The sequence below is a fragment of the Crateriforma conspicua genome (assembly GCF_007752935.1).
GTDB lineage: Bacteria > Planctomycetota > Planctomycetia > Pirellulales > Pirellulaceae > Crateriforma > Crateriforma conspicua.
In genome coordinates this window covers 3,920,396-4,690,000 of record NZ_CP036319.1, presented here as the reverse complement: position 1 = coordinate 4,690,000, position 769,605 = coordinate 3,920,396, and the positions used below count along the sequence as shown (strand labels likewise).

Sequence of the window (769,605 nt, the reverse complement as noted above, 5' to 3'; positions counted from 1 at the left end):
TCGGCCCGGTATCGACGGGCTTTTTCCCGTGTTTTCCGCCTTCTGCCCGGCACGCAGCAGCGTGCCGATGGAGACTGTTCTTCGTCGCGGTGACCCGCATCGCTCCAGCTATTCGCCCGATTTCTTTCCTCAGGCTCCACCGCGCCGGTGTGGCCAACGAGATCCAGGACGCCGCCCAGCGGTTGTCCCGCGAGTTTCCGTCGCTCTGGCTGTCCTGCGGAGTCAGCGTTTGTCGCCGAGACGAAGGGGACACGTGGTGACGGGCCGGTAATGTGTCTCTGGCCATAACGGCGATGAGACCGCCGTCGGGGAGTGTCGCCAACGCTTGCATCGTCATGCATATAAGCCCGACGTGTGCACAGCGTTCCCCCGGCTCGGCTTTCGCCCGGTCAAACCCAGCGTTCGTCGGTTCCATGCGCACCAGCGAATCGAACCTGTTTCCGAATCGACGTTGTCTCCGAATGACGACGGAACCATCCCGCGATGAGGAGCGTTTTGGATTCAGCGGCGAGTTTTCAGTCATTTTGCCGGTGTTTCCGAAGTGTCGAGATCGCGATGCGCACGAAAAAAGCCGTCCACCGATGACTGTTGCATCGGCGGACGGCTTGGCAGATCAGGCCATCGGGAGGCGTCGGGGCGGCGACCGAGGTGTCAGCTGGGCGGCGTGAACCGAGGTGCTTGCGGTTCGTCTTCTTCCTCGTCATCCAATTCGGCCCGGCGATGATCGTCGGACGTGTCGACCTTCAACGCGTCGCTGGTTTCCCGCTGAATTTCGCGGAACTGTTGCTGGACGTCATTGATGGAACGACGGAATTCGCGATACCGAGACCCAAATTTGCGTGCCACTTCGGGCAAATCGCTGCCGAACAACATGATCGCAATGATCGCGATCAGGATCAGCGAAAACGGGCTCAAACCGAACATTTCAGGCTTTCTCGGCCGAATTGTCGGTTCCCGCTTCGCCGTCGTCCTCGGCCGTTTCGCTCATGCCCTTTTTGAATTCGTTGGCGCTGCGGCCAAGGTTTCGCATCAGGCTGGGCAGCTTCGCACCGCCGAAAAGGACCAGGATGATCAGCAAAATGATGAACAGTTCGCTGCCGCCCGGCATGCCCATGAAAGCCAGGGAGATTCCCTGGTGCACAAAATCAAACATCTGTTTTTCGCCTCTGTGAAAATTAAGGTGGCGCAGGAAGCTTCAATCAAGAGAGCCATCCCCTCGCTCACGACCGGCGAAAGCGGGTAGGTCGATCGGCAGCCACCCGAACACAGAAGAACTGCGCCGGGCCCGTCGCGAACACCTCCAGAACCGTTGTGTCGGGGGCTATGCGTGACGTCGTTTTCGTCACACGCCCCCATTCTATTGCGGCCGGCGGGCCAGTCAAAGCCGCACTTCAGGTCGGCGCAGAAGATCCCGTCATCGGTGGTGCCGGTTTTTCCGGCGGCGATTGGCCGAAACCGAGGGGGGCGAGGCCAGCGCCACCGCGAGTCCGCACGGTCGACCGGTCCCGGCGGTCATCCGCGTCGGACAAGCCGATTTGAATGCCGTCCACCGGGCATCCAAGGGCCGAAAACGGGCGTAAAGCGTCGACCGCTTGTCAGTCGAGCGGTCTTGGGTGACGGTGTGTCGCCGCGGCCGATCTGGTGATTGAATCGTCGATCGGCCTCCGTGTTTTCAGGTTGTTTGGTTGTCCCACGGCCGCCCCTGCCCCCGCATTGATGAACCTCGTTTGATGATTGCCGACACGTACCAGATTTTCATGAGCGTGTTGGGCGTCTTTCTGGTCGTCGCCTTGGGAGCCTCGTGTCGCCGTGCCGGCTGGTTGACGCCCAACGCGGACCGCTCGTTGGCCAATTTGACGGCCAAGGTGTTGCTGCCGGCTTTGTTTTTCGACCGCATTTTGAGTGGCGACCGGATCGCATCTTTGTTGGATGCGTGGACACCGCCGCTGTTCGGATTCACGATCACCGTCATCGGATTCTTGTTGGGCTTGGGGCTGGCACGTCTGTTGGGCGGATGGATGGGGCTGAAAGACGCGTCCAGCCGCAGCGCGTTCGCACTGGGCGTAGGCATCTGTAATTACGGCTACATCCCGCTGCCGCTGGCCGAACGCTTTTATCCCGACGCCATGGTCGATCTGATCCTGCACAACGTCGGCGTGGATTTGGCCCTGTGGAGCGTCGGGGTGGCGATCATCAGCGGTGGCCGCGGGCAGCAACGCCAATGGTGGCGATCGCTGATCAGCCCGCCGCTTGTCGCGGTGGTGATCGCGATGACATTGAAGCGGACCGGTTGGGTCGACTTTGTGCCTCAGCCGATCTTGTTGGCGACTGAAAAGCTGGGCAGTTGTTCGGTGCCGCTGGGGCTGATGCTTTCGGGGGCCCTGATCATCGACTTTTTGAAAGACGCCGACTGGGGCGGAGCGATCCGCACGATCGTTTGTGCGGTCGGTTTTCGACAGCTGGTCATGCCGGTGGCGATTCTTGCCGTGGCCACGTTTCTGGCCCGGACGGTTCAAATGCAGCAGGTCTTGATGCTGCAAGCGGCGATGCCGGCGGCCATTTTCCCGATCGTCCTCGTCCGGCTTTATGATCGTGACACGGTGACGTCGATGCGGGTCATCCTGTCGACGTCGATCTTCGGCATCGTCATGGTGCCGTTTTGGCTGGCCGTCGGGAAATGGTGGTTAGGGGTCTGAACGAAGGTAAGGGAAAAGGTGTCAGGCGGATGGGGGACGAGCGTTGATGCGAATCAGTTTGCGTGAGTTGATCGGCCTGGTGACGATCGTGGCCTTATTGATCGGCGTCACCGGCTACGCGACGCGGCTATCGCAGTTGCGGGCAGAGCTCGAGGAACTGCGACAGGAGGTCGGCTACCTGCCGCGTCGATTCGATAACGAGCTGGCCGCCATCACCATTCCCACGTACCGACCGTTGACCTATCGGTTGCGCGTGCGGATCCCAAATTCCACGCCAGACGATCGTGCCTATCGGCTGGCCTATAGCACGGTGTGGCCCGAAGGGACGGCGGGACCGCGGTGGTATGCCGCGATGCCGGTTTCGCCGGGCGAGTCGGTGATCAATGTGGAAATCGCTCCCGATCCGAAAGACCAGCAGTGGAAAATCGCGGTGATCGTCCGTTCCGGTGACCGGACGAACCGTTTAGCGACGTCCTTGCCACAGGAGCACGTTGATGTGTTCCAGGGCGCGCACAAAGTGCTCAGCCAAGGCGTCGGTCGCCAGGCCAGTTCTCATGACGTGGACCGGCCGCTGCGTTTAATCGACCGACGCTGGCTCGCTGGGGAAGGTGGTCTGATGCTGTACGAGGACCGGCCGCCGCCGGGCGACCAGATCGGTGTGTTTGTGGAGCTGCAGCCAGACACCGGGCCTCTGTAGACGCCAACGTGGTGCAAATTAGGCCAGCGAAATCTAGGTGCAACGGACGGTGTTTTCGATCGTGCCGCCCGATGTCGCGTGTGCCCGGTAGAGGTCGCGCGTGGCCGGAGGAAGTCGCATTCCCCATTTGAATCGTGATGGCGGCTGATTGGCGGCGGGCCTCTCAGAATCGCTTTGCTTCCCCCACGATTAAGATTGTTGCACCCCCAATCGGGCTGTGTTAGGTTTGCTGTAACCACCCCGGTGGGGTGTGCGAATGAAGTCGCATTCCCCCCACGTTGTCGGCCTTGACCCGCCCGTCGCCGCAGGCCGCGGCCGATCCACCATCATCTGTCCGAGCAAGGAGTGACGATGTCCCGCTTCCAACGCAGTAACCGCCGTTCATCTTGGTTTTCAGCATCGCAGCAAAAGCCATCACGGCAGCGACGACGCACCGCAGCCACCAGAAGGCGTCGAATGCTGGTGGAGTCACTGGAAAGTCGCCGGTTGCTCGCGGTTTTCAGTGTCACGAACACGGCGGACGTTGGAGCCGGAAGCCTTCGTCAAGCGGTTCTCGACTCGAACTCGTCAGCCGGGCCGGACATCATCGAATTCGACTCGTCCCTCAGCGGTCAGTCGATCGGACTGAGCGGACCCGAGATTCAAATCGCGGACGATCTTGAAGTTCGCGGGCTCGGCGCCGACCGACTCACGGTATCCGGCCTTGGAAACTCGGCCGTATTCAACATCTCGAGCATCGGCATCAGCGTTGACATCGACGGTCTTCACATCACTGGTAGCGCGTCAGGGTCCCTGGGAGCAATCAATGCGGACGCTGACGGGATCGATCTGAAAATCAGCGACAGCCTTTTTACGAATAACCAGGGCGTCAATGGCGGTGCGGTGCGTGTTGTGGGTCAATCGTCGACCATTGAGATTATTGGGAGCACCTTTACAGAAAATGCGACCAGTTCACAGGGCGCAGCCATTCACGTTTGCTGCAACACAAATGATGTTCAGATTCTCAATTCAACGATTCATTCAAACACGGCTGCCGGCTCGGGCGGAGGAATTTTCAGCAACGCACCCACAACCGTCATCAACTCGACCATCACTGAAAACGTCGCGAATTTTGGTGGCGGCGGTGCGAGTAACTCGACAGGAAATTTTCTACTTCACAACACGATTGTCGCGAATAACACGGACCCATCCGGTGCGCCGAGCGATCTAGGAACGTCTTTCGGGAACACTTCTTTCGATCCGTCGAGCAGCCACAACATTATCGGCGATCCGGCTTCGTCGGGCGGGCTTTCAAACGGTGTCAACGGAAATCAGGTGGGCATCGATCCGTTGCTCGGACCACTGCAGGATAACGGCGGTCCAACGCCGACGCGGCTTCCACAGGTTGGAAGTTCCGCTATCGATGCTGGGGCTAACTTGGAAGCCATCAATGTCGGATTGTCGACCGACCAACGTGGCATCAGATCGAGGATTGTCAATGGAATCGTCGATGTCGGTGCCGTTGAAATAGGGGCCGATGTCGTTGAGGCCGACGCCAATGGTCCTTACACGATTGATGAAGGCGATTCGCTGACGCTGGACGTAAGTGGTTCCATAGCTGGGCCCAATGCTACGTATGAATGGGACGTCGACGGTGACGGCGATTTCGACGAGAACGTAAGCGGCGAAAACGTAACGCTGAGCTGGTCTCAACTTGTCGCTCTCGGCATCAATGACGGTCCTTTCTCCGGCAACGTCACCGTCCGTGTCACCGATCCGGGTGGCGGCAACGCCGACCCGTTGGATGTCGCCTTACTCTACGCCGACGTCCCAAGTTGGGCGGCGGAGGTCGAGTCGAAACTCAACAACCTGGGTGTCTTCGATTCAATCATGACGTTTGATGTTCGGTCGACCACACCGAGTCTGTCGACGCTACAAAACTTTGACAGTGTTCTCGTTTGGAGCAACTACGCATTTAGCGACTCGGTCGCGTTAGGGAACACATTGGCCGACTATGTGGACAGCGGCGGCGGTGTCGTGGTGCAAACATTCGCGACGTCTAGTGGTAGCGGCTTAGTCCCCCAGGGCCGATGGCAGTCCGGCGGATATCACCCAATAACGCAGAGCGGAAATGTTTCGGGAGGATCGTTGACGCTCGGCAACATAGCCGATCCCGGCCATCCGATTATGGCGGGAGTGTCGACATTCTCCGGTGGTTCTAGCAGCTATCGCGGCACGGGTTCGTTGACCTCTGGAACCAGCCTGATCGCAAGTTGGAGTAACGGTCAGCCTTTGGTTGCAGAGAAAACAACGCAGGCCGGGCAGATCGCATTGCTCAACTTTTTCCCACCGTCGTCGGACTCGCTCTCCGGCGCTTGGAATCCCTCAACCGATGGCGATCTGCTGATGGCTAATGCGCTTCGCTACGTCGCCGGTGGTGCGGGTGGCGGGGCTGGCTCGGGTGGTGTTCAGTCCGTTAATTGGACAAATCCGGTCAACGTTTCGATATCGAGCAACACGATTACCAAGACGGGCGGAGACAACAGCTGGAATGCGGATGCAGCTTCAACTTTGTCGATCCCAGCCGGAACTGATGGGTATGTGCAGGCAACAGCCCTTGAAACAAATACCTATCGTATGTTTGGGCTCTCGGATGCGAATACTGATCGCGATTTCACGTCACTCGACTATGCCGTTTACCTCAGGAACAACGGTTCGTTCGCAGTCTACGACAATGGGGTCGACCGCGGAACTTTCGGCGGCTACGCGGTCGGTGACGTATTCCGGGTCGAGCGCACGGGAACGATCATCAGGTACTTCAGGAATGGATCGCCTTTTTACACGTCGGGTGTTCCGTCGAGCAGCAGTCTGGCAATGGACGTCTCCATCTACACGCCCGGCGGCACGGTTGGGAATGCACTCATTTTCTCAACGCAGAACTCAACCGCTGGCGCCGATGCCGCTACCACCACGTTGACGATTGACAACGTTGCTCCTAGCGGTTTGACCCTGTCGCTTAGCGATGACAACATCCTAGAAAACGGCAGCACCGAGTTGTCGGGCAGTTTTACCGATCCCGGCACGGCGGACATCTACGATGTGGTGATCGATTGGGGTGACGGTTCACCGTTGCAAGTGGTCAATCTCGCCGCCGGAGTGACCAGCTTCAGTGGCATCAGTCACACGTACACCGATGACGGTCCGAATCCGGGCGGAGGCGTCCCGACGCACGATTATGACATTGTCGTGACCGTCGCCGATGATGATCAGCCGAGTTTGATCGACTCGTCGGTCGCTACGGTAACGGTCAATAACTTGCCGCCGAGCGTCGCCGCTGTTGCTGTCACTCCCGGTTCCATCGATGAGAACGGAACGGTCGTGCTCAGCGGCACAATCTCCGACGACGGTCCCAACGACATCTTCACCATCGGTGTCAACTGGGGCGACGGCAACACCGATTCGATCGAGCTCACCACGCCGCTGCCTTCCGGCGTCACGTACAATGCCGTAACCGGCCAGTTCACTATCGAGCATCAATACCTGGATGATGGAGATTCGCCCGGCAACGGAACAGCTTCGGATAGTTACATCTTGAACGTCATCGTTCAGGATGATGATGGCGGTTTAGTCAACGGGAGTTCTACCAGCTTGCTACCGCAGATTTTCACGACCCATCAAGGCTCCCGACTTGGTGCTATCAATCCTGACAATGGCACTGGAAACGACATTGGAGCATTTGGCATCGGTGGCACATTTGGAAATGCCTTCGATCTCGATGGAACGCTGTACGCGACTCTGAATTCGAATATGCTCGGGGCCGTCGACATCAACAGTGGGACGGCTACAGCTATCGGCTCGCTTCCGGAAAACATGTACGCGATCGAGATCGACAGCAATGGAGCCATGTACGGATTGGCGTTGTCCGGTAGGCTCTATGGCATCAACAAGTCGACCGGGGCAGGAACGCTAATTGGTGATACCGGAATCACAAGTACGATGGATATCGCGTTCGATTCATCTGACAATCTGTACGCGACCGTTAACAACCAAATTTGGTTGGTTGACACTTCTAACGCAGTTGCCACGAGTCTAGGTGCTTATTCTGGAGTCCAATCTGGATCTGTGATGGGACTGATGTTCGACGCAACTGATAGGCTTTTCGCTACGAACTATATTCCAGGGGCTGAACTGTACGAAGTCGATTTAGGTACTCTGAATACAACAATCGTCGGTGAAACGGGGCTCAATCAGCCGCATGGTGGAGATATTCCATTTTCTAGCTTGGTTGCGTTAGTGAATAATGTCAGTCCAACGTTTGACGCCCCCATTTCCGACGCAACGCTGTTGCCATCGGAAGCAGGTGGGTACGGGGTGACGGTAGACTTCACCGACCCAGGTACGCTTGATGTGCATACGGTGACCGTGAATTGGGGCGATGGTTCCTTCGGTCCGACGTTTGAACAGGTATTCGAGGTCTCGCCGAACGGCCAGCGTTCGTTCGAACTCAATCATACTTACACGAGCGAAGGCATTTTCATCGTCACCGTCGTCCTTGAGGACGACGATTTAGGAACAGCCACGGAGACGTTCGAAGTTAGCGTCAACCTGAACGATCCACCCACCGCCGGGGACGGACATGTCACGACTCTCGAAGACACGACGTACACGTTCGCGGCAGGTGACTTTAACTTTGACGACCCCGATGCGGGCGATACGTTGCAGGCGGTCAAATTCACTTCGCTGCCCGCGTTGGGCTCCTTGTACTTGGATTTAAACGACAACAATGTCAACGATGGTGAATCGTTGGCTTCCGGCGACACCGTCAGCATTTCCGACATCGATGCTGGAAGACTGGGATTCGAGCCTTTTAGCCATGAAAGCGGCAGTCCCTACGCCACGTTCGACTTTCAAGTCAATGATGGTGAAGAGTTTTCGGTGCTCGATTACACCATGACCGTCAATGTCACCCCCGTTGTCGATGCACCGACACTGAATGTCGACGACTCTGTCGGCAATGAAGACACGGCGATTCCCCTGACGATTGATCCGCAACTGATTGATACCGATGGTTCCGAGATGCTCACAGTCACCGTCAGCGGAATTCCTGACGGCGCAGTGCTAAGCGATGGTGTGAATTTATTCACCGCAACCGCATCGAGTGATTCCGTAGAGATCTCTGCCTGGTCACGCTCCAACTTGACCATCACCCCACCACTGCACAGCGACGGTGAAATTCAACTTCAGGTGGCGGCCACGGCAACCGAATCAGCTTCAACTTCTTCGAATAATGTGACCATCTTCCCGACTGATCCGCTGGGCGGAAACTGCATTCCACTCGGCGAAAGCGTTGCGTTCGGACCGTTTAGCGGTTGGGTTTACCAAAACATTCCCGCGTTCAATGCTAGTCCAGGCGACATCTTGGCCTTCGACATGCACGTCCCGAATGACGTTCCGGTTCAGTATGACATTGAACTCGTTCCGACGACCGTCAATGGCGGGGATGCGCCGGATGGCCCCTACACAAAGGTCATCAGCAACACGCAAACGGCCACCAGTCCCCTGGGGGACTCGATTGAAGGCAACTTCGAACTGGAGTTCACGTTCGAGTCTGCATTCAGCTTCGCCGGTGGCGGATTGATCATTCGCTTCTCGAACCCGGGTGGCGCGTTTGCTTCGGATTCAAGCTGCAATGGAACAGCCGTATACGGAAACTCAAGCGACCCGAGCGGCTACTTTGTGAAGCAGTTTTTTAGTGACGACGACGGGCTTCCGACCTATACGAGGGAAAGAAACAGGGTTATCGGAGCCTTTGAAGTGAGGTCGAGCGGTGATTCGGCAACCACGATCGCCATGATTGACGTTCAAGTCGACGCCGTGGCCGACGCTCCCACGCTGTCGGTCAACAACAGCGTGGTCACCAACGAAGACACCGCGGTGAACCTCGGCATCAGCAGTGCTCTGGTCGATACCGACGGCAGTGAATCGCTGACGGTCTCGGTCAGTGGTGCACCCGCCGGTGTGACGCTCAGCGATGGCTCCAACACAGTCGTTTCGACTGGTTCCGCGATCGACGTGACCGGCTGGTCACTCGGCGACATTACTATTTTGCCGCCGCTTCACGACGACGGTGAATTCCAATTGAGTGTGACAGCCACGTCGACCGAAACCGCTCCAACCAGCACCGACACGACGGTTGCCTCGCTCAGCGCCAACACGATCGCGACGATCGCCGTTCAAGTCGATGCCGTGGCCGACGCTCCCACGCTGTCGGTCAACAACAGCGTGGTCACCAACGAAGACACCGCGGTGAACCTCGGCATCAGCAGTGCTCTGGTCGATACCGACGGCAGTGAATCGCTGACGGTCTCGGTCAGTGGTGCACCCGCCGGTGTGACGCTCAGCGATGGCTCCAACACAGTCGTTTCGACTGGTTCCGCGATCGACGTGACCGGCTGGTCACTCGGCGACATTACTATTTTGCCGCCGCTTCACGACGACGGTGAATTCCAATTGAGTGTGACAGCCACGTCGACCGAAACCGCTCCAACCAGCACCGACACGACGGTTGCCTCGCTCAGCGCCAACACGATCGCGACGATCGCCGTTCAAGTCGATGCCGTGGCCGACGCTCCCACGCTGTCGGTCAACAACAGCGTGGTCACCAACGAAGACACCGCGGTGAACCTCGGCATCAGCAGTGCGCTGGTCGATACCGACGGCAGTGAATCGCTGACGGTCTCGGTCAGTGGTGCACCCGCCGGTGCGACGCTCAGCGATGGCTCCAACACAGTCGTTTCGACTGGTTCCGCGATCGACGTGACCGGCTGGTCACTCGGCGACATTACTATTTTGCCGCCGCTTCACGACGACGGTGAATTCCAATTGAGTGTGACAGCCACGTCGACCGAAACCGCTCCAACCAGCACCGACACGACGGTTGCCTCGCTCAGCGCCAACACGATCGCGACGATCGCCGTTCAAGTCGATGCCGTGGCCGACGCTCCCACGCTGTCGGTCAACAACAGCGTGGTCACCAACGAAGACACCGCGGTGAACCTCGGCATCAGCAGTGCTCTGGTCGATACCGACGGCAGTGAATCGCTGACGGTCTCGGTCAGTGGTGCACCCGCCGGTGTGACGCTCAGCGATGGCTCCAACACAGTCGTTTCGACTGGTTCCGCGATCGACGTGACCGGCTGGTCACTCGGCGACATTACTATTTTGCCGCCGCTTCACGACGACGGTGAATTCCAATTGAGTGTGACAGCCACGTCGACCGAAACCGCTCCAACCAGCACCGACACGACGGTTGCCTCGCTCAGCGCCAACACGATCGCGACGATCGCCGTTCAAGTCGATGCCGTGGCCGACGCTCCCACGCTGTCGGTCAACAACAGCGTGGTCACCAACGAAGACACCGCGGTGAACCTCGGCATCAGCAGTGCTCTGGTCGATACCGACGGCAGTGAATCGCTGACGGTCTCGGTCAGTGGTGCACCCGCCGGTGCGACGCTCAGCGATGGCTCCAACACAGTCGTTTCGACTGGTTCCGCGATCGACGTGACCGGCTGGTCACTCGGCGACATTACTATTTTGCCGCCGCTTCACGACGACGGTGAATTCCAATTGAGTGTGACAGCCACGTCGACCGAAACCGCTCCAACCAGCACCGACACGACGGTTGCCTCGCTCAGCGCCAACACGATCGCGACGATTGACGTTCAAGTCGACGCCGTGGCCGACGGGCCGAGTCTTTCGGTGGTTCCCACGGCAAGCGGAACAGAAAATGTTCCCATCCCGCTGACCATCGCGTCGAGCCTTGTCGACACCGACGGATCGGAGAGCCTGCTCATTTATGTCTCGGGAGTTTTGGTCGGTAGCTTGTTGAACAACGGCACGGATAACGGTGGTGGGAATTGGACGTTGACGCCCGCGGAGCTCAGTGGACTTTCCATTCTGGTTCCGGATGACGCATCCTTCACGTTGACCGTGACGGCAATGTCCACCGAGAGTGCCCCCACGAGCTCTGACCCCACGGTGGCGGTCTTGACTGCCGACACGGTCTCGACGATTGACGTTTCCGTAGCCAATTCTGATCCCATTTTGACGGTGGATCCGATCACGTTCGGGACTCAGTCGAATAAGGCGACGCCGGATGATGCGCTTACGATCAGTGGATCATTTACGGATCCCAGTCCGGTCGATTCTCATACGGTCATCATCGACTGGGGTGAGATTGCGGATGACGCGTCTAATTCTGCAGATGATCGATCGGTCATCGAGATCGCCGCTGGAGATCCTCGCGAATTCGCTGCGGATCACGTGTACGCGACCGGTGGAATCTTTACGGTTACCGTGACCGTCGTTGATGACGATGGAGGTTCGGACTCTGACTCGTCTACCGAAATGTGGGTCAGCGGTGTCCGTGTTGATCCGAATACGGACCAGCTTCAGATCATCGGCTCATCGGGCAAAGACATCGTCAGTGCCCGGCTGATCGGAGGCGGCAGCGATGGCGGGTCCGATGGGGGCAGCGATGGCGGTGATGACGGACCGGGTAATGAACCCCGCGTCAAAGTCATTGCCAACCTGAATCTTCAAGGTAGCGACGGTGGCTCCGATGGCGGAAGCGACGGTGGTTCCGACGGCGGGGCCGATATCTTCTACTTTGACCCGGCCGACATCCAAACCGTTCACATCGTCCTTTGCGAAGGAAACGACCACGCATCGTTGAATGGCGGGTCCGATGGTGGATCAGACGGCGGTTCGGATGGTGGTGGAGATGCCTGGTATGAGTCGTCCCTCATCGAAGGGAACGGCGGCAATGATAAGCTCACCGGAGGAGCCGGACGGGATATCATTCTCGGTGGTTCAGGGAAAGACAAACTGGATGGCGGTGACGGCAACGACGTGCTTTCCGGGGGCACCGGACGCGATAGCCTCTACGGCCGCGACGGGCTCGACATCCTGATCGGAGGAGATGACAAAGACAAGCTCAAGGGCGGTCGCGACAATGACTTGCTGATCGGCGGTTTGGCGAGCAACTCCGAGGACATCGCCGCACTGGATGCAGCGCTGACGGATTGGGCGGCTGACCAAAGCACCGCACCCTCCTCGCTGGGCCTTCTATCGGACGACGGCGATAAGGATGACATGAAAGGGGAGAAGGGAGTCGACCTCTTGATCGGATTTGGAAATGACAAGTTGAAGCAATGAGAGAGATGGATTGAGCCATTCCCCAACGCCAGCGAGTGACTCTTCGGACGATCCAGGTGATCGCTCGCGCATCGTTTACCTGATGCGCGGGTTACCGGGTTGCGGAAAGAGTCACCGGGCGTGGCGTTTGGCGGGAGATGGTGGCGTCGTCCTGGAAACGGATCAGTACTTTTACACCCAAGTTGGTGACGATCCTGGACACTACGACTATGACGCGGAGTTTATGCAAACGGCTCGAGACTGGAATTTTGATCGCTTTCGTTCAGCAATCCGCCAGCGGGCTTCACCCATCGTGGTGGATCGCGGCAACGGATTGAATGCGGAAACTCAGCGGTACGCTATCCTGGCCGCTGAAAGTGGTTACCAGATCAAGTTGGCCGAGCCTGATTCACCGTGGTGGCAAGAATTGCGTGTCCTCTTGAAGTACAAGCAATACGTCGATGAAACGCTGTTCGACCAATGGGCGGAAAAGCTCTCCGAGGCGACGCGAAGGACGCATCGGGTACCGGCATCAACGATCCGGCGATGGATGCGGGCGTGGCGAGCCGAGTTGACGATCGAAGAGATCTTGCAACTTGAGTGAGTTCTTCTCCAGCGTGACTGCGTCATACGCAGCTTGATCACGGCTGCATTCGACCATTGGTCTACGGGCGGCTATGGGGCGTGACGCGTTGCCACCAAGTTTCGATCGGTCTTGTTGAATGCGCCCGGCGTGCTGCCGGGCGGGTGGGCCGGTCGATCACGTGGGTGTGTGCCGACCAATTTCCAATGACCGCCGCTGGTCATTTCGCTGTACACCCCCGGGACAATTGGGGTGGTCGTTGATTTATGCTACCTTGCCAGACCGATCGAGAGACGAGCACTTCCAACCACTAGCCACTTCCAGCAGCCTTGCCAAAAGACTTCCTAAAAAACGCCGCGGAGCAGTATGACGTCATCGTGATCGGCAGTGGATTGGCCGGAATGACCAGCGCCAATATCTTGGGGCGGGCCGGTCATCGTGTCTTGCTGCTGGAACAGCACTACAAATTGGGCGGGCTGGCGACGTGGTTTCTGCGCCCCGGTGGCCACGTGTTTGACATCTCGCTGCACGGGTTCCCGCACGGGATGATCAAGTCGTGTCGCCGGTACTGGAACCGCGACATCGCCGATCGCATCGTCCAGCTGAAGAACATTCGTTTCGACAATCCTCAGTTTTCACTGACGACGACCTTTAATCGCGAAGACTTCACGCGGTTATTGACGACCCGGTTCGGCATCGAACACCAAACCGTGGTCGACTTTTTCGATACCGCCCGTGGGATGAACTTCTACGACGACCAAACGACCACGACCAAGCAACTGTTCGATCGTTTCTTTCCCGGCCGCAGTGATGTGGTCCGTCTGCTGATGGAACCGATCACCTATGCCAACGGTTCGACGCTGGAGGATCCCGCGATCACCTACGGCATCGTGTTCAGCAATTTCATGTCCAAGGGCGTCTTCATTTACGAAGGCGGCACCGACGATTTGGTCGGCCGCATGAAGAAGGAGCTGATCAAAAACGGTGTGGACATTGCGATCAACTGTGGCGTCGATCGGGTGGTGGTCGATGGCGGACGCGTCACCGGCGTGGAAGTCAACGGACGCCGGATCGGTTGCCGCGCCGTGGTCAGCAACGCCAACCTGAAGACCACCGTGCTGAAGATGGTGGGCGAAGACCATTTGGATCCGCAGTTCGTCCAGGACGCTCGCGATGTGCGGCTGAACAACAGCAGCACCCAGGTCTACATGGCGCTGAAGGAGGGCGAAACGATCGACGAATCCTCCGGTGATCTGTTCTTCACCAGCACGGCCGAGGAATTTCGAACCGACCTGTTGCTGTCGCGTGACATCACCAGCCGCACGTTCAGTTTTTACTATCCAAAGACTCGGCCGCAAAAAGAAAAGAAACGTTTCGCGGTCGTCAGCAGCACTAACGCCAATTGGTCAGACTGGGCGAACCTGGATGAAGCTGAATACGAGGCCAGCAAGAAAGACTTGGTGGAAACCACCATCGACGCGCTGGACCGTTACTTGCCCGGCATCCGTGAAAAGATCGACCACGCCGAAGCCGCCACGCCGCGGACGTTCCAACATTACACCCGCCACGAGACGGGCGCCAGTTTCGGGACCAAGTTCGAAGGCCTGGGGGTCAGCCGCGCACTGCCGCAACAGGTCCGCGGTATGTTCCACGCCGGCAGCGTTGGAATCATCATGAGCGGTTGGTTGGGCGCGATCAACTACGGCGTCATTGTCAGCAACGAAGTCGATCAGTTGCTGGTCCAGCCGTCGCCGGCGACCGTCTGACACGTTGCCGCCGAGTTAACGTCATTAAGCCTTGTGCGATCACCAGCGATCCAGTGGACTTGTTTGACGACGCTGGCCCTGCCCGGTCTGGTCGTTGCCGGTCGAACCGGGGGCCAGGTGCACCGTCCAAGCCAGCGTACCGTCATCCCCGGCGGCCGATTCAAACGCGACCATCGACGTGCCACGGTTGGGCGAATCAAATTCGCTTCGTGGTGTCGCGGTGTCGATGACCTGCCACGGCGCATCGTCGGGCCCGTCGACCGTTAAACGTAGCGATTGGCCGTCTTGTCGAAGCAGCATTTCACGGCCGGTTGAATCGGCATCGGCCTTTTCGGCTTTTGTGATCATGCCCCACCGGACGGTGTCGCCGGGTTTCAGGCCCGACAGTTCATCGCGAATGATCACGCTGCCGTCGTCCAGCATGCGAAAGCCTCGGCGGACGGATTCAGCTTGCCCGGCATAAACGTCGCTCATGTCGACGATGGTCGTCGCCGACTTGGCATCGAATTTGGCAATCGTTCCGAATCCTTTCGCACGTTGCAGTTGCCCGTTGATCACCAGCGTGTTGTGCCCCGCGTTGGACTGGCGAAAGATCGTCCATCGGTCGCTGTTTTGGCTGCGGTCCCACAGATTCATGCCGCGAGATTCGATGCCGTGATAGCCTTCGGCACCCAAATCAACGGCCCAGCGGATGGTATCGGCATCCAGCACGAACGAACCGACGTCCATGTTGCCGTGGTTGGCCGATGGTGAACCGGCTTTGATGCCCAGGAAGGTTTGTCGCTGTGGATCCCAAGAACTGCGGTGAACAGTGATGGGCACATCACCACCCGGATTCCAATTCAACGGCAGCGAATCCGCCGGGTTACCGGGACTGGTATCGTCCTGCCAAATCAGTGCCAGCGGCAGCAATCGGTTGGAACTGCTTGCGGCCGACCGTGGGGTGACGGATTCGGCGTAACTTTGGATGCGCTGCGTTTCGCCCATCAGCCAAGCGGGCTGGTCGAACCGGCTGGCGAACCAAAACAGACACGACTGTGGCGACCGACCCGAACCGCCGTCGGCATAGTTGAAGGTTTCGCCGCTGGGGCCGGTGACCATGGTCAGGTAGCCGCCCGTTTTGTCGAAGCCCGGGCAATGGCTGAGACCAAAGTCGGTGCCCAGGGCGGTTTCCAGTGCATCGATCAAGACGACGTTGAATCCGGTGCCGTAGGCCCAGTATCCGGGACCTTCGGGATAGCAACCCTCCGGTGCAAAGACATGCATCGACCGGGTGACATTGTCGATCGCATTCTTGACCGTCTTGGCCGCCAGTTCCGGATGATCTTCGGCGACCGCCAGTGCACCCGCGGTCAGTCCGGCGTGACAGACTTGTCCCCAGTTGTTGCTGGCGCGGACCCAGCCTTTGTGATTGGTCTCAAACGGCAAACTGACGCCTTTTTCGACGATGGCGTTACGGATTTGTTGACGTTGATCGTCCGTCATCGCATCGAAACACCAGTCATAGCCGATCGCCAGTGCCAGTGTCATTTCACCGACGTCCAGAAAGTGCGACGGATTCCAATCGGTAAATCGGGCGGCGGCCAACATCTCGACGACGCATCGGTCGGCATACGCGGCGTTGTCGGTGATCTGATAGGCCGTGGCCAAGACCAACACTCGTTTGAGCGCCGTACGCGAGACGTCCAGCAAACGCCGGCCTTCCAGTTGACGCCGGACCGGCGGTGTATCGGCCAGCCAGTCGGCTTGACGGATGACCGCGTCGGCTAGTGTTTTGCGAAGCGGATCATCGGCGATCGAACGCTTCAGCGTCGAAAACGCTTCCGCGTCCGCAAACAAACGCGGATGAACCGGATCGATGGAATCGACCAGCTGGCGAACTTGATCGATCGATGCATCCGGCGGGTACGCTGTGTCGACATCGCCGGGACCGGCCGCCCATGTCAGATGTGAACCGGGAAGCAGCAACAGCCAGGCGAACATGGCGACCGCAAGCGGGCGGCATCGCCGAAAAATCCTGGCGTCGATGGAGGTATCAAAGATCCCAGTGGGACGATTCGAGGTGGGAAGCAGTGACATCGCGATGGTGTGGGATGGCGGGTAGGATGGTGGGGCATTGCCGATGCAGTGTCTTGCCAAGTTGTTTGGGTCGATATGGCTTGGTCCGTTCGGGAAAACGAGCGGGCCCGTTCAAGGCAAACTTTGGGCAAGGCCGCTCACGTGCAGGCCAAACCATCGTAGCCGTATTTCAGGGATGGAGTGCCCCCAAGTCGATGACCACGTTCCGACCGAATCGTCGCACCAAAGACGCCGACGGCCTGGCTCGTCCCAGTGCCGGCGTTGCCAAGGCGTCAGCAAGCGTCATTCCCCCACGTGACCCGGATCGGTTGGCCAAGCTGGCCGAATTGGTCAGCCGGCAACGGTTTGAAACCAAGGATATTCTGTTCAACCAAGCCGAAATTCATCGCTTGACGTTGTCGCTAAGCCGGACCATCGATCGTCCGAATTTTCGCCGGGTCGACGTCGATGACCTGAGGCGAATGATCCGGATGTATGACGAGCGGTTTTTCGGCGGGCGATTGCTGCCGCACGCCGAAGCGGAAGGTTTGACCTTTGGACTGTCCAAGCGGATGACGCGGATCGCCGGAAAGATGGTGACGCACTACTCCACCGATCGCATTCGCGGGCCTCGCAAGTTTGAAATGGTGCTTTCATCGACCCTGTTGTTCCAAACCTTTCGGGACGTCGACCGGCCCGTCGAAGTCACCGGCCGCCGGTGTCGCGACCGCTTGGAAGCGATGCAGCGAATCGCCGAACATGAGCTGGTGCATTTGACCGAGATGCTGATTTGGAACGACGGCAATTGTGACCAGGCCCGGTTTCAATCGATCGCACGACGCTATTTCGCTCACACCGATTACCAGCACGATTTGATCACCCAACAGGAACGTGCGGCACGGAAGTTCAATTTGCGGGTGGGGGATGCGGTCCGATTCCGTTTTCAGGACCGCTGGTTGGTCGGGCGGATCAATCGAATCACACGGCGGGCGACGGTTTTGGTGGAAGACCCCAAGGGCGAAGCTTTCTCCGACGGCGGGCGATACCTGCGGTACTACGTGCCGCTGGAACATTTAAAGCGAGCTTGATCGACGTGCGATTCGGCTTGACGGTTTGTGCCGTCGTGCGGTAATCCACTTGGCTGATTTATCCCCACCCCCGACTTGTTTGCATGCGGAGTGTTTTCGCCATGTTTCGATTGGTTCTTTTGGCCGCTGTTCTTGCTCTCAGTCCGCTGACGGCGACCGCCGCGGAAATCGTTCGTTATCGCTGCGTCGAGTGGAAGGCGAAGCACATCCACGAAAAAAAGAAGGCCGACACGATCGCCGAAACGCTGAAAAAGCTGAAGTGCGAAGTCAAACGGCACGCCCACGGCGACCATGAAGACGTCAAATACCGATGCCCCAAATGGCAGGCGTTGAACTTGAAAACGCACGACGAAGCCCACAAGTGGGAAAAGTGGCTGAAGGAATACGGTTTCCAAACCGAACACAAGCATTGATCGACGTGATGAATCCTCTTTCCGCCGTCGGTGCGGCTCGGTCCGCGGTCCAGGCCGCCGGCGATGTGATTTCGCAGGTCTCCCGGTCCGGTCTGGAAACGTTCGACTCGATCCTGCACGGCGAATCTACGGAAACGCCCGCGGGCGCTTCGGATTCCGGGGATGTCGGTGCGGCGGAACAACTGAAATCCTTGCTGACCGAGCGATTGGTCGGTGCCGGCATTTCCGTCGATCCACCCGTTTCCCTTCGCGTCGCGACTGACGGCCGCCTGGAAACCGATCCCGATGACCCCAGATCACCGGCGATCGAGGCGTTGATCCGAGACGATGTTCGGGTCCGATCCGCTGCGGCACAGGCCTCCGTCCCTTCGACGGCGTTGACCTTGACGATCGGTCCGGCTGAGTGAGCGAAAACCGTGCCGTGATCGGGATCCAAGGCCGATTGCGGCTTGACGATTCTGTCGGGTCCGTGGACATTGGTGGCACCCCCGGAGGATATGCGAATTGGCTAGCAGACTGATTCGAAATCAGTTGCCCCTTATGGGGTTGCGGGTTCGAGTCCCGTGTCCTCCGCTTGGCCTGCCCAACGCCCTGTCGTGTCTTCGTGCACGCGGGGCGTTTTTTTATTGCGTCGGTGCATCACTGGTCGGCGGGGCGATCGTTTCGGCCACTGACTTTGTGTGTGCGTTTTGCCCGTGGATTGCAACGCGTCACCGCAGGTCGGCAGGCTGCCACGGTGCGATTCCTGCCGACAATTCCCATGGCTGAATCGCCGCTTTTTTCGCTCCGCTGCCAATCCTTCAAAGCGTTCGGCCACCCTTCACCTATCGGGGGGTGGCAGTTACTATTGAACGCAACAGAGGAGACACGTTCGGATGAATTTGACTGAATTGGCACAGCGGCTCAAACGCGTCCGACTGCAACGCGGGCTGACCCTGGAACAGGTGGCCACGCAAGCCGGTTTGTCCCGGGGGTGGTTGTCCAAAGTCGAAAACTTTCGTCTGACACCTTCGCTGCCGGCGCTGTCTGAAATCGCATCCGTTTTGGACGTGTCGCTGTCGGAACTGTTTGAAGGCTTGGAAGCGGAACCCGGTTTGGTGGTCGTGCGAAGCGACCAGCGGGTGGAGTATCGACGCGACGAACCGGTCAGCAAGATTCGATACGCCAGTCTGGCTCACGCTCGACCCAAACGCAGCATGGATCCGTTCCTGTTGAAAGTGCCGGTCGAAGATGATCGTGAAAAGCTGCCGCACAAGGGCGAAGAATTTCTGTACGTCTTGTCAGGGCAAGCTCGTTTGGATTACGGCGATGATTCGCACGAACTGAATCCGGGCGACAGCGTTTACTTCGATGGCGAAGTCCCCCATCGCGTCGTTTGCCGCGACGGCGAAGAGTGCGAAGTCTTGGTCGTCTTTCATGACGTTGGTGGCGAAGCGTCCGATCACATCGTTGCCGACGAAGAGGCCGAAGAAGCCTGAGTTGGCACCAAAAAGATTCCCGCGGGCGACTCAAGCCGTGTATGCACGAAGCAGTAGCTCGTGAAGCTCCGCGGTGTCCAAACGCCGTGGGTTGTTCCCAAGTCGAACTGGGTCCACCGAGGCGGCGATCTCGGCCAAGCGGTTTTCACCGATTCCGGCCTCCGACAGGGAATTTGGCAGACCGATTTGACGCAACAGGTCCGACATCACACTGGGCATCTGCGCCGGCGTGGCGTTCAGCACCGATGCAGCCTGCTGGACATGTCCGCAAACGACTTCCGCACCCCGCGGGTCGTTGCAGTTCGTTGCATCGGTGGTCGCATTGGCCGCAGCCAATGGTCCCAGGGTTAACGCGACGGCGTGTCCGTGCGCGATCCCAAACCGTTGGGTCAATTGGTACGACAGAGCATGGGAAGCGGTTGTTTTGCTGATGTTGATCGCTTGGCCGGCCAGGTGCGCGCCCCACATCATCTTGAATCGGCTGCCTTCATCTGCATCACAAACACTGGAGACGAGGCTTTCGGCGATCAGGCGTCCGCCGGCCTGAGCATACCGCGCCGATGCTTCGGTACGGCCCACCGCCCATAGCGATTCGATCGCCTGGGACAACGCGTCCATCCCGGTGCATGCGGCGATCGATGCCGGCATCGCCGCATGCAGTCGTGGGTCCATGATCACCACCGCGGGACGCATGCGTTTGTCGGAGATCGATTGCTTTCGCCCGTCGACGTAGATCGCGGCAAACTGCGTCGCTTCGCTGCCGGTTCCCGACGTGCTGGGGGCGGCCATCAAGGGCAAAGGTGAAAGTGATTCCGTTGATCCGCCGCGGCAGACGTCGCTTTGTCGATCGGCGTTTTCCGATCCGGCCAGCGCCGCCATCTTGGCAACGTCCAAGCAGGTCCCACCGCCGATCGCGATGACCGAGTCGGCCCGGTGTTCGGCCGCAGCATTGGCCGCCCGCAACGCTTCTTCGCTGGTCGGGTTGGGGGTGAATTCGTCAAACCACAGGCAATCAACGTCGGCCAACGCTGCTTCCACGGTCGCCGACAGGTTCGACGCGGTGACCGCACGACGATCGATCACGACCAAAGGGCGGTTGCAATGCATCTGCTTCAAGACGCTGCCCATGCGATCAATGGAATCCAAATATGTTTGTCCGGTGTCGTCCAGACAACGAAGGACTTCGGCGGGCAATCGATCAGCCAGGGTGTCGGATGTTGGTATTGGCATGGACGCGACAGTCTCCGGTGCATCGGTGTGTTTGTTTGGTGTCTTGGAAGTCACGCGTTTGCACAAGGTGATGATGGATCAAAGTGCGGCAGGATCTCTTGCAATGATTCAATGGTGTGAACGGTTCGATAGTCCGGATCCACTGGTTCTTCGAACAGCGGTCGGGTCCGCTCGCTCAGCACCGCTGCCACCCATCCACAGTCCGCCGCCAAGCCTTGTCGGACATCACTGACACTGTCGCCAACTTTGGCAACACGTCGCGGATCGCTTTCACCCAATTGTCTCATCAAGTGATGGATCATGCCGGGATCGGGGCGGCCGGCGGCCTGGTCACTGCTGACCGTCGCATCGACTTGATCGTGCCAAGACAATCGGTCCAAGATGGTGTCCAGGGTCGGCCTGTCAAAACCGGTATCCAGTGCGACCTTGATGCCGCGATCCCGCAGCGTTTGAAAGACCTCCACCGCGCCGTCGGTCGGAACGACCCCGGGCGAATGTCGGTAGTAGTCGATCATGCGGTTTTGAAAGTCCTGGTGAGTTTCGTTCACCAAGGCGTCGGTGATTTTCAGCGATGGATCTCTTGCGAGCAGTGTTCGGATCGCATCGGGTTTGGGGGTGCCCATCAATGGATTGACCGCCTGGGCATCGGTCGGGACCCCAGCGGCGGTCACCGCTTCGCTGACACATCGGGCGACGGCGTTTTCCTTGTCGGAAACCGTGGTTCCAGCGACGTCGAAGACGATCATGCTGATCTTTGGTCCGCTCATCGGCGGTCACCCTGTCATGAAAGAGTGAAAATTGTTGTGTGATGCAAAACTGATCGCCCGCGAATGGTGGCACCCGCGATCGACACGGCCGACCATGAAAACTATCGATGCGTTGACCAGCGATCAACTTGCCGATGGTGTGAATTGTTCATGAACCGTGACCGTCGTGGACGCGTTGCACCGCACGACAGATCCGCAAAGCGGCTTCGTCCAGTTCGGCATCGGTGATCGTCAGCGGCGGCGCCAAGACGACGGTGTTGCCGCCACCCGTTTTGAAGCTGACGCCTTCGTCAAGCGCGGCGTACAGCACGGCTTCGGCACGCTGTGGACAAGCCCGCTGCGGCGACTGTGGTTCGACAACGTCAAAGCCGACCAGCAAGCCTTCGCCTCGAACGTCCCCGATGATCGGGCACGATTTTCGAAAGTCGATCAACTGTCGTCGAAGACGTTTGCCCAGTTGCACCGCCCGATCGATCAAGTTCCCAGGTGCTTCCGCGGAATGTTCGCCGGATCGATCGTCATGTGGGTTTGGGGCGTCTAGTGGCCCTAACAAACAATCCAAGGTGGCCAGCGCTGCGGCGGCGCCCAGTGGTGATTTTTCGTGCGTGTAGTGTCCGATCGCCTTGTTGCCCGCGACGTCCAGGTCACGGCGGGCGATCAAAGCCGCCATCGGCATGACGCCGCCACCCAATCCCTTGCCCAGCACAATCATGTCCGGGGTGACTCCGGTGCAAGCGCTTGCGAACAGGTGTCCGGTCCGGCCCAGGCCCGTGGGGATTTCGTCGAAGATCAACAGCGTGCCATTTCGCCGGCAGGCATCGGCGACACGTTTCCAAAACTCCGGCGATCCCGCCGTGACATTTGACGCGCGGATCGGTTCGGCGATCAAAGCCGCAACGTCGCCCTCCTGCTGCAACACGTATTCGATGTAATCGGCACACCGGGCGTCGCAATCGCCTCCGCACCCGAAGACGCATTGTCGGTGCCCCGGCGGCGGGACTTGGATGGTGCCGGGCAGCAGCGGTCCGATGTCGCTGCGAAACAAAGCTTCTCCACCAACCGATGACGCTTCCAAAGTCGCGCCATGGAACGATTCCCACATCGAAATCGTTTTGTGACGCCCGGTCGCCAATCGCGCGAGCTTCAACGCCATGCCCACGGCGACCGCACCGCTGGGGGCGAAAAGGCATTTGCTCAAGTCGCCCGGTGCCAGTTCACCCAATCGGCCGGCCAAACGAATCGCCGGTTCGTTGGTGTATCGTCGCGTACAAAACGGCAACACATCCAATTGGTCTTTCACCGCCGCGACCACGCGGGGATTCCGAAAGCCGACTTGATGCACATAGTTGCCGTGAAAGTCCATGAATCGGCGGCCATCGACGTCTTCCAGATAGATCCCATCGCAGGCCGAAAGGGCATTCAGGCAAGGACTGGACAGGCACTGGTGCAGAAAAGCATCGCTGTCTTGGTCAAGCATTCGTCGAATGTCTGCGCCAATCGTTCTTGCTTGCCATTGATCTCTTCTTGGCGAAAGATTCACATCGCCTTCGGATCGGTCCACCGGTGGAGGGGGTGTGGTATCCGTCACTGCATGGTTTTGTGAGGGCGTGGACATGGCGAAGTGACAGTCGGGTTGGATCAGGGGACGCACCGAACGATGTCGACCCAAAGTAAACAGCTGGACCGACCTGGCGGCAACGCACCTGGACGGCGAGGGATTGTTTTATCGGAATTTCACGGAAAATGCTTCGTAAAATGCATTGATGCCAGCGGCGGCACCGAATTTGTTTGATCCAGCGGAGAAACTTTGTTGACTGATAGTTGAATTCAGGTCGCCAGTTCGCCTATCCTGGATCCCACGCAGCCCGACGAGCCCCGATTGTTGGTTGGGGGATTCACGGTCGGACATTTTCAACCCTCTGCTGGAAAGTGCACCGATGGAAGATTGCATCGAACGATCGCTGAAGGTGTTTCCAGGCGGTTCCAACGGCGAATTCAATCTGCCGGAAGAACTGGCCACGGTCATCGTGCGTGGGAAAGGCTGTGAGTTGGAAGACTGTGCCGGTCGTCGCTTCATCGACTTTTCCATGGGCTGGGGGTCGGTGCTGGTCGGGCATTCCCACCCCGATGTCGTTGCCGCAGTGTCACGGCGAATTAGCCAAGGGTCCAATTTCGCGTACGTGACCGAGGAATCGATCGAAGTCGCCGAGGAGATTGTTCGCATCAGTCCGGCGTGTGACACGGTTCGATTTGCCGCATCCGGAAGCGAGGCGACGCACTACTGTGTGCGGATGGCGCGTGGCTTCACCGGAAGACCCAAGGTGATGAAATTCGAAGGTGCCTATCACGGTGCCCACGACTTTGGCGTGGCCAGTGTTTTTCCCCAGCAACCGCCACCGCATCCCAAGGTGGATTGGAGCGGAACGGGAACCATTCCGGGATCGGATCCGTTGTTGCTTTCGGCTCCGTTCAACGACGCGGCAACCACAGCGACATTGATCGCCGAACATGCCGAAGACTTGGCCGCGGTCATTGTCGAACCGTTGCAGCGATGCACACCACCGGAAGAAGGCTTCTTGGAAAAGCTGCGTCAGGTCACCCGCCAGCACGGAATCTTGCTGATCTTTGACGAAGTGGTGACGGGTTTTCGTTTGGCTTATGGCGGCGCACAAGAATATTACGGCGTGACGCCGGACTTGGTCGCGTACGGCAAGGCGTTGGGCGGCGGGTATCCCATCGGTGTCTATGGGGGACGTGCGGATGTGATGAACTGCACCCGCGAGGACCGATCGGATAAACCCAGTTATGTTTGGTCGGCATCGACATTGGGCGGTAACCCCATTTCCGCCGCCGCCAGTCGCGCAGCACTGGCCGTGTACCGTCAAGAATCCACTTATGATCGTTTGCACGCCCTGGGACGTTATTTGCGTGACGGCATGCGGCGGGCTCTGATGAATACCGGGGCGCCGGGACAAGTGATCGGCGACGGTCCGCTGGCACAAGTGGTCTTTACGACCGAACCGATTCGCAATTATCGATCGATGCTGACCGCCAATCGCGATCGTGGTCGTGCGGTCATGTTGGGGCTATTTGAAAAGGGCGTGTTTTTAAATCCGATGGGAACCAAACTGTATCTTTCCTTGGCGCACGACGAAGCCGTCTGTGATGAGTTCCTTGAACGGTTCACTGCGACGCTTCGTGAAACCGGCTACGGCCGCGCGCCGAAGACACGCTACGCATTCACCGAATCGGCATGCGTTTCCGTGGGACGATCGGCGATATAGCATTCATTGAATTTTGGCAGGAAACCGATTCTGGTCAGAATCAAAACATTAGGTCGGCATGTTTCAGCTTCCCAAAAGCACCGCTTTGGAAGCCTTCTTGCGAAGGTCATCCACCCAACGGGTCGTTCCCTATGCGATGGCAATGGCGTTTGCGACCTACTTTTGCATGTATGCGTTTCGCAAGCCTTTTGCGGCCGGGACCTATGACGGATTGCGGTTATGGGGATTGGAACTGAAAACCGCGTTGGTGATCAGCCAGATATTGGGCTACACCCTATCCAAGTACTTGGGCATTAAATATTGCTCCGAAGCGGTTCGGCGATACCGGGCGGCGATGATTCTTGGGCTGATCGGATTGGCCGAACTGGCGTTGTTATTATTTGCGGTGTTGCCTTTGGGGCTGAAGCCCGTGGCGATGTTTTTCAACGGTTTGCCGTTGGGAATGATCTGGGGGCTGATTGTCTGGTACCTGGAAGGCCGGCGGACATCGGAAATCCTGCTGGCCGGGCTCAGTTGTTCGTTCATTGTTTCCAGTGGCGTGGTGAAAGACGTCGGATTGTCGTTGATGGATTCCGGCGTATCGGAGTGGTTCATGCCGTTTGCCACCGGTATGTGCTTTTTCCCCTTATTGATTGTGTGTGTGTGGCTGTTGGATCATTTGCCCGAACCATCGCCCGAAGACATCGCCCAGCGGGTCCGCCGCGAACCCATGTCGGGAACGCAGCGGATGAATTTCGTTCGATCGTTCGCTGCGGGGTTGGGGCTGTTATTGGCGGTCTACTTCTTTCAAACGGCCTATCGAGATTACCGCGATAACTATCAAGTCGATATTCTTCAGCGACTTGGGTATGGCGACGATGACACCGCGCTGTTGTCGCGGATGGAGATTCCCGTGGCCTTTGGCGTCATGATTTGCATGGGGGCGTTGACGCTCGTCCGAGACAACCGCAGGGGGCTGGCCGGCGCATTGGGAATCATGATCGCTGGTGCCGCTTTGACGGGTGTCAGCACGCTGTTGATGCAGCAGGGGGTTATCAACGGATTTTGGTGGATGACTCTGGTCGGTTTGGGCTCTTATCTGACCTACGTCCCGTTCAATTCGGTTTTGTTTGATCGTTTGATTGCCGCAACCGGATTCGTGGGCACGGCGGTCTTTTGCATCTACGTCGCGGATTCGCTGGGCTACAGCGGTTCGGTGGCCATTCAGATTTTCGGCGACGTCTTTGCGACCGATTCGAATCGTCTGGAATATTTCGTCAATCTTAGTTACTGCACTTCGGCAATCGGCGTCATCCTGTCGTCGGTCGCGGGGTTCTATTTTTGGATTAAATCTGCACCATCCACGACTCCATTTGTGGACGGGGCGGAACAGCAAAGTGAAACGTTTTGATGTCGAATCACCTTATCAAGTTGGTTGTTTTTGACTGGGCGGGAACCACCGTCGATTTTGGTTGCTTTTCACCGGTGCAGCCGTTTCGTCTCGCCTTGGCGGCCGAGGGTATTGATGTGTCCATCGACGAAGCTCGGCTGCCGATGGGCTTGTCCAAGTTGGATCACTTGCACGCCATTTTTGAAATGTCCAATGTGCGACGGCAATGGCGTGAGAAGTTCCAGCGGGAATGGACCGAGGACGACGTCCGGCGTGTGTATGAAGATGGCTTCGTGCCACAGCAACTGCAGTGTGCCAAAGATCACAGCGATCTTGTTCCCGGCTTGTTGCAATGCATTCAACGGCTGCGAAAACGAAACATCAAAATCGCCAGCACGACGGGATACTTTCGCGATGCCGCCGAAATCGTTTTCGCCCGCGCGGCCGAGCAGGGCTATGAACCGGACTTCTGCATCTGTGGGACCGATGTACCGGCAGGTCGTCCCGCACCTTGGATGATCTTTCGCGCGATGGAGGCGTTGAATGTTTGTCCGCCCGCTGCGGTGTTGAAAATCGGTGATACCGTTCCCGATGTTCTGGCGGGGATCAACGCCGGCGCTTGGTCGGTCGGCGTCACCGACACCAGCAGTTCCATGGGGTTGAGCCAAGCCGAATTTGAGGCCCTCTCGGATGCCGAGAAAGAAAATCGGCGTGACGCGTGTGCGGCAACCCTTACCGACGCGGGCGCGCACGCGGTGATTCCGTCGATTGCGAGTTTGCCGGAACTGATCGAGCGGATCGAAGCAGGCGAGTTTGAATTGCAACGGCCGAGTTCCGCATCGGAGTTACAAGTCGAATCCTTCTAGGGAAGCCAGGCATAACGTGGACGATGACATTCCATACCTGTTGTTAACTCCCGGGCCGCTGACGACATCGCGCGGCGTGCGTCAATCAATGCTGCGTGATTACTGCACCTGGGACGCGGACTACAACCAACTGGTTGCCGACTTACGTAATCGTTTGGTGACGTTGGCCGGCGGCGGCGACCGCTATACCGCGGTCTTGATGCAGGGCAGCGGGACTTTTTCGGTCGAAGCAACGATCGGATCGGTGATTCCCCCAGGCGGGAAACTGCTGGTGATCAGCAACGGTGCGTACGGTCGGCGTATGGAGCAGATTGCCCGGCGTCTGTCGATCGACCACAGCGAATGCTGGTTGGGGGAGACCCAAGTCGCCGATCCGGCGGACGTCCGGCAGGCTCTGCAAGACGATCCCGCGATCACTCATGTCGCCATTGTTCATTGTGAAACCAGCACCGGCATGTTGAACCCGATCGAATCGATCGGCGCGGTATGCCGTCAGATGGGCAAGGTCTACATCGTCGATGCCATGTCATCGTTCGGCGGTATTCCGATGTCGATGGAATCTGTCGGTGCCGACTTCATGATTTCATCGGCCAACAAGTGCATTCAGGGCGTGCCCGGATTCGGGTTTGTGATTGCCGATCGTGATCGATTATCTGAAACAAAGGGTTGGGCACGGTCGCTTAGTTTGGACCTGTACGACCAGTGGTCGGAAATGGAATCCAAAGGCGGCAAATGGCGCTACACGTCACCCACGCACGTGGTCCGCGCATTCGTTCAGGCGATGGATGAATTGGACGCCGAAGGTGGTGTCGCCGCGCGTCACCAACGGTACAGCGAAAATCATCGTCGACTGGTTGATGGCGTTGCCGCACTTGGCATTACGGCGCTGTTGCCGGCGGCGATTCAATCACCCATCATCACCTCGTTCTTGTACCCGGATGTGGATGGCTTTGCATTTGATGACTTCTATCAGGCATTGAAGCAACGTCGCTTTGTCATCTATCCGGGCAAAGTCAGCGACGCACAGACGTTTCGAATCGGCAACATCGGTCATGTCTTTCCCGAAGACATCGATCAGTTGGTTGCCGCAATCGCCGAAGTCATCGGTGAACTGACGGTTGCATCATCGCGATAGTCCATTGTTCTTGGATGGTTCGCGATGGATGGTTGCTGCCGTCATTGATCGTTTGAGTGCATGTGAGCGACTGCGGTCCGACGATGAGATTCGATTTTGTCTCCAAGGCTGAAGCTTGGCCGAAGGTGCCGGCGCATGAAAAAGGTCGACCGTCACGAGAGACGATCGACCGATGAAATCAATTCAGCAGTCTACAGAACGGAGCCCGATCAGGCTTTGTTTTGCTTTTGCTTGCGGCGGCGAATGCGGTATCCGCTGTAAGCACTGCCGACGACACCCAGGACGGCGAACGTACCGGGTTCTGGGACGGCGCTGACATTGACCGTGGCACTGTTGAATGCCCATCCGGCCTCGCTGCCTGGCGGTGTGATGCCGATTCCGGCACCACCGATCTCGACACCCAGATTTCCGCTGCCACCGGCAAGGGCTTGGATATCGATTCGTGCCAATTGAAAGAACTCGTTGCCCGGGGACGATTCAAATCCACCCAAGAAATTGAATGCGCCGCCGTTGTTGACCAGCAAGTTTCCGGTATTCAACGATTCTTGGCCAAAGCTGGCCCAAGGTGCCGGTGCAGTAACGGCGTAGTCGACTGCGGTGATCAGGTCCGGAGTGTCGGTCGTCACGTTGAACGAAATCGAACTGAACGACTGACCCGAATCGGTGTCCGCCCAAACGTAGATGGACTGGATGTCACCCAACGTCAGGTTAATGACATTGTCAGTGGCCAACGTTTCGCTGCCGCTGATGAACATGTCGGCTTGTGCGCCGGTTGCCATTGCGATGGTCGCAATGAGGGAAAGCAGAATCTTTTTCATGATGATCTCTTTGAGAACAGTGGTGCAAATAACTCTTGGGAAGAACTACGGAAGCGGCGGAGCAAAAGCTTCCGCGACGAAGCCGTTAAAATCCGCCAGACTGGTCATGCCATCGGCGTTGAAATCGAAGATGCCTTGCGGGTCCGGGGCGCCGAATGCGGCGGAAACGAATCCGTTGAAATCGGCCAGACTGCACACACCGTCGCCAGTGATGTCGCCCATGACGTATGACTGGGTTGCCGCCAGGACTTCGATGTTGTCCACGGCGAACCACCAGTCGTTTCCGGTATTGATGCAGCCGATACGCAGCGTCATTCGGTTGCTCTTGGAGGCCGGCAACTCGCTGCCGAATCCGCCAAAGACGTAGCTGTCTTCGATGCCCGTCACGGTGTCTTCGCCGTTTTCGTCGACAAATCCGTTAGCGTTGTTGTCGTTGAACAGATAGGGATTCAGCGAAGCTTCGTACGCTGGATCGGCGGGCGTTTCGGAGCCCTCTTCGCCGACCAAACCCAGGCGTGCCGAGTCAACGTCGACCAGCGTGGTCCAGTTCGCACCATCGTCGAACGAAACTTGGATCAGGCCACGTTGGGCCGCGTACAAGCGGGTGTCCCAGTCCAACGTGATTTCGACCGTCGTGTTGTCGTATCCCGACATGTTGTAGGTGCGTTGGACGAACGAGTTGAACTGTTTCTCGGTCGGATTGCCTTCACCATCAACCGGGATCGCCGGAAGGGTTTCTTCTTCCGCGATCACCATGTTGTCTTGGTGGGCATCACCATCGGCACACAGAATCATGCTGCGGAATGCACCGAAGAAATCTTCCCGTTGCTGACCATCTTGTTGATCGGTCCAGGAGATGGAGTCCATGACCGTAAAGCCTTGGAAAGCTCCGTCCAAGCTGGTGCGGTACATGCGCTTGGTCGGCATGTCCGCCGGGCCATCGTTGATGATTTCCCAGTTCGGAATGTTGTTGGTGTAATCGGTTCCGTCAGACGGGTCGAACGGTTCATCGGGGCCATCGTTGGCGTCGCTGAAAGGCTGGTCGGCCAACGGCATTTCGGGGGTCGGGCCTTCGAAGTCGTCGAACGCAATTTGGCCGCCCGCGTTCATCAATTCGATGTTGTCGACGGCGAACCACCAGTCATTGCTGGAGCGAATGCAGCCGAAACGAACTTCCATCGACGTGGCGGATGCGGGTGCGGTGAAGTCGATCCCGGCCACAAAAGTGCCCTGGTCGTTCTCTTCCGGCACTTCCGACTTGTTCGTGCTGAAGACGCCACTGTCGATCGTCGAATCGATCTCCAGAATGGTTTCCCAGGCACCACCATCGAATGAGACTTCGACAACACCGGTTTGGGTGTCTTCGGTGACAAAGTCGTAATCGAACGAAAGCATCAGTGTCGAAAGGTCAACGCCGGTCACGTCGTACGCACGAGTGATATACGAGTTGTACGCCGGGTTTTCCGGGCTACCCATGTCGGCGTTGCCACCGTCGTCGGCTTCATCGGGGTCGGCTACCAAGCAGGTGTTACGGTTATCGCCACCGAAGAAGCACCGTTGTCGACCGGCTTGTTCGCCCGCGTGACCGATCCAGGATCCGACGTCCATCATCGACCAGCCGTCAAACTCCGGCGGCATGGTCGAGTTGTCATAGGTGTTCCCGCTGTTGTCCAACGTGAAGCCGGCGGGGAACGCCTTGGACCAATCGGTTCCGTCCAAGAAGTAGGGGCTGCTGTAATCCAGGTCGAACGGAACCATGTCCGTCGCGTTGTCCAGGTTTTCGAAGTCGTCGAAAGCGACTTCGACTTTCTGGGCTGACAGGGGGCCGACGCAGAAACCTGCGAAGGCGACGAAGCCGGCAAGTGCCACCGTGGCACGACCGAACGATCGTCGATCTCTCGAAAATCTCATGGCTGAAACTCCTCAGGGTTTGAGACTAGGTGGATCGCGGTGACTTTAACCCAGGCGAAACTTTTGTCTCTTTAGATCCAGTTAACTCGGGATTTATTCATGCAGTGTTTCGTGTGAAGAAACGTGCGTGAATTGCGTTTTGCGCCCCAGAGGTTTCGGGATACGCATCTGGATATGAAGTTCTTATTGCTCGATCTCGTTTGCCTCGACCTCACGGCCGTCACGAGTACCCAGCGCGCTGTAGACCACTTGGTCCACCGATTCAGTGATGAAGCGGACCGAGCCATCGCCCAGGCAGAACTGTGCACCGCCGGGGTGATTGCTGCCGAAGCTGACCTCGTAGGCGGCCCAGGTTTCCGAGCGATCGGAGAATCGATCGTCGACGGGCTTTTGGTAATTGATGGCGACAGCGGTTGATCCGCCCATCTCCGACCAATCGGTGCCTTCCCAGTTGTCAAAGTCGTCACCGCCGATGGCCCAGTGGTCTTTACGTCCGGCATTCTGGTTTTCTTGGCGGGTGTAATCGGTGGGCGGGAATAGATCCGGTTCGGCTTCACCGATCATCAACGTGTTGGACAGTCCATCGATGACGTCGCGGAAACGATTGCCGACCATTCCGCCTTGGCTGATGCGTGCCTTGTCGGGTTCACGCGTGATGATCATGCCGTCCAGTTCGCTGTGGTGGAGCGTGGTTTGGCCATCGCCCCAGGTGCCACGGTTGGTTCGCCCCCATCCGAATGATGGCTTCCAGTCATTGGGTTGCCGGCCCGTTACAACGGCCAAGTAGTTGGCTGGCTGCCGGGCAGCCACAAACCATGGCGGCGAATAGCAAGACGCGTCGAAGATCGGTTCCAACGCGGTCGATGAAGGGCACTGAAATCCAGTCACGCTCAGCTCGCACGCGGCAATCTGGCGAAACACTTCGTTCGGTGAATCCAGCGAAGCGTCGTTGATCGCCGCGCTGGATGCCCAGTTCACACTGCCGAACGACAGTTTTTCGTACAAACCTTGCTGTTCCATGAACGGCAGAATGAATGCTGACCAGTGGCCGCCTTCCTGGGCCTCGCCCAGCATGGGCAGTCCCTTGTAGGCGCTTTCAAAGTTGTGGATCGCCAACCCGAGTTGTTTCAGACGGTTGGTGCATTGCATGCGTCGTGCGGCGCCACGGGCACTTTGCACTGCCGGCAAAAGCAACCCCACCAGAATGCCAATGATGGCGATAACGACGAGCAATTCGACCAAGGTGAATCCCTTCGGCTTTGCCGGGTGATCCACGGGGACGCGGTTCTTTTCCATGGTTATGAACCCTTAATGTGGGATGAAATGAGATGGTCCGGACTATTTGCCGGGAATATCGAAGATGAATTCGTTGGTGCTGACGGGTTTGACCTCGAACGTCGCGGTGGATTCGGTGTCGCTGCAAAACGGTTCGGGGACGATGTCCTCGGTCACCAACGTTCGGTCGTCGTCGTGCTTTTCATTGCCGTCAAGGACCTCGCCTCCTTTGGCCACCATGCAACTGAAGCTGACGCGGTAGGTGCCTGCCTTCAGTCCGTTACCCGCGGTGCTGCGAAGTGACAGCTTTCCGCTGACGTCGGTTTCGCCGACGCCCAGTGAGTACTTGTCAGGCGTTTCATCAATCGGACGCATGTAAACCAGCAACCGGTTGTAGGCCTTGCCGTCCAGCGTGACTTTCCCGGTGACGGGATACAGTTCTGGTTCAAAGCTGCATCCGGTCAGCAGCAAGCAAAGGCTTGCAGCGATGAACAGGCAGGTGGAGACGCCGAAGCTGTTTCGGTCACGTGTTTGATTCGGTTTCATTGCATCAACAGGCGTCTTCAGCTACCTGTTCTGTTGGGGGTACATGGCGTTGCATCGGAGTACGGTTTCTCGTGAGCTCCGGTGCAGTGCTGTGTGTTGTTTCAGTGGGTTTTGAAACAAAACCCGCCCAGGCCCGTCTGCCCCGAGGCGGATTCGAAACTCTGGCGCGGCGATCATTCGGTCAAGCGTTGACGTCCGCAGGCGGAGGTTGCCCGCCAAGTGATCGGGCATTCAGTGACGACATGGCCATCAAACGATGGCGTCGAATTGCCGCACACGCTTTGTCAAACGTGGTCGCGATCTTAGCGTCCGAGAATGCCGGGAAAACCGAAATCGAGTTGATTCACGGTAAATTCAAAGTTGCGGCGTGCTCGCTGGAGATCAAGGGCGTTTGATTTCACCAAGCGGGCGTGCGTTCATCAAAAACAAATAAAAGACTCGGTTAATCCCGCGTTTTCGCTGAGGCCTGATCGCGGCTTCATGAAAAAGGGCGAGCAAGCACACGGGTTGTTCATGAAGGTGGTTGTTTCCGCATGGTGGAGGGCCAAGGTGGTTGTGTTTCGCCCCACTGGAAGGGTTGGTGAGCGTTGTGATGTGAGGATCCGGTGATGGTCAGGGTGCGTTGCGTGTGTTGCCACCGCGGGGGGCCACCGAGAGGTGTCGCTTAGCGACGAAGCGGTGGAAGCGATCGGAACGCGACCGGCGTGAGAATCCGCTGGTCGAAGAAGGGCTGCCGGCGCGTCGGTTTCGTGGACGAGTCGAGATGAGTCAACGAACCGAGGCGACGCCCCGAGGTTAAATGACGGTGAAGACGAGACGGCGCGACAAGACTTTCAAAATGTCCAGGGTATAACCTCTCGCTTGAAAGTCTTTACCATTGATCGAGCATCTCAATCGATCTGACGACTTCGATCGGATGGCGTGTGCGTGAACTCCGGAACGACGAGCTGCAAGCAGTTGAGGCCCGGGAAGTTTTGTCCGCACGAACGGTCGATGTCTTGCATCAAGTCATGTGTCGGCTTCGTCGCCCGAGACATGAATGGAGGCAACGACTTCGGCCAAACGATCGGTCTTTGAAGGATCGACACGCAACTAAAAGAGGCAATTGGAATGATATCCGTTATCGCTCGCCCGTCACGTCACTGGATCTGGTGGGTGATCATCGGCGTCATCGGAACGCAGTCTGCCCAGGGGGCTTGGCCGACCTTTCGACGTTCGCCGACCCGCAATGCCGTTAGTGATGAAAGTGGTTTCGATTCTCCGCCCCGTTTGGCTTGGCGGCATCGGCCGGCTTTTGGACCACAGACCGCTTGGCATGGTCCCGCCAAGTGGGATGCGTATGCAAACTTGAGTGGTCTGCATTCGATGCGCGGATACGACCAAGCGTTTTATGTCATCGCGGCTGTCGTTTCGGAATCCGATGATGGCGGTGAGCCCAGTTTGTTTTACGCTTCATCGGCGGAACATTGCGTTCGGCGTTTGGACGCGGCAACCGGTGAAGTGCTGTGGACGTACTTTGTGGATGCACCGGTTCGTATCACGCCGACGTTGGATGGCAATCGTCTGTTCTTTGCCGCGGACGACGGTTGTGTTTATTGCCTGGCTGCGCGTTCGGGCGAACTTGTGTGGAAGTTCACGGCGCAGTCGGGCGGTCGGCAAATCGTCAACAATGGAAACTTGATCCCCGAATGGCCGATCCGCACGGGCGTCACGGTGCTGGACGGCATCGCCTACTTTGCCGCGTCGCTTTTGCCTTGGAATCAGTCGTATTTCTATGCGGTCGATGCAGCCACGGGGCAACAGATCTATTGCGTGGAACAAGCCGATGCGACCTTCGAAGGCCCCTTGGTGGCATCGCCCAAGCATCTGATCGCTCCGCAAGGACGTGTCGCGCCGCTATTGTTGGATCGCGATAACGGTCAGCTTTTGGGCCAGCTTTCTGGTGGCGGTGGTTCGTTCTGTGTCTTGGTGGACGAATCGACCATGATCCATGGACCGGGGAACAAGGCCGGATGGATGACGGTCAGCAGCACGGAATCACGTGAAAAGATCGCGACGCATGAATCGGCGCGCCGTGTGGTGCACGTGGATGACGTGACGTATTTCTGCACCGCCAAAGACATCGTCGCTTATGACACGTCGCAGGAGCAGTTGTGGGCAACGACGTTGGGCGAAACGTTGGATCTGATCGCTGCCGATGATGTGTTGTTGGCGGCGGGGGTGGGCCAGATTGCGGCGCTAGAACCTGAAAACGGCGACTTGCTTTGGTCGTTACCGGTCAACGGGCGTGTCAAAGGATTGGCCATCGACCAAGGGCGTTTGTTCGCCAGCTTGGATGATGGCACCATCATTGCGTACCAACGTGCGGAGAATGGCCAGCCGATCACGGCGAACGTCGAACCGATCGAAGTCGACGAGGAGTTCTCAGATTCGCCAAACACAAAGTTTGCAAAGTCGGCGGCGGATGTTTCAGGGCATCGCGTCGCCGTCGGACCATGGTTGCGTTTCGCAGCCGATGGAACGGCCGAGGTGAACTGGATCAGCAGCCAGCCGTGTGCGTCCAAATTGGTCTTCCGCAGCGGTGGACATACCCGTGAGATGGAAGATGCCCAGGCAACGACGGAGCATCGCGTTGTCATTGACGATCTGCAACCCAGACACATCTATCACTACAAGATCGTCGATCAAGTCGATGGTCGCTCGGTGCCCACAGCGTGGTACGAATGCGACACGTTCTTCAACTACCATCGGGATCGTTCAAGTATCGCGGGGGTGGCCGGAGCGGGCGGCGAAACGGACACCCACTACGATTCGGTTGCCGGTGAATTGGCCGGGCTGTTTGAGAATCCCAAAGGACTGTGCTTGGTATTGGGGACCAGCGATGGGGCACGTTTTGCCGAAGCGTTGGCGCGTGCGACGGAAATGCGAGTCCACGTGTTGGATCCGGACGCCCAGCGGGTCGAAGCGGCAAGGCGTCGCCTGGTCGACGCGGGTGTCTACGGCGTGATGGTCAGCGTGCGGGCAATGAGTGACGACCAGATGCAAACGGTGACCGATCGGATTGCCACGGTGGTCACGTCGGGGGCGATGATTGACGGACGCGACTGTCCCTATGAAAGAAGCGAAATGGATCGCTTGGTCAGCCCCAACGGTCTGGTGGCGATTCCCAACCGATCCATGGAAAAGCAGGACGGTCAGGATTTGACTTGGCAAATTCGTCAAGGAAAACGACTGCAAGGCAGCGGTGATTGGAGCCACGTGTATGGCCGGCCCGACAACGCGGCCTATGCGGGCGAAGAATTGGATCACTGTACCAGTGCGGACGATTTGGCGGTTCAGTGGATCGGTCGCCCGGGGCCTCGCTATCAGTCAGATCGCAGCGGTCGAAAGACGCCGCCGTTGTCGGTTGCCGGCAGGCTTTTCCTGCAAGGGTTGGATCGAATCGTATGTGTTGATGCCTACAACGGATCGGTCTTGTGGTCGCTGGAAACACCGTACTTCAGTCGATTCAACCTGCCTCGTGATTGCGGCAATTGGTGTGCGGACGAACGTTTTGTCTATGCGTTGATTCGCGATCACTGCTGGAAGATCGATGCGGTCACAGGCGATGTCCGCGCGACTTGGCGGATCCCTGATGAATCTTTGCCAAAGGTCGATGGCGGTTATGCGTGGGGATACATCGGCCGTTCCGACGACGTGTTGGTGGGAAGTGTGAATCGAGCCGACGCGAACTGGACCGACTACTTCGGCGGTCCCGGCTGGTATGACGCAACGACGGGCGAAGAGACGCGAAAGATCGTCAGCGATCGTTTGTTCGTCATGGACGCGGGCACCGGCAAGCAGCGATGGGCGACCGATCGGTTGATTTTGAACACCACGATCACGATCGATGACGGCTTGTTGTACTTTGCCGAAGTCGCCGGAGATTCGATGGGTGATCGTGACACGCGGCGTCTGGAGGGCGAACCCTTTTGGGACGCCGTCCGTTTGGTGGCGTTGGACTTGAAAGACGGACGTCAAGTTTGGACACGCCCGGTTCAGGGCCGACGCGGTGACGTCGCATTTTGGATGGCCGTGTCGCAGGGACGGCTGATCACGGTCGCATCGGCGGATGTGAAGTTCGATGTTCGCGCGTATGACAGCCGGACGGGCGAACCCATTTGGGACAACGAAGCGGCGTGGGGAAAAGGAAAAGCGGATCACGGGACGCACTTGTCACGACCGGCCATTGTCAACGACCAAGTCATCGTTCGGCCGGCGGTGTTCAGTCTTTCCAGCGGCCAGCGGTCCCCCGATGACATGCCGGTCAGCGGGTGCGGGACGTATGCCTGCAGCAGTGACGCCATGTTCTTTCGCGCGTGGTCCGGCCAGCAGTTTGCAATGTGGAGTCCCAAGACGAACGAGTACACGCGTTGGAGCCGACTGCGACCGGATTGTTGGCTCAGCACGATCCCCGCTTCGGGGTTGTTGCTGTCGCCCGAGGGTGGTGGCGGGTGCAGTTGCGGGAACTGGCTGGAGACATCGTTGGCCTTCATTCCCAAGTCGCAGTTGTCCCAATTTCCCGACGCGGACTCAGCGGATGCGCAGGATGCAGCAGCAGTCACAGATCCGGCGGTGTCGACCGCCGCCGGGGTGCTGCCATGACCGAACCTGTTGACGCCGGGGGCGGTCCAGGCAGCCAGCACATCCGGTCACAGAATCCGGGATCGGCGGCCGGACGCGGGGTGACATGGTGTCCGGTCCGGCGTGGCGGTCGATGATCGGGTGAGTTGACCGTTAGCGTACAGTCAGGCGGCGAGACCGGTTGTCTGTCGCTTCAGTTTGCGGGTCGAAACGATGAACCGGCGGAACGCCCACTGGCTGGGCGAATTCGTGAAGATTCATCGAACGATTGCCGAAATTGGCGTATCGACAGGTCGCGACCGTGTTCCTACACTAGCCGCCTTATCGCTGCGACCGGGTCGTCACGGCCCGGACGTCATGCGACGAGAGTGTAGCTCAGTCGGTAGAGCAACGGACTTTTAATCCGTTGGTCCAGGGTTCGAGTCCCTGCACTCTCACTTCATGCGAAACGGCGTTTTCAGATTGATCTGAAGACGCCGTTTTCTATTGCGCCCGGCTGTGGTACGCGAACGTTGTTGTCGCGACGGCGCGTTTTGTCGTCGCACCGACGGGGGTTCCACGCGATCTTGGCCCGACCGGGCGGTTCCCACCGGCAACGAATTTTAGGACATTGTGCGGCGTGAGAGGATTTCGTGAGCTGCTGAAAAGATTCGAACTGCACGCCCTGGGAAAGTGGATTCTGTTGTCTCTGTTGGTCGGCATTGTGGCCGGCTTGGGGGCAATCATCTTTGATTTCTTGGGCCAAGCGGTCGTGCGCTTTTCGCTGGCCCAGTTTGCGGGCTATTCGCCGCCGGAAGCGGCCGGCGAACACGCTCGTTTCCATCACGAAACCGAAGTGGTTGTGCCGTGGATGATCGTCGTCGTGATGGGCGTCGGCGGTTTGGTTTCCGGTTGGCTGGTGTACACGTTCGCGCCGGAGGCGGAAGGCCACGGGACGGACGCGGCGATTGATTCTTTCCACAACAAACGTGGTCGGATTCGAACGCGGATTCCTTTCGTCAAAACGATTGCTTCGGCGATCACGTTGGGGACCGGTGGATCCGGCGGGCGTGAAGGCCCGATCGCTCAAATCGGCGCGGGCTTCGGGTCCTGGCTGGCGACACGGCTACATCTGTCCGATCGCGAGCGTCGAATCATGCTGGCCGCCGGCATGGGGGCGGGTGTCGGCGCTATCTTTCGCGCTCCGTTGGCCGGTGCGGTGTTCGCTGGCGAAATTCTGTACAGCGACGCCGATATGGAAGCCGACGCCGTGGTCCCCGCCGCGTCGGCGTCGATCATCGCCTACAGCGTTTACGTCCAATCGTTGCCTCGCGAAACCCGCTTTGTGCCCTTGTTCGGTGGCGGGCTGGATCACGTCAGCAGTTCGCCGATGGAATTGATCGCATATGCCGCACTGGCGTTGGTGCTGGTCTTGGTGGGCGCATTGTACGTGACGTTCTTTTACCGAACCCACGATCTGTTCAAACGGGTTCCGATCATTCCACACCTTCGGCCGGCGATCGGCGCGGTTTTGGCCGGCGTTCTGGGAATCGCTTTATTGCCGTTGTTCGGAAACGACACGCGGATCCTGGGGGTCTTGGGCACCGGTTATGGGACGCTGCAAATTGCGTTGACCGCGGCGCAGGATCTTGGCGTCGCATTCTTGGTGACCGTGGCTCTGGTCAAGATCGTTACAACGGCGTTGACGATCGGTTCGGGAGGCAGCGGTGGTGTGTTCGGGCCGTCGATGGTGATCGGCGGTTGCACCGGCGGCGCCGTCGGCTTGGTGATGCATCGATGGTTTCCCGACGTGGTGACCGAACCCGAAGCCTTTGCGGTGGTCGGCATGGCGGGATTCTTTTCCGGAATCGCGCGAGCACCGATTTCCACGATCATCATGGTGCGTGCGTTGACGGGAGACTATGGATTGTTGTTGCCGACGATGTTGGTGACGACGTTGACCTTTGTCATCAGCCATCGTTTCCGGCTGTATCAAAAACAGGCCGCCACACGGATGGATTCGATGGCCCACCGTGGTGACTTCATCGTCGACGTGTTGGAAGGTCTGAAGGTCGGGGATGTTTACCAGCCCAATCGCGAAATCACGCTGATCCCCGAGGGCATGACGGTCGACGACATCGTTCACCGTTTGGCGTACTGTCACCAGCATTATTTTCCCGTCGTCGATGACCAGGGAAAAATGGTCGGCATCTTCAGCGACGATGACGTTCGGGCCTACCTGTACGACCAGACGTTGTGGAAACTGGCGGTGGCACGTGACGTCATGGTGGATCAATTCATCAGTGTTTCGCCGGATGATGATTTGAACACGGCCGTCCGCCGATTCACGTCGCACAACATTGATGAATTGCCCGTGCTGGATCCCCAGCGACCAGGCACGTTCTTGGGAATGCTGCGTCGTAAAGAATCCATCGCCGCCTACAACCGGCGTTTGATGGAATTGAAAAACGCATCGGCCGACGACGCGTCTTAGGATGGCGTCATTCCCGCGTGTCGCATCGTCGCATCGTCTGGCGGTCCGACCGTTCCATGCAACAGGCTGTTTATCATCCGTGGTGTTGTCATTGGATGATTCACCCACCCTGCCCCACCCCACCGACCGGAAACTGTGATGACCGATCAAGTGAAATACGTTCTGGATGAAAAGGATATTCCCGAGACTTGGTACAACGTCATTGCCGATCTGCCCGAACCGCCGCACGGTGTGTTGCATCCGGCCACGGGACAACCGATCACTCCCGATGATTTGGCGACGATCTTTCCGCCGGCTTTGATCGAACAAGAGGTTTCCGATCAGCGTGAGATCGAAATTCCCGGGCCGGTCCGCGAACTGTATCGTCAGTGGCGGCCATCGCCTTTGTTCCGTGCCAGACGATGGGAAAAGGCGCTGAATACCCCAGCGCGGATCTATTACAAGTACGAAGGCGTCAGTCCCGCGGGTTCTCATAAACCCAACACGGCCATCCCCCAGGCTTATTACAACAAGACAGCGGGAATCAAAAAGCTGGCGACCGAAACCGGGGCCGGTCAATGGGGATCTTCGTTGGCGATCGCTTGTTCGGCGTTTGATCTGGAATGCCTGGTCTTCATGGTCAAGGTCAGCAGCGAACAGAAACCGTATCGCAAGGCGTTGATGCAATCGTTTGGTGCGGAAGTGGTGCCCAGTCCCAGTCAGCGGACTCAATCGGGGCGGGACATCTTGGCCAAAGACCCTGATTGCACCGGTTCGCTGGGCATCGCCATTTCCGAAGCGGTCGAGGTGGCCGCTGCGTCACCGGATACGAACTATGCATTGGGCAGCGTGCTGAATCATGTCTGTCTGCATCAAACCGTGATCGGCCTGGAATGCATGAAGCAATTCGAGATGGCGGGTGATTCACCCGATGTCATCTGTGCGTGCACCGGCGGCGGATCGAATTTTGCCGGTATGGCATTTCCCTATCTGGGACAGAACTTGCGTGGCGAATCAAACACTCGGGTGGTCGCCGTGGAACCGGCTGCCTGTCCGACGCTGACCAAAGGTGCGTTCGCGTACGACTATGGCGACACGGCGCATCTGACACCGATGGTGAAGATGCACACGTTGGGCAGTTCATTCATTCCGCCCGGGTTTCATTCCGGCGGTCTGCGGTATCACGGCATGGGACCGTTGGTCAGCCAGCTGTTGGATCTTCAAGCGTTCGAAGCCACGTCGGTGCACCAGTTAGAGATCTTTGAATCCGGGGTCGAATTCGCCAAGGCCGAACTGATCTTGCCCGCACCCGAAGCCAACCACGCCGTCGCCGCGGCACGACGTGAAGCGATCCGCTGCCGCGAAGAAGGGGTGGGCCAAACGATTTTGTTCAACCTGTGCGGGCACGGTCATTTCGACATGCAGGCTTACACGGACTACTTTGCCGGCAAGTTGAAAGACTATGAGTACCCGGCCGAGGAGATCGCGATGGCGTTGTCCGGGTTGCCTTCGGTCGGCTGAGCGATGCCAGTCAGTTGCGACGCCGCCATGTTTCGCCGCCGATCAAAAGCTGAATTGAACTTGTGATCGGAACAGCCAACCGGCGTTGCCGGGGGCCAGATCCAAAGACGCCGAATCGATCGGCGCGCCGTCGACATACGTAGCGTCGGTGACCCATTTGCAGTGTTGCTGACGTAGGTACCAAACCATCGCGGCGGCGATTTCTTCGGCGCTTTGGTTCTGTCGGCCGAGGGTTCCCGAGTCGCCCGTGATGTGCGACCACCGTGTCACCAGTTCCATCCGATGGGGGATGACGAACTTTCCGATTTGCAGCCACAACCCATGGTCAAACAGATCCTCCGATTGGCTGCCGCTGAAATTTCCGATGGTTCGGAAATAGTATTCCAGGGTCGTCGACCAGCCACGGAACTTGGTGGACACATCGGTGGCGAACAAGGCGACGCTGTAATCATCGACGTCGGCCGGTAGCAGATCGGACAAACGCAATCCGGAATCGATCACCCGCAGCCGAGTGAATTCGGTGCTGCCCGATCGGTTGATCCGCGTCGTGGCAACGCCGAAACCGATTCGGGTGGCCAGATCGTCGTGATGTTCAAGGTCGGCAAGGGTTGTCGATCCCCAATCGCCGGTTGGGAACGCATGCAGTCGCAGGCTGAACGCAAAATTGTCGTCCAGGTTGCCGCTGCTTCCGGTTTCCGCACCACCGGTCACCAGACCGTTGAAGATTGCAACGTCCCAATGGAAAGGACGTCCCAGTGGATGCAGTTTTCCGTGCACGCCCCAGGCGAAGCTTCGGTTGACGTCAAAAAAGGTGCTAGCCACGCTGCGGTCGGCGAATTGAAATTCGCGTCCCGACATCCAACGGGCCATCGAGAACGGAACTTTGTATTTCCCGGCACGCAGGACCAGTGCACCCCGTGGGCGATTCCACTGGGCATGTCCGACATCGTAGTCCAGGTAGTAATCCAACAGGCGGACGTCGTCACCGCTGCTGCTGCGTCCGTCAAGCTGGACGAAATAGTTCAGGTCGGGTTCGAACGCGTTGCCGGCGAAAATCAGCCGCCCACGTTTCAGCTGAAATTGGTTCAGGTCATTGGTACCGCTGTGAAAATTGGTTGCCGTATGCCGAAGTTGCCCCCAGCCGTTGATTCGCAAAACGTAGTCGGAATCTTCGGTGGCCAATTCGATCGGATGATCACTGGCGATCACAAACCCGTTGTCGTAGCCGACCTGGACGTCGTCTAGCCAATCCAAGCGGGCGTCGGATTGGATTTCATTGGTCGACATCGGTTGGATCACCGATGTTTGCGTTTGTACCGCTTCGCCAGGACTTTCGGCGGGAGCACCGACCAGCGGGGGCAGGACAAAGTCGATCGGATCGTTTGATTCGGCCAGTTGCGGCAGAGCCAGTCGTACGGTGGCCTCGTCATCACCGGTACCTTGACCACGAAGGTCGACGGCCCAGTGACAAAGGATCGCGAGGAGAATGACCAGACGACGCATCACAGAATCAGCTTTGGATCCAACGGAAACGCCAACCAGATCATTTTAAAGCACTCACCTGTGCATCTCAGGCGGAACAACGGCAAGCGCCCTTCAGTGCGTTGCGGGGAAGTCCTTGAGGTCGACCTCTTTGAACAGAGTCAGCATGCCGGCGACTTCGTCGATTCGCTTCAGGTCGCTGCTGTTCAAGGCATGGCGTGTGTGGGTGGCGGTCAGCGTTTGGCTGTCGGACCCGCGCCGGACCGTCATGGTGGTTCGCAGCGGCAAGCGGTTGTTGCCTTGCAGTTGCTGATGCACCGACATCCGTGCGAAGGGAAGCGATCCCGTTTTCCGTGCGATGTCCAGTCGTCCGAACCAATCGATGAATTGGCCGTATGCGATCGGCATCAAACGATCCTTGGCCGCCTCGGTTTCCACCTGATAGGTGACTTGACCGACGACGTCGTCGCCATAGTTGGTGGTGAAAATAGCTTGGTCGTCACTGACGTTGACCGGGACGTTGACGCCCAAGCGTGCGGCCTTGCCCTGTTCGGCGGCCAATGATTGGGCCTGTGCGGCGACCTGCAACAGGGTTTCCGTTGCGATCGACGCTTTGACTTTGGTTTGGGTATCCAACAGAACGACTCGGCTGCCGGCGATGTCGATCAGCGTGATGAAGCGTGGTTGCTGATTCGAAAAATCATAGATTTTGCCCGACTGAAACAGCACGTCGTGATCGGCCAAGGTTCGGCCCTGGTGATCGCTGACCACGTTGTTGACCCGAAAACTGGCCATGCGTCCGGCGGGGGTGTAGCTGGCCGGACGGACATTGGATTGGGCCGATGCGGTTTGGATCATGGCAAACATCATCACCGCCCCGATTGCGACAACGGTGGTCCAGGTTGACCGGGTTGAAAACACGATGGCGGTTTGGGTCAGGGATCGCCGCTGCGAAACGTGGGGACGGGGGGGGTCGTGTTGGGCGGGGCGTTGCGGTGGGCTGTGAAACGTCATCGCGGGCACGGGGTCAGTCGGCGTGAACAAAAGAAACCACTGGACGTTGGGCGCGTTGTCGGCGTAGAAACAGAATCGTTTCCCCGCCGGACGTTAGGTCATCGGACGACACGCCGTCCAGATCAATCCGTCAGCGGTCCGTCGCCCCCACCGGTGAAGACGCATCATCGGTCACGTCCCCAAGAATCGCATGCGAAGAACGCTGTTTCTGATCCCTCACGAACTGGGCGGATTGCCCATCGCCGGTTGGGGATGGGCGCTGATCGTGCTTGCGATCGCGTTCGCGCTGCGGATGATCCTGGCGTCACGGAAAGGCAGCATTTCGGCCACCCTGCAACAGGAAGGCTGGTTGTGGGCCGCCGCCGGCGTGTTGGTCACCTTCATTTTGCCCCAAGTCGAAGTCCGCAACGTCGACGGCGATCCGATCGGCATCGCGGTCCGTGGATACGGATTTTTTCTGTTGCTGGGGGTCGGAACCGCTGTGATGGCCGCGGCTTATCGTGCGTCCAAGTTTGGCTTGAATCCGGACCTGATTTTCGGGTTGGCACCGTGGACGTTCATCGGCGGAATCGTCGGGGCCCGATTGTTTTACGTCATCCAGTATCGCCATGAGTACATGGCCGATTCGATGACCGAAACTTTGCGGAACATGCTGGCATTCACCGGCGGTGGGTTGGTGGTTTACGGCGGCTTCATCGGCGGATTTGCCGCTTCGGCCTATTACCTGATGCGACACCGGATGCCGCTGTTGAAATTGGGCGACGCGATCGTCCCGTGCATCTTTATCGGATTGATGTTCGGACGTCTGGGGTGCCTGATGAACGGTTGCTGTTACGGCGGACGGTGCGAACCGGGATCGTGGGCGGTGCAGTTTCCACAAGCCAGTCCCGTCTTTCACGAACAATTGATCAATGGCGAATTGATCGGTATCCAGATCGACGATGACACGCGTCAGATCGTCGCGGTTCAACCGGGCAGCATCGCCGATGACGCGGGGCTGGAAGCGGGACAGACCGTCGACCAGATCTCTTTGGACCCGTCGTTTTTGGATGACGCACCGCGAGACGTTCCTGCGGACCAGGCGGCCGTGGGCGTCGCCTTGTCCGTTGACGACCAGATTTATCGCTTTTCCCCGCAGCAATTGCCGCCTCGATCGTTATCGGTGCACGCCACTCAAATCATCAGCAGCATTTCAGCGGCTGTGATGGTTGTCGTCTTGTGGTTGCTCGGATGGTGGTGGACTCGACGTCCGGGCTATCGCGACGGTGCGTTGATGCTGATCGGCTTTGTCGGTTATGCGATAATTCGATTTGGGTTGGAATGGGTTCGCGTCGATGAAGCGGGACAGTTCGGAACCGGGTTGTCCATTTCACAGTGGGTCAGCATCGCGGTTCTGTTGGTTTCGCTGGCCAGCATGGTTTGGTTGTATCGTCGTGGGCCTGCGGTCGAAACTTCGCCCGCGACCGCCGGGATGCCACAAACCACACCGCGTCAATCATGAAAGTTGCTTGCTTTAGTACCAAGTCGTACGACCGTCAGTTTATTGACGAAGCTTTGGAGTCGCGTGATGCGGATTTGCCCCAGCACGAGTTTCGATTTCTTAAGCCAGATTTGAACCGCGATACCGTGGTGTTGGCCGATGAATCGGATGCGATTTGCGCGTTCGTCAACGATCGGCTGGATCGCGAAGTCTTGGAAGCGTTGAAAGTCGCCGGCATTCGTTTTTTGGTGATGCGATGTGCGGGGTTCAACAACATCGATTTGAAAGCGGCGGCAGATTTCGGAATCCGCGCCGCTCGCGTGCCCAAGTACAGTCCCTACGCGGTGGCCGAACACGCGATTGGGTTGCTGTTGACGTTGAATCGCAAAATTCATCGCGCGTACCATCGCGTTCGCGACAACAATTTTTCGCTCGAAGGGCTAATCGGTTTCGACCTGCACGGACGCACCGTGGGAATCGTCGGTACCGGTGAAATCGGCAAGGTGTTCACACGGATTGCCAGCGGGTTTGGATGTCGGTGTCTGATGTACGACGTGCACACCGATCCGGCGATGGAATCGCTGGGGGAATACGTTTCGATGGAACGTCTGCTGGCTGAATCGGACATTGTGTCACTGCATTGCCCGTTGAATCCCCACACGTACCATTTGATCGACGCGGATGCTTTACAGACAATGAAACCGGGCGCGATTGTGGTCAACACATCGCGGGGAGGTTTGGTGGATGCGGCCGCCGCGATCAAGTGTTTGAAATCGGGGCACTTGGGCGGACTTGCCCTTGATGTGTACGAAGAAGAATCCGGATTGTTCTTCAATGATCTGTCCAGCCAAATCATCCAAGACGACGTGCTGACACGTTTGATGACGTTTCCCAACGTGTTGATCACGGCACACCAGGCGTTTTTCACAAGCGATGCGATGCGGTCGATCGCGATGACGACGTTGACCAATCTGGATTGTTTTGAATCTGGCCAAGCGGTCGAAAACGAAATCGTCGACCGCAGCGAATGATGATGCCCGCATGAGCCTACCGCGACGACCTTTTCCCGCCGTGGACGATCGAGCGGGCGCTGACGATGCGGATCGGGACGCCGTCATGCGAGGCCATTGCCGCATCGCCGCAGTGGCCGGGATCTCCGGTGCATTGTTTGGTCATCTTGTGCGGTTTGCGCGTCGGCGACCAGGCCGCCCGCTGCGCGTGTTGTATTTGTCCGCGGGTAATGATGACTTAGCCGTGCGATTGGTCGACACTGCCGATCGTCGCGGTCTGCCCCTGCAGATGACGGTGTTGGTTCCTGATGCTTGGTCGCTGAATCAACAACAGCAATGGATGGAACGTCGGAAGCTGAACGCGGAAGTTGTATGTCGCGACGTGTTCCGCCAAGGATTGCCCGACGGGTTTGACGTCATCCTGTGTGCGTTGTGGATGCATCGGATGGATGAAGCCCGAGCGATCCGGTTGATTCAGTCCATGCAGACCGCGGCAACCGGTCTGTTGCTGTGTGATTGGGAACGATCGCGGACCAATCTGGCGGCCGCCTGGGCCGCGTCGCATCTGATGTCACGGTCACCGGCATTGCGGAAAGACGCAATCGATTCGGTTTGCGCGGCCTTTACGCGAGAGGAGTTTCGCGGGATCGTACACCGGGCGCTTGCTAGACCCGTTGATGTGGAACGGCTGGTACCCGGCTGTTGGGTGGTTAGGATTGACGAAATTGCGGTTCCCGCGATCGTTCCTGCATTCGCCTGACCGTCGCAATGGCGTCGGATGGGGCGGATTCGAAGCGAAAATTAAGCGAAGGGACCTGAGTGAATGTGACGCTTGATGGGATCGGTTTTACCGTCCCCCCGGTCAGTATTTGTCGACAGAAATCCAGCGAAGTCGCCAAACAGTTGTCCTGTTCCAGCGATCAGCAACGCCGGCGTTTGGAGGCTCTGTATCGCCGCAGCGGCGTGCAGTCGCGAGGCAGCGTGTTGTTGAGCGAGGCCGCGTGTGGCGCGGTCGAACAAGATTTCTTTCCACCCGCGGTCGATCACGACGACCGTGGACCGACGACCGCCGTCCGCAGCCAGCAATTCGCCGATCACGCACCGCAATTGGCCGCCGATGCGTCACGGTCCGCGCTGGATGAATCGGGACTTGATCCCGGTCAGGTCACCCACTTGGTGGTCGTGACTTGCACCGGGTTCGCCGCACCCGGCGTGGATATTGAATTGATCCAGCGTTTGGGATTGCCCGCGCAAACGCAACGCGTCCAAGTGGGATTCATGGGATGTCACGGTGCGATCAATGGATTGCGAGCCGCTCAAGGACTGTTGGCCGCCAACGAAAACGCCAACGTGTTGCTGTGCTGTGTCGAACTTTGCAGTTTGCATTACCAGTACGGATATGATGCCAACCGAATCGTTTCCGGTGCGTTGTTCGCCGATGGTGCGGCGGCGATGGTGTTGCGACGTGATTCCCAAAAGCCTTCGCTGGCAACGTTGGTGGAAACCGGGTCGTGTTTGGTGCCCGACAGCCGCGATGCGATGACATGGAAAGTCGGCGACCATGGATTTGAGATGACATTGTCGGCCACCGTTCCGTCGTTGATCGAAGCCGGGCTGGTGGATTTCTTGACCCCATGGCTTGCCAAGCGGGGCCATACGATCGAATCGATCCAAGGCTGGGCGGTGCATCCCGGCGGGACCCGGATTTTGTCCGCCGTCGAATCTTCCCTTGGATTGCAACCCGAACAGTTGGCCACATCCCGAAGCGTTTTGTCGGAGCACGGCAACATGTCGTCGGCAACCATGCCCGCGGTGCTGCGTCAGTTCGCCGATCGTGATTTGCCGCGACCCTGGTTGATGTTAGGATTCGGGCCCGGTTTGGAAATCGAAGTCGCCTTGTTGGAATAACAGCGATCCGCGAATCGATGAGGCCGATGATGCGCGGCGTCTGAAAAGAGGCGTTGGTTGCCAAGACGTTTGGCGAAGATCACTCGGCGGAGCGGACTTGTAAGCCGGGTTCTGTATCCGACGGGTTTGCCCCGCCGGCGACGGCCATTTATCTGTGCACGGCGATTGCTCGCCGCCTCCATCGCGACCTACCCGGGTGTGGTCAAGGCGGGCCGCCTTGCATCGGTCGAGCCGACGTCACCCTGTTTGGTCTAGCACCGGATGGGGTTTACCCAGCCGGCCGAGTCGCCTCAGCCGCTGGTGCGCTCTTACCGCACCGTTTCACCCTTACCACGCATGCCCCCAGTGGGACACCGTTCGGCGGTTTGCTTTCTGTTGCACTTGCCCTGGTCTCGCGACCGGTCGACGTTATCGACCATCCTGCCCTGTGGTGCCCGGACTTTCCTCCAGCAGCCGTACCAAAGGCACAACCGCCAGCGACCGTCCCATCCGCTCCACCAAGCGATCGGGTCCCAAGATGACTGGCGCGTTCGTCGTCGGCAAGTGCGGCGATCGCCGGTGTGGCGCGGCTGGGGTTTCATCGGCCGCAGTAATGCAGCCAGGCGATGCCAGCATCTGCGTTAAACGACCGGGGCTGTGTAATCGTTTCTTCCGCCCACGCCGGCGGGTGTGGTTTGCAAATCCGGGGTGCCTGATCGCCCGATGCAGCTTGGCATATCACCGGACCAGGGTGATAATTCGGGCATGGATGACATCGATCACAGCGACGACGAACCGATCGATCCGATGGATCAGGACCAAAATGCTGCGCCCGCGTTGACTCAAACACCGGGGATGATTGACGGCATTCGGATCGCTTTGGCCGGGCGATTGGGCAGCATGAACCGCCGCGAAGCGACCAATTTACTCCGGTCGTTTGGTGCGACCATCGTCGACGCCCATCAGGACGCGATTCATTGGGTCGTGATCGGCGCCGATGAATCACCGTTGACGCAGCATGAATTGTTACCCGCGTCGCTGCGTGACGCGGTCGGCAAGGGCGACACCGAACTGATCGCCGAAGCCGATTTGTGGCAACGTTTGGGGTTGGTGGAAACCGACACGGTCGGTCGACAATACTACACGCCGATGATGTTGGCGGATCTGTTGGATATCCCGCTGCACGTCATCCGGCGGTGGCAGCGCCGCGGGCTGATTCGCCCGGTTCGCACCATGCATCGGTTGCCCTATTTTGATTTCCAAGAAGTGGCGACTGCCAAGCGATTGGCCCAGTGGATCGATGCGGGGGCCAGTCCGAAAGCGATCGAACAGCGTTTGGTCGATTTGATCGAAGTCCTGCCCGACATTCAACGGCCATTGGATCAGTTGTCGATCCTGGTCGAAGGCAAGCAAGTCTTGTTGCGCGGCGGCGAAGGCTTGATCGAAACCGGCGGTCAAATGCGTTTCGATTTCGATGCGTGTGAGCCCAGTGAATCCGAAACGGTTGATGACGACGTCGTCTTTCCGATCGAATCGTGGGAAGGACCGCTGGCACACGCTGATGCACTGGCCAGTGATGATGAATTGTTGGTCGCGGCGTTCGAAGCCGATGATCGCGATGATTTGGAAACCGCCATCGATTGTTGCCACGCCATTTTGGCTCGCGACGGCCCCCGCGCCGACATTTGTTTCCAGCTGGGCGAATGGCTGTACCGGATGAATGAACCGGTGGCCGCCCGAGAACGCTTCTACATGGCGATCGAACTGGACCCGGAATTGGTCGAAGCCCGCGCCTGTTTGGGAATGGTGCTGGCGGAATTGGGGCAGGACGAATTGGCGATTGCGGCATTTCGCGGCGTCTTGTCATTGCACCCGGACTATCCCGATGCGCACTATCACGTTGCAAACTTGTTGGCCGATTCGGGACGCGACATCGAAGCGGAACAGCACTGGAAACGTTTTCTGCACTTGTCGCCCGAAAGCCCTTGGGCGGGCGAGGCGCGTCGTCGCTTGAAAGAATCCCAGCCGGAGTTCGACGTCGACATTGAATCAGGGGCCGAACAGGACGAACCCGCGATCAGCGTTGTTCGTCATGACGATCCGTAGGCCGAATTGAAAAACAGTGCTTCGGCCTATGCCATGACAAGGCGGTGAAGGCGGGCACGTCAATTGGAAAACGTTTCCAACAGCCGCGCGTCGATCGAATCGTCCGCGACGTAGCCGGCGAAGTCATCCAAGATGTCTTGCAAGCCGGGGCGATCGTCCGCCGGGCCTTGACGCATCAACAGTTGGGCTTTGGCCGACGGCATGGTCCGATCGGTATTCAATCGCACGTCGGTCACCACCGGTGATGCCGGGTACAGTCCCATCATCACGAACCGGTCAAAACGCACGCCGGCACGAATCGACGTGGTCGGGTCGGTCAGCAGGTTGCTGGACCGCACCAATTGATGAATCTGTTGTCGGCCTTCGGTCGTGGCAAACACGTCGAAGCTGGGATTGTCGGGTGTTGCATCGGGCCGCAGGTGCAAAATCAAACACTCCGTGGTCTTCTTTGCGGCATCCAACCCGGTCAACGTCGGGTCGCTTTGGGCGTATCGAAACGACATGATCAACGTGCGTCCGTCACATTCACCCTGGTCCTGGAACAAACCCAGGGCCAGAAAGTTGCCGACCGATTGGTCGATCATGGCTTCCGACTTGACGGTCACCAACGGCCGGTCTTTTTCGAAAAATGCGGCACGGCAATCGGTGCCGAAATAAACCGTTCCGCGTCGGTCGTGATACAGAATCGGCTCGATGACCAACCGGTGTTTCGCCAGGTAGTTTTCCGTTTGGACCTGAGTGATTCGTGGCATTTTGTCTTTCGCCGATTCATCCAATTCCAACGAAATGGAAATGGCGGGGATGCGACCGATCGTGGTCAGCCTGCCTTCGCGATGCTGCAGCCCCGAACGCACGGGCAATCCCGGGATCAACATGCCGCACCGACGTGAACGCGCATTGGAATACAACCGGTTTGCCAACGCATCACGCCACGGAAACGCGTCCACTTTGGGGATCGTTTCCAGTGTCGGGACATCACCGATGATGCCGGCGGCCAGCGCGGGAATGTTTGCCGCCGCACCGTCGCCCAGCTTGGACAGTTCGTCCGCCGTGGTATTTTCGTCGATGTTTTGGCTGTCAGTTAAGGCGGCTTCACGCTGTTGCAAATCGGTGCGGATCTGCTTTTCGCGATAGACGCCAAACGCGATCATCGCGGCGACCGCAATCAACAAGATTCCACTGGCGACTTTCAATAACGTATTGGACATCGGTCTGCTTTCGACGTTCGCTGGGTCTGTGCCTGATGGATGGATTCGGGGATTAGCGGCCGGATGGCAACATGAGTTCGCTGAAATGATTCACCCAACGCTGCAATCCATCTTGCGTTTCGGTCAATGACAATGCGGTCGGATCTGATCGTGCCGTCAAACAAAGCCGGCCCAGCGAGTCGTTCAGTGACAGTGCTAACGATGATCCGGCCGGTCGAGGGGGGACAATGCGTATGGATCGCAGCGTGTTGTCACCGAACTGCCAGCCCTGGTCGCTGGGCTGGGCTCCGTGTCGTCGGCCGATTCGAACGCTGGACAGACACGTCATCGACGCCGTCGCATCGAACCAGCGACGCCGCTGGATATACCGCAGTGCCGATGGATGGGGATCCACCGCTTCCAGGCCTCGCAAGAATTCCGCAGCCACGCACCGCTGGCGGACGTAGTTCATTTCACGATGCAGGCCCGACAGCAGATCGTGCCGTCGCACTTGCTGGCCATGCCGCCGCAGGAATGCCAACCCCGTGTAGTTGCACGCCGAAAAGCGACGCTGCCGGACCGTTCGCAAATTGACCGGGTTGTTGATCATCAAACGTCCGTGCTGATGCCGCAGCGCTGGATCGTCCGCCAACATCCGAAAAGTGGCTGCGACGGCGACATCGTTCAGAGGGATCTTGGATTCCGCGACAAACTCGCGGCTGCGTTGTGACAAATGAGGTGGCAAGTTCAGCGACACCACATGATCATCTTCGCGGTGGGCATCCGCCGGTTCAGCCGTTTGTTCCGCAGGATCGCTCTGCCGCGCCGTCAAAGGTGCAAACCGAATCGACTTGCCGCGGATCGTGGACCAAAGATTGCGAAGACCTTCCACCAATCCGATTGGTGGTCCATTGTCGGGAACCGGCATTTTGTGGCGTTGTCGTAGCTGACCGTGGACGATGTCTTCCTTGGCACGGTGTTCCCTGCCGCCATCGATAGGATTTTCGTCGTGATAGCAACGCAGGACGCCGGCGGTCCATTTGGCCGCCGCGATGCCATCGACCGATGCATGATGAAAGTCGAACGCGAGGCGTTGGACGTCACCGTCACCCCGTCCTTGGCTGAATCGAAAGCCGGCCGATGTCATGGGGTCAATCGCCGGCAAGACGTCTAGACTGTCAGAGTCACCGAACCATTCGTTGGGGTTCATCGGACACGGTTCCCAGATCCAATGATGCTGGTTCTGGGTCAGCCGGCAAAACAGGATGGGGTGATGCGCCGCGGTTTGTGCAATGGCATTTTGCATCCGTTCCGGGCACACCGGGTGATCGAAGCCGACTTCGATGCGGAACGTCATCGAAGGCCCGCCGGGATCACAGCGGTATAAGAATCTTTCGAATGCGGTGGTCGCGCGCCAGTCAAACACGGACGGTGATCCCGCCGTCGACAATGATGGTTTGTCCTTGAATCATGTCGGCTTGCCGGCTGGCCAAGAACGCGACCACGCCGGAAACGTCGTCGGGCGACAAGTCGCGTTTGCTGACCAGCAACCGTTCCTTGGCTGCGGCCAACACGTCTTCAACACCCGGCATCGTTGACACGGCTTCGGTACGGACGATCCCCGGCATGACACAATTGAAATTGATGCCTTGGGGGCCATATTCCAATGCCATGTGACGGACCAAGCTTTCCAAAGCCGCCTTGGATGCACCGATGGCGGCGTAGTGATCGACCGCACGGATCGAACCGTGGCTGCTGATCGCGATCACTTTGCCAAAATCGTTTTCGTCGGCCAAGTGCTCCGCCGCCGCTTGGCAAAGCCATGCGACCGGCGCGGCATTGGTGCGAATCGCTGCTTCCAAATTGGGTGCGGTTAGCTGAGCGACGCCGCGGAAACCGCCCGCCGCAGCATTGCTGATCACGATGTCCAGTCCGCCAAAATGTTCTGCGACGGCGGACACCAACGCATGGCAATCGTCTTGTCGACTGACGTCGGCGCGGACGGCGATCGACCCGACGCCACGCTGATTGATCTGTTTGGCGACGTCGGTGGCCGCGTCGCGTGACGACAAGAAGTTCACCGCAACGTTCGCGCCGCAATCGGCCAGACGCAGCGCGCATGCACGTCCAATTCCACGGCTTCCGCCGGTCACCAAGGCCGTCTTTCCCGATAGATCGATCAACTGTCGTTCGTCTTTTCTTAGCGATGCAAAAATTAGGAGCCTGAATCATGGATGGCGTGTGGACGCTAATTCACTGGTTGATGATGCCCGGCCGATACTGGCAAACCGCGATTGCCAATCACGGTGAAATGCGTCCAAACGTTCTTCGCAGCGACCAAAAACACCCGGGCGTTTCGCCGACGGCGAAGGTGATTGCGCGGTTGCGGGTTGATCGTCGGGCAACGTGTCGTCGCACAATGCGGTCATGCCACGCTGTACCAAGGGAAAGATGGCTGCGTCTTCGTTCAGTACCTTCAGCGCCATCTTTGCGCTGGCACGGCGCATCGCCCTCGATCCCATCTTAGCGAACCAACCGCCTCGTGAGGCGGCACGTCCGAACCCCCACAAGTTCATTCGGCTGGTCGTCGGGCCTGTCGGAACGATTTGGTAAACCAACGACAACGAATCGTTCAGGGATGCCATCAAGTTTGGAAAGGTGTGCAGATGTCGATAACTGCCATCGAACCCGCCGGTCATCCAGCGAATGCACCGTTCTTCGATTCGTTCGACCAGGGAATCGGTGCGATAGCGGGTTTGAAAAGTCGTTCCCAGTGGACTCATCACGTGTTCGGAATGCTCTTCTCCGGGGTCATGCCCAAAGGTGGCCGCGTGGACTTCATCCAAGTGGTAACTTTCCAAGGAACCTTCGATCGGGATCTTCCAGTTCACATGAAAATCGAGGTGTGTTCCCAGGTTTTGGGTCCAATGTTCCGGTCGGGTAGCCTGTTGCAACTGATCAAACGTGTCGCCCATCCAGGCTTGCAAGCTGCCATGTCCCACATCATCGGGGGCACACAAACGTGTGAATACCAATTCACCACAGAACTGGACGGCATACGTCTGCAAGCGGTGGGCTTCGCGGTCAAAGTTTGGAAAGTTCTTTGCACCCGGGATCTTTCGCGTCCGGCCGTCGGCCCCGTAGTGCCATCCGTGATAGGGACATTTCAGGGAGGCACTGTGACTGGCCCCGTCGGCGGCGATCGTGCATTGCCGGTGGGCGCATACGTTTCGAAACGCGGACACGCCGTCACCGAAATTTCTTAGAACGACCGGCAAGCCCAGCACCGTGGCGGCAAGCGTGTCGCCGGGCTTAGCCAAATCACGCCGCGTGCCCACCAATTGCCATGTAGAACGACGAAGCTCGGCCACGTCGCGTTGATGCGCCGCACCGCTGACATAGTCATTCGCCGGAATCAGCGGCTGCATCGTCCGTTTGCTGTGATAGGGCATCCGTTCAGCTCATGGACCTAGCGAAGCCAACCAATGTCGTAACCGTCGAATCGTGCGATCGTGTCGCCGTTTTGACCTGAAAGACTGCCTTGCAAACGCAGGCCATGTTGCAAGCTTTGTTCGACAGACCAGTGAATCATCAGCGGTTCGCCGGCCAGCGGCAGCCGTCCCAAAGCGATTTGTTCAAAACCGACCGGAAGCGACGGGCGATCGTGCAGCCGATATGCCAGCACCGCGGCGGCGTATAAGCAAGCGTCCATCGCGGCACAGGGAATTTGCCAACCCGCCAGCGGTCGATCTTCCCCGCCCAGGTGCGCGGGGGATGGTGATGCGATGCGGCCCCACAGTCGGGTTTGTTCCGTATCAACCATGACCTTACGTAAGCACTGGAGCGATTCACCGTGGTACACCGGCGCGTCATTGCCCAGGTATTGGATGTCGTCCCAAACGCCGTGTTGCACCGGAGCCGGTGGCGGACCTGAAGGGGCCAGACCGTTGTCGATCAGAAATTCACCGGAAAAATGGGTTCGGCACTCTTCGACCATTCGGCCGTCGCCTCTCCGCAGATCGGCGCACAGACGCCACCGCTGGGAATGGCCGTTAATACCATCCGCATCGGCTTCCGATGGCGACGTGTCGCGGATGACCTCGCACGCCATCGCATCGTCATGGTGGAATTTCAACGCGGCGATCGCGCGGACGTTCCGGCATGCCGTGATGCGTCGCTGGCCGGCCTGCAGTGCGGCCGCTTCGGCCATCATTTCGATGGCCATGACCATCGGTAACGTCGGTTTTCCGCCGACGGTGTGCTGATTCAGAAAACGGTCGACCGTCGGGTCCAATGTGATTTTGTAAGCCTGGGCCGGGGCGATCCCACGCGACGATGGATCCAGCATCGGATACTGAAGCCTGCCGGTTTCCCGCATCGCGGGGCCTGGAAAGAACTTTCGGATGTAACGTCGATCGGTGATCAAAACCTCGGGAAGATCCCCACCGTATTCGAGTTCATTCATGAAGTGGGCCAGCCCTTCATCGGCCGGCATGAATTGCATCCCGATCATTTCCAACGCCAGCTTCGCTTCCGGTTTGGCCGCCATGCCGATGTCGCCCCAGGCATGCCAGTGGAACGTGACACAGCGGACGTCCGGACGCTGTTGCCGCAAACGGTCGATGCACTTGGCCAGCATGTCGTTGGCCAGGGAATAATCGGTGTGACCGTTGGCACCAAATCGACCGCTGATCGACCCAAAACCGATGAACCATTCCAACGGATCGTCGTTGGTGGCGGTTGCCAGTTGCAGACATCCGTCGACTTTGGCCCCAATGCATTTGGCAACCTTGTCGGGACGCTTGCGATCGAACCGTGCGTCTTGACCGGCACCCGCACCGTGCAGCACCCCGCGAATCGGACCGTCGCTGGTGCGAATTCGTTGCAAGACTTGATGTATCGCTGGGCCGTCGGACACGTCGACGCTGTGATACACCGCTCGGATTCCGCGCTGGCGGCACAGTGAAAGCGTTTGGTCGATCTCGATCGCCTTTTCCAGGTCCCGCCAAGTTTCGATCGGATTTTGTCCTTCGCGTTGGGCTCGCTGCATCACGTCGCGGCGCAACTGAGTTCGATCGGCGGATGCGGCGTTACGCGTTACATCGTCGATCGACGGATTCGGCGCGGTGCCCAGCAAGTGCAGGGACAGATCGTAACGCTGGGCAAGCGACATTGCGGTCATCGCAGTGATCCCGCGGCCACCTCCGCTGACGACCCAGACGCCGCCGCGGCTGGGTGGGCCCGCCGGACCGCGTGCTTCGTTCAGCGGTTGATAGCGTGCATCAATGGTCCAGCGTTCAGCTTCGTCCACCACCACTTCTTCGTCGTGTGACGGTTGAGCGAGTTCACGCCATGCGCCGTCGACGACATCCGATGCGGTTGCACCGGGCGCACCGTCGACGATCAGCATCGGCGTTTCCCGATGGCCACGCATCCAGGATTCGATTCGCATGGCTTTGGTCAGACCCGCAATACCGCCCGATTCGGCCGAGGGCATGCATTGACCGTCGAAGCCAAAATTGCCGCCCGCGTCGACGACCGACAACAGGCTGGCGTGATCCATTTGGTCATCGTCAATCATCCGCTGCATCCATCGCTGACAGACACGAAACGGTGTCATCAGCGCGGCGTCACGGCGTTTCCCCCACGCTTTGGCGTCCAGTGTGTCCAGCGCAGCGTCGTCGCGGGGTGTCGTGATGAATAGGTGCGGCGTGGCGTGCTGGTCCCACAGATGGTTCAGCCAGTGGTCCACATCGCGGCTGGATAAATGATCGGGAAAACGATGGCACCGAAATGTGGTTTGCCCAAAGCGTCGTTCGATTTCATCGGCAATCGGGTTGTGACCGACGACAATGGCATCACCCGAGAAAGCGGGTTGCGCCGGCATGCCGGTCAAACGTGCCGCGGGGACGGTCCGCAACGCGAATCGGCACGTCCCGCGGGCCGGCGCTTCGATCTCTGGCGTCGTCGAAATACTATTGTCCGATGGGAACGCCGTGCCGACCGGACGCGTGATATCGGAAACGCCCACCGCGACGCCATTGCCTTGTCCGTGGGCCGGTTCGACAGACGTGCTACCCATCGGACTCGGTGGCGTTTCGGTCACGGCACCCGTATCGGAATCATTTGGGTGCGGTCGATGGTTTGAAAACGCTCGCGGATTGATCGACTGGGGCGTCAGCGCCGCGCTACCTTGGTCGGTTGGCTTTTTTTTTTCAGTGGCGGTCGCGACGTCTTCGCCCAACTGTTGCAAGACGAAATCACGAATGCTGCCCAGCGTTGGAAAATCCGCGAGCTTTAACTGACCCAGATCCAGACCCGACAGATCGTATTGTTCCTGCAATTCGCCCAACAATTGTGCCTTCTTGATGCTGTCCAGGCCCAGTTCGGCTTCCAAATCGGCTTGCATGTCGACAATGTCCGGCGAGTAGCCGGTTTGATCGACAACGAAATCCACCATCAGCGATGAAACCGATTGTGATAACGATCCACAGCCGGATGCGTTTTCCGCGGACGCTGACGCGATTGCCACCGCATCCGATACCGACACAGGATGTTCGGCCGGGGCCACCGATGCTGTTTCGGCAGGTTGGCCGAAGTGCTGGGAATAAAGATCCAGGATGTCGCCCAGCGTTGTGTAGTCACTTAACTTCATCTGGGCCAGATCCAGCGTCATGCCAGACCAGTCGGCCAATTCGCCGATGATCTGAGCCTTTTTGATGCTGTCGACTCCCAGTTCCGCTTCCAAGTCGGCATCGAATTCGACAATGTCGGGCGAGTATCCCGTTAGTTCAACGACCAGGTTGACCAACAAATCGGACGCCTGTTTCGCGGTCGTGTTGGTGGGAGCATGGCCGGTGGTTGGATGGCCAGTCGAAACCGCGTCGGTCGGTGGAACCATGCGATTGGATCTGACGTCACGGATCGAATGATTCACTTGTGTGTGTGAATCCGCGGTGCCATTGCCGATGTGACCGTTGGCGATTCGTCCATTGGTAACGCCGTTGACGTGATGACCGTTTGAATCACTGGCGGCAGGTGAAGCTGTGGCTCCGCCAGACGACTCCGGTCTTAAGTTCTGGCTTGCTTTGCGTCGCTTGTCCGTCACGTCGACAATCGTGATCGCCGCCTCGGTTGCCGCGGTATCAATCCGTTCGTCCACATCGGGCTGGCGGGCATCATTGGTGGCGGCAGGTGATAGTGGCCGCGACGTACGACTCACGTCCGATGGCCCGCCAGTGACAACAGCGGTCGCCAAGCGAATCAGTGATAGCTGCCGCTCGGTATCGTCGCCGGCATCCAAGGACAACGCGATCGAGCGGTCATCGTTCCGTGATCGGGACAAGCGTGTGAGGACGTCCGATGGGCCGACCTCCACCATCAATCCGACGCCGTCATCGCACAACCGATCCATGGTCGCCGCGAACTGGACCGGTCGGGTCAGTTGGCCGATCAGGTTTTCCAGGATCTCGTCGGGATCGGCCAGGTAACGCAGCGACACGGACGACAGCAGCGGACAGGCCGGCGGACGCAACCGATGCGATGCAAAGGTCTGACGCAGCATCTTTTCGGCCGATTCCATCATCGGCGTGTGGAAGGCCGCCGGTACCGGGATCACCACCGCGGCCAATCCAGCATCGGAAAGCACGGCTTTGGCCTGGGCAACCGCGTCGGGCGTTCCCGCGACAACCACCTGCTGTGGGGCATTGTGGTGCGTGATGACGACATCGCATTCGCCTTGTCGCAGGGCGGATGCGATTCGGCTGGCGTCGCCACGGACCGAAAGCAAACAGCCTGATTGCCGGACGTTGGTCAGAACGGCTTCGCTGCGTTGTTTGGCAAAGCGAATCGATTGGGCCAGATTCATTGCCCCGCTGTGTAACGCCGCGCCGCATTCACCAAAACTGTGTCCGGTCGCGACGTGCATCGGGATTCCCGCACGAGCCAGGCAATCGGCCATCACATGGCTGACGCCCAAGACCCACAGTTGCGTCCACCAGACATCTTTCCCAAGGGTTTTGGTTGGATCATGCAATCGGTCCGCAATCGACGCGATGCCTAGCGTCTGAAGTTCTCTGTCGAATTCGTCCAACGAATGTTGGGATTCCGCTTGATGGTCCAAGATCTCGGGACGGCGCGGGTATTGGGAACCCTGGCCGGGAAACAGCCAAGCGACTCGGTCCTGCTGGGGTTGATTCTTCCACAGAAGTCCACTGGCACGTTCATCCACCGCGACACGCGTGCCCTGGTCCCAAAATTTCAACAAGCGTGTGGCTTGTTCGCTAAGTCGCTGGTGATCGGTGACGACCAGGCCTGCTGTGAAACGACTCGTTGAACCGGAGAATGCCGTGGCGGACGATGCAAACGCGTCATCGGGGTTTTGCGCCCAGTCTGTCAGATGCCGACGGATCGCTTCTTGGTCGTTTCCGGTGGCAATCATCCATCGTGGCGAACCGGCACAGGCCGAATCGGTGCGGCAGACCACCGAGCGAATCGATTCGTCTAGCGTGGCTTGTGGCGACATGGCGGATGTACCCAGTTCATCGGAAACTCGGACGGCGGAATTCGTGGATGTCGGTGATGCTGATTCGGAGTGACGGGGCGTTGCACCGGAGAAGGCGGCATTGTTCGTCGGTCGACCTGAGGTAAGTGATGCACGGACACCGAATCCGTCTTCGGCAACGGCGAACAGTTCACACGGTTCATCGGTGGTGGTCGGCCGAGCCCACCGGATGGACTGGGCGACCGTTCGGACGATCGGATGCGCGCCCGACAGATAGCCGAACTGACGAACCAGACCCGCATTCAGTTTGTCGCCGGCCATGGCATCACAGCGAATGTCTTCGCGGTGCTGGGCGGCAATGTGTTCACACCCGATGTGGTCGATCAGTCCGTGGATCGTGTGTCCCGATTTCAAAGCGTCTTCGCGCCGCTGCAGCAACAGCACCGCGACGCCTTCGCCGGGCAAGATTTGGCGGCAATCGTCCGGAACATCGATGGGACGTCCGCTGCGGACCAATTGATCCCTCAGGCTCAACTGTTCAAAAGCCACCAAGTCCAATGAACGCTGTGCGACGCCGCAAATCACCGTGTCCGCTTGGCCGAACCGCAGTTGATCGACCGCCGTCATCAGTGCCAACATGCCAGATGTGTCGTCGGCATCGACGGCACACGCACCGCCCATCAAGTCGAAGGTCTTGGCAATACGCGAAGCCAATGTGCTGGCGGTGAAGCTGCCGGTTTCGTCCAAAATTGCGGGATTGCGATGGATCAGGTGCTGGGCGAACTGATCCATCCAACGGTCGATCGATGTGCCCACGTCGACTTGACCAGAAAGGCACTGGCGGACGTGTCGACAAATTTCCGGCACACGCATGCCGACCTGTAGCTGATTGGAAAACTCGCCCCCGAAAATCGTTCCCACCACCACGGATGTCCGCCGGCGATCGATCACAGCGCGGTCGGCGGGCACATGGAAATCCGCGGGCTCGCCCAATTCGTCCAGTGTCTGCCGTACCGCATCGATCAACATCATTTGGATCGGATTGGCATAAGTGACTTGCTTGGGCGGGATTCGATACGGTTGGCCGTTGAATTGATAGTCGCGGATATAACCGCCCAGGCAATGCGGTGTTCGGAAAGGCTGGCGATCGACGGCGAACACGTTTTCGCCCGTCCATCGGTCTTGGGGAGGCGACGCGATCATCGACCGGCCGTTTGCCAACAACGCGGACATCGCCGCCACGTTGTTTGCACCCGGCAGAACGACGCCGCGCCCGACGATTGCGATCGATTGGCCCGACGCCGGTCGCGATGAACGATCGTCCGGACGAACGCGGACGGCGGATTGGTTGGAAAGGGGATTCGGAACTTTGGGATTGGTCGGCGCTGCTTGGCGGATCACCGCGTGCGCGTTCAATCCGCCGATGCCGAATGCGTTGACCGCGGCGGATTTGTCTTGGCGGTTTGTGTTGGTCGGCCAGGCTCGGTTTTGATCCACCACGCTTAAGCGGCCTTGCGTCCAATCAAAGTGCGGCGTTGGCGATTGGAAGTTCAGGGATGCCGGCAGGGTTTCGTGCTGCATCGCAACGAGCACCTTCGTCAGGCCGACCAGCCCGGCGGCTTCCAAGGTGTGACCGAAATTGCTTTTGGCACTGCCGATCGCCAACGGTCGACCGGGGCCGCGGTTGCTATCGGTTTCCAGCAAGGTCGAAAGCGAGGTCAATTCGGTGGCGTCGCCGACTTGGGTGCTGGTCGCATGACATTCCATGTAGTCGATGGACAACGCGGGCGAACGATCATAGGCACGGCGAATCGCCAATTGCTGGCCTTCAGTCCGCGGGGCCCACAGACTTTTTCCGCGACCGTCCGATGCCAAGCCGACGCCGACCAGTTCGGCAAGTTCGTTCAAGCCATATCGCCGCGCCGTGCTGCGACGCGTTAAGACGACCGCCACGTATCCTTCGCTGCTGATCAGGCCACTGGCGTTTTCGTCGAAGGGGCAACTGTGTTCGTCGCTGCAGGCTTGTGACTGCGAAAACAGAATCAAATTGTCGACGCTGTTGTACGTGGCGCCGCCGACGATCGCCGTGTCAATTCGACCTGCCCGGATCGCGGTGGCCGCATGTTGCAGTGCGACCAAGGACGATGCGCACGCGGCATCGACGACTTCACGAGGGCCACCCAGGTCCAACAGTTGTGCCGCGAGTGAGGCCGCGCTATAGGCGTTGAAATGCGTTTCAGCGTCCAGCTTTCGATGCGGGCGTGTCTCGCGAAGACGCCGGACCAAGGCTGCAGTGACTTCGGCTCGCAATGAATCATTGCTGCGTGGGAAATCTGCGACCTCGCGAATCTGTTCAGACACCACTTCGGCCAACGTCGACATGGCAAGCGGGCCACCCAGTTTGGTCCCGCCACTGTGTCCGACGTAAATGCCACAGCGGGCCGCCAAGTCATCGTTGGCTTCGGCGCCGGCATGTTGCCAGGCGGACAAAGCCACGGTCGCAAATTGCAAGTGACAGGGGTCGAATTGCCCGATCCTTGCCGCACGGTCGGCCACGTCCGGCCCGATCGCTGATTCACCGACGCAACCGCCCAGCGTGGTGTAGGACTTGCCGATTTGGCCGCGTCGGGGATCAAAATAAAGCGAGCGGTCAAAGCGATCATGCGGCACTTCGTCGATCGCTGATCGGTTCCCCAGCAACAAGTCGGCGAAAGCCTGGCGGCCGACCGCGCCGCCGGGCAGGCAAACGTCGAAGCCCGCGATTACCAGCGGATCGCTGTCATCGCTTTCATCGTTCGTCTTGGCATTTTGCGAGGCTGCGACGGGCGGTACGGCCTGCCGTTTGGCGGGCGAAACTGTCTTGTCCGTCGAAAGCAACCCGATCAAATCGGCGGTGGTGACGTCACCGGCGACCGGACGTCCCAAACCGATCAAGGCACCGGACGTCGCGGATCGATCAAACTCCGGATCGTTGTTGAAATAGGGCAGGAAGGTTTGAACGTACGGGGCGGCCATCGTTTGAAAGACCGCAGACGCTTCGGCCGATTCGTTACCGTTTTGTTCGGCCACACCCTCACGACGACATGCTTCGCGGAAAGCCGTTTCCAGCTGTTGAATCGGAGTCCCCGTCGGTGCCGTCAAGTGGTACGTGGATTGGTGATGCGGCGGGCTGTGCATCAAAGCGATGATTGAATCGGCGACCCAGTCGGCTTCGACCAAGTTCTTGCGTTCGTCACCGGTGAAGCCCAGGGTTGAAAACCATCCGCCTTCACGGGGCAGGCCAAAACGGCTGGCCAAAGCACGATACGTTTGAAAGGCGCCGTACACCGTTCGGTCCGCGGTGACGGGGGATCGCCCGGTCGAATCGATCACGATTGACGGACGATAAAAGCTGACTCGGATGCCGGGCGTGTTCCGCAGCATCTGTTCGGCCAACAACTTGCTGCGTTCGTAATCGTTGGCGAATGATTGGCCGTGATCCAGATCGGCTTCCAGCACGCGTCCGCGGCGGGCACCACAGACGTAGGCCGTCGACACATAATGAAAGTCCTTCACACCGATTTGGCGTGCCAACTGGACCAAGTGACGGGTCCCGTCGACGTTGGTGCGGTACGGTTCGCCCTGCACCGATTCGCTGGCGGGGCGAAAACTGAGCGACGCGGCGCAGTGCAGCACGGTGTCCACGCGGGTCGCCAGGTGGTCACGGTGGGTCGGGGACAATCCGACCGCTTCGGCGGAAAGGTCACCGGCCAAGACGTCGATCTGGTCGGCGTGATCATCCAATCGACGCCCGAATCGCTTCAAAACTTCATCGACGCGATGTCGGGCCTGGTCATCGTCTTGCCCACGCACCAGACAAACGACATTTCGTCCGCGGTCGATCAACCGGTCCAGCAGGTGGCATCCGACCATCCCGGTGGCACCGGTCAGCAGGACGGAATTCGGCTTCGACGACGGGGCTGACATGACAAATCGGCGACAGAAAAGTGCTGGCTCGCGAGGGGTGCGACAAGCACGCAGTCTAGTATGAGCGGGGGAAACTCCCAGGCTTTCCTTTAATGGTCAGGCGTTAACCTGCCTTATAGGCGGTAAATGGCGTGATAAGCCGCATTATCCTTGCGAGCTTGATTGGCCGCGTCGTTCGGAGGATCGTGTTAGACGCAGGAGTCTAAAAACCGTTCTTCGGAGCGGTGACCGACGACAGCGGCAAGGGGGGGCACAGGCGGGGGGCATTCATGGGTCCGGCCACCGGGTCGAAGCGAAACCGAAATCCGGTGAATTTACCGGTGACCAGCAACCGAAACGACGGAGACCGCCGATGTCCGATTCCGAAGCACAGCACGATGTGGCCCTGGCCGGCCTGGGCCGATTGCCGGAAAACCCCGACGGGCCGATCCGTTGTCTGTTGGTTCAGCCGTGTTTCGAATCGACCAATTACTGGAATTTCGTCGAAAGTGCCCGGGCGATCGGGGCCAAGGCCACCGCGCCACCCTTGGGGCTGATGACCGTCGCCGCCCTGTTGCCCGATTCGTGGCAGTTTGAACTGTGCGATTTGAATGTCGGGCCGCTGGACGAAGAAGCTTGGCGGAACGCCGATATCATCTGTACCGGCGGTATGCTGCCCCAACAGCCCGGCGTCTTGAAGCTGATCGAAAAGGCCAAGGCCGACGGAAAGTTCATTGCCGTGGGCGGTCCCGATCCGACCAGCCAACCCCACATCTATGAACATGCCGACGCGGTGGTCACCGGCGAAGGCGAAGCAACCATTCCAATTTGGCTGGACAGTTGGCGTGACGGCAATCCGAGAGGATTGTTCCAATCCGAACGCAAACCGGATGTGACGAAGACCCCGACGCCACGATTCGATCTGATTTCATTTGACGACTATTTGCACGTCGGCGTCCAGTCATCGCGTGGCTGCCCTTACAACTGTGAATTCTGTGACATCATCGAATTGTTCGGTCGCGTACCGCGAGTAAAAACGCCACAGCAATTCGTCGCGGAACTGCAAACGCTGTACGACCTGGGCTATCGCGGTTGGGTGGATTTTACCGACGACAACTTCATCGGCAATCGGAAACTGATCCGTCCGTTGCTTGAAGCCATCAAAACCTGGAACGAAGAACACAATTACCCTTTTGTGTTTTCCACCGAGGCCAGCATCAATCTGGCTGACGATACGGATCTGATGAAGCTGATGCGTGAGGTTCAGTTTCGTTATGTCTTCTTGGGGATCGAATCGCCTGATGAAGAGACGTTGATTCATACCCAAAAACGGATCAACACCGTCCAGCCTATCATTCAGCGGGTGCGCACAATTTACGATCACGGCATTTCCATCGCCGCTGGGCTTATCATCGGGTTCGACACGGATAAACCGGGAACCGATGGGCCGATGATTCGCTTCATCCAAGAAAGTGGAATCGCGTTGTCGATGGTCGGGCTGTTGAGTGCCCTGCCAAACACACAGTTGACGCGTCGTTTGGCGCGGGAACGACGGCTGATTGATTCCAATCACCAGTGGCTTTCCGATGGTTCGTCCAATTATGAACTTCGCAGCAATGAATCCAAGGACCAAACGATCAGCGGTTTGAATTTCGTAACGCAGCGTGACCGGCTGGAAATCTATCAAGAATTGCGGACGATCATCGCGACCGTTTACAGCCCCAAAGCATTCATGGATCGTGTTTTGGACACGACCCGCCGAATCAAGATCGTCAATAAACACGTTCCCAATGGCTGGGAATTTCGACGGATGTTTCGTGGGTTTCGCACCATCGCTTGGCGGCTGTTGTCCGATCGTTCGACACGCTGGTTGTACCTGCGGAATTTCTTCCGCGCTGCGCTAATGGGGCCGACCAAGTTCGAATACGCTCATACGTTGATGGGATCGTATCTGCATTTTCATGGCCAGACCGAAAAGATGCTGGACGCGTTGGACGTTTCGATCGACTTTGCCGAAAACCACGCGGCGTATCCACGCAGTGTCCAGGAAATGCACCGGAGACTGGGCACGTTGCCGGTGGTCGAATCGTCGTCCGATGCATTGCCGGTTTCGGTGACCAGCCATGCTGGTTCCCCTTGAAACTATCGGGCGTGGCACGGCGGGACTATCAGACGTTCTCGGTCGCGGGATTGCCAGATTCAGGCGACAAAGGAAGGTCGGGATGCTGGTGCTTTTGAAGTGACGTTATTAGGTCGATCAAATTCTGTGCGGCGCCGTCGATGGTGTGCCTTTCGCTGACGATGCTTTGGCCTTTGCGTCCCAGTGCGATTCGCAATTCGTCATCGCTGCGCAGCCGATCGATCGTGTCTGTCAGTCCGTCAGGATGGTCGCAGGGATACGTCAAACCGCCACCGGTGGACTGGACCAATTCACCGAACGCACCGTGGTCGGGTTGGACGACCGGCACGCCATTGGCCAACGCTTCCAGAACGAACAGGCCCTTGGGGTCTTCGTAATCGGTCGGCACGCTGAGCAGGTCCAAAGACCGCAGGAACCGGATCTTGCCGTTAAGGTCGGGGCTGCCGTGATGGAAAAACTGATCGCCCAGACCCGTTTGTTCGATTCGACGGACCAGCTGGTCAAAGTACGGTCGGTTTTGGTCACCCATCCAGCCGGCGACGTGCAATTCGATGCCGGGTGTTTCGTCGCGTTGGCACAGTTCGATGAAGGCATCGACCAGATGGTGAAGGCCCTTTTCCGGTGCGATTCGTGCCAGGTAGCCCAAACGAAAAATGCTGGCGCTGTCGGATTCGGCGGAGGCGTCGTTGTTCGGGGCGGCCTGCATTTCGGCGACGTCGATCGACAACGGGTGGACCAACCAGCGATCATCGGGAATGCCCAACAAAGCGGACATCTTTTCGCCGTAGAAGCGACTGTTAACGACGAAATGATCCACCGATTCGGCCAGGTCGCTGCACAGCCGGATTGCTTCCGCCCGTTGTTGCTCGGGCAAGTGGTCCAGGAAAATGTCGTCGCCCTGCAGCAAGACGATGATCTTGGTTTCCGGCAGCCGCCGCCGAAGTGTGGGCAGCATGCCACCGATCAGCAAATTGGTCAGCACGACCGCGTCGGGTCGCATGTCGGATTCCAGCCAATCGACCAGACGCCGGACTTCATCCGCTTGGCGGCCATGTTCGCCCCGCAGCATCGAAAGGGCCAGATCGCCAAGGACGGCCGGATCGGTCGATCCGGCGCGGCGAGTCGCCCATCGCAGGATCGCCGGATGGTTCAGCCAAGAACGCAGGGCGGCGGGAATGAATCGCAGCCACGGCATCTGCTGAAGCAGATAAATCTCGATGCCGCCGAAGAAAACCTGAGATCGCGCCACGCTAATTTCGTCGGTGCGGATCGGTGTGTACAGCGGTTGCAGCACACAATCGACGCCTCTGCCCGCCAACGCTCTGGCCAGCGCGTTGTCATGCATGCAACTGCCGCAGTACATCCCGGCGGCTCCGGCGGTCAGGTAGACAAGCTTCATGCGCTGGGGAAACGTTTGAGGGCAGGCGGGGACGAACAGGCTGGACCGGACGCCGATGCCGGGGGTCGGACCCAAATGGCGACTTGACCCGGATCGGGCCTCGGAACTGTGCGGATCAGGTCCGACAGCGGTGGATCGACCAAAGGGGCCGCGTTGTGACGATGTCGGGGCGTTCCTATACTTCCACGTCTTTGACATTTCAGCTTTGCACGCGAACCACCCCACCGTCGTGCCGCGGCCCATCGACGATCCTGTCCAACGTATATGACCAGCACCCCTGCATTGATCGACATCGGCGACGCCAAGCCGCCATTCTACTGGGGCGTGGATATCGGCGGCACGGGCATCAAAATCGGCCTGGTCGACAGCGACGGAGGCACGGTCGCGTATCGGCGGATCCCGACGCGTGAAAGCGAAGGTCCCGAAGCGGCGGTCGGTCGCGTCGCCGAGGTGGCCGCAGAAATCGACCGCCAGTTGGGCATTCAAACACGGGTGGCCGCGGTCGGCGTCGGGGCTCCCGGGCCAATGGATCTGCAGGCCGGGACGCTCGTTCAGCCGCCACAGTTGCCAAGCTGGTGGGGCTATCACCTGGTCGACGCGATCGCCCAGCGATTCGGACGGCCGGTCACGTTTTTGAACGATGCCAATGCGGCCGCCTACGGCGAATTTTGGCTGGGCAGTGGGCGTGCGGACCGTTCGATGGTGTTGCTGACGTTGGGCACCGGCGTCGGCGGCGGGCTGATCGTCGACGGCGAATTGGTCAACGGGGTGAACAGTTTCGGCAGCGAATGCGGGCATCTGATCGTTGATCCATCGCCCACCGCACGGCTGTGTGTCTGGGGGGGCGGACGTGGGCAACTGGAGGCCTATGCGTCGGCCAGTGCCGTGGTCCAGCGAACTTTGGAGCAATTGACCCGTGGTCAAGACAGCTGTTTGAGCGGTTCGATGGGTGGCAGCGATACCGAGCTGACCGCCAAGCGGGTTTGGGAAGCCGCGATCGAAGGTGACCAGTTGGCATTGGAAATCGTCGACGAAACGGCAAAATGGTTGGGCATCGGCGTCACCACGATCGTCCACATCACCGATCCCGGCAGCGTCGTTCTGGGCGGCGCGATGAATTTCGGCGGTGCTGATTGTGACGTCGGCCGCCGATTCCTAAAGGGCGTGGCCGATGAGTTTCGGGCTCGCACGTTCGACAATGTTTTCGAAGGCACGTCGATCCAGTTCGCTTCCCTTGGCGGCGACGCCGGCTACCTGGGCGCCGCCGGATACGCCCGACACGAACATCCGCGTCACGATTGAATCGATTGATCGGTTGAAACACTCACACCGTCCATGACCCAAGGGCGGCTTCGCATAGCGATCTTTATGTCCACACAAATACGCAACTTCTGCATCATCGCGCACATCGACCACGGCAAAAGCACGCTGGCCGATCGTCTGTTGGAAGTCACCGGCACCGTCAGCACACGCGAGATGAAATCGCAGCTGTTGGACGACTTGGAACTGGAACGCCAACGCGGGATCACGATCAAAGCGCGCAGCGTGACGATGCGTTTCAAACGAAACGGCCAAGATTATGAACTGAACTTGATCGACACGCCCGGCCACGTCGACTTTCAATACGAAGTGTCACGATCGCTGGCGTGTTGCGAAGGCGCGCTGTTGCTGGTCGATGCGTTTCAAGGTGTCGAGGCTCAAACCGTGGCCAACGCTTTTGCCGCCATGGAACACGATCTGACCATCATTCCGGTGATTAACAAGATCGACCTGACCCACGCGCGGCCGGATGAAGTCGCCGAAGAAATGATGAACAGCTTGGGTACCGATCCGGACGATTGCGTTCGCGTCAGTGCCAAGACCGGGCAAGGCGTCGACGGGCTGATCGACACGATCATCGAACACGTTCCCGATCCCGGCGGCGATCCGAAAGCCAAGCTACAGGCGATGGTGTTCGATTCGAACTACGATGATTTTCGCGGCGCGATCACCTACGTGCGGATCCGGCAGGGCGCGGTTCGCAAAGGCCAGAAGATTCGGTTTCTGCGTGCCGGCACCGAGCACGAAGTGGTCGAACTGGGACAGTTCACGCCTCAGCGACAGTCGCGTGATTCGCTGTCGGCCGGCCAAGTCGGCTATTTGATTTGCAACATCAAAAGCCTTTCCGATGTTCACATCGGCGACACCGTCAGCGTTCCCGGCGACAACCCGGCCGAGCCGTTGCCCGGCTACGACCGGCCCAAGCGAATGGTCTATTGCGGCTTGTTCCCCAGCGACGGCCAGGACTTCAGCGAATTACGTGACGCGCTGGAACGATTGTCGATCAACGACCCCAGCTTTGAATTCGAACCGGAAACCAGTGACGCATTGGGCTTCGGGTTTCGATGCGGCTTCCTGGGGCTGTTGCACATGGAAATCATCCAGCAACGGTTGGAAAACGAAGCCGACATCGACTTGGTGCAAACGGCCCCCAACGTCACCTACGAGATCACCGACAAACGTGGCGAGGTCCACGAGATCCACAAGCCACAAGACGTTCCGGATCCCGGCGACATCGAAGAATTTCGCCAGCCGATCGTGCGGTGCAACGTCATCGTTCCGGATGATTTCATCGGTCCCGTGATGAAGCTGTGCCAGGAAAGACGTGGCATTCAGAAAAGCCAGGAATACTTGGCCGCCGGACGCGCGATGTTGACTTATGACATCCCACTGGCCGAGGTCGTTTATGACTTGCACGACAAGATCAAGAGTTGCACCCGCGGTTACGGCACCCTGGATTATGAAATGGTCGGCTATGAACCGGCGGATCTGGTGCGGATGGACATTTTGGTCAACGGCAAACGTGTCGACGCTCTCAGCATCGTTTGTAACCGCGCCGATGCCGACCGTCGTGGCCGTGCGGTGGCGAAGCGTTTGAAGAAAGAAATCGAGCGTCACATGTTCGAGGTCGCGGTCCAAGCGGCGATCGGCAGCCGTGTGATCGCGCGAGAAACCGTGCCGGCGATGCGAAAGAACGTGACGGCCAAGTGTTACGGTGGCGATATCACGCGGAAGCGAAAACTGCTGCAAAAGCAGAAGGAAGGCAAGAAGCGAATGAAGGCGATCGGCAATGTCGAAATCAGCCAGAAAGCTTTCATGGCCGTGCTTAGCGATTCCGAACAGGCTTAGTCGATCTAGAAAAAGCCACGCGGCAACACTTCGCGTCCATAATCAGCCGACCGCATCGACAGCAACGCCGGGTGCCGGGCCAACAGGAACGGCAGCGACGGCGACTGGGCTTTGGACCACAGGTGGAACTGTTCGTAACTGGAAAGTTCCGTGGTGCCAAAGCGTTGCCAGAACAAAATCTGGTTGCTGACTTTGCCGAACGGTCCGTACGGGATGGCCGACAGCCGTTGTTCGCGTCGCTTCTGATACGTCGATCGATTCCATCCGCCGCCGGTGGGTGATCCGAATTCCGGGTCGACGGCCGCTGCGGCGGTGAAGTCTTCGATTTGTTCGTGCAGATCGATCAACAGGCCGCGGGCATAGACGTCAGTGGGCCGTTCTTCCAATTCGAACTGCGCGTCCTGGGTGGCTCGGCTGCGTTGACCACGCAACCACTGGGCACGGGCCACATCGGCTTTGGCGGATTGCAACCGCGGCGCCAAACGAACGGCCATTCGCAATTGTTGCAACGCGATCGCGTTTTGTGACATCGTCAGCGACAACAGCCCCCATTGATGATACACCTGCCAGGCGTTGGGATATTGGGGCGCCAGTTCTTCCAGGACTTTGTAGGCCGGTTCATAGTTGAAATCGATTTGCCAATCGATCATCGCCCGGGCCAGCTTTGCTTTCATGTTGTCGGGGTCAAACGTCAAAGCCAGGCGGATATGATCGCGAGCTTTGTTGACCAACGAAACGCATTCGTCTCCGTCGACACGGCCGGCCAACGAAACCGACATCAACGCCACCCCGGCGTGGCTTTCGGCGTATTCCGGATCGCCTTCCAATGCGTGTTGGAAGCAAGCCAGCGATTTACGCATCGCGCCGACGTTGTCCGGATCGTTGCTGACTTCGCCCTTGTTCAGGCAACAAAGCACCTCGGGATCTTTCGGACGCCGGAGACCGTCGATGGATTGACGCGTGGATGACAAGCCGCGGCCGATCGCTTTGACCAAGGCCGACGCCATCGTCTTACGCTCCAACAAATTATCGCCGCCGGCGACCAGGACGGTATCGCCCCACAGTTGTTTGCCGTCGTCGCCGGAAATGATCTGCAGATTGATCTCCAGTGCTTTGGACTGGCCGGTATCATCGCTGATGCGTCGAAACTGGCCGTCGACCAACGCGTCAACATCCAGTTCTCTTGCGGCGGCTTGGTATTGTTTTGGATTTTGGGCGTAAAGCGGAAAGAACTTGGCGACGGTCAAGTCTTTGACTTTGCTCAGTTCGTTGACCAACGCTTGTGACAACTGTTCGCCTTCGCTGGCGATTCGTTCGCCCAGATCTTCACGGCGCAGTGATTGCGTTTCTTGCAACTTTCCACGTTCGACAAACGTCAGCACCCCGAGTGATCGGATGTCGTACATCGCTGCGGTCAGCTGTTGGTGCCAAAGACCGCCGATGATCAGGCCGGCGGCGCCGCCCATCAGCGATTCGACAAATCGTCGACGGCCAAAGGTGGCGTCGGAGACCGGTGGTGGACCCAATCCGCTGATCGACGAACCCGATGGATCGGCGATCGGTTCGATTCGCAACGCTTCGGCGACCTCGGCGGCCGAACTGGGACGGTCGTCAACAGACTTGGCCAAACAGCGTTCGATGATCTCGGCCAGTTCCGGATCATCACGGCGTCGCATCGGATCGTATAGCGGTTCCTTGTGCAGCGACGCGGCGAACCGATCCGCCGACGTTTGGCCTTCGAACGCACGACGCCCATAGAACGCTTCGTACAAGACGCAACCCAAGCCGAACAGGTCGGCCGCCGGTGTGACCGCTTCGCCGCGGGCCTGTTCGGGCGACATGTAACCCGGCGTTCCCAAGATCAGACCGGCTCGAGTTTGGTCATCCAGTCCGCCCTGGGTGCTGGCATCATGGGCGGCCGGCGAATCCGCGTCGGCGGGCAACGCATCGTTGACCTCCAGTCCGCCACGGGGCACTCGCGACAGGCCAAAGTCGAACAGTTTGACGGTCAGATTGCTGCGAGAGGAAACCGATACGCCCGAACCGGACGTCGGTGCGTCATCGGGTTGGATGATTTGCGTGGCTTCATCGGCGACGCTCGAGGCACTGATCGATTTCATCCGCGAATCGACGCCACCACTGCGGTGCATCAGCATGACGTTGTGGGGCTTCAAGTCCCGGTGGATCACACCGGAAGCGTGGCATGTGGCCAGCGCGCTAGCGATTTGAACACCGATTTGGCGGACTTGGTCGGTCGACAACCGTGCCTGTTTGAATCGATCGACCAGCGTTTCACCGTGCAGGAACTCCATCACGGCATAGGGCAGGCCGTTGTGTTGGCCCACGTCGAACAATTCGACGATGTTGGGGTGCACGATCTTGGCGACCGCCTTGGCTTCGCGTTGGAAACGTTCGACCAATTCCGCGTGATGTTTTCCGCCGACCGACAGCATCTTGATCGCCACGACGCGATCCAATCGTGTGTCGGTTGCGCGGAACACGATTCCCATCCCGCCGCGTCCCAGTTCGCCGTCGATGATGTACGGGCCGATCGTGTCACCGATGTGGGGCAAGCCGTCGTCAACAACCGCTTGGTGTTTGTGACCGGTGGGGGAAATGCCGGCCGATCCGCTCTGCGGGGCGCCGTTAGCGGGTGGAGAGGTCGCGGTACCGGCGGACCCTGTCGAAGCGCCGGGGGTATCGTCGACCGGAGGCAGACCGAATGCACCTCGCGTCGCGTCCATCACCGGCCGAGGTGAATCGTCGCCGGCGTATTCACGGGCGACCAACTCCAATTCCTGTTTCAGCAGGATCGGGTCGGGGGACAGTTCGCTGGAGGATCCATCGAAACGGTCCAGGAAGGATGCGATCAGGTCATCAACGTTGTTGACGCCCTTGCGTAGTCTGTCTTCGAATTCCAGGCAGATCGCGTCCAGGCGGGCTAATTCGCTTGCCGTCAGGTCGCTTAGTTGTTTGGTCATCCCGTGGATCCGTTGTCCGTGAAGGTCGCATTCCTACCTAGTTTGGTACCGTGACGTCGCCGCACCCACTGGACAATCGTTAATCCTGGGTGTCGTCCGTCGCCGCTGATTCAGCTTGTTCGCTCCAGATACGACGAATCAACTGCAATCTTCGTTCAACGGCCCGCTTGCTTAGTTGCAAACGTTGGGCAATCTCGTCAACCAGAAACCCGTCCATTCGCATCACCGCGATCTGGCGCAGCTGGTCATCATCCAGCTGATCCAGTAGCGTGTCGCAGGCTTCGGCCAATTCGACCTGCAAATCGGGGGGGCCCAAGTCATCGGACACTCCGCCGATTCCATTGTTACGTTTTTCGCCCGCCGGATCGATGAAAACCGATTCGCCGCGGACGCTGCCGCCGCCCCGTTTTTGCCGTGTGTGGTGCCGCAAATGGGCGTGGACCTTGCGGCTGGTCAGGGTGATCAGCAGGCCCCACAAGTTGTCCGGGCCGCTGAGATCTGGAAATTGATCGCGGCGGATTCCGGCGATGAAACTGTTGAAGGCTGACAATGCGATGTCTTCTTCGTCGCCGGTTCGGCGCAAGCTGGTCGGCAGACGGCCGGCGGCCAAACGCACCAGCGGGGCAAAGTAGCGATGCCACAGTTGTGCCGTCGCTTCATCATCGCCTTGGCGGACCCGTTCCAGTTGAGCCAAAAATTCTTCGGACGATTCCGTTTGCGGATCATTCATGGGGCACGGCCAATACTTCACCCTGGATCGGTAGACCGGCGGCATCGGATCCTTCGGCACGGGCGCCGGGGTCGAAGTGGCTTCGCCGGGCGAAACCCATCGCCACGGCGGCGACGGGAAACGAGATGGATTGCGTCATTGATCGGAATTTTTCGACCGCCGATTCGGCGACGCCCTCCGGTGGCCGCAGCGTTGCCAAGCTGGTCAGCCGGGCGACCTTCTTTTCACCCGCCTGCAGCGTGGTGCCGGACGTCACGGTGACCGCCAATGGTTCCGAACCATCGGAAGTCGGCGTCGGTGAATCGTCCGCAGGTCCGATCGCCCAGTGCACCAGTTTGCGTTGGACTTGTCCCAACGCGTCCAGGCGGGCCACGGTTTCCTGGCCCAGATAACAGCCCTTGGTGAAGCTGATCGTCTGGGAATCGCGGTCAGCCTCCTGAGGCAGATTCGAATCGTCCAAGTCGATGCCGTACCAGGGAAAGCCGGCGATGACACGGTGCCAATGAAACGCGGCTTGGTCACCGACAGGTCCAACCAGTGAAACGGACGCGTCGTCAGTGGACCAGCACATCCGACTGCCCGGTCCCAGCCACGAACAATCGTGCCAGGAATCGTTCAAACCGGCGGCGGATTCCGGGTCGGCGACCCACAGTCGCCAATCGCCTTCGACGATCGTCGGGGTGGCGTCTTCGCGGATGATGTAACGGTCGCAGTGGTCCACCAAACGTTGGGAAAACGATGCTTGGGGATCCTTGGCCGATTCGCCACCGGGGCCGACCAAACGAAATCCCTGGTCCGTTCGATACACCATGACATGATGCAGCGTCTTTCCGCGGACGTCGGTGATGAACGATTCACAGCCCTGGCCGACGGCAAGCGCACGCACGTCCGCCGTGGTCAGATTGTGCAAAATCTGGTCCGCGTCGGCGCCACAAAGGTCAACGATGGTGGGTTGGTTCAGAACGTAAATCATGGCTGTGATCGCTGCAGCAGGGCAGGATACCAGTGCAGTGGAACGGTCAACAGTGTCGCTGTGTCGGCGTCGCGTCGGCCGGATCGGGCGGTGATTCGGTGGGGCCGGACGCTGATTCCGATGGCGACCAACAGCGGCACGCCAGGATGCCCACCCCCACCATGTCGTGACAGACACGATGGGCCACGCTCAAGTGCGGGGCGATCGCGGTGGCATCACCGCCGGTGATCAGCACCCGATCGGTGCCGTATCGGGTCGCCAGCCGGTCGATCGCTCCGGCAACGCCCGACAAGATGCCCAGCCGGATCGCCGCGACGGTGTCCTTGCCGGGCGACTGCAATGACGTTTCGCTGATCCAGTCGATTTGGGGCAATAGGTCTGTTCCGGTCGCCAAAGAACGGGCCTGCAGATTCAACCCCGGCAAAATGGCTCCGCCCCGAAAGATTCCCTGGTCGTCCAGAAAATCGACCGTGACCGCTGAACCTGCATCGACCAAGGTCGTGGCACGTCGCGAGGCGCCGGGGTCGGCCAGACCGGCCGCAAACGCGCACAACAGACGATCGATTCCGATTCGCTGGGGGGCCGCCAGATCGCTGGTGACCGGCACACGGTCGTGAACCACCCGCACCACGTCGGCACTCGGGAATCGCTTCAAAATATCCGACTGCAGTCGTGACTCGGCACCGCGATTGACGCTGGCAAGACGCCACTGATGCACGGCCGAAGCGTGCTGCCGCACCCAATCAATTGCCTGGTCGGTCCAAGGCCCGGCGTCGATGGCAAACGACCGGGACAGCGGTGAAGCGTGATCGGAACCAAAAGGGCGAATGCCTGCCAACGCGTCGGAGATCAATACCTTGGCGGCCGTGTTGCCCAAGTCCACCGCCACAATTCCTCCGGGCGGCTGCCAGGATGCGGCCGACGGATGAGATGCCTGGACGCTCAAGACGACTCCTTTGGATCCGAGCCGTCCGAATCCGATTCGTTTACGTCCTGGTAATCCTTGGCCTGCAAATCGTTGCTCAACTCCGCAGTGGGTCCGGCCAAATGAGGCGGTACCCGACGTCGACGCTTGGCGACCTTTTCGCCTTTGGTGGGCTTGGCGTCTTCGGGCCGCAGCATCACGACATCTTCGCCCGCGTCAATCAGTGCTTGGCGGCGTTGCTGGACCCGTTGCATGATCGCATCGGTCAGCGTGTCCAGCCCTTCGCCGGTCATCGCGCTGATCAGATGAACCTGTCGGCCCGTTTGTTCGGACAGTTCCCGGGCCACGTCGTCGGCGCCGTCCAATTCGGCTTTGGTGACGACCAGCAATTCGTCGCGTTCGCCCAGCGAAGCATCGTATTCACAGATTTCTTCGCGAATGGCCTGGTAGTTCTGCAACGGTTCGGTGCCGTCGATCGGTGCCGGTTCGACCAAGTGAACCAGCAAGCCGGCGCGTTCAACGTGCTTCAGAAATTCGTGTCCCAATCCGACGCCTTCGCTGGCCCCTTCGATCAGACCGGGGATGTCCGCCAGCACAAACGACCGTTCCATGTCCACGTCGACGATTCCCAAGTTGGGATGCTTCGTCGTGAACGGATAATCGGCGATTTCGGGTCTTGCACTGCTGATGCGTGACAACAACGTGCTTTTGCCCGCATTCGGCTTGCCGACCAAGCCGACGTCGGCGATCGATCGAAGTTCCAGAATCACCGCCCGGCTTTCCGGTTCCTCGCCCAACGTGCGATGCCGCGGTGCCTGATTGGTGCTGGATTTGAAACGCGCGTTGCCGTGACCGCCTTTGCCGCCGTGGGCGATCACGAAGCGTTCGCCTGGCTGGGTCAAGTCTTTGATCACAAAGCCGTGCTGGGCATCGATCACGGTGGTGCCCGGCGGGACGTACAGCGTTTCGTCCTTGCCGTTGCGCCCGTGCCGCATCGAACCTTGCCCGGGTTGGCCTTTGGGGGCGCGATAGAAGTGCCGATTAGCAAACGCGGCCAAGCTGTTGACGCCCAGCTTGGCTTCTAAGATCAGGCTGCCGCCGTTGCCACCGTCGCCGCCGTCCGGACCGCCGCGGGGAACGTACTTTTCACGGCGAAAGCTCATGCAACCATCGCCACCGCGACCGGCCTGCAATTCGATTTGGACACGGTCGACGAACATGGCAGCGGCTGGTCTATCAATGGCCCGGAGGGGGAGACGCACATCGGCATCGTGCGGCGGAAATTCACCAAGGCAAAGCCGACCGTCGCGTGCCCATGGGGCTGACGGTTGGCCTAGCGATGGATGTCAACAGCCGAGACGGATGGCGGGCGATTCCCGGGCGTCGGTCAAATCGTTGCGATCAGGCTTCGGCCAAGTCGACATTGACCCGGCGGCCTTCTTGGTCGAAACGGACGGTGCCGTCGACCAGCGAAAACAGCGTGTAATCGTTGCCGATGCCGACGTTGCGACCGGGCTTGAATTTGGTGCCGACCTGACGAACCAGGATGCTGCCGGCGGTCACCGCTTGGCCACCGAAACGCTTGACGCCACGACGTTGCGCGTTGCTGTCACGGCCGTTTCGGCTACTACCTTGTCCCTTTTTGTGTGCCATCGATGGGTCTTCTTTATTCGGATTGCCAAAGTGCGTATTGCAAAACTGTGTCGAACCGGGGGGCGACCCATCCCGCGATGGCCTGTGCCACCGGACCGTTCAAACCCTTCACGAATCGGACCGGTAAAGGGCCGCCGGATCGGAAGTGGCTGAAGGGTATAGGAGTCGACTGGTTCAAGTCCGTTCGTCGGCACCGCGACGCGGAAATCTGGCACCGCAGTGCAAAAACGCGGCGAGACAAATTTCAGGCCGGACGGACGGCGAATTTCGAATCGAGAAAGCTAGCGAAAGATCCACCGATAATCAAGGCGTTCTTCCAAGCCATACTTGTCCAAGATCACCTGCTGGTCGATCGGGTTGCTGTACGGGGGAACGCCGAAGCGGATCTTGTCCTCGGTCGGATTGACCGCGTCGCCGGGGCGGAAGAAGTTCAGCGACAGTGCCTTGCGGCGATACTGGCTGTCGCTGCCCAAGTCATCGATTTCAAAGGCGTTGGTCAGCCCGAAGACGTCGACCGACAAGAAATCGATGTCCGGATCGACGTCGGTCCAAGTCGCCAGTCCCCAAACGCCGGGGGCTTCGGGGTCACGAGACAACGGAATCTTTTGCCGGCTGATTTCCACGGTGTTGTACAGCGGAACCACGATTTGTTCCCGCCGAGTGATTTGTTCTTTGACCGACGGCAGCAAACGATCGATCACCCTCCGGCCGGTTTCGCGGTTTACCAATTCCAAAATCGGAAAACCACGCTTCGACGGATAACTGACCGCTTCGATCCGTTCGTACAGATCCGCGTCGCCGACGCGTTCGGTGGCCGGACGCAGATCGTTGCCCCGGTAACGCAGACGGAAAACCATGTACGTGACCAGCTTTCGCTGGGTCTGGCCGCCGGGTGCGGGGACGTCGGCAAAGATCTGTCGCAGCGGCTTGAAGGAAAACTCCAAACAATAGATCTCGCGTCGCAGCGTGACGCGTTGAGCCCGTTGGGCCAGCGTCCGGCTGGCCGCCTGGAAATGCGGCTTGCCTTCGGGATAGGCTTCGCCCTGCCAGGCGATTTCCGGGTGAATCTGCTCCAGTTCGCTCATCGGGAACGGGCCCGAATTGGTTTCTTCGGGCTTCGGCGCCGGTGGGATTTCGATCAAAACGCCCGCAGCAAACGGCGTTTGAACCTGCTGCGACGGGTCTTTGACGTTGGCACCATTTTGGGCGATCGCCGATGCGGCCGGGCCGCAAAGGACCAACAGACCGGACAACCACCAACCGGCGGACCGATTCGTGACATGCCCGCGGTGTCCAGGCCGGGCGGCAGCGGTCGACGGCAATGCAATCATGCGGGACGTCCCAGTGAAATGGGCCATAGAAGGGGCAGCGAGAAGTGGACGCGACGCAGCGGGCACGACGAACGGGGCGATCGATTCGACCCCACAGCGGGCGACAGACGACCCGTCGGCCCCGATCGACGGGACTTTCGGATCCAGATTTCACTCCGCAGTCTAATCGACCCCGTTTCGGTTTCCACACCTCGGCCCCAGCGGCCCCCTGGGATCAGCGCAAATCGCTTGCCGACGATAACGAATCTGCGGCCCCCGCATCGGCCACTTTCGTCGCTGGTTCCGGTGCCGCCAGGGTGACATCGCCGGATGGGTCGGCCTTGGCGTCGTCTTCGGCATCCCCGGTGGGGACCGGAGCGACGAATTCCAGGGTGCTGGCCAGCTGGACTTCGCTGCCCGCCATGGCGTCAAAACTGTCCGCATCGGTCGTGAATGTGGCCAGCAGGCGACGTCCGCTGGGGGCGGCATGGTGTTGGACGATCCAGCGGACTTCGACCCCTTCGACGGTTCCCGCGGCGATCAGTTGCATCGTTTCGATGCCGCTGGCGCTGGTCATCCGGTCGTCTCGCAAGAAACGCGTCATCCGATCGCCCAGAGATCGTCGCACGTCTTGTTGCAACTGGGCCAAGGTCCACGTCTTGCCTTCGGGTAATCGGACCAGCGGCTTCAAGTTGCACTGACCCATGCTGGATTCCTGGTCGATCATCCGCATCATTGCCGCACCGGGGCGGTCGCTGATCATCCGCCATCGGCGGTCCATCAACGCCGTCACCGACAAGGCGTCGCTGTGCAGCAACACCAGGGTTTGGTTCCCCGGCACGGGGCGTGTCAGGTCCATCGCCACGGGTTTGGCGGGCAGCCCGGCCGGCCGGGGCATCGGTTGGCGGATCATCCGGATCTTGGCCTGCACGTCGAATCCGGGCTCGGCCTTGCCGATGTCCCGCGTCTCGTGAAGCGCCAACGCCAACCAATTGCAGACGTTCTGTTTGCGGTCAAACGTCATCTTGCCGACCAGCCGCACCAGCGTCGGGACGCCGTCGATGGATCCATCGATCTTCCCGCTCATCGTGATCTTGGCGATCGCGTCGTCGATGTCTTCGATCTTGTTTTCGACCTTCCCGTCATCCACCGACGAAAGGTTCAACAGGTTACCGATCGTGCCGCGATTGACTTCGTATTGATCGCCCTTGGCCACCGCGGTCAGCGGCAACAGGTCGCCCAGCTGAACCGCGGAAACAGGCGTCCGGATCAGCCCCAGTTCCTCGTGGGTCAAGTAATCGTCGCCACAGTAAATGGTTTCCGGCAGCATATCGCGACGGACCAGGGTTTGGCGGACCGCCGGTCGCAAGCCAAAGGAGATGTCGTTCTTGCTCAGCGTGCCGGAACTGACCGCTTCGTGGTAATACCGTTCCAGCCCCATTACCGGCGAACCTGGTTTCGCATCGGTCGGCCACCGGTAGCGTTCTTCGTAATCAAAGACCGCGTCGCTTTGGATCGGCAGCTTCGTCATGCTGCGTTTGGACACCAGCGGGTCGGACGGCAAATTCACGTTCCCCTGAACGTTGATCGCCAAGCGGACGCGGAACAAATCCACGTCGGGGTTTTCGACCAGCGAAATCTGCCCCGCTTGCGGCGACGGTGCCGCATCGGACGTCCGACCGATGCAAGCCGCCGCCATCGCAGCGGTCGCGATGGCGAATCGTCGTCGGTCAATCGACGCGGCGGCTGGACGATCCGCGGCCCGACCAGTGACGGCCCGACCAGTGACGGCCCGGCCAGTGACGGCCCGGCCATCGGTGGAAGCTTGATGCGTGGACGTTTGGGGCAGTGACGGACGTGACGACATGTTCGGCAATCCACGTTTTCAGGGCGACAGGTCTGGACACGCCGCCCACGTGATGAGACGCGGCGGTCCTGCGGTTACTCCAGTTCAATCGTCCAGACCGGTTGATCGGGTTGAATCGATTTTGCCTGCTTGGTCCTGCTTCCCCTGATCGTGGGGAGACCGCTGTGGTGGCTCCACCGCCTTCGTCACACTGTGCGAAATTTGAACAGGATGTCTCGGAATGAGACTGGAAAAAGTTGCAACGACTTGGAAAAGTTTCAAGACATCTGGGCGGTAAACCGGGCCCCACCGATGAACCCGCCGGACGAGTTTTCTGTCCAAAGCGGCATGAAAACGCGATCGACGCGTCGGATGGTGAGGGCAAAGGAAAAATATTTTTTGGTTTTGGCCCCAAATTTTCTACTCATCTCGCCGGACAGTTTTTCAGTCCGATTGGCAGCCATGTCGGGCTTACACCCCCGTTAGTGGTGCAAAGAGTGTGACCAGACGTGTCACAGCCGTGTCAGATACTGGAAAACAGGCCACACCCGACGCTTGACGCGTAGGTTTTAATGAGGCGAGCGACAAGGAGTCGCTCACCCCCGTACCGTCCACAGGATTCGGATGGTCCCCGGGAAACATTTGTGGTTGGAACGAGCGGCCCGCCGGGGTCGCATGGAAATTCGCTTTCGTTACCGATCGCAGCACTGGGAGGATACCGCGATGCATACGACTTATCGCGACGCAAAAGTCAAGGAACTTCGTGACCAACTGATCCGCTTTTCGCCCAAGGCGAACAAGTCGGAATTGGCAGATGCCGCGGAGTCGCTGCATAACGACGTCACCGAAGACCGTCAGTACGCGTACGACTTTGTCTACTTTCGTTTGACCAAGTTTCGGCCGGAAAACCCCAGCCGTCACAATATCGCCGGCGTCGACCTGCGACATGACTTGCGGCAAATGATCGAAGACCTGACCGAAGCGGCCGAAATCCCGGTCGAACAAGTCGCCCAGCCGGTCCACACACTGAAGGACTTGGCACGGATGTTTCGTGTATCCACCAAGACGATCAGTCGCTGGCGAAACGCCGGACTGGTCAGCCGGAAATATGTCGTCGACGGACGCAAACGCGTCGGTTTCCTGCACACCAGCATTGAACACTTCAGCCAACAGAACCGGGAAAAGGTTCGCCGTGGGGAACGTTTCAGTCAGCTGAGTGACGAAGAGAAAAGCGAGATCGTCGAACGAGCACGTCAATTGGTCGAAGGCGGTGCGACGCCGGCCGAAGTGACCCGGCAAATCGCCGAACAGATGGGACGCAGCCCGGAAACGATCCGTTACACGCTGAAGAACTTCGACGCCGATCACAAGTCGCTGGCGATTTTCCCCAGCCATCGCGACACGCTGACCGACGACGACAAGCGGACGCTGTTCCGGATGCACAGCCAAGGCATGACCGTCAGCCAACTTTGCAAGCGGTTCAATCGGTCCCGCGCCAGCATCAACCGTCTACTGTTGGACGTTCGGGTGCAGTGCGTGTTCGAACTGCCGCTGGACTACATCTACAACGAAGACTTTGACCAGCCGGGCCGCGACGCGGAATTCTTGGGCGAAACGCCGGAACCGGCCAAGGCCGCGCGAAAGGTGCGTCCGCCCGCCGATCTTCCCAGCTACTTGGCCGCCCTTTACGACGTGCCACTGCTGACCCGCGAACAGGAATACCACCTGTTCCGCAAGATGAACTATCTGAAGCACCAAGCCAGCCGGTTGCGGGAACAATTGTCCGACAACCGCTGGAACAGCGACGATTCGATGTCCAAGACCGAGCGAATCGATCGCATTAATCAACTGTATGAAGAAGCCGTGAAGGTGAAGAACCTGATCGTGCAAAGCAACCTTCGTTTGGTGGTTTCGATCGCCAAGCGACACGTGGCCAAGGTCGATGACCTGTTCACGTTGATCAGCGACGGCAACATGTCACTGATCCGCGCGGTGGAAAAGTTTGACTACTCGCGTGGAAACAAGTTCAGCACCTATGCGTCGTGGGCGATCATGAAAAACTTCGCCCGCACGATTCCCAGCGAGTTCAAGCATCGGGACCGTTTCCGAACGACCACCGAAGAATTGTTCTTGCTGCGTCAGGACGACCGGATGGATCCGTACGTCGAGGAATCGGCGCACCTGCGACGCAAACGCGAACTGTCGAAAATCCTGAATCGTCTGGACGAAAGGGAACAACAGATCATTTCCGCCCGCTTCGGACTGGGACGCGGCAGCGAACCGCTGACCCTGAAAGAAGTCGGCGAAAAGATGGGTGTGACGAAGGAAAGAATTCGCCAACTGGAAGCCCGAGCGTTGGTGAAACTGCGTGAAGCCGCCGATGAAGAACGGATCGACGTTGAACTGGGAAGCGCCTAACGGCCGATGACGCAAAAGAAACATCGGCGGGCCGACATCGGGGCCGGCCGCCGATTTTCTGTTGTGTTCCACTTGATCTCGCCGATAGCGGTCTGCGAGACTCCCGTTTCACTGCGCGAGTTACACCATGTCGTCCCACCGCAACCTTGGCTCCCTTTCCCAAGAGAAAGACACCATGATGCCAGGAAGGCCAAGCCCTGCCCCGGAAATTTCCTCGTCCGCCCTGTCGTCACCGATGTGGGCCAAGCGGTTTCACGTCGCCGTGGTCGCGACGGCCAGTTTATTGGCGTTCAGCGGTCTGGTCCTAAGCTTGTATTTGGCCTGGTCAGGATTGACCGGTTCGACCGTCGCCGGCTGTGACGGCAGCACGTTTGATTGCAATCACGTGCTAACCAGCCGTTGGTCGAAAGTCTTCGGCTTGCCCGTCGGCTTGTTCGCCGCGGGGGTCTACATCGCCGTTTTGGGTTTGCTAGCCGCCGGCACGTTGTCGCCGCGGGCGTCGCTGCTGCAGCGCAGTGCCCTGGCCTTCTTGCTGATGACGGCAACGGTATCAGCCATCTGGTTCGTGGCCTTGCAGTTCTACATGCAAAAATTTTGCTTCTACTGCTGCACCACTCATGCGTGCAGCGTGCTGACCACCTTGGTGGTGGTACCGGGATTGCGGCTGCCCTGGAAACGGCTGTTGATGGTGACTGCCATGGGGGTCGCCGCGGTTGGAACGTTGACACTGATCCAGTGGCAATCGGAGCCGCCGCAGACGTTCCGCATCGAAACTCATGACGAATTGCCGCCCTTACTGACCGAACCGGGGCAGTCATCCGACGATGTCTTCGGTGCACCGGCGACCTTTGACGCGCCCGGATCCGCAACCGGGGACGACGTCTTTTCGGCACCCGGCGTCTTTGATGCCCCGACCGAATCGACGCCCGGTTTATTTGATGCCCCGGCGGTCGATGACGCGGAACCCACCCAACCGCCGGCCGATGAACTGCCCGTCTTCGAAGCGCCCGCGAACGGCCCGCCGGTCTTCAACGCTCCGGTTCAAGATTCCGCATCAACGCCTGCCGATCATCCGGCCGACAGCGGGCGATTCGCCTGGGCTGCCGCATCACCCTGGCTTTCGTTGATGGGTGTGGTCGCCGCGGATGGTGACGAAGAAGAAAAGGAAGAACCCCGGCTGGTCCCGGTTTCGTCGGGCCGCCGCCAATTGAACATTGCCCAGTGGCCGTTGTACGGTGATCTGGATGCAAAGTACGTCGTCGTCGCCATGTTCGACTACACATGCACCCATTGTCGTTCGACCTGCAAAGCAATCCGCGAAGCGGTAGAGAAAGATGGCTTGGATCTAGCGGTCGTGGCTCTGCCCACACCGTTGCACCGATCTTGCAACGACGCGGCGACCAGCAACGATCCCGCCGGAGCCCACCGCTGTGACGTCGCCAAGATGGCTGTCGCGGTCTGGTTGGCCGACCGAGAAAAGTTTCAACAGTTCCACGACTTTTTGATGTCGCAACAGCGGTCCGCCGGTGAAGCCCGTGCGAAGGCGATTGAATTGATCGGCGCCGAACAATTCAATCAGCGTATGGCCAGCAAGACCCCGTCGGACTACATCGCCAAGACGGTGTTTCTGTACAAAGAATCGGGCGCCGGAACCTTGCCCAAGCTGGTCTTTCCGCGGACGACCGTGGTCGGCGAAATCAGCAGCGGTTCGACGATCACCAACTTGGTCAAGCAAAACCTGCGTTAAACGTCCGCCGGATCGGTCACGCCGGTTCCAGCGTCGTCGCCGGCGGTGTCGCATTCGCTAAGGAACTGCGCCAAGAAGTCTCGCATGAACGTTTCGCGTTCTTCGGCGATCTGTTTCGCGGCTTCGGTGTTCAACAGGCCACGCAGCTTGAACAGCTTTTCGTGAAAGTGGCCGATGCCCGATTTGGAAGGATCATCGCATCCCGGGCGATGAAACGGTTGGCCTTTGACCGCGCCGTATTCGATCGTCCGCACGATTCCGATCGCACCCAGTGCGTCCAATCGATCGGCGTCTTGGACGATTTTTGCTTCGATCGACAGGGTGTTCGGATCGGCGGCTTTGCGAAACGAAATATTGTCGACGATGTGAACCACCTGATCGACGACGTCAGCGGGAACTGAAAACGTCGCCAGGATGTGCTTTGACAGCACGCCGCTGCGTTCGATTCCCTGGTGAAATTTTGCGTCGCCGATGTCGTGCAACAGCGCGGCCAATTCCACCACAAAGGCATCTCCGCCGGTTTGACGTTGGATCCAACGCGCCGTTCGCCAGACTCGCAGTACGTGGTCGGCGTCGTGTCCGGCACCCTGGCCTGACATGCGATCAATGACGATACCGCGTACTTGCCGGATCACCGATGGCCGATCCACGGGCAATGATGCGTCAGTGGGTGTTTGGTTCATCGGGATCCAGAAATCGCAAATGGTGAGCCGCATGAGCGGTGTGGACTTGTAACAGACGCTCGCGTTCCAGTTTGCCGAAAGCGGGGTGGGGTGCGAAAGGTCCGTTGTGGTTTTTCAACCGAACAACGCTGGCGGCAAAACGTTCGACCTCCAACGCATCGTCCAGGTCAGCGCCCGGTTGAAATGGCGGCGACGTCGGAATCCCACGTGGTGAATCGGTGGTCAAGATCTTCGGCAACAGGGTACGTCGCATCACTGGCCGCAGGAAAGCGAACGCCGACATCCACCATGGATACCCGTCAATACTGGGATCTTGGACCAATCGCAGGTGGCGACAAATCTGGCCCAGTGTCCATCGCCCTTTCGCCTGATAACCGGTTTGCAGCAAACGCGTTGCTTCGTCGGTGGCGTCCTCCAGGTCATCGAACTGTAATTTTCTTAGCTCATTCATCTCGGCTGCCTTGTTCATTGCGCGTGCATGACCACCCCGAACGTTAAAAAGAGGGACTGTTGCCATCATCGGCCGGGGCGGTCGACCAAGATCGAGCGTGTTGCGTCGAATCCGGTCGAAAACGATTGGTGTTGGATCAACGCGGTACTATTCGCTGGCAGGTTGGGTTCTTTGCAATGCCGATGCAGTTGTCACGACCAAAGTCGTCACGGAAACAAGGTGCTTCATGAAAGTCGAACGTCGAAAAATAGACTTCAGCGATGGGAATGCGGTCATCGACGACATCCAGCATTTGCACCATCACGGTTACCGGCGTGCGGGGAACTGGAATCTGACCCAGATTTGCCAGCACTTGGAAAAAACGATGACCGGGGGGATGGACGGATTCGGATTCCGGTTGCCATGGATTCTGCGCAAGACGGTGATCCAGTGGGCGTTTGATCGCGCGCTGAAGAAACGCAGTCTCCCGGCCGGCGCCCCCACGCTGAAGATGTTGCGTCCGGTCGAATTGGATGCCGCTGCGGGAGACGCGGATGAAGACGAAGCGGTCATCAACGCCTGCATCGCAGCGGTGCGGCGGGCCCAGGACTTTCCAGGCCCCATGAAAGACTATCCGCTGCTAGAAGACCCGCCGGTCGATCGGTGGAGAGATTTCATGTGGATCCACGCGGCCCACCACCTAAGCTTTTTGGTGCCGCGTGATGCGGACGACTCCGGTGCAAACTCTTGATTGGAAAACGCTATGAAACTGGGTTACGTGATTCTGTACGTCCGGGACGTGGAATCGACCATCGGCTTTTATGAGACGGCTTTCGGTATGGAATGTCGATTTCGTCACAGCGCCGAAGGCAACGACTATGCGGAAATGGAAACCGGTCAAACCGTACTGGCCTTTGCATCGGAGACGTTGGCCGATTCTCACGAGTTCGATTATGCCAAAGTCCGACCGGATCGTTCGCCACCGGCGATCGAAATCGCGCTGGTAACGGACGACGTTGAAGCGGCGTATGAAAAGGCCATCCAAGGCGGCGCGGCGGCGGTTCGACCTCCGGCGGACAAACCCTGGGGCCAAACGATCAGCTACGTCAGAGACGCCAACGGTTTTTTGATCGAGATCTGTTCACCGGTTGGTGGTTGAACGGGGCGAACGCCCCATCGAGATTCTCGGGAATTTGCTTGGCGTTGGATGGCATGGCCTTTGCGACCGTTGGACTGACAAGTCAATCGATCGTTTTAGCCAACCATCGCGTTTCTGAAGGGAGAAACCATATGAGCCAAGCAACCGCAACGATGCAGCAGTGCATTGAAAACTGCCAACATTGTCAAACAACGTGCAGCCAAATGTTGACCGAAACATGTCTGGTCGAAGGCGGGCCGCATGTCCAGCAGGACCACGTCAAAGCCATGCTGGACTGTGTTGCCGCGTGTCAGGCGTGTGTCGATTTCATGAGCCGCCACAGTGCGTTTCATGATCGCTACTGCGGCGCCTGTGCCGAAATCTGTCGCGTTTGTGCCGACAGTTGCCAACAGATCGGCGGCATGGACCAGTGCGTCGATGCCTGCCGTGCATGCCAAGAAAGTTGTTCGGCAATGGCCGCGTGATCGAACAAAGTTTTTGTTTGGATCTTCGGACGGACACCAGGTCTAAAAAAACAAAAGGCCGACACAGATTGCGCTGTGTCGGCCTTTTTTCGTAAGCCATTGCGAAATACCAGGCCGCGATCCGAGTGATCGAACTTCGGGACCGGCGTCAGAATCGACTAGCCTTCGATCTCAAAGCCTTGGCGGTATTGTCGTTTCAGGAACGGGTTTCCGGCGTCCGCATTGTCACCGACAAACCTTTCGGTCTTGGGATCGTGTTCCAATCGGGCACTGAGGACCAAATTGCTGGGCGACACGTCGAACGCCATCAGTTGATCACGCATCTCATTCAAGATCCGTTCCCAAGCGGCTTGATCGGTGGCCTGGTGCAAACGTGCTTCGTCAAAGGATCCCGCGGCGCGGATTGCGACATTGGCCAAGTTGCACCACCCGGTGCTGTAGTGACCGTTTTCGATCGGTGCGTTCAGCTTGGATTCGTCACGCGATTGCACCGCGTCGATGAAAGCTTGGACGTGACGCAGAACATTGTCGCCCTTGACGCCAAATTCTTTGATCACTTTGCCGGTTCCGTCCATCGCCCGACCGCGGCCGCGTTGGCCGAAATAGGTGCCGCCGTCGCAAACGACCGCGTATCCGCTGCCCGGCAGATTGGCGGGCAGACCGGCACGCAGTTTCCAGCCGCCTTTGCCGCCCGGAGTCGCCGCAAGATTGCTGAGCGCGATGTAGGTCGGGAACATTTCCGTTTCCAAAATCGCCACGTGCAAGTTGGGCGTGTTCCCCGCGTCGTCCCAGGCGACGCGACCGCCCGCGGCGGTGACGGCCGTCGGGGTGCTGACCTGGTCTTGATAGGCAACGTTACGGACGTCGTCCAAAATGTGGACGCCCCAGTTGCCCATTTCACCGCTGCCGGTGTTCCAGTCCCAGTGCCAATCGTAGTGCAGCTTGTCGCGATAGATCTTTTCTTTCGAAGCCGGACCGCACCACAGGTCGTAATCCACTTCCTTGTCGATCGTCAGCGGTGTGTCGCGGATTCCGATCGGTGCACGTTGGCCCATGCGTGCGGCGATCACGTACTGGACGTCGCCAAGGGCTTTCTCTTGATGCAGGAATGCTTTGGCTTCCGCCTGCATGGGGTCACTGCGTTGCTGCGTTCCGATCTGCACGATCTGGCCGGACCGTTTGGCGGCTTCGACAACCTTTGCACCTTCCCACTGGCTGTGCGACAGCGGTTTTTCGACATAGACGTCCTTGCCGGCGTTGATCGCCCAGATCGATGCCAGGCAATGCCAATGATTGCACGTCGCCACGACGACCGCGTCGACGTTTTCGTCGTCCATCACATGGCGTAGGTCCTGGTGCGCCGTGGCACCGTGCTTCTCTGCTAGTTCCTCGGCCAACCGGATATCGGGATCGGCCACGGCAACGATTCGGCATCCATTGGCTTTGGAAAAGGAACCGGCCAACTGTCCGCCACGCCATCCGGCTCCGAGAATCGCCAGTCGGACTTCGCTGCCCGCCGCCATCGCCGCGTTGGAGGTGGCAAGAGTCACGGTGGCCGAAGATGCGGCGGCTAGAAACGAACGACGCGAAATGGAGTGATTCAAATTTTTCATGGCGGGGAAATTCAGTTTCGAAGGTAGGAAATCCGGCCGGCTGTGTTTTATTCTGGGAGGACCCGAATGGATCTGGCGGCCCGTCGATGCCGCCGTTCCACGATCACTATCACGCCGGCGCAAACTCATTTGATGAAAAAACTGTTGATGCGAACATTTCTGACGGCGGCCATCGGTCGCCCCCGGACGAATGGTCCGATGCGTCCGGCAAGCCGCCTGGCCGGTGGCACTCGCGTCCTATGATAACTGATCTGCTGGCCACCAAACGGGATGCCGCCGAACTGTCGGGGGAAGAAATTCGATCGCTGATCGAAGGATTCGTTCGCGGTGACGTTGCCGATTATCAGATGTCGGCCTTTGCCATGGCCGTTCGCATCAACGGAATGACCGATGCGGAAACATCCGCACTGACCGCGGCGATGGTCGACAGCGGCGATTGTTTCGATCGCCTGACCGATCGCCCCCGGCTGGACAAGCACAGCACCGGCGGCGTCGGCGACAAGATTTCGCTGATTTTGGCACCGTTGCTGGCCGCCGCCGGGGCGGAAGTCCCGATGATCAGCGGCCGCGGACTGGGGCACACCGGTGGCACGCTGGACAAGCTGGAATCGATTCCCGGATTCCAAATCGACCTGTCGGCGGCACGTCGTAACGAAGTTCTGAAGCAAGTCGGTGCCTGTATCGTCGGCGCCGACGCATCGATCGCGCCGGGCGACCGCCGGCTGTATGCCTTGCGGGACGTCACCGCGACGATCGATTCGATTCCATTGATCACGGCCAGCATCCTGTCGAAAAAGTTGGCTGCGACACTGGATGCTTTGCTGATTGACGTGAAGGTCGGGCGTGGCGCATTCATGACATCGGTGGAACAGGCCGAATCGCTGGCTCGATCATTGATCCGCGTCGGGACAGATTCGGGCTTGCCGACCGCGGCCATTCTTTCCGACATGAACCAGCCGCTGGGGCGTTCGATTGGCAACGCGAACGAAGTCAATGAATCGTTGGACGTACTGGACGGCGGCGGTCCCGATGAGGTCCGTGAACTCACGCTTGCCTCCGCCGAAATCTTGTTGGTTCAAGGTGGACTTGCCACCGATGTCGATCAAGCGCGAAGCGTTTTGACGCGTTTGTTGGATGACGGTTCGGCGATGGAAAAATTCCAACAAATGGTGCATGCCCAGGGCGGGCGTTTGCCCGAACGTCTGGCACTTGCCGACGCCCACGTGATCACGGCCCCGGAATCAGGAACGATCGCCCAGATCGATGCGATCGAGCTGGCTCGAATTGTCGCAGTGATGGGTGGGGGGCGACAAAAGGTCGACGACGTGATCGATGCAACGGTTGGGTTGGATGTGCATGGGCGGGTTGGAAGTCGTGTCGAAACGGGCCAGCCGATCGCAACGCTGTATCAAGACGGCGAACCAGACGTGCGGTATATTCAAAGGGTCCACGAAGCCATCGTGATTCGTCAGCAGCAAGTGGAGAAACGCCCTCTGTTGATTCGCCGATATCCTTTCGAATAAGCATCGCTTGACCCCGGCAGTGTGCCCCCGATGAATGAATTGAAGCAGGCCGAAATCGATCGCCTGGTCTTGGCTGCGATTGAAGCACGCGATCAAGCGTACGCGCCGCACAGTCATTTTTATGTCGGCGCAGCGTTGCTGATGGGCGATGGAAAAATAGTCGGCGGATGCAATGTGGAAAACGCCAGCTATTCGTTGACCATCTGTGCCGAACGCGTCGCCGCATCGGCGGCGGTATCCCAGGGGTATCGGACTTGGCGTGCCGTCGCGATCGCCAGTATTGGCGGCGCGATGCCCTGTGGTGCGTGTCGCCAGTTTCTGGCCGAATTCGGCATGGATATCACCGTCATCACCATCGATGTGATCGACAACCAGCGACAGATACGCAAGCTGTCGCAATTGTTGCCCGACGCGTTTGACTCATCGGACATCCATTCGCACGGTTGACCCGGCCGGTCTTGGCGTTGCCGATTTCGGCTAGTTAACGCCGCGACGTCCATGAAGTTGCAACGTTGGTTGAACTTTGTTGCAAACAAAAACGCATGCCGACGATGTGCCGGCATGCGTTGCTTGCTTTCGGTGTGGACAAGCCAGACCGGGTGATCGATGCGAAAGCGATCAGTTCGCCGCTTCGGCTTTCTTGTTGCCTTTTCGTTTCTTTTGGCCGTTGCCCTTGTTCTTGCCTTTGCCCTGATTCTTCGGCTTCAGCGCGGTGCTGATTTGCTTCTGAGTCTCTTCGGGAAGCTTGGCCAATTGTTCTTCGGTCAACAAACCATAGGCAGCCTTACGGAAATCCGCGTTGGCTTTGGTGGCTTTGTTGATCAGTGCCACAACGTCATCGCTGAAAGTCTCCGAAACCGCAGCCAGGATTTCCTTGCGGCTTGCGTTTTCTTTCCGCAGTTTGGCGGTCAGCTGGGTGCGTTGTTTGTTGATCTCATTGGTCAATCCGGCTGCGCGGATCGTGGCCAGTTCCTTTTTCAAACCTTCGGCCAATTGGTCGTACTTGGCTTGTTGTTCGGCGGTCAGTTCCGCGGCCTTGATCTTGTTCATGACCATTTGGACGGTGCCGCGTTGGCCCGCCTTTGTCTTTTTGCCTTTGGCGGCAGTCGCGTCGTCGGCCGATGCGGATGTCAGGGACAGACAGCAACCAAGGGCGCAGGCCAAGGCTGCGATGAAAGCTTTGTTCATCTTTCGAGTTACCTTTTGTCAGAAATGACAGGGAGGGGTGGGGAAGGCAAAGATGCAGAAGAACGTCACGGCGGATGTGCCGATCACGTCCAGAATAATAACCCCTGCGACGCCGGTCCGGTTTCGCGGAGAATGGCGGAATTGAAAATCGCCGCGTCCCGCCCCGTTTCCGCCGTTGTCGGCAAGATCAGGCAGCGGCCAAATCGGACGGTCGGCTAGCGAGTCGGTCGGACATCGGAGAGCTTTTTTTCCAGCTGGCGAAGGCTGCGTGACAGCAAGACACGGACCGAAGCATCCGTCTTTCCCAACTGCTCGGCAATCTCCTTGGAAGGCAACCCGCGACTGTATCGCATCATCACCGCTTGGCGGGCTTCGTCACCCAATTCGTCGATCGCCTCCTGTAGACGGATCATGCGGATATCCCGGGAAAACGCCGCGCTGGCCGTCGTAAAACTGGCCGCCAACAATGCCTCCAGGCCGCCTTTCTGGTCGTCGGCACCGGCCTGTAGCGAACTTTGGCGACCGGCGTCGCGTCGCTGGGCTTCGAAATGGAATCGGTGGGCATCAACCACGCGACGCCGCGCCAGTTGCTGTAACCACTGCACCGGCGTGTACTGGTCCAGCGGCGCGGTCGCCAAACTGCTGATGGCCGCGGCACTGATTTCCTGGTACAGATCGTCGACTTCGACAACGGACAGCAACCGGTCGCTGCACAGGGATCGGACGAAACCTTTCAACGAATTTTCTCTACGCCGCATCAGTTCGGCCAACGCGTCGCTGTCATGCTGGCAAATTCGTTCGGTCAGATCCGTATCATCACCGTCGATCGGTTCGAACGCTTCCGATTCGCTCATTCGGACGTTCCTTGCTTGATTCCCAGGCCCATCGGACAAAAAATCATTTCCGCATACAGTCTAACCTGTATTGGCGGTCGGTCGTCCACCATGGGTGTGCGGCGAAACCGCCCGTGATTGCAAGTCTGCCCTATTTTTCCGTCTTCCGACCATTTCAGGAACGTTCGCCGTCATGTCGTTGGGATCGGGCCAAGGATCGGAAACCACCACACCCTCGGCGCCGCCTGCGGAACACTCCCTGCAGGTTCTGGATCGGTACTTGGAAGGCTGCCTCGATTCGGTCGCCCAGCGGGCTCCGGTGCAACGGCCTGCGGAATTGCTGGAGCTTATTCCGTCGCAGTTGCCCGTCCAGCACCATCCGCTGTTGCTGACGGAAATGATCAAGATGGACATGGCCATTGATGCCGAATCAGGTTCGATTCGCAGCATCGAAGACTACATCGATGGTTTGTCACCTCCGCTGTCACGCGAATCGGTGTCGCTGGATCTGGTGATGGAGGAACGCCAGTTATTGCAGTCGCTCGGTAAACGCCCGCCGCAGCCTTTGGAACAGAGGTTTCCGCATCTTGCCAATTTGGATTTGCCGCTGGGCAGTGAGGTGGAGGCGACATCAGCGGCCGTGAAAACACGAGCGCCACAGTCGTTGCCGGCCGGTACGACGGTGGACGATTTTTCGATCATTCGCGAATTGGGCAAGGGCGCGTTTGCCCAGGTCTATTTGGCCCGGCAAAATTCGATGCAGCGATTGGTGGCGTTGAAAGTGTCGCGCGGGACCGGCGCCGAATCCCAGACGCTGGCGCAGTTGGACCACCCCAACATCGTGCGTGTCTATGACCAACGCATGACGGTCTGTCCGGAATGCAACGACGACGGCGAAGTCCATTTGTTGTACATGCAGTACGTCCCCGGGGGGACGCTTGCCGATGTGGTCAAAGTCGTCCGGGACGGATCCGCGGCAGCACCCGGGGAAACACCGACGGGCAAGTGGTTGCTCCGGTGCATCGACCAGCAATTGTTGCAGGCGACCCAACAGGTGCCCGAACGTTCCAGCCTGCGTCAGTGGTTGGCCGAAACACGATGGGCGGCCGTCGTTGCTTGGATCGGTATCCAATTGTCGGCGGCATTGCGGGCCGCCCACGAAAGAGGCGTGCTTCACCGCGACGTTAAACCTGCCAACGTGTTGTTAACCGCAGAAGGGGTCCCGAAGCTGGCGGATTTCAACGTCAGCTTTGCCGGTGCCGCGGGACGTGCGGGAGCAGCCGCCAACTTTGGTGGATCCATCGCCTACATGGCACCGGAACACCTGAACGCGGTGCGAACCTGTGACCCCGATGATCAAAAACGTGTGGGAACCGAAGCGGATTTTTATTCCCTGGCGGTGATGCTTTGGGAATTGTGGCAGGGGCATCGACCGTTTCAGGTGCCACGGCAAGCGTCGTCCTGGACCGAGATGCTGCAACAGCAATGCGAATCGCGGGACCAACCGCTTGCCGAACCGGTTCGATGCGATGATCCCAGCGAACGGGTGCTGGAATCGGCACTACGCGACGCATTGCATCATGATTCGAAAATTCGCATCGCGGCCGGCGCACGCTTGGAAGCCCACTTGAAATTGGCACTGCATCCGGAGGTCGCGGGGATCTTTGATCCGCCACCATCCAGCTACCGCCGTCGTTTGATGCGGTGGTCGCCACGGTGGTTGGCCGCAGCGGTGATTTTGACGCCCAACATCGCCGCCGGTGTCTTCAACTATTTTTACAACCAGCAACAGATCATCCAGCGTTATTCGTCCCTTGAACCTTCGTTTCAGGGGGCCTTTGAAATGCTGGCGTTCAGCGTCAACACGATCGCGTTTCCGACCGGTGCGGCTTTGCTGGTTTACTTCACCAGACCCGTGGTGATGGCGGTTCGGCGGGTTGCCAGGCGACAACCGGTTACCGAAACAGAGGTCGATGCGTCGCTTCGTTTGGGACGTCAGGCGGCCATCATTGGTGGTTCTCTTTGGATCATTGCCGGGGCCATCTATCCGACGATGCTACGATGGTGGTTCCCGTCGTTCGACCGCACCGAAGCGATGCACTTTTTCATGTCGCTGCTGATCTGCGGCGGCGTTGCTGCGGTGTATCCGTATTTCGGAATGCTGTGGCTGGTCACCAAGGTCTATTACCCAAGGTTCCAGCGTGATCGCTTGACCGACCCGAAATTCGAAGCCCGCGGCAAACGCGTGGCCACCCAAGGCGTTGTGTTTTTGTTGGCCGCAGCGGTGATTCCGTTGATCGGATTGATGTTGTTGCTGTCGCGAGACGTCATCGCCCGCGGGGTGATGCTGGTCGCGGTTTTGGCCAGCATTGCGGGACTGTGCGCCGCGTTGTTTGCCTACGACCGAATCATCAGTGACTGGCGCAAAATGGCACGGGTGCTTGGCAACAGACGTGGCGTGGTCGGTGAAACCGGTGACGCTTTGATTTGACGGTGCATCGAAAGTGTTCGATGCCAGTGTCAGCGTCCTAAAGGTACATCCCAACGAATCCGCCGCTTTCTTCGGCCTGTTTTTCGATCTCCGCGATCCGTTGACGTGTCTTTTCCAAATCACCGGCTTCGATATAGCGATCAAATTCCACCAGCACGCTGTGTTTGACGCTTTCGGCCAAGAATTCGACGATCGGTTCGTTCAGCCACGTACAGGTTTCACCACGCAATTGGGTGATCAAGTCAACCGACCGAGTCTTACGATCGGTCTTGTCGGTCATCGCCACGCCTTCGAATTCGAAACTGACCTCGCCGTGGGCCGGATCATTGGTCAGGTGATAGACGCACAGACCCTGATGCAGGTAATACGTGTTGTGCGAACCGTGTTTGTCGATCGCATTTTTAACCCGTTGGACAAAGGCCTCGTATTTCGGCGATGCGTCCACCGGAACGTCGAAGCGTGACACGCTGCGCAGGGGCAGACATTCGAACTCGATTTGCACCCAACGGCCAAACATAACGGTCAATTCCTTCGCTTTGTGAGAACTTTCACAACTGGGCATTTCACCCCCGCGGGCAGCATAGCCGATCCACCGCTCGGTTGTCCGCCCCGCTGCCGATGGCGTTGCGGCGGCGGTGACGTAAGTCTTTGTCCGATGGTGGTTTGCGGAAGCCGTTCCGTGTGAGTCTGGGCGTCGTGCCGGCGTTCGATGACGGCCCGATTCATTGCCACCGCGACGGGATTCGTATCGATGCCGCGGCGGACGGGGTGGAAGAATGAACGCCTAAATTTTCTTGACCGCGATTCGGCATTCGCCGCAACATTGCGTTTAGTGCGATGCGGCGACCCATCAATCGCTGCGATGCACTGACGTTGATCTTTTGAAATGTTCGTTGACTCAAGATTGCGTCCTGCGACGCGAGATTCGGTCTTCCGTTACAAGCCTTTTCACCGGAGCCCCAAGCCCATGATGCATACGATCACCGCCCGTGACTTGATGGTTTCCAATCTGGTCACCCTTTCGCCAGACATGGAAGTTATCGACGCGTTGAACGTGTTGTTGAAACGCAGGATTTCCGGCGCGCCGGTTGTGGACGAGGATCGTCAATTCCTAGGGATCTTTTCCGAAAAATCGTGTATGCGATTTGTCGTCGACGCGACCTACGACGGACTGCCATCGTCAAATTTGATGTCGTTCGTGGATGCCAGCCCTCCGGTCATCAGTGCGGAGACGGATCTGCTGACGATCGCCCAAACGTTTTTGGATGCCGCATGCCGGCGTTTGCCCGTTTTGGATGACTACGGACGTCTGTTGGGACAGATTTCCCGTCGTGACATCATGGGAGCGTTCTACGAACACATGAAACAGGTCCAGCGTGAACCCGCCGTCACGGGCTTGTACCTGAGTGCATTGATGGAATCGACCGAGCGTCCGGTCTGATCCAGCGCGAATCGCGGGAAGATGCGCCCCGCGAAACAGTGACCATTACGAAACAAAAAACGCGGGACGCGTCCATCGGGTGCGTCCCGCGTTTTCGTTTGGTTGCGGATCGAATCGAGAGTGTTCGACGAATCTTGGTCGATCGATTCGCGTCAATTCAGCGAGGCGTAGACCCGTTGGATCTCGTTTTCGATCTCCTGGTTGCTGCGATACAACCGGACCAGGGTTTCGCGTGTTTCTTTGACGCGACTCTCCAGGGTCTGGATGTAGTCGGTGATCGCCTCGGTTTCGATTCGGGTTTGGGCCAAGTCTTGTTCCAACTTCAACGCCTCGTCCTGGTATTCGACCAACAGGTTTTGGCTGGACCGTGTGGCTTCTTGCAGCACGTTGTTTTCGAATTCCAATTCCGCCTTTCGCATCGCCAATTCTTTTAATCGCAACCGAATATTTCGGATCCCGAATCGGTAATCGTTCAGCGGCCGGACGTAGTACTTGTCGATCAATTTGGCGACGTCTTCGTCGAACAGTTTCTCCGCGGCCTCCTGCTTGACGACCAACTGGTCACCCTGTTTGAACTGAACGCCTTTTTCGCCGCCGTGCTGAAGCCGGCTGTCCAGGGCTCGTCCGCTGCCGTCAAAGAACCCGCCTTGCAGGACACCGGATTGTGTGGGGCTGTCCACATCCAACGTGTACGGCTTCAAGAACTCAATCTTGTTCCAAACCGTTTCGATCGGATCCTCGGGCGTCGCACGCGAACCGTCTCGCAGATAGGACTGCAAGATTTCTTCGCTGACGCTGTCGCCCAGCAAGCTGCGGATCAATTCTTCGTCCGGTCGGCCGAACAGGTTTTCGTCGTCCGGTTCGCTGCCGGCGGCGATGAAGATCTGGTGACCGTCCAGCGGCAGCATTTCGTACAGGGACCAGCCGACCGCTTGGCGATTGCCGATGACCTGTTCTTGTTGCGGTTGAAGCGGGGTGGTGGGTTCGATCGTCACGGTGTTCGCATCGCTGGCGGTGACGCGAAATTCACCCAAGTAAAAATTGGGAACTGGAAATTCGAAACCTGGACGCGGTTGGTCGGCGAAGGCATGGACGACCAGTTCGCCGGGGACCAGGGTCTGCTGGGCACCATCGGCGGCGGCTTGTGCGTTGTCATCGCCAGCGGCGGCCGGATCGTCTTCGGGACGCGGCGGCTGGACCAGCGTGATCGCGCGGTCTTGGATATTGCCGACGCGAAGCCCCCGCCAGTGACGACCGGCTTCGGTGCCCAGTTGGGCCAATTGCTGGTTCAGGTCGACCGCGCCGGGGCCGGCGGTCGGGTCGGTGGGATCACCGAAATTCAGCACCTTTTGCTGGGCCACCGCCCCGTCATAACGCGTTTCCAGATCTTCCTTGATTTTGTGCCAGGCGGATCGGCTTTTCAGCACGATGGCCGTCGGGAAGATGAACACGACCGCCAGGATCATCGTCAACGACGCGGTCGTCAGGGCGTACCACCGCCAGTATGGGGAAGCCTTCCAGACCATCACAAAGAATGCGATGACCAGAATGACCAGGACGGCGAGGATGACGTACTGCATGAAACGACCGTGGCGTGGGGGGCCCGCCGAGCGGGTTGGACAAGCGATGCACCGCGTCGGGCACCAGAGGATCAGAAAGGCCGCCAAAACGCGGAGAAAAGGCCAGTCCGGATAGTAAATTGGGGTATTTGTAGCGTCAAGCTTTTCTCCGCCTCTGCGGGCGTTTCGCCGCCATCTTTCGCGCCCGCCATTCGTTGGACCGGTTGTGCCAACTGTACGGGGTTCTGCGCCAATCCGACAGCGGGCCGCATCCGTTTGCCCGCCGGGACGGGCCAATCGGTCGCCCAAAATGTCCCCGATGACGCGAAATCGCCAGGGTGCGAATGTGCAGCAATTTTCCGGCGAGTTGTCGCACAACCGGTACAGCCCGAACCACCGGAACCACTTGGGTGGGGTTCGGCCGGTCAGACCACATTCACCGATCAAGCGGCCCACACGATCGGACCGAACAGAAGAAGCGAACGAGGCGGTCGTGCCGTCTGTGTCGGTCGACGACGTTCTATCACTCCTTCTGCCCCCGCCGATTGCCGTGAAAAAACCAAAACTGCGTTCCGGTCTGATATTGGGGCTGGCCCTGATCCAAACGATCGTTCCAACGGCCGGCTGCCACCGGCAGTTCTACCGCAAGCAAGCAGACCAAGAAGTCAGCGAGCTGATTCGCGAAAAGGCTTGCACGGTCGCCCGACCCCCGGAAACCCGTTTGGGCATTTTGCCGGATCGTCGCAGCCGGATGTTCAATCCGTTTGATCCGGATTTTCAGCCGGCACCTTTGGATGACCCGGCGTCCAACAAGTACATGCAGTGCGTGGACGGCCGACGCGGATATCCGATGTGGGATGCGGCGGGCCAAACGAACATCACCGAAAGTCCCGACTGGTGGCAATTCCTGCCCCTGGACGAAAACGGCGTGCTGGTGCTGAATGCCGACACGGCGGTCCAGTTGGCTCTGCTGCATTCGCCCGACTATCAACAGCAGCTGGAACAACTGTACCTGTCCGCGCTGGACGTCAGCAGCGAACGATTCCGCTTTGATACCCAGTTTTTCGGCGGGGCACGGACATTCCTGACCGCCGACGGCCGGCGTCGTAACGGTGGCAGCGACAGCAGCACTCGTCTGGAAGTTGGTCCCTACAGCACCGGACGACGAAACCTGGCGTTACAACGGTCCTTCGCGACCGGCGGCGAATTGGTCGCCGGCGTGGCCAACAGCATCGTCTGGGAACTGAGCGGCCCGAACGCACAAAGCGCATCGACGGTTCTGGATTTTTCGCTGATTCAACCGTTGCTGCGAAACGCCGGCCGCGACCGTGTGCTGGAACGACTGACGTTGTCGGAACGTCGTCTGCTATCCAACGTGCGGGCGTTCGAGCGGTATCGTCGCAGCTTTTATCTGAACATCACCGTCGGGCGATCGACCGAAAGCAATGTTCAACGTAGTGGTGGGGTCTTCGGCGTCGGACTCAGCGGCTTCACCGGTCTGGGTGGCGGATTTGCCGGTCTGACCGGGGGCGGTGGTGGTGCTGCCGGTTTCGGTGGCGTGCCCCAAGCCGGTGGTCTGCTGGGCTTGTTGCAGGACCAATTGCAGATCCAAAACTTGGAAGAAAACATCGCCCGGCTCAGCGAAAACCTGCTGGTGCTGGAAAACACCTTGGTCGAACTGTTGACCACGATTCCCGACGACGCTGAAGCGATCGTGCGTCAACGGTTGCAAGTCGCACAGGCCCGTTCGGCCCTGCTGAGCTCGCAAAGCCAGCTTGTTCAACAGAAGGTCGGATACCAAACGTCGCTGGATCGGTTCCTGGTCCAACTTGGTTTGCCGCCATACATCTGTGTGCGAATCGACGATCCGATCTTGAAGCGATTCGAACTGATCGATCGCGAGCTGCGTGGACGACGCGAACAATTGGTCGACGTGCGGACCAATGTCGGGGCGTTGAACGTGTCTTTGTTGGAAACCGCCAAGCCGGTGATCAACGAGGAAACCGGGCTGCCCGAATCGACGATCGAATGGACGCCCAAGGTTGCCGACTTCCTGCGTGATTTGAAACAACAGATCGACCCGCTGGCCGATTTCCGAGAAACCTTGCTGGAAGACGACTTGCCACGGGTCAAAGAGGACTTGGCACAGTTCATCGAGACGTTGCCCGATCGACGCAGCCAGAACGAATCGCTGTACGACCTGTATGAACAGGAAAAGGCACAGATTTGCACGCTGCTGAACATCAAAGAAATCGACGAGTCGATCTTTGAAATCGAAGAACTGGATGAACTGTCCGACGAACTGGCTGATCGTTTCACGGCGTTGCAAGAACGCTTGGAATCGTACGGCGAACGGATCCAAGCTCTGGATGAAAGCATCGAAGACTTGCTGGCCAATCAAGGTGCCGGCGACGAATCCGATTTGGCCGTCCGATTGCGTGACGAAATCATTTTGGAATCCCAAGACTTGTTGGCCGAACTGGGCGACGACGTCTTGGCGGTCCAGCTGATCCAGGCTCGTGCCCGCGTCGAAAGTGTGCTGTTGCCCGAGATCGAAATTGATCCGGCCGAAGCGTTCCAGATCGCTCGCGTCAATCGCCGCGACTGGGCCAATGCTCGTGCATCGCTGGTCGATTCGTGGCGTCTGATCGAATTCAACGCGGATGACTTGGAAAGCAGCCTGGACGTGGTCTTCAGCGGTGATGTCCAAAACGTCGGCAACAATCCGTTCGCACTGCGTGGCGACACCGGACGATTGCGAGTCGGGTTGCAGTGGGATGCACCCATCACTCGACTGCAAGAACGCAACACGTATCGTCAGTCGTTGATTGAGTTTGATCGAGCCAAACGAAGCTACTATCAATACGAAGACGGCATTTGGAGTCTGATGCGTAGCACCGTTCGCCAGTTGCAACAGAACCGATTGAATTTCGAACTCGGTCGACAAGCCGTGCGAATTGCTGCGGCACAGATCGAATTGAACGAAGACATCCGACTGTTGCGTGACGCCCGAGGATTGAACAGCGGACCCACCGCCGCCCAGGATACGATTCGAGCGTTGGATGCTCTGCTGGCATCGCAAAACCAGTTGCTAAACATCTACGTCAACTACGAAGTCGTCCGTCGCGGCTTGTACTTTGACCTTGGTGTGATGGACCTGACGCCGGACGGATTGTGGATGGATCCGGGCGAACTGGATGCGGAATACTTGTTGACCCTGCCGGGAACCAAGAACCCCAACCTGTGCGGCTGCTGTGAAGACGAATGCTGTATTCCGATCCGACGTCAACCGTTGGGACCGAACTACGGCTATGCCTATGGTGCGATGCTGGAATCCGGTGTGGTTCCCAACGAAGTGATCATCAGCGACGTCCCGGTCGGCGAACCGGTGCCGGTGCAAAACGATTACACCGGGGGTGTCCCCATGGATCAACCGATCCAACGGATGCCGCAACCGATTTCGGTCAGCGGTGAGGCTCCCCTGTAACGGCGGTCGACGCCGCCGGTGAATGGTCCGAAGCGTCGTCACCCAGCGATTGAACGAACTGGGTGACGACCGGCCGGCGATACAGATGGGGATTGACGTGCGGCCGTGCTTTTAGCAGAGCTTGCTGGGCCTGTTCGGCAGTCATGCCGCGGTACTGAATCAGCCAGCACATCACCACGGTCGCACTGCGTGCACGCCCCGCTTTGCAGTGCACATAGACCGTCTTGTTTTCGCTGACATAGGACTGAATGAAATCCACCGCGATGCGTACGTCTTCCAGGCGTGGGTGGGTAAAGTCGGTCGTCGGGATGTGCAGTTGATCAATGCCGAACTGGTCGTATTCAACGATCGGGCCGGCGTATTCTTCGCACGTGTTGACCACCGCACGGACTCCGGCCTCGTTCAAATTGCTGACATCGCGAGGAAATGGACGAGCACCGACGATGACGTTGGTGTCGACAAAGTCCCACCATCGACGCGTCTTCAGCACGCGGCCCAGCAAGTAGTTCCAGGCAAGCGTGGGATAAAAGACGGCGGTCGCATAGAAGCGACGCCACCACGGGACGGAGGACATGGCGATCGTTTTGCGTCGTCAGAGAAAGGCGGTTTGAAACAAAGCGGGCGGCAAAAAAAGCCAGTGGATGCTTGGGGTCCGCTCGCGAAAACGTCAATGCTGGTGCGGTCTGCAGATCGGTTTAATCGCGATTCTTGCGAGCACGCCGTTTGGCTTCCAGCAGACGTTCGGTATAGCTGACCGGGGCGTCCGAGGTCGACCCGTCGCTTTGGCGGCTACCGTCTTTGGCCGATTCTTTGGGCGGCTTTCCGGAGCTCGCGGGCGAATCAAACGAAGACTCCGGTGCACCGGTTTGACCCGTCAAATCGGTCGGCACGGATTGCGGATCAAACCGAACGCTGCGTCGTCGAGCATCAATGGATTGCGAAACCGCGTCTTTGCTTTGACGCAGTTCGTCCAAGCGGCGTGTCGTGGGCGTGTCGGACGCTTTGGCTTTGCCGAAACGTTTGCGGACCCATCGTCCCAACCATGCGAAGCTGATCGCGATCCGGCGGACGGCCACGTCGAACAGGAACAGCACACATGCGGCCAACAGAAACCACGGCCAAGCGTCCTTGATACTGCGCGCCGGTGGCAATCCCCCGCGGAACGTGTCGATTTGGACCAATTCATCGGCGGCCCGTTGATCGATCGCCGGCAATACCATTCCCGGTTCGCCGCCGTTGACCTTGGTTTCCGCCAATGCGTTGATCAAAGCTAGGTTCGTTCGGCGGACTCGATATTCTTCGCTGAACGGAACGCTGACGCCCGTCGTTAACGGCGCAGTGCCTTCGTCAGGGATCACGTTGACGAAATAGCTGCCGGCTTGATCCACCGGAAAGCGACCGACGTATCGCCCCGGTGCGACTTGTCGCATGCTTAATGCGATGGGTTTCAATTCGGGATCCAACGCCGTCGCGTTCATCTCCAGGAAGTTCAAAAACTCATCGTCCTTGTCCAACGCATTGACGATGACTTCGACTTCGCCGTCGCGGACTTGCGTTGCCAAAGTGAACTTTCCGGTATCGCCGGTCGGTCGCATCAGCCAGCGGACCAACTGGCTGTGGAATTTTTCGTAGTCGTTCCACGGCGTCCACGATGACGCCCAGCGTGCACCCGCGTCGGTGGTCAGAACCGCTGTCCGGCCCAGCCCATACGTCCATGCCGCCAGGATGGTCGCGTTTTCCGGCGAATCGGGTTTGGGGGACTGGATCAGCACTTGGGCCAGCGGGCTGTTCTTGGTTTGGGTCAGTACGAATCCGCCGATCCGTGGCATGACACGATCCACACCGTCCAGCATCGGGTGCGGAAAGATGACTTCCGGGACGGTGCCGCCGGACGGTTCGAAGACCAAGGGCCGCGCAACACGACGAGCTTCCCGCTGGAAGATTTCTGGCAACGCCCGGCCGTCTTTGACTTGGTGATATTTTCCGCCGGTGGCCTGGGCGATCCGCCGCAGTCGTTGACTTTCGGTCAGCCCGTGTGAGGCGACCGCAACGGTGCTGATCGTAATGTTGTTGTTCTTGAATGCGGCGATTGTTCCAGGCGTCGGATCACTCGGGTCGCCATCACTGATAATGACACAGTGTTTCATCGACGCCGGAGTCCGAGTCAACGCGGCAGCCGCCATCCGCATCGCGGGATCGAATTGTGGCATGTCCCCGGGGGTCATGCGTCCAACCGCGGCCATCATCGCTTGACGGTTCGGACCGACTGGCAGCAATCCCTGGCGACCGCCCCACAGCCAAGCGTCGCCGCCCATGGTCCAGTGCAACAACCCCGCATAGTCGGCCGGTCCCAACTGCTTGACCGCCGCACGCGCGATGACCTTTTGCCAGTGGTTGCCTTCGGCCATTTCGCTGGCGTGCATGATCAGCGCCAACGCACCGACCGCTTGGATCTTGGTATTGCGAATTTTAAAGTCGACCGGCATTGCCTTTTCAAGCTCGGTTCCCGTCCAGCCACCGGCACCCAACGATTCGGGACCGCCGATCATCAGCAGGCCGGCCCCCAGTTGTTGTGTGTTCCGAACCAACATCTGGATTTGTTCGTCGGTGAACGACACCAGCCCACTGCCTTCGCCGCCACCAACACGGGGAACGCCTGCCAGAATTACGGCGTCAAACGTTTGCAATTCCGCCAGTGATCCGAACAGCTGATCGGTGGATTGCTTGGTGACTTCGATGTCCGCGTCGCGTAGCGTTTGAACATAAAGGTCAAAATCGCCTTGTCGCGACCGGTCTTCAATTAGCAGCACGCGTCCTTTGCCACGCACATAGGTAAACCCGGTCGCTCGATTGTTTTTGCGAAGCCCGTCTTGGTCATCGTTTTGCGGGATGAACTCTGCTTCGTAGGTGTACGGCGCCGGCTGATCAATCGTGTGTTGCAGTGGAAAGACATTTTTGCCCGGATCCAGTTCGATCTCTTGTTCCAGCAACAGTGATTCTTCACCGGACACCGATTGTTTGACTCGCAACAAACCCTTGACTGGACCAGCCACATCGTCGTCGGAAGCATCGTCGCCGGCGTTTTGCGTTGCCGAACCGCCGTCATCGCTATAGTTGGTCACGACGATGCGTGCTTCGAACGGTTGCCCGGTGCGAATCTCGGTCGGCAAGTCGACCTTTTCCACCAAGACTTCGTTCGCGAAATCCAGTTCGACTGGCACCACATCGATACCGATGCCGGCGTCGCCCAGTCTTGATGCCATCTGCGTCGCGCGGCCCAGGTTTTCGTTCCCATCGGTGACGATCACGATGCGGCGAGCGGTGTCTTCGGGCATCGATGCTTGCGCAAGGTTCAATGCCGATTCAATGTCCGTCGCATCGGTTCGGTCCAGATTGGATTCCAGACGCCGGACCGCAATGTCTTCATCGAACGGAGGCATTTCGATGATCGCGTCGCGGCCAAAAACGATGATGCCGACCCGGTCTTCACGCGTGTGATTCCGGTGGGTCGCGACGCTGCGGGTCACGTAGTCCAGCATGACCTGCCGTTTGGCCAGCGGGATGCTCTCGGATTGATCCAGCACATACATCACGGTGACGCGGTCGCTGACCCAAACCAACTGGACACCCGCGATGGCCAGAACCACGCCGACCCAAACGATCGTGCGAAACAGCAACGCGAAACGGCGTCGCCAAGGCCCCAAGACTTGCAGGGGGCCCGAGCCGATCCACCACAGCACGGGCAACGCCGCCAACAACCAAAGGTAACCGGGGTGGTCAAATCCCAAACGCAGACTTGGTAACAAAGCCAGCAACGGAACGGCAAACGGCGTTTCTATCGTTCTTCTCCGGTGGTCGCGATTTTGCCCCAGACGACGTCGGCCGCATCAATGCGACCTCGCATCGTGCTTCGGGGGGTGATTCAGCTACTTCGGGCAGACCTATTTCTTCAGGCAAACCCTATGGTACGCCTGATCGCAGCCACATGCATTACACCAGGGCCCCTTACGTGGATGTCGGTTTGGGGGCCGGAAGAGTGGTTTTGTGCGAGAGTAGAAAGCAAATTTTCCAAAGGCACCAGATTTTCCGGCAGTCAAAAAGATCTTGCTAGCCATGTGAATGGCAGAGGCAACACATTGGCGATCGGCAGTTCCGTTTTGGTGGTGCCATTCTTCCAAACAGGGGGGGCTGCCTTATGTCGATGGCCAAGTCGGAGGCGTTGATTCTTGCCTTGTGGTTGAACAGTGCGTTCGAGGCTTCCCCTGAGTGCTTCAGCATTTCAAATTGACCGCCTCCCAGTCAACTGTGTCCTTACTCAATAGATTTGGTTTCAGGCCAAGAGGTGTCGTTTGCAATCAAGGGTTTTTCCATCCAACGATCTTGCTTTGGTGATGATGATGGCGACGGTTCTAGCGATAATTTGGGGAAACTGGGGTGTGTCCTTTGGTAAGCCAGGGGCTTTTTCGTTATTTTGAGGCCACGGGGCGACTAACTGACGCAAATGCAAACCTCGAAAAAACAACATGAGATCTTTCAACTTCTTCAGCCTTGGCATTGCTCTGCTTTCGGCCGCAACCAGCCTTCCTGTTTACGCCGACATCATTGTTTCATACGCGGCATTTCCCTATAGCGATACTGACAGCGGTGTCCGCGATAGTGTCGCTGGCGATACCACTCTTACCGGAGTCACAGGGATCGACATGACTCGTGGCGGGGGGCTTCAGTACACACCAACGAACAACGCTTTCAATTCTGACAATTGGGCCATTAATTTGGATGGTGCCCCGACGGTGCTAAATCCCAACGGTTACGTGGAGATCGGCTTTTCGCTCGATCCGGGATATTCTGCGACCCTAGATGAATTGATTATTGGAACCAGGTCGTCTACAAGCGGTCCAAGTCAGATTGGGGTTTTCGCGTCGACTGACGGATTTACAACGGCCATCGCCACCATCGATGAGGACAGCAACTTTAGCAACAGCATCATCAGCCTGGCATCCATCGGTACCGTCACCGGAGACTTTCGTCTGCGATTCCTTAACGTTGGAGGAGTCACACCGGCTAGTCCATCGATACCAGGAGAAGAAGACATGGACGAGGATAGTACATGGAGAATCATCAGCCACTTCGACTCTGGAACCTTCACCGATCCACAGATTACCGGAGTCGTCGCGGTTCCTGAACCCGCCAGCTTAGCCGCTTTGACCTTTTGTGGCTTGGCTGGAATGGTTCGTCGCAGGCGACGGGTTTCCTAGGTCGAAGCACTGCACCATTTCATACGGCCATCGCCCGCACCCCGTATCTAAATGGAATGGTATCTCCCGATCGACGACGGATGGCAGCGATCGGACCGTTCGTGGTGTCGCTGTTGCGAAGGCAGGCCGTTTGCGTCTGAACGAAGGTCAGGCTAACCCCAGCAGTGGCGTCCGATGAAGAAACAGTGCGGACGGGCAGAGAATCCGGCGGATTGGGGCTCGTGTGAGCCGTGTCTCACCGTGTGCTGAGATTCGGGCCGCTAGCTTAACGCGGCAAGAATAAAGGCTTCCGGTCGACCAATGGAATCACATCCCCACAACGTGATTCGGCTGCTTGCCCCAGCAGACGACTGATCGACCGGAAGCCGATGAGAGATCGCCAAGTCGTCGACTGGTTTGCCCCACGTCCACGCTGGTCCACTCACCAGAACGTTAACTCACAGACGCAAGGTTGCTCGTTGCCGCCGGGCGGGTGCGACGTTTGAATCGCAATTTGCCGCTGCATGGGCTGCGTTCTTTGTTACCAGCTGCAGACGCCACACAATCGCGCCAATCGGAAACGCTGCCGACGCAACCGCCCGTTTCATCGATATGGTTTTGCCCGAACGATCGTGCCCGTTCCGGCGATCCTTTGTCGACGGCTTGATTGGCAGTTCCCGAATTGCGAACTAAATCAGCTCGTGATCCGGACGCTGGCTGAACAGTAGCGACGCCAAGACGGACCCGGCCAATCCCAACATGCCTGCCGAAAAGATCGCAAAGGCGAACATCACCGATGGCAGCGCCAGCGTGTCGGGCATTTCTTCCGGTGCCAGCACCGTGATTACAACGCTCAGCGTGTTGTTGGCGAAATGCCCCAGCATCGCCGGATAGATCGACCCGCTTTGGTAGGCCACCCAACCCAAAAACAAGCCGATGGGAAACACGGTGACGACGTGCACCGGATCCATGTGAAAGGCGGCAAACACCAGCGATGCAATGATCAGGCCCAGCAGAGCGCCGATCGCCCGGCCGACGGGAAAAGTGATGCGTCCGCCAAACCAGCGTCCCAGTGAATCTGTCAAACGCGTTTGCACATAGCCACGAAACAGCAGTTCTTCGCAAATCGCCGGCGTTGCACCGATCATCAACGCCAGCGGAATCAGGAAACCGTCGGTACCGTGCTGGCGAAAGATTCGCGTCAGTTCTTTCAGATGATCGCTTTCTTCGAAAAATAGCCCGCCGACCAATCCAGATGTCATGCCCACCAACGGGGTCGCCAGCATCGCCGATACCCAAGCCCAATAGGGCCAATTGCCACGCCGCAGTCCCAGTCGGTTTGCAAAGCCGACCGGGGATAACCACGCCGCGATGATGCAGGGAGCGATCAGCGCGAATTGTGGAAGGACGACCACGATGGGAAATCCCAGCCGAGATTCCGTGATGCTGATGGCGGTGTCGGGATCTCGTAATTGATCCAGCGACAACTGGCCGGTAACCACAAAGATCGCCAACAGAAATGCCGCCGCGCTGGCGACCATGTAGGTGCCAAGTGACGCGGCGATCACCAAAAACACGGGCCAGATTCGTCTGGGACGCGCGACGATCGCCGATGATTCACTTTCCGTGGGATCGACCATGTCGGTGCCGGAAACCTTGTCCGACGGCGACGGCGGGGCGAAGGGTGTTGGTGAAGATGGCGACTGGTGACTGTCCATGCAGAAATGCCGTCATGTAGACAAGAAATCCGAACGACCACGAGATTGCGGACCGATCATGGTGATCCGGCGGTTGCAGCTAAACGCCCTTGGTTGCAGCTAAGTGTAGGCATCCGGCGAACCGGCGTCACAATTCCTCGTGACGCCCAGCGACCGAAAAAAAGCCGGCATGATGCCTGTTGGAATCAGGTGGCTACAGCAAGATGGCTATAGCAAACCGTCCGTTTCGTTCAGCCCGAACATCACGTTCATGTTTTGGATCGCCGCACCGCTGGCACCTTTGGTCAAGTTGTCGATGGCGCAAACGGCAATCCAGCGGTCGCCGGCTTGCCGCAACGTCATTTGGACATGGTTTGTTCCGCTGACATGCTTGGTGGCCGGCAAATGGTCGACCACGTGAACGAACGGTGACGAATCGTATTGTTGTTTCCAGGCCTGCATGCCGTCGTCGATGGATCCGCCGGTGGGACGCAAGTAGATCGTCGACAAAATGCCACGGTCCATCGGTGTCAGGTGCGGCGTGAACGTGACGTCGATGTCTTTTCCGCTGATTCGATGGACCAGATCTTTGATTTCAGGTTGATGTCGGTGGGAACCCACCGCGTACGCGGCAATCGATTCGTTGGTTTCGCAATACAGCGTCGCAAGTTTGGGCGACCGACCGGCGCCACTGACCCCTGATTTGCTATCGACGATCACATCCGAAGGATCCACCAGGCCTGCCTTGATCAGCGGTACCAAAGGCAAAATAGCCGACGTCGGATAGCAACCAGGGTTTGCGACCACATCGGCGGACCGAATGTCATCGGCAAAGAACTCAGGCATGCCATACGCCGTCACGCCGATCCGCTCGGGCCACGGGTGCTGCACGTCGTACCATTTTTGATAAACCTCGACGCTGGAAAGCCGAAAGTCGGCGCTGAAGTCGACGACTCGCAATCCCACATCGATCAATTGGCGAACCGTTTCGGCACTTGCACCGTGCGGCAGACAGCACATCACGACATCACAGGAGGCCTTCATCCTTTCCGGGTCGAACCTTTCGATCATCACGTCGTTGCGACCGGCGGACGATGAGTGCACCACGTGAATCGGCTTGCCCGCATCGCCACGGCTGGTTGCGGCGGTCAAATTCGCGCTGGGGTGACGGTCCAGCAAGCGGATCAATTCCGCCGCGGTGTATCCGGTCACGCCGACGATTCCGACACGTACGTTCATGAATTTGCTTTCGGTCAAATTGTTGCTGCGGCAAAGCCAAGGAGATCAAAACCCGATCTGTTCGGACTCTCGTTCATTTTCGGTGCGTTCATACATATCAATGATCAACTGTTTGTCACAGTCGCGTTGCTGGACTTTTCTTCGTGCGAACATCCGTTGTTGGGTGCTGATCATCACGTCCGCCGGCAGGAGCGACGTTTGCCCGAACAGTCGAGCGTAGTTCACATAGCTGGGCACGTTCGCGGTGATGAAGCCGTACATCATGCTGCACACGCCGATGACTTTGCCGGTGAAGATGCCGGTGTTGATCGCCGTTTTGGAATAGTCACCCATGACACATCCCAGGAACTGCATTCCGGTGGCGACTTTGGTATCGCCATATTCGATGTTGATTTTTCCGTATGTGTTTTTCAGGTCGCTGTTGCAGGTGCCGGCGCCCAGGTTGATCCAGCTGCCCAAGTAACTGTGTCCCAGGAAACCATGATGCTGTTTGTTGGTATAAGGTTCGATGATCGATGCTTCGACCTCGCCGCCAATTTTGACCGTGTGTCCCAGAGACACGCCGTCCTTGATGGCGGAATGTTCCAGCATCCGAGTGTTGGCACCCACATACACTGGGCCTTCCAAAAAACAGAACGGGCCGATCTGGACTCCTTCTTCTAGCACGATGGGACCGTCGTTGACATGGATCGATTCATAGTCGCCGATCTTCACGCCCGGACGTACGAAGACACCGTCTTGACGTTGTTCATAGTCGCCCTTGTCAATGCGGAATTGCATCGCCGATTGCATTTCCGCCATGTGGGTTTCGATCACATCGTGCGGCCAGTAGAACGCGGCGATGGCGTCGGTCACCGTGGTCTCGGTGATTGCGGGTAACTGTCCAGCCGTCTGCAGAAGCGCGTCGACCAATGGCGTCGTCGGAGCCCGCTTTTCGATCGCCTGTAATTCCTTCGGTCCGATTACCGCCGCCAACACCGCTTGATCACGTTCGTCCACGATCACGCCGTCGGATTGCCGTTTGGCCAATTTCCGCAGTGCGTCCAGCGCCGCAACGGTGGGAGCCAATCGTGCGTTGACCAGCATCACACTTTGACCGCCCTGGCCCACTTGGGATGGTGCTTCGATTTGGTGATCCAATTGCTGCAACGTCAACAAGTAATCACGCACCATCGCCTGAACACTTTGGGCATGCCCCTCGTCGACCAATCGTTTCAGCCAATCGATCAACCGGTGGCTGGCACACGTGATCGCGTAGGCGGGCCGAGCGTGAGTGATCGGGGCCAAGCGGTCCACGTGTCGGTCTTCGAAACAGATGATTTGCATGAATCAGTCGTGCGGAAGAAAAGGTCGCTGATAGTGGGATTATCGGGGCTGCGCAGTTTAAACCATGGACCATTTTCGTCGATCGGTCGCGTTGGTCGGTTTGCCGGTACGGGGGGCCACGGCCGTAATTAGTCTGCGACCGATGGTTTTGGCCGTTTTGTCGCCGTGCGGGCGAGACGAAAGGGTCGGTTTTTTGGCTGACACACCGTGTGGGGCGACCGCGTGCGTTTGGATTGGCGAGTTCTTTCGTTCTTTGCAATTCTGGCGTCGGCCAATTCGATGCCGTTGTTCGCCGATGCCGGTTCGCATCAGCGGATGGAGTTGAATCGCGCCGAATCGATTCCCAGTGATCCAAGATTGATCGCGCTGGCATCGGATTCGTACCTGAGTCGAAATCGGGCGTCGACGGATCTGTTGGACGTTTTGCGGCAATTGCCGGATGGATCGTCGCAACAGATGCAACTACTGCGTCAGGTCCGCCGTGCCACCACCAGTCGCGATCTGCAATTGCGATTTTCTGCCGCTCGAGTTTTGATGCGGTACCAAGATCGACAATGGCAAGAACGCGTCGACGCATTGGATCAGCCGCCGCACGCTTCGGCCGTGCCGATTCGTATTCCCGGATGGTCGGTCTATGTGCGACTGGTGGGTGACACGTGGCAGACTCGCGATCGATTCGCCGAAATGGTCCGCCGTTGTCATTCGCTGTTTCAAGCATTCGACGATCGCGGTGTCTGTGCTCCGGCACAGATGGATGATCCTTGGTCAAGCTTGTACCGTGAGTTCTCGTTCACGACGAATGACGGGCGTGTGGATCCCATTCATCAACGATGCCGAACGCTCAGTGTGCTGGTTTTGGATTTGTATCTGCAAAACCAAAATCTCGTGAGCCAAAGCCAGACGCCGGGATCAATAACGGCGGTTCAACCCACCGCGGCACGACGCATCGCGACGTCGGCGATGATTGATTGCCTTTCGCGCTGTGCGACATCGACTTGGCATCATGGTGTCGATGTCGCCAAGGATTCGGACACGATCTTTGACACCGTTGCCGACCATTGGTTGCGAAGCCTGCCGACCTCGGAAGTCGACGATCGGCATTTGCGTGCCATGGCAGCTTACTGTGATCCATCGTGGACGCGACAGATCGCACATCGCCGGCTGAAAGATCCGATCGCATCGCCGATCACTCGCGCGGCGGCGGTCGCGATCCTTGCGGAGGCTTCGGATCAGGAACAGTCGTCTTGGGCTTCGGTCAGGCGTATCGCGGCTTCCGATCATCGTCCCGTTCACCAGGGCTATCAATGTGCGGGCGTATCGAAGCCTTGCCAGACGCTGGTCAGCGATGTGGCCTTGGCGTTTGAGATCAGACGCCAAGGCGAAGATCCGCGTGACCACGGCTTTCAGTTTTGTCGTGCGGATCCGACCTGGGGATTGGACGTCCAGTCGTTGGGGTTTTCATCACCGGCCGATCGCCATCAGGCCAGACAGCGATCGGAATGGAGGTTGAAGCCGGGGCGTTGACCAGCGGTCCGCGGGAAAGCCATTACGGAACGAGGCATTCGGCGGCGGGGCGGGCATGCCGACGCTGGTCGCCGGGCGGATTGCCGTTGCTGATGAAGGCCGGGTTTTGCTAGTCCCCGATGCTTGGCATCTCAGAATGTCATCGGTACGTCCGCATCCCTGGACATCGACGCGATCGCGTGAAACACGCCGCACCCCAGCAGCCATTTGTCTATCGTGCCGCCGCCGCAACAGCGACGGCACCGCCGGATGCTGCGCGTCGATCGGGCCGGACGGTTGAATCCGGGGAAGGCTTGGTCCGCGATGCCCAACGCGAAATCTCCGATATCGTTCGCGAGGTGGCCGCGGCGGCGACCGCCCAGATGCCGGAATCAAGGTATTGGGCATTTCTTGCCGATCGCATTCTGCGGGCGATGGCGGCCGAGGGAGTCACCGTTTGGCGAAAAGCATCGGCGACGGAGTTTGATATCTGTCACCGGTTGGGCAATGTTGATTTCCAAGACTGGACCAATGCGGCCCGGCAATCGCATCAATGCATGTTGCACGAAATTGCGACCGGTGCCGGTCCCGCGGTGGTGCCGTCCACGCCCGGTGCGGCTGACCCCGAACAGCCCGCCAATCCGTCGCCGCACCCCGTCGCCGTGGTCGCGATCGACACCGATATGGGTGAATCTTCAGGCTCCGACGCCACCTACTTGATTGAAGTCCATCTGGAATCCGGTGGGGGCACCGTCACGCAACGAGGCTATCTGCGGTTTGTCGCCCAGATGGCCGACTTGGCGGGTGAATTCATGCGTCGCCAATTGATCCGGCGACTTCGCGACGATGCCTCGCTATCGCATTGGATCGACCAACAATTCGATCGATGGAGCCGATTGTCGGACCCACGCAGCGTCATCGAATCATTGGCCGATTTGGTCGCCGAAGGTTTTCATCTCGATCGTGTTGCCGTGGTACGACGCGAACGGCCACGCGAAGTGATTGCCGTCAGCCACGTTGACCAAGTTGATCGACACAGCGAAGCGGTCCGCTGGATTTTGCAACAATCGCTTCAAACACCGGTCGACGATAACGGATGCTATTTCAATCCCGATCGTGACGTCGGTGATGGTGACGACCAAGATGCAAGCTTGGTGTTGGATTGTCTGGTTCGCGTGGGAACGTCCAGTGATCTGGCCTTGATCGGGCTGAGAAATGTCAACCATGCCGGGTGTGCCGAAGACCATCGTGACCATCTGATCCGGCTTTGCCGAATGGCGGGCATCGCCGTCGACATCAAGTCATCGGCAACGAATCGTTCGGTACTGGGGCGTTGGCTTGCGCCCTCCGGTGCAATGCATGGTTCGTGGTATCAGCGTTACCGACGCCAGTGGATGACCGGGCTGGGAGCATTGGCCGCAATCATCGTGGGGGCGATGCCTGTCCCGAATATCGTGACGTCACCGGCGGTGTTGCGACCCCAACAGTGGCAAAGCGTTTGTTCGCCCCGCAACGCGGTGGTGGACGCCATCTATGTGCGTCACAACGATCGTGTCGAAGTCGGCGATCCATTGCTGACGCTGAAAGATGAAACGTTGGAACAGCAGATCAAACAACTGCGTTCGGAACGTTTGCGGCTGGAGGCCGAATTGGCCGTGGAAACGGAGAATCTGATTCATCCCGCCGGCGATCGGTCTGCGGCACGGTCGCAAGCCAATTCGCGTCGTCGTGTCACCGAGTTGCGAATCGATGGGATCGACGCCCAACTAGAGCATCTGCGCAGCGTCGAAGCTTCACTTCACGTGACCGCAAAACAATCCGGAATCGTCGATGCTTGGCGGTTGCGGCAACGTTTGATCGATCGACCGGTGCGATTCGGCGAACCGTTGTTGAAAGTGGTGCAGTTGGGCACCGCTTGGAATGCCGAAGCGGAAGTCGATCAGCGTCGCATGGGCGATCTGATGCTCTCGGGCGACTCGGGTGATTTGTCAGTGGCCGTTTCCCCCGTCGCCCAGCCCGATGTCCGCTGGGATGCCGCCGTGAAATCGATCGGACCCGCCATCGAATCAGAATCCGGTTCGGCGACCCTGGTGCAGTTGGCTTTGCCCGACCACCTATCGATATCGGAGGATTCCAGCGAGGTGGCTTCGCGGGGTTCCTTTGATTCGCGGAAGCCCGTCGCGTCGCCCGCACGCATAAATACGGCCGGGAATGCGATGGCAAGCGAGGATTTCGTTGCCACGATTCCTCACGAGGGGATGCCGGTGCGAGTTCGTTTCCACTGTGGGACGTCACCGCTGGCATACGTCTTGTTCCGTGACGCCATTGATTCGGTGCGATCGTTCTGGGGGCTTCACTTTGGCACACTCAAGAAGACGGAGGCATCGACATGATTCGCCTCGCTATGAACGTTCGTCCCGCCTCGTTGCCGATCACTTCGGTTTGCTTTTGGATGCTGTTTGCTTCGGTCGTTGTCGGCGGCCAAGGGGAAGGTGACCGCGTCAATCGCATTGATGTCCAGGCCAGCCAGTGCGTTGTCCGCTACGGCACCGAAATCGATCTACCGGCCTTGTCCGACGGCGCGGTGACTCAATGGGCAGTCGGACGCAATCAGGTCGTGGTCGAGAACCAAGTCATCGTCACGCTGACCAATGATCGATTGACCCGTCAGCGGCAGACTGCGATCGAGCGATTACGTTTGGCTCGGACGCAAGCCGAAGACACGACGACGTTGGATCATGCGGAAGCCGCGATGGCGGCTGCGAAAGAGGAATTGCGACGCTATCGAAATCGTTTCGGCGAACCGGATTCCCTTGCCAATCCGGCGTTTCGAGCGTTGACCCAAGTCGTGTCTCAGGCCCAGCGACAGTACGACCAGGCCTTGGCCGAACACAACGCGGCAGAGCAACTGTGGAGAATCCGAGAGAGTGAACTGGCGGAGATCGACACGGACTGTCTGGCCTTGCAGTTAAGATCGCCAATCGACGGGATCTTGGTCGATGTCTATCGAGACGGCGGCGAATGGGCCGAACGCGGCCAACCGATTGCCAAGATTGTCAGTCTGGAACACCTGACCGTCGACGCGCTGATCTCCCAGCAGGTCGTCGGACGTTCGCATTGCCAGGGATGTCCCGTGTCGATTCGGTGGGACGTCGCGGATGAGGGCGGGAATCGACAGACGCGGCGATTGGACGGTGTCGTTGAATCGGTGGATCCGCAGTGGCTGCCTGGTGGGTACCGCCGCATCCATGTCGACGTCGCCAATCAATTGATCGGTATCGGTCACGATGGCATTGCCGATTGGATGCTGTATCCGGGACAAGACATTCGCATGACGGTGGCGGTCATGTCACCAACGCTCCATCCTTCCACGCCGGATCCCCTTGGGACGGTCTCAAGTGCGTCGATCCCCTTGACGGGTCAACCTGCGGTTCGTCGCGGCACGATGCCATCGCGAGCCAGTTTGCAGGCAGAGATTCGCCTGAGCCGACATCGGCGAAGCTCGGAGATTTTGCGATGAGTTCGTCTCCGTGCTCGGTCGGCGATTCGGTGACGTCACCGCGGTTGCGGACCGACTTGCAGGTGTTGCATGAGGGCACCGAGTCTCGGTTCCGAACCGTCTATTGCGACATCAGCAAGACGTTTGCACAAACCACACGGCGATTATGGGAACGGCTTCAATCGGGGAACGCTGATCCGGAACACTGGGAACAAGCAGCGCGAGTTGGCTGGACGCGACAACGTTTGGGGGCGGCCCGGCGATTGCCTTCGCCCTTGGCGGTCGAAGTCCCCTTGTTTGCCGCCGCGTCGATTGCCGCCAAGCTTTCGGGCTGGACGAGTTGGCTGTTTGCAAGAATCGCAGTGAAGTTTTGGATCGGGTTGTCCGTCGTCGCTTGTGTTTTGTTGTTATTGCAGTTCCAGGTATTTGCATCGGAACTGGCCGCTTTGCCCAAGCGTTTGGGGCAGTTGCCGGTTGCGGTACCGTTCCTGTTGTTGTGCTTCACCAAAATCTGTCATGAACTGGGGCACGCGATTGCCTGTCATCGCGTGGGGGCGACACCGGGAAAGATTGGGATCTTTTTCTTTTGCGGAATGCCGTGTCCCTATTGTGATGTGACGGATGTTTGGCGTCAGGCGTCTCGATGGCGTCGCGCAGCCGTGATGCTGGCGGGAATCTACGTCGAATGGATCATCGCGACATTGTCGGTCATCGTCTGGTCGGTATCCGACGATCCTTCCATGCGATTGGTTTGTGTGAATCTGATCGTCTTGTGTGGCATCAGCACGTTGATGTTCAACGGCAATCCGTTGATGCGTTTCGACGGATACCACGTGTTGGCCGATTGGGTGCACAGTGTGAACCTTCGCCATGAAGCGGCTCAATGCAGTCGCCAGTGGATCGTGACGCGGTTGGTCGGACGACGCTCGGCGGCGATGCCGGGGACCGCCCGCCGCAGGTTTGGGATGCTGGTCTACCATGTCGCTTCCACGGCGTATCGATTGACGGTTCTCGTCAGCATCGCAGGCTTTGTCGCTTGGTTGTTCGATGCGGCGGGTGCCGGTGGGTTGGGGACGCTCGTCATCACGCTGGCATTGATCGTTTGGATGACGCGGATGGCAACACGGTGGTGGGCCGTGGCGTCTGGTCAATCGGTTTGGGGGCAAGTCGAAACGCCACGACGATTGATCTTCGCGGTCTCGATTCTGGGATTGCTGTTGATTGTTTTGCTGGTGCCGCTGCCTCGGTATCGATACGCCACCGGATATCTGGATTCCGGATCCGCAACCGCGGTCTATCTTCCAGATTCCAGCGTGCTGAAAAGCGTTTCGGTTGGCTTTGGTGATGTGGTCGATGGAAACACGGTGCTGGCCGAAGTCGATTCGAGTGAGCAGCGTTTGGAATGGATTCGTGCGTCATCCGAAGTCGCGGTTGCCCAACAGCAGTTGTCCGGTGCCAGGAATTTGGCAGGCAATCACCAGCGTCAGCAAGAGCATTGGATTCGTGCTCAATCGTTGGTCAAATCCGCCATTGCGAAAAGGCAATCCGCAGAAGGATCATTGTCGAGTACTCAAGTGGTCGCGCCGCACGCAGGGCTGGTTTTGCCACCGCTGGCGCGTTGGGACCGCACCCAGTCCTGGTCGGCCGATCGGACGCGTGTGTCAGCGATCGGGTTATCCCAAGGTGTGGGACAGCGAGTTGCACCGGAGTCGGGCTGGTGCCGTGTCGCTCGCGACGGATCGATGGTTGCGGTCTTGCAGATTGACGCCGAGGATCGAGACGAGATCTTTCGCGGTGTCGATGTCAGTTTGGCCGTTGCGACGCGTCCTGGCCAAGTCTGGCATTCCTTTGTCGAATCCGTGTCGGTCAGTGATGAAGTCGCCGAGTCGTCGCCCTGGCAGCAGGCCAGCTATCAGGTCAGCTGTCCGCTCTTGAATGCTGAATCGTCCGAAGCAGAACCGCTGCATGTGTTGGCCGACATGGGCGGTGAATGTCACGCGGTTTTTCACCTGAAATCACGTAGCTTGCTCGGGCATCTCAAAGAGGCTTGGTTACGATGGATTCATTCGTCTTAGTCCTTTCCCCGTCCGTGCACCAAGATCAAACGCATGTCGCGTGACGATACTGACGATTCCAACACCCCGGATGCCCGGCATGGCAAACGTGACGGTGATGACCACAGCGCGAAACGACCCGAAGCCGACGAACGATTTCCGGCCACCATCGTGCCGCATCCGCATCCCGCCACGATCGATGAAGATGATTTGTTGCGGCAGTGTGAAAGAAGGGCACAGCGTCGCAGCGGTCCGGGCGGTCAGCATCGAAATAAGACCAGCACGGGCATTTTCTGGACTCATGTTCCGACCGGGCATATTGGTGAAGCCACGGAACGGCGAAGCCAAGTCGACAATCAACGAGAGGCGTTTCAACGTTTACGGATGAAATTGGCGATTGCGGTCCGTACTGATCCACGGTCGGTCGACGATCCGCGGATTCAGGACCCGGTCGCGCGACGCTGGCGCGATCAGTACGCGGGGACGCCGCTTCGAATCGCTTCATCCAACGCGAATCTGGCGTCGGTGCTGGCGGTCTTGTTGGATGATCTTTGGGACGCGGGCGGGCAACCCAGCCTTGTGGCGGATGATTGGAACGTGTCGACCAGTGCGATCGTCCGTCTGTTGCGTGGCCAACCTGCAGCATTACAGTGGGTCAATCAGGTTCGCCAGCACCACGGTCGAAAACCGCTGCGTTGATCGAACGCGGGCAGCGCCGCCAACATTGGCTCAGCCCATCAGCAACGCGTTCAGCGTTTCGCGAAACTGTTGCGGGCGTTGATCGGGACGCAGGCGGGCCAGCCATTGGGCTTGTCGCGGATTGATCGCCAGGGGCTGATCGATCGAAGGAAACTGGTGAACCAATTTGCCGACGATCTGTTGGCAAAGTGCGTCCAAACCCTGACCGGTGGTTGCGGAAACCCACAGCACTGAGTCTTTACGGTCCAACGTCATCGGAGTATTTCGGGCGTCGTTGTTCAGGTCGATCTTGTTGACTAGCCGAATGATCGACGGTCCGTCCGCCGACGCTGACTTGGGCGGCAGGAATGCGTCGACATTCCACGCGTCCCCGGAGTCAGAATCAGCGGTGGCCGCTTTCCAATTCGGAAGGTCGGTGACTTCGATTAGCAAATCGGCTTTGGCCAGCACCTTTTGTGCGTGCTCGATGCCCGACATTTCGATCCGATCATCCGAGCTGATGACGTTCGATTCACTTTCGACCAATTGACGAAGCCCGGCCGTGTCGGCCAGCCGAATCGGCAATCCGTCCAGCGTGGTCGATGTCCAAAGGACGTCGCGAGTGGTGCCAGGTTGATCGTAGGTGATGCTTCGTTGGTAGCCGACAATCGCATTGACCAAACTGCTTTTGCCCACATTGGCTGGTCCGCAGAGAACCACTCGAAAAGGATCGCACAATCGAGTCGACCATTTGGCATGATGCAGAATCTGGTTGGCTTGTTGCGCCAGGGACGCGACCGCCGCCTGAGAATCCGATTCCAGTTGATCCAACGCATCGGTGGTCCATCGGGCCAGTCCCGCACGAACTTGGGTAGCCGCGTATCCTGCGGTCCGTTTCGTTGTGCAGTGGATCAGGCAATCGGTGGCTTCACTGATCAGCAGGTTCGCACCCGTTTCGGGTGACACCTGGGACGTATCGCAATGGACTCCCGATCCGGACAGGTCGTCCATGATTCGACCCACTGCCGCGATCCCACCGTGACAATGGACTTCGAACTGGTCGTCAGAAACCGGGGTGACCACGACGTCTTCGCCGCTGTCACTGCGGCCACCGTGCCATTGGCCGAATCGAATTTGACCGGTTCGCCAATCCGTATTGGAAGCAGCCTTGAAATAGGTTCCGATGGCCGACAGAGCGTTGGGACCAAGGACTTGGACCACCGCGACCGCCGAACGTCCCTGACCGGTCAGGCGTCGGGCGACGGTGAACTCGGCCGGTGATGGCTTGGGGTCGGACAATTCCGGTATCACGTCAAGGGGCTTCGGAGATCAGCCACCACAAATGTGGCCGTCGGATGCGTCGATCGAATGCTTGATCGATCCGAAACTACTGTTGCGATTGAATGCCGTTTTGGCAACCGACAGCGACCCGTCACCGTGCGGAAGATTGACGCGATGATGTCGGTGGGTTGCGACGTCGGTCTTCGCCAGGCGACACCGGTTGATCGCTTTCCCACATACCCCAACGCGAAACCATACGGCACCATTCGCGACACAGACGTTCAGCGACGAACAGGCTGTCGGCGGCCAAGCCGGGGATTCGACGCACGCATTCATAGACGATGCGAACGGATCGTTGTGCGCCGACCTTCACGTTGTTCTGCCAACGATCTGAAACCAGCCAAGGCCCACCGGATAGAACGTAAGCCAGCGGATCGATGGGCAGACATACCGGAACGTTCAAGGCATCTTGGTGTGCGGCAATCCAGTGCAACGCGTCCGGACGCGGCAGCGCCACCAACAGAACGTCGGGGCTGTGCTGCTGAAGTTGCTGTTCAACGGATCGTCCGTTCGATTCACGGTTTGGCCGGGTGCCAGACCTACGCAGAAGTGACCCCAGACGATTCGACGACGCGGAGGTTTCCAAGCGGATGCGATCCACTTTCGCACCGGTTTCGCGAAGTTTCCGAATCATGTTCTCAGTGGATTCAACGTCGCGTCCCAGCACCGAGATCCGCCAACCGCAGTCGGTCGAATGACGGGCGATCGCGTCCGCAAGCTTGGTGTCGCAGACTCTTTCGGGCATCGGTGTGCCGGCCAAGCGACTGCGCCAATTGCCGATGCGGCTGCTGATGACGCAGAACGCAGCACGATCCAGTGCTTTCGCCGTTTGGGGGTCCTCGTGCCGGCGTCGCAAGTCGGCCAGTTTGACCGGGATCACGGTCTGTCCCGCTCGTTGATGGACCATCACCGCGATTCGATGCAGCGTTTCACCGATCGTCAACTTGGCGATCGAGGTGCCGGACATCCGGATCGTTTCCAAGTCGGGTTGCTGAAGTGCCGGACCGCACGCACCGATGTTCTGCGAAATTGCGGCGCGACCGGGTGCCGATTCCGTCACGTCGGTGGCGGGCGGAAGGATGGTGACATCGGGCACGGACTGTGAACCGGGCAGAATCGTCGGTGCAGACATCGGGCGAAGCTTCAGGTCGGGATGAAACGTCAGAGTGGTCAACCAAACCTTAGGACGCTTCCGCCGTGCGGCTTCTGTGATGAACACTTGTGTTGTCAGGGGATGCCGCCTTGGTGTGACGATTGCCCCGTTGATAGCGATCATGACGGCAGCGTATCCTCCCGGTCGCGCCGGCGTGTGACCCTTTTGTCATTGCGATGCCAAAGCCATCATGGCGGGACGCCGCTAGCATGACTTCGCTTCATTTTGGCTTCGTTGGCACCGGATCGCCGGGCGGCCTTCTCATGAAACCTTCGTTCGCAGGATTAACGTGACACGCCAGATCGTCATCACTTTGGCAGGACTCTCCGTCGATGCGATCGGTTGCTACGGTTCCGCATTCAATCAAACGCCGACGATCGATGCGATGGCGTCCGACGGGTTTGTGTGGGACCGACTGGTCTGTCACGACGATCGGCCGGACGTCGTTCTGGCGTCCCTGGTTTCCAGTCGCACCGGTGGATTGCTGATCGATGATGGCACGATGCCGGCGGTGGGCCAAACATTCGATTCGGTTCAAACGATTCCGATCGATTCCGCCGACAGATCCGTGGCCAATCGCGTGGAAGACACTCACTTTTCGCGGTTGGTCCAGAGATTGGACGAAGCCGTGAATGCAGACAAGCCGCCAGAACGTCTCTGGTTGCACAGTGGTTTTTTGGCACGGCACTGGGACGCGCCGCGGGACCTGTTTCCAGTCGACGAAAGTTGGGACGACGACGATCAAGAATTCCTGGACACCGAACCATCAGCAGCCTTGTCAGGCGAAACGGCACCATCGGGAACAAGCGGCGAAGGTGCTTGTCCGCCAATTTTCGAAGGCGCAGAACCTCCGGTGCATCCAATGGTTGCCGACGATCCGGTGGATCTGATCATGGCTTGGATGCGTACCTATGGGTGCCAAGTGAGGTTGATTGATCAGTTGCTGGATCGATGTGTCGATTTGGCTGATCAAATCGACGCGACCTTGATTTTGATGGGGACCAGTGGATTCAATCTCGGGCAAAACGGTTGGATCGGGCACGGTTGCGGACCTTTGCGAAGTGCCCAAATTCAGGTGCCGCTGATCGTCCGAACGCCACAGGGGATTCATCGCGATGTTGGGATGCGATGGCCCAAATTGACCGGGTCCCAGGACGTTGCCGCGACGGTTTTTGCGGAAGATTTGGTGAATCGTCTGCCATTTACGGCCGAACAATGGGCCGCCGATTCAGTGGACGCTATTGATCAAATTCTGGTCACGCAAACGGAAACCGCCGATCGTTGCGTCAATACCAGCGGATGGTTCTATGTTCGCGATAGTGATCAAAGCGAACATTTGTATTTGAAGCCAGATGACCGCCACGATCATAACGACGTCGGCCGCTTAGCGCCCGACGCCTTGGATCGTTTATCGACGGATGGTTAACCGCAGGCAGTCGGCGTTGGCATCCGTCGTTTCGGCGACTCGGATCAGCCGGCCAATCGGCTCATCTTGCCGCTTTCTTCGGCCAGTAGGTAATAGAACGTGACGCGACATTTGGCTCGATCGCCTTTCATTCGCTCGCAAACCGCTTGAATCGCCTTGTCGGCTTCGGCTTCATCCAGATCAAGCGTCTTACGGCAATAGCCGTCCTTGATGGATTCCAGTTCGCCATCGTCGGTCGCTGCGACGATGGCCGAATCGCGGTTGTCCAGTGCGATGCCGAGATGATTGACCAACGCGGCCACGGCATCTTCATTGGGCGATTCGACGTACTCTTTGACGTTTTTTAAATAGTCGCTCATGGATTCAATCCCAGTGCGTCAGGCGGTAAGAATTGCCGGTGAATAGTGAACAGTGGACAGGACTATAACGTGTTCACCGTTGACCGACCAACACCCGCATCGTTGACGATGCAATGGCGTGGCTTCAATGGGCCAGGCGAAAGCTGAAGAAGTCAATGGCGGGGCGGCTAGCCGATACGGCACACCAGCGGGCCGAGTCGGCGAAATCGTCATAACCCGCGCCAACGAAAAGATTGCCGCGATCCTGCGCCGTCAACAGGATCTCGATTGCCAGGTCTGCGTCGCGCGGGGCGAGAGTGCGACCTAGCTTTCGGCATGAGCTGGCTGGTCATTCTATTCGTTCTCGCGTCTTTGCCGTGGCTGTTAGTGGTCGCGCCGCGTACCGAACCGGTGCGTTTTGCCGCCATCATTCTGGCCATTGGGACCGTTCTTGGACCCAATTTTTTCAGCATCAATGGTCCCGTTCAGCTGAGTTTGGATCGAATCCTTTTGGCCGGACTGGTCATGTTGATGGCGATCCGCGTGTTGCGATTCGGGGATCGTATCGAATCGTTGTCACGGCTGGACGTCGTCGTGGTCTTGTTTGCCGTTTGGTCGTTGGCCAACTGTGCCGTCTATGGTTTGACCAAAGGTGATCCTCCGGCGATTGCCCGGTGGCTGTTCACTGTTGCGGTGCCAGTCGTCATCTATTTCAGCGTTCGCATCCGCCCGACGACCGGCGACAGTCCTGAAAAGCGAACCGATTCGGAAAGCCGTGACGACAACTTCCAGCGCAGCGTCCAGTGGGCCATCACGATCTTGATCACGCTGTGCGTCTATCTGGCGTTGACCAGTGTTTTCGAACAGCGAGGTTGGCGTGGACTGGTGTTTCCGCGATTCATCAATGATCCGGAGCATTGGGAGTTCTTTGGTCGTGGTCGAGGACCGTTGTTGAACCCGATCGGCAACGGGATGGTGATCACGCTGGGGCTGTGCGCGTGCATCGTTCGCTTCTTTTCCAGCGGACGTGTCGGAAAGATCGGATACGGATCATTGGCGGTGATCATGCTGGCCGGCGCGATGTGCACGATGACCCGCAGCGTTTGGATGGGCGCGTTTTTGGCCGCCGGTCTGCTGTGCTTTTCCCGTGTGCCGATGCGGTTGCGGATCGTAACGATCGTCGCCGGAGCCGTTTTGATTGGTGCCATGTTTGCCGGCTTGAAAGACCATCTGCTGGCCTTCAAACGCGATGAATCATTGTCGGCGGCTCAGACCAAGGAAAGCGTGGAATTGCGGCCGCTGCTGGCGTTGGTCGCCTATGAAATGTTCAAGGACCGTCCCATCACCGGGCACGGATTTGGTCAGTACCGTCAAAAAGCCAAGCCCTATCACACCATTCGCAGCTACGACATGCCGCTGGAAAAAGTCCGGCCGTATGTCCAACACAATCTGTTTCTGTCCTACCTGACCGATCTGGGGTTGGTCGGTTTGTGCCTGCACCTGTTTGTTCTGGTTGGCATCTTCTGTTTGGCGTGGGGGCTGAAGTCGACCGGCAAGGATGACACTGCCTCGCATGCGGTGGGAATGCTGATGGTCGGTTGGTTGGCCGCCTATTTCGTCAATGGAATGTTCCACGATCTTTCCATCATCACGACGATGACATCGTACTTGATGTTTCTGGTGGGATTGACCGTCACCAGTCATCAGGTGCAAGCGGTGGGAACCGCGGAAGCATCGGCCGGTGTCAATCGCCGTGCCGCCCAAACTGTGGCTGATGGCAAGGTTGCCGGCCCGTCTGTGGGGCTGGCATGAACGCCCTGGATTTCGCGACGCAAACGTCGAACCGCCGATTAATGGATTCCTGTCCAAGCCTTCATGGACGTTGTCGTTTTGCCACTGGATTCGCACCATGAAAGTCTTGGTAACCGTCGGAACCGAACAGTTCCAGTTTGATCGATTGATGAAAGCCGTCGAACGTTTGGCCGCGGGGCAGGCCGAAAATCAGTTTGTCGTGCAGTATGGTTCCAGCCAGTATGTTCCCGCTGGATCCAATGTCGAAGCGTTCACGCTGTTGCCGGAAACTCGATATCGTGATGTTGTTCGCAACAGCGATGTGATCATGACCCATGCGGGCGACGGCAGTTTGGCGATGGCCAACCAGTTGGAAAAGCCCTATCTATTGGTTCCACGGCGTGCCAAGCTTTCAGAACACGTCGACGACCATCAACTGGAACTGGCGGATCTGGCCGGCAAACATCATGTGCCGACGGCTGTATCACCCGATGTGGATTGGTTGTGCGACGAACTAGAAGGTTTCACTCGGCAACCAAGATTTCAACCGTTCTATATCGACAAGTCTCGCCCATGCGACCGTTTGCGTGAATTGACCCTGGGACGCCGCGGAAAAGTCATGTTAGTGACATCGGGCGGCGGACACTTGGACACGATGAAAGCGATTCGTCCGTTCTGGGATGAGTTCGAATCACGCTGTTGGGTCACGTTGAATGATACGGATCTCGGGGACAATTCGACGGCAACCGTTTATCGCGGTGTCGGGCCGACCAACCGCAGTCTTGTCAAATTGTGCAAAAACTACGCGCGTGCCAGACGCTGGATCGATCGTGAACGTCCGGATGTTGTGCTTTCGACCGGGGCGGCGATTGCCGTCGCCGTGATGCGGGCCGCCAAGGATGTGCATCCGGCCACGCAAACCATCTTCGTTGAAGCGCCGACGCGCGTTGTCGATTTGTCGTTGAGTGCAAAATTGGCGATTTGGATGCGGTGCTTGGATGCGGGAACCTGCTTTCATGAACCGATCGCCCAGCAATACGGCCAGTTCCACTTGGTCTAGCGGTTGGTTTGCTGGGACCGGTCGTACTGTGGATTTTCGTACCACACCACGCCCAAGGCGAATCGTTCTTCGCACGTAAGAATGTCTTGGTCGCCGTCACCGTCGATGTCCACGCATTCGATGCGATCAAACTTTGCGCCTTGCGTGGTTCCCAGGCGGGACCAAGACGTGTGCTTGGGATCCGAGATCCAGATTCCGATGGCGGGCGTTGGATCGGCATCGTCCAGCGTGTTGGCCGTCATGACCAAGCGTCCGTCATCCAGCCTCGCGATCGCTTTTCCGTGCGCCACACCGACCGGATTAGAAAACGGTCGGATATGCCACGTCCCATCATCGTTTCGGTCGAAACGCAACCAGACACCATCTCGGGTCGCAACGAACCATTGATTTGGATCGGCTTGCAAGAACATCACTTCGTGATTGCTCCGGTGCAAGGTGTGGTCATTCCAGGGCGTGTCACCCGAAAGATCGTCGGGTTGTTCCAGCCAGCCGACCCCGCGCAGCGGTCCTTTGCGGTCGCTGTAGACGATGTCGTCATCGCCATCCTGATCCATATCGATGCATCGCAATGACATGATCCATCCCGCGTCTCTTAATCGCTGCGGCGCCCATTGTTCGATCGGTTCAGGCGTTCCGGCGGTGGGACGCAATAGCGTGATCGACGCATCACGTCCTTTGGATCCCAGGACAATCGCCTGTCGACCGTCATGCAAACGGATACCATGACCGAACATCCATTGTTCTGCCGCCAGTTGGTGCAGCGTCTGGCTTTGCCACCGCGTTGTCGCGTTTTGATTGGGATTTTGAAAGTCGATGCCTTTCATCGTGTTTCCGTCTAGTCGATGAAGCATGACTTGCCGTGTCTTGCCCTCGTGACAACTGATCACTTCCAACTGTCGGTCGCCATCGATGTCGATCGGAAAAGCATCTTCGACCGAATCACCGTGACCGATCGTCAATGCTGGCCAAGGCTGTGTTGCGGCGTCTGACCCCGGATGCAAGTACAGGCGAACCACCCCGGATTCTTCCCATCCCGTCACGATGTCGATCCGACCGTCGTTGTTGAAGTCGCCCAATCGGACTCCGTCGGCCCCGACCAGTGATTCGTCGATCGTGTGCCGTCGCCAGAATGCGGCAGGATCGGATGACCTGACTTCAGTCGATGGTGGATCAGCCGATGAATCACGATTCCATCCGGGCATCATCGACGTCACCAGGCAAACGGTTGGCAAGATGCGGCGTGAAAATCCAATCGGCGATACCGAAGGCATGGGCATGATCGCTGAAGGGGTGCAAGGTGACGTCACGGCGGTGCCGCACGACGGATCGGATGATTGGGGCTCATTTTATCCGGTGTCCCAAGGCATCGTTTGGGGTGTCCCATCGATCTTTCGTGCGCAAAGAAGTTCCAGATACGCGTCGGCTTGGTCACGGCTCGATCACGATCGAGGTGGACGGAATGCCCGGTGATTTCGAAGCGTCTAATGCGTGGGCCTACGGCGGGCATGGGTCTGCGGGGGAGTTTGGCAGCCATCGACCGGGGGCATGGTGGGACAGGTTTGCAATATGTCACTATTTGGCGACTCCGTCGGTGACGTCGCGTGATCCGTCTCCCAAAATTTCCACCGATTCGGCTAATCTATGGCCGAAATCCCACCGCCGAGGTGTGGACGCGATTAATGGACAACGGGAATCGGCACCGTGCACATTGCCACAACGATTGGAATGTTACTGGCTGCCAGTCTGCTGGCCGGTTTGGTGGGCGAATGGTTGCGGCTGCCCAAGGTCACGGCCTATTTGATTGCCGGATTGTTGTTGGGGCCCAGTGTTTTCGATCTGGTTCCGCACGATCATCACGAATTCTTGGAACCGCTCACGAAGTTGGCGATGGCGCTGGTTCTGTTTCATTTGGGGACTCAATTCCCAATGGAGCAAATGCGGCGGTTGGCGGCCAAGGCGATTCCGCTGTCACTGGGTGAAATCTTTTTAACGGTGGTGTTGGTCACCGCTGGATTGATCCTGTTGGGTGTCAGTGGTTCGAAAGCTTTGTTGTTGGGAACGTTGGCGGTGGCCACCGCCCCGGCGACGACCATGCTGGTGCTTCGCGAAACGGGGGCGGCCGGTCCGGTGACGACGATGACCGGTACGTTGGTCACGTTGAACAATATCGCGGCGGTGGTGTTGTTCGAATTGGTTTGGCTGGGAATCCAGTTGGCCGGCGGTGATTCCGATGTTCAGCCGGCCGAGGTCCTGGCCACGCTGGGAATCGATCTGTTCGGGTCAGCGTTTCTGGGTTTCCTGGGCGGATTGGTGGTCAGCTACTCATGTGAACTGCTCAGCCCTGGTCGCTGGCTGGTGTTGTTGATCGGCGTGTGCGGATTGTTGCTGGGCATCAGCGAATCGCTGGACTTGCCATACATGTTGACCTTCCTCGTGCTGGGCGTGGTGGTGGTCAATTCATCGGGCGCGGCGGAGAAGATCATCGGCCAGTTTGATTCGATTGGTGGTTTGTTGACCGTCGTCTTTTTTTCTGTCCACGGATCAGAAATGAACCTGCAATTGTTGTGGCAGGTCGGGACCGTCGGTGCGGCTTATGTGGTTCTGCGGTGTGTCGGCAAAGTCCTGGGCGTGTATTTCACCGCTCCCTATGCATCGGTTTCACGTGAGGTACAAGTGTGGCTGGGGCCAGCATTGCTGGCTCAGGCAGGTGCCGCCATTTCGCTTGCGACCACCGCCAAAACACGCGACCCAGAAATGGGCGGCGACGTTCAAGCAATCATTCTGGGAACGGTGATCTTTTTCGAAATCATCGGACCGTTGTTGACGCGACGATCCGTGTTGCAAAGTGGCGAAATGCCGATCGCCAATTCGATTCATCACACGTTCGGAACTCCGATGTCGGCGCTACGCAATGTTTGGACACGTTTGTCGGGATCGGCGGGGCTGACGAGGCGTGAACCCCAGACGGACCGGATGAATGTGGAACAAGTGATGCGCCGCAGTGTCGACGGGATCGCGGAAAGTGCCGATTTCAATGAAGTCCTGCACTTCGTCGAAAATTCGCACGACAATACGTTTCCCGTGTTGGATGACCGGAGAGCGGTGGTGGGTTTGATCCGATTTGATTTATTGAACCAAGCTTGCTTTGATCCGCACGAAGATCATTTGTTGCTGGCCAGCGATTTGGCCACACCGCCCGAAGTGCTGTTGCGTCCCAGCCAGCCGGTTCGCGACGCCGTCGAACTTTTTCGACAAACGACCGATGACTGTGTGCCGGTGGTCAGCGATGATTCACCTCATGTTTTGATCGGGACGCTGCGTCGCGGCGACCTGACGAATCTGCTGATCCGCGACCGCAACCAAAAGAATCGCCAACAATCCAAGAGCGACCAGAATGGCGACCATTAGCGAAGCGACGAGATCGACCGAGCGTATTGAAACGCTTGATTTGATCCGCGGATTCGCATTGTTGGGCATCTTGGTGATGAACGTCCAGTCGTTCGCCATGCCGTCGGCGGCCTATTTGAACCCGACGGCGTACGGTGATTTGACCGGGTGGAACTATGCCGTCTGGTATTTGGCGGCGTTATTGGCCGACACCAAGTTCATGACTCTGTTTTCAACGCTGTTCGGTGCCGGAATTGCGTTGATGGCCCAGCGGGCGAAACGGGACGGCCGCCCGGCAACCGCCCTGCACTATCGACGCATGGCGGGCCTGTTTGTCATTGGCATGGTGCACGCCTATGTGTTCTGGATCGGCGATATCTTGGTGCCCTATGCGATTTGCGGGTGCCTGATCTATCCGTTGATCGGGCTTCGATGTCGATATTTGTTGGGCCTCGCCGTTGGCTTGCTTTTGATTCGGATTGCCATCGACGTGTTGTTTGGCTGGTCGATGCCCCAGTGGGATGAAGCGGCCGCGGCACAGGTGGCTGCCGAATGGCGTCCCGATGCCCAGATGCTGTCACAAGAATTAGCGGCGTACCGCGGCGGTTGGTTGGAGCAATCCGAGTACCGTGTTCCGGGGGCTCTTTCGATGCAGTTGTTTGTGTTTCCCGTCATTCTTTCTTGGCGGATTGGGGCGATGATGCTGATCGGTGCCGCCCTGATGAAAATGGGCGTATTGTCTGGTCGGCGCAGCATCTTCTTCTATCAAATGATGACCGTCATCGGACTGGCGATCGGTTTGCCCGTGGTCGCGTGGGGCATCTGGCAACATGAACAGCACCAGTGGGACGTCGGATACAGCTTCTTTTTTGGCCAGATTCCCAATTTCGTCGGCAGCCTGTTCGTCGCAGCCGGCTACATCGGCGGGCTGGAATGGATCCGCCGGACCCGAGTCGGCCCGACGTTGGCGAACTGGTTGGTACCGGTCGGCAAGACAGCACTGACGAACTACCTGATGCAAACGCTGATCTGCACCACACTGTTTTATGGACACGTGATGGGATGGCTGGCAGCGGCGGGCTGGTTCGGTTCCGTGTCTCGGGTGCAACAAGCTGTCGTGGTCGTGGCCATTTGGGCGTTGCAATTGATCGCGTCGCGATGGTGGGTATCGCGTTTCCGATTCGGTCCCATGGAATATGTTTGGCGATGGATGACCTATGCCGGCCGTCCCGCGCGATCTTCAGCGATGAATTCGGTGAATTGAATCGTCCCGTCGCTGTTAGGCCGCGACGGCTTGCGGCGGCGCGTCGGGAAGTGCGTCTTGGCGAATCAGGTCACGCAGATAATGAATCGCTTGGTCCAAGGGGGGATCCTCAGTAATGGGCGGCCCAAGCGGTGGGTCTGCGACTTCACCGTCATCGACCAGCGGATCATCCTGGGGTGTGTCGCCGGAAGAATCCTTGGCGGAATCGGCTGACGAGTCATCGTTCCCGGTTGATTCTTCATCCGTCGTCGCGTTCGCATCGTCGTCGGTCTCAGATTGTGCTTCTTGGGCCAGCAACGGATAGGAAGCCTGCAACCAACGATCGGCAATCTTTTCAGCCTGTGATTCGGTGATCGGAACCATCAAGCCGGGGTTCGGCGTCACGCCCCATTCGTCTTCTTCGGTGGCATTGAGCCCGCGATGAATGCTTCGGTCGCTGGGCCGATAGAACGTGGCGACCGTCAAACGTAACGCACTGCGGCCGAATTGCAGCGGCAAGATGTTCTGGACGGTGCCTTTGCCATAGCTGCGGACACCGGCGACGGCGGCGCGGCCACGGTCCTGAAAGCAAGCGGCCACGATTTCGCTGGCGCTGGCACTGCCGCTGTTGACCATCACGACCAACGGAATCTCGGGATTCACCAAAACGCCGGGCGATGCCTCCCAGCGGTCTTCCGGAACACCACCACGAATTTTGGTGCTGACGATCAAGCCGTCGTCCAGGAACATGTCACAGACGCTGACCGCCGTGGTCAACAAACCGCCGCCGTTGCCACGGACGTCCAAAATCATCGCTTCGAAATCGTTGTCCAAATCCCTCAAAACCGCCTCCAGTTCCTCCGGCGTTTTTTCGCCAAAGGTCGTCAAGCGAATGTAGGCGATCCGTGGATCTTCCTTCAGCCGATAGACCCACCGGTCGTCCGCGTCGCGATGGTCGCCGACGACCGATTCCAGGGGGATCGATTCTCGCTTCACCGAAAGGTCGAACGTTTCGTCGCCGCGCCGGACACCCACGTCGACCTGAGTCCCGATGGGACCTCGCAGCAGCGAACTGACATCGCTGATCGTCATTGCCGACGTGTCCGTTTGCTCGACGCGGACAATCAGATCACCGGGGCGAAATCCCGCCGCCAATGCCGGTGACCCGACCATGGGCGTGATGACTCGGACGGGCTGATCTTCGGCCGGTTGTTCGATCAGAATTCCGATGCCCGCGAATTCCTGGTTGATGGTGTCTTGGAAGGCTTGATAGTCCGACTGAGCAATGAAGCTGCTGTTTTCATCCAATTGGCCGGTCACACCGTCCATCGCGCCGTCGACCAATTTGTCGGTGTCGATGGGTTCGACGTAATAACGATCGATCAACTGGATCGCATCGCCGACGACAATCGCCGGGCGGATGAATTGATAGGTCGTGTAGCAGGCCAGCGACACCATGGCCGAAAAAAGAATGAAGTTCAGGTGCCGTGGAGGCATCGTCTATACGCCCAAGAATGGATAGGGGACCAAAATCGCGTGTTGCTGGATCCACGTCTGAAGACCGTCCCAGCTGGTGTACTGTGAAAGATAAACGAACAACAGGTACAAGCCAACGATCGGTACCATCGACAGGCGAGCCAGCACGCGACTGGTCGTGGGCCAGAAACCACGGCGGACTTCGGTGAAGCGACGGGCACGCCGCATCGCCAATCCCGCGCAAACCCGAGCCGGCAACATGAACGTGACAAACACCACGCACGGCAGCCACACGACCTCACGTGGCGTTGCTTCGATTTTCAGCAAGTACAACGGGATCGGTGCCAGGACCAAACTGACCAGCATCGCCGCCGTGTAAGCCCAGGGGCTGCGACGAAACGCCAGACGAACCGCTTTGACATCGAACAAGGCGCGAAAACGACGCTCGCGGGCGAATTGAACCTGCAGCATCGGCAAGTAAAACATCGCCAGTCCGAGTGCCAACAGCGACAGTACACCGATCAAACCAGCCAGCCCCGTTTTTCCGTTGCGGTTCGCGGCAATGATCAGCATCGCCGGGATCAACCAGATCAATGTCCCCACGAACGTCTGAATCCCCAGCCACAAATGCCCCATCGCGTCAAAGCTTCCCGTCAGCCGCCACAAACGGTCCGCCGCGGTTGACCAGGTCGACGGATGCCAAGCCGATTTGACGAAACGCACCGGCGCGGGCCAAAGGTAATCGACCAAGCGTCCGCCACGAATCCAAGCCCAGCACAGATAGACCAAAGTCACACCGGCGGCCAACCAAGATGCCAGGTGCAACAAAAAAACGGTCGTCGGGGGGCTGCCCAACAGGCCCGCGACCGAAGCCCAATGGACCAACATTTTGGTCGGCAACGCAAACACGAAGACGACGATTGCGGCCAAGCCGACACGCCCCGCTTGGCGTAATCCCGGCATGGACGACAAAACAGATTGCCCGCTGGCGATGCGCCCCGCCACGCCGACCGTGTAGCCCAACGTCACCAACTGGATCACGGGAACCGCGGCCGCAACAGCCAGCAACGCGATCAATGATGCCAAGTTGAAACTGGTGGCGACTGTTCGGCTCAGCCAACGCCAAAGCCGTCCCAGGCGGTTGCCCAGCGTGATGATGCGCCGTGCCGTTGCCTCCCCCGTTGCTGTTTGGTCGGACATCGGTATCGACGCCGGCGAACGCGTCGCGGGAATCGCGGCGGATGGAGCAAACACGGCAGTGGGCGAATTCATTGTCGCATCGGTGGGCGTTCGGAAAATGGTGTCGTCTGCGCCGAAAGCTCAAGCTGGAACGACGACTGATTTGGCCGGCACATGCTTCGACCAAACCGCACGTCTGTGAAACCACGGCGGGTGTGAAACCCTGTCGTCATGTCGTCGACACGCGGCGCGTTGGGGCGGATCGACTGCCTGTTCGGCCGCGGACGCCGATGCTTGGCAGCGACCAGGTCGCCTGCAAGGGCATTTTTGAAAAAAACGATCTGATCCAACCGACTTCGCTCATTCGCACGACCGGATCGACCGATACAGCTTAACAGGTCCTGGGGGGGACACTGTGCCAGATCAGCCGGCCGGCATTCGCTGCCGGCCGGCTGATTCACAGGCACTCCTTCACAGCGATTCGTTTCTTTCCATGACGACCAACCTGGACAATCACGCCGATGCGAATGCCGCCCTCTGGGCTGGTTTATTTCGTCGTATGCTGATCGCGTTGGTCGGCTTCGGATGTCTTAGCTGCGGTGGTTGCGTCGCATTGAACATCCCCAGCTATCGCCACTTGGATCCGCATGATGACGGCGGCGTTTTTGGCGGCTGGAACCAACCTAAACGCTTGGGCGTCCCGATCGATACGCCGGTCCCCGGCGATTCGTCGGTCATCGCAAGCGATCGTTCGGACGCCCCAATGGGATGTGGCCCGACCGGACATTGCGGCGGCGTGCATGGCCCGGTCGGTGGCCCCGGCAGTTTCGAAGACGAATGTTTTGGCGCACCGATCGGCATGGATGGCGGCGGTGATGTCCCGGTTGAAAAGCCTGAGGTCCCTTGGCCAAAGTTTCATCCGGTGCCGACGCGCCCCGTGTTCGGCGCCGCGTCGTATTGATGATTCGATCGGGCTGGATAAAGGCTACTTTTCCTTGTGCCACGGCTCCCGAGCATTCCGCGTGATTTCTTCGTCCGCCGCCATCATGCGATTCCGCAGACGCTGCACCACATCGGGCTTCGCATCGGCCAGATTGTTCTGTTCGCCGATGTCCTTGCTCAAATCAAACAGCATCACCTGAGCCGGCTTGGGGTTTTTTGCGTTCTTGTTCTGACGCGGCTTTTTAACCAGCAATTTCCACTGGCCCAGTCGAATGCCTTCCACGGCACCATGCGACGTGAAGTACACAAACTCATCACGCGGCGATTGATCGGCTGTACCCATCCAAAGTTCCGACACGTCCAGTCCGTCGATCTTCTTGTCCGCCGGCAAAGGTGTGCCGGTGATCGACGCGATGGTCGGCAGGACGTCGATTGTTCCAGTCAACGCGTCACAGACCGTACCAGCGGGAATCCCGGGACCACGCATCACGCATGGCACCCGCTGGCCGCCTTCGAACGTTGTGCCTTTGCCATCACGCAATGGTCCCGCCGATCCGCCGTGATGCTTGAACGTCAACCACGGACCGTTGTCGGTCGTGTAAATGACGTAAGTGTTTTCAGTCAGGTCCAACGTATCCAGCGTGTCCAGCAATCGGCCGACTTCGGAATCGATGTGTTCGATCACGTTGATGTAGGCGTTCAACGGGTCCGGGTCGCGAACGTCATCGGGGACATACAGCGGAATGTGCGGCATCGAGTGCGGCAGGTAAACGAAGAACGGCCCGTCGCGATGCTCGGTGATAAAGTCAATCGCCTTTTGCGTGTACCGCCGGGTGACCGTTCGCTGATCGACCGGCAATTCGACAATCTTGTCGTCTTCGTACAGAGGCGTGTTCCACTTGGTCAGCGTCGATTCGGGATCTTGCCACAAAATGTCCATCCCGTCGGGACCGCCCTTGGGTTTGCCTTTGTTGTCGGGATGGTTCATGTCGTTGGAGTACGGGATCCCAAAATAGGTGTCAAAGCCGTTGGAAATCGGCAACACCTCCGGATGATGTCCCAAATGCCATTTGCCAAAGCAGGCGGTGTCGTAACCCTGCCCCTTCAAGTGATCGGCGATCGTGTGTTCGTTCGGGTTCAAGCCCTTGGTCGATGCCGGAAACAAAACGTGTTGATGCATGCCGACACGCTTGGGATAGCACCCCGTCAGCAAAGCGGCGCGGGACGGGGTGCACACCGGTGAAGCGACCATGAAATTGGTGAACTTGCGACCGTCGGTGGCCAAGCGATCAATGTTCGGCGTGGCAATGGTCTGCGATCCGAAACAGCTGAGGTCACCGTAGCCTTGGTCGTCGGCAAAGATGATCACAAAGTTGGGCTTGGCGGCTGGTTCGTTACTGCCTTGATTGCTTTGGTTCGCGGCTTGGGCAATGACGCCAAGTGACGACACGACGGCAATCCAGCAGGCCAGGACCAGGGTTCGCGGCCGCATGACAGGGACTTGGGACTGATTCGAATACATGTTGATTGAAAGGCGGCGTTGGGGGGCGGTGCGAAGGTGGGAAGTGGGCCCGGTATCGCGCGAGTCCGATTAACAGGCCCATTTACGACACTCCACCGATCAGTTTACTTGCGTTCCGGACCCCTGTGGGCGACCCAGGCCCCGATGTGGCGACTGTCAACCGTCGCGGCTGGGCGAACGAAATTTCCGGTCGACACGCATTGGCTTCACCGCCGGCGATGCGAACTCGTTAAAACACGCTTTCATCGCTATCGATCCGAACGGTCCATACGTCGGCTGCTTCGTCAAACCATTGCCAGGAGGATTCCCGTCATCATGTCTTCGAATACATCCGAACCGCATCAGTGGCTGGAGCAATTGGTCGGGCAATGGACGTTCCATCACGAATGCATCAATCCCGATGGATCCAAGATGCAAGTCGACGGCCGCGTCGATTGTCGGATGCTGGGAAATTTGTGGCTGGTGTGTGAGTACAGCGGCGGTTCGGGTGAGGAGCAATGGTCATCGATCATGGCATTGGGCTATGACAACACAAAGTCGGCTTACGTTGGTTCTTTCGTCGCGTCCATGATGGACAATCTTTGGCTGTATCAGGGCGACCGCAACGAGGCGGGCAACGCGGTGGTTCTGCAGACAGAGGGCCCCAAGTTTGATGGTTCCGGCACGTGCCCGTACCGCGATACGATCAAAATCATTGACGCGGATTGCTGGCAGATGACCAGCGAAATGCAAGACGACGATGGCAACTGGATTTGTTTCATGAACGGCACCCAACAGCGGGACGGATGAGGCGGCCACAGATCTGCTCGAGGGGGTCAACGACGATGTGATCGTGTGCATGGGATCGTCCACGGTCCATTGTGAGGTCGTGGCCTTCGTCAAGAATGACGTGTCCTTGAGTCTGGTTCGACCGCGAAACCAAACAAGACGGAGCGTTGCACCGGAGCGGAGGCCGACTTGGCAGCGACGACGACGCTCCGAACAAAGCCTTCATCCAAATGCCGCTTGCACAACGCTGCGACCGCCACCGGCAGGCGGAAAGCGGCGGGCGCCGCGTCAATGCTCGCCGGGGGAATGCTATTCGCAGATGAAGTAGATCGCGTCGATTTAGCGGATATTCGCCGATTGGCCCCCGAACGATGGATCAAGGTCGTAATCGACGATCTACAGCCAAGTCGGATCAATCCAGCGGAACCGCGCGAAAGCGGATGTAACCGCTTGACGAAGCGAAGCGGACGACCGGAACAGACGATCGAAGCGGTGGCCTACCGATCGACGTGGACCCTCGAAAGACGTTGGCGAACCGACTCGCGGACAGCCTGCACCGGGCTCAAAAGCCCGCGATGCTCTTGAGCGATCTGCGTGACTGTTGCCGTCGCATTACTTTGCGAATCAACCTCGTTAAAATCTCGTCATGAAGCGTGCCTACTACTCTGATTCCGTCGCAAACTTTCTTACCGAGAATCGCAATACGATTCTGGGGCATCTGGTTAGCAACAGCGAATTCGCGGTCGAGAACACTCAACGTGATGCTTGGACGTATCAAATCAAGCTTCTGAAAGAGTGGCTGGTTGGATTGGGTGGCACGATCTACTTCGAGTATTCGATTCCGCGAATGGGAAAGCGAGTTGATGTGTTGCTGTTGATCGGCAATGCCATCTTCGTCGTCGAATTCAAGGTTGGCGATACTCAGCACTGGTCGGGGGCTATGAACCAAGTCACCGACTACGCACTCGACTTGAAGAACTTCCACGATGCCAGCCACGATCGTTTTGTCGTACCAATTCTGATCGCAACCGAAGCCAAAGCGTCGCCAGTGCGAATTGAACCAACGCCACATCGCGATGGTTTGTTGGCCACGGTACGGTCCAATGGAAACAATCTTGGAACAATCATTCGTGAAGTTCAAGAGTTCGTCGAATCAGCAGCAGCGGGTGATCGCACTCAGATCGAGTCGTCGAGTTGGGAAAACGGAAAATACCTTCCAACGCCAACGATCATCGAAGCCGCAATGGCTTTGTACAACGGGCATTCGGTCGCCGAGATTTCACGGAGCGATGCGAGCGGCGCCGAATTGCATCGCACCACGGACACAATTTCGACTGTCATTGAGAACGCCAGAGCGGGCCATTACAAGGCGATTTGCTTTGTGACAGGAGTACCAGGTGCTGGGAAAACACTCATCGGGTTGAACATCGCGACGCGTCATTTGGATGACCAAAACAACACCTACAGTGTTTTTCTGTCGGGCAACGGTCCCCTCGTCCAGATTCTTCAGGAAGCACTTGCTCGCGATAAGGTGGCACGTAAAAAGGCTGCAGGGCGTCGAGTCACCAAATCAGCGGCACGCAGTGAAGTGAAGACATTCATTCAAAATGTCCATCACTATCGCGATGAGTATTTGAAAGACAGCCGGGCACCGGCGGACCACGTTGCTTTGTTCGATGAAGCCCAGCGAGCTTGGGATTTGCAGCAGACCTCCAAGTTCATGCGGCAGAAGAAGAACCAGCCAAATTTTAACCAGTCAGAACCTGAGTTTCTGATCTCGTGTATCGACCGTCACAAAGACTGGGGAGTCATCGTCTGTCTCGTCGGTGGTGGCCAGGAAATCAACACCGGAGAGGCCGGGATCGCAGAATGGATCGAAGCACTGAATCGCTCATTCCCTGACTGGCACATACACATTTCCGATCGTTTAACCGACAGCGAGTACGGTGCGGGCGAGGTGCTGTCCAGTATCGAGTCTCGAGAGAACGTGCACTACGACTCAGGCCTGCACCTGTCCGTGTCCATGCGGTCATTTCGTGCAGAGAACGTATCGAGGCTGGTCAAAGAGATTCTGGATTTGGACGCCGATAGTGCCTCGCAAACCCTGCGGTCCATTCGTGAAAACTACTCAATCGTTTTGACTCGGGACTTGGCCAAAGCGAAGGCGTGGCTGCGTCAACAATCTCGCGGAAGCGAACGCTACGGCATCGTGGTGTCATCACAAGCGAACCGTCTCAAACCTTTGGCGATCGACGTTCGATTGCAACCCAACCCGATCCATTGGTTTCTTGCGGGACGCGAAGATGTCCGGTCTTCCTACTACCTGGAGGACGTTGCCACGGAATTTGACATCCAAGGCCTGGAACTCGACTGGGCCTGCGTGACGTGGGATGCGGATTTTCGCCATGCCGACGATGGCTGGGTCTACCGCTCGTTCCGAGGCAATAAGTGGCAGAAGATCAACAAAGCTGAGCGGCAATCGTATTTGAAAAATGCCTATCGAGTGCTTCTAACGCGAGCGAGGCAGGGAATGGTCGTCGTCGTCCCGGAAGGTGACACACAAGACCCAACCAGGGATCCTGCGTTTTATGACTCGACCTACGATTACCTGAGGTCGATCGGATTTTGCGAGATTTGACTTCGGTTAGTCAAATCCCCAGGTCACCGTCTTCGTGATCGCATGCGATGGCTAAGGCGGCTGCGTTTCTCAGAAAGAACCAGCCGTATTGCTTTGCCATCTTTGCAAGCGAGTGAGCCGCGTCCGGTGTCCATTCGTGATGGTCGATCAGCTTTGCCTCGATCAGCTCCCAATTCGGCTCTCGCGAGTCTGGAACCAAAGCTGCGTATTCTTCAACAAGGGGCGTTAGACAAGAAGGTGCAGGACCAAGCACATCGTTCGGATTGGGCTCTCTTCGGTTCGGTTCCATGATGGTCCTCGTTATTCTTCAGAGTTGTTCTTGCGCTAGATCAGCAACTCGCAATTGGTCAACGGGAACGAGCCACTCAGCATCTGCCCACCATATCGTTGAATAGTGGCGAGCCGCTGCGACTAGCTTCAGGTTTCGAGGCATCTTGAATTGCCCGTTGATCACGATCAATGTGTGTTTGAAACGGCAACAAAGAGTCCTGCCACGGTCGGCTCGGTGTGGAGCGTCGACCGCGTCTCCGACGCGGGGATCCCGGGATACCGACGTTGGAAACGTCGGCGACGGTTTAGAATGCTCGATCGGATCGGCGGTAGAGGAACTCGCCTTGGGTGAGCTTTGCTTTGGTCGGGTTGTCTTCGATGTAGTCGCGAAGGTACTCGAGCTGCTTCTCATTGCGGACGAGATGATCGAAGGGTTCGCTCTGCCAAAGATGACCTTGCCGACCGAGGTGGTCGTTGATTCGCCGCGCCGTGTATCGCATCCAAGACGTGCATTGCTTCCGCATGGCATTGGCATCACGGAACACCACCAGCAAGTGCACATGATTGGGCATGATGATGGTGTCGCCCAGCAAATAGCGATCTCCATCGAAAAATTTCAGGGCGTCGAGCACGATTTGAGCGGCGATGGGATCCCGCAAGGGACACTGGCCAAGACAGGAGTCGAGTGTGTCTTCGCGAAGACGTTTGAACTGTTTGTCGAAAGCTTTGCGACTGGCGTCGGGCAGACGATCGCGGTCGGCACGCCAATCATCGGTGGGGGCGGGCAAGATTCGGGCAATGAACTCGCACCGCAACTGATCCCATCGGGTGATGACCTTTTTGGGAATGGAGTCGATCAGTCGAAGTGTGATGAAGGTGATCGTGCCTGCTTGTGCCCAGTGCGGCCGAGCGTGCGTCGAGATTTCAATGTCCGCGTCGCGGTCAAGGACGTGGCCGATTTCTTCGAAATTCTCGGGATCGGTCATCAGTCACTTGTGTCCTCTTGGTCCGCGTCATCAGTCGCCCGTGTCTCCGACGCGGGAATCTGTATAGCGAATCTCTGTTGGGGAGGGGACCGACTTTGGAAAAGTCGGCGACTGTCTGCCTCGCGAGCCGACATGCGTTGGCGTTGGGGCGGTGGTCAGTCGCCCGTGTCTCCGACGCGGGAATCTGCATAGCGAATCTCCGTTTAGGGAGAGGACCGACTTTGGAAAAGTTGGCGACTGTCTGCCTCGCGAACCAACATGCGTTGGTTTTGGGGCGGTGGTCAGTCGCCCGCTTCAGTGCAGGGTTGTTTCCATCGTGGTGCCTGGCACAGGGAAACGGGAGAAGACAGCGTCGTTTGTTCAGTGAGAGAACCGACGGCGCATGAAAAAAGCCCGCTTGTTGCGGGCTTCCCTTAAATGGGCGATGAGGGACTCGAACCCCCGACATTCTCGGTGTAAACGAGACGCTCTAGCCAACTGAGCTAATCGCCCGATTCTTGTGGGATGCAACCGAATTTGCGAACGATCGGTCTGGAGGCACGGCCGGGAAAGGTCGGCTAAGTGAAGGGCCGAGGCTTTTCAATCGTTCGTCGATGGTGGGTAAATCGCGGTGTGCGGCCGCAATTGGAAACCGCAACTCAGTGGGCCAACTCAGCGGGCCAGCATGCGGGTACGGCGACTGCGACGCTCGGCACGAAGGCGGGCGCGGCGCTTGGTTTCACTCGGCTTTTCGTAGTATTCGCGACGGCGCATTTCTTTCTTAATGCCGCTTCGTTCGACCAATTTTCGGAAACGACGAACGGCTTCTTGAATCGTTTCGCGATCACGAACTACTAACTTGACCATTTTTTCTCCGTTAAAGCTGAGTGATATGCCATTTGGGTTGCCGCACCTCCTGTGATTGGAGATTCGTTTGGACGGACCTGTTACCGAGGATCGGCACTGGACCGGGAAGCCCCAAAGTGTAACGCGGTCCAACCCCCAGTGACAATCCGTATCGAGCCGGCCTTTTGGACATTTTGCCGACACGCACGACCCAACGAACAGGATTTCGCCAACCCGCATAGTTCGCCAAGACTCCCGGACAGGAATGACCGGACCGACAGTCAGTATCGGTTCAACCGGACGCCGATGGCAGTCACGGGGCGGCAACGCCGGCAACGCGCCGGCGTCGCTCCCCAGCACTTGCCCGCTTCGACGCTGCCGCCGAGTCCAATCAGTATGTCGGTTTCTGACTGTTCAAACGTTGATGTCACCGGTTCCGCATCCGCTGCCGTGGTCGCTGTGCCGGCGTCGCCGCAGACCGGACGCCCCGCATCCGAGGACGCCGACCCGAACGGTCCGGGCCATTTGCTGGCCGAACTGGAAGCCCGTCAGGATCAAGCCTTGGCCGAACTGGAAGCCTTGGAAAACCGGCTGATTGACGTCATGCGACGATTCGGAGCGACCCCGATCGAGGATGAAGAGGCGGCCCGAAAGTCAAAGTCGGCCGCCCCGCCCGCGGCAATCGACCATGAAACGGCTGGATCCAGCGAATCGGCCGAGTCTGGAGCCGAGCCAACCGTTGCTGAGGCGACTGCTGCCGAACCGCCGGCCAAGGCCGCCTAGGGATTTCAACCACGCCGCCCGGTTGCTGGGCGGCTGGCCGAGTCTGCGTCCTTCCCAAGCACACCCGTTGACGTGGGGCAGTCGATTTCTGAACTGGCCGGGTGTCCACGGACGTGTCGTTGCACCTCGGTGTCGGAAAAATCCTGTCGCCCGGATGGTCTTTTGTCGCACACCGGGCAATCCCCGCGACGCTTGGGCGGTTCCGGACGGGTGCCCCCTTGGGTAAACGTCCAATTTCCTTTTTATTTCCAGTCGAAACCGCGCCCCGCAGCATCGCTCGCGGCGCCGCCGGATCGTCACCGTCCCCCTTTCGACCAACCGGAAAAAGAACAGAAAGCCATGAGTGATTTTCGAACCGAACGTGATTCGATGGGCGAAGTCCGCGTTCCCGCCGACGCCTATTACGGTGCCCAGACCCAGCGTGCCGTCGAGAACTTTCCCATCAGCGGTTGGCGTTTGCCGCCGGCGATGATCCAGGCGATGGGATGGGTGAAATATGCCTGCGGCGTCGCCAATCGCGATCTGGGCAAGTTGACCGGAACCGGAAAGAACCCGCTGGCCGACGACCAGGTCGACGCGATGTTGAAGGCGGCCGAAGAAGTCGCCGGCGGTGGACTGCCCGATCAGTTCCCGGTCGACGTTTTCCAGACCGGCAGCGGCACCAGCAGCAACATGAACGTGAACGAGGTGATCAGCAATCGAGCGATCGAGATCGCCGGCGGCGATCGGTTGCAGGCGGAGAAGCCGATTCACCCCAATGATCACGTCAACATGGGGCAAAGTACCAATGACACGTTCCCGACGGCGATCCACGTCGCGACCGGGTACCAGATTCACAATGTGCTGATCCCAGCACTAACGAAGATGGCGGATGACTTGAAGGCCAAGGCCCAGCAATGGGATAAGATCATCAAGATCGGTCGGACGCACTTGATGGACGCCACGCCGCTTCGCTTGGGTCAAGAATTCGGTGGTTTCGCACGCCAGTTGGAACTGTCGGTCCGCCGCGCCGAACAGGCCCGCGACGCCGTGTTGGAATTGCCGGTCGGCGGCACCGCGGTCGGCAGCGGGATCAACACCCATCCGGAATTCGGCGGACGCGTTGCCAAGGTCTTGGCGGAAAAGACCGGCGTTCCGTTTGTGGAAGCGGAAAACCACTTCGAAGCGAACGCCCAGCGCGACGCTTTGGTCCAAGCCCACGGCAATTTGAAGTGCATCGCCCAGACTCTTTTCAACGTCGCCAACAACATTCGTTGGTTGGGCAGCGGCCCGCGTTGTGGGTTCTATGAAGTCGCCTTGCCGTCACGACAACCGGGCAGCAGCATCATGCCCGGCAAGGTCAATCCGGTGATGTGCGAATCGATGATGCAGCTGTGTGCCCGCGTCATGGGAAATGACACCTGCATGACGGTCTCCGGTGCATCCGGTGGCAATTTCCAGTTGAACATCATGATGCCCGTGCTGGCGCACACCGTCCTGGAATCGATCCAGTTGCTGACCGGCGGTACGGACGCGTTCGTCGAATTCTGCTTGAACGGAATGGAAGCGAACGAGGAACAGTGTGAAAAAGCCGTTGAACAGAGTCTGTCGATGTGCACGTCGCTGAACCCGTTGATCGGATACGACAAGGCCGCCAAGTTGGCCAAGCAAGCGTTCGCCGAAGGTCGCACGATTCGCGAACTGTGTCAGGCCGATGGCATCTTGCCGGAAGCCGAACTGACCGAAGCGCTTGATCCTTGGAAGATGACCGAACCGCAGGTCTGATCGAACGGGCCCGAGTTTGACCCCGCCCGGCGCGTCGCTTGTCGAAGTGCCGCCGGGCATCCGCACCACTGCATCCATTGATCGACTGCATCCTTTGAGCGACGGGCCGATTCGATGAACGTTCTCATTTTGACCGGTGCCGGGATTTCCGCGGAATCGGGTATCCCCACGTTTCGTGGTGCCGATGGTTTGTGGGAAGGCCATCGGGTCGAACAAGTGGCGTCGCCGGAGGGCTTTGATGCCGATCCCGTGTTGGTGCATCGGTTCTACAACTTGCGGCGACGCAAACTACAGGACCCGTTGATCCAGCCCAACGCGGCGCATGTTGCGCTTGCGGACTTCGAACGTGGCCATGATTCGGGTGATTTCTTGTTGGTGACCCAGAACATCGACAACCTGCACCAACGGGCCGGCAGCAAGCGGGTGTTGCCGATGCACGGCGAACTGATGAAGGTCCGATGCATCGACACCGGTGAACTGTTCGACTGGACGGAAGACCTTTCGCTTGAAACCCCGCACCCGGCTGACCCGGAAAATGCGAAACTGCGTGGGCGATTGCGCCCACACGTCGTTTGGTTTGGCGAGGTTCCGTTGGGATTGGAATCGATCGAACGGGCGGCCCGGAAAGCCGACGTGTTTCTGGCCATCGGCACGTCGGGGCTGGTCTATCCCGCGGCGGGCATCGTCAGTCAGACGCCCGTTCATTGTCGCCGAATCGAAATCAATTTGGACGACACGCCGGCCAGTGGTGCGTTTGATGAAACGATTCGCGGCCGGGCTTCGGAAGAAGTGCCGCGAGTGCTGGCATCTTTGTAGACGCGGTCGGTCATCGGTCCTGACCCGGCCGAACCGCGTCGGCCGTGCGTGCGGATGCCGCAGATCAGAATGATGCGGCTGATCAGACTCGGGTGCGGACCACGCCGACGGCGATACCCAGGATCTTGGCTTCGCGGACGAAGATCGGGTCCATGTTGTCGTTGGCCGGTTGCAATCGGATCCGATCGCCTTCGGGATACCAATACTTCAACGTCGCTTCGCCGTCGGGGGTCTGCGCGACGACCATTTGGCCGGGCTGAGCGTTTTCTTGACGCTGGATGACCACGTAGTCGCCGTCGGCGATGTGGGCGTTGACCATGCTGTCGCCGCTGACCTGCAACATGAATCGATCGTTGCTGAACAACAACTGTCCCACATCGACCCGTTCGTTCTGCTCAAATGCAAGAGTCGTCGGGCCGGCCGCGACGACGCCGACCATCGGCAACGCGTGGCCGCTGCGGTCCGCCGGCGATGTCAATTCGATAGCACGAGACTTGTTGGGACTGCGAGTGATCAGACCTTTGCGTTCAAGAGCACGCAGGTGGCACATCACCCCGTTGGGGCTTTTGATGCCGAAGTGTTCACCGATTTCTCGGACCGTCGGGCCGTAGCCCCGCTCGATGATCAGTCCGCGAATCATGTCGTAAACGTTCTGCTGACGCTCGGTCAACTGTGCCGTGGTCGTCACTCGGATACCTCCTAAACCTTTGCGAGAATGGCGTCGCCAACGAATCGCCGACCGTGGATGGGGGCGCAAATGACCGTTGAGATCATTTTGATAATGCACATATTAGCATTACTTGCACAGGCGTCCATACCAATTGCCCGTGACGGCTGATTGGCGAAGTCTGGTCAACCGTCTACCTGGTTGTTTGTATGATATCGATCTTACGACGGTCGATGGGGGTGATCACCCCAAAATGATGGCAAATGTTCGGTGAAGAAAAGGAAAACCATGGCTTCCCCTGCGTTGACCGGGCCGTCGGATTCGACTCCGCCGTGGCTGCGAAAAATCGACGATTGGTGTTTGCGGATCGGCGACTGGATCAATCCGATTCTGGTCAAGGAGACTCGCCAGGCCCTGAAGAGTCGGCAATTTCTGGTGACGTTTTCCTTGTTGCTGATCGCCGCACTCGGCTGGACGATCGTCGGCAGCATGATGCGGATGCCCCAGATCTACACCACGCCGACCGCGTCCTTCATGCTGGTTGGTTACTACGTGGTGCTGGCCGTCCCGATGCTGTTGGTCGTTCCGCTGGCAGCGTATCGAAGTTTGGAGGCGGAGTTGGACGACGGCACGTTGGAACTGTTGTCGATATCGACGCTTAGCCCCTGGCAAATCGTGCTGGGCAAATTGGCCAGCGGCACGCTGCAGATGACCCTGTATTTCGTCGCGTTGTTGCCCTGCTTTGCATTCGCCTACACGTTGCGAGGTATTGATTTGCCCACGCTATTGCTGGTGATGGCGTTCTTGTTTCTGTGTGGTCTGTTGCTGACCACCGCGGCGTTGACGTTTGCCCCCCAGTCGCGATCGCGTAATGCCCGCGTGGTCACGCTGTTGTTGGTCTTGTCGATGTTATTGCTGGGTGAATACGTCATCGGTGCCGCCTGCATCACGATGATCTGGTTTGGCATTCCGTTCCCTACCACCTTGATTGTGTTCGCGGTCGTGTCGGCTTTGTTGCTTTCGTTTGCGATTGGCAACCTGTTGGTGACCACGACGGCAATGATGCTGACGCCGGAAAGCGAAAACCGGTCGACGCGTTTGCGATTGTCGTTGTTGTTGTTGACCGTGATCGCGATCGGGCTGAACGTTTTTGGTGTCCAAGTGTTTGCCGAAGAGGGGCTGGTGCTTGCGTTTCCGACCGCGATTTTCTTGACCATTTTGTGGTTGGTCAGCGGATCGATGATGGCTGCGGAATCACCGGCGATGACGCCGCGGATTCGGCGTGAATTGCCGGAAACGTTCGCCGGTCGCGCGGTGGGCACATTCTTGACGCCGGGGCCCGCCGCTGGATTGATCTTCGGCGTGGTCGGTTTGGTCAGTGTGTTGGTGGTTTCTTTGGAAGTATTGCGTCTGTACCGCAATCAGCCGAACAGTACGATGCCGTCCGGCTTCTTTGACCAGGCAACCAATTTTGTGACCATGCTTGGTGCTTATGCGGTGATCTTTTTGGTCGCCACGCGTTGGTTGGTCGCTTTCGTGCGTCGGTTTCATCACGTCCGTGTCGAATTCGGCATCGCCGCTTTCATCGTGGTGGCGGTGTTTGCCGCGGTCATTCCCTATTCGATCGGTCTCTATTTGGCCGATGGGCGTGATTTTCGTTACAGCACTTGGCAAATATCCAATTGGGCTTGGACGTTGTCGTTGGACGTGAACCAAGTGCCGGTGTGGGTGCCATTCCTGTTAACCGGGACGGCCGTGATAGGGCTGTTGTCCAGCCTGCTGATCTCGTCAACGATCACGCTGCCACGAAAAACGCTGGTGCCAAAACGCGTGATCGACGAACAGCAGCGGACGTCCAAACAGCCGGTTTCCGCAAGCTGAGACTTCGCCGAATCTTTGGATCAGTCGGTGTCCGGTTCGTTGTTCCGGTCGTCGGAGTCCCAGCGTGGTTGGCGGCCCTGAAGTTTGCGGACAAAGAAATCGGCTTGCCGACGTGCCGCATACGGATGTCCGGCCGCACCGTGACCGACACCGGGCATGACCAACAGTTCAAAGTCTTTGTCGGCACGGACCAACGCATCGACCACTTGCATCGTGCTGATCGGATCCACGTTGCGATCCAGTTCACCGACGATCAGCATCAGATCGCCCCGCAATTGATGTGCACAAGTGACGTTGGATTGTTCCTTGTAATGGGGACCGATCGGCCAGCCCATCCATTGTTCGTTCCACCAGATCTTGTCCACGCGATTGTCGTGACAACCACAGTCGGCGACGGCTGCTTGATAGAAGTCACCGTGTGCCAACAGCGCGCGAAGTGCGCTTTGTCCGCCGGCCGAACCGCCCCAGATGCCGACGCGGCGGAGGTCCATCTCGGGGCGTGTTTCCGCGGCCGCTTTCATCCAAGCGATGCGATCGGGGAACCCGCTGTCGCCCAGGTTCTTCCAACACACGTCGTGAAAGGCTTTGCTGCGGTGGTTGGTGCCCATGCCATCGATTTGGACGACGATGAACCCCAGTTCCGCCATTTTGTACAACCGCGAATGCGTGCCGAATGACTTGGGGACAAATGAACCGTGGGGGCCGGCATAGATGTATTCCAAGACCGGGTATTTCCGCCGCGGATCAAAGCCGGTCGGACGGACAATGATTCCATGGATGTCGGTTTGGCCGTCGCGGCCTTTGGCGACAAAACGTTCCGGGACACGCCATCCGGTTTCCAACAGCGCGCGTATGTCGGCCGTTTCCAGTTCACAGATACTTTTGCCCGTTTCCGCATCGCGCAGCACCGATCGGTTCGGCAGGTCCACGCGGCTGTATTGATCAATCAGATAGCGTCCATTCGGGCTGAAGTCCCAGCGGTGATTGCCGTCGCCCCCGGTAAGAATGGTCGCGTTGTTGCCGTCGAAGTCGACCGCCAACAAATGTACGTGATAGGGATCTTCGCCCGGATGGATGCCGCTGACTTTCACCCAAAGTCGGCGTTTCTCCGCATCCACCTTTTCCACGCCGCGAACCACAAATTGGCCGTCCAGCCCAAGGCATCCGTGCGTGATGTCGGACATCTTGCCGGACTTCTGATCGACCAGATACAGATGATTCCAGCCGCTGCGTTCGCTCATCCAGATCGCTTCATCGCTTCCGTGCAAGCGACGCAGATAATTCTTGCTGGAATAGCAGATGAACGTATCACTGGTTTCATCGATCAGCGTTGACGTCGACCCGTCATCCGCATTCACCCTGACCAGACGCAACACCTGATGCCCGCGTTGGTTGTACAGGAAGCTGAAGCCCGACGAATCGGGATCCCACTGGAAATCGGACAACTGATAAGGATTCGGAAACCGCGTGTTGTCGATCTCGAAACGTCGTGAACCATCGGCGGAAAACAGAATCAATGTGCGAACGTCTAAATCGTCACCCGGTTTGGCGTAATCAAGAGTGAGCAGTTTGCCGTGATGGCTGTCGTCCGGTGAAGAATCGATCAGATGGATTTTGCGTCGTGTTCCCGGTCGTGTTTTCATCACGACGAAGTGTTTCGAATCGGGCGACCAATGAACTTTGCCGCCATAACTGTGCGGTTGCGATCCGTCCGCGGTGGTCCAATTTTTGGCTGCGTCGTCACGGTGGGTCAGGTGAAGGTTGTGGTCGTCGATACGAATTTCCCACGCTTCGTCGGGCGATTTCTGCAATCGTGATTCATCGCGTCGGCGTCTGGGCTGGGCAGACGCGGGGCGTGGGGTGTCCGCATCGATTACGGCGATGCCCGGTGTCGTGTCGGCAACAAAGCATGCAATCGCCTTGCCGTCGGCGTTCCGCAAGACCCACGCGTGTCCGTCGTAGGTGGACCACTGTCGTGACGCGCCGGCTTTGACGTCACCGTAATACCGCTCGGTGCCGTCGCCGCTGCGGTAATGGACTTTCAAATCCTGGTCGGTGCGGTTGTCAAATTCGATACTGGTGGGCGAACCACGATAATGGCTTGACGCGATGGTTCGACGGGGTTTCAGCCCAAAAATCGAATCGATGTCCACGTCTTCGGCATCGCCGGCGATGGCATCGCGGAGTTGGTCGCGGTCATAGTCGGACGACTTTTTCCCGGTCGCGGCGTTGACCACCACAAACCGTTCGCCCTGGTCGCGGGTCCGCACGCGGTACCAAAACAGGTCGTCGTTGATCCAATGAGCCGAAACGTCATTGCGAAAGACCTTGCCGGCGACGGTGCGATCCAGCGTTTCCCATCGCTGGTAGTCGCTGCGGCTGCCCTGGCCGAAACTTGGCCCCGCGGTGCCGATCCACGCGACAAGAACGCAAAGCCAAATCACGCGCGACCGATGCGTTGACAACAACCGCGATGCGGACGGTACGGAGCTTTGATTGGTACGGTCACGCATGAGGTTGGGGCTCGCGAAAACGTCATTCGTGGTCGATGGCGGCACCTGTTTCGGGATCGAACAACGTTTCGGTCACGCCGCGGGCACCGCTGGGCAGACGGCCGGTCACCGTGACATCGGTGATCGGATAGCGTCCCGGAACGAAACGCTGGTTGCTTTTGGTGGCAAAGATGTTTTGCGGCACGACCAGCGTGTCGCCCTGCGACAGTGGTGCGTCTTGGTACAGGAAATACTGTCCGTTTAAATCGACCGTCAGGTTGGGGATATCCTGATCCGACTGGTTTTCGATCACAACCACTTCGGTCAAAAACGCACCGCCGCCGCCCACGGCGGGAACCGCGCGACGGTCCAGTTGGACGTCGACATCCAGCGTGTGCTGTGCCGCCCGGCCGAACAAAACGGCGTACAGGCTGAGCCCACAAAGCGGCAACAGGCAGGTCATCAACAACGCAATCGACAGACCGCGACTGGACAGCCGTGGCGTCGGCGCTAGGCGGTCGGTGCGGACACCGGCGGGGGTGTCGGCATCGGATGATGAAACGCGGGGTTCGCTGGTGCTCATGCGATGGGCTCGTGGTACACGCCGGCCGGGGGGCAACGGCAAAAGGGATCGAGTGGGCGATCGGTGGTTCGTTTCAGCGGGATGGTTCACCGCGGGATCGCGGCCGGTCAGGTCGACCATTGTTGACCCGAAACAATGCCGCCACAATTGCGGACCTTTGCCGGTCGGCGAACAATCGCCACCGATGGCCGCAAGAAATGTCTTTTTGACGCGAACGATCGACGACACGGGAAATTCGTTTGGCTGGATCTGTCATCGGGGTGCGGGGATGCCGCGTTCACAACCTGAAGAATATCGATGTGGACATTCCGCACGGTGCGCTGGTGGCCGTGTGTGGGCTGTCGGGCAGCGGGAAGACGTCGCTGGCCCTGGACACTTTGTATGCCGAAGGCCAGCGGTGTTACATCGAAAGTTTTTCCGCATACGCGCGGCAGTATCTGGAACGTTTGGACAAGCCCGACTGTGATCAAATCACCGGTATCCCACCGGCTTTGGCGGTCACACGCAAAGGCACCACCAAGACGAACCGCAGCACCGTCGCCACCGCCACCGACATTGCCGATCACTTGCGGTTGTTGTTCGCCAAGGCCGCCGATCTGATTTGCCCGTCCTGTGGCAAGCCGGTGGTGGCCGACGATCCGGAAACGGTAGCCGCGCAAATGCGGTCGCTGGGCGATTCGACTCGTTCGGTGATCGGGTTCCCGGTGCATCTACCCAATCGCAAGGACGCATCGGAGATCCTGTTGGGATTGCAGCAGGAAGGTTATGTCCGGCTGATCATCGGAGGCCAGACGTTCCGGCTGTCTGACGAAGACCGACGTCCGATGGCGGCCAAAGTGGGGCGTGGTGGAACCGAAGCGATCGTGGTGGTCGACCGTGTTTCCGGCCGTGATGATCTCAGCCGGCTGACCGAATCGCTGGAAACCGCGATGACCGAAGGCTATGGCAAAGCCGTCGTGTTGGCGCAAACGCCGGATGATTTCAACGCCGAACCCTGGTCCGCATCGGTGATGGAAGTGGACGGGCGGTCGTTTCAACGGCGAGTGATCAGCCGGTCGCGACGCTGCGAATCCTGTGACATTGATTTTCCTGATCCCGTACCACGGTTGTTCAATTTCAATCATCCGCTGGGGGCCTGCCCGACCTGCGAAGGCTTCGGCGATGTCGTCGACGTGGATATGGACTTGGTGGTCCCGGATCGTGACAAGTCGATCGCCGAAGGCGCGATCGCACCGTGGAATACGCCGTCTTATCGTCACGAGTTGGATGAGCTGTTGGCTTTGGCCGACGACTATGACATCCCGGTGGATGTTCCGTTCAAAAAGCTGAAGAAGAAGCATCTGAAGTGGATCATCGGCGGTGTACCCGAACGCGACTTTGGCGGGCTGGACGGATTCTTTGCTTGGTTGGATCGCAAAAAGTACAAAATGCACATCCGCATTTTTGCTTCACGCTATCGCAGCTATCGGACCTGTCCGGATTGTCACGGGAAACGGCTGCGCGACGAAGTGTTGGCTTACCGAATCGGTGACCAATCAATTGCCGATGTGATGGCCATGTCGGCATCGCATGTCGGTGATTTCTTGAACGCAATGCAATGGCAAGGAACCAAACAAGACATTGCATCGGAGCCGGTGCATCAGATCACCCGCCGCTTGCAGTTCTTGGACTCGGTGGGTCTGGGCTACTTGCAGTTGGACCGGACGCTGCGGACTTTATCCGGAGGCGAAACTCAGCGGGTGGCGTTGACCGGCGCGTTGGGCAGCGACCTGATCAACATGCTGTATGTTCTGGACGAACCGACCGCGGGGTTGCATCCGGCCGACGTGGACCAATTGGTCGAATCCATCGTCCGGTTGCAGAATCGCGGCAACACCGTGGTCGTCGTTGAACACGATGAAACGCTGATACGTTTGGCCGATCGCGTGATCGAAATCGGTCCGGAAGCGGGCGTCGGCGGTGGCGAAGTCGTCTTTGACGGGACCCCCAAACAACTGCTGCGCAGCCGTCAATCGATCACCGCGGGATATCTGCGTCGCGAATCCGGCAGGACGTTGACGCACCGCACACCGCGAAAACCGACCGGATGGATCCAAATCCGCGGTGCCGATGGACACAACTTGCAATCCATCGATGTCGACATTCCGCGGGGCGTGATGTGTCTGGTCACCGGTGTTTCGGGCAGCGGCAAAAGTTCGCTGGTGCACGACACGTTGTATCCGGCAGTGTGCGCGGCCTTGGGGACACGAGCGGTCGATCGATCCGGTGATGTCTTGCCGTTGGAATCGATCGGGGGCTTGGTCGGGCTGAATGATTGTCTGTTGGTCGATCAGTCACCGATCAGCCGCAGCGCCCGCAGTTGTCCGGTGACCTTTGTCAAAGCGTTTGATCCGATTCGCAAGGTCTTTGCGGAAACCGTCCAAGCCAAAACGATGAACCTGACCCCGGGGCACTTCAGCTTCAACAGCAGCAAAGGCCAATGCCCACGCTGTGAAGGTGCGGGCGTCTTAGAAGTCGACATGCAGTTCTTGGCGGACGTCAGCATGCAGTGTCCCGAATGCCGCGGGACACGATTCCGTCCCGAGATTCTGCAGGCCCATTATCGCGATCGCAGCATCGCCGATGTGTTGGCGATGACGGTCAACCAGGCGTACCACTTTTTTCGCGGACACGCCAAAGTCCAATCGCGTTTGAAACGCATGATCGACGTCGGGTTGGACTATGTCACGCTTGGCCAAGGGGCGACGACGCTTTCCAGTGGCGAAGGTCAGCGGTTGAAGCTGGCCGCGTTTTTGGCCAGCCAGACGAAACGCAAGACGTTGTTCATCATGGACGAACCGACCACCGGATTGCATTTTGCGGACATCGTCCGGTTGGTGGACTGTTTTGACGCCTTGATCGCCGACGGACATTCGATGATCGTCGTCGAACACCATCCGCTGATGATGCGGGCGGCCGACTATCTGATCGATTTGGGGCCGGGCGCGGCGGAAAACGGTGGCCAAGTGGTTGCCACCGGGACACCGGAACAAATCATGGCCGACGGCCGGGGCGCGACGGCGGATTGTTTGCGTCGCTGGGCTGATGCCCAACCGGACTAGCCCGATTCAGGCGGGACCGTCGTTTTCTGGCGTCCCGCCAACCAGGATCGAATCGGTCAGTGCAGACGCGGGAACTCCAGCGGCTTCATCGTGACGTCGATGTCTTCCAGTTTCAGTTCTTCCAAGTCGGGCTTGGGTGCAGCGTCGACATCCGGGCTGTCCCCGTTGCTTGGCGGGGCGTCACCTTGCGATCCGTTGTCGATATCGCCGGATGATCCATCGCCGCCGGATTCGGGTTCGGCAAAAGATTGCTGTCGACGTCGTTCCAGTTCGGCGGCCGACGGCGGGTCCGATTTGCTGGCCAGGCTGGCACCACGAACGCCCGCAGGATCGAACAGGCTGCCCACCCGCCCGCTGTCGCGTTGTGTTCGTTCCCAGATGCCGCCGTATGCCGAGTAGTCTTCCATTTCACAGGTCGAACACAGTCTGCATCCCGTCAGGGTGGTCGCGGCCAAGGCAATCGCCAGCCACTTTGCACGGCGGACCGCACGCGGCGGCGTTGCTGTGGTGATGCCGCGTGATGGGCCCTGTGCCGGTCGGGGACGACGGATGATCGTTGGAATCGGTCGATCTGGTCGGGTGAACATGGCGGTCGACGGAGGCGTTTGGGGGAGGTGCCGAATTCGGGTGCGTGATGCTCGGAACGGGCCGGCAACGCGGTGCATCGGCGGCTTGTCGGGTTTGATCGACCGCCGTGGTGCCGTCGCCTGAGTCAAACTGTGACGATTGCGTCGAATTTGACGGATGAAGCGATCTTGAGGAAATTCCGGAAAATTTTGCAAAATCACTCAAGTCGATGTTTCGCCGATCCGGGGGGACTTGCGACAACGCCTTTGGCTTATCTTCTGTTCATGTCGCGAAAAAGGATTTTCGCCCATGCTGTTCGAAACGGTCTGCGGATCACTGTCGTTGGCAACCAATTTATTGCTGGATTCCACGTTGATGGCGTCAGTGCTTAGCACGATGGCGATGCCTGTGATCGGGGTTTCCACGCTGTTGAGTGCGAAATTGGCCAGCGGAGAGTCGTTGGCAAAGGCACAACGGCGGTTTTTCGCCTGCCTGTTGGTGATTACGATCGTCACCCTCCGAACGGTCATCGTTTGCGACGACGCATGGATTTTTCACATGAGCACGCTGGCGTTGATGATCGTGGGGGCCCTGATCATTCCGGACCATGACGCGTCGGTGGCCGTTTGATTTTGGTCTTTAATTGTCCTCACTGATCCGACGCGTTTTTCGGCGTCCGCTTCGGCGGCACGACACACAGCCGTCGACTGATGACAAGATCTGAATCTGCCCCCTCCGGTTCGCAACACTCCGACGACTCCGCCGCGGAAAAGTCGTCGATCGATCACGCGTCGACGAATTGCACCGTGGAGGTGCGGCCATCGCCACCGGTGGTCGGGGCGATCCGGCCGCCGGGCAGCAAAAGCTTGACCAACCGGGCGTTGATCTGTGCGGCGTTTTCAGTTGGCGAATCACCGGCGGTGTTGCATGGCGCTTTGCGAAGCGAAGACACCGAGGTCATGGTCGCGGCGCTTCGCCAAGTCGGTTGGGACATCGACGTTTCCGGCGACGGTACGGAGATCACCGTTGGCGGACGTCTTGGCGATTCCAATGCATCCGCCAAAGGCGACGGGCCGGCCGAACTGTTCATCGCCAACAGCGGGACGACGATCCGCTTTCTGACCGCCGCGCTGTCGGCCGCCGGCGGTGACTATCGTCTGTCGGGCGTGCCGCGGATGCACCAGAGACCGATCGGCGATTTGACGGACGCCATCGCATCGGTCATCGACGGCCGCATCGTGACCGAATCCGATGGCGGGTGCCCGCCGGTTTGCATGGAAGGCCGCGGATGGAATGGCCACCAATTGAAAGTCCGTGGCAGCGTCAGTAGCCAGTACCTGAGTGGATTGATGATGGCCGGACCCATCGCCGCGTCCGGCCAGCCCACCGTTATCGAAGTGTCTGGCGAATTGGTATCGCGGCCCTACGTCGACATGACGGCCAAAGTGATGGCGGACTTTGGTGCGGTGGTGCATCTGCAGGATTCGCAAGCCGAATCGGGCGATGCGGCGCTGAAAGTCGTCATCGAACCGGTTGCCTACCGACCGGTCGACTATGACATCGAACCCGATGCGTCGGCCGCCAGTTATTTTTGGGCCACGGCGGCAATCACGGGCGGCAAAGTCACGGTGCAAGGATTGTCACCGGATGCGTTGCAGGGCGACGTCGGCTTGGTTGATGTCTTGGCCAAGATGGGCTGTGCTGTTGAAAAGTCCGACGGCCACCTGACGGTCCAAGGTGTCCCGCCCGGCCAACGACTGACCGGCATCGATGTCGACATGAATGCAATCAGCGACACCGTTCAAACGCTTGCCGTTGTCGCCCTGTTTGCCGACGGGCCGACCCGCGTGCGAGGCGTGGCGCACAACCGGTTCAAAGAAACCGACCGGATTGGCGATTTGGCGTGCGAACTTCGAAAGCTGGGCGCGACCGTCGAAGAACATGATGACGGCATGACGATTCACCCCCTAACTGAAACGCAGGTTTGCCGCAGCGAGGACGCGCCGCCGATCCGCTTGGCCACGTATCACGATCACCGGATGGCGATGAGTCTGGCTTTGGTCGGACTGCGGATTCCTGGCATCCAGATTGAAAACCCCGCCTGCACCGCAAAGACCTATCCGAATTACTTTGCCGACCTGGAAGGTTTGATCGGCCAGTCGCACCTCTGGCGGAACGATTCGGACGACTAGACGTTGATTTTTGTTGCGGCAGCGAACCGCGTTGTCTGAACCCGTCTTAACGCGTGCCAGTGATTGTGTAGTTCAGCACGCGATCGGAATCTTGTTCGATCGCGCGAAGCCACATTGTTTGACCCACCAGTTCTTCGCCGTCTTCAAGTCCAAAGAAACGCTTCACGGTCTTGCCTGGTTGGACGCTCAAGATCAGACGTTTGTCTTGGCGTCCGTTTCGCGGAAACAGGATGAACTGATACGTGCGGGTTCGCGGTCCCGAATTGGTCAATTCCAACTGGACTAGCATTTCCGACCCGACCATCCGCGTGGTCGCCTGCAATTCCAAGCCTTCGGGACCGATGTGGATGTCACGGTATACGGTGATGGAACGTGGCGGCGTGGTTTGGAATTGGAACCGAATGGGGATCTCGTAATCGCCGACGGTGGTGTCGTTTTCCAAGATGACATTGAACACCTCGCGGGCGCCTTTATGCGGCAAAATTTCCCACGGACGCAGCGGCGATTGAACCTGCCATGAATCCGGGCCGATCATCCGTAACGTGCCCAGCAAGCTGACATCGGTCGGGTTGGAATAGCTGACCACGATCGGCTGGCTGATGCCCAGCAGGCTGTCGAGTTGTGCGGGCTGCAATGCCACCGACATGCGGAAGGCGATCAGTGTGGGATCGATGTCGACCAAGAACGTCGGTGTCTTGCCAATGACAAAGCGATGCACCGGATGTTCGCGACCGGGGGATTCTTGCAATCGATTGGAACGTCCCCAGACGTCGATTTGTCGTGGTTGATCACCCAAGTACATTTCTTCTTGGGTCGGCTGGTCCGACCAGACCATCATCACGGCGCGGCCGTTGCCGGCGAAGACCGCGTTTTGGGCGCCGCTGCGCATTTCGATCGAACCGATGTATCGCAGATCGCCCAGCAAACGTGACGTCGTACGCCAGGGCAGCAACAGTTCGCCGGGGCGCCCGTTGGGACGCAACAGTCCGCTTTCGGTATCGGTTGGTCGGCTGACAAAGGAAGCTTCCACACGGTGATTTCGAATCGTCGCCATCCGCAACACCAGATCCAGAATGCGTGCGTCACGTGAATACTGGTCCTTGCGAATCGGGTCCATCAGCATCCACGTCCGCGGTCCCAGCTTGCGAGTCGATTCGTTTCGCGTGAGGACTTCGTGCAATTCATCGTTGGTCATTGGCAGATCCAACGTTCGGCAATTGGCTTGCCAAGACGTTTCTTCCGGCGGCGGCAACGGTTCCAACCAAGGCCATGACAACGCCAGATCCAGTGGCTGGCCGAATCCTTGCAACCCACGCGAAATCTCCTGGACCGAATCACGCAGTCCGGGGCGACCCAGGAAGCTGTGGTCCCCGTCGGCCCCCAATTGCCAGACCCGGCACTTCAAAGTCAACCGCGTCATCACCGGTTCCAATTCCGATTGCCAGACCTTTTCATCTCGGAACAACTGTGCGGCAACTTCGTCATCGGCACCGCGCAGGTCGTACATCGACAGGCGGCTGCGGGGTGGGACGTCCAGCATGCCCACCGTTTGGATGCCGGCATCCTGCAGTCGGCGGAACAGTTGCGTCAAACGTTCGGCACCCTCGTGATCATCAGGGCCAAGCCAAGCCGGGATTTTGACTCGCGAAACACCCAACGCCTGGAGCCACTGAGTGATCGATTCGGGCGAAAAATCAGGGCGGTCTTCCGTTCGGGCGGAAAAGTTATCCAGCGTCCATCCATACGGGCCGCGGACCGGACGATCGACCAAACGATCGATGACCGCGACCGTGGTTTCACTGGCCAAGCTGGTCCGGTGGCCGTCTTCCAACGCGGCGGTGAACCGATAAAAGCCCGGCGGCGGCAATGGTGGTGACCAGTCCACGCGGACGTCGTCGCGGCTGGTCAGCCGAACCATCAGACGATTCGCATCGGAAGGTGCGTTACTGGGGTTTGCACCGGAGTCGCGGGCGACAAAGGCGGCACCGGGGCGAATGGGCACCAGCTTGGTTGCGATTTCGCGGTCGTACTGATCCAGCATCCGGAAACGAATCGAAAAGTTGTGGTGTCCCAGACCCATCACGCGAGCGGTGACGTCGATCGGCTGGTCCACCCAGTAAACGCCGCGTTCGCGATCCGTTTCCACTCGCAATTGCGGAAACTGTTCGATGTGAATCTCGTCGAATCCGATTTCGCCTCGAATGTCCTGCAGTCCGTCCCCGGAGCCTTCGATGCGCAGACGGACCAGCATCTTGGATGCGGTTTGGGGCGGACGGATATGATCGATCTGGTATTGGGTCCAGGGCGTGGTGCCGGTGATCGGTGACATCGCATGGACGTCCACTTCTCGATCGGCTTCATCCAAGAAAACCAATTCGGCGATCGCCTGATCGTGTTTCAATCCGGTGGTTTTTGCCCGACAACGGAACTGGTACTGATAGGCCCGGTTGGTCGGCACCACCGTGGACCAGACTTCTGCCAAGCCGCCGTTCATCTGGAACCGCAAATAGTTGTCTTCGGCCAAGTCGGGCAGCGTTGGCGGCAGGATCGGCAACACCGGATGGGTGGCAAACCGGTTGATCATGACGATCGGCTGCGGCGACGGCGGTTGGATCAAGGCGACCAAGGGCACGTTTTTTCGCACCCATTGCCAAACGTCGATGTAGGCCTCCTGTCCCAGCAACCAAGCGTCGATGTTGCGAAGCAGAGTGGTTGTCGGATTGCCGGCCGATTCGATTCCGATTTCGATGTAGTTGGGATATCCCCGGCCTTCACGCCGTCCCCAGCCGTCGGGCCAAAGGTCGTGGTCGTTGTCGTTGGTGCGTCCGAAATCCCAAACGTAGCCCTTCAGACCTGCCGGACCTTCGTGAACGTCGGGGCCACGCAGCGGCGCCGAACTGCTGATTCGAACGGGCATCCGACTTTGTTTGCCGAACAGCAATTCGGTCAATCGGTTTTGATACGCATCGTTGTCACCACGCTTTTCAAACGACACCGCGGGGTCTTGGGCAACGCCGAAACTGCCGGTGGTCATGAACACGAGCCCTGCGATCAGGATCATGACCCGGCGCAGAGGTGATCCCTGATGGTCGGACCGCCGGTGCGATCTTAGGATTGACGGTCGGCACCGATCCAATTTCGCCGCCCATACGCTCAGCAAGAAATTCCAGACCTTCGGCGTCGTCGTCGACATCAACCGTCGCGACGTATCGCATCGGCGGTCATGGGACGTCCGAGCGGTCAAAGTTGGCTTTCAGCGTCTGGCGTGAAACGAATGTGGATGAAACAACGGTGGGCGGTCGACTGGTTGCCTCGCCGCGATCCTTGAGGGAAACGACAGGGCGACGTCACCGCAGCATGAAACTGAACAATCCGGAATCTTCTTTTTTCCGACCAAAACGATGGCAGAACTGAAACTGGCCGTCCGTCTGGACGCCATTCCGATCGATACCCGACGCCCCGGCGGGCTCAAGAAAGCATTGATCGCCGCGGCGGCATTGCGGGTCGATGCCGTGGAACTTTGTGCCCGACAGACGGTCCGGCCTTCGGAATTATCGGACACGGGCGTTCGGCAATTGCGGAAAATGCTGGATGATTTGAATTTGAGGGTCGCAGCGATCCGGTTTCAAACGCGGCGCGGATATGACAACCCGAGTGATTTAGAACGGCGCGTCGACGCGACAAAGCAGGCGTTGTCGTTCGCCTATCGCTTGGGGGCACCGGTGGTGGTCAACCAAATCGGGCGTGTTCAACCGATGCCACAAACCGATGGCGATGAAGAGACGCCGCAGCCGTTGTCGCCGGAGATGCAGCAGTTGCAATTGGTCCTGGATGACCTGGGACGCTATGGCGCACGCGTCGGCGCGGTCTTGGCCGCTGAAACGGGATCCGAAAGCGGGCCCGATTTGGAAAGCATGCTGCGGCTGTCCGACCAAGCGTTCATTGCCGCCGCGTTGAACCCCGGCCAATTGATCATCAACCGATTTGATGTCGATGAAGCGATCGCGGCGCTGGGCAATCGGATCCACTTAGTCTGCGCCGTCGACGGCGTGCTGGATTTTGCCGCCGGCCGCGGATTGATGGTCCCCTTAGGTCAGGGGACCGCGGACTTTCCAAACTTGCTGGGGCGACTGGAAGATTTGCCCTATCGCGGCCCTTTTGTTGTCGGCCGCGCCGACATGCCGGACGAATCGGCGATGGCGGAAATGGCCGACGGGATCAGTTATCTCCGGTCGTTGTAGACGACCGGAGCCACCTGGATCGCGGGCGGTCGGATCAAACGTCCGCCGGTGCGGGGACCTCAAAACCGTCGCGGTACTGCCGCGTCAGCAATTCGTTGGCCTGGTCGTTGTTCAGGAACTTTTCAGTTTCCGGATCGAACTTCAACAGCGGTCCCAATGAAACCGGATACTTGTCCAGGTCAACGCCGTTGTCGGTCAAATGCTTCAAGGTGCGATTGGCCGTTTCGATGTTGTCATCCAGGCTCTTCACACTGGCCAGTTGTTGCTTCAGTTCGTCCGGTGAAACCTTGTTGTCTTCACCCAAGTAGTACGAAATGTTGCCCAGGTGGCTGACCGATGCCGACAGGTGGCCGGTATTCGCGTCGGCGTGCAGCACCGAAGCGTCACGGGTTTGCACGGCGTCCAGGAAATTCATGAAGTGATCGTCGTTCAGGTTGAACCCATCGCCGTACTTCGACTGGTGACCGAACTTCTTGATCGAATTCATGTTCTTGTCGAACGCCTCGCAGCTGCCATAGCTGGTTTGGGCCAAGTATCCTTCGCTGCCGTAGAAGATCACGCCGATCTTGTTGCCCTTGGAGAATCCGAATAGCTTGTTGATTTCGTCGTCGGCGGAATTGTCCACTGACAGACCACGTGTTTCGAAAACGATGCACTTATCGCCGTAATCGTAGATGGAAACTTCGGTGTTTCCGGTGTCGCCGGCATCGACATAGCTGGGGTCGTTACGTTCGGCTTGATAGCCCAGCCGACCGCCATAGGTCAGGATCGAATTGGGTTGGACGTCGACGCCCAAGCCCCAACGCGCGATGTCGGTTTGGTGGGGACCTTGGTTACCCAAGTCGCCGTTGCCGTAGTGACGTTGCCAGTGCCAATCGTAATGGAAGCGTTGCCGAGTCAGTTTGGGATCCGTCAACGTGGCCGGACCGCTCCACAGATCAAAGTCGACTTGTTCGGGGATCTCGTAATCGCCCAACGCGCCAATTGACTTGCGGCGTTTGTAACACAGGCCGCGTGCAAATTTGACTTCGCCGATTCCGCCCGACCTGATGAACTCGACTGCGTCCTGGCACGCGGTGCTGCTGCGGCATTGGGTGCCGGTTTGCAACATGCGGCCGTACTTCTTGGCGGCGGCCACCAGGGCGCTGCCTTCTTGAACGTTGTGGCTGATGGGTTTTTCCAGATAGACGTCTTTGCCGTTTTGCATCGCCAGAACGCCGATCAATGCGTGCCAGTGGTTCGGCGTCGCACAACTGACGACTTTGACGTCATCCCGCTGGACCGCTTCACGGACGTCGGAGATCACGACGGGACGTTTGCCCTGTTGTCGTTCGACCTCGCTGGCACGTTTTTGTCCCACCGCTTCGTCGATGTCGACGATCACGTTGACGACCGTGCGCGGTTCTTTCATGAACGCGGCCAGGTGGCTGCCGCCACGTCCGTTGACACCGCAGACCGCGACGCCGATATCGCCGCTGGGGCTGTCGGCCGATACCGACGAATGGACCATCAATGCGGCCGCCGATCCGGCGATGCCATGGAACTGGCGACGAGACAGGCGTTGGGGCAAGGTTTTGGCGAGAGCTTTCCGGGTCACGGCGGTGAAATCCTGGCAGGAGAGATGTTGGGGAATTGAAAACCGAAGTTTCAGGTAGGGCGGCACGCGTCGCGGCCGAGAACGCCCATTATGCACCACAGGCGGTCCGCTTTCATCCGCCGGCGCTTTCATCGCTGGCCGCATACGTATGCCGGGTGGCCAGGGAATCGGGCCGTGAGAGTTGTGGAGCGCGGGCGGAGCGGTCTGTCCTATTTTCAGGGCGGGTCATATCCGCCGCGGGAAAAAGGATGGCACCGCGCGATGCGGCAGACGCCTTTCCAAATTCCCCGGCACAAACCGTATTTCTGAATCGCTTGGACGGTGTATTCGCTGCACGTGGGCGTGTAGCGGCAACTGGCACCGATCAGTGGGCTGATGGTGGTCTGATACATTCGCACCGCGGCGATGGCCAAACGCTGAAGCATGGGGCGAACCTTTCCGGCGGCCGTTTCAAAAATTGGTGCCGTTCCGCTGCGACGATTGGTCGCCTATCCTGCGGACGCAGCGGCGGATCGTTCCGTTTCGCATCGATGACGTTTTTGGAACCGATGGAGCAATCGCGAACCATGACCGACACGATCGTGATCTTTGGCGCTTCGGGCGACCTGACCAGTCGAAAACTGATTCCCGCCTTGTATAGCATGTTTGCCAAGAAACGCTTGGCCAAGACGACGCGAATTGTCGGCGTGTCACGCAGCAAGTTCGAACACCAGCAGTGGCGGGATTCGCTGCGGGAAACGACGGCCAAGTTTTCACCCAAGTTGTTCGATGCCGAAACGTGGGACCAATTCAGTCAGCACGTCTTCTATCAACCCGGTGACATCAAGAGCGCCGAAGACTTCACGGCATTGGCGGGGTTTCTAAGCGAGATCGAAGACACGCCGGCCGACGGACGGCTGTATTATCTGTCGACGATGCCCCAGTTGTACGAAGAAGCCATTCGTCAGCTTGGCGCCGCCGGGTTGGCCGATGACAGCGATGGCTATCGTCGGGTGATCATCGAAAAACCGTTCGGTACGGATTTGAAATCGGCCCGCAAACTGAACGAGTCCATTCACCAAGTCTTTCGCGAAGACCAGATCTATCGTATCGATCATTACTTGGGCAAAGAAACGGTTCAAAACATCTTCGCGATGCGTTTCGGGAACACGATTTTCGAACCGCTGTGGAATCGAAACTACGTCGATCACGTCCAAATCACGGTGGCCGAGGAGGTCGTTATCGGTCGTCGTGCCGGGTATTACGACACGTCGGGCATCTTGCGCGACATGTTCCAGAATCACCTGTTGCAACTGATGATGATCACGGCGATGGAACCGCCGGCGAAATACGATTCGACGATGAATCGCGACGAAAAGGTCAAGGTGCTGCACAGCATCCGCCCGATGACCGGCGGCGATTTTGCCAACCACACCGTTCGCGGTCAGTACGACGGTTACTTGGACGAAGAAGGCGTTCCGGCCAACAGCCAAACGGAAACCTTTGCCGCTCTGAAGCTGTACTGTGACACCTGGCGATGGAAAAACGTGCCATTTTATCTGCGCAGCGGCAAAGGTTTGTCCTGTCGCACGACGCAAATCGTCATCCAGTTTCGGCAGGTTCCCCACATGTTGTTCGGGGAAGTTGGAAAGTCGCCCGATCGCAACCGTTTGGTCATCCAGGTCCAGCCTGCCGAAGGCATCCAAATCCACTTCCAAACCAAAGTGCCCGATGCCGGGATGAAGACGCGGACCAGCACGCTGGACTTCAATTTCTGTCGCAACGGCGGGTCGATGCCCGACGCGTATCAACGGCTGTTGATGGATGCGATCAGCGGTGACGCCAGCTTGTTTGCACGCAGCGACGAAGTCGAATTGGCCTGGGGCATCATCGATCCGATCATCGAAGCGTGGCGAAGTCCCGCGGCACCGCCACTGTTCCGGTATCCGGCCGGATTCTGGGGACCGACCGAAAGCACCGACTGGATGGCCAGGCAGAAACGCGAATGGTTTGACGTCTGCCCGGTGATCGGCTGATTCGATTCAGCAGACGGCCACTAACGGCCCAGCCGATGACGTGACCGGCTGGCAGAAACCTGTGCGATGAACAAACGATCGACGTCAATCGGCGTTGATCATCTCTTGGACGACTTTCGTTTTCGCGTCATCGCTGCCGTACAGTAGCGTCAGCCCGTCATTGCCCGCGATGATTTGATACGCTTTCGCAACGTCGTCTTCGTTCAGCAATCCGCGCGATTGGTAGGCCCGAATTTCGGCCAACCGTTCCAAGACTTGACCGGGGTCACCGCTGAGCAACTTGCTGACGCGATACTCCGCGGCTTGTTCGCTTAGCTCGGGCATGTCCGCGGTTACCAATTTCAATTTGATCGTTGCGAACAGCTGGTCCAACGAATCATTGATGTGTGCGGTGCCCGGATCGTAATCTTCGGTCTGTTGTCGACCGCGTCCGCGACGCTGCTTGCTGGCCATGACCTCGTAATTGTCAAACGCACCGCTGGCGGCAAAGGCTTTGCCCGAACCGACATGGTACAGACGGCAGCGACAGATGTTCCGCGGCGGTTTTTTGCCTTCCAGCCGAATCGCGACGTCGAAGTGAAACAGGAAATCACACCCGGCCTGCTTGGCCTTGTCCAGCATGGATTCGTGTTCGCCTTCGCCGATGAACAACAGCCCTGGTTGCCAAAGCGGATAGTCCGTGTTGGGCGAAAATTCGTCGGTGATCGCGTACTGGGCCTCCGGTTCAGGCTCTTCGCCACGGCGGCCGCCGTATCCGCCACGGTTGTTTTCCTTCTTCGGCGGCGGCGTGACGTCGGCCAAAGCGGCGCCGAAATGTCCGGCCTGGTAGTGTTCGCCGAAACGTTGTGCGAACAACTCGCTGACCGAACCAATGACTTCTTTGAATCGGGCGTCGACGGTACCGCTTAGCATTTCCACGATACGCGGCGGCGGCTGATTCCGGCCCGGGCCGCCCGATCCATAGGCGTCCATTCCCGATCCGCCGCCGTATTCGTCGCCATAGCCGTAGTCGGGTTCCTCGTCGCCGTAACCGTAATCTTCTTCGCCGCCAAAGCCATCGCCGCCGCCTTCGTCGCCGTAGCCGTAATCATCCCCGCCGTAGCCGCCGCTTGATGCAGTCCGCATGTTCGCGGAAATCGGGTTGTACCCTTCTTCGATATCGCCACGGACCATCATGGACACGCCGAATCGGATGTTCCAAACCGGTCGGCTGAGCAGTTTGCTGAGGCGAAGCTTGGCGATTTCGTTTTGGGCTTGGTCGTATTCTGCGGCCAAGTGAGCGTGGTACAGCTTCATGGCGACCGGCAAATTACCGGACATGTAGGCCGACCGGGCCTGATTCAGCAATTCCGGCCCCGCGTTGACCGATCCACCGGCGGACGGACCAAACAGGTCGGCCAAGTCGGTCATGTCGATTTCGGATTTGAATTGGGTTTGCATCGCCGTCAGAATTTCCGACGTCGAACCACCTCGGCTGGACGAAGACCCGTATCCGTCCATGTACTCGTCGCCATAGCCGTATTCTTCCTCTTCACCGTATCCGTAGTCCTCCTCGCCGTCGTCTTCACCGTACCCTTGGGCCGAAACAGGGCCGGCGGATACCAACAACATGGCGAAAAGGGCCAAACAGGCGGCCCGCAGGAGATGGGAAAGTCGCATCGGGGAAAGCGTCCTTTTTCTTAACGAAAACCGCGGAGTCGATGGGTTCGGCCGGCCGCCGACGGGTTTTATAGACACCAGAGGGCGCGCGCGTTCGATCCGCTTGGGCTCGTGTCATGATAGACCATTGCGACCGGATCTTGGGCGGCGAAAATCCCGAAAACACGCGTGCTAGGGCATTCAACGGCGAAGGCTTTGGCCTAGAATCGTGTGAAAACCACCGGCGAACGGACCGCAGTCCCCTCTTTCGGGGCGTGGCGTATGATCGTCAACGAAAGTGCCCCGATTGTCGGCGATTTGACCAGACCAAAGAGGGAACTTTTGCATCGGTGAACGCTTCCAAGTTCGTGACGCAGTGTTGCGGTCTAGGATGATGGATGGATTTCGTGGTGGTGCCGACCAGCGAATTCAAAGCCGCGGCCGGGTGATTCCACGTCGCGGTGGGGCAAATCAAATGAGCATCGGGATCAAAACAACGGCACGATTGAGCTGACGGTTACATATGTCCAGGCGGCAAACCACACGACGACGACTGCGGCTGGAACGGTTAAGCAACCGGCGGGTCTTGGCTGCGATCACGGGCGTCGTTTTCGACGACGTTGATCACAGTTTTCGTCGCGGCGACGGCGAAAATCCCCTGCCCCAGCGGCTGGTGTTTTTGGACGCCAACGAAAACGGCGACTACGACGCGGGTGAATCCTTTGCGTTGACCGATGCTCAGGGACGATTCGAATTCTTGGATCTGGATCCCGGCAGTTACGCGGTTCGGCTTTTCGATGGCGCGGCTTCTCAGTCGCAACATTTCCCGGCGCAGTTGGCCGCCACCGCGAACCAGTTTTCCTTGACCGGATTGGATTCCCTTCACAGTGACGGCCAGCGGATCATCGGCGTTGATGGTACGGAATTGGTCATCGCCGACCTGAATGGTGCGGGCGTCAGCCGATTGGGCGTCGGTGCGGCTTTGGGCGACGCGGCCACGCTTTCCAGCGAACGAACCTTGGTCATCGGCGCCGGCGCCGATGCCGGCGAACTGTTCATCGCCAATCACCAGGACCAGTCGATCGACACGTTGGATGTTGGTAACGCGGCCGAAGGCCAGTCGCGGACTTGGCACAAGGTTGCCGTCGACGGAGACGGGCGAGGTCTGGCGATCGCCACGGTCGAAGAATCCGGCGAATCATCGACCGTCGTTCATTCCATCGATGCGACCGATCCGGGCAACATTTCGCTTTTGTCGACACAGCAAGTTGTCGCGGCCGATAGCCAGTTTGTGTCCAGCCGCAGCGGCCCGCGCAGCGTCTTGGTCACCCCCGGTGAAGACGGCGTCGCGGTGGAATTGTGGAGCAATTTGACGGCGTCTCCGATTCCGACGACGGCGACCGAGATTTCCGGCGCCGGCGACGTCTTGGATTTCGACGACGCGGCCGGTTTGTTGTTGCTGCGGGACACCAGCGGTGGTGTCACCGTGGTCGACGTCAATAACCAATTTGCACCGCTGTTCCAGTTTGACGATCTGGCCGGTCCGGTTCGCCTGGATCCGGCGCGAGAACTGTTGTGGGCCTTTTCGCCGATCGACAGCACGCTGAAAGTATTGGAACTCGGGGGCGGCAACCAGATCGCACAGTTACCCGTCGAAGCGACCAGTGTTGGCGCAATCAGCGCGTTCCTGCCGGGCCGAATCGACCCTTCATCGGGCATCGAATCGTTGGCTCTGGTTGGTGCCGCAGGAATCGCGGAAGTCAAACTGCAATCGCCCACCGCTCATCGTGTCACGCTGACGTCCGAGGAAGCCGAAACGCGAATCGGTTTTGGCGTCCGTTTGGTTGGTTCGAATCAATCGCCGGCATTGGCCAATGTGCCCGGGCTGCAAACGCCCGAAGACCAGAACTTGACGGTGCCCGCCGCAACCATCGGATCGGCGATCGAAGACGGTGACGGTGATAGGGTCGTCGTGCTGCCTGGACCGCCCAGCGATCATTCCGACGTGACTGTTAACCCCGACGGCAGCCTGATCTATCGCCCGGTGATGGACTTCAACGGCAACGATGTGTTGCAGCTGATCTTGGCCGACGGGCGTTCGGTGACCCCCATTCAAATTCCGGTTGTGGTCACGTCGGTTCCCGACGATCCCACCGGCGTCACGATCCATTTGCCGTCGGTCGCCGAATCCGTGCTGATCGGTGCGGTCTTGGGTTCCATCGATGTCCATGATCCCGATGGGCAAGATCACACGATCCAAATCAGTGATCCGCGGTTCGGCGAAATCGACGGCGACATCATTTTCGCCGGCGGGCAGTTGGATTTCGAAGAAGAACCCATCATTCAGATGGAATTGTCCATCCAAGACCCCGACACCCAGACGGTCTTGACCGAACAAGTCACCGTGTCGCTGATTGACGCGAACGATCCGATCACCGGCATCACGCCGGACCGAGCGTTTGTTTCGGAAAACGCGTTCGGTGACATCGTGGCCGAATTGATTGTCGAAGACCAGGACGTCGAACAGTTTTACGAATTGTCGGTCGATGACGAACGGTTCACGATCGAAGAAACGCATTTGCGTCTGGCACCGGGCGTTGCGTTGGACTACGAGGCCGAAAAAGAGGTCACGGTCAATGTGACCGCGTTTGATGCGTTCAACGATGACCGATTCACCCAAGCGGTGACGGTGGTGGTCCGTGACGAAGTCGAAGCACCGTCCGACATGACTTTGGACGGCGACACGGTGACCGAGTACGTGCCGGGCGATGTGGTCGGCGTTCTGGCGATCGATGGCGTGGCCCGCCCCAACGGCTATTCCTTTGGCGTCGACGACCCCAGTTTTGAAGTCGTCGCGGGCACGTTGAAGCTGTTGCCGGGAAGCTGGGTCGTTCGGAACGACACCCCAGAAATCCAAGTCGAAATCACGGCGCAAAACGACAACGCCGCCATTGCACCGCTGGTGCGATCGTACGTCGTCACGGTGTTGGCCAATGACCGTCCGTTCCATAACGAAGACCAGCCGTTGGACGTCAACGGCAGCAACGACATCACGGCCCAAGACGCTTTGCTGGTGATCAATTACTTGAACACCTATGGTCCCGGACCCGTGGGCGAAGGGAACCCGGCGATGTCCTATGACGTCAACGGCGACGGCATGGTGACGGCGTTGGACGTGTTGTTGATCGTGAATCGGTTGAATCGCGGTGAACTGGTCAGCACCGGTGGAAACAATGGTGGCGGCCAAGCCGAGGGCGAGGGGGCGGAAACCGATCCACCGGCCGAACCCAAGGCGTTCCAAATGGCACAGCCGAAACCCGCGGCATCATCCATGGCAATCGATCATCCACAGGCCGTGGACATTGTCATCCGCAATCACAACGATGATGACGACGACGAACTGGATCCTTGGCTGGATCTGTTGTCCAACGAAACCGTCTAGGCATAGCACATCGATTTCTTGCTGCCGAAAACCGGTGTGGATCTAATCGCCGATGCGGGCTCTGGTGGCTAGGCCGCTGCCTTGGCCGTTTCCGCCTGCTTTTGTGCCAGTAAACGCCTTTGATAACGGCTCTGCACCACGTCCACGATGATCAGGACGGCCAAGACGAAGTAGAACGTGCTCTTGGCCATCGCATGGACTTCGTGACCGAACAGATGCAACGCGGCAAGTTCACCCCCTTCGCTGACCAGCATCACACCGACAATGAACAGGATGAACAGTCCCAAGACTTCGTACATCCGGTTCTTCTTCAAAAACTCGGCCACTCGATCGGCCAGCAAAATCATCAGGCATCCGCTGGTGATGATTGCCAGTGCCATGATCAGCATGTCGTCGGTCAGTGCGAGTGCACTGAGAATGGAATCGAACGAAAACACCAAGTTCATCAACACGATCATCGTGATGGCTTTGGCGACGCTTGTTTGTGCACTTCGCTTCGTGTCGTGATCGATTTCTTCGACCGCCAACAAGTGATAGATCTCTTTGATCGCGGTCCAAAGAATGAAGCCGCCGCCGAACAGAACGATCAACGCATGGCCGGACAATGCCATGGTCAAAATGTTGTTGTCTGTGATCGACAGAAAGGGATCCTTTAGCATTTCGATCAAATTCACGACCACGAACAGCAAGACGATGCGAAACACGATCGCCAGTCCGATTCCCAATTTGCGAACCTTGGATTGCTCCGACGGTTCGACTCGTTTGCTTTCGATTGAGATGTACAGCAGGTTGTCGAATCCCAACACGACTTGCAGCAGCACCAGCATTCCTAGTGTGAAAATCCCGTGCAGTGAAAGCAGTTCCTGAAGGAATTCGGGCATCGGATGTCTCGGTGAATCGCAGATTTAGGAATGAAAAGACAGTCGCGGATGATGTGCCACCTTCGCCACGACGTCGATGCACTGTGATTGTCGATGTGGTTCCGCGGCATCAAAATCAGCAAACGACTGAAATGAAGATGGCGGAACATTATCGGAACCGCGATCACGATTCCACCCGACGATGGGGATGATAGAGCCAGACGATGAAAATTTGTGGCGTAGCTTTGGACATGGACGGCCTGTTGTTCGATACCGAAAAGCTCTACTGGGCCGTCGGTGATGAAATCTTGATTCGACGGGGGCATCGGTTCAGCCAGCCATTGCAAGATCGCATGATGGGACGTGTCGGCGTGGCCGCGATGCAGCAAATGATCGATTTTCATTCGCTGGACGATGATCCCGTGGATCTGTTGGCCGAAAGCGAGCAGCTGTATGCGGTTCAACTTGACAAGGGGCCGGATCCAATGCCGGGGCTGCAGCAATGGATCGACACCCTGAAGCGAAGCGGGCTGCCGTTTGGCCTGGCCACCAGCAGCCGCCGCAAATTCGTCGATCGGATTTTGCCGACGGTTTCATGGGCGGGGGATTTGCACTTCATCTTGTCCGGTGACGATGTCACCCGCGGCAAACCCGACCCGCAGATTTATCAAATGGCGGCCGATCAAATGGGGATCGATCCCACGACCATGTTGGTGCTGGAAGACAGCGGAAATGGCACCGCCGCGGCGGTGGCCAGTGGCGCCGTCACGGTTTCTGTCCCCAGTTGTCACACAAAAAACCAAGACTTCGCGGGGGCTCATTTGGTCGCCGATTCCTTGGTGGATCCCCGGCTGTTGGCCTTGGTGGATCCAGATTTTCGCGGCTAAGGAGTGGTCGGCGGCCGTTTGGCGACCGTGTCGTACCGGTCGTCGCGGATGTGCCGACAGCGGTTTGACTGTTTTGCCCCGCGTCGTTGTGTCTGGTTGATGTCGTCAGAAAGATCACCAATATTGAATTTGGAACATCTTTCCAGTTCGTCGACGACTAAACGAGAGGTACAACGATGAAATCACTGCGAAACGTGACGCTGGCGCTGACCGCCGCTGCACTCGTGGCCATTACGGCCGCCCCCGCCGATGCGGGTTGTCTGAGCTCCTGCTGCGAACCGGCTCCGGTTTGCTGCTGCCCACCGCCGCCGGTTCCGGTCACCTGGTGCGTGACCGACCCGACCACCTGCTGCAAGCACCAAGTCACCGCATGCGTGCCGGCTTGCTGTGCGGGTGAAGTTCCCTGCTTGGTTTCTTGCAAGCGTGGATTCTTGGGACGCAAGATTTTGACCTACAAGTTCCAATGCTGTGGTCACTGCGTCGATGTGGTCATCACTCACTTTGGCAAAGTGATCGTCCGCGACTGATCACGTGATACGTGATTGGTAATCGACAAATGAAACAATCGCAGAAATGCGCATCGCGCCTGACCCGAATACGGTCAGGCGTTTTTTCATGCGCTGACGCAATGCCTGGCGGCGGAAAGCCACTTGCCCGCCGTGGCGGCATCGTCACGATGCGCGATAGTTTTCACCGAAGACGGACAGTGCACCGGCTTTGGCGGCCAGGCCGCCCAGGATCGCGATGAACACGACCAACAGCGATCCGCCGATGACGTATTTGAACAGATAGCGTCCGGTAAACATCTGGTTCCATCGCAAACGCTGGTCTTCGTCGATGCCTTGCAGGGACGCCATCGTACGTACGTCCCCGTCAAAGGGTGCCGGACCAACCGCCTGGACCGTGGATGTAAAGACTTTGCCCTGATCGCTGTGGCATTCCAAACAACCTTTGGCACCCAATGCTTGGCCGGCGCCGCGAACGTTGTGGGCCAGCGGCCAAGTCAACAGGTCGATCGACTGCTGTGTCGATTCCGCGAACTTGCCCGGATCCAACAGTGCGAGGTCGGTCAATGATTCCGCAGTGCTCGGCGCGTCCCAGACGTCGTCGTTCAGGTCCGCCGATGTTCGCGTGACATACACTTTGCCGGCCGATACATAGGCGGCACGTTCGACTTCCATTTCCTTTTGGATTGCTTCCAAGGCCTCCGCCAGCTTCTCATCAAACTCGGCTCTGCCAAGTTCGGCTTGTTTCAGTTCCAGTTTAGCCAGCTCATCGGCTGTCAATTCTTCGTCTTTCAGCCCACCGCGTTCTTCTCCCAAGGCTTCTTGGCGGTCGCTGCGGCTAAGTTTTGGAAGCGTCAATTCGGCGACAAAGTCCTTGCGAACTCGCAGCGAACGACGCGTGACTTCAAAGACGGTCTCCGGTGGCAGCGGCGTCAACGAATCGCCATCAACCGATGCAAAGAACGACGGCCACATGCCACGCTGGGGATAGATCATCGATTCGGGCGGGTGATGTTGGTGGCCCGATTCGGAATGGTGCCCGGTGTCAGCGTCGTCATCTGATGAATCTGACGATTCCTCATCTGTTTCTCCGTCAGACGCCGGCCGATCCGATCGTTGTGTCAATTGATCGTAAATCGGGCCGATGATGGCCGGCCATTCATCGCCGGTGCGGTGATCCTTGGATCCCAGCGAATGGGCCAGCGACGTCATCATCCGTGCGGCCGAATCACTCGGGACCGGCCCGCTGTGACAAGTCGTGCAGGCCAATTTTTCGAAGTGTAACGCGGGCAATCCGGCGTGCTCGGGCATCGGGGACGCAAGCCGACCGGCAAGTGCGATCGTTTCTCCGGTGCTTTCGTCGGTAACACCGTAATGGCAGCCGCGACAACTGAGTGTTTGGATCGATTGGCCGGTCACGTGATTTTGGCCTTCGAACCCCCGCACGATGTCGTGATCGATGCCGTTGCGATGGCAATCGACACACGCCATGCCGGCACGCAAGTGAATGTCTTCGTCGTGAATCCAGCGAGGTTCGATTCCGTGATCATCAACGCTGCGATTGCTGTGGCACTGGTAACACGCGTTGTCCTCGGGCATGCGGACCAGGTCAAAAAACACGGTTCCATCTTGGCCGAATCGGTTGGCGTCATATTCGACGGTCGGCAGTTTCGACTGGACCGATTCGTCGCTGATGTCCGAACCGGTTTTGATGCGCGACGCTTCGCCGTTGACGATGCCCAGGCGAATCGCGGCGGTGGGGACCCACGCGAAGTTTTCTTTTTCGACTTGTTCGCGGCGAACTTCCATGTCGTATCGACCCGACACCGCGTGACAAACCATGCAATCGATTTCCAACGTTCCGGTCAATTCCCAGCGTGTTTCCACATTGGGTTCTGACGAATCATCCTCGGAGTCCTCGGCGGGTGGTTCCTTCGAATCGGATTCGACGGGAACCGCGATGGTGCCGGGAAGCCGCGCACCAAAGTGACGAATCAATTCGAAATCGCTGATTCCAATTTCGTGTGGATCGAAGCGGTCTCCGTGATCGCGTGTCGACAGCGGCAACTGGGTTCCGGTCCGCGGGTCGGTCCAAATCCATGGTTCCGATGCACGACCGTCATCGGGGCGCAAACCCGATTCCAGCAACGCGTTGAAGTGCCAGCCGTGTGCAATCGTTTGGTAATCGTGGCAGCGGCCACAGGTGTTCAGCGGTGAATACGGCTGATCGGATTCCGGCGTGATCTTGCGATTGTTGACATCGTACAAATCGATGTGGTGCAGAAATCTGGCGTTGCCGTCGTGGTGTGCATACCGCGAGCCGTCCGCGGCGATGGCTTGCCGGCAAATACCGCCAGATAGCAGCCCGAAAAGCGTCAGGGTTCCTATGACAAAACGAATCACTTCAATCAACCTTCCGGCAACACATCCAAGATCGCGGCACTGTCCAAGTTTGCCCCATTCACTGGACCAGAGGAAGCCGACATACTTTCCGCCCCCATCGGTGTGACGCCGATGGTTCTTCCTCGCAACGCGACGACCGATTACGCGAAATCCAGATTTTAAGGAGTTTTCCGATGAGCCGCAGTGGAGTGATCACTTTCAAGGGCAATCCGATGACCTTGGAAGGTGACGAGTTGACCGTCGGCGGCCCGGCGCCGGATTTCACGTTGCATTTCGCAGGCAACGGGTTGGAAACGCTGACCTTGGCCGATTTGAAGGGCAAGCCGACGATCATCAGCGTCGTTCCCAGCCTGGATACGCCCACGTGTGCGATCCAGACCAAACGGTTTAATCAAGAACTGGCGGCGATGGGCGATTCCATCAACGCTGTGACAGTAAGCCGCGATTTGCCGTTCGCACAGAAGCGATTTTGCGGTGCCGAAGATATCGAAATGAAAACGGCCAGCGATTACCAGACCCACGATTTCGGTCGCGATTACGGTTTGACCATCGCCGAACTGAAACTGTTGGCGCGTGCGGTCGTCTTGCTGGATGCCGATGGCAAGGTCGTTTACACCCAAATCGTTCCGGAAGTCGCCGAAGAACCGGACTACGATGCGGCACTTGCCGAGCTGAAAAAGCTGGTCTGAAGCCGGTCATCAGACCTTGCCAAACGAAAATCAGGCTCGAACAGAGATGGAATCAGTTCGAGCCTGTCGTTGTTTTGGGCCGATCGTGAATCAGTTCGCCGGTCCGTTGGCGGTTGTGCCAGCGCAACTTAACGGCGGGCTCACGGGGCGACCTGCAAATTGTTCTGGACGTCGTAGATGCCGGGTTCCAGTCGCATCAACAGCTCGCTCATTCGTCGATCTTTTTCGCTGGCGACCGTCCCCTGAAGCGTTGCGGTTTGCCCGGTGACCTGAACATTCACACCGCCGTAGCCGCGACGGTTCAAGCGGCTGAAAGTCTTCACGGCAGAACTTCGAACCTGCGTGGCCGGACGCGGGGGCACTTGCACGGCGCTGCGGACGCGGGTGCGAATGCTGGGTTGATTGCTTCCCCCCGCGTTGCCGCCGAATCCAAAAGCGCTGCCGAACAGCGATCCCAAGCCTCCGCCGCCCAGGCCGCCGAATCCGCCGGTCGCCCCACCGCCGCCGGTCCGGCCCGTGGTGGTGGTCGTGGATGAATTGCGTGTCGATCCGATGCCTTCGCTGGTCGATTCGCCGATGCCGCCGGAGCGTTCGATCGTCGCGTCGATCGCTTGGTTCAGCGACGAATTGGTCAAACCACCCGACACTTGCGATGCCGCACTGTCGGTCGCCGCGCCGCTGGTCGGGGCGGTTTGTGCCGACGCGATTCCGCAGGACATCGCGGCACTGGCGGCAAGAAAAGTGGCAATGAAGCGAATTCGGTGAAGCATAGAAGCGTTCCCGGGGACTGTGCGTTTGCGTGACGGGGTGTCGTCTGGCGTGTATTGCCAGGAATCAATGGCCACTATTCGGCGTGACCCGATGGACATCTTCAAGCCCACCGCTGGGAACCGATGCCTGCGCCTGTGACGATGCAAATCATCACATCGCTTCCATCGGATCGCCCGACCGGCCTGCTTGATGGTTCACATGATTTTAACCATCGGCCGCGTCGAAGGTTCTGAATCAGGTCGACCGGTGGCTGATTTGCCTGTTCAGGTTGAACAGATGCCAAGATCGTAACGGTCAAATCGAATAAGCTGGCTGACGCACGGAAAATGCCGACCCATTGCCCGCGTCCAGCGGTGTCACCGGCGACCGAGCGAAGGTTTTCGTCTGCGCAACAGCCATTCCCCACTACCCCTCCGGATTCCCCACGATGTTTCCGCGATCTCGCCGCTGCCGTCTTGATCGGTTCTGTCGATTGTTGATGCCGCTTTTGGTCGTCTCCGCGGTGCTGCCTTGGCATCGATCTGCCGTGGCGGCCGATGCCGAGTCATCGCTGCCGGGCGCGCCAATGCTGCTGCCGCAGGACACGTTGGCGTACATCCGCATCGCCGACGTGCAAGACATCCGCGAAGGATTCGGACGCACCTCCATGGGTCGCATGATGCAGGACCCACAGATGAAACCCTTTGTGTCGGACGTGTATGGCGTGCTGGACGAATCGTTCCAGGAAATTTCCGCGGTGATCGGCGTCGAATTGGGAGAGTTGTTGAACATCCCGCAGGGCCAAGTCGCATTGGCCCTGGTGCCGCAACTGATGCCCGAACCGGATCCCGATCAAGAGGTTCGCGATGAAGATGACGATGAATCGGAAGAAGCCATCAAGCGTCGTCTTGCCCAAAAACGCCGCCAGCAAAACGGCTTCGCTTTCGTTTTAATTGTCGATGCCAAGGACAACATTGATACCATCAATCGGTTGTTGGAAAAGTTCGAAACTCAGTTGGCCAAGGATCGGCTGATCCGACGCGATGCCACCATCGACGGGACGAAGTTAGTGCGTTGGTTGCCGCCACGCGTCGGCCGTCCTCCGGTGGAATACTTTGTGCGCGACGGTGCGATGGCAATCGGTGTCGGCCAGGATACCGCCGGAAGCGTGCTGAAGCGTTGGGTCAAAGAAGATACCAGTCCTTCGTTTGCCAACAACAACGACTTCACTTCCGTGCTCAGCCGTAGCGTCGGTGCCGAAGACACGATGCCCCAGCTGACGTTCTTCGTGGATCCCTACCACATTGTCGAACGCATCATCAAAGCCAACGGCGGTGCAGCCGCGCTGGCTTGGCCGCTGATCGAACAATTGGGCATCTCAAAGATTCGCGGCATCGGCGGCAGCACTTTTCAAGGCGGCGAGTTCTTTGACGATATTTCGCACTTGCACATCGTCATCGATACACCCCGTGATGGGTTTTTTGGTGTTTTGCGTCCGTCCACTGGTGACACCGTTCCCCCGGCTTGGGTGCCGGCCGATGCGACCAGCTACATGACGGTTCACTGGGACTTTCCTCAGACCCTGGAAAACTTGGGCAAGATCCTGGACAAGTTCAACGGTGAAGGCAGCGTCGACCGTTTCATGGAAGAACCGTTGCAGAAACGTACCGGCATCAGTTTGCAGAACGAAATCTTGCCGCTGTCGACCGGGCGGATGGTCAGCGTTCGTTGGTTGGAACCGCCGATGCGAATCAACAGCCAAATCAACTGTTTCGCATTCGAAGTCAACGATCGTGATCAGGCGACCGAAGTCTTTGATCGTTTGGTGAAGCGTTTTCCCAACGCCATGAAGCCGGTCGTGATCGCCGGCACGATGACCTATGACTTGAATCGAAATCGCAACCAGAAATTGCCGGAGGGACTTCGGCGTCCCGAACCAACGCTGTTCCAATTGGGCAACTGGATCGTTTTTTGCGACAGCCAAGCATTCATCCAGCGGATGGTGCAAACCAACGCCGGTGTGCTGCCCGGTTTGGACGGTGAACCGGAATATGGGTTGGTGTCCGGTGAATTGGGCGGCAAGCTGGACGGCGAACAACCGTTTATGATCAGCTATGTTCGTGGCTCGGACTATTTTCGCCAGATGTTTGAACTGACCAAGAATCCCAGCACGCGACAGTTTCTTCGCCGCGTCGGCGAAGACAACGTCTTGGCACGGAAGTTTGTCGACCTGTTGGAACGTGATGAGCTGCCCGAATTCTCTCAGTTCGAAAAATACTTCGGCGCCGGCGGTATGTTCGCCTACGACGAATCTGGCGGGATCCATATCGGCACCTTCACGCTGAAACCGCTGGAATAGTGGTGCTCCAGTCCACCTGATTGGCGTTTGTCCGGCTCGGCGGATCATCGGCGAGGGTTTCGAATTCGGAATCCTCGCCTTTTTCGTGAACGTCCCGCTCGTCGAAACGGTCATTGACTCCTACACTGATGTTAAAAACATCTGCTGTAGCGAAAAAGTCGATCAAGTTCATGTGCCAGCCCGCTGCCGACCCGCCCGATAGCCCTGTTCAGCAAGGCGACTCCCTTTCGCACGATGACCCCGTTGCCCAAGTCGGTGGTGATGACCGAGTGCGTGATCACTACGAGGATCCGTTCGGGCTTGGCGGCGTCGATCAGCCCACGCACGCCGCGGAAATCGCTAACCCGTTTTGTGGCGATTATGTTCGAATCGAACTACGTCTGGAAGACGGCGAGATCGACGAAGTCGGATTTCATGCCGATGGAGGAGTCGTATGTCAGGCCGCCGCATCGATGCTGTGCCAACATGTCGACGGTCAAACGATCGATGTGGTCCGCAGAATGACCGCATCGGACATGGTCGATCTGTATGGCGAAAGTTTGACGCCGGGACAGCAGAAGTGCGCTTTGCTGCCCTGGCGGTGTCTGGATCGTGCCATTGATCGCCCACTGGATGATGAATCCGACGACTCCGTGGTTCAGTTCGGTGGCCCAAGTTTGGGTGAAGAAAGCTGATTTCGACGTAACTTGATGCGATGAGCCGTTCACAACATTCCAAGTGCCAACGAAGCAACCCAGTTTGATGAACACAGACGTCATGACATCCCCGCTGAACGTCGACGCGATTCGCGCGGACTTTCCGATCTTGGCGCGCAAAGCCGCTAGCGGCGCGGACCTGATCTACTTGGATAACGCCGCCAGCACCCAGCGTCCCGATCAGGTGATCGAAGCGGTCAATTTGTTTTATCGCGAAGGCTATGCGAATGTGCATCGTGGCATTCATACGCTCAGCGAAGAAGCGACCGCCGAATACGAAGCGGCGCGTCAAACGGTGGCCGAATTCCTCGGGGCCGGCACCAGCCGCGAAATCATCTTCACCGCCGGATGTACCGCGGCGATCAATACGGTCGCCCATAGCTGGGGTGTGACCAACCTTGGCGCGGGCGACGTGGTCTTGCTGCCGATCAGCGAGCATCATGCGAACATCGTCCCTTGGCAACAAGTGGCGGCGCGTACCGGATGTCGTTTGCAATGGCTGCCCGTCGGTGATGACTACCTGATTGACTCGCAAGTGGTCGCCGATGCGTTAGAAACCTATCAGCCCAAGTTGTTCGCGTTCGCCGCGGCCAGCAACACACTGGGAACCGAATATCCGGTCAAACGCTGGACCGAACTTGGGCACCAGTATGGTGCCACGGTTTTGGTCGATGCCGCACAGGCCGCTCCCCATCACACTGTCAACGTTCGTGATTGGGATGCCGACTTTGTCGTCTTCAGTGGGCACAAGGCGTGCGGCCCCACAGGCATTGGCGTGCTGTACGGCAAAGAAAAGTTGTTGGATGCGATGCCACCGTTTCTGGGCGGCGGCGGAATGATTCACTTGGTGACCCGCGACGGTTTCCAACCCGCCCGGCTTCCGGAGAAATTTGAAGCCGGAACGCCGCCGATAGCGCAAGCTGTCGGCCTGGCCGCCGCGATTCGTTATCTTCAATCGATCGGACTCGATCGCATCCATCATCACGAACAACAGTTGTGCCAGATTGCCGATAAAGGGTTACGTCAGATCGATGGTCTGACTGTGATCGGACCTGCACCGCAACACAAAAGTGGGATTGTCAGCTTTGTTGTTGACGGCATCCACGCCCATGACTTGTCGCAGTCCCTGGACTTGGACGGCATTGCGGTTCGTGCCGGTCACCACTGCACGATGCCGCTGCATGAATCGCTGGGGTTGGCTCAAACCTGTCGCGCCAGTTTTTATCTTTACAATTCTGCCGACGAAGCTTCGCGTCTGATCGACGCGGTCAAAACCACCCGCGACCGCTTCCTGAACCGCACCTCTCGCCGCCGCCGCGTTTAAGGGGACGGGGGGAATTAAAGCGGGGCAATGCGAGTCAGTTCAGTTGCAGCGTTCAGCGGTCTTGGCTTTCAGATTTGACCGTGGCTGTTGTATCGGCGGCGATCGTCTCGGCCGGCACTTCAGCAGGTGTCTGTTGGTCGTGCGTCCGAGAATCAAATTCATGGCCAAGCGTGATTGATTCGCTTTGATCGCAAGCATACTGCGAACCTTGGTGAGCGTGTCGTTGGCCCGCCGTTTCTTCGGCTCTGTGCAGCGATTGGGCTTCCGTTATTCAGTTCCGATGCAGTTGCCTGAAACACAGGCGATAGAGAGCAGCCTTTGGTTTGGATGGTCTCCAAGTTGTCGTCGCTGCGGCGCGAGATCTTCTCGTTGCGTGCGAAACAAACGCAGACCAATTCCAACGGCACTGAATCGGAAGGGGCTCTTTGATCAACCTGGTGCAAAGCAACTTTTGACCGACGCTTGACCACGATGGTGATGATGGCCGGTCTCGGCGGCATGCTGTTTGATTGATTCCGGATGGCCCACACAGACGCTATTGCCAAAGTACTTCTGCCAGTTCCAAACCAGATCCCGCCACATCGACAGGTCGATGCCTAGCGCTTGCAGTGTCTTCCGCAAGGACGCAGGAACTTTGAGATTCGTTTCTTCGACTGATCGTCTGGCCGTCCAGCGAAGCAGTTCCCAGTAATCCTTCCATGTCATGTTCAGAAAACCTTTGTCGCTGCTACGCACGCCACCAGTGTGGACCTCCGGTTCATCGGATAGTTTGTCCGGTAACAGAGTCAGCGGGCTGAGCCAGCCATCGCGCAAGATCTTTCGACAAGTCGGGTATTGTCGTTTCTTTTTCCGTTCCTGACGAAGTTCGTCCACCGGGGTGTCGCGGATTTTTGTGCCCGTTTCGTCAGTCGGAATCGGTCTCAAATCGAATGCAGCCGAATCCAGTTTGGCACCCTGGCATGCTTTGACCCGGTCGTAAACGCTGGTGTGTGGCGTTTGTTCGGGCGACTCCGCCATCGCGGCACGAACCGGATTCAGATCCACGTAAATGCTGCACGCCAACAGTCCCGCCTCGTCGACGATCCGCTGGCATTTGAAGCGTCCTTCCCAGAAACGCCCTGTGCAATCGTCCTGTTTGTTCGCCATTCGAGCGATCGGTTCGGACAGCGCCCGCATGAACCACGAGATGTCCGCCAGACGCCTGCGGATTTCGGCCAGTCTTTCCTTGTCCCGCACCAACGTTTGGACGTCGTTTTCCGTAGGTTCGGCAAGATGTTCCTCGAGTCTGCGACCGGGGAATACTCGCAACCAGCGGATCGCAACGTCTTCGTCGGACCACCGGCAGCAGACATCCGGGCGATTGCGGAGGATCTGGTGCATGTGGTTGCTCATCACCGCGTACGAAAGCACATCGACCGCAAAGACCGAGGCGAGTGCTTCCATTCGCCGGCGAATCCACTCCTTGCGGAACGAATAGTCTTTTCCGGATTCTCGATCGACGCCGGCCAAAAACGCTCGACGAACGCACCGTTGCACCACGTGCACAATGCAGACTTCGCCAGGGTCGAATTGTTCAGAACGCTTCGGTCGCGGCATCGGGCATCTCCTCCTGATCCAGAATCTGTCACATCCGTTCACCGGAGTCAAGTGAATGGTGGGTGGCACCATCTAGGAAGGCTGGAACTGGTGGTTGCTTCGACGGTCTGTACGCTTAGTGAGGTTGAGTGGCCATGCTGAGATTGGCGCCGGGGGCGACGCCGGCGATCAGGCGTTGTAGCTTGATCGAGGCGGCGACTTCACCGGGCATCTCCGAGCCCGGTGCGCTGCCCCAGAACACACGCTGTAACGCATTGCTGTCGCCGCGGTAATGGGCGGCCAACTGCTGACGGGTGCCCTGTAGCACCTCCAGCTGCGGTTCAGGATTTTGCCTGGGATCACCGACCACTTGGATCGCCCGGACTTGAACATCGCCGGCATCCGAGACGGACTTGGCAATGTTCAAGTAATCGGCCAGTTTCGCCGCAGCTCGGATCCGAGGATCCCCAAACGCTTGACCGGGAATCAATTGATTCCGCGACGGTTTGAACTGTGGGACGAAAATATGGCAGTACCGCTCGGTATCGCTGGGGCTGAAATGTTTGTCGGGCAACAACACCGCGTCACCGTCGACGGCAAAAAACCCGTTTTCGCCGGCCGAGTAAATCATTGCGGCGGGGCGACGATACGCCAGGCGGACGTCGACCGCGCCACCGGGCAATTTTCGCACGCTGATGACTTGGCGAACCCACGGATGGATTGCAAACGCCGAGGCAATTTTTGATGACGCACCGGCGTCCAACAAAGACAATTGGTCCATCGCGGTGTCTTCGTAGACATCCGTGACCAAATCAGCAACTTTGCTGCGGATTGATTCCGGCGGTTCGGATACGGTGATCTGTTCTTCGCGGACACCGAAATACCGGCGTGCCAAGTGTTCGGCGCCCCATTGATGCCAGGCCCAGTAGCCCACACACAGCAAGAGTGCAGGCCAAAGGATAGCCAGGACCGCGGGAGCTTTGATCAGCCGGGTCAGCAGACGGCGAATAGGCCGTGGCGAATCCTGTGGGGGCGAATCCTTCGCCAAGGTTCTGATCCTTCCAAAGTCAACGGCCTGGTTTTCCCTGGCCCAACGCGTTTCACTTTGATCTGTGCTACCAAATCTGTAGATTCAGCTGCAAGTCGACCCCGGTTTGCAGATGGACTTGTTCGCGGATGCGATCGATCAACCGCACGCACTGTTCGCTGGTCGCCCCTTCGTGGGCGATCAAATAATTCGGTTGGCGACTGTCCAGCGACACGTCGCCCTCGCGGATGCCCGCCAGTCCAACATTCTGAATCAATTCATCCGCCGATATCCCGTCGGGATCGACAAAGGGCATGGCGATTCGGCTATGCTGACTGGGCCGCTGTGAATTACGGCTGATCCACAGCTTTTGCATCCGCTTGTTCAGCGCGGTGATGTCGCTGGGTTCCAACTGAAAGGTGACTTCGCAGACAATTTGGCCGACCAACGACGTTTTTCGGTGACCAAATCCGGCATCTTCTTGGCTGATTGATCGCCGTGTACCGGTGCTGTCGAGCACGGAAATCTCCGCCACTGCCGATCCAAGATCGCGTCCGCCGGCCGAAGCGTTGCCGATCACGCCGCCGCCCACCGTTCCCGGGATCCCGATAAGATGCTCCAGCCCTGCCAAGCCGGCGCCGACGGATTTGATCACGGCGTTGGACAATTTTGCGCCCGCCCCGGCGACCAAACGGTTGCCATCAATCCTCAATTCACTGGTCGGGGCTGCGGCCATCGACAAGACCAGCCCGTCAAATCCGGCTTCACGCACCAAGACATTGCTGCCGCTACCCAAAACTCGCACGGCCATCCCCTCGGCGACGGCAAACGAGTAGAGCTGGGCAAATTGGTCCCAGTCCAAGGGCTCGGCAAAGAAACGAGCGGGGCCGCCGATTCCCAGCCAAACCAGAGGGCCGAGCGGTTCATCAGTGCGGACCAAATGGGACAATTCGTCTGGAAAGTTCATGCCCTTCGCTTCGGCTTCCATGGCGTCAGTGGGTGGGGAGTGAGAGGTGGCAGTTGCGCCGACGCGATCATTCAGATATTCGTCGTTCCACACCATTGAAACCAATGAGTGGGAGCCGGCGGTCATCGGTGCAGCGACAATCCTAGCGAGAAATGACGTCCGCGTTCAGCCCGAAGTGGCGGCCTGTTTCGCGACGATCGCAGAAGAATCACACCTGATGGACGCCGCGACTGCACATCCCGACGGATCGGTGAGCCGCACACGGATTCACCGATCGCAATGGTTTTTTACCAAACACGCGACCCAGAAGCCCCGACCGGTGCAAACAGGCCGGGGCGATTCGTCGCAGATTTTCGCTAGGCCCTGATTCCCAGACCCGCAAACGCGGGGATTTTCTGATCCCGGAGCCATGTCGATCGATCCCGGATTGCCGAAAATGTGGTCAGCAATCCAAAGAATCAGTTGTGATGCACGCGCGAAACGGCACGGCGGATCAATGATCGGACCGGCTGCGTGGGCTGGTAACCCTTCAGCTCTTCTCGCTTCCACGCGCCATCGATCTTGGTGAAGACGATCAATCGCGGGATCATCTTTTCACCCTTCAGCAACTGTTCGGCCAATTCAGGCTGAGCGTCGCGATCGACAACGGCAAAGCTGACTTGAGACAGTTCGCCGGACTGTTCGATACTCTTCAGCGTGGTGTCCTTCATGACGTTGCATGCCGGGCACCAGGGGGCGCCGACCATGACCATCAGGGGTTTGTGTTCAGCGACAGATTGCTTGTACGCCAGGTTGTAATCGCTGGGCAGCGTTTCAACGTGGCTGGCTGTCGTGACGGCTGCGGCAAATAGCAGCAAAAACATGCAAAGCTTCCTCGTTCCAGGGACTGGCTTTGGGACCAAGGTGCCGGCACCTTGCCGGCAAATCAGACGGGCACCACCGCACGACGTCAGGCGTTGGATGCGGTTTCCCGAGGTGAAAAGGGAGAAAAACAGAATCCTTGAACCCCAGCCAAACTTCTCGAAGATCAGCCGACGATTCGAATTCTTTTCGAATTGACCCAGTGTTTGACGCTGTTCCGAACGAACCCTTGTTTCCAAGGCGAACGGTCGGACACGCGAAAAACCCGTGTCGTGTCGGAAAACGAAAAGAGAGCCGTCCGTGACGAAATTGGCCCGAGTTCTTTCGGGGACCGTCCGTCGCATCGAGCATCCCAAATACCCGGCCTCCTGGGCCAATCACCCCCCAGATAGTGAGTCTGGCGAAGCTTTGGCGACTATCGCTGCCGGGCAAGCTGGGCGGAGTATAGGAGTCGACAAGGGGGCCGCAAGGGGCTGTGGCTTCATGGCAGATTGCCGACCGGTAGTGCCTTGTTAAGGTTCCGTTTCGGCGGGCTGTCTCGCCGACCAGCAAACGCTAAACTGTTCGAAGCCAAGCGGTTACGAGGAATCCGTTTTTTAATCCGAGGTTCCGTCATGCGGAGGGGACCCTGTTTTCCTCCCCAGAGCCGCCTTGGTGACAACTTGTTACGCCGATGGATCGCGTCGACCCTATCCGATGCGTTTGAACGTCGGCGGCGCGTCGCGCTACGGGGGCGTGAATGAAATTGAACCTTGGATTGATCGGGCTGGGGACCGCTTGGCAAACACGCCATCGTCCCGCATTACGCGTGCTGCAGGACCGTTTCGACGTCCGTGCGGTCTACGGTACGGTGCCCAAGCTTGCCGAAAGCTGTGCGGCGGAATTTCAGGCCGATCCGGTCGATGGCTATCGTGCGATTTGCGCTCGGTCCGATATCGATGCGATTTTGGTTTTGGAACGATCCTGGCTGGGCTGGTTGCCCGCTCTGGCCGCATGCGAAGCCGGCAAAGCGGTTTATTGGGCCAGTGATCTAAGATTCGATCCGGCGGCCGACCGTGAAATCCGCGAGCGGATCGAGCATTCCGGCGTCGCCTTCATGACGGAATTTCCGCGTCGATTTGCACCCGCGACCTTGCGGTTAAAGGAGCTGATCGCGACGCGATTGGGCCAGCCGAAAATGCTGTTTTGCCACCGTCGTTTGGACCAACCGTCGCCCCGTGGCGACAACGGTCACTGCGATAACGAGCGTGAGTTGGTCGAGACGATCGATTGGTGCCGCTATGTGGTCGGACGCGAACCGTCGACGGTTTTGTCGGCCGATCCACCGACCCAAGAAGGTGGTGGTGGAAGACCGGGATCTGGCTATCGCAGTTTGACGCTTAACTTCGGACCCGACGGTGATCTCCCGCCTGTGATCGCACAAATGAGCAGCGGAAACTACATCCCATCGCAGTGGCAAGAAGCGTTGACCTTCCGCCGGCCCGCCGACATGCACGTTTGTTGCGAAAGAGGTATCGCGTTTTTGGATCTGCCCAGCTCTTTAGTCTGGTTCGATGATGCCGGCCGGCACGTCGAATCCCTGGACGCCGAATGCCCCGTGGGCGAGCAGTTGCTGGTCCAGTTTCACCGCGGGGTCACCAGTCTGGTCCGCAGCATCAGTGATTTGCAGGACGCATTCCGAGCCAACGAGATCTTGGTCGCCGCCGGACAGAGCAGCCGCACCGGTCAACGAATCGACATCGCCACCGACTGATCCAGCAGAAATAACTGTCGTCCGATCGATTCGGCAAAAAGAGTCGGCCGGCGGAATCGTGTTCCGTCAGCGGATCACGTCGTCCGTCGGCCAAAAGCCAGCGAAGACTACTGTTCTTGTTGCTGGGCGGCGGATTCGCCGGTGCCCAGTTGAGCCAAAACTTGCAGGATGCCATTCAGATGAGCCATCCGCGGGCCAAAGCGATCGACGAACTCGTTCATCATGAATTCGCCTTCGACCAAGTGCTCGCCGGAATCACGAATTTCTTCGGTCAGATTCGCCAGAAAACGGGTCTGCACCTCGCTTAACAGCTCGGCAGCTTCGCGACAGTCTTTGGACAATCCCGGGTTCGCTTGACGCCACTGTTGCAGTTCATTGGAACGCTGTTGCTGGGCGGCCGCGTTTTGCTGCACCAATGACTCCAGCAACTTGTTCTGTTGCTGCTGGGTGGAAACAAGTTGTTGCAGCAACTGGATCGTCACTTGTTCAAAAGTCGCCTCGGGGCGTGTTTCCGCTTCGGGCGAAACATCGATGCGAAACATGGGCGAAAGCGGCTCTTGTTCGTATGACATCGCGTCACTTTGGGGCAGCGGGAATCGGACAAGGTGTGACAACTTGGCCGATTATAACCCGGCGTTTCCAGGGGTGACCAGGAAATGCGGATGACCCGGCAAATTTGCGCGGTGTCGTGAGCGAAACCTCGTAAAAGGCTGGAATTGTCCGCCCGAATCCCTGATCGATTGATTCGGATCGACCGTTAAAGTCCGAATCGCTTGGTGACCGAAACCAACTTTCGGAAGTATCACCTGAAGTCGGCGTCGCGGATTTTTTTCTGACCGATCCGCGTCCGCCATTGCACCCCCCAATTCCAGCCGCATGACGCACACTAGTTCGCCTCCAGCTCTCGGTTTTTACGGTGTCGTCCACAGCGAAGCGACCGGCTGGACGGGCGGGCTGTTGGTGTTGAATGAGACAGGGCGGCCGCTGGAGTTTCGTTGCACGCTGCCAGTTCGCCCGACCAAAACACACGAAATTTTGTTCGGGCCCACGATCCGTGACCACTTGATCGGGGAGGTCATTGCCTCGGTGCTGCTGAAGAGTTGTCGCTGTCCGCTGTCGATGATTTTGTGTCGCCAAGCCGAAGCGATGGCGCTGGACACTTTGGCGGATTGTCCGGTCGCACTGGTGCGTCAAGCTGCCCAGGACGACGAGGGGCCGATCGCGTCGGACATGATCGCCGGGGCCGCCGAAGCCCATTTCGCCGGCAGCGATTTGCTGGTCGCGATGGAGCATTTGCCACGCGTTGAATCGTTGAACGAAGCATTGCCCAGCTTTCCGGATGTCGAAGAACCCTTCGACCGAATTCACGAAGCGATTCGCGAGGCGCATTCTCAGTTGGCGCGGGCAGCATGACCGCGGACGATCACTCATTCGAATCGCGCCCACCGTTGCTGCGTCCCTTTCGGCCGGCCGACCTTCCCGCCAGCCAAGTCGTCCGGCCTGATCCGGTCGCGATGCGCTTGGGACATTCACGTTCTGGCGGAGACCTCGTCGCAACGTTGGATGACGCCAACAGTTGGTCGGTCAAGGATCTAGTTCCCTCCGGTACACACACTCTGGACATCGAACCGATTCGTCCTCGGTCCGTGACGATTCGTGCGACAACGCTGAAGTGCCGCGCGACCGGGTTCGTGTTCCCCGAAGGCAGTCATTGGCAATTGCCAAACGACACCGCGTCGAACTCTGGCAATGCAGACGCGTCGACGCAGAGACGGAAACGTCCCAAAAAGGATCGACCGGCTCGCACGTCCACTCGCATTCGACCGCCCAGCGACGTGGTCAAACTTCAAGACCGGCTGTACTACCTGTTGCAACCGCCACTGGATTCGCTGGTCGGCAGCGGCCAATTGAACTTTCCTTTCCAACCGTTCCCATACCAGCTGGACGGCATTGCGTTCATGTTCCCGCGGTACAGTTGCGTGCTGGCCGACGAAATGGGGCTGGGAAAGACGATGCAGGCAATCAGCACGATTCGTCTGTTGTTGTGCAGCGGCGAAGTCCGCAGTGTCCTGTTGATCTGTCCAAAACCACTGGTGTCGAACTGGCTGAGGGAATTCAAGACTTGGGCGCCGGAAGTCCCCGTTGCGGCGATCGAAGGCAATCAGGCCAAGCGGCGCTTCCAGTGGGCCAGCCGCGAAGTGCCCGTCAAGATTGCCAACTACGAACTGTTGATGCGGGACCGAGATGACGTCTTGGATGAAGGCAATCATTTCGACCTGTGCGTGTTGGACGAAGCCCAACGCATCAAGAACCGAACCAGCACCACCAGCGAAGTCGTCAAAAGCATCTCGCGTACGCGATCTTGGGCGCTGACCGGTACGCCGGTGGAAAACAGTCCCGACGATTTGGTCGGCATCTTCGATTTTCTGTCGCCTGGGTATCTGTCGCCAGGCATGCCGATGACCGCAATGGCCAAGGCATCACGCGAACACATTTTGCGGCGTACCAAAGACATGGTCTTGGACGACATGCCGCCAAAGCTGTATCGCGATTCCGAACTAGACCTGACACCGGAGCAATGGGAACGGTACGAAGCAGCCGAATCGGAAGGCGTGATTCACCTGGAGGAACTGGAACAGGCACTGACCGTCCAGCATGTGTTCGAATTGGTGTTGCGATTGAAGCAAATCTGCAACTTTGACCCGGTCACCGGCAGCAGTGCCAAGAAAAATCAGTTGGTCGCCGACATGGAAGAGGTCGCCGCCAGTGGCCAAAAGGCAATCGTGTTTAGCCAATGGACCAAGACGATCGAAAAGCTGAAAGGTCCGCTGCAAGCTTTCGGGCCGCTGGAGTACCACGGCAAAGTGCCCCACAAGCAACGCGAACAGGTCATCGATCGCTTCAAAAACGATCCGGATTCTCACGTGATCCTGATGAGCTACGGCGCCGGCAGTGTCGGTCTGAACCTACAGTTCTGTCGCTATGTGTTTCTGTTCGACCGCTGGTGGAATCCTGCCGTGGAAGACCAAGCGATCAACCGCGCCCATCGCATCGGTGCCGCCGGTTCGGTCACCGTGACACGGATGTTAGCGGCGAACACGATCGAACAACGAATTGCCGACGTGCTGGACCAGAAGCGGCAAATGTTCGATGAACTGTTTGCCCAAGGCGAAACCGATGCGCCGACACGCAGCAGCGGGCTGACCAAAGAAGAGATCTTTGGGCTGTTTGATCTGCGTGCACCGGGCGGAAAAAAAGTCGCCTAGATATCCAGATCGATATCAATCTGTTGCTGGCCCGGTTTGACTTCGAATCGAAACGGCGTGTCGCCCGCGTGCATCATCTCCGGTCGAACGCGGGATTTTGGAGGACGACCTTGTCCACGAAAGTTTTCGGGGACCAGGTCGTTGACCACCACGCGATGGGCGCCAACAGCAGCACCGGGCTCTTTGTTTTCGCCCTGGTACTGCAATTCATAGCGGCCGTCTTGGTCGGTGATCGCGCTGGAGATCGCACCCTCGGTTCCCTCATCCGGATCGGGCATGAAGTTGATCCAGATTTCCGGCGCAGGCTCGCCGTCCTTGGTCACTGTCCCGGTGACCTGTCCCAGTTCGATTCCGGAATCACATCCCACCATCAACAGCACGGCGGGGATCAACAAAGCAAAGATAACGTGGCGTTGCATGATTCATTCATACGCCGGGCCGGTGCGACGCAAAATCGTCTGGCACCGCACGGTCGTTTTCGCAGGTGGTGTTTTGGTCGACGGGCCCGCCAGATATCGACGGGACGATTCAAAAAAAATCGCGTCTGCACGCGGCGGAGCCCGTGACAGACGCGGGGGATTCGATCAGCGTCGGATTGCCGTTACCGAACACTCGTTCGGTAACGACCGACGGATCAATATTCTTCGTCCAGAATCTCGCGACCCGATTTGGTGCTCAGGGCTTGGTAAGTCACCATGTTGATCGAATCGCTGATAAAAGCGACGCTGCCGTCGGTGAAAGCAAAGTTGGTTCCGCCGACGTGACCGCTGCCAAAAGCCGACATCCGCAAGTTGACCGAAGCGTAAGACGACGGTGCATCTTCGGGCGTTTGATAGTTCGGCGGAACGCGAGTCGATCCGAAGACGTGCGTCGTGCCGTTGCCGCCACCGGTCCAGGCCCAGGCACCCCAGCGGTTGATCGGGTAACGGCTGTACTTACGCGAAACGTTGTGCAGCTTGGCGTCGAAGAACTGGTCGTAATGGAATCGTTCGCCGAACAAGAACGTTTGGCTGGTGCCGTCGATGCAATCGGCGAAACGGGCCGGTGCTTTTCCGTCTTCCAGGAATCGCTGGTAGCTTTCCGGTTGGCTGTCGTCACCGGTCATGAAGAACATGCCGTCGTCTTGCATGTCGGTGTCGCGGAAGTAGGTGCTGTGTGTTCCGCCGTTGGCCAAGTAGCTACACAGGCTGAAATAACCGGTCGCGTATCCGGTGACGTCATAATCTAATTCGAACACCGTTTCCGGCGCCACGTCGCTCGGGCACAGGTAAGTCGGAACCACTTGGGCCGATGCCGCGTCGACCGACTTGATCGTCGGGTCCAACGGGTCGCTGGTGTTGTTTTGGGCCGCTTCGTACGTGTCCGACCAGTCCCACTTGTCGTAGATCGACTGTTGTTCCAGGTAGGGCAGGATGTAGGTGAAGACGGTGTTGCCGTACCAGTCCCGGGGGCTATTGTTGACGAACGTCGTCAGCCCCGGCGGGAACTTCTTGTAGGTGCTTTCAAAGTTGTGGGCGGCAAGTCCCAACTGCTTCATGTTGTTCTGGCAGCTCATTCGCCGTGCCGCGCCACGGGCCGATTGAACGGCAGGCAACAGCAGGGCGACCAAGATACCGATGATCGCGATGACCACCAGCAATTCGACCAGAGTGAAACCGTTTCGCTTCATCACTCGTTTTGTCCGTCGGATGGAGATGAAAAAAATACTGTGTGAAAAAAGGACGATCCGTCGGGATAGCCGCCCGTTCCGTCGATCCATTGGGGCGGTTTCTGGGGCGCACCAAGACGCGTGTTCGTTGCATTGAAACCGCCCGCACGCAGCGACGAAAGTCCCGCCGCTGCTAACGGACGATTGTCCACCAATGAAACGTGTTCAGTGAGCAAAACGTTAGGCTTGATGCAAGCTTTCTGTGATCGAAAGCTTAACCGCCCAGTTTCCGGGATTCGAAGATTTATGAAATCTTCATTTGTCGCACATGGATGCCACATGACGGGCTGACGCGACGAACCCGCAGCGAATGGTGGCGCCCCCGCGAAAATACGCCTCTTCAACCATGATTGTCACTGGTGAAGGCTGGACCGAATTCCGCCGATGATTCGCAGCAAACGCCACAGAGGCATCGTCAACGCAGTGCCCGACAAAACGGCGGCGAATCCCAACGGGGTATAAGGTTTCAATAACCACAAAATGATTGCGATGGTGGCGATAAAGGCTGCCCAGCTTGCCCAGATGAAACACAATTGGCGCGGCTTGATCCAGTCATTCCGAGTCAAACGGTGGCTTTCGGCAATCGCCAGAATCCCTTTGGCCGTCAACAGAGTGCCAATGATCCAGGGTAGGTACTGCGTCGCCGCCACCACGTCTTCGCGGATCTGATCCCAAGGACGATTGCTGATTTGCCACAAGATCCAAGCGATGGTTCCGACGATGACTGACAAAATCACCGTCAGGCAACCGTAGACCAGCCAGCGTGCGTGCTCGGAGGAAACAATCCACTGAAACGCGATGACCCGCCCCAGTCCCAGCGTCAACAATGACGCCCAAAGAACCACCCACAAGCTGATCAGTTTTGGCGTCGCCCCCACCCCCATCCATGTCGGCTTGATCCACCCCGTGTCGCCCAACCGCCACAGCCGAAACATCGTTTCGTGATGTCCGCCCAGCCACGTCGCGATCGCGATCCCCGTTACCAAGGCGGCAGACCAAGTCACTGCCGTTCGCACGGTCACCGACAAACGGGAACGGAAAAGGTCGAATTGCGACAACGGCAGTGAAATTAGATATTCAGGCAACGGCGATCGGTCGCTGAAGCCACGTGGTTCATAGATCGCGGCGCAGGCGTTGAACAACGTCCAAAGAACCATGCAAGGCACCAGAAACGCCAGCATGCCAATCATTGGCCATTGCCAACAAATCAAGAAAAGCACCGGAGCGGCGATCCAGCACAACGATCGGGTGACGTCACGGCGGGCCCGCGCCGCGTCGTGCCATCGCAACGCGCAGCTGCAATCGCCCGTCGCCCAGGGCCGCGGTTGTCGGTCCAACGTCCACCACCACGATTGAAGATCCGGGCGGGGCGATGCCGCGATGCGGCCCAAGCTGTGGCTACGCGATTGTTCCAATTGCGCGACGGCAACACGGACAAGCAACATCCACAACAAAACACAGCCGACCAACGTGCCCGTTCGCACAATCCAGTGGAACCGCTGTTGTTCAAAACAGGCCGTCAGCACTGCAAACAACAGGCCGTAGCAGACCACCGCGTACAGCATCAGCAGCGCCATGCGTCGCAGGCTGCTGGCGTAGGGACGCCACAAAATCGCGCTCAGACCAACGCTGATTGCTGACAACGTGATCGGGGGTGCCAGGATCGAAACCAAATCCAACCGAACGTTGACGGCGCTGTGTACGAACAAGGCCAATAGCAGTAACCAAAGCGTCAGGATCCAAACGGTTTTGGCGATGATCGGAACCAACGCCAAACGCCAAGTGGATAATGGTGTGCGAAGCAGCCAAGGTTCGAACATTCCCGACAAGCCGCCCACGTCGCCTTGGGGGCAAAAATCCAGCAAGATCGCACCGCCGCAAAACGCGACGATCATGGTGAGGCAGAACAGCTGAACGCAGACATCCGACAAGGTTGTCTGGGGTGCCAACGACAGTGATGTGTGTCCGAGCAAGGCCGTGACGATCAACATCGGGACCATGGTCAGCAAGAACCATCGATGTCGTGCAAACAGCAAACGTCCCAAAAATGCGGTCGAATTCATGATGCCGACTCCTGCGGGATCCGATTCTCTTGCTGGCTGACGCGGGCGTCGAACCAGCGAGACAGCGTGGCGGGGCGTGACACCCAAGACGGATCCGTTTCGGACCGGTTGATCGAATCGTCTGTCCGCCGCAGCACCGACCATTCTTGACCGTCCGACTTGTAACCAAAGGATGCATAGGAGTCGCCCAGGGGGGCTTCCGGGCCGTCGGACCGCCCCACGACTTCTTCGTACTGTTGCCCCAGCGACAGCAATTCGACTTCTTCGATGATGCGACCGCCGTGGATCAGCGCGACGCGATCGCAAACGCGGTCGACTTCGTCCAGCAAATGGCTGGAAAACAAGACCGTTCGGCCATCGTCGTTCACGGTCCGAATGACGGTTTCCAGGATCTCGCCCCGTGCGATCGGATCCAATCCGCTGCTCGGTTCGTCCAGGATCAACAGTTCCGGCCGATGAGCGATCGCCGCAAGTAATCCCACCCGTGCACGTCCGCCTTTAGAAAGACTGGACAGTTTCTGAGTCCGGTCCAGCCGGAACATGTCGCACAGCTCGCCAGCAAATCGTTGGTCCCAATTGGGCTGAACGCCACGATAGAAATCCAACAGTTCACCGACACGCATCCAACGCGGCAGCGTGTCTTCTTCGGTCAGGTATCCGGTGCGTCGCAGGACGTCGACGCGGTCGGCGATCGGATCCAGCCCCAGGACCCGGACCGAGCCGCATTGTGGCATCAATCCGCCGATCAAGTGGCGGATCAGTGTGGTTTTTCCGCTGCCGTTGACGCCCACCAATCCGAACACTTGGCCCGCAGGGATTTGTAGATCGACGTCGTCCACGGCCACCTTGCCACGAAAACGGCGCGTCAGTCCGCTGACCTTCACAGCCAATTCATTGCCGGATGGTTTGATCGCGTGATTCATGACGAGGGCTCCTGATCGGAAAGGATTTTCTGGCGACGTTTGTCAAGCAGATCGACCAGTTCATCGAAATCGATGCCCAGGCCTTCGGCACGTACCAGCAAGTGGTCGACGTGGGGGATCAACAGGCGTCGCCGCTCACGGACGCCTTGGCGGGTGGGCGATTCGGCGACGAACGTTCCACGGGTTCGACGCTTTTCAACCAGACCCTCATTTTCCAATTCGCGATAAGCCCGCTGAATGGTGTTCGGGTTGACCCGCAGCGATTCGGCCAGCCCGCGGATCGTCGGCATCTCCTCGCCAGGTTTCAGTAAACCGGCGACGATTCGGTGCCGAACCTGATCGACGATCTGCTGATAGATCGGTGTCGAATCGGATCGGACGTGGATTTGCATTGCTTGGCCTCTTGTATTAATTCAATGATACAAGTGGGGCCGGCCGAGTCAAACCGAATTTTGGGTCGGTTTCGTCCTGGGAACGGACTTGGTAGATTTGCGTCCTACGTCCGGATGGGTGGCCGAGTGGTCGAAGGCAACGGTCTTGAAAACCGTCGTAGGGGAGACTCTACCGTGGGTTCGAATCCCACCCCATCCGCTCGGCCGCGCCGGACTTTGATGACGCCGACGCGTCGGATCCGGCGTTGCGGCCCATTGGTCGGGGCTCCATCGCGTGGGCCTGTCCGTTTCGTGCCAAGTGCACGGCGGCGGTCATTGATCGACCAAACGTTTCATCGGGGCCGATGCGGGAGAACCGACCGTTTGACCAGCGAACCAAGTAATGTCGTTCGGGTTTCGCACCCTTTGGTCGACCACCATCTGTCGGTCGTCCGTTGTGAAACGACTTGTCCCGCCGAATTCCGCGCCGCGGTCCATCGATTGACGATGTTGATCAGCGTGCCGGCGACCGATCATTTGCCGACCGATCGGGTCCAGATTCAGACGCCTGTTGCGATGGCGGATTGCCGCCGAATCAATGCCGATGTGGGATTGGTTCCCGTGTTGCGAGCGGGCTTGGGGATGGTCGATCCGGTGCTGCAGATCTTGCCCGATGCCAGCGTTTGGCACTTGGGCATGTACCGCAATGAAGAAACCGCACAGCCGGTGGGCTATTACGACAAGCTGCCCAACGGCAGCCCGCCGGACGTCGCCATGATTTTGGATCCGATGCTGGCGACCGGCGGATCGATCGATTTGGTCGTGCGTCGATTGCAACGTTGGGGCGTCGGCGACATTCGCGTGTTAAGCATCATCGCGGCCAAGCCGGGAATCGAGCGAATCGCCAAAGACTTTCCTGACGTGAAGATCTTTGTCGCCGCCATTGACCCCGAACTGAACGAACACGCGTTCATCGTGCCCGGTTTGGGCGATGCCGGCGACCGCATTTTTGACACGCCCAACCAGGATTAATAAGCGGTGCAAGCAAGGCTGATTTGTGTTCTGGGGCTGGCTTGTTTCATCGCAGCGGCTTGGGCGATCAGCAGTGACCGCAGAAAGTTTCCTTGGCGGGTGGTCGTCGGCGGGCTGTTGTTGCAGTTGACCCTCGCGTTCTTGGTGTTGGCGACGAATCCCGGCAAAGCATTCTTCGTCTTCATCGGCGACGTCTTTCAAGAAGTCATGGCGTGTGTCGATGCCGGCAGCGGTTTTCTGTTTCGCGCCGGCGGTGACAACCCGCTGGGCGATTCGCTGTTGGGCACGTTCGCATTCGGCGTGTTGCCGACGGTGATTTTCTTCAGTTCGCTGATGAGCGTTCTTTATCACTTGGGCATCATGCAGCGGCTGGTCGCTGCGATGGCGTGGGTGATGCGTTTTTCGTTGGGCACCACCGGCGCCGAAACTTTGGCCGCCGCGGCCAACGTCTTCGTCGGTCACACCGAAGCCCCGCTGGTGGTCAAGCCTTACTTGGCAACGATGACCCGCAGCGAATTGTGCGCGATGATGACCGGCGGTTTTGCGACCGTGACCGGTGGGTTGCTGGGCGTGTATGCCGGGATGGGCATCGACATTTCTCACCTGCTGACCGCATCGGTTATCAGCGCACCGGCCGCGTTGCTGATCGCTAAAGTCATGGTGCCGGAAACCGAATCCGACCGGGTGGCCGACGCGGTGTCGGTATTTGCCGCCAGCGGGCATGACAACATGATCGGGGCGGCCGTCCAAGGCGCCAGTGACGGATTGAAGTTGGCGCTGAACGTCGGCGCGATGTTGATCGCATTCTTGGCGTTGATTGCGTTGATCGATGTCTTGTTGGGGCATCTGGCCGATGCGCTGATATGGGCCGGCCTACGGCTGGGCGTTTTCCAGCCGGCGACGGACTTTACGTTCAGCCTGGGGCAAATACTGGGATACCTGTGCTGGCCTTTCGCGTGGCTGATGGGGATTCCGGCGGACGAATGCATGGAAGCCGGACGGCTGATCGGGCTGAAAACCGTTGCCAACGAATTCATCGCCTTTGACGCGCTCGGCCGAGCAGACGTTGGGCCGGAAGGTGTGTTGAGCGAACGAACCGCCGTGGTGCTGACCTATGCGTTGGCGGGGTTCAGTAATTTCGGTGCGATCGGCATCCAGGTCGGCGGCATCGGTGGTTTGGAACCCAGTCGACGGCAAGACTTGGCTGCCCTGGGATTGCGGGCGATGTTCGGCGGTTTGCTGGCGTGTTGCATGACCGGGGCGATCGCCGGAATTTTGATCGCTTGAGCGTTCAGGGCATGGCTTTGAAGGGCCGTTTCAAAAGGGGCCTTCCAACCAAAGCTTGGTCGCAGGTGGTGTGGGTCCTGCGGGGACGAACGCAATGCGAACCCGCGCGAGCCGGGTTAGAATGCGCCTCGGCGGCCCGTGATCAACCGCGGCGTTTATCGCACCGGGGTAGCGGACCGTACCCGCCTCCATCCCCTACTTCGACCATCGATTTGACTGACAACATGATCGCAGAACTTCATCGACATCTTCGGTTTGCTGCCCTGTTCGGATTGACCACGCTGGTTTTAGCCCCAACATCGACCAATGCGTTCGCCGACGACCCACCGACGGATAAAGAAAAGCCGGTAGCGGCACAAGCGAAGGAAGGATCGGAAAAGGCGACGGAGAAGAAGGACGATCCCGCGCCCGCCAAAAAAGCGGACGTGAAGAAGGACGACGCGAAAAAAGAAAACAACAAGAAAGAAGACGCTAAGAAAGAAGACGCTAAGAAAGAAGACGCTAAGAATCAGGACGCAAGGAAGAATGAAGCCGACAAGAAGCCGGTCGCCGCACCGGTGAAGTCGATCTTTGCCGACGAAGCTTTGGAAGACGCGGTTCGCCGCGAAGTGTTTGCCAAACGCTACAACGACGAACCGATCACCGCGTCCGACGTCGCCAAGATTTCACGAGTCGTCGGGATCGATCAAAAGATCACCAGTCTGGAAGGACTTCAGCACTGCAAAGAATTGATGCTGATCGATCTGCGTGACAATGCGATCAGCGATCTTTCGCCGATCGCGAATTTGAAGCGGTTGCAATCCGTATCGCTTAGCGACAACAAGATCCGCGACATTGGTCCGTTGAAAGACCTGACGTCCATGCAATACCTGGACCTTTCGGGCAACAAGATTGCCGATCTATCGCCGGTCGCGAACATGTCCAACCTGCGGACGCTTTACGCCGCCGACAATCGGCTGCCCGACATTGCGGTGGTGGCCAAGTTGCCCAAGCTGTGGTCGTTGGACGTCGCCAAAAATCAGATCCGCGATTTGCGTCCGGTTTCGGGGCTGTCGTGGCTGACCACGTTGGAGTTTTCCGGCAACCAAGTCGATTCGCTCAAGCCCGTCGCGGGACTGACGGATCTAAAGATGTTGCTGATGTCTCGCAACCAAGTGAAAGACTTGTCGCCGCTGGTTGACGCGTGTCGAAAGGATGCGGAATCGGATCGACGGTTTGCGCCTTACTTGCAGGTCTATCTGGGCGGCAATCCGCTGGACGAAAAGACGTTGCAAAACGCCAAAGCCGAATTGGAATCATTCGGCGTCGACGTCTTCGTCAAATAGCGGTGCCCTGGTTGCAGGACCAGGCGACTCATTTCGCGGGCAATCGAAACTTGTCCGCGACAAAGACGTTGGTTCGGGTGATCCCGATGCCACAGCCGATCGTCACCTGGTGTGGCTTTCCGTCCAGAAGGTCATCCGGGATCGCGGCCACAACGTTTGCCGACTGATAGGGTTTCAGCGGCGGGCATTCGAGAATGATGGGATCGGTCTGGTCGATTTGGAGGGACATCTTTGATCCCGCCGCATCGACTTGACCGTGGTTGGCCACCGGAATCCGCAACACCCACAGGCCCGCATCGTTGGCCATCGCTTCGGGACGCTTTGCCGTGACGATCGGTTCGACATACGTGACCCAAGGCAGTCGGCAATAGCCGAACGTCATTTGACCGTCGCGGGTGCGGCCGATCAGTTTACCGGCGAAGTTATGGTCTTCGAAATTGCAGTCTGTACCGGCGAAGATCAAGACCAACCCACGATCATCGTGTTCAGTGCCAATCAGAGTCGCGCCACGTCCAAAGTCGACTTCTTCCGGCGCACCGAATCGCAGGCTTTCCAGGTCCAGATCACGGATCGGGTCGAAGCCTTCTTCCGCATCGATTCGCAAGCGGACCTCCGCGGTGTCGTCGGTGATCGCCGTCGGGTTGGATAGCGTCAATAGGCGTCCGGGCTTCAGCGGAATGGAGATATTTTTCGAACTGTGCTGGTCGTTGGGCAGGTCATCGTGCTTGCTGAAATCGATGACGGCAAAATTGGCTTGGATGCCGCGACCGTGTTCGTCTTGAAAGATTTTGATCCGCTCGTACTTGTACCAGTCGTCGCTTTGGCCGTCTTGTGAAACGGCGATCCCCGGCATGTAGGCTTCGCCGGGATCCACTTTCCAGTGCACACCGTTCTTGCTGCGCAAATGGTACGCGATACGGCCGTACCAGTCGTTGACGATCATGTGGTATTGGACGTTGCTGCGCCACAGCACGGGGTCTTCGAACCGGCCTTCGACTTTCGGGTAATTGCTGCCTTGGGTGATTTGTTCCCAAGGTGCCAGCCCGTCGCGGCTGACCCACATGCCACCACCACGATTGACCATCAAAAACGAACCGTCTTCTCGTCGGCTGAAGCTGTTGTTGGTCAGGTTGGCGATGACCTTTCGGTCACGTGTGTCATAGACCGGGGTAACCTTTTCCCAAGGGCCTGTGATGGATCGGCCGACATAACTTTGGCACTCAAACTTGCGATCGATCACATAGCAAACGACTCGCCCATCGGCCGTTCGATAAGCTTCGGGGTTGTGCCCCTGGCCGATGATCTCGGCGACGCGGTAAGGGCCCAGCCGATGGTCGGATGTCGCGCGGACGACGATCGATTCACGCCAAGCCATGTGGCCCTTGGGATGGTCTTCGTCCCAGCGGCAAACAAACAGGTGGAACCGGCCGTCGTCGTCCTGCAGGATGTTGCCACCCCAGTAGGAAAACGATTCGTCTTCGATTCCGTTTTGAACGTCGCGCTGCCATACGCCATCCACACCCCAGCCCGCACTTACCCGAGGTTGCAATAACGGGATCGGTTCGAATCGATCCATGAATCGTCCGCCGGGAACCAGGTCGTTCCAGGCTTCCGGTCGCGGAATGTCGGCATGTTGGGCGGTGGCGATGCAGGTGCACAATAACGAACCAATCGCGACAGCGACCAACCGGCGGAACGGTAAGACGTCAGACTTGGGTTTGCAGATCATGAACGGCGGTAAGAAAGCGTTGGGAAATCAGATCCGTCGGCTGATGAGGTTGCACCGGCCGACGTCAATTTTTCCCAATTCTAGCCACTGATCACTTCGTGCGATCGATACCTGAGAGGCACAAGGCTGCGACAAACCGTTTGCGTCATCGTTGTCCGTATCGAATCAGGACGCCGGATCTGTCTTGGACCTCTGCGATCGGTCTTTGCGTCGGCGACGACGCTGTGCCACCAAGCCGCCGATCGCGAATGCGCCCGCCGCCACACAGGTTGCCGGTTCCGGCACGGCCGACACGGTGACCCGCAGCGGTGACAGCGTCGGATTGAAATCCACCGGACGGCCGTCGAACGGGTCGCTTCCTTCGAAGTCAGCCAGCCGATCGTTGATGCCGATTTCACCCAGGAAAGTCACCACGCCGTTTTCGTCGGTGCCAATGTCGGGTCCCGTTTGACCGCCGGACAGCCCGAACAGTCCGTTGGCCGCTGACGTGGCAAAGTCGTTGACTTCCGTTCCCGCGTCGTACAAACGATTCAGTTCAAAACTGATCGGTGATGACGCGGTCAAACCGGACAGGTCGACACCGTTGCCTTGGGTCGCGATGAACCAGTCGTTGGTCGGCAACAACATGGTCGCCAGCAACAATCGATTGGCCCCACCATTCAGATCGATATCAAACGTCGCGGTCGCCGATTCGCCGGCGTCGAACGTCGGCGGGCCGTCACCCTGGACCAGCGTGGTGCGATTTTCCGATGGAAAGGGAAAAGCGGATTCCAGTGGACCGGTGTTGCCGTCTTCGGCCAAGCGTTCAATCGCGGTGGTCGCCGATTGTCCGGGGGTGAACGGTGTGAAGGTTCCGTCGCCGAATCCGATGAACACTGGGGTGACGTGCGTGCTGCCGTCCAGTCCCAAGTTTTCAATCGTCACTTGGATGGTGGCCGCATGGGCGTGGTGAAGGCTTCCGCAAGCCAAAGTCAGGGTCAAAGCCAGCGCCGATCGGCACAGAGAAGAAATTCGCATGGTGTTAGCTGCAGCGTGAAAAGGAAGGACCAAATCAACGGCGATGGGTCTTCCGACGGCATCCCGTTTTGGGCGTAGTCGCTGCAGCAGCCGAGCGATGACGCAGAATCTGCGTCAAAATCAGAAAAAACTTTCCGTTCGTTGCCTTTCGCCTTCGGCTGCGGCGTTTCAGTCGTCGTCCCTGCCACGGTCCTGGCCGGATTCACGGGGTGGATCGACGCCGCGGGTTGGGCGGGGGGATGCCGAATGAATGGCCCGGGCGATGCGGTCATATGAATCGGACGGCAACGTTGATTGGCCTTCACGGTTGCGTTGCAAGTCGTCGCCCAGACGCCGGGCCGCATGATCGATTCGGGACAATTGACGGATCAAGCGGCGGCACGGGCCGCAGGCCAACCAATGGCCCCACATCGCGAACCGCTCGGTGGCGGTCAACCGACGCAGCAGACGCTGGTTGTGCAGATGCCGGTTTTCGTCGCAGCGAAGCGACAGCACCATCCGCAGATTTTGTCCGAGGGAACGATTCATTCGGATTTCTTTGTCACCGCGATGGTCCCGGGGGGCTTGGTCGGCCGCGCATGGTTTTCGTCGTCGGTCTCGGTCGACCAGGTTCGCGTCAAGCATTGTCGCAGCGCCAGGCGTCCCCGATACAGTCGGGCCGCCAACGCATCGCGTGAAATGCCCAGTAGTTCGCTGCTTTCGGCGGCGTCCAGTCCGCCCACCAAAGTCAAACGGATTGCTTGGCCGATTGCAATCGGCAACCGTTCGATGCAGGCCGCCAACGCATCGCGAAACTCCGCCTGGTCCAGCGAAGCCGACGGATCGGGCTGGTCGGTCGCCGGCGCAATGTTGTCTGTGTCGATGGATTTCCAAGTCGGCCCGGCGTCCGGATCACCAGTCGCATTCTGGCGGCGGGCTTGGCGAAAATGGTCGCAAATCTTGTGTTTCAAGATTCCGATCAGCCAAGCTTGCACGCAGCGGATTTCGTCAACGTCTGATCCCGAATCGCTGCCCCGATCATCGCCATCGGCCGGGGACCTTTGACACCGAATCGCCGCCAAAAACGTCTCTTGGACCAAGTCCTCGGCGGTGGCCGGATCACTGACCCGATGCAATGCGAATCGGTAAAGCGTGTCGCCGTGATCGGCCAACCAGTGAAGTCCCTGGTCGGCGGCATTGGTCGCATTGTCCATCAAGATCGGTCGTTGGGGCGACGATGCCGGCGAATAGCTGTTCGATGGGTGCCCCGGTTGGCGACAAGCCGTCCGCGTCGTCAATGCCCAAGCGTTGATAAGATCCGCCTTCCGCAGCGATCGCGGGCGTCGCCGACCAACACAACAAAAAAACGACTCGTCCGAGCGGGTCGGACGAGTCGCGATTTTGATGTTGGGGCTCGGTAACTCGATCGATCGAAAGATGATTCGATCGACTGGGTCGAAGGGATCAATACATGTCGTGATCGCCGCCGGTACCGGCCTTACCGGCTGCCTTCGGCTTTTCGGCAATCAAGGCGTCACTGGTCAGCAACAAGGTGGCGACGCTGGCGGCGTTGCCCAGTGCGGTACGGGTCACCTTGGTCGGGTCGATCACGCCGGCCTTGACCAGGTCTTCGTAGGTATCGGTCAGGGCGTTGTAGCCTTCGTTTGCCTTAGCCGACAACACGCGTTCGCAGACGATGCCGCCGTCTTGCCCGGCGTTTTCTGCGATCATGGTCAGTGGTGCGCGGCAGGCACGCAGAACGATGTTGTAACCGATGACTTGGTCTTCGGTTAGATCGCTGGGCTTGACCTTGCTGCTGGCACGCAACAGAGCGACACCACCACCGGGCAGGATGCCTTCTTCGACGGCCGCACGAGTCGCGTGCAAAGCGTCTTCGACACGAGCCTTCTTTTCCTTCATTTCGCTTTCGGTCGCCGCACCGACGTTGACCTTGGCGACACCACCGGCCAGCTTGGCCAAGCGTTCTTCCAGCTTTTCACGATCGTAATCGCTGGTGGTGTTTTCGATTTCGCGACGAATTTGATCGATCCGTGCCTTGATGTCGGCGCTCTTGCCGGCACCTTCGATGACCGTCGTGTTGTCCTTGTCGATGATGACCTTCTTGGCACGTCCCAAGTGGGTCAGGTCGACGCTTTCCAGCTTGACGCCCAAAGCTTCGAAGATTGCTTGTCCGCCGGTCAGGATGGCAATGTCTTCCATCATGGCCTTGCGACGGTCGCCGTAGCCCGGGGCTTTGACGGCGGCAACGGTGAAGGTGCCACGCAAGCGGTTGATGACCAAAGTGGCCAAGGCTTCGCCGTCGACGTCTTCGGCGATGATCAACAGCGGCTTGCCCTTTTCGACCACCTTCTCCAGCAACGGAACCATGTCCTTGATGTTGCTGATTTTCTTTTCAAAGATCAGCACGTAAGCGTCTTCCAAGACGGCTTCCATGCTGCTGCTGTCGGTGACGAAGTACGGCGACAGATAGCCGCGATCGAACTGCATGCCTTCGACCCATTCTTGTTCGGTCTGCAGGCTCTTGCCTTCGTCGACGGTGATCACGCCGTCTTTACCGACCTTGCTCATGGCGTCAGCCAACAGGTTGCCGATTTCGCGGTCGTTGTTGCTGGCGATGGTTGCGACGTTGGCCATCGCATCTTGGTCTTTGACCTTGGTGGCCATCTTGTGCAGTTGCTCGGTGATATCGGCAACCGCGGCTTCGATCCCGGTCTTCATTTGGATCGGGTTGACGCCGGCGACCACGGCCTTCAGGCCTTCGTTAAAGATCGCTTCGGCCATCACGGTGGCGGTGGTGGTTCCGTCACCGGCGACGTCGCTGGTCTTGCTGGCGACTTCGCGAACCATTCGAGCGCCCATGTTTTCATAGACGTCTTCCAGTTCGACTTCCTTAGCAACCGTCACGCCGTCCTTGGTGACCGTCGGGCTGCCAAAGCTTTTTTGCAGGATGACGTTGCGGCCTTTCGGGCCCAGGGTGACTTTGACGGTACGAGCCAGTTTGGACACGCCGCGGCGGATCGCTTCGCGGGCTTCCTGATCAAAGGCGATGATTTTGGACATGAGTGATTACAAACCTTGTTTCAAAAGATGAATTGGTATTCGGACGGCGGGGACCGGATGCCGCGATCGAATTCAGTGGCCTCCGGCGGTCCGGATCATTCGATGACGGCCAAGACGTCGTCTTCACGCATCAACAGGTATTCCACGTCGCCGACTTCGACGCTTTCACCCGCATAGCTGCTGAACAGCACGCGGTCGCCGTCCTTCAACTGGCTTTCGCTGCGGCTGCCGTCGTCCAAAAGCTTTCCGGTTCCGACGGCGATGACCACGCCTCGGGCCGGCTTTTCTTTGGCCGAATCGGGCAGCACGATGCCGCCGGCGGTGACGTCTTCGCTTTCTTCACGTTGCACCACGATGCGTTCCCCGAGGGGCTGAAGCTTGACGTTGGACTTTGATTTCGTGGCAGTTGCCATTTCCGTGACACCTTTGCAATGACGGTTCGAAGAATCGTGAGGTTGTGAATCGTAAGATTCGTTGGGCCGATATGGTTTGACGCGACGCACCGCCGTACTGGCAGCCCGGTCGCTGGCGCACGCCAATGTTGCAAGTGCCGTGCCGAAACCTTTTTTTGTGTCACAAGTCGAATGATGTGAATGACTTGCGGCGATCCAGTCGGCTTCGGCACCTGGGCCGTCGGTCGGACTGGCAGTCTGCGTCAAAATCGCCGCTCGGTCACCGCGTCATGCGCAAGCGGTGAACGGCCCACCACTAAAGCAACCAGCCCACCGGCCACAAACCCGCCCACGTGTGCCCACCAGGCCACGCCGCCCGCCTGGCCGCCCATCGTCGACCCGATCCCGCTGAAAGTCTGCAGCAAAAACCAGATCCCCAAAAACACGGGTGCGGGAACAACAAACGTCTGGATGAAGATGAAAATCGGCAGCACCGCCAGCACTCGAGCGTGCGGGTACAGAAACGCGTAGGCCCCCATCACCCCGGCGATCGCACCGCTGGCACCGATCGTCGGCACCGGGCTGGACGGATCCGCGAAATAGTGGGCCAGCCCTGCCGCCACTCCGGTCCCCAAATACGCGATCGCATATCCCAGCGGACCAAGCCGGTCTTCGACGTTGTCGCCGAAGATGTACAAAAACCACATATTCCCCAGGAAATGCATCCAGCCGCCGTGCAGAAACATGCACGTCAAAATCGTCGCCCAAGCCGGAACCGCCGGCGGCGGCAACACTTTTTCGGTGATCACTTGGCGAGGGCCGAAGGGCGTGGAGACGACTTCGGCTTGAGGGACGACGATTTCCTTGTTCGGTTCGCTCAACCGCAGCGGCACCATTCCGAACCGCTGGACGATCGTGTTGCCGGAATCCACCGATGCGACCTGAGCCAAAAAAGCGATCGTGCAAATCGCAATGATCAGGTAATTGACCAACGGCGTGGTTCGGCTGGGGATGTCGTCGCGAAGCGGGATCATTGGCTTTGGGTTAACGTTGACGCTGCGTGATGCGATGCGGATTCGACCTCGGAACCGTTCCGCGGCCGATCGCCCTGTCACGATTTCACACCGACAACCGCTTTCTTGGAACGCCCCATGAAAACGCCCCGCCACACTTCCCTTCCCGCCGCCAGTCACGCCGCTGGCACCGCCACGACGATGACACGCCAGGTTTTGACCCGCTGCAGCGGCCTGTTCCTGTTGGCCGCGGTTTCGGCCGCCCCGCTGAATGCCCAAGTCGCCGAATCGTATCCCGTGCATCCCGATGCGGTTGCCCAAGACAGCGTCCCGCGTGGTGAAGTCACCGCGCACACCTGGAACGACAGCAAGATTTACCCCGGCACTCACCGCGATTACTTCGTTTACGTCCCATCACAGTACGACGGTACCGAACCGGCGGCGGTGATGGTGTTCCAGGATGGCCAGAAATACGTCCGCAAAAACAGCACCTGGGCCCTGCCCAACGTGTTCGACAATTTGATCCATCGTGGCGAAATGCCCGTCACGATCGCCATCTGTATCAATCCCGGCGTCGTGCCGGGCGGTGATGCGGAATCACAGGATCGATTCAATCGCAGTTTCGAATACGATTCCGTCAGCGATCGATACGCCCGGTTTGTCATCGACGAAATCTTGCCCACCGTCGGCAAAAAGTATCGTTTGACGGACGATCCGAATCTGCGTGCGATCGGCGGCAGCAGCAGCGGCGCCATCGCCGCGCTGGGCGTCGCCTGGCATCGGCCGGATCAGTTTCGCCGTGTCTTCAGCACCGTTGGCACGTATGTCGGTCTTCGGGGCGGTCACAATTATCCGACGATGATTCGAAAGACCGAACCGAAACCGCTGAAGATCTTCTTGCAGGACGGCAGCAACGATTTGAACATCTACGCCGGCGACTGGTGGAACGCCAACCGAACCATGTTGTCCGCGCTGCAGTGGGCCGGATACGACGTGGAAAACGTTTGGGGCGAAGGCGGCCATAACGGCAAACACGGAAGTGCGATTTTTCCTGACGCGATGAAGTGGTTGTGGGCCGACTGGCAAACGCCCATCACCACCGACACCACATCCCATCCGGAATTAAAAGACATCACCATCGCGGGTGAAAGCTGGCGATCGGTCAGCATCGATGAAGCCCCCGAGTCCATTCGCCAAAACATGGATCGTCGTGGCGACCAGATTCGTGTCGGTGATCTCCGATACCAAGCCGATCCACAGAAGGGAACGCTGACTCAGTTCGTCGACGGCGGCTCCGGTGCAAGCGTTCGTCCGTGTCCGTCGCGGCCCGCCGGGTTGGCCGTGACGCCGGATCGTCGGTTCTTGTTGGTCACCGATGCGGGCGGACGTTACGTGTGGTCGTACCGAATCGATCCAGACGGAAATCTTGTCGACGGTCAACCGTATTCATTCTTGCATCAAGCAGTCGATGCGACGGATCCCGTTGCGGCCGGCGCGGCGATGACGCGTGAAGGACGTTTGGTGGTCGCCACGGATTTGGGTGTTCAAATCTTTGATCAACCGGGGCGCGTTCACGCCATTCTGAACCGTCCGGTCGCCGGTGGTCGGATGCGTGATTGCGCGTTCGGGGGCGAAGACATGCAAACCTTGTTTGTTGTTTGTGGCGACGACATCTTCGCACGTGACCTGCAATTGGTGGGACACGATGAATCGTCACCGCCGGCGAAGCCACCCAAGCCGCGACTGTAGATCAGGACCTTCGCCAAGGCCGAAATCATGCGGTGATGGTGCAACCAAGATTATCTGTGACAACTGCGCATCACCGCACATTCGCGTTTGCGAATCGGCGGGCAAAAGAGCGAAAAGACGCGTCCATGACGGCGCCAAATGAAACGAGCCGACTTTGCATCATGCAAAGCCGGCTCGCATCCGCCGTTCCGGGTCCGAAGACCTTGGGCATCCATTCCAGGCGGGAATTTCAGTAGTGATGCCGATTCATCAAGCGTTGGTGACCATCTGTTGCACCGGAGCGAACCAAACGTTTTAAAACCAATCGTTTTAAAGTCCGACGTGAGTTCGCGGATCCGAAAAAAAAGGGAGCGACGTCCATGTACCGCGGAAGCATTATCCGCAGGCGCGTTCCATCATGCCCTCTCCCTTGATCGGAACGTCGGCTCGAAACTCTTCTGCCTTCAACCGCTGCGTCGCGTCATGGTTTCGCAGGGATCGGCCGGAAGCAAAGTTTCCGAACCAAGAGTGCGTTGTTGCCGTGCCAAAAGTTTCGGCGGCGTCATGCCATCAGCAATCAACAGCACGTTGAAAATCAACGGGTGTCTGGCGCGACCTTGGGAAGCTGGGTCGACCGGTTGAAGCAAACCAAAGTCGAGTCGCAGACAAGAAGCATGTGGATGACTCCGCGCTGAAAAGAAGCGACCGTTCCTTGCGTGAACGATCCATGTCGATGACGGGAAGAATGTGCGCTTGCCCCTTTGGAATGTCAACAACGATCGCTGCGACCGATCGTACAATTCGATCGGACTCGGCTCGTTGGCTCGGTAAAACACGAGCGATCATGGGCCAAGAATTTTTCGAAGAAATTGCCAATGCACCGGAGATCCGTACGAACACGGCGTTTGCCAATTTGTGGGCTTCAAGACAACGGTTTGAAACGCCACCGCCCATGCGTGCGTGCAGGTTTTGTACATTGTTGGCATGGTGATCGGGTGGACGGTTTCTGCTTCGCGTCGACACGTTTCCACTGTGCGTTTTTAATGAGGTGGCATTCTGAATCCGGAAGCTGAATCGAACACTGGTGATGACAGTGTTGCTAGCAATTTGGTCTCGGGTGTGTCCGCCGCTGAGGCGTGGACCGAGTCGTTCGTCCAGCAGTGTCGACGTCAATTCGGTGATCATTTTTGCGACACGCTGAACTACTTTTCTCTGCCCGACGGATTCACCCTTTCGGTCGTCGTGCCTGTCTACAACGAAGCGTCGACGGTGCGAATGGTGATCGATCGTCTGATTGCAACGGGGCTGCCGCTGCAGATCGTTTTGGTCGACGATGGCAGCAGCGACGATTCGGCCCAGCAGCTTCACCAGATCGCCGCGTCGCTGTCGGCCGGTGGCGACTTGCCAGCGGCCTGTGACGCCCGCGTGGTGGTTCTTGAACATCCGGTCAACCGCGGCAAAGGCGCGGCGATCCGAACCGGCGTTGCGGCCACCGACGGTGACGTCGTCGTGATCCAGGACGCGGACCTGGAGTATGATCCCCAGGACTTTCGCCGGCTCTTGCGCCCGATCGTGCAGAATGAGGCCGACGTGGTGTATGGAACCCGCTACGGATCGGCCGACCGCCTGGTGTCTCCCTGGTGGCACCAAATGGTCAATCGCTTCCTGAGTAATTTGTCCGGGATGCTGATCGGACCACGGCTGACCGACGTCGAAACGTGCTACAAGATGGCCCGCGGAGACGTGTTCCGGCGCACCGCGGCGGCATGCGGCGAAAATCGTTTCGGTATTGAAATCGAGCTGACGGCTCGGTTTTCACGTGCCCGGCTGCGGTTTGCCGAAAAACCCATTCGCTATCGCCATCGTTGGTACGGCGAAGGGAAAAAAATCGGCTGGCGGGATGGTGTCAGCGCGATTCGCTGCATCATTTGGTACGGATTATTCACCCGGTCGGTGTGACGCCGATCGATCGGTTTCGATCCTAGTGGTCAGGTATCCGTTGGGCGATATCGCTCGCGATGCTGGCCGAAACTTGTGGTGCGGGCGGAACGCCGGGCGGCAGAAAAAACTTGACGCCGGCCGCCCACTGACGTCTGATGAAAGTCTTCTCTACGGCAGCGCAGGGAATGCAAAAACGTGCCGAGGCCGCGATGTGTCTCGTTCCGTCCGTTGCGGTATTCTGATCACTGACCGCAGCCATTTCCGAACGCTGTGTTCCCATCCATCAGGAAGAAGCGAACGACCATGGCGACGATGACCGAAAAACGGACGCTGGTGGTGAATCCCGCGTTCCTTCAGGAAATCAAGGACAGCAATCCTGATCTGTGGCAAACCATCCACCAGCTGCGGCAGACGTGCGAAACGGAGGACGGATCTGCGGCCACGGTCCGCTCGTTGACCCGGCTGCTGGACACGCTGCGTGACCAATTGTCGATGCAGTTTGCGCTAGAAGAGGCTTACGGGTTTGTCGAAATCCCGGTCGGCAGCTCGGTGCGGATGCTGACCGATCCGGAACACTTTCAAAAGACGTCGCTGGCCCATGACCAGCATTGCCAACTGTACCTGCGGCTAAGCGAGCTGGCCGAACAGGCAGAGGAACTGCAGTACCGCGGTGTTGGCATCGAGGGATTTCGGGGGCTGATCGCCGCCGTGGAAGCCTTCGACGCTCGGCTGCGGCAACACGAACAGCTGGAAGCCGATCTGATTGCGTCGGCGGGTAATTAAAATGAAGGCGGGTCGTCGTGACGACCGAAAATGGACCGTTGAAAATGGCCGGTCCGGGCAGCCCGGCACCTTTCGCCGGCGTTTGACGCCGATGGGTGCGGGCGAAGCCGGAAATTCCGCTGTTTTCGCCGCATTGCGATTCGCCTTAACATGCAATCTGTCAGAGGAATCCGAAATTGAAGAGGCCGAACATGTTGGGTGATTCACGAACCAAGCCGATGGAGATCCTGTTGGTCGAAGACGGCTTGATGGATGCCCGCGTCACGATTCACGCCCTTCGCAGCAGCGGTGTTCACCATCGTGTGACCTTATGCCGCAATGTGGCAGAAACGATGAAATTTCTGCGGCGTGAAGGTGTTTTCGCACGGGCCCCCACCCCCGATCTGTTGCTGCTGGACATGATGTTGCCCGACGGCACCGGGATCGACATTCTTGAAATGTTGCCGGAGATCCCCAAGAACCGGCTGGGGCTGACCACCGTCGTGTTGACCGCCGCCGATGATCCGGCGCTGAAAGCACGCTGCGAAGAATTGCAGGTCAACGATTACATCGCCAAACCGGTCAGCGAAGCCGAGTTCCTGCGAGTCGTCCGCAATCAAAAGACGCTGATGGTTCACAGCACGCCGACACTGGCGTCGGTCTAGTTCGACACAGGACAGCGTCTTACACCGGACGCCGTCTTTCGGACGGCGTTTTCATGCCGCCGGTGCGCAAAATAAGACCGGCCATTTTCCGTGACCGGCTTCACCAATTACTTGAGTGAAGCCGCCTGGGAATCAGCCGGTCTGTTCAGGTTGGTCGCCGGTGGCCAGCGACTAACGCTCGAACCACTTCTTGATCGCGTGGACCGTGGTCGCACGTCCTGCACGCGCGATCGATGTGGTCAGCGGAATTTCTTTCGGACAAACCGCCACGCAGTTTTGGGCGTTGCCACATGTCGCGATGCCGCCCGGCCCGGTCAATGCGTCCAAACGCTCTTTGGCCAGTGCTTTTCCGGTCGGGTGGTTGTTGAACAACATCACCTGTGAAATCGCATTCGCACCCACAAATCCCTTGTCGTACTCGGCATACTTGCGTGCTTCGTACTGCTCGTCGGTTTCGCCTTCCTTACGTGGCACTTCGATCTTCAGGAACTGCGGGCATGCTTCCAAGCAACATCCGCAGCTCATGCACTGGCTGAGCGGATAGTTTTGCTCTTGGGTGTCACGCAGTTGGCGTTCGCCCGGACCCATGTCGTAATAGCTGTCGACCGGCACCCAACCCTTGACGCGTTGCAGTCCGCGGAACAGTCGTTCGCGGTCCACCATCAAGTCTCGGATGACGGGGAACTTGGACATCGGTTCCAAAACGATTTCGTCTGGATTATCGGCCAGCAACCGATCCACCAAGGCACTGCAGCTTTGACGGACGCGGCCATTGACGACCATCGTGCACGCGCCACACACCTCTTCCAAGCATCCACAGTCCCACGTCACCGGGGTGACGCGTTTACCGTCAACGGTCGTCGCTTGGGCGGCGATCCGTTGCAGAACGCTGATCACGTTCATTTCCGGTTCGTACTTGATCTTGTGCAGTTCCCAATACGGTTCCTGCCCGGGTCCGTTTTGACGTTTGATACGGACGTTGATGAATTCCGGTCGATTTTTCAGCGTCGGTTCCTGGGCGATCATCCGGCGATCCTGAAACGATATGAACGAGTGACTGACTGAGATGAATTAATTGAACTGAAGTCGGTTGTCGAATCAGGTCGTGGCGTACTGACCCGCTTCGGCTTTCGCCTTGGCACGTTCCTTCCAGACTTCTTCGATGATGTCTGCACCGACCAAGCCGTACAGCCGAGGCCGCGGCGGGATCGATGACGTGTCGACGTCTTCGTAGGTCAAGTCGGGTTGCATCGTGTCGGCGTTCCAAGTCGCGATCGTACTCTTCAAGTAACGTTCGTTGTTGGCTTCGAATTCGTCACACCACGCTTCGGCTTGCCGGCGACGTTCGGCCGGGTCTTCGGCGGTCAGCGGTGGTTTTTGGAAATCAGGTTTGTAATGGGCACCGCGGCATTCGTCGCGTTGCAGTGCACCCTTCAGGATGCACTTGGCCAGCGGGAACATGTCCTGTAGGGCCTTGGCGAACAGCACGTTTTGGTTCGTCCATCCGCCGGTGTCTGACAGGTTGACCTTCATCGCACGTTGGTGCAGTTCGTCGACCTTCACCAAGGCTTCGGAAAGCTGGTCGTTCTTGCGAACCACGGTCGCCACACGCGTCATCAAGTCGCCCAGTTCCTGGTGAATCAGGTACGGGTTTTCCTGGCTGCCTTCATTGCCGGTCAACAAGTGTTGGTGGCGATCAACTTCAGCCTGACGGGCGGAATCCAATAGTTCTTGGGAGACCGCGTCGTGCGGCTGCGAATCGATGTAGTTGACGATCGATGGTCCGGTAAACAAACCGGTAAAGATGCACGACAGTAACGAATTAGCACCCAGACGGTTTCCACCGTGATAGTGGTAATCACATTCGCCGATCGCATACAAACCGGGAATGTTGGTCATGTGGTTTTCCGGGGCCCCCGGTTCCAGGCCATTATCGCTGCTCTTGACGTAATCGGCCCACAATCCGCCCATGCTGTAGTGAACGGCGGGGAAGATTTTCATCGGTTCGACCCGAGGATCGACGCCCTGGAATTTTTCGTAGATTTCCAGGATGCCGCCCAGCTTGCGATCCAATTCCGCCGCCGGAATATGGGTCAGGTCCAAGTAGACGCACATCCGATCGTCTTCGACACTGAGGCCTTCGTTGACACAGATGTCAAAGATTTCGCGGGTCGCGATGTCACGCGGAACCAAGTTGCCGTATTCCGGATACCGTTCTTCCAGGAAGTAGTAGCGATCCGAATCGGGGATTTCTTGCGGAGCACGCGGGTCTTGGGCCTTTCGCGGCACCCAGACTCGGCCGCCTTCGCCGCGAGCCGATTCGCTCATCAAACGCAGCTTGTCGGCACCGGGGATCGCCGTCGGGTGAACTTGGATGAATTCACCGTTGGCGTATTTCGCACCCGCTTGGAAACAGCGGCTGGCGGCACTGCCGTTGCAGAAAACGCTCATCGTGCTGCGGCCGTAAACCAGTCCGCAACCACCGGTTGCCATCACCGCGGCGTCGGCGGGGAAGCTGCGGATTTCCATCGACACCATGTCTTGTGCGACGATCCCACGGCAGTTGCCTTGTTCGTCCAAAATCGGACGCAGGAAATCCCAGAACTCGTACTTTCGCACCATGCCCTCGGCTTCCTGACGCCGGACCTGTTCGTCCAGAGCATAAAGCAGTTGTTGGCCAGTAGTTGCGCCGGCGAATGCGGTGCGTTTGTAAAGCGTTCCGCCGAATCGACGCCGATCAATGAAGCCTTCGCCGGTGCGGTTGAACGGAACCCCCAAGCGGTCCATCAGGTCGATCACCTTGGGCGCCCACATCGCCATTTCTTTGACGGGCGGCTGGTGGTTCAAAAAGTCACCGCCGTACACAGTATCGTCGAAGTGTTTCCACTCACTGTCGCCCAGCTGGCGCGTCTGGTCGTTACAGCTGTTAATGCCGCCCTGGGCACACACGCTGTGGGAACGCTTGACCGGCGTCAGGCTGAACAAATCGACTTTGACACCCAGTTCGGTCAGTTTCATCACGCTGGCCAACCCGGCCAGTCCGCCACCGACGACGGCAACTCGTTTCTCTGCCATGAATACGGCTCGCTTGCTTGGTCAATAAATCAAAATCGGGTGGTGAATGCTTTTTCCTCGGCGGGACGCGCGCCGGGGGCTTTGTTCAAAATCAGGGCAGCAACATGGCTTGGGCGTCGGCGGAATCTTGGGATTCGTCGTCCGCACTCGCGTCATGGGGTTCGCCCAGGACCTTGTCCGCGGGAATGCGCTTCTCGTCGTTTTCGTAAACCAGACCGCCCTTCAAGTTCGCCTCGTACATCTCGTCTTCGATCATGCGGGCTTCCTTGGCTTCTTCAACCGACGGTGAAACGGCGGCCCACCAGGCACCCGTACCAAGAACCGTCAAAACGAGTCCGAAGGCCACACATAGTTTCGTGGCACGTTCTTGAGCTTGAGGCGAAATCCACAGGCCCCAAGTGATTCCGGCCGTCCAGATTCCGTTGGCCAGGTGGTAGATTGTGGCCAAGACCCCCAGCAGGTAGAAAGTCGGCCAGATGAAACCGTCCATCTGCATGATCAACGTGCTGGCGGCGTTGTACGGTTTGAATCCGGCCAACCCCAGCGGTTCCATCAAAGCCAGCCACGGTTCGGCGTGGAACCAGCCGTGCAGGTGCAGCACGTGAACCATCAAGAACAAAAACGCGATCATCCCCGTCCAGCGTTGCCATGTGTATCGCTTGTTTGCGGTGAAGCGGTACTGGCTGCTGTTGGTCTTGCCGGTGTAAATGATCCAGACGCCAAGGATCGCGTGGAACAACAGGGGCAGGAAGATGAATCCCCATTCCACCAGCGGCAATACGGACCCCAGGCTGTGAATCAAAAACACGGCACGCTGGAACGTCGCCACGCCGTTGAGCAGGCTGGCGTTGGTCGCCAAGTGCACACACATGTATGCGCCCAAGGGAACCAAACCCAACAGAGAGTGGATCCGGCGGATCGCAAACTCGTGTTTCTCGAAAAAGCTTACTTCGCTGACCGCTGCGTCTGACACGTTCTTGCTGTTTGGTTGGAAGACTGTATTCATCCGATGCGACCGCTAAAACAACGGTCGCGGCAACGGCATCGCCGGATGATCTTTGTGGGAACCCTGTTCCGAAGTGATTTTTCACTCCGAAAGATGTTTTATTTTCCCGCGTTTTTCGCGGAAAACACGCTCCGTTCGGCGACGCAGGGCCAATGTACGAGCCCGCAATGTTCGCCGCTAGTGCGCCACCGTGTCCCACAACCATCTGACAGACCGCGTGGTGGATTTGCCGACACGTCATGGCGTGAAGCGGCCCCACGAAGTCGACGCTACGGTGCCCCGAGCTGCCCTTGGCTGTGATACCGTAGCCGATCGCGGCAGTTCGTCACGTCGGGCGGATTCGCACGCGGCCCGCAGCAACAACGGCCGACTGTGGCGATTGGCGTGGGCCCATCGTTTCCGGTTCGTCCTTCAACGTTTGATCGATTGGTTTATGCACGTTTGGTGGTTGGTGGCGATTGCGGTCGTCGCGGTATTGTCCGCGATTCTAGTTTTTCGACTGCACGCATTTTTAACGCTGTTGTTGGCCGGCTGGTTGGTCGGGCTGTTGACGTTGCCCGCCGCGTTGCAGGATTACGCGGCAACGGAAGTCGCCAAAGGGAAAATGACGGCCCAGCAGGCCGACAGCTTTGTGAAGTCATCGGCGGCCGACCGTCTTGTCCACGCGTTCGGCGAAACCGCCGGGAAAGTCGGCGTGTTGATCGCGCTGGCCGGCGTGATCGGCAGTCTATTGATGGCCTCGGGCGCCGCTTCGGTGATCGTCGATGCGATGTTGCGTTTGACCGGACCAAAGCGTGCACCGGAGGCGTTGGCCGCGAGTTCGTTCGTGTTGGGCGTGCCCGTCTTTTTTGACACGGTGTTCTACTTGATGGTGCCGCTGGCCCAGTCGCTGCGACGAAAGGTCGGCAAAGACTACGTGCTGTTCTTGCTGGCGATCCTTGCCGGCGGTTCGATCGCCCACTCGCTGGTCCCACCGACCCCGGGGCCGCTTCAGGTGGCGGAAATCATTGGTGTGGATGTCGGCACGATGCTGCTTGCCGGTTTGGGCATCGGCAGTGTGACCAGCGTGATTTCATTGGCGGCGGCAAGAACCATCAATCGCTTTGTCGAAATCCCTTTACCGGAAGCGGCGACTCCCGACGAAACGCAAGATCATGATGCGAAACAAGCATTGGGCGAAACTGCGTCCGGCGACCGGCCGTCCTTGATGCTGTCGTTGTTGCCCATCGTGGTGCCGGTCGTGTTGATCGCAACCGGATCGACCGTTGCGTACCTGGCCCAGTCGTCGTCATCGCCGACGGGCGGTTGGGTCAAAGCCGTCGACAACCTGTGCGACAAAAACGTCGCCTTGGCGATCGGCTGTGCGTTGTCGTTTTTGTTGATGCGGTACTGTGATCCGAAAGAAAAAAACAAGCTGGTCGCGACATCTCTGGCGGCGGCCGGTTCAATCATCCTGATCACTGCGGCCGGTGGCGCGTTCGGCGCGATGTTGCGGCAGGCAGGCATCGCGGGTGCCGTCGCAGGATTGGCCGAAGGCGTTCCGGGACTGATGATCCTGCCGTTGGCTTTCATCGTCACGGTGGCGATTCGAACCCTGCAGGGCAGTGCCACGGTCGCCATGATCACCGCCGCCGGCGTGATGCAAGGTTTTGCCGCCGACGGCACGTTGCCCTTTCATCCCGTCTACTTGGCGATGGCGATCGGCGCGGGCAGCAAACCGGTTTCTTGGATGACCGACAGTGCGTTCTGGGTGATCACTCGGATGAGCGGCATGACGGAGGCTCAGGGGCTGAAGGTGATTTCGCCGATGAGCACCGCGATGGGCTTGGCGGCCTTACTGGTGACGGTCAGCTTCGCGTATTTTCTACCCATGGCGGGTTGATTCGGCACCTCGAATGTGACCGCTGTCTGTGCCGGCATGTTGCCCGCTGACCGCTTTCGTTTCCCCATCATCGTTTGGATCGACGTCCATGGATTTCATCATCGCCGGGTTTGCCGACAAGAACGCGACGCTTTACCGACGCTTGGGAGTCCCCTTGGGCGACCCGGCCGCGTTTTTGCAGCTAGGCGACCAGGCGTTCGGAATTGTGCGTGATCTGGAGATGGATCGCGTGCGACAGAACCGACCCGGTTTGCAAGTATCTTGCCCAGCCGATCATGCCGGCCCCGATGGCTTGCCCGCCGATCGCGAATCGGCGACCGCCGCAGCGGTGGCCAACATGGTGCGCGATCGCGGCGTCGGTCATTTGTCCGCTGATCGAACGTTGCCGCTGATCTTTGCGCATCACCTAACTGCCGCCGGCGTCACGGTCGACTACGACCCCGACCTTGGCGTCAACGACCGACGATCGAAAACGGATCAAGAGATCGAGTACTTGTCGCAGGCCCAGGCGACCACCGAATCGGTGATGCGAATGGTGTGCGAAACGATTGCCGACGCCACCGTCGACGCCGAAGGCCAACTGTTGCTCGATGGCACCGTCCTGACCAGTGAACGAGTCCGCAGTCTGGCCGCGGTGGAATTTTTGAAATTGCAATACACGATGCCCCATGGCGCAATCGTGGCGACCGCGCCTCAAGTGGCCGACTGTCACCACAGTGGCACCGGACCACTGCGGACCGGAACGCCGATCGTCGTGGATTTGTTTCCGCGTTGTGAGGCGACCCGTTACTGGGGCGACTGCACGCGGACGGTCGTCCACGGCGACATCGATCCGGTGGTCAAGGAAATGCACGCGGCGGTTTTGGAAGCCAAATCGGCGTGCATCGCCAAGCTATTGCCGGGCGTCACCGCCGACCAGGCGCATCATGCCAGCGAAGCGGTGTTGTTGCAAAAGGGCTATCCGTCCAGCCGCGGGACGATCACCGATGAACCGTCGATCCAGCACGGCACCGGACACGGCATCGGTTTGGACGTTCACGAACCGATTTTGCTGGATGCCGGCGGTGGTGAGATGTTGGCTGGTGAAGTCTTCACCGTCGAACCTGGTCTATACGGTCGCCGTTGCGGTGGCATCCGCGTCGAAGACATGGTCGTCGTCACGCCAGAAGGCCCTCGCAATTTGAATGAATTGAACGAGGGCCTGGATTGGCGATCGGTTTAGCGGTCGGCCGTTCGACTGGAAATCGGCTTGATCGGACCAGAGAGCCTATTCAGGCGAAGAAAAAAAGCGTATTCGGTCACTTCCAGTGTCAACGCCGTTGATCACAAAGACGCTTCGCGAATCAGCCCTCTGGTCGTTTCCAATCAATCAGTTGTTCAATGCTTTTAGGTGTGATCTGTTCACGCTGAGCAATCTGTTCAATGTCGCCGATCGAACCGAGTGGTCGCCAAAGCATGTCGACCACCAACGTTTTCTCCATCGGAAAGCGTTTCTTCGTACCGTCTTTGCGCGGTAGCCTGATCGATCCGAGCGTTTCTTCCACGACACTGGAAGGAAGATGGCCAGCCCCATCATGTTTGCTCCAGTCGATTGTTTGGCGGGTAACAACATCCCAATTTTGATTGGCGCCACATCTTTGACGCACCACGTGTCGGATGGGGAGCAATTCTTGAGATGAGAAAAACCATTGATAGGTTTCGTCACATTTGCTTTCGATCTTTGCGGTAAAGCTGATTTCAAGATCCGTCACTTTTGTACTGAGCGTTTTGGCCATCGACGTAACCCGCACCAAGCTTTCGCGGTTGTTTTCCTGGCCAAAGACAGATGCGAAGAACCCCAATGACCCCAGTGAACGAAGTCTGGGAATGGTTCGTAATTCGGATCTTTGTTCGAATGAAAGTGGGAGAACTTCAGGCGGACGTCCCACCAAACGCCGAATAGTGCGATCACCGTCAATTAAAACCATTAAGGTTTCCGCACGACGATCAGCAGGGACACCTCTAAGTAGTTGCTCGATATCGTAGCTGTAGTTGACCGAAAGAAGGAGCAGTTGGCGATTCGGCTTATCATAGTGTAGTCGCAAGAAACTCTCTCGCGGTATGATCGGCATGCCCATCACCTCAACCGATTCTTCGGTTCGCCAAGCCAGGTCGTACGAGTCAATCGCGTCGAGCAACGCTGTCGACGCATCCATGTATCCAATCAACTCGTTGGCCCTATTATCTGCCGACCGGACCATCGGGCATGCGAAGAGCAACAATCCAAAAGCGGATCCATATAAAAAGACGCGAGATGCCCTAACTATAATAAACATTGATCGTTCCTCAGGAAAAGTACCTATGCGTATCGAATTGCATAGAAGACCGGTGCGGCGAGGTACGGTTTTCAGGGACGTCACTGGTCGTCGGGGCAGCGTCCGATCACAGTATGATCTTGAACTTGACTAAGGAAGTGGGCACCCGATCCAAAATCGACTTGACATTTGTAGTTTGTTGCCGCAGTGCATCGCGAACTGTAATCGCAATCCCACCAACGATCGCACCAAGTTGTCGTACCTGGAACCGGGGCGTAGTCATCGCCCCAATTGATTTCGGGACCACCGTCGTAGTCTCGTTCTTCGGTGGTGGTAAAGTCGCGATCATTGACTTCGTGTTCGACAGTGTCTTCCGGGCAGTAATAAAAGGGACTGTAGTAGCCTGGTTCGCAGTCAGTGTCCGCGCATGCGGAGGCATCTTCAACGATGTCTATGCAATTGTTGGTGATTTCCACTGTGCAGATTGCTTGGGCGGAATTGGTGCTCAAGAGGTTTGCCACGCAGGCAGCGATAAAGAGTCCAATAGCAATAAGGAGCTTGGCGATTCGCTTCATTTGTCATTCCTGGTTGGGAGATCTTGAAGAAAAAACGACTGGGATCTTGACCGTTCGTAGTAACTTGCCAGCCATCAACCGGCATTCGATCACAAGGTTTTCCGGCGGTTCTGACGCCGGATCAGGAGCATCGAAGAAGATTCGATAGATGCCAACCTGGCCAACTTGACGCACTCGTTCAGAAGCCAATGGTTTGGAAGTAGCATAGAAATCACATTTCAGCTTGGATCCGTCACCATCTGGCCGACGGTCGGACGCTACGATCTTGCCCGTATATCGGCCTTGTTCCGCGTCGAGGTGCATGACAAGCGTCCGCGGTGCAACGGTCAACGGATGCGATGTCGAGATGTCAATCATGACGTCGCTTGACGATCCGGTTTCAATATTGGTCAGCTTGAGCGATCCGGCGATGGGGCCATTCTTGATGGCTTTCCGCTTAACTCGCATGCGAACTACTGAGTTTTCAAAGTCTAACGCGGTCTCGATATTCGCGAGAGATTGGCTTGCCGTTAAGTCAATAAGTTCTTGCTTTGTATCGGCCCCCAGCAAAAATGGAATTTGGATCTCATGATTATCCTGGTCCACTGGGATTTCGGTATCCACATAGCTTGGGACAAAGGCAACAACGCCACTGGCCGAGAAGAATGGTCGTATCGAAAAAAGTGGTGAACCGTTGGCACGCCGGGCCAAGATTCCGACTTCCGAACGAACTTTGGAAGGATTGGTCGGCGTTGAAATTCTGATTCGAAAAACCTGATTAGATTTATCAGGCAGCACACCCGAGCGTGGAGATAGCGAAAGGCATTGGCATCCGGGCTGGATAGAGCTGAACACCAAGTCAGAATTGGTGTGATTCTTCACTGTCAGCAAGCAATCGATAACCGTTCCGGGAAGGTGTGAACCGAAATCCACTTCGACTCGCGGCAACCTGCGCTCAACTCTCGTCAAGACGCAGGCTCGCTCAATCTGCACCACACGTTTGCTGGGCCCTTTAACGACGTCTCCTTCCGAACTGTCGGTGTTGACCTGATTAGCAAGGGAGGATGCCGAAAATGGGATGCACAGCAAAACCACACAACATCGCGTCCAGAAAGCTGAAACGCAGAATCTGCTCAGGTGACCCATTTGCGAGACCAATTTGATCCGCTCGTTCAACGACATCGTATTGAGCCGTGTGGCGGTGGCTGACAGAGCACCGCGCCAATTCAAACATCGCTTCGACAACACGTGCCGTTGGCCCCAACTGTTTACTTGCTTGTTGCCCAATTGACCCTGACCAAAAACTGTTTTAACGGAAAAAAATGGGGGGGCAACAAAATGTTTCAGCAAAATGCCAAAAAGAATGAAAAGTGTTCGCCGCGAAAGAAGGGAGACAGTGGGGAAGGATTCAGGCACGAGCGGCACGGTTAGTCATGTTTGCCGAGACCATAGCGCGGCATCGATAGCTGCATGGAAACTGGTGGGGATAGGATTTTGAGTCCGTTTGTTTCGTCACCCCCGACGGCCCTCGCAATTTGAATGAATTGAACGAGGGTCTGGATTGGCGTTCGGTTTAGCGACCGGCCGTGTTCGCGACTCCAGCGCATACCGCACGATGCCCGCCAATCGAACAGTGAATGCTCACTGGACCTGGATCGGCAGGCTTTCGCTGTGGCTGTTGAACTCCGGTGCGTACATGCATTGGATGTTCGCAAGACCCGTCTGATATTCACCACGCAGTTGGACGCGGGTCGAGTATTCGAACACGTACTTGCCTTTGGGCAGGTAGTCGATGAAGAAGTGGCTGGCGGTATCACGAGTGGATTCGTAGTACGCCAATCCGTCTTGATAGCGATACGACGACAGCACGTTGACAGGTTCTGTACCGCTGCCGCGGTGGTCCTTCAGGTGCAAGTATTCCATGTCGCGATCGGTCGCCAAAACGAGACGCACCACCAATTCATCGCCGACTTCCACCGGGCCATCGACACGCTGCAACTTGGGGCCCGACGCCGTATTCTTTTTGACGTACAACTGTTTCGACAGTTTCAGCGGCGTGCCTTCATGAGCGGTCACGTTGGCGATGTCTTCCATGTATTGCCAGTGCACGCTGCCCCAAGCGACGCCGTCGTCGACCTTCGTGACACGAACGTCCGCTTGCTTGGCGGAAATTTCTGACCCGGTGAATCGTTGTTCGTAGAAACCGGTGCCCGCTTCGATCCGCTCGGGCTGAATCTCTTCACCTCCCAGCGCGACGGTGACGATTTCGTCGGATGCCAATTCGTTTCCACCACGCAACAGCAACGCGTACACGGCGTCGGCAGTGGCCTTGGTTGTTTTCCAATCTTGGGTTTGTTTTTGCTTCAACAACCAGACCTTGCAGTCTTCGACCGCAACTTGGTCGTCCATGACTTCGTCGAAGGCTTCGATCATCATCGCCTGGGTTTCGATCGGGGCACGGTACCACCACCATGACAGTTCGGTGTCACGCCAGAACATGCCCATTTCTTCGTCGGTGACGCTGCGTTCTTTGATCGACACCATGATAGCGCGTGCGGAAGACGTTTTGCCGAACCGTTTCAGGGCGATCGCCAGGTGTGCCTGCGATTGTCGGTTGGCCAGTTTCAACCAGTGCGTGGATGCTTGATCGACCCAGTAGTCGATGGCTTGGCGATGCTCCGCAGCGATCGGATGATCTTTCAAGAAAAAGCTGCGGCCGTACAAATACAACGCCACCGTGGATGACAGGTGATTCTTGTCTCGGTCCTTGGCTTTGATGTCTTCGTAGATCTCCGTCATCCAGGTATCCAGTTCCGGGATCGCAAGGTCGACCACGTCGGTTTCGATGTTCACACCCAGATGATCCAGGCGGCCGAAGCCGGTGACGATGTACAGGGTGATGTAGCGGTTTTGGCGTCCACCGGGGAACCACGACCAGGTGCCGTCGTCCAGTTGACGATCGGCAAGCTTTTCCACCGCACGATCAAGTTCATCGTTCAAACGGTTGGTATCAAAAAGCACCGCGACGTTTCGCCGAGCTTGGCTTTCGGCCTGGGCTTGGCGGTACCAGGGCGTTTCTTCGATCATGACCGCTTTCAAGTCTTCGTTTTTCAACAGTGGGCTGTCCAGCGTTTCGGTGCCCCGCCACTGTTCAAAGATGCGTTCGATCTTCGGATCGCTGTTGACGATCTTTCGCGCCAGCGCGTTGGCATAAATTCGGTTGAACAATTGTTCGCTGCACTCGTGCGGGAACTCCATCAGGTATGGAAGTGCCATCACGGCGTACCACGACGGGTTGGAAACCATTTGCACGGTCAGCGACTGGTGCCGCAGCGATTCCGACCCCGCCGAATCGGCCAATTTGTCGAAACGAAAGTCCTTGGTTTGTGCACCACGGATCGGCAACGCCAACGATTCGGTGACCAGAATGCGACGCGACAGGACGGGCAGATAGCCTTCTTCGCCATCGGAAAGACGCCCGGTCGAGCCGACCGCCTTGTAGGTCAGGAATCCGATTTCGTCGGGAACATTCAATCGCCAAGAATAAGACTTGGATTCACCGGCGGCGACTTCAAAGGTTTGATCGACCGAATCGTTTCCAAGCAACGCATCGACGGTATCTCCGGTGCGAGCGTTTGCAAACGTCAGTCGAACAGTGCCGGTTTGCCGTGACGGCGACAGGTTGCTGACCTTGACGGTGAATTCGATCTGGTCGCCTTCGCGTAAGAAACGCGGCGGATTCGGCTGGATCATCAAATCCTTGCTGGTCACCACGCTGTCGATCAGACCGCCGCTGGCCAATTCCGTATCGTGGGCGAAGCCCATGAATTTCCATTCGGTCAGGGCTTCGGGCATCGTGAATTCCATCCGCACCGTGCCGTCGTCACTGGCGGTCAAGTGTGGGAAGAAAAACGCGGTTTCGTTCAAATTCTTGCGGGCTTGAACACCCGACAGATCGATGTCGGGCTGTGGGGCTTGTTCCGCCTCACCGCCTCCGCCAATTCCCCCCATTCCCGCGGACGCTTTGGACATGATCGCTCCCTCGGCGACCTCTGCATCGTCCATTCCAAATGCGTCGGCCATTTCCGGGCTGGCTGCCATCGGTGCGGCCTGGGGCGCGGCACCAAAAAACATGTTCGAACGTCCCATGGCCCCACCCATGCCGCCTCGCATCATGCGGCCACGCATGAATTGATAGCCCATGAAGTTGTGGACCAATTCACCGGCCAGGCTGGGGTACACCAAGCTGCCGTCGCGATTGCGGGTGGTCCAGTCGTTCCAGAAAACTTGCAAGTTCTGGTTGTGGTTTTGGAAATAGGATCGCACCGATGATCCGTCACGGCGAAAGACGCTGAAGCGTTGCAACCACTGATGCGGTTGGTACGCGTCTAGCGATACGTCATATAGCGTCGCCACCATTTCGGCGGCCGCTCGTTCGGCGTCAGGGCCTTCGATGATGGCGGTCCACGTTTGTTTTTCCGCCGGTGAAAGCTTGCTGACGAAGTGTTCCCATCGGATCGACAAATTCTTGTTCGACCAGGGAACCGAAACCGTGTTGCTGTGCAGGAAAGCACGGTTTTCGCGAACCATCGTGGTGCGGATCGTGAACCCGCCACGCATTCCGGGTTCGACTTTCTGTTCGATCAATGCTTGGGTTCGATCGGCGGGCGTCCAGAAAGATTTCAGCACCTTACCGCGATGTTCGATTTCGACGAATGCTCGCGCCTGTTCATATCCGCTGCCCCAGAAGACTTGAAAGTCCTCGCCGACTTCGACCGACCACGATTTGGCTTGATAGATCTCGGGCAGCCGAATGTCCAGTTGCTTGGCGTCCAAGTCCAGCACTTGCATCGGATGCAACGCCGAGATCTCATTTCCGCGATCGTCCCGACTGGTCAGCACCGCACGATAGATGCCCGCATCCAGCGATGCTTTGAACGTGGTCTGGCCGCTGGCGTTGGTTTCGAATTCGGTTTCCGCGACGACATCGCCCAGCGGCCAGGAGTTTGGATTGGTGGGATCGATTTCGTCGGGCGATTTCGTTTCACCTTCGTCGAACAACGCCGGCGGGCTGAAGGGATCAGGAGCACGCGTCAATGATTGACGAGTCACCTGGTCGGGCTGAACCAAGCGGTGAATCTTGACGGTTCCGGTTGCCGCTTGGGGTTGTCCGTCCAGCGAAGTTGTGCGGATTCGGATCGATACCGGTTCGTCCGCGGTCAACCAATCGTCGGCCGTCATTGATGCGGCCAGGCTGGTGTAACCTAGGCTGATCGTCCGCTTGTCGGATCGTGTTTCGCCGGTCGTGTCGGTGACGTCCGCGTGAATCTCATAGCGGAACGTCGGCTCGGAATCCTTGGCAACGCTGGCATCCGGTTTCGCCGTAAATTCGATTTCAAATCGACCGGACCCGTCGGTCATGCTGGTGCCATGGGCGATTTCTTGGCTGCTGCTTTGCGGCGGCATCCACCAGCAACGCCAGTACCACCAGACCGGATAGTTGACCGATCGCACGACACGCCAAGTGACTTTGGCATCGTTGATCGCCGCTCCGGTGTAAGCCGTTGCTTTGCCCGTCGCCGTGACGACTTGATTCAAAGACGCTTGGTCGGCCAGCGGTTCCAGTTCGACCTGAAATTTCGGACGTTTGTATTCTTCGACGTTGATGTTGGCTTGACCGCGAGGACCATCGACGACTTTCAACGTCATACGTCCGGTCAGCCGGTCCCGAGGGGCGGTGAAGCTGCCGGAAAAGCTGCCGTAATCGTTGGTGCGAACCTTCAGCGTTTCGACTTCTTTCCCGTTCGGATCCGACAACGTCACGCTAAGCGACCGATTCTTCAGGACCTTGTATTGGTCTTGGTGTTGATACACCGACAAACAGATGCCTTTGAAGCGGATCGTTTGACCGGGGCGATACAGGCTGCGGTCTGTAAAAAACTGAGTGGATTCGTTGGTTCGGTGATTCGGTTCAACGCGTCGGGTGTTGAAGTAGTTGTGTGAACTCAGACGATTTCCGTCGTGGCTGGCCAGCAGCATCACGCTGTTGCGATCGGCGGCGTTGATTTGGAACAACCCGTTTGCATCGCTGCGAACGGTACGAAGCGGGCGAAAACGATTGGTCCGCGGTTCACGCATCCAAGATCGCACGCTGGCACCACGGATCGGTTCACCGGATTTTGCGTTCAGCACGAAACCTGACAAGCGACCGGTGCGATTGTCGTTTCGAATGACCAACGCCAGATCGCTGACCCAGACCTCGGCGATGCTCAGCTGGTTGTCCGACTTGGCAAAGTCCGCCGACTGGCTGGCAAGCAGGTAATACGAACCGGGGGTGATCCCATCGGGAACCTTGACTGAATGGCTATGTTGGCGAAAGTCACCGTGGTCGGTCAGGTCGGCTTCCCAAGTGCTGACCGCCGGCATCGACAACAAAGCATCGCGAAAATCGTCATCCATCTGCATCGGGCGATAGCGATCCGAATTGACGAAAGCGTCGAAATCAAATTCGACCAGTTTGAAATGAACTTTGGTGATGTTTTGATAGCGAACGTGGATCGGTGGAACGGGATCGGCCCAAACACGTTCGGCTTCGATGTGAAGTGATTTGCTGCGGATCTGTTCCAACAAGTTGAAGCAACGATTCGCGCCGATCGAATCCGGATAGTCTTCCAACGCGTCGATGCACAGTCGGTGTGCTGTGACACGATCGTTTTCGTTGAAGTGAATTTGGGCCAGTTCGTGGATCGCTCGCGAGGTGACGGTTTCGCCACGATGATCTTCGATGAAGCGTTCCAGGGCGGATTGGTAACGCTGGGTCTTGTCGTCACCTTGGGCGTGGTTGTTGCCGAAACTCAGGCGGCCTAAGTCCGCGTCCAGTCGTGCGTCGGGGGATTCGTCGTCGGCGTGGAACCGCAGCAGATCTTGATAAAGCTGAATCGATCGCAGCAACAACGAATCCTCATCGGACGTGTCTGGTGTCCAAGCAAGGAACCGCTCGGTGGTGTCAAAGATGGGGTCGTCGGCCGACAAGACGAAGGCATCTTCGATTTGGTTGCCCGCCTGAGTTCCACTGCTGTAAAAACTCAATGCGTTGTGGGCCAGCACGTCATACAACGTCGGCCGAAAGTTGGCGCCACGATCATGGTTGTCCAGCAACTGTTCGTACTGTTCGACCTTGGCGGCTTTCAATGTTTCAGTGTCTTCGAAGGCCAAGTCGAATTGGCGATCAATTTCACGCAAGATTCGTGGCAGACTCCACTCGGTGAAATCTTCGCTCGGTGCGGTTTCCGTTTCGGTCCGCTGCATGAAACGCCAGCGGTTTTGTTGGAAGTAATGCCAGTACCAGTTCGCAACGATAGCTTGCAGGATCGGACGCACCTCGTCGGGAGCCTGATCGATCTGCGTTTGCATTCGGGTGATCTTTTCTTCCGGCTTGTTGCCCTGGATCATTCCCTGCAAAACGATCCGCTGCGTGACCGCTTTGATCCATTCGTCGTACTGTTTGTTTTCGGCGGCGCGCCGGACGATCGGATCCAATTTTTCGATGGCGGTTTTGGGACGTCCTTGGTTGATCGCTTGCTGGACCGCCTGCCATTGGGATTGCGGATCCGAAGGTTCGTCTTGCGTCATGCCGAGTGAAGCCATCAATAGGAACGCGGACAAAAGCGAAGCACTCGCGAAAGCAATTCGTCGAATCGACACGGCAGTCATCCTTGTGGGCAAAGTGAGATAAGTCGTTGGTCGTGAAAAGGATTTCGGCAAGGCCAACGGTCGGTATTTTTGCATACCCGGCGCCCTGCACATCGGACCAACGATGAAGACAGCGATTTATTAGCCGAAAAATCAGACGATTGGCCGAAAAAATTTTGACCACTGCGTCTCGGCCGCGGCTTCGCACGTGGGCGGTCAGTCGGGCGAATTCATTCCATTCATGTCAAAGCATCCGATCGCGTCGACGTTGGTGACATCGCCGCGGCCGCAAGGGCACCGATGATCGTACCGCCGCCGACGCACCAGAAAAGTATCGAACCGTATACCGGGTGCCAGAACTGAACCGATCCGTCGGAATTTCCTGATGCCGTGGACGAGTGCGGGTGATCGCGTCCATCCGCAACGTCGGCTTGCCCGATGACCAGGGACGAATTCCGGGTCGCCGGGGTCAGCGGGCACAGCAGGACCGCCGTACAAAGAACACAAACATAAACGGCCAGCATCAAGCCGCCGCCCGCACCGATCAACCCACCGAACGCCAGGTGCCGCAGCCGATCCCAGACGGTGGTGCTTCGTTGCCCGCGATCCATGTCTTCGACGTTTGTGTCGTCAACGTTCGATGGTTCCGTGGAGTCTTCCGAAGAATCGTCGATCTGCTGGCCGAATGGTCGACGAAGATTCGCGGGCAAGCGAAACAGTCCGGCGGCCAAACCGATCCACCATCCCGCGGCCGCCATGTCGTTGGGCGACATCCGATCGTCCAGGAACGTTTGTTCCAGACCGGCGACTGCGCCGATGATCACGACGACCGTGTGGATGGCAGCGGCAAGAGCGAATCCGGCGATGCACAAGAATGCCGTTTCCAAAGTCCAGCGGCCGATTCGTCCGATCGCTTCCAACACGCCGATGGCGATCCGCGAGACTCGGTCGGATTCTTGTGGCGGTTTTCGGTGGCGTCGAATCATCTGGGGCACGGCGAATTGCAGGGGTAGCGATGGGCTGCTAATCTGGTGCCAAACCGTCGCGATAACGCGACATCTGACGAGCTTCGAAGCCCTGGAATTATTGACGCATGTCCGCCATCACTTCGCAGATGCACGACGAAATCTTGGTCGTGGGATTCACTGACAGCAAGATTTTGGACGGACAACGCATCGAGCAAGTCGGCCGCGAATTGCAAGAAGCGATCGCCCAAGCCGGTCATAAAAAGCTGTTGGTTAATTTCCGCGGCGTGTCTTTCATGTCCTCGGCCATGATCACCAAGTTGGTCATGCTGAACAAAGGTTGCAAGGCACAGGGCGTGACACTGAAGTTTTGTGAAGTGTCCCCCAACGTGATGGAAGTCTTCAAAATCACGAAGCTGAACAAGCTGTTCTCGATCGTCGATTCCGAAGAAAAGGCTTTGGCCAGCTTCGACAAAAAAGGCTGGTTCAGCTGAACGGTCCCGGATCTGTCGTGGGCGGTATGACGGGCCGCGCGAAGGGCTGGAAATGAATGACCGGACGGTTCCGAGCGTCGACTTGGCCACCGCGACGCAGATCATCGAAGCGGATCGTTCGGAGTTAGCCGATCAAATTCACGATGATTTGATCCCGCTGTTGTTTGTCGCTCGGGCGACCATCGATCGGCATGACAGCGATGAAATGCGGCAGGTGTCCGCTTGGCTGGCCGATGCGATGCAAACGGCGCGGGCAATCTTGAATTGGTCACACACACCCGACGTGAATGCCGCCAATTGGCGCGATGAACTGCAACGCGTGATCGAATTGCTTTATCCCGACGACAAACGTCTGCAGTGGCGATGGGGAACCGACGAATCAGCGACGGTCATCTCCGCCGAACGCCAAATCCAACTGTATCGGATCATCGCTGAGGCGATTCGAAACGCGGTGAAGCATTCTTCGGCCGACAGCATCATCGTCGCTGATCAGCTGGATGCGGATGAATACCGTGTGACGGTCACCGATGACGGGACCGGGTTCGATACGGGCGACTTACCGCCCAATCATTACGGCGTGCGGACGATGCAACGCCGCGCCGACGCGGCGGGCATGACGTTGCGGATTGATTCGCGACCCCAGCGTGGAACCGTGCTGGAAGTCCACGTTTCGTGGCCGACCAATCGCGATGCTTCGTGAATCAGCCTTCGACCTGTGCCGGGGCGATCACGTCGGCGTCATCGTCGTTGCCCGTCCATTCCGGCAAACTGACCTGCCCCGCCATCCAGCCATGGTGAACCAAACGTGGCGTCGCGCTTTGGCCGTCGCCGACACGTTGATACCGCGTCGGTGACGGCTGGTCGCCGATGTTCACGGTCTGGCCTTCACCGGCGGTTTCGATCGGACGGATGTCCAGGACGCGTTGCAGCGTTTTTTGACACTGTTGCAAACACGGTCGTGCCGCCGCGCCGACTTGGGCATCGCCAAAGTTTGTTAGGTCTTCATAGACCAGGTCGACCAATCGAGATTCACGTTGCAGCGTCGCCAACAGTGTGATTGCTTCGCTGCGTGCGGGCGGCGCTGGCGCTGGGGCGGACGCCGCCGACGGTTCGAGCCGTGGCTGGGGGCTTGGCAATGCCGCCGGCTGGACGTCGTCGCCGGACAACACGGCGTCAATCTTTTCGGAAACGGTCTTATCAAACAAAGCGGCCGCAAAGGCGCGGAAGGCGGTGCGCATGCCCACGGAAGACGGGTCCTTGGCTAGATCGGTCGAGACTGGGACGACGAACCGATCCGAACGTCATGGCGTTCGCAATACGGTCGCTGAAGCAGCACAGTGTTCGTTGCCGGCACCGATGCATCAACCCGGCTTGCCCGTGTCGTGGGCATCACACCTGGGGAAGTGAGCCGAAATGGCGGCCGATATCCGCCCCAGTAACAGGGCGAATCCGCTGGACCGGGCGAATCCGCTGGACCGAGCGGGCCCCGAACAGGCTTTGGGAGTCCCGAAAATGGTTTTCCGGTCACCGTGACCAGACTTGTCACGGGCCTGCACGATCCTACCCATGTCGACGCGAACGAAGGGGCCACGGGAGTGCCGTGATCCGCCGGCGTCAACACTGTCACCGATGTGGTTTAGGGAGGAAACGATCATGGCAAAGTATTACGTCCAGTGTGGTTCGGTTCGCGTCGTCTTGGACGCCGAAAACGTCAGCCAAGCTGCGTGTGGGGCACTCGATCGCGTGCTGGGGCCGCAAGCCTGGGTCTATGACGACGACGGCATGACCGAAGAAGACTGTCGCGTCCATCTGATGTTGGAAGCGTTGCTGCAACTGGAAACGACGGTGCAAATCAGCGAACAGGGATTCGACCGCGACGATGCGTTGCGGGTGGGCACGCCGGAGACCGTCGAATGCTGGCACCGTTGGATGGTTTGCTTGCGTCGACTGTACGATGCCGCCGGGCTTGATGGACGGCCGTTTTCAGTGGCCACCCTGCCCCACCACCGTTGATCCGTCGTCCGATGTCGGTGGCGTCACCGATGACGCGTCACTCAAGCGAACGCCGCGGTCCTGGCCGTCTTCTTCGGCCGGCGGCGCCGACGGGAACTTGACAAACACGCGGTTCAAGACGATTGCCGCGCCGAACAGCAACGCCGAACCCAAAAAGAAGGGGGCTCCCGGCAAGATGATCGGCGCATGTTCGGACGTGAAGTAACTGAACAGACCCGCGGTGAAAATCAGCGGCGCGGCGATGTTTGTCAGACTGACCAATGACGTCAAAGCGCCCTGGACCTTGCCTTGATCGCCCGACGGGACCGCCGAAGCCACGATGCTTTGCACCGCCGGGCTGGCCAAGCCGCCCAGCGATCCGAACACGATGATGATCGGGACCATCCATCCCTCCGATGCCAGGCCGTAACCCAGGAACGCCACCGCGGAAATGATCGTCGCCGCGATAGCCACACGGCGTTCACCGAATCGTCGCACGGTCGGCCGTACCATACCGCCCATCACGATCATGGCCATCACGCCGACCAAGCCCAGCACCAATCCATTGGTTCGCGTGCCCCAGCCATAGCGAAAACCTGTCTGCAGAACCCAGACGTTTTCCAAGCCACGCTGGGCCAGCGAAGCACACACATAGGCGATCGCCATGCCGGCGACGATCGGGTACCGCTTCAACAATCCCAGCGAACCGACCGGATTGGCTTTGGCCAAGTTCAACGCGCTGCGTCTTTCCGGCGGCAAAGATTCGGGCAAGATGAAATAGCCGTACAGCCAGTTCACCAACGCCAACCCGGCCGAAACGAAAAAAGGCAATCGCAACCAATACGATCCCAACAAACCACCGAGCGCGGGACCGACGGTGAAACCAAGACCGAACATGGCACCGACCAGCCCATAATTCCTGGCTCGGTTTTCGTCGTCGGATACGTCGGCGATGTAAGCGTTGGCCGTCGTAATGCTGGCACCCATGATGCCGGCCAATACTCGACCGGCGAACAGCCAAGCGATCGTGGGGGCGAAACCTTGGATCAAAAAATCGATGCCCAATCCGAACATCGATCCCAGTAACACCGGCCGACGCCCGAAACGATCCGACAAAGCGCCGATGATCGGGGCAAAGATGAATTGCATCAGCGAGTAAGACGCTGCGATCACGCCGACGTAAATTCCCGCTCGCGATGTGTCCCCGCCCACGAATGCTTCGACCACCTCGGGCAACACCGGGATGATGATCCCGATGCCCAAGATGTCGATAAACAGCGTCAGCAGGATGAATGCGATCGCCGCTTGCCGTACCGGTTTCGGGCCGCCCGAATCTTCCGGCCCTGGATCACCCGGCGCCTGATAAGGCTGGGGGGAATTCGCGGGATCGGGTTCGTCCGGACGTGTCATTGGCGGGAATCGCGTCTATCGCCTTAGCGGCAACGTGGAATGAATTGCGGGGGGATCGGCAACGGGCAACGCAGCGGCGCGCGAACGGTTCAAGGCGGGAATCGGGGCGGTCGGCTCGGAACTGGTGACGATGGATTTCGTCCATTGCGAACCACCGCCGCCAAGATCGAACAAGGTAACCCTTGGCCCAACATTCGGCGAGGACCGTCCGGCTGATACACTGGTTCGATGGGGCCACCGAAATCTGGGAGCCCCCGAAATCAGGGAGCCCCCGAAACACGGGCATTGGTCCGGAGCGGGATCGTCAATTTCGTCCGCAACGGTTGCCTTGAGGCAAAAAATACCCTCACCGATCACCAGGATGCGTAACTTGAAAACCGAATTCGCGTTGAAATTGGATGCAGTCCGCCGAATCATTGCCACCGCCGCGGCCGTCGGCCTTCTTTCGATTCTGGTTGCCGGTTGCGATCCGTCCGATGTGGACACCGATGGCATGGCGGCCGACCCGGCGGCGGAGGCTGAATCGGGTTCGCCGGATTCCCCGTCAAGCACCGATCAGGACACAACGATGACCGAAAAGGCCCCGTCGCAATACAACAAATTGACCGCCGAAGAAGCTCGCGTGATTGTGCACAAAGGCACTGAACCGCCCGGACCCGGCGGTTACACGATGACCAAGGATCCCGGGACCTACATCTGTCGCCGGTGCAACCAACCGCTGTATCGCAGCGACGACAAGTTCGAAAGCCATTGTGGATGGCCCAGCTTTGATGACGAAATCGAAGGCGCGGTGGATCGACAAATCGATGCCGACGGCTATCGCGTGGAAATCATCTGCAGCAATTGCGGCGGACACTTAGGACACGTCTTCGAAGGCGAACGTTTCACGGAAAAGAATGTTCGCCACTGCGTGAATTCAATTTCCATGAAATTCATCCCCAAAGGTGATCCGGTGCCTGCAACGATCCACCACCAGGACTAGAAAAGTCGCGGACACCAGGGCCGGATGTCGCGTTGAATTGACGACACCGTGTTATTGGTGACTTGTCACTCCAACTTTTCTAACTGAACGCTCGTGTACCTCGGGGAGAGAGCCTAAACCATGGACGAACTGATTCAACGCTTGGCATCGCAATTGGGAATTGATCCGTCGTTGGCCAAAACGGCTAGCGAAAAAGCGATGTCGATGATCAAAGATAATGCCGGCGACGACTTGTTCGGCCAAATTGCCGACAAGATTCCGGGCGCCTCCGATGCCGCGACAAGCGGTGCGGCCGCTCAGCCCGCCGGTGGTGGCGGCATGTTGGGCAAACTGGCCGGCATGGCTTCGTCCGCACTCGGTGGATCGGCCGGTGGTGGCTTCGAATTGGGGGCCGCACTGTCGGAATCCGGACTGGAAGCCGACAAGGTCGGTGGCTTCGTTCAAATGGTCGTCGAGTTCATTAAAGAAAAAGTCGGCGACGAAGTCTTGGAACAATTGCTGGCCAAGTTCCCCATGCTGAAAACCTTGATCGGCTAAGGCTGCGCTAGGGATCGTCCCAGAAATCATCAGGCGTCACGAAAACCTGTCATCGGTGTTCGTGGCGTCTTTTTCGTGTTGGCCGTCATTGCCAAACAAAAAATACCGATGCGGCGGCAATGAACTGCGCTAGCCATGGTCGTCCGGCAACCGCATGACCTGCAATGCGTCCCGGCCACGATCACTGATCCAGCGTTCAATGGCACGCGGAAAAGCTGCATCGACGATTCCTGATTCGGTCATCTGGTCCACGTCGACTTTCGAATCAACGTCGCAAGACTTCAGCAACACAAGCTCGTCGGCATGCGTCTTTTCCGCCAACAACGCGGCTATTGAATCTGTCGTGGTGGCCCATGTTTCCGGCAGTTTGCCCGAGTCATCTTCGCGTCGATAAAACGCGCGGGGGCTGATCCAAGTCGTGCGGGGATCCGGACAAGTGTTCCGCGCATCGTCGGTTCGTTCCAACCACTGCGAAAGATCGTTGCGGCGGTCGATCGCATCCAGCTCGGCAAGCCAGCATCGGCACATCTGGAACGTTGCATGAAGCAGATCCACGCACATCCAGTGGACATCGGCCGATGGCAGCGGACGTAAACCGTCCAGTTCGCGGACGGCATCGACCATCTGGCCGCCACCGACAACCAACAGGCTGTGAGCCGGTGGTTGGTCGTTCAGGTATCGCCGCAGATCGGCAACCAACGTGGGGCGGCACAGCAGGCTGCCGCCGATCTTGATGATGCGACGCATCGCCAAAGCGGGGTCTTTGGATCAGGGCCTAAAGTCGGCCATCTTGTTCCAGCATTTCTTTGTACTGGTCGCGTTCGCGGCGCGTCGCTTCCAAGTCAAAGATCAAGTACTTCATGTCCAATCGCAGTTGCGAAAGGGCTTCCTGGACCAGATTCAAAATTCGGCGGCGTCGGGTGCTGCATTCGACGACACGTTGCAGGGCGGGGGCGACGGAGTCGCGATAACGTGCGGGCAAGGCGTCGATCGCTTTGGCCATTTCCACCAATTCACTGGGGGTTTCTTCGGTCGGGCTCACGGGGTTTCCGATTGCTTTGGGCATCGAGGGTCGCTCCGATAGGTCGCGTCATTGGGTTCGATGAAATCATTCCTTGCATGCCGGATGCCGCGTCCTTGCGAAATGGCCTCTTTGGCGCCGTTAAGTCGTTTCTTGGAAACGACTTGCGTCCATTTGATGCCTGTGGGTCCCTGAAACCGGTGTTGCGTTTTATCGACGTTGATTCGTCTTGGCTTCGGTCCGTAAATCTTGGTAGTCAAAGGCTTTGTGGACGTCACGGCGCGGTCCCGCGGCGATGTTGCCGGGAATCAACGCGACGTGGCGATAGAACCACATCCACTTTGCCACCGGGGTCGATTGTTCCGCTGTCACACCTCTTGGTCAACGATCAATGTTCTTTGTCTGCCCCAAACCGATCGACGCGGGAACGGATCTGCGGTCTCGGCAAAGGCTGACGTGTGCGGGATTCACTCGGCAAACCGGCGTGGTCGCGGCGGTGACTCTTTTCGCACTGGTCGGATTCGTTTTGCCCGGCACATTCCGGCCGATGGCGGCACAGGAGCCGATGATTTTTCAGGCCCCGTCACGCGACGATCCGGACCAGGGTTTGCCACAGATTCCCAAAGCGTCCGGGACATTGCACACCGGCGTCTGGTTGGCACCGACCGCCCAGCAGAATTTGTGGGCCGATTCCGACTCGGCCGCCGAGGCAACCGTTCTGTACGACCGCTTGAACGCGCCACCGGCGAAGTGGTTCTTGGATCAAAGCGACTGTGATGCCACCGTCGTCAAACAATCGCATTTGCCCGCCGGCGGCATCGACGGCAATCCTTGCGAACTGATCGAACTGAATGCGGGAAATGGCAGCGAAGCTTTGTTGGTTTATCCGCTGGAACCGATCATGCCGCTGGACACACTGTCGGCCAGCGTCGCATTGCGTTGTGCCAAACCCGGCGCTCGTGTCGGTTTCCGAATCCGATTTCCGCACGTGCAAGACAAGTCGACGCACCGGAGCGAGGCGATCATCGTTTACGGTGCCACCTATGATTCGGACGGCCAGTATCAACGCATCGGTGTGGGAGCGATCGAACGGATGATGCGGGTACAGTCGACCGCGATCCGGCAACGCCATGGTATTCGTGCCGACTTGTCTGACCCGTTTGTCGATGCCGTCGTGATCAACGCCTACTGCGGTGCCGGCAACATTCGGTTGCGGATCGACGAGCTGAAAGTCGTCGGCATGATTCCCATGTCGTATGTCCGACGTCCCGGCGAATTTCCGGTGGCCGGGCCGACGGATGATCGATCGGAGGTGGTCAATGCAACAACCACCAAGCTGCGCCGCATCTATCCGGGACAATCGGATCGACCGTCGGACGCCATGGACCCGTCGGCGAATTCGTCGACAGCTCCCCAGCGTTTGACCGAACGCGATGATGCGGACGATCGTCCGGCTTTTCAGCACGGTCAGCTGGTCAAAATCATTCAACACAACGGGGAACCGCTGCGTTACCTGCGCACCCTGGGGTTTGATGCGGTGTTGTTGGCGTCTCCACCGACACAAGCACTCTTGCGGGAGGCAATGACCGAGCGAGTCAGTCTTTACGCGCCACCGCCGGAGGCACCTGATCCCGATATGGAACTGTATTTGGATCCGGTCGCTGGATGGTATCTGGGATCTGCGATTGCCGTTGATGCTGCGGCCACGGATGCCATTGATCGCCAGTCACGCAAACTTCGACGATGGCCCACCGCTTGGCAGCGTCCGCTGATTGTCAGCCCGTTGGAACAGGCGGACCGATTTTCACCGATGGCCGACGCGATGGTGCGCGACTTTCCGCATGCCAGTCGTGGGCTGCGTCCATCGGAGGAGGTCGCGGAATTGGTGGCTTCATTGCCGGCTTGGGGAGAAGACACCCAGCGGATCGTGGGTGTGCCCAGCATGCCGGTTGAAGAGCTGTTGGTCCAAGTCGAACGCATCGCCGATGGGATTGGCGCCCCACGTCCTCGCGCTTTTCGGTGGCCGTCGATGTTGCGTCAGGTCGTGCACGGTTTGCAGTTACAGCCGTCGGCGATTCTGTTTCGCTCCACTCGATCGCTCAGCTCAGGTACCGACTTGTCGGCGCAACGCGCATCCGCTCTCAGTTACACCAATCGACTGGTCGCGGCACTGACACCATGGGTGGTCGGCGTGCGTCCTGCATCGCCGCCGACGGTGGAGGGTGATTATTCGGCTGCGCGGTTGGTCGGTGACAACTTTGAAACCTGGCTGCTGACGTCCACCGCCACCCGAGGCAGCGAGACCCTGGCGGGCGACGGTGCGGCCGTCACGATCCGGTTGGCGCCGGACGATATTGCCAAAACCTATTGGCGGGTCAGTCACTTTTCCGCCGATCGTTTGACTCCGCAAGCCGACGGGAACGGTGCTTCGTTGCAGATCGTGTCGCCCGATTTCGTAGAGATCATCGTTTGCAGTCATGATCCCGGATTGGGGGCTCGGCTGGTGGCATCGGCGCGACGATTCGTGAATCAAGCAGCGCAGGACCGTTGGCAGTTGGCCAACCAGTCGGTCCGGCAAGCAATCGACGATCAACAACTGGTGCGCTCATTGCAATCGGCGACTCGCCCGGCGGGCGATGAACTGGCAAGCTTGGCACAACGAACGCTACAGAATTCCGAAAGCCTGTTGCGCGGTGGTGACTTTCACAATTGGTTCCGCCAGGTGCGACGTGTCGATGCCTGGGTCGCACGCAGCCAATGGCAGTTGGCCGAATCGTTGATGCCCGATTGGCCTTCGCCGACCAGTTCTCCGCCGATCGATTTGGGCGACAATACGATCCAAGCGATTTGGCGACCGTTGATGAACGAGTCCGGTTGGGGACCGAACCGTCTGACCTCCGGCGGTTTGGATTCTGCCCAGCTGATCGGAACGGGACGTTGGCAAATGGGCCAACGTTTGTCCGATTGGGTCCATAACGAAGTCCGTATTGTTGGTCGCGGGGCGTTCAGCGGGGCGGGGGCACTACGCGCAACGGTGACCCCGAAAATTTCCGGTGTCCTTCCAGGCGGCTATGGCGGGACGGCGGTGCAGATTCGTAGCCCCGGCGTTCACTTGAAAGCCGGATCGGCCATTCGAATCGATGCTTTGGTGCGCACGTTGGGATTTGGTGCGCCGCATCACGGTCTGTTGGTTTCCGATTCCATCGGTGGCCAGGCGATGGGCGTTCTGGTTCGCGGCAAGTCCCAGTGGACTCCTGTGCGTTTGTATCGCCAAGTCGTACGTGATGCAGACGTGCACGTCATTTTTGAACTGATCGGTGCCGGCGAAGCCATCATTGATGATGTCCAGGTTTGTGTCTGGCAACCCGATCAAGGCCGACAACCTGCATTGCGTCCAATCGAGTCCCCGCAACGTCTGAGCCAAATCGACGCGGACGGTGAAAACGTGGCGACATCGCCCAGCGATTGGGGATTGCCCAACACTGACATTGATGAACCGGCGACAAGAATTGCGATGCCCGACGCGGGCAACGTCATCCGCTAGTGCATCTTGTTGTCTGTCCGCCGCTGACGGTCATAAACTGCGGGAACGCAATCAAGCGATACTTCGAGCATCGTTTGGTTTTCTTGCTTCCCGTCACGCCCAACAATGCGGATCGCCAGCCATGCAACAGGTTAAGATTTTCAAATCGGTCGACAGCGAACTGGACGAACTTGAGAACACGATCAATCGCTGGCTGCGCAAAAGTGGCGTCCGTGTTTTGTCGATATCGGGCAACTTGGCCAACCAATCATCCGGTGGCCAAACGATGAGCTCCTTCGCCGCCGGCGACGTCCTGATCATCGTCCACTACGAAACGACCACCTGAAAAGGGGACGGGGGTCTTTTTCGGTTTTCGGGATCGTGCGTCCACCCTGACGCTGTGATGATCGGCTATAAACAATTGGCTGGGGCAATTAGGCGACAAGGGGGATGTGATGCCGAGACAACGAAGAGTGGATGAGGCGGGCGGGATTTACCACGCGCTGAACCGTGGAAATGCCCGCCAAGCGATCTTTCGAAAGGAAGAAGACTATCAAGCGTTTGAGCGAACGTTGGCCGATGGCCTGGAGCGTTACGACGTGGAGTTGTTTTCGTATTGCCTGATGCCGAATCATTGGCATCTGGTGCTTCGTCCACTGGCCGACGGCATGATGGGGCGGTTCATGCGTTGGGTGACCGCGACACACACGCTGCGGCATCATGCGCACTACCAACGGGCCGGCGAAGGCCATCTTTACCAGTCACGTTTCAAAAGTTTTCCGGTTCAGGATGACGCACATTTCTTGACAGTTTGTCGCTATGTCGAACGCAACGCGTTGCGGGCTGGACTGGTTCGCAAGGCGGAGGCTTGGCGGCATGGATCGCTTTGGAGATGGTTGCAGAAACCGGAGCCGAAACCGGCAATTTTGGCTTCTTGGCCTGTCCGCAGGGCATCGGATTGGGTGTCGAGAGTCAACCAGGCCCTGAGCTCTAAAGAACTGGAGGCGGTGCGTCGAAGTGTCGATCGTGATCGACCGTTTGGCGACCAGGATTGGACCGAACAGATGGCGGATCGATTAGGATTGTGGTCCACCATTCGGCCAAGGGGACGACCACGCAAAGTCGCCGGTGGTTGATACATCATCCGCGGTGATAGTGTGTGCGACATCCGTGTTGATTTTTGAATGAACTCTTCATTCGCAAAACGGTCCATCCGGTCGTAGGACGACACAGCATAATAAAGATGAATCGAACATTTGCCTTTTCGCTCTGCATCCTTGGGCTGTGGTCACACGGTTTGGCGCGGGGCCAAGAATGGAACCAGTTTCGCGGATCCGATTTTAATCGTACTTCGCTGACTAGCGTGGCGAAGACCTGGGACGTTGATGCAATTGCCTGGAAAACGCCGCTGCTGGGCCGTGGTGCTTCGAGTCCGGTGGTTTTCGGTGACCACATCTATCTGACAGCTTTCACCGGTTACGCGGTCGATAAGGAACAGCCCGGTGATCCGACAAAGCTGGTTCGTCATCTTTTTTGTTTTGACGCCGGCACGGGACAAAAACTTTGGCAGCGATCGATTGCCGATCCGTCTGAGAAGGACATCTTTTCGAGCTGGGGAACTGCGAAAGCGGGCTATGCGTCCAGTTCAGCAACCACCGACGAATCTGGTGTCTATGTTCTGTTCGGGGCGTCCGGTGTGATTGCTTTTGACCACGACGGGATCGAACGGTGGCGAACATTTGTGGGGGATGACACGCACGAGTATCCGGCCGGTACATCACCGATAATGTACGAAGACCTCGTTATCGTGAACGCCAGCTATGAATGCGGGGACTTGATCGCGCTTCATAAAGAGGATGGCACCGAAGCTTGGCGTCAGGAAGGAATCGAACAAGCTTGGAATACGCCCGTCATCTATCAAACGGTCAATGGACACGACGAGTTGGCGATATCCGCGGTTGGCGAAATTCGAGCCGTGGATCCTCGAACCGGTGAACGACGTTGGCACTGTGAAGGCTTCGAAGAATACGTCTGTCCCAGCATCACGGTGCAAGATGGTGTCTTGTATGCGATCGGCGGGCGACAGGGCGAAGCATTGGCGGTCCGCAGTGGTGGGACCGGCGACGTGACCGACACACATCGGATGTGGAAAATTGCCGAAGGTGCCAATGTTTCATCTCCCGTGTATCAGGACGGGTATCTGTATTGGGCCAAAGACAAGGGGGGAATCGCCTACTGCGTGAACGCTGGAACCGGCGAAGTGGTTTACGAACAGCGTTTTCGCCCGTCGTCCAAAGAGATCTATGCCACGCCGCTGTTGGCAAATGGCCGTTTGTATTACGTCAGTCGTGAGAACGGAATATTCGTGCTGGCTGCCCGACCCGAATATGAACTCTTGTCGCACACCGACTTGGGCGACGATTCCCTGTTCGCCGCGTCCCCGGTGCTGTTGGCCGATGGCAGCGTCTTGCTTCGCAGCGACCGTTTTCTGTATCGGATCAAGCCGGCCGAGTGAGAAAAGACCCCCGTCCCCTTTGTTGGAGTGTGTGATGCGTGCTTGGTTTTTGTTGGTGTTGATGGCGTCTGGGGCGGGGGCGCAGACGCCGGTAAACGACGCGGTGATGGCGGGCTATTTGCTTGCGCCCAATGATAGGGTCCCCGGTGAATACGATTCGGGGTTTTCGGTGTACGTGTCGGCTTGGCCGCTGTTGGAACACTACCCGGGGCGACGGTTTCAAACCGGATTGTTCGGTACATGGATGTTTCCCGTCTTTGACCCGCCGGTTCCGCGTCCGCTGCAAGCCGGCGTCTATACGGATATCGAGGGTGGCTTGGGATGGTGGCGTGACACCCGTTTTGCCACCGCCACACCGAAGTTCATCATGGGCGGCGTTGATCTAAACTTTCGACGCTGGGCCAACGGTCCGGGCGCCGGAAAGGGCCGTGATTGGGACGAGCCCAAAGGCAAGTACGGCGTGGTTCAACTGAGCAATCGTCTGTTGTGGCCGCCCGATGGATTGAATCTGGCCCAGGGGACTCGCGGTGAATGGTTCGGCTATGGCTATTTGCCTTTGCCGTTGACGCCGCAGAAGGAAACGACCGCCGGCAAACCGGTCGCGACGGGTAATCGTTGCTGGACGCTATTTCTGTCGGCCGAGAATTTCAAAGGACCGGTCGCATTTTTTGCACCTTATTTTTGGACCCAAGTGCTGACCGAAAAACCGGAGCTGGAGGGCAAGTTGTTGGATTCCGCTGCCGTGAATCCCAACCGTGCGTTGCAGATGGAAACCCAATACGTACCGGCGAAGATCGGCACATCCGAGGACGGTCAGACGTATGCTCGCGTCGCACCGGTTCGCTATCCGGTGTCCGGCGACGGTTCAACGCGCGTCGTTCAGCAAATTCGATCCTATCGGTCATCGGCTTTGTGGGACGAGGTTCGGCGATGGTTTGACGGCGGCGAAGTGACAGACGGATCGATCGATCCCGACGCATCCGTGGTCCATAACTTCACCGGCAAGGGCGCGGCCACTTGGCGCATCTATGACGGCGATACGGCCAAAGAAGACCGAGCGTTGGTCGATTGGAATTCGATCGCACAGCCGTCCGCGTTTGAACGTGATACGTTTGGCTATCGCTGGAAGGCGGCATCGAAACCGGATCAAGGGCTGACGACCTTGCCCGATTTCTTTCGTCTGGATGAAGCAGAAGCCGGAAAGAAACGTTGGGTGGCGATAGCGGCATCGGAGGTTCCGTCGGACACGGGGCTAAGAACCGTTCGTTTCGAGCCATTTGAGCGACCTGAAACGGAGGCCTATCAAACGCCCGAACAACCGGAGTCCGAATGGAAGCGTCCCGGACCAGTCGCCGGACCGTTCCTTGCGTATCCGGGTGACGGCAGCGAGGTGACCTATTACTGGTATCGCTTTGCCGATCAGCCGGCGATGTTGAATGCCGACCTGACCGAAGCACAGCGGCAACTGGTGCAGCGCCGGATCGAAATGCTGCACCAAAACTGGACCCCCGATCGCGATTATTTGCCGCCGCAGAAATCGGGGGATCTGGCAGCGATCGACGGGGCGTTGGTTGTGACGCCACCGAAGGGCTTGGAAATTGGTTACGTGCCGATCGTCACGCGGCAGGGTCAACGAAGTTCGACACAGAATTGATCCTGCGGTTGTTTCACCATCCTGGTCACACACATCAAACCCATTTCGCACAAAAAAAGCACTGCCGCCGGCGGCGACAGTGCAAGATGTGATTCGGCCCGAGGGGAATCAGGTCATCGAGCGGCCAGGCGGCGCGATTAGGCGTCGGGCAGCTTCGAATCGTCGACACCCTTGGGCGTGTTGTCTTCGTACTGGGCTTCGGGAATCGCTTCTTCGTCGGCCGATGCGATCACGCTGTGATACACGGCGAAGGAGTCGTCGGATTCACCCTTGGGCGAGTCGACTTTTTCTTCGGTGACTTTGGCCTTTTCGACGATCAGTTCGATCACTTTGCGTTCGACGATTTGGTTGCGAAGCGCATCCATCTGGCCTGATTTTTCCAGACGAGCACGCACGCGACGTTCGGGCTGGTCGCTTTGTTGGGCGATCAGGGCGACTTCTTGGTCGAAGTCGCCGGCGTCGGCATCGATCTCTTGTTCTTCGGCGATTTGTTCCAGGATGAAGTGTTCACGCAGGGCGGCTTCGGTGGACGCCTGGGCGTTTTGGCGGGTCGCGTTGACGAAGCGTCGAATGTCGTCTTCGGCGAAACCGCTACGTCGCAATTCCAGGATCTTTCGTTCCAGTTCGCGAGCGGTTTGACGCTTCACCAGATTCGGCGGCAATTCGAATTCCGCCGAACCGGTCAGTTTTTCGACCACTTCGCCACGCACCGCCTGTTGGGTGCGATAGTCGGCTTGGCGGGTCAAGGAGTCTTTGACGAAGGAACGCAGTTCGTCTTCGCTTTCGAAATCGCCCAGTTCTTCCAAGAAAGTTGGGGTCAGTTCGGGCATTTGAACTTTGTAGACTTCCACGGCCACGAAGGTCGCGGTCACGGTCTTGCCCTTCAGGTCTTCGTCTTCCAGGCCATCGCTAAGGACGACTTCCACGTCTCGTGATTCGCCTTCCTTGATGCCCAGCATCGTTTCACCGAATTTGGGGGCCATCGCATCAGACAAACTGAGGGTGCCCTGCAGTTTGATTCGTTCTTCGTCCATGGTCGACAGCACGTTGTCGCCGTCTTTGAACGTCGCGGTCAACAACAGCGTGTCACCCATTTCGGCAGGCTCATCGGTGGCTTCCGACTTGCCGTAACGCGACAGAACACGTTCCAAAGCTTCGTCGATATCGGCTTCTCCGATGTCTTCGACGGGCTTGGTCAGTTCCAGGCCTTCCCACTTGGGAGTGTCGAAATCGGGGCGGACTTCGATGCTGAACTGATAGACAAAATCGCCCGAATCGGGCAATTCGATCGATTCGTAATCAAAGTCTGGTTCACTGATGGCCGAAAATTCCTGTTGTTCGGTCACCTGGGCCAAGCTGTCCATCAGCAAGGCGCCTTTGACCTGATCGCCGATGCGATCCTTGAACTGTTTTTCGACCAGCTTGCGTGGGGCGCGGCCGGCGCGGAAGCCGGGCACTTGAGCTTCGGGGACCAGTTCGCTGAACGCATCTTCACGGTAGCGTTCGACTTCGGACTGGGGGATTTTTACAACCACTTGGCGAAGACAAGCTTGCGGGCTTTCAACGCTGACGTCCAACTGAATCGGTTTCTTTTCGTTGTCGGCGGCGGTTTCAACGTCGGTGGACATCCTGCGAGTGGCCTCGGGGCGAGCGGAATGTGAATGGGAATCAGATTCGATTGATGGGGGACAGCGGTCGCGACCGACGTTAACAAAACGTTCAGCGTGACGGTTTGGCCCCGGCAATTCGATGGGGTAAGTCCCGAAGTCTACCGAGAACCATGTTTTTTTAACAAGCGGGTAAATTCATCCCAGACTGGACTTGCGAGTCTTCGCCGGACGTTTATATTTCTTCCCTGCATCGCGGCTGTAGCTCAGTTGGCAGAGCATCACGTTGCCAACGTGATTGTCGTCGGTTCGAATCCGATCAGCCGCTCTCGACGACAAGGCATCCTTCGGGATGCCTTTTTTTTGTTGTCCGGAATGCGTCCGCAGTCGATCTGTCCGCATCATCCGGTGGCCTTCTTGGCGGTCGTCGATCGGGTCGTTTCCCGGACGCGGGCGGATGCCCGGTCACCGGGGGCTCGATCGTTTCGGTTTCCACGGGGGGCTTCCACGATGCGGGCGACCCGGGGCACTTTGCCGCCGCGGGGTTCCTTTGACGGTCAACCGATCCAGTGCCCTACGCCAAGCTTGGTCCCATCGCTGTGCATCTTCCCGAACGGGTGGAGACCAACGATGAATTGCAGCAGATGTTCCCGCGTTGGGATTTGCCGCTGATCGCTGAAAAGACGGGCATCCACCAGCGGCACATCGCGGCCGACGGGGAAACCGCTTCGGATTTGGCCGTGGCGGCGGCCGAGCGATTGTTTGCCGAGCAGTCGATTGATCCGGCCGACGTCGATTTTCTGTTGTTCTGTACCCAGACGCCGGACTATCCCCTGCCGACGACCAGTTGTCTGTTGCAGGATCGCTTGGGGTTGCCGACGAAGTGTGGTGCGTTGGATTTCAATCTGGGCTGCAGCGGGTACGTCTACGGGCTGGCGATGGCCGATGGGTTGATCCAAAGCGGCGCGGCACGCAATGTTTTGTTGATCACTGCGGAAACGTACAGCAAGTACATCGACGCGGACGACCGAAGCCTGCGGACCATTTTTGGTGACGCGGCGGCCGCCACAATGGTCACCGGGGCCGAAGAAAAAACGCTGTGGGGTTTTAAGTTTGGCAGTGACGGCAGCGGCGGTGACATGCTGTTGGTCGGTGACGGCGGGGCGCGTCCTGCCGAAGATGCGATCCGGCCGCGTCACCGAAAACGCTGGAAGAGTCGGCTTTATATGGACGGCCCCAGCCTGATCAATTTCACCGTCGAAGCGATTCCCAGGTTGTGCCGGGAAATTTTGGAAGAAAGCGGCCTGACCGACGCCGACGTCGATCGCTACTTGATGCACCAGGCGACCTGGAAAATGCTGGATCAGTTGCGTCAGCGGATGCAAATCAGCACCGAGCGGTTGCCGATCGACATGGCCGACATCGGCAATACGGTGTCGTGCACGTTGCCGATCTTGATCGATCGTCAACGAAAGAAGGTCGCACCCACTTCGGCGTCGGTTAACATGCTGGTAGGTTTCGGTGTCGGATTGTCTTGGGCGGGCTGTCTTTGGAAAGACGACATGCAAGGCTGATTCCACCGCACCGTGGTTTCCGTCGCTAACGCCCGAGGGAAAGCTATTTCGCCATGTCGATCGATTTGACCGGAAAGTTTTTGGTCGCGTCGCCGCACCTGTCCGACGGGAATTTTCTGCGCAGCGTCGTGTTCATCCTGCGGCACGATCCGCAGGGGGCGTTCGGATTGGCCTTGGATCGTCCGACGGATCGCAAATTCGGCGATCTGATCCAAATGAGTTCTCAAAAGGGACCGAGCCGAGACGACGATTTCATTTACGTCGGCGGTCCGGTCCAAGGACCGCTGCTGGCCCTGCACGATTTGGCGGGCGTCGGCGATCCGGTCGGCCAGGTCGGCGATGACCCGTCGGGACAATGCGTCGTCCACGACAACCCGGCCGAACCATGGGGATCGATGTCCATTGAACTGGGCAACCCACCGGCATGGATTACGGGGGACGAAGACCACTTGAGAATTCTGTACCGGCGTTTGGATGTCCGCGTGCGATTTGTTGCGGACTACAGCGGTTGGGGGCCGCAACAATTGGACTTGGAATTTCAGGCCGGCGGTTGGTTGTACTGTGACGCGACGTCGGATCTGGTGTTCGGTCCGCCGGACCAGTTGTGGCGGCAATGCGTTTGCCGCTGTGGCAACGAGGTCTTCGGCGATACCGTGCCCGGGATGCAGTCCGTTTCGCCCACGGTGAATTAGCCCATGCGACGTTTGGTGATCGGCGATATTCATGGATGCGGTAAGGCGCTGCGCACCTTGATCGAATCCATTGATCCAACGTCGGATGACGAAATCGTTTTTCTGGGGGACTACGTTGACCGTGGTCCCAACAGCCGTGACGTTGTCGATCAGATCCTGGAACTGCAGAACCGCTGTCGCGTCGTCACGCTTCGGGGCAATCACGAGATCATGATGCTGGGGGTGCTGTGTGGCGGTTGCGATCCGGCGGTGTGGTTGGCCAGTGGCGGTAAGTCGACGCTTGCCAGTTACGGTGGTTCGCTCAGCCGAGTCCCGTCGGCTCACGTCCAGTTTTTCCAACAACTGCGTCCTTTCTACGAGACCGCGGATCGGATTTTTGTGCACGCCGGATATGAGCATGATGTCTCGCCGGCGATGACCGACGACGCGGTCATGTATTGGAACCACTTGACCAACGTTCCGCCGCCGCATCACAGCGGCAAACGGGTGTATGTCGGACACACGCCCCAGCCCCACGGCAATGTGCTGGACTTGGGGCATATCATTTGTTTGGACACGTATTGTTTTGGCGGCGGATACTTGACCGCGATGGACGTCGATACGTCGGAGATCATCCAGGCGGATCGTCACGGTCACCTTCGGCGTGACCGTCAGATTGTGTTGTTTGAATGGATCAAACAGCGTTGGAAGAGCTATCGTGAGCGCCGCTCGCAAAGAAACGATGAAGATGTCTTGACCCAACCGGCCGCGCAAGATGTCTAGGGAGCGTTCGAATCGAACGAAACGCTTTTGAGGGCGTCACCGCCAATCAATAGGATGGCTGTGACGCTGGCAAGGTGACGCTGGGCGGGGCAATGACCACCGAGTGGTCGGCGGAAAACCGCGTTCACCGAACACCGCATCCGCCGAGCTCAGCCGTAGCCGATCACATCGCGGTCAAACGACCAGCGACGATGGATCACAGCGGTCGAGTTATCCTGGGTTCGATTCGTCGACTTTTGCTTTTTCCGTGACGCGCCCTAGGGGGCAACGTCCATCGACAGTTGGGTCATGCGCCGAGCCATCGCCAAATCGATCACCCGTTCGCGACGCCACATGCCATCGGCATTTTTGGCGGGGCTGGTCGTGTGGTTGGTCGCGTCGGTGGTGTTGCTGAAGTCGTATTGGCTGCTGTTACCCGCGATCGGCGTCGGTTGTCTGGTCTACGCGGCGTTGTTGGCCAAGTTTTTGCGAATCCGCAGCGACGAAGTCGAATCACAGGTCGACAAACTGGCCAGAGAAAACGACAGCTGGAAAGAGCGATTCGAAAGTCTGCACGCCCAGTCGCGCCAAAACGCCATGGTGTTGGCCCAGATGTCCGACGGCGTGGTGGTGATCGACAAGGACTGGACCATCTTGTTAATGAACCCGATGGCCAAGCAATTGCTGGGGTTGCGGGCCGAGGACCATCACTTGGGGCGTGACCTGCGGGCGATCGCCAGATTGCCCGAGATGGTTTCGGCAGTCGAACAGGTGTTTGCCGGCGAATTGTCCAAACGCGTCAATATTGACGTCAGCCAGGTGGGACGGGTGCGGCCGGTGTCGATCAGCGTTGGTGCCATTGAATCCGGCGGTGAAGGCAATCTGTTGTTAGCGATTCACGACGAATCCGAAGCCAGGCGATTGGAATCGGTGCGACGCGAATTCATCGCCAACGTGTCGCACGAATTGAAAACGCCGCTGGCCGCAATCAAGGGATACGCCGAGACGGTGGAACTGGCGTTGGAGGACGACCCGGATGCCGCGGTTCACTTCATGAGCCAGATTCGTGAACAGTGTTTGCGGCTGGAACGGCTGGTCGCCGGCATGATGCAGCTGGCTCGGGCACAGTCGGGTCAGCAGAATCTACGGTGCGCGTCGATCAGTTTGGCCGAGGTCGTCACCGAAGCGGTCAAAACCTATCGACCGGTCGCTGCGGCCAAGAATATCGACCTTCAGGTGGCCAAACTGGACCCCGCGATCCGAGCGTATGTTGACCGCGAGGCAACGCTGACGATCGCCAACAACTTGATCGGTAACGCGGTTCGTTACACTCACGACGGTGGCCGTGTCGTCGTCGACGTCCGTGGCGAAGGCCCGGTCAGCTGGTTCGTGGTCGATGACACCGGCGTCGGGATCGAACCGGAGGAGCTGAATCGCATTTTTGAACGGTTTTATCGGGTCGAAAAGACTCGCGAAGTCGCTGGCGGTGGAACGGGGTTGGGGCTGTCCATCGTCAAGAACTTGATCGCGGCACTCGGTGGCGACATTCGTGTGGAAAGTCGGCCGGGCGTTGGGTCACGCTTTGCCGTCGCGTTGCCGGCCGAGCAAGGTTACCGGTGCGAAACACAACGGGGCGCAACACCGACCATCAAGGCCCGAGGGGTGGTCGCGTAGCCACTGGTGCCGCGGGCCTGGAATTCACTGAATATTCACCGTTTCCAAATCGTTCCAGCAGGTGCGAAAGAACAACTTTTCAACCAATATGACGCTGCCGTTCGTTTACCGAGGCGAATTCACGCCGCCGCAATCCTGCGGAAGCCAAACTGAGGTTGGAAATCATGATGGTGACCACGTCCCCGCTGCCGACAAAGCGACTCCAAAGCCCCATGTCTGAAATCAAGGTCCTGGTGGTCGAAGACTACCAACCTCTTGCCGAAACTCTGGAATACCAACTGCAGCGGGCCGGTTACGAAGTGCACCGCGCCGCCGACGGCCGCGAAGCCTTGGAACAGGCCAGTTTGTTGTTGCCCGACGTCGTTTTCTTGGATGTCGATCTGCCGGTGTTAAGCGGCGTCGAAGTTTGCAAGCAGCTGCGTGCCAACACGAAAACCCGCGGCACGTTGATCCTGATGCTCAGTGCATTGGGTGAAGAATCCGATCAGGTGGTCGGATTTGCCGTGGGCGCCGACGACTACGTCGTGAAACCGGTCGAGAGCTACAAAGTCCTGCTGCAGCGTTTGAAGGCGCTGCTGCGTCGTCGCGAACCGATCGTCGACGACCACGATTCGGTCACCCACAAAGGCGTCACGGTGGATCGACGTCGTTTCGTCGTGACGTTCCAAAACGAACCGCTGAAGCTGACCCGCAGCGAGTTTCGATTGCTGGACACACTGATCCGACAGCCGGGACGCGCGTTCGGCCGCGGAGAATTGGTCGACGCCGCATTGGGTGAAGACACGATGGTTCTGGAACGCACCATCGACGTCCACGTGCGTGCATTGCGGAAGAAGATGGGGGCGGCCGCCGACCTGATCGAGACGGTCCGCGGCGTCGGATACCGATTCCAAGAATAGCCAGGTTTCGGGAAACCGCTTGGGCAGCGTTGGCTGTGTCCCGCCGTCCCGGTGGAACCCGGATATTCGTTTCAAGTTCACACTCGTTTTGGATCGATGGATGTCACAGTCGGCCGATCCCAAATCGGCCGACGAGTCCTCCGTCGCCACGAGTCAACGAGAATCGAAATGTCCGAGTCGGCTTCCACGCCTGAAGAACTTGTCCTGGCCATGTCCGTGGATGAATTGCAAGAATTGTTGACGGATATGGGATTCGAGCCGACTGAACGTTTGGCGACGTCCATTCGCGAACTGGTCCAACACACCGGCAGCCTGGACGCATCGATCGTTGCCCTGCACGACGCTGAAGTCACGCGGCGGGCCGCCTAAGTCGCCGGCATTCTGGTTTGGCAGCCGGATGCTTTTGACGCGTCGAACCCGACGGCCCGCCGGCCGGTTCGACGCTTCCGCCGGGACAAGCCGTCCTGGCAATTCGCCATCAACTGCGATGATCTCTTTTGTCGCATTCTACGCGGCGCGGCCGTCCATCGATTGCATGGCCGCAGGCGAAGGCGCACAGTGGGAAACCGCCGATACACCGACCTTGTATCGGCCTATCACAGGCAGCCGACATTCACAATCAATGCCATCGATGGTGGTGTGATGCGATGATCGGCTGGTTGCCGCCTGAAAAGGCGTCCCGCCCCACCCCGCCCACCGCTAGATCCATGCTTGCACAACTCGACGCACGATTCGTTTTTGGACGAATCGCTTCGATGGTGATCCTAAGTTGTTTGTTGATTGGTGTTCATTGCGCCGCCGCGGAGTTCCACGTTCGTGCCGACGCGGCATCGGGTGGCGATGGTTCAGCCGAAGCACCTTTTCGAACAATCCAGCAGGCCTGTGATTCGATCGCGGCGATGCCCACGCTGCAGCGTCAACGTCAGGGGGTGACCGTTTGGATTGGCGGAGGAATCCATCGCATTGATTCGCCGATCCGACTGGGGGCTGAACACAGTGGCGCCCTGGATCACCCCGTTCGATTCGCGGCGATGCCTGGCGAACAACCGGTGATCAGCGGCGGGGTTCCAATCGGATCCCAGGCGGGACAATCCTGGCGACGCCACGATGACAAACGCTGGGTGGTCGATTTGCCCAAACGCGCCGATGGTTCGCCATGGCGATTTCGCCAACTGTACGTCAACGGCCAGCGAAGGTACCGCGCGCGGACGCCTGACGAGGGCTTTTATCGTGTGGCCGCCTGTCCCGAAGGCACGCCAAAATCAGTTCACTATCACACCGACTGCAAGACCTTTCAGTTCCACCCCGGCGACTTGCGATCCGACTGGAAGAATCTTCAAGACGTCGAAGTCATCGTGTATCACTTTTGGACCGATTCGCACTTGCCGATCGCGACCATTGATGACCAGACGAACACGGTGACCTTCGCCCATCGTGCCGGTAAAGTCTTCACGAATGATTTCAGCGAAGAAGGGGCCCGCTACGTCGTTGAGAACGTGTTCGAAGCGTTGGACCAACCGGGCGAATGGTATTTGGATTCAACTCAACAGCGTCTGTACTACTATCCACACGCTGATGAGGACATGACCAAAGCGAATGTGGTCGCACCGCTAGCGTCACAGATGGTGGTGATCGACGGCGATGTTCAATCGCAAAGATTTGCCGAACACATTCGGCTCGAAGGTTTGACGTTTCGGTATTGCTGTTTCGATTTTCCGCCCGGCAATTCCAATGATCAGCAGGGATCCGCCAGTATTCCCGCCGCGGTGGAATTCAACGCCGCACATGATTGCGTCCTGGACCATTGTCGTTTCCATGACTTGGGCACCTTTGCGATCGATATCAAAGACGGTTGCGTTGGGAACCAAGTGACCCATTGCGATTTTTCGGACTTGTCCGCCGGAGGGATTCGGATCGGTGGCGGTGATGAAAAGGCACCGCCGTGGTATCGGACCGAGAATAACGTCGTGTCGGACAATCGTTTGGTGGGTTACGGAATCGATTTTCCGTCCGCCGTGGGCATCTTGCTGACCGACACCTCGGGGAACCGTGTCGCGCACAACGAAATCAGCGGTGGTGAATACACCGGCGTTTCCGTCGGGTGGACGTGGGGATATGGCCGCAGCATCAGTCGCGACAACCAGATCGAAGACAACCACATCCACGATATCGGCGGAATGCTAAGTGATCTGGGTGGGATTTACACCTTGGGCGTTTCACCGGGCACGGTTTTACGTGGCAACCACATTCACGACATCGATGCCAACGGTTACGGCGGATGGGGCATCTATCATGATGAAGGATCGACGCACATTTTGGTGGAGAACAACTTGGTGCACGACACCAAGTTTTCTGCGTTCAACATCCACTTTGCAAAGGAAGTCACCGTTCGCAACAACATCTTTGCGCTCGGGGAATTGGAACAGTTGAGCCGCAGTCGCGTGGAACCGCACGTCAGCGTCTATTTTGAAAACAACATCGTTTACTGGACCGAAGGCAAACTGTTTAGCAAGAACTGGAGCGATCAGGAGTATTCGTTCTATCTGCATCCGAAGAACAGTTCGGGAACCGCACAACGCACCGAAACGTCCGTGTTTGACTGGAACTTGTACTTCAATCCGAATGCCACCGCGAACGACGCTTTGTGGGACGGCGGTTCACTGGCCCAGTGGCAACAACGGGGCAAGGACCGCAACGGTGCGTTTGCCGATCCCGGATTCGCTGACCCAAAGAACGGTGACTTTACGATGTCGCCAACGTCGCCGGCGCTGAAACTTGGCTTCAGGCCGTGGGACGTTTCCACGGCGGGACCGAGGGGTGATGTTGGTCCGCCGGTGATCGATGCAACCGACGATCAGCGTTGATAGATCGGCAAGTAGTGATAGCGAACGCTAAGACTAAGCACTGCCAACGCGGTGGTGTAAATGGGGCCGATGTTTCGTTCTTCGCTGCGATAGCCGTGCCACGATCCATCGCCGCGTTGGTCTTTCAAAAGAATGGCGGATGTCAGACGACGGGCTGTGTCGGCGTAGGTATCACCCACCTGGTACATCGCTTGGGCATAGTAGTAGATGCCGTAAAAAAAGAAGCGTTCGTTGGTTCGCGGCGGATGTTCCAACAACCATTTGGCGGCCGCGGTGACGACCGGTGATTCGTAGCGACCGCAGACTTGCATCGCCAGCAAGCCGGCGGCGGTCATTGCAAAGGTGCCACTGCGGGACCCCGGCATGTAGCTGAACCCTGCCGCGGCATCGCTGATCCTGCCGTTGGGCAGACGCTGGGCCGTGGACGATTGAACCAGGTAACTGACCGCTTGGTCAATGGCTTCGCCGGGGACATGCATGCCATCGTTGTTGGCCGAACGCAGGGCCATCAACTGCCAAATGGAAACCGATAGATCGGAATCGGTCGAATCCGGTGCATACCGCCAACCGCCTTGCATGCTGCTGCGTTTCTTGACCTTTTGAGCCTGCAGGATCAGCCCGATCGCTTGTTCCAGGGCTTTGTGCATTCGAACGTTTTGGTCGACATCGATTCCCATCCCCAGCATCTCGGTCAGCATCAGCGTGATGATGCCATGACCGTACATTTGTGATCGGTCGCGACGCCCGAAGTATCCGTTGGGGTCCTGGTTGTCTGGTTTCAAAACGAATTCCAGAGCCCGCGTCATCGCCTTGCCCCGGTCGGTTTGGCGATCGGGTTGAACGCCCACCGATGCCATGGCCATGATGGCCAACGATGTCATGGCAACTTCGTTTTGACGATCGGCAATCGAACCGTCTTGGCCTTGCCGGTTGACCAGGTAGTCGACGGCTTCGGATACCGCATTGTCGACCTCATCGGGCACGTACAGTCCGGACCAATCGGCATCGTTGTCCGTTTGGGCCAACACTCGGGACCCGCCAGCGATCGCGATCACGCCGGCCAGCATGGATCCGATGAAGTCGCGGCGCATCGGCAATGTCACGTGGCGCTGCCGCACGGTCATCGGCCGTGTTTCATTGCGGAAAAAGGATGAAGACATTGGGCGATTCACCGAGGGATTCGTTCAAGGCGATTTTGAATCGGTCGCCTGGGCTGCGACGGCTCGGAAATACGCTTCGACATCGCTGCGGTATTGTGGCGGAACGCTGGCGTCGGCCGGGCCGGCCGCTTCATCGCTTTCCTGAGATCGCAGATCGCCCCAACGACTGCCCAGCCGCGCGGCGTCGGTGCCATCGACTTCGCTGGGGCCCACCACGGCACGTCCATCAGCAAACCCCGATTGTGGATCCGAGGGTGGAGCATCATTCAGGTTTTCGCTGCTGGATGAACCCGATGATGATTGTCCGGTGTTGGTACCGGAACGAGCGTTTTGGCCATCGGCGGCGTCTTGGCGTTGACGAGCCATGCGTTGCTGTTGCCGCCGGATCGCTTCGGCCAGCGTGGGGGATGTTTCCAGTGCGGTGGACGCTTCGCCTGACGGCGGTGCGTCCGCTGGGGATTGCTGCGATGACGAAGCGTCGGCTTGCGAGGATGTGCCATCTTCGGTTGGTGACGACGGTGCGGCGGCGGTCGATTCGCCCAGCAACGCGCGGTCCAGTTCGTCCAACGTTTGCGCCAGCTTCTTGCCCTGGGCTTGGCGGTCGATTCCTTCGGGTGTGGAAGCCGGCGGCCGTGGTGGGGTCACGGGCATGGAAGCCAACAGATCGGTGATTTCATCGGACCGTTGGTCGATGATCGTCGCATGATTGGATAGCCGTTCAACGATCCGGCGACCAAAATTCGAATCATCTTCAGATTCCGACGAACGGTCGGGTGTGACGTCGTGGCCAGTCTGACGCGCCGCCTGTCCCGCGGTCGACAGTTTGACGGCCAAGGCTTCTTCGTCCAGACGACTGCGGTGACGCCCGGCGCGAAGCAAACGCTCCGCCGATTCATTGACCGTGGTCGCGACCTGTTGTCGTCGCTGAAGGGTGCTTTGTGCGGTTTCGTCCGATAGCCACAACTTGGTGTTTTGCAGGGCGTCAGGACGGAACGAATTAAGGTCCACGGCAATCTGTTCCAAGCGATCCACCGAAGACAGCACCAGGTCGGCGGTGACCGATGCCGCGGGGTTCATCGCGTCGGACGGCTTGGGCGACTGCTTGCCGATGGCCGCTTGTGTTTCATTCCATTCCCGTTGTTTCGTTTCGGCCAGTTCCAGGGTCAATCGTATTTGTGATTCGGCGTCTCGATTACGTTGACGTTCCTGGCGAAGCGAGGCCATGTCGACCTGTGATGCAACGTTTCGGGACGCATTTTCCATCTTGCGGTCCATTTGGCGACCGAGTCGTTGGACCTGTTGCAAACGTGTGCCGGCTTCACGCGTTTGACGTTCCCAGAACTTGGCTCGTTCTTTGCTTCGGCGAAGCGTCTCGTCGCGGGCGGTTCGAGCGATTTCCAGACCGCGTTGTTGATCACGGCGACGACGATCGATGTTGCGATGAATGTCTTTACGCGAAGCCACCTGGGCGACGACGGCGACTTGTTCCAGTTGTTCGTTGACCTTCAACAGATCGTTGGCCAAGTCGTTGGCCGTGTCGGTCAGTTGTGCCAGCGATGCGTCTGCGGAAACCGACAATGCAGATCGGGCACGGTCCTGAAGTCGCTCGGCCGTCTCTCGCGTCATCCGGATAGCGGCGGCATCTTTGGCCATCGTCGCCGCTTTGACCGCTGATTCCAGATTGGCTTTGGCGACGTCGATTGCGGCATCACTAAGCGATTCTATCTGCGCGGCCAATCGCCGTTTGGCTTCCAGGAAAGCCGGATCCGCTTTCTCGACCTCTTGAATCAACGCGGATTCCGACGACACCGAGGCGTCCATCAATTGTCCCGCTTCTTCGACCGCTCGGACGGCGATGTCGACCAGCGACAAACGCATATCGGGGTTGGTTTTCAACTCTTGTTCCAGCCGCCGCAGCAATTCGTGCGGGTCTGCCTTGGCCACGTCGGCCAACTGTTCGGCCTGTTGGAATCGTTGTTCGATTTCCTGGCCGTTTTGCAATGATTCGCCTTCGTTTCGCAATTGCTGTGACAGTTCGGATTCCGACGCGACTGCTGATTCGGCGTCCACGGCTTGTTGATGAAGCTGTGCCATTTGCGACGTTTGTTGCAGCCGACGCTGAAGCTCCGCTGCAGCCGCTTGAAACGATTCGTTGTCGGATTCGAATTCGGAACTTGCTTTTTCCAACGACGATTGCACCAGCCTCGCGGCCGTTTCCATGTCTCTTGCACGGTCACGCTGCAGTCGATCCAGGATGTCCGCTTGATTGGCGGCATCAATCAGGGCTTCGATCGTTTCGCGTGTCAAACGTTGGGCTTCCTGCCACGCGGCTTCCGTCGCGGCGTCGGTCACGCCGGCCGATTCGGATTCGGTGGCCGATTCGGCCTGCGGCGAATCTTGCTGTGATGCCAGTGCGGCCGCCTTTTCCGTTTGGCGACGTGCCGCATCGGCCAATTCATCGATCGGCAGGACCCACCGAGCCAAGCGTTGCCGCGCAGCCGCAAAGTCAGGTTCCAGTTGTTCCAGGCCGCTGTTTAGAGGCTGCAGCAGGCCAGCGATTTGCGGCGCCATCGATACCAAGACGTCGTCGCGATAAAGCCGAGAATCGATGGGACGCGAAACACTTTGGAAGGCGTCACCGTAACGCGTGCCGTCGATGGACTTGATCGCGGCTTGGTTTTCCTTCGATTCGGAAACCGCTGGTGACCGTTTCAATGCGCGAGCTTGTGCTTGAACGCCATAGGCATAGCGACGCATTGTCAGCGGGTGGGTGATGCGCCGGATGGGATCGGGGGCACCGGAGATTTCATCGGCCGCTGCCTGACGCAGCAAACCGGCGTCTTGAGCCAGCATTGCTCGGGTCTGCAGCAGTCCCACATCATCAGCGATCTGGCGAAGTGCCTGGGCCGGTGAAATGTCCGAATCGGGGCTGGGCGAATCGGGGCCGTCCGATGCCTGGATCAAAACGTGGTGCACTGCGCGGGAGGCCAAATTCATATCCGCGGCCCAGCGGGTATCGAATACTTGGCGACGACGATGCCACTGTTCGGCAGCCTCCAGCGACCTGTTCAGGTTCTGTCCCAGCGGGGCATTCCAGGGGACTGTGCTGTGATGGGAAAGTTGCCAGTCGGCGGACGCTTGGATTGTTGGCGTCAAGTCTTGCCGGGCGGCCAAACCGGATTCGGCTTTCGCCAGGTCCGACAAGATTCGATTGTCGATCGTACGGCTGCGGATCTGTTGGCCGATTTGCTGTCGCAGTTGATCGACCAGATCCGGCCCGACCAGCAACAGTTCTTCGTCATCGATTCCATCGCGCAGACGTTGTTGCCACTGGACACAAAACTGTCGCCACTGATTTCGCCAGCCCGCCGATTTTTCCGACAGCCAAGGTGCGCGGGACGTCCACATCGCCGCCATCGTGTCCAACCGTGCGGCGGTGATGCCCAGCGTCCGTTGCCAACGTGTCGGTGATAGATCCGATTCCGCCCCGATCGCGTCCAATGAATTGGCCAACGTCGTCAAGTCGGTCAGACGTGCGATCGACAACTGCTGTTCCAGCCATAAGGAGGCCAGTTGGCTTCCCGATTGAATCGCGGCCTGCGTTGATTCGACTCGCTTGCCTTGGTTCTGATGCCAACGACGTAGGACCGCCAAAAATTCATCGGCCATGATCTCCGGTGCATCACCTTGATCGCCTTGCCGGGTGATGGCACCCGACATCGCGGTGGGATGATGAATCAGATCATCGCTGACTTGTTGAATCAGGCGGCTCACACGTTCCGCTAAAACCAGCTGGTCGACACGGTCGGTCGTCTGCATCCAATCGTCCAGCATCTGACTGACCGCGGCGGCATCGTCGGCCAGTGTCTGCGATTCGCTCAGGTATTCCTGCAGGAACTGTTGGTACGCCACCGGGTCGGACAATGCGCGTTGGTCTTTCCAGGGTACTGACCATGTGATCCAGCGCTCGGCCACCGGATCGGCGTCTTTCAGCAGCGTGATGGTGGCGACGACGATGTCCGACAAAGCGTCCAATTCGTCGTTGCGATTGGCCCGCATGCCTGCATCGGAAAGCAGGATCTGGATCAGCTCGGTTTCCGCACGTTGGCCCAATCGATCGACCACGACCCATTTGACGTCGATCGTATCTCCGTCACGCACGTTGTCGCCCAAGCCGGCTTGTTGGGCGGCTTGGACCAAATCCCATTCCGATCGTGCCGTCAGCGTGCGCTGGGCGATATCCGACGGGGGGAAAAGATCACGACGCAACCATGCCCCGCCGTTGAAGCGAAACTCTTGAAAGGCGTCGGCGATCGGCAAGTCATCATCAAACCGGCCGGCCAGCACACTGATCTCATCGAATGCGGCGACTTGTACGTCTGGCACGGATCCGTCAAATCGCACCGTTGGACGACGATCCGAAACGGGAGTCACGGAATATTGTGGACCGAACTCATTTCCGACTCCTGATTGTCGGCTGGTGGCGGTGACTTGGTACCGGCCCGGTACCGTCAGAGGCACGTTGACGCGATACAGAAATCCGTCGTCATCGATTTGGTTCATCGCCAGCGTGCGATTGCCCGTGAACCGCAGCGTCGCATCGTCGACCGCTTGATTGAATGTGATGGTCAACTGGACCGATGCTCCCGACAAGCCTTCCAAGTCGCCCGTGTCTGACCGTTCGGTTCGGTCTGGCAAGTCTGCATAGTCGGGGAACCGGTAAAGCATTTGAAAGTCGACCGGTTGGGGACGTGGCAATGGATCCAGTCGATGCCACAGCGTTACCGCGTCACCTGCGATGATCCGATATTCCACCGGATTGGAACCCACTGGCACATTGGCGCTGCGGCGGTCCGATTGGACGTCCGACTTCTGGATCACCGGTTCTGCTTGATTGTCCGTGGATGCCGATGATCGGTCTGACATCGTCACGGAAGTGATCCGTCCGTGTCGCGATTGCCAGGGCCAGAAGAAGCGGCTGGGTGCGTTGTCGGCTTCACCGCCGGTCGTCGCATCGACGATTGATCGGTACTGCAACGTCGCGTCGTCGGCGGATCGGCCGGACAGTTCCACCCACACGGCGACCGGATTGCCGGCGGCGACGTATCGCGACGGCGGTGACGGTTCGATGATGTCGATTTGGGTCAGCGAAGCACGCTGGACGGCCAAGCCCGGAACGCTGACACGAATGATCCGGCGCATTGCCTGTAAGTCCGGGATCAACGAGGCGATCGCGAACAGGAACGCAGTCGTTACGCCGATCGCCAGCGGGCGGCCCAGCAGGCCCATCGGTAACAATTCTTTCACCGGCATCGTCGACAATCGCTGGCTGATGCGACGTTGCAGGCTGTCTTGAAGTCGAGCCGAGCCGTTGGTCGTTTGGGGATCGGCCAGTTCGACGGCCGACAGTAGGTCGTCGCGCAATCGCGACGATCCGGCTTGCATGCGGCGGGCCAATGACTGCGGCGACGAATCAAACATCTGACGCAGCCCGAATCGCCAAGCGGCAACGACGGCGATCGCGTCGACCAGCATTGCGACCGCCCATCGCACCGTGTCCGACGGGCGTGCGAAATGGTCAAGACAAGCCGCTGCAGCGGAGGCGGCCAGGAATGCGACCACGCCCGCGATCAGGCTGCGGCACGCGAGCATCCAAGTGCGGCGGCGGGCGAACGACGTGATCGCTTGGTACGTCGTCGGATGTAGACTTAATTCGTCCATCGAGCCCGTGGGGATCGAAGCCATCGGCGGCTACCGGTCGGCAACGATTGAATCGAAGTTCAATTCCATTTGAACATCGCTGTCATCAAAACCCAATTCGCGGTACAGGTGGCTGGGTTGGATGTCGTGGCTGTTTTGGTGTTTGTCGCTGGAATAGTCTTCACAGTGGCCGGCAAGTTCGGCGTACAGGATCTGACACACTTGCATGCCCGGATAAATCTTGACCGGTTGAACGCAATGCAGTTCCAACGTCCAGGTGCCACAGTACCCACAATGTCCCAGGCTGCCGCCAGGACAAACGAACAAACCCAAACGGCTTAGCGACGCCCGGCCACGCACCATCGGCACCAAGCGATGGGTCTCGGTGTATTCGACGGTGCGTCCCAGGTACAAGAAATTCGGCTGCAAAATCAGGCCTTCGGCGGGGATTTCGATCCGCCGGTATCGATTCGGCGCCGCGGCGTCCAAGACGATTTCTTCGTAGATCAACAGCTCGTTGTGCAGGCTGAGATCGTAGCTGTTGGGATTCAGCCGGCTGGGATTGAACGGCGAGATGGTCAAATCGTGATTTTGCCGCCGAAGGATTTCTTCGCTGGAAAGGAGCATGCGATGGCCGCGTCGTAAAAGGCGAAGGGAAGAACGATTTCGGCGGTCCGGCCGATTCGGGAAAATCCGTCCGGTGGGATGGACCCGTGGCACAGCGGACCAGAATCATCGGTGGACGCAACGCGGGATACGAATCGACCTAGATTTCGTCGCCTTCGCCGCAATTTCCAACGTCCTGGACCCCGATTGTCTGTCGCACGTGACCGCTCTGTCAATCATTTCTGCGGTTCTTCGGGATAGAATGCGGGGCATCCGGACGATCCGGACACCCTAACCGCTCAAAACCACCTCACGCAGGAATTCCAACTGTGATCTCTGATCGTTTCGCACTATTTGACACCGGTCGTCCGAATCGTCCCAGTCTGCGTGTCCGTCCCGCCCTTTGGATTACCGGCGTGATGGCCGCGCTGACGATGCTGGCCGGTGGACCTGCCACGGCATGGGAAACGACCGAAACTGTGTTTGAAGAGGATTTCGAAAACGGCACCGACCGTTGGGAAATCTTGGATCCCGGCACCTGGAAATTATCGGAAACCGATGGCAACCGCGCTTTGGAAATCACGGCTCGCAAAAGCGAATACGAACCACCGCATCGCAGCCCGCTGCACGTCGCATTGGTGAAAGATTTGGAGCTGGCCGATTTCGAAATCACGTTCCGCGTCCGCAGCACCCTGGACACCGGAAACCATCGTGATTGCTGTGTCTTTTTCAACTACCAAGACGACAAGCACTTTTATTACGTCCACTTGGGGGCCAAGCCGGATCCGCATAGCGGACAAATCATGATCGTGAACGATGCGGATCGCTTGGCACTGACCGAAAACGAAAAAACGGTTCCCTGGGACGACGGTTGGCACACGGTCAAGCTGGTCCGCGACACGACCAAGGGTTCGATCGACGTCTACTTTGACGATATGCAATCGCCGCATTTGTCGGTCGTCGACAAGACGTTCGGCAAAGGTCGCATCGGCATCGGATCGTTCGATGATTTGAATGAGTTCGACCAGATCGTGATCCGCAAATAGCGTCATGCTCGTTTCCCGCCCCGCCAGAAAGGCCACGATGGGACCGCGGAGGCCGTGCCGCCCGCAGTAGTAGAACCGTAACGACCGGGACGACCGGATCGGTCGGCAAACCCGGTCGTTGGTCCACGATGACTGGGGCTTTTACGTTCGCGATTTCGGGGGCGGCGACGATCGGTGATCTAAACTGCGATCTTTCACCGCAACGTCATTTGGTTGTTCCGGCAGGGCACCGGACAGCCAATCGGGGCCGGCGTTGGGACGACACCGTTTGCCAACTATCGAACCGACGGAAGTCTTGTTTTGTCGCTACTGCTATTTTTGGTCGTCATCATTTCGCTGGGATGTGGAACGCTGCCGCCGATTCATGTTTCGGTCTGGCAACCGTTTGCCGCAACCGCGGCTTTGGTCGGCGGTTGGGCACTGCTTTGTCATGTCGGCGTGCGACTGATCGCCCGTCAAGCCATCGCCGGCGACCTGGATCGCTGGCAGGCGGTGACGTGGATGGAACGTCAATTGGCGATGTTTCGTTGGTTGACGCTTCCGGCAATTGTTCTGTGTCTGGGCGGATTCGGCCTGGGACGGATCTTGGACGACGTGCCTGTGACCGACCAGTCGATGGCGGTGCGAGCGATCGTGTTGTTGTTGCCGGGATTGCTGATGATTGCGGCCACTTATTCGGCGGAAAATTATTACGGGGCGCTTCTGGGGTATGACCAAACCGGATGGCGTGGCCACGTGCGGTATGTCGGCCAACTGACGCGGACGGGGCTGGCGTGGCTGGTCTTGCCGGTCGTGGCATTGATGGGTCTTTGTGATCTGGTGTCCTGGGTTTCGGCAGATCCCGCGGTCAATCAGTGGCTGATGCCGCTGGCGGTGGTGTTGGTCGTGGTGACCGCCTTGCCACTGTTCATTCGCCGTGGACTGAAAACCGAACCGATGGATCCGGCCCGCCAAAAATGGGTCGCCCAAATTTTGCGTGCGGTGCATTTGCAACGGCTGGCCGTCCGTCGATGGGACACCGGCGGCACCGCGTTCAATGCGATGGTCGCGGGGATGTTTGATCCCTTGCGGACGATGCTGGTCAGCGACCGTTTGCTGGATCGATTGCCTGATGACCAGATCGCCATGGTCGTGCTGCATGAGGCGGCGCATGTTCGGCGACGCCACGTCCCGTTGCGGATGCTGTCGGTCTTGCCGGCATGGGGCGCCGGAATGCTGGTCACTCGTATCGCGGGGCAATCGGATTACGCCGTCACTTTGGGCACCGCGGCGGGCATTCTGTTCACGGTTTTGATTCTGCGAATCGTTTCGTACCGGACCGAACGCGATGCCGACCTGTATGCGTGTCGCTTGGCCGCTCAGATTGGTGACCAAGTTCCTGGTATGCCCAGTACGGTCGAACAAGCGGGGGCGTCTTTATCGGCCGCTCTGACTCGAATCACGGCCGATCACCCGTCGATGCGTCGCGCCACGTGGCTTCATCCCGGGTTGGAGGAACGATTGGATTCTTTGCGAATCCACACCAGCCCGAAGCATAAAACGGCCGCGGCCGGGACCATGGCGAATCCCGCGATGCCGTGAATCCACATCAATTCGTGCATCGCCTCGGTTCCGAACATCGGTAGCATGCACGCAAAGACCGTGGCGATCGTCACCCAGCCGGTGATCAGCACCAGCCAAAAACCGAATCGTTGACGCCGGTTGCTGGTGGTCGGGTGGACCATCTTGCTGAAGCCCACGACGGCCAGCAGCGGCAAACCGAAGACCAACGCCCCGCTGGCGGCCATGTGGGCCATCAACATGGAACCGCCCAGGTGGTCCGATGACAGGGACGGCAATGACGTGATGGTCAGCAAAATGACCACCGCCGCAACGGCAAACGCGATGATGGTGACCAGTCGTGACTGCATGACTTGGCGGGCTTGAAACTGGGGCGGCGTGTTCAAGGTAGTCTTCTACGTCCTTGCGTCGGCAAGCGGTTGGGGGCAGGTGGGACGTCGGTGCCGCCGACACATTGGGATTCGTCGGCAGGCGGCCGGAAATGAGGACCGCGTCTAGGCGAAATGACGTCGGTACAGTCTAATGCTTCGTCACACCGACCGGCACCCGTCCGTCGCCCCCCGCGACATTGCCCCCGTTGATTGACGCCCTTGAGGCGGTCGATTGGGCGTCCGGCATGCAACGGTTTCGACGCCCGGTCGGCGTAGAAAGACGGATTTTTGACCAAGCAATTTCGCGATTTCTCCCCAACACCATTTCGCAGATGACCGACGAAGCTGAAAACGATTTCACGCCCCCGGGTGCCGAAGATTTTGTCGTTTCCGAAGACAGTCTGGACGAACACGGTTTCGCCTCCGTCTGGAACATCGTCTCTTCGACCGTCGGCGACGATCTGTATCGGACTCGCGAAGTCGCCGGACGTCTGATGGGATTTCTTTGCAAGCACGAATGTGACTTCGTCGTCACCAGTTCGGCCAACGCGGAATACCTGGATCAGAAATTCGAGCAGGACAAGAAACTGCTGCACGACTGGAAGGCGGAAAGCGAGATGGTCGACATCATCGCTCAGCATGCCGAAGTGCACTTCAAAACGATGAAGCTGTTCTTGGCCAACCGCCGGTACAAGCCCGACGCGAACTACAGCCCCACGCGGGCGAATCGCAAGAAGTGGTTCGAAGAAACCTGGAACATCGGCTGATTCCGCTTCGGCTGAATTGGATCTGGCCGACTGGACTTCGGCTGAATTAAATTCGACCAGGCGTTGATCGCAGCCCCTTCGGTCACGGTGAAGGCGTCGCCGCCGGAATCCGTCGGCAACGACCGACCACTCGGCGGGCGCAAACGCGTCGCGTGATCGACCGTTGTGTCGATCGGTGGCTGTTCTATTTGATTCGTCGATCATCCTGGCCGATGATCGACGATCTTTGTCCGAGCGTATCGTGTCCCAGTGCAACGGATTGGCGCTGCGATGACGCGGGTCAGACCAGTGCGAATCGCAACGGAGTAACGATGGCGCGAAACGAACAATTGATCCGTCAGCACAAACTGTTACAGCTGATGGAAATCTCGCGATTCGGCCGCACGCTGGACGAATTACGCGACGACTTGGTGGCCGATCTCGGGCTGACCAAGCTGCATTCGCGGACCGTGCGACGCGATCTGGAAGCACTGCAGGCGGCGGGATTTGCCATTCAAAGCGAAGTGGTGGATCGGGGCCGCGTCTATAAGATCGGCCAGTTCAACCAGAACGCTGTTCACGAAGTCGGCGTGTCGGCGACCGAGATGATTGCGTTGGCCATCGGCCGCGAACTGCTGCACCCGCTGATCGGCACTCAGTACTGGCGTGGCATCGAAACGTTTTGGAACAAGTTGCAAGAAACCGTTCCCGACGGCGTTTATGACCACTACCAGCGGTATCGCAAGACGCTGCACGTATTTGGTTCGCCAGCAAAAAGTTACGAGGAACACGCCGGAACCCTGAAGACGATCAACCGCGCGATTGTCGAACACCGTGTCGTGGAAATCGAATACGCATCGGTCGGCAATCCCGTCCGACAGCGTCGTCTGGAACCGTATGGTTTGGCGGTCTATCAGGGCAGCATTTACGTCGTCGCGGTCGAATCGGGGATTCCCAATCCGGATAACCAAACGACCGGTCAACGGTTGAGAAATTGGAAACTCGATCGCTTTCAAAGCGCCGTCGCGCTCAGCGAATATTTCGCGCCCGACGAATCGGTCGACATTTCCAAGCATCTCAGCAAAAGCATCGGCATCTTCTCTGGCGAAAACCCGACCAGTGTGAAGATTCGCTTGGGCAAACGGGCCGCCGCGTGGGTGCGTGAAGACCCCTGGCACCCCGAACAGCGGCTGGAACCTCGTGCCGACGGTGCGGCATTGCTGACCGTCCCCGCGTCGCACCCGCGGGAAGTCTTGCCGAAGGTGTTGTCGCTGGGGCTGGATGCCGAAGTCTTGGGGCCGGCCGAGTTTCGCGAAGCGGTCGCTGTGGCGGTCAAAGAGATGCACCGGCTGTATCAGGACGACGGTGAATCAAGCGACGATTCCGCGGGGACTTAGGCAAGCTGGGGGCCTGGACGTCTGTGGACGCGGTAGATCGTCGCGATCGGCGTCGCAGCAGCCGACCGGACCGGTTTCGGCGGTCGTTCAAGCCGCCGTGGGACCGAATCTCAGGCTCGGCCGCCGGAACGGACCTGGGGTTTCGCCTAGCGAACCCACTCAATTTTTCCTGACGCGTCGGGCGTCATCGGTTGGAATCCGTCTTCGGTCGGATCGTTGGCATACATGTACGTGTAGGCGTATCCGAGCGAACCGCCCTGATCGTCATAGGCTTCGACGATCACGCGGTGGTACAGGTCGGGCGACCCTGGTTGTTCGGCACCTTCGACCTTGTCCAAGGCGTGAATGACCTTATCGATATCATTGTCTTGGAACGTCCAAAGCTGGCCCACAACGGTATTTTCGCCTTGTCCGAGTGCCGGATAGTCTTCGCGGTCAAACAAGTTGGCGCGGATCGACGCATTCTGGATCGATTCAGGCTGAAGCGGCCAGCAGCTTTCGCGGCATTGCCCCTTCTTCAAGGTTCCATAAACAAAAACGGCATTCGGAGATTCTGGGATAGACATTGCAATCGGACAGCTGTGCAAGAAAGAATCGTTCGCGCATCATGACGGGTCATGATTCGGTGGCCGGGTCAAAAATTCCTGACCGGCGGCCTCCGTTGAATCCTATGTCGCCCATCGTATCAATTTCGAACCAAAACGTATGTCGCTGGAACCTGATTTCGTCGCCGCCCTGGATTCGCACGGGATCGAGCTGGATCCTGCGCAGGCGAAACAGCTGCAGGACTACGCCCAACTGGTGTGGCAATGGAATGAAAAACTGAATCTGACGCGACACACCACATGGGACCTGTTCGTCGGACGCGATTTGAGGGACTGCCTGCAGCTGGCACCATTGTTGGAGGCCGATGAAGAGGTCTTGGACGTCGGCAGCGGCAACGGTGTGCCAGGGATCCCGATCGCAATTTTGCGGCCTGATCTGCAGATGTCATTGGCCGAATCGGTGGGCAAGCGGGCGAAGGTGTTGGACGACATCGTGTCCGATTTGAACCTGCCGGTGACGGTTTACGGTGCCCGCGGCGAACATCTTTTGGAAGATTTTCGATTCACCACGATCATTGCCCGCGCGGTCGGCAGCTTGACGAAGTTTTGCCGCTGGATCGAGCCGCACTGGACCAACGTTGATCGGCTTTTGCTGATCAAAGGCCCCAAATGGGTAGACGAACGGGGCGAAGCCCGACATCACGGGCTGATGAAAGGTCTGGAACTGCGACGCGTCGTTTCGTATCCATTGGCCGCCGACGGTCCAGACGAAGGCGTCATCTTGCAACTCAACCGCGCCGGCCGGTTCGATTGACGGTGGCTAGCGACCTATGATGTCGCGCCATTCGATCTATACTCGCGGCATCCCACGATCGACGTGGCCCTCGGGGCACCGTAATGACCAGACGTTGGTGCCCGCCGGACGACGGTTCGGGTGGTTCTGGTTTCCCTCTTTGTCACTTATCGCCAGTTTTCCTCATCGGACCAGACGGGTTGATGACCGATTATCGACTGACGCACCTGAAGCAATTAGAAGCGGAAAGTATTCATATTTTCCGCGAAGTCGTCGCCGAGTTTTCCAAACCGGTGATGCTGTATTCGATCGGCAAAGACAGCGCGGTGCTGCTGCATCTGGCCATGAAGGCATTCCATCCCGGAAAGTTGCCGTTTCCTTTGCTGCACGTCGACACGACGTACAAGTTCAAGGACATGATCGACTTTCGCGAAAACTATGTTCGCAAAGAGTTGGGCCTGGACGTCCTGGTGCACACCAACCAGGAAGGGTTGAAGCTGAACATTCCGCCGTGGGAAGACAGCGAACGTCACACCGAAATCATGAAGACGGACGCGCTGAAGGCGGCGCTGGACAAGTACCAGTTCGATGCCGCATTCGGTGGTGCACGGCGTGACGAAGAAAAAAGTCGTGCGAAAGAACGCGTCTTCAGCTTCCGTGACAAATCGCACCGTTGGGATCCGAAGAACCAGCGTCCCGAATTGTGGAACCTGTACAACGGACGCGTCAACAAAGGCGAATCGATCCGCGTGTTCCCAATGAGCAATTGGACGGAGTTGGATGTTTGGCAATACATCCACTTGGAAAACATCCCCATCGTGCCGCTGTATTTGTCGGCACCTCGTCCGGTGGTCAACCGAAACGGGCTGTTGTTGATGCGTGACGACGATCGCATGCCGCTGCTGCCCGGTGAAAAGGAAGAAGTCAAAATGGTGCGGTTCCGCACCCTGGGCTGTTACCCGTTGTCCGGTGCGGTCGAAAGCGAAGCGACCACGTTGCCCGAAGTCATTCAAGAAATGTTGCTGGCAACGACCAGCGAACGCCAAGGCCGAATCATCGACCAAGACGAAGGCGGGGCGGGCATGGAAGAAAAGAAACGTCGGGGATATTTCTAGCCCATCGACGTTGGCCCACGCCGCACCCAATCGTCGCGGCGATGCGGGCCGTTTTCAATCGCACGGATCGGACGATCCCGTGTTTCCACACGCTTTTTCGCTGACCGCTTCTCGCACACTGTCCCCAAAATCCTTTCACATCCATGTCCCATAAATCTGATCTGATCGCGACCGACATTGATGCTTACCTCAAGCAGCACGAACAGAAACAGTTGCTGCGGTTCATCACGTGTGGCAGTGTGGATGACGGCAAAAGCACGCTGATCGGGCGGCTGTTGTACGACAGCAAAATGATTTACGAGGATCAGCTGGCGCAAATCGAAGCGGACAGCAAGATTGTCGGGACGACTGGCGGCAATTTTGACCCGGCACTGTTGACCGATGGTTTGAAGGCCGAACGCGAACAGGGCATCACGATCGATGTTGCTTATCGCTATTTCAGCACGGCGAAGCGAAAATTCATCATCGCTGATACGCCCGGGCACGAACAATACACGCGAAACATGGCCACCGGTGGTAGCACCGCGGACTTGGCCGTGATTCTGATCGATGCGCGACATGGCGTGCTGACGCAGACCAAACGACACAGCTTTATCGTGTCGTTGTTGGGGATCCGCCACGTGGTCATCGCGGTCAACAAGATGGACTTGATCGACCACAGCGAAGAAAAATTCAACGAGATCTGCGACGACTATCGCGGGTTCGCAACCAAGTTGGATCTTCCCGATCTGCATTTCATTCCCATCAGCGCGCTCAACGGCGACAACCTGGTCGACCCCAGCCAAAACATGCCGTGGTATCGCGGCAGCACGTTGATGAACTTTTTGGAAACGGTCTACATCGGCAGCGATCGGAATCTGCAGGATTTCCGCTTCCCCGTCCAATACGTCAATCGACCCAATCTGGATTTTCGTGGGTTCTGTGGAACGATCGCCTCGGGAACAATCCGGGTGGGCGAAGAAGTGGTGTCCCTGCCCAGCAAACAGACCAGCACCGTCAAAAGCATCGTGACGTACGACGGTGATCTGGACGAAGCGTTTGCACCGTTGTCGGTCACATTGACGCTGAACGACGAAATCGATGCCAGCCGTGGCGACATGATCGTCCGCACCGGAAACATGCCGAAGACCAGTGATCGGTTTGACGCGATGCTGGTTTGGATGAACGAAGAAGCGATGAAGCCCGGTCAGACGTACCTGTTCAAACACACGACGCAGACCATTCCGGGGACGGTGGATTCGCTGAAGTACCAAGTCGACGTCAACACGTTGCACCGGAACCCTTCGCCGACATTGAACTTGAACGAAATCGGCCGCGTCGCCATTTCGCTCAGTGCACCGATTCATTTCGACGCCTACGCACGTAATCGCGGCACCGGCGCGTTCATCATCGTCGACCGAATCAGCAATGCGACCGTTGCCGCTGGGATGATTCTGGATCGTGATTCGGCCGGTGATCAGCGCAGCGTTTGGGAGGATGAAGAAACCGCACGCGGCGATGGCCAGGACGAACTGTCCGTGGTATCGCCCGACGAGCGGCAGGCACGCTACGGCCAAAAACCGGCCACCGTGTTGCTGACCGGCCTGACCGGCAGCGGCAAGACCGCGATCGCCAAAGCCGTGGAACGAAAACTGTTCGATGCCGGACGTGCGGTCACGGTGATTGATGGCGAACACGTTCGCCGTGGCTTGAGTTTGGATCTCGGGTTCACCGCCGACGACCGCAGCGAAAATCTTCGCCGCAGTGCTCACCTGGCCCACGCCATCAACGATGCCGGTCTGATTTGCATCGCGTCGTTCGTGGCCCCCAGTGAAGACGTTCGTCAGAAAGTCGCCGGCGTGATTGGCGCCGATCGTTACTTGGTCGTTCACGTCGACACACCGGTGGAAGTTTGCCGAGAACGTGACACCAAGGGCCAGTACGCTCAAGCCGATGCCGGTGAATTGAAGAACTTCCCCGGTGTCACTGCGACCTACGAAGAACCGCAGTCGCCCGCACTTAAACTGGACACCAGCAAGCAATCGGTCGAACAGTGTGCCGACCAAGTCATCGCTTTGTTGGTCGACCACGGCGTCATCAAGGGCTAGTCGGCTACCGGGTCCGGTCCTGGCATCACGGCGAAAGTGATGTCAGTGTCGACATCGCAACCAACCGCCGAACTACAAGCGGGTGGGACGAATGGCGGGCCGGGCGAAGCAAAAATTTGCTTCCGCGCGATTCTGCGGGATAAACTGGGGCTTCGGACTGACTGCCCGCCGAATGCCCCACCTCCAACGCCTCACGTTTCATGCCCTTGCCCGCCCTTGTCGGCGCCGCGACGCGATTACGAATCGTCGGGCTGGTCGCCGTACCGCTGTTGATCAGCGGGTTTGACGGTGATCCGCTTTCCGCGTCCGATTCCAGCGTCGACTTTGCGACCGATATCCGGCCTTTGCTGTCGGAACACTGTTTTCAATGCCACGGACCCGATCCGGAATCCCGCCAAGCCGATTTGCGTTTGGACATCGGGGATGACGCCGCTTGGGTTTTGGACACCGATGCGCCGGATGACAGCGAACTGATCGCTCGCGTGACCAGTGATGATCCAGATCTTGTGATGCCGCCGCCGGAATCCGGCGGACCTCTGGATCCGGAGGAGGTGGATCGGTTGCGGCGCTGGATGGCCGACGGTGCATCTTTTGAGAACCACTGGGCATTCACCGCTCCGGTGCAACACCCTGTTCCCGAGGTCGATGATCCTGGCTGGGTTAAAAATCCGATCGACCATTTTGTGTTGTCCAAGATCGAATCCGCAGGACGGAAACCGTCACCCGTCGCGGATCCCGCAACGTTGCTGCGTCGGTTGTCCTTGGACTTGATCGGGTTGCCACCGACCCCGGAACAGATTGCCGAATTCACGTCACAATACGAACGCTCGGGCAACGCTGATGCAGCCTATCATCGCTGGGTCGATCGTTTGCTGGATTCACCCGCTTATGGCGAACGTTGGAGTCGGGTTTGGTTGGACGCCGCACGGTATGCCGATTCGGACGGGTACGAGAAAGACAAGCCACGACAAGTCTGGTTCTATCGTGATTGGGTGGTCGATTCGCTGAACCAGGACCGCCCCTACGACGACTTCATCATTCGTCAAATCGCCGGCGATCTACTGCCCGGTGCGACACAGGCGGATCATGTGGCAACCGGGTTCTTGCGAAACTCGATGGTCAATGAAGAAGGCGGCGCGGACCCCGAACAGTTTCGCATGGAAGCGATGTTCGACCGGTTGGACGCAATCGGAAAATCCGTCTTGGGTTTAACGATCCAGTGTGCCCAGTGCCACAGCCATAAATACGACCCGATCAGCCATGAAGAGTATTACGGCTTGATGGCGTTCATCAACAACACCGACGATGCCTTTCACGTCGTGTACACGCCGGATGAAATCCAACAGCGACGAAGGGTGGTCCGGCAAGTCGAAGACCTGTATGCGGAAATCCGTATGGCGACACCGACATGGCAACGCGACCACCGGTCTTGGCAGAAACAGCTGAAAAAAGAGGGCCAGCCCAATTGGGTAACGCCGACGTTGGAGTTCCTTGATTCGACGATCGGCGGACAAAAGTTCTTGCCGCAGGACGATGGATCGTATCTTTGCCAAGGGTACGCACCGACGAACTTCAAGCCCAAGATGACCGCTCGATACGACGGCACGCGGTTGTCGGGGATTCGGATCCAGATGCTGACCGATCCCAATTTGCCGCGGGAAGGACCCGGACGCAGCGTCGAAGGAACTTGGGGGCTGAGTGAATTGACTGCGGAGGTCGCTTTTTCGGGTTCGCCCGACAAAGTCATTCCCGTCAAGTTCGCCGGGGCATGGGCGGATCGCCCGACTCCGAAGGCGGATCTAGGGCCGCGCTATGACAACCGCAAAGACACCAAACGCATCATCGGCTCGGTTGATTTTGCAATCGACGGGGACCTGACCACCGCATGGTCCAACGACCTCGGGTTTCCGCTGGCCAATCGCTCACAAACCGCTTGGTTTCGTTTGGCCGAACCGATCGAAGTGCCCGACGGCCAGCACGCGATCATTCACGTGTACCTTGCCCAGCGGCACGGCGGCTGGAACAGCGACGACAACCAAACGTTCAACGTCGGCCGATTCAAGCTTTCGTTCACCGGGGACAGCGTTCAGTCGCGATCGCCGCTGTCGCCCGATGTCCAGTCGGTTTTGGATCTTCCACCGAAGCGGCGAAGCGACCAGCAAAACGAGCGATTGTTTCGTTCCTGGGTGCGACGAGAAACAAAATTTGGATCTTGGCAACAAGAGATCGATGCGGCGTGGGCCCGGCATCCCGCCGGCACGACGCAGTTGACTTTGTCCGAAAGACAGGGCCAGCGATTAACATCACTGTTGGATCGTGGTGACTTCCTTAGCCCGGTGGCTCCGGTGCAGCCACATGTTCCTGCATTCCTGCATGCGATGCAGCCGTCCGATGAACCGCCACGGTTGCAGTTCGCCCGGTGGTTGGTGGACCGTGATAGCCCGACGGTTCCGCGTTCGATCGTCAATCGGATTTGGCAGGCCTACTTTGGTGTCGGACTGGTGGAAACCAGCGATGACTTGGGGTCACAAAGTTCACCGCCTTCGCATCCGCAGTTGTTGGATTGGTTGGCGGTGGATTTGATGGACAACGGATGGAGCTTGAAACATCTGCATCGCCGGATCGTGACGTCCGCAACGTATCGCCAATCGTCGGTGGTCAGCGACGACTTGTTGGCCGAAGACCCGTACAACCGTTTGCTGGCTCGAGGGGCACGGTTTCGCGCGCCCGCCGAAACGGTTCGCGACATCACGTTGGCGGCTGCGGGGTTGCTTGATCGTCGCGTCGGCGGCCCCAGTGTGACGCCGCCGGCACCGGAGTTCCTGTTCTTGCCCCCGGTCAGTTACGGGCCCAAAGTTTGGGACGATGCGGTCGGCGGTGATCGGTACCGGCGTGGTTTGTACACGTTCCGTTTCCGCAGCGTCCCCTACCCGATGCTGGAAGCCTTTGATGCCGTGCCCGGAAACACGTCTTGCGTCCGCCGCAGTCGATCCAACACGCCGCTGCAAGCATTGACGTCGTTGAACGAACCGATGGCGTTTGAGTGTGCGGCCGCGATGGCCGCGGACGTGTTGCTGCGTTGCGATGACGAGCCATCAGCGGTCGATTTGGCGTTCCTACGATGCACCGGACGGCGACCAGAGCCGACCGAGCGACATGTACTGTTGTCCTTCTTGAATCGTCAACGCGAACGCATCAATGACGGGCAAGTCGACACGGCCCCCTTGCTTGCTGCGATTCCAAAAGCATTCACGGGCGTTCCGGTCGATGACGCTGACTTGGCCGCCTGGGTTTTGACATGTCGCGTGATGTTGAATTTGGACGAGACGATTTCACGGCAATAAGCCGACGGAACAGTTCACCCGGCAATCGTTGTCATGGTGACCCAACCAAACACGATGGTGCATTCAATGCGAAACGACCAACTGATATCGGCCAGCGCGACCAGTCGTCGCTGGTTCTTGAAGGAATGCGGTGTGGGGCTCGGGGCGATCGCGGCCCACAGCCTGATGCAAAGCGATGCCAATGCGGCATCCGGTCCGTTGGCTGTGAAAACGCCGCATTTTCCGGGCAAGATCAAGAACGTGATCTTCTTGTTCATGGCCGGCGCGCCCAGCCATTTGGAATTGTTCGATTACAAGCCACAGTTGGCAAAGTTTGATGGAACCTTGCCGCCGGCCGGATTGCTGGACGGTTATCGCGCCGCGTTCATCAATCCAAATTCGAAACTGTTGGGACCGAAATTCAAATTCGCCAAGCACGGACAGTGCGGTGCGGAAATTTCGGAATTGTTGCCGCACACGGCCAAGGTGGCCGATGACCTGACGATCATCAAATCGATGGTCACCGACGCCTTCAATCATGCGCCGGCACAGATCTTGATGAACACCGGGTCCCAGTTGTTCGGCAAACCCAGCCTGGGTTCTTGGACTTTGTATGGTTTGGGAAGCGAAGCAGAAGACTTGCCCGGTTTTGTTGTCTTCAGCAGCGGTCGAAAAGGCCCCAGCGGCGGGAACAGCAATTGGGGCAGTGGCTTTTTACCGACGGTCTACAACGGCGTGCAGTTGCGAAATGTCGGCGATCCGGTGCTGTACTTGTCCAATCCCGCCGGCATCGATCGACAGACACAACGCCAAACATTGGATGCGATTAGGGCGTTGAATCAGCAACATCTGGATCGCATGAACGATCCGGAAATTGCCACCCGCATCAATTCGTACGAGATGGCGTTTCGGATGCAGGCCAGTGCACCGGAGCTGATGGATTTATCCAGCGAGACTCAGGAGACGTTGGATTTGTACGGAGTGGAACCAGAAAAATCGTCTTTTGCCAAAAACTGTTTGCTGGCCCGGCGATTGGTGGAGCGGGGCACGCGGTTCGTTCAGCTATTTCACGAAGCTTGGGACCAGCACGGCGACCTGGTCAACGGCTTGAAACGGAATTGTGGCGACACCGATCAAGCGTGCGCTGCGTTGATCACCGATTTGAAGCGTCGTGGGATGCTGGATGAAACACTGGTGATTTGGGGCGGCGAATTCGGACGCACGCCGATGGTTCAGGGCGGCGGGGACAACGGGCGTGACCATCACCCCAATGCGTTCACGATGTGGATGGCTGGCGGTGGACTGAAACCTGGTTTGACGATCGGACAAAGCGACGAATTCGGGTTCAACGTGGTCGAAGACCGGGTTCATGTCCGCGATTTTCACGCCACGATTTTGCATCTGTTGGGATTTGACCACGCACGGCTAAGTGTCAAATTCCAAGGATTGGACCAGCGTTTGACGGGGGTCGAACCGGCGCACGTGGTCCAAAAGATCCTCGCTTGATCCAACGATGTTCTTTCGTGCTGACATAGCGACCGCCTAAGCCAAACACAGTCCGGCGCCACAAGTCGTCAGCCCCGGCGTCGGAGCGTATGCGGCGGGTGCCGGATCGTATTCGGCAATCGGCAAAGGCATCAAAACCTGTTCGGCCGGAGCCAAACGCACGTCTTCACAGCGGTCCAAGTAGAACTGTCGTGGTTCTTCGCGACACAGGCACATTGCCAGAACGCGGTCGCGACCGACGAATCGGATCGGGCTGATGGTTCGGCGTGTGCGTCGGCCCTTACTGTCGACGTAGTCCATTTCGATGACGTAGTGATCGCTGTCTTGCATGGCGCGGCGAAATTCGTTTTTCATCAGTATTCCCCCCGGAACGTTGATTTTGTTTCTGGTTGATGGGGCGGGCGATCGCTTTGGCGTTGGCGAATTGCCCACCGGACATCGGTATCATCGCAGGGGCCGTGACAAGTCTGGTCACGAGGTCGAAAAATTCGTTTTTTGCCGCCTATTTACGTGGGAAATCGCTGAATACGGTGGTTGTTGCTGTCCAAGACGTGGACGCGACGCTTGGAATCGACCACCAGCCCCCACGGGTGGTGGAACTGGCCATCCTCGAATCCTGGACCGCCCAAAATCCCCAGCGAAGTCCCATCGGTGGCGAACCGCTGGATTCGTTGGTTGCCGTATTCACAGATCATCAGATCGACGCGGCCCGGTGATGGTTCGCCTTCCATCAGTGCGATGTCGTAGGGGTAATACAGTTGGCCTGCTTGTGGCCCCTGGACGCCCCAACAGTGCACCAAACCGGGCGGATCGGCGGTCACGTCAAAGGCCTGCATTCGATGGTTGCCCGCATCGGTCACCCACAGCAACCCGTCGGTGACGATCATGCTTTGGGGACGAATGAATTGTCCCGGCTGATCGCCGGTACCACCCCACTGGGCGATGAAGCGACCGTCGGGATCGAATTTTTGGATCCGATCGCTGTCGCCATACTCACCGATGTAAAAGCAGCCATCGTCGTCACAAACCGCTTCGGTGACGAAGGCGAATTCACCGGGACCGTAGCCCGCGGTCCCGCCGATGCAACGCGAATCGATCAGCGTTCCGTCCAGCTCGTAGGCCAACATGCGATAGTAATGGGTGTCGGCGACCAGCAAGACTTCACGATCGATGTGTTCATCAGCGGCACGGACTTCAAGCCCCGTCGGGCGGCCGTTGGCGGTTTCGGGGGTCGACCAGACGGTTTGAAAGTTACCGTCAGCATCAAAGACTTGGATCCGTCCGGTCGTGTCGCAGATGTACAGTCGGTCAGCCGAGTCGATTGCAATGGTACGTGGCTTGACGAATCGACCCTCCGACCAGCCCCGTCGCCCCCAGACCAAATCGGGTTCACCTCGGGCGGCGGTCGACACGCACCCAGGAAGCGACAACAGACCGCCGGCGGCGATGGCCGTGGACAGCAGTCGGCGGCGGTCAAAAATTTGGGCGTTCCGTTGGCAGGAATGTTTCATATCGACACGCAAAGCCGTCGTCGGTTGGTCGGCAAGTTTCACGCAGCCTAGCATCCCGGCCCGGGTGTTGCCCGATCGTTGCCCGCGATGCGGACAACGTCTATCGTGGATTTCGGATGCGAGAGATTGACCGCGGAAACTTGAAACGCGGTCGACTCATTCTGCGCCAGGAAGCGCACGCGAGAGTCCCCGGCTCGACCGGGCCTAATCAGCGATCCCTAGGGTTATCGCAAAGCACCATCGCGTGGCTTTGCCCCATCGGATCGACCCCATCAACCGTTACCAAGCGACCACCGCGGGGACGTTGATGCCGGTCACAACGAATTCGCTGAATTTTTATCGCGACGGTTTTTTGACCGGGCATGTTTTGTGACCTACGTTTCCTTGGCCTCGTTCTGTGAGCGTCCGGACGTGGCCCGACGACAGCATTCCGCCAACGGTTCGTTTGCGGCGTCGTCTCCATTTCCCTCCCGAACGACGCTCGCGATCGGATGTTGACTGGTATGGAATCAAATTCGGGTATCGAACGCTTTTTGACTCGCTGGCAACACGGCCGGCTGTTGGTGTTGGCCGCCACGGGATTCGTGGCTTTGGCGACACTCGGCGGACCGATTGCCACCGTGGTTGCGGACGATCCCGCGGCGGTTGCCTCCGCAGATTCAGCGGACGATGAACAGCAAGTCCTGACCAAGGGCTATGAACTGGAACGGCAACGCATGTGGGCCGATGCGGTTCAGCATTATGAATCCGCCCTGCGTCGGTTCCCCGACAGTCGCGTGGTGTATCAGCGATTGCTGATCAGCCGTCTGCGTTACGACGTTCACCGTCGATACACCGACCACAGTTTCCTGGCCAGTGTTCGCGACCTTAGCACGACCCAAGCGTTGGATCTGTATTCCGAAACGCTGGCGAATCTGCAAACTCACTACGTCGAAACGGTGGACTGGTCACGCGTGTTGCTGCACGGCACCGCGGCGCTGGAGGTGGCGTTGGATGAAGAACGATTCATCAACAGCAATCTTCCGGGCGTCGATCGTGATGCCATCGAACAGTTCCGTTTGAATGTGCATCGTGAACTTCGCGGCCGTAGCACCCAAACACGTTTCGATTTGCGTGCCGCCGTATCGTTTGTTGCCAACTTGGCGCATGAACGGATCGGATTGTCGGGAACGGCAACGTCGCTGGAGTTTCTGTCGGGTGCCATTTCGACGTTGGATCCCTACACACGATTGTTGTCGGGATCACAGTTGGACGAAATGTTTTCCAACATCGAAGGCAACTTTGTCGGCCTGGGCGTTGAATTGAAACCGGCCGATGATCACTTGCAAATCGTCTCGGTCATTCCGGGGGGACCGGCCGATGAAGCCGGCGTGTTGGCCGGGGAACGGATCGTTCGCGTCGCCGATGCGGAAACGAATGTGGTCGATCCCGATTTCGCCGCTGACCTGCTGCGTGGGCCTGAAAACTCCGTCGTATCGATCAGCGTGGCCGACACCGCGGGCCGACGGCGTGATCTGCAAATCACCCGCCGCCGTGTGGATGTGCCTTGCGTGGAAAACGTGCACTTGGTCGACGTGACCAACCGAGTCGGCTATTTCCGGCTGACCAATTTTCAAAAGACGACCCGACGCGAAGTCGAACAAGCGGTGATCACGCTGCAGGGCCAAGGCATGCGTTCGTTGATTATGGATTTGCGAGGCAACCCGGGCGGATTGTTGACCGCGGCCGTGGAAGTCGCCGACCGGTTCTTGAGCGACGGTGCAATCGTGACCACACGTGGTCGCAATGCGAAAGAGAATTTCGATTACCGGGCGCACCGCAGCGGCACTTGGAATTTTCCGTTGGTCGTCCTGATCGACGGCAACAGTGCCAGTGCCAGTGAGATTTTCGCCGGTGCCATGTCCGACCGGGGTCGTGCCGTGGTGGTCGGATCGACCAGTTATGGCAAAGGCAGCGTCCAGGGTGTGTTCCGGATGCGTTCGGCGAAGTTTGGACTTTGTTTGACGACCGCCAAGTTTTATTCACCCAGCGGCCGTGCGATCAGCCAAAACGGCGTCCGACCGCACGCCGAAGTCAGCGACCGGCACATCACCGGACGTCCGGACGACCAGGGACACATCATCGGCGACGATGAAGACGCGGTGCTGCAACACGGCATTGCACAACTGGCCGGCCACGGCGGCAACTTGGTCAGCAGCCGTCCGTCACGCTAATGCAACGGGCCAAGACGCGATGACCGCCGCTGACGGAATCATCGTGTTGATTTGACCGGTATCAAATGATGCCGCCGTGGGTACGGATCGGCGTCAGGTGGCTGGGCGAATCCAGGAACCAGAAACGTTCCCATTCTTCCATCATCGAACGCAGGTCTTCCGACGTGTACAGCAATTGCTGGACGCGGCGTTCGGGACGGGCGGAGTAAATCGGCACAAAGCATCCGACGGTCGTCGACAGACAGGCGGTCAACAGGGCCAGCTGAAAAAGGCGTCGCATCGACGTTCCTCCATGAACGTTAGGGCTTACTGTGGATCGGAAAGGTCATCCCAGCGACCGGTCGGTCGCCTCGCCGATGCGTTCGGTGCCGCATCGGGGTGGACGTTTGTTTCGGGGCGGTTGTCGTCACCGGCGGTGGCTTCGGCGGCTTTCTGGGCGGCACACTGGTCCAATTCTCGGACGCGTGCTTCCATGAATTTGCCGGGCTTGAAGGTCACCACGTGTTTGCTGGGAACGTCAACCTGTTGGCCGGTCCTGGGATTGCGAGCCTTGCGGGCCGCCCGCGGTTTGACTTCGAACACGCCGAAGTTCCGCAATTCAATCCGTTGGTCCCGAACCAGACAGTCGACGATCGCATCGAACGTTTTCTGGACGATTTCCTTGGTCTGTTGTTGAGTCAGCCCAACCTCTTCGGAGATCGTTCGCACGATGTCTTTTTTGGTCACGCTGGACTCCTCCCGCCGTGCCCTTCCGATGGGCCGCGATCGTTGTAAACCCTTGACTGCGAATAACTTAACAAGGTTCGCAGTCTAGGCGGCTCGTTTCCGAGCGTCAAGATCGCCCCCGGTCGGACTTGCGCCGGCAGGATGCTTACGAACCAGTCTATCGACCGGAATAATCGGAAATCTTGAAACAATCGTGCGAAACAGTTCCATCGGCGATGGGGAACCGTTCGGCTCAGACGCGTTTGGCGTTTTTGGCCGCTTCGATCTGCTCCAGCGTGTACAGCTGACCGGTCCCCGCCCCGGGGCATTCGGCACAGGTTTCCCGCCAGTCGTCGGGCGAAACCAAATTGCTGGACCAGAACGGCCAGGTCCGGCACTGAATCGGACGGCTGTGGTAAACCATGCAGCGACGCGTTTTGGGATCCAACAGAATGCAATCGCCGTCGGCGTATTCTTTCAGGCTGCGACGCCGGCCGACACGGCGAACGAATCGTTCCTCAAAGGCGTCGACATCCAAATCCATCTCGCCGGCCATGTCACGGATTTCGTCATGATTGACGAAGACGAACCCGGGATCACCGCTGCAACAGTACCCGCACTGCGTGCAAGTGAATCGCAGGCCATCGGCATACCAGGGGGCGGACGAATCGGAATTGCTGCGATCGGATTCGGACATATCGGATCAGGATTCACGGCTGTGCGGGTGTCCGGGCAATCCCGGCCGACAATCGTTCACCCTAACGCTTTTGTGGGAAAATCGCTGCGCCCCGGTGCTGTGGCAAATTGCTGCAGCGCCGCATAAGTCTGGCGGTGCGGTATCGATCGAAGGCTGTGATCGAGTCAAGCGGTCGTGCCGCGACCGGCTTTGAAAGACGGCGGCGCGGATCAGTATCCGGCGGCGGGGCTTCGCCACTGCAGACCACCGGCACTGGGGGCGGTCGATGGCGGCATCGCCGATGGTCCAGACGCCGGCGCGCCGTTCCAGTTACCAGACGCCGGCTGATTCATCGGCGCGGCGTTGTTCATGGGGGCGGCGGCTGCCGTGCCGATCGGATTCAGTTGTGGCTGCGCGGCCATGGGTTGCAATGTCATCGCGGGCATCGCGTCGGATCCGATCGGTGCGTAACCGGTGGGACTTTGGTGCGACACGGGGACGACGCCCGACGCCGTGTTCACCGTGCTGGGGCGATAGCCGGGTGGCGGTGGAGCGTGGGTCAGATCGATCGCCGGCATCGCGCCAGCGCCAAGCACCGGTGGTGTCAAATCAACGGCGGCACTGGCGACGCTGTTGGCACCGCCCGCGGCCGGTGGCGTCGCAACGCCTGACCCGATCGGTTGTCCGCCGGTGGCGGCAAAGCCCGACGGAGTGGTGCCATAGGTGGATCCCATCGTGGGGGCCCCGCCCATGTAATTGTTGGGAACACCGCCCGCCGAACCGGTCGCCGGAGGGCTGACGCGTGTTCCCTGTCCGGTGAACGGCACCAGGCTGGGTGCTGGAATGCTGCCGTTGGGTGTGGTCAGCGGTTGCAAGGCACCAGTCGTCGTGGTCGTGGTTTGCCGACAACCCGCGATGAAGCTTGGCAAAGCAAATGCGGCGACCAGGCACACCAGGCATTGCACCGGAGTCACGGTGCGGCAGTGGGTGAATGATCGAGTGATAGATCGAACTGACATGACGGCAACCATCACGGGCATTTCGGAAGACTTTTGGTCGGTTCAGGCTTGAAAACGACCGGGTGTCGGCCGTTGCCATGACCGGCTTTAACAAAAACCCGAAAAACGTCGAAACCCCAGTCGCGATTTGGATTCACCTGCGCCGCCAGCGTCATGCGGGACGCTTTTTCATTCGACAGATCATCGATGCGGCCCGTCGGTTGGGGGCGTGTCGGATCGGCGACGATTCGTCTTGAGCCGAAACCGCAATTTTTCTAGGGTTCCGATGTGCCCGCCTTCGCTGGACGGCATGACAAGTTGGTTGTTTCCGGCGATTGCCGAGAAAATCTGGGTCGTTCGTTCCGAAGTGGATTCGATCCAACCGACCACTGTGCCGGCGATGTGTGTGGCGAATCAACGCGGAATATCGAAGGGCGATTGGATGCCCTTGGACATGTCCATGCCGAGTAGACGGTTCAAAGGAGTGACCGGAATGCCATTGGAATTTGCCGTACTTCGTCCCTGGATGGTGACACTGGTCCGACGATTGGGGCTGTCCGTTTTTGTCGCGATGGTTTTCATCGCCGCTTGGGACAGGCCGGTCGTGGCGCAACAGGCGTCGACCGCAGCAGCGACTGCACCCGCGACTGCCGGTGGAAAGAGCCGAGTGGTGGCGACCGTCAACGCCGACCCGATCACCGAGAAGGTCTTGGCCGACGAAACGATGCGACGCTACGGCAGCGACATCGTCGACGCCATGGTCAATCGCTATCTGATTTTGCAAGCATGTCAGCAGCGTGGCATCGAAATCACCAAGCAAGAAGTCAGCGACGAAATCGCTCGTCAGGCTGCCAAGTTCCGCTTGGACATGGGCGGGCTGCTGCAGCTGCTGCAAGAAGAACGCAACGTCAGTGCCGCTGAATATAGCAACGACGTCGTCTGGCCCATGTTGGCACTGCGACGTTTGGTGGCCGACAAGATCGAAGTCACCGAAGAAGAATTCAATAAACAGTATCTGGCTCGCTACGGCGAAGCGGTCAAGTGCCGGATGATCGTGACCAAGGATCGACAGAAAGCCGAACAAGTGCTGGCCCAAGCCAAATCCGATCCGGCGAAGTTTACCGAACTGGCCAAGAGTTTCAGCGAAGACGAAATCAGCGCCAGCGTCGGTGGTTTGATCCCACCGATTCGCCGCTACACCGGACAGCCGGATTTCGAAACCGCCGTGTTTGATCTTCAGGATGGCGGAGTCACTGATATTCTGCAGGTCGGCGACGAATGGATGATCCTGCAAGCGGTCCGGCGTATTCCCGCCGCCACCCCGGCACCCCAAGCCATCCCCGCGATTCGTGAGCAAATCGCGGACGAGATCCGCGACGAAAAAATTCGCGTCGCCGCGGCCGGTTTGTTCGAGCAACTGCAAAGCGAAGCCAATGTCAAAAAGGTCTTCGGCGATCCGGCGGCGGAAAAACAGCACCCCGGTGTTGCCGCCCTGGTCAACAACCAACCGCTGACGATTGCACAGGTTGCCGAGGAAGCGGTTCGTCGCCACGGCGAAGAAGTTCTGCAAGGCGAAATCAATCGTCGTCTTTTGACGCAAGCCCTTCGCAGCAATGGTGTCACCGTTGCCGCCGCCGACCTGACCGCCGAAACCGAACGTGCCGCGATCGCGTTCGGGTTCACCAAGCCCGACGGTTCGGCCGACATCCAAAGCTGGCTGCAATCGGTGGTAAGCGATGGAGACACGACCGAGGACATCTATGTTCGCGATGCCGTTTGGCCCAGCGTCGCGCTGCGTAAGTTGGTCGAATCGGAAGTCCAATTGAACGACGAAGAACTGAAACGCGGATTCGATTCCGCATACGGACCCAAGGTGGAAGTCCTGGCGATCGTTCTGGGCGATCAGCGGACGGCGCAAAAGGTATGGCAGATGGCCCGCGATAACCCGACGCCGCAGTTCTTTGGCGAATTGGCCCAACAATACAGCATCGAACCGTCGTCGGCGTCCAACGCCGGGCTGGTGCCGCCGATCCGCAAACACGGCGGCCAGCCGGCGATCGAAAAGGAAGCCTTTTCGTTGAAGCCGGGGCAATTGAGCGGCATTGTGGCCACCGGTGACAAATACATCATCATGCGTTGCCAGGGTTTTACCAAACCGGTCGTCAGCGATTTCGATGCGGTCCGCGAAGAACTGGTTCGCGACCTGTCGGAAAAGAAGTTGGCCCAAGCGATGGCGTCGAAGTTTGACGAGTTGAAGGAAAACGCCAGCATTGAAAATTTCTTTGCGGTCGCCAAAAAGGCCGCGGCGACCACGCGTCGCTGATCGTCCGCACGCCAAATTTTTCCACGCTGTTGACGGCCGCCCCGAGCCAAACCGTCAGCAGCGGAACCGAACGATCCCCAGCCGACCCGATTGTGGGGTCGGCTTTTTTTTGGCCCGAAAATTGGCCACCGGGCGCGGCCGGACGCTTCCCTGAAACCGGATCAGGTGTCTAAGTTGACATCGATTGCCCGTCGTGAATTTCTTGTTCCAGCGGCCCAGCCATGTCCAATACGTTCAATCCAGACACACCCAATATCGACGCACCGGCGATCGAACCGCCGACTACCGATCCGCCGCCACACCCGTTCGAGGTCAGCTTTGCTTCGCGAGTGCACCGGTTGCCGCCCTACATGTTTGGGCGAATCAACAATTCGCTGTACCAAAAACGACGTGCCGGCGATGACGTCATCGACCTGGGCATGGGCAACCCGTCCGATCCGCCCGATCCGGTCGTGATTCAAAAGCTGGCCGATGCCGCCGCCGATCCGGGTAACCACGGATACAGCAAGTCCAACGGGATTGCCAATCTGCGCCGCGAGGTGGCCGGAAAATACCATCGCAAGTACGGCGTTCGGCTGGATCCGGAACATGAGGTGATCGCTTGTTTGGGGTCCAAGGAGGGCTTTTCACACATGTGTCTGGCGCTGATGGGCCCCGGGGACACCGCGATCATTCCGTCGCCCTATTTTCCGGTGCACATGTACGGCGTCATCTTGGCTTCGGGCAATGTCGTGGCGTTGGACGTCGCCGATAGCGAGAAATTTCTAAGCAACGTTGCTTACACCTGCGAAAACATGACGCCGGTGCCCAAGGTGCTGATCGTCAACTATCCGCACAATCCGTCCAGCGCGGTCATCGAGCCGGAATTCTTCGTCGAAGTCGTCCGCTTGGCCAAAAAGTACGGCTTGATGGTCATCCACGATTTTGCCTATGCCGACGTCGCCTTTGACGGATACCAGCCACCCAGCTTCCTGAGCGCACCGGGCGCGAAGGATGTCGGTGTCGAATTCACGACGATGAGCAAGGGCTATAACATGGCCGGCTGGCGAGTCGGCTTTTGCGCGGGCAATGCGGAAATGATTCGTGGCCTGGGCACGATCAAAGGCTACTACGATTACGGCATGTTCCAGGCGATCCAAATCGCGGCCATCGTCGCGCTGCGGGCCACCGAGGCGACGGTGGAAAACCAATCGCTGATCTATCAAGGCCGACGCGATGCTTTGGTCAGCGGGCTGCGTCGTTTGGGATGGAACGTCACGCCACCCAAGGCCGGCATGTTCGTCTGGGCGGAAGTCCCCGAACCGTGGAAGTCGTCGATGTCGACGATGGACTTTGCAATGAAGCTGTTGGAAGAAGGCAATGTCGCGGTCAGTCCCGGCAGCGGATTCGGCACCGCCGGTGAAGGCTATCTGCGGATGTCCTTAGTGGAAAACGAACAGCGTTTGCGTCAGGCCGTCCGCCAGATCGGCAAATGCTTGTCTCAAAGCAAAACGCCCGCTTGCACCTGAGTTTCATTTGTTCGGGAAGCCGGCGTTAGGCCGGCCGATCGTTCAAGATTCTGTTTCTTCGCCGCTTTGCGTTGGGTCGGCTTCATCGCCGCTTTGCGTCGGCTCGGAGGCGGTTTGGCCGCTGGTCGGCGTCACGGCGGGGCTGGATTTGGGCAAATTCGTGTTGTCCAATCCTTCGGCGGAATAGTTGTCCACCTCGTGTACCGCCAAGTCGTCGCTGTAGTGGTCGGTGCGGACCACATAGACTTCGCCAAAGTCGTCCTGTTCGACCGCCGCGCCGTGGTGACGGGTCAGTTCCAGTGTGGCCAGAAACCATCCGATCAACGCCGATTTGTGTTCTCCGCCGGTGACCAAGTCGATCAGCGGGATTCTTGCGTGGTCACGTAATTGGGTGTGGATCTGTTGCATGTACACGTGGATCGGTGTGTCGTCATAGATGACCTCCGTCGGCGGCGGGCCGGCCGATTCCCGCATGATGCGACCAAACGCGCTGACCAAATCCCAGATTTCCAGATCGACGATCGGCTGGTCGCCCGGGTCCACGCGACGGCTGGGCAGGTCGTCGGACATCCGCTCGAACCTTTCCTGCCACCGTTGGCTCATTTCATCCAGGACGGCGGCCGCGTCGCGGATTTCCTTGTACTGCAGCAGCCGTTCGATCAGTTCGTCCTGCGGGTCCTCCAGGGTTTCGTCTTCGGTTTCCTCGACGATTTTTGGCAGCACCGCATGGCTTTTCATCTCCACCAAGGTCGACGCGAGGTCCAGAAAATCCCCGACGTCCCCCAGGTCCAGGGCTTTCAGGATGTCCAAATATTCCAGGTACTGTTGGACGATTTTCGCCAGCGAGATCTGTGTCAGGGCCACCTCCTGGCGGCGGACCAAGTACAGCAGCAGGTCGATCGGACCACGATAAGCGGGCAAGTCGATGCGAAAATTCATGTCGATGGCGTGTCCGTTCGGTTGCGGCCGGGCGGTTTCCCGCTCCGTTGTCGGCCCACCCTGTGATCGGCCCGGCGGATTCCCGCCCTTGTGACTCCTGCGACCCAAAATTATCATGCCCGGCTTGGTTTTGGCACGTCCATTCCAGGCGAATCCGACTCTGGGCCGGGCAGCGACGTTTCGGCGATCTTTGCGCCGCCGGTCGACTCGACGCCTTCACACAATATCGCCTTCATTTCCAATCATCGCCCAACCATGTCTAACCCTCCGCACCGTCACGTTTTATCGGCTCTGGTCCAGAACGTCCCCGGCGTGCTGGCCCATATCAGCGGCATGCTGGCCTCGCGTGGCTACAACATCGATTCGCTGGCCGTCGGCGAAACCGAAGACCGACGATTGTCACGCATGACATTTGTCGTGGTCGGCGACGATCGCGTGGTCGAACAGGTACGGAAACAGCTAGAAAAGATCGTCACGGTCGTCCGCGTCCAAGACATCAGCAGCCGCGATTTCGTCGAACGCGATCTGTTGCTGGTCAAAGTCAAAGCGCCCGCCGGCCCGAAACGCAGCGAAGTCCGCGAATTGGTGGACATCTTCCGCGGTGCGATCGTCGATGTCGGTCCGGAAGAAGTGATGATCGAAATCAGCGGTCGGGAAAACAAGGTCCAAGCGTTTATCGAACGCATGCGTCCCTACGGAATCGTCGAACTGGTCCGCACCGGTCGCGTCGCCATGGTCCGCGGTGCCAGCGGACCGGCCATCACCGAAGAACCGCCGACGTCCGACGTCGGTACGATTCGTCGCTTCACGACCGCCTGAAATCCTCCGCAAATACAACGTTTGATTCGGCGTCCACGGTCGCCGATCTGCCTTCCGTGCGATCGCTATCTTTCTCGTTGCGGCACGTTCGATTGTGCCACACCGAATCGATCGTCCGGCCCATCGTCCAACTGAATGCCCGTTTTCCACTTCTCCCACGAACGATAGATCAACATGGCCGCAACGGTTTATTACGACAACGATGCCGACCTGTCCCATTTGAAGGGCAAGAAGATTGCCATCTTGGGATACGGTTCCCAAGGTCACGCCCAAGCACAAAACCTGCGAGACAGCGGCTGTGACGTTGTCATCGGTCAGCGTCCCGGATCGGCCAATTATGACTTGGCCGTTTCGCATGGATTCAAGCCGATGTCGATCGCCGATGCGACCAAGGCGGCCGATGTGATCAACATCCTGTTGCCCGATGAAGTCCAAGGCGACATCTATCGTGATTCGATTCGCGATAACTTGTCCGAAGGCAACATCTTGATGTGCAGCCACGGCTTCAACATCCACTTCGGCCAAATCGTGCCGCCCGCCGGGATCGACACCATGCTGGTCGCCCCCAAAGGCCCCGGACACTTGGTCCGCAGCGAGTACGAAAAGGGTGGCGGTGTCCCCGCCCTGTTGGCCCTGGGTGATGGTGCCAGCGATGAAACCAAGCAAATTGGTTTGGCCTACGCCAAAGGCATCGGCGGCACCCGCGGTGGTGTGATCCAAACCACGTTCGCCGAAGAAACCGAGACCGACTTGTTCGGTGAACAGGTGGTGTTGTGTGGTGGCGTCAGCGAACTGGTCAAAGCCGGTTTTGATACGCTGGTCGAAGCCGGTTACCAGCCGGAAATGGCCTACTTCGAATGCATGCACGAACTGAAGCTGATCGTCGATCTGTTGTACGAAGGCGGGCTCAGCTACATGCGTTACAGTATCAGCAACACTGCTGAATACGGTGACTACAGCACCGGACCTCGCATCATCACCGACGAAACCAAGGCGGAGATGAAGAAGGTCTTGCTGGAAATCCAAAACGGCACCTTCGCACGCAACTGGATCTTGGAGAATCGTGGCGGTGCTCCGTTCTTCAAGGCCACTCGTCGCCGTGAACGCCAGCACGGCGTTGAACAAGTCGGCAAGGGTTTGCGTCGAATGATGAACTGGATCGACGAAAAGGAAGTCGACTGACTTTCCGTCGTTCCGTCGCCTTTTCCCCAACGGGTGGACCGTGAACGAACCGATTCGAGATGAAAACACCGAAGACGACGCCATCATCGGCGTCGCCCTACGTCGGTCGGTCTTGATCATCGGTCTGCTGGCGATCGCCGGCGGTTTGATGTGGTTGGTGTTTGCGGAATCCCCGGAACCGCCCAAGCCACAAGTCTTCGAAACGGTCAACCCGGAACTGCGTCAACAGGCGTCCGACCTGCCCACGCTGACGATGACCGACGTCAGCGATTCCGCCGGCGTCGATTTTTTGCATCACACCGGCCGCGCCGGTGAAAAATTGTTGCCCGAAACGATGGGCAGCGGTGTGGCCGTGCTCGATTTCAATGGCGACGGCCACCAGGATCTTTTCTGGGTCAACGGTGACGATTGGCCCTGGTCCGAATCGCCCTCCGATCCGCCGCCGACCTGCCGTCTGTTCCAAGGCGACGGTCAAGGCAACTTCACCGATGTTTCGGAAGACCAGGGCGCGGCGTTGAAGCTGTACGGCATGGGCGTGGCCACGGCCGATTTTGACAACGACGGTGACGCGGATCTGTTCGTCAGTGCGGTCGGAAAAAATCGTCTGCTACGCAACGACGACGGTCGCTTTGTGGAAATCACCGATGCCGCCGGTGTCGCCGGCGCCGACGATGCGTGGAGCACCAGTTGCGGATTCTTTGATTTCGACCGCGACGGCTACTTGGACTTGTTTGTTTGCAACTACGTCGCGTGGGATCGCGATTCGGATCTGTCCCAGAACTTTACGCTCGATGGGATCAATCGGGCGTACGGTCCCCCGCGGGCATTCAACGGCACGTTCAGCTATCTGTATCGCAACAACGGCGATGGGACCTTTGCCGACGTCTCACAGGCCGCGGGAATACAGATTCGCAATCCCGATACGGATGTGCCGCTGGGTAAAGCGATGGGGCTGGCACCGGTCGATGTCAACGATGATGGTTGGATCGACATCATCGTCGCCAACGACACCGTGCGGAACTTTCTGTTCGAAAACCAGGGCGATGGCACGTTTGTCGAAGTCGGCCAATTATGTGGCATCGCCTATGACCGCAGCGGCAATGCACGCGGTGCGATGGGTATTGATTGCAGCCGTTTCCGAAGCGACGGAACCTTGGCGGTGGGCATCGGTAACTTTGCCAATGAGGCCAGTGCGCTTTACATGACACGGCCTGGTCGAGATCAGTTTGTCGATGCGGCGATGTTCACCGGATTTGGCCCGCCGACCCGGCAAGGCTTGACGTTCGGCCTGTTCTTCTTTGATGCGGATCTTGACGGTCGGCCCGATGTTCTGGGTGCCAACGGGCACCTGGAGGATGACATTGCCAAGACACAGTCGACCCAACGATACCATCAGCCGCCGCAGTTGTTTTGGAACGCGGGCCCCGATGCGGGAACCGAACTGGTTCTGACATCAGCCGAACAAACGGGCGACGGATTTCAACAGCCGATCGTCGGACGCGGCGCCGCCTATGGTGATTTCGATGACGACGGCGATCCCGACGTGGTGATTTCCACCAGCGGTGGACCGGCGCGTGTTTTTCGAAACGACCAACAGACCGGTCATCACTTCTTGAAGGTGCGGCTGATCGGAACGGAAAGCAACCGTGATGCGATCGGTGCGAACGTGACTCTGACGTCGGGCGATGCGGTCGTGTCCCAGACGGTGATGCCGACCCGCAGTTACCTCAGCCAGTGTCAAAAGGAATTGATCTTTGGGCTTGGCGACGTTGATCAAGTCGATTCCATCCGTGTTGCATGGCCCAGTGGTAACGTGGAATCGTTTGACGCCGATGCAGTGGATTCGACCGTTGTCTTTCGCGAAGGCGACGGGCTGGCGGTCAGCGATCCCGACGACCGATGCAGTCTATAACGGGCCGCCGGAGCCCGCTTTGGTGATCAATTCCAACAGATCGCCGATATCACGATGCGCCTCAATCGGGTGGCGCAGCGGCTGGTCGGTGATGACGTGGTAATGGTTTTGGCGGCCGACCTTTTCTCGCCGCAGAAACCCCTCTTCTTCCAATTCTTGGACGATCCGCTGGACCGCGCGTTCGGTGATCCCGACCCGAACGGCGACTTCGCGTAGCACCAAATCGGGCTGTCCGTGCAGCACAATCAGCACGTGCGCGTGATTCGTCAGGAACGTCCACCGGTGCGCCGTCGGTATCGGATCCACCGCGGGCACCGTTGGTGGAGGGGTCGCTGGGGAAGTGGTTCGCGAGCGATTGGGGGTACTTTTGGCCACGTCGATTCCTGTTTCTGTCACCCAAGAAAAGCACCGATCGCGACGTCGCGGCCGTGTCGCGCAGTCGGCAAACCGCGATTGTACCAAAGAAGCGAAAAATAATTCGCGAACAATCTGACGCCTTTTTCCCGCGAAATGCCGGGAATTTGAGCCAAATCGAGACCCGCGGGCAAGAAAAATGAAACTCAAAACGCGACTGCGAATTGACGAAAATGTTGTCGTGCTTTAGGCTTCGCGAAAACTGAAGCGTGAAACAGGTTGCGTTTTTACTGATTTCTGTGTTTCCGGAGAATGTCCCGTGGTCGAACCCAATTGGTTGCCTGTCGTGGCGACGTCGGTGTTGCCCCTGTTGTTGGTGGCTCTTGCTTTGTTGCCCGACCGCCGGGCCAACCACTGGGCGACCGGAATTTCGCGTCTGGTCACCAACACCTTGGCCGTGCAGTGGCTGGTCAGTGTGTTGGCGTTCGCGTGGGTCGGTTGGAATCGCTGGTTGGATCCCCAAGCCGGCGTCTCACAGTGGTCCATCGGCGATACGTTTCGCTTTTTGCCCTTCACGTCGCTTCTGCGTTTGGACGGCTTGGCGGCGATCATGCTGGTGTTGATCTCCACTCTGGCGGTGGTGATTGCACGGTACAGCCTTCGGTATCTGGACGGCGAGGCCGCCCAGGGGCGTTTCTTTCGCTGGATTGCGGTGGCAACCGGATCGGTCAGCTTGTTGGTGCTGTCCAGCAACCTGGCCTTGTTCATCTTGTTTTGGGTGGCCACCAGCCTGTCGCTTCACCAGTTGTTGGTCCACTATCGTCACCGACCTGCGGCCGGGATTGCCGCCTGGAAAAAGTTCTTCATCAGTCGGTTGGGCGATCTCTGTTTGATCATCGCGGCGGTCCTGCTGTGGCAGAATTTTGGCACCTTGGACTTTCAAGCGATGTTCGCGTCGACCGCGGAGGCCATCGGTTCGGCGGGCGTTCAGACTCCGGTGCAAGTCGCTGTTTGGCTTTTGATCGCCGGTGCCGCGACCAAGTCGGCCCAGGTGCCGTTCCACACTTGGTTGCCACAAACCATGGAAACGCCGACGCCGGTTTCGGCCCTGATGCACGGCGGGATCGTCAACGCGGGCGGTTATCTGATCATTCGAACCAGCCCCATCGTTTCGCAGGTGCCAGCGGCCTTGGCGACCCTGGCAATGGTGGGTTTGGTGACCGCGGTCTTCGCCGCACTGGTGATGATGACGCAAACCAACATCAAGCGAAAGTTGGCGTATTCGACGATCGCACAGATGGGATTCATGATGTTGCAATGCGGCTTGGGCGCCTTCGGTGTCGCTCTGCTGCACCTGATCGCCCATTCGGTTTTCAAGGCCAACGCATTCTTGGCCAGCGGTGAATTGCCTCGATTCGATTTGGCTGACGACAAGACCGGGAAATCCACCGGCGCATCCCATGCAGCGGATCAGGCCGGTGATTCATCGGTCTCGCCCGTGTTTGCCAGGCCTTTGGTTTCCTTTGCCATCATTGCGTCACAGGTGGCTTTGATTTTGACGTTGCTAAGCGTTTTCGGTTTCGATCCGTTGCACAAACCCGGTGGGATCGTTCTCGCCTGCGTCATGTCTATATCACTGTTTGCATTGTCGATGCCCCGGTTGTCGGTGTCTCAAAGCACGTCGTCAGGATTCGGACCGACGGAAACACAGGCGGGCGTGATGCGTTGGGGCCAACGTCTTGTCGGTCGCTCACACGCGGGACTACCCCGTCACCGAGCGATCGCCGCTCGGGTGGTGCTGATGGTGGCGGCCTACGTCGCCGCTTTAACGTTTGTCGTGTTCATCGCGTCGACCGATTTATCGCACGCCGCGATGGCTCCGGTGCAATGGGCTGTCGGTGTGGTGGCCATCCTTGCCTTTGTCGGCTTGGCTTGGATCCAGCGACAGGTCATGTGGGGAGACGGTCAGCGCTGGTTGGCTCTTTACGTTCACGTTCGAAATGGCTTCTACGTCGATGCATGGTTGCGTCGTCGGATCCGCCTGCTTCCACACGAATGATCGATTCGCCCGTCGTAAACCCTTGAAATCACTCACAACACACACTGGTGTTCGTCCCAGGAGACTTATTGATGTCGCAAGCTGATTCTGCCCAGCAATCCGGACTAAGCGTCGCAACGGAAGCCACGACACGGCTGCATCCCGCCGAACAGTTTCGGGATTTGGTCCAACGCATCTTTGACGTGATCGCGCCCGTGTGGCCGTTGGATGACTATGTCGCGGTCAATCCGTACGTCGGGATATCGGAGCGACGTTTTCTGAACGCTCGCGGATTTCTGCGAGTGTTTTCAGAGTCCGAAACACTCATGCCGCTGCAGTATTACGCGGACCTGTTTCGCGACGGCCAAGTCGGGCGACAGGCTATCGCTGACGCTTTGGACGAACTGCGAACCGACGGCGTCGAGGACGATGCACCGTGGGCGGTGGACGAATTGATTGAAAAGCTTCGGTCGGTTCCACCGCGACCCGCCGATGCGGACGCGGCGGACCGGATTGACATTCCGCTGTCCATTCCCAACCCCGACCGACGCGTGCGCAGCATGTCCGAGTTGTTGGATCGGCAAATGGGCACGGATTACGAGCGGACCGTCATTGACGAAATCGGCAAGCATGTCCCGGCCTATTACGATCGCGGGACATCATTGTGGTCGATGCCATGTCGAAACCTGACGTTGTATCAATCGTGGCACAGCTTGGCGCGGATCGATCGCACGGTCGAAGTGCTTGGGGTGAAGGATTTTCGCGAATTCGTTTCGTTGCTTCCACCGTCGCCCAAAGCGGCGATCGTCCATTGTTTGAAACTCCTGCGGGTTCCCCAACGATGGTGGGAAACCTATTTGTTGTGTTTGGTCTTTCAAATGCCGGGGTGGTACGGTTGGGTGAAATTCCAGTCGCAACAGTATGGACACGCGGGTGAACCCGACGAGTTGATCGATTTGTTGGCGATTCATCTGGCCTACGAAGCCGCAATCGCAGATTCCGAATCCTATCGCGTCAGCTGGGATAACATTGCGGACGATCGAGTCGGGCGTTTTGCAGCATCGGTCCATGAATCGCTGGAAGAGGTCAAGCTGCGGTATTTGATGCTGCGGGCGACAGAATTGACGTTCCAGCGGGAATTGCTTGGCCAGCTTTCATCGACCGGGCACCCGCCAGCACTGGTGAACCAAAACGGTCAGACGGATCAGACATCGCAGCATGCCGACAGCGACCAAACCAATCCGAAACCAGATGAAACGCCCATCGCACAGATTGCGTTTTGTATTGACGTGCGAAGCGAACGACTTCGCCGACACCTCGAATCCAGCAATGCTCAGGTGCAAACGCTTGGGTTTGCCGGTTTCTTTGGAATGCCGATCGACTACGTGCCGCTGGATTCCGAAGCCGCAAAGCCACAGGTTCCGTTCTTGCTGCGGCCATCGCTGCGGGTCTTCGAAGGCCATCGCGGTGCGAATGCCGACGAATTGGCTTGGCAAAGGCATGTGGCGATTCAACAGCGAAAGAACCAATCGTGGCTGAGCAGTTTGAAAGACACGGCACTGGGCGGATTCGCGTTCGTCGAATCACTGGGGCTTTCGTTTTTACCGAAGCTGTTTGGACAAACCGTATTGCCAACGCTGCAACCGAAGCAGGGCTCGCAATCGCACGCAGCCTGCGGGACCGAACCGGTGGCCCCGATGTCCGACTTGGACACCGCATGCCAGCAAGCATGGATCGATGCGGCCGAAGGGTTGATTCGGGGATTGGGGTTGGTCGGCAAACCGATCAGCGATTTGTTGATCCTGTGCGGACACGAAAGCCACACGACGAACAATCCCGTTGCCGCGACGTTGCAGTGCGGTGCTTGCGGCGGGCATTCCGGCGAAGTGAATGCCAGGGTGGCGGCCGCGCTATTGAATCGACCTGATGTTCGTGAAGCTCTCAGCGAACGTGGCGTCTGTATTCCGTCGTCCACCGTTGTGCTGGCGGCTGTCCACGAAACGACCACCGATCACATTCGTCTGGTGGATGCCGATTCGATCCCATCGCAATTGCAATCGCAACTCAGTCAAGTGAAGGATGCCATCAAAGTCGCGTGCAAGGCGACTCGTCGGGAACGACAGATAACCTGGCGGGAACCGGGGGCGGACGGTGATTCACTCCGGCGTTCGCTGGACTGGGGCGAAGTGCGACCCGAATGGGGCTTGGCCGGGAATGCCGCGATCGTTTTTGGTCCACGCGAACGAACTCGGTCGGCGGACCTGAACGGTCGTGTCTTCCTGCACGAATACGACGCCGAAAGCGACCCGGATGGCGAACTGTTAAACAATTTGGTGGCCGGTCCGCTGGTGGTCGCGCACAGCATCAACATGCAGTACTACGCCTCGGTCGTGGACAATCGACATTTCGGAAGCGGCAACAAAACTGTCCACAACGTCGTCGGGGGCTTCGGCGTTCAGTCGGGCAACGGTGGTGATTTGATGAACGGTTTGGCTTGGCAGTCGTTACATAATGGCAGCCGATACGCCCATGAACCCTTGCGGCTGTTGGCCGTGTTCTATGCTTCGCGGTCGGTGGTCGATCGGGTGTTGGCATCCCACGATGATGTTCGCACTTGGATCGAAAATCGATGGCTGAATTTGGTCGCGATCGAAGGGCAGCAGTCGTTCCGATTGTCGGACAACGGACAATGGGTCGAAGTCGCCTCGGACGTTGCCGCTTGAGACCCCAAAATCCGATTCGGACAATCCTTCGCAGGGAACAAGGTGGATGTTAGTCTGCTCGATGCAGTGTCTGCTCCACCTTGATTTCAATGCAATCGAATGACCGAAGCACTGATACATGACCTGATGATCATTTTGGCGGCCGGCTTGGCCGCCGGACTGCTTTGTCGGTTGCTTAACGTGTCCGTGCTGGTGGGCTATCTGTTGGTCGGCGTCTTGCTTGGACCCGGTGTCACAGGCTGGGTCGTCGACGAACGAGCAGAGTTGGCGCACATCGCCGAAGGCGGCGTGTTTCTGTTGTTGTTCACCATCGGGTTAGAATTTTCGCTGGGTGACCTTCGTCGATTGGGACGAAATCTGTTGGTCGGCGGGTCGGTCCAAATGCTGTTGGTGGGCGGACCGATTTCGGCATGGTTGATCGCCAATGGCCAAGATTGGCGCTCGGCGGTCTTGGTGGCTTCGGCGTTGGCATTCAGTTCGACGGTGCTGGTTTTCAAAGCCCTTTCGGAATGGGGGCAAGCACATCGTCCACCCGGTCGCCGCGCGATCGGTATTCTGCTTTTTCAAGACGCGGCACTGGTGCCATTGCTTCTGTTGGTGCCGTTGTTGACCGGTGACGGCGAAGCTGTTCGATTCGGACAGTACATTCTGTTGGCAACAATGTCCGTCGGGTTTCTGGCGATGGTGGTCGCGATGCGATACGTCATCGGCCAGTGGTTGATCCCGACGTTGGCAAGATACCGAAGCCCCGAGTTGGTGATTTTGTTCACGATCGTGGTTTTGGGGGCGGTGACCTGGGCCGCACACTTGGTCGGTCTGCCTCCGGCGGTTGGTGCGTTCGCGGCCGGATTGATTTTCAACGGAAACCGGTGGTCTCGTCAGATCGACGCCCTGGTCTTGCCATTTCGCGAAACATTCTCGGCCGTGTTTTTTATCGGCTTGGGGATGATTTTGGACCCAGCGCTATTGGCCCGTGAACCCTGGGGAATGTTGACCGCCTTTGTGGCTTTGGTGCTAGTCAAAGCGGTTGCCGCGACCATCGCGCTGCGGCTGACGGGGTTAGCGATTCGACCCGCGATCGGAATGGGAATTGGTCTTGCGCATGTGGGGGAATTTGCGTTCGTGCTCGCGCTTTTGGGATACGAATCGGGGGTCGTCAGCCACTCGGCCTATGAGAAAATCGTAGCTCTGGCCGTTGGCACATTGTTGTTGACACCACCGCTGATGAAGCTCGGGTTTCGTTGGACACGTGATGAAACGGAGATGGACAGCGGTCAGGTCACGGACGTGGCGCCGCGCCGTGAAAGCCATCGCGTGGCCGTGATTGGTGCCGGCCCCATTGGTCGGCAGGTCGCATCGCAGTGGGAAATCGAAGGCAAAGATGTTTGTGTGGTTGATTTAAGTCAAATCAATTTGCACGCATTTGCCCAGGAAGGGTTTCGCACCGTTTGTGGCGATGCGACGGAAGCACAAACATTGCAATTTGCCGAAGTCGATCGTTGCTTTGCGGTCGCCGTTTGCGTGCCAGTCGATGCCGTTGCGATTCGCACCGTACGAAAGATTCGTCAATTGAATCGACAAGCGTTGATTGTTGTCCGGTGCCGGTATCAAGCAACGTTGCCGAAACTGAAATCTGTCGGCGCCGATCACGTTGTCAGCGAGGAAGCGGAGGCGTCGATCGCATTGACTAGGTTCTTGGCGACTGCCGGCGCAAAGGCCTCCGATGAAGGTTCGCAAAACGTTTGACGTCGGGGATAGAAGAAAGCCGCTGCGTGAGTCCTTGGCGGACCCAAGCAGCGGCATTGCGTTTGCCATTCGTTTTGATAGCGGCAATGGGATGATTCATCGCCGCAGTCAAAGATGCGATTTAGGGGGCGGTGACTTCCGCTCCTGCAAAGTCGCCGGCCAAGGCGATGATCATCTTTTCAGGATCAATGTGGTTTCGAATCGCTTGATTGACCTGTTCCAAGCTGGCATCGGCAATCTGTTGTTCGTAGCGAGCTTGGTGCTCCATCGTGCGGTCATAGAACAGGTTGTTGCCTAGCAGAACGGCCAGATTTCGATCTTGCGTTCGACCCACACGTTGTTTTTGCAGGTAGGCGGTCTTCGCTCTTTGCAATTCATCCTCTGTCACACCATTTTCTCTTAGGTCATTGATGACCTCGGTGATCACTTCCACGATCTTCTCGCGGTTCGTGGGATTCGTGATTGCGTACAGCGTCAGGCTGACAAGCTCGTCTTTTGCGTAGGCGGTCAATCCGGTTCCCACACCATATGACAGGCCTTCTTGTTGTCGGACGCGATCGCCCAGGCGACTGCTCAGCCCGCTGCTGCCCAGGATAAAGTTGCCCAAGACCAAAGCAGCGTATTCGTCCGAAGTGTCGGACAGCGCATACTGCTGGCCGCCGTACAAGACTGCGTTTTCCTTGTCGGGAGTTTCGATGATCGGGCGAAGTGCACTGTCAAGCACAATCGTCGACCGCCCGATTCGTTCGTACGGCTCATCACTTTTCCAGTCGGTCAGAAACGAAGAAAACCCGTCGACGATGGCTTCGGGTTCAAAGTCTCCGACGGCAATCAATTGGCCGGCCTGATTGCCCAGGAACTCGTTGTACAACTCGCGGATCTCATCGATCGTCACCGATTCGTACATGGCAATCTCTTCTTCGAGTGTTTGCACGTATCGAATGTTTGACGGATCGTCCGGTGACAAAGCACGTTGCACGGCTCTCGCGGCTTGTGATCCGGGATCGTTCATGTTTTGTTCCAGGCTCGTCAAAATCTGACGCCGAATGACTTCCAATTCGTCGGAGTCAAAACGCGGATGGCGGACCAAGTCGCCGATCAATGCAATGACTTCTGGGACGAACTCGCGTTTGGTTTGGACTTGAACATTCAATTGACCAATCTGGCTGAACATGGAAAGTTCGGCACGCAGGCGAGTCAGTTCGTCCTGAAGTTCCTGGTAGTCAAGTTTTTCGGTGCCTCGAGCCATTGCCAGACCCAGTAATTCCACCGCACCACGTCGTTCGTTTAAGGTTTGTCCCGTCCCGAAACGCAATCGAAGTTGCAGGACGACCGATTCGCCTCGCGTCTTTTTGGGTAGCAGTGCGTATTCGATTCCTCCGGTCAATTCACCCTGTTGCACCCGAGCCTGGATGGCCAAGGGATCCGGATCGAATTGTTCGCCCTGGGATACGGCTTCGCGGCCTTTGTAACCATCCAGCACGGTCGCCAAGTCCGGAGATTCCGGGACGGTGACTCGCTGTACTTCATCGGTCGGGATGAACAAGCCCACGGTTCGGTTGTCGCGAATGAAATACGTTTGTGCGACCTGTTGCACTTGTTTAATGGTCAGCTTTTCCAAGTTGTCGCGGAACAGGAAGTACAGTCGCCAGTCACCTTGAGCGGCCCAGTCGCTGAGGGCCACCGCGATACGGTCACTGTCGGCAGCTTGTAATTCACGCTGTTTCAGAAGATTTTGAACGGCACGGTCCAGTTCAGCTTCGGTGACGGGCGATTCTGTGAACGAACGTTCCATCACTTCGATCAACTTCAAACGAGCTTCCTCGATCGACTGATCTTTGGGGACTTCGGCAAGGACTTTGAATAGTCCTGGTTCGTACAGCCCGTTTACCATGGCGTAGACGTTGCTGGCCAATTCCGTTTCGACCAGCGATTTGTACAAACGCCCCGATGGTTCATCGCCCAGGATGTACTGCAGCACGGCGACCGCGGCATAATCTTGATGGCTGCCGGCAGGGACATGGTAGGCGGAACCTGCCCATTGGACGTCACCCACACGGCGTAGGACGACGGTTCTTTCGCCGTCTTGAGCGGGTTCAACGGTGTAGGTGTCGTCAATCGGCGAATCAGGAACCTGTAATTTGCCGAATGTCTTTTGCAGCATCTCGATCGCGGTATCCGGATCAAATTTGCCGGCGACGACCACCATGATGTTGTCGGGTCGATAGAACTTTCGATAGAAGCGGCGAAGGCGAACGACCGGGACTCGTTCGATGTCACTGCGGTTTCCGATTGTCGTTCTGCCGTAGTTGTGCCACTCATAGGCAGCCGCTTGCATGCGTTGCATCAGCACACGGACGGGCGAATTTTCGCCTTGCTCAAATTCGCTTCGCACCACGGTCATTTCGCTTTCCAGGTCTTCGCCACGAATGAGGCTGTTGACCAAGCGATCCGATTCCAGTTTGAGAGCGAACTCCAGGTTCTCGTCACTGGCGGGTAGCGTTTCGTAGTAGTTGGTTCGGTCTAGCCAGGTCGTGCCGTTGAATCGAGCACCACGATCTTGAAGCGACTTTGGAACGTTGGGGTGCGAGGGAGTGCCTTTGAACAACATGTGTTCCAGAAGGTGCGCCATGCCGGCTTCGCCATAGCCTTCGTGCCGCGATCCGACGAAGACCGTCATGTTGACGGTCACCACTTCTTTGGAGGGATCGGGGAACAGCAAGACTTTGACGCCGTTGTCCATCCGGTATTCGGTGATGCCCTCGATTTCAGTGACTTTCATGATCGATGTTTCGTCTTGGTTCGGCGAATTACCGTCGGATGATTGGGCGGTCTGATTGGTAGCCGCATCGGAGTCCTGGGCAGCCGCGGGCAACGACAGGCAAGTCATGCAGGCAAGGAAAGCCGCCAAGGAGGCCCTGGTGATGGGCAGGAGAACACGTTTGCGGCTTCGCAAAAGAGCGAACGGAGAATGATTCCGTGGGCGACCAAGATTAGCAATGGCCGTGAAATTCATCGATTGATTCCTTTTTTCGATCGGGTGAAATCGCGTCTGCGGCAGTGTAGCGTTTTTCACACCTCTCAACCCCTCCCTAAAAAGTGCCACCCACCTATCCAAGAATGTGCCACCCACCTATTGTTTCGGTTCGCTGTACTAGATACGCTTCGGTTTTCGTTTTGATGGGAGGAATGATCGTGCCACGTGCAAAGCGTACGGAACAGTTCGTTGCCCAAGAGGTCTGTGTGGTTCACGTGGTGCAACGCTGCGTTCGCCGAGCGTTCTTGGCAGGCGCTGATCCGGTGAGTGGATGCGATTATTCGTATCGAAAGGAATGGATCCGCAGACGTATGGAGGCGTTGGCTTCCGCTTTCGGGATCGACGTGTTGTCTTACGCAATCATGAGCAATCATTTGCATCTGATTTTGCGTAATCGCCCCGATGTTGTAGCTTCTTGGGCAGATGAAGAAGCGGCGATTCGCTGGCTGAAGGTCTTTCCGGGCCGGCGACTGGAGGAGCATCTTGGCGAACCCACGGAGGCGGAGGTGCAGCGGTTGTGTCGGGATAAGCCAAGACTGCAAGAAATTCGCAACCGGCTTTCTGATATTTCCTGGTTCATGCGTGCGCTGGCCGAACCTATTGCGCGGATGGCAAATCGTCAGGACGACTGTACCGGAAGGTTTTGGGAGGGGCGTTTCAAGGCACAGCGAATTGTCGATGAAGCCGGGCTTTTGGCGTGCAGTATGTATGTGGATCTAAATCCAGTTCGGGCCGCGGTCGGTGATTCGCCGGACTGCGTTCCGCATACTTCGGCCTATGATCGAATCGAAGCAGCGAAGGGCAAGCAAATCAATTCCGCAGCCTTTGATTTACAACCGGTTCCTGTGAGTGATGCGAGTGGACAGTCGCTCGAAGTTCCGGCTGAGAAGCTGCGTCGAGCGAAGAAAGCTAAACAGCGTTCGTCATCCGGTCGAAGGATCCGGCGCGACGCTTGGCTGGCAAATCTGTCGCTTGATGCTGGCAAGCTGGCCAATGACCCGGAGGTCCATCGCGAAGGATTGCGGTGCAGCAACAGCGGCTATCTCAATCTTTCCTTGCGAGAATACATGCGACTGCTGCGGTGGACGGCAAGTGCCGGACGAGAGTCCATGCGTGGGCGGCAATCGGTTCCCAAGGATGTTGCTCGAGCATTGCGGCATCGAGGTATTGAAGCGGAAATGTGGTCGGAATTGGTTTGGAATTGGCAGCGATACTTCGGGCGATCTGGGTGTGCAGGAAGCCCGAAAGCGATGAAGGCTGATGCAGAGAATTCTGGAAGGCGATGGTATCGCGGTCAGGGTGCCGTTGCAGCCTTCTTTTGCTGACCCGTCCCGCTCGAATAGCCTTCACGATCTTCTCGTTTGGTGACTCTGGGGTGGCGATGCGCGCCCGGCGAGATAATTGACCGTCGTTGTCGCTTCTCGAGTGAAGATTGTTGGTCAAGAAATGGCCGATGCAAGTGTTGGGCCGGGGGGCGGCGATGCGTGGGCGGGAAACGCTGCTAATGTGAGTATTCAAAAGGTGGGTGGCACCAAATGAAAAGGGGCTGGATTGGGTGGGAGGTGGCGGTTTAGATTCGGACGCGAATCAATATCGACGACGGCAAAGGCCATTAAGCAATGAAACCCAGCGAGACTCAGCAATCCGACGACTCGTGGACCGACGTGCTGGCTTCATCGGACCTTCCCGATGCGTCTGCGAAGGAGGTCGTCTTTGGTGATTGCGTCGTGGCAATCTTTCGGGTCGATGGTCGCTTATACGCTTTGGATGGCCTATGCGCGCACCAGGGTGGACCGATTGCCGAGGGGCATGTAGGACATGATGTCGACGGCAATCCGTGCGTGACATGCCCATGGCATGGATGGCAGTATGAGATGGCAACCGGGATTCAGGTCGTTAATCGTCAGCCGTTGCAGCGATGCATCGGCGTTCGTGAAGTGGCGGGCCGCATTCAACTGCGAGCAAATTTGACCTGACCACCGACAATCGTGCGGGTCACCAATGCTTCAAGTTGCTTTCCATCAAGCGGGCTGCTCTTGCATCGCGATCGAAACTTTGATCCGTCAACGGTCCACTGAGCGCTGGGATCAAAGATCACGATATCGCCGGCTTGCCCCACCGAGAGGCCACCGGCATTGATCCCGGCGATGCGTGCCGGTGCGGTCGACAGACGGTCGATCGCGTCTGCCCATGTCAGGTGTCCGGGGCGGACCATGAATGTTGCGACACTTGATAGCGAGGTTTCTAAAGCTGCAGCGCCAAACGGCGCTCGATCCAGATCGTTGGATTTCTTTTCCGTTGCGCGTGGCATGTGGCCGCTGACGATCGCATCGATCGTTCCGTCGGCAATCGCCAAACGCAATGCTTCGACATGTCGCGGGCTGCGTAGTGGCGGGTGAACCTTGAAGCGGGAATCGTACGACCGCAATTCAGAATCGGTCAGGAACAGATTGTGCGGACAGGACGAGGCGGTGACCTGGACGCCGCGTGATTTAACGCGTCGCAGCAAGTCGATCGAACCCATCGTGCTGACCGGTCCGACGTGCAACCATCCGCCGGTCGCCTCGGCCAAGCGGACGTCTCGTGCGACCGCCAAGTCTTCCGCTTCAGTCGGTAGACCGCGAAGCCCAAGGACAAGGGATACCTGGCCATCATGCATCACGCCGCTACTGGCCAGCACGGGAACTTCCGGACGATCAAAAATCGGCTTGTTCAGCATCCGACAGTACTCCAACGCACGCTTCAGCAAGGCATCGTTGGGCATCGGGTAAGGCGCATCGCTGAACGCGACCGCGCCGGCATCCGACAGCAAACCGAGTTCCGCCATCTGATCCGCTTCGCGGCCCTTGCTGAGGCACGCGATCACGTGGACTCGGACGCCGCTAGCTTGTGCGGATTTCTGTCGGACCAGTTCCACTGCCGCTGGCGTGTCGATGACCGGCGATGTGCTGGCGCTGCACAGTACGGACGTGTATCCGCCGGCCAACGCCGCATCGCTTCCGGTTTGGATGGACTCGTCTTCTTCACGTCCCGGATCTCGAAGTTCCGCTGCCAAGTCGACCAGCCCCGGTGCAACGATTTGTCCGGACGCGTCGATGCGATCGGCGCCTTGGGGGATGTCGCCGTCGGACGGATCGATGGCTGCGACGATTCCGTCGACGACCAGCAAGCGGGCGGGTCCGTCCCATCCGACCGACGGATCAACCAATCGGCCGTTTTCAATGAGCAAAGCTGTCATCGTTGATCAGACCTCTTGTTTCCCGGCTAAAAGCCAAAGTGCCGCCATCCGTACCGCGATCCCGTTGTTGACTTGTTCCAAGATGACACTGTGCGGTCCGTCGGCGACTTCCGGAGTGATTTCCACGCCGCGATTGATTGGCCCGGGTGCCATGATCAGAATCCCGTCTTTGGATCGACGCACACGATCACCCGTCATCGCATACAACGCCGCGTATTCTTGAACGCTGGGAAATGGCCGTGCCGATTGGCGTTCGAATTGGATCCGCAGCAGGTTCAAGACATCGCATCGGGGAAGGATTTCGTCCAAGCTGTAGGAAACCTCGAATCCCAATTCCGACCAACGTTGGCTGACCAACGTCGGTGGGCCACAGATGATGACATGTGCCCCCAGTTTTTTCAGGCCCCAGATGTTACTGCGAGCGGTTCGGCTATGAGCGATGTCGCCGACCAAGGCAACGGTCAAGCCGGCGATTTGTCCGCGATGCTGGCGGATCGTCAGCATATCCAAAAGGCCCTGGGTCGGATGTTCATGGGGGCCATCGCCGGCGTTTAAGACGCTGCAGTCCAGTTCACGAGACAACAGATGGGGCGTGCCCGGCGTGCTGTGCCGTGTGACCACCCAGTCGACACCCATCGATTCGATGGTCTTTGCGGTATCGACAAACGATTCGCCTTTGGCAACGCTGCTGCCGGCGCTGCTGAATTCCACCGTGTCGGCGCCCAGACGCTTTGCCGCCAGAGAGAAACTGTTTCGCGTCCGTGTGCTGTTCTCGAAAAACAAGTTGGCACAAGTCAAGCCGGTCAGCAATGAGAGTTTACGCCGACAACCATCGGTCATGCGTTTCAGCTTATCCGCCGTGTCCAACAGAATGACAATCTCTTCGGACGACAGGCTTTCCAAATCCAGCAAATGCCGACGAGTCCAATTCGCCGGATACTCAATGGTTTCCGCTGTCGACATATCGGTCTCCGTCAACGTGGGGCTCCCGACCGGCTTTCCGCCGAATCCGGCTCCGGTGCAATTGTCTGTGTTTTGCGGTGATGTTGGTCACCATTTCGGACGGGGAAAAATCCGGCGATTGCCAACAGCGTCCATGCGGCGATCCATGCCAAACCGCCAAGCGGAGTGATCGCGCCCAACCATGGGGTGTTGGTCAACACCAGTAGGTATAGGCTGCCGGAAAATAGGAGGACACCGGCCCACATCAGCCGGTAAGCCCAACGCACGGTCCAGGCGTGACGTCGGCTTGTGGGCAAAGCCGACAATGCCAGCAGGGCGACCGCGTGAGCCAAGTGATAGCGGGCCCCCACATCGAATTGATCCAAGCGGCGTTGGATCAAAGCCTGGTCCAAACCCATTGCGGATAAGTGATCGGGCAATCCGTGGGCACCGAATGCCCCGATCAACACCGCCAATCCGCCACACACGCCGGCCCAACCCAGCCAGTGGTGACTTTGAGCATCGGTCGGCAAGCACGGCACGTCGATCAATCCTGGTTCAGCAGGTTGTTGACCGCGTCGATCAAGCGGTCCATCGGAAATGGTTTGCGAATGTATTCGCTGACGCCCAGCAATTCGGCGTACGCTTGGTGACGATGCCCTTCATTGCCCGTGATCATCACGACCGGGAGCGGATCGTCACGCATTCGCCGCAGTTTTTCCAGTACGAGGAATCCACTGCGTTTGGGCATCATCATGTCCAGGATCATCAGATCTGGATTTTCTTGTTCGGCGACCGCCAGGCCTTGGTTCCCGTCGCGCGCGATGACGACTTCGTAACCTTCGCCTTCAAGCGCATAGCGAACCGATTCGATGATTTCGGCATCGTCATCGACGATCAGAATTCGTTTGCCGCTGGATTCAGCCGTCACTGGGAACCGCCTGGAAAAAGAAGCCACTCGGGGAGCATCATTGCCCTCGTGGAAACTTAACCACCGGCAAGCCCGGTCGACAAGCGGGGCGATGTAGGGAGTCGGCAAAGACGCAGGCCGAACCCAAGCGTTTTCGGCGACTTCGGCCTCGGCGGGGCCGTCAAGCGAACCGGCGGCGAAGCGTCAGTTTTGAGAAAAATTCAGCGACGGAGAGGTTTCCGGTTCACCGTCCACACAGACGTTTCCGGCAACGATGCGATTCATGATCCATTCGTTGACGTCCGACAATGTGACGGTATTCATCTCGTCATCGTCGACGTATTGCCGCACTTCGATGCGGCACTTGGTCATCAGCATTTGACGCAGATTGTCGGCCATCGTGGTGTTGTGGAAATGGTCGCCCTGCACTGCCCAGCTCCACAGCATGGACAATCGCTGACGTCGCAGGTCATTCAAGTCGCTGAACAGCCGGCGTCCTGTGGGCAAGGCACCACCCAAAGAAATCACGCCCGCGAATACCTCGGGATGACGCAGCGCTAATCGCAGTGCCATCGTGCCGCCACTGCGGTATCCGGCCAAAACAATCCGGTCCGGATGGATGGCAAACCGTCGTTTGGATTCGTCGATCGCCGAATTGATTTGTCGCCAAGCCGATTGCACGGCCGCTTCGGTGTCGGACCAGTCAAATCGATGACCGATCGCATCGCCGGCTTTCGCCCCGCGGACGCCGACGCCCACATAATTGCGAAGGCTGATGTGCGGCATCACCTGTTCGATTTGGGTTTCGTTAAAGCCGTCGTTATGCAGCCAGATGACCAGCGGGTACTGGTAGCCCGGTTCATAGTGCAGCGGCAGCAGGAACGTTCGTGCCGCGGGCAATTCATCCGTCGAATCTTCACCAACAATCGCCGACGAATCGGTCGTGGCGGCGACATCATCGGACCAGCCGCACGGTTCGTCTTTCCATGGCGATTTCCATGTCTCCGATGGCTCGGACGCTTCAGTGCTGAGACCGTCGGGGTCATGAAATCGTCGCATGGTTTCTTTGGAAGGAGGAACGTGCGGCGGACAAGGCGAGAGGCGGAGGTCGCGCAAAAGCGGGTGACAGTGGTGCGACCGCTTTGCCGAACACTGAACACCGGTTTCACGCCAGATAAGCGGAAGGTTAGGCGTCGCGCAAGACCGGTGTCAATGTCGATGACGCTGGTAAAAAACGGAGCAGCCGAATGGCATTCCGTTTCAATGTGATAAAGCGGAAATTGTAACCCTGGCGTGCCGCAGGCATCGTCTTTGGACTAGCAATGACGCTAGCAAAGACACATCCAAATGGACTGTGTTTTTACGATCAGCGGACCTGATCGATAAACTTGCCCGGAATGCATCGCGGTGGCAAAAACGCCAGCGACATACCGGCGACTTTGAGGAGCGGATCGCGTTTGATCGTGATGATGCAAACGCAATCCAGGCCATGCGATTGAATCCGATGACGCCCGGTTCGTTTGCCGTGTGTGCGAGCCCCGCGTGATCAACGCTGGCAACGCACGCGGTAAGCGTGCCAACACGGCGTCGGAATCCAAGGATCGGGTTTAAGCCGACAGCAATTCGTTCATCGAAGCGACCAGCGTCTTCACTGCGTTGACGCTGTTTTCAAAAGCGGACGTCTCGGTATCGGTCAACTTCAGTTCGATGATTTTTTCTACGCCGTCTTTACCCATGATCACGGGCACGCCGACGTAGTAGCCGCCGACGCCGTATTCACTCTCGCAAAGCGCGGCGACCGGGAGCAGACGTTTCTTGTCCTTCACGATCGCTTCGACCATCTGTGCACAGGCGGCCGAGGGAGCGTAATAGGCGCTGCCGGTCTTCAGCAACGAGACGATTTCGGCGCCGCCCTTTCGTGTGCGGTCGACGATTTCTTCCAAGCGACCCGCATCGATCAGTTGGGTAACGGGGATACCACCGACGCTGGTGCAACTGGGGATCGGCACCATCGTGTCGCCGTGACCGCCCATCAACAATGCACTGATGTCTTCGATGCTGACACCCAATTCCATCGCCAGGAACGTGCGATAACGTGCGGTGTCCAAAACGCCGGCTTGTCCGCACACCTTGGACTTGTCAAATCCGGTGACCTTCCACATCTGTTGGACCATCGCGTCCAGCGGGTTGCTGACGACGATCACCACGGCGTTCGGGCTGGTCTTTTTGATTTCGCTACCAACGCTGGTGATGATTTTGGCGTTGGTCGCCAGCAGGTCGTCGCGGGACATGCCAGGTTTCCGCGGAATGCCCGCGGTCACTACGATCACATCGCTGTCGGCCGTGTCGGCGTAGTCGGTGGTGCCCGTGACATTGGCGTCATAGCCCATGATGGGCGACGCTTGCATCAAGTCCAACGCCTTGCCGGCCGGCATGGTTTCGGTTTGCGGAATATCCAACAAGACAATGTCGCCAAGTTCGGCTGCGGCACACCAGTGCGCACAGGTTGCTCCGACGTTGCCGGCTCCGATGATCGAGATCTTGGCGCGTCGCATTGCTATCTGCCTCGTGGGTCGTCTGGGGAAGAGTGGTGGAAAGTGAAGGATCGGAAAAAGGATGCCGGACATGTTTGGCCCGGCGGCGACTAATCGTCAACAAGCCGATCGGCGGGTCAACCAGGGGTCAGTGTGACAAGCGGTCTCATGGGCCACGATTGCCCGTTCAAAAACGCTCACTGACGCTGCGGACCAACGATCGGATTGGGGGTTTAATGCGGGGATACTGGCACCGGGATCTGGCCGATCGGATCGTCGTCAGCCGAAGACCTGCTTGTCGAAATACACAGTCTTGTCGAAATACACAGTCTTGTCGAAATACACAGTTCACCGAAACGGGTCGGGCGAAAGTCTAACCGAATTGCGATGGCGGATCGGGTTGCTGCCAAACACTCATGCCGCCATCGACCAACATTGTTTGTCCGTGAACGTGACGTGCCGCGTGGGACAGCAGGAATACGACCGCGTCGCCACAGACGTCTGCATCGGGAACCCGGCCGTTGGGAGTGTGTAATTCCATCCATTCTTGCAAGCGGTTTTGGTCGAGCGCCGGTCCGGTCAGCGGAGTGCGGACCAGCCCCGGCGCCATGCTGTTGACGCGAATGCCGTGCGGTGCCAGAGCGACACACAGCGATCGCACCATCGCCGCAACGGCGCCTTTGCTGGTGTCATAGGCGGTGTGGTCGGCTTCGGCCAGCATGCCGTTGATGGAACCGGTGAAGACCACTCGGCCTTCGATGCCTTTTGTGATCCAGTGTCGCGCGAACGCTTGCGTCAAGAAGTAACCGCACGCGACGTTCAAGTTCATCGTCGTCTGGTACGTCGACCAATCCATCTCCAAGAATGGACGATCGATGTAGGTCCCCACGTTGTTGACCAACAAACCCAAGTCGGGAAAACGATCCAACGCGGCGGCCAAGATGTCATCGACGTATCGCTGGGGTGGTTGCGAAAGGTCGGCGACCAGCAATTCGCCTTGGCGACCGTGCCGTCGGATGTCGTCCAAGACTTCCTGGGCCGAAGCGTCGTCGCGAACGCCGACCACGATCACATCAGCGCCCGCCCGCGCCACCGCTCGTGCGATCGCGGCGCCCACGCCTTGAGTCCCGCCGGTGACCAAGGCTTGACGACCGGCCAGCGAAAACGCGTTGTCGGATTCGGTCATCGTGATGCTGTCATTGTCCGGTGACCGGCGATACGGCGGCCGTCGCATACGCTTGTTCGTCGGCCAGGGTTTGCTGGCGGTCAAACGGTCCGTCATGGACGACGACGCGGTGGAACATGTTAATCGATTCACCGGCCGGCAAGCGATAGCCGTCGGTCTTGGGGCCGCCGTCGAAATGATGCACGCCGAACGGGTTGGCCGCGAACAATCCATAGGTCCGCACATGCCAGCGGCAGGGCGCGGCGTGGCTGGACGGGTGGTAGTGAATGGTGATCCCGGCATTGGGCAACGCTTTAAGTGTTTCATCATCAGCGTCGCTTTCGGTGGCACTGTCCGGTGCCGGACCGGTGTAGTCGACCCAGGGCGAAGCTTTGCCCCACGCCCCGCTGCCCTGATCGCCCGACTTGTTGATGATGCTGCCGCCCAGTTTCGCGTCGACCTTCATCGGCCCGGCAACTCGAATGCCGAAGGTGCCTTCCTTGGTATCGCCGAAATGGACTTCGTCATCGTCGGCGGTCAGACGAAAATCGCAATCGATGATCAAGCGTGCTTTTCCCCGGGCATCTTCAGCCAAACGGAACGTGAATCGACGGTGATCGGACAGGACACGCTTGCCTTCGGTCGAAAGCCAGTCGTTGGTGGTTTCGATCACCACCGAACCGTCGTCGTTGGCGCTGGCTTGGCCGGCGGTTTGTCGGATCGTACCGCCCTGACGTTCTTCACTGGTCGACCAGAAGTCTTGATCGTTCACTTCGCCGTGGGTCAGCCAAAGCGATCGATGGTGTGGGTGATCGTCACGTGTTTTCGGTCCCTGCGGACCCATCGGATAGTCGCGCACCACGCGGCGACCGGCCGGGCTGTGGATGGGGTAAACAATCGGTTTGCCGGCCGAATCCACCACGTAGCCCGCGATCACTTCATTGCCCGACAGAATCGTCCAGCCTTGTCCTTCGTCCGCCGGAACGACCGTCAACGCGCCGGTTGTCGTCGTCGTGGTCGTTTCCGCCTCAGCCGCTTGACCGCAAGCCAGGACGACAACGGCAAACGCCAAGCGTGCCGCCGGCTGAAACACGGATCGATGGAAACTTTCGAAACGGGAAAGACTCGCGCCAAGATTTCGATTCATAGTCAGCGTGCGAAGCAAATGGGGGGACGGGGTCAGCAGCGGGTGGGGCCGGTCAGCCTTGCGGCCAGCGGGATCCCCCCCCCCGCCTCAGCCGGGCTCTTTGGGGGAAGAGGTGGGAATCCGCCGTGTGATTCCGCGACGGATGCCCCATTTTTATCAAATCTGGTCATCGACAACGGGTTCAAAGGCTTGTTGTCGGCGTTAGCAACCTCGGGTGGTCGGATCCGACGGCGCAAATTGACGCAGCGTCGAAACGTTCGTCCACCAAAATCCGATTCCAGATCTTGTTTTAGCGGCTATGATATTAACATTGCCGGCTATCAATGGGTGCTGGTGATCCCTTTTCTGTATTCTTCGCGACATGACGTCGCGGACGACTTTGCTCAGTCTCGTTTTTTTTGCAGAGGTCGGTTTTGACGATGTCGTTCCTTCGGGCCGGCGGTCGCGCCGGATCCACTGACCCGCAGATCGCTGGTTTTCAGATCGCTGATTTGCAGACCACCAAGGTTCCCCGAGTGCGCCGACCGCGTGCTGGACGCCGTGTGAATGGTTTGGTTTGCATGTTGGTCTGTTTGCTGATCGCGGCCGGTTCAGCGGTTCCTGCGACGGCACAGCAAAATCGTGGCAAAGGCAAACCGGCGGCAAAAAAGCCTGCACCTCCGAAAATCCGCTTGCCCGAAAGCGTGCGACGGGCTCCCAAATCGACGATGAAGGTCACCGGCGTCGGCCGATCGTCTCGCAGCGAAGCCCAGCTGATGGCGGCCGAGATCGACCGCTTGATTGAACGTGCGTTGGTCCAAGGCGGACAATTGCCCAATGACATGACGGATGATTCGACGTTCGTCCGACGCGTCTATTTGGATGTCGCCGGCCGCATCCCGACGCTGCAGGAAACCCAAGCGTTTTTGGATTCCGATGATCCGATGAAACGCGAAGACTTGATCGACCAGTTGTTGGGCAGCCCCGATTCGGTCAGCCACTTCTACAACGTCTGGGCGGACACCTTGCGGATCGTCGATCGACCGCAGCCCAACATCATTGGCAACCCGTTTTCGCATTACGTCAAGGAAGCCATTCGCACAAACAAGCCCTATGACGACTGGGTTTATGAAATGCTGACAGCCGACGGAAAATCGTGGACGAATCCCGCGGTGGGCTATCAGTTGCGTGATGACGGCATGGCGTTGCCGTACATCGACAACACGGTACGTGTCTTCTTGGGAACGCAAATCGGATGCGCCCAGTGTCACGATCACCCCTTCGCCGATTGGACGCAGTACCAGTTCTATGAATTGGCCGCCTTCACCGCAGGCGTGCGGACGCGAATTCAGCGTGGCGACCCGGGTTTCGAAAAACAGAACCCCGCTCAGAAATTGATCAACCAGGCCAAGAACGACTTTGACAAAGGCCGCGTGCCGGGATACTTCCAGCGTCTGGCTCGTGCGAACACCTATGTTGTCAGCGAAAAGCCACGCAAACTGCGTTTGCCCAAAGACTACGCCTACACCGACGCCAAGCCGGGTGAGGTCGTTGAACCCGCGGTGCCGTGGGGCGAAGTGCCCGATTCGAATCAATTCAAAACGCCGCGGCAAAAATTTGCCGCATGGTTGACGTCGCCGGAGAACCCTCAGTTCAGCAAGATGATCGCCAACCGTCTGTGGCGACAATTCACCGGCGTGGGCTTGGTTGAACCCGTGGACGATTTCAACGACGACAATCCGCCCAGCAACGAAGCGATGATGGAATACTTGGCCACCGCGATGGTCGACACCGGTTTCGACATGAAGCAGTGGATGCGCGGCGTGCTGTACAGCAAAACCTACCAACGTGAATCGGCGGTTTACGATCCAACGTCCGACGAACCGTTCCTGTACGCCGGTCCTGCAATCCGGCGAATGTCGGCGGAACAGGTTTGGGATTCAATGCTGACCCTGGCCGTGGTCAACCCGATGCCGTTTCAACGTCCATCGGCGAAAGACTATGCCGAGGTGGTGGACATTGATTTTTCGAAGATCACGTATCAACAGTTAAAGCAACAGTCGGAAACGTTCCGCGATACGTACTTTGCCGCCGGATACAACCGATCCTTGAACCAGCACGCATACAAAGGCAACGTACTTTGCCGAGCCAGTGAGTTGCCCAGTCCGGCCCCCAGCCAACACTTTTTGCGACAGTTCGGCCAAGGCGATCGGGAAACCATCAACGGCGCCGAATTGTCCGCGACGGTGCCCCAGATTTTGGCGATGTTCAATGGCCCTATCACTCACGTGATGTTGGAAGCGGGGTCGTCGATCGTCGACAACGTCTCGTCGGAGCGGACCGTTCGTGATCGCATCGACGCGGTCTTTTTGTCGGTTCTGTCGCGTCGCCCCAGCAGCATCGATCGCGGTGTGGCGTCCAGCGAACTGAAACGTGAACAGACTCGTCCTCACGTCGCCTTTGGCAACATCATTTGGGCGCTTTTGAACACTCGCGAATTCATGTTCATCCACTGATCCACTGGCTGTTGCGGTTTCGGTTTGACGGTTACAGCGTTCGACCGAATCCAGCCGGGTCTCGGCGGGCAACCCCTTTTCGCACTCGTCATCGGTTCCTTTCACCCAGGTCAACATCGCGATGCCACGCACTGAATTTACTCATGAAGACCGCCGGCAATTCATGCAGCGGATCACGCGGACATGTTTGGGCGTGACGTTCGCCGGCAGCGCGGCCGGATCAAAGTTCTTGGACCAGCCGGCGATTGCCGCTTCAAGTGGACGCGCCGGCAAGGCCAAGCACGTCATCTATTTGTTCATGGACGGCGCGATGACTCACTTGGACACGTTTGATCCCAAGGTCGGCGTGGAAGAGGCGGGAGAGACCAAAGCGATTCAAACGGCGGTCCCCGGCATGCAGTTCGGCGATCGGTTTCCGAAGCTTGCTAAGCTGGCCGGCGCGCTGGCGGTGATCCGATCGCTGAGCACCGAAACCGGGGCGCACGAACAGGCCCGCTATCTAATGCGGACGGCGTACAAGCAGATCAACAGTATCCGGCACCCTGCCCTGGGGGCGTGGATGCAGGACCAACTGGGACGCGTCAACAAGGAACTGCCCGGCAACTTCTTGATCGGCAATGGCGACCGCCATCCGGGCGCAGGCTTTTTGGAACCTTCGTTGGCACCGGTGCCGATTGCCAATCCGCAATCGGGCCTGCAGAACATCAAGCTGCCCGGGTACGTCGACGACACGATGTTCCAACGCCGACTGACGTTGGCGTCCCGATTTGACCGCCAGTTCCAAAACGTTCACAAGAGCCGCGAACTGGAATCTTACAACCAGCTGTATCACGAAGCCCGGCAGTTGATGGGCAGCGAACATCTGAAAGTCTTCAACCTGAAAGACGAACCGGCGGCGGTCCGCGAAGCCTATGGGAACAACAAACTGGGCCAAGGCTGCTTGTTGGCCCGTCGTTTGGTTCAAAGCGGTGCACGATTTGTCGAAGTTAGCGACGGCGGCTGGGACATGCACCAGGACTTGTACGGTCGGTTGACCGACAAGGCGGCGGCGTTGGACACGGCACTCAGTTCACTGCTACGTGACTTGCACGCCAAGGGAATGCTGGACGAAACCCTGGTGGTCCTGACGACGGAATTCGGACGCAAGCCGAACGTGAACCAGAATGCCGGCCGCGATCACCATCCGGGGGCGTTTTGCAGTCTGCTGTCGGGTGCCGGGATCAAGATGGGGCAGGTCTATGGTGCATCGGACGAAAAAGGGCACAGCGTTGTGGACAACCACGTGACGATCAGCGATTTCAACAAGACGATCGCGGCCGCCGCGGGGCTGCCGACGGACGAGGATTTCTATGCCCCCAACGGCCGCCCGTTCAAGATCGGTGGTGCGGAAGGACAGCCGATCCAGGCCCTTTTGAGCTGACTGGGCGGCGGAGACCGGTTTTTGCCGGAAACTTCCGTTTGCCAGAAACCGCGGCGGTCGGTTTAATTCCCGCTATGAAACTTCCCATCGTTACCGATACCGCGTCTTCCAATGCCCCCTCGCCGGCCGAATCCACCGGTGACGGAAAGGCACGCGGTCAATATGCCGTCGTCAGTCTGGGGTGCCCCAAAAACCTGGTCGATACCGAACAGATGCTGGGGCGTTTGGACCATGACGGCTATCGGATGGTCCCGGATGTCGACGATGCCGACTTTGTGATCGTCAACACGTGCGGCTTCATTGAATCGGCTCGCGACGAATCGCTGGGCGCGATCGACGAAATGCTGCAGCTGAAACGCGACGGCAAGATCCGTAACGTCGTCGTCACCGGTTGTCTGGCCGAACGTGGGCAAGGCGAACTGCTGAAGGAACGTCCCGAAATCGATGCGATGGTCGGCGTTTTTGGGCGGAACGACATCGTCGCGGTGATCGATGATCTGTACAGCGGGCTGGAAGAACAGCGGACGGTTTTCAAGCCCGCCGCGATCCAGCCGCTTTCCGATTCGATGCGATCGGCCATCACCCCACGGCACTTCGCTTATTTGAAAATCAGCGAAGGTTGTGACCGGTTGTGTACGTTCTGTGCGATCCCAAAGATGCGCGGAAAGCACTACAGCAAGCCGATCGAACAAGTCGTCGACGAGGCCAAACGGCTGGGTGACAGCGGCGTCCGTGAAGTCGTCGTGGTCGCACAAGACACGACCTATTACGGCATGGACTTGTACGGTCGCCCTCGCTTGACCGAATTGCTGACGGAATTGGACAAGATCGAATCCATCGATTGGATCCGGCTGATGTACTTTTATCCGATGTACATCGACGACGATTTGATCGACGTCATTGTCGGTGCCCGGCGTGTGTTGCCCTACATCGACATGCCGCTGCAACACGCCAGCGACACGATGTTGAAACGCATGTCGCGAAAGACCACTCGCGCCAGCCAAGAAGTGATCTTGGAAAAGCTACGGCAACGTATCGACAATCTGGTCATGCGGACCACCATGATCACGGGATTCCCCGGTGAAACCGATGACGATTTCCGTCAACTGTGTGACTTTGTCGCTGAACAAAAATTCGAACACTTGGGTGTGTTCACTTACAGCGTCGAACCGGACACGCCGGCGGCGAAACTTCCGGGCCGGGTGCCCGAAGACGTCTCGCTGCGACGTCAAGAAGAACTGATGGCGATTCAGCAGCAGATCGCCTTTGAGTGGAACGAGAGTCGTGTCGGAACCGCTGTCGATGTGTTGATCGATGCGGAAGTTCCCGATCAGCCCGGCCTGTTCATGGGCCGCAGCGTGGCCGAAGCACCCGACATCGACGGCGTGGTGTTTGTTTCATCCGATGACCAAACATCGACGATCGAAGTCGGGCAAATGGTCCGCTGTGAAATCGTTGTGGCCAACGGCTACGACGTTGTGGCCGCGCCATTGGATGATTGATGCCCTGGCGTTCCGGCGGCGATGTGAATGCAGCCGCCAGCCGGGCAGTATCGGCCGAGAATGATCGGCGTCGGAAAAATCCACGATGTCGGGGTGAGCACGACATCGTTACTGCCCCCCGTGCTGGCTGAGGCAACCGTGCGTCCCGACCGGTGGTGGGGACACCGATCGAGACGCATCGAATGTGTGATGAAGCATCATGCGACTTCACGGCGACGGCGGTCGACGTCAGGAGTGACAGTGCGTCGGACGGCGTCACTAAACCCTGTCACGCGGACTTGGTGAATGCGTGTCGATTTGGACGAATTCGATCCTTGATCGAACGTTTCATCGATCGCTGTCCGTGCGCGATCGATACGACCCGACGTATCAAACCCTGATTCACGGACGTCATACCCCTTGGCGGTGCGGGGGCCAGAGACGCGTTTGAGCTGAATGATCGCTAGTGCCGGCAGCCTCGGTCCATTCTGCGCAGACCGACTAGCGGATCAAAGCGTCCGAAACCGAGCAGGTTCTTGGCGATACAGACATGGAAACGGTTCAAATCGACCGCGCCCCAATCATTTGGGTGGCAAATTTGTTTTGACAGAATCAAAACAATCGTTTGCCGTCGCACCACAAATGCCCCACGCCTCGCGGATGGTCCCATGCAGCAGCATCTTTCCAGCATTCAAGCGTCGCGTTTGCTCGGCGTCAGCCGGTCGACGGTCAAACGAATGTGCGATGAAGGGACGTTGTCGGTAGTGCGAACGCCAGGCGGCCACCGTCGCATCGCGGGTGATTCGATTCGCAGGTGGATGAACGACCGCTCCGACACGAATGCATTCAGCCAGCCTGGTCCCAAGCGGCGAACCAGCGTCCTGGCCACCGACCGGGTGGTGGACATGTTGGTCGGGGGCCGCAGCATCGATCTGGCCGACGCCATCGTTCGGCGCTGGCGTTCGATGCAGCGTAGTGGTGCAAACGACGTTTTCGCGTCGGCTCGAGAGCTGGCGGAAGTCATGGACCAAACGGTCGCGCCCGCGTTGTGGGAGGTCGGCCGTCGATGGGAATCGGGTCGCTTTTGCGTGTACCAGGAACACGAATGCACCGCGACGCTGTGCGATGCGTTGTCGATGGTGAAACAACAGATGCGAACGGGACCGATGCTGTCGATGACGGAATCGTCCGGCCATCGGTCATCAACGGCGATCAACGATAAGCCCGACGATCAGATCCACGCGGTCGGTTGTGCGGTCGGTGACGAACAACACGACGTCGCATCCAAGATGATCGAGTTGGTTTTGACCGCCGCTGGAATGACGACCCGATCCCTGGGGGCGGCGTTGCCCGTTGACAGTCTGCAAGCGGCAATCAACGATTACTGTCCGCAGATTGTCTGGCTGACTTACACTTGTGTGCAGCAGCCAGACAGCGTGGTTCAGATCAATGATCGTTTGTTTTCGTCGTTGCGTCCCGGACAGCGTTTGGTCGTGGGTGGACAGGCGCTGACGCAGTCGCTTCGTCGCCAAATGCGATTCCATTTCGCCGGCGATTCGCTGTGCCATCTGTTGGATTACCTTGTCGACTTGCGATAAGGTCGATCCGGGAAACATGCCGATTCGGCGACACCCCGCAAGCACGCCTTATCGCGGCGTCGTCGCGTGGCGTGACCATCATGGAAGTGGGGACGACCCCACCGCTCCGGTTCATTCAGGGACGGCCCTGCGGATGCTGTGAATCGAAGATGGCTTGGCTCTTTTTGGTCATCGCCGGCCTGTTGGAAATCGTTTGGGCGATCGGCATGAAGTATTCCGATGGCTTCACCAAGTTTTGGCCGACGGTCGGAACCTTGGCGGCGATGGTGGTCAGTTTCGGATTGTTGGGCGCCGCCATGCGCACCTTGCCCGTCGGAACGGCTTATGGCGTTTGGGTGGGCATCGGAACGGTGGGCACTGTGTTGCTGGGGATCGGATTGTTCAACGAATCCGCCGATCCGATTCGCATGCTGTTCGTCGGCCTGATCATCGCCGGCATCATCGGGCTGAAGATGACCGCGGCATAGAAGCAAGTTACGCCGGGGGCGGGAACGCCACGGATCAAAGATGGTGGCATCAATGGCGTGCTGGACGACCTGGTGCGACGTCGAAGAGCGTGGGCGTTGATTCACCGTCCACCGGTCAGCATCAGAAGAGTTTGGAAGAAACCAAACGCCGAGGGAGGCAAGAAGGCCTCCGATTCAAAAGAGGCGACGGTGGGATTCGAACCCACGAATAAAGGATTTGCAATCCTTCGCCTTAGCCGCTTGGCCACGTCGCCTGTTGATTCGCGTTTCAATCGCAATGTTGCGGATCGCCCGCACCGACGTGACGGCGACCGCTTTGGTCACTGCCCCGCACGTTGAAAACGCGAAAATAGGATGATCTTCCGGTTTAGTCAAGGTTGGCAGGTTTGTGCAACTTTCGACGACCAATCCGATCATGACGGTACTATCGGACCATCGGGCATGGTTCCTTTAGGAAGAAATGCAGCGGTTTTGTCCTGTCGGCATGGAATTACGGTCGCCTGGGCCTCCCTGAGCCGGGTGCGGATTTGCTGCATGGAAATGGGGCTAGCTGGACGGTTAAACTGACCACGGTTCAGCGATTGCGTCCGAAAGACAACACTTCATTGCGGGAGACACCGTGTCCGGAAGCCCCTTGGCCACGCCGTCGGAAACACAATCGGACGACGGCACGACGGCGATGCCGGATCCGTCGGACGCGCGGCAATTGCGGGCGCATCTGGCCGACGTGCAACAGAGTTTGGAATCGGTCATCCGCGACAAATCTGCGGTGATCGAAAGAGTACTGACCGCGGTGCTGGCCGGTGGATCGGTCTTGTTGGAAGACGTCCCAGGGGTCGGAAAGACGACGTTGGCGAAATCGGTCGCCGCGTTGATCGACCTGAAATACCAACGGATCCAGTGCACCCCCGATTTGCTGCCCGCGGACATCTTGGGCGGAGCGATTTATCAACCGTCCAGCGGGACTTTTGAATTCCGCCCCGGACCGGTGTTTTGCAATCTTTTGATCGCTGACGAAATCAATCGCGCGTCGCCGCGGACCCAAAGTGCCCTATTGGAGGCGATGGCCGAATCGCAGGTCACGATTGACGGAAAACGCTACGACTTGGAACAGCCGTTCATTGTCATCGCGACACAGAACCCGTCGGGCTTTGAAGGCACGTTCCCGTTGCCCGAAAGTCAGCTGGACCGGTTCCTGATGCGGTTGTCGATGAGTTACCCGAATCCCGAGAGCGAGGTCGACCTGCTGCTTCAGCAACGCGTGTACGAGCCGTCGGCCAATCTGAAGCCGATTCTGCATCGCGAATCGCTGTTGAAACTGCAGGCAGAAGTTCAAAACACGACGTTGGATCGAAAGGTTGCCGGATACCTGGTGGACATCGTCGGACTGACGCGTCGAGATCCTCGGCTGCGTGTCGGTTGCAGTCCACGTGGTTCAAAAATGCTGATGCGTGCGGCACAAGCCCATGCATTGTTGAAAGGCCGCGATTTTGTAATGCCCGACGACGTGGCGGAACTTGCCCCCGATGTGCTGTCCCATCGCGTGGTTTCGCGATCGGTGTCGGCCACCATGGAAGAAGTCGGCGAGATTCTTCGCGATATCGTTTCGCAGGTGGAGGTGCCTGTTTGAACTCGACAGCATCCAAGGACCGAATCTCGCGTCACACCGAATCGCGTCCGACGCGACGTGGGGTGTTCTGGACGCTGCTTCGTTTTCCCGTGCGAGTCTTTCGCTGGGTGCGGGCAACGATGACTCCGGTGTCGATCACCTTGCTGTTGATCACCATCGTGACGTTGAATGTCATCTGGGGTTATCCGTGGACGGGAATGTTTGCGGCCTGTTGTTCGATGCTGTTTTTCGGCTGGATCGCCAATCGTGCATTTGGGCCACGATTGGATGTCGACGTGATGTCGGCGGTCGCTTGCGAAGCGGGCCAATCCATGATGGTCCGCGTTCATGTGCGCAACGCCGGACGGCTGCCGATCTTGCAAAGCTGGTTTCAGCTGGGGCGACTCAACCGGGACGATGCCACCTCACGTTTGACGTCCGCGGGTGACATTGCCGCGACGACGCAATGGTCGTCCCGACGAACAACCGACTGGATCGTTCAGTCGTCGCGGCGACGTCTGCCTTTCTTGCGACCGGGTGAATCGATCGACCTGAATTATTCACTGGTTCCACAACGGCGTGGACGGCGCCGCTTGCCGGCGGTGAACTATGCGTCCACATTTCCGTTTCACCTGTTTCGGTTCAGCCGCGGGCACCGCATCGACGAAATGGTGACCGTCACGCCCCGACCTCTGACCGGCGATGACGGGGACGAAGCGATGCAGTTGATTCAATCGGTGGGACAATGGGCTCGGCGAATTTTGGCTGGTGAATCAATGGAATACACCGGCAGTCGCGAGTACCAGGTCGGGATGTCGGTTCGACGGTGGGATTTTGCATCTTGGGCCAGGCTGGGGAAGCCGATTGTTCGCGAATTCAGTGCCAACAGCGTGATCCGCGCGACGGTGTTGGTGGACACTTCGCTGACGATCCCGCCGTTGTCGTCCAAAGCGAGTCGGCGAGACCGTCGACGGCGGATGCAGCATGACCGTCAACGGCTGGAAAAGCTGTTGAGCGCCGCCGCAACAGTCGTGCATCGATTGACCGAGGATGGCATTCAAGTCGACTTGGCGATTACGGGACAGGACAGCGAACAGGGAAACTTAGGAACCGTGACGCAGGGTGCCGTGAACCAGGCGATGCCGTTGCTGATGCGATTGGCGGTGGCCGATCGTTGTGGTCCTGAGGACGCCGTTGAAACGATTGCTCAAGCGAGTATTCGGGTGGGGGCGGGCTCTTTATTGGTACTGCGAAACGAATCTTATGACCCGGCGCAGGCTCAAGCGTCGTTGGTCCGATCCGGCTTACCCGTGGAACTGACTGACACCGTCGGATCCGTCGATCCAGCACTGGACGGCCAGGCTTTGCTGCCGCACCAAGCAAAGGTGTTGGTGATCGACGAAAAGACGACCAACTTTGCCGCCTCCGGTGCAACCAGTGGTAACGAACCGACCGGTGTCACCGCGACAGTGGGACAACCGTCAAGCCGGATGGAGCCGATCGATGCTGCATGATCGCTTGATTCTGAACGGATTGCTGTTGGGATTAGGGTTGTTCGTCGGTTCGACGTTCGACACCACATCGATGTTGTTGCCACTGCTGTTGCTGGCCAGCATCGTCGGCCAACATTCGGCGTATCGCCGTCAACAGCGCGAAGGAAGTGGCGCGCACAGTCCTGGTTCGCGACAACGCCTTGCTTTCTTAGCACCGATGATCGCCATCGTGTTGGCAGTTGCATGGCGATCGCGTCAGTATGGTGGCGATAACGCCAACCCGATCCAGGCCGCTGCGGACATGATCGCGCACGGCTGCGTTTTTGCGTCGATGGTCGGTTGGGTGATGCGGCCCAACCGCGGGCACGTTTTGATGTTGGGCGGCGGGTTGGCGGCCGTTCTGGCTTGTGTTTTGGTCGGTGGCGCCAGTCAGACGATTTTGGGACAAACCACCGTCGGCGTTGTGACCTGTCTTTCGTTTCTTGTCGCGGCACAAATCATCGGCTGGGCTCCGCTGGAACACGCCGGACAACAATCCGGTTCCTCCGAACGTCGCCGCGATGTCGCGTTGACGTCGTCGATCGATGGCGAAAGCTGGTTGGTGCGATTGGCTTCGGGCCCCTGGATGTTTTCGGCTGTTGCGGCGACCGGGATTTTGACCGGGACGACGCTGATGGCCCAGGCGGCCGGTACTCTGTTGCCCGATATCCAAAAGCGATTGCAGGACCAGCTGAACAATTCGCTTGATGCACTGAGCGATCGGATCGTGATCGCGGGTATGTCGTACGTTCACGGTTCCCGGTTGGGAGTGATCCGAAATCACATCTTGGCTTCGCCAGAGGAGATTGCCTTTCGCGCTTTTGCCGATTCCGCACCCGGCTACCTACGTGGCACGGTTTTCGACACCTATCGGTCCAGACGATGGTTATTGAGCAGTGAGTCCAGCCTTGGGCGACGACGCAACAGCGATTTGACCGTGATCTTTGCTTCGAAGACCGGCACAAGTCCCACGTTTGGTGCGATCAGCGACGAATTGCTTCGCTTTCCCGTTCGTGATGAAGACTATTCGCCCGGCGGACGCGTGCTGGCGGATCCGGCCGGGGCACCAACCCGTCAGACGAAGACCATTGAGGTTCACAATCGACCGGAAAAGGGACTGGTGATTTTTACATCGCTCAACACGCGATGGATCGAAGCGGTGGCTGACAGCATTCAGTTGACCAGTCACGAAGTCATCGAATCGGGGGTCAACATCACCGAGCCCTACGTGTTGGGCGTTGTCAAAGATCCGATTCGGCAGGCGATTGCACCGGAGCAGCGAGACGCTCTGTTGCGTGTGCCTGGTCCGTTGGAATCGACCCTTGCAACGTTTGCGGAAATGTTGTGCACCCGCGAAAAAACTGCCCAGCAAAACGCACAATCGGTCGCGCAGTTCTTTCAATCAAAGTTCGAGTATTCGCTGAATCAGGATTCTCGACCGCCACGCGGTGTCGATCCGCTGAAGTATTTTTTGGACACGCGGCATCCGGCACACTGTGAATACTTTGCCTCCGCCACCGCATTGATTCTTCGACAGGCGGGAATCCCAACACGGTATGTCACGGGGTACGTGACTTGGGAAAAGAGCACCGAAGAAGAATATTACTTGGCACGAAACCGAGATGCCCATGCATGGGTCGAAGCGTACGACGACGAGAATCAAGTGTGGTTTGCGGTCGAATCGACGCCCGGTCGACGGTACAGCCAACTGGATTTTGAAAATCAGGCCGACCTGGCCAGCGACGATGACTGGTACAACGCAAACCAAGTCGGCGAAGGAGATTCCGGGCTGTTTTCCTGGCTGTACGGGCGCTTGATCGGCAGTGGTGTGATTGCGTTTTTCTCGTCCAGCATCCGGTCGGTCCAGTTGCCGTTGTTTGTCTTGTTGGTCGGCTTGGTCTGGTTTCGTGGACGCATTCGTCGACAGCAACATGATACGGACGATGACGTTCGCGCCCGACGAATGTTGCGTCATGTTGATCGCAAGGTGAAACGGTATTCACTGATCCGCCATAGCAACGAAACATTGCATCGATTCGCCGATCGAGTGGAACAGGCTTCCGTGGACGCTTTGTCGCGTTTCCAGCAAACCAATCGTGGCGTGGATCAGCAGCAATCCGATCGATTGGCGTCCATGGCCGATTGGTATCGACGGTACGCGGCGGATCGCTATCGCGGTCGGACGCCGACGCCGTTCGCGTGATCATCGATCACGCCGGCATTTGGAAACGACGATGCTGGATCAGGAATTTTCGGTGTCGTGGTCGGTGACGACCGCGTCATCGGGCATGGTCGTGCTGTGAATGGCCCCGGTGGAGTCCGTTTTTTCGCAGGGCAGCCAAATCCGAAAACAACTGCCGCGTCCGACCGGCGAATCCAAAACTTGAATGTCGCCGTCATGTTCACGCAGGATTTTGGCACTGACGGGCAATCCCAAGCCCGTCCCCGTGGAACCCTTGCTAGATTCAAATAGCGAAAAGATTTTTTCGCGTTGTTCCGGCGGCACGCCCAGGCCGTTGTCGATCACATCGACTCGCCATCCGTGGCCGGCAACAAATTTTGTTTGCACAAACACTTTGGCTTGGTCTTCGCCATCGTTCGGAACGTCTTCGGCCAGTGGACCGGTGGGGGTGTGTGACGTCAGGCTTTCCAGTGTGTCCGAGGTCGATGAAATGTCGTCGGTGGTTTGTTCGGTGGACCGAATTTCCGTCACCGAATCGGTCACATCGTCTCGGGCATCCACACCGGCCTTGGCTGCGTCGATCGCGTTGGTGACCAGGTTCAGCAATGCGCGGTGGATCGCGTCGGGATCGAATTTTGCGATCGGTAAATCTTCGGCCAAGTCGCAGCCCAACTGGACGTCCAGTTCGCGTGCCCGGCTGTGCATAAGTTCGATCACGTCGGACACGGTGGCATTCAAGTCCGCATCGATTCGTTCGGGTTCGCGTTCTTTGGAAAATGACAGCATGTCCAAGACCAAGTTGGAAATGCGATCCTGATTGCGTTCAACGATCGACCAGCCGCGTCGTACCGCGTCGTTGTCGTCACGTTTCAGCCCCGCATCGATCAAATAGCTGCCGCCGCGGATGCCTTGCAAGATATTCTTTACGTGATGGCTGATCATCGCGATCGTTTGGCCCATCGCCGCCAAGCGTTCGCTTTGCACCAGTGCCGAATAGTAAAACGTGTCTTCGATCGCAAGCGCCGCTTGATATCCGATGGCCGTGATCAAACGCAGGTGTTCGTCGGTGAACCTTGGCTGGCCGCCGCTTTGCATCAGCCGTCCCGGCGAACTGTAGGTGTCAACGTACAAGGCACCGACGATGTCATAACGGCCTTGCAGCGGCACACACAACGCTTCGCGGACACCCGCCTGGACAATCGACGCGGCCGATTCGAAACGGTCGTCGCCTTTCGCATCGGTTGTACGGACACCTTCGCGACGGTCGATCACATAGTCCAGGATGGTCCGGCTGATCGCGATCCGTTCGTCCGAGTTGACCTTTGTCGCCGATGAAGAATCGGACTTCGGCGACGCCGCCAGGTGAAGCGAATCCGATTTACCCAGCGATTTGTTGGGTTTGGATAGTTGGCGGTCGCATCGTGCGGCGGGCTGTAATTGGCCGGTGTCCGGATCTTTCAGCATGATGCAGCCGCGATCCGCATCGACCCAGTCAAAAACCAATTGCAGGATCCGGTCCAGCACGGTGTCCAGGTCTTCGCCACGTCCGACGGCGATCGCGGTTCGATAGATGACTTCCAACGATCGTTCGGCGTCCGATGCCGACGGCGGACCGGTCGCAGCGGAACGTGAAAGCGACGAGACGATCTGGCTAGCTTCGCTGTCACGTGACTTGCCGACGATGTCGACACCGTGGGCGGCATCCAGGGATGCTGGCAGCCCGGTGCCGGTAAAAATCATCAACGACTGGCCGATTTCGATTCGATCACCGCTTTGCAGCCAGTGGTTTTGAACTTTTTCGCCGTTGATGCGGGTCCCGTTGCTGCTGCCCAGATCCAGCAGTTGGTACTTGCCCGCGGTCGCTTGGCAGCGGATTTCCGCGTGCGTCCGCGATACCTCACTGTCCAGCAGCTGGATGTCACAGTGGCCTTCGCGTCCGATCCGATGAACGGCCGAACGCAGCTGGAAATAGGATCCCTGGTTGCGGCCGCGAACTACAAACAGGGAAGCCATGGGAAGAATCGTCGAAAATAAATAGCTGGGGCAACTGTCCAGGCGGCCAGTCCGAACGGTGCGGCGGCCCACGGTCGTACCAGCCGGTCCGACCTGCCACCGTTGATTGGTGGTCGCATGGATTGGCATTGCACCGATTGTGATCGGCGCAGCGTCTGTGAAGAATGTACCACACGTTTGGGCCATCTTTCACGTTGGCCGGCAACCAATCACGTTGGTCCACAAACGCGGTCGACCCGTCCGCTGTTGGCGGTTCGCATTGCTCCGATCACAGCGGACATGGTCGACACGCCGCCCACACCCCCCGTTTTCGACGACGCCCACCGATGCAAGAACCCAACGCATTTCGCGACCAGGATTTCCAGGACAATGCATCAGCCGGCGAAGTGGATCGCGATCCGTCATCCGGCCAACGGAAGTCGGCGACCGTCGACCCCACCGACGATTTGGTCGCGGCCAGGCAATTGGTCGAAGCCTGTCAAGCGATTCGTCACCAAGTCGCCCAGGTCGTGGTGGGACAAGACGATGTGATCGAGCAATTGTTGATCGCGATCCTGGCTCGAGGGCATTGTTTGTTGGAAGGGGTGCCGGGACTGGCCAAGACTTTGATGGTCCGTACGTTGGCACAATCGATGCATTTGGATTTTCGTCGAATCCAGTTCACCCCCGACTTGATGCCCGCGGACATCACCGGCACCGACATCATCCAAGAGGATCCGGAGACGAATCGTCGGCAATTGGTGTTTCAACCGGGGCCGGTCTTCACGCAAATGCTGTTGGCTGACGAGATCAACCGAACGCCGCCGAAGACCCAGGCGGCTTTGTTGGAAGCGATGCAGGAACACGAAGTCACCGCGTCGGGGCACACGTATCGGCTGAAAGAGCCCTTCTTTGTTTTGGCCACGCAGAATCCGATCGAGCAAGAAGGCACGTATCCGTTGCCCGAAGCCCAGCGGGACCGATTCTTGTTTCATGTCTTGGTCAATTATCCGAATCGTCAAGAAGAAGCCGAGATCATTGACCGCACCACCTCCACATCGGATCTGAAAGTCCGCGCGGTGGTTTCGGGCGACGACATGGTTCGATTTCAATCGCTGGTTCGCCGTGTGCCCTTGCCCCAGCACGTTCGTGATTGGGTGCTGGAAATGGTCTGTTCGGCGCGACCGAGTGATCCATCAAGTCCGGCGTGGGTGCGCGAGTTCGTTCAGTGGGGTCCCGGGCCGCGTGCATCACAGCAATTGGTTTTGGCCGCCAAAGCCAGGTGTTTGTTGCATTCACGCAGCGTGGTCAGCGTGGAAGATGTCCAGGCCTTGGCCCATCCCATCTTGCGACACCGAATGGTCCCGACCTTTGCGGCCGAAGCGGATGGCATCCGTGTGGATGATCTAATTGATCGGCTGATGGATGAGACGAAACAAGCGGATCAGTCGGCGCTGTAACTGGTTGCATCGACGCGTCGGAGACGTGATATGATTTGGCGGCCCCCCCCAGTGCCCCCCTGCGCCGTTTCAATCCATGGTTACCGCTGAGTTAACGCAATGAGCCAAAGTAATCCGTACGCACCGACTGCTGAAACGATGTCCGCCGATCCGTTCACCACGGTGCCGCAGTCCACCGCGCTTGCGACATTGGGCGAACGATTTCTTGGGGCACTGATCGATGGCGTGATTCAGTTGGTGCTGATCATCCCGTTTTCGTTCGGAATCGGTTTCGCCTTTGCCGCCGCCGTGGGTGTTGAAGGGGTGGAGACCTATCAATATGCGATCGAAGCGGCGGGGGCTCTGGTCGGCGTTGCGATCTTCTTGGCGTTGAACGGATACTTGCTGGCAAGCAAGGGCAAGACGATCGGCAAAGTCGTGATGAAGACGACGATCGTGCACCGCGACACCGAACAACTGCTGCCGTTCTGGCCGCTGATCGGCAAACGTTACGCCTGGCTGTGGGCGTGCAGTCTGATTCCGATCGTCGGTGGGGTCATCCCGTTGATCGACGCCTTGCTGATTTTCCGCAGCAATCGCGCTTGCTTGCACGACGACATCGCGAAGACGAAAGTCATCAAGGACCAGATTCTCGCCTGATCAGTAAGGCCCCACGTTTGCATGCCGCGTGACGTTTTTGCGGCGGCAACGTTTTTGTCCGTCGGACGATTCGGCTGGCTATTTCGACCAGTTCAGAAAGCGACGTAGCAGTTCAACACCGGGCTGGGTCAGGAAGCTTTCCGGGTGAAATTGCCAGCCTTCCAACGGATACTCGCGGTGGCGGACGCCCATGATTTGGCGATTGCCGCCGGTGTCGGTCCAGGCCGAAACGATCAAATCATCGGGACAAGTTTCCGGGTCGATTACCAAGGAGTGATAGCGGGTGGCGATGAACGGCATCGGCACGCCGGCGAACAGTCCGCCATCGTCGTGATGAATCTGGTCCGTTTTCCCGTGCATCAATTCGGGGGCACGAATGATGTCGCCGCCGAACGCTTGGCCGATCGACTGGTGCCCCAAACAGACGCCCAGCAGCGGAACCTGACCGGCGAACCGACGCACGCACTGGACGCTGACACCCGCTTCGTTGGGCGTGCAAGGGCCGGGCGAAATGATCATCCGAGACGGATGCAATTCGGCGATCGCATCGACCGACATTTCGTCATTGCGAATGACGCGAACGTCGACTGCACCGTCAATTTCACCCAACCGCTGGACCAGGTTGTAGGTGAAGGAATCGTAATTATCGATGACAACGACCATGAGCCTGCACCGGCAGCGAATGTCAATGGGAAAATGCGGAAAGGAATCGAAAAACGGATTCTTCGAAATCGCCGGCGTAAACGATCTTGCGCCGTCTTTGACGCAAAGCTTATAATGCACGGGCCGACAGGGACAGCGACCCCGTTTCACGGGTAACGATCCCATGAAACGTGCGTTCAACAACAACGTGTGTTCAACTGCGATTCACCAACGGTGTCGGCCTGGACGGCTTGATCTTTGCGGCACGCGTGCCGGCGTCTTGTCGTTCCAGGCGGCGTTACCGCGGGCGGCTCGATCTAGCGATTCTTTTCCTCTTTGAATTTTGGACGTCTCGTTTTGCTTTCGGTTCGCCCCAAAGTTGCCGAATTGGCTTTTCATGTGTTCAGCCGCTCGCTGCACCCGGAACTGTACGTGGTGCATCAGAGTCGGCGGATTGAACGCAGCAACTATGAATCGCGGATCGAATTGACCAATTGTGGCCACGTCGTGACGTGGAACGCGGCCGGCGGCACCCTGTGCGAAGTCGCCACCAGTGCCCGCCAACCACTGCCCAAGCGGCGTTGTTTGTTGACCCAGCCATTGAAGGGCAGTCGCACCGAAACGGCCGAATGCCGTGGCGGTGTCAGCTATCGAACCCACTTTCAATTGGAATCGGTTGAACCGGACATGTTCTGGATGGTTCAAAAACAACTGGGCAACGGTCCCACCGAAGGCCTGCTGCACCGTTTCGATTCCAGCGGACGAATGGCCTTTGGTGCTCTCAGCTACATCAACATCGAATTGCGGTTGCGTTCGATGCTGGTCCAAGCCATCCACACCTTTCCCGACGATTACGCGATCGTGAAAGTCGAATCGCTGTTCTCGTTGGAAGCTTGATCTATCCAGGATCGGGGTGAATCGAATCGATGAGCGGGGGCGATGCAAAAACGACCGAGGACCAGCGTACGCAAGCCGAAGCAGTGCCCCCGGTGCCGGGGACAGCGTCCTGGGATCTGACCCGCTGTGTCGCCGTGCTGGACTTGGCCGATCATCATGCGGTGCATGCAGTCGCCGGGCACCGTGAATCGTATCGTCCGATTCGTTTGTCGGCCGATGCGTCCAATGCCGGTTCGGTGATTGCATTGACCGATCACTACCTGCGGCTCGGCTTGCGGCAGTTCTATCTGGCGGATCTGGATTCGCTTTGCGGCCGCGAACCACAGTGGCCAACCTTGCGGCGTATCCTGCGTCACTTGGCACACCAAGGCGGAATCCGTTGTTGGATCGACCTGGGGTGGACCGGCCAAGAGTCGCCGGAAATTCACGGTGAAGTCAGCCGAATCAGCCGCCAGTACAGCTGGGTGCGTTGGGTGATGGCTAGCGAATCGCTGGCAAACGTGGATGCTCTACAAAAGCGATGTCCACCGATCGGTACTGATCGGATGGTCTTTAGTTTCGACTTTCGTGGCGGCGAATTCTGGTCGCGCGGCCCTAGCCTGCAACAGTGGCTGGAAACTGTACAGCAGCAGTCCATCGACACGGCGATCATCCTGGATGTCGCTCAAGTAGGAACCGCGTCCGGTGGCAGCGATCCGATGCAGTTGTGCCGCGACGTGATCGGACAATATCAAACGATGGGCGGTCCAGCGGTGCGGTGGATCAGCGGTGGTGGAGTGCGAAACGCCGATGATGTTCGCAATTTCGTGGACGCCGGCTGCGATGCCGTGCTGGTGGCCACCGCGATGTTGCCGCCACAAGACTGACGTTCGTGGTCGATCTGAAAGATCGATTCGCATGCCCGAGTCAGAACTTCCACCGATATTCGGCTCGAGTCCCGTAAACGTCTTCCAATTGGCGACGCCATCCGTAAACCACATCGAATCGCAGCAGTGATCGATGGCTGATGGGAAACTGATACCGAGTTCCCACCCCGTACTGGTCATCCGGGACATCCAGGTTTCGATTGCCATGGGGCGTCAGGTAAGAAAACTCCAACAGCCATTGTCGGTCCAGCCGTTGTCCGATGAGGTCGACGCCGATGCTGAATCCCGTCGTATCGCTGGCGGTGGGATCCAAGGTGGCCAAACCGTTCAAACCGTCGGTGTCGAAATTGATCCCGGTGTTCCGCAGAATCCCGCCGGCGGCGCCCGCACGGGCGACCGATTGCGGCCGGTCCCAGCCGAAAAAGAAGTTAGCGTACGGGACGACCCGCAACGGATTGTCGGTCACCCAACTGTTTTCCACCAGCAACAGTCCGCCGTCAGCCGTGCGCAGGTCTGCCCGCAGGTCTTGGCCGGTGTTGATGATCAAGCGAACGCTGTTGCTGATTCGATCAAAGTAGCGACGCGTAAAACTGACGGTCATGTTGTGGTAACTGCGCTCGCTTTGGGTGCGATCACGCAGGTACGCATAGCCGGCTTCGATGTACCCATCGTAGGCATCGATAAACATGGCCGTTCCGAAAGCTTGGGCGGCGTGTTTGTCCGCCCCGAACGCTGGACTGTTCAACTGATCGACAACGGCAAAGAAGGTCCAGTCGTAATTGGCCCAGTTCAGCAGCCGACTGTGTTTGGCCGGTAGTGCGATGGCGGCACCGGTCACGGCGTCTTCCATCCAGACGCCATTTTGAAACAGCAGCGGGATCAGGCCGACCGTGATCGGCAATTCGAAGGGCGAACGCATGTCGTGCAGCCCCGCGGCCATCGCCCCGAGATCGCCTTCGAAAAAGAACGTCACCAAGTTCGGGTCGAACACCGGTTCGTATTGCAGGTCACCGTCGATCAGTTCGATGCGATTGAACTGATTGTTCTTGTCCAGCGGACCCATGAATGCGTGCAACCGCTCTGTGTCGGTCAATTGCCAATCCATGTCCAGGTTCAGCCGTGCGGCCAAATTGTCGGCACGCCCACCCGCGTTGCGTCCGCTGCCCAAACCGATCCGATAGTCGCCGTAAACATAGAACTCCGATCGCACCATGTTCATTTGACCGAACCAGTCCTGGCCACGGGGCGTGATGCCATTGCCGTAGAAGATTCGCCCCCACTCGATCCAGGGATGCTGTGTCGGAACGCTGCGTTTGGCATCGTAAACATACGCCTCGCGCATCGGGTCATGGACCATCGACACGGCTGGTACGGGCGTCGGCGAAAAATCGTTGTAGTGGACCGGTGGCCGATCGCAATCGACCGGAGGGTCAGACGTCGCCTGCTGTGACGACGCGTTGTTCGCCGGCTCGCTTGCCGTTTTGTCGACGATGCGGTTCGTTGGTTCGCGATTGGCTGATCCGCTCGCATCGGTGCTGTTTTCCAGCGGATCGGATGGCTGTAAAGTCTGCGCGGGCGGCTGACGCGGTGCTACGGCCGCCGGCATCATCATCGGCAACGGTTTCGGCTGGGGCGTTGACGCCGCAAACGGATTGTCGCGGATGGGGGAAACACGGCGTTGCACCGGAGGCTTGTCTGCGGGCCACAATTTGATCGGCATCGTGTCCGCCGGCGTTTCATCCGACGCCGGCGATCCGGTGGGCGATGGCAGCCGCAGCCAACGCGACTGGGGGCTCGGTGCAGCCGTTTGTTTTTTCGGTCCCGCGACCGTGCCGGGTAAACGAAATGGTTGCTGGGCGGGGACCGTATTCACTGACAACACGGAAGCCAGCAGAATGGCGATCAGCAGCGGCGATGGTCGATCTTGTCCATTCGACATGTCAGCGCACCCAGAATGTGTGACTGCGTTGATTGATGTCGATCATGTTCGCGTTCATGCGGCGAATCATGTCCGGCGAGGCGCCGATCAATTTCATGAAATAGATCGGTTCGGTCCGGCTTCGCATACGCACACTTAGCCGATAGGGGCCCGGCAACTTCATTGCGGTGGGTGGGATCGTGTAATTGGCGATGCGGTGATCCAGCGGCGGGATGGAATGAGCTTCCATGCGAATCAGCGGAGGGTGATTCAGCACGCTGACCGGCACCGCACCAGGGCGCAGAAACACCAACTGGTCCAAACTGAAGTTCAACGGCAACGACACTTCGCGATCGGTTCCGCGAATGTTGTTAATCAAGAACTTCGTTTGCAGATTGAACAGTTCTGCGTCGCGGGGAACGTGCCCGCGGGCCACATCAACGCTGTGCAGATCCGCAAGGTCACCCTGTCGATCCAGGTAACCGGTTTCCCAAACGCGGCGGCCTTTCGGATCAATCAAGACCGCGTTTAGCCACAGTTGCGGCTGAGCGCCCAGGGATCCCGTCGGTGCGTTGTGGCCTTCGCTGACGTTATCGATGCGGAAGCCCACGTGAAGCGGTCGGCCGGACCGCGGTGGATGATAAAAAATCGGGTCGCTGACCTTGATCGCGGATTCCAGTGTGATCGCCGATGACGATCGTTTTTCGTGCACGCGTGCAATGTTTTCATCGATGATTTTTCGTCCATCGATGCGATCGTCGACCGTCGACCAGGGTTCGGGAAAGACCACGGAATCGTCGACGCGATCTTCGAAAGCTTTGGTGCCCCAGCCGGCGTTCACATCGAAAGCCAGCCAGTCGCGCGGCGCGATCTTTCTGGCCTTGGGGTGATGGGGGAAAATGCCCGGATGGGCGATCGAGTATCCCGGACCCCAAAAGGTGTGATTGGAATGTTTACGAGGTGTGCCAAAGGGTTTGTCGTTCAGGACCGCGGCATGGCCTTGTTCGTATCCCAGGGGCTTCCCGGGAACGGCACCCATGTGACAGTCTTGGCAACTGATGCCCTTGGCTTCGGCGGGACCCGACCGATATTGGGCGTGAACGATCTCTAGCCACAGCCCTGGATGCACGGCGACTTGGTGACAGGAAACACAGACGTCACTGTTGGTGATCGGCGAAAAGAAGTTGGCCGATGCGTGAATGGGTTGTCCCGGGCCTTTTTGGTCAGGACTTGTTTTCAGTTTCAACTTGTTCGCTTGTGCCAACGCATCACGCAATCCGTGGCCGCCGTGACCGCCGTTGACCGGGGCGTGGATATTGCCGGGTTCGATGCGGCGGTCACCGTGGCTGCGCCCATAATGCTCGTTGACTCGGTGACAGGCGATGCATGTGATCCCCTCGCGGACCACCGCGGGGGCTTCCAACAGGCTAAGGTCACGGGGCAATTCCAGTTGCGTTTGCACAGGGGAATGGCACCGGACACAGAACGAACCCACGGTGCCCTGAGTCAATTCGGTCATCGCTTGTTCGAACCGCTGGAACATCGGCGACACCGCGGCATAGGCGTGGCTGCTGATGGACCATTCGTCGTATTGCTTAGGATGGCACTTGCGGCAGGTTTCCGCCGACGGGTAACAGTTTTCGGTCCACAGTTGCAGGTGTGGGTCTTCCGCTTGGGAATCAGATTGGTTGTCCGCTTTTTTCTTAGCGGGATCTTTTCCGGTCTCTTTCGGCCGCGCCATGTTCAACAGCGGATCGTCGTTCGCTGACGTCGCAGTATCGGCCGGATCAGCCAGCAATAGGCTTTCATCGTCGGCGCGTCCCCACGACGCACCGATCGCCGCTACACAGGCGATCGCCATCACGCACGCCAGCGGCCAAGGGCCCGCCATGCGCGCGGCCAGACGGTTTCGCGACTTACGTTTGTTCGGCGCGGCGTCCTGTCGAATGTCGATTCGACGCTGTGGCGGCATCTGCACTTCCGTGTTCGCGGTGGGCGATGATCGATCCGCGCAGCGGTGCCGGCGACGGATCAACGATTCCTCGTTTCAATCGATCGACGCCGAATGACCGATCGGATTGGTGCATCTGGGACTGCCCTTGTGATCCGATCGATTCATGCGACCCGTCCGATCGTCAAGATCCGCGTCATCCGAAACGGTTGGCTGGTTTCGGCCGACTGCGTGACCGGTACAGCCCCTGTAACCGGAATTCTTTTCCTGCCCCGCCCCACGGGTGGGTGAAAAATGTCACGGTTTGATGATCTGCCTGAGCCAAGCGGGGCATCGTGACCTAGCTTTCCAACGCAGGACTCTCTCCACGAGTCGCCCGATCGGGTGAACCGATGTGTCGGAGGTCCCGCGACGGTTTTCGCATCGGGGGCGGACCGGACATCCCGTACGACCATGCGACGGATCAACGACCTGGCGATCAGGCCGGTGGTGATCCATCGCATGACGGAGTGATTTGTCGCCAACGCAAACGAGCGTACCCAGCATGAGCCAATCAGACGTCCAACACTGCGATTCGCCAGAAGAGGCCACGTCGGATTTCTTTCGTTGCCCGGTTCAGGCCGATCAAGGATCCGCCTTGATCCGAATCGGACGGCGTAAGCTAGCCGTCACCGTACAGGAAACCAGCATTGATGGTTTCACTGTTCTGGTCACACCGGAAGGAGCCAAACACGTCAAAGTGGGGCGTCCCTGGGTGTTGGAGTTTGATGGCACCCGGTTCGAGGTCCACGCACAGTGGTTCTTTCATTCCCCCGACGGGCATGTCCAAGTCGGCATGCGGCGTTTAAGAGACTTGACCGAACCGCCCAGTGAACATGTCAGTTGGTCGCTGTTTCGCAATGGTGATGTTCGCGGAACCGACAGCGCGGGAACATCCACGCTGGCCTTTGCCGGATTCATTCTGTTCTTGGTCACCGCGATGGCCTTGCCCGGGCTGGGAGATCAACTGGGGACGGCGAAACCGATGGGCGAAGCGGCACGGTCGTTCACCGATGCGGTGGGAGACTGGTTCGGACGATGGTTATGAATTTCGCGTGATGATCGGCTGGGCGATGATGCAACAGCCCGTCATCAAACCCGCCGGACATGGAAGCGAAACCTACAGCCCGTCGCCTTCCAACAGTTCGCCATCGGCACGATGGCCGAGTTGGCGAAGGAGGTCCGGTTCGATCGCTTCGGACAGGAAACGCACCGACCCGTCGGCGAACACAAAGTTGCAACCGCCCGGGTGATTGCTGGAAAAACCTCCGACGTCCAGCGGTCCGAGTGGTGATGGTTCAGGGTCGGGTTCCGATCGATAAGACGAAATGGAATTGATGTCGACGGCGTTACGCAAGGTCGATCGCGTTCCCGATGGCCAACCGAGCAAGGTTTCCTCGTGGCGGACTTCACCGATCAGCAGGGTCTGGGAAGATCCATCAGTCAGATCTTCGAACCGCACGTCGCTGTTGAAGAACAGAATCCCATTGCGGTCCGCATCAATGCTGGCTTCGACATCATTTTGGCATCCGGCATAACTGCTGATCGGAAACTCTTGCGGAATCTGTGATTGATCCTCCGATGCCGTGTCGGATGGCATCATCTCGACCGACGCCCGCGGTTCGGACGGACAAATATAGGTGGGAATGTATTGTTTTCGTGGCGGTATGTTCACACTGGCATACGCGCCGGCTTCCTGGTCAAAGTGCCGCGACACATTGACTTGTTCAATGAATGGCAGGATCTGAACGGTCCATGACACGTGTCGCCCCATGGGTTCGTTGCGGATCGGGCCCTCGTCATCGATCACACCGGAAGGAAAGCTTTCGTTGGCGAATTCGTATTGATGCATGCCCAAACCCATCTGGACCAGATTGTTCGCGCAACTGCATCGACGTGCCGCTTCACGCGCGGATTGTACCGCCGGCAGCAACAGTCCGATCAGCACACCGATGATCGCGATCACCACCAACAATTCAACCAAGGTAAAGCCGGCTAGGGAGTGAATTCGCCGCCGGGAATGAGACGTGTACATTATTGGGAATCCTGGGCGTGATTATCGGAAACGGGAAGGTGGAATGAATGGCTGCGCCGTATCTGGCCGCGGCCGACCGGCGAGTTTCTGGTTTCAACAACGGCGGTCACCTGGATCCGAGACGAACCTTTCGCCGACTCGGACGCTTGCACCGCGATCGTCACCCGACCGGTACGCCGGCCGGGCAGGGGCTGGTCCAATTGCCATGATTCGCCGTCGTATTCGGCGTCATTCTGGATGGCCACAACGGCGCGATTGATTCCGGCGTCCAGCAGCCACTGACACTGCCGCAACGCTGTGAAGCGTTCGGTTTGTCGTTGCACCAACAACGCACGGTGCGCCGATGACACCAAGACGGACATGCCGACGATCAGGCACACCAGGGCGATCAAGACAAGCGAACCGCGACGACGGGTGATCGGGTGATGAATGGAATGTTTCATCATTTCGAAACCTCCGGCCAACGATGAACGACGGCTTGGCAGACCACCGCGTTTGTTGCCTTGTCAGATCGCCCGGCGGTTTCCAAATTCAGTCGCACGATGTTTGGGTCGAAGGATTGTTCAAATCTGGCCTGAGTCTTCGACGACAAAACGTACAACTCCGATGCGACGATCTGGTCGGAACGTCGGGTCGATCGGACGATTCGACTGTTGGTTTGGTCCCACTGATATCGAATCACGAAATCGCCAGCGTATCGCAGCGTGACCGATGCATTTGTTTCCGCGTCGGCCGACAACGCGGTATGGACGTCGTTGCGAAAGGTGTCGGCCAACCGGCTGAACGTTTGGATCTGGTCCAATTGGCTGTTGGTGCCGTCAGACAGTTGTTGGCAACGCAATAGCAAGCCCACCGCAATCGTTCCCAGCATGCTGGCCAACGACAGGGACACCAACATTTCGATCAACGAAAATCCGGTGAACCGATAGGGGGAGTGGCGTCGATGGACACCGCCGGCGTTGCCACGTCGGCCGTTTCGGCTGATGGAGTTTTGGGTCATGGCGATGGCTCCGCTTTGATCATCGCTTGGGCGTCCGCATCGTTGATCCAGCCGACCAGTGATGTGGATCGTCGACGCTGGGGTGCACCCCAAGTCAAAGTCATTTGGATTCTTGCGCCGTCGGTGTCGTCCAAGTAAGTGCCGCGAAGCGTCGCCTGCAGTAGCGCGGGATGGACGCCATCGCTTTTTGGATACGTCGTAAGTTGTTTCTGCGCTTCTTCCGCCGGCATCATCGTCAACCGATCCAGTTCCGCCGACAGAATCTCCGTCGCGATTTGCGATTGGTGGGCGATGTCGGCGGTCTTTCGCGACAGCAATGCGATCGGTGCCACTGCACCCACCATGACGGTTATCAAAAAACATCCGGTGACGACTTCGGTGATCGAAAAACCACCGCGGTTGACGATACGGGGCACCGTTCGCCTGGGAACGCTAGGCAAGTCCATGAATCAGCTCCGCTAAGGTTCCGAACAACACCCAACCCAAGGCCATCACCACCAAAGCGAACAGCAGGACGACGGCCAACTGAAGTATCAAGGCGACCCATTCAAAACGTCGTGCCGAATTTTCGCGCAATTGACTGGCAAGCGACCGCAAAATCCACGGCCGGTCTACATCGCGGGCGATCGTCAGCGCGTTGGATTCGGCGGTGGTGGTCACTCCGCACTCCGCTAGGGCTTCCCAGGGTGCGATGCCATGGTCCATCTCGTTCCGTGCGAACAGAAAACGTTGACGTGTTTTCGGGTCGAAGTGATATCGCCCCAGCGTGGAAACCGATGCGACCAGGGGCCGCCCGCACTGCGATGCATCGGCCAGCAAATCCAACAAGGTCGGGATTTGTGTGCGGTTTCGTCGTGCCCAACCGCTGCGTTCGATACGCCGGGACAACCAGCGACGAGGGGCACGGGCCAGCAACAACCATCCGGCAATAAAGATCACCAACAGGCACAGCACCCAGTTCTGGCCGATCCAGTCGATCCACAAAATCGCACGGTCCAGTGGCGGAGGGTCTTGATCCGGGACCGACCATCCCAGCATCGAATCGCGGAACGCCAACAAAAATCGTTGGATACCACCGTCGATGAAAATCATCTGCATCCAAAGCAGAACGAGCCAACCGACCACCAAAAGCAAAACGGCGTAACGAAGGGTGGATCGAATGCGGCTTTGCGTTTGCGGACGCAACAGATCCGGCTGTGCCGCCAGACGTTCCAATGTCGTGGGTAACGTGCCATTCTGAACGGCAAAGCGGATTGCAATCGCGTCTTCATCCGAAAGCACCCCCGGGGTCTGTTCGATGGCGTCGACCAACGACGTGCCTTCACGCAACCGCGTGGTCATCAATCGCAGACGTCGTCGATACCATCCGCGATTTTCGCTTGCATAACGGTTCAGGGTCTTGATCAGATCGGTCCCCTGACGATGGCTATGATCGATCCACTGCAGTGTGCCGAACTGCAACGCCGCGATCGCGTCTCGTTTGAAAGCCGGCGTGGACCGAAACGCACTGCCAAGTGAATCCAAGTCCGCAATCGCGGCAGGCATCAATGTTTCGATCCGTCGCCATAGCGATCGCAGCGATGAAAGGATCACGCTTTTTTCAATGATCGTTTGCCAAGACATCAGCTGAGCCCCGAAATCAGCGACACAAGAGGCATCATCAACGCGATGATCAACAAACCAATCATGCCGCCCAGAAAGACCAGCACAACTTCCGCCGGGATCCCGCCGCGTGTCACTCCGCGGATTCGCAATCGCTGGACGTACACTCGGGAAACCGTTTCCAATGACTTGGCGGCCGATTCGGATGATTGATGCGGCGCGAATGCCGCGATAAAGCTGGGCGGCAGCAAACTGTCCAGATCCTCCAGTCGCGTGGGGGTCTGTTCGCCAGAGATTACCGCCGACAATTGCTGTAGGGCGTGCCGGTACGGTGCCGGGTAGGCAACCTGCGTCAAATGGTCGGCCACGCGTCTTGCATCGGCACCCCCGCGAAATGCTTCGGCACCCAAACTGCTCAGTTCCGCCACGGTTTCGGTGGGTGACATCGATCCGGCGGTAAAAAATCGTAGCGGCCGATAGGCGAATGCGAATCGAATCATGGCGATGGAGATCCCAACGATCACCAGAGAAATGATCACGATCCAAAACAGAAATCCCAGCGGCGAATCGCCCGCGGCACGGCTAAGGTTGACCAACAACAGGGTGGGTGCCGGAAGCTGTAGACCGAATTCGGAAAACATCTGTCGGAAGTCTTGAATGACCGTGAAATTCAAAACCAGAAAGACGATCACGGTCAATACAAACACACACAGCGGATACAGGACCTGAGCGATGCGACGTCGCCGGTTGGCCAGGCGAATCGAAGCCAGTTCCACGGCGGCTGCGGCCGATGTCGCCGATATCTCGGTTTCGCCAGACCGTTCCAGTGTCCGGCGGCCTCGTAGCAGACGGGTGACTTGTCGATAGCCGATCTCCGCTGCAAACGCTTGTTCGCAGGTCAGCGGTTCCGGTGGGCTGTTGGTTTGATTCATGACTTGTCAGCTGACCGCAATGAGAAGTCGAACATAGGGGCCGATCAGAAAATACGCGGCCGTTGCCACCAACACGCCACCGATCAATGCATGGGTCAGCGCGGGCCAAAGCGATTGGCGTGGTCGGCCAAATTCCGACAGTTGCTGATACGCGTTGGACACGGACTGAAAAAATGCCGGGCTGGAGCCTTCGGTTGGGCCAGTGGGCGGGTCCGCACCGTCCGCGGAATGCGGGCTAGACTCCGTACGACTGGCCCATTGCAGCAGTGAACCCCAGGCGCCCGGCGGATCGTTTCGGTTCACCGACAATCGGATGGATTCACGCACCGCAACGTCAGACGACCAACCCGTGGACACCAGTGCCGCGGTCCGAGCGGCGATGTCGGATGCAAAGGATTGGCGGCGGGCGGACGATCCGAAGTTCGAAAGATTGGAGTTGGCAATCGAATCGTGGAGTCCGCCCAATACGCGGCGGCCGAAATAAAATCCGGCAGCCAACAATACAAATACAGCGATGCAAACGGTGCCGGCCATCCACCACAACAGGCCCGTTTGGTCGCCACCGTCCAAGCCCAGATCGTCGAACAATCGATCCATGCGCGGGGCACTGAAAACGGCCGCCATGACGAACACCACGCAAGCGACCGCCAACAGAACCGCCAAGCTTGCACCGGTCCGATACCAGGCGTGCAGTTGCAGCGATTCACGAGGGTCGGACTGGGTGAATGCTGACAGGGCCACCGACGCATCCGCTTTGCCAACCCAAGTGCGAAACGCGGCGGCGTATCGTGGCGGAGTAACCTTCACATCATCCAATACCGCTGGCAGTTCGCCGCCCAAGCCGATCGAACGCGCGATGTCGGATTCCAGGGCCCGCAAATCGTCAACAAAGGCGTCGCCGTATCGACCGGGATAAAGCCGCAGCGAAAGATCTGCCCGGCTGAGCGCGACCAACAACTGGTTAAATTCCACACACTGCGAAAATTCAACCCTTGTGGCATCACGATCCGGCGTCGGCGAATCGGGTGCGGGTGGATCTGGCATCATCATTCCTATCGATCAAAGCATCGGTGCGAAGGCGTCACGGCTTGGCCGAATGCTTCGCGGCTTTACAGGGATGATGCAATCAGGCAAACGATTTGTTTAAAAAAGTTTGCCAGAAAATCGACCTAACGACCGCCGTTCCACTGTTGCGCTTGGGACCGTCGCCAATGATCCACCGCATCGACCAGTTTCCAAGGTGAAACGGTGGCTTCGTGGTTGTGGGTTGGAATCACCACACCCGTTGAATCGGACGGATGTTTCAGAAAATCTTGTCGCATCAATTCAAAACTGAACGTGACCGCGGACAAGACCACAAACACGAACAACACCGTCGCGGCCAAGGATTGTCGCAGCGATCTTTCCTGATCACGACGTCGGGCTTCGTCGATCGTTCGCAACCGCAGTGTTTCGTTCACGCGAACGCCGCGTCCCGCTTGATCGATCAAACGTTCCACCGACGGTGGTTCCAATGCATCGTGGTCGCACTTGGTCAGCATGATAGATGCTCCGGTGCAACGTGTTGAAGCTTCTGCTGCAGTTTGGTGATCGCGTATCGGTAACGACTGGCTGCCGTCGCGGCGGGGATTTCCAGCATTTCGCCGATCTGAGCAAACGTCAGGTCTTCCCAGATCTTCAGTACAACCGGCTCGCTTTGTTCTGGCGGCAGCTCGCTCAAGGCTCGCCAGACCTGGTCTTCCGTTTCATGCCGGTCCAGTGAATCGTCACCGCGGCCGATCAGACGATCCGAGATGCTGGTCAGCAATGCCCATCGTCGACGCTTGCGAACGATCATCAACGATTCGTTGCGGACCATCCGCAGCAAATACGGCCAAGGTTGATCCGAATCGACGATCATCCAAGGACGATCGGCGACCTGGACCAACGCCGATTGCACCGCGTCTTCCGCATCCTGGGCGTGACGAGTGATCGACGACGCGTAACGAAACAATCGAACCGCGGTCAGGTCGTACAGACCCGACAGGGCGGCCGATCGGCTTTCGATGATACGTCTGGCCTGCAGACGAACGCGGTCGGAAAGTTCAGTGGGCGGCATGACAACACGGGGATGCGGGCGTCGTGTTGATTTATTCAAAAATCCCGACGATTCATCGGAAAAAGATATTCTTATTGCTAGGGCCGCAAAGATTCCAATGCCGGAGGCAGGGAATCCGTGGTGGTGCCGGCGTCACGGTCGCCGGTCCCCGGGACCAATCGTGCGTCGCGATCGCTGTCACGCAAACGCTGGATTTCGTCGCGCATTCGCAACACTTCCTGTTCCAGCCGCACCACTCGTCTTGCCATGATCACCAGCAGGTCATAAGGATCCGCCGATTCGGGATTCAGCATCGGATCGCCCGATGGTGATGCGGGCGAATTGTTCGGATCGACGGTCGATGGCGCAAGCGGCGGAATCCCCGGGGGCGCAGCGGGAAATGCCGGCGATCCGGCGGGGGCGAACGCTGGCGGCGCGGTCGGGACCTCCGCCGTCAAACGTCCCAACAAAGCGGCCAGTTGCTGGACCATCGGGTGCGACGTGCCGAGTGATTGCTCCAATTCGCGGTAGCGATCCTGTAGCAATTGGACCTGTCGCGGGTTCAGGCTCAGCTCCGCTTCTTCACCGTCACTGGCGGATGCGTCGGTCGCCGCGGCCCGATCGGCTGGAACTGTATTGGGTGGAAGGGTGCTTTGGGGAATTGTCACCGCGGGAACGTCGCTGGACATCGCATCGTCGTCGACCGGTCGTCCCAATGCCGCCAAGCCCATTCGGATCTGGCTGATTTGCTGGGCCACACCTTGGGCGTCAGGATGATCGGCGCCGACCGTTCGCAGCAGCTGGGCATATTCTTGTTGCAGCTGGGCCAACGCCGCTTCGGGAGTCACCCGAGTCACGCGAATGTTTTCGTCTTCGGTAATTTCCGGGGGCAATTGGGCATTCAAATCGGTGGCTGCGATGACGCCCCATCCGATGGTCAGGACGACCGCGGCGATGACGCGACGTCGGCGATTGCGATGAACTGGCGTCGTCGTCATAGCAAGGAAACCTGCGGGAAACGAGAAGCGAACGAAGGAGTTGCGTTTACCCTTCAGGATAGACGAATTCGATCGGGGCGTTGATGTCCGGGTGCAAACTGGCGTGGACAGGACACGTCCGGGCCGCTTTCTCAAAACGCTGACGCATGGATGCTTCCATGGACACGCCGGGCGGAATGGTGACGGTCGTTACCAGCGATCCGATACGACGCAGCGGGTCGGTCACCATTTCCTTTGTCACGTGGACGCGTGTCCCCACCAAATCAACGTCGTGCCGTTTGGCCATCAGTCCCAAGATCGTCATCACGCAACATCCCAAAGCGGTGGCCACCAAATCGGTCGGCGAAAATGATGATCCGTTGCCGCCGTTGTCCACCGGCGCATCGGTGGTCAGCTGGATTCCGCTTGGATCATGAGTGGCCTGGCAAGCCAGTTCGCCCTGGTAAACGACGTTGATTTCAACAGCCATGGGTGACGTTGCCTTTTGGTTGGAATAGGAAGCGATGCGATCAGTCGTGATGGTTAGCGGGCATTGAATCGAATTCAACACCCCGTTGATAGATGCGGCCGATCGATTTGGCGTGCCGTCTTACACCAAACCCACGCGTTTTCGGATCAGCCATTCGGCGGTCAACAGCGACATGACCAGAACAAACCATGGCCAAGATTGCCACAGGGCGTGGTCTTTCTGGATGACTTGGCCGGACGACAAAGGTCGCAGGGCTTCGAGCAAGCGGTCCGCTTCGCTTTCGTGAAAATAGCCGCCGCGATTTTCCGCCGCAGATTGCCCCTGGGATGGTGGCCGGCTTTGTGTTGGCTGCGAATCGGCCAAACGACTTAGGTCGGCTTCGTTCAACGACACATCGGCCCATTCATCGGACAGCCGGTCGGACACCCAGATCGGCGAAGTGGCGGTCAACACGTCATCCTGGAATCCACTGGCACGCAAACGGATGTCGTATCGTCCCGCGTCCAATCCGCTGGCGGTTGCCAAAAAGGTTCCCCGGTCGGGATTGTCGATCGACATCGGTATAACGGTGACCAGTTGATCGTCTTGGTACAGCAGTGCGTCGACGGTGCTGTCGGCGACCGGTTGACCGTCGGCGTTTCGCAATCGAGCCGCGATGGTGATGTCGTCCTCGGGACCATAGTCAATGCGGTCGGTACCGATCGACGCATACCCGTCGTCGGATAAGTAGGACGCTGGCATCACCGTCGCCAACAAGCGATTCCAAAACTGTGAATGAATCTGGTCGGCGACCTTGTAACGCCATCGCCATGTTTCGTCCGAAGCCAGATAGATGACACGTCCGCTGCCGAACAACCGCGTCACCATCCACGGCCAGCGTTTGCCTTTGGAATCCGCGATGGTCGCCCAGACTTCGGCGTCCATCGCCGTCGAAACGGCTCGGGCCGACTGTGGCGGCGGCAACTGTGGCCACAGTCGTTGCGACAAGTCTGCGTCATCGGCCAGTTGAAACACGGGAAAATCGACGGCGACTTGTTCCGGGTGAATCGAATCAGGGCGATCGATTCTGGGCGACTGTTGATCGAGATCCGTCGTGGCGCCGAACCGCGGTGGCGGACGATACGCGGGTTTGACGGGCAAGATGTCGCCCAAGTTTTTTTCGACCAACGCCATCACGCGATCCAGCCGACCGTCCAAAACGATCAGCCCGCCACCCCGAGACACGTATTGTCGCAAACGTTCCGCGTCGGAATCGGTCCATTGGTCCGGCGGGATTTCGCCAAGGACAATGGCATCGTATTCCGCGTATGCTTCGGCCGTGGCCGGGATCGCACCTTCGGAATCATCCCGGGCAACATCGGGGGTGTCGGTTCCCGGACCGAACAATCGCGTGTCGACGTCCCAGTTCGGGTCTCGCTGGAAAAGGTTTCGCAGGTAACGGATTTCCCACCGGCTGGACCCATCCATCACTAACAAACGACGGTTGTTGCGGTTGGCGATCACACGGAAAGGATAGCCATCGTTTTCCACCAGACGGTTTTCCGCATCGGACTGCACACGAGCGGACAACTGCATGACGGCGGATTGATTCTTGTCGCCGGTCGTGGACCACTGGTCCGCCAGCTCCGGTACATCGATTTGGAACGGGACGGACGTGACGCCATCGCGGCGGGGAACAATCTGCTGGCTCCAAACAACGTTATCGGCCGATGTGATCGAAACGGTGATGGGATTGTTTTTCCCGCCACGCGACACGACGTCGATGCTGCCATTAAGAACGCCATCGGCGGCGACGGATTCCGGTACAGACACTTGGGTCACGCCGAAATCCGGACGCTGGTCAGCAGCGCCCATGCCCAACACGAACACTTCGATACCGGCCGATGACAATCGCTGGGCTGTTTCAATCGCTGCGGAGGTGTCCTTGGATCTTCCGTCGGTCATCAGCACGATTGCTTGGCGAGCACGATCCGAATCATCGTCGGACGTTAATGCTTCGGCCGACAAGTCATCGTCGGCCCGAGTGCGAATTTGATGGTCCGATAAAAAACGCGAAAGTGGCGTGTTCAGGGAGGTGCCACCGCCATCGAACTGGCTTAAACGTATCGCCATGGTCTGGCCGGCATCGGCACTAGCGGGATCGGACCCCAGGTCGGTGGATCCGATGGGGACGACTTCACCGTCATGAAATGCCGAAACACCGACTTGGTGGGTCGAGCGCAGACGGTCGATCCAGCCTTGCTGTCCCGCGTCACCGCCGATCAAGCCGGCGGCACGCCGCAGACGTGACGTGCCATCATTTCTGTCATCGGTCACCAACATGCTGGACGAAACGTCGACGGCAAAATGAACGCGGCCTGGCGTGCCGATGGTTTTGCGTTGTCGCAAGGTGGGTTGTCCCAACATGATGACCGTCGCGATGACCGCCAACGCACGCAACGACGGCAGAATCCAACGTGCCCAGCGTGTGACGTCCGGCAATTGCCTGGCATACAGCCAATACACGGTGATCGCCGACAGCACGGCAAGCCCGACGACTTGCCAGGGTGGCCACTGGGTGCCCCAACGCAGTTGACCCAAAAATGATGTTTGAAAAAGACACTCGACATCGGGAACGTTGGTGAACCACGCCATCATGACACCATGCCCTCGACGTTGGTCTTGGGGGCAACAGGGCGTGCCGTCGAAGTACCCGGATTCAATCGCGCCAGCAGTGCGATTTCCAAAACAAGACACAGCAGTAATGCGATGCAGATCGGCCGCCATACTTCGCGACCTTCCGTCTGCAAGCGTTCGTCGTCCTGCAGTGCTTGGATGGATGAAAAGACACGACCATCAAACGGCTGGACCGCGGATTCCAAACGTTCGGGCGAAACCGAACGCAGGTTGGATTCTTCAAGTGGAAGCTGTGCCAAATGCCATTGAATCACGCGATCCGGCGAGGTGTTTGTGGCACCATTGGCATCGTCGGTTCCAGCTTCGCCCGTCACGTTGGAAACGGTCAGCTCGTAGCGACCGGCCGTGCGTGTCGAAGCACGCAACACGATTTCAGAGCCCGACGTCGATCGACCAGCGTCGATCGTCTTTTCCGCGACCGTGTCACCATGGGGGGCGACGATGCGAAAGGTTCTAGGCCTGGCATTGTTACTCTCGGAACTGGCATCGGCACCGTCGAGCCAATTCGGCAACGGAACGACCAGTGGCTGGCCGGTCAACAAATTGGCCGTGTTGTTTTGCCCGGCCAGTTCCAAGACAAGCTGTTGCATCAGAGGAACAAACCAGGGCCGTAGTGGCAGGTTCCAGTCGCTCGGGTGTGGAGCCAGACCGAACTGGACGATCCGGCCGTTGAAGCCGGAGGGCGACGATGCGTCTTTATCACCGTCGGATCGATCCAAGATCGGTTTGCCGATGGTCGCAATGACGGTGTCGTCGTCCAAACGAATCAGCGTCCGCGCGGCGGGGCCGGCGGGCCGTAGCGTCAATGATCGATAGTTTGCGACTTCGATGTCTTTCCAAACCCGGTCCTGGTCGCCGGTGATTCCGGACCATGCCGAAAACGTTTGGTCGGTTTCGGCGATCTGTCGTGGTGCATCGGTGGTGGATTCGATGCGTGGTCCCAAGGCTGCCGGCAAATGTACGATGTTGTCTTGGTTTTCCGTCAGCGGACGGTTGTATTGATCAGGCGCGGTTCGTGGGCCGTCAAAAATGACCAGCGATCCGCCGACGGCCAAGTGCTGGGCAATGACCTGTCGTGCCGGTTCGTCGATCGCCACGTTGACCAAGATGATTACATCCGGACGCGAAGCGGGGGACGATCGAACCAATTGGCCGGGCGTCCAGCGGGATACTTCAAAACGATTGCTTGGGGCCGACGATGCGTCGTCCGATACGATGTTTGGCTGAAGCGCCAGGAACAGAAAATCGGACATCCGGGTGAGGGCTTCGCCGCTCGGGCTGCCGTCCACCAGGGCGACGCGAATCGACCGTGTCACGTCGAGCGCGAACTCGCGTCGGTTGTCGTTGGCCAACGCGTCTTTCAAATCGATGGTCGCGGTCACCAGACGTCGACCCACTTGGTCTGGGCTGAAATTCAAACGTACCGTCGTCTCGGCTCTTGCGGGGACATTGATCGAACCCGAAGCGGCCACTTTTCCGTCGATACGCCATCGCAGGGCAGCGCCGCTGACGGGCAAATCGGAAGCGTTACGAATGGTGGCGGCGGCCGTGGTTCGATGACCTGCAATGGCGATGGGCGATTCCAATCGAATGGAGTCGATCGAAACGTTGCCGGGGTCTTCACCGTCATCGGCGACTGAAAGCAAGCTGATGTTTGCCGCCATCGCCGAATCGTCGATACGGCGGGCGATCGATTCCAGTTGCGGTGCGATGTCCGTGGGAACGACGCCATCCTGAAAGTCGGAAATGACAACGATTCGATGATGCGGGTTGGATGCGAAACGCAGCGCAGACACGGCTGCGTCAAGAGCGTCGCCCAGGGTGTACGGTCCGGTTCCTGGGGCCAGTTGTCGAAGCTGGTCTGCAGCGGCGATCGGGGCGATGATCGACGGCGGAGCGGTCAGGTCGCCACTTTGCAACAGAATGACTTCGTCGTTGCGTGTCAGATCGGAAACGAGTTCGAAGGCTTGGTTCCGAGCTTTTTGGAATCTCGAAACGCCGTCGTCATCCACGGCATTCATGCTTTGGCTGTCGTCGAGGACCAGCACCAACGTTTGTGCCAATTGGCCGGGCGCGACACGCAAAGCATGCAACAGCGGCCGGGCCATTGCGGCGGCCAACAAGATGGGAATCAAGCAGCGAAGCAACAGCAACAGCCAATTCGTCCAGCGCAAGCGTCGACGGTTTTGCTGGATCACGCTGTCCAACAGCCACATGGATCCCCAATCGATCGTGCGAAATCGGTGGCGAAAAAATAAATGAATCGCCAAGGGGATGGTGAAGGCCAATGCGCCCCAGGCCAGTAATGCGTTGATGAACGTCATCGCGCGGCCCTTCGCAGGGTGACATAGCGATGCAAACCTTCGACCGGGTCAACGGCCGACGACAAGGTCACCAAGTCGACGCGGTGGGTCCGGCAAATGGATTTCAAGTCATTTTGGTGTTGGGCAAAGCGATCCAGATAGGCTTGACGAATCGTGCTTGAATCCACGGTCCGTTCGGTTGTGTCATGTTCCAGATCGCGAAATCGGATTCGACCTTGAAACGGAAACTCCGATTCATCGGGATGCAGAATTTGAAAGAAGATCACGTCGTGACCGTGATTGCGAAACATCGCCAATGCGGTCTTCATCGACTGGACATCGCCCATGCCATCGGACAGGATCACGACCAAGGCACGACGACGAATTTGGCTGGCCGCCAGTCGCAGTGCGGTTCCAAGATCGGTTTCGTTTTGTGGCGTCTGGGCAACCAGCGCCGACAAGATTTGTGCCAAGTGCGATGGGCGACCGGATGCCTGCACGACGCTGCGTGGCCGATCATCGAATGTGATCAATCCCACGGCATCTTGCTGGCCCAGCATCATGTACGTCAAGCAGGCGGCCAGACGTGTGGCATAGTCCGCTTTGCTGTGTTCACCGCCATAGGCCATCGAACCGCTGGTATCGACGACCAAATGGCACCGCAGGTTGGTTTCTTCTTCGTACTGTCGAACGAACAGCTTGTCGCTTTTGCCGTAGACCTTCCAATCGATGTCCCGCAATTCATCGCCGCGGACGTATTGCCGGTGTTCCTTGAAGTCGACGCTGTATCCCTTCTGCGGACTGCGGTGACGCCCGCTACAATAACCTTCCACGACTTCGCGGGCAAAGACTTGCAGTCTGGCGACGCGATCAAAGTCTTTCGCAGCGATCCACTGGCGTAGCGACAAGCGATTGGTTCCAACGTCGGTCATCGACCGGGTCCGTCCGATCGCGGCGATCTACGGCAGCGCGACCGTGGACGTGGCGGACGATGGAGGACCCGGCGACCTGTTAGGCTTCTGCGGGGGAGGAGATTCTTAGTAATCCAAGACCGTTAGGTCCGGATACTTTTCTTCCATTTCATCCAGTGCATCATAGCTGACGTCCGTGTTGGCGACGGACAGCACCTGCAGATTCGGCAGAGCAGCGAGCTTCAGAAGTTCTTCGTCGCCCAAGCGTGTCCCGCTGACGTTCAACTTCTTCAGCTTGGTCATCTTCAACAGCGTGTCGACCGCTTCACCGCTGATGTCGGTGGACATCAAATTCAATTCGTCTTCCAAATTGGTCAGATCGCCAAAGCTGGCAATGACTTCGTCGTCGGTGTCGGTTTCCCACAGTCCCAGGTACGTCAGCGATTTTAGTTTTCCGATTTGCTTCAGTCCTTCGGTGCTGACCAAACGACACTCGGAAATGTCCAAGTGCTTGACGTTGGGCAAGGCGCAGATGATCGCCAAGCCGTCATCGTCCAGCGATGATTCACGAAGCTCGAACCGCTCCAGCGTCGTTTTGCCTTCGATCGCTTTCAGTCCTTCGCCGGTGATGTCGGTGCCACGGATCCGTAGCCGTTTCAATCGAGGCAGGTCCTTGATCGCCTGCATGCCTTCGTCGCTGATTTCGGTCTGGTCCAGTTGGATCGATTCCAGTGTTTCGATGTTGCCCAAGACCTTCAGCGTTTTGTCCGACAGTGTGGTTTGGTAGTTTCCGTTGAAGGATTTCAGGGGAAGACCCGCCAGTTTTTCCACGCCCGCATCGGTCACCTTGCTGTATTCCAGCTGTACGTCGGCCAGCGTGGTGATTTTCGCCAGACTGTCCATGCCGGCATCCGTGATGTTGCTGTTTCGCAAGTCGATCGCACGCAGCTTGCCCAGTGATTCCAAGGCGGCCAAGCCTTCGTCGGTCACGCCGGTGCGGCGCAGCGACAATGCGATCAGGCCGTCGACCTTTCCGACGTGTTCCAGGGTCGCGTTGGTGATGGCCGATCCTGCGAAATCCAATCGTTGCAGCTGAGCCAGTTCCGGCAGGTGCTGCATGCCATCATCGGTCATTTCTGGACCGCTGAAATTTGCCTTGGTGACGAACGGCAGCCCCGCGAAATTGGCCATCGCGTCGGCGACGCCCTCACCACCATTAACGGAAATTTCAACGACGTTGCCGGATTCGTCTTTCTTTAACTCGATATTCTCGTTGGCTTCCAAAGCTGCGACGGCTTCGTCGTCCTGTTGAAGCGGTGGGGCGGCCGGCGCGGCGTCCGCGGCACTTTCCGACTCCGTCGATTTCGCTTCGGGGGCCACCGAAGCGGGTTTGCATCCGGTCATCGTGGCCACGAGGGACAAACCGAAACAGCCAAGTAATGCGGCGGACGAAAGAGGCGATAGGAAACGTTTCATCGGATCGTGAATGGATTTCGGGAAATGTGTGGGGGGCGGGACGTCGTCAGAACGCCTAAAGCGACGTCAATGGCAAGGCAGGCGGGAAAGCGATGCTGGTGTTTGACGGCGTGCAGCGTCGCTTCACACGCCAGCCTAAACATCGCCGCGAATGCTGACAATGAACGGAACACGCTGTCCGGCGGGACACGCTGCGATCGGTCGCACGGGGGTGACGATTGTTTGCGTGTTGAGGGCTTGGTATTCTGCAAGGGCAGACTGCAGCCCCAGAGCCGGCCGATGGTGCCGGATTCCGCTTCACTGCGACGCGATTTTGGATCCCCGAAACTCGCGTTCCCGCCTTTTTCTGGGGCCCGCGATTTCGTTCGTTCGGATCCATTTTTCCAATCTGTCCCGCCGTCGGAGAACCTTCATGACGCGACCAAGCAATCGACGTAAATTTTTGGCCCAATCGGCGGCATTGACCGCTGGTGTCGGATACTGGACCAGCGCGGCATCGGTCAGCCGCGGGCAAGACAGCGCCCTGACCGGATTGTCCGCCGCCTGCATCGGAGTCGGCGGTAAAGGCAGCAGCGATACCAGCCACATCGCCGAACAAGGCGTCAACATCGTCGGCTTGTGCGACGTCGATCGTAAGACGTTGGACAAGAAGGCACGCGAATTCCCCGATGCCGCGAAGTTCGATGATTTCCGCGAGATGTTGGATCAGCTGGGCGACAAGGTCGACATCGTCACCTGCAGCACGCCGGACCACACCCACGCGGCCGCCTGTGTCCGCGCGATGCGGATGGGCAAGCACGTTTATTGCCAAAAACCAATGACGTGGTCGATCCGTGAAGCCCGTTTGATGCGAGAAACGGCCGCCGAAACCGGCGTCGTGACGCAAATGGGCAACCAGGGCACCAGCGAAGACGGTCTGCGTGAAGCGGTCGAAGTCATCCAAAGCGGTGGCATCGGCGACGTGACCGAAGTCCACATTTGGTCCAACCGACCGATCTGGCCACAAGGTGCCGGACGGCCCGCCGGCGAAGACCCGGTGCCGGATTCGCTGAACTGGGACGCATGGATCGGACCGGCTCCGATGCGTCCGTTTGTCGAAGGTGCCTATCACTCGTTCAAGTGGCGTGGTTTCGTCGATTTCGGAACCGGCGCGCTTGGCGATATGGCCTGTCACACCACCAACATGCCCGTAATGGCGTTGAAGTTATGGGATCCGGTCGCCGTGACCGCGGTTCAGAACCCGGGAATCGTCAACGGCGAACAGTACCCCGCCAATTCGCAAATCGCGTTCGAATTCCCCGAACGTGAAGGTCTGCCGGCCTGCAAGTTCGTGTGGTACGACGGTGGAAACCTGCCGCCCGATGAAATCTTGCAGCAACTGCCGTCGCGATTCCTGCAGAAGGTCGAACGGCAAAAGCAAAATCCTGGCCAGCGCGGCACCAGCGGCGCAGTTGTGGTCGGCAGCAAGGGCATCGTGTTCAGCGAAAACGATTACGGTGCGAAGTACTCGTTGCTGCCGTCGGATGACTATGCCGATTACAAGTTGCCCGAGCAGAAGTTGCCGCGGATTCCGTACAAGTCGGGTACCGACGAGCGTCACAAGTGGGAATTCGTCCAAACGTGCAAGGGCGAATACGCCCCGGGCACGATGTCGAACTTTGGCTATGCCGGACGTTTGACCGAAACCATTTTGGTCGGCAACCTTGCGCTGCGTGCCGGCGAAGGCAAACGGATCGAATGGGATGCTGAGAATCTGGTCAGCACCAACGTTCCGGAAGTCAACGAATTCGTCGGCCGCGAGTACCGCGAAGGCTGGGAAATCGAAGAACCCGCCGCGACGGCCGGCTGATTCGGTTGGCGACACCGACGGGGAAACCCTCGGAATCAGAAAAACTTGGGCGATCACGGCAGTCCGTGGTCGCCTTTTTTCGTACACTTCCAACGACGGGCCGGCCGCGATCGCCGTCGGCCGGGTGGAACGTTTGGGCACCGGATTGGAATGGTTCAAAACCGTCGATGCCCTGACGCGGATCGGTCCACCAGCCGCGTCTGACGACATGCCCCGACGACATGCCCCGACGACATGCCATGGATGACCCCTTGTCGAGAATTCCTAATCGAATCCGCCGCACACCGACAACGCTTGATCAGTCCGCCGTGCTATTGAATCGCCTTTTGCCGAAGTTCCCGACGACAACGTGCGCGACCGACTTTTCGATCCGACGATTTGCCGCCATGGTCGTCGCCGGTGGGTTGTGCTGTTTGATGTTTGCAGTTGCCGCAACGCTTGGCCATTCGCAACCGCCGGCGGACGCACCGCAAGCGTTCCAGCGGCAGAACGACGATCTGGACGGCCGAACGATCGAGTATTGGATCGAACAATTGGCCAGCGATTCTTATTCGCGACGCCAGCGATCCAGCGTGATTTTGGAAAAGGCGGGTAACGAAGCGATCAGCGCATTGGCCGAAGCGACGAAGTCCGGGGATTTTGAAGTCATCACCCGCGCGATTCGTATTTTGCAACGTTTGGCCGTTCGTCAAAGCATCGAAGACGAAGGCGGCGCGGTGGAAGAATTAACGCGGATCGCCGCGGATTCGGTCGGCTCGCGTGGTGTCGTCGCCCGTGATGCGCTTTCGAACATCGTTTCGATGCGATCGGATCAAGCGTACGAAGCGCTTAACGAAGCAGGCGTGTTCATCGGTCAATCGACTTTCGTACCAACGTCACCTCGCATGATGGCGTTGATCCGGATCGACGACGCCTGGAACGGCGATGTCGATGTGCTGCGTTGGCTGCGATGGATCCGCGACATCGATACGGTCGTCTTGAATGACAAAGCTTGTCGCGATGACGTCTTGATTCATGTGTCACGCATGCCCGCGCTGACGAATGTTCAATTGAACAATGGTGACCTGTCGCGACGTGGTCTGGAAAGCCTGACCAATCTGCAACAGATCCGTGTGTTGATTTTCAACTACGTCCAGTTCGACCAACAGCCGACCGATACGATCGTTCGTCTGCCGCTGGTCGAATCGTTGCGTATGTTCGGCACGAATTTGGACAGCGAAGGTGCCGAAACCATCCGCGACACCTTTCCCGGCGTGTTGATGGAGATCACCAAAGGCGCTTTCCTTGGGGTTCAGTCCGACATGACAGCGACGGAATGCAGGATCCAAAGCGTGATCAGTGGCGGGGCCGCTGAAAAAGCTGGATTGATTGCCGGCGACGTGATCGTCGAATTGAACGGCAAGCCGATCAAAGATTTCTTTGACCTGAAAGATGAAATTGCGAAAGCCGACATTCGCGAAGAAATTGAAATCAAAGTTCGGCGTGGACCCGGCGATGATGCCAACGAAGTTGTTTTGAAGGCCGTCTTGGGACGACAGGACGTTCAGTGACGGATCATTCGTCAGGCAGCAAATCGCAGAAACCCGAAAATCGTGCCGCCACCAAAGGGTCCGATGAAGGGACGCGTCGAACATCCAAGGGAAAAAAACGTTCGGCCGACGCGGCAACCCCGTTGGATCCCCAGTGGACTGATGCCGCGTGGCGCAGCCGATGCCGAAAACGTTTGTTGGATTGGTTCGCAGACAACGCGCGATCATTGCCTTGGCGGCGTGACCCCAAGCCCTATCACGTTTGGGTCAGCGAGATCATGTGCCAGCAGACTCAGGTCGCGACGGTCTTGCCCTATTTCGAGCGATTCTTGCGTTCGTATCCCACCATCGCGGACTTGGCCCAGGCCGACGAAGGCGAATTGATGCGACAGTGGGAAGGCCTGGGGTACTATCGCCGGGCTCGCGGTCTGCATGCGGCGGCAAAAAAAATCGTCGCCGAACATGATGGTGTGTTCCCCGAGACGTTTGATGAAGTTTTGGCGTTGCCAGGCATCGGGCGCTACACGGCGGGGGCGATTTTGTCGATCGCTTGCGGCCAACGACATCCGATTTTGGAGGGCAACACGCAACGGGTTTTCAGCCGCTGGGTTGCACTGGAAGGATCGCCCAGCGAAACACCCAATCAAAAGGCGCTGTGGCAGATTGCCGAGGCGATGCTCCCGCCATCGGACCGGCCGCCGGGCCGTGACAGCGGCGCTTTCAACCAAGCCGCCATGGAATTGGGGGCGTTGGTTTGTAAGCCGCGTGATCCCGATTGCAACGTCTGCCCCGTGAGTTCGATGTGCGCGGCGAAACGGCTGGGCATGCAGTCGCAGATTCCCGGCAAAGTGAAAAAGATCCAATACGAAGATAAGACGGAATTTGCGCTCATTTTGTCCGACGGGGCGGGACGCTATCTGATGCGACCGATTCCCAAAGGCGGACGTTGGGCGGGCTTGTGGGATTTTCCCCGACCCGTGGAATCATCCATTGATACCGGCGAATCGGCGACCCGTTGGTTGGCCGACCAACTGGGTTGTTCCATGGCTTTAGGCTCCGAATTGGCGACGATTCGTCATGCGGTGACGAAGTATCGGATTCGATTATCGGTTCATCGTGTTCGTTCGAATGAGGCAACCCTGCCCCGACCCCCATCACCTTGGACGTGGTTGTCGGTCGGCGAGATGAGCCAAAAACCGCTGAGCGTGACCGGTCGCAAGATCGCAAAGATGCTGGATGCCGAAGAATGATCCGGCGTCGGGCATGTTGGTTTTTGCAGTGTCTTTGCGGATCAGTAGAATAGAGACCGGTTTTAGAGGCTCCCCAATCTCGATTTCATTTTCCCGCCTACTCTCCTGGTTCGACAAAAAGACGACCCACATGATTCGTTTCCATTCTTGGTCCGATATCTTTCGGCACTCCCGTTCTTTGCAGTTGGCTTGCGCTTTGGTCGCGTGTTGTTCGGTTACAACGATCGCCGTCGCGGAAAGCGTGACGCTGGGCGATCCCGAATTGACCGCCGGTATCCCCGGTGAAGGTGCTGTCAGCGTTGACGAAATCAAGCAGTGGCTTAGCAATCCGTCGGTGCACGAGGAGTTGCAGGTCACGTTGCCCAAAGGGTTGGACAAAGCCAAGGCGAACATCCACATCCCCGAAGACAACCCGATGACGCGGGCGAAGATTGAACTGGGACGCCAGCTTTATTTCGACCCGCGTTTGTCATCGGATTCAACCATCTCTTGTGCGTCGTGCCATGCGCCCGATCAGGGTTACGGGGCCAACACACAATTCGGCATCGGCGTCGAAGACCAGGAGGGGAATCGCAATTCACCGGTGTCGTACAACCGAATCGTCAGCACGTTGCAGTTTTGGGACGGACGCGCCGGGTCGCTGGAAGACCAAGCCGTCGGGCCGATTGCCAATCCGATCGAAATGGGCAACACCCACGACTTTTGTGTCCAGACGCTTTCGGGGATCGAAGGCTATCGTGTCCAGTTTGAAAAGATCTTTGACGATGGTTTGACGATCGACAACGTTGGGAAAGCGATTGCCACGTTCGAGCGAGCGATCGTGACCGCGCCGGCACCGTACGATTACGCCCAAGCGGTCAAGTCTTTTGAAAAGGCGTACGCGGACGACCTGGAATACCTGGACGAAGAACCCGAGTTGGAAGCGGAATACAACGCTTTGAAAAAAGCCGCCGCGGAACATCCGATGAGCGAATCGGCGTGGCGAGGCATGGAGCTGACGTTTGGTAAAGCCAACTGTACCGCGTGTCACGCCGGTGCAAACTTTAGTGACGAACAATTCCACAACCTTGGCGTTGGGATGGATGCGGACGAACCCGATTTGGGACGATACGAGGTCACCAAAGAGGAGAAGGATCGTGGCGCATTCAAAACCCCGACCATGCGAAACGTTGCACTTTCGCCACCCTACATGCACGACGGCAGTCAAGCGACCTTGGAAGAAGTCGTTGAGTGGTACAACAAGGGCGGGCACCCCAATCCTTGGCTGAGCGACAAGATGAAACCGTTGAACCTGACCGAGCAGGAAAAGGCCGACTTGGTCGCTTTCATGAAAGAGGGACTGACGTCGGAATTTTCCGAAGTGCATCATGCACGGTTGCCGGAGTAAACGCGACGCGATGATGCGGCGATTGGGCCGCGGGAATGTCTAGGCTGTTGGTATCTCCAGATCGTCCAACAGCTTTTTCGGCACACCGATACCGATGACTTCGACGACGCCGGTCCAACGATCGGCGTCGTTTTCGTTCATGCCTGCTTTGACGGCGACGAATGTCAGTGTTCTGTCCGCGACGAAGGCCATTGCATCAATGGACGTTTCTGCTTGAACGGCGGGCCAACCGGTGGGAACATCGATCGCGATGCGAACGGCTGCGGCGGCATTGGCCAAGGCAACGATATCTTGAAACGGTGATCGCAGCGATCCGCTGACCCCGGTTCCCAACAAGCAATCGACGATCACGTCGGCGGCATCCATGGCGGCTTGGATGTCTGGATCGTCCGCGGATTTAACGAACGTGATCGGCATCTCCGATCTCGCGGCAATCCGCGCGTTGACCGCGGCGTCCCCCGACAATTCATCCGGTGTCGCGGTGGCCAGTAAATGGACATCGCACCGGAGCAACTGCAGATGCCTGGCGATCACATAGCCGTCACCCCCATTGTTTCCCTTGCCACACAGAACCAGCACGCTGGCACCCGGGTGCAACTGCGCGATGCGACGGGCAGCCGATGATCCTGCGTTTTCCATCAGCACAAGTCCATCCATCCCATATTGTTCCAAGGCGACTTGGTCCACGCGACGCGATTGTTCGAACGTGATCGTTTGTGGCATGACAGGCTTTTCCCAAGCAAAAAGGTCCGGCGGAGCGTCCAAGGTCGATTTTAACGCCCCGCGAAATAGGCCAGCCACTCACGCAATGCAGTCGTCGAATCCTTTAGGTTTTGGACCGTTGGGACCCAGTCATAGACTTCATAGTTGTCCCGTTCGCCTTGGCGATAGGCGACCGGCAACGGAGTGAACTTGAATCCTTGGGCCCGAGCCAAACGCATCGCTCGGTTCAAATGAAACGCGCTGGTGATCAGTCCGATTCGTCCGTCGCCGGCTTGCGGAAAGGTCTCGGGCGGTTGGTCAAAGAACGTCTTCAAGTTTTGCATTTCTTCCACCGTGTTCATCCCGGGCGATTCAAAGATCGCCTTGGCGGGCACGCCGGCGGATTCCAGCAAGATTCTTCCCGTGGTCGACGGCGCTTCGGTGGTTACCGAACTGCCGGTACAGATGATGGATTCGGTGCGACCTTGGTGCCAAAACTGTGCCGCGGTGAAGATTCGTTCGCCGTCGGGGCCAAGTTCAAATCGGCCGTCGGGGCCGGTGGAGATGCTGCCGCCCAATACAACGATGGTGCGAAAGGGAGGTGCGATGGTCGATTCCAACTGTTCATCGGCGGCGTCTTCGAACGGCCATTCGACACTTCGCATCAGGCGGTCACTGATTCGACTGTTGCCCAACAATCCGACCGCGACGAAAAACAGACCAAAAACCAAAATGCCACCCAGGCGTCCACGACGGATTGACCATAGCGTCAGGAATCCGCCGATCGTCCAAGCCAATCCGACGGGCATGATCATTGAAGTGAATGTTCGCAGCGCGGCGGAGTATCCGTCGGCCCAGAACGCCAGCGCGATCAGGCATCCGGCAACGATGGCCAGCGTGAACGCGGACGAAACGATGGGACCGATCAAGCCGGGTGAAGTTGGTTCAGATTTCTTAAACATTGGTTGGGTTCAATTTGCATCCGGCGATTGCCAGAGTTGGGCGGTCCGATTCAGGGATCGACGCGTAGCCCCTATGGAAAACGTGGCACCGCCGACACACAATTGGGCACCGAAGTTGCACTGGATCGCGTGCCGGAATGTTGGCAGCACCGTCGGACAAGTCGGCGTCTTGGGGGCGTCGGCGAGCAGTTTATAGCCGAGTGCACAGCACAGTTGGGAGACAAGTCAATGCGGTGGCGTGGTCGTCGTCAAAGTACAAACGTGGAAGACCGACGCTCGATGTCCGGACCGGCTGTAATGGGCGGCGGCATCGGCGTGGTTTTGATTGCCGTGGTGATCGCCCTGTTGGGCGGCAACCCACAACAGTTTCTTCAACAGGCCAACCAAGGCGCCCCGCAAGGCGGCGGTGGTGAAGTTCAGTTGTCCGAGGCCGAGGTCGAAGCCGGCGAATTCGTCAAAACGATTTTTGCGGACACCGAAGAAGTTTGGGGCGATCTGTTCCGGCGTGCCGGATATGAGTATCGCCAGCCCACGCTGGTGTTGTTCAAGGACCGCGTCCAATCGGGTTGCGGGATGGCCAGCAGCGGGACCGGCCCGTTCTATTGTCCGGCCGACGAAAAGGTTTATCTGGACACGTCCTTCTTTGACCAACTTTCGCGTCAACTGGGGGCTCCCGGTGACTTTGCCCAAGCCTACGTGGTGGCGCACGAGGTCGGCCACCATGTGCAAAAACTACTGGGCTACACCGACCTGGTCGACAAGAAACGGCAAACGTTGCCGGAGGTCCAGTACAACCGCTATTCGGTCGCTTTGGAATTACAGGCGGACTTCTTTGCCGGCGTCATGCTGCATCATGCGGACAAGAAGTGGAACACGATCGAACGTGGGGACGTGGAAGAAGGTTTGAACGCCGCTCGCCGCATCGGCGACGATGCCCTGCAAATGGCCAGCCGCGGTTACGTTCAGCCGGAGTCATTCAACCACGGCACCAGCGAACAACGCATGAAGTGGCTGTACCTGGGTTTGGAAACCGGCGACATATCCCAAGGCGATACGTTCACGGCGTTGGGGCTTGGGCGATAGCACGGTCACCCGGCGGCACGTCGTTCTTCGGCGGCGTTCAGCTTGTTGTAAAGCGTTTTCAAGCTGACGCCTAATTCTTCGGCGGCGATTTTCTTGTCACCGCCGTGCCGCTGCAATGACCGCTGGATTGCGAGCATTTCCATTTCTTTTAGCGTCATCGGATCGGCTTCGCGGATTTCTTTCCGCAGTTGGCGTTCGCCAAACCGACTGGGCAAGTGCTCCGGTGCAATCGGCAGTTCGTCGCAAAGAATCGCCGCGTGCTCGATCACGTTCGCCAGTTCACGGACGTTGCCCGGCCAAGTGTGGGCCACCAAAGCGGCCAACGTATCCGGGTGAAACAGTTGGCCGGAAACGCCATCGCTGCGGTGGCGACGCAACAGGTGTTCGGCCAAGACCGCGATGTCCTCGGTCCTTTGACGCAGCGGCGGAACGGTCAGTTCGAAGGTGTTGATGCGAAACATCAAGTCTTCACGAAACGTGCCCTCTTCGACCATCTGTTCCAGATTTCGGTGCGTCGCACAGATGATCCTGGCGTCGACTTGAACGGTTTGATTGTCGCCCAGACGCCGGATGTCGCCAGTTTCCAGGACCCGCAGCAACTTGGCTTGGACGGCCAACGGAAGTTCGCCAATTTCATCCAGGAAAACGGTGCCGCCGTGGGCGACTTCCAGCAGTCCGGTTCGTGCGGCGTCGGCACCGGTGAAGGCACCGCGACAGTGACCGAACAGTTCACTTTCGATCAAGTTTTCGGGTAGGGCGCCACAGTTGATTGCGACCAACGGTTTGTCCGCACGCAGGCTGTTGGCGTGGACCGCACGGGCGACCAGTTCTTTGCCGCAACCGGTTTCACCACGGATCAGTACGGTACTTTCGGTGGGGCCGACCTTTTCGATCAGCTTATGAACCGACTGCATCGCGTTGCCCGAACCGACCAGTTGCGAATCGCCTTCGGCGCGGTGCAAACGATGTTGCAGCGCGGCCAATTGTCGTTTGATGTCACGGTGGGCGGCGACCCGTTCCAGCATTCGCGCGATATCGGCCAGCGGGCACGGTTTGGTCAGGTAGTCGAACGCATGGCTGCGCAGGGCGGCGATTGCGGTTTCCTGGCTGGGTTTGCCCGTCATCACAACCGCGTCGATTTCGGGACGCAATTCGCGAGCTCGTTCGATGACTTCGATTCCCGTCATGCCCGGCATGTCGATGTCGACGATCAGACAATCGAAGGATTCTTTTTCCAGTGCCGCGACGGCGGTCAATCCATCGGGACAAACGGTGACGTTGTATCCGCGGCGGGTCAACGCATCCCGCATCAAGGTTTGCAAATGGGTTTCATCGTCGGCGAACAAGATTCGCATCGATGACGTCGCTTTGGAGGTCTTGTTAGCGGAACGGGGTTTGGTTTTTTCGCTGGGCATCAGTGTTGCTTCGTATATTCCGGCGTGGCCGAGTGGTCGGTGACGGCGGATGTCGTGGTGTTGAATCCGGCGGTGTGATCAGGCCGCCATGTTGACCGCCGGTGACAGCACCGTCGGTTCGGTTTCGTTTTCATTTTCGGTGGTCAGCGGCAGCGTGACTTCCAAGCGTGACCCTTGGCCTTCACCGTCACTGTGTGGCGTCAGCGATCCGCCGTGCTGGGACACGATTCGATAGGTGATGCTTAACCCCAACCCGGTGCCTTTCCCGTTTTGTCGCCGGGTAAAGAAGGGCTCGAACAGGTGCGTCATCACTTCATCGTTCATCCCACACCCGTTGTCTTCGACGACGATTTTGGCGTTTTGGTTTTCGGTAAACACCGACACATCCACCGCACCATCGCTGCCGACTGATTCCAGCGCGTTGGTGATCAAGTTCAAAACGACTTGGCGAATCTGGTGCGAATTGACTTCGGCGAACGTCGGACCGGAATGGTGGGTGCGAATCGTTTTGTAGTGGTACTGGCCGACTTTGCTGACCAATTCCACGACGTCGTCGACCAGTTTGGAAAGATCGGTTGATTCGCGTCGGACTTCGCTCATCCGGCTGAAATCCAACAGACGATCGGTGATGCCTTTACAGCGAAACGCTTCGCTTTGGATCTGCTTCAGCGTGTTTCGCAAAGATTCGGCCGTTTCGCCGTGGATGGTCGGTTCGTCGCTATGGTCAAGATCGGCAACTTGGGCTTCCAAGGACTCGGCGCCCCAAGCGATCGTCGTCAGCGGGTTGTTGATTTCATGGGCGACGCCGGCAGCCAGGAATCCGACGCTGGCCAGTTGTTCGTTACGAATGACTTCGCGGGTACGGTCTCGGACTTCGGTTTCCAGGTTTTGGCGAAGCTGTTCGCTGTGGTTGTACACCATGGAAAACTTGCTGCTCATCGCGTTCATCGCCGATGCCAGTTCATCCAATTCGTCATTGGTCCCCAAGCTGATTCGGTGACCAAAGGCGGCATGGTTTGCCACCATCCGCGAACCTTCCAACAGTGTGCGAAAAGGCTGAACGATGTAGGTCCAAAACAGCCAAATCATTACCAGCACCGTGGCGATGGCACCCAGCAACAGAACCCACGCGATCGCGATCCACGTGCGATAGCTGGATCGAACCTGGGACGTGAATCCGACCATCGATTCGCTCATCTCCACCGCGTTGGTTTCGGTGGCGACGATCAGATTGTCGTAATGCTTGTCCAGCGTTTTGCGATACTGGCGGGGGTCGGTGGCATGCTGATTGGTCAGCCGGATCGAATCGACACACGTCACGATGTCGTCGACGTTTTGGCCGGAATCGTAGATCAACGACGTATGCAGCTTGGGGTCACGCGAATCCAACAGGACGTTGTAAGATTCCAGCGACCGTTCCAACTGTTCCCAGGCGGCGTCGTATTCCTTGATGTAGACGTCCCGCCAGTTTCCGGCAAACAGATTGCCTTCGTCGAAACTGATCGGCTCGATCATGCCGAACTCGGCTTCCGGCTGCATCAGCCGGTCGTTCTTTTCGTCCAGCGTCACCGCCAGACGATGCAGATCGTTGGCCAGCCGCAGTTCCTTGCTGGTTTCCGCGACCACACGTGCCAAGCGGTCGTAGCGGTTCAGCCCGGAGATCCCGCTGTAAGCCAGGCAGCAAATGACACCCGTCAGCGTGACCAGTCCGGCCAATAGTTTTGTGCGAATCGATCGTCGTCGTAGCACGCGCCGGCCCTCCCTGCCCAGAAGCGTGAAACATCCTGAGTCACCAGGGTCGAGATTATCGCCGGGCCCGAAACGTCACAAGATCGATCTGGATCGAAGGGCCCAGGACGCGCCGGATTGCCCCAGATCCTGGCAGACGCCCGAATCCAGGAATCGCCGGGGGCGTTGCCCGCGCCAGGAGGAATCGCCTGTTTCGCGTTGCAGCAAGATTACAGCGGGAATTCTTCTTCCGCCGCCGCGTCGGCGTACAACGGCATGTGCCGGTAATAGACTTCCAAAATCATCGTGGCGAACGCGGTGCTGAGCAAACGGCCGCCTTCCACAGGGCCTTTGTGCGATTGAGAATCGGGGAAGTGCCAGCTGCCTTTGGCGCCGCGATCCTGCGATTGCGTCGAAACCAACCAATCCCGCAGGATCTCGTTGAATGCCTGCCATTCCGACCCGCCGTGATGACGCAGGACTTGGGCGGCGTAATAGTCGTAATAGATATTGTCGCGCCGGACGCCGATTCTGGCCAATTCCTGAACGCCGGCCTCCAGCCGCGGATCCCCTTTTTGCCAACCCGTGTACATCCGGCACAGCAAGCCGATCGCGGTACAAGCGGGACTGATCTTCAGCTTCGTCGGGTCATCCATGCGGGGTGCCGGCGGTGCGACGTAGCCGTACACCGCACCGTTCTTGCCTTGAACGCGGTTCAGATAACGTACCGATTCGCTGATCGATTGCGGCGGCACGACCAGGTGCCCCATGTAACCACTTTTCAAAGCCATCAATTGCCAGCCGACCACCGACGTGTCGCCCATCGGTGAATTGGGTTGGTACCGCCATCCGCCGTCGGGGCCTTGCGCCCAAACGATAAAGTTCAGTGCCGCTTGGGTCGGTTCGGCCAACGCCGGGTCTTGCGTCATCGCATAGGCTTCGGACAGGGCGATCGCCGCCAATCCGTGCGAATACATGCGTCCACCGGGCTCGGTAAAGTCCAGCATGTTGACGCCTTTGATTTTGCCTTTGCGTCCGTTCTTGATCAGGAACAGCAACCCCTTGCGGACGACTTGTTGGTATTCGCCTTCGTAATGCGTTTGACCGGCACCCAGGAACGGCAGCAACGCGAGTGCCGTCGCCGCATTGTACGCACGCAAGTACTTCGGTTCGCCGATATTGCCACACCGTCCACGGCAAACACTGGCGTGATTGAACGTCCATCCACCGTTCGGGGCCTGGTGCAGTGCCAACCATTTCAGTGCCGCGCTGACGGCGGCTTCACTGCTGGGCGTCCCGCCGTATTTACGCAGCATGTCTTCCCGCATGTCTTTGCCGCGGCTGCTTAGCGATTGGCTGGCCATCGATTGCAGCGACTGCAGCACGTCACCGGCCGGCGCCATGTTCGCAGCCAAATCAAAACTTTCGATGGGAACCGAGATCGCTTCGGTGGGGACGTCCAATGCGATCGACTCGACCACTTGTTCGAATTCATTGAGCGCCGGCGGTGGGTCGGCGGATTCCTCCATCTCGGTCGACACATCGACGTCGACCTCCTCGATGACGAATTCCTTGATTTCCGGTCCTCGGTCGTCGGTGACCGCTGCGGTCAAGACGTTGATGATCTTTTGTGGCTCGGTCATCGTCACCAAGCCCAACGCGACCAACAGTGCCACGTGAACGGCGGTGCTGACCAACCAAGCCGGTGTCGCGCGGATGAAACCCAGCCAGCCGGCTTTAGACGCATCGTCTTCGTTCGTTTGGTCCACCAGCGATTCGGGTTGGACCAATTCCGCAACGATCACTTCGTCTTCGCCCCCGGTCACCGCGGCCGATGGCAACGATGTTGATGGCGGTACGTAGCTGGATGGATAAGACGCCATGCGTTACGTGTGCGAAGAACACGACAGGGGCCGGCCGAATGGCCAAGCCCATGACCGAACGTTTTGAAAAGTGAAAAGCGGGACATTGAACCCATGCGGAATCGGCGGAACACGGGCAGCCCGCCGAAATCGCAATGCCCGATCCAGTCAGTCTAACCGAGATGCAATGCCCATCGGGTCGGAATCACCGCAGGAATACATTCGCCGCATGCCGACCGACCGGTTGCACCGATCCGATCGGTTGAATCCGGAACCATGTTCACAACGGGCGGCGGCGGCACGAAGTACCCGCGCCGTTGACCTCGGATACGGGAAACACCCCCGATTCGGCGATCGCCACGGGGGCCAGGCCAAACCCCGTGAAACGCCCCTATAAAACTGACCAGGGGTTCGGCATAATTCGATGTCTTTCCAGATTCCGCACCGCCGCAGAAAGCCCAACCCCCCATGCTGGAAGACAAAATCGGCGTCCAGGGCGTCACCTTTGATGACGTCTTGCTGGTCCCCCGCTACAGCGAAGTCGTTCCCGCCGAAGTCGATGTCAGCACGCGGCTGACGGACCGCATCGCGCTGCAAATCCCGATGGTGTCATCCCCCATGGACACCGTGACCGAATCGGGCATGGCGATCGCCCTGGCCAAAGAAGGCGGCATCGGGGTGATCCACAAAAATCTCAGCGTCGCCGGCCAGACCGGCGAAGTGCTGAAGGTCAAGCGTTCGGCCAACGGGATCATCGTCGATCCGGTCACGATGGGACCGGGCGAACAGGTCGGCAAAGCCGCCGAAACGATGGACAAGGCGAATGTCTCGGGCATCCCGATCGTCCACGACGACGGCACCTTGGCCGGGATTCTGACCCGCCGTGATTTGCGTTTCCTAGAAGACCCATCTCTCCCAGTCAGCGAAGTCATGACCCATGAGAATTTGGTGACGGCTGTAGGGAATGTAACGCTTGAGGAAGCTGAGCGAATTTTAACGGCAAAAAGGGTCGAGAAACTTCTGCTGATTGACGAAGAAAGGAAACTAACGGGACTGATTACGATCCGCGACATCGACATGATGAAGCGATTCCCGCGGGCTTGCAAAGATCCGCAGGGTCGACTTCGCGTCGGAGCCGCCATCGGAGTGGGGGACCTGGATCGGGCCGCAAGCCTGATCGGAGTGGGCGTCGACTTTTTGGTCGTCGATTCCGCTCACGGGCATAGCCGAAACGTGATCGAGACCGTTCGCGAAATCAAACAACAAACCAATTGGGATATCGACGTGGTCGCCGGAAACGTGGCCACCGCCGATGGGACTCGCGATCTGATCGAAGCGGGTGCGGATGCCGTCAAAGTGGGCATCGGGCCGGGTTCGATCTGTACGACGCGGGTGATCAGCGGCGTCGGTGTCCCCCAGGTGACGGCGATCATGGATGCGGTCGGCGTTGCGGAACAACACAACATTCCTGTCATCGCCGACGGAGGAATCCGTTTCAGCGGTGATGTGACCAAAGCGATCGCCGCGGGCGCAAGCACGGTCATGATCGGCAGCCTGTTTGCCGGTCTGGCCGAAAGTCCCGGCAAAACCATCCTTTACCAAGGCCGTACCTTCAAGGAGTACCGCGGCATGGGATCGATGGGGGCGATGGTCAAGGGAAGTAGCGATCGGTATCGCCAAAAAGGCACCGAGGCGGGCAAGTTGGTCCCCGAAGGTGTCGAAGGACGCGTGCCGTTCAAAGGACCGCTCAGCGATTACGTCTACCAATTGGTGGGCGGACTTCGTGCCGGCATGGGATATGTCGGAACCAGGACGATCGAGGAACTGCGACGGGACGCACGCTTCACGCGGGTGTCCGCAGCGACGGTGAGGGAGAACCACCCGCATGACATTGCCATCACGCAAGAAGCGCCCAACTACAGCCCCGACGTTCACTCGGACCAAAAGTAGGGCCCAAATCTTATCCGACAGCCGCCGCCGATTCGCTCGGCGGTTGGCCGCGTTGACGTTGACTCTGGCAACGTCCTGGACGCTGGGGACGGTCGACGCCGACGCCCAAGTACCAGTCAACGCTTCGCAAGCCAATCAACTGCGTCCGGTGCCCAAGTTCACCGCCCAGACGCAGCCCACCGCCACCCATCAGCCAAAGCGTGCCGGATGGAATCTGCAGTGGCAGAACCCCGACGTACCAAAAGCCGGCCCGGAAAAGGCCGGTAGGGAACAGCCCGCCGCAGCCGCCGCGGCGACAACAGCCAACGTCCCGGCCGCACAGCCAAAGTACCCGGTCCGCCAAGTCAGTGCGATCCAACCTTCGCCGGCACCGGCTTATGCTGGCGATCGACCGGCCACACCCACCTTGCCCACGATACGCAACGTCCAGCGGGCGGGATTGCCGGCACCGGTTCCGGTGGCGGACCCGAATGCCAACCAGGCGGCCGCCAACGATTTCTTTGAACATCCCTTCGGAAGACCCGATGTGCCATCGGTGCGATCCAGCCGACGTGCACGTCACCAAGTGGTGGCCGCCGGCGGTTCGGCAACCGTCGCGCCCGTCATGCCCGCTGCACACCGTGGCGCATCGATGGTCCGTCAAACCGCCGCACAGGCTCCCAAGGATTTGGATGACCTGTTCGCACCGCCCGGTGGCACAGCGAACCCCGCGAATTCCGGCAACGGATTTGGTCTGCCCGAGCCGACCGCGGATCCTGTCCAGCCGTCGGAAATGCGTCCGATGAACAGCTTGCGAGGGAACCTGCCTTCACCTCAATCGGCGCCTTCGCAATTTGAAATGCCGTCGACCCAGGAGGCACCCGCCGGTTTCGGTGATGGCACCGAACTGTTGCCGCCGCCCGCCGGCGAATCATTCGATCCGGGCACACCGGCGACCGGTCAAGCGATGCCGCGACAAGATTTGTTGCCGCCTCCGGACGCCGCCGGCCTGGACACCAATGGCCTGGATGCCAACGCTCCGAGTCGCCAGCCCAACGTCCAGTCGCCTTCGGACAGCATTCGCGATCTGATGCAACAGTCGCCTTCGCCGGACTCGACGACGTCGGATGCCCCGCAAACGCGTTCCGACAATGAACGGCCGACCGATGAAGGCTTGCAAACGCTGCCGCCACCGGAAACCACACCGGCACCGGAGCCCCAAGACGATTTCGGTTTGGATTCCTTTGACTTGGAAAGCAATCCGTTTGATCGCGAGAACCAAGACGACATGGACGATCTGCGTCGGTTGCGTGAAGAAGCTCGCAAGGAACGCGAAGAACGCGTCCCCGGTGCAATGCTTGGTTTGTCCTGTGAAGATTTCCGCGAACGAGTTCGCTTGCAATCCATCCGCGACATCTCGCTGGACCCCAGTCCGCCGTTCCGACCCGACGTGGTGGAACAGGATCGGTACGAAGAGTTCAAAACTCGCTGGGACGGCCAGCAAAAGGTACGCACCTGGCGTTCGGTTGATGGCGTGACGTTGGCGGTTGGAAAACTGCGTGACCTGACCTACGGCAAAGCGGTCATCGAAACCGAGTTCGGTTCGCTGGAAGAGATTCAAACGGATCGTCTGAGCGAAGAAGACTTGGCCGTCCTGACCGATAGCTGGGGATTGCCCACTGAATGCCAGTTGGAACAAGTCGCCTATCAACCGCGTGCTTGGCAGCAAATGACGATGACCTACAAGGCATCGAATCTGTGTCACAAGCCGTTGTACTTCCAAGAAGTCAACTTGGAACGTTACGGCCACACCGCCGGACCGGTGTTGCAACCCGTGGTGTCGTCTGCACACTTCTTTGCCAACATCGCCGTGCTGCCCTACAAGATGGGCGTGCATTGTCCCAGCGAATGCCAGTACGCACTCGGGTACTACCGCCCCGGCGATTGTGCACCGTGGATCATCCCCGCTGTGCCGATCAGTGCTCGAGGTGCCATCGCCCAGGCCGCTGTCATGACGGGAACGTTCTGGTTGGTTCCCTGATCATCGCGATCACCCAGGGTCCATCGACTCTCACGTGGCAAAGCACTGTGTTGTGCACGGTGCTGTGTCATCGTGCCGCATGCGGTGCAAAGGGACGTTTGTCGGTTGCGTGCTAGACTGAAGCCGGTCGTTTGCCGGTCGGCTGTCCGGCGACGGATTTCGTCCTCGGCACCCCGGCAATCAGGTCGATGATTCCCCGCCCGTATCGAATTTCTGCGAGCCCCATCGTTGTCCTCGCGGTTCTGTTGGTCGTTCATGCAATGACGGCCGAAACGTGTCCGTCGGCGACACCAAACTTTGATCGTCAGTGCGACAACCTACGTTCGGCGGTCGAACATCTGCAGACGACCTACGGTCACGACTATCCACGTGGCGACGCGTTTCTGAAACGCTTGGATGAACTTCGACGCAAAGCGGAATCCGACCCGGACGCGGCGCGATCCGACTTGGTCCGTTTACGACGCGAAGCGTTGCTGGATCATCCGCGGCTGACCGGTGATTTGCTGATGGTGCGTCGCCGGGCCGAAAACCCGATTCACGGGATCGCCGTGCCCGCGCCGCACGAAACCATGGCGGGGTACGATCGGACCGGTTACGACAACGACGTCGTGCGGATCAGCCTGGACGACATCGCCGCTGATCGGGCACAGCCGCCGATGGACAGGTTCTTTCGCCCGGACGATGGCGGCTTCATCGGCGATTTACGACTGCACTATGACGCCGATCGTTTGTTGGTCACTCGATCCGATGCGGTCAACTGGAAGTTGTGGGAAATCAGCATCGACGATCAATCGATGCGACCGATCACCACCGCACCGGATGATGTCGATTGCTTTGACGGTTGCTATCTGCCTGACGGTCGGATCATCTTTTCCAGCACCGCGTCCTACCAATCGGTGCCCTGTCACCATGGCCAGATGCCGACGGGAAATCTTTACCGCTGCAACGCCGACGGCAGCGACATGCGACAACTGTGTTTCGATCAAGACATCGACGCCAATCCGGTCGTCTTGCCCAGCGGTCAAGTCATGTACAGTCGCTGGGATTACGTCGGCATCAACCACATCTTTCTGCGTGAATTGATGGTGATGAACCCGGACGGGACCGGCCAACGCGCGATCTACGGCAGCAATTCCTACTTTCCCAACTCGCTGTTCTTCAGCCAACCGTTGCCCGGCAGCGACCACGGATTGGTCAGCATCGTGTCGGGATATCACGGTGCGCCACGCATGGGATGGCTGGTTACGCTGGATCCATCCAAAGGTTGGCGAAACGCCGACGGAATCATTCATCGGATCAGTGGCCAGGGCACACCGGTCTTGCCCGTGATTCGCGACACTGCGATCGATCCCGACTGGCCCAAGTTTCTGCATCCACAGCCGATTAGCGACAAGTTTTTCTTGGTCAGCATGCTGCGTGACCGCCGCGGCAAGTGGGAAATCTATCTGGCCGATGTCTTCGACAACGTCGTACGCATCGCCAAAGATGACCAGTATCATCTGTTGGAACCGACTCCGGTGCAAAAACGTGCAACACCGCCGGTGATCGCCGATCGTACCGATCCCCAGGCCACCCGTGCGACGGTCTATTTGCACGATGTGCACGCCGGGCCGGGCCTGGACGGTGTGCCGCGAGGAACCGTCCAGCGTCTCCGAGTGCTTTCGTACCATTTTGGGTATCGCCAGTTGGCCGGACCAGACAAAATTGGTTACGGCGGACCTTGGGACAGCATGCAGATCGAAGGCACGGTGGACGTCGAATCGGATGGTTCGGCCATGTTCGAAGTTCCAGCCAACACACCGCTGGCGGTCCAGCCGCTGGACGAAAAAGGCCGTGCGGTCCAGTTGATGCGCAGCTGGTTCACCGCGATGCCCGGCGAAGTCGTGTCTTGTGTCGGATGTCATGAAAAGCCGTTGGAGTCGGCCGCCTCGCAGTTCACCTTGGCGGCAACCAAACCACCGCAATCAATTCGTGACTGGTACGGGCCGCCCCGCGGATTTGATTTTCAACGTGAAGTTCAACCCGTGTTGGACCACCACTGCGCCGGATGCCATGACGGACAGTCCGCGACACCCGATCTTCGGACCGAAGACGCACATGACGACCTCGCGACTTGGCCGATCGGGTATGTCAGTCGTCTGCATCCAGACATGCATCGCGACACCGGGGGCCGAATGACGTACACGCCGGCCTACGATGCACTGGTGCACTACATCCGGCGGGTCGGTATCGAAGATTCCGTGGAAATGTTGACCCCCGGCGAATACCACGCCGAAACCAGCCCACTGATCCAAATGCTTCGTCGTGGCCATCATGGTGTCAAGCTGGATACCGAGGCCTGGGATCGTTTGGTCACATGGATTGATTTGAACGGCCCCTGCCATGGAACTTGGTCCGACGTCTATCCGGTTCCCGATGACGCGAAATCACGCCGTCGCGACCTGCAATTGCGATATGGCGGCCCGGCACGTGATCCGGAACACGTGCCGCCAACCCCGCCCTACGTTCCATTGGCGAAGGGGGATACAGGTCAACGCACCGGAGATGACGGGACCACGAGCAAGCCATCCAGAACATCGCCCGCCGGCGGGGCGGCATCGTCGGTCGGTCAGCGATCGATTTCGATGCCGGACGGATCCTCGCTAACGCTGGTGAAGATCCAGCCGGCGGGTTCGACCACGGCCTATTGGATGGCGTCGACGGAAATCACCAACGCACAGTATCAAGCGTTTGATCCCGATCATCGGTCCAGGTTCTACGCGCATCGATTGGATCGCCCGGATGGTCCTGGGGTTTGGATGGGCGAAGATTCACAACCGGTTGTCCGAGTTAGCCGCGATGAAGCGATGGCGTTTTGTCGTTGGCTTTCGACACAGACGTCGCTAGAGGTTCGTCTGCCAACCGATCGCCAATGGACGCTGGCAACGGGGGACGCCGCAGAGGCAAAGTTCTGGTTCGGCGACCAGTCCGATGACTTTGCCCCGTACGAAAACTTGGCGGATGCCTCATTCGGTCGCGGAGTCATGTCGGCGTTGAAAGTTCACCCACCCGACGTGACGCAGTGGTCCGGGGGCGTTCCGCACTTGGTCTTGGAAGGCGGCAAGCGATCGGCAGTTCGCTTCAACGACGGCGCTGTCGTGACGGCCGCGGTGGGCAGTTTTCAAGCCAATCCGCTGGGGATGCACGACATGCACGGCAACGTGGCGGAGTGGTTGTTGCCGGATTCGGCTTCACAGGATGACAACGCGGTGGCGGCTGGAGGTTCCTTTTTCGATCCTCCATCGGATGCCACCGCCGCGATGAGACGAACCTATGCCAGGTGGCAAAAGATTTTCAACGTGGGTTTCCGTATCGTGGTGACGTTTCCGTAGGCCGCACCAGGTGCGCTTTTAGCGAACGATGCTGCAGCAGCGTGGTTGCTTGGGGCTACTGTGCCGGAACTACGCTGGGGCTTGGTTCTTTGCTTCGTTCGCAGAGCGATAGGCGACGATTCGTTGGTGGCGTCTGGTGATGACGGCCCGCGGGGACTACGCCTGGTACGGGTGTTGGTATGGGGCGCGATATTCACGACGTAATAGCGCCGCCGCATCGTCGTTGCCTTTGACGTTCAGCGTCTTCGGATCGAAATGGACCGTCGTCCCACTCTCGTACGCCACCATGCCAAGCTGAACCGTTGCGGTGGAACGGAACCCTTGCTCGATCGGACATGCCAGCGATTCCTGGCCTCGTACGGCGGCCAAGAAATTCGCCATGTGTTTGCCGCCCAAATCGACCGGTGCGTCGTGGACTTCGATGTCGCCCTTGTTGTTCTTGGGGATCAACATCCACTGGCGATCGCTGGTGAAAATGGTGGCATCTTCGCCGAACAAGAACACACCATTCTTGTATTGAGGATCGGCTTCTGTGGCGCCCCACAGTCGGTGCCGCCAAACGACCGGCATCGAATCAAATTCGAAGTGGACCGACAGCGTGTCGGGTGTCGTGATGATGCCGTCGTATTGATAGATACCACCATCGGCCGTGATGCGAGTCGGCAGATCCAGGTTCATCATCATCCGGGTCGCATCGATGTTGTGGATGCCCCAGTCGACCAAGTGCCCATGGCCGGTGGTCTTTTCCAAACGCCAACTCTTATGACCGACTTGAGGGCTGTAAGCAATCTTCGGTGCCGGTCCACACCAACGATCCCAATCCAGCGACGACGGCGGATTCTGTGGCGCGGCGTCTTTGGTACCAGCCTTATAGTGGATCTGAACATCGGCTTGAACGATCCGGCCGGCCTTGCCCGATTCGACGAACTGTTTTACTTCGGCGAACGCTTGGCTTTGACGACGTTGAAAACCGACTTGAACGACGCGACCGCTGTCATTGACGGCTTTGACCAACGCCTGTCCTTCGCGGACATCGTACGTCAGTGGTTTTTCGCAATAGACGTCGATGCCACGATTCAGACAATCGATCAGTTGCAGCGAATGCCAATGCGGCGGCGTTCCGATGATCGCAATGTCGGGATCCACCTTGTCCAGCATTTCGTTGTGATCAGCAAACGTTTGCGGCCGATGACCCTGCAGCTTGTTCAGTTCCGCGGCCGATTGTTCCAGGTGTTCGCTATCGACATCACAGATTCCCGCGATGTCCACGCCACCCACCTTCAGCGCCGCTTTGGCATCCACCATGCCGTACCAGCCCACCCCAAGAACGACGGCTTTCAATTTCGAACCGTCCGCCGCTCGAGCGATCGGGGACGTGTGAACCATCGCGGCGGTTGCAGCAGCGGCGGATGCGGTGGAGGCGAGGAATTGTCGTCGGTTGTCGGCCATCAGAAGTGGTTCCCGGGCGATCGCGGATGAATGGAAAAGTCTGTCCGCTGAATTATAGCCGTCTGAATCGGGCCCGTTTTGTGCGACCCGATGACGCCGCGCCTCTATGAATAGGCATGCGTCGCGTCGGCTAAAACAGTCCGATCAATCGCAACGCGGCGATCCCGGTGAACGCCAGCAGGATGCCGTTGAAAAGTTTCTGGGAGACTCGCGACACAAGCCACCGTCCGCTCAAGATGCCCAGCGGAATCGCGATGGCAAATGCGGCACCAACCGCCAACGTGGATGGGGTGATCAAGCCCAACTGAAAACTCAGTGGCAACTTCAATAGGTTCAACACCAAGAACAGCCAGGCCGTGGTGCCGATCAATTCCCATTTGGGCAAACTGACCGCTAACAGATACAACGCCACCACGGGGCCGGCGGCGTTGGCCATCATCGTCGTCAACCCGGCCAGCAGGCCCAGCAACACCGCAAACCAGCGTTGGTGAGGGACTTGGTCGAACCAAGTCGGACGCCACATGCGAACCACTTGAACGATCGTCAACGCCAGGATGATGAACCCGACCAGAACGCGAAACAGATCCTCATTCAAGCGATCCATCAATTGCCATCCGATCAGGATTCCGACCAGCGTCGGCGGCAACAGGCGGCGGACTTGATGCCAGACCGCTTTGCGTCCGAAAAAGTAGATCGCACAACAGTCGCCGACCACCAGCATCGGCAACAGCACGCCGGTGGAATCTTTCGCGCCAAAGACGAACGCATACAACACGACGTGCAGCATGCTGATGCCGGGAAATCCCGACTTGCTGACCCCGATACCCGCCGCACCAATGGCGAGCATCAAAATCTCTTGGATCGAAAGTTCGGTCAGCATCAGGATCTTTACGGACAGCGAAAACGAAGTGCGGTCGGCCGATGACGGCACGTTGTCGCGCCGGTACAGTCGTTCGTGAAGATCGGAGAAACCAACCATGACGACCGGATCCGAAAACGACACCGACCCGTCGGGCCCGACCTGCGGTCCCGAATCGCCGGCGTTGCTTCCCGATCAATGCCAATTGTGTCGACGGATCACTCGCAAGGGAACCACGCGTCATCATTTGATTCCACGTCGCTGTCACAGCAACAAGTGGTTCAAAAAACGGTTCACTCGCCAACAAATGCAGCAAACGATTCCGCTGTGCCGCGACTGTCATTCAGCCGTTCACCGGTTCGTGCCCAGCGAAAAAGAATTGGGGCGCAACTACGGGACGGTGCAAGCGCTGCTGTCACACGATCGCATTCGTGATTTCGTCGCTTGGGTACGGCACCGACGTTAGACCAGCATTGAATCTGGCGCCGAAAACAACCCACGTTTTCCCACGTGAGTTTCTTCGCATCGATCGCCGAAGGCCGCACGCATTTCCGCCGCGGCGCTAAATCCCGTGCAATGCGACGGCGCGACACGCTGAACGCCCAAGTCCGTCAAGCCGCGAATCGTTTGGCGGATGCGATCTTGTGTTGCCGATCCCAAATGCATGCCGCCGATGACCGTGTCGATCGGACGATTTGGACGCAATTGGCGGATGTGCATCAGCGTGTTGATCACACCAGCGTGGGCACAACCCAACAGTACGACGATGCCCGCGGCGGTGTCAAAGAATAAGGCTTGGTCATCGACGATCGGGTCGACGGTCTGACAGGCATCATCCAGATAGAAATCGCCGCCGGTGTCTTCGAAGTCGGTGATGCGTGGGACCGGACCGGTCGTCCACAGCGGCCCGATAATGCAACGCGAGACGTCACAGGGATCCCAGCGATTTTGGATTGAAATCAGACCATCGCGGATCGACGTCTTCATGCCCACGTCGCGGACCGAGCCATCAGCCAATCGTCGAAACTTTGGTCCGGTGCAAGCGGAATGTCCGATGACCCGAACGTCTCGGTTGGCATCCCAAACTTCCGCCAGTCCGCTGGTGTGGTCGTAGTGGCCGTGGCTTAAAACAACCGTTTGCACCTGAGACAGTGGCAGGCCAAGTTCGCGGGCGTTGTGGGCGATGGCCATGCCTTGGCCGGTGTCCCATAGCAAGCCGTCGTTGCCGCACCGCAGATAACAGGCCCAACCGTGTTCGGCCAACAATTGACGCCCACGAACCGTGTTTTCCGCCAAGACCGTGACTTCGATGTTCATCGCTGTTTCGGTCGATCAGCGGTCGGATCCACTTTCGTCGCACGTTTGACAAACCGTGCCGTCGCGCGAGCCTTCGTCTTTCCGTCCTGGATCAATTCGGCTTCCAGGTAGTACAGCATGGAAGACGAATCGCTGATGTTCGCTTTCAAGATAATCGATCCGGACGAGGCGACCGGATGCAAGAACCGCACGTTCATGTCGGCGGTGACGGCCGTGACCCCAGTGGCAAAGATGCAATTGGTCATCACACCATCAAGCATCATGCAGATCACTCCGCCGTGCAGCATGTCCGGATACCCTTGCCAACGTTCGTCACACTGCACGATGGCTTCGACCGCGGTTTCGCTGACGGGACGAAATTGGATGCCCAAGCCGCCGGAGGAATCGGCGCCACAAACGACGCAGTGGGGATGGGCGAATTGCCGGGTGGATTGATACATAGCAGCAGCACTTCAAGGCGTTCCCCGCAAGCTTAGTGACAAGTCGCGAAGATGCCCACGCCGAACGCCCACGGCAATCGATGATGGGACGATTGACCACAGCCAACGAAAAAACGCCATCGCAGATTCTGCCATGGCGTTTTTGTTGATTCGTTTTGAGGGACGGTCCGCAAGCGCGGATCAGCCGGCCAGTCGTGAGATGCGATTGTGCGGTTGGGCCAATTCTTCCGCGGTCGGTTGGTACCGATACTGCATCAGGTAAGCGTCTTCGGCAGCGTCATCATAGAAGTCACGCAGGACGCTGATCGCACGGAACCCGACACTCTTGAAGAACAGCTGGGCTTCCAAGTTGGTTTCGCGGACTTCCAACATGATCCGGTTTCGCCGTTCATGTGAAAGCTTGCCCAACAACTTGCCGATCATCGCGTGACCCAAGCCACGACGGCGAAATTCCGGATGCACCGCAAAATTCAAAATGTGCAACCGATTCTTGTGCAGTTCATAGATCATGAAGCCCGCCACGCGGTCTTCAATCTCCGCGACCATCCCGATGCAATTGCGTTGACGCAGGCAACGGATAAAGTCCTCTTCGGTCCACGCAAATTCGAAGGATCGTGTCTCCGTCTCCAGCACCGCCGGCATGTCGCGACGAATCATCCAACGAATGTGAACGGCCAGAGATTCCTGTTTCGTATCCACCCTCGAACTCCTTTCGAGCACGTTTGACCGAGCCGACGGGAACCAATTCCATTTGACCCGTCTGTTGATGTCGTTTCCAACGACGTGACGGGGAAATTACCAGAAGCCCGCCGACGGACCAAGACAGAAAACGGGCGCGGATCGACGCAGGTCCGATTCGTCGGTTTTCCCGCTAGGATCCGATCGCCCCGCGGTCTCCGGTGCGGCCCTGGGCAAGGTCGCCGGCCAAGCATTCGATCAGCGTGGACTGATTCGCACTGCGATCGACTTCGCGAATCGCCCGCACACACCGGTCGACGCGGGACAGCAATAACTTCGATCCGGCCGGCACCGTCGCGGCGGTCGCCTGGGATGCGGTTTGCCGAAGCTGGCGACGGAAATGCTGAATGGCCATCGACAATACATCACGCAGGGCGTCGCGACGCTTGGATGCTTCTTTGCCGGCATCGTCCACGCGACTGGTGATGGCTTTGGCGATCGCGACGGGATCCAAGTTGGGCTGGGACAACAAGTTCAAAAAAGCCGTTTGCCATTGATCTTGGCCGTCGGTCAACAGTCGTGCCGCAACGGTCATGTCGCCGGCCGACATCGCCACGGCATCGGCAATTTTGTCGTTGCTGGTTTCGGTGACACCGTGGCCGCGACGCAGCAAATCGGCGGCATCGGGGCCCGAGGGGGGTGAAAACCGGATGACGCGGCATCGCGACCGGATGGTGGGCAGTTGTCGTTGTTCGCTGGTCCCGATCAGAATCACCAGCGACCCGGGCGGCGGTTCTTCCAGGGTTTTCAACAGACAATTGGCGCCTTCTTCGTTCAGAAAATCGGCGTCACGCAGGATGGCGACTTTGCGTTTTCCACGCGACGGCCGCAAACGAATGTCACGACAAAACCCTTCGCTCATCCGTGCATCGGGCGGACCGATCAACAGATCCAGCGGAATGAACGCCCGGTCGTTGGGCTTGCCGATCGTGATCAAGTCCGGGTGCGTTTGTGCGACCACTTGTTGGCACGCCGGGCACGATCCGCACGGTTGCATGTCGGCCGGCGCGCGAGTTTCACAAAGCAACGTGCGAGCCAACAGCATCGCGACCGATCGCTTGCCGACGCCGTGCGGGCCCACGAACAACAGACTGCCGGTCAGCTTGCCGGCACCGATGGCGTGGGCGAACCAGTCGGCCAAGTGGGCTTTGCCGATCAAGTCGGACCACTGGGACAGCGGCGAACGCAACGACGACGGATCGGCGGCGTTGTCGGATGATTTCGTCGCAGCGGGGCTCACGCGTCGGCCAAGTTCGGCGAGTTTTCGATGTCGACGATCTTCTTCAACCGGTTTTCGTGACGGCCACCGTCAAACTCCGTGGCCAACCACTTCAGCACCAAGTCATCGATTTGGCGGTCACCGATCAGATCACCGGGCAAGCACAGCACGTTGACGTTGTTGTGACGTCGGCTGATTTCCACCAAGACTTCGTCGTAACAGGATGCCGCGCGGACGCCGGGAAACTTGTTGGCAACGATGCACGTGCCGATGCCGGTGCCACAGATCAAGATGCCACGTTCCGCTTCGTGTCGACTGACTTTGCCCGCAACGATCTTGGCGTAATCGGGGTAATCGACCGGTTCATCGCTGTCGGTGCCTTCGTCGGACACGTCAAAGCCGTTTTGGGCCAACGCCTGGGCCAAGCGTGCCTTGATGTGATAGCCCCGGTGATCGCTGGCGATACAGACCTTCATCATCGGATGATTCCTTATGTCTTCGCTTCGACCGGAAAAAAGTCATCGCCCAGTGCATCCAGCCAAGCCGACAGTTCCTGTTGGATCTGGTCGGCACATTGCACATAGCATTCCACGGGCATGCCGACCGGATCGGCAATGTCACCGCCGTCCCGGCGCAGGGTGTGGACACGGTCGTGCAGATCCGGCCATGCGGCCAAAATCGCCGAACGATGGCCTCGCGTCATGGTCAAAATCAGGTCGGCCGACGCCACCAAGGCATCATCCAGCATGCGGCTGCCGTGTTCGGTCAGGTCCAGCCCGCGATCGGACATGACTTCCACCGCTTGTGGGCTGGCGGCACTGCCCATTCCCGCGGCCACGCCGGCGGACACGATTTGAACCAAGTCGTCGCTGCCGTAACGTTGCTGGACCAGATGTCGCAGCAGGACTTCGGCCATCGGGCTGCGGCACGTATTGCCGGTACAGACCAGGGCGATCACGGGTTTGACAAATTGACTCATGGCGTCGCGCTCGATGACTCCTTGGCGGATCAGTTGCCAGTGGTGATCCTTCACTTGGACCACGCTACAGCAACCACCATAACGAGTCGGACCGTCATCTAGCAGCAGTGGCACCGAATCACCACAGCGACGTGCAATCGACTTGGCATTCGTGGGAAACGCGGTTCCCGATGCGTCCACCGGATCGCTGCACGGGTCGCCGGTCTCGGTTTCCGGCAGCGTTTCGGCCGTGGCCAAAACCAGCGGCGCGGCCAAGTAACGATGGACTTGTCCCAAGACACGTTGGTCCACCACGCGAAAGGCGATCTGGTCGTCTCCGCCGCACACCGCACGCATGGTTTCGGCGGGCAAGCGTGACGCCGCCGATTGTTTCCAGTCACACTGGGTCCGCAAGATCAGCGGTCCCGGCCAACATCGCCGCGACAACCGCCGGACGATGGGCGACGATCCGTGCAGAAAGTCTTCCGCCGCCTCGCCGCTGCGGACCGACAAAATCGGCGTCGATCCCCAGTCGGATTGAATCTGCATCAACTTGGCGACCGCATCGGGCCTTAGCGAATGAGCGGCCAAGGCGTAAACGGTCTCCGTCGGGAACCCGACCACCTGACCTTCGACCAAAGCCTGGACGGTCCGATGGACCATGTCCCGGATGTCGTCGGTCGACTGTAGATCAAGCAGCATGGGCAAATGAGTGGTCGCAAACTGGCCGGCCACGATCGTCCGCACCAAAGGGGCGGCGACCGCAAACCGCGATTGTACCGCCCGATGGTCCGGATGCGTCAATCCATCGAACGGATCCGTGATCCAAAAGCCGCCCCGCGGTGGGCCGGAAGTTTCGATTTTTCCGGCGGCCGTTAGAATGGCCGCCATGACTGATCGATCGAAATCGCCCCCGTCGTCCACCGCCCGCCGATCCGGCGGGATCGATTGGATGCGTCATGCGGTGCTGTTGATCGCGGTCATTCTGTTCGTCGTCGCCGTGGTGGTCCGCCAAAGTGAAACCGCCGCCGGTGGCCAGTTTTTCGGAGCCGCGTGTTTCCGCATCGGACTGGTCTTTGCGGCCGTTTGGCTGGCCTGGGACTCGCTCCGCCGACCCGCCCGTTGGTTTCCGCCGGTGGCGTTGATGGCCGGTTTGGGGATTCTGGCCGCGATCGCCGCACAGCCACGCTTGGCTTTGGTGATGATTCCCGCCGCCGGCGCGATCGTGGCCATCGGTGCGGTCGTTCGCGGCATGCGTCAGGGGTGATGGGCCGACCGCTGTGGTGACAGGTTTCCCAGCAGGATCAGCTTCCCACGCCGTCAAACTTTGACACCCGAGCAATCCAAATCACAGGAATCACGGTCAAAATCGGAAAAAACCTACCACCAGTGCTTCGTCAGAACCGAAACAGACCATAACACCGGTCTGAACTGACCGCTGGAATGGTGCAGTCGCCAAAAATGATTGCGTGAACCCACGACCGCACGGAGCGGCTCGGCTTTCCAGCATTGACATACCGGAGCGATTCAGGACTGTAGGGAGGCATTCCATGCGACGGAAATATTTTGGATTGGCGCTGGCGACAATCGCTGCGTTCGGATCCACGGGCGTTTGGCAGTCAACCGGCCTGGCCGGTGACCGCGAAATCGCTGAACAAGTCATCCAGCGGCTGCGTGAAGGCCGCGATTCTGGCCAGCTGAAGGATTTCACGCTGGACATGAAGGTCGATAACGGCGTCGTGCTGTTCCGCGGCAACGTGTCCGGCCAAGAACAAAAACAGCTGGTTCTGCAAAGCGTCAAAGGCATCGAAGGCATTGAAAATGTCGTCGACGAAGTGACCGTGGAAGCCACCACCGTCGTTCGCCCCAAGGCCGCCGTGGCCAAGGTCGACGAAGGTTTCAGCTTCCGCGAAGCTTTGGCTCAAACGGCCGCCAAGCTGCAAAAGGACACGACCCCCGACCCGGTCGCTGTGCCTGAACCGGTTGCCGTGCCCGAGCAAGCCGCCGAAGTCATGCCCGGCACCGTGATGCCGACCGCCGCCGCCGAGCCGCTCGAACAACCGATTGCTCAGCCCGTGGTCGACCTGACCCAAGAAGTCATCGCTGCACTGGGCCAAGCCCAAAGCCGCGGTCAACTGAAGGGCTTCGGCGTCGACGTTTCGACCCAAGACGGTGTTGTCACCGTCAAAGGCAAGGCTCGCAACGCCCAGCAACGCGACACCATCTTGGATGTCGTCCGCAGCGTCGCCGGCGTCCAAGACGTCAAATCGTCGATCGAATTGCTGGAATCGCCGGTCCAACCGGTTTCGAACCTGCAAAAGATGAACCTGCGTCCGGCCAGCTCACCGATGCAAGTCCCCGTCAAGGCGGCTCCGTACCGCAGCGGCGGCGCGATGCAACAAACCCAGGCGGCTCCGGCCAGCACCGTGATGGGCGCTCCCGTCATGGGCCAACCGGTGCCGATGAACGGCTACCAAGGTGCCGCGGCTCCTCGCTATGACCAGCCCTACCTGCCCAACTACGCTTGGCCAGGTTACGCCGCTTACCCGAACTACGCCGCGGTGACCTATCCGCAGCAGTACAGCCCTTCGGCGTTCCCGTACATCGGCCCCTTCTACCCCTATCCGCAAGTTCCGCTGGGATGGCGTAAGGTCAGCCTGGAATGGGATGACGGCTGGTGGTACCTGGACTTCACCGATCGCTAAGCCCTGAGACCAAAACGCAGGACCGATCGGCTGAACCGGCTCTGACCGCACCGGCGGTTCCGCCATGTTCTGAATCGACACGCCCGTTCGTTTGTGAATCACAGACGGACGGGCGTTTTTTCGTGCCGGCGTCGCGGGCGGCGTGTAAACGGGTCACAGGTGACAGGGCAAAGGCAATAGATCACAGGGGACTGGGCAGGAAATGGGGCACGGGGAATCAGGCGACGGTTACCCAAGAAGACTCGAGTGGGGCTCCCCTTTGCCGCGCCGATCATCTCGTCCGTCGTTGCTCGGGGACCCAGTCGCCCGGTCCCGATGCCTTGGATCCAGTCAGCGGCACCTGTCCTTGCGATCCTTTTGCTTCGGATTTTCCGAATTACCCGCAAGATCGTTCTAAGTTCACACGATAAGTACACTACGCAAACCGCCGATCAGATCGTGCGTTTAGGTCTTTTCGATCCCAACGCAGCGGCGGCGATACGGTCAAGAAATTACGGAAGGTTGCTCGGATGACCAGCATGAATCAGACCACGAGAAGCGTCGAAGGAGCGGCGATGTCGAATGACACACTTCGCCTGCGTGTACGCCACTGGACGCTCACCGCCATGGCGGTCGTGATCGTTTCGTCCACCGGCTGTTACGGTGTTTCGCACAATTACAATCTCGGCTTTGTCGGCTGGCCACTGCCCGTCAGCCCGTACTTCCAACACAAACAGGAAGACAAGTTCGAGCAACACGAACGATACGGCCGGGTGCCGATCCTGGGACCGACCACCTCCGGTGGACCCCCGGTCGCGTTGGATCCGCCCAGCGATGATGAAATCATCCACGCCCTGGAAAAGGCTCGCCCGATCGAAGGCGGCATCCCGTTCGTTTGGGAAAAGCAACGCAACGACGTTCGCATCATCAAGGAAAAGATCGCCGACTACGTCGATCCGCCGCGTTTCTATCCTTTGATCGGACCGGCCCAACTGCACCACGCCCACTACAAGTGCACGGTCTACTTCGACGAAAAGACCACCGTCGGCTACCCGGTCCCGCACACGCTGCATGACCGCGAAGCAATCGAAGTGGTCTACATCGACCATAACCACTTCCACATGGTCGGCGACGTCGAACCTTACACGACACCCAACCTGTAAGGCCTCGCACACAGCGATCTGACCACTTTCTGACCGAAAGTTTGCGAACAGCCCGAACCGGCAACGGTTCGGGCTTTTTTTGATTGGCCACCATCCCATCGACAAGCCGGCCCGTTTTTGGTCGTCAACGCAGATCGATTCAACGCAAATTTTGCGGTCGGCGTCCTGTTCACCCCGCTCAAGCGGTGGGACAGGATCTGGGGCAAACGTTAAACTTGTTCAGGTACCGGCGGGCCGCCGTGATCTGGATTCCTGTCACGGGATCCGGGCGGACCGGCACGCCGATTCTGATTCGATGACTTCAACGTTTGGCAACGCCTCGGCCATGGATGCGATTCTCCGAGACCTGACCCCGCCCCAACGCGAAGCGGTCCAGCACATCGACGGTCCCTTGCTGATTCTGGCCGGACCGGGCAGTGGTAAGACCCGTGTGGTCACCCACCGCATCGCCAACCTGCTGCACCACGGAATCGACGCCCACCAAATCTTGGCGCTGACGTTCACCAATAAGGCGGCCGACGAAATGCGGACTCGGGTGCAAGGTCTTGCGCCCGGACGGCCGGTTTGGATGGGGACGTTTCACCGATTTTGTGCTCAACAGCTGCGTCGCTATGCATCGATGGTGGGGCTGTCGGAAAACTATTCGATCTATGACACGTCGGATTCAAAACAGGCGATGAAGCGGGCCATCGAAGCCGCCGGCGTCAGCACGACCCACACGTCGCCCGAACAGATCGCCGCGTCGATCAGCCATGCCAAGAACCGGTTGATCCCGCCGGAAATGATGACCGACGCGTCATCGATGACCGCCCGCGATGCAATCGCCGCACGCGTCTATCCGGTCTATCAGCAACAACTGTTGACGTCAAACGCGGTCGACTTTGATGACCTGCTGTTCCATTTTGCAAGATTGCTGCGTGAAAACCCCGACGTCCGCAGCAGCCTGGACCAGCACTATCGCTACATCATGGTCGACGAATACCAAGACACCAACTTGGCCCAATACGCCATCGTCCGCGCTTTGTCGATCCAACAGCCGAACTTGGCCGTCACCGGCGATCCCGACCAGTCGATCTACGGTTGGCGCGGCGCGGATTTGAATAACATCCTGGACTTCGAAAAAGACTATCCCAACGTCACCACCGTTCGGCTGGAACAGAACTATCGCAGCACCCCGAACATCTTGCGTGTCGCCGACCAACTGATCCGCTTCAACCGTCGACGCAAGCACAAGGAATTGTTCACCGATCACCCCGAAGGCGATCCGGTCGTTCTGCGGATTTACGAAGACGGTTACGAAGAAGCCGACGACATCGCGGACCAAATACTGGATGCGATTCACAACGAAGGCTTGCGGCCGCGCGATTTCGCTGTGTTCTGCCGAATGAACGCGCTGACCCGATCGCTGGAACATGCGATGCGAAAGCGGGGCTTGCCCTACCAGATCGTCAACGGGTTGGAGTTTTATCAGCGCAAAGAAATCAAGGATCTGTTGGCGTATCTGCATCTGATCAACAACCCCAATCACGACGTCGCCTTGCTGCGGGTGATCAACACACCAACGCGTGGAATCGGCGCGAAAACGATCGCACGAATCCAACAGCATGCCGATCGGCTGGGCATTCCAATGTTGGAAGCCGCCCGACGTGCCGACGAGATCGAATCGCTGCCAAAGCGTTCCGCTTCAATGGTGCTGAACTTCGTGCGTCTGTACGACCGTCTGCGAGTCAAAGCGACCGCGACGCTGGAAGACCTGCTGCGATATTTGGTCGAAGAGACTCAGTTCAACGATTACCTGGAACGGACCAGCGTCGAAAGCACAACCAACAATCCGGTTGCCAACGTCGACGAATTGATCAACGCGGCGGTGGAGTTTGATCTTCAGCATCCCGACGAAGGTTCATTGGAATTATTCCTGGAACAGGTGGCCCTCGTTTCGGACGTCGACGCGTTCAAAGAATCCGATGATCGGGTGACGTTGATGACGCTGCACGCGGCCAAGGGATTGGAGTTTCCTCGCGTCTTCATCATCGCGGTCGAAGACGAACTGTTGCCCCACCGCCGGTCTCGCGAAACCGAAGCCCAGTACGAGGAAGAACGACGGTTGTTGTTCGTCGGAATCACGCGCGCCAAACAGTGGCTGCAACTCAGCCACTGTAAACGGCGTAGCATCCGGGGAGACATGCGACCGGTGGTGGCTAGTGCCTTCTTGACCGAACTGCCACGCGAAGACATGCGTCTGGTCGAATCGTCCGTCGATCGTGACTTCTTCGAAAACGAATACAGCGACGGCGGCTATCCCGACAGCTGGGATCTGCCCGCGATCCAAGTCGGCGATGATGCAACGGCATCCGATGACCAGACGTCTCAGGTGCAACCACCCGTCATCACCGATGAAGATGTTTGCCAGTTGCCCGATCACGAGGGTGATGACGATGTCGTGCGCGAAGCCGTCGCCACTGAATCGTCGTATCGGCGAACCGCCAAGCGCGGAAAAGCCAAAGTCTCCATTGCAGGTGGGCTGAAAACAGCAGCCGACCTGATGGCCGCCGGCGCGACTCCGCCCGGAGCCTACCGCGAAGGCGCCGTGGTCTCGCATCCAAGTTACGGCCAAGGAACGATTGTCGCGGTCAGTGGCCGAGGACCAAAACGTAGTGTGAAGGTAAAATTCGCGGACGAAGAAGCCAGTTTTCTGATCGCCTATGCGGCGGCCGATCTCAGTCTGGTTCAATAGGCAACCCATTCAGCACAAGGCATCCATCCGATGGACACATCCAACCCGAACGGCCGATCGGACGACGGCAAACTGCCCACCGTGGATCCTGTTTCCAGTGACCAGCCCGAGATCCATGGTCACGAAGTCATGCGAATGATGGTCGAAAGCGGACAAGCCTACGACGCCGATTCGCTGCAGACCGCGGTCATTGAACGATTCGGCGTCACGGCTCGCTTTTGTACCTGCAGCGCCAGCGGCATGACGGCCGCCGAACTGGTCGTCTTCCTGGACCAACGCGGCAAGCTGACCCCGACCGACGGCGGCTTCACCACCACGCCTGACAAAATCTGCGACCACTAAACCCTCGCCGCCTCCACCCGTAGCTGGATGCGCCGGCATTCAGGCCTCCACCTCACCAACCCATCGAACCCGGCCCACCCTTAAACGGACCCGCCAAATTCGGTGTCACCCATCCGCCATAGAAACCGCCCGGCTGAGGCGTCGCCTGCCAATCGCCGACGTAACACGCATCGACCTTGTTCGCATAGAAGGCCAGGAACCTAGCGATGGGTGCGAAACGCTTCGTCGGATCCGCATAGAACCAAGCGACCATTGGCACGCTTATTCCGCCCGGCATTTCAAGATCCAGATAGCTTGCCGGGCCTTTCCATTCGCAAAACGAACCACCGCCGGCGGGATGCATCCAGTCCAGTCGGCAATCGCCCGGCGGGAAATAGTAGGTCGGCGGATGGCTGGTTTCCAGAACGCGGAAACCTTGCGTTGTTTCGGCGATGGTTTGGCCGGCATGAACAATCCTCAACCGATGCCCGGCGGGCTGCAGTGCCGGTGGTCGCGGATAGTCCCAAACGGATTCTTGTCCCGGGCCGACCGGGTCGGGTGTAGGTCGCATGTGATGATGTTAGCCGGATGTCCAGCCACCCCGCTCTCAACCGTAGCTGGATGCGCCAGCATTCAGACGCCCTACCCTCACCGCCGCCGCCCGTAGCTGGATGCCCCAGCATTCAGGCCCCTGCCCTCACCACCACCACCGGTAGCTGGATGCGCCAGCATTCAGGACCTGACCACCGCCACTGCTTGGCCTGCCTTTTACAGATGGCCTGACTATTAAACGCTCCTCCGCAATAAGCGTTTCCAACGGTGCTGGCGATAGCGATAGAACACCATCGCAAACAGTCCTATCGCTGGAGTGATGATGCCGGCGTGCAAAAAGATGCGATCGATGTATCGGCATCGCTGATCCGATAGCGATTCGATCCGCATGGTGTGTTGCCAGGTCGTAACAAGGCCTCCCGACTCGTCGGTTTGGATCACCTGCTGGGATGCGTCCACCTGCACGACGCGTACTTCATGCCGCGAAGCGGGACCGATACCGAAGGGACGCACGCGAGTCGTCAAGGTTGTGTCCGGTGAAAACAGGGTCTCCGGCCAACTGCCTGTATTCTCGTACGCCATCATGCCTCGCGTGATCTCAAGGAACGTATCCTTCCGCAACAGTAGATCCCAGACGCGATTCGCTGGTGCCGGAAGCTTGACGGCCGCCTGAATATGAACTCCGTCGGCCACGCTGCCCATCGCCGCGCCGGCGATCAGATATTGCATCGCGTTTTGCACAGTCCAAAGGACCGCGATCTCGGTCGTCATAGCCATGGCGGCGTAGACCAGCAGAAAAACCGGCAGGCTGCCCACCACGAAAACGCCGATCCCGTACAACGCACCTCCGCGAACCCCCGCCGGAAACGCCGTTCTGTCGCGCAGCCCCAAAAAGAACGCGGAAAAAACCACTGCAAAGATCAGCGGGTGAATCGCCATGTAGGCCGATGTCCAGCCTGACCATGGTCGAAAAAGGTGAGTGTTCTCAAACGCTTCCGGCACATGCGGCGCAAAGACGGGGATCAAAAAGTGAAACGCGGCTCCGACGAAAAACAGACTGACACTGGCGACCAGCCAGCAATAGAACCACCGTCGGCAAAACCGCCCCATCGACGTTTCGGACATCACCGCGTCGCTCCTCTCAAATGGAAAAACTGCCCCCGTCCCCTTTGCGGTTTCAAATTGGGGGGGCTGCGAGGAGGCGTGCCATCTACAAGCTTCATTCCCCCACGCTACCGAATTGCAACCAAACGGTCGCATCGATCTTCGACGTGACGAATTGGACCGAGCCATCGGCCAACAGTTGATTGACACCGCCACTGTGGGCGCTCGTGGCCGGGAGGATCGCATAGTTGGCGTAAATCGGGTTGACGCCCTCGTTGAAGGTCGCGGCGTAGGGGGTCATCGGCGGCAAGATATGGTTGAATCCCACCGCCTGAAGGAGTCGCGACGGCCAATCGACTCCTCCATAATCGAAGGCAAGATGCCCGGACTCCCACAAACGCTCCATCAAAACAGCTTCAGAGGTGTAGCCACTGGCGCCAGGCTTCCGAATGCGATTCAGGAATGGGGCTCCCAGAATGGACCTCCGCACCTGTCGGCTCCCCGCTCCGGAAAGGCGTTCAGCGACAAGCGTTGTGTTCGAGAGACCGTCGCGAACATCGCGAGGCCTCCGGGCCTTGTCCCATGACAGCGCGATTCCGTCGCCTGCATCCTTGATGAACTCCTTGAGGGTAGGCTGGGCAGTGATCGATGTTCCGAAACTGAAGCGATACGATGCGCCCAACCCGCCATCTGAAGGACACGTGAGCACCGCAGGAATGTTCTTCTGGAACATGAACGGTGGCTCATGCGAAGGTTCGAACGTGCCAAGACCAGCGAGCATGATCTCCAGATCCTGCGACAGCTGCACCCAGGGACCCCGTAGGTCTTTGTCGATGATTCCGAAGTGTGGAAAGACCCCGGTCTTGGCGACACTCGACTGTGTCGCAACACCGATTTGACGAAGATTGCTGACGCACTCGACCCGCCGGGACGATTCACGGCTTGATTGCACAGCGGACAGTAGCAGCGACATCACGATCGCAGATACCACAATCACGCACAGGAGTTCGATCAACGTGAACCCATGCCGTGACGCATTCGCTGTCCGGTTTCCTGAGGCATGATGCCAGGAGCGTGCCATCACTCAGGCCTCTTGGCAGTCACAGCCAATCGTTGTCCCGACTCGGTCTCGATTCCGAGGCGACGGTCGTGAGAAGCATCAGCATCGCCTGCCGTCATCTCCACACTCAATTCAAACAGATCGTCGGTCAGGTGCTTGCATTCCCAGTCCAGAACGTCAACTCCTTGTCCGGTGACGCTCTCAACCCCAACTCGCTCTTCCTCCGCCTCTTCACCCGGGAGCGATGCCACAAACTCCTTCCGGGTCGTTCCTGACCCCAGAGTGACCGATGGAGGATCGATCCAGCCTTTGCCACCGAACGACCAATTTAAGACTAGGTCTTTGCAGATCCGTTCCTCGTCTTCCGAAAGAAATCGGACCGTACAGAGTTGCTCGCCCCGGCTGTTGCCGGGGATCACTTCAATCACGTGCGTGTCCTCCAAGTCATTTGAAGACACTTCATTCACGTTCACTTGAACGTCGGCGGCCGTTTGAATGTCTTTCAGGATCACCACGATCCGGTAGGGCACTCGATCATCCGGAGTGTCAAACGACAGTGTGCAAATCGTGCTTGCCGTCGCGTCCGGAGGGATCAAACCGAGACTGGTTTCCTCCAACTCAGCGTTGCAGGTCGACGTTACCGAATACACCAGTTCCTGAGTGCACATTGTTGCGCCGAACTCATCCATTGCAGAGATCAGCACGATCGAATCGGTGGGCTCGTTTCGCGACAGGCTGAGCCTGACCGGAAGCCTCCCATCGGCGAACTCTGCGACGTCATAAGATATCTCCGTGCAGCCATACGACGTGTCGATACGGGAAAGAGTCTCGAGGTCGTCGGAGTCGCACTGCAATTCAGAGACGTGGCTGATGGGCGTGTTGGCTCGCTCGAACGTTTCCAGCGCAACGATCGGACGTTCGAAGGACGGCATTGCGGATTCGCATAATGAATCCCTCGTGTCTACCGCTGGCTCCGTTGGCGCGACCTCACGAACCGAGTCACATCCGACAATTAAGTTGATGCTTGTGACGATAAACGCATTCTGTAAATGCCCCATACCAATTATGCCTCGATCTATTGGCGTCTGAACCAGAAAACAAAATAAATCGTTAGCAGCAGCGCGGCCAAAGCCACCCACCAAATCGACTTCACCCCCGATGGCTCAAGTGTCTGGCCGATCAGAACTGCGGTGCCCGTCAACTCCAGCCGATCATGCTCTCCTAGCAATCGCGTGGGTTTCGGAGGATCGGTGATAGCGAGACCTCCTTCCTCATTGGAGGAGATCAGAACGAAATGCTCGTGTCCGTAGGACGCAATCAAATGGCCTGCAAAGCGGGGAATCGCGTTTGCATCGAACTGGACAAGGCTTGCCGGCTCGTCACGGCTTTGAAGGTACGTGCAAATATCATCAAGAGAGCACTTGTCTTGCTGCATCCACGGCCGTTGACGAACGAACTGGGGAAAGGGATCCTGCGATTCATCCTGCGAGAGCAAATAGACGTAGACACAACGAGAACCACAATTACCAGTGAACCCGTCATCGGCGCGCACTGAGCGGAGCACACAGATCGATAGAATGATAAGGCATGCAGTGATGCTACGTGTTCGAATCATTGGATGCCCCGGCGTGAATCGCACTCTCTCGATCGAAGTATCTGTGATATAGGGCATACGTACCGCCTACTCGCCTACCAGTCGGGATTGACGCCCAACAGATCGTGCATTGTTGGTCAGCAGGTACTGTTCTCGACCTTCATCACCGCCGATGTACGAGACAGTCACCTTTCCCACCGCCCGAGGGAAGGCCCGAATTTGCGTCCCAAACGGAAGCCCTCTCGGTGGCACCGACAAATACTCTGACAGCACCTGGATCTCTTCTGAAAAATCTTTCACTTCAATGATCAGGTCGTTTGACTCGGCGCCATTCGCAAGATGATGTTTTCTCGAAAAACGAACGGGAACCCGATCATCGCCGTTGCCTTTGCGCCACTTCACGGAAAGGTCGAGCCGATTTCTCTCCTGGTGATTCTCTGATTCGATGTGCCCCACCTGACGCGGTGTACCATCTGAATTGAACCAAGCCTGAAGAGGCAGCTTTTCGTTATCGGACGGATCCCCCAGCATCAACTCCCAGCCTTCCGCCGACTTGGAAGCGGACGCGATGACACCCGAACGGCTTTGTTTATCCAGCCACTGCGAAAAGGGAATGCCGTCAAGAATTTCGATCCAGTTCTCGCGTGGCAAAACTCGCATTCGCATTGGAAGTGGCGACTTTGAAGGCAAGAACTTGATGACAGCGTTAAGTCTCTCGGGACGAAAAAAACAATAACGCACACCATCCGATGACACAATGAGTCTCTCGTCCTTCATCGGCTTACCCGACGGACCAAGCGGAACGATTTCACGAGCAGACACCCTACCGGCCCAAACGGCTTGGACGCTGTATCGTGTGTTGTCCGCCTGCACTTCGCAATTGATCGACCCCTTCGGCCAATGGCCCACGATCCGAGTCATTTGCTCCTGTAGACTTCTAATATCACTATCGTCTGCGCTGGCAATTCCAACGAGAGCGAGGGTGCCCCAGAACGCAATCATCAAACGAGTCGCTGAGACCATTGGTCCATCCCATCAATCGACCGTGCGAGAAACTCTGCTCATCATCGCACCCGTCAGAAGCCGCCTGCAAGACCCAGTTCGCAATGCATTGAACGGAGTCGGCTGCGACTTGCCTGACGCTAAATAAAACTGGCAGGAAACAAGCTTACAAATTGGACACGCTGGCTAAGCGAAGAATGTGCCCTACCCATCAGCCGTCTAAACGTCATCGATACAGTTACTTCGAGCGCACACGGTGCTGGTTATCGTGCCCGGCACGCATCCAACGTAGTCCTCTTCATAACATGTGCGACGACGTACGCACGGCTCATTGTCGATCCCCAGTATACAAAACGTGCCATGTCCGACGATATGCCCGCACTTGTAGCCTTCGACGTTTGGCTCTGAGTATTCGCCAGTGCCGCTGCATGTCGTTTTGTCTTCACAGCGCTGAAAGGGCCCCATGCAGACTCCGCTTGACTCGCAGTCACCGGCGACAACGTCCGGCGAACCTGCTTGAGGACAAGGCTGTTGTCCACCCAAAACAGCGGACGCCTCCGCCTCAGACAAATCGGTGAATGAGTATTCACCCACAAGCCCCTTTGCAGAAATGTGTTAGGCTCGCACAGGCGAGACCACAAGAGATCAACTTGGCTACCGGCTGCATCGTCATCTTCAACCCCGAAACGATTGGAAGGCTAAACCAATACGCGGGGGCCGTAACCATCGCTTGCCCCCCAGTTGTCCGGATTGTTGCCCCCGTCAATCCGGAAGTCAAGTTTTTTCGTCAAGAAAACCTTAAAGGGGACGGGGGGCTTTTTCGGTCCGAAGGCGGGACGGTTCTGCTCCAGAGATCCGATTGGGTATGCGGGCGGAAATCATCTATTCGCCTACTGTTTTTGCAGTCCACTCGTCCGAACCGATCCCACCGGAAACTTTTCACCCATCATTCATCACGCAAACTGTGAAATGGACTTTCCCCTTCCACCCATACATCCGATTGTCAAGAATCCAATAAATATGAAGCTCAGAGAGTTGCGAGAAAAGCTCTTTGCGAAGTGCTACTGTCATTGCATTTGCGCAGTAAATCGAGAAGAATGTAGCGAAACATGCAAGGGATGCTATCAGATGCTCTTAAACGCGTTGCTGACCAAAAAACCGGTCCATCCGGAATGGCACGAACTTAGTCGGGATTCACAACATGTAGTGAGCTGGCGGTTTTGCTGGTACTACCGGCAGTGCAAGCAAATCGGTGGAGCAGTTTCCGTTCCAGGGAGATATTGAAGAGCACGGCAGAATCCGTCTGAATGGTTGGTGATATCGATACCGATTCAAGGAGACCCTGCCGTGCGCACTGAGCTTAACGAGTCCACCACCGAACTTCAAAACAGGCTGAACTCCACTTCATCCCTGGTTTACCGGTTCCTTCGTCCCGACCCAAGCGTTCATCGCCTGTGCGAAGAAATTGAGTATCAATGGCGCGACCGAATCTACAATCCGATGGTCACCGTGTGGCTGTTTGTCATGCAAGTCATCTCCGCCGACAAGAGTTGTCAAAACGCGGTTGGACGATTCAACGCGTGGCGAATCGCAAGGGGGCTCGCAAAGGTCAGCGGTAAAACAACGGCATTTTGCAGGGCGCGAAGTCGTCTGCCCGAAGCGTTGTTTGAACGATTGCTCGATGACGTTGCCAATCGTTGCGAAGAAGCTGTCGATGAAGCCTGGCTGTGGTGTGGCCGCGTCGTTGAAATGGTTGACGGCTGGACCGTCACGATGGCCGACACCCCGGAGAATCAAAAAGAGTATCCACAGATGGCCAGTCAGAAACCTGGTTGTGGATTTCCGATCGCTCGCATGATCGGAGTGTTCTCCTTGGCGACCGGTGCGGTTAAACATGTCGCCATGGCTGCTTATCAGGGAAAGCAAACCGGTGAAACGGCGCTGCTGCGAACCATTTTGCACCACATCTTACCGGAGCGAATCTTGCTGGCCGATCGCTATTACGCGAGTTTCTGGTTGTTGGCTGCCAGTGAGATAAAGAAGATAGACCTTGTGGCTCGGGTGCATCACTTGCGAAAGGTCGACTTTCGTCGCGGTCTGAAGCAAGGCTATCTTGATCAGCTGGTCGCCTATCACAAGCCGCAGCGTCCGTCTTGGATGAGCGCACAAGAGTATGAGGAGTATCCGCAGTCCATTCTTGTTCGCCACCTTCGATACAAGATTCATCAGAAAGGTTTCCGCACGCGCGAAGTGACCTTAGCGACAACGCTTCTTGATGCCGAGGTGTATACCGCCGACGACCTCGCATCGCTCTATGGTCGCCGCTGGTCGGTGGAACTGCATATCCGCAGCTTGAAGACCCAGATGACGATGGAGCACTTGCGTTGCCAAAGTCCTAGGATGGTTCGCAAAGAAGTTCACTGCCACTTGATTGGCTACAACTTAATTCGGGCGGCGATGATAGCGTCCGCATTGAAGTTTCGCCTTTCGCCGACGCGGTTAAGCTTCACCGGTGCGATGCAAGCACTGGAAGAGTTCGCCGCGTCGCTAAGGTTATGTGGCGGACGTTCCCAACAGCAATGGAAAAACTTACTTGAAACGATTTCAGAACTTCGTGTGGGAAACCGACCAGGGCGTCAGGAGCCCAGAGAATTGAAACGTCGCGCCAAACAATACAAGCTCATGCAAAAGCCCCGTGATCCGAACCGAAACCGTTACGCCACGGCAGCTTAGGTCCTAAGTTCGTGCCATTCGTGCCACCCACCTTGTGTTGACACGCCGTTTAGTTCGACTAATTTCTGCTTGCGTCATAGCAATCCCCTCCGCCGCCCGGGAACGTAAGGTGCCACCCACCTCGTGTTGATGAGTTTGGCTTTTGCTTCTGCGACTTTCGAGAAGGTCACCCGCGAGACTATTGGACCTGCATAGCTGACCCTAACCCTTATGAAGACGGCCATCCTGTTCCAACCTTGGGAAACGCCCCATGTGAAGAAGTGTATAGCCCCTAGAAAGTCCATCGGTTCACGTTTTCTCGACGCTGCCTTGCTCTCACGTCGGAATGAATGAACTCAATTAATGAGACAGATGCTCGCCTAACGAGACAATTGATCGCCGGTAGTAACCCGTTGTGTCTCCATCACCTAGTCCTCGTGATCCCGCAGTCTGGGTTGTTGACTCCCTCGCCTTAAACGGATTCTGGCAAGAGTGCAACAACTGCGAAAGGTATGTAGAATACGTTTCGGGTAGGGCTGCTATCAGGACAGATTTCCCATCAAGTTGTAGTGCGCAGGGATCGGGAGAAGTGTTAAATGACAAAGCATGTTAATCTGAGCCACGCGAGATGTGTTCCGCAGGTGTTGGCAATAGTGATCCTGTCGCTCCACGGAAGCGTTCTGGTTGGCCAAACTCGAGCAACGAGAGAAGTCGAATCCGTCGACGAACGTTTGGTGGGAAATGTCTATGACGGTCTAGCTGCTTTCGCGGTGCATCGGGATGCGATGCTAAAAAGACGTCGATGCCTTTTTATCGAGGGTGAACGGTACCTTGTCGGCAAGAAGCATGACCCGCAAGTCAATCCACTGTACTACATTCAGATCGCAGATCGCGCAAAACGTTTTGAATACGTCGCCAACGGATTTCTGAACCTGCCAGGCACTTTGGGCAGAGATTACCAAACACAGACTTGGAACGAAAAGGTGCTGTGTCGGGGTCAGGTCCGATTTGGCGGCGGGCCAACCAACTCGAATCGACTCTATTCTTATGGCGAGAAAGAGCGTAAGCGCGATGCCGCGGCAGGCGTCGTCAGGGTCGGGAAGGTCTTCTATGTCGATCCCTTTGAAGATCTAATCAGCCTTGCAAGCGAACTCAGATCCACGAGCCCGACACGAGGCATGATGGAGAATAAGTTCTTGAGATCTTCTAAGCTTCTATCCGTCGAAGAGCAACCGGGTGGTAAATTGCTGTCACGGTGGCGCAAGGGCGACGAAAATCGAGGTACTTCAATCACGCTGGTTATGGATGCTACCAAAGAATATCTGCCCGTATCAACTTCTCATGTATCTAACGAGCAGAAGCAGTTGGGAGTGATTTCGCGAACGCTGTGCGAGTGGAAACGCGTGGGGACGAATTTTGTCCCGAGCCGAATGGAGTTCCAGGGGAAAAAGTTTGGCCGTGGCGATGCTTTCGACGAGATTCACTTCTTGAAACTCTCGTGGCGTTTTGGCAAAGAGGTTCCTCAACACTGGACCGATTCTGAGCGAGAAGATTACTTGGAATTGGTCATGGATCACTACGGCAAAACATATGATCGCAGCAATGGAAAACTACTTCCATTCAAGGGCATCATCCGGGCCGATCCGTGGGAGACTCCGGCAGATCTTTTCATTTCATCGCCCAAGAATGATGCCCGGGAGAACAAAGCAGGCAGGCGTCGTTGATGAGTGTTCAATCGATGCGTTCGACCAATCCTAGACCAGTAGTGGTCGATCCAGCTATAGGTGTCATGCTGCGGGATAGAGCGACTTGAGTTTGAGTCGCGCATCTTCGGTCTGGTCTGCCGAAAGGTGCCACCCACCTTGTGTTGATTTCCCGGTGCAGGCGGTTGCGCGGTGTGGTCGGGGCCGCGTCGGCATTGCTCAGTAGAGACCGCCGAGCTTTTTCTTGCCGGCGGGGCTTCTGTCTGCCGTCGACTTCGGTCCGATGTCTGCGCATCCGCTGTCCCCCGGAGGAACGAAGCGGAACGCCCTGCGGAGGTCAGGTTCGGCGTTCGGTTTTCAGGTTTAGGGTGCTATGCGATATCATTCATTGCTTGGCGGTATGCTTTGCATTACCCGAAGCGATGCCAAGCACGTCAAAACAAGTTGGACGCGCTGTAATGGAGATCCGGTGCCAGCGATCCATCAGGTTTGATAGCGATGAGTCAGGGAAACGCTGACACGATCGCACGTCGGGTTCGATTCTCGGGGGGGGGGCACTGATCAGGAATCTAAAAATCAAAGACAAGGTCTGGCGCGAGCGAAGCCATCAAGGAAGACACCAGCGAGGCAATGAAATTCCTATGCCAAAAAATGGTATTGGAATTGTCCTAGGATTTCTTTTTGGTCGGCTTGGGGATGGCGTTGACGCTCTTGGCCCAGGTTCGCCACTGCGTCCGCATTTGTTCGACCTTGCTGGGGTACTCGGCCGATAGGTCATGTTGTTCGGTGCGGTCGGCCGCCAGGTCGAACAGTTCCCACTTTCCACGCATGCCTTGCCGAACCAATTTCCAGGAACCAACACGTATCGCAGCATTACCTTCATGTTCCCAGTACAAGGGCCGGTCATCAAAATCCCCCTGCCCTGTTAGCAACGGACGCAGGCTCTGGCCCGCCATCGGATGAATCGTTTGTCCGTTGTGTTGGTCCGGGTAGTCCGCCTGCCCGAGGTCGACACAGGTGGCCATCAAGTCGATCAAATGTGTGGGCGTGTCGACCCAGCCGTTGCGAGTGTGGTCACGATTAATGGCGGCCGGCCATTGGGCAATCAATGGCGTCGCGATGCCGCCCTCATGATTGTAGTGCTTGTATTTGCGAAACGGCGTGTTGCTGAGATGAGCCCAACATCGACCGACAAAGACATTGGAATGGGCATCGCCGGGATGGTCGCCTTCGTAACGTCCGCTGACACCGGATTCTGAGTTTCCACCATTGTCCGAAAGGAACAGGATCAGCGTGTTATCCAATTGCCCACGCTCTTTTAACGCCGCGTTCAGTTTGCCGACGTTTCGATCGACTTCGTCCAGCATGGCGGCGTAGATCGCCATCATGTCGTCATAACGTTTCTGTTCTTCGTGGCTCAACGAATCCCATGCGGGAATCTGTTCGGGACGCGGTGTCAGGTCCCAATCGGCGCTGACAAAGCCGCTTTCGATTTGGCGGCGATGCCGTTCCAGTCGCAATTGGTCCCAGCCGTCCATGTAGCGACCGCGATACTTGGCGATCGTTTCTTCCGGGGCCATGCAGGGAAAGTGCGGTGCGACGTGGGCCAGGTACAGGAAGAACGGCTTGTCCGCAGCGATCGCTTCGTCGATGAATCGAATGCCCTGGTCGGTCCACAGGTCGGTGCCGTACCAGGGCGGATCGAAACGCGGATCGTCCCGCGGTACTTCTTCGCCGTTGAAGTACATCTTGGTGCCGCCCTTGGATCCGGTTTGATCCCAGAAATGCAATCCACCGGCGGGTAAATTCAAGCTTCGATCGAATCCGCGATTCCAAGGCGTCACGCCGTGGTTGAATCCGACGTGCCACTTGCCCGTCATCGCCGTGAAGTAGCCGGCGTTTCCCAAGACATCGGCGATCGTCACGCACTGGTCGTTCAAGTGACCACGATAGCCAGGGGCTTTCTGATCGGTGGTCATCCAGCCGATTCCGGTTTGGTGGGAATACAACCCAGTCAGCAGCGTCGCGCGTGTCGGACAGCAGCGTCCGGTGTTGTAGAACTGTGAAAACTTCAGACCCTGGGCCGCCATCTGGTCCAAGTTGGGTGTGGGGATTTCCGAGCCATAGCATCCGATGTCGGACACGCCCATATCGTCGACCATGATGATCACGATGTTGGGGCGATCAGCGGCGTCGGCCGTTTGAGTGATCGCCAAACCGATCATCAAGGCAACACCCCAAGTGACCGATGACTTGATTTGTGATGCCCGTAGGCAGCGAAGACTTGACTTGGCGATTGGGTGCGTCATGACGGTGGGCGATCCAGGAAGGAGGCGAGGTGGGGACGCTGCCATTTCGGGATGGAGTGTCGGGGGCGTTTTATCATACCTACGTTGATGGCGCCCCAGATCACGACAGGGATGATTGCCCTTTCCGACAGAGGCCATACAAGTGCGAGGCCAATGACGCGGTGTGATCCGCCGCGCGATCGAATCCGACGTGTGTGTGGGAATGGACTGAAATGCCAGTCCGCGATCCTGGGGGACTTGTGAAAACAGGTCCTAGGCGGTGAATTGGGGGCCAAACGAATCCCGACGCTTTCCCCGCGACCCATGGAACGCAGCCATGCGAATCACCACCGTTCCCGATGAACAAGGCAAACTGGTTTGGGCCCACTATGACAAAGGACGGGTCAGCCGCACGGATCTTTCGGCCGACATGTTGCCGAACATCAGCAACATGCCCGCACCCGCTGATGATTGGACGGACACGCCACAGGTCATGCCGCCGGTGGTGTCGCGTCCGGAAAAAGTGATCTGCATCGGGCTGAACTATCGTGACCATGCGATCGAAACGGGATCGGAGATTCCCGACACGCCGGTGGTTTTCAGCAAGTTCAACACGGCATTGATCGGCCACGGCGACACGATCCGTTTGCCGGCGATTTCGGACCAAGTGGATTACGAAGCGGAATTGGTGGTCGTGATCGGACGCGAAGGCCGTCACATTTCAGCGGACCAGGCCATGGATCATGTGTTCGGTTACACGTGTGGTCATGACGTGTCGTCACGCGATTGGCAAAAGGGGCGACCGGGCGGACAGTGGTTGGTGGCCAAGTCCTTTGACACGTTTGGGCCGATCGGACCGTGCATTGTGACCGCCGATGAGATCGATGACCCGCATCGCATCGCGGTGAAGATGATCTTGAACGGCGAAACCGTTCAGGAAAGCACGACGGAACAACTGATATTTGACATCCCCGCATTGATCAGCCATTTGTCGAAGTTCATGACGTTGCGTCCGGGCGATCTGATTTTCACCGGGACGCCGCCCGGCGTGGGCGCAGCAAAAACGCCGCCTGTCTTTTTGAAAGACGGCGACGTTTGTGAGGTTCAGATTGCTGGGATCGGATCGCTGGTCAATCCTTGTCGGCAAGACGGCTAGCTTTTGCCGCCGGGGCTCCAAAGACGCAGAAGGGCCGTCGCCGCACTCCTTAGCGACGGTTCATTGCGACAAAAGGGCGTTCTGGGGATCCCGTATAGATCTGACGCGGGCGATTGATTCGCGTCGCCGGGTTGTCGTGCATTTCTTTCCAGTGGGCCAGCCAACCGGGCAGGCGTCCCAGGGCGAACAGGACCGTGAACATCTGCACGGGAATGCCAAGGGCGCGATAGATCACGCCGGAATAGAAATCGACGTTCGGGTAAAGCTTCTTTTCGATGAAGTACTCGTCCTTCAGTGCGACTTCTTCCAACTGTTGGGCGACTTCGAACAACGGGTCGTCCAGATTCAGCTTGCCCAGCAACTTGTCGCAACTGGCTTTGATGATCGTTGCCCGCGGGTCGCGGTTCTTGTAAACGCGGTGGCCGAATCCCATCAGCCGGAAGTCGCTGTTCTTGTCCTTGGCCATGTCGACGTACTTGCGAACGTTGCCGCCGTCGTTGGCGATTCGTTCCAGCATGCGAACGCAGGCTTCGTTGGCACCGCCGTGCAGCGGTCCCCACAGTGCATTGATGCCCGATGAGATCGATGCGAACACGTTGGCATTGCTGCTGCCGACCATTCGGACGGTTGACGTGCTGCAGTTTTGTTCGTGATCGGCATGCACGATCAGCAACAGGTTCAACGCTTCGGCAAAGTCTGGGTCGACCAAGTATTCGCGGGTCGGCGTCGCGAACATCAGGTGCAAAAAGTTCTCGCAATAGTTCAGCGAGTTGTTCGGGTACATGAACGGTTGGCCGAGCGATTTCTTGTAGCTGTACGCGGCGATCGTCGGCAGCTTGGCCATCATCCGATAGATCGAAATTTCGACCTGATACGGATCGTTGGGATCAATCGAATCTTGATAGAACGCGGACATCGACCCGACCACACAGCTGAGAATCGCCATGGGGTGCGAATGCGTGGGGAAGCCGTCATAGAACCGCTTCATGTCTTCGTGAATCATCGTGTGTTCACGAATCCCGCTGCGGAATTTTTCTGCTTGATCACGCGTGGGCAGTTCGCCGTAGATCAACAGAAACGCGGTTTCGATGAAATCGCATTGCTCGGCCAGTTTTTCGATCGGGTACCCGCGGTACCGCAAGATGCCTTCTTCGCCGTTCAGGTACGTGATCGCACTGCGGGTGCTGGCGGTGTTGACGAAGCCTTCGTCCAGGGTGACCAATCCGGTGTCACGACGCAGCTTGGAAATTTCCAGCGCCTTTTCCTGTTCACTGCCTTCGACAATCGGGATCTCGTACTGCCGATCGTCGATTTGAAACGTTGCTTTGTTTGTCGTTTGCAATTCCAAATTGTCAGGCTGTGACATCGGCGATTCCAGGTGGCTTGTACAACAGTTCTAGGCAGGCAAAGCGTGGATGGTCCGGGCCATCGGATCGGTGCAGCTTGACCCAGCAAGCCGGGCGTGTGGACACCTGATCGCGAAGCGCCGATTCATCCCATGTTTTCTGACAGAGTCTAGCGGGGCGGCATCGCAGCGACAATCAGCGGCACCGCCGCGGAGGGTCCTTCGGGGGCTGCCTGGCGGCCGAAAATTCGCCGAATCGACCAACTTTTCCGGACCTAACGGATGATCATGCGCCAACGATGCCGCAGCACGGCAGGTCAGCCGACATTGGAGTCTCGGAAGCGGGAGCGGCAAATCCGAATCGATTCAATTTTTCGATTGGACGCTCGGAGCACTTCGATCACGTGATCGCCCAAAACCAATTGGTCGCCTTCGACCGGGATCGACCCGGTTGCGTAAAGCACCCAACCGGCCACCGTTTCGTAGTCTTCGCTTTCGGGCAACTTCCAGCCGGTCGAATCGTTCAAGTCGTCGATCATCACGCGACCGTCAACTTCCAGGGTGTCATCGTCGACGACCAGAACCTCGTATTCTTCTTCCTCGTCGGATTCATCAACAATTTCGCCGACGATTTCTTCCAAGGTGTCTTCGATCGTGACGACGCCGGCGGTCTGCTGGAATTCATCCAGCACGATCGCCATGTGGCTGCGGCTGTGCAGAAATTCACGTAGCAATGATTCGACGCTGCGGTCCTTGGGCACGGTCCATGGCTTGCGACAAATCGTTTCAATCGATTCCTCGGGCAACCGGTCTTCGATCAGCAATGGTAACAGGTCTTTGACATACAAGATGCCGATCACGCTGTCCAAGTTATCGCGATAGACCGGAAACCGGGTGCGACCGGCGGTGCGAATGATGTGCAAGGCTTGCGGCCACGGCAGCGACGCATCGATCGCGTCGACGTCGCCGCGCGGCGTCATGATGTGACCCACGGTGTCTTCGTGCAGCGTCATCACGCCGTGGATCATTTCTCGGACGCCGGGACCAAAGTAGCCTTCGCGGGTGCCCGCGGCGACGATCGTCCTAATTTCGTCCTCCAATTGTTCTTCGTCTTCGTCTTCGCTTTCTTCTTGTCCGGTCAATCGACGCGTCATCCATTCGACCAATTCGCCGGGGGCCGACAACGGGCTCATCAAGACCGACAGCGTGCGCCAAAACGGCCACGTGTGGTACAGCACCGGTGTGGACGCGAAACGTGTCAGTGATGCGGGCAACCAGGTATGCGTCAGCATCATCATGCCGCCGGCGGCCAACCCCCAAACCAACAGCGTCCGATGACGTCCGGCGGTGACTGCCAGTTCATCAAAGCGATAAAACAGAGCGGTCGTTCCACAGATCAAGAAGACCGACGTTCCGATCATCCGCAGATATCCACTGCCACGAATCGCAGTGTCTTGGTGATCCAGGATGTTGCCAAAGCGATCGCGATTTTTTCGCAAACGGCTGTACGCTTCCAAAGACCGGCCCGCGAAACGGTCCAGCAATTCCACGCCCAGCCCGCCGATGCTGCTGAGCGTGAAGCCGCCGATCGAAGCCAACCACCACCAGTTCGATTCGTTCACGTGGATCTCGTGGGTGCGGAGTCCGTCGGATCAAGGCCGTCCAGCGCGTCGAAACGGTCGGCATCAAAACGTTCGGCGTCGGGTAGTCCCAGTTGCCGTAAAACCGCCTGTTCGCACGTCCGCATCGCCCGCCGATCGTCGACGTCGTGATCGTCCATGCCGGTCACGTGCAGCACGCCATGGATCACGTACAAAATGGCTTCGTCGATCGGCGGCCGGCCGATCCGTCGACTTTGCGCCAGTGCCATTTCCAGACTGACGGTCAATTCCCCTTGGACCAAGGGTGATTCGCACTGGTAGGAGAAACTGATCACGTCGGTCGCGTAATCATGGCTCAGGTGCAAACGGTTGATTTCTCGGATGGCCGGGTCGGTCGTTGCAAAAATCCCGATTTCGCCGGAAGTGAATCCGCGATGCTGTGCCGCGGCACTAGCCGCGATTTCAAACCGGTTGATGATGTGCGATGTGTCGCCGCCAAATGCTTCTAGCACCGCCGATGAAATGTCGTCGTCGATGCGAACATCGACCTCTAATGGCTGATCGTCGGACGCGGGTATGGGAACGTCGTCGTCGCCGTCCAATTCGTCTTGCATGAAAATGATAAAGAAACCGATGGGTGAACTGGCCGTGATTACATTCGGCCAAACGATGAACTAGGCCGATTGTTGGCCGGGGTACTTGATGCGGGCGTGATAGATCGCGGTCAATGATTTGACCAAGCTTTGCCGGACACGGTGCAGCTGGCGGAAAGTCATCCCGCATTCGTCAAACTGGCCGTCGGCGACCTTCTTTTGTGCGATCGAATCGACCAGCCCTTGAATCCGCGCCGGTGTCGGATCGACCAACGTGCGGCTGGCGCTTTCCACGGTATCGGCCAGCATCAAAACGGCTGCTTCCAACGTCTTGGGTTTCGGGCCGGGATAGCGAAAGTCTTTGTCACTGACCGCTTCACGGTTGGGGTCTTCCTCGCTGCGCCGCGTCGCTTCGCGATAGAAGTATTCCACCAGCGTGGTGCCGTGGTGTTGCAGGATGAAATCGATGATCGGTTCAGGCAAATGGTGGCTGCGGGCCAAATCCGCGCCGTCTTTGACGTGCGCGATGATCACCAGCGTGCTCATCGCCGGTTGCAAGGAATCGTGCTGGTTGACCCCGCCGGACTGGTTTTCGATGAAGTATTCCGGTTTGAACATCTTGCCGATGTCGTGGAAGTACGCGCCCACACGGACCAGCAATCCGTTGGCACCGATTTCATCCGCGGCGGCTTCGGCGATCGATGCGACGTTGATGCTGTGGTTGTAGGTTCCTGGAGCGCGCTGGGCCAATCGCCGCAGCAACGGGTCACTGGCATCGCCCAGTTCCAGCAAACTGAGATCGGTCAGAACCCCGAATCCCTTTTCCACCAGCGGCAAAAACGGTGTCAGCGCGGCGGCGGGAACGACGATGCAGCAACCGGCGATCAACGCTTGTTTCAACAGATTCCAGACGACTTCGCCGAACAGCGGCCCCAGGTAAATCGGTTCCAGTCCTTGTCCCAGCGTGCCATCGGACAGCATTTGTCCGGTGACGATGCCCACGCCGACGACCGTTGCCATCGTGATCAGTGCGCTGATGCTGCCGACGTACAACAAGTGGGTCCGCGTGCGAATCCGGCCCACCAACAACGTGCACGTGGTGCAGGTGGCGGCCATCACCACCAAGTCAGAAATCGGCAAACCCAAAAACAAAGTCAGACTGACCGAGGCGGATGCCATCAACAGCAAAGCCAATTCACGACCATAGACCACCGCCGCGATCATGGACCCGACCACCAATGGAATCAACTCGGTGCGTGGGATGCTGATTCGTTGTGAAAACCAATACGCGCAACTGATCACGGCAACCATCAATGTGATCAGCTTGGCCAGTTTCCGTGGATCTTGCAGCAACCGGCGGTCATCCACGCTGTAGATGTACGCCCCGCACAGCAGATACAGCGCGATGATCAGTCCGCCGTATGCGGCCACCCTGGCGATGCGATCGCTGATGCTTAATTGGTCCAAAAGCGCCTGCCATTCGTACCGCAGCAATGACAGTTCATCCGCGGTCAGCGGTTGGCCGGCCGACGCCAATTTGGATTTGCCGGTGAACATGACGCGCATTTTGACCGGAACTTCGGCGGCCGCCTTTTGCCGCGCCATCTCGGTTTCTTCGTCGTCGTATTCCAGTGTTTCGTTTTCGGGCAAACGGGAAACGAACCAATGGACGATCATCTTTGCGACCGTTTGCACCGATTCGCTTGCGCCTTGGTCATAGCGTTGGCGAAACTCATCGCGAAGCCGCGTTTCAAATTCCTTGCCCGCTTCGGCGATACGAACGGTGCTGATATCACACGGCGTGGCATCGGCCTGTTGCCCCGGCGTAAAGACACGAATGAAACGCTGGTCGCCCTGTTCGATCGTGTGTTGGTTGGCCCGCAGCACGCCGTGCTGACGCATCGGCAGAATCGCGGACGAAATGGCACCGTCGAACTTTTTCAGTTCGGGGTCTTGAGCCAAAACACTTTTGAACAGGCTGAATCGTTCCGCCGGAGTCTCGCCGGTTTCGCTAGCTTCATCGCCTTCATAGAACGACGCGAACGCTTTACGAATGTCCGGCGGCATCGTGTCGAAAGATTCGGCACTGATGATCTTGAACAGTTCGTTGCGAAGGGCGCTTTTTAGTTGGTCGATCGGTTCCGGACGATTGACGTACATCGCCAACACGCCACGGCGGGCCATTTCACGTGCCGCTTCGGTTTTCGATTCGTCGGGGACTTCCAAACGAACCCGCGTCAACAATTCGCGATCGGGGATCATGCCGATGCGATAGGGGAACGGCGGTCGCCAGGTTTGGCAAAGCACCAACAGTGCGACGGCCCCCAGCAGTGCGATGCCGACGCGAACCGCCAGTTCGGACTTGTCGTCGTCTTGCCACCACTGGACCCATCGCGGTTTGGGCAAGCCAAGCGATTCGATGCGTTCCTTGCCGGCACGTTGCGTGTTTTGCCGTGCCTTGCCGCTGCGGGGAGGGTTCGTCGCGCTCATGCGATTGATATGGACTGGATCCGAATTCGGGTGAACCGTTGGGGGCTGTGGCCGCGGTCGGCCCGGGCGTTCAAATCGTGGGGCCGTCGGTCACCGACCCGGCGATCGGGTTGGTGTCGCTGTCGGTAACCACGTCGCTTGGTGCAGGGACCGATGATGCCGAAGGACCGCCGTGTTGCGAATCACGATCGGCGTCATAGGCTTCGACGATTTTTTGCACCAGCCGGTGACGCACAATGTCATCGCCCGTCAAGCGAACGATACCGATGTCGCCGATCCTCGACAGCCGTCGCAGGGCGTCGCGTAGTCCGCTGGTTACGCCACGTGGCAAATCCAACTGGGTCGCATCGCCACTGACGACCATCTTGCTGCGTTCGCCCATCCGAGTCAGAAACATCTTCATCTGGGCGATGGTCGTGTTCTGGGCTTCGTCCAAGATGATGAAGGCATCGTTCAGTGTGCGTCCCCGCATGTATGCCAGCGGGATGATTTCGATCACGTCTTGTTCCATCAGGTTGCGCGATTGGTCAAAGTCGACCATTTCACCCAGCGCGTCCATCAGCGGGCGTAGGTAAGGATTCAGTTTGGCGCGAAGGTCGCCGGGCAGGAACCCCAGCGATTCGCCGGCTTCGACCGCCGGGCGGACCAAGACGATTTTCCGCACCTGACCCGCCTTCAGTGCCTCCACAGCCATGGCCACCGCCAAGTAAGTCTTGCCACAGCCGGCCGGCCCGGTGGCGAACGTCAAATCGAACCGACGGATTGCGTCGACGTAACGCTGTTGGCCGGGAGTCCGCGGCTGGATCCGACGACCGGCTTGCGGAATATCAATCGGCCCATCCGGACGCGGTGTTCCGGGTGTCGTGATCGACGTTGTTTCGGCACCGGCGGTTGGCCGTTCGATTTGCGCACCGTGTTCGGTGGCCGCCGATTCCACGTCGGTCGTGCTCAGCGTTCCCTTGCGGCGAGACAAACGACGCAGGTGTTCCAGCGTTCGCGCGGCCGCATCGACGGCGTCGTCCGGGCCGGAAATTTTGATACGTCCGCTGCGGTGCGTGATCGACACGTCAAACAGACGCTTCAGTTTCCGAAGGTGTTGATCGCGGGGTCCGAACAGCGCCAACAGCTCCTCGGGATGTGCAATCGATAAAGTGGCTTCGGTCATTCAGTGGCCTGAGGGGGAAACACGGTCATCCGTGGCTAATGATTCTATACGTCGGCTGGCCGATCGGGCCAACGCTTTTCACCCGATCGGAACGGTCTGACCCTGTCACTGTGGGGGGCGTGATTGATTCGACCGTTACGATCTATCCGGCCAGACCCGCGGCGAACAACACATAGGCGGGCATCGTCGCTGCCAGAATCGAATCGGACACGTCCCAGACCCCCCCCAAACCGGGCAGCCAGTCGCCGCTGTCTTTGGCACCCGCGTCACGTTTGATCAGTGATTCGGCCAGATCGCCCAACAAGCCCGCAATCATCAGGACCGGGCCCAGCACCAGGGCTGACCACCAAGGACCTGCTGATCCGCCGCCAGGTTCGCCGATAGCCGGAATCAAATGTCGCAGACAGATGGCGGCAACAATTGTGGCGGTGATCATCCCACCGATGGCACCTTCCCAAGTCTTTCCGGGACTGAGCCGGGGGATCAGTTTGTGTCGTCCGAGGGTCTTTCCGGCGAAGTAGGCGCCGGCGTCGGCCGATTTGGTGATCGCCACCATCGACAGCACCGCCGACAGACCCCACGTCGGTGAATCGTCCGCATGCATCTGTCGGATCAGAACCAGCATCGCCATCGGCATGCCGATGTACAGCGCGACAAACGCACCGGCCATGGTTCGTTCGATCGCCCCGCGTCGTTGCCCATCGTATCGTGCCATTTCGTTGGCCATGACAACGAACACTGCGGTTACCGCGGCGACGGCGATCCAGCCGCTGTGGCCGATCTTGCAATCGACCGGATACACCATCCCACAGGCGGGCCACAGCAAGGGGACACACGTCGACAGGGTCACCATTCCGGTGGCGATCAGGCAAATCTGCGTCGATAGCGGCCGACCGCTGACGATCAACAGTCGGGTGACGTCCCAGGCCGTGCCCAGCGAAAAAAACAACAAAGCGGGCAACAACCAAACGCCCGGCAAATCGGGATGCGGGAAAGCCAAATCCAGATAGCCCAGCGTCACCAAAGCGGCGATCAAAACGGCGGACGATTTCAGCCGCGCAGCCAAGTTGTTGGTCGACATGCTTACTCGTTGACGTTCAATCCGCCGAATCGCCGTTGCCGCGAAGCAAAATCAGACACGGCCGCTTGGAAATCATCGCGTGAAAATTCGGGCCAACAGGTTTCGGTGACCCACAGTTCCGCATAGCTGATTTGCCACAACAAAAAATTGCTGATTCGCATGTCGCCGCCGGTGCGGATCAACAAATCGACTTCCGGCATCCCGGCGGTGTCCAAATGATCGGCGACCATCGATTCGGACAAGGCATCGGCCTTCAATTCGCCGGCGGCAATTTTGCTGCTGATCTGTTGAACCGCGCGTGTGATTTCGTCGCGACCGCCGTAATCGATCGCCAAGACCAATTCGGTGCCGGGGTTGTCGGCCGACATGTCCAAGGTTTTCTGCATCTCGTCCTGCACCCGTTGGGGCAAGCGGTCACGACGACCGATCGTACGAAGACGCAAACCTTGGTCCATGATCGTGCGCCGTTCTTCGATCAAGTACTGCTGCAACAAGTGCATCAGGAAGTCGAGTTCGGCTTGGGGGCGTTTCCAGTTCTCGCTGCTCAGGCAATACAGCGTCAGCGTTCCGATGCCCCACTGCGTGCACGTCTCACTGACCATACGGACGGTCGAAACACCGCGACGGTGGCCTTCGATTCGGGGCAGACCGCGCGCCTGTGCCCAGCGTCCGTTGCCGTCCATGATGATGGCGACGTGGGCGGGCAACCCGTTGTCCGCCGGGGCCGATTCCGGGCTCGGCGACGGGTTCGTTGATGCAGTGGTCGTTGACTGGTTCACGGCAGTGTCCGGTTCGATCAGTCCGCCGATGCCAACGCCAGCCCGGACGAACTGTCGGTAAAGATCGTTTGGGCGCGGTCCGGGCCGACCGACAAAATTCCGACCGGAACACCGACCAGTTCTTCGATCCAGCGGACGTAGTCCAACGCGCCGGCGGGAAATTCGTCGAACTTCCGGACATCGTCAACGGGGCTTTTCCATCCCGGCATCGTTTCCAAAATCGGTTTGCAGCGACGCAGTTCTTCGGCGTGACTGGGCACACGGTCGATTCGCTTGCCGTCCAGTTCGTAGGCCACACAGACTTTCAGTTCGTCCAAGTGAGCCAGAACGTCCATCATCATCAGCGCCAAACGGGTGACCCCGCTTAAACGTGCGGTGTAGCGGACCGCCACGGCGTCAAACCATCCGCAACGGCGCGGGCGTCCGGTGGTCGTGCCGAATTCATTGCCCAGTTCGCGGATGCGGTCGCCGATCGAATCATTCAGTTCGGTCGGAAACGGCCCGCCGCCGACACGCGTGCTGTACGCTTTGCAAACGCCGATCACGGTATTGATGTGCTTGGGCGGGACACCGGCACCGGCACACACGCCGACGCCGCTGCTGTTACTGCTGGTGACAAATGGGTACGTCCCGTGATCGATGTCCAGCAAAGCGCCTTGGGCACCTTCGAACAGGATTCGCCGGTTCGCTTCGGCTTCGTCCAACAGAAAATCGGTCGTGTCGCCGATCATGCCGTCCAATCGCTCCGCCCACGATGCGGCCAGTGCGACCACGTTGTCCGGGGCGATTTCGGCCAAGTCTTCTTCGGTCGCACCCAAGCCCTTTAACATCTGGACCTTCTGTTGGGCGACGGTCCGGATGCGATCGTCCCGGCATTCCTGATTCAGATCGGCCATGCGGATCGCATGGGTCCGACCGACCTTGTCGCGATAACAGGGACCGATCCCGCGATTGGTCGTGCCAATCGATTCACCGCGAACCTCCGTCGCGTTGATCGTCGCGTCTTCCAAGCGGTGCCAGGGCATCACCAGGTGAGCACGTTCGCTGATTCGCAGGTTCTTTCGGCAATCCACGCCGCGGGCCGCCAGGGCATCAATTTCATCCAGCATGGTTGCCGGATTGATGACCACCCCGGGAGTGATCAAATTCTGGACGCCGGCATGCAAAATCCCACTGGGGATATGGTGCAGCTTGTACGTTTCATCACCCGCCACAACGGTATGTCCGGCATTGGCACCGCCCTGGTAGCGGACGACCAGGTCGAACCTCGGGGCCAGCAAATCCACCAATTTTCCTTTGGCTTCATCGCCCCACTGCAACCCGATCACACAAGTTCCCGACACGCACCCGGCCTCCGGACCAACAAATTTTGGTTTTGGGTTTTTCGGCCGCGTCACGCACCCTGTTTCGGGGCCCGGCCGCGGCGAATGGCAAAAACCGAAAAGCCTAGGCGGATCATTGTTCCCTGGCAAGGATCCACCCGCCACGGAAGATGCGAAACATCGCCGGGGCGGCATCAAATCACGCCCCTGGAACAGAAGCCGATGTGCGGCGATCATGCACCCATCATGACAGCGAACCTGAAAATTCTGTGCTTTAGCGATCTGCACCGTAACCAGGACGCCGCCCGGCAACTGGTGCGAATGGCCGACGATGTCGATTTCGTGGTGGGCGCCGGGGATTTCGCCAACCGCCACGAAGGATTGGCTGACACTCTGGACATCTTGGCCGCCATCGATCGTCCCGCGGTTCTGGTCCCCGGCAACGGCGAAACGGTGGATGAATTGGCCGCGGCGGCGGCGAACTGGAAATCCGCCCGCGTGCTGCACGGCAATGGCTGCGAAATCGATGGTGTGTCGTTCTGGGGCGTCGGCGGCGGCATTCCCGTGACACCGTTTGGTGACTGGAGCTATGACTTTGACGAAGACCAGGCCGCCGAAATGCTGGGCGGCTGTGGCAAGGTGGACGTTTTGGTCGTTCATTCGCCGCCACTGGGGATCGTCGACCATGATTCCGCCGGCAAAGTCCGCGGCAGCGCATCGATCTTGGACTGTGTCCAGCGGAACGAACCAAAACTGGTCGTTTGTGGGCACATCCACAGCAGCTGGACACGTCGCGAAACGGTGGGGCCGTCCACGGTGCTGAACGCGGGCCCCGGTGGCATCACGATGCAAATCGGCGTCGAATCATGATTTTCTCGATCGGGCTTTCCGGCGGCGGTGCTGCGAATTCGTTCCGTGATGCGGCGGGACACCCGACGCGGGATACTGGCGAAATCGCAAGCCTGATGAACACCGATGGCGAATGAATAAGCTGAGCATCCTGTTGGTCGAAGACGACGAGATCGACGTCATGTCGTTTCGCCGTGGCATGCGCAAATACGGAAACGACTGTCCGTTGGTCGTCGCCGCTCACGGTGAAGAAGCACTGCGGATATTGCGTGGCAGTCACCCGGACAAATCGATCGAGCCGCCGATGTTGATCTTCATCGACGTCAACATGCCGGTGATGAGCGGTGCGGAGTTCTTGCGGGAACTGCGTGGCGACCCGGCGTTCGCCGCCACGGTCGTGTTCATGCTCAGCACGTCGGATCATCCGGTCGATCGACGCGCCGCGTATGAGCAACACATCGCCGGGTACATCTTGAAACAAGATCTGGGCGACAGTTGTCAGAACCTACACGAGCTGATCGCTCTTTACCGTCGCATCATGTTGTTGCCCTAGCGACCAGGTGACCTTTGATCGACGCCGGTTGATCGGCTCCGAAAAATGTGGTCGGATCATTCCTGGTTGGATCCGCCATGTTCGCGGTCCCGGTACGGTTTTGGGGCATGAAACCCGATGCAATCGCTTCGCGAATACTTGAACGCTGCCCCCGACCTGGTTTACCAGGCATTGGATCTGGCCACCGCAGGCTTTTACGTGTGCCCGATTTCGGATCCATCGGGTGCCGGGCAAGCTCGTGAAGCTCGTTCTGCGGACGCGAATTCATGCGGCCGTTTGACCGATGTTTTCTTTTCCAAGCGGGCGTTCGCATCGCTGGGCCGCCCCATTCCCGACAATGACCTATGGCAAACCTGGGTCAGTCTGATTCATCCCGAAGATCGTCAACGTGTCGTTGATGAAATCAAACATGCGATGAACCAGACGTCTGCGACAGTGTTGATCGAATATCGGTTGCTCCGTGACGACGGTTCATATCGCTTCACCCGTGAATCGGGAAAGACGGTGCGTCCCGATCAGCTCGGGCGCACGTGTTACTTGGGTGTGCTTTCGGACATTGATCGCCAGGTCGAATTCGAACGACGATTGATTCGCCAGAACCACGACACGCAAACGATTCTGGATACGATCCCCACCTGCATTTGGGTCAAAGACGAACATTCGCGGATCGAACGCATCAATCGTGCCGCCGCGGAGGGAACGGGGCTGCCGCCGGAACAGATCGTCGGAAAACTGACCCGCGACGTATACCCGACCGAAGCCAAACGGTTCGAAGAAACCGATGCGACGATCATGCAGGGCGACATGGTTCGGGCGGTGCCGGAAAAACTGGTCCATCGTGACGGTTCGTTTCGCAACATGTTGATCGACAAATACAAGTTGCAATGCGATGCCGATTCGCGGGCACGCATTTTGGTCGTCGGAAGCGATGTCACCGAATTGGTTTCGACGCAGCGGGCGATGGCAAAAAGCGAAGCGTTGTTTCGCACCATGTTCGACAGCAGCCCGATCGGAATGTTGTTGGTCGGCAACGATGGCATGATCCGCTTGGCGAACGAACGATGCCAAGCGATGTTCGGCTATCAGGACGGCGATCTGATCAATCATTCGATCGAACAGTTGGTGCCGCTGTCTTCACGGGGCGCGCATCGTCGACATCGTGACACGTTTTCTTCCGTCCCCGAGGGCCGACGACGCGGAGACGTTCGGCATTTGCCCGCGGTACGCAAAGATGGTTCCAAGTTTGTCGTCGATGTATGGCTGACCAATGTTTCGGTCGACAATCAGGTGATGACGTTGGCAAGCGTTTCGGACGTGACCGAGCAAGCGAATACCGAAACCAGATTGAAGTTGGCCGTCGAAGTGGGCAACGTCGGTTTCTGGGAAACCGATCCCAACACGGGACGCGTCGAGTTGTCGCCTCAGGCCCTGCGGCAAATGGGCATCACGGAACCGATCACCGACGTGCAGGGATTTTTGGATCGGCTGCATCCCGATGACAGGGAAGCCACTTTAAAGGCGTTCGACGATCACGTGCGAGGCGATTTGCCGATCTACGAAGCAGTGTTTCGATTGCTTCACGTCGATGGCGATTACCGCTGGGTGATTTCACGTGGGATCTGCATTCGTGATGACGATGGCGTTGCCCAGCCGGCGGTCGGCTTTCATATCGACATCACCGAACAGCAAGAGATGAAACTGGAACTGGAACGCAGCAACCAGGACTTGGACCGTTTCGCCTACATCGCTTCACATGATTTGAAGGCTCCGTTGCGGGGGATTCAGAACATCGTCGGTTGGTTGAAGGAAGATCTGGACGATCAAGCCGACCCCGACATCGATGACCACTTGCGGTTGCTGACGACCCAAGCCGATCGGATGAACCGCTTGCTGGACGATCTGTTGCAATACGCACGGATCGGACGCGAATCGGTCGCGGTACAGGATGTCGATCTGGCGAAAACGGTTCCCGAACTGTTTCAATTCATTTCTCCGCCGCCACACATCCGTTTGGAAATCCCGGGTGACTTGCCGACGTTCCAGACAGCGCGAGCCCCGTTGGAACAAGTCATTCGGAATTTGTTCACCAATGCGGTCCAGCATGCCGGGTCGCAGAATGACCGGATCGCGTTTGATTGCCGGCGGGACGGGGAGTTTTATTGCTTCCGCGTCCGCGATTGGGGCAAAGGTGTCCCCGCAGAATATCACGAAAAAGTGTTCCAGCTTTTCCAGTCGATCACCCCGCGTGATCGACAATCGGGAACCGGTTTGGGGTTGGCTCTGGTGCGTCGTTTGGTCGAACAAGCCGGCGGCCGCGCTTGGGTGGAATCGCCCCAAGACGGCGGGGCAGCATTCGGTTTCACTTGGCCGGTGAAATACCGCGTCTGACGGTGTCGTTTTCGGTCAATCATCGACCGACGGTTTTTAACGATCGATCCGAATGGACCAATTGTCCGGCTTCCCAGATGCGGGTCGCCTTCGAATCACAGGGCGTGCGGATTTCTGCCCGATCGATTCGTGGCGGACCGTGTGTATGATGGGTTTCAAATCAATGAGGGAAGTGCGAAAGGTGTTTCCCGACAGCTCCCATACGCCACCGGCCGGAACCGACATATTTCATCATGAGCGATTTGACCGCCGAAGATTTCGCCATGCGAGTGATCGACCATGGGCTGGCCGAACGCCGTGAGGTCAATCAGGCGATCAGCGACCTGGGCGTTGGTGAACTGACGCTGGACGACGCCGTTTCGGCGCTGCAAAAGCGTGGACTGGTGACCACGTTGCAGACCGAAAAAATCATGCGGGGCGACCGCTCGGGATACTTTTTCGGTGACTACAAGGTCCTGTATTTGATCGGTGCCGGTACCTTCGCCCGGGTGTATCGCGCTGAAAAGGACGACCAGGTTTTTGCGGTCAAAGTCCTGCGAAAACGCTTTCGCGACGAAGTCAAAGAACTGGAACAGTTCCTACGCGAAGGCAACATGGGCTTGAAGCTGCGGCACCCCAACATCGTTCGCATTTTTGACGTCGTGCCCGACAAGCGGAATCCGTTCTTGGTGATGGAGTTCGTCGAAGGACAAACGCTTCGGGATCTGGTCCGGATTCGGGGCAAGCTGCCGCCCGAATTGGCGTTGCGATTGATGTACGAAATCAGCAGCGGACTGGACTATGCGGCGTCGCTGGGGATTTCCCACCGTGACTTGAAGTTGTCCAACGTGCTGACGACCGCCGACGGCAAGGCCAAGCTGGTCGACTTTGGTTTGGCCGCGCTCAGCGACCGCAACAACCCCGAGGAAATCGCGGATTGCCCCAACGCGCGGGCGATCGACTATGCCGCATTGGAACGTGGAACGGGAGTCCGAAAAGACGATCCACGCAGCGATATCTTTTTTGCCGGCAACATGCTGTACCACATGTTGGCCGGCCGGCCGGCGTTGACGGAAACTCGTGACCGCTTGGCACGGCTAAACGTGTCGCGGTTCCAAGAAATCACTCCGCTGCATGATTTGGTTCCCGACATTCCCGGGGTGGTCAATCATCTGGTCCAGCGTGCGATGACTTTCCGACCCGACAAGCGGATCCAGTCGGCCCGGCAATTGATGGAAGAATCCAAGCGGGCGATGGAACAACTGGCCGCCGGAGATCGACGCCGCGTGGATGAATATAGCGTGGCCAGCGATACGCCCGACGACGATGAAACGGGCCCGTCCAACGAGGGCGAAGGTTACGTCGTGATGTTGGTAGAATCCAAGATCGCATTGCAAAACGCGGTTCGCGAACGCTTGAAATCCAAGGGCTATCGTGTCTTGGTGATCAGCGACCCCAACCGCGCGCTGGGGCGTTTCGTCGAAGGCGAAGACAAGCCCGCGGACTGTGTGATTTTCGGCGCCGCGGAATTGGGATCACTGGCCGTTGAAGCGTACAACCGATTCGCGACCGACGAACACACCTGTGAGATCCCGTCGATCTTGTTGGCCGATCGTCGCCAAGAACAGATCATTCGCCAAGCCCGACGCGGACCCAATCGCAAGCTGTTGGCGTTGCCGCTGAAGGTCCGTGAACTGCGTGCCGCGTTGGTCAAACTGTTGGCATCGGTGCCACGCCGCGAGATGGGTTACTAGCGGCCGATGCAATGCGGACCGAACGGATCGGTTCGAAAGCGATCAGTAGCTTGATGCGTGCGGAACGCTGGTGATTTCTGCCGCACGACTGCGGAAGATCTGGCGTGTGCGGGCCGGTCGGTACGGTTTAGCCAAGTGACGTTGGGTGGTGCCCTGTCCGACGATCACACTGCCGTCGCTGATCACCGACCCATCGGCGATGTGTCCACCGCCACAAGTTGCACAGCCGCCACAGGATTCGACGCCGCAAGCGGGTTCCATGCCACAGGCCGGTTCGACGCCACAGTCACACGCCGTTTCACAACCGCAACTGCTTCCGGCGTACAGCGCACCGTGCCCCATCGGCACTTGGCAACTGTCACACCCGCCGTCGCATCCGCCATCGCAACGATATCCCCAAAGATGGGCGATACCACCGAAAACGCTGCGGCATTTGCCACACGATTGGCCGTTGTAGTTGCCACAAACATCGCACGGATCACAGGCATTGGCGGGATGGTTGATCCACGGGTCGATGTACAATTCGCCACAGTCGCTGCAGCTTTGACAGCCGGTGTTGGCGTGTCCCAACATGATCGGCCCGCCGGCATCGCATCCGCCCGAATCGCAACCCATCGGCCCGCATCCCATGGGGCCGACGCAGCCGGTGATGCCGGCGAAGCTGAACAGAGCCAGGGCTCCGGCGATCAGGGTGATTCGCGATCGGATCGCGAAGCGATATTGGTTCGAAACGACAGTCATGGCGGCGGCCCTGTCCGTGGCTGGGGTGGATCGTGACACAATCCAGATCGGCCAAACGACCGTCACAATCCAGAAAAACCGCCCAATCGATACAGATTCCCGCCGGGTTTCACGGTCGCCCCATGACGGATCCAGCGTCCATTGAACGCCGTTTTCGCTAGATGCCAGCCTTCGCCTGCTGATGCCAGCCCGCGTCAGCGACCCTGACGATCAGATCGCTTGTAACCGCCGCACCCAACCCAAAAGTCCGGCACGGTCCAGTGGTTTGCCGTTGATGATCGCGTAGCCGGCGCGTCGCAGGGCCGTACCCCAGGTGGGCAGCGAATCGTCATCACTGATGGGCAACAGGACGTGCACCGCCGTTTCAGGATCGTTTTCCTTGACGCGAATGGCGGGAGGACGCGTCTTGTCCGATAAAGCGATCCCGCCAAATCGGTGGACCAGAGAAAGTCCTGCGGCCAACGCCATCGCGTCGGCCGGCCCGGCGTCACCACCGATTGCACCGGAGACGGATCCGATGGCGACCGCCGTTGATGCGACGCCCGTTCGTTTCATCACCGCGGCGGCAATCCGATCGATCAGGTCAATTTCTTTTGGTTTCCAACCTTGGTCCGATTCCGCAGCGACCACACATACAACCACACCCGATTGCTTGGCCGCTTCGGTCCAAGCTTCGATGGCCTTTTCCGGTGGCGGGTCACCCGGTGGTTGCAAAGCGACAAACAAACCCAACGGCCGTCCCGTTTCCGAATCCTCGGCCGACGGTGCCAGCACAACCGCCGCATTGGGGACGTCGGGCAGCTTCAATGGTTCTGCGGCCCATTCGGTGTCGTTCCAATCGCCGGCCCAAGACTTCGGAGTCTTGCCGGTGATCGGGCCAGCGACCGGATTCGTTTGAATGGAAAGTTCCAGCGGCCCCGCGTCGGACTGTTCGCCATCGGTCTGACGCATCACCTTGAACGTCGTCGGTTGATCGGGCGAAGCCGTCACCACCAAACGTCGCAGCGTTTCAATGTCGATGTCATCGATCTTTCCGGCGGCGACGATACGGTCACCGACTTGGAAGGTCTTCGCGGCCGGGGAATCGGGGATCACATCATCGACAATGACACCCTGCGATTGTGCTTCGTCCTGGTCGGTACCTGACTGGTCGGCCGGTGATCTTGCGATGATGCCGAGTCGTTGCGGTTGCAGCGGCGGGATGTTGTCGGCCAATTGAATCTGGACGTCGACGACCTGACCATCGCGTTGCACCGAAACGTCGACCGTGTCGCCGGCGTCATAGGGTCCCAAAGCTTCTTTGATCTGTTGAAAACGTTGAACGTCGCGACCGGCCACTTTCGTGACCACGTCACCGGCGATCAGCCCGGCTTGCTCGGCAGGTGAACGCAAGCGTACCGAAGCCAACGTGGTGTCATTGTCATACGGATCTTTGGATTTGGGGACCAAGCCCAGCAAGCCCTTGCGGATGTCGTCACCGGACTTCAAACGTTGCAGTTTTTCGGTGATCACGCCGGCAGTAATCGCGAATGCAATTCCCGCGTCGTACCAACTGGTTTCTTCTTCGGCGCCACCGACGGCCACCGCGGGGATGACGATCCCCAAAACGTGTCCGTTCAGATCGATTAGCGGGCCACCATAGAACGACGGGCTGACACGAGCGTCGGTCTGAATCGCGATGCCTTCCAATCGTGAAAGCGCGCTCAAAATTCCGGTGCTGACCAGTGGTGATCCATCGGTGCCATAACGTCCCATCGCGATGGTCGTTTGTCCGACTTGCATCGATGGCGGCGACGACAGATCCGCCGGGATTAAGGTCTGGTCGGCGTCGATCTTCAACAACACCAGGTTTCGGTGGTGGTCGGTCGCAATGACTTCGGCGGCATGACGTGACCCGTCGTCCAGTCGAATCAACAGACTGGCGGCATTCGCTTTGGTCACCAAGTTGGAGGTCAAAATGTAGCCGTCGCCATCGACAATGATCCCCGTGGTGGGAGCATCGGCGCGGACTTCGTCGCCCGCGGAATCGGCCGTGCCGATCGGCTGGACGGTCACAACGGATTGCCAAAGCGGATCGCAGGCCTCGCGGACGCTGGACGCCATCGCGGTTTGAAACTGCAAACGTTGCGCGGTGGATGATGTGCCTTGGGCGTCCGTGGTATTTCCGTCCGCCAACATCAAGACGACGACGGCCAGAAGGGTCGCCGAAATGGCCGAGTGAACACCAGCGGGCAATGAATTCCGTAAGATCAATCGCATGTGCAAAGGCGTCGTTTCATCAAGGCTGGATCGTGACGGGAATGATTCGTGTGCCACGCTGGATCGTCAATTGGACTTTGTCGCGTCGGTCGATTCGGCGCAACTGGTCTTTCAGGCTGGCTTGGCCATCGATGCGACGACCGTTGATCATCAGTAGCAAGTCGTCGGGACGCAGCTCGGATTTGGCTCCCGGCGACTTGGCGATGACTTCGTCGACAAATGCGGGCGTTTTCTCCAAGACATCCGGCACCAAGACCAGACCGAGGGTTTCCAGATTGTGGGATCGATCACGATCCAAAATCGGATCCGATTCGTCGGGCACCACTGATTCGCGACCGGCGACGATGTCATCGACGGCTGTCTTGATCACGGAGATCGGAATCGCATAGTTCAACCAAACACCGGTTTCGGAGTCACGCAGTTCTTTGCCCAACATCGCGACCAAGCGTCCGTCCGGGGCCACCAACGCGCCACCGGCCGCCCCAGGGTTGTTGGCGATCAAATCCAACACAAATACTTTGCCGCGGTAGGGTGTTTTGAAATTGCCGCGGCCGGCATCCAGACGCGCGATGGCCGCGATGGTCCCCTGCATCACGCTGGCGGGTTCGTTGCCCGTCGCCACGCCGAACAGGTTGCTGACCGCCAAGACGGGATCACCGATCGCAGGTTCGATCCATGTGGTCGATTCGTCGGGTTCATCGCCTGTGCCGGGCAAGGGAAAGTAGTCCAAGCCGTCGACATCGATTTTCAGCACCGCCAATTCCAACGCCGGTTGGAATCCGACGATCTTGGAATCAAAGCGTCGGCCGTCATCGGTCACGACGATGGGCTCGACGTCCAACACATAGCTCCACGCCGTGGCGACATGTCCGAACGGCGATACCAGAAACCCGCTTTGATAGGCTTCCAATCCGCGTTTGCCGCCAGCCCCATAGATTTTGACCACCCGTTTCTGTGCTTCGCGGGCCAAGTCGTGCATTGTCGGCGGCTGAGCGTTTGATGGGCTGGCCGACCAAGCGAACATCAGACTTAACGCGAAAGCGACGCATGCCATCCCACGCATACCGATTGTCGCCGTGGATGTGCCGATGTTTATCCGATCGTTGTGCTTACGCGTGATCACGACGCATCCTCCTTTTGATCATCTGATGCATTGGCGGCCGGCGACTGCGCGTCGGCCTTGGGATCCGGCGCACTGGTCCAGCTGTCGACGTTGATTCGCAGAACACTGTCGGTGCCGAAACGCAGGTCCAAGACGGCCGGCACGTTTTCGTCTTGGGAATCGCCGTATTGCAGCCACAGTTCCGCCGGATCGGTGTCACGGTCGGCGAAGACCTCCACCGCTTCCAGGGTGCCCGTTTCGGGATGCGACAGCCAACGCGTTTCGGTATCGCTTCGCATCCCCAGCAAACAATCACGCAGCGGACGTTCACCCGCCAACGGCATGGTGCCCATGAAGTAGGTTTCGCCAAAGCGCGCGGGGCCATCGGCTAGGATGCGCCGCCATGAATCCAGGGTAACAAGCAGTGCCGAATAGTCACCCGAATCGATCGCGTCATAGCGGTCCGATGCCGTGGTCAGTTCCGCGGAATCGTCGCCCACGATCAATGCGGTGCGATCGACGGCGATCCGAATCTGGACGTCTTGCGGCCGTGGTTGATCGGTCTGGCCGGTGATCACCCAAACGTCTTCCGCTTGGACCTGGCCGGTCGGTGATTGACGGATCAACTGGTTCACGACGCGATCGGTTTCCAATTGATTGAAATAGCCATTGGCGAATCCGCGACGACGCTGGATCCTCTGCTTTGCCACCGGCGGAATGTCGGAACCCGCGTCGGCCGAACCGTGGGGATGACCGTGTGGGTCACGCTGTTTCGGTTGCTCCGGTGCATCGGATGGTTCGTCATCCGATGGTTCTGCATCGCGATCGTTCGGTGCTTTTTCCGGTGCCGGTCGTGGCGGCGGCGGTGGCAAAGCGGCCTGCATCTTTTCCAGCAATTCGTCTTGTTGGTGCACGCTGGAAAGGCGGACCAGTGTTTCCACGGTTTCGCCGTCTTGTTCAAAAGCGATCTTGATTCGCCACTGCGCCGGGATGGTGGCCAAGACGTTTTGCAGTTCGTTTGCGGTGACCACCGGCCGACCGTCGACTTCCAAAATCTCGGATCCGTAACGCAAGCCACGACGATAGGCGTCACTGCTTTCCAAAATATTGGTCACCACCACACCGGCATCGGGATCGGTCGAAACGGTCGCGCCAAGCGTGGCGTGGTCGACGATGCGGCCACTGTGTAGGTATCCCAAAAAGTTTTGTGCTTGGCGGATGGAAATCGCATAGCCGACGCCGACGTTGACGCGACTGCGTTTTTCAAAACTGCACCGTCCGATGATGCCCAACAGTCGGCCGGAAACGTCGTACAACGGGCCGCCGGAATTGCCCGGATTGATCGATGCATCGGTTTGCAAACAGTCGCCGTATTCCAATAACGTTCCGCTGGGATACTGGTATCGTCCGACGCCGCTAAGGATTCCCCAGGTCACGGTGGGTTGCAGATCGGTGGCCAGCAAAAACGGGTTACCGATGGCCATGCACCAATCGCCCGGTCGTGCGGCCATGCTGTCGCCGATCTCGGCAACGGGAAAGTCATTGCGTCCCAGCAACTGGATCATCGCCAAATCGCCCACCGGGTCGATCCCAACGATCACGGCGTCATAGATGTTGCCGTCGCTCAGCCCGCACCGCATGTATTCCCCGGCCGGGCTGGTCACGTGAAAGTTGGTCAGCGCGAAACCGTCGGGCGAAATCAGCACGCCGCTGCCACCGCCCGCACCACCGGGGACAAAAACGCTGACGGCCGAAGGCATCGCTTTGGCGATTGCGGCGATCCGGTCCGCTTCGGCCTGTCGCACCGGTTCGGGCAATTCGGCTGACGCATCGGGCGGGGCGAAACCGTCCGTGGCTAAACCAAGCGAACCGAAAAGGCACAGGAACAAGATACGCTGGAACATTCGACGCCCGGGTTGGATCGGAAACGGCGTGACGGTGGACACGTCCGCTTCATATTGTGGCGTCTGGGAACCGTCCTGTCATGCGTGACCACGACCAAGGCGGATCAGAAACGCATTGCCGCGATGTCATGGCGAACAGAAGGCCGGCGTTACGGCGTCCGGGGGTCACGCGGCGGTGCGTGATAGTCGCCTGACTTTCCACCCGATTTGTGGATCAGCCAAATCGGCCCGATCGTCATCCCACGCTCGATCGATTTGGCCATGTCATAGACCGTCAAGCATCCGACCGACACCGCCGTCAGGGCTTCCATTTCCACGCCCGTCTTTCCCGACGTCTTGACCGTCGCGTCGCAAACCAAACGCACCAAACGGTCGCCATCGGTCGTTTCCCGTCCGGACCACTGGAACGTCACGTCGACCGATTCTACGGCGATGCTGTGGCACAGCGGGATCAGATCCGGCGTTCGTTTGGCAGACTGGATCGCGGCCAATTGGGCGACCGTGACCACATCGCCTTTGGCGGTGTCCGCGTTGCGAATGCGATCGGCGGTTGCGGTCGACATCGTGATCACGCCGCGGGCGGTTGCGGTGCGGACGGTCGGCGGTTTGGCGGAAACGTCGACCATCCGCGGGTCGCCGTCGGGTGAAAAGTGGGACATTGGATCGTAGGTGACGGGTGGTCGGGTAACGGGGAGACGGGTTACAGGTGGACAGGTATTGGGTGGACGGGAGGAGGGTGTTTTGGGGCGGTGGAGTGATGGCGGCGCATAAAAAAACGCCACTCGACCGCGGCAGTCGAGTGGCGTCTTTGTAGTCGACGAGGCATTCAGGATCTTAGCGAACCGAAGCGGTCGAAGTCATGCGACGGTTCGTTTCAGGCAGCCGTGTCCCGGCGAAAGGGTTGGGCTCAGACGAGCTCTTTACGAGCACCGACCAGCGTTCGCAGACGTTCGGCCAACAAGTGGGCGTCGAACGGCTTCTTGAACGTTTCGTTGATGCTGCTGCGATCGAAGCTCATCGGCTGACCGTCATCGGGCAGCAGAGCGATCAGGACGATATCAGTGAAGTCGATGTTCTTGCGCAGGTTTTGGCAAATCTGCACGGCTTCGATCTTGCCGATCGAAAAGTCGACGATGATACAGTCCGGGCTGAAGCTTTCGGCTTGAATTCCCGCTTCGAAACCGCTGGCGGCCACGGCCACTTTGAACGATTTTTCCGGGGGCAGTTCACGCTTCAAGTTTTCGATCAGAACCTGATCTTGAGCGACGATCAGGCACTTGGCCATCGCCTCGTCCTCCAAGTCGCCCAGCGGCATGCCGTGCTCCTTGAGGAACTTGATCAGATACTCACGCGGGATACGGCGGTCCTGGGATCCAGGAATGCGGTAACCTTTCAAACGTCCCGAATCGAACCACTTCGATACGGTCCGTGGTGCTACTTTACAGATCTTGGCGACCTGTCCAGTTGTGAAGACCTTCATACTAGGTACTCCATAACGCCTCGTTGAATATTCCCTTGGGACAATGGTGCGTCGGTAACCATTGTCCTGTGGCCCTGTCTCGCAATTTCACATCCAACGACGATCGGTCCTGATCGATCGCACCGCACAACCGGTGGGTTTGGCGACGGTAAAGTTGAATGATTCATCACGCTGGGTCTGGGCCTGCCGGCTCGCGTCCTGCAAGACGCTCCCCGAACGGGATCCTCGCGGTTTTTGGTTGTCACAAGTCAATTCGACCGCGTCATTGAACGTGGCCGCTTGCGGGGCAGAAGCTGTGACAGAAAACCGTGGTGCGGGTGCTTGGTGTCGACGTGATCTCGATCCTTCGGCGGTCGACGACTTTGGGTGAAAGTCGCACGGTCGCGTCTGAAACGTTTCACGCCGACGCACGTCGCGTCGGTGTTCTGCGTTCGTCACTCGTTTTCTGTCCCCGTCCACAACCCGGCAAAAGGTCATGGCCAACGGACGAGGCCGCGTGTCACGAATGCGTTCCCAGATTCCCCCCTGGGTGATCCGAAGCGTTTGACTGCCACCTGCCTGTCCCGGTTCCCATGCGGCGTCTCGGACGAAGTTCCCGAGAAACAAAGGCGGCCGGAAAAAGGCGTTCAGTAAAAAACACTTCTTCACGGGAGTAATGTCGAGCCGAGACGGTGCAATTCTTTAACGCGTTTCAGGTCGAACAGGCACTATCGTCCCTACGCACCGGGCATGAGGTCGTAGCGGCGCCATCGCTGCGACGCGGAAACACGTTAAGATTGGCGAAAACACGGCATTTCCGTTCATTACGGTGCGACCCGACCGGTGGGTCAGATGGATCCTGCGGTTTGAAAAATTTTGTTCACCGCGCCGCCGCTTTTTCTTGCCCCCTTCGATTTTTGGACTGCCTGTCATGGAACCGACCGCGCTGGACTTCTTCGAGCAAGCCCTGCAAACCCCCAGCCCCTCGGGATACGAGGAACCGCTGCAGCGACTGGTTCGTCGATACATCGAACCTCACGCCGACGTGACGTCCATTGACGTCCATGGAAATTTGATCGCGACATTGTGCCCGGCTGACCCACGTGCGACGTCGTCCAAGTCGTCCGCCGAATCGGATGCCAGCGATTCGGATTCACTTCGTCCGCCTCGGCTGATGTATGCCGGACACTGTGACCAGATCGGGATGCTGGTCAGCCACATCGATGACGACGGTTTTGTTTACGGCCAAACCATCGGCGGCTGGGATCCGCAACAGTTGATCGGCCAAGCAATGACGATCTGGACCCAGGACGGTCCGGTGTCAGCGGTGATCAGCCGCAAAGCCATCCACCTGTTGACGCCCGAAGAACGGAAACAAGTCGTTCAACTGAATCAGATGTGGCTGGACGTCGGTGCTGTCAAAGGCCGGCCCGGCGACGATGATTCGATGATCGACGGCGACTCGGTTCGAAAGGCGATCCGCATCGGCGACCCCGTCACGCTGGAACTGGGGATGCGTCGTCTGTTGGGGGACCAAGTCACCGGTCCCGGCATGGACAACAAAACGGGCATGTGGACGGTCATCGATGCACTGCGCCGCGTGGCCGCCGACCGCGACAACTTGAATTGCGAACTCAACAGCGTGTCGACGGTCCAAGAAGAGATCGGATTGCGTGGTGCCAAGACCGCCGCCGGACACATCAACCCCGACGTGGCGATCGCAGTCGACGTGACTCATGCGACTGATTGCCCCGGCATCGAAAAAAACACCCAGGGAGATGTCCGCGTCGGCGGTGGGCCGGTGATTTTCCGTGGCCCCAACATCAACGCGAAAGTCGCCCAACGTTTGATCGATTTGTGCCAGTCCAACGACCTGCCTTACCAACTGGCCGCGTTGGGTCGAGCCGCGCCGAACGATTCCAACGTGCTACAGATTCACGGCGGCGGCGTCGCCACAGGATTGGTCGGCGTGCCCAACCGCTACATGCACTCCGCCGTGGAAGTCGTTTCCCTGTCGGACATCGATCACGTCGCCGAACTGTTGAAGTGTTTCGCGTTGGCACTGGGGCCCGACGACAACTTCATCCCCGGATGATGGACCAGGCCCGTCGACGTCGTGGCAACCCGAAAGATCCGCTGCATCGTTGACGGTTTTTGGATGCTTTTCGCCCCCAGCGAAGGCTTTTGCTTGTCCGAGTCGTCGGCCGCCGTGATAGGCTGGTGGAAAAGACACAGAACCGGAAACTTCTTGTCCCACCGGTTAATTCGTTCCTTCCGCACCAGCGACGCATGAGCGATTCGTCAAGCAACGACGGGATGATCCGTTTGGAACAAGACGGCGACGATACGATTCGCAACGAAGACCTTTTGGATGCGTTGCTGGAAAACATTCCCGACGCGGTCTATTTCAAAGATCTTCAAAGCCGGTTCCTGCGGATCAGCGAAGCGATGGCTCGCAAGTTCGGCGTGGAATCAGTCGAAGCGGTCAAAGGTCACACCGACGCAGAGATCTTCAGCGCCGAACATGCCCAGTCGGCACGCAGCGATGAACTGAACATCATTCGCACCGGCCAACCGATGGTCGAAATCATCGAACGGGAAACTTGGCCCGATCGCGATGACACGTGGTGCCTGACGACGAAGATGCCATTGCGGTCACGAGGCGGTTCGGTCATCGGCACCTTCGGGATTTCTCGTGACATCACCGAATTGAAATTGTCGCAAGATTCGCTGAAGCAAGCGTTGAAGGCGGCCGACGCGGCGAACCGCGCGAAAAGCGAGTTTTTGGCCAACATGAGCCACGAGATTCGCACGCCGATGAATGCGATCATCGGCATGGCGGAATTGCTGGGCCAGACCCCCTTGGTCGACGAACAACGCGAATACGTCGAACTTTTGCGTCAATCGGCGACGTCCCTGTTGTCGTTGCTGAACGACATTTTGGACTTCAGCAAGATCGAAGCCCGCAAGCTGGAATTGGAAGCCATCGATTTCTCGGTCCGCGAGGTCATCGGTCGCTGTTGTCAAACGCTGGCCATCAAGGCCGCCGACAAAGGTCTGGAATTGGCCTGTCGGATCGCACCGGAAGTCCCCGACGCACTGTGTGGCGACCCCGGGCGATTGCGGCAAGTGTTGACAAACCTGGTCGGAAACGCGGTGAAGTTCACCGACGCGGGCGAAATCGTCGTCGACGTACAACCACATCAAGAACATGACGGATTGGCCGCCGCACATGATCACCCCGATCATACGTGGCTGCGTGTTCTCGTCCGCGATACCGGAATCGGTATCCCCATCGAACAGCAACAGGAGGTGATGAAAGCATTCACCCAGGCCGATGCATCGACAACGCGTCGCTACGGTGGGACCGGGTTGGGGCTGGCGATTTGCCGACAACTGGTGGAATTGATGGGGGGGCATATCACACTGGATAGCATTCCTGGGGAAGGCACCACGTTCACGTGCTTTATCCCGTTCGAGGAAAAGGAATCCGAAGGCCGGGCCGAAGCGACACCGTTCGAGATTCCCGGCGAGCTTCCCGATCTGGGCCCTGAACCGCTTTCGAAACTGGCCGGCTTCAAAGTCCTGGTCGTTGACGACAACCGGACCAACCGTCGCATTCTGGATGAAATCCTGTCGTCTTGGAACGTTCGCTGTGACGTCGCTGCCGATGGTGATGAAGCCATCGAAAAAGTCAAGAACGCGATCGAACAAGACGCGATGTACCCGCTGGTTCTGTTGGATTGCATGATGCCCGGGATGGACGGGTTCGAAGTCGCACGTCGTGTGCGAACCGGCTGGGATGTTGCCGGAACCAAATTCATCATGTTGTCGTCGGCCGCACGCAGCGACAACGCGCGCCGATGTCGCGAAATCGGCATCGATCGATTCTTGACCAAGCCGGTCATGCAATCGGAGTTGCTGGAGAACATCTTGCAAGTGATGGACTTGGACGTCCGTCGGGAAAAAACAAAGCCCGTCAAACGCCCCGCCGGTCGTTCGCTAAAAGTCTTGGTCGCCGAAGACGGTGTGGCCAATCAACAAGTCGCGATCGGCTTGCTGAAAATGGCCGGACACCAGCCCACCTTGGCATGTGACGGAAACGAAGCCGTCCAGTGCTGGTCCAAGTCATCGTTTGACGTGATTTTGATGGACATGCACATGCCGGAAATGGACGGCTTGGACGCGACACGAATCATTCGTCAACAAGAATCCACACGGGGATCCGGACGCCATGTCCCGATCATCGCGTTGACCGCCGCGGCAATGGAAGACGATGCCCGTGCGTGCCTGGATGCCGGCATGGACGCCCACGTCGCCAAACCCATCGACCCCGCACAGCTGGAATCGACGATGCAGCAACTGTGCGGCGAATCATCCGTCGATACGCCGGATGCGGTCGCGACCGATCCGCCTGCGGAAATTGCCCCGAAGGTTGAAAGTGCAACCGGGCATGTCGCGATTGACCAAGCCGCGGGCGGTCAACCGCCGATTGATTTCGCCCGCGCGTCCGAGCGGATTCCCGGCGGGGAACCTTCGGTCCGGCGTGTCGCGGCCGTTTTTTATGACGAGACCGCCAAACTGTTGCGTGATATCGACAAAGCGTTCCAGGCGGACGATTTAAAAACGTTGCGACGGTCGGCCCACACGATCAAGAGCTCGGCCAACCTGTTCTTCGCAACGCGTTTGAATCGTGCCGCCACCGATGTGGAACACGCGGCCAAGGATGAGGACGGCGACATTGCGGCGAAGATCGCCGAGCTGTTCGATGCGTTCAGCGAAGTCGAACCGGCGCTCCAGGCGTTTGTAAAGTCGTGACCCGAAGCAAAACGCATGGGGGCCCACGGGCTATCGCACACGCCGCAGGTAGCTGACCAGGTCTTCATCCAGTTCGCGGATCGTTGTTTCGAAGACTTCTTCGATCAACGCCAGACGTTCCTGGGGGCTGCGGGCGACCAGTGGTTTGCCTTCGCTAAGCCGTTGCATGAACTTGGCGTACTGTTCGCGACGTGTCTTCAACAAGAAATAGGTCAACGCCCAGCTTTCGGCGTACGCGGATTCGCTGGACCCGCCCCCGCGAAAACGCTTGTCATCGGCCAACAACGTGGTGAGTGACTCTTCCGGTCGTCGCGGCAGGTACCGACGCCAGCGTGCCAGATTTACTTCGTTGACCCGACCGATCGTTCGCCAACCGCGCGGGTTGCGAAAATCGGGCGCTTCGAAAAACGTCGCCAAACCTTCGCTAACCCACATCGGATTGTCGGCAAAGCGTGTTTGCAATCCGCTGTTGTATGCCAACTGATGCGTTGCTTCGTGGATGATCGTGGCGATGTTTCGTTCCAGGTTAGGAACGTTGAACGTCACCATGCGATTGCTTTGCAAGTGGTAATAGCCGATCAGGTTTCGTGCCATTTCGCCGATGTCGGCTTCGGCGTACTTCAGAAAAGATGCTCGGTCGGGAAACACCAATGCGACCAAAGGAAACCGTGGCGGATCCAGATCCAAACCTTGGTTTTCCCAGTACGTATAGAAACCGCGATAAAGCTGTTCGAAAAGCCCGCCGACGCGTCGCACATAGCCTTCGCTGGTACGATGGGCGATGACGTAATGTGTGGTTCGGAAAACGCGAAATCCTTGCGGAAATTCGTCCATCAACCGACCCGCCATCTCCGCTGCATCGATCGGTTGCAATTCCAGATCGTTCCCCTCACGCTCCACGATCGATTCGGGTTGCTGGATATAGATCTGGCCGTCGTCGCTTTGCAACATGACGCCACCGTCACGTGCTTCGACCAAGATTTCGCCGCGAATGGTCTGGGTGGACGCATCCTTCCCTTCACCCTTGATCACAAGCGTTTCCACACCCGACGTCGGTGCGGCAAGCAACCCGACCAGGATGCCAACGACCAAACATCGTGTTGCGGTGGTGCGCTGAATCGTGGTTTGCGGAATCATCGTGTGGTTGCAAATTCCGATGGGTAACGATGGGGCTGATGAATCGAAAGGTAACATCCGTTCGTGTTGGTAGCCCCCCAGTGTCTTAATCGTTTCCAGTGTCTTGGTTGTTTCCGGAGTCTTGGTTGCCCCCGGTATCCAGGTCTAGCCTATCACGTCCGATCCGCCGGTGCGGCGACGACGCGCGATCCACGTTGCCGTGATCACCAGTGTCGTTGTTGCGGCCACGTACCAAAATGCCAATGCGGCTTCTTGGTACCGGGCACCACTGTGAAGCAGTCCGAACAGACGGGTGGTAACGGTCGTCACGCCGGGGGGGACAACGGGCAACAGAACCGGAACATCGCCGGAGGCCACCACCGCGGACGTGATCCAGGCGGCGGCAAGCACCGGCGCGTACATCGGAATCCAAATTCGAAAGACCCGTCCGGTCGGCCCGGCGTCCAAGTCGGCTTGAGACCGAATCGCCGTGGACCTGCCCGCCAAGGCCACACGGATGATGAAATAGGCCACCGGAACGGCTTTGAAACACAGGGCGATCAGCGTCGGTACCAGGGTTTGCCGGTACAACATGCCGAATCCGGCAATCGGCCACTGAAAGACGCCGATCACTCCCAAGCCGATGACGGGGCCCGGAATCGCAAACGCAGCCAGACTGATCGCGTCCATCCAACGACGCCGCGTCGGGCGAGCCGCCGTGCCCAGGGCCGCGATGCCGCCGATGATGGTCGATACGGTCGCCGACAATCCAGCGATCATCGCCGTCTGTACGTACTCGCGACGAAACGTCTCCGGTGCAGACGCTAGTCTTTGGACACAGCTGGACAGACTCCACGCGACCTGACGTTGGTCAGCGACCACGGTCACATCGTGTCCCGCTTTCACGATCAGGCTTCCCACCGGGATGACCAAGACGACCAGCATGAATGCGACCAAAATGGCAAGCGAAAGCAATCGTGTCAGAATCGTGCCGGGGGCGGTCGGGCTGGCGAAGTTTTGCGATGTCGAATCGTCGCGGTGTGGATGCACCGGACGGCCCGAACGACGTGAAGCGATCCGAAACATCCATCCGCCGAAAAACGCAAGCAACATCGGAATGAAGCAGACCATCATGACGGCCATCGCCGACGGTTCCGCGGCGTGGAACAGGTAAAATTCGTCGGCCAGCGTGCGAAAGCCGTACAAATCCGCCACCGTCATCTCCGTTGCCGCCAGCATCGCAACGCCCAGCGCGGCCGTGGCGATCCAGGGAGCCGCCATCGGCAGCAAGAATCGGAACGCTCGTTTCAACGGGCCCGTGTCCAGTCGCGATGATTCCAACAAGACCCCGGGGATGCGTCGCAAACCGATCCAGGTGGCCAGTGCGACGGCCGCTGATCCGTGGATGCCATGGACGATCGAGCATGCGATCAGACCGCTGAATTGACCAAAGCGACGGCTGCCGGTTTGCGTCAGCGTCCACCAGCCGAACTTGCCGGCCGCGGATTCCCAGGCGGCCGCATGCAGCACCAGGGGCATGGTCAGCGATGCCACAGCCACGCCAAAGAACAAGGACGTCACGATTCCCGACGCTCCCATGCGGTATGACCGGCCTGACCCGGACAACCGCTTGATCGCATTCAACCAGGCCGCCCAACCCACCGGGACACCGATCAGCAGCGCGATCGCGACCGCAGAAACGGCAAGCTCGCACGTCAACAGGAAACTTCTGGTCCACAAAACGGAAAAGACCACCAAATCGATCGCGAAAATTCGTGGACCAGTCACAATGAAAGCCCGGCCAGCGGCGAATGTATCGATAGCTGACCCGGCAACAACATGCGCATCACGGCGATCCCCCAACTTTACCGAAATCTGCGACGGTGGCGAGAGATTCTCGTTGTGCTGCAGCGGTACGGACTGGCCGATTGGCTAAGCCGTTATCAACGGGTGCCCTTCCGTGACGCCTTCAAGGATCGACGCGGCGTTTCGCTTGCCGAATACAGTCGTGAAGAACGCGTCCGCATGGCGCTGACCGAACTGGGGCCGGCATTCATCAAACTGGGCCAGATCTTGGCCGGACGCCCCGATTTGGTCGGTCCCGAACTGGGCGAAGAACTGAAACGGCTGCGAAGCAACGTTGCGGCGGAGGATTTTGAAAGCGTCCAAAACACGCTGCGGACCGAATTGGGCGACGAATACCAGACGCATTTTCAGAGGATCCACGAAACGCCGCTGGCCACCGCATCGATCGGTCAAGTCCACCGAGCCGTCTTGGCCGACGGTCGCAAAGTCGTTGTGAAAGTTCAACGCGCGGACATCGAAAAAACGATTCGACAAGACATCGAGGTCCTGACCGGATTGGCCATGCTGGCCGATCGCGTGGAGGCCTTGGCCGCGTGGGGCCCCAGCGACTTGGTCCGCCAATTGGCGCCGATTCTGATTCGCGAACTGGACTTTGGCCGCGAGAAACAAAACCTTCAGCACTTCACCAAATCGTTATCGCGGTTTGATGACGAAGTTGTTGTGCCACAACCGGTCGAACACCTTTGCACCCGCCGCGTTTTGGTGATGCAAGAATTGGTCGGCACCCCGATCAGCAAGATTCACGCCGCGCCCGATGGTATCACCGACCCCAGTTGTGATGAACCATCGCCGACGTCCGCGTTGTGTGAAACCATGGCCAAAGTCTATCTGTCGATGGTGTTCGAAGAAGGCTTGTTCCACGCTGATCCCCACAGCGGCAACCTGCTGTTGCTGGCCGACGGACGGTTGGGCATCCTGGATTTCGGAATGGTCGGGCGGATCGACGAAACGCTTAGAGAAACCATCGAGGAGATGTTGATCGCGGTTTCCCATGGCGATCAAAACCAGCTGACACGATTGATCCGGCGCGTCGGTGATCCGCCACCCACACTGGATGAATCCGCGTTGGCAATTGATTTGTCGGATTTCGTCGGCACGTACGGGCAACAAAGCTTGGGCGGATTTGACATGACCGGTGCACTGAATGACATCAGCCGGATCTTGCATCGGCATTCCATCAAGCTGCCAAACCAGTCGGCATTGTTGTTGAAGATGATGGTGTCGTTGGAAGGCACGCTGCGTGAAATGGGCGCGCGATTCGATTCGCTGCAAGTCGTCAAGCAATTCGCGCATAAAACCATGTTGCGGCGGATCAGCCCGACCCGGCGGATCCGTCAGGCACGACGAATCTATTTGGAATCGGAGAATTTCGCGCAACTGGCGCCTGACCAGATTCTGCAATTGCTGACCCAGGCCCGACGTGGCGAACTGCGGATGACGTTGATGCATTCGCACCTTGGACCGACCGTCAACCGGTTGGTGTTGGGATTGATGACCAGCGCCGTCTTCTTGGGTTCTTCATTGATGCTGGCTTTCGAGGTCAATCCGGTTCTGTTTCCCGAAAACCCGTTTCTGGGTTTCACCCGCGTCAGCGTCATGGGGCTGACGGGCGTGGTCGGCAGCATCGTGGTCATGCTGCGTTTGTTGATGGCGATCAACCGCAGCGGTCACCTGAACCGAAAAGGCGACGACTGAGCGTCAGCCGGGTGTTCAAGTGATCGGTTAGGCTCGGGGGACGCTGGGGGAGACCCCGAATGATCAGGGTTTTCTGTGCCCGTCCGGTCAGGTTGGTCTTGCCCAAAAGTCGACATGACGGGCACGCTATCGATTATCTTCGAGTCGTTCGTCTGACGGACGAGCCTTCAATCATCACCAGCTGGAAATTCGGGAAGGGTTGCACGCGATGAAGTCATGGATTGTGACCGGGTGCGTTATTGTTTCGCTGTGGACCGGCATCCCCGCCGGTGCCGCAACGCCAACGGAAGTCCGCCAGGGACCGCAACCGATCAAACCGGGCGACGTGGGCGTGGGACGACGCGTTGCCGATTTGGCTTTCACCGACATCGACGGCCACACGTACCAACTGAGCGAGTGGTTGGGTGGCGCCGAAGGCTTGGAGAATGAATCATGCGATGCAGTGGTTTTCGCGATGACAGGAATCGGTTGTCCGCTGTGCAAAAAGTACACGCCGACGCTGGCGAAGATTCAGCGTCGATACGCCGGCCGCGGTGTGCGGTTTGTCTATGTGAATCCGAACCAGTCGGAAAAGATCAGTCGGCTGCGCAATGCGATCGCGACTCATGGTTTGGGTGACGTCTATGTTCGTGACGATGATGAACACATCGCTCATGCGCTGGGCGCACACACGACGACCGAAGTCTTCGTGATCGATGCGGCTCGGACACTGGTGTATCGCGGCGCGGTCGACGACCAATACGGTTTCGGTTATTCGCTGGACGCACCGCGCAAGAACTATTTGACCGACGCATTGGATGCCGTGCTTGATGACCGGCGTCCGACGGTGTCGGCGACCACATCACCGGGATGTGATTTGTATTTTCAGACGGATCCGCCCGCCGATGCATCGGCGGGGACGCTGACTTATCACAACCGAATTTCACGGATCATCGCGGACAACTGTGGCCAGTGCCACCGTGACGGCGGTTCGGCTCCATTTGCCTTAGACACTTATTCCAGCGTCATCGACTATGCCGGGATGATCGCCAGCGTGGTCGGGCGCGGCGTCATGCCGCCGTGGTTCGCCGCGGATCCGAAACGAGAAACCAATCATGTTTCGGTGACCTTTGCCAACGATCGTTCGCTGGCGGAAGATGATCGACGCGATCTGCTTGCCTGGATCGAATCAGGCGCCGTCGAGGGTGACATCGCCGACGCCCCGCTTCGTCACGCAGACGTTCCATCGACGCAGTGGCACATTGGAAAGCCTGATTTGGAGGTTCAGATTCCGAAACAGTTTCAGGTCAAAGCCACCGGACAGATGCCGTACAAACACACGTTGGTGCGTTTGAACTTGAAGGAAGACCGCTGGGTCCAGGCCGTGGAAATTCGTCCCACCGATCCATCCGTGGTGCATCACGTGTTGGTGTTCTTGAAGGATTCACGTGACCGCAACGTCGACATCGATGAAGAATCCGGATTCTTGGCGGCGTATGTGCCGGGCAACACGTTCCAACGGTATCCCGAAGGCATGGCGAAACGATTGCCTGCCGGATCGGATCTGGTTTTCCAACTGCATTACACGCCCAACGGGACCGAAACCAGCGACCAGACGCGCTTGGGGATCCGCTTTTCTGATCAACCGCCACGTCGAGTGGTCAAGAACGTGGGCATTGCAAATCACCGAATTAAGATCCCGCCGGGCGCCGACAACCACGAAGAAACGGCGTCTTTGGTGGTTCCGGCCGATGTCCACTTGTTGGCGGTGATGCCGCACATGCATTTGCGCGGCAAGGCATTTCGATACGACCTGACGGCGCCGGGTGGTTCATCGCATCGTCTGTTGGACGTTCCCAGCTATGACTTCAACTGGCAGTTGGAATATCGATTCAACCAACCGTTGGCGGTCACGGCGGGAAGCCGTATCGACCTGACGGCGTGGTATGACAACAGCGAAAACAATCCGGCCAATCCTGATCCCGGCACAACGGTCCGCTGGGGACCGCAAACGGACGACGAAATGATGTTGGGGTATGTGGAGTATTTTGAAACTGATGAGCTTGTCGGTGATTCGCCGGCTGATGATTCAATCGACACCGATTCGGCCCGATTGATCGCCGCGTTTCAAAAAGTCGATGGTGACAACAGCGGCACGATCACGCGACAAGAGTTTCCGCGACCTTTGTTGTTCGGCCGCATCGACGCCGACGGTGATGATTTGCTGACCAGCGACGAGGTTTTGGACGCCGCCGAAATCATTTTGCCTTTGTTGGGAAGATGACAGCGCCGAAATGATCCCATCTTCGTCATGTGCTGTGCGACAGTATCGCAGAACCAATCCCGAGCGCAGTTCCCGCCACAGACGCCTGCAAGCAAACACGCGGTAACTTCACTCGGTGGAAGCTGGCTTGGTGCGGACTATAAAGACTGTCAGCTATCGACGGGGCGCGTCGTTGCGCGGCAGGTCGATCTTGGTGACCTCCGCGCTGAAGACTTCTTTACAGGATTGCACCAACGAATTGGCTTCCACTTCGCGCATCCACTGCACCCGCGACTTCTGTGGTGCTTTGGCCACCGGTTTGTCTTCGGCGACCGCCTTGGTCGAAGCTTTGATGATGACCTGATGATCGCGACCGGTCAGTCGGCGCAGCGATTCGACGATTTCTTGCCGGTGCACGGGTTTATCGCACCGTCCCATCGCCAGACCCGCCTTTGCGGGAAACGTCATCACGACCTGGCCCGAATCATCAATGCTGACGTCTTCGACCGACGTCGCAAGCGTTGACGTCATCGGGTCCATGTCCTGCAGCGCTCTCGCCCACAACTCTTTTCCGCTTAAACTTCCGGCCGGTACTGGTGGACTAGCCGTGGCGGCGGCGGAAGCAGCCGCGGCGGGAACGGATGCCGGGGCTTCCGATCGGCTGGACGATTCGCCATCGTTGCCACTGACCGGTGGCGATGCGGCATGGGCATCGTCGATCCGCGGCACGTTGGCGGCGGTCGATGGCGTTGGGGCCGAGTTTGCTGCGGCGGAATCAGGACTTACCGCGGGGGCTTTTTTTTTTGATTCGGCTCCGAGCGAACCCGGTGTCTCCGGTGCAACTGATCGTGTTGTCGAAAGACGTGCGCCTTCGGGAAGCGTCTTGGCGGCTTCGGCCAAATCAGCGATCGATTGCAGATCCGGCAAGTGGCAAATTTGTATCAGCGTTGATTCCAACAACACCCGCGCGTAAACACTGTGTCGGATTCGGACCAGTGTGTCGTCGATCAGTCCGACGACGGCCAGAACCGTTTGCAATCCCCATCGTTTGCCCAATTCCGACAGTTCGTCGTACAGTCCCGCCGACGTGTGACGCAGCATGGATGCTTCGCAGCCCACCGTGACGGCCATCAAATCACGGAAGTAACCCAAAAGCTGTTCGGCCAACCGTCCCGCATCGACACCCTCATCGACGGCGGCATCCAACTGTGAAAGCGCCGATGCAGCGTCACGGGCGGCCATCGCGGTGGCCAACGCGTGCAAGCGTTCGTCGTCCGCGGTGCCCAGCATTTGGTGGACGGTTTCGGCGGTCAACTGGTCGCCACTGAACGACAGCAACTGTTCCAACAATGACTGACTGTCACGCATGGAACCGGCCGCACGTCGGGCGATCAATTCCAAAGCGGTGTCATCCGCCTCGGTCCCTTCGGCGGCACAGATCTCTTTCAACCGCGCGACAATTTTGCTGACTTCGACCGGTGCGAAATCGAATCGCTGGCACCGGCTGAGTACGGTGATCGGAATCTTTTCCGGATCCGTCGTGCAAAAAATGAACTTCACATGCTCGGGCGGTTCTTCCAGCGTTTTCAACAACGCATTGAAGGCCGCTTGGGTCAGCATGTGGACTTCGTCGATGATGTAGATCTTGTATCGCGACCGGCTGGGCCGGACACCGACGTTGGCACGCAGACTGCGAATCTCATCGATGCCACGGTTGCTGGCACCGTCAATTTCGATCACATCGACGTCTTCGCCCGCATCAATGGCCTGGGCGACATCGGTTTCCTGGTCGGGGTTTCCGGTGGGGCCGCCGGGATCGTTCAGCGCTTTTGCAAAGATCCGCGCGGTGCTGGTTTTGCCGACCCCACGGGCACCGGTGAACAAGTACGCGTGTCCGACGCGGCCGGTTTCGATCGCATTGACCAAAGCCCGACCGACGTGATCTTGGCCCACCAGTTCGTCGAAAGACTTGGGGCGATAACGCCGCGCGACGACGACGTATCCGTCTTGCGAAGCGGCGGACGGTTGATGCTGCTCGGATGAATCAGACATGCGTGGCGCGTCGAGGGGTCCGGACAACAACGAGAAGAAGTTGAACGACTGACCGGTGGAGGCGACCTTCACACAAAGCTACACCGCTTATGGCTGCTCCAGTTAAGGCCTGACCAGGTTCACGATTCACAATCGCAAAGGCCGCCACCATCAATCAGTCGTTCAAGGCATCGGTCATCCGGAGGTTTCATCGGACGACGTTCCGCCGGCCCCCGATCCATTGCCTGTGTCGGCGGGCTGACGGGACGGTTGTCGTGATGGCGGGCAAGCGTGTTGCCTGCGACGCGTCACCCAACCGTCAAACCGTATCTTGGCCGCCGGCGACCGATGTTGCAAGGCACGCGCGGCGTCCGACCACTGCATCGAAGCGATCAGCTTCGTCGTCGACCGCGTTGGTTTCCCGACTTGCCGCCGTTGCCACCACGGCCCCCACCGCCACGCGAGGGACGTTTGTGGTTTTCAATGTTGGAATCGACCAACAAGTTGACCGTGTCCAGCCAAGTCGGCACGTTGCGGCGACGTGGTGCCGATTCGTCATCGTCGGACGAATCATCGTCGCGGGACCGCCGGGAATCCTTCGAACGTTCGGAACGATCGTCGTCGTTGTCGCGGCGTCGACGTCCGCGTCGCGACCGGCGCTGGCGAATTTCTTCGACTTCCGCGTCGTCTTCGTGATCGTCGTCGAACGCATTGGCTGGCAGATCGTCGTCATCGGAATCACGATCGGCGCGGACGTCAACTTCGTTGTTGTCCGTGTCACGTTGCGAACGTCCGCGACCGCCGCGGCGACCCCGGCGTCGTGAACGGCCGCGTGGGCGATCGTCTTCATCGCCGTCGTCGTCATCACCGGATGAAACGCGAGCTTCGGTTTCCGAATCGTCGTCATCGTCGACCAATCCGAAGGCGAACGATTCATCATCGTCGTCTTCTTTTTCGCGGCGTCGCGACGGGCGATTCTTGCGACGCGACGATCGGCTGGTTTCTTCGTCGTCATTGACTGCGGCAGATTCGACGGTTTCGCCGCGTTCCATCCGCTGGGCGTCTTCTTCGCTGATCCGCTGGCGTTGACCACGACGGCCACGACGCCGACGGGGTGATCGGTCATCGTCGGATTCATCGTCTGCGTCGTCACCCGATCCCGATCGTCGTCGGACTTGCGGTTCGTCACGCGAATCATCCGAATCCTCGTCCCGGTCGCGGCGTCCGCGTCGTCGTGTGGATCGACGTCCACGCGGTGCGTCATCGGAGTCGTCTTCGGTGGTGTCCGTGACAGCCGATTCAGCGTCCACATCGACAACCGCTTCGATGTCGTCGGACGAATCATCGTCGTCATCATCGAAATCGTCGGCGTCGATCAGCCCCATGCCGAAGGCTTTGCCGCTGGACTTGCGTTTGCGGGGAGGTTTGGATGACTTGCCGCGGCTGGACCTTTCGCTTCGATCGGACCGGCCACGTGGCTTGTCGTCGCTGTCGTTTTGGGATTGAACCGGAGCGTCGGCTTCGGGCGGGACTTCGATCCCCAGTTCTTCCGCCAAGCCCGACCAAGCGGCACCGCCGGACGAGTCGTCCGCGTCGGTCTCTTCGGCAAAAGGCTTGGCGGACGCTTCGGCATCATCGACTTGTTTGGCAAGCGGGTTGTCGTCTTCGTCGATGGGACTGGCGTCACGTTTCAGCCGACCGGCGCTGTCCCGGCGATCGTCGCGATGGGGCGATTCCTTGATCGATCGGGAAAACAGATCGTCGGTGCGCTGCTGGGCTTCGTCACGCGTGCTGCTGCCGAACCCGGGCAAGACGGCCGGAGGTTCTGGTGCGGTCAGTGCGTCCAGAATGGTTTCCGGATCCACATCGACGTCGGATTCGTCGGCTGGCGAAGAATCCACCGGCGCTTCGGCGACCGGCTGGCCACTGGGTGCGTCCGCGTCGTCTTGTTCGTCGGTCGACTGCACCACGACGTCTTCGTCTTCGTTGACGTCGGCTTGGTCGGCGGGTGGTTCCGCTTCATTGGCGACGTCCGACGGTTGGTCGTCTTCTTGCTTCTTGGCTTCTTTTTTGGGCGGCTCCGCCGCGCCAGGGGTTCCCAGCAGATTGGCCAGGAAGTTCCAGTGATCGGATTTCATTGATTTGTTTGTCGGGTCAATTCACGCCGTCGCGGAGGGGCGGGGTCGGCGTCCGTCGAAGGGGCGACGGTTTGGGTTGACGAAAAGTGTTTCAGGGGGTCGAGCCGATGGGCGTTCGGGCGTCCGAGGCATCGCTTGCGTCGGAAAGGCCAACCAGAATCGATTCCGCAATTCGTTTTCGATCCATCGATTTCTGCATCGGCTGCTGTGGTGGGTCACCGGGCGTCGCCGGCGACTGTGGCATTCATTCGTGGGACCGGGGGGCGTGGCCGTCGGGCCGACGCCGGGGTTCTTGCTGGTCCGAGCCATCAGTCGTCCGCGTTCGCGGGCAAACCCTGCAGCGCACGTATCTTATACCGCTTTGGGCCCCTACCGACAGATCTATGCGGGCGGTTTGGCACGAAATCAGCTATGCCGGCAACCGATTGCACAAAATGACGGGGGCAAGTGGCACCGAATGCCGAGTACCGGCGGCACCGAAAGAATGGCTTTCGACGGCGCGATCCCTCGTGTCCCTACAGACCGAAAGGCCAAGCGTGCACCAACTCAACGCACGCTTGGCCTTGTCATGAGACCAGATCCTTTGGTTTCGTCCGCACCTGTTGTCCCCTCGTTTTGACCTGCCGCGATCCGTCGGGCGTTCTTTCAGCATCCTGCCGAAAAGGTCGTCGGTTGTTTCCGTGGATCTTGGCGTCGGCCGCGAGGGCCGGCGTCATTCCTGAACTCGATCCGCTGCGATTCCGTGCATCCGGTTTCAACCGATGGTGTGTGAGACGAACAGGTCCACCATCCTTGATGTTTGCGAAAAAACGGTGTCGGTCCGCGGCCGGTTCTGATGGTCAGGCGGCCGCAAAAAAATCCGCGTTCGTTGCGTCGGCGGGCGTCGCAAAGCGAAGCGATGCATCGTGATTGCGGCGGTTCAACGAGATCAACCGCCACACGGCTTTTTCCGTTAGGCGACCAAACGCAAGCGTTGATCCATGGATTCTTTCACGCCATCGACGAATTCTTCGAAGATGCGAATGTCCAGGGCGGACGCGGCGGAGCACTCGGGGTGGAACTGGGTTCCGATGGCGAACCAGTCCATCATTTCGCTTTCGATGGCTTCGATCACGCCGTCGGGGCAACGTGCGGTGACTCGGAAACCTGGGGCGACTTCGTCGATCGCCATGTGGTGTCGGCTGCTGACGCGGATCTCACCGTCGCCATAGACACGTCCCACCAGCGAATCGCTGACAACGTCCAAGGTGTGCCGGTGGTTCGGGTCTTGAGCATCAAAGTGCGGGACGGCGTTGGGCAAGTCTTCCTTGATGTCCAAGAACAGGTTGCCACCCTGTTGGATGTTCAGCAGTTGCATGCCGGTACCGATTCCCAGTACGGGCATCCGTCGTTCGGCGACTTCGTTCATCAACATGCGGTCGCTGGCTTCACGAGCCGGGTCCAGCGGGCGGACGCTGGGATGCAGCATGAAACCGTCGTTGCGGGGGTCCAAGTCGCCGCCACCGATGAACACAAAGCCATGGACGCCTTGCAACAAAGCGTGCACACTATCCAGATCATCCAGGGGCGGTACGACGACCGGTACGCCGCCGGCTTTCAAGATTGACTGGAAATAGCCCGACGCCAGATAGGCGTAGGCCGGTACGCTGCGAGCGGCAGCACGGAAATCCGCATTGATTCCAATCAACGGTTTGCACGACATCCGAAGGGTCCTCTTTCAGATTCAGTGATTTTGGGAGGCCGTCGCAGGATCGTCCCGCGTTCCCTGGCCACGAGCGTGTTTTGCCTTGCCGGCGACTCGTGGGCGTGAAACTAGATAGCGAAGTCCAGTTTTTCGTGAAGAACCTACAGATTCCCGGATTTTGCCCGTGCTAGCACTAGCTGTGGTGATAGCAAAGCAGTTTTTTGATAGCAAAGCCGGTGGGGTGGCGACCCTGGATGGCCCCGGTGGGCCGGTTTCACAGATTCAGGTGATCCCCCTAATCGACTGAAATGAAAGGACTTAGGAACGATCGATGCGATTCGACGACGTGTGCTTGGAAGCGATCGGTGCGACGATTCCCGATGAAATTTGGTCGAGCGAGGATATTGAACGACAATTATCCCCGCTTTATCAGCGTTTGCGGCTTCCCGAAGGCCGCTTGGAATTGATGAGCGGCATCGCCCGGCGCCGCGTCTGGCCCGCCGGAACCGTGCCCAGCGGCCCCAGTATCCGTTCGGCCGACGCCGCCCTGAACGCTGCCGATTGGGACCGTGGCCGTGTGGGATGTCTGATCCACGCCAGCGTTTGTCGCGATTTTCTGGAACCCGCCACCGCTTCCCGCGTGCATCACGAACTGGGGCTGCCGCCACAGTGCTGGGTCTATGACGTTTCCAACGCTTGCTTGGGATTGATCAACGGGGCCGTCCAGATTGCATCGCTGATTCAATCCGGTGCGATCGAATCGGGCATCGTGGTGGGGACCGAAAACAGCCGTCCGCTGTTGGAATCGACCATTGCAACGCTGAACGCCGATACGTCGCTGAACCGCAATCGCATCAAGCCCGCCTTTGCTTCGCTGACGATCGGATCGGGCAGTTGTGCTTGGTTGCTGACGCATCGCAACCATTCGCGGTCCCAGACGCGATTGACGTCCGCCATCGCGCGGGCGCATACGGAATTCAATGATCTGTGTCGCAGCGATCACGACACCGCCGGTGCGGGCATGCAGCCGCTGATGGAAACCGATTCCCAGCGGCTGATGGTCGAAGGAATCGCGACGGGCGCCGCGGCGCTAAAAGATTTGTTGCATGACAGCACTTGGTCGGCCAAGCAGATCGACCGCACGGTGTGTCACCAAGTGGGATCCAAGCACCGTTTGTTGATGCTGGAGGCGATGGGATTGTCTCCCGATCACGATTCGGTCACGTTCCCTTTCTTGGGAAACACCGGTTCGGTGGCTTTGCCGTTGACGCTTGCTTCCGCGGTGGTCAACGGCGACATCCGTGACGGTCATCGCGTGGCCATGTGCGGGATCGGTTCGGGGATCAACAGTGTGATGATCGCTGCCGACTGGGGGGAAACGCCTGTTACCGGTAACTTGGATGCATCGTCCGCCGAGCAACTGCCGGTCGTTGCCGCGGAGTGACGCCATCAGCCCGACCGCAAGCGTATCGAGTTCCCTTTCATTCATCCATGAAACGCGCTGGCGTCGTCGTTGCCGTGGCGTCGGCCATTCGTTTCACCCGCTAAGACCAACATGTCCCAATCCAAGCCGATCGAAGTCCCCCATACGCTGTTGCGTACGTTGCACCGCATCCAGGAACAGCGTACCGACTTGAACGGCGCGATCGGGCGTGTCCCGCGGCAAATCAAAGCCGCCGAAGCGTTGGTGACCACTGCGAAAGCCGCCGTCGATGCCGCCAAGGAAGAACTGAAAAAGGCTCGCTTGAACGCCGATGAAAAACAGCTGCAACTGCAAAGCCGCGAAGCGCACGTGGAACAATTGCAGGCCAAGTTGAACACCGCCGGCAGCAACAAAGAATTCAATCTGTTGAAGGATCAGATCGCCGCGGACGTCCAAGCCAACAGTGTTCAAAGCGATGAGATCTTGGAAACGTTGGAACAGATCGATGTGCTTGGCGGAAAATTGTCGGCCGCGGAAGCCGAGTTGGAACAGCAAGAAAAACAATGCAGTCAACGCGTCGCGGAGATTCATGAAAAGCAGGAACGCCTGAACGAAAACCTGGCCAAGGTCAACGAACAATTGGCGACCGCCGAAGCCGAGTTGCCCGCCAGCGTGAAATCCGACTACCTGCGTTTAACGGCCAGCCGAGGCGACGAAGCGTTGGCGCCCTTGGCCACGGATTCATGTGGCGGTTGCTATCAAACGTTGACCACGCAAACGATCAACCGGCTGCAGCTTTCGCAATTGACGCATTGTCCCAACTGCAATGCGATCCTTTACATGCCCGAAGACCTGCGGGTCCGCTAGCGATGATCATCTTGGGGTTGGTCGGCAATCCGGCCAGTGGCAAATCGGCCGTGGGCGAAGCTGTCCAGCAATGTGGTGCGCCGTGGATCAATGCCGACGTGGTTGCCAAGGAAGTCTTGGACGCGCCGCCGCAGCGTGCCGCGCTGCAACAAGCGTTCGGTGACGACGTCATCGCCTCGACCGGCCCGATCGATCGGGCCAAGCTTGCCGAACAAGTCTTCGGTGACGACCCGGCCAGCACCGACCGGCTGCGTCGTCTGGAATCGATCGTCCATCCGGCCACGCGTCAGCGGATCCGCCAACAGCTGGTCGACCTTGCCGTTGACCAGACGACGATGTGTGTGTTGGAAGTCCCGCTGATGTTCGAATCCGACTGGGACGTCGTCTGCGATGCGATCTGGTGTGTCGACGCGCCGTGGTCACGCCGGTGCCGGTGGGCGGAAAAACGTGGATGGACGCCCGATGAATTGCGGCGTCGCCAGGACAAACAGCTGTCGATTCAACAGAAAGCGCGCCGCAGCAATTGGCTGATCCACAACGACGGCACGCTGGACGATTTGCGGAACCGGGTCGCCCGCCGTCTGGCTCAGTGGTCGGGTCGTCCGTCAAACGGTGTGACTTGGCCGATCGAAGTCAGCCGGTGGTTCGATCCGGCGTCCGCGCATTGCCATTTCGTCCGGCCGTAAAGGCGGATCGGGCGTCCGGTGGGACATTTCGCTGGGTCGGTTGGGGAACTTCACCGCATCGCTGTGGGGATCCGCCGACGGAATGGATTCCCTTACCGTCGCGAGTGTGGCAAGCAAACGTTTGCAATGACGAATAATTGCAAACTGCCGGTCCGTCCGCCACGGACTTGCGTTAATCTAAAAGGTCTTACCCCCACACCGCGTCGTCATCGATCGACGCCGGCCTTTTCGCTTTGCCGAACCTACTTTTCTACTTTCCCTGCCCTCCTTATTGCTTTGGCGTGGCTTAGCGCCATTCATCATGTCATCGAATCGGAATTCCCCGCTGGGTGGCCGTCATGGATCTGGCAATCACCACCATGGCGGATCAGATCGTGCGCGCGACGGCCGCAATCATCGAAACGACCGCGCCCGACATCCCGACAAACAAATCGATCGTCGCGTCCGCGAATTGGATGCGGAAAAAGACCCGTTATCGTTGCCGGAAGAAATCGTCAGCGAAGCCACCAAGACGGGCAAACGTGTCGGCATTCCCGATGCCAACGAACCGCACCCACGGACCAACATCGCCGAACTCCAGCGATTGGACATGGACGTGCTGGTCGGCATGGCGTCGGACGACGGTCTGAACGACATCGACGGTTTGTCCAAGCAAGATTTGATCTTTCGCATCCTGAAGGAACGAATGAAGGCCGGCGGGCTGATGTTCGGCGAAGGCACATTGGAAATCTTGCCCGACGGATTCGGCTTTTTGCGCAGCGCCGAATACCACTACGTTTCTTGTCCCGACGACATCTACGTTTCGCCCAGCCAGATCCGTCGCTTCGGATTGCAGACCGGCAGTCACGTTGCCGGCCAAATTCGTCCGCCGAAGGAAAACGAGCGATACTTTGCGTTGCTTCGCATCGAAGCGATCAATCGTCACGATCCGATGCGTCGCAACCAGCACACGTCGTTCGATGATTTGACGCCGTTGCATCCGAATTCTCGGATCATCATGGAAACCGCCGCGGAAGACCTCAGCACTCGCGTGGTCGATATGCTGACGCCGATCGGCTTTGGGCAACGGGGGTTGATCGTCAGCCCGCCACGGGCCGGCAAGACCGTGTTGATGCAACAGATGGCTCGATCGGTGCTGGCCAATTATCCATCGGCTTATGTGTTCGTCTTGTTGATTGACGAACGCCCCGAAGAAGTCACCGACATGGAACGTGAGGTCCGTGGCAGCCAGTGTGAAGTCATCAGCAGCACGTTCGACGAACCGCCACAACGTCACATCCAAGTGGCGCAAATGGTGATCGAAAAAGCCAAACGGATGGTGGAAACCGGTGTCGACGTGGTGATCTTTTTGGATTCCATCACACGACTGGCCCGGGCACACAACAGCGAAGGCGAAACGACCGGCAAGCTGTTGACCGGTGGATTGGATGCCGGCGCGTTGCAAAAGCCGAAAGCGTTTTTTGGTTCGGCACGCAAAGTCGAAGAAGGGGGTTCGCTGACCATTCTGGCCACCGCCCTGGTGGACACCGGCAGTCGTTTGGACGATGTGATCTTTGAAGAATTCAAAGGCACCGGGAACCTGGAAATCGTTTTGGATCGCGCGCTGGTCGACCGTCGCGTTTGGCCGGCCATCGACATCGCCCGCAGCGGGACGCGACGCGAAGAAATGTTGCTGGACGAAAACGAGTACCGACGGATTTCCGCCCTGCGATCACACTTGGCCGATTTATCGCCCGCCGATGCGATGAAACAGTTGATCAGCCAATTGCGGAAAACCCAAAACAACGCCGAATTTTTGATGGGACTGAAGAATGTCGACTGAGATGACGGAGATTCACGGCGGTGATGGCAACTTGCCCGACGGGACGATCGTGATCGTCGCCAGCCGTTACAACGCATCGATTTGTGATGCCTTGGTGACCGGTGCCGTCGAAACGCTACGGGCGGCCGGTTTGGACGATAGCACGATTCGTGTCGTGCGGGTCCCCGGCGCTTGGGAATTGCCGCTGGCGTCCGCCAACGCGGCCGATGATGAATCGGTTCTGGGCGTCGTCGCCCTGGGGGCGGTGATCGAAGGCGAAACCACCCACGACCAACACATCAACCGCGCGGTCAGCGACGCGTTGATGAATCTGGGGCTTCGCACTGGCAAGCCCATCGGATTCGGTTTGCTGACCTGCCGTTCGCTGGAACAAGCGATCAATCGCAGCGGCGGAACCGTCGGCAACAAGGGCGAAGAAGCCGCCGGTGCGGTGATCGAAATGTTGCGTTTGGCTGAAAAAGTAAAAACCGCCGCCGTTTAGTCGCTCGCCGCTTGGACAAGAGGCTGCAAACCGATACGGTGTGCGGCCCGCCGTCACCGAATGAATCGGTCAAAGCTTTGGCAAGCTAGCAGCTTTCCACACCGATCGGTGAACGTGCCCCACTTGATCCGACGTCCTTCCCGCTGAACCAATCCACCTTTCATGTCCACCCGCCGTCGATGTCGTGAAATCGTTCTGCAGTTGTTGTACGAACACGACCTGGGCGGCACGCGAACGCCCGAGGCCGCTCGTGCGTTCATCAAGTCACGGTTGCAGGGCCGAAAGGCGTTGACCGATTTCGCGGATCGGTTGTTGTCCGGGACGCTGAAGCACCGCGACCAGGTTGATCGTCAATTGTCGCGGTTGTCGACCCATTGGACATTGCCGCGGATGCCGGCAACCGACCGCAACGTGTTGCGTTTGGGGGCATACGAAATCCTGTTCGGCGGGACACCGGGTCAGGTCGCTGTCAGCGAAGCGATCTTGTTGGCCAAACGTTACGGGGACCGCAACAGTCCGCGATTTGTCAACGGTGTCTTGGACCGGCTGTACAAAGAACACATCGGCCAAGTCAAACCGGCCGTTGCACCGGAGACCGCCGGGGATCAGGCGGTTGACGGTCGGGCCGATCAGGGACCGTCGGCTAGTCCTGGTCTCTCAGATTCCGCCAAGCTTCCATGATCAGCTTGCCACTGGCAAGGAACGCATCCAAAACGGCGGGATCGAAATGTTCACCGCGTCCTTCTTCCAAGATCTTGATGCTTTCCACCGGCGTCAGGGCGTCTTTATAGCTGCGTTTGCTGGTCAACGCGTCAAACACGTCGGCCACCGCCACGATGCGGCCTTCGATCGGGATATCTTCGCCGCGTAATCCGTAGGGGTACCCACGTCCGTTCCATTTTTCGTGGTGCGTCGCGGCGATCACTGATGCCAAATCCAGAACCGGTGATGTGGTTCCGCCGGACATCGCGTGCTGGATGGTGGCGGCTTCACTGGACCCGTCGTGTTCGATCGGTTTGATGATCTGAACACCGATTTGGCAGTGCGTCTTGATCACATCGTATTCTTCGTCGGTCAGCTTGCCGGGCTTGTTCAGGATCGTGTCGGAGATCCCGATCTTGCCCAAGTCGTGAAGCTGTGCCGCCAATTCCAAATCACGAAGCTGGTCTTCGGTAAAGCCCAAGGCTTTGGCAATGATGGCACTGTATCGCCCCACCCGCATCACGTGACGGCCGGTCATGTCGTCGCGGTATTCGGCGGCACGGGCCAGACACTGGATCGCTTCCAATCGTGATCGTTCCAAATCCGCCGTGCGTTCGCGGACCTGGTGTTCCAAGCTGTTGGAATAGTCTTGCAGGAAGTCCGAATAGACTTTGGCCGCCAAGACGTTTTCGATTCGCAGGATCAATTCGCTGGGATCGACCGGCTTGGCCAAAAAGTCCGTCGCGCCCAATCGCAGTGCCATCAGTTTCGTGTCGCCGGCGGTTTCCGCCGTCAACACGACCGTGGGAATGCGCTTCAGCTTGGGATCCATTCGCATCGACCGCAGGATCTGCAGGCCGTTGACGTGGGGCATGTTGATGTCCAACAACACCAGGTCGGGCGAATGAGTGTGCGCCTGGTTGATCACGTCACGCGAATCGGTCGTGGTGACGAAATTAGTGAAACCTTCGTCTTCCAGATACGTCTGCACCACGTCGACGTTGATCTCTTCGTCATCGACGATCATCACGCAGGCGTCTCGCGGCGCGTGTTCGATCAGCAGATCGTCCACGTGCGGCATTTCGATCGAACCGTTCGAAACGGCAGCCGGCATCATTGCGGCAGCCATGTTCGATTCGGTAATGGTCGACGTGCTCATCAGTTCTTTAAAAACTATCGGTGTTCGTTTGACTGCCCCGGGTGCTCGTCTTGAGCGTTGCTGTGGGTAGCCCGGCTTCCCGATTAAACCCTAGGTCAGAACAAGGTGTGTCCGATTTTGGACGGCTTTGTTTTCGGTTTCGTGCAAAAGGTGTGTCGGTTTGTGCGGCGTTTGAGGACTTTAGCGGGGGGGCGTTTCGGCGGCGTCCGCCGGGTCGATGGCCGGGTTTTTCCGCTTGGTGACGTCCAGTGAAAGGTCCAGCGACATCATTTCTTCTTCCGTCATTGCCCGACGAGATCGCGTCGGGGTTTTCCGCGCGGGTGTCGCTTTGACGGAGGATGCTTCCGGGACCGGCGCGTCGGGGCCGACGACACGTGATGCCAATGTCTTCAGGTCGCGGATCAGCGATTCGGCGGATTCGATATCGCTATCCTTGGCACACTGTTCCACTTGCGCGACGACCTTGGACACCGGCATAAAACCACAGTTGGCGCTGGTGCCCTTTAGGCCGTGAGCAAGCGATCGCAAGGATTCGGCATCCTGATCGCGGCACGCTTGTTCGATCGCATCGACCGACGCGTTCAAACGATCGGTGAATTTGCGGACAATGCCTTGGAACTTGGGATTGGCCATCGGCAACGTGGTTTCGATCGGGCCGGTGGAGGCCATGATGTCGCTGTGGTCGGCGGGCTCGGTTTGAATTTGCGAATCCGAATCGGTCGCCAAGGGTGTGCCCTGAGCAACCGCGGGTTCGGCGGGTGCGACAATTTCCTTGCGTCGGGTGATGCCCAGTTCGGCGGCAATTTCGCTGAGCAAGCCCAACAGTCGGTCGATGTCGATCGGCTTGGTCAAGAAGTGCGAACACCCGGCTTCGAAACACTTGTCCGCATCGCCCTGCATCGCATGGGCGGTCAACGCAACGATGGGCAACGTCATGCCCGCTTTCCGCAGCGTGCTGGCCGCGGTGTATCCATCCATGACGGGCATTTGCATGTCCATCAGGATTGCATCGAACGATTGTTGGCTGGCCAGATCGACCGCTTCTTGGCCGTTGACGGCCGTGACGAAATCGACACCCGCTTGTTCCAAGATGACCGAGATCAAATCACGGTTTTCTTCGCCATCGTCGACGACCAATAGGTTCAGCGCCGGCAGATGTTCGATTCCAGCATCGGCACGGTCGTGGTGCATGTCCAAGTCGTCCAACGTCGGTTCGATGCGATCGACGCCTTGGATATCACCGACCGCGACACGCACGATGAACGTGCTGCCCACGCCGATTTCGCTTTCGACGCGAATGTCACCGCCCAGTGCTTCGCTGAATCGCTTGCTGATCGACAATCCCAAACCGGTCCCGCCGAACTTGCGCGTCGTCGACGAATCGGCTTGGCTGAAGGGATCGAAGATCTTTTGCATCGCCGAATCGGAAAGCCCGATGCCGGTGTCTTTGACTCGGAACTCGTACAGCGGATGCGGTCCGGTTTCGTCCAATTGCACTTGGATGGTCACGCCACCTTCGCTGGTGAACTTGATCGCGTTGCCGGTCAAGTTCAACAAGACTTGGCGAATCCGTGACGGATCGCTGTGAATCGTCGCCGGGATCGGTCCCAGACATTCGAAGCCCAATTTCAAGTTTTTCTTCTTTGCGGGCGCCGACAAGACCTGCAAAACATCGCCCACGATCGTGTGCGGGTGGCACTCGATCGATTCGACTTCCATGCGACCGGCTTCGACCTTGGACAAATCCAAGATGTCGTTGATCAGCGACAAAAGGTGTGACCCGCTGGCGTGGATCGTGTTCAGGTATTTCTGTTGCTTGGTCGGTTCGCTTTCGATGCCACGACGCAGGATATCGGTGAAACCCAAAACCGCGTTCATCGGCGTACGAATCTCGTGGCTCATGTTGGCCAAGAAAGAACTTTTTGCCTGGTTGGCTGATTCAGCGTGTTCTTTGGCCAGACTCAGTTCACGCTTGGTCTGTTCCAATTCGGTCACGTTGGAAAAGCTGATCAGCATCCCGCGCAGTTGATCGCCTTCGTCGCGAAACACGCTGCATCCGACGGTGAAGATCGATTGGATGTGGTCGCTGATTCGACAGCCCAGCACGATGCTTTGGTTGATTTCTTCGCCGTCAATCGCACGCACCCATGGCAACTGTTGTTCATCCAGTTCCGCTTCCAGGTCCAGGCTGTCTTCGTTTTCGTGCACCAAGAACCACGGCAATTGGTTCAGTCGTTTGCCGATCAGTTCGTCCACTGATCGGCCCACCGAACCGGCGAACGATTCGTTGGCCAGAATGATCCGCTGGTCTTTGTTCACCAACAGGACGCCGTCGGCCATTTTCGAATACGCTTCGCGAACCCGTTCCGGCGCCACGTTCTTTGCATCCACTTGCCGCAGCATCAGCCACAAATATCCGTTGAACAACAAACACGACAGCACACCGACGACCGCAACCAATTGATAATGCGGATGGGATACCAACGCGGCGATGCCCGCCTGGCGGACGGGCTGGAACGTCAATTCCAATTGGCCCCATTGTTCGTCTTGGCCGGTATGCAGCGGCACATAGACTTGGCGATCGTCGTTTTGCGTCAGATTGCGGTTCCAAAGTTGCTGGTGTTCGCCGACGCTGACCACCAGTTCGCCGTCACTGCGGCGAAGCCCCGCAGACAGAACGTCGTCGTTGCGGTTGGTGATGGCTTCCAGCAATCGCTGCATCTGTTGCAGTTCGCGTTGCAAAATCAACGGGCGTGTTTGCAGAGCCAGTGATTCGCTTAGTGCGCAACGACCCTTCATGACGGTCATCTGATGATCGGGCAGGATGCCAATGGCCAACGCCATCAGCATCACGCTGACCACGATCATGGAAAGGCCAAACGATAACCGCGCCCGTGTCGATAGCTTGGGTAACATGAGTCAAAGACCGTTTCAAAATTCCCGATCACAACGTGCGGTTGCGATCATCCCGTGCTTGTTGTTTTCCCGTGTTTCATTCGCCCGCATCGGCGGGGTCGTCCAAGATGCTGTCCAACGATTCATCGTCGTTATCAAATTTTCCGTCCATCGTGTCCAGGACGGGCAGTGGGTCCAACGTTCGCCACGCCGGCAACACGAACAAAGCCGAACTTGCCAGATAACCCGCGTTGACCACCCAGACCGCTTGTCCGATGCTGACAGCGACGGCCGTCGATACGGCAAAGCCGACCACGATGGATTCGTACTGGACGTCGCCCAGCAGGTCGTCACGTAACTGGTCCATCGCTTTCCATTGCCGCATTTCCGTTTCGCCGCCCAGTGTTGATGCAAGCGCGAAATCGATCGACGAGTTTTCATCGCCATCGCCGTTCGGATTGTCGGAACTGGATCCGCGAGAATCGCCTTCACCGCGTACGTTGGTTCGCTGGACGTCGCCACTGGTTTGGGCATCGGTGAACTGCAATTGCAGAACATCGACAACGGCACCGTTCGCGTTACCTTCGCCGCTTGGATCGGCCGTGGCCCCGTCGTCTTGACGGATCATCGCCTGGGATGACACCGACTCGGAATCGGACGATTCGCTGTCGGATGATTCGGCTTCGGCTGTCTCGGCCTCGTCGGCTTTTTCTTCGGCGACTTCTTCCGCATCGGCGGATTCATTGGATTCGCCCGGGTCCTCCGATGCATCGGCCGGTTCGGGATCCGGGTCCGGTTCGCTCGTCAGCGTCAAAGCCGGCGGCAGGATGATCAACGATTCCTGGACATCCACGCGAATCGTTTCGGTGTAGGTGGCTCCGGAACCTCCCCGGTCGGTCACCGATACGGTCAAGAAAAGCGTGCTTTCGACGTCGTAGTCGATCGATTGGCCCGCCTTCAGACGAAGCTGGCCTGCGGCAATTTCAAAGCGACCGTCGTCGACCGACCAGACATGTGTGTCGATCACATCGGGGTCGACCACCGAGATCGCACCCAGGACATCGCCGTCAACACCTTCTTGGATCTGGGATCCACTGATAACGATGTCGGTTGGCGCAGCGTTGGTCAGGCCGACCGGCGTCGTTGGATTGCTGGACAGAGCGGATTCGGTGTTCCCGGTGTTGTCGGTGACCACGACCGAGACACTGATCGCCTTGCCGACGTGCGCGGCGTTCAGTGTGATCGTCGAACCGGTTTGACCGATCAGCGAGACGCCGTCGGCGTACCACTGAAAGGCTTCCGATTGGATGCCTTCGGGGTCCGAAACGGATGACATGTCGACGGATAAGGTCTGGCCAGTCATCGCCGATCCCGTGATGCCGGGCGTTCCCGTTGCGGCTTCATTCACGTCGGTGACATTGATCGTGATCGTCTGCGTCGCGGACGTGTTGGCTCCGTCGCTGACTTGCAGTGTCAACGTGTAGCTGTCGGTCGATTCATGATCCAGGTTGGTGTTGTCGGCAATCGTGATCTGGCCGCTACTGGCGTTGATCGCAAAGATGCCGTCGCCGTTTCCGGCGGTGATTGTCCAGCCTTGCAGCGTTCCATCGCTGTCGGTGGCCGTTGCGGTTCCCACGACATGGTTGTCGGCGACGTTTTCTGCCACGGTGAAGGTCTGGCCGGCATCAATGACCGGAACGACATCGTTGACGTCGGTGACATTGATCGTCACGGTTTGCGTCGCGGACGTGTTGGCTCCGTCGCTGACTTGCAGCGTCAACGTGTAGCTGTCGGTCGACTCATGATCCAGGTCGGTGTTGTCGGCGATGGTGATCTGGCCGCTACTGGCGTTGATCGCAAAGATGCCGTCACCGTTGCCGGCGGTGATCGTCCAGCCCTGCAGCGTTCCATCGGAATCGGTGGCCGTGACGGTTCCCACGACATGGTTGTCGGCGACGTTTTCGGCCACGGTGAAGGTCTGGCCGGCATCAATGACCGGCACGACATCGTTGACGTCGGTGACATTGATCGTGATCGTCTGCGTCGCGGACGTGTTGGCCCCGTCGCTGACCTGCAGCGTCAGCGTGTAGCTGTCGGTCGATTCATGATCCAGATTGCTGTTGTCGGCGATCGTGATCTGGCCGCTACCGGCGTTGATCGCAAAGATGCCGTCGCCGTTGCCGGCGGTGACCGTCCAGCCCTGCAGTGTTCCATCGGGATCGGTCGCCGTGGCGGTTCCCACGACATGATTATCGGCGACGTTCTCGGCCACGGTGAAGGTCTGACCGGCATCAATGACCGGCACGACATCGTTGACGTCGGTCACATTGATCGTGATCGTCTGCGTCGCGGACGTGTTGGCCCCGTCGCTGACCTGCAGTGTCAACGTGTAGCTGTCGGTCGATTCATGATCCAGGTTGGTGTTGTCGGCGATGGTGATTTGGCCGCTACTGGCGTTGATCGCAAAGATGCCATCGCCGTTGCCTGCGGTGATCGTCCAGCCCTGCAGCGTTCCATCGGAATCGGTGGCCGTGGCGGTTCCCACGACATGGTTGTCGGCGACGTTTTCGGCCACGGTGAAGGTCTGGCCGGCATCAATGACCGGCACGACATCGTTGACGTCGGTGACATTGATCGTGATCGTCTGCGTCGCGGACGTGTTGGCCCCGTCGCTGACCTGCAGCGTCAGCGTGTAGCTGTCGGTCGATTCATGATCCAGATTGCTGTTGTCGGCGATCGTGATCTGGCCGCTACCGGCGTTGATCGCAAAGATGCCGTCACCGTTGCCGGCGGTGATTGTCCAGCCCTGCAGCGTTCCATCGGAATCGGTGGCCGTGGCGGTTCCCACGACATGATTATCGGCGACGTTTTCTGCCACGGTGAAGGTCTGGCCGGCATCAATGACCGGCACGACATCGTTGACGTCGGTGACATTGATCGTCACGGTTTGCGTCGCGGAGGTGTTGGTTCCGTCGTTGACTTGCAGTGTCAACGTGTAGCTGTCGGTCGATTCATGATCCAGGTTGGTGTTGTCGGCAATCGTGATCTGGCCGCTACTGGCGTTGATCGCAAAAATGCCATCGCCGTTGCCGGCGGTGATCGTCCAGCCTTGCAAAGTTCCATCGGAATCGGTCGCGGTGGCGGTTCCCACGACATGATTATCGGCGACGTTCTCGGCCACGGTGAAGGTCTGACCGGCATCAATCACCGGAACGACATCGTTGACGTCGGTGACATTGATCGTGATCGTCTGCGTCGCGGACGTGTTGGTTCCGTCGCTGACTTGCAGTGTCAACGTGTAGCTGTCGGTCGATTCATGATCCAGGTTGGTGTTGTCGGCGATGGTGATCTGGCCGCTACTGGCGTTGATCGCAAAGATGCCATCGCCGTTTCCGGCGGTGATCGTCCAGCCTTGCAGGGTTCCATCGCTGTCGGTTGCCGTGGCGGTGCCCACGACATGATTGTCGGCGACGTTCTCGGCCACGGTGAATGTCTGACCGGCATCAATGACCGGCACGACATCGTTGACGTCGGTGACATTGATCGTCACGGTTTGCGTCGCGGACGTGTTGGCCCCGTCGCTGACTTGCAGCGTCAACGTGTAGCTGTCGGTCGACTCATGATCCAGGTTGGAGTTGTCGGCGATGGTGATTTGGCCGCTACTGGCGTTGATCGCAAAAATGCCATCGCCGTTGCCGGCGGTGATCGTCCAGCCCTGCAGCGTTCCATCGGAATCGGTGGCCGTGGCGTTTCCGACCGCAGTACCATTGGATGCTGATTCGGAAACCGCGAATGTTTGCCCAGGATTGATGACGGGAACGACATCGTTGACGTCGGTGACATTGATCGTCACGGTCTGCGTTGCGGACGTGTTGGCTCCGTCGCTGACCTGCAGTGTCAACGTGTAGCTGTCGGTCGATTCATGATCCAGGTTGGAGTTGTCGGCGATGGTGATTTGGCCGCTACTGGCGTTGATCGCAAAAATGCCATCGCCGTTGCCGGCGGTGATCGTCCAGCCCTGCAGCGTTCCATCGGAATCGGTGGCCGTGGCGGTGCCCACGACATGATTGTCGGCGACGTTCTCGGCCACGGTGAATGTCTGACCGGCATCAATGACCGGAACGACATCGTTGACGTCGGTGACATTGATCGTGATCGTCTGCGTCGCGGACGTGTTGGCTCCGTCGCTGACTTGCAGCGTCAACGTGTAGCTGTCGGCCGACTCATGATCCAGGTTGGTGTTGTCGGCGATGGTGATCTGGCCGCTACTGGCGTTGATCGCAAAAATGCCATTACCGTTGCCGGCGGTAATCGTCCAGCCCTGCAGCGTTCCATCGGAATCGGTGGCCGTGGCGTTTCCGACCGCAGTACCATTGGATGCCGATTCGGAAACCCCGAACGTTTGCCCAGGATTGATGACGGGGACCGTGTCGTTGGCATCCAAGACATTGACCGTGACGGTCTGGGACGATGATGTGTTTTGGCCGTCTTGGACCATGATGGTCAGGGTATAGGTGGCCTGGAACTCATGATCCAAGTTGACGTTGTTGACGACCGTCAGTTCGCCCGTACTGGAATTCAGGCCGAACAGACCGTGATCATTACCCGAGGACATGATCCAATTTTGAAGCGTGCCATCGGGGTCGGTCGCCGTGATGAAACCGAGTGAGGTTCCGACGTTGGCGGTTTCCGAGACGCTGAAGGATTGGTTCGCATCGACGACCGGCACGACGTCGTTCAGGTTGTTGACGTCGATCGTGAGACTTTTCAGCAGTTCATTGCCGTCGCTGTCGGTGACTTTCACAACGACGTTGTATTGCGTTTGGGCTTCGTAATCCAAAATCCCGTCTGTGAGCACAAGGTTGGATCCCGAAACCGAGAACTTGGACTCGTCGACACCGCCGACCACTTCAAATGTGTGAGTGTCGGTCAAGCTGGGATCGACGGCCGAAAGGGTTCCCACGACGTGGCCGCCACTGGTGTTGACGTTCTCGTCGATATTGTCGTTGCTGACTTGGATATCGGTGGGGCGATTGGCCACGCGAAGCAGCGCGATCGCATCGATGGATTCGTTGCTGTCACCAAGTTCGACGTCGCTGCCGTCCAGCAGTTTCGTCGCGGTGGCTTGTGTGGTTCCAGCCAGTGCCGTTTGCGTCACGTCCAAGACGAAGACGTCGTTGGCTTCCGCGCTTAGGGTGTTCGATCCGACGTCGCCGGCGGAATCCAAAGCCAACAAGATTTGGCCTTCTTGGAACGTATGTCCGCCGATCGTCGTGGTCTTTTCGATGATTTCGACGCCGTACAGCTTGTCGCTGATGTTGATGTCCGCCCCATTGATCAGCAAGCCGGACGTGCCGCCGGTCGTTGCCTCGCCCACGTCGTCGACTTGGTAGTAGTACACATTGCTGTCTTGGCTGCCACCGCTGGTGACAAAGACGAACGTGCCGGCCGCCAGCGTTTGGCCGTCGGCGAACTCCATCTCGCTTTCGACCAAACTGATGCCGCGCAAATCTTGACCCATGGGGTCTTCTAAGAGGATCGTGAACGTGCCGCTGCTGTAGTCCCCGGGCGAATCCGGGCGGAAGACGACGACGTCCTCTTTGCCAACGGTGATGGAATTGGTGCTGGTCAGTGTCGGGCTACCTTTGGTGCTAAACAGCACGTCACCGGATTGCAGGTCAAACGCGGGATAGCTGTCGCCGCCGATGGTGATGTCTTTTTCGACAAAGTGCAGACCGTCGACGTCTTCGCCACTGGCAAACGAGTCGATGTCAAAGACCTCGGCAAACTCACCCGCGGTGGTATCGGCGGGATCACCGGTCGGGTCAAAGGACAGCCCGCTGCCGCCGAATTCGACGACCGATCCCTTGGTCCAGCTTGGCAGTGTCGTCGTGCTGCCGTTGCCGGTGCTGCTGAACCAAAGTTTGCCGCTGGCGCCCGATTCGGTGACCTGGACCTGGTGCGATGGTGTGAACACCAGCGTCCGGAAGTCGGATGCGGATGCGTTGTCGGTAAAGACATCAACAAAAACGGCGGAGGGGCCGCTGGTGTCGTATCGACGAATGTCGCTTGAGTTTTCGCCGGTGACGTACAGCAATCCATCGGGACCGAACGAGACACCAACCGGCCCGTCCAAGCCGCCACCGCTGATGTACGCGCCCGCGTCGACCAAATTGCCGCTTTCGTCAAACCGATAAACGCTGTCGTCGTTGTAGGAGGCGACGTAAAGATAGTCGTCGTTGCCGAACGCCATGAATTCCGGGCCGTCCAGCGTGCCCGACGCAACAAAGGTGCCACCGCCGACGGGCGCACCCGTCGCCGCGTCGTAGCGACGGATGGTGTTGTCGTTGTAATTGGAAACGTACAGATTGCCGTCGTTGTGAAAGACCAGTCCGATCGGTCCCGACAATCCGCTGATGAATGGCGCGTTGGAAGCATCGATGCGTGCACCCGTTTCACCGTCATAGCGATGAATTTCGCCGGTGCCGTGGCTGGCGACGTAAAGGTTTCCGTCGGGGCCCCAAGCGATTCCCGCGACCTGGTTCAGATTGCTATCGTTGACGAACGTGTCGACCATGCTGCCGGTTTCCGGGTCAAACCGCAGCACCGTTTGCGACCCAAAGGACCCCACATACAAAAGCCCGTCGGGGCCGATCGCGATCGCACCCGGGCTGGAAAGCTGAGTTCCGCCGATCGGTCCCCCGACGACCAGACCCGTGGTCGTGTCGATTTCATAGACTGCGTCATTAGGGTTGGCCGCACTGCTGGTCACCCAACTGCCCGCGGCATGCCAGTTTCCGTCTTCGTCGGTGGCGCTGATCAGGATGTTGTGGAAGCCACCGTTTTGATGATAGGCGTGTGAGGCCGTCGATTCGGTTCCGGCAACCGTATCGATGTGCCCGTCGCCCCAGTTGATCGTCCAGCTTGTGATGGTGTCATCGCCGTCATCGTTCGCATAGAAATACAGCGTATAGGTTTCGCCGGCTTCCACGGTGGTGGTCCCCGTCGCGTGAATCTCCGGTGCAACATCGGTCACGGTGACGGTGGCAAAGTCGGTTCGATAGTCGCCGCTGTCATCGGTCACACGCAATCCGATGACGTAATCGGTTCCGCCGACCGCTCCATCGTCGATTCCCCACAAGGTCGACAAGTCCGCCCAGCTGATGGTGGGACTGTCGGTGACCACGTCGCCATACACGCCGTCCAGGTTTAAGTCCCACTGATACTGGGTGATGGTTCCGTCGGGATCGGACGACGATGATGCGTCCAGGGTCAGCGATTCACCTTCATCGATGGCATAGGCACCACCGGCATCCGGATTGGGCGTGGTGTTTTCGCCCGACGCCGGACCGATTTGTCGCGCATAGACGCCGTCGGTGTCACCGGGACCATCGCCCGACCAGACGACGACGTATTGCGTCGGGCTCAGCATGGCGACCGATGCCCGGCTTTGATTTCCAGTGGTCGTGTAGTTGATCAGCGTTTCGCCGCCCAACGCGTTGCCCGAGGCATCGTAACGCTGCGCGAACACGCCATCAGTGTCGCCCGTTCCTTCGCCGGTCCAGGTAAACATGAAGTTTCCTGAATCGTCCATCGATAGGGAAACTTCGGATTGTGGACCGGAGGTTGTGGAATTGACCGTGAATTGGGATCCAATCAGATTGCCTGATGCGTTGTACCGTCGCGCATAGATGTTATTGTTTTGGTGCCAGCCGACCACAAAGGATCCGTCGTCGTGCAACGCGATCACTGCTTGGTCCGCAACACTCAGGATGTTGGTCTCAACGCCAATTTCGCTGCCGATTCGACTGCCGTCTTCGTTGTATCGATTGACGTAAATATTTCCGGTGGTTTCGGCAATGATGGCGAATTGCCCGCTGCTGTTGGTGCTGACCATCGGGTCAGGAGAAACAACAATGGCTCCGGTGGTCACACGGAATTCTTGAGCATCCAAAGCATTGCCATTGGACGCATAGCGACGGGCGTAAATTCCGTAGCCCTCCGGTCCGCTTCCATACCAGGTGACGACAAAGTCGTTTCCCGCATCGACGTCGACGGAAGATGCTAATTGGGAATCGGAGCTATGAGTGTTGACTCGGAATTCACCATCCTTTGCTGTGCCGTCGGCGTTGAATCGCCTGGCATAGACGCTGCGATCCGTTCCGTCTTGATTGGAACTTGTCCAAGTCACGACAAAGTCACCGTCGGCTTCGCTGGCCACCATCGCCCAGCCTTGGAAATCTGCGGTCGTTTGATTGACCAAGATTTCGTCGGTCAGGGCGATCCCGTTGGCATCAAAGCGTCTGGCGTAGACGCCGTAGCCCGATGAATCTTGTCCGTCGGACGACCATACGACGACGAAAGAACCGTCTGCCGCGATATCGACCGCTTGTGCCACCCCTTTGTCTTCCCCATCGGTGGTTTGGGTTCCCGATGTGGTTGGGTTGACGTTGATTTGGGCTTGATACTCGAAGGCACCGATGTCGATGTCGGTGTCTCTGGCAAAACGGCGTCCGTCCAGTGTGACGGCTCCCGCGGAGGTGCCGTTGTCGATGGCCGTGCTGGTGCTGTGCAGCGAATGCGTTCTCACGCCGCCGCCATAGTGATCCAAGGAACCCAGATTCGGATCGACGTTGTTTTGATCACCGGTGCCCGATAATCCGGCCGATCCATCGCTGTCGATGTTGTATCCCAGGCTGGTCAACGTGTCGGCGGCGTTTTGGCCGGCATTGTCCAGGATGGTGTTCTTCAATTGGGTGACTGCGGCGCCCTCGTTGTCGATGCCGGTGCTGTTGTCGGCGACCGTGCTGTTGGTCAACGTGACATTGCCGCCGTTGTTCAGAATCGCGCCGGCCGACTGGTGGGCGGCGTTGCCGCTGATCGTCACGTTCGACAGGTTGGCGGTACCGCCGTTGACATAGATTGCCCCACCCTGCGCGCCCGCAGAGTTTTCGGCGATCGTCACGCGTTCCAGCTGAAGCGAGCCGGCGGAATGAATCGCACCGCCGAATTGGGACGCTTGGTTTTGATAAAGTTCGACGTCTCGCATGGTCAATGACGAACCGGCCATCGACATCACCGCCCCACCCTGATCTGCCCCACCGCCGGTGATCGACAGGCTTCGAAAAAGAACGTCCGAGCCAGATTGAATCGTGAACGGTCGCGTGCCCAGACCTTCGGCGTCGATCAGGGTGTCCGTTGCTGAAACGCCGATGAACGTGATGTCGCTGGTGATCGTCAAAGTGCCGTTGGCCAGATCGTCCAGTGTGTAGGTGCCACTGCCCAGGACAATCTGATTGCTTCCGCCGTCGGCATTGGCTTGCTGGACGGCTTCACGCAGCGACGTCAAACCGTCCGACGCGACCACGTCGTCAAACGTGTCGACGGTGATCGTCGCCAGTTTTCCTTTCCATTGGTCTTGAACGGCTTGGCTGGCAAACACATCCGTTTCGATTCGGCCGGACGTGTATTCCAGTTCCCAGTCGCCCGAGAAGTCTTGGTGACCGGTGTCGTCATCACTGGCGGCGATGTCGGCACCGGTCAGCGTGGCCATTGATTCGATCAGCGTGCGGCCGTCGGCGCTGGAAGCCAAATCACATCCGTACAACAGAATGTCGGCGTCGGATGTCAACGAATCTTCCCAGGACGATAACGTGCCCGCGTAAGCGTCCAACCGGTCGGCCGAAAGCACGGCGTTGCCCAGACGCAACGTGCCGTCTTCACCGTGTGAAACGATGTGGATCGACCCAACGTTGTGCCGACCGTCCAAAATACGAGTGATCTGGTCGACGCCGTCGGAATCGCCGTCCAAAACGAACACGTGCGTTTCCGGGGCCAAATCGCCGATCAGGGTTTGATAATCGGAAACACTGGAATCAACGAACACGATCTGCTCGCCCGACGATTGGGCCAGGTCATGAATCGATTCGGATGAAGTGTTGTCGGTTCCGTTTGCCGAACCGTCGTTGGTTGACTGGACCTCGGCGACTTCGACCACCATCTCCGTCGGGTCGACACCCGCATCGGGCATGACGGGAAGCGGCGTGGCGGAGTACAAGATCCGCGGCTCCAGCGCGGTCATCGGGGCAAGGATCGGTCGGTGAATTTGTGGTTTGCTGGATCGAACCAGCCGCAAGCCGGGGTCGGGGCGATTGCGATCCCACCACAAGCCCAACCGACACTGGGTCCGCTGTAAATATCGCCGGCCGCGCCCAGACACGGATTCTCCGTGGCTGACAATCGTCTGCCAAATTCCGGTCGTGTCGGGAGTGCGGTTCATAGCGATTTCGCGAAGGTTCAAGTGAACACTCGCCGCGCGGGTGGCGGCATCACTGGAAACGCTACGACACAGATGCGGGGCCGCTGTTGTCAGACCTTGGCCTGGTTTCGTCCGCACGGAACATGGCTGGGATCATGCACCGTCTGCGACGATTGTTCCGGTCGATTTGAGCAAACGGATCGACCAAAATACGCACACCACGATTTCGCAACTTCGTGAAACCACTCGGATCCGACCGGGTTTTGGACGGATGGTTGTTTGGATCGCGATGTTGGTAACGATTCGTCCGGTTGTCAGAATCGGCCGGCGGAATCGGCCAGCGCTGTCGTCCGCCCCATCGTGGTCCTTTCCCCCCATCCCACCCCGCCGTCCAGTGCAAGGCCTTGGTCATGTCCCGCCACCATCATCGAATCCGCATCCCGTTCTGGATCGTGATCGTCTATTGCCTTTTGATGACGATGTGGATCCGCGACATGGCGGGTGCCGAAACGAGCGTTGAAACAATGTTGGATCGGCAAGTCACCGCGCCGGCGGGTGGCGTAGACTGTCTGGATTTCGACGATCCGGCACTGACCACCCTGAGCCACGGCCGCCTGCCCGACGCGTCGGGCCGCTGGCTATCGTTGGCATCTGAAACGGGGCAACGTGACGATGTCCGTGTTTTCGAAGTCGTCGTGCCACGTTCCAGTCCCCAAGCCTGGGATGCACAGGTCTCGATCCCCTTGCAGCGCAAGATCGCCAAGGGAGATCGTGTTCTGCTGATGTTCGATGCCCGCTGTGTGGCGTCCGACAACGAAAGCAGTACGGGCTACGCCGGCTTATTCGTCCAACCCCATGGCGAAGACGATCGAACCAGGTATCCCTTCAACGCGGGACCCCAGTGGCAGCGTTTCGCTTACCCGTTTGTCGCGCCGGTCGATCACGGTGTCGACCAAACCAAAGTCGTCATTCACGTCGCCTCAATGCCTCAGACGTTGCAGTTCGCCGCGGTCAGGCTGATCAACTACGGTTCATCGATCCCTTTGCGTGAACTGCCCACGTCCAAGTTCACCTACCCGGGACGTGACGATGACGCCGAGTGGCGAATCCAAGCGTTGCAGCGAATCGACCGAATACGCAAAGCCGACATGACCATCCGCGTCACCGACACTGACGGCAATCCGCTAGCCGGGCAAAGGGTTCGGATCCGGCAACAGCGGCATTCGTTTCCCTTTGGCTCGGCCGTCAATTCGATGTTGTTGGGCGGCGACGCGTCGGACTTTCCCTTTCAACGCTACATTCGCGGCGACTCGCGCGGTCGACCGACGACCATCGAAGACGCGCGGCGTTATCGCGAAATCGTCCAAAGGTATCTCACCCGTGTCACCTTCGAAGGCGCCTTGCGCCCACACGTCTGGCAATGGGGCAAAAATCGCGCAGACCGTAAAGGGGATCTGTATCGCCGACATCAAGTTCTTTTGAACGCCACCGTTCCATGGCTGCAAGAAAACCGAATTTCAATTCGCGGCCACTACATCGGATGGGGATCGATGAACAGCCCTCCGATCCAGCGAGACTTTGTTGACGACGTGGCCGCGCACAAGCAATGGCTGTGGAAACACATGCAGGACATTCTGCCGGCCACCGAATCGTTCGTCGACGAATGGGACACGATCAATCATGTCGTCGGGTTCGGCCAAACCTATCATCAGTTGTATGGCGACATGCAGATCGATGTCGACATCATGCGAGAAGCACGACGTTTGGCTCCGTCGCTGCGGCACGCGATCAATGAAGGCCAGATTCTGCCCGGCGGCAGTCGTCGCGATGCCTACCAAGCCGTCATCGAAAATCTGAACCAGCACGGCCAAGCCCCCGACGTGGTCGGATTCATGGGACACTTTGATTCCGCATCATTGACGTCGCCCACGGACATCTTGGCTTTGTTGGACCGCTACGCCAAGCTTTGTCCACACCTGCAGTTGACCGAACTGGACGTCGACACGGGAACCGATGAAGCCTTGCAAGCGGACTACTTGCGCGATGTCTTGGTCGCATCGTTCAGCCATCCCAATATCGACGCGATCGTGATGTGGGGCTTCTGGGAAAATCAACATTGGAAACCCAATGCGGCGCTTTGGCGTAGCGACTGGTCACGCAAACCGGCCGGCGACGTGTTCGTCGACTTGGTTCGCAACCAGTGGTGGACCGACACCACGGTGGTGACCGAAGCCGACGGTTCGGCAACGGTCCGTGGGTTCATGGGGGATTACCAGTTGTCGGTCGGCGACGTTGCTTCGGATGCAACATCCGGTGTCACATCGGTGGTGCTGGACAAACAAGGTGCGACTGTCGATCTGATGGTGCCCTGATCCCCTGATGTTGCGTCCGGCAATTTTTGATCGCATTGGGATGCGTCATTCGCACCATTGGGGCTTGCCAGATGCCAAGCTTCCGGTGGGTCGTCGTCGGTAACGATCGACAGACTGGCGGGGGCGATCAACGGTGCATGCAACAGCACCGGCGCCGGACAGGATTGCAATTCCAAACGGTGATGACGCAAGATGCGGATGACTTCTTCGATGGCTTCGGCGTGTTTATTCAGCATCGAATGACGTGTGCGGATCATCCTTTCGGACACTGCGTAGTGATCCCGCGCGCTGTCGACGGTCACGATGCCGTCACACGGTTCACCCACACAATTCCCGAAACGATTGCCAATGATCGAATGGGTGATGATGCCTTCGTTTGGCGGGGTCGCATTCAAGTCGACCAAGTAGGGGTTCCCGACGATCGTCAGGTCAATGTTGTTTGACCGATGTGGGCACCCCGGGACATGGTCCTGCGGCATGTTCCCACGCAGCGCACGCACCCCATCGACCAAAACCGAAAAAACACGGTTGGACGGCACTGCACCACGGTGCGGTGTCCCGATATGCACGATGCGACGGATGCGACATGCGGGGTCCTGATCGATGTCGGGTGTCGTGGAGATGACTTTGGCAATCAACCCACCCAAACTGTGGCCCACGCCGACGCAATCGGACAATGCATCGTCGTCAAAGTCGGGATCGATGGCGTGTCGAACGCGGATCAATTCCGAACGCAACTTTCTGGCCGCGGTCGGATAGGGCAAGCCACGCGGATATTCAAATTCCCAGAACTGGAAACGCGACACCAAGTCGGGATGCGATCGCAAGGCGTTGACCATTTGCACCCAGGTCGCCGGGCTGGATCCCAAACCATGAATGAAGATGACCGGGATCTTTCCAGGTTGGTACGGTTCAATCGCTGCCAAGCGGCACGGCCCGGTCGAATCGCTAAGCGAGGTGACATTGTCAAGATTGTCTCCGCGACGTTGGCTTAATCGATAGGCCAGTGGTGCGGAAATATCGGTGGCGATGTCCGGTGAATAAAACGCACCAAAATCGGGTTGCGCATCATTGCATCGGTATAGTCCGGGACGTTGGGAAGATCGCAAAGGATCGTGCAGCGTCAATCGAACGGACGATTGGCCTTCGTTCGATTGGGTCATGCATAGCGTTGCCGCGAAGGGAACGTTGGGCATCACCAGGGGATCATCATCGCCTCGCGCGGTTTCGACCACCAATGGAACGCCGCGACCAGCGGTGCGATACAGCGGATGGATCGCATCGGTCCGGTAATCACCGACCAACCGCAAAAAACGGAAATCATCGGGGCGCCACAAAAAGCCGTCACGATGCAGCGGTAGCTGCACCACCCGCGATTCGGTGTGCACGGTCAAGTGTTTGCCGTGATCGAAGCGTCCGAATCGTTGCCCGCTGTGGACCAGACGGCTCAGAGCGGATTTGTGCAGGTCACGGCCCAACGACGCGGTCGAACATCCACAGTCGGCGTGACCGCCGCAAACGTCAAACGTTCCTTGGGGTAACGGGCCATCAAACGGCAACGTTGCGGTGGCGACTTGAAAGTACAGGTCCACGCAATGTGACTGGCAATCCGATTCCATCTGAACCGCCCGGTCATAGATCTCGCGAATCGCATCCAGGTTGCCCGCTTGATCACATTTGGATTCTTGGGACGGCTGGTTCCAGGGGACCAAGCAAACCGTTGCATCGGTTGATGCCGGCATCACTTTGACCGGCATCCAGGTCGCGCTGAATGACCCACAGCAACCGGACAAGACCAACAGCAACGACAATAGACCGACGATCGTCGGCACGTCATTGCGGCGGGCGGTTGGCTGGTACACGAGATGGATCCGGGTAAAGATTCACCGCGATCCATCGCTATCGCCCGCGGGCCGTGCGATCACCGATTCCTTGGGGACGCATCAGGTTGGCTCGTGGGTGTGTCGCCGCGGGTGTGGACCCACGCGGGTCGTGATTGCGGCGCACATCAGCCAATGTCGGCACCAGTGACTGACAAAATGAAGCGATGGGTGAAAGAAGTTCGGTTCGATCGAATGAACCGATTGCGCGGACCTTGTCTGGCCGACCTGGCAATGAATTGACGGCCCCAAGCCAAAAGAAAAGCCCACGCATCGGGTTCGGCATCGCCAAATCTGGATGTGTGGGCTGGATTCTATTATCGCCGGCGATTCGACCGACGTAAGCGGAGCGGACAGGATTCGAACCTGCGGAACCCGTTTCCGGGTTCACCGATTTAGCAAACCGGCGCTTTCGACCACTCAGCCACCGCTCCTGGTGATATTCCGGTCCGTTCCAGGCGGTCAAACCTGAACTGGATGATCGGCCGCGGTAGCATCCGCAGCCTTCGGCGAGGAAACCCGCCAGGCCGGAAAGCTCGAATTGTGCTGGAAACCGTCTTGGAACGCAACCCAAGTCGGCCCCGTTTTGTGGGATCCTAGATTCGTACCTAAACTGGCGACATGAATGGAACCGACGAGCCCTTTTTGACGCATGTTTCGCACCGCGCGATGGCATGTTCCTTCGTCGTCGTGCTGCCGCCCTGGCACGCGGCGAAAGTGGAGGTGGCGGTCGCCGCACTGGAATCGCTGGATGAAATCGAAAGGCGCTTGTCGGTCTATCGCGCGGACAGCGAAATCAACCAAATCAATCGGTCCGGCGTGGGGCAAGCGGTAAAGGTTTCCACGCCCACCTTTGAAGTCCTGCGGCATGCGTTGGAAATCAGTCGTCAAACCTCCGGCGCGTTTGATGTGACGGCCGGACCGCTGGTCAAAGCGTGGGGGTTCATGCAACGCAGCGGAAAAAAGCCGACGGCGACGGAGATCGACGCGGCCAGAACGTGCGTGGGCTACGACGCGATCGACTTGGACCCCGACCGGCGGACGGTCACACTTCAAAAGCCGGGGATGCAAATCAACTTGGGCGGCATCGGCAAAGGCGACGCGATCGACCGTGTGGCGGGACGCTTGCGCGAAAACGGGATCGATGATTTTCTTTTGCACGGCGGTCAAAGCAGCGTCTTCGCGGCCGGCAATGGCGACACCGATGCGGTGGGCTGGCAACTGGGGATCGCCCATCCGACCAAACCCAACCGACGAATCGGCGGAATCCGTTTGCTGGATGCCGCACTGGGAACCAGTGGCAGCGGCCAACAGTTCTTTCACCATCGCGGCGTTCGATACGGGCATGTCATCGACCCGCGAACCGGATATCCGGGCAGCGATCTGTCGTCGTTGACCGTCATCTGCGACACGGCGATCAAAGCGGACGCCATCGGCACCGCGTTGTTCGTCGAAGGGGCCCGGCGATCGATCGAATTGAACCAGCAGTGGGCGTCGTCAACGACCAGCAGCAGTGGCCAGCCGCCCGGTTCCGGCACGCACGACGGGATGTCCGCGGCGCAAAGTGATGCAAACTTGGAGGCCGTTGGCGAAGAAATACGTGACGAAAACGTCGGGACTTTGCCAACAGTGCGACTGAGGCATCACCGGGGTAAATTCGCAGCCGTATTCTGCCGTCCGGGACAGCGACAGGACCAGATTCTGGTCGATCTTTCGGGCCCAATTGAACTGTTTGATATCGATCTGGACCTGATCGATCCGCAGTCATTACAAGCGGATTGAAGGGCTCGCATCGGCGGAAGCGCGCCCGCGTTTAGCACATACCGTTTTCGGACACAGATAGAGCAGTTTCACATGAACTTTTTCGATTGGATTCGCGACGGCGTTCGAAACTCCGTCCTGCACGGTGTCAACGACGCCATCGAAGCCATCGGTACCCCCGAACAATCCGATGATTTCCACCCCAACATGGTGGCACTTTTGGGCTCCGACACTTCGACCACCAAGCCAAAACGTAAACGCAGCACTGGCGGCACAACGACAGCCAGTCGCAAGCGTTTGGGCAAAAGCCTGAAAGACATGGACGGCGCGAAAGCGTCCTGACATTCCCGGCCGATGCGATGGCCATTGGGCAAGTAATGTTTCACGGCGCAGTGATGAATGACACTGCGCCCCGCAGTTAAGGCTTGGATTAGCGTCCGGCCAACTGATCGACGGCGGCCGGATTGGCCACCATGCCGTCTTGATCCGGTGCCGCGACGGGTTTCTTCGCGGCGTCACCGGCCATCTTTTCCAGCTGCTCGGTCAATTCGGTCAGCTTCTCCAGGAAGTCCTTGGTTTCTTCCAACGACTTGTCGTTCAAGTCCGTCAGCAAGGTTTCCATCTCGGTCACCCAAGTGGTGATTTTGCCCTTGGACGCGTCATCGGCGACGGCCAGCAAGCCACCCGGCTTGGACGGCATGCCGGGCTTGGCCGATCCGGTCACGCCCAGATGGATTTGTTGCAACACATCGTTCAATCGACGACGCGTCGCCACGACTTCGGCCGGCTGTGGTTCATATTCTTGGACGACCGGAGCCATCCCGTAACTGCCGTATCCTTCGTCCATGCCCATGTCGCCGTAGCCTTCGTCGCTGCCTTCGGCACCCATTTCATAACTGCCGTCGTCCATGTCCATGTCGCCGCCGTAGCCATCTTCCATCGACGCGTCCATGACGCGTTCCTCGGCGGGAACCAACAAGTCATCGGGTTTCTCGGGCTGCTGCATCGCGATTTCGCGAGGTTTGTTGAACTGCTCCAGACGCTTGACTTCTTCGCCAAAGGCTTCGAAAGCGATTGCGGTCCAGATGTCCAGCGTCTTCAGCGGCGCGGCGACTTTCGCCTTGGCCGCGCCGGCGTGGCGTCCGAACGTGGCGGCCGAATGCAACGCGATCAAATCGGGACGGTTTCGATCTTGGCTGATGGTGACCAATGCGGTCGCCAAGTTTTCATCATCCGGACGCAGCAATTCCAAAATGTCGACCGCATAGCGTTGCATGAACGCGTGGGCTTCCGGGCTGCGGCCGGCGGGAACCGGTGCCTGCAACAGCGTTTGCAGCGGCGGTGCCAATTGGTTTTTGACGTTGTCGGGCAAACGATGGAACGTCAGCCGGGTGTAACGCAACAACCCGTGCAGTGCCGCGGCGCGAACGCCGTCCGGATTGGTTTCCGTTTCGAACAACTTCTTCAACACACCGAACCCGTTCATGTAGGGCGTCGGCGGAATTTCGCGGAAATCGCCGGGGTCCGAATTCAAGCGACCGATCGCCATGGTCGCGGCGATCCGAGCGGCGGGTTGGAAATTGCCGCCGGCCACCCCCGACATCATCGGGGCAAATTTGGAAATCATCAGGTTTGCGACCTGGGTGTTGCCACGACGCTGCGCCGCGTCAATCGCGGAAACCACGTCGTCGATCAATTCGGTGATCTCCGGTGTCGCGTCGGCTTGGGTGATTCGGCGGGGCACGTAGTTGCTGACGTACGCCATCGCCGCACGGGCGTGAGGCGACGATTGGCCTTCGCTGCTGTTGGAAAACGCTTTCAACGCCGTCTTCATTTGCTTGACAGCCGCCTCGGACTTCAAAGCGTCCTGGATCGGCAGTTGGCGATACGTCGCCTGGCCGAACGCGGTCGCGGCCAGCGAAGCGATCAGTGCCGTCAACAAAAACACGAACATCGAAATCATCTGGCGGCGTCGAAGTTTCCGCATCGATTCGGCTTTTGCGATCACTCGATCATTCATGTGCGTTTTTCCGATTGCTGGTAAAGCAGATCTTTGGCGTGGTGTCCGTACGTTCGTTCGTCTTGCCCCGCTTCATCCGCTGCGTCGGTGCGGGCGTTCCGCCAACGGCCGCCGGATGACGACCACGTCCGCGTGTCGGACCGATCAGTGGATGCGATGAAGCGATTGGGGAACCAGACGAGTGTCAGAAAAGGAATTGCGGGCGAAGTTCCCGACGCGCCGCAAAGACCGATTATCTCCGCCCAACCCCTGGTCCGTCAAACAAAATCCGACGTTGTGACCGCTCGTGAAGCCGAATTTTGCGTCCCGAAGGTCCGTTTTCACGGCCTGTTTGGGTCCGAAACGTGGCCCCAATGTCTTCCGCTGGGGGGCCCGACCCGACTTTGCGATCGATGCGGCCGCCACGTCCGGACGCTTCGCCCGCGCAAAATGACTGTTGGATCGCCGGTTCCGCAACTCCGTCCCAGGGTTGAAACTGACACACACACAGCGGGCGCGGCCGCGTCGACAGACCTTCGGCCGATCCCGCTCCCAAAAAATCGCAACAGTCGTTGATTTGTTTCGCCAGCGTCGATCCGTTCCGCCATCCCATTGAACGCTCGAATGATTCCGTCTGATTCACTGCCCGAATACGAGATTTCCGAGACTCGGATTCAAACCATCTGTTTGATGATTCTGGCCAGCGTTGCGGGCATCTATTTGGTGTTCTGGCTTCGCCCCGTCTTGGTGCCCCTGGTGGTCGCGTTCTTCATCGTCAGTGGTGTGGCGCCGATTTTGGATTTCTTGGAAAAACGATTCGGCGTCTCGCGATTGGTGGCCGCGGGTATCGCGTTTTTGTTGGGCTTGGCCGTGATGACCCTTTTCGGCGTGACCGTTTGGGTTTCGATGGTCGACTTATCCACCAATTCATCGGACTATCGCCAGCGAGTCCGACAGTTGGTGATGAAGGCTGAATCGGGTTTGCCGTTTGATTTGTTTTCCAGTGACGTTTCCCTTTTGAAACCGCCGCCGCCACCGCCCGCCAACGATCGACTTCCGTCGCCCGGCGACCCGCCGCCCCCGGCGAGCGACCCACCGCCCGGCAGCGCCGTGAGTTCCGAAACCAAGAACAGCCCCGTCCAGCGGTCGACATCCAGCCCAGCGTCGGAAACATCCCCAGACCGCAAGGAGGCCGCGTCGTCGGATTCCGATCCCGCGACGTCAGACCAACGTTTGGCGGATCCGGACAATCCAAACGCCGTTGATGCGAATCCCGATGAATCTGTTGCTTCTGATACCAATGACTCGGTGGCCGACGAATCGACAACCGATCGCGGCGAACAGATCGCATCACGTAAGTTGGTTACGGTGCCGTCGGTTGCGGAGCCTTCGGTGCCTTCATCGCATGTCCCCAGTTGGCGTGAAGCCTTGGCGGCTGAAACCTCCGCTGCTCTGCCACCGATCGATTACGACGACGAACGAACCAAGCAGGCGACACGTATCGTGGACGCTTTCGTTCGTGACGGTATCGCCATGATTTCCCAGGCCTTAATCAGCCTGGTGTCCACCAGCGTGGTCGTGCTGATCTATGTGTTCTTCATCCTGCTGGGCTCACCAACGTTCAAGAAGAATCGCACCATGGAGGAAGTCGATCAACAAGTCCGCGGATACTTGTCGCTGAAGACTTTGATTTCGATCGGCACCGGGTTTCTGTTTGGCTTGACGTTGCACTTGTTTGGTGTCCCGATGGCGTTGTCGTTTGGCGTCTTGGCATTCCTGCTGAACTTCATTCCCAACATCGGTCCCATCGTTGCCAGCGTTTTGCCGGTGCCGTTGATCATTTTGGATCCCAGCGGCAACGTTTGGTGGATGGTTGCCGTGATTGTGGCCACCGGAACCATTCAGTTAATCAGTGGTAATGTTGTCGAGCCCAAGGTGATGGGTGATTCGTCCGATCTGCATCCGGTGACGATCCTGTTGGCACTGATGTTTTGGGGCATGATGTGGGGGATCGTGGGCATGTTTTTGGCCACGCCGATGACCGCGGCGATGAAAATCTTGCTGGAACGCTTCGAAATGACGCGCCCCGTCGCCCGGTTGATGGCCGGACGATCCAGCGACGACGACGATGGCGATCCGTTCGGCCCATCGGTGACAACCGCTCCGGCGACGACGGGGTGATCCCCGGCGGGCTAAACTGTGTCCGACGACTTTTACGATCCGAAAACCGAACGTCCTCTTTTCCCTCCCAACTGCTGATTCGATCATGATCGCTCTCGGATTCTCTGACCGCATCCTACGCGCGTCTGCACCTGTGATTCTTTTGGCCGCCGCCATTTGCTTTGCCACGCCGGCCCACGCCAGAACTTGGACCGACAAGACCGGCGTTTACACCATCGACGCGGAGCTATTCGCCTTCAACGACGAACACGTCGTGCTGCAGCGTGCCGACGGCGAATTAGGTATGTACAAGTTGGAAGATCTGTCCGACGCCGATCGCGAATACTTGAAAGACGAAGACGCGTTGGAGGCATCGCAAGCAAACCTGGACAAACAACAGGTTTGGACGCTTACCAGCGGTGCGAAAGTGAAAGGTCTGGTCGTCGACTATGCTCGCGTCGAAGTATCGATTCAACGCCGTCGCGGCAAGTTGTATATCAACGATCGCGCGTACAAAAACTTGCCGCCGGTGTACCAGGTGATCACCCGCAAAGTGGTCGCCCAAATCCAACAGAAAGACGATGTCACCGAGCAAGAAATGTTCGCCTGGGTGCGAACCCTGGGCGGTGAACCAAAAAAAGTGACCATCGAAGGTGTGCGGATGGAACTGGCGGATGAAAACGAATACGTCGTGCCGTTCTTCCTGTTCGATGATGCCAGCTATGACTTGTTGCAAGGCGGTTGGCATCAATGGTTGGCCGCACACGAAAAAGACGACTACGAAGCCAAAGACGATGAAACGTTTCGGCTGCAATCGTCCGCCGCATCCGCCTACCAGCGTCAACAGTTCGACCGCCAAATCGCAATCGCAAACTTGAACATGAATGCCATCCGTGCCGGCGTGACCAGCTTGTGGGAAGTCACGCTTTACCCCAAACCGGGCAACCCGTACCCGCCGCGATGGGTCACCGTGTACGGTCGCGACAGCTTGGTCGCCCAACAGCAGGCACAGATGCAATTCCCGGCCTACACGATCGGGTCGGTGCGAAAGGTCTCTCGCTAAGTCCCGGCATATACATCAAACCTTGGCGGTGGTTTCGAATCGCCAAGGTTCGGGCGGGCGAGATGCTTCGTTGGGGATCAGGGCGATCATCAACAAAAACAACCCGATGACGATGTGATTCTGGTGCGCGGCAATCGGCGGTGTGCCCGACAGTCGCCCCCAAGCGATCAGCCCAACGGAGATCAATAGGATCACCAAGTGTGCCCGCCGCGTGGGACGCCAATAGGACAGTCCCGAACAGGTGGCGATAGCCAGCGCGATCAGCATGTCAGACCAGACCAAGTGGGGCTGGTCGCTGACGCCGAAGATCCAAGGGCTGATGGCCAGCCAAACGGCGGTCATGATTTCGACAACGCGTCCCCACATGACTTAGTTCTCCTGTGCCAGCATCTTTGCGGCGGCGCGGTCAAACGCTTCGTCGTGGTAACCCCAAAACGCCTTCCACAATTGCCGCCAACTGCGATCGTCTTTCCAAACCAAGTACAGGTACACGACCGACGAACGCACCTCGTCCCAGGCCCAATAGACCAAGATCAACGAAATCGCTGCGGTCACCAAGCACAGAAAGCACCATTGTCCAACGACGAACGCTTGGCACAGCACCAAGATGACGCTAACAATGCCCAGCGGAATGACGTCGATCCCGAACAGGATCACTAACCACGGGCGATATTGCCAACGTCGTGTGGAACCTGCAAGCCCCAGAATCGCGTCACCCAGGTATGCGATGACACCCAGCGCCGCATCGTGGATGCCCAGCATGCGGTACATCCATTTGGCCGCGTCTGATTTCAAGACTCGGTTGCTGCTGTCGCCGAAGACCGGATCCCAGGTGGAATCGATCAAGCCCCACTGATACATCGCCAAGTGGGTCGAGATTCCTGCGGCCACAAAGGCCAACAAACAAATCGGCAACCTCTGAATCCACGAGGATGGATTGTGTGGATACGGCGGAACGGCGACGTTCAATCGGGCAGGCGTTCGGTCGATCGCAATGTCCATCGTCAGTCCAACCCATTCTGTTTGCGGAAGTGTTCCGGATTCTGTTGGGCCATTTGAACGATCCCGGCTAACGTTTCACGCAAGTCATGCTTGGGCTTCCAGCCCAGCAGTTCTTCCGCTCGGGAAATGTCCAAGGCGTAGTGATCGTCAGCCATGTCGACCATGTAGGGCTTGATGAACGATTCACCACCGCTGACGGTGTCATTGACCGCGGCACCGACCTTGGCGACCGCCTTGGGAATCTGGACCGTTGCCCAATCTTCGCCGTGCAGCTGCTGGCCGATGCGGTCTTGCAATTCCCCGTAGCTGGGCGGATCGGGTTCACCGATCAAAATCGCCGTCTTGGGTTCAATGCGTTCGCGGCGATTGACCGTTCGGACAATCGCTTCGACCGCGTCGTCGACATGCACTGCGGATTGTCCGTTGTCGCCGTCGCCAGGATAGAAATGGCCCTGAAAGTCTTTCTCGGCGATCCGTTTAATCTGTTGGACCAATGTCGGCTGGCGACCGTAGTCGGTGTACACGCCCGCGATCCGCAGAAACACCGACGACACACTGGGATGCCCTTCGCGAATCAACCGTTCGGTAGCAATCTTGCTTTCTGGATAGGCCCACTGTGCTTGCAGCGGACTGTCTTCGCGGATGCGATCACCCACTGCACAAGGCCGATGAACCAACATGGTGCTGGTGAAGATGAACTGTTCCAAACGGAAATCGCTCAAGCCGTTCAATAGCCGATCAGTACCGTTGACGGTCACTTCGCGGTACAGATCGCTATCAGCGCCGCTGAAATCGTAGTACGCCGCCATGTGAACCACGCTTGCCAAACGGCCACCGGTTCGCTCGTGTACTTTCCGCAGCGCACCTTGAACATTGGCATAGCTGGTCACGTCGCATTCAATGTCATGGACGTGCCGCAAGTGTTTGGGTGGTTCGGGAAGACCGACGCGGTCGAACCCAAACACTTCGTATCCCTCTTCGGCCAAACGTCGACAAACCGGGCCGCCTAAAAGCCCGGAACTGCCCGTGACGATCACCGCCGGGCGATCTTGTTGATGTTGTTCTTTCATTTTTTGGTGGCTCCTCGATGAACTTCTTTCACCGCTAGACATTCCCAGGCGGGTCAGCGATGTCGGTCGTCTTCCGGCCAGCGGCTAGCCCGTTTCGGGTTATCGCCTGAACAGAAGTGCGGTTCGGTTTGATTGCTTTGGATCGAATCGAGAGGGTCGCAATCGCTGTGCCACAGAGGATCGCTCCGGTGCGATCATCGGTATGCGAATGGCGATACAGTGTTGACCGAGTTGGCGTCGCTTGCCCAATCGACGCAGCGTTGCGGAATGCTGCATTCGCGGGGTCACAGCGTTGAATAAATGGTCATGCCGATGGCATAGACGACCAGAACAGCGAAGGAATCAATACCCATGCCTAGGAAGGTTTTGTCTCGCCGCTCCAAAACGCCCCACAGGTACAGGCAAGTGACCAGAATGCCCAGAGCGGCCAAGAAGACTGACGATGCCGCGACCGCATTCATGATGCCTCCTTCGCGATAGGCCAGCTCGGCCGGCAAGAATAAAGCGACTTCCAAACTATTGGTTCCCAAAATGTTGGCCGCCGCCATGCTGTACGCACCGAAGCGGACGGCGGAATAAGTCGTGCTTAATTCAGGCAGACTGGTGGCCACGGCAACCAAAGTGGCACCGATGAAACCTTGGCTGATTCCCGTCTGGTTCGCCAATGCTTCGCCACTTCGCGCGACGAAATACCCGCCGATCAAAACCGCCAGACCGCTCATGCAAAACAATCCTATGATCGTTTTCGTGCTGACGTTGTCGAACGCTTCGTGAAAGCTGTCCTTTAGGTCTTTGGCCGACTCGGGTGGCTGGGCCACTTCACCACGCGGTTCCCAGCGGGGGCTGCCTTCATAGCGATAGATCACGGCCATCGACGCCACATAGGCGACAAACAGCAGCGGCGGCCAAATTCCAATGCCCTGCCACACGTAACGGTCTCCGCTGGCGATCGCGGCACAGGCAAGTGCGATCATCGCAATCAACACGATGCCGACCAGCAGTAGGGATGATCGCGGTGAAAACATCGTCAGCGGTTTGCCTCGCAACACAAAGGCATCAATGAACGCCAAAACAGCGATCTGCATGACGATACCGCCCAGCAGGTTGGATCCTGCTAGGGTGGCGGCGCCCGACCATCCGGCGGTGACCGTTGTTGCAAGTTCCGGCAAGCTGGTCGCACCGCCCAATAGCATCGCGCCGGCGAAGGCTTCGCCGACACCCGTGCGTTCGGCAAACAAGTCGACGTAGCGGCTTAGTTTCGTACCCGCCAACCAAACGACGCAGGCCGCAACGAAAAAGATGACCACATTGGTGGGGATCGAAAGCTGTTGGAATTCAAACATGCCCTTGGTCGGCTGCAACAGACGCGCCGTCACGTGACACCGAAGCGTTGCGATTGGCCGGAGGAAAGGACTTGAGGAATGAACGGCTCTCGACGAAACGCGACAGGGAAGCCGTGTCGTCCATGTCTTCGCGATCGACAGGCAATTCCTCGGATCATCAGCATCGCGGCATGTCGATTGCGTCACTGATTCACTGGAGCCGCTCTTGATTTGGCGGCCGTTCAATTTCACCGCAACTTGATGCAACGGAGTCCACCATGGCAGATCCCAAACCTAGCGAATCCAACCCGCAGATCGATGAATTGTTCGATGAGCTTGCACAGCTGTGTTGCCAGTGCTTGCAAGGCGATCAATCCCAAATGGCCGATCGATCCGAAGCATTGTTGAAGTCGCTGATTCAGAACGGCTACGCTCGGAAAGACGGCAGCATCCAAGCGGAAATCGAAGCCCGCGCGAAAGATAGCTGTCGTGAATCGGCAATGCATCGTGGCGGCGAACTGTCGGGGCTGACTAAGAATCTTCAGGACCGGTTCGATCGCTTGGCCAAATGGAACAGCGACAATCCTCAATCGGACAACCAAGCCAAAGCGGCCAATATCAGTTCCGCGACGGACGCCTGATCGGCTTCAGTTCTGGCGACGCAAGGCAACTTGCTTTGCGTCGCAGTCGGTGTCGCAGGTTGCCGCACCTTGCATGCTGCACGGCATCGGCCAACGCGGACGCAACGATGCTAGGAATTGTTTATCAATTGGTAACCCGAAGCGTCAGCGAGGGGCCGAAGTTATTCATTCATCAAGAATCCCTCGCTGACGCGTCGGGTTACCGTTTCCGTTGGCCTTCGTGTTGAATTGATAAACAGCGCCTACGCCGCATCTCCTTCGCGAAGGAAGACTTCCAGCGTCACAGGGTCGACGGTCTTTAAGATGCGTTCCGCTTCACGCAACTTCAACGGTTCATCTTCCATGATGATCAACCGCGAACCTTCCTCCACGCGTTGCTGATACGTCTTCGCATTCTCGGTTTGAACGCCGGTATTGGTCAGTGCGGCGATCAACCCACCGCCGACCGCACCTACGGCCATTCCCGCGATCGGTCCGGCGACTAGAAAAGGGCCGACCAAACTTGCAGCGCCGATCGCACCACCGACCAGGCCACCGGTCATCGTGGTTGCGGAGGTCAGTTTTTCGCTGTCGACCTTGTTAGCGGTTCTTTGGCCCGTTTTCGGAGTCTTCGTGTTGTCGAGTTCGTCGGATCTCACAACGGTCGAGATTTGTTGTTCGTCGAAGCGTGCTTTCTGCAACGCCAAAAGACCGTTGCGAAACGCTTCGTCGCGGCGAAATTCCGCGATCAGGCAATTTTTGTCGACAGCCGAATGTTGGCGGGGGGTGATGCTGGACATGAAAAACATCCTTGGATGAAAAAAATGAAACAGAGTGGTCGGCAATCGAATTCCGTGAAATGCGCACCGGAGTTGATGAAACCGGATGCGCTTCCCTTGAAGTGGATTGCAATCGCCGATGTTGGCGATCAACGACGCGGATGACTGCCGGATGTCTTGTCAGACTCACCGGGGTATCGCAGCGGTGGATGTTTGGTCGGCGTGATGTCACCGGGATGTTCCACGTAGATTTTGTTTCCACAATTGGGACAGGCAACGGCGCGGTCATCGACCGACTGCTGACAGTTGGGGCATCGCACGCGGTTCAGCGGTGCTGATTTAGAATTCATGACAATCACCGTATTGATGGAGACTCGGGTGTTTTCCTTGGTTGGGACGTTTCATTGTTCGTGGCGATGCAAGGGCCATGCCGATGAAGCCCGAAAACACTTTGGCGCGATATCTGCATTCAGTGATCTTTCATGTGAATCCGGGCGTTGACGGCCACACCGTGACCGAAGACCGCTGAGATTCGTTGGACTGAAAGCAACTCACACGGAAATTCACCGAATGAATCGTCGAACAGCCATCGTGACCGGCGGAAGCACCGGCATTGGACGGGCGATCGCGATCGAATTGGCCAAGCACGGTCATGACGTTGCGATCACGTATCGATCCAGTCGTGACGAAGCCCAAAAAACGGCTGATGCGGTGAAAGCGGCGGGCGGCCGGTGCTTTATCCACCAACTTGATCTGTCATCGCCCGAAACCGCCGGTCCGGTGGTCGACCAAGCGGTTGATCAGTTGGGCGGTCTGGATGTGCTGGTCAGCAATGCCGGCATGATGGTTCGAAAAACGATGCCGGACTTGGACCTGGAGACGGCACGAAAAATCTTCGATGTCAACGCGATCGGCGCCGCCATGCTGATCCAGCGTGGCGTGCAGCACATGGTCCCCGACGGTGATTATTCGCAGTCACGTTCGACGCCGGGTCGTGTCATCGTTGTCACCAGCGTCCACGAAACAATCGCTAATCCACAGGACACGCTTTACACGATGACCAAGCACGCCCTTGGCGGCCTGGTGAAGTGTTTGTCGCTGGACCTGTCGCCACGAAACATTACGGTCAATGCGATCGCCCCCGGCGAGGTTGCGACTCCGATCAACGGCATGGATGCGGACGACTTCGACGACGTCGACCGTCCCGCGATTCCCGTCCGGCGTGCCGGAAAACCCAGTGAGATTGCCGCCGCGGTACGGTTCCTGGCATCCGACGACGCCGGGTTTGTTACCGGTGCCAGTTGGGTCGTTGATGGCGGCCTGAAAGTCGCCGCGCCGTTGGCGGCTAGCGCCTTCCGAAAGTCATATCTTCAACAGGGATGACGCGGAAAACGGCGACCGAATTTGTCCTGACTTATTAGTCACACTCCCTCTCCATTTTTGTTTCAAACAAAGGAAATCGAATGTCCACGACGACAACCGTTTTTAAACGCAACATCTTGGCCGACAGCGATAACGAAAAGACCGCTGAAGCTCTGCAGTCGAACCTGACAAACTTGGTCGACTTGGCTCTGGTGCTGAAGCAAGCTCACTGGAACGTGGTTGGCCCCAATTTCCGCAGCGTCCACCTGCAGCTTGACGAAATCATTGAAACCGTGCGTGACGGCAGCGACGAAGTGGCCGAACGACTCAGCACCCTGGGCGTTGCACCGGACGGACGTGCGGGCACTGTCGCCTCCGACAGCGACTTGGCACAGTACGACGCCGGATTCGTCTCCGTGAAGCAAACGGTCGACAAAGTGGCCGATGCACTGAAGACGGCGATCGAAGGCCTTCGCACCGGCATCGAAACGGTCGGTGATTTGGATCCGATCAGCGAAGACATGCTGATCGGCATCTCCGCACCGCTTGAAAAACACCTTTGGATGGTGCAAGCCCAGCAAGCGGACGTCTGATTCGCTACGGCATCCCGCCGAAATTTTGATACCACAGCGGCCGATCCATTGGACCGGCCGTTTTTTATGCGCCGATCGATCCGATCGGTGATTCAATCATTGCACCGGCCGTGCATCCAAATTTTCAGCGATAAGTCTACAGCGATGCGCCGTTGCGATTGAGATTCGCGATCACAGTTCGGAAGCGAACAATCGCACCAGCACGGACATCGTCCGACGAAACAGCGAATCATCGATCACGCCGCATTCGCTCTTTTCCAATAGGTTTTCGTACCACGCTTTTAACTTTTCGATCGTTTCCCGATCGTGAACGGCGACGGACAGTTCGTAGTTCAAAAAGAACGAGCGAATGTCAAAGTTGGCCGAACCGACCAAAGCCACTTCGTCGTCGACCAAGCCGACTTTGGCGTGCACCATGCCGTCGGTGTAGCGATACAGTTTCGCGCCGACCTCAATCAGGTCTTTCATATAGTCGTACCGTGCATAATCGACCGGCCACAAATCGCTGCGGCTGGGGACCAGCAACCGGACATCCAAGCCGCGGCGACATGCCAATTCCAGCGAACGCATCGCGCTGGGTGACGGGACCAAGTAAGGTGTGCAAATCCACACCCGATGTTCCGCTTGGTGGATGGAATACTGCCAAAAGTCTTCCAGGATTTCTTCCGGCCCATCGGGGCCGATCGGAACGACGGTCAAGCGGGCTGATTCACAGTCGGCACCTTCGGCGGGAGTTTCAATCTTGCTGGGCGGCAGCGTTTCGTCGGTCACAAAGTTCCAATCGCTGCAAAAGACCGCCTGCAACTGTGCCGCCGCCGGGCCTTCGATACGTACGCTCAGGTCGACCCAAGCGTCTTTCGGTGGGTCTTCCGCGATTTCTTCCTGCACCAAATTCGCGCCGCCCAGAATGGCCTTCTTTCCATCGACCACCATCAACTTGCGGTGGTTTCGATAGTTCAAATACGCCAAACGGCTGAGCTTCGATAGCGGTTTAAAACGTCTAGCTTTCCCGCCGGCTTCCCGGATTGCTTCCAGCTGGTCGTCGGACATCTGGAACGACCCGAAACCGTCGCACAATAATCGAACTTGAACCCCGTCCCGGGCTTTGCGGCACAGTCGTTCAACGATCTCCTCAGACGATTCACGTTCATCCATGATAAAGGTCATGACGTAAATCGCTTCCTCGGCCTGATCGATCATGTCCAGATAAGCGTTATAGACATTGTGGACTTCGGTCAAAATCTCGAACTGGTTCCCGATCGTCGGTGGACGCAGCCCGCGGGCCTGTAACAGCGATTCGAACCCGTCGCCGTGATCAGGAACGTCTTCATCATCCTTGGGCAAATCGACCAAGCGTCGGGACGCGTGTTCGGCGGAGATCTTTCGGCCTCCCAGCCACAAGAACAACAGCAGACCAATGGGTGGTGTCAAAAGAATCAGCCCCATCCAGCCCAAACGTCCGACGTTGTGGCGGGTGTCGTTGCGGATGATCGTCATCGCGACCAGGGTCAACAAAGCGCCGAGGACACTGCTCAGATAAGCGACGATCCAGATCATGTTTGCGATTGAGGTGTTCAAAAAGGGGCAAAGCGAAAATTGCGATGCGATCGCGACGTTAGTGTAGCGGCCGGTCGTCTGCACGGATCTGCCGGCGGCGAATCTTCACGTTCCCCATTTTTCCGGTCACAAATCTTCGCCGACGGCCAAGCTTTCGGCACGGTGATTGCGATTGCTATGCCAGTGTCAGGCGAACCCGCAGGATTTGGCATTTTCCAAAGCCACGTGGGTTGGCGAATCAAACACAACCTTCGAACAGGAGCTTTCTAGCCATGTTGGTGCCCATTTTGGGTTGGATCCTTTTTGGTTTGATCATCGGTGCCATCGCACGGTTGGTCGTTCCCGGTCGTCAAGACATCGGAATGCTGCGAACCATGCTTTTGGGAATCGTCGGATCGTTCGTCGGTGGTTTCGGCGGCTGGCTATTGTTCGGCGGTTCTCCGCTGCAAGCATCCGGTTGGATCGGATCGATCCTGGGTGCTGTTGTGGTTCTATTGATCGCGATTCGTTCGCCCAGCAGGGCAACCGGCTGATCGACCGGACAGACACTCTGCTGAACTGCCATCCACACATCCGTCGCGAATCACCGCGAGATGAAAAGGAAACTGAAAATGAATACTGAAGAAAAACTTGTCGATATCATCCAATCGTTCGACAACGCCATGCTGGTCACCAAGACCGACGATGCCAAATTGCACGGGCGTCCCATGGCGATTGCCGAAGCTACGGAGGACGGGCAACTGTGGTTTGTAACCGACCGCAGTTCGGGAAAGATCGCCGATCTGATGCTGGACAGTGACGTTGCCGTTACGTTCCAGTCAGACCGACGCTTTGCCACCGTCAGCGGGCAATGCCACGTCGTCGATGATCAGGCAAAGATCGAAGATTTGTGGAAAGAGGCCTGGAAGGTCTGGTTCCCCGGTGGTCCGTCAGATCCTTCATTGACGTTGCTTCGTGTCGATCCGGAAATCGGTGAATACTGGGATAACTCGGGGTTGTCCGGCGTTCGCTATCTGATCAAAGCGGGCAAGGCCTATCTGCAGGGCGATACGCCGGAAACCGATGATTCGATCAACGCGACCGTGGACATGAAATAGACATCACCTTCGGTGCTAACATTGCAATCGGCTTGTCGTTGTCATCTGACAGTGACAAGCCGTTTTTCATGCGCCGTTGTTTTGGGGGCGTTGTTTCAAAGTTGAACAGGCGAAAAAAAATCCCGTGCAAACCAGTCATGTTGCACGGGGTGGCGAAGATCGTTGGGGCTATAAAGAATCCGGATCAAAACGTCCAGTAAACCAATGCGGCGATTCCGACGACACCCGCCAGGATCACCAAGTAGCTTAATGCGACCAATGCGAAGGGGGTTCCCGGTGCGGCCTCGCCGACCGAATGATTGTTGTCCGTCATCGCCTCTTTCGTGCTTTCAAACGCGCTTTTGTCTGCCATTTCTCTTCATTCCAAGTTTGGTTGCTTCGATGACCAAAATCATCGCGGCCATCACTGTTCGAAGAATCGCAACTGACGTGCCACAGTCGTCTCAATGCAAAAACACGCCGTCGATCATTCCCAGCCGGCGCGGCAGATCCACGCGGTTGTCGGATGATCGCCCAATGCGGTGCAACGTCGACCATTCTGAAAAGCTTCAAGGGGAAACTTTGCAAGCCGCTGGACAAGTGGGCATGGCGATCGACGCGAATACCGACGAACGGTTCGCCGTTCGCCGTCATCTGGTGACCGCAGCGGTCGACTGATATGAAAGCCAATGGCGGATCCGCATGAACGGCGGAAGATTTGAACGGATGATCCGATCATAGGTGGTTCGACGCGGCAAAACCGAACGTGGCAAGACCATCAGAACCTTTGCAACGCGAAGACGAAGCGTCGATGAACCAGTCCAACGACAAATCTGCAGACGGCAGCGGCGCGGAAGTCCGATCGACCGATCAAGCTTCCCGCCGGTCATCCGGCGAAGACAACCGGGGGCAAGAATCGCAACCCGCGGAAGGCAGCGGTCGGCTGAACCTTTCCGGTTATGCGCTGATCGCGTTGTGCTTGCTGGTCGGTGTGGTGTTTTATCGAATCGTGCAACCGTTCCTGATGGCATTGGTCTCTGCGGCGATTCTTGCGGTACTGTTTCATCCTTTCCACGACTGGATTCAAAGCAAGGTCGGTGGTCACCGGCGTGTTGCCGCGGGGATAGCCGCGTCGATCATCTTTTTTCTGATCTGTCTGCCCATCGCCGGCGCGTTGGCTGTTGCCGGGACCCAGTTGTTCGACATCAGCGAATCTTTGATGCAGGTCGTCGAAGATCCCGAGCATTCGGTTTGGGCCAAACGAATCGACCAATGGGAACAGCATTGGATCGTCCGCAAAGGCATGCAAGCCTATGGGCGTATCGGTGATGACGACAAAGTTCGACTGCGCGAATTCGCGGGCAAGGGGATGCAGGGGATGGCATCGGGGCTGTACGAAAAGACGGCTGGTTTGATCGCCAACTTGATTCATCTGGGGATCAGCATCTTTGTGGCCATGATGGCGTTGTACTACTTCTTTGCCGATGGCGATTCGATCATGGCAGAATTGCATCGGCTTTCGCCGCTGGGCCGTCGCGACGAAGACAAGTTGATCGATCGTTTCGGGCGTGTCTGTCGCGGCGTCGTCATGGGCAGCGTCGTTGCGGGACTGGCCCAAGCCGTCTTGGCGGGCATCGGCTATGCGGTGGCCGGCGTTCCGAACGTCTTTTTGATGGCCGCGCTGACGATGTTCTTTTCGTTCGTTCCGTTCTTGGGTGCCGGTTCGGTGGTGACGGCGATCTCCATCTATCTTGCCTTCGACGGTCGTTACGCCGCCTGCGCGGGTTTGTTGATCTACGGGTTCATCGTGGTCGGCTCGGTCGACAACATCATCAAAGCAAAATGGATCGGTACCGAGGCGTCGTTGCATCCACTGGTCGCACTGGTTTCGGTCATCGGTGCTGTTCAGTTTTTGGGGCTTTGGGGAATCTTTTTGGGGCCAATGATCGCCGCGTTCTTCTATGCATTGCTGCAGTTGGTGCGACAGCGATTCACCCCGATCGACTCGGGATCGTCGGCCGCGTAGAAGAAAGCTTCGCCGTATCGGGGAACCCGCCGGGCCAATCGAGCGTCCAAAGTCAAAGCACGCGTCCGAGAACGACTATCATGGTGACAGACGTCATCAATCGACAGAGATGGGGCGGGGGTGGTGCACCAGGATTTCGATCGCGTGATGCCATCGCAGGATCCGTCGGAACACGATTCAGCACGGCGATGGTCGCGAAGGAACCTTCAAGACAATCGGCAATGACAAGCCACCGAAAAATGACAAGCCACCAAAATAGGGATACCACGATGCGGCGTGTGATGTTTCCAGCTTTGACAGGGATCGCACTGACGGCATTGTGTTGGACGGTGGCCGTTGCACAGCCTCCACGTCTCGGTCAGTCCCAACCGAGTGACCTCCGCGCCGACTCACAGGCATCCACTCCGTCGTCGACCCGCTTCGGCGAAGCTCCGGCCAGCGTTTCGCGGGCAAGCGTTCAGCCGGCAAATGTCACATCCGCCAATGTTGCCGCGGACCGGCGTGCTGTGACCAATCCTTCGGGAATGGTCGTCCAGGATCGGGGAGGTCAAATCCCGATGAAGGAAGCTCGTGTGCAGGTGTTGTGGTTGATCGAATCCGACGACGCAAACCGTGCGGCCTATGACGGTCCAGCAGCCGACGGTTTGGCCGCGGCCGGGTTCGGACGGATGGTGATCGGCGCGTCCAACGCGTTGACGACGTCGGTCGGCCAGCGGGCGATGGTCAGCGGGACCGGACGCTACGGATCGCTAAATGTGTCGCTGACGTTGTTGAACACCACTGATGTTGGGGAATTGCAAATTGCCGCGAAATTGCAGACCCAGAACCCGTCACCGTTCCAGTTGGACACGACCACTCGAGTGCCGGTCGGTCGTTGGGTGTTGTTGGGGGCCGCGGAGACACGAGCGATCCATCCGACGCATGTGCAAGACGGGCACCGCAGCGTGATGATCCTGCGAATCGACCCCGGCGTGCTGGTCCTGCAGTAGCGGATTGGGCCCGCCAGTTTTGTGGCATTGTGGCCTTGGCGACCAGGCCGGTGTGACGCTAGAATCCCCGGCTTGACGCGGCCAGCCTGGCGACGGGCAGCCTTCCACGTCACGTTCGGCCGACGGCGTTCAACGCCTCGCCGAATCAGCCACCACGGCGGCATAGCTCAGCTGGTTAGAGCAGCGGAATCATAATCCGCGTGTCGGGGGTTCGAGTCCCTCTGCCGCTATTCCAGGGCAAGACGCGCCCAGACTTGAAAAGCCAAACGCCGAAAATACAGGCGTTTGGCTCTTTTCTTGCGCTGCGTGCAGTTTTTCGGACTCGTGAAATTGAGTGGCTAACTCGCGGGCGGGTTCCTTTATCTTTTCGGCAAAATGGGCGTCGTCATCTTCCACCTCTTCGGCTCCGACGTAGCGACTCGGTGAGCGCGCGTTCGTCCCGATGGGACGCCATGTTGTAGCCACGGTTGCAAACCCGTGGATGAGCTTTTGGTCGACCGTTGTGTTCTTCACGATCGCGGCGTCTAAAGTCTTGAGCCGCAAGCCGCTAGCTGCCGATGTCCATGCAGAATTGTTGGTAAAGTTGGCCGTCCAAATTTGTTGCGGTCAGTGACCACGACCAGCGTCGGGTTCAGAAACTAGTGAGCCGCAAGGCGCTAGCCGCGGGTTCGTTGGGCAACGTTTGAACTCACTACGACCAAACCGGCGGCTAGCGCCTTGCCGCTCAGAAATCGAGGCAGCCGCTTTCCCGCATAGCGGCACATGGAAATGGGTCTTGCCGCTGCCCTGCGTGTGCCAGAACACACCCGCCTTTCGCGAACCGGGATGCACTTCATTTTTTGTGAGCGGCAAGGCGCTAGCCGCCGGTACGTGGTTGGCTCGGCGTTCGCGGACTCCGTGGAACTGATCGTAGCCGGCGATCTTTCTGTTCAGCAAGTCTCCATCATCCTGAAACAGGACGAAGTACCGCATGAAATTCAGAAACAGCCCAACAGACTTGTGAGCCGCAAGGCGCTAGCCGCGGGTTCGTTGCGCAACGTTTTAACTCACTACCATCAAACCGGCGGCTAGCGCCATGCCGCTCAGAAATCGAGGCAGCCGCTTTCCCGCATAGCGGCACATGGAAATGGGTCTTGCCGCTGCCCTGCGTGTGCCAGAACACACCCGCCTTTCGCGAACCGGGTTGCACTTCATCTTTTGTGAGCGTCAAGGCGCTAGCCGCGGGTTCGTTGCGCAACGTTTTAACTCACTACCATCAAACCGGCGGCTAGCGCCATGCCGCTCAGAAATCGAGGCAGCCGCTTTCCCGCATAGCGGCACATGAAAATGCGCCCTGCCGCTGCCCTGCGTGTGCCAGAACACGCCCGCCTTTCGCGATCCGGGTTGCACTTCATTTTTTGTGAGCGGCAAGGCGCTAGCCGCCGGTACGCAGCTGGCTCGGAGTTCGCGGACTCGGTGGAACTGATTGATGACCAGCAAGTCGTCGCCCGCCGAGTTTCGAAAGTCGATGATTTCAGCGTGGATCGTTTCCTTGCCATCATCGGCGTTGTATTCGACTTTGACGTCGCTGGTGTAAAGCCTGTGCAGTTGTCGGTTGTTTTGTTCCAAGCTGGGATGAACGGGATTGGCGTCAACGTGCTCGACATCATCGACGGCCGATTGCGGAAGATCAGGATTCAGTCAAGCCACTGCTTCGGCCAATCGATCTTTATAGATGATGAATCGATAGTCATCCCGTTCTGGATCGTCTCCGTCGGGCGATATGTCCACGCCGTTAGCATATGCACAGCCCGTCTCGCGGAACCAGTCGAGAGAAAGCTGTTTGAGCTGGCCTTTTGTGATCATTGATCGGGCTTTTTGAACGCAAAGACGCAAGGACGGTAAGACGCAAAGGGTGGTTTGTTTTTTCATTCCTTGACCAACGATTATGTGAATTTTGTTCCGTAGGTCCGTAGCTTGTTAAAAATCTTTGCGTCCCTGCGTCTTCGCGTCTTCGCGTCTTCGCGTCTTCGCGTCTTTGCGTCTTTGCGTCTTTGCGTCTTTGCGTCTTTGCGTCTTTGCGTTCAAAAATACATCGCCATTGTGGTTTGAAACAAGGAGAGCGCAGAGGACTCTGGATCGATCCCTGCTCTGCGAACTCGGCGTCTCTCCGTTTCCATATCATCACGCGGGCATCTCCTCGGCCTGTGGGAGGGCTTCGGGAACGGGAAGTTCACCGGAGAGGAGTTGGGGAAGCAGTGCGTCAGTACGGGCTGCTATTTCCGCCGACGCATGCGTGGATCCCGGTCCCCGGTTCGATGAATGCAGCGGTGATCAGCAGCCCGAGACTCAAGCGAAAAACCGCGGTTGGTCTTGCTGGATGAATCGGCACAATCAATTGCCGACACTGCTGACACCGACACGCTTGACCACGTAAAGACCAAAGGTCTCCAGCCAGTGATCACCCTCGTAGTGTCCGCTGTTGATGTATGCCAGCCCGTCGCTCCGATGCATTTGGGCGCTTTTGCTGATAGGCTCGCGAAGTGGGTGGTCTGTGGGAAGTGCCGCTGCGACGGATTGCATGCACCATGCGCGGTTCAAAGAAGTTGAAGAAGATCCTCTGAATTGGTGGCGTCGTTGTTGATGACACCGCATTCGAGCCAAAATCGCACTCTGCGACGAAGATGCGACTTTCCGATGCCATGGTTGATTCAAGCCTACTTCGACAGCGGTTTGGGATCGTCGACGAACGCGGCGGGGCGACTGTTGTCGGCGATGTCCCGGGCGAATGCGGCAAGGTGCCGTTGCAGGCGAGCGACTACATCGGGGTGCGAGCCGATCACGTTCTTCGTTTCGCCGACGTCCGTCGACAAATCAAACAACTGCGTGGCCTTGCCAAGATTGGTGTGCAATTTCCAATTGCCGCACCGAACCGCCGCAAGCGTGTTGCCGCGGTGGTAAAAGAAACACTCGTGCGGTGTCGCAGTCTTGCCGATCAGCGTGGGCCAAATGTCTTTGCCATCGATCACGCGATCGCTGGGAACGGATGCTCCGGCCAACTTCGCGAACGTGGGCAGCAAATCCATCGTCGTCATCAGTTCGTCATTGGTCTGACCGGCCGGGATTTTGCCGGGCCACCGAACCACCGTGGGCTCTCGCATTCCGCCTTCGAACGTGGTTCCCTTGTTGCCTCGTAGCGGGCCCGCACTGGCGAACAACGAGTTTTTGGGCGGTCCGTTGTCGGAGGTGAACAGGACGAACGTGTTTTCGTCCAGGCCGTTGGCTTTCAATGTGCTAAGGATCTGTCCCACGGACCAATCGATTTCCGCGATGGCTTGATGATAGATCTTGTCACGTGTGCGATAGTCAATGTTTCCGTCTTCGGCGTTGATTGCGTCGAGCGTTTCCTCGGCGACGCCTTTCATGAACGGGGGTGATGCGTGCAGCGGTGCGTGGGGAATCGGGTGCGGGACGTACAGAAAGAACGGTGCATTTTGATGACGTTCGATGAACGAGACCGCGGCCTCGGTGACACGCTTGGTCAGGAAGTCGGCGTCGGGTTCCATTTCCACCACCGTGTCGTTTTTCAGCAGCGGCAGTGGCGGAAAGTTGTAATGGCTTTGTCGGGGGTGAAACGGATGGATGTCGTGGCTGTAAGGGATTCCAAAGTATTCGTCGAAGCCCTGTTTGGTCGGCAAAAACGCCGGCTGGTCACCCAGGTGCCACTTGCCGAAGATCCCTGTGCTGTATCCGGCGGACCGCATGACTTCGGCGATCGTTATCTCGTCCGGATTCATTCCTTTTCGATCGCCGGCAAGCAAGACACCGAAATTTGAACCGGTCGCCATATCGATCCGCTTGGGATAGCACCCGGTCATCAATGCGGCGCGTGACGGTGTGCAAACGGGGGCGGCCACATAAAAGCTGGTCAGCTTCATGCCTTCGGTCGCCATCTGATCGATGTTCGGCGTGTCGATATGGTCACCGCCGAAACAGCCAAGGTCGCCGTAACCTTGATCGTCGGTAAAGATCACCACAAAGTTGGGCTGTGCGGCATCGACCGGGACACGATGCAAACACAGCAAGATCAACCAGATCGATGCAAAAGCGGTCGTCTTGATTCGGCTCATGGCTATTTTGCCTTGTCAGTGGATAGATGCTTCGATTGTTTTGCAGCGGGTTTGCGCGGGGCGGGAACCGGAGGTCGTGTTGGACGTGGACCCGTCAGATCAAAGAATCGCATCTTGTCCCCGACACGGTCGAAGTCACCCAAGTCCTTTCGCATGGCGTCGGCAAGGGCGACCAGCCGCCGGACGACTTGGGGATTCTGGTCGGAAACATCGGTGGTTTCACCAAGATCGTTTTCCAGGTCGACCAGGAAGGGCTGTGCAAAGCCAACGCGATCCGCCGGCGCGATGTGCGTGTTGCGACCGAACGGGGCGGCGCCGATCGGTTCCTTTGCCCGCGGCAAGTGAAGTTTCCATTTGCCTTGGCGGACCGCCTGTAAATGAATGCGCAAGTAGTAAAAGTACGCCCGATCGGGATCGGCCGCGGAAAAGTCACCGTGGAATAGATGGCGAATATCTTTGCCGTCGATCACTCGGTCCGAGGGAACCTCCGCGCCGGACAATGCGGCAAAGGTCGGCAGCACATCCATGGTGGTTGCAATCGATTCGCACGTGGTTCCGGCAGGCACGCGACCCGGTCCCCAAAGGATGGCGGGAACCCGCACGCCGCCTTCGAAGACGGACACTTTGCCGCTGCGAAGTGGTCCGGCCGAACCACCATAATCTTTTGGTAAATGCCCATCGGAAAAGTTCTTGTTTTTGTTCAGCCAAGGGCCGTTGTCGCTGGTGAACAACACATAGGTGCGATCGTCGAGTTTCAGCGATTCAACCGTATCAAGGATTCGCCCCACATTGAAATCGATCTCTTCGATCACATCACCATACAAACCACGCGGACTGGATCCTTTGAAGTCGTCCGATGCCGCAAGGCGAGTGTGCGGCATGGTGTGAGGCAGATAGACGAAAAATGGTTCGTCACGGTGACGCTCCATGAACCCGATCGCCTCGTCGGTGTAACGCCGCGTCAGCGTCGCCATGTCGGTTTTGGGTTCGATCAGATTTTCGTTGCGGTACAGATTGGCAAAGCGGTCGTTGCTGGTGGGGGTGCCATAGAAATAGTCGAACCCCTGACGCGTCGGAAACAGATCCAAAAAGAAATCCGTTTGCGAATGCTTGGCCAAGTCCCATTTTCCAAAGCATGCGGTGGCATAGCCTTGTGTTTTCAAGACTTCGGCGACGGTGATTTCATCCTGATGCAGAATCGGGTGAACTTGCTTGGTATTGCCTCGTTCGGCGACTCGCATTGGATAACAACCGGTCATCAAAGCGGCCCGCGACGGACCGCAAATCGGTTGCGCATAGAAACTGGTGAACTTCATCCCCTGCGACGCCATCGCATCCAGACGTGGCGTGCGTATGTCGGGCGACCCGAAACAGCCGACATCCTGATATCCCTGGTCATCGGTGAAGATGACCACGAAATTGGGCTGGGTCGTGGCGTCGGCACGGACGGACATAGCGGAAAACAGAAGGCATGCCAGCACGCTGATGCGCACGGCCCAAGGTGCAAGCTGCATGTGAAATTCGGAAACCATGGAATGCAGTGATCCCGGTGCGGTGTTGGCGATGCGATCAAGCGATCATGAATTGGCCCCCTATTCGGGATACTGATTCAAGATCTGGGCATCCATTTGGAAGTTGTCAGCGGTCACGTGGCCCCATCCGGTCGTCGAACGGTCGACAATCTTCAAGAACATCTGTTTGCCCCCGAACGGCCGAAGATCGAAGGCTGCGTTCTGCATGGTTTGATCGTTGATGCCATGAGCCCGGCTGACTTCTTCGCCATCGGCGGTGCACAGTGCGACGTAAGTCTTCGGGCCTCCGCCGCCACCGATGCGAAAGGTCATGGTGTCGCCTTGGGGGACAAACAATGGTGACACGATCACGCCGGTTTGCTTGTCGTCGCCCTTTTCGGCGTCGGCAGACGTTTCCAATGTCGAAAGGTAATACTGACCCTGCTTGTTGTAATCACGACCGTTGTGAAAAAACTTCGCACGATTTCCGATGATGTGGCCAAAGCTACCTTTCACGATTCGCCAAGGCTGCAGCTTGCCAGATTCAAAATCGAACGACGCACTGCGATCACTGGGGGTGGCGGGAATCATTTTCGCTGGCGATCCCTTTGGCTTTTGCCTGCCTTGTCGTGACGGCGTCGGTTTGGCAGGAGCGTAGTCCTTCAGAATTTCGCTCATCTGTTCGACAACTTGCGGATAATCCTGATACAGGTTCTGGGTTTCCCGAACATCAAACTCCAGATCGTAAAGCTGTGCGGGCGGCGCATCCTTGCGGATCTTTCCGTCTTCGATATCGCTGTTGACCGAACCGACAAAGGTGACCGCTGGCGGACCGGCGAACGCGTGGTCGCTGGGCTTTCGCCCCCCGAATCCGCCGCTGCCTTTGGCGGGAATGTATTTCCACTTGCCTTTGCGTAGCGACAGGTGGGTACCTTTGTGGGGTGCCAAGACCAGTTGTTCGCGGATCGGTTCGGCGGGTTGGTCGATCCATGCCGGCAGCATGTTCAAGCTGTCGGCCTGTTGTTCCTTGGTCAGTGATTGGCCCGTCAGTGCCGCGAAAGTCGCCAGCATGTCGACATGGCCGATCAATTGGTCCGACGTCGTGCCGGCTTTCACTTTGCCAGGCCAACGAACGATCATCGGCACACGGTGGCCACCTTCCCAGACGCCGAATTTGAAGCCAAGCAATTCGCCGTTCTGACGGTGCCCTGCTTTGAAGGCGGCCTGGCCGCCGAAGTTGAACATACCGCCGTTGTCACTGGTGAAAATCACCAGGGTGTTATCGGTCAACTGGTTTTCATCCAGGCACTGCAAAACCCGACCGACCATCCAGTCCAGTTCGTGAATCGAATCACCGTACAATCCGCACTGGCTGGTACCTTGAAACCGCTTTGCCGGAGTGAATGGGTGATGGATGTTGGTGGTTGCCAAATATAGAAAGAACGGATGGTTTTTGTTCTGCTCAATCCACTTGACCGATTTTTCGGCAAACTTGGTGCCCAGGTCATAGTCGTTGAACAGCTTGTGTGCTTCGATGGCTCCGGTGAAAGCGTTGGCGCTACGCTGGGCGGCTTCCGGTGGAATGGGCGTGATCGGTGTGGCGTTCTTCGCGTTGCGTCCGACATAAACCAGCGGGTCGTCGGGATCACTGCCGACAATGCGATCGTTTTCGACATAGACATAGGGCGGTGCGCTGTTGACGACCGGCATGCCAAAGTAGTAATCGAATCCCAGGTCTTGCGGCCCCGGGCGCAAGGGCGGTTGCCAGTCGTTGGTCCCTGATTTGAAACCCAAATGCCATTTTCCCAAGACGGCGGTTTCGTATCCGCGGGTCTTGAAGACGTCGGCGATCGTGGTCTTTTCGGTGTCGACAATCAATGGCGAAGTGATCGGTGCGGGGCCCCACACACCCTGGCCATTGTTGGCACGAACCGGGTATTGGCCCGTCAGTAGCGCATAGCGAGACGGCGTACAGACGGCGGATACCGAATGGGCATCGGTGAAACGCCGACCTTCGGCCGCCAGTTTGTCGATGTTCGGCGTTTGGACCTTTGTCGCACCGTAGCAACCCAGGTCACCATAACCCAGGTCATCGGCGAAAATCAAAATCACATTGGGTGGGGCGTCTGCAGCATCGGCATGAGACAGTGGCAAAAACCCAAGGACGCATGGAACAAGCAGAGTGATGAACCGGAGATGGGTTGGCACGGTGGGAACCTCGAAAGATGAGATCGGGGCAGTGGTCGCCGCTGGGGTGGCGAAAGTGGTGGGCGAGAATGCGATAGGAGTGACAGGCGTGAAAAGTAGGGGATTTTAGAACACTTCCACGTCCAGTGATTGTCCGGCATTTATGTCCAAACCATTGGAAAAACGAAGGACCTGCTGTGATCCATCGGTTTCCAAAACCACCGGAACGTCTTGGTCATTCAGCCGCGCGGTCGCATTGGTGGCTGGCGCACCAGCAACGGACTGTAACGACAGTTGATTCAAACGCAGCGTCCCGTAACGTAACGCAACCGACGCGGACAATGTGTGCTGATTCGTTTTCTGGGTGAACGTGCCCCAACCTTCGGCCGTCGTGAATGCGGCTTTGAAGTGATCGGGTGAAACGCGAGGTGCGAAACCCAGATGACCTTTGGGACCATGATAATGAAAGCCACACGTCGCCAGGAAAACACCGTAGCTTGCCATCGATCGCGCGTAGTGATCGCTGCATTCGATTTCGTTGTAGGGATTGCGTTTATCGGCGGCGTATCTTTCGTGCACCGACTTGGCGATGGCCAGGCCCTGTTGAACCAGTTGGCTATCGGGTTCGCCCTCATAGATCATGTGGGCCGCGACTTGGTATTCGAATCCGTTCATGCATTCGTTGAAGTAGCCGCCTGGTCCGGTGTACACGCCTGGGTTTTCTTTGGTCCGCAAACCGTCGCCGGGAATGGCCTGGGTCGCACCGCCTTTGGGCCAAGTGCACATTAGCAAGCCGGCTTCGCCCGGCATTGCATACCACCGGAACGCTTTTTCAATCTGGATGTGATCCAGTGAGTACTGCCCCGCATTGGGTGCGAAATTGTATTTCCAAAGGCTGTTCAGTGCTGAAACAGTTTCCCGTTTGGGGATCACTCGATCCAGACCGACTTGTCGGACCCAAGCTTCGCCCAACACTTGGTCGATATGACAGCCTTTGTTGGAGTTCAGTGCCGTGACGTTTGGGTCCGGTTTGTGAATGAAGTATTCGCCGTCAAACAGTTCGTCGACGATTGTCTTGGATCCACGGTCGATGATCGTCCGACATTGGTTGGCAAAAACATCGTCGCCCATTTCCACGGCCATCGCCCGACCGGCAGCCAGCGCGGCCAAATACATGCCGCTTAGCCACGCGATCGGACCATACCAGGATGCGTCCAGGGTATGAGGCTGTTTTCCTTCCAACAGTCCATTTGCGTCACCATCTTGGTCAATCAGATATTGGATCGACTTCTTGACGTTCGGCCAGATTCGCTTCAGGAATTCGTTATCGGCTGCGATCTGGTGCTCGCGGTACGCACGTAGAATGGTTCCGGCTTGGCCGTCGATCGCGGGGGTGTGGTGATTTTCAGCACGATGTCCAATGATGCCAGTGTCGGAATGGAATCCGATGCCTTCCTGATAGTCGACCTTTTCACGAAACGCACGTTCGATGTCGGGAAAGATTCGTGCCAATGCTTGTGCGTAGTGCCAAACGTGGGTGCACGTGCCGGGGCAACAATCGACGCCTTCCCAACCGTAGGGTCGACCGTTGTCGAACCAATGAAATGTCTGGGTGGCGATGCAGTCGATCGGAATGAAACTACGATCCAGCAACCAGTGCGGCAGTGTGCTGTCGTACCAAGTTTGGCTCCACAATCGTGTGTCACGCAACAAACGCGATTTGTTTTCGGTCAAGTAGTTGGCAAGGTCGTCGGCCGAATCAAACCACGCGGCGTAATGGCGGCGTAGCGTGCCGAAATCACGAATCCCAAGCATTTGCGCTCGACCACGGCCCTTTTCGTTGTAGTCGGGGAAGAACCAAGTGATGGCAAAGTCGATCGTTCGCGATTCCTGTGACGCTAGTTCAAACGTCGTTGCCAGTCCGCCGACCAGCAGTTCGTCCAATGGCTTTTCAACGGTATCCACTTGTCGCCAGTTGATTTGTTCCCACAATCCATCGGGGCTGTCAGGATCGGTCAGGGATGTCGCAGCGCCAATCGAAACACTGTCGTCTGTTTTCCGGTCGTGCAAAACTGTCAGGGCCATCGATCCGAAGCCGTGCTTGGTTTCGACGCCCGCACCTTTGATCGAACTTAGGATTTCGACTCGTCCATCAGCCTGCACACACCGATTGGTCCGCTGACCCTGTCCGGACGCGGTGGTGTAGGGACAGGTCGCGTTCTGCATCCAACCGCCTAAATCAATGGTGATCGGTGATTGGGATGTGTTGGTAACCGTGAAGCTCATCACCGTCGCGGGCAACGCAGAGTCCTTGGAGTTCAGCGGAATGAAGGGACTGAACGCGTCCAAATCAATCCTGGCTGGAAAACCGCGGTCGCTGTAACCAACCTTGCCGATCGGGTATTCCCCGCGAAAATTCACGTCGGGAAAGCCGATCTGATCCAGCGTACGAGTATCGCTCTTGCCATCAGCGGTCGCGCGGATCAAGAAGCCTTGCGAGACATCCGCGCCATTGCGATCGGTGTATGTTTCGCCGGCGGGAACCGGATGCGCGTAATGGCCACCCAAGGTGAACGCAGCGATCCGTTGACCGTGGCCCCGTTCGCGGGTGTAGTTGCACTTGAAGATGTCCCACAGCCACAAACGCCCATCACCACCCAAGTAGATCTGTCCACACCCGATACCACCGATCGGCATACCGATGTACTTCAGTTGTGATCCGGTATAGACCTCCGGTTGGTCGCGCCGGGTCAATGAAGCCAGCCACTGTGGCGTTAGTCTTTTGTCGGCGGGAATTAGGTGACCGGACGCGTGCCCATTATCGGAAACATCCGCTTCGTTGAACGGACCGGCCATCGCGTTGCGTCCGGCCGGAAGCACGGCTGCGCCACCGCTGGCACCGAGCGTCGTTAAGAAGCTTCGACGTTCGATCGACGGTCCACATCCGCACGCCGACGAGCAACATGATTCAAGGTCGTCGCAGCGGTTGGTGTCGTGAGGGTTTGCTTCGGTGTTCATGCGATTGCCGCGAAAGGAAATGGAGTCAGATAGCGGTAAAGTTGGGGCAACCATGCGAAGGTGATGGTTCCCTCGGGCTGCGGTCAGAACGCTTGCTTTCGGGACTTTTTCATTCCCTCGTTCAGGTCGCCGGGATAGGCAAAGTCGGCGCGGTCCGTACCGTCGCGATTCCAGTCCCCAAGATCTTGCCGGGCTTCGTCAGCCAATGACTGCAGCCTGCTGGTTTGGTCCGGATACCTTGCTGCCACGTCCTTGGTTTCCGACAGATCATCGGGCAGATGATTCAGCACCGGATGGTCCAAATTCAAATAGGTCTTTCTTGGATGACGAGCCCAATAGACACGCTGGTCAGCGGTGCGTGGTAAATGCAGTTTCCAAGGTCCGAGTCGAGCGGCTTCTAAGGTCAAACCGTTGTAGTAGAGGAATTCTTCTCTGGGGCTTTGGTCGGTCTGTCCCGTTAGCAGTGGCAACAGACTGTATCCGTCATAGGTGCGATCGCTCGGCAACGTAGCGCCGGTCGCCGCCGCGATCGTTGGCATGACATCCAAAGCACTGACCATTTCATCGCAGACCTGTCCGGCGGTGATCGTCTTGGGCCAACGGATGATCGCAGGGACACGGTGTCCGCCTTCCATTGTCGTGTATTTCCATCCGGACAATGGGTAGGCCGATCCGGCGGGCAGCCAAGGTCCATTGTCGGATGCGAAAATCACAAGCGTGTCATCTTCGATGTCCAATGCCGACAACTGGTCAAGCACGCATCCGATATGATGGTCCAGTTCACGCACCATGGCGGGCAACGCCGTCGGGTTCATGCGGCCTTTCGACTTTTGAACCGATGCCCATTCTTGTTTCGTGCAGAATTCTTGGTTCGGTGACCAAGGCCCATGGACCAGGTAGTGTGCCAGGTAAACAAAGAACGGTTTCTCGGCCGCATGTTGGCGTTGCATGAATTCAATCGTCGCGTCGGTTAGCCGCTGGTGGGCTTCGCGAAACATGATTTCATCTTGCGGGGTTTCGTTTTCAAACCAGGTGCCGACCTTGCCCACATGGAAATTGTGTTTGCGACCGACGTAGCGATCAAAGCCCTGTTGTCGCGGCGCAAATTGATCCGCGTCACCCAAATGCCATTTCCCAAACGCCGCCGTTGCGTAGCCGATGGGTTTCAACAGTTCGGCAATGGTGATTTCACTTTGTGGCAGACCCACATACTGGTACCAGTCGGGGTAATCCGGACGGTCGTTGGGGCACACCGGTAAACCGTTTCTTTGGGGATAACGTCCGGTCAAAACGGCACCGCGACTTGGCGAACAAACGCTGCAAGCGGAAAGGTAATTGGTGAAACGAATTCCGTCGGCCGCCAAACGGTTGATGTTCGGCGTTTTGATTCCCGGATCTTGCGCGTCGTAGCATTCCAGGTCGTTATAGCCCAGGTCGTCCACATAGATCAGCAGAATGTTGGGCGGCGGTTCGTCCGCTGGTGTTTGCTGAATTGCGAGCGCTGACCCCAGCATGATGGCGATGATTGCAATGATGTTTGTCACGCGTTGCAACCTGTCGTATCGCATTGGAGGGTTTCCAAGTTCGCGGTTCATGGTGTGACGGGTTCAATGATCAGGCAATCCAGGCCAAAGAAGGTACCGGGGACCTTGGCATTCGGGTTGGATCCGGCCACTTCGATGCGAATGGTGATTTCTTTATCGTTCGAAGTGAAACGGCCAAGAGTGACGGGGCCGGTAACGCCAACCTTCGCCGAATAGGTGTCAAGGGATTTTCCGACGGTTTGTCCGTCGACGCTGAAATCTAGAATGCCGTAATCAAAGCTGGTGGTCGCGTGAATCCGAAGTTCGAACGGGCGTTCGGATGGGACGGCGACTTTCAAATCGACAAAGTCTCCGGCCTCGGTGTCGCGGACAAACAAGTGCCGGCCACCGCTCCATTGGTGCTTTCCATAGCGACCCAAGTTTTGGTCGCGAATGAGCTTCACTCCCTCACGATTGGCGACCGCCGAAAGGCTTTCGCATTCGATCGCATTCTCAAAATATTGCGTCGCGTCGGATGAAGAAGTTGATTCGGACGAAGGCGGGCGTGGCGGCACCACCCAACGCTGGGTGGCGTCATCCGGAGCGGGTTGACGGTTGCTGGTCGTGCCGGAAAAGCCATACCAGTAGGTTCCGGCCGCGTATCCCATGTCACATTCGGACCAGCTCCAGACTTCCATGTCCAACTGAAGCGATTCGGAAAACGGCATCGTGTCCAAAACGCGTGTGCGAGTCTCCGTGCTATAGCCCAGCGTGTTTCTTTCGTCCGTGTTGGGCTTTCGGTTCTGTTTGTTGTACCGGTGGCTGAACGGTTGTGCGTGGAATGGATGTTCGTAGAAATCGGTGCTGCGACCGCCCCATGAATATCCGTAGTAGTCCTCGGTTCCGGTTCCGAAGATCGACGGAAAGGCTTCGCCGTCGACGAAGATCTTCTCATCACCCTCGCCCCACCATCGTTCGACTGGATTCATCACCGTCAGCGTATCACCGACGTAAACGCCACGGCCTTTCAACGTGACATAGTTCCAATCGGAAAAGGGCCGGGTGGGAACCGGACACTGGCCCCGCCAATTGGCATGAAAATACATGGACCGTTCATCCCAGTTCCAACGCCCTGTTTTGAACTCCAGATCGGCGACCACATCGTCGCTGCCAAGATTGATCAGGGAAACGGTTCCATGGGTTTGATAGGGCATCACCCAACGACACGTCATCGTCCCGTCTTTGGCGACGGTGCGGTACCAACCTTGGAATGGGTTCAAGCCGATGCCGGTCCCGAAAAACTCACCGATCGGACACCAGACGGTTTCCTTCCCATCAAAGTCCATTTTCAACACGACATTGCGTGTGATCATAGCGTCGTCATAGTCGGCCAGCTTGACGGAAAGCTCACGCACGGCGGCGGTTCCCGGTGGCAAGTCGTACGCCATCGTTTCGCTGCCAGCCATTTTCACTCGAAAACGCTGGCGGTCCGTTGTTCCTGTGGCATTCGGATGCAATAGAGCATTACCGACATCATTGATGACGTTTTCTGCGGCCCGGAAATCGTCCAGCGTGAATGTTTCGACGGTGGTGCCCTCATCATATTCGCGAAAGGTGAATTGATAGAAGAACGGCATCTGTGACACCGTGACCTTGCAAGACTTGGCGTAAGGTATCGGGAAGAAATTCACCGCCGAACGCAAGGATGGGTGCGCGAACGGATACGGGATCACACCGGTGCCATCGAACATGCCCAGCATGTTGCCTTCCAACGCTGGTTCGGATTCACCATCCAAGTAGATCCGCATGACCAGGTCGGTGCCACCGTTTTTCTGATTCTGCCATGGCATCCAAGTCCGCACGATCGCACCGGGGCCGTCGTGATCCATCAGCACCCATTCCTTCTTACCATTGATCACTTCGGTGCGAATGAAATTCTTGCCATTGGGAGGGCGATTGAAATCGCCATTGGCGAACCAACCTTTGGGATCGTCGGGGGTTTTGGAATCTCGGTTGTAACTGCTGTGTTGTCGAAGCCGAAAATTCTTGGCGGGAAACCGTGCGATCCCATCGCGATCGACCATGTCTTTTAGCAGGGTCTGGATCGTCACGACCGAATCAGCAGACCGGTGTTTGCTTGAAGTCTGGTTGGGGCTATTCGGGTCGACCTGTTGGGAAATTGAATCGTCTGCTGCATCACAGACCGAGGAGATTCCCAGGACGCTGGAACCAGCGAGAAGCAGAATCATCGCCGTCAGAAGAACACTGCGGTTGACGCTGCGATCGCCAGACGAAGTCAACTTCAACGCTGGGCCGTAAGGGGACAGGCGTGTTCGCCATGTCTTCGGCCGGCGGAGGCCGTGAAAACGCAGCGTGTCCGCGTGATGAGAATTTCTCGATAAGTTACGCATGTTTCACTCGCAGAGTTTGGCCGCTGGTGATGTTCAAGCCGCCGGGGAACGTCGCGACCAGACGGGTACCATCGGCTTTGAACACCGCGGGGATTGTTCGCCCGTCCAACGTTGCGGTTGCCTGGCCCGGTTTGGTTTCGGGAGTTCGGTCGAGGGCGAGTTTTTGAAGCCGGAGTTTTCCGTACCGCAGTTCGATGCCATTTTCTTGACGGGCGTCTTGAACGGTTTGCGTGAATCGGCCCCAGCCTTCGGCCGTGGTGAATGCGGCACGAAAATTGTCATGTTGCATTTTGGGGCCGAAAGCCAGTCGGCCTGCGGGGCCATCATACTGATAACCACAAACTGCCATGAACGCGCTGTAACTGGACATGGCGCGGGCATAGTGATCGCTACATTCGATTTCGTTGTAGGGGTTGCGATCCTTGGGTTGGTATCGGTCGTAAATCGCCTTGCCGATCGCCAAACCCTTTTCCAACATGCCTTCCCAGATCATGTGCGCGGCGACCTGCCATTCGAAGCCGGTCATGCACTCGTTCAGGTAGCCCGCATAATTCTTCTTGCCACTTTTAGCTTCGATCTTTCCGTGTGGAAACGAGCACATGATCAGTCCCGCGTTGCCTTCGACGGCGTACCATCGACCCGCGGTCATGACTTTGCGGTAATCGCCCACGTTGGGCGAAAAGTTGTACGTCCACAACGATTCCAAGGCGCGACGCGTTTTGTCTTGCGGTAGCACCGGATCAAGGCCAACGTTTCTGAGCCAGAATTCGCCCAGCACTTGATCGATGTGACAACCGTTGACCGATCCATGCTTTTCATCGTCGCCGGGGCCCGGATTGTGAATGAAGTACCCGAAGTCCTCATTCCACAACATGTCGACCATCGCCGGCGCGCCGTTGGCCACGATACGTTCATATCGATCGGCAACGGCGGGCTGATTCATTTGCCGCGCCATGGACGCAGATGCTTTCAAGGCAGCGTGGTACAAGTTGATCAACCAATGGACTTGGCCGAACCAAGGTTCATCCAACGTGTTGTGCTGGGCGCCCGACAGCAATCCGTTTTCATCCTTGTCCCATTTGCGGATCACATGTTCCATCGATTGGCGTGTGCGGTCCCAAATGCTTTCTAGGAACCGGTCGTCGGTTGTCATTTGGCTTTCGCGTAAGACACGCAGAATGGTGCCGCACTGACCATCGATGGCGTCACGGAATTCGCCGATGCTGTGACGGAAATTGATGGCACCGTCGCTGGCACGAAATCCTTTCCCGTACTCCACCTTGTCACGACATTCGCGTTCAATGACTGGGAAAATGCGGGCTAATCCTTGCGCGTACTGCCAGACGTGGGTGCAGTTACCGGGACAGCAGTTGACGCCTTCGTCCAAGTTGTACATGCCGTCTTGCAATGCCAGACGTTCCGCAACCTGCGTCTGCATGCAATTTAGTGGGATCAGGGTTCGCTCCAAAAACCAATAGGGTAACGTGGAGTCGTACCAGGTATCTGTCCAAGTTTGGGAGGCGTCGGTCAGTTCCGCCTGTCGCACCGCGACATTGGCAGCTGAGTCGACGGATGTCGGCCAACGCGTGGAGTAATCGTTGATGTCGTGATCACCGGGACTCCGACCAAACTTGGTGACATAATTGGCATTGGGAAAACGCCAGGAGAGCGTGAAGGTTACGACGGCGTTTTCGCCGGGGCCAAGCTTTGTGGTCCTGCCCAGCGATGCAAACGCTCGGTCACTCAGCGGGCGTTGGAACGTGTCGCCATCGACGACTTTGGAATGTGTTCGACTGAAGAGATCCGTCGAACCGGTGGCAGAGCGTTGGATGTCCACGAATTCTGCCGGTTCGCTGCTCAGCAACCCTAATGCGATCGATCCAAAATCGGTCGCTCGTTCCAAGGGCGTATCGGAGTTTCCACTTGCCGGTTTGGTCGAAAAGACGATCTGGTCGATATCGATGTGTCCCCATCCGCTGGATGATGCATCGACAATCTCCAGATGGGCCGTCTTGCCCGCTAATTCTTTAACGTCCCAACTGGCCCATGTCATCGCATCGGACCGATTGCCCGATGCCGATCGGACCTTTCGTCCGTCGACCCACAGGTGCATTCCCAATGATTTTGTGTTGTTACCGCCGCCGATCAAGAAGTTGATGAACGGTTTTTGAATCGTGAAAACGGGTGACGTCAACTTACCTTGCGGTTTGTCGGAACCGGTCCATGAATTGACCAGGCCTTTTCCGTCAAAGCCGGACAATTTTTGGATGGTGCGCGGACCGGTTGCCGGGCCATTACCAAATGCGTCTCCTTCGACTTTCCAATCGCTGTAATCGCCGTCTTCGAAATCCGCGAAGACGTCAACTTGTTCTTCGGCTCCATCATCCGGAATGGAACCGGCCCAGCATTCGACGGCTGACAAACCGTCTCGCTCAGTAAACCGACTGAACCTGCGTCCTTGACGTCCTTTTCCGCTGCGAAAGTTCGACAGGTTTTCGATCCATCCGGCGATGGAGACTTCTTGATTTGAACTGGATTGATTGCGCAGCGTGTATCGCATCACGATGACGGGAAAGCTGGAATCATCGCGATTCAAAGGAATGTATGGCGTGTACGCATCCAATTCGACTTTGATCGGACATGCGTTGTCGGCATACGTGACGTTGGCCATCGGATAGCGGTTGGTGAAGACCACGTCATGGAAACCATTGGAATCCAACGTGAACGTTGTCGCCGAATCGTCGGAGCGAACGTCGATGGCAAACCCCTGGTCCATCGGCGATTGGAACGTGTCCGGGTCGGTAAAGCGTGGCCCGGCACCAATCTGTTTTCGGTCGCGATGGCCGTCCAGATTCCAGTACCACAACCTTCCGTCGCCGCCCAAATAGACTTGTCCGGTGCAGATGCCATTGATCGGCATTCCGATGAACCGAAGGTCTTCGCCGGATGCTGACAACGGATTGCCGCGGTCGTACAAACTGGCGATCCAATCCTCGCTAAGCTTCTTGTCCGCGGGAATGACCGGATCAAAATCGTTCGCAGCGAAAGGTCCCGCCATGACATTGCCGCGCCCTGAAAGCAAAAGTGCGGCGTTCAAGCCGGCGGCTTGGATCAGGCGACGGCGGGGTAGTGGTGTCGGACCGCAGTCCGCGGATGAAGCACAGCCACAGTGCGTCGTGTCGCCGGATGAGCGTTGAAGATTTTTCGTCATCCCGTCAATCGCTTCTTTCGTCTTCGGGCGTTGGCACCAAGGAATACGACGCCGCCACAGGCAGCGTTATCCGATCCACCGGATGGCGGAAAGTCGGAAATCACCGGGTGCTCGGTTGCGAGCCAGAAAAACGAGAAAACGGCCGATCCGATGACTCCGGTCTGTGAAAGGACCGAGGTCACGCAGATGACGTGCTTCGCATTGGTGTGGGGCGTGCCTCGAATTTCCCTCGTGACGACAGGGGTGTCGAGAGTTCGGGACGACACGCCGTTAATGTTTTGCGACGCCCAAGATGGGGCGACCAATAGACGTCACCTGTCGGGGCGTCGCAGCTTGGTCACCCGATTCGCTAATGGTGCGCAAGGCTATCGATTGCCAGTTCCGGTCCATGGACCAGGCATTCGGGATGCTGGGCACTGAAACCCAGGATTGCCGACGCGGTCACTTGTGTCCCCGTCACGTCCACTTCACGAAGGTTGCCGAGCGTCTGTAGCTTGGCGAATCCAGAGTCGGTGATCTTGGTCCCGGCCAGGTTCAAGCGGGTGATTTTCGGCATGGTGACTAGGTCGTTCATGCAACGATCCGTTACCGCGGTGCGGCTTAGATTCAAATGCTGAATCGCTTGGTGTCCAGAAAGGCGTCCGACGGTCGTGTCGCTGATGCGGGATTGCGACAGATCCAGCGTGTGCAGGCGAGGCCAAGAGACGTGGGTAAACGTTTTGTCCGTCACGCCACATCTCGCCAGTGACAGCGTGCGGAGATTCGAAAGTTTCGCCAGCCCCGCCGCCGCTTGGTCGGTGATTTTCGTGTGGTCCAGAAACAGCCATTTCAGTTGGTCAAGGTCACAGACAATGCGTAGGGTTGCGTCGGTGATCGGCGTCTGTGCCAGAGAAAGGAAAACCAGGGAACGTTGGCCGGCCAGCAATCCGGCGGCATCATCGGTGAACCGCGAACCCTTCAAGTGCACGTAGGAAAGTTCGCCATTGATCTGGCGTACGTTCCCGGCTCCCAGGTCAATCAACTGCTGGCTGACCGACGGCAGATTCTTGGGCCGACCGATGGTGTCATCCGCGGGAATCTTGGGAAACCAAGCCATCGCCGCTGTCACCAGGGATGAAAAGCAAATCAGACGCAAGGGGTTCATGGTGTCTCCGGAATCGAACGAAGCTTGTACAGCGTTGGCGATACGAAAAAATGAATGAGCGATGGTTCAATCGTGCCTTCTAGACAGGCGTGGCGGATACAGCAGCGGCGACGGAGGAATCGAAATGGTCGCGACGAACCACATCGACGTCTTCGCACCAAACCGCAACGCTGTGGCTGGGGAACACATCGGTGCGCAGGAACCGCAGGACGTCATCACCGGTTTCCGGCGTCACCACCACTTCGATGCGGACCTGTGATTCGGACGGCCCGTCCCCACAGCGCAGCCGATGGCGTCCGGCTCCGCTGCAAGGTGTTGACGTGAAACCGGTGGCGCCCAGTTCGACGAAGCGATCGACCAGTCGTGATTCCAGATCATGATCAGCGACCACGGTCACCCTTCGCATTGTGGAAAGACCGCCTTTGCGTGCCGACTGCGGGCTGGCCGCCAGCGGCTTCATCTGCGACAAACCCCGAATATGGAATTGCAGGCCTTCCTGCTGGAAATCCCGTTCCATCTCTTCCAGCTTTTCCATCACGCTGTGATCGACCAGTTTTGTGTCGGACACGTCGATGATCAGGTTGCGTTTCTGGACCAATCCGATCTGTTCGATTTGGCGACGAAACGGGATCCAGTTGCTAAAGACGGCCGATTCTTTGGCAACGATCAGGCTGGTGTTGTCGTCGAATTCTTGGACTTCGATGAAAGGCTTGAACAGGCTTTTCAAAGGAACGCCATTGGCAACGTGAATGATCAGCTTCAACAGGATTCCAGCAGCGACGCCGATCAGCAAATCGGTCGCCAAGACGACAATTAGCGTGGTGACAAAGATCGCGAGCTGTTCTTTTCCGATTCGCCAGACGTGCACAAATTCGGCCGGGTGTGCCAGTCGGTATCCGGTGTAAACCAGCATCCCAGCCAGGGCGGCGAGTGGGATTTCATGCAACACCGTTGGAATCAGTGCCACGCATGCGAGCAGAAAGATCCCATGCCACATATCGGCAAATCGCGTGCGTGCACCGTTATCGATGTTCGCTTTGGAACGCACGATTTCGGAGATCATCGGAAGTCCGCCGACCATGGACGCACCCAAGTTTCCGATCCCAACGGCGACCAAGTCACGGTTCATGTTGGTCTTTCGTTTCCAAGGATCCAACAAGTCGATCGCCTTGGCACTAAGCAAGGATTCCAGGCTTCCGATGATGAAAAACATCATCACCCATTTCCAAGCCTTGCCCTGCGTCAGGGCGTTGAAGTCAGGCGCGGTGATGTCATCGAACATCCCGAAAATTCGTTCGGGCATCTTGACCAAATACTGTTCGCCGAGCTGGTACTGATGCCCTTGAAGCGTGTAGGAATGTTCGTGCAATAGGTCGAACATCAAGCCCATCGGAACCGTGACCAGCAGGACAATCATCGGCGACGGGATCTTCTTCAAAAGACCGACACGTTGTCCGGCCAGTGGCCATAAAAACATGATCAGAATGCTGGTCATCCCGATGGCCGCGATCGCCGGGTTGGCTTCGGCAACGTAGTGGGGAATTTCCCTGAGCATTTCCAAAGGTTCGCCGCCGGCGGAGACACCCAATGCCACGGGGAACTGTTTGATGATGATGATCACGCCGATGGCGGCAAGCATTCCGTGTACCGCGGAGATCGGGAAAAATTCACCCAAGATGCCTCCGCGAAACAGCCCAAAGAGAATCTGGATCACCGCGGCGGCGACGCCAACGGCAAGGGCTGCTTGATAGGCCGTGATATCAGCGTCCGTCCATCCGCCGGTCATTCCGTCGCCGCCAAAGTCTTCGATGCATCCGATCGCGATCACAATCAGACCAGCCGCGGGACCTTTGATCGTCAGTTCGCTGTTGCTGATGAACGTGGTTAAGATCGAACCGATGATGGCAGTGAAGATCCCGGCGATGGGCGGATAGCCACAAGCCAGTGAGATGCCCAAGCACAGCGGCAATGCGATCAGAAAGACCAGCAAGCCGGACAAAAAGTCGTGCTTGAAATACTTCACAAAGCCCGACGCGTCGCCGCGTGGTATCGCATGGGATTCGGGCGATTCGGCAGGAGTGTTGTTATCGCTCATTTTCGGTCTTCGAAGATTCTTGGGCCGTGGCCGCGGCGATGTTGGTGATGGGAGCTTTGGTGGCGTCTGTGGTTTGGTTTGGAATCGCAGATTTGGTGTTCGTTTGGTGGTCGGCGTGTCCGGGCTGATCGGAACCACTTCCAAGAGCGGCGGTGCGTTGTCGAATCAGTTCGATGGCGGCGTGGTAGCGTGACGCTACGCTCCATTGGGGATACAGGCCGCCGAAGATGATCAAAAAGGACAGTACGAAAACGGCAATCTTTTCGGATCGGCGTGCACGCAAGGAAAACGTTGCCATGTGCCGATGGCCGGTGAAAATTCGAAAGTAGGCTTGCAGTATCGCGATGCCATTGAGGGCGGCTGCCAGCACCACAGTCATTCCGATCCATGGATAGACTTCGACCGCGCTTTCGACCAACAGTTCAATGCCGATGAACCCGATGGTTCCGGGGAATCCGATCGATGCCAGACCGGTCAGAAGAAACAGGGCGGCAAGGGTGGGCATGTGTTCGTACAGCCCGTGAAATTCGTCCAGAGAGATGCGTCCCACTCGGGCTTCGACGCTTCGCAACGTCAATCCGAAACCGCCCAGCGACAATCCAACGGATATCCAAACACACAACGCGCCGGTCAAACCGATCGGTGTGGCGATTTCCAGGCCGACCAAAACCAACGAGGATTGGCTGAGCAGCAAGTAGCAGAAGAAGCGACGGGCTTCATGCTGGACCAACGCCATGCAACCCGCATAGACGGCCGTGATCAGCGAAACAACCGCAATGCTTTGCAACGCCCAGTCCGGTGCGATGGGAAGCACCAGTCGCATCACCGCATACGCACCGGTCATGGGCGTGACGAACAGCAACGCGGTGCCCAAGGTGGCCTTTTCGAACAGGTCCGTCATCCAGCAGTGCAGGGGAACGATTCCGGTTCGTAGCAGTGCGGCGACGGTCAGTAGTGCCCCACCGATAAACACCGCGCCGGCGGCAACCATCCACTGCCCGCACAGCAACAGTGCCGCGAACAGCGACATGTGAATGGTGAAGACTCGCGTGCATCGACCTCGCTGACGCAACTCCAACCAGACGGGGACGACTGCCGCGATCAACAGTCCAACGATGCCCAACGCGTTTCGGCAACTAAGGGTCGCCATCAAGATGGCTTCTGACGCCAACATTGCGTTGAAGGAAAACCGATTGGCTTTGGTACGCAGCGTCGACAACGCCGTCAATAAACACAGCAGCGCGGCCAGTGGCAAAAGCGGTGCGTTCAATTCATCGATGACAAAGACGTCTTGATGAAAGATCGTCTCGATCAAATCCCAGTGATCGTGGGCTTCGAAGGTTCCCAGGCGAACGAAGTCGATCCATTCGCCCGTGGCACAAGCCAACGTCAGGCTGCATGTGATCAAGCAGGCGATCCGAGCGATCGCGGAGTCTCGCAGACGAGAAACGATGATCGCGCCCAGGATTGGGATCACAATCGATAGTTCCATCCATGGCAAATGTAATTCTTGCATCAGACGAATTCCTCCAGCGATTCGACATGCGGACGAACGTCATCGGATTCTCGCGACTGGCCGCCCGAAAGAAGGTTCGTCCAACGCCGTTCCAAGTTGTCGCACCAGCGAAATAGACGCGTGAAAGGCCGAACCACCATGTCGCCTATTGATCCGTCCAAGTAACCACGCTCGATCGCGGTGGCATACAGACCCGCGCGAAGACGCGTCGGCAACCATCGTGCCAGTATTGTTTCGTTGCGTTGCAAGTGTCCGCCGATCGCGTTTTCCAACGTGTGGTAATCGTGCAACAGCGTTGGAGCCCGCAGCAGTTGAAGTGTCCGCAGGCAGGCATGACCGATGATGTGGACCAAAGCCAGATACCGAAGACCACAACCGATCTCGACAACGATGATGCCGACTTGCGTCAGCGAAGCGAATGCGAGTGCACTCTTGATGTCGGTTTGAACTCGCGCGGTCAGTGTTCCAAAAATGGCGGAGATCAGACCAACGAAGACAACGGCTATCTGCAGCAACGTGGATGCTTCCAACAGCGGACCGACACGAAGCAAAAGGTACGCACCCAAGTGCACCGACAATGCGCCATAGAAGATGGCGCTTGACGGGGTGGGGCCTTCCATCGCGCGGGGTAACCAGCCAGAAAATGGCACCAATGCGGACTTGCCCATCGCCGCCAACAGCAACAAAGCACCGACGAACAACGCATGCGATTGAGTGATCGAAACGTGGCCTTCGGGCCAGACGCCGGTTCCCATCAGTGCGTCAAAGTCACCGGCACCGGTCAAATGGTGCAGCGTCAACGCGGCGATCAGGAATGCGGCGTCTGAAATGCGATAGATGCTCCAGACACGCTGTCCGTTTCGGACCGGGTTGGTGCGTTCGTGGAAATAGGCGACCAGCAGCGCGGAAGACAGGCCGACCAATTCCCAACCGAAAAACAACGTCTCGATGGTTCCGGCAAGCGAGGACAAAACCATGCCCAGCAGAAACACACTGAACAAAACAAAGAATCGGTTGTATCCCGGTTCGCGGTGCAGATAGCGACTTGCAAAAGCACTGATGATGCCGCACAGGACGAAGGAAAGTATCGTGAATGGGACCGACAGGCGGTCAAAGACGAACTTCAGGTGAAAATGAAAGTGTTGCTGGGGAATGACGACCCAGTTACCCAGTTCGATGGGAACGTGTCGACGACCGGTTCCCAGCATGAGTACCAAGATCGCGACGATCGCTACCAAGCCAACGACGACGGAGGCTTCCGTCAACTTCGCCGACGATCGTTCGCTGATCGTGCGATCCAGCAATGATGTGACGGCCAGCACCGCCAACAGAACCGCGGGACTGATCACGACGATCAATCCGAGCGCAAAGAAGCATTGATCCAGTGTCATGCCACGTCTCCTGGTTGGGCGGCGCTTGCCGACAGAATGGATGCGAATCCCAAGTGTTCGCGCTTTCCGGCGTACCAGTCAGGAGAAGAATTCACCGCTGGGATTTCTCGCTCGTGTGGTGCGTAAAGCACAAAGTCGTCTTTGAACCAGCGTCGGATGCGGCCCGAATCAGGATCGAAGATGGCCAGTTGCACCCAGCCGCCTTTGACCAATCTCGCGATTGCTTCGTTGTCATCGATGATTCGTTTCATCGCTTGTGGCGTGGTTTCGATCACGAACAACAGACGAACCGGTTCGTGAATTTCGACCATCTGCCAGGGCAAACCGGGCCGCAGATCGCTTTCGGCTCCGTCCATCACACCCAGCAAGGACGTGATGTTGTGTGGAAGCTTGGTGCCGCATCCGTAGCCGATCGGATCCACGTAGGAGAAATAGTATTCCAGGTTGATCCCGGCACAGACTGGGATGACCGCTTGCAGCATCTGTTCCAGAATGGAACTGCGATCGTCATCTTGTGTCGGGTCATAGGACGTCAAAAACGCGCGGCGGTCCAAGAACAATCCGCGACTCCATTCACGTCGGCCGACGAAACACAACGCATTGGTCGCGTGGCCGTATTCCGGTCGTGTTTGAGACAGGTCTTCGGCGCGTCCTTCGACGTGTCGCAGGGCTTCATCAAAGTCCAACGAATCACCGGCCGATTCGAAACGCCGGCATCGTTCGTGGGCACTGCGTTTTCGTGCTTCGTCGATATCGGCTTTGGCTGCTTCGAACCGTTTGCGTTGGACAAGCGGTACGCGATCCAGGTCATACCAAGACATGGTGTCGTCACATGTGTTGTGATAGCCACCGATAAAGAAGGTCGAATCCGGGATGGTCAGACCACGTTCGGCCAAGCGGGAACGCACACGTACATCGTTGGCCATCTGGGCGAATGCGCGGGCGTTGGGGCCGCCGCGACCACCGCCACATGCGCCGCAGTCATGGGCGGCTTCGTGTGGGTTGTTCAGACTGGCCGAACCGTGGCCACAGATGACCACCAATTCGGATAACAAGTCAGGGTTGGCAAGCCCGAGGGCCCTCAGACCACCTTCAACGATGCCGGCCATTTCTTCGACGCTGTAGCCGATATGGCCGTTGTCTGATCCTGGATCCGGTTGCAATCTTTCCAAACACAGTTCGGTCGACTGGGTTCGCACGATGGAGCCGAACCAGCGACGGATTTGCGCCGTGGTTCGCGGAAACATGATCCGAGCGACCAAAGGTACCGCGGCGATTGACCCGAAGATGCCCGTCAACGCACCGCCCAGAAAAGAACGCGAGCCCAGGTGTGCGCGATGGGTGGCGTGACCCAAAGTCCGACGTGCGTCGGCGCGACGACGTTCCGCTTCCACCGCCGAATAGACCGGCGTTTCGACGACGAAGTGATCGGGTTTGACGTTGACCGGACACAGTGGCGTGTAGTGGGCGTCGGCTGCACCCCGATAATACATGGCGACACCAAAGAAGCCCGCAATCCCAAACGTTTCGCAATCCGGTTGAACTTCCTCCAGATGACGCCGAAACGATTCTTCGCGTTCATCCAGACAACAAACGATCTGAAACACTGGGCGTTGATTCGACCGATGATTGGGCCGTCGGCTGTGCGCGATGACGGCGTCCAGCGTTTCATTGCGATACTTGCGTTCAAACGCGCGATGATAGATGCGTCGTCGTTCCAACGCCGGAAACGACTCAATCTCTGCCAGTAGAGCGTTCCACTGTTGGGGTGCCAGGTTTTCCAGATCTCGGGGACGCCACCCCAAGACCTGGGCCAGCTGGAAGACGGTGTAGGCACGCTGTTCAAAATGATTGGCCGGTGCGGCTGTGTCGTCACGCCGAAAAGTCGGACGTAGTTTGTTCAGCGGAACGTGATGGCCCGAAAGATTGCGTGCAACTTCAGCAATGGCGATACGATCGAGCATCAGACGAATCGCCAGAAACTCCACCAGACTTCCCGGTGGTGCGGGATGGGGTGTCCATTCGGCATTGGTTTCCATTTGCCAAACCATGCCCGACCAACCCCGCAATGCCAACAGCGTTTGCGTGATGAACGGTTCCTGTTCGGATTCTTCAACGCCCAATAGTTGCAACGATTCGCGGATCGATTGCAACGGTTGAACGTGATGATCTGAGAGTCGCCGGCATTCACGTTGCACCGATCGCAGCCAACGCGTCGGTGCCGGCCCATCAACGTGATGGGACAAGAAACAGCGATAGAACCCTTGGCTGCGATGGGGCAGGTTCCACGCTGCGAATCCCTGGTCCAAAAAGGCCGCGCAAAATCGAATCAGCGTTTCGTGTACCGGGACGTCAGCGTCGTCGGCACCCGTCTGGATCAGCACGTCGCGGTGTCGAATCCTTTGTTCGAACACTCCGCTGTGTGCGTCCATCGTTTCGACAGGCGGATCCGCGATGCGAACGCCTTCGCAACAGACACGCCACAGGTAATTCAGAACGAAAGCCTCCCAGCGACGGTCGCTCCATGATTGATTCTTGGACGAATCAAATTGCTGAAGCACTTCATCCATCGTGTCCCGCATGGGGGATGGCTTTTGAATACGTTGCTGGACGGCCGCGCGGGTGTCGGTCAGCATTTCTTCACGAACCGCTGGCGAAACTTCGTCACGAAAGCGTCGCAGGGCATCGGTTTCGGCGACCACCCAACGCAGTTCGTGCGTGGACCCGGCATGCAGAGGAAACTGCATCATGGACAGACGCAATGCATAGCGGGTGCAGAACACAGAAACCAATCGGTCCGCTTCGTCTTCCAGGTCTTCGTGCAAGACCGCTTCGAGGTCTTCGACGCGGATCCGACCTTCTTCCAACATCGTTCGATATCGGTCTTCGGGAAGATACGCTTGGCATCCAAACGTGCGTCCGCCGGCTTGAACACCACCATCAAAATCCAAATCTTCGAAAGCATGCAGTGTGTTGTGGTGCACGAAGACCGTGATCGGGCCTTGCGATGGCAGCAGGTGTGCGGCGTGTTCGATCTGTTGACGCAGCGATGTCAGCGGATCATGCGGTGGTGTGGAACGACCAATCGCGGCGTCCATTTCCAAAGCGGGCATGTTCATTGGCAACGACAGACATCCAAAGGAACGGCGATCCATACCGGCGACCCTACGACGTCGCGGACCGATGGGGTGCGCCCAAACGCAACCGTCGTGCCATCGGCGGAACACTCCGCACACTGGACGGCGGCAATGTGCGATGACTTCCCTGGTTCACCGTGAAAATGCATCTGCAAAGTCGGCGAACAAGTTTGCGAACAGTTCCTTGAAGCTGGTTGGCGCGGCGGATCACCCCACCGTGGTTGTGCAAGACTTTGCAGATCTTCTGCACCGGCTTGCACGATGATGCCAGCCAAAACAGCGAAGTCGGCTGATTTCACCGACTGGTGCGGCGTTCGCACGGATGGGTGGCGTTAGCGTCGAAGGGGCTCGAGCGTTTGTCTGCCTCGATTGGTTGGCGGCCACCGCGGTCGCCGGTTTGCTCGGTCTGGTCGTCGTCCCGGGTTCGCCGTATCGTCCGTGATCAACGGCAGACACAGCGGACGCTGGACAGCAATGGTGTGATGGACAACCGTTGAACGTTTCCCCGTTAGTGCGCCGCGCACGTTGAGACCCATTGGCCCGCAGTAACGATACGATTGCACCCGATGTTTCGCGCACGATCCGAAGAGAACGAAAAAACGTACCGGCTGGCCGTGATCGGTCTGCTGCTGGGTAGTGCCGCTGCGCTGGCGATCACCATTTGGGTGATGGTGGACTTTCTGCGTGAACAGCAAATTGTCGAAGACTTAATCGGCCAATTGCCACGCGACGGCCGCGAATCGGCCCAGGTCTTGGCCGGGGAACTACGCTGGCAATTTCGACTGACCATCTTGGTCGTGTTGAACCTTGTCGTGACCGGGATCGCCGTGGTGTTGCTGTCACGGGCGTATCGTTCGTCGTTGCGAAGCCTGCGTGACCTTAAAGCGTTGGCCGGCGACATTCTAAGCAGCATCGATCAGGCGGTGATCACGACGGACCGTGACGGCCGAGTCACCAGTATGAATCGTCGTGGATTGGAATTACTGGACCCTCCCAGTGAACCCGTCGGACGGTCTTTACGTGACCTGGCGCCATGGGTGCCGCTGGACGAGTTTCGTCAAGGACGAGAGGACCGAGAAGGCGGCAAACAGTCGGACGATTTTGAAACGACGATCCGTGACGACGACCTGGTGCTGCAGGGATTCTGTCAAACGTTGTGCGATATCGATGACCAGGAAATCGGCTATGTGATCCAGTTGCGCGACGTGACCGATCGCATCATGATCGAAGAACGGGTGCGACGGATGGAACGATACATGGGTTTGGGGTCACTGGCGGCTGGGTTGCATCATGAGATCAAAAACCCTTTGGCGGCACTGTCGCTACACGTCCAACTGTTGGAAGAACAATTGGATGGGAAAGACGAAACGGATGATGTGCGACAAATGCTGCGTGTGATCCGCAGCGAAGTGGTTCGAATCGGTGGTGTGCTGGAGGTCTTTCGTGATTTCGCGTCCATCGATCGTTTGAATCTGCAGCCGGTCGATTTGAAACAGTTGATCCATCGTCAAGTCGACTTGATCCGACCGACGGCAGAAAAACAGAGAGTGGTCGTCGAAGTGCGCTGTCCCGAGAATGATTTGCCGGAAGTGATGCTGGATCCGGTCCGGTTGGAACAGGTCTTGTTGAACTTGTTGATGAATGCATTGGAAGCGATGCCCGACGGTGGCCATCTGTCGGTCCAGGCCATCGACAACCACGGCAGTACAACCTCCGACACAGTGAAGATCAACGTGGTCGATTCCGGGACCGGTATTCCCGACGAACTGAGCGAAAAGGTTTTTGATGCCTATTTCACAACCAAGGGTTCGGGGAACGGACTGGGGCTCGCCTTTTGCGACAAGATCATTCGCCAGCATGAAGGCAGTCTGCATTTTCATTCCGGTTCGGGGGGCACCACCTTCGAAATCACCCTGCCAATCGGTTCCGAGTTTGACAATCAAGAGTGAACGTCATGGAAGATGAATTTCAAGTATTGATCGTCGATGACGAACCGAACATTCGGTCGGGCCTGGCGCGAGGTTTGGAAAAGGAAGCCACGCACATTGATACGGCCGGCACGGTCAACGAGGCGCTGGACAAATTTGATGCGGGCGATTTCCAATTGGTGATCGCGGATGTTCGTTTGCCGGGTGATCGCGACGGTTTGGAACTCGTGTCGTTGGTGCAACAACGAAAACCCGGCACGACGGCGATCGTGATCACCGCCCATGGAACGGTTGAAACGGCGGTTGATGCGATGCGACGCGGCGCCTTCGACTTCATCACCAAACCGGTCGATCTGAACCTGATCCGCCAACAAATCACCAAGGCCCGCGAACACCATCGGCTGCAATCGGAAAATCGGGAATTGCGTGACCGCTTGGCCGAAGCGGGTGAAGTATCGGGGATCGTGGGGAATTGTCGCGCACTGCAAGACGTGTTGACACAGATTCGCCAAGTGGCCGACACCGATGCGACCGTCTTAATTCGTGGCGAAAGCGGTACGGGAAAAGAGTTGATCGCGCGGGCCGTTCACGACCTTAGCAATCGGTCAGGCGGACGTTTCATTGCAGTGAACCTGGGCGCGCTGCCCGAAACCCTTTTGGAAAGCGAATTGTTTGGCCACGAACAGGGCGCTTTCACCGGCGCTTCGCGTCAGAAACCTGGGTGCTTTGAACAGTCCACCGGCGGAACGCTGTTCTTGGACGAAATCACCGAGATTCCGGCCAAGAGTCAGGTCGATTTGTTGCGTGTGTTGGAAACGGGACACTTTGCGCGAGTCGGCGGAGAAGAAGTCTTGGAGTCCGATGCGCGAATTTTGTCGGCAACAAATCGTGACATCCAGCAGATGGTCGATGACGGCGAGTTTCGCGAAGACCTGTTTTATCGTTTGAACATCGTGCCGATCGAAGTCCCGCCATTACGTCAGCGGCGGGAAGACATTCCTTTGTTAGCCGACCACTTCCTGGAACATTTCTGTGCCCGACATCGTCGTCCCGCCAAGACGATTCATGATTCGGCGATGACCCTGTTGGTCCAGTCCAGTTGGCCCGGAAACGTACGCCAGCTTCGCAATGTGATCGAGCGGCTGGTTGTCACCGTCGCCAACGATACGATCGAAGCGAACCACCTGCCCGCCGATTTGCAAGCGGCGACGTCACCAGGGCTTTCCGAACCGGTGACGCTGGCGGAGGTCACCGAAGCCGCCGAAAGGTCGGCGATTCAATCCGCCCTGGCGGTCAACGATTTCCACCGTGAACGAACGGCCAAATTGCTTGGTGTCAGCGTGCGGACCTTGCACTACAAGATGAACCGCTATGGATTGCACTAGATGCGGTGTCTGAATCTGATTTCAGATGCAATTCACTCCGTCGCGGTCTTGGCATCGGGGCGTCCACGTCGATTGCGACGCGTGGTCGATTCCCAGGAATCGTATAACGCACGCAATCGCTTGGCCGTGTCGGGATACTGGTCGATCAGGTTTTGACTTTCCGATTCGTCGTCCGCCAATTGGAAAAGGTAGGTTTTTTCGCGGTCACCGCGACGGTCGACGACATACTTCCAATCGCCGTCTCGAACACCTTTCCAAATCGATTCACCGCGTGGCTTTCGCCAATACAGCACGCGATCGGGATGTTCGCCGTCAAGAATGTCCATCACGTTGACGCCTTCCAGTTGGTGCGACTCGGGGAAGTCGGCTTGGGCCAGATCGGAAAACGTTCGTGTCCAATCGAACGTCAGCGTTGGAACGTCGCACACCGTGCCGGCTGGAAGTTTGCCGGGCCAATAGGCGATCGCCGGAACGCGGATACCGCCTTCAAAGGTGCTGCCCTTAATCCCGCGATACGGATCGTTTCTGGCGCTCTTGGTTCCGCCGTTGTCACTGGCAAAGATGACCAACGTGTTTGCGTCGACGGAATCGAGGACACGTCCGAGCTGTTGGTCCATCCGCTGGATCATCGCGCGATAAACATCGGGCGGTGCGCTGCCCTGTTTCCATAACGGCGAATCTAGGGGCAAAGGATGCGTTTGTCGGTCATCCGGACCTTGGAATGGCGAATGCGGGCAGGTGTATGGCAGATACAAAAAATAGGGACGTTCGTGTCCGCCGTTGATGAACTTGACCGCTTCGTCGGTGATCAAGTCTGTGAAATATCCCTCGTCACGGATCGGTTTGCCATCACGAAAAAGGTTGTATCCGGCAACGTTGTCGGTGTAATGGAAATAGTCCATTTCACCACCGATGCAATAATACGTGTGGTCAAAGCCGTGCAGGTGGGGCGCGAACTTTGGTTCATAACCCAGGTGCCATTTTCCGAAAATCGCCGTTTCGTATCCGGCGGATTTCAACTGGGCCGGCAAGGTCGGGATTGAAACGGGAAGTCCCAGATCGTGGGTGTCGCGCAGGCGAATGGCGTCGTCATAGCGGCCGACGTTTCCCGTACCTATCGCGCATTCCAGTCCGCCGATCCATTGTTGATAGCGACCGGTCAAGAATGCCGCGCGGGTCGGCGAGCATTCCGCGCCGTTGGCGTAGTGTGCGGTGAACCTGACCCCATCGGCTGCCATCTGGTCGAGCCGTGGGGTTTGGATGTCTTTGCGACCATAGCATCCAAGATCGCCGTAGCCCAAGTCATCGGCCAAAACAAAAACCAGATTCGGCCGATCCGACGTGGGGGCGATGTCCGTGGTTGTGTCAGCCGCGGTCAACCGTGTGGGGCCATGCAGGATCAACTGCGTCGTAATGGACAATGCGATGCAGAAGATCCAAAAGCAAATTCGATTTTGCAACATCAGAAGGTGCCATGGTGAGAATCCGGAATCGCGACATTCTAACAGCTTGGCTGAGTCGCATTGTGAATGGATTCATCACTCATGGCACGTCTGCAATTCGTCGTGGGAATTGTTGGCCCAGCGACGTTCCGATTCTGCAAGCTGCCGGTCAAGCTGCTTGGGCCAACTGCGGCACCGGGATGTTGGCCTTCTTCATCCGCTGCAAAATCTCGCTACATAACTGTGCGTAACGCAGCGAGAATTCTTTTCCGTACTTGGTTTCACAACTCGCCACCGGTTGGTCGACCAACCGTGGATCAACCGCACCGGCAAGCTGGCTGGCATTCGGGATGATGCTTCCAAAGGGTTCAGGCAATCCTTCGAATGGTTCCAAGACCATTTCGCGATGCAGGACGGTTTGTTGACGATACAGCGTCCAAAGGGTGCCCAGGCAATTCGTTTTGTGACGTTTCAGACGCTGGACCAAATTGAACGAACCACGAACCGAAAGCTGGTCGGGGATACTGGGGATGATGCAACCGTCGGCGATGCGCAGGAACATCTTGACTTGCATCGCGATGCTGGGAGGGCAATCGACGATGATCAGATCAAAAATGCTTTCCAAGATCTTTTTGACCTTGGGCATCTGCTTTTTCAAATGGTGACCCAATTCGCGCTCGGTCACGAACGTTCGGCAACAGCGTTTGGATCGAAACACGTTGCTGTAAAAATCATCAATGCGAAACGAACACGGCAGTACAAATAGATTGGGGCGTGACGCGGCAACACTGGATGAGCTGGGGATGATGTAGTTCGCGACCGAATGCACATCGAAATCAACATCCGACATGGCAAGAAAAACATCATGCAGTGTCCGGTGTGCTTTTTCGCAGCTGAGCATTCGGCTTTGACCCAGCAACAATTCGCCGGCCATGCTTTGGTGGTCGGCGTCAATCACCAGCGTCTTATAACCGACTTCTGCGAACGTTTCAGCGATTGCGACGGTCGACGCAGTCTTGCCGACGCCGCCTTTCAGGTTGATCATCAATAGGGTGGGCATAGAACTCGACTCTCCATGGGGGAAGGAACCGTGGGGCACGTCATGGGGTGACGTTCCCATCGGCGTCGAGTGGGGGAAGTGCTCACCTTGAACGGGTGTTGTCAACCGAAGACGCCGGCAAGGTCCGGCGCAGACGGCAAAGTCGACATCATCGATAAGGTTTTCGATTCGCAGGATCTGTCCATCACGGACGACACCCCGGCTATTCTTTTTTGGTCAGCGTCATCAGGTATTCCACCAAGTCGACCAAACCCTGTTGGTCGGTGGTGTGGTGCAGATTTTCCGGCATGATGGATTTTTCGCTTTTGATGATTTCTTCCAATTCGTCCTTGTCAATTTCGCGATCGATCGCTTCGGCGGTCCGCAGCGTGACCGAATCGTCGGTTTCGCTGACCATCACGCCGGTGATGATCTGGCCGGAATCCAGAAGCGCGACATAGTTTTCATAGTTGTGGCTGATGCCCGCGCTGGGATCCAAGATGGATGTAAACATGGCTTCGCGGGACAGCTTGCTGCCGATTTCCGAAAGGTCCGGGCCCACGGTTTTGCCGAAACCGTCGACCAGGTGACAATTGCTGCACGTCGCGACGCCCCGAAATAGTTTGCGTCCCTGTTCGACGTCGCCGTTCATCTTGGCCATTTGATCCAGCGGGGCCAGCGGTTCGTGATCGGCTTGTTGGGGCAGCGGCAAGATCTTGGCCGCTTGATTGCGAATGTCCGCATTGGAAACGGATGCCAAGCGTCCACCGACCAGCAGACGAGTGTCGGCGGGCAGTTTTCCACCCGTCGCCAATTCCAAAAGTTTCTTTTGGCCGATGTTGTTGCCCGCCATGGATGCGATCGCAGCCGAGCGAGTCGCAAAGGGTTGATTGGCGTTGGCGACCAATGACGACAGCATCGACATCGCGCGCGGATTGCCCAGCATGCCGACCAGCCGAATCGTTCGTGTCGCCTTTGCGGTATCCGCGTCGCGCATCCACCGATTGATACGGTCGATGCCGGATTGTTCTTGCAACACGGTCGAAAGGGCTTCGACGGCGGCAGACGAGTTGCCATCGGAAAGCATCAACGATTCAAAGGCCGATTCCAGCTTCTGTGGTTGGAAACGCTTGATCAGCGTCAGGTAGTTGGCCGTGCCGCGTTGGGATTGGACATGTCGATCAATGGCCGCGGCGATCTTCGGTGATCGGTTTGCCGCGTCGAAGTCGCGGATGCGTTGTACCGAACGTACGATTCGACGGTCCGCGATGGTGTCGTCCAGATCACAGTCGATCAGATGGTTGACCAGGCGTGATAGCGACGCGGCGCGGACATCATCGGAGTGATACTCCATCGCGCGAAAGTACCGCCGCTCGTCCGAATCGGACAGATCCGCCTTTGACAAAAGGTCGGCAATCAGATCGGCCGATTCGGGAGCCCTCAGACGCCAGACCAATTCGCGCCCCGAGGGGGAATCCCATTGTCCATCGATATGTTGCATCCACGCGGCGAAACAATCGGCGGCTCGCAAATCGCTGGCGATCCCCAAGGCTTCCAGCATCCAGCGATCTTGACCGTCATAACCAGCGGCCAGAGTTGCAAAAACGCCGGGCATCGCATCGGTGTCATCGAACCGCAACGATACCGCAAGTTCACGTCGGACTTGCGGATCGGGGTCTTCGGCAAGCTGACCAAGTGTTTGAGCGGTCGACATCCCCAGTTGCCCGGCCAGGCGGATGGAAACGATGCGGATGTTCGGGTCGGCATCCTTGGACGCTTCGTCCACGTAGTGTGGTCCACGACCATCGGTTTTTCCCAACAGCCAAAGCGCGCGAGCACGGTAACGCGGATTGGGATCATGACGATACACATCCAACAAAGCGGCTTCTGCGTCGGTCCCCATCGCGTGCAGGGCTTGCCAAGCCTTGAAGCGGACCGAACGGGCCGGATTCTTCATCGCGGCGATGGCACCGTCCGCGGTGGAATAATCAAACGTCGGAACCTGATACTTCGATCGCGGCGGTGCGACGCGGAACAAGCGGCCGCGATCACTGTCTTCTTGGCGGTGTCCACCGACACCGGGATCGTACCAGTCGGTGACAAACAACGATCCGTCGGGTGCAACGCAAACATCCGCGGGACGGAACCACTGATCGCGAGTTCCCGTCAGGATCGGATCGATATCGGCGGTGTACCCTGCTCCATCGGATTTCATCGGATACGCGCGAACAACGTTGGGGCCGGGGTCGCAGTGAATGACTTGATTCCAAAACCTTTTGGGCAACAACTGGCCTTCGTACATACAGATCCCGCTGGGCGAACCCGCACCGGTTTGCAGGACGTTGGGAACCACGCCGGGGTCGTTCAAGTGCCAGTGCCGAAGCGGGATTTCGTCATCCATCGTGATCCGCTGTGCTTTCCACGAGGCACCGGTTAATTCGTCGCGATAGCCATAATTGCCGTGTTGCATCACAAAGTTGATGCGCGTCCCTCGGTTGCCGTCGTCATCGTTGTCGCTTTGCCAAAGCGTGCCGAACGAATCGACGGTTGTTTCCCAGTTGTTACGAAAGTTGTGTGCCAAGACTTCGAAATTCGACCCGTCCAAATCGGTGCGAAACGGCATGCCGCCATAAAACGGTTGGCCGTTGTCCACCACAGGACGCCCATGAATGTCGACGACCGTTTGCCCCTTGGCGTCTTTCACCTGCATTCCGGTGTTGCCAAAGTTCCAGTACAGCTTGCCATCGTCACCGAATAGAAACGAGTGCGCCGAATGGTCGTGTTGAGGCTGGCCGACGTCGGTATAGATGACTTCTTTCCTGTCCGGCACGTCGTCGCCATTGGTGTCGGTGAATTTCAGAATCGATGGCGATGCCGAGACGATGATTTCATTTCCCAGCACGCAAATGCCCATCGCTGAATCAATATCGCGACCCTGGTAAAACGTTTTGACATCATCGGCGACGCCATCCCCGTCGGTGTCTTCCAAAATCAAGATGCGGTCGCCCTCGGGGCGTGCACCTTGGCGTCGGCGATAGTTCATGACGTCGCAGAGCCAGATGCGTCCGCGGTCGTCGATGTCCAAGTTGGTCAGACTGCGTAGGGTTGGTTCGGACGCGACCAGCGTTGCCGCGACGCCCGGTGCGACATCGATCCCCGCGATGGCGTTTTCGGGGTGACGCGGGTCTTCGGTTCGGACCAGCATCCCAGCACCGGTGATGGAGCGCATCGGCGTGACCGAAGAGATGTTTTGGAGTTCGAATTTTTCGAACACGTCATCCTTGTTGAAGTTCTTTGGCGGATCGTAGTCCTGGTTTTCCAGCAGGTCGTCAAACTTGACCGATTGCAATTGTGATCCATCGGCGTCCAGGGATTCACCCGCCGTCCAGCGGATCGCGTTGGTAACCAATCGACGCACCGGAGCATGTCCCCAGTTCCAATGGAAATGCCCACCGGTGAAACCAAATGAACGTCCGCCATCGGGACGATCGAACACCCAGGCGACCGTTTGCGAATCGCCGCGGGCGACGCTCTTGCGAACGTGCGGATTTCCGCTGTGGGCGCCGTCTTTGCGACGCATTGTTTCTGGCGGCGCCACCGCCGACAGGATCGGTTGCAGCCCGGGTTGGTCGGTGAAACGTAAGTGAAAATACCATTCGTCTTCACTTCCGAATGGTTTCACGCCGGCGGTGACGGGGTGATCGGGCAGGTTGGCAAAATCGGCATGCCAGTGCGGATTGACGCTGTAATTCAATTCGAAATTACCGCCCAGCCATGCCAGCCAATCGTCTTGAGCCGACGGCGGAACTTCTACGGCGTAATGCAGACACACGAAACCGCATCCCGCCGCCATCTTTTCGGCCAAGGCATCGCGGTGCTCAAGAGCCAAATGCCGGCCACCGCCGTCGCAGTAGATGACGATCGATTCGGCATCGTCCACCAATGCTTTGTCTTCTGGCCAACCCCGAACCACACGAACGTTGACACGATCGGTCGACGCGACGATGGCTTCTTCCAGGATCTTTAGCCCCGCATAGTGCTCGTGGGCACCATAGCCGTGGCTGCGTGATCCGGCGATCATCAAAATGTCGGGTTTGCTGTCGTCCCGGGCATCAGCGGCGTGAACTGACGCGAAGCAAAGGGTCGACAATAGCGCAGCGGCGGCGCACATCGGTGCGCAGGAAGCAAAGGTCATCATCCGGATTGGCGGGGCGTTTAGGCAGGCGTGGCTGGAAAAGCGATCGAAGGAAACGCAGTTTAGCCCAATCGCATTGCCGATGTGGCCGTGAAAACGGCTCGCCCCAACGACTTGCCGGCGGGACGATGACCGGGCCCGCGGCGAATCACTGGATCAGCTGACGTCGCCGGCGGACCAAGTGCCATCGATGCGGCGCCAGGTCTTGCCGGTCGGGTTGGCGTTCGCCAGCAATGCGGGCAAACGTTCGGCGCGAATGTTGTCGAACGAAGTCAGTTTGCCGAAACGGATCATCGACGCCGGGATTCCGACGGCGGTGAATCCAGGGTGACCAGTCGACGGATAGGGGCCGCCGTGGTTCATCGCGGGGCTGACGGCCACACCGGTGGGCATTTTGTCGTTCAGCAAGCGGCCGACTTTGGGTTTCAATTCGAATTCGACTTTCCGGTACACGTCTTCATCGCTGCTGCCCGTTGCCGAATAAACGCAGCCGGTCAGATTGCCTTCCAAATGGCTGATCGCTTGGCACAGCTGTTCCAAGTCGTCGCAAACGACCATCAGCGATGCGTTGCCGAAGGCTTCGGTCTGAAAGCCATCGGGATTTCCCAGGAATGATTTGCCGTCGACGGTCATCAATGTGTTGGCCATCGCGCAGCGATCCGATTCGACGTCACCACCACCGGTGATCAACTTGGCGCCGTAGTCGACCAAAGTCTGGACGCTGGACGACAGGCTTTTCGCGACCGCGGGCGACAACAACGTGCCCGCCGCGGTGGATTCAAACTTTTGTCGTACCGCATCGATGAACTGGTCGCTGGATTCACCGCGGACCAGCATCACCATGCCGGGATTGGTGCAAAATTGGCCGGTTCCCATCAACACGCTGGTGACAAATTCATCGACGATCGCATCCCCGCGTTCGGCCAACGCATTGGGGGTGATGACCACCGGATTGACGCTGGAAAGTTCCAGATAGATTGGTTTGCCCGCGGCGTCGGCGGCCGCTTTCAATTTCAATCCGGCCGAACGGCTGCCGGTGTATCCGGTGGCTGCCAAACGCGGGTCGGCGACCAAGCGTTCGCCGTCGGCGTGGCTGGTGCGATAAATCAATTGCACCGTGGCGGCGGGCATGCCCGTTTGCTGGATCGCTTTGAGGGCGGCGACGGCGAACAGACGCGTGGTTTCGGGATGTGAACTGTTGGCTTTGCCGATGACCGGATTACCGGCGGCGATGGCGGCGGCAAAATCGCCTCCGGAAACGCTGCCGAAAGCAAACGGGAAATTGTTCGGACCGAACACCGCGACCGGACCGATCGGTTCAAAGCAACTGCGGATGCCGGTGGCCGTATCGATCGTTGCCATCGCCCAGTCGCCACTTTCACAGGCGTCGGCGGCAAGACGCAGTTGGTTGGTGGTACGGGGCAGTTCGACATCGGCCAAGCGAGGTGATTTCGCCAGGCCGGTTTCCGCAAAGGCGGCGTTCACCAAATCATCTTTTGCCGATTCGATTTCGTCGGCGTACGCGCGAAGAAACTCGGCGATCTTTGCCGCGGGTAATCGACGGATTTTTCGCGCCGCATCGGCCGCCGCGTCCAGGGCCGCATCACAGTCGGACCAACTGCTGACGGGAAACGTTGCGTCCAGTGTTTGGTTCTGGTTCGGGTCGGTCGCTTGGAACGTCGATTGGGTGTCGGCGTCTTTCCAGGTTCCGTTGATCAAGACTTGTGCGACGGCGGGTGCAGCGGTGGACATAACGATGGCTGGGGATATTCGTATGCGTGGTGGGCAAGGAAAGGACGATCGTCGCTTGTGTGGGCTAGCCCTGGACGACCGTGTTGGAAAGCGTGCCGATGCCGGAAATTGAAATGTCGATTCGGTCACCGGGATGAAGCGTAAAGTCGCTGGTCGGGACGATGCCGGTGCCGGTCATCAGGAACGCACCGTCGTCAAAGGAATTGTCGCGACCGAGCCATCCAACCAAGTCTTCGAATCCGCGTGCCATTTGGTCGGCGGCGGTTTGTTGGTCGAAAACGATCTGGCCGTCGCGGTGAATTTTGAGGTCGACTTGGATTTGCGCCGGCGGTGGCAATTGGTCGTACAAAGTGATCCAAGGCCCCAGCGCCGCGGATTGGTCGTAACATTTGGCTTGGGGCAAATACAGCGGGTTTTCGCCTTCGATGTCACGCGAACTCATGTCGTTACCGACCGTCAGACCGACGATTTTCATCGCCGGACTGATGACCAACGTGACTTCCGGTTCGGGGACGTTCCAGGTCGCGTCTTTTCGAATGCGAACGCTTTGGCCGTGTCCGCTGACGCGTCGCGGGGTCGCTTTGAAAAACAATTCCGGACGATCGGCTTGATAGACGCGGTCATAGCATGACGCGGCGGCTTCGGATTCTTCCATCCGCGCCGTCTGGCTGCGTTTGTAGGTCACGCCGGCCGCCCAAACTTCTTGGTCGTCGATCGGCGGCAACCACTGGCCCACGGATTCGATCGCGACGGGTGATTCGGTGGCCAAAGACGACGCCGTGCCGATCGGATCGTCGGCCGCGATGATGTCGATCAAACGCTTCACCGAACCGGTGGGCGTCAACGGAAACAATTGGTTCCCGTCGATCCGGCCGATTCGAACGGACCCGGTGTCGTCGATAAACTTTGCTACGGTAAATTGTCGTTCGTTCATGGCAGAAAACATATCGCAGATCGCACCGTCTCGGGAGGGTTTGCGTTGGGAAGTCAGGTGGAATGAAGTCCAACCAAACGCAGCGTCGGTTCGTGCCCTTCACATTGTTGGCGGTCGTTGTCGTGGCCATCGCCGCGGCGCTTTGGTGGGCCGCCAACCGCACGGGCGACGATTCATCGACACCGGCCGCTGACGACGAAAATGCGTTGCAGACGGTGCGGGTCGCCTTGGCCGCCACGGAGGATCTGGACGGTGACGCGGCGGATAAGGCTTGGTCGCGATTGCGACAGATGCGTCCTGATGATGTGGCGGTCACGCGGAACTGGGCATTGAACCGACTGTTAATTGTCGACCGCCTGGCGGAGCAGACTGAAAACCGATCGCTGTCGGCCGACCAGCGTCAAGCCGCACGGACCGCCCTGCCCGATCGTATCGCCGAAGCCAACGCGGCGGTGGACGCTTTTGGATCTCTGCAGCCCGACGCCGATGTTCTGACGCGATGGATGAAGGCTCGTGTGGATGTTCGCCAAGCCGCCCTGCTTCCCGCGGCGATCGCGCGCGGGGCGACGCGACGCGTTTTCGATGACCTTGCCGATTTCGTTTTGAAACATCCCGACAAAGACACCGTGATCTTGGCCGGTACGATTTGGGACTTGGTCAATCGCATGGGCATCATCGAAGATTTGCCGGCGGATTTGCGAGACAAAGCTGCCGATGCGTTGACCCAGCTTGCCGAATCCAATCCAGACAACCTGTTTGTCGCCGTTCAAGCGGCCCAGTTGAACCTTGCCGCCCAGCGACCTGCCGCGGCACAGGCGATAGAAAACGCGGCACGCTTGGCGAAAGCCATCCAGCCGGAAATGAAAGCTCGGGCCGGTGGCGCGATCGAGTCGATTGACGGGCTGGTCACGCAAATGACGGATGACATCGCCCAGCAGGATTGGCAGACGGCCAATCGCGGCTTTGGCATCTGGTTCAACCTGGTCAACGCGTCGGAATTGATGAAGGCGGACCGGCGACGAGCATCACCGCACCCGTTGGATCGGATCAGCTTCGAAACGATCCGCCAGTTGAGCATGGAAGCCCAAGACGAATCTCCGGTGCAAGCATTCGATGCGACACTTTCGTTCCGACATGTCGTCATCGATGATTCGACCGATGCGAGGTCGGTGATTCCCGTCGATTTGAACGTCAATTTGCGACCCGATTTGGTTTCCGTTTCGGATCAGAACGAAATCACGCTGTGGCGACAAAGCGACAGTGGCGACTTTAAAAGGATCGCCGATGATGCAGCCGGAATCAACGTCGCGGGGATGATTGCGACGGACTTGTTCATGGTGGATCGTGCCGCACCGGACAAGGTCAAGGTATTGCCGCCGGCGGATCCGGATGCCACGGCGACGCCCGATTTTTCGGTCGGTCTGCGTCACAACGTGGTTCCCACCTTGGTCGTTTACGGCGACGAAGGGATCCGATTGTTCGGGATGGACGGTCGTGACACGACGGCGGACGATCGGCGGTTGTTTGCGGTGGATGCGGCGACGGGGCTGGAGGACGTTCGTGATGTCGTCAAAGTCGTCGCCGGTGACTTGGAAGGCGACGGGGATTTGGATCTGGTTGTCGCCACACGAAACGATGGCTTGCGTCTGTTCGTCAACCGAGGGACGCGGCGTTTCTTTGAGGTCGAAGCGCCGGCGACCGGCACGATGGTCGACTTGGCCATCGTTGATATCGATCGCGACTTGGACTTGGACATCGTCGCGGTGGAAGAAGGCTCGGGGACCATTGGATTGCTGGAAAATTTGTTGCATTTGCAATTTCGGTACCGTGCACTGTCGGGTGCTCCCGCGATGGCCGATGCCCAGCGTGTCTTCGTCGATGACGTCGACGGAAATGTTTCATGGGACTTGGTGGTTTCCGGCAAAACAGGTGGCCAAATCGTTTGGTCTCAAACCGCTGACGCGGGCATGTGGACCGTCGATTCGGTTTCCCAGAACGATGGCCCGATGATCAACGGCCTGCTGGTCGATTTCGACAATGATTCCTTCGGCGAATTGTTGCATGCCACCGACGACGGTTCGCTGAAGTGCACGCATTTGACGTCCGATGGTTTTGGGGCGACCAAGGCGGTGCAAGGTGACGGCATGGTCGGCGATGTCTGGCATGCCGCCGACTTTGACAACAACGGACGCATCGATCGTTGCGGCGTTGACCAGCGCGGCATCGTCTTGGGCATGAACACCACCGAAAACGATGCCCATTACTTGCAAGTACGCATGAAAGGGATTGACGACAACAATGCCGCCAGCGGCCGTGTCAATCACTATGCGATCGGGTCGACGTTGGAACTTCGTTTCGGGCCGCATTATCGTTCCAAAGTCATCACCAGCCCGATGACGCACTTCGGTTTGGACGGAATCGACCGAGCCGATTCGCTGCGGATCATCTTTCCCAACGGGTTGACCCAGACGACCCGTTCACCGGCCGTTGACACGTTGGTGGAAGAAGAACAGACGCTGAAGGGCTCTTGTCCCTACCTGTATGCGTGGGACGGTGAAAAGTTTGCTTTCGTGACCGACTGTTTATGGGCGGCACCGTTGGGATTACAGGTGGCCGCCGGTGTCGTCGCCAAGGATCGGCCTTGGGAATACTTGAAAGTGGACGGCCGTTTCGTGGCGGAAAAGGACGGTCGGTATCACTTGCGACTGACGGAAGAGCTTTGGGAAATCGCTTACTTTGATCACGTCGCCTTCACCGCCGTGGATCACCCGCCCGGCGTCCAGATCGAGACCAACGAAAAGGTCGGACCGCCATCGATCGCCCAGCCGACCATCTATGCGTTTGATCAGGCCGACATGCAACCGGCTGTGGCGGCGCGGGACACCCGTGGGAACGATGTCGCGGATCGGTTGGCCGACGTCGATGGGCGATACGTCCAAGGCTTTGATCGTCGCATTGTTCAGGGTCTGTGTCCGCCGCACTGGATCGAATTGACGGTACCCGATCAGGCGTTGCAGCGTCGCGACGCCGGTGAAGCGGTGTACATGGTTTTGACCGGATGGATTTTGCCGACCGACACTTCGCTGAACATTCAGATCGACCAGAACGATGAAATGCCACCGATCGAGTTCCCCGGAGTTTGGGTTCCCGACGGCGATGCGGCAGAAACCAAAATGCCGGGCTGGCGACCAGCGATCGCATCAATGGGATTTCCGGGCGGGAAAACGAAAACGATTGTGGTGGACGTGACCGATGCGTTGGTGCCCGAAGATCCTCGGTTGCGGATTCGAACATCAGCCCAAATCTACTGGGACGCCGCAAAATTCACGAACCGTCGTGGCGATGACGCTTTGGTCGTTCACGACTTGACGATGGACACCGCGGAGGTCGGCTATCGCGGTTTTTCACGTCGCATCCGTACATCACTACAACAGCCCGAAACCTATGACTATCACATTGCGGACGCCGATCCGCGTTGGCCACCTCTGCAAGGATCGTTGACCGGACCCGGTGATGTGTCGGACATGCTGTCCCAATGGGACGATAAGATGGTGGTGATCAGCGGCGGCGATGAAATTCGATTAACGTTTAAGGTTCCCGATTCGCCGGTGCCCGACGGATATGTGCGTGATTTTGTCTTGCATTGTGTCGGTTGGGATAAGGACGCTGACTTGAACACGCTGGCCGGTCAATCCGCCGACCCGTTGCCCTTTCGTCATATGAAATCCTATCCCCCGACGCTGGCCGACCAAGATGCCGCCGCGCAGGTGATGCGATCGCATGCCACCTCACGCAATCGCCGACAATCGTTCCGGCGATTTTGGCAACGTCCTTGAGCCGATCGGCGACTTTTCCCCTTTTGATTCCCGCCAACGAAAAATCGAAATCCGTGAGCGAGACCAACGCGCCAACGCCGCCGACCGACATTTCGGAAAAAGAGCAACCGGTCGCCCGCAAACCGGTGGCAAAACGAGTGATCACACCGCGGTTGCGGGTGATGCTGGTGATCGTTCTGGCGTTGTTCGGAATTTTGGCCGCCAACGGTTTGTACCTAACCAGCGTGACATGGATTCAGCATTTCACCGGTCGAGTGTTGGAGGATCACTTTTATCAACTGATGTTTTTGGGGCACATCGGTTTGGGATTGTTGTTGATCGTTCCCACGTTGGTCTTTGGTTTCGCCCACATGTGGCGTGCCCGAAACCGACGCAACCGGCGTGCGGTGCGGATCGGTTACGGGTTGTTAGTCGTCGCGATCGTGATCTTGATCAGTGGCGTCTTGTTGACGCGTCTGGGCGGATTCCGGATCGTTGATCCGTCGGCCCGGCGGTTGGTGTATTGGATGCACTTGGTGGCGCCGCTGGTGGCAATCTGGCTGTATTGGCTGCATCGTCTGGTCGGTCCACGGATCAAGTGGCATGTCGGCCGACGGGTCGCGTTGGTGATCGCCGGATTCGTTGCCGTGATGGTCGGCTTTCAAGCCTCCGATGCAACGATCAGTGACGATTCGGGACCGGAAGAAGGTCGCGCGTATTTCTTGCCCTCGTTGGCCAAGACCGCGACCGGAAATTTCATCGCGTCACAGACTTTGATGAACGATGACTACTGTTTGCGGTGCCACGAAGACATTTATGACAGTTGGCTGCACAGCGCTCACAAGTTAAGCAGCTTCAATAATCCGGCCTATCGCGCCAGCGTTCGCGAAACCCGTCAAGTCGCCAGCGACCATAGCGGGACCGTCAAAGCGGCGCGTTTTTGTGCCGGGTGTCACGATCCGGTCCCGTTCTTCGCGGGCGAATTTGATAACCCCGATTATGACGACGTCGCCAACCCGACCGCGCATGCGGGGATCACGTGCGTGTCATGCCATGCGATCCAATCGATCGACAGTGATCGGGGCAACGCGGATTATACGATCGACGAGCCCAAGCATTACCCTTTCACGTACAGCGACAACGAATGGCTGCAATCGTTGAACGAATTGATGGTGCAGGCCAAGCCGGCGTTCCACAAACGTGAAATGCTGAAGCCGTTTCACAAGACGGATCAGTTCTGTGGAACCTGCCACAAGGTATTCCTGCCGGGTGAACTGACACAGTACAAGGAATTTTTGCGGGGCCAGAATCACTATGACAGCTATCTGCTAAGCGGTGTTTCCGGCCACGGTGCACGCAGCTTTTACTACCCCGAAGTCGCACAAACCAATTGCAACGGATGCCACATGCCGCCGATGGCCAGCGATGGTTTTGGGGCAAGGTATTCCGATGAATTGGAGTCGTTGGCCGTTCACAATCACCATTTTCCCAGCGCAAACAGTGCACTCAGCCACTGGTTCGGTGATACGGATGGCATCGCAGCGCACGAAAAGATCTTGAAGGGATCACTGCGGGTCGACTTGTTCGGTATTCGACGTGGCGAATCGATCGACGCGGAGTTGGTTGCGCCTTTGGGACCCGAGTTGCCCGAATTGGAGCCCGGCCAGACTTACTTGATCGAAACCGTTTTGCGGACGCTGACGTTGGGGCATCACTTCACCCAAGGAACGACTGACAGCAACCAAGTCTGGGTGGAAGTTTTGGTCCATGACGGCGACAAACTGATCGGGGCCAGTGGTCAGCGTGATGAACGCGAAGTGGTCGACCCGTGGTCGCATTTCGTCAACAACTTCATCTTGGACCGTCACGGCAACCGGATCAATCGCCGCAACGCGCAAGACATCTTCACGCCGCTGTACAACCATCAAATTCCGCCCGGTGCCGGTCAAACGATTCACTATCGATTGGATGTTCCGGAAGACGTCGGGGACACGCTGCGGATTTCGGCCCGCTTGTTGTATCGCAAGTTTGATACGGAATACTTGGACTACATTCGTGCCGACCGCGACCCGGATCGTGACCCCTTGGACTTGGGCCGGGTGGGTGATCCGAATGATTTGCCGATCATTGAAATCGCTCGTGACGAAATCACGTTGGCGATCGCCGGCGGCGACGGCACGGCGGTCGCGTCGAAGCAGTTCATTCCAACGTGGCAGCGGTTCAACGATTACGGCATCGGATTGTTGCTGAAGGGCAAAGCCGAATTGAAGCAGGCGGCCGAAGCTTTCGCGGCCGTGCAGCGAATGGGCCGGTACGACGGCCCGCTGAATTTGGCGCGTGTGCAATTCACCGAAGGCGATTTGACCGGGGCGACCGAATCCCTGGCGGTTGCGGCGACGATGGAGCCCCCGCCGCCGGCTTGGACGCACGCTTGGTTAAGCGGGATGGTGAATCGGCAACAAGGCAATTTGGAACAGGCGGCGGAAAGTCTGGAAAGCGTCTTGAACACTCGGGTGCCCAGCCGCGGATTTGATTTTTCCAAAGACTATGTGGTTCGCAATGAACTGGGGCTGGCGCTGATCGATTTGGCTCAGCGATCGGAAATCATGGGCGACGAAGATCAGGCCCAGAAGTGGTACGCCCAGGCCGAAGACCATTTCCATCAGGTGATCGACATCGACGCGGAAAACGTCACCGCCCATGCCAACTTGGCGGAGATTTATGCGGCGACGGGGCAGACCGAATCGGCCGACCGGCATCGCATTCTGCACGAGCGTTACAAGCCGGACGATAACGCGGCGGAGGTGGCGATCCCCGTCGCACGTCGCCAGTATCCGGCGGCGAACCGGGCGGCGGAAAAGGTCGTCATCTATGACCTGGGCCGAGACTTTGTGTCGCCCGGCGAAGCCGAGACGTTGACGGCGACCGGGGCCACGAGCCGTTAAGCGACCCGCCGCGGCGGCGGCGAGAAATCCTCGCGTTGGGCGCATAAAAACGGGCCGCAGCGATCCAGTCGCGCGGCCACGTTGTGTTCTTTGTGCGTCAGGTCAAGCCGGGTTAGCGGCGAGCCTTTTTGATCTTTGCGCCGCCTTGGCGGACTTTGAATTTCGGATTGCTTTTGCAAATCACGTAGATGCGCCCGCGTCGCTTGACCACCTGGCAATCCGGGTGGCGGTATTTCAGGGCGCCGATGCTGCTGACAACTTTCATCGTGTGGCCTCGGGCGTCTTTTAGAAAGGTTCTAATTTGAAGCGGCAGAGTATACCGGGATGGGGCGAAACATCAACGCCAGATCGTCTTGGGCCGCGTTTTTTCGGTTTTCGTGAGGTCCTGGGCAGTCAAAGCGACGCCCTGACCTCGCCGTGGCTGGACCCTCCCGGAGGGAGGTTGATGGAAATTCGGAGCCACGATCGGCGGCGGTTGCGGGCCGATCCGTTTTGCCAGCGTGTTTTGACGCGACACACCCGGTGGGAGATTGAACCGGAGATCTTGTTCTCGGGCTCGGTTCAGGGCCGAGGCATCAGGTGCCAGGCAGATCGCGGCGATAACGCGGGGTTTCGGCGCTGGGCAGGTCCGCGTCGTGTTCTTCTTGGAACCGGCGACGCTCCACGGCGGTGGCGTAAAACCGCAGCCAAGTTTCGTTGTCTTCGATACACCGCCACTCTAGATATTTGCCGGGCAGGTCGACCTTCTTCTCGCAGCACGGAAGAATGTCGTGGCGAATAACGCGATAAAGATCACGGTCACTAAGGTGGTCGGTGTATCGAAGAACGATGTGTTGTGAAAAAAGACGACGGATCGTTTCGGTCAACTTTTGCGACAGACGTTCATCGTCAAGCGATTCGGCCGATGGCAATTCCAATGGCGGGTGAAACCACTGGGCGATCGGCATTGCGGGGGCTCGTTCCCATGCCAGCATCGACGCCAAATACTCGTTTTCCTTGACCAGCGGCATCCGCCGGGTCGTCGGGTCGTCGATCGAATCGTCGCGGTACGGTTCAAGTTCGTCACGCAATCGGGCGTTGTCCATAAGCAGATCGACTTCGTCGAGGCTCGATCGGCTGGTTTCGCTCATATCCATCAGTGCAATGGCCCAGGTCTGGATCCCGATTCGGCTTTCTTGGCAGCATCGGGACGGAATACTCGTCGGGGCGTCGACCGGTCCGGTCGCTGGTATTACGCCCGGTCGCCGCGTCCTTTGACCCCCTGGCGACCGCTAACCAAGCTATCCGTTCGCCGGTCTTTCTCAATCGTCTTTTGAGCCAAAGTGGGCACGGAGACGAAAAATCAGGGGCCCGATCCTGCCCCGATTGTTACAAGCCGAACTGTTTATCAGTGTCGCGTGGGCTTTGGGCGGTTGAGCGAAACTTTGCCGACGACGCATTTCCGCAGTTGCGTGAACAGCGCTAGGCAGGAACCGTCGGACCGGCTTTCCCGACGCACAGTCGGCGGTACAGATCGGCGTGGCGCCGGACCATCGATTCAACCGTAAATTCCTGTTCAATCCGTTGCCGGCCGGCGGCGCCCAAACGTTCGGCTTCCTGGGAATCGTCCAGCAAGGCCAGCGTTTGGCGTGCAAAGTCGGCGGTGTCGCCCAGCTTGACCAGCCAACCGGTTTCACCGTGCACGACCAAGTCGACGTTGCCCGGGATGTTGGATGCCACCACGGGAACGCCCGCTTGCATCGCTTCGATCACCGCGTTGCTTTGGCCTTCGTATTCGCTGGCGATCCAAAACACATCGGCGTGCGGCAGCAACTGGGCGACGTCGTCGTGTTGACCGGCAAACCAGACGCGATCCGGGCGCGTGACGGCATCGCGATGCCGTAACAATTCCCCACGTTGCGGACCATCACCGATGATCACCAGTGTGGTGTCTTCGCGGACGGTGGCGACCAGTTCGGCGGCCCAAATCAAATCGCGGTAACGCTTTTGCGGCCACAGACGTCCGACGGCCAAGATCAACCGGCGGCTGGGATCGATTCCCAGACGATCCAATGCTTCGTCGCGGCTGATGTCGTCGACGTGGCGAGGCGGGATGCCGTTGGGAATGACGACGAACTTATTGGCATCGATGGCGTGGCCGGCGTAAAAGTCCACGACGCCTTGGCTGTTGGTGGTGATCGCATCGGACCGTTTGGCAAGCACGCGATCGATCGCCAAGTGACGCCAGCCTTTCCACGGATCGACGCAACGTTCGCTGGCCACAATCGACGGGACGCCGGCCAGGATGGCCGCGGCGCGACCGAAGCTGTTGGCGGCAAAGATCCATGTGTGGGCCACGTCGGGCCGGAATGCTTGCAGCGCCTTTTTCAGTCGCCAAAGAGCCGTCGGGTCCGCTTTGAATCGTTTGCCGATCAGCGTCACGGGAATCCCGGCGTCCTGCAGATCGGCCAGTCGTGGACCACCGCGGGTCAGCAAAAACACATGCACATCAAAAGCATCATGGTCCAGCCCCGATGCCAGTAAGCACAATTGCTTTTCGGCGCCGCCACGGTCCATCGTGGGAATGATCAGGGCGACGCGGATTCGACGCTTTTCGCTATGACTGGCGTTCATCGGGTGACGTCTCCTGATCCCGATGTGACCGTCCCGCCGGAGTTTCCGTTGGGCCCGTCGCGGCGTGATTCCACGTCGGCGCCGGTCGAGCGTTGTTGCGGCGTCGGTGCGGACGCCGACGACCTGCCGGTCCGATCGGCACACAATTGACCAGCCAAATCTGCGACTTGATCGACGACCGCTTGGTAAGGATGTCGGCGGATGATTTGTCGATACCAATCGCGACCATCGGAAACGTGTCCACCCGCATCGTTCCGGCGATCCGAAACGGCCGATTCTTTGTCGGGGGATAGCGACGCGACGATTCGATTCATCTGTTGTTTGAAGGCTTGTCGAAACGGCTTCTGCGATTCGGTACTTGCAAACCAGGCAATCGATTCTTGATCCGTATCGTCGGGGATACCGGACGCGGTCACCGCGTGGATCTCCGGTGCAACGCCCAGTCGCTGGCGATTGTCGGTCGAATCACAGACGACCATCGGCATCGCATGAGAAACGGCCATCGGCAAAAAGTAGTCGCCGCCTTGTGAGTCCAACTGCAAGTACAAATCGGCGGCCGCGAATACGTCATCCAAGCAGGCAAACGACCCGGGCATGGCAACCGCATGTCGGACACCGTTGGCCTTCAAGTCTTGGTGCATCAAGTCACGAGCCGGACCATCGCCGATCATCCACAAACGCATGCGAGGGTAACGTCCGATCATCCAGAAAGCGTTTTCCACGGCCAAGAGCATTCCGCTGTGATGGGTCATCGATCCGATGCACAAGGCGACCGGTACGTCGGGATCCGCGGCCATGTCCAGGTTGGCCAGCCCCAGTGAAGTGCGTGCTTCGCGGCGGCGAACTGCGTTGGCAGGACACAACGAAGTGAATCCGGCGGCACGACGGACGATGGCGTCGGCGGGGCAACCGTCGACGATCAGCCGACGATGGGAATCGGCCGTGGGGGCCAGGATGCGATCGGCTTGCATCGCCGAGCGATAGACTTTTTGATTCCATCGTGAACGGGTCGCCCATTGGTGGTCGGCGTTCCAATCGGATCCCGCATCGGTGACGATGCAGGGGATTTGCAGTGCGGACGCTGCGTCGACGCCCGCGCTGGCTTCTTCACGCATTGAATCGACCACGATGGCGTCAAAGTGGCTGCCGTGCTGGGTGATCCACGATGACAGTTGGCGGGTGTATCGGGCGTATCCCCAGTCGCGGCGGGGCAACGTCACGGGGCGATGCACCGAAAAACGATCCCAGCGGCATCGCGGGGTCCATGACGTCGAGTGCTTGGGCGTGACGACTTCCACGTGGATCCCTTGTCGCGCCAGACCGGACGCCAAACGCAACAGCGCCATTGCGCTGTCGTGTGACCCATGGGGCCAGAAATGCCGGCCCATCAACAGGATCCGGATCGGTCGGTTCACGATTTCGCTTCCGCCGCGGTCGCTTCAATCTCCTCCGGTTCCAAGACCGCCAGGTAAGGCAGGTTGCGGTACATGTCCAGATAATCCAGCCCGTATCCGACGACGAATTCGTCGGGGATTTGAAACGCCACATAATCCGGACGCAGCGACGTGATGTGTTCCCGTTGCTTGTGCAGCAGCACCGCCGTACGGACCGAACGGGCCCCCATTTCTTGCATCACGCCGCACAGGCGATCCAGCGTCTTGCCGGTGTCAAAGATGTCATCGACCAGCAACACGTCGCGGTCAGCCACATCAATCAACATGCCCGAATCGACGTGCAAGTCGCCCGACTGGGTGCCGCCGCGATAACTGGACGCCTGGATCACGCCGACCCGCTGGGGCATCGACAAACGGCGGATCAGATCAGCGAACAAGACCAGCGATCCGGTCATCACCGCGACGACCGTCAGCGCCGAACGGCCATAGTCACGGTCGATCCGTGATGCCAAGTCTTCCACGCCCTGCTTCAGCTGGTCTTCGTCCAACAAGATGCGCATTGCCAAAGGCCTTCGGTGGGGAAAAGAGAGCTTCGTCGAGTGGGTGAATTGGCGGCGGTGACAGCGATTCGGTTTCGCAGGGATTGCATCGAGGGCATCGCATCGCCGCCCGATTGGCATTTTGGGCAATCTGGAGACAACGTGACTGTCCTGCCAGATGAACCGGACATGCGGGCCGCCGAGATCCGAATTTAGCACTTGGCGAAGGAGTTCGGCACCTCCCGGGAAATGGCATCGCACGCCCGATCTGGGCGCGGCTCGCCGGAATCCGGCACGGCTCGCCGCCGTTCAACGGCCGTGCACCGTCAATGGTGCCACCGACGGTTCGCCGACGATCCACTTTGGCAATCTTTCGCGATCAATCGCATGACCAATTCACAACGACTGGCAATGATCCGCAACGCCCTAACGGCGTGGATCCGTCAACAGCCTGACGCGCCAGGATCGGTTCGCCGGCCCGATGAAAGCACAACGTCGGGTGACCCGTCCGCGACCGGGCCGGGGGGCGGCGTGATTCGGTTCGCTGAATCGATGGTGATCCGTGAAGGGTTCTTTTGTGGCCGGCGCTTGGCGTACGCCGATTGGGTCGCGGTTTGGTTCATGGAAGAAGACCAGGTGAAAATCACTTCGGCCGACACCGCAATGCGTTTGGAAACCTGGACACCGGAAGACATCGACCACTGGGCCGCCAGCTTCGAAGCGACGACCGAGCCGGCCATGGAACTGAAGCTGCTGGCGATGTCGACGGCGGACTCGGCTGAGCCTGACGCGGCCGCTACCGGCCAGGCTCAGACGCCGGATCAATCCGACCAGTCGGTCCAGGACGATCATTCGGAACGTCGCGCCGCCTGAACGGGTTTTCAGTCGGGGTTCATGCGAAACGACTCGGCGACGAAACGGGCGGGGTAATCTATCTTTACGGCGCCGCAACCATGCCATCGACGCATCCGAAACCTCCCTGCGACTGATCTGTCGTGGGTGTTTCGGTATCGGCCCGTGACCTTCCCGATTCTGGCCCAGCGAATTGTCTGAATACTGGAACTATCTGCTTGATGCGGTGCGACGGCCCCGCGAACAGCTGACTCGTGGCCAGCACCAGGTCCGCTATGCGTGGGATCTGGCGATCCACTGCGGCCGACAATTGAATCGGCACCGCGCCGAAGGCATGGCGGCGGAGCTGACGTACCGCACGATTTTTTCGTTGATCCCGGTCGTTGTGCTGGGGTTGGTCATGTTCCGCGTCTTTGGCGGTTTGGAAGACGTCCAGAACCGCGTCGAGAATCAGCTGTACTCGTTCTTCGGCGTCCCCGAAATTCCGGAAGACTATATCCAGCGACCGGCTGGCGACGCGGATTCCGACGTCGACGTCCAAGAATCGGATCGTCAGAAAAACGACGATCAGGAAGCTGCCGATCAGGAAACCGTTGACGCCACGTTGCTGCCCGCCAGGGAATTGGTCGACGTCGATCCGACGGACGATCCGATCGATCCAGCAGCCACGGTTGCCGATGACGTCCAGTTGCCTCCCAAGTCCGACTTGATTGATGGCGAATCCGCGGCCAAAGGCGATGACGACGAATCGGGTTCGGACGAAGCACCTGGCGACGATGATGTTCCAGACGATCCGCTTGTGGCCCAGTCCGACGACCAGTCCAGGCCGATATCGGGCGCTGGCGACGTAGCCACCCTTCCGACGGACATCGTTGCGACCGAGCCTGGTGCGTCCAATGATTCCACCGGAAACGACGAAGCGGTGGAGGACGAATCGGATCCCGCGGACAAAACCGACGAGCGTGAAACAGCGCTGCGAACACGTGCCAGCATTCGCAAGACGCTTCACGAAGTGACCAGCAAGATCGCGACCGTCGATTTCGCTTCGGTCGGTGTGTTCGGTTTGTTGTTGTTTGTCTATGCGGCCATCGCGTTGGCTGATTCGGTCGAACACTTGTTCAATCGCATCTACGACGCACCCAGCAAGCGTCCGATCCACATCCGCGTGGCGATCCATTGGTCGATCATCACGTTGGGCAGCGGACTGTTGGCGATGAGCCTGTATTTATCGGGCCAATTGATCGCGTGGGTGGGCAACGTCGATTGGGTCGGCGGCAGTGCGGGCATGGCCGCGGTGGTGTTGAATCACTTGTTGTCGATGCTGGCCAGTTGGGTGTTGATGTTCTTGCTGTACGCATTGATGCCCAACACCCATGTTTCGGTCCGAGCGGCGGCGGCCGGAGCGGCAGTCAGTGCATTGATGTGGGAAGCGGCCAAGTTCGGCTTTCGGGTTTATGTCGCCAAAGCGGTTCCCTATTCGGCACTGTATGGATCGCTGGGGCTGATTCCGTTGTTCCTGTTTTGGATCTATGTCACGTGGCTGATCGTCTTGTTCGGGCTGATCCTGACCTACACGCTGCAGATGCTGAACGGTCGGCCGCTAAGCCGTGATGATCGGGAACGGGATGAATTACCCGCCGGTGATCCGGATTGGATGCTGCCGATCATGACGGAGGTCGCTGCGGCGTTTCAGGACGGACGTGTCGTCGGGCGACAAGAGTTGGCGGATCGGCTGGGTTTGTCCAGTCGAGTGGTCCGCGAGTTGGAACAGTGGCTGGTCGAAGGCGGCATGCTGCGACACGTCAGCGGCGGCGCGGGCGAAGACATGGCGCTGACGTTGGCCAAGCCGGCGGAAAAAATCTCGATCGCCCAGATCTTGGATTTGGCCCACGAGCACCGTCCCACCAGTACCCATCCGGCCTGGAAAACCCTGGCAAATCTGAAGCGAGCCGAGCGAACGGCGGCGGGCGACAAGAAACTTGTCGATCTTTTGACCTTTTCGCTCAAGTCCTAAATTTGGTACGGGAAACTCCGCAGGACCACGAACCCTCGCAAAGGAATGCGAACGATGAAACGCTTTGGCGTTCAGATTGCTGCCGGTGCCACCACGATTCTTCTGGGAGCGCTCGCCGCTGCTCAGGCCCAGAAAGATTCCAGCGGAACCAACGAATCCGATTGGGATGTTCCCGACCAAACGGAAATGCGTGCGCCGACCACCGCGATCGCGATGGCCGATTTGCAGCCGATTGATGGACCGTCGACCGCCAACGACGCCACGACATCGCCATGGTCGGGTGGCAACGTGATGCAAGTCGCGCATAACGAACCGGTCGACCCCGCGTCACAAGACGGTGGCAACGCATCCGCAGCGGGTTTCAATGTTTCGTTTGATCCCGCGGGTGCCGAAATCGCCGACACCCCGGCAGCGGATGTCCAGGACGCTGCTCGATCGCTGGCCCAAGGTGCCGCGTCGATGTTCTCGGTCAGCCCGCCGACCTTTGCCGAATCCGATACCGATCCCGAGGCATCCGCTGCGTCCGACTTGGCCGCGGAAGCAACGGCGTCGGCCGCCGAAGCATTCAGCCAGCCCGCGGCGGAAGATTTCCCCGAACCACCGGCCGGCGGATTCCCCGAGCCTGCCGCCGGAACCGGTCTGCAAATGCCGACCCTTGGTGATTTCCAACCAGCCGAGGTTGCCGGGTCGCCGGGCGATTTTGTGCCAGAACCCGCCGCCGCATCGATGGCCGCTGGCGATGCCTCGCCGGTTCCCGAACCCATGGAAATGGCGGCACCCCCGACGGCTGATCCGGCACAGGTGGGTGGCTTCGCGGCCGATGCGTCCGCGTACGGTTCGTTTGCACCCGCCGGCGATTTCGCCGACCCGCAATCAGTGCCTCCGTCCAACGGGCTTCGCGAAGCCGCCGCTGATGCCAGCCAGCTGCAACCTCTGCCCGCCATGGCCGCCGCATCCCAGGATGCCGCCCCTGAAGACACCGCACCCCAGCCGCAGGCTTTCGACGTACAACCCCAAGGATTCGCCGACTCGGGCGCCGGTTCGTTTGCGGACGCTGCGGCGACGCGTTCACCAGAACCGTCGGCTGCGTCGCCCGCAGGCAATGGGCTGATGCAGTCCGAACCACCGACCTTTGCCCAGCAATCACCTGCCCAGCAAACGCCTGCCCAGCCTTCGTCCGCTGCTGCCGCTTACGACGCGGCGACTGCGGCAAGCCAGGCCGATTCTTATGCGGCCAACGCTGGTGGCGCGGCCATGGGATTTGGTGCCAACAATGCGGCACCGACATCCTATGATTTGCCGGCCCAATCATCGAACATGTCGGCGCCGCCGACGCAAAGTGCCGGCAATGGTTATGGCATGCCCGCGTCGGCACAAATGCGAAACCAGAACCCGCCGGCCGCCGGCGGATTCAACGCGTCAACCCTGCCGACCGATTCCGCTCAAGTTGCCGCCGGCACACCGGGCGACCGCCGCTTTGATGGCGTGCAGACGCCCAGCGTTGTGATCCACAAGCGTGCACCCGCCGAAGTCCGCGTCGGCCAGCCGGCATCGTTTTCGATCACCGTGCGAAACGTCGGTTCGGTCGAAGCCTTGGACGTTCGCGTTCACGATCAAGTCCCACAAGGCATGGAACTGGTCGACGCGATGCCCGGCCCCACCATGTCCGGCGACGGGCGATTGTTGTGGCAATTGGGCAGCCTGGAACCGGGCGGCGAGCAGACGATTACCCTGCAACTGATGCCGCGACAGGAAGGCGAACTGGGCAGCGTGGCCCGCGTCACCTTCGAAGCCGCCGCGTCGGTACGCACCCGCAGCACACGTCCCCAATTGGAAATCGTCCAACGGGCGCCGCAACAGGTCTTGATCGGCCAACAAGTCGAAATCGAACTGGAGGTCAGCAACCCGGGATCCGGTGCCGCCGAAAATATCATCATCCAAGAAGACGTTCCCGAACAATTGCAGCACCGAAACGGTCGCCAGTTGGACAACCGAATCGGCGTGCTGCAGCCCGGCGAAACTCGACGCGAATTGCTGCGGATGACCGCCGTCAAACCCGGCATGGTTCGCAACCTGGTCCGGGTCCGAGGCGACAACGGTTTGGAATCCCAACATGCGGTCGATCTGCAAGTCATTGCTCCGCAACTGCAGGTCGCATTGAACGGTCCGAAACTGCGATTCCTGGAACGCCAGGCGACCTACAACATTCGCTTGGCCAACGCGGGAACCGCCGACGCGCATAACGTCCAACTGGTCGCCCAGTTGGATCGCGGGTTCCAGTTCGTCAGCACGATCAACCAGGGACAATACGACCCCAATCGCCACGCGGTGATCTGGTCACTGGCCCAGTTGCCCGCCGGCGAAGAAGGCGAAATCGAATTGACGCTGTTGCCGATCGAAGAAGGCGAACAAGCGTTACGGTTGGAAGCCGTCAGTGACCTTTCCGAAGCCGCCGTGGAACAGTCGGTCGTGTCGGTCCAGTCGCTGGCCGAACTGACCTTCCAAATCGCCGACACCGCCGATCCGATCGAACAGGCGGGTGAAACCACCTATGAAATCCGTGTCACCAACACAGGGTCACGCGATGACGCCAACGTGCAAGTCCAGTTGCAAATCCCACGCGGCATGCAGTTAATCGCTGCCGAGGGCGACGCGCAAAGCGATAACAATGGCAACGTTTACTTCAACAAGATCCCGCGTCTGGACGCCGGCCAAGAACAGGTTTACCGCGTCAAAGTGCGTGGGCTGCAAGCCGGACGCCACTTGATCAAGGCGATCGTGGTCAGTGAACAATCCAGTGTGCCGGTGACCAAGGAAGAAAGCACGATGGTGTACGCGGACCGCTAGTCGGTTTGGCGGTATCTATTTCACCAAACGCGGGCGAATCCAACGCAACAGATCACCCGCGTCGCCGTCACCCATGTCGTCGACAAGTAATTGCACCCGAGAAACGTCGGCCGTCGGGACATCAAAACCGACCGCCGATGAATCGGTCAACTCTTGTTCCCAGACCCGCTGGCCGTCACACAGAATCGCCGCTTTGACGCGTCCGCCACGCAGAACTTGCTGGTGACGTCGGACGGTTCCCACCAAGCGGCTGACATCGGGATCGACGCGGTATTCCAGCGACGATTGGGCAGGGATCAACAGGTCTTGTTCCTGGTCAACCGCCGGACCTAGCCAAGCGTCCAACGCCGCGGTGACGTCCGCCGATGACGATTCGGGCAGGCTGGAACCAAAACGACGCTGGGCCGGTTCCAAGGTCGCCAACAACGTGCTGCCGCCCGCCCAATCGATGCGTTTCAGTTGGTCGATGGGAAACCGATGATTGGTGCCGGATCCCAAATCCAACGAAAGTTGGTCGTCGCCGTTGTCCAGTCGAACCGACCGAACCAGCCAAGTCGAACCATAGGCGTTGACCACGCGAATCGGTGCGGACGCCGGATCCGGTTCGGCGGAACCGCCCAGAATGATGCCTTCCAGTTTTTCGACCGGCGCGTCGACTTCCGATCCGTCCAGATCAACTTTCACCGCCGCCGGGCTGATCGACAAAACGATGCCGCGGATCGAATCGATTTGGTCCCCTTCACGACGCACGGCAATCAAGTCACCGCGACCTTCGCTTTCAAACAACCCCAACCACTTCGGGTCCGTTCCCGGTGATGCGCGGCGAAAGCGGATGGATCGGACATCGGTCAACGGGATCCGAAAATCGTCCTGGCGTCGCGGCTGAATCACCAACTGATCGTCGTCGGTGCTGACCTGTTGTGCCGCGATCTCCGACCCGTTGCGAAGCGTGACTCGGATGGTCGGCCCCGTTCGCGATTCGGTTTGTGCCGGGACCAGCGATTCCACGTCATCCAACGCGACGGCACCACCGGGATCCAGGTTCACTTCCACCACGCCGATCGACAGCAAGGTCCCCGTACGCGTTCCGCCGTCACTGGTTCCGAGCGTCACCTCCGTTGCCGGAGCCGTCAGGAAGGAGGTGCAAACGAAAAGCAGAAAAGCAATCAAACGCATGGGCACGGTCAACACGGTCGGTCATTGGGCAAGGACGGTGCGGGGCGACACCGAACCCGAATCGATCCGGCGACCCACCATCAAGAACTACGCATTTCATTGGACGTCGGGCGCGGCGGATTCGCAAGCCACGCGCCGGATCGTTCGATCGCCCGCCGACGTGCAATGGATGACGGCATACAATGGATGACGGGGGATTCACGCACAGCGTGACCTACCGGGACATCAATTCGCTGATCAGTCGGTGCATTTCCGTCCGGCGTTTGTCGTAATCCGCGGCGTCCAGTTGCCGGGCGGCATCATCGACCACCGGTCCGGTTTGACGAAGCGATTCCAGAAATCGTTTGGCCCGATCGACCGTGGCCTTCTTGTCCGGTCCGGCTCGTTCGATGGCATGTTCCAGCGTGACGACATAGCGGTGGTCGGTGACGCCTTCACGAAGGTTTTCCCAATCCAGCGTGCTTAACATCTGTGGGCGACTGGGATGCGGGGCCGCCAAGGCAAAGAACGGGGCGATCCGGTCGCCTTCGCGGACGCCGACCATCGCGTCCTGGTCACCCCAGTAATACGTCCAATGCATTTGCGAATGCACCGGGGTTTGCCATAACCAGTATCCGTTGACCAGCCGCGCGTATTCCGGCGTGATGCTGGTGCGGATGATGTTGTAATAGGCGAACGGCACGTCGCCGCTTGCGTCGATGCGTTGGCGAAGCTGATCGTAAGAATGGTTTTCTTCGGACGACCACAGGTCCAAGTTGCGTCCATGAAAGAACGGGACATCGACCAACGGTTCGACGCGATCCCATTTTTCGACGTCTCGCGGATCAAAGGTCAGACCGATCGGATTGTCCGTGTATTGCCTTACGATCTTGGCGGTGTAAATCCACGGTTCCAAACGCTGGCCGATGAAGACTTCGTCGCTCCAGAACAGCACCAGACTGTTTGCGGGCAAACCGAATTGCTTTTCCAAGTCCGCAACCGCGGCGACGCCCCGCTGAACCGCTTCGCGAAACTCCGTTTCTTTGGCTTTCAACGATTCGATATCGATGGCGTGACGGTCCAGAAATTCCACGCCCAGAACCTGAGCCAATTGTTCCACTGAGAACTTGATCGAATACGGCGGCTTCATTCCGTACTGTTGCTGCAGTCGCAGCGACTGTTCGGCCGCCCTGGTTACCGGTTTGCCATCGGAACCAAATGAAATCCCGGCCCAGTAATGCATGGTGGTCGCTTGGTGATCAGCCATGTCTTGCATGACGACCGATTCCCATTGCGGCCCCGCTTGGAAAAGCGATCCCTTGGAGATGTTCAGAAAGGCACCGGCGCGTTTGTCAGGCGATCGCAGTTCAAAATCACCGACACGCAGCGAAACGGGCAACGTCGCGACCGATTGATCGGCGGACCGAAGCGTCAATTGGCCGGTGTACGTTCCCGCCGGCGCGTCGGCGGGAACATCGATCGTGCCCACCAACAAACGAAGTTGTCCGGACGAGAGCGTCGCCGGTGGTTCGTCCCACAGGAAACGCCACACGAACACCGCGTCGTCTTGGGGACCCTGGTAATGGACCGGCTGAAGCATCCGCTGAACCCACCGCACGGCGAGGTCGGTTGATCCGATCACCGATTCGTTGGATTTCAATTCCGAAAGCTGGATCGATGGCGATGCCAAGTCTTGATGAACTAGCGCCGACACCGCGAACGCTTTGGTTTCGCCCCTGGCCGCGATCAATTCCATCGAAGTGATCTGCGGCGACGGCTGATCCATGTCGGGCGGTTCAGTCAGGCTTGCCGACAACCATTGTGCAGCCCGGGCTTGATCCGGTGCCGGCATGTCGCACGCAACGCGGAACGGGTCGCGTCGCTCGATTTGAATCGGCGCGATGTTTTCAAAGTCACGTTTGACCGATACGTCGCCCTGCATTGGTTCGTGCAACGGCGATATCACGGCGAACCGGTGCGTCCCGATCGCCACGTCTTCGAAACGAAAAACGCCGTCGGCGTTGGTGCGTTCGATCCGCCCCATCGCATTGATCGGAATGCCCGCCAGCGGTTTGCCGTTCGTGTCCAGTACCGTTCCTTTGACTGTCGACAACGTGTCAGCGGCGGCGGATGACGGATCGACGAAGCGAAACCAACCGAATCGATCGGGGTGATGGAAATCACCACCGGTGTACGACCAAGCGTTCCAGTTGCGGGTTCCGGGGACTTCGGCGCGGCACACGTTGGCGGCCCAAGTCGAACTTTGCAGTGGCTTTGCCGCGCCCAAAGCATCCAATGGGATTGCCGCTTCGACGGTCCAGTAATCAAAGTCGATGTGTCCGGCGATTTCGACGTCGCTGGGAACCCACGGGACTTCGTTGTCACGCCCGTTCCATTTCCGTGTGACCAGCCCACCCTTGGGATTCATGGTGATCTGAAAGTACGTGCCGGATGCGGGATCAGGCTGCAGGAACAGGTCGATGCAATCATGGTTGTGGATCGACAGATCGTTTCGCCGGTCCGATCCATGACGGTGCGATTCTTGACCCGTTTCGACCGCGCGGGCAAAGAAATAGATCGCATCGGCATCGCGGGTGACTTGGAAAGTCGTCGTCGGGGATGATTTGCCGCCGTCGATGCTTCGGACCAGCGACAGGGGACGGACGGACTGCCAACCGGCGTCATCGGATCGGCCGTCGATCGTCAGTGGACCGCTTGTCGGGCGGATGCCGATTTGTGGTCGTGCTTTGTCGACCGTCGGTGATGACAGGGCGACCCATTGGGTGGTCGGTTTGTCGGGTTCGCTTTGACCCCGTGCGGTGTCGTTGTAAAACGCGGCGCTGTCAAAAGCGATGGTTCCCTGGTCGTACAGAAAGACCGACAGATTGACGCGATCCACGTTACTGTTGGGGTTCACCGTGAAGGTGTAGGTCGCCGATGTCCAAGCGTCCGTGTTGGTCGATTTGTCACGAGTGTCGTGATAGACGTAGTACTTTCCGTCCGGATCATTCACCGTCGCGTTGCCATCGGCGTCGTGAAAGATGACACGCAGTGAAGGCGTCGTACGGCTGGGTTCCATCGCAGCCAATTGGCGGCGATAGCTGATTTGGAAACGGTACGTGCAACCGCGATAGACCTTGACGCTGCGGCGTGGGCTGAAGGAAATCGTTTGCGACTGATCGCTTCGGATTTGCACGTGTTGTTGGCCGTCCAAGGAATCTTGTCGGATCCATTGATAGTCTTCGTACGGTTCCGATTTCCATTCGTTTTTGGCCACTTGGTGCGCGACTTTGGGCGGCGTCCACTGGTCCCAGCCGTCTTCAAAGCTGGGGTTCGCAATCAGGTTTTCCGTTTGCTGTAACGCTTCGGCGGGAAGCTTCGACAGATCGGGTTGATCCGCTGATGCGAGGGTGGAGGTGCAAAGCAGAAGCCAGACGATGCATGCCAAAAAGGGTTGTCGGCGCCGGTCATCAAGTTGTCGCATGACGGGAGCATTGGGAGTCAAAGGGGGAGGGGGGATGTGGGGCGGGGACGGTGCCAACGCTTGATCGGTTGGCAACCGCACCAGCGCATTTTAAGCCCGCAAGGGATGTCCATGGTGGCGGTCATTGCGACCCACCGGCGCACGAAAAAACGCCGACCAGCGTTGTGCTGATCGGCGTTGAATAAGAGTCGGCTGGATGTTTCAGCGGTGGACGTTACAGCAAACCGCCGCCGCCGGCACCACCACCACCAAAGCCGCCGGCTGCGCCGCCGCCCGTGTTGCCACCACCAGTGGCCCCGTCTTCGCCGGTGACGAAGTTGAACGTGTTGACTTCGCCGATCTGCGTAAAGAACGGTGACGGGGTGACACGAACGTAACGTCGGTCGGCCGAAACCACCGCGGTTGCAAACATCATTGCACCAGTGGGAAGCGTCGTGATTTCCGGACGGAAACCGACGGCGCCACGATTGCCAAAGCCCAAACGCGGGTCGACAAAGTTGCCGCCCGTGCCGCCCAACAGTGCGGCATCGCTGAGGAATTGTTGCAAAGCGTTCTGGTCGATGCCGCCGGCGAATTGACCCAGGACGTCGTTGCGAATGTCGCGTTGAACGTCGTTCAGGTGGGCCAGTTGGGCATCGGCGATTTCTTCCTGACGTTTGCCATTCTTCAGTTCAAACGTGATCAAGGCATCCTTTTCGGTCAGCGGAATCGCTTTCTGGATCAGGTTTTGTTCCGGACGACCGACATCGGTCAGGACTTCCACGTTCACGTGACCGGTGGAAACGTTGCCCCAGACCCGACGCAGCAACAAGCGATACTTGCCGCTGAAGCCTTCCGGACAAATGTAAGTTTCCGAAACGGAGCCTTCGGAATCTTCGCCATGCCCGGCGAACGAATCACCCAGCAAGGTTCCACCAGCGGCTGTCGCGGGCGTTTCCAGCGAGCAGATTGTTCCGGCGGGCTCTTCCACGGCGATATCAACATCGGCATCGCCCGTCCACGAAACGCGGACGATGACGTCGTGGGACGATGCCAGTTGCAACGATTCGTTGAACTTGTCGGCGTCGTCCTTTTGACCATTCTCGATCAGTTCGTTGTACGTCGCACGAGCCAGCAGTCGAGCTTCTTCGACGATCGATTCGTACTTCTTCGGCCAAGCCTGGGACAGAATACCTTCGCACGCCCAAGCAATGCCGTCTTGCGAATTCAAATGTTTGGCCAATCGCAGCCCCATCACGTAGGGCTCGCGACGGTAACGGTCGACGTCGGAAACCTTTTGGCAAAGTTGCAACGCGGCTTCGTGACAATCGGCGGCTTCCAATCGAGCCGCGACGTGCAAGACGTCCTCGGGGGATTCGGCGAAGTCGACCGCCGACAGATAGGCACGTTCGATGTCCGACTTAGCGGCCCCGGTGGCTTCCAAGGCGATCGCGTAGGCCTGGTACATCCATGGTTGGACGTGACCGGATCGGATCGCCGCGGAAATGATCACGCGGACTTCGCCGAAGTGCTGCATGGCCAACGAATCGTCGCCTCGTTTGACGGCCGAACCGGCTTTGACACTCAGTTCGCCCACGCTGGCTTGAACGCGAGCGTCCAGTTGGCGAATCAGTTCGGGCGAAGCTTCTTCGAATCGTGCGAACAAAGCGTTCCAAGCGTCGGATCGGCTTTGGCCTTCGGCGACTTTCAATCGGATCGGGCCCAGATCGATCTTGCGAGTCTGAGTCTTGGACTTGGTCGGCGCCGCGGTGGTGGACTTTTGGCCCAGGCCGGCATTGTCCGGAACGGCCATCATGCCGCCCATGCCGCCGCCCATCATGCCGCCGCCCATGCCGCCACCCATCATGCCGCCGCCCATGCCGCCGCCCATCATGCCGCCGCCCATGCCGCCGCCCATGCCGCCGCCCATCATGCCGCCGCCCATCATGCCGCCGCCCATGTTCATGATCGGCACGACAAGGTCACCCATCGGATAGACCTTTTGGATGTCTTCGTCGGCGTCGACGGTGGTGATCTTCAGGACTTCGTCCTTGATGGTGTACGCCAGATCTTCTTCGGAAAGCATCAAACGCAATGCCGAACGCAGGCTGACGTTGTCGATTTGGAAGCTGATCGGGGTGTCGCTGGACAGCCCCAGTTCCTCCAAGGCACGTCGGTCGATCACGACGGGGATGTCGTGTTGACGGGAAATTTCTTCGCGGACTTGGTCCAACGGGGTTTCGATGAAATCGAAGCTGGATTGCTCGTCCAATTTCTGTTCGATGCGACGTTCCGCATCGCTGTCGCTGACCAGTTCAACACTGCTGTAACGGTCCAGACGTCGACGCGACATGCGTTTCCAAGTTTCCGCATCGGGATACAGAACGGGTGGTTCGCCGGTGAATGGAATGTTGGCTTCCAACACGGCGGAGAATACGTCGACGTAGTTTCGTTGACGCAGTTCGTTGATCCGGCGGTCGCGGTCATAGACCTGCAACATCAACGGCAGGTCGGTGAAATGACGCCCGGCCACGCTGTCACGCGTGATCGTGTCGCCGGCCAGTGCGGCGAACGCCAAGCTGACTTCGCCGTCGGCTTCTTGGTACCGACCTTCGTCGATCAAGTCGTTCAGTTGACGTGCCAACGCCTTCAACTTTGCTTCGTCACGATAGGTTTGTTGCAACATCGACGTCGTGGCGGCCGATGCGGCCAACCGAGCTTCGATCGATGCCTGTTGTTCGGCGTACTCGGCTTCGCGTCCGCTGGCCAAACGAATGGCCGTACGAACCTTGCCCACCAATTCTTGACGCAGCTCCGGTGCAACGTCCGGTGTGGATTCCACGCGAGCCAGCAGACTCTTCAGCGAACCAGCGACGCCGATCGGGTTTTCGATCAAACGACGACGGGCTTCGGCCAGTTGTGCGTTGACCTCTGCACGCAGACGGCCTTCGTTGGCGGTTTGCATCGCATCAAATCGGCTGAGCAGATCGCCGCCGGATTCGACGATTTCGTCGTCGCCGACCGGGTTGTCAAAGAATTGATCACCGATGATCGGTGCGGGGGCCGCAGCAGCCGGTGCCGGAGCAGTGACCGGTGGTGCCGGTGCGGGGGCCGCGGGAGCTGGTGCCGGAGCGGCAGTCGCTGGTTCGGGCTGGGCCGGTGCAGCGGCGGGCTCGGGTTGTGCCGGTGCGTCGGTGGGTTCACCGAACAGGTCTTCGGCACCCGCATCGGGAGCACCAAACAGATCGTCGCCGCCTTCGGGGGATCCGAACAGGTCATCAAATCCGGAATCTTCGTTCTGGACGATCAGGCGGTTGCCCGTCGCGGTGACCTTTTCGATCGCTTTGGCTTTGCTGTTGTTCGGGTCGACTTGCAGGGCCTTTTCGGCAACCACGCGAGCCCCACGTTGATCGCCCTTTTGCAGTGCCATCGTGCCGGCTTTGGCCAAGGCTTCGGCGCGAGCGCTCATGGACTTGGCCGCCTGACGCAACATCATCGATCCTGACGTTGGCAACAGCAGACCGCCGTCCTTTTCGGCCATCTGGACCAATCCGGGCAAGAACGCGAAATCGGGGTGGTCCGATTCGGTGGTGGCGTCAAATTCGATACGCACTTTGGCGTTGGTCGTTTCTCCGGTCAATTGCACGCGGCCGTCGGCGTCTGCGGTTTGCGAACGGCCCAACAGGATCGCATCACGGTCCAACCGCAGCGGCGGCAAGCGATCGCCGTGAATCGTGCTCATGCCGGAAAGCAATTCCGCGTCGCTGATCCAAATCGGCGATTGGATGGCCGACGATGCGACGGCGGCACCGATCGAATCGGCGGGATGTTGTTCGGAAACGACGCCCAAAACGCCACCGGTGTGGTTGGCCAGGATGGCCAGTGTTTCGACATTGACCGTGGGGCCGATGACCACGCTGTGAACGCTGATGTGATCGCCACGCAGCGCGTCGACCAGTCGGCCGAATCGTTGTGCGTTGTAGGTCGAATCCATCGACGCTCCGTCACCGACATAGATGATGCTGCGGGTGGACGATGCGTCACGACCCGCCAACGCGGCACGTGCCTTGTCCAACGCGGCAACCAAATTCGTGTTGCCCATCGGCAAGCGATCGTTCAATCGATCCAGCGCCGCTTGGGTGTCGTCATCGCCCGCGGCGGCGAAGTGATCGCTGAGGTCCACGGTGTTGACGTCGGTCGCGTAAACCTTGACTTGGTCGTTGCCGCGAAGCTTGGCCAGAATTTGGCCGACCGCTTGCATCGTGTCGGACCGGAATCCGCCGACCTGGCTGGCCGATGTGTCGACCAACACGACCACGTCGGCAGCCGATTTGGTCGCCGCGGCCAACAGTTCGTCGCTGGCGTCGGGCAGGATCGAAGCGGCAAAGTAGCCTTCGCCCGCGTCATCGGCGTACCGGACGATCCGGAATTCCGCGTCACCGACAAAGGAAACGTCGTCGCCGGCCGCCGCCGGTCGGGACACGCCCAGGAGAATCGTCAGGGCCAATGCCCCGGCGAACGATCCGCCCAAGAGTGATTTCAACGTGAATGCCATCTTCAATTGCTCCGCGTGTTGAAAAGAGACGCCGCCGCGTCACGAACGTTGAGGGGTGGGGAGTAGCCAGGTGGAATTGCGAACCCAAGCGGGTGAAAAACCGATCGCCGAAGCCATCGGACCTTCCGCCTTGGGGCTGACAATTCAGGGTTTCACCGACGATTTTATTTGCGGCCCGATTCTTTCTCCAAGGAAATCCGGGCCAATCCGGTCGAGATCGAGTGGGTGGGGCCGGTTGTAGGTGTTGCAAGATGCAACACTTGCCGCATTTCGCTGCAGCAACCAGCCGCCGATCCGCCGATTCGGCCGGCTGTGTGTTAGAAGATGCGACCCGCGTGCCGAAAACGGGGCCCATTGTCGCCTTTCGCCCAGCGAAGGTCGCGCCGCCACCGCTCGGGTTGCCCGGTCAATTCAGAATCGGCGTTGGACCGCAAATCGAGCGATCTGCACCAGCGAATCCGAAACGGAGGACGCCTGCACACTGTGAACCGCTTCGATCGCCTGGTCACGGAAGCGACTGGCGACTTGACGCGTGTATTCCGCGGCATCGCACGACATTAGATCGTCGCGAATCGCGTCAAATCGATTCTCGGGCGGCCCGGAAAGAGCGGCCTGCAATCGCTCTCGATCCACGGGTTCGGCTTGCTGCAGCATGCGGATGACCGGCAGCGTCAGTTTGCCTTGCTGCAGATCCGTCCCCAAGGTCTTGCCGACCGTCGCATCATCGCCCCACAGGTCCAAATAGTCGTCGGCGATCTGAAACGCCATCCCGACCGCTTCGCCGTACCGCGCCATCGCGTCGACCGCATCGTCATCGGCACCCGAAAGGCGAGCGCCCAATTGTGTCGCGACCCGGCAAAGTTCCGCGGTCTTGCCTTGGATCATGTCGAAATAGGCGTCTTCATCGATTTGCAGCCAGTCGCGGCCCAAGACCTGACGCAATTCGCCCTCGCACACCAACCGTGACGCTTCGCCGATCCACTGACAGGCTTCGATCGATCCGATTTCCGCGGCCAATCGGAAACTTTGCGAAAACAGATAATCCCCGAACAGGATGCTGACGTGGTCGTTCCAGCGGGCGTTCACCGTGGGGACTCGCCGCCGCACCGTGGCCTCATCCAGGACGTCATCGTGGATCAGCGTCGCCGTATGAATCATCTCGATCACGACCGCCATCCGCAGATGAGCGTCGGTCAGCGGGCCGAAATTCAAACCCGACAACAGCAACATTGCGGGCCGCAATCGCTTGCCACCCAACTGCGTGCCGTGGCACAGCAGCGGGTTCATTGATTCGTAGGGGCTTTGCAACTGACGCGTCAGCAGGTCTTCGACTTGCTGCATCGGCTGGCGAATCGGGCGGTAAACCTGACCCAACAGTTGTTTCAAACGGGCGTCACCGTTGCCGGCGGCTCCCGCATGGGCAACGTCGGAACCATTCACGTTGTGCAGAGTGACAGGGGCAGCGTCCACGGGCTTTGGATCCGGCATCAGTCGTTGAAGCGGACGCAATTCGGGCCGTCCGCAGGTACCTGAACGATCAAACAGTCTTTCAACCGAAATCCAGTCCCGACGGCAACCGACAGGATTCGCAACAGCTGAAAGGTGTCAGGTCGCCCCCGACACATCACCAATGATGCGTATTGCACCGAATGTGAAGAGAATTCGCTAGACCAGTGGAAGAAATAGTGTGATCGCGGTCACTGCGGGGCAGCCATCAGCCCTGGCAGCCGCCAAAGCCGCAACAAAGTCGCCTTTCGCTCCTCGCAAGTAGCCCACGCTCTGTCACCGGCGCGCCCTCCCCTCGCTAAGGCTCGACCCTCCCGGCGGGAGGGTGAAAAGAAGACGGCAATCCTATTGCTTCGTTAATCCGTGTTATGGCGCCAGATGACGGTCGTAACAAAGTCGCCTTTCGCTCCGCCGAAAGTAGCGCAACTGCCCTCCCGGCGGGTGGCCTGACGAATCGGTGGCAATCTGGGAGTTCTGGGGCTTTTTCTGGATTGAAAACGGTTGCGTCCCCTCGCTAGGTATTGGTTACCAAATCACTACCGCGAAGGAACGCAACCATGAGTCAAGTATCCGATAGGAATGCTCCGGCGAGAAGATCAGTTCGAGGCGATCGGGCCATGCAGGTCGTCAGCCCGCGGCGTGGTCAGCCGGGGGCGGCCGCCGACCCTTCGACTTCGTGTGACCGCAAGAAAACTCAGCAGCTGCAAAGAGAACTACATTCACTGCGAGCCGAGTTGGAGCATTATCGCTCTTTGGCCACGCCCTCCGATCCGGTTGCAGCACTTCCCAACGACCGACCTCTTCGGGGACATCAATTTGGAGTTCGGTTGATCGCCTTGTGCATCGAGCTGGCAAAGCGGGTCGGTTTTCGCGCCACGGCGTTTGTTGTGAAGTTGATGTTTGAATTTTTGGGTGTCGATCAGAAGGTTCCCTCCCACGATGCCATCGCTCAGTGGACGATGCGGTTGGGAGTTGCCGAGTTGGCCGAGACATTTGACAGCACTCAGGAGGTTCTCTGGATGGCCGATCACTCCAGCCAAATCGGTAAAGAGAAAGTCCTGCTGATCATCGGGATGCGGGTCGACGACTTGCCACCGCCGGGCGAAACACTCGATCTGGAAAAACTCAAAGTGCTCGCGATTGTGCCGGGGGAGAAATGGAAGAAGGAGGATGTCGATCGCGAGTATCAGCGACTGGCCGAAAAGATCGGCCCGCCGGTTTATCTTCTTTGCGATGGTGCGGTGGAACTTCGCGATCCGGCGAAAAATCTCGTCAAAGACGGCAAACAAGCCATCGTTCTTCAAGACCTCAAACACCACGCGGCCAACTTGCTCGAGAAACAGGTTGGGCGATCCGAGCGGTTCAAAGCGTTCATGACGCAGGTCGGGCTGACACGAAACCGAGTTCAACAAACCGAACTGAGTCACTTTATGCCGCCACCGCTGAAACAGAAATCGCGTTTTATGAATCTGGGCTCCCTGCTGCGTTGGTCGACCATGGTCATGCACCACCTGAATCATCCCGAAAGCGATTCGAGAGCAGGGGTCACCGAGGAGCGAATCGATGAGAAGCTTGGTTGGTTGCGTGACTTCGCTGACGACTTGGCGCAGTGGAATCAGTGTCAGGAAGTGATCAATGAAACTCTGTCGTGGATCAATCAAAGCGGGCTGAGATGTGATAGCACTGCTGAGCTGCGTGATCTGCTCGCGTCGTGGTTAGAGTTGCCGTCAGGTCAATCCGGTCGGCAGATGGCCGAGAAGCTTGTGGACTTTGTCGCCGCGAGCGAGCAACAACTTCCCGCGGGCTCTCGCGCGTGGCTTTCGACGGAGATCTTGGAATCGCTCTTCGGGCGGTTCAAACAGCTTGAACGGCAACACAGCAAAGGAGGATTCACTCGCTTGTTGGCCTGCCTTCCGACACTCTGCAGGCGAGTCACCGCCGACAGAGTCCGTTCCAGATTCAAACACGTCCAAGCCGGCGACGTTCAGCAATGGATCCGTGATACGCTACCGAATACCCTCACCGCCCGACGAAATGCCGCCTACCGAGAGGCTTTCGCACATCAATGATGAAAAACCAAAGTTATCACCGATTCGTCAGGCCCTCCCGGCGGGAGGGTGAAGAGATGAAGGCGATCCTGTCTTCGTTAACCAGTGTTGTGGCGAAATACGTCGACCCGCGGGTAACCTCGCACGGCAACCACCGCCAGAAGTCTCAGTCCGCTTTCTTGGACTTGGCCGAAGTCTTTGACTTTGCTTTCGACTTCGAATCGGACTTGCTCTCGGACGATTTCTTGTCCGCTGCGGCACCCTTCTTATAGCTGTCGCTCCGATAGTCGGTTTCGTAAAACCCGCTGCCCTTGAACATGATCGCCGCACCGCTGCCGAACAGTCGGCGCAGTTTCGACTTCCCACATTCGGGGCACTTCTTCTTCACCGGATCATTGATGCCCTGGAACAATTCCATCTCGTGACCACAGGCATCACACTCATAGTCATAGGTGGGCATGGCCGTAACCTCAAAGAATGTTTTGACAAATGAAAGTGGGTTGGATTGCGAAGTGCTACTGAGCCGATCCGCTGCTGACGATCACCTGGGCCGGACGCAGGACGCGGTCGTGCATTTGCCATCCGCTGACCGCCACGTGCATGACCATGCCGCTTTCCACGTCGTCGCTTGGCATTTGCGAAATGGCTTCGTGAAAGTTTGGATCAAACGCTTCGCCGGCGGCGGGGATTTCTTTGATCGCGTACTTGGCAAACGTGTCGTCCAGTTGCTTGGCGACCATTTGAACGCCGTCACGCAAGCCCTGGACCGACTCGGTACCCTCGGCCGCTTCGATGGCGCGCATCAAGTTGTCGCGGACTTGCAATAAGTCGGTCACCATCGGTGCGCCGGCGTACTTCAAATCGTCTTCGAACGACTTACGCATGCGTTTACGAAAGTTCTCCGCTTCGGCCTGTGCCTGCAGCGCCTTTCGATTGGCATCTTCCACCTCGCCACGCAAGCGTTCCATTTCCTCGTCCCGTGTTTCGGGCTGGGGGTCGCTGGTGGCATCGACCGACGCGTGTGCGGCATCGGTTTCGGCGTTCAAATCCAATTCGTCTTCGACGGGTTGGCGATCGGCGGTGTCACTGGATTCGATATCACTGGTCATGGTTCGATCCGGCATCAAGGTCGGATGGACAAAGGATGGTTCAACGGAAACGGTTTTGGTACCGACGATACACTCGTCGATCGACCACGGTGGTTTGCCGTCCATTCGCGACAGGCGTTTGCACCGGAGCCGGGGTGGTTGGTTCGCTTAGCCGGATTTGCCCGCGGCTGTTTCCGCATCAGGATCAAAAAACTGCTTCAGCTTGTCCAGAAAGCTGGTCCGCTGGGGCAGCACCGATTCGTGATCCAGATCGGCAAGTTGGCGAAGCAATGTTTGTTGTTCGGATGAAAGTTTCTTGGGGACTTCCACAAAGACTTGGACCAACAGGTCGCCGGGGCGTCCGCCACGTGGGTCGGCAACGCCTTCGCCCTTGACGGTGAAGACTTCGCCGTTTTGGGTGCCCGCCGGAACGGTCAACTGGTGCGGTCCGTCCAACGTCGGGACTTCGATGTTTGCCCCCAACGCCGCTTGGCTGTAGCTGATCGGCATCTGCAAAACCAGATGGCTGCCTTCACGCTGGAACAAATCGTGCGGCTGGACGGTGATGAAGCAGTAGCAATCACCGTTGGGGCCACCGTCCGAGCTGGCTTCGCCTTCGTTGGACAAACGCACCCGCATGCCGTCATCGACGCCGGGAGGGATTTCCACCGCCAATTCGGCGCGTTCGTTTTGCTGTCCGCTGCCCCGGCAATCTTTGCACGGTTCGCTGATTTGTTGACCGCGGCCCTGACAGGTCGGGCATGTCGTTTGGACCCGCAGGATACCCGCGGACTGGATGACTTGTCCGCGACCGCCACACGTCGTGCAAGTGACCGGTTGGCTGCCGGGGGCGGCGCCGTCACCGCCGCACGTTTTGCAGGGCACCCGGCGGCGAAACGAGACATTCTTCTTGACGCCGCGGGCGGCTTCTTCCAACGTCAGCGTGACGTCACAGCGGATATCGGCGCCGCGTCGGCGTCGTCGTCCGCCGCCGCGACCGCGGTTGCCAAACAAGTCGCCGAACATGCCGCCACCGAACATGTCGCCGAAGGCTTCGAAGATGTCTTCGACGTCGGTGAACTGATGGGCGGCACCCTCCACGCCGGCGTGACCATACTGGTCATAGCGTGAACGCTTGTCCGCGTCGCTTAAGACCTCATAGGCCTCGGTGGCTTCTTTGAATTTTTCGACCGCGTCGTCGCTGTCACGATTGCTGTCGGGGTGATACTTGATCGCAAGTTTTCGATACGCGCGATCAATCTCCTGCTTGGTCGCGGTCCGCTCGACCCGAAGCACTTCGTAATAGCAGGTCTTTTCGGCCATGAGATGCTGCTGCTTATTTCGCAAACAGGGCCGCGAACCGGTGCGGGTTCACGGCCCATGAAAGATGGTTCATCCGTTGTTCACCGGCGGTCGACGTGTCGACCGCGCGGTGTGACGGTCCCAACAAGGGGCGATTGGCATGACCTGACTTAGGACACAACGCCTTCGACCGGGACCTTGTCCTTGTCTTCTTGGTCGTAATCGGTGACCAAGGCTTCGGTCGTCAGCAACAATCCGGCGATGCTGCCGGCGTTGGTCAACGCGGTCCGCACGACCTTGACCGGGTCGATCACGCCGGCCTTGACCATGTCGGTGTATTCGCCGGTGTAAGCATTGAAACCGGTGTTGACGTCCTTTTGGCTGACTTCGTCGACCACGACGCTGCCGTCGATTCCGCCGTTGTCAGCGATTTGACGCATCGGCGCGTCCAACGCGTTCATGACGATATCGACGCCGATCTTTTCGTCGCCGCGAGCCTTCTTCTTGGCCGCTTCGACCGCTTCGCGGCAACGCACCAGGGCGACACCGCCACCGGGCAGAATGCCTTCTTCGATCGCCGCACGGGTCGCGTGCAATGCGTCTTCCAAGCGAGCCTTGGTTTGCTTCATTTCGGCTTCGGTTTCCGCACCGACGCTGATCACAGCGACGCCGCCGGAAAGCTTGGCCAAACGCTCTTGGAACTTTTCCTTGTCGTAATCGCTGTCGGTCTGTTCGATCTGAGCGCGAATTTGAGCGACACGCTTGTCGATGTCTTCACGCTTGCCGGCACCTTCGACGATGGTCGTGTGACCCTTGTCGACGGTGACCTTCTTGGCGCGACCCAGTTGATCCAACGTGACATTTTCCAGTTGGATGCCCAGGTCTTCGCTGATCAGCGTTCCACCGGTCAACGTCGCGATGTCGCCCAGCATCGACTTGCGACGGTCGCCGAATCCCGGTGCCTTGACGGCACAGACGTTCAAGGTGCCACGCAGTTTGTTGACGACCAACAATGTCAGCGCTTCGGCGTCGACGTCTTCGGCGATGATCAACAGCGGTTGACCCGACTGTGCGGTCTTTTCCAACAGCGGTACCAAGTCGCGGATGTTGCTGATCTTCTTTTCGTACAGCAGCACCAACGCGTTTTCCAAACCGGCTTCCATCGTGCCCGGGTCGGTGATGAAGTAGGGCGAAATGTAGCCCTTGTCGAACTGCATCCCGTCGACGTAATCGACTTCGGTGCTGCGCGACTTGCCTTCTTCCACGGTGATCACGCCGTCCTTGCCGACGCGTTCCAGGGCATCGGCCAACAGGTTGCCGATTTCCGGATCGTTGTTGGCGGAAATCGCACCGACGTGGGCGACTTCTTCCTTGCCGCTGACCGGTCGACCCAATTCGTGCAGTTGATCGCAAGCGGCTTGGACGCCACGATCGATACCGCGACGGATGGCGGTCGGGTTGCTGCCGGCCACGATGTTTCGCAGACCTTCCTTGAAGATCGCGCGAGCCAACACGGTTGCGGTCGTCGTGCCGTCGCCGGCCAAGTCGCTGGTCTTTTGCGCGACTTCGATGACCAGTTTGGCACCCATGTTTTCGAACCGGTCTTCCAGTTCGATTTCCTTGGCCACGGTGACGCCGTCCTTGGTGACGGTCGGACCGCCGAACGATTTGTCAACGATCACGTTACGGCCGGTCGGGCCCATGGTCGTCGCGACGGCTTTGGCAAGTTTGTCGACGCCGGCCAGCATTCGGGCCCGTGCGTGATCGTCGAACAAAAGTTGTTTTGCCACGATTGAGGTTCCTTGGTGAAGTGTTTGGATTGCGATGGAAATTGAAAGGTTGGATCGCCCGGTCGACGGCCGCCGATGCCCGGCGGCCTAATGACGATTGCGAGGCCGATCCGGCCGGATCACAGAACCTTGGCCAAGATGTCGTTTTCGCGAAGGATCTTCATTTCGCGACCGTCGACTTCGATGTCACTGCCGCCGTACTTGCCGTAAATCACGGTGTCGCCAACGGCCACGCTGACTTCGCCACGGGCGCCGCTGTCCAACAACTTGCCGGGGCCGACCGCGACGACGGTGCCACGTTGCGGCTTTTCTTTGGCCGAATCGGGCAGAACGATGCCGCCGGCGGTGGTTTCTTCCGCTTCGCTGGGCTCGACAACGACGCGGTCATCCAAGGGACGCAGGTTGATTTTGGTGCTGGTTGCCATCGGGAAATTCCTATCGATTGATTTGTAAGTTTGGATTGATTGGTTGTCTGGTTTTCCGTGGGGCCCGCGGCGATCGATTTCGCCGCGGGATCAAAGGTGGGTTCAGGGCGGATCACCGAAGTGATCACCGACGGCTTACATCATGCCGCCCATGCCACCCATTCCGCCCATGCCTCCCATTCCGCCCATGCCACCCATCGGGTCCATGCCGCCCATGCCGTGGTCATGGTGATCGCCGGCACCCTCGGGTTCTTCTTCCGGGATGTCACAAACCAGCGATTCGGTGGTCAGCAGCAAAGCCGCGACGCTGGCGGCGTTGGTCAGCGAAGTACGAACGACCTTGGCCGGATCAACAATGCCTGCTTTGACCAAGTCGGTGTAACTGTCGCTGTTGGCGTCGTAGCCTTCGTTACCGCTCATTTGCGACACGCGGTTAACGACAACGGCACCGCGGACGCCGGCGTTGTTGGCGATCGAACGCAACGGGATGTCCAAGATGTTGCGGATGATGCGGACGCCCAACTGGATGTCGCCTTCGCTGGACTTTTCAAGCTTTTCGACGGCCGGTCGGCAACGCAGCAGCGCGACACCGCCGCCGGGAACGATGCCTTCTTCCAAGGCCGCTTGGGTGGCCGCACGTGCGTCATCGATCAACGCTTTGCGTTCCTTCATTTCCGTTTCGGTCGCCGCACCGACGTTGATTTGGGCGACGCCACCGGCCAGCTTGGCCAAGCGTTCTTGCAGCTTTTCGCGATCGTAATCGCTGTCGGTCGCTTCCATTTCACGACGAATTTGAGCGACACGGCCTTCGATGTCGGCCTTGGTTCCGGCACCGCCGACGATCGTTGTTGCGTCGCTGGTGATGCGGACCTTCTTGGCACGACCCAGATCGGACATCTTCACGCTTTCCAGGTCGATGCCCAGATCTTTGAAGACGGCCTTGCCGCCGGTCAGCACGGCGATGTCACCCAAGATGGCTTTGCGGCGATCGCCGTAGCCCGGGGCTTTGACGGCACAAGCCGACAGAATGCCACGCATCTTGTTGACGACCAGCGTGGCCAAGGCTTCGCCTTCGACGTCTTCGGCGATGATCAACAGCGGCTTCTTCGCCTTGCTGATCGCTTCCAACAACGGAATCATCTTCTTGTTGTTGCTGATCTTTTCCTCGAACAACAAGATGTGACAGTCGTCCAGTTCAACGGCGACGTCGTCTTGGTTGGTGACGAAGTGGGGCGACAAGAATCCGCGGTCGAATTGCATGCCTTCGACAACGTCGACGTAGGTCTCGTTGCTGCGGCCTTCTTCGACGGTGATCACACCGTTCTTGCCGACCTTGGTGAAGGCGTCGGCCAGCACGGCACCGATTTCCGGATCGTTGTTGCCGGCGATGGTGGCGACCTGCTTGATGTCGCTCTTGCTCTTTTCATCGATCGGCTTGGCCAAGTCCTTGATCGCGTCGGCGACCGTGGCGACGGCTTGGTTGATGCCGCGGGTCAGCGCCATGGGATCGGCGCCGGTGGCGACCATTTTCAAGCCTTCGCGAAAGATCTCTTCGCTCAGCACGGTCGCCGTGGTGGTACCGTCGCCGGCAACATCGTTGGTCTTGCTGGCAGCCTCTTTGACCAGTTGCGCGCCCAGGTTTTCGTAGGGGTCATCCAGTTCGATGTCCTCCGCCACGGTCACACCGTCTTTGGTGACCTTGGGCGATCCCCAGCCTTTGTCCAACACCGCGTTGCGTCCCCGCGGGCCGAGGGTGCTGCGGACGGCTCGTGCCAATTTACTGACGCCGGCCAGCAACGGCCCGCGTGCGTCGTCGTCGAAAACGATTTGCTTTGCCACGACGTGTTTCTCCTGTCGAAGTATCGTCTGTGATGGGACACGCCCGACCCGGAATGTGGTGGGGGCCGACGTGTAAAAGGATGGTTCGATCGGACCGGTCACGCCGCCGGTGGCAGCGTACACAGTTTCGCTTCCCGGAAAGCAAACCCCGTGCCGAGAACTTTTTTGTGGCCGTAAGTCGTTGCGGAGTAACGGCTTAAAAAATTGGGAGCGGGCAAGCCGGGCGCGGCGGCTTCTCCGCCATGCCAGCATGGCAGCGGCCGGGGCACCGGAAATGGGACGCCGGCGGCGGATGATCGTTGGGCGGCGACCGGTCAGAAAGCTGGGGCAAACGCGATAGCCGCAGGCGTCAGCGGCAGACACCAAGAGTTGTCGCGCCCTCGCCTTGCTCAGGCTTTTTGAAGTTGCGTTTATCTGGTAACCCGACGCGTAAGCGAGGAAAAGGCGATGTGGACATCGCCTCGCTCAAGCTGCGGGCTATCGAGAGGCCAATGCCTCGGGTGAAGTCGCGACTTCAAAACTTGGGCTCGGCCCTCCCGGAGGGAGGGTTTAACGATGCCGGCCCGATCCCGCCGCGTCCGCCTTTACGACAGCTGTGCCGTGTGGCTGACGTAGACCTTCAGCGAGTGACAGGGCATCGGGATCATGCGATTGGTCGGCGCGATCGGCCCGTCAACGTTCGGGAAGATGTCGCCCGGCGATTCCGCTGCCGTGTCGACGAACAGATTCCACTGCACACCGCGGCTGATTTCCGGCAAGTGGAATTCGCGATCGTCACCGGTGCTGTTGAACATCATGATCAGGTCGCGACCGATCCCCTCGGGGTCGGCGATTCGAGACGGAGCACTGACGTACGCCATCATCGCCAGTTCATGTTGCCCCCAATCCAACGGGTTGCCTTTGCCGTTGTACCAAGACACGTCCGGGATGCTGCGGCCGTCAACAGGATGTCCGGTCAAGAAATCGCGACGACGCACGGTCGGTTGTTCACGGCGGAACTGAATCAGCCCGCTGACGAAACGCAACAAGTCGTCATTGCGTTCGACTAACCGCCAATCGAACCAACTGACATCGTTGTCTTGGCAATACGCATTGTTATTGCCCTTTTGCGTCCGTCGGATTTCGTCGCCGCTGACCAGCATCGGCACCCCTTGGCTTAACAACAGCGTGGTCAGCATGTTGCGGATCTGGCGTGCACGGATCGTCACGACACCTTTGCGACGCGTCGGGCCTTCGATGCCGTAGTTGTCGCTGATGTTGTGGTTGTCACCGTCGCGGTTGTCTTCGCCGTTGGCGTCGTTGTGCTTGTCCTTGTAGGTCACCAAGTCATTCATGGTGAACCCGTCGTGGCTGGTCACCAAGTTGATGCTGCAGAACGGCGGCCGCCCGGCGTGTTGGTACAAGTCACTGCTGCCGGCCAACCGAGTCGCCAAGGCGCCCAGCGTTCCACCGTCGCCACGCCAGAAACCACGAACGTCGTCACGGAAACGACCGTTCCATTCGGCCCAGCGGTGGTTGCCAAAGCTGCCGACCTGATAAGCCCCGGCGGCATCCCAAGCTTCGGCAATGATCTTCGTGTCCGCCAACATCGGATCTTCGGCGATCAATTCGACCATCGGCGGATTGGGGATCAAGTTGCCGTGACGGTCACGCGACAAGATGCTGGCCAGGTCGAAACGGAATCCGTCGACGTGATAGTTGTGCACCCAGTGACGCAAGCAGTGAAAGATCATCTCACGGACGACCGGGTGGTTTCCGTTGACCGTGTTGCCGCATCCGCTGTAGTTACAGTAATGCTGGCCTTCGCTCAGGATGTAATAGACTTGGTTTTCCAAGCCCTTGAACGACAGCACGGGGCCGTTTTCGTTGCCTTCGCAGGTGTGGTTGAACACGACGTCCAGGATGACTTCGATCCCGGCTTCGTGCAGGGCTTTGACCATCTGCTTGAATTCGTTGACTTGGGCACCCGGGGTTCCATCGTGGGCGTAACCACGGTGCGGTGCGAAGAAGGCCATCGGGTCATAGCCCCAGTAGTTGGGCCGCTTCAGCTTGTTGCCCCAAATGTCACGAATCGGAAACTCGTGGACCGGCATCAGTTCGACGGCCGTGATGCCCAGCGATTTCAGGTACGGGATCTTTTCAATCACGCCCAAGTAAGTGCCGGGACATTTGACCTTGGCGGTGCGGCTGCGGGTGAATCCGCGGACGTGCATTTCATAGATGACCGTTTCGGACATCTCGTGACGCAAGTGCCGGTCGCCTTCCCAGTCAAAGCGTTCGTCGACAACGACACACTTGGGCGGACGGATCACGCCGTCTTTGGACTTTTGAAAGGTTCCCGCCAATGCACCGGCAAAGGGGTCGATCAAACGCGCCGAAGCGTCGAATCGCTGACCGTTGGCCGGATCAAACGGGCCGCTGGCTTGAAGGTGGTAAAGCTGTCCAGCTTCCAGACCCGGAACGTTCAGACTCCAAATGTCACCCCAACGATCGGTGTCGCGGTCGAAGTCGATGATTTCAGCCGGTTCACGGTCGTTGACCTTGTTGTACAACAGCAACCGCATCTCGGTCGCCGATCGGCTGAACACCGAAAACTTGACTCCCTTTTCCGTCAGGTGAGCCCCATAAGGTGCTTGGTAGGTGAACTGCAGGTCGGGACAAGGCTGTCGCATGAGCATGTTGCGGTTTCTCCGATACATATCGCAATCCGCACGCCCCGACGCATCGGGAATCATTCCCCGGGCCGACGGCGGCGTGCTGTTTCAGTGGTCAATCGAAACCTACCACTGCCTAAGGGACCGGGCGAAAATGGTCGGCCGGCCGCAGGCTTTTTGTCGGTGGCCCCTGGAGCGCAAATCGAATGCGAAAACGTCGTCGGTCGGCAAAAGATCTTCGAACAGGTCGACTTTGCCGATCGATGCGACGGTGGCGCTTCGGCATCACGGACTTCAGTGGCCAACGGTGATTTCGATCAATCGATGGTTGGTGCGGGTGGGCGAAGAAACCTCCCTCGAAATTGGACGGAAAAACAAAGCGGTCGGGCATTGCGGTGTCGCCACGTGCCGTCCACATCGCACAAACAGTTCCAAGCCCACCGGCGGCAGAGTTCGGAACGGCTGACGCAAAGCGGAACATTGGAAACTGCAAGCCTGGATGGCACGCGGTGACAGGTCGATGCCGTCCATCGCAGCATAGCAACCGTGGATTCACCCCCGAAGACCCGGCCGTTCCGCTCCGTCGCGGGTCCCTCACCACGGTCAGAATCGTCAAAAGTTCCCGTCCCACGCCAGCGGTCCCACCGGATCCAATGGCAAGGTCGCCGGATCCGCCCCAAGTGACGTGCACCACCTGTTATTGCCGCCCTGGACAAGCCATGCTGTTGCCAGCGGCCCGGCCGTCGGTGCAAAGTATGCGGCCGAAGGCCTGAAGATGCGGCGGATCAGAATTTTTGAATCCGCCAAAATTTTGGTCCACCGGCCGAATTATTTGCCGGCACAGCCCGATGTCGCTCCATCGCGACGCCGCGTTCCACCATGATTGCTGCGGCCGCCGTCCGGGCCCCCTTGTGTCAGTCACGTCAAAGAATCCGAATCCGTCCCATGGCCGCCACCTATAAAGACGCCGGCGTCGACCTGGATGTCTACGCCGAATCGATGAGCCGATTGCCGCGGCTGATGCACCGCACGTTTTCGCCGCGAGTCATCCCCAGCGACGGCGGATTCGCCGGACTGTTTCGTCTGGATTTTGCCGGGCGACTGTTCGCACGCAATTATTCGGATCCCGTTCTGGTCAGTGGCACCGATGGCGTGGGGACCAAGCTGAAGATCGCGCAAACGACCGGCCGCCACGATACCGTCGGCATCGATCTGGTCGGCATGTGCGTCAATGATCTGTTGTGCACTGGTGCCGAGCCACTGTTCTTTCTGGACTACGTCGCGATGGGACGCGACGACCCGGCACGGTTGGAGCAGATCGTCCAGGGCATCAGCGACGGTTGCGTCGCCGGCGACATGGCACTGCTGGGTGGTGAAACCGCGATCATGCCCGACATGTACGGCGACGATGACTACGACTTGGCCGGTTTTGCGGTCGGCGTGGTCGAACGGAAACGATTGATCGATGGTCACACCGTCACCGCGGGCGACGTGGTCTTGGGGATCGCTTCGTCCGGGCTGCACAGCAACGGATTTTCCCTGGTCCGCAAAGTCATTAAAGACGCGGGCCTGGATTGGGACGCCAGCCCCGACGGCTTGGGCGGCCAGACGCTGGCCGATGCTTGTTTGACGCCGACACGTATCTATACGCCCGCCATTCGTGCGATCCAGTCCCAGTATCGGGTCAAGCAAGTCCTGCACGCGATCGCCCATATCACCGGCGGCGGGATCGAAGAAAACCTGGATCGTGTCTTGCCGTCCAACGTCGACGCCGTGATCGATGCCAAGGCCTGGCCGGTACCACCGGTGTTCCAGTGGCTGCAGCAAACCGGCAAAGTGGACACGTCCGAAATGCGCCGCGTCTTTAACATGGGCATCGGGATGGCATTGGTGGTCAGCGATTTCTATGCGTCCAGCATCGCCAACCGATTGAATGAAACGGGATTCGAAACCCACACGATCGGCCGTATCCAAGATGGCACCGGCAAAGTCGTCTACGCCTAGGTGTCCGCAAACCCTAGACGCCAGCCGCTGGATCTCCGGTGCAAGAACGTGTATGCGGATCACGTGACGCTGCGTGTCCGCGTGTTCATCCGTCCTGGTCGTGTCGATGGGAACAGATCACTTATGATTGGTGGGTTCGTCGAAGAATCCCCAAAACAGCCCCGCCTTAACGATTGATCCCATGACGATATCGCTTCGATTCCCCGCGTTGTGTTTGGTCTGTGTCTCGCTGGCGCTTGCACTATATTCCTGTGCCGCCATCGCCGAAGAAACGCGGCAGTCCGCGACCGGGGACGACCCGAGCGATCTGCGGGTGATGACGTTCAATATTCGCTACAACAACCCCAAAGACGGCGCCGATGCGTGGCCCCATCGTATCGACATGGTGGCCGATCGAATTCGCCAGTCCGCGGATGTGGTCGGTCTGCAGGAAGCTCGCCAGGAACAGATTCAAGACCTCGCAGGCCGCCTGGACGAATACCAATGGTTCGGTGTCGGTCGCGACGACGGTCAGCAGGGTGGCGAGTTCTGTCCGATCTTTTATCGTGCCGATCGGTTGAAGTTGTTGGAAACAAAGGTCGCTTGGTTGTCGGAAACCCCCGATGTCCCCGGCAGCAAGAGTTGGGATGCGGCGATCACCCGCCTGATGACCATGGTCAAGTTTCGCGATCAAAAATCGGGCGGCGTGTTTTGGATGATCAACACCCACTTTGACCATCGTGGACCCCAGTCCCGTATCGAAAGCGCGAAGATCATTCGCACGACCGCACAGCAATTCGCCGCAGATTATCCGGTCGTCGTCACCGGCGATTTCAACTGTCTGCCCGACAGCCGGCCGTACCAGATCATCACCGATGACGATGACGAATCACTTTTGGCCGATGCACGGACCATCACTCAAACGCCGCACCGAGGGCCCGATTCGACATGGTCGGGTTTTCGCGAGGTGGAAGATGGACGACGAATCGATTTCATTTTCGTCACGTCCGATGTCCAAGTCCGTCGTCACGTCACGTTTGGCGACCAAGTCGGTGGACGTTTCCCATCGGACCACTTGCCGGTGGTTGCGGCCATTCGTTTCGTGCCGCGCTAACACGATTCGCTTCCATCGATCTGGCGATCTGCGTTTCTGTTGATGCCGATCTCGGTAAAGGAACATTCGGTTGAGCGACTTTCTTTTGCACGCTTCGACGTGGGCCGTCGTCACACACGTGACCGTGGTGGCCGCGTTGTCGGTTCGCGTGATCATGAATCGGCCCGCGACCGGCGTGGCGCTGTCCTGGATTCTGTTGATCTTGGCGACTCCCGTGTTCGGTTCGGCGTTGTACTTGATGGTCGGTGAACGACGCATCGGACGTCGGCGTCGTGCCGGATTCCAGGGCTTGCGGGAAAACTATCGTCGCGTCGCGGAAACCGCTGCCGTGGAAGGACTGACGAACATCCGTTGGGACGATCACACGCCGGGGCTACGTGGGATGGACCAGATCGGTCGTCGGCTGGTCGGATTCCCGACCGTGCGGGGCAGCCGTCATCGCTTGTTCAGCAAGACCGATGAGATCCTGCAAGCGATCGCTCGCGATGTCGATCAAGCGGAATTCAGCGTGCTGATGGAGTTCTACATCTGGCATCCTGGCGGTTTGGCCGACGATGTCCTGGAGGCCCTGATCCACGCGGCCGGTCGTGGCGTTCACTGTTGCGTGTTGATCGATGCCTTGGGGGCTCGGCCTTGGTGGAAAACGGACCAGCCCCAGCGTTTGCGTGACGCCGGCGTTCAATTGCACGCCGCCCTGCCCGTCGGACTGTTTCGAACCTTCGTCGGCCGTACCGATTTACGACTGCATCGCAAGATTGTCGTGGTTGATGGTCATATCGCCTGGACCGGCAGCATGAACCTGGTCGACCCGCGGTTTTTCAAGCAAGACGCCGGCGTCGGTCAGTGGGTGGATTCGATGGCCCGCTTGGAAGGTTCCGCCGTCGCCCTGTTGGCCGCGGTGTTCATCGGCGATTGGAATCTAGAATCCGGGACGCCATTGGCCGAACTGGTCGAACGTGCCAAATTGCGATTGATCGAACCGGACGGGCCTTCGGATCTGCAAGTGATCCCGTCGGGGCCCGGCCAATCGGGCGATGCCCAGTTACAGATGATCTTGACGCTGTTGAATACCGCACGAGAAGAAATCGTGCTGACGACGCCGTACTTGGTTCCCGACGAATCGCTGTTGCGGGCGATGAACGGGGCTTCGGCCCGCGGTGTGACGGTGCGATTGATCGTGCCGGAAAAGGTCGACTCGTTTTTGACGCGTTACGCCAGCCGGTCTTATTTCCAAGACATGTTGGACCACGACATCGAAGTCTATCTGTACCGGGATGGCTTGCTGCACACCAAAGCGATCACCGTGGACGGCCAACACGCGATGTTCGGAACGGTGAATCTGGACATGCGCAGCTTCTGGTTGAATTACGAAGTCGCGTTGTACATTTACGATTCGAATTTCGCCGCGGAAATCCGTCAGTTACAGCAAACCTATCTGGACGATTCCGATCGTTTGGATCCGGAACAATTTGCACAACGTGGTTTCAAAGAACGTTTTTTGGAAAATTCGCTCCGTCTGGCCAGCCCGCTGCTTTGAAACTGAAATTTGCGATTGGCACCACATTGCCCGGGTCGCTATCCCATTGGCTGGATCTGACTGTGATATTTCCCGTCCATTTGTTTCGCTGGTCGACCCATGCAATCGATTGCTCGTGAATTGAATCTTCCCGAACACCAGGTCGCTGCGGTGATCGAGTTGTTGGAAGAAGGCAACACGATTCCTTTTATCGCCCGGTATCGCAAAGAAGCCACCGGCGGTCTGGACGAAATCGCCTTGCGTGCGATCGAAGACGCGTTGGAACGACACATCGCCCTGCAGGCTCGCAAGGCGACGGTGCTGAAGACGATCGATGAACAGGGCGCACTGACCGCTGAACTCAGAAAACAAATTGAACAGTGCAACGACATGCGTGCACTCGAAGCGTTGTATCTGCCGTACAAACCCAAACGGCGTACACGAGCGACGATTGCTCGGGAAAAAGGTCTGCAACCGCTGGCCGATTTGCTGTTGAAGCAAACGCGGTTGCCCAAGTCGAAATCGCAAGTCCTGCAAGACTTCGTTGACGCCCAACGCGATGTGCCCGATGCCGATGCTGCGTTGGCCGGAGCGCTGGACATCGTCGCCGAACAGTGGAGTGAAGACCCGTCGGTCCGCCAATGGATGGTGGAAAAGGGGACAAAGTACGGCCAGATCACATCGGCGGTGAAACGCGGCAAGAAGGACGAGGCTGAAAAGTACGAAGCGTATTTGGATCGATCGGAATCGGCTGCCCGAATCCCGGGGCACCGATTGCTGGCGATGTTGCGTGGCGAATCCGAAGGCGTGCTGCGGATCGGTTTGCAGATGGAGGACGATCGTGCGATCGCACACCTCCGTTCGACATTCTTGCGGAATCGCTCGTTCGAGTTTGCGGCCGAGTTGGCCGATGCCGCCGAAGACTGCTTTGTGCGTTTGTTGCAGCCTGCGACGCAGTCCACCGTCTTGCAAATGCTAAAGGAAAATGCCGATCAGGAAGCAATCGAAGTCTTCGGCAAGAACCTGAACGAACTGCTGATGGCCCCGCCCGCCGGCCCGCGTGTGACCATCGGTATCGATCCGGGGTTCCGCACCGGTTGTAAAGTCGCGGTGGTCGATGGGACCGGAAAGTTCTTCGAAAACACGACGATCTATCCGACACCACCGAAGTCGGACACCTCCGGCGCGGAAGCAAAACTACTGGGATTGATCCAAAAACACGGTGTCGAACTGATTGCGATCGGCAACGGCACCGCCTCACGCGAAACCGATGCGTTCGTGGGCCAATTGATCCGCGATCACAAACTGTCGGTGACCAAAGTCATGGTCAGTGAATCGGGCGCGTCGATCTATTCGGCCAGCGAATTGGCGGGCAAAGAGTTTCCCGATTTGGATGTCACCGTCCGCGGTGCGATCAGCATTGCCCGACGTCTGCAAGACCCGCTGGCTGAACTGGTCAAGACGGATCCCAAATCGATCGGGGTCGGCCAGTACCAACACGACGTCAACCAAACGCAATTGCGAAAGTGTTTGGACCGTACGGTCGAAAGCTGTGTGAACCGCGTCGGCGTGGACTTGAACATGGCCAGTGTTCCGTTGTTGTCACGTGTCGCGGGTATCGGTCCCAAGTTGGCCGAGAACATCGTGCAGTATCGAAACGCCAACGGGCGATTTTCTAACCGCAAAGAATTGGTCCAGGTCCCGAAGCTGGGCAAAAAGGCGTTCCAGCAAGCCGCCGGATTCCTGCGCATCCGTGGTGGCGATGAACCGCTGGACAATTCCGCCGTTCACCCGGAAAGTTATCCGGTGGTCGGGCGCATGGCGCGCGAGCTGAAGGCTGACCTGAACAGTCTGGTGGGTAACGCAACGCTGAGCCAAAAACTGCAACCCGAATCGTTTGTCGATGATCGCTTCGGTATCCCGACCATCCGTGACATCATCGCGGAACTGGGCAAGCCCGGACGCGATCCGCGTAGTGAGTTCAAGGTCGCACGATTCGATGATGCGGTGCAATCGATGGATGACCTGCGGGAAGGCATGGTGTTGGAAGGCGTCATCACGAATGTCACCCACTTCGGCGCATTCATCGATCTTGGTGTGCATCAAGATGGTTTGATCCACATCTCTCAATTGGCCAATCAGTTCGTCGATGATCCATCCGATGTGGTTTCGGTCGGCGACGTGGTCCGAGTCAAGGTCTTGGAGGTGGATGTGGACCGCAAACGCATCGCGGTTTCCAAGAAAGCACTTGGCTAGCGAATCGTAACGCCGAAACCGTTTGGGTCATTTCGGCGGTTCTTGCCCGTTGTATTCGCCCATTCGATCGGGAGTGGGCAAGTGTTCTTCTAAGATGAACTTCGGTCGCGAATGCGAATTGATATACGCCGCGACGTCCAACGATTGCTGTTCAGTCAAGTAGGGATCGTCCAAAGGCATCGCCACTTTCAACCACGATGCCAGTTTCGCGTTACGTGCCAAACCGGCGCCGTCGTTGTACGATTCGTCACCCCACACCGGTGGACCATCGTCGCTGCCTTCGCCCGCGTCGCCGTGGCAGTACGCGCAATGATCGGCGTACAGTGTTTCACCACGTTCCCGATCCGCGGTCGACGGATCAATCGTTAGTGGCTGGACATGATTTGGCCCCAGCGGACGCGATGGATTCATCCCCATCGCTTCACCTTTTGACAGCCAAGTGATGTAAGTCGTGATGGCGACCGACACCTCGCTGCCGTTGGGCGGCCGAGTCCCATTCATGCTGCGCATGAAGCAATTCAACGCACGATCTTCCAAAGTGATCACGCGTTGCTCTCGGGGGGACCACGCCGGATACGCCGTGGCGATGTTCAAGAACGAGGCGGCCTTGGGATGCGTTCCCCCGTTCAGGTGACAGGAACGACATGACAACGCATTGCCTACGTATGACTTTGATAATGGGTGCGTGCCTGTTTCGTTGACGATCGTCTGCCCCAGTCGGACGACGTCGCCCAATGGGCCCTGTGGCATTGAACGCCCGGACGTTTCCGTCGGCTTTGGCGATTCCGCCCAGGTGGACAAGGCAAACACGAACAGCATCACTGCAACTGCGGCAGTCAGCGATCTACATCGCATCAAATTCAGTTTCATATCACAGATCAAATCGAAGATTCTTCGCAGTCGTGTGCCCAGCGTGGCGAGTCGGACCGGATGGTGATTCGGACGAGCACCAGTTCATGAAATGTCCAAACGTTGCAATCATTCGCCCATCCGGCGTGCGAAAGTGAGGGCGAAAAGGTTTCAGCAAGCATGCCCGAGTGGATTCAGCGATCCGACATGGCTTGTCGTATGACGCCACCGCGAACACGACAACCGATGGAGCGATTACCATTCTGGATATGCAACGCTTCTTCCCCGTGCCCCCCCCAATTCCGGATCCCTTCGGAAACGATATGAACCGAGTTTGTTTCTCACTGCTTTTTGTCGGTATTGCCGTTGCGTCGTCTTCCCCGGCACCGAATCGGGTCGCTGCTGACGTGGTGCCGGTTCCCCAGACGATTGTTCCCAAGCGAATGGACGACGTCACGCCGCGCAACGTCGTGTTCATCCTTTCCGATGATCATCGATACGATGCGATGAGCTTCATGGGCCATCCGTTGGCGAAAACGCCACACATGGATGCGATGGCAAAGAACGGCGTGCATCTGAAGAACGCGTTCGTCACCACTTCGCTGTGTTCGCCAAGCCGTGCGTCGATCCTGACCGGGTTGTACACGTTTCGGCACCGCGTGATCGACAACCAGCGTGCCGTTCCCGATGGCACCGTGTTCTTCCCACAGTACCTCCAGAAAGCTGGCTACAAAACGGGGTTCATCGGCAAGTGGCACATGGGAAGTGCCAACGATGACCCACGGCCCGGTTTTGATTATTGGTTCAGCTTCAAAGGACAAGGCCAATACTATCCGCCCGGTCCGAATTACACGATCAACGAAAACGGCAAGCGTGTTCCCCAGGACGGTTACATCACCACCGTTTTGACCGATAAGGCGGTGAACTTTATCAAAGACAATGCCGATGCGGACCAGCCGTTCTTTTTGTACCTGTCGCACAAAGCGGTGCACGGTCCATTCACACCCGAACCGAAATACAAGAGCAGCCTTGCCGATTTGCCGTTCACTTTGCCACCCTCGTCCGTATTGTTGACCGACAACTTGCGAAACCGACCACGTTGGTTGTTGGATCAACGCAACAGTTGGCACGGGATGGATTTTCCGCTGCATACCGGCAGTCCGGTGGAGGCGTTCTACAAAAGTTATTGCGAAGCATTGCGCTCGGTCGACGACAGCATCGGTTCGGTCATGCAGCAGCTGAAAGACCTTGGGATCCATGACGAAACCCTGGTCATCTACATGGGCGACAACGGTTACATGTTTGGCGAACACGGGTTGATCGACAAACGAGTCGCCTACGAGACGTCCAGTCGGGTTCCGATGTTGATGCAGTGTCCGGAAATTTTGCCCGCCGGCACGGTCGTCGACGAAGTGGTCGCCAACATCGACATCGCACCGACGGTGATGCAGGCGATGGGGTTGGAAAAGCCTTCCTACATGGACGGCCAAAGTTTTCTGCCTCTGGCGTTGGGCCAAGAAATTCCCTGGCGAGACTACTTTTTGTACGTCTACTACTGGGAACAAAACTATCCGCAAACGCCGACGCACTTTTCATTGCGCGGCGATCGGTACAAATACACGACCTACTACGGTCTTTGGGACACCGATGAATTGTTTGACATCCAAGCGGATCCAATGGAGCAAAACAATTTGATCTATGATCCCGAGTACGCGGACGTCAAGCAGCAGATGCAAACACGCTTGTACGACATGATGGACGATTTGGGTGGCATGGAAATTCCGCTGAACCCACCGCGCGGACGCCAGCAAAACAAGCGGCTTCGGAAACGCGATGGCGTCAAGTCCGCCGATTTTCCCGAAGCGATGGTTGTCGACGAACCGCTTCGCAAGGAATTGAAATAGCGGACCCATCGCCGTCGCCCACGGACACGACCCGTCGCCGTGTGGCCTTGCTCCGTCCCTTGCAGATGATCCGATTTCCATCCCTTCACCCCACCATTCGTTCGATGATTTGGAACCGATTCCTTGGTGCCGCCACGCGTGGCTGCCTCGTCTTACTGACTGTCACGTTTCTGGTCAGCGATCTGGCGGCGGAAGAAGACGCGATTTGGGGTTCGGACGAACCGACCCATTTCGATCTGGAGATTCATCACCCCAGCATTGAAGAAGTGACTCTGTTCGCTTCGCATCCACAGATTGTCACTCCGGTGGGAATCGCTGTTGCGCCCGACGGTCGTGTGTTCGTTCAAGAGAACCATACGCACAAACGCGAAACAAACTACAAGGGTCCCGACAAGGATCGAATTTTGGTGTTCGAAGACACCGATTCGGACGGCATCGCCGACAAGCGGTCGGTTTTCTATGAAGGCCACACCTTCAGCACCGATTTGCTGTTCGGTCCCGACGGACATTTGTACGTTAGCACGCGATGGTTCATCGGCCGTTTTCCCAACGCCGCAGACAAAGCGACCGCCGACGGGGATCCGGAGAAGTTGGTCGTCTGCGAAACCGATGGCGATTACCCGCACAACGGTGTGGGCGGACTGGCGATTGATCCGGCCAAGCCCGATTGGTTGGCGTTCGGGTTCGGTGAAAACTTGGGTGCGGATTACCGATTCATCGGTTCCGATGGAACGGAGCTTTCCGGTGGTGCCGAGGGCGGTTCAACTTACCGATGTCGAACCGACGGCAGCCAACTGGAACGTCTGTCGACCGGGCATTGGAACGCGTTCGGCATGGCGTACGACTTGAAAGGCAATCTGTTTTCGACTGACAACGATCCCAACGCGACCCCGCCCAATCGTTTGTTGCATGTCATCCCTGGGGCCGACTTTGGTTATGAATATCGGTACGGTCGTTCGGGGCGACATCCACTGGTGTGTTGGTACGGCGAGAACCCCGGAACACTGGGCATGATCGGGGCGCTGGGCGAAGCCGCTTGTGGACTAATTTCTTATGGCCCCGGGCAATTGCTCAGTGCTTCGTGGACCGACAATCGTGTCGATCTGCATGGTTTGACGCCCAAGGGGGAATCTTTCGTTGCCTCGCGCGAACCATTCCTAAGCGGTCCAGATGATTTTCGGCCGGTGCACTTTGCCTATTCGCCCGACCGGACGGAATTGTATTTCACCGACTGGGTCAAGATCTCGTATCCCGTTCACGGGCACGGTCGAATCTGGCGTGTGAAGTTGAAGCAACCCGTGGATCTGGCCCCACGCCCGCGCGGCGACGATGGTTCGACGCTTTCGTTCGATGACGCGATGGGACGTCTAGCCAGCGACGATCCGTATGCACAAACCCGAGCGATTGCATCGTTGGTATCGACGCCCGATTTGCTTGATCCGATGGGGTGGCAGCATTTCGAAAGTGCAACTGCCAAGGCGAGCTATGCGGTGGCTCTGAAGCGGATCGACAACGGTCGGGGACACCAGGGACGCTTCATCGAAGCGATCCCATCATTGTTGAACGACCCAGATTCGGACGTCCGATTTGTCGGCATCAAATGGATCGCCGACGAAGGTCTGGACCAGTATCGGTCGGACTTGCAACGCACCCTTGAACGCGGCGATCTGCGGCCTCGTGATCTGCGATCGATCGTGGCGGCGTTGGCGGCGATTAGCGAAGGCGACGGGAAAGAATTTTCACCGGATCAAACGCTGCTGGATTTGGCGGTCGATCCGCTCAAGCCAACTTCCCTACGATCGCTCGCCCTGCGAAACATCCGCGCGGATCATCCTGGCCTGACCGTGAAGATCCTGGGAACGCTTGTCCAATCGGATGTACCGTCCGTCCAACGTGAAGCGGTTCGTTCGCTGGCACTGCATCCGAAACCGGATCGTGCGAAAGTGCTTGCCGACGTTGCCGCAGACGATTCCATCGATTCGGTCACGCGTGCCGATGCGATCGCCGGGTTGGTGGATTCGACGGGTTTCGACGATCTGTTGCAACGATTGACCGAGGACGCGGATGCCGCGGTGTCGGCCGAAGCGAAACGAACACTGGTCGCCCAAGGGCTGGCTCAGCGCAAACTTGATCCCAAGCCGGATGTCGACGACTTGTCGGGATGGCAGGCACTGGTCGACACCGCCGCGGGTCAGGGGGACGTCGCCGTGGGACGCCGATTGTTTTTCCACACCGCGTTGGGCGGGTGCTACAAGTGCCATGCGATGAATGGCCGCGGCAATCAAATCGGTCCGGACCTTTCAACCATTCATCGGCAAAGCGATATTGATCGGGATTGGCTGTTGAAGCACATCGTCAATCCCAACGCGGAAATGGCACCGTATTATCGCCCACAACAATTGTTGACGCTGGACGGTGAAATATTGACCGGGTTGGTCGTCGGTCGTGAAGGACAAAAACAAGCCTACGTTGGAAACGATGGCGTCATCTTCTTCGTCGATAAAGATGACATCGAAGAACGTCGCGAATTGATGTCGTCCATCATGCCCAGCGGTCTTTTGGACACGATGACAGCCGATGAGATCCGTGATTTGATCGCCTACCTATTGTCAGGTGACGAAAGCTGACCGACGCGCCGCGGCGGTGCAGGTGGCCTGACAACCCAGCAACACTGGGGCCGATTCCTGCCTGCCGTTCGTGGCACCCGCAAGTTTTGGCCCATCCGCTTTACAAAAGGTTTTTCGGATGAATGCCAAATGCAATCCTGGTCCTAGCCGACGAAGTTTCATCAAGCGGGCGGCCATGACGGCTTCGGCGGCCTTGGCCGTTCCCACCATCATTCCGCGGCATGTGTTGGCATCGGATTCATCACCCGGTGCCAATGACCGAATCAATGTGGGCATCATTGGCATGGGCATGCGTGGGGATCAATTGACCCGCAATATCCCGAATTCGGGACGCGTCGTGGCGATCTGTGACGCGGATCTTCGCAAAACCGATGAAGTGACGAAGAAGAACCAGGCCGATTGGCGGGTCTATCAAGACTATCGCAAACTGATTGATCAGAAAGACATCGACGCGGTGATGGTGGCGACCGTCGATCACCATCATGTGTTGGCCAGCATTCTTGCATGCCAAGCCGGCAAAGACGTGTATTGCGAAAAGCCGCTGTCGTTGTACCTGCGCGAAGGTCGTGCCCTGGTTGATGCGGCACGCAAATACCAGCGAGTCGTTCAGACGGGCACCCAACAGCGAACGATGGAAATGAACCAGTTCGCATGCGAGTTCGTGCGGGACGGTGGGATCGGTGACATCCGAGCCGTCGAATGTGTCAACTTTCGAGGCCCCAATCCGTATCCCGCCAAAGGTTTGCCCGCCGAACCGATTCCCCAAGGCGTCAACTGGGATCTATGGCAGGGACAAGCTCCGGTGCATCCGTTTCATCACGAATTGTTCCAGCACTGGACGGTCAAGAATGGACGCTGGTGGGGCAATTGGCGTGACTATGCCAATTCGCAGGTAACCGGAATGGGCGCCCATGCCTACGACATGGTGCAGTACGCGCTGGGAGCCGATGAAACCGGCCCTGTCGAATTTTGGCCGGTGGATGAAGGCCCGCAAGCACGCGTGGATTTTCGTTATGCCAACGGAGTTCAAGTGAGACTGAGCTTCCCGGACAAAGAACCAAGACGTGGTCCTCAGTTGGGTGCCGTGTTCACCGGTTCGAAATGCAAGATGGAAATCAATCGCAACAAGTACACTACCAACCCACCAGACTTCGTATCCGATCCGCCGGATCCGGAACTAGCGGCGAAATGGGAAGGCGACGACTTGATCGCACGCGGCCATGTCGACAACTGGTTTGACTGTATCCGTTCACGCGAAAAACCCAATGCGGATGTGGAAATCGGACATCGCACGGCCTCGATCAGCCACCTGATCGTGATCACCCGCATGCTGGGACGGCGTCTGCAGTGGGACCCCGAAAAGGAAACATTTCCCAACGATGACGAAGCCAACGCGTTGCTGGATCGTCCACGTCGAAAAGGGTGGGATTTACCCGACATCGGTTGACCGAGGTCGATCCGGCGAATCACATCAATTCGGTCCGCTTCGGTCGAGGGCGAAGGCCTTGCGCAGTGCCCGATCCTGCGACATGGAAATCGGCAACATGCATCCGTGACGTGATCCCGGCGGCAAGCGATACTTGTCCCAGTCCTTGTGATGCGTGTCGCCGAAAACCGGCACCCACGGGCGATCCAATTCAGCGATTTCGTTGATACAATGCGGCAATCGCACGCCGATCAATCGGGTTTCGATTGGACGCCGGTCAGTTTTTTGAAAAACTGAATCTCTTCAGCGTCAAACGGCGTTCCATCAGCACGCAACAAATCGTGGAACCACAACTCCGGTTCCGGAAAGGCTTCGCCGGGGGCCACCACGTTGCCATCACGACGTTCGGCAACCAAGTCTTTGCCTTTGCGACTTTCCCACGGCCAGATCGTTCCCGACTTTCCGGATACGAATCCCCAATTGACCGCGCCGACGTTGTGTTTCTTCAGTACCGGCAAGCAATCTTGGACGCGGCTGCCACGAGTCCGCGCCAGCCACTCGGTGACGATGACCGGTCGGCCGTCTTTTTTGTAATCCAGGATCAGTTCTTCTAGTTGCGCCGGCGGGCTGTAACTGTGAATGGAATGAATGTCCGCGTTGGAACGATTGATGGCGATGTTCCCGACGCCCACGCTGCCGGCCGAGTTGCTGGTGATGGGTTGTGACGGATTGACTTCCCTTGCCCACACCCAGGCTTGGTGCACCAAGCGGTTGGACCGATCACCCATGCTGGTTTTCGAGCCCTGTTGTTTGGCCATGTCCCCCGATTCGCCTTTGCCGCGCCCCGGTTCGTTGTACAGTTCCCAAAACAGGACGCGATCGTCATCGGCAAAGCGTCGCATCGTGCCTTGGACGTATCCGCGCAAACGTGCGACTTCTTCGACGGTTGCATTTCCCTCAGCAAACCTGACCGCCAGATCGCGCGCCGGACAGTTTCGCCAACCCGAATTGTGATAACGCTTGACCGGAAACGGTTGCGGTCCCAACTCGGGAGTCGGAAAGTGACAGTCGTCAAAGAATACGAAGAATGGCCGAATCTGGTGCTTTCCGCAGATGTCCAAGAACTGGTCCATGCGTCCGTAGAAGCCTTCTTCGTCATCGTCCCAGACCAAATCATGTAAGTAGACCCGCAGGGTATTCATGCCGATGTCTTCGGCCCAACCGAGTTCTTTGTCGATCTGTTCCGGATCAAACGTCGACGACTGCCACATGTCGATTTGATTGATCGCCGTCGCGGGATAATAGTTGCATCCGACCAACCAAGGTTGTTTCGCATACCATGCGTTGGCCCGCCCGACGGTCCAGCGACCATCCACCGGCGGGAATTCTTTCAGGATTTTTTCTGTTGTCCTCCGCTGTTTCTTGTTCGCCGATCTTTTGCGGATTGAATTTCCGGACTCGGTGTTTCTGTGCTGTGCAACGCAAACGGGATGTAAAAACAACAGCGCAGTGGCCATGATCGGCAACAACAGCTTGACTGGTTTCATCATGAATCGATCGGTCGATGGGTGCGTTGGGAAATGGATGTGCGACAGAGTCCCTCATTACGATATCTATACGCAATCAATCGCGAATCCTATTCACGCAAATGCGACCGAAAACGCCAAGTGTTGATTGGTCCGGCAAAGCCGGCACTTCGGATGGCAACTGGCCGGCAAAGCGGCATGCAGATTCGCGATGTGGGGGCCGGGGCCCGTCGATGGACAACGGAATCGAACACTTGTCGATGGGCTAACACAGCCGCGGGGATGGGAACGATGGTACATTGGTCGATTCATCCGGTTGGAAACGTTTCACGTCGACGAAGGCGACAAGTGCTATGAAATTGGCTCACGTGCTTTTACTCGTCATCCTTTGTTCGCCGACCTTGCACGCACAACACGATGAACCGCAAACCATTGGTTTGACGCAAATCAACGGACGGCATTGGTTGGTTGGGCCAGACGGTGATCCGTTCTTTGCACACGGTATCACGCACATGGGGACCAACCGTGCGACGTTTGACTACTCCGTGATCTCCAACGCGTGCAAACGTCTGGGGTTTAATGCCTATGGTTACGGGTGTCCCGACGCATTGCGGGCGGATATGCCCTACTTGGAAAGCTGGAATCATTTGGTTCCCATTTCCATGTACCGTGGGAAGGATAACATTCGGTTCGTCGACATCTTTGACCCGGCGGTACAGGCGAAGCTTCAGCGTGGTGTGAAAGCCAGTTGTCAACGCAGTCGCGACAATCCGCACAACGTCATCGGTTACTGCTGGACGGATCTGGGGGCCTGGCCGCTGGACAATCCGACCGGAAAGAATTGGGTGGACTTCATGCGTGATCTGCCTGGCGATTCACCGGGACGCAATGTCTATGACGCTTTTGTGGCGAACTGGGATGGTGATGATGGACAGGCCCGCGATCAAGCGTTTTTGTGCCGCATCGCTGGGCAGTATTTTCGCGTGATCGGCGAAGCGAACCGCAAATATGACCCTGATCATTTGATCTTCGGTGATCGGTTTGCATTCAATACGTTGGACCCGGGTGTCGTCAAAGAAATGTTGCCATATGTCGATGCAATCGCGATTCAGCCGCATTTTTGGGCGCCGTTCCCCAAAGACGAATTCGACAAGGTTTTTCAGTTGACCGGAAAGCCGATCTTGATTTGTGACTTTGCGATCCGTTTCAAGGACGGGGACAAAGACGTTCGGATGTGGAAGATCGCGGATGACTCAGTGGCCGCGGGTGAAGCCTACGTCGATTATGTCAAAGCCGCGTTGGACACGGATTACATCCTGGGCGTCTTCTGGTGCAATCCAGTGGACACCAGCAAAGGTTTCGGAAACGCCGGCGTCAAACAGGGCTTCTTCGGCGATGGGTTAAGCGAGCGTCCGGGACTGCATGATGCCGTACGACGTCTCAACGACTATCGCGAAAGCGTCACGCCGCAAGGTTGAAGGTTGCGACCGAGTGATCGGTGCGACATGTCGTCCTGATGCGGCAAAAATGCGTCACTTCGTGGTCGCCCACTGCCACGCGGCAAATCTTGCATCGCGACAATAGCGGTGATGACCGATCGGGTTTCGAAACCGTTTGGTCGATCGCTACAAAGGGATCCAAGATTTGCTCTGGGGGCGGCGTAGGTAGCACCATGAACGATGACTCTTATGCAGAAAGACTGCAGCGTTATCGCGTCGCGATGGCCAACGGCACACCGGACCGCATCCCGATCCGGCCATTCGTGGCCGAAGCCACGGCAACGATCGCCGGCATGACGTGCCAAGACGTGACCCAGGATTATGAAAAGGCTTTCGAAGCCGTTCGTGTCGCGACGAAGCAATTCGGGTGGGACGCGGTTGTCCCAAACATGGTCTACGTCTGGGGGCTGATTCCCCAGTTGATGGGAACCCGCTACTTGGCCATTCCGGGCGTCGGTTTGGATGCGAACAACTGTTTCCAATACAAAGAACCGTCTGAAGATCAAGCGTGGATGCGCAGCGACGAATACCAGGCATTGGCGGCGGACCCGACCGGCTTTCTTTTGGAAACCTGGATTCCTCGGACGCAGTCGCGCGTCTGCGGGCCTGGCCAATCCAACACCACGGAAAATAACCTGGCGTGGTTGAAAGGCGGCATGGCAGTCATGCAGTACTTCAACGCACTGGGGCAAGCGGTCCAGCAACTGCGCGTCGAATGCCAAACTCCCGCCGCGATCTGCGGCATCTTGAAGAGTCCGTTTGATATCATCGCTGACAAGTTTCGCGGCTATCTGGGGATGACATACGACTTATTTGAACGCCCGGCCGAAGTCATGGCGGCCGTCGAAGCCTTGATGCCGCATATGTTGGAAGTCGCCAAAGCGTCCGCAGACCCCGATCGCGTGTTGCCCGTCACGATTTGGATGCACCGCGGTTGCGTGCCACTGATCAATCAAGACCAGTTTGACCGGTTCTATTGGCCAACACTGAAACCGATCATCGAAGAACTGTGGGCCGATGGGCATCAAACCCTGTTCTATGCCGAAGGCAAATGGCATCATCACTGGGACGCTTTCTTGGAGTTACCCGCCGGCAGCATCATTGTTCATTGCGACCAAGATGACGTCTTTGAAGCCAAGAAGAAACTCGGCCACAAGTTTGCAATCAGCGGCGGGATCCCTAATCGGTTGCTCAGCTTTGCGGATGCTGACGAAGTCCGCCGGTACTGCAAAAAAGTGATCGCCGAGGTCGCCGTCGATGGTGGCTACATTGCCGACGCGGGCGCGATCATGCAGAACGATACAAGCATCGAAAATCTGCGGATCATGACCGAGACTTTTCGTGATTTTGGAACCTATTCCCAGTCCTCGGGCGGCATGCCGGTAGAATCGATCGCCGCAAGACCTGCCGACGGACGATTCATTCACGACCAGTCCGATCGTCCCGCCGGCGTTGTCCAACCATGGGCAAACGTTCGACAAGAATGGCCGGAAATGACCGGTGACGAATCCGTGGTCCAGTCGTCTTGGCAAGGGATCGACGCTTGGGCCTACGCTTTTCTGTGGCACATGGTCGTATCGTTCTAAATCGGTATTCAGGTTCTGTAGGTGAACGTAATGCGGCGAGTTCGCAAGTGACACTGCCGTTTATCAGTCGGCCGTCTTTTCCATCGCAATCAGATTGTCTTTCATCTGATGCATCGCCTTCATCGCGATCTTCCATTCTTGCATGGTCAGCCCGTCCTTCAGGCTCTCCCGCAATTGGCGAAACGGTGGCAACAGCCGCTCAATCTGACGTCTCCCCTTAGCCGTCGGTGAAATCAGAACGGCTCGGCCGTCCTGAGGGTCTTTCTGTCGCTTCACCAGCCCTTTGGCGACCAATCCGTCCAGCTGGCGAGTGATCGTGGTTTTGTCCCGCAGCATGATCTCGGCAAACTCGCCGCGGCGAAGCGGTTTGCCCGATTCCACCAACACCATCAACAACGCGGATTCCTCGGAGGAGAGTTCCGAATCGTTTTCCGCCAGCACTTGTTCGATGCGCAGCCGAAACAGATACGCCAAACGGCTGATCAAGAATCCCGGACGCTGTTGATTCGCCATGCGGTTTGACCTTGGGAATGACTGAAGTTCTACGCTGTTGCTGACGCCGGGTGGCGGTTGACTCGTGGGTGTGTGCATTGTACACATAAGGGCTGTGGCGGCCAATGCCGGTCTGGCGATCAGAATGCCGAAATTCGTTTGGCGTACTGTTTGCTGGGCTGTGATGACAATGTCGCGGGAGTCTCGGAACGACGAAGCCTTAGTCGGTCTCCCTGGCATTGCTTTCGGGGCGGTGACACGGCCACGGTCGGATCGCTTAACCAAGCGGTTCCGTGGTGTTTCCGGCACGATCCAGTCAAGAAAAGGACAACCCCATGACGAAAATCGCAGTCACCTCCGCTAGCGGAAAACTGGGCGGTGCCATCGTTCGGGCCGCCGCTGAAATCGTCGGACCCGTTAACGTGATCGGCTTGGCGCGGACACCCTCCAAAGCCGAATCGTTGGGAATCGAAATCCGCCCCGGAGATTACGAGAAACCCGATGACTTGAAACAGTCACTACAGGGCATCGATGCGGTTCTGTTGGTTTCAGGGATGGACGCGCCGGATAAACGCATCGGTCAACATCGCAACGTGATCGAAGCCGCCAAGCAGTCGGGGGTTCAGAAGCTGGTTTACACCAGTATTCAGGGAGCCGAACAATCGACCGCGTTTTCGCCCGTCGTTCACAGCAACCGACAGACCGAGACGGATGTGCGCGAAAGCGGATTGCGCTGGGTGATCGGTCGCAACGGAATCTACATCGAACCGGATGTCGAATACATCGACACGTACAAGCAACGTGGCGAAATCGCGAACTGCGCCGGTGACGGTCAATGCGGCTACACGACGCGACCGGAACTGGCTTATGCGTACGCACGGATGCTAACGAAATCCAAACACGACGGCCAAACTTATAACCTGCACGGCGAAGCGATCACCCAGCAACAGTTGGCTGACTATCTGAACGCTGCCTTTGGAACGAATCTGAGCTATCGGGCGATGTCCGTGGATGAATATCGCAAGGACCGTGTCGACGAACTAGGGGAATTCATGGGAAATATCATTGCGGGGATCTACGAGGGCATCCGAAACGGAGCAGTCGACAATCCCAGTGATTTCCTGGCGGCCGCCGGTCGCGAACACCAGACTTGGCAGTCCTATTTTGACCAACTGAAAACCCACGCGGTCACCTGATTCCGCCAACGCAAACCGGGAAAGTATCCCGGTCTTGGTCTCGTGATGGCTTCTCTGAGAACCGACGATGTCCGATAGATGCATGGGATCAATGAAAGAAAATTACCGGACCCGACTTTGCAGGAAGTCCGGCTGTCCGATCGTTTCAAAGAAAAGCCGTATTGATCGAATTCTAACACTCCTTTCATCTCCGCTTTCCCCTATTGTTCACCAGGACAACCGCATGAATCGTTTGTTATTGGCAACCATCGTCTTCTTGGCAGCATTGCAGCCGATCATCGTTCTTGGCGCCGGTGATGCCGCAGCGAGATTGACTGCGCAAGGCAAGCAATTCGAAGAGCGTATTTTCAAGATCGCCGATAACGCTTACACGGCGGTCGGCTACAGCGTTTCGAACGTGTCCATGATTGTCGGTGACGACGGGGTGGTGATCATCGATACTGGCATGACCCTGGATGATGCGGGTCGTATCGCCGAGAAATTCCGAAAGATCACGGACCTGCCCGTCAAGGCGATCATCTTCACCCACTCGCACGGTGATCATACCGGCGGTGCAGCCGCGTTTTTGGGTGAATCGCGACCTCAGATTTGGGCTCACGAGAATTTCGGCAGCGAGGCTCGCGGTTGGGTCAGTGGCGACTTGACGGTGCAGAAGATACGAGGTGCTCGGCAGGCCGGTTTTTTGCTGCCGTCGGATCAACGGATCAATAATGGCGTGGCACCGGTGCGATACCCCAACCGCGGTGGTGCTGTATTCTCGTCCGACGACAGGACCAGCCCGACGCATTTTCTGCGAGGGGATCAACAATCATTGAACATTGCCGGGATCGAACTTGAATTGGTCTCGTCGCCGGGTGAAACGAATGACCAACTATTCGTGTGGTATCCGGCTGGAAAAGCACTGTTCGCTGGCGACAATTTCTATCGCTCCTTCCCCAACCTGTATGCCATTCGTGGGACTCCCAACCGCAGTGTGCGTCTGTGGGCCGACAGCTTACAAAAGTTAGCCGACCATCACGCACAAGCTCTTGTCGGTGGTCATACCAACCCAGTGCTTGGTGCACAAAAGGTCAACGAGGTGCTGTCGGACTATCACAACGCGGTGCGGTTCATCCATGACAAGACCGTCGAAGGAATGAACCAGGGAATGACACCGGATCAGCTGGTCGAATACGTTCAGTTGCCCGATGACTTGGCCGCAAAGGATCACCTGCAACCTTTCTATGGACATCCCGAATGGGGAATTCGCAGTGTGTTCAACGGATATCTGGGGTGGTTTGACGGGAATGCGACCCATTTGTTCCCGTTGTCACCCAAGGCGGAAGCACAGCGGGTCGCCGATCTTGCCGGCGGGCCAGACCAATTGACCGCCAAGGCGCACGAGGCGGTTGCATCAGGCGATTCCCAGTGGGCCGCGCAATTGGCCGATCATTTGTTGGCGATCGAACCGAACGATCGGGAAGCCAAGCAAATCAAAGCCCAAGCGTTGACCCAATTGGCCCAAGACATGGTCAATGCGACCGCTCGGAATTACTACCTGACTGTCGCTGCGGAATTGCGGGGCGATTCGAAGTAGTTCCGATCGACGTAACCTTGACGGCCTCGGCTTGCCAGTCGGTGCCCTGCTCCGTCACGCGGCGGCGGCGATAGCACGCCGCGGGCGGTTGGTCGATGTCGAATCAATCGACTCGCTTGGTGATTTCGATCAGGTGGTATCCGAACTGCGTCTTCACGGGACCGTGAATCTTGTTCAGTTCGCCTGTGAAGACGACCTCATCAAATTCCTTCACCATTTGACCGCGGCTGAAAGTCCCCAGTTCGCCGCCTGATTTCCCGGACGGGCAGGCGGAGAATTCCGCGGCGATGGCGCCAAAGTCTTTTCCGCCTTCGATCTGTTCTTTCAAGTCCTGACATGCATCTTCGGTTTCAACCAGGATGTGACGTGCGCTGGCGGTTGCCATTGGTGGTCTCGCTTTGATGGGGTTTGGGGCGTCAATGGACAACGCAACAAGGATTTTGTTGGTCCATTTGGCCGCCCATCGTGCCCTGAGATGTGGCCGAAGAAAACCCCATCGGCGGCGCGGCCAGTGAACTGACGTGCGGCGACCGGCTGTGCCCGATCGACTTTTCCTTGGGGGGCAACGTCCCGTTGTCTGTTCAAGCACCCAATTTTCGTCGATTCTGGATGGCTGTCCTGTCATCCCGACCAACCGAAGAAGACCGCTATGCATATTCGATTCATCGCTTCCCTGCTTCTGCCGGTGATGGCCGCCAGCGCGATGGGAATCACAATCGTCCAGGCAGAACAGTGGCAGATCCCCGTGGCCGGGAACGCGTTTCCCGCCAATCCGAACACGCACGACCGGTCGTTGCGACGCGATGGTGTTTTGATCTTGCGCGATGCCGACCAAGTTCATTCGGTGTTCTTTCACGTCAGTTCCGATTCCGAGCTGAAACTATCAGTCGATGGTCGAACGCTTGGCGACAACAGCACTGTTGGGGTCATGGTCGGTGACCAGATGCTGAGCTGTGAATTGGCGACAAGTCAAAAATCTTCGGCGACAGTCGGAACGGTTCGGGCACCGTCGGGTTACATGCGAGTCGATCTGCAATTGACCGATGGTTCCGGTCCGGCACAGATCGAGCAATTGATTGTCGAAGCCGCCAGCGATGATTTGCAATTGGACTTTGTCAAGAACAACGACGGCAACATGTTTTACTGGGGACGCCGTGGTCCGTCGGTTCACCTTGCGTATCGGATTCCGCGAAACGTTGACCTGAAGTACGCCTACAGCGAAATCACGGTTCCGGTTGGCCAAGATCCCATCGGCTCGTATTTCATGGCCAATGGATTCGGCGAAGGCTACTTTGGCATGCAGGTGAACAGCGAAACTGAACGACGAGTCTTGTTTTCGGTTTGGAGTCCCTTTCGTACCGATGATCCCACCAAAATCCCGAAGGAAGATCGCGTGTTGACGCTTGCCAAGGGAACGGATGTGATTGCGAGGGACTTTGGGAACGAAGGATCGGGTGGTCAAAGCTTCCTACGCTACGCCTGGAAAGCCGGTCGAACGTATCGGTTCTTGACCGAAGTCGTGCCCGACGGTTCCGGCAACACGCGATACACGTCGTGGTTCGGCGACAAGGAAAAGAAGGAATGGAAACTAATCGCAAGTTTCCAAAGGCCGAAGACCGACAAGCACCTTTCGGGATTTCACTCGTTCCTGGAGAACTTCTCCCCCGCAATGGGACATGTTCAGCGATCTGCGCAATACGGCAATCAATGGGTCGGTGATGTTCAAGGTAACTGGCACGAAGTCACCGACGCGAAGTTCACCGGAGACAATACCGCAAGTGGAAGACACCGACTTGATTTCGCCGGCGGCATTGACGGCAAAGTCTTCTATCTAAAAAACGGTGGCTTCTTTTCGGATGCCGTCGAACTGGATCAACGTTTCCAACGGCAATCCACGCCCCGCACTCAGCCCGAAATCGACTGGCAAAACTTGCCGCGATAGTCGCCGAGGCGAGAGATGTCACGGATTCGTGTAACCTGCGAAACCGTTGTTCTGCTGGACAGCGTCAATTCGGCTTGATGATCCGCCCGGCTATCTCGGAATGACGAGTCCGATTACCGAATTGGCCGGCACCAAGATCGGTTCATCAGCGTCGTAGCGAAAGTCGAACCGATACGGCTGCACCAGATTCGGGTCTTGTTCGTTACCAAGCAGCGGGTGCCCAGCGGTCATCATCAGGCATTCCGCTTGTTCATTGGCGATGCCGGGCAAGCCCAGTTGAAGCGACTGCCAGGACGCCGATTCGCGGCTGATCAAAACCACGCCGTAACTGTCCGGCCGCTGAAAAACAACGGCTTTCACGCCGTCGCTCTGCTCGTTGTTCACCGCCAATCGTGTTTTGCCGCGGCACCATGCGTAAATGCAATGCATCGCATGTTCCGGCCGTCCGTAAAACGCAGCATCAGGATCTGCAGTGGTCGGTCCCAGGATTTGCGAGAACCAATATCCGGTGTACAAGCACCATTTGTTGGCACCGACCACCAGCGGCGATTCGATCAGCGTCCGCCACATGTCGGCAACCAAAACCGGCGAAGTCACGGATGTCATGAACTCGCGGTCCTTTGTGTTGCCCATTCCGAATTCGCTGATGATCGTCGGCAAAGTGTGCCCCAAATGCTCCTGCATGATCCGTTCGACATCATTCAGCAACGCGGGAATCCTGTCGGCACTTCGCGTGGCCGGACTGAACTGGTCCGGTCGAGCTTCCATCGTGTTCTTGTCCAGCTGAAGTCGCGGGGAATGATAGATGTGGAATTGAAACGCGTCGGCATAGCGTCCGGCCTTTGCCAAAACGGTGGCGTTCCACTCAGGCTGGCTGTATCCATTCATCACAACAGTAATGGACGGATCGCGCTCTTTCATCGCTCGAACGTACTTCGGAAAGGCTTTGGCATATTCATCGGCCGTGCAGGATCCTGTCGGATCGGGGCCGTACGATTCGTTCCCAACCTCCCAGTACTTCACGCCGTACGGCTTGGGATGCCCGTTCTGTGCTCTCAGTCGGCCAAACGTTGTGTTGACGGAACCATTGCAATACTCGACCCAATCCGCCGCCAATTGGACACGCTGCGGCGCTGTCTTCAGGTAGGAAAACACGTAAGGATGGCGGACACCTTTGGGATGCTCTTTCGGGTCAATCCGCTGCGGATGATCTTTGCAGAATGCCGTGGTGATGATCGGCGTGATGGATTCCTGTTGGCAAAATTGTAGAAACTCATCGACACCAAATCGTGCGACGCCTCGCCCGGTGCCGTCGTGATAGTTCAAGATTTCTTTGCGATGTTCCACCGGGCCGACCGTATCTTTCCAATTGAAAATGTCGGCGTTGCATCCTCCCGGATACCGCAGAAACGTGATTCCCATCGGCCGAAAAAGATCCAGGAAAGGCTGACGGAAACTTCCCTTCTGCGAATCGAAAATCTCGTTGAAGTTTTGCGTGTTGACGTTGTTGCCGAACACCAATGGCGCGACCGGGAATGTCGTTGACGGATCTGCAGTCAACGTCACCCGTGACGGAACATCAGCACCGCTGATGATTTGGGAAGTGCGCTCACGCAAACAAGCGATCTCCAACACACGGTCATTGAGTGCTTGGCCTGATCGACGTGAAAGATCCTTTTGCAATTGATCGGCGCGGGCGTCAAACGCAATGGCCAGCTTGGACGCGAAGTCCTCAGCCGCACGGGGACGCGGTCCCGACGACGCGGATGCTCCAGCTAACAAAACCTGTCTTGCGTCGGCGTTCCAATACTGTTTGGGGACATGAAGATCGTCCATCATCAGTTGAACGGTTCCGCCGGGCAGGCGTTTCACTGTCAATGAATCTGCCGTCAGCGATTCGAAGGCACGGCGTTGCTGATCTGCCAAAAAATGCTCCAGTGATGCTTGATCAACAAAACGGGGGTCCACGCGAATCTTAAGATCTGCCCACGATGCTTTGCCGGAACAGGCTTGCATCCCAATCGATACCGCGGCCCATTCCAAATCCTCTGGCATGTTGACGACGTAGCGATGCCGTTGCCAATCGAACGTGCCGAAGAAGTCGCTGAATTCGGTTCCTGAGTATTCCGGTTTTTTGGCACCCCTGGCCTTCCAGCTCAGCATGGCTTTGGCGTTGTAGTAGTGTTCCCGGCCGGTGACCACATTGTCGGCCTTACGCCAAATGTCGATCAGAACTGGCTTCCCGGCGACCTTATCGATCGGCAACCGACGCGTAAAAATGCGTGTGACTCCGGCATCGACCGTCATGCTGATCCCCGGATTGCCGTTGGGACCGATCACTCTGGTGACATGTGCTTTGTCATTTCGTACGCCCTGCCATGCGGGCAACGTCGGGTCTTCGAAGGTCTCGCGCAGGATGAGTTCACCTGGCTCTGATTCAGCCTGGGCGCTGTCTCCAATTTGAACGAAAGCCACCAACGACAACAAAGCAAGACAGAAAACGATTCCGGGACGCATCTTGGAAATTCCTTTGACGCTGGACGACGGCACCGCAGTGGTGTGTGAACCCATGCAATTCGGTCACCAAGCATCGTACCTCTGGTCCTGCTCTTCCAGCGATGCGTCAACTTGATGCAGTTTGCTTCCTGAAGTGCGACATTGGATCAATGGTGCCGCAGATTCCAACGCAGAAGCCAATCCTGCGACCGTTGTCGGCCGGCTACGGTTGGTCGGTTGGGAAAATCCAGATTGCATGACCGCTGCCCTGGCCAATGGATGCGGTGATCACATCGTCGGCGGTGACTTTCCGTGTGTGGATCGAAACTTTCAGCTTGTCGCGTGGATCTTCTGCAAAAATCTTCGCGGTAAAGTCACCGGCATCCAAAAAGTCCAAGGGAATCTGCTGCTTCGTCGCTTCGTTGACGATCGTTCCCACGAACCATTGATCACCACTGCGGCGGGCGACCGTCATGGATTCGCCCACCACGCCTTGGATGACTTTCGAATCATCCCAAGTGGTCGGCATCGCTTTCCAGAATTCCAGCTCTGGGAAAGACTTGCCCGCGTATTGATCGGCTTGATCGTACCAATGCAGATACTGCAGCGGGCTGTAAAAGACAACACCAAGGGACAATTGGAATGACCGGCTGGTCACGCGATCGTTCAAGAAACACGGTGTGTAATCACCGGCACCGGCAATCATTCGTGCAAAGGATGTGGTCAAAACGTTTTGTGGTGGATTGCGTCGATCGGCGCGTTCTTCGTTCCCCAAAATGCCTTCGACGGTCAGCAAGTGCGGGTAGGTGCGTTCGATGCCGGTCAGACGAAAATTGTCGTGAATGTCCACGACCAATTCATATTCCGCGGCCTTCTTGATACAGGAATACAGGAAACGCATGTCAGACTGGCTGCGCCAATCGACGAATCCCATCTTGACTCCGGAAAGACCCCATTGCTGATAAGTCCGAAATGTATTGTCCAAGTCATACCTGGCCATCGCGATCTTATTGATGTAACAGATGACGCCGATTCCGTGCTCGTCGGCGTATCGGATCGCTTCCGGCATATCGATGTCATCAATGACAGTTACGGGGTTCGATTTGGCGTCACGTTCCGGACCGTACCAGCCAGCGTCAAAGTGAACGTACTGGTATTGGTTGGCGGCGGCGTAATCGACGATGGCTTTCGCACCGGCGGTGGTCAGACTGCTGCGCCAAACCTTGCCAGGCCTGATCCACGAAGTGTCCTTCAACGCGCAAGGCGGCGAAAGGTTTTGCAGCAGGTAGTGGTTTTCAACCAATGTCCCCGGCTGCTCCGCCACCATCACGACACGCCAAGGCGTCGCCACGGGCAGCGGTGCATTCACCGTCGCGTGTCTGAAACGGCTGACCAATCGATTCGGCCCACTTCGATCCAACGACAGCGGAGCGTAGTTCTCCAAATCCCCCGCTTCGGCGATGGCCACAAAATGAGATTCGGTTTCGACCAGCAAAGGCCGGATAGCGTGATCGCCCATTTGCGATAAACGAACCTTGCTGTATTCCGCTTGCGGGTAATCATCCCAGTAGACGTCGTGATCACCGGTAAACTGAAATTGGGTGTTTTCAGATTGGGTGTTCAGGTCCGTCTGTTCCTGTTGATCAGGGATCGCATAGCGAAACGCCACGCCTTCGTCGTAGGCACGAAAGACCAGGTCCAACCGCCATGGACTTTGGTCGGCAACGTCATTGTCAGAGCCATCCGATTGAGATGATTGCAAGTGAACAATGCACTCATTGTAGGCATCGGGGTAACGACTCTTGGATCCAACCACCGGCTTCCAGCTGGACTGTTGGCTGTTCGTTTCGGTACTTTCAACGACATAGGGTGGTTGGAAATATCCGCCGCTGGTGTCCAGGCCCAACGATGAATTCAATATGACGGTCTGGCCTTTGTAGGTGACTTTGTAGTGTGGCGTTCCGGAAATCACAGAAAAGTGGATCGCGTGGTTTTGCGATGGCGACATCACGACGATCGAATTATTCATTAGGTTTGCCGCTTGCCCGGAAAACATCAATGTCTCCATGGCGGACGACTGCCGAGGTCGACGCCTACGTTCGCGTCGTCGCGGCGTTTCTTCGCGATCACGGTCGACGCCCGCCCGTTCATCCGGACGCGACTGCGTTTGAAAGTCTTGCCGAAGCTTGACTGCGGCCATCCGAGTGTACGGTGCATCTAGACCCAAACGGCCCTCGTAATGATTCAGGACCTTTTCGTACATCGGTCGCAAACGTCCGCGACTGTCATCGGAGATGGATTTGTAGTGATAACGACCCTCGAAGCTTCGGTAAGCCTCGTAGGGTACATCGAAACCCAAATTGTATTTGGACGTGTATTCAAAACCCGCCAGCAGTCGATGGTCCATCGCCTGATAAAGATCGATCCCTTGGTTCCAAGCGATTTCTGCGGTACAGGCAAGAAAGTCCAAGCCCATTTGAGTGTGCGCTTGGTCACGCCCGCTTTCCTGGCACTGGCCCGATGGCTTGAAGTAGTTCCCGATGGCACCATTTCCTTCGCCGTGCAGGAAATAGGTAACGCCGCGATCGAACATGGCTTGATCATCCAGATACACGCCCATCGCCAGCATGGTTTGCATCATTGATGCGTCCCAATTGCCGTTGGCTGAGGGATAGAAGTCTTTGATGATCGGGTAAAACACTTCACGCAGCATGCGCGCAAAACGTTTTTGTTCTGGTGGCGACCAGCCATCCCACGTGTGCTTCAGTAATTCCGCAGCGTTGCAAAACTCATAGCCCTCCATCCCGATCAACAAACGCGCGTCGTGGTTGGACACGGATCGCAGCGTGCTGGACCATGCGTTCAAAATCTCTGCGGACTTCTCGGCATGCAAACGATTGTCGGTCAATGTCCACAGGACGGCGTGCCGATAGGCGGCGTTTGCGTCATTGCTGAAATCGGATGAGCCGATGTTCGGTCGGTTGTACGGGCCGCGTTCCACATGGGCATGTGGTGTGGGTTTCCAATTCAGATCGGCATGCCGTGACGACCGCACGTCTTCCCATGCGTCTGCCCAAGGCTGATGGACGGACGCCAGTTTGGCTTTAACGAAGGCGATGTCGCGAGCCGTGTGGCTAATTCCAGGGTGTTTGAATTCCGCATATGACCGGGCGGGCACTGTCAAAGTGAAGCAAGTGATTGCGAAATAGACGGGTAGGCAACGATTCATTGATTTGGCGTCCGAAAACGCGTCAAGAGTCTGCGGCTGGCTTCGGCGAAAGCAATCCGCACAGCTGGATGTACGAATGATGAAATCATGATTTGTCGGCCCGGCCATGGGCGACTGATTTGGTCTGGTGTCGGTGACGATTTTATCTGGCCAATTGTCCTAGTGTGGGCTTCCTAGCGACCGTCACATAAAAACCGACAAATCACCGCAGCAGATGGGGAGCCGCATCTACAATTCCGTCTGCACCAGCTTTGCAAACAGTACACGCAACAACTGTTGTTTGCGTATCGAGTTGCCCGCCAATTGCTGCCGAACTTCGTTCACCGTCATCCACCGATGATCGGCTACCTCCGCCGGATTGCAAACGATTGACGTTTCTTCGGAAACCTTGATCAGTGCCCCGTAATACGCTTTGCCCTGCATGGGGCGGATGGAAAACTCCACATCGCGGCTGCCTTCGCGTTCGGGAATGGCTTTGCGACCCAGCCAAACCGATCGGCGAAAATGCAATTGTCTTTGCCCAATGCCAAGTTCCACGTCAAGGCACTGTGCTGTCGCCTGCTCGACGGAAACATTGGGTGGAATCCCCTCTTGCGGTGGCATCCAAGTGCCTCGCCCCGCAGCCGGTTGGACCATCAGATAAACATCCCGTTGCAGCGACTGGATCAGGCAAATGACCACGGGGCGATAACCCAACAACCGCTCGCGTGTCGGGCGGTCATAAGCCAGTTTTCCGGCCACCTTGATCCAATCCAGCATGGTCTTCCTTTACTTCAAAGATTGCCGCAGCGTGGGGGTTTCGATGTGGAGCACGACCAAAAACGTTTGGCGGTCATTACGAGGAAACCCAGCAAAACTTCTTCGATGACAATTCGGACTCTCCGTCCCATCGGTACGCCACCAGCTTTCCACCTTTGGCGACACTGTAGTCGGTGCATGCCACGTTACTGGCCAAGGGATTGGGTGTACCGGTTAGCCAGTAATGTCCCATAAACACCGGCGCAGCATCGGGCGGGTACCCAAACGGGCAATGCACATCCGCGGAATCGATTGTGACGTCGGGAACGTCGTCGGAACCTAGGTGGAAATCGCGACAGGTTTGACCCGTGAACGCCTCGTACCACTTCACTCGGACGGTGTTCCGTTTCTGGCCGGACTTGTCCACGATGTGACGACCCGCCGGCAGGGCCAATTCCGGGCCCTTCAACACGTTCTCGATTGCGGCGTGCAGGTCTCTGGAAGGACGCATCGCTTCGGACAAAAACTCAACCGTGAACCTCCCGAACGTCTGGAGCGAATGTCGGATGATTTCGATCTGCGATGCTTGCCAAGCCGCATGCACCACACGAACTCCATCGATCTCGATAGCCACAGGAAGCGTTGAAAACCAGGCGACCGCGTCGGACAACTCGTTGGCGGACAACTGATCCAAAGTGGACTTGTGTTGATGGCAATTTTTCGATGAACGTTCGCGAAACCAGCGATTGTTTGTGCCTGGGATGCAAGTGTGGAATGCGATGGCATTGAATTCGTGGTTGCCCATCACCGCCAGTCCGTCGCCGGCGTCGATTGTCGCACGCACAATCCGCAGTACATCGGCGATGGCCGGACCGCGATCGATGAAGTCGCCGACGAAAAGTACGGTACGATCGCGGTGACGAAAACCATCACCGTGTCGGTGGTATCCAAGTTCCGTCAACAGGCGGCGTAACGCATCGGCGTGTCCGTGAATGTCACCGATGATGTCAAAGTGCTTGGACAACGAAAATCCATTTTCTGTCGAACTCGATATCAGCCGCCGCACCGGCGAACTCATTTCACCTGAAACTCAAGACCACTTTCGTCCACGCAGCATATTCGAATCGTTTTGACGTTGCGAGACGAAGACGCAAGTCCGGCGAATCAAGAAATGCGTTGGCTGCGGAACGGCGGCGTATCGGTTGTGCACATACCGACAATTGTGTTTCGCTGTCTGTTCGCAGGTGGACAATGGATGCGCTGAGGCCTATGCGGACAGTCGTTTTGCGTCGGGTTACTGAACTTGTAGAGTCCTGTCCGCCCACTCAGTGCCGAAAATCTGCCGCGGAAAACTTCCGTGGGCACGGGCGACGGACTCTGGCACACCGCTTGCGACGTTTTACCTTCGACTCTCCCTTCGAAAGCTGGTTTTCTTCCCGCTGAACCGTGGGATCGAAACGATAGGATGAACGTGAAAGACGGCATGCCAACGGTACTGAACGAAATTCAGACGGAATTCGAGACGATCAATCGTGGCTACAACGATGTTTTCCGCTCCGGCCGACTGAGTCTTGGTTTGGTCGTGCCGATCGAAAACCACGGCGCAGCGTCTGTGCCCCAGATGCACCGCCACATCGAACGTGTGCGGCTTGCGGAATCGCTGGGGTTCGCGGCAATCTGGCTGCGGGACGTTCCCTTCAATGTGCCCTCGTTCGGTGATGCGGGACAGAACTATGACCCCTTCGTGTACCTGGGCCTGCTGGCGGGAGCCACGGATCGGATTGCGTTGGGCGTTGCCAGCGTGATTCTGCCGCTTCGACATCCGGCGCACGTGGCCAAAGCTGGGGCGACCGCCGATGTGCTTTCCGGTGGACGTCTGATCTTGGGCATCGCATCGGGCGACCGCCCCGAAGAATACCCAGCATTGAATATGCCGTTTGCGGATCGGGGCGCCAGGTTTCGTGAAAGCTTTGCCTACATCCGTCAAATGAGCGATCGTTATCCGCGATTCGACAATCACTTTGGTCGTTCGCTTGGCAACATGGACATGCTTCCCAAGCCGACCGCGGGAAAGCTACCCATGTTGATTACCGGTGGAAGTCAACAGAGTTCCGAATGGTTGATGCGAAATGGTGACGGTTGGATGACCTATCCCCGTTCGGCCAGTGCGATGGCACACGCAATCGATCAGTGGCGTCAAGGTCTTCGGGATTCCGGGCGTCCCAATCAGCCGGTCATGCAGCCGTTGTATATCGACTTGGCCGAAGACCCCGATGCGGAGCCGCGGGCGATTCATTTGGGCTTCCGATTAGGAGTCAATGCCTTGCTCGATTACCTACGAAAACGCCAAGCGATGGGCGTGAACCACGTCGCCTTGAATCTGCGTTTCAACCAAGCCGACGTCGAAACAACGCTGTCGCGTTTGGCCGATGATGTCTTGCCCGAATTCTCGGAACGGTCCAAACCATCTGGCCACTGAATTCGATCGGGGTGTCACGCCTTCGTGCAGGTCGGCCTACACCAAGCTTTCAAATTTATACTTTCCATTCACATCGAAGCCTCAGAAAATCTTATGACATTCAATGCGATCGTCGTTGAACAGTCCGGTGAAGATAGCGTCAGTGCTTCCGTCCAAGCCTTGACCGAAGATCAGTTGCCCGAAGGCAATGTGACCGTTCGCGTGGACTATTCGACCGTCAATTACAAGGACGGGCTTTGCATGAGGCCCAAGAACGGTCTGGTTCGGCAGTATCCCCATGTGCCGGGCGTTGACTTTGCGGGGACCGTGCAGACATCCAGCGATTCACGATACAAGCCTGGCGATCAAGTCGTCTTGACGGGATGGCGCGTTGGTGAAATCCATTGGGGCGGTCTGTCGCAAAAGGCCCGCGTCAACGCCGATTGGTTGGTGCCGTTGCCGGATGGATTATCGACGAAGCAAGCCATGGCCGTGGGTACCGCCGGGATCGCCGCCATGCTGGCCGTCAATGCATTGGAAGACCATGGGATGACCCCCAACCAGGGACCCGTTTTGGTCACCGGTGCCGCCGGCGGCGTCGGGTCCATTGCCACGACGATCCTGGGTCATCTCGGTTACGAAGTCGCCGCGGTGACGGGCCGGCCGGAAACCGCCGACTATCTTCTTTCGTTGGGGGCAAGTCGCATTGTCGAACGAAACGAATTGGACCACGTGACCAAGCGGCCATTGGAATCGGAGACTTGGGCGGGGTGCGTCGACGCGGTCGGTGGTGAAATGCTGGCCCGCATCTTGGGGCAGTTGAAATACGGCGCTTCGGTCGCCGCAGTCGGGCTAGCCGGTGGCGCGAAGCTGCCCGCCAGTGTGATTCCGTTCTTGCTTCGTGGTGTCAACCTTTTGGGAATCGACAGTGTGATGCAACCGTTTGATGCCCGGATGCGAGCTTGGCAGCGAATTGCTAAAGATTTGCCAATGGACAAAGTGCAAACGACCATTCGGCTGGCAACTCTGGCGGATGTTCCCCAACTGGGCGAAGACATTCTTGACGGACAAGTCAAAGGACGTGTCGTGGTCGATGTGAACGCTTAAGCAGACGCACAGAACTCATGCGACAAATGGCAACCCGACGCGTAAGTTTCGAAGTTGCGTATTTACCCGAGGCATCGTGTTTTTGGTAACCCGAAGCGTGCGTGAGGCGAGGTCAACATCATTCTCTCCTCGCTTACGCGTCGAGTTACCCGAAAAACGCAACTTCAACAATGACGCCCCTGGTTGACTCACGACATCGTTCTGTGATCAGCAACGGGATGGCGGTTTTGGCCGTTCGCATTTGTTTGCTTCAGAGCCACAGCAGCCACTCGGTGACGCTTGCAGATGGTCGGGGCTCACCGCAGAATTCGTCGGGCATTCTGAATCGGTCGCGGCGTCTCGCTGGGAAAGATCGAACTCGTCAGGCGCGATCATCGTCGTATCCAACGCTTCGAAGTTTCGTTCAGCACTCTTCTACCTAAGCAGAACAGCACCCAACTCCGGTAGCGGTGCATCCACTCTCCCCCGAAAAGAGTCCGGATTAAACGCTCACAGAGGGTGCCAGCGCAGCCGGGGCGTGTCAGGATCGCTTGCCAACGATCTCGACCGACTTGCCACCGAAGCTCGAATGCAAAGACGGACGCAACGCAGCACGCCGACACAACGCAGCACTCAAAACGGCTCACTCGCCTTCTGCGATTGGCCAACCTGCCGTTGGCCTCAACGACAGCGCTCTCATCTTTGGCGAGTGCCACTCGAAGACCTAAAAGACCCCCGTCCCCTTTGATCTTCCCGTCCCCTTTGATCTTCCCCCAGAACTGGCTGGACGCGATCAAAACGCGAACTCGCCCCAATGCCGAAGTCGAAATCGGGCATAAAACTTCAACGGTGTACCATCGGATTGGCATCACGCGACAACTCAACTGCCCCCTGCGTTGGGATCCCGTTGCCGAGAGATTCTCGGACGATGAAGAAGCCAGCGCTCTGCTGGAATTGCCCCGTCGTCAGGGTTGGGAACTGCCAACACTTTCTTGAAGCGAGACTTCTGCGGACTGAATCGTAGGACGCTCCCAGGAGTTGCGGATTTCTCCGCGGAGTTCCATCGGCAGGCTAATTGGACTTAGATTCAAGATCGTCGCCAATGTGATCGTCAACGTGATGGCCAACGCCGCCGCTAGTTCGCGTTTCATGTTGACTTGCAGCTTTGACCTGCGCTTGATGTAACCGACCAAGCGCGACCAGTTCATGAACAGGTGGATGATCGACAAGACCGTAAAGGCAACGCTGGCATTGATGTGAAGTGAGATCCATTGTTGCCGGCTCAGTCCCAGCACGGCCCAATCATTCCAATTGGCGAATCGCCCGCGCGGGGCGATGAATAAAACAAACCCTGTCAGCAACAGTCCCACCAAGCCGATCATCATTAACATCGACGTGAAGCCTCGCAAGCTGAACGGCCGATCGACCGCCGAGTTGGCCTTGGCTCTGGTCGAACGATTAGAGGGGAGGCTTCCAGTCGAAGCAGGTACAGACGGACCTAATGGTGTGGCTGCGGTTGACATGATTTGCTTTCGTCTTGGTGGTTGGCGTGCGGGATGAGGTCGGCGTTTCCAATAGGGATCAATCAACGTCCTTCGGCTGAACCGCCGATTCCTCCGATTGGGTCTCGGTGTCGATTCGCGCGAGCTCGCGTCCCCAACCACGTCCGAGTCCCATACCGAGACCCAACCCAGGACCGTGGCCGTGTTCGTGACTGTCGACGATGTCATCATTGGCTTCGTGTTCTCCCCGATCACCACACGCACCGTGGTCGCCATGTTCACCGCTGCAGACGCCGGCGGAGTGTCCATGTTGCGATTTGCTGGATAGGGCCGCATCGCCAGAGCACGAGCTCCCGCCGCTGCATCGACCGCCGCTGTGGTCTTGATGAGTTTCCACGATCGCGTTGACTTCATGTCGCGGTCGATTTCCGGCTTGCCCTTGGCCCTGGCGACCGCTTCCGCGAGACACAAGCGTTTCTGCCGGTCGACGACCGCGACCTTGACGAGCCTGTCCCCGACCATTTTGCCCGCGTCCTTGTCCGTTCTTGAGACCACGTTGGCCGCGACCCTGACCGCCATGTCCTTGATGCGACGCGACCTGCGTTCCGGCTGATTGCGAAGGTTCGCATTGGCCATCGCAGCCACCCGATGATGAGTTCTGACCGTGGCCGCCACATCCACCGCGATCCGCGTGGCCCGCGCCACCGCAACTTTGGTGTCCTCCGCCGTGATGGTCACTCTGACTGCTCACCAGACCGACGGCCCGTGCATCTTCCAGACCGACGGTCGGTCCATACTTTGGCCAAAGCGCCCCAACGGCGATTCCGAGTGCCAGAGCGATTCCGAAACCGATGGAGAATTGACTGTTCATGAGATTTCCCTGCGTTGCAAAGTCCAAAAGAGTGATGGGTGATCGCGGCTTCGAAATGAAACATCCGCGGTGCCGTCATGCCCACCGACGATTGCAAGCGGGGCGCCATTGATGCCCACACGGCCCATGTTGTTCGGATCCCTGCCCGTAAGTACAAACTCTGTAAGGTTTTACTAGTTCGATATTTTTGGATCTATTGTCACGTGATCCACCGCGAGCTGAGCAAGACTCGACACGTCGTCAGAGCGGAGGTGTGAAAAGTCTTCACACCCGAATGACGGTCACTCCGAATCGATCATCCGATGAAGCAACTTGATGACCAAAAATTTTCGTAGCAGTTGGATCGTGCTGACGCTCGTTTGGTTGGCATTTTTGCTTTGGCAATTTTTCTCGTGGCGTCACGAACGCGGGTTGATCGAGGAAACCGTCCACCAACAGGCTCAATCGGTTGCCAGTGCGCTGACTGGCGGAATTCGTTCGCACCGACGATTGGGCCGGTTCGTCCAGTTTCAACTCAGTGTCATCCTGGACGCACTGGCGTCGACTCCCGACGTGCTGGCGGTGGAGATCCTGAACGCCGAGAGGGAAACACTCGTCGGTGCAGGAGAGGTGGAAAGATTGCACTCGGATGAACCATTGATTCCCGGCGGATCCTGGCAACCGTCTGGGTATCGCCTGGTCGAACGAGTGACCATTGAACCCTCAACGGCCGCCGAGCCAGGGGATTCCTTCGGTCCCGGCCTTGGCGGTTTTCGCCAGGGGCGTGGGGGATTCTGGGCAGAGCGTGTCGAAGATGAAAACGAATCCTTTGATTTGCTTCGTCGCGAAGGCGGGCAAATCGTGGCCGTGCTATTGCTTGATCGCACGCGAGCCGATGCGCTGCAGACCGGTGCGATTTGGTCGCACTGCATCACGTCGGTCGCCGGCGGTTTAGTGCTACTGGGACTGGGCCTCGCGTTGCGTGGCAATCTAAAGCTGATTGCAGAGCGGAATCGTTCCGAACTGCTTCGGTTGGAAGCACAGCATTACCGCGACATGGGACAGTCCGCAGCCGGCTTGGCCCATGAAACCCGAAACCCGCTGGGCACCATCCGCGGCTGGGCAGAACGACTCGCATCGACGGATAATGACAGCGAAACTCGCAAGCGGCAAGCAAGCTTACTGGTGGAAGAATGCGATCGCGTGACCGCCAGAATCAATGAGTTTTTGACCTTCACCAAACCCTATCAGCCGAAACCAGAGTGTGTTGATTTTCGCGATTTGATTGCGGAACTTGCCATGCTGTTGGAGCCGGATCTGGAATCGAAATCACTCAATCTGGTGTGTTCCAACAATGCGACGTCGACGTGGATTCGTGCCGATCGCGAACTGTTGCGTCAAGCACTGTTCAATCTTGTGCAAAATGCGATTCACGCCTCACCGAATGGCCGTGACGTCGAGATTCGTCAGGTCAGTGCAGCAAATGGCAAGTGCCGGATCGAAGTCGCTGATCGTGGCTCGGGTGTGACCGCCGATCAAGCACCATCGCTGTTCACTCCTTACTTCACCACACGGTCATTGGGCACCGGCTTAGGTTTGGCCATCGTACGAAAGATCGCAGTGACCCAAGGTTGGTCTGCGACCTATCGCGACCGCGACGGTGAAGGATCCGTTTTTGCACTGGAGGGCGTTGAGTATGCCGAATGAAAAGACGCTCTTGATCGTCGACGACGAAGCTTCGCAGCGTGAACTGTTGGCGGGCTTTTTGACGGATTGTGGCTTTGCAACCCGCTTGGCCGACTCGGGGGAAGAAGCCCTCAAGATCGTTACGAACTCGCCACCGGATCTTGTCTTGCTGGACGTTCGCTTGCCGGGGATCAGCGGCATCGAGGCGCTTGGCAAGATCCGTGAGACCTCTCCGACTCTTCCCGTGCTGTTGATTACCGCCCATGCCGATGTGCACCAAGCCGTTGATTCCATCAAACGGGGCGCAGACGATTATCTGGCCAAGCCAATTGACCTGGAAGAGCTTCGAACGGCGATTTCTGATTTACTGGCGCAGCCCACGGCGCACCCAGGCGACCTTCCGCCACTTCCAGACAACATTGTCGCTGCCAGCGGGGCGATGAAATCCGTTTTGCAAACGGTTGCCGCTGTCGCGGTATCCGACGCGCCGATTTTGATTACTGGTGAGAGCGGTTCCGGGAAAGAGGTCATCGCCGATTTGCTGCATCGGTGGAGCGACCGTGCATCGGGGCCACTGGTCATCGCCAACTGTGGTGCGCTGACGGAAACGTTGACCGAGAGCGAGTTGTTCGGGCACGCCTCGGGTGCATTCACTGGTGCATCCCATGCTCGCGAGGGCTACTTTCGCTCGGCCGATGGTGGCACGTTGTTCCTGGACGAAATCGGTGAGCTTCCGCTGTCGCTGCAACCCAAGCTGCTGCGAGTCTTGGAATCAGGACACATGCAACCGGTCGGCAGCGATCAGTCGGTCAACGTCGATGTCCGCTTGGTCGCCGCAACGCATCGCGACCTTGAATCGGCCGTGCAGAAGAGCGAGTTTCGAGAAGACTTGTTCTACCGAATCAACGTGGTGGAGTTGCGTGTCCCGCCGTTGCGAGATCGACGCGATGATATCGCTCCACTGGCAAAAGCATTCGCCAGTGGTTTCGCCCACCGACCCGTGCGATTGTCACCGCAAACGACGCAGTGCCTGCTGAGCTATTCGTGGCCCGGCAATGTACGCGAATTGCGAAACGCAATTCAGCGTGCTTGTCTATTGTGCCGCGGCGACCTGGTCATGCCTCAACACCTTCCCCCGAAAATTGCGAAGCCGCACGCATCGGAATCCGATCCCAGTGACGGTCAGCGGCTTTCGCAAGTCGAACGCGCGACGATTTTGGCGACGTTGGATGAGTGCCAAGGGAATCGGACTCGCGCCGCAGAAAAGCTGGGTATCAGCCGCCGCGGGCTGATCAACAAACTCCGGTCCATCGAAAAAGAACATTGACAGGATGTTTGATGCTGAATGCGGCATCGGTGGGTGTGAAATCACCCAACCCTGTGAGGAACTTCCTGATCGCTTTGCCAGCTTTCCGATGAATCATGAGCGGGATCTCTGTATTCCAAAACGTCACCCGTCCAGTGCATTCGCGCAAATGGCGACGCAGTGTCGCAAGAACAGCGAATCATGCGGAGGATCCGAACGGTCGTGATAGTTGAATTGAATCCGGCGTCCTCAATCGAGGAGAGACAACGAATAGGTTAGGCCTTACGTGCTGATGCGATAGCGAGATTTTGCAGGTGGATATTTCAATGCTTTGAGTATTCTGCCCCGTCCTAGGCACTGTTTATCAATTCAAGACGAAGGCCAGTGAAAACGGTAACCCGACGCGTCAGCGAGGGATTCTTGATGAATGAATAACTTCGGCCCCTCGCTGACGCTTCGGGTTACCAATTGATAAACAGTGCCTAGTTCTGACGGTCGTCGTCGCAAAAAGTTTTGGGCTAGAACAGTCTTCGACGCCGAGTTTCGGCTCGGTCGAAGTTATTGTCGAAAATTGTGTTCTTGACTGACTGAAAAGGTGGCGCGTCCTGCTGAAATCGCAACATCTCAGCGGCTCGAAGTGGGCAAGGAAGTACGCCCATGACCAAGACTAAAACAGACCAACATACCGTTCTATTGGACCAGGATTAGGATCCGGAAGTCCTTGCCTTTCGAGCTCAGTTCGACCAGAAAAATCCGCTCGATGAGATTGTCCGGGAGGGAGCCAGACGCATGCTCCGAGAACAGAATTCTTGGCGCGAGCCAACACTCGCTCTTGACAAGAACTAAGACAGCCGATGGCGCCTTTCCGTGTCCATCACTGCTCAGGGGCGTCCGCTCTGGTAAAGCGATTGAATTTCTGCCTGCGATAACGCAGCGTCGAACAGGGTCAACTCGTCGATTTTGCCGTTGAAGTTGCGGATCTTTTGAGGGCTGTACTCCATCGGCGTACCCCAGTTTCCGATCTCGGTTTCCCCGAAACGCAGCTTGAAGTTCTCCGTTTGGATCGGCGATGATCCGACGCGGCTTCCGTTGATAAAGTGGCTCACCTTCCGAGCCCGGCTGTCGTACACCGTTGCCAAGTGCGTCCAGCGTCCCAGGTGCTTGATGTTAAGAATCGGTTTCGAGTCGTAGGCGACGTGGCCATCGGGAGTTTTGACACCCAACAGCAGCCGTCCATCGTCACGCATTTGCCAGTGCGCTTCACCAACTTCATAGCCGTTGGTCAGCATCAAGGCGATGAAAGGACGGTCGAGGCCGTCGATTCGGACCCATGCCGAGTAAGTCAGGGAATCGTATTGGCCAGGAATCTGCAAACGAATTCGGTCACCGGGGTGCTTGAATTCCAACGCGTCCTTGCCGGGCCAGCGACCTTCGGTCCAGCGGCAACCGATGATTGCACCATCACGCTTTCCACGTTGGGTAAGATGGCTTTGCAACATGCGCCCCGAAGGCTCTTCTTTGGCAAAGCCGTAATGCAGGATCACTCTTGGGTCATTCGACTTTTGCGATTGGCCAACCTGCCATTGCCTCAGTCGAGCGGCGTCTCGCATGCCTGATAGTTCGGAAAGCTTTGAGGTGGAAACAAAGTCGACCGCAGCATCCTGCGACTGAACAATCTCGCCATCGGCCTCAATGACGGCGCTCTCGTTTTCGCCAAATTCCAATCGCGTTGCCAACGCACGATGCGTGCCCGACTTGTACAGTTCAACCTTGCCGTCGAATACATGAACCGATGCACTGCCATCGCTGGCCACATCCATTCCAAACTCCGTGCCCAGATCCACTAGCTCCACATTGGGCGAAAGCACGGTGAATCCCTCCGCTTGCGGTGGAACACGAGCCCGCAGTCGTCCACGATGACAAATCAGACGGTCGGCACTGATGAATTCCAATTCCGCCGGGCCTTCCACCACCAGCACTGCTCCGCGATAGAATTCAAGTTGAATGAGCCCCGATTCCAACGTGACCTTGCCGGGCGAAACACTGGATCCCACGGTCAGTTGGGTTTGACCGGACCAACGCGCGTCGTAGCTTTGCGTGACGACGGCAACGCCTTCGTCCAGCAGTTCAGTGGCAAGCGATTCGGCTTGCCTGTCCGGGACGCCGGGCCAAAACACGATCAACAGAATTGCGGCACAAATCGCCAGCGCCATCGCAACAGCCTGCCGATTCCATGGATTGGTTTGTTTCCTCGCAATTTTTGGCGACGCGAAAGGTGTTGCAGCCGAACCGCCGGACGGAGCGTCATCGCTAAGCATCGCGGTCAATTGCATCAGCTCCGCGAATCGTCGACGCGCCCCGGGTTTGGAATCCAACAAGTGTTGCAATTCAGCGGACTGATCATCCGATAAATCGTCTTCGCGGAGCGATCCGACAAGTTCATCGAATCGATTCCAATCACCAGCGGACTGACTCATTGCACGCCCTCGGTTCGAAGTGTTTCATTGATGCAATCAAGTAGCATCGATTGAATTCGATTCAGCCTCTTGTAAATCGCGACGCGGCTTCGTCCCAGTTGATCGGCAATGGACGTGACGCTTTGCGCCATTTCGAATCTTGCGGTCAGCAACTCGCGTCCCGACGGATCGACCTTTTGCAAACACCGTTGCATCGCTTCGTGTCTTGCATCGGCCTCACAACTGACCGCGACCGCTTCGTCGGCCAGCAACGAGAATTGCTGATCGTCCAGCGGAAGTGGGACAGACTTCTGTTTTCGTCTCCAGTTCAATATCGTCAATCGAGAAACGGCCATTCCCCACGCGGCGAAGTCGGTGCCGCGTTCAAACTTGTCAAACTTTTGCCACAGCAAAGCGCTGACATCCTGAAGAATGTCTTCGGCAGCGGCACGGTCGTGGACCAGCGTAAGAATGAATCCATAGATGCGCCGCTGATTGGCAACCAACAGGCGAGAGAACACTTGGACCGTTTCGTCATCGCTTTCTGAGTTCATTGTTCTCTGGACTTTTCGATTCTTCCGATTTCACTGTCCGAAGCATTCCCTGGTGTGCCCGGGATCCTGATAGGTCAGTGCCAGACTTTCGGAGACGATCGACTTCAGACGTTGGTAGTGCTGCAATTTCCTGGCTCTGGCCGGCTTAGGACCACGACGTCGGCGTTTGCGTGTCAGATGCGTCCGACGGAGTGGACGTATTAATCGTTTGTGATGTTTGCTGCGTTGAACGTCATCGCCGTTCCGCTTGATTCCTGGTTCTTTTCTCCGGTCGCGACGATCCGAAGCACGTGATAGTCCTGCTTCAGGTTTTGTCGTTCGTAACCCGTAACGTCGAACCGATCACGTTCGCTGTAAAGGTCAAACTGTCCCTGCGGTTTGCCATCCAGTTCGATGTCAACGATTCCCAAGTCAGCACTCTGCACACATTTGTACTCGACCCCCGTGCCGTAAAAATGGATTTCGACGGCGTAACCGGGGTTTGCGCGGAACTTGTAGTACGACGCCAGATATGCATGCGGACTCTTGATCTTCTGGAAAAGGTTTGGCGTTCTTGCAAAGATCACGTCGCCCACTTCCGCGTCGTACGCGTCGTAGCGTTTCATTTCTTCCGGCGTACCAAACGTCAGCGGGATCTCCTTCCCGTTCGGATCGCGCAGCGTCAGCAACGGCACTTTCGGCAGTCGCTGAATCGTTCGTAAGACATTGCTCCAGGATCGGCCATCATCGGTCGAACGATAGATGCCATCGACAGTCGGTGCGAAGAACACAGAATCGTCGCCGTCACCGCTTGAGAACGCCGGACCGCTATACAGCCATTTCCCTCTCAGACCAAAGTGGCTCCACGACCTGCCGGCGTCTTGCGATCGGAATACACCTTCGCCAAAGGTGGATGCGAACAGAGTTTGGTCGTCGGCATAGCGCGGCGAGAAGGTCAGGTTGTCGATGTACTTGCCGTCAAGTCCCAGTTTGGTCGGCTCGAACGTTTGCCCCTCGTCGATCGATCGGTGTAACCGTCCGCCGGCGTCCATGGAATAGACCAATCCGTCTTCATCAAAGTCGGGCGAGACGAAAAGTTTCTGTGATCCGATTGGAGAAACCTGTGTCCACGATTCGCCGGCGTCTTCGGATCGAAAGATGCCCTGTGCCGTGGCAGCGAAAACCAGCTTTTGTTTTGATCCCTGCGGTGTGAACGCAAATCGATTGATGTAATTGTTGCTTTTCCCGATCGAAAGCTGCGAAAGTTCTTTGGTCTTGTCGTTGAATCTCCAAACGTGCTTTTCCGGTACACCTAGAATCCGTCGCGGTACTGAGAAAAGAAAGATCAGCCCATCGTCGGCAAAATCGGGTGAAACGCCCATTTTGCGATACAGCACCGGCTTGCCAATCACTTTGGCCGTATCGGCCTGCACGACGTGCGACCATGACCGGCCAGCATCCGCGGACCGATAGAGCCCGGTGGCGATGTCCAGGACAAAGATCGTCTTGTCGACTTCGTAGTTCGGCGACAGTTCCATGCCGTTGGCGAAAGCGGATGTGATGCCGATATTGGCGCTGTTCCACGTCATTCCGTTATCGTGCGAGCGATAGATCCCGCCGTTGTATGTCGCAGCAAAGACGTCACGTGACGGTTCGCCCGGCGCGGGATAGACGAAGTATCCCCACTTCGGGTTCCAAACGTTGATGTGCCGCCAAAACTTTCCGCTGTCCGTCGTCTTGTACACCCCAGTCGTCTTGCCCAGAAAGATCGTCTTGTCATTTCGGTAGTTTGGCGAAAAAGCGATCTGATTGATCAGGATGTTCACATGATGAACCCAACGACTCAGCCCGTTGGAACGCACCGTCCAATCGTCGCCACCGTTCTGTGAAAGGAAGACGAATCCTTTCGCCGTTCCACACGCGATGGTTTGGTCGTCGCTAAAATCAGGCGACATTTTCAGCTTGCAGACGAAATCATCTTTGCGCGAAAAGATTTGGGTCCACGTCTGGCATTGGTCGACCGAGCGCTGGACCGTTCCGTCCTTCAACGCAATCAGCGCGGTATGACCGTCTGCGGACACATCAAAATCGGTGATCACTTTCGACGCGAAAAGATCCCCCACTGAATCCCATTCGCCGCGATCCGTGTCCAACACGTGGACCGTTCCCGTCCGGTAGTCGACTAGATCCATCCCGTTCTTTCGTTTGGGCGTCTCGTAGAACACCTGGTGGACGAACAATCGATTTCCGACACGCTGCAGTTTTCCAAAGGTGACGTCCGATGGGGCAACGTCGTCTTGGTGCGGATAACCGTCCACCGACTGCAAGCCGTCCGACCCGATTCGGTGCAACCCGTTTCGTGTCAGCACGTAGATGCTAGTTTCGTCGTTTGCAAAGCAGATCGACAAGACTTGTTCGTCAGCGAAGTCCTTCTGTTTTTCCCAGTTTCGACCGCGATCGACGGACTTGTAGTAGCCTTGGTGAGTCACCATGTAGACGATGCCATCCGTCGAGAAATTTGGTGAGAACGTGTGGCCAGTGACCAGCGTCTGCTGCATCCCCGCGTGGGATTCTGAAAACGTTTCGCCGAAAGTGGACGACATCAAATGTGCTTCACCGAATTGCGTCGATGAGGCGAAAACCAACCCGTCGTTGTGGAACGTGGGGCTGACGTCTAGCGAATAAATGATGTCATGCGGCACGTGTGCCTGGCAGGTCACTGCAAGAAAGTGGGCAGCAAAGGCCACAAAAGTCGCGAGGCAACGTCGATTCATGATGGGCGTCGATTCATGATGGGCAAGGAGCGTTGGGCAAAGTTCTAGGCACTGTTTATCAATTCAACACGAAGGCCAATGAAGACGGTAACCCGACGCGTCAGCGAGGGATTCTTGATGAATGAATAACTTCGGCTCCTCGCTGACGCTTCGGGTTACCAATTGATAAACAGTGGCTAGTTTCAAGCTGGAAATGTCGTCAACCTGCGATTTGTAAACCAGGTGATCGGTCCTATCGCGTGTCCAAGCCAATCTTGGACCCTTTGCAAACGTCCGCTGATGTTCGCATCCGCCGCTCATCGGAATCTTGACTCCCGTACCGGATCTGCTGAGCCGGCACGTTCAGAACGACGTTTCAAATTGCCGCCTCCGATCGGCAAACGATCGCTTCGCTACGGCACCACAATTGCGATTGCCTGGTTCGTTCGCCCGAATCTTGGCACCGGCCATGCGACGATTCGTCAGTCAGTCGCCGGAACCCAATTTGGTGCATGTCCTGTACTGTTGACGTCCGTTGTTGTTTTTTTCGATCGCTTTGCAGGTTAACAAAGTTCCGCTTCACGACATCATCTACTGGCGACACGACTCGCGACGACCAGGAACGTTCAGACTGCCATGATCCAATTCTTCTGCATTTTTGCTGCGATGACCGCGCTGGACGCTGCGGACCAGCGCCCTAACGTCATCGTGGTGATGGCGGACGACATCAGTGCTCGCGACTTTCCGATCTACGGTTCGACCACATGCTATGGCCAGCCTGCTGTCACTCCGGTCATCGATCGCTTGGCAAGCGAAGGCTGCTACATCAACACTGCTTGGTCATCCACCGTTTGCATGCCCACCCGTGCAATGGTGATGAGCGGTCGATACGCACATTTGACGAAATGGTGGGACAATGGCGAGTTCGGGAAATCCAAACGCGGTGGGATCTATCCGGTCGCTGATAGCTCGCCGTTGACGATCGGGCAGTTGGCCAAGCAAGCCGGTTACCGATCGATTTGGGTCGGTAAGACGCACGTCACGACCGGTTCAAGTTACACGCGATTCGGTTTTGATGAAGGAGTTTTCACGCCGGGTGAACCTGAGGTTCGCGGCACGAGCCCGTTCGATCACTTTCGAAACCTAAAGAACAAGGAATTCTGGAATTCGGATTCATTTCTGTGGTGGCCGGAAGTGCAAGTCGCGAATCACCCCGACCATCCCGGCACGTCGTTCACGTGGCAGGAAACCGCAATCAGCGATTACGGACCTGACGTTGAAATGGATCACATCCTGGAATTCATGGAGCGATCCCAACAGCAGGGCAAACCGTTTTTCGTCTACCACACCTCACACTTGGGCCATCAAGCCGTCGACATGGCCAGCCCGCGACACAACATGACTTGGCCCGGGACACCCCGATTGACCTGGAACGCCGACACGAGAACGTACACGCGTCACCGACCGAAGATCACGGCCAATGGCCCGACTGACAGGCTAAGTACGACCTATGAAAAGGAGAACATCACACCGGATGAACTGAAGTTTCAGATCGAGTATCTGGATTTCCAATTGTGGCAGTACCTTGAGAAACTCGAGCAGATCGGCGAGTTGGAAAACACCGTCGTCATTTTTACTTCAGACAACGGTACCAAAGGCTGGAAGGCCTCAGTCGAAAAGCAACGTAGTCTGCACGTCCCTCTCATCATTTACGCTCCCGGACAGCCGCAGTTCGTTCAAGGCAAGCAGGACATTCTTTCCGATCTGTCCGACCTGCTGCCAACACTGGCCGAAATTATGGGGGCGGACCTGCCGTCTTTCGATGAATATGAATTGAACGGCACCAGCCTGTGGCCGTATCTGACGAAACAAACACCCGATCATCGCGATTGGATCTACGCCTACAAGGGAAACCGCCAGATGGTCCGCGGCCACCTCTTGCTACGCGATGGAAAAGGCGACTGGTGGGACTGCAGTGACCTTCCACACGACATGGATTCCTTTCCGCCCATCGAGAACTTGGACACTCTCTCACCGCCGCAGCAAACGGAAAAAGCGATGATCGATGAGGTCTTGAAACGATTTGCCCGCACCGACGTCGGTGGTTCGCATTCGTTTCACGAAGATCCATCACGTCGATTGACTGAAAGCGAAAAACAGAAGATGCGTCTGAAACAAGAAAAGTTAGAAAAGCATCTCATGAAATTTGAGTAGTGGGCCTACTCATTCATTCATGCATCCGTTTGTCGTTGGCCCGAATCTGGTTCCGCCGGAAACGTTCTGGGCCCCATGCCGACGGAATCCCGCTTAATCTACCCTCGGGTCAATCAATGCAACGAAGTCACTTTGTCAACAGTCTTGTGGTTCTGGCATCGTTCAGCCAATTCATTTGCGGAGTTCACGCAGACCAAGTCGCCCCCGCGACGATTCAGCTCTCGATCAATCCCAATCGCCAACACGCGTTGTCGCAGGATCTCTACGGCGCGAACAACGAGTGCATCTTTCGTCCCGTTTGGTTCGACCATCCCGCCTATGTCGCTCGATACAACGAAGCGGGCAAACCGTTTTTTCGGTTCCCAGGCGGTACCGGATCAAATTTCTATAACCCGTCCACGGGCTATTTTGACGACGATTCCCCGTCCACGCGTGATTACTCCGGCCACAATGCGCGAATTCATAAGTTCACCGACGGCGCGGGCCGCGTTCCCGATCAGTACCTGAAGTGGGTAAAACAAAACGACGTGGCATACAGTCTTGTATTGAATGTGTGCACCCAAACGTTTGAACAGAATCGAGCTTGGATCGAACGCCTTGGACGCGAAGGCCACCAAGTCGCTCGAATCGAAATCGGCAACGAAGTCTTCTACGACAATTACAAGTGGGCGTTCTCATTCGCGACCGAGTACGTGCAGCGCGCCGAAAGAATCACCGCCGTGATTCGCAAAGAACTGCCGGATACAGAAATCGGAGTTCTGGTTCCAACTCACGTGTACCAGGATCTTGATTTTCTGACGGATAAGCGATCTGCCAGAGCCGACCACCCCTACGGCTGGATCAAAGAACTAAAGGGAAAAGAGTTTTTTGACGCCATTGTCATGCATATGTATTCGTTGACCGAAATGAGCAGCCAAACAGAACCGGAGGAATTTATCCCCTATCTGGAAGGCTACCATCAATGCGACGATTATCTGTCGCTGCGATTTGATAAGACGCTGGCCGATGTCAACCGACTGTTTCCCGATAAGAACATTTGGATGACCGAGTATGGCGTCGGTGGTTTCGGCGGCACGCTCAAGCAGTACAAACTGCGTGATGCGCACCTGGGAGCACTTCACGCCGACGTGATGCTGATGCGGTTCATCAACCATCCTTCGGTGACGGTCGCACATTGGCATTCGTTCCAGCACTTCTTTGATTTCACAGGTGGCGTGCAGGGGATCGGTGAACACCCGCACCTGCCGTACTTGCATTTCAGCTTGTTCAAAGATGCGATTCGCCAATCCGATTCCGTCCACGCCGTAATTGTCGACGGGGCAGAAGATGACGTCGATGCCACGGTGATGATGAAAGATTCAGCTGGATACTTGATCATCGCCAATCGTCTTGGCAACGTCTACAAGATTAAGCAGCCCGTCGTCATGGCCAACAACAATGTCGTGCGATTGAAAGATGTTTTGCAGTTGAGCCATCTCGATGGCCAACCACTGGCAGTATCCGCACAGAACCTTGAGCGTTGTGAATCCACTACTTGGATCGCAAAGCCAAATCAATCCATCGTGTTGCCACCCTACTCAATCACTCGAATCAAGTTTAGTTCCCGCCAATAGTGGCGGTCCGTGTTTGGCTCGCAATATCCCGCTGATCGGTTCTTCCCTTCAACCACGACGACCTCTGCCGAGGAATTCCAATGCACCGAGTTTTGTTGTTATTGATAGCTGTGGCGTTTGCGAATCATGCCGCTGCCAAGGAACCTGTCACGAACGGGCTGGACCAGTACGGCGGCACGACTGCCATCAAAGGGAAGGCCACTGGATTCTTTCACATTGAACAGATTGACGGACGCAATTGGTTCATCACCCCTGATGGCAACGGGTTTTTTGCGGTCGCACTGAGCCACATGCTGTCCGGGGAAAGCGATCTTGCCTGCCGGAATGTCTACGATGGGGACGCCGATGCTTGGCTGAAAGGTTCATTTGCAAAGGCACGCGAGATGGGATTCAACTGTGCTCTGGGAAGTGCGACCAGCCCGGAACGGAATCTGAACGGGTTCGTTGACGTCGAGAAAGCAGAGACGCTTTTCCGGAAAGCCAACTTTCCCTTCTCCGTGGGTGTGATCTTGTTGAAGCACCCCTGGGAGTTTGTCGACGGCGAAACGCTGCCGGACATCTTTCATCCTGACTACGAGCAACTGATTCGCTCTCGCGCAGCACAAGTGTGTACACGCTACAAAGACGATCCATTGTGCATGGGCTATTACTACGGTTTCGGGGCGTTCAACAAATCCGACGAATGGGTCAATCATCACTTCTCGCTGCCGCCTGGAAGTCCTGGCCGCGAGGTGCTTTGTGATCTGTTGATCCAGCGATACCAGGGCGATGCCGAAAATTTCAACGGGGTCTACGGCACGTCACTGAAAGACATGGCGGAGCTGAAGTCGACCCATTGTCTGACGTACGATAAACAGTATGAACGCCGCAATTTTCCGATTTTCGGCAAGTCCTTGGATGAACGAAAGCTGGCGGATTTTGAAGCAATCGTCTCTCACATGTGCGTTTCGCTATACAAACTGGGGCACTCTGCGATTCGGCGATTCGATACCAATCACTTGATCCTTGGCTCGTTCATCAAAGAATGGGCTTTGTCGATGGATTCTTGGAAAAAGGCGGCACCGTACGTGGACATGATCGCCCCGCAGCACGTCAACGAGTTCATTTCGGTCAACGAAATTGGCAAAGCGACCGGTTTGCCAATCATCTTTTCCGATGAGTATTTTGGCTTCCACTATCCGGGTGGAAAGGGCAGTTTGCACGCCGGATTGATGTCGCACGATGCACGGGCCGAAGTGTATGCCGCGAACCTGATGCGGCACTTCAAAGATCCGCAGGTCTTGGGCGTTACCTATTGTGCTTGCATGTACGACCAGGGCGGAAACACGTTGGCCAAGAACAATCAGAACGGATTTTACTCACTCCGTGGCGAGCCCAGAGAGACGTTGATTGAGACCGTCACGAAGATGAATCGTTCGGTCTACGAGCATGCCAGGAACCCCGCCTCGCCGGATGAACTGAATCAACTTCATGAAATCTTGTTCGACAAGTGGAAGGAGCACAGCGTCAGAAAGGGGCGGTAGTGAAGTGTTGGTCCACGACTGACCGTCCCATTTTTGCGATTGAGAATGCAATGCATTGCTTTGACCCCCATCCGCCAGGCCATCGGAGATCAAATTCATGAAGAACGTTCTGCCCTTTCTACTTGCCACTTTTCTGTGCGTTCCGTGTTTCGCTCAGCAAGCAACTGGCTACATCCATGTTGAACAGATCGATGGTGTTTGGTGGTTTGTGAACGCTGAGGGGGGGAAGTTTGTCAGCATCGGCGTCAATCACATTGAACCGCACCTGTGGCTGGCTCCCTACAACAAATCAGCCACGCTGAAAAAGTATGGGACCGACATGGTTGATGCCGATGGCCATTTCAATACCCATGGTGATGCGGCTCAAAAGTGGATCAACGCTCAGGTCGAAGTGTCGCAATGTCTTGGCTTCAATACCTTTGGTAAACATACGCATCCGGCCATCGATCCTCGGCTGTACCAACAGCAGATTTACTACATCGCGTCGCTCGATACGGCCCCGCTGGCCGGTTGGCAACAACGTCGCGGACGTGGCCCGCGACCTGATGTGTTTTCGGCCGACTTCCGCGCGTCCGTCGAAAGACGCGTCGAGCAGGTCACCACGCTCCATCAGGATCAACGCAACTTGATCGGCTATCTGTACACCGACGTGCCCAGTTGGGTCATGGGGCGTGCCGAGCAGGCGGAGCAGAACGATACGACCATGATCTATCCGTGGATCAATGCGATCCTTCCGCTCGGCGAATCGTCGCCGGGGAAACGAAAGTGGCTGGAACACTTGGCTTCCCGATACCCGGACGTTGAAGCCGCTGCGAAAGCATGGGGGATGCCGATCAGTCCCACGTACGGGATCTCATGGGACGAACTGGCTCGTCAGGTGGACTGGACCAATCCGAACGACGTGGGATCTGCCAAGAAGGACATGGCGTCATTCATGCCGATCATCGCCAAGCAGTGGTACGCCATTCACGAAGAGATCATTCGCAGGCACGACCCGAATCATCTGATTCTTGGCGACAAAAACATGGTGATGTGGCACCACGACTTTGTTTTGCCGGCGATCAAAGAGCACGTCGACGTCGTCTGTGTGCAAGCTTATGGGCCTTGGGAAAGAGACAAACAGCTGACGGACATGATTTACCAGGCAACTGGCAAGCCAATCTTCAACGGCGACGGTTGTTTCGGCTACGCGGGTTCCAACCAGCAACAGTGGGGTGTGAAAGGTTTCCGCACGGGGGCAACATCTGTGGAAGAAGTCGCCTCGCTCTACGAAGGCATGCTGCGAGGCATGATGTCCACACCGTACTACATCGGTTGGCATCACTGTGGCTATCTGGAACAGTGGGATGCCGCCGAACGCGGCGACTCACCGCGCAATGAAAATGGATTCCTTGATCCCTTTGAACAGCCGCACAAACAATGGACGGATGTTCTTCAGCAGGTCAACCATCAAGCGGCAAAATTGCACGAGTCGGCGCGATAATTCATTCGCCGCACCCGCAATGCTTCGCCGCGCCGCGATCCTTTTCTTCGGAAGCCAAAACGGTATCTACCGTTTTGGCGACTTTGAAAACGCCGCACGCTCGACCATCAAGCGGTAAATCCAAAATGCGATATCGGCTATAAGAGAAACGTCGTTTTTCGACGTAGTCGGGGCGACACGATTTGAACGTGCGACCTTCTGGTCCCAAACCAGACGCTCTGCCAGGCTGAGCTACGCCCCGATGCGGCGTGTGAGCGAGAATAATACACGCTGCGGCAATCGGCCACCATCCCATTGTCAGGCCGCCGGAGCCCGCTTTTTTACGGTCTGGGCGGATCGACCCGGCTTTGCGGTTCGTCGGAGTGTGGAAAGAACGGTCGTGAGCAGGCGTGCACCGTTTTCGGGGCATCCCCCGATGCGCGTGCACAGGCGAAACGTGCGACAATCGTTGGACGAATCCGATGAAGAATCGTTCGATGTCGGCGGAATCCGGTGACGACCGTTTGTCGCCCTGCTAAAGTCGATCCTGAAGCGGCGTGGCATTCGTGCTCGCGAGGGCATTGTCGGCCAAGTCGCATTCTGGGTGGGACCCAAACGAACCGGATCTACGCCGTGTGCTTGCCGCAAGGATGCCACGGGCGTTTCGCATGGCTGCTAGGGGCAACCGGGGTGATGCCTCGGCAGTCCGAGGCTCCTGGGAATCGAATGATTCACGGTGCCGTCCAATCCTAACCTGCTTTTCCACTGAACCCTGTTCTATTGCCAGTCGTTCTGCTTGCGGGCACCGGGAAACGATCCAGCGACACGATTCGACGCTGGTGTTTTCACAATGCCCGACATCGGAACACGTCTTCGCCGCTTGGGAGTGCTTCGTCGTGCGAAACTTTTTGAAAGTTGCCAGCTTTGTCGTGCTGAATTTGGGGTGCGTTTCGTTCTCGGTCGCTGACGAACAGGCCGTCCGGCAAGTCATTGCCGACTACGCCGCCGCCTTCAACGATCATCACATTGATCGTATTTCCGAACTGTGGTCCGCCGACGGCATACTGGTGGATCGAACAACGGGAGAACGAATCACCGGTCGTGATGCGATCGTTCAAGATCTGCGGCAAGTGTTTCGCACGCATCCAAACACGCGGATTTTTGGATCGATCGATCGTGTCCGCTTCATCAAACCCGACATCGCTCGGGTCAGTGGATCGGTGCGTGTGAGCGCCCCGGGCAATACGACAGAAGAAGTCACGGATTTCTCGGCCTTGGTTGTCCAGCAACAAACGCATTGGGTGATCGACACGATCGAAGAATCGCAACCAGCGGTTCCCGCGTCACCCGGCGAAGCCTTGGCCGATTTGAAAGACTTGATCGGACGTTGGGTTGATGAGGCCGATGGTGGTCAAATCGTCAACGAGTTTCGGTACACCGACGGCGGCAATTTTGTGACCCGCACGTTCCACTTTGTTCGCGAAGGCGACGTGGTTCGTCGTGGCACGCAAGTCATCGGCTGGGATCCTCGCAGCGGCGAGATTCGCGGATGGACGTTCAACACCGATGGAAGTTTCGGTGACAGCGTCTGGCAGCAAGCCGATGGAAAGTGGTTGATCAAGTCCACACAGACCTTGGCTGATGGCCGTGCGGCATCGGGCACATTTGTTTTGAAGGCAGTTTCGGATGACGAGATGACCATGGAGCTGGTCGGACACGAGATTGAAGGCGAGCCACAGCCCGCCGGAGTCTCGGTGACGTTACGTCGCGTTGCACCGGAGGACGCCGAGTCGGGTGAGACTTCTGCGGCTGATAACGCATCGGCTCAGTGACGCCCGTCCCACGTAATGTCCGGAGAATGAACATGAATCGAAAACAGACTTGGATCCGTGTGGCGCTGGCAATCGCAGCGATGCTGTTGTTGCAGGCCAATGACGTCATGGCGCGTGGCGGATTCCGCGGCGGTGGTGGTGGCGGAGGAATGCGGGGCGGTGGCGGAATGCGAGCCGGGGGCGGCATGTCACGGCCCAGCATGCCGGCGTCACGACCCAGTTCGCGGCCCAGCATGCCCAGTTCGCGGCCCAGCATGCCCAGTTCGCGGCCCAGTATGCCCAGTCTGGGCGGCGGATCATCGCGTCCGTCATTCAATCGTCCGTCCACCGGGATGCCGTCGGTCAGTCGCCCATCGGTCAGTCGTCCGTCGACACGACCGGGCGTGAGTTTGCCTTCCAGTCGGCCTTCGAATCGTCCGTCCATCGATCGCCCCACGACGCTGCCGTCGCGTCCGTCGACCGGATCGCGTCCGTCGACTCGCCCCAGCATGCCCAGCCTGGGCGGTGGAAGCGGCAACCGACCTGGTTCGGGCAATCGGCCCAACATCGATCTGCCCAATCGGCCCGGATCGGGATCGGGCAATCGACCCGACCGGCCCACGTTGCCGAATCGCCCCGGCGGATCGACTCGGCCCGGTGGCGGAGATCGGCCGAACATTGATTTGCCCGGCCGACCGGGCGGCGGCAGTCGACCTGGCGTCGGTGACCGTCCGTCGTCGGGTGACCTCGGCGATTTTCTGGGAATCAACAAGCCGATTCGGCCCGCCCCCATGCCCAGTTTGCCGAACCGTCCGGGTGGTGGCGATCGTCCCAACTTGCCGAATCGACCCGGTGGCGGTGACCGCCCCGAACGTCCGAATCTGCCCGATCGACCCGGCGGCGACCGCCCGAATATTGGCGACCGGCCTGGCTTTGCGGATCGTCCCAATGTCGGCGACCGGCCCAACATTGGCGACCGACCCGGGATTGGCAATCGGCCGGGTGTTGGTGCGGGGATCGGTGCCGGAATAGGCGCAGGCATCGGTGCGGGTATTGGCAACCGACCGAACTTTGGTGACGTCAATTTTGGCGACATCAATATCGGCAACAGCGTGATCAACAACCGCCCGACTTGGGCCAACATTGATCGCAACCAGATCAACCGGATCAACAACCGCTGGGGCAATCAGATCGGCGGTCTGCACGGTTACTATGGTCGGCATCCCAATCGTGTGGCCTACTGGAACCGATGGGGCGTGGGCGTGCGTGGTCACTGGCACTATCACCGGTACCGGAACTGTTTCGGCCCGACGTGGTGGCGTCGACACCCGCATGGTTTCTGTGGATGGCACTACCACTATCGGTTCCGCTACTTTCCGACTTATTACTGGTGGACAGTCCCGACCTTTACCGCGTGCACCAGTTGGTTCACTTGGTCCGCGCCGACGCAGGTCTGGAGCCGGCCGGTTTACTATGACTATGGTCAGGGCGGAAACGTCACGTACCAGAACAACAACGTCTACATCGACGGCGAACAAGTGGCGACCGCGGACGAGTATGCCCAAAGTGCCGCCGTATTGGCCACCGTCGAACCGCCCAAGGATGAAGAACAGGCGGAGGAAGCCGAATGGATGCCGCTGGGGACGTTCGCCGTCAGCAGTGATGATGACGATGTGGATCCCAGTCGCGTGGTCCAGTTGGCGGTCAATAAGGACGGTGTGATCAGCGGCACGTTGTACAACAGCCAAACCGACCAGGCCGATACGATTCAGGGTCAAGTCGACAAGGAAACCCAGCGTGTGGCTTTCCGTGTCGGTGAGAGCGAAGACATCGTGGTCGAAACGGGGCTGTACAACTTGACCAAAGACGATGTGCCGATCTTGGTCCATTACGGAACGGAGAAATCCGAACCTTGGATGCTGGTACGAATGGATGCACCGGAGGACGGCGAAGGCGATGCCGACCAGGATTCAGCCGACGGCTCCGCAAACCACAGCGGCGAATCCGACCAAGAATGAATCGATAGGGGACGCCCTGCCCGTCGCTGCGGTGGCGGGCCGTGGAAGTGACTGGTCCGCGGATCAGGTTTCAATCCATCTTGGTTGCGGTCATTCGTCCGACCGATTGACAGTTCAGCCGCCAAGCCGATCCGGTTTGGCGGTTTTTTTACGCGCATCCTGGTGGGAGATTGACCAATGCGGCGGTCTTTTGAAACTTGGAACGGCTCTGGCACGTTGCTTGCACTCGCCTCCGCAGCAGACACCGTACCAAACGACGACGCGGCGGCATTGTGATTCGATCGGTGCCTATACGTTTGTGAACTCCCCGCCTTGAATGCGTGGTCGCTTGGCCTAGAACAAGTTCACAGGCCGTTGACGACGAACCGTTTGCAGAATCGCGGTGGCGGGAGCGGAACGTCGACGATGGATGCATCGAGCCGGCCGATCCGCGGTGAAAGCCCCGGTGGCGGTTCCGATGTCAGGAATAACTCATGCAGGAATGCAGGCGATGAGCCTTTTGGATCCCGAACGTTCACTAAAAATTACTCTGATCAGCCTTCACGGGCTGATTCGTGCGAAAAATCCCGAGTTGGGTCGAGACGCCGATACGGGCGGGCAAATCAAGTACGTCCTGGAATTGGCTCGAGAGTTATCTCGCCACGAGCGTGTCCGCGAAGTCGAGTTGCTGACGCGTCAAATCATCGATCCAAACATCGACGACGAATACGCGCAGTTGGAGGAACCGATCAGCGAGAACGCCAAGATCGTCCGCATTCCTTTCGGTCCCAAACGGTATCTGCGAAAGGAGGCGTTGTGGCCTTACATCGAAATGTTCGTCGACCAAACGCTGTCGCACTTTCGGCGTTCGGGATTGCCTGACATCATTCACGGCCACTATGCCGATGCCGGCTTGGCCGGTGCTCAACTGGCGCGACTGGTTCACGTCCCCTACATCTTCACCGGGCACTCACTGGGACGGGTGAAGAAACAACGGCTGTCGTTGGGCAAATCATCGCCGGAAACTTTGGAGCGCAAGTACAAGTTTGTGTTGCGTACCGAGGCGGAGGAGATTGCGCTGGAAACTGCTGCGATGGTGGTGACCAGTACGAACCAGGAGGTTCAAGATCAGTACGAGCTGTATGACCATTATCAGCCGTCGCGGATGGAAGTGATTCCGCCGGGGGTTGATCTGGATTCGTTTTCGCCGCCGGGTTCTGACTACGCGGTTCCCGAAGGTTTGAAGTCGATTGATCGATTCCTGACCGATCCGTCAAAGCCCATGATTTTGGCGATGGCGCGTCCGGACGAACGTAAGAATTTGACCAAGCTGGTGGAGGTGTACGGCAACAGCGAACAGCTGCGCGAAGTGGCCAACTTGGTGATGGTGATGGGAACCCGCGATGACATGCGGACGTTACCCAAGGGCCAGCGTCACGTGTTGGAAGACGTCATGTACCTGATCGACAAGTACGACTTGTACGGCAGTGTGGCGTACCCGAAGCAGCACCAGCCGGACGATGTTCCCGACTTGTACCGGATGGCGACACGATCCAAAGGCGTCTTCATCAACCCGGCGCTGACCGAACCGTTCGGTTTGACTTTGTTGGAAGCCGGCGCAACGGGGCTTCCGATCGTTGCGACGAACGACGGTGGTCCTCGTGACATCATCGCCAACTGTGACAACGGTTTGTTGGTCGATCCGATGGACGACGAAGCCATCGAGCATGCTTTGCTGCGTGCGTTGACCGAACCGGACCAATGGGAAACATGGTCCAAGGCGGGCATTCACGGGACGCGCAAACATTATTCCTGGTCCAATCATGCGGACCGTTATCTTCGTGACCTGGATGACATTCTGCAGGATTCCCCTGCCCCGACGTTGGTGACCGCACCACGGTTAAAACGGCTGCCGGAATTCGATCGTTTGATCGTGACGGACCTGGACAACACGTTGACCGGCGACGACGAGGCCTTGGCGGAATTTGCGCAACTGATCCGCGACAACGACCATATCGGTTTCGGGATCGCGACCGGCCGCCGGTTGGACACGGCGTTGGAACTGATCGACCAGCTGGGATTGCCGCGGCCGGACGTTTTAGACACCGATTCCGGGACACAGTTGCATTACGGTACGTCGTTGACGCCGGACCGCAGCTGGCAAAAACAGATCGGCTATGCGTGGAAACCGGACGAGGTTCATCGGGTTCTGGATGACCAGCCGGGATTCTTTCTGCAAGAAGATTGCCACCAGTCGCAGTTCAAAATCAGTTACGAAATCGACGCCAAAGTTGCGCCGAACACGTCGGAAATCAAAAAGCTGCTTCGCGAATCCGGGGTGCGTGCTAAGGTTGTTTTGTCGCTGGGGATGTACCTGGACATCATCCCCGTGCGGGGCGGCAGCGATCTGTCCATGCGGCACTTGCTTTGGAAGTGGGGTTTTTCACCCGATAACGTGCTGGTTGCGGGAGATTCCGGCAACGACGCGGGAATGCTGTTGGGCCGTACTTTAGGCGTCGTTGTAGGTAACTACAGTAGCGAGCTGGAACGGCTGCGCAAGCGACCGCGGGTCTACTTTGCCGAGGCGTGCCACGCGGCGGGCATCTTGGAAGGCATTCGGTACTATCAGTTTCTAGACAACATCGTGATTCCTAATGATCGGATCGATCCAGCACCGAGCAACGACTAATGGACGAGCCGGCGCGTCGGACGGGGTCAGATTTGAGGCGGAATTATCCCTAAAACGCTTGATGCCGCGATTGCAGCAACATTGGGAAGATGCCCAAGTTGATGAAACGCTGCGTCACGAGTTCGAAGTCCGTTTGAACGAACACTGGTCGGACTTGTTCGAGTTGTTGTTCGACTTGTACGGCACGCGCTACGACTTCTTCTATCACCTTGAACAGATTCTGTTGACCACGGCGGATGCTTGGATCCACCGTCCGGAATCGCTGCGCCGCTTGGACCGTCACCGTGTGTTGGAACCGGACTGGTTCGCATCGCAGAAGGTGGTGGGTGGCGCGTTGTATGTCGACTTGTTCAGCGAAAATCTTGGCAAGTTGCGAGAGTCGATCGACTACTTCAAGCAACTCGGGCTGACGTATCTGCACCTGATGCCGTTGTTTGCGGTCCGTCCCGGTGACAATGACGGCGGTTATGCGATCAGCAATTATCGCAGCGTGGATCCGCGACTGGGGACGATCGACGACTTGAGGTTGCTGGCTGATGCCCTGCGTGAAGCCGGGATCACCTTGGTTTTGGATTTCGTCTTCAACCACACCTCCGACGATCACCAATGGGCGCAGCAGGCCCAGGCCGGAGACCGAGAGTATCAACAGTTCTATTACATTTTCCCCGATCGCACGCTGCCGGATCAATACGAACAGACATTGCGCGAGATCTTTCCGACCGTCCGCCGCGGCAACTTCACGTGGCACGACGGAATGCGGCAATGGGTGTGGACGACCTTCAACAGCTTTCAGTGGGATTTGAACTACAGCAATCCCGCCGTATTCCGCGCAATGGCTGAGGAGATGTTCTTCATCGCCGATACCGGCGTCGACATCTTGCGTTTGGACGCGGTGGCGTTCATTTGGAAGGAAATGGGCACCAGTTGTGAAAACCTGCCCAAGGCTCACAAGTTGATCCAGGCGTTCAATCGTCTGGCACGGATCGCGACGCCGGGAATGGTGTTCAAGTCCGAAGCGATCGTGCATCCGGATGATGTGGTGCGTTACATCAGTCCCGAAGAGTGCCAGATTTCTTACAACCCAACGCTGATGGCATTGTTGTGGGAATCGTTGGCCACCCGTGAATGTCGCTTGTTGGTCAAATCGCTAAGTCACCGACATCGTTTGCCCCCGGACACGGCTTGGGTGAATTACCTGCGGTGCCATGACGATATCGGTTGGACGTTCGATGATGCCGACGCGGCGCAGATCGGTATCAACGCGTATGATCACCGCCAATTCTTGAATCGGTTCTATACCGGACAGTTCAAAGGTTCCTTTGCGCGTGGCGTTCCGTTCCAGGAAAACCTGGACACCGGCGATATGCGAATTGCGGGAACGTTGGCTTCGTTGGCTGGGTTGGAAAAAGCCATTGAGGAGGATGACGAGGAGGGCAAGGACCTGGCGATCAAGCGGATGCTGTTGCTGCAAGGCATCACGCTAAGCATTGGCGGAATTCCGCTGATCTATCTGGGCGAAGAATGGGCGATGCTGAACGATTACGAGTTCGTCAAAGACCCGGCCAAGGCGGGGGACACGCGATGGGTTCACCGACCCAAGATGCAGTGGGAATTCTTGGCGGAACTGGACGATAGTTTGGAGGCGTCGGGCGGATCGATTCGCCGTCGTGTGTTCCTGTCTTTGCAACGCATGATTGCGGCCCGAAAATCGTTGCGGGCATTGGCCGGACAAGCGATGGAACTGGTCAATGTGAACAACACGCATGTGCTGAGCTTTGTACGGCACTGTGACAGTCACCGGTTGATCGTGCTGGCGAACTTTTCCGAACAACCGCAGACCGTCAGCGGCAATCTATTGCGGACCGCGGGGATCGGACGCTTCTTCGAAGACGCGATCAGCGGCCAAACCATCGGCACCAGCCACGACATCCACTTGGATGGTTATCAACTGATGTGGTTGAAACGCGTTTGACGCGGAAACCGTTGTAAGGATTGCCTTTGCCCAAGTGCGACCGGTCCAGCCGTGGGCGTTGTGTCTTTAGCCGACCGTGGGACCGACCGGATCATGTTTGGCAACCGCCGGCGGCTTCGTTTGTGTGCGGCTGTCGTGTTGTTGTCCGCGACGATGGATCCACGACACCGAAGCGGTCGCGATGATTGCCGCCGCACCCAGATCCAGTGAACTTGGCGCGACCGCACCCTCGTTCGGTCCCGGCAGATCTGCGTCTTGTGGGATCAGCCACTGGAAGCGACGCAGGACGGCGTCCAGTTCCTCGTTTTGACTGTCACCAGACGCCCCGCTCAGATCATCCGCCAGCCCAAGGGTTGTCAGCAAGCTGACCAGTCCGCTGTTGTTCGATGGCTGGATTTCGGTGTCCATCGGGCGATCGGATGGTGGATCACGGAAACGCCATGGGTTGTCGGTGGCAACGGCCAGAATGTCGGACGTTTCGCGGCCGGACTGCGAAACACCGATGCCGACGTCGTCGCGCAAGAAGGTTTGTGTGGCGGATTCTTGTGTCGGCTGGGTGGGTGAGTTCGAAAGGGTGTCCCAAGCCAAAGCGTTGTCGCGCATCAACGCGTCGATGGCACCGATCTGCTGTTCTGCGTGGTCGGCGTCCGGGGATAGCTGGTGCGATACCAACATGATCGCGTCGGATTCAGTAGACGCCAGCAAACCGTCTTCGGACAAGGATTCGTCCGATTGGTTGTCAATCGAATCGTCAACACTCGTTTGCAGTTGCTGACGGTCGTCACTGTTGATCGAAGATTCGAGTGTGGCATCCACGTCTGTGGCGGTGTCGTCGGTCACGACCGCGACGGTGCGATCTCCATCTTTGGCAACCGAGTCGATCGTGGATTCGATCTCCGGTGCAACATTGCGTTTCGCTACAGCAGTGGATGATTCACCTTCCGCTTGGCGGCTGAGACTACCGTTGCCATCTCGGTTGCCTGCGGCAGCTTGGGACAACAGCGAAAGCGGTTCGGATGGTGCTTGGCTGTCGTGCAGGATGCCGGATGTCAAATCGCTGGACACCAGGTCGATCGTCGACGACGTGGCTGATGAGGAATTCGAAAGGCCGTCACCGAAGGTTTGGATGATCACGACGTCAATGATCAAACGGACATTGGATGACGGTGTGATGGTGGAGACGGCGTGATTGCGTGCCGACGAGGTGTCGGGCTGTGTTGCAAAAGGCAACGCAAGGGGGACCGAATAGCTGAACGAACGAACGGATGTTCGCGTGGAATCGCGGTCTTGGTCCTGCGGACGCTGGCGTGAACTGGCGTCGCGCTGGTGGATGACTTGGCTGGGGTTCAGACGCGTCGCCTGGTGCATTTCGCCCTGTGCCGAGGCAATCTGGCGAGGCTGTGAATCAGAATCCGGTGCGGATATCGAGCCGACAAAATTTAGGCCGTTTTCAATCGGGCCCAGGGACGCTGCGAGCAATTCGCGACGTTCCAGTCGTTCCACACGCAAGGGACGTTGTCGGCGGGACGCGGATTGTGACATGCGAGTCATCTTCATCGTGACGCAACCTCCTGCAGCGAACGTCGGAAACGCACCAAGTCGGCCTGTGAGTCTTCGCTGCTGCCCGTCAATCGGACGACGTCGTTCTGGGTGTCGACCGCGCGAATCAGCGTGGTGCGGGCCGCGCGGGTTTGGCCGATCTTGGCTTGGATAAGTCCCAGATTCACCAGCAATCGTGCCAGTTCATTTTGCGTCGCGGGGTCATCGGGGGATCGTTTGGCAAGTTCGGTTTGAATCTGAACCGCATGGCGAACCGCGTCGGCGGCTTCGGCGTCGCGGCCGATTTCCTGCAACACCAAACCGCTTTGATTCCAACACGCGACCAATTCACGGTCGTCGGTATCGGTGTCGGCAAAGTGTGGTGCCAAAGCCTCAAGCATCGTTCGGGCCCGGACGAAGTGGCGGTACGCATCGACCGGTCGTCCCGCACGCGAACAGGCCGATCCCAGCATGCCCAGTGCGACCGCGTGTTGGTAAGCCAAGTTGCGATCACCCGGGTTGGCTTTGAATTGATCGGCGTAATGGGATGTCGCCGCCGCCAAGTGGGTGTGTGCTTGGGCGGGATCGGTTTCCAATAACACACGCCCAAGATTGCAGCGTATCGATGCGCGCAGATCGGCTGCGGTGGATGGCGAGACGGACTTTGGGGGGCTTGCCGTCAATGATTCGGGATCGTCCACGATACCGTCGATGGCCATTTGAAAAGCACGACGGGCTTCGGTGATTCGGTTTTGTCGTGCCAGCAGACAACCGAAGTTGTTCCACGTTCGGGCTTGGTGCCGCTGAGCGGTACTTTGCAATCCATCAGTGTCGGCGGCGGCCGATTCGATCACGGTTTGCTGGTTTTCGATCGCGTCGGTGAAGTACCGGGCCGCCTGGGCGGTGTGCCCCAGTTGAGCCAGGGATTCGGCAAGGTTGTTTTGGCAGACCGACCATTGCAAACGCGTGCGGGGGTCAGCCGGATCTTGCTGGACCAACGCCATGTAGGTGTCGCAGGCATGACGAAAGTCTTCGGCGGCAAGTTCGGGACGCCCGAGTTCCATTTGAAAGCGGCCGATCTTGGCTTGGGTTTCCGCCAAGTCGCTTTGTCGAAGCGAATCGCGTTGGGCTTCGGCCACAAACCGTCGATAATAGTTGATGGTTTGATCCAGCAAACGTCGCCTTGCACCGGAGGCTTCGGGGACGTCCGCCAGCATGTCCGCCATCTGTGTTCCCAAGCTGTCGACGGCGATGCGTGACAGGTTTTCAAAGCGATTGGAACGGCGTCGGTGGTCTTCGGCGATCTGTTTCTGCGTCGTGATGATGGCGATGCCGGCCGCCATGGCGATGAAGATCAAGCAGGCGGCGGCAATGGACCCGACGAAGGCACGCCGGTGCCGGGACGCCAAGCGAATCATCTTGTCGCCCAATGACGGCGGGCGAGCGATGGTCGGTTGGCTGGCCACGACGCGTCGCAGATCATCGGCGAAGTCGCCCGCGGTGTCATAGCGCTGGTCACGCTGGACCGACATGGCTTTCTGCAAAACGGTGTTCAAGTCGCGTGGCAATTCCGGACGCCGGAGACGGACCGAAGCGATCGGCTTGGCATTGGTGGCGGTCCAGCGAGACGTCGGCGAAATCCCTTGATGGATGTCTTCGCCGGTCAGCATTTCATACAGCGTCGCGGCCAGCGAAAAAATATCGCTGCGTCCGTCGACCAGTGCGGTCATGCCACACGCCTGTTCCGGGCTCATGTATTTGGCCGTACCGACGATGTCGCCGGTTTGGGTCAAAGACGGGTTGGTCGCATACTGGGCCAGGCCAAAGTCGGTGATCCAAAGTTTTTGACGCGAATCGATGATCAGGTTGGACGGTTTGACGTCCCGATGAACCACGCCACATTGATGAGCGGACTGGAGTGCGTCGGCGATATCGGCGATCGCGCTGACGTTCCATCGCCAATCGGGATTGATTGACCGATCGCCGATTCGTTCTTCCACCGACGGACCGTCGATCAGCGGCATGGCGTAGTAATGAATGCCTCGCTGGCATCCGACGGCGTAGACCGGAACGATATTGGGGTGTTGCAATTGTCCCGCGGCTTCGGCCTCATTTTGGAAGCGGCGTAATCGCTTTTCATTCAGCGTCGATGTCCACGGCAACAGTTTGACGGCCACCACCCGATTCAATGATTCCTGCAACGCTTCATAAACGATGCCCATACCGCCGCGGCCGATCGGTCGGATCAGACGAAAGTCGTCCAAGTGGCTGGGTGCGGCCAGATCCGACAGATGGCTGTCGGTTCCGACCAGGCACTGTTGAAGGTGCTTCAATCCGTCGACACATCGTTGCAGCGGAGCCAGTAAGGCGGGGTCATCGGCCACCATCGTCCGGGTGTCTACGGATTTCCCCGACTCGATCGCCGACAGATATTGTTCCAACAACAACGACAGCCGGTGCTGTTGGTCTTCGTTCAATCCGTCCAGCGCGTCGCTGGGGTGCATCGACGCCGAGCCCACCGGGGTCCGCGATTCCGGCGGGGGCGAATCGATGGACCGCGGGGCGGCCGATTCGCCGTTGGGCGACGGCGATCCGGTCGGCTGGTCGTCGAGCGTTTGTGACGACGACAAGTGCGGCGACGATTTGGGGGGAATGGATTCGATCATCAAGCCTTCGTCGTGGGGGTGACAAGTCGTTGATTTGATTTAGCGGCGACGCCGTATTCGTCCAGGGACCGCGAGCGCCGAAACGGCATCGGCGTTCAAAACGCTGGTGAATCACAAACGGTTTTGAATCGTTCGATGGCACGGACCCACAACATGCGGACGGTGCCCGGTTTACGGCCCATCCGCTGTGCGATGTCGTCGAATGACAGCCCTTCCAAATTTCGGTACACGATGACTTGGCGATAATCGGGTTTCAGCCGGTCCAGTTGCTGGGTCAGCCGCAGCGCGATCTCTTTGCGGCCTGCGTCGCGGCTGGGGGTATCGCCGGCGGCGGCCAGCACGTTGATCAGCCCGATCGGTCCGTCACCACTGACGTCGATCTGTGGATCCAAGCGAACTTCTCGGCGGACGTCGCGTTTTTGCGCCAACACGTGAGCTTCGACGGCGTGGCTGACACAGTTGCAAAGGATTTGGCGTAGCCAGGTCAGCCATTCGCCTTCGCTGTTGCCGCGAAAGCTGGGGAAGTCGCGATGGGCGGCCAGCATGGTTTCTTGCACCAGGTCCGACGGATTCAGCCGGGGGCGGAGTCGCTGGTCCAATCGGGTGGCCGCCAGGACGCTTAGGTAGCCGCGATACAGTTGCAGTAATGCTCCCAGCGAATCCGCGTCGCCGCGGCGAACGCGGCCGATCAGCTGGGGAACCGAGACGGCGGTGTCGGACGATTCGTCGGGCGAAAGCGTCGGCATGGTGTCGGTGACCGTTGGCAGAGAAGGAGGAGAAGACGATCGGGCCGGCCTGGAACGCATATTACGCCCGCCGGAACCTGAAAGTCATCCGATTGATTGCACGGCAGCGTCTCGCCGCCCCGTCAAACCCAGTGCTTCTCTTGTAAGGCCGATTCGATTCAGAATTTGTGACACTCGCGGGACACTTTCGCCCAAGAAAGTTGCGAAATGAGCGTCAAAGTGGCGCCGGCAGTGGCGAATTGGGCATTCGCTTTCCCCGAACGTTTCGGATGCGGGCGAGTGAATCGGCGGATCCGAAGTCGCCTTTCGCCCCGCGAAGGTAGCGCACCGCCCCTGCCTTTCCCGGGAATCAATCCTCAAGCCCCGACTCTCCCCGTTTGGGAGAGGAAAGAACGCATCCAGCGACGATCCATCAACGAATCGATTCTTCGGGCAACCCCGATTGGATTCCCTGATCGATCGGCATCGAATCGGGTTTGCCGTCGCTGTGCAGCTTGATCAGCCGGTCCAATTCCGCCCGCAACTTCACCGCGGTGTCGGCATGTGCGGGGTCATTGATCAGGTTGACCGATTCCTGCGGATCCGCCTGCAAGTCATACAGTTCGGCCATGTGTCGATCGGGTGTGCCGTCGCCGTGCGGGTAACGAATGTATTTCCAGCGATCGGTGCGCAGTGCACGCACATTGGGCGTGTAAGGAAACTGATGTTCGTAGTTGTATTCGTAGTAATAGCTGTCCCGCCAATCCGAATCGTTGCCTTGTGCAAGCTGTTTCCAGCTTTGGCCGTGGACATGATCCAGAGGTTTGGCGTCGCACACATCCAAGATCGTCGGCGCGAAATCGATGGTGGACACCAGTTGTTCGACAACCTTCGGCTGATCGGTCGGCGTCAGACCGGGATATCGAACCACCAATGGGATGCGAATCGACGGTTCGTGTCCGGTCCGCTTATCGACCATGCCGTGTTCGCCTTCCAACAGACCGTTGTCGGAGGTGTAGATGATCAGTGTGTTGTCCAGTTCGCCGCGTTCTTTCAGAAAGTCATAGATCACGCCGACGCTGTCATCGACCGACAACAGCGTGCCCCAATAGGCGCGGACCATGTTGGCAAAGTCTTCCACCGCTTCGGGGCTGCGATCGGGGAAGTCTTTTCGCCAGTCGAAAAGCGGGCCATAGATGCCGTGCCAGGTGTCCAGACGTTTCTTGAACCACGCCGGTTTGTCGTCCAGCATGAATGCCGTGCGCGGGTACTGGACGTCGACGCTGTCAAAGGCGTCTTCGTACTTGGGTTCGGGAAAGTAGAAACTGTGCGGCGCTTTGTGGCCCAGCATCAGCATCCATGGTTTGTCACCGTCACGTTCCCCGATCCAATCGGTCGCCATTTCAGTGACCACGTGGGTGTAATACCCGGGGACGACGCGTCGGTCGTTGCCGTTGAAGTTGAACGTCGTGTCGAAGTATTGGCCTTGGCCTTTGTGAGTGACAAAGTGATCAAAGCCGGGGCGAGGGTTATCGTTCTTTTCGCCCATGTGCCACTTGCCGACGTAGGCGGTTTCGTAGCCTTCCTGCTGCAATCGCATCGGAAAGCTGACCATGTCGGCCGGATACTCGGTGAAGTTGTTCGAAACGCCGTGCGTGTGGGCGTACAACCCGCTAAGGATCGAAGCGCGGCTGGGTGAACACAGACTGGTCGTGCAAAAGTGATTCTTGAACAACAAGCCTTCGCCGGCCAAGCGGTCGATGTGGGGCGTTTTCAGGTGGGGATGCCCCATGCACGAAAGCGCGTTGTAACGCTGGTCATCGGTCAGGATGAACAGGACGTTGGGGCGTTGAGGATCGGAGTGATCGTCGGCTTGCAGGGAAGGACCGCGCAGAATCGCGGCGGCCATCAAGCCGCAAACCAATAGCAATTCGCAGCGTCCCCAAGGGGAACGTGGCGCATGGCGAAGCGTCGTTGTCATCGATGTAGACCATGAAAGGTGGGGCGTTAGGAAAGAGCCCACAATCTAGCCGATAATCGGTCCAGCAATGACGGTCTGGGCAGACGTGTCGCAAGAGTTTTCGACCGGTCGGTGCGGCGATGAGTGACCGCGACCGATGGAGTATCGCCGCGGTGATGAGGGATGACCCAAAGCCGGGTGTTGCCGCGCGAGTTGATCCGAGCCGGGATGATCAGGCGGATCGCTTTCCTAGTGGATCGCTTCGTAGATCTTCGGGACCGTGTTTTGTGAACTGTATGTGTGAACGCGGTTGGTCGGTTTCCGGTCCAGCGTTTCCAGCGGCAACTTGGCGGCGCACCAGCCCAAGATGCTGGCTTTCATGTTCTTGGCTTTGATGCCTTTGTCGATCAGCTTGGCGGCGTAACGATCGCTGCGGTAACCGGACGTGCAATAAGCGATGACGGTCGTGCCGGCAAACTTTTCCTGCTGGGCTTCGAACTGTTTGACGGTGATCGCACCGGGGATCACCGACACCTCAGTTTCTTCGGGGCTGCGGGCATCCACCAAAACAAACGCGGGATCCGGTGTCGGCATTTCCTGTTTCTTGGCGCTGTCGACCTGCTTCTGGTGCTGCTGCTGCATCTTGCGGACTTGGGCCACGCTGATTTCGGGCACACTGACGCGTCGGGCCAGAAGTCCGCCCAGCTGTGCGTGTGCGGGCGAAACCGAACCGAGGGTGAATGCCGACGCAAAGCACGCCGACGCCACGCAGGCAACGATGAACGCGTATTTCATGAACAGTTGAGACGAGGGAAACAAGGAAGCGGATCGACCGTGAAAAGGACGCCGACGTGTCGTCCGCGATCGAGACGGATGACCACAGGTGTCCAAGGGTTGATGTCCGTTGGGACCTGAAACGCGACACCACAGCATAACCGATGTGATCGAATCGATCTTTCCGGCGTTTTGGGGCCGATCGCAGCGATCGTAGGGAACTTTCATGAACAAATTGCTATCCAAACACCGCTGGATGGCAGGTCCCGCCCGGACGGGGAGGATGGGATTGGTCATCTGGTGATGGAAATCTGCTGCGTGTCGGCCTTTGCGGACGCCGTCGGCGGTGGATTGACCGGTACGACTGACACGACCCCCACGACGTGAAGACTCGGATTCAGGCTACTTGTGACGCCTTGGTCGCATTTGTTTGCGGGTTTTTCGGCCCTAACTATACTCGGCTTCGGGTTTACCCCGGCCCGCCCGTTCGGACTCCGACTGCTTTTCGTCACCACCGCAACGACCGCTTTTCCCTGACTGTTTTGCCGATCCGTCGGCGGCGGTCGCACTCCCACGACGTTAACTCAACCACCCGCCAAAGGGCGCGAACCCATTTCGCATCTTCGGCGGGGCCATTCGCCTTGGAAGGTTTGGTCTATGACCACGCGTAAGCGAAATCACTCCTCGAACTCTCCCTCCACCCCCTCCCGACGACGCAAAGCCGCTGGCAAGAGCCGTGGTGCATCGCGTTCGTCGATGTCATCGGCCGACCGCCTGGCGCGTCGCGGCGCTCTGGTGGAGAAACTGGAAGATCGCCGGTTGCTTGCCGGCCCCCAGTTGATCGGCATCCAACCCAACGAAGGCGAATTGATCGTTGACGGGACGGTCCGTGATACGGCTCCGCGTTCGTTGACGTTCCGGTTTGATCAAGACCAAAGCATCGACCCCACGACGTTGGACGGCATTCAGATTCGCCGTGCCGGCAGTGACGGCGTGTTCGACACGGCGGACGATGTGGCGATCCAGCCGGGCAGTGTCACCCTGGGGGAAAACAGCAGCAACGAAGTCGTCGTTCGCTTCGCCGAAACGCTGGTCGATGACCAGTACCGCATCGACGTGTTCGGCTTTGACGACGCACCCCGTGGCATCGTCGGGATCCGTAACGATGCGGGTGAATTCCTGCAGGCGCGAAACGGCGTGGATGCGTCCGAGCGAGTCGAGTTTGAACTGCAATTGGGCGTTCAAATCGAAGCGATCGTTCCGCAACCGGTTGTCCGTCTTGATAGTGGGGAATTGGAACAGCGGCGCAACGAAATTCTGGTCTATTTCAATGAAGACGAACTGTTCGTCGAAAACGACCCGGCGACCGGTTTGCCGACCGATCGATCCGCTGAAAACCCACGCTTTTATCAACTGTTGTTGACCCAAGAATCGGTTCGCACGACCGATGACGTTCTGTACTTGCCCGAGCGAGTCATCTACGACGCGCCGACCAATACGGCGCGATTGATCTTCGAAGGCGACGACATCAACACCATGCCCGGCGTCCCGCTGGGTGGTGGAACCTTCCGATTGCGAATCGGGACCGCGGTGGATTCGTCCACTGATTTGATCGTCGAACCCAGCCCGATCGCGGTCGCCCCGACGGCCACCACCAATTTGGGCCTGGCGTCCGATCTGGCGGTCCAGTTTGACGCGAAGATCTTCAGCGAAGCGGGCGGCGGCCGCGCGGTGCGTTTCGTCGACACCGGTGCCGGTGGTTTGACCGTGGCGTTGGATCCCGACAGCAGCGATGTGATCTTCGACCTTGGCGGAACGACGCCACAGGTCCAAGATCTGCAGACCGTCGTCCAGGGAACCCCGGCGGTCAACGCCGTGATCGCGGTCAGCTTTTCTCAGGGTGGTGTGGCCGGTGCCGGTGGCACCTTGGTCTTGCCCGCATCGATCGTCAACTTTGCTCCGGTGCAATTGGTTGCCGCGGGGGACACCCTGTCGACCGCAACCGACGTCGGCGTCTTCGGCATGGCCGGCCAGCAACTGTCCAGCCTGTTGATCCGTGAATCGATCACGCCGCAGTCTTATGGCATCCAGTTGCCAGGATCGCCGAACGATCCGGGACGTGAAGCACTGGCCGATGCGATCAACGATCTGTTCGGTGCCGATGTCCAAGATGGCATTACCGAGATCAGTTACAACTTTGATGGTGTGATCAGCGGCGGTGACGGCACGACCGCACCGGCGAAGCTGAACAATATCACCGACGTGCAGAAGCGTCGTGTCCGCGAAGCGTTGGAACTGTGGTCGAAGTACCTGGGCGTTCAGTTCCGCGAAACGGTCGATGAAGGCATCACGTTTGCCGTGGGCGAACGATCGGCTTTGTTGTCCGCCGCTGGTACGCAGCTTCGTTCGGTGGATGAACTGAACGCCGCACTGCGGATCGACCCGACGTTCGACAATGCGGCGTTGGTGATGAGCAGCCAAGTCAATTACGGCTTGGACTATGGCGAAGATTTCTTCCGCAAGACGATGGCCGGCATCGGGTTCTTGTTGGGCTTGGACCAAAACCACGAGGTCACCGCCCAGACTTTGATGGCGTTGGATCCGACGTTCTTGAACGCGACGATCAATCCGGACCTGCTGATGCATCCGGAAGACCCGTTCTATGGGACGCAGACGAGTCAGCAACAAACCATCAATCCGAACATCGATGCGCAAACCATCGATGATCCGATCCCCAATGCGTTGGACGGTCCGGAACCGGTATTCCCCGGAAACCAAGACATCTTGCATGGCCAGTACTTGCACCGTCCCGAAAGCATTGACGTCGATCTGTATCGATTCGAAGTTGATCTGCCTCAGGGCCGCGAATTCGGCACGCTGACGGCGGAAACGTTCGCCGAGCGTTTGGCGGATTCCAGCATGCTGGACACGACCCTGGCGTTGTACCAAGAGGTTTCCGCGTCGGCGTCCAGCGATTTCGGTTTGGGCACGTCGGTATCAGTCGACATTCAATCGCAATTGTCCGGCAGTGCGGGCAACCGATCACGAATTGAATTCTTGCGAACCGATCGCGCGACCGGTGACACCGAAGTTCGCGTGACCCAAATCATCGGCGACGACGGTAACCCGTTGCCCAACGCCGTTCGCGTGGACATCCCGCGTTTGAATGCTGAGATCACCGAAGTCACCGTCGGCCAAGTCGTCGATGCGATCAACAACGACGAATTTGCCAGCACCCTGTTCGTGGTCGATGCCGACGTTCTGTCGCGACAAGCCGACATGGGCAACGTCGAACTGGCCCAATTCGCCCCGATCACCTTGGGTGGTGGCGGCACGGTCGCGCTGGCCCAAAACGACGACTACTTCAGCGAAGATTCATTCCTGACCGCGGAACTGGGAAGTGGCGTCTACTATCTGGGCGTGACCGCCAGCGGCAACGGCGATTACAACCCGAACTTGTCCGGCAGTGGTTCGGGCGGAACGACCCAGGGCGATTACGAAGTCCTGTTGAAGTTCGAACCTCAGGTCAGCCAAAGCGATGTCATTCGCGACACCGACGGTACTCGTTCGGGCGTTCCCGGAACGGCGATCGACGGCGACTTGGACGGCACGCCCGGCGGCGTGAACAACTTCTGGTTCCAAACGCGTCCGCTGGAACGGATCCTGCAAGTCCAATCGACCGGTGCGGGGATCGTTCCCGGCCAAACGATGACGATCAGCGGTTCGACCGGTGTGTCGCGACGCTTCGAATTTGTTCCGGTCGGCGGCACCGCGCAGCCGGGCAACGTTCCAATTCTGTACAACGCGACGGTCGGCGGAACCGGGACCAGCACCAGTGGTTTGGCGTTGGCGATTCGTACGGCCATCAACTCGGTCAGCGGTCAAACCGGCGTGTCGTCGTCCTTGTCGACCAGCGGCAACGAACTGGTCTTGGCGGGCGAGCGCGTGCTGTCGTTCAGCAACAGCTTCACGGGTGTCGAGGCACTTGGACGAAACATCTTTGTCGACAAGTTGTCCAGCGTTGTGGCCGACGGAACCTTGGCCCAACCGTTCAACAATGTCGACAACCCGTTCGAAGACGGTGCGTTTGACGCGGCGTTGCCGGGTGACATCGTGCGGATCGTCGGTAACGGCGGACAGGACGGTGATCTGTCGACGATCGCTGACAACTTCAGTTATCAATTCGGTCTTAGCGAAATCGGCGGCAACGTACTGCCCGATGGTCGCCATATGGATGTGCCCAAGGGCGTGACGACGATGGTCGACGCTGGTGCAGTGTTCAAACTGCGTGCGGCCGCGGTCAGCGTCGGCAGCAACAGCTTGCTATCGGACCGCAGCGGTGGCGCCCTGCAGGTCTTGGGAGCACCGCGTTTGGTGAACCTGGCCGATCCGACGATCAGTGGCGTGGAAGTGACTGACACCGGAATTACCCAAATCGGTGATTCGGGCAGCGTTGTCTTTACCAGCACACGCGACCGCAGCGTCGATGCGGCGTCGTCGGGCAACAGCCCTGCTCCGGCGGCCGGCAACTGGGGTGGTCTGATCTTCCAGAACGATTTCGATGCGGCCGAAGGTCGTGCGAATCTGGAATCCGAAGGGATCTTCCTGCAAACCGTCAATCACGCGGAACTGCGTTACGGCGGCGGCAGCAACATCGTGATCAACTCGGTTCAGAAAACCGTCAATCCGATCCAGATCGTCGACCTGCGTCCCACGATCACGTTCAACGAATTGATGCACAACGCTTCGGCGGCGATGAGCGCGACGCCCAACAGCTTCTTGGAAACCAGTTTCCAGTCGCCGCGTTTCCAACAGGCCGGTGCTTTCACCGCGGATTACGACCGCGTGGGGCCGGACATCAAGATGAACTTGGTGACCGACAACAGCATCAACGGTCTGTTCATCCGCACCGAATCGGAAGCCAACCAACCGCCGCGCGAAATCACCGTGTCGGCACGCTTTGACGATGTCGGCATTGTCCACTACATCGCCGAAAACATCTTGATCGCCGGCCAACCGGGCGGATCGATTCAAGACGGCTTTGCGCCTGATTTTGGTTCGGTCACCACGCAAACCGCTGGCGGTGGTTCGCTGGTCAATGGCACCTATCAATACCGCATGACGTTTGTCGATGCGGCCGGCTTTGAATCGTTGGCCAGCGATGCGTCTGACGCGGTGACGATCAGCGGCGGCAATCGCACGGCCCAGTTGTTGAACCTGCCGGTGATTCCGGAACGCAGCGATTATCTGTCGCGTCGTTTGTACCGGCTGAATCCGCTTTCGGGCGAATACGAGTTGGTCGCACAGCTGAACCGCAGCGATGCGACGTTCATCGACAACGGCTCGGTGGCGACGGGCGGGGCGACCTTGGATCTTGGCCGTGCCGGAATCCGCGGACGATTGGACGGATCGTTGGTGGTGGATCCGAACATGGTGGTCAAGTTCCGCGGTGCACGCATCGAACTGGACCATGGCACGCAATTGATCGCCGAAGGCACCGAGGGCAAACCGGTGATCTTCACCAGCGCACTGGACGATCGCTTCGGTGCGGGCGGTTCATTCGATACCAACAACGACGCGGGCATCGCCGGCGGTCCCACGGCACCGCAGCGTGGTGATTGGTCGGGCTTGTACGCCGGCCCCGGTGCAAACGTTAGTTTGGACTATGCGACGATCGCTTATGGTGGCGGCGTCAGCCTGATCGAAGGTGGCCAGTCGCGCGGATTTGCGGCGTTGGAACTGCAACAAGCCGACGCACGTGTGGCCAACAGCCGATTCGAATACAACGACAATGCGATGGACGGGTCCGGCCCGATCGGTCGCAACGGACGCCTGGCGATCACGCCGGCAACGATCTTTGTCCGCGGCAGCCAGCCGATCATCGTGGGCAACGAATTCGTCGACAACTATGGATCGATTATCGACATCGATCTGGCGTCGATGACCGATGAATTGCTGACCGACACCGGCCGGCAAACCGGATCACCGGATCGCGTGGTGGGCTTGGACGATAACCATGGTCCGTTGGTCCGCCAGAACACGACCGAAAGTACCGCCGGCGATGTCCTGGGGCTGCGCCAATTGAACGGTCTGCGGATCCGCGGCGGTGATTTGACCAGCGGCAGCGTCTGGGACGACACCGATATCGTTCACGTGTTGTACGATTCCGTGGTGGTCGGCAACCAAGTTTCCGGTGGGGCTTTGGAATTGCGAAGCCGTCCGGATGAAAGCCTGGTCGTCAAGATGTTGGGCCAAGGCACGCCCAACAGTGCGACGGCGGGAACCGGGATCACGGCAACCGGTTCGACCGGCGACATCAACGATCGCATCGGCGGTACGGTCCACGTTATCGGTTTGCCGGGTGCACCGGTCGTGTTGACCAGTTTGAACGACGACACGGTGGGTGCCGGTCGTAAGATCGACGGTTCGGCCCAAAACGACACCGGCGGCGACGGTTACGGCAGCCGTCCGTCCAGCAATGACTGGCGAAGTCTGCTGTTTGACAACTTGAGCAACGACCGCAACGTTGCAGTGACCACGGAACTGGAATTGCCCACCGCGGCACCTCCCGGGGTCAACGACACGACGATCAACGCCCAGAACTTGGGTGACTTGGCCGCCAACATCTACGCGGGTGACGATCAATCACGCTTGGGCTTTGATGTCCAAGGGTTTATCAGCACGCCCAGCGACGTTGATACCTATGCCTTCACCGGTGTGGGCGGCGCGGAAGTCTGGATCGACATCGACAAGACTTCGATCGGCTTGGACACGGTCATCGAAATCGTCGACAACTCGGGCCAAGTGCTGGCGCGATCGGACAACGGTTACACCGAGTTCTTTGACCCCAGCCTGATCGAGAACAACGGCACCAGTGTGGGCGGCGATCTGTTGGCCGGTCCGCTGGGTGACGTCGACAACCCGCAAGCCAACTTGCAGGCCGACGGTAACTATTACGACTTTGGTTCGACCAACGTCCGTGACGCGGGCTTGCGTTTGACCTTGCCGGGTAACACTGGCACCCGCAGCAATTACTTCGTCCGCGTGCGAAGTGCTTCGGTGGACGCCGAGGACATCGGCGGTGGTCAAACGTCCGGTTCGTACCGGATGCAAATTCGCTTGTCCGAGGCCCAGGAGTTCGCCGGCAGCGTCGTGCGTCACGCCGACATCCGCTATGCCAATCACGGGATCCACGTCCAAGCGTTGCCGGGATCGTCACCGCTGTTGGGCGACGCCCAGGAAAATGAATCGGCCGATCCGTTTTCGCCGGAATTCGCGTCGGTGTTCAACACCGCACAGCCCGGTGGATACTTCATCGACGGTGAACCGCAGTACCCGACCGATATTTACGCCAGCAATGACGATCTGAATGGCGGGTTCTTCAGCAATGATTTCTTCCCGGTCCTGAATGCTCGCCCGCAGAACTTGGGCGACTTGGCGGATTCCAAAGACGGGACGCTCAGCGTTGGCGGTTCGTTGTCGACCAGCAACGATGTCGACTTCTATCAAATCGATGTCGGTCGCGACGCATCGCTTAGCGATATCAGCCGTTCGACGGTCTTCGACATTGATTATGCCGACGGCTACGATCGACCGAACACCAACCTGAGCGTGTTCTTCTCGCCGACGGGCAACCCGAACGACGCCGAATTGGTCCTGTTCGGTGAATCCAGCAGCATTCTGGATGACCTTTCCAGCCCGCTGGACAGCGAATTGGTGGGCGAACTTCTGGATCGGGGTTCACGCACCGAAGAAGACGCCTTCATCGGGCCGATCAATCTGGCCCAGGGCAGCTACTTTATCGCCGTGACCGAAGCCGGTGCGGTCCCAACGGAGTTGAACAGCAACTCGCGACTGCGTCGTGTTCCGATCGAATCGACCGTCCGGATCTTTGACGATGCCGTCGAAGTGATCGGTGGCGTCGACGGCCAAACGCCGGTCAACGGCGGCTTCGTCGATACCGTCAGTGGCGGTTGGTCCGTGACGACCGATCGTTCGACCGATGTTGGTCACCAACGCGTGGATTCGAACATCGAAGCCAGCGGCACCTTTGGTCAAACCTTTGCCGCCATCGATACGACGTCCAACCAATACGACGAAAGCGATTTCGGTCAGATCGACTTTGGATCCGATTCGGAACAAGACGTCGCGTATTCGTTCGAACACGAACTGATCATCGGTTTCGGCGAGAACGTCACCCAGACTCGTCGCGATCAGATCTTGGCCCAGAACGACCTGACCGTGCTGAAGTCGTTCGACTTCATCAACGCAGTTCATGTGCAGTCGGCCGAGACCGGCGACGGGGTGGGACAGATCATCGAAACGCTGGGTGAAATCCCCGAAGTCGAATACGCCGAACGCAATGTCGCTCGCACGATCGCACTGACACCGGACGATCCGCAGTACGGCCAAATGTGGCATTTGAACAATGTCGGCCAGACGGGCGGAACACCCGATGCCGACATCGATTTGCCCGAGGCTTGGGACACATTCACCGGCAGCGATCAAACGGTCATCGCGATCATCGACAGTGGTGTCGACCTGACGCATCCCGATTTGGTGGACAACCTGTGGGTCAACCCGGGTGAAATCGCCGGTGACGGAATCGACAACGACGGCAACGGATACATCGACGATATCAATGGCATCGATGCGTTTGCCGGTGATACCGATCCACAAGATGCGCAGGGTCACGGAACGCACGTCGCCGGTACCACGGCGGCCGTTGGTAACAATGCCACGGGTGTGACCGGGATCAATTGGAACAGCAAGATCATGGCGTTGCGTGTCGGCGACGTCGGGCTGTCCACCGCCGCGATCATCGAGTCGCTGGACTATCTGGTCACGATGAAGACGCAATTCGGCATCAACATCGTCGTCAGCAATAACAGTTATGGCGGATCGTTTGCATCGGCGGCGGAAATGGCCGCGATCCAAGCCAACATCGACGCCGGCATCGGCTTTGTGGCCGCAGCGGGCAACGACAGCACCAACAACGATTTCACGCCACAGTTCCCGGCGTCGTATCCGATCGAAGAAATCATCACCGTGGCGTCGACCGATCACAACGACCAGTTGTCGACGTTCAGTAACTTTGGTGCCTTCAGCGTCGATGTGGCTGCACCGGGGACCAATGTTCTCAGCACCACGCTGGGCGGTGGATATGGGCTGAACAGTGGTACGTCGATGGCGTCGCCACACGTTGCCGGTGTCTACGCGTTGTTGGCCGGCCAAGACCCGACCGCAAGCGTGGATCAGTATCGTACGGCGATCCTGTTGGGTGCTGATCCGCTGGCCAACCTGACCGGCACCAGCATCACCGGTGCCCGATTGAACGCCAATGGTGCCCAAGACGCGCTTGCGATTCTGACGGCCCGTTCGATCGACAACGAATCGATGTTCTTCGACCGCAGCGTCGTCAACGGCAGCCTGCGATCGACCGCGTTCGATTTGACCGGTTACAGCGCCGGTGATCTGCCCCGGTTCTACTTCGACTACTTCGTCGATGCGGCCGATGGTGATACGATCACCGTGCAAGCGACCAGCAACGAACAAACCACGCCGATCGAATTGGACGTGGACTTGAACAACGTCGTCAACTTTGGTGCGTGGCGACAAGGCATCGCATCGTTGGACGCTTTCGCAGGTCACACCGATGTCGTGATCGAATTCTTGTACAACGCGGACACCGCCGACACGTCGGCCGAAGGTCTGTATCTGGACAACTTCATCGTCGGTTTTGCCGAACGCGGTGAAATGGTCTCCGGTGCAACGCCTGGTCAAGGTAGCTTCACGGCATCGTTCGGTGCGGTTTCCGGCCAATACCAGTTGGAAGTTCGGCCGGGCAACGAGTACAGCCAGCAGCTTGACGGCGGCCTGTTGATCGAACGCGGGTTGAAAGACAATCCGAAATTGAGCGTTCCGTATTACCTGAGCGTTCCCAGTGGCCCAGAGGTTGTGCCTTACGACACGTTCAGCTTCGAAGTCTATGACAGTGTTGCCGATGCCGACGTGACGCTGACGTTCCAGTACCAGCCGACCGAAGCGACGCGGCAGAACCCGTCGTTGGTCGATCCCAATGCGATCGCCGTGCCTTATTCGGTCAACGCACCACAAGACGCCGGTTTGATCGTCGCCTCGGTCACCAATTCGGTGATCACCGCGATCCAGGGCGTTGCCGACGTCGCGATTCTGGGTGTTCGCCGCGTGGATTCACAGCCCACGCAGTCCTTTGACACCAACGATCGCCAAACCGAAGCGATCACCTTGGTGGCACCTGCGGGCAACCAGCTTAGCGACGGTGACCAGTTCACCCTTAGCGACGGCAGCAACACCGTGGTGTTTGAATTCACCACCGATTCGGCCGTCGCCTTTGGCTCGATTGGCATCCGGTTCACTCCCGCCGATGCGCCAACCGACATCGCCGAAGCGATCATTCGTGCGATCAATTCCGGTGTGGTGCAAGGCGAATTGCAATTGCGTGCTTCGACTTCGACCGGCGACTGGGACTTCAGCAACCCGACCGCACCGGACGCGTTGCCGACCGACGGTCGTGTCGCGTTACACGGACACGCGGTCGGCCAGTTCGTCGCCGTTGAAAACGTTGGCGATGCGACCAGCAGCGATCCGTTGCCGGTGGCCGGTGATGGAACCGTGCAACTGTCGGCGATCTACCATCACGGCCTTGGTGATCAGAACGCCCAGCGACTGCAGGGTGCGTTCATCATCGAAAACAACACGGTCACCGAGGCCCACGCGATCGGCATCTGGTCCGATACCGGTCACCGTGGCACCGATCCGGAAGACAACCGTGACCCGGCATTGATTGGTATTCCGGCCGGCAATGATTTCTTGCAACTGCCACCGGTCGGCAATTCGCCGCTGGGTGCGGTGAAGAACCTGCCGATCTTGAACGATTCGGTCGAAGGCGGTCTGACCGCCGGCGTGGTCGTTCGTAATAACATCGTCGACCAGGCTGGATACACGGGTATCAAGGTCGACGGGGAAACCCGGCCTTTCGTGGTCGAGTGGGACGGTTTGAACGATTGGTATTCCAACGGCAACACGTTGTTGCAGGATCGTGGTGACATTTTGGTTCCCGACGGTGCGATCATGGCGATCGACGCTGGCGGAACACGAGTCGTCTTTGAATTCGAAGACATCAGCGGCGCACCGACCAACCAGGGCGGCAGCGGCCAGGTCGGCGGTGACGGCTTTGTCGATGGACACGTGCCGATCTATTACCGATTGGGAAGCGGGTCGACGACTTACAACCCCAGCGGTCCGGACCCGATCCGTAACTTCGGTTATTCAGCGCATGAATTGCTGATGGCCATGTACGAATCGATCCAAGGCAGCATCTTGGTCACCAACGGTCTGGTCGAATTGGTTCGTCCGACGTTGGGACCGTCGTTGACCAGTCCGATTTCGCCGATCTTGCGAACGATCGGTGAAGACCCCGTCGGCGCGACCTATGGTGGCGACGTCCTGGATTTCGATAATCCGGCGTTGTACCTGGAAGGCGTCACGGGAGTTTACATGTCCATGAACTTCCAAAAGGACATCGAGGATTCCAATCTGAACTTGGGCCTGGATTCGTTCTTCAGCTACACCAGTTTCGATCCGGTCACTGGCGAAACATTCAACGGTCCGTCGCCGTTGATGCCGATTTACGAGGCCCCGCAACCGTTGGCCAAGTTGATCAACAACACCGTCCGCGGATCGGACGGAACCGAGGGTGCGTTCCTGGCCGATGGTTCACTGTCGGGCGCCGTGGGCAGTGCGACCGAAGAATCCAACGACGTGATCGCTGAAGCGGTCGATACGAAGTTGGAAGTCAGCCATCGTGGTGCCTACTTTGCCGACGGATCGATCGGCGACCATGTGGGACCGTTGCCGTCGGGTCAAGACGTCGATTTCTTCAAGGTCGAACTGGGCGTCGGCGATCGATTGATTGTCGACTTGGACACCGTCGCGGGTGGACCGACCGGTTACCTGCGACTGTTCGGCCCGGGCGGCGAAGAATTGGCGACCGGTGAAATGGGCGCGTTGCCGGAATACCTGAACCCCGGCAGCAGCGTTGAATTCCCCGTCACTGATGACGCCAACGCACGCGACAGCTACATCGATTACACGGCCCTGGCAAAGGGGACGTACTACGTCGGTGTCAGCAGCGAGGGCAACGAAACTTATGACGCCAAGAGCCTGGCCGATCGGACCGATCCGACTGGTGGCGAAGGCGACTATTCGATCGCCATCGAAACCTACGCCCCGCGATCGTTCGTTCTGTCGCTGGACAGCCATCCGCTGACTCCGTTCGACGCCGAACGTACCACTGGCAATATCAACGGAACGCTGGCCGAAGGCGGACCGGGGAACGGTGCACCAACATTGGTCGGAACCACGTTCACGATCACGCAAATCCCGGATTATCTGATCCCAACCCGCACCGGCGATGCTTATGCCAACGTCAACGCGGACGGAAACCGTGTGACGTTCGAATTCACCAGCGGTGTCAACAGCATCGTGCTGCCCAACGGCAACATCAACGTGCCGATCTTGACGACCGACTTCATGAACGGTGGCGGTTATCGCGTGCCGGATATCATGCGGGCGATCAGCAACGCGATCAACGGTTACCTGAATAACCCGGCGTTGCCGAACCACGAGGTCAACAATGGCCCCGACGGCACCAACGGCCCGATCAGCCGCGTGGAAGCCCGGGCATTGGGCGGAACGCAAACGGACAACGTTGGCATTTACAACTTCATCCGTGAAAAGGGTTTCCCGCTGGGTGGGATTGTCACGACCGATGGCGGTGACCCGCCGACTTTGACGGGCTACTTGACCGGGTTCGATTTCACGACCGGCTTTGGACACGATCGTCGCGAAAGTGGTGGAACCGTCTCGATCGTTCCCGACGGTACGTTCACCGATGGCCGCGGAACGACCGAACTGTACGTGGCAATCATGAATGCCGCGAACATCGAATTGAGCCCTGAGGCACGTGCCGCCGGACTGAAGCTTGGGCCGGACAACAGCACCTTGGCCAACGGCGATCAACGGTCGACCGAATACGCCAGCGAAGCTGACCAAGTGCTGGTCGAAAACGGTATCTTCGTCGGCAGCGGTGCTAGCGCAGCGATTTTGAACAATGTGATAACGAATGCTCACCAAAGCATCGTTCAAGAAGAATCGGGTGCATTCGGGTTCGGTGCTCGCATCGACGAACTGAACCCCGATCTGAGTGTCAAGAAGGGCGAGATCACGCAAACCGGCAACGCGATTCAATACGACGAATCGCGAAACACACAACTGCGTTCGGATCTGTCTTGGTCGATCAACAACGGTGTCGGTTTGATCAACCGCAACCCGGCGTTGGATACCAGCATCAGCACCGATCTGCGGACCGGTCCCAGTAACATCAGCGGTGGTAACAGCGATTTCAACTTCGTCGCACGTCCCGCCAGCGAAACCGGCCAGACGCCGGGTAACTTCATCACGCTGACCAGCGGTGATTTGTTCGTCGATGCCGCGGCTGGGAACTTCACGCCCGCCGATCACGCGCCGATCGTCGACAGCGCGGTCGATTCGATCGATCCGAACGTCGCACTGACGGAGATTTATGACTTGTTGGGAATCCCCAGCTCGTTGATCGTCAGTCCGGCTCGTGACCACAGCGGTCAATTGCGTGCGGACGAACCGACGATGTCACCGCCCGGTGGTATCGGTGCGAACGTGTTCAAGGATCGTGGTGCACTGGATACCGCGGACTTTGTGGGACCGATCGCAAGCTTGGAAAACCCGCTGGACAATGACTTTGCCCAACTGGACAGCGATCCGTCCAACAGCTTCGTGCGTCGCACCGACGGTGTGTTCAATGAATTCCGCGTCCTGGTCCAAGACTTGGGCGACAATTCGAACCCGTTTGTCGGCAGCGGAATCGACGATTCGACCGTGGTGGTTGCCGAAATTCCGGGCCTGCGTCCGATCGGCGCCAACGTCACGCTGTTTGAAAACGATCGGCTGTTGACCGAAGGCATCGATTACACGTTCAGCTATGACGAAACCCGCGGCGTGATCACGCTGCGTCCGCTGGCCGGAATCTGGTCCAACGACCATTCGTACCGCATCGCATTGAACAATCGTGACCGCACTGTTGTGATTGCCCCCGGAATCAACGAAGCGGTCGACGGCGACCAAGTGGCCATCACCGAAGTCGGTGGCGGTCGAGTGATCTTCGAATACGACACGGGCTATCAGATCCTTGCACCGGAGGTGTTGACGCTGACCGTTCCGGTCGAAGGCACCAATGCCGGCGGACTGTCCGACGGTGATGTGTTCCAAGTCAGCGATGGGGTCCGTGGTCCGATCTTGTTCGAACTGGACAACGACGGCATCACGCTGACCGGCACCACGCCGATTTCCATCCCGACGACGCCGACCCCGATCGATCCAGATGATCTGCAGGTCTTCTTGGAAGGCATCGCGACCAGCATCGGAGACGCGTTGCAAGCCGAGGTCGATGGCGGACGTATCGACGCCGACATCATGGTGGACGGAACCAAGATCCTGATCGGTACCGAAGCGGGTGCGACCGTCGATGCCAGCAACAGTGGCTTGTCCCAGGCGGCTCGGACTCTGTCGATGCAAATTCCCGGCAGCGGTGTCGGTGCATCGGGAATCCAAGACGGCGACACGTTTGTTTTGTCCAACGGACTGCGGACCGAAACCTTTGAATTTGATACCGACGGCAACCTGACCGCTCGGACCAACATCCCGGTGATCGTCAGCAACGGCATGACCGCCGATGCGGCCGCCAACGCCGTGGTTACCGCGGTGAATGATTCGCTGTTGGCTCTGTCCAGCACGTCCAGTGGCGACAAGGTGTTCTTCAATCTGCCGTCCGAAGGTTCGGCGTCGGTCGTTTCCGGTCGTGCAACGATCATCGGTATCAGTCGCACTCCGGTCGACGCGGATTCGATCACCGTGACATCCGTCGACGGTTCGACCACTGCCACGCTGGAAATCAATCGCAGCGACGAAGTTGACTTGGATGGAAATCCGGCCGACGACGGCGTGACCGATCCGAACATCCCGCTGAACATCACGCGTCTGACCACCGCGAACGAGCTGGCACAGCAGATTGCCACGGCGTTGCGAGGCTTGGACATCGGTGGATTGGATCCGAACGTGATCGAAGCCAGCGATGGCGGAATCGTCCATGTCGGCGGTTCGGACGGCCTAGGATTGACCGAAACGGGATCGGCCATCGATGTGGTCGGTTCACCATCGGTCGCCGGTTCGTCGACGATCGCCATCATGGGACCACTGTTGCTGCGGCTGCCCGGCGTGGGCGGTGCAGGCATTGCCGACGGCAGCACGTTCATCGTGCGTGATGACAACGGCAACGACGTCGTGTTCGAAATGAACGTGGCGGGAACCCCGGCAACGGTCGCCGGTGCGACGGTGATCGATTTCAACACGTTCGACGATTTCAACACGCTGGGCGACAAGATGGTTGCGGCCATCAACGCGGCGGGCACCGGCGTGACGGTCGTCAACAACGGCGCCGGCGAATTGAGCTTCGGGTATGTGACCGACAACCGGTTGGACGTCAGCGGCATCCCGCAGATGCAAAAGGTTCGCGGGTCGGTCAGCGACGGCGAACAAGTCACGATCACCCAAGGCGGTGTCAGCGTGACGTACGAATTCGATTCGATCCTTGGTGGTGGCGGAGTCGGCGCGGGTAACGTCGCGGTTCGATTCTTGCCCGACAGTCCCGCCGGCGACATCGCAACGGCTTTGGCCGCGGCGATCAACGAAAACCCGTTGGGATTGACCATCAGTGCGGTTGCCGAAACCGATTCGGCCGGAAACCCGACCGGCAGCGTGAAGCTGAACGACATCCCGGGAACGGTCGTCGATGTATCGCTATCGCCGACCTTGTCGGTGTCGGGCGTGCCCGGTGGTGCGATCGCGGTTCCGATTCTGCCGTCGTTCACCGCCGTGCAAATCAAGCAAGCCTTGATCGCGGCGATCAATTCGGACCAAAACCCGACCAGCTTGGTGGCCGAGGATCGTGGCGGAAACACATTCTTTGTGGAAAACAGCCAGCTGATCGATGGCAACCTGGATTCGTTCTACTTGCCGGCCATCAAGGACTTGGCGGGCAATCCGCTGGAACCGAATCGTGACGACAACACGACTCAATTCACCATCCTGTTGCCCACGATCGGACTGGACTTTGGTGACGCACCGGACCCACGCGACAACGTGCCCGGTCGTTTGCCGACCCGCCTGGCCAATGACGGTGCACGTCACGTCGTGACCCCCGATTTGACCTTGGGCACCCGCGTCGACGCGGAACCCGATGCGTTGCCGACGCCGCAAGCCGATGGTGACGATTTGGTCATCAACATCGCATCGTCCGGTGCCTTGTTCACGACGTCGATCGCCGCCGGTTTTGCCCAGATCGATCAAGTCGTCGGCGTTGACGCCACGACTCGCGATGGTGACACGATCACGATCGCGTTGGGCGGCGAAACGGTCACGTTGGAATTCGACATCGACGGCATCTTTGCCGAGGAGAACTTTGCGATCCAACCGGTCGATCCCACTGATCCGGTTTCGATCAGTTCCGCTATCGCCGATGCGATCGCCGAAAGCCCGTTGGGACCGAGCGAAGTCAGCATCGACGGCGGCACCGTGAAGGTGTTCAGCAACGATGAAGACGGCGTGTCCTTCGTCAGCGACATCAACCCCGTCGGTTCGTTGAACAAGGGCGTCATCACCCCGGTGACCGTGACGGTCGTCGGCGAAGGCGTCCTGGAAGCATGGATCGACTTCAACGCCGACGGCGACTGGAACGATCCGGGCGAACGCATCATCGACGGCAGCAACCCGCTGGCTCGATTCAGCGACACCGGTGCCCCGGTCACGCGGACCTTCAACATCACCGTTCCCGGCATCGCGGCCACGCGACCGACCCCGGTGGAAACGTACGCTCGATTCCGTGTCTCCCGCGAAGGCGGATTGGATGCTTCGGGCTTGGCGTTGTCCGGTGAAGTGGAAGACTACGTTGTCACCATCGTTCCCGGTGCACCGCCGACCGTGGACGAAGCCAACTCCATGTTGGAGTACACGGTGGCCGAAGACTTCAATCTACAGGCACTGGACCAAGACGGAAATCTGACCACGTCGCCCAACGACAATGGCATCTTGGCCGGTATCACCGATCCCGATGGGGACCCGGTCAAGGTGTTTGATGGTGACGTCGGCACGCGGACGCTGACCACCCCGGGTGGCACCGTTGTCGGTACGTTGAATCTGCAAAGCGACGGAACGTTCAGTTTCGTTCCGACAGCGGACTTCAACGGTGTGGCGACGTTCACCGCACGGGTCAGCGACAGCAAGCCGGGCGCGCCGGAAACGGAAATCGTTTCCAGCACGCCGATCACGGTCACGATCGATGTCACGCCGGTGAATGATCCGCCGGTCGCATCGCCGGCACCGACGCCGGTCGAATTGACGATCGACGAAGACGAAGTGATCACGCTGACAACGGCCGAACTGATCGATCCGTTCTACGTGCCCGGTCCGGCCAATGAGATGGGTCAGTCGCTGATCCTGCAAGAAGTCTTCAGCAACGCCGGTCAGTTCGTTACCGAGCTGGGCGGAACGTTGACGCTGTCCGAAGACGGTACCGAGGTCGTTTACACGCCTCCGGCCGACTTCAACAGCACCACCCAAGTCGATCGATTCTCGTACCGTGTTGCCGACATCCCGGGCGACGGCCAAACCAGCCTGATCGCGGGCGAAACCGGCACGGTGGAATTCACCATCAACGCCGTCAACGACGCCCCGCGTGCCGGTGACGACTTTGTCCAGACGGGTGAAAACGAGCCGGTGGAAATCTCGGTCGCCACTCTGTTGTCCAACGACACGCCGGGGCCGCAGGACGAAATTGATGCCGGTCAGACGATCAGTCTGATGGCCGCCCAGTTCCCGTTGACCACTCGCGAAGGCGGCACGGTCACGCAATCGGGCGACACGCTGACGTACACCCCGCCGACCGATTTCAGCGGTGCGGATCAGTTCACCTACGGGTTGATCGATTCGCTCAACGCGACCGGCCAAGGGTTGGTTCGCATCAACGTTGACGACGTCAACGGTGCACCGGTCTTTGTCGGCGTTGATGGCAATCCGGATCAAACGTCGCTGACGTACACCGAAAGCAAAGATGATCCGAAGACGGTCACTTTGGAATTGTCGACTTGGTTCGACGATCCGGAAAATGATCCGCTGCAATACACGGTTGACACGTCCAACGGATCGATCGTGGGTGTCCAACTGGACGGCAGCACGATGACGTTGACTTTGCCGCCGTACTCGTTCGGTGAAGCCGATCTGACGATCACCGCGACCGATGACGACGGTTTGTTCGATACCGCAGTGGTTCCGGTCATCGTGACCAACACGCCCGATGCCCCCGAGGTGCTTAATCCGCTGGGGACGGTCAACGGTAATGAGAACACGACGGTCGAAGTCGATCTGTCCGATGTGTTCCGTGATCGCGACAACGACGATCTGGATTACTTGATCACGCAAATCGGTGGCACCGCCGTGGTTGCCGGCCAACCGTTCCCCGAGAACGCATTGGTCGAAAACATCACCTTCAGCGGTGAAACGATGTTCATCCAGCTGAAGCCGAATGCGACGGGATCGATCGACATCGATCTGCGTGCCTTCGACGGCGTGTTCCCGGTGACGGACTCCTTCACACTGGAAATCGCTGCGGTCGAAGAAGACCCGATCGCGGTGGCCGATGGCTATGTCGTTCCGGTTCGCGGAACTTTGGCGGTCACCAGCGTTTCCAGCGGCTTGCTGCGTAACGACAGCGACAACGACGGTGACACGTTCACCGTTGATGTTGCCACTGTCACGTCCCCGGCATACGGCGACCTGACGGTCAACGCCAACGGAACGTTCCAGTACGTCAACAACAGCGGCGAAGCCGGCGACACGGATTCGTTCACCTATCGCATCGAAGATTCGACCGGACGCTTCAGCGATCCGGTGACGGTGACGATCACGTTGTCACGATCGCGGTATCAAAACCCGATCGCTGAAATGAGCACCGACGTGACCGCCGATGGCTTTGTCACCGCGTTGGACGCCCTGCGGGTGATCAACATGCTGAACCGCGCCGGTGGTGTGAACGAGATCCCGACCAGCCAACTTGGTTACGATCCGCCGGACTACGTCGACGTCGACGGCGATGGCGTGATTTCCGCGTTCGATGCTCTGTTGGTGATCAACGAACTGAACCGACGTGGTGCTGAACCGGAGGGCGAAAGCCCGGCGGCAGGCGTCACGACGTCCTACGCCTCGGTCACGCCGAACCTGGCGACTCGCAACGTCGCGGCATCGATCGTTTCGGACGAGGCTCCGGCAACGACGATCAGTGGCGACGCGGCCAGTGACGCCGTGTTGGCTGGATTCGAAGGCGTCGATTCGGCACCATTGGCCGACGCCGCTGACGGGCTGGCCACATCGACCGCTGGCACCGGATCGGTCGACAGCGACAACATTGATCAGGCCCTTTCGACCATCATGGACGAGCCGTTGCTATGACGTGATCAGAAAATTGTTCCCCCCCTTTGATTGATGCCGAGCGTCGGGACGAATCCCGACGCTCGGGTCCCTGCATTCTTCCCCATCCTTTTCTTCAGCTCCGCGGACCGGGTCACCATGACCGTACGAAGAAACGTCAAGAAATCTGCCTTCCGTCGCCCCTCCCGCCGACTTGCCCACCAGACGTTGGAAAAGCGTCAATTGTTGGCGGCCGATCTTGGCGAAGCGGCACCCCGTTTGGTCGCGGTCGCGGCCAACAGCGGCGAAAACTTCGAACTGGACGACAACAACGTCCTGTCGGTCGCCCCCAGCGAGCTGACGTTCCGCTTTGACGGCGGACAAGAATTGGATTCGTCCACGCTCAGCGCGATTCGGTTCATCCCGTCCGGCGGCGACGGATCGTTTGACGCCGAAGACACGCCGATCACGCCCGGCTATGTCGGCTTCGCCGATGACGGTGGCAGCCGTATCGTCGTGGCCCGGTTTGCCGAAACGTTGCCCGATGACATCTACAAAGTTGAAATCGCCGGCTTCGACGACACCAATGCCGGTATCGTGGGCTTGCGGAACACCGACGGTGTGTTGTTCCAGCCCAACGACCCGCTGGACACCCTGCGGCCGATGGAAGAAATCCGCTTTGAAGTGGAAGTCGGCCCCCGCGTCACCGCCGTGGTCCCCCAACCGATCGAAGGCGTCGGTGCGTCGCGTGTCCAACACCGCGATCAGATCCACGTCTACTTCAACGAAGACCCACTGTCGAATCCAGCCGGCGGACCGGTCAACAGCGCCACCAGTGGGCTGCCGGTGGTCAACCCGCAGTTCTACAAGCTGATCTTCACGTCCGACACGGTGGAGAACACCGATGATTCGGTCACCTTGCCGACGTCGGTCGAGTACGACCCGTTGTTGAACCGCGCCGTGCTGACGTTCAGCGATGACCTGAGCGAATTGACCGATGCGGCCGGCAACAACGGATCGGCAACGTATCGTCTGCGAATCGGCAGCGGCGAACCGTTGCCCGCCGCGCCGACCGCCGTCGACGGCAGCAGTGATGCCGGTGATTTGTTCAGCGGCGCGACGTCGCTGGGCGTGAACTTTGGCACCGGCACCGGCAGCGTCGTGGTTTCCGATGCCGCGATCATCCAAGCCAACGACATCATGCCGTCGTGGCCCGCCGCCGGCGACACGGTCGGCAGTCGTGACACGCGTCGTGACCCGGAAATCGTCGGTCGCATCGATACGAACACCGGGATCGATGTCTATGAATACAACTTCGCCGACCTGTATGGTTTGAACCCGCAAGGTCAACAGCGAAACAACGCGATCACCGAAGCCCAAAAGCAACGGATCCGCGAAGTCTTGGATCTGTACAGCCAACGCATGGGTGTGCAGTTCATCGAAACCGAAGACAGCGGTCTGCAGATCGTGACCGGTGACTTGCGGGCCATCATCATCAACGCCGAAACGGGCAGCGGCCCGGACACGTCGTACAGTCTGTTCCGTGTCAACGAAGCCGATCCGTCGCGTGGCGTGTTGGTCTTTGACGGTGCGGAATCATGGTTCGATGATTACGGTTTGTCTCCCGATGCACGTCCCAGTTTCTTTGTCGAAGCGGTCCGAGGTGTTGGCAACCTGTTGGGCATCGGTCACCTGTTCCATCTGCCCGAAGGCGTCGGCGCGGGCGGTTCGTCGCCGGACGAAGTTCGGTCGACGACCTTCAGCGATTTCTATCCGAATCTTCCTGTCGAACCGGAATTCCTTAGCCAAAGCGATGTCAGCTTGGGCCAGGCGTTGCACCGACCGGAAAGCAACGACGTCGATTTCTATTCGTTCAGCGCCAACGTCGACGGCGAAGTCCGCATTGAAACATTTGCCCAACGGTTGGACGGCAGCAGCCTGCTGGACACTCACCTGCAACTGTACCGTGTCGATCCGGCCACTGGTGCGTATGAATTGGTCGCGCAAAACGGCGACTTCTTCAGCAACGACAGCTACATCGCATTGGACGTCGAAGCGGGCGATTACATCGTTGGTGTCAGCGCCGCGGGTAACGAAAACTACAACGGCGAAGTCGCCAACAGCGGGCTGGGCGGACTGAGCGAAGGTCGCTACGAATTGCGGGTCACGTTCCAAGGCCAGGGCGGGACCACGATCACCGACACGACTGGGACGGAATTGGACGGCGATGCGGACGGTGTCGCCGGTGGTGATTTCAATTTCTGGTTCCAAACCGCACGCGATACCGCCAGCCCGGCGGCCGATGAAGCTCGCGTGATTTACGTCGACAAGCTGGGACGTGACACGAACAACGGAACGTTGGGCGCGCCGTTGCAAACGATCAGCGCTGCATTCGATGCGGCACGGCCGGGCGACATCGTGCGTCTGTTGCCCAACGGTGGTGCGGATAATCTGATCCAAACCGTTGACGACAATGTGACCTACGAAATCGGTCGCGGCGGCACGAACAACTCGGTGCTGCGTGACGGATCGGAATTCGAGGTCCCCCAAGGCGTCACGGTGATGATCGACGCCGGTGCGATTTTGAAATTGCAATCGGCCAAGATCAGCGTCGGCAGTGAATCGGTCGACGAAGACCGTTCGCTGGCGTCACTACAGATCTTGGGAACCCCGTTGCCGACCGATGACGACGGGCAACCGTTGTTGGACGCCGCGGGCAGCGTGTTCTTCACCTCGTACAACGATGAATCGATCGGCGTGGATACCAATCCGTTGCCGACCAGCCCACAACCGGGCAACTGGGCCGGCATCGAATTCCGCAACGATTTTGATTACAGCGAAGGCCGACCGGTTTGGGAAAACGAAGGCATCTTCCTGGACTACGCTTCGCACGCCGATATGAAGTACGGCGGGGGCAGCGTTTCGGCCAGCCGTCCGGTCGTCAACACGTTCACGATGTTGGAAAGCCGGCCGACGTTGATCTACAACACGATCCAGTTTGCCGCCGACGCCGCGATGAGTGCGGATCCGGACAGCTTCCTGGAAACCAATTTCCACGGTCCGATTTTCCAACGTGTCGATCGCTTCACCAGCGACTATGACCGTGTTGGCCCGGAATTGTCGGGCAACCTGTTGCTGGACAACACGTTCAACGGATTGAACATTCGCATCGATACACCTGCCGGCGGTCAAACCGAACCGATGACCGTCAGCGGACGCTTGGACGACACCGACATCGTTCACTTGTTGTCCCAATCGCTGTTGATCCAGGGCCAACCTGGTGGGCCGCAGTTGCTGGAAAACCGTCCTGACGTCTTGAACGTGACGTTGACGCAAACCACCGGCGGAACCCTGGTTGATGGGACCGCATATGACTATCGCGTCACCTATGTGACCGCCGACGGCACCGAATCGTTGGCCAGTTTGCCGACCGTGATGGCGGTGGCCGATGCCGGCGGTTCGATTGAGATTCGCAATCTGCCGACCGCGCCGTCGTCGTTCGCCGGACGCCGTTTGTATCGGTTGAATCCGGGCACGATGGAATACGAATTCGTGGCCGCATTGGATCGCGGGACCACGTCGTTCTTGGATACCGGCGAAACTCGTGGTGGTGTCTTGCCGGGCAACGGCATGAACGACACAACGCTGTTGCCACGATTCGACGCCCGCTTGGCGATCGATCCAGGCATCGTGGTCAAGATGTTGGGGGCACGAATCGAAGCCACCTTCGGCGCCGATTTCATTGCCGAAGGCGTTGACGGTCGCGAAGTGATCTTCACCAGCCGCGCCGACGATACCTACGGTGCCGGTGGTACGTTCGACAGCAATAACGACGGCAGCATGCTGACGCCGCAGCCGGGCGATTGGTCCGGTCTGGTGTTCCGTCAAGACGCATCGGCCAGCCTGGATTACGCGCAAGTCGCCTACGGCGGTGGTCTGTCGTTGGTCGCCGGCGACGTGGTCGATTTCAACCCGATCGAAATTCTGCAAGCTGACGTCCGGATCGCTCATTCGACCATCCGCGACAACGCCGACGGGTTCACCAGCAACAGCACACGCAACGGTCGTGGATTTAATGATGAATCGACCATCTTTGTTCGCGGCAGCCAGCCGATCATCGTTTCCAACACGATCATCGACAACGAAGGCGCCGCGATCAGCATCAACCCGGATGCCCTGGATTACACCGATCGTTTGGATCACGGTCGATCGACGGGCCCAGTCGACATCGTCGATAGCGATCATGACAACCAAGGCCCGCTGATCGATGGCAACCGCCTGGCCGATAACGGTTTGAACGGCTTGTTGGTTCGCAGTGAGATCTTGACCACCGAAAGCGTTTGGGACGACACCGATATCGTCCACATCGTCAATGGTGAAATCATCAGCATGACGCATCACATCCGCAGCGGACTGCGGCTGAAGAGTGACGCAGACCAAAGCTTGGTGGTGAAGTTCGGCCCCAACGGCACGTTGGTCGGCAGCGGACGGCCGCTGGACATCACCGATCGCGTCGGCGGAACGTTGCAAGTTCTGGGACAAGGCGGATTCCCCGTCATCATGACGTCGCTGGCCGATGACACCGTCGGCGCCGGATTCACGCCGGCCGGAATCGCGCAAACCGATACCGACAATGCCGCCGCAACGCCGGCACCGGGCGACTGGATCGGCTTGCAATTGGAATCGTATGTCAATGATCGCAACGTCGCCTTCATCACCGAAAGTGAACGTGCAATCGATGCGGCGATCAACGACAACGCGGCGGCCAATGACGCGCAAGTCGTCGGACTGCTGGCACGCGACGAAAAATCAGGCGATGAAACCGCCCGGTTGGGATTCAACATCCGGGGTGCATTGGCCAATCCAGATGATCAAGACGTCTACCGATTCGATGCCGCCGGTGGCACCGAAGTCTTCATCGACATCGATGACACCACGTTCGGACTGGACACGGTTGTCGAGCTGATTGATGTGAACAATCGCGTCTTGGCCAGCAGTGACAACTCGTTCGAAGAAATCAGCGATCCGTCGCAACTGTTCAGCATTCTGCCCGAAAGTGCCGTCGAACCGCTTTATCGCAGCGGCATCGGCCAAACGGAATCTCCGAACATTCTGGACGCCGGATTCCGCGTGGTCCTGGACGGATCGGCCAGCACGACCAACAGCTACTACGTTCGCGTTCGCACCGCCGACGGCAAGTCATCGGGACAATACCAACTGTCGATCCGATTGCGGGAAGCCGACGAGATTGCCGGTTCAACGATCCAGTTGGCCGACATCCGATACGCCACCGACGCGATCACCGTCAGCGGCGCGCCGCTGCATTCGCCCTTAGCCGGTGATGCCAGCGAATCGTTGGTCTACACGGGCGGTGGCCGAGGCTATGACGCCAACGCGACGGTGCTGAACTGGAGCCCAGCGATCGCCGATCAACTGGGCAACCTGATGACGTCCGACCGCGGATCGTTGGTCGTCAATGGTGAAATCGGTAACAGCCAAAACGTCACCGCCGCCGCACGCGTCAACGATTTGGACGTTTATCAAGTCGACTTGTTCAACCAGCAACTGGAACCGGACGTCTTCAACAGCGAACAGCGGTATGTTCAAGCCACGTTCGACATCGACTATGCCGATGGTTTGGGCCGCGTCAACACTTCGCTGGCGGTCTATGATTCCACCGGTCGACTGATCCTGCACAGCCGCGACAGCAACGTGGCCGATGATCAGGGGCAACCCACCGCGGGCGTCGACACGGAAAATCTGACCGCCGGTTCGGCGGGAACCGCCGATGCCTACATCGGTCCGGTCGAATTGCCCGAAGGCACCTACTACGTCGTCGTCAGTAACGCGTCGGCCGTGCCTGAAGCCCTGGGACAATTCTTCGATCCCGATTCGGCCCACACCAACGTGCGGTTGCAGCCGATCAATTCGCTGCGGCGAATCGCCGATGACAATCTGGACGGCACGCTCGGCTGGACAGCCGATGAACCGGTCGTTCCGCTGTTCAATACCGGTGGAGTTGGTGACTCGCCCATCGTCGAATATTCGCTGGAAGACGTCCGACTGTTCGTCGGTTTGGAAAGCAACATCGGTGGCGGTCAAGAAGACAGCACGCTGGTTTCGTTCAATCCGTTCACCGGAACGTTGGATCGGTTGATCGGCGACTGGGACCAGGCACACGGTGACATCGCGATGCGTCGCGACGGAACCCTTTACACCTACACGACTGATCCGCCAGAAGGCAGCAATTATCAATCGGGCAACATCGGTAACTATCTGCGGATCAGCACGACCGATGCATCGGAGACCAACATTGGTGACGACAGCCTGACCTTCTATCGTACCAACCAAGGCGGTAACGGCGTCGAAGTCGACAACGGACAAAATAGCGACGATTCAACGTTTATCGTCGAAGCGATGGCGTTCCGAGCCAATGACAATGGGCTGGGTAACGGCAGCATCAATAACACCGCGGCGATCAATCAAAATGATCGTTTCGTTGCGATTGGTAATCGGCGCATTGCTCGCGACCCCACCATTCCCGTGGGTGCTACTGAGAACATTCTGTATCTGATGCAGACCACCACGGGACAAGCGACACGTCGCGGTTCACTGAATGGTCAGGACATTCAGTACGGACAAGCGCCATACAACATCCGATACGGTGCCGCGGAAAACCGTCCCGAGATGGGGATCGTGGATACCGGCAACTATCTGGGGAACAACGGCGATGGCGGGATCATCACGGGAGTCGATTATTTGCCCGACGGTCCGTCAACCGAGATGGTCGCGGTGACCGACAACGGTGGCGTTCACGTCTTTGACTACACCGTCAATCAGCCCGCGTTGTTCGGCGACCTTGTCGGCTACAACGAAGTCATCCCGACCGAGTATTACGGTCAGTTGGAACCGCATCCGGAACATGGTGTGACCACGCTGGCATTCTCGGGGTTGGAATTCGGACCTCGGGGTGTTGCGAATGGTGCGCTGCGTAACGTGCTGTTTGCCACCACCGCCGATGGATGGCTGTACGCGTTTGAATTGGATGCCGTGACGCAGTCATTGGTGCCTTCATACGTCTTTTACAACGGACGCAGTGCGGTCCCGTTGGTGACGGCCACGGGCATCGCATCCCCAACCACGACTGGTCTAGCCTTCAGTACCCTGGAAGCGGCTCCCTGGCACACGACGACCGACCGACGTAACGATGGCGGTCACGGCTTCAGCGACGTGCCGTACGACAACAGCCGTCTGCAAGTTAACAACGCCGGCAATAGTTTCTATTACGGCTTCGAGATTGATAACAACCAGCCCAACAACACGCTGGAACGTCCCGAGGGTGATGCGCTGGGGCAATTGGCACCCGGTGGATCTCACGGAACGATCATTTCCAATGCGTTCAGCTTGGAAGGCTACAGCAGCAACGACAAGCCGACCGTCTATTTCAATTACTTCTTGGAAGTTGAAGCGGACGACGATTACGTTCCGAACACTCGCAACCAAAACGATGCACTTCGTGTGTTCGCCTCTGGCGACGACGGCGTTTGGCACCTGTTGGCGACCAACGACAATTATCGAAGTGCGTCGGGGGTCGATGAGTACGACTACTTCGCGACGTCGGGGATTCCTGTTCAAGAGATCTTTGACGACAGCGGAACTTGGCGTCAGGCTCGCATCGACATTTCGCCGCTGGCCGGCAACGAAAATGTTCGGCTGCGATTTGATTTCAGTACCGACGGAACGATGCGTGCCCACGCAGGTTCGGTCGAACTGGTGGCCGTGCCGGGCGACGAAATCCCGGACAACAGCACGGTGGTCGCCACGACGCAAACCGGTATCGGCACCGAGACGGTCGTCCTGGAAAACATCGTCGGCCAAGACATCGTCGTTCCCGATGGTTCGCAACTGACCGATGGTGATCAGTTCATCGTTCAAAGCCCAACTGGGAATGTCACTGCGACTTTCCGCCAAGGCCCGCTGGCAACCGATCCGTTGCCGGGTGAGATTGTCTTCTTGCCGACGTCGACCGCCGACGAAGTGGCGCAAGCGGTGGTTGCCGGATTGCCGAAACTGTTGCGTCCATACAACGACGGTGGTGGTCGCGTCAGTCTGTTGGCCGCGACGAACGTCATCCCATTGGGCAACACCCCGATCGGGCTGAACACAACCGTCAAGTTGGATAACACGTTCGATTCAATTGTTGCGGCCAGCGGCGAGCGTCTGGCCAGTGGCGAGTCGATTGATGTTTCCATCGGCGGCAATACGACGACGATCACTTTCGTGACAGCAGCCGAAAGCACCGGCGTGACTGGCGAAATCATCTTTGACGGCACGGAAACCGCTGACGAGATTGCGGCGGCGATCTATGCAGAGCTATCGTTTGAGACGGGAGCCTACCTGGATGCGGAACGAGTGATCTTTACGCAACCAGTGACAATAGCGGTTAACCCATCGACCACGAAGATTGTTGTGGTCGATCCATTGACCGTTAGCGAAGGTCGAATGACGGTACAGATCCCTGCCGATCCGGCTGCGGATATCAACAATGACGAATTCTTGCGGATCACCGGTCCTTCAGGGACAGAGTATGTCATTGATTTCCAAGATGACGATTTTCCGTTTAATCAGCCGGGAGTCGTCTACAAGCAAAATGGCAATGAACTTCTAGTCGCAGAACGATTATTCAACGCGATCAATGGTCTGGATGTGACCGGCGAGCTTGGTGCAATTCTGGACGGTGATACCGTTTCAGTATTCGCCACGACGATCACTCAGGACGAAGATTCACAGTTCACGTATGCGACCGTCACGGATACCGAAAGTCGTCTGCAAATCCAGATTCCCGATGCGGTGGATCTCCGCTCCGGCGAGCAGTTGTTGGTTAGCGACGGGACGGACTCTGTGGTCTTGACATTCGTCGAGCAGGGCCAGATTCCTCCGACTGCCTTCAACTTGGTCTACTTTGACGACAGTCAAACGGGTGCCGACCTGTTCGACTCAGTCATTCAGCTTCTGCGTGGTGCTGATATCAACGCCTATCAGTCGCCTGATGGCTTGGGCGTCAATGTCGTGGTGGACCCGGACCCGGATCTCGGACTGACAGACCCACCAGTCGCGTTCATTACAACGGATCCGGTCTATACGTCCTTGGATACCGATGACGTCGACACCAGCGTTGTTCCGATCACGGTGCCCGGTGGTGATCGATTGGTCGATGGCGAAACCATTACCCTGGTCGCCAAGAACGATCCGACCGCGGCCAATGCCCAAACGATCACGTTCGTGTTAGACGATGGCATGACCATGGCGGGACCCAACGAGGTCTTGTTCTTGCCAACCGACACCGGCGCGGACATCGCAGAAGCCCTGTGGGAGGTCATCGATCCGCAGTTCCAGGCCGTCCAAAGCACGGGCAATGTGCTGTACTTGATCTACGGTCGATCGGCTTCGGTCCAAGCGGGATCCGCAATTGTTTCGTTCTCGCCTTCAGTACCCGGCGCGATCGCGGTTCAGCTTGATTCGACCATGAACAGCTTCGCGGTCGCCGACCAGTTGCGGATTTCGATCGCCGAAGGCTTCGGCGCGGTGACCGCCGACGACGGCATCAGCAAAGCAACGATTGACCAATATGCATTGGTCGGTGGCAATCGGATTCGAATTTTCCAGACCTCGTTCAGTAGTGTCGGACCGTACGGGCTTAGCACCGCGCTTCCTGGTGACGAATTCGGGGAAACCGTTTCCACCAGCTTCACTGCGACGAATCAGATTCGATCGCAAGGTGCGGCCAATAACGAAGTCGAAGGTGTTTACATCGACGACATCATCATCGGGTTCGCCGAACGCGGTGAAATGGTCCTGGATGCACCAACGAACGTCTTCGACTTTATCAACAACCCAGAAACCACACGTGGTTCGACCCAGCCGGAACGACCCAACGAAATTTTGGTCGGTGAATACTCGCTGGAGATTCGGGCTTCTGACGAATTTGGCGTGCCCACCGACGCTGCTGTCGGGTTGGGATTGACCACGCCCGCTGGAGCCGGACGCAGTTTCGATACCAACGACCGTTTGACCGAAGGTGCGGTGACACTGTTCACCCAAGCGGGACAGTATCTGCAAGACGGCGACACGTTCGTGTTGTACGACGGCACGAATTCGCTGACCTTTGAATTCGACGACGTTCTGCAGCCTGGTATCGCGGACGGAAATGTTCGCGTGGTGTTTGACGCCAGCGAAGACGAGCCGCAGTACGTTGCCGTTGCGATTCGCAATGCGATCAATACGCCACAGGTGCAAGAGGTCTTGGACATTGTCGCGGCGACCTATGACAGCGACGACAGCAACAACGTTCCGGGTGAAAGCATCACGACTGGAAACCGGGTTGAATTGTTCGGCGAAGACATCCAGGTCAACCCGGGCGGTGGCCGATTCATCCGCATGGATCTGGTGGCCGAGGAAACCTATCAAGGTCGCGCGACATCACGCACGATGCCGATGGTCGACCACGACACGCAAACGGTGACCTACGTCAACGTGGGTGATTCACTGGCACGTTCGGCCGTTTCGGGTTATGTCAACGGCGATACCGATGTCTTGGTCGCGACGGGCAAGATCGGTGATCGCGTCGATGAGGCGATCAACGGGACGGCGTTTGGCGGGCTGCCAACATCGGATACCGACAGTGTGCGGATCTATCTGTCGATGAACCAAGTGATCGACATCGATTTGGATACCTTTGGGTACACGAAAGACAATTCGTTCTTTTTGGCTGAATTGTCCGTCTTCGACGGCGATGAAACGCTACTGGCGTCTGCCAATTCAGGATTCGCTCCTGGCGAATCACAGCAGGGCGTGTTCCTGACCTTTACGGCGCCCGCCGATGGCTACTACGACATCCAGGTGGCGACCATCGACGTGGTCGGTGGCGAATACGCGTTGACGGTTCGCCCGCATGCCGCAACCAACGACCTGATCCCCGATCGCGACGTTTTGATTGTCGACTACCAGACCGGTCAAACGGACGAGAATCGAGAGCGCGATCAGGGCCAAATTCTGATCAGCGGCAACTTCATCAGCCATTCGGCCAACTACGGCATCAGTGCGACCGCGGGCGATCGTGGCCAAGCTCAGGTTGCCGGCGGTGCGGCCGATGATCTGGCGCGACCTGGATCGGCGGCACTGCGTCGTAACGTGAATCCGGAATCGCAAATTCCCGGTGCCGTGTTGACCAACAACGTGGTTTACGACAGTGGTGTCGGCGGCATCTTGTTCGCCGGTGGAACCCAAAACGCGGGCCAAAGCCCTGCACCGGTTTCTTACGGACGCATCGTCAACAACACGGTGGTCGGAAACGGCAGCGGCAGCGGCATCACCGTGGAAAGCTCCGCCGCACCGACTTTGCTGAACAATGTCGTGACCAACTTTGCGACCGGGATCGACGTCGACGCTTCCAGCGAAGCCGCTGGGACGGTGATCGGTGCGAACGCTTTCCAAGACAACGGGACCAACGCGACGGTGCCGCTGTCGGCGCAGTCGATCGTGATCCCCTCGGGCACGCCGGTCTTTGCCGATCCGGCCCGTGAGATCTACATCCCGGCAATGGGATCGCAGATCATCGACAGTTCGGTGGCCGAATTGGCCGACCGCAGCGATTTGTTCTTGACGGTCAAGGAACCGTCGGGCATTTCGCCGTCGCCCATCATCGCCCCGGGCTTTGACGCCTATGGCCAGCCTCGGATCGATGACCCGACGGTCTCGTCGCCGGGCGGTGTCGGTGGCAACGTGTTCATCGATCGCGGTGCAATCGACCGGTCCGATTCGACGCGACCCATCGCGGTTTTGACCACGCCACAAGACGCGATCGGTTCGATCGTCCCCGATGGCGATGGTGACCCGGACGAATCGTTCGTTCGCTTGGCGATGGGAACGGTTGAGTTCTTTGAGCTGCAGTTGCTGGATGAAAACGGCACTGGTCCCGATGGAGCAACCATCACCGAAGAAAGCGTGTTGTTGACCGAGAACGGCCGCCGGCTGATCCCGGGTGTCGACTTTACGTTCGGCTACAGCGACAACAGTCGTACGATTCGTCTGACGCCGTTGGCCGGGTTGTGGAATCCCGACGCGGTTTATGAAATCACGCTGAACAATAGCGAACGGGTCGCCTACGACGCTCCGGCCGGCAACGAAATCACCGACGGCGACCAATTGGTCATCACCGATGCATCGGGCAATGAGTCGGTCTTTGAATTTGAATCTGGGTACGTGCTGAACATCCCGACGCCGAAATCGGTGTCGGTGGGCGCGCCGTCTGATTTCCAAGACGGTGCTTTCTTCACCATCACGGCACCCGATGGCACAAGCCAGCGATTCGAATTCAACAAAGCCGGCGCGGTACAGACCGGCAACGTGGAAATCGACATCTCCACCGCCGGTACCGTGGTCGGTGTGCGTGACGCGATCCTTGCGGCTCTGTCAGATCCCGCGATCATCACGATGCTGGACATCGCACCGGTGGCGGTCGGCCAAAGTGATATCCAGTTGGGCTTCACATCGAACCACGCGATCAGCGGAACGGTTGCCGGACTGACGATCTTTGGTTCCGACCAAGCGGTGGAAGACGGCGATATCTTCAGCTACACCGGCAACGGCAACACGGTCAACTTCGAACTGACCTTTGACGATGATCCGGTCGCCGGCACCAACGTGGCGGTCCGCTTGGAACGTACCGATACGCCCGACGAAATGGCGGCCAAGATTGCCGCGGTCGTTGCCGCCCAGCCTTTGGGGCTGGACGGTGCCCAGGCCATCGGCGACGGATCGATTCTGTTGGGCGGAACCGCCCAGGACAGCCTGTCGATCGGCAACATCGCGATTCAGACGATCGGCATGGCCGGCGTCACGGGATCGCTGATGATCACCGTTCCCTCGGGTACGACGGGTTCGGCGGTCAACGGTCAAACCTTTACCGTGACCAACGGAACCTTGTCGGAAACGTTCCAGTTGAACACCGACCCGAACGCCACATCGGCAAACCGCTTGGTAACATTCGATGCGGCGGCGACGGCGAACGAAATCGCGGCGGTCATCGCCAGCGAAATCGGCATCGCGTTCACCGGAACGCTTTCACCGACCGCCAACGGCAATGTGATTGCACTGGGTGAACAGGCCGCGATCCCGCCGGCCGGTCAGTCGCAAGTGTCCGCATCGGTCGACGTCGGCACCAGCACGTTGGTGGTTGACGGTGTCAGCGGTGGTGCGATCCCGGTCCGATTCTTGCCGACGGCCGATTTCAGCCCGCTGGCGGTCGCCGCCACGCTGGTCGAAGCCGTGCGTTTGTCGCCGCTGGACAGCGAGACGTTCTCGCCCGGTGGCGGAACGATTCTGTTCAGCCAAACCGAGTCGATCATTGGTATCGGTGCCGACGGCCAACCGGTCGACGTGGCATCGATTGTTCCTGCGGTTTCGGATCTGGCCGGCAATCCGGTGGCCCCGAATCGGGACAACCAGGAAACGCGATTCACGATCATCATGCCCGAAGTCAAGTTCGACTTCGGCGACGCGCCGCAATCGGGCGGGCTGTCCTATCCGACGATGTTGGACGTCAATGGTGCACGTCACGCTTTGACCAACACGACTTCGGTCATCCTGGGATCGTTGATCGACAGCGAACCCGACGGCCAACCGTCACCGGGTGCCGACGACGATCGTTTGCCGATGGCCGTGACACAGTCCGATTCGCTGTTCACGATCGCTGATTTGGGCGACGGCACCACCGAATTGGAATTGGTCCAAGCACCCGCCGGACGCGAAACATTGACCGTCAACATCGACGGCACGGTGTTCACATTGGAATTCATCCGCGTGGTCGATAACCCGACGGGTAATAACCTGCCGGTCGTCTTTGCCGACGGTGAATCACTTAGCAGCATTGCGACGAAGACGTTCACGGTGATCCGCGGACAACTAGATTCCTTTGGCGGATCCGTTGTTGGCGACATCGGTGATCCCGATGACGCGATCTTCCGTCTGACTGCCATCGACGACGAAGACGGTGTTTCGACGGGAACCTTCACCGCGCTGAACGGCGACGTGTTGACGGTCTTTGCGACGCCGGGGTCCAGCGGCACGTTGACCGCGGACGAAGTTGTCGGGTTCTTGAACAAGGCCGATTCGGCCGGTACGCCGATCGCCATCACGGTGACCGGAACGGGCTTGTTGGACGGATGGATCGATTTCAACGCCGACGGCGACTTCAACGACGACGGCGAACAGATCTTCCGCAGCGAACCGGTCACCACGGGTGTCAATTCGCTGACCGTTCAAGTCCCGATGACGGCCATCGAAGGTGAAACGTGGATGCGGCTGCGTGTCAGCGACAGCGGCAACCTGGGACCGGATGGTGTCAGCGTCGGTGGCGAAGTCGAAGACTATGAAGTCTCCGTGCGTTCAATCGCGCCGGCGACGCCCGTGGACGATTCCTATCTGGGCATGTTGGATGAAGACAACACGCTGGAAATCACCGACCAGGCGTCCGGCTTGCTGATCAACGATACCAACCTGGACACGCAACTGTTGCCCGTCGGTGCATTCATCGTCGACCAACCGGCCAACGGTGTGGTGGAGATGATCGATCCGTTCGCCGGAACGTTCCGCTACACGCCGAACCAGGACTTCAACGGCACGGACACCTTCACCTATCGATTGGGCACCCAAGAAATGGTGGGTGATGCAGTATTGGCCGCTTCCCCCACCGCGACGGTGACGATCGATGTGCAACCGGTCAACGATGACCCGGTGTTCGATGCACAAACGATGCTGGAATTGCTGGAACGTGACGTCGCCGACGACACGATCACGATTCCCGGTGTCATCACCAACGCGGCCGCCGGTCCGCCCACTGCGGAAGACGAATTGGCCAACCAGACGTTGACGTTGTCGATCGTCGGTGTGACCGAAACACCGGGACTGATGCAGACGGCGACGCAGATCACCCAAGACGGCGACTTGATCGTCGACCCGGCACCCAACGCCTATGGCACCGCGGAATACGTGATCCAAATCAGCGACGGCATTGTCGACCTGACGACGACGGTCACCGTGGTGGTCCAGCCGGTCAACGACCCGCCGCAGATCGATCCTTCGGTCGCCGGCCAGTCCGACATGGCCGGTCCGGACGATCAGTACAGCGTGTCGGCGGTCGATGGTTCGATCACGTACACCCTGAGCGAAGACAATTCGGCCGACCCGAATTCCGACAGTTTCTTCATTCCGCTTCAGCAAGACGGCTCCGCCGCCGGATACGCCCGAATCGGTCTGATGGACGTCTTTGTCGCCGGCCCGCCCAACGAGTTGGCGAATCTGCCCGGTGGCAACCAAATCCTGGAATTGGATCGGATTGATTTGACGACCGCCCGCGGCGGCACGTTGACGCCGGTCGCCGACGGCGGGCAAATCATCGGCTTCAACTACGTCCCGCCGGTTGATTTGAATTCCGATGTCGTCCAGTTCGACCAGTTCACTTACGACGTCATCGACGACAATCCCAACGGCGGCGAAACCTATTCGCTGGATCAGGGAATGTTGGTGGAGGACCGATTGACGGCAAGCAACACCGTCTTGTTGGTCTTGAACCCGGTCAACGACGCGCCGCAGTTCAATCTGCCGCAGGGCTTGGTCCAGGTCGAAGAAGACAGCACCCGCCGCGTGTTCAACAACTTCGCGACTGGCATCGCCGCGGCATCGCCTGTGACCGCGTTTGATGAAATCGACGCGATCAGCGGCCAGAACGTGTTCTTCGAATTGACGCCGCAAGACTTCAACCCCGCGGACATGGCGGACTTCTTCAGCGAAGCCCCGATGATTTCCGCCGGTGGCGACCTGGTGTTCCGGCCGGCCGCCGATGTGTTCGGCAGCTTTGAATTTGACGTCGTCCTGTTCGACGATGGTGCCAACGATCCCAGCCGTGGTGACATCAACCAATCGGCGGCGATGACGTTGACGATTGAGATCTTGCCGATCAACGACCCGCCGATGTTGGTGGATCCGAACCAACCGTTGGCCTACACGGTTGACGAAGACGGGTCGATCGAAATTCCGGTCGGTGGCGACGGCATCACCACGGGCATGTTGGACCAATTCTTCGTCGGACCGGCGAACGAAGCGGCCGACATCGCACCGGAAGTCGGCGGCAATCAAACGCTGGCTTTGGCACGTCCGTATCCGATCGCGACCGCTGCCGGTGGAACGCTGACGCCCGTCTTGGACAGCAGCAATGAAATCGTTGCACTGCGGTACACCCCGCGTGAAAACTTTACCGGTGCTGATTCCTTTATCTACACCGTGACCGATGACGGCCAAACGGCCGTCGCCGGTGGCCCGGTGGTGGATGATCCGCGGATCGCTGCAGGAAACGTGTTGCTGACGGTCAATCCCATCAACGACCCGCCACAATTCAGCCTTGGCGATGACGTTGTCGTCGATGAAGACGCCGGTACGGTCACCGTCAGCGACTGGGCAACCAATGTCCAGGCCGGCCCGACCAGCGCCAGCGACGAAGTCAATGGAACGGCGACCGTCGATCCACAAGTCGTCTCGTTCATGATCACGCAGGTCAGCACGACCAACGAGAACCTGTTCGATGGTTCGGTCACCGCGACGGTCAATGGCACCAACGGCGAACTGGTCTTCACACCCGCCGATGATCAAAGCGGTACGGCAACGTTCGAAGTCAAGCTGATGGATGATGGCGGCACCGACAATGGCGGCATCGATACATCGGAGGTGCGAACCTTCACGATCACGGTCAATCCGATCAACGACCCGCCGACCTACACGCCGGGAACTGACGTCACGGTCAATGAAGACAGCGGTGCTTACAACGAACCGTGGGCCACGGATATCTCTCCGGGACCGGCCGATGAAAGCAGCCAGACGGTCAGCTTCGTCGTCGAAACGCCCACGCAATCGCAGTCGCTGTTCGCATCGTTGCCACAGATTTCGCCCGACGGAACGTTGCAATTCACTCCGGCTGATGACGCCGCGGGTGTGGTCGACTTGACCGTGCGAGCGATTGATTCCGATGGTGCCGAGGCGGCTTCGACCACGCTGACGATCACAATCACTCCGGTGAATGATGTTCCGATCGCCGTCGCCGATGAATTGGAACACAACGAAGATTCGATTTTGACGATTCCTTCGTCCGTGTTGTTGGCAAACGACATCGATGTCGATCCGACGGACACCTTGACGGTCGTTCTGCCGGCTTCGTCGTTCACGTCCAATGGTGCACGGTTGACTTACAACAGCACCACCGGTGACATCACCTACGACCCGACCGACGCAAGCCTGTTGCAACAACTGGCCGAAGGCCAAACGTTGTTCGACACCTTCACCTATCAAGTGATCGACAGCGCCGGTGCGACCAGCCAACCGGTCACGGTGACGATTGATGTGGAAGGTCGCAATGACGCGCCCGTCTTGGTCCCCGACAACCCGTCGTTGAATCAAGATGGACCGACCGTGATCACGCCATTGGTCAATGACTTTGACATTGACGGCGCGATCGACCCGTCGTCGATTGAAATCACCAGCCAGCCGTCGTTCGGAAGTCTGGAAGTTCGACCCAACGGCACGATCATCTACACGCCGTTTGCGGGCACCAGCGGTACCGATTCCTTCACGTACACCGTGGCGGACGATTCGGGGCTGCGAAGCCAGCCGGCGACGATCACGTTGGGGCTGAACGTCGCGCCGATTGCCAACAACGATCGTGCGGTGACCTACTGGAACGAGACGATCAACATCGATTTGGTTGACAACGATGTGGACAATGACGGATTGATCGATCCGGAAAGTCTTTCGATTGTCACGTCACCGGCGTTCGGCCAAGTCACCGTCAATACCGATGGAACGGTGGACTACATTCCGGCCGATGGATTCGTTGGCAACGACAGCTTCCAGTACACCGTGTCCGACGAAGCCGGTTTTGTCAGCAACACCGCGTTGGTTTCCGTTCAGGTGATCGCCAGTCGGTTGCAGAACCAGACGGAATTCAACGACGTCAATGATGACGGTTTTATCACCGCGATCGATGCTCTGTTGATCATTAACGAACTGGAACGTGCGGGCGGAGGACCGATTGCCGTCGAACCTGATGACGTGCCACCGCCGTACTATGACGTCAGTGGCGACCGCTTCATCACCGCGTTCGATTCTCTGTTGGTGATCAACCACTTGAATCGCACCGGTGGCGGATCCGTTGCCGGCGAAGGCGAATCATCCGCTTCGGTCGCCCCGCTGCGAGTCGATTCGGCCCAGTCCGTCACGGCACCGGTCGGCGATGTCGTCGCCGCGACCACCGAAACGGTCACCGACCGAGTCGTCGGCAGTGCCCAGTACGACGTCGTCGAAGACTCGGTGTTGGGCTTGATTGCTGTCGCTTCCGACGATGACGATGAAGAGTCGGTCGACGCGATCGATGCCGCGTTGGCGGATCTGCTGTAAAGCGTTCGATCACATCAACGATCCATGACGCAGGGGCGTCCGAAGTTCATTCGGACGCCCCTGTTTTTCGTTTGCGGATACGCGCAAGACCGTGAAGCAAACGCTTTCGGCGAAAGAAGACTCCCTAAAATTCACTAAATGGCGATTGCCCTCCCCGTAAAACTTGTAAGATTTCGACGGGCGTTAATGGGCAATTGGGGCCGGCCATGTCTTGGCTTCGATCGAGCGATGTCACGCGATCATTTGTCGGACCGGTTCTGGCGTTTGTCGCATGTGGTTTGATGCTGACGATGTGGTGGCACCCAGTGTCGTCCACCACTTCATCAAAGCAGCAAACCTCGCTTTTTCTAAAGACACAGGTGATTGACGCGGGACGTCATCGTCCCGGCGATCGCGTCGACGTGACGTTCGCGATTCAAAACGCGTCAGATCGTCAGGCCAAGATCGTGCCGAGGACCGCGTGTGACTGCGTCAGCACATCCGGCGATTCTATGGATGTTCAGCCGGGTACGGTACATGACGCATCTTTTCGCTGGACCATCGGAACGCCGATGCTGGGCGACTACGGCGTCCGTCCGATGTCGCAGACGATCGACTCGGGCAATCAAAGGCCAAAGCTTCAATGGATCGAAGCGGAACCACACTTTTCAATGCTTACCGACGATGAGTACCCCAGTACGATTGACGTTCAAATGGTCAGCGGACATTCCAAGGGGACTTTTCCGGTACGGTTCTCTTTGCTGATTCTTTCCTAGGCTTTGACGCTTTGATGAAAGTGATGAACTTCTAAAACAGCTTCTGGGAGAAACGCAATGCGTTCGAATCTTATGAAATCCTGTTTCGGCGTGATGGTTTGCCTGGTAACGCTTCTGCCTTCCTCGGCGCGACCGGCCTACTGCATCAGCACCGCAGAGCAGATTGAAAAGATTGCGACGCACTACCAGGCCATTGCCGATCGATTTGAAAGTTCGGCTTTCCGACTGGACGCCCAGGCCGTGGTGCGACAGCGTCCCCCGAGTCCACTGTCCGGTGGCCCGGACGACTCTGACAGCAACAGCACGCTGGTCCAGGCCCGGTTTCCGTTTTCAATTGTCGCCGATCTTCATGGGCGTTTCAGAATCGAAGGGGGGGCCCATTCCGGAAAAGACCATGCCATTCGGAAATATGCGGAATGGTTTGATGGGGATCGGCAATATTTGCTACATAGTCAAAGCGGCGGGGCGCAGTTTGACTATTGCCGCATCCTGTGTGATGGGATCCCGGATCGTTCGCAACCGTTGGGATCCGAAATCCTATGGTTCATAGCGAATCGCAGCGTCGGCGAAGATCCGTCGGCGATCATCGAATTCTGCTCATTTTTGGAACTTCTTCGGCATCATCCGATTGCGAAGACGCGGTGGGGATCTGCAGGGTGGACAGGCTTTCGAAATACAGTGGCAGACCCGACGCGGACCAAGAACAGTCGACATTCGATTGCAATTTGAGGCCGGTGATGAACCTCGACTTCGCAGACGAATGGTGCGCCGCACTTTAGGAAACAATCGCACCGACCGAATCATTGAATGTGAGTATGCGGATGCGGAAGCGGACCTTCCCAACAAGTGGGTCTTTAGCTTGGTCGAGACCTCGACGCAGAATGATCGACCACCTGTGATTTGGGGACACGACGTTCTATCGGACATCAATGTCCAGCGGATGGAAACGTCTTCGGTCGAAATGTTTCAACCAAAACTGACGTCGGGGATGACGATCGTTGATGAATGCGGTGGCGCTTCATTGGTCGTGGAATCTGGGTGGTCCATGGCTCGGGTCTTGATCTTGTTGGGGACACTAGTACTGTTGGCCGCGGCATACTTTACCATTTGCGAAACGCGGGTAACGACATGAGATGTTTACGCGAAGCTTTTGGGCGTGACCCTGATCGAATCACTGGTCGTATTCTCTGTCATCGCCCTATTGGCGGGCATCTCTTTGCCGGCGATTCAATCGGCACGTGAGCGGGCACGCATCAACACTTGCCAAAATCGTTTGCGTCAGTTGGCTCTAGCTTCTCATCATCATCACAACGCTTTCAGGCATTTACCCACCGGAGGCTGGGGATATCGTTAGGTCGGTATCGCGGGACGCGGTGTCGGCGAAAATCAGCCGGGCGGTTGGATCTTCAGCTGCCTTCCGTTCTTGGAACAACAAGCCTTGTTCGATCGAATACGACCGACTGACGATGGCTTGATACCCGCACAGCCTCTTCAGGTTGAATTGCCTCTGGTGCGATGCCCGTCGCGACCAGGGCCCGCCGTGGTGAAGTGTGCAAAGAAACCCATGCCGGTGAACCCGCATCCGCTTGGTGATGTTGCAAGGACGGACTATGCCGCGTGTGAAGGCGACATCATTACCGACAGCAAGGCTGGCCCCGACGGGCGGTTTGCTATCGGCGATTTTGATAGCTCAGGTTGCCCTGATCTGGGATGCGATTGACCAAGCGAGCCCGATTCCGGATGAGTTTGGGCTATTGGTTGGCGGATTGGATTCGATCGTCAATGGCAGGCATGACATCGATTGCGTGAACCCGCCTTTGGTCAAACGCTTGGCGGCATGGATTCCAGTCGGCCGGGGCTTTCGCATCCCTTCGTACACAGAGAATCCAGACCGCCGCCGAATCGAATGGGACCTGGGTCGTCGCCGCTGGGATCGCTGAATCAAATCCGTGTTACCCCTATCAGATAAGTTTCGCCAACGTTGTCTTAATGAGCTGCGTTTGGACGATTCGTTGTAGCGGTTTTCTGTCGCATTCTGGAAATGTTCTGTCCGGTCGAAACCACTGCTGCTTCCATGTTCGTCCGGTTATGTATGGAAAAGAAGCGATCCGCTCGCAAAGACTGGCGTAGTTTTGCGGTCACGACGTTTTGTGTTCGTGTCATGGAGCAAACCCTTGGCACTGTCGCGATAGGCTGCGATTGTTAACAATCGGGAGGTTGCTATTTCGTGGCGCGTCAGAATGCGAATTCGGGCGTTCAGCCTGGTTCGATTCACAACACATCAGCGGAAATGACATGAAAACAGAACGCAGCGAACGCTTTGGAACCGGGCATCCACTTCACGCTTCCTTGCGGTGCTGGATGGCCGGCGGGCTGGTCGTGTTTGCTGCGATTGGTTCCTTGTGCGATACGGTCGTCCGTGCCGAGTCCGCACAAACACGAGCACCGAACCTGCTTTGGATCGTGACCGATGATCATCGGTCCGATTCGATCCAAGCTTATAACCGGGCGGTTTATGGTCAGGACGACAGTCCACTGGGCCATGTGGAATCGCCGAACATCGACCGATTGGCGGGTGAAGGCGTCTTGTTTACTCGAGTGTTTTGCAACGCGCCCGTTTGTGCGCCTTCCCGCGGTTCGATGCATACGGGACGTTACCCGTTTCGTAATGGCCATTATGCGTTTGAAATCACGCACCAGGCCCCCGATTTTGTGCGTCCCACCGTATCGCAAACCCTTCGCGATCACGGGTATCAAACCGCGTTGTTCGGCAAACCCGGTCACTACATTTTCCGATGGGGGCCCGGACAGGGATACAACGATGCCGGTTTGTTTGACACCGAAGTCGACTTTAAACACGACCTGCAAAAAAACGGCATCGGCGAAATCTTCACCGGCGTGCGGTTCGGGAAACGCCAAGGACGCACCCAGGTGATCGGAACCGCCGAAAAGGTGTTGTATCCCGATGGCCGGACCAAGGAATATTTCATCAGTCGCGTGGGTGAAGACCTAACGCCCGAGGACTTGGCGGCCCGGCGCGAAGTGGATCAACAGTTCGATCTGCTGCGCAGCTACACGCGGTCCAATCCGAGTTTGATCATCGGTGGCGTCAACCCAAAGCCGGCCGGGAAGACGATCGATGCGGCCGTGGTCGATGAGTACACTCGATATCTGACGAACCGCGACAGCGAATATCTGACCGCCTGGGGAAAATCACAGCGGGGCGTCGATACAGAACGTCCTGTGTTCATCCACCTCAGTTTTCACTTGCCCCACACCCCCGTGTTGCCGCCCAAATCATTCCGCGATCGGTTTGCACAGTATTCGTACAAGGTTCCGGAGTTTGATAAGTCTGACGTGGAACGATTGCCGCCACAGATGCAGCGGATGTATCAGGCGACGAAGATCGATGACTTGACGCCCGAGGAAAAACAAACGGCCATTCAAGATTACTATGCGTTTTGTGCCTATGGCGATGCTTTGATCGGCGACGCGGTCGACAAATTCAAAGCGTATTGTGAATCACGCGACGCAGACTATCGGATTCTGTTCACCATCGGCGACCACGGATGGCACTTGGGGGAACAAGGGATCGAAGCCAAGTTCACGCCGTGGCGACAATCGGTATCCGACTCGGTCATCTTGGTGTCGTCGGATAAGAATGCGGTTGTTCCAGGGACGGTTTGTGACCAGCTGGTGGAATATGTCGATTTCGCGCCCACGTTGTTGGCGTCCGCCGGTTTGGACATTCACAGTGAACGCTTCGACTATCTGGACGGATACAGTTTGTTTGACGTGATCGACGGCAAGCGACCGGAACGGCAATATGCGGTGGGCGAGATCAACGTGATCGTTGGGCCGCGAGCCTATCTGCATACCGATCGTTTTCGTTTCTCGATGCGGACGCGTCCCTTCGACAACTTGGTGAACAAGAACCAGTTGGGCCAGGATCTGCGTTGGGCGTTGGATGCACCGGCGGAGGAAGTGGACCTGATGCTGTACGACTTGGCAGTTGATCCGCTGGAACGGCGAAACGTCGCCGGTCAGTCGGAGTATCGAGAGCTTGCCGAGTGGTTTCGTCAAAAGCTGGGGAGGATTGTTTTGGGGGACGGTCGGGCGGAGTGTGATTGGTCGATGGAGAACACGTTTCACATCAGTGACTTTGCCCTTGGGGCGGACGACAAGAAGCTGGACATTCCGCCGGAGATCATTCCAGAGCCAGCGATGGCTGTTTCGAAGCGTTGATCGGTTCGGTTGGCATGACGCTGCAAAACCCGCGGCTAGCGCCATGCGGCTCACGAATCAGCGGCAAGGCGCTAGCTGCCGGTTGGGTTTGCAACGAGTCAAACCGTGGCGCTACAAAACCCGCGGCTAGCGCCATGCGGCTCACAAGTCAGCGGTAAGGCGCTAGCCACCGGTCCGATTGGCAACGAATCAAATCGTGGCGCTACAAAACCCGCGGCTAGCGCCCTGCGGCTCACGAATTAGCGGCAAGGCGCTAGCCACCGGTCCGATTGGCAACGAATCAAATCGTGGCGTTACAAAACCCGCGGCTAGCGCCCTGCGGCTCATGAATCAGCGGCAAGGCGCTAGCTGCCGGTTGGGTTTGCAACGAGTCAAACCGTGACGCTACAGAACCCGCGGCTAGCGCCCTGCGGCTCACAAACCCGCGGCTAGCGCCCTGCGGCTCACAAACCCGCGGCTAGCGCCGTGCGGCTCACGAATTAGCGGCACGGCGCTAGCCGCCGGTGCATCGCCGCTGGTATAAAGGCTACATGCCGAACGATTTTTGCGATCCAGTAACCCTATTCATTACATGGACCACTTATGGCTCATGGTTGCCCGGTGATGCCCGTGGTTGGACGAGATGGAAACAGGGCGAGCAACAACCGCAGCCCGTATTGGAAGACTGGTGCAAAGACCGGATGAAGGAGAATGCCGTACTGCTCGAATCGAGTCAGCGCGAGAGCGTTGAGGAGGTCATTCGTCAACATGCGCAACGTCGCGGTTGGCAGTTGCATGCGGTTTCAGCACGTTCTAACCATGTGCATATCGTGGTCACTGTAGTGCCCAGCATTGGCGATCCGAACTTTCGCATGTCTGATGGAGTTAAACGGGTTCGCGACCAGTTCAAGGCGAATGCGACGCGAGTTTTGCGGCACGGGCAAAATCCAGTGATGAACGAGAAGGTCTGGACCAAGGGTGGTGATATTCAATTGATTGTCACCGATGACGATCTGGAGCAGGTTATGATCTATGTTTCCGAGGCTCAAGATCGGATGGACCGCGGAAAGTGGGGATGACGCGAAGGCATCAATCCCATCAGCGGCAAGGCGCTAGCCGGCGGTTGGGTTTGCAACGAGTCAAACGTGATGCTGCAGAACCCGCGGCTTGCGCCGTGCGGCTCACGAATTAGCGGCAAGGCGTTGGCTGCCGGTTGGGTTTGCAACGAGTCAAACGTGATGCTGCAGAACCCGCGGCTTGCGCCGTGCGGCTCACGAATTAGCGGCAAGGCGTTGGCTGCCGGTTTGGGTTTGCAACGAGTCAAACCGTGGCGCTACAACACCCGCGGCTAGCGCCGTGCGGCTCATAAAGCCGCGGCAAAGGGCTAGCTGCCGGTTGGGTTGGCAACGAGTCAATCGTGATGCTGCAGAACCCGCGGCTAGCGCCATGCGGCTCACGAATTAGCGGCAAGGCGCTAGCCGCCGGTCCGGTTGGCAACGAGTCAAAACATGACGCTACAAAACCCGCGGCTAGCGCCGTGCGGCTCACGAATTAGCGGCAAGGCGCTAGCCGCCGGTCCGGTTGGCAACGAGTCAAAACATGACGCTACAAAACCCGCGGCTAGCGCCGTGCGGCTCACAGACCCGCGGCTAGCACCGTGCGGCTCACAGACCAGCGGCTAGCACCGTGCGGCGCACAATACCCGCGGCTAGCACCGTGCGGCGCACAATACCCGCGGCTAGCAGCGTGCGGATCACCAACGCCGGCAACCGAGTGGGGGCCGGCATGACTACAATGACGGACGTGATCCAATACGAACACGCGATCCCCGCCATCCATTTCCCCGCCGTAATTCTTCGATGATGAAACCGTCTGCCATCCTGGTCGTCCTACTTGCTTTGCTAACTCGTGGCGCATCGGCTCAGCAGCCGCCGAACATTGTCTTCTTTTTCACGGACGATCAAACGACTTCGACGCTGGGGTGCTACGGAAACCCGATCATCCAGACGCCCAACATTGACCAACTTGCCCGACGGGGAACTCGGTTTGAAAACGCGTTTGTCAGCCAAGCGATTTGCTGGGTCAGCCGCACCACGATCCTGACCGGCTTGACGGGCCGCAGCTATGGAACGCCGGGTAATCGCGAGTTGGCAACCGCTGATGCTGTTCGAGAACTGTACACCGATCGCCTTCGTGCAAGCGGCTATCGAACCGGGTATTTTGGAAAGTGGCATGCGAAGATGCCCAAGGATTTCCGTCGCGAAGACCACTTCGATGAATTCGAAGCGATCGGACGGAACCCTTTCTACAAGCGACAAGCCGACGGCAGCCTGCGGCACGAAACCGAAGTGATTGTCGATCGCGGGATCGACTTCATTCAACGGCAGGACCCGGACAAGCCGTTTGCACTGAACCTGTGGTTCAACGCGTGTCACGCCGAAGACAGCGACCGCCGGCCAGGGATCGGTCATTTCCCTTGGCCGCGTTCGGTGGACGGCATGTATGAAGACGTCCAGATCCCAGAACCACGTTTGGCGTCTCCTGGAATCTTCGAAAGCCAACCCGAGTTTTTGAAAACGACGATCAATCGGGAACGCTATTTTTGGCGATGGAACACGCCGCAGAAATATCAAACCAATATGCGTGCTTACTATCGCATGGTCAGCGGGATCGACGGGGCGATCGGCCGCTTTATGAAAGCGTTGGAAGACGCCGGGATGGCGGACAACACCATCATCGTCTACTCCGCGGACAACGGGTACTACATGGGCAACCGCGGTTTCGCCGGCAAGTGGTCGCACTACGACGATGCTCTTCGCGTCCCCATGATCGTCATGGACCCTCGGGTGCCCGAGGACGCCAAAGGCCAGGTATCACAGAAGACGGTCTTGAATCTGGATCTGCCGTCGACCTTTCTTGATTACGCATCGGTGGAAATTCCCGATCGCTATCAAGGAACCAGTATCCGCCGGATTGTTCAGGGCGATGCGGTGGATGAGTGGAGAACCGAGAGCTTCCACGAACATTTTGCGGTACGGAACCGCATCCCGGCATTCGAAGGCCTTCGAAACCACCAGTACAAGTACGTGAGGTATTTCGACAACGGGGGCTACGAGTTTCTGCACGATCTGCAGAATGATCCTGAAGAGCTAACGAACTTGGTCGATGACCCAGATCACGCCGATGTCTTGGCACAGATGCGGAAGCGAACGGATGCTCGGGTGCAACAGTTGGGCGGTCCTTTACAACCGCTGGATCTATTCAATGAATCGACCGATCCCATGCCCGTTGCGGCGGCCAATGTGAGTGCCAAGCCCGATGCCGATGGATTCGTTCGCGTCTTTGATGGAAAGTCGTTGCGTGGTTGGTCGGGCGATTCCAAGTATTGGTCGGTCCAAGACGGTGCATTGACGGGGGTCGCCGACGGGACCTTAAAGATGAATCGATTCATCACATGGAAACATTCGACCGTTCGCAATTTCGACCTGCGCGTGAAGGTCAAGGTGACCACCGGCGGCAACAGCGGCATCCAATATCGTGGAACCATGCGACCAGATCTTGGTCTGGATGTTGTGTCGGGATACCAGTGTGACGTGGTCGCGGATCGTCCGGATTACAACGGAATGTTGTACGACGAAAAAGGCCGTCGCATCATCGCTCGCACGGGCCAGAAAGTCGTCATCGACACCGACGGCCAGCCCTGGATCGTCGGCGAGTTTCCGATTCGAGATTTTGAACCTGATCAATGGCACGAATACCGTGTCTTGGTCAAAGGCAACCATCATCAGCATTGGATCGATGGTCACATGACATCGGACGTGATCGATCTGGATGAAGCCGGGCGATCACTGGAAGGAGTTTTGGCCGTGCAGGTTCATGTCGGACCGGCCATGAAGATCCAGTACAAGGACTTTCGCATCAAGCACTTGCCTGACAACCTGCCCTTGATTCACGCCGGCGAAGTCACCATTGCTGAGGGATCGCTGGGCGTGAAGCCACAAGGTCGGCTTCCCAAAGATTGGCAGCCGCCGGTGTACGCCGCAGCGGCCAGCGTTGAATGATTTTTCGAACCATTCCTTTATGCAAGCGTCGCAACGCCAAATTGGCACCGCACGCCTGATCCGCTCCCCGTCGTATGCGCGACGTTACAATGGCCGCCGACGATGGCGAAGCGATTCGCGATGACGTTCCCACCTGAAACCATTGACCCGCCCAAGACGATGACCTATTCACGACGCCAAGTCCTTTGCAGCGCGGCCGCCGCGCTGGCCATTCCCGCCACCACCGTGTCGACCGCCATCGCAAGAGAACCGATCCAGCGAACCGGTCCGTCACGGCTGAAGCTTGCCTTGGCGGCGTATTCGTTTCGCCAGTACTTTTCGTACATGAAGGGAAAGAAGAAGCAGCCGCAGAGTGATGGGCCGGCGATGGATATGGAAGGCTTCCTGCAGTACTGCGCCGATCACGGATGTGATGGCGCGGAATTGACCAGTTACTTCTTTCGCAACGATCCGGACCGCGACTACTTTCTGGATTTGAAACGATCCGCGTTTTTGAAAGGTCTTGCGATCAGCGGAACCGCCATCGGCAACAACTTCACCGTCGGTCGTGGCGAGCGATTGGAATCGGAAATCGCCGCCGCCAAACAGTGGATCGATCACGCCGCCGTTTTGGGTGCACCCCACATCCGGTTCTTTGCCGGGACGGGCGCTCAGATCGACAAAGAACCCGCACGGATCGACGAAGCGATTGAGGCGTTGGAACAGTGTGCCGAGCACGCCGCGAACCATGGCATCATGCTGGGCGTGGAAAATCACGGCAATCTGACCAGCGACCAGATGCTGACGATTATGCAGCGGGTGTCCAGCCCTTGGGTCGGCATGAATCTGGACACGGGCAACTTCTTTTCCGATGACCCTTACGGCGATTTGGAAAAGTGCGTCGGCTATGCCGTTAACGTTCAAGTCAAAGTGGTCATGCGGTCGCCCGACCGTACGAAGTCACCAGCCGATTTGAAGCGAATCGCCGCGATTCTGCGGGACGGTGGTTACCAAGGCTTTGTGAATTTGGAATACGAGGAAGAACAGCCCTACGAACACGTCCCGCAAGCGCTGGACGAATTGCGGCAAGCCATCGCTTGATCGCAGCGGACGTGAACCACCACCGCGTCAGCTTTTGTCAAAGTCCGATCGATGCATCGCCTTGCATAGGTTTTTGGGATCAGCGGCGATGCGCCCGCACTTGCGGCAAACGTACTGCGCCTGGTCGGCTTGTTGGAGCAGAATCGGTAACGCCTTTTCCAGCGTCGCTTTGTTCCATTTGCAAATGGCTTTTTTGGGAAGCTTTTTCATTCGCCCTGCTTCAAGACCGCTTGGCACCACAAACTGGGATCATCGGCCACGGGGTATTCCGGTCCCAGCGACAACGTTTGCCATCCTAATTCACGGTCAACGATCGAGCAGAAAAAGCCCAAGCGACTTTGGCTGGACGGGTCGAATCCGGTCATCGCCGCGGCGGGGATGAACCCGCTGAGTTTGTAGCCGTCGTGACGAGCGATCGCCATCACTTTCAGGCTGCCAGGTTTGATGGGTTTCGGGTTCGCTCGGGCTCGCTGAATCGGCACCAAGCTGGCGACCGGTTTGTCGCGTGACGGACCGCCGCCGGCCGGCATGAACAGAAAGCGATGACAGAAACCGGTTGCACGGTGAATGTTGGGGCTGCAGCGTGTGTCGATCCACAGATGCACTCCATCGCTGTCTTCCAACCGTGTTTCGCGGCACCACGGGACGGATGATTTTCCGGAAACGATCACGGCGATGCCGATCCCGGTTTCGTCCCAGCCGATTCGGACGTCGGCGAAACTGGGGTGTTCGCCCAGTTGCCCCAGGTCGGGCAGCCGACACGATTCCGGCAAGCTGACCCCGGCCGCTTTCCATTGAAGCGGCACGTGGGGAATTTCCAGTTCAAATCGAAACAGAAAGCTCGGGTCGATCAACCGGGTGGTCGCTTCGGAGGCTTCGTCCGTCATGTTGAATTTGCTCCATTTTTCGACCGGGCACGCACCAGGCTGCCGATCGGTCGGGCTTCAATGTTGATGTCGTCCACGGGCCGCCGTCGGGACATTCCTTGAGCGCGGCCGGTGACTTCGCGGGCTTGCGGGCCGATGCGAAACCGTCACCTTACGTGTCGCTGTGCGGCTGATGCAAACGCCCGCTGATTGCACGCCGTCCGCCGTGGTCGATTTGTGTCTTTACAATCAACCGCACCGTTTCGCCGTCGCCCCCTCCGTCGGGGCAACGTGGCAACCGAATCCGCCGGTTCATTGGAAGGAAAGCACGCCGATGCTGCGTCAGCATTCGATCGAAATTCGCGTCCGCTACGACGAATGCGATCCCATGGGGTTTGTCCACCATTCACGATTCTTGCAGTATTTCGAGATGGGGCGAACGGAGCTGCTGCGGGCTTCCGGTGGCAACTATCGCGAAATGGAAGAAGCCGGCCAGTTGGTCGTCGTCGTCCGCGTTGACTGTCGGTACCGTCGTCCCGCCTGCTACGACGATTTACTGCGATTGGAGACGGAAATCACCGGCGTGACGGCTGGAAAAATAATGCACCAATATCATCTGTATCGTGACCAAGAACTTTTGGTCCAAGCCGACGTGACGCTGGCGGTGATTGATCGCGAAGGGCAGATCCAACGTGTTCCCGAGTTCCTTCGGACGGCGTTTTCGGCGGACCAGTCCCCCTAGCGATCCAGGGCGTCCGGATCGTCACCAAAGGCGTAAATGCCAAAGTCAGCCGGGGCGGACATCGGTTCACATAAAATTCACACATTCGCCGCACTTCAAAGACTCGCCAGTTTTTTTCGCCCGTGCTAGCCTGACCAGCCCAACGAGTGAAAGTTCGTGCGGTCACCGCCGAAGGACGACTGACCCTCAGTGATCCCACAGGCCGGACCCGGCGAGCTTTCGCAGCCTTTGTCCCCAAACAATCACGACGCAGAAACCACTCCGATGTCCACAACTTTTGTTTCGGTTTTGAAGCGCCGCACGAACGGCCTGACCTGCGGCTTGGCCGCGTTGGCGCTGGCGGTTGCCGGCTGTAACAGCAGCACGACCACACCGACGGCGGAAACCGGCGAAGCCCAATCCAACCTGGTCGGCAACATCGAAGTCGACGGCAGCAGCACCGTCCAACCGATCAGCAACGCGGTCCAAGAACAATTCCGCGACGTCGCCCCCGGCGTTTCAATCACCGTGTCGGGCAAAGGCACCGGTAACGGGTTCAAGCGTTTCGCATTGAAAGAAACCGACATCAGCGGTGCATCGCGACCGATCAAACCGTCGGAATTGGAATCTTGCCGCGAAGCCGGTGTCGAATTCGTCGAACTGCCGGTCGCCTTTGACGGTTTGACTTTCGTCATTCACCCGGAAAACGATTGGGTCGAAAGCCTGACCGTTGAGCAGTTGACCAAGATCTTTGCCGACGACAATCCCGTTTCGAAGTGGAACGAGATCGACGAATCGTGGCCGGACGAGACGATCAATATCTTCGCACCGGGAACCGGATCGGGCACCTACGATTACACCAAAGAGGTCTTGGCCGATGAGATCGGGCTGCGTAAGGACATGAGCCTGAATGAGGACGACAACATCCTGGTCCAGGGTGTCGCCGGCAATCGCTACAGCATCGGCTTCTTCGGCGTCGCCTACTTCGAAGAGAACCAAGACAAGCTGAAGGCGGTTCCGATCGTCAATCCGGAAGACGGCACCGCATACATGCCGACGACCGAAAACATTTCCGGCAACAAGTACGCCCCCTTCAGCCGCCCGCTGTTCATTTATGTGAACGCCGAATCGTTGGATAAGGCGGAAGTCGCGACGTTCGTTGATTATTATCTGACCAACGTTCCGGAAACCTGTGAAAAGGTCGGCTACGTCAAGTTGCCCGAAGAATTGCTGGCACGTGCCCGTGAAAACTACGAAAACGTCGTGTTGGGCACGCACTATGTTGACGAATCGGGCGAAAAGCGTGGCGGTCCTCTGGCCGACATCTTCGTTGCCGAAAACCTGACCAAGTGAGCCCGACAGGCGTCTTGGTCCGCTTACGATTGATTGGCGATTGCCCTGATGAGCACCACACCGGTTGCCCTGACGAAACGCGAATTCACGTCGACCGCTGGAAAGCTGTTGCGTGAAAAGCTGATCGTGTTTCTGTTGGCGATCAGCGCCTTGTTGACGATTGCGATCACGATCGGAATCGTCGGCATGTTGCTGACCCAAAGCTATCAGTTCTTCAGCAGCCCCTATGTGACCGCGTCGGAATTTCTGACCGGCACCGAGTGGACCGCGTTGCAATCGCCCGACCTGGAACAAGCCGAATTCGGCATCATGCCGCTGCTTAGCGGGACGTTCCGAGTGACGTTGATCGCGATGATCATCGCGTTGCCGCTGGGGTTGATCACGGCGATCTATCTGAGCGAATACGCATCGCCACGGATTCGATCGTGGTTAAAACCGACCTTGGAAATCATCGCGGGTATTCCGACGGTGGTCCTGGGTTACTTTGCAATTCTCGTGATCAGCCCGTCGTTGCAATTCGTCAGCGGAGGCGCCTTCGACACCTTCAACGCCGCCAGCGCGGGCATCGCGGTGGGCATTCTGTGCTTGCCGATGGTGTGCAGTTTGTCCGAAGACGCGCTTCAAGCCGTGCCTCGCAGTTTACGAGAGGGCGCCTACGGCATGGGATGCACCCCGTTCGAAACGTCGATCAAAGTCGTCGTGCCGGCCGCGCTTTCGGGGATCGTCAGCGCTTTCTTGCTGGCCTTCGGTCGTGCGATCGGTGAAACGATGGTCGTCGCACTGGCCGCGGGGACTCGCGCCACGTTCTCGGCCGACCCGACCCGACAATCCCAGACGATGACGGGCTTCATTGTGGAAATGATCAAAAGCGAGAACGAGTTCGGTACCGTGCAGTATTACAGTCTGTATGGCGTCGCGATCACGCTGTTCTTGATCACCTTCGTCATGACACTGCTGGGCCAACTGATCCGTCGGCGTTATCAGGAGACCTACCATTGAGTTCTGCTGTACCGACCGCGGACCTGGCAAAGTCACCGGTTCCCGAAGTCCTGACGAACATTGACAGTGCGCAGCAATCGGCCAACTCCGATCGCCGACGTCGCAACAGTCGCATCTTTTACGTCGTCTGCGTCCTGATCGCACTGCTAAGCGTGGCCGTTTTGGCCGTCCTGCTGGCGTCGATAGGCGTGCAGGGCGGCGGTCGATTGACGCCCAGTTTGCTGCAAAACGCACACAGCGAATTGAACCCCGAAGCGGCCGGCATGTGGCCATCGATCATCGGTTCCTTTTTCGTCTTGGGCGTATGTGGATTGTTCGCCATTCCGCTGGGCATCGCGACGGCCGTCTATCTGGAAGAATTCAAACCGACGTCTAAAGTGTTGCAGTGGTTTCGCGGTTTCATCCAGTTGAACATCGCCAACTTGGCCGGCGTTCCGTCGATCGTTTACGGGCTGTTGGGTCTGTCGGCATTCGTCTACATGTTCAACATCTTCGGCCAAATCCAAGTCAACGAGTCGACGGCCTGGGTCATCGCCGGCGAACAGAAGTTCTATCAAGTGCTGTCGCTGGAGACCGGCCAAACGGTTCTGATCCCTCAGGGTGATCGCGAAGGATCGAAGATCAAAGTCAACGAACCGACCGAGGGCATCGATTCGACCGGCCAAAAGGTGCAGGTGGAAATCTGGGAACCCGGCACACCGAAACCGACCGCCCCGGATGTCAAACGGCGGACCGTCCGAAAGGGTGCGACCGGCGGCATCTATTCCGACCGCAGTTGGTATTTCTTTCGGTTGCCGTTCGGACAAAGTTTCCTGGCTGGTGGGCTGACGCTGGGTCTGGTGATTTTGCCCATCGTGATCATTTCGTCGCAGGAAGCACTGCGAAGCGTGCCGCCGGCGCTGCGTGAAGCCTCGCTCGGCCTGGGTTCGACCACTTGGCAAACGGTCCGCCATGTTTCGCTTCCGGTGGCCATACCCGGTATCCTAACAGGTGTCATTTTGGCCATGGGTCGGGCGATCGGCGAAGCCGCGCCCATCCTGATCGTGCTGGGTGCCGCGATCTCCAAAGATTCCGGCCCCCATCATTTGATGGACACCGTTGTCACGATGCCGCTGTTGATTTTTGATTGGGCGGGTCGGCAACAGGCGACTTTCCAAGAACTCGCCGCCGCGGCGATTATCGTGTTGTTGGTGGTTCTGCTGATGCTGAACGGGATCGCCATCTATCTTCGACAACGGATGCAGCAATCCTGATGCATTCCAACACCGAAATGTCAGCAGACAACATGTCGATCTCATCCAGTCCCCGTGTAATGACCAGCAGCATGCCCCACGCCGAATCGGAAGGGCCGACCGAAACGATGATTCGGATCGAAGGCTTCAATGCCTGGTACGGTGACTTTCAAGCCCTGCATGACTTGTCGCTGCACATTCCCAAGAATCGTGTGACGGCATTCATCGGGCCCAGCGGCTGTGGCAAAAGCACGCTGCTTCGCTGGATCAACCGCATGAACGACATCGTCCCCAGTGCTCACGCACGCGGCACATTGACGATGGGCGAACTGGACATCCTGGCCAAATCCACCGACGTGGTCCGGCTGCGTCGACAAATCGGGATCGTGTTTCAAAAGCCCAATCCGTTCCCCAAATCAATTTACGACAACGTCGCTTTCGGTCCTCGGCTGCACATGAAGCTGACCAAGAACCAGCTGGACGAACTGGTCCAGTGGTCTTTGGAAAAAGCCGCCGTATGGGACGAAGTCAAAAACCGCCTGCATTCACCGGCCATGGGTTTGTCCGGCGGCCAGCAACAACGGTTGTGCATCGCCCGCGCGATCGCGGTCGGACCGGACGTGCTGCTGATGGACGAACCGTGTAGTGCCCTGGACCCGGCCAGCACCCTGGCGATCGAAGATTTGATCTTCGAATTGCGTCAGCAGTACACGATCGTCATGGTCACGCACAACATGCAACAGGCATCCCGCTGTAGCGACCAGACGGCGTTCTTCTATAACGGCAAACTGGTCGAATCGGGTGACACCGAAACGATCTTTACCAAACCGCAAGAAAAGCAGACCGACGATTACGTCCGCGGCCGCTTCGGTTGATCCTGTCGAACGCTCGGTATCGGCACCACGCTGACATTCGACGGCGTTTCTTGGTAGGTTGCAAGGCTTGTCAAGCACCCAGGCTTGTTCGCGTTTTTCGACCCGACGGATGTAAACATGTCAAAGCACCTGCGACGTGCGCTGGACCAATTGCGTATTGATCTGTTGGGACAGTTTGCCGACGTCGAACAGATGGTTCAGTTGTCGGTGCGATCGCTGGTCGAGCGCCGCCGCGATATCGCCGATCAGGTGATCGAAGCCGACACGAAAATCGACATGACGGACATTCGTATCGAAGAAGAATGTCTGAAGCTGTTGGCACTGCATCAGCCGGTCGCCGAAGACTTGCGATGGGTGGTGACGGTCATCAAAGTCAACGATGAACTGGAACGGATGGCGGACTTGGCGTGCAACATTGCCGAACGTGCCAAATCGCTGGACTTGTACCCGTTGTTCCCGGTCCCCGATGAATTGTCATCGATGGTCACCAACGCGCTGGAAATGGTTCGTGACAGCGTCGACGCGTTCGTTCAGGGCAACGCGGTCCGTGCGACCGAAGTCATCAAGCAAGACGAACAAGTGGATGAACAGAACCGCATCGTGATCGACCTGTTGGAAGACTTGATGCTGGAAGACAAGGACTACATCATTCCCGCGATGCACTGTTTCAGCGCCGCACGATTGTTGGAACAAATTGCCGACATCGCCGAATCCTTGGCCGAAGATGTCATCTATATGTCCGAAGGCGAAATCGTTCGCCATCAACACGGTGACATTCAATTGCCGCGAAGCAAGGGGCAGAAGAGTTCTTCGCCGATGGAATCAGAAGATCCGAACGAGTATTGAAGGGCCATGAATCTGTTAATTCATGCCTACAGCACGCTGGAAGACCCTCAGGACCTGTCCTTTGAACATCGCGCCGCGTCACGACGCAGTCGCCGAAACGACAAGCTGTCGGACGATCTGAATCGGTTGCGTGATTACTGCGTCACGAAGGCCAAAGACGCGGCGGATTCGCCCGCGATCCAAAACCTGTTGCAGCACATCGATCGCACGTCGCACCATTTCAGTTTCGAAATTGACGACGCGGAATTTGCAACGGTGTCCAAATGGGCCTGGGCGAACAATGCGATTCTGTATTTCGCCGATGGGACGGTCCGCGATCCGTCTGGCCGCATCTTGATGGACCCAGCCAGCGGTAAACCACACCCCGATGCGGAATTACCGTTTCCTGCTGATGCACGCCAACGCCAACTGCAAAGCGAAATGGTGATGCGGAATCGGTTGATCGATCCGCCGGAAGTGCTGCCACCGATCCCGGGGATGCAAGAGGTCAAGCTGCGCGGTGCTGATGACGTGGCCTGGCGATGCCTTGCGTTGTTTCTGGTCGCCGCTCGCGCCGAATCGGTCATGGCCGGTCGTCCGATTCCCTTGGATGCCATCGAACGTCGCCATCCGCTGGCGCTGCACGCACTGACCACGGCGGAAAAGTCGTTCCTGCAAGTTGAACGTCCGACGCCGGATCAGGCCGCTGACCATTGTTGGCGTTACGAATCGCTGTACGCCCTGCAGTGGGCGCTTGGAATGCACCCGGAACTGGAATTCGCCGACAAGATTTGTGACGTTCCCACGGTCGCACGGCTGATTTTTGCCGGGACGGAATCGGACTTCGTTACCACGGCAAAGCTGCGTCCGACGGAACAGATCTTGGACGCCACTGATTTGAACTTGCGGCTTCTCTGGGCCGCTCGCGATGCCGCCAATCGCCGAAAAGATCCTCCGGCTGGGATTGACGGTTTCGTGCTGGTCGAACGACAACACGCGCTGCATTGGTTGATCGACGCCCAGGGGCCGGCCTGGGACGACGTGGATACGTCGACTTGAAACAACGGCACATCCGATGGTTCGGGCCGATATCCACCGGGGTTCACGGTTTGTCATAATGGTGTGGCCGCCGATGCAATTCCATCGGCGGTGTCTCTGTTTCATTGACTTTCCCGATTGCACCGATGCTGGCACCCGAACTGCCTCAATACGGAATCATCGCTCGTTGGCCGGAGGACGGTCAATCGTTCATTCATCCATCGGACATCGCCGCGGCGAATCGTTGTCTGCCCAGTGAACGTGTTTTGAAACGGTTCGCGTTTGACGGTTCGTACTATCACTACAGCTACGGCGCCGTTCGCTTTCGATTGCGTCCGTGTCTTTGGCTGCGAATCAGGCCTGACGGGATCGATATCGGCGATCAAGTCGAAGTCGCCGGCGTGGGGATGCAGCGTGACTTGTTCGTTGCATCGGTTTGGGGCATGCATTTTGTCCAGCGCAAAGGCTGTATCGTCTATCGCCTGCGTCGCGCCGACAGCGTCGTGCCGAACCTTTACACCGCCGATCAGTTGAAGCGGTTGGATGTGAAGGAAAAGGTCCGACCTGGAATGACCAAGCACCCTCATCCCAAGTGGACCGGCGCCGGTGAAACGCTGACCGATTGGCAGACGACTGACGACCGCTGATCTCAATGATGCACAAACGCAGCACCGCGGCACTGTCTTCACCACGCGTTGATGTGAGTTTTCTTTTGCGGTCGCGTTTGGGCCTCGCACGGAGGCACAAAGGCACGGAGTTGTAGGGGACAGGAGCGGGCGTGTTGCCGCTGGCCGTCAGCCAACAAACTTGATCGACCGGCACGACCTCTTTCTTTCATTCTCTCCGTGCCTCCGCGTCTCCGTGAGAGACTCCTCCCATGGTCGCGTTCGGGCCTCGCACGGAGGCACAAAGGCACGGAGTTGTAGGGGGCAGGAGTGGGCGTGTTGCCGCTGGCCGTCAGACAACAAACTTCATCGCCCCCACGACCCCACCCTCTCTTTTCCTCTGTGCCTTCGCGCCTCTGTGAGAGACATCTCCCACGGTCGCGATCGGACCTCGCACGGAGGCACAAAGGCACGGAGTTGTAGGGGACAGAAGTGGGCGTTTTGCGACTGGCAACTGGGAAGTCATCGGCAACACCCAGTCTGCCGACTGAGCCTTCGATTCTCCCTGCGATCCCATCAGCCGGATCAACAGCCTGCGAGTTACCGGACGGCGGATCATCGTGATACGCTAGACAAACACGAAACTGAACCTCCACCCAACCCTGTTGAAAGAATGCCGCGATGATTCGTCCTCTTGGTTTCGTCACCGCCATCGTTCCCGACATGAATCTGGAAAGCGTGATGCAGTTGGCTTCGCGCATCGGTTACCAATGTTTGGAAGTTTGCTGTTGGCCGCCCGGCAAAGCCAGTCGTCGATACGCCGGCATCACTCACATCAATGTGCTGGACTACGACGCCGGCCAGATCAAAGACGTTTGCGCACGACATGAAATCAGCATCAGTTCGCTGGGCTATTACCCCAATGCGTTGTCACCCGACGCTGAGGAATCGTCGACCGCGGTCGAACACATCCGTACGGTTGTCGCGGCGTCGGCGGAACTGGGCATCGGCAAAATGACGACGTTCATTGGCCGCGACTGGACCAAGAATGTTGACGAAAACTGGCCACGCTTCTTGGAAACATGGCGACCGATCATTCAAGAAGCCGAAGACTTGGGCGTCCAAATCGGCATCGAAAACTGCCCCATGCTGTTCACCGCCGATGAATGGCCGGGTGGCAAAAACCTGGCACACAGTCCGGCGATCTGGCGTCGCATGTTCGAAGACATTCCGAATCCCAATTTCGGATTGAACTATGACCCGTCGCACATGGTGTTTCAACAAATGGATTATCTGGCACCGCTGCGTGAATTCGCCGACCGCATCTTCCATGTCCATGCCAAGGATGTTCGCGTGGACACCGAAAAGCTGAACGATGTCGGCACGCTGGCGTTTCCCAATCTCTATCACACGCCCAAACTGCCCGGCATGGGGGATGTCGATTGGGGCAAGTTCTTTTCCACGTTGACTTGCACCGGCTACACCGGACCGGTTTGTGTGGAAGTCGAAGATCGGGCGTATGAAGGTTCCGACGAAACGATCGAATTGTCGCTGCGGCAAAGCCATACGTTTCTGCGAAACTACTTGCCCAAAAACGCCTGATTCTCGGTGACCATGGTCGTCCTGTCGATAGAGAATCACCAGGTGGACCACTGTTCGGTCACACGGACCATCGCATCAGCGATCGTCTTCAGATCCTGCGATGCAATGTTGAGTGCGGGCGTTGTGTAAATCACATCGCCGAACGGTCGAATCCAGATGCCTTCTTCGACGAATCGGCTGCGCAGTCGGTCCAAGTGGTCCAAACGATCGACCTGGATCACGCCGATCCCGCCTTTACAGCGAACGTCGACCACACGTGGGATCGATTCGGCGGGTTTCAGCCATGTGGAAAGCTGGTCCTCGATCGCTTTGGCTTGTTGCAATCGCGGTTCGCGTTCAAACAGTTCCAACGATGCACAGGCGGCGGCACAGGCCAGCGGATTGCCCATGAAGGTTGGGCCGTGCATGAAAGCGTTCTGCGAATCATCGGACCAGAAAGCACCGAAAACACGATCGGTGGCGACCGTGGCGGCAAGTCCGATCGCGCCACCGGTCAACGATTTGCCCAAACAGATAATGTCGGGAGTCACATCGGCCGAATCGACGCCAAACATGACGCCGGTGCGCCCGAACCCGGTCGCCAATTCGTCGGCAATCATCAACACGCCGTGCTGGTCGCACTGCGAGCGCAGAAACGTCAGCACGTCGGGGTCATGGAAACGCATCCCGCCGGCGCCCTGCACTGTGGGTTCGATGAAGACACCGGCGATGGTCGATCCATGGCGTTGCAATGTGTCACGCAAGGCAGATCGACTGGCATCGCATTCGGGAATGGGCAGATGAATCTGTTCCAACAACCCGCCGCTGAATTCCGCGTGCATGCTGCGGACCGGATCGCACAACGACATCGCGCCCGTCGTGTCGCCGTGATAGGCGCGATCAAAGGCGATGAAGGTCTTGCGTCTGGGCTGTTCAGTCTGTCGATGAAACTGCATCGCCATTTTCATCGCCACCTCAACGGCCACACTTCCACTGTCGCAAAGAAATACGCGACTGAGATCACCGGGCAGTAAATCGGCCAGGCGACGCGCCAGGTCGGCGGCCGGTTGATGTTGCAGGCCACCCATCATCACGTGAGGCATCCGCTGGGCCTGCTGGACCAGCGCGTCCACGATGTGAGGATGGTTGTATCCGTGACAGGCGCACCACCACGAAGCCATGGCGTCAATCAATTCGCGCCCGTCGGACAAGCGGATTCGCACGCCCTGGGTCGATTCAACCGGCAACGGGCTCGGTGCCGTCTTCATTTGACAGTACGGCATCCACAAATGGTCCGCGGCGGATTCCTGCCACTCGGGTGGTCGTGACGGTTGTAACATGGAGCGTCGCATCGTTTGGCAATGTGTGGGGAACATCGGGCGGGAGTATCTTCCGATTTGCCCCGCGGATCCGCAATCATGCGAAACCAACGTCAATCATGGCAAACCTGGGTCGCAGCTGGTTGATCGATGATGCCAGCCGAACCGGCTTGCGTTATCCTTGTTAACATTCGACAGAATGCACGCCGGCGATCGGCCCGCGAGTGCGCCTCGACCGAGTTCTGTCGGCCCCCGCTGCCCCACGCCACGCCCTTCAAACAGGACGCAATGAGTATGAAGTCGTTTCCGTTGATCCAATTGACGTTCTTGTCGGCACTGATGCTGATCGTCGGCTGTGGCGGATCCAGCGACAATGCCGGCGGCGACGGCGATGCGCCGGTCATCGCGTTCGTCCAAACGGGGGCGGATAACGATTGGCGAAACGCTCACACGGTTTCGGTCAAGGAAGCCGCGGCGGACAAGGGCTATGATTTGCGTTTCGCCGAAGGCCAATCCAAGCAAGAAAACCAAATCAAGGCGTTCAGCTCGTTCGTCAATCAAGGCGTCGACGCGATCATCCTGGCCCCGATCGTCGAAACCGGTTGGGACAACGTGCTGGAAAAAGCGAAGAAGCGAAACATTCCAGTCGTCATCCTGGACCGCAAAGTTAATACCGACGACGAATCGCTGTACGTGACCTACATCGGCGCTGACACTTACACCGAAGGCAAAAAAGCGGGCAAGTGGTTGGCCGAAAAGATGGGTGGTCAAGCCAAAGTCGTCGAATTGCAAGGCAACCCTGGCGCTTCCCCCACGATCAACCGATTCAACGGGTTTCGTGAAGCCATCGCTGACCAGAGCGGCATCGAAATCATCGCTTCGCAAAGTGGCGAGTTCCGACGCAGCAAAGGCAAAGAGGTCATGGAAGCGTTCTTGAAAAAGTATGGCGATGAAATCGACGCCGTTTACGCGCACAACGATGACATGGCGATTGGCGCGATCCAAGCCATCGAAGATGCGGGAATGAAGCCGGCCGAAGACATCGTGATCGTCAGCGTTGACGGCGTCCGCGCGGCATTCGAAGCGATGGTCGATGGCAAACTGAACTGCACCGTCGAATGCAATCCGCTGCAGGGTCCATTGGCAATGGAAGCGGTCGAAAAAATTCTAAGCGGCCAAGCCGACCAACTGGACAAGGTGACCTTGATCGAAGATTCCGTGTTCGAGATGGAACAGGCGGCGGACGTCATCGAATCACGCAAGTATTGATTATCCCCCTTGGCGATCCGACACGATGCCTGATCAGCCGACATCAAACGAGCTTTTGCGAATCGAAGGGATCAGTAAAACGTTCCCCGGTGTTCGCGCGCTTGATGAAGTCGATCTATCCATTCGCCCAGGCGAAATCCATGCCTTGATGGGCGAAAACGGTGCCGGCAAGTCGACACTGATCAAAGTCTTGACCGGTGTTCACAGCCGAGATTCTGGACAGATCTGGTTCGACGGGCAAACCATTGCTCCGCACAGCCCATCGGACGCCGAACGGTTGGGGATCAGCACGGTTTACCAAGAAGTGAACCTGATCCCGCACCTCAGCGTCGCCGAAAACATCATGCTCGGTCGCCAACCGACGCGATTCGGATTGCTGTCGTGGAAACAGATTCGCCGCCGCGCCGCCAACGCCGTTCGCCGCATCGGACTGGACGTCAAAGTGCAACGGGAATTGGCGGACTGTTCCATTGCCGTCCAACAATTGGTCGCCCTGGCCCGCGCGGTCGATGTTCAGGCAAAGTTGTTGATCCTGGACGAACCGACATCCAGCTTGGACGAACGCGAGGTCGACGAGTTGTTCGTTGTGTTGCAACGTCTGAAGGACGAAGGCATCGCGATCATCTTCGTCACTCATTTTTTGGATCAAGTCTATCGACTGGCCGACCGCATCACCGTGCTGCGAAACGGTCGACACGTCGGCACGTACCCGACCGGCGAATTGCCGCGTCTGCAGTTGGTCGCCAAGATGCTGGGCCGTGACCCCGATGAGATTGTTGATACGCAAATGCCAAGGGCACGACCGGACGATGCCAAGGCGGATACTTCCGCGGGTGCCGACACGCCATTGCTATCGGCCATGGGCCTAGCGGGACAGAACACGGTCCAGCCCTTTGATCTGGAACTGCATCCCGGCCGCGTGACCGGTCTGGCGGGGTTGTTGGGATCCGGGCGAACGGAAGTGATCCGATTGCTGTTCGGACTGGATCGTCCCGGCGAAGGCACGTTGTCGATCGATGGCGAAACGGTGGATCACCCGTCGCCACGAAAAATGATTCGTCGCGGCTTGGCGTTTTGCCCAGAAGACCGAAAGCGTGACGGCGTGTTCTTGGACTTGTCCGTTCGACAAAACATCGTTGTCGCCTTGCAGGCCCGCGCCGGTGCGTGGCGGACGCTTTCGTTGGCTAAGCAGAACGCGTTGGCCGAACACTACATCGAACGTCTGGGCATCAAAACACCTTCCCCCGAAACGCCCGTGGGGAACCTTTCCGGTGGCAACCAACAAAAGGTGCTGCTGGCACGGTGGCTGGCGATGCAGCCCAAGTTGATCCTGCTGGACGAACCCACACGGGGCATCGATGTCGGTGCCAAGGCGGAAATCGAATCGTTGGTCGAATCGTTGCGTCGTGATGGGATGTCCGTCGTCTTTGTTTCATCCGAATTGGATGAAGTCGTGCGGACGTGCCAGGAGGTGGCCGTGATGCGTGACCGCCGGTTGATCGACATGCTGGACGGCGATGATTTGAACGAATCCAACATCATGCAACGGATCGCACATCATGACGACGCATGATCCGCCTTGGTACCGACGTTTCGTTGACAGCACGATCTTTTGGCCGCTGATGGCATTGGCGGCCTTGTTGATCTTCAATGCGTTCAGTTCACCATCGTTCTTTGACATCCAGGTGCGTGACGGACATCTGTACGGCAGCTTGGTGGATGTGCTGAATCGGGGGTCGATCGGAATCATTTTGGCCGTCGGAATGACGCTGGTCATCGCAACGGGCGGCGTCGATTTGTCGGTCGGGTCCATCATGGCGATCTCCGGCGCCGTTGCGGCGTTGCTGTTGACCGAAACATCACTGCCCTTTCCGGTTGTCATCGTGGCCGCATTATCCGCGTCACTGATCGCCGGCGCGATCAATGGGGGGCTGGTGTCGATCGTCGGGATCCAGCCCATCGTTGCCACGCTGATCTTGATGGTGTCCGGTCGCGGAATCGCGCGTTACATCACCGGCGAAAAAGTCATTGCGCTGGTGGATGATCAATTCAGTCCCGCCTTTGATTTCATCGGTAATGGACACTTTCTGGGTCTACCGTTCACCGTCACGTTGTTCGTTCTGTTGTTCCTGGCCACGCTGTTGATCGTTCGCCGAACCGCGGTGGGTTTGTTTATCGAAGCGGTCGGTGCCAATCCGAACGCCAGCCGAGCCGTCGGCATCCACGCACACGGTGTCAAAATTGCCGTGTACATGTTTTCGGGCTTGTGTGCGGGGATCGCCGGACTGATCGATGCTTCCAACATCAATGCGGCGGATACCGTCAATGCCGGTGTATTCACCGAATTGGACGCGATCTTTGCCGTCGTGGTTGGCGGAACAGCGTTGTCGGGCGGTCGTTTTTCGCTGACCGGATCGTTGATCGGCGCGATCTTGCTGCAGACGCTTCTGACGACGATGTACACGTTCGGAGTCGCGCCGGATGTCGCCCCGGTTCCCAAAGCCGCCGTGATTTTGTTTGTTTGTCTTTTGCAGTCCGACGTCTTTCGCCGCATGGTTTTCCGGAGGGCGAAGGCATGAAAGTCACTGGATTTCTGCGGCTGTCGCCAAAGGTCGTTCCGCTGCTGACGACCGCATTCGTGCTTGTTTTATTGCTGGGCGGTGCGTCGTCACAATTCGATGGGTTCGCATCCAGTTATGTCATGGCCGACTTGGTGTCGGAGAACGCGTTTCTGGGGATCGCCGCACTGGGAATGACTCTGGTCATCTTGTCCGGTGGCATCGATCTGTCAGTGGGATCGATGATCGGGTTCACAACCATTCTGGTTGCCACCCTGATCAGCGACGGACGCTGGTCACCGGTCGCCGCATGGATCGCCGCTCTTGGCATCGGCACAGCTTTTGGCGGCCTGATGGGAATGTTGGTTCAGGTATTCCGGTTGCCGGCATTCCTGGTGACTCTGGCCGGGTTGTTCTTTGCCCGCGGTATGGCCTTTGCCATCAAGAAGGAATCGGTCCAAATCAACCATCCGATGTATGACCGACTGAACGACCTTACTTTGCCGATCGGCGGCGGCGCAGAGCTTAGCTTTGGTGCTCTTGTTTTCCTTGGCATGTTTTTGGTGACGGTGGTGATCGCCCACTTCACCCGGTTCGGGCGGAATTTGTACGCCACCGGCGGCAGCGAATCGTCGGCGGTGTTGATGGGTTTGCCCGTCGCCAGAACCAAGATCGGTGTGTATACGTTTAGCGGGTTTTGTGCTTCGCTGGCCGGAATCGTGATGACGCTGTACATGGATTCGGGCAATCCCGCCAACGCCATGTCACTGGAATTGGACGCGATCGCCGTCGTCGTCATTGGTGGCACATTATTGACCGGTGGAATCGGTTTTGTGCCGGGTACGTTGTTGGGTGTGTTGATCTATTCGACGATTTATCAGATCACGTATTTCTCCAACCTGCCGGCTTCCTTGGCCCGAATCTCCATCGGCATTCTTTTGATGGGATTTATCATTCTCCAGCGTTGGCTCAGCCGCGCTCGCTGACCGCCGCTGCTCTGGCACACCAGATGCACCGGTCTCCGTGCTGTACCACCGAACCGTCGCAAACGCGATGAATCGATCAGCCAGTCACCGGAGAACCGCGATGGATACCGTTCAAGAAATCACCACTTATCCCGACGTCGAACTTAAAGACCCCCGCGATCTTTATGCGCGACCGCCCTTCGATAACCAGTCCACCACTTCCATGCCCGGCAGCGAAACGGACATGGTTCCCGATGCGGATCACGGCGAAGAACATTATCGCGGAAGTGGGAAACTGAAAGGCTTGAACGCACTGGTCACAGGTGCCGACAGTGGCATCGGTCGCGCAATTGCGTTGTGCTATGCACGGGAAGGTGCGAACGTGACGCTGAACTATTTGTCCGAAGACGGCGATGCGGAAGAGGCTCGAGTGCTGGTCGAATCGGCGGGCGTCAATGCCGTGGCAATCAAAGGCGATCTGCGAGACGAAGCGTTCTGCAAGGACTTGGTAAAGCAACACGTCGATCATCATGGATCCTTGGACGTCCTGGTCAACAACGCCGCCTTTCAAGTCACCGAAGACAGCATTGAAGACTTTTCCACGGAAGTTTTCGATCGCATCATGAAGACAAACGTGTACGCGCCGTTCTGGTTGTCCAAGTTCGCCGTCAAACACGTTCCGCCGGGCGGCAGCATTATCAACACGGTGTCCATCCAAGGATACGATCCGTCACCGTATCTGTTGCCGTATTCGACAACGAAATCGGCATTGATTGGGATGACCAAGGCGCTCGCAAAACTGTCGATTGACCGTGGCATCCGCGTCAACGCGGTCGCGCCGGGGCCGGTCTGGACGCCGCTGATTCCTGGATCCATGCCGGAAGACAAAATCAAGAACTTCGGTGACAACACGGTCTTCGGGCGACCCGCCCAGCCGATCGAATTGGCACCGCTGTATGTCTGGTTGGCAAGCATGGACGCTAGCTACGTGACCGGCGAGGTGTTCGGCTGCACCGGCGGGCGATCACCTGTGTGATTGCCTGACCCCTAGCCTGCCGCAAGCTTATGGATGGTCCAGCGGAAATGGCTGGATCTTTCCTCCCGAACCGGCCACCACGATGGTCGGTTCACTGGGATGGATCGCTATGGCGTACGCCCAACCGTCGATCGCCTGTTGGGTATGGACCACCTGGACGGATGCAACGTCGATCCATCGCACATTGCCGTCCCGACATGCGGCCACAATCGTTTGGCTGTCGGGTGACCAGGCAATCTTCAGCGGCTGTTGCGGCAATCGGCAGAAACGAATCAGCCGTCCGATCGTCGGCTGCCAAAGTCTCACCGTTCGGTCTTCGGATGCGGTCGCGACGATGGGTAAACCATCGTTCGTACGTGCCGCAGCAATGTCGACGATCGGCCCAGTGTGCTGCTTCAGCGTACGTACGGTTTCGAAATCGGCTGTATCCCACAATCGCAATCGGTGATCGTCGCCGCCACTTAGAATCCACTTCGTTTGGCCGAACGTCTCGACCGCGGTGACGGCGCGGGAATGTCCTTGCATCACCGTCGCTTCGGACTGATTCAAATGGACATGCCGGACTGTTCGGTCGATCGACGCGGCCAACCAAGAGTTGTTGCCGGTCCACCGCACATCGACAACGCTATCGTCGAATTGCCGGTACTGGTGAACGATGGTTTCATCGAGTGCGCCCTCCGACCATTTCAATGTCACGACCGCACCGAAGTCAGCGGGATTCCCACCGCCGACCGCCAAATGGTCGCCATCCGGTGAGAAGGCGGCGCAGTGCAAATTGTCTAGCGGGACCTGAATCGCCGCCACAGTTTCCAAATCAGGCCAGCGTCGTGAGACAATCCCGCTTTGACCGACGCAAACCAAGTACCGCCCATCCGGTGAAAAGGCCACGTCGGTAATTGGTGGATCATCGGCAGCGGTTCCGGCGGTCGGCAGCATCGAGCCCACTAGCCAAACTACCAAAACCAAAGTTCGCCATGCGTTCATGCCATGATTCCGCGGATCGCCCGCGAACCGTCCGGCGTGATTCGTACCGGTCGACCGTCGGATGTCTTCAGCACACCCGCGGGATCAATGCCCAGCAAGGTATAGACCGTGGCGGCCAAGTCCGCGGGTGTCACCGGTTGATCGGCGGGCAGTTCACCCTGTGCGTCGCTGGCCCCATAAACATTGCCAGCCGTGATCCCTCCGCCTGCCAGCAAAACGCTGAAGCAGTTGGGCCAATGATCGCGACCACCGCGAGTGTTGATCTTCGGCGTCCGACCGAACTCTCCCATCACGATGACCAATGTGTCGTCCAGACGTCCACGCTGATCCAAGTCTTCCACCAAAGCGGACACCGCACGATCCAGTGCCGGTAGGTGAGCGTTCTTGTCGTTGGGAAATCGCTGTTTCAGATTCACGATGTCTTGGTGCGTATCCCAACCTGGACTGTTCACCGTCACAAAAGGAACGCCCCGTTCGACCAAACGTCGCGCCAGCAAACAACTTTGCCCCACACCGTTGCCGCCAACCCGACCATAGCGTTTCCGTACCGCGTCTGGTTCGCTATGAATGTCAAAGGCGGCTTTGGCGTCGGCGAACGCGATCAAATCATAGGCACGTCGCAAATCTTCGTTCGGTTGAAAACCGCCCGCATCCGTAGCGCGACTGAACTGATCAATCGCGTCAACGAATTGGCGTCGACGATCCAGTCGTTGAAGATCCAGGCCGTGAAAAAAGTCCAAATCTTTGACCCGAAAATCAGCTTGGTCAGGTTTGCCGCCGACTTCAAAGGCTGCGGTTTCGGATGGCAGAAAACCGTGATCCTGGATATTGCCGGTGAACTTGGGAACCGCCACATTCGGCGGTAGCACACCGGATGCAGGACGCTGCATCGCCAAAGTGGATCCGAACGCGGGGTAATCCAACGCCGGCGATGGACGATAGCCCGTCATCATGTAGTGCGTCCCAAAGTTATGTTCGCCCAGCGGCGACGTCATCGAACGCACAATCGTAATCTTATGAAGCAAGCCGGCCAAACGGGGCAAGCATTCGCCGATTCGAACACCAGGAATCGACGTTGGAATCGAACCCAACGGCCCACGAACCTCTTCCGCCGCATCCGGTTTGACGTCAAAGGATTCCAAGTGGCTTGGTCCACCATCCAGCCAAACCAGGATGCAGGATTTCGCCCTGGCAACCGGTAGATTGTCGGCATTGGCACGTCGACAGCGATGGAATCCACCGATGCCGAGACCGAAGGCGGTCAAGCCTCCCACGCGGATGATGTTTCGGCGACTGACACCGTCGCAACGCAAAGACGATTTCATCGACATCTGGCTCGCTAATGATTGGTTGCGAATTCGCGACTGGACACCATCGCCCACATCACATCTTCCAAGAAAGCCGCCTGGTCATCTGCCTGATCCAAATGAGTCACCCAGAATGCCTTTTCATTCTCCATTGGTTCTCGACATAATGCCGCCGCGTAAATCTGTTCGACCGTCTGCATCGCGGTCATGTTGGCATCACGACAGGCCCTTAACCGCCCACGTGTTGCATCGATTCGGTCGTTCAGCAATTCACCATTGAACAGGTGCAGCATCGTCGACATGCCGGTCGACGTCCCATCATCGGGCGTGCAAATCGCTTTGGGATCGCATCGCCCCAAAACCGCCAACGATGGAACTTGCACCGCCCCGTCGACCAAATCAATCGCTCGGTCGATTTCGCCCCAAGCCGAATAGTCATCGGCAATGCCAATGACATCGCTGATGGCATCAGCCAGCACGGACGGCGACAATGGTCGACGCAACGCGTGGGAGTAGAAACGGTCGTCGTGCTGGTTTTGTGAATTCGCGACGCTGTCGCGTTGGTAAGCATCACTGTTGGCGATCAAATGCAGAGTCTTGCGAATCTGGTATCCGTTGGCCACAAAGTCATCGGCCAAGTGTTGCAGCAATTCCGGATGGCTGGCGGGATTCGTTTGCCGGAAATCATCGACGGCATCGACCAATCCACGCCCCATCATGTGTTTCCACATTCGATTGACGGCCGCCTTGGCAAAGTATGGATTGCCGTCGTCGACCAGCCACCGTGAAAACGTCTGCACCATGGGCTGGTCGGTTGCCAACCGTCGTCCGCCAGGAATTTGCGGCACGGCCGGCTGCAGCGTCACCGGATGCGTGGTGGTGGCGGTGGAATCCAATCGAACAACGGGTCCCGATTGCACGGTGGCAAAAATTGCCGCCAAGCCGTGGTAATCATCCTGTGTCCAGCGGTCCAGCGGATGATCGTGGCAATTCGCACATCGCATTCGCGAACCCATGAAAACTTCGCTGACCAATTCCGCGGTGGGGCGTCCGCCCGGTGCGGTTCGATAGAAGTTTGCCGGCCCGACTTGGTGCGTGTCACCGGTCGCCGTCAACATTTGCTGGACCAAATCATCGAAACCGACGCGGTCCTGAATCGATCGATACAGCCAATCGCGATAAGCTTCTGTCGCTTTCTGGTCGTTGTTCTGACTGCGGACGCGAAACCACTCCGCCAGCCGCGACGTCCAATAACGGCTGAACGCTTCGGATTCCAACAAGCGATCGATCCACCGTTTTCGCTTGTCGTTGCGACGGTCATCTAGAAACAAACGTCGTTGCTGAAGCGTTGGTAAACGCCCCGTCAAATCCAACGTGACCCTTCTTAAGAATGCTTCGTCATCGGTTTTCGGCGACGCCGGCAACCGCAGATCAACCAGCATTTGATTGACGCTGCGATCGATCATTCCGATTGATTCATCACTCTGCTCATCTGATTCAACTTCCAAAGCCGCATCGCCAATCGGAGCACGAATCTGAATCGGCTGGACGCGGTTGATATAGCGCGCGACCAGAACGTGGCTGCCCGGCCGCAACACTTGGACCGATCCACCATCGTCCTGGACCGACAGTGCGGCGGCATCATCCGGTGCCAAGATCGTGTACGCCGTGACGTCTCGGGTCGTCCCGTCACTAAACTGGGCGATCGCCTTCAACGGAATCGATTGGCCGACCGCACCGACGGTGACCTGTGGCGGATGAACTGAAACGTCGACCAAACGTCGATCGCTTTCGAACCGGGCTCCCGCCGCGATCCATCGCGTGATCGTTTGCGCCGCGTCGCTATCAACATCGAATCGAAGTTCGCCTCCGTGGGCCAGTTGCTCGGTCGGTTTCAGCAGCAACAAACTGTTTTCCGGACGCACGCCATTGACCCGACGCCCGCCGACTTGCCGCACGATCGCATCGTAGTCATCGACAGGTCGACTGCCGAACAACGAAAGCTTGAAATTGCCTCGCCCCAAAGCGGCCCCATGGCAGGCGCCGGCGTTACAACCGTGTTTGGTCAAAATTGGCAGCACGTCGGTGCGAAAGTCGATTCGATCGTCGGCCCAACCGCGCGCACCGATCATGACCATGATGCCCAACGCCAATGCCGATCGGATCCAACAATTCATCAATGGTTCACCCGCGAAAGCATCCTCTCACACTTGCCCCATCGATACACCACCTGGCCGCAATCACTTGACGGCCGGCTTGGCACTGGACTTGGAATTTCCCTTCTTCCCGTTCTTTTTCACAGCAGCCGGTTTCTTGTCCGCCACATTGGGAACCGGTTTATCTTCCAAAATCTGCAGCATGCTTTGACGTGCCTCAACCGCTTCGGCACTCGGATCGTCCGTGATATCAACGTATCCAGTGCCGTCACGTGATTCACCACAGTCGTACAGTTGACCAAAGTTGGTTGGTGAATTGTTTTCCAACAGATACCGCTTGGTCCTTAGCACTCGTTTGCCGCCCAGCGGAGCGTAGATCCATTCTCGCAGCGGTGTCATATCGCCTTTCAAGTAAGGTGCAAACGATACCCCGTCAACGATGTGGTCGTTGGGCAGATCAATCGCAGCCACTTCACAGATCGTCGGCAAAATATCCGACAGGTCCACCAATTCACGACATTCCCCCGACGGTTTGACCAAGTCCGGTCCGTTGACGATGAACGGAACACGGCATCCCATTTCCGTGGTCTTGCCCTTGCCATTGCCGCCGGTTCCGTTGTCACCAACGAAAATCACCAAGGTGTTGTCACGGCGTCCCATCGTTTCCAAGCCACTGACCAATTTGCCGATGATCTTGTCGGTGTACTCGACGTTGGCTTGCCAGTTCTTTTTCTGGTTGTGCTTGAATCGATCCTCGATTGTTTCCGTCGTATCCGGCGTGGTGAAAAACTGGCCGTGCGTCAAAGCCATCGGATAGTAAACGAAGAATGGATCATCCGGATGACGTCCGATGAAGTCTAAGATGAAATCGGAATAGATGTCCGGTCCATAACTGTCATCATCCGTGTCCAGGTACTCACCGTTTTGGACCACTGATGGATGCCAGTAACGACACGTCTTGCCGCCTGGCTTTCCTTCCCAAGCGCCGTCATGCTTCACGCCTTCCGGTAGATTGTGGGTGTAGGCCCACATGCAATACTCGTCAAATCCACATTCACGAATCAGCGTCGGATGTTCACCGGACAACTGCCACTTGCCAGCGTGCGCGGTCGCGTATCCGGCCTGTTGAAACAGTTTTCCGAACGTCAAATGGCTGGCGATATCATCGGGGCCGGTGTTCGCCGGCGGCCCGCCTGGTCTTCCGGGGAAATGGTACACGCCGTTATGGTGCGCGTACTGGCCGGTCATGATCTCGAACCGAGTCGGGTGACAAATCGGCGTGGAATACCCCGTCGTGAACCACAACCCCGTGCGGCCCAAATCATCCAAGACCGGGGTCTGGTGTTTGGGATGTCCGTACAGCGACAGTTCATGGGCACCAATGTCGTCACACAAAATCACCAAGACATTGGGACGTTCGTCGGCCCGCAGTGATGACAAGGCTGCACAGACCAGAGCGGCAAAAATGACGGATCGCATGTCAGGCGAACCTTTCGATCAGACAGGTGGGAATGAACAAAATTGGGCGGCAGGGATGCCCCGGCAGCGGCCAGCCGATTGGGTTCGTCGCCCGCTATCCAGGCATCACCATCTTAGCGAAGCCGTCGTCACCATAGCGGCCGAATCAGCCGATTGCCCGATTCATCACGACCACGCCGACGATTGTTTACAATCAGCAGCCGTGCCGCCCTCTGCGAGGCACTCCGCCCGATGTCCCCAAAATGTTTTCCCGCTCAGGTTCCGCTCGATGCGAAGTCTTTTCCGCTTACTGATTCCCACCTGTGTTCTCACCGGCGGTCTGATGTCGGCCATGTGTTGCGTCGCCGACGAACCGACGGATCCGAAATCTGCCCCGGCTTTTCCTTACGGCGAGGTTCCCGAACAGAAACCGGACATGCCGCTTAGCCGCGCGATGCAGCGCGTTTACGACGGAACCTATGCGGGATTGGACTGCGCACGCAACGAACTGTTCAGTCGTTTCAAGTACACGCCATTGAAAGGTTTGGACTATTCCAACGGCGACGGCACCGTTTCCCGGCGTGACGCGACCAAGATCATCAAGCACGATGGCAAGTTCTACGTCTGGTACACCAAGCGTCACACTGCGACGCCGCCCGACTATGACGGCGGAGCCAACGACGCGATCCCGTCACGCGATTGGGACTTGGCGGAAATCTGGTATGCGACCAGCACCGACGGTTTTACGTGGCAAGAGCAGGGCGTGGCGATCGAGCGAAACGAGAAACCCAATCCCGGTTGGCGATCCGTTTCCACACCCGACATCCTGGTTTGGAAAGGCAAGTACTACCTTTATTATCAAGCGTACTTGGCGATGCCGGGCAGCCGAACCAGCAGTGCGACCAACGGCGACGACTGTCCCGTGTCCGCATCGGTGGCCGATTCGCCCGATGGCCCGTGGACCCCGTGCAACAAGATCGTCGTCGACAACGGACCGCCGGGATCCTGGGACCAATACGTGATCCATGATCCGTATCCGCTGGTGCGAAACGGCCAAATCTATCTTTATTACAAAGGCGAAATGGGCGGCGACCCACCGGTGCGAGCCCAAGGCTTGGCCATCGCCGATCATCCGTTCGGTCCGTTTCGCAAACACCCGCTGAACCCCGTCATCAACTCGGGCCACGAAACATCCTTGTTCCCATTCAAAGAGGGCTTGGCGGCGCTGGTCAGCCGGCACGGGCTGGAACACAACACCATCCAGTACGCACCCGATGGCGTCAATTTCGAAGTCGCCGCAATCACTGGCCTGATGCCGATCGCGCCCGGTGCCTACGTTCCCGATGCGTTCACCGATACCAAGGACGGACGGGGGATCACGTGGGGGCTGTGCCACTTTCGCAACATCAAACGCGACGAAGGCAAAAGCCACAGCATGCTTGCGCGATTCGATTGCGATCTCAGCCTGGACGTGGACGATATCGAAATGAAGGAAAGCGATATCTTCAACGACCCAGAAATCAATTTTAAGTTTGGTCTGTCCGAACAGCAACGAGAACGCATCGAATCGGACGCTCAGGCGGAATTGCAACGCTAGGCTTTATTCGTCCGCCTCCATTTGCGGCAAGATCCATTGAAAGCGCAACGCCATCAGTCGAAAGGCAACGATCACGATGATGGCGACCGGACCGGCGACCGGTCGTGCCGGTTCCCATTGCTGCAACAACACATAAAACCAGGATCCGGTGAACGCACAAGTCGCGTACATGGGGGCGGGGCGAAACAGACTGGGGACTTGGTTACAGATCACCTCCGCCACCACGCCGCCAAAGGTTCCGGTGATCGCGCCCATCAAAGCGGCGACAAAAAACGATGTTCCCGATTCCAACGCCGCGTCCGTACCCGCAACACTGAACAACCCCAGCCCCAAGGCATCAGGAATGATCAGCCATTTCTCGATCGACTTTGGGAATCGCGGCACCACCGACGTCAACAGCGAAAGGAAAAACACGATCACCGGATAGTGATGCTTTTCGATCCAGAACAGCGGGTGTCGATCCAGAAAAATGTCGCGCAACGATCCACCACCAAACGCCACGATCAACGCCATGCTGAACACGCCGGCGAAGTCCATGTTGTGCCGTCTGGCCAACGAGACACCAAAGATCGCACTGGCGATCACCGCCAACAATTCAATGATCTGATCCATCGGCCGGGAACCCTTTGCCCGAAAATGCCGGGATTGTAGATCAGTCGCGTTCCAAGCGGGACCATCGTTTCTCGCTGCATCCGGCCGACATTTTCACCGGCAAATCAGCCACCGAACGTTGAATGTGCCGAGCCACACCGATGGTGCACAACAAACACCCCGCCCCGTTCATTTGACCGTGTTGTTGGTGCCTTCCAGTTCGTTGAGTGCACGATTGATGACGCGAACGCGGTACTTGCCTTCGGAGTTGAACCCGGGCGTGTATTGCAGACCTTGCCGCATGGCATCGATGACGGGTCGAGCTTGTTCGTCGATCTCGTCCAAGACGATCGCCGCGTGCAAGCGTTCCCACTGCTGTCCCGTCGTCATCTCATCGATCAGCACACCCAACGCTTGTTCCGGCGTGCCCATCCGGCAAAGCGCCCGCGCCGCAGCGGTGCGAACCGCCGACGAATCGTCATGCAACATCTTTTGCATCTGCTGCATCGCCGACCCCTTGGCCGAATCCGCCATGTTGCCGATGCCAACCGCCGCCCAGTAGCGCACGGCGCTGTCGCTGTCATCGGTTGCCGCGATCAAATTGGGCAACGCCGACGGCCCTGATGACGCCAACACGGCCGTGTCGGCGATTCGAGACACCGTTTGTTCTTGCCCCGGTTGCCGAAGGATCGCGTACTCGTTGCCCAGCCGTTCTCGCCGTTCGATGATGATCGGCTCGGGAATCAATCCGATATCCCGAGTCTGCTTGACCCAGCGAAGGTGCGCATCGCGCATACGTTTCAGCTGGTCAGCAAATGCGGGATCATCCGCCAGATTGTTGACTTGATGGGGGTCGGCGACACAGTCGTACAATTCTTCGACCGGCTTGGTGGACGCGAACAAAGCCTCTGCTTCAGCCGGCAATTCTCCCGCTTCGTGAAGTCGTCGAAGCTCGCGCATCGTCGCGCCCTTCTCCGGCGTGTTCATGTACTGGTAATAGGTCTTCAGCGGCTCGTAATTCCGAATGTATCGGAACCGTTTGTCACGTACCGTTCGGATGATGTCGTAGCGTTCATCCATGCGATCACGTCCGCCGTAGACATATTCGCGTGGCGTTTGGGCACCGTCACCCAGAAAAGGTTGCCCTTGAACATGGGTTGGGATTTCAACGCCTGCAAGCCGCAGCACGGTGGGGCCAAAGTCGATCGAACTGACCAGCCGATCGGTTGTCGTTCCAGGCAGGCCTTCGCCAGAGCCACGAAACTTGGATGGGATGCGAATCACCAGTGGAATGTGCGTTCCGGAATCGTAAAGCCATCGTTTGGCCCGCGGTAATCCGACACCATGGTCCGACCAAAACATGATGATTGTGTTTTCGTACAGGCCGTCTTTCTTCAACTGATCCAACAAGTCACCGGCCCAGTGATCCATCGCCGTGATCAGTTCGTAGTTGCGTTTCCAGTCTTCGCGAACGATCGGCGTGTCGGGACAGTAGGGCGGAAGCGTCAACGCGTCGGCGTCTTGACGCTCCGAAGGGGCCAACACTTCAGTCACGGACTTGTACTTCTCCGAACTTGCGATTCCCGACTCGTGGCAACCGCCGAAATTGAAGACCGAAAAGAACGGCTGGGACTTGTCCGGACGTTTGCGCCAATGGGCTTTGCCGGATGAGTCGTCCCAGGTGTCTTTGGGATGGTCGAACTGGTAGTCCGTTTTGGAATTGTTCGTGCAGTAATATCCCGCACCACGTAGATAGACCGGAAACGGTTTGATGTCGTCGGGCAACTTTGCCGTGCACCGCATATGGTGCGTCCCGAGGGTCGTTTGATACATGCCGGTGATGATCCCGCTGCGGCACGGCGCGCACACTCCCGCGGTGGTGAACGCATGGGAAAACCGCACACTTTCCTTCGCCAACTGATCGATGTTCGGCGTGATGGCATTCGGGTCGCCGTAACATCCCAGGTGCGGGCTGATGTCTTCGCAGGATAGCCAAAGAATGTTCGGGCGGTCTTGGTCCGCGGTGACGTGTGCTGACGCCAGTCCGACTAGACACGCGAAGATCAGAAGTCTCATGTGTGTGTTTCGCAATTGGTTTGAACGATATTTTGCCACGTTTGCTGCCCGCGACATCATAGGCGATGCATTGCCATCGTGGTTTCAGGATTGGAATGCGGCCTTCACTGATCAGTGACCTGCCGCTGACTTGTGAGCCGCATGGCGCTAGCCGCGGGTTTTGTAGCGTCATGTTTGGATTCGTTGCCAACCGGACCGGCGGCTAGCGCCTTGCCGCTAATTCGTGAGCCGCATGGCGCTCGCCGCGGGTTTTGTAGCGTCATGTTTGGATTCGTTGCCAACCGGACCGGCGGCTAGCGCCTTGCCGCTAATTCGTGAGCTGCACGGCGCTAGCCGCGGGTTTTGTAGCGTCATGTTTGGATTCGTTGCCCATCGAACCGGCGGCTAGCGCCTTGCCGCTGATTGGTGAGCCGCACGGCGCTCGCCGCGGGTTTTGTAGCGTCATGTATCGATTCGTTGCCAATCGAACCGGCGGCTAGCGCCTTGCCGCTGATTGGTGAGCCGCATGGCGCTCGCCGCGGGTTTTGTAGCGTCATGTATCGATTCGTTGCCCATCGAACCGGCGGCTAGCGCCTTGCCGCTGATTGGTGAGCCGCATGGCGCTCGCCGCGGGTTGGGTAGCGTCATGTTTTGACTCGTTGCCAATCGGACCGGCGGCTAGCGCCTTGCCGCTGATTGGTGAGCCGCATGGCGCTCGCCGCGGGTTGGGTAGCGTCATGTTTTGATTCGTTGCCAACCGGACCGCCGGCTAGCGCCTTGCCGCTGATTGGTGAGCCGTACGGCGCTAGACGCGGGTTTTGTAGCGTCATGTTTGGATTCGTTGCCAACCGGACCGGCGGCTAGCGCCTTGCCGCTGATTGGTGAGCCGCATGGCGCTAGCCGCGGGTTCGAGACGTTTCGCCAACACAGCCCGACGCTAGGGTCTTTGCCTCAGGACTGACGGAAGAACGCTACTTTCGGCGGAGCGAAAGGCGACGATGTCGGCCGCACGGCGCTAGCCGCGGGTTGGGTGGCGTCATGTTTTGACTCGTTGCCAACCGAGCCGGCGGCTAGCGCCTTGCCGCTGACTTGTGAGCCGCATGCCGCTAGCCGCGTGTATGGACCGTATCCAGCCGGCGACTCGTCGATTCATCAAGGGCTACAACGGTTTTTTGAGCGAAGGCAACCCGGCCACAGGATTTCAAAGGGCTTTCACCGCGCCAATGAAACGACGCGACGAAACGGTCGTCCAATGGGTTTTGAAACGCTGAAGCCTTGCCACTTTGCTGCCGCCCGGATGTCAGTTTTGCGGCTGGACGTCGACCAAAGCAATGTCGGTGAACTTGCCGATCTCCATGTTGGCTCCGCCGATCATTAGCATGCGGTGATCGTCCAGCGGCAACATGCGATGAAAGAATCTTGCCGGATCGATCTTGGCGACGGTTGTCCATTCGGCTTCGCCGCTTCCCAGTCGATGCAAAAATCCGTCCATCGTGCTGACATACAGGTGATCGCCACAGGCAAAGGCAGACGCGCCGAATCCGGCCATTCCGGTTCCCGGCATCGAAGGGCCTTCGGTCCATGTGTCGGATGACGGATCATAGATATCGGTACGAGTCGTCGGTCCACCTACGGACTTCATCCCGCCGATCGCGTAAATCTTTCCGTCGAACGCAGCCACCGCCAACGCGCGACGCTTGAACGGGGGCGAAGCGATCGGTTGCCAAGCAGGCTGGTCGGCGTTTAGGTCCATTTTCCAAGCCGTTTCGTGCCAGACGCCGTTATCGCTTTCACCGTCCAGTTTCCATCCGCCAATCACATAGATCGTGTCGCCCAAAATGGCGGCGTCGGTGGAGGATCGTGGTTCGGGCAGCGCCGGCAGATCGGTCCAACTGCCAGAATCCGCGTCGAAGTGACGGACGAAGGTTTGCGACTTCAAATTCCGGTCTTCGCCTTTTTCGTTCATCGCCGTGAACCCGCCGATACGGATCACCCCGTTCTTGTAGGGCACCATGGCTAGACCTTGCAGACGATGGTCGGTGCAAACCTGTTGCCATTTGGATTGTTCACCCTTTTCCAGGTCCAGGCACCACAGACGGTTGGATTGTTCTTCGTTCGAATACGAGTGGGCTTCGCCGGTGTGGCCGCCGTAGACAAACAGTTTCGATCCACTGATGGCGGCACCGAAGCTGGTCAGTTCTTCGGGCAGTTCATCCAAGCCTGAATCGTTGATGTTCACTTTGCTAGTTGCATCGACGGTCGGGCGCTGCGGGGTGGGTTTTGCATCGTCATTGTCGCTCGAATGAACGAAGGTTGAAGTCAGGTAGTCGGCGGTGTCGGTGTAGGCCGTGCCGTCCAATTCGCCTTCGACATCGGATTGTTGAACGCCGACCAGGACGGCATTCAATCCGGACGACAGTGATGATGCTTTGAACGTTGCGATTCCCACGCTGTCGGTGGTGGCCGATGCGTTCTCGGTCCCCTCCGCGTCGTACAGTTTGACTTCCACGTCGGCGGTCGGTTTGCCGTCTTGCAAAACGGTCACCAAAACACCGCCGGACGGTCCGGGAACGATCACGGTTTGCAGTGGTGAATCGGCTCGCGGAGCGGTCGGCCACTTCGTCGCGTCATCGGGGACCAAGTGTTCGACGTGATAGGTCAGCCGTGTGCCGTGGTAAAGGCCATAGGTCACACTGCCGAACACTTCGCCCGTTTCACCCAAGGTGCCGTCGCTTTTCAAACCGACCAAGTCGTCGGTATCCACCGGGGCGGTGGCGATGGCTTCGGTGGACGTCCCTTTGTCCCATTTCAATTCGATGCCCGCGACCGCATCGGGCAGATGGTAGGTCCGGTCGGCGGGAGATTCACCGAACCAAAAGACTGCGTGACCTTCGTCGTCGGATGCCAACCATGACATATGCCCGTGACAAATCGATGGCGTTGTGACGGTCAGAGACGACAGAAATGCAATGGCGGCGAAAGACCGGCCGCTGGAAACGATACGACGCATGGATGGATATCTGGCAAGGAAGGAAAAATGGTGTGGGATCAAATTTGGTGAATCACCGGATCGCTATCTCATATTCGGAACTGTTTTCCTGGTCGGACTTCAGTTCCCAGATTTCATTGCTTTGCGAATCAAATTTCGCGGGAATCACCGATCCCTCCGGCGGAAACTTGGATCGCTGTTCTTCGGGTGCCGCCTGGCGAAACTCGGGTGGCAGCAGGCTGAAACGAACGCGGTATTGGCCGGCGGTCAGTCCCGCGCCCGGGCCAAATTCGAAGCGGCCGTCAAAGACCAGTGCGGTGGCTTTGGGGCCTTCGGTTGGCGGCACCGGTTGCAAGGTGATGACGACACCGGAGACCGGTTTTCCTTTGGCCGTGACTTCGCCGGCCGCGGTCAGTCCCGTCGGTTGTGATTCACAACCCGGCGTGGCAATGACCAGCAGACCGATAACGGCCGCAGCGATGGCGTGTCGACTTACCATGGCGACGGCTCGATCACTTCACCGTCACGGCGATTGGCCAAACGGTCCAGCGCGACGGAGTCGACCGATTCGCTAAGGAATCGCACGCTGCCGTCGGACAGGGCAAAGTGCGCACCACCAGGGTGTTGGCTGCGGAAGCATTCCCATGAATGGAAATCAAAGATCGGCACTTTGGTCCCGTTGAAGATCCCGCGAACCGTTCCGGTCGAACTGTAGGGATAGCTGACGGCCCACTGCGCGGCGCTCGAACCGCCGCCGCCCGGGTAAGGGAATGGCAGGTCCGAATCGTCGCGTTCTTGCAAGCCGAATTCGCCCATCAACAAGGTGTTGGATGTGCCGTCCAGTCCGCTGATGTCGCCGATGCTGGTCCAGTGCAAACGGGCTTGTGATTCAGACACTCCGGCTCGAACCCGTTCGCCGTAAAACACGTTCATCGCGTCGACAAAGGCACCGTTGTGTGACTGGTTCCGATAGTATTCCGTTCCGGTCGATAGAGCGTAACTGGAATAACCGCTGTCTTCTTCGGGAACAGGCATCGACGGGCATAGGTGGATCGACGGTGTCTGCTTGACCAATTCGTCGTTGGGTGCGTCCCAGGCCGTTTTGGAGAGATCCAAGCGGTCATACATGCCGCCTTGTTCGTGAAACGGCAGCAGCGCCGCCCAACCGCTCAGCCCGGCCTGATTGACGGGTTGTCCGTTGGATTGACCGACCGTAACGCCGATCACAGTGGGGGGGATTTTGCGATACACGTCGTTGTACATGTGCGTCGCCAGGGCCAGTTGTTTCAAATTGTTCTGGCACGACATTCGGCGTGCGGCTTCGCGCGCCGATTGCACGGCGGGCAAGAGCAATGAAACAAGAATGCCGATGATCGCGATCACCACTAGCAGTTCGACCAGGGTGAATCCGGTGGCGAAAGTCCGTTGTCGTCCTGCTGTTTTTCGCAATGGCAATTCTGATCGATCGGTCGCCACGACGCATCGAGTTTTTGTCAATGTGGTCACCGTCATCCTTCTTTCCCCCAAAGGTTTACACGGTCAATGTTCAACGACAGGCTTAAGAACGCTTCGCTTCGACGGATGATTTGCGCCGCCGCAACCAGCGGACTCCGCCACCACAGGTCAAAGCCAACATGGTTCCCACCGATGCCGGTTCGGGAACCGCTGTGACCGATGCCGGCGTGACGAATGCGGTGTCACTGGCGAAGGCGTCGATGCGGACCGCTTCAAGGGACATATGAGGTCCGAGTGAGTTGAAAGCCAACGAATAGTCGTCCAGCGGCGAAGCAGCGATATCCCAGATCGCCATATAGTCGCTCTGCAGCGTTGGCCCACCGAATGAAGTCACCGTTCGTGAATCTGCGATTCCGCTGACACTGGCCGTTTGCCCGTTCAGTAGCAGCGAACTGAGATCAAGACCGGTTCCAGATGCTTGAATCTGAGCGACAACACGCGTTTGCGTCCCGGAAAGATTTGTGGTTTTCACATCCGTAGAGATCTCGGTGGCCGCGGAAAACGAGTAGATGGCACTGGTGCTGGTCACGAACCCGGTCATCGAATGCTCAGTGAGTCCGCTGGACTGTGATGATGCCGTGGAGCTCGTCGGAGAAAACGGACCCGTGATTGCTCCGGCTGGGGCGAAGCCGGCCCATTCTGCGAAAGCAGCACCTAGATCGGAATCATCCCAGCCGAACCGTTCATCGCCAGCGGTCGGAACGACAAGGGCACCGCTGGATTTGGATGCCGCGGATGCAAGTACGAGCACTGCCACAGCGCACGGCAACACCGCGCGCGTCAAAGTCAAATTCATAGCCTCAGCCTGTGTAGAAATCTCTTCTGGTTTTCGAAAAACAAAACCGTCGGCAAGTTGGCTGGCTGAGGCCGTCAATTGCGGTGTGGCTGGCTAGAGCACCGGCGGTTGATGCGACTGATTCTCAATAAAGACAGCTCTCTTGAGAAGTGGTTCAAAGCGAATTTTTGCAAAATTTGATGTGTTAATCTGTGCGCTATCGCGGACGGGAAAACACGGGGATTTTCGCTGATTTGTCGATCCCGTCGCCGTTCCGATCCGCTTTCCAGTCGATGCCAAGCCCTCGCGATGGATCCGCTGGACGGCATGCGTTGCCCCCGTAAACTTCACGCCTCGCTCTAACGCCAATTCAAGTTTTTTCCTTCAATCCGCTGTGCGTTTTTTGATGTCTTTGTCTTTCCATCGATGTTTGATCGCCGTGCTTGCGACTCTGGCTTTGCGACGGTGTTTGTTTTGCCTTGGCTTGATCATTTCGCTTGGGAATGTTTGCAGTGTTGCTTTTGTCGTCGGCCAGACACCTCATGCTCCGCGATTCCAATCCAGCAACATCGCGGTCGTCGATGACGATCTGCCGACGACTTGGTCGCCCGAGTCTGGCATCGTCTGGACCGCCGAGATTGAAGGCTATGGCCAGTCGACGCCGATCGTTGCGCACGATCAGATCGTGGTGACGTCCACCAGCGGTGACATGAAAGACAACTATCACGTCACGGCATTTAATTCCGCTGACGGCAGTCGTCTGTGGCAAGTCGACGTGGCCAATCCGTCGCCGTTCAAGAACACGCCGATGGTCAGTCGGGCCGCACCCACCGCGGTCGCCACCGACGAAGGATTCGTTGCCTTCTTCGAAGGCGGCGTGTTGATCGGCATCGATACCGATGGTGGCAAAACATGGCAGCGCGACTTGGTGGCGGAATACGGTCCGATCACGGCACGTCACGGTTTGTCATCCTCTTTGGAAGTGGATCAGCAACGGGTCTACGTTTGGGTGGAACGATCAGAGGAGCCGTATGTGTTGGCGATCGAACCCTCGACAGGCGAAACGATTTGGAAGTCACCTGGCATTGGTGCGACCGCATGGGCGTCGCCTCGTTTGATCGATGTCGGCGATACACAACATCTGGTGTGCAGCGCGATCGGAACCATCGTTGGATTGGACCCCGCGACCGGCGAACGACTGTGGCATTTCGACCAGATCGATAACAACAGTTCATGCACGCCGATTCCTGCCGGCAACGGTCGGTTTGTCATCGGGGCATCCGATGGACGCGATGCCGGCAGTGCGGGCCAGGCGGCGGCCAGCAACGGGTTGATTGAAATCACTTGTGATGGCGATCAGTACCAAGTCGACTATCGCTGGCGTGCAAAGAAGGCCACGTGCACCTTCGGAAGCCCCGTCGTGGTCGGCGATACCGCGGCTTTCGTGAATCGTGCCGGCGTGCTGTATCGGCTGGACCTAGAGACCGGGCAACAAGTCAGCGTCGACCGGACAGCGGCCGGTGGCGTTTGGGCGACGCCATTGGCAACGAAGCAGCATCTGTATCTATTCGGCTACAAAGGCACGACGGTGGTCATCGATTTGGCCGACGGAGAGACGGTCGCCGAAAACCGCGTTTGGAACGCCGAAAATGCCGAGAGCAGCCTCGGTGGCCACAAGATTTATGCCGCCGTTGCGATCGATTCGACGTTGGTCTTGCGACGTGGCGACAAGTTGTATGCGATCGCCGACATTGACCAGCCGTGATCTTGATTCAGCCGTCTTTGTTGCCCACTGGAATGAAGTTTATTTATGAATTCACGCCCTGTTTCTGATCCGCTGACGACCGTCCGTGAGGTCTTGATGCGTCGTCGCACCGAGAAGATTCTCGGTGACGTGGATGCTCCGGTGCAAACGCCTGATAACCAACGGACGCAGTTCGATGCGGTGGTGCGAAAGTGTGTTTTGGATGCGGGGTGGGCGCCGTTTCACTTCGTCCGCGGCATTGATGACTTGGCCGAACCTTGGCGGGCTCACATCCTGTGGCAGGATCAAGCTCAAGCTTTGGGCAAGGTACTGAAACACCAGCACGGTGACGCGACCAAGGTTCCGCCACTGTTGTGTGGATGCGGCGCGGTCGTGCTGGTGACTTGGTTGCCCGAATGCGATCCGCTTGCGCTGCAGAATGGCGACTGCGCATCGATCCAGAAATCCGCGGCCCGCGACGAAGAACACTTGGCGGCGACCGGCGCGATGGTCCAGAACCTGTTGCTGTTGTTGACCGCGGCGGGGATGGGGACGTACTGGTCCAGCGGCGGGAACTTAGGCAAGCCGGTGGTGTTCGACCTGCTGGGCATTCCCGCGTCGGAACGATTGATCGCCGCCGTGTTTGTCGACTATGCCGATACTCAGGGCGAAGTCACCAAGAAGCCTGGAGCGCACCGCGACAAACGCGGCAGCGATTGGATCCGTGAGGTGTCGCTGCAGGGCGACTGACGGTTGGTCAATTGCGTCCAAGCGTCGCCCGAGTTAACTTCCGAACCGTGGCGGGTCCAACCTGCATGCCAAGCTTCGGCAGGGAATCGCCCGGCCATGGGTCAGCAGCGGTGATTTAGGGGCCGATTGAAACGCATCGCTGGATCATCATGTCAATGACGTCGTCACATCATCCTGGGGCTGCGTCGTCGACCTTTCGGCGTCGACGGTCGTTTGATACTCGATCGCCAACGACTGGGGATTCGGGTGATCTTTCGTAGCGATCTGGTGAATGATCTGACCGTCCTTGAGCACGATCACCAGGTCGGACCAGATGGCCACCGCCGGTTCGTGGGTGACCATCACAATTGTTCGGCCTTGGGTATCGCACAGCGTTCGCAACGTTTGGCAGATGGATTGGCCGGTCTTCGAGTCCAGATTGCCGGTCGGTTCATCGGCCAGCAAAATGGCCGGATCCGCGATCAAGCCGCGAGCGATCGCGACGCGTTGTTGTTCGCCGCCGCTGAGTGCGTCGGGGCGGTGGTCCAAGCGATCGGCGATGCCCAACGTTTCGGCCAATTCACGCAAACGGTCCTCCGTGTTGTCCGCCTTTCCGGATGCCATCAGTGGCAACAGGATGTTGTCGGCCGCCGAGAGGGACGGAACCAAGTTTAACGCCTGAAATACCAAGCCGATTCGACTGCGCCGGAAACGCGTCAGTTCGATATCCGATGACTGAGACAGGTCGTCGCCGTCGATGATGACCGAACCACGGGTGGGACGGGTCAGGCCGGCCATCAAGTGCAGCAGGGTACTTTTGCCGGACCCGCTGGCGCCCATCACCGAAACGAAGGCGCCATCGGGAATGGTCAAATCCACTTGGGATAGCGCTTGAACCATCGTTCCACCCTGTTGGTAGGTCTTGTCGACCGACCTCAGTTCACAAGCCCTCAAGCCGGGAGCCGTGGAATCAGATGAACAAGGCGTTGTGGATTCATTCACTGTTGGGGCAATCCTAGATGATCGGATTCAAAGTTGATGCGACATTTCGTCAATGAACGTCGTGTCACCGATGATGGAACACTCATTGGGGGAACGTTGGTTTCACCCGCGTTTGCGTTCGCTTCCATCTGTTTGCATCTGGTGTACCGAAATCGAAATGTTCCACCCTGGTTTGTGTCCAGCGTCGACGCGACTTGACGGCACGCGCCCATCGTTGGGTCGCCCAATGCGCCGTTTTGGAACGTTACGAAGATCAGAAAACGCGGACGTGTAAGGGAATCGGCTTCGTCCAGTGGGGATGCGTCGTTGGAAGTTGGTTAGCGTCATTGCGAGGGTGCTGTGGTCGTCATCGGTGGGATGGTGACGGAAACATCAGTTCACACGAAATGTCTTTGCTTGGCGGCATGCGGCGGTTGATTCGTCATTGCCGATGGAATTACCACCGCTGCGATACGCATGAGACCCCGATATCGGAATCGCTTGAAAGCCAATGGCGGCATCATTCGGGCGTCAAACAGCAAACGGTCCTTTGGGGGCAAACATTTGTGTGATCATGGTCCAGGGTTTGCCTTTGCTGACGTTCCGCCCTCGCGATGGCGTCGACCGTTCATAACGCTTGGAAGATTGCCCGACCGACGCTGGTGGCAGAACAACGATTCACCCCGTTTGAAAAACGACTGCAATGATGCATCACTGGAAACTGATTCGAAAGCTTGTTGTCGCGCCGATGCGCCGGCGTCCCGGGCGGGCGATCATCACATTGATCGGCGTGATCGCGTCGACTTGTGCCGTGGTCTGGATGGTCAGTGGATACGACGCGTTGGTGTCAAAGTTGGACGAGAACGCGGACAAGTACATGGGGCAGTTTGATTTCTTGCTGGTTCCCCAAGGCCGTCCCGGCAGCCATCCGGAGATGGGAGGCGCATTGATCACGGATCTGCAATCCGATCCCGGTGTGATGGTGGCCAATGTGATTGATCAAAGTCGAGTGACCGTGGCTACGACACATTCCGATTCGGACGAACCGTCGGCGTTGGGATTGTTGGTGGGCGACCGCCCGCCGGTTTTTGGGGCCCCGCCACTGGATCCGACTTTGGTCAGTACGGCCGCGGTTGAACCGCCTGCGGAGATGGTCCAAGGACAGTGGCTGACTGAATCAGGCGATTCGGACGTGGCGGTGATCAGCCGGAAGGCGGCCGAGCGTTTAGGGGTGAATCTGGGCGATACGCTGAAGCTGACGTCCATCGCCAATGCGGTCATGGTGAAAGTTGTGGGAGTGGTCGAACAACCCAGTGATGCGCCGTCCTTGGGCGGGCGTGGTGGCGGACCGGGCGGCGGCCGTTCTGGCGGCGGCCGTTCTGGGGCGAACGGACGCGGCGGGGCTGATACCAATGACCTTGGTCCGTCTCCATCGAACATCAGCGTTCCCGGCAGCTTCGTCACCGGTGTCGCGGTCGACGCGGTTTACGTTCGACCACCGCTGGCCGAACGCATCAATGGTTACAAGCCCAAGGCATCTTTGGTGCAACTTGCGCTACGGGATACTGTGTCACCATCGGAGTTTCGGCGGGCTTGGCACAAACGTCTTTCATCCGCGAAGCCTCCGGTGCAACTGGTCGATCTTTCCGACGTGCAACGCGGGCTGGAATCAACACGGACGGTGCGTGGCCAACGGGCACAGGCTTGGGCCGCGACCGGCATGGCGGCGGTGGCGGCGGTGTTCATCATTTTTACGACGCTAAGCATGGGAGTCAGCGAGCGATCCCGCGAGTTTGCGATGCTGCGCGCGATCGGGCTGAGCCGTTTGCAGGTTGCCGGTGTGATCGCGGGGGAAAGTCTGATTCTGGCGTCGGTCGGTTGGGTCGCCGGCCTGGCGGCGGGGGCAGCCATGGTGATGTTGGGAAGCCGCATTTTTCCAGGGCTGTTTGAAGCTGGGGCGGTCCTGGGAACGACGACCGTGGTGCTGAGTGGGGTGGCCGTAATGACTGGCGCATTGGCCGCAGCGGTCGTGCCGGCATGGCGTGCCATGCGGATTTCGCCGATGGATGCGATGGTCGACCGCTTGGCGCACCCGCGGCCGGCGATTTGGGCAACCATCGCGATGTTCGGTGTGGCTCTGATCTTGCTGGCACCCGTTTTGGTCTTTTGGGTGTCCTTGCCGCCAGAGACGCGTTTGTCTGCGTACACCTTGATCGCGTATCCCGCATTGATGCTAGGCATGTTGGCTATCACGCCGTACGCCGTGATCCTTTGTGATCGTTGGGTGACGCCGGTGATCGCAAGAATCGTGGGCTTGAATCCGCGAATGATGCAGCGAGTTGTGACGAATCATTTGTGGCGTTCGATCGGTGCGGCTTTGGCGTTGTCGGTCGGACTTGCCCTTTACACGTCGACGCAAACGTGGGGGTATTCAATGTTGCAACCGTTCCTGCCGGGCGACTGGATGCCCGATGCGTTTGTGGCCTTTCATCCGGTCGGCTTGAATCAACAGCAGGCATCGGAGCTTCCACAAATCCCCGGGGTTCAAGCCGACGCGTTCTTGCCGGTCGCCATCGAGCAGGCAAAGTTCGACTGGGGCGATCAACCGCCACAGTTGTTGCGCCAAGACAACGCGATCGTCTGTGGCGTTGATCCGATGCGGGCATTCACCGGCGCTGATCCCATGTTGAAGATGCGGTTCATCGAAGGGGATGCCGTCTCCGCGGCCGATGCAATCTCACGCGGCGGAAGTTGTCTTATTTCAAGCGACTTTCAAATGATGGCCGGCTGTGGCGTCGGCGATACGGTGCGTCTGATTCCGCCTCAGGGCGATGGCGAAGTGGTCGAGTATCAAATCGCCGGTGTCGTGACGCTTCCTGGTTGGCATTGGTTCACAAAGTTTTCGGGAGTCCGGCGTCATTTTGTTCGGACTTCAACGATGGTGTTTGCGAATCAGGCGGACGTTCAGAACGATTTTCGTCTCGGGCCGATCGAGTACTTCTGGTTCAACTTTGATTCTGCGGCATCGGAAGACGCTGTCGAAAGCGAACTGCAATCGTTGGCGGAGCGGAACGCGGGCTTTGCCTTCAATGATGAACAGTATGGGACCGTCACCGCCTATCGTCCCTTTGCGCGGTTGACGACAACGGATCGCGTTTTGAAATCGATTCGCTTGCGGGCTGACGAGATGATTTGGGGGCTCAGTTGGATGCCGTTGCTGACGTTGGCGATCATGTCGTTGGCGATCGTCAACACAATGGTGGCGTCGGTCCGCGCACGCACGTGGGAATTTGGAGTGATGCGTTCGGTGGGGCTTTCGCGATGGCAACTGGTGCGAATGATCTTTTGCGAATCTGTCTTGATCGGCTTGATCGCTTGCGGGTTGAGTTTGATGTTCGGTTTGATCGCCGGATGGTGCGGCGTCGGAATGGCTTTGTACGGAGGATCATTTTTTGCGGGCCCGCCGGAGTTCATCATTCCGTGGTCGCAACTGGCGTTTGGCTTCGCGGTTACGGTTGGGCTTTGCGCATTGGCGGCGCTTTGGCCAGCCTATGAAGCGGGGCGTGCCGAACCGCTGGATCTGTTACGGGCCGGGCGGGCGGCGGTGTAGATCGAGGCTATCGTCAAAGCAGCGGCGAATACCGGGCACGATGACTTGTCGGTGCGTTGAATTGTCATTCGGCAGCGACGCCACAAAGCTGGCATACTATGGCGATTGTCTTGCCGAGTTCTGCCCCAGCGAATCCCGCCAGCTGCCCGATGAAATTTTCAAAAACCGATCGATCCGGCGCCCCAACGATTGCGACCGTGTGGCTGCTGTCGTCGGTCTTGTTGAGTTCTGTTGCCGTGCCTCCCGCCACGGCCGTTTCCGCGGAGGAGCAACCGCCGAACATCTTGTTCATCTTGACCGACGACCAGCGTTGGGATTGTTGGTCGGCGGCAGGCAACGAGCAAATCGCCACGCCCAACTTGGACCGCATCGTCAAACGGGGAACACGATTCACCAATGCGTTTGTGACGTTGGCAATCTGTTCGCCCAGTCGCGCCGCGTGTCTGACCGGACGTTACGGCAGTGTCAATGGCGTGACCAGGGTCGGCACTGCGAAGATTCGCGACGGCCAGCCCACGTTCGCGAAGGTTCTGGGCGACGCAGGCTATTGCACCGGTGTCACCGGGAAGTGGCATCTGAAGAATTCGCCGACCGATTGCGGGTTCCAATTTGCGGCGACCTGTTGGTCCAACGGGACTTGGTACGACCGGCAGTTTTCAATCAACGGTAAGAATCAAGTGATGCCGGGCTTCGTTGACGACGTGACCGCCGATCTGTCGATTGAGTTCATGCAGGATTGTACAAAGCGTCAAAAACCATTCGTCTTGTGGATGAATACACAAGTGCCGCATATGGACCATCAATTTCGATGGCCTGTCCAAGATGAGTTTTTGACACGTCGCGACGTCGCCGAGATGCCTTTACCCGCGACATGGGACGACGACCTGGATGGAAAGCCAGCGTACCTTTGGAAGTCACGCAGTCGGACACAGGCTTTGTCGTACGGCTATGACGACCCGGACCGAATCCGGTCACATCATCGGGACTATTATGCCGCGGTCGAGCAAATGGACCGCTCGGTGGGACGCGTCTTGGATGAATTGGAATCTTCGTCGTCGACGCGACCGACCTGGGTCATTTTCATGGGCGATAACGGTTGGATGCTGGGTGAACACGGGATGACAAGCAAGGTTTTGCCGTATGAAGAATCGATGCGTGTTCCGATGGCCATTTCTGGTCCAAACACCGGTGCAACCACTTGTGACGCGCTGGTATTGAACATCGATTTGACCGCCACGATTTATGCGCTGGCCGGGATTGAATCCCCGCCTTGGTTGCACGGTCGCAGTTTGTTGCCCCTGATCCAGGGGGAGACTGTCGATGATTGGCGGACCAGCATTTTGTACGAAGCCCCCACGCCACAGTTGGGCAGTCGGCCGTTGTGGGCGGTTCGCGACGAACGGTGGAAATACGTCGAAACAGTCTTGGACGATTCGACAACCTTTGCGGAGTTGTATGACTTGCAAAAGGATCCGAATGAGACCAGTAACTTGGCGTTCAATGATCAGCAACAAGGACGTTTCGAGAGGTTCGCCAAAGAACTGATGAACCATCGGCAGGCCCTTGCCCTGACGTCGACGGAACAACCGGATGCGACGACGTCGCCAGAATCCAATGATCCAAACAGCCGCCCCACACAGCATCAACAGCCCGTTCGAACTGACATCCACATCAGTGGCGTCTATCCGCACCTGACGACCTACGGCATTTACAGTCAGAACGGCGCCCACCGGTTGCCGGGACACAACGAATGTGGCATCGGTGCGGTGGTGCCTTGGGCGGGCAAATTGTGGATGGTCAACTACGCGCCTCATATGCCGCGAGGCAGCGAACACAAGCTGTATTCGGTGGACGCAGACCTGACCGAGCCGATGACCGTGCACTCGGAAAGCGTCGGGGGAACTCCGGCGGGCCGGATGATTCATGCGGAGTCGCAGCAGTTATTGATCGCGCATTATGCGATCGACCGCGAGGGGAAGGTGCGCGCCATTTCACCCAAGCAGATGCCGATCCGTGTGACCGCGATTTCACGCCATCTGACCGATCCGGCCAACATGGTTTACTACATCGACATGGAAGGTTCGATTTGGGAAGCCAACGTGCATACGCTGGACGTGAAGCGACTTTTCAAGAAGCCTGTTCCCGGATGGCATGGCAAGGGCGGCTATACATCGCAGGGACGATTGGTCGTGTCCAACAATGGCGAATTGCACGTCGGGAATTATGACGATGTGTTGGTCGGTGGGCCGGCAAAGTCCGATGAAGAACGCGGTGTGTTGGCCGAGTGGGATAGGAAACAATGGCGGATCGTTGAAAGACGCCAATACACCGAAGTCACTGGGCCGCCCGGAATCGCCGGGGGCAGCGACGGCAACGAACCGGTCTGGGCCATCGGTTGGGATCGCCGTAGTTTGCGTCTAAAGGTTTTGACCGACGGGCAATGGTCGACGTACTTATTGCCGAAAGCGGCGTATTGCAACGACGCCAGCCACGGCTGGTATACGGAATGGCCCAGGATTCGCCAGATCGGCGGTGGCCGTTGGATGATGGACATGCATGGCATGTTCTTTGACTTTCCGCCCACGTTTTCGGCGAACAACACGGCGGGCATTCATCCGATTGCCAGCCATTTGCGTTATGTCCCTGACTTTTGTGACTTCAACGGTCAATTGGTTTTGGCCAGTGACGAAACCAGCATCCAGGGCAACCCACTTGCCGGGCAGCCGCAGAGCAATTTGTGGTTCGGAAAGTACGAAGATTTGTCTGCTTGGGGCCCGGCGACGGCGTACGGTGGGCCGTGGGTGGAAGACGAAGTCATGGCGATGGTTCCGTCCGATCCCTTCCTGGTCGCTGGATTTGATGACCGATGCTTGCACCTGAGCGTAGGAAAAAAGAAGCGGACGATCCCGCCAATGACTCGTGCCAGCGACCAGCAGGCTATTCACGATTTGCCGTCGAAGCTTGCCGGCTTGACCCGGATCGCCATCCCACGTGGCGACTGGCATCGCCCTGCCCCGGGCTTTCGGTTTGAAGTTGACGTTCCGGTGACCGTCTATTTGGTTGTCGATCAACGTGGAAACCCAACGCTTGCTGATTCATGGCAGGCGACACCGATGTCGCTGCGTTGGGGCAAAGGTTTCACGGACAAGGTGTACCGCCGCAGTTTTCCCGCCGGTGTCGTCTCAATCCCTGCAAACGCCAGCGAACACAAGCCGGGCAATTTTGGGATGCCACACTTGGCTTTCGTTGCTGCCAATGACGGTTCGATCGTGCAGGCCCGGCCTTTGGATACGGCCATCGCAACGGTGCCACAATCGGCGGTTCAGCAAGACAATGATCCGACACCCGTGACTTTCACTTTGGAAGTGGATCGCGGTGGTCTTGGACAATGGGAACGTTTCGATTCGGTCACGGTTCCCGCCGACGGCTATCTGCCCTACTTGTTCCCCGAGAATTTTGACGCACAGTGGTTGCGGCTGACGGTGGACCGAGACTGCGTGGCCACCGCGTTTTTGCATCAGGTCGATGCGTCGTCGCATGATGGCCAGGCAAAGGATGCGCAACAGTTGTTCGCAGGGTTAGCGGATATCGCTGACGAAGATGCATCAGTGACACGAGTCTATCCGGCGAAGCGAAATCGAAACCTGCGAGTGATCACCGAAGGCGACCGCTTCTTCGAATTCACCAAAGCGGGATTTGAATTTCAAGCGGATTCACCGGACCCGCGTCTACAGCGTTTGTTGGATGTTGAACCAGAAGCGTCGGTCGACCGTGCATCGGTGGTCGTGCATTACCGAGGCAAGACGTATCGATTGCCCAAGGGGGATTCGGCGTTTGATCGCACGATGCTTGATCCGGCGTGTCGCATGATGCGGGAAGTGGAATCCGAACGGCACTTGGCAAACCTGCATGGCACCTTTTATGAACTGCCCTTGGTGACCAATGGTGCGCCGCCGGCGTGGAATCGGATCCGTCCGGTTGCCAGCCATCGCAAATGGATTTCCGACTTTTGTTCTTGGAATGGCTTGCTGGTGTTGGCGGGCTTGTCGCCGGATGCCATCGACGATTCGCACGTCTTCTTGGATGCGGATCGGTCCGTCGGATTGTGGTTTGGTGGCGTGGACGATCTTTGGCAATTAGGCAAACCGGTCGGACACGGTGGCCCCTGGTACGAATCCACCGTCGCCGCCGACGTGGCTTCGGATGCTTACTTGATGACTGGATATGACCAAAAGACGATGACCCTGTCGCACGAGCATCAAAGTGATGTGACGTTCACGGTCCAGGTCGATGTGGATGGCACCGATTTGTGGGTGGATTATGACCGTTTGACTTGCCCCGCCAACCAAGAAATCACCCATCGTTTTCCAGATCGGTTTTCCGCGTGTTGGGTGCGTTTGATTTCCGACACGGATACGAAGGCGACGGCACAGCTGGTCTACGAATGAGATGCGTCTGGGATAAGCCATCGGTGATTGTGGCCGTCGCAGGGGTGCACCGATACTTTATGGCGTGTCGTTCTTGTCGCGGATATGTCGGCGTCGGCCAGATTGGTAGGCGCTGGAATCGGGCAAATCGGAGTCGGTTTGTTCCATCAGCCTTTCCAAGAACGGGCGACACCATCCGCATCCGGTTCCAGCGGAATAGCACTGCGACAGTTGGCTGAGCCGTTTGGGTTTTTCCACTCGGATGAATTGAACGATCTTTCGTCGTGTGACTTGAAAGCACAGACAGACCATGTCGTCGTCATTCATGGCGGCGAATCTACCCAAACGTGGTGGACCTAGGAAACGATCGATTCCAATCAATACTTGCCGGTGATCAGTCCGGTGGCGATCCGGCAGGCATCCAAGTAGTCGGGGATATTCAAACGTTCGTCGATCGTATGGATATTGCATTGGCCACAGCCCATGGTGACCGATTCGATCCCGTGGATGAACAACCAGTTTGCGTCCAAGCCCCCGCCGGCGACTTCGATATAAGGTGTTCGTCCCAGGTCGCGGACCGCAGCGTCGGCCGCCGTGATTGACGGATGATCTTCGGGCAACCGGAACGCTTCGTAGTCGACGTGCGAATCGAATTTCAGCTGGCCGCACTGGCCGGCCTCGGTGCAAACATTGGCGACTGCGTTTTCAAATGCTTGACGAATTTCCGCGACGATTGCCATCCGCATGTTGGCGTCATGGCTGCGGGCTTCGGCACGTAGGGTCAATTGAGGCGTGACCACGTTGGTCGCTTCGCCCCCGTTGATGACACCCACGTTGGAAGTTCCCACACCCTGGTCTTTGACGACTTTGCCCAGCCAACCACGTTGGTGCAAATCCGCGATCGCAAGGGACGCCATCGTGATAGCGCTGGCTCCCTTTTCTGGGGCCACACCGGCATGGGAAGCGACACCGGTGATTTCGATCTCCAAGCGCTCGCCGCCGATCGCACCGTTGGTCAGCTTGTCGACCGAACCACCGTCGAAGTTGAACGCGCGGTCGACTTTGCCGATCAGGTCCTTGTCCAAGTGACGTGCGCCCTCCAAGCCGACTTCTTCTTGAATAAAGAACGCGATGACGGCGGGGGGCAGATCGACTCGCCCGCAATTCAAGCGTTCGATGGCCGCGGTTAAAATCGCCGCGCACCCGGAGCGATCGTCGGCGCCCAAGCCGGTGGGCGTTTCGCTGGTCATTTCATCGCCCTGGCGAACCGGTTGGCTGCCGACACAGATCGGAACGGTGTCCATGTGAGCCGAAAGCATCGTGGTCGGCCCCGAACCGGTGCCCGGCAGGTGGACGATCAAATTCCCACAGTTACCGGGGATGCGGGTCCGCTGGTTCGCGTCGTCGAATGCGATTTGTTGCCCGTCCAGCCCCGCGTTTAGCAAAGCCTGGACGATCTGTTGAGCGACCATTTTTTCGTCGCCGCTTTTTCCAGGGATCTTGGTCAATTCGACGAAACGATCCAAGGCGGCGTCAGCGTTCATCAGCGTGGGGCTCATTGTTGGGTGGCTTGGGGGAAACGAAATGCCATTTTGCCGGTCGCAACGCGATGTTGCGTCAGGTGGTGGCCAGAAAACTTCGCCGGCTTCGTCGCGGTTGGGCTTGGTGGGCGTCGCAAAGTCTTCGATGATGGGCAGTCTAACACCATCTTTGGACCAACAGAATTGACCACCGTGCTTCCCACCGTCACCCCGCCCACCCAGACCAGCGTGTCCAAGCGGCACCTGCTGGATTTGACCGACGCCGATCTGGCCGAGTGGATGAAGCAGCAGGGGCAACCCAAGTTTCGCGTCGGCCAAGTCTGGTCTTGGGTGTTCCAGCGTCGTGCGGATTCGTTCCAGATGATGAGCAATTTGCCGGCGGCGTTGCGTCAGCGGTTGGAAGAAGACTTTGTCATCTTTCAAGCCGATGAAGCTGCGTGTCAAACCAGTTCCGACGGTACGGAAAAGCTATTGGTGCGATTGTCCGGTGGCGGCGAAGTTGAATGCGTGTTGTTGCGTGACGGAATTCGCCGCAGCATCTGTGTCAGCAGCCAAGTCGGATGTGCGATGGGGTGCGTGTTCTGTGCCAGCGGTTTGGATGGAGTGGAACGCAATCTGACCCGCGGTGAAATCCTGGAACAGATGCTGCGTTTGCAATCACGCCTGCCGGAGGATGAACGCCTGAGCCATATCGTGATGATGGGGATGGGCGAACCGCTGGCAAACCTGAACAACGTGTTGGCGGCATTGGATGTCGCGAAAGCGGAAAAGGGGCTGGGGATCAGCCCGCGACGGATCACGATCAGCACGGTCGGATTGCCCCCGGCCATCGATCGTTTGGCGGCTGCCGACGTGCCGTTCAATCTGGCGGTTAGCTTGCACGCGCCCAACGAAGCGTTGCGAAACGAATTGGTGCCGGTCAATCGAAAGGTCGGCATGGACGCGGTGCTGCAAGCGGCCGATCGATACTTTGCCGCCAATGGTCGACGCTTGACTTTTGAATACGTCTTGTTGGGCGGCGTGAACGACGACGAAACCTGCGCGCGACAACTGGTCAAGTTGTTGAAGTCGCGAAACGTGATGCTGAACGTGATTCCGTACAACCCGGTTGCGGGCTTGCCGTATCTGGAGCCGACCAAGACGGCGATCGCCAAGTTTCGCCAGATCTTGGAACAAGGCGGCGTGACCGTGAAGTTTCGTCAACGCAAGGGCGGCGAAATCGATGCCGCGTGCGGTCAACTGCGTCGAAATCGACAGACCGCCGGCTAAGCGTTCGCTTCACGTCGTCGACGTGGCGGTCTGGTGGTCGATTCTTTTGTCGGCCTACGGTTGTCGGATCCAGTGGCGTTCACGTTCGGGGTTGTTGGGTCGGTTCGACGCGCCTGCGGCCGACGACTTTGACGTTGCAAAGGGTGACGCGGCCAGGGCGTCGCCGGGTGATCCGCTCAGGCTGGGGATCGGCGTTGAGGGGGCGACGGGGGTTTGCCCCATCTGCATCGTCATCGCATCTCGAAAGGTCGCCCCGGCGTTTGCCGATACATTGCCGGAGGGCATCGGAGCACCGGAAACCGTCGGGCGCAACTGTGTCGCCGCGGTTCGGCCTTGGACACCGGTCGCTTCGGCAGCCGGGGCATGCGGGCGGGCTGAATCAACTCGGTTCATGTTGCCCTGCGTGATGTCGTCGCCGGCTGCATCGGTCCCGACGCCGGCCAACGATCCACCAAACGGCATGCGGGGCGGTGCATCGACCGGTCGCTGGGTTTGCCCCTGGGTGTTCTGGGCGGGCGGCTGGGCGTACTTGGCGACCGCGTCGAATCGTTGGCGCATCGTTTCGGTGGGTTGGACCGGGACGGCCAGGTCCTCGTACGTCAGCGGTAAGTTCATCGGCGGACGGCGTACCGACGGCCCGGGAGGGGGCGGCGGCGGATCGTAGGCGACCAGATCGGTCAGCGACTTCAAATCATCGCTTGCCGCCGGGCTGGCCGGTTCCAAGCGAGGGCTGGGGCCAGCGAAAAGGTCGCTCGATTCACCGAACAGATGGCCGGTTTCGCCAAACAGATGGCTCTGCGATGCCGTCGGACCGGTGGCCCTGGCGGGTGGCTGAGTCGGCTGGGACGACTTTTGGTGAAGGCGGAAAGGCAATGCCGCCAAGACGCCGCCGACGCAAATGACGACGGCAAGATTCAAGACTCGCACGGACGAAACCTGCAACGAAGGTGGGGTGGCGTCGTCCGTGATGGGTCAAGCGAGCTTCATGCTCATCGATCTGCATCGGCACCGTCAGAAGCTAGGCATCAATGAAAATTCAAAGATTTTCCAAAATTCGACTCCGCCCACGTTCTTTGCCGATGCCCTTCGACGAAAACCATTCGGACTGATAGATTTTTCCGCTCCGACGCCCAGGCGTCCGTTTCGCTTTTTCCCGTCCCTTCACCCGTTGCCCCGTCCAGATCCACATGGAAGCCGGAATCGTTGGCTTGCCGAACGTCGGCAAAAGCACGCTGTTCAATGCTTTGACGCTGTCCAAGGCCGCGCAAAGCGAAAACTATCCGTTCTGCACGATCGAACCCAACGAAGGGATCGTCAGCGTGCCGGACCAGCGTTTGGACCGGATCACCAAGTACATCGTGCCGCAAAAGTTGATTCCCGCGACGTTGAAGCTGGTGGATATCGCGGGCATCGTCAAAGGTGCCAGCGAAGGCGAAGGGTTGGGCAATAAGTTCCTGAGCCACATCCGCGAAGTCGACGCGATTTTGCAGGTCGTCCGCTGTTTCGAAGACCCCGATGTCACCCACGTCGCCGGGTCGGTGGATCCGCTGGCCGACATCGACACGATCGAAACCGAATTGATGCTGGCCGATTTGCAGTCGCTGGAAAACGCGTTGGGCAAAGCCCAGCGGACCGCACGCAGCGGCGACAAGGAAGCGAAACTGCGCGTCACGGTGATCGAAAAATGCAGCGAACATTTGAACGAGGGCAAGCCGCTGCGATTGCTGAATTTGAATGAAGCCGAAACCGCCGCGATTTCCAGTTTCGGATTGCTGACGGCCAAACCCATCCTGTTCGTCGCGAACGTGGATGAGACTGACTTGGACGGCAAAAACCCGCTGGTCGACAAAGTCCGCCAGCATGCCGACAAAGTCGGTGCCGACGTTGCCTGCGTGTGTGCGAAGCTGGAGGCGGAGATCGCGGAACTGGATGAAGAAGACCGCGAAGAAATGTTGACCGATGTCGGGCTGGCCGAACCGGCGCTGAACCAAATCGCCCGAGCTGCCTATCACACGCTGGGTTTGCAGAGTTACTTCACCGCCGGCGAAAAGGAAGTCCGTGCTTGGCCGGTACCCATCGGTGCGACCGCGCCGCAAGCGGCGGGGGTGATTCACAGTGATTTCGAGCGTGGGTTCATTCGCGCCGAAGTCTATTCACTTGCTGACCTGGAAGAACACGGCGGTGAAAAAGAAATTCGACAGGCCGGTAAACTACGCGTGGAAGGCAAAAGTTACGTGATGCAGGACGGCGATATCTGTCATTTCCTGTTCAACGTCTGACCCACCGCGGTACGGACGGCATCGCTTTCGATCAAACTCTGTTCCGCCCCTGACCCGATCAAATATCCTCCGACTGAGGCGTTCATGAACAAAATGTTGATTCCCATCCTGTTTGCCATCGGCACCGCGTTGTTTTGGGGCTGTTACGGACCGACCATTGGCAATGCGGCAACGCCGCGCGGCATCGACGGCAAACCGCTGTTGCCGCCCGAAGGCTGGTCCCCCTTCAAACCTTACGTCTTCATCGGCATCGCTTATCTGGTCATCGCGATCATCGGCGGCATCGCAATGATGAAGGTCAAAGGAGACAGCTTCACGTACACGGGGGCCCATTTCGCAACGGCCAAGTGGGGGTTCTTGGCGGGCACGCTGGGCGCACTTGGCGCGTGTTGTTTGACCACCGCAATGATGACCAGCCGCGGCAACGCCCTGTTGGTGATGCCCATCGTGTTTGGCGGCGCGGTGGCCGTGACCGCGATCGTTTCGGTGTTGCGATTGCACGAAGGCGTGAAAATCAGCCCGATGCTGTGGGTGGGAATGGCGTTGACGTTCATCGGCGTGGTGATCGTCGCACGTAACACCCCGCACGGACACGCACCCACCAAGCCGGCCGACGGTCACGGTGCCGCCGATCACGCGGCGTCCGACGCGGCACCGGCGGGTGACGCCGTTGTGCACAACGAGGGTGCGATCACGGACGAAGCGGCCGGCTGATCGCTGCTGCGGATAATCACGAAGATGAGCGAATCCGAAACGCTGACCGCTCAGGTGCAAGCGATTGATCGTCAAGTCGCGCACCTGTGGATGGTCCGTACGTTCTTAAAGCACTGCGACGAGGCCGAAGACGACGAAGATCTGCGGGACATCGTTCGCGACATCTATGATTTTATCTTGGCCGTCGGGCCGGTTGACGAAGTCGATGATCCGGCCGCTTACGTGAAGATGGCCAAAAAGAAACTGCGTCGGCTGCGACGTGCGTGTGACTTGTACGTGGAAATCCAGCCGGAGGTGTCCGGTCACACCAATTTTGTGATGGCTGCCCGCTCGCTGCAGATCGCGACCGAAGCGATCGCAGAAATTCTGGGCCAATCAGTGTCCTAAGGACGATCCGGCCGCGCTGAATGAACCGGTGGGTCAATCGCGACAGCGTCTGGAAAGTTCCGCCAGCGTGCCGTCATTGATGATTCGAATCGCGTCATCGGCCGTCATTTCGCCGCGATAAATATTCAAGGCGGCATTGTCGGCCAGACTTAGCATGCCCTGCTCTTTGGCCGTCTGGTGAATCGCGGATGCCGGTTCACGGTGTTCGATGCAGTGCGTGATCGTGTCCTCCACACGCATGATTTCCGCCAGGCAAAACAGCGATTCATAGCCGTCACCGAAACAGGCGTCGCACGACTGGGCCGTCCAAAGTCCCGGCGGTTGGTCGCCCAAACGATTGGCGACTGCGGGGCTGATGGGCAGCGGATCGTGAACTTCCCTCTGGCTTCGGCATTCTTTGCACAGTCGCCGGACGAGTCGTTGACAAATGACGCCGACCAGCGCGTTGGCAACGAACTTTGGCGGGACGTCATAGTGCAGCAGCGAATCGATCGCCTCGGCAGCACTCTTGGCGTGGATCGTCGCAAGCACCAATTGGCCACTGGCACCGGCGCGGACCGCGGTGGTTGCCGTCACGCTGTCACGGATTTCACCGATCATGATGACGTCGGGGCTGTGACGCAAAACGACCGTCAATAGATCGGCAAAGTCCAAGCAGGCTTTTGCGTTGACCTGCGTTTGCATCACCCCGTCGATCGCATGTTCGATCGGGTCTTCCAGCGTATGAATTTTGCGATGACCGTCGTTCAAATGCTTCACCGCAGCATACATCGTGCTGCTCTTGCCGCTGGCGACCGGACCGGACACCAAGATCAGTCCACCGCGGTGCGATAACAGTTCGCGCAGTTGCTGGACGTCGCAATCGTCCATCCCCAATTGATTGAGGTCGCGACATCCGCTTTCCGGATCGAACAGGCGCACCGCGACATCCGTCCCGAACAGCGTGGGCATCGTGCTGAGCCGCAAGTCGATTTCACGACCGCAGGGCGTTTGCACCACGCCGCGTCCTTCAGTCGGGCGAATCGCGTCGCCGGCGTCACAATTTGCCGCGACCCGCAGGAACCCTTGCAGCCGTCGTCCGTAACTGCGTGCAAACCGGCGAACTTGTTCGATGCGGCCCATTCGACGGACCGAAACAATGACGCAGGATTCCGCGTCGCTGATGAACAGGTCGCTGGCGTGCCGCTCGACCGCCCATTCCAAAAGATTTAACGCGAAAGTTTCCGCTGGTGCCAATTCCATTCCGGCATCAGCGGCTTGAAAATCAATTTCCGCGTCGGTCGCGGATGACGAATCGGTGGATCCCATTTCGGTGTCCCGGCAGGAAGGCTGGATCATTGATCCCTTCATCGACCACGATCGATCGATGTCGCGCCGGATCGACCGTGTCCCGTGTGTGTCGTGCTGGCCCGTCACCGTGACGACCGCGTCCTGCGGGCAACTTTGGGGGGGCAATCCGACAAAACGGGTCGGCGTGATGTCGATCCCATGCAGCAGCAAGATCCTAGCAAATCCGCCACCGGTCGTGGTCACGCGTCATGGATGCGATTGTCGGCCAACCATGCGCGAAATTCGTCTTCGTCGACGACCCGAACGCCCAATTGTTTGGCCTTGTCCAGCTTGCTGCCGGCCTTTTCACCGGCGACCAGGAAATCCGTGTTCTTACTGACGCTGCCGCTGGCCCGTCCCCCAAGTTCGGTGATCGCCTTTTTGATTTCGTCACGCTTGAAGTGTTTCAGCGTGCCCGTGACGACCAGGGTCTTGCCCGACAGCCACCGTTGGTCGTCATCATCGGGCACCGGTTCGGGATCGGTCATCTTGACGCCGGCCGCAGCCAGGTCGTTCAGCGTTTGGCGACCAACATCACTGTGGATGAATTCGTGCAGACTGCTGGCGATCCGGTCACCGATCTCGTGAATGTCGGCCAAGTCTTCTTGTGATGCTTCGCGAAGCAGATCCAACGTGTGGTATTTGCCTGTGATGATCCGCGCGACACTGGGACCGACGTGACGGATTGAAAGCGATGCCAGCACTCGTGCCAAACCACGATCACGACTGGCGTCGATCCCTTGGATCAGGCTGTCCGCATTCTTCTGTCCCACCTGGACTTCGATCTCTTTGCCGTCGCGTCCTTTCCGCAATCGGATCCAATTCAATTCGGCGACTTGGTCAGCAGTCAATCGATAAAGGTCGCCATACGTTTTGACCAATCCACGGTCCAGCAGAACGTCGACCAATTCGTCGCCCAGACCATCAATGTCCATGCCCGTGCGGCTGCCGAAATAGATCAGCTTTTGACGCAACTGCGCGGGGCACGCTGGGTTGGGGCATCGGATGTAGACACCGCCTTCATCCCGAACCAGATCGGTATCACACTCGGGACATCGCTTGGGAAAGGCGTAGGGTTTCAAGTCGTCAGTGCGAAGGTGTTTTTCGACGCGCACGACCTTGGGGATGATCTTGCCGGCTTTTTCAACCACAACGACGTCGCCTTCGCGGACATCCAGCCGCTCGATTTCATCAGCGTTATGCAACGAAGCGCGGGAGACGGTGGTTTCGGCGATTTCCACCGGATCCAGATGAGCCACCGGTGTGACGGTTCCGGTTTTGCCGACTTGGACCGTGATCTGGTTCAGTCGTGTGGTGGCTTCGTAGCGTTCAAACTTGTACGCGACCAACCAACGCGGGCTCTTACTGCGAATGCCAAGTTTTTCGCGGTTGGCAAAGTCGTCGACTTTAAAAACGATCCCGTCGACTTCGAACGGCAGGTCTGGCATTTCGTCTTCCAACGCCGCGACCGCTTTCATCGCGTCGGACCAATGGTCGAACACCATCACGTCGGGTGTCGGCGGAATGCCAAAGTCCCCGAGCCGTTTCAAAAATTCCATGTGGTTGTCCGCGTCCATGCCCGACACTTCGCCGATGCCGTGTGCAAAGAAACGCAGGTTTCGCTGGGCGGCGATCGCGGGATCCAGCAATCGGATCGTGCCCGCAGTCACGTTGCGTGTGTTCTTGTATAGCGGTTCGCCGCGTTCGGCTTGACGGACATTCAAATCGGCCAAGTCCGCATTGGTCATGTAGACTTCGCCGCGAATCTCCAAAACATCCGGTACCGATCCGTTGTCGTGCAGGATCAGGGGCAGATCGCGAACCGTTCGAATGTTGTGCGTGATGTCATCGCCGACTTCGCCGTTGCCACGGGTCAGCGCCAGCACCATGCGTCCCGATTCGTATCGCACCGACGCCGCGACGCCATCGATTTTGTATTCCATCACCCACCGGATCGGTTTGCCGTCCAGGGATTTTTCGGTGCGTTCAAAATAGGCTTGCAATTCATCGCGACTGTACGTGTTATCGATTGACAACATGGGCACGCGATGGGCGACCTGGTCCAGGTGCGCGACCGGTTGATCGCCGACCCGCATCGTGGGCGAATCGCGATCACGCAGGTCGGGGTGATCCTGTTCCAGTTGCTGTAAACGCTTCAGCAGGCGGTCGTACTGCAGATCGCTGATTTCCGGCGTCGCGTCGACGTAGTACAGTCGATCGTGATGTCGAATCTGCTGGCGCAGCGACTGAACTTCCTCGGCGACCGACTTGTCTGTCATGCCCGTTATCTTTATCGAAAAGAGAATGGCGGGGCGGGGCCGGTGGCGAAACCAAGACACGCAGCAGCGGGGCCCCGTTGGGAACGGCGGGGCGATTCTAGCGGCGCAAAAAAAAACCGACGAGTCGGGCGTTAACCCTTCCCATCGGCAAAATGATTTTGACCGGTCGGCGGCATGATGGAGCCGCTGGGAGAAACGCGCTCGTCTCAGCGTGCTACTGCACAAGCCTTTGGTGACGAGGGCGAACCCTAAAAATGATCCCTCTGCCGAAAAGACGGCCAAAATCGGTGCGGGTTTCTTCGACCCGCGTTGTCATCTTAGGCCCGAGCAACGAGCCAGCAAGAGCAACTTTCGGTTTCCGGCGACACCGGTCGCCATTAAATTCCCCGAAATTGCGGCGGACATTTGCGTGCCCCCCAACGCCCGGCGTCAAGTCAATTCGGTGACATCGCGCGCGACGGCAAAGATGACACCTTCGCTGCGGATCGCTTTGGCGGTCCACTCCAGCACGACGTACCGACCGTCGCGGCGTTGATACCGGTTTCGAAATCGGACGACGGGCTTTCCACGATCCAGCACACTCATCTGCGCCCGCGTTTTTTCACGGTCCTCGGGGTGCACAAAGTCGATGAAGGGACGCGTCTTCAGCTCGTGGTCGTCATAGCCAAGAAGGCGTGAAAAATTGCCGTTGATCCGCTGGAAAAATCCTTGAAAATCAGCGATGCAAAACAAGTCCAGCGACAATTCGAAAAAGCGATTCATGTCGCTTCGCAGTTGTTCCAAAGCTGTCTCGTGGTAATCCGCCACCGCTTGAGCCACCTCCAACGCGTCGGCCGGACGGTCCTCGGATGACGAAGCCATGCACCGGATGGCCAACCGGCGCAAATTCGGATCGCAATCACAGTTCCGCAAACGATCCTTGATCTGGCCCTGCGATGCGTCCAGCGCCATCTGGTACACGATTCGAACATGGTCCGCTTCGTAGGGCGGATGCCCCGTCAAGATTTCGCAAAGAATCGCACCCAAGCCAAACACATCGGTCGCCGGTCCGACCTGACCGCCACCGGCCTGTTCGGGCGCCATGTATTCCGGAGTGCCACGGACCCGCGAACGGTTTTCAAAATCGTTGCTCAGACAGCTCAGTTCCGGCGGATTCGGCTGATCGCTGTGATAGTGTGCCAGTCCCCAGTCCATCACGTGGACTTCGCCAAACGGTCCGACCATCACGTTGGACGGCTTCAGGTCCAAGTGAATGATTCCCTTGGAATGCGCAAACGCCATCGTTTCACAGATGTCGGCGAAGACGTTCAATAACTGGAAACGTGGCATCGTTTTTTGCCGCAACACGTCGCCCAGTGTTTTGCCGTCGACCAGTTTCAACACGTGGTAGGGGCGACCGTCATTGCACCGTCCGCGGTCGTAAATCGGAATGACCCCGGGATGCGACAGGTAACTGATGACTTGCGATTCGTTTTGGAAATCTTCCAGGCCGCCGGCTTGATCGTTCCGGTCCTGCCGCAGAACTTTGACGACAACGTCGCGGCATAAGGTCAGGTCGCGGGCACGGTAGATGATGCCCATGCCGCCACGATTGATGCGGCCACAGATTTCGTACCGGGGACTGTCCAGCACCGGTGGCGTTTCGTCACAAATCGTCTCGGCTTGATTCGGCAGCGAAAAATCGGTGGTCAGCGATTCACGCCGCGCTGCACCTGTTCGCCGCTGGCCCCTCGGATCGTCTGAGTGCCCCAGATTTTCGCTCGATGCGTCCATCGGTAACCTCAATTCGCCTTCGCGTTCGTTCAGTCTAACGAACCGGACAGTCCCGTGGGGGGGAATTGCCCGACAAAATCAAAGACCTTTTCTGCCACGCCGCCCACCGGACAAGAGCAAGCGTGCAACAGACGACGCTATTCGCGGTAAAGAAAATGCCGGAAACCTTCGACCAGCAATTCTTGGTTTGGAACCGCTTGATACAGCAAGAAACCCAGAATCAGCACCGCAGCGACCACCATCGCAACGCCACGTGAGCCCGCCACGACGGGCGTTTGAGCGACTTCGCCCCGGATGGCTTTCAAAAATTGGAACCAAAACCCGACAGTCACATTGGGTTCAAACGCGATCACGCTGACGTGGTCGACGCCCGGATGGGAATCCAGCCGGAATCGAAAGCCGTGGTGCGGAAAGAAGATTTGAAAGCCGCGGGCATCGGTTTGTACGTCCGCGTCCATCGTTCGCGCGGCGCGACAAACCGCCGGAAAGGCCTCGTCGATCAGCAAGCCGTGAATGCAGATTCGCGGCCGCGTCGTCAGGGAGACCAACGCCACGCACAATGCATAAAACGCGGCCAGCATGAACCACACACGCCAACCGAAAAGGGCACCGGCGGCGGAAGGGAAAAACAATTGGGCGGGACCGATGGCGGCAAAACCGGCCACCGCGATGCCCAACGATGCCGCTTCGCGCGCCGACGTTGTCACGAACGGTCGTCCCGACAGACGCAAACCGCCGATCAGCAACAGGTAACCGGCCAGCGGCATCAACGCGACGCACAACGAAAAGGGATCGGGCAAATTCACGACTGCATCACCGCGTGATCGGGCGGGACGGGAACCGAGTGGACCAGTGCCAATACGGTTTGACCCGACACCGGACGCAAAGGATCGCCGACCGTATTGATCGACAGGCTATTGTCATCCTTGATGACGCACAGCAAAACCGTGTCTTCACCGTAGCGTTCCATGAAGTCGTCGTAGGTGAACGCATCGGTCAGCTTGGTGGACTTGAACGTCGCGCCGGCTTGGTACATCGCCGCGATCGCCGAGAACGTCATCCCTTCGCCGAACAATTCACGGCCCAGCAAGTTTTTTGTCAGCCCACGACGGCCGTGTGAGTTTTTCAGGCTGAACGTCAACTGGTACAAACGCGATCGGTCGAACAGCGTGCGGCATTCACGCAACGACAACGTGTTGACTTCATCGTTGGGCGTCATGGCCATCATGCGGCCGATGCCCGCCAAGTTCAGTTCTTCGCGGGCATGCTCATTCAAAATGTTCATGCACACGCCGCCCAGCCCGTCCATCTTGGCTTGCGAGATCTTGTTGTAGTTCGTGTCGACCAACATCACGTGGACTTGGTTGGCCTGCAATTCACTGGCAAATTCACGCACCCAAGCATCCGCACCGGCGATCAGAACCCCGTGATTGTTCTCATCAGCCAGTTGCAAGAACTTGGCCAGTGGTGAAGCCAACATGCCATAGACGGCCACGGTACCGACGATGACCAGGAAGGTAACGGTGACCAGTTGATCCGCGCTGGCGACATCGCCTTCGACCGCATTGCGCTGCAGTTCCAATGCAAAGATACTGCTGACCGCCGCGGCGACGATTCCACGCGGCGCAAGGCCGGCGATGAAGGTTTGTTCGCGGTAATTCAGCGGGCTTCCGATCAGCGACAGATACACCGACAGCGGACGCACCACCAAAATCAAAACGCCCAAGAACAGCAGGCCGGGCCAACCGATTTCGATCACGTTGTTGATGTCGACTCGTGACCCCAACAGCACGAACAGGCATCCGATCAGTAGCGTTCGCAAGTTCTCCTTCAGTTCAACGACGTGTTCGACGTCGACCTGTTTTTGATTGATCAACCATATGCCCATCACGGTGACCGTGATCAGACCGGATTCGTGTGCCAGTTGATCGCTGATGGCGTACATCAACAACGCGAACGACAACGCGGCGACGCCGTGCAGCATGTCGGGAAGCCAAAACTTCCGCAGCACCAGCGTCATCAGCCAACCACTTAGCACGCCCAAGACGACACCGACCAGCGATGTCCAGGCCAGCATGCCCAAAGCGATTCGCAGCGACGGATCGTCCCCATGCAAAAACGCTTGTTCAAAAACCAGCACGGCCAAGACCGCACCGATCGGGTCGATCACGATGCCTTCCCACTTCAACGCCGATGCGACGCGGCGGGACGGACGAACGTGACGCAGCAAAGGTCCGATCACCGTCGGACCGGTGACCACCAGGATCGCCCCCAACAACAGGCTCATCCGCCAGGGGAAATCCAGGATCTGGTGTGCCGCGATCGTCACCCCCGCCATCGTGACGGCCGCACCGATCGTCACCAATCGCAATGCCGCGCTGCCGGATTCACGCAGTTCTTCCAGACGTAGCGACAGCCCGCCTTCGAACATGATGATGCCCACCGACAGCGAAACCAGCGGGAACAGCAATTTGGGGCCTGCCGTGGCGTCGCCGCCGGTCAGTTCGGCCAGAAAATCATCGGGATTGATGAATTGGCCCAGGCCGACGCCGAACAGCAGCAACAACAGAATGCTGGGCAAATTCGTCCGGTGCGCCAGCCACTGTGCGGCGCTGCCGAGTGAAGGTACCAGGGCGAGATAAAAAAGGAGATCCATGGGCCGCCGGGTCGACGCGTTGACAATCGAGTGAACAAGGTCATCGGTCCGGGCCACACGGGGGCCCAGTAGCGACGGACGTCGCCGGAAGTGGAATTGTTGTTGCTATCGCCCCGCGACGCTAGGCAGCGCCGGATGATTCCTGAGGCGAAAGAATCCGACGGCGTTGATTCGGCCCCACGGTGCGGATCCGACAGTTTCGCCACAGCCGTTGCAATTGAACATCCGAGGGGCACCCAGTTGGCCGGGAAGTGAACAAAATGAGGCGTCCAATTGGTTTCCGACCCATGTTTGCTTGGGCAGCGCGTGGTGCCCGAATCTTTTTCAACGCTCGGCCGGTTTTGACGGTCGAACGCATTGTTGCAAATTTGAAGGGCTTGCCCCGATGCACAGCCGCCCAATGGATAACGGCCCGATGGGAAACCGACTGTCTGCCTTGGATGTCGACGCACCGCACGTCTTTGACGATTTTGATACCGACACACTGGTCGTCGACCCCGACCAAATGCTGCAGCGGATCGACGATGCGATGGATCTGATCGCCCAAGCCAACTGCATCGCCCAAGACACCGAAGCGGTGGATCAGTATGACGTGACCGTCGTGGTGCCCGTGTACAACGAACGTGATTCGTTGCCCGAGGTCTTGGAACGATTGGACCAAGTCATGCCGCCGGCCACCGAAATCGTCGTCATCGATGATGCCAGCACGGACGGCACCACGGATTGGTTGAAGGCATTGCCCCAGCGTCGCAATCGCCGGGTCCTGTTTCGACGTCGAAACCACGGCAAGGGATCCGCCGTTCGGCTGGGCATTCGACACAGTCGCGGTAAAGTCGTGGCGATTCAAGACGCCGATCTGGAATATGATCCCGCCGACCTGTTGCGAGTCATCTGGCCGGTCTTGGAAGGCAAAGCCGACGCGGTGTACGGATCGCGATATCTGGATTCGCGGAACAAGGATCACTTCCTGCATCGCTTGGGTAACGGAACGCTGACGGCGATCAGCAACCGTCTGACCGGTCTGAAACTGACCGACATGGAAACCTGTCACAAAGCGTTCCGCGGGGAGTTCCTGCGGTCCATCGCGCTGAAGGAATGTCGGTTCGGGTTCGAGCCGGAGATCACCGCGAAAGTCGCCGCACTGGGCGGTCAAGTGATCGAAGTTCCGACCACCTACACGGCGCGCGGTTATGACGAAGGCAAAAAGATCGGTTGGCGTGACGCGGTCAGCGCACTGCGTTGCATGTGGCGTTATCGTCGCGGTTGATCTGATCGGTGGTTGATCCGCTGGTTCAGCCAGGTCGCTTCCACGGATGCATCGTCGTTTCCGATCCTTTGCGGGTCTGTTCAAAGACGCGGCGGGGCGTAAAGCTGGGGCATAGACGTCGGATTCCATCGGTCGATTTCGATTCGTTCGCGATGGTGGGTTCGGCGTCAAACCTATTCCCCACCCCACTTCCCCCGCATCCCGACGCGGTGGTCCCGCGGGCTCCGGCATGATTCGGACGGCCCCGACACCTCGCCGGATCATGGTTGGCAATTCTGATGGCTCGCGTTCTGTATTTTGATTGTCTCAGTGGCATCAGTGGCGACATGACCTTGGGCGCGTTGGTCGACTTGGGTGTCGACGTTAACGAAATCCAAGACGCCGTGCGTTCGATGGGGCTGCCCGACGTCGCGATCACCGCTGATGAAGTAAAAAAGAAGGGCTTTCGCGCGGTCCACGTCCATATCGAACATCCGCCGGAACACGCGCACCGGCATCTACACCACATCGAAGAAATGATCGATGCGGGCGACAAAATCGATGACGATGCAAAAGCCTTGGCCAAGAAGATCTTTCACGTCGTCGCGGAGGCGGAGGCCAAAGTGCACGGAACGACGCTGCAGAAGGTCCACTTTCACGAAGTCGGCGCGATTGATTCGATCGCCGATATCGTGGGCACCGCGGTTGCGATGACACAGTTGGGCGTCGATGCCGTGATGGCGTCGGCGGTGCCCACCGGAACAGGCGAAGTCACGATCGCACACGGACGGGTTTCGGTACCGGCACCGGCGACCGCCGAAATCTTACGTGATGTGCCGATCGCCGGATCATCGATCCGCGCCGAACTGACCACGCCGACGGGAGCCGCCATTTTGAAAGCGACTTCGCGTGGGTTTGGTCCGTTGCCGTCGATGACGATTCAAAAGGTCGGCTATGGTGCCGGAACGATGGACTTGGATGCCCAAGCGAACGTGTTGCGTGTCTATCAAGGCGAGATACAGGACGACGCAATGTTGGCGGCGGCCGGAACGCAGTTTGATCAAGTCGCGGTGATGGAAACCAACTTGGACGACTGTTCGGCCGAACAAGTCGCCGATGCTTGTCGGCGATTGCTGAATGCCGGCGCGCTGGACGTTTTCCAGATTCCTTGCACGATGAAAAAGGGACGCGCGGCGGTCATCTTGAATGTCATCGCACCGCCCAGCCGCGTTGGTGTGCTGGAATCCATTCTGTTTCGACACACCACATCGATCGGCATTCGCAAGCAGACGATGAATCGCAGCAAGTTGGTCCGACGCGCCGAGAACGTTGACACCGCGTGGGGGCCGGTTCGCGGCAAAGTGGTTCAGTTGCCCGATGGTCAAGAACGCTTCACCGTTGAACACGACGATGCCGCAGAAATCGCGGATGCCAACAATCGCGATCTGGTCGAAATCCGGCGTGCCGCTGAACAGGCCTGGGCCGAAAAGTCATCGGCCGATCAAGCCAAGTGAGACCGTGACGGCGGTTCGGGCTGGTTATTCGGTCGACAACGTGATTGTTCCGGCGTCCCAAGAATCCGCATCGGGGACGTCCCAGTGGATGGACGTGCTTGACGGATCCGCATAGCGACCGTTCAGCTTATCGCCTTCTTGTGATCGCGTGACGGCATTGAACGTGCTCCAAACAAACGTCACGTCGTAACTTCCCGGGGTCGCGCCATCGCCGGCGGTCCGCGTGCTGATTGCGAAGCGACCTTCGGCGTCCGTGATGGCTTGCGCCAGCGGTGGGTCAGGCTGAGGCGGATGCAGCTGGATCACCACACCTTGGGCCGGATCGCCATCGACGGTGACGAGTCCGGTGATCGGCACCAAGTCACCCGGTTGCCGGCTGGAACCACAGCCGACGATGAACAACGGCATCGCGACCAAAAGTAAGACCGTGCACACCTGTTTCGCGCCTGGAAACCTATCGGCCGGGTGCGGTGATCGGTGGTAAGCATCGTCGGCTTTCATCCGCATGCCATCAGTTTCCATCGATCGAGAAAACCTCTCCGCCGCGACGCGTGATCTGAGCCGCGAAGACCTCGGGGTCCACGTTTGCATCGATCAGTCCGACCGATCCATCGGCCTTGGCAAAGTGGCATCCACCGGGATGAAAGCTGTAGAAACCGAAGCCGCGTGCGTTGGTGCAATTGATCGCACAGGGTCCGCCCTGTGGCGGCCAGCTCAATCCGCCTTGCAACGATCCTTGCAACCAATGTTCGCCGTTCAGTAAGTCGCCCCAACCGCCGCCTTCCAAGCCGATCAGGTTTTTGGTCGCAATCGGATCGACTCGACGTCCGCTGTAGACAACGTTCCCGCCGGTTCGTTCGCCGAACATGATCGTTTGTGACAATCCATCAATCACATCTGCGAATCGGCCGTCATGTTCACCCCCGAATGCTTCGCTGACCACTTGCAAGACGCCTTCGCGGTTGCCTTTTAGCTCGGGGCCATAAGCAAAGTTCGCATAGGTGCCCCGCACGCCGGTCGTGGGTGTGTAATCCGACGGCGCCAGGTCGGTCGCCGTGAAAGGCAATCCTGCAGGCGTCGAATTGAAGGTGTAGCGACGCGAATCCGGGTTGCCCGGCGACGAAGGACAGAGAAACGATTGCATCGTCGTCTGCAACAACGTCACGTTGTCGGGACTCAGTTGGTCGACCGACAGAAATCGGCGATCCAGTTGGTCATACAAACCTTCTTGTTCCATTTGCGGCAGGATGGCCATCATCCAATTGCCGCCGTTGAATGGTCGGTCCGGCGGCGTTTCCAACCACCACGCACGCGGCAGGTATTTGAAGGCCGAGTGATAGTTGTGGACCGCCAATGCGATTTGGCGTGTGCGATTTCCACAATCCATGCGGCGGGCGGCTTCGCGTGAAGCCTGCACCGCGGGCAGAAGCAGTGATACCAACACCCCGATGATCGCGATCACGACCAACAGTTCAACCAACGTAAAGCCGCCACGGTGATCTTCACCGTCACCTGCACTGCACATGCTTCAATTGCCCTTTGCATCCGGATTTTTGCGGTCAACCCGACGGAGGACTGCGGTTTACCGCCAGTCCTGTGGGTCGGTGCGCAGGATACACCGAAGCGGGGACTTCAAAACCTGTTCAGGTGAAAATTTGTCGCACTTCCGGCGGGAAGGTCCGCAAATTCCCGTTGTTCGGACGCTAGCGGGAGACGTTAAACGAGGGTCGTGGCCGCCGTGTTCAGTTAGCGTGGCATCGGTGCGGGAAGAGGACAACGCAGACCAAGAGAGATGAAAAGCGATCCGCGTGAGGCTCGCCACTCTTGATGCAAAAGTCGATGGCGTTAGCGAGCCGGTCACACGGATCTAGAAAAGTCTGCGTAACGAACGTTCTGTCTCGATTCGGTCCGATGACCACCTGGGCGACATGACGTTCAACAGCACTGTGTCAGGTGCGTTGTCCGTGGTGGGGCTGTGCCGGGAACCGCGAAGGTCGTGGTGACCCTCGGTCGTCATCAGCGACAGTAACAACGAACGGGCACGTAGCAGCAGCGGCACGGATCCCAGTAGTAGCTGCGATAGGTGTAGCAGCAACAGCAGCAACACGGATCACAACAGCAGCAACATGGATCACAGCACACGGTGGTGGTCGTTTCGGTTTCGCAGCAGACCGTTTCGCACGTCACCACGGGAACACAGCACACTTCCACACAGCAGACATCACGATCGCAGTTAAACATGCGTGACAGAAATCCGCCTGCATCCGCTTGGGATCCACCCAAGTAACAGGACGCCGCCATCACGGCGGCAAGCAACATGATCCGACGCATCGTTATCCTCGCTTTCCAAACTCAATGAACCAAAACCTTCGCGGCACAGAAGGGAACACCGCGTCATTGAAGTGGGTGCGGATGCATCAGCCGGACCAGCCTGATCAGAAATGCCTTGGTCAATTCGACGCAGCCCGTCAATGGTTGTTCAAAGGCCGTGTTTGCCAAGACAACGGTCACGATCACGTCGAAAGCGGCATCGATTGCTTAACGTATGATCAATCGATCGGGTGCGATTTGTGCGATACGGATCATAGGTTCTGTGACGATTCGATCGCAGTGTTCCGAAACGTCGTTGCAATCGCTGTGCAACGGTGCGATGTCCGTCGAAAGACGTCGCTTGACTGAAGATACCGATCCGGACACGGCCGACGATGGAACGCTGGGCTCAGGCCAACGCGGGTTGATCGGTGTACAACTCCAAAATTTGGCTTTGTACCTTCACCGCTCGCAACAGAGTCCAAAGTTGGTCAGGAGAAAACTGTATTGGACCGTCGTCGCACATCGATGCCAATTCATCCGCGACGGCGGCGTGTTGATCGGAGGCGGCGTCGAGTCGGAAGCTGGCGTTGCGCCATGCTTTGTCCAAGCCTTCGTCCGACTCCAGTTGGCACAATTCGGGACAGGTGGTCAGGATCAAGACGCACAAGCGCGCGATGTCGCAAGCCGACAGTTCCGGGCGTAGTTGTTGCAGTCGGTATGCGAGCTGGTCACAAGTCATGGTGTCGGTGTCGGACAGATCACAACCCGGGTGACGCAAAACGTATCACTGGCGGACTGCAAGTCTGTCAATCGAATGGCTTGGTGATTGGGCGGAACGGGATTCACCGACTTGGCGAATCGTGATGGTCGATCGGATTGCACCGACGGCCAACATTGCTGCCCCGCGTTCTGCCCCACGGTAGAAACCTAGGTTGCGTTTTGAGTCCGGGCAAACCGGGCACGCACAAACCAATGTTCACCGACAAACGCTTGGGCGACGACGACGCGATCGAGGAAGGTCTCTCACGGAGGCACGAAGGCACTGAGGGGGGGAGTGGTTGGTTGGGGAGTCCCCGGGGCCGTGTGTGTTGGTGTCTTTGTGGGATGTCCACCGCCGCAATCAGATGACGCCGGCGCGGATGAGGCGACTACTCGATGCGGTCGGGATCTTCGACGGCTTCCAGGGTGGACAGATAGGCGACCAAATCGCGCAGTTCGCGCATCGTCATGGATTGGGTCAGGTCGGCCGGCATCGACGATTTGCCCTTCTTTCGGAATTCGATGTCGTCTGGATGCAGCACCGTCCTTCGTCCGTCGGCCCCCAAGATGACCAAGCTTTCGTCGGTTTCCGAAACGACGATGCCCGTGTGCACATGGCCATCGATATCGGCGACCACCGTGGTTTCAAACCCTTTGGCAATTTGCGCGTCGGGCAGACAGATGGCTTCCAACAAGTATCGTCGGTCTTTGGTCCGTCCGATGTCGGTCAATTCGGGGCCGACTTCGCCACCGGTGCGATCAACCTTGTGGCATCGGACGCACGACAGTTCTGTCTTTTCGAAAAACAATCGGCGTCCCAATTGTGCATCGCCGCCATCGCGGGCCGACCACCAGGGAGCCAACGGTTCGTCGGATTGCAGCGATTCGATATGCTGGTCGATCAACGCGGTCTGATCGGGCGGCAAACGCTTTCGAGCTGCTTCCAGGACGTTCAATTCCACCACGGCATCCAGCTGACCGGCCAAGTACCGATCGACGGCGTCACGGACCGCTTCGGCGGCGGTCGGATCGTTCAAACTGGCCAGTGCATCCCACGCTTGTTGTCGAACTTTCATACTGGACGACTTGGTGGCTTCGATGAATCGTGGCACTGATTTCTTGGCCGCGTGCCGCGAAAGGACTTCCAACGCGGCTTCGTTGATACGCCCGGCCGGTTCGTCGGGGATTTCCGTCGCGATGCGCACCGCTTGTTGTGAATCCAAACGAGCCAGCGCCAGCAGAGCAGACGCACGCTGGTCGTCGCTGCGGCCGGTGTCCTGGATGCGTCGTGCAAGCTCCGGTGCAATTTGCTGGATGCCTAGTTGTGATGCGGACTTGATCGCCTGATCACGGATCTCGGGATGCGATTTCAGCATGCGATCGACGTGGGGGCGCAACGCGTCTGCGGCAATTTTTGGCAGACGCGGGCTGATCGGGCGATAGTCGTTCAGCACTCGGTCGCGGGGATCGGGGCGTCCCCAAGCCGCCAGCATCTGCAGGGCTTCGATTCGCATGTCCGTCGCGGCCGTTTCGTCCGACGCGTATTGGGCCAGACTTTCGGCTTGCCGGGCGCCACCGATGCGATAATTTGCTGCCAGAACACGACGAACCAATGCGGGATCGGTCATGGGATGAGCGATCCGTTCGGCCAGCGGCATCAATGCAACCGGGATGGGGGCGTCATAGATCGCACGTGCCGCTTCGGTCACCACCAAAGGATCCGCGTCATTCAGAAAGTCCGTCACACGTTCGCTACGCATACGACGAAGCGCGACCACGGCGGCGCGGCGAACGGCGACACTGGGGTGCTTGGCCAGGCTGGTGACCTTGTTGGGATCGACGGCGTTGGCCAAGAACATGACGCCGGCGTGTCGCAACGCGGGGTCTTTGTTGGCGTTCTTTTCAAGCATCACAACGACGCCCGCGAAACCACCGGGGATCTTCATCTGACTTAGCGCCATCGCTGCGAAATACCGCACGCGGGGTGATGGGTCGGCCAGCAAGTCGACCAGACGGCTGGACGATTCACGGTCACCCGTTTCGCCGGCAAACTTGACCGCGGCGGCGCGCAGAACGCCGTCTTTGTCTTGCAACCATTGCCGGGTGGCTTTCCAAACTTGTTGGCGAAGGGCATCGTCATCGGGGCTGTGCCGCAGGATTTCTTCCAGCCCCCACGATGCATGGATACGGGCGATGCGTTCGGCGGATTGGTCGCCGATGACGGCAACCAAACGGTCCACTGATTGGCGATCGGCCAATTCCCACTGGGCTTCCAGACGCACCCGCCGGTCGACGTGGGCCAAGTCGGCGACCAACTTATCGGCGTCGCGTTTGGACCAGTCGGCGGCCAGAAGATCAGCGACCTGCCGTGTCAGATCTTGGTCTTGTTGATCGGACGTGATGCGATAGATCCGGCCTTTGCCCAAGCCTTCCCAACCGTCGACCCAGTCGCTGACATAGATCGAACCGTCGGGGCCGAATTCGATGTCGGTCGCCAGGACTTGCCAAATCGGTTGGTCGTCGGCATCCAGCCGATACGTTGCACCGTTGGTGGCCAATTCAAAAGACCGCACGCCGCTGTTGGCGGGCCCACCGCGAAAGTCACAAATCAGAAACTTGTCTTTCAGAGCGTCGCCGAAGCCGGTGCCGGGATAGAACGCCAGGCCGCTGGGGCCATCGGTAAAGTTCGTGACGGGCGGATTCAAGTACGCCGGTTGTTCGTTGTGATAGGGATGCCAAATCTTTTCACGATTGAACGGTCCGCGATCGGGCAGGTACTGGTAATACATGCGCCATCCGCTGTCACCGCCCTGCAGCAAGTGAACGATCCGAGCTTTGTCGCCGCTGTCGCTGTTGTTGTCGACGGTGAACCAGTCGCCCAGGTCGTTGCACGCCAATTCTTGAGGGTTCCGCAGGCCGTTGCAGAAAACTTCCAGGTTGCTGCCGTCTTCTTCACAGCGAAACACGGCGCCGACGGCCGGGTTGGACAAGACTTTGCCTTCGGCCGTCGTGATGTGATAGCCGCGATCACCGATGCTGAAGTACAGCCGACCATCGGGGCCTTTGATGATGCCGTGCAGATCGTGTCCGCGAAATGCGACGCGGACGCCATAGCCGTCGGACAGTGCTTTCTTGCTTTCGAATTGGCCATCGCCATTGGCATCGTCAAAACGCCATAGCCTTGGAATGCAGGTGTAGTACAGCGTATCACCGCGGACCAAAATTCCCGCACCGGTGCCTTCTTCGATCCCATTGAATCCGTTGGCGATGACTTCGCTAAGATCGGCCCGGCCGTCGCCATTGTTGTCGGTCAACCGGCGGATGCGGTCGTCGTGCTGGGCATAAGTGATCGCCGCATCACCCAACAATCGGTGGTGATAATCGATGCGATCTTGGACGGTCCTGGCGGCCAAATCCGCCAACAACCAGGGTTCATCATGGGCCCGATTGTCGGTGACGCCGCGGCTTTGGCGATAACTTTCGCACACATAGACTTGGCCATGCGGGTCGACGGTCATCGCGACGATGTTGGCGACCTTGGGTTCGGCGGCGAACAGATCGATCGACCATCCATCGGGAATGCGAATCGATGCAACCGCTTGTTCGGCTTCCTCCGATGCGGCCGCCACATCGGGCTGCAGCGGCTGGCCACGCAACGGATCGGCGGCGTGAAGTCCGTTGGATACTGAAAAGAGGCCCAAATGGAAGGCCAGGAGAAACAGGCGTGGTGGCGTCGATCGAATCGTCGTGGATGCGGGATCCTGCGATGGCGAGGTCATAGGCGTTTGGCGGCGGGTGTTGGGCGGACGGTTCATGCTAAGATAACCGGCGTCGGTGTTTTCCGGCATCACGAAAATTCGTCGGAAGGCCTGGCGGACCGGTTTTTGGGGTGACAACGTGAGATGGGCGTGATGACGAATCACCCGCAGGATGCTGAAACCGCCGCTGCGAACGATGATTCGTCACCGCGTCGTGGTTCGCCGTTCGCCGAACAGGAACCGGTGGTGTTTGCCAAGACACGGGCCCAAAGACGAGCCCAGGGACGCGGGCGTGATTCATCGCCGCCGCTGGACGTCGGCGTGTTGCCGGCGACGGCGTTGGGAGCGGTTGCCGCATCGATCGCCATGATTCCGTTCGCCGCGGCGTGTTATTGGCTGTTCCCCGGTGGTGGAATGTTGGTCGCCCCGTTGGGTGCGTTGCTGGCGGCGCTGGGCACGGTTTCGCCACGCAGCAAGACGTCCGTCGTGATGCTGTTGCTGCATCTGGGCCTGTTCGCGGCGTGTTTCCAACAGACCGTAATGGCGGCCGGAATCTAAAGCAGTCGCGACTGAGAATATGGCGGGCGGCACGTCGATGATCCGACCGGATCGCGTCGCGCCCCTAGAAGTCCAAGTCGACTTCGCCGCGGGTCAAAGCCTGTAGGAATGTCGGCAGGCTTGGCAACATGTCGGGGGCGGATTCGATTTCCGGTCGTGTCATCCAGAAAACTTCGGCGACTTCGTCGGGGTTGGGAATCGGCTGGATCGCGTGATCCAGTTCCGCCAACCACCAAGCCAGATTGGTGCCCCACGGCGTCACGCTGCGCCAACACAGCCCCTGGGGGATGACATCGATGGCCAATTCTTCTTGCATTTCGCGAACCAGCGCCTGCGATTCCGTTTCGCCTTCTTCGATGCCGCCGCCCGGCAGACACAGTTTGCCCGGGGCCGTGACGGTCAAAGCACGGCGGATGATCAACAAGCGGTCTTCACGAAAAATAACGCCGACGACGCCGCGTTTGCGTCGTGTCTGAGGTCGGCCAAGGCTGCTGCGAACGTCGACGGGATTCATAACTAGGCTTTTACAACAACCGGGCGGTACGGACAATCGCGATTGAGACGATCCGCACAGGGTCGTCGGTTCTGTCTTCAAGATTCTACTTGGTCACGAAATTTTACTTGGTCGCGAACGATTGACTGATCCCGCTAGCAAGAACGAACCCTCGACTTTGGCTCTGCCGGTGGATTGCCCCCGTGCCGCTGAAGCGATCCGTATCATCCGGACGCTGGACGAACACGGTTTCGTCGCCTATTTGGCAGGCGGCTGTGTCCGCGATCTGCTGCTGGGCATCCGTCCCAAAGACTATGACGTGGCCACCGACGCAACCCCGCCGATGGTCCGCAAGGTGTTCGGCCGAAATCGCACGCTCGCGTTCGGTGCGTCGTTCGGCGTGATCGGCGTGCTGGCCGGACATCGCAAGGACGATTCCGATCCGCCGTCGCCCGGCGCTGTACCGCGCGAACCGACGGAAGTCGCGACGTTTCGCAGCGACGGCAGCTACAGCGACGGCCGACGTCCCGACAGCGTGCATTACGGCAACGCGCCCGCGGACGCGGCGCGTCGTGATTTCACGATCAACGGACTGTTTTACGATCCCAAGACTCGGCAAGTGATTGACTACGTCGGTGGTCAGGCAGACCTGCGGCGTCGCCGGTTGCGAACGATCGGTGATCCGGAACAGCGTTTCGCCGAAGACCGTTTGCGGATGTTGCGGGCGGTCCGGTTTGCCACCACGCTGGGGTTTGACGTCGACCCGTCGACGATGGACGCGGTCCGCTTGCACGCCGGCGAAGTCGGCGACGTGTCGGCCGAACGGATCGGCGCGGAAATGCGAAAAACGCTGGCCAGTGATCGCGCGGCGATGGGTTTGGATTTGTTGATCGACAGTGGCTTGGGAAGCAAAGTTTGGCCGGAATTGCCGGCGGCTCGATCCGATCGGTGGCGGCAAAGATTGGCGTCAATCGAACGCGGGCCGGACGAATTGCCTTCGCCTTTGTCACCGTTTGTGGTCGCCTTGGCGGTCACGCTGACGACGTTTGAAGATTCCCATGCGGTGCTGCAACGCTTGAAAGACCGCTGGCGTTTGTCGACCGAAGAAATCCGTGCGACCACGACGGCCTTGAAAGACCATGGGATGTTGGCCGGATCGGCCGATGCGGCTTGGTCGGATCTACAACCACGTTTGGTGGATCGTGACATCGGCACAACGCTGGCAGTCGCCGCCGCCGTGGTTCGCAGTGACCGAACCGACCGATCAGGCATCCGGCGGTGTGAAGACGCCTTGCGTTTGCCGCCGGCCGAACTGGACCCGCCGCCGCTGGTGACCGGAAAGGACCTGAAGCAACGTGGATGGACACCGGGCCCGCACTTCAAACAATGGTTGACCAAAATTCGCCGCGACCAGTTGGACGGCCGGATGAAAAGCCGCGACGACGCGGAAGCATGGTTGGAAACCCAGCACCGCGAGCACGGCGACTCGGACGCCGACGGTCGGGCATCATAGAAAGGCAGACGCGACGGTGTCGGCAAACAGCAAGCCACGCGGCGTCAAACGCACACGATCGCCGTCCCGCTGAATCAGCGCGTCGTCGATCAGCCTTCGCAGAGTGTCCCCGAATTTTTCATTCAAATCCAAACCGCTGCGTCGGGCAACCGATGTCAAGTCGACGCCGTCGATCATACGCACGCCGAAAGCCATCAATTCGCGGGCGTATTGGTCGGCGTCCAGAGGTTCCGATTCGGCGACGGGGCTGTGTCCCGATTCGATTCGCTTTAAATAGGTGGTCGTGCTGCGATGATTGACGGTGCGCCGGCCATTCAGGAAAGCCGCTGCGCCGGGGCCCGCCGCCAGCCAAGCCTGTCCCTGCCAATAAGCGATGTTGTGTCGGCAACGGTTCGCCGGCGGTGCGAAATTGCTGACTTCGTACTGTGGCATTCCCGCGGCGGCGGTCGCATCACGCAAATCTTGGTACATCTGCCATTCGTCGTCCTCGCCCGCCGGACGAAGTTCACCTTTGCGATGGCGAGCGAAAAATTGCGTGCCCTTCTCGATCGTCAACGCGTAAGCCGACAAATGTCGGATCGGCAATTTCAACGCCTGGTCCAAATCACGTTGCCAAGTCGCCACGCTTTCGCCCGGCGCGGCAAAGATCAAGTCGACGGAGACGTTGCCGATGACGGTCGCCGCCGTTTCGATCGCGGCGATCGCTTCGGCCGCTGTGTGTCCACGTTCCAGCCGCTGAATCTTGTCGGCGTCAAATGACTGGACGCCCAAGCTGATTCGGTTCACACCGTGGTCAGACAGCTGACGGACCTTGGTGGTGTCGATGTCTTCCGGGTTGGCTTCAAAGCTGATCTCGGCATCGTCGGCCAAGCGAACGTGGCGGCGAATCGACTGACAAAACCGATCCAGTTGCGAAGCGTTCAGGTGTGTCGGCGTGCCACCACCCACGAACAGTGTGTTCAACGTCGGCTGGTCCCACGTTTGCATCTCATGATCGATCGCCGTCAAGAATCGATCGATCAAGTCGTCGCGACCGGCCACCACGCTGAAGTTGCAATAGCCACACCGGTGTCGGCAAAACGGCACATGAATGTAAGCCGCCCGTGGTGCTGCGGTCCGGTCCGGCCAATCGGCCGCCATCGCGTTTACAGCCACAGTTTCAATCGTCCGCCCAGCCCATCGGGTAAAGCCCGACGAACCAGACGTTTGACTTGAGATTCGTTGTAGCGCGTCGACAAATGGCCGGCGATGACCAATTCGTTTTTGAATTTGTCGGATCGGTCGCGATAGTCATCGACGTGCATGTGCCCGTGCTTGTGAATCTTTTCCTTGCGGTGTTCGGGCGCGACGAACGTCATTTCACTGATCAAAATCCGGGCATCGTAGAACTGTGGATTTTGGTCCAGGCCTTTCGGATTGGTGTCGCCCGTGTATGCGAAGACGGGCACACGCGTTTCGGCGGTGACTTCGGTGCCCGACATTCGCAAGTCGCGGATTTGTTCGCCCGACAGATCGGTGTAATCGGGTTTCAGTTTGTGGCGACGCTGGTAAACAACAAAACCAAGCGAATCGATCGTGTGTCGCGTCTCCACCGCTTCGACCAAATACTCGCGTCCGATCTCCGTTTCATCGCCGCCCAACAGTCCGACCAATTCGCACGGCATCGCGCCACGGTCAAGCGTGCGGAAATCCTGCAGCATCTTCCAAGCCGGATCGACGGCCGAATCGGGCAGATAAATGATCGGCGGGTCCATCTTCATCATGCGACGCCGCGACACGTAGGCGGGCAGCGCGGCGATGTGATCCAGGTGGGCGTGGCTGATGAACATGGTCGACGTGCCCATGAAATCCCAGGGCTGGACGCCGACGTCGAACAGCAACTTCAGTTCGTTGACCCGCCAACACGTTTGCACCGCGGCGCGCGAATAACCTTCGATGGTCAGTCCGCCGTGTTCGTGGCGAAGCAGGGGAATGTTCTCAACCATGGGAACGGGTGACGTGTGCCTGGAAATCTGCCTGGATGGGAATCCACAAGCTTGGTGGAAAATGGCCGTCGCTGGGAGAGGGCTGGACAAAAGAAAACCCGCGGTTCGACGGTGCGTCGTCGTGGGCTGGCACTGGTCCGTCGTTACTTTCCGATACAGAATCGGCCGAAAACACGATCCAGAATGTCGTCGGTGTACACGACCCCGGTGACTTCGCCCAAGGCGTCGGCGGCGGTACGAATCTCCGTGGCGATCAATTCCTGGCCCTCGTCAATCTCCGACAGTCCGATCGCCGCTCGGATAGCCCCAGCGGCCTGGGCCAGTGATTGGCGGCATCGCGCCGCGGTACCGGACACAGACACCGAATCGGTCCGGTCGGTTCGATCCAGTTCCGCAAAGATACGACCGACCAATTCGTCGATACCCTGGCCGGTCACACTGCTGGTCAAACAGACGCCGGTGGATCGATCGCTGTCCGCAACGTCCGACGATCGCAAATCGGACTTGGTCCAAACGTCGATCACCTGTCGACCGGCGGAATCGATCGGCCGATCATCACTTTGACTCCGACGGGTGATGTCAACGCAGTGCAGCACCACGTCGGCCCTACCAATGGCTTGATCGGTCATCCGCTGTGCGATTTCGGAAATGGATTCCCGGGAATCTGACGTGTCGGCGGTCCGGCCGGCGACCGACTCGAAGCCAGCGGTATCGATCAATTCCAATTGCCGACCGCCAACGGATACATGAACGCTGACAGTGTCACGCGTAGTACCGGGAACGTCGGCAACCAACGCCGCTTCGTGACCACTGATCGCGTTGATCAGACAGCTTTTGCCGGCGTTGGGTTGTCCGCAAAGAACGATCTTCGGCGTTTCATTCGACTCGCCACGACTTTCCAGCGTCGCCGACGTCGATTCCAGCGTGGCTGCAATGAAATCCAATCGCCGACGCAGTTCATGCGGCTGGATGAATTCAATGTCTTCGTCGACAAAGTCCAAGCCGGCTTCGACATCCGCCAACAGGTCCAGCAATTGATCACGCAACAGCGAAAGTGGCCGCGAAAAATTCCCAGCCAACTGCTGCAGCGCCTGATCAAGTGACCGGTCTTGGTCCGCGTCGATCACCCCCAAAACGGCTTCGGCCTGAGTCAGGTCCAAACGCCCGGCCAGAAAAGACCGCAACGTGAATTCACCCGGACGCGCCGCCCGAGCCTTGAACTGGATGGCCCGCTGGACCATCGATTCCAGCACCGGTAACGATCCAATCGTGTGGATTTCCGCTGATGGTTGACCGGTATAGCTGCGACCATCGGGCCAGATCAGCACGTCCGCTGGGATCTCACCGATGGGGTCGCCGCAATCAATCGGCCCTCGCTGACGCCGGCCGGCGGTCAAGTCCACGGGGCCACCCATCAGTCCCGCCAGGACATCCATGACATCATCACCGGAAAGCCGCACGATGCCTCGCGCGGCGGGACATAACGGCGATGCGATGGCCACAATCGTGTCGTCGGTATTGAACATCACCGACTCCCACCAACCGGCACGTCGAAGAACAAATACGGAATCGCAATCATGGCGATCGCGGGCCGCCAGTTCAACGGCCGGCGTTTCAACGGGTCGTGACTAACTGGCGTGACGTGTTGCCGGATCCCTTGGCGATTTGCGAATCCACACTGGGACCCGCCTTTCGCAGCGCATCCAGAACCGACGTCTGACTGACCAAGTCACGCAAGATGATCGGTTCGGCGGGGTCGGATCCCGGAAAGACCACCAATAGCGGAATCGAGTTGCTGCGGAGTTCCGCCAGCTTGGATTTGATTTGATCGTTCCGGTCACTCCAGTCGGCCAACATCGGAACGGCATCCAGCTCGTCCACCAATTCACGCGTCTTTTCGGTGTCGATGGCAAACTTGCTGTTGATCTTGCAGTTCACACACCAGCTGGCGGTGAAATCCAGCATCACCGTGCGGCCTTCGTCATGCAGCGCCTGCAAACGGGCTTCGCTGTAAGGTACCCAGCCCATTTCGTCGTCCACCGGGGCCAAAGCCACGAACGATCCGATGCCGATCACCGCGGCGGCAGCCAAACCACCGGCCCAAGCGAACACTCGCTTCTGTACGGTTTCCCAATTGGGAACTCGGCCGACGATCCAGCATCCGAACCAAACGCCGATCAGGCTGACGAACACGGGCAGCTTCAAATCGTCGGCAAAGCCGGCAAAGAAGAAGGCGACGGTTCCCAGCAACAAGAACGCCAGGAATTCCTTGAACGTTTCCATCCAGCCGCCGGGTTTGGGCAGCCAAGCGACCAGCTTCGGATTCAACCCGATCAATAGGTACGGCACGGCCATTCCCAAGCCGACGGTCATCATGACCAGGAACTTTTCCGGTCCGGACAAAAAGATCGACAATCCGAAAATGGTTCCCAGCAGCGGGCCGCTGCAGGGTGTTGCCAGGATTGTCGCAAAAATTCCCTTGGAAAACGCGCCGGCGTAGCCTTCGCGTTGCTGCAAGTCCTGTGAAACCTTGCCCGATGCCATCCCGGGCACGGGGATTTCCCAGACGCCCAGGTAACTAAGTGCCAGTGCGAACAAGACCAGCGTCAAACCCAGCTTCAACGGAAAGAACGTGAACTGTTCACCCCAGGAAAGACCTGCGACGACCGCAAGCACGGCCAGCAGAGCGAACACGGACAGGATGCCCAGGGCATACACCATGTTCAGCATGAAAACACGTTTGCGGTCCTCGCCGGCCTGTTCGACAAAGCTCATCACTTTCAAACCGACGACCGGCAAAACGCAGGGCATCACGTTCAGGATGATGCCGCCGATGAAGGCAAAAAACAGCATCGTGGCGAACGAATACTCGTCTTCCGGCTGGTCAATGCTGGGCACCGGTGCGGCCGCGTCGACCGGTTCGCTGTCGATCGCTTTGTCGACCCAATTCAACGACGCAGCTTGATCGGCAGCCGGGCCGAATGCGGTCGATGTCAAACGAATGGGGCCGGCGGCCGCCGCACTCTTGGCCGCCACGTCGATCTTCATCGGCGCAACGAACTCCAGTGCAACGGGTTGTCGACAACTGGTGTCGGTGCACGCTTGATAGGTGATCAGCCCCTTCAGTTCGGCCGTGCCGGTTTTGCTGATGGCGTTGATGCGGACGGGCAATCGCCACGTCACGGTGCCTTCGTGGAAACGAATCGGCGGCAAGCCTTCGAACAAGACCTTGCTGACGACTTCGTTCTTGGTGTTCGGGGCACCGACGGCCAAGTCGGATTTGTCGGTTAATGCAAACGCGGTCGACGATTCTTCGCCGGTCACCGACGACGCGTAAACGTGAAATCCTTTGTCGGGGACGGCACGAAAGACCAGTTCCGCGATCGCCTGATCGGATTCGGGTTCGGCATCGATCCACGCCTGCCACTGGACGACATAGTCGCCGTCACGAAACGGTTCGGCTTCCTTGGGTGCGGGAGATCCCGCATCGGCGTGGTCAGCTTCCGCCGCCTCGTCCGACGCGCCGGTCAATTGCCAGTCGGAAAAGCCATCGGGACCGGCCGACAGTTGGTCGCCGAAATTGGGCGTTGCCAGTTGGGGGAAAAGTTCGGCGGCATCCTGGGTCAGCCGACCACCACCGGCCGCGTCATCCGATTGGATGGATTGTTCGATCGGCACCGATCCGGCCGACGACTGATCGCCGGACGATTGTTCCTGTGCCAAGGACGTCGTTGCCGCGATGCCAACCATGGCAAACGCGAACATCAGCGACCATCGCCAATTGATTGATTGATTTCGCACCGTCGATTCACTCCGATCCGCTGGAAAACATGCGTCGAAAATCGTATCAAATGCCCCCGAGCTCGCCGCAATCTTGAAATTCTGTGTGGACGCGGCGGAATCGTCAACGATCCGTCGCCTGGCGCACGACTGTCCACTGTTGATTTAGGGCAACCAAACGCTGGGCGATTGCCGAATCGGCTGCTGAAAAACGCCGTCTTTGCTGCAGAATCCAGTCGACCCAGTTTGCCAAAGAAATCAGCGAACTGGACCGGACAAGCGTCCAACATAGGGTCTGTTGCTGATGGGAAAATGAGCAGATCTGACGATATTCCGCCAATCCGGCCTGCCAGAATCGTGCGGCGATGTCCGCCGCGGCGTCGCCGTGAAAAATCGCCAAAAATAGAAAATCGCCGATCCAGCGTGCCAGGTCGGCCGCCGGCGTATCCAACCGCATCGCGTCGAAATCGATCATCCCGGAAACCGTCGGCTTGGCCGCCGTTGACAGCGAACCGGCATCATCGGCGAACAACAAATGGCCCCGATGGATGTCTCGCACGACCCATTGCAGCGGCGTCACTTCACCAGCCCGCTGTTCCAAGTCGTTGCGGATCTGCCACGCAAAGGTCGGCCAATCCGCGGTGACCTGATGGCAGGCCTGCAATAACTCCGGTGCAACGGTTGGGCTGATGTTCAAAGTTCGAATCTTGTCGCCCGCGTCATCGCATGTCGACAAGATCGATGAAGACAGGCTGTCCAAACGCTTGATGCGGTCGATCACCGACGGGGCCGGACCGTTTTGATGCAGCATTGATGCTGCGGCATTATGGAAGCTGGCGATCGCGCGGCATCCGGCCACCAGGACTTTGCCGGCTTCGTCCGGGCTGACCGTAAACCGATCGATGTCGCTGTACGACCGGCCCGGCATCCACCGCGTCATTTCCCAGCAGCCAAGCGTTCCCAAATCGGCAACTGTCTGCGCCCGATTGCCCGCCAAATGGTTTGGGCCGGCGACCCAGTCACATCCGGCGCGACGGACATGCAACAGCGTCTGATGAATCGCCTTGACGTGCGAGACGGATGCCGATGCGGTCAATTGTTTCAGCGACCAAGCACCGCCGCGCGGATCGACCACACGGTACACCGCCGACCCGCTGAAGCCGGCGGGGACTTGTGACCAGCCTTTTGCATTCGGCAACACCGGTGCATCGGCAAAGCCTGCGAAACAACGTGCGGCGTGTCGTGCGGCGTCGGGAATCATCGATACCCCCAAGTAATCACGTTGCCCGTCAGTTCACCGAACCAACACATCGCGGAGTCTGCATCATCACGATGCGGATTCATCGTCAGCCAGTCCAGCGGGCAATTTGTTGCCGGTGATGGTGATTCGACGTGGCTGGTCATTTTCACCGGGCAGGTCAGTGGGCAAGTCACCGGGCGACGCGGATTGGGTGTCCCAGTCGATGCGGATCCACAGTGTATCGTCGGGCATCCAGTCGGCGAAACGATCCGCCCATTCGACGAAAATCCAGACGCGATGGTCTTGCGAAGCGGAGGTGTCCAGCAGTTCTTCCATGCCGGCTTCAAACCATTCGTCTTCGTCCGCAATCCGATACGCATCGACATGGTGCAGGTCCACCGTGACTGGCGCATCGCCACCGATAGAACCACGATAGTGTTGGGCCAGCGTAAACGTCGGGCTGGTCACATCGTCCGAAGCAACACCGATCGATCGGGCAATCAGTGTGGTCAACTGGGTCTTGCCGGCACCCAGTGTGCCGACCAAGCCGACCGCCGTGGTTTCGCTACGATCGGCCAAGACGCCGGCAAGCCGGTTTGCGAAAACCGACATCCGGTGCAAGTCCAATTGGTTCCATGTGATCGCGTTGCCGTTTGTCATTCGGATCGTTCGACCCTTCAAGTTCACCGTTGTCGCCGGTATCACTGGGGCAATGAGGCGTCAGGTTTGCGCACCGGAACCGCTACTTAGTTCGACATCTCGGTCAGATTGCTGTCGAACACGCGAACTTCGGCCCACGTTTCCTTGGTCTCGGCGATGAATTGCAAGTGCCGTTCGGCTTGCTGATACGCATCGTGCGCGGCCCGGTCGACGAACACGGTGTACAGCGACACGTCATAGTCTTGGTTGACCGGACGTTGGTAGTCGGCTTCGCGGGTGCCGACTTCGAATCCCACCATGCCGTCGTGTCCGCCCAAGTATTTCTGACAAGCGGCGACCAGGCGTGCGACGGATTCTTCGCTGCGGTCTTTCAGGGTGAAGAAAACGTGGTGGGCAAGTCGGGCCATCGTGCAAACGTCCTGGGCGTCAAAGAAGGGTGGCGGGAACGGTGGGGAACCGTGGATTCGGTTTTTCCCGCGAGGTGCTTTTTCGTCTCGCGGTTGCGAAACATCACAACCCAACACCGCCCGGACGTCCAGGGCCACCGGAAAGACAAAATTGATATCGGCCGGGCACGACTGGTTGTACCAACCGGACGCGCAACGAAAAACGGCCGCCCCAGGCGATGCCCGGGACGGCCGTCTTGTTTCAAAGCGTCACGTTGCGACGCGTCGCGGATCGATCGATCAATCGGCCAGCGGATCCCGATTGGTGCTCTTCTTGCCATCACGGCGGCTGAGTCCCGCGCGATCCATCAGCGAACTCTTCAGCATTTCTTCGACGTAATCGTCATCGGCCGGCGGCGGACCGAACGCACCCAGGGCTTGAGGCTCATATTCCAAGATGTAATGGTGCTTGGCGATCGACACCTTGCACTTCGGATCGGCCCGTTTTCGCATGATCTGGCGGCCGTCGACCTTTGTGCCGTTGCGGCTGCCCAGGTCCTTGATGAACCAGTAGCCAGATTCCAGCGAAAACCGACAGTGGTTACTGGACACATTGGGAAATTTCAGCTGGATGTCGCACGACGGGCGTCGTCCGACCAGCAAACGTTCTTTCACCAGGGGAATCGGATCGCCGCCGCCGCATGGCGTCAGCTGGCCGAATTTCCCTGCGAATTCAGGAAACTCTCGGTCTTGCACTGCTATCGTCTCGGAATGAAAAGCATGAAAACAGGGGCGGCCATCAGATGCGACCAATGCGTCGTACCCTTGACCTTTGAACGGCAATACGCCGAATAATGTTCCCATTTTCACCCGAATAATCTTCGTGGCAACTGATCCCACCCCCCCGGAATCGATTTCGCCGACCGTCCCGTCCTGGCGTGCGGAAGGTTTGGTTTTTAACGCTTTTGGCGCCGCCCTGCGGCGACGCTACGGCGGCCGAGTCCAGCGAATCAGCATCGATGCGGGATTCACGTGCCCGAATGTCGACGGTGCGGTGGCCCGCGGAGGCTGTAATTTTTGTGACAATCGGTCGTTCAGCCCGTCCCGTCGAGTGCGGCTGAAACGCGTGGCGGACCAGCTGACCGACGGCATCCGGACGGTTCGCAAACGCTACGACAAGGTCACGGGGTTTCTTGCCTATTTTCAACCGGCGACGAACACCTACGCGCCGGTCGAACAGCTGCGGGAGATTTACGAACTGGCTTTATCGCACGGGCCGGAAATTCGCGGTCTGGCGGTGGGGACGCGACCGGATTGCGTTCCCGACAGCGTGTTGGAACTGTTTGAAATGCTGGCCGCCGACCATGACGTCTCGGTCGAATTCGGCATGCAAACGATGCACAACGACGGTCTGGTTTGGATGAACCGGGCCCACGATCACGGTCACCAGGTCAACGCGATCGATCGAGCCCGCGGACGAGGGTTTGAATGTGGCGTGCACATCATTCTGGGCATCCCCGGCGAAACGCATGAGATGATGATGCAGACGGCCGACGAGGTCGCCGCGCTGGGATTCGACAGTGTGAAGATCCACAATCTGTACGTGGTGGAAGGGACGCCGTTGGCCGATCAGGTTCGTGCGGGAACGCTGAATCTGATGGATCGCGAGACGTACGTTCAAACCGTGGTGGATTTCTTGCAGCGTTTGCCGCCGGAAATGATCGTGGAAAGGGTCAGTGGCGAAGCGCCCAAAGGATTCTTGGTCGAACCGGCGTGGTGTTTGGACAAGTCACGCCTGTTGCGCGAAATTGAATCGGAGTTCCGCCGACGCGGCACCGTACAAGGCAGCCATTACCGCCCGCCCGCTGTGTCACCGCACTCGCGTCCACGCCCTCAAGACAATACGCCCGAATCGATCCGTCAACAAATCGAACAGCGCGGACGCTTGCCCGTGTTGAAGATGAATTGAATCGACCCTGCCGCCTATTCCTCTTTCACCAGGTCTTTGAACAACGCGTTCAAACGCTGGGTGACCGGTCCGGGTTTGCCGTCGCCGATGTGACGACCGTCTAACTTCACCGCGGGGATGACTTCCGCCGCGCTGCCGGTCAAGAAGCATTCGTCGGCGACGAAAATGTCGTGACGTGTCAGCGGAATTTGTCGGACCACGATGTCCGCCTTTTCCGCCAATTCGATCACGGCGTTTCGCGTGATGCCTTCCAAGATGCCGGCGTCGATCGGCGGCGTCATCAACACGCCATCTTTGACGACGAAGATGTTGTCGCCGGTGCATTCGGCGACTTCGCCTTTATGGTTCAACATCAGTGCTTCGATGCACCCGGCCCGCAAGCCTTCGATCTTCGCCATGATGTTGTTCAAGTAATTCAGCGATTTGATCCGCGGGCTCAGTGCCGCGGGGTGGTTGCGAATCGTCGCCGCGGTGACCAGGTCCAGTCCATCGGTGTAATACTGTTCGGGATACAGCGAAATCTTGTCCGCGATGATGATGACCTGCGGGTCTTCGCAGCGGAACGGATCCAGACCCAGTTGGTTTCCGCCCCGAGTGACGACCAAGCGGATGTAGCCTTCTTCCAGCTCATTGCGTTTGACCGTCTCTTTGACCGCGGCGGTCATCTCGTCGATCGACATGGGAATTTCCAGCGCGATTGCTCGTGCCGATTCCCACAGCCGGATCAGGTGCTCACGCAGCCGAAAGACTTTGCCGTGATAGATCCGCATGCCTTCGAACACGCCATCGCCATACAGCAGACCGTGGTCGTAAACGCTGATCTTTGCGTTTTCGCGAGAGAAATACTCGCCGTTGATATAAATCGACTGAGGCATGTTAGGACACGCGGGGAAAGCAATGATGGGGGCGGGCGATCGTCAGGCCGTGGTGTCGGCGTCGGTCACGGCTTGGACAACGGCGGCATCAAAATAGTTGATTGACATTCCGGCGTCGACGACGATCGACTGGGCCGTGATGCCGCTGCTGCGGGGGCTGATCAGAAACGTTGCGGTCGCGGCGACTTCATCGGTCGTGACGGCTTCGCCACGCGGGATGACCTTTTCGGCATACAAGTACGAATCGACATAACCCGGAATGCCCGCCGATGCGCTGGTCTTCAGCAGCCCCGCGGCGACCGCGTTAAAGCGGACATGGCTGAATTTGCTGAACGACTTGGTCAGGAACGCCAGCGATGATTCCAAGGCGGCTTTGATCGGCGCCATGAAGCCATAACTTTCGCTGGCCATCCGTGTCGTGCTGATGCCGATCGTGACCACCGACGCGTCATTGCAGAAACGATCACGCAGCGCGTTGCACACCGCCACCAACGAAAAAGCGGAAATGTCCATCGCTTGCAAGAATTGTCGCCGCGTCGTTTCGTGAAACGGCTTCATCCCGTCGCTGTAATCGGCAAACGCGATCGAATGAACCAACCCGTCCAAACGGACATCGGCATCGGCCAATTGCCGTGCCAGGTTGTCGATTTCGTCTTGTGATTCCACGTCGCACACAAACACGTCTTGGCCCGAAAGCAATTTTGCCAGGCTTTCCTTGCGTGCTTCGCTGCGTACCGAATAGATCACACGAGCGCCGGCCTGTTTCAACTGCAACGCGACGCGATACGCGACGCTTTTCTTGTTGGCGACACCCATCACCAACACTGTCTTGCCGGATAGACCCAGATAGTCTTGTACAGGTTCGTCAGACACCGGATTCCTTTTTCGGTGCGGCCGAATTTGATTCCCGTGGCGTGGTCACGCTGCAGGCGAAGTCCAAGCGTGCGGTGGTTTTGCCGTCGATCGTCATCTTGCCGGTCAAAAAGAACGCATTGGACAATTGTTCTTTCAGGGTGACTTCGATCTGCACGGTGTCGCCGGGACGCACCATGTTTTTGAATTTGACGTTGTCCATCCGCGTCGCCACGGGAATCACGTCGTCGCCTTCGGGGGTGAATTTCTGCAGCAGGATCGCGCCGGCTTGCAGACAACATTCGCACTGAATCACGCCCGGCACCAGCGGATAGCCGGGGAAATGGCCTTGGACAAACGATTCGTCGTCGCGGAACGTCTTTCGACAGACGATCCGCTTGTCATCTTCGCTGACGATTTCGTCGACCAGCCGCATCGGGGCGCGGTGCGGAATACGATTTTCAATCTCTTGGACACTCATCGCGTCATGATGGAAACGCCTCCCGGGCTTCGTCAAGACGGCGACCCGGTCTAGACTGGACCGGCGCCCCGACCAACGTTCATCCCCGACACGAATCTTTCACGCATGACCACTCATTTCGCCACCGGATCACCGACGACATCGTTGACAAGCGACGACCTGCGTCAGGCATTGCAGGAGGTTTTCCAGGCGATCGGCAAGCCGAAAAAGGCGTTGTTGTTGCCGCCCGATGCGACGCGAATGTTCAGCCGCGCCGGGGAAATCACCGCGTTGTGTCACGATTTGATGGGGGACGGCATCGCCGACATCATGCCGGCCTTGGGCACGCACAGCGCGATGAAGGATGAACAGTTGGCCGAAATGTTTCCCGGCGTTCCGCTGGACCTGTTCCGCGTGCACCGTTGGCGAAGCGACGTGCGAACCTTGGGGGAAGTCCCGGCCGACTTTGTTTCCGAGGTCACCGAAGGCGTCTACCAGAAGCCTTGGCCCGCACAGGTCAACCAGATGTTGGTCGACGGCGGACACGATCTGATCTTTTCGATCGGGCAAGTCGTTCCGCACGAAGTGATCGGGATGGCCAATTACAACAAGAACGTCTTTGTCGGCACCGGCGGCGTCACGGGGATCAACGAAAGTCACTACTTGAGCGCGGTGTACGGCATTGAACGCACGTTGGGCCAAGCCAAAACGCCGCTTCGGCAGATCTTGAACTACGCCCAAGATCACTTCTGTGCCGACATGCCCCTGTTGTACGCCTTGACGGTGGTCCAGCAGATGAAGGACGGATCGCTGCACACCCGTGGGCTGTACATCGGCGACGATCACGAAACGTTTTACGAAGCGGCCGAATTGGCGCGACAAGTCAACATCACGCACTTGGACGAAGCCCCCAAGCACGTGGTGGCCTACCTGGATCCGAAAGAGTTCAAAAGCACTTGGCTGGGCAACAAGTCGATCTATCGGACACGACTTGCCATCGCCGACGGTGGTCGATTGACCGTGCTAGGACCGGCGGTCGAAGAGTTCGGCGAAGACCCTGCGATCGACCAACTGATCCGTCGCTATGGGTATCGTCCCAAGGAAGATGTCTTGCGGATGGTTGCCGAGAACGAAGACTTGGCGGGTGATCCGTCTGCAGCGGCTCACCTGATTCATGGGTCGCCCGAGAATCGATTCGAAGTCGTGTATGCAGCGGGCAAGTTGACCGACGAAGAAATTCGCGGTGTCGGGTACACGCCGGGCGACTTGGACGCGCTGATGAAGCGATACAACAACGGTCAAATGGAAGACGGCTGGCACGACGACGTCGACGGCAGCCGATTCTATTTCATTCAAAACCCGGCGTTGGGTCTGTGGAGTGCTCCACGCTGATTTCATCAGCGTTCCGATCGAACCGCGATCTGTGTCGTTATGGATCGCGTTGATCGGTGGTTTGTTGGGACACGTCTTTCATCATCTTCAGCTGAAATTCCAACGCCGACTGGACGCGTGGCTTCACCCGGACTCGTTGCCGACCGTCGCCGGTACCGATCCAGCCCTCCGACAGTTCCATCGGAATCGTCGTCTTGTCGACTCGGCGACCGATGGGATCGGAAAACTGTAACGTCATGTGGATCGCGTCGTCGCCGGAAATGTCCGCGACGGATCCATCGGTGACGGTGTCCCACTGATAGTGCCGTTCGTCCAACAAGGCGCGTCGCAAGTGCCCCAGCCCCGGCGTCGCGGTCAACTTGACAGGTTCAAAATCGGCATCCGGTCCTGGTAACAGTTGGACTTGGTCGGCCAACTGAACCGCCGTGATCCACGGGGCGCCAAAAAATTGCCGAGTCCGCTCCAGACGCGTTCGCCGAGCATAAATGCTGGCGAATGCAAAAACGATTGCGAACACGATCACACCGACACCGATCCAAATGCCTCGACGCGTGATTCGTATGGGCGCCGCGGCGTGCGGATCGATCGTTTGAGGTGTGTCGGCCGCGGCTGGCATGGCGGTGTCGGTTGCGTTCATCGGCGAACGTCGATCATCGGTTTGGAGAAACGCGGACAGAACAAGTGTCAATCATGGGCGACATCCCGCGGACGATCGACGCCGGCGGTGGCACACAGCATGAACGATTGACCGCAGCGGTACAGGGCGGGTTCACGGCCGATCGCATCGGGCTAAGCTTTGGTTTTGCGACACCGGATCGACCCCGCGGTCTGTGAACCAGTGGATTCCGGCTGAACCCAACCTTGGTGATTCACTTTCATGGTATCCAACCCCCAAGCCCCCACGACAGACGAATCGTCGAATCGGACCGTCACGGTGCCCTTGGGTGACCGCAGCTATCCGATCCGAATCACGTCAGCTTGCATCTGCGGCCAAGAAGGCCGTGGTGCCGACGTGGGCTTTTTGACGGAAGCTGCTGCCGATGTGACGCACTGGGTGTTGATCGTCGACGAAGCGGTTTCGAATCGCTGGGCCACGCCGATCGCCAAGGCTTTGGACTCGATCGGTGATACCGTCCGCGTGAACGTCATCGAAGTCCCCTCCGGCGAAACCAGCAAATCGGTGGAATCGATCGGTGGGATCTGGAACCAAATGCTGAACCTGGGCACGGATCGTCGCAGCGTCGTCGTCGCCGTCGGCGGCGGTGTGGTCGGTGACTTGGCCGGGTTCGCCGCGGCCACGTTTGCCCGTGGGGTGCGATTTGTTCAAGTCCCCACGACGTTGCTGGCCATGGTCGACAGCAGTGTTGGTGGCAAAACCGGCATCAATTTGCCCGGTGCGAAAAACATGGTCGGCGCGTTCTGGCAACCCGAAGCGGTTTGGATCGATACCGATGTTTTGGCGACGCTGCCGGATCGTACCTATCGCAGCGGCCTCGGCGAAGTGGTGAAGTACGGCGTGATCGATGACGCGAAGTTCTTTGATTGGCTGGTGGACAATGCGGATGGGTTGGTTCGGCGGGATGCCGACGCGCTGCGTTATGCGATTGCCGCCAGTTGTGAATCCAAGGCCCGCGTGGTGGGCGCCGATGAACGCGAAACATCGGGCCGTCGTGCGATTCTGAATTACGGACACACCTTCGCCCACGCGATCGAAGCCACCACGGGTTACGGGACTTGGCTGCACGGCGAAGCGGTCGCGATCGGAATGCAGATGGCCGCAAGGTTGGCGATCCGAATCGGCATGTGTGATGCGGACTTATTGAAACGCCAAAGCGATTTGCTGGCCGCTTGCCAGTTGCCCACCACCATGGACACCGCTGACATCGATGCGATGTTGACGGTGATGCAGCGTGACAAGAAAGTCGCTCACGGCAAGCTTCGCTTTATCTTGCCCAGCCGCATCGGTCACGTGGACTTGGTCAGCGACATCGATCGCAACGACGTGATCGCATCGATCGAACAGACCATCGGCAAGGCTTAGCCGCCAAAGTCGCCTTTCGCTCCTGCGAAAGCAGCGTCCGAACCGCAACCGTTGCGATTCAAACGTCGATTAGGCTTCGGTCATCAACGTGACGAAGGTCACGATCATCGTCAGACTATTCAACACCATGTGCACGACGATCGACGCGGTGATGTTGCCCGTCTGGCGGTACAGATACCCCAGCGCCAGTGACAAAAAGAATAACGGCACCGGTGCCAAGCCTTGGCCAAAGTGCAGTAAGGCGAAAAACAGACTGGTCACCACGATCGGCCAATCGGCCGGACGAAACCCACCCGCGTCGGCCGGCGGCGGTGGTGGTTCCGGTCGTCCGGGGATCGGTTGATAAACCCACTGGACGGGATTGGTCGACGTCGGATTGGTCGATTCGGGGGCATGCGACGCGGCTTGGGCGGATTCAATTCCGGCGTAGGCATCGGTCGATGGCGTGTCGGTGTCGGTCGGGGGCGTCGGGGTGGATTCGGCCGTCGCGTTGTTCGAATCCGCCTGGCCGTCTTCGTGCCAGGGGCGCACTTTCCCGGCGTCGGCCAGGCCCTGCAGCGAACCTTGCAGAACGACACGCACGGAAAACTCTTCGACGATCGGCGTCAAGATCGCGGTGACAAAGAACAGCTTCAAAAAGCTGGCAACCGACAGTTGCTTTTCCATCACGTCCAAGACTTCGTGTTCGTACGGCACCAGCCAACTGACAGCCGCCATCAAGATCATCAGCGGCGGCAACACCAGCACCGAAGCAATCAATCCCAGCCGGACACCCGACCAGGTCGGACGCAGACCCACGACGCCGAAACGCTGGGGAGCCATCACATAGATGTAAACGCCGGTCAGTAAACAAGACACCAAAAACACGGTCGCGCCGATCATCAATTCTGCCGAACGCTGGGGTGCGGCCGACGATGACGAGGTTCCACTTTCCGGCCAATCCACCAAGCCAACCGAGGCAAACGCCAGTCGAACCAACGGCCCGGCGACCAGGAACAGCCCCATCAACACCAAGAAGGTCAGCGGCGACCAGTGCGGTAGCGGTCGCGGACGATACGGCAACAACGCCGACAAGCGGCCGGACGTGATGCGACGTTTCAACAGAGTGATCCAGGCGATCAGGCTGGCGGGAAACAACGCCAACAACAGTCCGCCCAACAACGTTTGGACGACCGATCCCATCAAACGGCATCCTTCGGTGGCGTCGACGCGTCGGGTGTATCTTGCATCATCTTTGCCGCGGCCCAGGCGTAGTCGTATCCGGAATAGACCGTCAATCCAACGGCGGCCCACAGCAGACCCAACGATGTCCATTTCAGCCATGCCGCCGCCGGCTGTGCGATCAGCGTTAGCAAGACGGCGACGACGGCGGCACACTGCAACACCATCTTCCATTTGCCGAGTGACTTGGCGGAAAAATCGCCGCCCGATCCTTCGATCATGCCACGCAAACTGGTCACCAGCAATTCACGAGCGACGACAACGATTGCCATCCAAGCGGCCACGCCGCTGTCACGAACCTCTACCAACGCGATGAAACTGCCACAGATGATGATCTTGTCCACGAACGGGTCAAAGATCCGGCCCAGCTTTGTGACTTGGCCGTATTTCCGGGCCCAATAACCGTCGATCCAGTCCGTCGAAACGGCAACCAGGAACACGATCAACGCGGAGACGTACATCGCCAACGGAATCAACGCCATGACCGCGATTGCCAGAATAAGGCGGATCGAGGTCAGCAGATTGGGGACGTTGTAAATCGACTTGGACGTTTCTGCGGGCATGCCCCAAGTAATAGCAGAAAACCGTGCGTCGCGGAAACCGACTGACCAAACCACGACCGAGATCGATCTTTTCGCCCAGGTTTCCGATCCAGCTTTGGCGAAACACGAGCCATCAACGACCCAGGCCGGGCAAATCGACATGGATTCACCCGGCCTGGTGTTTGCAGCAAGATGCAGATAGCAGCGATCAAACGGCGTGTCGTTTTACGGAGCGGTTCTGCCGGCGGTCACGCCGGGAAAATCGTCGCTGCGGAACGGAGTCAGCGGCAAACCGTCGGCCGATTGAACGTTGCAAATCGGATTGTCGGCCCAAGCGTAGCGGACCGCGACCGGATCGCTGATCTCGGGACTGGACACGACCACCGTGTCTTTGGTGCCCGGCATCAACTTGGCTTCGGCGTGGACGAATTTTTTGTCGTCACCGGCGATCGTGAATCCGATCATTTCGCGAACGTCAAACGTGTCCAAACCACGACCGGTGTGGCTGAACTTGACGATCGCTTTGTCGCCGTCAAATTCCACCGAATCGAATCGGGGACTTTGATAAGGCACATCGATGCCGTAATCCTTGGCCAGCGCCCAGCGGGCCAAACGCTTGGCGACGTCCTGCTTGTTCTTGGGGTGAATATCGGACGCTTCACCCAAGTCGATGATGACGGCTTGTCCGGTGTTGGACAGCTTGTCCATCGTCATCGTTTGAGCTTCACGCAGTTCCGCCCAATCGCTTTCGGCCGGTTGGTCGACTTCGGCACGGTAATCGGCCAATTGGACCCAATAGAACGGGAATTCGCCTTGGCCCCATTCATCACGCCAAGATTGAATCATCAGCGGGAACAGGTTGCGGTACTGGTACGCGCGACTGGAATTGGATTCTCCTTGGTACCAGATTGCACCGCGGATGGAGTATCCGATCGTGGGTTTCAGCACGCCGTTGTAAATGTTGGCCGGACGGTGGTTGCCCGACATCGCATCGCGCGGCGCACGCGGTGCATTGCCTTTGCGACCGCCATCGATCCACGCCTGGCGCCGCTCCTCATAGGCCTTTTTCATTTTCGCAAAGTCATAGTTACTGGCCAGTTCGTCCCAGTGGTTCAGCAAGTCTTCGTACTCACCGGCCTTCTCCAATCGCTGGCGGCTGATCCATGCTTCCGCGGCTGATCCGCCCCAAGCGTTGTCGATCAAACCGATCGGCACGTCGAGGGTCTGGTGCAGTTGACGTCCAAAGAAATATCCGACCGCCGAAAAATCCTTGACGGTGTCGGGCGAACACACCGACCACTGACCATTGAAGTCGTTTTGCGGTTCTTGGGTGCCGACTTGGGGAACGCTGATCAAACGAATTTGGGGATAGTTCGCTGACAACGATTCCAAGTCCGCATCGTTGGCACTTTGCACGGCCCAAGCCATGTTGGACTGGCCGCTGCAGATCCAGACTTCGCCCACCAAGACATCCGAAATCGTCTTGGTGTCGTTGCCCGACTGGATGACCAATTCGTGCGGGCCGCCGGCGGGCAGCGCCGCCAGTTCCATTTCAAAACGGCCATCGCTTCCGGCCGTGGCCTCGGCATCGTGTCCGCCAAGTGAAGCCGTCACCTCGGCGCCGGCGTCGGTCCAGCCCCAAACGCGGACGGGCCTGTCACGCTGGACGACCATGTGGTCGGTGAACAAAGAACAAACGGAAATCTCGGCCGACGCCGAAACGGTTGTGACCAACAACGGCAACAACATCAACCAACGAGTCGGGAAACTCAACATGAGTGATACACCTGCACAGCAATGAATGGGGATCGGGAGGGAGAATCAGGTAGGGCAGTGGCGGTTGATAGAAGTCGGGCGAAGCGAACCGGGCGATGCCGGTCGACCACCCAGGTAAGGATCGCCCGCGAAGGGGCTGGCCCCGCACAGGACCGCCTGCCTGCATTGAGGGCAGTGACATTCTAACCGCTGGATGATGCCTGTTGGTGTTGTCATCCAACCAAGCGATGGCCGCCCATTATCCTGGCCCGGCCCGGTCACCCGAAAGATGGGAACCGATGAAGAGGGAACCGTTGATTCCCGTGAAAGAATGAGCCCGATCGAAAAGAAACCGACTCGGGCGATGGTCGTCGTTTAGGCGGGCGATGGTCGGCCAAAGTGATAGCCTTGGGCCAATTCAAACCCGATCTCGCGACACGCCTGGGCTTCCTCAGGCGTTTCAATGCCTTCGGCCAGGGCGCGAATGTCCAGGTCTTGGACCATGGTGACCAGCGACTGCAGCATCTTGAATCGGTTATCGTCCGCCGAATCGATGCCGCGGATCAGCGAGATGTCGAACTTCACCACTTCCGGACGTGCTTCGATCAGTTCCGCCAGTCTGGCCTGACCTGCGCCGAAGTCGTCATAGGCCAATTGGATTCCCAAGTCCTTCATGGTGGCATGCAAGTGTTGCATGGCCGCGGGATTGGTGACCGCCGCTTCGTGAATCTCAAGCACCAGGTTCATGTCGCCCGCCATTTCACGAACCGCGGGCAGCGAAGCGATCAGTGCTTCGATGTTGTCCAGTTCTTTCGGGTGCGTGTTGACGTACAGCGTTGGATCGTCGGGAATGTCGCGTCCGATTCGCAGCCCTTCCCAGCGAAGCAAACGGCTCAGTTCCACTTCCAGATTCAATTGCTCCGCCGCGCGGAACATCGCGCCGACCGATTCCAATCCAAACACGCTGCCGCGTCCCAGGACTTCGAAACCGACCTGGTCGTCTTCCTGCAGTTTGACGATCGGTTGAAAATGCGGACGAACCAAACGCTGACTCATCAGCCGATCAAACTGCACCAAGGCCAGAGCTTGGTCGCAAACGTTTTCACTGATTGTTCCGGCGGTCACACCGGTCGGTGACTGACGCCGAATGCGAAATGGCGCTTCGGCAAAGTGAACCAGGTCTTCGTCTTTCAGCTGGGTTTCCAATCCGGATTCCAGCCGTTTGCCGTTCAGATAGGTTCCGTTGGTGCTGCCCAGATCCCGAACCATCAAACGCCCATCGACCACCGACAGCGATGCGTGGTTTCCGCTGACCGTCCGAAATTGCAGACGAAGCGCGGTGCCGGCCTTTCGGCCGATCACAAACGGATCGTCGTCGATCGCGATATGACGGACTGAATCGCCGACGCTGGTGGGTCCGCAAAGGAACCAGACGTCGTCGATGCAAGCTGTGCTTTGGCACAGTCGATCAAACGCGGCATTGTGAACGGATGACATAGTGACGGTTATTGCAAATGCGTATTGGGCCAACCCAGGGGGCACGTGAGGGGGTTCGATAACGAACCGGCGGGTGACCACATCGCTGAATCCTAGGTTGCAGTTTGTGGACAAGCGTCAATCGGAAAGAATTTCTTGCGACTTGGATTCGCGAGCTAGCTTTCACCGATAGCCCGCGTTGCGCCCTCGTCGGCGCGACGCCAAACAAGCCGCACATTCGCTACAAACCCAACGATCCTGTGCTAGTCCAAGAAACGCAATCGTTCGAGCCGTCGATGCTGGGCAGTCTGCTCTGCGACGACACCTTTTGGCCCGCCGAACCGACCAGCCTGGCCGAAACCGGGTTGTCCGAAAGCTTTATCGAAGCGCTTGCGCTGAAAACGATCAACGTCGCCGGTACGGTCAGCGGTCGAAATACGGCCGAACGTATGGGATTGCCGTTTCGCATTGTCGAACCGCTGATGGATCTGTTGCGAACTCGCAAGCTGGTGGCGCACGTCCGACCGGCACCATTTAATGACTACTACTACTCGCTGACCGAACAGGGCCAAAAGCAAACGCAGGCTCATCTGCAGCACTGCAGCTATGTCGGCCCGGCGCCGGTGCCGCTGCAGGATTACTGTCTTAGTGTGGAAGCCCAGGCGGCCGGATTGGATCCAATCGATCGCGATCAATTGGCCGCCGCGATGGCGGACATTTCTTACCAAAACAGTTTGTTGGATCAGTTGGGTCCGGCGGTCAACAGCAACACCGGTCTGTTCTTGTATGGACCTCCCGGCAACGGGAAAACGACGATTGCACGGTCGTTGACCGGATGTCTTGGGCAAGAGATCTGGATCCCCCATGCGATCCTGGATGACGGCAACCTGATCAAACTGCAAGACGACGCTTTCCATCGCGAAGCCCCCGTACCCGAAGGCAACGGGCAGATTTTAAAGGCGGACGAATGGGACCGGCGTTGGATGCGAATCCAGCGGCCGACCGTTGTGGTCGGCGGTGAATTGGTGATGGACAACCTGGAAGTCCGGCATGATCCCCGTTCGAACATTTGCGAAGCGCCGCTGCAGATGAAAAGCAACTGTGGGTGTCTGTTGATCGACGACTTTGGACGACAACGGATTGCACCGGAGGAATTATTGAATCGCTGGATCGTTCCGCTGGAAAACAAGTGTGACTACTTGACCCTGCCGACGGGAAAGAAGATTCAAATCCCGTTCGAACAGCTGATCATCTTTTCGACCAACATCAATCCCGACGATCTGGTCGACGAAGCATTCTTGCGTCGCGTTCCTTACAAGATTTTTGTGGACAACCCGTCGCCGCAAGAACTGCGGATCTTGATGAAAACCGTCGCCTCACGGTTGGGCTTCCCCGAAACTCCGGAAGCCGCCGAGTATTTGCTGGAATACTACAAACGCAGCAGCCGGCCGCTGCGTCGATGTCACCCCCGCGATTTGTTGACACAAGTCGCCAATTTCTGTCGTTATCGAAAGATTCCGCTGACGCTGCGTCCGGAATACTTGGACCAGGCCTGCAAGAGCTACTTCAGCGAACTGTAGTCGATCACCTCGATCGGTGAATGTTCATCCCCGTTTTCTATTTCAAGTCGCTCTCATGACCAAGACTGCAGATTCCACTCGTTTGATCGCTCCCGGATACGAGCCGTTTTCGGGCTACGTCCTGGAAGAGAAGATCGGCGAAGGCGGCTTCGGCGAAGTCTGGCGTGCCGATGCGCCTGGGGGAATCAAGAAGGCCGTCAAGTTTGTGTTCGGTGCCACGGACGAAAACCGTGGTTCACGCGAACTGAAGTCGTTGGAACGAATCAAAGGCGTCCATCATCCGTTCCTGTTGACGCTGGACCGGTTCGGCATTGTCAACGATCAATTGGTCATTGTGACGGAACTGGCCGATGGATCCTTGGAAGAAGTGTTCAAGCGGCACTGTGATCGGGGATCCTGTGGGATTCCGCGGAAAGCACTGTTGGCCTATTTGCACGATGCGGCCGATGCGCTGGATTACCTGCACAGCAAGTACCAACTGCAACACTTGGACATCAAACCGGGCAACCTGCTGTTGGTCGGCGGTCACGTCAAAGTCGCCGACTTTGGATTGTTGAAAGACTTGCGAGAGGCGGATTGCAGCATCGTG

Annotated in this window: 529 protein-coding genes, 9 tRNA genes, 2 other RNA genes and 5 pseudogenes (1 of these 545 running past the window's edge); 257 read left to right on the top strand and 288 right to left on the bottom strand. The window is 58.2% G+C overall.

The features are described from left to right. Nucleotides 1-651 precede the first annotated feature (651 nt). Together Mal65_RS17105 and tatA are read right to left on the bottom strand one after the other, a co-directional pair. Entirely contained in the window at nt 652-924 is a 273-nt protein-coding gene (locus tag Mal65_RS17105) for a Sec-independent protein translocase subunit TatA/TatB (protein WP_145300216.1), read from the bottom strand. 1 nt (nt 925) lies between these two features. Further along, on the bottom strand, nt 926-1,153 hold the full coding sequence (tatA, locus tag Mal65_RS17100) for a twin-arginine translocase TatA/TatE family subunit (protein ID WP_196784246.1): 228 nt from the start codon (nt 1,151-1,153) through the stop codon (nt 926-928). Between the two features lie 577 nt (nt 1,154-1,730). Between tatA and Mal65_RS17095 the strand changes: the two genes are divergently transcribed. Both Mal65_RS17095 and Mal65_RS17090 read left to right on the top strand, forming a co-directional pair. Further along, nucleotides 1,731-2,696, top strand: coding sequence for an AEC family transporter (locus tag Mal65_RS17095; RefSeq protein WP_145300213.1), 966 nt, complete (start codon nt 1,731-1,733; stop codon nt 2,694-2,696). 58 nt (nt 2,697-2,754) lie between these two features. Next, a complete protein-coding gene (locus tag Mal65_RS17090; RefSeq protein WP_145300210.1) occupies nt 2,755-3,393 on the top strand; it encodes a hypothetical protein in 639 nt (212 codons plus the stop codon). A gap of 567 nt (nt 3,394-3,960) precedes the next feature. On the opposite strand, the gene Mal65_RS26590 is transcribed toward Mal65_RS17090, so the two are convergent. Beyond that, complete coding sequence (locus tag Mal65_RS26590; RefSeq protein WP_165701337.1) at nt 3,961-4,161, bottom strand: hypothetical protein; 201 nt, start codon at nt 4,159-4,161, stop codon at nt 3,961-3,963. A gap of 114 nt (nt 4,162-4,275) precedes the next feature. On the opposite strand from Mal65_RS26590, the pseudogene Mal65_RS27540 reads away from it, so the two are divergent. The 4 genes and pseudogenes from Mal65_RS27540 to Mal65_RS17075 all read left to right on the top strand — a co-directional run. Further along, nucleotides 4,276-4,842: pseudogene (locus tag Mal65_RS27540) on the top strand (choice-of-anchor Q domain-containing protein); the annotation flags it as partial. 1,404 nt (nt 4,843-6,246) lie between these two features. Beyond that, nucleotides 6,247-12,588 (top strand): hypothetical protein, encoded by a 6,342-nt coding sequence (locus tag Mal65_RS17085; protein ID WP_165701335.1) that lies wholly within the window; start codon nt 6,247-6,249, stop codon nt 12,586-12,588. A gap of 10 nt (nt 12,589-12,598) precedes the next feature. Further along, the gene (locus tag Mal65_RS17080) at nt 12,599-13,171 is read left to right on the top strand and encodes an AAA family ATPase (protein ID WP_165701334.1); all 573 of its coding nucleotides are present in this window, start codon (nt 12,599-12,601) and stop codon (nt 13,169-13,171) included. Nucleotides 13,172-13,479: 308 nt separating this feature from the next. After that, nucleotides 13,480-14,916 (top strand): phytoene desaturase family protein, encoded by a 1,437-nt coding sequence (locus Mal65_RS17075; protein ID WP_145300201.1) that lies wholly within the window; start codon nt 13,480-13,482, stop codon nt 14,914-14,916. A 39-nt stretch (nt 14,917-14,955) separates the two neighbouring features. On the opposite strand, the gene Mal65_RS17070 is transcribed toward Mal65_RS17075, so the two are convergent. After that, nucleotides 14,956-16,995, bottom strand: a complete 2,040-nt coding sequence (locus tag Mal65_RS17070; protein ID WP_145300198.1) for a heparinase II/III domain-containing protein — start codon at nt 16,993-16,995, stop codon at nt 14,956-14,958. A gap of 194 nt (nt 16,996-17,189) precedes the next feature. On the opposite strand from Mal65_RS17070, the gene Mal65_RS17065 reads away from it, so the two are divergent. The 5 genes from Mal65_RS17065 (at nt 17,190) to Mal65_RS17045 (ending at nt 19,953) form a co-directional block, all read left to right on the top strand. Continuing rightward, nucleotides 17,190-18,062 carry a SprT family zinc-dependent metalloprotease gene (locus Mal65_RS17065; RefSeq protein WP_196784245.1) on the top strand — a complete coding sequence of 291 codons (873 nt, stop codon included), beginning with the start codon at nt 17,190-17,192 and terminating at the stop codon, nt 18,060-18,062. Between the two features lie 101 nt (nt 18,063-18,163). Continuing rightward, on the top strand, nt 18,164-18,475 hold the full coding sequence (locus tag Mal65_RS17060; RefSeq protein ID WP_145300195.1) for an amidohydrolase: 312 nt from the start codon (nt 18,164-18,166) through the stop codon (nt 18,473-18,475). Between the two features lie 8 nt (nt 18,476-18,483). Next, the gene (locus tag Mal65_RS17055; RefSeq protein WP_145300192.1) at nt 18,484-18,882 is read left to right on the top strand and encodes a hypothetical protein; all 399 of its coding nucleotides are present in this window, start codon (nt 18,484-18,486) and stop codon (nt 18,880-18,882) included. A gap of 83 nt (nt 18,883-18,965) precedes the next feature. Further along, a tRNA-Ser gene (locus tag Mal65_RS17050) sits at nt 18,966-19,048 on the top strand. Between the two features lie 302 nt (nt 19,049-19,350). Further along, the gene (locus tag Mal65_RS17045; protein WP_145300189.1) at nt 19,351-19,953 is read left to right on the top strand and encodes a helix-turn-helix domain-containing protein; all 603 of its coding nucleotides are present in this window, start codon (nt 19,351-19,353) and stop codon (nt 19,951-19,953) included. Between the two features lie 30 nt (nt 19,954-19,983). On the opposite strand, the gene Mal65_RS17040 is transcribed toward Mal65_RS17045, so the two are convergent. The 3 genes from Mal65_RS17040 to Mal65_RS17030 all read right to left on the bottom strand — a co-directional run bounded on the left by Mal65_RS17040 (nt 19,984) and on the right by Mal65_RS17030 (nt 23,565). Beyond that, complete coding sequence (locus tag Mal65_RS17040; RefSeq protein ID WP_145300186.1) at nt 19,984-21,183, bottom strand: phosphonoacetaldehyde reductase; 1,200 nt, start codon at nt 21,181-21,183, stop codon at nt 19,984-19,986. Between the two features lie 50 nt (nt 21,184-21,233). After that, nucleotides 21,234-21,950: an HAD family hydrolase gene (locus tag Mal65_RS17035; RefSeq protein WP_145300184.1), complete on the bottom strand. Its 717-nt coding sequence runs from the start codon at nt 21,948-21,950 to the stop codon at nt 21,234-21,236. Nucleotides 21,951-22,098: 148 nt separating this feature from the next. Continuing rightward, nucleotides 22,099-23,565: an aspartate aminotransferase family protein gene (locus tag Mal65_RS17030; protein WP_145300181.1), complete on the bottom strand. Its 1,467-nt coding sequence runs from the start codon at nt 23,563-23,565 to the stop codon at nt 22,099-22,101. A 322-nt stretch (nt 23,566-23,887) separates the two neighbouring features. Here Mal65_RS17030 and Mal65_RS17020 point away from each other — a divergent pair, with 322 nt between their 5' ends. Genes Mal65_RS17020 through phnW form a run of 4 tightly spaced genes read left to right on the top strand, consistent with a single transcriptional unit; the run spans nt 23,888 to nt 28,604 of the window. After that, nucleotides 23,888-25,234 (top strand): aspartate aminotransferase family protein, encoded by a 1,347-nt coding sequence (locus Mal65_RS17020; RefSeq protein ID WP_145300175.1) that lies wholly within the window; start codon nt 23,888-23,890, stop codon nt 25,232-25,234. Nucleotides 25,235-25,292: 58 nt separating this feature from the next. Further along, entirely contained in the window at nt 25,293-26,624 is a 1,332-nt protein-coding gene (locus tag Mal65_RS17015; RefSeq protein WP_145300172.1) for a DUF5690 family protein, read from the top strand. Next, nucleotides 26,624-27,469: a phosphonoacetaldehyde hydrolase gene (gene phnX / locus Mal65_RS17010; protein ID WP_145300169.1), complete on the top strand. Its 846-nt coding sequence runs from the start codon at nt 26,624-26,626 to the stop codon at nt 27,467-27,469. The genes Mal65_RS17015 and phnX overlap by 1 nt, the downstream gene beginning before the upstream one ends. Before the next feature lie 16 nt (nt 27,470-27,485). Next, nucleotides 27,486-28,604 carry a 2-aminoethylphosphonate--pyruvate transaminase gene (gene phnW / locus Mal65_RS17005; protein WP_145300167.1) on the top strand — a complete coding sequence of 373 codons (1,119 nt, stop codon included), beginning with the start codon at nt 27,486-27,488 and terminating at the stop codon, nt 28,602-28,604. 209 nt (nt 28,605-28,813) lie between these two features. On the opposite strand, the gene Mal65_RS17000 is transcribed toward phnW, so the two are convergent. The 4 genes from Mal65_RS17000 to Mal65_RS16985 form a co-directional block, all read right to left on the bottom strand. After that, entirely contained in the window at nt 28,814-29,422 is a 609-nt protein-coding gene (locus Mal65_RS17000) for a PEP-CTERM sorting domain-containing protein (RefSeq protein ID WP_145300164.1), read from the bottom strand. Between the two features lie 45 nt (nt 29,423-29,467). Then, nucleotides 29,468-31,333, bottom strand: coding sequence for a hypothetical protein (locus tag Mal65_RS16995; protein ID WP_145300160.1), 1,866 nt, complete (start codon nt 31,331-31,333; stop codon nt 29,468-29,470). 183 nt (nt 31,334-31,516) lie between these two features. After that, nucleotides 31,517-32,629, bottom strand: a complete 1,113-nt coding sequence (locus Mal65_RS16990) for a DUF1559 domain-containing protein (RefSeq protein ID WP_145300157.1) — start codon at nt 32,627-32,629, stop codon at nt 31,517-31,519. Nucleotides 32,630-32,671: 42 nt separating this feature from the next. Then, entirely contained in the window at nt 32,672-33,154 is a 483-nt protein-coding gene (locus tag Mal65_RS16985; RefSeq protein WP_196784243.1) for a hypothetical protein, read from the bottom strand. 1,110 nt (nt 33,155-34,264) lie between these two features. Here Mal65_RS16985 and Mal65_RS16980 point away from each other — a divergent pair. The 4 genes from Mal65_RS16980 (at nt 34,265) to Mal65_RS16965 (ending at nt 41,750) form a co-directional block, all read left to right on the top strand. After that, nucleotides 34,265-37,798, top strand: coding sequence for a BamB-related PQQ repeat family beta-propellar protein (locus Mal65_RS16980; RefSeq protein WP_145300154.1), 3,534 nt, complete (start codon nt 34,265-34,267; stop codon nt 37,796-37,798). Between the two features lie 343 nt (nt 37,799-38,141). Next, nucleotides 38,142-38,214 (top strand) — tRNA-Lys (locus Mal65_RS16975). 182 nt (nt 38,215-38,396) lie between these two features. After that, a complete protein-coding gene (locus Mal65_RS16970; RefSeq protein WP_145300151.1) occupies nt 38,397-40,250 on the top strand; it encodes a chloride channel protein in 1,854 nt (617 codons plus the stop codon). A 138-nt stretch (nt 40,251-40,388) separates the two neighbouring features. Then, nucleotides 40,389-41,750: a TrpB-like pyridoxal phosphate-dependent enzyme gene (locus Mal65_RS16965; RefSeq protein WP_145300148.1), complete on the top strand. Its 1,362-nt coding sequence runs from the start codon at nt 40,389-40,391 to the stop codon at nt 41,748-41,750. Between the two features lie 42 nt (nt 41,751-41,792). Here Mal65_RS16965 and Mal65_RS16960 read toward each other — a convergent pair whose 3' ends face one another. Together Mal65_RS16960 and Mal65_RS16955 are read right to left on the bottom strand one after the other, a co-directional pair. Continuing rightward, on the bottom strand, nt 41,793-43,253 hold the full coding sequence (locus tag Mal65_RS16960; protein ID WP_145300144.1) for a porin: 1,461 nt from the start codon (nt 43,251-43,253) through the stop codon (nt 41,793-41,795). Between the two features lie 93 nt (nt 43,254-43,346). Beyond that, nucleotides 43,347-44,102 (bottom strand): hypothetical protein, encoded by a 756-nt coding sequence (locus tag Mal65_RS16955; protein ID WP_165701333.1) that lies wholly within the window; start codon nt 44,100-44,102, stop codon nt 43,347-43,349. A 334-nt stretch (nt 44,103-44,436) separates the two neighbouring features. Here Mal65_RS16955 and Mal65_RS16950 point away from each other — a divergent pair, with 334 nt between their 5' ends. From Mal65_RS16950 to Mal65_RS16935, 4 genes are read left to right on the top strand one after another with little or no spacing between them, the layout of a single operon-like run. Beyond that, complete coding sequence (locus Mal65_RS16950) at nt 44,437-45,747, top strand: prolipoprotein diacylglyceryl transferase (protein ID WP_145300138.1); 1,311 nt, start codon at nt 44,437-44,439, stop codon at nt 45,745-45,747. Continuing rightward, on the top strand, nt 45,744-46,757 hold the full coding sequence (locus Mal65_RS16945; protein WP_145300135.1) for a 2-hydroxyacid dehydrogenase: 1,014 nt from the start codon (nt 45,744-45,746) through the stop codon (nt 46,755-46,757). Before Mal65_RS16950 ends, Mal65_RS16945 begins: the two co-directional genes overlap by 4 nt. A gap of 10 nt (nt 46,758-46,767) precedes the next feature. Further along, complete coding sequence (locus Mal65_RS16940; protein ID WP_145300132.1) at nt 46,768-47,496, top strand: class I SAM-dependent methyltransferase; 729 nt, start codon at nt 46,768-46,770, stop codon at nt 47,494-47,496. Between the two features lie 59 nt (nt 47,497-47,555). Then, on the top strand, nt 47,556-48,644 hold the full coding sequence (locus Mal65_RS16935) for a type III polyketide synthase (protein WP_145300129.1): 1,089 nt from the start codon (nt 47,556-47,558) through the stop codon (nt 48,642-48,644). 84 nt (nt 48,645-48,728) lie between these two features. On the opposite strand, the gene rnpB is transcribed toward Mal65_RS16935, so the two are convergent. Further along, nucleotides 48,729-49,140, bottom strand: an RNA gene (gene rnpB, locus Mal65_RS16930) — RNase P RNA component class A. Nucleotides 49,141-49,346: 206 nt separating this feature from the next. Between rnpB and Mal65_RS16925 the strand changes: the two genes are divergently transcribed. Then, nucleotides 49,347-50,729 (top strand): MerR family transcriptional regulator, encoded by a 1,383-nt coding sequence (locus tag Mal65_RS16925; protein ID WP_196784241.1) that lies wholly within the window; start codon nt 49,347-49,349, stop codon nt 50,727-50,729. A 59-nt stretch (nt 50,730-50,788) separates the two neighbouring features. On the opposite strand, the gene Mal65_RS16920 is transcribed toward Mal65_RS16925, so the two are convergent. The 5 genes from Mal65_RS16920 to Mal65_RS16900 are packed head-to-tail and all read right to left on the bottom strand — an operon-like array spanning nt 50,789 to nt 64,385. Beyond that, nucleotides 50,789-51,937 carry a hypothetical protein gene (locus Mal65_RS16920; RefSeq protein WP_145300126.1) on the bottom strand — a complete coding sequence of 383 codons (1,149 nt, stop codon included), beginning with the start codon at nt 51,935-51,937 and terminating at the stop codon, nt 50,789-50,791. 52 nt (nt 51,938-51,989) lie between these two features. After that, nucleotides 51,990-53,342, bottom strand: coding sequence for a condensation domain-containing protein (locus Mal65_RS16915; RefSeq protein ID WP_145300123.1), 1,353 nt, complete (start codon nt 53,340-53,342; stop codon nt 51,990-51,992). After that, nucleotides 53,335-54,099 carry an SDR family oxidoreductase gene (locus Mal65_RS16910; protein WP_146439039.1) on the bottom strand — a complete coding sequence of 255 codons (765 nt, stop codon included), beginning with the start codon at nt 54,097-54,099 and terminating at the stop codon, nt 53,335-53,337. The genes Mal65_RS16915 and Mal65_RS16910 overlap by 8 nt, the downstream gene beginning before the upstream one ends. 45 nt (nt 54,100-54,144) lie before the next feature. After that, complete coding sequence (locus Mal65_RS16905) at nt 54,145-55,368, bottom strand: aromatic ring-hydroxylating oxygenase subunit alpha (protein WP_145300117.1); 1,224 nt, start codon at nt 55,366-55,368, stop codon at nt 54,145-54,147. A gap of 17 nt (nt 55,369-55,385) precedes the next feature. Beyond that, entirely contained in the window at nt 55,386-64,385 is a 9,000-nt protein-coding gene (locus Mal65_RS16900) for a type I polyketide synthase (RefSeq protein WP_145300114.1), read from the bottom strand. 352 nt (nt 64,386-64,737) lie between these two features. Between Mal65_RS16900 and Mal65_RS16895 the strand changes: the two genes are divergently transcribed. After that, entirely contained in the window at nt 64,738-66,504 is a 1,767-nt protein-coding gene (locus tag Mal65_RS16895) for a B12-binding domain-containing radical SAM protein (protein WP_174820182.1), read from the top strand. A 28-nt stretch (nt 66,505-66,532) separates the two neighbouring features. Here Mal65_RS16895 and Mal65_RS16890 read toward each other — a convergent pair whose 3' ends face one another. Then, on the bottom strand, nt 66,533-67,903 hold the full coding sequence (locus Mal65_RS16890) for a glycosyltransferase family 4 protein (RefSeq protein ID WP_145300112.1): 1,371 nt from the start codon (nt 67,901-67,903) through the stop codon (nt 66,533-66,535). A gap of 264 nt (nt 67,904-68,167) precedes the next feature. Here Mal65_RS16890 and Mal65_RS16885 point away from each other — a divergent pair, with 264 nt between their 5' ends. Continuing rightward, on the top strand, nt 68,168-69,205 hold the full coding sequence (locus tag Mal65_RS16885) for an ROK family protein (RefSeq protein ID WP_145300109.1): 1,038 nt from the start codon (nt 68,168-68,170) through the stop codon (nt 69,203-69,205). A 66-nt stretch (nt 69,206-69,271) separates the two neighbouring features. After that, a complete protein-coding gene (gene lepA / locus Mal65_RS16880) occupies nt 69,272-71,071 on the top strand; it encodes a translation elongation factor 4 (RefSeq protein ID WP_145300106.1) in 1,800 nt (599 codons plus the stop codon). 5 nt (nt 71,072-71,076) lie between these two features. Here lepA and Mal65_RS16875 read toward each other — a convergent pair whose 3' ends face one another. The 8 genes from Mal65_RS16875 to Mal65_RS16840 form a co-directional block, all read right to left on the bottom strand. Next, complete coding sequence (locus tag Mal65_RS16875; RefSeq protein ID WP_145300103.1) at nt 71,077-74,052, bottom strand: serine/threonine-protein kinase; 2,976 nt, start codon at nt 74,050-74,052, stop codon at nt 71,077-71,079. Between the two features lie 79 nt (nt 74,053-74,131). Beyond that, nucleotides 74,132-74,782 carry an ECF-type sigma factor gene (locus Mal65_RS16870; protein ID WP_145300100.1) on the bottom strand — a complete coding sequence of 217 codons (651 nt, stop codon included), beginning with the start codon at nt 74,780-74,782 and terminating at the stop codon, nt 74,132-74,134. Then, nucleotides 74,775-75,755 (bottom strand): CAF17-like 4Fe-4S cluster assembly/insertion protein YgfZ, encoded by a 981-nt coding sequence (gene ygfZ / locus Mal65_RS16865; RefSeq protein WP_145300098.1) that lies wholly within the window; start codon nt 75,753-75,755, stop codon nt 74,775-74,777. Before ygfZ ends, Mal65_RS16870 begins: the two co-directional genes overlap by 8 nt. A gap of 46 nt (nt 75,756-75,801) precedes the next feature. After that, a complete protein-coding gene (locus Mal65_RS16860; RefSeq protein WP_165701332.1) occupies nt 75,802-76,701 on the bottom strand; it encodes a type III pantothenate kinase in 900 nt (299 codons plus the stop codon). After that, entirely contained in the window at nt 76,698-77,900 is a 1,203-nt protein-coding gene (obgE, locus tag Mal65_RS16855; protein ID WP_145300092.1) for a GTPase ObgE, read from the bottom strand. Before obgE ends, Mal65_RS16860 begins: the two co-directional genes overlap by 4 nt. Before the next feature lie 181 nt (nt 77,901-78,081). Beyond that, nucleotides 78,082-78,333: a 50S ribosomal protein L27 gene (gene rpmA / locus Mal65_RS16850; RefSeq protein ID WP_145300089.1), complete on the bottom strand. Its 252-nt coding sequence runs from the start codon at nt 78,331-78,333 to the stop codon at nt 78,082-78,084. 281 nt (nt 78,334-78,614) lie between these two features. Then, a complete protein-coding gene (locus tag Mal65_RS16845) occupies nt 78,615-79,691 on the bottom strand; it encodes a hypothetical protein (protein WP_165701331.1) in 1,077 nt (358 codons plus the stop codon). Between the two features lie 187 nt (nt 79,692-79,878). After that, nucleotides 79,879-81,510, bottom strand: coding sequence for a hypothetical protein (locus Mal65_RS16840; protein ID WP_145300084.1), 1,632 nt, complete (start codon nt 81,508-81,510; stop codon nt 79,879-79,881). 702 nt (nt 81,511-82,212) lie between these two features. Between Mal65_RS16840 and Mal65_RS16835 the strand changes: the two genes are divergently transcribed. Both Mal65_RS16835 and Mal65_RS16830 read left to right on the top strand, forming a co-directional pair. After that, entirely contained in the window at nt 82,213-83,907 is a 1,695-nt protein-coding gene (locus Mal65_RS16835) for a sigma-70 family RNA polymerase sigma factor (RefSeq protein ID WP_145300081.1), read from the top strand. A 175-nt stretch (nt 83,908-84,082) separates the two neighbouring features. Then, nucleotides 84,083-85,654, top strand: a complete 1,572-nt coding sequence (locus Mal65_RS16830) for a vitamin K epoxide reductase family protein (RefSeq protein WP_165701330.1) — start codon at nt 84,083-84,085, stop codon at nt 85,652-85,654. Here Mal65_RS16830 and Mal65_RS16825 read toward each other — a convergent pair. Together Mal65_RS16825 and Mal65_RS16820 are read right to left on the bottom strand one after the other, a co-directional pair. Then, on the bottom strand, nt 85,651-86,337 hold the full coding sequence (locus tag Mal65_RS16825; RefSeq protein WP_145300076.1) for an HD domain-containing protein: 687 nt from the start codon (nt 86,335-86,337) through the stop codon (nt 85,651-85,653). The two genes, Mal65_RS16830 and Mal65_RS16825, sit on opposite strands and share 4 nt — an antisense overlap. Beyond that, nucleotides 86,318-86,788 carry a DUF1569 domain-containing protein gene (locus Mal65_RS16820; protein ID WP_145300073.1) on the bottom strand — a complete coding sequence of 157 codons (471 nt, stop codon included), beginning with the start codon at nt 86,786-86,788 and terminating at the stop codon, nt 86,318-86,320. The genes Mal65_RS16825 and Mal65_RS16820 overlap by 20 nt, the downstream gene beginning before the upstream one ends. 226 nt (nt 86,789-87,014) lie before the next feature. On the opposite strand from Mal65_RS16820, the gene Mal65_RS16815 reads away from it, so the two are divergent. The 3 genes from Mal65_RS16815 to Mal65_RS16805 all read left to right on the top strand — a co-directional run bounded on the left by Mal65_RS16815 (nt 87,015) and on the right by Mal65_RS16805 (nt 88,390). Then, entirely contained in the window at nt 87,015-87,518 is a 504-nt protein-coding gene (locus tag Mal65_RS16815) for a DUF1569 domain-containing protein (protein WP_145300070.1), read from the top strand. A 12-nt stretch (nt 87,519-87,530) separates the two neighbouring features. Further along, nucleotides 87,531-87,926 (top strand): VOC family protein, encoded by a 396-nt coding sequence (locus Mal65_RS16810; protein WP_145300067.1) that lies wholly within the window; start codon nt 87,531-87,533, stop codon nt 87,924-87,926. 131 nt (nt 87,927-88,057) lie between these two features. Further along, nucleotides 88,058-88,390 (top strand): four-helix bundle copper-binding protein, encoded by a 333-nt coding sequence (locus tag Mal65_RS16805; protein WP_145300064.1) that lies wholly within the window; start codon nt 88,058-88,060, stop codon nt 88,388-88,390. Nucleotides 88,391-88,548: 158 nt separating this feature from the next. Here Mal65_RS16805 and Mal65_RS16800 read toward each other — a convergent pair whose 3' ends face one another. Further along, nucleotides 88,549-90,003 (bottom strand): Gfo/Idh/MocA family protein, encoded by a 1,455-nt coding sequence (locus Mal65_RS16800; protein WP_145300061.1) that lies wholly within the window; start codon nt 90,001-90,003, stop codon nt 88,549-88,551. Nucleotides 90,004-90,242: 239 nt separating this feature from the next. Here Mal65_RS16800 and Mal65_RS16795 point away from each other — a divergent pair, with 239 nt between their 5' ends. Both Mal65_RS16795 and Mal65_RS16790 read left to right on the top strand, forming a co-directional pair. Then, a complete protein-coding gene (locus Mal65_RS16795) occupies nt 90,243-91,526 on the top strand; it encodes a thymidine phosphorylase (RefSeq protein ID WP_165701329.1) in 1,284 nt (427 codons plus the stop codon). Between the two features lie 30 nt (nt 91,527-91,556). Beyond that, nucleotides 91,557-91,973, top strand: coding sequence for a cytidine deaminase (locus Mal65_RS16790; RefSeq protein ID WP_145300055.1), 417 nt, complete (start codon nt 91,557-91,559; stop codon nt 91,971-91,973). Between the two features lie 171 nt (nt 91,974-92,144). Here Mal65_RS16790 and Mal65_RS16785 read toward each other — a convergent pair whose 3' ends face one another. Beyond that, nucleotides 92,145-92,714, bottom strand: a complete 570-nt coding sequence (locus Mal65_RS16785; RefSeq protein ID WP_145300052.1) for a hypothetical protein — start codon at nt 92,712-92,714, stop codon at nt 92,145-92,147. A 215-nt stretch (nt 92,715-92,929) separates the two neighbouring features. Further along, complete coding sequence (locus Mal65_RS16780) at nt 92,930-93,568, bottom strand: RNA polymerase sigma factor (protein WP_145300050.1); 639 nt, start codon at nt 93,566-93,568, stop codon at nt 92,930-92,932. 172 nt (nt 93,569-93,740) lie between these two features. Between Mal65_RS16780 and Mal65_RS16775 the strand changes: the two genes are divergently transcribed. Beyond that, complete coding sequence (locus Mal65_RS16775; protein WP_145300047.1) at nt 93,741-96,038, top strand: serine/threonine-protein kinase; 2,298 nt, start codon at nt 93,741-93,743, stop codon at nt 96,036-96,038. A gap of 37 nt (nt 96,039-96,075) precedes the next feature. On the opposite strand, the gene Mal65_RS16770 is transcribed toward Mal65_RS16775, so the two are convergent. After that, nucleotides 96,076-96,555 (bottom strand): hypothetical protein, encoded by a 480-nt coding sequence (locus Mal65_RS16770; RefSeq protein ID WP_145300044.1) that lies wholly within the window; start codon nt 96,553-96,555, stop codon nt 96,076-96,078. Nucleotides 96,556-97,005: 450 nt separating this feature from the next. Between Mal65_RS16770 and Mal65_RS16765 the strand changes: the two genes are divergently transcribed. Further along, nucleotides 97,006-97,479 (top strand): CBS domain-containing protein, encoded by a 474-nt coding sequence (locus tag Mal65_RS16765; RefSeq protein ID WP_196784240.1) that lies wholly within the window; start codon nt 97,006-97,008, stop codon nt 97,477-97,479. A 152-nt stretch (nt 97,480-97,631) separates the two neighbouring features. Here the strand turns inward: Mal65_RS16765 and Mal65_RS16760 are convergent, their stop codons facing one another. Continuing rightward, entirely contained in the window at nt 97,632-99,059 is a 1,428-nt protein-coding gene (locus tag Mal65_RS16760; protein ID WP_145300041.1) for a hypothetical protein, read from the bottom strand. A gap of 529 nt (nt 99,060-99,588) precedes the next feature. On the opposite strand from Mal65_RS16760, the gene Mal65_RS16755 reads away from it, so the two are divergent. Then, entirely contained in the window at nt 99,589-102,525 is a 2,937-nt protein-coding gene (locus tag Mal65_RS16755; RefSeq protein ID WP_196784239.1) for a TolC family protein, read from the top strand. Here Mal65_RS16755 and Mal65_RS16750 read toward each other — a convergent pair. Together Mal65_RS16750 and Mal65_RS16745 are read right to left on the bottom strand one after the other, a co-directional pair. After that, complete coding sequence (locus Mal65_RS16750) at nt 102,503-103,099, bottom strand: dual specificity protein phosphatase family protein (protein ID WP_145300038.1); 597 nt, start codon at nt 103,097-103,099, stop codon at nt 102,503-102,505. The two genes, Mal65_RS16755 and Mal65_RS16750, sit on opposite strands and share 23 nt — an antisense overlap. Before the next feature lie 121 nt (nt 103,100-103,220). Next, nucleotides 103,221-106,331 carry a VWA domain-containing protein gene (locus Mal65_RS16745; protein ID WP_145304993.1) on the bottom strand — a complete coding sequence of 1,037 codons (3,111 nt, stop codon included), beginning with the start codon at nt 106,329-106,331 and terminating at the stop codon, nt 103,221-103,223. Between the two features lie 717 nt (nt 106,332-107,048). Between Mal65_RS16745 and Mal65_RS16740 the strand changes: the two genes are divergently transcribed. Next, nucleotides 107,049-107,780 (top strand): PEP-CTERM sorting domain-containing protein, encoded by a 732-nt coding sequence (locus Mal65_RS16740; RefSeq protein ID WP_145300035.1) that lies wholly within the window; start codon nt 107,049-107,051, stop codon nt 107,778-107,780. Nucleotides 107,781-108,448: 668 nt separating this feature from the next. On the opposite strand, the gene Mal65_RS16735 is transcribed toward Mal65_RS16740, so the two are convergent. The 3 genes from Mal65_RS16735 to Mal65_RS16725 form a co-directional block, all read right to left on the bottom strand. After that, complete coding sequence (locus Mal65_RS16735) at nt 108,449-109,477, bottom strand: CPBP family intramembrane glutamic endopeptidase (RefSeq protein ID WP_145300032.1); 1,029 nt, start codon at nt 109,475-109,477, stop codon at nt 108,449-108,451. Between the two features lie 207 nt (nt 109,478-109,684). Next, nucleotides 109,685-110,695, bottom strand: a complete 1,011-nt coding sequence (gene argC, locus Mal65_RS16730) for an N-acetyl-gamma-glutamyl-phosphate reductase (RefSeq protein WP_145300029.1) — start codon at nt 110,693-110,695, stop codon at nt 109,685-109,687. A 45-nt stretch (nt 110,696-110,740) separates the two neighbouring features. Further along, complete coding sequence (locus Mal65_RS16725) at nt 110,741-112,021, bottom strand: putative sugar nucleotidyl transferase (RefSeq protein ID WP_145300026.1); 1,281 nt, start codon at nt 112,019-112,021, stop codon at nt 110,741-110,743. Nucleotides 112,022-112,228: 207 nt separating this feature from the next. Here Mal65_RS16725 and Mal65_RS16720 point away from each other — a divergent pair, with 207 nt between their 5' ends. The 5 genes from Mal65_RS16720 to Mal65_RS16700 all read left to right on the top strand — a co-directional run bounded on the left by Mal65_RS16720 (nt 112,229) and on the right by Mal65_RS16700 (nt 119,776). Beyond that, nucleotides 112,229-113,545, top strand: coding sequence for a hypothetical protein (locus Mal65_RS16720; RefSeq protein ID WP_165701328.1), 1,317 nt, complete (start codon nt 112,229-112,231; stop codon nt 113,543-113,545). Between the two features lie 179 nt (nt 113,546-113,724). Next, complete coding sequence (locus Mal65_RS16715) at nt 113,725-115,917, top strand: efflux RND transporter periplasmic adaptor subunit (RefSeq protein WP_231131161.1); 2,193 nt, start codon at nt 113,725-113,727, stop codon at nt 115,915-115,917. Further along, nucleotides 115,914-117,044: an HlyD family secretion protein gene (locus tag Mal65_RS16710; protein ID WP_145300016.1), complete on the top strand. Its 1,131-nt coding sequence runs from the start codon at nt 115,914-115,916 to the stop codon at nt 117,042-117,044. Before Mal65_RS16715 ends, Mal65_RS16710 begins: the two co-directional genes overlap by 4 nt. Continuing rightward, the gene (locus tag Mal65_RS16705) at nt 117,041-119,098 is read left to right on the top strand and encodes a hypothetical protein (protein WP_145300013.1); all 2,058 of its coding nucleotides are present in this window, start codon (nt 117,041-117,043) and stop codon (nt 119,096-119,098) included. The genes Mal65_RS16710 and Mal65_RS16705 overlap by 4 nt, the downstream gene beginning before the upstream one ends. Nucleotides 119,099-119,131: 33 nt before the next feature. Continuing rightward, nucleotides 119,132-119,776 carry a peptide chain release factor family protein gene (locus Mal65_RS16700; RefSeq protein ID WP_145300010.1) on the top strand — a complete coding sequence of 215 codons (645 nt, stop codon included), beginning with the start codon at nt 119,132-119,134 and terminating at the stop codon, nt 119,774-119,776. A 30-nt stretch (nt 119,777-119,806) separates the two neighbouring features. On the opposite strand, the gene Mal65_RS16695 is transcribed toward Mal65_RS16700, so the two are convergent. Beyond that, nucleotides 119,807-121,066, bottom strand: coding sequence for a GTPase (locus Mal65_RS16695; protein WP_145300007.1), 1,260 nt, complete (start codon nt 121,064-121,066; stop codon nt 119,807-119,809). A 121-nt stretch (nt 121,067-121,187) separates the two neighbouring features. Further along, on the bottom strand, nt 121,188-122,228 hold the full coding sequence (locus Mal65_RS16690; RefSeq protein ID WP_165701327.1) for a WecB/TagA/CpsF family glycosyltransferase: 1,041 nt from the start codon (nt 122,226-122,228) through the stop codon (nt 121,188-121,190). 310 nt (nt 122,229-122,538) lie between these two features. On the opposite strand from Mal65_RS16690, the gene Mal65_RS16685 reads away from it, so the two are divergent. Next, the gene (locus tag Mal65_RS16685) at nt 122,539-123,675 is read left to right on the top strand and encodes an alkaline phosphatase family protein (protein ID WP_145300003.1); all 1,137 of its coding nucleotides are present in this window, start codon (nt 122,539-122,541) and stop codon (nt 123,673-123,675) included. Between the two features lie 44 nt (nt 123,676-123,719). On the opposite strand, the gene Mal65_RS16680 is transcribed toward Mal65_RS16685, so the two are convergent. Further along, on the bottom strand, nt 123,720-124,034 hold the full coding sequence (locus tag Mal65_RS16680; RefSeq protein ID WP_145300000.1) for a DUF2853 family protein: 315 nt from the start codon (nt 124,032-124,034) through the stop codon (nt 123,720-123,722). 315 nt (nt 124,035-124,349) lie between these two features. Between Mal65_RS16680 and Mal65_RS16675 the strand changes: the two genes are divergently transcribed. Both Mal65_RS16675 and Mal65_RS16670 read left to right on the top strand, forming a co-directional pair. Then, entirely contained in the window at nt 124,350-125,825 is a 1,476-nt protein-coding gene (locus Mal65_RS16675) for an O-antigen ligase family protein (protein WP_145299997.1), read from the top strand. Nucleotides 125,826-125,922: 97 nt separating this feature from the next. After that, on the top strand, nt 125,923-126,864 hold the full coding sequence (locus Mal65_RS16670) for a glycosyltransferase (RefSeq protein ID WP_165701326.1): 942 nt from the start codon (nt 125,923-125,925) through the stop codon (nt 126,862-126,864). Here the strand turns inward: Mal65_RS16670 and Mal65_RS16665 are convergent. Beyond that, nucleotides 126,861-128,141 (bottom strand): FG-GAP repeat domain-containing protein, encoded by a 1,281-nt coding sequence (locus Mal65_RS16665; RefSeq protein ID WP_145299991.1) that lies wholly within the window; start codon nt 128,139-128,141, stop codon nt 126,861-126,863. The two genes, Mal65_RS16670 and Mal65_RS16665, sit on opposite strands and share 4 nt — an antisense overlap. Nucleotides 128,142-128,565: 424 nt before the next feature. Here Mal65_RS16665 and Mal65_RS16660 point away from each other — a divergent pair, with 424 nt between their 5' ends. After that, nucleotides 128,566-130,272, top strand: coding sequence for a cation:proton antiporter domain-containing protein (locus Mal65_RS16660; protein ID WP_196784238.1), 1,707 nt, complete (start codon nt 128,566-128,568; stop codon nt 130,270-130,272). Further along, nucleotides 130,259-131,515, top strand: coding sequence for a DUF418 domain-containing protein (locus Mal65_RS16655; RefSeq protein WP_145299986.1), 1,257 nt, complete (start codon nt 130,259-130,261; stop codon nt 131,513-131,515). The genes Mal65_RS16660 and Mal65_RS16655 overlap by 14 nt, the downstream gene beginning before the upstream one ends. 15 nt (nt 131,516-131,530) lie before the next feature. Here Mal65_RS16655 and Mal65_RS16650 read toward each other — a convergent pair whose 3' ends face one another. Together Mal65_RS16650 and Mal65_RS16645 are read right to left on the bottom strand one after the other, a co-directional pair. After that, on the bottom strand, nt 131,531-132,991 hold the full coding sequence (locus Mal65_RS16650; protein WP_145299983.1) for a S41 family peptidase: 1,461 nt from the start codon (nt 132,989-132,991) through the stop codon (nt 131,531-131,533). Nucleotides 132,992-132,994: 3 nt separating this feature from the next. Continuing rightward, nucleotides 132,995-134,242, bottom strand: a complete 1,248-nt coding sequence (locus Mal65_RS16645; RefSeq protein WP_196784237.1) for a DUF4013 domain-containing protein — start codon at nt 134,240-134,242, stop codon at nt 132,995-132,997. 400 nt (nt 134,243-134,642) lie between these two features. Here Mal65_RS16645 and Mal65_RS16640 point away from each other — a divergent pair, with 400 nt between their 5' ends. Beyond that, nucleotides 134,643-135,110: a hypothetical protein gene (locus Mal65_RS16640; RefSeq protein ID WP_145299980.1), complete on the top strand. Its 468-nt coding sequence runs from the start codon at nt 134,643-134,645 to the stop codon at nt 135,108-135,110. Between the two features lie 24 nt (nt 135,111-135,134). On the opposite strand, the gene Mal65_RS16635 is transcribed toward Mal65_RS16640, so the two are convergent. After that, nucleotides 135,135-136,583, bottom strand: a complete 1,449-nt coding sequence (locus Mal65_RS16635) for a sulfatase family protein (protein WP_145304991.1) — start codon at nt 136,581-136,583, stop codon at nt 135,135-135,137. 345 nt (nt 136,584-136,928) lie between these two features. Here Mal65_RS16635 and Mal65_RS16630 point away from each other — a divergent pair, with 345 nt between their 5' ends. Both Mal65_RS16630 and Mal65_RS16625 read left to right on the top strand, forming a co-directional pair. Next, nucleotides 136,929-137,402 carry a DUF1579 domain-containing protein gene (locus Mal65_RS16630; RefSeq protein WP_145299977.1) on the top strand — a complete coding sequence of 158 codons (474 nt, stop codon included), beginning with the start codon at nt 136,929-136,931 and terminating at the stop codon, nt 137,400-137,402. A gap of 625 nt (nt 137,403-138,027) precedes the next feature. Further along, nucleotides 138,028-140,019, top strand: coding sequence for a DUF2075 domain-containing protein (locus tag Mal65_RS16625; protein ID WP_145299974.1), 1,992 nt, complete (start codon nt 138,028-138,030; stop codon nt 140,017-140,019). A gap of 10 nt (nt 140,020-140,029) precedes the next feature. On the opposite strand, the gene Mal65_RS16620 is transcribed toward Mal65_RS16625, so the two are convergent. From Mal65_RS16620 to rpsU, 4 genes are all read right to left on the bottom strand, one after another. Further along, nucleotides 140,030-140,308, bottom strand: coding sequence for a hypothetical protein (locus Mal65_RS16620; protein ID WP_145299971.1), 279 nt, complete (start codon nt 140,306-140,308; stop codon nt 140,030-140,032). Nucleotides 140,309-140,594: 286 nt separating this feature from the next. Then, nucleotides 140,595-141,275 (bottom strand): transposase, encoded by a 681-nt coding sequence (locus tag Mal65_RS16615; protein WP_145299968.1) that lies wholly within the window; start codon nt 141,273-141,275, stop codon nt 140,595-140,597. Nucleotides 141,276-141,693: 418 nt separating this feature from the next. After that, nucleotides 141,694-141,767: transfer RNA gene (locus Mal65_RS16610), tRNA-Val, on the bottom strand. 159 nt (nt 141,768-141,926) lie between these two features. Then, nucleotides 141,927-142,121 carry a 30S ribosomal protein S21 gene (rpsU, locus tag Mal65_RS16605; RefSeq protein ID WP_145299965.1) on the bottom strand — a complete coding sequence of 65 codons (195 nt, stop codon included), beginning with the start codon at nt 142,119-142,121 and terminating at the stop codon, nt 141,927-141,929. A gap of 375 nt (nt 142,122-142,496) precedes the next feature. Here rpsU and Mal65_RS16600 point away from each other — a divergent pair, with 375 nt between their 5' ends. The 3 genes from Mal65_RS16600 (at nt 142,497) to Mal65_RS16590 (ending at nt 145,463) form a co-directional block, all read left to right on the top strand. Continuing rightward, on the top strand, nt 142,497-142,883 hold the full coding sequence (locus tag Mal65_RS16600) for a hypothetical protein (RefSeq protein WP_145299962.1): 387 nt from the start codon (nt 142,497-142,499) through the stop codon (nt 142,881-142,883). Between the two features lie 339 nt (nt 142,884-143,222). Then, a complete protein-coding gene (locus Mal65_RS16595) occupies nt 143,223-144,647 on the top strand; it encodes a class II fumarate hydratase (protein WP_145299959.1) in 1,425 nt (474 codons plus the stop codon). Nucleotides 144,648-144,761: 114 nt separating this feature from the next. Next, nucleotides 144,762-145,463: an NAD-dependent deacylase gene (locus Mal65_RS16590; protein ID WP_145299956.1), complete on the top strand. Its 702-nt coding sequence runs from the start codon at nt 144,762-144,764 to the stop codon at nt 145,461-145,463. An 82-nt stretch (nt 145,464-145,545) separates the two neighbouring features. Here Mal65_RS16590 and lexA read toward each other — a convergent pair whose 3' ends face one another. Continuing rightward, nucleotides 145,546-146,151 carry a transcriptional repressor LexA gene (lexA, locus tag Mal65_RS16585; RefSeq protein ID WP_231131160.1) on the bottom strand — a complete coding sequence of 202 codons (606 nt, stop codon included), beginning with the start codon at nt 146,149-146,151 and terminating at the stop codon, nt 145,546-145,548. Between the two features lie 267 nt (nt 146,152-146,418). Between lexA and Mal65_RS16580 the strand changes: the two genes are divergently transcribed. Continuing rightward, the gene (locus tag Mal65_RS16580; protein ID WP_145299953.1) at nt 146,419-148,011 is read left to right on the top strand and encodes an ABC transporter permease; all 1,593 of its coding nucleotides are present in this window, start codon (nt 146,419-146,421) and stop codon (nt 148,009-148,011) included. Between the two features lie 20 nt (nt 148,012-148,031). Here the strand turns inward: Mal65_RS16580 and Mal65_RS16575 are convergent, their stop codons facing one another. Together Mal65_RS16575 and Mal65_RS16570 are read right to left on the bottom strand one after the other, a co-directional pair. Beyond that, nucleotides 148,032-150,524: a prolyl oligopeptidase family serine peptidase gene (locus tag Mal65_RS16575; protein WP_145299950.1), complete on the bottom strand. Its 2,493-nt coding sequence runs from the start codon at nt 150,522-150,524 to the stop codon at nt 148,032-148,034. A gap of 22 nt (nt 150,525-150,546) precedes the next feature. Then, entirely contained in the window at nt 150,547-151,086 is a 540-nt protein-coding gene (locus tag Mal65_RS16570) for a hypothetical protein (RefSeq protein ID WP_145299947.1), read from the bottom strand. A gap of 260 nt (nt 151,087-151,346) precedes the next feature. Between Mal65_RS16570 and uvrA the strand changes: the two genes are divergently transcribed. Then, a complete protein-coding gene (gene uvrA / locus Mal65_RS16565) occupies nt 151,347-154,187 on the top strand; it encodes an excinuclease ABC subunit UvrA (RefSeq protein ID WP_174820221.1) in 2,841 nt (946 codons plus the stop codon). Nucleotides 154,188-154,243: 56 nt separating this feature from the next. Here the strand turns inward: uvrA and Mal65_RS16560 are convergent, their stop codons facing one another. Further along, nucleotides 154,244-154,774, bottom strand: coding sequence for a hypothetical protein (locus Mal65_RS16560; protein WP_145299940.1), 531 nt, complete (start codon nt 154,772-154,774; stop codon nt 154,244-154,246). Nucleotides 154,775-155,063: 289 nt separating this feature from the next. Between Mal65_RS16560 and Mal65_RS16555 the strand changes: the two genes are divergently transcribed. After that, nucleotides 155,064-155,384: a hypothetical protein gene (locus tag Mal65_RS16555; RefSeq protein WP_145299937.1), complete on the top strand. Its 321-nt coding sequence runs from the start codon at nt 155,064-155,066 to the stop codon at nt 155,382-155,384. 80 nt (nt 155,385-155,464) lie between these two features. Continuing rightward, nucleotides 155,465-156,946 (top strand): 3-phosphoshikimate 1-carboxyvinyltransferase, encoded by a 1,482-nt coding sequence (aroA, locus tag Mal65_RS16550; protein ID WP_145299933.1) that lies wholly within the window; start codon nt 155,465-155,467, stop codon nt 156,944-156,946. Between the two features lie 46 nt (nt 156,947-156,992). Here the strand turns inward: aroA and Mal65_RS16545 are convergent, their stop codons facing one another. Beyond that, nucleotides 156,993-159,980: a COG1470 family protein gene (locus Mal65_RS16545; RefSeq protein WP_231131159.1), complete on the bottom strand. Its 2,988-nt coding sequence runs from the start codon at nt 159,978-159,980 to the stop codon at nt 156,993-156,995. A 367-nt stretch (nt 159,981-160,347) separates the two neighbouring features. Between Mal65_RS16545 and Mal65_RS16540 the strand changes: the two genes are divergently transcribed. Beyond that, nucleotides 160,348-161,187, top strand: a complete 840-nt coding sequence (locus Mal65_RS16540) for a sugar phosphate isomerase/epimerase family protein (RefSeq protein WP_145299927.1) — start codon at nt 160,348-160,350, stop codon at nt 161,185-161,187. A 34-nt stretch (nt 161,188-161,221) separates the two neighbouring features. Here the strand turns inward: Mal65_RS16540 and Mal65_RS16535 are convergent, their stop codons facing one another. Together Mal65_RS16535 and yidD are read right to left on the bottom strand one after the other, a co-directional pair. After that, on the bottom strand, nt 161,222-162,697 hold the full coding sequence (locus Mal65_RS16535) for a Gfo/Idh/MocA family protein (protein ID WP_174820220.1): 1,476 nt from the start codon (nt 162,695-162,697) through the stop codon (nt 161,222-161,224). Between the two features lie 302 nt (nt 162,698-162,999). Beyond that, nucleotides 163,000-163,209 carry a membrane protein insertion efficiency factor YidD gene (gene yidD, locus Mal65_RS16530; protein WP_145299921.1) on the bottom strand — a complete coding sequence of 70 codons (210 nt, stop codon included), beginning with the start codon at nt 163,207-163,209 and terminating at the stop codon, nt 163,000-163,002. Nucleotides 163,210-163,350: 141 nt separating this feature from the next. On the opposite strand from yidD, the gene zwf reads away from it, so the two are divergent. Beyond that, on the top strand, nt 163,351-164,799 hold the full coding sequence (gene zwf, locus Mal65_RS16525) for a glucose-6-phosphate dehydrogenase (RefSeq protein ID WP_145299918.1): 1,449 nt from the start codon (nt 163,351-163,353) through the stop codon (nt 164,797-164,799). Nucleotides 164,800-164,883: 84 nt separating this feature from the next. Here zwf and Mal65_RS16520 read toward each other — a convergent pair whose 3' ends face one another. Then, a complete protein-coding gene (locus Mal65_RS16520; protein ID WP_165701325.1) occupies nt 164,884-166,410 on the bottom strand; it encodes a hypothetical protein in 1,527 nt (508 codons plus the stop codon). Between the two features lie 550 nt (nt 166,411-166,960). On the opposite strand from Mal65_RS16520, the gene Mal65_RS16515 reads away from it, so the two are divergent. After that, nucleotides 166,961-169,879, top strand: a complete 2,919-nt coding sequence (locus Mal65_RS16515) for a dockerin type I domain-containing protein (RefSeq protein WP_145299912.1) — start codon at nt 166,961-166,963, stop codon at nt 169,877-169,879. 68 nt (nt 169,880-169,947) lie between these two features. Here Mal65_RS16515 and Mal65_RS16510 read toward each other — a convergent pair whose 3' ends face one another. Continuing rightward, nucleotides 169,948-170,760: a TerC family protein gene (locus Mal65_RS16510; protein WP_196784235.1), complete on the bottom strand. Its 813-nt coding sequence runs from the start codon at nt 170,758-170,760 to the stop codon at nt 169,948-169,950. Between the two features lie 203 nt (nt 170,761-170,963). Here Mal65_RS16510 and Mal65_RS16505 point away from each other — a divergent pair, with 203 nt between their 5' ends. Next, a complete protein-coding gene (locus Mal65_RS16505) occupies nt 170,964-171,626 on the top strand; it encodes an HAD family hydrolase (protein ID WP_145299910.1) in 663 nt (220 codons plus the stop codon). 176 nt (nt 171,627-171,802) lie between these two features. After that, nucleotides 171,803-172,153, top strand: a complete 351-nt coding sequence (locus Mal65_RS16500; protein ID WP_145299907.1) for a hypothetical protein — start codon at nt 171,803-171,805, stop codon at nt 172,151-172,153. 144 nt (nt 172,154-172,297) lie between these two features. Here Mal65_RS16500 and Mal65_RS16495 read toward each other — a convergent pair whose 3' ends face one another. Then, nucleotides 172,298-174,520, bottom strand: coding sequence for a hypothetical protein (locus Mal65_RS16495; protein ID WP_390621979.1), 2,223 nt, complete (start codon nt 174,518-174,520; stop codon nt 172,298-172,300). A gap of 188 nt (nt 174,521-174,708) precedes the next feature. On the opposite strand from Mal65_RS16495, the gene tpx reads away from it, so the two are divergent. After that, the gene (tpx, locus tag Mal65_RS16490; protein WP_145299901.1) at nt 174,709-175,224 is read left to right on the top strand and encodes a thiol peroxidase; all 516 of its coding nucleotides are present in this window, start codon (nt 174,709-174,711) and stop codon (nt 175,222-175,224) included. A gap of 140 nt (nt 175,225-175,364) precedes the next feature. On the opposite strand, the gene Mal65_RS16485 is transcribed toward tpx, so the two are convergent. Beyond that, complete coding sequence (locus Mal65_RS16485) at nt 175,365-175,994, bottom strand: BON domain-containing protein (protein ID WP_145299898.1); 630 nt, start codon at nt 175,992-175,994, stop codon at nt 175,365-175,367. A gap of 428 nt (nt 175,995-176,422) precedes the next feature. Here Mal65_RS16485 and Mal65_RS16480 point away from each other — a divergent pair, with 428 nt between their 5' ends. After that, on the top strand, nt 176,423-178,333 hold the full coding sequence (locus Mal65_RS16480; protein WP_165701324.1) for a DUF3352 domain-containing protein: 1,911 nt from the start codon (nt 176,423-176,425) through the stop codon (nt 178,331-178,333). Here the strand turns inward: Mal65_RS16480 and Mal65_RS26580 are convergent. Then, nucleotides 178,311-178,505, bottom strand: a complete 195-nt coding sequence (locus tag Mal65_RS26580; RefSeq protein ID WP_165701323.1) for a hypothetical protein — start codon at nt 178,503-178,505, stop codon at nt 178,311-178,313. The genes Mal65_RS16480 and Mal65_RS26580 overlap by 23 nt on opposite strands. Here Mal65_RS26580 and Mal65_RS16475 point away from each other — a divergent pair. Both Mal65_RS16475 and Mal65_RS16470 read left to right on the top strand, forming a co-directional pair. Then, nucleotides 178,504-179,007 (top strand): iron-sulfur cluster assembly scaffold protein, encoded by a 504-nt coding sequence (locus tag Mal65_RS16475; protein ID WP_165701322.1) that lies wholly within the window; start codon nt 178,504-178,506, stop codon nt 179,005-179,007. The genes Mal65_RS26580 and Mal65_RS16475 overlap by 2 nt on opposite strands. A gap of 67 nt (nt 179,008-179,074) precedes the next feature. Next, on the top strand, nt 179,075-180,352 hold the full coding sequence (locus Mal65_RS16470) for a SufS family cysteine desulfurase (RefSeq protein ID WP_145299864.1): 1,278 nt from the start codon (nt 179,075-179,077) through the stop codon (nt 180,350-180,352). Between the two features lie 429 nt (nt 180,353-180,781). Here the strand turns inward: Mal65_RS16470 and Mal65_RS16465 are convergent, their stop codons facing one another. From Mal65_RS16465 to Mal65_RS16450, 4 genes are all read right to left on the bottom strand, one after another. After that, on the bottom strand, nt 180,782-181,948 hold the full coding sequence (locus Mal65_RS16465; RefSeq protein WP_145299852.1) for a hypothetical protein: 1,167 nt from the start codon (nt 181,946-181,948) through the stop codon (nt 180,782-180,784). Between the two features lie 115 nt (nt 181,949-182,063). Further along, nucleotides 182,064-182,975: a cell division protein FtsQ/DivIB gene (locus Mal65_RS16460; protein WP_145299849.1), complete on the bottom strand. Its 912-nt coding sequence runs from the start codon at nt 182,973-182,975 to the stop codon at nt 182,064-182,066. A 67-nt stretch (nt 182,976-183,042) separates the two neighbouring features. Next, entirely contained in the window at nt 183,043-183,942 is a 900-nt protein-coding gene (locus Mal65_RS16455; protein ID WP_196784234.1) for a UDP-N-acetylmuramate dehydrogenase, read from the bottom strand. Between the two features lie 437 nt (nt 183,943-184,379). After that, the gene (locus tag Mal65_RS16450; RefSeq protein ID WP_145299842.1) at nt 184,380-184,784 is read right to left on the bottom strand and encodes a thioredoxin family protein; all 405 of its coding nucleotides are present in this window, start codon (nt 184,782-184,784) and stop codon (nt 184,380-184,382) included. A 737-nt stretch (nt 184,785-185,521) separates the two neighbouring features. Between Mal65_RS16450 and Mal65_RS16445 the strand changes: the two genes are divergently transcribed. Continuing rightward, nucleotides 185,522-186,535 (top strand): Gfo/Idh/MocA family protein, encoded by a 1,014-nt coding sequence (locus Mal65_RS16445; protein ID WP_145299839.1) that lies wholly within the window; start codon nt 185,522-185,524, stop codon nt 186,533-186,535. Nucleotides 186,536-186,642: 107 nt separating this feature from the next. Here the strand turns inward: Mal65_RS16445 and Mal65_RS16440 are convergent, their stop codons facing one another. Then, complete coding sequence (locus Mal65_RS16440; RefSeq protein ID WP_145299836.1) at nt 186,643-187,107, bottom strand: hypothetical protein; 465 nt, start codon at nt 187,105-187,107, stop codon at nt 186,643-186,645. Between the two features lie 304 nt (nt 187,108-187,411). Here Mal65_RS16440 and Mal65_RS16435 point away from each other — a divergent pair, with 304 nt between their 5' ends. Continuing rightward, the gene (locus Mal65_RS16435) at nt 187,412-187,948 is read left to right on the top strand and encodes a hypothetical protein (protein ID WP_145299833.1); all 537 of its coding nucleotides are present in this window, start codon (nt 187,412-187,414) and stop codon (nt 187,946-187,948) included. Then, the gene (locus Mal65_RS16430) at nt 187,945-189,801 is read left to right on the top strand and encodes a DEAD/DEAH box helicase (RefSeq protein ID WP_196784233.1); all 1,857 of its coding nucleotides are present in this window, start codon (nt 187,945-187,947) and stop codon (nt 189,799-189,801) included. The genes Mal65_RS16435 and Mal65_RS16430 overlap by 4 nt, the downstream gene beginning before the upstream one ends. On the opposite strand, the gene Mal65_RS16425 is transcribed toward Mal65_RS16430, so the two are convergent. The 5 genes from Mal65_RS16425 to Mal65_RS16405 all read right to left on the bottom strand — a co-directional run bounded on the left by Mal65_RS16425 (nt 189,798) and on the right by Mal65_RS16405 (nt 194,887). Beyond that, on the bottom strand, nt 189,798-190,220 hold the full coding sequence (locus Mal65_RS16425) for a transthyretin-like family protein (RefSeq protein WP_145299831.1): 423 nt from the start codon (nt 190,218-190,220) through the stop codon (nt 189,798-189,800). The two genes, Mal65_RS16430 and Mal65_RS16425, sit on opposite strands and share 4 nt — an antisense overlap. A gap of 215 nt (nt 190,221-190,435) precedes the next feature. After that, nucleotides 190,436-191,470, bottom strand: a complete 1,035-nt coding sequence (locus Mal65_RS16420; protein WP_145299828.1) for a DUF1559 domain-containing protein — start codon at nt 191,468-191,470, stop codon at nt 190,436-190,438. A gap of 392 nt (nt 191,471-191,862) precedes the next feature. Beyond that, a complete protein-coding gene (locus Mal65_RS16415; RefSeq protein ID WP_145299824.1) occupies nt 191,863-193,572 on the bottom strand; it encodes a hypothetical protein in 1,710 nt (569 codons plus the stop codon). Beyond that, a complete protein-coding gene (locus Mal65_RS16410) occupies nt 193,569-194,495 on the bottom strand; it encodes an ABC transporter ATP-binding protein (protein ID WP_145299820.1) in 927 nt (308 codons plus the stop codon). The genes Mal65_RS16415 and Mal65_RS16410 overlap by 4 nt, the downstream gene beginning before the upstream one ends. Then, nucleotides 194,492-194,887, bottom strand: coding sequence for a GntR family transcriptional regulator (locus Mal65_RS16405; RefSeq protein WP_145299817.1), 396 nt, complete (start codon nt 194,885-194,887; stop codon nt 194,492-194,494). Before Mal65_RS16405 ends, Mal65_RS16410 begins: the two co-directional genes overlap by 4 nt. 112 nt (nt 194,888-194,999) lie before the next feature. On the opposite strand from Mal65_RS16405, the gene Mal65_RS16400 reads away from it, so the two are divergent. The 4 genes from Mal65_RS16400 (at nt 195,000) to Mal65_RS16385 (ending at nt 198,510) form a co-directional block, all read left to right on the top strand. After that, nucleotides 195,000-195,086: transfer RNA gene (locus Mal65_RS16400), tRNA-Ser, on the top strand. Between the two features lie 164 nt (nt 195,087-195,250). Continuing rightward, nucleotides 195,251-195,898, top strand: a complete 648-nt coding sequence (upp, locus tag Mal65_RS16395) for a uracil phosphoribosyltransferase (protein ID WP_231131157.1) — start codon at nt 195,251-195,253, stop codon at nt 195,896-195,898. Between the two features lie 6 nt (nt 195,899-195,904). Continuing rightward, nucleotides 195,905-197,185 carry a NupC/NupG family nucleoside CNT transporter gene (locus Mal65_RS16390; RefSeq protein WP_196784231.1) on the top strand — a complete coding sequence of 427 codons (1,281 nt, stop codon included), beginning with the start codon at nt 195,905-195,907 and terminating at the stop codon, nt 197,183-197,185. A gap of 224 nt (nt 197,186-197,409) precedes the next feature. After that, on the top strand, nt 197,410-198,510 hold the full coding sequence (locus Mal65_RS16385) for a leucine-rich repeat domain-containing protein (protein WP_145299812.1): 1,101 nt from the start codon (nt 197,410-197,412) through the stop codon (nt 198,508-198,510). Nucleotides 198,511-198,538: 28 nt separating this feature from the next. Here Mal65_RS16385 and Mal65_RS16380 read toward each other — a convergent pair whose 3' ends face one another. From Mal65_RS16380 to Mal65_RS16350, 7 genes are all read right to left on the bottom strand, one after another. Next, entirely contained in the window at nt 198,539-200,239 is a 1,701-nt protein-coding gene (locus Mal65_RS16380; protein ID WP_145299809.1) for a glycoside hydrolase family protein, read from the bottom strand. Nucleotides 200,240-200,404: 165 nt separating this feature from the next. Further along, nucleotides 200,405-201,256: a spondin domain-containing protein gene (locus Mal65_RS16375; RefSeq protein WP_145299806.1), complete on the bottom strand. Its 852-nt coding sequence runs from the start codon at nt 201,254-201,256 to the stop codon at nt 200,405-200,407. Nucleotides 201,257-201,424: 168 nt separating this feature from the next. Further along, entirely contained in the window at nt 201,425-201,784 is a 360-nt protein-coding gene (locus tag Mal65_RS16370) for a hypothetical protein (protein WP_145299803.1), read from the bottom strand. Further along, nucleotides 201,781-202,449 (bottom strand): RNA polymerase sigma factor, encoded by a 669-nt coding sequence (locus Mal65_RS16365; protein ID WP_145299800.1) that lies wholly within the window; start codon nt 202,447-202,449, stop codon nt 201,781-201,783. Before Mal65_RS16365 ends, Mal65_RS16370 begins: the two co-directional genes overlap by 4 nt. A 250-nt stretch (nt 202,450-202,699) precedes the next feature. Next, nucleotides 202,700-204,316, bottom strand: a complete 1,617-nt coding sequence (gene groL, locus Mal65_RS16360; protein WP_145299797.1) for a chaperonin GroEL — start codon at nt 204,314-204,316, stop codon at nt 202,700-202,702. A gap of 95 nt (nt 204,317-204,411) precedes the next feature. Next, nucleotides 204,412-204,729: a co-chaperone GroES gene (locus Mal65_RS16355; protein WP_145299794.1), complete on the bottom strand. Its 318-nt coding sequence runs from the start codon at nt 204,727-204,729 to the stop codon at nt 204,412-204,414. Nucleotides 204,730-204,971: 242 nt separating this feature from the next. After that, nucleotides 204,972-205,742: a rhomboid family intramembrane serine protease gene (locus Mal65_RS16350; protein WP_145299791.1), complete on the bottom strand. Its 771-nt coding sequence runs from the start codon at nt 205,740-205,742 to the stop codon at nt 204,972-204,974. A gap of 180 nt (nt 205,743-205,922) precedes the next feature. On the opposite strand from Mal65_RS16350, the gene Mal65_RS16345 reads away from it, so the two are divergent. The 4 genes from Mal65_RS16345 to Mal65_RS16330 all read left to right on the top strand — a co-directional run bounded on the left by Mal65_RS16345 (nt 205,923) and on the right by Mal65_RS16330 (nt 210,817). Further along, complete coding sequence (locus Mal65_RS16345; RefSeq protein WP_449252309.1) at nt 205,923-207,470, top strand: alpha/beta hydrolase-fold protein; 1,548 nt, start codon at nt 205,923-205,925, stop codon at nt 207,468-207,470. Nucleotides 207,471-208,568: 1,098 nt separating this feature from the next. Further along, a complete protein-coding gene (locus tag Mal65_RS16340; protein ID WP_196784230.1) occupies nt 208,569-209,408 on the top strand; it encodes a glycosyltransferase family 2 protein in 840 nt (279 codons plus the stop codon). Between the two features lie 285 nt (nt 209,409-209,693). Then, nucleotides 209,694-210,173: a hypothetical protein gene (locus tag Mal65_RS16335; protein WP_145299785.1), complete on the top strand. Its 480-nt coding sequence runs from the start codon at nt 209,694-209,696 to the stop codon at nt 210,171-210,173. 176 nt (nt 210,174-210,349) lie between these two features. Then, nucleotides 210,350-210,817: a response regulator gene (locus Mal65_RS16330; protein ID WP_231131156.1), complete on the top strand. Its 468-nt coding sequence runs from the start codon at nt 210,350-210,352 to the stop codon at nt 210,815-210,817. 171 nt (nt 210,818-210,988) lie between these two features. Here Mal65_RS16330 and sdhB read toward each other — a convergent pair whose 3' ends face one another. From sdhB to Mal65_RS16315, 3 genes are all read right to left on the bottom strand, one after another. Beyond that, nucleotides 210,989-211,843: a succinate dehydrogenase iron-sulfur subunit gene (gene sdhB, locus Mal65_RS16325; protein ID WP_145299779.1), complete on the bottom strand. Its 855-nt coding sequence runs from the start codon at nt 211,841-211,843 to the stop codon at nt 210,989-210,991. Between the two features lie 72 nt (nt 211,844-211,915). Further along, nucleotides 211,916-213,892: a succinate dehydrogenase flavoprotein subunit gene (gene sdhA / locus Mal65_RS16320; RefSeq protein WP_145299776.1), complete on the bottom strand. Its 1,977-nt coding sequence runs from the start codon at nt 213,890-213,892 to the stop codon at nt 211,916-211,918. A gap of 91 nt (nt 213,893-213,983) precedes the next feature. Continuing rightward, nucleotides 213,984-214,898: a succinate dehydrogenase cytochrome b558 subunit gene (locus tag Mal65_RS16315; RefSeq protein WP_196784229.1), complete on the bottom strand. Its 915-nt coding sequence runs from the start codon at nt 214,896-214,898 to the stop codon at nt 213,984-213,986. Between the two features lie 274 nt (nt 214,899-215,172). On the opposite strand from Mal65_RS16315, the gene Mal65_RS16310 reads away from it, so the two are divergent. Both Mal65_RS16310 and Mal65_RS16305 read left to right on the top strand, forming a co-directional pair. Then, nucleotides 215,173-216,780: a GntP family permease gene (locus tag Mal65_RS16310; protein ID WP_196784228.1), complete on the top strand. Its 1,608-nt coding sequence runs from the start codon at nt 215,173-215,175 to the stop codon at nt 216,778-216,780. An 88-nt stretch (nt 216,781-216,868) separates the two neighbouring features. Continuing rightward, on the top strand, nt 216,869-218,002 hold the full coding sequence (locus Mal65_RS16305) for a M24 family metallopeptidase (RefSeq protein ID WP_145299773.1): 1,134 nt from the start codon (nt 216,869-216,871) through the stop codon (nt 218,000-218,002). Between the two features lie 121 nt (nt 218,003-218,123). Here the strand turns inward: Mal65_RS16305 and Mal65_RS16300 are convergent, their stop codons facing one another. The 5 genes from Mal65_RS16300 to Mal65_RS16280 all read right to left on the bottom strand — a co-directional run bounded on the left by Mal65_RS16300 (nt 218,124) and on the right by Mal65_RS16280 (nt 228,315). Then, a complete protein-coding gene (locus Mal65_RS16300; protein ID WP_145299770.1) occupies nt 218,124-218,975 on the bottom strand; it encodes a hypothetical protein in 852 nt (283 codons plus the stop codon). Nucleotides 218,976-219,175: 200 nt separating this feature from the next. Beyond that, nucleotides 219,176-219,649 (bottom strand): hypothetical protein, encoded by a 474-nt coding sequence (locus tag Mal65_RS16295; protein WP_145299767.1) that lies wholly within the window; start codon nt 219,647-219,649, stop codon nt 219,176-219,178. A 3-nt stretch (nt 219,650-219,652) separates the two neighbouring features. After that, nucleotides 219,653-221,044 carry a hypothetical protein gene (locus Mal65_RS16290; protein WP_145299764.1) on the bottom strand — a complete coding sequence of 464 codons (1,392 nt, stop codon included), beginning with the start codon at nt 221,042-221,044 and terminating at the stop codon, nt 219,653-219,655. Between the two features lie 225 nt (nt 221,045-221,269). After that, complete coding sequence (locus Mal65_RS16285; protein ID WP_145299761.1) at nt 221,270-227,341, bottom strand: alpha-2-macroglobulin family protein; 6,072 nt, start codon at nt 227,339-227,341, stop codon at nt 221,270-221,272. A 218-nt stretch (nt 227,342-227,559) separates the two neighbouring features. Further along, entirely contained in the window at nt 227,560-228,315 is a 756-nt protein-coding gene (locus Mal65_RS16280) for a hypothetical protein (RefSeq protein WP_145299758.1), read from the bottom strand. A 98-nt stretch (nt 228,316-228,413) separates the two neighbouring features. On the opposite strand from Mal65_RS16280, the gene Mal65_RS16275 reads away from it, so the two are divergent. Both Mal65_RS16275 and Mal65_RS16270 read left to right on the top strand, forming a co-directional pair. Then, on the top strand, nt 228,414-228,779 hold the full coding sequence (locus Mal65_RS16275; protein ID WP_145299755.1) for an STAS domain-containing protein: 366 nt from the start codon (nt 228,414-228,416) through the stop codon (nt 228,777-228,779). Between the two features lie 52 nt (nt 228,780-228,831). Then, nucleotides 228,832-229,479 carry a sensor histidine kinase gene (locus tag Mal65_RS16270; RefSeq protein ID WP_145299752.1) on the top strand — a complete coding sequence of 216 codons (648 nt, stop codon included), beginning with the start codon at nt 228,832-228,834 and terminating at the stop codon, nt 229,477-229,479. A 1-nt stretch (nt 229,480) separates the two neighbouring features. Here Mal65_RS16270 and Mal65_RS16265 read toward each other — a convergent pair whose 3' ends face one another. Next, on the bottom strand, nt 229,481-230,017 hold the full coding sequence (locus tag Mal65_RS16265; protein WP_231131379.1) for a DUF2760 domain-containing protein: 537 nt from the start codon (nt 230,015-230,017) through the stop codon (nt 229,481-229,483). Between the two features lie 415 nt (nt 230,018-230,432). Between Mal65_RS16265 and Mal65_RS16260 the strand changes: the two genes are divergently transcribed. Further along, nucleotides 230,433-230,792, top strand: coding sequence for a hypothetical protein (locus tag Mal65_RS16260; protein ID WP_145299747.1), 360 nt, complete (start codon nt 230,433-230,435; stop codon nt 230,790-230,792). Here the strand turns inward: Mal65_RS16260 and Mal65_RS16255 are convergent. Then, nucleotides 230,763-232,181: a TCR/Tet family MFS transporter gene (locus tag Mal65_RS16255; RefSeq protein ID WP_145299745.1), complete on the bottom strand. Its 1,419-nt coding sequence runs from the start codon at nt 232,179-232,181 to the stop codon at nt 230,763-230,765. The two genes, Mal65_RS16260 and Mal65_RS16255, sit on opposite strands and share 30 nt — an antisense overlap. A 361-nt stretch (nt 232,182-232,542) precedes the next feature. On the opposite strand from Mal65_RS16255, the gene Mal65_RS16250 reads away from it, so the two are divergent. Both Mal65_RS16250 and Mal65_RS16245 read left to right on the top strand, forming a co-directional pair. Further along, nucleotides 232,543-233,163, top strand: a complete 621-nt coding sequence (locus Mal65_RS16250; RefSeq protein WP_231131155.1) for a methionine-R-sulfoxide reductase — start codon at nt 232,543-232,545, stop codon at nt 233,161-233,163. A 120-nt stretch (nt 233,164-233,283) separates the two neighbouring features. Next, the gene (locus tag Mal65_RS16245; protein ID WP_145299742.1) at nt 233,284-233,700 is read left to right on the top strand and encodes a DUF2780 domain-containing protein; all 417 of its coding nucleotides are present in this window, start codon (nt 233,284-233,286) and stop codon (nt 233,698-233,700) included. A 129-nt stretch (nt 233,701-233,829) separates the two neighbouring features. Here Mal65_RS16245 and Mal65_RS16240 read toward each other — a convergent pair whose 3' ends face one another. The 3 genes from Mal65_RS16240 to Mal65_RS26575 all read right to left on the bottom strand — a co-directional run bounded on the left by Mal65_RS16240 (nt 233,830) and on the right by Mal65_RS26575 (nt 235,069). Next, nucleotides 233,830-234,447, bottom strand: a complete 618-nt coding sequence (locus Mal65_RS16240) for an amino acid kinase family protein (protein WP_145299739.1) — start codon at nt 234,445-234,447, stop codon at nt 233,830-233,832. A 28-nt stretch (nt 234,448-234,475) separates the two neighbouring features. Beyond that, nucleotides 234,476-234,766, bottom strand: a complete 291-nt coding sequence (locus Mal65_RS16235) for a transcriptional regulator (protein WP_145299736.1) — start codon at nt 234,764-234,766, stop codon at nt 234,476-234,478. Nucleotides 234,767-234,931: 165 nt separating this feature from the next. After that, nucleotides 234,932-235,069: a hypothetical protein gene (locus Mal65_RS26575; protein ID WP_165701321.1), complete on the bottom strand. Its 138-nt coding sequence runs from the start codon at nt 235,067-235,069 to the stop codon at nt 234,932-234,934. 43 nt (nt 235,070-235,112) lie between these two features. On the opposite strand from Mal65_RS26575, the gene Mal65_RS16230 reads away from it, so the two are divergent. From Mal65_RS16230 to Mal65_RS16210, 5 genes are all read left to right on the top strand, one after another. After that, nucleotides 235,113-238,265, top strand: a complete 3,153-nt coding sequence (locus Mal65_RS16230) for a hypothetical protein (protein ID WP_145299733.1) — start codon at nt 235,113-235,115, stop codon at nt 238,263-238,265. 121 nt (nt 238,266-238,386) lie between these two features. Beyond that, nucleotides 238,387-238,590, top strand: coding sequence for a hypothetical protein (locus tag Mal65_RS16225; protein WP_145299730.1), 204 nt, complete (start codon nt 238,387-238,389; stop codon nt 238,588-238,590). A 109-nt stretch (nt 238,591-238,699) separates the two neighbouring features. Then, entirely contained in the window at nt 238,700-239,380 is a 681-nt protein-coding gene (locus Mal65_RS16220) for a transposase (protein WP_145299728.1), read from the top strand. A 107-nt stretch (nt 239,381-239,487) separates the two neighbouring features. Further along, the gene (locus Mal65_RS16215) at nt 239,488-240,759 is read left to right on the top strand and encodes a BamB-related PQQ repeat family beta-propellar protein (RefSeq protein ID WP_145299726.1); all 1,272 of its coding nucleotides are present in this window, start codon (nt 239,488-239,490) and stop codon (nt 240,757-240,759) included. Nucleotides 240,760-240,793: 34 nt separating this feature from the next. Then, nucleotides 240,794-242,413 (top strand): hypothetical protein, encoded by a 1,620-nt coding sequence (locus tag Mal65_RS16210; RefSeq protein ID WP_196784226.1) that lies wholly within the window; start codon nt 240,794-240,796, stop codon nt 242,411-242,413. A 137-nt stretch (nt 242,414-242,550) separates the two neighbouring features. On the opposite strand, the gene tig is transcribed toward Mal65_RS16210, so the two are convergent. Beyond that, nucleotides 242,551-244,041, bottom strand: coding sequence for a trigger factor (gene tig, locus Mal65_RS16205; RefSeq protein WP_145299723.1), 1,491 nt, complete (start codon nt 244,039-244,041; stop codon nt 242,551-242,553). 234 nt (nt 244,042-244,275) lie between these two features. On the opposite strand from tig, the gene Mal65_RS16200 reads away from it, so the two are divergent. The 8 genes from Mal65_RS16200 (at nt 244,276) to Mal65_RS16165 (ending at nt 252,464) form a co-directional block, all read left to right on the top strand. After that, nucleotides 244,276-244,348 (top strand) — tRNA-Gly (locus tag Mal65_RS16200). A gap of 241 nt (nt 244,349-244,589) precedes the next feature. Beyond that, nucleotides 244,590-245,594: a ketoacyl-ACP synthase III gene (locus Mal65_RS16195; RefSeq protein ID WP_145299720.1), complete on the top strand. Its 1,005-nt coding sequence runs from the start codon at nt 244,590-244,592 to the stop codon at nt 245,592-245,594. 53 nt (nt 245,595-245,647) lie between these two features. Then, nucleotides 245,648-246,286: a YqgE/AlgH family protein gene (locus Mal65_RS16190; RefSeq protein WP_145299717.1), complete on the top strand. Its 639-nt coding sequence runs from the start codon at nt 245,648-245,650 to the stop codon at nt 246,284-246,286. A gap of 3 nt (nt 246,287-246,289) precedes the next feature. Further along, nucleotides 246,290-247,048: a metallophosphoesterase family protein gene (locus Mal65_RS16185; protein WP_145299713.1), complete on the top strand. Its 759-nt coding sequence runs from the start codon at nt 246,290-246,292 to the stop codon at nt 247,046-247,048. A gap of 288 nt (nt 247,049-247,336) precedes the next feature. Beyond that, complete coding sequence (locus Mal65_RS16180) at nt 247,337-248,701, top strand: sensor histidine kinase (RefSeq protein WP_196784224.1); 1,365 nt, start codon at nt 247,337-247,339, stop codon at nt 248,699-248,701. Between the two features lie 212 nt (nt 248,702-248,913). Next, nucleotides 248,914-249,600: a response regulator transcription factor gene (locus Mal65_RS16175; protein ID WP_145299711.1), complete on the top strand. Its 687-nt coding sequence runs from the start codon at nt 248,914-248,916 to the stop codon at nt 249,598-249,600. 168 nt (nt 249,601-249,768) lie between these two features. Beyond that, complete coding sequence (locus Mal65_RS16170) at nt 249,769-249,969, top strand: hypothetical protein (RefSeq protein WP_145299708.1); 201 nt, start codon at nt 249,769-249,771, stop codon at nt 249,967-249,969. Between the two features lie 338 nt (nt 249,970-250,307). Then, the gene (locus tag Mal65_RS16165; RefSeq protein WP_165701320.1) at nt 250,308-252,464 is read left to right on the top strand and encodes a right-handed parallel beta-helix repeat-containing protein; all 2,157 of its coding nucleotides are present in this window, start codon (nt 250,308-250,310) and stop codon (nt 252,462-252,464) included. On the opposite strand, the gene Mal65_RS16160 is transcribed toward Mal65_RS16165, so the two are convergent. The 3 genes from Mal65_RS16160 to Mal65_RS16150 are packed head-to-tail and all read right to left on the bottom strand — an operon-like array spanning nt 252,455 to nt 259,951. Further along, on the bottom strand, nt 252,455-253,624 hold the full coding sequence (locus Mal65_RS16160; RefSeq protein WP_196784223.1) for a prenyltransferase/squalene oxidase repeat-containing protein: 1,170 nt from the start codon (nt 253,622-253,624) through the stop codon (nt 252,455-252,457). The two genes, Mal65_RS16165 and Mal65_RS16160, sit on opposite strands and share 10 nt — an antisense overlap. Before the next feature lie 24 nt (nt 253,625-253,648). Next, nucleotides 253,649-259,369, bottom strand: coding sequence for a coiled-coil domain-containing protein (locus Mal65_RS16155; protein ID WP_145299702.1), 5,721 nt, complete (start codon nt 259,367-259,369; stop codon nt 253,649-253,651). A gap of 6 nt (nt 259,370-259,375) precedes the next feature. Continuing rightward, a complete protein-coding gene (locus Mal65_RS16150) occupies nt 259,376-259,951 on the bottom strand; it encodes a dCTP deaminase (protein WP_145299699.1) in 576 nt (191 codons plus the stop codon). A gap of 413 nt (nt 259,952-260,364) precedes the next feature. Between Mal65_RS16150 and Mal65_RS16145 the strand changes: the two genes are divergently transcribed. Next, entirely contained in the window at nt 260,365-260,976 is a 612-nt protein-coding gene (locus tag Mal65_RS16145; RefSeq protein ID WP_145304979.1) for a hypothetical protein, read from the top strand. Nucleotides 260,977-261,276: 300 nt separating this feature from the next. Continuing rightward, nucleotides 261,277-262,557 (top strand): M48 family metalloprotease, encoded by a 1,281-nt coding sequence (locus tag Mal65_RS16140; RefSeq protein WP_145299697.1) that lies wholly within the window; start codon nt 261,277-261,279, stop codon nt 262,555-262,557. Here Mal65_RS16140 and Mal65_RS16135 read toward each other — a convergent pair. Continuing rightward, nucleotides 262,455-262,922, bottom strand: coding sequence for a hypothetical protein (locus tag Mal65_RS16135; RefSeq protein WP_145299694.1), 468 nt, complete (start codon nt 262,920-262,922; stop codon nt 262,455-262,457). The genes Mal65_RS16140 and Mal65_RS16135 overlap by 103 nt on opposite strands. Before the next feature lie 317 nt (nt 262,923-263,239). Here Mal65_RS16135 and Mal65_RS16130 point away from each other — a divergent pair, with 317 nt between their 5' ends. Next, nucleotides 263,240-263,674 carry a hypothetical protein gene (locus Mal65_RS16130; protein WP_145299691.1) on the top strand — a complete coding sequence of 145 codons (435 nt, stop codon included), beginning with the start codon at nt 263,240-263,242 and terminating at the stop codon, nt 263,672-263,674. A 311-nt stretch (nt 263,675-263,985) separates the two neighbouring features. Further along, the gene (locus Mal65_RS16125; protein WP_145299688.1) at nt 263,986-265,050 is read left to right on the top strand and encodes a helix-turn-helix transcriptional regulator; all 1,065 of its coding nucleotides are present in this window, start codon (nt 263,986-263,988) and stop codon (nt 265,048-265,050) included. A gap of 146 nt (nt 265,051-265,196) precedes the next feature. On the opposite strand, the gene Mal65_RS16120 is transcribed toward Mal65_RS16125, so the two are convergent. Next, the gene (locus Mal65_RS16120; protein WP_145299685.1) at nt 265,197-265,616 is read right to left on the bottom strand and encodes a gamma-glutamylcyclotransferase family protein; all 420 of its coding nucleotides are present in this window, start codon (nt 265,614-265,616) and stop codon (nt 265,197-265,199) included. Between the two features lie 139 nt (nt 265,617-265,755). Here Mal65_RS16120 and rsmG point away from each other — a divergent pair, with 139 nt between their 5' ends. The 5 genes from rsmG to Mal65_RS16095 all read left to right on the top strand — a co-directional run bounded on the left by rsmG (nt 265,756) and on the right by Mal65_RS16095 (nt 274,419). Beyond that, on the top strand, nt 265,756-266,409 hold the full coding sequence (gene rsmG, locus Mal65_RS16115) for a 16S rRNA (guanine(527)-N(7))-methyltransferase RsmG (RefSeq protein WP_145299682.1): 654 nt from the start codon (nt 265,756-265,758) through the stop codon (nt 266,407-266,409). 182 nt (nt 266,410-266,591) lie between these two features. Beyond that, on the top strand, nt 266,592-267,503 hold the full coding sequence (gene cysD / locus Mal65_RS16110; protein WP_145299679.1) for a sulfate adenylyltransferase subunit CysD: 912 nt from the start codon (nt 266,592-266,594) through the stop codon (nt 267,501-267,503). Nucleotides 267,504-267,646: 143 nt separating this feature from the next. After that, complete coding sequence (gene cysN, locus Mal65_RS16105; protein WP_145299676.1) at nt 267,647-269,590, top strand: sulfate adenylyltransferase subunit CysN; 1,944 nt, start codon at nt 267,647-267,649, stop codon at nt 269,588-269,590. Nucleotides 269,591-269,790: 200 nt separating this feature from the next. Continuing rightward, complete coding sequence (locus Mal65_RS16100; RefSeq protein WP_145299673.1) at nt 269,791-272,934, top strand: PSD1 and planctomycete cytochrome C domain-containing protein; 3,144 nt, start codon at nt 269,791-269,793, stop codon at nt 272,932-272,934. A gap of 66 nt (nt 272,935-273,000) precedes the next feature. Continuing rightward, the gene (locus Mal65_RS16095) at nt 273,001-274,419 is read left to right on the top strand and encodes a DUF1501 domain-containing protein (protein WP_165701569.1); all 1,419 of its coding nucleotides are present in this window, start codon (nt 273,001-273,003) and stop codon (nt 274,417-274,419) included. Nucleotides 274,420-274,455: 36 nt separating this feature from the next. On the opposite strand, the gene Mal65_RS16090 is transcribed toward Mal65_RS16095, so the two are convergent. Together Mal65_RS16090 and Mal65_RS16085 are read right to left on the bottom strand one after the other, a co-directional pair. Further along, nucleotides 274,456-274,773, bottom strand: a complete 318-nt coding sequence (locus tag Mal65_RS16090; protein WP_174820178.1) for a WYL domain-containing protein — start codon at nt 274,771-274,773, stop codon at nt 274,456-274,458. A 152-nt stretch (nt 274,774-274,925) separates the two neighbouring features. Then, nucleotides 274,926-275,972, bottom strand: coding sequence for an NHL repeat-containing protein (locus Mal65_RS16085; RefSeq protein WP_196784221.1), 1,047 nt, complete (start codon nt 275,970-275,972; stop codon nt 274,926-274,928). A gap of 202 nt (nt 275,973-276,174) precedes the next feature. Here Mal65_RS16085 and Mal65_RS27325 point away from each other — a divergent pair, with 202 nt between their 5' ends. After that, nucleotides 276,175-276,303: a hypothetical protein gene (locus tag Mal65_RS27325; protein ID WP_261342842.1), complete on the top strand. Its 129-nt coding sequence runs from the start codon at nt 276,175-276,177 to the stop codon at nt 276,301-276,303. A gap of 130 nt (nt 276,304-276,433) precedes the next feature. Next, nucleotides 276,434-278,143 carry a S41 family peptidase gene (locus Mal65_RS16080; RefSeq protein WP_174820175.1) on the top strand — a complete coding sequence of 570 codons (1,710 nt, stop codon included), beginning with the start codon at nt 276,434-276,436 and terminating at the stop codon, nt 278,141-278,143. A gap of 61 nt (nt 278,144-278,204) precedes the next feature. On the opposite strand, the gene Mal65_RS16075 is transcribed toward Mal65_RS16080, so the two are convergent. The 4 genes from Mal65_RS16075 to Mal65_RS16060 all read right to left on the bottom strand — a co-directional run bounded on the left by Mal65_RS16075 (nt 278,205) and on the right by Mal65_RS16060 (nt 280,543). Beyond that, the gene (locus Mal65_RS16075; protein ID WP_145299666.1) at nt 278,205-278,423 is read right to left on the bottom strand and encodes a hypothetical protein; all 219 of its coding nucleotides are present in this window, start codon (nt 278,421-278,423) and stop codon (nt 278,205-278,207) included. Nucleotides 278,424-278,449: 26 nt separating this feature from the next. Beyond that, nucleotides 278,450-278,869 (bottom strand): HU family DNA-binding protein, encoded by a 420-nt coding sequence (locus Mal65_RS16070; protein WP_145299663.1) that lies wholly within the window; start codon nt 278,867-278,869, stop codon nt 278,450-278,452. A gap of 232 nt (nt 278,870-279,101) precedes the next feature. After that, a complete protein-coding gene (locus Mal65_RS16065; RefSeq protein ID WP_145299660.1) occupies nt 279,102-279,545 on the bottom strand; it encodes a YkgJ family cysteine cluster protein in 444 nt (147 codons plus the stop codon). A gap of 209 nt (nt 279,546-279,754) precedes the next feature. Beyond that, on the bottom strand, nt 279,755-280,543 hold the full coding sequence (locus tag Mal65_RS16060) for a hypothetical protein (RefSeq protein WP_145299657.1): 789 nt from the start codon (nt 280,541-280,543) through the stop codon (nt 279,755-279,757). A gap of 472 nt (nt 280,544-281,015) precedes the next feature. Between Mal65_RS16060 and Mal65_RS16055 the strand changes: the two genes are divergently transcribed. After that, nucleotides 281,016-282,845 (top strand): peptidylprolyl isomerase, encoded by a 1,830-nt coding sequence (locus Mal65_RS16055; protein WP_196784220.1) that lies wholly within the window; start codon nt 281,016-281,018, stop codon nt 282,843-282,845. 221 nt (nt 282,846-283,066) lie between these two features. Continuing rightward, entirely contained in the window at nt 283,067-284,353 is a 1,287-nt protein-coding gene (locus Mal65_RS16050; RefSeq protein ID WP_145299654.1) for an aminotransferase class I/II-fold pyridoxal phosphate-dependent enzyme, read from the top strand. 42 nt (nt 284,354-284,395) lie between these two features. Here the strand turns inward: Mal65_RS16050 and Mal65_RS16045 are convergent, their stop codons facing one another. Next, a complete protein-coding gene (locus tag Mal65_RS16045) occupies nt 284,396-285,292 on the bottom strand; it encodes a segregation and condensation protein A (RefSeq protein WP_145299651.1) in 897 nt (298 codons plus the stop codon). A 255-nt stretch (nt 285,293-285,547) separates the two neighbouring features. Between Mal65_RS16045 and ilvN the strand changes: the two genes are divergently transcribed. The 3 genes from ilvN (at nt 285,548) to Mal65_RS16030 (ending at nt 289,205) form a co-directional block, all read left to right on the top strand. Then, entirely contained in the window at nt 285,548-286,111 is a 564-nt protein-coding gene (gene ilvN / locus Mal65_RS16040; protein WP_145299648.1) for an acetolactate synthase small subunit, read from the top strand. A 174-nt stretch (nt 286,112-286,285) separates the two neighbouring features. Continuing rightward, nucleotides 286,286-287,293, top strand: coding sequence for a ketol-acid reductoisomerase (gene ilvC, locus Mal65_RS16035; RefSeq protein ID WP_145299645.1), 1,008 nt, complete (start codon nt 286,286-286,288; stop codon nt 287,291-287,293). 40 nt (nt 287,294-287,333) lie between these two features. Further along, nucleotides 287,334-289,205, top strand: coding sequence for a CRTAC1 family protein (locus tag Mal65_RS16030; RefSeq protein ID WP_196784219.1), 1,872 nt, complete (start codon nt 287,334-287,336; stop codon nt 289,203-289,205). Here Mal65_RS16030 and Mal65_RS16025 read toward each other — a convergent pair. Then, nucleotides 289,200-289,520 (bottom strand): helix-turn-helix transcriptional regulator, encoded by a 321-nt coding sequence (locus Mal65_RS16025; RefSeq protein ID WP_390621865.1) that lies wholly within the window; start codon nt 289,518-289,520, stop codon nt 289,200-289,202. The genes Mal65_RS16030 and Mal65_RS16025 overlap by 6 nt on opposite strands. A gap of 358 nt (nt 289,521-289,878) precedes the next feature. Between Mal65_RS16025 and Mal65_RS16020 the strand changes: the two genes are divergently transcribed. The 3 genes from Mal65_RS16020 to Mal65_RS16010 all read left to right on the top strand — a co-directional run bounded on the left by Mal65_RS16020 (nt 289,879) and on the right by Mal65_RS16010 (nt 296,066). Next, complete coding sequence (locus Mal65_RS16020) at nt 289,879-291,618, top strand: proton-conducting transporter transmembrane domain-containing protein (protein WP_145299640.1); 1,740 nt, start codon at nt 289,879-289,881, stop codon at nt 291,616-291,618. 71 nt (nt 291,619-291,689) lie between these two features. Further along, on the top strand, nt 291,690-294,320 hold the full coding sequence (locus Mal65_RS16015; RefSeq protein WP_145299637.1) for a YbcC family protein: 2,631 nt from the start codon (nt 291,690-291,692) through the stop codon (nt 294,318-294,320). 99 nt (nt 294,321-294,419) lie between these two features. Then, the gene (locus Mal65_RS16010) at nt 294,420-296,066 is read left to right on the top strand and encodes a cation:proton antiporter domain-containing protein (RefSeq protein ID WP_145299634.1); all 1,647 of its coding nucleotides are present in this window, start codon (nt 294,420-294,422) and stop codon (nt 296,064-296,066) included. A 121-nt stretch (nt 296,067-296,187) separates the two neighbouring features. Here the strand turns inward: Mal65_RS16010 and Mal65_RS16005 are convergent, their stop codons facing one another. Further along, a complete protein-coding gene (locus Mal65_RS16005; RefSeq protein WP_145299633.1) occupies nt 296,188-298,956 on the bottom strand; it encodes a M16 family metallopeptidase in 2,769 nt (922 codons plus the stop codon). A gap of 305 nt (nt 298,957-299,261) precedes the next feature. Here Mal65_RS16005 and Mal65_RS16000 point away from each other — a divergent pair, with 305 nt between their 5' ends. Both Mal65_RS16000 and Mal65_RS15995 read left to right on the top strand, forming a co-directional pair. Further along, nucleotides 299,262-300,428, top strand: a complete 1,167-nt coding sequence (locus Mal65_RS16000) for a transposase (RefSeq protein ID WP_145299629.1) — start codon at nt 299,262-299,264, stop codon at nt 300,426-300,428. A gap of 294 nt (nt 300,429-300,722) precedes the next feature. Then, entirely contained in the window at nt 300,723-301,079 is a 357-nt protein-coding gene (locus Mal65_RS15995; protein ID WP_145299626.1) for a Rieske (2Fe-2S) protein, read from the top strand. On the opposite strand, the gene Mal65_RS15990 is transcribed toward Mal65_RS15995, so the two are convergent. From Mal65_RS15990 to Mal65_RS15955, 8 genes are all read right to left on the bottom strand, one after another. After that, entirely contained in the window at nt 301,055-302,341 is a 1,287-nt protein-coding gene (locus Mal65_RS15990; RefSeq protein WP_145299623.1) for a dihydroorotase, read from the bottom strand. The two genes, Mal65_RS15995 and Mal65_RS15990, sit on opposite strands and share 25 nt — an antisense overlap. Nucleotides 302,342-302,347: 6 nt before the next feature. Continuing rightward, nucleotides 302,348-303,304: an aspartate carbamoyltransferase catalytic subunit gene (locus tag Mal65_RS15985; protein ID WP_145299621.1), complete on the bottom strand. Its 957-nt coding sequence runs from the start codon at nt 303,302-303,304 to the stop codon at nt 302,348-302,350. An 11-nt stretch (nt 303,305-303,315) separates the two neighbouring features. Continuing rightward, entirely contained in the window at nt 303,316-303,825 is a 510-nt protein-coding gene (locus Mal65_RS15980) for a DUF423 domain-containing protein (protein ID WP_196784217.1), read from the bottom strand. A 5-nt stretch (nt 303,826-303,830) separates the two neighbouring features. Then, nucleotides 303,831-304,214: a response regulator transcription factor gene (locus Mal65_RS15975; protein ID WP_145304973.1), complete on the bottom strand. Its 384-nt coding sequence runs from the start codon at nt 304,212-304,214 to the stop codon at nt 303,831-303,833. A 183-nt stretch (nt 304,215-304,397) separates the two neighbouring features. Continuing rightward, on the bottom strand, nt 304,398-305,252 hold the full coding sequence (locus Mal65_RS15970; RefSeq protein WP_145299618.1) for an alpha/beta hydrolase: 855 nt from the start codon (nt 305,250-305,252) through the stop codon (nt 304,398-304,400). A 548-nt stretch (nt 305,253-305,800) separates the two neighbouring features. Then, nucleotides 305,801-306,748 (bottom strand): malate dehydrogenase, encoded by a 948-nt coding sequence (gene mdh / locus Mal65_RS15965; RefSeq protein ID WP_145299615.1) that lies wholly within the window; start codon nt 306,746-306,748, stop codon nt 305,801-305,803. 352 nt (nt 306,749-307,100) lie between these two features. Continuing rightward, nucleotides 307,101-307,961 carry an SDR family NAD(P)-dependent oxidoreductase gene (locus Mal65_RS15960; protein WP_145299612.1) on the bottom strand — a complete coding sequence of 287 codons (861 nt, stop codon included), beginning with the start codon at nt 307,959-307,961 and terminating at the stop codon, nt 307,101-307,103. Next, entirely contained in the window at nt 307,924-308,985 is a 1,062-nt protein-coding gene (locus tag Mal65_RS15955) for a DUF6807 domain-containing protein (protein ID WP_165701319.1), read from the bottom strand. The genes Mal65_RS15960 and Mal65_RS15955 overlap by 38 nt, the downstream gene beginning before the upstream one ends. Before the next feature lie 473 nt (nt 308,986-309,458). Here Mal65_RS15955 and Mal65_RS15950 point away from each other — a divergent pair, with 473 nt between their 5' ends. The 5 genes from Mal65_RS15950 to sugE all read left to right on the top strand — a co-directional run bounded on the left by Mal65_RS15950 (nt 309,459) and on the right by sugE (nt 316,500). Then, complete coding sequence (locus tag Mal65_RS15950) at nt 309,459-311,534, top strand: DUF1549 and DUF1553 domain-containing protein (protein ID WP_196784216.1); 2,076 nt, start codon at nt 309,459-309,461, stop codon at nt 311,532-311,534. Nucleotides 311,535-311,655: 121 nt separating this feature from the next. Further along, the gene (locus tag Mal65_RS15945; RefSeq protein ID WP_145299607.1) at nt 311,656-312,954 is read left to right on the top strand and encodes a DUF1501 domain-containing protein; all 1,299 of its coding nucleotides are present in this window, start codon (nt 311,656-311,658) and stop codon (nt 312,952-312,954) included. 74 nt (nt 312,955-313,028) lie between these two features. After that, a complete protein-coding gene (gene rimO / locus Mal65_RS15940; protein WP_145299604.1) occupies nt 313,029-314,456 on the top strand; it encodes a 30S ribosomal protein S12 methylthiotransferase RimO in 1,428 nt (475 codons plus the stop codon). A gap of 647 nt (nt 314,457-315,103) precedes the next feature. After that, complete coding sequence (locus Mal65_RS15935; protein ID WP_145299601.1) at nt 315,104-316,033, top strand: helix-turn-helix domain-containing protein; 930 nt, start codon at nt 315,104-315,106, stop codon at nt 316,031-316,033. Nucleotides 316,034-316,182: 149 nt separating this feature from the next. After that, nucleotides 316,183-316,500, top strand: a complete 318-nt coding sequence (gene sugE / locus Mal65_RS15930; RefSeq protein ID WP_145299598.1) for a quaternary ammonium compound efflux SMR transporter SugE — start codon at nt 316,183-316,185, stop codon at nt 316,498-316,500. A gap of 181 nt (nt 316,501-316,681) precedes the next feature. On the opposite strand, the gene Mal65_RS15925 is transcribed toward sugE, so the two are convergent. Continuing rightward, a tRNA-Cys gene (locus tag Mal65_RS15925) sits at nt 316,682-316,754 on the bottom strand. Between the two features lie 425 nt (nt 316,755-317,179). On the opposite strand from Mal65_RS15925, the gene Mal65_RS15920 reads away from it, so the two are divergent. From Mal65_RS15920 to Mal65_RS15910, 3 genes are read left to right on the top strand one after another with little or no spacing between them, the layout of a single operon-like run. Beyond that, entirely contained in the window at nt 317,180-318,130 is a 951-nt protein-coding gene (locus Mal65_RS15920; protein WP_145304971.1) for an AAA family ATPase, read from the top strand. Beyond that, on the top strand, nt 318,127-319,623 hold the full coding sequence (locus tag Mal65_RS15915; RefSeq protein ID WP_145299595.1) for a DUF58 domain-containing protein: 1,497 nt from the start codon (nt 318,127-318,129) through the stop codon (nt 319,621-319,623). The genes Mal65_RS15920 and Mal65_RS15915 overlap by 4 nt, the downstream gene beginning before the upstream one ends. Continuing rightward, entirely contained in the window at nt 319,613-321,844 is a 2,232-nt protein-coding gene (locus Mal65_RS15910) for a transglutaminase-like domain-containing protein (protein WP_145299593.1), read from the top strand. The genes Mal65_RS15915 and Mal65_RS15910 overlap by 11 nt, the downstream gene beginning before the upstream one ends. 39 nt (nt 321,845-321,883) lie before the next feature. Here the strand turns inward: Mal65_RS15910 and Mal65_RS15905 are convergent, their stop codons facing one another. Next, entirely contained in the window at nt 321,884-323,836 is a 1,953-nt protein-coding gene (locus tag Mal65_RS15905) for an ATP-binding protein (protein WP_145299590.1), read from the bottom strand. Between the two features lie 326 nt (nt 323,837-324,162). On the opposite strand from Mal65_RS15905, the gene Mal65_RS15900 reads away from it, so the two are divergent. Together Mal65_RS15900 and Mal65_RS15895 are read left to right on the top strand one after the other, a co-directional pair. Then, on the top strand, nt 324,163-325,275 hold the full coding sequence (locus tag Mal65_RS15900; protein WP_145299587.1) for an AAA family ATPase: 1,113 nt from the start codon (nt 324,163-324,165) through the stop codon (nt 325,273-325,275). Between the two features lie 99 nt (nt 325,276-325,374). After that, on the top strand, nt 325,375-325,914 hold the full coding sequence (locus tag Mal65_RS15895) for an RDD family protein (RefSeq protein ID WP_145299584.1): 540 nt from the start codon (nt 325,375-325,377) through the stop codon (nt 325,912-325,914). Nucleotides 325,915-325,992: 78 nt separating this feature from the next. On the opposite strand, the gene Mal65_RS15890 is transcribed toward Mal65_RS15895, so the two are convergent. After that, the gene (locus tag Mal65_RS15890; RefSeq protein WP_145299581.1) at nt 325,993-326,577 is read right to left on the bottom strand and encodes an anthranilate synthase component II; all 585 of its coding nucleotides are present in this window, start codon (nt 326,575-326,577) and stop codon (nt 325,993-325,995) included. A 336-nt stretch (nt 326,578-326,913) separates the two neighbouring features. Between Mal65_RS15890 and Mal65_RS15885 the strand changes: the two genes are divergently transcribed. After that, nucleotides 326,914-327,453: a DUF2617 family protein gene (locus Mal65_RS15885; RefSeq protein WP_174820174.1), complete on the top strand. Its 540-nt coding sequence runs from the start codon at nt 326,914-326,916 to the stop codon at nt 327,451-327,453. A gap of 29 nt (nt 327,454-327,482) precedes the next feature. After that, nucleotides 327,483-328,319, top strand: a complete 837-nt coding sequence (locus Mal65_RS15880; RefSeq protein WP_145299575.1) for a HisA/HisF-related TIM barrel protein — start codon at nt 327,483-327,485, stop codon at nt 328,317-328,319. 40 nt (nt 328,320-328,359) lie between these two features. Here the strand turns inward: Mal65_RS15880 and Mal65_RS15875 are convergent, their stop codons facing one another. Beyond that, nucleotides 328,360-330,258 carry a hypothetical protein gene (locus tag Mal65_RS15875; RefSeq protein ID WP_196784215.1) on the bottom strand — a complete coding sequence of 633 codons (1,899 nt, stop codon included), beginning with the start codon at nt 330,256-330,258 and terminating at the stop codon, nt 328,360-328,362. Between the two features lies 1 nt (nt 330,259). Further along, the gene (locus Mal65_RS15870; protein ID WP_145299572.1) at nt 330,260-332,209 is read right to left on the bottom strand and encodes a multiheme c-type cytochrome; all 1,950 of its coding nucleotides are present in this window, start codon (nt 332,207-332,209) and stop codon (nt 330,260-330,262) included. 523 nt (nt 332,210-332,732) lie between these two features. On the opposite strand from Mal65_RS15870, the gene Mal65_RS15865 reads away from it, so the two are divergent. Continuing rightward, nucleotides 332,733-333,275 (top strand): hypothetical protein, encoded by a 543-nt coding sequence (locus tag Mal65_RS15865; protein ID WP_145299569.1) that lies wholly within the window; start codon nt 332,733-332,735, stop codon nt 333,273-333,275. Nucleotides 333,276-333,347: 72 nt separating this feature from the next. On the opposite strand, the gene Mal65_RS15860 is transcribed toward Mal65_RS15865, so the two are convergent. The 15 genes from Mal65_RS15860 to Mal65_RS15795 form a co-directional block, all read right to left on the bottom strand. After that, a complete protein-coding gene (locus Mal65_RS15860; protein WP_145299566.1) occupies nt 333,348-334,262 on the bottom strand; it encodes a DUF1559 domain-containing protein in 915 nt (304 codons plus the stop codon). After that, the gene (locus tag Mal65_RS15855; protein ID WP_145299563.1) at nt 334,262-334,708 is read right to left on the bottom strand and encodes a hypothetical protein; all 447 of its coding nucleotides are present in this window, start codon (nt 334,706-334,708) and stop codon (nt 334,262-334,264) included. The genes Mal65_RS15860 and Mal65_RS15855 overlap by 1 nt, the downstream gene beginning before the upstream one ends. After that, nucleotides 334,705-335,262: a PulJ/GspJ family protein gene (locus Mal65_RS26570; RefSeq protein WP_165701318.1), complete on the bottom strand. Its 558-nt coding sequence runs from the start codon at nt 335,260-335,262 to the stop codon at nt 334,705-334,707. Before Mal65_RS26570 ends, Mal65_RS15855 begins: the two co-directional genes overlap by 4 nt. Next, nucleotides 335,259-335,708, bottom strand: a complete 450-nt coding sequence (locus Mal65_RS26565) for a hypothetical protein (protein WP_165701317.1) — start codon at nt 335,706-335,708, stop codon at nt 335,259-335,261. Before Mal65_RS26565 ends, Mal65_RS26570 begins: the two co-directional genes overlap by 4 nt. Next, nucleotides 335,695-336,885: a type II secretion system F family protein gene (locus Mal65_RS15845; protein WP_145299557.1), complete on the bottom strand. Its 1,191-nt coding sequence runs from the start codon at nt 336,883-336,885 to the stop codon at nt 335,695-335,697. The genes Mal65_RS26565 and Mal65_RS15845 overlap by 14 nt, the downstream gene beginning before the upstream one ends. Further along, nucleotides 336,885-337,796, bottom strand: a complete 912-nt coding sequence (locus tag Mal65_RS15840) for a type II secretion system F family protein (RefSeq protein WP_145299554.1) — start codon at nt 337,794-337,796, stop codon at nt 336,885-336,887. The genes Mal65_RS15845 and Mal65_RS15840 overlap by 1 nt, the downstream gene beginning before the upstream one ends. Nucleotides 337,797-337,802: 6 nt before the next feature. Continuing rightward, nucleotides 337,803-338,840, bottom strand: coding sequence for a hypothetical protein (locus Mal65_RS15835; protein WP_231131151.1), 1,038 nt, complete (start codon nt 338,838-338,840; stop codon nt 337,803-337,805). Nucleotides 338,841-338,965: 125 nt separating this feature from the next. Beyond that, nucleotides 338,966-339,337 carry a hypothetical protein gene (locus Mal65_RS15830; protein WP_145299548.1) on the bottom strand — a complete coding sequence of 124 codons (372 nt, stop codon included), beginning with the start codon at nt 339,335-339,337 and terminating at the stop codon, nt 338,966-338,968. Beyond that, nucleotides 339,331-339,894 carry an RNA polymerase sigma factor gene (locus Mal65_RS15825; RefSeq protein WP_145299545.1) on the bottom strand — a complete coding sequence of 188 codons (564 nt, stop codon included), beginning with the start codon at nt 339,892-339,894 and terminating at the stop codon, nt 339,331-339,333. Before Mal65_RS15825 ends, Mal65_RS15830 begins: the two co-directional genes overlap by 7 nt. A gap of 77 nt (nt 339,895-339,971) precedes the next feature. After that, entirely contained in the window at nt 339,972-340,871 is a 900-nt protein-coding gene (locus Mal65_RS15820) for a hypothetical protein (RefSeq protein ID WP_145299542.1), read from the bottom strand. Between the two features lie 46 nt (nt 340,872-340,917). Then, nucleotides 340,918-341,340, bottom strand: a complete 423-nt coding sequence (locus Mal65_RS15815) for an OsmC family protein (RefSeq protein WP_145304970.1) — start codon at nt 341,338-341,340, stop codon at nt 340,918-340,920. A 120-nt stretch (nt 341,341-341,460) separates the two neighbouring features. Next, nucleotides 341,461-343,977: a VWA domain-containing protein gene (locus tag Mal65_RS15810; RefSeq protein ID WP_165701316.1), complete on the bottom strand. Its 2,517-nt coding sequence runs from the start codon at nt 343,975-343,977 to the stop codon at nt 341,461-341,463. After that, nucleotides 343,974-346,340: an N-terminal double-transmembrane domain-containing protein gene (locus tag Mal65_RS15805; protein WP_145299536.1), complete on the bottom strand. Its 2,367-nt coding sequence runs from the start codon at nt 346,338-346,340 to the stop codon at nt 343,974-343,976. The genes Mal65_RS15810 and Mal65_RS15805 overlap by 4 nt, the downstream gene beginning before the upstream one ends. Continuing rightward, the gene (locus Mal65_RS15800; protein ID WP_145299533.1) at nt 346,337-347,251 is read right to left on the bottom strand and encodes a DUF58 domain-containing protein; all 915 of its coding nucleotides are present in this window, start codon (nt 347,249-347,251) and stop codon (nt 346,337-346,339) included. Before Mal65_RS15800 ends, Mal65_RS15805 begins: the two co-directional genes overlap by 4 nt. Nucleotides 347,252-347,356: 105 nt before the next feature. Further along, nucleotides 347,357-348,706: an adenylate cyclase gene (locus Mal65_RS15795; RefSeq protein WP_145299530.1), complete on the bottom strand. Its 1,350-nt coding sequence runs from the start codon at nt 348,704-348,706 to the stop codon at nt 347,357-347,359. Between the two features lie 412 nt (nt 348,707-349,118). Between Mal65_RS15795 and Mal65_RS15790 the strand changes: the two genes are divergently transcribed. The 4 genes from Mal65_RS15790 (at nt 349,119) to Mal65_RS15775 (ending at nt 354,721) form a co-directional block, all read left to right on the top strand. Further along, nucleotides 349,119-350,555: a Gfo/Idh/MocA family protein gene (locus Mal65_RS15790; RefSeq protein ID WP_145299527.1), complete on the top strand. Its 1,437-nt coding sequence runs from the start codon at nt 349,119-349,121 to the stop codon at nt 350,553-350,555. 251 nt (nt 350,556-350,806) lie between these two features. Further along, entirely contained in the window at nt 350,807-352,105 is a 1,299-nt protein-coding gene (locus tag Mal65_RS15785; protein WP_165701315.1) for a PDZ domain-containing protein, read from the top strand. After that, nucleotides 352,102-353,334: an A/G-specific adenine glycosylase gene (gene mutY, locus Mal65_RS15780; RefSeq protein WP_196784214.1), complete on the top strand. Its 1,233-nt coding sequence runs from the start codon at nt 352,102-352,104 to the stop codon at nt 353,332-353,334. The genes Mal65_RS15785 and mutY overlap by 4 nt, the downstream gene beginning before the upstream one ends. Before the next feature lie 130 nt (nt 353,335-353,464). After that, complete coding sequence (locus Mal65_RS15775) at nt 353,465-354,721, top strand: cytochrome-c peroxidase (RefSeq protein WP_145299521.1); 1,257 nt, start codon at nt 353,465-353,467, stop codon at nt 354,719-354,721. A gap of 39 nt (nt 354,722-354,760) precedes the next feature. Here the strand turns inward: Mal65_RS15775 and Mal65_RS15770 are convergent, their stop codons facing one another. Both Mal65_RS15770 and Mal65_RS15765 read right to left on the bottom strand, forming a co-directional pair. Beyond that, nucleotides 354,761-355,444, bottom strand: a complete 684-nt coding sequence (locus Mal65_RS15770) for an NAD(P)H-hydrate epimerase (RefSeq protein WP_145299518.1) — start codon at nt 355,442-355,444, stop codon at nt 354,761-354,763. Between the two features lie 50 nt (nt 355,445-355,494). Then, nucleotides 355,495-356,385 carry a YdcF family protein gene (locus Mal65_RS15765; protein ID WP_145299514.1) on the bottom strand — a complete coding sequence of 297 codons (891 nt, stop codon included), beginning with the start codon at nt 356,383-356,385 and terminating at the stop codon, nt 355,495-355,497. 228 nt (nt 356,386-356,613) lie between these two features. Here Mal65_RS15765 and ypfJ point away from each other — a divergent pair, with 228 nt between their 5' ends. Further along, nucleotides 356,614-357,468, top strand: coding sequence for a KPN_02809 family neutral zinc metallopeptidase (gene ypfJ / locus Mal65_RS15760; protein WP_145304968.1), 855 nt, complete (start codon nt 356,614-356,616; stop codon nt 357,466-357,468). A 5-nt stretch (nt 357,469-357,473) separates the two neighbouring features. On the opposite strand, the gene Mal65_RS15755 is transcribed toward ypfJ, so the two are convergent. From Mal65_RS15755 to Mal65_RS15745, 3 genes are all read right to left on the bottom strand, one after another. Beyond that, a complete protein-coding gene (locus Mal65_RS15755) occupies nt 357,474-358,823 on the bottom strand; it encodes a sigma-54-dependent transcriptional regulator (protein WP_145304967.1) in 1,350 nt (449 codons plus the stop codon). Between the two features lie 138 nt (nt 358,824-358,961). Further along, nucleotides 358,962-360,632, bottom strand: coding sequence for a sensor histidine kinase (locus tag Mal65_RS15750; RefSeq protein ID WP_145299511.1), 1,671 nt, complete (start codon nt 360,630-360,632; stop codon nt 358,962-358,964). A 209-nt stretch (nt 360,633-360,841) separates the two neighbouring features. Then, nucleotides 360,842-362,494, bottom strand: a complete 1,653-nt coding sequence (locus tag Mal65_RS15745; protein WP_196784211.1) for a prenyltransferase/squalene oxidase repeat-containing protein — start codon at nt 362,492-362,494, stop codon at nt 360,842-360,844. Nucleotides 362,495-362,941: 447 nt separating this feature from the next. Here Mal65_RS15745 and guaB point away from each other — a divergent pair, with 447 nt between their 5' ends. The 3 genes from guaB to Mal65_RS15730 all read left to right on the top strand — a co-directional run bounded on the left by guaB (nt 362,942) and on the right by Mal65_RS15730 (nt 369,814). After that, on the top strand, nt 362,942-364,423 hold the full coding sequence (guaB, locus tag Mal65_RS15740; RefSeq protein ID WP_145299508.1) for an IMP dehydrogenase: 1,482 nt from the start codon (nt 362,942-362,944) through the stop codon (nt 364,421-364,423). Between the two features lie 52 nt (nt 364,424-364,475). Further along, on the top strand, nt 364,476-366,443 hold the full coding sequence (locus Mal65_RS15735) for a hypothetical protein (RefSeq protein WP_165701314.1): 1,968 nt from the start codon (nt 364,476-364,478) through the stop codon (nt 366,441-366,443). Nucleotides 366,444-366,703: 260 nt separating this feature from the next. Next, the gene (locus Mal65_RS15730) at nt 366,704-369,814 is read left to right on the top strand and encodes an SUMF1/EgtB/PvdO family nonheme iron enzyme (protein WP_231131149.1); all 3,111 of its coding nucleotides are present in this window, start codon (nt 366,704-366,706) and stop codon (nt 369,812-369,814) included. A gap of 156 nt (nt 369,815-369,970) precedes the next feature. Here Mal65_RS15730 and Mal65_RS15725 read toward each other — a convergent pair whose 3' ends face one another. Both Mal65_RS15725 and Mal65_RS15720 read right to left on the bottom strand, forming a co-directional pair. Further along, nucleotides 369,971-371,263, bottom strand: coding sequence for a Gfo/Idh/MocA family protein (locus tag Mal65_RS15725; RefSeq protein WP_145299498.1), 1,293 nt, complete (start codon nt 371,261-371,263; stop codon nt 369,971-369,973). Nucleotides 371,264-371,393: 130 nt separating this feature from the next. Beyond that, nucleotides 371,394-372,242 carry a sulfite exporter TauE/SafE family protein gene (locus Mal65_RS15720; RefSeq protein WP_196784210.1) on the bottom strand — a complete coding sequence of 283 codons (849 nt, stop codon included), beginning with the start codon at nt 372,240-372,242 and terminating at the stop codon, nt 371,394-371,396. Between Mal65_RS15720 and Mal65_RS15715 the strand changes: the two genes are divergently transcribed. After that, nucleotides 372,241-372,588 carry a hypothetical protein gene (locus tag Mal65_RS15715; RefSeq protein WP_196784209.1) on the top strand — a complete coding sequence of 116 codons (348 nt, stop codon included), beginning with the start codon at nt 372,241-372,243 and terminating at the stop codon, nt 372,586-372,588. The genes Mal65_RS15720 and Mal65_RS15715 overlap by 2 nt on opposite strands. Here the strand turns inward: Mal65_RS15715 and Mal65_RS15710 are convergent. From Mal65_RS15710 to Mal65_RS15685, 6 genes are all read right to left on the bottom strand, one after another. After that, nucleotides 372,585-373,439: an MBL fold metallo-hydrolase gene (locus tag Mal65_RS15710; RefSeq protein WP_145299495.1), complete on the bottom strand. Its 855-nt coding sequence runs from the start codon at nt 373,437-373,439 to the stop codon at nt 372,585-372,587. The two genes, Mal65_RS15715 and Mal65_RS15710, sit on opposite strands and share 4 nt — an antisense overlap. Then, entirely contained in the window at nt 373,436-373,879 is a 444-nt protein-coding gene (locus tag Mal65_RS15705) for a PaaI family thioesterase (RefSeq protein WP_145299492.1), read from the bottom strand. Before Mal65_RS15705 ends, Mal65_RS15710 begins: the two co-directional genes overlap by 4 nt. A gap of 180 nt (nt 373,880-374,059) precedes the next feature. Next, on the bottom strand, nt 374,060-374,536 hold the full coding sequence (rimI, locus tag Mal65_RS15700; RefSeq protein ID WP_235951916.1) for a ribosomal protein S18-alanine N-acetyltransferase: 477 nt from the start codon (nt 374,534-374,536) through the stop codon (nt 374,060-374,062). A 214-nt stretch (nt 374,537-374,750) separates the two neighbouring features. Next, complete coding sequence (locus Mal65_RS15695) at nt 374,751-375,857, bottom strand: DNA polymerase III subunit (protein ID WP_196784208.1); 1,107 nt, start codon at nt 375,855-375,857, stop codon at nt 374,751-374,753. Further along, nucleotides 375,854-376,315, bottom strand: coding sequence for a ribose 5-phosphate isomerase B (rpiB, locus tag Mal65_RS15690; protein ID WP_145299486.1), 462 nt, complete (start codon nt 376,313-376,315; stop codon nt 375,854-375,856). Before rpiB ends, Mal65_RS15695 begins: the two co-directional genes overlap by 4 nt. Before the next feature lie 11 nt (nt 376,316-376,326). After that, nucleotides 376,327-377,685: an arsenate reductase/protein-tyrosine-phosphatase family protein gene (locus Mal65_RS15685; RefSeq protein WP_196784207.1), complete on the bottom strand. Its 1,359-nt coding sequence runs from the start codon at nt 377,683-377,685 to the stop codon at nt 376,327-376,329. Here Mal65_RS15685 and Mal65_RS15680 point away from each other — a divergent pair. From Mal65_RS15680 to Mal65_RS15660, 5 genes are all read left to right on the top strand, one after another. After that, nucleotides 377,684-378,061: a hypothetical protein gene (locus Mal65_RS15680; RefSeq protein ID WP_145299483.1), complete on the top strand. Its 378-nt coding sequence runs from the start codon at nt 377,684-377,686 to the stop codon at nt 378,059-378,061. The genes Mal65_RS15685 and Mal65_RS15680 overlap by 2 nt on opposite strands. A gap of 283 nt (nt 378,062-378,344) precedes the next feature. Continuing rightward, a complete protein-coding gene (locus Mal65_RS15675; RefSeq protein WP_145299481.1) occupies nt 378,345-379,499 on the top strand; it encodes a BON domain-containing protein in 1,155 nt (384 codons plus the stop codon). 605 nt (nt 379,500-380,104) lie between these two features. Beyond that, nucleotides 380,105-380,641, top strand: coding sequence for a hypothetical protein (locus tag Mal65_RS15670; RefSeq protein WP_390621864.1), 537 nt, complete (start codon nt 380,105-380,107; stop codon nt 380,639-380,641). A 295-nt stretch (nt 380,642-380,936) separates the two neighbouring features. Then, entirely contained in the window at nt 380,937-383,375 is a 2,439-nt protein-coding gene (locus Mal65_RS15665) for an ATP-dependent helicase (RefSeq protein WP_196784205.1), read from the top strand. A 111-nt stretch (nt 383,376-383,486) separates the two neighbouring features. Further along, a complete protein-coding gene (locus Mal65_RS15660; RefSeq protein WP_390621863.1) occupies nt 383,487-383,717 on the top strand; it encodes a YecH family metal-binding protein in 231 nt (76 codons plus the stop codon). A 52-nt stretch (nt 383,718-383,769) separates the two neighbouring features. Here Mal65_RS15660 and Mal65_RS15655 read toward each other — a convergent pair whose 3' ends face one another. The 6 genes from Mal65_RS15655 to Mal65_RS26560 all read right to left on the bottom strand — a co-directional run bounded on the left by Mal65_RS15655 (nt 383,770) and on the right by Mal65_RS26560 (nt 388,672). Then, nucleotides 383,770-384,267, bottom strand: a complete 498-nt coding sequence (locus Mal65_RS15655) for a DUF427 domain-containing protein (RefSeq protein WP_145299475.1) — start codon at nt 384,265-384,267, stop codon at nt 383,770-383,772. A 215-nt stretch (nt 384,268-384,482) separates the two neighbouring features. Continuing rightward, a complete protein-coding gene (locus Mal65_RS15650) occupies nt 384,483-385,376 on the bottom strand; it encodes an SRPBCC family protein (RefSeq protein WP_165701313.1) in 894 nt (297 codons plus the stop codon). Nucleotides 385,377-385,467: 91 nt separating this feature from the next. Beyond that, the gene (locus Mal65_RS15645) at nt 385,468-386,433 is read right to left on the bottom strand and encodes a DUF1559 family PulG-like putative transporter (protein WP_145299469.1); all 966 of its coding nucleotides are present in this window, start codon (nt 386,431-386,433) and stop codon (nt 385,468-385,470) included. Next, entirely contained in the window at nt 386,433-387,470 is a 1,038-nt protein-coding gene (locus Mal65_RS15640) for a hypothetical protein (protein ID WP_231131148.1), read from the bottom strand. Before Mal65_RS15640 ends, Mal65_RS15645 begins: the two co-directional genes overlap by 1 nt. 17 nt (nt 387,471-387,487) lie before the next feature. Next, nucleotides 387,488-387,847, bottom strand: a complete 360-nt coding sequence (locus Mal65_RS15635) for a hypothetical protein (RefSeq protein WP_145299464.1) — start codon at nt 387,845-387,847, stop codon at nt 387,488-387,490. A 246-nt stretch (nt 387,848-388,093) separates the two neighbouring features. Next, on the bottom strand, nt 388,094-388,672 hold the full coding sequence (locus Mal65_RS26560) for a hypothetical protein (RefSeq protein WP_165701311.1): 579 nt from the start codon (nt 388,670-388,672) through the stop codon (nt 388,094-388,096). Nucleotides 388,673-389,749: 1,077 nt separating this feature from the next. Between Mal65_RS26560 and Mal65_RS27535 the strand changes: the two genes are divergently transcribed. From Mal65_RS27535 to Mal65_RS15615, 3 genes are all read left to right on the top strand, one after another. After that, on the top strand, nt 389,750-390,292 hold the full coding sequence (locus tag Mal65_RS27535) for an RHS repeat-associated core domain-containing protein (protein ID WP_145299459.1): 543 nt from the start codon (nt 389,750-389,752) through the stop codon (nt 390,290-390,292). Nucleotides 390,293-390,355: 63 nt separating this feature from the next. After that, nucleotides 390,356-391,741 carry an IS4 family transposase gene (locus Mal65_RS15620; protein WP_145299456.1) on the top strand — a complete coding sequence of 462 codons (1,386 nt, stop codon included), beginning with the start codon at nt 390,356-390,358 and terminating at the stop codon, nt 391,739-391,741. Between the two features lie 575 nt (nt 391,742-392,316). After that, nucleotides 392,317-393,444, top strand: a complete 1,128-nt coding sequence (locus Mal65_RS15615) for a hypothetical protein (protein WP_145299453.1) — start codon at nt 392,317-392,319, stop codon at nt 393,442-393,444. 647 nt (nt 393,445-394,091) lie between these two features. Here the strand turns inward: Mal65_RS15615 and Mal65_RS15610 are convergent. Beyond that, nucleotides 394,092-395,648 carry an arylsulfatase gene (locus Mal65_RS15610; protein WP_390621862.1) on the bottom strand — a complete coding sequence of 519 codons (1,557 nt, stop codon included), beginning with the start codon at nt 395,646-395,648 and terminating at the stop codon, nt 394,092-394,094. A 400-nt stretch (nt 395,649-396,048) separates the two neighbouring features. Here Mal65_RS15610 and Mal65_RS15605 point away from each other — a divergent pair, with 400 nt between their 5' ends. Continuing rightward, nucleotides 396,049-396,867 carry a fumarylacetoacetate hydrolase family protein gene (locus Mal65_RS15605; protein ID WP_145299447.1) on the top strand — a complete coding sequence of 273 codons (819 nt, stop codon included), beginning with the start codon at nt 396,049-396,051 and terminating at the stop codon, nt 396,865-396,867. Between the two features lie 49 nt (nt 396,868-396,916). Here the strand turns inward: Mal65_RS15605 and Mal65_RS15600 are convergent, their stop codons facing one another. From Mal65_RS15600 to Mal65_RS15565, 8 genes are all read right to left on the bottom strand, one after another. Continuing rightward, entirely contained in the window at nt 396,917-398,233 is a 1,317-nt protein-coding gene (locus Mal65_RS15600) for a citrate synthase (protein ID WP_145299444.1), read from the bottom strand. A 296-nt stretch (nt 398,234-398,529) separates the two neighbouring features. Then, entirely contained in the window at nt 398,530-399,834 is a 1,305-nt protein-coding gene (locus tag Mal65_RS15595; protein WP_174820171.1) for a hemolysin family protein, read from the bottom strand. Beyond that, nucleotides 399,831-400,427 (bottom strand): rRNA maturation RNase YbeY, encoded by a 597-nt coding sequence (ybeY, locus tag Mal65_RS15590; protein ID WP_145299438.1) that lies wholly within the window; start codon nt 400,425-400,427, stop codon nt 399,831-399,833. The genes Mal65_RS15595 and ybeY overlap by 4 nt, the downstream gene beginning before the upstream one ends. Nucleotides 400,428-400,487: 60 nt before the next feature. Further along, nucleotides 400,488-402,896, bottom strand: a complete 2,409-nt coding sequence (locus tag Mal65_RS15585; protein WP_145299435.1) for an HD family phosphohydrolase — start codon at nt 402,894-402,896, stop codon at nt 400,488-400,490. Between the two features lie 70 nt (nt 402,897-402,966). Next, nucleotides 402,967-404,061, bottom strand: coding sequence for a PhoH family protein (locus Mal65_RS15580; RefSeq protein ID WP_145299432.1), 1,095 nt, complete (start codon nt 404,059-404,061; stop codon nt 402,967-402,969). Nucleotides 404,062-404,203: 142 nt separating this feature from the next. Continuing rightward, nucleotides 404,204-405,142: a phosphatidate cytidylyltransferase gene (locus Mal65_RS15575; RefSeq protein WP_145299430.1), complete on the bottom strand. Its 939-nt coding sequence runs from the start codon at nt 405,140-405,142 to the stop codon at nt 404,204-404,206. Nucleotides 405,143-405,144: 2 nt separating this feature from the next. Further along, nucleotides 405,145-405,849, bottom strand: coding sequence for a polyprenyl diphosphate synthase (uppS, locus tag Mal65_RS15570; RefSeq protein ID WP_390621978.1), 705 nt, complete (start codon nt 405,847-405,849; stop codon nt 405,145-405,147). An 89-nt stretch (nt 405,850-405,938) separates the two neighbouring features. Further along, complete coding sequence (locus Mal65_RS15565; protein WP_145299427.1) at nt 405,939-407,264, bottom strand: adenylosuccinate synthase; 1,326 nt, start codon at nt 407,262-407,264, stop codon at nt 405,939-405,941. 225 nt (nt 407,265-407,489) lie between these two features. Between Mal65_RS15565 and Mal65_RS15560 the strand changes: the two genes are divergently transcribed. The 4 genes from Mal65_RS15560 (at nt 407,490) to Mal65_RS15545 (ending at nt 412,766) form a co-directional block, all read left to right on the top strand. Next, nucleotides 407,490-408,113: a metallophosphoesterase family protein gene (locus tag Mal65_RS15560; protein ID WP_145299424.1), complete on the top strand. Its 624-nt coding sequence runs from the start codon at nt 407,490-407,492 to the stop codon at nt 408,111-408,113. Nucleotides 408,114-408,225: 112 nt separating this feature from the next. Beyond that, nucleotides 408,226-408,645 carry a response regulator gene (locus tag Mal65_RS15555; RefSeq protein ID WP_145299421.1) on the top strand — a complete coding sequence of 140 codons (420 nt, stop codon included), beginning with the start codon at nt 408,226-408,228 and terminating at the stop codon, nt 408,643-408,645. Between the two features lie 117 nt (nt 408,646-408,762). Continuing rightward, nucleotides 408,763-411,033, top strand: coding sequence for a PAS domain-containing sensor histidine kinase (locus Mal65_RS15550; RefSeq protein WP_145299419.1), 2,271 nt, complete (start codon nt 408,763-408,765; stop codon nt 411,031-411,033). 233 nt (nt 411,034-411,266) lie between these two features. Next, nucleotides 411,267-412,766: a serine/threonine-protein kinase gene (locus Mal65_RS15545; protein ID WP_145299416.1), complete on the top strand. Its 1,500-nt coding sequence runs from the start codon at nt 411,267-411,269 to the stop codon at nt 412,764-412,766. A gap of 42 nt (nt 412,767-412,808) precedes the next feature. Here Mal65_RS15545 and Mal65_RS15540 read toward each other — a convergent pair whose 3' ends face one another. From Mal65_RS15540 to Mal65_RS15515, 6 genes are all read right to left on the bottom strand, one after another. Further along, nucleotides 412,809-413,507, bottom strand: coding sequence for a hypothetical protein (locus tag Mal65_RS15540; RefSeq protein ID WP_196784204.1), 699 nt, complete (start codon nt 413,505-413,507; stop codon nt 412,809-412,811). 210 nt (nt 413,508-413,717) lie between these two features. Continuing rightward, nucleotides 413,718-415,766 (bottom strand): trypsin-like peptidase domain-containing protein, encoded by a 2,049-nt coding sequence (locus Mal65_RS15535; RefSeq protein ID WP_145299413.1) that lies wholly within the window; start codon nt 415,764-415,766, stop codon nt 413,718-413,720. Nucleotides 415,767-415,785: 19 nt separating this feature from the next. Beyond that, a complete protein-coding gene (locus Mal65_RS15530) occupies nt 415,786-416,889 on the bottom strand; it encodes a S1C family serine protease (RefSeq protein ID WP_196784203.1) in 1,104 nt (367 codons plus the stop codon). After that, entirely contained in the window at nt 416,886-418,772 is a 1,887-nt protein-coding gene (locus Mal65_RS15525) for a S1C family serine protease (protein WP_145304957.1), read from the bottom strand. Before Mal65_RS15525 ends, Mal65_RS15530 begins: the two co-directional genes overlap by 4 nt. Nucleotides 418,773-418,921: 149 nt before the next feature. Next, nucleotides 418,922-419,431 (bottom strand): cyclic pyranopterin monophosphate synthase MoaC, encoded by a 510-nt coding sequence (moaC, locus tag Mal65_RS15520; RefSeq protein ID WP_145299408.1) that lies wholly within the window; start codon nt 419,429-419,431, stop codon nt 418,922-418,924. Between the two features lie 248 nt (nt 419,432-419,679). Continuing rightward, the gene (locus tag Mal65_RS15515) at nt 419,680-420,252 is read right to left on the bottom strand and encodes a helix-turn-helix domain-containing protein (RefSeq protein ID WP_145299405.1); all 573 of its coding nucleotides are present in this window, start codon (nt 420,250-420,252) and stop codon (nt 419,680-419,682) included. A gap of 910 nt (nt 420,253-421,162) precedes the next feature. Between Mal65_RS15515 and Mal65_RS15510 the strand changes: the two genes are divergently transcribed. Continuing rightward, a complete protein-coding gene (locus Mal65_RS15510; protein ID WP_145299402.1) occupies nt 421,163-422,326 on the top strand; it encodes a M42 family metallopeptidase in 1,164 nt (387 codons plus the stop codon). A 194-nt stretch (nt 422,327-422,520) separates the two neighbouring features. Beyond that, nucleotides 422,521-425,049, top strand: coding sequence for a PAS domain-containing hybrid sensor histidine kinase/response regulator (locus tag Mal65_RS15505; RefSeq protein ID WP_145299399.1), 2,529 nt, complete (start codon nt 422,521-422,523; stop codon nt 425,047-425,049). A 30-nt stretch (nt 425,050-425,079) separates the two neighbouring features. On the opposite strand, the gene Mal65_RS15500 is transcribed toward Mal65_RS15505, so the two are convergent. Then, nucleotides 425,080-426,186, bottom strand: coding sequence for a DUF1570 domain-containing protein (locus tag Mal65_RS15500; RefSeq protein WP_145299396.1), 1,107 nt, complete (start codon nt 426,184-426,186; stop codon nt 425,080-425,082). Between the two features lie 144 nt (nt 426,187-426,330). After that, on the bottom strand, nt 426,331-427,884 hold the full coding sequence (locus Mal65_RS15495) for an ABC transporter permease (protein ID WP_165701310.1): 1,554 nt from the start codon (nt 427,882-427,884) through the stop codon (nt 426,331-426,333). 120 nt (nt 427,885-428,004) lie between these two features. Between Mal65_RS15495 and Mal65_RS15490 the strand changes: the two genes are divergently transcribed. Both Mal65_RS15490 and Mal65_RS15485 read left to right on the top strand, forming a co-directional pair. Then, nucleotides 428,005-429,726, top strand: coding sequence for an ABC1 kinase family protein (locus Mal65_RS15490; RefSeq protein WP_145299391.1), 1,722 nt, complete (start codon nt 428,005-428,007; stop codon nt 429,724-429,726). Nucleotides 429,727-429,934: 208 nt separating this feature from the next. Continuing rightward, complete coding sequence (locus Mal65_RS15485) at nt 429,935-431,989, top strand: redoxin family protein (RefSeq protein ID WP_145299387.1); 2,055 nt, start codon at nt 429,935-429,937, stop codon at nt 431,987-431,989. Between the two features lie 153 nt (nt 431,990-432,142). On the opposite strand, the gene dnaX is transcribed toward Mal65_RS15485, so the two are convergent. From dnaX to Mal65_RS15465, 4 genes are all read right to left on the bottom strand, one after another. Beyond that, nucleotides 432,143-434,020: a DNA polymerase III subunit gamma/tau gene (gene dnaX, locus Mal65_RS15480; protein ID WP_145299385.1), complete on the bottom strand. Its 1,878-nt coding sequence runs from the start codon at nt 434,018-434,020 to the stop codon at nt 432,143-432,145. Between the two features lie 54 nt (nt 434,021-434,074). Continuing rightward, nucleotides 434,075-434,169: signal recognition particle sRNA small type (ffs, locus tag Mal65_RS15475), an RNA gene on the bottom strand. A 222-nt stretch (nt 434,170-434,391) separates the two neighbouring features. Beyond that, the gene (locus Mal65_RS15470) at nt 434,392-436,137 is read right to left on the bottom strand and encodes a hypothetical protein (RefSeq protein ID WP_145299382.1); all 1,746 of its coding nucleotides are present in this window, start codon (nt 436,135-436,137) and stop codon (nt 434,392-434,394) included. A gap of 952 nt (nt 436,138-437,089) precedes the next feature. Further along, a complete protein-coding gene (locus tag Mal65_RS15465) occupies nt 437,090-437,839 on the bottom strand; it encodes a gamma-glutamyl-gamma-aminobutyrate hydrolase family protein (RefSeq protein ID WP_145299379.1) in 750 nt (249 codons plus the stop codon). 313 nt (nt 437,840-438,152) lie between these two features. Between Mal65_RS15465 and Mal65_RS15460 the strand changes: the two genes are divergently transcribed. The 6 genes and pseudogenes from Mal65_RS15460 to nusB all read left to right on the top strand — a co-directional run. Next, nucleotides 438,153-439,265: a 3-oxoacyl-ACP synthase III gene (locus Mal65_RS15460; RefSeq protein WP_145299376.1), complete on the top strand. Its 1,113-nt coding sequence runs from the start codon at nt 438,153-438,155 to the stop codon at nt 439,263-439,265. A 111-nt stretch (nt 439,266-439,376) separates the two neighbouring features. Beyond that, nucleotides 439,377-440,111, top strand: coding sequence for a zinc ribbon domain-containing protein (locus Mal65_RS15455; protein WP_145299373.1), 735 nt, complete (start codon nt 439,377-439,379; stop codon nt 440,109-440,111). Between the two features lie 2 nt (nt 440,112-440,113). Next, the gene (gene coaE / locus Mal65_RS15450; RefSeq protein ID WP_165701309.1) at nt 440,114-440,797 is read left to right on the top strand and encodes a dephospho-CoA kinase; all 684 of its coding nucleotides are present in this window, start codon (nt 440,114-440,116) and stop codon (nt 440,795-440,797) included. A 301-nt stretch (nt 440,798-441,098) separates the two neighbouring features. Further along, nucleotides 441,099-442,619 carry a transcription termination factor Rho gene (gene rho, locus Mal65_RS15445; RefSeq protein WP_145299368.1) on the top strand — a complete coding sequence of 507 codons (1,521 nt, stop codon included), beginning with the start codon at nt 441,099-441,101 and terminating at the stop codon, nt 442,617-442,619. A gap of 1 nt (nt 442,620) precedes the next feature. Then, the gene (gene ribH / locus Mal65_RS15440; RefSeq protein ID WP_145304956.1) at nt 442,621-443,100 is read left to right on the top strand and encodes a 6,7-dimethyl-8-ribityllumazine synthase; all 480 of its coding nucleotides are present in this window, start codon (nt 442,621-442,623) and stop codon (nt 443,098-443,100) included. A gap of 162 nt (nt 443,101-443,262) precedes the next feature. Then, nucleotides 443,263-443,661: pseudogene (gene nusB / locus Mal65_RS15435) on the top strand (transcription antitermination factor NusB); the annotation flags it as partial. 82 nt (nt 443,662-443,743) lie between these two features. On the opposite strand, the gene Mal65_RS15430 reads toward nusB, so the two are convergent. The 3 genes from Mal65_RS15430 to Mal65_RS15420 form a co-directional block, all read right to left on the bottom strand. Continuing rightward, nucleotides 443,744-444,961, bottom strand: a complete 1,218-nt coding sequence (locus Mal65_RS15430) for an HD domain-containing phosphohydrolase (protein ID WP_145299362.1) — start codon at nt 444,959-444,961, stop codon at nt 443,744-443,746. 180 nt (nt 444,962-445,141) lie between these two features. Continuing rightward, complete coding sequence (locus tag Mal65_RS15425; protein ID WP_145299359.1) at nt 445,142-447,877, bottom strand: hybrid sensor histidine kinase/response regulator; 2,736 nt, start codon at nt 447,875-447,877, stop codon at nt 445,142-445,144. A gap of 76 nt (nt 447,878-447,953) precedes the next feature. Further along, nucleotides 447,954-458,135 carry a cadherin domain-containing protein gene (locus Mal65_RS15420; protein ID WP_145299356.1) on the bottom strand — a complete coding sequence of 3,394 codons (10,182 nt, stop codon included), beginning with the start codon at nt 458,133-458,135 and terminating at the stop codon, nt 447,954-447,956. Nucleotides 458,136-458,524: 389 nt separating this feature from the next. On the opposite strand from Mal65_RS15420, the gene Mal65_RS15415 reads away from it, so the two are divergent. Then, nucleotides 458,525-460,486, top strand: coding sequence for an endo-1,4-beta-xylanase (locus tag Mal65_RS15415; protein WP_145299353.1), 1,962 nt, complete (start codon nt 458,525-458,527; stop codon nt 460,484-460,486). On the opposite strand, the gene Mal65_RS15410 is transcribed toward Mal65_RS15415, so the two are convergent. Continuing rightward, the gene (locus Mal65_RS15410; RefSeq protein ID WP_145299350.1) at nt 460,384-462,348 is read right to left on the bottom strand and encodes an esterase/lipase family protein; all 1,965 of its coding nucleotides are present in this window, start codon (nt 462,346-462,348) and stop codon (nt 460,384-460,386) included. The two genes, Mal65_RS15415 and Mal65_RS15410, sit on opposite strands and share 103 nt — an antisense overlap. 363 nt (nt 462,349-462,711) lie before the next feature. Further along, nucleotides 462,712-462,800, bottom strand: a tRNA-Ser gene (locus tag Mal65_RS15405). 187 nt (nt 462,801-462,987) lie between these two features. On the opposite strand from Mal65_RS15405, the gene Mal65_RS15400 reads away from it, so the two are divergent. Beyond that, nucleotides 462,988-464,148: an FAD:protein FMN transferase gene (locus tag Mal65_RS15400; RefSeq protein WP_145299347.1), complete on the top strand. Its 1,161-nt coding sequence runs from the start codon at nt 462,988-462,990 to the stop codon at nt 464,146-464,148. Between the two features lie 72 nt (nt 464,149-464,220). Continuing rightward, nucleotides 464,221-464,469, top strand: coding sequence for a hypothetical protein (locus Mal65_RS15395; protein WP_145299344.1), 249 nt, complete (start codon nt 464,221-464,223; stop codon nt 464,467-464,469). A gap of 88 nt (nt 464,470-464,557) precedes the next feature. Here the strand turns inward: Mal65_RS15395 and Mal65_RS15390 are convergent, their stop codons facing one another. Beyond that, on the bottom strand, nt 464,558-466,147 hold the full coding sequence (locus Mal65_RS15390) for a hypothetical protein (protein ID WP_145299342.1): 1,590 nt from the start codon (nt 466,145-466,147) through the stop codon (nt 464,558-464,560). 603 nt (nt 466,148-466,750) lie between these two features. Between Mal65_RS15390 and Mal65_RS15385 the strand changes: the two genes are divergently transcribed. Both Mal65_RS15385 and Mal65_RS15380 read left to right on the top strand, forming a co-directional pair. Then, nucleotides 466,751-468,307, top strand: coding sequence for an AI-2E family transporter (locus Mal65_RS15385; protein WP_165701308.1), 1,557 nt, complete (start codon nt 466,751-466,753; stop codon nt 468,305-468,307). 133 nt (nt 468,308-468,440) lie between these two features. Then, on the top strand, nt 468,441-469,349 hold the full coding sequence (locus tag Mal65_RS15380) for an SHD1 domain-containing protein (protein ID WP_165701307.1): 909 nt from the start codon (nt 468,441-468,443) through the stop codon (nt 469,347-469,349). 15 nt (nt 469,350-469,364) lie between these two features. Here Mal65_RS15380 and Mal65_RS15375 read toward each other — a convergent pair whose 3' ends face one another. From Mal65_RS15375 to Mal65_RS15360, 4 genes are all read right to left on the bottom strand, one after another. Further along, nucleotides 469,365-469,715, bottom strand: coding sequence for an SPW repeat protein (locus Mal65_RS15375; RefSeq protein WP_145299337.1), 351 nt, complete (start codon nt 469,713-469,715; stop codon nt 469,365-469,367). A 3-nt stretch (nt 469,716-469,718) separates the two neighbouring features. Continuing rightward, nucleotides 469,719-470,351 (bottom strand): vitamin K epoxide reductase family protein, encoded by a 633-nt coding sequence (locus Mal65_RS15370; RefSeq protein ID WP_145299334.1) that lies wholly within the window; start codon nt 470,349-470,351, stop codon nt 469,719-469,721. A gap of 2 nt (nt 470,352-470,353) precedes the next feature. Next, a complete protein-coding gene (locus Mal65_RS15365) occupies nt 470,354-471,421 on the bottom strand; it encodes an NAD-dependent epimerase/dehydratase family protein (RefSeq protein ID WP_145299331.1) in 1,068 nt (355 codons plus the stop codon). A 284-nt stretch (nt 471,422-471,705) separates the two neighbouring features. Further along, nucleotides 471,706-472,764 carry a sodium:calcium antiporter gene (locus Mal65_RS15360; RefSeq protein WP_145299328.1) on the bottom strand — a complete coding sequence of 353 codons (1,059 nt, stop codon included), beginning with the start codon at nt 472,762-472,764 and terminating at the stop codon, nt 471,706-471,708. 257 nt (nt 472,765-473,021) lie between these two features. Here Mal65_RS15360 and Mal65_RS15355 point away from each other — a divergent pair, with 257 nt between their 5' ends. Next, the gene (locus Mal65_RS15355; RefSeq protein WP_145299325.1) at nt 473,022-473,384 is read left to right on the top strand and encodes a hypothetical protein; all 363 of its coding nucleotides are present in this window, start codon (nt 473,022-473,024) and stop codon (nt 473,382-473,384) included. A gap of 242 nt (nt 473,385-473,626) precedes the next feature. Here the strand turns inward: Mal65_RS15355 and Mal65_RS15350 are convergent, their stop codons facing one another. Both Mal65_RS15350 and Mal65_RS15345 read right to left on the bottom strand, forming a co-directional pair. Next, nucleotides 473,627-474,163 carry a DUF1269 domain-containing protein gene (locus Mal65_RS15350; RefSeq protein ID WP_165701306.1) on the bottom strand — a complete coding sequence of 179 codons (537 nt, stop codon included), beginning with the start codon at nt 474,161-474,163 and terminating at the stop codon, nt 473,627-473,629. A gap of 128 nt (nt 474,164-474,291) precedes the next feature. Further along, the gene (locus Mal65_RS15345) at nt 474,292-474,492 is read right to left on the bottom strand and encodes a zinc ribbon domain-containing protein (protein ID WP_145299319.1); all 201 of its coding nucleotides are present in this window, start codon (nt 474,490-474,492) and stop codon (nt 474,292-474,294) included. A gap of 220 nt (nt 474,493-474,712) precedes the next feature. On the opposite strand from Mal65_RS15345, the gene Mal65_RS15340 reads away from it, so the two are divergent. Next, nucleotides 474,713-475,525 carry an SDR family oxidoreductase gene (locus tag Mal65_RS15340; protein ID WP_145299316.1) on the top strand — a complete coding sequence of 271 codons (813 nt, stop codon included), beginning with the start codon at nt 474,713-474,715 and terminating at the stop codon, nt 475,523-475,525. Between the two features lie 80 nt (nt 475,526-475,605). After that, nucleotides 475,606-476,097, top strand: a complete 492-nt coding sequence (locus tag Mal65_RS15335; protein ID WP_145299313.1) for a Dps family protein — start codon at nt 475,606-475,608, stop codon at nt 476,095-476,097. 171 nt (nt 476,098-476,268) lie between these two features. Here the strand turns inward: Mal65_RS15335 and Mal65_RS15330 are convergent, their stop codons facing one another. After that, nucleotides 476,269-477,654: a phospholipase D-like domain-containing protein gene (locus tag Mal65_RS15330; RefSeq protein WP_145299310.1), complete on the bottom strand. Its 1,386-nt coding sequence runs from the start codon at nt 477,652-477,654 to the stop codon at nt 476,269-476,271. Nucleotides 477,655-477,926: 272 nt separating this feature from the next. Between Mal65_RS15330 and Mal65_RS15325 the strand changes: the two genes are divergently transcribed. Together Mal65_RS15325 and Mal65_RS15320 are read left to right on the top strand one after the other, a co-directional pair. After that, on the top strand, nt 477,927-478,187 hold the full coding sequence (locus Mal65_RS15325; protein WP_145299307.1) for a GlsB/YeaQ/YmgE family stress response membrane protein: 261 nt from the start codon (nt 477,927-477,929) through the stop codon (nt 478,185-478,187). Between the two features lie 78 nt (nt 478,188-478,265). Beyond that, nucleotides 478,266-478,751 (top strand): pyridoxamine 5'-phosphate oxidase family protein, encoded by a 486-nt coding sequence (locus Mal65_RS15320; protein WP_145299304.1) that lies wholly within the window; start codon nt 478,266-478,268, stop codon nt 478,749-478,751. A gap of 184 nt (nt 478,752-478,935) precedes the next feature. On the opposite strand, the gene Mal65_RS26555 is transcribed toward Mal65_RS15320, so the two are convergent. Continuing rightward, nucleotides 478,936-479,103 (bottom strand): hypothetical protein, encoded by a 168-nt coding sequence (locus tag Mal65_RS26555; protein WP_165701305.1) that lies wholly within the window; start codon nt 479,101-479,103, stop codon nt 478,936-478,938. A 29-nt stretch (nt 479,104-479,132) separates the two neighbouring features. Between Mal65_RS26555 and Mal65_RS27215 the strand changes: the two genes are divergently transcribed. From Mal65_RS27215 to Mal65_RS15305, 4 genes are all read left to right on the top strand, one after another. Next, nucleotides 479,133-479,408, top strand: a complete 276-nt coding sequence (locus Mal65_RS27215; protein ID WP_231131146.1) for a hypothetical protein — start codon at nt 479,133-479,135, stop codon at nt 479,406-479,408. A 133-nt stretch (nt 479,409-479,541) separates the two neighbouring features. Then, nucleotides 479,542-480,756 carry an AI-2E family transporter gene (locus Mal65_RS15315; protein ID WP_145299300.1) on the top strand — a complete coding sequence of 405 codons (1,215 nt, stop codon included), beginning with the start codon at nt 479,542-479,544 and terminating at the stop codon, nt 480,754-480,756. A 281-nt stretch (nt 480,757-481,037) separates the two neighbouring features. Next, nucleotides 481,038-481,745 carry a hypothetical protein gene (locus Mal65_RS15310; protein ID WP_145299297.1) on the top strand — a complete coding sequence of 236 codons (708 nt, stop codon included), beginning with the start codon at nt 481,038-481,040 and terminating at the stop codon, nt 481,743-481,745. Nucleotides 481,746-481,901: 156 nt separating this feature from the next. After that, a tRNA-Met gene (locus tag Mal65_RS15305) sits at nt 481,902-481,975 on the top strand. 507 nt (nt 481,976-482,482) lie between these two features. On the opposite strand, the pseudogene Mal65_RS27530 reads toward Mal65_RS15305, so the two are convergent. After that, nucleotides 482,483-482,732, bottom strand: a pseudogene (locus Mal65_RS27530) (hypothetical protein); the annotation flags it as partial. A 333-nt stretch (nt 482,733-483,065) separates the two neighbouring features. Here Mal65_RS27530 and Mal65_RS26540 point away from each other — a divergent pair. Next, the gene (locus Mal65_RS26540) at nt 483,066-483,593 is read left to right on the top strand and encodes a hypothetical protein (protein WP_165701303.1); all 528 of its coding nucleotides are present in this window, start codon (nt 483,066-483,068) and stop codon (nt 483,591-483,593) included. Nucleotides 483,594-484,118: 525 nt separating this feature from the next. On the opposite strand, the gene Mal65_RS15290 is transcribed toward Mal65_RS26540, so the two are convergent. The 13 genes from Mal65_RS15290 to Mal65_RS15225 form a co-directional block, all read right to left on the bottom strand. Next, nucleotides 484,119-484,379: a DUF2891 family protein gene (locus Mal65_RS15290; protein ID WP_145299292.1), complete on the bottom strand. Its 261-nt coding sequence runs from the start codon at nt 484,377-484,379 to the stop codon at nt 484,119-484,121. 62 nt (nt 484,380-484,441) lie between these two features. Beyond that, nucleotides 484,442-485,854 (bottom strand): sulfatase family protein, encoded by a 1,413-nt coding sequence (locus Mal65_RS15285; RefSeq protein WP_145299289.1) that lies wholly within the window; start codon nt 485,852-485,854, stop codon nt 484,442-484,444. Between the two features lie 2 nt (nt 485,855-485,856). Beyond that, the gene (locus Mal65_RS15280) at nt 485,857-487,308 is read right to left on the bottom strand and encodes a sulfatase family protein (RefSeq protein WP_145304954.1); all 1,452 of its coding nucleotides are present in this window, start codon (nt 487,306-487,308) and stop codon (nt 485,857-485,859) included. 138 nt (nt 487,309-487,446) lie between these two features. Further along, nucleotides 487,447-489,573, bottom strand: a complete 2,127-nt coding sequence (locus Mal65_RS15275) for a sulfatase family protein (protein ID WP_145299286.1) — start codon at nt 489,571-489,573, stop codon at nt 487,447-487,449. 105 nt (nt 489,574-489,678) lie between these two features. Beyond that, complete coding sequence (locus tag Mal65_RS15270; RefSeq protein WP_165701302.1) at nt 489,679-492,570, bottom strand: GH116 family glycosyl-hydrolase; 2,892 nt, start codon at nt 492,568-492,570, stop codon at nt 489,679-489,681. An 83-nt stretch (nt 492,571-492,653) separates the two neighbouring features. Further along, nucleotides 492,654-494,138: a sulfatase-like hydrolase/transferase gene (locus tag Mal65_RS15265; protein ID WP_165701301.1), complete on the bottom strand. Its 1,485-nt coding sequence runs from the start codon at nt 494,136-494,138 to the stop codon at nt 492,654-492,656. 23 nt (nt 494,139-494,161) lie between these two features. Further along, the gene (locus Mal65_RS15260; RefSeq protein ID WP_196784197.1) at nt 494,162-496,399 is read right to left on the bottom strand and encodes a glycoside hydrolase family 172 protein; all 2,238 of its coding nucleotides are present in this window, start codon (nt 496,397-496,399) and stop codon (nt 494,162-494,164) included. A gap of 97 nt (nt 496,400-496,496) precedes the next feature. After that, nucleotides 496,497-499,715, bottom strand: coding sequence for a GH116 family glycosyl hydrolase (locus Mal65_RS15255; RefSeq protein ID WP_196784196.1), 3,219 nt, complete (start codon nt 499,713-499,715; stop codon nt 496,497-496,499). Between the two features lie 349 nt (nt 499,716-500,064). After that, nucleotides 500,065-500,859 (bottom strand): leucine-rich repeat domain-containing protein, encoded by a 795-nt coding sequence (locus tag Mal65_RS15245; protein ID WP_145299278.1) that lies wholly within the window; start codon nt 500,857-500,859, stop codon nt 500,065-500,067. Between the two features lie 79 nt (nt 500,860-500,938). After that, entirely contained in the window at nt 500,939-502,954 is a 2,016-nt protein-coding gene (locus Mal65_RS15240) for a SulP family inorganic anion transporter (RefSeq protein ID WP_145299275.1), read from the bottom strand. After that, on the bottom strand, nt 502,944-504,470 hold the full coding sequence (locus Mal65_RS15235) for a proton-conducting transporter transmembrane domain-containing protein (RefSeq protein WP_145299273.1): 1,527 nt from the start codon (nt 504,468-504,470) through the stop codon (nt 502,944-502,946). The genes Mal65_RS15240 and Mal65_RS15235 overlap by 11 nt, the downstream gene beginning before the upstream one ends. After that, on the bottom strand, nt 504,470-505,861 hold the full coding sequence (locus Mal65_RS15230; RefSeq protein ID WP_145299270.1) for a proton-conducting transporter transmembrane domain-containing protein: 1,392 nt from the start codon (nt 505,859-505,861) through the stop codon (nt 504,470-504,472). The genes Mal65_RS15235 and Mal65_RS15230 overlap by 1 nt, the downstream gene beginning before the upstream one ends. After that, complete coding sequence (locus Mal65_RS15225) at nt 505,858-508,980, bottom strand: DUF2309 domain-containing protein (RefSeq protein WP_196784195.1); 3,123 nt, start codon at nt 508,978-508,980, stop codon at nt 505,858-505,860. The genes Mal65_RS15230 and Mal65_RS15225 overlap by 4 nt, the downstream gene beginning before the upstream one ends. Nucleotides 508,981-509,564: 584 nt before the next feature. Between Mal65_RS15225 and Mal65_RS15220 the strand changes: the two genes are divergently transcribed. Next, nucleotides 509,565-510,947, top strand: a complete 1,383-nt coding sequence (locus Mal65_RS15220; RefSeq protein WP_145299267.1) for a two-component system sensor histidine kinase NtrB — start codon at nt 509,565-509,567, stop codon at nt 510,945-510,947. A 5-nt stretch (nt 510,948-510,952) separates the two neighbouring features. Continuing rightward, on the top strand, nt 510,953-512,311 hold the full coding sequence (locus Mal65_RS15215) for a sigma-54-dependent transcriptional regulator (RefSeq protein WP_145299264.1): 1,359 nt from the start codon (nt 510,953-510,955) through the stop codon (nt 512,309-512,311). Between the two features lie 32 nt (nt 512,312-512,343). On the opposite strand, the gene Mal65_RS15210 is transcribed toward Mal65_RS15215, so the two are convergent. The 5 genes from Mal65_RS15210 to Mal65_RS15190 all read right to left on the bottom strand — a co-directional run bounded on the left by Mal65_RS15210 (nt 512,344) and on the right by Mal65_RS15190 (nt 521,673). After that, nucleotides 512,344-513,774 (bottom strand): sulfatase-like hydrolase/transferase, encoded by a 1,431-nt coding sequence (locus Mal65_RS15210; protein ID WP_145299261.1) that lies wholly within the window; start codon nt 513,772-513,774, stop codon nt 512,344-512,346. A gap of 148 nt (nt 513,775-513,922) precedes the next feature. Then, complete coding sequence (locus tag Mal65_RS15205) at nt 513,923-514,813, bottom strand: ParA family protein (protein WP_145299257.1); 891 nt, start codon at nt 514,811-514,813, stop codon at nt 513,923-513,925. 202 nt (nt 514,814-515,015) lie between these two features. Further along, nucleotides 515,016-518,873, bottom strand: a complete 3,858-nt coding sequence (locus Mal65_RS15200) for a PVC-type heme-binding CxxCH protein (protein WP_196784194.1) — start codon at nt 518,871-518,873, stop codon at nt 515,016-515,018. 270 nt (nt 518,874-519,143) lie between these two features. Next, nucleotides 519,144-520,739 carry an aldehyde dehydrogenase (NADP(+)) gene (locus tag Mal65_RS15195; RefSeq protein ID WP_145299251.1) on the bottom strand — a complete coding sequence of 532 codons (1,596 nt, stop codon included), beginning with the start codon at nt 520,737-520,739 and terminating at the stop codon, nt 519,144-519,146. 64 nt (nt 520,740-520,803) lie between these two features. Further along, on the bottom strand, nt 520,804-521,673 hold the full coding sequence (locus Mal65_RS15190; RefSeq protein ID WP_145299248.1) for a fumarylacetoacetate hydrolase family protein: 870 nt from the start codon (nt 521,671-521,673) through the stop codon (nt 520,804-520,806). A 62-nt stretch (nt 521,674-521,735) separates the two neighbouring features. Between Mal65_RS15190 and Mal65_RS15185 the strand changes: the two genes are divergently transcribed. After that, nucleotides 521,736-525,509, top strand: coding sequence for an FG-GAP-like repeat-containing protein (locus tag Mal65_RS15185; protein WP_145299246.1), 3,774 nt, complete (start codon nt 521,736-521,738; stop codon nt 525,507-525,509). Between the two features lie 53 nt (nt 525,510-525,562). Next, the gene (locus tag Mal65_RS15180; protein WP_231131145.1) at nt 525,563-528,433 is read left to right on the top strand and encodes a multiheme c-type cytochrome; all 2,871 of its coding nucleotides are present in this window, start codon (nt 525,563-525,565) and stop codon (nt 528,431-528,433) included. Between the two features lie 112 nt (nt 528,434-528,545). Here the strand turns inward: Mal65_RS15180 and ykgO are convergent, their stop codons facing one another. From ykgO to hpt, 5 genes are all read right to left on the bottom strand, one after another. Further along, the gene (gene ykgO, locus Mal65_RS15175; protein WP_145299243.1) at nt 528,546-528,698 is read right to left on the bottom strand and encodes a type B 50S ribosomal protein L36; all 153 of its coding nucleotides are present in this window, start codon (nt 528,696-528,698) and stop codon (nt 528,546-528,548) included. A 310-nt stretch (nt 528,699-529,008) separates the two neighbouring features. Continuing rightward, nucleotides 529,009-529,569: a hypothetical protein gene (locus Mal65_RS15170; protein WP_196784193.1), complete on the bottom strand. Its 561-nt coding sequence runs from the start codon at nt 529,567-529,569 to the stop codon at nt 529,009-529,011. 325 nt (nt 529,570-529,894) lie between these two features. Next, nucleotides 529,895-531,016: a glycosyltransferase family 4 protein gene (locus Mal65_RS15165; RefSeq protein WP_145304949.1), complete on the bottom strand. Its 1,122-nt coding sequence runs from the start codon at nt 531,014-531,016 to the stop codon at nt 529,895-529,897. A 26-nt stretch (nt 531,017-531,042) separates the two neighbouring features. Next, nucleotides 531,043-532,461 carry a glycosyltransferase gene (locus Mal65_RS15160; protein WP_145299237.1) on the bottom strand — a complete coding sequence of 473 codons (1,419 nt, stop codon included), beginning with the start codon at nt 532,459-532,461 and terminating at the stop codon, nt 531,043-531,045. Continuing rightward, nucleotides 532,458-533,000 (bottom strand): hypoxanthine phosphoribosyltransferase, encoded by a 543-nt coding sequence (gene hpt, locus Mal65_RS15155; protein ID WP_145299234.1) that lies wholly within the window; start codon nt 532,998-533,000, stop codon nt 532,458-532,460. The genes Mal65_RS15160 and hpt overlap by 4 nt, the downstream gene beginning before the upstream one ends. Nucleotides 533,001-533,366: 366 nt before the next feature. On the opposite strand from hpt, the gene Mal65_RS15150 reads away from it, so the two are divergent. The 3 genes from Mal65_RS15150 to Mal65_RS15140 all read left to right on the top strand — a co-directional run bounded on the left by Mal65_RS15150 (nt 533,367) and on the right by Mal65_RS15140 (nt 538,692). After that, entirely contained in the window at nt 533,367-533,852 is a 486-nt protein-coding gene (locus tag Mal65_RS15150; RefSeq protein ID WP_145299231.1) for a hypothetical protein, read from the top strand. 172 nt (nt 533,853-534,024) lie between these two features. Next, nucleotides 534,025-535,845, top strand: coding sequence for a YhjD/YihY/BrkB family envelope integrity protein (locus Mal65_RS15145; protein WP_145299228.1), 1,821 nt, complete (start codon nt 534,025-534,027; stop codon nt 535,843-535,845). Nucleotides 535,846-535,899: 54 nt separating this feature from the next. After that, entirely contained in the window at nt 535,900-538,692 is a 2,793-nt protein-coding gene (locus Mal65_RS15140; protein ID WP_165701300.1) for a DUF11 domain-containing protein, read from the top strand. A 15-nt stretch (nt 538,693-538,707) separates the two neighbouring features. On the opposite strand, the gene Mal65_RS15135 is transcribed toward Mal65_RS15140, so the two are convergent. The 4 genes from Mal65_RS15135 to Mal65_RS15120 form a co-directional block, all read right to left on the bottom strand. Then, a complete protein-coding gene (locus tag Mal65_RS15135; RefSeq protein WP_165701299.1) occupies nt 538,708-539,883 on the bottom strand; it encodes an NPCBM/NEW2 domain-containing protein in 1,176 nt (391 codons plus the stop codon). A gap of 199 nt (nt 539,884-540,082) precedes the next feature. Further along, nucleotides 540,083-543,331: a sugar-binding protein gene (locus tag Mal65_RS15130; RefSeq protein WP_145299220.1), complete on the bottom strand. Its 3,249-nt coding sequence runs from the start codon at nt 543,329-543,331 to the stop codon at nt 540,083-540,085. 214 nt (nt 543,332-543,545) lie between these two features. Then, a complete protein-coding gene (locus tag Mal65_RS15125; protein ID WP_145299217.1) occupies nt 543,546-547,865 on the bottom strand; it encodes a vWA domain-containing protein in 4,320 nt (1,439 codons plus the stop codon). 411 nt (nt 547,866-548,276) lie between these two features. After that, nucleotides 548,277-549,335 (bottom strand): polyprenyl synthetase family protein, encoded by a 1,059-nt coding sequence (locus Mal65_RS15120; RefSeq protein ID WP_196784191.1) that lies wholly within the window; start codon nt 549,333-549,335, stop codon nt 548,277-548,279. Between the two features lie 932 nt (nt 549,336-550,267). Here Mal65_RS15120 and Mal65_RS15115 point away from each other — a divergent pair. After that, nucleotides 550,268-551,440, top strand: coding sequence for a hypothetical protein (locus tag Mal65_RS15115; protein ID WP_145299214.1), 1,173 nt, complete (start codon nt 550,268-550,270; stop codon nt 551,438-551,440). A 145-nt stretch (nt 551,441-551,585) separates the two neighbouring features. On the opposite strand, the gene Mal65_RS15110 is transcribed toward Mal65_RS15115, so the two are convergent. From Mal65_RS15110 to glgX, 7 genes are all read right to left on the bottom strand, one after another. Further along, the gene (locus Mal65_RS15110; protein ID WP_145299211.1) at nt 551,586-551,879 is read right to left on the bottom strand and encodes an FmdB family zinc ribbon protein; all 294 of its coding nucleotides are present in this window, start codon (nt 551,877-551,879) and stop codon (nt 551,586-551,588) included. A 55-nt stretch (nt 551,880-551,934) separates the two neighbouring features. Further along, nucleotides 551,935-552,528 carry a nucleotide exchange factor GrpE gene (gene grpE, locus Mal65_RS15105; RefSeq protein ID WP_145299208.1) on the bottom strand — a complete coding sequence of 198 codons (594 nt, stop codon included), beginning with the start codon at nt 552,526-552,528 and terminating at the stop codon, nt 551,935-551,937. A gap of 147 nt (nt 552,529-552,675) precedes the next feature. Continuing rightward, complete coding sequence (dnaJ, locus tag Mal65_RS15100) at nt 552,676-553,830, bottom strand: molecular chaperone DnaJ (protein WP_145299205.1); 1,155 nt, start codon at nt 553,828-553,830, stop codon at nt 552,676-552,678. Between the two features lie 149 nt (nt 553,831-553,979). Beyond that, nucleotides 553,980-555,599 carry a chaperonin GroEL gene (gene groL, locus Mal65_RS15095; RefSeq protein WP_145299202.1) on the bottom strand — a complete coding sequence of 540 codons (1,620 nt, stop codon included), beginning with the start codon at nt 555,597-555,599 and terminating at the stop codon, nt 553,980-553,982. Nucleotides 555,600-555,718: 119 nt separating this feature from the next. Further along, nucleotides 555,719-556,024 (bottom strand): co-chaperone GroES, encoded by a 306-nt coding sequence (groES, locus tag Mal65_RS15090; protein ID WP_145299199.1) that lies wholly within the window; start codon nt 556,022-556,024, stop codon nt 555,719-555,721. Nucleotides 556,025-556,159: 135 nt separating this feature from the next. Further along, on the bottom strand, nt 556,160-557,863 hold the full coding sequence (gene groL / locus Mal65_RS15085) for a chaperonin GroEL (protein WP_174820168.1): 1,704 nt from the start codon (nt 557,861-557,863) through the stop codon (nt 556,160-556,162). 584 nt (nt 557,864-558,447) lie between these two features. Continuing rightward, the gene (gene glgX / locus Mal65_RS15080) at nt 558,448-560,541 is read right to left on the bottom strand and encodes a glycogen debranching protein GlgX (RefSeq protein WP_165701298.1); all 2,094 of its coding nucleotides are present in this window, start codon (nt 560,539-560,541) and stop codon (nt 558,448-558,450) included. 921 nt (nt 560,542-561,462) lie between these two features. Between glgX and purM the strand changes: the two genes are divergently transcribed. From purM to Mal65_RS15060, 4 genes are all read left to right on the top strand, one after another. Beyond that, nucleotides 561,463-562,521 (top strand): phosphoribosylformylglycinamidine cyclo-ligase, encoded by a 1,059-nt coding sequence (gene purM / locus Mal65_RS15075; RefSeq protein WP_145299193.1) that lies wholly within the window; start codon nt 561,463-561,465, stop codon nt 562,519-562,521. A gap of 181 nt (nt 562,522-562,702) precedes the next feature. Beyond that, nucleotides 562,703-563,614, top strand: coding sequence for an endonuclease/exonuclease/phosphatase family protein (locus Mal65_RS15070; RefSeq protein WP_145299190.1), 912 nt, complete (start codon nt 562,703-562,705; stop codon nt 563,612-563,614). A gap of 70 nt (nt 563,615-563,684) precedes the next feature. Further along, nucleotides 563,685-565,151, top strand: a complete 1,467-nt coding sequence (gene cls, locus Mal65_RS15065) for a cardiolipin synthase (protein ID WP_165701297.1) — start codon at nt 563,685-563,687, stop codon at nt 565,149-565,151. Between the two features lie 99 nt (nt 565,152-565,250). Further along, nucleotides 565,251-567,386: a Tex family protein gene (locus Mal65_RS15060; protein ID WP_145299184.1), complete on the top strand. Its 2,136-nt coding sequence runs from the start codon at nt 565,251-565,253 to the stop codon at nt 567,384-567,386. A gap of 27 nt (nt 567,387-567,413) precedes the next feature. Here Mal65_RS15060 and Mal65_RS15055 read toward each other — a convergent pair whose 3' ends face one another. Continuing rightward, nucleotides 567,414-568,205, bottom strand: a complete 792-nt coding sequence (locus tag Mal65_RS15055; protein WP_231131144.1) for a c-type cytochrome — start codon at nt 568,203-568,205, stop codon at nt 567,414-567,416. A gap of 353 nt (nt 568,206-568,558) precedes the next feature. On the opposite strand from Mal65_RS15055, the gene Mal65_RS15050 reads away from it, so the two are divergent. The 3 genes from Mal65_RS15050 to Mal65_RS15040 all read left to right on the top strand — a co-directional run bounded on the left by Mal65_RS15050 (nt 568,559) and on the right by Mal65_RS15040 (nt 574,213). Continuing rightward, nucleotides 568,559-570,139, top strand: coding sequence for a sulfatase family protein (locus Mal65_RS15050; RefSeq protein WP_145299179.1), 1,581 nt, complete (start codon nt 568,559-568,561; stop codon nt 570,137-570,139). 104 nt (nt 570,140-570,243) lie between these two features. Then, on the top strand, nt 570,244-572,766 hold the full coding sequence (locus Mal65_RS15045; protein WP_145299176.1) for a PVC-type heme-binding CxxCH protein: 2,523 nt from the start codon (nt 570,244-570,246) through the stop codon (nt 572,764-572,766). Nucleotides 572,767-572,941: 175 nt separating this feature from the next. After that, nucleotides 572,942-574,213 (top strand): Gfo/Idh/MocA family protein, encoded by a 1,272-nt coding sequence (locus tag Mal65_RS15040; protein WP_165701296.1) that lies wholly within the window; start codon nt 572,942-572,944, stop codon nt 574,211-574,213. A 24-nt stretch (nt 574,214-574,237) separates the two neighbouring features. Here Mal65_RS15040 and Mal65_RS15035 read toward each other — a convergent pair whose 3' ends face one another. Continuing rightward, nucleotides 574,238-574,438, bottom strand: a complete 201-nt coding sequence (locus tag Mal65_RS15035) for a hypothetical protein (protein ID WP_145299169.1) — start codon at nt 574,436-574,438, stop codon at nt 574,238-574,240. 5 nt (nt 574,439-574,443) lie between these two features. Further along, nucleotides 574,444-575,742: a cellulase family glycosylhydrolase gene (locus Mal65_RS15030; RefSeq protein WP_145299167.1), complete on the bottom strand. Its 1,299-nt coding sequence runs from the start codon at nt 575,740-575,742 to the stop codon at nt 574,444-574,446. Between the two features lie 377 nt (nt 575,743-576,119). Between Mal65_RS15030 and Mal65_RS15025 the strand changes: the two genes are divergently transcribed. Further along, the gene (locus tag Mal65_RS15025; RefSeq protein ID WP_231131143.1) at nt 576,120-577,196 is read left to right on the top strand and encodes a glycoside hydrolase family protein; all 1,077 of its coding nucleotides are present in this window, start codon (nt 576,120-576,122) and stop codon (nt 577,194-577,196) included. A 194-nt stretch (nt 577,197-577,390) separates the two neighbouring features. After that, nucleotides 577,391-578,803, top strand: a complete 1,413-nt coding sequence (locus Mal65_RS15020; protein WP_145299162.1) for a uroporphyrinogen decarboxylase family protein — start codon at nt 577,391-577,393, stop codon at nt 578,801-578,803. 63 nt (nt 578,804-578,866) lie between these two features. On the opposite strand, the gene Mal65_RS15015 is transcribed toward Mal65_RS15020, so the two are convergent. Further along, nucleotides 578,867-579,316 carry a MarR family winged helix-turn-helix transcriptional regulator gene (locus Mal65_RS15015; RefSeq protein WP_165701295.1) on the bottom strand — a complete coding sequence of 150 codons (450 nt, stop codon included), beginning with the start codon at nt 579,314-579,316 and terminating at the stop codon, nt 578,867-578,869. 314 nt (nt 579,317-579,630) lie between these two features. On the opposite strand from Mal65_RS15015, the gene Mal65_RS15010 reads away from it, so the two are divergent. Both Mal65_RS15010 and Mal65_RS15005 read left to right on the top strand, forming a co-directional pair. Continuing rightward, a complete protein-coding gene (locus Mal65_RS15010) occupies nt 579,631-580,491 on the top strand; it encodes an SDR family oxidoreductase (RefSeq protein WP_145299156.1) in 861 nt (286 codons plus the stop codon). A 223-nt stretch (nt 580,492-580,714) separates the two neighbouring features. Further along, nucleotides 580,715-582,067 (top strand): alkyl/aryl-sulfatase, encoded by a 1,353-nt coding sequence (locus Mal65_RS15005; RefSeq protein ID WP_145299153.1) that lies wholly within the window; start codon nt 580,715-580,717, stop codon nt 582,065-582,067. A gap of 103 nt (nt 582,068-582,170) precedes the next feature. On the opposite strand, the gene Mal65_RS15000 is transcribed toward Mal65_RS15005, so the two are convergent. Further along, complete coding sequence (locus Mal65_RS15000; RefSeq protein ID WP_145299150.1) at nt 582,171-582,452, bottom strand: peptidylprolyl isomerase; 282 nt, start codon at nt 582,450-582,452, stop codon at nt 582,171-582,173. 264 nt (nt 582,453-582,716) lie between these two features. Between Mal65_RS15000 and Mal65_RS14995 the strand changes: the two genes are divergently transcribed. Then, nucleotides 582,717-584,009: a DUF3472 domain-containing protein gene (locus tag Mal65_RS14995; RefSeq protein WP_196784190.1), complete on the top strand. Its 1,293-nt coding sequence runs from the start codon at nt 582,717-582,719 to the stop codon at nt 584,007-584,009. A gap of 90 nt (nt 584,010-584,099) precedes the next feature. Here the strand turns inward: Mal65_RS14995 and Mal65_RS14990 are convergent, their stop codons facing one another. From Mal65_RS14990 to Mal65_RS14970, 4 genes are all read right to left on the bottom strand, one after another. Beyond that, nucleotides 584,100-586,526, bottom strand: coding sequence for an alpha-L-arabinofuranosidase family protein (locus Mal65_RS14990; RefSeq protein WP_165701294.1), 2,427 nt, complete (start codon nt 586,524-586,526; stop codon nt 584,100-584,102). Between the two features lie 202 nt (nt 586,527-586,728). After that, complete coding sequence (locus Mal65_RS27000) at nt 586,729-589,734, bottom strand: glycoside hydrolase family 97 N-terminal domain-containing protein (RefSeq protein WP_196784189.1); 3,006 nt, start codon at nt 589,732-589,734, stop codon at nt 586,729-586,731. Nucleotides 589,735-589,962: 228 nt separating this feature from the next. Beyond that, entirely contained in the window at nt 589,963-590,493 is a 531-nt protein-coding gene (locus tag Mal65_RS14975; RefSeq protein ID WP_145299144.1) for an NUDIX domain-containing protein, read from the bottom strand. Nucleotides 590,494-590,569: 76 nt separating this feature from the next. Further along, a complete protein-coding gene (locus Mal65_RS14970; protein WP_145299140.1) occupies nt 590,570-591,496 on the bottom strand; it encodes a metallophosphoesterase in 927 nt (308 codons plus the stop codon). Between the two features lie 441 nt (nt 591,497-591,937). Here Mal65_RS14970 and Mal65_RS14965 point away from each other — a divergent pair, with 441 nt between their 5' ends. The 3 genes from Mal65_RS14965 (at nt 591,938) to Mal65_RS27520 (ending at nt 595,012) form a co-directional block, all read left to right on the top strand. After that, entirely contained in the window at nt 591,938-592,951 is a 1,014-nt protein-coding gene (locus Mal65_RS14965; RefSeq protein ID WP_196784188.1) for an LLM class oxidoreductase, read from the top strand. Nucleotides 592,952-593,044: 93 nt separating this feature from the next. Further along, nucleotides 593,045-594,037: an MDR family oxidoreductase gene (locus tag Mal65_RS14960; protein ID WP_145299137.1), complete on the top strand. Its 993-nt coding sequence runs from the start codon at nt 593,045-593,047 to the stop codon at nt 594,035-594,037. A 498-nt stretch (nt 594,038-594,535) separates the two neighbouring features. Then, entirely contained in the window at nt 594,536-595,012 is a 477-nt protein-coding gene (locus Mal65_RS27520) for a hypothetical protein (protein ID WP_390621922.1), read from the top strand. On the opposite strand, the gene Mal65_RS26535 is transcribed toward Mal65_RS27520, so the two are convergent. Next, the gene (locus tag Mal65_RS26535) at nt 594,982-595,539 is read right to left on the bottom strand and encodes a DUF4405 domain-containing protein (protein WP_165701293.1); all 558 of its coding nucleotides are present in this window, start codon (nt 595,537-595,539) and stop codon (nt 594,982-594,984) included. The two genes, Mal65_RS27520 and Mal65_RS26535, sit on opposite strands and share 31 nt — an antisense overlap. Before the next feature lie 1,165 nt (nt 595,540-596,704). Here Mal65_RS26535 and Mal65_RS14950 point away from each other — a divergent pair. The 3 genes and pseudogenes from Mal65_RS14950 to Mal65_RS27595 form a co-directional block, all read left to right on the top strand. Continuing rightward, the gene (locus Mal65_RS14950; protein WP_145299131.1) at nt 596,705-598,075 is read left to right on the top strand and encodes a sensor histidine kinase; all 1,371 of its coding nucleotides are present in this window, start codon (nt 596,705-596,707) and stop codon (nt 598,073-598,075) included. Next, nucleotides 598,065-599,381: a sigma-54-dependent transcriptional regulator gene (locus Mal65_RS14945; RefSeq protein ID WP_145299128.1), complete on the top strand. Its 1,317-nt coding sequence runs from the start codon at nt 598,065-598,067 to the stop codon at nt 599,379-599,381. Before Mal65_RS14950 ends, Mal65_RS14945 begins: the two co-directional genes overlap by 11 nt. Nucleotides 599,382-600,017: 636 nt before the next feature. Beyond that, nucleotides 600,018-600,158: pseudogene (locus Mal65_RS27595) on the top strand (IS256 family transposase); the annotation flags it as partial. Nucleotides 600,159-600,241: 83 nt separating this feature from the next. Here the strand turns inward: Mal65_RS27595 and Mal65_RS14940 are convergent. The 3 genes from Mal65_RS14940 to Mal65_RS14930 all read right to left on the bottom strand — a co-directional run bounded on the left by Mal65_RS14940 (nt 600,242) and on the right by Mal65_RS14930 (nt 605,123). After that, a complete protein-coding gene (locus Mal65_RS14940) occupies nt 600,242-601,837 on the bottom strand; it encodes a LamG-like jellyroll fold domain-containing protein (protein WP_145299126.1) in 1,596 nt (531 codons plus the stop codon). Continuing rightward, nucleotides 601,834-602,370, bottom strand: a complete 537-nt coding sequence (locus Mal65_RS14935; protein ID WP_145299122.1) for a sigma-70 family RNA polymerase sigma factor — start codon at nt 602,368-602,370, stop codon at nt 601,834-601,836. The genes Mal65_RS14940 and Mal65_RS14935 overlap by 4 nt, the downstream gene beginning before the upstream one ends. A 200-nt stretch (nt 602,371-602,570) precedes the next feature. Beyond that, nucleotides 602,571-605,123, bottom strand: a complete 2,553-nt coding sequence (locus tag Mal65_RS14930) for a sialidase family protein (protein ID WP_145299120.1) — start codon at nt 605,121-605,123, stop codon at nt 602,571-602,573. A 615-nt stretch (nt 605,124-605,738) separates the two neighbouring features. On the opposite strand from Mal65_RS14930, the gene Mal65_RS14925 reads away from it, so the two are divergent. From Mal65_RS14925 to Mal65_RS14910, 4 genes are all read left to right on the top strand, one after another. Continuing rightward, nucleotides 605,739-607,316 carry a sulfatase-like hydrolase/transferase gene (locus Mal65_RS14925; RefSeq protein WP_145299117.1) on the top strand — a complete coding sequence of 526 codons (1,578 nt, stop codon included), beginning with the start codon at nt 605,739-605,741 and terminating at the stop codon, nt 607,314-607,316. Between the two features lie 116 nt (nt 607,317-607,432). Further along, complete coding sequence (locus tag Mal65_RS14920) at nt 607,433-608,929, top strand: hypothetical protein (protein ID WP_145299114.1); 1,497 nt, start codon at nt 607,433-607,435, stop codon at nt 608,927-608,929. A gap of 80 nt (nt 608,930-609,009) precedes the next feature. After that, nucleotides 609,010-610,452, top strand: a complete 1,443-nt coding sequence (locus Mal65_RS14915) for a hypothetical protein (RefSeq protein ID WP_145299111.1) — start codon at nt 609,010-609,012, stop codon at nt 610,450-610,452. Between the two features lie 97 nt (nt 610,453-610,549). Further along, on the top strand, nt 610,550-611,935 hold the full coding sequence (locus tag Mal65_RS14910; RefSeq protein ID WP_145299108.1) for a glycoside hydrolase 5 family protein: 1,386 nt from the start codon (nt 610,550-610,552) through the stop codon (nt 611,933-611,935). 167 nt (nt 611,936-612,102) lie between these two features. On the opposite strand, the gene Mal65_RS14905 is transcribed toward Mal65_RS14910, so the two are convergent. Continuing rightward, a tRNA-Pro gene (locus Mal65_RS14905) sits at nt 612,103-612,176 on the bottom strand. 634 nt (nt 612,177-612,810) lie between these two features. On the opposite strand from Mal65_RS14905, the gene Mal65_RS14900 reads away from it, so the two are divergent. The 4 genes from Mal65_RS14900 to Mal65_RS14885 all read left to right on the top strand — a co-directional run bounded on the left by Mal65_RS14900 (nt 612,811) and on the right by Mal65_RS14885 (nt 620,383). Then, on the top strand, nt 612,811-613,746 hold the full coding sequence (locus tag Mal65_RS14900; RefSeq protein WP_165701292.1) for an SgcJ/EcaC family oxidoreductase: 936 nt from the start codon (nt 612,811-612,813) through the stop codon (nt 613,744-613,746). Nucleotides 613,747-613,778: 32 nt separating this feature from the next. After that, entirely contained in the window at nt 613,779-615,743 is a 1,965-nt protein-coding gene (locus Mal65_RS14895) for a hypothetical protein (RefSeq protein WP_196784187.1), read from the top strand. 490 nt (nt 615,744-616,233) lie between these two features. Then, nucleotides 616,234-618,411, top strand: coding sequence for an HAD-IIB family hydrolase (locus Mal65_RS14890; protein WP_145299099.1), 2,178 nt, complete (start codon nt 616,234-616,236; stop codon nt 618,409-618,411). Nucleotides 618,412-618,472: 61 nt separating this feature from the next. Beyond that, nucleotides 618,473-620,383, top strand: a complete 1,911-nt coding sequence (locus Mal65_RS14885; protein ID WP_231131142.1) for an alpha-amylase family glycosyl hydrolase — start codon at nt 618,473-618,475, stop codon at nt 620,381-620,383. Nucleotides 620,384-620,449: 66 nt separating this feature from the next. Here the strand turns inward: Mal65_RS14885 and Mal65_RS14880 are convergent, their stop codons facing one another. From Mal65_RS14880 to Mal65_RS14860, 5 genes are all read right to left on the bottom strand, one after another. Then, nucleotides 620,450-621,940 (bottom strand): hypothetical protein, encoded by a 1,491-nt coding sequence (locus Mal65_RS14880; RefSeq protein WP_165701291.1) that lies wholly within the window; start codon nt 621,938-621,940, stop codon nt 620,450-620,452. Continuing rightward, nucleotides 621,937-624,588, bottom strand: a complete 2,652-nt coding sequence (locus Mal65_RS14875; protein ID WP_145299090.1) for a serine/threonine-protein kinase — start codon at nt 624,586-624,588, stop codon at nt 621,937-621,939. The genes Mal65_RS14880 and Mal65_RS14875 overlap by 4 nt, the downstream gene beginning before the upstream one ends. 95 nt (nt 624,589-624,683) lie before the next feature. Then, the gene (locus Mal65_RS14870) at nt 624,684-625,334 is read right to left on the bottom strand and encodes a sigma-70 family RNA polymerase sigma factor (protein WP_145299087.1); all 651 of its coding nucleotides are present in this window, start codon (nt 625,332-625,334) and stop codon (nt 624,684-624,686) included. Nucleotides 625,335-625,746: 412 nt separating this feature from the next. Next, a complete protein-coding gene (locus Mal65_RS14865; RefSeq protein WP_145304943.1) occupies nt 625,747-627,222 on the bottom strand; it encodes a sulfatase family protein in 1,476 nt (491 codons plus the stop codon). A 300-nt stretch (nt 627,223-627,522) separates the two neighbouring features. After that, entirely contained in the window at nt 627,523-628,092 is a 570-nt protein-coding gene (locus Mal65_RS14860) for a rhodanese-like domain-containing protein (RefSeq protein ID WP_165701290.1), read from the bottom strand. Nucleotides 628,093-628,803: 711 nt separating this feature from the next. Here Mal65_RS14860 and Mal65_RS14855 point away from each other — a divergent pair. The 11 genes and pseudogenes from Mal65_RS14855 to Mal65_RS14810 all read left to right on the top strand — a co-directional run bounded on the left by Mal65_RS14855 (nt 628,804) and on the right by Mal65_RS14810 (nt 676,261). Further along, a complete protein-coding gene (locus Mal65_RS14855) occupies nt 628,804-647,682 on the top strand; it encodes a S8 family serine peptidase (RefSeq protein WP_145299081.1) in 18,879 nt (6,292 codons plus the stop codon). Between the two features lie 117 nt (nt 647,683-647,799). Next, nucleotides 647,800-666,141, top strand: coding sequence for a tandem-95 repeat protein (locus tag Mal65_RS14850; RefSeq protein ID WP_165701289.1), 18,342 nt, complete (start codon nt 647,800-647,802; stop codon nt 666,139-666,141). Nucleotides 666,142-666,347: 206 nt separating this feature from the next. Beyond that, nucleotides 666,348-666,896, top strand: coding sequence for a hypothetical protein (locus tag Mal65_RS14845; RefSeq protein ID WP_145299076.1), 549 nt, complete (start codon nt 666,348-666,350; stop codon nt 666,894-666,896). 57 nt (nt 666,897-666,953) lie between these two features. Beyond that, nucleotides 666,954-667,625 carry a hypothetical protein gene (locus tag Mal65_RS26530; RefSeq protein WP_165701288.1) on the top strand — a complete coding sequence of 224 codons (672 nt, stop codon included), beginning with the start codon at nt 666,954-666,956 and terminating at the stop codon, nt 667,623-667,625. Between the two features lie 31 nt (nt 667,626-667,656). Continuing rightward, nucleotides 667,657-668,028 (top strand): hypothetical protein, encoded by a 372-nt coding sequence (locus tag Mal65_RS14840; RefSeq protein WP_145299073.1) that lies wholly within the window; start codon nt 667,657-667,659, stop codon nt 668,026-668,028. A 24-nt stretch (nt 668,029-668,052) separates the two neighbouring features. After that, nucleotides 668,053-668,616: pseudogene (locus tag Mal65_RS27205) on the top strand (DUF1559 family PulG-like putative transporter). Between the two features lie 575 nt (nt 668,617-669,191). After that, nucleotides 669,192-671,141 (top strand): sulfatase-like hydrolase/transferase, encoded by a 1,950-nt coding sequence (locus Mal65_RS14825; protein WP_196784184.1) that lies wholly within the window; start codon nt 669,192-669,194, stop codon nt 671,139-671,141. Nucleotides 671,142-671,671: 530 nt separating this feature from the next. Beyond that, complete coding sequence (locus Mal65_RS14820; protein ID WP_145299067.1) at nt 671,672-672,199, top strand: transposase; 528 nt, start codon at nt 671,672-671,674, stop codon at nt 672,197-672,199. Nucleotides 672,200-672,268: 69 nt separating this feature from the next. Next, nucleotides 672,269-672,472 carry a hypothetical protein gene (locus tag Mal65_RS26525; RefSeq protein ID WP_165701285.1) on the top strand — a complete coding sequence of 68 codons (204 nt, stop codon included), beginning with the start codon at nt 672,269-672,271 and terminating at the stop codon, nt 672,470-672,472. Between the two features lie 507 nt (nt 672,473-672,979). After that, complete coding sequence (locus tag Mal65_RS14815; RefSeq protein WP_196784183.1) at nt 672,980-675,181, top strand: sulfatase-like hydrolase/transferase; 2,202 nt, start codon at nt 672,980-672,982, stop codon at nt 675,179-675,181. Between the two features lie 120 nt (nt 675,182-675,301). Continuing rightward, complete coding sequence (locus Mal65_RS14810) at nt 675,302-676,261, top strand: sugar phosphate isomerase/epimerase family protein (RefSeq protein ID WP_196784182.1); 960 nt, start codon at nt 675,302-675,304, stop codon at nt 676,259-676,261. A gap of 27 nt (nt 676,262-676,288) precedes the next feature. Here Mal65_RS14810 and Mal65_RS14805 read toward each other — a convergent pair whose 3' ends face one another. Both Mal65_RS14805 and Mal65_RS14800 read right to left on the bottom strand, forming a co-directional pair. Continuing rightward, nucleotides 676,289-676,471 (bottom strand): hypothetical protein, encoded by a 183-nt coding sequence (locus tag Mal65_RS14805; RefSeq protein WP_145299064.1) that lies wholly within the window; start codon nt 676,469-676,471, stop codon nt 676,289-676,291. After that, the gene (locus Mal65_RS14800; protein ID WP_196784181.1) at nt 676,468-677,148 is read right to left on the bottom strand and encodes a DOMON domain-containing protein; all 681 of its coding nucleotides are present in this window, start codon (nt 677,146-677,148) and stop codon (nt 676,468-676,470) included. The genes Mal65_RS14805 and Mal65_RS14800 overlap by 4 nt, the downstream gene beginning before the upstream one ends. 172 nt (nt 677,149-677,320) lie before the next feature. Here Mal65_RS14800 and Mal65_RS14795 point away from each other — a divergent pair, with 172 nt between their 5' ends. From Mal65_RS14795 to Mal65_RS14755, 9 genes are all read left to right on the top strand, one after another. Further along, entirely contained in the window at nt 677,321-677,869 is a 549-nt protein-coding gene (locus Mal65_RS14795) for an acyl-CoA thioesterase (protein WP_231131141.1), read from the top strand. Nucleotides 677,870-678,133: 264 nt separating this feature from the next. Then, nucleotides 678,134-679,201, top strand: a complete 1,068-nt coding sequence (locus Mal65_RS14790) for a PstS family phosphate ABC transporter substrate-binding protein (protein ID WP_145299061.1) — start codon at nt 678,134-678,136, stop codon at nt 679,199-679,201. Nucleotides 679,202-679,249: 48 nt separating this feature from the next. Continuing rightward, the gene (pstC, locus tag Mal65_RS14785; RefSeq protein WP_145299058.1) at nt 679,250-680,200 is read left to right on the top strand and encodes a phosphate ABC transporter permease subunit PstC; all 951 of its coding nucleotides are present in this window, start codon (nt 679,250-679,252) and stop codon (nt 680,198-680,200) included. Between the two features lie 23 nt (nt 680,201-680,223). Next, on the top strand, nt 680,224-681,453 hold the full coding sequence (locus Mal65_RS14780) for a PstA family ABC transporter permease (RefSeq protein WP_390621857.1): 1,230 nt from the start codon (nt 680,224-680,226) through the stop codon (nt 681,451-681,453). Nucleotides 681,454-681,524: 71 nt separating this feature from the next. After that, nucleotides 681,525-682,307, top strand: coding sequence for a phosphate ABC transporter ATP-binding protein PstB (pstB, locus tag Mal65_RS14775; protein ID WP_390621977.1), 783 nt, complete (start codon nt 681,525-681,527; stop codon nt 682,305-682,307). 117 nt (nt 682,308-682,424) lie between these two features. Then, a complete protein-coding gene (gene phoU / locus Mal65_RS14770; protein ID WP_145299052.1) occupies nt 682,425-683,153 on the top strand; it encodes a phosphate signaling complex protein PhoU in 729 nt (242 codons plus the stop codon). 6 nt (nt 683,154-683,159) lie between these two features. Then, nucleotides 683,160-684,191 (top strand): DUF4272 domain-containing protein, encoded by a 1,032-nt coding sequence (locus tag Mal65_RS14765; RefSeq protein ID WP_145299049.1) that lies wholly within the window; start codon nt 683,160-683,162, stop codon nt 684,189-684,191. A 125-nt stretch (nt 684,192-684,316) separates the two neighbouring features. Next, complete coding sequence (locus Mal65_RS14760; protein ID WP_145299046.1) at nt 684,317-684,817, top strand: DUF6960 family protein; 501 nt, start codon at nt 684,317-684,319, stop codon at nt 684,815-684,817. Between the two features lie 639 nt (nt 684,818-685,456). Next, nucleotides 685,457-686,377: a sugar phosphate isomerase/epimerase family protein gene (locus tag Mal65_RS14755; RefSeq protein ID WP_145299043.1), complete on the top strand. Its 921-nt coding sequence runs from the start codon at nt 685,457-685,459 to the stop codon at nt 686,375-686,377. Between the two features lie 35 nt (nt 686,378-686,412). Here the strand turns inward: Mal65_RS14755 and bioA are convergent, their stop codons facing one another. Next, nucleotides 686,413-687,696, bottom strand: coding sequence for an adenosylmethionine--8-amino-7-oxononanoate transaminase (gene bioA, locus Mal65_RS14750; RefSeq protein WP_145299040.1), 1,284 nt, complete (start codon nt 687,694-687,696; stop codon nt 686,413-686,415). 273 nt (nt 687,697-687,969) lie between these two features. On the opposite strand from bioA, the gene Mal65_RS14745 reads away from it, so the two are divergent. The 5 genes from Mal65_RS14745 (at nt 687,970) to Mal65_RS14725 (ending at nt 693,503) form a co-directional block, all read left to right on the top strand. Continuing rightward, on the top strand, nt 687,970-688,944 hold the full coding sequence (locus tag Mal65_RS14745; protein ID WP_196784179.1) for an ABC transporter substrate-binding protein: 975 nt from the start codon (nt 687,970-687,972) through the stop codon (nt 688,942-688,944). 25 nt (nt 688,945-688,969) lie between these two features. Next, nucleotides 688,970-690,517, top strand: coding sequence for a sugar ABC transporter ATP-binding protein (locus Mal65_RS14740; RefSeq protein ID WP_145299034.1), 1,548 nt, complete (start codon nt 688,970-688,972; stop codon nt 690,515-690,517). Beyond that, nucleotides 690,504-691,523, top strand: coding sequence for an ABC transporter permease (locus Mal65_RS14735; RefSeq protein WP_145299031.1), 1,020 nt, complete (start codon nt 690,504-690,506; stop codon nt 691,521-691,523). The genes Mal65_RS14740 and Mal65_RS14735 overlap by 14 nt, the downstream gene beginning before the upstream one ends. Continuing rightward, complete coding sequence (yjfF, locus tag Mal65_RS14730) at nt 691,520-692,488, top strand: galactofuranose ABC transporter, permease protein YjfF (RefSeq protein WP_145299028.1); 969 nt, start codon at nt 691,520-691,522, stop codon at nt 692,486-692,488. Before Mal65_RS14735 ends, yjfF begins: the two co-directional genes overlap by 4 nt. 100 nt (nt 692,489-692,588) lie before the next feature. Continuing rightward, nucleotides 692,589-693,503 carry an SDR family oxidoreductase gene (locus Mal65_RS14725; protein WP_145299024.1) on the top strand — a complete coding sequence of 305 codons (915 nt, stop codon included), beginning with the start codon at nt 692,589-692,591 and terminating at the stop codon, nt 693,501-693,503. Nucleotides 693,504-693,530: 27 nt separating this feature from the next. Here the strand turns inward: Mal65_RS14725 and Mal65_RS14720 are convergent, their stop codons facing one another. The 4 genes from Mal65_RS14720 to Mal65_RS14705 form a co-directional block, all read right to left on the bottom strand. Next, a complete protein-coding gene (locus Mal65_RS14720; RefSeq protein WP_145299021.1) occupies nt 693,531-694,487 on the bottom strand; it encodes a WD40 repeat domain-containing protein in 957 nt (318 codons plus the stop codon). Then, the gene (locus tag Mal65_RS14715; protein WP_165701284.1) at nt 694,484-695,812 is read right to left on the bottom strand and encodes a DUF1501 domain-containing protein; all 1,329 of its coding nucleotides are present in this window, start codon (nt 695,810-695,812) and stop codon (nt 694,484-694,486) included. The genes Mal65_RS14720 and Mal65_RS14715 overlap by 4 nt, the downstream gene beginning before the upstream one ends. Nucleotides 695,813-695,826: 14 nt before the next feature. After that, nucleotides 695,827-697,971: a DUF1549 and DUF1553 domain-containing protein gene (locus Mal65_RS14710; RefSeq protein ID WP_145299015.1), complete on the bottom strand. Its 2,145-nt coding sequence runs from the start codon at nt 697,969-697,971 to the stop codon at nt 695,827-695,829. A 63-nt stretch (nt 697,972-698,034) separates the two neighbouring features. After that, nucleotides 698,035-699,429, bottom strand: a complete 1,395-nt coding sequence (locus tag Mal65_RS14705) for a sulfatase-like hydrolase/transferase (protein WP_145299012.1) — start codon at nt 699,427-699,429, stop codon at nt 698,035-698,037. Nucleotides 699,430-699,751: 322 nt separating this feature from the next. Between Mal65_RS14705 and Mal65_RS14700 the strand changes: the two genes are divergently transcribed. After that, the gene (locus Mal65_RS14700) at nt 699,752-701,005 is read left to right on the top strand and encodes a glycoside hydrolase family 117 protein (RefSeq protein ID WP_165701568.1); all 1,254 of its coding nucleotides are present in this window, start codon (nt 699,752-699,754) and stop codon (nt 701,003-701,005) included. 3 nt (nt 701,006-701,008) lie between these two features. Here the strand turns inward: Mal65_RS14700 and Mal65_RS14695 are convergent, their stop codons facing one another. The 6 genes from Mal65_RS14695 to Mal65_RS14670 all read right to left on the bottom strand — a co-directional run bounded on the left by Mal65_RS14695 (nt 701,009) and on the right by Mal65_RS14670 (nt 708,696). Then, nucleotides 701,009-701,617, bottom strand: a complete 609-nt coding sequence (locus Mal65_RS14695) for a trimeric intracellular cation channel family protein (RefSeq protein WP_145299006.1) — start codon at nt 701,615-701,617, stop codon at nt 701,009-701,011. Between the two features lie 168 nt (nt 701,618-701,785). Then, on the bottom strand, nt 701,786-703,672 hold the full coding sequence (locus Mal65_RS14690) for a sulfatase-like hydrolase/transferase (RefSeq protein ID WP_145299003.1): 1,887 nt from the start codon (nt 703,670-703,672) through the stop codon (nt 701,786-701,788). Between the two features lie 1,279 nt (nt 703,673-704,951). After that, complete coding sequence (locus tag Mal65_RS14685; protein ID WP_145299000.1) at nt 704,952-706,661, bottom strand: tRNA wybutosine-synthesizing protein 4 beta-propeller domain-containing protein; 1,710 nt, start codon at nt 706,659-706,661, stop codon at nt 704,952-704,954. 52 nt (nt 706,662-706,713) lie between these two features. Next, nucleotides 706,714-707,139, bottom strand: a complete 426-nt coding sequence (locus Mal65_RS14680; protein ID WP_145298996.1) for a hydroxyisourate hydrolase — start codon at nt 707,137-707,139, stop codon at nt 706,714-706,716. Then, on the bottom strand, nt 707,133-708,146 hold the full coding sequence (locus Mal65_RS14675; protein ID WP_165701283.1) for a DUF1559 family PulG-like putative transporter: 1,014 nt from the start codon (nt 708,144-708,146) through the stop codon (nt 707,133-707,135). The genes Mal65_RS14680 and Mal65_RS14675 overlap by 7 nt, the downstream gene beginning before the upstream one ends. A gap of 52 nt (nt 708,147-708,198) precedes the next feature. Next, nucleotides 708,199-708,696, bottom strand: coding sequence for a PEP-CTERM sorting domain-containing protein (locus tag Mal65_RS14670; RefSeq protein ID WP_165701282.1), 498 nt, complete (start codon nt 708,694-708,696; stop codon nt 708,199-708,201). 640 nt (nt 708,697-709,336) lie between these two features. Here Mal65_RS14670 and Mal65_RS14665 point away from each other — a divergent pair. Both Mal65_RS14665 and Mal65_RS14660 read left to right on the top strand, forming a co-directional pair. Then, nucleotides 709,337-710,695, top strand: a complete 1,359-nt coding sequence (locus Mal65_RS14665) for a BamB-related PQQ repeat family beta-propellar protein (RefSeq protein ID WP_145298987.1) — start codon at nt 709,337-709,339, stop codon at nt 710,693-710,695. A 45-nt stretch (nt 710,696-710,740) separates the two neighbouring features. Further along, on the top strand, nt 710,741-711,424 hold the full coding sequence (locus tag Mal65_RS14660; protein ID WP_145298984.1) for a nitroreductase family protein: 684 nt from the start codon (nt 710,741-710,743) through the stop codon (nt 711,422-711,424). Nucleotides 711,425-711,571: 147 nt separating this feature from the next. On the opposite strand, the gene Mal65_RS14655 is transcribed toward Mal65_RS14660, so the two are convergent. Then, nucleotides 711,572-712,405 (bottom strand): ABC transporter ATP-binding protein, encoded by an 834-nt coding sequence (locus Mal65_RS14655; RefSeq protein WP_231131140.1) that lies wholly within the window; start codon nt 712,403-712,405, stop codon nt 711,572-711,574. A 682-nt stretch (nt 712,406-713,087) separates the two neighbouring features. Between Mal65_RS14655 and Mal65_RS14650 the strand changes: the two genes are divergently transcribed. Continuing rightward, on the top strand, nt 713,088-715,994 hold the full coding sequence (locus Mal65_RS14650; protein ID WP_231131139.1) for an ABC transporter permease: 2,907 nt from the start codon (nt 713,088-713,090) through the stop codon (nt 715,992-715,994). Between the two features lie 149 nt (nt 715,995-716,143). Further along, nucleotides 716,144-720,442, top strand: coding sequence for a sulfatase-like hydrolase/transferase (locus tag Mal65_RS14645; protein WP_145298980.1), 4,299 nt, complete (start codon nt 716,144-716,146; stop codon nt 720,440-720,442). Between the two features lie 57 nt (nt 720,443-720,499). Here the strand turns inward: Mal65_RS14645 and Mal65_RS14640 are convergent, their stop codons facing one another. Then, nucleotides 720,500-720,748: a (2Fe-2S)-binding protein gene (locus Mal65_RS14640; RefSeq protein ID WP_145298978.1), complete on the bottom strand. Its 249-nt coding sequence runs from the start codon at nt 720,746-720,748 to the stop codon at nt 720,500-720,502. Between the two features lie 50 nt (nt 720,749-720,798). Further along, entirely contained in the window at nt 720,799-721,980 is a 1,182-nt protein-coding gene (locus Mal65_RS14635) for a M20/M25/M40 family metallo-hydrolase (RefSeq protein WP_145298975.1), read from the bottom strand. 174 nt (nt 721,981-722,154) lie between these two features. Here Mal65_RS14635 and rlmN point away from each other — a divergent pair, with 174 nt between their 5' ends. Next, the gene (rlmN, locus tag Mal65_RS14630) at nt 722,155-723,231 is read left to right on the top strand and encodes a dual-specificity RNA methyltransferase RlmN (RefSeq protein WP_196784177.1); all 1,077 of its coding nucleotides are present in this window, start codon (nt 722,155-722,157) and stop codon (nt 723,229-723,231) included. Nucleotides 723,232-723,285: 54 nt separating this feature from the next. Here the strand turns inward: rlmN and Mal65_RS14625 are convergent, their stop codons facing one another. Beyond that, the gene (locus tag Mal65_RS14625; protein WP_145298970.1) at nt 723,286-724,158 is read right to left on the bottom strand and encodes a hypothetical protein; all 873 of its coding nucleotides are present in this window, start codon (nt 724,156-724,158) and stop codon (nt 723,286-723,288) included. Between the two features lie 260 nt (nt 724,159-724,418). Here Mal65_RS14625 and ychF point away from each other — a divergent pair, with 260 nt between their 5' ends. The 3 genes from ychF (at nt 724,419) to Mal65_RS14610 (ending at nt 726,611) form a co-directional block, all read left to right on the top strand. Continuing rightward, nucleotides 724,419-725,510 carry a redox-regulated ATPase YchF gene (gene ychF, locus Mal65_RS14620; protein WP_145298967.1) on the top strand — a complete coding sequence of 364 codons (1,092 nt, stop codon included), beginning with the start codon at nt 724,419-724,421 and terminating at the stop codon, nt 725,508-725,510. An 84-nt stretch (nt 725,511-725,594) separates the two neighbouring features. After that, nucleotides 725,595-726,224 carry a DMT family transporter gene (locus tag Mal65_RS14615; RefSeq protein WP_145298964.1) on the top strand — a complete coding sequence of 210 codons (630 nt, stop codon included), beginning with the start codon at nt 725,595-725,597 and terminating at the stop codon, nt 726,222-726,224. Nucleotides 726,225-726,248: 24 nt separating this feature from the next. After that, nucleotides 726,249-726,611, top strand: coding sequence for an amidohydrolase (locus tag Mal65_RS14610; protein ID WP_145298961.1), 363 nt, complete (start codon nt 726,249-726,251; stop codon nt 726,609-726,611). A gap of 33 nt (nt 726,612-726,644) precedes the next feature. On the opposite strand, the gene Mal65_RS14605 is transcribed toward Mal65_RS14610, so the two are convergent. The 5 genes from Mal65_RS14605 to Mal65_RS14585 all read right to left on the bottom strand — a co-directional run bounded on the left by Mal65_RS14605 (nt 726,645) and on the right by Mal65_RS14585 (nt 734,648). Then, on the bottom strand, nt 726,645-727,961 hold the full coding sequence (locus Mal65_RS14605) for a GspE/PulE family protein (RefSeq protein ID WP_145298958.1): 1,317 nt from the start codon (nt 727,959-727,961) through the stop codon (nt 726,645-726,647). 179 nt (nt 727,962-728,140) lie between these two features. Further along, entirely contained in the window at nt 728,141-730,219 is a 2,079-nt protein-coding gene (gene ligA, locus Mal65_RS14600) for an NAD-dependent DNA ligase LigA (RefSeq protein WP_145298955.1), read from the bottom strand. A gap of 429 nt (nt 730,220-730,648) precedes the next feature. Further along, nucleotides 730,649-731,992, bottom strand: a complete 1,344-nt coding sequence (locus tag Mal65_RS14595; protein ID WP_145298953.1) for a protein kinase domain-containing protein — start codon at nt 731,990-731,992, stop codon at nt 730,649-730,651. Between the two features lie 137 nt (nt 731,993-732,129). Next, the gene (locus tag Mal65_RS14590; RefSeq protein ID WP_145298949.1) at nt 732,130-732,798 is read right to left on the bottom strand and encodes a hypothetical protein; all 669 of its coding nucleotides are present in this window, start codon (nt 732,796-732,798) and stop codon (nt 732,130-732,132) included. After that, nucleotides 732,795-734,648, bottom strand: a complete 1,854-nt coding sequence (locus Mal65_RS14585; protein ID WP_145298946.1) for a cation:proton antiporter — start codon at nt 734,646-734,648, stop codon at nt 732,795-732,797. The genes Mal65_RS14590 and Mal65_RS14585 overlap by 4 nt, the downstream gene beginning before the upstream one ends. Nucleotides 734,649-735,033: 385 nt before the next feature. On the opposite strand from Mal65_RS14585, the gene Mal65_RS14580 reads away from it, so the two are divergent. Beyond that, nucleotides 735,034-735,915, top strand: a complete 882-nt coding sequence (locus tag Mal65_RS14580) for a glycosyltransferase family 2 protein (protein ID WP_196784176.1) — start codon at nt 735,034-735,036, stop codon at nt 735,913-735,915. 278 nt (nt 735,916-736,193) lie between these two features. Beyond that, nucleotides 736,194-737,408, top strand: coding sequence for a nickel pincer cofactor biosynthesis protein LarC (larC, locus tag Mal65_RS14575; protein WP_145298943.1), 1,215 nt, complete (start codon nt 736,194-736,196; stop codon nt 737,406-737,408). Between the two features lie 24 nt (nt 737,409-737,432). Here the strand turns inward: larC and Mal65_RS14570 are convergent, their stop codons facing one another. From Mal65_RS14570 to Mal65_RS14550, 5 genes are all read right to left on the bottom strand, one after another. After that, nucleotides 737,433-737,915, bottom strand: coding sequence for a peptidase associated/transthyretin-like domain-containing protein (locus tag Mal65_RS14570; RefSeq protein ID WP_231131138.1), 483 nt, complete (start codon nt 737,913-737,915; stop codon nt 737,433-737,435). 4 nt (nt 737,916-737,919) lie between these two features. Then, nucleotides 737,920-738,933 (bottom strand): DUF1559 domain-containing protein, encoded by a 1,014-nt coding sequence (locus tag Mal65_RS14565; RefSeq protein ID WP_145298940.1) that lies wholly within the window; start codon nt 738,931-738,933, stop codon nt 737,920-737,922. A 491-nt stretch (nt 738,934-739,424) separates the two neighbouring features. Next, nucleotides 739,425-739,739, bottom strand: a complete 315-nt coding sequence (locus Mal65_RS14560; protein ID WP_165701281.1) for a hypothetical protein — start codon at nt 739,737-739,739, stop codon at nt 739,425-739,427. A gap of 388 nt (nt 739,740-740,127) precedes the next feature. Further along, nucleotides 740,128-740,460, bottom strand: coding sequence for a hypothetical protein (locus Mal65_RS14555; RefSeq protein ID WP_145298934.1), 333 nt, complete (start codon nt 740,458-740,460; stop codon nt 740,128-740,130). A 409-nt stretch (nt 740,461-740,869) separates the two neighbouring features. Continuing rightward, entirely contained in the window at nt 740,870-744,328 is a 3,459-nt protein-coding gene (locus Mal65_RS14550; protein ID WP_145298931.1) for a PVC-type heme-binding CxxCH protein, read from the bottom strand. A 63-nt stretch (nt 744,329-744,391) separates the two neighbouring features. Between Mal65_RS14550 and Mal65_RS14545 the strand changes: the two genes are divergently transcribed. Beyond that, nucleotides 744,392-744,796, top strand: a complete 405-nt coding sequence (locus Mal65_RS14545) for a hypothetical protein (RefSeq protein WP_145298928.1) — start codon at nt 744,392-744,394, stop codon at nt 744,794-744,796. A gap of 64 nt (nt 744,797-744,860) precedes the next feature. Here Mal65_RS14545 and Mal65_RS14540 read toward each other — a convergent pair whose 3' ends face one another. Further along, complete coding sequence (locus Mal65_RS14540) at nt 744,861-745,310, bottom strand: NUDIX hydrolase (RefSeq protein WP_145298926.1); 450 nt, start codon at nt 745,308-745,310, stop codon at nt 744,861-744,863. Nucleotides 745,311-745,431: 121 nt separating this feature from the next. On the opposite strand from Mal65_RS14540, the gene Mal65_RS14535 reads away from it, so the two are divergent. After that, on the top strand, nt 745,432-746,802 hold the full coding sequence (locus tag Mal65_RS14535; protein ID WP_196784174.1) for a CCA tRNA nucleotidyltransferase: 1,371 nt from the start codon (nt 745,432-745,434) through the stop codon (nt 746,800-746,802). Here the strand turns inward: Mal65_RS14535 and hemW are convergent. From hemW to Mal65_RS14495, 8 genes are all read right to left on the bottom strand, one after another. Beyond that, nucleotides 746,797-747,957, bottom strand: coding sequence for a radical SAM family heme chaperone HemW (gene hemW / locus Mal65_RS14530; RefSeq protein WP_196784173.1), 1,161 nt, complete (start codon nt 747,955-747,957; stop codon nt 746,797-746,799). The genes Mal65_RS14535 and hemW overlap by 6 nt on opposite strands. Then, nucleotides 747,948-748,787 (bottom strand): MBL fold metallo-hydrolase, encoded by an 840-nt coding sequence (locus Mal65_RS14525; protein WP_145298923.1) that lies wholly within the window; start codon nt 748,785-748,787, stop codon nt 747,948-747,950. Before Mal65_RS14525 ends, hemW begins: the two co-directional genes overlap by 10 nt. 143 nt (nt 748,788-748,930) lie before the next feature. Next, nucleotides 748,931-750,313, bottom strand: coding sequence for a tRNA modification GTPase (locus tag Mal65_RS14520; protein ID WP_145298920.1), 1,383 nt, complete (start codon nt 750,311-750,313; stop codon nt 748,931-748,933). Nucleotides 750,314-750,401: 88 nt separating this feature from the next. Further along, a complete protein-coding gene (locus Mal65_RS14515) occupies nt 750,402-752,588 on the bottom strand; it encodes a protein-disulfide reductase DsbD family protein (protein WP_196784172.1) in 2,187 nt (728 codons plus the stop codon). A gap of 103 nt (nt 752,589-752,691) precedes the next feature. After that, nucleotides 752,692-753,828: a phosphotransferase gene (locus Mal65_RS14510; RefSeq protein ID WP_145298917.1), complete on the bottom strand. Its 1,137-nt coding sequence runs from the start codon at nt 753,826-753,828 to the stop codon at nt 752,692-752,694. Nucleotides 753,829-753,894: 66 nt separating this feature from the next. Beyond that, the gene (tsaE, locus tag Mal65_RS14505) at nt 753,895-754,467 is read right to left on the bottom strand and encodes a tRNA (adenosine(37)-N6)-threonylcarbamoyltransferase complex ATPase subunit type 1 TsaE (RefSeq protein WP_196784171.1); all 573 of its coding nucleotides are present in this window, start codon (nt 754,465-754,467) and stop codon (nt 753,895-753,897) included. A gap of 86 nt (nt 754,468-754,553) precedes the next feature. Next, nucleotides 754,554-754,874, bottom strand: coding sequence for a Dabb family protein (locus Mal65_RS14500; RefSeq protein ID WP_145298914.1), 321 nt, complete (start codon nt 754,872-754,874; stop codon nt 754,554-754,556). A 279-nt stretch (nt 754,875-755,153) separates the two neighbouring features. Beyond that, nucleotides 755,154-755,717: an FHA domain-containing protein gene (locus tag Mal65_RS14495; protein WP_196784170.1), complete on the bottom strand. Its 564-nt coding sequence runs from the start codon at nt 755,715-755,717 to the stop codon at nt 755,154-755,156. 19 nt (nt 755,718-755,736) lie between these two features. On the opposite strand from Mal65_RS14495, the gene mnmL reads away from it, so the two are divergent. After that, nucleotides 755,737-756,822 (top strand): tRNA modification radical SAM protein MnmL/YtqA, encoded by a 1,086-nt coding sequence (gene mnmL, locus Mal65_RS14490; RefSeq protein ID WP_196784169.1) that lies wholly within the window; start codon nt 755,737-755,739, stop codon nt 756,820-756,822. A 14-nt stretch (nt 756,823-756,836) separates the two neighbouring features. Here the strand turns inward: mnmL and ilvE are convergent, their stop codons facing one another. The 3 genes from ilvE to Mal65_RS14475 are packed head-to-tail and all read right to left on the bottom strand — an operon-like array spanning nt 756,837 to nt 759,030. Then, nucleotides 756,837-757,697: a branched-chain-amino-acid transaminase gene (gene ilvE / locus Mal65_RS14485; RefSeq protein ID WP_145298904.1), complete on the bottom strand. Its 861-nt coding sequence runs from the start codon at nt 757,695-757,697 to the stop codon at nt 756,837-756,839. Nucleotides 757,698-757,739: 42 nt separating this feature from the next. Continuing rightward, the gene (locus Mal65_RS14480) at nt 757,740-758,570 is read right to left on the bottom strand and encodes an enoyl-ACP reductase FabI (protein ID WP_231131137.1); all 831 of its coding nucleotides are present in this window, start codon (nt 758,568-758,570) and stop codon (nt 757,740-757,742) included. Beyond that, nucleotides 758,563-759,030 carry a 3-hydroxyacyl-ACP dehydratase FabZ family protein gene (locus Mal65_RS14475; RefSeq protein WP_145298901.1) on the bottom strand — a complete coding sequence of 156 codons (468 nt, stop codon included), beginning with the start codon at nt 759,028-759,030 and terminating at the stop codon, nt 758,563-758,565. The genes Mal65_RS14480 and Mal65_RS14475 overlap by 8 nt, the downstream gene beginning before the upstream one ends. 105 nt (nt 759,031-759,135) lie before the next feature. Here Mal65_RS14475 and Mal65_RS14470 point away from each other — a divergent pair, with 105 nt between their 5' ends. Continuing rightward, on the top strand, nt 759,136-760,401 hold the full coding sequence (locus Mal65_RS14470; RefSeq protein ID WP_145298899.1) for a nickel-dependent putative hexonate epimerase: 1,266 nt from the start codon (nt 759,136-759,138) through the stop codon (nt 760,399-760,401). Between the two features lie 37 nt (nt 760,402-760,438). Here Mal65_RS14470 and Mal65_RS14465 read toward each other — a convergent pair whose 3' ends face one another. Next, nucleotides 760,439-761,038: a hypothetical protein gene (locus tag Mal65_RS14465; RefSeq protein ID WP_196784168.1), complete on the bottom strand. Its 600-nt coding sequence runs from the start codon at nt 761,036-761,038 to the stop codon at nt 760,439-760,441. Between the two features lie 53 nt (nt 761,039-761,091). On the opposite strand from Mal65_RS14465, the gene Mal65_RS26520 reads away from it, so the two are divergent. Both Mal65_RS26520 and aroB read left to right on the top strand, forming a co-directional pair. Then, the gene (locus Mal65_RS26520) at nt 761,092-761,235 is read left to right on the top strand and encodes a hypothetical protein (RefSeq protein WP_165701280.1); all 144 of its coding nucleotides are present in this window, start codon (nt 761,092-761,094) and stop codon (nt 761,233-761,235) included. 43 nt (nt 761,236-761,278) lie between these two features. Continuing rightward, nucleotides 761,279-762,442: a 3-dehydroquinate synthase gene (aroB, locus tag Mal65_RS14460; RefSeq protein ID WP_145298897.1), complete on the top strand. Its 1,164-nt coding sequence runs from the start codon at nt 761,279-761,281 to the stop codon at nt 762,440-762,442. Nucleotides 762,443-762,511: 69 nt separating this feature from the next. Here aroB and Mal65_RS14455 read toward each other — a convergent pair whose 3' ends face one another. The 4 genes from Mal65_RS14455 to Mal65_RS14440 form a co-directional block, all read right to left on the bottom strand. Then, nucleotides 762,512-763,624 (bottom strand): CPBP family intramembrane glutamic endopeptidase, encoded by a 1,113-nt coding sequence (locus Mal65_RS14455; protein ID WP_165701279.1) that lies wholly within the window; start codon nt 763,622-763,624, stop codon nt 762,512-762,514. Then, nucleotides 763,624-764,226, bottom strand: coding sequence for a CDP-diacylglycerol--glycerol-3-phosphate 3-phosphatidyltransferase (gene pgsA / locus Mal65_RS14450; protein ID WP_145304925.1), 603 nt, complete (start codon nt 764,224-764,226; stop codon nt 763,624-763,626). The genes Mal65_RS14455 and pgsA overlap by 1 nt, the downstream gene beginning before the upstream one ends. 204 nt (nt 764,227-764,430) lie before the next feature. After that, complete coding sequence (locus tag Mal65_RS14445) at nt 764,431-765,981, bottom strand: sialate O-acetylesterase (protein WP_196784167.1); 1,551 nt, start codon at nt 765,979-765,981, stop codon at nt 764,431-764,433. 354 nt (nt 765,982-766,335) lie between these two features. Beyond that, on the bottom strand, nt 766,336-767,457 hold the full coding sequence (locus Mal65_RS14440; RefSeq protein ID WP_145298892.1) for an EAL domain-containing protein: 1,122 nt from the start codon (nt 767,455-767,457) through the stop codon (nt 766,336-766,338). A 275-nt stretch (nt 767,458-767,732) separates the two neighbouring features. Here Mal65_RS14440 and Mal65_RS14435 point away from each other — a divergent pair, with 275 nt between their 5' ends. Together Mal65_RS14435 and Mal65_RS14430 are read left to right on the top strand one after the other, a co-directional pair. Then, nucleotides 767,733-769,016: a DUF8689 domain-containing protein gene (locus tag Mal65_RS14435; RefSeq protein ID WP_145304923.1), complete on the top strand. Its 1,284-nt coding sequence runs from the start codon at nt 767,733-767,735 to the stop codon at nt 769,014-769,016. A 55-nt stretch (nt 769,017-769,071) separates the two neighbouring features. After that, on the top strand, nt 769,072-769,605 hold the beginning of the coding sequence (locus tag Mal65_RS14430; RefSeq protein ID WP_145298889.1) for a protein kinase domain-containing protein. It continues 2,718 nt past the right edge of the window; 534 of the gene's 3,252 nt are visible here — the first part of the coding sequence; it begins with the start codon at nt 769,072-769,074; its stop codon lies beyond the right edge, outside the window.

Coding starts and splice junctions, on each gene's coding strand:
- Mal65_RS16785 (WP_145300052.1), bottom strand. CDS start 92,714: ATGAACAAAGCTTTCATCGCAGCCTTGGCCTGCGCCCTTGGTTGCTGT.
- Mal65_RS14735 (WP_145299031.1), top strand. CDS start 690,504: ATGACGACGCATGATCCGCCTTGGTACCGACGTTTCGTTGACAGCACG.
- Mal65_RS15230 (WP_145299270.1), bottom strand. CDS start 505,861: ATGACACTGGATCAATGCTTCTTTGCGCTCGGATTGATCGTCGTGATC.
- rimI (WP_235951916.1), bottom strand. CDS start 374,536: ATGATTCGTCGCGACATGCCGGCGGTGCTGGAGACGGAGACACGATCC.
- Mal65_RS16810 (WP_145300067.1), top strand. CDS start 87,531: ATGAAACTGGGTTACGTGATTCTGTACGTCCGGGACGTGGAATCGACC.
- Mal65_RS16615 (WP_145299968.1), bottom strand. CDS start 141,275: ATGACCGATCCCGAGAATTTCGAAGAAATCGGCCACGTCCTTGACCGC.
- ribH (WP_145304956.1), top strand. CDS start 442,621: ATGACGGAGATTCACGGCGGTGATGGCAACTTGCCCGACGGGACGATC.
- Mal65_RS15420 (WP_145299356.1), bottom strand. CDS start 458,135: ATGAACCGCACTCCCGACACGACCGGAATTTGGCAGACGATTGTCAGC.
- Mal65_RS14445 (WP_196784167.1), bottom strand. CDS start 765,981: ATGTTGAGTTTCCCGACTCGTTGGTTGATGTTGTTGCCGTTGTTGGTC.
- Mal65_RS15500 (WP_145299396.1), bottom strand. CDS start 426,186: ATGATTCCGCAAACCACGATTCAGCGCACCACCGCAACACGATGTTTG.
- Mal65_RS14920 (WP_145299114.1), top strand. CDS start 607,433: ATGCAACGAAGTCACTTTGTCAACAGTCTTGTGGTTCTGGCATCGTTC.
- Mal65_RS16650 (WP_145299983.1), bottom strand. CDS start 132,991: ATGCCTCCACGGCACCTGAACTTCATTCTTTTTTCGGCCATGGTGTCG.
- Mal65_RS15355 (WP_145299325.1), top strand. CDS start 473,022: ATGGCAGATCCCAAACCTAGCGAATCCAACCCGCAGATCGATGAATTG.
- Mal65_RS15610 (WP_390621862.1), bottom strand. CDS start 395,648: ATGATCGGTTTGGCGATCACTCAAACGGCCGACGCCGCTGATCGCCCC.
- Mal65_RS15600 (WP_145299444.1), bottom strand. CDS start 398,233: ATGTCACAGCCTGACAATTTGGAATTGCAAACGACAAACAAAGCAACG.
- Mal65_RS14870 (WP_145299087.1), bottom strand. CDS start 625,334: ATGCCGACGCTTTCGCCCGACGAATCGTCCGACACCGCCGTCTCGGTT.
- Mal65_RS16300 (WP_145299770.1), bottom strand. CDS start 218,975: ATGGATGCGTCGACAGCGTTGCTCGACGCGATTGACTCGTACGACCTG.
- Mal65_RS16145 (WP_145304979.1), top strand. CDS start 260,365: ATGCTGGCCGGTGGACCTGCCACGGCATGGGAAACGACCGAAACTGTG.
- Mal65_RS15370 (WP_145299334.1), bottom strand. CDS start 470,351: ATGGACATTGCGATCGACCGAACGCCTGCCCGATTGAACGTCGCCGTT.
- Mal65_RS15200 (WP_196784194.1), bottom strand. CDS start 518,873: ATGATCGCCGGATCACGCAGCCACGGCTATGGTGCCCACGAGCACTAT.
- Mal65_RS16890 (WP_145300112.1), bottom strand. CDS start 67,903: ATGAAGCTTGTCTACCTGACCGCCGGAGCCGCCGGGATGTACTGCGGC.
- Mal65_RS15990 (WP_145299623.1), bottom strand. CDS start 302,341: ATGACAGCTTTGCTCATTGAAAACGGCCGATTGGTTGATCCGTCGGTC.
- Mal65_RS14755 (WP_145299043.1), top strand. CDS start 685,457: ATGATTCGTCCTCTTGGTTTCGTCACCGCCATCGTTCCCGACATGAAT.
- Mal65_RS15585 (WP_145299435.1), bottom strand. CDS start 402,896: ATGAGCGCGACGAACCCTCCCCGCAGCGGCAAGGCACGGCAAAACACG.
- rho (WP_145299368.1), top strand. CDS start 441,099: ATGTCATCGAATCGGAATTCCCCGCTGGGTGGCCGTCATGGATCTGGC.
- Mal65_RS17045 (WP_145300189.1), top strand. CDS start 19,351: ATGAATTTGACTGAATTGGCACAGCGGCTCAAACGCGTCCGACTGCAA.
- Mal65_RS15860 (WP_145299566.1), bottom strand. CDS start 334,262: ATGTACACGTCTCATTCCCGGCGGCGAATTCACTCCCTAGCCGGCTTT.
- Mal65_RS14990 (WP_165701294.1), bottom strand. CDS start 586,526: ATGCGTCCCGGAATCGTTTTCTGTCTTGCTTTGTTGTCGTTGGTGGCT.
- Mal65_RS14565 (WP_145298940.1), bottom strand. CDS start 738,933: ATGTGCAGTGCAGGTGACGGTGAAGATCACCGTGGCGGCTTTACGTTG.
- Mal65_RS16925 (WP_196784241.1), top strand. CDS start 49,347: ATGCAGCTTGGCATATCACCGGACCAGGGTGATAATTCGGGCATGGAT.
- Mal65_RS15950 (WP_196784216.1), top strand. CDS start 309,459: ATGTCGTTCCTTCGGGCCGGCGGTCGCGCCGGATCCACTGACCCGCAG.
- Mal65_RS15225 (WP_196784195.1), bottom strand. CDS start 508,980: ATGAACATGCCCGCTTTGGAAATGGACGCCGCGATTGGTCGTTCCACA.
- Mal65_RS16900 (WP_145300114.1), bottom strand. CDS start 64,385: ATGTCAGCCCCGTCGTCGAAGCCGAATTCCGTCCTGCTGACCGGTGCC.
- Mal65_RS15720 (WP_196784210.1), bottom strand. CDS start 372,242: ATGGTTGGTTTCTCCGATCTTCACGAACGACTGTACCGGCGCGACAAC.
- Mal65_RS14795 (WP_231131141.1), top strand. CDS start 677,321: ATGCAAACGCCCGCTGATTGCACGCCGTCCGCCGTGGTCGATTTGTGT.
- Mal65_RS16080 (WP_174820175.1), top strand. CDS start 276,434: ATGGAATCAAATTCGGGTATCGAACGCTTTTTGACTCGCTGGCAACAC.
- yjfF (WP_145299028.1), top strand. CDS start 691,520: ATGAAAGTCACTGGATTTCTGCGGCTGTCGCCAAAGGTCGTTCCGCTG.
- Mal65_RS14720 (WP_145299021.1), bottom strand. CDS start 694,487: ATGAACGCATGGCGAACTTTGGTTTTGGTAGTTTGGCTAGTGGGCTCG.
- Mal65_RS16710 (WP_145300016.1), top strand. CDS start 115,914: ATGATTCGCCTCGCTATGAACGTTCGTCCCGCCTCGTTGCCGATCACT.
- Mal65_RS17040 (WP_145300186.1), bottom strand. CDS start 21,183: ATGCCAATACCAACATCCGACACCCTGGCTGATCGATTGCCCGCCGAA.
- Mal65_RS15680 (WP_145299483.1), top strand. CDS start 377,684: ATGACTGATCGATCGAAATCGCCCCCGTCGTCCACCGCCCGCCGATCC.
- Mal65_RS26570 (WP_165701318.1), bottom strand. CDS start 335,262: ATGACCCAAAACTCCATCAGCCGAAACGGCCGACGTGGCAACGCCGGC.
- Mal65_RS16940 (WP_145300132.1), top strand. CDS start 46,768: ATGAGCCTACCGCGACGACCTTTTCCCGCCGTGGACGATCGAGCGGGC.
- Mal65_RS16635 (WP_145304991.1), bottom strand. CDS start 136,583: ATGCGGCCGCGAACCCTGGTCCTGGCCTGCTGGATTGCCGTCGTGTCG.
- Mal65_RS14700 (WP_165701568.1), top strand. CDS start 699,752: ATGTCGGCCATGTGTTGCGTCGCCGACGAACCGACGGATCCGAAATCT.
- Mal65_RS14570 (WP_231131138.1), bottom strand. CDS start 737,915: ATGCGGATGAAAGCCGACGATGCTTACCACCGATCACCGCACCCGGCC.
- Mal65_RS16630 (WP_145299977.1), top strand. CDS start 136,929: ATGTCTTCGAATACATCCGAACCGCATCAGTGGCTGGAGCAATTGGTC.
- Mal65_RS14635 (WP_145298975.1), bottom strand. CDS start 721,980: ATGAGCCCCACGCTGATGAACGCTGACGCCGCCTTGGATCGTTTCGTC.
- moaC (WP_145299408.1), bottom strand. CDS start 419,431: ATGTCCCACTTTTCACCCGACGGCGACCCGCGGATGGTCGACGTTTCC.
- Mal65_RS14840 (WP_145299073.1), top strand. CDS start 667,657: ATGGTGCGCCGCACTTTAGGAAACAATCGCACCGACCGAATCATTGAA.
- Mal65_RS26555 (WP_165701305.1), bottom strand. CDS start 479,103: ATGGCAGACAAAAGCGCGTTTGAAAGCACGAAAGAGGCGATGACGGAC.
- Mal65_RS16255 (WP_145299745.1), bottom strand. CDS start 232,181: ATGACACGTCCGGACGAACCCGATCCCGCGAATTCCCCCCAGCCTTAT.
- Mal65_RS16260 (WP_145299747.1), top strand. CDS start 230,433: ATGGCAAAGTATTACGTCCAGTGTGGTTCGGTTCGCGTCGTCTTGGAC.
- Mal65_RS16670 (WP_165701326.1), top strand. CDS start 125,923: ATGAAAGTCTTGGTAACCGTCGGAACCGAACAGTTCCAGTTTGATCGA.
- Mal65_RS16965 (WP_145300148.1), top strand. CDS start 40,389: ATGACCGATCAAGTGAAATACGTTCTGGATGAAAAGGATATTCCCGAG.
- Mal65_RS14500 (WP_145298914.1), bottom strand. CDS start 754,874: ATGGCCCGACTTGCCCACCACGTTTTCTTCACCCTGAAAGACCGCAGC.
- Mal65_RS16235 (WP_145299736.1), bottom strand. CDS start 234,766: ATGCCCAAAGCAATCGGAAACCCCGTGAGCCCGACCGAAGAAACCCCC.
- Mal65_RS16905 (WP_145300117.1), bottom strand. CDS start 55,368: ATGCCCTATCACAGCAAACGGACGATGCAGCCGCTGATTCCGGCGAAT.
- Mal65_RS16765 (WP_196784240.1), top strand. CDS start 97,006: ATGATGCATACGATCACCGCCCGTGACTTGATGGTTTCCAATCTGGTC.
- Mal65_RS14580 (WP_196784176.1), top strand. CDS start 735,034: ATGCACAGCCGCCCAATGGATAACGGCCCGATGGGAAACCGACTGTCT.
- Mal65_RS14440 (WP_145298892.1), bottom strand. CDS start 767,457: ATGTCATCCGTTCACAATGCCGCGTTTGATCGACTGTGCCAAAGCACA.
- mdh (WP_145299615.1), bottom strand. CDS start 306,748: ATGCGACGCGCCAAGATCTCGATCATCGGAGCCGGCAACGTCGGAGCA.
- Mal65_RS15715 (WP_196784209.1), top strand. CDS start 372,241: ATGACGACCGGATCCGAAAACGACACCGACCCGTCGGGCCCGACCTGC.
- ykgO (WP_145299243.1), bottom strand. CDS start 528,698: ATGAAAGTTGTCAGCAGCATCGGCGCCCTGAAATACCGCCACCCGGAT.
- Mal65_RS16155 (WP_145299702.1), bottom strand. CDS start 259,369: ATGGCTTCGATCCCCACGGGCTCGATGGACGAATTAAGTCTACATCCG.
- Mal65_RS17055 (WP_145300192.1), top strand. CDS start 18,484: ATGAATCCTCTTTCCGCCGTCGGTGCGGCTCGGTCCGCGGTCCAGGCC.
- Mal65_RS15910 (WP_145299593.1), top strand. CDS start 319,613: ATGCTGCATGATCGCTTGATTCTGAACGGATTGCTGTTGGGATTAGGG.
- Mal65_RS15755 (WP_145304967.1), bottom strand. CDS start 358,823: ATGCGAATCTTGTTCGCCGACGATGAAACCCATTTGCAAACCTTGATG.
- grpE (WP_145299208.1), bottom strand. CDS start 552,528: ATGACCAGTGATATCGAATCCAGTGACACCGCCGATCGCCAACCCGTC.
- Mal65_RS16500 (WP_145299907.1), top strand. CDS start 171,803: ATGAAATCACTGCGAAACGTGACGCTGGCGCTGACCGCCGCTGCACTC.
- Mal65_RS15670 (WP_390621864.1), top strand. CDS start 380,105: ATGGCGGTCGTGATCGTTTCGTCCACCGGCTGTTACGGTGTTTCGCAC.
- Mal65_RS15390 (WP_145299342.1), bottom strand. CDS start 466,147: ATGAATGATCGAGTGATCGCAAAAGCCGAATCGATGCGGAAACTTCGA.
- Mal65_RS15575 (WP_145299430.1), bottom strand. CDS start 405,142: ATGTCGACCAACAACTTGGCTGCGCGGCTGAAATCGTCCGCCGTTTTG.
- Mal65_RS15190 (WP_145299248.1), bottom strand. CDS start 521,673: ATGAACGAACGACAATTTACCGTAGCAAAGTTTATCGACGACACCGGG.
- Mal65_RS15345 (WP_145299319.1), bottom strand. CDS start 474,492: ATGAATTCTAAATCAGCACCGCTGAACCGCGTGCGATGCCCCAACTGT.
- Mal65_RS14995 (WP_196784190.1), top strand. CDS start 582,717: ATGCATATTCGATTCATCGCTTCCCTGCTTCTGCCGGTGATGGCCGCC.
- Mal65_RS15890 (WP_145299581.1), bottom strand. CDS start 326,577: ATGGTCGTTGTCATCGATAATTACGATTCCTTCACCTACAACCTGGTC.
- Mal65_RS14695 (WP_145299006.1), bottom strand. CDS start 701,617: ATGGATCAGATCATTGAATTGTTGGCGGTGATCGCCAGTGCGATCTTT.
- Mal65_RS27000 (WP_196784189.1), bottom strand. CDS start 589,734: ATGAATCGTTGCCTACCCGTCTATTTCGCAATCACTTGCTTCACTTTG.
- Mal65_RS15790 (WP_145299527.1), top strand. CDS start 349,119: ATGACGCGACCAAGCAATCGACGTAAATTTTTGGCCCAATCGGCGGCA.
- Mal65_RS17015 (WP_145300172.1), top strand. CDS start 25,293: ATGTTTCAGCTTCCCAAAAGCACCGCTTTGGAAGCCTTCTTGCGAAGG.
- Mal65_RS15060 (WP_145299184.1), top strand. CDS start 565,251: ATGCAATCGATTGCTCGTGAATTGAATCTTCCCGAACACCAGGTCGCT.
- Mal65_RS15005 (WP_145299153.1), top strand. CDS start 580,715: ATGAATCGTTTGTTATTGGCAACCATCGTCTTCTTGGCAGCATTGCAG.
- Mal65_RS26560 (WP_165701311.1), bottom strand. CDS start 388,672: ATGCGAATGCGAGTTTTGCCACGCGAGAACTGGATCGAAATTCTTGAC.
- Mal65_RS17095 (WP_145300213.1), top strand. CDS start 1,731: ATGATTGCCGACACGTACCAGATTTTCATGAGCGTGTTGGGCGTCTTT.
- Mal65_RS15900 (WP_145299587.1), top strand. CDS start 324,163: ATGCAAGAACCCAACGCATTTCGCGACCAGGATTTCCAGGACAATGCA.
- ilvN (WP_145299648.1), top strand. CDS start 285,548: ATGTCTAACCCTCCGCACCGTCACGTTTTATCGGCTCTGGTCCAGAAC.
- Mal65_RS15855 (WP_145299563.1), bottom strand. CDS start 334,708: ATGATGAAACATTCCATTCATCACCCGATCACCCGTCGTCGCGGTTCG.
- Mal65_RS15455 (WP_145299373.1), top strand. CDS start 439,377: ATGTCCCAATCCAAGCCGATCGAAGTCCCCCATACGCTGTTGCGTACG.
- Mal65_RS16640 (WP_145299980.1), top strand. CDS start 134,643: ATGACGACCAACCTGGACAATCACGCCGATGCGAATGCCGCCCTCTGG.
- Mal65_RS16795 (WP_165701329.1), top strand. CDS start 90,243: ATGATAACTGATCTGCTGGCCACCAAACGGGATGCCGCCGAACTGTCG.
- Mal65_RS16305 (WP_145299773.1), top strand. CDS start 216,869: ATGGATTTCATCATCGCCGGGTTTGCCGACAAGAACGCGACGCTTTAC.
- Mal65_RS15960 (WP_145299612.1), bottom strand. CDS start 307,961: ATGCGACGGCCGCCGTATCGCCGGTCACCGGACAATGACAGCATCACG.
- Mal65_RS14885 (WP_231131142.1), top strand. CDS start 618,473: ATGCCGCGATTGCAGCAACATTGGGAAGATGCCCAAGTTGATGAAACG.
- Mal65_RS14685 (WP_145299000.1), bottom strand. CDS start 706,661: ATGCGTCGTATCGTTTCCAGCGGCCGGTCTTTCGCCGCCATTGCATTT.
- Mal65_RS15515 (WP_145299405.1), bottom strand. CDS start 420,252: ATGAAGGTCTTCACAACTGGACAGGTCGCCAAGATCTGTAAAGTAGCA.
- sdhA (WP_145299776.1), bottom strand. CDS start 213,892: ATGGCAGAGAAACGAGTTGCCGTCGTCGGTGGCGGACTGGCCGGGTTG.
- Mal65_RS15430 (WP_145299362.1), bottom strand. CDS start 444,961: ATGAGCACGTCGACCATTACCGAATCGAACATGGCTGCCGCAATGATG.
- Mal65_RS15870 (WP_145299572.1), bottom strand. CDS start 332,209: ATGCCGCCACAGCGTCGAATCGACATTCGACAGGACGCCGCGCCGAAC.
- Mal65_RS16645 (WP_196784237.1), bottom strand. CDS start 134,242: ATGAATTCGCCCACTGCCGTGTTTGCTCCATCCGCCGCGATTCCCGCG.
- Mal65_RS16005 (WP_145299633.1), bottom strand. CDS start 298,956: ATGACTTGCCTGTCGTTGCCCGCGGCTGCCCAGGACTCCGATGCGGCT.
- Mal65_RS15325 (WP_145299307.1), top strand. CDS start 477,927: ATGTTGGTGCCCATTTTGGGTTGGATCCTTTTTGGTTTGATCATCGGT.
- Mal65_RS14760 (WP_145299046.1), top strand. CDS start 684,317: ATGCTGGCACCCGAACTGCCTCAATACGGAATCATCGCTCGTTGGCCG.
- Mal65_RS16250 (WP_231131155.1), top strand. CDS start 232,543: ATGCGTAACTTGAAAACCGAATTCGCGTTGAAATTGGATGCAGTCCGC.
- Mal65_RS16945 (WP_145300135.1), top strand. CDS start 45,744: ATGAAAGTTGCTTGCTTTAGTACCAAGTCGTACGACCGTCAGTTTATT.
- Mal65_RS14880 (WP_165701291.1), bottom strand. CDS start 621,940: ATGAAGATGACTCGCATGTCACAATCCGCGTCCCGCCGACAACGTCCC.
- Mal65_RS15580 (WP_145299432.1), bottom strand. CDS start 404,061: ATGACCGAAGCCACTTTATCGATTGCACATCCCGAGGAGCTGTTGGCG.
- Mal65_RS15685 (WP_196784207.1), bottom strand. CDS start 377,685: ATGGCGGCCATTCTAACGGCCGCCGGAAAAATCGAAACTTCCGGCCCA.
- Mal65_RS14805 (WP_145299064.1), bottom strand. CDS start 676,471: ATGAAAAAGCTTCCCAAAAAAGCCATTTGCAAATGGAACAAAGCGACG.
- Mal65_RS16455 (WP_196784234.1), bottom strand. CDS start 183,942: ATGGAAGCCGAAGCGAAGGGCATGAACTTTCCAGACGAATTGTCCCAT.
- Mal65_RS16160 (WP_196784223.1), bottom strand. CDS start 253,624: ATGTCTTCATCCTTTTTCCGCAATGAAACACGGCCGATGACCGTGCGG.
- Mal65_RS15265 (WP_165701301.1), bottom strand. CDS start 494,138: ATGCGATACGACAGGTTGCAACGCGTGACAAACATCATTGCAATCATC.
- Mal65_RS16055 (WP_196784220.1), top strand. CDS start 281,016: ATGCCATTGGAATTTGCCGTACTTCGTCCCTGGATGGTGACACTGGTC.
- Mal65_RS14875 (WP_145299090.1), bottom strand. CDS start 624,588: ATGATCGAATCCATTCCCCCCAAATCGTCGCCGCACTTGTCGTCGTCA.
- Mal65_RS16410 (WP_145299820.1), bottom strand. CDS start 194,495: ATGAATCACGCGATCAAACCATCCGGCAATGAATTGGCTGTGAAGGTC.
- argC (WP_145300029.1), bottom strand. CDS start 110,695: ATGAACGTACGTGTCGGAATCGTCGGCGTGACCGGATACACCGCGGCG.
- Mal65_RS16825 (WP_145300076.1), bottom strand. CDS start 86,337: ATGAACCAAACACCCACTGACGCATCATTGCCCGTGGATCGGCCATCG.
- larC (WP_145298943.1), top strand. CDS start 736,194: ATGGCTCGCGTTCTGTATTTTGATTGTCTCAGTGGCATCAGTGGCGAC.
- Mal65_RS16355 (WP_145299794.1), bottom strand. CDS start 204,729: ATGGCAACTGCCACGAAATCAAAGTCCAACGTCAAGCTTCAGCCCCTC.
- Mal65_RS16445 (WP_145299839.1), top strand. CDS start 185,522: ATGAAATTGAACCTTGGATTGATCGGGCTGGGGACCGCTTGGCAAACA.
- Mal65_RS14510 (WP_145298917.1), bottom strand. CDS start 753,828: ATGATTCCCGACGCCGCACGACACGCCGCACGTTGTTTCGCAGGCTTT.
- Mal65_RS17020 (WP_145300175.1), top strand. CDS start 23,888: ATGGAAGATTGCATCGAACGATCGCTGAAGGTGTTTCCAGGCGGTTCC.
- pstB (WP_390621977.1), top strand. CDS start 681,525: ATGCCCCACGCCGAATCGGAAGGGCCGACCGAAACGATGATTCGGATC.
- Mal65_RS15560 (WP_145299424.1), top strand. CDS start 407,490: ATGACAGCGAACCTGAAAATTCTGTGCTTTAGCGATCTGCACCGTAAC.
- dnaX (WP_145299385.1), bottom strand. CDS start 434,020: ATGTCTGATTCATCCGAGCAGCATCAACCGTCCGCCGCTTCGCAAGAC.
- Mal65_RS16960 (WP_145300144.1), bottom strand. CDS start 43,253: ATGCGTCGTCTGGTCATTCTCCTCGCGATCCTTTGTCACTGGGCCGTC.
- Mal65_RS15360 (WP_145299328.1), bottom strand. CDS start 472,764: ATGTTTGAATTCCAACAGCTTTCGATCCCCACCAATGTGGTCATCTTT.
- Mal65_RS15245 (WP_145299278.1), bottom strand. CDS start 500,859: ATGAACCCCTTGCGTCTGATTTGCTTTTCATCCCTGGTGACAGCGGCG.
- Mal65_RS15505 (WP_145299399.1), top strand. CDS start 422,521: ATGAGCGATTCGTCAAGCAACGACGGGATGATCCGTTTGGAACAAGAC.
- Mal65_RS16675 (WP_145299997.1), top strand. CDS start 124,350: ATGAGCTGGCTGGTCATTCTATTCGTTCTCGCGTCTTTGCCGTGGCTG.
- Mal65_RS14945 (WP_145299128.1), top strand. CDS start 598,065: ATGCCGAATGAAAAGACGCTCTTGATCGTCGACGACGAAGCTTCGCAG.
- Mal65_RS15385 (WP_165701308.1), top strand. CDS start 466,751: ATGATTCCGTCTGATTCACTGCCCGAATACGAGATTTCCGAGACTCGG.
- Mal65_RS15640 (WP_231131148.1), bottom strand. CDS start 387,470: ATGGGGCATTTACAGAATGCGTTTATCGTCACAAGCATCAACTTAATT.
- Mal65_RS14925 (WP_145299117.1), top strand. CDS start 605,739: ATGATCCAATTCTTCTGCATTTTTGCTGCGATGACCGCGCTGGACGCT.
- Mal65_RS16620 (WP_145299971.1), bottom strand. CDS start 140,308: ATGGAACCGAACCGAAGAGAGCCCAATCCGAACGATGTGCTTGGTCCT.
- coaE (WP_165701309.1), top strand. CDS start 440,114: ATGATCATCTTGGGGTTGGTCGGCAATCCGGCCAGTGGCAAATCGGCC.
- Mal65_RS15255 (WP_196784196.1), bottom strand. CDS start 499,715: ATGACGAAAAATCTTCAACGCTCATCCGGCGACACGACGCACTGTGGC.
- Mal65_RS15825 (WP_145299545.1), bottom strand. CDS start 339,894: ATGCCGCCCACTGAACTTTCCGACCGCGTTCGTCTGCAGGCCAGACGT.
- Mal65_RS14745 (WP_196784179.1), top strand. CDS start 687,970: ATGAAGTCGTTTCCGTTGATCCAATTGACGTTCTTGTCGGCACTGATG.
- Mal65_RS15845 (WP_145299557.1), bottom strand. CDS start 336,885: ATGTCTTGGCAAACGATCATTGAAAAAAGCGTGATCCTTTCATCGCTG.
- tatA (WP_196784246.1), bottom strand. CDS start 1,153: ATGTTTGATTTTGTGCACCAGGGAATCTCCCTGGCTTTCATGGGCATG.
- Mal65_RS15985 (WP_145299621.1), bottom strand. CDS start 303,304: ATGTCGACAGCGGAAACCATTGAGTATCCGGCGAATTGGACTCGTCGG.
- Mal65_RS14525 (WP_145298923.1), bottom strand. CDS start 748,787: ATGGTTGAGAACATTCCCCTGCTTCGCCACGAACACGGCGGACTGACC.
- Mal65_RS14855 (WP_145299081.1), top strand. CDS start 628,804: ATGTCATCGGCCGACCGCCTGGCGCGTCGCGGCGCTCTGGTGGAGAAA.
- Mal65_RS14660 (WP_145298984.1), top strand. CDS start 710,741: ATGAATTCACGCCCTGTTTCTGATCCGCTGACGACCGTCCGTGAGGTC.
- Mal65_RS16185 (WP_145299713.1), top strand. CDS start 246,290: ATGCGACGTTTGGTGATCGGCGATATTCATGGATGCGGTAAGGCGCTG.
- Mal65_RS16375 (WP_145299806.1), bottom strand. CDS start 201,256: ATGCGAATTTCTTCTCTGTGCCGATCGGCGCTGGCTTTGACCCTGACT.
- Mal65_RS14680 (WP_145298996.1), bottom strand. CDS start 707,139: ATGGTAAGTCGACACGCCATCGCTGCGGCCGTTATCGGTCTGCTGGTC.
- ilvE (WP_145298904.1), bottom strand. CDS start 757,697: ATGCCTCAGTCGATTTATATCAACGGCGAGTATTTCTCTCGCGAAAAC.
- Mal65_RS15210 (WP_145299261.1), bottom strand. CDS start 513,774: ATGTTGCAAAATCGAATTTGCTTTTGGATCTTCTGCATCGCATTGTCC.
- Mal65_RS14935 (WP_145299122.1), bottom strand. CDS start 602,370: ATGAACTCAGAAAGCGATGACGAAACGGTCCAAGTGTTCTCTCGCCTG.
- Mal65_RS16770 (WP_145300044.1), bottom strand. CDS start 96,555: ATGTTTGGCCGTTGGGTGCAAATCGAGTTCGAATGTCTGCCCCTGCGC.
- Mal65_RS15675 (WP_145299481.1), top strand. CDS start 378,345: ATGCGACGGAAATATTTTGGATTGGCGCTGGCGACAATCGCTGCGTTC.
- yidD (WP_145299921.1), bottom strand. CDS start 163,209: ATGCTTCAGCGTTTGGCCATCGCCGCGGTGCGAATGTATCAGACCACC.
- Mal65_RS15400 (WP_145299347.1), top strand. CDS start 462,988: ATGAATGGAACCGACGAGCCCTTTTTGACGCATGTTTCGCACCGCGCG.
- Mal65_RS15865 (WP_145299569.1), top strand. CDS start 332,733: ATGAGCCAATCAGACGTCCAACACTGCGATTCGCCAGAAGAGGCCACG.
- Mal65_RS15115 (WP_145299214.1), top strand. CDS start 550,268: ATGTTTGAATTTTTGGGTGTCGATCAGAAGGTTCCCTCCCACGATGCC.
- Mal65_RS15315 (WP_145299300.1), top strand. CDS start 479,542: ATGAACCAGTCCAACGACAAATCTGCAGACGGCAGCGGCGCGGAAGTC.
- Mal65_RS14915 (WP_145299111.1), top strand. CDS start 609,010: ATGCACCGAGTTTTGTTGTTATTGATAGCTGTGGCGTTTGCGAATCAT.
- Mal65_RS16285 (WP_145299761.1), bottom strand. CDS start 227,341: ATGACTGCCGTGTCGATTCGACGAATTGCTTTCGCGAGTGCTTCGCTT.
- Mal65_RS14790 (WP_145299061.1), top strand. CDS start 678,134: ATGTCCACAACTTTTGTTTCGGTTTTGAAGCGCCGCACGAACGGCCTG.
- Mal65_RS16150 (WP_145299699.1), bottom strand. CDS start 259,951: ATGCTCCTTTCCAGCGAAGAAATCCTTCGGCGGCAAAATCACGATTTG.
- Mal65_RS16580 (WP_145299953.1), top strand. CDS start 146,419: ATGGCTTCCCCTGCGTTGACCGGGCCGTCGGATTCGACTCCGCCGTGG.
- Mal65_RS15470 (WP_145299382.1), bottom strand. CDS start 436,137: ATGAAATCCGATCACTGGAACTTCCTGGCCAATCTGCTGGGAACCCCT.
- ybeY (WP_145299438.1), bottom strand. CDS start 400,427: ATGCAAGACGAATTGGACGGCGACGACGACGTTCCCATACCCGCGTCC.
- Mal65_RS14455 (WP_165701279.1), bottom strand. CDS start 763,624: ATGGGATCGGTCGTCCAAACGTTGTTGGGCGGACTGTTGTTGGCGTTG.
- Mal65_RS26530 (WP_165701288.1), top strand. CDS start 666,954: ATGCGTTCGAATCTTATGAAATCCTGTTTCGGCGTGATGGTTTGCCTG.
- Mal65_RS15000 (WP_145299150.1), bottom strand. CDS start 582,452: ATGGCAACCGCCAGCGCACGTCACATCCTGGTTGAAACCGAAGATGCA.
- Mal65_RS15350 (WP_165701306.1), bottom strand. CDS start 474,163: ATGTCCAGCATCACCCCCCGCCAACATTCGGCTGTCGACAAAAATTGC.
- obgE (WP_145300092.1), bottom strand. CDS start 77,900: ATGTTCGTCGACCGTGTCCAAATCGAATTGCAGGCCGGTCGCGGTGGC.
- Mal65_RS14975 (WP_145299144.1), bottom strand. CDS start 590,493: ATGCTGGATTGGATCAAGGTGGCCGGAAAACTGGCTTATGACCGCCCG.
- Mal65_RS26565 (WP_165701317.1), bottom strand. CDS start 335,708: ATGGACTTGCCTAGCGTTCCCAGGCGAACGGTGCCCCGTATCGTCAAC.
- Mal65_RS14965 (WP_196784188.1), top strand. CDS start 591,938: ATGAACGTGAAAGACGGCATGCCAACGGTACTGAACGAAATTCAGACG.
- Mal65_RS16790 (WP_145300055.1), top strand. CDS start 91,557: ATGAATGAATTGAAGCAGGCCGAAATCGATCGCCTGGTCTTGGCTGCG.
- Mal65_RS16510 (WP_196784235.1), bottom strand. CDS start 170,760: ATGCCCGAATTCCTTCAGGAACTGCTTTCACTGCACGGGATTTTCACA.
- Mal65_RS16980 (WP_145300154.1), top strand. CDS start 34,265: ATGATATCCGTTATCGCTCGCCCGTCACGTCACTGGATCTGGTGGGTG.
- Mal65_RS15365 (WP_145299331.1), bottom strand. CDS start 471,421: ATGAAAGAACAACATCAACAAGATCGCCCGGCGGTGATCGTCACGGGC.
- Mal65_RS15185 (WP_145299246.1), top strand. CDS start 521,736: ATGAAGTCCAACCAAACGCAGCGTCGGTTCGTGCCCTTCACATTGTTG.
- Mal65_RS15875 (WP_196784215.1), bottom strand. CDS start 330,258: ATGTCGAATGGACAAGATCGACCATCGCCGCTGCTGATCGCCATTCTG.
- Mal65_RS16955 (WP_165701333.1), bottom strand. CDS start 44,102: ATGATGTTTGCCATGATCCAAACCGCATCGGCCCAATCCAATGTCCGT.
- Mal65_RS15010 (WP_145299156.1), top strand. CDS start 579,631: ATGACGAAAATCGCAGTCACCTCCGCTAGCGGAAAACTGGGCGGTGCC.
- Mal65_RS16705 (WP_145300013.1), top strand. CDS start 117,041: ATGAGTTCGTCTCCGTGCTCGGTCGGCGATTCGGTGACGTCACCGCGG.
- groES (WP_145299199.1), bottom strand. CDS start 556,024: ATGGCAACCAGCACCAAAATCAACCTGCGTCCCTTGGATGACCGCGTC.
- Mal65_RS16680 (WP_145300000.1), bottom strand. CDS start 124,034: ATGAGCGACTATTTAAAAAACGTCAAAGAGTACGTCGAATCGCCCAAT.
- Mal65_RS15820 (WP_145299542.1), bottom strand. CDS start 340,871: ATGACGACGACGCCAGTTCATCGCAATCGCCGACGTCGCGTCATCGCC.
- Mal65_RS16805 (WP_145300064.1), top strand. CDS start 88,058: ATGAGCCAAGCAACCGCAACGATGCAGCAGTGCATTGAAAACTGCCAA.
- tig (WP_145299723.1), bottom strand. CDS start 244,041: ATGTCCACCGACGTTGAAACCGCCGCCGACAACGAAAAGAAACCGATT.
- Mal65_RS16430 (WP_196784233.1), top strand. CDS start 187,945: ATGACCGCGGACGATCACTCATTCGAATCGCGCCCACCGTTGCTGCGT.
- Mal65_RS15130 (WP_145299220.1), bottom strand. CDS start 543,331: ATGCGACAACTTGATGACCGGCGCCGACAACCCTTTTTGGCATGCATC.
- Mal65_RS15810 (WP_165701316.1), bottom strand. CDS start 343,977: ATGATGGCGTGGTTCACCAACGTTCCCGATGTCGAGTGTCTTTTTCAA.
- Mal65_RS15270 (WP_165701302.1), bottom strand. CDS start 492,570: ATGAACACCGAAGCAAACCCTCACGACACCAACCGCTGCGACGACCTT.
- Mal65_RS15725 (WP_145299498.1), bottom strand. CDS start 371,263: ATGGCCGACAACCGACGACAATTCCTCGCCTCCACCGCATCCGCCGCT.
- Mal65_RS16820 (WP_145300073.1), bottom strand. CDS start 86,788: ATGAATGAGCTAAGAAAATTACAGTTCGATGACCTGGAGGACGCCACC.
- Mal65_RS16690 (WP_165701327.1), bottom strand. CDS start 122,228: ATGTCTGCACCGACGATTCTGCCCGGTTCACAGTCCGTGCCCGATGTC.
- Mal65_RS16365 (WP_145299800.1), bottom strand. CDS start 202,449: ATGGACAATGCGACCAATGCCGCCGACCAGGGACTTCACTGGTTGGCC.
- Mal65_RS16590 (WP_145299956.1), top strand. CDS start 144,762: ATGAACGTTCTCATTTTGACCGGTGCCGGGATTTCCGCGGAATCGGGT.
- Mal65_RS14605 (WP_145298958.1), bottom strand. CDS start 727,961: ATGAAGGGATCAATGATCCAGCCTTCCTGCCGGGACACCGAAATGGGA.
- Mal65_RS17030 (WP_145300181.1), bottom strand. CDS start 23,565: ATGTCCACGCCCTCACAAAACCATGCAGTGACGGATACCACACCCCCT.
- Mal65_RS14800 (WP_196784181.1), bottom strand. CDS start 677,148: ATGACGGACGAAGCCTCCGAAGCGACCACCCGGTTGATCGACCCGAGC.
- Mal65_RS17000 (WP_145300164.1), bottom strand. CDS start 29,422: ATGAAAAAGATTCTGCTTTCCCTCATTGCGACCATCGCAATGGCAACC.
- Mal65_RS15215 (WP_145299264.1), top strand. CDS start 510,953: ATGGAAGATGAATTTCAAGTATTGATCGTCGATGACGAACCGAACATT.
- ygfZ (WP_145300098.1), bottom strand. CDS start 75,755: ATGATTTACGTTCTGAACCAACCCACCATCGTTGACCTTTGTGGCGCC.
- Mal65_RS17065 (WP_196784245.1), top strand. CDS start 17,190: ATGACCACGTTCCGACCGAATCGTCGCACCAAAGACGCCGACGGCCTG.
- Mal65_RS15765 (WP_145299514.1), bottom strand. CDS start 356,385: ATGTTTAAGAAATCTGAACCAACTTCACCCGGCTTGATCGGTCCCATC.
- Mal65_RS16800 (WP_145300061.1), bottom strand. CDS start 90,003: ATGAAAAATTTGAATCACTCCATTTCGCGTCGTTCGTTTCTAGCCGCC.
- hpt (WP_145299234.1), bottom strand. CDS start 533,000: ATGCGCATCTTGTTGGACGAAGACCAGCTGAAGCAGGGCGTGGAAGAC.
- Mal65_RS26580 (WP_165701323.1), bottom strand. CDS start 178,505: ATGAACTTGATCGACTTTTTCGCTACAGCAGATGTTTTTAACATCAGT.
- aroB (WP_145298897.1), top strand. CDS start 761,279: ATGGTATCCAACCCCCAAGCCCCCACGACAGACGAATCGTCGAATCGG.
- Mal65_RS16370 (WP_145299803.1), bottom strand. CDS start 201,784: ATGAATCGTTCCCTCGGACAAAATCTGCGGATGGTGCTGTCGCTTCGC.
- Mal65_RS16570 (WP_145299947.1), bottom strand. CDS start 151,086: ATGAGCACCAGCGAACCCCGCGTTTCATCATCCGATGCCGACACCCCC.
- Mal65_RS16175 (WP_145299711.1), top strand. CDS start 248,914: ATGTCTGAAATCAAGGTCCTGGTGGTCGAAGACTACCAACCTCTTGCC.
- Mal65_RS16210 (WP_196784226.1), top strand. CDS start 240,794: ATGCGTGCTTGGTTTTTGTTGGTGTTGATGGCGTCTGGGGCGGGGGCG.
- Mal65_RS16100 (WP_145299673.1), top strand. CDS start 269,791: ATGCCCTTGCCCGCCCTTGTCGGCGCCGCGACGCGATTACGAATCGTC.
- Mal65_RS14930 (WP_145299120.1), bottom strand. CDS start 605,123: ATGAATCGACGTTGCCTCGCGACTTTTGTGGCCTTTGCTGCCCACTTT.
- Mal65_RS26540 (WP_165701303.1), top strand. CDS start 483,066: ATGAAAATGCGCCCTGCCGCTGCCCTGCGTGTGCCAGAACACGCCCGC.
- Mal65_RS15235 (WP_145299273.1), bottom strand. CDS start 504,470: ATGCAAGAATTACATTTGCCATGGATGGAACTATCGATTGTGATCCCA.
- Mal65_RS14540 (WP_145298926.1), bottom strand. CDS start 745,310: ATGAATCCCGTCGACGTTCGCAGCAGCCTTGGCCGACCTCAGACACGA.
- Mal65_RS16125 (WP_145299688.1), top strand. CDS start 263,986: ATGGCGCGAAACGAACAATTGATCCGTCAGCACAAACTGTTACAGCTG.
- Mal65_RS16435 (WP_145299833.1), top strand. CDS start 187,412: ATGACGCACACTAGTTCGCCTCCAGCTCTCGGTTTTTACGGTGTCGTC.
- Mal65_RS15945 (WP_145299607.1), top strand. CDS start 311,656: ATGCCACGCACTGAATTTACTCATGAAGACCGCCGGCAATTCATGCAG.
- Mal65_RS16515 (WP_145299912.1), top strand. CDS start 166,961: ATGTCCAGGCGGCAAACCACACGACGACGACTGCGGCTGGAACGGTTA.
- Mal65_RS15800 (WP_145299533.1), bottom strand. CDS start 347,251: ATGACCGACGTTGGAACCAATCGCTTGTCGCTACGCCAGTGGATCGCT.
- glgX (WP_165701298.1), bottom strand. CDS start 560,541: ATGCTCATGCGACAGCCTTGTCCCGACCTGCAGTTCACCTACCAAGCA.
- Mal65_RS14650 (WP_231131139.1), top strand. CDS start 713,088: ATGATGCATCACTGGAAACTGATTCGAAAGCTTGTTGTCGCGCCGATG.
- Mal65_RS16950 (WP_145300138.1), top strand. CDS start 44,437: ATGCGAAGAACGCTGTTTCTGATCCCTCACGAACTGGGCGGATTGCCC.
- Mal65_RS16095 (WP_165701569.1), top strand. CDS start 273,001: ATGCGAAACGACCAACTGATATCGGCCAGCGCGACCAGTCGTCGCTGG.
- rimO (WP_145299604.1), top strand. CDS start 313,029: ATGAAACTTCCCATCGTTACCGATACCGCGTCTTCCAATGCCCCCTCG.
- Mal65_RS15240 (WP_145299275.1), bottom strand. CDS start 502,954: ATGAGCGATAACAACACTCCTGCCGAATCGCCCGAATCCCATGCGATA.
- Mal65_RS15880 (WP_145299575.1), top strand. CDS start 327,483: ATGAGCGGGGGCGATGCAAAAACGACCGAGGACCAGCGTACGCAAGCC.
- Mal65_RS16830 (WP_165701330.1), top strand. CDS start 84,083: ATGATGCCAGGAAGGCCAAGCCCTGCCCCGGAAATTTCCTCGTCCGCC.
- Mal65_RS15895 (WP_145299584.1), top strand. CDS start 325,375: ATGAGCCAAAGTAATCCGTACGCACCGACTGCTGAAACGATGTCCGCC.
- Mal65_RS27215 (WP_231131146.1), top strand. CDS start 479,133: ATGACCAAAATCATCGCGGCCATCACTGTTCGAAGAATCGCAACTGAC.
- Mal65_RS16270 (WP_145299752.1), top strand. CDS start 228,832: ATGAATGACCGGACGGTTCCGAGCGTCGACTTGGCCACCGCGACGCAG.
- Mal65_RS14610 (WP_145298961.1), top strand. CDS start 726,249: ATGAGCGAATCCGAAACGCTGACCGCTCAGGTGCAAGCGATTGATCGT.
- Mal65_RS15195 (WP_145299251.1), bottom strand. CDS start 520,739: ATGTCCACCGCTGCACCCGCCGTCGCACAAGTCTTGATCAACGGAACC.
- Mal65_RS15795 (WP_145299530.1), bottom strand. CDS start 348,706: ATGAAACGTTTCCTATCGCCTCTTTCGTCCGCCGCATTACTTGGCTGT.
- Mal65_RS15050 (WP_145299179.1), top strand. CDS start 568,559: ATGAACCGAGTTTGTTTCTCACTGCTTTTTGTCGGTATTGCCGTTGCG.
- Mal65_RS16545 (WP_231131159.1), bottom strand. CDS start 159,980: ATGACCACCGGCAGTTTCGGCGTTGCCCAAGACCCCGCGGTGTCGTTT.
- Mal65_RS16405 (WP_145299817.1), bottom strand. CDS start 194,887: ATGCAAATCCACGTCCGATCCGATTCGACACCGATCTATCAGCAGATC.
- Mal65_RS16380 (WP_145299809.1), bottom strand. CDS start 200,239: ATGATCTGCAAACCCAAGTCTGACGTCTTACCGTTCCGCCGGTTGGTC.
- sugE (WP_145299598.1), top strand. CDS start 316,183: ATGGCTTGGCTCTTTTTGGTCATCGCCGGCCTGTTGGAAATCGTTTGG.
- Mal65_RS16440 (WP_145299836.1), bottom strand. CDS start 187,107: ATGTCATACGAACAAGAGCCGCTTTCGCCCATGTTTCGCATCGATGTT.
- Mal65_RS16465 (WP_145299852.1), bottom strand. CDS start 181,948: ATGCCGCGACCGAAGCGTTCTGAACAATTCGACCCTGGCGAAGTCTGC.
- rpiB (WP_145299486.1), bottom strand. CDS start 376,315: ATGATGAAGGTCTGTATCGCCAGCGATCACCGGGGCTATCACATCAAG.
- Mal65_RS16315 (WP_196784229.1), bottom strand. CDS start 214,898: ATGAATACAGTCTTCCAACCAAACAGCAAGAACGTGTCAGACGCAGCG.
- Mal65_RS16780 (WP_145300050.1), bottom strand. CDS start 93,568: ATGAGCGAATCGGAAGCGTTCGAACCGATCGACGGTGATGATACGGAT.
- Mal65_RS15935 (WP_145299601.1), top strand. CDS start 315,104: ATGCAGCAGCATCTTTCCAGCATTCAAGCGTCGCGTTTGCTCGGCGTC.
- Mal65_RS15770 (WP_145299518.1), bottom strand. CDS start 355,444: ATGCCACAAACGATCACGTTCGAACAATCGCGTCGCGTGGACCAAGTC.
- Mal65_RS16535 (WP_174820220.1), bottom strand. CDS start 162,697: ATGGTCCATTCGTCGGTATCGGCCGACAGCCCCAGCGGCGATATCGGC.
- Mal65_RS14585 (WP_145298946.1), bottom strand. CDS start 734,648: ATGGATCTCCTTTTTTATCTCGCCCTGGTACCTTCACTCGGCAGCGCC.
- Mal65_RS16875 (WP_145300103.1), bottom strand. CDS start 74,052: ATGACCAAACAACTAAGCGACCTGACGGCAAGCGAATTAGCCCGCCTG.
- Mal65_RS14640 (WP_145298978.1), bottom strand. CDS start 720,748: ATGAATGACGACGACATGGTCTGTCTGTGCTTTCAAGTCACACGACGA.
- Mal65_RS16760 (WP_145300041.1), bottom strand. CDS start 99,059: ATGCAGTACGTCATCCTCGCCGTCCTGGTCATTCTGGTCATCGCATTC.
- Mal65_RS14820 (WP_145299067.1), top strand. CDS start 671,672: ATGCCGAACGATTTTTGCGATCCAGTAACCCTATTCATTACATGGACC.
- Mal65_RS14710 (WP_145299015.1), bottom strand. CDS start 697,971: ATGAATTGTTGGATCCGATCGGCATTGGCGTTGGGCATCATGGTCATG.
- Mal65_RS14520 (WP_145298920.1), bottom strand. CDS start 750,313: ATGTTCAATACCGACGACACGATTGTGGCCATCGCATCGCCGTTATGT.
- Mal65_RS15290 (WP_145299292.1), bottom strand. CDS start 484,379: ATGCGGTGTCATCAACAACGACGCCACCAATTCAGAGGATCTTCTTCA.
- Mal65_RS15395 (WP_145299344.1), top strand. CDS start 464,221: ATGAACTTTTTCGATTGGATTCGCGACGGCGTTCGAAACTCCGTCCTG.
- tpx (WP_145299901.1), top strand. CDS start 174,709: ATGAGCCGCAGTGGAGTGATCACTTTCAAGGGCAATCCGATGACCTTG.
- Mal65_RS16240 (WP_145299739.1), bottom strand. CDS start 234,447: ATGCGTCGCATCATCAAGATCGGCGGCAGCCTGCTGTGCCGCCCCACG.
- Mal65_RS14555 (WP_145298934.1), bottom strand. CDS start 740,460: ATGACTTGTGACCAGCTCGCATACCGACTGCAACAACTACGCCCGGAA.
- Mal65_RS16835 (WP_145300081.1), top strand. CDS start 82,213: ATGCATACGACTTATCGCGACGCAAAAGTCAAGGAACTTCGTGACCAA.
- Mal65_RS15830 (WP_145299548.1), bottom strand. CDS start 339,337: ATGCTGACCAAGTGCGACCACGATGCATTGGAACCACCGTCGGTGGAA.
- Mal65_RS15775 (WP_145299521.1), top strand. CDS start 353,465: ATGATTCGTTTCCATTCTTGGTCCGATATCTTTCGGCACTCCCGTTCT.
- Mal65_RS14435 (WP_145304923.1), top strand. CDS start 767,733: ATGCTGGGCAGTCTGCTCTGCGACGACACCTTTTGGCCCGCCGAACCG.
- Mal65_RS15730 (WP_231131149.1), top strand. CDS start 366,704: ATGACGGCCGAAACGTGTCCGTCGGCGACACCAAACTTTGATCGTCAG.
- Mal65_RS15545 (WP_145299416.1), top strand. CDS start 411,267: ATGAGCGATTTGACCGCCGAAGATTTCGCCATGCGAGTGATCGACCAT.
- Mal65_RS16735 (WP_145300032.1), bottom strand. CDS start 109,477: ATGGACAGTCACCAGTCGCCATCTTCACCAACACCCTTCGCCCCGCCG.
- Mal65_RS15340 (WP_145299316.1), top strand. CDS start 474,713: ATGAATCGTCGAACAGCCATCGTGACCGGCGGAAGCACCGGCATTGGA.
- cysN (WP_145299676.1), top strand. CDS start 267,647: ATGTCCCATAAATCTGATCTGATCGCGACCGACATTGATGCTTACCTC.
- Mal65_RS16120 (WP_145299685.1), bottom strand. CDS start 265,616: ATGTCTATCCCAGAATCTCCGAATGCCGTTTTTGTTTATGGAACCTTG.
- Mal65_RS14940 (WP_145299126.1), bottom strand. CDS start 601,837: ATGAGTCAGTCCGCTGGTGATTGGAATCGATTCGATGAACTTGTCGGA.
- Mal65_RS15645 (WP_145299469.1), bottom strand. CDS start 386,433: ATGGCACGCTCCTGGCATCATGCCTCAGGAAACCGGACAGCGAATGCG.
- Mal65_RS16995 (WP_145300160.1), bottom strand. CDS start 31,333: ATGAGATTTTCGAGAGATCGACGATCGTTCGGTCGTGCCACGGTGGCA.
- pstC (WP_145299058.1), top strand. CDS start 679,250: ATGAGCACCACACCGGTTGCCCTGACGAAACGCGAATTCACGTCGACC.
- Mal65_RS15045 (WP_145299176.1), top strand. CDS start 570,244: ATGATTTGGAACCGATTCCTTGGTGCCGCCACGCGTGGCTGCCTCGTC.
- groL (WP_145299797.1), bottom strand. CDS start 204,316: ATGTCCAAAATCATCGCCTTTGATCAGGAAGCCCGCGAAGCGATCCGC.
- Mal65_RS15540 (WP_196784204.1), bottom strand. CDS start 413,507: ATGACTGTCGTTTCGAACCAATATCGCTTCGCGATCCGATCGCGAATC.
- Mal65_RS16625 (WP_145299974.1), top strand. CDS start 138,028: ATGAAGCGTGCCTACTACTCTGATTCCGTCGCAAACTTTCTTACCGAG.
- Mal65_RS15815 (WP_145304970.1), bottom strand. CDS start 341,340: ATGGCTGTTGAAATCAACGTCGTTTACCAGGGCGAACTGGCTTGCCAG.
- Mal65_RS14850 (WP_165701289.1), top strand. CDS start 647,800: ATGACCGTACGAAGAAACGTCAAGAAATCTGCCTTCCGTCGCCCCTCC.
- Mal65_RS16480 (WP_165701324.1), top strand. CDS start 176,423: ATGTTTCCGCGATCTCGCCGCTGCCGTCTTGATCGGTTCTGTCGATTG.
- Mal65_RS15655 (WP_145299475.1), bottom strand. CDS start 384,267: ATGCGACCTACACCCGACCCGGTCGGCCCGGGACAAGAATCCGTTTGG.
- Mal65_RS14740 (WP_145299034.1), top strand. CDS start 688,970: ATGCCTGATCAGCCGACATCAAACGAGCTTTTGCGAATCGAAGGGATC.
- Mal65_RS14615 (WP_145298964.1), top strand. CDS start 725,595: ATGAACAAAATGTTGATTCCCATCCTGTTTGCCATCGGCACCGCGTTG.
- Mal65_RS16415 (WP_145299824.1), bottom strand. CDS start 193,572: ATGAATTCGACCGCATTTTTGGGACGTTTGCTGTTTGCACGACATCGA.
- pgsA (WP_145304925.1), bottom strand. CDS start 764,226: ATGCCCGCAGAAACGTCCAAGTCGATTTACAACGTCCCCAATCTGCTG.
- Mal65_RS14825 (WP_196784184.1), top strand. CDS start 669,192: ATGAAAACAGAACGCAGCGAACGCTTTGGAACCGGGCATCCACTTCAC.
- Mal65_RS16230 (WP_145299733.1), top strand. CDS start 235,113: ATGTTCTTTGTCTGCCCCAAACCGATCGACGCGGGAACGGATCTGCGG.
- Mal65_RS16725 (WP_145300026.1), bottom strand. CDS start 112,021: ATGCAAATCATCTGTTTCGAAGACCGACACGTGGACCGCTTGGCCCCG.
- Mal65_RS15555 (WP_145299421.1), top strand. CDS start 408,226: ATGAATAAGCTGAGCATCCTGTTGGTCGAAGACGACGAGATCGACGTC.
- Mal65_RS16180 (WP_196784224.1), top strand. CDS start 247,337: ATGCGCCGAGCCATCGCCAAATCGATCACCCGTTCGCGACGCCACATG.
- Mal65_RS14715 (WP_165701284.1), bottom strand. CDS start 695,812: ATGAAATCGTCTTTGCGTTGCGACGGTGTCAGTCGCCGAAACATCATC.
- Mal65_RS16665 (WP_145299991.1), bottom strand. CDS start 128,141: ATGCCCATGCCTTCGGTATCGCCGATTGGATTTTCACGCCGCATCTTG.
- Mal65_RS16170 (WP_145299708.1), top strand. CDS start 249,769: ATGTCCGAGTCGGCTTCCACGCCTGAAGAACTTGTCCTGGCCATGTCC.
- Mal65_RS15140 (WP_165701300.1), top strand. CDS start 535,900: ATGAAACGCTTTGGCGTTCAGATTGCTGCCGGTGCCACCACGATTCTT.
- Mal65_RS15535 (WP_145299413.1), bottom strand. CDS start 415,766: ATGCGATTGATCTTACGGAATTCATTGCCCGCTGGTGTTCACTCGGCC.
- Mal65_RS15510 (WP_145299402.1), top strand. CDS start 421,163: ATGGAACCGACCGCGCTGGACTTCTTCGAGCAAGCCCTGCAAACCCCC.
- dnaJ (WP_145299205.1), bottom strand. CDS start 553,830: ATGGCCGAAAAGACCTGCTATTACGAAGTGCTTCGGGTCGAGCGGACC.
- Mal65_RS15550 (WP_145299419.1), top strand. CDS start 408,763: ATGCAATCGCTTCGCGAATACTTGAACGCTGCCCCCGACCTGGTTTAC.
- Mal65_RS15615 (WP_145299453.1), top strand. CDS start 392,317: ATGACAAAGCATGTTAATCTGAGCCACGCGAGATGTGTTCCGCAGGTG.
- Mal65_RS16845 (WP_165701331.1), bottom strand. CDS start 79,691: ATGGCCCATTTCACTGGGACGTCCCGCATGATTGCATTGCCGTCGACC.
- Mal65_RS16385 (WP_145299812.1), top strand. CDS start 197,410: ATGATCGCAGAACTTCATCGACATCTTCGGTTTGCTGCCCTGTTCGGA.
- Mal65_RS15375 (WP_145299337.1), bottom strand. CDS start 469,715: ATGTGGGGACGCGTTGTCGAAATCATGACCGCCGTTTGGCTGGCCATC.
- Mal65_RS15605 (WP_145299447.1), top strand. CDS start 396,049: ATGCGAATCACCACCGTTCCCGATGAACAAGGCAAACTGGTTTGGGCC.
- lepA (WP_145300106.1), top strand. CDS start 69,272: ATGTCCACACAAATACGCAACTTCTGCATCATCGCGCACATCGACCAC.
- Mal65_RS16215 (WP_145299726.1), top strand. CDS start 239,488: ATGAATCGAACATTTGCCTTTTCGCTCTGCATCCTTGGGCTGTGGTCA.
- aroA (WP_145299933.1), top strand. CDS start 155,465: ATGACAAGATCTGAATCTGCCCCCTCCGGTTCGCAACACTCCGACGAC.
- Mal65_RS14690 (WP_145299003.1), bottom strand. CDS start 703,672: ATGAGACTTCTGATCTTCGCGTGTCTAGTCGGACTGGCGTCAGCACAC.
- Mal65_RS16540 (WP_145299927.1), top strand. CDS start 160,348: ATGGCAGAACTGAAACTGGCCGTCCGTCTGGACGCCATTCCGATCGAT.
- Mal65_RS14545 (WP_145298928.1), top strand. CDS start 744,392: ATGACGAATCACCCGCAGGATGCTGAAACCGCCGCTGCGAACGATGAT.
- cysD (WP_145299679.1), top strand. CDS start 266,592: ATGACCGATTATCGACTGACGCACCTGAAGCAATTAGAAGCGGAAAGT.
- rpsU (WP_145299965.1), bottom strand. CDS start 142,121: ATGGTCAAGTTAGTAGTTCGTGATCGCGAAACGATTCAAGAAGCCGTT.
- Mal65_RS15335 (WP_145299313.1), top strand. CDS start 475,606: ATGTCCACGACGACAACCGTTTTTAAACGCAACATCTTGGCCGACAGC.
- Mal65_RS15070 (WP_145299190.1), top strand. CDS start 562,703: ATGACGATATCGCTTCGATTCCCCGCGTTGTGTTTGGTCTGTGTCTCG.
- Mal65_RS16655 (WP_145299986.1), top strand. CDS start 130,259: ATGGCGACCATTAGCGAAGCGACGAGATCGACCGAGCGTATTGAAACG.
- Mal65_RS15460 (WP_145299376.1), top strand. CDS start 438,153: ATGCGATTCGACGACGTGTGCTTGGAAGCGATCGGTGCGACGATTCCC.
- Mal65_RS16220 (WP_145299728.1), top strand. CDS start 238,700: ATGCCGAGACAACGAAGAGTGGATGAGGCGGGCGGGATTTACCACGCG.
- Mal65_RS16985 (WP_196784243.1), bottom strand. CDS start 33,154: ATGAAACCGAATCAAACACGTGACCGAAACAGCTTCGGCGTCTCCACC.
- Mal65_RS16075 (WP_145299666.1), bottom strand. CDS start 278,423: ATGCGACGCCTTTTTCAGCTGGCCCTGTTGACCGCCTGTCTGTCGACG.
- rpmA (WP_145300089.1), bottom strand. CDS start 78,333: ATGGCACACAAAAAGGGACAAGGTAGTAGCCGAAACGGCCGTGACAGC.
- Mal65_RS15905 (WP_145299590.1), bottom strand. CDS start 323,836: ATGGCTTCCCTGTTTGTAGTTCGCGGCCGCAACCAGGGATCCTATTTC.
- Mal65_RS14895 (WP_196784187.1), top strand. CDS start 613,779: ATGAATCGAAAACAGACTTGGATCCGTGTGGCGCTGGCAATCGCAGCG.
- Mal65_RS16485 (WP_145299898.1), bottom strand. CDS start 175,994: ATGCTTCACCGAATTCGCTTCATTGCCACTTTTCTTGCCGCCAGTGCC.
- Mal65_RS15485 (WP_145299387.1), top strand. CDS start 429,935: ATGAAGTCATGGATTGTGACCGGGTGCGTTATTGTTTCGCTGTGGACC.
- Mal65_RS16595 (WP_145299959.1), top strand. CDS start 143,223: ATGAGTGATTTTCGAACCGAACGTGATTCGATGGGCGAAGTCCGCGTT.
- Mal65_RS16060 (WP_145299657.1), bottom strand. CDS start 280,543: ATGTCAGTTCGATCTATCACTCGATCATTCACCCACTGCCGCACCGTG.
- Mal65_RS16470 (WP_145299864.1), top strand. CDS start 179,075: ATGAACACAGACGTCATGACATCCCCGCTGAACGTCGACGCGATTCGC.
- Mal65_RS16450 (WP_145299842.1), bottom strand. CDS start 184,784: ATGTTTTTGCTGCTATTTGCCGCAGCCGTCACGACAGCCAGCCACGTT.
- Mal65_RS16870 (WP_145300100.1), bottom strand. CDS start 74,782: ATGAATGATCCGCAAACGGAATCGTCCGAAGAATTTTTGGCTCAACTG.
- Mal65_RS15710 (WP_145299495.1), bottom strand. CDS start 373,439: ATGAACATCGAAGTCACGGTCTTGGCGGAAAACACGGTTCGTGGGCGT.
- Mal65_RS16750 (WP_145300038.1), bottom strand. CDS start 103,099: ATGTCCTCCGTCCCGTGGTGGCGTCGCTTCTATGCGACCGCCGTCTTT.
- Mal65_RS14960 (WP_145299137.1), top strand. CDS start 593,045: ATGACATTCAATGCGATCGTCGTTGAACAGTCCGGTGAAGATAGCGTC.
- rsmG (WP_145299682.1), top strand. CDS start 265,756: ATGTCGCTGGAACCTGATTTCGTCGCCGCCCTGGATTCGCACGGGATC.
- Mal65_RS16065 (WP_145299660.1), bottom strand. CDS start 279,545: ATGTCCGAATCCGATCGCAGCAATTCCGATTCGTCCGCCCCCTGGTAT.
- Mal65_RS15030 (WP_145299167.1), bottom strand. CDS start 575,742: ATGATGAAACCAGTCAAGCTGTTGTTGCCGATCATGGCCACTGCGCTG.
- sdhB (WP_145299779.1), bottom strand. CDS start 211,843: ATGATCGCCCAGGAACCGACGCTGAAAAATCGACCGGAATTCATCAAC.
- Mal65_RS17060 (WP_145300195.1), top strand. CDS start 18,164: ATGTTTCGATTGGTTCTTTTGGCCGCTGTTCTTGCTCTCAGTCCGCTG.
- Mal65_RS15280 (WP_145304954.1), bottom strand. CDS start 487,308: ATGTCCGTCCGTGCCGACGCCACGACCCAGCCCAATTTCGTGGTCATC.
- Mal65_RS16775 (WP_145300047.1), top strand. CDS start 93,741: ATGTCGTTGGGATCGGGCCAAGGATCGGAAACCACCACACCCTCGGCG.
- Mal65_RS15635 (WP_145299464.1), bottom strand. CDS start 387,847: ATGCAGCAAGACAAGTGCTCTCTTGATGATATTTGCACGTACCTTCAA.
- Mal65_RS16275 (WP_145299755.1), top strand. CDS start 228,414: ATGTCCGCCATCACTTCGCAGATGCACGACGAAATCTTGGTCGTGGGA.
- Mal65_RS16740 (WP_145300035.1), top strand. CDS start 107,049: ATGAGATCTTTCAACTTCTTCAGCCTTGGCATTGCTCTGCTTTCGGCC.
- Mal65_RS16840 (WP_145300084.1), bottom strand. CDS start 81,510: ATGTCGTCACGTCCGTCACTGCCCCAAACGTCCACGCATCAAGCTTCC.
- Mal65_RS14810 (WP_196784182.1), top strand. CDS start 675,302: ATGACGTTCCCACCTGAAACCATTGACCCGCCCAAGACGATGACCTAT.
- Mal65_RS15920 (WP_145304971.1), top strand. CDS start 317,180: ATGCCGGATCCGTCGGACGCGCGGCAATTGCGGGCGCATCTGGCCGAC.
- Mal65_RS16050 (WP_145299654.1), top strand. CDS start 283,067: ATGTCCAATACGTTCAATCCAGACACACCCAATATCGACGCACCGGCG.
- Mal65_RS16295 (WP_145299767.1), bottom strand. CDS start 219,649: ATGAAGCGAATCGCCAAGCTCCTTATTGCTATTGGACTCTTTATCGCT.
- Mal65_RS16425 (WP_145299831.1), bottom strand. CDS start 190,220: ATGCAACGCCACGTTATCTTTGCTTTGTTGATCCCCGCCGTGCTGTTG.
- guaB (WP_145299508.1), top strand. CDS start 362,942: ATGCTGGAAGACAAAATCGGCGTCCAGGGCGTCACCTTTGATGACGTC.
- Mal65_RS15970 (WP_145299618.1), bottom strand. CDS start 305,252: ATGCGACGATTTCATGACCCCGACGGTCTCAGCACTGAAGCGTCCGAG.
- Mal65_RS16165 (WP_165701320.1), top strand. CDS start 250,308: ATGCTTGCACAACTCGACGCACGATTCGTTTTTGGACGAATCGCTTCG.
- Mal65_RS15205 (WP_145299257.1), bottom strand. CDS start 514,813: ATGCCCACCCTATTGATGATCAACCTGAAAGGCGGCGTCGGCAAGACT.
- Mal65_RS16130 (WP_145299691.1), top strand. CDS start 263,240: ATGACCGACGAAGCTGAAAACGATTTCACGCCCCCGGGTGCCGAAGAT.
- Mal65_RS16015 (WP_145299637.1), top strand. CDS start 291,690: ATGTCGCAAGCTGATTCTGCCCAGCAATCCGGACTAAGCGTCGCAACG.
- Mal65_RS14560 (WP_165701281.1), bottom strand. CDS start 739,739: ATGCGTCGGATCATGTTGCTTGCCGCCGTGATGGCGGCGTCCTGTTAC.
- Mal65_RS16700 (WP_145300010.1), top strand. CDS start 119,132: ATGTCGCGTGACGATACTGACGATTCCAACACCCCGGATGCCCGGCAT.
- Mal65_RS14645 (WP_145298980.1), top strand. CDS start 716,144: ATGAAATTTTCAAAAACCGATCGATCCGGCGCCCCAACGATTGCGACC.
- Mal65_RS14890 (WP_145299099.1), top strand. CDS start 616,234: ATGAGCCTTTTGGATCCCGAACGTTCACTAAAAATTACTCTGATCAGC.
- Mal65_RS15840 (WP_145299554.1), bottom strand. CDS start 337,796: ATGAATCAAACCAACAGCCCACCGGAACCGCTGACCTGCGAACAAGCG.
- Mal65_RS14595 (WP_145298953.1), bottom strand. CDS start 731,992: ATGGACGCATCGAGCGAAAATCTGGGGCACTCAGACGATCCGAGGGGC.
- phnX (WP_145300169.1), top strand. CDS start 26,624: ATGTCGAATCACCTTATCAAGTTGGTTGTTTTTGACTGGGCGGGAACC.
- ilvC (WP_145299645.1), top strand. CDS start 286,286: ATGGCCGCAACGGTTTATTACGACAACGATGCCGACCTGTCCCATTTG.
- Mal65_RS15015 (WP_165701295.1), bottom strand. CDS start 579,316: ATGGCGAATCAACAGCGTCCGGGATTCTTGATCAGCCGTTTGGCGTAT.
- Mal65_RS14475 (WP_145298901.1), bottom strand. CDS start 759,030: ATGAGTGTCCAAGAGATTGAAAATCGTATTCCGCACCGCGCCCCGATG.
- Mal65_RS15220 (WP_145299267.1), top strand. CDS start 509,565: ATGTTTCGCGCACGATCCGAAGAGAACGAAAAAACGTACCGGCTGGCC.
- Mal65_RS15805 (WP_145299536.1), bottom strand. CDS start 346,340: ATGACGTTCATCAACGCATTACTGGCCTGGGGCGCATTGGCCTTCACC.
- Mal65_RS14815 (WP_196784183.1), top strand. CDS start 672,980: ATGATGAAACCGTCTGCCATCCTGGTCGTCCTACTTGCTTTGCTAACT.
- Mal65_RS16350 (WP_145299791.1), bottom strand. CDS start 205,742: ATGATCCCGCTTCGCGACGACATCCCCAGCCGAACCACGCCGTTGGTC.
- Mal65_RS15465 (WP_145299379.1), bottom strand. CDS start 437,839: ATGTCGTGCAAACCGTTGATTGGAATCAATGCGGATTTCCGTGCTGCC.
- Mal65_RS26535 (WP_165701293.1), bottom strand. CDS start 595,539: ATGTCAACCGCAGCCACACCATTAGGTCCGTCTGTACCTGCTTCGACT.
- Mal65_RS16345 (WP_449252309.1), top strand. CDS start 205,923: ATGACACGCCAGGTTTTGACCCGCTGCAGCGGCCTGTTCCTGTTGGCC.
- Mal65_RS17035 (WP_145300184.1), bottom strand. CDS start 21,950: ATGAGCGGACCAAAGATCAGCATGATCGTCTTCGACGTCGCTGGAACC.
- Mal65_RS14665 (WP_145298987.1), top strand. CDS start 709,337: ATGTCTTTGTCTTTCCATCGATGTTTGATCGCCGTGCTTGCGACTCTG.
- Mal65_RS14670 (WP_165701282.1), bottom strand. CDS start 708,696: ATGACCGGGTTCGTGACCAGCACCAGTGCCATCTACTCGTTTTCCGCG.
- Mal65_RS16520 (WP_165701325.1), bottom strand. CDS start 166,410: ATGTTGTTGGTATCCGCCGGCCCTGTTTCGGCCCAAGGGTACGGTGAA.
- Mal65_RS15320 (WP_145299304.1), top strand. CDS start 478,266: ATGAATACTGAAGAAAAACTTGTCGATATCATCCAATCGTTCGACAAC.
- Mal65_RS15330 (WP_145299310.1), bottom strand. CDS start 477,654: ATGATCTGGATCGTCGCTTATCTGAGCAGTGTCCTCGGCGCTTTGTTG.
- Mal65_RS16990 (WP_145300157.1), bottom strand. CDS start 32,629: ATGGAAAAGAACCGCGTCCCCGTGGATCACCCGGCAAAGCCGAAGGGA.
- Mal65_RS14495 (WP_196784170.1), bottom strand. CDS start 755,717: ATGGGAACATTATTCGGCGTATTGCCGTTCAAAGGTCAAGGGTACGAC.
- Mal65_RS15490 (WP_145299391.1), top strand. CDS start 428,005: ATGCGCATCACGGCGATCCCCCAACTTTACCGAAATCTGCGACGGTGG.
- Mal65_RS15125 (WP_145299217.1), bottom strand. CDS start 547,865: ATGGCATTCACGTTGAAATCACTCTTGGGCGGATCGTTCGCCGGGGCA.
- Mal65_RS16475 (WP_165701322.1), top strand. CDS start 178,504: ATGTGCCAGCCCGCTGCCGACCCGCCCGATAGCCCTGTTCAGCAAGGC.
- Mal65_RS14950 (WP_145299131.1), top strand. CDS start 596,705: ATGACCAAAAATTTTCGTAGCAGTTGGATCGTGCTGACGCTCGTTTGG.
- Mal65_RS14865 (WP_145304943.1), bottom strand. CDS start 627,222: ATGGCCGCCGCGATTCTGCGCGGTCCTTCCCTGCAAGCCGACGATCAC.
- Mal65_RS14550 (WP_145298931.1), bottom strand. CDS start 744,328: ATGCCGGAAAACACCGACGCCGGTTATCTTAGCATGAACCGTCCGCCC.
- Mal65_RS16885 (WP_145300109.1), top strand. CDS start 68,168: ATGACCAGCACCCCTGCATTGATCGACATCGGCGACGCCAAGCCGCCA.
- Mal65_RS15665 (WP_196784205.1), top strand. CDS start 380,937: ATGACTTCAACGTTTGGCAACGCCTCGGCCATGGATGCGATTCTCCGA.
- Mal65_RS16920 (WP_145300126.1), bottom strand. CDS start 51,937: ATGTCCAATACGTTATTGAAAGTCGCCAGTGGAATCTTGTTGATTGCG.
- Mal65_RS15525 (WP_145304957.1), bottom strand. CDS start 418,772: ATGTTCCAGCGTATCTTGTTCCTGTGCCTTTTCGGTTCGCTTGGTTTA.
- Mal65_RS14910 (WP_145299108.1), top strand. CDS start 610,550: ATGAAGAACGTTCTGCCCTTTCTACTTGCCACTTTTCTGTGCGTTCCG.
- Mal65_RS17105 (WP_145300216.1), bottom strand. CDS start 924: ATGTTCGGTTTGAGCCCGTTTTCGCTGATCCTGATCGCGATCATTGCG.
- Mal65_RS16560 (WP_145299940.1), bottom strand. CDS start 154,774: ATGTTCACCCGACCAGATCGACCGATTCCAACGATCATCCGTCGTCCC.
- Mal65_RS15310 (WP_145299297.1), top strand. CDS start 481,038: ATGTTTCCAGCTTTGACAGGGATCGCACTGACGGCATTGTGTTGGACG.
- Mal65_RS16895 (WP_174820182.1), top strand. CDS start 64,738: ATGTCCGATTCCGAAGCACAGCACGATGTGGCCCTGGCCGGCCTGGGC.
- Mal65_RS15110 (WP_145299211.1), bottom strand. CDS start 551,879: ATGCCCACCTATGACTATGAGTGTGATGCCTGTGGTCACGAGATGGAA.
- Mal65_RS16045 (WP_145299651.1), bottom strand. CDS start 285,292: ATGAATTTTCGCATCGACTTGCCCGCTTATCGTGGTCCGATCGACCTG.
- Mal65_RS16245 (WP_145299742.1), top strand. CDS start 233,284: ATGGACGAACTGATTCAACGCTTGGCATCGCAATTGGGAATTGATCCG.
- Mal65_RS14845 (WP_145299076.1), top strand. CDS start 666,348: ATGTCTTGGCTTCGATCGAGCGATGTCACGCGATCATTTGTCGGACCG.
- ychF (WP_145298967.1), top strand. CDS start 724,419: ATGGAAGCCGGAATCGTTGGCTTGCCGAACGTCGGCAAAAGCACGCTG.
- Mal65_RS16335 (WP_145299785.1), top strand. CDS start 209,694: ATGGCGACGATGACCGAAAAACGGACGCTGGTGGTGAATCCCGCGTTC.
- tsaE (WP_196784171.1), bottom strand. CDS start 754,467: ATGACAAACGGCAACGCGATCACATGGAACCAATTGGACTTGCACCGG.
- Mal65_RS16225 (WP_145299730.1), top strand. CDS start 238,387: ATGCAACAGGTTAAGATTTTCAAATCGGTCGACAGCGAACTGGACGAA.
- Mal65_RS15415 (WP_145299353.1), top strand. CDS start 458,525: ATGTCCCGCCACCATCATCGAATCCGCATCCCGTTCTGGATCGTGATC.
- ligA (WP_145298955.1), bottom strand. CDS start 730,219: ATGACAGACAAGTCGGTCGCCGAGGAAGTTCAGTCGCTGCGCCAGCAG.
- Mal65_RS15170 (WP_196784193.1), bottom strand. CDS start 529,569: ATGGATATGAGCGAAACCAGCCGATCGAGCCTCGACGAAGTCGATCTG.
- Mal65_RS17085 (WP_165701335.1), top strand. CDS start 6,247: ATGGACGTCTCCATCTACACGCCCGGCGGCACGGTTGGGAATGCACTC.
- Mal65_RS15705 (WP_145299492.1), bottom strand. CDS start 373,879: ATGTATCAATCCACCCGGCAATTCGCCCATCCCCACTGCGTCGTTTGT.
- Mal65_RS15835 (WP_231131151.1), bottom strand. CDS start 338,840: ATGCCAGATCCACCCGCACCCGATTCGCCGACGCCGGATCGTGATGCC.
- Mal65_RS14470 (WP_145298899.1), top strand. CDS start 759,136: ATGACCACTCATTTCGCCACCGGATCACCGACGACATCGTTGACAAGC.
- Mal65_RS15040 (WP_165701296.1), top strand. CDS start 572,942: ATGACGGCTTCGGCGGCCTTGGCCGTTCCCACCATCATTCCGCGGCAT.
- Mal65_RS16575 (WP_145299950.1), bottom strand. CDS start 150,524: ATGCGTGACCGTACCAATCAAAGCTCCGTACCGTCCGCATCGCGGTTG.
- Mal65_RS16420 (WP_145299828.1), bottom strand. CDS start 191,470: ATGAAGCGAAACGGTTTCACTCTGGTCGAATTGCTGGTGGTCATCGCG.
- Mal65_RS16010 (WP_145299634.1), top strand. CDS start 294,420: ATGACCGAAGCACTGATACATGACCTGATGATCATTTTGGCGGCCGGC.
- Mal65_RS15020 (WP_145299162.1), top strand. CDS start 577,391: ATGAACGATGACTCTTATGCAGAAAGACTGCAGCGTTATCGCGTCGCG.
- Mal65_RS16090 (WP_174820178.1), bottom strand. CDS start 274,773: ATGAAAAACGAATTTCGCCGCGCCATGCAAGACAGCGATCACTACGTC.
- Mal65_RS16600 (WP_145299962.1), top strand. CDS start 142,497: ATGTCGGTTTCTGACTGTTCAAACGTTGATGTCACCGGTTCCGCATCC.
- Mal65_RS16265 (WP_231131379.1), bottom strand. CDS start 230,017: ATGCGCACCGCCTTCCGCGCCTTTGCGGCCGCTTTGTTTGATAAGACC.
- ypfJ (WP_145304968.1), top strand. CDS start 356,614: ATGCGGTGGCGTGGTCGTCGTCAAAGTACAAACGTGGAAGACCGACGC.
- Mal65_RS26525 (WP_165701285.1), top strand. CDS start 672,269: ATGCTGCAGAACCCGCGGCTTGCGCCGTGCGGCTCACGAATTAGCGGC.
- Mal65_RS14725 (WP_145299024.1), top strand. CDS start 692,589: ATGGATACCGTTCAAGAAATCACCACTTATCCCGACGTCGAACTTAAA.
- purM (WP_145299193.1), top strand. CDS start 561,463: ATGGCCGCCACCTATAAAGACGCCGGCGTCGACCTGGATGTCTACGCC.
- Mal65_RS16505 (WP_145299910.1), top strand. CDS start 170,964: ATGAAAATTTGTGGCGTAGCTTTGGACATGGACGGCCTGTTGTTCGAT.
- Mal65_RS15425 (WP_145299359.1), bottom strand. CDS start 447,877: ATGTTACCCAAGCTATCGACACGGGCGCGGTTATCGTTTGGCCTTTCC.
- Mal65_RS14705 (WP_145299012.1), bottom strand. CDS start 699,429: ATGCGATCCGTCATTTTTGCCGCTCTGGTCTGTGCAGCCTTGTCATCA.
- phoU (WP_145299052.1), top strand. CDS start 682,425: ATGTCAAAGCACCTGCGACGTGCGCTGGACCAATTGCGTATTGATCTG.
- bioA (WP_145299040.1), bottom strand. CDS start 687,696: ATGTTACAACCGTCACGACCACCCGAGTGGCAGGAATCCGCCGCGGAC.
- Mal65_RS15745 (WP_196784211.1), bottom strand. CDS start 362,494: ATGGCGTCTTATCCATCCAGCTACGTACCGCCATCAACATCGTTGCCA.
- Mal65_RS16190 (WP_145299717.1), top strand. CDS start 245,648: ATGTCGATCGATTTGACCGGAAAGTTTTTGGTCGCGTCGCCGCACCTG.
- Mal65_RS15150 (WP_145299231.1), top strand. CDS start 533,367: ATGACCAATTCACAACGACTGGCAATGATCCGCAACGCCCTAACGGCG.
- Mal65_RS15055 (WP_231131144.1), bottom strand. CDS start 568,205: ATGCTGTTCGTGTTTGCCTTGTCCACCTGGGCGGAATCGCCAAAGCCG.
- zwf (WP_145299918.1), top strand. CDS start 163,351: ATGACCGACACGATCGTGATCTTTGGCGCTTCGGGCGACCTGACCAGT.
- Mal65_RS17070 (WP_145300198.1), bottom strand. CDS start 16,995: ATGTCACTGCTTCCCACCTCGAATCGTCCCACTGGGATCTTTGATACC.
- Mal65_RS16555 (WP_145299937.1), top strand. CDS start 155,064: ATGCTGTTCGAAACGGTCTGCGGATCACTGTCGTTGGCAACCAATTTA.
- Mal65_RS14765 (WP_145299049.1), top strand. CDS start 683,160: ATGAATCTGTTAATTCATGCCTACAGCACGCTGGAAGACCCTCAGGAC.
- Mal65_RS15995 (WP_145299626.1), top strand. CDS start 300,723: ATGAAACCCAGCGAGACTCAGCAATCCGACGACTCGTGGACCGACGTG.
- Mal65_RS14465 (WP_196784168.1), bottom strand. CDS start 761,038: ATGAACGCAACCGACACCGCCATGCCAGCCGCGGCCGACACACCTCAA.
- Mal65_RS26520 (WP_165701280.1), top strand. CDS start 761,092: ATGGGCGACATCCCGCGGACGATCGACGCCGGCGGTGGCACACAGCAT.
- Mal65_RS16815 (WP_145300070.1), top strand. CDS start 87,015: ATGAAAGTCGAACGTCGAAAAATAGACTTCAGCGATGGGAATGCGGTC.
- Mal65_RS15285 (WP_145299289.1), bottom strand. CDS start 485,854: ATGAGCCGAATCAAGACGACCGCTTTTGCATCGATCTGGTTGATCTTG.